The sequence below is a fragment of the Micromonospora sp. NBC_00860 genome, from assembly GCF_045207375.1.
GTDB classification, from domain to species: domain Bacteria; phylum Actinomycetota; class Actinomycetes; order Mycobacteriales; family Micromonosporaceae; genus Micromonospora; species Micromonospora vinacea.
The window spans coordinates 4,401,174-5,323,919 of record NZ_CP108825.1; the positions used below are offsets into that span (position 1 = coordinate 4,401,174).

The window sequence follows — 922,746 nt, forward strand, 5'->3', positions numbered from 1 at the left end:
CGGCCTTCTCGCCGGTCACCTGCTCGATCAGCTTGGCGTACGAGCGGGCGGTCTGCTGGTCGGTGGCGATGATCAGACCGCCGGCGTCGGCCATGCCCGCGTTGCGCAGCACTGTGAGTCGGGCGTCGGCGGCCCGCAGCACCTGTGGCATCCAGTCGCCGGCCGGGTCCAGGGCGGTACGCCACGCCTGCGCCACCAGGTCCTGGGTCATCGGCTCGCCCAGCCGGGCCGCCAGCTCCTCCCCCGCGTTGGTACGCCAGCGGGTCTCCCCGGAGTACGCCAGGAAGAGCACCGGCCGGACCACGCCGTCGCGCAGCGCGTCGGAGTAGCCGTACACCGAGTCGGCGCGGGAGCGCAGCAGCCCGTCTCCGCCCCGTTCGTAGCTGACGAACGGGATCGGGTTGTCGTCGGAGCGGAACGGCGTCCCGGTGAGCATCAGCCGGCGTACGGCGGGTTCGAAGGCGTTCTTCACCCCGTCGCCCCAGGACCGGGAGTCGCCGGCGTGGTGGATCTCGTCGAGGATGACCAGGGTGCGTCGGGTCATGGTGCGCCGCCGGTGCACCTGCGGGGCCATCCCCACCTGTGCGTAGGTGACCACCGCGCCGTGGAAGTCGGCCGCGGAGTGCAGGTCGGCGTTGCGGAACGCGGCGTCGAGTTGGATGCCCACCCGGGCCGCCGCGTCGGCCCACTGGTTCTTGAGGTGCTCGGTCGGCGCGACGACGGTGACCGCCTCCACGGTGCCGTCACCGAGCAGTTCGGCCGCGATCCGCAGGGCGAAGGTGGTCTTGCCGGCGCCGGGCGTGGCGACAGCGGTGAAGTCCTCGCTGCGGCGACGCAGGTATTCCACCAGCGCCTTGCGCTGCCAGGCGCGCAGCGCCGGGAACGTCTCGAGCACCGGCGTCCGGGCTGCCACGCGAAGCTCCTCTCCGACCGCACGATTGCGGACCCCGGGCGAGGGCCACGAGGATCCGCCGCCCATGAAAACGCCTCCGCGCAGAAGCTGCCGCGAAGGCCGACTCAGCATAACCAGGCCGGGCCGTCGGGCCCAGGCGACGCCACGCTGGTCACAATCCCGCACCCAGTTGAACAGCGGCCCGACCGTCTCACCACTCCCGGTCGGTGCGTGGATCCGCCCCGTCGGCGCGCGGTGGGCGCAGCGTGGCCACCGGCGCGGACCAGCGTCGACGCAGCGCGATCAGGCGCAGCCCGAAGACCAGGACGGCGGCGGCGGTGAGCGGTGCGGGCCCGGTCTGCCCGGTGACGTACAGCAGCACCACCAGGACCGCACCGGCCAGTGCGGCCAGCGCGTAGATCTCCCGGCGCAGCACGACAGGGATCTCGGCGGTGAGCAGGTCCCGGCCGAGCCCACCGCCGATCGCGGTGAGCATGCCGATCAGGCAGGCGCCGACCGCGGGCACCCGGGCGTCGAGCGCCTTGAGCGTGCCGGTGACGGTGAACAGCGCCAGGCCGGCCGCGTCGAGCACCAGCACTGTGGTGCGCAGTCGGGCCAGTTGCGGGTGCAGCCAGAAGACGGCGAGTGCGGTGATCGCGGCGGTGGCCACGTACCGCCAGTCGGCGAAGGCCAGCGGCGGCACCTCGTCGATGACCAGGTCCCGGAAGATCCCACCGCCGAGGGCTGCCACGAAGCCGACGAAAGCGACGCCGAACAGGTCCAGTCGCTTGGCCACCGCCGCCGAGGCACCGGACGCGGCGAACACCGCCACCCCGGTCAGGTCGGCGAGGAGCAGGGCGGTGGAGGTGGTCACCGCCGCAGGCTACGTCGCCGGCCGGAGCGCCGGCCGAGGTTCACTCACGGTAGGAGTCGTAGATCTCCTTGCACTTGGGGCAGACCGGCGAACCCGGCTTGGCCGCCTTGGTGACCGGGAAGGTCTCGCCGCAGAGAGCGACGACAAAAGTGCCCATGACGGCACTCTCGGCGATCTTCTCCTTGCGGACGTAGTGGAACATCTCGGGACCGGTGTCGGCGTCCTTCAGCTCCGGACGCTCGAGAACCTCTGTGCTCACGTCTGCACCTCCAACCGACAAGTTTGGCAGGTCATCACGGCCGGGTCCACTTGAGGCCGGCCGAGGCCCCACCCCGTACGGTGCCCGTGTGACTGACTTTCACATCAGCTACGGCACCGAGGTGGCCGAAGCCCTGCGCGACGGCCGGCCCGTCGTCGCCCTGGAGAGCACCATCGTCTCGCACGGCCTGCCGCGACCGGAGAACCTGCGCGTGGCCAGGGAGATCGAGCGGACGGTTCGGGACGCCGGGGCCGTTCCGGCGACGATCGGCATGATCGCCGGCGAGCTGGTGGTCGGCCTGGACGACGCGCAGCTGACCCGGCTGGCCACCGTCGACGGAGTGACCAAGCTCTCCGTCCGTGACCTCGCGGTGGCTGCCGCGACCGGCGCAGACGGCGCGACCACGGTGGCCGCGACCAGCGCGGTGGCCGCCGCCGCCGGTATCGGCGTGTTCGCCACCGGCGGGCTGGGCGGGGTGCACCGGGAGGCCGCGCACACCTTCGACGAGTCGGCGGACCTGGTCACCCTGGCCCAGACCCCGATCGCTGTGGTCTGCGCCGGGGTCAAGTCGATCCTCGACGTGGGCGCGACGCTGGAGCGCCTGGAGACCCTCGGCGTCGCGGTGGTCGGTTACCGCACCCGCCGGTTCCCCGGCTTCTACCTCACCGACGCCGGCTTCGACCTGGACTGGTCGGTGGACTCACCGGAGCAGGTCGCTGCCGTGCTCGCCGCCCGGGACGAGCACGCAGTGCACACCGGCGGGCTGCTCATCGCCAACCCGCTGCCGGTCGACGAGCAGCTCGACCCGGAGCTGCACGACCGGACCCTCACCGACGGCCTGGCCCTGCTGGAGCGGGACGGGATCACCGGCAAGGCCGTCACCCCGTACCTGCTCGCGCACTTCCACTCGGCCACCGAGGGCGCGAGCCTGGCGGTGAACGTGCGGATCATCCTCCGCAACGCCGACCTGGCCGCGCGGATCGCGGTCGCCTCGGCGGCCCGCGGCACCGCCGTCCCGGCATGACCCGACCGGCCCGGATGGTCGTCGTCGGGGACGTGATCACCGATGTGGTCGCCGTGCTGTCCGGGCCGCTCGCGGCCGGCTCGGACACCGGGGCCGAGATCAGTCTTGGTGGCGGCGGTCAGGCGGCCAACACCGCCGCGTGGGTCGCCGCGCAGCGGGTGGACGTCACGCTCGTCGGCGCGGTCGGCGACGACGACGCTGGGCGGGACCGGGTGGCCGAACTCGACCGGGCAGGCGTCGACTGCGCGATCGAGCGGGTCGAGGGCGCACCGACCGGCACTGTCATCGTGCTGGCCGCCGACGACGAACGCACCATGGTCAGCCAGCGGGGCGCGAACCTGCGGCTGAGCGCCGCGCACGTCGAGCAGGCCCTCGCGGCGGCGCCCGACGCTGGGCATCTGCACCTGTCCGCGTACACACTGCTGGACGCCGAGTCGCGCGGCGCGGGGCTGCGGGCGCTGGCTGCCGCCCGCGAGCGCGGGCTCACCATCAGCGTCGACGCGGCCTCCGCGGCGCCGCTGCGGCGAGTCGGCGCGGCGGCGTTCCTGAGTTGGGTACGCGACATCGACCTGCTCCTGGTCAACGCGGACGAGGCAACGGTGCTGGCCGGCGGGCTGGACCCGGCGGCGCAGGGGCGGGCGCTGTCGGCGACGGCTCGGCGGGTCGTGGTGAAGCGTGGCGCGGCCGGCGCGGTCTGGGTCGACCGCACCACGCCGGTCTGCGTGGCACCGGCCCGGCGGGTGGCAGTGGTGGACGTCACGGGCGCGGGCGACGCCTTCGCGGCCGGTCTGCTCACCGCGTGGCTCGGCGGTGCCACCCCGACCGCGGCGTTGAGCCGGGCCACCGACCTGGGCGCGCTGGCCGTCTCCACGGCCGGCGCCCGGCCACAGCCGTAACGGCCCGCGCCGGGCCTGGCGCGGTGGGGACGGATGGAACCCTGGCCCGTTCGCGGGTCAGGGTTCGACGTCGATGACCTTGTGCGGGCGCTCCTCGGCGGTGAGGCTCATCGGCGGGGTGTCGTCCGTGTGCCGGCGGTGGAACCGGTTGGCCAGCCGGTGCTCTTCCTTCGGTGGCCGGTCGTTGGCCAGCAGCACGGCCAGCCAGGGGATGAGCACCATGCCGAGGGCGCACAACGGCAGCCAGAGCCAGAGCAGCGGGGCGTTCGCACCGACCAGGATCGCGCCGACGATGATGCAGGCCACCCGGATGCCCATCATCAGGACGTAGCGGCGCTGACGGCTGGTGAGTTGATCACCCTGGCTGCGCGAGGCGTCGGTGATCAGAATCGGCTGGTACGCCTGACGCTTCACCATGGACCTCCTCGAGGGGTTACGCCTCATCCTGTCACCGCAGGCCCGTGATCAGCGAACTTCGACTCATCCCGTCGCGTGTTACGTGCGTGGTACGCTCCGCAACGTGGGCAGCAGGTTCAGCTTCACCGACGAGGCGTTGGCCAACCTGAGGGTCTACGACGTCACACCCGGGGAAGTCTGGGAGGCGCTGCACAGCGCCCGACGGGTCATCCGGCATCTGGGTGACGACGTGATGGTGGTCTACGCCGCCGCCCGTCGGGGCCGCCGGCTGGCGGTGCTGCTCGCCGAGGCCGATGGCACCGACAACGACTGGGACATCCTCTCCGCCCGCGAGTTGAGCGACGTCGAGTCCAAGCGCTACGACGAGGCCGTGCGGAGATCTCGCCGATGAGGAGGCCGTGACGATGCACCGTAACGACGCGACCAAGCAGTTCCACGGCGGCGGCGACCGGATCGCCGACCTGATCGACGAGAGCCCGCCGGCAGACCTGCCCACCCCCGACACCGACGTGCCGATGGTGAGCCGCTCGGTGCGGCTCCCCCTGGACACCTACGAGCGGGTTCGCGCCGCCGCCGACGCCCGGGGCATCGGGGTCACCACACTGATGCGCCAGTGGATCGAGGCCGGCCTGGCCGACCTGGACGACTCGGCGACCGTCTCGCTGGCCGACGTCCGGCGCGCGCTGGCCTCGCTGGCGCACCCCACCGCCGCCTGAGCAGACCGGCCCTCACCGGCCCTCACCGGGCCGGTCGGTCAGCCGCCGGTCTTCGCCTTGGCCGCCGCCTTCATCTGCTGCTTGAACTCCCGCACCCGGCGCAGCGAGTCGGCGTCGGTGACGTCGGCCACCGACCGGTACGCGCCCGGGTCGCCGTAGTCCCCGGCAGCCTTCCGCCAGTCCTGCGGGGTCACCCCGAACCGCTTGCCGAGCAGGGCCACGAAGATCTGCGCCTTCTGCTTGCCGAAGCCGGGCAGCGCCGAGACGCGGCGCAGCAGCTCCGGTCCGTCGGCGACCTCGGCCCAGAGCAGCGCCGCGTCACCGTCGTAGCGCTCCACCAGCACCTGGCAGACCTCCTGCACCCGGGCCGCCATGGCCTTCGGAAACCGGTGCAGCGCGGGCGGCTGGGCGAAGAGCGCGACCAGGGCCTCCGGGTCGTACCCGGCCAGCTCCGCCGCGTCCAGCTCATGGCCGAGCCGCTGCTGGAGCACGTACGGCGACGAGAACGCCTTCTCCATCGGCACCTGCTGGTCGAGGACCATGCCGAGGAGCAGGGCCAGCGGACTGCGCTCCAGCAGCCGGTTAGCCTCCGGGTCGATGGGCAGCACAAGCGTCATGCGGACCATCCTGCCTGGCCCACCGACCCGGGCCGCCACCGACGCTCCGACATGTACCGGCGGGTGACGCTGACCCGGGACGCGACGGCAGGCAGGATGTCGGGGTGGACGAACACGACATGCTGCTCTCCCCCGCCGGTGTCGACGCGCTGCGAACCGCGCTGACCCGGACCGGTTTCACCAGCCACGGCATCGCCGAGCGGCTGGGCGCCCAGGCGACCGCGGCGGTCGCCCGCAACGACTACCGGGCCGCGCTGCGCGCCACCGAGGACGGCGACCCGCTGGGCACCCTGATCCGGGTGTTCATCTGCGACCAGACCGAGCCGGAGGCCGCGGTGGCCACCGCGCTGGCGCCGCTGAGCCTGGACGAGGCCCTGGCCGGTGGGCTGGTCGAGCGGTACGGCGACGGCCTGCGCGCGGGCGTCGACCTCGAGCCGTACGGCGAGGACTGGTGGGTGCTCGCCGATGTGCCGGCCAGCGCCCGACCGGGTCGCCCGTTGCACGCCGAGCACGTCCTCGGCGTCGGCGGGGCAACCCACACCCTGATCGGCGCAACCATGCGCCGGCCGGTCGACACCGCACTGGACCTGGGCACCGGCTCCGGCGTCCAGGCCCTACACCTGGCCACCCACGCCCGGTCGGTGACCGCCACCGACCTCTCCGAGCGGGCGCTGCGTTTCGCCGCGACCACCGCCGCCCTCAACGGCCAGGACTGGGAGTTGCTCCGCGGCGACATGGTCGCCCCGGTGGCCGGTCGGCGGTTCGACCTGGTGGTGAGCAACCCGCCGTTCGTCGTCGGCCCGGGCACCACCACGCACGTGTACCGCGACTCCGGCCGGGTCGGCGACGCGATCGGCGCCGAACTGGCCGCCGCCGCCCCGGGCCTGCTCACCGAGGGCGGCACCATGCAGTACCTGGCGAACTGGGTCCACGTCGCCGGCGAGGAGTGGGACGAGCGGGTCGCCGGGTGGTTCGCCGGGACCGGCCTGGACGCCTGGGTGATCCAGCGCGAGGTGGCCGACCCGATGGCGTACGTCGACCTGTGGCTCACCGACGTCGGCGAGACCGCCGACCCGCAGCGGATGGCCGCCTGGCTGGACTGGTTCGACGCGCACAAGGTGGAGGGCATCGGCTTCGGCATCGTGTCACTGCGCCGGGGCGGGCACGCCGACCCGGTGGTCCGGGTGGAGGACCTGCGCCAGCGGGTGCAACCACCGCTGGGCGACCAGGTCGCCTCCTGGTTCGACCGCCAGGACTTTCTCCGGGTACGCGACACAGAGGCGTTGCTCGCCGAGCGCTATCGGGCCGCCGAGGGCCTCCAGCTGCGACAGGAGGCCACCATGGGCGACGAGGGCTGGGGGGTGGACCGGCAGGTCCTGGCGATGCCACACGGCCTGCGCTGGACCGAGGAGATCGACCCGCTGGTGCTGGCGCTGGTCGGTGGCGCCGACGGCCGGCTGCCGCTGCGTGACCAGCTCGCCCTGCTCGCCGCAGCGCACGACGTCGAGCCCGACGAGATGGCCGAGGCCGCCGGCCCGATCGTGGCGCACCTGGTGGAACGCGGCTTCATCGAGCCGGTGAGCGCCTGATGCGGGCGGTGGTGCAGACCGTTGGCCGGGCCAGCGTGACGGTCGACGGCGAGGTGGTCGGTGCCATCGAGAACGGCCTGCTGGTGCTGCTGGGGGTGACCCACACCGACACCACGGAGACCGCTCAGACGATGGCCCGCAAGGTGCACGAGGTGCGCATCCTGGACGGTGAACGGTCCGCGGCCGACACCGGCGCGCCGATCCTGGTGGTCAGCCAGTTCACCCTCTACGGCGATGTCCGCAAGGGCCGCCGCCCGAGCTGGACCGCCGCCGCCCCCGCCGAGGTCGCCGAGCCACTGGTGACAGCGGTGGTCGACGCCCTGCGTGAACGAGGAGCCAAGGTCGAGACTGGCCGTTTCCGCACCCATATGCTGGTGGAAAGCACCAACATAGGCCCCCAAACCCTCCTCCTGGACCTCTAACCGAAGAGGCCTCGGCGGGTCAGGGACTGGCGGAGCCAGTTGTCGAGTTCGGCAGTCCAGTCGGTGCGGTCGGCGGTGGCGTGGTCGACAGTGAACCGGCCGAAGGCGTCCCGGCCCTCGGTGAAGACACCGCCGCGCTTGTCGACCTCCAGCACCACCTGCATCTGCTGCGCGTCGGCGATGAAGGTGACCTCCAACTGGTTGATCGAGCGGGCGTACTGCGGCGCCGGGCTGAACTCGATCTCCTGGTAGAACGGCAACGTCTGGCGTACGCCGTAGATGTGACCACGCTCCACGTCGGCGCGGGCGAACCGGAAACCCAGCCGCAGCAACGCGTCCAGTAGTCGCTCCTGCGTCGGCAACGGGTGCACCGAGACGGCGTCCAGGTCACCCTTGTCGACAGCGCGGGCGACCTCCAGCTCGGTACGCAGGCCCATCGTCATGCCGTGCAGGTGCTGCCCGTACAGCTCGGTGACCGGTGTCTCCCACGGCACGGCGAAGCGGAACGGGAGGTCGTAGCGCTGCCCCGGCTCCAGCCGGAAAGCGCCGGTGACCTGCTGACGGTGGAACTCCTGAGTGGTGTCGTAGTCGTTGTCGCCGCTCTCGACCTCGACCCGGGTGACCAGGCCGAGGGTGACGTGGTCGATGTCGACCTGGTGGTCGCCGCCCATCACCTGGATGCGGCCCTCTAGCTGGCCGCCCGGGCGGCAGTTCGGGTTGGCCAGCACCGTCTCGACCGACGGGCCGCCGACGCCCATTGCCTTCATGAGCCGCTTGAAGACCACACCGTCCTCCATCTGTCGTCCTCGGCCGACCAGAGGTGGCCGGCCGTCCGCAACGTAGCCGGGGCGGGCAACCACTCACCGGGACGACACACCGCACCAGCGATCCGACGCAATTCCTGTCGGGTGCCCGATCGCCTCACTCCCGTTTTACGCCCCGCCCGCCAAGCTGTTGTCACACCGGCACCACTGGGCCGGGAACACGGCACCGACGTGGAAACGGGGAGAGACAGAGATGGTCCTGCAGATGACGGAACACCGGACGCGCCCGGCCACCACGACCAACGCCGACGGGGCCTCCGAGGCCCTCGTCGACCTGGACGCCACCGACGAGCGCGGCATCTCCACCGACCTGGTCCGGGCCTACCTCAACGGTATCGGCCGGACGAAGCTGCTGACCGCCGCGCAGGAGGTCGACCTGGCCCGGCGCATCGAGGCCGGCCTGTTCGCCGACGAGAAGCTGGCCACCTGCACCCCCGTCTCCGCGGAGCTGCGAGCCGACCTGGAGCTGATCGTCGCGGAGGGTCGGGCGGCCAAGGACCACCTGTTGGAGGCGAACCTGCGGCTGGTCGTCAGCATCGCCAAGCGCTACACGGGCCGTGGCATGGCGTTTCTCGACCTGATCCAGGAGGGCAACCTCGGTCTGATCCGGGCGGTGGAGAAGTTCGACTACGCCAAGGGCTACAAGTTCTCCACGTACGCCACCTGGTGGATCCGCCAGGCCATCACCCGCGCAATGGCCGACCAGGCCCGCACAATCCGCATCCCGGTGCACATGGTCGAGCAGGTCAACCGGATGGTCCGGGCCCGCCGCGAGCTGGCCGTGACGCTGGGCCGCGAACCAACGGTGGCCGAGGTGGCCCGCGCGCTGGAAATCCCCGAGATTCAGGTCATCGAGCTGATCTCCTACGACCGGGAGCCGGTGAGTCTGGACCAGGCCGTCGGCGACGACGGTGAGAGCGCGCTCGGCGACTTCGTGGCCTCGGTGGACCCGCGTAGCGAGCCGGGCGACACCGCCGCTCAGGGCGAGCTGCGCAACGAGGTCAGCATCGTGCTCTCCACCCTGTCCCAGCGGGAGCAGGCGGTCATCCGGCTCCGGTTCGGCCTGGACGACGGCCGGCAGCGCACCCTGGACGAGGTCGGCCGGGAGTTCGGCCTGTCCCGGGAGCGGATCCGGCAGATCGAGAAGGTGACGCTGCTGAAGCTGCGCGCCCCGGAGCGGGCCCAGCGCCTGGAGGCGTACGCCTGCTGACGCACCTGGTTCCCACGGAAGGCCCTGGCGGTTCGCCGGGGCCTTCCGTGCTGTCGGGTGCTTGACGGCGGCCCCCAGCTGCGATAAAACCAAGTGGTTATTTAACCAGGAGGTTATGAGCGAATGGCTGTCGAGTTGTTGGACGCGACCTTCGCAGCGCTGGCCCACCCGACCCGGCGGGCCATCCTCGCCCGGCTCGCGCTGAGCGAGGCCACCGTGACGGAGTTGGCGGAGCCCTTCGAGATGAGTCAGCCGGCGATCTCCAAGCACCTCCGGGTGCTGGAGCGCGCTGGCCTCGTCACCCGGGGGCGGGACGCCCAGCGCCGGCCGTGCCGGTTGGAGGCCCGACCACTACGCGAGGCGACGGCCTGGCTCGCCGACTACCGCGACTACTGGGCGGAGAGCTACCAACGCCTCGACGCCCTGCTCGGTGAGCTCCAGACCAGGGAACGGGCCGACACCACCGTGGAACAGGCCGCCGAGCCCCGGCACGACCGACCGGACGGGACGGGCCGGTGACCGGCCTCGATGACGCGCTCGTCGTGCACGCCCCGAGCGACCGGGAAATAGTGTTGAGTCGGCTGTTCGACGCCCCGGTGGACCTGGTGTTCGCCGCCTTCACCCAACCCGAGCTGCTGGTCCGGTGGTACGGCGCACGCGGTTGGCGGCTGGCGGAGTGCGACGTCGACCTGCGGGTCGGCGGGCGGTGGCGGTTCATGTCACTGGGCCCGGCGGGTGCCCGGATGGTCCAGGCTGGGGTCTACCGGCAGATCGAGCCGCCGCACCGGCTGGTCTACACCGAACTCTTCGACGACCAGTCCTACCCCGGCGAGACCCTTGTCGGCCACGAGTTCACCGAGTTGGCCGGTCGGACGACGGTCACCACCACGCTGCTGTACGCCACCGCGGAGGGACGGGACATCGTCTTGCGCTACCCGATGGCTCGGGGCGTCGGGCAGAGCTACCTGCGGCTCGCCGAGTTGCTGCACCTGACAACGACGACACGAGGAGAACAACCATGAACTGGACGTTGGAAGTGGTGATCGTGCCGGTCTCCGATGTGGACCGGGCCAAGAAGTTCTACGCCGACCAGCTCGGGTTCACTGTCGACCACGACACCGTGATCAACGACGAGGCGCGCATCGTCCAGCTGACCCCGCCGGGCTCCGGCTGCTCGATCGTGATCGGCAAGGGCGTCATCCCCGAGATGCCACCCGGCTCAGTCAAGGGCCTGCAACTCGTGGTGCCCGACCTGAAGCGGGCCCACGAGGAACTGGTCGGGCGGGGTGTGGAGGTCAGCGAGATCCAGGTGGTGGGTCAGAACCCCCGGCCGGTGCCGGATCCGCTGGACAACGTCGGCTTCGTCTTCTTCGCCGACCCGGACGGCAACACCTGGGGTGTCCAGCAGATCTCCAGCCGCGCCTGACCGGGCCCGCTCACAGGCGGCGAGGGCCGGTGTCCGGGCGGGCGACCACACCACCCACCCCCACCTGGGCGTGCAGGACCGAGATGCCGTCCGGGCGGGCGAGCACCGGGTTGAGGGTCAGCGACCGCACCCGGGGTTGTTCGTCGGCGAGCTGACCCACCCGCAGCAGCAGGTCGGCCAGGGCCGCCTGGTCGACCGGCGCGGCCCCCCGGTGCCCGCGGAGCAACGGCGCTGCCCGGGGCTCGTCGACCAGCTCGGCCGCGTCCCGGTCGGTCAGCGGCACCGCCCGCCAGGCCCGATCGCCGAGCAGTTCGGTGGCGACCCCGCCGAGGCCGAAGCCGACCACCGGCCCGAACGCCGGGTCTTCCACCACCTCCACCACGCAGGCCACCCCGGGCGGGACCATCGGCTGGACCAGGGCGTCCGCGCCGAAGGTCGCCGCCAGGTCGACGTACGCGCGACGGAGGGTCGGCTCGTCGGACAGGTCGAGCCGGACCGCGCCCAGGTCGAGTCGGTGCCGCAGCCCGGGGGCGGCCGCCTTGAGCGCCACCGGGAAACCCAGCCGCACGGCCGCCTCGACCGCCGCGTCGGCGGAGTCGACGTGCACCGACGCCACCAGGTCGATGCCGTACGCGGCCAGCAGCGGGCCCGGGTCGGTGGTGTCGGCCCGGAGCGCGGCCTGCGCGGCCGTCCGATCGAGGCCGGGCAGCTGCGGTGCCACCCCGGGCGGGCGGCGAAGCCACTCGGCGTACCGGTGGGCGCGGGCGAGCGCGCGGACCGCCTCCTCCACGCCGCCGTACGCCGGCACCCCCGGCGGCAGACGCCCGACCAAGAACGTCGCCACTGTCGGCTTGCCCAGCGCGAGGGCGGCCGGCAGCGCGGCGGTCACGTCGGCGTCCACCTCGGTCAGCTGGCCGGGCAGCGGCGGGGCGAAGACCACCACCAGGGCGTCCACCCGTTCGTCGGCGGCCGTCTCGGCGAGCGCGGCGGCGAACTCGGCGGCACCGGCGCTCGGCCCGACGTCACGCGGGTAGCCGTCGGCCACGCTGAGGCCCTGCCCGACGCACGCGGTCGCGGCGAGCCCGGTTAGGGCCGAGGAGTTGCCGACCACACCTACCCGGCCGCCGGCCGGCAACGGCTGGTTGGCCAGCAGCACCCCCACGTCGAGCAGCTCCGGCACGGTGTCCACCCGGATCACCCCGGACTGGGCGAAGAGCGCGGCCACCGCCACCTCGTCCGGGCCGGCGGCGTCACCGACCCCCGGCGGGCGGGCCGGCGAGGCGAGCGCGACGACCGGTTTGGCCCGGCCGATCCGTCGGGCCAGCCGGGCGAACTTGCGCGGGTTCCCGAAGGTCTCCAGATAGAGCATGATCACGTCGGTGCCGGGGTCGTCCTGCCAGTACTGCAGAAGGTCGTTGCCGGAGACGTCGGCCCGGTTGCCGGCCGAGACGAAGCTGGACAGCCCGAGGCCCCGCCGGTCCGCCTCGGCGAGTAGCGCCACCCCGAACGCACCGGACTGACTGAAGATGCCCACCCGACCGGCCGGCGGCAGCGCCGGGGCGAGGGTGGCGTTGAGGCGTACCGTCGGGTCGGTGTTGGCCACGCCCAGACAGTTCGGGCCGACGACCCGCATTCCGGCAGCGTGCGCCGCGCGGACCAGCGCCCGCTGGGTGGCCGCGCCCTCCGGGCCGGCCTCGGCGAAGCCGGCCGAGATGACCACCAGGCCGTGCACCCCAGCGGCGGCCGCGTCGGCGACCACCGCGGTCGCCGCCTCCGGCGGGACCGCCACCACGGCCAGGTCCACCGGCGCTCCGGCGTCCACCGCCGACGGGTACGCGGGCAGACCCGCCACGGTCGCCGCGCTCGGATGCACCGGCACCACCGCACCGGTGAACCCGCCGTCGCGCAGGTGCCCGAGCACCGCGGCGCCGACGCCCTGGCCGGTTGCGCTGGCGCCGTAGACGACGATGCCGCGCGGGGCGAGCAGCCGGGCGATCGAGCGGGCCTCGGTGCGGTGCTCCCGGCCCCGCTGCACCTCCAGGCTGGCCTCGGTGGGCGCGATGGGGAAGCTCAGGTGCACCACGCCGTCGGCGTACTCGCGCTGGACCTGGTAGCCGAAGTCGGCGAAGACCCGCAACATCGTCCCGTTGGCCGGCAGCACCTCCGCGACGAAGCTCATGATGTCGTTGCGGCGGGCCGCGTCGGCCAGGTGTTCCATCAGCACCGAGCCGATGCCCCGCCCCTGGTAGGCGTCCTCCACCACGAAGGCCACCTCCGCCTCCGGAGCCTGCGGGCCGAGCCGCTCGTACCGGCCGACCGCGACGATCTGGTCGGCGACCAGCACCACGAACGCCTCCCGGTCGTGGTGGTCCACCGTGACGAAACGGATCAGATCCCGCTCCGGGATGCGCGGGTACGGCGAGAAGTACCGCAGGTAACGGGTCCGCTCGGAGAACCGGCTGTGCATCGCCACGATGCCCGGCGCGTCGGCCGGGTCGATCGGTCGCAACTGGACGGTGCTGCCATCGCTGAGCAGCACGTCGACAGGCTGGCCCACTGTCGTCACCGGAACGCCCTCCCCCGGCCCGGCTCAGTCCCGTGGATCGTGCGGGTCGAGCCCGAGCAGCGGGAAGACCGTCTTGCGGGTGGCCGCGATCGCCCGGTCCACAGCGTTCGGCTCGCCGGTCGGCTGCCACGGCTCGTACGACGGGTCGGCGTCGTCGGTCATCCGCAGTGGCACCTCCCGGCCCAGACGGCGGGAGGCGACCAGGTCCCGCCAGGCGGGTGGGGTGAGCGTGGCCGGGTCGATGGGGTCACCGGTGGCCACGGCCAGCAGGTGACTCCAGGCCCGGGGCACCACCTCGACGAGCGCGTACCCGCCGCCGCCGGTGGCCACCCACCGGCCCTCGCACAACTCGTCGGCGAGCGCCCGCATCGCCAGGTAGGTGGCCCGCTGCCCGTCCACTGTGAGGTTCAGGTCGGCGAGCGGATCCAGCCGGTGCCCGTCGGCGCCACACTGGCTGAACAGCACCTGCGGCCGGAACGCGCGCAGCACCGACGGCACGATCGCGTGGAACGCCCGCTGCCAGCCGCTGTCGTCGACACCCGGCGGCAACGGCATGTTGACAGCGGTGCCCTGCGCGCGCGGCCCACCCGTCTCGTCCGGGAAACCGGTGCCCGGGAAGAGCGCCAGCGGCGTCTCGTGCAGGCTGACAGTGAGCACCCGAGGGTCGTCCCAGAAGATGTCCTGCACCCCGTCGCCGTGGTGCACGTCGACGTCCACGTACGCGATCCGCTCGGCGCCCAGGTCCAGCAGGCGGGCGATGGCCACCGCGGGATCGTTGTAGACGCAGAAGCCGGAGGCCCGGGCGGCCATCGCGTGGTGCAGCCCGCCGGCCACGTTCACCGCCCGCCGGGCGTCGCCGCGCCAGACCGCCTCGGCGGCGGCCACCGTCGCGCCGGCGATGAGCGCACTGGACTCGTGCATCCCCTCGAAGACCGGGTTGTCGGAGGTGCCCAGCCCGTACCCGGCGAAGAGCGGGTCGCGCGGCGCGTTGCGCACCGCGGCGAGGTAGGCCGGCTCGTGCACCCGGGTGAGCAGGGCGTCGTCTGCGGGCTCCGGCTTGACCACCCGCACCCCTGGCCGGTGCAGGATGCCCAGCTCGCGGGCGAGCGCGATGGTCAGCTCCACCCGGACCGGGTCGAGCGGATGGTCACCCATGTCGTAGGCGAGCAGCGACTCGTCCCACACCACCACCGTGTCGTCGGACATGAGCCCATCGTCGCACGAGGACCGGCGCCGGCCCACCGCACGCGCTGGTCAGCGGCCGGGTGTCGGCCCGGAGGCGACCGGCCGGGCCGGGTCGGCCACCCAGTTGCTCCACGATCCAACGTAGAGCGCGGCGTCCGTGCGGCCGGCCAGGTGCAGCGCGAGCACCGCCTGCGCGGCGGTCACCCCCGAGCCGCAGTACGCCCCGACGGCCCGCCCCTCGGTCACCCCGGCGGCGGCGAACCGCTCGCTCAACACGTCGGCGGCCAGGAACCGGCCGTCCGGTCCGACGTACTCCCCGGAGGGCAGGTTCGCCGCTCCCGGCACGTGCCCGGCGACCGGGTCGATCGGCTCGACCTCACCCCGGTAGCGCGGCGCCGCCCGTACGTCGAGCAGCACGGCGTCGTCCGCGGCGGCCAGCGCGGCGGCCTCCCCCGCGTCGAGCACCGGGAGATCACCGGGGCGCACCACGACGTCGCCGGGGCCGGGGGCGGGCGCGTCGGTGGAGACGGGCCGGCCGGCGCCGGCCCAGGCCTGGTAGCCGCCGTGCAGCAGGCGCACCTGGCGGTGCCCCGCCCAGCGCAGCGTCCACCAGGCCCGCGCGGCGGCCATGCCGTCGCCGCCGTCGTACACCACCACTGGGTGACCGGCGCGGACGCCGGCGGCCCGGAGCGCGGCCTGCAACGCGGCCGGGTCAGGCAGGGGGTGTCGGCCGCCGGCGCCCGGCGCCCCACAGAGCGCGGTGTCCAGGTCGACGAAGACCGCCCCGGGCAGGTGGCCGGCGAGGTAGTCGTCACGGCCGGGCGGGCCGACGAGCCGCCAGCGGACGTCGAGCAGGGTGGGCGGATCGGCCTGGTCGAGCTCGGCGACGAGCCGCTCGACCTCGACCAACGGCCCCTGGGTACCGGACATGGCGACCATCCAACACCATTCGCGTAGACGGCACGCGGTTCGGCGGCGGTCGCCAGTCGTTCACCGAGGTAACATCGTGCACCGGAGGGCCGCTGACCTTATGAAGTCTCACGACCTGGTCGACACGACCGAAATGTACCTGCGCACCATCCTTGAGTTGGAAGAGGAGGGGGTGCCGCCGCTGCGTGCCCGGATCGCCGAGAGGCTGCAGCAGAGTGGCCCCACAGTGAGCCAGACCGTCGCCCGGATGGAGCGCGACGGCCTGCTCACCGTCGAGGGGGACCGGCACCTGACGCTCACCGCCCTGGGTCGCGGCAGCGCCGTCTCGGTGATGCGCAAGCACCGCCTCGCCGAACTGCTGCTGGTCAACGTCATCGGGATGCCCTACGAGGAGGCCCACGAGGAGGCCTGCCGCTGGGAGCACGTGATGAGCGACGCAGTGGAGAAGCGGGTCTACGACCTGCTCAACCGGCCGACCCGTTCCCCGTACGGCAACCCGATCCCCGGGCTCCAGGAGCTGGGTTCACCCGCTGCGGAGACCACCGACGTCGCTGAGGGCGAGCGCAACCTGGCCTTCCCCGGCCTGTCCGGGCCGGTCGTGGTGCGCCGGATCTGCGAGAGCGTGCAGAAGGACGCCGACGTGCTGCGCCAACTACACGCCGCCGGTGTCGACCCGGGCGCCACTGTGACAGTGGCCCAGGAGCGCGACGGGGTGTCGATCGACCGCTCCGGCGACCGGGTGCGACTGCCCCGCGAGGTCGCCTCCCGGGTCTTCGTCGCCGCCAACTGACCAACCGGGCACCCGGGCGTCACAACGCCCGGGTGTCCACCTTTTTGGCCAGCGCGGCCAGATCCCCGGTCAGCTTCTCCACCGCCGAGCGCTCACTGCCCCGGGCCGCGGTCCAACTCACCGTTGCCAGCCGCCCATCGCCGGCCAGCCAGCCCACCTCGGCGACCGGCCCCCGCCCGCTCGCCGCGGCGGTGGTCCGCTTGTACGCCTGCTGGCCCAGCCCGGTGACCTTCGCCGCCTTGTCCGGCACCACGTCCGCGCCGAAGCTGGTCTTGTCGATCGTGGTCTCGGTCACGCTGAGCGTCAACTCCGGCAGGGTCGCGCCGGAGGCCCGGACCACGCAGGTGTGGGTGTCACCCTGTTCGCTGGCCGCCGCCACGTCGAAGCGGACCTTCACCACCTGCTCGATCACCGTGAAGTCCAGCAGACGGCAGGCGCCGCCCGAGGAGGCCGCCGCCGCGTCCACCGTGATCGGCACCGGCGGCGGCACCGCCACCGGCTCCGCCTCGTCCGCGCAGCCGCTCACCAGCAACCCGGCCAGCCCGACGACCACGATCCGACCGCGCACGTCCCACCCTCTCGCCGACCGACGGCGGAAGGCGCCCGCCGGATGTCCGTCGGACACCGTACGGGGTGTCGGTGTCGCGCGGAAGTCCTCGTTGACGCCTATTCCGACGGTGGATCGTCCACGTACGGACAGTGCCGGCAGCCGCGCCCGCAGCACGTGCCACGGCGGGCCAGGAAAGCGGCGCTGAGCACGAACAGCCCGCTCGCCGGGTCGAGGTAGCCGGCCTCACCGGCGGCCAGCGCGGCGGTGTGCGCGGCGAGGATCCGGGCCCGGTCGGGATGGTCGGACGGCAGCCGGGACGGGTGCGGCTCGGTGAGCGCCCGGTCGGCCAGGGGTCGTCGCTCTCCGGTCACCCGCAGCAGTCTAGGGACGGTTCGTGGTCGGCCTCCCCCCGCCTGGATGTCCGACATGCCCCCGGCGTCGTCGCGGCGGGTGGCTGTTTCGTCGTACGGTCCGACGACGATCGGGTTCGACACCCGTCAACGCGTACTGAGGGGAACCATGCGGAAGATCGTTGTGCAGATGAGCGTGTCGTTGGACGGTTTCTTCGAGGGCCCGGGCGGCGACATCGGCTGGCACCAGGTCGACGAGGAGTTGCACCAGCACTTCAACGACGTGATCGCCCCGATGGGCGGGTTCCTCAGCGGCCGGGTCAGCCACGAGCTGATGGCCGCCTACTGGCCGACCGCCGATCAGGACCCGACCGCCAGCGGCCCGGAGCGCGAGTTCGCCCGCATCTGGCGGGACATGCCGAAGATCGTCTACTCGCGCACGCTCGACCACGCCGACTGGAACGCCACTGTCATGCGCGAGGTCGACGTCGAGCAGGTCCGCAGGCTCACCGCCGAGCCGGGCGGCGACCTGGCGCTCGGCGGGGCCGACCTGGCCGCGACGTTCGCTCGGCACGACCTGATCGACGAGTACCGGATCTACGTCCACCCGGTGCTGGTCGGTCGGGGCCGCCGACTCTTCCCCGAGGCGGACGCCCCGACCGGCCTGCGACTTGTGGAGAGCCGCGTCTTCGGCAACGGCGTGGTCCTGCTCCGTCACGAGCGGGTCCGCTGACGATGACCGTCACCTTCGACGCGATCGACGGGACCACGCTCGCGTACCGGACCGTCGGAACCGGAGACCCACTGGTCTGTCTGCCGGGCGGCCCGATGCGCGACTCCGCGTACCTCGGTGACCTCGGCGGTCTGGGCGCCCACCGGACGCTGGTCATCCTCGATCCGAGGGGCACCGGCCGGTCGGCGGCCCCGGTGGATGTCTCGACGTGCCGCTGCGACCGCCTGGTCGACGATGTGGAGGCGCTGCGCGGGCACCTGGGCCTCGACCGGCTGGATCTGCTGGGGCACTCCGCCGGCGCCAACCTGGCTCTGCGGTACCTGACCGGGCATCCCGATCGGGTGGGCCGACTCGCGCTGGTCACCCCGAGCATCCGAGCGGTCGGGCTGGAGGTGACAGCAGCGCAGCGTCAGGAGGTCACCCAGGCCCGGGCCGGCGAGCCATGGTTTCCGGTGGCAGCAGCAGCGTTGGAGTCCATCCTCGCGGGTCGGGCCGGGCCAGCCGCCGCGCAGGAGATCGCGCCGTTCCTGTACGGCCGGTGGGACACGGCCGCTCGGGTCCACCAGGCCGCCGAGTCCGGCCAGCGCAACGAGGAGCTGGCGCGGGTCTTCAGCTCCGAAGGCGCCTTCGATCCGCCGGCCACTCGTGCGGTGCTCGCCGCACATCGAGGTCCGGTGCTGCTGCTCGCCGGTGCTGTCGACCTGGCCGCACCGCCGGGCCTGGTGGCCCAGTTCGCCGAGCTGAGTCCACGCGCCGAGCTGGCCGTCCAGCAGGGCGCCGGGCACTACCCGTGGCTCGACGACGCCGGGGCGTTCACCGCGACGGTCGTGGCGTTCCTCGCCGGCTCGGATGGTGCTTGAGTCTCCACCGGGGGGAGACACGAGGGTGGGGGCATGAACGGGGAGACGCGTCACACGATCGGCGAGCTGGCCCGGCGGACGGGCCTGAGCGTCAAGACCATCAGGTACTACGCCGACAGCGGGATCGTGCCACCGACGGACCGGAGCCCGGCCGGCTACCGGCGGTACGGCCCGGAGGCCGTGGCCCGGTTGGAGCTGGTCCGGACGCTGCGTGACCTGGGCCTGGACCTGGCCACCATCCGGCGGGTGGTGGACCAGGAGGTGACAGTGCCCGAGGTGGCCGCCGCACACGCCGAGGCGTTGGCCGTGCAGATCCGGGTGCTGCGGCTGCGCCAGGCGGTGCTCACCGTCGCGGCGAGGCGCGGTTCCGGCCCGGCCGAGGTGGACGAGCTGCACCGGCTGGCCCGGCTCACCACCCGGGAACGGGGGCAGTTGGTGGCCGACTTCCTGGACAGCGTCTTCGCCGGCCTCGGCGACCAGCCCGCGTACCCGGGTGTGATCGTCTCGATGACACCGGAGCTTCCGGACGACCCCAGCATCGAGCAGGTCGAGGCGTGGCTGGAGCTGGCCGAGCTGTGCCAGGAGCCGGATTTCCGAGCCCGGATGCGGCGGTTGGCCCGACAGCACGCCGCCGACCACGACGTGCCGGGGTTGCCCCGCCCGGGCGCCGTCGCGGTGGTCCGGGACGCGGTGGCCCCCGCCCTCGCGGCCGGTCTCGACCCGACCAGCCCGGACGCCGATCCGGTGGTGGCGGCCGTCACCGGCCGGTACGCGAACCTGCACTGTCACCCGGACGACGCCGACCTGCGTCGACGGTTGCTCGACCGGCTGGTTCCGGCCAACGACCCCCGCCGGGACCGCTACCTCGACCTGTTGGCGGTGGTCAACGGCTGGTCGACCGGCGATGCGACGGCACCGGCGGTGGACTGGTTCATCCGAGCCCTGCGCGCCCGGATGCCCCAGCCGGCTCGTTGAGCTGACCGGGCCCCGGGCGGCTTGGCGGTCGGGCCGGCTTGGCGGCGTCAGCCGAACCAGGTCATCGCCTGACCGTGGCCTCTGGCCCAGGCCAGCGGTTTCCCGTCGAGCGCAAGGACGTTGTGCAGCGCATCGCTCGGCGGGGCGGGCAGCCCGTCGTACCGGAGCACCTCCGGCCCCTCGTTCGCGACCCAGTGCCCGGGCAGCTCGCGGACCAACCGGACGAACGCGTCCCGGCGTGGCGGCGGCACCTGGTAGAGCACTGACGTGTGGAAAACCACGAGCGTCGCGTCGGTCGGCGCCCGCGCGGCCAGCGCCGGCAGGTCGTCCACCAGGTCGCCGCGGACCAGCAGCGGCGGGTCGGCCGCGGCGACCTCCGCCGCGGCCCGCAGCCGGGCCCGTCGGTGGCCGTGCTCCGGCCAGATCAGCGCGTCCAACCAGGACACGTCGTCGGGGTCGGTCACGTCGAGCGGGTTGAGGTCCAGGCCGGCCCGCCACACCACCCGGGGTACGCCTGCCGGCGGCACCAACCCGTTGGCCGCGCAGTCGAGGACCGGCTCACCGGAGCCGACTTCATGATCGCCGTACCGGTACGCGTACCGGTCGGGGTAGAGGCAGAGCCCGGCCGACGCGCCGACCTCCAGCAGGGCCAGAGGCTGCGGCAACGCGGCGAGCACCGGCAGCAGGACCGCGCACCGGCCCGCCTCGTTCGTCTGGGTGGCCCGGGTGAGCAGTTCCGCTTCGATGGCCGGCCAGTGCGTCACCACGAAGTCGTGGAAGGTGACCGGGTCGTTCACCGGGCCGCCGAGCCAGCGGACGACGCCGAACAGCAGATTCGGCTGCCGCTTGGCCGGCGGAAGCCTGTCGAGCAGGGTGAGCAGGTCGTCGTCGCGGGCGACGGCCTGCGACAGTCGCTCGTACGTGGGCGACACCCCGCGCGCCTCGCGGCTGCTGAACTCGGCGTACGTCCCAGCGGTCGTCATGCCCTCATCGTCGCAGCCCATTCCTCGGAAATTCAGCCCCCATTCCCGTGCGCTGACTCACCCGCCTCATAGAGTGCGGCGGCGGTCGGACCGTTGAGCAGCAGCTCAGCGGGGGTTCGGGCCAGGGCAACGGGGAGGAAAGTGTCGTGCGGGGTGACGGTGTACGGGTACTGATCGTCGGCGGAGGTGTCGCCGGCCTGGCGGCGGTGGCCGCGCTGCGCGAGTGGGGCGCGACGATCGACGTCGTCGAGCGGGCGCCCGGGCCGACCGACTCCGGCACCGGGATCTACCTCACCGGCAACGCGACCCGGATGCTCGACGTACTCGGTCTGCGGGAGTCGGTCGCCGACGTCGCCGTGGAGATCAGCCGGCAGCGCAGCGCCAACCAGCGCGGGCGTCGCCTCTTCGACATCGACGTGGCCGCACTGTGGCAGGGCGTCGGGCCGTGCGTGTCGCTGCCCCGGGCGCAGCTGCACCGGGCGTTGCTCGACGGCGTCGGCGACGCCCCGATCCGCTGGGGCCGCCAGCCGGTCGCGCTCCTTCCGGAGGGCGACCAGGTCGCCGTCGAGTTCGACGACAACAACACCCAACGGTACGACCTGGTGCTCGGCGCGGACGGGGTGAACTCGACGGTCCGCCGGCTCGCCTTCGACGGCCAGGCCGCCCGCGACCTCGGCCAGTACGCGTACCGCTGGGTCGCTCCCCGCATCGACGACGAGCCGGTCTGGTCGGTGCAGTTGGGGCGCGGCAGGCAGTTCCTGACGATCCCGATCAGCGCCGAGCAGACGTACTGCTACTACAACGACGGCCCGGTGGCCGACCGGCCCGGCTGGCGCGACGAGCTGGCCGCGACGTTCACCGAGCCGGCGGCCACCATGCTCAAGGCCCTCGACTACGACGACAGCACCCTGCACGCCGGGCCGAACCAGGAGGTCGTGCTCGACTCCTGGTCCCGGGGGCCGGTGCTGCTGATCGGCGACGCCGCCCACGCCACCTCACCGAACATGGCCCAGGGCGCGGCGATGGCAGTGGAGGACGCCGTCGTGCTCGCCTCGTCGTTGGCCAACTCCGACTCCGTCGCCGACGCGCTGCGGGGTTTCGAGGCGCGGCGGCGCCCCCGTACGAACTGGGTGCTCAGCCAGACCCACCGCCGGGACAAGGCCACCGGGCTCCCGCCCGCGCTGCGCGACCTGGTGATGCGCCGCCTCGGCGAGCAGATGTTCCGCTCGAACTACGGCCCCCTGTTCGCCCAGCCCTGACCGGTCCGCCGTGGCCGGCCCGCTCACGGCAGCTGGCCCGGCCGGTCGACGATGGCGATCCGCAGGAGCGCGGCAGCCGACTCCAGTGACTCCTTGCCGTTACGCACCACCGAATTACGGGTGCCAAGGTAGACGTGGGAGTCCCGATCGAAGATGAGATCCAGGTTGCCGCCGATCACACCGGGCATCCGAATCGCCACCCCGTGCCGGCCGGCGACGTCCACCACGTCACCCGATATGACGACCGCTCCGGGCTGCCGTGCCAGCACTTCGAACAGCGCCGCCAGCGCTCGGGGCGGCACGTAGCCGTCGAGCATCGACCACGCGGTGGTGTACGCCATGCTCTCGTCGCCGTACACGGCCTCCTCGTCGGCGCCTTCGGGAAGGTGCAGGTCGACCGGGTGTTCCCGAAGGTATCGAAGCAGTTCGTCCGGATCGGTGGGCAGGTCGCCGTGGTACGCCGGCGGCTGGAACGCGTCGAGCTCCTTCTCGGGATCGGCGGGATCATCGATGCGGAGCACCCTCAGCTCGCCCCACCCGTTCGGATCGGTCTCCGGTCGGTAGCGACCCTGCGTGTACGCGACTCCGCCAGCCGACTGCCACAGTTGGTTCCGGATGGTCTGGTACGGGCCGCTGTCCGGCAACTCCCGGACGGTCGCCAGGGTTTCCGTGAAGACGTACTGCTCGGGCCGGGCGGTGAGTTCCGGCTGCTGCCGGGCCGCGTCGGCCGCCAGGTGGAAGATCTCCGACGCGCTGGCCGTCGGCGGCGGCTGATCGCCCAGCCTCATCGTCTGGACCGCCAGACCACCGGCGGTCAGCGCGACCGCCAGCCCGAACGCTCCGGCGAGGCGCCAACCGCGCAGGAAGCGGCTAGGGCGCCCCTCGGGATGGGCCGCCGACGCCATCTCGGCCCGCCCGGCGACGTGTGCGGTCAGATCCCTGAGGAGCCGCTCCTCGAAGCCCTGCGGCGACCGTTCGATCTCGTGCATCGTCATCTCCGTCTCATCAGGCGAGGGTGGTGGCGGGGCGGGCGAGCACGGCGCGGACGACGCGGCGGGCACGATGCAGGCGGACCCGAGCGGCGACCGGCGAAACCCCCAGCACTGTCGCGGCCTCCGCGACGCTGAGGCCGTCCACGGCGACGAGTTCGACAAGGGCCCGGGTGCCCTCCGGCAGCTCGCTCAGCGCCCGATGGGTGCGGCGGGCCGCCGACTCTGCGTCGATCCGCTCCTCGATGCGGGCGATGTCATCGGGGCCCAGGTCCCGCCGTCCGGCCAGGCGGCCGGTCACCCGCAGCCGTTGAGCCGCCCGACGCCGCTCGTCGCCGATGACGTTGCGGGCCACCCCGTACAGCCAGCCGATCTGGCTACCCCGGTCCGGCCGGTAGCCGGCCGCCGACTCGATCACCGCCAGGAACACGTCGGCGGTGAGGTCGGCGGCGAGATGCGGGTCGTCGACCCGCCGCGCCACGAACCGGCCCACCGCCTCCAGGTGCCGCCGGTAGAAGACCTCGAAGGCAACCGGATCGGCTCCGATGCCGCAGATGTCGTCGTCGGCGTGGCTCGGCTCATTCACAGGCCGTCCTCCCTCGTAGCCCTCACACCCCTTCTTCGTCAGACGGAGCGCGGGTGTTACCGAACCATCCGGCCCGTATGGGGCGGCACTGCTGGTCCAGTTGGGCAACCGCCCTGGTGATGCGGCATTATCGAAGCACCGGCGACTGGCGGCACGGGGATGGTGGAACCATCGGGGAGCCTCTCGCGGGCGTCGACCGCCTGGGCGCCTGCGTCGAGGAACCGTCATGACCACGACCAGCCAATCCGCAGAACAGCACACCCCGTCGGGCCTGGCCCGGCTCCTGCCGGGTGCACCCGTCGCCGAAGCCGTCCTGGCCGAGACCGCCGACGCGGTCGCCCGCCTGCGCAGCCGCGGCATCACACCGAGCCTCGCCACCATCCTCGTCGGCGACGACGACGCCAGCGCCGGTTACATCGCCATCAAACAGCGTCAGGCCGCCGCGCTCGGGTTCGCCTCCCCGCACGTGCACCTGCCTGCCACCGCCACCCAGGCCGAACTGCACCAGGCCATCGCCCGGTTCAACACCGATCCGGCCGTGCACGGGCTGCTCGTGCAGTACCCCGTGCCGGGGCACCTGGACTACGACGCGGCGCTGCAGACCATCGACCCGGACAAGGACGTCGACGGGATGCATCCGCTGAACATGGGGCGTCTCGCCGTCGGCCTGCCCGGCCCGCTGCCGTGCACCCCCGCCGGCATCGAAGCCCTCCTGGCGTACCACGAGATCCCCGTCGCCGGTCGTGAGGTCGTCATCCTGGGCCGGGGCGCCACTCTCGGACGGCCCCTGGCCATGCTGCTCGCCCAGAAGCGCCCGACCGCCAACGCCGCCGTCACCGTCGTCCACACCGGCGTGCCGGACTGGGCCCGCTACACCCGCCGCGCCGACATCCTCGTCGCCGCCGCCGGCGTACCCGGGATCGTCCAGCCCGAGCACGTCAAGCCCGGCGCCGTCGTCATCGGCGCCGGCGTCCGCTACGAGGGCCGGCGCCTCCTACCGGACGTGGACGAAGCGTGCGCCGCGGTCGCCGGCGCGATCACGCCCCGGGTCGGCGGCGTCGGTCCGACCACCGTCGCGATGCTGTTCCGCAACGCCGTGCGCGCCGCCGAGCGCGCAAGCCAGTAGCCCGGTTCCGCCGCCATCGTCGAGATCACTTGATGCTGAGCTGGCAGCCCCACCGCGCAACACCCTGACGAGTGTGATGCCTGTGAGTCATCAAGATGACTCACAGGCATCACGGCCACCGACAACATGCCCTCCCGCGCGAGCCTCCAGGGGACCCGGAAACAGCGCTGCCCCGGCCTCCGACGAGGGAGACCGGGGCAGCGCCGCGTTTCGCGTACGTCAGCTGCAGCCGCTGGTGGAGCCGCAGCCCTCGCAGACGTAGCAGCTACCGGCGGGGCGCATCTTCGTACCGCAGGTGAAGCAGAGCGGCGCGTCGGCGGCCTTGCCGATCACGGCCTCCAGCAGCTCGGTGCTGGAACCCACGCTCGGAGCCGGCTTGGCAGCGGCCACGTCGGCCATCTCCTGGGCCGGCTGGGCGACAGCTTCCGGCTTGGCCGGGGTCTCCACCGGCGCGGACGACGCCATCGCGGTGAGCTCGACACCGGTGACGGCGGCGGCCTCCGCGTCGGCCTCGGCCCGCAGCTGCGCGGCGCGCTCCGAGGCGGTGAAGATGCCCAGCTCGGCGCGGCGCTCGTAGGGCAGGAAGTCCAGCGCCAGGCGACGGAAGATGTAGTCCATCACCGAAGCCGCCATCCGCACGTCCGGGTCGTCGGTCATGCCGGCCGGCTCGAAACGCATGTTGGTGAACTTGCTGACGAACGTCTCCAGCGGCACGCCGTACTGCAGGCCGATGCTGATGGCCACCGAGAAGGCATCCATCACGCCGGCCAGGGTCGAGCCCTGCTTGGACATCTTCAGGAAGACCTCACCGAGGCCGTCGTCCGGGTAGGACGACGCGGTCAGGTAGCCCTCGGCGCCACCGACGGAGAAGCTGACCGTCTCGGACGGGCGCTTCTTCGGCAGGCGCTTACGCACCGGCCGGTACTCGATGACCTTCTCGACCGCGGCCGGCGCGGCCGATGCGGTCTCGACGGCGGCCGGCTCGGTGGCCTTGTTGGACTTGGCCACCGAGAGCGGCTGGCCGACCTTGCAGTTGTCCCGGTAGATCGCCAGCGCCTTGAGGCCGAGCTTCCAGCCCTCGAAGTAGATCTTCTCGACGTCCTCGACGGTGGCCGCCTCCGGCATGTTGACCGTCTTGGAGATGGCGCCGGAGACGAACGGCTGGATGGCCGCCATCATCCGCACGTGACCCATCGGGGCGATCGTCCGCTCCCCCATGGCGCAGTCGAAGACCGGGTAGTGCTCCGGCTTGAGGCCCGGGGCGTCCACCACGTGGCCGTGGTCGGCGATGTGCTCGACGATCGCCTCGACCTGCTCCTCGGGGTAGCCGAGGCTGCGCAGGGCGCGCGGCACGGTCTGGTTGACGATCTGCATCGAGCCGCCGCCGACCAGCTTCTTGAACTTGACCAGCGCCAGGTCCGGCTCCACGCCGGTCGTGTCGCAGTCCATCATGAAGCCGATCGTGCCGGTCGGGGCGAGGACGCTCGCCTGCGCGTTGCGCCAACCGTTCTTGTCACCGATCTTGTTGCCCTGGGTCCACTGCTTGGTCGCCTCGCGGACGATCGCGGTGGCCACCGGGCTGGTCGGCTTGATCTCGTCGTTGGCCGCAGCGTGCTTGCGCATGACCCGCTTGTGCGGCTCGGCGTTGCGGGCGTAGCCGTCGTACGGGCCGACGACGCCGGCCAGCTCCGCCGAGCGGCGGTAGGCGGTGCCGGTCATCAGCGACGTGATCGACGCGGCGACCGAGCGGCCCTGGTCCGAGTCGTACGGCAGGCCGGTGGCCATCAGCAGGGCGCCCAGGTTGGCGTAGCCGATGCCGAGCTGCCGGTAGGCGCGGGACGTCTCACCGATCTTCTCGGTCGGGAAGTCCGCGAAGCAGATCGAGATGTCCATCGCGGTGATGACGAACTCGACGGACTTGACGAACTTCTCCACCTCGAAGCCACCGTCGGCGCGGAGGAACTTCATCAGGTTGAGCGAGGCGAGGTTGCACGAGGAGTTGTCCAGGTGCAGGTACTCCGAGCACGGGTTCGAGGCGGTGATCCGCCCGGTCTCCGGGCAGGTGTGCCAGTCGTTGATCGTGTCGTCGTACTGCAGGCCCGGGTCGGCGCACTCCCAGGCGGCCTGGGAGATCGTGCGGAACAGCTTCTTGGCGTCGACGGTGTCGATCACCGAGCCGTCCAGCCGGCCGCGCAGGTCGAAGCCCTTACCGTTCTCGACCGCCGACATGAACTCGTCGGAGACGCGGACCGAGTTGTTGGCGTTCTGGTACTGCACGCTGACGATGTCGGAGCCGCCGAGGTCCATGTCGAACCCGGCGTCGCGCAGCGCGCGGATCTTGTCCTCCTCGCGCGCCTTCGTGACCACGAACTCCTCGATGTCCGGGTGGTCCACGTCGAGGATGACCATCTTGGCCGCCCGGCGGGTCGCGCCACCGGACTTGATGGTGCCGGCGGAGGCGTCCGCGCCACGCATGAAGCTGACCGGGCCGGAGGCGGTGCCACCGGAGGAGAGCAGCTCACGGGACGAGCGGATGCGCGACAGGTTGACCCCGGAGCCGGAGCCGCCCTTGAAGATCAGCCCCTCCTCCTTGTACCAGTCGAGGATCGAGTCCATCGAGTCGTCGACGGCCAGGATGAAACAGGCGCTGACCTGCTGCGGCGACGGCGTGCCGACGTTGAACCAGACCGGCGAGTTGAAGCTGAACACCTGGTTCAGCAGCATCCAGGTCAGCTCGTGCGCGAACACCTCGGCGTCGGCCGGGCTGGCGAAGTAGCCGTACTCCTCACCCGCCGTGCGGTAGGTGGTGACCACCCGGTCGATCAACTGCTTGAGCGACCACTCGCGCTCCGGGGTCCCCACCGCGCCCCGGAAGTACTTCGTGGTGACGATGTTGGCCGCGTTGACGCTCCACGACTCCGGGAACTCCACCCCACGCTGCTCGAAGTTGATCGAGCCGTCCCGCCAGTTCGTCATGACGACGTCCCGGCGCTCCCAGGAAACCTCGTCGTACGGGTGGACCCCCTCGGCCGTCCACACCCGGTCGATCTTCAGCCCCGCGCCTGCCTTGCTTCGTGAACGGCTAGTTGTCACGCCGTCGCCCCCCTCGTCTGCGCGGTGCCCCACCGCGCGTCCCAATCTCTCGAAAAACTGTGAAGACTCAGCTGGTACGGCCGGCGGCCTCAACCGCATCGGCCCGGCCCTGCTCCCGGGCTCGCGCCGCGGCCCGCAACGTCTCGATCTCGCGCTCGAAGTCGGCGAGCGAGTCGAACGAGCGGTAGACGCTGGCGAACCGCAGGTAGGCGATCTCGTCCAGGTCGCGTAGCGGACCCAGGATCGCCAGGCCCACGTCGTGGCTGGGGATCTCGGCGGCCCCCTTGGCCCGGACGGTCTCCTCCACCCGCTGCGCGAGCAGCGCGAGTGAGTCGTCGTCCACCGGCCGGCCCTGGCACGCCTTACGCACCCCGCCGATGATCTTCGTGCGACTGAACGGCTCGGTCACCCCGCTGCGCTTGACGACAGCGAGGACCGCCTCCTCGACGGTGGTGAACCGCTTGCCGCACTCCGGGCAGGAACGCCGCCGTCGGATGAGCTGGCCGTCGTCGGCCTCCCGCGAGTCGACCACCCGGGAGTCAGCGTGCCGGCAGTACGGACACCGCATCGCCCACCTCCTAATAAATGATCAACTGCGAGCACACCGGACACCCCCGGGCACGCCTCACCGCGACGGTGCCATCCTCGGATGACGCCCGCCGTGATCGACGTTACGGGAGTGCGGTCGGTAGTCAGACCCAACCTGTAGGCAACTTACGCCCGTGTCACTACTACATCTAGGGGTCGACCGTATGTCGCCGGGGAAGCCGGGTCAAGTTGGCCGGCGTGTCCGGCGCGTCACGGACCATCCGGTCATCCATGCCCCGCACAACGCCCGAAGACCCAACGTCACGACCCCGCCCGGGTTACCGGCCAGCCGGCCGGATCCGGCCGGAAAACGGTCGACGATCGAACACCAGTGCTACCTGACGTACCATTTATCAGAACATCCGTACGACCGGAGTGCTTTTTCACCCCGACACGCCGGTGAGAGGTCGTACAGATGTTTGAAAATGACTGATCTCACCTATACGGTCATGAACAACGTGGCACCGCCGCACGCACCACGAGCCGACGAGGCACCCAGCGCCGACCAGGGAGGACGGACGTGACCGAGGACCGGGCCAGCCGGCCGAAGAGCCCGCAGCAGATCACCGAGGCGGGCCCCCCGGCCACCCGACGCCGCAGCGCCGCGCGGAGCCGGACGGGCCAGCCCGCCGTGCGCGCGGTCACCCCGGTGGTCAGCACCTTCCCCGACCCGGCGACGGTCGACCTGACCGCCCGCCAGCGCCGCATCCTGGAGTTCATCCGCAACTGGGTGGAACGACACGGCTACCCGCCGAGCGTTCGCGAGATCGGCGAGGCGGTGGGCCTGGTGTCGCCGTCCAGCGTCGCCTACCAGCTCAAGGAGCTGGAGAAGAAGGGCTTCCTGCGCCGCGACCCGAACCGGCCGCGCGCGGTGGACGTGCGCGCCCCCAGCGAGGCGATCGACGACGAGCTGTCGAGGGCACAGCGACCCACCCCGGCGTACGTGCCGATGCTCGGTCGGATCGCAGCGGGTGGGCCGATCCTCGCCGAGCAGGCCGTGGAGGACATCTTCCCGCTCCCCCGCGAGCTGGTGGGTGAGGGCGAGGTCTTCATGCTCCAGGTCAAGGGCGACTCGATGCTCGACGCGGCGATCTGCGACGGCGACTGGGTGGTCGTCCGGCAGCAGCCGACCGCCGACTCCGGCGAGATCGTGGCCGCCATGCTCGACGGCGAGGCGACAGTGAAGACCTACCGGCGGCGCGACGGGCACGTCTGGCTGATGCCCCAGAACCCGGCCTTCGACCCGATCCCCGGTGATGACGCCACCATCATGGGCCGGGTCGTGGCGGTGCTACGGCGGATCTGACCGATCGGCGGGTGGGTGCCGGCAGCGCTCACCCGCACCGCTCGGCAGGGGCGGGTGAGCGTCTTCAGCGTCGATCAGTAACGGTCGCCCCGGGGACCACGACCGCCCCCGGGATACTGCCCGTACGGGTCGATGGGCGCGTCGTCGTCACGTCGCCGACCGGGCCGCTGGCCCCGGTAGTCGGGCTCCTGCCCACCCCGCCGGGGCGGCTCCGCGCGACCGGGCTGAACGCCGTCGGCGCCGTACACGCCGCCGCCAGCACGGCCACCGCCACCGGCCGGGGGACGACCACCGCCGCCACCCTGCGGGCGACCGGCGCCACCAGCCGGCGGACGACCGCCACCACTGACCGGAGGACGAGCGGCGCCACCAGCCGGCGGACGACCGCCACCTGCCGGGGGACGTCCCGCGCCACCTGCCGGGGGACGTCCGCCGCCGTAGACACCGGCACCGCCTCCGTCCGGTCGCGCCGCACCGTAGCCGCCGCCACCCGAGGCCGGCCGGCCGCCACCGCCGTACACGGCACCACCCGCCGGGGCCGGGCCGCCGCGGCCCGCACCACCGCCGTAGACCGCACCGCCGGCTGGAGCGCCGCCCCCGTAGACACCACCCCTGAAATCGTCGTCGGCCGGGAAGCCGTCGACGGCACGACCCGCGCGCGGGCCGAACGGCTCGCCATCCGGGTCCGACGTGTCGGACTCGTCAGCGGTCGGCGGCCGACGGCGCGCGCGGACGATGCCGAAGATGCCGGCGGCCACCAACAGCAGGCCGATCAGCCCGACCGCCCCGACCAGGTACGTGATGTCGTCGAGGCTCAGCCCGTCGGTCCAGGATTTCGAGGCGGCCGGCTTGCCGCCCTCCTCCGGACCCAGGGGCACGGCGGTCGAACTGGACGGGGCGTAGCTGAGGATGTCGAGCGGCTCGTCTTCGGTGAACCGGCCCGCGTCGGAGACGGTGAGGAACGACTTCCCGTCCGAGGTGTAGCTGATGGCCTCGCCGAACGGGTCGGCCAACGGCGTCACCCGCGGCTTGCCGCTGGTGAGCGCGCCCACGATGTCGCCACCGCTCACGTCGAACTCGAAGGCGTCCGCGTAGGTGCGAAGGACCACCCGGGAGCCGTCCGGTGCCCGGGACGCGCCGGTGATGGCGATCCGGCCGAACGTGTTGAGGGTGTTCTCCGTCTGGGTCTTCGGCAGCGTGATCTCGCCGGCCTTACGCATCGGCACCGGGTCGGTGTCACCGGTCTTCAGGGCGGCCGACGGCGTGTAGATCTCGGCTTTTCCGCTGGTCACCTTGGTGATGATCAGCGGTTTTCCGTCGTCGCCGATGAGCAGCGCCTCGGCGTCGTGCGGTTTGGCCTCGGGGTAGGCGAGCCGATGCAGCGTCGGCTGCTTGGCGCCGGTGACCGGCATCGACCAGAGCGCGACGCGGCTGCGGCGCTCCTTCGAGTCGGGGTTGTCACCGGTGTCGGCGATCCAGAGGGTTTTGCCGTCCTTGGACAGGGCGAGATCCTCGGTGTCGAACGGACCCTGCCCCGAGTAGCGGACCGGCTCCTTCGAGATCTTGCACTTGCTGTCCAGGAAGAAGACCCGCTTGCGTGCCGCGTCCTCGGTGCCGTCGTTGACGACGATGAAGCCGCTCTTGGTCGCGATCAGCCCGGACAGCTCCCGCAGGCGTTCATCGGTGATCGTGCAGCGCTTCTTGCCGGGAGTGGCGGCGGGCGGCTCGGACGACCCGGGAGCGGGAGCCGCCACGGCGACTCCGGCGAGCGCCACGGTTGCCCCGAGCAGGCCGAGGGCAACCGTGACCGAGGAAACAACGCGGCGCATTCGGCCAGTGTCGCATGCCACGCGTTTCCGATGGATGACGCCGTGGCCGCTCAGGACCGGCTGCCGGCCGCCTGCCCCTGCCGCTCCACGTCGAACGCCGCCAACTCCGCCGCCAACTCCGCACCGACGCGGACGTGCACCAGGGTGCCCTCCGGCAGGTGCGACGTGCTGAGCACCTCACCCGTGCGGTGCGCCCGAGCAACCAGGTCACCCCGGTCGTACGGCAGCACGGCCCGGACCTCCACGGCCGGGCTGGGCAGCCGCTCCTCGATCGCCGCGCGCAGCTCGTCCATGCCCCGCCCGGAGTACGCGGAAACGAAGATCGCGTCCGGCCAGAGCCGCTTGAGCCGCAGCAGAGTGTCCTCGTCGGCCGCGTCGGTCTTGTTGACCACCAACAGCTCGGGGAGCCGGTCCGCGCTGACCTCGGCGAGCACCGCGTGAACCGCCCGGACCTGCTCCTCCGGATCCGGGTGGGTGCCGTCGACGACGTGCACCACCAGATCCGCCTCCGCGACCTCCTCCAGCGTCGAGCGGAACGCCTCGACGATCTGGTGCGGCAGGTGCCGGACGAAGCCGACAGTGTCGGAGAGGGTGTAGAGCCGCCCGTCCGAAGCGGTGGCCTTGCGGGTCGTCGGGTCCAGCGTGGCGAACAGAGCGTTCTCCACCAGCACGCCCGCGCCGGTCAGGCGGTTGAGCAGGCTGGACTTGCCGGCGTTGGTGTAGCCGGCGATGGCCACCGCGGGAACGGCGTTGCGGGAACGCCGGGCGCGCTTGGTCACGCGTACCGTCTTCATGCTCTTGATCTCGCGACGCAGCCGGGAGATGCGGTGACGGATGCGTCGCCGGTCGGTCTCCAGCTTTGTCTCACCGGGACCACGAACACCCACACCGCCGCCGGCGCCGCCGCCCCGGCCGGAACCACCGGTCTGCCGGGAGAGCGTCTCACCCCAACCGCGCAGTCGGGGCAGCAGGTATTCGAGCTGGGCCAGCTCGACCTGCGCCTTACCTTCCTTGCTCTTGGCGTGCTGGGCGAAGATGTCGAGGATCAGCGCCGTGCGGTCGACGACCTTGACCTTGGTGCGCTGCTCCAGGTTGCGCAGCTGCGACGGGGACAACTCACCGTCACAGATGACGGTGTCGGCGCCGGTGGAGAGCACCACCGCACCGAGGTCGTCGACCTTGCCGCGGCCGATGTACGTGGCCGGGTCGGGTCGGGTCCGACGCTGAATGAGCCCTTCGAGCACCTGCGAACCGGCGGTCTCGGCCAGCGCGGCGAGCTCGGTCAGCGAGTTTTCCGCGTCGGTGACTGTGCCTTCGGTCCAGACGCCCACCAGGACGACCCGCTCCAGCCGCAGCTGGCGGTATTCCACCTCGGTGACGTCGGTGAGCTCGGTCGACAGGCCCGGGACGCGTCGAAGGGACTGCCGCTCTGACAGCTCCATCTCGCCGGTGGTGACGTCGTCGAGCTCGTCCTCGACGGGGACAAAGCTCTCCTGGTCTCGCAAGCGGTTCTCCTGTCCGTTTTGATAAGTAGAACGTAATCCTGACATGACACAACGCCGAACGCACCTGCTATATGCCCATGGTGAAGGTCGCCAAAAGTGGGGGCGAATGCTGGTCGGCCGCGACAACCCGGTAGAAATGCGGGCGGCGGCCGAACGGCCGCACAGCCGTTACGGAGGGATCCCGTGGCCATCACCCGACTGCCGAGCGCCGGATTTTCGATCACCATCCGGATCGCCGTGACCGCGGACGCATCCTCGATCGGCCGGCTCACCACCTCCGTCGGCGAGGCCGGTGCGATCGTCACGGCGCTGGACGTGGTGGACTCGGACCCGACCCACGTGATCGTCGACCTGACCTGCGACACCGCCGACGCCGGTCACGCCGACCAGGTGGTCGACGCGCTGACCGCGCTGGACGGCGTTGACGTGCGCAAGGTGTCGGACCGGACGTTCCTCCTGCACCTGGGCGGCAAGATCGAGGTGACCTCGAAGGTCGCGCTGCGCAACCGCGACGAGCTGTCCCGCGCGTACACCCCCGGGGTGGCCCGGGTCTGCATGGCGATCGCCGAGAACCCGGCCGACGCCCGGCGACTGACCATCAAGCGCAACACCGTCGCGGTGGTCAGTGACGGCTCGGCGGTGCTCGGCCTCGGCAACCTCGGCCCGGCCGCGTCGCTGCCGGTGATGGAGGGCAAGGCCGCGCTGTTCAAGCGCTTCGGCGGGGTGGACGCCTGGCCGGTGGTGCTGGACACCCAGGACACCGACGAGATCGTGCAGATCGTGAAGGCGATCGCGCCGGCCTACGGCGGCATCAACCTCGAGGACATCGCCGCGCCGCGCTGCTTCGAGATCGAGGCCCGGCTGCGTGAGGCGCTGGACATCCCGGTCTTCCACGACGACCAGCACGGCACCGCGATCTGCGTGCTGGCCGCGCTGACCAACGCGCTGCGGGTGGTGGGCAAGCGGCTCGAGGACGTCCGGGTGGTCGTCTCCGGAGCCGGCGCGGCCGGCACCGCGATCATGAAGCTGCTGCTGCGCCAGGGCGTCGGCGACATCATCGCGTACGACAGGGAGGGCGCCCTGCACCGTGGGCTGACCGGGCTCAACTCGGCGTGGCAGTGGCTGGCGGAGAACACCAACAAGGAGAACTACTCCGGTGACCTGCCCGGCGCGATCCGGGGCGCCGACGTGTTCATCGGGGTCAGCGCGCCGAACCTGCTCACCGGCGATGACATCGCGCAGATGGCGAAGGACTCGATCGTCTTCGCGCTGGCCAACCCGGACCCGGAGGTCGACCCGCGGGAGGCGCGCAAGCACGCCGCCGTGGTCGCCACCGGCCGCTCGGACCAGCCGAACCAGATCAACAACGTGCTCGCGTTCCCCGGGGTGTTCCGGGGCATGTTGGACGCGCACGCCGAGGAGTTCACCGAGGAGATGGCCATCGCGGCCGCCCGGGCCATCGCGGACGTGGTCGGCGAAGAGAAGATCAACCCGACGGTGATCGTGCCGAGCGTCTTCGACTCCCGGGTCGCCCCGGCGGTTGCCGCCGCCGTCCGCGCCGCCGCGCACAACCCCAGCCCGCTGCCGGCCGCCGACCCCGGCCCGGCAGACCTGCCGGAGATCGCCGCGAACGCCAGCGCCACCCCGTGACGAACAGGCCCGGCATCCGCGTGTGACACCGCGAGCCGAGGAACGGCCGGGCGAACAGGTCGTCTCCCGTCCTTTGCTCTGCTTCAACCAAGGAAACGGCCCGTGTCCGACTACCGGACACCGGGTGTTTCGCGGGCTGAAGCAGAGCAAAGGACGCCAACGGCAGACGGCCGGCCGACGCGCGCACAGCGCGCACAGACAGACAGCGCAGACAGCGCGGCGTCAGACGTTGGCGGGCAGGGTGGAGAGATCGACCTCGCCGGTGGCCACCAGGACGGCCGGGCCGGAGAGCCAGCAGGAGTCCGACGTGACAGTCACCGTGAGGCGGCCGCCGGGCACGTCCACGGCTACCACGCCGGTGACCCGGCCGGCGTCGCGCAGCGCCACCGCGCCCACCGCGCAGGCACCGGTGCCGCAGGACAGGGTCTCGGCGCTGCCGCGCTCATACACCCGCATCAGGGAATGTTCGTCGGTGCCGTCGACCGGGTCGCCCGCCACGATGAACTCCACGTTCACCCCGCTCGGGAAGACCGCCGGGTCGAACCCCGGCGCGACGGTCAGGTCCAGCGCCGACAACTCCACGCCGGCCGGCAGCACGCAGACCAGATGCGGGTTACCGACGTCCACCACCGCACCGGCCAGGGTCAGCCCGCCGAGGGTGGCGGCGGAACTGTCGTACACCCGGGGTCGGCGCATCTCCACTGACACGGCGTCGCCCTCGACCAGCGCGCGCACGACGCCCGCCCGGGTGACCACCGGCAGCGCCGCGCCGGCGGGCGTGGCCAGGCCGGTGTCGAGCAGGTAGCGCACGAACACCCGGGCGCCGTTGCCGCACATCTCGGCGAACGAGCCGTCGGCGTTCCAGTAGTCCATGAACCACTCGGCCTCGCCGGCCATGCCCGCGCCGTCCGGGTGCTTGGCCGCGCGGACCACCCGCAGGACGCCGTCCGCGCCGATGCCCCGACGCCGGTCACAGAGCGCCGCGACCAGCCCAGGAGTCAGGTCGAGCTGACCGTCCGGGTCGGGAAGGAGGACGAAGTCGTTGCCGGTGCCGTGGCCCTTGGTGAACTCCACTCCCCCATCATCGCGCAGCGGCCGGCACCAGACGCAGGGCGGCCCCGATCAGGTCCGGGGTCGTCGAGTCCAGCCAGTGGATCCGCGGGTCACGCCGGAACCAGGACCGCTGCCGGCGGACGAAGCGCCGGGTGGCCCGGACCGTCTCGTCGTGCGCCTGCGCCTCGGTCAGCTCACCGGCGAGCAGGCGCAGCACCTGCTGGTAGCCCAGCGCCCGGCTCGCCGTCCGCCCCTCCGGCAGCCCGCGTGCGACCAACTCCCGGGTCTCCGGCACCAGACCGTCGGCCCACATGCGGTCGACCCGCAGCGCGATCCGCTCGTCCAGCACGGCGGTGTCCAGGTCGACGCCGAGCTGCACCGACGGGTAGTACGGCGTGGGCTGCGGCAACGACGCGGCGAACGGCGCTCCGGTGAGCTCGATCACCTCCAAGGCCCGCACGATCCGCCGACCGTTGCCGGGCAGGATGCCCTCGGCGGCGACCGGGTCGGCGGCGCGCAGCCGCGCGTACAGCGGGGCCGGACCGACCTCGGCCAACTCCCGTTCCAGCCGCTCCCGCAGCGCCGCGTCGGTGCCGGGGAACTCGAAGCGCTCCAGCACCGCCCGCACGTACAGCCCGGACCCTCCGACCAGCAGCGGCACCCGCCCCCGGGACAGGATGTCGTCCACCGCCGCGCGGGCCAGCCGCTGGTACTCCGCGACGCTCGCCGGCTCGGTGACCTCCCAGATGTCCAGCAGGTGATGCGGCACCCCGTCCCGCTCGGCGAGGGTCAGCTTGGCGGTGCCGATGTCCATGCCCCGGTAGAGCTGCATCGAGTCGGCGTTGACCACCTCCCCGTCGAGGGCGTGCGCCAACGCGATGCTCAGCGCCGACTTGCCGGCCGCCGTCGGGCCGACCACCGCGACGACAGTGCCGACCCCGTCGCCTGTCACATCCGCTCCCAGGACGCCACGAAGTAGGCCACCCCGTAGGGGGCGGAGTCGTGCAGCAACTCGCCGCGCCACCCACCACCGGCCGCGCGGGCCGCGCCGGCGAGAACCTGCCAGGGGGCCCGACCGGCGGCCTTCAGCTCCGTCGACACCACCGGGTCGAGGTCGAGCAGGGCATCCAGGTCCGCGTCGGCCAGCGCCGCGGCAACCGCCTGGTCGTACGGGAGGGCGCGCGCGTCGTCGTACCCGGGTGCCTTCTCACCCCGGCAGGCCGACCCGTCCCCGAGCACCAGCGCCGCCACCCGGTCACCGGCGGCGCCGACCTCGTCGGCGAGCGCGGCAAGCTCGGCCGGGCCGGCGTCAGCGGCCACCTGCACGGCGGTCACCGGCGGCCGCGCGTCGTGGCGGGCCAGCAGCCACGCGCCGACGGTCAGGCTCAACGGCAGCACCGCGCCCCGGTCCGGCTGGCCGGGCACCAGCGGCACGTCTAGGTCGACACCCCAGGGCTGGAGGGAACCGGTCGCCGGGGTGCGGATCGGGCCGGTCACCGGGCCGGTGCCCAGCAGCAGCAGAATGTCCGGATCGGCGGCCAGCAGCCGGCGTACGGCGGTGTCACAGGCCGCCCGCAGATCATCCAACTCCGGGGCTGCGGAGCCCGCCACCTCGGGCACGAGCAGGGGCGGATGCGGGCAGACTGCGGCGGCGACCAGTGGCACCCGTTCACCGTAGCGGGAATCCCCGGTGCGTCTCCGAGCCGATCCGGTCATTAGGCCCCTAGGACACCGTATGGTCACGGTCGGCGATAGGCGCTCGACGCGGACCGGGTCGGACCTGTGACAATGCCGGAAGCAACTTGGCTGCGCCGTGGCGGCGACGGGGGATCAGTCCCTCGACGCCGGGAGAACGAGGATGGGCACATGAGCGACTGGACTGCCTTCGGACGGGTGGACGCGGACGGCACCGTGTACGTCAAGACCACCGAGGGCGAGCGGGTGGTCGGATCCTGGCAGGCGGGAGCACCGGAGGAGGGCCTGGCTCACTTCGCACGTCGCTTCGCCGACCTGGTGACCGAGGTGGACCTGACCGAGGCGCGACTCAAGTCGGGTGCGGCGGACGCCGGGCACTCGTTGAGCACGATCCGGCGGATCCGCACCACGCTGCCCGAGGCCAACGTGGTCGGCGACATCGACGCGCTGGCCGCACGCCTGGACAAGCTGGCGACCCTCGCCGAGGAGAAGGCCGGCGAAGCACGCGCCGCCCGGGACGCCGCTCGCGGTGAGGCCCTGGCCCGCAAGACCGCGCTGGTCGAGGAGGCCGAGAAGCTGGCCGCCGAATCCACCGGGTGGAAGACCGCCGGCGACCGCCTCAAGGAGATCCTCGACGAGTGGAAGACCATCCGCGGGGTCGACAAGAAGGCCGACGGTGAGCTGTGGAAGCGGTTCGCCGCCGCCCGGGACGGCTTCACCCGCCGCCGCGGCGCCCACTTCGCCTCCCTGGACTCGCAGCGCAAGCAGGCGCAGACGGTCAAGGAGGAGCTGGTCGCCGAGGCGGAGAAGCTCCAGGAATCCACCGACTGGGCGGCCACCGCCAACCAGCTCAAGGACCTGATGACCCAGTGGAAGGCCGCGCCGCGCGCCTCCAAGGAGGCCGAGCAGAAGCTCTGGGAACGGTTCCGGGGTGCCCAGGACGCGTTCTTCAGCCGGCGTAGCGAGGTCTTCTCCGCACGGGACAACGAGCAGCGCGGCAACCTGGAGCGCAAGCAGGCCCTGCTCGCCGAGGCCGAGGCGTTGGACATCGACGCCGACCCCAAGGGCGCCCAGGCCAAGCTGCGCGAGATCCAGGCCCAGTGGCACGAGGCCGGCCGGGTGCCCCGCGAGGCGGCCGCCGGGCTGGAGCGCCGACTGCGCGTCATCGACGACAAGGTCCGTGACGTGATGGACTCGGCGTGGCGCCGCACCACCAAGGAGGACAACCCGCTGCTCGCCCAGATGCGGGCGCAGGTGGCGGAGGCCGAGGACCGGCTGGCCCGGGCGCAGAGCGCCGGGGACGCACGCCGGATCAAGGAGGCTGAGCAGGCCCTCGCCTCCAAGCGGCAGTTCCTCCAACTCGCCGAGCAGGCCGGCTGAGCTGACGACGTCCGGAGCCCCCGGTCCCGCTCGGGACCGGGGGCTCCCGCGTGTCCGCCCCCACGCCCTCGAACGCCCGCACCCCACCTCACGCGCCCCGCGCCCCGCGCCCCTCGGTCCTCGCGCCCTCGCGCCCTCGCGCCCTCGCGCCCTCGCGCCAAGATCTGCGCACCTTCCCGGATGTTGCTGCCTCCGACGCGCGAGAGACAGCAACATCCCTGAAACTGCGCGGATCTTGACGACGAACACCGTTCCCGAGCGGCCGGGGCGGGTGTTGGGCGCCTGGGACCGTCAAGGTCACGCTCGAACCTGGATGTAGTGGCCACGAAGCGGCCGGGATGCCACTACATCCATGTTCTAGCGCGATCATCCAGGGGCACACGGCGCAAAGGGCTGCGGGGTGGGGCGCGGGGTGGGTGTGGCGCACGGGACGGGCGGGCCGTGGGCGGGTGTGCACCTGTCGGGCCGGACGAGGCGGCGTGCGGCGGGGCGACGGGGCGACGGGGCGACGGGGCGACGGGGCGACGGGGCAGGTTGACGCATTGACGCGGGCTGATCAGAATGAGCGACGGAGCCAGGTAGGGCCACCGGCACGAGGGCGACGAAGGCGGAACATCCGCCGTCGCGGGTCGCCGGTGAGCTGCCGCGAGTGACTACGTCCGCGTGACATGGGCCGTCGCGCACTGTCCGCGTACCCCTTGGGGACCGTGACGTGCGGACGGCCGCCCGCCGGCGTCGTCTCCGGACGGCGCCGGACCTCCGAAGTGGAGCTCGAATGTTCCGTCCCAAAGCTCTCGGCGGCGCGGTCACCGCGCTCGTCACCGTCGCGGCCGGCGTGTTCCTCGCCGCCGCCGTCAGCACCAGCCCGGCCGTTGCCGCTGGCACCGGTACCGGTTATCTGCATACCAGCGGCAACCAGATCGTGGACAGCACCGGCGCCACGGTCCGGTTGACCGGCATCAACTGGTTCGGCATGGAGACCGACAACAAGACCTTCCACGGGCTGTGGTCGAACAACCCGTGGCGGGGGCAGCTCGACACCATGGCTCGGCTGGGCTACAACACGTTGCGGGTGCCGTACTCGAACGACGCGCTGAAGCCGGGCGCGACCGCCAGTGGGATCAACGACTTCGTCAACCCGGACCTGATCGGGCTGTCGCCGTTGCAGATCCTGGACAAGGTGATCGACTACGCCGGCAGCAAGGGCATGCGGATCATCCTGGACCGGCACCGGCCGACGGCGGCCGGGCAGTCGGCGCTCTGGTACACGTCGACGGTCTCCGAGGCGACCTGGATCAACGACTGGAAGATGCTCGCCCAGCGGTACGCGGGCAACCCGACGGTGATCGGCGCCGACCTGCACAACGAGCCGCACGCGGAGGGCACCAACCCGGCGGCCACCGGGGCGTGCTGGGGCTGTGGTGACACCACCCGGGACTGGCGGCTCGCCGCCGAGCGGGCCGGGAACGCCATCCTCGGTGTCCAGCCCAACTGGTTGATCTTCGTGGAGGGGGTGAGCTGCCCGAGCGGCGGCCTCTCCAACGTGTGGGACGGCGACACCAGCAACGACGAGGACTGCGGTTGGTGGGGTGGCAACCTGTCGAAGGCGGGGCAGTTCCCGGTCCGGTTGACCGTGGCGAACCGGTTGGTCTACTCGCCGCACGAGTACGCCACCTCGGTGTACCGGCAGACCTGGTTCGACGCCCCGGACTACCCGGCGAACATGCCGGCCATCTGGGACAAGTACTTCGGTTACCTGTACAAGCAGAACATCGCGCCGATCATGATGGGCGAGTTCGGCAGCACCCTGGTCGACCCGAAGGACAAGGTGTGGCTGGAGAAGCTGATGGCGTACACCGGGACCGGGGTGACCGGGATGTCCTTCACCTACTGGTCGTGGAACCCCAACTCGGGTGACACCGGCGGTATCGCTCTTGACGACTGGACCAACGTCAACACCGCCAAGCAGGCGATCCTCCAGCCGTACCTGATCGCGCCGTCCGGTGGCGGCGGGCCGACCGGTGGTCCGACGGACCCGCCGACGGACCCGCCGGCCGGCGCCTGCACGGCCACCTACCGGCAGGTCAACGCCTGGCAGGGCGGCTTCCAGGGCGAGTTGACAGTGAAGAACACCGGTTCGGGCGCGGTGAACCCATGGGCGGTCACCTGGAGTTGGCCGTCCGGGGTGACGTTGGGCAGTGGCTGGAACGCCACAGTCACGCAGTCCGGCACGACGGTCACCGCGGCCGCTCCGAGCCACGCTCCGTCGCTGCCGGCGGGCGGGTCGGTCACGGTGGGCTTCACTGCCAACGGCACGGCCAGCGCGCCGGGCACTGTGAAACTCAGCGGCGCCAGCTGCTGACCCACCCGGGACGGCCGGTGCGCACCGCATCGGCCGTCCCGGCCATTTACATCAAGGTTCTTCTATGCTTTCATCGGGAAAGCGCTTGCCTCTTCGTCGGTGGGCGCGAGCGCGGGAGCCGCTTTCCTTCACGAACCTGCACTGGCGGGCCCGAGGACCACTGGTCCCGGCCGAGACTCGCCGCCCACGGGCATGGGCGTCGCGACACCTCCGTCCGCCTTCTCGAAAGGAAGCAGCATGCGCACAGGACGGCGTCGAATGACGCTGATCGCCACCACCGCCGCAGCCACCGCCACCCTGGTCACCGCCGGGCTGCTGACCTCCGTGTCCGCCCAGGCGGCCGCCGGCTGCCAGGTGGCCTACACGGTCGCCAGCCAGTGGCCGGGCGGATTCACCGGCAACGTCACAGTCACCAACCTCGGCGACCCGGTCTCCGGATGGACGCTGCGCTGGTCGTACGGGGCCGGTCAGCAGGTCAGCCAGGCGTGGGGCGCCACCGCCTCGCAGAGCGGCAACCAGGTCTCCGCGACAAACGTCGACTACAACGGCAGTCTGGCGACCAACGCCAGCGCCACGTTCGGCTTCAACGCGAGCTGGAACAACTCCAGCAACCCGGCTCCGAGCGGCTTCACACTGAACAACGTCGCCTGCACCGGCAGCACCACCCCGACCACGCCGCCGCCGACCACCCCGCCACCGTCGAGCACTCCCCCGCCCAGCACCCAGCCGCCGTCGACACTGGTCGGGTGGGCCACCCAGAACGGGGGCACCACCGGTGGCGGCACCGCGGCCACCACCACCGTCACCACCGCCTCGGCGCTGACCAGCGCGCTGAACGCGACAGGCGCCGCGGTGATCCGGGTGTCCGGGACGATCACCTGCTCGGGCATGCTGCGGGTCCGGTCCAACAAGACCATCCTCGGCAACTACGGCGCGACCATCGCCGGCTGCGGGCTCAACGTCAGCGGTGACCGCAACGTGATCATCCGCAACCTGACCTTCCGCAGCTGGAACGACGACGCGATCAACGTGCAGGAGTCGGCCACCAACATCTGGATCGACCACAACAGCTTCAGCAACGGGTACGACGGCGCCGTCGACATCAAGCGCGGCTCCGACTTCGTCACCGTCTCATGGAACCGGGTCTCCAGCCACGACAAGACAATGCTGCTCGGCCACAGCGACGACAACGCCAGCCAGGACGTCGGCCACCTGCGGGTGAGCTACCACCACAACTGGTTCGACGGCAGCAACCAGCGCAACCCCCGGGTGCGCTTCGGCAACCCGGTGCACGTGTACAACAACTACTACCGGGCCAACGGCGGCTACGGCGTCGCGTCCACCGAGAACGCCGGGGTGCTCGTCGAGGGCAACTACTTCGAGAACGTCGACGACCCGTACCACCTCGGCGAGGGGGACTCGGGGCCCGGCAGCCTGGTCGCCCGCAACAACCACTTCGTCAACTCGCCCACCGGCCAGGCCGGCGGCAGCGTGGCCAGCATCCCGTACTCCTACCAGCTGGACACCGCGAGCACCGTCAAGTCCATCGTGACGGCGGGCGCCGGCGCCGGCCGGATCACCGTCTGACTCAGCCCTTCACGGAAGGGCCCCCGTCCGGGGGGCCCTTCCGTGCGGTCAGTGGGTGGCGCAGCCAGCGACGGGGGCAGGCGCGACCGGCGGTGCGCCGATCGTCGGCAGACCGAGCAGAACCCCGGGGGTACGCGGGGAGCGACCCGCCTCGGCGGCGTCGCCGGCCCGGGTGCGCCGGTGCGCCACCGGCGGTCCGTCGGCGTTCAGGTGGTGCGGCGCCGCGTACGTGATGGTGGTGTGCACGATGTCGCCCGGCCGGATCTGCCCAGCGAGGGACTCCCCACCGGCGGTCTCGGTCGCGAAGTGCACCAGTCGACCGTCGCGGGCCCGACCCGACATCCGGCCGGTCCGCTCGTCCTTGCGGCCCTCGCCGACCGCTACCAGCACCTCGACGGTCTCCCCGACGAGGCGCTTGTTCTCCGCCCAGGTGATCTCCTCGACGGTAGCGACCAACCGCTCGTAGCGCTCCTGCACGACCTGCTTGGGCAGCTGATCGTCCATGGTCGCGGCGGGGGTGCCGGGCCGCTTCGAGTACTGGAAGGTGAAGGCCGAGGAGAACCGGGCCTCGCGGACCACGTCCAGGGTGCGCTGGAAGTCGGCCTCGGTCTCACCGGGGAAGCCGACGATGATGTCGGTGGTGATCGCCGCGTCCGGCATCGCCGCGCGGACCTTCTCGATGATCCCCAGGTAGCGCTCGGAACGGTAGGACCGGCGCATCGCCCGGAGCACGTCGTCGGAGCCGGACTGCAACGGCATGTGCAGCGAGTGGCAGACGTTCGGCGTCTCGGCCATCGCGGCGATCACGTCGTCGGTGAAGTCCTTCGGGTGCGGGCTGGTGAACCGGACGCGCTCCAGCCCGTCGATGTCGCCGCAGGCCCGCAGCAGCTTGCCGAACGCGTACCGGTCGCCGAACTCCACGCCGTACGAGTTGACGTTCTGCCCGAGCAGGGTCACCTCCAGCACGCCCTCGTCGACCAGGGCACGCACCTCGGAGAGGATGTCGCCGGGGCGCCGGTCCTTCTCCTTGCCGCGCAGCGCCGGCACGATGCAGAACGTGCAGGTGTTGTTGCAGCCGACCGAGATCGACACCCAACCGGCGTAGGTGGACTCGCGGCGGGTGGGCAGCGTGGACGGGAAGACGTCGAGGGACTCCAGGATCTCCACCTCGGCGGCGGCGTTGTGCCGGGCCCGCTCCAGCAGCACCGGCAGCGCGCCGATGTTGTGGGTGCCGAAGACCACGTCCACCCAGGGCGCCTTGCGGACGATGTCGCCGCGGTCCTTCTGGGCCAGGCAGCCGCCGACAGCGATCTGCATCCCGGGGTGCTTGTCCTTCACCGGGCGCAGGCGACCGAGGTTGCCGTAGAGCCGGTTGTCCGCGTTCTCCCGCACCGCGCAGGTGTTGAAGACGACGATGTCCGGGGTGTCGTCGGTCGGCACGGCGCGCACGTAGCCGGCCTGTTCGAGCAGGCCGGAGATCCGCTCAGAATCGTGCACGTTCATCTGGCAGCCGTACGTCACGACGTTGTAGGTCCTAGCCACCCTCTTGGTGCCCCTTCCCCTCGGGCTACCAGGGTAGCGGCCCGTTCGGGTGGCCCAACCCACCGGCATTGACCCGCTGGCCCATGGCGGGCATCCACGACGGGCAGTACGCTGCACAACAAGAATGTGTTCTGGGCGATTTCGGGGGCTTTGCACTCGGCGCCGACGATGCGCGGCTCCGTTCACGGGGGAGCACATGACGACCCGCGGGAGGCCAACCGTGACGCGACAAGATGCGACACAGCGCACCGTCACGGCCCCGGACGGACGGCACCTCGCGGTGGAGACTTCGGGATCGCCGGACGGGCCGGCGGTCTTCCTGCTGCACGGCACCCCGGGCAGCCGCAGCGGCCCCCGGCCCCGGGGCATCGTCGTCTACCGCCTCGGTGTGCACCTCGTCTGCTACGACCGACCCGGGTACGGCGACTCCGACCGGCACGAGGGTCGGCGGGTGGCCGACGCCGCGGCCGACGTGGCAGCGATCGCCGACGACCTCGGCATCGACCAGTTCTCGGTGGTGGGCCGGTCCGGTGGCGGGCCGCATGCCCTGGCCTGCGCCGCGCTGCTGCCGGACCGGGTCACCCGGGCCGCCGTGCTGGTGGGGCTCGCCCCGGCCGGCGCGCCCGACCTGGACTGGTACGCGGGCATGGCGGAATCGAACGTGGAGGACTACGGGCAGGCCGACGAGGACCTGGCCGAGCTCACGCTCAACCTGAAGGTTCGCGCGGAGGAGGCCCGCCGGGACCCGATGACGCTGCTGGACTTCCTCCGCCCCCAACTGCCCGACGAGGACATCCGGGTCGTCGACGACGTCGCGATCCGGCGACTGCTGACCGACATGTACTCCGAGGCGCTGCGACACGGCCCCGAGGGTTGGATCGACGACGTGTTGGCGATCCGGCGCGGCTGGGGGTTCGACCTGGGGGCCATCCGCGCGGAGGTCCGGCTCTGGCACGGCGAGCAGGACCGCTTCTCCCCGGTGGAGCACTCCCACTGGCTCGCCTCGCGGATCCCGCGCGCCGAGGTGCAGGTGCAGCCCGGCGCCGCGCACTTCGGGGCGGTGGAGATCCTGCCGCAGACCCTGACCTGGCTGGCCACGCCGGACCTCGCGACCAGCCCGCGGCCCTGAGCGCCCGGCCCCACCGGACCGGCCCGACAACGACCTGCCCGCCGGACGACCCGGTCAGATCGTGTGTGGGTCGATCACCCGGACCACGAACCGCCGTTCGCGCAGGGTCTGCACCGTGGGATGTTCCAGACCGATCACCTCGGCCAGCCGGTCCGCCACGTCGCCCACGTCCTCGCTGGCCGCGCCGTCGCCGGCCCGCCTCGACACCAGGGCGAGATCGCCGAGGCAGCGCAGCGTGTCGGGGTGGTCCGCGCCGATCACCGCGGCCAGCCGGCCGGCGGTCTCCCGCAGCCGGTCCCGCGCCGACTCCCGGTCGCCCTCCTCGGCGAGGCACACCGCCTGGTTGACCTCCGCGGCGAGGGTGTGCGGGTGGTCCGGGCCGAGCACCTTGCGCAACTCCCCGACCGCCCGGGCCGCCGAGGCGAGCGCGTCCGACCTGCGCCCCAATGCGCGCTCCGCCGCCGAGATGTTGCTCACCGTCGCCAGTGTGTGCGGGTGCTCCGGGCCGAGCCGGAGCTGCTCCTCGAACGCCAGGCGCACAGCTGTCATCTCGGTCAGCGCCCGAGCCGCGTCACCGACGGCCAACAGGTTCGCCGCGCGACTCGACCGGCACGCCACCGTGTCCGGGTTGTCCGGACCGAAGCGTTCGTCGAGCTCACGGTAGGCGGTCTCGAACAACGGCGCGGCCTCGCTGCCCCGACCGGAGCTGCGCAGCGACACCGCCAGGTTGACCTGAGCGGCGAGACTCTGGCCGTCGTCCGGCCCGAGCACCTCGCAGTACGTCTCGTACACAGTGCGCAGCAGGGCGGCGGACCGCTCGTACTCGCCGGCTTCCCGCAGGTCGCTGCCGAGCCGCACCGCCGAGACGAGGGTGTACGGGTGGGTGGGGCCGAGCACCAGCCGCCGCCGCTGGTGCACCTCGTCGTCCCATCGTCGGGCCGACCGGTAGTCGCCGACCAGCCGGTACGAGACGGCGAGGTTGTTGGCGGCGCTCAACGTCCGGGGGTGGTCCTCGCCGAACACCTGGAGCCAGGAGGCGTAGGTGGACCGGTCCCGTTCCAGGGCCTCGGCGTAGCGGCCGAGCGCCCGCAGGTCACCGCCGAGGCTGCCGGCGGTCATCAGACTGTGCGGGTGCAGCGGGCCCAGCAGCCGGCGTTGCTCGGCGAGCACCGCCTCGTCCAGGTCCCGCGCCTCGTCGAACCGGCCCAGGCTGCGCAGGATGTTCGCCCGGTTGAACCGCAGGTGCAACAACTGGCGGCCCAGCGGCGACGCCTCGGTCTCCTCACGCGTGTCGCCGAGCCGCGCGCTCCAGGTGTCGTCCACCTCCTGGCTGAACACGTCGGCCTGGTCCAGACCGCCGCGCTGCCACAGATAACGGACCCGGTCGATGAGCAGCTGACACACCGACTCGTCCGGGCAGGTCAAAGCCTCGGAAACCTCCAGGTGCGGCCAGAGCATGCGCAGCCGGGCCCAGGTGGTCGGGTCGTCCACGTCGCCACGGGGTCGGGAGGCGGCCAGCACCAGGTGCACCTGGTGTCGGGCGGCGGTGATCTCGTCGTCGGTCATCCGGTCCCGGACCACCGCCTGCAACAGCCGGTGCACCTGGACCCGACCGCCCTGGACGTCGAGCTTGAGCAGTGCCAGGCGGTTGATCTGCTGGACCAGGGCGCCGCGCACGAGCCGCTCCGACACCGACGGGTCGAACGGCACGAGGGCCGCCGCCATCTCGTCGCTGTAGATGAGTTCGAGGGCGATCTCCGGGGCCAGCACCGAGCAGAGCTGCAACAGCCGGTACGCGGCGGGCGCCCGCTCGAGCAGCCGGTTCAGCGACAGGTCCCAGGTCGCCTCCACGGAGAGGGCGCTGGGGCCGTGCCGTTCGATCTGCCGCAGGTAGTCGGCGACCGACGTGCCGGTGTCGGCGAGCCAGGCACCCGCCGCGGCCACCGCGATCGGCAGGTCGCCGAGCGCCTCGGCAACACGGTCGGCCTCCTCCGGGCTGATCGTGGGCACCCGCTGGGCGAGGTGCGCCACGCTCTCGGTGCGGTCGAAGACGTCCACCTGGATCGGGTTGGCCCGGTCACCCCACGCGCGGTTGCGGGAGGTCAACAGGACGTGCCCGGGGCCCTGCGGCAGGAAGGGCTCGATCTGGTCGAGTTCCTCGGCGTTGTCGAGCACGACCAACCACCGCTCGTACGGCTCACCACGGCCGAGCACCTGCAGCACCGACCGGACCGTGTCGGGCAGGGTGGGACCGACGAGGATGCCGAGGCGACCGGCGAGGTCGGCGAGGGCGGTGTCGACGAACTGCGGCGGGTCCGCCACGATCCACCAGACCACGTCGTACGCGGCCTTGAACCGGTGCACGTATTCCAAGGCCACCTGCGTCTTACCGACGCCGCCCATGCCCTGCAGGGCGACCGGCAGCACCACAGCGCTGCCCCCGCTCTGCAACTGCGCGCGCAGCCGGGCCAGGTCGTCCTCCCGGCCGGTGAACCGGGCGTTCCGGTTGGGGGCGTTGAAGATCAGTGGCTCGGTGCCGGGGTAACGGGTGGCCCCGCCCGCCGGCCCGTCCGCCGACGACGGCACCGGCCGGCCGACCAGCCGCAACACCCGCTCCACGGCGGTCGTGGCGCTCACGTTGACCAGGTTGGTGGAACTCTGGGACGGGAACTCCGCCAGCGGCCGCAGGTCGGCGACGTACACGGCCAGGGCCGTGGAGCCGGTGCTGGTGTCCCGGTCGGGCAGGCCACCGGACGGCGTCGCCACGTAGGCCGGCGAGACCACCGTCAGCGTGCGCGGGGCCGGCGTACCGGCCGACCCCACGGCGGCAGTGGGCTCCACCACCCGCAGCCCGGCCGAGCTGAGCACCCGTTCCAGCCACTCGGCCCAGATGGCGTCCTCCGGCGCGTACCGGAGCACGATCTGGTCGTCGATCGCCTCGGTGCGTCGGCGGAAGCGAGCCTTGCCCCGCTCCCGCACGGACTCGTCCATCAGTGGCAGCGCGGTCACCGCGCCGTCGGTGAGGATCCCGGTCAACGTCTCGAACGCGGCCAGCAGCGACGTCGGTGAGCCCGGCGGGTCGCCGAACGTCGCGAGGGTCTCCTCGTACGCGTAGAACGGCCGGTAGGGGACCTCCACAGCGGCCCAGTACCGCCGCCGTTCCGCCTCGGTCATGCCGGCGGGCAACCCGGCGAACCGGCGCATGGCCAGCAGGCGACCCGCCTCGGCCCGCTCCTTCTCGGCCTGGTCGACGCGCATCGGCACCGGCAGGACCCGGATGTCACGTCGCCGGTACCGGTCCCGTACCGAGTGCGCCACCCGGGCCGCGCCGTCGATGCCCTGGTCGCTGAGGGTGAAGCAGTCGACAAGGGTGTCCGGCAGGTGCAGGGTGCAGATGTCGGCGACGTCGCTCAAGCCCGTCCGGCTGTCGATCAGGGTGAAGTCGTACTGGCGCTTCATGTCCGCCCGCAGCGCCTCGAAGAACTGCGCCCCGCCCAGCCGGTTGTAGAAGTTGTCCCAGTCCAGCCCACTCACCGAGACGGCGTAGTCGCTGTTCTGCCGGCCGGCGGAGAGGAAGTCGAGGCCGCCGCCGTCGGGGAAGTTCCAGCGCAGGGAGAACGCGTGCCGCCCGACCCGGGCGTACTGCTCCATCCAGCGGTCCGGTCGGTCGTCGACCCGGGTGGTCTCCCACTCGTAGTCGCGGATCATGTCGATCACGCCGCTGGTGCCCTGAATCGCCTCGGCGTCGAGGAACGGGTGGAAGAAGCGGTGCAGACCGGGTGACTCGAGGTCCCAGTCGGCGACGAGCACCCGCCGGCCGCTGGCCGCCAGGATCCAGGCCACGTTTGCCAGCGCCATCGTCCGGCCCGTTCCACCCTTGAACGAGTAGAAGGTGACGACCTGGCCTTCGCGATCGTTGTTCATCGGTTTTCTCCGTGGGGACGCGGTGGGGCCGGATCATCAGGCGGGGACGCGGGGTCGGTGGAAGCGGGGTCGGTGGAAACAGTCGAACCGGCGGCGGGCAGGCCGTCACGCAGGCTCGGCACCGGCTCCGGCGGTGGTTCGAAGGGCACGACCGGGCCGTACTTGAGGAACTGCCGGCGAGCCTCGGTGACCAGCGCCGGCATCAGGTCGACGAACTCCGGCATGCTGCACGCGCGCTTCACCTGGGGCAGACCGGCGTCCTGCAACAGCTGGGTGACCTCGGTGGCCCAGCGGGTGGCGTCCTGGCTGTCGTCGTCGTCGGTGACCACCAGCGGAACGACCCACTCCCGCAGGCCGCGCAGCAGGCGGGCGAGGACCCCGGCCGCATCCGGCGCCGCCGCGATCCACGGGTCGACCAGCAACACGGCCGGCCGCCGGTCGAGCAGCGCGGATGCCTGCGCGAAGTCCTCGGTACGGGCCGACAGCCCGAGCCGCTCGGCGGTGCTGACCGCGTACTCGGCGGCGGGCAGTTGCTGGCTACGCCCGTACGGCCGCCAGAGCCGGCCGCTGGCGGCGTAGCCGGCGGGGTCGCGATCGGCCGGCAGCCGGTCCCGGGTCGGGGCCAGGACGGCGACGACGAAGTCCGGGTCGGTCGGCGCGGGACGGACCACCTCGTCCAGGCCGGGCGCCCGGGACGGGCCCATCGGTCGCCGCTCGGCGGTGTGCACGATCCGGCTCGCCAGGCGGCTCAGCAGCAGCTCGTACTGGGCCCGGTAGGAGGCCAGCATGCAGAACGCGCGCAGGCCGTCGGCGGCGTACTCCGGGACGTCCCTGCCCAGGTCCAGGGCGCCGTCCAGCTCCGGGTGGGCCTCCCACGGGGGGAACGGGATCCACAGCACCGGGGTGAGGTGGCCGGCGGTGAGCCGGGCCGACCCGGCGGCGGTCAGCCGGGCCCGGAAGGACTCCTGCTCTCCCAACGCCCAGGGGCGGCTGAAGTAGCCGGGTGAGTAGAGCGGGACGAAGACCTCGGCGTCACCGAGCGCCTCGGCGAGGGCCGCCTTCCAGTCGGCGCCCAACGGGATGTGCTGGTCGAAGAAGCCGATCCGCATTCCGGCGACCGGGCGCGCCTGCCGCCGCACCTCGTCGGTCAGGTCGGCGAAGAACTGGCCGACCCAGACGTCGGCGTCGGCCCGGGCACCCGGGGGCGGCGCCGAGTGGGCGTAGCTCAGGAAGAAGTACGTTCCGCGCGCCCCGGTTCGGCGCCGGTCCGCCGGCGGGCTCACGTCGGCTCCTCGGCGAACCGGTTGCACAGCTCGTCCACGCTCGCCGGCACCCAGGGTTCGACAAGGTACGACCGGTGGATGGCCACGATCCGCTGCGCGAGCCGCCAGACCACCGCCCGGTACGCGTTCTCCCACTGCATGGTCAGCAAGCCGTAGACCCCGTCCCGCTGGTAGTGCACCGCGATGTCGGGATCCGGCATCGCGGTCGGGGTGAAGCGCTGGATGTCGCGGAGCACCCGGGGCAGAACGGTGCCGTTCGTCGGCGACCAGGTCACCGGCACGATCGCCGTCTCGTGGACCGAGGCGGAGCTGTGTCGCGGGGTGATCCGTCGGCGGGAGAACGCGTCCCACTCCCGGCCACACCACTCGCTGCCGAGCAGCGCGCTGGACACCAGCGGAACGAAGACCTGGCAGGTGCCGGCGGCCTGGAGAAGCTCCGGGCTCCAGCGTTCGCCGCCGGCGATGGAGGTGTCCAGGAAGCCGGCGTCCACTCCGGTCACCGGGCCGACCAGCTCGCTGACGTGGACGGAGAGGTCCTCGAAGAAACGGGAGACGTACTCGGCGGGTTTGCCGGTGGCCCGGCCGACCGGTGCCCGCGAATAGCTGATGAAGAAGAGCGGGGCGCGTGCTCTGGAGGGTGCGTCCACTGTGCTCACCGCTGCCCCTCCGCCCTCCCCACGCGGCCGGAACATCAGCGTAGTCCCCGCGTCAACGCCGCGCCGCCAACCGGTTCGTGGCGAACCAACCAGTCGCGAAGTCGACAGCGGCCCGCGCCGGCAGCAGCCGGGCGGTGGCCCGCCCCACCCGACCGCGGCGCACCAACGGCGTCTCGTCCAGCGCGGCCCCGACCATCGGGAAGTCCCGGTCGTCCAGGTCGAGCGCCCGGAAGTCGAGGCGGACCCGCCGCCCGTCGACGAGCCGGAAGCAGTGGTATTCGCGCTCGGGCAACGGCACCGGCAGCCGGTACTCGGCCAGGTGCAGGGCGCTGCACGCCTCGTAGCCGAGGCCGAGCAGCAGGATCTGCCCGTCCGCCGCGTAGAGGCCGCCAACCGGTGAGCGTTCTCCCAGGTGGCAGGTGAGGTCATGGCCGTCGGTGAGCTGCCGGGCCCGAGGGCCCAGCGCGGCGAAGGAGGTCTGTGGATGGTCACTGCGCACGGCACCGGGGGTGCACCGGACGTACTCGGCGAGCGCACCCATCCGCTGGGAGGGGGTGGTCCGGCGGTCCCAGCCAGGCAGCGCCGCCTCGTACCGTTCGCGCTGCGCCTGGTCCATGCCGGCGGTGGCTGCCAGGTGGGCTCGGGAGGTGGTCGAGTTGCCATCGGTCTGGGTGGGCACCAGCAGCGTGCCGGCCGGGCCGAGGACGTCGCGCAGCGCGCCGGCGAGGGTCGCCGGGCCGTGCTCCAGCGGGCCGACCCGACGGAGGCCACAGTGCACCAGCAGGCACACCCCCGGGCGTACGCCCAGCGCCCGCAGGTCGTCGGCGAGGCGGGGGCGGCCCAGTCTGGGCAGTGGGTGCTCATCTGGACCCGACACGGGTCTCCTCCAGGGCGTGGCGCAGCTGGCCGACGAACCGCTCACCCGCCGCGGTGAGCGACCGGCTGGCCAGCAGCGCGTCGACGCCGTCCCGGGTCCAGGCCAGGAAGTGGGCCGCGTGCGCCGACGCGTCCCGCTGGTCGGTGGCCGCCCGGGACTGCCAGACCTGGGTTACGGCGAGGTGGGCGTACACCCCCTGGAGCACGCCCTCCGGTGGCCGCGGGTCGGGGCGCCAGGGCACCCGGATCCGGCCTTCCTGCCCGGGTTCGACCAGGTCGTACAGGTCGAGCACCGCACCCAGCTTCGCGTGCTGCCACTCGTGCACGAGCAGCACCGCCATGGTCTCCGGGTCGGGATGCGGGGTGACGGCGACCGCGCCGAACGCGTGCCGGGCGGTCGCGCTCCGCAGGGGTCGCGCCGGGTCGGGCGCCAACGGGACGACGGCACGCAGACCGCCGTCGAGCGCCGCCGCGTGCGCCGGCACGTCCCGGTGCACGACCTGCCAGGCCTCCGCCAGGGTACGGCCCAACGCCCGCGCCGCCGGCACCTCCAGACGGGATTCCACCGGCTGGCCGTAGCAGTCGCGGTACGGGTCGCCGTCCTCCAAAAGCAACCGGCCACCGGGCACCGGCACGTCGCGGGTCGGAAGCCAGCCGGTCGACGACGACGCCAGCGGATCGAGGAGCACCGTTTGCGCGACCGACCCGCCCCGGATCTGGACCTCGCCGGGCCGGACGGTCACCTCGGCGCTCTCCCCCAGGCCGGGCAGCACCAGGCTGCCGAGCGTGGGCAACGTGATCGTGTCGGCCCGCACCGGGACGGGCATCGCGGCCGGGACGCCGGCCCGCAGCGCCGCCGCGATGGCGAGGGCCGGCAGTGGGTCGACCGCCGCGCCGAGACCGGGCGGGGCCGACGGGTCGAGGCGGTGCACCAGCGCGGGCCGGACGAACGGGTGCGCCAGGACCGCCCGAACCGCCTCCGGCGCCGCCTGGTCGAGGTGGACGAGAAGCTCCCAGGCGGCGCTGGTGCCGGACCGGTCCCGGCAGGCCGCCAGCAGCGCCCGGGTGATGGAGAGCTGGGTGGCGGCGAGCAGCGCGAGCGTCGACGTCGACCCGTGCCCGGTCGCCAGGTCGTCCAGCAACTCGTCGACCGGCAAGGTGGCGGACCATTCGCCCGACGCGGGCGGTGTGGGCGGCGGGTGGGCGTCCACTGTGTCGATCAGGCGGAGCAGGTCGGCGCAGTACACCGAGGGGTTGTCGAAGCCCGACCCGGTGCGCCAGCGGTGGGCGTACAGGCCACCGCCGCACCGGTCGACCACCGGGCAGGACCGGCAGGTCGCGCAGAGCCCGTCCACGCCGTCCTGCCGGACGGCGACCCCGGGGTGCCGCGCGACCTCGTCCACCGGGTGGTCGAACACGTCGAACCCGGTGCCGGCCGCACCGTGGTACGCGGTCTTCAGCGAGTCGACCTGCTCCCAACTGCCGTCCGCCTCGATGACCAGCACGTCGGCCGGCGCGAGGCCGAACGCCTCGGTACCACCGCCGCCCGGGCGCAGCGCCTCGAACATCCGGATCGACATGGGCCGCCCGTCGTCCACCCACCGCCGGTGGATCCGCCCCAGCCAGTCCGCGTACGGGGTGGGGTCCGCGCCGGGGCGCTGCGGGGGGTGGTCCCAGGTGGCGTGGGGCAGCAGCAGGTCGACGCGGGGCGGGCTCTCGGCCAGCAGTGCCTCGTACACCCGGTCCGGGTCGTTGCGGACGTCGATGGTGCAGAGGATGCCGGCGTAGCTGGAGCGGTGCTCCGGTCGCCGGAGCAGAGCCAGCGCCCGCCGGACCTGGTCGTGGCTGCTGCCGCCGTGGGCGAAGACCCGGTGGCGGTCGTTGGCGGCGCGGTCGCCGTCGAAGGAGACCCCGACCCGCACGTCGTACTCGACGAAGAGCCGGCACAGCTCCTCGTCGAGCAGTACGCCGTTGGTCTGCATGCGCAGGTCGAGCCGCGCCCACTGGGTGATCGTCGTGCGCAGCTCGGCCAGCACCTCCCGCAACCCGGCGGCGCCCAGCAGCAGCGGCTCACCCCCGTGCAGCACCACGTGCACGACCGGCAGGCCGTGCTCGCGGGCGTGTTCGGCGATCCGCCGTGCGGCGGCCTGGACCGTGGCCGGCGGCATCCGCGCCGGGCGGCCACGCCAGGTCTGGTCGGCGTGCTGGTAGACGTAGCAGTGGTCGCAGCTGAGGTCACACCGGCTGTGCACCTTCAGCACGAACTGACTGATCCGCCGGCAGGATCCGCCCACTCCGGGTGCACCGCACCGGCAGGCCATCGCTCAGATGGACGAGTTGAAGGCGGCGACGGCCACGGTGCCGGACGGCACGGAGTCGTTCGTGACGACGCGCCTGCGCACCGCCTCGATCAGATCGGCGTGCTCGACGGGGATCCGGTCCAGCGGGGTGTGCAGGCTACGGGTGAGATTGTCTAGGTCGGGACGGGATGTGCGGGCGGGGGCATGGTCCACAATGAGTCTCCGGGGGCCCGGGGCGCTGGGAGCGCGAGCGGCGGCTGTGGCTCGAACGGCTCTGGTCCGTGACCAGGATAGACAAATATCGACCCAGTGTCACCGTCGGTACCATAGCCGGCACGGCGAGTGGTAGACCGCGCTGGACCGAGGAGGAGCTGACATGTGCCGGAGCATCAAGACGCTGCGTGAACCGTTCACCCCGCAGGTGACCGACGCGGACGTCGAGGCGGCGGCGTTGCAGTACGTCCGGAAGATCTCTGGTTTCCGGGCGCCCGCCGCGCACAACGCCGCCGCGTTCGACGCCGCGGTGGCCGCCGTGGCCGAGGCGACGCGCACCCTGCTCGACCAACTGGTGGTGCGGGGTGCCGGATCGGGCACCCCGGACCGGTCGGCCACCGCCGCCAGCTGACCGCCGCTCACCGGCTCGGCACCCGGCCGGGCCTGACCCTGAAGAGGGTCAGGCCGCGGCGAGCGCTGGGGCGACGGTGTCCGGCGCCCAGCGTGAGCGGTGGCACTGCGACCAGCCCCGACAACCCGGGTCGCCCAGCGAGCAGAGCCGCAGCCTGCTGAGCACCTCACCGTCGTCGGTGTCCCGCACGTCGAAGTGCACCGGACGGACAGTGCCGTCCGGGGCGACGAGCAGGTGCCGGCCCGCGTCGAGCGTGTCGTCGCGCAACAGGCAGTTGCGGCCCAGCAATCGGGCCAGTGCGGCGATGCTCGCGTGCTCGGAGAGCTGCTCGGGCACCCCGTAGCAGTCCACCACCGTCGCGAATTCGCCCGGCGCCTGCCAGACGTCACACACCACCGCGTACGCCGGCAGCCGCGCCGGGTCGGCCGCCGCCAACGGCATCACCACCCGACCAAGCGCCTCGGCCAGCGCCGGGTAGACCTCCACGGGTTGAGCCCCGTCGATTCTCCAGTTCCACAGCTCGGTCATTCCGCCTCCTCGCTGCGTTCGTCCCCACCGGCCTCCGGATCGGGCCTTACACACGATGGTGGGGGGCATTTGACCCCAGCCGGGGGCAAGTTACCGGTCTGTGACCATTCCGGGCAAAATTTCCCTGAGCAGCATTGCTCGGAGTAGCGGGAAGGTGACAGTTTATCGGGTATGGTGCGCCCTCCGCACCACCGCCACCGCGTGTCCTCCCGCAGGTCCACCGCCCCCCTTCAGCGCAGGACGACCCGGTGCTCCCCCCGGGGCAGCAGCTCGCCCACCACCGGAGCGCCCGGCACCTCGCCGGCGACCAGCAGGCCACCGGAGGTCTGCGCGTCGGCCAGCAGCAGCCGCTCCGCCTCGTCCGCCACGCCGAAGTCGGTCCACGGGGTCACCCAGTCCAGATTGCGCCGGCTACCGCCGCTGACGAACCCGTCGCGCAGCGCCTCGCGCGCGCCGGCCAGGTAGGGCACCCGGGCGGTGTCGATGGCCACAGTGACCTGGCTGGCCCGCGCCAGCTTCGAGGCGTGCCCGAGCAGCCCGAACCCGGTCACGTCGGTGCCGCACCGGATGCCGGCGGCGACCGCCGCGCGGGCGGCGTCCCGGTTGAGCGCGCTCATCGTGGCCACCGCCTCCGGGAAGCTCTCACCGGTCGCCTTGTGCCGGGTGTTCAGCACGCCCACCCCGAGCGGCTTGGTCAGCGACAACGGCACCCCGGCCCGCCCGGCGTCGAGGGTGATCAGCTCCTCCGGCCGGACCGTGCCGGTGACCGCGAGACCGTACTTCGGGCCGTCGTCGTCCACGCTGTGCCCGCCGGCCAGGTGACAGCCGGCCTCCCGCGCCACGTCCTGACCGCCGCGCAGCACCTCACGGGCCAACTCGAGCGGGAGCACGTCGCGCGGCCAGCAGAGCAGGTTGAGCGCCACCAGCGGGGTGCCGCCCATCGCGTACACGTCGGAGAGCGCGTTGGCCGCGGCGATCCGACCCCAGTCGTACGCGTCGTCGACCACCGGCGTGAAGAAGTCGGCGGTGCTGACCAGACCGGTGCGCTCGTCGAGGCGCACCACCGCCGCGTCGTCGCCGTGGTCCAACCCGACCAGCAACTCGGCGGTGCCGGTCGCCGGACCGAGACCGGCCACCATGATCTCCAGCTCGCCCGGCGGGATCTTGCAGGCGCAGCCACCGCCGCGGGCGTACTTGGTCAACCGTACGGGTTCGGTCATCCCCCCATGATCTCGACAAGGCGCCACGATCGCCACCGCGACCACCCATCCGGTGACCGAAATCGGACGCCCGAGAACGATCGTGACCGGTGTTACCGCTCCGTGACCCGCCGGGTTGCGTTCTGCCACATCAGGCCGCCTACAGTGGCCGCACCGGGGGTCAACCGACCCCGTATCCGGGAGACGACAGGGGACGGTGGACGACGTGACGACGGGCGAACCGCTCATCGTGCTGGACGCGGTCAACAAGTGGTTCGGGCCGCTGCACGTGCTGGACGACGTCTCACTGTCGGTGGGTCGGGGCGAGGTGGTCGTGGTGATCGGCCCGTCCGGCTCCGGCAAGTCGACGCTGTGCCGCACGATCAACCGACTGGAACCGATCAACTCGGGCACCATCACCTTCGACGGTCAGCCGCTGCCGGCCGAGGGCAAGCCCCTCGCGAAGCTGCGCAGCGAGGTGGGCATGGTCTTCCAGTCGTTCAACCTCTTCGCGCACAAGACCATCCTGGAGAACGTCACCCTCGGCCCGATCAAGGTCCGCAAGGAGAAGCCGACCGCCGCCCGCGAGCGCGGCCTGGCCCTGCTGGACCGGGTCGGCATCGCCAACCAGGCGGACAAGTTCCCGGCCCAGCTCTCCGGTGGCCAGCAGCAGCGGGCGGCCATCGCCCGGGCGCTGGCCATGCAGCCCAAGGCGATGCTCTTCGACGAGCCGACCAGCGCCCTGGACCCGGAGATGGTCGGCGAGGTGCTCGACGTGATGACCTCGCTGGCCAGCGACGGCATGACAATGGTCGTGGTGACCCACGAGATGGGCTTCGCCCGGCACGCGGCGAACCGGGTCATCTTCATGGCCGACGGGCAACTGGTCGAGGACGCCCCACCGGCGGAGTTCTTCGCGAACCCGCGCAGCGAGCGGGCCCGAGACTTCCTCTCCAAGATCCTCACGCACTAGGCGTCCGTAGTGGAGCGCGCCGTACTCGGTGGGCTCCGTTGAAGAAGGAGAAGAGTATGCGTATCAAGCGCGTTGCGGCAGTCGCCGCGGTCGCCGCTCTGGCGCTCGGCCTCACCGCCTGTGGTGGCGACGACGGCGGGGACACCGGTGCTGGCAGCAAGTCCTTCACCGCCGGCACCACCATGGAGAAGCTGAACAAGGCCCAGAAGATCAAGGTCGGCACCAAGTTCGACCAGCCCGGCTTCGGCCTGAAGGGCCTCTCCGGCAAGCCGGAGGGCTTCGACGTCGAGATCGCCAAGATCATCGTCAAGGAGCTCGGCATCCCCGAGGACAAGATCGAGTGGGTCGAGGCCCCCTCGAAGGTCCGCGAGGACGTGATCGTCAACGGCACTGTCGACCTGGTCGCCGCCACCTACACGATCAACGACAAGCGCAAGGAGCGGATCGCCTTCGCAGGCCCGTACTACGAGGCCGGCCAGAACATCCTGGTCAAGAAGGACGACACCACCATCACCGGCCCTGACTCGTTCAAGGACGGCACCAAGAAGGTCTGCTCCGTGACCGGCTCCACCCCGGCCGAGACGATCAAGCAGTACGTCAAGGACGTCGGCACCCAGCTGGTGCTCTTCGACACCTACGACAAGTGCCGGGACGCCCTCAAGGGTGGCCAGGTCAACGCCGTCACCACTGACAACGTGATCCTCCTCGGCTACATCGCCAAGGACGAGGCGTCGTTCAAGCTGGCCGGCAGCAACTTCACCAAGGAGCCGTACGGCATCGGGGTGAAGAAGGAGGACGCGGACTTCCGCAGCTTCATCAACGACACGCTGGACAAGGCGGTCGCCGACGGCAGCTGGAAGAAGGCCTGGGACAGCACCGCCGGCAAGTTCGGCGCGGAACTGGGCTCGGCGCCCACCATCAACCGCTACTGATCTGATCCTTCGATCTGGAGGGTGGGGAGGAACACCGACCCGTGAACGTGCTCATCGACAAGTTCGACGTCTTTGCGGGTGGTTTCTGGCTCACCCTCCAGATCTGCATCCTCGCCGCGATCGGTGCCCTCGTCCTGGGCGCCATCGTGGCGGTGCTGCGCATCTCACCGGTGCCCCCGCTCCGCGCGCTCGGCACCGGCTACGTGAACGTCTTCCGCAACATGCCGCTGACAGTGGTGATGTTCTTCGCCGCGTTCGGCCTACCGGCACTCGGCTCCAACGCGGACTTCCTCCGCATCCCGGTGCTCGACTCGCTGTTCACGCGGCTCGGCACCGACCTGCCGTACTTCCGGTTCGCGTTGATCGCCCTGGTGCTCTACACAGCGGCGTTCGTCTGCGAGGCGCTGCGGTCCGGGGTCAACGCGGTGCCCGCCGGCCAGGCGGAGGCGGCGCGGTCACTGGGCCTGACCTTCGGGCAGAACCTGCGCCACGTGGTGCTGCCACAGTCCTGGAAGGCCTCGATCGTCCCGCTCGGCTCGGTGATCATCGCGATGATCAAGAATTCGGCGCTGGCCGGCTTCTTCGGTGTCGTCGGTGACCTGTCGGCCACGGCCGACCAGCTCACCGGAGCCGAGGGCTACGCCTTCATCCCGGTCGCCATCGGCATCTCGATCGGCTACCTGATCATGACCGTGCCGCTCGGCGCCCTGCTGGACCGGATCGAGAAGCGACAGGCGGTGGCCCGATGAGTCAGCAGACCAGCGTCCTCTACGACGTCCCCGGGCCGCGGCAACGGCGGATCACCCTGATCAGCAGCATCGTCGCCGGAGTCGTCCTGCTCGTCGGGGCCTACTTCCTGATCTACCAGCCCCTGGACGAGAAGGGCCAGCTCTCGATGGAGCTGTGGGGGCCGCTGCTCGACCCCTCCAACGAGAACTTCTCCCAGGTGTGGGACCGGATCGGCCTCGGCTTCAAGAACACCCTGATCGCGGCAGCGCTGGCCATCGTCTCCTCACTGGTGCTGGGCACACTGCTCGCCCTCCTGCGGATCCAGCTCAAGAGCCTGACCCGGCTCCGGTTCACCGGTGTGGCAACGCCGGTGGCCTACCTGCTGCGTGGGCTGAGCACGCTGCTGTCGGCGATCACCCGGGTCTGCGTCGAGGTGTTCCGCGGCCTGCCCGTCGTGATCACCATCTTCTTCGTGGCCCGCGGCTTCCCCGAGTTCGGCCTCTACTTCGACAACCTCTGGTATCTGGTCATCGGTCTCACCATCTACAACTCGGTGGTGATCGGCGAGATCCTCCGCTCCGGCATGGAGGGGCTGCCGGGCGGTCAGGCGGAGGCCGCCGCCGCCATCGGGCTCTCCCCGTCCCAGACCACCCGGATGATCCTGCTGCCGCAGTCCTTCCGGATCATGCTGCCGGCCCTGATCAGCCAACTGGTCGTGGTGCTCAAGGACACCTCGCTGGGGTTCATCATCAGCTACGAGGAGACCCTGAACATCGGCAAGCAGATCATCGGCGTGCTGGGCAACCCGATCCAGGTCTACGTCGTGATCGCCGTGCTCTTCATCGTGGTGAACTACTCGCTGTCCAAGCTCGCCCAGTACGTCCAACGGCGGCTCGCCCGGGGCCGCAAGACCGCCAACACCCCGGTGCAGAACCCGCCGCCCGCGGCCCTGATCTCCCAGGCCGAGGGCGGAGGCGGCGGCGGAGGCGGCGGCGGCGCCTGAGCCACGCCACACCGACCAGAAGGCCCGAAGGCCGCCCCGAGCAATTCGGGGCGGCCTTCGGTCATCTGCGCGGGTTGTGCGTGTCGCGCCGCTGCGGGCGCGGACGCTGCGGGAGGGTGATCGACTCGGTTTTCAGGAAATCGCGGTGTCCCGACGCGTGCGACCCACCGACTTCCAGGAAGCCGAGTCGATCAAACGGCTCAGCGGGCGATCTCGGTGACCCGGGACTCGCGAACCACTGTGACCCTGATCTGACCCGGGTAGGTCAGCTCCTCCTCGATCTGCTTGGCCACGTCGCGGGCCAGCACGGCCGCCCCGATGTCGTCGACGTCGTCCGGCTTGACCATCACCCGGATCTCCCGGCCGGCCTGCATGGCGAAGACCTTGTCCACGCCGAGCTTGCCAGCCGCGATCTCCTCGATCCGCTCCAGCCGCTTGACGTACGCCTCCAGGCTCTCCCTGCGCGCGCCCGGCCGACCGCCGGAGCAGGCATCGGAAGCCTGGGTCAGCACGGCCTCGATGGTCTGCGGGGGCACCTCGTTGTGGTGCGCCTCGATGGCGTGCACCACGTCCTCGTGCTCGCCGTACTTGCGGGCGAGGTCCGCGCCGATGATGGCGTGGCTGCCCTCCACCTCGTGGGTGAGCGCCTTGCCGATGTCGTGCAGGAACGCCGACCGTTTGATGATCGGCACGTCCAGCCGCAGCTCGGCCGCCATGATGCCGGCGATGTGGGCGGTCTCGACCAGGTGCTTGAGCACGTTCTGCCCGTACGAGGTGCGGTAGCGCAGCCGGCCAAGCAGGGTCACCAGCTCCGGGTGGATCTCGGTGATGCCGACCTCGACCAGGGCGTCCTCGGCGGCGCGCAGGCAGAGCTGCTCGACCTCCTGCCGGGCCAGGTCGTAGACCTCCTCGATCCGGTGCGGGTGGATGCGGCCGTCCAGGACCAGCTTCTCCAGGGTCACCCGGCCCACCTCACGGCGGACCGGGTCGAAGCAGGAGAGCAGCACCGCCTCGGGGGTGTCGTCGATGATCAGGTTGACGCCGGTCACCGACTCGAAGGCGCGGATGTTGCGCCCCTCCCGGCCGATGATCCGCCCCTTCATCTCGTCACCGGGCAGGTGCAGGACGCTGACCACACTCTCCGCGGTCTGCTCGCTGGCGACCCGCTGGATCGCGTCCACCACGATGTGTCGGGCGCGCTGCTCGGCCGTGTTGCGCGCGTCGGACTCGATGTCCCGCACGAGCAGTGCCGCTTCCCGCTTGGCCTGCGTCTCGATGGCCTCGATCAGCTCCAGTCGCGCGGAGTCGGCGGTGAGCCCGGCGACCCGCTCCAGCTCGCGGCGGCGCAGTTCCTCCGACTCGGTCAGCTCTGCCTCGCGCTGGGCGAGCGCGGCCTCCCGGGCGGCGAGGGCGGCCTTCGCGGCGGTGAGCTGCCGCTCCCGCTCGGCGAACCGCTCCACCTCCTCGGTGTGCATCCGCTCCCGCTCGTCCATCCGGGCTGCCCGACGTTCCACCTCGGCGGCCTGCTCCCGGGTGGTGGCGGCGAGCACCGCGACCTCCCGCTCGCCGCTGCGCCGGGCTGCCGTCCGCAACTGTTCGGCGTCCGCCTCGGCCTGCTTGTGGGCGCGCTCCAGGACGGTGTCCGCCTCGGCCCGGGCGTCGTCGAGGACCCGCCGCGCCTCGGCGCGGGCCGCCTTCGCCTCGGCCTTCGCCGCCGCCGCTTCGGTACGGGCTGCGGCGGCCGCTGACTTCGCCACGTCGATCGTGCTGTTCGCCTCGTCGGCCGCGGTCCGCAGGGCAGCCAGGGACTGCTCCTGGCGGTCCTTCTCGGCGATGAAGGCGGGATCCTCCGGAGCCGGCGCGGCGCCCATCCGGCGCATGGTCCGGATGCCGACCAGCACGGCCCCGATCACCACCACCGCGAGGACGAGGACGGCCGCGAGGAGCACGACGTCGAACGCGTTCATGCCGGGACCCCGTCGGGTCTACCGATGAACCTGTGCCGCCGCCCCGCCATGGCCGCCTCCCCTAACGTCGAGACCGCAGCGACCGTGCCGGGGGCACACTCCTGCGGCTGTGGACGCCCGACCGGAGCGGCTGGCCGTGGGTAGCTTTCTCCGCCGGCGGTGCCCGTGGGCAGCGTCGGCGACCGGGTGCAGTTGTCGCAGCGTTCCGGACCGGCCTGTCCGGAACTGCCGCCAAAGGCCGCGGAGTCGGCCAAAGTGATGCTGTTCTGTTACGCGATCTATGTTGTGCGCTTAGCCTGCGCTGGTCGGGCAATGTGAGCCTGTATGGCGAGGCTAGGTCGCCGGGGGTGCTCTGGTCAAGGACTCATGATCAAACCCCCCAAACGGAGCGAAGTTGCGGCGTCACTCAAAGCTGATGTCGTGTCGGACACGGAAGGACAAACACGGCGAGCCGACGGCCTCGATACGGATGTCGTGCCTGTTCGGAGACTGCGGCGCCCCGCGTAAGAGCCGACTTTGTGACACCAGCGACCCCCCGCTCGCGCCCAGCCCTCTCGTCGGGCTCGTCACTTCAAGATCGCGCTCGATCCTGAGAGTCAACACCGTTGCGTGAGGGCTGCAGCCGGGCGAGAAGATCGCACCGATCTTGCAGTTTCGGTTGTCGATATGGGTGGAATGCCCCTTATGTCGGGACAGAAAGTACAAGATCGCGGAGCAGGGGCGGCGCGAGGTCGAGGATCATGGAGTTGTGGTGCCCGGATTAGTGCTTTACGGGCGTTTGGTTGCCCACCACAACTCCATGATCGGCGAGGCAACGCCGGTGTTGACTTCCGGTACCGAGCACGATCTTGGCGCCGGTCGCTCGGCGGGCGCCGATGCTCACCCCGACGGGCGGCCCTCAGCATCGAGGCGACACACCCATCGCGCGCGCTCAGTCGACCAGACGGTTGTCTCGCTCCAACTCGCCCTCGGCCTCGGCGAGCGCGTCGGCGTCGATCTGCTCGGCGAACTCGGCTGCCTCGGCGCTCTGCGCGGCGAGCGCGTCCTTCACCGCCCGGATGGCCACCCCAGGCGGGTAGCCCTTGCGGGCCAACATGCCCACCAGTCGGCGGAAGACCGCGTCCGGCTCGCCTCGGGCGGTGCGTAGCTTGCGCTCCACGAGACCTCGGGCGGTGTCCGCCTCGGTCTCCTCGTCCAGCTCATCCAGCGCCTCGGTGGCCACCTCGCCGTCCACGCCCTTGCGGCGCAGCTCGTTGGCGAGCGCCCGGCGAGCGAGGCCGCGCCCGGCGTGCCGGCTGGACACCCAGGCCCGGGCGAACGCGGCGTCGTCGATGATGCCGACCTCGTCGTACCGGTCGAGCACCTCGGCCGAGACCTCCTCGGAGATGCCCCGCTTGGCCAACGCCCCGGCCAACTCGGCCCGGGTGCGGGGCCGCACGGCAAGCTGGCGCAGGCAAATCTCGCGGGCCACCTCGGACTCGTCGCGTGGGGGCGCCGGAGACTCGACGGTGTCGGTCTCCTCGGACCGACCCCGGCGGCCTCGCCGAGGGCGGGGCGGATCGGTGGCGTCGCCCGTACGAGGCGGACTGGCATCCCAGCCCCGCCCCGTACGAGCGCGTCGTCCTGCCATGGGTCAGCGACCGGTCAGAAGTCGACCGGCGGCAGCTCCGGGCCACCGGCGGCGTCACCCGCGCCGACCCCGACGCCGAGCTTCTCCAGGATCTTCTTCTCGATCTCGGCGGCCACGTCCGGGTTCTCCTTCAGGAACTCCCGGGCCTTCTCCTTGCCCTGGCCGAGCTGGTCGCCGTCGTACGTGTACCACGCTCCGGACTTGCGGATGATCGCCTGCTCCACGCCGACGTCGATCAGCGAGCCCTCGCGCGAGATGCCCTTGCCGTACATGATGTCGAACTCGGCCTGCTTGAACGGCGCGGCGACCTTGTTCTTCACGACCTTGACCCGGGTGCGGTTACCGACCACGTCGGTGCCGTCCTTGAGGCTCTCGATGCGTCGCACGTCGAGCCGGACCGAGGCGTAGAACTTCAGCGCCCGACCACCGGTGGTGGTCTCCGGGCTGCCGAACATGACGCCGATCTTTTCCCGCAGCTGGTTGATGAAGATCGCCGTGGTGCCGGTGTTGCTGAGCACACCGGTGATCTTCCGCAGCGCCTGGCTCATCAGCCGGGCCTGGAGGCCCACATGGCTGTCGCCCATCTCGCCCTCGATCTCGGCGCGCGGCACCAGGGCCGCCACCGAGTCGATCACGATGATGTCCAGAGCGCCGGAGCGGATCAGCATGTCCGCGATCTCCAGCGCCTGCTCGCCGGTGTCCGGCTGGGAGACCAGCATCGCGTCGGTGTCGACGCCGAGGGCCTTCGCGTACTCCGGGTCGAGCGCGTGCTCGGCGTCGATGAAGGCGGCGATGCCACCGTTGCGCTGGGCGTTGGCCACCGCGTGCAGTGCCACAGTGGTCTTACCGCTGGACTCGGGACCGTAGATCTCGACCACCCGGCCACGGGGCAGGCCGCCAATGCCGAGGGCCACGTCGAGCGCGATGGAGCCGGTCGGAATGATTGCGGTCTGGACGACCGGCCGGTCACCCAGCCGCATCACCGAGCCCTTGCCGAATTGCTTGTCAATCTGAGCGAGAGCAAGGTCGAGTGCCTTCTCCCGGTCAGGCCCTGCTGCCATGGTTGCCACCCCTGCCTTCGCCGGCGTCTTTGCTGAGCTTCGCGTCACGCGGACACGCTAGGCGCTAGGTCCGACAGAAAACCAGCCGACGGGCCGCGAGCTGTGGACGAGCACCCCGCTGTGGACAATAGCCGAACAGGTGTACGACTCGACAAGCGACACGCGGAACCGGCGAAAAGGCTGCTCAGCGTAGTCGAGCGGGCACTCGGTCGGGGTACGCGGCGCAGACCGCCCGCCACACCACGTGCGTCTGCTCCCCCGACGCCAGGGCCTGCTCGATGGTCCGCCCGCCGAGCTGGGACAGCACCTGATCTCGGGCGATGCTGGCCGCGTAGCCGGGCCCGAACGCCTCGTCCAGCCGCGTCCAGAAGTCGGTCAGCCGCACAGTGATCAGCCCTCCTCGTCCGGTGCCCCGGTCGGCACCGGGCGCAACGCTAGCGCCACCAGGGGCGCCGCCGCGACCGCCGCGAGCAGGGTGAGCACGGGATAACCGGCGAACTGCATGACAAACCCGCTGACCACGGCGGCCCCGGCACCGGCCAGTCCCATGATCAGATCGGACAGCCCCTGGACGCTCGGCCGCACAGCGGCCGACACCGACTCGGACAGCAGGGTCGAGCCGGCCACCATCGTCCCCGACCAGCCCAACCCGAGCAGGACCAGACCGACCGAGAGCCGAGGCGTGTGGTGCCCGGCGGTGCCGGCGACCGCGCAGGCGGCCAGCAGCAGCCCGACCCCACCGAGGATCACCGCCCGTCGACCGAGCCGGTCGGTGAGCCAACCGACCACCGGGGAGAACGCGTACATGCCGGCGATGTGCAGGCTCAGCACGATGCCGACCAGCCGCAACACGTCGGCGTCGGCGTGCGACTCACCGAGCCGGACCGGAGTCATCGCCATCACCGCCACCATCACCAGGTGACCCACCGCCACGGCGGCGATGCCGAGTCGGGCGGCGGGCTGTCCGCGTACCACCGACCAGGCCGCACGCATCCCGGCGCCGCGCGGCGCGCGCTCCTTGACCGGCGCGGCGGCCGGGGTCGCACCACCACCTGCCGCCGGCGCCTCGGCCGCCACCGCGGTCGCCGTCGCGTCGGCGGCCGACGGCAGATCGGCTGCCGGCGCCTCGGCGGCCGCGAGCCGCCGCGCGGTGAGCAGCGGGTCGGGCCGGAGCAACCCGAGGAGTACGACGGCAGCCAGCACGAACGCCGCCGCGCTGAACGCGAACGGGCCGGCCAGCGGGGGCAGCCCCCAGCCGGTGGTGACCCGATCGGCCAGCGCGGCGAAGTTCGGCGCGGCCACTGCACCGATGGTGGTGGCCCAGACGATCAGGGAGAGCTGCCGCCCCCGGCGGGCCGGCTCGGCGAGGTCCACCGCCGTGTAGCGGGCCTGCAGGTTCGCGGCGGTGCCCCCGCCGAAGAGCAACATGCCGACGAAGAGCAGCGGCACCCAGCGGGTGGCCGCGGCCAGCACCACCAGCAGGCCGCCGACGGCACCGACCGTGTACGCCAGCACCAGGCCCGGCCGGCGACCGTGCCGCGCCATGATCCGGGTGACCGGGACGGCGAGCAGCGCGGCACCGACCACCCCGGCGCTCTGCGCGACACCGGCCACCGCGGTCCCGGCGATCCGGGCCGCGAGCAGCGCGCCCACGGCGATGCCGATGGTCACGCCGATCCCGCCGATGATCTGGGTGGTGAAGAGCAGCCGCAGGGTTCGCCGCTGGATCGACGCGACGTCGGGTCGGGCGGCGGTACGCGGCGCGGTCAGGTCGGTCGCCATCGGCGCTCCTGTCGGAAGGGGGTGACTCATCCTCGCGCACCCGCACCGACCAGCGGCAGTGGGTTTTGCCGGAACGGGGTCGCTCCCGGCGCGACCCACCCCTGTGTGCCCGGGTGAACGGCGCTGTTGGTCGCCGCCAAGGACGTGTTCAGCAAGATCACGGCGGGCGACCGAGGCGCCCTACCCACGCGATCCTGGTGTTTCCGGTGGGTTGGGCGCAGCCAGCAGGGATGCCAGCCGACGGATCCGGGTCAGGGTGCGCGCGGCGACGGCCACACTGGCGGCGGCGACCACGCCGAAGATCACCGCGAAGCCCTCGTTGTCGGCGGCGAGCAGAGCGAGCAGGACCAGCCCGAGGCAGATGCCCAGAATGGCCAGCAGCGCCGCCCAGGTGGCGCGCCGCTGCCCTGCCACGTAGCGGGGCAGCGCGGCCCGCGCCGCGGCGTCCTCGGGCACGGTGCCGGTACGCACTGCCCGGCGCAGCGCATGCCCTTCGGGATCCTGCCGGGCCTCGCCCACAACGCGCTGCCCCAGATAGATCGAGTGGCCGATCCAGACGGTGTTCAGAGCGGCGCGCAGCACGGCTTCGACCAGTGATTCCTGTCGGTCGAAGAGCCAGCGCACCGGCAGCGCGATGAACACCGTCATCGGAACCCAGTAGACGGCCATGAGTTGCAATCCGGTCGCCCGCTCGAGGAGCCGCTTCCCTCTCCCGCGGCGCCCGGCGGCCACAGAGGGCGCACCCGCACGACGCTCCTCGTTGTCAACCTCCATCGACACCCGTTACCCACCCACGCGATCCGCGACGCACCGTCAATCTTGGACAGTTTCCGTTCCGCGCGAACTGTGCTGTCCCGAGTCATGTGTCAAGGGGAAGTCCCGATAGATGTGTCAGGTGTTGTTGATCAGGCTGCTCGGGTGAGGCTGATGTAGGTCCGGTCGGGGGTGAGGTGGAAGTGGCCGAGGGGTTGGCCGTCTTGGTGGTAGATGGTGATCCGGCTCTGGTCGCGGATGGCGGTGATGGTGGCGCCGGCGTGGGTGGTGCCGACGCTGGTGCGGTGTCCGGCGACGGTGATGGCGCCGGTGCTGCCCACGAGGCAGCGGTGCAGGGTGGCGTCGGTTTGCATCGGCAGGCTGGCCGGCCCGCCGAGGCTGGGCGCGTGTGTCCATGCCTGGGCGGGGGTGGCGCGTCGCGGCAGGGCGCTGTGGCGTCGTTGGGTGTTGTAGTAGCGGCGGTAGACGTCGAGGAGGTTCTGCAGTTCCGCGCGGGTTGCGGGGGCGGGGTGGGTGCTCAACCAATTTTTGAGGGTTTGGTGGTGGCGTTCGACCTTGCCGCAGGTCTGCGGATGGTAGGGGCTGGAGTTGATCGGCCGGACATTGTGGTCCAAGAGGCACTGGACGAACGTGGAGATCGATCCGGGCCGGGTCAATCGGCTGGTGAACGCGGTCCCGTTGTCGGACAACACGATCGCCGGGGTGCCGTACTCGTCGAATGCCTGCCTGATCGCGGTGACCGCGCCTTCGGCGGTCTCCGCGCTCGTTGCGTGACAGCCGACGAGGGTTCGGGTGCAGTCGTCCAGGACGTCGAAGACCGCGGCGAGGCTGCCGTCGGCGAGCCGGACGTTCGTGGCGTCAATTTGGTAGCAGTCGCGGGGCCGGGCGTAGACGAACCGCCGAAACGAGCTGCGCGGCCGTTTCGCCGGGTTCCGTTCGAGCAGGTCATGCCGGGCCAGGACCCGGTTGATCGTCGATCGCGACGGCACCCGCCACGGCGCACCGGTAGCGGCGTGCACCTCGATCAGCGCGTCGCGAATGAAGTCAGCCCCGTTATCCACGCCGAGTTCGACGCGCAGCTTGCAGATCCAGGCGTCCAACTCCGGTGGCGTCGTCCGCGGACTGCTACGCGGCCGCCGGGACCGCTCATGCCACTCGCCCTCATCCCTGATCCGTGCCTGATGCCGGTAAACGGTACGGACCGAAACCCCATGCTCACGCGCGAACTCGGCGGCGTTGATCCGCACCCCAGCAGCCAACTGGGCATCGAGCAGATTCATGACACGCCGCCGAGAAGCCATACCCGGCACCATGGACCAGCACACCCAAGGCCCCTGCCAAGTGACACATGTATCGAGACTTCAACACTGACAGATGTCATGGGACTGAATAGTTCCGCGCGAACGGAAACTGTCCAAGATCTGGCCGGCGCACGGCTGGGTCGGTCAGCCCGCCATCACCCGCTGGTGCAGCGCGGAGACCGCCGAACGCGCCGCGACGAACGCGCCGTGCTGCCAGGCCACCTCGTGGCTGAGCCAGTCCCCGGCGAAGTAGACCCGCCCGGCCGGTTGGAGCAGCAGGTTGTAGCCGGCCGTGCCGTACCGGGGAGACGTCCAGGCGCCCTCGATGTAGCGAGTCCGGTCCCAGGCGTGGGAGTACGAGGTGACCAGCTCACTGCGGTACTTGTCACCGTGGATCTTCACACCCTGGCTGATCGCGCGCTCGCTGCGCTGCTCCGGCGTGAGGCCGCTGTACGCCCTGGCGTTCGCCCCGGTGTTGTAGTAGCCGACGACCAGGCCGCGCTTGCCGTGGAAGCCGTAGGACGGATACCAGATGTGCGACAGGTCCAGGTCGGTCTCGGTGATACCGCCGTAGATCCGCTGATCGGTCTCCCACCAGCGGCTGCGGTACTCCAGGCCGATCTTTCCGGAGGCGGTGACCGGGAAGTCGGCCAGGGCCGCGGTCACCGCCGTGCCGAGATTGTGCGGTACGCGGGCCATCAGGTGTGGCGGTAGCGCCGCCACGCAGTAGTCGGCGGTGATCTGCGACTGCCGACCGCCCTGCCGGTAGGTCACCTCGACCCGACTGCCCCGGTCGGTCACCCCGGTGACCTCGGCGTTGAGTCGGATCCGGTGCGGGCCCACCGCGCGGGCCAGGGCTCGGGGGATCTGGTCCATCCCGCCGACCGGCTGGAACATCAGCATGGCCTGGTCGTAGCCGAACTCGAAGGAGAAGTACCGGCCGATGTTGCTGGCGAACACGTCGGAGAGTGCCGGTGGCGTACCGAGTGGGCGCCCCACGTCGTTGCCCGCCCCCGGGTAGGCGAGGTAGCCGCGACGGTTCGTCCCGGTGTAGGCCCAGTCGCTGGTCCGTCCGCCGATCGCGCCGAAGCTCTGCAGGAACGACAGCAGCCGGTCACGGTCCTCGGTGGTGAGCCGGGCGTCCAGAGCGCCCTGGTCGGTGGCCTTGGCGAGCAGTTCCGAGACGTAGCCGTACACGTCGGCCTTGGCGGTGCGGTACCGGACCGGCTCGGTCATCCCTGCGGACTCGTTGTAGATCCAGGCGTCGGCGTTCTGATTGGTGAAGACCTCGATGGGTACGCCCAGTTCCCGGCAGTAGTCCATCGTGACCATCCACTGTGCGATGCGGCCCGGCCCGGCGTTGAAGTAGACCCCGTCGGAAAAGCTGGCCCGCTGGGTGCGTCCGTCGAGGTCGGTCTCGACGTCGCCGCCCCGAATGGTCAGGTTCCGCCCACCGACGCGGTGCCGCGCCTCCAGGATCGTGCAGTGGTAGCCCGCCTTGCCCAACTCGTACGCCGTGGTGAGCCCGGCGATGCCGCCGCCGAGCACGACCACACTCGCGCCCGACCGTCCGGTGAGAGTGAAGTCGGACCGCTCCGGCGGCCGGAAGGCCGGGGTGACCGACGCCGCCGCGCTGGGGGCCAGCCCCATGGCGCCCATGGTGGCGAGCATCGCTCCGGCACCACCGCTGATTCCGACAGTACGCAGGAACCCACGCCGGCTGACCATCGACTGCGTCTGATCGCTCATAACGGCCTCCCCTACAAGATCGACTCGCATGAGTCTGCAGAGGATCTGTTACGCGGTTCACGCATTGCCGTTTCCGGCGGGTATCGCCTCGCCGCGCGACCCGCGTGGCACTTTCCGCCAACCCGGGACGGGGCGACCGCGTTTCGCCGGCTCGGGCCGGGCCGGCGGCGTTTCGCCCGCTCCGGGCAGGGCGGCTTGCGGTCGCCGGTCAGCCGGGCAGGGCTCGGGTGACGACGGTGAGGTCGGCGACCAGCCCCTCGTACGCCTTGTCCTGGTCGTCGGCCCGCAGCACGGCGGACGGGTGGATGGTGGCCAGCAGCCGAGCCTGCGGGGCGTCGGCCCGCTTTCCGGCGTTGTCCACCGGCACCTGCTCGAAGTCCGCGGGGTGCTGCGCCGACTCCGGCCAGGGCAACAACTCGCCCCGCTGCCGGGTGACCCGGAAGGACGGGCCGAGCAGCGCCTTGGCGGCGGTCGCGCCGAGCACCACCACGATCTCCGGACGCAGCCGGGCGAACTCCGCTACCAACCACGGCCGGCAGGCGGTGATGTGCGCCTGGTCCGGGGTCTGGTGGATCCGCCGCTTGCCACGCAGCTCAAAGCGGAAGTGCTTTACGGCATTTGTCAGATAGAGGTGACCGGGGTCCAGCCCGGCGTCGTCGACCGCGCGGCGCAGCAGGCGACCGGCCGGACCGACGAAGGGCAGCCCCTTCTGGTCCTCCATGTCGCCGGGCTGCTCGCCGACCAGCACCACACGAGCGCTCTCGTCGCCCCGGCCGAAGACCGTCTGCGAGGCGTCCCGGTACAGCTCACAGCCCCGACAGCCGCCGGCGGCGGTGCGCAGGTCGTCAATGGTGTCGGCGTCGGGCGGAATGAACCGCTGGGCGCCCGGAGCGCTCCCGGTCTGCTCGGCCATGCCGACTGTTATATACCCGTTCGATGCTCACCGCCGGATACGCCCCGGCGCACCGGCATCTTCGCGTCAGTAGCCGTCACCGCCCCCGTCGCCGCCGGACGCGATCGCGATCAGCACGATGACGATGATGATGATCGCCACCGCAATCGCGATCCAGATTCCCTTACGAGCCCCACCAGTAGCCATGTCCCACACCTCCGGGCGCCCGCATACCCGTCCCGACCGTCCCAAATCCCCCCGATGGAGTGGCTCAGGTGGGGAAACCTTGGGAGGGGGGTGGGTTTTCGGCTTGGGCCAGGGCCGCCGCCAGGGGGGCCAGGTCGGTGGGGTCCAGGGAGCTGACGGTGATGCGCAGGGCGGGCGGGGCGGCGATCCGGTAGAGAGCGCCGGGGGCCACCGCCCAGCCGGCGTCGCGGAGCGCGGTCACCGTGCTGGTCTCGTCCGCGACCGGCAACCAGACGTTGATGCCGCTGCGACCGTGTGCGGTCAGGCCGTGCTCGGCCAGCGCGGCGAGCAGCCCTTCGCGCCGCTGCTCGTAGCTCCGCGCCGCCCGCTCCACCAGCCCGGTGACCGCCGGGTCCCGCCACAGGGAGAGCACCAGGCGTTGCAGCACCGTGGAGACCCAGCCGGCGCCGACCCGGGTACGGCCACTCACCCGGGCCACAGTCGTCTCGTCGCCGACCAGCACCGCCAGCCGCAGGTCCGGGCCGAAGGGCTTGCTCACCGAACGGACGAAGGCCCAACTCTCTGTCGCACCGGCGAGCGGGTGCAGGGGTACGCGGGCCAGCTCGGCAGCGTGGTCGTCCTCGATCAGCAGCAGGTCCGGGCGGCCGGCGAGCAGCGTCCGCAGCGCCTCGGCGCGGGCCGCGGAGACGGCGGCGCCGGTCGGATTCTGCGCCCGGCTGGTGACGATCAGCGCCCGCGCTCCGGCGGCGAGCGCCGCGGCCACCCCGGCGACCAGCGGGCCCTCGTCGTCCACCGGTACGCCGATCGGGCGCAACCCCAGCGCGGCGACCAGGTCGAGGAGGTTGGCCCAGCCCGGGTCCTCGACCGCCACCGCGTCGCCGGGGCGAAGGTGGGCGCCGAGCAGCCGTTCGATGCCGTCCAGCGCACCGCCGGTGAGGGTCAACTCCCCGGCCGGCACGCCGTCGGCGCGCAGCCGGGTGCGGGCCGCCTCGGCCAGTTCGGGCAGCACTCCGGCGTCGGAGTAGCCGACCGACGGACCGTCGTGGGCGGCGAGCGCCGCCAGGTGCGGGCCCAGCGGGGGAAGCAGCCGGGGGTCGGGTTCACCCCGGGACAGGTCTCGGGCGCCGGGCAACGGTGGGGGGCGCAGCGCGGAGCGGCGGGCGGCCACCGGCGGGCGGGGGCGTACCCGGGTGCCGTGCCGACCGGCGGTGGCGAGCAGGCCGCGCTGGCGCAGCTCCTGGTAAGCGCGGGCGACGGTGGCGGGGCTGACGCCCAGCTCGGCGGCGAGTGCCCGCACGGGTGGCAGGGCGGCCCCGGGTGACAGGGCGCCGGTCCGGATGCCCGACTCGATGCTGGCCGAAATCTCGACGGCTGTCGTACCGGTGAGCTGATAGTGTGCTGACACAATTAAGAGATTGTACTAGAACAAAGGGCCGCGCGCATGTATCCACCCACCGCCCGGACCACACCCCACCGTTCCCGCGACAAGATGAGCTACGACCAGGACGCCGCCCACGCCGTGCTCGACGAGGCGTACGACTGCGCGCTCAGCTTCACGGTCGACGGCCAGCCACGGGTGCTGCCCACCCTGCACGTCCGCATCGGTGACACGCTCTACCTGCACGGCTCCACCGGCAGTCGGCCGCTGCTCGCCGCCCGGGGCGACGACGGGCTGCCGGTCTGCGTCGCGGTGACTCTGCTCGACGGGCTGGTCTACGCCCGCTCCCAGTTCCACCACAGCGCCAACTACCGCTCGGTCGTCGCGCACGGCACCGCCCGGCTCGTCACCGACGAGCGGGAGAAGCTCGCCATGCTCACCGCGCTGGTCGAGAAGGTCGGTGCGGGACGCAGCGCCGCCACCCGTCCGCCCAGTCGTCGCGAGTTGGCCGAGACCGCCGTACTGGCGCTGCCACTGCGTGAGGTGTCCGTCCGGGCCCGCACCGGCGGAGTGCGCGAGGACGAGGCCGACCTGCACCTGCCGCACTGGGCCGGCGTGCTGCCACTGCGACTGACCGCCGGGCCACCCGAGCCGGACGCCGGGGTCACCGCGCCGCTGCCGGCGTACCTGCGGACGCCCCGCACGCCCTGGCACGACCCGGTGCCGCTGCACGGCGAGCACGTTCGGCTGGAGCCGCTGGAGATGGCGCACACCGACGAGTTGCACGCCGCCACCGCGGACCCGGAGGTGTGGCGGCACCTCAGCGTCGCGCCGCCCACCGCGCCCGCCGAAACCGCCGAGGTGATCGGCACCGCCCTGGCCGCCCAGCACCGGGGCGAGCGGGTGGCCTGGGTGCAGCGGTGCGCGGCGACCGGGGCGGTGGTGGGCAGCACCTCCTACTACGACATCGACCCGGAGCGGCGGGCGGTGGCGATCGGGCACACCTTCCTCGGCCGGCCCTGGTGGCGTACCGGGATCAACACCGAGGCGAAGTTGCTGCTGCTCAGTCGGGCCTTCGACGACCTGGGCGCGGTACGGGTCGCCTGGCACACCGACATCCGCAACGTTCGCTCCCAGGCCGCCATCGAACGGCTCGGCGCCACCCGGGAAGGGGTGCTGCGGATGCACCGGCAACGCCCGGACGGCTCCTGGCGGGACACCGTGCAGTACGCGATGACCGTCGACGAGTGGCCGAACGCACAGGCCAGGCTGCGAGAAAGACTTCTGCGGACGGCACCGGTGGCGTGATGATGGCGGGCGTGCTGGGGATCACCGACATCTGGACGTACGTGCTGGGCACCGTGGCCATCATTCTGCTGCCCGGGCCCAACTCACTCTTCGTGCTTTCCACCGCGGCGAAGCGGGGCGTCGCGGTCGGCTACCGGGCCGCCGCTGGCGTGTTCGTCGGCGACGGGGTGCTGATGTTCCTCTCCGCCGCCGGGGTGGCGTCGCTGCTCAAGGCGTACCCGCCGCTGTTCATGGTGATCAAGTACGCCGGCGCCGCGTACCTCGGTTATGTCGGGGTGACAATGCTGCTCGGCGCCGTGCGGCGCTGGCGTGACCGCAACGACCCGAGCACGCCGCGGCTCATCGACGCCGCGGAGCCGGCGGCAATGCGCAGCCCGTTCCGCAAGGCGCTGGTGATCAGTCTGCTGAACCCGAAGGCGATCCTGTTCTTCATCTCGTTCTTCATCCAGTTCGTCGACCCCGGCTACGCCTGGCCGGCGCTGTCGTTCCTGCTGCTCGGGCTGATCGCGCAGGTGACCAGCGCGCTCTACCTGACCGCGTTGATCTTCGCGGGCACCTTCCTGGCCGCCCAGTTCCGCCAACGCCGCCGCCTGGCGGCCGGCGGCACCACCGCCGTGGCAGCCCTCTTCCTGGCCTTCAGCCTCAAGCTGGCCACCGCCAGCGCGGGCTGACACCCAACGGCGCGTCGATCATGGAGTTGTGGCGCCTCACAAAAGGTGTAGTACGGGATATTCATCCCACCACGACTCCATGATCGACGCGGGCCGGGCGGACGGTCAGGTGCCGTCGCCGCCGGAGCCGCCGCCTCCCACGCCGGCGCCGCCGGCGGTGCCGCCGAGGCCGTAGCCGGGTCGGATCGGCTCGTCGGGATGGCGGCTCACGTGGGCCGACCCGGCGATCTGCGCGGACCAGTCGGCGTGCGCGGCCGCAGCGGCGTGCCGGTTGATCGCCTGGCGGATCCAGCCGTCCACCGTGGCGACCCAGTCCCGCCGGCCGGCGTCCTCGTGCCAGAGCCGGAACCGGCTGATGCTCTGGTGGGTGATTCCGGCCAGGGCCAGCCGGCGATCCATCCAGAGGATCGCCTCCAGGCCCGCCGAGTTGGTCACGAAGATCACCTCCAGCTCGGTGATCGGGCCGGCGTAGAGCGGCCCCACCCAGTAGCCCCAACGCTGGTGCAACGGCAGCGTGTGCTCCACCCCCGGCAACCCGCCCTCCTGCAACCCGGACTGGCGGATCATGAAGCCCAGCGTGTCCAGCGCCGCCAGCACGTGCTGCTGGGTGGGGAGCGGGTGCACGAAGACCGGCACCATGGCCCCCTGGTCGAGGTCGGGGTCGAGGGACACCTCGGTCCGCAGGCCCATCCGCAGGCTCAGCAGCGGCACACCGCCGAAGGTGGTCACCGGGGTCTCCCACGGCAGCGGGAACGCGAAGTCGACCGCCCGCCGCCGACCGGCTGGTACGACGAACCGGCCGGCGATCGGCAGGTGGTGGAACTGCACGAGACGTCGGGCCTTGGCCGGATCATCCGGCTCGACAGTGGTGACGAGGCCGAGCCGGATGTGCCGCACCAGCACGTCGTCCGGGCCGGCCGCGAGGGTCACCCGCCCGGGCAGGCGCAGGCCCGGCCGGGTGCTCGGGTTGGGGAGCGTGGTCTGCACGGAGAGCCCGGTCCCACCGGACTCCGGTGACACTCCCGTCAGCCGCACCGCGCGCCCCCTCCCGGAACGGGGACAGCACGCCCCGCACCAGCCGCGCCTACCCCGTCGAGGTGATCTCAAGCCCGCCGACGTCGAACAGCGCCGGCGTTGACCCGGCCGCACTTCGTCAGTGCGGCCGGGTCGGGCGGTCAGCGCAACCGACGCCCGCGCGGCACCGTGTCGGTTTCGTCGTCGAACTCCCCGATGACCTCCTCCAGGAGGTCCTCCAGGGCCACGAAGCCGATCGGCCGGGCCGGGCCACCGCCGTTGCGGACCAACGCGAGCTGCGACTGCCGGGCCCGCATCGCCGCCACCGCCTCGGTGACCGTGGACGTCGCGGGCAGGGTGAACGCCGGCGTCATCAGCTCGCCCGCGGTGGCGACCCGGCCGGTGGTGACCACCCGTACCGCCTCCCGCACGTGCACGAGCCCACACACGTCGCCCGCCTCGTCGAGCACCGCGAGCCGGGATCGGCCGCTGTCCCGGCTGACCTCCTCGATCCGCCCGGCCGAGTCGTCCCGGCGGACGGTGACCATGGTGGCGAACGGTTCCATCACCTGCGCCACCGACGTGCCCTGCAACTCCAGCATGCTGGTCAGCAACTGGTGCTGCTCGGCGCCGAGCAGCCCGTGCTCACGGGACTGTTCCAGCAGGATCCGCAGCTCGTCCGGGCCGTGCACCTGGGCGAGCTGGTCCTGCTGGTTGACGCCGAACAGCCGCAGGATCGCGTTGGCCAGGGCGTTCAGCGCGGAGAGCACCGGCCGGGAGACCCGGGCGAAGGCGCGGAACGGCAACGCGAGCAGCGTCGCCGAGCGCTCCGCGTCGGTGATCGCCCACGACTTCGGCGCCATCTCCCCCACCACCAGGTGCAGGAAGGTCACCACGCCGAGGGCGAAGACCAGGGCGATCAGGTGACTGGCCGCGTCCGGTAGGCCCACCGCGTGCAGCAGGGGGCTGAGCAGGTGCTCGATCGCCGGCTCGGCCAGCGCGCCGAGACCCAGGGTGCACAGCGTGATGCCCAACTGCGCGCCGGCCAGCATCAGCGACAGTTCGCGGACGCCGTCCAGCGCGGCCCGGGCCGCCCGACCACCGTTCGCCGCCGCCTGCTCCAGGCGGTAGCGCTTGCTGGCCACCAGGGCGAACTCGGCGGCCACGAAGAACCCGTTCAGCGCCAGCAGGATCCCCGAACTGAACAGTGCGATCCCGGGGCTCATCGGTGCTTTCCTTCATTCGCGACTGCGGGGCTCGCAAGCTCACTCCTCGCGCTCATGCGATCACCTCGGGTTTGGTCAGCTGCAACCGCACCGAATCGGCCACGTGCCGGTCCACGGCCAGCACCTCGACCAGCGCGCGGGGCTCCGCCGCGCCGTCCTCGCCGTCCGCCCCCTCGGGTTGCAGGCTGATCTCCAGCCGGTCGCCGACCTCCGGCACCCGGCCCAACTCCCGCATCACCAACCCGGAGAGGGTGTCGTACTCCGGGGCCTCGGGTAGGGCGATGCCGGTGCTGTCGGCGACCTCGTCGATCCGCCAGCGGGCCGGCACCACCCAGGACCCGTCGTCCTGCCGGGCCGGTGCCCGCTCCGGTGGGTCGTCCTCGTCGCGGATCGGGCCGACGAGTTCCTCGGCGATGTCCTCCAGCGTGATGACACCGGCGAAGCCGCCGTACTCGTCGACCACGCACGCCATCTGCCGGTGCCCGGACCGCAGGCGGTCGAGCACCGTGGGCAGGGGCAACGTCTCCGGTACGAGCAGCGGCGGCCCGGCCACCGCACTCACCGGGGTGGTGGCCCGCTCCCCCGGGGGTACGCCGAGCACGTCGGCGATGCCGACGATGCCGAGCAGGTCGTCGACGCCCTCCGCGCCGCGTACCGGGAAGCGGGAGTGGCCGGTGTCCAGCAGCTCGACCACCCGACTGACCGGCTCGTGCGCCCGGACGGTGTGCACGTCGACGCGCGGCACCATGGCCTCACCGGCGGTGAGTTCGCGGAAGTCCAGACCTCGGTCGAGCAGCGTCGACATCTCCGCGTCGAGGCTGCCCTCCTCGCGGGACTCGGCGATGATCTGTTCCAGGTCCGCCGGGGTGGCACCGCTGGGCAGTTCCTCGATCGGTTCGATGCCGATGCGGCGCAGCAACCGGACCGAGGCCCGGTCGAAGAGCCGGATCAGCGGCCCGGCGACGGCCAGGTAGATCAGGGTGGATCGGCTCAGCGCCCGGGCCAGTTGCTCGGCACGGGCGATGGCCAGGTTCTTCGGGGCCAGCTCACCGAGGACCATCTGCACGATGGTGGCGATGACCAGGGCCAACGCCACCGACAGCGGCAGGCTGACCGCTTCGCTGACGCCGGCCACGCCGAGCAGTTCGGCGAGACCACCGCCCAGGTACGGCTCGGCGACGTAGCCGACCAGCAGTGCGGTGACGGTGATGCCGAGTTGGGCGCCGGAGAGCATGAAGGAGAGCCGGCTGGTGACGGTCAGGGCCCGGGCGGCGGCCTGATCGCCGTCATCGGCGAGCTGGCGCAGCTTGCCCCGGTCCACGGCGACGTAGCCGAACTCCTGCGCCACGAAGTATCCGGTGGCGGCAGTGAGAAGAATGATCAGAAGGAGACCAACGACGATCAACACGGGTCGCTCAGGGCTCCCGGGGTCGTCGGTACGGGGATATGCCGGGCACGACCCGGCTGGCTACTGCTGCCCTCCTGGGCAGAAGAGTCGATCATGCCCTCATTTTATCGGCGCTGGCTGGGACTCCGCTGGGGGTGGGCCGAAGGAGCGGAACGTCCGGTTCGGCGGGCGCCGCCGGTCGTCACGCCGGCCCCGTCGACCCGCCGCCCGGCCCGCGTTCGGCCAGCTCATCGGCATCGAGCAGGCTCCGGTCGAGCCGCCCCGACCGGTACGCGGCCCGCCCGATCATCTGCGCCGCGACCGGCGCTGTCGCCAACTGGAAGACAGCCACCAGCAGGATCATGCCGAGGTCCGCCGGGGCCCTCAGCCGCAACGCGATGCCCAGCAGCAGCAGGAGCACCCCCAGCACCTGCGGCTTGGTGGCCGCGTGCATCCGGGACAACGCGTCCGGGAAGCGCAGCACGCCGATCCCGGCGGCCAGGCCGAGCAGCGCGCCGGCCACCAGGCAAGCGGCGCCGAGCCAGTCCAGGATCGTCGCGATCACTGCTGCTCCCGGACGGCGAAGCGGACCAGCGACACCGATCCCACGAAGCCGAGCAGGGAGAGCACCACCAGCACGGGCAGGGTGGTGGCGTGCCGGTTGACCGCCGCCTCGGCGCCCACCGCGCCGACCATCGTGGCGAGCAGCATGTCCGCGGCGATCACCCGGTCCACCAGCGACGGGCCACGGTAGAGGCGGGTCAGCGCGAGGAGCGCGGTGACCGACAGCAGTGCGGTGAGGACGACGGCCAGGAACGTGGTCACGGGCGGGTTCCCTTCTCGGGTGAGGTGACGTCGAGGTGGCGCAGTTCGGCGGTGGAACCCACCGCGCGGACGATCCGCCGCTCGACGGCGAGGGTGCGGTCCCGGGACACGTCCAGGTCCCCCGGGCCGTGGGTGTCCAGGACGTGCAGGTAGAGCGTTCCGGAGTCCCGGTCCACCTCGAGGATCAGCGTGCCCGGCACCAGCGAGACCGCCTCGGCGGTGAGCGCCAGGTTCAGATCGGTGGACACCCGCAACCGGACCGCGATGATCGCCCCGCGCGGCCGGTAGCCGGGCTGCACGGCGATCCGGGCGACGTGCAGGCTCGCGCGGACCAGCTCGACGGCGAACCCGCCCGCGAACACCAGCAGCGCCCGCGGTCGCAACCGGCCACCGAAGCTGACCGCCGGCAGCGGGAAGAACACCAGCACGGCCGCGCCCACCAGCAGGCCACCGACCAGGTTGGCCCAGTTGATGTCGCCCCAGAGCAGGTTCCAGACCACCACCAGCCACCCGAGCGCCACCGCCTGGTCCCGCCAGCGCCCGAGCCGGCCCCGCCCCACCACGGCGGGCCGGGGGGCGTCGGGACCCGGCTCGGGGGAACCGGTCACGGCACACCGCCCGGCAGCACGGCCCGCACGTACGGGGTGCGCAGCCGCAGGTCCGCGGCCGCGTCAGCGGTGACGTCGAAGAGCGGACCGGCCAACACCGTCAACGCCAGCCCGAGGGCGACCAGGGCCACTGTGGCGCCCACCATCAGCCTCGGCAACTGGACGACCGGCTCGCTGGTGGCCAGCCGGGGCGCGCGCCAGAAGGCGATGTTCCAGACCCGCGACGCCACGTACAGGGTCAGCAGGCTGGTCAGCGTGCCGGCCGCGACCAGCACCCCGGGCAGCGGTCCGCCGGCCGCCACCCCGGCCTGGAGCAGGCCGAGCTTGCCGAGGAAACCGGAGAACGGTGGCACTCCGGCGAGGTTCATGGCCGGGACGAAGAAGAGCACACCCAGCAGCGGCGCCACCCGGGCCAGCCCGCCGATACGACGCAGGTCGGTGCTCCCGGCGCGCTCCTCGACCAGCCCGGCGACGAGGAACAGCGTGGTCTGGATGGTGATGTGGTGCACCACGTAGAAGATCGCGCCGGAGAGGCCGGCGGCGGTGCTCAACGCCACCCCGAAGATCATGTAGCCGATGTGGCTGACCAGGGTGAACGAGAAGAGTCGCTTCAGGTCGGACTGGGCCACCGCACCGAGGATGCCGATCACCATGGTCAACCCGGCGACGACCATGAGCAGCACGTGGGCACGCCCACCGGGAAACAGCAACGTCTCGGTGCGGATGATCGCGTAGACGCCCACCTTGGTGAGCAGACCCGCGAAGACGGCAGTGACCGGGGCCGGCGCGGTGGGATAGCTGTCCGGCAGCCAGGCCGACAGGGGGAAGACCGCCGCCTTGATCGCGAAGGCCAGCAGCAACATCAGCTCCAGGGCCAGTCGGACGCCGTCGGGCAGGTCGTCGAGGCGCTGGGCGAGCTGGGCGAGGTTGAGCGTGCCGGTGGCCGCGTACACCAGACCCACCGAGGTCAGGAAGATCATCGAGGAGAGGATGCTGACCACCACGTACGTCGACCCGGTCCGGATCCGGGTCTCGGTACCTCCCAGGGTGATCAGCACGAAGCTGGCGGCCAGCAGGATCTCGAACCCGACGAAGAGGTTGAACAGGTCACCGGCCAGGAACGCGTTGGTGACGCCCGCGGTGAGCACCAGGTACGTCGGGTGGAAGATCGACACCGGCGAGCTCTCGCTCGTATCGCTGCGCCCCTGCCCGATCGAGTACAGCAGCACGCAGAGGGTCACCGCCGAGGAAACCACCAGCATCAGCGCGGCCAACTGGTCGGCCACCAGGACGATGCCGACCGGCGCCGGCCAGCCTCCGACCGCCACCACCACCGGCCCGTGCCGGTACGCCTGCACCAGCAGCAGCACCGCCACGGTGAGCGTGCCGCTCAGGCACAGCACACTGATCGCCCGCTGGATTCGGGGCTTCCCGGCCAGCAGCAGGGTCAGGGCCGCGCCGAGCAACGGCACCACCACCGGCAGCGGCACCAACGTGCTCATCACGAGTCACCCCCGCGACGTAGCCGTCGGCGGGCCGGCTCGGGATCGACCTGTTCCGGGTCACCGTTCGGGCCCTCGCCACCGCGATCGACGGCGCCCACCTCGTTACGCTCGGCCCGGCCGATGATCTGCCGGTCCTCCAGGTCGTCGGGGACCTCGTCGTCGCCGGAGAGATACCAGCTGCGGTACGCCACCGCGAGCAGGAACGCGGTGAACCCGAAGGTGATCACGATCGATGTCAACACCATCGCCTGCGGCAGCGGGTCGCTCATCCGTTCCACCGGCCCGGTGCCGACGACCGGCGCCCCACCCGCACGCCCGCCCAACAGGATCAACAGGTTCACCCCGTTGCCGAGCATGACCACCCCGAGCAGGATCCGGGTCAGGCTGCGCTCCAACAGCAGGATCACCCCGCACCCGACCAGCACCGCGACGGCCAGCACCAGCACCAACGTCGGCCCCGCACCGCTCCGCGTCATGCCCGGTCCCCCTTGTCGACGGCCAACCCGCCGGTCGCCGCTCCGGTGGCCTCGATGTGCCGGTCCACCTCGGCACCGAGGCTGCGCAGGATGTCCAGCACCAACCCGATCACGACCAGGTACACGCCGATGTCGAAGAAGAGCGACGTGACCAGGTAGGCGTCGCCGATCAGTGGCAGGGCCTGGTCGACCTTCGCGCTCTCCAGCACGGACCCGCCGATCAGCAGCGCCACCACGCCGGTGCCCACCGACAGGGCCAGCCCCGCGCCGAGAATCGCGCCGGCGCCGATCGGGGCCGCCTCGGTCAGCTCGTACCGCCCGCCGGCCAGATAGCGGACCACCAGGGCGAGACCGGCCACCAGCCCACCGGCGAACCCGCCGCCCGGCGCGTTGTGCCCGGAGAAGAGCAGGAACAGGGAGAACAGCACCACGGTGTGGAAGATCAGCCGGATGACCACCTCCAACACGATCGAACGGCGCTCCTCGTAGAGGGTCGGGCCACCGCGCAGCCACACCGGCCGGCCGCGTGCACCCACCCGCTGGTCCGACTCGGGCCGACGCGGTCGCGGCCCGGTGCGGGAACGCTCGAAGATCAGGCTGGCCACCCCGGTCGCGGCCACCACCAGCACCGCCAGCTCGCCCATCGTGTCCCAGGCCCGGATGTCGACAAGGGTCACGTTGACCACGTTGCGGCCGTACCCGTGCGCCACCGCCAGATCCGGGAAGGCTGCGGAGATGTCCGGCGCCCGGCGGGCGCCGACGGCGGTGAGGGCCAGCCCGGCGGCCACCACCCCCGCGCCCACCCCGATCGCCCGACGGACCCACCGGGTACGGCGCAGCGGGCGGGCCGAGAACCGCTCCGGCAGGCGACGCAGCACCAGCACGAAGACGGCGATCGTCGCGGTCTCCACCAGGAACTGGGTCAGCGCCAGGTCGGGCGCTCCGTGCAGCACGAACAGCATCGCCGTGCCGTAGCCGGTCATGCCCACCAGCAGCATCGCGGTCAGCCGGCGACGGGCACCCACCGCCAGCACCGCCGCCACCGTGATCACCAGCACGACCACCGGTTGCAGCGGGCTGTCCCAGAGCGGAATCCGCGCCCTCCAGGGGCTGGCGGAGAGCATCGCCGTGCCGGGCACCAGCACCAGGGTGACCAGGATGATGCCCAGGTACTGCGGCAGGGAACCGCGCTGGGTCGCGCCGGTGACGTCGATGGCGAGCCGGTCGAACCGGCCGATGACCCACTCGTAGCCCTGGTTGCCTCCGACGGGTGACCGGAGCCGGGCCAGCACCGGGGCGAGCGGCCCGCGCACGGCGAAGAGCAGGCCACCGCCGACGAGCGCCAGCACGGACAGGCCGAGCGCCGGGGTCGGTCCGGCCCAGAGCGCCAGGTGCGCGTCGACCCCGCCAAGCAGATCGGCGTACGGGCGCAGCAGGTGGTCCAGCACGCTCGCGGCCGGGCCGGCGAGCAGACCGGCACCGGCGAGGACCGCGGGCGGCACCAGCAGCGACGCGGCGATCGACCCCGGCGGGACCGGTGCCACGCCCGGCCGGTCAGCGAACGCGCCCCAGAGGAAGCGGGCGCTGTACGCCACGGTGAGCACCGTCCCGGCGACGAGGCCGGCGAGGAGCCCCGGTTGGTCGGTGAACGCCCCGAACACCGCCTCCTTGGCCACGAAGCCGACCAGCGGCGGCACCCCGGCCATCGACGCCGCGGCCAGTACGGCGACCACGAACAGCGGCCGGGACCAGTGCCGCAGCCCGGACAGCTCGCGCAGGTCACGGGTGCCGGCACCGTGATCGATGATGCCGACGACCAGGAACAGCGCCGCCTTGAACAGGGCGTGCGCCAGCAGCATCGCGGTACCGGCCAGCGCGGCGTCCGGGGTGCCCGACCCGGTCACCGCGACCAGCAGGCCGAGCTGACTGACCGTCCCGTACGCCAGCAGCAGCTTGAGGTCGGTCTGGCGCAGCGCGGCCCAACCGCCGAGCAGCATCGTCGCCACACCGGCGACCTGCACCACCGGCCGCCACGGGCCGACAGTGGCGAGCACCGGCGCGAGCAGCCCGACCAGGTAGACGCCGGCCTTGACCATGGCGGCGGCGTGCAGGTAGGCGCTGACCGGCGTGGGAGCCGCCATCGCGACCGGCAGCCACGAACTGAACGGCAGCACCGCCGACTTGGACAGCGCGCCGGCCAGGATCAGCAGCACGGCGCCCACCAGGTACCCGCCGCCGGGCAGCGACTGTGCGCTGATCTCCGACCAGCGGTAGGTGCCGGCGTGCTCGCCCAGCATGATGAAGCCGACCAGCATGGCGAGGCCGCCCAGCGTGGTGACTGTCAACGCCTGCGCCGCCGCCCAGCGACTGGACCGCCGTTCGGTGCTGTGGCCGATCAGCAGGTACGAGAAGATCGTGGTCAGCTCCCAGCCGACGTAGAGCAGCAGCAGGTCGTCGGCGAAGACCAGGACGAGCATCGCGCCCGCGAACGCGACCAGGACCGCGGCGAACCGCGCCAGCCCGGTGGAGCCGGCGCTGAAGTAGCGGGCGCTGTAGACCAGCACGAGCGCGCCGACGCCGCCGATCAGCAGCGTCATCAGCCAGGAGAGCGTGGTGAGCCGGAACGCGATGTCGAGGCCCAACTGCCGGATCCACGGGTACGTCTCGACCACCGCACCGCCGTGCGCGACGGCCGGGGTACGGGCCACCGCCCAGCAGAACGCGGCGGCCGGCGCGAGCGCCAGCGGGTAGCACGCGCGCGGACCCCACCAGCGGACGAGCAGGGGCGCGGCGAGAGCCGCCACGAGGTGGAGGATGAGCAGTACCAGCACCTGCGCTCCCGATCGACATGGCCGACGCCCGTGGCAGCGGTGGCGCCTAGCAGCGATCAGACGCCAGTTCGTTCCGCGCCGGGCGGTTTTGCCGGAATTCGCCCGGTAGCCGCCGTGCGGTGCCTGTGGCGGAAGGTGGTCAGCGCAGCAGGGCGTTGTTGAGGGGTTGCGCGTCGTCGGGTGTGGGGCGGTCGTGGCGCAGCTCGGCCAGCAGGTCGGAGCGGCCGAGTTGGCGGGCGACCCGGTCGACCACCCGCTCGGCGGCGGTCAGCGACCGCACCGACAGCAGGCGGCCGCGGCTCTCGCGACGCAGCACGAAGTAGTGGACGGCGACGCGTACCTGACCCCGGTCGGCGGCGCTGGCCTGGGCGGTGCAGAGGACCAACTCGCGCAGGCAGCGGGCGAGGCGTTCGGCCAGCTCGAGCTCGGGCCCGTGCAGGCCGGCACGGAGCGCGGCGAGGTGGCTGTCGACCTTGCGAATCAGCACGTCGGTGCCCGGTTCGACGGTGCGCTGCTCGCTGGCCATCACATCCCCTCACCCCGGTTCGCGTTGCGGGTGAAGTTACTTTATGTTGCTCCTTAGAAGCAAGCAGTTAAGTGAGACTTAACGTATTAAGCGCACGTTCCACGCTTTTTGCCTTTTGCTGGCTCATTCCGTCGTGAGGTCGTTCGTGGATGTCGGACCGGCGGGGCACGATGGACCGGTGACCGGGGCAGACGCAGACGCCGGCGCGGTGCTCGCCGGGTTCGGCCCGGCCACCCGCGCCTGGTTCGACAACGCCTTCGCCGCCCCGACCGCCGCGCAGACCGGCGCCTGGCGGTCCGTTGCCGCCGGTCGCAACGCGCTCGTGGTGGCGCCCACCGGCTCGGGCAAGACGCTCGCTGCCTTCCTCTGGTCACTGGACCGACTCGCCCGCGAGCCGGCGCCGGCCGAGGCCCGCCAGCGGTGCCGGGTGCTCTACGTCAGCCCCCTCAAGGCCCTCGCCGTCGACGTGGAACGCAACCTGCGCGCTCCGCTGGCCGGCATCAGGCAGGCTGCCACCCGGCTGGGCGTCGCACCGCCGGACATCACCGTCGGGATGCGCACCGGCGACACCCCCGCCGACGAGCGACGAGCCTTCGCCCGCACCCCACCGGACATCCTCATCACCACGCCCGAGTCACTGTTCCTGCTGCTCACGTCCGCGGCGCGCGACTCGCTGCGCGGCATCCAGACGGTGATCGTCGACGAGGTGCACGCGGTGGCCGGCAGCAAACGCGGCGCCCACCTCGCCCTCTCCCTCGAACGCCTCGACGAGCTGCTCCCCGCCCCGGCCCAGCGCATCGGCCTCTCGGCCACCGTCCGGCCGATCGACGCCTGCGCGCAGTTCCTCGGCGGCGCCCGCCCGGTCGACGTGGTCCAGCCGGCCACTCCGAAGACCATCGAAGTCAGCGTGCAGGTCCCGGTGGAGGACATGACCCGCCTGGACGAGCAGGAGCAGCCACCGGAGGACGACCTCGGCGGCCCCGGCCCCCGGCGGGCGTCGATCTGGCCGGCCGTGGAGGAGCGGGTCTTCACCCTCATCGGGCAGCACCGCTCGACGATCGTCTTCACCAACTCCCGGCGCAGTGCCGAGCGCCTCTGCGCCCGGCTCAACGAGCTGGCCGCCGAGGCGGTCGCCGCATCCGCGTCGGACGAGGAGGCGATCGGCGTACCGGAGGGGTTGCCGGCGGGCGACGACCCGGCGGGCGACGGTGACCCGGCTTCCGGCGAGCAACGCTGGGGTGGCCCTGCCGGTTCGATGCGCAACCGGCCGCCGGCCGAGGTGATGGCCCAGTCCGGCGCGGCCACCGGCGCGGCGCCCGTGATCGCCCGGGCCCACCACGGCAGCGTCTCCCGGGAGGAGCGCAAGCACATCGAGGAGGCGCTCAAGTCCGGTCAGCTCCCGGCCGTGGTGGCCACCTCCAGCCTGGAGCTGGGCATCGACATGGGCGCTGTCGACCTGGTGGTGCAGATCGAGGCCCCGCCGAGCGTGGCCGCCGGGCTGCAACGGGTCGGCCGGGCCGGGCACCAGGTGGGCGCCGTCTCCCGTGGGGTGGTCTTCCCCAAGCACCGCGGCGATCTGCTCTCCTGCGCGGTGGTCGCGGAACGGATGACCGACGGCGCGATCGAGGAGCTGCACTACCCGCGCAACCCACTGGACGTGCTGGCCCAGCAGATCGTCGCGATGGTGGCGCTGGAGCCGTGGGCGCTCGGCGACCTGGCCGTGCTGGTCCGCCGGGCCGCGCCCTTCGCCGAGCTGCCCGACTCGGCGCTGCACGCCGTGCTGGACATGCTCTCCGGCCGCTACCCGTCCACCGCCTTCGCCGAGCTGCGCCCCCGCCTGGTCTGGGACCGGGCCACCGACCTGCTCACCGGCCGGCCCGGCGCGCAGCGACTCGCGGTGACCAGCGGCGGCACCATCCCCGACCGGGGCCTGTTCGGGGTCTTCCTGGCCGGCGCCGAGCGTGCCGCCCGGGTCGGCGAGCTGGACGAGGAGATGGTCTACGAGTCCCGGGTCGGCGACGTCTTCCTGCTCGGCTCGTCCTCCTGGCGGATCGAGGAGATCACTCCGGACCGGGTGCTGGTCTCGCCCGCTCCGGGGCAGGCCGCGCGCATGCCGTTCTGGAAGGGCGACCAGTTGGGTCGGCCGGTGGAGCTGGGCCGGGCCATCGGCGCCCGGGTGCGCACCCTGCTGCGACAGACCGACGAGGCGGCACTGGCCGCGCTGCGCGACGGCGGGCTGGACGACTGGGCCGCCGGCAACCTGATGGCCTACCTGCGCGAGCAGCGGGAGGCCACCCGCTCGTTGCCCGACGACCGCACCGTGGTGGTCGAACGGTTCCGCGACGAGCTGGGTGACTGGCGGCTGGCCGTGCACAGCGTTCTCGGCGCCCGGGTCAACGGGCCGTGGGCCCTCGCGGTGGGCCGCCGGCTGGCCGAGCGGTACGGGGTGGACGCCCAGGTGATGCCCTCCGACGACGGCATCGTGGTGCGACTACCGGACACCGCCGACGAGCCCCCCGGCGCCGACGTGGTGGTCTTCGAGCCCGACGAGATAACCCAGCTCGTGGAGGAGTCGGTCGGCACCTCCGCCCTCTTCGCCGCCCGTTTCCGGGAGTGCGCCGCCCGGTCACTGCTGCTGCCGCGCCGTGACCCGCGCCGCCGTCAACCGCTCTGGCAGCAACGGCAACGCGCCGCGCAGCTGCTCGACGTCGCCCGCGAGTACGCGGACTTCCCGGTCACCCTGGAGGCCGCACGGGAGTGCCTTCAGGACGTCTTCGACCAGCCGGCGCTGGCCGGGCTGATGCGCGACCTGGCCACCCGCAAGGTGCGGCTGGTCGAGGTGGAGACCAGCGCCCCGTCCCCGTTCGCGCGGTCGCTGCTCTTCGGCTACGTCGGCGCGTTCCTCTACGAGGGCGACGCCCCGCTCGCCGAGCGCCGCGCCGCCGCGCTCGCCCTCGACTCCACGCTCCTCGGCGAGCTGCTCGGCCGCGTCGACCTGCGGGAGTTGCTCGACCCGGCGGTGCTCACCGAGACCGACCGGCAGCTGCGGTGGCTGACCGAGCAGCGCCGCCCCCGCGACGCCGAGGACGTCGTCGAGCTGCTGCGTGTGCTCGGTGACCTGAGCGACGCCGAGTTGACCAAGCGCGGGGTGCCGGAGACGTGGCTCGGCGAGCTGGAGGCGACCCGCCGGGTGCTGCGGGTCCGGATCGCGGGCGAGCAGCGCTGGGTGGGCGTCGAGGACGCCGCCCGCCTGCGCGACGCCCTCGGCGTGGCGCTGCCGATGGGTGTGGCCGAGGCGTACCTCGCCCCGGTGGCCGACCCGCTCGGTGACCTGGTGGCCCGCTACGCCCGCACCCACGGGCCGTTCGCCGCTGCCAGCTGCGCGGCCCGGTTCGGGCTCGGCGTGTTCGTCGTCGAGCAGGCGCTGCGCCGGCTCGGCGCCACCGGGCGGGTGGTCTCCGGGGAGTTCACCCCGGACTCGGCCGGTGCCCAGTGGTGCGACGCCGAGGTACTGCGGATGCTGCGCCGCCGCTCGCTGGCGGCGCTGCGCCGGGAGATCGAGCCGGTGCCGCCCCGGGCGCTGGCGACGTTCCTGCCCCGCTGGCAGCAGGTCGGCTCGTCCGCCCGAGGTGTGGAGGCGCTCGCCGCCACTGTGGAGCAGTTGCAGGGTGCGGCGGTGCCGGCGTCCGCCCTGGAGCGGTTGGTGCTGCCCGCCCGGGTCGCGGACTACTCCCCCGCCCAGCTCGACGAGCTGTGCGCGAGTGGGGAGGTGCTCTGGGCCGGGTCGGGCGCGATCTCCGGGGGCGACGGCTGGGTCACCCTGGCGTACGCGGACGCCGCGCCACTGCTGCTGCCGCCACCCGACGAGGCGTTGACTCGTACCCCGCTGCACGACGCGGTGCTCGACGCGCTCGGCGACGGGCAGGCGCTGTTCTTCCGCCCACTGGCCGACCGGGTCGGCTCGACCGACGACGCCGCACTGACCGGGGTGATCTGGGACCTGGTCTGGGCGGGGCACCTCAGCAACGACACCCTTGCCCCGCTGCGCGCGGTGCTCGGCGCCGGCGGAGCGCACCGCTCCCGGCCGTCCGCGCCCCGCACCCGTTACCGGCGGCCCGGTCGGGTGGCGCTGCCGACCCGGGGTGGCCCGCCGACCGTCGCCGGCCGCTGGTCACGTCTCCCGGAGCGGGATCTCGACCCGACCCGGCGGGCCGCCGCGCTCGCCGACCTGCTGCTGGAACGGCACGGGGTGGTCACTCGGGGGGCGGTGATGGCCGAGCAGGTGGTCGGCGGGTTCTCGGCGGTCTACCCGGTGCTGTCGGCGCTGGAGGAGCGTGGCGCGGCCCGCCGGGGTTACTTCGTCGAAGGGCTCGGCGCGGCGCAGTTCGCCGTACCCGGTGCGGTGGACCGGCTGCGCGCGCTCGCCGAGCCGACCGACGGTTCCCGGGGGCGGGGCGCGGCGGCCACGGTGCTCGCCGCGACCGACCCGGCCAACCCGTACGGCGCGGCGCTGCCCTGGCCGGAACGGGTTGTCGACTCCGGCGACGGCGCCACCCCGGCGACCGGGCACCGGGCCGGCCGCAAGGCGGGCGCCTTGGTGGTGCAGGTCGGCGGTGACCTCGTTCTCTACGTCGAACGCGGCGGTCGGACGCTGCTGTCCTTCAGCGACGACACCGACACACTCGCCGCGGCCGGCAAGGCGCTCGCCGACGCCGTCCACTCCGGGGCGTTGGGTGCGATGTCGGTAGAGCGGGCCGACGGCGAGGCGGTGCACTCCTCGCCGCTGCGGGACGCGCTGACCACCGCCGGCTTCCGGGCCACCCCCCGCGGCCTGCGCCTGCGCGGCTGACGCCGGGGCCCCGCCGAGGGCAATCCCGCACAGAGCCTGATGTCTGTGAGTCATCACGATGACGCACAGACATCAGAGTCAAGAGAACGACATGCTTCGGCCACGCCGACGCCTCAGCGCAGGCCGTTGAGCACCTTCTCGTAGCGGGGGCGGTCGGCGGCGGGGGTCTTCGCCTCCAGGTAGTTCAGCACCACCGCGCCCCGCTGGTACGACTGGCCGCCCCAGGTCTCGGCGATGTCGCTGGCGCTGGTCTCGTCCGGGAACACGTAGACAGTGACGGCGTCGGTGGCCATCAGCTCGGAGCAGCCCAGGCCGAGACCGTCCGGCCCACAGTCGACCGAGCGGTCCTTCGGGTGCGGCACCTCCAGGCCGGCGGCCCGGAACGCATCGATGACCTGCTTCGCGCCGGGCGCACTGGTCGGGCGCTTGGGCAGCACCACCGGCGGCGGGCTGGCCGGCCGCCGCTCCGTCGTGCCCTGGGCGGCGGCGGAGGGCGGGGTCGCAGCATCGGCGGAGGGTGAGGTCTGGGGCGTCGGCAGGCCGGTCGGAGCCGCCTCGGAGGAGACGGTTGGGGTCGCCGCGTTCGGGCTGCCGTCGTCGTCACTGCCACAACCGGCGCTGAGGGCGACGGCGACCAGCAGGATTCCGAGTGCGGGGAGGTTCCGAGTTGTCACCAGGGCAGTCTGCCCAACGTCCTCCGGCGACGGGAGGGGCCGGTCGGTCACTGCGCTGTCCCGTATCCGCCAGCACCCGCGGTTCCACTAGCCTGCGGGCATGTCCGCCGTGCCCTGGATCTCGCTGACCACCGACTACGGCCTCACCGACGGCTTCGTGGCCGCCTGTCACGGGGTGATCGCCCGGATCGCACCGGCCGCCCGGGTGATCGACGTGACACACCTGGTGCCGCCGGCGGATGTCCGGCGGGGGGCCGCAGTGCTGGCGCAGACCGTGCCGTACCTGCCGGTGGGAGTGCACGTGGCGGTGGTCGACCCGGGCGTGGGCACCGCCCGACGGGGCGTCGCGCTGGCCACCCCGGGCGGGCTGCTGGTCGGCCCGGACAACGGGTTGCTGCTGGACGCGGCCACCGCGCTCGGCGGGGTGACCGACGCGGTGGAGCTGACCGAGCCGCGCTGGCTGGCCACCCGGGTGTCCGCCACGTTCCACGGCCGGGACGTCTTCGCGCCGGTGGCGGCCCGGCTGGCGCTCGGGGCGCCGCTGGCCGAGGCGGGCCCACCGGTCGACCCGGCCGCGCTGGTGCGGCTTCCGACGCCGACGGTGACCCGGGACGCCGAGGGCTTCACCGCCGAGGTGCTGACAGTGGACCACTTCGGCAACGTCCAACTGGCCGCACCGGCCGAGTTGCTCGATCCGCTGCCGGCCGACCTTCGGGTGGGTCCGCCCGGACCGACACCGGCCCTCGCGGCGGTGCACGGGCGGACCTTCGGCGACGCCCCGGCCGGTGGCCTGGTGGCGTACGTCGACTCGGCCGGTCTGGTCGCTGTCGCTGTCAACGGCGGGCGGGCCGCGGACCTCCTCGCGGCGTCCCCGGGGGACCTCCTGCGGGTATCGGGCTGATGTTCGACTGTGGAATGCTTCTCCGGTGGGTGAGCATGTGGTTCCTGTGGGCTGTCCCTGCTGTGCATCCCGGACCGGCGGGGGGACCTGCCCCGTCTGTTTCTGGACCGACGACGGCCAGACCGACGCTGACGCCGACGCCGTCCGGGGCGGCCCCAACGGCGACCTGAGCCTCACCCACGCCCGCCTCAACTACGCCGTCTACGGTGCCAGCCACCCGCGCTACCAGGACATGGTGCGCACGGCTCGCCCCGACGAGCGCCCCTGACACCGACGGGGCGCCCGACGGGGTGGGCGTGGCTCAGCAGGCCGGCACGCTGCCGCCGTACACGGTGGAGATGTACGCGTGGCTGACGTACTGGCCACTGGCCAGGCGGTTCCAGCGGGTGGTGGTCCGGTAGGGGCCGGCCACCGACTGACCGGTGACGTAGCACTGGATCGGCACGTGGGCCAGCCGGGCGGCGAGGCCACGGGTCGCGTACGACGTGCTGGCCCCGGTGCGGATGTTGAGCGGTCCGTCGCCGACCACGCCGCGCGGGCCGCCTCCGGTCCACAGATAGGCGACGTCGACCCAGGCGTTGGTGGTCAGCCGCAGCCCGTCCCAGAACGTGCCGTCGGCCAGGTCGATGCCGGCCGGGTTGAGCACTGTCCGCCCGAACTGGTCGCGTCCGCCGTTGTAGCCGGACTGGTACGCGGCCTGCGCCTCGGGCCGGCCCTGCGGCAGGTTCTTCCAGTTCTCCCGCACCGATGACGGGTTCCAGTAGTCGTCGCGGGTGTTCCACGGCCCGACGTCCCAGACCGGGGCGTACTCGCAGCGGGAGCCGCTGGTGGTGCAGACCCGCACTGTGTAGTCGCCGGTGTTGAGCGGGGAGAGACCCCGCCGCGACGGCAACGCCGCGAAGTGGTCCCGGGGCTGCACGGTACGGCCGTTGGCGGTCAGCTCACCGACCAGCCCGATGCGGGTGGCGTACACCCGGTAGGTACGGCCGGGCGTGGCGGCGGACACGGCGGCGTTCGCGTCGGCGGTGAGCCGCACGCCCCGGACAGTCGCCGTGGCGCCGCCGTTCGGGGTGGTGAGCACCACCCGGGTCTGCACCCGGGTGACGGGCCGGTCGAAGACCGCGCCAGCGGTGGCCGCCCGCCACTCCGTCCAGCCGGCGGCCCGCCAGCCGCGGACCTGCGCCTCCACTGTCGCCCCGGCCGGAACCGCGGCGCTGATCTCGGCGCGGACCCGGGTGGCCGGGCGGGCGAGGGTGCGGGGAGCGGTCACCAGCATCCCCTCGGCGACAGCGCTGTGCGGGCTGCGGGCGCCGCGCCCGGTGGGCCGGGCCTCCCGCAGGCGTAGGCCGGCGGCCGTGCGCCGGACGTTGACATCGTCGCGGTCGACGATGGTGAGGTCGGCGCTCCACCGTTCATCGCCGGGCGCGGCGGCGACGAGGCTGATCGGGGCGCCGCTGGACGCGGCCGGAACCGGGCCGGTGGCGGGTAGCAGCGCTGCGGTGAGCAGGAGGACGAGGGTGGCGATGAGGGCGACGGATGGGATACGACAACGCGGTCGCGTCATGGGCATTCTCCTCAGAACCCCCTGACCTTCGCATGTCAGGAGATCATGAGGAACCTGAGTACAAATAGCGACACATGCGAATCTTGCTCGAAAGAGGGAGGATGGCAGGGTGCCCGAAGGCGACACCGTCTGGAACACCGCGCGCGTGCTGCACCGCGCGCTGGCCGGCGCGCGGATCACCGGCAGCGACTTCCGGGTGCCACAGCTGGCGACAACGGACCTCGCCGGCTGGACCGTCCGCGAGTCGGCCAGCCGGGGCAAGCACCTGCTGCTGCGGCTCGACGCCCCGACCGCGGAGCACTGGACCCTCCACTCCCACCTGCGGATGGACGGCGCCTGGCGGGCGTACGCCCCGGGAGAACGCTGGAGCGGCCGGCCCGCGCACCTGATCCGGGTGGTGCTGCGCAGCCCCGGCGCGGTCGCGGTCGGCTACCACCTGCACGACCTGACCCTGGTGCCGACCGACGAGGAGGACCAACTGGTCGGCCACCTCGGCCCCGACCTGCTCGGCTCGGACTGGGACCCGGCCGAGGCGGTCCGTCGGCTCGCCGACCACCCGGAGCAGACCATCGGCGAGGCGCTGCTCGACCAACGCAACCTGGCCGGTGTGGGCAACCTCTACAAGTGCGAGGTGCTGTTCCTGCGCGGCGTGTCACCGTGGACCCCGGTCGGCGGGGTGCCCGACCTGCCGGGCCTGGTGGCCCTCGCACAGCGTCTGCTCGCCGCCAACCGGGGTCGGTGGACGCAGAGCAGCACCGGCTCGCTGCACCGGGGGCAGACCAGCTACGTGTACGGCCGCCGCGCCCAGCCCTGCCGCCGCTGCGGCACCGCCATCCGCAAGGAGGAGCTGGGTGAACGGGTCACCTACTGGTGCCCGGTCTGCCAGCCCGAGCGTCCGGGTCCGCCGTCATCCGGCTGACCAGGCTCTCGCCAGACGAGACACATGGCAGAAACGGACGATTGGGTAATTCCTAACCGGCCGCCGGAGTCGCATGCTGCGGTTGAGCGCTCACCGACCGTCAGCAGAGTGCCGAGGTTCCCACGCCGGGGTGGCGGACCTCGCGCCCCGAACCGGGGAGAGTCATGGCGATGTTCCGCAGACTCCGCTCCACCTTCTTCGAGCGGACCACCAGCGACACCGACGCCAACGGCCGGGCGGCGTCCGTGCCGGCCGCGCGTACCGCCGAGGAGGCCGTTGTCACGCCGAGCCTGGACCCGGCCGTCGTGCCCCGCTACTTCGGCCCGGTGCCGAACTTCGCCCACAGCCCCCGCCCGGGGCGGGACCCCGACGGGCGGGTCGCGGCCGGGACCGGGCTGCGCAAGTTCGTCGACCCGCTGCCCCTCCCCGGCCAGCCGGGCCACGGCGATCTCGGCAGTCACCTGCCGGTGGCAGCGCCGGACACCATCAGCTACCCGGGCTGCGACTACTACGAGATCGGCCTCCAGGAGTACGCCCAGCGGCTGCACCGGGACCTACCGGCCACCCGGCTGCGCGGCTACCGGCAACTCAACCTGGGCACCGACCCGGCCGGGCACAACACTGTGGTGCCTCCGGAGCGGCAGTGGCACCTCGGGCCGATGATCCGTGCCCGTCGGGGTCGACCGGTCCGGGTGAAGTTCATCAACCAGCTCCCCACCGGTCGGGCCGGCGAGCTGTTCCTGCCTGTCGACGACACCATCGAGGGGGCCGGCCTCGGCCCACTGGACGGGCCGGCGCCGTACCCGCAGAACCGGGCCGTGCTGCACCTGGCCGGGGCGCAGACCGGCTGGACCAGCGCGGGCAACCCGGGGCAGTGGATCACCCCGGCCGGGGAGATCACCCCGTACCCGACCGGGCCCGGCCTGGCCCACGTGCCGGACATGCCGGCCCCCGGCGCCGGGGCCACCACGCTCTACTTCCCGAACGAGCAGAGCGGCCGACTGCTGTGGTTCCACGACAACACCCTCGGCCTGGCCCGGCTCACCGTCTACGGCGGACAGCTCGCGCTCTACCTGCTCACCGACCCGGCCGAGGACCAACTCGTCGCCGACGCGGTGCTACCGGCCGACCAGGTACCGCTGGTGATCGAGGACAAGACGTTCGTTCCGGACGACACCCAACTCGCCGCCGAGGACCCGACCTGGGACCGGGAACGCTGGGGCGCCCGGGGCAGCCTCTGGCACCCGCACGTCTACCAACCCCGGCAGAACCCGTACTCCTCCGGCGGACGCAACCCGACCGGCCGGTGGGACTACGGCCCCTGGTCCCACAACTCCGCCCCGGACGACGCCCACGCCGACGGCTGGGTGCCGAACCCGTACCACGACCCGGTCGGCGCGCCGGACGAGCCGCCGCTGAGCCCCGGCGTACCGCACCCCTCGGCCGTCCCCGAGGCGTACGGCGACACCCCGCTCGTCAACGGCGTCGCCTACCCGTACCTGGAGGTGGGGCCGCGGGCGTACCGGTTCCGGATCCTCAACGCCTGCCTGGACCGCAGCCTCAACCTCCAGCTCTACCGCGCCTCCTCCGACGCGCCCATGTGGACGGCCGACGGGGCCCTCGCCGACCCCGACGCCGGTGAGGTGCCGATGGTGCCCGCCGCACGGGCGGCGGACCGTCCAGCCTGGTGGCCGACCGACGGACGCGACGGCGGGGTGCCGGACCCGCGCGCCGCCGGACCGGAGTTCATCCAGATCGGCAACGAGGCCGGCCTCCTGCCGGCGCCCGTGGTGCTGCCGAACCGACCGGTCGGCTACCGCTACGACAGGCTCGACCCGACAGTGCTGAACGTCGACGGGCACACACTGCTGCTCGCCCCGGGCGAACGGGCCGACGTGCTCGTCGACTTCTCCGCCGTGCCGCCGGGCAGCACGCTGATCCTCTACAACGACGCCCCGGCCCCCCTGCCCGGCTTCGACGCCCGCTACGACCAGCACACCGACGCCCCGGACCGCAGCGCCGAGGGCGGCCCGCCCCCCACCGAACCGGGGTACGGCCCGAACACCCGCACCCTGCTCCAGTTCCGGGTCACCGGGACGCCGGCGCCGCCGTACGACCTGGACCGGCTGCGCGAACGGCTACCCCAGGCGTACGCGGCCAGCCAGCGCCCGCCGATCGTCCCGCAGCCGGCGTACGACCCGGCGTTCGGCACCCGGACTCCGGCGCAGACGACGGTGCCGGTGCACGCCACCACTGTGACGTTCACGCCGACGGCCGGCACGGGACCGGTGACAGTGCCGATCGCGGTCAAGGCCGCACAGCAGATCTTCGAACCAGATCACGGTCGGTTGGCGGGTCGGCTCGGCGTCGGGCACCCGCACGCCGGGCCGCTCAACCCGACGACGCTGCCGCTCGGCGCGACCGACCCGGTCACCGAGGTGCTCTTCGCCACCGACTCCGCCGTGCCGGTGGGTACGCCCACCGACGGCACGCAGCTCTGGCGGATCAGCGGCAACGTCCGGCAGACCGAGCCGTTGCACGTGGGCGGCTGCGACGTGCAGGTGATCAACCGGGTGGGCTGGGACGGCACGCTGCGACTCCCGCACGGCACGGAGCTGGGCTGGAAGGGGATCATCCGGGTCAACCCCCGGGAGGACGTGGTGGTGGCGCTGCGCCCGGTCGCGCCGGCACTGCCGTTCAAGCTGGGTGACAGCGTCCGGCTGCTCGACCCCTGTCGCCCGGCCGGAGCGCGGACCGGGTCGACGCCGGTCAGCCCGGCCGACGGGCGACCCGCCACTGTGGTCAACCAACTCGTCAACCTGGGCTGGGAGTACCGCTGGCACAGCCAGCTCGCCGGCCACCGCGACGGTGGGATGAGTCGACCGCTGGTGCTGCGGGTGGCGCCGAAGGCACCGACCGGGCTGACCGCCACCCCGGTGCCCGGCTCCGCCACCGCGCTACCCGCGATCGCGCTGGCCTGGACCAGCAACGGTGGGCGTCCACCCGCCACCAGCCACCTGCTGCAACGGGCCACGGACGCGACCTTCGGCGGTGAGGTCACCACGATCACCGTCGCGGCCGCCGCCACCCGGTACACCGACGCGACAGTCACCCCCGGCGTGACCTACCACTACCGGATCCGGGCGGAGAACGCGGTCAGCTACTCGTCCTGGTCGAACGGGGTACCCGCCTCGGTGCACCTGGCCGCGCCGAGCGGTCTGGTCGCGACGCTCCCGCCGGCCGCGCCGCTGCGCGTGGCGCTGCGCTGGACGAACCGCTCCTTCGCCACCGGCATCGACGTGCAGCGGGCCACCAACCCGACGTTCACCAGCGGCCCGGGCACCACGGCGATCGGGGTCGGCGACAACCACCTGGACGCGACTGTGGCACCGGACACCACGTACTACTACCGGGTGCGGACCACCTACCTGGGTGCCGCCTCGGCGTGGTCGACTGTCGCCACGGTGACCTCGCCTCCAGCGCCGGGCACCCCGACCGCGGTGACCGCCACCGCCAGCGCGCCGGGCCCGGACACCGCGACGGTGATCCTGGCCTGGGCGGCGAGCACACCCGGCGGCCCGGGGTCCGGGTTCACAGTGCAGCGGGCGCTCGACCCGGCCTTCGAGCACGAGGTGGCCACCTTCACGGTGACCGGCCGCGGCTTCACCAACACGGGGTTGGCCCGGGGTGTGACCTACCACTACCGGATCCGGTCGTTCAACGTCGTGGGCACCTCGCCGTACACCGGGCTGGTCCCGGTGACGACACCACAGTGACCGGCCGGGGTCGGCGCGCGGTCTCGCGGCACGCGAGCTGTCAGCGCGTGGCGCGCGGTCTCTCGGGGCGTGTGCCGTCAGCGGGTCGGCGCGCGCAGCGGGGTGCCGACGGCGCGCAGCTCGGCAAGGGCCCCGGCCACCCCGTGCAGGAGGTCGGTCGCCTCGGTGAGCCGGTCGGCGGCCGGGTGGGCGGTCTCCGGTCGGGAGTCCTCGGCCAGATAGCCGGCGGCGGCCACCACCAGCCGCTCGTACGCCGCCACCCCGCCCACCAGTTGAGCGGTCAGCGCGGCGTGCGCCTCGGCCAGCGGCGGCCGGGCGTCGGCCGGGGCCAGCCGCAGCGCGCGTTCGACGCTGGCCACCCGCGCGGCCAGGTCACGCAGCGAGCGGTCCGCGGCGGCGGCTTCCAGCACCGCCGGCTCGGCCAGCCCGGTGAGCCGGGGGGCCATCCCGGCCAGGGTGAGCGCCGCCCGGTCCAGTCGGGCCCACTGCTCCCCGGCGCTGGTGCCACGCAGGGCGATCCGGGAACGGACCCGACGCACCTCGGCCAGCACGCCCGGGCCGACCGGCAGCCGCTCGACGGCGGCGATCAACCGGGCCCGCGACCGGGCCGCCGCCTCGGCCGGGTCGAGAGCGGGAGGCGCCGGCTGGGCGGCCACCGCGCGCACGTCGATCCAGCGCCAGGCAGCGAGCGCCACCGCACTGCCCGCGGCGCCGGCCCAGGCCGCGTCGGGCAGACCAAGGCCGGCGTACGGAGTCAGCACCGCCGCCGCACCGCCGAGCCCACCGGCCAGCACACTCCACCGTCGGGCCGACCGGCGCAGCCGACCCAACCTTCGGAAGTAGCGTGTCCGCTCGTCTGCCACAGTGACCCCCTCGATCCGGTCGTTCAGCCGGCGGCGGTCGGGTCGCCGGTGCCCCGCTCGCGAGCCATGCTGGCGCGCAGCTCGTCCAGGCGGGCGGCGGCCGTCGGGTCGTTGGCCGGACCGGCCTTCTCGGCCTGCGGCACGGCCGGTCGCTGGGCCGCGCCGCCGAGCTGCTCCCCCGCCATGCTGGACCGGATCTGCTCGAGCCGGGCGGAGCCGGCCGAGTCGATCGTGGCCTTCTGAATTTCCAACATACGGCCCTCGACGGAGTTGCCGGCCAGTTCGGCGCGACCCATCGCGTTGGCGTACCGCCGCTCGATGCGGTCGCGCACCTCGTCCAGAGACGGGGTGTTGGTGGGCGCGGTCAGCGACGACATCGACTCCAGCGAGCGGGCCACCGTCTCCTGCATCTTGGCCTGCTCCAGCTGGCTGAGCAGTTTGGTGCGCTCGGCGAGCTTCTGCTGAAGGATCATCGAGTTGTTCTCGACCGCTCGGCGGGCCTGGGCTGCGGCGCCCAGCGCCTGGTCGTGCAGGGTCTTCAGGTCCTCGGTGGCCTGCTCGGCGGAGACGAGCTGGCTGGCCAGCGTCTGCGCGGACTGCTCGAACCGCACCGCCTCGGCCTCGTCGCCCTTGGCCCGAGCCTGGTCGGAGAGCACCAGCGCCTGCCGGGCGTTGCCCTGCAACCGCTCGACCTCGGTCATCTGCCGGGACAGCTTCATCTCCAGCTGACGCTGGTTGCCGATCACGGCGGCCGCCTGCTGAACCAGCGCCTGGTGCTGCCGCTGGGCATCCTCGATGGCCTGCTGGATCTGCACCTTGGGATCGGCATGCTCGTCGATCTTCGCACCGAAGAGCGCCATCAGGTAGTTCCAACCCTTGACGAACGGGTTCGCCATCTCCGTGGTATCCCCTCAGTAGCGTCGCTCCACCACGGCCGGGCCGGCTGAACCGACCGACCGTGACCGGCCGGTCTCCATCGTCCCAGCCGAACGCCAATGGGGCATCCGTACCGGGCGGTCGACAGCACCGGCGGCTCCTGCGAGCAACCCTACGCGGCCGGGGCCAGCCCGCCCACGGTCAACCGGATCGGCGGCTCAGGCCGCGCAGACCACGTCCCGGTCGCGCTCGGTCGGGCGGACCCGGGTGCTGCGCAGGGTCGCCTTGAGCGGCGAGTCCTGGCGGACCGAGACAGCGACCTTGCCGTCGGAGGTGACCTGACGGACACCCCGGTTGGTGCTCTTGGCTGCGGCGTCGGCCGGCTCGTCCTGCATCGAGACCAGCACCCCGGGCATCTGCTCGGCGAGCGCCACGGTGTCGCTCACCTCACGCAGCAGCTCGGACAGGCGGGCACCGAGGGCGTCACAGATCGCGGCGAGCAGCTCGCTCGACGGCTCCTTGTGCCCCCGTTCGATCTCGGAGAGGTAGCCGAGGCTGACGTTGGCGGCGGTGGAGACCTCACGCAGCGTGCGCTGCTGGCCCTGCCGGCGCGCTCGCAGTGCGTCACCGATCACCCGGCGTAGCAGGATCATCGCACCTCCCCCTGAGGGATACCTCGCGCCCGCCGCTGGGCAGCCGGTCGCGGCGGACCGCGCCGACCCCGAACGTCGGAGCCTTCCCGCAACCGTACCCGTTGCGGGCCCGGGCGACATCCCGCCCCGCCCGTCGGTTCGCCGGGACGGGCCCACCTGGTCGCGTGTGGCGTCGGCTTGGGTGGCTCTGACCGCTTCGGCCCTGGCCTTCATGACGTCGTGGCGGCGAGCTGTTCGGCGAGCAGCCGCAACGCCTCGACAACCGCTTCCGCCCGGACGTGGTCCCGCCCGGTACCCAGGTCGAGCTGGCGGACCTCACCGCCGTTCGGGCCGGCGACCGCGACGTAGACCAGGCCCACCGGTTTCCCGTCCTGCGGCTCCGGGCCGGCGACGCCGGTGGTGGCCAGCCCCCAGTCCGCACCGCACCGCTGCCGGCCCCCCTCGGCGAGCGCCGCCGCCACCTCCGGGTCCACCGGCCCCCGCTCGGAGAGCAGGTCGGCGGGGACGCCAGCCAGGGTCGACTTCAACTCGGTGGCGTAGACCACGAGGCCACCCCGGTAGATCCCGCTGACCCCGGCGATGTTCACGATCGCAGCGGCCAGCGACCCACCGGTGAGCGATTCGACGGTGGCCAGGGTCTCGTGCCGCTCGGCGAGCCGGTGCACGACCGCTGCCGCCGCGCTACCCACCTCGGAGCCGTCCACGTCAGCACCATTCACCCCAGCACCACCCACCGCAGTACCACCCACCCCAGCACCGTCCGCCCGGCCACCGTTCCCCGACATCCCAACCCCCGTCGCACAAACCAGTCCTTCCCCACCCACCAATCCCCAACCCACCTGCCACCAACCTCGACCCAATCGCGGCGATCATGGAGTTAGCGGCACGACACGCCGTGCCGACGGGCAATAACCTCATGATCAACCGCAGGAGGTGGCCGGGAGGCCCGAAGGGCCGGTGGGGGTGGTTCAGCGGGGGCGGCGGAGGCGGAGGGCTTGGGCTATGTAGTCGAAGCCGGTGGCGACCGTGACCAGGACGGCGGCGGCCATGATCCAGGGGCCGACGGCGGCGAGCGCGGCCGGCATCGGCCAGAGGTACCAGGCGATGGCCAGGATCTGGAGCGCGGTCTTGACCTTGCCGCCTCGGCTGGCGGCGATCACGCCGTGGCGGATCACCCAGAACCGCAGCCCGGTGATGCCCAGCTCGCGGACGAGAATCAGCGCGGTCACCCACCAGGGCAGTTGGTCGTACCAGGAGAGCAGCACCAGCGCCGCGCCGGTGAGCGCCTTGTCCGCGATCGGGTCGGCCACCTTGCCGACCGAGGTCACCAGCCCGAAGCGGCGGGCGATCCAGCCGTCCACCAGGTCGGTCGCCGAGGCCACCGCGAAGATCAGGCAGGCCGCCATCCGCCAACCGGCGTGCGTCATCCCGGACACGATCACCGAGGCGGCGAAGACCGGCACCAGCACCAGCCGCAGGGCGGTCAGCGCGTTTGCCGCATTGACCACGGGCACCACTGCCACCACCCGGGCCGGCGTCGACTCCGTCGCCCCGGTCACCGCCGCACTCCGCTCGGGCCGCCGTGGCGTTCCCGGCACCGCACCACCTGGGTCCCCCGCTCCGCTCGGGCCCGCCGTCACCGTGCCGCGCCGGGCGCCGCCGAGATCATCTCATCCGGCACGGCGAGCAGGTCCACCCCTTCGGTGCCGGTCACCGTTGCGCGTACCAGATCGCCGGGGCGCAGCGCGGCCAGGTCGACCCCGCCCTCGGCCGGGGCGACCAGTGTGGTGGAACCGTCCACCTCCGGCGCCTGGTGGGCCGCCCGGCCCTCCACGACGCCGTCCTCGATCGAGTCGACGAGCACCTCGACGGTGGAGCCGAGCCGGTCCTCGGCCCGCTGCGAGCAGAGCTCGTCGGCGAGGGCGCTGAGCCGGTCGTAGCGCCGCTTGATCGTCGCGGCGGAGACCTTGCCGGGCAGGCCGGCGGCCTCGGTGCCGTCCTCGTCGCTGTAGTCGAACATGCCGATCGCGTCGAGCCGGGCCTCGGTCAGGAACCGGACCAGCTCGTCGACGTCGGCGCGGGTCTCGCCGGGGAAACCGACGATGAAGTTGCTCCGGGCCCCCGCCTCCGGAGCCAGGGCGCGGGCACCGGCCAGCAGCTCCAGGAAGCGGTCGGTGGAGCCGAAACGCCGCATCCGGCGCAGCACCGGCTCGCTGGAGTGCTGGAACGACAGGTCGAAGTACGGGGCCACGCCCGGGGTGTTGGCGATCGCCTCGACCAGCCCGGGTCGGGTCTCGGCCGGCTGAAGGTAGCTGGCTCGCACCCGGACGATGCCGGTCACCGCGGCGAGCTGCGGCAGCAGCTTCTCCAGGGCGCGCGGGTCACCCAGGTCCTTGCCGTACGAGGTGGAGTTCTCGCTGACCAGCACCAGCTCCCGTACGCCGGTCTTGGCCAGCCACTCCGCCTCGGCGAGCAGCTCGTCCGGCGTACGCGAGACGAAGGCCCCCCGGAAGGCCGGGATGGCGCAGAACGCGCAGCGGCGGTCGCAGCCGCTGGCCAGCTTCAGCGACGCCACCGGGCCGGTGTCGAGCCGTCGGCGCAGCACCTGGCGCAGGTGTGCCGGGGTGTGCTCGTCGGTGTCGACGACGGTGCGGCTCACCGTGCCGTGGCCGGGCAGCGACACGGTGCTGTCGCGGCGCTGCACCGGGGTCAGCGGCAGCAGCTCGCGCCGGTCTCGCGGGGTGTGCGCGGTGATCTGCTCACCGGCGACGACGGCGTTCAGCCGGGCGGCGATGTCGGGGTAGTCGTCGAAGCTCAGCACCGCCTGCGCCTCGGGCAGGCTGTCGGCCAGCTCCCTGCCGTACCGCTCGGCCATGCAGCCCGCGGCGACCACCTTGGCGCCCGTCCCGGCGGCGGCGAGCAGGGTCTGGATGGAGTCCTGCTTGGCCTTCTCCACGAAACCGCAGGTGTTGACGACCACCACGTCGGCGCCCTCGCCGTCGGTGGTCACCTGCCAGCCGTCGGCGTGCAGGCGGGCGGCCAGCTCCTCCGAGTCGACCTCGTTGCGGGCACAGCCCAGGGTCAGCAGGGCGACGCGACGGCCCTCGGCGTGGTCAGCGGGAGAAGGAGAGGTTGCAGACACCATCCGAGGGTACCGGGCCGACCGGGGAAGCCCACGCACGCGGGCTGCGGAGACGGTTGACAGGGAGGCGAACGTCATTCCGGTCAGCGCGCCTCGGCGCCGACACGGGTGAGCGCGTCGAGCAGGAACACCTCGGTGCCGGCCAGGCCGGTGGAGCAGAAGACGGAGATCTGGTCCGCGGTGGTCCGGCCGGGGACCGCCCCGGCCAGGATGCCGCCCAGGTCGCGCAACCGCCCGGCGTACGGGGGTGTCGCCGCGAGCATCGGCGGTTGGTAGTCCGCCGCCTGGGCCGGTGAATCGGTGACCAGCAGGTCGGCGGTGTCCAGCAGGTCGGTGCCGAACTCGCTGCGGTCGCGCTGCTTGAAGCCGACCGCGTTGACGTGCGTGCCGGGGCTGAGGTCGGCGGCGCAGAGCACCGGGGTCGGGCTGGTGGTCGCCAGCACCACCAGGTCACGCCCGGCGACGGCCGAGCCCGGGTCGGCCACCACACGGGCCGGCACACCCAGTTCGGCACGGACCCGGGCGGCGAAGGCCTCCCGGCGGGCGGCGGAGCGGCTGTGCACCACCACCTCGCGCAGCGGACGGACCGCGGCGGCTGCCCACACCTGGGTCCACGCCTGCCGGCCGGAGCCGATCACCCCGAGGGTGGCGGCGTCGGGACGGGCCAGCGCGTCGACAGCGAGGCCTCCCAACCCTCCGGTACGACGGGAGCCCAACTCCTCGCCGACCGCGACGGCCCGGATCGCCCCGGTCCGGGCGTCGTGCAGCACGACCAACTGCTCGCCCTGCGGATGGCCGAAGGTGTCGTACGAGCGGAAGCCGTACCACTCGCCGACCAGGTGCCCGGCGGTGAGCACCATCCGCCCGCCGCCCAACGGTGCGGCGGCCCGGGGAGGCGCGATCAGGCGTCCCTCGTACGCGGCCAGGAGGGCGGCGCGCATGGCGTCGACAGTGGTGGCGGCGTCCAGCGCGCCGGCGACCTCCGGGTCGGCGTAGAGCATGGTCATGCTGGCGATACTGCAAGTTGAAGTCAGGTAGAGGTCAACGGACCGTGGCGGTGGTCACCGCCCCGCCACCGGGGTCGGTGCTAGCGTCGGCACCGGCGGCCGGATGCTCGTGGCCGCTCCGGACGAGTGGTGGGCGTACCCGGTCAGGCCAAGACGCCCCGCGTGACGTGCAGACTCGACTCGTCCCGGCGCGGCAGCCCGGGCGCTTCCGGTGAGGTGAACGATGGCCTGGCTCGTACTGGTGATCTCGGGACTGTTGGAGACGGCCTGGGCGATCGCCCTGGACCGCAGCGCCGGTTTCAGCCGACTGGTCCCGTCCGTGGTGTTCGTGGTGACCCTGCTGCTGAGCATGGCCGGGCTGTCGTACGCGCTCCGGGACATCCCCGTCGGCACCGGCTACGCGGTCTGGGTCGGCATCGGCGCGGTCGGCACCGCGCTGGTCGGGATGCTGGCGCTCGGCGAGTCGGCGAGCCTGCCCCGGATCCTCTGCCTCCTGCTGGTGGTCGCCGGCGTGATCGGTTTGAAGATCTTCCACTGAGGTGCCCCGTCGGCAGGCGTGACCAGCGCCCACAGTGGGTAGTGATCGATTCGTCACGACAGGCTCTCATCCGGAGGAAGACATGGCCGACATGCCGAGCACCGCCCGTCCCCGCAGCAACGCCGCCCGCATCCTCACCATCGTGGGCTTCGTCTTCGCGGTCCTGGCCCTGCTGCTCAACCCGATCATCTTCGGCGTGCTCGGCGTCATCGCGGGCGTCGTCGGCGCGGTGCTCGGCGACAAGCCGCTGGGCTGGTACGCCGCCGCGGCCAGCGTCGTCGCCGCGATCATCAGCCTGGTGATCTTCTCCGCGCTGATCAACAACTGACCACTCCCCCAGAGCGGGCCCGCCGGATACCGGCGGGCCCGTCGTGCGTCCGGGGTCGACTGTCGGTCAGTCCACGTCGCCGCGCAGGCCGGCCAGGACCTCGTCCAGCTCGTCCGGTTTGACCAGCACGTCGCGCGCCTTCGACCCCTCGGACGGCCCGACCACTCCCCGGGTCTCCATCAGGTCCATCAGGCGGCCCGCCTTGGCGAAACCGACCCGCAGCTTGCGTTGCAGCATCGAGGTGGAGCCGAACTGCGAGGTGACCACCAGCTCCACCGCCTGCACCAACAGGTCCAGGTCGTCGCCGATGTCCTCGTCGATCTTCTTCTTGTTCTCCTGCGCCGGGGCCAGCACGTCCTTGCGGAACTCCGGCTCACGCTGGTCCTTGCAGAACTTCACCACGTCGGCGATCTCGCGCTCGGTGACCCAGGCGCCCTGGATGCGGACCGGCTTGGAGGCGCCCATCGGCAGGAAGAGCCCGTCACCTCGGCCGAGCAGCTTCTCCGCGCCCGGTTGGTCGAGGATGACCCGGGAGTCCGCCAGGGAGGAGGTGGCGAACGCCAGCCGGGACGGCACGTTCGCCTTGATCAGACCGGTCACCACGTCGACCGAGGGGCGCTGGGTGGCCAGCACCAGGTGGATGCCGGCGGCCCGGGCCAACTGGGTGATCCGGACGACCGAGTCCTCCACGTCGCGCGGCGCGACCATCATCAGGTCGGCCAGCTCGTCCACGATCACCAACAGGTACGGGTACGGACGCATCTCGCGTTCGCTGCCCGGCGGGGCCTTGATCTCGCCGTTGCGGACCTTGCGGTTGAAGTCGTCGATGTGCCGGACCCCGTTGGCGGCGAGGTCGTCGTAGCGCATGTCCATCTCGCGGACCACCCAGTCCAGCGAGTCGGCCGCCTTCTTGGCGTTCGTCACGATCGGGGTGACCAGGTGCGGGATGCCCTCGTAGCCGGTCATCTCGACCCGCTTCGGGTCGATCAGCAACAGCCGCACCTCGTCCGGGGTGGCCCGGGTGAGGATGGAGACCAGCAGGGTGTTGAGGCAGCTCGACTTGCCCGCGCCGGTGGCGCCGGCGATCAGGATGTGCGGCATCTTCGCGAGGTTGGCCACCACGTAGCCGCCCTCGATGTCCTTGCCGAGCGCCACCACCATCGGGTGGTGGTCACTGGTCGCCGCCCGCGAGCGCAGCACGTCGCCGAGGGCGACGTTCTCCGGGTCGGTGTTCGGAATCTCCACGCCGACGGCGCTCTTGCCCGGGATCGGACTGAGGATCCGCACGTCCGGCGACTTCACCGCGTACGCGATGTTGCGGGACAGCTGGGTGATCCGCTCGACCTTGACCCCGTGCCCCAGCTCCACCTCGTAGCGGGTGACGGTCGGGCCGCGGGTGAAGCCGGTGACCGCGGCGTCCACGTCGAACTGGTCGAACACGCCGGTCAGCGCGGCGATCACCTCGTCGTTGGCCTTGCTGCGGGTCTTCGCGGCCGCCCCGGCGCTGAGCATGTTGGCCGGCGGCAACGTGTAGTCCCCGGCCAGTCCGGTCAACGCGAGCTGCTCGGCCCGGGTCGGGGCGGGTGAGTGCTCCGGCGGGTCGACCGGCGGCTTGCGGCTCGCCGGCACCTTCGCCGGAGACTTGCGCGGCAGCACCATCGTCTCCTGGAGGTCCGCGCCCTCCAGGTCCTCGAAGTCGTCCGGGTCCAGTGGCGCGGGCATCCGCTTCGGCTGCCGCTTGCGCGCCGGCTTGGCGGCCGGTTCGTCCGTCTCCTCGTCGGCCTCCGGTGCGCTGACCAGCCCACCGGCGAGCAGGCCCAGCCGCTCGGGGATCTTGTTGATCGGCGTCGCGGTCACCACGAGCAGACCGAAGAGCAGCAGCAGGATGAGCAGCGGCACCGCCACCCAGGCGGTCACGGCCCGCTCCAGCAGCCCTCCGACGCCCGCGCCGACCAGGCCACCGGCGAAGTCACGCTCCAGCGTGTCGGCCGGGTTCTGACCGATCTGGAGCAGCGCGGCGGTCGACACCAGCAGCGAACCCCAGCCGATCAGCCCACGGCCCCGGTGCTCCGGATCCGCCGGCTGACGCATCAGCCGCCACGCCCCGATCATCAGCAGCACCGGTACGACCACCGAGATCGCGCCCAGGAACAGCCGGATCGTGTCGGCAAGTTGTGCGCCCACCGGCCCCGCCCCGGACAACCAGAGCGCCACGGCGGAGAGCAGGGCGAGCCCGAACATGAGCAGGCCCGCGCCATCGCGACGGTGCTCCGGGTCGAGGTCGCGGGCCGAGGCGGCCTGCCGGCCGGCGGCGCGCACCGCCCAGCCCATGCCGTGCGCCAGCCCCATCCACAGTGCACCGACCGCACGGCCGACGTAGACCGCCGGGCTGGGCCGGGGCGGCGTGGTGCGACGTCGGACCGGTGCCCGGGTGGTCTTCTTCGCCGGTTGACGGGCACGACTGTTGGTGCCACCGCGCGGCGACGCGCCGCGCCGCCGGCTCGCCTGAGAGGTACGGCCCGCCATAGAGTCACGGTAACGGTGGGGCCGGGCAGAACCCCGCTTTTCCGGGTCGTGTCCGCGCGTCGTAACACGAACCCCACCGCCGGTCGTGATATCCGCCTCAGAAGGGATGCCCCATGGCGTCGCCGGAGATCGAGGGTGATCCGGACGATCCGCTGGCCGGCCACCCTGGCGCACTGCGTCCGCTGACCGGCGAACTGGTCGCCGCGGTGCTCGCTGCCCGCGGCCGGTCCGTCGACCCGACAGTGGACGGCGAACTGGTGGGCGACTTCGACGACAACCTGATCTGGTTCCTCCGCGTCGGCGGCGACGGGGAGCTGCTCCAGATCCGCACCATGGTCGATCCCACCTTCGGCATCGAACGGGTGCCCGACCTGTACGCGTTCTGCAACTCCTGGAACCACGACCGGCTCTGGCCGAAGGCGTTCGTGCACGTCGACGACAACGGGCGGGCCCGGGTGTACGGAGAGGTGATCACCGACCTGGAACGCGGCGTGACCCCACACCAGCTCGACCAACTGCTCGACTGTGGCATCTCCACCGGCTGCCAGCTGGCCGTGGCGGTCCGCCGACTGCCCGGCGCGGTGCCGTCGTGACCGGCCGGGACGAGTTCACCGGCAGCCGCACCGGCACACCACCCACCGGCCCCGGTGACCGCCCGGGGCGGGGCCGCGTACCGGCGTTGGAGGCCGCGCTCACCGACGCCCGGGACCTCCCCGACGGCCCGGCCCGGCAGGTGGCCCTGGAACGGCTCGCCGAGCGCGCCGACGCGGCCGGAGACGTCCGGTCCGGGATGGACGCGCGGTTCGCGCTGATCGAGGCGTACCTGCTGCACGGGGAGCGGTGGCGTCTGGTCGAGCCGGTCCGGCGCTGCCGGGCCGCCGCCGACCACCGGCCCGACCTGCTCACCGACACGGAGACCGGGCTGCTGCTGCGCTACCAGCGGTACGCGGTGGAGGCGCTGCTCGGCACCCCCCGGGTGGGGCTGGACCAGACCCGGTCCCTGCTGCACGACCTGGCCCACCGGGTCGGCGCGGACGGTCCGGACACACCTACCGTCGCGGAGCTGCACTGCCGCATCGCCGACCACCTGGGCGACGAGCCCACCGCCCGGCACTGGTACGAGCGATGGGTCGGCAAACGGCCCGGCCCGGCCGGCGGCTGCCCGGGCTGCGCCTCGGCCCGGCGCGCCGAACTGCTGGCCGGCTGGGGCGAGTGGACCGCGGCGCTCACCGAGCTCGCGGAATCCGACGGCGACCCGCGGTCCTGCACCGACCAGCCCGAGCGGGACCTGGTCGCCGGTCTGCTGCCGGCACTGCGCACCGGCGAGTCGGCGCGCGCGGCGGCGGCACACGTGCGGGCGTACCGCCGGCACCGGCACGAGCGGGCGGCATTCCCGCACCTCGCCGCGCACCTGCGGTTCTGCGCGCTGGGCGGGCACCTGGAACGCGGGCTGGCCATTCTGGCCGAGCAGCTGCCCCGGTTGGACCGACCGACCGACGACCTCGCCGCCATGGAGTTCGCCGCCGCCGGGGCACTGGTCTGCGGGCTGGCCGCCGACGCCGGGCTGGGCGGGCGGACGATGCGCCGCCCGGCGTACGGCGAGCGGACGGCCACCGAGGTGGACGTCGACACGCTCGGGGCGCTGCTGCTCGGGGTGGCCAGCGAGCTGGCCGGCAGCTTCGACGCGCGCAACGGCACCGGGCACCACTCCGGACGGATGGCCGCCTGGCTGGCCGAGCGCCCGCTCGCGGCACCCGTTCCGTTGCCCACCGACGACGAACCCGACGGGCTCGACACCGACCACTCCGACGCGGAGGCCGAGGCCGAACTGGGTGAACGCGAGCTGTCGGCGCTGTCCCTCGCCATGATCACCGCGATCCTGGACGGGCGCGGCGACAGGTACCTGGTGGACGAGGGCGGGACCGTGGTCGGCCACTGGGAGGGTGCGGTGATCCAGTTCCGGCGGGCCGGTGAACGCGGTGAGGTGTTGCACGCCCGCGCCATGGCCAACCGCCGGCTGCCGGCGGCCCGCCGCGCCGAGGCGTACGCCTTCTGCAACGCGTGGAACCACGACCGGCTGCTGCCCAAGGCGTACGCGCACGACCTCGGCGACGAGTTGGTGTTGGCCGGCGACGTGGCCACCGACCTGGCGCACGGGGTCGCCCCGGCGCAGCTGCGGATCCTCATGGACGCCGCCATCGCCACCGGCGTCGCGTACGCCGAGGCCGTCGCCGCCCTGCCCTGACCCCCCGGGTACGGCGGACGCCGGCCCACCCCGTTCGGGTGGACCGGCGTCAGCGGGAGTTGCTCAGACCTCGACGACGGTGGGCACGATCATCGGCCGACGACGGTACTTGTCGTTGACCCACCGCCCCACGGTCCGCCGGACGATCTGCTGGAGCTGGTGCGGGTCGGTGATGCCGTCCGCCGCAGCCCGGTTGAGCGCCTCGGTGACCAGCGGCACCACCGGGTTGAACGCCTCCGGGTCCTCGGAGAAACCCTTCGCGGAGAGCGTCGGGCCGGCGACCACCTTGCCGGTGACCGAGTCGACGACAACGGTCGTGGCGATGAAACCGCCGTCACCGAGGATCCGCCGTTCGGTGAGCAGCGACTCGCTGACGTCACCGACGGCGAGGCCGTCCACGTAGACGTACCGGCTCTTCACGTGCCCGACCAGGCTGGCGCGGCCCTCGACCAGGTCGACGACGTCGCCGTCCTCGCAGAGCACCACCCGGTCGGCGGCGACCCCGGATTCGATGCCGAGCCGGGCGTGGGCGCGCAGGTGACGCCACTCGCCGTGCACCGGCATCAGGTTGCTGGGCCGGACCACGTTGAGCAGGTAGAGCAGTTCCCCGGCGGGGGCGTGCCCGGAGACGTGCACCTTGGCCACGTCCTTGTGCACGACCACAGCGCCGGCCCGAGCGAGCCGGTTGATCACCCGGTAGACCGAGGTCTCGTTGCCCGGCACCAGCGACGAGGCCAGCACGACGGTGTCACCGGGGGCGATGGTGATGTGCCGGTGGTCGCCGCTGGCCATCCGGCCCAGCGCGCTCATCGGCTCACCCTGGGACCCGGTGGACATCAGCACGATCTCATCCGGCGGCAGCGTGGTCGCCTCGTCGATGCTGATGACCAGGCCGGCCGGGATGTTGAGCAGGCCGAGGTCCCGGGCGATGCCCATGTTGCGGACCATCGACCGGCCGATCAGCGCGACCTTGCGGCCGTGTTCGGCAGCGGAGTCGAAGACCTGCTGCACGCGGTGCACGTGCGAGGCGAACGAGGCCACGATGATCCGGCCCTTGGCCTTCGCGAAGATCGAGTCGAGCACCGGCCCGATCTCCCGCTCCGGGGTGACGAAACCGGGGATCTCCGCGTTGGTGGAGTCGGACAGCAGCAGGTCGACGCCTTCGGCGCCGAGCCGGGCGAAGCCGGCCAGGTCGGTGATCCGACCGTCCAGCGGCAGCTGGTCCATCTTGAAGTCGCCGGTGTGCAGCACCAGGCCGGCGGGGGTGCGGATGGCCACCGCGAGGGCGTCCGGGATCGAGTGGTTGACAGCGAAGAACTCACACTCGAACGGGCCGAGCCGCTCGCGGCCGCCCTCCCGCACGGTCAGCGTGTACGGCTGGATGCGCCGCTCGGCCAACTTCGCCTCGACCAGGGCGAGGGTGAACTGTGAGCCGACCAGCGGGATGTCGGGCTTGTGGGCGAGCAGGTACGGCACCGCGCCGATGTGGTCCTCGTGACCGTGCGTCAGCACGATCGCCTGCACGTCGGCCAGCCGGTCCAGGATCGGACCGAAGTCGGGCAGGATCAGATCCACACCCGGCTGCTCGACGTCGGGGAACAGGACCCCGCAGTCGACGATCAGCAACTTGCCGTCGTACTCGAAGACGGTCATGTTCCGACCGATGGCGCCGAGCCCGCCGAGCGGGATGATCCGCAGGCCACCTTCCGGCAGCGGCGGGGGTAGTTCCGCCTCGATGTGCGCCTCGGTCACGCGTCCACCTCATTCTGCGACGCCGTCACTCGGCGCCCATCGTGTCGTTCGATCATTCGGGCAGCTCCAGGCCCGCTGCCGCGAAGTCCGCGCGCAGCTGGGCGATCTCGTCGTCGGTGGCGTCCACGAGCGGGGGCCGCACCGGGCCGGCCGGCAGGCCCAGCGACGCCAGGCCCGCCTTCACCAGGATGGTGCCCTGGGTACGGAAGATGCCGGTGAACAGCGGCAGCAGCCGGCGGTGCAGGGCCAGCGCGGTCGGCATGTCCCCCGCGTCGTACGCCTCGATCATCTGTGCGGTCAGCGCCCCGGTGAAGTGCGTCGAGGTGCCGACCACGCCCACGGATCCGACGGCAAGCGCCGGCAGGGTGAGGGCGTCCTCGCCGCAGTAGAAGGCGAGGGCGGTGCGGCTGGTGACCCAGCTGGTGGCGGTCAGGTCGCCCTTGGCGTCCTTGACCGCGACGATCCGGCCGTGTTCGGCGAGCCGGACCAACGTCTCGGTGTCGATCGGCACGCCCGAGCGGTGCGGGATGTCGTACAGCATCACCGGCAGGCCGGTCGCGTCGGCCACCGCGGTGAAGTGACGCAGCAACCCGCTCTGCGGCGGCTTGTTGTAGTACGGGGTGACCACCAGCAGGCCGTGCGCACCCGCCTTCTCGGCGGCGGCGGCCAGCTCGATGGTGTGCCGGGTGTCGTTGGTGCCGACGCCCGCGACCACCTTGGCGCGGTCACCGACGGCCTCCACCACGGCCCGGATCAGGTGCTCCTTCTCCGCTTCGGTCGTGGTCGGCGACTCGCCGGTGGTGCCGTTGACCACCAACGCGTCGTTGCCCTGCTCGTCGACCAGGTGGCTCGCCAACCGGGCGGCGCCGTCGAGATCGAGGGAACCGTCGGGGGTGAACGGGCTCACCATGGCGGTGAGCATCCGGCCGAAGGGGCGGGACGCCGGTCGGGCCGCGGCGTCGAGGTGGTCGTGCGTCATACCCTCCAACCTAGCGGACGACCAGCCGGGGCCCGTCGGGGAAGGGCTCAGGACGCCTCGTGCGGGCTGGCCGCCACTTCGGTGCCGTCCGGCAGCGTGGAGATCACGAAGTCGGCGAACACGTTCGGGGCGACGCCCTGGAGCTGGCGAAGGCACTCCACGGCCAGCTCACGGATCTCCACGTCGGCGTGCTCGGTGGCCCGCATCGCGACGAAGTGCCGCCAGGCCCGGTAGTTGCCGGAGACCACGATCCGCGTCTCGGTGGCGTTGGGCAGCACCGCCCGGGCCGCCTGCCGGGCCTGCTTGCGGCGCAGCGTCGGGTTCGGCTCGTCGGAGAAACGCTGCTCCAGGCCCTCCAGCAACTCGGTGTACGCCCGAACGCTCGCCTCGGCGGCCTCCACGAACTTCTTGTGCAGCTCCGGGTCGTCGGCGATGACGGCCGGCTCGACCATGGCCGCGTCCCGCTCCGGGACGTACCGCTGGGAGAGCTGGGAGTACGAGAAGTGCCGGTGCCGGATCAGCTCGTGGGTGAAGGAGCGGGACACCCCGGTGAAGTAGAAGGTGACCGACCCGTGCTCCAGCACGCTCAGGTGACCCACTTCGAGGATGTGCGCCAGGTAGCCGGCGTTGGTGGCGGTCGCCGGGTTCGGCTTCTTCCACGACTGGTAGCAGGCCCGGCCGGCGAACTCGGCGAGCGCCTGGCCACCCTCCGCGTCGGTCGACCACGGCACGTCGTCCGGGGCCGCGAATTGGGTCCACGCGATCAACTTGACCTGGGGCTGCACCATGTCCGGCATTCCTGGGACTTTAGTGGTGGGGTGCCGCCCGGCCCAACTCAGGCGCGCCCCGTGCAATGTCGATCACTCAGCAGCGGTGAAGTCGCCGAAGCCCCGGGCGAGGTCCGGGGCTTGGGGCCCGGGGCTTGGGGTCGGGCGCTTGGGATCCCGGGCCCGGGCGTGGGGTCCCGGGCCCGGCGTCCGGCGTCCGGCGTCCGGCGTCCGGCGTCCGGCGTCCGGCGTCCGGCGTGATCGTTGTCGAGGCCGGGGCGGACAGTCCCATCGGCGTCCTTTGGAGCTGAATCGTTTGCGACATCAACCCCTGCCCGATGGGGCTCTCCGACAGGCACGACCCATCCGAGGAGGAGCCCCGCCCAACCCGACGAGCCTCACCCAGGCGTCCAAGCGCCCGGAACGATCCAAGCGCGACCCGAGCGACCCCGAGCGGCCCGAGCGGCCCTGCGACCCGAGCGGCCCTGCGACCCGAGCGGCCCTGCGACCCGAGCGGCCCTGCGACCCGAGCGGCCCGGTAGCCGCTTCCGCCCGCAAGATCGGGCAACATCCTGGATGTAGTGGCATCCACCGCGCCCGACACCACTAGATCCAGGTTCGAGCACGATCTTGGGGCGGACTGCGTCGACTGCGGTGTGCCGCGGGGCGTGGGCGTCCGGCTGCCCACTGGGGTGATCGACTCGCGTTGCTGGAAGTCGGGGTGTTCGGGTCGGGTGGATGGCCCGGTTTCCTGAATACCGAGTCGATCATGACGGGCGGGCAGCGGAGGAGGCCCGTGATGTCGTGAACGAATCAGCTCCAAAGGACGCCGAAGAGCGCATTCCGGCCGAGTCCCGCATCCGCGCGCTGACGCATTCGATCACCAGCGGGTTCGGGCGGCAGCGCACTCGGTTACCAAGCGCGTCGGGCGACAGCAGGTCGGCGACGGCGCGTCAGGCAACAGCAAGCCCGGCCGGCGCGTCAGGCAACCCGAGTCGGGGCACCAGCGCGTCAGGCACCAGCGCGTCGGGCGGCAGGGCGGTCAGACGTAGAGCGACGTGAACGGCGCCCAGGGCAGATTGCGGAGCACCGAGAAGGCCAGCCACACGGCCAGGAAGCCACCGATGACCTTCGAGCTGATCCGCAGTTCGGGCAGGCGCCAACCGAACGCCTGGCTGCCGGCCCAGGCCACGAAGAGGTACGCGAGGAACGGCAGCGCGAAGATGAAGACGAAGTGGTGCCGGGCGGCGGCCGGCAGGTCGCCGTGCAGCACGTACCAGAGTGCGCGGGTGCCACCACAGCCCGGGCAGTCCAGCCCGGTGGTCAACTTGAGCAGGCAGGTGGGCGCGGCGTCCGGGTCGGCGTGGGTCGGGTTGCTGAGCAGCGCGTAGCTCATGCCGATGGCGACGCAGCCGAGCGCGGCCAGCGGCACCGCCCAGCGCGGGGATCGTTCGTAGAGCCGCAGCACGAACCGGGTGAGCCGGTCCGGCTCAGGCGCCGCGTAGCCACCAGGCGGGGTCGTCGGCCAACCCTCCGGCGCCGAGCCATCGAAAGCCGCGCCACCGGGACCAGAGCCACCAGGACCCGCGCCACCGGGACCGAACCCACCGGGACCCGCGCCGCTGGGAACAGAGTCCGCGGGCGCCGTGTGGACCGCCCCGGGGGCGGGCTGCGGCTGGTCGACCGGTCCGGGAGCGCTCGTCACGCGCTCACGGTACACCGGACACGCCGGCCAACGCGGCGGTGAGCGGACCGGCCAGGTCGCCGGCGGCGGGCGGTGCCACCGCGTCCAGGCCGAGCCAGCCGGCGAGCCGGTACAGCTCGGCGGCGAGCGCCACCGCGGTCTCCCCCGGGTCGGCGCCGGTTTCGAGCCAGGCGGCCGGGACGAGCAGCACCCCGGCCTTGCGATCGGCCTTCAGATCGACCCGGGCGGTGAACCGGTCGCCCTGTAGGAATGGCAACACGTAGTAGCCGTAGACCCGCTGTGGCGCCGGGACGTAGATCTCGATCCGGTAGTTGAAGCCGAACAGCCGCTCGGTGCGGGCCCGTTCCCAGATCAGCGGATCGAAGGGGCTGACCAGCGTGTTGCCCCGCACCCAGCGGGGCAGCCGGGCGGACGCGTGCAGCCAGGCGGGCTGGCGCCAGCCCGCCACGGTGACCGGCACCAGCTCACCGGCCTCGGCCAGCTCGACGACGGCCTGCCGCGCACCGGCCAGCGGCAACCGGAAGTAGTCACGCAGCTCCGGCTCCGCGGCCACCCCGAGCGACCGTGCCGCGAGGCCCACCAACGTGCGGTACGCCTCGGCGTCGGTCGGGGTGGGTGCGGCCACCACCGCCGCGGGCAGCACCCGCTCGGGCAGGTCGTAACGGCGGGCGAAGGAGGTGCTGCGCTCGGCGGCGGCCACCTCCCCGGCCCAGAACAGGAACTCCAACGCCCGCTTGACCGCCGACCAGTTCCACCCCCAGTTGCCGGTCTCCCGGGGCGCGTCGTGCTCGATCTCGGCGGCGGTCAGCGGCCCCCGGGCGGCCACCTCGTCCCGGACCCAGGCGACCAGTTCCGGCTGCTCCTGGGCGATCCGCCGCATGCCGCCCCAGGATTCGCTGTGCGCGCGGGCCATCCGCCAGCGCAGCATCGGGTGCAGCTCGACGGGGACCAGCGACGCCTCGTGGCCCCAGTATTCGAACAGCTCGCGCGGGCGTCGGTAGGCGGCCTGGTCGAGCAGGGTGGTCGGGTAGGGCCCGAGTCGGCTGTAGAGCGGCAGGTAGTGCGCGCGTTGCAGCACGTTGACCGAGTCCATCTGGATCAGCCCGACCCGGCCCAGCACCCGACGGAGGTGCCGGCGGGTGGGCACGCCCGTCGGCGCCGGGTCGGCGAAGCCCTGGGCGGCGAGCGCCGCGCGGCGGGCCTGGGCGAGCGAGAGTGATTCCGGTGCGGTCATCGTCGGCGACCTTAATTCATCGGTACGACGCCGGTGCGGGAAGCTGGACGTGACGACCAACGAGGCATAGAACGGTGCAATGCTGACCATCCGTCGGGAGGAGCCGGACGACGCCGAGGCGGTCGCCCGGGTACACGTACACGGCTGGCAGGCGGGCTATGCCGGCTTCATGCCGGACGAGGTGCTCGGGCGGCTCAACGTGGTGGCCTGGGCGCAGCGTCGCCGCGACGTCGGCACCGCCGACCCGGAGCACCCGTTCACCACGGTGCTCGGCGAGGTGGACGGGTCGGTCGTGGGTTTCACCACTTTCGGGCCGTACCGCCGCAACCAGGACCGGGACGACCTGGACCCGACGGTCGGCGAGGTGGTGGCGCTCTACGTGGAGCCGGCCTACTGGGGTGACGGGACCGCCGCGGCGTTGCTGGACGCCGCCCGGATCGGGCTCACCGAGCGGGGCTGGGCCGGGTACCGGGCGTGGGTGCTGGCGGACAACCGGCGGGCCCGGCGGTTCTGCGAGCGGGCCGGCCTGTCACCGGACGGTGAGGAGTCGACCTACCAGGTGCCGTTGGCCGGTGGGGGCCCGCCGGTCGGGCTGGTCGAGCTGCGGTACGCCGGACGCCTCGACCGTTGAACCGTCCGGGGTCAGCCACCGGCGGATCGGCAGGAAGGCCAGCAGCGCCAGACTGACCCACACGTAGGCGTTGCTGCCCAGGAAGCCGTCGACGCCGGTGAAGTCCTTCTCCCAGAGCCAGACGGCCCGGCTGATCAGCAGCGCGTACCCGATGGTCGCGGCGACCAGCAGGACCTGCCGGCGGCGGCCGGCCGGCGCGGCCATCGCGTTGTCGACCAGCAAAATCAGCGCGGGCAGCAGCCAGACCAGGTGGTGCACCCAGGTGACCGGGCTGACCAGGCACATCACCGCGCCGGTCAGCGCCAGGCCGGTCGCCTCGTCGCCGGCCGCGACGGCGGCCCGGGACCGCCAGGCCCAGAGCGCCAGGGTGCCGAGCACCAGCAGCAGCCACAGCAGGGTGCTCGGGTGCTCCGGGTCGAGCCGGGCGACCACCCCGCGCAGCGACTGGTTGGAGACGAAGGCCAGCTCACCCACCCGCCCGGTGTTCCACAGCGCCTCGGTCCAGAACTCCCGGGACGCGTCGGGGAAGAGCGCCGCGGCCAGCAGCGACACAGCGGCGGCCGTGCCGCTGGCGGTGAGCGCGGCCCGCCACCGACCGGTCACCAGCAGGTAGACGATGAACACGCCAGGGGTCAGTTTGATCGCCGTGGCGAGGCCGATGCCCACCCCGGTCCACCGGTTGCCGGCCGGCAGCAGCCGCAGCAGGTCCACCGCCACCAGGAAGAGCAGCAAGGTGTTGACCTGGCCGAAGTTGACCGTCTCCCGCATCGGCTCGAACGCGGCAGCCAGGCAGAGCGCCACGGCGAGGGCGAACCACCGGGTCCAGCCGGCGCGGCGGGCGATCGGGTCGACCAGCCACCAGATCAGCACCGTGGTGGTGGCCACGCTGGCGAGCACGCTCACCACGATCGCCGCCGTCCACGGCAGGTACGCCATCGGCAGCATGACCAGCGCGGCGAACGGCGGATAGGTGAAGCCGTACTGGGTGCCCGGCTTGAGGTAGTCGTAGATCTCCCCGCCGTCGTGCACCCACCAGGTCAACGCGCCGTAGTAGACCTTCAGGTCGAAGAACCCGTGCCGGACGGCCGCGACGGCGAGGAACCCGGCGACCGCCGCGGCGAGCACCACCACCCCGACGACCTGCGCTGTCGTCCTGTTGGCACCCTGCGCCACCGTCGTCTCCCTCGCCCTGCGTAGGCTTCCGTCCCATGGCTCTCGGGTACGTCCGCCCGGCGCGTCCCGAGGACGCCGGCGAGATCGCACGCATCCAGCTCGCGACCTGGCGGGTCGCGTACCGCCGGATCCTGCCTCGGCATGTGCTCGACAACCTGGACGAGGCGTTCCTCGCCCGGCGGTGGAGCGCCGCGGTGCTGGAGCCGCCCTCGGGCGCGCACCGGGTGCTGGTCGCCGTCGAACAGGCCGAGCAATCGTATCTGGTGGGGTTCGCCGCCTCCGGCCCGGCCGACGCCGAGGCGTTGGCCCCGGGTGAGCCGGCCGACGCGCTCGGCCCGGACGTGGCGGCGGTGACCGACCTGCTGGTCGAGCCTCGGTGGGGCCGGCGCGGGCACGGCAGTCGGCTGCTCGCCGCCGCCGTCGACCTGTGGCGGGAGGACGGGATGAGTCGGGCGGTGGCCTGGGCGTTCGACGGTGACGAGGCGACCCGCAAGTTCCTCACCAGCACCGGGTGGGAACTCGACGGCGCGGCCCGGGCGCTGGACGTCGACGACATGCTGGTGCCTCAGGTGCGCCTGCACGTGGGCGTGCCGACCGAGAAGGTGCCGGTCGACGACGAGCCCGCCGGCTGACCCGCGCTGACGCCCGGACCCGGGCACCGGCACGGGTCGGCGCGCCCCGGCCAGAGTGGGCGCCGATGTCCGACCGGTCGCCTACGGTCGGCCCATGAGCTCAGCCACCACGCCGCTGTCGACGCCGACCGCCGAGGGTCACCTGGAGGAGTTCCGGGTCGAGCTGACCGGCTACTGCTACCGGATGCTCGGTTCGCTGTTCGACGCCGAGGACGCGGTGCAGGAGACTCTGCTGCGGGCCTGGCGCGGGTGGAGCGGCTTCGACGGCCGCTCCAGCACGCGCACCTGGCTGTATCGGATCGCCACCAATGTCTGCCTGGATCTGCTGAGGGGTCACCGGCGGCGGGCCCTGCCGACGGATTTCGGTGACCCGTCGCCGCCGGTGGCCCCGAGCCTCGGTGAGGCGGAGGCGGGTTGGGTGGGGCCGGCGGCGGACGCGGCGGTGCTGCCCACTGCGGATCCGGCGGAGCTGGCCGTGCTGCGGGATTCGGTCCGGTTGGCGTTCGTCGCCGCACTCCAGCACCTGCCTGCCCGGCAGCGCGCGGTGCTGATCCTGCGGGACGTGCTGAGCTGGCATGCCGACGAGGTCGCCGGTCTGCTTGAGACCAGCGTGCCCGCCGTCAACAGTGCGCTGCAACGTGCCCGGGCCACGCTGGCCGAGCGTCCCGGTGCGACGCCCGGCCCGGCCCTGGACGAGGAGCATCGCGACCTGCTGGACCGCTACGTGCGGGTGTTCGAGCGCTACGACATCGACGCTCTCGTGGGTCTGCTGCGCGAGGACGCGGTGCACAGCATGCCTCCGTACCGGATGTGGTTGTCCGGGGCGGCCGACATCGGCCGGTGGATGGCTTCCTGGCCGGCGTCCGGCTGCCAAGGTTCCCGGCTGGTGCCGGTCTCGGCCAACGGCGGTCCGGCGCTGGCGCAGTACCGCCCTGACGAGGCTGGGGGGCGGCGAGCGTTCTCCATCCAGCTCGTCGACGTCGCCGACGGCCGGATCACCCGGCTCACCCACTTCCTGGAGCCGGCGCTCTTCGCCCGCTTCGGCCTGCCCGACAGAATCGCCTGACCGTCGACCGATGAGTTCGGGGCCGGTCCGTCGTCCACCCTCCGACACCAGCCGTCACCAGAAGGGTGAGACCCATGCGGACAGCACACCCCGCAGCCGGGCGTCGGGAGTGGATTGGGCTGGCCGTGTTGGCCCTGCCCACCCTGCTGCTGGCACTCGACCTGAGCGTGCTCTACCTGGCTCTGCCGAGCCTCAGCGCGGACCTCGGCGCCGACAGCACGCAGCAGTTGTGGATCACCGATGCGTACGGTTTCCTGGTGGCCGGTTTCCTGGTCACGATGGGCACCCTGGGCGATCGGATCGGTCGTCGGCGCCTGTTGTTGATCGGGGCCGGTGCCTTCGCCGTGGTCTCGGTGGTGGCCGCCTACGCACCGAACCCGCCGCTGCTGATCGCCGCGCGGGCCCTGCTCGGTGTCGCCGGGGCCACGCTGATGCCCTCCACGCTGGCCCTGATCAGCAACATGTTCCAGATCCCGGCTCAGCGCGCGGTAGCGGTCGGGGTCTGGATGAGCTGCTTCATGGGCGGGATGGCGGTCGGGCCGGTGATCGGCGGGGTGCTGCTGGAGAATTTCTGGTGGGGCTCGGCGTTCCTGCTGGGTGTGCCGGTGATGGCGGTGTTGCTGGTGGTCGCGCCGCTGCTGCTTCCGGAGTTCCGCGACCCGCACCCCGGCCGACTGGACCTGGTCAGCGTCGCGTTGTCGCTCGCCACCATCCTGCCGGCGGTCTACGGCGTCAAGGAACTGGCCCGGCATGGATGGCGGCCGCTGGCCGTGCTGGCGATCGTGACCGGCCTGCTGGTCGGGGTGGTCTTCGTGCGGCGGCAGCGCCGACTGCCTCACCCGCTGCTGGACGTGGGCCTCTTCAACAACCGCACGTTCACCGCCGCACTGCTGGTGTTCCTGCTCAACGGTCTGTTGATGGGCGGCACCTTCCTGCTGGTCAGCCAGTGGCTGCAACTGGTCGAAGGGCTGACCCCGCTACGCGCCGGGCTGCTACTGGTGCCGCAGGCGGTGGCGATGATCGGCGCGACCACACTGGCTCCGTTGCTGGCCCGGCGGTTCCGACCGGGGCACGTGATGGCCGTCGGGCAACTGGTCACGGCGGCGGGCTTCCTGCTCCTCACCGGCGCGGATGGCGACCACGCCCTGTTTGTCGTCCTGGTCGCCTTCGTCGTCACCTCCGCCGGGATCGCGTTGCCGTCGGCCCTGGTCACCGACCTGATCGTCGGGTCGGCGCCACCGGAACGGGCCGGCTCGGCAGCGTCGCTCTCGGAGACCAGCGGCGAGTTGGGCATCGCCCTGGGTGTGGCGGTCCTGGGTAGCGTGGGCGCCGCCGTCTACCGCTCCGAGCTGGGTCCGGCGCTGCCCGCGGGGCTGCCCGCCGAGGCGGCGGCCCGTGCCCGCGACGGGCTGGCCGGGGCGGTGACGGTGGCCGGTGAGCTGCCGGGCGGGGTGGGCGGCCCGCTGGTCGAAGCCGCCCGGGCGGCGTACACGAGTGGGCTGGTCGTGACGGCCGCCGTGAGCGCCGTCGTGCTGCTCGGGCTGGCCGTGGTCGCCGCGTTGGCGTTCCGGTCGGTGCCGCCCTATGCGCCGGTCGGTGCCGAGCCGGCGCAGCCCGAGGAGTCCGCGCCGACCGCCACCCGACACTGACGCCCGCTGCCGACCGGTGTGGCGGCCCCGGTCGGGGCCGCCACACCGGGCCGGTCAGCCCTTGTCCGAGCCGTCGTTGGCGTCGCGGACGAAGTACCGCTGGAACACCACGAAGATGATCGCCACCGGGATGGTGGCCAGCAGCGCGGCACCGAGCTTGAGCGGGTACTGGGTGCCCTTGCCGAGCGAGCCGCTGACCAGGTCGGCCAGGCCGCGTGGCAGGGTGAACAGGTCCGGGTCCTGCACCGACACCAGGCTGTGCGGGAACTCGTTCCAGGAGCTCTGGAACGACAGGATGGTGAGGGTGATCAGCGCCGGTTTCGCCATCGGCAGCACCACCGACCAGAAGGTACGGAAGATGCTCGCCCCGTCGATCCGGGCGGCCTCCTCGACACTCACCGGGATCGACTCGAAGAACTGTTTCATGATGAACACGCCCGCCGCGTCGGCCAGCAGCGGCACCACCAGACCGGCGTAGCTGTTGTAGAGGCCGAGCTGGTTGAGCACCAGGAACTTCGGGATCAGCAGCACCACCCCGGGGACCGCCATCACCGCGATGACGGCGGCGAACAGCCCGCTGCGGCCCCGGAACCGCAGCCGGGCCAGCGCGTACCCGGCGAGCGAGTCGAAGAAGACCCGGCCGATGGTGACCAGCACCGTCACCAGCAGCGAGTTGCCCAGCCAGAGCGGGAAGTTGGTGCCGGCGAAGATCCGTTCGAAGCCGGCCAGCGTGAGCGGGTCCGGGAACGGTGACAGGGGGTTCGCCGCCGCGTCGGGTTCGGTCTTGAGCGCGTTGCCGATCTGGATGACGAACGGGTAGAGGAACACCAGCCCGAAGAAGACCAGCGTGGCGTACCCCAGGAAGCGGGTGGCCAGGGTGCGGGCCGCGCGCTCGTTGCGCCGCGCGGGCGCCGCCGCCGGGCGGTCGGTGAGCACGGCCATCTCAGGACCTCTCCGGTACGCGTCGACGCCACCAGCCGCGGCGCGGTCGGTCGGTGTCCCGCTCGGCCAGCGCCCGGCGCTGGATCAGCGTGAGCACGATGATGATCAGGAACAGCACGAAGGAGATCGCGGCACCGGAGCCGTAGTCGAAGTCTGCGAAGGCGGTCCGGTACGACAGGTACGCCGGGGTGAGTGTGGTCTTGGCCGGGTCGCCCTGGCTCATCACGTACACCTGGTCGAAGACCTGCCAGGAGCCGATCATGCCGAGGGTGAGCACCAGGAACATGGTGGGTCTGATCATCGGCAGGGTGACGTAGCGGAAGCGCTGCCACCGGGAGGCGCCGTCGAGGTTGCTCGCCTCGTCCAACGTGACCGGCACGTTCTGCAGGCCGGCCAGGAACATCAGCATGAAGGTGCCGGAGGTGGTCCAGACGACCAACGTGATGATCGAGATCATCGCCACGCTCGGGCCGGCCAGCCAGTCCCACCAGGTCAACCCGAACGGGCCGCCGTCGGTCAGTGCCGCCGGTGGCGAGTCGACGCCGACAGCGCCGAACAGCAGGTGCAGCACGCCCCGGGAATCGGCGAACCACTCCGGGCCGTCGATCCCGACGAAGCCGAGCAGCGCGTTCACCGCGCCCGAGTTGGCGAAGAGGAAGAGAAACACCACGCTGATCGCGACCGAGCTGGTCACCGAGGGGAAGTAGAAGGCGCTGCGGAAGAAGCTCTTGCCCTTGAGCATCCGGTTGTTGACGACCAACGCCAGTCCGAGCGCGAGCACTGTCTGCGCCGGCACCACGATCGCCACGTAGTAGATGTTGTTGCGGATGCTGGTCATGAAGTCGCGGCGGGCCAGCCCGTCCTCGGTGAACAACTGGGTGTAGTTGTGCGCGCCGACGAACGGGACGTCGCCGGTGAACGGGCTGCCCTGGCCGTTCCAGTCGGTCAGGCTGACCCAGAGCGCCATCAGGATCGGCAGCAGCAGGAACAGCCCCAGAATGACGATCACCGGCGCGACGAAGAGCCAGCCGGCGAGGTTCTCGTTGCTCCGGATGCCGCCCCTGCTGCGGCGGGGGCCCGCCCCGCCCGCGGTCGCCACGGCGGTCAGTGTCTCGGTTGCCATCTTCCCTCCCTTCCTCTCTCCGGCCGACGTGCGGCGGGGCCCCGGTGGTCGCCGGGGCCCCGCCCTCACCTCAGCTGCCGCCGAGCGCGGCCTTGGCGTTCTTGTCGAAGTTCTGCAGCACGGTCTTCGGGTCGCCGTTGGCGAGCCCCTGCAGACCGGTGTCGAGGTCCTTGAGGACGCTGTCCATCTTCGGAGCGTTCACCGGGCCCTGGGCGTACGCGACGCCGTCGACGAACACCTTGTCCGCCGGGAACGCGGCGGTGTACTGGTCACGCGCCGACTGGCGGGACGGCATGACACCGAACGCCTTCGCGAAGGTCATCTGCTGCTCGCCGCTGGTCATCGCCTCGACGAACTTGATCGCCTGATCCTTGTACTTGCTCTTCGCGGCGATGCCCCAGCACTGGGTGAAGGAGAGCGTGCCCTGCCCCTTGGGGCCGGCCGGCAGCGCCACGACCTTGTACTTTACGTTCGGGAAGTCGTTCTGGAGGGCACCCTTGATCCAGTTGCCCTCGATGGTCATCACGGCCTTGCCCTTGCCGAACGCCTCACCGGACCAGCCGGAGTCGAGCTGCTTCGGGTACTTGGCCAGGCCGGTGCTGAGCATGGTCTTGACGTACTGGAGGGCGGCGAGGTTCTCCGGGGTGTCGGCGGTGGGCTGCTTGCCGTCCTTGCTCACCAGCCAGCCGCCGTTCTGCACCATGAAGGCGCCGATCCGGTCCCGGGTGTCACCGAGGGCCAGCGGGACCTGCCCCTTGGCCTTGATCTTCTGGGCGGCGGCGGTGAGCTGCTCCCAGGTCGTCGGCACGTCGGCGTCGGTCAGCCCGGCCTTGGCCCACAGTTCGGTGTTGATCTGCAGGGCCAGGGTCGAGAAGTCCTTGGGCGCGCAGTAGAGCTTGCCGTCGTACGTGAAGGCGCTGCGCAGGCTCTCGTAGAAGTCGCCCGAGTTGCTGACCTTGTCGCCGTACGGCTCGAGGGCGCCGACGCTGGCGTAGTTGGCGAACTGGGCCGCGTCCACGTAGAAGACGTCCGGCGGGGTGCCGCCGGCGAGTGCCTGACCGAGCTGCTGGGTGAGGTCCTGCGCCGGGGTGACCGTCGCGGTGTTGCCGGAGCTGGTGGCCCACTTCGCGGCAGCGTCCTGCACGGCCTTGGTCTCGGCGTCACCGGACGAGCCGATCAGGATCTGCAGGCTGGCGGGGCCACTGGACTGGGCGGTGTCGCCGGACGAGTCGTCGAAGCCGCTGCCGCAGGCGGCGGAGCCGAGGAGGGCGACGGCGGCGAGGCCGGCCACCGCTGCCCGGGTGATTGTTCGGGGTGCCATGGTTTCTCCTGGTGGGGGGTGGGATTACGCGGTGTGCCGCAGCGCCAACGAGGGCTGGAGCAGCACGGGGGTGGGGGTCTCGTGGTCGCCGTCGAGGACCCCGGTGAGCAGGTCCACGCAGCGGGCGGCGGCTTCGCCGAGCGGTTGGCTGACGCTGGTCAGCCCGACCGCGGCGGCCACCGGCGTGTCATCGAAGCCGATCACCGACACGGGCGGGTCGACGCCGCGGATGGCCTGGAGGGCGCCGAGGGCGAGCGAGTCGCTGGCGCAGACCACGGCGCTCGGCGCCACGTCGACCAGCAGGTCGCGCATCAGGCGTTCGCCCTCGGCGATGCCGTCCTCGGTCTCCCGGTGCAGCCCGGTCGGGTCGACGCCGGCCGCGTGCAGCGCGTCGCGCCAGCCGGCGCGCCGGTCGTCGCCGACGCCGGAGCCGACCGGCCAGCCGAGGAAGGCGATCCGCCGGTGGCCGGCGTCGAGCAGGCGCTGGGTGGCCTGGGCGGTGCCGGCGGCGCCGTCCACGTCCACCCAGGGGTGCGCGTCGAGCGCGTCCCACGGGCGACCGAAGGTCACGAACGGTACGTCCCGGTCGGCGAGCCATTCGGTACGCGGGTCGCCGTACTTGGTGCCGACCAACACGAACGCGTCCAACTCGTAGGTGCCGAGCAGGTCGCCGTAGGTGGCGATCTCCCGGTCGTCGTCGGTGGCGGTGTAGAGCAGCACCCGATAGCCGGCGGCGTCGGCGGTCTCGGTGAGGCCGTGCAGGAAGCGGTCGAGCACGGAGCCGTTGATGCCGTCGCGGGTCGGTTCGATCCGGGCGGCGATGAGGCGGGAGCGGCCGGTGCGCATCTGCCGGGCGGCCTGGTTGGCCCGGTAGCCGAGCGCGTTGATCGCGTCCTCGACCCGCTGACGGGTCTCCTGCCGCACGATGTGCGGGGCGTTGAGCACGTTGGACACCGTCTGCCGGCTGACTCGGGCGTGCCGGGCCACCGTCGCGATGGTCACCTTTTCGGCCACTTAATCCCTCTCGCGGTCTTGAACGATCCAATTTGGATAAGGCAGGATTGGATCGTTCAAGTTTCTGGAATGTTTCGCACTTTGCACCGCCAGGGGCGCGTTGTCAAGATGGCCGCCCCGCACCCCGAGGATCTGGAGCCACACCGTGACCGAACGCCAGCTGCAACCCCTCCTGCACGAGTTGGTCGGGGTGGTCTTCGCCCCGACCAGCGCGCTGGGGGACGCGACCGGGCAGATCCGCGCCACCGGCGTCCAGGGCGTCTTCCACGCCGACGCCCGGGTGCTCTCCCGCGCCGAGCTGCGGGTCGACGAACGGGAGCTCGAAGGGCTGACCCGCGGCGACGACGGCCCGCACGGCGCACACTTCGTGAGCCTGGCCCGCTGGCTCGGTGACACCACCCCCGACCCCACCGTCCGCGTCGACCGACTCCGGCGGGCCACCCGCAACGGCCTCACCGAGGAACTGCGGATCGCCTCCACCGCCACTGTCGACGTACAGGCCACAGTCACCGTCGACCTCGGCTGCGACCTGGCACCCATCGAGGTCGTCAAGTCCGGCGGCACCACCGACGCGCTGGCGGCCACGACCGGCCAGCCGGGCACGCTCACCTGGTCGGGCACCGGAATCACCGTCACCGTCAGCGCGCCGGGCGCCGACGTGCTCGCCGACGGCGAGCGGGCCACCACGCCCCGGCTGGTCTGGCCGGTCGACCTGCCCCCCGGCGGCGAGACCGTGCTGCGCTGGCAGGTGACAGTCGACGACCCGCGCGCCGTCGTCGTCGGCCCGGCCGGCGAGCCCGAGTGGTCCCGGCCCGAGGTGACCGCCGACGACCGACGCCTCGTCCGACTGCTCGACCGCAGCCTGGACGACCTGCGCGGCCTCCGACTGGCCGAGACCGGCGCACCTGGCGACGTGTTCCTCGGCGCCGGGGTGCCCTGGTTCCTCACCCTGTTCGGCCGGGACAGCCTCTGGGCCGCCCGGATGATGCTGCCGCTCGGCACCGACCTGGCCGCCGGCACCCTGCGCGTGCTCGCCCGCCGGCAGGGCACCCGCGTCGACCCGGCGACCGGCGAGGCCCCCGGCAAGATCCTGCACGAGCTGCGCCGCCACGCGTTCGCCCTGCCCGACAACGGCCTGCGCCTGCCGCCGGCGTACTACGGCACCGTCGACGCCACGATGCTCTGGGTCAACCTGCTGCATGACGCGTGGCGTTGGGGAATGCCCGCCGAGCAGATCGAGCCCCTGCTGCCGCACCTGGAGGCGGCGCTGCGCTGGCTCGGCGAGCACGCCGACCCGGACGGCGACGGCCTCGTCGAGTACATCGACACCACCGGACACGGCCTGTCCAACCAGGGCTGGAAGGACTCCGGCGACGCCGTCCGCTTCCACGACGGGTCCCTGGCCACCGCGCCGATCGTGCTCGCCGAGGTGCAGGGGTACGCGCACGAGGCCGCCGTCAACGGCGCCGCCCTGCTGGACGCCTTCGGCCGACCGGACGCCGACCGCTGGCGCGAACACGCCGCCGCACTGGTCGGCCGGTTCCGCAAGAGCTTCTGGGTCGACGGTCGCCACGGCCCGCAACCGGCGCTGGCCCTCGACCGCGACAAGCGCCCGGTCGACTCGCTGACCAGCAACATCGGCCACCTGCTCGGCACCGGCCTGCTCGACCGGGACGAGGAGGCCCAGGTCGCGCACCTGCTCACCACCGACACGATGGCCGCCGGGTTCGGGCTACGCACCATGTCCAGCGACGACGCAGGCTTCAGCCCGCTATCGTACCACTGTGGCTCGATCTGGACCCACGACACAGCGATCGTGCTCGGCGGGCTGGCCCGCGCCGGGCACCGCGAGGCCGCGCTCGGCCTGGCCGACGGGCTGCTCAGCGCGGCCGAGGCGTTCGACTACCGGATGCCGGAGTTGTACGGCGGCGACGACCGGGCACAGGTGAGCCGCCCGGTGCCGTACCCGGCCTCGTGCCGGCCGCAGGCGTGGGCCGCGACGGGAGCGGTGCTGCTGCTCCAGGCCGCCACTGGGCTCTACCCGGACGTACCGGGCGGCACGGTCCGGCTGGCGCCCCTGGCGGGAGCGGAACTCGGCGCGGTAGCGGTCGACGGCTTCCGCGTGGCCAACACCCCGGTGCACGTCACTGTCGACAGCACCGGCGAAGCCACAGTCACCGGCCTCCCCACCCCACTGACAGTGACCCCGATCCTCCCCACCCAACGCCGCCCCACAACTCCGTCCCTCCCCCACTAATCCCCAAACCCCGCCCGCCCCGCCCCACCCGTCCCGTCCCGCCCCGTCCCGTCCCGTCCCGCCGATCATGGAGTTGTGGTGGGCGACAGCTCCACATGTGCCCCTTATGCAGGGCACCACAACTCCATGATCGACGCGGGCCAGACCCGGTGCTTCGGCGATCTTGCGGTTTCGGTTGCCCGGATGGGTGGGATGTTCTTTATGTCGCCGCAGAAAGTGCAAGATCGCGGGACCGGTTCAGGGGGTTTGTTCGGCGATTACCTCGTCGTCGTCCATGGCGCCGGTGGGGTGGAAGCCCAGGGACTCGTAGAGGGTCGCGGCCGCTGTGTTGTCGGGGTGGTACGAGAGGCGGACCGGGGGGTTGCCATCCCGGGTCGCCAGCCAGGGGGCCAGCGTCTGCACCGTGGCCCGGCCGACGCCCTGGCCCTGCTCTGCGGCGTCGATCAGCATCCCGCCGATCCAGTGCGAGCCGTCGTCGTCCACGCCCCACATGACGTGGCCGACGACGGTTTCGTCGGCGTACACCGCGAGCGAGTTCCACACCTCGGAGCGCATGCTGAGCAGCAGGTAACGCGCGCCCAACGCGGCCACGAACCGGCGCTGGTCGTCGCGCGGGGCGACGTCGGCCACCGCCCGCCAGTTGTCGTCGTCGACCGGCCGCAGCGTCACTCGCCGCCCGACCCGGTCACCGTGTCCACCATCGATCATCGGGGCAGCCTAGGGGCGGCCAGGCCCGCGCCGCGACCAGGTTTCACCCCGGGGGAAGGACCCGGCCCGGTCAGTCGAGCAGGGCGTCCAGGCCGACGGTGAGGCCGGGGCGGTTGCGCACCGCGCGGACGGCCAGCAGCACGCCCGGCATGAACGACACCCTGTCGTACGAGTCGTGCCGGATGGTCAGCGTCTCGCCGGTGCCGCCGAACAGCACCTCCTGGTGGGCGACCAGGCCGGTGGCGCGCACCGCGTGGACGCGTACCCCCTCGATGTCGGCGCCGCGCGCACCCGGCACCTCGTCCTTGGTGGCGTCCGGCACCGGGCCGAGGCCGGCCTCGGCCCGGGCCTGGGCGATCTGCCGGGCGGTGTGGGTGGCGGTGCCGCTCGGGGCGTCCAGCTTGCGCGGGTGGTGCTGCTCGATGATCTCGACGGACTCGAAGTGTCGGGCGGCCCGCGCGGCGAACTGCATCATCAGCACCGCGCCGATGCCGAAGTTCGGGGCGATGACCACGCCCACCTCGGGCCTGTCGGCCAGCCAGCCGCGCACCTGCTCCAGCCGCTGCTCGGTGAAGCCGGTCGTGCCGACCACCGCGCTGATGCCCTGCTCGATGCACCACCGGAGGTTGTCCATGACGACGTCCGGCGTGGTGAAGTCGACGACCACCTCGGCGGTGGAGACGGCGGAGCGGCTGTCGCCCTGGTCGATCGCCGCGGCGAGGGCGAGATCGTCGGCGGCGTCGACCGCCTTGCAGACCTCGACGCCCATCCGGCCACGCGCACCAAAAACGCCGACCCGCAGCTGCTGGGCCGGTGCCTTTCCCTGCTCGTCAGTCACGGGGCACAACCTATCCCAATCGGGACGGGCCCTTCCGGCCGGATGCGGTGTGCTCCACCGGCCGGGACACCCGGGCGGCAGACCTCAGACCGCGAAGTCGCCGGCGCCGAACGGGCCCACCACGGCCAGCGACATCGGCCGGCTGAGCAGCTCGGCGGCGAGGACGTTCACGTCCTCCACGGTGACCTCGTCGACCCGGCGGAGCAGCTCGTCGACAGGCATCAGGTCGCCGTAGAGCAGCTCACCCTTGGCCAGCCGGCTCATCCGGGAACCGGTGTCCTCCAGGCCGAGGACGAAGGAGCCCTTGCTCATCCCCTTGCCCCGGGCCACCTCGGCCTCGGTCAACCCGTCGGCGGCCACCCGGGCCAGCTCGGCACGGGTCAGGGCCAGCACCTCGTCCACCTTGCCCGGCGCGCAGCCGGCGTAGACGGCGAAGAGGCCGGTGTCGGCGTACTGGCTGGCGTACGAGTAGACCGAGTACGCCAGGCCGCGCTGCTCGCGGATCTCCTGGAACAGGCGACTGGACATGCCGCCGCCCAGCACGTTGTTGAGCACCCCGAGGGCGAACCGGCGATCGTCGAGCCGGTCGATGCCGGGGCAGCCGAGGATGACGTGCGCCTGCTCGGTCTCCTTCGGCTCCACCAGCGTGGTCGCCGGCTTGGTGCGTACCGCCGGGGTCGCCGCGCGGTGCGGCGCCGGGCTGGCCGCGTCGCTGTCCAGCGGGGTGCCGCGCACTGCCTGGCGGACCAGCTTGACCACCGCAGCGTGGTCGAGGTTGCCGGCGGCGGCGATGACGATCTGCGGCGCGGTGTAGCGACCCCGGTAGAAGCTCTGGATCTGCCGGCGGGTCATCGGCGTGACGGTCTCGGCGGTGCCGGAGATCAGCCGACCCAGCGGGTGATCGCCGTAGACGGCCTGGACGAAGAGGTCGTGCACCTCGTCACCCGGCTCGTCGTCGTGCATGGCGATCTCTTCCAGGATCACGCCACGCTCGGTCTCGACGTCGGCCGGCTCCAACAGCGAGTCGGCGACCAGGTCGCACATCACGTCGATCGCCAGCGGCAGGTCCTCGTCCAGCACGCGGGCGTAGTAGCAGGTGTATTCCTTCGTGGTGAAGGCGTTGGTCTCACCACCCACCGCCTCGATCTGCGAGGAGATCTCCAGTGCGGTGCGCTTGTGGGTGCCCTTGAAGAGCAGGTGCTCGAGGAAGTGCGCGGCACCGGCCTGCGGGCCGGTCTCGTCGCGCGAGCCGACCGCCACCCAGATGCCGAACGAGACGCTGCGCATCGCCGGAATCGCCTCGGTGAGGACGCGCAGGCCGCTGGGCAGCACGGTACGACGTACCGTGCCGCCCAGCGGGTCGTCGCTGAGCGTCCGGGTCACCGCGCGGGCGGTGCCGCCGGAGCGGCCCGCCCCGGTGTCCCGAGACGCAGCCACCCCCCGTCGATCCGGTGGAAACGGCGCGCTGATGGCCCGACTCACGTCTTGCTCCCGGTTCGACGAGGGGTGGGTGATGCGTTGTACGACGGTCAGCTGTGCCGGGTCCGACGGCGCGGACGCTCGCCGCCCTCGCCACCCTCGCCGCCGCCGTTGCCGCCCTCGCCGCCGCGCTCCGGGCCACGCCCGCCACGGTCGCCGCCACGCTCACGGTCGCCGCGGTCACGCGGAGCCCGGTCGCCGCGGTCACGGCCAGCCGGCCGGTCGCCAGCGGCGGCCTCACCGGCGGCCGGAGCCTCGGTGCCCTCCGGGCGGACCTTGTCGAGGTAGATCTTGCCGCGGGCGTCGATGTCCGCGATCTCGACCTCGACCCGGTCACCGACGTTGAGGAAGTCCTCGACGCGCTCGACCCGCTTGCCGTCGCCCACCTTGGAGATGTGCAGCAGGCCGTCACGGCCCGGCAGGAGCGAGATGAACGCACCGAACGCGGCGGTCTTGACCACAGTGCCGAGGAACCGCTCGCCCTGCTTCGGCAGCGTCGGGTTGGCGATGCCGTTGATCCGGTCGACGGCCGCCTGGGCCGACGGGCCGTTGGTGGCGCCGACGTAGATCGTGCCGTCGTCCTCGATGGAGATCTCGGCGCCGGTCTCGTCCTGGATCGCGTTGATGGTCTGCCCCTTCGGGCCGATCACCATGCCGATCTTGTCGACCGGGATCTTGACGGTGGTGACCCGGGGCGCGTAGTCGGACATCTCGGCCGGAGCCTCGATCGCCGCCTTCATCACGCCGAGGATGACCTGCCGGGCCTCGTTCGCCTGCTGCAACGCGGCGGCCAGCACGTCCGACGGGATGCCGTTGAGCTTGGTGTCGAGCTGGAGCGCGGTGACGAACTCCGGGGTGCCGGCGACCTTGAAGTCCATGTCACCGAACGCGTCCTCGGCACCGAGGATGTCGGTCAGCGTCACGTACTGGGTCTTGCCGTCCACCTCGTCGGAGATGAGCCCCATCGCGATGCCGGCGACCGGCGCCTTCAGCGGGACACCCGCGGAGAGCAGGCCCAGCGTCGACGCGCAGACCGAACCCATCGAGGTGGAGCCGTTGGAGCCGAGCGCCTCCGACACCTGCCGGATGGCGTACGGGAACTCCTCGCGCGACGGCAGCACCGGGATCAGCGCACGCTCGGCGAGCGCGCCGTGGCCGATCTCGCGACGCTTCGGCGAGCCGACCCGGCCGGTCTCACCGGTCGAGTACGGCGGGAAGTTGTAGTTGTGCATGTAGCGCTTGCGGTTCTCGGGGGACAGCGTGTCCACCATCTGCTCCATGCGGAGCATGTTCAGCGTGGTGACGCCCAGGATCTGGGTCTCGCCCCGCTCGAACAGCGCCGAACCGTGCACCCGGGGCAGCACGCCGACCTCGGCGGTCAGCGACCGGATGTCACGCGGGCCACGCCCGTCCATGCGGACCTGCTCGCGCAGCACGCGGTTGCGCACCTCGGACTTGGTCAGCGACCGGAAGGCAGCGCTGAGCTCCTTCTCCCGACCCTCGAACCGGGCGCCCAACTCCTCGGCGACCCGGGCCTTGACCCGGTCCAGGGCCTCCTCGCGGTCGGCCTTGCCGGCGATGGTGATCGCCTCGGCCACCTCGCCACGGGCCAGCTCGGAGACGGCGTCGTACACGTCGTCCTGGTAGTCCAGGAAGACCGGGAACTCGGTGACCGGCTTGGCGGCGACCTCGGCCAGCTCGCTCTGCGCGCGGCACAGCTCACGGATCGCCGGCTTGGCGGCCTCCAGGCCGCTGGCGACGACCTCCTCGGTCGGGGCGGTGGCACCGGCCGAGATGAGGGCGACGGCGTTCGGGGTGGCCTCGGCCTCGACCATCATGATCGCGACGTCGCCGTCTTCGAGCGTGCGGCCGGCCACGACCATGTCGAAGGTGGCGCGAGCCAGCTCCTCCAGGGTCGGGAAGGCGACCCACTGGCCGTCGATGTGGGCGACGCGGGTCGCACCGATCGGGCCGGAGAACGGCAGGCCGGAGAGCTTGGTCGACATCGAGGCGGCGTTGATCGCCACGACGTCGTACGGGTGCTGCGGGTCGAGCGCGAGGATGGTCTCGACGACCTGGACCTCGTTGCGCAGGCCCTTGACGAACGACGGGCGCAGCGGCCGGTCGATCAGCCGGCAGGTGAGGATCGCGTCCTCGCTGGGCCGACCCTCACGGCGGAAGAACGAGCCGGGGATGCGGCCCGCGGCGTACATCCGCTCCTCGACGTCGACGGTCAGCGGGAAGAAGTCGAACTGCTCCTTCGGGTGCTTACCGGCGGTCGTGGCGGAGAGAACCACCGTCTCGCCCAGCTGGGCGATGACGGAACCGGCGGCCTGGCGAGCCAGCCGACCGGTGGAGAAGGTGATCTCGCGGGTGCCGAAGGACCCGTTGTCGATCACGGCGGTGCGGGATTCGGTGCCGAGTTTGGTCTCGGTCATGTGCTGTCGTGCTCCTTCGCGTCGTGGGCCCACGACATCGGGGAGCTGCTCAGCCGGCCGGTCTTCGATCGAAGCGCCCGGGTGGCCGGCATGATGCCGGGGTTCCCGGGGGCCACTACCGGAGACCGGTACGCTGACCGGCTCCCTCTCGGGTGGTCGCGCGGCCCGTGTTTCCTCAGGTGGGACGCGGTACGGGGGAGCGGCCGTCCGGCCACTCCCCCGTCACGTCACCGGCGCAGACCGAGCCGCTCGATGAGCGACCGGTAGCGGGCAATGTCCTTCTTCTGGACGTAGTTGAGCAACCGACGGCGCCGGCCGACCAGCAGCAGCAGCCCACGGCGGCTGTGGTGGTCGTGCTTGTGCACCTTCAGGTGCTCGGTCAGCTCGGCGATCCGCTTGGTGAGGACCGCTACCTGGACCTCCGGCGAACCGGTGTCGCCCTCGGCGGTCGCGTACTCCGCGCGGATGCTGGCCTTGGCTTCCTGATCGAGCGCCATGTTCTCCCTGTTTCGATGGGTTGATCAAGTGGGTGTCCGTCGTCCCGGTGGACCGGGAACGGACCGGTTCCTCGCACCCGCGGCGTCGAGCAGGCACGCGAGGCCCCACGCCGGTCACCCGACGTCCCGGCAAGACTACCAGCACTCGCCGGTAACACCCGGCGAAGGGCCTCGGTGGCGGCCCGTCACCCCACCACGATCAGGCCAGTACGCGCCGGGTGCGCTCGACGTCCTGATTCATCTGGGCGATCAACGGCTCGATCGAGTCGTACCGGATCTGACCACGCAGGTGCGCCACGAAGTCCAAGGCCAGCCGCTCGCCGTACAGGTCGCCGGAGAAGTCCAGCGCGTACGCCTCCACCCGCCGTTCCCGGCCGGAGAAGGTCGGGTTGGTGCCCACGGAGACCGCCGCCAGCAGCGGCTCGTGCTGGCCTCGGCGGATCAGCCGGGCCGCGTACACGCCGTCGGCGGGCACCGCCGCGTACCTGTGGCAGAGCAGGTTGGCGGTGGGGAAGCCCAGCTCCCGGCCGCGCTGGTCGCCACGGACCACGACGCCCTCCACCCGGTGCGGGCGGCCCAGCGCGGCGGCCGCCGCGCCCACGTCGCCCGCGTCGACGCAGGACCTGATGTACGTGGAGGAGAAGACGGTGCCGGCCTCGGCGACCAGCGGGGCGCCCTCCACGCCGAAGCCGAACGTCTGACCCAGCCGTTCCAGCAACTCCACGTCGCCGGCGGCCCGGTGCCCGAAGCGGAAGTTGCCGCCGACCACCACCAACGCCGCGTGCAGGTGCTCGACCAGGACGTCGTGCACGAACTGTTCGGCCGGCACCCGGGAGAACTCCGGGGTGAACGGCACCACGCAGAGCACGTCGACGCCGAGCGCCTCGATCAGCTCGGCCTTGCGGGCCGGCTCGGTGAGCACCGCCGGGTGCGAACCGGGGCGGACCACCTCGGCCGGGTGCGGGTCGAAGGTGACCACCACCGACTGCACGCCCAACTCGCGGGCCCGGGCCACTGCGTGCCCGATCGTCGCCTGGTGCCCCTTGTGTACGCCGTCGAAGACGCCGATGGTGACCACCGAGCGTCCCCACCCGCCGGGCGCCGCGTCGTAGCCCCGCCACCGCTGCATGCCGTTCCTCTCTGCTGTCCCGCCGGCCGGCGGGTCGACACCGCCGGCTGCGGGCCGACGGACCTGCGTCCCGCGGTCAGGCCGGGGCGAGCACGATCTCCGCGCGGGCCCGTCCGTCCCGCTCGCTGACGATAGCGATCAGGCCGCCGGCCGGCCCGAAGACGGCGTACGGCCCGGTGAGGCCGGCCGGGTCCAGCGGCCCCCCGTGGGCGAGCACCCGGGCCTCGTCGGGTGTCGCCTCCCGGCGCGCGAAGAACCGGTCGGCAGCCGCGTCCAGCGGCAGGTTCACCACGTCCGGCGCGCGCTGCTCCAACTCGTCGAGGGTCGCCGCCTCGGCGAGGGTGAAGCCACCCACAGCGGTGCGCCGCAGCGCCGTGAGGTGCCCGCCGACGCCGAGCGCCAGGCCGGCGTCCCGGGCGATGGCCCGGATGTACGTACCGGAGGAGCAGGTCACGTCCACGTCCACGTCCACCACGTCCGGCTCGGTGCGGCGGATCGCCAGCACCTCCAACCGGGAGATGGTGACCCGCCGGGCCGGCAGCTCGACGCTCTCCCCGTCGCGGACCCGCTTGTACGCCCGCTGCCCGTCGATCTTGATGGCGCTGACCGCGCTCGGCACCTGGTCGACCTCGCCGCTCAGCCCGGCCAGCGCCGCCCGGATCGCCTCGTCCGTCACCTGCCCGGCGGGCACTGTGGCGGTCACGTCGCCCTCGGCGTCGTCGGTGACGGTGGTCTGGCCGAGCCGGATGGTGCCGGCGTAGCTCTTGCCGGCACCGATCACGTAGGTCAGCAGCCGGGTGGCCCGGCCGACACCGATCACCAGCACGCCTGTCGCCATCGGGTCGAGGGTGCCGCCGTGCCCGACCCGTCGCGTCTTCGCCAGTCGGCGGATGCGTGCCACCACGTCGTGCGACGTCATGCCGCCGGGTTTGTCGACCACGATCAGACCATCGGTGCTCACGTCGGCCAAGCCTGCCAGATGGGCCGTACTCCGTAGTGCGTGGGCACGCCCGGCGTGACCCCAGCCTCCGCGCCGACCACCACGCGCTGCTGATGGCGAGCCGGTCAGCGGACCGCGCCGGTCACCGCCCAACGGCCGTTATGCAGTCGCAGCAGCAGGGCGACCAGCCGGATCACCACGAACACTGTGAGCCCGGCCCAGATCCCGCCCAGCCCGAGGTTGAGCGCGTACGCCAGCCAGATGGCCGGCAGGAAACCGCCGAGCGCCGCCACGATGGTGAGGTTGCGCAGGTAACGCACGTCGCCGGCGCCGATCAGCACGCCGTCGAGGGCGAACACCACCCCGGCCAGCGGCAGCATGACGACGAACCACGGCCAGGCCACCATGGCCTGCTCGCGTACCCCCTGATCGGAGCTGAACCACGACGGCACGACGCCGGCGCCGGCGGCGACGAGCAGCGCGAAGGCCACGCCGCAGACGCCGCCGAGCACGCCGATCCGGCGGGCGAGCGCCCGCGCCCCCGCGTCGTCGCCGGCCCCGAGCGCGGCGCCGACCAGGGACTGCGCGGCGATGGCGAGGGCGTCGAGCACCAGCGCGGTGAAGAACCAGAGTTGCAGGGCGATCTGGTGGGCGCCGACGGCGGCGGCGCCGAAACGGGCGGCGACGGCGGTCGCGGACAGGAAACTGGCCTGGAACGCCAGCCCACGGATCAGCAGGTCCCGGCTGAGCACGAGTTGCTGGCGGATCACGCGGGGTTGGGGTCGCAGTGACACGCGCTCGCCGACCAGGGCGGCGGCGAAGAGCACCCCGCAGAGCGTCTGCGCGACGACGTTCGCCACCGCCGAGCCGACCAGACCCAGCCCGCCGGGGTAGACCAGCAGCGGGCAGAGCAGCGCGGAGAGCAGGTTGGGGCCGAGCACGAAGAACAACGGGCGGCGAGTGTCCTGCACACCGCGCAGCCAGCCGTTGCCGGCGGCGGCCAGCAGCAGGCCAGGAGCGCCGAGGGCCGCGATCCGCAGCCACTGCGCGGCGGCGTCGGCCACCTCGCCACCACCCCCGGCGAGGGTACGCGCGAGCGCGCCGCCGCCGACCTGCATGCCGATCGCGATCAGCAGACCGACACCGAACGCCAACCAGGACGACTGGACGCCCTCGGCGACTGCGGCAGCGCGGTCACCGGCGCCGAAGCGGCGGGCCGCGCGGCCGGTGGTGCCGTAGGCGACCACGGTGCCCACCCAGGCGGTGAGCGTCATGACCGTGCCGCCGACGGCGAGCGCGGCGAGCGGCACCCGGCCGAGGTGACCGACCACCGCGGTGTCGACAAGCACGTAGAGCGGCTCGGCGGCGAGCACCACGAGGGCCGGCAGGGCGAGCGCGGCGATCCGCCGGGGCGAGGCGGGTCGGTGGGCGGTGGCGGCGTGGTTCATCGCCGCCGATCCTGGCACGGCTGCGGTAAGGATCGCAATCCAGGCGACTGCTTACGTCGCCAGCGAGCGCGGGCTCGGTCGCGGCCCGCGCGGTCCCTAACTCACTGGCGGGTGTCCATCGACGTCTGCAGCGCGCGGCGGGCCTGCTCGCGGGCGTCGTCGGTGGTGGTCTCGGGCTTGGGCTTGTTCGGCATGGTGGCGCTCCTCTTCCCAGGGCGTGAGCCGCCGACACGCGGCGGCCCTCACGGGCGGTCGTGCTGAGCGCCCCACGGCGGTCCGGGGTTACCGGAGCAGCCGACTGGGCAGCGTGAGCCCGGGTCGATCCGACCCTGGAGGGAGGCGGTACGGGGTGTGGCACCACCGCCCATGACCTGCACCGCCAGGCGGTACCGGCCTTCTCCCAAGTTATCGTTCAGGTCCACATACTGCTCACGGTTCCCGCCATCTGGACAGTCGACAACCCGGCTCAGCGAGCCAGGAAGTGCCAGCCCAACCACCACCAGAACCCGAACAGACCGATCCGGCCCACCGGCACCGAACCGACCTCGTAGCGCATCACGTAGGCGCAGACCTCGCCCAGCGTGGGGATCCGCGACCCCTCCCGCCGGGCCATCCACTCGACCACAGCGAAGAGGACCAGCGCGGTGAGGAAGCCGCCGATCGCGAGCGCTCGCATCATCGCCGCACCAGCCCCCAGAAGGCGGCCAACCAGGCGAACCAGACCGCCGACCGGGTCAGGTGATCCTCCAGGAGAGGGTCGGCCAGCCGGGAGAAGGTGGGGAAGTCATCGCCGGCGGCCAGCACGAAGGTCGCGCCCTCGAAGACCCCGAAGACCACCACCGGCACCGCCCACCAGGCCGCACCCGCGCCCAGCCGGCGCGGCGCCGGCCGACGGGGCACCCGGTTGCTCAGACCGAGCCAGATCAGCACCCCGCCGGTGCCGACGGTGAACAGATTCGCCTCAGTGGAGAAGGACGCGAACCGGCCACCGACGAGCGACAGGCAGACGAGGACGGGAACGGAGACGGCGGGCCGGTCCCAGGCGCGGGGGGCCTCCACGGTGAGGTCGTGCGGCTGCTCCATCCCGCAATTCTTCCCGGTCTCACGGAGCGCGGGAAGACCGACACTCCCCGGAGCTGACCCTGATCTTCGGGACCGCCCGATCGATGGCCGCCGATCAGGGCCGGCGTCAGCCGATCAGCGCCGCGTCCAGCTGACCGCGAATCGACTCGACCACCTGCTCGACGGTGCCCCGACCGGTGAACCCGGCCGCGAACGTGTGCCCACCACCGCCCAGCGCGACAGCCACCCGACTGACGTCCACCGCGCCCTTGCTGCGCATCGACACCGCCCACTCGGCCGGTTTGGTCTGCTTCACCACACAGCTCACATCCGCCTCGGCCGTGCAGCGCACCGAGTCGATCAGCGCCTCCAGCACGTACGGCCGCTGATCGTGCCGGGCCAGGTCGTCCAGCGTGGCGAAGGTCCAGACCAGCCCCCGACCCCCGGCCGCGGCCGGCTCCAGCCGAGCCCGGCCGAGCACCTCACCGAAGAGGCGGACCGCGCCGAACGGCCGGGTGTCGAAGACCCGCCGGGAGATGTCACCCGGCGAGATGCCGGTCGCCAGCAACCGGGCGGCCATCTGATGCACCGCCGGAGTGGTCGCCTCGAACCGGAATGAGCCGGTGTCAGTGGTCAGCGCCACGTAAAGGCACTCGGCGATGGCCTCATCCACCACCACCCCGAGCCGGGCCAGCAACTGTTCGGCCACGACCGACGTGGCCGCCGCCCCCGGGTCGACCAGGTTGACAGTGCCGAAACCGGGGTTGGAGGCGTGGTGGTCCAACACCAGCGCCGCACCCGCCGACGACAACCGCCCGGCCAGCTCGCCGAGGCGCGACTCGCTGGCCGCGTCGAAGCAGATCACCAGATCGGGCGCCGGGTCGGCGGCCTCCGCCGGGACCAGCAGGTCCAGCCCCGGCAGCCCACGGAACGGCTCCGGCACCTCCGGCGGCCCGGGAAAGGTCGCCTGCATCTCGCGTACGCCGAACTGCCGCAGGCCCAGACCGAAGCCGAGCATGCTGCCCAGCGCGTCGCCGTCCGGGTTGATGTGGCAGATCAGCAGAACCCGGCCGGTCGGCGGGAGAGCCCGCACCAACGCCTCGGCCGCAGCCCAGTCCGCCTCGGCGGGACCGAGCCCGGCAGCCCCGGCGAGCGAGGCGGTGGCGGTGTTGGTCACCGCGTTTCCCCACCCCGCGGGGTCTCCTTGACGTCGGAGGCCTCGTCGGCCTCGTCCGTCTCGTCGGCCTCATCGGTCTCGTCGTCCACCCGGTACGGCTGGGCCTCGCCCGCGTACTTCGCCTGGGCGGCGAGCCGCTGCACCTCGGCGTCGGCGTTCCGGGCGGCCGCGAGCAGGTCGTCGATGTGCTTGACCTGGTCCTGCACGTCGTCGAGGACGAACGTGAGGGTCGGCGAGTGGCGCAGCCCGAGCGCCTTGCCGACAGTGCTGCGCAGCAAACCCTTGGCGCTCTCCAGAGCCGCCGCGGTGTCCGCCTGGGCCACCGAGTCACCGAGCACCGTGTAGAAGACCGTCGCGTCGCGCAGGTCAGCGGTAATCCGGGCATCGGTGATGGTGATCATCCCGAGCCGCGGGTCCTTGATCTGGCTCCGCACCACCGACGCGACCAGCTCACGCACCCGTTCCGCGTGCCGGCGTACCTTGGCCGGATCAGACATCTCGCCACCTCCACGGCGTCCTGCTCCCGGTCGAGCCGGCGGCCCGAAGGCCGCCGGCCGACCGGCCAACATCTCGAACATTACCTTCGGGGCCGCTCCGGTCGCCCGGCACAGCCGGCACCATGGTCAGTCGTCGTCCACGCCGTAGAGCCGGCGTCGGACCGACAGCAACTCGACCTCGGGGCGATTGGCCACCAGGCGCTCACAGGAGTCGAGCACCTCGCGGACGTGCGCCGTCTCGGCGGCCACCACGGCCACCGCCAGCTGCGCTCGACCATGCAGGTCGAGCGCACCCACCTCGGCGGCCGACACCTCGAAGCGGCGCAGCGCCGCCACGATCGGCCGTACATATGATCTCTTGGCTTTGAGCGACCTGGAGTCGCCCGGCAGCAGCAGGTCGAAGACCGCGGTTCCGGTGAACATCGCCCCGGACGATACCGCCAACCCGCCCCGCATGATCAAGGGGTTTACGCCGAGTGGCGTAAACCCCTTGATCAGCGTGTCACTGCCGGATCAGGCGCGAACCTTCTCCCGCATCTCGAAGGTCTCGATGACGTCGCCGACCTGGACGTTGTTGTAACCACCCAGGGTCAGACCGCACTCGAAGCCCTCGCGGACCTCGGTGGCGTCGTCCTTGAACCGCTTGAGCGAGGTGATCGTGAGGTTGTCCGCCACGACCGTCCCGTCCCGAAGCAGGCGAGCCTTCGCGTTGCGCCGGATGACGCCCGACCGGACGATGCAACCGGAGATGTTGCCGATCTTGGACGAGCGGAAGACGTCGCGGATCTCCGCGCTGCCCAGCTCGGCCTCCTCGTACTCCGGCTTGAGCAGGCCCTTGAGCGCTGCCTCGATCTCCTCGATGGCCTGGTAGATGACGGTGTAGTACCGGATCTCCACACCCTCGCGGTCGGCCATCTCACGGACCTTGTTCGAGGCCCGCACGTTGAAGCCGATGATCGTGACCGGCTCCGACGAGGCACTCGCGAGCATGACGTTGCTCTCGGTGATCGCACCGACGCCCCGGTCGAGGACCTTGAGCTGGACCTCCTCGGGGATGTCGAGGTTGAACAGCGCGTCCTCCAGGGCCTCCACCGAACCGGAGACATCGCCCTTGAGGATGAGGTTGAGCGAGGTCTTCTCGCCCTCCTTGAGCTGCTCCATGAGCGTCTCGAGGGTGGCCCGACCACGGGAGTTGGCGAATGCCGCCGCCCGCCGCCGTGCCTGTCGCTGCTCGGCGATCTGCCGCACCGTGCGGTCGTCCGCCGCGGCGAGGAACGTGTCACCCGCACCGGGCGGCGCGGTCAGACCCAGAACCATGACCGGACGCGCCGGACCAGCCTCGGAGAGCTGGTTGCCGTTCTCGTCGAGCATGGCCCGGACCCGGCCGTGCGCCCCACCGGCGACGATCGAGTCGCCCGCCCGCAGGGTGCCCTTCTGCACCAGCACCGTCGCCACCGCACCGCGGCCCTTGTCCAGGTGCGCCTCGATGGCCACACCCTGCGCCGGCCCGTCGATCGGAGCGGTCAGCTCCAGCGACGCATCGGCGGTCAGCAGGACGGCCTCGAGCAACTCCTCGATGCCGATGCCGGGCTTGGCTGCCACGTTGACGAACATGGTCTCGCCGCCGTACTCCTCGGCGACCAGGCCGTACTCGGTCAGCTGCTGGCGGACCTTGTCCGGGTTGGCCTCCGGCTTGTCGACCTTGTTGACCGCGACCACGATCGGCACGTCGGCCGCCTTGGCGTGGTTCAACGCCTCGATGGTCTGCGGCATCACGCCGTCGTCGGCCGCGACGACCAGGATCACGATGTCAGTCACCTGGGCACCACGAGCACGCATGGCGGTGAACGCCTCGTGACCCGGGGTGTCGATGAAGGTCACCGCGCGGTCCACACCATCGTGCGGAACGTGCACCTGGTACGCACCGATGTGCTGGGTGATGCCACCCGCCTCACCAGCGACGACGTTCGCCTTACGGATGGCGTCGAGCAGCTTGGTCTTACCGTGGTCGACGTGACCCATGACGGTCACGACCGGCGCACGGCTGACCAGACGCTCCTCGGCCACCTCCGCGTCGAGGTCGATGTTGAACTGCGCAAGCAGCTCGCGGTCCTCGTCCTCCGGGCTGACGATCTGGATGTCGAAGCCCAGGTGCTCACCCAGCAGCTGCAGGGTGTCGTCAGAACAGGACTGGGTCGCGGTGACCATCTCGCCCAGGTTGAACATCTCCTGGACCAGCGAACCCGGGTTGGCGTTGATCTTGTCGGCGAAGTCCGACAGCGAGGCGCCACGGGAGAGCCGGACGACCTGACCCTGACCCCGGGGAGCACCCGAGCTCATGGTCGGAGCCGACAGGTTGTCGAACTCCTGTCTGCGCTGCTTCTTGGACTTGCGACCGCGCGTCGGCCGGCCACCCGGACGCCCGAAGGCACCCGCGGCACCGCCGCCACGGCCACGACCACCGGCACCCGGACGACCGCCACCGCCGGACGGAGCACCCGGACGGAAACCGCCACCGGGAGCACCGCCACCGCCGCCGGGACCGCCACGGTAGCCACCGCCACCGCCGGCACCCGCGCCGCCACCGGGGCCGCCGCGGTAACCGCCACCGCCACCGGCGCCACCGCCGGGACCGCCACGGAAACCGCCGCCACCGCCACCGGGGCGACCAGCGCCACCACCGGGACGACCAGCGCCACCGGGACCGGGGCGACCGGCAGCCGGACGCTGGCTCGGCATGGACGCCGGGCTGGGCCGCGGCGGCATGGAGTTCGGGCTCGGCCGCGGCGGCATGCCCGCCGGGCTGTTCGGACGAGGGCCACCCGCACCGGCGGCCGGGGGCCGCTGCTGCTGGCCACCCTGGATGCCGAACGGGTTGTTACCGGCACCGCGCGCCGGCGGACGACCGCCCGGCCGGGCACCCGGACCGGGAGCCGGCGTGCTCGGACGAGCTGCCGGCGAACCGGGACGGGGCGGCATCGCCGCAGGACCCGGCCGAGGGCCGGGGCGGTTGCCACCGTCTGCCGGAGGCTCCCGGCGAACGGGGTTGTCCCGCTGCTGCTGGCGGGCGGCCTGCGCGGCCTTGACCGCGGCCTCCTGCTCAGCCTTCAGCGCGGCGGCACGCGCCTCCGCGGCCGCCACCTCGATGTCGTGGGCACTCGCCGGCTTGGCGACCGGGGTCGCCGTCTGCGGCGCACCGGGAACCGGACCCTTGGGCTTCGGACCGGGTGCCGGCGCGGCCGGCCGCCGAGGCGGCATCGGCTTGGCCGAGACCCGGGGCGCGCCCGGGGTCGGGGTTGGCGTCGGGGTCGGGTTTGAAGCCGGCGTCGACGCGGGCGCCGACGGGGCGGCCGGAGCCGGGGCTCCGGCGGACGCGACGAATGCGTTCCGCAGCCGACGGGCGACGGGCGCCTCGACGGTGCTGGACGCGGACTTCACGAACTCGCCCATTTCCTTCAGCTTGGCGAGAACGGTCTTACTCTCGACCCCGAGCTCTTTTGCAAGCTCGTGTACGCGGGCCTTGCCTGCCACTGCACTCCTCACTCCGAGGTCGTGCGGGCAGCACCCGCAGCGACCTCACTCGTGCACTTGAAGCCTGGTCATTTCAGGGACTTCATCGTGTGCTCATGTCGGTCGTCCTACCCTGCTAGCGACCCTCGCCCGGTCGGGCTGACCGGACGTAGTGGTTGGCGCATCGACGTGCTCCGCCAGCACACCGTGGTCGAGGACCTCGGTGCTGCGCAGCGCACGCCCGAAGGCGCGGCGCCGCACCGCCAGCGCGAAGCAGGCCGGATCCGGGTGCATGTTCGCTCCCCGACCCGGCAGCCTGCGGAGCGGATCAGGCCGGAGGCTGTGACCAGCCTCGTCCCTGACCGCGACGATCCGCAGCAATTCGCTGGCCGGCGCACGTTGCCGGCAACCCACACAGGTGCGCTCCGGCTGCGCGCGTCGTACCACTGGAGGAAGTCTACCCCTAGCTGCCCGAGATCGCGCCGCCCGGCTCCCGCACGTGATCAGTTCCCCCACGCGCTGCCGGCGCCGTCTGCTCCGCATCGGACCGAATGTCGATTCGCCAACCGGTCAATCGGGCCGCGAGTCGGGCATTCTGCCCCTCCCGACCGATCGCGAGCGAGAGCTGAAAGTCGGGAACGGTCACCCGGGCGGCCCGACCGGCCAGGTCGACAACCTCGACCCGCAGCGCCTTGGCCGGCGACAGAGCGTTACCGACGAAGGTGGCCGGGTCGTCCGACCAGTCGATGATGTCGATCTTCTCACCGTGCAGCTCGCTCATCACGGCACGCACCCGCTGACCCATCGGGCCGATGCAGGCGCCCTTGGCGTTCACCCCGGGGGTGGTGGAGCGGACGGCGATCTTCGTGCGATGGCCCGCCTCACGGGCGATCGCGCCGATCTCCACGGTGCCGTCGGCGATCTCCGGCACCTCCAGCGCGAACAGCTTCTTGACCAGAGCCGGGTGCGACCGGGACAGGGTGATCTGCGGCCCGCGCATGCCCTTGGCCACGTGCACCACGACGCAGCGGACCCGCTCGCCGTGCGCGTACCGCTCACCGGGCACCTGCTCGGACTGCGGCAGCACGCCCTCCAGCTTGCCCAGGTCGACGCTGACGATGCCCTTCTCGGTACGCGTCTCGTGCGCCTGCACCACGCCGGTGACCAGGTCACCCTCGCGGCCGACGTACTCACCGAAGTGCACCTCGTCGGTGGCCTCCCGCAACCGCTGGAGGATCACCTGCTTGGCGGTCATGGCGGCGATCCGGCCGAAGTCGTGCGGGGTGTCGTCCCACTCCCGCACCAGGCTGCCGTCGGCGTCCATCTCCTGCGCGTACACCAGGGCGGCGCCCGACTTGCGGTCGATCTCCACCCGGGCGTGCGGTTCGGCACCGTCGGTGTGCCGGTAGGCGGTCAGCAACGCGGTCTCGATCGCCGCGAGAATCGTGTCGAACGGGATCTCCCGCTCGCGCTCGAGTGCGCGCAGCGCCGCGAGGTCGATGTTCACCTCTCCTCGTCCTCCACATCATCTTCGTCGTCGATGTCGTCTGAATCGTCGATCTCGTCGGAATCATCCGCGTCGTCGAACTCGTCGTCCGGCTCACCGAGCTCGGCGAGCCGGGTGAACTCGACCTGCACGCGGCCGGGGCCCAGCTGGGCGTACGCCCAGGCGGCGCGGCCGTCGTCGGTCTCCAGGTGCACGCCCTCGTCGTCGGCCGCGACCACCCGGCCGGTCAGCTGACGGTCACCGGCGGGCTGCTCGCCACGCTGGCCGGGCAGCGCGGCCGCGCCCCTGACGGTGACCTTGACCAGCCGGCCCACGTTGCGCCGCCAGTGGCGGGGAAGGGTGAGCGGCCGGTCGACGCCGGGCGAGCTGACCTCCAGTTGGTACTCGCCGGCGACGATGTCGCCACCGGTCTCCTCCGCGGCGTCCAGCGCGGCCGAGACCGCGCGGGAGACGTCCGCGACGGCGTCCAGGTCGATCCCGCCGTCGGTGTCCACCATCACCCGCACGACGTGCCGGCGGCCGGCCCGGGAAACCGACAGGTCCTCCAGGTCGTAGCCGGCGCCGTTGACCACCGGCTCGATCACGGCCCGCAGTCGGTCCCGCCGCGCGGCGAGGTCACCGCCGCGGGGACCCGCGGCACCGCGGGGTCGACCCGTCGGCCTGGTGGCACGGCCACGCTGCGTCATCTCCGCACCCTCTCCCTGGTCGACGGGGACCGTTCGTCCCGCCATGCCGGCACGCCACCGGAGTGGACACGCCGGTGGTTGCGCAGAGCGTAACGCGCCTGCCCGGCGGCGGACCGGGCGGCGCACCGACGCCGGTGACCCCCGGAGCGGCGCGCATGGTGTTGACTTGGCCGGTGGGGATCGGCAGAACGACGCAGCGCGACCAAGCATCCGGACATTCCCGGCGAAAGCTCCTGAGTGCCGGGGCGCTGCTGGTGCTCGGCGGCGCCGTGACGCCGCTGACCGGCTGTGATCTTTTCGACCGCGACGATCAACCAGCCCCACCGCCCGACCCACTGCGGCCGATGGTGGACGAGTCGCTCGCGCTGGCCGCCGCGTACCGGGCGAGCGCCACCGCGCACCCCGAACTCGCCGACCGGCTCAACCCGATCGCCGAGACACACACCGCGCACGCCACCGAGCTGGCCCGGGTGATCGGCGTGACAGTGCCGTCGGGGGCCTCCGCCGCGCCGACCGCCGCCCCGGCGGCCGATCGGAACGGCGCGCGTGCCGCCCTGCGGGCACTGGAGAAGACCGCCCAGAAGTCCGCCACCGCCGCCTGCGCCGCGGCGCCCCCGGAGCGGGCCGCACTGCTCGGGTCGATCGTCGCCGCCCGAGCCACCCATCAGGAGGCACTGAAGTGAGGCAGCCGTCCGCCGGGGAGGCGCTCGCCTCCGCCCTCTCCGCCGAATACGCGGCCATCTACGCCTACGGACGGATCGGTGTCCGGCTCAGCGGAGCGGCCCGGGACGCGGCACGCCAGGCGGAGGCCGCACACCGACGCCGGCGCGACGCGCTGGTGGTGCAGCTCACCACGGCCGGCGGGGTGGTCCCGGCGGACCGCGCCGGGTACGCGCTGCCGTTCCCGGTCACCGACCGGGCGAGCGCCCTGCGGCTCGCCGCCGAGGTGGAGGAGCGCACGGCCGCGCACTGGCGGGCGGCCCTGGCGTCCACCACGGGCGCCGACCGGGACCAGGCGCTGGCCGCCCTGGTCGAGTACGCCGTGCGGGCCACCCGATGGCGGAAGACCGCCGGGCTGACCCCGCTGACTGTCCCGTTTCCCGGTCGGCCGGCCTGAACCGGTTCGCTCCGGTTGCGGTACGCATACCAGGTATGCATACTCCGTTGCCATGTCCATCCGTCACGGGTTGCTCGCCCTGCTCGAACGCGGTCAGATGTACGGCTACCAGCTGCGCGCCGCGTTCGAGGAGTCGACCGGCTCGACCTGGCCGCTGAACATCGGGCAGGTCTACACCACGCTGTCCCGACTGGAACGGGACGGGCTGGTGCGCCCGCTGCCGGAGAGCGAGGCCGGGCAGCGCCCGTACGAGATCACCGACGCCGGCCGGGCGGACCTGGCGCTGTGGTTCGCCACCCCGATCAGCCGTACCGACCGGCCCCGCGACGAGCTGGCGATCAAGCTGGCGCTGGCGCTGACCACCCCGGGGGTCGACGTCCGGTCGGTGGTGCAGGCCCAACGCAGCGCGACGATGCGGGCCCTGCAGGAGCTGACCCGGTTGAAGTACGGCAGCAACCGGCCGGAGGACCTCCCCTGGCGTCTCGTGCTGGACTCGATGGTGTTCCAGGCCGAGGCCGAGGTGCGGTGGCTGGACCACTGCGAGACCAGTCTGGTCCGGCACCAGCCCAGCGGCCCGGCACCTCCCCCTCCCCGGCCCGGTGACGACGTGCGGGACGCGGCTCGATGGGCCGGCGAGGAGGCGCGACGGTGAGCGGGCCGGACGACGCGGTGCTGGAGCTACGCGCCGTCCACCGCACCCACGGCGCCGGGCCGGCGGCGGTGCACGCGCTGCGCGGCGTCAGCCTGGTCGTCCGGCCCGGCGAGCTGGTCGCCGTGATGGGGCCCTCCGGCTCCGGCAAGTCGACCCTGCTGGCTCTCGCCGGTGGGTTGGACCGCCCGACCGGCGGCGAGGTCCGGGTCGAGGGGCAACCACTGGGGGCACTGGACCGGCGTGGGCTGGCCCAGCTGCGTCGCCGCCGGATCGGCTACATCTTCCAGCAACTCAACCTGCTGGGCAGTCTCAGCGCACTGGAGAACGTGGCGCTCCCGTTGGAACTCGACGGCACCAGCGGACGTCGGGCCCGCGCACTGGCCATGGCCGCGCTCACCGAGGTGGGTCTGCCCGCGTTGGGCGACCGCTTCCCGGACCAGCTCTCCGGCGGGCAGCAGCAGCGGGTGGCGATCGCGCGGGCGCTGGTGGGCGAACGCCGGCTGGTCCTCGCCGACGAGCCCACCGGGGCGTTGGACTCCCAGACCGGTGAGGCGGTGCTGCACCTGCTGCGCCGCCGGATCGACGCGGGTGCCGCCGGAGTGCTGGTCACCCACGAGGCGCGGCACGCCGGCTGGGCCGACCGGGTGGTGTTTCTCCGCGACGGCGTCCTGGTCGACACGACGGCACCGCTGGGCAGCGTCGAGCAACTGCTGTCCGGCAGCGAACGGTGACCATCCGCCGCCCGACGCGGGCCCCCGGTCGGGCCGACACCGCGTCGCCGCGGCTGGTCACACCGCCCGCCCCGGTCGGCCGACGGCGGTTCGCCGAGCTGACCGGCTCCTGGCGGGCGGCGCTACGGATCGCCCGGCGGGAGTCACGCCGGTCGCGACGGCGCACCGCCCTGGTGCTCGCGATGATCGCCATGCCGGTCGCGGCGCTGGCCTTCCTGGCGGCGAGCTACGACATGGCCGAGCTGACCCCGGAGGAACGCGTCGACCGCCGGCTCGGGGTGGCCGACGCGCAGTTGCAGTGGATCGCCAACGCCCCGGTGGGGCAGGACGAGTGGGGTGAGGGCTGGTACACCCGCGACGGCGAACTCCCCGCGAAGGTCACCGCGGCACAGCTGACCGCACTGCTCGGGCCGGGCAGCCGGGTCACCGAGGTGCGTCAGCGCGTTCCGCTGACACTGCGCGGCCCACACCGCGACGAGGTCGTGAACGGTCGCGTGCTGGACCTCACCGATCCGCTGGCCCGCGGGCTGGTGCGGTTCCGGGCCGGCCGGGCACCGCAGCAGCCCGGTGAGGTCGCCGTCAGTCCGGTGGCGCTGCGCCGCCTCGACCTGCGCCTCGGCCGCGCCGTGGCCGCCGCCGACGGGAGCAGGGCGTACACAGTGGTGGGGGTGGTCGAGTTTCCCGACGACCTCGGACCGGTCGTGGCGCTGCATCCGGGTGCCGTGCCGTCGACCGGTCCGGGGCCGGACCCGGACGGTGTCTGGCTGGCGGACGTGCCGGGCACCGTCGACGCTGCGCTGGTGTCCCGGCTCAACGACCGTGGGGTGGTGGTCACCGCGCGACACGGGATCGGCCCGGCGACCGGAGCGGACCGGACGTGGCTCGGTTCGATCGTGGGAGACAACCCCAACGACCTGGGCACCGGCGTCCTGATCGCCGGCCTCGGGCTGCTGGAGGTCGTCCTGCTGGTCGGGCCGGCCTTCGCCGTCGGCGTCCGTCGCCGCCGACGGGATCTGGCGCTGGTCGCGGTGGCGGGAGGGGACGCCGCCCAGCTCCGCCGGGTCGTACTGGCCGACGGTGTGGTGCTGGGGGTGCTGGGAGCCGCCGCCGGCCTGCTGGTCGGCGTCGGCGCGGCGTTCGCCGGTCGCCCGCTGATGGAGCAGTACGTCTTCAGCGCCCGCTTCGGCGGCTACCGCTGCTGGCCGAGCGCGCTGGTCCTGCTCGGTGGCGTCGCGGTGCTGGCCGGGGTGCTCGCCGCGCTGGCACCGGCCTGGACCGCCGCCCGGCAGGACGTCACCGCCGGGCTCGCCGGGCGACGCACCCCGGCGAAATCCCAGGGCCGGTGGTTGGCCCTCGGACTGGCGCTGGTGGCCGGCGGGGCGGGGCTGGCGGCGTTCGGGGCCACCCAGACCTCCCCGGCGGTGATCCTCACCGGGCTGATCCTCGGCGAGTTGGGCCTTGTCTGCTGCACACCCACGCTGCTCGGGGCGCTCGCCCGCCTCGGCCGGGTGTTGCCCCTGGCACCACGGATCGCACTGCGCGATGCCAGCCGCAACCGGGCCGCCGCGGCACCGGCCATCTGCGCCGTGATGGCCGCCGTCGCCAGCAGTGTCGCTCTCGGCGGATACCTGGCCAGCGACGGCGCCCGCGACGCGCGCGCCTACCGGCCGGCGCTGCCGACCGGCCACGTCCTGGTCTACCCGATCGGAACGACCGGGCAGCCCACGCTGGCCCAGATCACCGACGCGGCCCGAAATCAGCTCGGAGTCGGCGCGGTCGCCCCGGTGCAGACACCGAGCTGCGGAACGGAGCGCACCGGCTACTGCGACATCGCGCCAGTGCTCCCGCTGACCCGGGCCTGCCCCTGGCAGCCCGGTGTTCAACTCCCGGAGGCGCAGCGCCAGCAGGCCCGCGCGGATCCCCGCTGCCAGATCCGCGAGATCGACCACCTGGGCGGCTACGTGGAGGCCGGGGTCGACGACGGGACGGCGCTCCCCCTGCTCACCGGCGTGGACCCGGCCGCGACCGCCGCCGCCGCGGCGGTGCTGCGGGCCGGCGGCGTGGTGGTGACCGACCCGCGCTACCTGCACGACGGCCTGGTGACCGTCCGGGTCCGCGAGGTGGAGGCCGCGCCGGACCGGGAGACGAGCACCGTCCGGGACCTTCCGGGGTACGCGCTGCCTGGGGCGACCGGCCAGTCCCGCCTGCTGCTGTCCACCACCGCGGCCCGACAACTCGGGCTGAGCTGGTCCCCGACCGGCTGGGTGATCGGCACCACGACCCCGCCCGACGAGGAGCAACAGGCACGGTTCGCCGCCGCCCTGCGGCCCTTCGGGACGCTCGCGCTGAGCGTGGAGAACGGCGGCCCGCCACGCGACGTCTCACCGCTGCTCCTGCTGCTCGCGGCGGCGGCCGGGCTGATCACGGTGGGGGCGGCCGGGGTCGCCACCGCGCTCGCCGCCGCCGAGGGGCGTGCCGAGCTGACCACCCTCGCGGCCGTCGGCGCGGCCCCCGCGGTACGCCGGCTGCTGGCGATCTGCCAGGCCGGGGTCATCGCCGGTCTCGGTTCGGTGCTCGGCATCGTGGCCGGTCTCGGCACCGCCGCGATCGTGCTGGTCTCGGTGAACCGGCAGTACGCCAGTGACTGGCCGGTGTCCGACCCGTACCCCTTCCTGGTGCCGTGGCCCGCGCTCGGGGTCCTGGTGCTGGTGCCGGTGGTGGCGATGCTCGGGGCGGGCCTGTTCACCCGGGCCCGACTGCCCATCGAACGGCGGCTGGACTGACCGATCCGCCGGACGATCGAAAGGGGACCGCGCGGGGGTGCCGCCGGGGCTGGGCAGCCGGCAGACTGATCCGCGTGTCAGTGCTCAGGAATGTCGTCCGTCGACTCGGTCATCATCGCTGGTTCGGCGCCACCGCACGCCTGCTGGTTCCGGCCGATCGGATGGTTGGTCGACTCACCCGGGGCCGGGTGGTCGCGCTCGGCCTGCTCCCCTCCCTGCTGATCACCACAACGGGCCGTCGCTCCGGCAAGCCCCGCAGCAATCCGCTGCTCTACGTGCCCGACGGCGACGCGTACGTGGTGATCGGCTCCAACTGGGGGCAGACCCACCACCCCGCCTGGGCGATGAACCTGCTCGCCGAGCCCACCGCCGAGGTGGACGTGAAGGGCCAGCGGGTCGCGGTGCGGGCCGAGCGGGCCTCCGGCGCCGAACGGGACCGGTTGTGGCAGCTGCTGGTCACCGCCTGGCCCGCGTACCGCACGTACGTGCAGCGGGCCGGTGGCCGGGAGATCCACATCTTCCGGCTGGCCCCGACCGGGCGCGGCGCGCCCGAAGCTCCGCCGTCGGCTGGCTAGGCTGACGCTCGGTAGCCAAGGCGAGGTGGTCCCGTGAGCGCGAGGAGTGAGCCGGGGTTGCGAGCCCCGCAGCCGCGAACAAAGGCGGTCCCGTGAGCGCGAGGAGTGAGCCGGCCGGTGTCGACCGGGGCCTCGACGATCGACGGTGGACGGTCGCGGAGCGGGTGGCCGAGGCGGTCCGGCGGCGGTTCCCGGCCGATGCGCTCGCGATCGCGGTGCACGGGCCCCTGGCGCACGGTGACGACGACGGCGGCGGGGACCGCGAGGCGGGAATGCTGGTGGTCACCTATCGGCCCGGGACCGGGCCGCCGCCGGCGACCCGGCGGGTGGACGGGGTGCTCGTCGATCTGACCGTGGCCGCCGCCGAGGACTACCTGGCCCAGGCCCGGGTGCTCTCCCCGCTCTGGCCGTTGACCGCCGACAGGTACGTCACCACACAGCCGCTGCACGATCCGACGGGCTGGTTGCGGACGTTGCGCGACGAGCATCTGGGCCGGCTGGCCCGGGCCCGGCCGGCGGAGTTCAGCACCGCGGCCCGGCAGGCGTGGTACCGGGGCAGCGCGGCGCACTCCCGGGCGGCCCGGCTCGCCGAGTGGTACGAGACCGATCAGGCTCTGCTGATGCTCGGTGAGGCCCGGCTGGCTGCGGCCACTGTGACCGGCCTGCTGAGTCGCACCTACTTCCGTGACCCGGGGGACGCGGTGCAACGCACCGGGTTGGCCGGGGCGGACATGACCGAGGTGGGTGTGGTGCTGGCCCGGCAGGCCGAGGAGTTGGCGGCCCGTGGTCGTGCGGTCGACGGCACTGTGGACGAACTGCTCAGCGCCTGAGCCGCGTCACAGCCCGCCCGGTACGCCGATCAGCGAGCCGATCAGGTAGGTGGCACCGGCCGCCGCGGCGCCCAGCAGCAGCTGACGCATCCCACTGGTCCACCAGGGACGGCGGGTGAACCGGGCCACCACGGCACCGGCGGCGAACAGCCCGAGCCCGCCGACGGCGAGCGCCAGCCACAGTTCGGTGGCGCCCAGCAGGTACGGCAACAGCGGGACCAGCGCGCCGACGGAGAAGAACAGGAACGACGAGATCGCTGCGGCCCACGGGCTGGGCTGGTCGTCGGGGTCGACGCCCAACTCCTCCCGGACGTGCACCCGCAGCGCCTCCTCCGGGTCGCGCCGCACCGCCTCGGCGACCTGGGTGGCGAGGTCCCGGGGCAGGCCCCGGGCCACCCACGCGTCGGCCAACTCCCGGGCCTCCGCCTCGGGGTGCCGTTCCAGTTCCCGTCGCTCCTTGGCCACCTCGGCGGCGACCTGCTCGTTGGCGGAGCGCACGCTGGTGTACTCGCCGAGCCCCATCGAGATGGCCCCGGCCACCAGGCCGGCGCTGCCGGTGAGCACGATGCTGCGCGGCGACACCCCGCCACCGCCGACGCCTGCGATCAGGGCGATGTTGGTGACCAGGCCGTCCATCGCGCCGAAGACGGCCGGCCGTAGCCAGCCGCCGGAGACGTCCGCGTGGTGTGCCTCGCGCAGTGCCGCTGGGGTGTCGGTCACGGCACGGTCAAAATCTCGTGGCCGTCGTCGGTCACCACGATGGTGTGCTCGAACTGCGCCGTCCACTTCCGGTCCTTGGTGACCACTGTCCACCCGTCGTCCCACATGTCGTACTGGTAGGTGCCGAGGGTGATCATCGGCTCGATGGTGAACGTCATGCCCGGCTCCATGATGTCAGTGGGGCGCGGGCTGTCGTAGTGCGGCACGTAGAGGCCGCTGTGGAAGGCCTCGCCGATGCCGTGGCCGGTGAAGTCACGGACCACGCCGTAGCCGAACCGCTTGGCGTACGACTCGATGACCCGGCCCACCACGTTGATCTGCCGGCCCGGGGCGACGGCGCGGATGCCGCGCATCATCGCCTCGTGGGTCCGTTCGACAAGCAGCCGGGCCTCATCGCTGACCTCGCCGACGCAGAAGGTGGCGTCGGTGTCACCGTGCACCCCACCGATGTACGCGGTCACGTCGACGTTGATGATGTCGCCGTCCTCCAGGACGGTGGAGTCCGGGATGCCGTGGCAGATGACCTCGTTGAGGCTGGTGCAACAGGACTTCGGGAAGCCCTTGTAACCAAGCGTCGACGGGTACGCGCCGTGGTCGCAGAGGAACTCGTGCACCACCTTGTCGATCTCGTCGGTGGTCACGCCCGGCTTGCAGTGCTCACCGGCGAGCTGGGTCGCCTGGGCGGCGAGCCGGCTGGCGATCCGCATCTTCTCGATGGTCTCCGGCGTCTGCACGTGCGAGCCACGCCACTCCTGCGGGCGCTTCTTGCCCACGTACTCCGGTCGGGCGATCTGGGATGGCACCGGTCGCATCGGGGAGAGCGTGCCTGGTGTCAGCGGCGGACGGACGGTCATGCCACAAGCCTATCGCCGGGACCGCTGGTGACCCGCGCCACGGCCGCCCGGTGGAGGTTGTTGCCCTGCCAGGGTGGCTGTGCCATGGTGTCTGCGTGGATCAAGGGGGAGCACCGCCCGTCTTCTCCGCCAGCGCCGAGATCGACGGTGACCACCTCCACGTCGTGGTGGCCGGCGAAGTCGACATGGCGACCGCGGACACGATGCTCCAGACGGCGCTGCGCGAGCCCGCCGGGAAGATCACTCTCGACCTGAGCGCTGTCACCTTCTTCGACTCGGCCGCCATCCACGCAGTGGTCCGGCTCGCCCAGCAGTTCCCGGGCATGCTCACCGTCCGTCCGTCCCGGCAGGTCCGTCGGGTGCTGGAGATCTCCGGCCTCGGCGAGCAGAGTTGGCTGGACCCGGCCTAGGGCCGGCGTCGCACACTCCTCGACCGGCCGGGCAGAGCCCAGGCCCGCGCCGCCGGGCGCGCGGTCAGTCCTGCAGCTGCCGGCGCAGCGTCACCTCGGTGCCCTGATCGGTACGCCGTACCGACAGCTCGCCCAGCGCCTTGATCAGGGCCAGGCCGCGGCCCCGGAAGCCGGCGCCGGTCGACTCCCGCCACTGCCCGCTGTCACGCACAGTGGCCGTCACCGTCCGATCCTCGATGGCCACCTCCACACTGATCACGGCCTCGGCGGGGTGGATCGGGTGCTCGATGGCGTTGGCGGCGGCCTCGGAGACGGCGACGGTCAGGTCGAACAGGTCGGTCTCGCCGACGGAGTGCGCGACCAGGAAATCCTCCAGCCGCTTCCGCAGCACGCTGAGCCGGGTCGGGTCCGCCGGTAGCCGCAGCGCGAAGCGGTTCAGCTCCGCCGCCTCCAGGGCGAGGACCGCCACGTCGTCGCGGCGCGGCCGTCCGGTGACCCGCTCGACGACCGCGTCGATCAGGTCCACCACGTGCTCACTCGGGGCGGCCGCGTCGATGCGGAGCTGGGCCAGGGAGGCGTCGATGCCGAGCTGGCGGTCCTCGATCAGCCCGTCGGTGTAGAGCAGCAGTCGGGTGCCGGCCGGCAACTCGCCCTCGGCCGACTCGTAGGTCGCGCCGGGGAGGGCGCCGACCGGCGGACCGAGCGCTCGGTCGTGCAGGAACGCCACGTCGCCTCCGGTGATCAACAGTGGGGAGGGGTGACCGGCGCTCGCGTACCGCAGCCGACCGGTGCGGGGGTTGAACAGCAGGCAGACCACTGTCGCGAAGGAGCGACCCTCGGTGGAGCCGACCAGCCGGTTGAGCCGGGTCAGCGACTCACCAGGATCGAAACCCTCAAGCACGTACGCCCGCAGCGCGTTGCGCAGCTGCCCCATCGCCGCGGCGGCCCGGACGCCCTTACCGACCACGTCGCCGATGACCAGCACCAGGTCGTCGCCGTTCAGCGCGATCGCGTCGTACCAGTCGCCGCCGACCTCCACGTCGGCGCTGCCGGGCAGGTAGCGGCTGGCCACCACCGCGCCGGGCAGCTGGGGCAACGACCGGGGCAGCAGGCTGTGCTGAAGGGTGGTGGCGATGCGGTGTTCGGCTTCGTAGAGCTGGGCGTTCTCCAGTCGCACCCCGACGAGCCGGGCCAGCTGGGTCAGTGCGGCGTCGTCGGTCTGCGCCTCGTCGCCGTCCGCCCGCCAGACCTGCAACTCACCGAGCTGCTTGCCTGCGGTGCCGGTCAGCTCGGCCACGAAGGACGGGTCGGCGGCGGTGGTGCCGCCGCCGTCCGCCTCGAAGCGCGCCTCGGACGCGGTGACCACCACCCGAGCCGCCTCGGCGAGGCTCAACGCGTGCCGGGCGGCGACCTGGAGCACGTCGGCGGTGGATCGGGCGGTGTTCACCGCCACCGCCGCGTCGGCCAGCGCCCGGAGCCGGCGGATGATCTGCCCGCGCAGTTGGCCCAGCTCCACGTTGGCCCGCACCCGGGCGATCAGCTCCTGCGCGGAGAACGGCTTGGTGAGGTAGTCGTCGGCGCCGACGGCGAGACCGGCGACGGCCTCCGCGGAGCCGGCGCGGGCGGAGAGCAGCACGATCGGCACATGCCGGGTACGCGGGTCCGCGCGCAGCGCGCTCACCAGCCCGAACCCGTCCAGCCGGGGCATCATCACGTCGGTGAGCACCAGGTCGAACCCGCCCTCGCGAGCCAGCGGCAGGGCATCGAGCCCGTCGTTGGCGGTGACCACGTCCCAGGTCGGGGAGAGCAGCCGACTCACGTGCTCCTGTAGGTCGGCGTTGTCGTCGACGACCAGGATCCGGCCAGCAAGTTTGCTCTTCGCGGGCTGGCCGTCGAGCTGGGGTGTCTCCGCGACGCCGGCCCACAGCGCGGTCTCCGCCACGAAGAGCCGGGCCTGCTCGGGTTCACCCACTGGCAGCGGGTCGAACGCCGCCACCCGGTCCGCCGGCAGGTGCGCCGAGCCGAACGGAATGGTCACAGTGAAGGTGCTGCCCCCGTCGACCTGGCTGGTCAACCCGACCTCACCGCCGTGCATCTCGACCAGTTCCCGGACCAGCGCGAGCCCGATGCCGGTGCCTTCGTGGGTGCGGGCCCGCGCCCCGGGCACCCGGTGGAACCGTTCGAAGACGTGCGGCAGCTCGTCCGGCGTGATGCCGATGCCGGTGTCCGTCACCTCCAGCCGGGCCGCGCCCTCCACGGCCCGGATCCGCACCCGGATCTCGCCGTCGAAGGTGAACTTGACCGCGTTCGACACCAGGTTGAGGACGATCTTCTCCCACATGTCCCGGTCGACGAAGACCGGAGTCGGCAGCGGCGGACAGTCCACCACCAGTCGCAACCCGGCCCGGTCGGTGGCCGAGCGGAAGGTGCTGGCCAGCCGGGCGGTGTAACCGGCGAGGTCGGTGGGCTGGTAGCGGGCGGCGAGCCGACCGGACTCCAGTCGGGAGAAGTCCAGCACTGTGTTGACCAGCTTGAGCAGGCGCAGCGCGTTGCGGTGCATCATGGTGAGTCGGTCGGTTTCGGCGGCGGGCAGCTCCGGATCGGCCAGCATGTCCTCCAGCGGGCCGAGCACCAGGGTCAGCGGGGTGCGGAACTCGTGGCTGACGTTGGCGAAGAAGTTGGTCTTCGCGCGGTCCAGCGCGGCCAGTTCGGCGGCGCGGGCCCGTTCCTGCTCGTACGCCCGCTGGACGCCGACCGCCCGGGAGATCTGGGCGGCGACCAGGCCGAGGAAATCGCGGTAGTCGTCGCTGAGCGGCAGCTGACGGGCCACGCCGACGACCAGCCCGCCGACCGTCTGGTTGTTGGCCGCGAGTGGCAGCACGAGGGCACGGTCGGCGGCGTCGACCGGCAGCACGTCGAGCAGAGCGGCCACCTCGACCGTGGCGGGCGTGCCATCGGCGGTCATCCGCGCCAGCAGCTGCGACGTGACGTCGGCGGCGGGCGGGGCGGTGCCGGTGTGACCGGCCAGGGTGAGCTGGCCGCTGCCGTCAGCCAGGTAGATCAGGGCGAACGGCACGTCCGCCCGGTGCCGACCGAGCACCCCGGCGGCGGTCCGGCCCAGTTCCGCGGCGCTGCCGATGTCGCTCAACTCGGCACCCAACTCGGACAGCGCTCGCAGCCGGCGCTCGCCGAGCACCCGCCCGGTGGTCTCGCTGACGATGCAGTAGACGCCACTGACCGAGCCGTCGTCACCTCGGATCGGGTCGTACGACACGTTGAAGTAGGTCTGCTCGACGAAGCCGTAACGGTCCAGCAGGAAGGGATGGTCCTCGCCCCGGTAGGAGCGGCCGGTGCTCCGGACGTTGTCGAGCAGCGGGCCGAGCACCGCCCAGGTCTCCGCCCACCACAAGCGGGCCGGTTGGCCGATCACGTCCGGGTGTTTGCCACCGATGGTCGGCCGGTAGGCGTCGTTGTAGAAGGCCAACCGCTCGTCGCCCCAGAACATGACGATCGGCGCGCTGGAGGCGAGCATCATCCCGACCGCGTTTGTCAACGCCGGGGGCCACTGGCCGGGCTCACCCAGCGGGCCGGAGGACCAGTCGAAGGTGGCCAGCCGCTCGCCCATCTCGCCGCCGGCCGCGAACGCGGCCGCCAACATCGGCGGGGTCTCCCGGCTGGACAGGGCGGCATGCCCGATGTCCGCGCCCCCCTGGGCCGAGCTCATGCAGCCTCCCGCTCCGGCCGTACCCCTCGACCGTTGATCTTCACCCGCCGTGCTCCGACTTGTACCCCAGCGGACCAGCAACGTAACGCATTACGAGCGATGGACGCTGGTTACGTACGCCGGAGCCGTCGCGCACCGGACAGTGCGGGTGGACGGCGGCGTCGGGCAGCGGTGGCCGGAGCGCCCTGACGAGTCAGAAGACCGGCAGCCCGTCGATGCTCGCCGCGTTCCTGGTGGCCCGGTAGTCGACAAGGTCGTCGGTGCTGCGGCGGGAGTGTGAGGTGAGTAACAGGTCGCGTTCGGCCCGGAAGTCCATCAGTGGCACGGCGTATCCGCAGGAGTCACTGACCCGCTCCACCTCGACAGTGATGACCGCCCGGACGGCGTGCACGTCCGGCGGCGCGGGAAACTCGGCGAGCCGATCGGCGAAGGCGTCCTCGGTGACCGCGACGCTGCTGCCCCGCCCGTGCAACCGGACGATCTTCGGCGGGCCGTCGAAGGCGCAGAACATCAGCGTGATCCGGCCGTTGTCCCGCAGGTGGGCGATGGTCTCGGCTCCGCTGCCGTGATAGTCGAGGTAGGCCACACGGTGTGCGTCGAGGATCATGAACGTGCCACGCATGCCCTTCGGCGACACGTTGACGTGCCCCTCGGCACCGGACGGGGCGGTCGCCACGAAGAACAGCGGCTGCGCCACGATGAAGTCACGCAGTCGACCGTCGATCTCCGGATAAACCTTGCCCATGCGCCGATCCTCCCACCGGTGCCACCTGCGGGCAGGGGCGATCTCAGTCACACCCGCTTGTCGGCGGCCCGCACCAGCGCCGTGATCGGGCGGGGGTCCGACTCGTTCTCCGGATGCCACTGCACCCCGAGCACGAACGGCAGGGCCGGATCCTCGACCGCCTCGACCACGCCGTCCCCCGCCCAACCGGTCACCGTGAGCCGGCCCGGATCGGCGACCGCCTGGTGGTGGTACGAGTTGACCTGCTCGACCCCCGCCAGGACCGAGGCGGCGAGGCTCCCCGGCGCGAACCGCACCGCGTGCGCCCCGTACACGCCGGGCGCTGGACGGTGCTCCTCGTGACCGACCACGTCGGGCAGGTGCTGATGCAGGGTGCCGCCGTACGCGACAGCGAGCAACTGCATCCCCCGGCACACGCCCAGCACCGGCACCTGGCCCGCGAGCGCGGCGGCCAACAGGGCCAGCTCGCCAGCGTCCCGGTCCGGCCGGTCCTCGGTCCGCGGGTCGGGCGGCTGGCCGTACCGCACCGAGCCGACGTCCGCGCCACCGGCCAACAGCAACCCGTCGAGGACGGCCACCACGTCCGCGTCCACGTCGTCCGGCGGCAGCACCACCGCCCGGCCACCCGCGGCCGTCACCGCCCGCGAATACGCCTCCGGGACCAGCACCGCCCGTACCCCCCGCCAGACGGCCCAGTCGGCGGGTTCGACGTACGCGCTGACCCCGATCAGCGGCCTTCTCCTCAGGGCTGGCACGGTTCGCGACTGCGGGGCTCGCAAAACCGGCTCACTCCTCGCGCTCACAGAGGAGTGACGTAGGCGCCCGTGATGCCACCGTCGACCACGAACTGCGCGGCGGTCATGAACGAGGCGTCGTCGCTGGCCAGGAACGCCACCGCGGCGGCGATCTCCTCCGGTTGCCCGAAGCGACCCATCGGCACGTGCACCAGCCGACGGGCGGCCCGCTCCGGGTCGGCGGCGAAGAGTTCCAGCAGCAACGGGGTGGCCACCGGGCCGGGGCAGAGGGCGTTGACCCGGATGCCCTCGCGGGCGAACTGCACACCCAACTCCCGGGTCATCGCGAGCACCCCGCCCTTGCTCGCGGTGTACGCGATCTGCGACGTCGCCGCGCCCATCAACGCCACGAACGAGGCGGTGTTGATGATCGACCCCTTGCCCTGTCGCCGCATGTGCGGAATGGCGTACTTGCAGCACAGGTAGACGCTCGTGGTGTTGACCCGCAGCACCCGTTCCCATGCGTCCAGGCCGGTGTCCAGGATGGAGTCGTCGTCCGGCGGTGAGATGCCGGCGTTGTTGAACGCGATGTCCACCCGGCCGTGCCGGTCGGCCACCCCGTCGAACAGCTCACGCACCGCCGACTCGTCGGCCACGTCGGTGGCCACGAACTCGCCGCCGCACTCCTCGGCGGCCTTCGTACCGGCCGCCGCGTCGATGTCCACGCAGACCACTCGGGCCCCCTCGGCGGCGAACCGCCGCACGGTGGCCAACCCGATGCCGCTGCCCGCTCCGGTGACCACGGCCACCCGGTCTTGCAACCGACCCTGCACTGGCGTCACTCCTCCGTCGCGATGAACACGTTCTTGACGTCCGTGAAGGAGTGCAGCGCGTCCGGGCCCAGCTCACGACCGAGCCCGGAGCGCTTCATCCCGCCGAACGGGGTCCAGTAGCGCACCGAGGAGTGCGAGTTGACGCTGAGGTTGCCCGAGTCGACGGCACGGGCCAGACGCAGGGCCCGCCCCACGTCCCGGGTCCAGATCGAGCCGGAGAGGCCGTACTCGGTGTCGTTGGCGAGCCGGACCGCGTCCGCCTCGTCGTCGAACGGCAGCACCGAGACCACCGGGCCGAAGATCTCCTCCCGCCAGTGCCGGTCGGCCGGCGAGTCGGCCAGCAGCACTGTGGGTGCGTGCCAGAACCCGGGGCCGTCGGGGCAGGAGCCGGTGAAGGCGACAGCCGCCCCGGCGAGGTAGCCGGCGACCCGGTCCCGTTGGGCGGCGGAGATCAGCGGGCCCATCTCGGCGGTGTCCCGGGACGGGTCCTCGACGCGTACCGCGCGTACCGCCGGTTCGAGCAGTTCCAGGAACCGGTCGTACACCGAACGCTGGACCAGGATCCGCGACCGGGCGCAGCAGTCCTGGCCGGCGTTGTCGAAGACCGCGCCCGGCGCGGTCGCGGCGGCGCGTTCCAGGTCGGCGTCGGCGAACACGATGTTCGCGCTCTTGCCGCCCAGCTCCAGGGTGAGTCGCTTCACCTGGGCAGCGCAGCCGGCCATGATCCGGGTGCCGACCTCGGTGGAGCCGGTGAAGCAGATCTTGCGGACCGCCGGGTGGCTGACGAACCGCTCCCCCACCACCGAGCCCTGGCCCGGGACGACGGTGAAGACGCCGTCGGGCAGGCCCGCCTCGCGGGCCAGCTCGGCCAGTCGCAGCGCGGTGAGCGGGGTCAACTCGGCGGGCTTGAGCACCACTGTGTTGCCGGCGGCGAGCGCCGGGACGAACCCCCAGGCGGCGATGGGCATCGGGAAGTTCCACGGCACGATCACGCCGACCACACCGAGTGGCTCGTGGAAGGTGACGTCCAACCCGCCGGGCACCGGGATCTGCCGCCCGGTCAACCGCTCGGGCGCGCCGGCGTAGTAGTCCAGGACGTCGCGGACGTTGCCCGCCTCCCACCGGGCGTTGCCGATGGTGTGCCCGGAGTTGCGCACCTCCAGCGCGGCCAACTCGTCCAGGTGCGCGTCGACCACAGCGGCGAACCGCCGCAGCATCCGCGCCCGGTCCCCCGGCCCCACCCGACGCCAGGTCTCGAAGGCCGTGGCGGCGGCAGCGATCGCCGCGTCCACGTCCTCGATCGAGGCCCCCGCAACCTCCCGGAACCCCACCCCGCTAGCGGGATCCACCACCATGGTCACGCCGCCACCCCCATCTTCACGTGGTCAGAGGCGTTCGAAGCCACGGGTCAGCTCCCAGTCGGTTACCGCGGCGTCGAAGGCGGCCAGCTCGACTCGCGCCTGGTTGGCATAGTGGGCCACCACCTCGGGACCGAACGCCTCCCGCGCCGCCGTGGAGTTCTCCCAGAGGGCCAGGGCGTCGCGCAGGGTGCGGGGGACGCGCTCGGCCTCCGGGTCGTCGTACGCGTTGCCGGTGCACTCCTCGGCCAACTCCAGCTCACCGTCGATGCCGTGCAACGCCCCGGCGACCAGCCCGGCGATCGCCAGGTACGGGTTGACGTCCGCGCCGGGCACCCGGTTCTCCACCCGCATGCCCTGCCCGTGCCCGACCACCCGCAGCGCGCAGGTGCGGTTGTCCACCCCCCAGCGCAGCGCCGTCGGGGCGAACGACCCCGGTTGGTAGCGCTTGTAGGAGTTGATGTTCGGGGCGAAGAGCAGGCTGAACTCCCGCATGGTGGCGAGCAGCCCGGCGAGCACCCGCTGCCCGGTCTGCGACAGGTGCGCCGGCCCGTCGCCGAGCATCGCCGACGAGCCGGACGAGTCCCGTAGTGAGAAGTGGATGTGGCAGGAGTTGCCCTCCCGCTCGTTCGGCTTGGCCATGAAGGTGATCGCCATCCCCTCCTGGGCGGCGATCTCCTTGGCGCCGTTCTTGTAGATCACGTGGTGGTCCGCGCAGGCCACCGCCTCGTCGTACCGGAAGGCGATCTCGTGTTGCCCGAGGTTGCACTCGCCCTTGGCGCTCTCCGGGGTGAGCCCGGCGCCGGCCATCTCCACGCGGATGCGGCGCAGCAGCGGCTCCACCCGGGCGGTGCCGAGCAGTGAGTAGTCGACGTTGTACTGGTTGGCCGGGGTGAGGTCACGGTAGCCGCGCTGCCAGGCGTCCTCGTACGAGTCGCGGAACAGCACGAACTCCAACTCGGTGCCGGCGTACGCGGTCAGCCCGTGCTCGGCCAGCCGGTCCAGCTGCCGGCGCAGGATCTGCCGGGGTGAGGCGACCACGTCGCCCGAGCCGTCGAGCCAGGTCAGGTCGGCCAGCAGTAGCGCGGTGCCGGGCTGCCAGGGCACCCGGCGCAACGTGGCGAAGTCCGGCACCATCGCGAAGTCGCCGTAGCCGCGTTCCCAACTCGACATCGCGTACCCGTCGACGGTGTTCATGTCGACGTCCACGGCGAGCAGGTAGTTGCAGCCCTCGCTGCCGTTGGCCACCACCTGGTCGAGGAAGAACGGCGCGTGGAACCGCTTGCCCTGCAACCGGCCCTGCATGTCGACGAGGGCCAGCACCACGGTGTCGATCTCGCCCTCGGCGACGGCGACCCGCAGTTGTTCCAGCGTGAGCGGAGCTTTCCTCATTCGCGGGCCTCCATCACCAAGGTCTACTGGCAAACCGGATCACCGTCAATGCCCCCGGCGCCACGTGCGGCAAACCCGACCGCCGGCCGGCGGGACGGCAGCACCGCCCGTCCCGCCGGGTGCCGATCAGACCGGGCCGTCGGCCGGCGCCGGGTCGGCCGCCGCCGCGGGTTCCTCGACGGTACGAACCGGACCGGTGAACCACTTGCGGGCCGAGGCGTACCACCAGACGGCGACCAGCAGCAGCACCCCGCCGACGGCGAGTGGCGCGTAGTTCACCGCCGACCAGGTGAACCCGTCGTTGCCGGGCACCCCGGCGGGCACGATCGGCAGCACGAAGTAGACGGCGATGATCGCGATCTCGATCACCGCGATCCAGCCGAGCAGCTTGTACTTGCGGCCCAGCGTCCACGGCCCGGGGACGAACCGGTCGCCCATCCGCAGCCGGAGCGCGATCGGGATGAGGAACGACAGGTAGAGCCCGAGCACCGCGACGGAGACGACAGCGTAGAAGGCGATCGGGATACCGGCGGAGCTCTCGTAGAGCGCCGGCAGGGTCAGCACCAGGCCGGCCACTGTGGCGCCGATGATCGCGTTGACCGGGGTGCCGTTGCGGTCGACAGTCGACCACAGCCGCCAGCCCGGCACCGCACGGTCCCGGCTGAACGCGTACGCCATGCGGCTCATCGAGGTCACGCAACTCATGCCGCAGAAGAACTGCCCGATTGTCGAGATGATGATGACGATCTTGAAGAAGACCGGGGTCAGCGCGGACTCGAAGATCGCGCCGGAGAAGCCGCCCGCGGCGTTGACCGCCTCGACGTCGGTGGCAGCGAAGAGGAACGCCAGCAGCAGGATCCACCCACCGACCGCCGAGTAGAAGATCGACTGCCAGAGTCCGCGGGCCGCCGCCTGAGAGGCACCCCGGGTCTCCTCGGAGACGTGCGCGCAGGCGTCGAAGCCGGTGATCGTGTACTGGGTCAGCAGGAAGCCCAGCGGCAGCACGTAGAACCAGAACGTCAGCCCGCCGATGTCCCCGTCACCGAAGCCGGAGTTGTTGAACCGCTCGGTGAACACGAACTGGAAGCTCTGGTGGTTGTCGGGCACGAAGACCAGGATGGCCACCACGACGGCCGCGCCGGCCACGTGCCACCAGACCGAGACGTTCTGGAGTACGTCGATGATCCGGTGCCCGAAGATGTTGATCAGCCCGTGCAGCACCAGGATGATCACGAAGAGGACGAACGCCTGACGCAGCGTCCCGGCCCAACCGTCGAAGAGCGCCGACAGGGTGAGGTTGAGGAACGTCGCGCAGCCGTAGTCGACCGAGGCGGTGACCGCCACCAGACCGATCAGGTTCAGCCAGCCGGTGAACCAGCCGTGCACCGGACGGCCCATGGTGGCCGCCCACCAGTAGATCCCGCCCGCAGTCGGGTACGCCGACACCAGCTCCGCCATGCAGAAACCGATGATCAGGATGAACAGCGAGATCAGTGGCCAACCCCAGGAGATGGCGACCGGCCCGCCGTTGTTCCACGCCTGACCGAAGGTGGTGAAGCAACCGGCCAGAATCGAGATGATCGAGAAGGAGATGGCGAAGTTGGAGAAGCCACTCCACTTGCGGCGCAACTCCTGTTTGTAGCCGAGTTCAGCGAGCCGTCGGGCATCCTCGTCCATCGGTTGCTCGGCGGTCGGCACGGGCGTCGTGGCCACTGCACACCTCCCTGAGGTGGTTCCGCGTGCGAGTGGGCAAAGTGTCGTCCCGGCCGATCAAGGCGGTCAATACGTAGTCGGTGGGAATCTCACCGACGTCGCGGCTAATTGTGTTGCCACCCGGGCCACCCCGGCCGCATCCTTAACCACGTGACCAGCCCGTTCGCGACGGGCCTACCCGGGCACTCGGACCGCCCGGACCGCGGCGGCGCGGGGCACAGCCTCTCTCTCAGTACGGCGATCCGCCGTGCCCGACAAGTGCCCCGCGCCCCCGACCCGTCAGGACGGGACCTGACGTCCGGCGGGCAGATCGACCAGCAGGCCCGACCGGGCCACGGCGACCGGACCGCCGTACGCCCGCCGTGCCGCGGCGACCGCCGCGTCGGGGTCCGTGCCCGGCCACAGGTGCGTCAGCAGGACCGCACTGGTCCGTGCCGCAGTGGCGTAGCGACCCACCTCGGCGGCGCTCGACAAGAATCCGACATGCCGGTCCGGGATCTCGTCGACATACGTGGCGTCGGCGATCAGCAGGTCGGCGTCGCGGGCCAACTCGACGAGCATCGGGCTCGGCCCGGTGTCCCCGGTGTAGGCCAACACCGTTCCGCCAGCGGAGAAACGCACACCGGCGTTCGGCACCCAGTGCGGCAGTGACCAGGTCCGCACGGCGAACGGGCCGACATCGAAGTTGTCGCCGGGGCTGAACGCGTGCAGTCGGTACGCCGTGTCGACGAGCCCTGACTCGTCGATCGCGAGCAGTGCGTCGAGGCCGCCGGTCGGCGCGTACACCGGCAGGGCCGGCGCGGAGCGGTCGGACAACACCCGTGCCCGCAGCAGTGGCTGGAGGTCGGCGCAGTGGTCGGGATGGCCGTGGCTGACGTACACCGCGTCGACAGCCGAAGCGGGCAGCCGGGTCAGCAGCGGTTGCACCGTCGCGTAGCCAGGATCGATCAACAGCCGAAAGCCGTGGTGCTCGACCAGAAACCCCGCACACCCCTGTTCGGCGGAGGGCCAGGCACCACGACCGCCGAGCACCACGACGCGCATGGGACCGACCCTAGCCGCAGTGGCTCCGCCGCCCCGCCCCGAACTCGTCCGACCGAGAGCGGCGGGTCACGTCATCAGCAGACCGGCCACCCACAGTGCGGCAATGATCAGGCCGGCGGCGAACTCGACAAGCATCGACAGGCCGGCGGCCTTCAGAGCCTGCACGGTGGACGGCCAGGCCAACTGGTTGCTGCCCAACCGGAGGCGTTCGGCCGCCCACACCCCGGCCACGAAGCCGAGCACCAGGCCGACCACCGGCACCACGAAGAACCCGATGATGCCGAGCACCCCGCCGGCGAGCAGCGTGGAGGTCGGCACACCGGTGCGCTTCAGGTTCCGGCCCGGCCACGCGTACTTGATCACGGCGCCGCCCCCGGCGACCACTGTGGCGGCGGCGAACACCGCCCAGCCACCCAGGCCGGCGCCGCCGAAGACCGCCCAGAGCAGCACGCCGCCCCAGCACAACGGCAATGCCGGCAGGCCGGGCACCACCACTCCTGCCAACCCGGCCAGGATGGCCAGCCCGGCCACCACTGTCACCGCCGTCTGCGAGTCCGTCAGGTCCACGTCGCCACCTTCCGTCGCCACCCTCCGGACCGGAACGGTCCCCCGCTCCGCCGCGCGCCGTCGCTTCGCGCCACGCTGCTGTGCCGACTGGTTCGCTCGCTGCGCTCGCTCACGCCAGCACTCCGCTTCGCTCCGTGCCGTCGCTTCGCGCCACGCTGCTGTGCCAGCCGGTTCGCTCGCTGCGCTCGCTCACGCCGCCGCCGCCCCGCCGCCGCGCAGCCGGGCGGTGATCGCCTCGGCCGGCGCGGGCGCGCCGAAGTACCGGCCCTGCCCGGTGTCGCAGCGCAGCGCCCGCAGCCGTTCCGCCTGCACGCCCGTCTCCACCGCCTCGGCTGTGACCCACAACTCCAACGCGTGCGCCAACCGGACCAACGCGTCGACGATCCGTTCGTCGCGGTGGTCGGCTGCCTGGTCGGTCCCGTCCGCGCGGATGCCCTCGACGAACGGGCCGGCGAGCTTCAGGCAGTGGATCGGCAACCGACGCAGGTACGCCAGATTGGAGTACCCGGTGCCGAAGTCGTCCACGGCCAGCCGGACGCCGAGCGCGGCGAGCCGGTGCAGGCTGCGCAGGGGTTCACCGGCGCTGCCCATCACGGCGCTCTCGGTCAGCTCCAGTTGCAGCAGCTCGGCGGGCAGCCCGCTGGTCTGCAACGCGTCGGCGACAGTGTCCACGATGGCCGGTTCGTCGGCCTGCCGGGCGGCCAGGTTGACGCTGACCACCAGCCTGGCGTCCGGGAACTCCCGCCACCACCGTTCGGCGTCGGCGCAGGCCTGCCGCAGCACCCACTCGCCGAGCCGGACGATCAGGCCGGTCTCCTCGGCCAGGCCGATGAACCGGTCCGGCCCGATCAGGCCCAGCTCCGGGTGCTCCCAACGGACCAGCGCCTCCACGGCGAGCATGGTCCCCTCCAGCAGCGACACGATCGGCTGGTAATGCAGCACGAACTCGCCCCGGTCCAGTGCGGCGGGCAGCCCGGCCACCAGCGCCGATCGGGCGATGTCCCGGGCGCCGCGCTCCGGGTCGTAGACCGCCCACCGGCCCCGACCCGCCGCCTTGGCCCAGTACAGCGTGGTGTCCGCCGCCTTCATCAGCTCGGACGCGGTGGTCTCCGAGGCGGGACAGTGCACGATGCCCACACTGGCCGAGACTGCCAACTGGTGCTCACCGACGTGGACCGGGGCGGCGACGGCGGCCAGCGCGGCCTCCGCGACGGCGACCGGGTCGTCGGTGTCGTCCCCTCCGTCGACGAGGATCACGAACTCGTCGCCCCCCATCCGGGCGACCAGGTGGCCGTGGTCGGCCACGCACGCGGCCAGCCGCCGGCCGATCATCACGAGCAGTCGGTCACCGAGGTCGTGGCCGAGGCTGTCGTTGATCGCCTTGAAGCCGTCCAGGTCGAGGAAGCACACCCCGACCCGCTGGCCGACGCCCGCAGTGTCGAGCACCCGCCCCAACGTCTCGAAGAACAGCGTCCGGTTGGGCAGCCCGGTCAGCGGGTCGTGCAGCGCCTGGAAGCGCAGCCGCTGCTGGAGTTCGTACCGCTCGGTGATGTCCTCGATCATCGCGACGGTGAATCGGGGTCGCCCCTCGTGTCGGATCAGCGAGACGGCCAGGTCCGTCCAGACCACGCTGCCGTCCTTGCGGTGGTAGCGCTTCTCCACCCGGGCCGCGTCGTGCTTGCCCTCGATCAGCTCCTGGTAGAGCTCCCACATCCCGGCGGCGTCGTCGGCGTGGAACAGCGCCGCCACGTTGATCTCGCGCAACTCCTCGATCGTGTAGCCGAGCATGTCGGCGAACGCCTGGTTGACGTCGATGATCCGGCCGTCCACGCCGGCGATCCCGATCCCGATCGCGGCACCGGTGAACACCGCCCGGAACCGCGCCTCGCTCTCGCGCAGCGCCTGCTCGACCTCGTCGCGCGCCTGCCAGGCCGACCGGGCGATCCGCTCCTGCTGGCTGAAGGTGCGGTCGCGCAGCGCGCGGGCGAACCCGGCGGCCACGCCGCCCTGCATCGCCGCGATCCGCTCGGCGAGATCCGCCGGCCGGTCACCGTCGCCCAGGACCCGCCGCCCGAAGGTCGCACCGAGCGCCTGCAGCGTCCACTCCAGGGCCTGCGGCTCGGTGAGGTGCGCCTCCACCAGGGCCCGCCCGACCTCCTCGGCCGGGCGGGTGGTGAACGGCTCCGCCCGGACCGCCTGGGCCAGCCGGATGGTGTGCGCCAGCAGCAGCCGCTCGGTCTCGGCCACGCTGAGTGGCACGAAACCGAGGCGGCGCACCGCGCGCGCCCAGTCGGCGGCGTACCCCTGAGGGTCGGCCCGGCCGGCGACGACCCCGGCGGGGTCCCGGCCGGCATCGACCCCGGCGGGGTCCGGGACGGCGACCACGGGATCAGCCGGCGGGCTGGTCGTACCGGGCGACGCCCCCGAAGGCGCCGAACCGCTCCGGGTGCTCGTCCACGTCGGACGGTGAGTCGGGGCGCCAGAGCGGCATGTGCACCACTCCCGGCTCCAGCACTGTCCAGTCGCCGAAGAAGCCGGTGACCTGCGCCCGGGAGCGCAGGGTGATCTCGGTGGCGGTGCGGGCAGAGAGCCGCTGGGCGTCCAGCATCTCCTGCGGCTGGTCCTCGAATGTGGAGTGCGAGACGACCAGGAAGCTGCCCGGCGCGGCGGCGTCCCGCAGGGTGGCCAGGATCGCCTCGGGTCGGTCGGCGTCCGGGATGAAGTGCACCACCCCGGCCAGCAGGATGCCCATCGGTCGGCTGAAGTCGATCAGGCCGAGCCGTCGGGTCTCGGCGAGGATCCGCTCCGGCTCACGCAGGTCGGCGTGGATGACCCCGGTCAGCTCGTTGCCGGCCAACAGCTCCCGGCTGTGCGCGACGGCCACCGGGTCGATGTCGACGTACACCACGCGGGCCTTGGGGTTCACGCCCTGCGCCACCTCGTGCACGTTGCCCACTGTGGGAATTCCGGAGCCGATGTCGAGGAACTGGTCGATGCCGGCGTCGAGCAGCACCCGGACGGCCCGACGCAGGAACTCCCGACCGGAACGCATGGTGGCGGCGAGATTCGGGGTCATGCTGGCGATCTGCTCGGCCAACTGCCTGTCGATCTCGAAGTTGTGCGCCCCGCCCAGGAAGTAGTCGTACACCCGGGCCGCGCTCGGCCTGGTCAGATCGATCTCGGTCGGCAGTCCGTCCGGCATCAGTGTGCTCCCCAGTTCATCGCCGCGGCGCGGGACGGCACCGGCGAATGGGCGTGCCCCGGGCACGCGCGAGCACCGGTCGACCCGCGGGTCGTGTGGTGTGGACCACTCTAGGCGGCTGACTCCAGCAACAGCGAGATGCCTTGACCAACGCCGATGCACATGGTGGCCAACGCCCGCCGGCCACCTCGACGGCGCAATTCCAGCGCGGCGGTCAGCGCCAGCCGCGCGCCGCTGGCACCCAGCGGATGCCCGAGCGCGATGGCCCCACCGTTCGGGTTGACGTGGTCGGCGTCAACGGGCAGCCCCAGCTCCCGCAGCACCGCCACGGACTGCGCGGCGAATGCCTCGTTCAGCTCCACCACGTCCACCGCACCCAACTCGACGCCGACGCGGTCGAGCAGCTTGCGGGTGGCCGGCACCGGGCCGATCCCCATGATCCGGGGCGGCACACCGGCCGCCGCCGCGCCGACGATCCGGGCCAGCGGGGTCAGGCCGTACCGGGCGACCGCCGCCTCGCTGGCCACCAGCAGCGCCACAGCGCCGTCGTTGACGCCCGAGGAGTTGCCGGCGGTCACCGTGCCGCCGTCGCGGAACGGGGTGGGCAGCGAGGCCAGTTTGTCCAGCGAAGTCTCCCGGGGATGCTCGTCGACCTCGACCAGCCGGGTCTCCCGACGACCGGCCGGCACCGACACCGCCACGATCTCCTCGGCGAACCGGCCGTCGGCCTGCGCCTTGGCCGCACGCTGCTGCGAGCGGTACGCGAAGGCGTCCTGCTCGGCGCGGCTGACGCCGTACTCGGCGGCCACGTTCTCCGCCGTCTCCGGCATCGAGTCGACCCCCCACCCGTCGCGCATCAACGGGTTCACCAACCGCCAGCCCAGTGTGGTGTCGTACACCTCGGCCGAGCGGGAGTACGCCGACGTCGCCTTCGGCATGACGAACGGCGCCCGGCTCATGCTCTCCACCCCGCCGGCGATCACCAGCTCCGCGTCCCCGGCGACGATGGACCGGGCGGCGGTGGCGAGCGCGTCCAGGCCCGAGCCGCAGAGCCGGTTGACAGTGCTGCCCGGCACCTCCTCGGGCAGGCCGGCCAGCAGCGCCGCCATCCGGGCCACGTTGCGGTTGTCCTCGCCGGCCTGGTTGGCGCAGCCGAGCACGACGTCGTCGACCCGCGCCCAGTCCACCGACGGATGACGGGCGACCAGTTCACGGATCACGTGCGCGGCCAGGTCGTCGGGGCGGACGCCGGCCAGCGCGCCCGCGTACCGGCCGATCGGGGTGCGGACACCGGCCACCAGGTATGCCACGGTCATCGCGAGTCCTTAGGGGGTGCAGACGGCGGGGGTGGGGCACGCCCACCGGGTCACGAGGGCTGCTGGCCGCCAGGATATCCGCGCCCGTAGCGGATAGGTTGACGGCATGGCCCGGGCCCAGTTCAGCGCAGAGACCAGCGGCGGCGGCGCGTTCGTCCGCCAGCCGAACCGGTTCACCGGTCGGGTCACCGCCGACTCCACCTCGCCACCCGGTGGCGGCCCGGACGAGCAGGACCGCTGGCCGCTGGAGGCCGGCCGTTACCGGCTGATCTGGTGCCGGGCCTGCCCGTGGGCACACCGGGCGAGGATCGTGCGGGGCCTGCTCGGGCTGGACGACGCGATCTCGCTGGGCACCGTCGACCCGATCCGGGACGAGCGGGGCTGGGCGTTCGCCCTCGACCCGGACGGTTTCGACCCGGTCCTCGGCGTGAGCTTCCTCTCCGAGGCGTACCTGGCCACCGACCCGGACTACACCGGCCGGGTGACAGTGCCGGCGCTCGTCGACACCCTGACCGGCCGGGTGGTCACGAACGACTATCCGCAGCTCACCCTCGACCTCTCCACCGAGTGGCGGTCGCTGCACCGCGCGGAGGCGCCGGACCTGTACCCGGTCGAACTGCGCCCCGAGATGGACGCGCTGATGGCCGAGATCCACACCGACGTGAACAACGGCGTCTACCGCTGCGGGTTCGCCACCTCCCAGGCGGCGTACGACGAGGCGTTCCGGGCGCTCTTCGCCCGGCTGGACGCGCTCTCCGAGCGGCTGGCCGGGCAGCGTTACCTGATGGGTGACGCGATCACCGAGGCGGACGTGCGGCTGTTCACCACGCTGGTCCGCTTCGACGCCGCGTACCACGGGCACTTCAAGTGCAACCGCAACAAGCTGACCGAGATGCCGGTGCTGTGGGCGTACGCCCGCGACCTGTTCCAGACGCCGGGTTTCGGCGAGACGGTGGACTTCGACCACATCAAGCGGCACTACTACGGCACACACCGGGAGATCAATCCCAGCGGCATCGTGCCACTCGGGCCGGACGAGTCGGGCTGGCACACGCCGCACGGGCGTGGCTGAGCAGGGTCGGCCGGCCACCCCGACCGCGCCGAGGGCCCGCGGCGACGTCGCCCGCCGGGTCGCCGGGTCCGCAGCGGCCGGCTGCACCCTGGCCGGTGCGCTGGCGGTGACGCTCGCCGTGGTCGCCGGTCCCGGTCCAGGGTTCACCGGGTACGTCAGTGAGGCGGGCATCGCCGGCAGCGCCCACGCTACGACGTACCGGATCGGGATCCTGGCCCTCGCCGGCGCGTTGCTGCTGATCGGCGCGGCGCTTCCCCCCGGGGTGTGGGCGGCGGCCCCGGCGCTGCTCGCCGCCGGGGCCGTGTTCACCGCCGTGTCCGGGGCGGTGACCTGCTCCGACGGCTGCCCGTTGCCACCGTTCGAGCGCGCGACGACGGCGGACCTGGTGCACGGCGGCGCGAGCATAGCGGCGACCGCTGCCGTGGTCTTCGCCATGATCACGCTGGCGGTCTCCGGGTCGGCCGGCCTCACGGTGCGCCGGCTGGCCGGCGCGGCCGCCACGCTGGCCCTGCCGCTCTGCGCCACTGTGGGGCTGGCGATGCTCGTCGTCGGCCGGGGTCCGGTGGTGGGGGTGCTGGAACGGCTGATCCTCGCCCTCGCGGTGCTGTGGGGCGTGAGCACCGCCACCGCGCTGGCTCTCTGTAAGGAGCCTCACGCCGTCCGGTCCTTCCGATGAGCGGGAATCGGCGTAACGTCGGCCAGCGATGACCAATGTCTGGGGCCTCACTGTCCGCCTGTATGTCGATCTCCGACTGCAGGCCAGTGGCATCTGTCCGGGCTAGCCGCGTTCCCACGCCTGCCCCGATCGGACCGGACAATTGGATACATCTCAATGCCCTTCAGCCTGCGCAAAATTCCCTTCTCCGTGCAGATCCTGCTCGGCCTCGTGCTCGGCGTCGCGCTCGGCTTCCTCGCCCGCAGCAACGACCTGAGCTGGCTGACCAGCACCCTGCACACAGTCGGCAGCCTCTTCGTCCAACTGCTCAAACTGGCCGTGCCGCCACTGGTCTTCACCGCCATCGTGGTCAGCGTGGTCAGCCTGCGCGGGGTCGCCAACGCCGCCCGGCTCGCCCTCAAGACCCTGCTGTGGTTCGGCATCACCGCGCTGATCGCGGTGAGCATCGGCATCGGCCTCGGCCTGCTCACCAACCCCGGCAAGGGCGTGACCCTCGACCTGGGCGGAGCGGCCCCGCCGAAGAACACCGGCTCGTGGACCGACTTCCTCACCGGCATCGTGCCCACCAACCCGGTCGGCGCGTTCGTCGAGGGCAACGTCCTCCAGATCGTCTTCCTCGCCATCGTCATCGGTGCCGCGGCCCTGCTGGTCGGCGACGCCGCCGAACCGTTCGTGGCGCTCAACCGCTCCCTGCTGGAAATCGTCCAGAAGGCGCTCTGGTGGGTCATCCGGCTCGCCCCGATCGGCACACTCGGCCTCATCGGCAACGCCGTCGCCTCGTACGGCTGGGACCTGCTGGCCCCCCTCGCGAAGTTCACCACAGCCGTCTACGTCGGCTGCGCCATCGTGCTGTTCGTGGTCTACCCGCTGGTGCTGATCCTCGCCGGCCGCCTCAACCCGCTGCGCTTCTTCGCCGGCGCGTGGCCGGCGATCGAGCTGGCCTTCGTGTCCCGCTCCTCGGTCGGCACCATGCCGGTGACCCAGCGCTCCGTCGAGCGTCTCGGTGTGCCCCGCGAGTACGCCTCGTTCGCGGTGCCGTTCGGCGCCACCACGAAGATGGACGGTTGCGCCGCCATCTACCCGGCCCTCGCCGCGATCTTCGTGGCCCAGGTGTTCGGCGTGGACCTCGGCATCGGCGACTACCTGCTGATCGCCTTCGTGTCGGTGGTCGGCTCGGCGGCCACCGCCGGCCTGACCGGCGCGATCGTGATGCTCACCCTGACCCTCAGCACGCTGGGCCTGCCGCTGGCCGGCGCCGGCCTGCTGCTGGCCATCGACCCGATCCTGGACATGATCCGCACCGCCACCAACGTCGCGGGGCAGGCCCTGGTGCCGACGGTGGTCGCCGCCCGCGAGGGCACCCTCGACCGCGCCGCGTACGAGTCCGCCGGCCGGCGTGACCTGACCGACCCGGAGCCGGTCGCCGACACCCGGCCCGAGCTCACCCCCGTTCCTGCCTGACCGGTTCACCAGTACGGCGACGGGCCCCTCTCCCCGGGGGCCCGTCGCCGTGTCGGAGAGGATGACCCCATGAGTTCCCTGTTCACTCCCCTGGCCCTGCGCGGGGTCACAGTGCCCAACCGGGTCGCCATGGCGCCGATGTGCCAGTACTCCGCCGGCCCCGACGGCCTGCCCACCGACTGGCACCTGATCCACCTCGGCAGCCGCGCGGTGGGCGGCGCCGGCCTGGTGCTGACCGAGGCGACCGCCGTACTTCCCGAAGGCCGGATCAGCCCCCAGGACACCGGCCTCTGGTCGGGTGCCCACGTCGACGCCTGGCGGCCGGTGACCGCGTTCGTCGCCGCCCACGGCGCGGTGCCGGCCGTGCAGCTCGCGCATGCCGGCTTCAAGGCCTCCACCTACCGGCCGTGGGCGCCCGAGCGCGGTGGCGTGCCGGACGCCGAAGGCGGCTGGACGCCCGTCGCCCCCGGTTCGGAGCCCTTCACCACCGGCTACCGGACACCGACCAGCCTCGACGAGGCCGGCATCGCCGGTGTGGTCGAGGCGTTCGCGGCCGGCGCCCAACGCGCGCTGGACGCCGGCTTCGCCGCCGTGGAGATCCACGCCGCCCACGGTTACCTGCTCAACGAGTTCCTCTCGCCGCTGACCAACCACCGCACCGACGCGTACGGCGGCGACCGGGCCGCCCGGATGCGACTCACACTGGAGGTGGCCCGCGCGGTCCGTGCCGCGGTCGGCGAGGACGTGCCGGTGCTGACCCGGATCTCCGCCACCGACTGGGTCGACGGCGGCTGGACGATCGAGGACAGCGTGGTGCTCGCCGGCGAGCTGGCCGGCGTCGGCGTCGACCTGGTCGACGCGTCCTCCGGTGGCGTGAGCGTGGACCAGCGCATCCCGCTCGGCCCCGGCTACCAGGTGCCGCTGGCCGCCCAGATCCGCCGCGAGGCCGGCGTGTCGACCGGCGCGGTGGGCCTGATCGTGGAGCCCGAGCACGCCGAGCAGATCGTCGCCAGCGGCGAGGCCGACCTGGTGCTGCTGGGCCGGGAGTTGCTGCGCGACCCGTACTGGCCGCGCCGGGCCGCCGCGAAGCTCGGCGTCGCGTACTCCGGGCCCGCCCAGTACGCCCGCGCCTCCTGATCCCGGCCGGTCGGGCGGCCGCTCACGCGGCGGCCGTCCGACCGTCGGTCAACCCGCCAGGTGCGACCAGTCGCCCTCCAGGTCCTGCCAGGTGCCCTGGGCCGCCACAGTGCCGCCGAGCAGAACCACCACGTGGTCGGCCCGGACCAACGCGGCACGCTTCGCGGTCGAGCCGACCACCGTCACCCCGTGGCCGCGCAACGCCTGCCACAACGCCAGCTCGGTGGTGACGTCCAGCGCCGACGACACGTCGTCGGCGACCAGCAGTTCGGTACGCGGAGCCAACGCCCGGGCCAACGCCAACCGCTGCAACTGCCCGCCAGAGAGCCGGGTGCCCTTGTGCCCGATGAGCAGGCCCAGCCCACCACCGGCGGCGGCCAGGTCATGGTCGAGCTGGGCGGTGCTGACCGCCCCGGCCGCGTCCACCTGGTGCCCGAGGGCGATGTTGTCGGCGACAGTGCCGGACAGCACCCGGGGCAACTGACCGACGTAGCCCACCTGGTTGGGACGCAGGAACAGCTCCGGCTCGGTGACCGGGTCACCGTTCCAGGCCAGCTCGCCGGTGTGGTGCACGATCCCGGCCAGCCCGCGCAGCAACGACGACTTGCCCGACCCCACCGGCCCGACGACCAGCACCAACTGCCCCCGCTGCACGGTCAGGTCCACGTCCCGGACGGCCACCGTCCCGTCGGAGTGCACCACCCCGAAGCGACGCAACTCCAGCCGGCGCAGCGGATGCCGCGGCGGCATGGTCGGCGCGGGCGCCGTCCCGGCCGTCAGGTCGACCTCCGGCACCCCCGCGGAGTACGCGCTCACCCCGGTCATCGCCGCCGTGCGCCGGGTCCAGACCCGCGCCGAGGGCAACTGCGAGATCAACGACGCCGTCGTCCAGGCGAACCAGCGGGCCGCGCCCAGGGTAGAGACGGCCACCAGCACCGCCCCGGCGGAGAGCGAGCCGTTCAGGTAGAGCGCCCACGCGCCGATCGGCAACAACCCACTGGCCATCGACGGCGTGGAACGCGCCCACACCTGCACCGAGATCTCCCGCCGCTGCCGGTCGCTGCGCAGCACGTCCAGGCCCGCCAGGTGGCGCAGCACCGCCGTGGTCGCGCCGGCGAGCTTCACCGTCCGCGCCGCGGAGAGCGCGGAGACCAGCGCCGTGGCGAAGGACGCCCGCGCCGCCACCGTCGCCCGGGCGGCACGCTCCAGCTTCGGCCCGAACAACGTCGCGGCCAGCCCGGAGACGACCATCGTGCCGAGGAAGAACAGCCCCGGTACGACGCTGCCGGTGACCGCCGTCATGGCGACCACGAGCACCAGCGCGACGGTCTGGTCCAGCACGTTGTCGGCGAGCTGGACCACCCGCTCGGTGTCCCCACCCTGCGCCACCACCTCCGCGGGGGTGTGCGAGCTGACCCGACGCGGCCCGGTCTGGCCGTGCACCAGGCGAAGGCCGATCCGCAGCATCTGCCGCACCCACCACTGCGGAAACCAGACGTGGGTGTAGAACGGCAGCGGCAGGGTCACCAGCAACCCGGCGACGATCCCCACCGCCGGCAGGTACGGGTTGCCCGTCCCGTCGACCAGGTCCGCCCAGAGCCAGGGCAGCACCGGGCCGTCCAGCCCCAAGAGGCTGAGCCCGAGGAACAGCACGATCGCGGCCGCCCCGTACCGGGGGTCGTTGGTGCAGAGGCGGAAGATCTCCCGCAGCGTCCGGGCCGGCGGCACCGGCGGCAGTGGCGGCGGGTCGGCCCGGGTCGGCGCGACCGCGCCCTGCGTGCCGTCCGACGGTGTCGCCGGCTCGGCCCGCGTGGGTGCCGGCTCGGTCGGCCAGGCGGCGGCCTGCTCGTCCGCCGCGACCGGCCCGGCCCGCGTCGGCGCCGGCTCGGTCGGCCAGGGGTCGGCCGGGCCGGGCCCGACCAGCAGGTCGGTGCCGACACCGGTGCGGCCGGCCGGCGCCACCGTCGCGTACGCGGCGGCGTGGCTGGTCGCCAACAGTTCGGCGAAGCGCGTCGACGTCTCCAACGGACCGGCCTCGACCACCGCGCCGTCGGCCAGGACGACCACCTCGTCACAGCGGCGCACCGAGGAGAGTCGGTGCGCGATGACGATGCCGATCCGGTCGCGCAGCAGGCGTTCGGTGGCCCGCTGCACCCGCGCCTCGGTGACCGGGTCCAGCCGTGCGGTGGCCTCGTCGAGGATCACCACGTGCGGCTCCCGCACCAGGATCCGCGCGAACGCCACCAACTGCTCCTGACCGGCGGACAGCACATGCCCGCCCTCCCCCAGCCGGGTCGTCAACCCGTCCGGCAGCTCGGCGATCCAGCCGGCCAGGCCCAACTCGTCGAGCGCCCGAGCCGCGGCGTCGAGCAGTTCCGGGTCGAAGAGCGCCACGTTCTCGGCGAGCGTGCCGGCCAGGATCTCGGTGCGCTGCGGCACCAACGCCACCCAACGGCGCAGCTGCTCGACGTCCAGGTCGCACAGGTCGGTGCCGCCGAGGAAGACAGTGCCCGGCGGCACGTCGACCGCCCTGGTGAGCACCTTCGCCAACGTCGACTTGCCCGAACCGGTCCGCCCGATCAGCGCGTACGAGCGACCACGGGCGAAGGTGAGGCTGAGCCCGCGCAGCGCGGCCCCCCTGTCACTCTCCCCGTACCCGAAGGTCAGATCCCGGATGCGCAGGTCACCCTCGCTGGGACTGGCCCCGCCGACCGGCTCCTGCCGGGCCTGGTAGAGCAACTGCACCCGCGCCCACGCGCCGAGCGCCTCCTGGATCTCCGGCACCATCCGGCTGACGTGTTCCGCGGTCGCCCCGAAGGCCAGGGCGAGCAGCCAGATGGCGGTGAGCCGGGCGGCGTCGATCCGGTCGGTGGCCAACGCCCACGCCCCACCGAGCACCACCACGCCGATGCCCGCCCGGATCGTCGCGGTGGCCACCGTCGCCACCCGGGCGGACAGCACCCAGACCACCAGGCCACGGGACAGCACGGCGGAGGCCCGCCGGGCGTACAACCGCAGCACGTACGGCCGCGCCAGACTGGTGCGGACGTCGTCCTGGCCGTGCACCGCCTCCTCCATCACGGCCGCCAGGTCGGACCACGCCTCCTCCTCGGCCATCCGCGCCGGGCCGATCCGCGCCGTGGGCCGGCGCAGACCGACCGCGAGCACCACAGTGAGCAGCAGCATCGCGATCCCCGCCGGCCACCACACGAACAGCGCCACGACCATCGACAACAGACCGACGCAGAGGCCCTGGGCCAGCCGGGTGCCCTGGTTACGGATCGCCGACGCCACCTGGTAGACATCCCCGTCGATCCGGTCCAGCAGCTCACCCACCGGGGTGGTCTCCAGGGTCGGCAGGTCCTGCCCCAGAGCGACGCGACAGAGCCGTCGACGCACGTCGGCCGACCAGTCGGCGGTCAGGCCGGCCATCAGCAGACTCACCGCGAGGTCACTGAGGACCACGGCGACCAGAGCCGCAGCCAGCACCGCGAAGAAGCCAGCCGAACGATGCACCAACACCGCGCCGGCCAGCGCCGACGCGCCCGCCTGCCCTGCGGCGCCCAACACGATCAGGACGGCCACGATCGTCATTCGGCGGGTCGACGTGTCCCACAGATCACGGAGCAAGCGCATGGAAAGTCCTCCGGGACGTGGGTGGCGGAGACCTCAGCCTGCCGGCACCAAACCGCCAACTCAACCGATTTTCCGGTCCTGAGCAGGGCATCCATCGGTTCAGGCAGCAGCGGCGGCGGACCTGCTCGACGCCGCCCAATGCCTGAACCAGACCCTGGGACACCGAGCCGGCGGTTCCCGCGTCAGCGCCGCCAGCGGCCGACCAGCGCGGCAACGGCCGGGGCATGGCCGGCGCGGTGGGCGCGGGTCACGGCCGACGGTTCGGGCAGTCCGCCACGGTGGGCAGATCAGGGCCGACTAGCTCGGTCAGAGCCGGAAGACCTGGCGGTGCAGCTGACCCCATAGGCGTTTTGACCGATTTGATGCGACCTATCCACTCGGCGACACCCTCGGAGTTCTTGGTCGACTCGGGTTCCTTGATGTCGCGGTGTCCGGGCGTCCCGGATGCCCCGACTTCCGTGAACCCGAGTGGATCACCCCGGTGAGGGGCGGATTCACGCCGTAGGCCGCGTGCCCGTGTGGGCGGTTTGGTCACTGGTGGGCGGTGTGGGTTGTGACCGGGTGCACCGGTGGGCTGGAATCGTGGGCGGGCGGGGGTCGTTACATACCCTGACGATCGCAGCACCACGACCCGCCACCCGGGCCCGCACGGGGTTGGGATCGCAGGTCGCGCAGGTTGGAATGCCAGCCTCCGCCCGGTCGTTGCAGTCCCCACGAACGACCGCAGGCACCGCCACCACGAGGGTGCCGATGGATGGGCCAAACCCCGGAATCACCCCGGCCCGCCGGTCGTTACACAGGGTCCCGGCGCCACGAGCCCCCCGGCTCGCGAGGTCGCCGACCCCCCAGACTTTTCCCCTTTGTACGTGCAGCGCCGGACGAGGTGCTCACACCCTGCCGCCGCCCCCTTGGTGGTTGGGGTGTTCCTACCCCCGAAGGAGCTACCCCCATGAACACGATCTTCCGTAAGAGCATGCTGTCTGTTGCTGGTCTCGCGTTCGCCGGTGGTGTGTTCGCCGGTCCGATCGCCGCCCACGCCGCCACCCCGGTCGATGCCAAGCCCGTCGCCGTGGCCGTGCAGACCAACGCGCCGAAGCCGCAGGGCGAGCAGTCCCACATCAGCCTCAACGACGAGCAGACCGCCAACGTCAAGGCCATCATCGCCGCCACGAAGAAGGCCGGTCTCCCCGAGCGGGCCGCGGTGATCTCGATCGCGACGAGCCTGCAGGAGTCGAAGCTGGAGAACCTCGGCCACCTCGGCGATATGAACGACCACGACTCGCTGGGCCTGTTCCAGCAGCGCCCGAGCTCGGGTTGGGGCACCCCGGAACAGATCACCAACCCCGAGTACTCGACCACCGCGTTCCTCAAGGGCCTCAAGCAGGTCGACGGGTGGCAGGACATGCCCCTGACCGACGCCGCGCAGACCGTCCAGGTCTCCGCCTACCCGGACGCCTACGCCCAGTGGGAGCAGCAGGCCACCGACCTGGTCGCCCAGCACTGGAACAGCTGACCCACACCACAGCAGAACAGCACGACACCGACCGCTGGCCGGCACCCGCAACCCGGGGTGCCGGCCAGCGGCATTCCTGCTGCCACCGATCGCCAGCCGCCACCCGCCACCCGCCGTTCTTCGGTCGCCGACCGCCGTTCGCCACACGCTGGCCGCTGTCAGCTGACCGCCGTTCGCCATTCGTTGGCCCGGCCGCTCACGGCCTGCCGCCGGGGCTGGGGACGCCGATCTCTCCCAACGGAGGCGGATGGCGTCGACCAACCGGAGCCTGCCTACAGATCTTGGACACTTCCCGTTCCGCGTGAACGGAAACTGTCCAAGATCTACAGAGATAGGGGCACCCGCACTGCCGGGACAGGGCACCCGCACCCACCCCGCAGCGGTCAGAAGAGGACGGTGGCCAGGGTGCCGATCGGCTGGAAGCCGCAGCGCTCGTAGACGCGGCGGGCCGGGAGGTTGAAGTCGTTGACGTACAGGCTGACGGTGGGGGCGACCCGCAGCAGCGCGTCGCGGACCACCGCTGCCATGGCGGCGCTGGCGATCCCCCGGCCGCGCCACTCCGGTGCGACCCAGACGCCCTGGATCTGCGCCGTGCGCTTGGTGACCACGGCCAGTTCGGCCTTGAACACAACCTTGCCGTCGACGATGCGGGCGTACGCGCGACCGGTCCGGACCAGGTCGTTGACCCGTCGGCGGTAGCTGCGTCCGCCGTCCTCGGCCAGCGGGGAGACGCCGACCTCTTCGGTGTACATGGCCACCGCCGCCGGGAAGAGCCGGTCGACCTCGCCGGATCGAACCTGGCGTACCTCCGGGTCGGCCGGTACGGGTGGCAGCGTGTCGGTGACCAGCAGTGGCTGGTTGGGGCGGACGTCTCGCGCTGGCCCCCAGGTGTCGGAGAGTCGGTCCCAGAGCCCGAGTACGGCGTCGGCCCGGCCGACGATGGAGGAGCAGAGCCGTTCCTCGCCGGCGAGCAGGTCGGCGAAGGCAGCCACCGCAGCGTCGCTGGCCAGCACCGGGGTCAGGTTGCCGCCGAGCCAGCAGAGTGATTCGAGGTTGCGGCGGGCCCCGTACCCCAGGATTCTGCCCTCGGCCCGCCACCAGGAGAGTCCGCGCGCGGCGATCCGCTCGGCGACCTGCGCGCCCGCGAACGGGTCATGGTCGAGCAGTCGCTCGACCGCGCGGCGCTCCGATTCCCCCAGTTGGCGTACCGGCACCGTCAGCACGACTATCAGCCTGCCAGATCGACCCCCCGCTCCGCCGGTCGAGTGACAAGGCCGGCACAGGCTTCACGGGGCGGCGTCCGCCCGGCCCACCGGACGACCGGGGGCACCAGGGCTCCGAGCAGGAGGAACAGGGCACCGAGTACGAGCCAGCCCGGTACGCCCCAACCGAGGGCGAGGGTGGTCACCACCACCGGTGCGAGCATCTTGCCCAGTTCGTAGCCCATGCCGTACGCCCCCTGGTACTGCCCCTGGGCGTCCGCTGGTGCCAGCCCGAAGGAGATTCCCCAGCCGGCGGCGGAGTGCCACAGTTCCCCGGTGACGTGCGCGACCGCCCCGAGGCCGAGCAGGCTCACCGCGCCGGCGGTGGGAAGCTCGCCGCTGGCGGCGAAGAGTACGCAGGCCAGGGCGATGGCCACGCCCGCTCGCCGGGCGGCGCGGGCGGCTCCGGGCACTGTGGCGGCGGTGTTCGCGGCGCGTACCTGGAGGAGTACCACGAGCACCGTGTTGACCAGCGTCAACGCGGAGATCATCCAGGCGGGGGCCCGGGTGTGACCGGCGATCCACAGCGGCAGGGCGATGGTGAGCAGGCTGAAGTGCATCGACATCAGCCCGTCGACCACTGTGAAGGCGAGGAACGGGCGGTCCCGTAGGGCGATCAGCCGAGGGCCGTGCGTGGGCGCGGCGACCGGGGCGACGGCGGGCAGTCGGAGGAAGACCACCGCTGCGGCGAGTGACGTCGCCGCCGAGGCCAGGATCAGCGCGACGTACCCGGCTCGGGTGTCGGCGGCGATGGCGAAGCCGCCGAGGACGGCGCCGACGGAGATCCCGACGTTGGTGGTGGCTCGCAGGTACGCGCGGGTGCGGACCCGCTGGTCGGCCGGGATCGCTCCGGCGATCAGCGCGCCGCGGGCGCCGCGCTCGACCGCGTCGGCGAGCGCGGTGGCCGCTCCCACCAGCACGAACGTGGGGAACGACCGGACGGTGATCAGGCCGATGGTCAGGGTGCCGGCGACGAACAGCGCACCGACCTGCACTCCGCGCGGGCCGACACGGTCGGCCAGGTAGCCGCTCGGGGTGCTGGCCAGCACGCCGACCAGGGCCGAGATGGTCAGCCCGATGCCCACCTGGGTCGCCGACAGGCCGACCGACCGGGTGAGGAAGAGCGCGCTGGCGACGAGCCAGAGGCCCCTCCCGACGGTCTTGACCAGGGTGCCGAGGGTGAGGACCCGGGCCGGGCCCGGTGCGGGAAGCAGGCGCATGACCGACACCCTAACAAGACGTACGTACGGTTTGGTAAATCAGAGTTGTCGCCGATGCATTGCCGATATATCGTTGATGCATCAGCGATAGTCCTACGGAAGGAAGAACCCGATGAGGTTCCACCGACAGCACCACCCGATGCACGAGGCCCGGATGCGGGGGTTCGGCTTCCCGCCGGTCCCGCCCGGTCCGCACGGCGGCCACGAGCACGGACACGGCGGCCCCTGGGGCGGCCGAGGCCGTGGACGGGGTCGGGGCCGACGCCCCAACGTCCGATCCTCCGTGTTGGCCCTGCTCACCGAGCGGCCAATGCACGGCTACGAGATGATCCAGGAGATCGACTCCCGCACCGGCGGTGCGTGGCGGCCGAGCCCAGGCTCGATCTACCCCACCCTCCAGCTACTGGAGGACGAGGGAGTGATCGTCGCCAGCACCGAAGAGTCCGGTGGTGGGCGGAAGCGGTTCACTGTCACCGAGGCCGGTCAGGCCGAGGCCACCGAAGCCGCGCAGACCCCGCCGTGGGCGGACGTCGCCCAGGGCACGGTGAGTAGCTGGCACGACATCCGCGACTCCGGCGCGCAGGCGATGAACGCCCTGCGCCAGGTCATGATGAATGGCACCGACGACCAGCGCGAGCGGGCCGCCCAGGTGCTCGACGAGACCCGGCGCAAGCTGTACGCGATCCTCGCCGAATCCGAGTGACGCCAGCCCGCGCCACAGCGCCACAGCGCCACAGCGCCACAGCGCCACAGCGCCACAGCAAGATCAGCACAAACGCACAGCGGCCGTTCCCCGCACGGGGAACGGCCGCTTTTTCCAAACGGAAAAACGGCCGCTTTTTCCAAACGGAAAATCAGTGCACTGTGACGGTCGGGCCGGTGACCAGACCGCGCAGCTCCTCGGGGAGCTCGGCGCCCATCTCGTCGGCGATCCGCAGCGCCTCCTCGATCAGCGTCTCGACGATCTGCGCCTCGGGCACCGTCTTGACGACCTGACCCTTGACGAAGATCTGGCCCTTGCCGTTGCCGGAGGCGACCCCGAGGTCGGCTTCCCGGGCCTCGCCCGGACCGTTCACCACGCAGCCCATGACGGCGACCCGCAGCGGCACCGGCAGCCCTTCCAGGCCGGCGGTGACCTCCTCGGCGAGCTTGTAGACGTCCACCTGGGCCCGCCCGCAGGACGGGCACGAGACGATCTCCAGGCCCCGCTCGCGCAGACCGAGGGACTCCAGGATCTGGTTGCCGACCTTGATCTCCTCGACCGGCGGGGCGGACAGCGACACCCGGATCGTGTCGCCGATCCCCTCGGCCAGCAGCGCGCCGAACGCGACAGCCGACTTGATGGTGCCCTGGAACGCCGGCCCGGCCTCGGTGACGCCGAGGTGCAGCGGGTAGTCGCACTGCTCGGCGAGCTGCCGGTACGCCCGGATCATCACGACCGGGTCGTTGTGCTTGACCGAGATCTTGATGTCACGGAAGCCGTGCTCCTCGAAGAGCGAGCACTCCCACAGCGCCGACTCGACCAGCGCTTCGGCGGTGGCCTTGCCGTACTTGCTCAGCAGGCGCTTGTCCAGCGACCCGGCGTTGACGCCGATCCGGATCGGCACCCCCGCCGCCCCGGCGGCCCGAGCGATCTCCTTGACCTTGTCGTCGAACTGCCGGATGTTGCCCGGGTTGACCCGGACCGCCGCGCAGCCGGCGTCGATCGCGGCGAAGACGTACTTGGGCTGGAAGTGGATGTCGGCGATCACCGGGATCTGCGACTTCTTGGCGATCGCGGGCAGCGCCTCGACGTCGTCCTGGGACGGCACCGCCACCCGCACGATCTGGCAACCGGACGCGGTCAGCTCGGCGATCTGCTGGAGGGTCGCGTTGATGTCGGAGGTGAGGGTCGTGGTCATCGACTGCACCGACACCGGCGCACCACCACCCACCGGGACCGAACCGACCATGATCTGGCGGCTGGCCCGACGGGGAGCGAGCGGCGGGGGCGGCACGGCTGGCATACCGAGACTGATAGCTGTCACTTCAGGCACTCACCTTGAGAAGAGCGTGATGGGGTTGACGACGTCCGCGGCGATGGTCAGCAGCGTGAACGCGCCGCCGATCAGGATCACCACGTACGTGAAGGGCATCAGTTTGAGGTAGTCCACCCGGCCTGGGTCGGTCCGGCCGATCCGCGCGTAGACCCAGGAGCGGGCCCGTTCGAACCAGGCGATGGCGATGTGGCCGCCGTCCACCGGGAGCAGCGGCAGCAGGTTGAACACGCCGATGAAGAAGTTCAGCGACACGAAGAGCATGAAGAAGACCAGCCAGGCGTTGTTCTCCACCGCCTCGCCGCCGAGCCGGCTGGCGCCGACGACGCTGATCGGGGTGTCGACGTCCCGCTCGCCGCCGGTCAGGGCGGTCCACAGGGCGGGGACCTTCTGCGGGAGGCGCTGGAGCGCCTGGGCGGTGCCGACGGCCAGCTGACCGGTGAAGTCGGCGGTGGCGCCGAAGGCGCCGACCGGGCCGTACGTCACACGGGTCGGGGTGCTCGGGACGAGCCCGACGCCGAGCGCGGCGACCGGCGCGGCGGCGCCGTTGGGGTCGTTCAGCGGCGGACGCTGGGTCTGCGCGAGCACCGTGCTGGTGGTGGCCGACTGCCCGTCGCGGACGTACGCGATCTGTGCGGTGTCGCCCGGCTTGAGCCCGCGCAGCGTGGTGAGCAGGTCGCCGTAGGAGTTGATCGGGGTGCCGTTGACCGAGGTGATCCGGTCCCCGTTGCGCAGTTGCCCCTGGGCGGCCGGGCTGGCCGCGTCGGCGGGGGTGCACGCCCGCACCGCGTTCTCCGGGACGACGCACTCACTGAGCTGGATGACGGCCGGCTCCTGGCGGGCCTGCGCGTCCGTGGTCGGGAAGTCGGGGTTGGGCAGGCCGGCGGAGACGGCGAGGATCCAGATCGTGACCAGGGCGAGCGCGAAGTGCGTGATCGACCCGGCGGCCATCACGATCGTCCGCTTCCAGACCGGGTAGCGCCACATCACGCGTGACTCGTCGCCCGGCTCGACGTCGTCGTCCTGCGGCGTCATCCCGACGATCTTGCAGAAACCGCCGAGGGGAATGCCCTTGAGGCCGTACTCGGTCTCACCCCGCCGGAACGACCAGATGGTGGGGCCGAAACCGACGAAGTACTTGGTGACCTTCATCCCGAACATCTTGGCGGTCAGCAGGTGACCCGCCTCGTGCAGACTCACCGAGATGAGAATGGCCAGGGCGAAGAGGACCACCCCGAGCAGGTACGACATCAAGCTCCTTCCACCGAACCCGCGATGATCTCCTGCGCGTGCGTGCGTGCCCACGACTCGGCCGCGAGCACGTCCTCGACGGTACCTGGTTCGTCGAAGTCCGGAGCCTCCTCCAACACCCGTTCGAGGGTGTCGACGATGCCGAGGAACGGCAGCCGGCCCGCCACGAACGCGGCCACGCACTCTTCGTTCGCCGCGTTGTAGATCGCCGGCCGGCAGCGCCCGGTCTCCCCGGCGGCCTTGGCCAGGGCGACGGCCGGGAACGCCTCGTCGTCGAGCGGCGCGAACTCCCAGGTGTGCGCGGCCGTCCAGTCGACGGCGGAGGCGGCCTCGGGCACCCGGTCCGGCCAGCCGATGCCGAGCGCGATCGGCAGCCGCATGTCCGGTGGGCTGGCCTGGGCGATCGTCGACCCGTCGACGAACTCGACCATCGAGTGGATCACAGACTGCGGGTGCACCATCACTGTGATGTCGGCGTAGGGCACGTCGAACAGCTCGTGCGCCTCGATCACCTCAAGGGCCTTGTTGACCATGGTGGCCGAGTTGATCGTGACGACCGGACCCATGTTCCAGGTCGGGTGCGCGAGCGCCTGCTCGGGTGTGACCTGCGTCAACTCGTCGCGCCGCCGCCCCCGGAACGGGCCACCGCTGGCCGTGACGATCAACCGGCGCACCTCACCGCGCGTCCCGGAGCGCAGGCACTGCGCCAGCGCCGAGTGCTCCGAGTCGACCGGGACGATCTGCCCCGGCCGCGTCACAGCGGCCTTGACCAGCGGGCCGCCGGCGACGAGGGACTCCTTGTTGGCCAACGCGAGAGTACGACCACCGCGCAGCGCGGCCAGCGTAGGAGCGAGGCCCAGCGAGCCGACCACCCCGTTGAGCACGATGTCGCACGGCCACTGGGCCAGTTCGGTCATGGCGTCGGGGCCGGCCACGATCTTGGGAAGCTTGAAGTCTCCGGTGGCCCACCCGCGCCGGCTCGCCTCGGCGTAGAACGCGAGTTGCAGGTCCTGCGCGGCGGACGCCTTGGCCACCCCGACCGCCTCGACGCCCAGTTCGAGGGCCTGCGCGGCGAGCAGTTCGACGTTGCCGCCGCCGGCACCCACGGCGACCACCCGGAACCGGTCCGGGTTACGCCGGACGATGTCGATGGCCTGGGTGCCGATCGAGCCGGTGGACCCGAGCAGAACAAGGTCGCGGGGGGAAGTCACCCGGCCATTCTCTCCCACCGTCACTGAACGCCCGCTGGGAGCCTCAGCCCTCCCCGTCCGCCGACGCTTCCGGCAGCGCCTCCTCGCCCAGCAGGTCGGCCGGATCAATGGAGAACTCGAACGGCTCCCGCATGACGAAGCGCGTCCCGGCCGCAGCGGCAGCCACCGGCCGGTACTCCCCCTCGGTCAACTCGTACAAGGCGATGGTGGGCACCCGATTGCGCAGGTCAACCCGGAGGAAGAAGGGCACGCGGGCGGCAGCGTACTCACGCGGGCGGTCGATGATGTCCTTGCGCCAGTTTCCGGGCGAGACGATCTCCCCGAGAAGCACAGCGTGCCTGATGTCCATCGTCGTTCGACCGCCGCCGGGAGCGTCGAGAATGACGATGTCCGGGATGAAGAGATCCGGACCCGAGACGATGTTCGTCTCAAGATAGAGCCACAGCTTCGCCCGACGGGCCGCCTGCTTGAGGAGATAGGCGAGGCCCAGCTCCGCGTCCTGATGGTCGTACCCGGCATGTGGTGTCACGATCACGCTTCCGCTCAGGACCTCAACCTTGGGGCCGTTGGTCTCCGGCAACAGGTCGAGGGCGAGCTGCGCGGTCCACGGCTCGTCGTGCCACCGCAGCACGTCGAACGACGGCTCGGTGTGCTGCGGCGCCGGTTCCGGCGCGAACGCTGCCTGGGCCATCCGGGCTCACCCCCTCAGCGGACCATCCTGCTCAGCTCAGCCTAGTCGCGCAGCCCTCCGCGGCACGGCATCGCACACGCGGTGCGACAGATCGAGATATCGGCCTGGCCCCGGGTGCTGGCGGCGTTCAGGCCGGGGCGACGCAGAACACGACGTCGAGGTAGTCGGAGCGTTTTGTCCAGTTCGAGTAGTGGTAGTCGATGAAGCCGGGCGCCTGGGCCTCGCACACCGCGTCGGCCTGCGCCTCGTCGACGACGACCTGTTCGATGCGAGCCAGCACCCGCCATGTCCCGCGATCGCACGGGGCGATCTTGTACACCACGCTGGCCGTGTCACCGGCGTTACGCACACACTGCCCGGCCTGCACGAACTGCTCATCGCCGTTCGCCTTGGCGGCGGGGGTGGCGACGGTCGGGCTCGCTCCCGCGCTGGGCTTCGCCGTTGGCGTGGCGCGGGAACCGGCCCATTCGATCACCTGGAACACCACGCCCACGATGCCGGCGATCGCGGCAGCGGCACCCAACCAGGGCAGTAGGGCACGCAGCGGCCGGCTTGCGGTGGACCCGGTTTCGTCATCCATTCTCGCCTCCGACCCGTTGTGGTGCAGCCCTCCGCGGTCGCGGCGCCGATCCACCCTCCACATTGACAGGTCGCCACGAGGCACGTCACGCACCCTGGATCGCCAACAGGGGGCCGCACGATCTCCGCTACCCACCCTGTCGAACCAGGCCAACGGCCGTCCTCGGCGATCAGGACCGGTCCGAACCGTCGGCGGTGGCGTCGGATGTCCGACTGACGCCACTCGCCGGCGATCGACTCGGGCTTACGGAAATCGGGGCGTCCGCGGCATGCGGACACCCCGACTTCACTGAAACCGTGCTGATCGTGCGGGATCGTCGACCAGGGGCCGCCGGAGCGGCCCCGGTCGGGGTCAGCCGCCGTTGATGACGAACTGTGAGCCCGGCTGGATGACGATGTTGCCGTCGGCCGAGTTGGTGATTGTCACGTTCGTCAGGTTGGCGTTGCCGCGTGCGCCGCTCATCGCGAGGATGCCGGCGCCGTTGTTGGATTTGTCGATCCGCACGTTGGTGATGGCGACGTTCGGCATGTTGCCACCGCCGTTCTTGAACTGGATGCCGTCGTACGTGGAGTCGATGATGTCGGTGTCGCGGATGGTGACCCCGACGATGTCCCTGGTGGAGGGGAAGAGGGTGATGGCACCGAACTCCTGGTCCTCGTTCCAGAACGCGCCGCCGGTGCGGTAGAGCCCGTTGTTGGCGATCAGCGTCGTGCCGGAGAACGGCAGCGGGTCGTGGTCGGTCGCCAGCATGATGCCCGGGTAATTGGCGGTGTCGTAGATCAGGTTGTTCTCGATCGAGTTGTCGTAGCCGCCGTAGATGGCGATGCCGTTGGCCCGCCAGGGCAGTTGGATGGTGTTGTTGACGAAGTGGTTGTCGTGGGCGATGTCGACGGTGCGGTCCTTGACGTACGGGTTGGCCCAGACGGCGAGCGCGTCGTCACCGGTGGTCCGGAAGGACGAGTTGAACACCCGCGAGTTACGCGTGCCGTTGCTGAAGTTGATGCCGTCGGCGTACGTGTTGCGGATCCGCATGCCGCTGAAGTCCAGCCCGTCGGCCGGCCCCCACAGGTCGGGGATGTTGTCGTAGTCGCGGCCCACCCAGACGCCCACGTTGGCGTGCTCGATCCAGACGTTGCTGATCCGGGTGCCGGTACCGAAGCGACCGTTCAGACCGACGCCGCCCTCGGCGTTGCCGTCACCGCCGCGGATCCGGCCGGAGCCGAAGATGGCGATGTCGGAGATCTGGGTGTTCTTGTCGATGTCGAAGCCGAAGTTGCCCTCGTGCGGGTGGTTGATGCCGCCCACCACGTTCTGCGGTTCGGTCAGCGTGTAGAGCTGCGAGTGCCACATGCCGGCGCCCCGGATGGTGACGTTGCTGATGCCGACCTGGTTGTGCGTGCCCCGGTTCAGCGGGTCGTCGGTCAGGATCTTCTGCTCCTGCCGCCACTGCCCGGCGGGGATCCAGACGCAGCTGATGACACCGTTCTGGTCGTCGGTCACCGCCCGCTGGATGGCGGCGGTGTCGTCGAGCCCGTCGTTCGGGACCGCACCGTACGAGGTGATCGAGGTGCAACCGGTCGGCTGGCTCGCCGCCGGCGCCACCTGCTCCAGATCGATCATGTCGATGACGTAGAAGGAGGCAGTGTCACCCGAGTCGCGCTGCAACTTGAACCGGGTGCCGGCCGGGTACGACTGCGCCAGCAAGGCGTTCGACTCGTCGAAGAGCCGTCGGGCGTCGGCCTGCGGGGTGTTGGTCAGCGCCTCCGGACCGTCGGTGTTGCCGTAGAGCCAGCTGTGCTTGGACGACAGTGTCAACTTCCGGGAGAAGACGTCGTTGACGTAGAGGCTGATGGTCGCCTCGATGCCGCCGCCACCGGGCGCGTCCGGGATGGAGTTGCGCACCACTATGGAATTGGCCTGGTTGGCCGAGGTGAACTCGACGAACTGGCCGGTGCTGGCGAGTCGTACCGACTTGCGCCCCGAGGACTCGCTGGCGAAGTTGGTGTGCCCGAAGGTGCGCAGCGGGTCGGTCTCCAGCAGCGTGCCCTGGTAACGGCCGGCCTCGGCCTCGTAGGAGACGTACGGGACGGCAGCCCCGCGGCCGACCACGATCGACTGGCTGAACGCGTTGTTTGTCTCGTTGGTCTCGGTGACCACGTTCGTGGCGTCGGCGGTGGCGGTGATGGTGGCGCCGCCGCTGGTGGCGGTCCAGCTGCCGCTGACGGCCACTGTGACCGTCGCGCCGGCCGCGATCGAGGCGGTGTTGGTGTTGAGCGTGGTGCTGCCCGCGACCAGCCGGGTGACTGTGGTCGCGCCGGTCGCGGTGGTGCCCCGGTTGCGGACCGTCACGGTGAAGGTGACGGACGCCCCGACGGCCGGGTTCGGCGGGTTCGAGGCGATGCTGAGCACCTGGAGGTCGGGGCCGGGGGCCTGCGCCACCACCAGCGGTGACGCGGCCGTGAAGCTGTTGTTGCCGTTGTTCTGCTCGACGATCGTGTTCGCCGGGTCGACCACCGCCGAGACGGCGTAGCTGCCCATCGGCCGGGTGCCGGCGTTGAACGAAACCGTGGTCGAGGCGCCCGCGGCGAGCGCGCCCACCGAGGCGCTGCCGACGACAGCGCCGGCCAGGCTGAAGTTCACTGTGGTCGCGCCGGCGGCGGCGGAGCCGATGTTCTGCACCACGGCGGAGAGGGTGACCGGGGAGACCTCGCTGGGCGACGTGGGCGACCAGGTCACCGAGCTGACGACCAGGTCCGGGTTGGGCGCCGGGGTGCCGCACACCTCCAGCTCGGCGACCTGGCCGGACGGGGCGCCGGTGTTGCCGGTGAACCGCAACTGCACGTCAGCGGTGGTGGCGGTGACCGGGATGGTCACCACGTTGCTGCCCTGGGCGAACTGGTAGGCCGCCGCCGACACCAGGCTGGTGTACGAGGACGACGCCTGGTCGCGACCGAGGACCTGGATGGTCTGGGTACGGGTGCCCCAGGCCGGGTCCGGGTTGAGCTTCACCGTGACACCGGAGATGGAGTGGTTCGCGCCCAGCGCCACTGTCAGGTTCTGCGGGTAGCTCGCCGCGCCCTCCCAGTAGGTGGTCAGCTGCCCGTCGTTCGCCTTGTCCGGGGTGAAGCTGAAGGTGGAGCCACTCGCCGTCATGCTCTTGCCCTGCGCCACGTTGGTGCAGGCGGGCGGGTTGCTGCCGGTCCGGGTGACGGTGTTGCTGTTGCCGGAGAGGTTGCCGGCGCCGTCGCGGGCGCGGACGTAATAGGACACGGTCGCCGTCGCCGGTTGGGTGTCCTGGTAGGTGAGGACGGTGCCCAGCGTGGCGATCAGGTTGCCGCCCCGGTAGACGTTGTAGCCGGCGAGACCGCTGCCGCCGGAGTCGGTGGAGGCCCCCCAGTTGAGCGTGATCGTGCTGCCCGACGTGCTCTGCGACAGCGTCCCGGGGACGCTCGGCGCGGTGGTGTCACCGCTGCCGGTACGGGTCACCGTGTTGCTGTTGCCGGAGAGGTTGCCAGCGGCGTCGCGCGCCCGGACGTGATACGACACGGTCGCCGTCGCCGGCTGGGTGTCGTTGAAGGTGGTCACGTTGCCGATTGACTGGAGGAACGCGCCGTTGCGGTAGACGTCGTAGCCGGCGATGCCGCTGCCGCCCGCGTTGTCGGTGGACGCGACCCAGTTGAGGCTGATGGTGGTGCCCGACTGGGTGTACGAGAGGTTGCCCGGCACGCTCGGCGCGGTGGTGTCCGGGGTGGTGCCGCCGCTGCCGTACACCTCCAGCTCGGAGAGCTGCCCGGCCGGCCAGCCGCTGTTGGCGGTGATGGTGATGCGGACGTAGCGGGTGGAGGTCGAGCTGAAGTTGATCGTGGCGGTGCTGCCGCTCGCCGGGTTGAAGGTGTACGTCTGTGACCCGACCAGGTCGATGAAGGACGAACCGTTGGCACTGCCTCGCACGCTCAGCGTCTGCGTCCGGGTCCCCCAACCGGAGGTCGGCAGCTTCAGCACTACCTGGTTGACGCTCTGCGACGCGCCGAGATCGACCTGCACCCACTGCGGGAACGCGTTGTTGACGCTCTCCCAGTAGCTGCCCGCGTTGCCGTCGACGACCTTCGACGAGTCGTAGACGTCGGCGTGGCCGCTCTCCTGGGTGGGACGGCCCTGGGCGAGGTTGGTGGCCGCCGGGGCGAAGCCGGCGCTCGGTGCTGCTGCCGACTCGGCGGGGCCGGCGGCGGCCGGGTTCGCGACGGCGGTCGCCCCGGCCGTGGCGATCAGCGCGGCGGCGGCCGTGGCCGCCACCATCCTGAACAGATTCGTTCGTCTCATCACTGTCCTTGTCGTCGGGGGACGGTTGCCGCGGTGGCTGGACCACGGGGGTGGGGGTGCGGCGGTGCAGCGCCGGCCGACGCGAACGGGCCGGTGTCGAGAGAGACGGGGTGGCACGGGCGGCGCGGGGGCGCCGCTCGTCCCGGAAACACCAGATGGGTACGACCATCAACGGGCCTCCCCAGGAGGCCCGTTGAATCTTCCGAGAGCGTGCGCAGAACCATGCACGCCTTTGTCAAAATCTTGCGTTACTTTGGCCCAAAGGTTACTGACGTGCTACGGGAGCGTCAACACTTCGACACCCGTGACTATTGACGGACTTGTCTGCCCTGATGGCCGTCGTCCCCGCTGAACTGCCCACAATTTCGGGGAAGGTGCCACCTCCCGACGACTGGAGGCCACACCTTCCCCGAAGTTGCGCGGATCTTGCGTCAGGTCGTACGGGAACGATCAGGCATCTGGAGCCGTCAAAACGAAGGTCTCCAGCAGCTCTCCGCCGTACCAGTCGGTGCGCTGGCCCACATGGGTCATGCCCAGCCTCCGAGCGACAGCCATCGACGGCTCGTTGCCCGGCGACACGACCGCGTAGATCTCCCGGGTGCCGGCGGCGAACTCCCGCGCGACGAGCACACGAGCGGCTTCGGTGGCGTAGCCGTGACCCCACGAGTCGGGGTGCAGGTGCCACCCCGTCTCGATGTCCTCGGTACGCACCGCCTCGTCCCGCCCCGGCAGCGGCTTGAGCAGCGCCGTACCGACCACCTGACCGGTCTCACGTACCTCGACCGCCCAGGTGCCGTACCGGCCACCGTCGTCGGCGTGCCGGTCCTGCCAGATCCGCAGCCGCTCGACGGCCTGGGCCGGGTCCGTCATCGGCAGGCCCGGCGAGGCGCCCAACCAGCGGGTGATCTCCGGACGGCGGTAGATGTCGTAGATCCGGGCCAGGTCGGCCGGATCGTCGGTCCAGTCACGCAGGATCAGGCGTTCGGTGGTGAGAACAGTCATGGTCGGCGATCTTAAGGAGTGGCGGGGCCGACGACAGGGAAGGAGGACCCGATGGGCAACGGCTGGCAGCGCGCGAAACGGATCACCAGTGCCGCGTTCCGTCCGGTGCGCGGACGGGACCTGTCGCTGCACGCCGCCGCGATCACCTTCTACGGGGCGATCGCTGTGGTGCCGGTCGCCCTGCTGGCGATCTGGCTCACCGCACTGGTGGCCGGGGCCGACCGGGTACGCCGGCTCACCTCGTACGCCGTGGAGGCCCTGCCCACCGCGATCGGCGCGCCCCGCGCGGTGGAGGCGCTGGTCGACGCCGGGGTGGGGTTGACCCCGCTGCTGGCGCTGGCCTCCCTGCTGCCCGCCTCGCTCTACGGCGAGGGCCTGCGGCGGGCTTTCGTCTCGGTGGCCGCTCCCCTTTCCGACGAGCACCTGGTCGGCTGGCGGGGTCGGCTCCTGCTGTTGCCACTGCTCGCACCGGCCCCCGCGCTGCTGCTGTCGATCCTGCTGGCGCTCCCGCTCACCACCCGCCTCGTCCGCCAGGGCGGGTGGCTCGGTGTGCTCGGCGTGGTGCTGTCGTTCCTGGCGGTCTGGCTGGTGCTCACGCCGGTGCTGGTGTGGGTGTTCCGGGTCGTCGGGCCGGCCTCACCGGACTGGCTTTCCACCCTCGGCATCGGGTCGTTCACCGCGGCGAACCTCTCCGGTTTCCTGCACGGCTTCGTGCTCTTCGCCTCCCTCCCACTGGACCTGGGCGTGCCGTTCGGCGGCTTCGACGAGATCGGCGGCGGCGTCGCCGTCCTCCTCTGGCTCTACCTGTTCCACGTGATCGTCCTGGCCGGCTACTCCGCCACCCTGGCCCTCTCCCGCTGGCGCACCACCCACCCCAACACCCCCACCCCCACCCCCACCCCGCCGGGTTGATCAAGAGGTTGGCGTCACCGCGAGGCCATTCCTTGACGAAAACCTCTTGATCATCGGGAGGGGTGAGGCGGGGGCAGGGGGTTAGGGGGTGGAGAGGGCTTCGGTAGGGGTTAGGCGGGCGGCTCGGATGGACGGGTAGACGCCGGCGATCACCCCTACCAGGAGGGCGCCGGCTATCCCGCCTACCACCGCGGTCAGCGGGATGGTGGGCGGCCAGCCCTGGTAGCTGGCGTAGCCGACAGTCGCGAGCACTCCGAGGGCTGCCCCGGCCGTGCCGCCGAGCACGCTGAGCAACACCGACTCGGTGAGGAACTGCACCCGGATCTGGCCACGGTTCGCGCCGAGCGCCCGGCGCAGGCCGATCTCCCGACGGCGCTCCAACACCGAGATGACCATCGTGTTGGCCACGCCGATCCCACCGACCAGAAGGGCGACCGCCGCCAACCCGAGGAACAGCGCGGAGAAGCTGTCCTCGGTGGCCCGTTTCGCGGCGAGCGCGTCGGAGGGGCGGCTGACCTGGACCAGCCCGGGCAGCTGCGGGTTGAGGGTGGCCGGCAGCACGGCACGGACGTCCTCCAACGCGTCCTCTCTCGCCCGCAGGTAGACGACTGTGGGGTGACCGTCGAAGCCGAGCATGGCCTTGGCGGCGTCCCAGCCGACCAGCACCGATCGGTCGAGATCCGGGGAGAGCGGCAACGGGTCCAGGATGCCGATCACTGTGAACCAGCGCTCGCCGATGAACACCTGGGGTGGTTGCCGGGGATCCACTGTGGCGAAGCCGAGCCTGCTCGCCGCGACGTAGCCGAGGACGGCGGTCGGGAGCCGGGCCGTCCCGGCGTCGAGGGCCCGGCCGCTGCGGATCCGGCCGTTGACGGTCCCCAACAGGTCCGGCCGGGACGCGAGCACACTGAGCCCGGACGTGTCGTACCGGTCGAGCAGGTCGTTGCGGCGTACGGCGGTGTGGGTGTTCGCGACCGCGCTCGCCGTGTGGACCGGCCCGATCCGCGACGCCATGGCGGCGGCGTCCTCCGGCAGGAGGACCGGCGGGTTCTGATCCGGCACGGGCTCGGCCCGCAGCAGGTTGGTGCCGAGGGCGGAGAGCTGGTCCATCAGGTCGCGCTGGCTGGACGCGGGGATCCCCACCACGACGACCAACGTGGCGATGCCGATGGAGATGCCCAGAGCGGAGAGGACGGCCCGCATCCGGCGGGTGGTCAGCCCGAGCAATCCAAGCCGGAGTACGTCCGCCGGGGCGAGCCGGGTCGACCGGGCGACACCCGGGCGGGCGCTCACGCCCCGCTCCCGGCAACGGTGTCGGCGACGATCCGGCCGTCGCGGATCTCCACCTGTCGAGGCGTACGGGCGGCGAGATCGCGGTCGTGGGTGATCACGGCGATGGTGGTGCCCTCCGCGTTGAGGTCCGTGAGCAGGGCCAGAACCGCCTCCCCGTTGACCGTGTCGAGGGCGCCGGTCGGCTCGTCGGCCAGCACCAGCGCCGGCTCGTTGACGAGTGCCCGAGCTATCGCCACCCGCTGCCGCTCCCCGCCGGAGAGCTGCTGCGGCAGGTGGTCGACCCGGTGCGCCAGGCCGACCCGGGCCAACGCCTCGATGGCGGTTCGGCGGCGGCGACGGCGGGGCACCCCGGCGTAGAGCAGGCCGGTGGCGACGTTCTCGGCGGCATCCAGCCCGTCGGTGAGGTGGAACTGTTGGAAGACGAAGCCCAGCCAGCGGCCCCGCAGCGCGGAGAGCCGACGGTCTGACAGCGCGGTGACCTCCTGCCCGGCCACGCGCACGCGGCCGCTGGTCGGCAGGTCGAGGGTGCCCATGATGTTCAGCAACGTGGACTTGCCGGACCCGGAGGGCCCGACGATGGCGAGCATCTCGCCAGCGCGCACGGTCAGTGAGACGTCGTCCAGCGCGGTCACCCCGCCGGGGTACGTCCTACTGACCCCCTCGACGTTCAGCACCGGCTCGGCGATCACGATGCCGTCACCACGTCGAGGCCCTCGGTCACGCCGGTGCCGCTGATCTCGACCAGACCCCTGGCGAACATCCCGGTCTCCACGGCCACCAACCCACCGTCGGGCAGTTGCAGCGCATGCCCGCCCTCGCGGAGCGCCACCAGCGCGCCGACCGGCACCGCCAGCACGTCCTTGTGGACGGAGGTGGTGAACCGGACCTGGACCGCGGCCGCGTCCAGCTTGGCCACGTCCGCCGCCCGGGTCGGGGCGACGAGGACGTCCACCGTCGGGGGGCTGCCCTGCCCGGTGCCGCCGTCCGGGCCACCGCCACGCACCGTCTGGGAGATCGAGGCGACTTTGGCCGGGATCTCGGAGCTGTCGGGCAGGGCGACGACCACGGCGGCGCCGACCGTGATGGTGCCGACCTCGGTGGCCCCGACCGGCACGGTGACCAGCTTGACCTTCTCGGTGACGGCAAGCAGCTCACCGGCGACCGGGTCACCGGGCAGCGCCTTCACCGCGCTGACCCGGGCCGGCCCGCTCAGCACCGCGACCTGCCCGACCCCGATCGTGCCGGTGGGATCCAGGCCGACGGCCTTCTGCCACTTCTTGATCGCGGCGACGAGGCTTCCGGTGAGCACTGCCTGACCCGTGCCGATCTTCGTGCCGTCGGTGCCCCGGGACGGCTGCGAGCCGGTGTGGTAGCCCAGCGCCGTCAGGTTGTCCCACACGATCCGTACGTCGCTGCCCACCAGTCCGGGTTTGTCGAGCGTGCGAAAGAGCGGGGTCCCGCCGAACAGCACCGGCACGGGTCGGTCGTTGACCCGGTAGAGCGGCTTGCCCCGGGCCACAGTGTCGCCCACCTTCGGCAGCCGGGTGACGACACCCTCCCCGGCGCCCTTCACCACCCGTTCCGGGCCGAAGCCGAGCGTGCCGTTGAGCGAGCGGGTGTCCGACAGGTCGGCCCGGGTCACAGTCGTCGTGGCCACCGATGGTGGGGTGCTCGCAACGTCGCCGTCGGCGTGACGTCGCAGCGCCAGCACCCCGACGCCGGCACCCACGGCGATCACCAGGGTCACCGTCGCCACCACGATCGCGGTACGCCGGGTCGTCCGCCGACCACGATCGTCGGTCGGACTACTTCTTGGCACCGAAGATCTCCATCGTGCATTCCCTCTCGGCCTTGTCCAGCGCGGGACCCTCAAGGCCGCCGGCCGGGTCGGCGACCCCGTCGTCGTAGGTCCAGCCGGAGCCGTCCGGCAGCGAGTGGATCTTCATACCGCGTCCACGTAGGCACTGGACGTAGTCGTTCCACTGGCTCACGTAGTTCGGGTTCTTCTCCGGGTCCAGCTCCGGCGGCTGGAGCGGCAGTTTGTTCGCGCACGCCACGTACGCCGCCTTCGGTTCCCCGCTCTGGTCGAGGGACAGACCCGTACCGTCCCCCACCGGGCCGGGTTGTGACCGGCCCTCGTTCAGCTTCACGCCGTTGTCATGCAGGCAGATGTTGTACGTCCCCCAGAGCCGCTCCTCCTCCTCGTCGGTCATGTCCAGGCGTAACTGCGGCCGACCGTTCGCGGCACCACCGGCGGGGGTGGTGTTCACCGGGGCGGACGGGGTGGTGAGCGACGCGACGTCACCGCTGGCGGTGCCCTTGTCGGCGTTGGACGCGCCGCCGCCGCAGCCGGTGAGGGCGACCGCGAGCACTGTGACCGCGGCGAGCCCGGCCGCGACCCGATGGGTTGAGTTGGTCATGACGTGGAGCTTCACGCCCACCTGTCAGAGACCTGTCAGGAACCGGTCGTCATCCGATAGCCCCAGCTCAGCGGCCGCGCTGGAACCGGCGGGTGCCACGTACAGTCGCTGCCGTGTGTGCGTACGTGCTGGTAGCCGAGGACGACCCGAAGCAGGCGGAGTTGGCGCGCCGGTATCTGGAACGCGAGGGGCACGAGGTGGTCGTGGTGTCCGACGGGCGGGCCGCCCTGGAGCGGATCCGGCAGCGGCCCCCGGAGCTGCTGGTCCTCGACGTGATGATGCCGAAGGTCGACGGCCTGGACGTCTGTCGCATCCTGCGCCGGGAGTCCGACCTTCCGGTGCTCATGCTGACCGCCCGGTCGACCGAGGACGACCTGCTGCTCGGACTCGACCTGGGCGCCGACGACTACATGACGAAGCCGTACAGCCCGCGTGAACTGGTTGCCCGGGCCCGCAGCCTGCTGCGCCGGGGCCAGCGGACGGCGCAGGCGGACCCTGTGCTGCGGGTCGGCGCCGTGCACGTCGACCCGGTGCGCCACGAGGTACGCAGCGACGGACGCCTCGTCGACTGCACCCCCGGCGAGTTCCAACTGCTCCAGGCGATGGCCGCCCAGCCCGCCCGGGCGTTCACCCGGGATCAGCTCCTGGGCTACCTGCACGGGTTCGACAGGTACATCACCAACCGGACCGTGGACGTGCACGTCATGAACCTCCGCCGGAAGATCGAACCGAACCCGCGCAAGCCGGCCCGGCTGGTGACCGTGTACGGCGTTGGATACAAGTTGGTCGAAGAGTCATCCCGTGTCGGGTGAGGTTCCGCTGCGCCGCAGCCTGCTGCTGCGACTGCTGGCGCTGGCCATCCTCATCGCCATCGGCTCGATCGCGGCTACCGCGTGGCTGGCCGTCCGCACCACCACCGGAGCGATCCGACAGGAGCAGGGGCAGGCGCTCGCCGACGACGCCCGCATCTACGACACAGTGCTCGCGTACGCGGCGACCCACCCGAACTGGGACGGGGTCGACGCGGCCCTTCGGCCGCTCGCCCAGGACGTCGGCCGCCGGATCGCCCTGACCACCGACACCGGTGCGCCGATCGCGGACTCGGCACCCGGCGCGGGCCCGCTGCCGACGACGTCGTCGGCGACCGTCGACGCGCTGGCCGTCGACACCGCCCTGATGCCCGGGACCACCCCGCCGACCGGCGGTGACGGCGGCACCAGCCGCATCGACCCGCGCACCACCGGGCCGTACCTGCTGCCGCCCGAGGAACGCGCGGCGCTGCGCGACAGGGCGGCCCAAGCGGTCCAGTGTCTCCGGATGCGAGCGCAGATCGACGCCAGCGTCGTGGACGGGCCCACCGGCCGCCCACGGATCGACACCCCCGGCACCGACCTCGCCGACAGTGCCGCCTGTATCCAGCTGAGAGAGGACCTCGCCGCTCACACGGCCACCGAGGGGAAGGCGCTCGCCCAGCTCAACGCCCTGGTGAACACCTGCCTGGCGCGGCGGCGACTGCCCGCCGTGCAGGTGGACCTGAACTGGACCTGGACGAGGCAGCCGGCGGCCAGCGCACCAGACTCCCGGAGCGCGGCCGGCGTCGACCAGGAGCACAACCGCGCGGTCAGCGCCTGCGTCGGCACCAGTCGACGTGAACAGCTCATCCCGTACGTCGCCCCGGCCGCGACCCTCTTCGTCAGCGACCCGGGCGGCCACCCCTCGACCACCTTCGACCTCTCCCCTGCCAACCAGACGCGCATCGTCGCGGTCGCCGGTCTCGTCCTGCTGGTGACGATCGGCTTCACCGTCCTCGCCGGCATCCGGCTGACCCGCCCGCTGCACGCCCTGACCGGGGCGGCCCAGCGGATGCGCGACGGCGACGGGTCCGCCCGGGTCCGGGTGTCCGGTCGCGACGAGATCGCCCGGCTGGCCGAGGTCTTCAACGACATGGCCGAACGGCGCGAGCGGCTGGAGCAGCTGCGCCGGGCCATGGTCAGCGACATCGCCCACGAGATGCGTACGCCGGTGAGCAACATCCGGGGCTGGCTCGAAGCGGTCGAGGACGGCGTCGCGGCCCCCGACCGGCGGCTGCTCTCCTCACTGCTGGAGGAAGCGACAGTGCTCCAGCACGTGATCACCGACCTGCAGGACCTGGCCGAGGCAGACGCGGGCGCGCTGCGGCTGCACCGCGAACGGGTCTACCTCACCGACCTGCTCGCCCAGGTCGGTGAGGCGCACCGGGTCCAGGCCGACCGGGTCGGCGTCACCATCACGGTACGTACCGAGGCCGACCCCCAGGTGGACGCCGACCCGGTGCGACTCCGTCAGGCCGTCGGCAACCTGGTCGCCAACGCGGTACGGCACACCCCGTCGGGCGGGCGCGTGACGATCAGCGCCAGCGCGACCGACGCCGAGGTCATCGTCTCCGTGACCGACACCGGCAGCGGCATCAGCGCCGAGGATCTGCCCCGGGTCTTCGACCGCTTCTGGCGGGCCGAGAAGTCCCGGAGCCGGCAGACCGGCGGCAGTGGCCTGGGCCTCGCCATCGTGCGCAAACTCATCGAAGCCCACGGTGGCACGGTCAGCGCCACCAGCACCCCCACCCAAGGGTCCACCTTCGCCCTCCACCTACCCCCTCCCCACCCCTGAACCGGTGATCAAGAGGTTTGCGTCACCGGAGGGCCGTCGAACGACGCAAACCTCTTGATCACCGAGGACGCGCGCGGAAGGGCTGACCTGGCCGGGCGGCGCGGACTAGGCTGCCGCGGCATGAGCAGTGAGATTCCGGCCCGCGCCGATGTCGTGATCGTCGGTGCCGGGCACAACGGTCTGGTCTCCGCGGTCCTGCTGGCCCGCGCCGGCCTGGACGTCCTCGTGTTGGAGGCCGCCGACGTGATCGGCGGCGCGACGCGCACCGAGAACCCGTTCCCGAAGGTGCCGGGGCTACGCCACTCCACCGGCTCGTACCTGCTCGGGCTGATGCCCCCGGAGCTGCTCGCCACGCTCGACGTACGGATCCCGGTGCTGCGCCGCGACCCGCACTACTTCCTGCCCACCCCGGGCGGCCTCGGCTCGCCGTACCTGCTCTTCGGCAGTGACACCGCCGCCACCCGGGCGCAGCTCGCCGAGTTCTTCTCCCCCGCCGACGTGGCCGCCGACGATGCCATGCAGGCCGAGTTGGCCGCGCTGCGCGAAGACCTCGCCCCGGCCTGGTTGGCGGAGCCGCTGAGCGTCGAGGAGACCGCCGAGCGGCACGTTCGCCCGGCGTTGCGCCAGGTCTTCGTCGACCTCGTGCAGGGCTCGGTCGCCGACTACCTGGCCCGGTTCGAGTTCCGCTCGGAGCTGCTGGTCAGCATGTACGCGGTCACCGACGGGCTGTCCGGGCTCAACGCCGGCCCCGACGACCCCGGCACCGGTCACAACTTCCTCGTGCACAACATGTGCAGACTGCCCGGCTCCGGCGGCACCTGGATGATCGCCGAGGGTGGGATGGGCACGGTCTCCCGGACGTTCGCCGAGGCCGCGCGCGCCGCCGGAGCGACGATTCTGACCGGTACGCCGGTGCACGCGGTGACACTGGACGGCGGCGCGGCGAGCGGAGTGGTACTGGCCGACGGCCGGGAGGTCGCCGCCCGGGTGGTGCTCGGCGCGTGCGACCCGTACCGCTTGATGGACCTGTTGCCCGACGGCGCGTTGCCGGCGCGGCTCGGCGAACGGATGGCGGCGGTCCGCCGGCCCGGCACCACGCTCAAGCTCAACCTGGCGCTCACCGGCCTGCCGAACTTCTCCTGCCTGCCGGCCGGTACGCCGAGCCCGTTCGGCTCGACCATCCACCTGCTGCCCGGGTCCGCGTCGCTGGTCGGCGGGGCGGAGGCGTCGCCGATGACCGCGCTGCGCGCGATGTGGGCGGACGTGCAGGCCGGGCTGCTGCCCTCGGAGCCCACCATCGAGTGGTACCTGCACACCACCGTCGACCCGTCGCTCTCCGACGCCGCCGGGCACCACTCCTCGGCGCTCTTCGTGCAGTCCGTCCCCTACGAGCTGGCCGGCACCACCTGGGACGCGGAGCTGCCCGGCTACGTCGACCGGCTCGTCGGGATCGTCGAGCGGTACGCGCCCGGGACCGCCGACCTGATCGCCGACGCGGTGCCGCTGCCGCCGCCCGGCATCGAGGAGCACTTCGGCATCACCGGCGGGCACATCCACCACGTCGACAACACCGTCTCGTTCACCGACCGGATGCCCTACGCCACCGGCATCGACGGCGTGTACGCCGGCAGCGCCGGCTGCCACCCGGCCGGCAGCGTCATCGGCGCGGCCGGCCACAACGCCGCCCGCAAGATCCTCACCGACCTGGGCAGCTAACCCGAACTCCCCGCGATCTTGCACTTTCGGCCGCCGCTATGGGTGGTATGCCCTGGTTCGGCGGGACAGAAAGTGCAAGATCGCGGCGGTGAGGTGGGGTCAGATCACTGCCTCGCCGGCGGGGGCCGGGGTCTCCGCGTCTACGCGGTGGGCTCTCACCTTGTGGCCGACGCTGGTCAGGCAGCGGCCGCTGGGCAGGTCGAAGCGCCAGCCGTGCAGCTGGCAGGTGAGCTGGTCGCCGTCGACGATGCCGAATCGGGTCAGGTCCGCCTTCAGGTGCGGGCAGCGCCGCTGCACCACCCAGTCGCCCAACGTGATGTCCTCGGCGTCGGTGCTGCGCTCGTGCTCGTCGTACCAGCCCTCGGCGTACTGGAGCCGCTCCTCGGAAAGGCACTTGAAGAACGCGTAGACGAACTCGTTGTACTGGCCGATCCGGGCCGCCGAGAACCGGCAGGACAGGAAGAGCGAGTTGACCCAGTCCACCTCGTCGATGAAAAGCAGGTGCTCGATCAGCGACCGCTCGGTCCGGAACCGGTAGCGCACCTTCTCGTCCGCGTACGGCCGGACCTCCTTGCCCGGGAAGTCCACCACGATCGACTCGACGCTTTCACCGTCATACCCCACCAGGTCGAAGCGGACCGGGCCGCCGACCCCCTTGGCCAGGTAGATCGACTCGTCGAGCAGCGGCTCGATCCGACGCTTCATCTCGCCGAGCACGTCCACCTCGGGGTGCCGCCAGGACGCCTTCTCCGCCTCGATGATCGGGCGCTTGCGCTCCCGCATCTCCTCCAGGTGGGCGACCTTGTTCGCGAAGAACTCCTCCACCGGCACCGGGTGGGTGGTGCTCGCGCCCTCTGTGGTGACCTCGGCGACGCTGCCCGGCAGCAGGACGATCCCGTTGGTGCCGCCGACCTTGGCGTACTCCGACAGGAAGACGGACTGGTCGGGGAAGATGTTGCCCTCGTCGCCGTGGATGTCGTTGAACTGCCACAGGGCGTCGTCGAGGAAGCACGGCGGGCCGGCGATCGGGAAGACGTGCGACGCCTTCAGGTCGTCGATGTACCGCCAGGTCCGGTCGAACTGCCGGTCCCGCTTCTGCTTGCCGAACGCGGTCTTCGCCGCCTGCGGCAGTTCGTAGACCATCGGGTACCAGATCGCACCGGAGAACTGGAGCAGGTGCGCGTGCACGTGCCCCAACTCGGCGAAGACGCTCAGGTCGGTGGGGCGGGCGTCGTTCTGGTTGAGCAGCCGCACACCCTCGTACTCCACCCAGAGCGAGGAGTCGCCGATCGGCCCGTCGGTCGGGCTGGTCAACGCCTGAATCATGATCTTCAGGCCGCCGGGCAACTCCACCACCTGCTCGTTGGGCGCCTTCAGGAACTTGGTGAAGCCCAGCGCCCGGAACTCGTCCTCCATCTCCGAGGTCGGGAACTCGGGGAGCAGGACCGTGGCGTCCTTGGAAACGAAGTCGCGCAGGTGCTTCGCGTCGAAGTGGTCCCGGTGCAGGTGGGAGACGTACAGGTAGTCGACCTGCCCCAGGGTTTCCCAGTCCAACAGTGAATTGTCCGGGAACGGGAACCACGACGCGAAGTAGGCCGGATTCACCCACGGGTCGCACAGGATGCTGCCCGCGGCCGTGTCGATCCGCATGCTGGCGTGCCCGGTTCCGGTCACTCGCACCGCACAGTCCCCCTCAAACAGACAATCAGGTGTACGCCAAACGCTACCGGAGCGAGTCTGACCACCACCCCGCGACGCCGGTAGTGCCGTTCAGCCCGGGTAGGCAGGGCCGATGGCCAGGAAACCCCCACCCCACCGCGCCGCGCACGAGGCGTGCCAGACTAACCAAAGATCCGATCGCGAGGGAAGGACCGACAGTGGCAGGAAGCGAGCCGGTAACGTCGCCAGACCAGCACAAGCCCGGGCACCGCAAGGCCGGGCAGATCGGCGCCGTGCTGTCCGCACTGGCGCTGCTGGCGATGATCTGCGGCAACCACGAGGGCAGGGTCGAGGACATCTGGCTGATCGGCCTGGCCGCACTGCTGCTGATCATCGTGATCGGCGACATCGTGCTGCGGCGCAACGGTCTGCGCTCCTGACCCGACCCACCGCCGGACGACCGGCCGAGAACGCCGAGGGCCCGCCCCCACCCGGGGGACGGGCCCTCGTCCGTACGCGTCGGGGTCAGCGCCCGAAGAGGATGTCCTGCACGTCCTTGAGCGCGGCGTCGACCTCGGCCTCGAAGTAGCCACCCGGCACCAGGCCGAACCGGAGCGTGTCCAGGTCCTTCGGGTCGACCGGCATCGGGTTACGGCGCTGCATGCCACCGAGCAGGGTGTCGAAGAAGCGGTCCACCTGGTCGGGGTCGTACCCGCTGCCGAACCGGCGCACCTGGAAGCTGCGGCGGATCTGGTCGACCCGGTACAGGTCGCTGCCGGGCGGACCTGCCATCGGCGGGCCACCCATCGGGGGACCACCCATCGGCGGGCCGGCGACCGCGGGCGGGCCGGCCATCGGCGGACCACCCATGCCCTGCTGCGGCAGCGGAGGCGGACCGGCCGGACCACGGCGCATGTCGCGCAGGTCCCGCTCCGGCATCCGGATCTCGGCGGTCATGTCGGCGCGACCGTGCCGCCCGGCCTCGAAGCCGTCGAAACGCGGCTCCTCGGGAGGCGGCGGATAACCGCCGGGGGTGCGCTGGTCGTCGGGGCCGTACCCGCCGCGCTGATCATCCGGGCCGTACCCGCCGGGTGAGCGCTGGTCGTCCGGGGGGCCGTACCCACTGGGGCCGGCGGGCAGGCCGCGCTGCGGCATGCCCTGGCCACCCATCGGGCCGGGGCCCATCGGGCCACCGGGACCCATCGGCGGGCCGGCCGGGCCACGTGGCGCGTCGTAACCACCACCGCGGGGGGCGTCGTACCCACCGGCGAAGGCACCGGTCGGCTCGTCGTAGCGACCGTAGGGCGGGCCGGCCTGCGCGGGCATCGCCCGGGGCGGCATCGGCTGCGGCACCATGCCCCGATCGTCACGCATGGGCGGACCCATGCGGTCCGGTGGGCCCATCCGGTCACCCATCCGGGGGTCGCCACCGCGCCCGGCGCTGTTGCGCTCCTCCAGCTCGGCCAACTGCCGCTCGACCCGGTCCAGGTGAAGGTCGACCTGCCACTCGTCGTAGCCGTTGAAGCGGACCCGGAAGACGACGTCATGAACCTCCTGGGAGGCCACCGGGGCACCGACCTGTCGGCCGTCGAGCGTCGCCTCGACCCGGTCGAGGAAGGCATCCACCTCGTCGACCTTGTATCCCCGGCGGAGCGCCTTGCGCCGGAAACGCTGACCCTGACTCGCCACTATGTCTCCTGGTCTCGTTCGCCACGCCCGGTCACGCCGGTGCCTCTCCGGCGCGGTCGGTGTTGGTGTCGTTGTCCTCGGCGGCGGCGAGTTGGCCACACGCGCCGTCGATCTCGCGACCCCGGGTGTCCCGAACTGTGGTGGACACCCCGGCGTCGCGCAACCGCCGGACGAACTCCCGCTCGACCGGCTTCGGGCTGGCGTCCCAACGACTGCCCGGCGTCGGATTGAGCGGAATGAGGTTCACGTGGGCCAATTTGCCGGCCAGCAGCCGCCCGAGCAGGTCGGCTCGCCACGGCTGGTCGTTCACGTCCTTGATCATCGCGTACTCGATCGACACGCGACGGCCCGTCCGGGCGGCGTAGTCCCACGCTGCGTCCAGCACCTCGGCTACCTTCCAGCGCTGGTTTACCGGCACGAGTTCGTCGCGCAGATCATCATCGGGCGCGTGCAACGACAGCGCAAGGGTCACTGAGAGGTCTTCGCTGGCCAGTCGGTGGATGGCCGGAACCAGGCCGACCGTGGAAACGGTGATGTGCCGCTGGGACAGGCCGAGCCCCTCCGGAGCCGGGCTGACCAGCCGACGGATCGCCGCGATCACCCGGTTGTAGTTGGCCAGCGGCTCGCCCATGCCCATGAAGACGACGCGCGACAGCCTCGGCGGGGAACCCGCGACCACGCCGGAGGCAGCCACCCCGGCCATGTACACCGCCTGGTCGACGATCTCCGCCGTCGACAGGTTGCGGGTCAGCCCGGCCTGGCCGGTCGCGCAGAACGGACACGCCATGCCGCAGCCCGCCTGGCTGGAGATGCAGACGGTCACCCGGTCCGGGTAGCCCATCAGCACGCTCTCCACCAGCGCACCGTCGTGCAGCCGCCAGAGCGCCTTGCGGGTCGCACCGTCGTCGCAGGCCAGCTCGCGCACCGGGTTGAGCAACGTCGGCAGCAACTGGTCGGCCAGCCGCTCCCGGGTAGCCGCAGGCAGATCGGTCATCTCCTGCGGGTCGCGGACCAACCGCCCGAAGTAGTGGTTGGAGATCTGCTTGGCGCGGAAGGCCGGCTCACCCAGCCCGGTGACCAACGCCTGGCGGCCGGCCAGGTCCAGGTCAGCGAGGTGCTGAGGGGGCATGGAGGCCCGGCGCGCGGCGGGGGCGACCGAGATGGCGGGGATCAGGGGCAGGCTCGTCATGGCTGGTCCAGTGTGTCACGCCGTCGGCGGCGGCTGCCGGTCCGGAGGTGTCGAACGGGCCGCGAGCGCCGGAGCCGGATGACCAGGTCGCCGTGATTCATACCTCAGCTCACCACCGGTACGAAGACCGCCAGCAGCAGGTAGGCCGTCGGCACCGCGAACAGGATCGAATCGAGCCGGTCCATCAGACCGCCGTGGCCGGGCAGCAGGTTGCTCATGTCCTTCACGCCGAGATCCCGCTTGATCATCGACTCGGCCAGGTCGCCGAGGACCGCCGCGCAGGAGACGGCCACCCCGAACAGCGCGCCCCACCAGGGGGCCACCTCGAACATCAGCCACAGCAGCACCGCGCTGCCCAGGGCCGCCGCGGTGACCGAGCCGGCGAAGCCCTCCCAGGACTTCTTCGGGCTGATCGACGGGGCCATCGGGTGACGGCCGAAGGAGACACCGGCCGCGTACCCACCGGTGTCGGAGAGGACCACCCCGATCAGCGTGGCCAGGATGCGCAGGTGGCCGTCGTCGGGGGCCGCCGCCAGCAACGCCGCGAAACCGGCGAGGAACGGCACGTAGACGGCGATCAGCGTGGCCGCGGTGATATCCCGCTGGAAGCCGGCCGGCCCGTCACCCAACCGCCAGATCATGGTGCCGAGCACTGTGACCAGCAGCCCCAGGCTGAGCGCGTCCGGGCCGGCGTACCAGGCCAGACCCACCGTCAACACGCCACCGGCGATCAACGGCACCAGCGGCGGGTGCGCGCCGCTGCGTCGAACCGCGCGGGCCATCTCCCAGATGCCGATGGCGACCGCTGCGGCGATCACCGGCAGGAACGCCAACGGGTAGACCAGCAGCGGCACCACGATCAGCGCGCCGAGGCCGAGCCCGACCCCGATCGCCGCGGGAAGATTGCGCCCCGCCCGCCCGGTGCCCACCTGCTGGGTGGCCGGTCGGTCGAGGCTGGCCCGACGGCGCCCCTTCGCCCGTCGACCGGTCGTCGGAGCCTCGTCCGGCACCACCTCGGCCCGCACGGGCGCGAGCTGCTCGGTCGGGTACCCCGGGTCGTCGAAGCGGGCGGGAGGGCCCGGCTCGACGAAGTGCCCACGGTCCGGGCCGTCGAAACGGGGCGGCCCGTCGCCAGCCGCGGGAGGTCGACCCGGGTACCGGTCACCGCGCCCCCGGTCGTCGTACCGGTCGGGCTGGTTGCGGTCGTCCACGTGCCGGTCCCGGTCGTCGAAACGATCGTGCCGGTCCCGGTCGTCGAAGCGGTCGTCCGGACGGACCGGGCGGCCGCGCTCGTCGAACGGGTCCGCGGAATGCGGGTCGGCGTACGGCCGGGCGTGCGGGTCGGCGTACAGCTCAGGGCCAGCGGCCGGACGCCGGATCCACTGGCCGGCCTCCAGCTCCTGCTCCGGCCAGGGCAGCGCCACCGGGCGCTCCGGCCGGTCCCAGCCGCGAGGCTCGCTGCCGTAGGGGTCGGGGTGGGACATCACGCACCGCGACGCGGCACGAGAACCACCACATGACGCAAGACCACAAGCATCCCCTACACGTGCGATGTTCCTCCGATTGACCGCCCCGACGGTCGGTCGATCCCCGGTGTTCACCACCCGGTGGCCGGGAATCCTGCCGAGCCTACTGCACACACCGGACCGGCACGGCGGACGAGGCACGCCGACGGACGTCACCCTCGCCGCCAGGCCGTCGGCCAGCGGCGCCCACCCGTCCGGTACGGCAGACCGCAGCCGATCCGCAGCCGTCGATCCGACTCGTCCGGTGCGCGATCGAGTACTGAGCGAACACGTCCCGCGTGGTCCGCTGGTGCCGCGCTGGCACCCGCCCGCGCGTCGGAACGGGGGAAGGGCACTCACATGTACAAGTTCGGTCTCGCGGTGCTGACGGTGGCCGCCATGGTCCTGGGAGCAGGGTCACCGGCCGCCGCCACCACGGCACGGACCAGGATCACCATCGACCGCCACACCAGCGAACTGTTCCCCTTCGAGCCGCCCGTCGGCGAGCCGGGAGTGACGTACCCGGCGGCGGGGGTCACCGCCACCGCCCGGCACTGCCCGGCCGGCATCGTCCTCATGTCGGCCTCGCTGGTGCAGGACGGCCTGCCGACCCTCTGGGCCACCGGCGGACACGGCGCCGGCGAGATCCTCTGCGACGGCGGCACCGTCGAACTCGGGATGGCGTTCGCCCGGATCGCCCCGGCGCTGCACCCCGGCCGGGCCACCGCACACTTCTCGCTGCGCGACTCGACCACCGGCGAGCAGTTCGCCGAGAGCACCAGGACCGTCTGGATTCCCTGCTGACCTACCCAACGAGGCCCGTTCCCGACGTCGGGAACGGGCCTCGACGCAGCTCAGCCGCCCAGCCGGAGGCGGTCACACCTCGAGCAGCTCGGTTTCCTTGTGCTTCACCAGGTCGTCGATGCTGGCCACGTACCGCTGGGTCAGGTCGTCGAGTTCCTTCTCGGCGCGGCGGCCGTCGTCCTCGCCGGCCTCGCCGTCCTTGACGATGCGGTCCAGCTCCTCCTTGCCACGGCGGCGGACGTTGCGGATCGCCACCTTGGCCTCCTCGCCCTTGTGCCGAGCCACCTTGATCATGTCGCGGCGGCGTTCCTCGGTCATCTGCGGGAGCAGGATGCGCAGCTGGTTGCCCTCGTTGTTCGGGTTCACCCCGAGGTCCGAGTCGCGGATCGCCTTCTCCATGGCGTTGATCTGCGAGTTGTCGTACGGCTTGATGATGGCCATCCGCGGCTCGGGAACCGCGATGGACGCCATCTGCGTCAGCGGCGTGGGCGTGCCGTAGTAGTCGATGATGACCTTGGAGAACATGGCGGCGTTGGCGCGACTGGTACGGATGGCGCCGAACTCCTCCTTGGCGTGCTCAACCGCACGCTCCATCTTCTCCTCGGCCTCGAGGAGGGTGTCGTCGATCACCGGTCTCCTCGCCTCCTTCTGTGCTCGTCGTGGGCTCTGCTGAAAGTCGTCAGACCCGCTGCTGTCGTCGCCGTCGGCGCGACTCAGGCGGTGATCAGGGTGCCGATCTTGTCGCCACCCACCGCGCGGATGATGGTGTCGTCACCCTGCGCGCCGAAGACCAGCATCGGCAGGCCGTTCTCCATGCAGAGGCTGAACGCCGCCGCATCCGCCACCCGCAGGTTGCGGCGCAGCACCTCGGAGAAGGTGATCGAGTCGAGCTTGCTGGCGGTGGGGTCGATCCGGGGGTCGGCGGTGTAGACGCCGTCCACGCCGTTCTTGCTCATCAGCACCACGTCGGCCCGGATCTCCAGCGCCCGCTGGGCGGCCACCGTGTCCGTGGAGAAGTACGGCATTCCGGCGCCGGCGCCGAAGATGACCACGCGGCCCTTCTCCAGGTGCCGGATGGCCCGCAGCGGAATGTACGGCTCGGCGACCTGGGCCATGGTGATGGCGCTCTGCACCCGGGTCTCGATGCCCTCCTTCTCCAGGAAGTCCTGGAGCGCGAGGCAGTTCATCACGGTACCGAGCATGCCCATGTAGTCGGCGCGGGCCCGGTCCATCCCACGCTTCTGCAGCTCCGCCCCGCGGAAGAAGTTGCCGCCGCCGACCACCACGGAAACCTGCACACCGCGGCGGACCACTGTGGCGATCTGCCGGGCGATGGCCTGGACGACGTCCGGGTCGACGCCGATCGCGCCGCCACCGAAGACCTCACCGGAGAGCTTCAGCACCACCCGGCGGGCACGCCCCGGCGGCGGTGCCGTCGGATCGTCCAGCTCCAGCGTCCGGTCACTCACAACCTGCGTCATCCGCCCCGCCCTTCCCCACGCGCACGCCCCGTGCGGCGCGTACCGCGAACCTGCCGCTGCCGACCCTATGTGACGAGGAGGCCGCGGTGCCTGTCACGTACACCGGCGGCCTCCTCGTTGATGTCTCCTGCCCACGGACGCCAGCGGCGCCCGGTGGCGGCTCAGGCCTGGCCGACCTCGAACCGCACGAAGCGGGTGACCTCGATGCCGGCCTCGGCCAGCAGCTGCTTCACCGACTTCTTGTTGTCAGAGACGGACGACTGCTCGATCAGGACGAAGTCCTTGAAGAAGGAGTTCACCCGACCCTCGATGATCTTCGGCAGGGCCGCCTCGGGCTTGTTCTCCTCGCGGGCGGTCTGCTCGGCGATGCGCCGCTCGGACTCGACGACCTCAGCCGGAACCTCGTCCCGGGTGAGGTACTTCGGCCGCATCGCGGCGATCTGCATGGCCACACCACGGGCGTCGGCGTCGCCAGCCTCGTCGGTCTTGCCGGTGTACGACACCAGCACGCCAACCGCCGGCGGCAGGTCCTGGGCCTTGCGGTGCAGGTAGACGGCGGTGGTGCCCTCGACCCGGGCGAACCGGTTGAGCACCAGCTTCTCGCCGATCTTCGCGGACTGCTCCTGGATCAGGTCCGCGACGACCTTGCCGGCGAGCTCGGAGGCGAGCAGTTCCTCGGCGGAGTTCACGCCGGCGCGCTCACCGTGCTCGACCAGCTGCTGGCCCAGCGCGATGAACGACTCGGTCTTGGCGACGAAGTCGGTCTCGCAGTTGAGCTCGAGCAGCGCCTTGCCGGAGTGGGCGACCAGGCCGTTAGCGGCCGTACGGCCGGCCCGCTTGCCAACATCCTTGGCGCCCTTGACGCGCAGGATCTCGACGGCCTTGTCGAAGTCGCCCTCGGCCTCGGTCAGCGCCTTCTTGCTGTCCATCATGCCGGCGCCGGTGAGGTCGCGGAGCTTCTTGACGTCCGCGGCGGTGATTTGGGACATGGCTCTCTCTTCGGTGTTGAGACGGCGTGTGGATGGTCAGAGATGCCGGTTACCCGGATCCGGGCGGATCGTGCCCGGCGTACCGTCGCTGCCCGCCGTTCGCGAAAACGGACGGCGGGGCAGCGACGGTGCGATCACTCCGCGGTGGCGGCCGCCGGCTGCTCGGTGGCGGCCGTCGCCGGCTGCTCCGGGGTGGCGGGCTGCTCGGCGGCGGCAGCGGCGGGCTGCTCGGCCGGGGCGGCCGACTCGTCGGCCTTCTTCGGCTCGAGCAGCTCGCGCTCCCACTCGGTCAGCGGCTCGTCGCTGGCGACACCCTCGGGCTTCTCGTCGTTGCCCCGGCGACGGCCGGAACGCGCGATCAGACCATCCGCGACGGCGGCGGCGACGACCTTGGTCAGCAGCTCGGCCGAGCGGATCGCGTCGTCGTTACCCGGGATCGGGAAGTCGACCTCGTCCGGGTCGCAGTTGGTGTCCAGCACCGCGATCACCGGGATGCCCAGCTTGCGGGCCTCGTCGACGGCGATGTGCTCCTTCTTGGTGTCGACGATCCAGACCGCGGCGGGAAGCTTCTGCATGTCCCGCAGGCCACCGAGGGTGCGGGTCAGCTTGATCTTCTCGCGGGAGAGCTGCAGGGTCTCCTTCTTGGTGTAACCGGCGGCGGTGCCGCTCAGGTCACCCAGACCCTCCAGCTCCTTCATCCGCTGGAGCCGCTTGTACACGGTCTGGAAGTTGGTCAGCATGCCACCGAGCCAGCGGTGGTTGACGTACGGCTGGCCGACCCGGGTCGCCTGCTCGGCAATCGCCTCCTGGGCCTGCTTCTTGGTGCCGACGAACAGGATGCTGCCACCCTCGGCGACGGTCCCACGCACGAACTCGTACGCCTTCTCGATGTACTCGAGGGTCTGGCGCAGGTCGATGATGTAGATGCCGTTGCGCTCGGTCATGATGAAGCGCTTCATCTTCGGGTTCCAGCGCCGGGTCTGGTGCCCGAAGTGGACACCGCTCTCCAGCAGCTGACGCATGGTCACGACGGCCATGGTTGGGGTACTCCTCAAGGTCCCTGGTTGTCACGCCCGGCCGGTGGCCGGGCGTCCTGGCGCCTGGTCGCCGACCCATGGTGGACCCGATCAAGATCGGGACCAGGGAGGCCGTCGCTCCACGACGATTCGTGAAGAGGGCGCGCGAGGTCGACCGCACGAGGCGGTCGCCAGTTGGCCAGTGTACGCCCCTCACCCGTTCAGCCGCCCCGGGGTGCGCGTGGCGTGCTGCTCCGCCGCTCCCCCGCTCCCGGCCCCGTCGCTCCCGGCTCCCGACGCGAGTTGCTTGGGAAGATCGCGCTACTTCATGGAAATAGTGGCCTCCACGTCGCCGGAAGCCACCATTTCCTGGTTGTTGTCCGAATTTTCAGCGCGGGTCGGGCAGCGGCGGGTGCTCGCGGGGTCAGCCGGCGGCGAGCGCGGCGGCCACGAAGAGCACCAGGCCGACGGTCAGGTAGGCCGTCGGTGGGCGCAACCAGCCCCGGCCGTTGTCGGCCAGCGCCAGACCTCCGGTTCGTAGCCCGTACAGCCCGGTCGCGAAGATCGGCAGTCCGGCGACCAGGGCGATACCCACCACGACGTTTCCGGCGTCCACCGGGTCGCCGGTCACGCCCGCCAGCAACACCCGCAGCGCGGGAACCTCGAAGATCAACACCAGCAGAGCGAAGAGTACGGCCAGCACCGGTCGACGGGTCCGATAGACGCCGTCGGCGGCCGGCGGGTACACCGGCGGCTCGGCTACGGGCAGGTCAGGTCGAGGACCGATCCCCGGCATCGGGCCGGTCGGCATCTCCAGCGGATGCGGTGTGTCGCCGCCGCCCCGGGTCGGCTCGATGATCGGGTACCCGGCGAGCGGAGCGGGACGGGCCTGATCGGCGAGCACGCTGGCCGGCGCTGTCGATGTGCTGTCGCGAGACGTCTCCGGCACCGCGCTGCTCACCGGAGGTCCCGCAGCCGTCGCTTCGCGGGCGGCTCGGCGTCCGGGCAGCTCACCGGAGGTCTCCGAGGGGTCCCGGTCCGCCCGCCGCGACCGGGTGGCCCGGTAACCGTCCACCTCCGGTCGCGCGGCACCCAACGGGTCGACCGCGCCGAAACGCCCCGAATCTGCCTCACTCGCCCCGAACCGACCGGTCTGATCGTCCAGGGCACCGAAGCGACCCGAGTCCGGCTCCGACGCACCGAACCGACCCGCGTCGACGGCGCTCAGGCGACCCGAGTCCGACTCCGGCGTACCGAACCGGCCCGCGTCGACGGCGCCGAAGCGTCCCGAGTCCGGCTCGCGGCGGCGGCCGACGCCGGTGTCCTCGACGGAGCGGCCGTCTTCCGCGCCACGCTGCTCGGGGATCTCGCTGTCCCGGTACCGCGATTCGCCCGCGCCGCGCCACTCCGACTCGCCGTAACCGCGACCCCGCTCGTCGGGGTACCAGCGCGACTCCTGATCTTCCGGAAAACTCCGTCGTCCGTCCACGTCAGGCACCGTATGCGACCGGCCACGCGCGCGCCATTTCAGCCCGGAGCGCGGCCGGCCGCGCTACCGGCCGCGGTCGGAGGCCCTAGCACACCGTGAGCATGATCGTCCGACTGTCCACAGCAACCCTGTTGTCCACAGTTGGGCCGCCGCCGGGTCGCGGCGATCGCCCTCCGGCGGGCACCGTGCCGGCCATGACGAAGCGGAACCAGGCGGTTGGCGCGTACGGCGAGCGGTGCGCGGCCCGGCACCTGACCGAGGCGGGGCTGCGCCCGATCGCCCGAAACTGGCGCTGCCCGGCCGGGGAGATCGACATCATCGCGTGGGACGGGCCGGTGCTCGCCTTCTGCGAGGTGAAGACCCGCCGGGGTGAGAGCTTCGGCACCCCGGCCGAGGCGGTCGTGCCGGCCAAGGCCCGCCGACTGCGAGGGCTCGCCGCCCGGTGGCTGACCGAGACCGGTACGACCGCCGAGGAGGTGCGTTTCGACGTGCTGTCGGTGCGGCTGCCCGACACCGGGCCGGCGCAGGTCGACCACCTCAAGGGCGCGTTCTGACATGCGTACCCGAATGATCGGTGACGCGCGGTGAGCTACGCGAAGGTGCTCTGCGTGGGGCTGGTCGGGGTGACCGGCCACCTCGTCGAGGTGGAGGCGGACCTGTCCGCCGGGCTGCCGGCGGTGGTGATCTCCGGTCTGCCGGACACGGCCCTGCACGAGGCCCGCGACCGGGTCCGGGCCGCCGTGGTCAACTCCGGCCAGCGCTGGCCCAACCGGAGGATCACCCTCAACCTGCTGCCCGCCACGCTGCCGAAGTTCGGCTCGGCCTTCGATCTGGCCATCGCCGCGGCGCTGCTGGGCGGCTCGGGTGAGTTGCCGTTGCTCCCGCTGGAGGGGGTGGTGGTCCTCGGCGAGCTGGGGCTCGACGGGACGGTCCGGCCGGTGCGCGGCGTACTCCCGATGGTCGCCGCCGCGGCCCAAGCCGGCGTGACGCGGGTGATCGTCCCGGTCGGCAACGCCGTCGAGGCCGCCGTCATCCCCGGGGTACGGGTGCGAGCGGTGGACACCCTGCACCGGCTCGTTGCCTTCGTTCGGGACGGGACCCCGCTGATCGAACCACCGGCGGACATCCCGGAGCCACAGGCCGGTGGGCCGGATCTCGCCGACGTCGCCGGGCAGCAGCTGGGTCGGCGCGCCTTGGAGGTCGCCGCGGCCGGCGGGCACCACGTGGCACTGCTCGGCCCTCCGGGCGCCGGCAAGACGATGCTCGCCGAACGACTGCCGTCGATCCTGCCCGAGCTGGACGACGACGCGGCGCTGGAGGTCACCGCGCTGCACTCGGTGGCCGGGCTGCTGCCGCCGGGTGGTCGGCTGCTGCGTCGCCCGCCGTTCCAGGCGCCGCACCACACCGCGACCGTGCCATCGCTGGTCGGGGGCGGCTCGGGGCTGGCCCGACCCGGCGCGGTGTCGCTGGCGCATCGCGGGGTGCTCTTCCTGGATGAGGCTCCCGAATTCAGCAAGGGTGCGCTGGAGGCGCTGCGCCAGCCGTTGGAGCACGGCCGCATCCAGCTGAGCCGCAGCGGGGGCGGCACCGTGTACCCGGCCCGCACCCAGTTGGTGCTGGCGGCCAACCCGTGTCCGTGCGCGAAACCGGCCGGCGATGCGCACTGCGAGTGTTCGCCGCTGGTTCGCCGCCGCTACCTGGGAAGGCTCTCCGGGCCGCTGCTCGACCGGATCGACGTCCAGGTGCGCCTGATGCCGGTGCGGGCGGCCGAGCTGATGGCGACCGACGGCGATGTCGAGCCCTCGGCGACCGTCGCCGCCCGGGTGGCGGCGGCCCGGCAGGCGGCGGCCACCCGCTGGGCCGACCTCGGCCGGCGGCTCAACGCCGAGGTGGAAGGCCCACACCTGCGCCGACCGCCGTGGCGACTACCGGCCCGGGTCACCGTCGAGCTGCGGGGCCGGCTCGACTCCGGCTCGCTGTCGGCGCGCGGCTTCGACCGGGTGATCCGGATGGCCTGGACCATCGCTGATCTGGACGGTCGCGACCGGCCGGACCAGGACGACGTCCGGGAAGCGCTTCAACTACGGACGGGGGAGGCGACATGAGCGCCGAGGAGGAACGCAGGCTGGCCCGGGTCGCCCTGACCTGGCTGGCGGAACCGGGCACGCGAGCGGTGCATCACCTGGTCGAACGGCACGGCCCGGTGGCCACCCTGGATCTGCTGCTCGACGGCGGCAGCCCGGACGGCTGGCTGCACACCACTGTCGCCGCACGCTCGGCAGCCGGCGACCCGCGGGCGGTGGCCGCGGAGGCCCTGGAACGGGCGGACCGACTGGGCGCCCGGCTGGTCACACCGGACGACGAGGAGTGGCCGGCCCAGGTTGCCGGCCTGGCGACGTTGCGTCTTCCGGACGTCAGCCGCCGGGTGGACGGTGAGACCGCCCCGCCGCTCTGCTTCTGGGTACGCGGGAGCTGGCCGCTCGGCGAAGCTCTGGATCGCTCGGTGGCAGTGGTGGGGGCGCGGGCGGCCACCGGTTACGGGCAGCACGTCGCGACCGAGCTGGGGTACGGCCTGGCGGAGCGGGACTGGACGGTCGTGTCCGGTGGCGCGTTCGGCATCGACGCCGCCGCCCACCGGGGTGCCCTCACCGCGGGCGGTCTGACAGTGGCGGTGCTCGCCTGCGGGCTCGACCGCCCGTACCCGATGGGCAACACCGCGCTCTTCGACCGGATCGCCGAGACGGGGTTGCTGGTCAGCGAGTGGCCGCCCGGTGCCGAGCCGCTGCGGCCCCGGTTCCTGATCCGCAACCGGGTGATCGCCGTGGGCACCCGGGGCACCGTCCTGGTGGAGGCGGCGGCGCGCAGTGGCGCGACGCAGACCGCGCGGCGAGCCATTCACGCCAATCGGGTGGCCATGGTGGTGCCGGGGCCGGTGACTTCGGCGATGTCCGTCGGCGCGCACGAGTTCCTGCGCGAGCACCCCGACAAGGCCCGGCTGGTGACCGGGGTGGCGCACGTGCTGGAGGAGGTCGGCCGGATCGGGGCGGACCTGGCCCCGCTGGCGCGTGGACCACAGCGGGCCACCGACGCGCTGGACGACGACGCGCGGTCGCTGCTGGAGGCGCTGCCCCGTCGGGGCGCGATGGGCGTGGACCGGCTCTCCGCGCGCGCCGGTGTCGACGTACGGACCGCGTTGCGCAAGCTGTCACTGCTGGAGGAGCTGTCCATGGTGGTCCGTCGCGACGACGGCTACGCCCTCGCCCCGCCCGCCAAACTGAAGCGTGCAGCGGCGGAGACATCTGGCCGGGCTGGCACCTGAGCGGATGTGTCACCGCCGTCCGGCCGGCGTGGCCGTCCGGACGCCCCTCGCGCTCGGGTCCTCGGCCGACCGGCACTGCCGGTACCGTGCCCGGTCATGGGTGCAATCAAGCCGTGGCACATCAGCGTGCTCTGCTGTCTCGTCGTGACCGCCGTGCTCGTTGTCGGCCTGGTCGTGGTCCTGACGAAGAGGAGCAACCGCCGATAGTCGGGGTGGAGACCGGCGCCGTCGTGGCCGGTGGCGTACCTGTACCGGCCGTAGGCTGGTGCCGTGCCAGCCGACAATGAGGGTGACCGGGCCGTGGGACCGGCCGGCACGCCGGCGCGGCCACGATGAGCCGGCCAGACCGGGGCACCCGGGCCATGCACCAGGCACTGCCGCCAGCGCTGCGCGACGCGGTCGACGACTTCGCCGAGCACCTGTCCCGGGTTCGTAACCGGTCGGCGCACACCGTCCGCGCGTACGTCACCGATCTGGTCTCGCTGCTCGACCACGCCGTCCGGATGGGCTGCGTCGACCTCGCCGAGCTGGACCTGTCCGTGCTGCGCAGTTGGCTGGCGCGACAGCGCACCACGGGTGCGGCCCGCACCTCGTTGGCCCGGCGGGCCGCGTCGGCGCGGGCGTTCAGCGCCTGGGCACACCGGGCCGGGCTGCTCCCCGCCGACGTGGGCGCCGCGCTGGCCAGCCCTCGTGCACACCGGGACCTACCCAGCGTGCTGCGCGCCGACCAGGCCGCCGCTCTGGTCGAGGCACCGTCCCGGCAGACACCGCCCACCAACCCGCCAGTGGAGTCGGGCCCGAGCGAAGCGGCCGAGGCGGTACCGCTGCGGGACCGGGTGCTGCTGGAGCTGCTCTACGCCACCGGCGTACGGGTCAGCGAGGCGTGCGGGTTGGACGTCGGGGATGTCGACCACGGCCGGCGGGTGATCCGGGTGTTCGGCAAGGGTGGGCGGGAACGCTCGGTGCCGTACGGGGTGCCCGCCCAGCGGGCGTTGGACGACTGGCTGCGGCGGGGCCGCCCGGCGATGGTGGGCGCCCGCTCGGGCGACGCGCTGCTGCTGGGCGCGCGGGGTGGTCGGCTCAACCCGACGACCGCGCGTCAGATCGTCGGTGCGTACGCCGAGGCCGCCGGGCTGCCCCGGACCAGCCCGCACGATCTACGGCACTCCGCGGCAACCCACCTCCTGGAGGGAGGCGCGGACCTGCGCGCCGTGCAGGAGCTGCTCGGCCACTCGTCGCTGGCGAGCACGCAGATCTACACCCACGTGTCGGTCGAGCGGCTGCGCGCCGCGTACCGGCAGGCGCACCCACGCGCCTGATCGAGCACCGGAGGGCGCGCACGGGCGGCGGTTACGATCATCAAGTGAGCGTCCCGAATCCCCCTGAGCCGATCCCGGGCGCCCGCCTGCTCTTCTCCCTGGACCCGGCGGTCAGCCACCTCAACCATGGTTCGTTCGGTGCGGTGCCGATCGGCGTGCAGCGCGCCCAGCAGCGGCTGCGCGACGAGATGGAGGCGAACCCGCTGCGCTTCTTCACCCAGGGGCTGGTGGACCGGATCGCGCACACCCGCCGGCACCTCGCCGGGTTCCTGGGCGCCGACCCGGACGGCAGCGCCCTGGTGGGCAACACGACCACCGGCGTCGCAGTGGTGCTCCAGTCGGTGGGCCTCAAGGCCGGCGACGAGGTGTTGAGCACCGACCACGGGTACGGGGCGGTGAGCCTGGCCATCCAGCGCGAGTGCCGCCGGACCGGCGCGGTCAGCCGGGTCCTGCCGGTCCCACTGGCCGCCACCGACGAGCAGATCGTGCAGAGCATCCGCGCCGGCCTTCGCCCCGGGCGGACCCGACTGCTCGTCGTCGACCAGCTCACCTCGGCAACCGCGAAGCTCTTCCCGACCGCCGCGATCGTCGGGGTGGCCCGCGAGCATGGCGTGCCGGTCCTGGTGGACGCCGCGCACGCCCCGGGCATGCTGCCCATCCCGGTGGGCAGCATCGACGCGGACTTCTGGGTGGGCAACCTGCACAAGTGGGCGTACGCCCCGCGCGGGACCGCCCTGCTGTCAGTGGCACCGCAGTGGCGGGATCGGATCGAGCCGCTTGTGGTGTCCTGGGAGCAGGAGTCGGGTTTCCCGGCCCGGCTCGAGTGGCAGGCGACTCTGGACTACACGCCCTGGCTTGCCGCCCCGGCGGGCCTGTTCACGATGCGCAGTCTCGGCGTCGACCGGGTGCGGGCGCACAACGCGGCGCTCGCCGCGTACGGCCAGCGGGTGGTGGGGGACGCTCTGGGGGTGGCCCCCGCCGACCTGCCGGAGCCCGGCGGACCGGGGGTGGCGCTGCGCCTCATTCCCCTGCCGCTCGGCACGGGCACCACCATCGACGCGGCGCGGGCGTTGCAGGCGCGGATCGGTGAGCGGCTCGCCGCCGAGGTGGCGGTGATGAGCTGGAACGGCCGGGGGTGGCTGCGGCTCACCGGCCAGGTCTACAACGCCGCCGACGAGTACGAGCGGCTGGCCGCACGGCTGCCGGCACTGCTCGCCCAGCGCTGACCGGACGGCCGGGAGCGGGCATCGGAAGCGGACACCGGGAGCAGGCGCACCGGGCCGAGGCCGAGCAGGGCCAGCGGGTCGAGATACTCCTCGCCCCGGCGCAGGCCCCAGTGCAGGCACGCCTCGGTCGGGCAACCCGGATGCCCGGACAGCAGCTCGCCCAGCGGCGCGCCGGCGGTGACCGGCTGGCCGGGGTGTACGGCGGGTTGGACCGGTTCGTGGGTTGTCCGCAGCCCGTCGGCGTGCCCCACTGTGACCACCGGTCGCCCGGCCACCAGGCCGGCGAAGAGCACTGTGCCCGGCCCGGCGCTGCGGACCACCGCTCGGGCCGGGGCGGCCAGGTCGACGCCGCGATGACCGGGCAGCCAGGGTCGGGGCGGCCTGTCGAACCGGCGTACCGGACGGGGTGGCCCGTCGAGCGGCCAGCGGAACCGCCCGGCGGGCGCCGGGTCGACGACCTGCTCTGCCAGGGCCGCGACCGGCACGGTCGGCGTCGGTGGTTGGCCGGGCACCGCAGCGACCAGCACCGCCAGCCCGCAGAGCTGGACGGTCAGTGTGAGCGGGAGCGCGGTGCAGAGCAGCACCGTGCGGCGGATCGAACGGACGGATGGCTGTGGCATGGCGGCAGCCTCCGGCCGACGCCGGGTCGCCCGCCAGTCCGGCCGACGCAGCTGTGGACAACCGGAGGTGCTGTGGACGACCACCCAACGGCGTCGATGATCTGTTATGCCCGGGCCGGCGGGAGGCTGTCCGCGGCCCGCCGCGCGAACGCCGCCGTACCTCCGGTGGCGTTTTCGGGCCACCCGGGAGGGCCTAGGCTGGGCCGCGTACGGCGGGTGCCGCCGTCTGCACCGGGGAGGCCCGCATGACCACTCTCGATGACCGGACGTCGTCCCCCACCGGGCCGACGGTGGCCGACGTGAGCGGCCCGTCCCGGCTCGCGGAGCCGGACGAGACGATCAGCGCCGAGGAGTTGCAGCTCGCGGCCCGCAACCACGGCATCCCACTGGAGGCGCTCCGCTACGACGTCACCCCGGCCGGGCTGCACTACCTGCTGATCCACTACGACATCCCGGAGCTCGACCCGGCGACGCACACGCTGACCATCGGCGGCGCGGTGGAGCGTCCGCTGACGGTCACCCTCGCCGACCTGCGCGAGCGGCCCCGGATCACCCGGCAGGTGACCCTGGAGTGCGCCGGCAACGGGCGGGCCCTGCTGCACCCCCGGCCGGTCAGCCAGCCCTGGCTGGTCGAAGCGGTCGGCAACGCGGAGTGGACCGGCACTCCCCTCGCTCCGCTGCTGCGGGAGGCGGGCATCGACCCGGACGCGGTGGACGTGGTCTTCACCGGCGCCGATCACGGCGTGGAGCGCGGGATCGAGCAGGACTACCAGCGGGCGCTTCCGGTCGCCGACGCGCTGCGCGAGGAGGTGCTGCTGGCGTACGAGATGAACGGCGCTCCCCTGCTGCCGCAGCACGGCGCGCCGCTGCGGCTGATCGTGCCGGGCTGGTACGGCATGGCGCACGTGAAGTGGGTCCACTCCATCGAGCTTCGGACCGAGCCGTTCGAGGGGTACCAGAACGCGGTGGCCTACCGGGTACGCCGCGACGCCGACGACCCAGGCGTGCCGGTGACGCGGATCGAGCCGCGTGCCCTGGTCCGCCCGCCCGGCTTCCCCGACTTCATGTCCCGCCGTCGGGTGCTGCGGCCTGGCCCGTGCACCCTGGACGGTCGGGCCTGGTCGGGGCACGCGCCGGTGGTCGCCGTGGAGGTCACCACCGACGGCGGGCAGAGCTGGACACCGGCCGAACTGGACCCGACGGACGCTGGGGATTTCGCCTGGCGGCGTTGGCGGCACGAGTGGGTCGCCACCCCCGGCCGGTACGTGCTCGGCGCGCGGGCGACCGACGCGTCCGGGCGGACACAGCCGGTCGAGCAACAGTGGAATCGTGGCGGCTTCGCCAACAACATGGTGCAGCGGGTCGAGGTAGTGGTGCCGGCCGAGTGATCGGCGGCCCGTGTCACGCCACGGGTGGGGGGCCCGTGGCACGGCCCAGCAGTGGCTGGGGTGAGCTCAGCCGCCGAAGCCGGAGTCGGCCGGCAGCGAGATGTCGGGCTTCTCCAACTCCTCGACGTTGACGTCCTTGAAGGTCATCACTCGGACGTTCTTCACGAAGCGGGCGGGACGGTACATGTCCCACACCCAGGCGTCGTGCATCTCGACCTCGAAGTAGACCTCGCCGTCGGAGTTACGCACGTGCAGGTCGACCTGGTTGGCCAGGTAGAACCGGCGCTCCGTCTCCACCACGTAGGAGAATTGGCGGACAATGTCGCGGTACTCCCGGTAGAGCTGCAGCTCCATCTCGGTCTCGTACTTCTCGAGATCTTCCGCGCTCATCGCACTCCGCCTTCCATGGCCACATCTTCCCCCACCGGCGTCGGAGGCCGAGGCTGCTCGCCCAACGCCACGCCGACGGTACCCCCTGACGCCCACGAGCGCTCCATCGGCTCATCCGAGCCGTGGCCACCGGGCCGTCGAGCGCGCGGCGGCCGGCCGTCGCGGCCGGAGACCGCGGCGACATTGACGTACGAGAACCGGTGCTCCCGGCACGGCCCGTGCTCCCGCAGCGCCGCCGAGTGCTCCGGGGTGATGTAGCCCTTGTGCTCGGCGAAGCCGTACGCCGGGTACACCCCGTCCAACTCCACCATGAGCCGGTCCCGCGTGACCTTGGCCAGCACGCTGGCCGCCGCCACACACGCGGCCACCCGGTCGCCCTTCCACACCGCCAGCCCGGGCACACCCAGGCCGTCCACGCCGAAGCCGTCGGTCAGCACGTACTCCGGGCGGGTGGTGAGCGAGGCGAGCGCCCGGCGCATCGCGGCCAGGTTGCACACGTGCAGGCCCCGGGCGTCGACCTCGTCGGCCGGGATGACCACCACGGCGTACGCGAGCGCGCGGTCCACGACCTCCGCGTACACCCGTTCCCGACTGGCCGGGGTGAGCAGCTTCGAATCGGCCAGCCCTTCGATTTCGCCGCGCCGCCCCTCGGGCAGCACGGCCGCGGCGGCGACCAGCGGACCGGCGCACGCCCCCCGGCCCGCCTCGTCGGCACCGGCGACGTGTCGGAAGCCACGCCGCTGCAACGCCCGCTCCAGGGCGTACAGGCCGGCCTCGCGACGCACCACTGTGCGCGGCGGGGTCAGCACGACGCCTCGCACTGGCCGGCGGTGGTCGGCAACCCCAGCCGGGTCAGCAGGGCGGGCAGCTCCGGGGGGTAGAACCGGTCGCCACTGGCCACCAACTCGTCGGGAAGCCACCAGCGGTGGTCGGCGATGCTGCGCCGCTCGACGTCGTTGAAGCCCGTGGTGTCCACCCGCCAGGATTCCACCCGGAAGAGGAAGAAATCCTGCTCCTGGCGGTACCAGACGCCGTCGAACGAGAACTCGGTCGCGTCGGACCAGACCGGCTCGCCCAACTCGGCCGGGTCGAGCCGCAGGCCGGTCTCCTCGGCCAACTCCCGGGCGGCACCCGACGCCGGGGACTCCAGCGGATCGAGCCCGCCGCCCGGAGTGAACCAGTATCGGTGCCCGGGTCGGGCCGGGTCGAAGCCCTCGAAAAGCAGGACCCGGCCGGCCGCGTCGACGAGCAGCACGCGGGCCGCGCGTCGAGGGGTGTAGGCACGGTCGCCACTGCTCGCGCCTGCGGGGCTCGCAAGCTCACTCCTCGCGCTCACGGTCACCGCACCAGCCTGCCAGACCGACGCCGGATCGCCCACGCCCCGTCGGCCTACGGCTTGGGAATGCCGTCGAACCCGTCGGGCACTGTCAGCCAGGTGGCCCGGTTGACCGGCCAGAAGACGGTGAACGCCCGCCCGACCACGTCGTCCTCGGGGATGGTGGCCTCGGTGATGTTCTGCCCGGACTGCTGCCAGTGCTCCAGTGAGTCACCGGAGGCCGAACGGTGGTCGCCCATCACCCACAGCCGACCCTCGGGCACTGTGATGTCGAACTCCTGGTCGGCGGGCTTGTCGCGAATCCCGTCCATGGAGAAGATGTACGGCTCGTCCAGCGACTTGCCGTTGATCATCAACCGCTCCTCCGGGTCGCAGCAGACCACGTGGTCCCCGGGGATGCCGATCACCCGCTTGATGAAGTCCTCACCGTCGGGGTTACCGCTCCACTCGGTCGGAGCCTTGAACACGATCACCTCGCCGCGGTGCGGTGACCGGAAGTCGTAGACCAGCTTGTTGACCAGCACCCGGTCGTCGATCTTGAGGGTGTTTTCCATGGACGGGGAGGGGATGAAGAAGGTCTGCAGCACGAAGGCGCGGACCAGCACCGCGACCAGGATCGCCACACCCAGCAGGATCGGCAGCTCCTTCCAGAAGGAGCTGCGCGGCTTGTCGGTCTGCTCGTCAATCACGCCAAGGAGCCTACGTTGCCCGGCTGGACGGCACCGTCCGGAACGCGCGGGAAGCACGTAGCGCGGCTGCCAACGGAAGCATCAGCAGCACACCGCCCTGCGGAGTCGGTCGCACCGGAGACGCGCCGGGGGACGCGGTGGCTGGGCCGGAGACGTCCTCGAACGTCGACGGCACCGACAGCCCGCTCCACCGCGACGAGGGCCAGACCACCATGAAGGCCCGGCCGACCACGTTGTCGATCGGCACCGGCCCCTGGCACCGCGCGTCCTGGGAGACCTCACGGTGGTCACCCATCACGAAGATCTGACCGGGCGGCACGACGATCTCGTCGAAGCGTCGGGAGCGACACTCCGCCGGGTTGGGTGGCAGGTCCAGTGGTGAGTCCCGCAGGACGTACGGCTCGTTGAGCGGGGTGCCGTTGACTGTCACCCGCCCCTGGCTGTCGCAGCACTTGACCCGGTCGCCGGGGAGACCGATCACCCGCTTGATGAAGTCCTTCTCACCGGGACGACTCACCCCGACCAGGTCGCCGACGGTGCGGGCGAGCCGGCCGGCGACACCGGGCTTCGGCTGCTCGTCGACCTGCGGCGCCCAACGGTCGGTGCCCCGGAACACCACCACCTCGCCGCGCAGCGGGTCACGAACGTCGTAGACGACCTTGTTGACCAGCACCCGGTCACCGACGAGGAGAGTGTCCTCCATCGAGCCGGACGGGATGAAGAACGCCTGGAGCAGGAAGGTACGGATCAGCACCGCGAGGCAGAACGCGACCACCAGCAGCAGCGGCAACTCCTGCCAGAGGGGCATCTGCCGGCGGGTACGGCGAGCCCGTCGGCGCCACGGATCGACGGTGCCGTCCTCGTCAAGCGTCTGCACCACGCCACTCCCCGGTCCGCAGAAACACCACCGCCCGGGAGCCTCGTCGAGGCTCCACGGGCGGTAGTGGACAGCTGCCCGCCACGTGGGCGGGACCGCCGCCTCGCTGCGCCCGTACGACCAGGGTAGTGCGCTCTGGTCGGTACGGCATACGCGCAGCTCGGGCGGCGTGGCGAGCGGGAAGTCAGCTGGGCTGCTTCTCCCGCTTCTCCTTGATCTTGGCCTTCTTGCCGCGCAGCTCGCGCAGGTAGTAGAGCTTGGCGCGACGCACGTCGCCGCGGGTCACGACCTCGATCCGGTCGATGCCCGGGCCGTTGAGCGGGTAGGTCCGCTCGACGCCGACACCGAAGCTGACCTTGCGGACCGAGAAGGTCTCGCGCAGACCGTCACCCTGGCGGCGGATCACGACGCCCTGGAAGATCTGGACACGGGACCGGTTGCCCTCGACGACGCGGGCGTGCACCTTGACGGTGTCACCGGCCCGGAAGTCGGGAAGGTCGGTCCGCTTCGACTGGGCGTCAAGGGCGTCCAGGATGTTCATCGCTGCGTCCTCGTAAGGCTCACGGCGCACCGTCACTCGGTGCGCGGGTGGGTGATTCTGATTCCCGGGTGGTGATCGGCGGACCGACCCCGGTCGGGGATCCTCGCAGCCGACCGCGGGCGCGGACGGATGCGGCAACCCCCCTACTTTGCCACATCCCCCGGTGGAGGTTGAAATCCGGCCTGGTCCAGGGCCGCGATGTCCCGTTTGTCGAGCCGATCGGCCGGCAACGCGGCCAGCAGGTCCGGACGGCGGGCCGCGGTCCGCAGCAGACCCTCCTCGCGCCGCCAGCGGGCGATCTTGCCGTGGTCGCCGGAGCGGAGAACCTCCGGCACGTCGTGCCCACGCCAACTCGGCGGCTTGGTGTAGATCGGCGCCTCCAGCAGCCCGTGCGCGTGCGACTCCTCGTCCAACGAGCCCGCGTTGCCCAGCACCCCCGGCAGCAACCGGGTGACCGCCTCCAGCATCACCAGGACCGCGACCTCACCGCCGAAGAGCACGTAGTCACCGAGGGACACCTCGGTGACCGGCATCCGGGTGGCGGCGTGCGCCAGGACCCGCTGGTCGATCCCCTCGTAACGACCGCAGGCGAAGAGCAGGTGCGACTCGGCCGCCAACTCGTACGCCATGGCCTGGGTGAACGGGGCACCGGCCGGCGACGGCACCAGCAGCCTTGGCGGAGGGGCGTCGAGCGGCGCGAGGGCGTCCAGTGCCTCACCCCACGGCTCCGGGCGCATCACCATCCCTGGCCCGCCACCGTAGGGGGTGTCGTCGACGGTGCGGTGCACGTCGTGGGTCCAGGTCCGCAGGTCGTGCACGGCGAGCTGGAGTACGCCGTTGGCCCGCGCCCGTCCGATCAGCGACAGGTCCAGCGGGGCGAAGTACTCCGGAAAGATCGACACGACGTCGACGCGCATGCGGGCTGGTCCTAAAGGTCGAGCAGTCCGGCTGGCGGGTCGACGATCACACGTCCACCGGCCAGGTCGACCTCCGGAACGATCGCCCGGACGAACGGGATCAACGCGGTACGCCCCTCGGGGCGTCGCAGCACCAGCAGGTCGGACGAGGGCGCGTGGTCGATGCGGGCGACCTCGCCCAGGCGTTCGCCGGCCGGGGTCACCACGGCCAACCCGACCAGCTGGTGGTCGTGGAACTCCTCCGGGTCGTCCGGTGGGGCCACGTCGGCGCTGTCCACCACGAGCAGCGTCCCGCGCAACGCCTCGGCGGTGTTGCGGTCCAGGATGCCGTCGAACGCGATCAGCACCCGGCCCTGGTGGAAACGGGCTTCCTCGATGGTCAGCTCCGCCGGAACCCGGAACGGCACGCCGGGCTCGTCCGCAGGCGTCGCCCCCGGCTCACTGTTGCTAGCAGGCGGGGGTGTCGCCCCCGGCACAGTGTTGCGCGCAGGCGGGGGCGTCGCCCCCGGCGCAGTGCGCAGCACTGTGCCGGGGGCGAACCGTGCCTCGGGCTCGTCGGTCCGCACTTCCACTGTGACCTCACCGCGGACACCGTGCGGCTTGCCGATCCTGCCGACGACGAGCTGCATCAGTACGAGTCGACGATGTCGACGCGAACCCCGCGGCCGCCGATGGAGCCGATCACCTGGCGCAGCGCCTTGGCGGTCCGGCCGGACCGCCCGATCACAGTGCCGAGGTCCTCGGGGTGCACGCGGACTTCGAGCCGCTTGCCCCGACGGGAATCGACCATCCGCACCCGGACGTCATCCGGGTGGTCGACGATGCCCTTGACCAGGTGCTCCAACGCCGGACGCAGTGGCATGTCAGGCCTGCTCACCGGCGTCGGCAGCGGCCGGAGCCTCGGTCTTCGGCGCCTCGGCGGCCGGAGCCTCAGCCGGAGCCTCGGTCTTCGGAGCCTCGGCAGCCTTGGCGGCCTTCTTGGCCGGCTTGGCCGGGGTCTCCGGGGCGAGCCCGGCGGCGGCCTTCGCCTCAGCCTCGTACGCCGCCTTGCGGTCGGCCCGCTCGGGGGCAACCAGGAGCGGCGGCGGGGCCGGCAGGCCCTTGTACTTCTGCCAGTCACCGGTCAGCTCCAGCAGCCGCTGCACCGCCTCGCTCGGCTGAGCGCCGACGGACAGCCAGTACTGGACCCGCTCCGACTTGACCTCGATGATCGAGGGGTCTTCCTTGGGCTGGTAAACCCCGACGAACTCGATCGCCCGACCGTCACGCTTGGTGCGCGAGTCGGCGATGACGATGCGGTACTGCGGGTTGCGGATCTTGCCCATCCGCAGGAGCCGGATCTTTACGGCCACAGTTGTTTCGCTCCTGTTGCGATCTCACCGGCCCAGGCGGGCGGTGTGCATGGGTGAGCGCCGACCGGACCCGTGGGGTTGGGCCGGAGACTACTCGGTGGACTGGCGACGTGCCCGGGTTAGAGGGCGCCGGACGCGCGCCGGATACCAGCGACCCATTCTGCCAGATCCGCTGCCGATCGCACGCATCGGACCCGTACCCCGCATCGTCGGTGACCGGGAACACCGCTCAACGCACCGGCGGACGGTCCCATCCCGGCGGAAGCTTGTCCGGTACGCCCCATTTCGACGGGGCTACGAAGTCACACCAGGTGCCGTCGAACGGGAACTCGCCGGCCTCGGCGAGCGCGATCACCCGCTCCCCCTCGGCGCGAACCGCCTTCTCGTCGGTCACCCAGTAGTCGGCGCCGAAGGCGAGCCGCTCGACGAACTCGTCCTCGTCCTTCCACTCCCACCTGCGGTCCGGCCACACCACCACGTCCAGGTCCTGGTCCACCACGTCGACGCCGGCCACCGGGCCGTCGTCCCAGCGGACACCGGGCTCCTCCAGGTTGACGTACCAGTGGGCGAACCGGCCCTGGGCGTCGGAGAACCACCAGACGGAGTGCGCCGCCCCGGTGGGCAGGAACTTCAACAGCGGCGGGCCGTTCCAGCGCCCCTCCGCCAACCGGTACGTCGACGAGATCCACTCGGCGAACGGCATCGCCCGCATCCCCAGCCCGGCCTCGGTCACCTCGTGGGCGACCGGCGAGTCCCGGGCGATCCAGACCAGCAACCCTCGATCGTCGTCGCTGACCACGCGGGCCGGCCGGACCCACCCGATCCGGCCGTGCCGCACGTTCCGATGCATGATCAGCCGACCCGGCTCGAACCGGTCGACGGGGTTGCCCGGCCGCACCTCAGTAGGCGCGGGCGAGGATGGCGATCAGATCCGGCTCGTCCTCCGAGTCCGGTACCGAACCGTCGGCGCGCAGCAGGCAGCGCACCGTGACGCCCTGACCGTTCGCCTCCGCCTCGCCGGCCACGCCCACCGCCGACCACGGCACCCGTGCCCAGCCGGTCGCGGCGGCCTCGATCGCCTCGGCCAGGGTGGCCACCTCCACGGTGCGGGACTCGCGGTTGGCCAGCGCCTGGTCGTGCAGCACCTGCTGGTCGGTCTCCAGGGCGGCCAGTACCGCGGTGACCACGTCGGCCACCGGGGTCGGGGTCTTCGAACCGTCGGTCCGACGCACCACCGTCGCGTTGCCCACGGCCAGGTCACGGGGGCCGACCTCGACGCGTACCGGATAGCCGCGCAGCTCGGCGTCGACGGCCCGGCGGCCGAACGGGGTGTCGGTCCGATCGTCGAGCGCGACCCGGACACCGGCGTCGCGCAGGCCGTCGCGCAGCTTGGCCGCCGCCTCGCCGACGCCGTCGCCGTCCTTGACGATCATGACGTACGCCTGGATCGGCGCCAGCCTCGGCGGCACGCGCAGCCCGTTGTCGTCGCCGTGCGCCATGATCAGACCACCCAGCATCCGGGTGGACGTGCCCCAGGAGGTGGTCCAGGCATGCTCCCGGCCGCCCTCCTTGGAGGAGTAGCTGATGTCGAACGCCTTGGCGAAGTTCTGACCCAGCTCGTGGCTGGTGCCCAGCTGCAACGCCTTGCCGTCGCCCATCATGCCTTCGCAGGTGTACGTGGCCGTCGCGCCCGCGAACCGCTCACGCGCCGTCTTCAGGCCGACCACCACCGGAATGCCGATCACGTTGACCATCAGGTCCTCGTACGCCTCGTGCAGGATCCGCCGCGCGTACGCCCGGGCGTCCTCACGGGTGGCGTGCGCGGTGTGCCCCTCCTGCCAGAGGAACTCGCTGGTACGCAGGAAGATCCGCGGACGGAGCTCCCACCGGACCACGTTCGCCCACTGGTTGAGCAGCAGCGGCAGATCCCGGTACGAGTCGATCCACTTGGCCATGAACTCGCCGATGACCGTCTCGCTGGTCGGACGCACCACGATCGGCTCGGCCAGGGGCTTGCCACCACCGTGGGTGACGACCGCCAGCTCCGGCGAGAAGCCCTCGACGTGCTGCGCCTCGCGCTTGAGGTAACTCTCCGGGATGAACAACGGGAAGTACGCGTTCTCCGCACCCGCCGCCTTGATCCGAGCGTCCATCTCAGCCTGCATACGCTCCCAGATGGCGTAGCCGGCCGGTCGGATGACCATGGTGCCGCGAACCGGGCCGTTGTCGGCCAGCTTCGCCTTGGCGATCAGGTCCTGGTACCAGCGGGGGAAATCCTCCGCACGGGGAGTGAGCACGCGTGCCATGACCGCACATCCTATGCGCCACGCGGGCGGACACCGCGTCCGGGAGTCGCCACGCCATGCCGTGCCCCTCCGCCGACGGGCCGCGACGACGCCGGGCAGGTCGACGAAGCCGACGGACCGACGGTGCCGGACGGACCGACGGTGCGGCCGGGCGGGCGACGACGACGCTGGGCGGGCCGAGGGTGCGGCCGTAGAATTCGACCACCATGGCTACATCGACGGACTCCCCCCGCCAGCGGCTGCGGGACACGATCGTGGACGCCGCCCGCGCGCGGACCATCGCCGCCGGGTGGGACGCGGTCCGGATGGGCGGGGTGGCCACCACGGCCGGGGTGAGCCGGCAGACCGTCTACAACGAGTTCGGTAACAAGGCGGGCCTCGCCGAAGCGCTCGCCCGCGCCGAGGTGGACCGGTTCGTCGGCGACGTTCGCGACGCGCTGCTCGCACACGGCTCCGACGTACGGGCCGGCGCGTACGCCGCCATCGCGCGCACCCTCTCCACAGCGTCGGACAACCCGCTGGTCAAGGCGATCCTGACCAGCGCCCGAGGGGGGTCGGACGAGCTACTGCCGTACCTCACCACCCGCGCCGAGGTGGTCCTCACCGAGGCGTCCGGCGCGCTGATCGACTGGGCCGGCGACCACCTGCCCGGGGCGGACCAGGCCGCGCTGGCCTTCGCCGCCGACACCATCGTCCGCCTGGTGGTCAGCCACATCGTGCTCCCCCGCGAACCGATCGAGCAGACCGCGACGGCCCTCGCCGACCTTGCCGTACGCCTCTTCAGCGCCGCCGCCCGCCCAGCCCTCTGACCCTCCGCGCCCACGCCCCGCCCCGCACCGCACCGCCCCAAGATCCGAGCAACGTCTCGGATGTTGCTGCCTCAGGCGCGCGGGAGGCAGCAACATCCCCGATGTTGCGCGGATCTTCGTCGTCGATCTCGCCGCACACCACGATCGTGCTCGATCCTGGATGTCGTGGCATCCCCCGAACGCCGAGGTCAGCGGATGACGCGGCCGCGGAGGATCGTGCGGGACGGGGCCCGGACGACGCGCAGGTCGCTACGGGGGTCTTCGGGGTAGACGGTCAGGTCGGCGAGGCCGCCTTCGACCAGGCCGGGGAAGCCGAGCCATTCGCGGGCGCCCCAGGAGGCGGCGGCGAGGACGTCGGTGGGTGCCATGCCGGCCTGTTCGTGCAGCAGCAGCATCTCCTCGGCGGCCAGCCCGTGGTCGATGCCGCCTCCGGCGTCGGTGCCCACGTAGATCGGCACCCCAGCCTCGTGCGCGGCACGCACCACCTCGGGGAAGCCGTCGCGCAGCGCGAGCATGTGCTCGGCGTACCCGGGGAACTTGCCCCGCGCCTGCTCGGCGATCCCCCCGAAGGTGGCAATGTTGATCATTGTGGGGACCAGCGCGGTGCCCTGGCGGGCCATCTCGTCGATCAGGTCGAGGCTGAGCCCGGTGCCGTGCTCCACCGAGTCGACGCCGGCCCGCACCATGATCTCGACGGCCGACTCGGAGAAGGTGTGCACCGCGGCGCGTACCCCGGCTTTGTGCGCGGCCTGGACTGCCGCGGTGAGGGTGTCCGCGTCCCAGGCCGGCGCGAGGTCACCAACGCCCCTGTCGATCCAGTCGCCGACCAGCTTGACCCAGCCGTTGCCGGCCCGCGCCTGCGCGGCCACCATGGCCGCCACGTCGGTGGCGTCGACCTCCACGCCGATGTCGCGCAGGTAGCGCTTCGGCGGGGCGACATGCTGGCCCGCGCGGGCCAGTCGCGGTAGGTCCGGCTCGTCGTCGAGTTCCGGGTACGGGTACGGCGAGCCGGCGTCCCGGATCGCCAGCACCCCGGCGTCCCGGTCGACGTGGGCCAACTCGCGGGCCTGGTCGAGCGAGGTGATCGGGGCGCCACCTCGGGCGATGCCGATGTGGCAGTGCGCGTCGACAAGCCCGGGCAGGACGAAGCCACCGTCGACGACTGTCTCCGCACCGGGCACCGGGGTGAAGGTCACCCGGTCGCCGACCAGCCAGAGATCCCGGACCTCGTCGTCGGGGAGCAGCACACCGCGCACGTGAAGAGCCATGCGCACAGTCCTACCCGATCACTCCTCGTCGGGGGCGAGCAGGTCGTTCTTCCGGGTGGTCAGGGCGGGCAGGTCCACGGAGACCTTCCACGGCTGCTCGGTGACGAACAGGTCCTCGGTGTGGGCGACCTGCTCGTACTCCCGGTTGGCGCCAAGGGTGTACTCGGTGAGCGTGACGCGCTCCTGGAGCGGGTCCACCACCCAGTAGGACCGGACGCCGGCGTGCGCGTAGACCTTCGCCTTGTCGTACATGTCGCGGAAGGTGGAGGTCGGCGAGACGACCTCCACGGCGAGCAGGGCGTCCTCGACCGGGACGGGGGACCGGCCGGCGTGCTTGCGGCGGATGACCACCACGTCGGGGCGCGGCTCGTTGCGCCGGTCGACCCGCATGGACAGGTCGATGCTGACCAGGTATTCCGGCGGGCAGTTGACTTCGATGGCAAGCAGCAGTCGGACGCAGAGGTCCTGATGCACGGCAGTGGGGGACGGCACGATCAACCTTCCGTTGATCAGTTCGTACGGAAGGTCCTTCGGCAGATCACCGAGGTCGTCGACCGTCCACTCGTGCCGTTCGGGCAGGATCGGGGCCGCGGTCATGACATCTCCTTCCCGGGGGCGACATCACCCTAAGCGCCGGATCAGTCGCCCGCCGTCACCGACACGCGTCAGCGCGGGCCCTTGTCGCCGCCCTTGCCGAGCTTGTTGAAGTCGATCTTCGGGAGCTTGAAGCCGGGCGGGAGGCCCTGGCCGCCAGCGAGGTCGTTCGGGTCCATTCCCGGCGGGAGCTGCGGCATGCCACCCGGGAAGCCGCCCGGGAGCCCGGCGCCGGCCCCGGTACGCGGACGACCGCCGCCCTTGGTGCCCTTGCGCTTGTTCTTCGGCGACTTGGTCGCCTTGCGGCGGCCACCACCGGGCAGGCCCATCATGCCGCCCATCTGCTTCATCATCTTCTGCGCGTCGGCGAAGCGGTTGAGCAGCTGGTTGACGTCCATCACGGTGACCCCGGAACCGTTGGCGATGCGCGCCCGGCGGGAGCCGTTGATGATCTTCGGGTTGGTCCGCTCGCCCGGGGTCATCGACCGGATGATCGCGGTGACCCGGTCGAAGTGGCTGTCGTCCAGCTCGGAAAGCTGGTCCTTCATCTGCCCCATGCCGGGCATCATGGCCAGCACGTTCGCGATCGGGCCCATCCGCCGCACCGCGATGAGCTGGTCGAGGAAGTCGTCCAGGGTGAACTGCTCACCGCCCATCAGCTTGGCGGTCATCTTCTCCTTCTGATCGGAGTCGAAGGCCTGCTCGGCCTGCTCGATCAGAGTGAGGACGTCGCCCATGCCGAGGATCCGGCTGGCCATCCGGTCGGGGTGGAAGACGTCGAAGTCTTCCAACTTCTCACCGGTGGAGGCGAACAGGATCGGCTGCCCGGTGACCTCGCGGACCGACAGCGCGGCACCACCACGGGCGTCGCCGTCGAGCTTGGAGAGCACCACACCGGTGATGCCGACGCCGTCGCGGAACGCCTCGGCGGTGCGGACGGCGTCCTGACCGACCATCGCGTCGATGACGAAGATGACCTCGTCCGGCGAGACGGCGTCGCGGATGTCGGCGGCCTGCTGCATCATCTCGGCGTCGATGCCCAGGCGGCCGGCGGTGTCGACGATGACGATGTCGCGGGCGGCGCGCTTCGCGTGCTCGATCGACGCGCGGGCCACCTGCACCGGGTCACCGGTGCCGTTGCCGGGCTCCGGGGCGTACACCTCGACACCGGCCCGGCCACCGAGCACCTGGAGCTGCCCGACGGCGTTGGGGCGCTGGAGGTCGGCGGCGACGAGCAGCGGCTGGTGGCCCTGGCCCTTGAGCCAGCGGGCCAGCTTGCCGGCGAGGGTCGTCTTACCGGAACCCTGGAGGCCGGCCAGCATGATCACCGTAGGCGGCTGCTTGGCGAACTGGAGCCGTCGCCCCTCGCCGCCGAGCACCTTGATCAGCTCTTCGTTGACGATCTTGATGATCTGCTGGGCCGGGTTCAGCGCCTGGGAGACCTCGGCGCTGCGTGCGCGCTCCTTGACGGCCGCGATGAAGCCCTTGACCACCGGCAGCGCGACGTCCGCCTCCAGCAGCGCGAGGCGGATCTCGCGCGCGGTGGCGTCGATGTCGGCGTCGGTGAGCCGACCCTTGCCGCGGAGCTTGGTGAAGATCCCGGACAGGCGGTCACTCAAGGTGTCAAACACGCGAACATCCCGTTTGTCAGTGTTCCGGCGGGCACAACGCGGCCGGCACTGCGGAGTCCGGCCACCGCTAGGGTAACCGCCCGGCCGTAGGGCCGCTGTCGCCCGGCCCGGGCCTCACCCCGACACCAACCCCGACTGGTACGCGAACACCACGAGCTGGGCCCGATCCCGGGCTCCCAGCTTGCCCATCGCCCGGCTGACGTGGGTCCGCGCGGTCGCCGGGCTGACCACCAACTGTGCGGCGATCTCCTCGTTGTTCAGGCCCTCACCGACCAGGCCGACGACCTGACGTTCCCGGTCGGTCAGGGTGTCCAGCCGGGGGTGCGGGCGAAGCACCCGGGACGGCCGGGTGGCGAACTCGCGCACCACCCGACGGGTCACCGACGGCGACAGCAGCGCCTCCCCCTCGGCGACGAGCCGGATGGCGCGCAGCAGCTCGGCGGGCCTGGTGTCCTTGGTGAGGAACCCGCTCGCACCGTGCCGCAGTGCGTCGAAGACGTACTCGTCCAGCTCGAAGGTGGTGAGCACCACCACCCGGGTACCGGTCAGGTCGGGGTCGGCGACGATACGACGGGTCGCCTCGATGCCGTCGATGCCGGGCATCCGGATGTCCATCAGCACCACGTCCGGCCGCTCCTGACGGGCCAACTCGACCGCCCGCAGCCCGTCGGACGCCTCGCCGGCCAGCGCCAGGTCGTCCTCGCTCTCCACCAGCGCGCGCAGCCCGAGCCGGACCAGGTCCTGGTCGTCGGCGATCAGCACCCGGATCACGTGGCCGGCTCCACGGGCAGACCGGCGTACACCCGGAACCCGCCTCCGGCGCGCGGCCCGGTGGTCAACCGTCCGCCCAGCGCCGCGACCCGCTCGCGCATCCCGGCCAGACCGTGACCGCCCTCGTCGTCCGTCGGACCTGTCGTGGCACCCGCCCCCTGGTCGGTGACCTCGACGGTCAGCTCGTCGGCGCGGTAGTCCACTGTCACCTCAGCGCTCGCCACCCCCGCGTGACGCAGCACGTTTGTCAACGCCTCCTGCACCACCCGGTACGCGGCCAGGTCGACAGCGGCCGGCAACTCCCGGGGGTCACCGACCACGCGCACCTCGACGGCGAGCCCCGCCCCGGCGAGCCGGTCGCGCAACGCGGGGAGCCGGGCCAGGCCGGGTACCGGCTCACGCTCGGCACCCCGCCGCACCGCACCCAGGGTGACCCGCAGCTCGTCCAACGCCTCGCGGCTGGTCCGGCTGATCGCGGTCAGTGCCACCTCCGCCTGCTCCGGGCGCTTCGGCAGCAGGTGCAGGGCGATCTCCGCCTGCATGCTGATCGCGGCGAGCCCGTGCCCGACCACGTCATGCACCTCCTGCGCGATGCGCAGCCGCTCCTCGTCGGCCTGCCGTCGCGCCTGTTCCGCACGGCCGCGGGCCTCTTCGGCACGGGTCCGCGCGGCCGCCTCACGACTCACCCGTACCACCACCCCCACCGCGAACGGTACGACCACCCAGGCCGACGCGGGCAGCACTCCCGTCCAACCCGGGGCCGGCCCCCGGCCGAGGAAGACGTGCGCCAACAACAGGACGAACGCGCCACCGGTGGCGAGCGCCGCCGGGCGTACCGGCAACCAGACGGCCACTGTGTACACAGCGACCAGGAACGCGATCAGGATCGGTCCGTACGGGTAACCGATCAGCAGGTACGTCGAGGTCGCCACGGTGACCACCGCGAGGGTGGCGACCGGGGCGCGTCGCCGGACCAGCAGGGCGAGCGCGGCGACGGCGATCAGCGCCCGACAGGCGGCGTCCACCGGCCTCGACCCCGGCTGGTTGTCCGCGGCCAGACCGGTGGCGAGCAGCCCGAACCCGAGCAGCACCAGGGCGAGCGCGGCATCCGCCGCCGCCTCCGGCCACCGCCACCGCCCACCTCGTCGCATGGCCGTCATTCTGCCCGCGCCAACGCCACTCGACGTGCGTCCACGAGCGGCACCGCCCCTACGCCCCCGGACGTACCCCGCCGCCCCGTCTCATCCCACCCCTCGCCCCCGCGATCTTGCACTTTGTGCCACCACTATGCGGCTTTTGCGCGGTACGCCGGGACACTAAGTGCAAGATCGACGCGGGAGTGCGGGGGCGGGGCGCGGGAGTGCGGGGCGGGGCGGTTAGACGGCGGCTAGGACCGCGGCCTCCAGGCGGGCCCGGGTGGCGTCGTCCGGCCAACCGCCGACCAGGTAGAAGGCGTCGACCACGTCGGCGCCGAGGGTGGAGATGCGGGCCGCGCGGACCAGGGCACCGGCCTCGTCGAGCGCGCAGGCGACCCGGTAGAGCAGCCCGGCGGCGTCGGCGGCGCGCAGTTCCAGCAGTACGGCGTCGGTGGCCGCCTCGCGGTGCCAGACCACCCGGGGAGCCGCGCCGCCGCCCCGGCTGGCGAGCGCACGGCCGCGCAGCCGTTGGGTGACCGACACGTCGCCGGCGACCGCCCGGCGCAGGTCGGCGCGGAGCGGGACCGGGTCCGGCGGGAGGCCGTAGCGGGGCTGTACCCGGCATTCGACGAGGGCCCGACCGTCGACGGCGGAGGCGTCCGCGGAGATCACTTCCAGTCGGTGCAGCGCCAGGCAGCCGGCCACAGTGGCGAGCAGACCCCGCCGGTCGGCCGCCGCGACCGACACCCGGTCGCCGGTCAGGTGGACGACCGGCAATGGCCCGGCCAGCAGCTCCGGGTCCGGGGCGGGCGGCTCGGGGAGTACGCCGGTGTCCAGCGCGGTACGGACCCGGGCGACCAGTTCGGCGACGAGTCGGCCCTTCCAGTCGGACCAGGCAGCCGGCCCGGTCGCCGCCGCGTCGGCGCGGACCAGGGCGTGCAGCAGGTCGAGGGTGCCCGTGTCGCCGACCGCCTCGGCCACCGAGGCGATGGTGACCGGGTCGCTCAGGTCCCGGCGGGTGGCCACGTCGGGCAGCAGCAGGTGCAGTCGGACCAGCTTGCCGATCAGCTCGACCTCCGGGGCGGGCAGACCGACCCTGGTGGCCACCGCCTGGGCAACCGGCACACCGACGGTGCTGTGGTCACCGGGGAGGCCCTTGCCGATGTCGTGCAGGAGGGCGCCGAGCAGCAGCAGGTCGGGGCGTTCCACCTCGCGGGCGTGCCGGCTGGCCTCGTGCGCGGCCTGCACGAGGTGCCGGTCGAGGGTGAAGCGGTGCACCGGGTTGTGCTGCGGCAGGCTGCGCAGCCGGGTCCACTCGGGGAGCCAGCCGTCGACCAGCCCGTACCGGTCGCTGGTCTCCCAGGCCGGCACCAGGCCGGCACCGGCGCCGAGCAGGGTGATCAGCGCGGCCCGGGCCTCGGCCGGCCAGGGGGCGGGCAGCGGCGGGCAGTACGCGGCCAGCCACTCGCAGGTGGCCCGCGCGATGGGGATTCGGGTCGTGGCGGACGCGGCGGCCACCCGCAGCGAGAGGCTCGGGTCGGGGCGCGCGCCGATCGCCGTGCGGGCGAGCACCAACTCGCCGTCGTGTTCGACCACGTCGCGGGCGACCGGGCGGCGGGCCGGGCGACCGTTCCCGCCCCGCGACCGGCCGGAGCGCAGCCGGTCGGCGGCGCGGAAGGCGTCGTCCAGGGCGTGGCTGACCGTACGGGCGTCACCGGCGACCCGACGCAGCAGCGCGTCGCCGTCTTCCAGGTCGAGCAGTGTGGCCACTCCGTCGCGTTCCTGAGCGACCAGCCGGTCGACCCGTCGGCCGACCTGCTGGTGCAGCGCGTCGCGGGTGTCCAACAAACGCAGGTGGGCGGCGCGTACGGCGGGACGCAGCGCGTCGGTGATGCCGGCGGCGGAGATCGCCCGCAGCAGCCCCACGTCGCGCAGACCTCCGGCGGCCTCCTTGAGGTCGCCCTCCAGCAGGAACGCCAACTCGCCGTGGGCCTGCCAGCGGGCCTCGGTGACCTCCCGCAGGCCGGGCAGGTGCCGGACGGCGGTGCGCCGCCAGTGATCGGCGGCGGTACGGATCAGCGCGTCGGCCAGCGCCTGGTCCCCCACGACAAGCCGGGCGTCGAGCAGCCCGAGGGCCACCTTGACGTCGTCCTGCGCCACCGAGAGCGCCTCGGCGACGGTGCGGACGGAATGGTCGAGCCGCAGGCCGGCGTCCCAGATCGGGTACCAGACGGAGGCGGCCAACTCGTCGGTGCCGGGCACCCCGGCGTGCACCAGCACCAGGTCGAGGTCGCCGTACGGGGCGCACTGCCGCCGGCCCAACCCCCCGACCGCCAGCAGCGCCACCCCGTCCCGCTCCGGCAGCAAACCCCGCAGAAACGAGTCGTACGCGGCAGCGCGCCCCCGCCGAGCGGCTTCCCCGATCCCCCCGGGAACGCCGACGACCTCGTTGATCAAGAGGTTCGCGTCGCCGTCATCGGCGGGTCCTGACGCGTTCTTCTTGATCAACGAGGTCATGTCGTTAGTGGTCGCGGTCAGAGGGCGTCGAGGCCGCGTTCGCCGGTACGTACCCGGACGACCTCTTCGACACCGGTGACCCAGACCTTGCCGTCACCGATCTTGCCCGTGCGGGCCGCTCCGACGATGGCGTCCACCACCTTGTCGACGTCGATCTCGTCGGTGAGCACCTCTACCCGGATCTTGGGCAGGAACTCGACCGTGTACTCGGCACCCCGGTAGACCTCGGTGTGCCCCTTCTGCCGCCCGTACCCCTGAACCTCGCTGACGGTCAGCCCGGCCACCCCGAGGGCGTGCAGGGCCTCCTTCACAGCGTCCAGTTGGTACGGCTTGATGACTGCGGTCACCAGCTTCATGTCCAACCCCTCCATCCCAGGAACGTTAACCGGCGACCTTTTCGCTGACCGGCTCGGCGGGCTCCGCCTCCGGCTTGGCGCCGCTCGTCGTGCTGCCACCGGGGGTGCCGATGCCGGCCATCGCGAACGCGCCGCCCGTGCCGCCACCGGCCGGGGACAGGTCGTAGCTGCTCTCGGCGTGCTCGCCGATGTCGATGCCCTCGACTTCGGCCTCGGCCTTGACCCGGAACCCGATGGTCTTCTCGATGACGAAGGCGAGCACCCAGGCGATGCCGAACGACCAGACGGTGACGATCAGGCCGGCGAGGGCCTGCCGCCCGAGCTGGGTCGCGCCGCCGCCGTAGAAGAGACCGTCGGAGGCGCCCACCACGTCGGTGATCGCGGCGTTAACCGAGTTGGTGGCGAAGAGACCGAGCCAGAGCGAGCCGATCCAACCACCGACGAAGTGCACGCCGACCACGTCGAGCGAGTCGTCGTAGCCGAGCTTGTACTTGAGGCTGACGGCGAGCGCGCACACCACGCCGGCGACGATGCCGAGCAGGACGGACGCCCACGGTGCGATGAAGCCACAGGCCGGGGTGATGGCGACCAGACCGGCGACTGCGCCGGACGAGGCGCCGACCATCGTCGGCTTACGGTCCTTGACCCACTCGACTGCGATCCAGCCGAGCACCGCCGCCGCCGTGGCGAGCTGGGTGTTGATGAAGGCGAGGCCGGCGACCGAGTCGACGGTCAGCTCCGAGCCGGCGTTGAACCCGAACCAGCCGAACCACAGCAGACCCGCACCGAGCGCGACCAGCGGGATGTTGTGCGGCTTCATGCCCTCACGCGGCCAACCGAGCCGCTTGCCGAGGACCAGGGCCACGGCCAGGGCCGCCGCACCGGCGTTGATGTGCACAGCGGTGCCACCGGCGAAGTCCAGCGCGTGGATGTCGGCGCCGATGATGCCGCCGCCCCACACCCAGTGCGCGACCGGGAAGTAGACCAGGGTGGCCCAGCCGAAGGCGAACAGCAGCCAGCCGGCGAACTTGGCCCGGTCGGCGATGGCACCGCTGATCAGCGCGACGGTGATCACCGCGAAGACCATCTGGAAGGCCATGAACACGTAGAGCGGGACCCCGATGCCGCTGGGGTTCTCCGCCGTGGCACCCCACAGGTCGGTCTCGGCGAGGAAGGTCTTGGTGCCGAGGTACGCGCCCGGGTCACCCCAGAAGCCGTTCACGTCGGTCCCGAAGGCGACGCTGAAACCGTAGAACCACCACAGAATAGAGATGAGCCCGATAGCCGAGAAGCTCATCATCATCATGTTGAGTACGCCCTTGGCCCGGTTGAGGCCGCCGTAGAACAGCGCCAGTCCGGGGGTCATGAGCAGCACGAGCGCGGTCGAAACCAGCAGCCACGTGGTATTGGCGCCGTCGATCGTCGGTGCTTCAGGCACGCTGGCCTCCTAAAGGTGAAGTCCTCCTTCGCGGCTTTCCGGGGCAGCGTCGCCCGTAGGCCGGTTGCGCGGAAGCTTCGCGGCCGGCTGTTTCACTTTGGGTCCCGTGCGGGTTTCCGTTTCGTGACGGGTTGTTTCGGACGTGTCACCAACTCCGCACAGTCAGCAGCATGGACGACTGTGGATCGACCGGACGGCGCGCGTCGATGGCTGACCGGTCAGCGGCATCGACCGGTGCGCTCGACGGGACCGGCCGAGCATCGACCGAAAGGCACTCAGCGGAGGGCGTTCTCCAGAGCGTGCCGCTCGTAGTCGAGCAGCCGCAGATCGCGCATCGGCCGACGCAGGTGGCCCTTGTGCACGATTCGGACGAACGCCGGCTCACCGGCGGCGGCCATCCGGCGGATCCCCTCGACGTGGTCCACGATCCGTTTGCGGATGGTCCGGATCAGCCGGTGCCGGTCCCGGGGGATCAGCCCGTACGCGTCGGCGAAGAGCCGGAGCCGGCGCGGCCGGTCCGGGTGCTTCCAGCCCAGGGTGATCGAGTCGCGGTCCGCGAAGATCGGCACCCAGGTCCAGGCCGCGTACGCCACGTCGTAGATGCGGGCCCCGGGCGAGGCGAGGTCGAAGTCGATCAGCCCGAGGGTGCCGTCCGGACGCCAGATGACGTTGTGCGGCGCGGCGTCGTGGTGGCAGATCACCTCGGTGTCCGGTGGTGGGGGCCCGAACGAGCGCCAGACCGCCGACTGCGGAGGGGTGAAGCCGTACTGCGCGTCGTGGAACATCCGCAGCATGGTGGCGACGGTGACCAGGGCCTCGTCGGTCACCCAGTGCGGGGCGAGCGGATATTCTCCGCACTCCCCCTCCAGGTACGACAGCACCTCACGGTTGCGCTCGTCCATCCCGAGCGCCCGGGGGGCGCCGGTGAACCCCACGTACTCCAGGTGGCGCAGCAGCGCGTGCACGGACGGGGTCCACGGTCCGGCGTTGCGCCGGACCGTGTCACCCACGCGGACAACGGTGCTCACGTTGCCGCCGTGCAGCGGGATCTCCTGCGAAGTCACGTACGGTCTCCCGAGGCGCTGCGAAGGATGGCCGGGGTCGCGCCAGCCCGCGTACGCGCGATCGTCAGTGGTCACCCGAGACTACGCGTCCCGGCCGGTGGCCTCGGTCCCCAGCAACGCGTCGACGAACTGCGCCGGGTCGAACGGGGCCAGGTCGTCCTTGCCTTCGCCGAGGCCGACCAGCTTCACGGGGATGCCGAGCTTGCGCTGTACGGCGATCACGATGCCGCCCTTGGCGGTGCCGTCGAGCTTGGTCAGCACGACTCCGGTCACGTTGACCACGTCGGTGAAGACCCGGGCCTGCTCCAGGCCGTTCTGCCCGGTGGTGGCGTCCAGGATGAGCAGTGTCTCGTCGATCGGGCCCTGCTTCTCCACCACGCGCTTGACCTTGCCCAGCTCGTCCATCAGGCCGACCTTGTTCTGCAGGCGGCCGGCGGTGTCGATGAGCACGGTGTCCACGCCGGTGTCGATGCCGCGCTTGACGGCGTCGAAGGCGACGCTGGCCGGGTCGGCGGCCTCGGGTCCGCGGACGGTCTCCGCGCCGACGCGCGAGCCCCAGGTCTCGAGCTGGTCTGCCGCGGCGGCCCGGAAGGTGTCCGCCGCGCCGAGCAGCACGCTGCGACCGTCGGCCACCAGCACCCGGGCGATCTTGCCGCAGGTGGTGGTCTTGCCGGCGCCGTTGACGCCGACGACCAGGACCACCGCCGGCACGCCGTCCTTGGGGGCGGTCCGCAACGAGCGGTCCAGGCTCGGGTCGAGCGCGTTGACCAGTTCGGCGGCGAGCAGTGCCCGCAGCTCGGAGGCCGAGCGGGTGCCGAGCACCCGGGTGCGCTCGCGGAGCCGGTCGACGATGTCGCGGGTGGCGTCGACGCCCACGTCGGCGGTGATCAGGCTGTCCTCGATCTCCTCCCAGACGTCCTCGTCGAGGTGGTCGCGGGCGAGCAGGCCGAGCAGGCCCTTGCCGAACACGTTCTGTGAGCGGGACAGCCGCGAGCGGAGCCGGACAAGCCGCCCGGCGGTCGGCTCGGGGACCTCGACCTGCGGTTCGAGCACCGGCGGCGGCTCGACCAGGACGCCGGTGGACAGATCGGACTCCGGTGCCTCGACCGGCGGTCCGGCGAGATCCTCCTCGGCCCTGGTGTCGACCTCGGTGCGCGGCAGCGGGGGCTCGGGCCGCCGCCGCAAGCGCGGCACGACCAGCCCGACTGTGCCGGCGATCAGCACACCGAGCAGGACCAGAGCGAGGACGAGATATTCGGCCATGCCGGAATCCTGTCAGATGCGGACGGCGGCGTCCCAGCCACCGCACCCCGAGCCGCGCCTGGAGCCTCAGCCCACCGCTCCCAGGTGCGGCGCTGGGGGTCTCAGCACCGCACCCGGCCGGCACCGGCGAACCGGCGGTAGGCTCGGCCGCATGCCCGCCGCACACCTCCTCATCGGCCCACTTCTGCGGCGAGTGGTGGACACCCGGGCGACGATCTGGGTGGAGACGGCGGCGCCCGCCGTGGTCGCCGTCCGCACCGCCGGCGGCGCCACCGGCACCGCGCCCACCTTCTCGGCGTACGACCACCACTACGCCCTCGTGGTGGTGGAGGGGCTCACTCCGGACAGCGAGACCACCTACGAGGTGCTGGTCGACGACGAGATCGTCTGGCCGGTGCCGAGCAGCGGGTTCCCGCCGAGCGTGATCCGCACCCGGGCAGCCGACGATCGGGACCAGCCGGTCAGTCTGATCTTCGGCTCGTGCCGGGAGACCACCCAGCACGCCACCACCCGCAAGCTGCCGCCGGACGCGCTGGACGCGTACGCCCGACGGTTGATGGCCGACCCGGAGTCGAACCCGCTGCCGGACCTGCTGGTGCTGCTCGGTGACCAGGTCTACGCCGACGTCACCTCGCCCACGGTGCGGCGGCTGCTGCGTCGACGGCGGCGGCGGCCGAAGGGCGCCCCTGCCGACCAGGTGGTGAGCTTCGACGAGTACACCAAGCTCTACCTGGAGTCCTGGCGTGATCCGGAGATCCGCTGGCTGCTCTCCACGGTGCCGAGCGTGATGATCTTCGACGATCACGAGATCATCGACGACTGGAACACCTCGGCGGCGTGGCGGGCCGAGGTGCGCGAGCAGCCGTGGTGGCAGGAGCGGATCGGCAGTGGGCTCGCCTCGTACTGGGTCTACCAGCACCTGGGCAACCTCTCCCCCGACGAGATCGTCGCCGATCCGGTCTTCGCGAAGGTCGCCGCCGCCGAGGACGCCACCGGCGTGCTGCGCGAGTTCGGCCACCGGGTCGACCAGGAGTCCGACCTGGCGCACGACACCGAGCGTTGGCGCGCGGTGCAGTATCAGTGGAGCTACGCGCTGGACCTGGGCCGGACCCGGCTGGTCATGCTGGACAACCGGTGCAGCCGGGTGCTCGAGTCCAACAGCCGGGCGATGCTGCCGCCCGGCGAGTGGGCCTGGTTCCTCGACCAGGCGCACGGGGTCTACGACCACCTCGTGGTGGGCGCCTCGCTGCCCTGGTTGCTGCCGCAGGGCATCCACCACATCGAAGCCTGGAACGAGAAACTGGCGGACTCGCGCCGACAGTGGGTGGCGCGCGGGGCGGAGAAGCTGCGCCGCGCCCTGGACCTGGAGCACTGGGCGGCGTTCCGGCGGTCCTTCGAGGCACTCGCGGAGACGTTCGCCCGCATCGGCACCGGCACGCCGCGGCAGTCCGGCGCGCGGATCGGGGCCGGCCCGGCGTACGCGCCACCGGCGTCGATCAGCGTGCTCTCCGGTGACGTGCACCACTCGTACGTGGCGCGGGCCCGGTTCGCCGACCCGGCGGTGGTCACTCCGGTGCACCAGCTCACCTGTTCGCCGATCCACAACCAGGTGCCGGCGGGTATCCGTCCGCTGATGCGGTTGGGGTGGTCGCCCGGTCCGGCCGGGGCCACCCGGGCGCTGGCCCGTTCGGCGGGCGTACGCCGGCCGGGGGTGCGTTGGCGCAAGCTGGCCGGTCCCTACTTCGGTAACGCGGTCGCCACTCTGACCCATCAGGGGCGCGGGGCCGACGTGGTGATCGAGGGCACCACGAAGGACGGGCACCTACGCCCGGTGATGCGGCGTCGACTCTCCGGCGGCGGCGAGCCGACCGCGCCGTAGTCTCTACGCGTGGACGAGCACCTGCCGGAGCCGATCCGGGCGGTCGAGCACGAGTTGACCGCTCTGCTGCGCCGTGGTCGGGCGGTCTCCTGGGAGATCGCCCGGGAGGTGCACCCGAACCTGGAGCCGAACACCTACGGGTTGCTGCTCTGGTTGCGCCGTAGCGGGTCGATCCGGTTGACGGAGTTGGCGGCGCGGCTGGGCGTGGGCAAGGGGACGCTGAGCCGGCAGATCAACGCGTTGGAGGTCCTCGGCCTGGTCCACCGCGATCCCGATCCGAGTGACCGGCGGGCCGCGCAGATCAGCCTCACCGAGGAGGGGCAGCGCCGGTTCGACGTGGCGCGCGCGGCCCGGCTGGGCGAGTTCCTGCGTGCCCTCGACGGCTGGCCGGAGCGGGACGTCGAGGAGTTCGCCCGGCTGCTCGGCCGGTTCAACGACTCCTGGCAGTAGCGGCTGAGGCGAGGGAATAGGGCGTCGGTCCGACAAGTTGTTGCTTCAGGCAACCAAGGCTTACGGTTGCCTCAGGCAACTCACAGGCGGCCCGTGCGTACCAGCCCCGCCGTTCCACCTCGACTCCGCTCGGAGGCAACAAACGATGAGCCAGGCGACAGTGCCTCCCCAGGCGACCGCCGTGACCATGACCCACCGGCAGATCCTGGAAGCACTCTCCGGCCTGCTGCTGGGCCTGTTCGTCGCGATCCTCTCCTCCACTGTCATCTCGAACGCGCTGCCGCGGATCATCACCGAACTGCACGGCGGCCAGTCCGCGTACACCTGGGTGGTGACCTCGGCCCTGCTTGCGACCACCGCGACCACCCCCATCTGGGGCAAGCTGGCCGACCTGACCAGCAAGAAGACCCTGGTCCAGCTCGCCCTGGGGATCTACGTGCTGGGCTCGGTGCTCGCCGGTCTCGCCCAGGGCACCGGTGAGCTGATCGCCTGCCGGGTGCTCCAGGGCGTCGGCGTCGGCGGCCTCACCGCCCTGGCCCAGGTGATCATGGCCACGATGATCGCGCCCCGCGAACGCGGTCGCTACAGCGGCTACCTCGGCGCCGTGATGGCAGTGGGCACCATCGGCGGCCCGCTGATCGGCGGCGTCATCGTGGACACCTCCTGGCTCGGCTGGCGCTGGTGCTTCTACGTCGGCGTGCCGTTCGCCATCCTCGCGCTGATCGTGCTCCAGAAGACCCTGCACCTGCCGGTGGTCAAGCGGAAGGCCCAGATCGACTGGTGGGGCGCCACCCTGATCACCGCGGCCGTCTCGGTGCTGCTGATCTGGGTCTCGCTCGCCGGCGACCAGTTCGCCTGGACCTCCTGGCAGACCGCCGTCATGGTCGTCGGCGCGCTGGTCCTCGGCGCGCTGGCGATCCGGGTCGAGACCCGGGCCGCCGAGCCGATGATCCCGCCGCGGCTGTTCCGCAACCGCACCATCACCCTCGCCGTCGTCGCCAGCATCGCGGTCGGCGTGGGCATGTTCGGCGCGTCGATCTTCCTGGGCCAGTACTTCCAGATCAGCCGCGGTCAGAGCCCGACCATGTCCGGTCTGATGACCCTGCCGATGATCCTCGGCCTGCTGGTCGCGTCCACCGTCATCGGGCGGGTCATCACCAGGACCGGCCTCTGGAAGCGGTACCTGGTGATCGGGTCGGCGCTGCTCACCATCGGCTTCGCGCTGATGGGCACCCTCCGCGCCGACACCAGCTTCACACTGCTCAGCGTCTACATGCTGCTGATCGGCGTCGGCCTGGGCATGACCATGCAGAACCTGGTCCTCGCCGTACAGAACACCGTCGGCCCGCACGAACTCGGCGCGGCCAGCTCGGTGGTGGCGTTCTTCCGCAGCCTGGGTGGCGCGATCGGCGTCTCCGCCCTCGGCGCGGTCCTCGCCCACAAGGTGAAGGACTACACCGCCGACGGGCTGGCCCAGCTCGGTATCCCGGCCTCCAGCTCCGGCAGCGGCGGCGCCCTGCCCGACGTGCACACCCTGCCCGGCCCGCTGCGGGCCGTGGTGGAGAGCGCGTACGGCCACGGCGCCGGTGACATCTTCCTGGCCGCCGCCCCGTTCGCGCTGATCGCGCTGATCGCGGTGTCCTTCATCAAGGAGGTGCCGCTGCGCCAGCACAACGGCAACCCGGTTTCCGACGAGGTCGAGCGGGAATCGACTCTCGCCGCCGGCGCTGGCGCACCCGTGATCCGTACCGGCGAGCAGAGGTGAGGTAGAGCCATGGGCGTGGGAGCACCGGACCGCGAGGAGTACGGTCCCCGGACCCGACCGTTGCCCTTCGAGCGCGGCACGGACGGACCACGGGTGATCATGGTGGGCATCGACGGCACCCGCACCTCCGAGCGGGCCGGCTCCTACGCCGCCGGCCTGGCCCGTCGGCAGAGCGCCGCACTGGTGGTGGTCTTCGTCAGCTCACCCAGCGGGCTGACCGCCCTGGTGCCCGGGATGGACGCCGGCGCGGTCCAGCGCACCCACGACGAGTTGGCCGACGAGCTGCGCCGGGAGTGCCGGCGCGGGGCCGAGCAGTGGGGCATCCCGGTGACCCTGCTGGTGCGCCGCGGCGACGCGTACGGCGAACTGTGCGCGGCGGCCGACGAATTCCAGGCCGACATGCTGGTGGTCGGCGCCTCCGAGCAGGCCGGACACCGGCTGGTCGGCTCGGTCGCCACCCGGCTGGTCCGCGCCGGCCGCTGGCCCGTCGTCGTGGTGCCCTGATAACCCGTCGCGCAGTGTCCGAGGTGCCGGGCAGGATGCGCGGCATGACCTGGATCGCACCGGAGATCACCCGGACCCCCGAACCGTACGTCGGCGACGAGCGCACCATGCTCGACGGCTGGCTCGACTACCACCGACAGACACTGCTACTCAAGTGCGCCGGCCTGACCGAGGAGCAGTTGCGGACCCCGAGCGTGGAACCGTCCGGGCTGACCCTGCTCGGTCTGGTCCGGCACCTGGCCGAGGTCGAGGCCTGGTGGTTCCGGGAGAACTTCGCCGGCGAGCGTGTCGACTACCCGTACTTCACCCCGGAGAACCCGGACGCCGACCACGACGTCAGCGCCGCGAACGCCGAGGCCGACTTCGCCACCTTCCACAGCGAGGTGGCGCTGGCCCGCGAGGCCGCCGCCGGCCACTCGCTCGACGAGACGTTCACCGAGGTCGGCGCGAAGAAGCGCACCTTCAACCTGCGCTGGGTCTACGTGCACATGATCGAGGAGTACGCCCGGCACAACGGTCACGCCGACCTGATCCGGGAACGCATCGACGGCGTCACCGGCGAGTGACGAGCGGTCCCGTCACCCGGTGTGCCCGGCGCGGAGCAGGTGCTCGCCCAGCGGGGTGAGCGTGTGCCGCACCGCCGGGCCCGCCCGGTGGGTGGTGACCAGCCCGGCCGACCGGAGGACGGAGGCGTGCTGGCTGGCCGAGGCGAGGGAGATGCCGACCGCCCGGGCCACCTGTGAGGTGCTCGGGCCGTCAGCGATCGCACCCAACACCGCCGCTCGGGTCCGCCCCAGCAGGTCAGCCAGGGGTTTGCTGCTCACCAGCGCCCGCTGGGCGGTGGGACGGATCGGATAGGCCAGCACCAGCGGGCCGGCCGGGTCGTCCAGCACGCAGGGCCGGGGCAGCAGGTACGACGGCACCAGGGTGACGCCTCGGCCGGCCGGCGCCAGGATGATCCCGTCAGCGAATCCACACTCGTACGACAACTCGTACCGCTCGCCGTACGGCTTCCAGAACAGGTACGGGCTCAGGTCACGCAGGACGCGGTCGATCCCGGCGTCCACCATGGTGTGTGCCCGCACGGCGCGGTCGCCGCGAACCGCTGCCGTGATCGTCTGCTGGTACGGCGCGACCGCGATCTGGTGGAACGCCCGCATCGCCACGCAGAGTCGCTGCCGGGCGGCCGTGTCGCCAGAGGCGAGGGCACCGACCCGGGCCGGCAGGTCGCCGGCGGCGATCCGGGGTCGTAGCTCCGCCGCCAGCGTCGCCGTCGGGGTGGCCAGCACCTCGTCCAGGGCTGCCGGCAGGTCGCTGCCGAGGCTGGGCGGGGTGAGGAAGTCCGGAAACCACCCGGGCAGCCGGCACAGGTCGAGGTACGGACGCATCTCCGGACGCAGCGCCGCCCGGGTGCGTGCCCGCCAGGCCGCGAGGTGTTCCGGTGCGGCCTCGAACAGCCGCTGGCCGGCCGCCCCGAGTTCGAGCAGCACAGCGGGTTCGGGGCGCAGGACGGTGCGGCTCAGATCCGTCGCGGTGAGCTGCAACGTCAGCATGAGCCGACGCTAGCCACAGTTCGGCCCTGCCTGAAAGGGCATGGAGCAGGCCGCGACCGGACCGGATCCTCGTCGCATGAACACCTTCCTTGTCCTGGCCACCAGCGTGGTCCTGCTCGCCGGCACCTCTGGCGCCCCAGCCCACGCCGCCGTCGAGCGTGCCGACACCTACGTCGTCTCCACTGAACCGGGCGTGTTGCCCGAGGGCATAGCCGTCACCCGCGCCGGCACCATGTACGTCACCAGCCTCGCCACCGGGGCCGTCTACCGCGGTGACGTCCGGCACCGGCGGCTGCGTCCGTTCCTCCCCGCGGGCTCGGACGGGCGAACCCACGCCGCCGGGATCCACGTCGATCGCGCCGGCCGACTCTTCGTGGCCGGTTACGACACCGCGACCCTCTTCGTGTACGACCCGGACGGGCGCCTGCTGGCGAAGCGGAGCGCGGTGACCGGTGCAGCTCTCAACGACCTGGTGATCACCGACCACGCCGTGTACGTGACCGACTCGGTCGGCGGCACGATCTGGCGGGCCACGCTGGACGGTGGGCGCGTGGGCCCGCTCGAACCGTGGCTGCGGCCGTCCGACTTCCCGACCGCCCCTGGCTTCCTCAACGGCATCGTCGCCAGCGCCGGCGATCGGCTCGCGCTCGTCGCCGACCAGGGCACCGGGGCGCCGGGCACCGAACGTCTCTGGCGCATCGACCTCGCCGACGCCACGGCCAGCGAGGTCAGGGTGTCGGGTGGACAGCTCGGTGCCGACGGGCTGTTGCTGGAGGGCAACCGCCTCTACGGTGTGGTCAACTTCCCCGACCCCGCTGACGGGTACCGCTTCGCGGTGAACCTGGCGGTGCTGGACGGTGACCTTCGGGCCGCCCGGGTGGTCCGGCAGTCCCGCACCGCCGGCCTGGAGCAGTCCCCGACCACCCTGGCCCGCGACCGCGACCGGCTGCTGTGGGTCAACAGCCAGCTCAACGCGACCGCGCCGGCTCCACCGTTCACGGTGACCGAGGTCCCCGGCCTGAGCTGAGAGGCGGCCCGACTCAGTAGTCCAGGGCCGCCCGGAGGTAACGCAGGTCGGCGTGGCCGCCCCAGCGGTGCGCCGACAGCCCGGTGGCGCGCGCGCCCCGCACGGCCCAGTCCTCGTCGTCGACGAAGAGGACCCGGGCCGGCGGGGTGGCCAGGGCCACGCAGGCGGCCTTGAAGTATTCCGGGGCGGGCTTGTGCACGCCGATCACCGAGGAGTTGACCACCACGTCCAGCTCGCCGACCAGGCCGAGCGCGGCCAGGTCGGCGTCGAGCAGGTCGGTGGCGTTGGTGCCCAGCCCGACCCGGATGCCCGCCGCACGGACCTCCCGGACGAACGCCAACACCTCCTGGTCGACCTCGCCCCGGTAGCTCTGCCACTGCTCCACAGCGGCGCGGGCCCGTTCCGGGCTGCCCACCGATTCGGTCAGGGCGTCCGCCACGCTGCTCATCCACTCGGCGTGGTTGACCTGGCCGGTGAGCACCGGCTGGAGCCGCCCCCACTGCATGGCGATCTCGCCGAGCACACCCTCGGAGAGGCCGTACTCCCGCTCGACAACGGCGGCCACCGCCGGGTCCCACCGGCGCAGTACGCCGTCGAAGTCCAGCAGGAGCGCCGTCGCGCGTTCCCGAGCCACTACCCGTTCTCCTCGCCGCGGCCAGGCCGCTGGTCGTCCTCGTCGGCCCGGTTGAGCCGTTGGCTGATCACCTGAGTGACCCCGCTGCGCATCGTCACGCCGTAGAGCGCGTCGGCGATCTCCATCGTCCGCTTCTGGTGCGTGATGACGATCAGCTGACTCTTCTCCCGCAACTGTGCCAGCAAGGTGATCAGCCGGCCCAGGTTGACGTCGTCCAGGGCCGCCTCCACCTCGTCCATGATGTAGAACGGGCTGGGTCGGGCGCGGAAGATCGCCACCAGCATGGCCACCGCGGTCAGCGACCGCTCACCACCGGAGAGCAGCGACAGCCGCTTGATCTTCTTGCCCGGTGGGCGGGCCTCCACCTCGACGCCGGTGGTGAGCAGGTCGTCCGGTTCGGTGAGGATCAGCCGTCCCTCGCCGCCGGGGAAGAGCACTGTGAACACCTGCTCGAACTCGCGGGCGGTGTCCTCGAAGGCGCTGGCGAAGACCTCCAGGATCCGCTCGTCCACGTCCTTGACGACGGTGAGCAGGTCCCGGCGGGTGGCCTTGAGGTCCTCCAACTGCTCGGAGAGGAACTTGAAACGCTCCTCCAGCGCGGCGAACTCCTCCAGCGCGAGCGGGTTGACCTTGCCGAGCAGGGCGAGTTCGCGTTCCGCCTTCGCGGCCCGCTTCTCCTGCACCGGCCGCTCGTAGCGCACCGGCTCGGGCACCGGCAGACCGTCACGTTCAGCAGCCGCGACGTCGACAGGGGTCGGCGGAACGGGCTGGGTGGGGCCGTACTCGGCGACCAGCGTCTCCACGTCCAGCCCGAAGTCCTCGGCGGCCTTCGCCTCCAACTGCTCGATGCGCAGCCGCTGCTCCGCCCGGGCCACCTCGTCGCGGTGCACCTGACTGGTCAGCCGCTCCAGCTCCGCGCCGAGCCGCTTGGCAGCCCCGCGTACCTCCTGAAGCTCTGCCTCGCGCGCGGCGCGCTCCAGGGCTACCGCGTCGCGGTGCTCCTCGGCCGTAGCGATCGAGGTGGTCAGCCGGGTCAGCGCCTCCCGGGCGCCGCCGGCGACGGACCGGGCGATGCCCGCCCCCCGGGCGCGGGCGGCCCGCCGGGCCGCCGCGCGTTCCCGGGCGGCCCGCTCCGCGGTGGCCTGCCGGGCGAGCGAGTCGGCCCGGCCGGCGATCGAGGAGACCCGCTCCTCGGCGGTACGCACGGCGAGCCGGACCTCCATCTCGTTCTGCCGGGCCTGCGGCACCATGGCCGCCAGTTGATCGCGTTCCTCGGTGGAGGGCTCGGCGTCGACCGGCGTCTCCTCGGCCAGCCGCAGCCGCTCCTCCAGCTCGGCGAGCGCGGTGAGGTCCCGTTGCCGGGCGGCCTCGGCGCGGGAGCGGGAGTCGCCGAGCCGGTCGGTCTCGGCCTTCGCGGACCGGGCCGCCGCGCCCAGCTCGGCCAGCCGGCGAGCGGCGGCGTTGCGGTGGCTCTCCGCCTCGCGCTTCTCGGCGGCGGCGTGCTGTACGGCCTCCTTGGCGGTGGCCACCTCGGCGCGCGCCTCGACCAACTGATCCCGCAGCTCCAGCCCAGCGCGTTCGGCGGTGAGCCGGTTGGCGCGGGCCTCCTCGACGGCGGCCTGCACCTCGATGTAGCTGGGGGCCTTGGCCGACCCGCCCGCCGCCGCGTACGCCCCGACCACGTCACCGTCCGGGGTGACCGCCCGCAGCTCGGGGTTGCTGGCGACCAGCTCGGCGGCGGCGGCGAGGTCGTCGACGAGCGCCACGTCCCGCAGGGCACGGTGCACCGCCGGACGCAGCTCGGCGCTGCACTCCACCAGGTCGGGCGCCCACCGGGCGTCGTCGGGCAGCTTCGGGCGCAGCGCGTCCGCGGAGCCGGTCATGCCAGGCCCCGCCGGGCTGCCGACCAGCAGGCCGGCCCGGCCGGCGTCGGAGATCTTCAGCAGCCGCATCGCCTCGACGGCCTCGTCCACCCCGCTGACGGCGACCGCGTCGGCGAGGCCGCCGAGCGCGGCGGCCAGCGCGGCCTCGTGGCCCGGCGCGACGGTGAGCAGGCCGGCGAGGCTGCCGAGCAGGCCGGGCACGTCCCCGGCGCGGGCGAGCAGTGCCCCGGCCCCGTCCTTGCGCCGCAGCCCCAGGGCGAGCGCTTCCTCCCGGGCCTTCCAGGTGGCGGCGTCCTTCTCCGCCGCCCGCTCGGCGTCGGCCAGCGACCGGACGCTGGCCTGCGCCCGCTCCTGCACGGCGACCGCCTCGGCGTGCCGGGCGTCCAGGTCCGCGTTGTCCCTGTCCGCCTCGGTGGACTGGGCGGCGACCGCGTCCAGCTCGGCCTGCGCCTGCTCGGCGCGGCCCAGTGCGTCGGCGTGCGCGACCGCGAGGCGTTCGATCTCCTCACCGGCACTGGTGGTCCGGGCCCGGGCGGAGTTGACCTGGCCGGTGAGCCGGGCCATCCCCTCCCGCCGGTCGGCGATGGCCTTGGCCGCGGCGACCAGCTCCCGCTCGGCGGCGGCGAGCTGCCGCTCCAGCTCCTGGCGGTGCTCGACCGCCTCGGCGAGGCGGATCTGGTCGTCGGTGAGCGCGCCGCGCAGCTCCTCCTCCTGCTCGCGGACGCGTTCGGCCTCGGCCTCCAGCTGGTCCGGGTCGCGGCCGGGTCGCTCGTCGTCACCGGTGGCGCTGAGGTGCCGCAGCCGCTCCCGGGCCAACTGCTCGATCGAGCGGAACCGTTCCTGGAGGGCGGAGAGCTTGTACCAGGTGTCCTGGGCGGCGGCGAGCAGCGGAGCGTCCTCCGCGAGGGCGGCCTCCAACTCGCCGAGCCGACCCTGCACCTCGGCGTGCTCACCCTCGATCTGCTCGCGCCGCTCGCGCAGCGCGGTCTCGTCGGCGATCTCCCGGTCCAGGGTGGTCCGCAGCGTGGCCAGGTCGTCGGCGAGCAGGCGCAGCCGGGCGTCACGCAGGTTCGCCTGGATGGCGGCGGCGCGCCGGGCCACCTCGGCCTGCCGGCCCAGCGGCTTGAGCTGCCGACGCAGCTCGGCCGTGAGGTCGGTCAGGCGATTGAGATTCACCTGCATCGCGTCGAGCTTGCGCAGCGCCTTTTCCTTGCGCTTGCGGTGCTTGAGGACGCCGGCCGCCTCCTCGATGAACGCCCGGCGGTCCTCCGGCTTTGCGTGCAGCATGCCGTCGAGTCGGCCCTGCCCGACGATGATGTGCATCTCCCGGCCGATGCCGGAGTCGGACAGCAGCTCCTGGATGTCGAGCAACCGGCAGGAGTTGCCGTTGATCTCGTACTCACTCTCACCGGAGCGGAACATCCGGCGGGTGATGGAGACCTCGGTGTACTCGATCGGCAGCGCGCCGTCGGTGTTGTCGATGGTGAGGGTGACCTCGGCACGGCCCAGCGGTGCCCGGCCGGCGGTGCCGGCGAAGATGACGTCCTCCATCTTGCCGCCACGGAGGGCCTTGGCGCCCTGCTCGCCGAGGACCCAGGCGATGGCGTCGACGACGTTGGACTTGCCCGAGCCGTTCGGGCCCACCACACAGGTGATCCCGGGCTCCAGCTTCAACGTCGTCGCGGAGGCGAAGGACTTGAACCCCTTCACCGTCAGGCTCTTGAGATACACCTACTCGATCCTCGTCCGGTGGCCGCCGTACCGTCGCCGGCTGTGGGGACCTGGGTGAACTCGCAGACTAACCCGGCGGTGGGAGCGGGCCGCCACGCGACCCGCCCCGGGTCGCGTCGACAGTGGGCGCGCTGTGGTTCCGTCGACCGCGGGAAAGACAAGCGCCTTTCATGATCAGCTTCATCAGTCGGCGCGCTTTCCGGTAACTGTGCGGTGCGCTTCCCACACCATCGACCACAAGATCATGAATCGTCGGCACCGAAAAGGCGCCGGACAGTGTTACGCGCCGGCACAGAGGTGTCGGCGCGCATTTTTGCGATGGTGCGATTCAGTTTTTACGATCTGAAGATCAGGTCAGCGCCGGCTCGGCCAGACGGAGCAGATCGTCTGCCTCCGCCGCAGCCGCCGCGAGCCGATCATTGTCGGCACGCAGACGCGTGATCTCGAACTCCAGTGCCTGAACCCTGGCACGCAGTCGGGTGACCTCGTCGAGCAGACGCCGGTCGGGCGCTGCACCTACGTGGCCGTAGAGGGCCTTCGCCATGCTGACTCCTTGATATGCGCTGCCGGAAAGGCCGGCCAACGCGCGCCCATTTGTACGCGGCTGTCATTCCAGGCTGTATCTGGGCATGACCGGGCGCGACTGGCGACACCTATATATTGAGCCGCAAACCCCTCCTTCGTCAAGTTCTCGCAGGCCGTAGATCATCTCTACGTCGACCTGTCCACTTGTCGGGGGGGCTGCCGCAAGGCACGGACACTCTCTGTCCGGACGCCTTTACTGTACGCCCGGATCCGCGGAAGTCCGCACCCTGGCGTCCGACTTCCCCTTAACTCTTTCTTAGCCACGTTGCCGCAGGTCGTAGGCGCGCCGTAGCGTCACCCCGGCCCGCAACCGACCCCTGGAGGCATAGGCGTGTACGGCTGGACCGATCCGATGGACCCGAACGGCGCCCCCCGGCGCGCCGAGGGACCGACCGACGAGCCGGCCTGGCTGCACGACCGCCCGGAGCCCCGCTCGGCCTACCTCTTCGGCGACGAGCCCGGTCAGCCGGGCGACGAGTGGCACCCGCAGCAGCCCACCGGCGGCCGGCAGACCGGCCCGGAAACCCGCGCTGAGGCGGCCGACGCCCAGGCCGCCGCCTGGCCGGCCCACCAGCCGGAAGGCGAGACCGGCGGTTGGGGCGACAACCGCCCGGCCCAGGACACCGCCGCTGGTTGGGGCGACAACCGCCCGGCCCGGGACACCACCGACGGCTGGCGCACCGAGGCGCCCGGCGGCTGGCACACCGACACCGACCCGGAGACCACCGCCGACGGCTGGCGCGGCGCCGCCGAGACCGGACGGCCCGGCGAGGGACGGCACCGCTCCCCACGCCGCTGGCGCCGACCGCTGATGATCGGAGGCGCCGCCGCAGCCGCCACCCTCGTGGTGAGCTTCGGCGTCGGCGCGCTCACCCTGCCCGGCGGTGACGACGGAGGTGCGCGGCCGACGGCCGTCGACGACACCTTCGCCCAGTCGGCCGCGCCGACCGAGGAACCGGCGCTGGACACCCTCGCCGCGCCCTCCCCGTCCGCCACCCCCAGCCCGACGTCTCCGAGCCCGACGCCGAGCAAGGTCGTCAAGCCCACGCCAGCGTCGTCGCGGAGCACCGCCGCGTCACGGCGCAGCGTCGAGCGCAGCAGCGCGCCGAGCAACACCGGCACCTCCACCGGTTCCAACGGTTCCAGCGGCACCGTGAGCGCCCAGGCCCGCGAGGTGGTGGACCTGGTCAACGCCGAGCGGGCCAAGGCCGGCTGCAAGGCGCTGAGCATCGACACCAAGCTGATGACCGCCGCCCAGCGGCACAGCCAGGACCAGGCCGACCACAAGAACATGTCGCACACCGGCAGTGACGGCAGCAACGCCGGAACCCGGCTGGACCGGGTCGGCTACACCTGGCGTACGTACGGCGAGAACGTGGCCTGGAACCAGCAGACCCCGGCCGCGGTGATGGACGCCTGGATGAACAGCTCCGGCCACCGGGCCAACATCCTGAACTGCGCGTTCACCGAGATCGGCGTCGGCATCGCCAACAGCAACGGGCCGTACTGGACGCAGGTCTTCGCGGCGCCGCGCTGACCGCGCGTCGTTCCCGCCCCCGCGCTCGTTTGACCCGGTGAGGTACGTCGGGCCGGAGCGTGCGGGCCGCGTACCGGTGCGGACGGCGACCGGCCGTCCGGGACCCGGGAGCTGCCGATGCGGATCCGGCCGCGGCGACACGTCGCCGTACGCCCACTGCGACGCGTCCTGTCCGCTGGCGTCGTCCTCGTGCTGGTGGTGCCGGCGTACGGGTGCCGGCCCACGCTGACCCCGCCCGGCGCGCCCACCGCGTGGCCGGCGGCCCAGGCCCGGCACTGGCAGTGGCAGTGGCAGCTCAGCGGCCCGCTCGACCCGATGGTGGACGCCGACGTCTTCCTGCTCGACCCGGTGGCCACCACCGCCGCGCAGACCGCTGAGCTGCGCTCCCGGGACCGCCGGTTGATCTGCCAGGTCAACGTGGGGTCGGTCCGCTCCGACGACCCGGACGCCAGCCGGTTCCCGGAGGTCGTCCGGGGCGCGGCCGGACGTCGACCCGACAGCCGGTGGCTGGACGTCCGCAGTTGGGACGCGCTCCGACCGGTACTGACCGACCGGTTCCGGCTCTGCCGGGGCAAGGGATTCGGCGCGGTGGCGCTCTTCGACGCCGACGGGTACGCGGCGCGCACCGGCTTTCCGCTCGACTTCGACGACCAGCTGCTGTTCAACCGCCGGCTGGCCGAACTGGCCCGCTCGTTGAGCCTCTCCCCCGGGCTGGTCAACGACGTGCCGCAGCTCGCCGCACTGGCCCCGGACTTCGACTTCGCTGTCAACGAGGAGTGCGTCCGGCTGGCCCAGTGCGCCAAGCTGCTGCCGTTCAGTGACGCCGACAAGCCGGTCTTCCACGTCGAGTACACCGGCTCGACCGACGACTTCTGTGTCACCACCGTCGGCTACGGCTTCGCGTCGATCCGCAAGGACCGCACGCTGGACGCGTCCCGAGAAGCCTGCCCACTCCCCTGAGCCCGCTGGGCCGGGCCTCGATTCGTGGCCTGGCCCAGCGGGTTCGGGCGGTCAGGGGACCGGCACCAGCTCCGGGGCGGGGGCGGGTGGGTCGGTGGGCGCGGGCGCCGGGCGAGGTCGCAGGAAGCGCGGGGCCCACCAGTTGGCGTCGCCGAGCATGGTCATCAACGCCGGCAGCACCACGCCGCGGATGATCGTGGCATCCAGCAGGATCGCCGCCGCCAGACCGATGCCGAGCTGCTTCATGTCGATGGTGCTCAGCGTGGCGAAGATCGAGAAGACCCCGACCATCACGATGGCCGCGCTGGTCACCACCCCGGCCGACGAGGTGATCCCGTACGACACGGCCTCGCGGTTGGGCAGGCCGGACCGGACTCCCTCGCGGATCCGACTGACCACGAAGACGTGGTAGTCCATCGAGAGGCCGAAGAGCACCACGAAGAGGAACAGCGGCAGCCAGGACACGATGGCGCCCATCGACGTGAAGCCGAGCAGTCCCTCCGCCCACTCACCCTGGAAGATCAGCACCAGCAGGCCGTACGCGGCGCCGGCGGAGAGCAGGTTCAGCGCGATCGAGCTGGCCGCGATCACCACCGACCGGAAGGTGAACGCCATGACCAGGAACGTCAGCACCAGCACGAAGCCCATGACCAGCGGCAACTTGTCCCGGACGTGCTGCGCGTAGTCCTCGCTGTCGGCCACGCCGCCGCCCACCGCGTATTCGATGCCGGGGATGCCGCGCAGCTCGGCCGGGACCAGGCCGCCGCGCAGCTTCTCCAACGACTGCACCGACCGGTCGTCCCGACTGGCGTACGGGGTGGGGACGTCCAGCACCGAGACCCGCCGGTCGGCCGACACCTCGATCTTCGGGCCGTCCGCCTCGGCCGGGGCGAACAGCGGATCGCCGGCCGCCCGGGTGGACAGGTCGGTGAGAGCGGCGCGTACCCGGTCGGCCTGATCGGCGGGCGCCCGGACGGCCACCACGTGATTGGTGCCGGCGCTCGGGAAGGCGGCGGTGAGCCTGTCGTACGCCTGCATCGCCGGAGTCGTGCGGGGCAGGTCCTCCATGCCGGGGAACTTCAGCTTCATGCCGAGCGCCGGTGCGGCCAGCGCGAGCAGCAGCCCGACCGAGATGACGAGCGTCGCCACCGGCGCGCGCAGCGCGGGCCGGAGCACCGCCGGCCACAGCCGGGGCGCGCGGGGCTCACCGTGCCGGCCGGTACGCGGGGCGGTCAGTCGCCAGAGCAGCGGCACCCGGGGCCGGTCCACCCAACGGCCGAGCCGGGCCAGCAGGGCGGGCAGGACGGTCAGCGAACCGGTCACCGCGACGGCCACCACGAGGATCGAGCCGATGGCGAGGGACGAGAAGACCACGTCACCGGCGAGCAGCAGCCCGGCCATCGAGATGATCACCGCGAAGCCGGAGACCACAACGGCGTGTCCGGAGGTCTCCGCGGCGATCTCCACAGCGTCCAGACCGGACCGGCCCTTGGCGCGTTCCTCCCGCTCCCGGCGGATGTAGAACAGCGAGTAGTCGACGCCGACCGCCATGCCGATCAGCAGGATCACCGGTGCGGTGGTGTCGGTGGCCGGCACCAGGTGCGAGGCGAGAGTGGACAGACCCATCGCGGCGGCCACCGAGGAGAGCGCCAGCAGCACAGGCACGCTCGCCGCGATCAGCGCGCCGAACGCGATGATCAGGATTGCCAGGGTGACCGGCAGGCTGAGCAGCTCGGCGCGCTTGAAGTCCTTGCCCAGGGTGTCGTCGAGGGCCTGACCGATCGACGGCCCGCCGACCTGCTCGACGCGCAGCTCGGGGTGCGCGGCCTGCACGGTGGCGGTGGCGTCCCGCAACGGTTGCACCCGCTCCGAGGCCGTCTCCGGGTCACCCGACATGGTGATCGGCAACAGCAGTGCCGATCCGTCGCGCGCGGTGACCGGCTGGCCCACCCCGGCCACCCCGGTGACCGTACGCAGCCGTGCCGCCGCGTCGTCGGCCGCCGCCTTCGCCGCCGCCTGGTCCAACGTGCCACCCCGGGAGGTGATGAGGACGTTGTCCTCGGCCGGGTCGTCGAAGTCACCGGCGTCCACGATCAGGCTGGCCCGCCCCGCCTCGCCGATCGCCTGGTCACCGCTCGTGGCCTCGTTGAGTCCGGCGGCGTTGCCGCCGACGAAGCACACCGCCACGAACACGGCCCACAGTGCGATCGCCCGCCACGGGTGCTCGGCGCTCCACCGCGCCAGCCGCACCGTCACCGGTCTTCTGCCCATCTCGGGTCCCCCTGTCACGTCAACCCCCTGTCAACGGTGCTGACGCTAGGTGCGTGACGAGGCGGTCACATCGGGGATCGACCCGGGCCCACCCTGGAACCACCGGACCGGGCGCGGGGGTGCGTTCGTCGGACGTCAGCCCGCGATCCGGACGTACACCGGGGTCCTGCCCGGAGCGACCCGCCGCGACCCGCCGGTATCGCCCCGAGCCGGCTCCGGGTCATCCCCGAAGGGAACCCCGGGGCCGTGGCTGACAGTGCGGGCAGCTGTACGAGGAGCGGTTCATGAACGCCTCGCGGCGGATGGGCGCGCCGCACCGCCGGCACGGCTCGCCCTCGCGGCCGTAGGCGTTCAGCGCCCGGTCGAAGTAGCCACTCTCGCCGTTGACGTTGACGTAGAGGGCGTCGAAGCTGGTGCCGCCCTCGCTGATCGCCTCGGCCAGCACGTCGCGGACGTGTCCGAGCAGGCGCTGCGCGGCCGGGCCGGTCAGCGCGTCGGTGGGTCGGCCGCCGTGCAGCTTGGCGCGCCAGAGCGCCTCGTCGGCGTAGATGTTGCCCACCCCGGAGATCAGGGTCTGGTCGAGCAGCGCCCGCTTCACCTCGGTGTGCCGGCGGCGCAGCGCCGCGACGAACGCCTCGTCGGAGAACTCCGGGTCCATCGGGTCGCGGGCGATGTGCGCGATCTCGTCGGGCAGCTCGGCACCGCCCTCGCTCACCGAGAGCCCACCGAACGTGCGCTGGTCGACGAAGCGCAACTCCGGGCCGTCGTCGGCGAACCGGAACCGGACCCGCAGATGGGTCTCGTCGGTCGTGCCGGGTGGCTGGAGCAGCAGCTGACCCGACATACCGAGATGCCCGACGATCGCGTCACCGCTGTCCAGTGGCAGCCACAGGTACTTGCCGCGACGGCGGGCGTCCAGCACCGTCCGGCCGGCGAGCACGTCGGCGAAGTGCACGTCGCCCGGACCATGTCGGCGGACCGCACGCGGGTGACGAACCTCGACCGAGGCGATCCGCCGGCCGACGACCCACTGGGCCACCCCCTGCCGGACGGTCTCCACCTCGGGCAGCTCAGGCACGCCGCCGACCCGTCTCGTGGCCGTCGGCACCCCCGGCCGGCAGTGCCTGCGCCAGGTGGTCGGCCTGCTCGGCCTGGGCCGCCCGCTCGGCGCGCTCCAGCGGCCCGAACGGTTCGTCCCGGTCGGCCGAGTCGTCCCGGACGTCTGACTGGTCCTGGCGGTCGTCGCCGGCCCGACCATCCTGGCCCTCGTCGCCGTTCTGGCCGTTCTGCTCGGCGAGCGTCCGCCAGGCGGCCTCGGCGGCCCGCTGCTCGGCCTCCTTCTTGCTGCGCCCCTCGGCGCCGCCGTACCGGTTGCCGGCCACCACCACCCAGGCGGTGAACGTCTTGAGGTGATCCGGGCCGGTGCCCTCGATCCGGTACTCCGGCACGCCGAGCCCAAGCGCCGCCGTCAGCTCCTGGAGGCTGGTCTTCCAGTCCAGGGCGGCCCCGCGACCAGCCGACTCGGCCATCAGCGGGTCGAAGAGCCGGTGGATGACGATCCCCGTGGTGTCCAGGCCGTACTGGAGGTAGATCGCGCCGAGCAGCGCCTCCAGCGTGTCGGCCAGGATGCTCGCCTTGTCCCGACCCCCGGTCGTCTCCTCACCCTTACCGAGCAGCAGGTACGCGCCCAGCCCGTCCGGGCCCAGACCGCGGGCCACGTCGGCGAGCGCGCGCATGTTGACCACGCTGGCCCGCAGCTTGGCCAACTGCCCCTCGGGCAGATCCGGGTGGTTGTGGAAGAGCGCCGTGGTGATAACCACGCCGAGCACCGAGTCGCCGAGGAACTCCAGCCGCTCGTTGGTCGGCAGCCCGCCGTTCTCGTACGCGTACGACCGGTGGGTCAACGCGCGCTGGAGCAGCTCGGGTTCCAGGCTCACTCCGAAGGCGGCTTCCAGGTGACCGACGGACGCCCGCCGCCGCTTGTCGTTGCTCATGTGCGTACCTCGGTGTCGGTGGAGCAATCGGTGCGATCCGTCGCGGCGTCGCGGTCGAGCAACGCGGAGACCAGATCGGTGGCGCGCCGCCGCCACAGGTGGGCGGCGAGAGCTATGCCGGAGGCGACGTCGTCGGCGCGGGCGGACCCGTGGCACACGACCACCGTCCCCGCGACGCCCAACAGGGCCGCCGCGCGAGGCGCGCCGCCCTGGGCGGGTGGGCCGCCGGCCATCGCGTACGCGCCCTCAATGGCCTTGAGCAGCACGTTACCGGTGAAGCCGTCGGTGACGACCACATCGGCGCGCGCGCCGAGGGCCACGTCGTACCCCTCGACCAGACCGACGTAGCGCGCCCCACCGGGCAGCGGTTCGACGGCGAGCAGCGGGTCGGTGGCGCGGCGGACCCGGTCACCCTTGCCGGCCTCGGTGCCGACCGACAGCAGCCCGACCCGGGGCGCGGCGATCGAGTGGGCCACCGCCGCGTAGGCGGCGCCGAGCACGGCGTGGCGGGCGAGGGTGGCCGGGCGGGGTTCCAGGGAGCCGCCGACGTCGAGCAGCACGACCGGCCCCGCCACGGCGGGCAGGGTGGCGGCCAGCGCGGGTTGGCGGATCTCCGGCGAGCGGCCGAGGCCGAGCACGGCGGCGGTGACCGTGGCACCGGTGGCGCCGGCGGAGACCAGGGCGTCGGCGGTCCCGTCACGGACGGCGGTGACCGCGGCCCGGACGGTGCTCTCGGAGCGGGCGGCGCTGGGATGGTCGGCCATGCCGACGACATCGCGGACGGGCCGCACCGTGATCCGGGCGCGTTGCGCCGGATCGAGGGCAGCAATCAACTCGTCGGCGACCTCGGTCGGACCGACGAGAAGCAGATGCAGGTCAGGGTCGGCGCGCATGGCCCGCAGAGCGCCGTCAACCACGACGGCGGGAGCGTCGTCCCCGCCGAGGAGGTCAACGGCGATCCGCGCGGCGCCCGGCTCCACCGGAACGCCGGCCGGATTGGGCCGGCCGGCGTCGGAGGGAGCCGGAGCACCGGGCGAATGCCAGGATGCGCGCGCCGCCCGACCTGGGGTCGGGGGCGTCACTCGGCGTCCAGGTCAGACCTCGAGAACCTGGCGGCCGTTGTAGGTGCCGCAGACGGAGCAGGCGGCGTGCGGCAGCTTCGGGGACTTGCACTGCGGGCACGCAACGGTCGCGACCACTGTCGCCTTCCAGTTCGCCCGGCGGGACCGGGTGTTGCTGCGCGACATCTTGCGCTTCGGGACGGCCACGGTTCTTACTCCTCTGTAACGGTCAGTTGCGACAGGCCCGCCCAACGCGGGTCGATCTGCTGGTGACTGTGGTCGGCCGGCAGATCGTCCCAGTGCGCCCCGCATTCGGGGCACAGTCCTGGGCAGTCCTCCCGGCAGAGCGGGTTGGTCGGCAGCGTGAGCACCAACGCGTCCCGCAGCGCCGGCTCCAGGTCGATCAGATCGCCCTGCATCCGGCCCACCTCGTCCTCGTCGGTCGTGGCGTCCGTGGTGCTGTCCTCGTACGCGTACAGCTCCTGGATCGTCACGCCCATCGAGTCGTTGATCTCGCGCAGGCAACGGCCGCACTCGCCCCGGACGGGACCGGTGATGGTCCCGGAGACGAGCACGCCCTCGGACACCGACTGCAACCTCAGATCGAGGTCGAGGTCCGCGCCCTCCGGCACGCCGATCAACTCCACACCGAGGTCCGCCGGTGCCGGCACGACCCGCCGGACCTCACGCAACGCGCCAGGGCGACGCGGGAGGTCCCTCGTGTCGAGGACCAACGGCGACCTGGGGTTGAGTGTCGATGGCGAGTGCTTGGGCATAGTTAGACTCCGGCCGGTGAGAGGCCGACAAAAAAGGTTACCTGGACGACCACCGGACCGTCGAACCGGGGGCGACGCCCGCCTGAGAAGTCGGCTGGTGAGGTGCCGCTCAGAAGGGTAGCGGGCGTTCCGCCTCATCCCCAGCGAAGGTGCCGATCTCCCGCAGCGCGTGCATCTTGTCCCGGCCGCGCTCTATCGAGGCCAGCGCCCGGGTGAGGAACTGCTCGAAGTTGGCCAGCGCGGTGTCGACGTAGTCGTCGACCTCCTCACGCAGGCGCTGCGCCTCGGCACGGGCCTCGCCGATGATCCGGGCGCCCTCGTGCTCGGCCGACACGGTGATCTCGTTCACCGAGACCAGGCGGGCGTGTTCTGCCTCACCCTCGCTGATGATCCGGTCCGCCTCACGCTTGCCGGCATCCATGATCTTGTCGCGCTCCTCCAGGAGTGCGGCGGCGCGACGCAGGTCGGCGGGGAGATCGGCACGCATCTCATCGAGGGCAGCGATCATCTCACCCCGGTCGACCATGCAGTTGTTGCGCGACATCGGGACGGAGCGGGCCTGCTCCAGGATGGCGATCAGTTCGTCGATGCGATCGAGCGGGTCCACCGGCTACCTCACTCCTGTCGTTCGTCGGCCGACCTCCATGATGCGGGCTACGGCCGTTCCCCGCGCCACCAATCATGTCGTGCCCGCCCCACCACCGCCCCACTCACCCCAACCCGGCGAGTCGCGACATAGTCACCCCTGGCTCTCCCGCGCCACCATCCCGGCCTCCCATTCCGTCGATCTTGCACTTTCGGTTGCGCCAAACCGCGCCGAAAGGGGCGATCCGGGAACCACAAGTGCAAGATCGCGGGGTGGGAGGGAGGCAGGGCGGGTCAGGGGCGAGGGCCCAGGCGGGCCTGGAGGGCTTCGCGGACCGGGTCGGGGACGTGGGCGGAGATGTCGCCACCCCACTTGGCCACATCCTTGACCAGGCTCGACGAGAGGAACGAGTAGAGCGGGTTGGTCGGCATGAAGAGCGTCTCGACACCAGCCAGCCCGATGTTCATCTGGGCCATCTGCAACTCGTAGTCGAAGTCACTGACCGCCCGCAGCCCCTTGATCAGCACACTGGCCTGCTGGGCCCGGCAGAAGTCCACCAGCAGCCCTCGGAACGACTCGACCCGCACGTTGCCGTACGACGAGGTCACCTCGCGGAGCATCTCGATGCGCTCCTCGACGGTGAACAGGCCACTCTTCGACTGATTCACCAACACACCGACGATCACCTCATCGAAGAGCCGACTGGCCCTTCCGATGATGTCGAGGTGTCCGTTGGTGACCGGGTCGAACGAACCGGGACACACCGCACGTCTCATGATCGGCGACCGTACCAAAGGGTGGTCTCGCCGTAACGGCGACTGCGCTCGGCGGTGATCCCCTCCACCCAGTCGAACTCCCTGGTCCGGCGGGAACGCTCCACCACCACCAGCGCGTCGGGCGCCAACCAGCCCCCGTCGGCCAGCGCGGCCAACATCGCGGTGATCTCCTCGTCCGGCACCGCGTACGGCGGGTCGGCGAAGACCACGTCGTACGGCTCGCCGTCCGGCCCGGAGGCCAGCACCGTCGCCACCTTGCCGGTGACCAGACGGGCCGCCGGACCGGCGCGGAGGGTCGCCACGTTCTCCCGGATCACCCGAGCCGCCCGCGGGTCGGACTCGACAAGCAACACGTGCCGGGCCCCCCGGGACAGCGCCTCCAGCCCGACCGCGCCGGAGCCGGCGTACAGGTCGGCGAAGCGGGCGCCGTCGAGATCGACCTCGGCCTGGACGGCACTGAACAGCGCCTCCCGGACCCGGTCCGAGGTGGGTCGGGTGCCGGCGCCGGGCGGCGCGGCGATCCGCCGGCCACCGAGCGTCCCGGCCACGATCCGGGTCACCGTTTCCTCCTGCTCATGCCCGCGACGCTACGCGATGCGGCACGGACCCGGTCAGCACGGCGCGGATCCGAGGAGCCGGCCGGCCGGCGAAGACGCGGAGCACCTGAGCAGCCCCGACGGTGCGGTATCCACCGTGGAGCCCGCAGCGGACGCACCGTCCCCAGTGACCGGACAGACACCTTCGGTATATCAAAGATCACGAATCGACTACATTGCCGGATGGCAATGATCTGAACTCCCCTCATTAACCACCCATCAGTACAGTCTCCCCCTGTCCCCGCTTTCGCCGCGGGAACACCGCCGCGTCGCGCGACGCCCCGGTGAGCAGGTGACCCCCCGGTCACGATGCCTCCCGGCCTCCCGCCACGCGATCCGTACCCCCCTCACCAGGAGCAGGCGTGAACCCTCCCAAGTCTCCGTTCCGGCGCGTCGCGGCCATCGCCGCAGGCGCGCTGATCGGCCTCGCCGGCGTCGTGACGTTCGCCGCACCCGCCAGCGCCCACCACAGCGAGATCCAGGTCAAGGCCGACTGTGACACCGCCACCGGCGAGTGGGTGGCCACCTGGACCGTCAAGACCTTCGCCCCGGGCGACGTCACCAGCTACAAGTTCAGCGAGGTCTCGGCGAAGACGTACGTCGGCGACACCGCCAGCGACGCCACCATCGACGGCATCGCGGCGACCGAGGACAAGGTCTACCCGTACGCCGTCAGCGACGCGGTGACCGCCACCCAGCGCCTGGACGCGAAGACCACCAAGGCCACCCTGTCGGTGCGGGCCATGTGGAACAACGAGTTCGAGGACAAGGAGCTGCGCTCCGCGTCGATCGAGTTCAGTGGCACCTGCGCCAAGGAGCAGCCCCCGGTTCCGGCCACCCCCAAGCCGACCGCCAACGTGGCCGCGGACTGTGACGGCGTCGTCGTCGTCAAGCTCGGCAACGCCGAGGACGCCACCGCGCCGGCGAAGTTCACCATCACCGGTGCCGGCGACTTCACCAAGGACGCCACCGTCGCACCCGGCGAGAGCAAGTCGGTGAAGGTGCCCGCCAAGAACGCCACCTCCATCAAGGTGGTCGCCGACGGGCTGGACAAGCCGCTCTTCGAGGGCACGCCCGCCACCGCTGAGAACTGCGTCGAGCCCGGCGAGCCGGCCGGCAGCTACAAGTCGACCTGCACCGAGCTGATCTTCGACATCGCCAACCCGGCGGATGGCAAGACGATCACCATCACCTTCACCCCGAACAAGGGCAAGGCCCAGACGCTGACCGTCGAGCCGGGCAAGAGCGGCACCGTCACCTTCCCGGCTGAGGAGGGTCTGACCGTGACCCCGACCGCCGAGGGTCTCGACGACAGCAGCCCGATCGCCTGGGAGAAGCCCGCCGACTGCACCCCGGGTCAGGGTGGCGGCGACAAGGACGAGCCGGCCCTGCCGCTGACCGGTGCTGCCACCGGCGGCATCATCGCCGGCGCGGCGGTCCTGCTGGCCGCCGGCGTGGCGCTGTTCATGGTGGCGCGTCGTCGTCGGGTTCGCTTCACCGCCTGAGACAACACGCTCTGACACCTGAGGGCGCGTCGACCACCCGGTCGGCGCGCCCTCAGCCATGTGATGGCCCTGCTGGTCAGCCCTTTTCCAGGTACTCCGCGCGGTCCTCGTCCACCAGGGCGGCCACCGAGGCGGCCAGCGCCGGGCTACGGGTCAACTCGGGGTCGTCCTCGATCAGGGTGATCGCCTCGGCGCGGGCGTCGCGGATCAGATCGGCGTCGCGTCGCAGGGACAGCAACCGCAGGTGCGAGCGGTGCCCGGACTGGGTGGCACCCAGCACGTCGCCCTCGCGGCGCTGCTCCAGATCCAGTTCGGCGAGCTTGAAACCGTCGCCCGTGGACGCCACCGCGTCCAGTCGCTCCCGCGCCGACGACCCCTCGGCCGCCTCGCTGACCAGCAGGCACAGCCCGGCGGCAGCGCCCCGGCCCACCCGGCCCCGCAGCTGGTGCAGCTGGGAGACGCCGAACCGGTCGGCGTCCAACACGATCATCACTGTCGCGTTCGGCACGTCGACGCCAACCTCGATCACTGTCGTCGCCACCAGCACGTCCAGGTCACCGGCTGCGAAGGAACGCATCACCGCGTCCTTCTCGTCGGCCGGTAGTCGACCGTGCAGCACCCCGATCCGCAGGCCGTGCAGCGGGCCCTCGGCGAGCAGCGGAGCAACCTCGGTGACCGCCAGCGGTGGCCGCCGGCCGTTGTCGTCCTCCGGTGGCGGTTCCTCGTCCGACGCAGGTCCGTCACCAATTCGCGGGCACACCACGTACGCCTGGTGGCCGGCGGTCACCTCCTCGCGCAGCCGCCGCCAGGCCCGCTCCAGGTAGGCCGGTTTCTCGGCGGCCGGCACCACGTGCGAGGCGATCGGCGACCGCCCCCGGGGCAACTGGGAGAGGGTGGAGACCTCCAGGTCGCCGTAGACGGTCATCGCCACCGTGCGCGGGATCGGGGTGGCCGTCATCACCAGCACGTGCGGCGGCTGGGCCGCCTTGGCCCGCAGGGCGTCGCGCTGCTCCACGCCGAAGCGGTGCTGCTCGTCGACCACCACCAGGCCCAGGTCGGCGAAGTCGACCCCCTCGTAGAGCAGGGCGTGGGTGCCGAGCACGATGCCGGCGGCGCCGCTGGCCACCTCTCCGAGCGCCCGGCGGCGGGCTGCCGCGCCCAGCGAGCCGGTGACCAGCTCGACCCGGGTGGCGTGCTCGGCGGAGCCCAGCTCACCGGCCCGCCCGAGCGGCCCGAGCAGGTCGAGCATGCCGCGGTGGTGCTGGGCGGCCAGCACCTCGGTGGGCGCCAGCAGCGCGGCCTGTCCGCCCGCGTCGACCACCTGGAGCATCGCCCGCAGCGCCACCACCGTCTTGCCCGAGCCGACCTCGCCCTGCAACAGGCGGTGCATGGGGTGCGGGGTGGCCAGGTCCGCAGCGATCTCCACACCCACCTCCCGCTGACCGGCCGTCAGTTCGTACGGGAGTCGGGCGTCGAAGGCTTCCAGCAGCCCACCCGGGCGCGCCGGGCGGGGGCGGGCCGGCCAGTCGGCCGCCCGGTGTTTGCGCTGCACCAGTGTCACCTGGACGGCGAAGGCCTCATCCCACTTGAGTCGCCGGCGCGCCTGGTGCAGCGCCTCCTTGCTGGACGGCCGGTGGATCTCGGTCAGCGCGGCGCCGAGCCCGACCAGCTTGCGGCTGGCCCGCACGGCGCTCGGCAGTGGATCGTCCGGTGGGGTGAAGGTGTCCAGTACGACGCGCACGCAGCGCGCGATCACCCACGTCGGCACGGCCGCGGCGGCCGGGTAGACGGGGATCAGCGCCCCGGCGAACTCCTCGATGTCGTCGCTGACCGCCGCCTCGCCGTCGCCACCCTCGCCGAGCAGGACGTACTCCGGGCCGTTGAGCTGCCGCTTGCCCCGGAACTCGGTGACCTTTCCGGCGAACAGGCCCCACCGGCCGGGTCGCAGCTCCCGCTCGCGCCACGCCTGGTTGCCGAAGAAGGTCAACGTCAGGACCCCGCCGGAGCCGTCGCCGACTGTCACCTCCAGCAGGTTGCCCCGCCGCTGACGCATCGGACGCACCGCTGTGCGCTGCACCTGGGCCATTACGGTGACCTGCTCACCGACGTCCAGTGAGCGGATGTCGGTGTGCTCACCACGCTCGTCGTAGCGACGCGGGAAGTGGTAGACCAGGTCACCCGCGGTGTGCAGGTCGAGGTGCGAGGCCAACGCCTTGGCTGTCTTGTCCCCGACCAGCTTCTTCAGCGGAGTGTCCACCGTGGCTGGTTCGCTCATTCGATCCCTACCAGGAGCGGATAAAACGGCTGACCGCCCGGGTACGCGTGCACCTCGACGAACGGCCAACGTCGCGCGACGTGCGCGCGGACGGCATCGGTGAGCCCGGCCGGAGCGTCCAGCCCGGCCAGCAGGGTGACCATCTCGCCGCCACCTCCGAGCATCCGGTCGACAACTGCCGCGCAGGTGTCGGTGAGGTCGGTGCCGATGAGGTGCACCTCCCCCTCCACCAGCGCCAGCACGTCACCGGGACGGCACGGACCGGCCACTGTCAGCGCTTCCCGGCTGGCGTGGCAGACCTCGGCGTAACGGCAGGCACCGGCCGCCTCGGCCATCGCGATGACGTCGTCCTCGAAACGGCGGTCACCGTCGCGGACCGCGAGGGCGGCCAGTGCCTGCACCGGCGAGCGGGTCGGCACCACGCTCACCTTGATGCCGTAGCGGTGGGCCTCGCGGGCGGCCGCGCTCGCCACCGCCTCGGTGTTGGCGTCGTTGGGCAGCACCACCACCCGGGCCGCCCCGGTGCCGCGGACGGCGTCCAGCAACTCGCCAGTGGACGGGTTGCCCGGCACCACTGTGGCGCCCTCCGCGGCGAACAGGTCGGCGATGCCGCCGCCGGTGGCCACCACCACCGCGGCCCGGCCGGCCACCACCGGGCCGGAGGGCGACTCAGACTGGTCGGCGAAACGGGTCACCGAGATCCGGTACGGGCGGCCGGCGGCGACACCGGCCTCGACCGCCGCGCCCACATCGTTGACGTGCACGTGCACGTTCCAGGTGCCTTCCGGCTCACGCCCGTCGCCGACGACGACGAGCGAGTCGCCCAGGGCGTCGAGTGCCCGCCGCAACCCGTCGACCGCCTCGGCGCGGGCGTCGAGCAGGAACTGCACCTCGTAGGCGTATTCATCCGAACCGGTCTCGCGGGCGACGGTGGCCGCCGGGCGGGCGGAGCGCGGTGTCGGCGCGGGCCGGGCCGTGCTCTCCCCGGTGAGCACCTCGACCAGGGCGTCGAGCAGCACGCAGAGCCCTCGGCCACCGGCGTCGACCACGCCCGCGCGGGCCAGCGCCGGCAACTGCTCCGGCGTGCGGGCGAGCGCCTCGGCCGCCGCCCGGGCCGCGACGGCGGCCACCGTCGGCAGGTCGTCGCTGGCCGCGCCCTCGGCAGCGGTGGCGGCGGCCGCGACCACGGTGAGCAGTGTGCCCTCGACCGGCCGGGAGACCGCGGTGTACGCCGCTGTGGTGCCGGACCGCAGCGCGGCGGCCAGCTCACGGCCGCGCACCGCCGGCACCCCGGCGGCCTGGTCGGCGAAACCACGCAGGATCTGCGAGAGGATCACCCCGGAGTTGCCCCGCGCGCCGAGCAACGCGCCCTGGGCCATCAGCCGCAGCGCGTGCCCGTGCGCGGTCGGCCCGCTGTCGGGGAGAGTGTCCAGATCCATGGCGAGGGCCTGCTGGGCCGAGGTGAGGGTCAGCACCAGGTTGGTGCCGGTGTCGCCGTCGGGCACCGGATAGACGTTGAGCTGGTCGATCTCGCCCTGGTGGCGCTTCAGTGCGGCCAACCCGCTCGCACACCAGCGGCGGACCGCTGCGGCGTCGAGGGTGTCCAGCACGGGCAGAAGCCTACTGGCGCGCACCGACACCCGTCGGACTCGTCCGGCGTGTCCCCCGCGCCCCAGGCCGGCGCTGGCCGCGGCGGGGACGACCCACTCCGGTACCCTTGCCGCCGGGCCGGCCCACCGTCGGGCGGACGGGCCCACGACCAGGCGTGAGCCGGGGCACGGGCGAGCGCCGGACCGGGCCGGTTGGCCGGGTCGGCGAGTCATCGGGTAACCTGACCAGGTTGCCCGGGCAGCACCTGCCGGCGACCTCATGAACGTATCAATCCCAGGAGTATCCCGTGGCTAGCGTGTGCGACGTCTGTGGCAAGGGACCGGGCTTCGGCCACAACGTGTCCCACTCGCACCGGCGGACCAACCGCCGCTGGAACCCGAACATCCAGTCGGTGCGTACCCCGGCCGGTGGCGGTAACACCAAGAAGTTGCAGGTCTGCACCTCGTGCATCAAGGCCGGCAAGGTCACCCGCGCCTGACGCGGTAGCACCCACCTTCTCGTTCGGCTCAGCCGGCGGACCCCGAGGGTCCGCCGGCTGAGTCGTGTCCGTGGGCCGATGCCGCACGCCGGCCCGCCAACGCCTGGCGCGGAGGCCTCTCCGGGCCCGACCGTGACCTGGCACACCGACCGGTCGGGCGCCCGGCAAGGGCTGACCCGCAGGTCAGAGGGTGCGGCCGAAGGAGACGCAGCCCTCCGCGTCCTTGTAGAAGCCGAAGTTCGGGATCCGCTCGTACCCGGCGGAGCCGTACATGGCGATCGCCTCGGGCTGCTTGTCGCCGCACTCCAGGACCACCCGCTTGCGGCCCTGCTCGCGGGCTGAGCGCTCGACGGCCGCCAGCACCGCGCGGGCCACCCCCCGCCCCCGCGCCGCCGGCGCCGTGTACATCCGCTTCAGCTCCGCGGTGTCGGCGCCGTGGCTGCGCCAGCCACCGCAGCCCACCGGCTCCCCGGCCAGGTAGGCCACGAGGAACGCGCCATCGGGCGGCTCGAACTCGGCCGCGTCCACCGGGGTGTCGTCGCCGGTGCCGCCGTAGCGGGCACCGAGGTCGGCCAGTGCGGCGTGGATCAGGTGCTGCGCCACCGGTGCGTCGAACCGCACCGCCCGGATCTCGATCTCACTCACGGTATCCAGGGTACGGCGACGCGCCGGCCTCACCGGAAGTGGTCCCAGCCGGCCGGGCCGTCGTAGGCGACGCCATCGACAGTCACGCCGGCACCGTCGGTGACCAGGCCGATCCGCCGCCAGCCCGACGGCAGCGCCACCGCCGGGGGGAAGGTCGCGGCCAGCGCGTGGTCGTCGCCACCGGCGAGGATCCAGGTGTACGGGTCGACGCCGAGTGCCTGCGCCGCGTCGGCCATCTGCCGGGGCACCTCGAACCCGTCCCGGCGTACGTCGATCGCCACCCCGCTGGCCGCCGAGACGTGCCCGAGGTCGGCGAGGAGCCCGTCCGACACGTCGATCATGGAGGTGGCGCCGAGCTGGGCGGCCTGCGGGCCGGCCGGGTAGGGCACCTGCGGCCGCCGGTACGCCTCGACCAGCAGCCGGGGGGTCCGGAAGCCCCGGGTCAGCACTGTCAGCCCGGCCGCCGCGTACCCGGTGCGCCCGGCCAGGGCGAGCACGTCCCCGGGGCGGGCGCCGGACCGCAGCACGGGCGGACGGCCAGCCAGGTCGCCCAGCGCGGTGACCGCGACGGTCAGGGTGGGGCTGGCGGACATGTCGCCGCCGACGACGCTCGCGCCGACCGTCCCGGCCTCCGCGGCGAGCCCGTCGGCCAACTCCTCGGCCCAACTGGTGTCCAGGTCCGCCGGCATGCAGAGAGCCACCAGCAGGGCGGTCGGCGTGGCACCCATCGCCGCGATGTCCGCCAGGTTCGCCGCTGCCGCCCGGTGCCCGACGTCCCGGGCCGAGGACCAGTCCCGCCGGAAGTGCCGGCCGTCGACCAGCACGTCGGTGGAGGCCGCCACCCGGCCGTCCGGCGCGGCCACCACCGCCGCGTCGTCGCCCGGGCCGAGCAGGGTCGTCGGTCCGTACGACAGCCGAGCGGTGATCTTCCCGATCAGCCCGAACTCCCCGATCCCGGACACGCCGACGCCACCGCGGGCGTTCCGCCCGTGCTGCCCGGCTCCGCCGTGCTCGCTCACCGCTGCTCCTTGACGACCGATAGGGATCAGACCTGGTCCGTAAGGTAGTTTCACCCTTCGGGCCGCTCCCGGGCGGCGACGGACGGAGGTCGAGTCGTGGTACAGGCGTACATCCTCATCCAGACCGAGGTCGGCCGCGCACGTGACGTGGCGGGTCTCATCGCGGACATCCCCGGCGTGGTACGCGTCGACGCCGTCACCGGGCCGTACGACGTGGTCGTCCTCACCGAGGCGAACACCGTCGACGAGCTCGGCAAACTCATCGTCAGCAAGGTGCAGATGGTGCCCGGCATCACCCGCACCCTCACGTGTTCGGTGGTGCGGCTGTAAGTGGACGAGATGACGACCTCCTCCTCGGCCCTGGACGACGACGGGCCGCGCGACGCGGCCGACGGGACGCCCGAGCCGGCTGACGGTAACCGTGAGTCGACCGATCCCGCGGCCGCCGCGCCGGCCGGCCGCGATCGGACCATGCGTGGCGCCGCCCTGCTCGCCACGTTGATCGCGCTGCCGATCACGCTGCTGGTGGCCGTACTGGCCTTCAGCAAGCTCAGCCCGGACACGCCGGCCGCCGCCCCGACACCCTCGGCGACCACCGCCCGGGTGCAGTCCACCACCCCGGTGGAGATGGCCGCCCCGGCGCTGGCCGCCCGCCCGGCCACCGTCTGCCGGGCGCTGCTCTCCCAGCTTCCGGCGAGCATCCGCGACCTGGCCCAGCGGCCGGTCACCGCCGGTCCGGAGCAGAACGCCGCGTACGGCGACCCCGCGCTCACCGTCGCCTGCGGCGGCACCGAGCCCGCCTTCCCCAGCACCGACGAGGTCTGGACGGTCAACCAGGTCTGCTGGCACCTGGCCGAGCAGGCCGACGCGGCGGTGCTCTCCACTGTCGACCGGGAGACGCTGATCACCGTGCGCGTCCCGCGCTCGTACGAGCAGCCGTTGCAGTGGTTGCCGACGATCTCCAGCACGATCGTGGCGAGCGTTCCCTCCGGCGGCGCCATCCCGTCCGGCTGCCAGCACTGAACGCGAACCGACTCCGCCCGCGCCGGCTGACCGGCGCGGGCGGGGCCGGACTGCTCAGTGCAGGCCGACGCCGCGCCGCTGGGCGGTACGGATCAGCCGGTTGACCAGCTTCGGGTACTCCAGGCCGGAGGCCGCCCACATCCGCGGGAACATCGACGTCGGGGTGAAGCCGGGCATCGTGTTGATCTCGTTGAGGTAGACGTCCAGCTCGGGGGTGACGAAGAAGTCGGCCCGGGCCAGACCGGCGCAGTCCAGCGCGGTGAACGCGCGGACCGCGTACTCCTGCACCTGGCGGGTCACCTTCTCCGGCAGATTGGCCGGAATGTCGTACTCGCAGGAGTCGTCGAGGTACTTCGCCTCGAAGTCGTAGAAGTCGTGGTCGGCGACGACCCGCACCTCGGCCAGCACGGACGCCTCGGGCGCACCACCGGCCTCGCCCTCCAGCACACCGCACTCGATCTCGCGGCCGACGATCGCGGCCTCGATGATGACCTTCGGGTCGAACTGCCGGGCGCCGGCGACCGCCGCGTCCAGCTGCGCCCAGTCGGTGACCTTGCTGACGCCGAACGACGACCCGGCCCGGGACGGCTTGACGAAGACCGGCAGGCCGAGCCGCTCCTTGTCCTGCTCGCTGAGCGTCATTCCGTTGCGCAGCACGGCGTACGTGCCGACCGGGATGCCCTCGACGGCACAGAGCTTCTTGGTGAACTCCTTGTCCATGGCGGCCGCGGAGGCGAACACGTTCGCCCCGACGTAGGGGATGCCGGCCATCTCCAGCATTCCCTGGATGGTGCCGTCCTCGCCGTACGTGCCGTGCAGCACCGGGAAGACCACGTCCACGTCGGCCAACGCCCGGGGACCCTCGGTCGGGTCGAGCACCATCAGCCCGTTGCCGGTGGGGTCGGCACGCAGCACGATGTCGTCGCCGGAGTCGGCGGTGATCTCCGGCAGCTGACGGGCGTTGATCGCGAGCTGGGAGGGGTCCCCGTTGGTCAGCACCCATTGGCCGGCCCGGGTGATGCCCACCGGCACCACCTCGAACTCGTCCGGGTCGAGTGCGCCGAACACGCTGCCGGCGCTGACGCAGGAGATGCCGTGCTCCGGGCTGCGGCCGCCGAAGACGATCGCCACGCGGGTCTTGCCTGGGGTGGTCACTCCGGTCACCTCTTCGTACGCGACTGCGGCTGGTCGTGCTCGCCGGTGGCGCTCACCCGGTTGACCTTACTGTGCGTGGCCGCGGGGCGAGGCGATACCCGGCGAGCCACGGCACGACACGGCAATCGGTCATCGGAGGATATACGGTGCGTGATCGGACGGTGGCGGCGTCGCGGGCCGCTGACCTGGGTCTACTCAGTCCCGGGAGTGCCGGCGACCGACCGCTATCACCTTCACCCGCTGCCGTCCGGCCCGCACCATGCCCAGCGCCATGAACGCTCCGGCGATGCGGTCGGCGGCCTCCCGGCTGCTGGCGCCGACGACCTGCCGGCGCCGTTCCGGCGCGACCCGCTCGTTGCGGTTGATTCCCTCGACGGGGCGCACGTCGGTGAGCACCACGAGGAAGCGGGTCATCGCGTGCCGCCCGAGGGTACGGCGGGGGGCTCCGGGCGGGTTCGCACGTCGTCTCCTTCCGGCAGGCCGGGGTGGCGGGGCGGCACGCGACGATCGGGTACGGGGGAGAAACCCGATCGCCGCGCGCCCCATCCCCTCCGGTCGCTCACCACCACCGTCGCCACGACAACCGGCGGTGAGGACGCCATAACAGATTGACACGTGTACAGCCGTGAATGCAACTCTCATCGACGTTCTCTCATGCAGACGTTCCCGCAAATGTGTGCGACCATCGATGCATGGCTCCGAAGACCGCCCGTGCCCGCCGGCTCGGCATCGCCCTGCGCCACCACCGGGAAGCCGCCGGGCTGACGCTGGAGACCGCGGCGGATGAGATCAACAGCACCCGCAGCACCCTCTCCCGGTACGAGAACGCCCAGACCCTGATCACCCCGGCGACCGTGCGCGCCCTGCTCACGTCGTACGGGGTGGGCGCCGACGAGGTGGCCGCGGCGGTGCAGCTCGCCAAGGACGCCCGCAAGCCGGGCTGGTGGGTGTCGTACTCCTACGTGCTGGATCGGCGCACCATCGACTTCATCGCGCTGGAGGCCGAAGCGACCGCCATCGCCAACTTCGAGCCTTCGGTGGTGCCCGGCCTGCTACAGACCGCCGACTACGTCCGGGGCGTGATGCGGGGCGGGCCGCACACCCTCAGCGACGACATGGTGGAGCAGCGGGTCAAGGTCCGCCTCGACCGGCAACAGCGACTCACCGGCGAGAACCCTGCCATCTTCGACGCGATCATCGACGAGGGCGCGCTGCTACGCCCGGTCGGTGAGCAGTCGGTGATGAACGGGCAACTGCGGCACCTGGTCAAGATGGCCGAGCTGCCGAACATCAGCGTCCAGGTGATCCCACTCTCCGCCGGCTACCACCGGGGCACCCGGGGTTCCCTGCACATTCTCGAGTTCGCCGACCCGGAGGACCCGATCATCGCGTCGGTGGAGACCGTCGCGGGTCAGATGATCCTCGACCGCGCCGGTGAGACGCGTACCTGCACCAAGATCATGGAGCATCTCCGAAGCGTGGCGCTCAGCCCGGCGGACAGCCGCGAGATGCTCCTGTCAGTCCTGAAGGGACGGTAGGACCGATGACCCCGATGATCACAGCGGCCTTGGCCGCGGCGCGGTGGCGCAAGAGCAGCCGCAGCGGCGACGAAGGCGCCTGCGTGGAGGTGGCCGCGATCCCGCGGCTCGTGGCCGTCCGCGACTCCAAGGACCCGGCCGGCCCGGCCCTGCTGTTCCCAACGGCGGCCTGGGCCGCCTTCGCCCAGGCGCCGCCCCAGCGCTGACCAGAGACGCCGAGCCGGTGCGGGTCGTGGCCCGCGCCGGCTCAGGCAACCAGCGGGCGGGGCTCCGGAACGGCGCGCAGCGCCTCCAGCGCGGCGATCGCGACGCCCCGGGCACCGGCCATGTCCCGGTCCGGCACCAACGCGAAGGTGGCCACCGCCGCCTGCTCCTCGCGGAGCACCGTGTGCTCGCGAACCGTCGCCAGGAACCAGTCGCGGAACTCCGGTGCCGCCTCCACCACCCCGCCGCCGACGAAGTACGCGTGCGGGTCGGTGAAGTTCGCGGCGACTGTGAACAGCCGCCCCAACGCCATCGCCTGCTGGGTGAAGAGCTCCCGCGCGAGGGCGTCCTTCCGCTCGCCGTACGCCCGGACCAGCTTGGCCGCCCGGGCCACCGGCTCGGCTGCGAGCGGGTGGTCCGGGTACCGGGTCAGCCAGTACGGCAGCAGGTTGCGTTCGATGCCGGTCAGCGAGGCGACGCTCTCGACGTCCCCGGTGAAGCCGCAGGCGCAGGTGGGTTCCGGCTGACCCGGGCCGAGCAGCCCGCTCAGCGGGATGTGCACGTGGCCCAACTCCCCCGCCATTCCGGCCGCACCGGCAATCACCCGACCGCTCTCGACCACACCCCCGCCGAGGCCGGTGCCCACGATCGCGGACACCGACGAGCGGTTCATCGCGTCGGCGCCGAAGTGGAGGTGGTGCGCGTACAGCGCTGCCGCGTTGCCGTCGTTGTGATAGATCACCGGCAGACCGAGCCGTCGCTCCAGCGCCCCTCGTACGTCGAAGCCGCGCCAGGCCGGCTGGGAGAAGTTGGTGGAGCCCCGCGACGAGATGACGCCCTCGGCGCTGGCCGGGCCGGGCGTGTCCAACCCGACCGCCTGGACCAGGTCACGCGGCACGCCGGTCTGCGCCAGGGCGCCGTCCAGCGCCCGCGCCAACGCCTCGATCGCCGCCTCCGGCCCGGACCGCACCTCGCTGGGGATCTCCAACAGCCCGTCCACCAGGAAGCGGCCGTCCACCGTCAGCACGGTGGCGTTGTTGCTGGTGCCGCCGTTGTCCAGCCCGACGACCACCGGCACCCCTGCGCTGCCCACCGAAACCACCTCCCGCCGTCGTGAGTGTGAGCCGAGGCTAGTGCCAACCCCTCTCCCCCGCCACGCCCCGGCCCGCCCGGCAGTTCGCCACCGTCGATCAAGGAGTTGTGGTGGGGGATGAAATACCTGGTATGGCGCTTATCGGGCACCACAACTCCATGATCGACTCGGACTCGGGTCAGGGGAGGCGGGCGAAGACGGCGGTGGCGTCCAGGTCTTCGTCGTGGCGCACTGTTGGCAGCAGGCCGGCCGCGCTGAACGCGTTGCAGAGTGTGTCGACCTGGGTGGTGCCGGCCTCGACCACCAGGTGACCGCCGGGGGCCAGCCAACCCGCCGCGTCGACACCCACCCGGCGCAGCACGGAGAGCCCGTCCGGGCCGCCGTCGAGCGCTACCGGGGCCTCGTGCAGTCGCGCCTCCGGCGGCATCAGCGCGACCGCGTCGGTCGGCACGTACGGGGCGTTGGCGACCACCAGATCCAGCCGACCCCGCCACCGCCGGGGCAGCGGCGCGAAGAGGTCACCCTCGTACACCTCGGCGTTCAGCCCGGCGACGTTGCGGCGCGCGCAGGCCACCGCCGCCGGATCGATGTCGGCGGCGGCCAGCCAGCGCGGCGCGAGCCGGTGCGCCAGCGCGACAGTGGTGGCCCCGGAGCCGCAGCACAGGTCGACAACGGCCGGCGCCTCGCCGGTCAGCTCGGCCGCCACCTCGACCAGCAGGGCGGTGCGGGCCCGGGGCACGAAGACGCCCTCGTCGACGGCGATCCGCAGGCCGCAGAACTCCGCCCAGCCGAGCAGGTACTCCAACGGTTCACCGGCCACCCGGCGGTCGGTCAGGTCGACCAACGCCGCCGGGGTGTGCGCGGCGGCCAGCAGCAGTTCGGCCTCGTCCTCGGCGTAGACGCAACCGGCGGCGCGCAGCCGGCGTACGAGGGCAGGACGGTCGGTGGGGAACGGTGGTGCCATGGGAATCCTCCGGGGAACGCTCGCCGGCGCTCCCGCGGCCGCTATCGCGGCAGGGACACGGGAGGAAGCGCCGGTCCTGTCTGTTGGCGGATCGGACTCACCTCCTCCGGTCGTGGCCGCCGGTGCGGCCGCCGACACCCTAACTCAGACCGGGCCTGCGGCGTCGAGCGCGGCGGCGATGTCAGCCACCAGGTCCGCGGTGTCCTCCGCGCCGCAGGAGAGCCGGACGAAGCCGGGAGCGGTGTCGTCGCCCCACTGCGCCCGCCGGTCCGCAGTGGTGTGCAGGCCACCGAAGGAGGTTGCGGCCGCCACCAGCCGGGCGGCCTCGACGAACCGGCCCACCCGGTCGGCGTCGCCAAGGTCGAACGAGAGCACCCCCGGTATCCGGCGCATCTGCGCCGAGGCCACCGGGTACGCGGGGTCGTCCGTCCGCCCCGGCCACCGCAGGCCGGTCACGTCCGACCGGCCGGCGAGCAGGTCGACGACCGCGGCGGCGTTCGCGCTCTGCCGGGCCAGCCGCAGGTCGAGAGTGGCCAGTGACCGGTGGGCCAGCCAGGCGTCGAACGCGCCCGGAACCGCCCCGGTGGTGGTCCGCCAGGTCGTCACCGCGTCGATCAGCTCGGCGGACCGGCTGGCCAGGTAGCCCAGCAGCAGGTCGGAGTGGCCGGTGAGCGCCTTCGTACCGGAGGCGACCACCATGTCGGCACCGAGATCCAGCGGGCGCTGACCGAGCGGGGTGGCGGTGGTGTTGTCCACAGCGAGCAGCGCGCCGTCGGCGTGCGCCCGCTCGGCCAGGGCCGCCACGTCGACGACGTCCAGGCCCGGGTTGGCGGGCGTCTCCACCAGCACCAGCCGGACGCCCTCGAAAGACGGGTACGGCCCGACGGTCGGCACGAACAGCACCCGGACGCCGATCGCCTCCAGCACATTGGTGGCGAACGCCCGGACCGGGAAGTATCCGTCGGTGGGGAGCACCACCGTGTCCCCCGGCCGCAGCAGGGTGAGCAGCAGGCCGGTGATGGCCGCCTGACCGGTCGAGAAGACCCGGCAGTCACCGCCCTCCAACTCGCCCACCGCCGCCTCCAGCAGCCGCCGGGTCGGGTTGTCGGGGCGGCCGTAGCCGTTCGGCGACGTGCCCTGACCCTCGAACGGGTCGAGGTGGTACGGCGCGGCGAAGACCGGCCCGGGCAGGAACGGGTCCCCCGGTGCCGGCTCGGGCAGGCCGGCGCGGACGCAGCGGGTGCCGTCTCCCCACTCGTTCATCGGGTTCCTCACTCGTACGACTCGGGTTTGGCGGTGCGGCTCATCAGGGTCTCCACGGCGAGGCGCGGGTCCATCCCCTCGTGGCAGATCCGCTCGACGTGCTCGGTGATCGGCATCTCCACGCCGTGCGCCCGGGCCAGGTCGCGGATCGCCAGGCAGCTCTTCACGCCCTCGGCGGTCTGCCGGGTGGCGGTCTGGGCCTGCTCCAGCGTCTCGCCCCGGCCAAGGTGCTCCCCGAAGGTGCGGTTGCGGGCCAGCGGGGACGAGCAGGACGCGACCAGGTCACCCATGCCGGCGAGGCCGGCGAAGGTGATCGGGTCCGCGCCGAGCGCCACGCCCAGCCGGGCCGTCTCGGCCAGCCCACGGGTCATCAGCATGGCCCGGGTGTTGTCGCCGAAACCCATCGCGGTGGCGATGCCGTACGACAGGGCGATCACGTTCTTGACCGCCCCGCCCAGCTCACAGCCGATCACGTCGTCGTTGGTGTAGGGGCGCAGGTACGGCGTCCGGATCGACGACTGGACGAGCGTGGCGCGGGCACTGTTCGTGCCGGCGACCACTGTCGCGGCGGGCTGCTCGGCGGCGATCTCCGGGGCCAGGTTCGGGCCGGACACGACGACCACCCGGTCCGCGGCGACCCCGGCGGTCTCCACGATGACCTCGCTCATCCGCTTGGTGGTGCCCAGCTCGATGCCCTTCATGAGCGACACCAGGGTGGAATCCGGGTGGAGGTGCCCGGCCCATTCGGCGAGGTTGCCGCGCAGGGTCTGCGACGGCACGGCCAGCACCACCACCTCGGCGCCGGTGATCGCCTCGGCGGCGTCGGCGGTGGCGGTGACGCGCGCCGGCAACAGCAGGTCTGGCAGGTACTCCGGATTGCGGCGCTCGGTCCGGATGCACTCGGCGACCGGCGCCCGGCGGGCCCACACCGTCACGTCCCGCCCCGCGTCCGCGAGGATCTTGGCGAACGCGGTGCCCCAGGAACCGGCACCGAGCACCGCGACGTGACCGCTCATGCCACCGCTCCGCTTCGCTCCGCGGCGGCCTGAGCGACACCGCTACTGAGCCGGATGATTCGCTCGCTTCGCTCGCTCATGCCGCTTCGTCCCGCGGCTCGCGGCCGACGGAGGACCGGGCCGGTCGCTCCCACAGTGGCGGCGGGGTACCGCCACGGATCTCGGCGAGCATGTCCCGCAGGCGCAACATGATGGTGTCCGTCATCTCCTCGAGGGTGGCCCGGGTCGGCTGGGCGTCCGCCCACCGGCTCAGGTCGATCGGCTCCCCGGCGGCAACGGTCACCGGGATCCGGGGGCGCAGGCTGACACGGGTCGTCCGCGGGTCGAAGATCCGTTCCGGCCCCCACATCACCACCGGTACGACCGGGGCGCCGGTGGCCAGGGCCAGCCGGGCCGCACCGGTCTTGGCCTTCATCGGCCAGAGCTCCGGCTGTCGTGTGGTGGTGCCTTCAGGGTAGATCACGACCGCGCCGCCCTCGTCGAGCGCGGCGACCAGTGCGTCCAGCGAGCGGACGGCGTCCACGCTGCCCCGCTCGACCGGGATCTGCCGGCACCGGTGCAGGATCCAGCCGACCACCGGCACCCGGAACACGCTGGCCTTGCCCAGGTACTGCGGCCAGCGCCCGGAGTCGTAGATGAAGTGCGCGGACACCAGCGGGTCGGCGTGTGAGATGTGGTTCGCCACGATGATCACGCCACCGTCGCGGTGGAGATGCTCCTGACCACGCCAGGTACGCCGGGTCCAGACGGTCATCACCGGCTTCACCAGCCCCACGGCGAACCGTTGCCAGAACCCCAGCCTCCGCCGTGCCACTGTGCCTCCTCGTCGCGCCCCAACCCCGCCGCGAAATCCCGCCCGCGACACCCGCAGCGGAAATCATGCCTGCTCGCCCCCGGTACGGCCAGCGAGGGGCCCGTCGTCCGGCTGGCAGGATTGCGGACGTGAGTCAGCCGAGGTGGGCCGTGGTGGTGCCGGTGAAGCGGCTGGCCGTGGCCAAGAGCCGGCTGCGGGGCGCGCTGCCCGGCGTACCGCATGAGGAGTTGGCGCTGGCCCTGGCAGCCGACACGCTCCGCGCGGTGCTGGCCTGCCCGGCGGTCGCCGAGGCCCTGGTGGTGACCGACGACGACCGGGTGGCGGCGGCGGCGCGGGCCGCCGGCGCGCGGGTGCTGCCGGACGAACCGGACGCCGGCCTGAACGCCGCGTTCCGGCACGGGGCGGCGGGGGCCGCCGCCGGATGGGTGGCCGGGATCACCGCAGACGTGCCGGCGCTGCGCCCGGCCGAGCTGGCTGGCGCGCTGCTCGCGGCGCAGAACGGCCGACCCGGGGTACGCCGGTTCCTGCCGGACGCACCCGGCGGGGGCACTGTGCTGCTCACCGCCGGGCCGGGCGTGCCGCTGGATCCGCGCTTCGGGGTGGGCTCGGCGGTCGCGCACGCGGCGAGCGGGGCGCTGCCGCTCGACGGCGACTGGCCCAGCCTGCGCCGGGACGTGGACACCGCAGCGGACCTGGCCGCCGCCGCCCGCCTCGGGCTGGGACCGCGCACCGCCGCCCTCGTGGCCGCCGGTCGCCCCGCCCGCGCCGCCGGCTGAGCTTGCCTGGCCCGCTCCGCGGGCTGAACCCCCGGGTGTACGGTGCCAGCATGCAGGGCACGGTGGCCAGCTACGACGCGGCGACGCGCAGCGGTGTCCTGCTGCTCGACGACGGCACCGAGATGCGCTTCCCCGCCCGGGCCTTCGACGCCTCCGGGCTGCGACTTCTCCGGCTCGGCCAGCGGGTCCGCATCGACACCGATCCCGACGGCGAGGTCGTCCGGGTGACATTGCCGACGATGATCTGACCCGGCGAGCCCAAGTTCATTTTGCGTTTACCGTAATCGGGTGATTATGAGCGGGTGAGCACCCCTCGCGAGCAACCCGCCCACCCGCCCGCCACCGACCTCCGCAACGGCTCCCGTACGCGCGGCACCGATGGGCGCTTCCGCCCGTCCCGCGCCGAACACGCCAGCGCCGCCCGCGCCGACACGCTCGCCGACGATCCCGGCGCCGCCTCCTCCGGGCTGGACGAGGTCATCGACCCCGCCCCGACGATCGAGTCGGACGGCCCTGCCGCCGGTGACGTCCACCCGGTCCTGCCGGACGACCTGCCGGCCAGCGCCGGGCAGGAGGACGACGACGAGCCCTCGGCGGCCCCGCCGCTGCCGGAGGACCGGTTCCTCAACCGGGAGCTGTCCTGGCTCGACTTCAACGCCCGGGTGCTCACCCTGGCCGAGGACCAGCGCACCCCCCTGCTGGAACGGGCCAAGTTCCTGGCCATCTTCGCGAGCAACCTCGACGAGTTCTACATGGTGCGCATCGCCGGGCTGAAACGGCGGCTCTCCGCCGGCCTGCCGGTGCGCGGCGGGGACCGGCTGCCGCTGCGTACGCAGCTGGAGCGGATCGCCGAGCGGACCGCCGCCCTGGGTGCCCGGCACGCCGCCTGCTTCGTCGACGACGTGCTGCCCAAGCTGGCCGACGAGGGCATCCGCATCCTGCGCTGGGGCGAGTTGGGCGACGGCGAGCGGGAGCGGCTGCGCACCTACTTCCGGGAACACATCTTCCCGGTGCTGACCCCGCTCGCTGTGGACCCGGCGCACCCGTTCCCGTACATCTCGGGTCGGTCGCTGAACCTGGCGGTGGCGGTCCGTGACCCGGACGGCGGTTCGGAGCTGTTCGCCCGGGTGAAGGTTCCCAACAACGTCCCCCGCTTCGTCCGGGTGGACCGGGACCAGCCGGGCGTCCGGATGTTGCCGGTGGAGGACCTGATCTCGGTGCACCTGGGCCAGCTGTTCAGTGGCATGCAGGTGGTCGAGTGCCACCTGTTCCGGGTCACCCGCAACGCCGAGGTGGAGGTCGACGAGGACCGCGACGAGGATCTGCTCCAGGCCCTGGAGCGGGAGCTGGCCCGGCGACGGTTCGGCCCCCCGGTCCGGCTGGAGGTGGCCGCGTCCATCTCCGACCACATGTTGGAGCTGCTCGTCCGCGAGTTGGACATGGACGACCAGGACGTGCTGCGGGTGCCCGGCCTGCTGGACCTGTCCGCGCTGTGGCAGGTCTACGGCGAGGCGGACCGGCCGGACCTGAAGGACCCGCCGTTCGTGCCGGCCACCCACCCCCGGCTCGCCGAGGGTGAGGTGCCGCGCAGCGTCTTCTCCACACTGCGCGACGGGGACATCCTGGTGCACCACCCGTACCACTCGTTCGCCACCAGCGTGCAGCGCTTCATCGAGCAGGCAGCGGCCGACCCGAACGTGCTGGCCATCAAGCAGACGCTCTACCGGACCAGCGGCGACTCCCCGATCGTCGACGCGCTCGTCGACGCGGCCGCCGCCGGCAAGCAGGTGGTGGTGCTGGTGGAGGTGAAGGCCCGCTTCGACGAGGTGGCCAACATCGGCTGGGCCCGCACGCTGGAACGCGCCGGCTGCCACGTGGTGTACGGCCTGGTCGGCCTGAAGACGCACTGCAAGACCGCGCTGGTGGTCCGGCAGGAGGGCAACCAGATCCGTCGCTACTGCCACATCGGCACCGGCAACTACCACCCGAAGACGGCCCGACTGTACGAGGACTTCGGCATGCTCACCGCCGACCCGGAGATCGGCGCCGACCTCACCGACCTGTTCAACGTGCTCACCGGGTACAGCCGGCAGACCGCGTACCGGCGGTTGCTGGTCGCCCCGCAGGGCATCCGCAGCGGCCTCATCGAGCGGATCGAGCGGGAGATCTCGCACGTCCGCCTGGGCATGCCCGGCCTGGTCCAGTTCAAGGTCAACTCTCTGGTCGACGAGGGGGTGACCGACGCGCTGTACCGCGCCTCCCAGGCCGGCGTCCACGTCGACCTGCTCATCCGGGGCATGTGCACGCTGCGCCCCGGGGTGCCGGGGCTGTCGGAGAACATCCGGGTCCGCTCGATTCTCGGCCGGTTCCTGGAACACTCCCGGGTCTTCCGGTTCGGCAACAACGGCGCGGCCGAGTTCTGGATGGGCTCGGCCGACCTCATGCACCGCAACCTGGACCGTCGGGTGGAGGCGCTGGTGCAGGTGACCGACCCGATCGCCCGCGCCGAACTGGACCATGTGCTCACCGCCGCGATGAGCCCCGACGTGGACGCGTTCGAGCTGGCCGGCGACGGGACCTGGACCCGGCGTACCGGCGGTGACAACGCCCGGGCCCATCTGCAGGAACTGTTGCTGCGCCGCGTCGGTGGCACGGCCGGCTGACCGCGCAGCGCATAGGCTGAGCTGATGGTCGAGGAGGAGCAGAAGTACGAGGTGGACGACACCTACGTGCTGCCGGACCTGGCCGGCACGGCCCCGGCCGGCGGCCGGGTCCGGGCACTGCCACCGGTGACGCTTGTCGCCCGCTACCTCGACACTGTCGACCTGCGGCTGGCGCGGGCCGGTGCCTCGCTGCGCCACCGCCGGGGTGACGAGCTGCCCTGGACTGTGAAACTTCCGACCGGGACGCCGGGCGTCCGGCACGAGATCTCCCGTCCCGGGCCGAAGGGGCAGCCGCCTCCGGAGCTGGTGGAGTTGGTCACCGTCCTGCACCGGGGAGCGCCGCTGGCCCCGGTGACAGTGGTGCGGACGGTGCGGCACGCGTACGAGGTGTGTGACCGGGCCGGCACCGTCCTGGCCGAGGTGGTGGACGACCGGGTGACGGTGCTCGACGACGCCGGCACCACCACCGACACGTTCCGCGAGGTGGAGGTGGAGCTGAAGGGCGGCGACCGGAAGCTGCTCGACCGGGTCGGCGAGGTGCTGCGCGAGGCCGGCGCCCAGGGCGGGTCGTTCACGCCGAAGCACGTACGGGCGCTGGGCGCGACCGCGCAGGCCGATCCGGACCTGGTCGCGCCGGCCGGGCTGCCCGACGAGCCGACCGCCGGTGACGTGGTGACCGAGGCGGTCCGCAAGGAGATCCGCCGGCTGTTGGCGCACGACCCGCTGGTCCGGCTGCGCGCCCCGGCTGCCGGTGACGACACCGCCGTGCACCAGATGCGGGTGGCCTGTCGACGCCTGCGCAGTGATCTGCGCACCTTCAAACCGTTGCTGCGCAAGACCTGGTCCCGCCCGCTGCGCACCGAGCTGCGCTGGTTGGCCGGGGTCCTCGGCGCGGCCCGCGACGCCGAGGTGCTGCGCGCGCGGCTGCGTCGCACCGCCGACGCCGATCCGCTGAGCCCGCTCGACCGGGGCGCTGTGGACCGGCTCGACGAGGTGCTCGCCGCACGGCAGCGGCAGGCGTTCGCCGCCATCGACGGGACGCTGCGCTCCGCGCGCTACCTGGCCCTGGTGGACTCCCTGGTGCTGGCCGCCCGCGCCCCGCGACTCACCCGCCGGGCGTCCGCCCCCGCAGCGGAGGCGCTACCCGCGCTGGTGGCCCGCCCCTGGCGGCGGTTGACCGGGCCGGACGGCGTCGACGGGCTCGACGCGCAGTCGCCGGACGACCACTGGCACGCTGTTCGCAAGGAGGCCAAGCAGGCCCGGTACGCGGTCAACGCGGTGGCCCCGACGGTCGGCAAGGCCGCACGCCGGCTGTCCCGCGCCCTCGCCCAGGTGCAGGACGTGCTCGGCGAGCACCAGGACGCAGCGGTGGCGGCGGACACCTGGCTGGAGATCGCCGCCGAGCGACCGGACGACCACGAGCTGGCGGTCACCGCCGGGCGGCTGGCCGAGCGGGAACGCCTGTCGGTACGCCGGACGCGGGCTCTCCTCCCGGCCGCCTGGCACCGAGCCACCCGACGCCGGCGCACCAGTTGGCTGCCGTGACGGGGATCCGGGCGGCCGGCGGGGTGGCCTGGCGGCCGACCGCCGACGGCGTGCACGTCTGCGTGGTGCACCGCCCCCGCTACGGCGACTGGACGCTGCCGAAGGGCAAGCTGGAGCCGGGCGAGCACGCGCTGGCCGCGGCGGTCCGTGAGGTGGCCGAGGAGGCCGACGTGCGGGGCGTGCCGCAGGTGCGGCTGCCGTCGGTGCGGTACCGCAGCGAGGGGCAGCCCAAGCTTGTCGACTACTGGTCGATGCTCGCGGTGGCCAGCGGCGGCTTTCAACCGGGCACCGAGGTGGACGACATCCGCTGGCTCGCTGTGGACGACGCGATCCGATTGGTCAGCTACCCCCACGACGCCGAGGTGCTGGCGGCGTTCGCCGCGCTGCCGTCGGTCACGGCGACTGTCGCGGTGGTCCGGCACGCGCACGCCGGTAAGCGGGCCACCTGGTCCGGCCCGGACGTCGGGCGCCCCCTCGACGCCGAGGGGTGGGCCCAGGCGAGCACGCTGGCCGGGCTGATCGCCCTGATCCGACCGGCCCGGCTGGTGTCGGCGTCGCCGCGACGGTGCGTGCAGACACTCGACCCGGCCGCCACGTTGCTCGACCTGCCGATCGAGGTTTGCGGCGACCTGGACGAGCCACAACCCGGCCAGCAGAGCGACGAGCAGATCCTGGCCACCGCAGCCCGGCTGCTGGAGTTGGCCGGCACCGGTGGGCAGTCGGCGGTGTGCAGCCAGGGCAAGGTCCTGCCGGGCGCCCTGGAGCGGCTGACCGGCCGCACCGACGAGGACTTCACCACGCCGAAGGGCGGCGGCTGGCTGCTCGCCTTCGCCGCCGACCGGCTGCTGGCCACCGATCGCCTGTAGGGCCCCGGTTCGACGGGCCCGGCTCCGTCAGCGGGGCGGCAGGGTCACTGTGACCGCGACCGGCAGGTGGTCGCTGGCCGTGCTGCGCGGCGCGACCGGATCGCCGGGGGTCAGGCCGGGCGAGACGAAGATGTGGTCGATCTGCTGGCGCGGGTCGTCCGCCGGGCTGGTCGCCAGCGGTCGGGCGGCCGCCAACGCGTCGACCAGGCCGGCGTCGGTGAACTCCGCGAACGCCTCGTCGCCCGGCTCGGTGTTCAGGTCACCCGCCACCACCAACGGCCGACCGGCCGCGTACCGGGTGGCGAAGTCGGCGACCGCGCGGGCCTGGACCACCGGACCCTTGCCGGGCGGCGGTTGCAGATGGGTGCTGACCACTGCGGTACGGACACCGTCGCCGAGGTCCAGTGTCACGGCGAGGGCCTGCGCCCCGGTGGGCGCGCCGACGGCGGCCAGCGGCAGGGTCCGCGGATCGCGTACCGGCCAACGGCTGAGCACCGCGTCACCCCAGACGGGATCGGCGGCCGGCCCGAAGACGTACGGCATACCGAGCCGGTCGGCCAACAGGTCCAGGGTGTCGTGCCCGCCGTTGAGCAGCCAGGCCCGGTCCACCTCGCTGAGCAGCACCACGTCGGGCCGTTGCCGCTCGACGACCTCGGCGAGGCCGGTCAGGTCGAACCGGCCGTCCAGCCCGAACCCCATCCGGATGTTGTACGCCACCACTGTCAACCGTTCCGGCGGGCCGTCCCGGTTGCTGGCCACCGGCACCTCGTCGGCGAGCACCGGTGCCAGCAGGGCCAGCGCGGTGACCGCGGCGGCTGCCCGGAGCGGCGGAAACGGCCCGGGAAGCCGGTGGACGACGGGACGGGCGGTGAACGCCACGGCGGCGATCAGCACGGCCACCACCACCGGCACCACCGCGTTGGGGTAGCCGAGATCGTAGGCCGAGTAGTACCCGACGGCCCCCAGCGCGAAGACGAGCATGCCGGCGGTGACCGCGTACCCCCGCCGGGAGGCACTGGTGCCGGCGCTCGCGGTGTCGCTGTCCGAGTGGTTGCCGTCGTCGGTCAGGGCCAGGCAGGCGCCGAGGCCCACCGCGGCGAGCAGGACGGCGGGCAGGAGCAGGTCGCCCCGGTCGCTGGCGAACAGCACCGCGCCAGCGATAAGTGCCACCGGGCCGTACGCTCGGCCCCATCCGCGAGGCGGCCGGGTCAACGCGACGCCCAGGAACCCGGCGACCGCCACCGGCACCGGTGCCAGGCCGAACAGCGGCGACCGAGCCACCCCGTCCCCGGCGACCAGGTACGACATCCCGGTCCGGGCCAGTGCCGGTGACAGCGCCACCATTCCGGCCAGCAGCAGCGCCGGCCCGGCCAACAGCCAGGCCCGACCACCACCAGGGCCGGCAGGGGCGTCAGCGGGGCCCACAGGGGCGTCAGCGGGGCCAGCGAGGGCGTTACCCGCACCGCCGCGCCGGCCGGATCGCGCCGTGCCGGCCAGGAACACCGCCACCGCGACGGCGCTGAGCAGCCACGCCACCCAGTCACCCCGCCAGACCAGGTCGACGGTGTCCAGCACCGCGTGCACTGCCGCGTTGACAGCCAACCCCAACGCCAACCCCGGGACCGGGCGGTCGGTGTCGGCGGCGACGCCGACCAGCCAGACCAGCCCGGCGAGCAGACCGGCGGTGGCCAGCCAGAGCTGCGTACGTCCGCCGGGGGCGGCGGTGAGCGTGAGCCGTGCGACGGCGAGCGCGACAGCGGCGACGACAGTGACCGGGCGGGCTCCGACCCGGCGGACCACGGCGGGTGCGCCCATCGCGAGCACGAACCAGCCGAGGGCGAACGCCCCCATCAGCTCGGCCGGGGTGGACGCCGCCTGACCGAAGATGGTGATGATGCCGGGTAGCCAGACCCGCAGCACGTCGATGAGGAGGAGCACACCCAGCGCGAGCGTGCCGGTGGTGACCTGGCGGTAGCGCACCGGCGCCCCATTTCCCGTCGGCGTGCCGGCGGAGGGGTGGCCGGCACGGCGATTCTGCGCGAGCACGGCAACCCGGTCAACGGTTCCCGTACGCCGAGAGACCGTTCCGGTACGCCGCAAGGGCGCCCACCCACTGGTGGACGCCCTTGCGGTACGGGTCGGTCAGCGCTTGCTGGCCGCCTTCTTGGCCGGAGCCTTCTTCGCCGGCGCCTTCTTGGCCGCCGTGCTCTTGCTCGCCGCCGCGGTGGTCTTCTTCGCCGCGGTCGACCGGGTCGCGGCGGTGGTCTTCTTCGCCGCGGTGGTCTTCTTGCTGGCGGCCGTCTTGGTCGCCGTGGTGCTCTTGCTCGCCTTGGCCGGGGCGGTCTTCTTGCTGGCGGCCGTCTTGGTCGCCGTGGCGGTCTTGCTCGCCTTGGCCGGGGCGGTCTTCTTGCTGGCCGCCTTCGCCGTGGTCGCCTTGGTGCCCGCCGCCTTCGCGGTGGCCGCCTTGGTGCCGGTCGCCTTCGTGCCCGCCGCCTTGGCCGTGGCGGTGCTGGTGGTGGCCTTCTTCGTCGCCACCGTGGCCTTCGGCACCTTGCCGCTGGCCACCATTTCCTTGAACCCGGCGCCGGGGCGGAAGGTCGGGACTGACGTCTTCTTGACCTTCACCGCCTCGCCGGTACGCGGGTTGCGCGCTGTTCGCGCGCCACGCACACGCTTTTCGAATGCTCCGAATCCGGTGATCGCCACCTTCTCGCCCTTGGTGACCGCCGCCTGGACCTCGGTGAGGACCGCGTCGAGCGCGGCCGTCGCCATCTTCCGGTCCCCCAGGCGAACGGCGAGCGCCTCGATGAGCTCGGCCTTGTTCACGACTTCCTCCCGATTGTGCAACTGACTCGTCGCGAGCCATTCTGCGCGCACGGTATGCCCTGTGCTGCCGGGACACAAACATTCGGTAGAAAAAAGCCCTTGTGTCGTAACGGATTCACCCCCACCGGATGGCCCGATGGGGGTGAAATCCGCTGTGCGAGCGGCCTAACGGCTATGCCACGGAGGGCAGGAACGGCAGTCTGCGCGCCTCGTAGGAGTCGATGTCGGCGGCGTGGCGGAGGGTGAGTCCAATGTCGTCGAGGCCCTCCAGGAGGCGCCAACGGCTGAAGTCGTCCAGCGGGAACGACCAGCTCGCGTCCCCCGCCCGCAGTTGGCGGGCGGTCAGGTCGACGGTCACCGGAGTCGTCGGATCCGCCTCGATCAGGTCCCACAACTCTTCGACGGCTTTCAATTCCAACTCGACCGGCAACAGACCTTCCTTGAGGGCGTTGCCGCGGAAGATGTCACCGAAGCGCGGGGCCACCACCGCGCGGAAGCCCCAGTCCCGTAGCGCCCAGACGGCGTGCTCCCGGGAGGAGCCGGTGCCGAACTCCGGGCCGGCGATGAGGATCGACGCCCCGGAATAGTTTTCATCGTTGAGCACGAATGCCGGATCTTCCCGCCAGGCGCTGAACAGCCCGTCGGCGAAGCCCGTCCGGGTCACCCGCTTGAGGTACACGGCGGGGATGATCTGATCGGTGTCCACGTTGGACCGGCGCAGCGGCACGGCGGTGCCGGTGTGGGTGGTGAACTTGTCCATCTCGTCGGTCCCTTCTACAGGTCGGCGGGGGCGGCCAGCCGGCCGACCACGGCGGTGGCGGCGGCCACCGGCGGCGAGACCAGGTGGGTACGCCCACCCCGGCCCTGACGGCCCTCGAAGTTGCGGTTCGAGGTGGAGGCGGAGCGCTCGCCCGGCTTCAGCGTGTCGGGGTTCATCCCCAGACACATGGAGCAGCCGGCGAACCGCCACTCCGCCCCAGCGTCGGCGAAGACCTTGTCCAGCCCTTCGGCCTCGGCGGCCTCGCGCACGGCGGCGGAGCCGGGCACCACGAGCATCCGGACACCGTCGGCGACCCGGTGGCCCCGCAACACGTCCGCAGCGGCCCGCAGGTCCTCCAGGCGGCCGTTGGTGCAGGACCCCACGAAGACCACGTCGATGGGCAACTCCCGCAGCGGGGTGCCGGGGCGCAGGTCCATGTACTCCAGGGCCCGGCGGGCGGCGGTGCGCTCCGAGTCGGTGGTGAACTCCTCCGGGTCCGGCACCGGGGCGCTCAGCGGGGCGCCCTGCCCGGGGTTGGTGCCCCAGGTGACGAACGGGGTGATCCGGCTGGCGTCCAGGGTCACCTCGGCGTCGAAGCGCGCGCCCTCGTCGGTGGGCAGCGTCCGCCACCACGCCACCGCCGCGTCCCAGTCCGCGCCCTGCGGCGCGTTCGGTCGACCCTTGAGGTACGCGAAGGTGGTCTCGTCCGGCGCGATCATGCCGGCCTTGGCGCCCCACTCGATGGACATGTTGGCGATGGTCATCCGCCCCTCCATGGAGAGGGCGCGGATCGCCTCGCCGCGGTACTCGACGATGTGCCCGCGACCGCCACCCGTGCCGACCTGAGTGATCAGCGCGAGCACCAGGTCCTTGGCGGTCACGCCGGGCGCGAGGCGGCCGGTGACGTTCACGGCCATCGTCTTCGGCCGGCTCTGCGGCAGCGTCTGGGTGGCCAGTACGTGCTCCACCTCGCTGGTGCCGATGCCGAAGGCGAGAGCGCCGAAGGCGCCGTGGGTGGCGGTGTGCGAGTCGCCACAGACGATCGTCAGGCCCGGCTGGGTGAGACCGAGCTGCGGGCCGATCACGTGCACGATGCCCTGGTTGTCGTCGCCGAGCGGGTGCAGCCGCACCCCGAACTCGGCGCAGTTGCGGCGCAACGTCTCGATCTGCGTACGCGACGTGGGGTCCGCGATGGTGAGCAGGTCACCACGGCGGAGGCGGAACGCCGGGTCGGCGTACCCGGTCGGGGTGTTGTGGTCCTCGGTCGCGAGGGTCAGGTCGGTACGACGCACCCGGCGCCCGGCGAGCCGCAGCCCGTCGAACGCCTGCGGGCTGGTCACCTCGTGCAGCAGGTGCAGGTCGATGAAGAGCAGGTCCGGCTCACCGGCGGCGGACCGTACGACGTGCGCGTCCCAGACCTTCTCGGCCAGGGTCCTCGGCTCAGGAGTGACTCCCACCATCTGGACATCCTAAATTCTGGGAGGTAAGTTTCGGCTTGTGGGACACAGTATGAGCGGTGTCGGCGTTCTCGACAAGGCGGTGGTCATCCTGGCCGCCTGCGTGGACGGCGCCAGCCTGGCCGAACTCGTCGAACGCACCAAGCTGCCCCGGGCCACAGCACATCGCCTGGCCCAGGCCCTGGAGATCCACCGAATGCTGGTGCGGGACACCCAGGGCAGATGGCGGCCCGGCCCCCGCCTGGGCGAGCTGGCCAACGCCGCACCGGACGTTCTGCTGACCGCCGCCGAGCCACTGCTGGCCGCGCTGCGCGACGCCACCGGTGAGAGCGCCCAGCTCTACCTGCGCCGCGCGGACGAGCGGATCTGCGTGGCGGCGGCGGAACGCGCCAGCGGTCTACGGGACACAGTTCCGGTCGGTTCGGTGCTGCCGATGACTGCCGGCTCCGCGGCCCAGATCCTGCTCGCCTGGGAGCCGCCCGAGGCGGTGATGCCGCTGCTGCCGCGCAGCAAGTTCACCGGCCGCACCCTCGCCGAGGTACGCCGTCGCGGCTGGGCGCAGAGCGTCGCCGAGCGGGAGGCCGGTGTGGCGAGCGTCTCCGCCCCGATCCGTGACCGCACCGGCCGGGTCATCGCCTCGGTCAGCATCTCCGGCCCGATCGAGCGCCTGGGCCGCCGCCCCGGCGAACGCCACGCCATGGCCGTAGTAAGAGCCGGCCAACGCCTATCCGGCCTCTAACCCCGCCCCCGGTCCCCCCTGCCCGCTTTCCCCGGTTGATCATGAGGTTAACGACAGCGACATCGGCGTGTCGTGACCGCTAACCTCATGATCAACGGGGGGTGGGTGGGCAACGAGAAAGGCTCATCTCGCTTGGCGAGATGAGCCTTTGGTTGTAGCCCCGACCGGATTCGAACCGGCGCTACCGCCTTGAGAGGGCGGCGTCCTGGGCCGCTAGACGACGGGGCCAGAACTTTTCCGTTCACCACCCTCGCGGGCGGTGCGACTGTAGTCTAGCGGCACCGTACCCGGGCACGAGCGCGGGGTGCGCCGTCGCCCGAGGGCCCGGCAGCAGACCGGAACGACCCCGGCGGCGGACCCGGGACGCGGACACGAAACAGCCCGCCTCACCAGGTGAGACGGGCTGTACACGATGTAGCCCCGACCGGATTCGAACCGGCGCTACCGCCTTGAGAGGGCGGCGTCCTGGGCCGCTAGACGACGGGGCCAGAACAACTTTTGCTCCCCCACCTCAGCGGCGGAGGAGCTGCACTCTACCGAAGACCGCCCTCCGCCCCCGAAGGGGCGGAGTCGAACTCCGTCAGAATCCAGCGTCTGGAAATTCTCGCGAATTCCCGCAGCGCTGGGGTACCAGGACTCGAACCTAGACTAACTGAACCAGAATCAGTCGGGCTGCCAATTACCCCATACCCCATTGGCCCCTTGCGGCGCCGGGAGTGAACTTTACCCTCCCGGTGCCGGCAGGCCAAATCCGATCCCCCCGAACCACCAGTGAGCTGCGGAAACAGGGGCATCAGACGGATCAGGCGACGGGAACCACCGGGTTGGTGAGCTCGCCGATGCCGTCGATCCGCACGGTGACCGTATCCCCCTCGACAAGCTGGCTAACCCCGGCCGGAGTGCCGGTGAGAACGACGTCGCCGGGCAGCAGGGTCATCACGTGCGAGATGTACGACACCAGACCCGGCACGTCGAAGACCATGTCCTTCGTCCGGCCGAGTTGGCGTACCTCCATCTCCTCCGGGTTGCGACCCACCTCACAGCGGATCTCCAGGTCGGAGACGTCCAGCCCGGTGGTGATCCACGGGCCGATCGGGCAGAACGAGTCGAAGCCCTTGGCCCGGGTCCACTGCCCGTCCGAACGCTGGAGGTCCCGAGCGGTGACGTCGTTGGCGCAGGTGTAGCCGAAGATGGCGCGTTCGGCGGCGGCCCGGTCGGCGCGGCGCGCACCCGGCGCCCCGATCACGACCGCCAGCTCCGCCTCGTGCTCGACCTGCTTCGAGAAGATCGGCAGTCGGATGGCGTCCCGGGGACCGATCACCGAGGTGGACGGCTTGAGGAACAGCAGCGGCTCCCTCGGCACCTCGTTGCCGAGCTCAGCGGCGTGGTCGGCGTAGTTGCGACCGACGCAGACGACCTTGCTGGGCAGGATCGGCGAGAGCAGCCGGACGTCGGAGAGGGCCCAGCGGGCCCCACTGAAGGAGAGGTTGCCGAACGGGTGGCCCTCGATCTCGGCGATGGTCAGGCCCTGCGGCCCGGCCTCCGGTTCGCCTTCGACGGCACCGAACGACATTCCCTTGGCATGGGCAAAACGAGCGATACGCACCCGGCCAATCTAGCCCCGCCGGCGCCCCAACCGGCCAGGACCGGCGGTCCGGTGTGCTCAACCCGTCACCGCGCGGCACCCTACCGGAGCTGGAGGTGACCGGGGCGGACTTCTCGACTTCGTACCCGCACGGAGGCGACTCGCCCCTAGCGTCGGCTCCGGAGGTTCGTTCGTATGCCTGCATCGACACGACACCACAGAGCCCTCGCAGTGTTCGTGCACTGCCTCGGCATCCTCGCCGCCGTGCCGGCCCTGCCGACGGCGGCTCCGGAGGCGGCGGCCGCGCCACGACCACCGGCCGCCACGCCACGACCACCGGCCGCCACGCCACGACCAACGGCCGCCGCACCAGGGCCACCGGCCGCCACAGCAGCACCAGCGGCCACCCGGCCGCCGGTGGCGATGGTCGCTCGGGTGACCGAGCCCACCCCGCCCTCGGCGCCGCCGGCGATCGCACCGCCTTCCCGGGCACCGGCGTCGGCGCCCCCGCAACAGGTCACGGTGGCGGTCGCGACGGAGAGCAGCCCGGCACCGAGGTACCGGATCCAGGTGCGCAACGTGAGCAACTCGCCGCTGGAGACCACAGTGCGTCAGGAACTGCCGCCCGGTTCGTCGACGACGGCGATCAGCGGTGGTGGCCGGTCCACCCCGGCCGGCGGATCGGCCACCGAGGTGACCTGGCGGTTGCGACTGCCCGCGCACAGCACCACCACGCTGGGCACCGCGCTCACCGCTACCGCGCCGGGCCGCCCGCTGACCGCGCCGACCTGTGCGTTCACCAGTGACGGCAGCCGGCCGTACGACTGCGCCACGGCCACCTGGCAGGCGGCAGCGGCACCAGCGGCCGAGGTGACCGAGGCGCCGCCGTGGCGCCGCTACCCGGTGCTGCTCGCCGGACTGGCGGCCCTGCTGCTGATCAGCGCCGCCCTGGTGTGGGTGTGGCGACGTCGGCGCGGGCGTCGGGTGACGGCTGCCGCACTCGCCACCGGCGGCGGAGCCGAGCGTGGCCCCGGAGCCGAGGGTGGCCGCGGGACGATCTATCCCCGACCGGCGGCCCCGAGCCCGGTGCGGCGTCGGCGTACCCCGCCGGTCTGGATGTTGGTGGGCGCCGCCGTCGTGGTGCTGGCCGGTGTGGTCGGCACCGCGGGTTGGACGGCGACCCGGCAGGTCGCGGCGATCGACACGCAGAAGCAACCCACCAGCGGCGCGTGGAGGGGCACGGGGGTCACCGGGTCGCTGGGCGTGCCGTTGCGCGAGTCGGCGTTCGAGTTCACCGTGTACAGGATGACCTGCGGCGCGCCCGGCACCGCAAGGAAGGCCGACGGCGGCGGTGCCGCACCGGCCAACGGCCGACGCTGCGAGGCCACCGTTGGCGTGCGCAACGTCACCGGCGACCACCAGCCCTGGCACAGCGAGCTGCAACGGGCGTACCTGCCGGGCGGCCGCTGGGTGAGCACCGACGAGTCGGCCACCCGGACGGCGAACCTGGGCCGGGACGTCTTCGCCGACCCGATGGCGGCGGGCACCCGGATGGTGCTCCCGCTGGTCTTCACAGTCGACGGGCGGGACCCGCCCCGGCAGTTGGAGCTGCGCAGCGGAGTGTTCTCCGCCGGAGTCCGGGTGCAGATGCCCTGACCGGTGTGCGGGGCGGCGGTCGTACCCTGGGGTGCGTGACCGCCGCCCTTGCCCCCGCCGTGCTCGACGCGACGCAGTGGCAGGCCCGCCGGCGGGCCCACGAGGAGCGGGTGGACGTCTGGCTGACCCCGCACCTGGCCCGGCGACGACGCGGTGAGCGGCATCCGGTGGCCGACTTCCTGTTCACCTACTACTCGCACCGCCCGGCCCAGCTGCGTCGCTGGCATCCGGGGCCGGGGGTCGAGCTGCGGGACGCCGATCCGGCCGAGTTCGGCCGCGACTACCGCGCCTGCACCGCAGGGGTCACCCTCGACACCGATGGGGTACGCGCCCGGCGCGGCGAGTCGATCGCCTGGATCCGCTCCCTGCTGGCGGCGACGCGGGGACGGGCGCCGCACTTCGGCTGCTTCGGGATGCACGAGTGGGCGATGGTCTACCGGCAGACCCGGGAGGAGCTGCGGCACAACGCCTGGCCGCTGCGGCTGAGCGCGGAGCGCACCGCCGAGGTCGTCGAGGAGCGGGGCGTGCGGTGCAGCCACTTCGACGCGTTCCGGTTCTTCACCCCGCCGGCCCGCCCGTTGAACCTGCTCACCCCGACCCGGGAGACGCAGCACGCGCACGAGCAGCCGGGCTGCCTGCACGCCAACATGGATCTGTACAAGTGGGCGTACAAGTTGTCGCCGTTGGTCTCCTCGGAGCTGGTGGCCGATGCCTTCGACCTGGCCCGGGACATCCGCACGCTGGACATGCGGGCCAGCCCGTACGACCTGGCGGCACTCGGCTACCCGCCAGTGCGTGTGGAGACTCCGGACGGCCGGGCGGAGTACGCGGCGGCGCAGCGCGGGTTCGCCGAGCGGGCCGCGGTGCTGCGCGACCGGCTGCTCGCCGCCGTCCCGGACTAGTCGCCGTCCCGGGCTGGTCGTCGTCCCGGGCTGGTCGTCGTCCCGGGCTGGTCGTCGTCCCGGATCAGTCGTCGTCGGCGCGGCGGTCCCGTTTGCGCTGGGACTGGCGTTTCTTCTCGGCGAGCCGGCGTTCCTTGGCCCCACGGGACGGGCGGGTCGCCCGGCGGGCCGGCGGTGGTGGTGCCGCGGCCTCTCGCAGCAGGGCGGTCATCCGGGCCCGGGCCGCCTCCCGGTTGGCAAGCTGGGCCCGGTGTTCGCTGGCGGCGATCGTCAGCACCCCGTCGACCAGGCGGTTGGCCAGCCGGGCCAGCGCCCGCGGCCGCAGCCAATCGGGCACCGCTGGGGAGTTGGCCACGTCGTAGCTCAGCTCGACCCGGGAGTCCGCGGTGTTGACCCCCTGCCCGCCCGGCCCTGACGAGCGGGAGAAGCGCTCCCGTAGCTCTCCGGCGGGGACGACCCACCGGTCGGTCACCCGCAGTCCGTCGTCCACGCCCCGAGGCTAACCCGCGACGACCCGCCGGGGGCTATCGGTGCGGAGGCTCACTCTGCGTCGGCAACTGGCTGGGCGCCGGCCCGGCGGTCTCGTCGTCGGAGCCGACGGCCGCGTACGCCACGGCGCCGAAGAGCAGCACCCCGATCACCGCGGCCTTCACGGCGACGCCGCGGATCAGGGACCAGGCGCCCCGGCGGGCGCCTGGCACCGATTTCTTGACGGTCTGGTAATCGTTCCACCCGCGTCGTGCCCGGGCGTACGCCGACCCCACTGCACATCCGATGACCAGGCCCACCAGCAGGAGGACCGTGAGAAGAGGACGCTCCACCTCCGCCAGTATCCATACCGAGCGTAATATTTCCATGCTCCGATGCTGTCCGGCCGGATATCTGACAGTGGCAGCCCCGGTCAGGGCGTTCGGGCAGCTCAGCCGCCCTTGCCGATGATGGTGTCGGCGGTCTGCTGCACCTGGTCGATGGGGATGGCGAACCCGATGCCGATCGAGCCGTTTCCGTCGATGGTGGCGATGGCGGTGTTCACCCCGACCACCTCCCCGCGAGCGTTGACCAGTGGCCCACCGGAGTTGCCGGGGTTGATGGACGCGTCGGTCTGCACCGCGCTGTGCCGGTTGTTGCCGAGCCGTACCTCCCGGTCGAGCGCGCTGACGATGCCCGCGGTGACCGTTCCGGCCAGACCGAGCGGCGAACCGACCGCGAGCACCGGCTCACCGACCCGGGTCGCACCCGGCTTGGCCAGGGGCAGCGGGGTGAGACCGGCCGATGCCGGCACCTTCAGCACCGCCAGGTCGCTGCGCGGCTCCCGTCCGACCACCTCGGCGGCGAACCGGCGGCCGTCGGGCAGTTCCACTGTCACCGGCCCGCCACCCCCCTTGGCCAGGATGTGGTCGTTGGTGATGAGGTGCTGCTGGTCGTCGACGGCGAAGCCGGAGCCGGTCGCTGACCCGCTGGTCGCGGACCCGCTGGTCGCGCCGCCGGCCAGCACCGACACCACCCCGGGTACGGTCCGCTCGGCCGCCGTGACCAGTTCGGCCGGCACCGGGGCGGCGGACGCGGCGGCCGGGCCACCAACCCCGTCCCGGCTGGCCACCACGCCACCGGCGAGGGCACCGGAGACGGCCGAGACCGCCACCACCGCCAGCACGGCGAGCAGCCGCCCGGGCCGTCGCCCGCCCGGGTCGCGCTCGGGCGCGTCCCACCACCCGCGCCCGTCCGGGTCGAGTTCCGGCGAGATGAACCAGGGACCGCGCGGTTCGCCCAGTCCGGTCTGCACTGCCATGCGTACTCCTCACTGTCGACGTCGGTTGTGCGCGGCGGTCAGGGCAGTCGGGAGAACCAGCGCATCGAGCCGGCGGCGGCGCCCATCGCGAACACCAGTCCGAGGCCGATGAACCGGGCCGAGACGTCCTGCCGCTCCGTGCGGTAACCGACCGAGCTACCGATGTCTTCGTAGACGGCCCGCAGTTCGTCGGTGGTGCTGGCCTCGTGGAACATGCCGCCGGTCTCCTCGGCGACCGCCTTGAGGGTCTGTCCGTCCACCGGCACCTGGATGGGCCGCCCACCGCGGTCGACGAACCCGGACGGTGTGCCGAACGAGATCGAGTGCACCGGCACCTCTGCCTTCACCGCTTCCGCGGCCGCCTCCATCGGGTCCATCCCGGAGGTGTTGGCGCCGTCGGAGAGCAGGATGACCCGGGCGGGTGGGGTCTCCTTCGCGGCTTCGCTGTCCAGGCTCTTGACCGCGCCGAGTGAGGTGTTGATGGCCTCGCCGATCGCGGTGCCCTGGACGCCGGTGATGCCCTCGGCGAGCCGGTCGATCCCCTCGTCGAGGGCGCCCCGGTCGGTGCCTGGGGGCACCAGCACGGCGGCGCTGCCGGCGAACGCGACGAGACCCACGTTGAACTCGTCGGGCAGGCCCTCGACGAAGCGCCGGGCGGCCTCCTTCGCCGCGGCCAACCGGTCCGGTTCGACGTCGGTGGCGAGCATCGACGTGGAGACGTCCACCGCCACCATCACGGTGGCCCGTTCCCTGGGCACCCGGACCTCGGCGCTCGGGCGGGCGAAGCCGACCACGAGCAGCGCCAGCATGGCCAGGAAGAGCCCGGCCGGTACGTGCCGACGCCAGGCTGGCCGCTGCGGCGCCACCCGGTCCAGCAGTCGCAGGTTGGTGAAGCGGACCGCGTACCGGCTGCGCCGCCGCTGCATCACCAGGTACGCGACGACCAGGGCGAGCACGCCGAGCAGCAGCCAGAGTCGCAGCGGCGACTGCCAGATCACGCGGCACCTCCCCGGGGCTGGCCGACCGGCGCGGCGGCCAACCGACGTTGGGCGTGCACGTGCCGGACGATGTCGGCGCTCCAGTCCCCGTCGGTGCGCAGCGGCAGGTGGGTGGCCCCACTGCGTCGCAACGCCTGGTGGACCTGTTCGCGCTGGGCGGCGGCGGCCTCCGCGTACCGCTCGCGCAGCCCACGGTCCGATGTGCACACCTCGCGGTGCCGGCCGGTCTCCGGGTCGACGAGCGTGATCAGGCCGACGTCCGGCAGTTCCAGCTCACGCGGGTCGGTCACCTCGATCGCCAGCACCTGGTGTCGGACGGCCAGCCGGCGCATGGTCCGCTCCCAGGGCGCGGTCAGGCCGGGGTCGTCGGGCAGTCCGTCGAGGAAGTCGGAGACCACCACGACCAGCCCACGCCGGTTGGCGATCCGGTGCAGCGCGTCGAGCCCGTCGGCCAGATCGGGCGGTCGGGCCGCCGGCTCACGCCCCGGCCGGTCGGTGGGCGCGGTGGCCCGCGGGGCGGCGAGCAGCGCGCGGAGCAGTGCGAGCAGATGGGTACGACCGCTGCGGGCCGGGAAGCGGCGTACCCCGTCGGCGCGCAGCACCTGGGCGCCGAGGCGGTTGCCGACGCCCGCGGTCAGGAAACCGACCGCCGCGACGGCGGCCACCGCCAGTTCCCGTTTGTCCAGCTCGGCGGTGCCGAACTCCATGCTGGCGCTGCCGTCGACGAGCAGCCAGGTGGTCAGTTCCCGGTCGGCGTCGACCTGCCGGACGTGTGGCACCGCGGTCCGGGCCGTCACCGCCCAGTCCATCCGGCGGACCTCGTCCTCGCCCGGCCTGTACTCGCGACTGCCGGACGGTTCACTGCCGGGGCCGGGCAGCAGGCCGCGGTACTGGCCGTGCAGGAGACCGTTCAGTCGACGGGTGACGGTCAGCTCCAGGCGGCGCAGGCGCTGGTCCGGGGCCAGCTCGGCCAGGCCGGGGTCGGCGGGCGCGGTGGTGGCGCGTCTCATGCCGCCGCCAGATCCGGTGTCTGCTGCGGGTGTCCGGTGGCCAGCCGGGGCGGCGGCACCGCCTCGACGAGCCGTCGCACCACGCTCTCGGCCGACACCCCGTCGGCCACCGCGTCGAAGGAGAGCACCAGCCGGTGGGCGAGCACGTCGACGGCCAGCTCACGGACGTCCTCGGGCAGCACGTACTCCCGCCCCCGCAGCAGGGCCTGTGCCCGGGCGGCCGCGACCAGGCCCAGGGTGGCCCGGGGGCTGGCCCCGTACGCCAACAGTGGGGCGATCTCCGGCAGCCCGAACCGGCCCGGGTCGCGGGTGGCGAGGATCAGCCGCACCACGTACTCGGCCAGCGCGTGGTGGACGAAGACCCGCTCGGCGTGGAGCTGGAGGTCCCGCAGCCGTTGCGCGTCGAGCACCGGGCGCGGGGTCGGCCGGTCGGTGCTCATCCGGTAGAGGATGGCCAGTTCGTCGGCGTCGCTGGGATAGTCGACCACCACCTTCATCAGGAACCGGTCGCGCTGCGCCTCCGGGAGCTGGTAGACCCCCTCGGACTCGATCGGGTTCTGGGTGGCCAGCACCAGGAACGGCTCCGGGACCGGCCAGCTGCGCCCGCCGATCGAGACCTGCCGTTCGGCCATCGCCTCCAGCAGCGCCGACTGGACCTTGGCTGGGGCCCGGTTGATCTCGTCGGCCAGCACCAGGTTGGCCATGATCGGACCCAGCTCGATGTCGAAGGTCTCCTTCGACGCCCGGTAGATCCGGGTGCCGACGATGTCGGAGGGCACCAGGTCCGGGGTGAACTGGATCCGGGAGAAGGTGCCGCCGACCACTGTCGCGAGGGTCTGCGCGGCCAGTGTCTTGGCCACGCCGGGTACCCCCTCCAGGAGGCAGTGTCCGTTGGCGACCAGGGCGGTGAGCAGGCGTTCGACGAGGCGATCCTGCCCGACGATCACGCGTTTGACCTCGAAGAGGGTCTGTTCCAGCTCGATGCCGGTCGGCTCCGGATCGACCGGGCTGGGCATGCTGGCCAGGGTGTCCGAGATGTCCGTCACGGTGCTTGCTTCCCTGGCACACGCTCGGCAAACGTCGGATTGTGCGGGCCGGACCGGCCCGGAGTGGCCGGAATGGGGATGAGTCGCGCGGAAGGGTGACGACCGTCGCGAGTCTGTCGAGGAGCACTCAAGTGTCAAGCGACCGGCCAGTGAGCGCTCGACCGGCACGAACCGCTCGAGGAGGCACGACCCCTCGTGGACCGTCGACCCGGCCGGGCAACCCGCGCCGGGCGGACAGGGTCCGGCCCCCGCGCCGGAGGCGACGGGGGCCGGGTGTCAGGTGTCGGTTCGGTCAGGGTGTGTGGGTGAGCAGTGTGAAGCCCAGGTTGGCCGGGGTCCCGAAGGAGTTGCGGGTCTGCACGAAGACCGCGTTGGGTGTCAGGATCCGCGGGGCGACCGAGACCTCGCCACCGGGCGGGATGCAGCAGGAGCCGGACAGGGAGAGGGTGGCCAGGAAGGCGCCGGCCGAGACGGTGTGGCCGAAGATCACCTCGTACTCCCCGACGCCGTACTTGACCACGGTGCCGCCGCCGCGCGCTTTGGTGCCGTTGGAGTTGACGACGGTGAAGACGTTGGTGGCCACCAGTGGGGTGGCCGCACCCGCCTTCAGCGCGGCTTTCGCGATGCGCGCCGACTCGGCGCTGACCGGCGGCTGGGCGTTCGTGCCGCGTGCCGCCGGCTGGACCGCTTCCTGCGGCGCTTTCGCCGACGGCTGGGCGATGGCGATGCCCCCACCGGCGAGACTGAGCCCCAGGACAGCGAACGTGACCGCCGCCACCTTACGTCGGAAGGATGTGCTCATGACAGGTCCCCCTTGTGTGACCGTGCGAATTCGGCCGACCCGCGGGGCGGGACGGATGACTGCCCATAAATAGGCGTACGACGACGGTTGGGCGGGGTAAAGCTGTCTCGCTCACACCCGAAGAGATTGGTTTCTCAACAATCTGCATCCCCTCTGAGCTGCGGATACTACTCAGAGTTGCGTCGTTTAAGCCAGATGGAACGTAGCACCGGAAAAAGCCGCCAGTCAATAGTTGATCTCGCTTTTCCGGAGTGTCAACCAGCCGTCATATAATTGTGAAATGTGAGCGCACCACCATTCATGAAATGGCTTCGCCGGGCCCGACTAGGATCATTCTCGTGATCATCGACGCTCCGCCCGCCCGCCGGAACGCTCGGCTCGGCACGGTGCTCTGCTGGCTTTCCGTCGTACCCACCGCCCTCTGGGCAGTGGCCCGACTGCTCGGCCTGGACCGGGGACCGTTGGTGCAGGCGTTCGCCTTCACGCCGTACGTCGCGGGGGCCAGCGTGCTGGTCCTGGCGCTCGCGCTCGCCCTGCGGCGCTGGTGGCCGGCGGCGCTCGCGGCCCTGGCGGCGGTGGCGTTGCTCGGCACCGTCACACCTCGGGCGCTGGCGAGCCCGCAGCCGACGGCGGCCGGGCCGACAGTGCGGCTGCTCACCGCCAATCTGCTCGCCGGCGCCGGTGACGCGGAAAGGCTTGTGGAGTTGGTCCGCCGACACCAGGTGGACGTGCTCACCGTGCAGGAGTTCACCCCGGACGCGCAGGCCGCACTGGATCGGCTCGGCCTGGACACGCTGCTGCCGCACCGGCAGCTCAACGCGGAGGTCGGCACCGCCGGCTCCGGGCTCTACTCACGGTGGCCGCTCACCGACGTCGGCGTCCGACGCAACCTTGAGGGGTGGGGCTTCAGCCAGGCGTACGCGACGGTGTCCGTCCCCGGCGGGCCCCCGGTCCGCGTCGAGTCGGCCCACCCCTCGGCGCCGTACGCGCTGGACCAGGTGGGCGCGTGGCGTGCCGACCTGACCGCCCAACCACCGGCCACCCCGGACGGTGGCCTGCGGATCCTCGCCGGAGACTTCAACGCGACCCTCGACCACAGTCCACTGCGGGCCCTGCTGCGCAGTGGTTACGTCGACGCCGCCGATGCCACCGGGCAGGGCCTGACCGGCACCTGGGGTCCGTACGACGGCGACCTCATCCCACCCGTCACCATCGACCACGTCCTGGTCGACCACCGCATAGCGGTCCACTCGGTGAAGGTGCTGAACCTCCCCGGCAGCGACCACCGCCCGGTCCAAGCCACCCTCACCCTCCCCACCCCCTGACCACTCACCACCCCACCCCCGCCCCCACCCCGTCGATCTTGCACTTACTGTCCCGACATCAGCGACATAAGCCGCATCCCGTCGACACAAAGTGCAAGATCGCGAGGGTGGGGTGGGCAGGGGGGGGAAGGGAGGGGGTGGGGTTAGACGGAGGCGGGGGCCAGGCCGTAGGTGAGGGCGTCCACCAGGGCGTGCCAGCTGGCCTCGACGACGTTGGGGTGGACGCCGACGGTGGTCCAGTCCCGACCGCTGCCGTCGGAGGTTTCCAGCAGCACCCGGGTGACCGCGCCGGTGCCGTGGCTGCCCTCCAGGATGCGCACCTTGTAGTCGGCCAACTCGAAGTCACGCAGCTGCGGATAGTGCCGCGTCAGCCCCACCCGCAGCGCCTCGTCGAGGGCGTTGACCGGGCCGTTGCCCTCGGCGGTGGCGATCACCCGCTCACCGCGAACCCGAATCTTGACGGTCGCCTCGGAGACCACCGCGCCGTCCTCGCGGTGCTCGACCAACACCCGGTACGACTCCAGGGTGAACGGTCGAGCGGGGCTGCCCTCCGGCAGCTCGGAGCGGACCAGCAACTCGAAGGAGGCATCGGCCGCCTCGAAGGACCAGCCCCCCGCCTCCAACTCCTTGACCCGCTTGGTGACCCGGGTCAGGGCTTCCGGGCTGCCGGCCAGGTCCAGGCCGAGCTCACGACTCTTGAGCTCGACGCTGGCCCGACCGGCCATCTCGGTGACCAGGATCCGCATGTCGTTGCCCACCACCGACGGGTCCACGTGGTTGTAGAGCAACGGGTCGACCTTGATCGCGCTCGCGTGCAACCCCGCCTTGTGGGCGAAGGCAGCGGCCCCGGCGTACGCCTGGTGGGTGTCGGGGGCGATGTTGGCGATCTCGGCGATGGCGTGCGAGACCCGCACCATCTGCGCCAGGCAGCCCTCCGGTAGGACGGGCATGCCGAGCTTGAGTTGGAGGTTGGCGACGACAGCGAAGATGTCGGCGTTGCCCGGGCGTTCGCCGTACCCGTTGGCGGTGCCCTGCACGTGGCGGACGCCCGCCTCCACCGCGGCGATCGTGTTGGCCACCGCGCAGGCGGTGTCGTTCTGGGCGTGCATACCGAGCAGCGCGGCGTCGATCCCCAGCCGGTCGGTCAGGTCGCGGATCACTGCGGTCACCTGGGACGGCAGCATGCCGCCGTTGGTGTCGCAGAGCACCATCCGCTCGGCGCCGGCGGCGAGCGCGGTCTGCACCACTGCCGCGCCGTACGCGGGGTCGTGCCGGTAGCCGTCGAAGAAGTGTTCGCCGTCGACGAAGACCCGTCGGCCCTCGCGGACGAGATGGTTGACGGTGTCGTGGATCATCGCGAGGTTCTCCGCGCCGGTGGTGCGCAGCGCGCGCTCGACATGCCGGGTGTCGGCCTTGGCGACCAGGGCCACCGCCGGCGTCTGCGCATCCAGCAGGGCGCGCACCTGGGGGTCGTCCGCGACCGGAACCCCGGCCTTGCGGGTGGCGCCGAACGCGACGAGTACGGCGTGCCGCAGGTCCAGTTCGGTGCGGGCGCGGCGGAAGAACTCGGTGTCCTTGGGTACCGCGCCCGGCCAGCCGCCCTCGATGAAGCCGACGCCGAACTCGTCGAGCAGTCGGGCCACTGCCAGCTTGTCGACCACCGAGTAGGTGAGCCCCTCGCGCTGGGCGCCGTCGCGCAACGTGGTGTCGAAGACCTGGAACGTCATCAGGATCCTTTCTCGGAGCAACAAAAAGACCTCCCGCGGATGCGGGAGGTCTGCGCGCTCGGCAGAGGGGAGAGCCGGCGCGCTAGGTCGCAATAATCAGGGCGGTGCTGGTCACGGTGGCTACTCTGCCACCCCTCCCCTGTTTTGGGAGAAACAATCCACATAGCGGGATGGTGACGGAGAGTTCGTTCGCACCGGGCCGCCGCTCGTGATCGGCTTCACAAGCCAACGGGCCACTCATTGGCGGAAACTGCCGTGCGGAAGCATCTGGAACGGATCCGATGACGGCCACCGCGCCGTCTGCAAGGAGGACCTGTGCTCACCGTCAGTGACCGCTTACCTGAGCACGGACTCGCCGCCTGCGTATCGCTGGGCGCCAACAACGCGTCCAAGACGATCAACCACACGTCCCACGAGGGCACGTGGTGTGTGGTCTTCGTCGGGCCGATGGACTTCACCTCCATCAGCCCGACGAAGATCGCCGACGAGACCCTCTGCGCCGCCGGGGTCTGACCATGGGCCTGGACGCGATCACGGCAGCCCTGCCGGAGTACGCCACTGACATCAGGCTCAACCTGGGCTCCACCATCGGCACCTCGGCGTTGACCCCGGCGCAGAGCTGGGGCACCGCGCTGGCCTGTGCGGTGACCGCCCGCAACCCGGTGGTGCTGCGGGAGATCGCGGCCGAGGCTCTCGGGCACCTCGGGCCGGAGGGTGTCGAGGCGGCCAAGGGCGCTGCGGCGATCATGGCGATGAACAACATCTACTACCGGGCCAAGCACCTGATCGGCGACGAGCAGTACGCCTCGATGCCGGCCCGACTGCGGATGCAGATCATCGCGAGGCCGGGGGTGGACAAGGGCGACTTCGAGCTCTGGTGCCTCGCCGTGTCGGCCATCGCCGGCTGCGGGGTGTGCCTGGAGTTGCACGAGAAGAAGCTGCGCGGCATCGGCTTCACCCGGGAGCAGCTGCACGAGGCTCTGCGGATCTCCGCAGTGGTGCACGCCGCGGCGGTCACCCTGGACGCCGAGGCCGCACTGGCCTGAGCCGGTCGCCGTTTCCGGCCCCCGACGGCCGGGTAGCTCCTGCGGAGACATGAGTTGATCGGTGACAGTCAGGAGTGAACGGCATGGACAGGATCGATCCGCACGCCACCCACGCCGGGCCGGACCCGCTGCGCGGCGGCGACCAGGGCGCGGTGCCCGGCGGCGCGCCGGCCGGCACGTTCGACCCCTGGCGCTACCGTGACCAGGCCGGCGTGGCCGACGCCGACCTGGTCGGCTACAAGGTCGAGGCCACCGATGGCGGCATCGGCAAGATCGACAGCGCCAGTCACGAGGTGGGCGGCAGCTATCTGGTCGTGGACACCGGGCCCTGGATCTTCGGCAAGAAGGTGATGTTGCCGGCCGGCACCGTCAACCAGGTCGACCACGACCAGCGCACCGTCTCCGTCGACCGGACGCGGGACCAGATCAAGGCCGCCCCCGAGTACGACGAGGCCAGCCACAGCGACCCGAGCTACCGGGATCAGCTGGGTGGCTACTACGACGAGACGTACGGCGCGCTCCCACCCGGCACCGCACGGTGACTGTTCGGCCCGACGGCCGGTGGGACGCTGTCCCACCGGCCGTTACCGTGTGAGCGTGGACGTCACCGAGAACGACCCCCAGCTCTCGCTTCCTGCCACCTTCAACTTCCGCGACGTCGGTGGCTACGTCGGCCACGACGACCGACCCGTACGCCGAGGCCGGCTCTACCGCTCCGACTCGCTGCACCGCCTCACCGAGCAGGACCGGGACGCGTTCGCCGCGATCGGGATCCGCACCGTCATCGACCTGCGCCGCCCCACCGAGGTGGAGCGGGACGGCCGGGTGCCGGCGTACCAGGGACTGACCTACCGGCACATCCACCCGGAGCACGCCGACTGGGCGGGTACGCCGCACGAGGAGGGCGCGAGCCTGGCCCGGTACCTCGCGGACCGGTACGCCGACCTGGCCCAGACCGGCACCGCCGGGCTGGCCGAGGCGGTCGGGCTGATCGCCGACTCCACCAACGCCCCGGCGGTGGTGCACTGTGTCGCCGGCAAGGACCGCACCGGCATCGTCTGCGCGCTGACCCTCGCCGTGCTCGGCGTCGACGACGCGGACATCACCGCTGACTACGCGTTGAGCAGTGCGGCGTCGGCCCGGTACAGCGCCTGGCTGGCCTCCGTCACCCCGGGCGGGGTGGACGTGCCGGCGCCGTTCCTGAGCTCACCCGCCGAGGCGATGCAGATCTTCCTCGACGAGCTGCGCGCGGGGCACGGCTCGGTCGAGGCGTACCTGCGTCACGCCGGGGTGACCGACGAGCAGCTCGCCGCGCTCCGTGACCACCTGCTCGACGAGCCCGCCCAGGAGCAGCCCACCGACGCGTAGGCCGACCGCGGCGGCCCGTCCGGGTGGGCGGGCCGGCGCGGTGACTGAGGTCAGAAGACCCGCTGCACCCAGCCGTGCGGGTCGGCCGCCTTGCCCCGCTGGATGTCGACCAGCTGCTGACGCAGGGCCATGGTGACCCGGCCGGGTTCGCCACCACCGATCAGGAACTCGCCGTCCGGGAAGCGGACCCCACCGATCGGGGTGACCACCGCTGCGGTGCCGCAGGCGAACACCTCACGGAGGCGACCGCTGGCGGCGTCGGCCTGCCAGTCGGCGAAGCTGACCGGCCGCTCCTCGACCTGGTGCCCGGCCGCGCCGGCCAGCGTGAGGACGGCGTCGCGGGTGATGCCCGGCAGGATCGTGCCGGTCAACGGTGGGGTGACCACAGTGCCGTCGTCGTAGACGAAGAAGACGTTCATGCCGCCCAGTTCGTCGACGAAGCGACGCTCCACCGCGTCCAGGAAGACCACCTGGTCACAGCCGGCCTCGATGGCCTCCGCCTGGGCCGCCAGCGACGCGGCGTAGTTGCCGCCGCACTTGGCGGCGCCGGTGCCACCGGGCGCGGCCCGGGTGTAGTCCGGGGAGACCCAGACGGTGACCGGCTTGACGCCACCGGTGAAGTACGCCCCGACCGGTGAGGCGATCACCATGTAGAGGTACTCGTTGGCCGGGCGGACGCCGAGGAAGACCTCGCTGGCGAACATGAACGGCCGCAGGTAGAGGCTGCCGTCCTCGCCGGTGGGGATCCACTCCCGGTCGATCTCGATGAGCTTGTGCAGCGAGTCGACGAACACCTCCGGCGGCAGCACCGGCATCGCCATCCGCTGCGCGGAGGTGGCGAAGCGGGCGGCGTTGGCGTCCGGCCGGAACATCGTCACGCCACCGTCGGACGTGCGGTACGCCTTGAGCCCCTCGAAGATCTCCTGCGCGTAGTGCAGCACCGCGCTGGCCGGGTCCATCGGGATCGGGCCTCGCGCCTCCACCCGTGCGTCGTACCAGCCCTTCCCGTCGGCGTAGCGGACGGTGACCATGTGGTCGGTGAAGACGCGGCCGAAACCGGGGTTGGCCATCAGGGCGGCCCGGTCGGCAGCGGATACCGGCGCGGCATTCGGACGGATCTCGAAGTCGAGCTTGTCACCACCGCTCATCGCGCGGACCTCCCTGCGGAACAACGGCATGCGGGACCGCACACCGACATGGCTGTGCCAGAAACTTACCCCGAACGGTCGTTCAGCCGGTAGCGCCGGTCCGGTGGGCCGGTCCGCCCGGGCAGACCGGCCGCGGGCCGGTCGCCACTCGGGTCGGGAAGGTCAGGCTACGGCGTGGGCGGCAAGCCGATCGCCTACCTCTTCGGTACGCAGCGTCACGCCCGGAACCCGGCTGGCCAGCTCGGCGGCGACCGCCGCATTGACCCGGGCGGCGGACTCGCTGTGCCCGAGCTGCTCCAGCAGCAACGCGGCGGAGAGCACCGCGGCGACCGGGTCGGCGATGCCCTGCCCGGCGATGTCCGGCGCCGAGCCGTGCACCGGCTCGAACATCGAGGGGTACGCCCCCTCGGGGTTGATGCAGCCGCTGGCGGCCAGCCCGATGCCCCCGGTGACGGCCGCGGCGATGTCGGTGAGGATGTCGCCGAAGAGGTTGTCGGTGACCACCACGTCGTAGCGCTGCGGCTGGGTGACCAGGAACATGGCCGCCGCGTCGACGTGCTGGTACTCGGTGGCGACGTCCGGGTGCTCGGCGGCGACCGCGTCGAACGTGCGCGCCCAGAGCGACCCGGCGTGGGTCAGCACGTTGGTCTTGTGCACGAGGGTGACCTTGCGCCGCTCCCGGCGGCCGGCGCGGGCGAACGCGTCGCGGATCACCCGCTCCACGCCGTGCCGGGTGTTCAGGCTCTCCTCGGTGGCGACCTCGGCCGGGGTGTCCCGGTGCAGGGAACCACCGGCACCGGCGTAGAGCCCCTCGGTGCCCTCGCGCACCACCACGAGGTCGACCTCGCCCGGCTTCACGTTGCCCAGCGGGCCGGCGACCCCGGGCCAGAGCCGGGACGGGCGCAGGTTGACGTACTGGTCGAAGGCGAAGCGGAGCTTGAGCAGCAGGCCCCGCTCCAGCACACCCGGCGGGACCGTCGGGTCACCGACCGCGCCGAGCAGGATCGCGTCGTGCCCGGCCAGCTCGGCCAGCACCGAGTCGGGCAGCACCTCTCCGGTACGGTGCCAGCGGGCGGCACCGAGGTCGTACTCGGTGGCCTGCACGTCGGGCAGCACCGCGTCGAGGACCTTGCGGGCCTGCGCGACCACCTCGGGCCCGATGCCGTCTCCGGCCACCACCGCGATCCGCGCCACGACCGCACTCCTCTGCTCAACGGTTCCGTTCGGGCAACGGTACGTCGCCGTCCCGCCTCCCGGTACGCTGCGTCCACGATATGGGACGCGGGAATGCACAGCACCCTCTCAGCTGGGACTCATGGGGCGGTCATCTCCGCTGCCTACGGTAGTACCCAGCGGGTCGCGGGGGCCCGCTGAGCAACGGGGTCGCGAGGACGCGGCGCCACGTGCGAGGGGGCAGATGCGATGCGCATCGACGAGCAGCCACGGACCCGCTGGCCGGACCCGTCCGCGTTCCGCAACCGTCGGCCGGATTTTCGACTCGGCAGCCGCCGGCACCGGATCGACCCGGCCGCCGCCACCGAGGGCCGGATCGCGGTGCAGCACACCGTACGCACCGCGACCGCCGAGTACACCCTGCTACTCAACGCACCCGAGTGGCTCGGCCGCCGGGGGGTGGGCGAGGCGCTGCGGGACAGCGTCGCCGAGCTGCGCGCCATCGACCTCACCTACGGCCCCAACCGCCCGGAGAGCCTGGTCTCCCGGCTGCGTCGGGACGAGATCAGCCCCGAGTCGTACCCGCCGCTCGCCGATCTCGTGGACCGCTGCGCCGCGATGCGGGCGGCCACCGACGGGTGGTTCGACGCCTGGGCGGTGCCCGGCGGCTTCGATCCGGGCGGCCTGCTCGGCGGTTGGGCGGTGGAACGCGCAGCGGAGCGACTGCGCGCCGCCGGCATCCACGACTACGCCGTACTCGCCGGCGCTGACCTCGTCGTCCGGGGTCGCGCGCCGCACGGCGGGCCCTGGCGGGTCGCCGTGCACCACCCGACCGCACCCGAGCGCGCGCCGCTGGTGCTGGAGATGACCGCCGGCGCGGTCGGCACCTCCGGGGTGACCGGGCGGCAGGGGCACGTGGTGGACCCGCACACCGGCGAGCCGGCCGATCACCTCGTCGCCGCCACCGTTGTGGGCCCCGATCTGGCGATCGCCGACGCCTACGCCACAGCGCTCTACGCGGCCGGCCCCACCGGCCTGGCGTGGTTCCGGGGCAACTCCGACTATCGCGCGCTCTTCGCACACCGTCGCTGATCTGGTCGGGCGCGCGATCGGCCCCCACCGTCTCGGCAACGACAGTGGGGGCCGGTCAGCGACGAGTGCGCGTGGCTCGCACAACCGAGGGGTGCGGACCGGTCGGGCCGGACGTCGACCGCGCCACCCGAAGACGGGCCGGCGCCTCGAACTCGGCCAGTGACCGCAGTGCGTACGCTAGCGAATCGACGCAACTCGACGCAAGAGTCTCCACACCGGACCGTCCCGGCCGGAGCCCGCGGTGATCGACCGTTGACCGGCGGCGAGGCAGTTTCGACATGGTGAACGGCGGATGGCACGCTATCGGCCGTGAGTTTCGATCTGAGCGTGTGGGCCCTGGAGGACGGGGCGACGCCCGAGGACGTGCGGACAGCGGTCGACGGTTGCCGACAGGGACGGCACGTGGACCGCTACCCCGACCCGCGGGTGGTCAGCTTCTACCGGGCGATCACCGCGTCCTATCCGGACCGTCACCCCGGCCCGAACAGCCCGTGGGCGGTGGCGCCGCTGCACGCGGCCCACGACCACGTCGAGCTGAACCTGCATCCGACCTGCGCGGATCAGGTGCTACTGGACATCGAGCGGCTGGCCGGCGAGCACGGGCTGATGCTGTTCGACCCGCAGGACGGCTCGGTCTACCCGCCGCCGGCGCGACTGCCCGGCTGACAAGACCGGCGGCACCAACGGGGAAATGACGAGGGGCCCGGCGAATCGCCAGGCCCCCCACGGTGCTTGTCGTCTACTACTCGTCGCGCAGGTCGGCGGCGCTGGCCGCCGTGGCGCCGATCGACTCGGCGGCCGAGGTGAGCAGCTCAGCGCCGAGCGCCTGGTCGACGGTGAGCGTCATCAGCGTCTCACCGCCCGCCTCCCGACGAGCCACCTGCATGGCGGCGATGTTGATGCCCGACTCGCCGAGCAGGGTCCCGACGGTGCCGACCACACCGGGCCGGTCGGCGTAGCGCAGGAAGAGCAGGATGCCCTCCGCGCCGATCTCCACGTCGAAGCCGTCCACCTCGGTCAGCTTCAGGACGTCCCGAGCGCCGGAGTGGGTGACAGTGCCCGAGACACTGACCGTCCGACCGTCCGGCAGCGCGCCGCGCACCGTGACCAGGGTCGGCTGCTCGGCCGTCTCGGCCAGGGCGGCAAGGGTGACCTCGACGCCACGCTCGGCGGCCAGGTGCGGGGCGTTGACGTAGGTGACCTGCTCCTCGACCACGGAGCTGAACAGGCCCTTGGTGGCGGCGAGCTTGAGCACCGACACGTCGTGGCTGACGATCTCACCGCGGACCTCGACAGTGACGCTCGCCGCGACCCCACCGGCGACAGCGGTGAACGCCCGGCCCAGCTTCTCCGCCAGCGGCAGCAGCGGCCGAACGTCCTCGGCGACCACACCGCCGGCCTGCACGTTCACCGCGTCCGGGACGAACTCGCCCTGCAACGCCAGCTTGACGCTCTTGGCCACGGCGAGACCGGCCTTGTCCTGCGCCTCGTGGGTGGAGGCGCCCAGGTGCGGGGTGGCCACCACGTTGTCGAAGGCGAACAGCGGCGACGAGGTGCACGGCTCCTTGCTGTACACGTCGACACCGGCGCCGGCGACCCGGCCCTCGGCGATCGCGTCCGCGAGCGCCTGCTCGTCGACCAGCCCACCACGGGCGGCGTTGACGATGCGAACGCCGGGCTTGACGATCGCCAGCTCCTTCTCACCGATCAGGCCCACCGTCTCCGGCGTCTTCGGCAGGTGGATGGAGATGAAGTCGCTCTCCCGCAGCAGCTCCTCCAGCCCGACAAGGCGGACGCCGAGCTGCGCCGCACGGGCCGGCTGGATGTACGGGTCGTACGCGATCAGCCGGGTGCCGAACGCGGCGATGCGCTGCGCGAAGAGCACCCCGATACGACCAAGCCCCACCACGCCGACGGTCTTGCCCTGCACCTCGACGCCTGTGTACTTCGACCGCTTCCACTCCCCCGCCTTGAGCGCGGAACTGGCGCTCGCGGTGTTACGGGCGACGGCGAGCAGCAGCGCGACGGCCTGCTCGGCGGCGGAGACGATGTTGGAGGTGGGCGCGTTGACGACCATGACGCCCCGCGCGGTGGCGGCCGGTACCTCGACGTTGTCCAGCCCGACGCCCGCCCGGGCGACCACCTTGAGTCGCGGCGCGGCGGCGACCGCCTCGGCGTCGATCTGGGTCGCGCTGCGCACGATGACGGCGTCGGCCTCGGAGAGCGCCGAGAGCAGGGCCGGACGGTCGGTGCCGTCGACGTGACGGACGTCGAAGTCGTGGGCGAGCACCTCGATGGCGGCGGGGGCGAGTTCTTCGGCGATCAGTACGACAGGATTCATCGGTCCTCGTAGAGGTCGTGTTTGCGATCGGCCCGGGCGGCGGGGGGCGCCGCACTGCGCCCTGCGCTGATCCGTGCCGTGGCCGTCAGGTGCCGGCTGCTGCACCTACAGGCGATCGTAGGGGCCACGCTGGTCGGCGTGTTCCGGTCTTCGGGGTGAGTGCCCTCACACGCCCGGTCGAGCGACGGACATCGGCCGTTCACCGCACCGACACGGTTGCTCGCGACCACTACAACCGGAGGCACGCCCCTGCGGGAGGATCCGCCCTTGTCGCTCGCCGTGCGCATCACGCTGCTCCGACAGCTGACCCGCGTCGATCTCGCGCGGTTCGGTCCGAAGCTGGCCGAGGCGTTGGTCACCCGGTCCCATCAGGTGAAAATCCGACGCAGCTTCGTGCCCCGGCGCACCGCCGCCGCGGACGAGGCGGTCGCGCTCTACCGGCGGCTGGTCCAGGACCGGCCGGGCCGGCACGAGGTGGGGTTGGCGCGGGCGCTCGTCGCGCAGGGTTCGGTCCCGGACGACCGCACCGTGGGATCCGCGCTCGCGCAGGGCCGGGAGGCGATCGGGTACGTCGAGGACGCGACCGACCGGGACGGCCTCGTCGTCCTGGCCGCGGCGCAGCTGATGGTGGCCATGCAACTCCGCTCCGACGCACCCCGCGACGCGCTGCCGCTCGCCGACCAGGCCCGAGAGACCTGGCTACGGTGCGCGCCACTCGGTGCCCGTGAGCGGGTGGAGTTGGCCCGGTCCCTCACCGTGCTCGGCTACTGCCGGGCGGTGCTGGGCGAGCCGGCCGAGGCGCTCGCCGCCCGGGAGGAGGCGGTCGAGTTGTTCCGGCGGCTTCCCCTCTGGAAACGGCTGAAGTACATGCCCGCCCGACTCGAGGCGATGAGCGGGCTGGCGGACTCCCTCGCCTCCCATCGTCGGTTCGCCGAAGCGCTGACGCTGGCCACGGGTGCCCGCGAGGACCTGACCTACATGAGCCGTGTGGAGCCACTGCGGTTCCGACCGACGCTCGGCAATCTGTTGTTCGTGATCGCCCGGTGCCACCTGGGGCTTCGCGAACAGGACGCGGCAGTGGCGGCGGTCGAGGAGGCCGTCGGGCACTACCGCTGGCTGGCCAAGCACGACCCCGTTCGGTATCAGCCACGGCTGGTCGTCGCGCTACGCACGCTCGCCGGCACTCTCAAGGCCCTCGGGCTGTACGAGAAGGCCGCCTGGGCCACCTCTGAGGCCGAGGCGATGGAAAGCCGCTGACGGAAGGGCTGCGGCCAGCGGCCGGCGACCCGCGCTGGGGAGAGCGCTGGATCGCCGGCCGCTGGTGGACCGTTCCCTTGTCGAACGGGTCAGGCGGTCTCGGTGATCGGGCGGTCCACCCAGCTCATCATGCCGCGCAGCTTTTTGCCGGTCTCCTCGATCGGGTGCGCCGCACCCTCGGCCTGCCACTTGGTGAAGTTGGGCCGGCCGGCCTCGTCCTCGGCGACCCACTCGCGGGCGAACTCGCCGGACTGGATCTCACCCAGGATCTTGCGCATCTCGTCCTTGACCCGGGAGTCGATGATGCGCGAGCCGCGGGAGAGGTCGCCGTACTCGGCGGTGTCGGAGATGCTGTAGCGCATCTTCGCGATGCCGCCCTCGTACATGAGGTCGACGATCAGCTTCAGCTCGTGCAGGCACTCGAAGTAGGCGACCTCCGGGGCGTAGCCCGCCTCGGTGAGCACCTCGAAACCGGTCTGCACCAGCGCCGAGGCGCCGCCGCAGAGCACCGCCTGCTCGCCGAAGAGGTCAGTCTCGGTCTCCTCGGTGAAGGTGGTCTTGATCGCGCCCGCGCGGGTGCCGCCGATCCCCTTCGCGTACGCGAGGGCGAGCGCGAGCGCGTTGCCGCTGGCGTCCTGCTCGACGGCGACGAGACAGGGCACGCCCTTGCCGTCGCTGTACTGGCGGCGGACCAGGTGGCCGGGGCCCTTGGGCGCGACCATGGCGACGTCCACCTCGGCCGGCGGCTTGATCAGGCCGTACCGGATGTTGAAGCCGTGGCCGAAGAAGATCGCCTTGCCGGGGGCGAGGTGCGGGGCGATCGACTCCGCGTAGATCCCGCGCTGGGCGGTGTCCGGTGCGAGCACCATGATCACATCGGCCTCGGCGGCGGCCTGCGCCGGCGTGAGCACCCGCAGGCCCTGCTCCTCAGCCTTGGGACGGCTCTTCGAGCCCTCCGGCAGACCGATCACCACGTCGACGCCGGAGTCCCGCAGCGACAGCGCGTGGGCGTGGCCCTGGCTGCCGTAACCGATCACCGCGACCTTCTTGGCCTGGATCAGGCCGAGGTCGGCATCGTCGTCGTAGTACACCTCAACGCTCATGAGAACTTCCCTTTCGTACGACGGCCGGGGCGGCCCGTCGTGGTCTGTGCGGATGGATTCCGGGACGGCCCGCAGGGGCCGACCGGTGGCAGGTCAGGCGGCCCGCAGCGCGGGACCGGCGGTGATCGAACGCGAGCCGCGCCCGATGGCCACCAGCCCGGACTGCACCATTTCCTTGATGCCGAAGGACTCGAGGTCGCGCAGGAGCGCGTCGAGCTTGTCCGGGGTGCCGGTGGCCTCGATGGTCAGCGTGTCCGGTGCGACGTCGACCACCCGGGCGCGGAACAGGTTGACGGTCTCCAGCACCTGCGACCGCGCGGACCGGTCGGCGCGAACCTTCACCAGCAGCAACTCCCGGGCAACCGAGACCTGCGGATCCAGTTCAACGATCTTGAGCACGTTGACCAGCTTGTTCAGCTGCTTGGTGACCTGCTCCAGCGGGGACGACTCCGCGTTGACAACGATGGTGATCCGGGAGACGTCCGGGTTCTCGGTCTCGCCGACGGCGAGGCTGTCGATGTTGAACCCGCGCCGGGAGAACAGGCCGGAGACTCGGGCGAGCACGCCCGGCTTGTTCTCCACCAGCACGGACAGGGTGTGCATGGTCATTAAATGTCATCCTCGTCGAAGACCGGGCGGACGCCACGGGCGAACATGATCTCGTCGTTGCTGGTGCCGGCGGCGACCATCGGCCAGACCATCGCGTCCTTGCCGACCACGAAGTCGATCACCACGGGCGCGTCGTTGATCTCCATGGCGGCGGCGATGGTCTTGTCCACGTCAGCCGCGGTCTCACACCGCAGCCCGACGCAGCCCAGGGCCTCGGCGAGCTTGACGAAGTCGGGGATGCGGTGCTTGTGGGTGCCGAGCTCGGTGTTGGAGTAGCGCTCGTTGTAGAAGAGCGTCTGCCACTGTCGGACCATCCCGAGATTGCCGTTGTTGATGACGGCGATCTTGACCGGGATGCCCTCCAACGCGCAGGTGGCCAACTCCTGGTTGGTCATCTGGAAGCAGCCGTCCCCGTCCACCGCCCAGACCACCGTGTCGGGCTTGCCGACCTTGGCGCCCATCGCCGCCGGGACCGCGTAGCCCATCGTGCCGAGGCCGCCGGAATTCAACCAGGTGTACGGCTTCTCGTAGGAGATGAACTGCGACGCCCACATCTGGTGCTGGCCCACCCCGGCCACGAAGATCGCGTCCGGGCCGACGATCTCGCCCAGCCGCTTGATCACGTACTGCGGGGACAGGGTCCCGTCGACCGGCTCGTCGTAGCCCAGCGGGTAACGGTTGCGCAGGTCGTCGAGCTGCGTCCACCAGTCACCGAGGTCGGCGGTGCGCCCCGTCGACCGCTCGGCGGTGACCGCGGTGATCAGCTCGTCGATGACGTGCTTGGCGTCGCCGACGATCGGCACGTCCACGTGCCGGTTCTTGCCGATCTCGGCAGGGTCGATGTCCGCGTGGACCACCGCCGCGTCCGGGGCGAACGAGTCCAGTTTGCCGGTGACCCGGTCGTCGAAACGTGCGCCCAGCGCGACGATCAGGTCCGCCTTCTGCAGGCCGTAGACCGCGGCGACAGTGCCGTGCATGCCGGGCATCCCCAGGTGCTGCTGGTGCGAGTCGGGGAACGCCCCGAGCGCCATCAGCGTGGTGACGACCGGGATGCCGGTCAGCTCGGCCAGCCGGCGCAGCCCGTCGGTGGCACCGGCCTTGAGCACCCCGCCACCGACGTAGAGGACCGGCCGCCGGGCCGCGGCCATCAACCGCGCCGCCTCCCGGATCTGCTTGCCATGCGGGTGCAGGGTGGGCCGGTAGCCGGGCAGGTCCAACGTGGGCGGCCAGGAGAACGTGGTCGACGCCTGGAGCACGTCCTTGGGGATGTCGACAAGCACCGGGCCGGGTCGCCCCGTGCTGGCCAGGTGGAACGCCTCGGCCAGCACCCGGGGGATCTCCTCGGCGTTCTGCACGAGGAAGTTGTGCTTGGTGATCGGCAGGGTGATGCCCTGGATGTCGGCCTCCTGGAAGCCGTCGGTGCCGATCAACGGGCTGGCCACCTGCCCGGTGATCGCCACCATCGCCACCGAGTCCATGTACGCGTCGGCGATCGGTGTGACCAGGTTCGTCGCGCCCGGGCCGGAGGTGGCGATGCAGACGCCGACCTTGCCGGTGGCCTGCGCGTAGCCGGTCGCCGCGTGCCCCGCCCCCTGCTCGTGCCGCACCAGGATGTGCCGGACCGTCGAGTCGTAGAGCGGGTCGTACGCCGGCAGGATCGCACCGCCCGGAATGCCGAAGACGACGTCGACCTCGAGTGCCTCAAGGGACCGCACGAGCGAGCCGGCCCCGGAGATCGGGGTCGCGGCGGCGGGCCGTACCGCCGGGACGGCCGGGGTGGCCGTGCGCGTGGCGGCCTGGTCGACGTCGACGGTCGGGTCGGCGGCCGCGCGGGCCCGGCGGGCGGTGTGGGCGAGGGTCTCGGGCGTGGGTCTCGTCATGGCGGTTCTGGCCTTCGGCTGGAGTGGCTGGTGGCTAGTCAAGCGATGCGACGCGGGCGAGGCCCGCTTCGCCAGGTTCCGATGGCAATAAAAACGGCCCTCGTGCAGATGCACGGGGCCAGCGCACTCTCGGTGAGGGAGAGTGCGCTCAGGTAAGTACTCGCAGCGACCGGTACGACGACATGCGGCTAAGCCTGACGCATCTCACGCGATGAGTCAACTGATCCCACATGCTGGTTAACGGAGGTCGGCGCGTCGGCCTGCGACGCGCCATCGGCAGGCGGGGTGAGCTGCCCAGACCCGCGCGCAACCCGACGTGGCGGGGGCACCTGAGCGGGACGCGCACCCGGTGACGTGGCCGCCTCCAGCATCGCCTCCAGGTGCTCGGCCGGCACCCCCCAGCCGAAGAGCGCGCCCTGGCCGAACCGGCATCCGGCGGCCACCACGGCGGCCAACTCGGTCGGGGTGGTCACCCCCTCGGCGATCACCTCCAGCCCCAGTTGGTGACCCAGTCGCATCACGATGTCGACCATCGGGGCGAACGCCGGGCCGTCCTGGCCGACCGGGCGGACCGGCTCGTGCTCGGCGACCAGACTGTGGTCGATCTTGAGGATGTCGATCGGCAACCGGCGCAGCTGCCCCAGCGACGAGTAGCCGGCCCCGAAGTCGTCCAGCGCGATCCGTACACCGGTCAACCGCAGCGCGGTGAGCCGCCGGATCAGCTCGTCCAGGTCGGTGGCGACGGCGTGCTCGGTGACCTCCAGCACCAGCCGCTGCGGCGGCACGTGGTGGGCGCGCAGCGCCTCGGCGACCTGGACCACGTACTCCGGGGCGTGCAGCTCGCGCGGGGAGACGTTCACCGACACCCAGACGTCGTGCCCGTCCGCCAACCAGCGGGAGAGCTGGTAGCAGGCCTGGTGCAGCACCCAGGCGCCGAGCGGGGCGATCATCCCGCACTCCTCGGCGAGCGGGATGAACTCGTCCGGACGCACGTTGCCCAGCTCGGGATGGTGCCAACGGAGCAGCGCCTCGGCGCCGACCGGCCGCACCGACGGCAGCGACGCCACCGGCTGGAACGCCAACCGCAGCTCGTCGCGGTCGATGGCCCCGCGCAACTCGTGCTCCACTGTCGTACGGCGGCGCAGCAGCTGGTCGTACGCGGCGTCGTACCGCTCGATCCGGTTCTTGCCGCGCTGCTTGGCGTAGCGCAGCGCCAGGTCGGCGTGGCGTAGAAGCAACTCCACGTCCGGCTCGTCTGCCCAGTCGGCCACCCCGATGCTCACCGACAGGAAGACCGGCCCCTCCGGCTGGTCGTACGGCCGGTTGAGCACCCCGAGGAGCCGTTCGGCGACCCGGTCCGCCTCGACCGCGCGGCCCTGCATGAGTACGGCGAACTCGTCGCCGCCCAACCGGGCGGCCACGTCACCGGGGCGCAGGTTGCCACGCAGCCGCCGGCCCACCTCGGCCAGCACGGCGTCGCCCACGTCGTGGCCGCGCATGTCGTTGACGTTCTTGAAGCCGTCCAGGTCGAGGCCGAGCAGCACACAGGGTTTGCGGTCCGCGGCGTTCTGGTGCAGGGCTCGGAGCAGGCCGCGCCGGTTGGCCAACGACGTCAGCGGATCGGTGTGCGCCAGCTCACGGAAGTGCGCCTCCCGCTCGACCAGCCGGCCCGCGTATCCCCGCACGTCGCGAAGGGTGAGGTACTGCCGTGCCACCAGGGCGAACCCCTCCACGCTGCCGGCCACGATGCCGGCGGCGGTGAACCGGCCGTCCTGGGCGAGGTGGTACATCGCCGAGGCGGCCATCGCCAGCATCGGGGCGACGGCGTACTCGCCGTCGCTACCGACCAGGTCCAGGTCGACCTGCCCCGGCCGGTCGGCCCGGTACACGACGAGCGCGACGGTCAGCAGGCCGGCGGCGAGCACCACCGCACCGGTCAGGGCCATGGTCGGCCCGGCCTGGCAGAGCCCGGCGCTGAGACCCAGCCCGCCGAAGGTCACCGCGCTGATGCCGGTGCCCAGCGCGGCCAGCCGTCGACGTGGTGTGGCGGCCCGGAAGACGACGATCACGACGAGCCCGGCGCCGAGCGCGGCGCTCACAGTGGCCACCAGAATCGCCGGGCAGGCCATCGGGGTGGCGGCACCGAGCAACCGGGTGGGCTCGGAGAAGAGCACCCAGCCGACGAACCACAGCGCCGCCGCCATGACCAACCCGTCCAGGGCCAGCCGGGCGGTTCCCGCGGCGGTGGCGGCCACCCCGGGCAGCCGGAGCAGACCAGCGGCGAAGGCCAGCCCGGCCACCGCCGTGCCGATCGCCACCGCTGTCGCCCAACCGGTGCGCTGCCCCTGCTCGTGGGCCCAGTGGTCGTTCGCACTGAGGGCGGCGAGCACCCCGGCCAGGAGGCTGAGCAGGGCGACCCCGGCGGCCGCCGCGAGCAGCACGTGCGCCGGGCGGCGCGGCCTCGTCCGCCGCCGGGCGACGAGGGTCAGCAGCACAGCGGCCACCGCGGCGACGAGGCCGCTGAGCGCCGCGACAGCGACCATGCCCGGTGGAAAATGCACGCCTCCAAGAGTGCCGGATGGGCGCACCTCATGGGGGGTTGAGTGTGCATCTGTTGGGACACGGGAGATAGCCGGGTGGCCCGGCGGGTCGATGGTGTCATGCTGGTATGCATGCCTGAGCTGCGGTCGAGGACCTCCACACACGGTCGGACGATGGCCGGCGCCCGGGCCCTCTGGCGGGCCACCGGGATGACCGACGACGATTTCGGCAAGCCGATCGTCGCCATCGCCAACAGTTTCACCCAGTTCGTGCCTGGTCACGTACACCTCAAGGACATGGGTGGCCTGGTCGCCGACGCGGTCGCCGAGGCCGGCGGGGTGGGCCGGGAGTTCAACACCATCGCTGTCGACGACGGCATCGCGATGGGCCACGGCGGCATGCTCTACTCGCTGCCCAGCCGTGAGCTGATCGCCGACGCTGTCGAATACATGGTCAACGCGCACTGCGCGGACGCCCTGGTCTGCATCTCCAACTGCGACAAGATCACCCCCGGGATGCTGCTGGCCGCGCTGCGGCTCAACATCCCCACCGTCTTCGTCTCCGGCGGCCCGATGGAGGCCGGCAAGACGATGGCGATCGAGGGCGTCGTCCACAGCAAGATCGACCTGATCGACGCGATGATCGCCTCCTCGAACGAGGCGGTCACCGACGAACAGCTCGGTGAGATCGAGCGCTCCGCCTGCCCGACCTGCGGCTCCTGCTCCGGCATGTTCACCGCCAACTCGATGAACTGCCTCACCGAGGCTATCGGGCTCGCGCTGCCCGGCAACGGTTCCACGCTGGCCACCCACGCCGCCCGCCGGTCACTCTTCGTCGAGGCCGGCCGGACCGTCGTGGAGATCTCCAAGCGGTGGTACGACGGCGACGACGACTCGGTGCTGCCGCGCACTGTCGCCTCCAAGGCCGCCTTCGAGAACGCGGTCGCCCTGGACGTGGCGATGGGCGGCTCCACCAACACGGTGCTGCACCTGCTCGCCGCCGCCCGCGAGGCGGAGATGGACTTCGGCGTCAGCGACATCGACGCGATCTCCCGGCGGGTGCCGTGCCTGGCCAAGGTCGCACCGAACTCGCCGAACTACCACATGGAGGACGTGCACCGGGCCGGCGGCATCCCGGCGATCCTCGGTGAACTGGACCGGGCCGGGCAGCTCAACCGGGACGTGCACGCCGTGCACTCCCCCTCCCTCGCGCAGTGGCTGACCGACTGGGACGTGCGCGGTGGCTCCCCCACCCCGACGGCCGTCGAGCTGTTCCACGCCGCCCCCGGCGGGGTGCGCACCACCGAACCGTTCTCCACCACCAACCGGTGGTCGTCGCTGGACACCGACGCGGCCGGCGGTTGCATCCGGGACCGCGAGCACGCCTACTCCGCCGACGGTGGGCTGGCCATCCTGCACGGCAACCTGGCGCCCGAGGGCAGCGTGGTGAAGACCGCCGGCGTGCCGGACGACTGCCTGACCTTCCGTGGCCCGGCGAAGGTCTACGAGTCGCAGGACGACGCCGTGACCGCGATCCTCGCCAAGCAGGTGGTCGCCGGGGACGTCGTGGTGATCCGCTACGAGGGGCCCAAGGGCGGCCCCGGCATGCAGGAGATGCTCTACCCCACCTCGTTCCTGAAGGGCCGCGGGCTGGGCCGTTCCTGTGCGCTGCTCACCGACGGCCGTTTCTCCGGCGGCACCTCCGGGCTCTCCATCGGGCACGTCTCCCCCGAGGCGGCGTCCGGCGGGCTGATCGCCCTGGTCCGCGACGGCGACGAGGTCGTCATCGACATCCCCAGCCGGTCGATCGAGCTGAACGTGCCCGCCGAGGAGTTGGAGGCGCGCCGGGTGGCCGAGGAGAAGCGCGACAAGCCGTACACCCCGACCGATCGGCAACGCCCGGTGTCGGCGGCGCTGCGCGCGTACGCCTCGATGGCCACCTCGGCCAGCGACGGCGCCTACCGCCGCGTCCCGGAGTAACCACCCGCTCCCGCCCGTACCGCCGACATCCGCGATGTCGGGGCGTCTCGTCGACCCGGATACCCCGACATCAACGATCGCGTCTCGATCAGGGCGGATCGGCGAAAACGCGGTGCCCCCGCATCGACCGCGTGGGCTAGCGTGTCGTCGGTCTACTGGGGATCGCCCCAGATTCTTACGGGGGAAGGCGTGTACGTGTCTTTTTGGAAGAAGCCGGCTCTGGTGGCGGTCTCGGCGCTCACCGCGTTCGCCGTCTCCGCCTGCGGTGTGACGTCCGGCGCGTCGGACGAGCCGAAGCAGCCGAAGCAGCCCAGCGTCCTGGAGTTGCTGGCCAGTGATCTCAAGGGATCGCTGCTGAAGACGGCCGAGACCACCGACAAGACCGACTCGGTGACCGTGACGATGACGGGCACGATGGGCGGCGAGAAGATCTCTATGCAGGGCGTCCTCGACCTGGGTGACCCGCTCAAGGCCGAGATGAAGATGACCGACGCGAAGGGCGACACGACCACCGTCCGGATGATCGGTGCCGTGATCTTCGCCGAGATTCCAGCGGAAAACCGCACGGGTACGGGTGGGAAGCGCTGGATGAAGATGGACCTGACCGGACTGAGCAAGATGGCAGGCACGGACTTCACCAAGCAGTTCGAGGACGCCGACCCGGTCAAGCAGGTCAAGACGCTGCTCGCCATCGACGGCACGACGGTGGTGGGGCAGGAGACGGTGAACGGGGTGCCAACGGTCCACTACACCGTCACCACTCCGGTGGCGACCTACCTCAAGCAGATCGATGCCAGGCGCCGGGACGCCACCGAGAAGGCGCTGGCCACGCAGGGCGTCAAGGAGCTGAAGATCGACCTGTGGGTCGACGAGCAGTACCGCCCACGTCGGGCCGGCCTGGTGATGGGCACGATGGGCGACATGGTGATCGACTACACCGACTACGACAAGGCGGTGGCCATCGAGACGCCACCACCGGCAGAGACCACCGATCTCGCCGAGATGCTGGAGGGCCTGACCACCACCCGCTGATCAGTTGCCGGTGGCTGGCTGCCCCGCAGCGCCGTAACGACGAGGCCCCCGGCGTGTGCCGGGGGCCTCGCTCTTCACTGAGGCGCGACCAAGCGCGACGGTCGGTTGGGCACTTCAATGGACGGGCCGGACGTCAAGCGCATCGTGACAGCGGTCGGGGCGTCGTCGCCGGGAAGTTTGGCGATCACAGGGTGACGACGGCGTCCTCGGCGAGGGTGAACAGCCCGGCGTCCAAGGTGATCGTCTTGAGCTTGGTGCCCTTCGGAACGTCGAAGAAGACGTTCGCGGTCACCGAGTTGCCCGGATTGATCTCATCGAGGAATCCTTGCCCGTCATCATTGCCGTAGATCCCGGCCTCTCCGTCGACCTCGTATTTCCGGCCACTCCCGTCCTGCGCGGAAATACTGCCGTCGGCGTGGAAGCTGTGCGCCTTCTTAGTAACGTTCTTGACCGTCACGCTGACTCTGCAGAACGTGCCCTGCGCCTTGGTGTTGAGGAACTCGCTGCCCACCTTCGCGATCCCACACTTCACGCTCTTGACGGTGAATTCGAAATCACCGCCGCGTACCTTGTCGCCGATGCCGGCCGCCTTGGGCTTCGTCTCTGCGGGAGCCGCCGAAGTCTTGGCCGGTGTGGGTGCGACCGCCTCGTCTGCCAGTGGCGCTGCGCTCGCGGCAACGCTGTTCGTGGCGGCGGGTGCGCCACTGCTAACGGCGGCGGCATCAACCTTGTTGTCATCAGCGGTAAGACTGACCACCACGGCACTACCACAGCAGAGCACCACGACGGCGCCGATCCCGATGAGAGTGGGCAGTAGCCAGGATGCACGCTTCTTGGGGGTGGGCGACGGCGGGAACTGGTTGGGCGGCAGCGGAGACTGACCTGCCGGGGGCGGCGGGAACTGCCCGGCGGGCACCTGCGAGAACTGAGCCGTCGGCGGCATCGGCGACTGGCCGGCGGGGAACTGATTCTGGGCAGGCTCGTTGGGTACCGTCATCGAGTGGTGTCTCCCGGGTCTTGACTGGCGCTGGTGCGCAGAGAACCAAAGCGCTTCGCACAGTGCCATAGGCACACTCGGAAATTAGTCCTCCGGCCAGGCGGAAACCACATGACGAGGCAGCTCAGAACGCACCCACTCTGACAGTTCAATGTCAGCCGTTCAGGCAATTCTTGAACTCGGTCCAGCAAATATCGAAATGCCTCCACGCTCAGCTCTGTCAGATATCCTACAAAAGGCCTCTTTGTCTGACGGCTGGCCTGTTGATTCCCCGATCAGGGGCCGAAGGAAAGAGCGCCTTCGCCGCAGAGCCGGCACAGCTGGGAGGACATCGACTGCGGCACCCATTCTCGAGCATGCGACCCCATGGAAACCGTCCAATTCGGTGGACCGCAGGCCATCAGGTCCGGATCATCAGGTCAGGACGGCGCCCAGGGTCCGCTGACGAACTGCCCGTTGCCGACGAACGGGCTGACGTTGGGCACGCACCCGCCCAGGCCCATCGTCTGGGTCATCATGACCGGGGCCGGCTTGCCGCGACCGCCGCACTTCATGTGGGCGAAGCCGAGGAAGTGACCGAACTCGTGATTGATCACGCCGGCGTGGTACTCGTCGATGCTGACCGGATATCCCGGTGAGCCCTGGAGCCACCGCCGCAGGTTGATCATGATGGTCTTGCCGTACTTGCAGGAGTAGACGCCCTCGGTGTCGACGCCGCTCGCGCCGCAGAGTCGGTCCACCGTCCTCGGTGTCGCGAGCCGCACGTCGACGTCGACAGTCGAGCTGCCGACCCGCTGGAAGGACCACGACGCCCGGGTCAGGTTCACCGCGGAGTTGGTGACCGGGTGCTGTGCCGACGTGGCCCACCCGTTCGGCGCCGCCAACACCTGCTCAATGCTCGCAGCGAACCGGTCCGGCTTCCAGGCTGGGATGTCACCCCAGGCGATGCCCTTCTCCACCGAGACGCTGTAGCGCACCCGCTTCTTGCCCTTGCCGATCACGCGACCGGTGCCGCTGGCGGTGGTGAAGGTGCCGGCGGCCCTGGTGGGGATCTGCGCGTCGGTCGGAATCTTCGGAGTCGGGCTGGAGGTCGGGGTGTCGCTGCGGCTCGGAGCCGAGCTCTTCGCACTCGGGCCGGTGCGGGGGACCTCGGCCTGCCCGGAAGCCGGTGTGGACAGGCCACAGGCGGCGGTCGCCAGCACCGCTGACAACGAGATCGGCACGAGCAGCCGTCCGTTGATCCGCACGTCGAAACCTCCAGGAGCGATCACGGGTCAGTGAGAACACCGGGAGGTTACGTGACTGCCTGTAAGGAAAATGTCAGGACGATGCGCGGCGGGAACCGGCCGATAGCTCACATATCTGGCTTGCTGCCCAAGGCGGATCACGCTGGGTATCGGAGCAGGCGAGGTCAGGCGGCCGCGACGACGTGGTCGATCACCAGGTGGGCGGCACCGGTGATGCCGACGTCCTGGCCGGCGGCGACCCGCTCGATGAGCAGGGTCTGGGTGGCCAGCGGGAGGCACCGCTCGTAGAGGGTGGCGCGCATGCTGGCCAGCAGCGGCTCACAGTCGGCGAGCCGACCGCCGATGGCCACCACCTGCGGGTTGAAGAAGTTGACCACCACGGCCAGGATCTCGCCGACGGCACGGCCGGCCTGCCGGGCGAGGGCGGTGGCCTGCCGGTCACCGTCGTCGATCAGGCGGATCACACCGGTCAGGTCGGAGACCGGTACGCCCTGACCACGGAGCGCGGTGACCAGTGCGGCGCCGCTGGCCACCGCCTCCAGACAGCCGGCGTTTCCACAGGTGCACGGTGGCGCGGGATCGGCCACCACCCGGCAGTGGCTGATGTCCCCGGCCGAGCCCTGCGCGCCCCGGTGCAACCGTCCACTGGAGATCACACCGGAGCCGATCCCGGTGCCAGCCTTGATATAGACGGCGTGGTCCAACTCGGGGTGCGCGGTGCGGTGCGCGCCGAGCGCCATCAGGTTGGCGTCGTTGTCCACGATGACGGGCACGTCGACCCGGCCGGCGCAGAACGCGGCGACGTCGAAGCCGTTCCAGCCGGGCATCCGCGACGGGCTGACGATCCGCCCGGTGGCGTGCTGGACCGGGCCGGGGATCCCGATGCCGACGCCGCGGAGCGCGCCTGTCGCCGAACCGCCGGACGAGGCCGCCGGTTCGCCGTCCACCAGGGTGGCGACCTCGGTGAGGAGCGCACCGAGCACCGCCTCCGGGCCGTCCTCGATGCGGACCGGCAGGGTGCGGGCCTGGACCACCCGCCCGGAGAGATCCAGTGCGCCGACGCGGGCGTGATGGGCGCCGAGGTCGATGGCGCCGACCACGGCACCGCCGGTGGGCACGGCGAGCTGGCGGGGTCGCCGCCCGCCCCGGGACCGCCCGGCGCCGGTCTCCTCCAGCAACCCCTGGCTGATCAACGCCTCGACCCGCTGGGACACCGTCGACGGGGAGAGCCCGGAGAGGCGGGACAGGTCGGCCCGACTGACGGCCGCACCGGTGGCCACCCAGCGCAGTAGCTCCCGGGGGCCGCCCCGGAGGGCTTCGCGTGGCGCGTCGTCAATCGTCACGTCAGCTTCTTAGCACCCGCAGTTTGTTCAAGCAACCGGTTGACTTAGTTTGCTGGCTACTTTTAGATGGCGCTGTTGGTTCGATATGAAGCTGACTTAGTTTTGTAGTCGAAGGAAGTGGGGCCGTCTGGTGGCACCGGAGACGACGGGTGCGAACCGACCGATGGTGTCGGTACGCGGCCTGAACAAGTGGTTCGGTCCGCTGCACGTGCTCAAGGACATCGACCTCACTGTGGCCGCCGGCGAGGTGGTCGTCGTGGTGGGGCCCTCCGGCTCCGGCAAGTCGACACTGTGCCGCTGCCTCAACCGGCTGGAGACCGCCGGGCAGGGCAGCATCGAGATCGACGGCGAGCCGCTGCCCGCCGAGGGCCGCGCCCTCGCCCGGCTGCGCGCCGACGTCGGCATGGTCTTCCAGTCCTTCAACCTCTTCGGCCACAAGACGGTGCTGGACAACATCACCCTCGGCCCCACCCGGGTCCGCCGGATCGCTCGACCCGAGGCGCGGCAGCAGGCGATGGCCCTGCTGGAGCGCGTCGGTATCGCCGACAAGGCGGACCACCACCCGGCCCAACTCTCCGGCGGGCAGCAGCAGCGGGCCGCGATCGCCCGGGCCTTGGCGATGCAGCCGAAGGTGCTGCTCTTCGACGAGCCGACCTCGGCTCTCGACCCGGAAATGGTCAACGAGGTGCTCGACGTGATGGTCTCCCTCGCCGCCGAGGGGATGACCATGATCGTGGTGACCCACGAGATGGGTTTCGCCCGTCGCGCCGCCGACCGGGTGGTCTTCATGGACGACGGCCGGATCGTCGAATCCGGCGCTCCCGACGAATTCTTCGCAGCTCCGCGCACCGAGCGGGCCCGCGACTTCCTATCCAAGATCCTCCAGCACTAGCCCCCAACGGGAGGGTGTCATGTCAATCCTCAAGATGAGCTTCACCGGGCGGCGGTCGCTCGCCCTCACCGCCACAGCGGTGGCGGTGACCCTCGCCGCCGCCGGCTGCGGCGGCGACAGCGGCGGCGGCGCACCGACGTTGCCCGGCAATCCGGGCCTGGGCGGGGACGGCGTGGTCGCCCAGTCGGTGTACGACGCCGCACCGGTCGCCACCGACGCGGACATCCCGGCGGGTTCGACGATGGAGGCGATCCGCAAGCGCGGCTACCTGAACATCGGTGGTTCCCTGGACGCGCCGCTGCTCGCCCAGCAGAACCCGGTCAGCGGCACCATCGAGGGCTTCGACGCCGACATGGCGAAGCTGCTGGCGAAGTACATCATCGGCAAGCCCGAGGTGAAGACGACGACCATCGGCACCCAGACCCGGGAGGCCATGCTCCAGGCCAAGTCGGTGGACGCGGTCTTCCAGACGTACACGATCACCCCGCAGCGGGCCACCCAGGTCGCCTTCGCCGGGCCGTACCTCACCTCCGGCCTCGCCGTCGGGGTCCGCAAGGATGACACCTCGATCAAGAGCGTCAAGGACCTCGCCGGCAAGACCGTGATCGTCGGGGCGAACACCCCCGCCGTCACCGCGCTGCCCTCGGCCGCGCCCGGCTCGAAGCAGATCGCCTTCGGCACCGACCCGCAGGCGTTGCAGGCGCTGCTGCAGAAGCGCGGCGACGCGTACGTGCAGGACTTCACGCTGCTCGCCTCGGGCGCCAAGGCGAACCCGGGGATGAAGGTGGTCGGCGAGCCGTTCACCACCGAGGCGTACGGCATCGGCCTCAACAAGGAGGACGCGCAGTTCAAGGAGTTCGTCAACAACTGGCTGAAGAAGATCCAGGCCGACGGCACGTGGGCGAAGGTCTGGGAGGGCACCCTCGGCTCGGTGGTGGAGGGTGGCGCGCCCACCCCGCCCGCCCTCGGTTCCGCCGACGGCTCCTGAGCAGTCTCCCGTACCGATGGAAGCCCTCACCGCCCACCTGAGTCAGCTTGGCCACGGCCTGGTCACGACGGTCGAACTGACCGTCGTGACCACCGTCGGCGCGATGCTGCTGGGCATCGTCGTGGCCACCCTGCGGATCGCTCCCGTCCCGCTGCTGCGTGCCATCGGCACCGCTTACGTCGAGGTGTTCCAGAACCTGCCGCTGCTGGCGCTGCTGGTGCTCTTCGTGTTCGCGCTGCCGACCATCGGCATCACGTTCCCGCTGTTCACCTCCGCCGCCATCGTCATCGCGGTGTACGAGGGGGCGTACCTGGCCGAGGCGATCCGCGCCGGGATCAACACGGTCGGTGTGGGCCAGGCCGAGGCAGCCCGTGCCATCGGGCTCACCTTCGGTCAGTCCCTGCGGCACGTGATCCTGCCGCAGGGACTCCGGGCGGTGATCCAGCCGATCGGCAACATCTGCATCGCGCTGCTGATGAACACCTCGCTTGCCGCCGCCGTCGGCGTGGTCGAGCTGACCCAGGCGGCCAACAACGTGAACCTGGTCGAGGCCCAACCGATCGCCGTCTTCACCGGCGCGGGCCTCGCCTACATGCTGCTGGCGCTGATCATCGGTCAGGTCACCGGCCTGCTCGAACGAAGGCTGGCGATCGTCCGATGAACAAGACGCAACAGATCCTCTTCGACGAGCCCGGCCCCCGCGCCCAGCGGCGGATCCGGATCGCCACAGTGCTGGGCGCGATCCTCCTGGTCGGCGCCCTGGTCGCGGCCGTCCACCAGTTCGCCAGCCACGGCGAGTTGGCCGCCGCCCGGTGGGAGCCGTTCACCACCTGGCCGATCTGGCGGTACCTGCTCAACGGTCTGTGGGCCACGCTGCGCGCCGCCGCCGCGACAGCAGTGCTCAGCGCCGCGCTCGGGCTGCTGCTGGCGCTCGGTCGGCTGTCTACGCATCGACCGCTGCGCTGGCTGGCCGGCGCGTACGTGGAGATCTTCCGGACCGTACCCACCCTGCTGCTGATCTACGTGACGCTGTTCGCCCTGCCGCAGTACGGGCTGAACTTCCCGCTGTTCTGGAAGCTCGTGGTGCCGCTGGTGGTCTCCAACTCGGCGGCGTTCGCGGAAATCTTCCGGTCCGGCATCCTGGCGCTGGACCGTGGCCAGACCGAGGCCGGCCTCGCGATCGGCCTGCGCCGTGGGCAGGTGATGGCGCTGGTGGTCCTGCCGCAGGCGCTGCTCCAACTCGCCCCGTCCCTGGTCAGCCAGCTGGTCGGGCTGCTCAAGGACACCTCGCTCGGCTTCGTGGTCAGCTACACCGAGCTGCTCTACAGCGGGCAGGTGCTCGCCTCGTACACCCACCTGCTGATCCAGACGTTCCTGGTGGTGGCGCTGATCTACCTGGTGGTCAACGCCTCGCTGTCGAAGTTCGCCCGCGTACTCCAGGCCCGCAACGGCCGCTTCGGCGGCCGGCGCGGACGGCGGACCGCTGAGCTGCCCCCGCCGCTTCTCGAAGGGAACACCCCCCGGTGACCATCTTCCGCTACGCCGAACTGGCCCGGGTCGTGCGCAACGGCTTCGTCGAGAGCCGGCACTACGGCAGCGTCGTGGTGCTCGCCCCGGACGGGACTGTCGCCCTCTCCGCCGGCGTACCCGACGAGCCGGTGCTCCCCCGCTCCACCCTCAAGCCGGTGCAGGCGTTGGCCTGCCGGATCGCCGCCGGCGACGAGCTGACCGGCCCGGCGCTGGCGCTCGCCGCCGGTAGTCACACCGGCGACGACCGGCACGTCGAGGTGGTTCGGGCGATGCTTGCCCGGGCCGGCCTGACCGAGGACGCGCTCGGCTGCCCGGAGGACTGGCCGGAGGACGAACCGACCCGGGATCGGCTGATCCGCGCCAACGGACAGCGCGACCGGATCCGGATGAACTGCTCCGGCAAGCACGCCGCGATGCTCGTCGCCTGCGTCGCCCGGTCCTGGAGCACCCACGACTACCTCGACCCGAACCATCCGCTCCAGCGGGAGACCGCCGCCGCCGTCGCCCGGCTGGCCGGCGCGCCGATCGCGCACCACGCTGTCGACGGCTGCGGCGCACCGCTGTTCGGCCTGTCGCTGACCGGCCTGGCCCGCACCTTCCAGGCGTTGGTCAACGCGCCCGCCGGGAGCGACGAGGCACTGGTGGCGCGGGCCATGCGCGAACACCCGGAGTACGTCGGCGGCTGGCACGGGCACCCGAACACCGACCTGATGCGGGCGCTGCCCGGCGTCCTCGCCAAGGGCGGGGCCGAGGGCGTGCTCGGGGTGGCCGCACCGGACGGTCACGCGGTGGCGGTGAAGGCCATCGACGGTTCACCCCGAGCCACCACCGCCATCGCCCTCGCCGCCCTCGACGCCGTGGGCGTACCGGTGGGTGGGGCCGACGCGCTGCGCCAGGTGCCGGTGCTCGGCGGCGGCGTACCGGTCGGTGCCGTCACGGCCGTCATCGACTGGACCACAGCATCGTCTCGGACCGAAGCGGTATCGCCTCGCACGGAGGCGGCATCGCCTCGCACGGAAAAGGAAGAATCATGAACACATTCGAGATCTGCATCGACAGCGTCGAGGGCGCGGTCGCCGCCGAGGAGGCCGGCGCCGACCGGGTGGAGCTGTGCTCCGCGCTCTTCGACGGCGGGCTGACCCCCAGCCTGGGCACCATCGAGACGACGCTGCGCGCGGTCAGCCGGATCCGGGTACACGTGATCGTCCGCCCCCGGGCCGGCGACTTCATCTACTCGCCGTTCGAGATCGAGGCCATGGAGCGGGACGTGCGGGCCGCTGTGGCGGCCGGCGCGCACGGCATCGTGATCGGCGCGTTGACCGCCGAGGGCGACGTCGACGTGCCGACCACCCGCCGGCTGATCGCCGCCGCGGGCGACGCCAGCATCACCTTCCACCGGGCGTTCGACATGACCCGCGACCCGCACGCGGCGCTCGAGCAGCTGATCGAGCTGGGCGTGCACCGGGTGCTCACCTCGGGTCAGGAGGTCAGCGTGCTGGAGGGTGCTCCGCTCATCGCCGACCTGGTGCGCCGGGCCGCCGGCCGGATCGTCATCATGCCGGGCGGTGGCATCACCCCGCGCAACATCGCCCGGATCGTCGAGGCGACCGGCGCCGACGAGTACCACTTCGCGGCCCTGGTCAGCTCGGACAGCCCGGCCGTGCACCGCAACCCGGCGCCGCTGATGGGTGGCAGCCTGAACCGGCCCGAGTACGAGCGCTCCGGCACCTCCGGCGCCCTGGTCGGCCAGGTGCTCGCCGCCGCCCGCGCCTGACCGCCGCATCGCGCCCCCGGGCGTGATGATCGTGCGCGAACATGGAAGTAGTGGCCTCCCCAGCGTGGGAGGCCACTACTTCATGGATCGAGCACGATCGTGGCAGCAGTCTCCGCCCCGGTTCGTCCGCCGCCTAGCGCGACGGTGCGGGCGTACCGGATGGCGGCGGGCGTGTCCGGGAAGAGCAACTCCTCGCGGCGCAGGTCGTCAGCCACCCCCAGTGTGGCCAGCACCTGGTCGTGTGCGGGGGTGATGCCGGAGAGCAGGACGACGATCCCGCGTCCGCGTAGCCGCCGGATCGCATCGCCGAGGACGTGCGCGCCGGTGGCGTCCATGGTGGTCACCCGGGACATTCGCAGGATGACGACACGGACGTCGGTGACCTCGGAGAGTTCGAGGAGGAAGGTGTGGGCCGCAGCGAAGAAGAGCGGCCCGTCCAGCCGGTACGCGACGATGTGTTCAGTGAGCAGCGCGTACTCCTCGGCGCTGTGTTCCCCTGGGTCGAGGGGCACCTGTTCCAGCCGGGCGCTGCGGGCCACCGCGCGCAGGGCGAGCACCACGGCGACGCCGACGCCGACCGCGACGGCGGTGACGAGGTCCCAGATCACCGTGACGGCGAAGGTGAGTACCAGCACGACGGCGTCACCCCGGGTGGCCCGGGCCAGCGCCCACAGCGAACCAGCCTCCACCATGCGGACGGTGGTGGCCAGCAGCACCCCGGCCAGGGCGGCGAGCGGGATCCGGCCGACCAACGGCGCGGCGGCCAGCACGATGGCCGCGAGGGCGACGGCGTGGGTGAGGGCCGCCAGCTTCGAGGCCGCCCCGGCGCGGACGTTGACAGCCGTCCGGGCGATGGCGGCGGTCGCTGGGATACCGCCGAAGAGGGGGGCGGCGAGGTTGGCCATCCCCTGACCGAAGAGTTCCCGGTCCGGGTCGTGCCGCTCGCCGACGGTCATGCCATCGGCGACGGTGGCGGACAGCAGGCTCTCCAGGGCGGCGAGCGCGGCGACGGCGAGGGCGCTGGGAAGCAGCACGCCCAGTGCGCCGAGGTCGAGGAAGCTGAGCGAGGGCGCGGGCAGGCCCTGCGGCAACGCGCCGATCCGGATCAGATCGACCGGGATGACCTCGGCGAGGACGGTGGCGGCCCCCACACCGAGCAGCGAGAACGGCAGGCCGGGTCGCCACCGGGCACCCAGCAGCATCAGCGCCGCGACGGCGAGGGCCACCGCGAGCGCGGCCGGCCGCGGGTGTACGACGAAACGGGCGACCGCGTCGAAGGCGACGGCCCAGACCTTTTCCCCGTGCGCGTCGCTGACGCCGAGTGCGGCGGGCACCTGTTGCAGCGCGATGACCACGGCGATGCCGGCGGTGAAGCCCTCCAGCACCGGGGTGGGCAGGTAGCGGACGTACCGGCCCAGGCGGGCCACGGCGAGCGCGATCAGCACCAGGCCGGCCATCGCCCCGACCATCAGCACGCCGGTGGCTCCGAACTGCTGCACCACCGGCACCAGCACCACTGTCATCGCCCCGGTCGGCCCGGAGACCTGGAGGTTGGAGCCCCCGAAGACAGCAGCCACCGCACCGGCGATCACGGCGGTGATCAACCCGGCCTGGGCGCCCAGCCCGGAGGTGACACCGAACGCCAGGGCCAACGGCAGCGCCACCACCGCCACGGTGAGCCCGGCCAGCAGGTCCCGGCGCGGTGAGCGGTGGACCGCGGCCCAGTCGGCCCGGCCGGGCAGCAGCCCGAGCAGCCGCTCTCGGGCCACCGGGATGGCGCTGCTCACCTGTCCGCGCCGGTGGAGCGCAGCTCCCCGAGGAGGCCGTCCCGGTCGGTGAGGACCGCGCCGAGGATCCGCCGCCCGGCGGCCAGCAGGTCGGCCACGTCCGGGGTGCTGAGCGCGTACATGACGAGGGGACCGTCGCGGTGTGAGGTGACCATCCCGGCGCGGCGCAGCACGGCGAGCTGCTGGGAGAGGTTGGAGGCCTCGACCTCGATGACGGCGAGCAGGTCCCGGACCGGCTTCGGGCCGTCCTGGAGCAGTTCGAGGACCCGGATGCGCACCGGGTGCCCGAGCGTGCGGAACAGTTCCGCCTTGGCCTGGTACAGCGGCACCGACATGAGATCCCTCCCCCTCGACGCGAAGACTTTATCACTTGAACAAGTCTTCAACTTGATGTCACGACGCTTTCCCAAACAAAACCGGCCGGATGGAGCGCACCATAGTGCCGACCTTGATCAGCAGCCGGCCCCTCGCCCTGGTGAGGGCGCACAGGCCACCCCCACCCCCTTTGCTCTGCACCCCAATAAGCACCAGCCGCAGACCGTAGCCGTCGCGCCCGCGGGTGCAGAGCAAAGGACATCAGGAAGTAGTGGCCTCCGCAGCCACGGGAGGCCACTACTCCATCGATCGAGCACGATCTTGGAACGTCAGGCGAGGTCGTTGACGCAGCGCAGCACCGGGCGGGCGACGAGGGCCGCCGGGTCCAGCAACCCGTCCGCGTGCACGGTGAAGGTCGTCGACTCGCCGTGCAGCAGAGTGACCAGGGCTGTGTCCACAGTGGCCGACGCATCCAGCCGGTCCGGGAAGAGCGTCAGGTCGCGCAGCACCGTGCGCGCCGTGACCCTGACCCGCTGCCCACCGTCGACCGGCTCGACCGTCGCGTCCCAGGCCGCCGCCGGCCACTCCACCTCCCGGTCCTCGGCGAAGAACCACAGGGCGCGCTCCGCGGTGCCACCGGCCTCCGCGACGAGCAACTCGCGCCGGGCATCCTCCGGCCGCACCAGGTCCGCCGGCAGCGCCAGCACCACCGAGGAGTACGCCGGGACGTCGAGGTCGACCGAGGTCTTCGCCCTCGGCTCCCCGGTGAGCGTGAACCGGGTGACCGCAGCCGGCGCGGTCCATGGCTCGGCGGTCTCGTTGACAGCGATCAGGGCCAGCCCACCGTCGCGGGGCTGGACGGTGAGCAGCCGGTCGGCGTACGCGTGGCGCAGCGCGTACCACAGGGGTTTGCGGCGGCCGTCGCCGTCGACGGCCGACCAGGAGGTCACCGGCCAGCAGTCGTTGAGCTGCCAGACGATGGTGCCCGCGCAGACGTCCCGGTGGGAGCGGAAGTGCTCCACGCCGAGCCGGATCGCCCGAGCCTGGTTGAGCTGCGTCAGGTAGTGCCAGTCGTCGAAGTCCGCCGGTGCGGGCAGGTGCGCGTCGAGGCCCCGCTGGAGCTTGGCGTCACCGCCGGCCGCCTTCTGGTGGTGCGCCATGCCCGGTGAGTCGTGGGCGAGGGGTTCGTCGCTCAACGCCCGGCGCAGCGTCGCGTACGCCGGTGGGGCCTGGTAGCCGAACTCGGCGACGAAGCGCGGGACGTACTCCCGGTATTTGGTGTAGTCGTCGGTGTTCCACACGTCCCAGATGTGGGTGGTGCCGTGCGCCGGGTCGTTGGGGTGGATCGCCTCGCTGCCCGACCAGGGGCTGCCCGGCCAGTACGGGCGGGTCGGGTCCAGCTCTCCGACGATCCGGGGCAGCACGTCGAGGTAGTAGCCGCGCCCCCAGGTGCGCCCGGCGAGGGCCTGCTGCCAGTCCCAGTCGTGCCAGCCCCAGATGTTCTCGTTGTTGCCGGTCCAGAGCACCAGCGACGGGTACGGCGCGAGCCGGGTCACCTGCTCGGCGGCCTCGGCGGCCACCTCGGTGCCGAACGGCTCCTCCTCCGGGTACGCGGCGCAGGCGAAGAGGAAGTCCTGCTGGACGAGGAGACCGCGTTCGTCGGCGAGGTCGTAGAAGTCCGCCGACTCGTACCGGCCGCCGCCCCAGACCCGCAGCAGGTTGACGTTGGCCGCGACCGCCTGGTCGAAGCGTTCGGCCAGGCGGGCCCGGGTGATCCGGGTGGGGAACGCGTCGTCCGGGATCCAGTTGACCCCGCGCACGAAGACCGGGACGTCGTTGACCGACAACGCGAACGGGGTGCCGTGCTCGTCGGGTGTGGTGTCGATCCGTACCGAGCGGAAGCCGATGCGGTGCGACCAGTCGTCCAGGATGTCGCCGTCCGGTGCGTGCAGAGTCACCTCGATGGGGTGACGGGTCTGGTCGCCGTACCCCCGGGGCCACCACAGCGCGGGCTCGCGGACGGTGAGGGTCAGCACGGCCGTGCGCTGCCCGGCCGGGACGACCACCTCGGCGCGGGCGCCGGCCACGGCGGCCCGGACGGTCAGCGGGACGTCCGCGACCCGGTCGACCTCGACGTGCACCTCGACCCGGCCGTCGCGACCGTCCATTGTGACAAGTGGGCGGACGGTGGCCAGTCGGGCGGTCGACCAGGCATGCAGGCTGATCTCCTGCCAGATGCCGGCGGTGACCACTGTCGGCCCCCAGTCCCAGCCGAAGTTGCAGGCCATCTTGCGGATGAAGTGGAACGGCTCCGGGTAGGCGTTCGGCCGGTCGCCCAGCCGCTCCTGCTGCGCCTCGGCGTAGCGGTACGCGGAGTCGAACGTGACGACCAGGTCGTTGTCCCCGTCCCGCAGCAGCGGTCGGACATCGAAGCGGTAGCCGCGGTGCATGTTCGCGGTGCGGCCGACCTCGACCCCGTTGACTGTGAGCGTGGCGACGGTGTCCAGGCCGGCGCAGACCAGGTCGACGCGCTCGTCGTCGCCCGCCCGGTGGACGAAGGTGGTCTGGTAGACCCAGTCGGTGCGCCCGATCCAGGCCACCGCCCGCTCGTTGTCGTCGAGGTAGGGGTCGGGGATCAGCCCGGCGTCCAGCAGATCGGTGTGCACACAGCCAGGTACTGTCGCCGGAACGGACCGGCCGGCGACAGCCTCCGGCACCTGCGCTCCGGGGACCGCTCGCACTGTCCAACCGTCGTAGAGTGCCTGTCGGCTCACGATTTCCCCGCACCTTCTGCATCGAAAGATGCTGACTGAACCGGATAAGCTGAGCCACCGTACGGTTCGGAAATCCGGGCTGTCAACGGCCACAGAGCGAAGGAGCACGCCGGTGAAGCGGCCGACCATCGCCGACGTCGCCCAACGCGCCGGGGTGTCCAAGGGCGCCGTGTCGTACGCGCTGAACGGGCAGCCCGGCGTCTCCGAGGCCACCCGGCAGCGCATCCTGGCCATCGCCGCCGAGATCGGGTTCAGCCGCAGCAGCGCCGCCCGCGCCCTGTCGGCCGCCGCCGCCGGGGCGATCGGTCTGGCCCTGTGCCGACCGGCCCGGACCCTCGGCGTCGAGCCGTTCTTCATGGCTCTGATCAGTGGCGTCGAGGCCGAACTCTCCGCCCGCTCGTACGCGCTGACCCTCCAGGTGGTGGCCGACCACGACGCCGAGATCGCTGTCTACCGGCGCTGGTGGGGCGAACGGCGCGTGGACGGGGTGCTCGTCTGCGACCTGCGCACCGACGACCGGCGCATCCCCGCACTCGAACAGCTGCAACTGCCGGCGGTGGTGATCGGCGGCCCCGGCGGCACCGGGGAGCTGGCGAGTCTCTGGTCCGACGACGCCGCCGCGCTGACCGAGACGGTGGAGTACCTGGTCGCGCTCGGGCACCGGCGCATCGCCCGGGTCGCCGGCCTGCCCGACCTGCGGCACACCGAGATCCGCACCGACGCCTTCGCGGCGGTCCGCCAACGGCTCGGCCTGGTCGACGCGGTCACCGTCTGGTCCGACTACACCGGCGAGGAGGGCGGCCGGGCCACCCGCCGGTTGCTCAGCTCGGCCAACCGGCCCACAGCTGTCATCTACGACAACGACGTGATGGCCATCGCCGGGCTCTCCGTCGCCCAGGAGATGGGCCTCACGGTGCCCGGCGACCTGTCCATCGTGGCCTGGGACGACTCGCCGCTGTGCCGCCTGGTGCACCCGCCGTTGACCGCGCTGGGCCGGGACATCCCGGCGTACGGGGCGCACGCCGCCCGGCAACTGCTCGCCGTCGTCGCCGGGCGGCCCGCCGGCCGGGTGCAGGACGAGACGCCCCACCTCACGCCGCGCGGCAGCACCGCACCGCCCCGCGACAGATGAACCGGTTCAGCGCGACGCTGAGGGAAACTCCTCGAAGTACGCCTCGACCCGCTCGGCCGTCGCCGGACGGGCCAGCGCGAACCCCTGCCCGTACCGGCAACCACCCCGGCGCGCCCCCTCGACCTGGGTCGACGACTCCAACTCCTCGGCGACGATCTCGACGCCCAGCCGCTCGCCCACGTTGACCACCACGTCGATCAGCGGCGGTTGCCCGTCCGGCCGGGCGCCCACCAACTCCGGGCCCACCTTCAGCAGGTCGATCGGCAGTCGGCGAAGCTGGGCCAGTGAGGCGTGCTCGGCCCGGAAGTCGTCCAACGCCGTGCGGACGCCCAGCGACCGGAGCCCGGCCAGCCGAGCCACCACTGTCGGCAGGTCACCGGCGACCCGCGGCTCACTCACCTCCACCACCAGTCGCTCCGGCGGCACCCCGTACGCGGCCAGCACGGCTGCGAGCCGCTGGACGAAGTCCGGAGTGGTCAGCTCCCGGGTCGTCACGTTGACCGCCATCCACAGCTCCCGGACGCCCACCGACCAGTCGGACAACTGCCGGCAGGCCCGGTCCAGCACCCACCACTCCAACTCGCCGACCAGGTCCAGGTCCTCGGCGACCGGCAGCAACTCGGCCGGGAGCACCGCCCCGAGCACCGGGCTGCGCCAACGCAGCAGCGCCTCCGCGCCCACCGGCTGCCCGTCGGCCAGGTCGACCACCGGCTGGTAGACGAGGTCCAGCTCGCCGCGCGCCACCGCACCGGGCAGCTCGCGCTCCAGGTCGAGGCGGCGCACCAGCTGTTCCTCCAGGAACGCGTCGTACCACTCCACCCTGTCCCGGCCCAGCTGCACGGCTCGGCGTCGGGCCAGCTCGGCCTGCCGGAGCACGTCCGCCGGCCCGGCGCCGCTCACCTCGGCCAACCCGACGCTCGTGTGCACGCGCAGCATCGCGCCGGCCAGCCGGTAGGGCGGGCTGAGCGCGGTCAACAGTCGGGTGCCCAGCGCGTACGCCAGCACTGGGCCGGCGGCGGTGACCACCGCGAAGCCGGTACCCGTGCAGCCGGTGACCAGATCGTCGGGAGCGATGACCGCGCGGGCCCGGTGCACCGCCTCGGCCAGCACGTCCTCGCGGGCCGTCGGGCCGACCCCCTCGGTGCCGTGCAGGTCCACCAGCAGCAACGCGCCGGCCGGTGCCGGAACGTCGCCGATCGCGGCCAGGGCGTCCAGCAGGGCGGCCCGGTCGCCGGGGCTCCCCGCCGCGGGTCGCCGGTTGAGCCCCGACCACGCGGAATCGTGATCAGGCGACCAGGTCGAGCCGGCACCCATCGTGGTGGCCGCGCCCTCCGGGGCGCCGGGCCCTCGCTCGAGCGGCGACTCCGGCGTGCCCGGCCAGCGTCCCGGGGCCGCCCGGCGGTGCCGCAGCGACCGGCCGGCCGGTCGCCGGTGGGCGGCCCGTCGACCGGACGCGGGCGCGTCATTCGCCCGCAGCAGCTCGCGCAGCACCAGGGGTGGCACCGCCGCCAGGGCCAACAGCACGCTCGTGGGGTCCGGTGCGCGGCCGGCCCCCAGATGCAGACCCGACGCCAGCAGCAGCACCGCCGCGGGGAGCACCAGACGGGGCCAGGCCGCGGCGACCGGCTCCGCGGGCTCCACGTCGTCCACCGCATCCGCCGCACCGACCGCGACGAGCAACATCCCGAACACCAACGGGGGTACGGCCAGCAGGGCCGCCCGCCCGCCCGGCGCGGACGGCAACGTGGCCAGCAGCACCAGCCCACCCATTGTGAGCAGGACGCCGCCCCGGCAGACCGCCGCACCGGAGCGCCGCCGCGGCCCCGCGAACGCGTTCAGTGCGGCCATGCCCAACCCGCCGAGCGCCAACGCGCAGACCAGCCGAACCGGGACCGGCGGGCCGCCCTCGGGCAGCAGCAGCCAGCCGGCGAGGGCCAGACCGACGGCCGGACCTGTCGACTCGACCAGCCACCGCAGCCGGACCGAGGCCGCCGGCCGGGAACGGCCGGGGAGTCGGTACAGGCCGGTCGTCGAGAGGGCCGCCACGACCAGTGACCCGATCAGCACGGCCAGGGTGTGCCCGATGCCGGCCAGGGGCAGCACGACGGCGGTGAGGCCCGCCGTGACCACCGCCGCGTCGAGCAGCACACCCGCCGCACGCGGTGTCGGGTCGGCGCCGCGCCGGGCGGCCAGTCGGGAGAGGCGCAGCCCGGCGAGCGTGGCGCCGGCACCGGCGGCCAGCGCGATCACCACCGACGTCGGGACCAGGTCGACGGCACCGGCGAGGAGGAGCAGCGCCACCGCCATGGACGTGGCGGCCTCGGGTGCCGCACGACGGGGGACGAGGACGCGGAACGGGTACGCGAGGAGCACGGCGGTCGCCTTCGTGAGGGGGCACGGGGGCGGTGCGGCGGTGCGGGACATCGGACGTTGCGAGTCCGCTACCCACGATTGGCAACGATGGACGGCCGAATTGGTTACTTGCCGGTCACTCAGAGGAGACAACGACCTGTGTCACTGTACGGCGTGCCGCGCGCTGCTGGCACCGCCCGCCGCGAGCCGAAACGACAGGGAGTGGGATCATCGGAGGGTGAGTAAGCCCGACACGGTCCGCTTCCGGTACAACCAAGCCATCCTGGTGGCCGCGATCATCGCCTTCGTCGGCGCCCTGCCGTTGGCGAACGCCTCGGTCTACCTGCTGCCGGTGCTGCTCGTCCCGCTCGCCGTCGCGATCTGGGCCTGGCGGGCCGGCACCGACGCCGACGCGCGGGAGCTGCGCATCCGGGCGCTGGTCGGGCAGCGTCGGATCGGTTGGGACCAGGTCCTCGAGCTGACCACCGACCAGCGCGGGCGCGCTGTCGCCCGGCTCGACGACGGCCGCCAGGTCATCCTGCCGGCCGTCCGTGGGACGGATCTGCCCCGGCTGGTCGAGGCAACCGGCCAGACACTGCCCGACGCCCCGGCGGACGCGACCGGTCAGTAGCCGTCGACCACCGTGTTGATCAGCGGTTGCCCGGCGGCGAAGCGGCGTACCTGATCGCCCACCAGTCGGTAGGCCCGTGGCAACAAGCCACGCACCGACCCAGCCACGTGCGGGGTGAGCAGCACGTTCGGCATGGCCCACAGCGGCGAGTCGGCGGGCAGCGGCTCCGGGTCGGTGACGTCCAACGCCGCCATGATCCGACCGGTGCCCAACTCGGCGACGAGCGCCTCGGTGTGCGCCACCGGGCCCCGGGCCCCGTTGACCAGCAGTGCCCCGTCCGGCATCGCGGCCAGGAACGCCTTGTCGATCAGGCCACGGGTCTGGTCGGTGAGCGGCACCAGCACCACCACCACGTCCGCGTCCGGCAGCAGCCGGGGCAGTTCCTCGACGGCGTGCACCCCCTGCTCCGGACGGGCCGTCCTGGCGACCAGGGTGAAGCTCACGTCGAACGGGGCGAGCCGGTCACGCACCGCGGTGCCGATCGAGCCGGCGCCGATGATGAGCACCCGCTTGCCGGTCAGCTCGTCGGTCGGGGTGTTCTCCGCGAACGTCCAGCGCCGCTCGGCCTGCGCGCGAACGAACGCCGGGAACGCCCGCAGCTGGGTGAGGATCGCGGTGACGACCCACTCGGCGGTGGACGGGTCGTGCACACCCCGGGCGTCGCAGAGCGTCACCGTCGGCGGTGTCCGGCCGGCCCAGGCGTCCGCCCCGGCCGAGAGCAACTGCACCACCGCCAGGTCGGGCAGCTCCCGCAGCACCGTCGTCGCGTCCGAGCCACCCAGGAAGGGCGGCACCCAGAAGCGGACGTCGGCCGCCTCCGACGGCATCCGGTCGGTGTGCTCGAAGACCTCCACTGTCACGTCCGCGGGCAGCTCGCCCACGAGGTTCAGGCCGGCCTGGTGCGGAATCCATACCTTCACGTCCGTCGACGATAGTCCCCGACGCCGAGGCCGGTGGAGGCACCGCGGCGAACCGGCGCCCCAGGGGATGGCGCGTGGGGCCGGGGCGGGCGAGACTCAGCACACCGATGTTCGACTCCGACCCCAACGAGGTATAACGAGGGTCGGAGGGCCGGTCGGCCTCCGCCCCGGCAGACAGGTGCTCGATGACCGACGGCTCCCCCGGCCCCGCCCGGCGTTCGATCGCGCCACCTTCGGTGCTCGGCGACCCGGACCGGCTGCGCGCGCTCTCCGACACCGGGCTGGACGCCGCCCCGGACGAGGCGTTCGACCGGTTCGCCCGGCTGGTCAGTGACCTGCTGGACGTGCCTGTCGCGCTGGTCTCCCTGGTCTCCGCCGACCGGCAGTTCTTCCCGGGTGCGGTCGGGTTGCCGCAGCCCTGGTCGGAACACCGGCAGACCCCGCTGAGCCACTCGTTCTGTCAGCACGTGGTGGACATCGAGGTGCCGATGGTGCTGCCGGACGCCCGGCTCTACCCCCGCGTCCGGGACAACCTGGCCATCGACGACCTCGGCGTGGTCGCGTACGCCGGGATGCCGCTGACCGACCTCTCCGGCCGGGTGCTCGGCTCGCTCTGCGCCATCGACAGCAAACCTCGCGCCTGGACGGCCGCGCAGCTGCGGACCCTGGCCGACCTGGCCGCCGCCTGCTCGTCGGAGCTGCGACTGCGGATCGCGCTCGACGGCGCGCAGGAGGCCCGGCGGCGGGTCGTGCAGGCGCACGAGCGGCTGGAGCTGCTGGCCGGGGTGAGCGAGACCCTCGCTGGCACCCTGGACGTGGGCACCGCGCTGCGCCGGCTCGCCGCGACCATGGTGCCGCTGCTCGCCGACTGGTGCCTGCTCACCCTGATCGGGCCGAACGGCCTGCCCCGCGAGGTGGTCTCGGTGCACCGGGACCCGGCCCGCGCGGCGGACGTCGACCGCTTCGGCGAGCTGCTGCGCACCGGGCTGAGTTCCGAGTCGAGCATCCGGGCGGTGCTCCGGACCGGCCAGCCCCGGCTCGGCAGCGTGGCGTCCCTGGCCGACGTGACAAGGGGCACCACAGACCCGGAGATGGCCTCCATCGCCAGTCGGCTGGGCATCGCCTCCTACCTGAGCGTGCCGGTGCGGGGCGTCGGCGGCACGGTGCTGGGGGCGATCACCCTCGTCAACGGCGGCCAACGTCAGCAGTTCGACGACCGGGACCTGCTCACCGCTGTCGACATCGGCCGCCGGGCCGGTCAGGCCGTCGGCAACAGCTCGATGTACGGCGAGCAGCGGCACGTGGCCGAGGTCCTGCAACACAGCATGCTGCCCCGACTGCCGGTGGTGGCGGAGCTGGAGTTGGCGGCCCGCTACCAACCGGCGGCCGACCGGGTCGAGGTGGGCGGTGACTGGTACGACGCCTTCGTGCAACCCGACGGCGACGTGATCGCCGCGATCGGGGATGTGGCCGGGCACGACATCGAGGCGGCGGCGACCATGGGTCAGCTGCGCAACCTGGTGCGGGGCAACGCCTTCGGCCGCCCGGACGCGGTCGGGTCGCTGATGAGCAACCTGGATGGCGCCATCCGTGGACTGCGGCTGCCGATCGCCGCCACCGCGACGCTGGTGCGGATCTGTCCGCAGCGAGCCGGCGTGCACGAGGTGACCTGGTCCAACGCCGGGCACCCGCCGGCCCTGGTGGTCCGCGTCGGCGGGGCGGTCGAGGCCCTGGAGGCGACACCGGAGCCGCTGCTGGGCCTGGCCCGCCCGTCGCCCCGGAGCAGCCGGTCGACCAGCCTGGCCACCGGCGACACCCTGCTGCTCTACACCGACGGGCTGATCGAACGGCGGGACCGCTCCATCGACGAGGGATTGGCCGAGCTGGTGGGCCGGCTCACCGGCACCGACACGCTGCCCCTCGATGACCTGTGCGACCTGCTGCTCACCTCGATCGGCCACCGCGAGGACGACACCGCGCTGCTGGCCGTCCGGGCACGGTGAGTGGTCCACCGGGGGCCATCGGGCGGGTGCATCGGCACCCGTTGGACCTCGACGGGCCCGGCTGGGCCGCGCGGCGGGCTACCCTGGGCCGGGTGAGCGCCCGTCCCCCGTACCCTCGCATCCGCCGCCTCCGGGTGGCCCTCGCGGCGTCCTGCGCGGCGCTGCTGTTCACCGCCGGTTGCAGCTTCGGTGAGCCGGATCCCGACCCGGCGGGTGAACCGCCCAACCTGCCGACCCCGTCCGCGTCGGCGAGCCCCGGCGGCGCCGGCCAGCAGGCGGTGGCGACAGTGCTCGCCAAGAATCTGCGGGTGCCCTGGGCCATCGCCTTCCTGCCGGACGGCGGCGCGCTGGTCACCGAACGGGACAACGGCAGGGTCCTCCAGGTCGGGCCCGAGTCCGGTCCGGACGGGCTGCGGGTCCGCCCGGTGCAGACCATCCCGGACGTGGCGGCGGCGGGCGAGGGTGGCCTGCTCGGCATCGCCGTCTCCCCCGACTACGCCCGCGACCGCACGGTGTTCGTCTACTACACCACCGAGCGGGACAACCGGGTCGCCCGGCTGCAACTCGGCGGGCAGCCCACACCGATCCTCACCGGCATCCCCAAGGCCAATGTGCACAACGGCGGGGGGCTGGGCTTCGGCCCGGACAAGCAGCTCTACGTCAGCACGGGTGACGCCGGTCAGCGTCCCCTCTCGCAGGACGTGAAGAGCCTCGGCGGCAAGATCCTCCGGATCACCCCGGACGGCAAGCCCGCCGCCGGCAATCCGTACCCCAACTCCCCGGTCTGGTCGATGGGGCACCGCAACGTCCAGGGTCTCGCCTGGGACGCCGCGAAGCGGATGTACGCCGTCGAGTTCGGCCAGAACACCTGGGACGAGATCAACCAGATCACCAAGGGCGGCAACTACGGGTGGCCGGAGGTCGAGGGCCAGGCCGGCGACAAGCGGTTCACCGACCCGATCGCGCAGTGGGCGACGTCTGACGCGTCCTGCTCCGGTCTGGCCGCCACGGACCGACTGCTGGTCACCGGCTGCCTGCGCGGCAAGCGCCTCTGGGTGATGGAGTTGACCGACACCGGCACGTTGCTCGGTCAGCCCAGTGAGCTGCTCACCAACCGCTACGGTCGACTGCGGGCGGTGGCCGCCGCGCCGGACGGGTCGCTCTGGGTGAGCACCTCCAACCACGACGGGCGGGGCAACCCGGCGGGCGACGACGACCGGCTCCTGCGGGTGGTCTTCGCGGGCGGTGACGGCGGGCGCAGCTGACTTCGTCACCATCCGTTCAGGTTTGCCAAGATCTTCCGACGGGCAGGTCAGACTTTCAGCATGGACGGCCAACGCGACGAGCGGCACGACGACGCCGATGACCGGGACGACCCGGTGACCGGCGACGATCGGCCGCGCCCGGCGGGCTGGCGGGCCGGTGCGGCCGGCCCGCTGCGCCGCCTCGGCCTGATCGTCGCCGTCCTCGCCGTGGCCCTGGGCGGGGCGGTGCTCGGGGTGCTGGCCGGCGGTCAGGTGAGCACCGACATCGGCCCGTTCCGGGCCAACCTCAGCATCTCCCCCGCCCGGGACGGCGGCACCACCGTCGACATCCCGCCGCTCGGCGCGCTGCTGCTCGACAGCCACGACGGGCCGACCCACCTCACCGTCCGGCTGGGCGCGCTCGACCAGGGACGCACCGAGGCGCTGATCGACGACCCGGCCAGCATCAGCCGGGCCAGTCAGAGCGCCGTGGAGGACGTCCGCTCCGGGGTGATGCGCCTCGGCCTGCGTACCCTCGGCGCGTCGGTGCTGGTCACGTTGATCCTGGCCGGGCTGATCTTCCGCGACGTCCGGCGCACCGCCTGGGCGGGTGGGCTGGCGCTGCTGGTCACCGCCGGCAGCCTCGGCACGGCGGCGGCGACACTTCGTCCGCAGGCCATCGAGGAACCCCGCTACGAGGGGCTGCTGGTCAACGCGCCGGCCATCGTCGGTGACGCCCGGCGGATCGCCAACGACTACACCAAGTACGCGGAGCAGTTGCAGCGCCTGGTCGGCAACGTCAGCCAGCTCTACACCACCGTCTCGGCACTTCCGCTGTTGGAGCCGACCCCGGGCACCACGCGGGTGCTGCACGTCTCCGACATGCACCTCAACCCGACCGGCTGGCAACTGATCCGGACGGTCGTGGAGCAGTTCGGCATCGACGTGGTGATCGACACCGGGGACATCACCGACTGGGGCAGCGAACCGGAAGCCTCCTTCGTCGCCTCGATCGGCCTGCTGAAGAAGCCGTACGTCTTCATCCGGGGCAACCACGACTCCGGCAAGACCGCCGCCGCGGTGGCCCGCCAGCCGAACGCGATCGTGTTGAACAACACGACCACCACTGTCGCCGGGCTGACCATCGCCGGCATCGGCGACCCGCGCTTCACCCCGGACAAGAACACCTCCCCGGCCGGCAGCGGGTTGACCCAGCAGGTGGCCGACCAGGTGATCGGGGCCGGCAACCAGCTCGCCGCGACGATCCGCAGCTCACCCCGACCGGTCAACATCGCTCTCGTGCACGACCCGGCGTCGGCCGGGCCGCTCGCCGGCACCTGCCCGCTGGTGCTTGCCGGGCACACCCACTCCCGGCAGGTCTCCGAGCTGCCGCAGACACCCGGGCAGCAGCGCACCACTCTGATGGTGGAGGGCTCCACCGGCGGTGCCGGGCTGCGCGGCCTGGAGGGCGAGAAGCCCACCCCGCTGTCGATGAGCGTGCTCTACTTCGACCAGCAGAAGCTGCTCCAGGCGTACGACACCATCACCGTCGGCGGCACCGGCCAGGCCCAGGTCAACCTGGAACGACGCCTGGTGGAGAACCCGACCGCCACCGCCACACCCACGCCCACGCCCACGCCGACCGGCGGTGTCCCCGCCACGCCCACGCCCACGCCGACCGGCTGACCCGACGCCGACACCCGCCGGCGGACCGGCGGGCACCGACGGGTCAGCGCAGGGCGATGGCGGCCAGGGCGGCGTTGACGATGCTGCCGGGCAGCAGGTCGTGCAGTTCGTACAGCTCGGCGACGCTGCCGGACTGGCCAAACTCGTCCACGCCGAGCGGCACCGCCGGTGCGCCGACCGCCGAACCGAGCCAGGCCATCGCGTGCGACGCGGCGTCGTGCACCGTCACCACCGGCACCCGGTCGGCGAACGCGGACCGCAGTGCACCCGGCACGCTGGGCACCGTGGCCGTCCGTACGCCCTGGCGCAGGGTGCGCTGCCAGGCCCGGTAGAGCCGGTCCAGCGAGGTCACGTCCACCACGTGCGCGGCGATGCCCTCGTCGGCCAGCTCCGCCGCGGCGGCCAGCACCTCGGGCAGCACCGCCCCCGAGGCGGCCAACTGCACCACCGGGGCGTCGACCAGGTGCGGGTACGCCTGGTGCGCGTCGACCAGCCGGTACGCCCCGGCGACGACCTGCCGGCGCAGCACCGCGTCGCCGAGCCGCGCCCGGGCCGCCTCGAACGGCGCCTGGTCCAGCGGTCGGGTGCTCAACCGGAAGTAGTACGCGCCGTCCTCGGCGGGTGCGGCGGTCGCGGCCGGGGACGACCCGCCGGCGATCTGACCAAGCGCGTCGCACAGCAGCCAGTCGAGGGTTGCCGCGTACGCCGGCTCGACGAAGGTCACCCCGGGCAGCTCCAGGCCGACCGACGCGGTGATCGTGGACTGGTGGGCGCCACCCTCCGGGGCGAGGGTGATGCCGGACGGGGTGCCGGCCACCACGAACCGGGAGCCGGAGTAGGTGCCGTACAGGAACGCGTCGAGGCCGCGCAGCACGAACGGGTCGTAGACAGTGCCCACCGGCAGCAGCGGCTGCCCGGACAGGTCCCAGGAGAGCCCGAGCTGGCCGAGCAGCAGGAACAGGTTCATCTCCGAGATGCCCAGTTCGATGTGCTGCCCGGCCGGGCTCTCCGTCCAGCGCAGCATCCGGTCCTCGGTCCAGGAACGCTGCTCGGTGGGGGCGAACACCCCGGTCTTGTTGATGAACCCGGCGAGGTTGGTGGAGGTGGCCACGTCCGGGGCGGTGGTGACCAGGTAGCGGCCCACCTCCCGGTCCCGCGCCAGGTCCACCAGCACCCGACCGAAGGCCTCCTGCGTGGAGATCGGCTTGTTGGCGCGTACTCCCGTGCTCTCCGGAACGGTGACCCCCAGCGCACGCTCGCGCGGCGCGCGGGACAGCGCCTCCCGGCGGGCGCCGGCCTGGATGCCGGCGGGTGACGCCGGGTCGAGGCGATCCCACTCGGTCTCGGTGGTCAACCCCTGCGCGGCGCGCAGCGTGTCGACCTGCTCCGAGCTGAGCAGCGCGGAATGGTTGCGCGGATTGCCGGCGATGGGCAACCCCCAACCCTTCACCGTGTACGCGAAGACGACGCTGGGCCGGTCGGTGACCGCGTCGCACTGGGCGTACGCGTCAAGCATCGCCTGAAGGTCGTGCCCGCCCAGGTCGGTGACGAGCGGGCCCAGCTCCTCGTCGTCGACGTGGGCGATCAGCTCGTCGATGCCGGCCGGAGCGCCGTCCAGGAACTGCTTGCGCAGCGCCGGCCCGGTCAACCCGAACAGCGACTGGTACTGCTCGTTGGGCATCGCGTCGATCCAGTCACGCAGCGCCTCGCCGCCCGGCCGGGCGTACGCCTCGGCGAGCCGGCGGCCGTACTTGACCTCCACGACGTGCCAGCCGGCCGCCTCGAACTGGCCCCGCCACTGGTTGATCCGGATGCCGGGGACCACCCGGTCCAGCGACTGGCGGTTGAAGTCGACGAGCCACATGACGTTGCCGAGCCCGGTGGTCGCCGGGTCGGCCACCGCCTCCCAGATGTTGCCCTCGTCCAGCTCGGCGTCGCCGATCAGCGCCACGAACCGGGAGTGCGGGCGGGCCCCGAAGTGCGCGTCGACGTACCGCCGGGTGGCGGCGGCGAAGAGCGGCGCCGCCGCGCCCAGGCCGACCGAACCGGTGGAGAAGTCCACAGCGTCCGGGTCCTTCGTGCGCGACGGGTACGACTGGAGGCCGCCACGGGCCCGCAGCCTGGGCAGGTACGAGCGGTCCAGGTTGCCGAGCAGGTACTGGATGGCGTGGAACACCGGGGACGCGTGCGGCTTCACGGCGACCCGGTCCTCGGCGTCCAGGTGCGCGAACCAGAGCGCGGTCATGGCCGTGACCAGGGAGGCGCTGGACGCCTGGTGGCCGCCGACCTTCACACCGTCGCCGGTGGCCCGGTCATGGTTGGCGGCGTCCACGATCCGGGTGGCGAGCCAGAGCACCCGCCGCTGGATCTCGTCGAGGACATCGAGGTCGTGCTCGGTCACGGTGGCTCCATCCAGGCGTCGTCGTTGACGCCCTCGCGAGGGGTGCGGGGTGGCCGCGTAGTCGGCAGGGGGTTACGGAAGGCCGCCGCCGGGTCGCGGCGGCGGCCTGCTCCGGGTGGGTCTCTCAGCCCTGGACGCCGAGGCGCTCCAGGATCAGCTCACGCAGGGTCTTCGCGTCGGCCTGACCCCGGGTGGTCTTCATGACCGCGCCGACCAGCGCGCCGACCGCAGCGACCTTGCCGCTGCGGATCTTGTCGGCGATGCCCGGGTTCGCGGCGATCGCCTCGTCCACGGCGGCGGTGAGCGCGCCGGTGTCCGACACGACCTCCAGGCCCCGGTTGGTCATGATCTCGGTGGGCGAGCCCTCACCGTCGACCACGCCCTCCAGCACCGTGCGGGCCATCTTGTCGTTGAGCTTGCCGGCGTCGACCAGCCCCTGCAGCTCGGCGACCTGGGCGGGGGTGGCACCGATCTCGGCCAGCTCCACGCCGCTCTCGTTGGCCCGGCGGGACAGCTCACCCAGCCACCACTTGCGGGCCGCGGCCGGGGTGGTGCCGGCGGCCACGGTGGCCTCGATCAGCTCGACCGCGCCGGCGTTCAGCACCGACTGCATGTCCAGGTCGGAGAGGCCCCACTGCTCCTGGAGCCGACGCCGGTGCACCCGGGGCAGCTCCGGCAGGGCGGCCTTCAGCTCGGCGACCCAGGCCCGGTCCGGGGCGATCGGCACCAGATCCGGCTCCGGGAAGTACCGGTAGTCGGTGGCCGTCTCCTTCGAGCGACCCGGGGTGGTGTCGCCGGTGTCCTCGTGGAAGTGACGCGTCTCCTGGGTGATCCGGCCGCCCGCGTCGAGCACCGACGCCTGCCGCAGCATCTCCGAGCGAACCGCCCGCTCCACCGACCGCAGCGAGTTGACGTTCTTGGTCTCGGTACGGGTGCCCCACTCCGCGCCCGGCAGGTTGAGCGAGGTGTTCACGTCGCAGCGCAGCGAACCCTCCTCCATCCGCACGTCGGAGACGCCGAGGGTGCGGATCACGTCGCGCAGCTCGGCGACGTACGCCTTCGCCACGTCGGGTGCGAGCGCGCCGGTGCCCGTGATCGGCTTGGTGACGATCTCGACCAGCGGGATGCCGGCACGGTTGTAGTCGACAAGCGACTCCGTCGCGCCGTGGATGCGTCCGGTGGCGCCACCGACGTGCAGCGTCTTGCCGGTGTCCTCCTCGAGGTGCACCCGCTCGATCTCGATCCGCACCGTCTCGCCGCCCACCTCGACGTCCAGGTAACCGTCGACGCAGATCGGCTCGTCGTACTGGCTGATCTGGAAGTTCTTCGGCATGTCCGGGTAGAAGTAGTTCTTCCGGGCGAAGCGGCACCACTCGGCGATCGAGCAGTTCAACGCCAGGCCGATTCGGATGATCGCCTCGATGGCCGCCTTGTTGGCCACCGGCAGCGAACCGGGCAGACCCAGGCACACCGGGCAGACCCGGGTGTTCGGCTCGCCACCGAAGTCGGTCGGGCAACCGCAGAACATCTTGGTGTTCGTGCCCAGCTCGACGTGGGTCTCCAGGCCGATCACCGGTTCGAAGCGCGCAACGACCTCGTCGTACGCGGGCAGTGTCGTGGTCATGAGACGCTCCAGGCGCGATCCGGACAGAACCTGTCCAGCCTAATGGGGTTGCCCGATCAATCCTCGGCCGGGTTTCCCGACCCACCGGCAACCCCCGTGTGTCGGTGTGTTCGCGCCGTCACTCGGGTACCTGTCGACCATGACGAATACGGGGAATGATCGATCCGTCAACCAAACTGGGCCGGGTCGACGGTACAACAACAGGCAGGTCCTGCTGGCGGTGCTGGTCGCGTGGGCGGTCGCGGCCGTGCTCACCCTGATCGGCTGGTCTACCGCCGACGGCGAGCGGCAGCCGGACGACCTGTGGCTACTGGTGGTCCTGCTTGCCATCCCGGGCCTGATCGGGTTGGCCGTCGCGTGGGGGATCGGGTCGGTGGCCTCGCGTCAGCGCAACCGGGAGAGGGCGTGACACCCGCTCGGCGGCCGATCGGCCGAGGTGCGCGGCGTCGCGCGGGGGTAGTCGCCGCGAGTCTGGTGGTGGGGCTCCCGGCGTTGACGGTGGCGCTGTTCGTCCTGGACGGGCGGGAGATCACGCCGCGCGGCGTACTCACGATCTTCCTGTTCGCGCTCCTCCTCGCGGCGTTCGGGGCGGCGGCGACTCTCCTGGCCAGTCACCGGCTACCCGATCCACAGGCAGCCCAGACCACCGATCGGACGGTCCGCCAAGCGCTGCGCGCCGGACATGCCGACGACCCGCGCATCGATTCCCTCGCGCGCCGGGAGGCCGAACACCGGATCGGTGGGCGCTGGGTGCTCTGGCTCCTCGGTGTCGGAGTGCTGCTCGAGGCGCTGCTGGTCGTCGGCGCGTCCCGCCCGTCGACCCGGGTGATCGCCGTGGCGCTCGGAATCTTCTGGGCCACTCAGGGCTACATGCGCTGGCGTGATCTGCGGGAGGCCCGCCGCTACCTCGCCGGGCCGCCGAGCCAGCCCTGATCGACGCCCAACCCGTCCGGACGCGCGTCGGCGCCGAGGGACATGTCCCTCGGCGCCGACGCGGTTCCGGTCTAGAGCGCCGGCGGGGTGAACGTGCCGACGGCGGACTCCAACGCGGCGGCGACCCGGTACATCCGGTCGTCGGCCATCGTCGGGGCCATCACCTGCAGACCGACCGGCAGCCCCTCGGAGAGCCCGCAGGGCACCGAGATGCCCGGCCCGCCGTACAGGTTCGTCGGGATCGTGTACAGGTCGGCCAGGTACATCTGGTACGGGTCGGCGGTCCGCGCGCCCATCGGGAACGCCACCGACGGGGTGGTCGGCGAGATCAGCGCGTCGACCCGCTCGAACGCGGCGGTGAAGTCCCGGGTGATCAGCGTCCGGACCTTCTGCGCCTGCCCGTAGTACGCGTCGTAGTAACCCGACGACAGCGCGTACGTGCCGATCATGATGCGGCGCTTGACCTCCGGGCCGAAGCCGGCCTCGCGGGTCAGCGACATGACCTCCTCCAGCGACCGGTTGCCGTCGTCGCCGACCCGCAGGCCGAACCGGACGCCGTCGAACCGGGCCAGGTTGGAGGAGCACTCGCTCGGGGCGATCAGGTAGTACGCCGGCAGCGCGTACGCGAACGTCGGGCAGGACACCTCGACGACCTCGGCGCCCATCTTGGTCAGCGCGTCCACCGACTCGCGGAACGCGGCCATCACGCCCGGTTCGGCGCCCTCGCCGACGAACTCGCTCACGATGCCGAGCCGCACACCGGTCAGGTCACCGGTCGCGCCGAGCTTCGCCGCCGCCACCACGTCCGGCACCGGCTGCGGGATGGAGGTGGAGTCGCGCGGGTCGTGCCCACCGATCACCTGGTGCAGCAGGGCCGCGTCGAGCACCGTCCGGGCACACGGGCCGGGGGTGTCGAGCGACGAGGAGAAGGCGACCAGCCCGTAACGGGAGGTGCCGCCGTAGGTGGGCTTGGCGCCCACGGTGCCGGTGACCGCGCCGGGCTGGCGGATCGAGCCGCCGGTGTCCGAGCCGATCGCCAGCGGCGCCTCGTACGCGGCCAGCGCGGCGGCGCTGCCACCACCCGAGCCACCGGGGATCCGGCTCAGGTCCCACGGGTTGTGCGTCGGGCCGTACGCCGAGTATTCGGTGGAGGAACCCATCGCGAACTCGTCCATGTTGGTCTTGCCGAGCATCACCGTGCCGGCCTCCCGCAGCCGTTGCACGATCGTCGCGTCGTACGGCGGGCGCCAGCCCTCCAGGATCTTCGACCCGACGGTGGTCGGTACGCCCCGGGTGGCGAGCACGTCCTTGACCGCGACCGGCACACCCGCGAGCGGGCCCAACTCCTCGCCGGCGGCCCGGCGCTCGTCCACCGCGCGGGCCGCGGCGAGCGCGCCGTCGGTGTCGACGTGCAGGAAGGCGTGCACCCGGTCGTCGACCGCGGCGATCCGGTCCAGGTGCGCCTGGGTCACCTCGACGGCCGAGGTCTCGCCCCCGGCGACCAGGGCCGCGATCTCCGTCGCGGTCATCTTGATCAGGTCGCTCATGCCGTCACTCCGCTTCGCTCCGCGACGCCATGAGGCACCACGGCGCTGCACTGCTGATTCGCTCGCTGGCGCTCGCTCATGAGGCCACATCCTCGGTCAGGATCCGCGGTACGCGGAACCGCTGGTCCTCGGCGTCGGGCGCGCCCGACAGCGCTTCCTCCGGGGTCAGGCACGGCGTGACGACGTCCTCGCGGAAGATGTTGGTCAGCGGCACCGAGTGCGAGGTCGGCGGGATGTCCGCGGCGGCGACCTCGCCGACCTGGGCGACCGCCTGGAGGATCACGTCGAGCTGGCCGGCGAACGTGTCCAGCTCCTCCTCGGTGACGGCGAGCCGCGACAGGCGCGCCAGGTGCGCGACCTCCTCGCGGGAGATGGCGGCCATCCGTGCCCCCTTCTGAATTCCTGCTGGTCGGGCGGTGTGCCGGCCGCGCGACAGGTGGAGCGTGACACGCGGTGACCGGAGCGAGTCTATTGTTCCGCTCCGGTGCCGCGTCCCCGACTCCCCCTCTGGCGGCCCTCGTACCGGGTCAGCGGGTGGGGCGGCGGGCGACATCCGGCTGTGGGAGACCGCCGGTCGGGCGGACCGGCCGGTACCGGGCCAGCCAGGTGACCAACTCCTCGGCCGGCATCGGCCGGGCGTAGAACCAGCCCTGAGCGGCATCGCAGCCGGCGGCGTGCAGCATCCGCCAGGTCCGCTCGTCCTCGACACCCTCGGCGACCACCCGCAGCCCCAGCGCGCCGGCCAGCTCGATCATCGACCGGACGATCGCCGCGTCGTCTGCGTCTTCGGCCATGCCGAGGACGAACGACCGGTCCACCTTCACCTCGGACAGCGGCAGGCGGCGCAGGTGCTGGAGGGAGGAGTAACCGGTGCCGAAGTCGTCCAGCGCGATGGCAACCCCGATCCGGTGCAGTCGGGAGATGGTGGCCAGCACCCGGCGCGGGTCGGCCATCAACGCGCCTTCGGTGATCTCGACCTGTAGCCGTTCGGCCGGCACCCCGTAGCGGGCCAGCCGGTCGGCGATCTGGTCGGCGATCTCACCGGTGTGCAGGTCGCGCACGCTCACGTTCAGGGCCGCGCGCAGGCCGATGCCGGCCGCCGACCACTTGGCGAGTTGCTCCACCACGTCGTCGACGACGCGTCGGGTGAGCAGCCGCATCACGGCGCTCTGCTCGGCGACCCGGATGAGTTCCTCCGGGTCGACCATGCCCCGCCGGGGGTGCCGCCACCGCAGCAGCGCCTCGACGCCGACCACCTCGCCGGTCGCGATGGCGATCTGCGGCTGGTAGTACATGGTGATCTCGCCGGCGTCGTCGGCCGGCTCGTCGTCCGCGTGCGCCCACCCGGTCGGTTCCAGGGACTGCCCGGGCGTACCCGGCCCGACGTCCCGCCGCGCCCCGGTGCGGCCCCTGCCCGCCGCGCTCGCGTTCGGGGACCGCCGACCGTTCCCACCCCCGGCGCGCCGCTCCCGGGCGGAACGGGTGCCGGCGACCGTGGCACGGGCGTTCCGCCCCCGGATCGGGTCAGCTCCGGTGGCGATCCGGTTGATCAGCTCATCAGGGTGCGCCAACTCGGCGTCGGTGCGCCGACGACGTGCCCACCACCGACCAGCTCCCGGCGGTGCCGTGGCGACCGTCGGCGCCGGGTCCGCCGCTGGCGCGGGGCGGCCCGGCGCTGCGGTGGGCAGCGCGGCACCGTCACCGCCGCGCACCTCCGCCGACGCGACGAGGGGTACGTCGACAGTCCGCTCGGCGTCGCTCGGCACGCCGTGCCGGCCGTTCCCATCCGGCTGCGCGACCGCACCCTCGCTCTGCCCCTGACCTGCCGGCTCGGCGTCGGCATCGAGTGGCACCTCGGACGATGGGCTGACCTCCAGGACGCGGCGCAGGTCGGCGAGGAGGCCGAGCCGCTCGGCGGAGTTGTGGTCGGACTCCGGGGCGTACACGGCCACCGTGTCGTTGCGGTGCTTGGCGTCGTACATCGCCACGTCCGCGTGGCGCATCAGGGTGGCGAAGTCCTCGCCGTGCTCCGGGAAGAGGGCGATCCCGATCGACCCGCCCACGTCCAACGGCAGCCCGTCGAGCGGCACCGGCTCGGCCAGCGCCTCGACCACCCGGTCGGCCAACTCCCGCGCCTGGCCGACGTCGGTCAGCCCGGTCATCACGATGGCGAACTCGTCACCGCCGAGCCGGGCGATCATCTGTGGTCGGGGCTGCACGTCGGTGAGCCGGGCACTGACCTCGACCAGCAGCCGGTCGCCCACGGCGTGCCCGAGGGCGTCGTTGACGTTCTTGAAGCGGTCCAGGTCGATCAGCAGCAGCGCCAGCTGCCCGTAGGGTTCACCCCGGGCGGTCCGCTCGGCATGCAGGTGCACCTGCTCGGCCACCTCGGCCAGCAGGGCCTTGCGGTTGGGCAGCCCGGTCAGCGGGTCGGCGGCGGCGAGGTGCTGCTGTTCGTTCGTCAACCGCGCCATCCGGTAGACCGCGAAGAGCGGCACCAGCACCAGCGGGATCAGCGCGGCACTGACCCGGGCCGCGGCGACCAGCACCGGGGCGAGCAGCAGCAGTGAGCCGGTGGAGAGCAGTTCGAAGCCGAGGCCCTGGCGGACGGTGGGCCACCAGCGATCCCCGAAACGCAGCCGCACCGCCCAGCTGACCAACCCGTAGTTGACGACGAACCAGGCCAGCGCGGCGCCGCCGACGGCGGCCACGTCCGTCCAGTGCAACCTCCCGCCGGAGAAGATGGTGCCCGAGCCGAGCTGGATCACCCCGTACGCGGCGGCGAGGGCGCACGCGTACTGCCCGACGTTGAAGGCCGTGCGCCAGGCGGCGTGCCGCATCCGCCAGCCGGACACGACCACTCCGACCGCCTGCACCACCACCGCCGGGCCGAGACCCCAGCCGAGCAGGATCGCGAAGGTGAAGCAGGTGGACGGGAACACCGCCGACGTCTGCCGGCGCCCCGGTGGCACGAACGGGCGGGCGTCGCAGATCACGGCGAGCGCGGCCATCGTCCAGAACGCCACCGGCAACTCGGACAACTCACCGGGGAGAGTCGCGAGTGGAACGGCAGCGGTCAGCGCGGCGACCGCCAGGATGCCGGCGACGAAGGCGGCGAACGGTGCGACCCGTCCCGCAGGAAGCGAGTTGCGTGGGTCGGCGACCTCCACCACACCTCCCGACCGACCATCGGCGTGCCGGTGCGCGCCGTGACCCAATGAAACGCCCTCGGCCCCCAGTTTCCCGGTATGACAGTCACGAATCGGTCGTAGTCGTAATTAAGTTGGTATACGCGGCCAGTCGCCGTGCCCGGCCGCCGGTGGGGTCAGCCGCCCAGCTGGGCGACCTCCCGGGCGGCGTCCGGGCCGGCGTCCAGCAGGAGCCGGAACCCGTCCTCGTCGAGCACCGGCACCTTGAGACTGGCGGCCTTGTCGGCCTTCGACCCGGGGTTGTCCCCCACCACCACGAAGCTCGTCTTCTTGGAGACCGACCCGCTGACCTTGCCGCCCCGGCTCTGCACGGCCTCGGCCGCCTGGTCGCGGGAGAACCCGGCGAGGGTGCCGGTCACCACCACCGTCAACCCCTCCAGCGGGCGCGGCCCTTCGTCGACCGCCTCCTCGGCCATCCGTACGCCGGCCTCGGCCCACTTGCGGACCACCTCGCGGTGCCAGTCCACCGCGAACCACTCCCGGATGCTGGCGGCGATGGTCGGCCCGACCCCGTCGACGGAGGACAGCTCCTCCTCGGTGGCCGCGTCGATGGCGTCCATCGAGCGGAAGTGCCGGGCGAGCGCCTGGGCGGCGGTCGGGCCGACGTGCCGGATGGAGAGCGCCACCAGCACCCGCCACAGGTCCCGTTCCCGGGCGACCGCGAGATTGTCCAGCAACTTGGTGGCGTTGCTGCCCAGGCTGCCGTCCTTGTTGACGAAGAACGGCGAGCGGGACAGCTGCTCGGCGTCGAGGTGGAAGAGGTCGCCCTCGTCGCCGATGATCTCCGCGTCGAGCAGGGCAGCCGCGCCCTTGTAGCCGAGCACCTCGATGTCGAACGCGCCCCGGCCGGCGAGGTGGAACACCCGCTCCCGCAACTGCGCCGGGCAGCTGCGGGAGTTGGGGCAACGGATGTCCACGTCGCCCTCCTTCGACGGGGCGAGCGGGGTGCCGCAGGCGGGGCAACTGGTGGGCATGACGAATGGCCGGGCATCGGCGGGCCGAAGGTCGACCACCGGACCGAGCACTTCGGGAATCACGTCGCCGGCCTTGCGCAGCACCACCGTGTCGCCGATCAGCACGCCCTTGCGCTCCACCTCGCGGGCGTTGTGCAGGGTGGCGAGCGCGACTGTGGAACCGGCCACGCGCACCGGCTCGAGCACGGCGAACGGGGTGACCCGGCCGGTACGCCCCACGTTGACGTCGATGTCGAGCAGCTTGGTGGTGACCTCCTCCGGCGGGTACTTGAAGGCGATCGCCCAGCGCGGGGCACGACTGGTCGACCCGAGCCGGCCCTGGATGGAGACCGGGTCGACCTTGACCACCACGCCGTCGATCTCGTGCTCGACGTCGTGCCGGTGCTCGGCGTAGTAGGCGATGAACTCCGCCACGCCGGCCAGGTCCGGGACGACCCGCCACCGGTCGCTGGTCGGCAACCCCCACGACTTCAGTGCGGCGTACGACTCGGACTGCGCCCTGGGCTGGAACCCACGACGGGCGCCGATGCCGTGCACCACCAGGCGCAGCGGCCGGGTGGCGGTGATCCGTGGATCCTTCTGTCGCAGACTGCCGGCGGCGGCGTTGCGGGGGTTGGCGAAGGGCGCCTTGCCCTGCTCCACCAGGCCGGCGTTGAGATCGGCGAACGCGGCGATCGGGAAGTAGATCTCGCCCCGGACCTCCACCAGCTCGGGAATGTCCGGGAATTCGGCGGACGGGGTGAGCTGGCTGGGCACGTCCCGGATGCTGCGCACGTTGGCGGTGACGTCCTCACCGGTGCGCCCGTCGCCCCGGGTGGCGGCCCGGACCAGCCGGCCGTTCTCGTAGGTCAGGTTGATCGCCAGCCCGTCGACCTTCAGCTCGCACAGGTAGGGCACGGGACCGCCCGCGTCCCGTTCGACACGGTCGGCCCAGGCCGCCAACTCCTCGTCGGCGAAGGCGTTGTCGAGCGAGAGCATCCGTTCGGCGTGGGTGACCGCTGTGAAGTCGGTGGAGAAGGTGCCGCCCACCCGTTGGGTCGGCGAGTCGGGCGTCCGCAGCGCCGGAAACTCCTCCTCCAGTGCCTCCAGCTCGCGCAACTGCCTGTCGAAATCGGCGTCGGGGATGGTCGGCGCGTCCAGCACGTAGTAGCGGTACTGGTGCTCGGTCAACTCCTGGCTGAGCGCGGCATGCCGCTCCCGGGCCTGCGGCGTCGGCTCAGCCCCGGCCGCCGCCTCCTGCGCCGGGCTGACCTGCTGACCGATCTGCTCCTCGGACACACCGCCACCTTCGGACACGCCTGCGACCTCCCTGATCACGCTACTCCGGCACGGTATCGGGCCGGTGGGACAATCCGCCGCCCGCCCGCGCCCGGAGCGACCTCGCCCTCAGCCGCCTGCCCTGATCACTTGATGCTGAGCAGCTCGACACCGGCGCATCAAACAGAGTGACTCTTCGTCAACCCCCCGCCCTGCCCCCCGCCCTGCCCCCTCCGACCATGGAGTAGTGGTGGGCGGCAAAGCGCGCCGATCAGGCCAAAACAGGCACCACAAGTCCATGATCGACGAAGCCGGACCGCCCTCCTCCGTGATCTTGCGTTTCCTGTCGCGACATTAGGTGGCATTCCCCGCATAACGGCGATCGAAAGTGCAAGATCGGCGCGGGCGGGTCCTTCGCCCACCAACCGGGCCGCTGACCCAACGGTTCTGAGCTACTCAGCATCAAGTGATCGAGGGTGACGGTGGGGTGGCTCGGGGCGGCGAGGCAGCTGCGGTGTGGTTGGCGGGCGGCACCGGCGGCGGCGTGCAAGGATCGCCGGACGGTGCGACCGGCGGGTCGCCGGGACGCGGAGGTACGGATGCGCGAGGCACTGCTCTGGGCGGTGGCGATCCTGCTGACCGTGGCCGCTGGCTGGGCGTGGAACAGCTGGCGGCACCGGGTGGCCAACCGGCGTCCGGAAACCCGCCCGAATCGGGGCGGCACCGATGGCCGTCGTCCCGCCCCGCCACGGCCCCGTGGCGCCGAGAGGCCGTCCACCAAACCCCGCTCACGCGACACCGACCGGCACGACGGCACCCCCGCGCCCGGTGAGATCTGGTGGGCCGACGTGCCGTACGCCGACGGCAGCGGGTCGAAGGTGCGCCCGTGTCTGGTGCTGCGGGCCGACTCCCGGGGCGCAGACGTCCTGAAGATCACCAGCCAGGACAAGAGCGACCGGGACGACCACGTCCGCATTCCCACCCGAGACTGGGACCCGGGTGCGGAGCACGACAGTTACCTCAGCCTCACCGAGCCGATCCGACTCAGCTCGGCCGCCTTCGCCGACCACGCCGGCCGCTGCGACGCCGACCTGTGGCGAAAGGTCCGCAGCCTGCGCCACCTCCCCACCTCCTGACCGCCCGCTGGCCACCCTCGACCGCCGCTGACCATCCTCGTGGCCGGCCGCCGACCTTGATCGACTCGCGTTCCTGAAAGTCGCGGTGCCCCAAGGACCCGGACACCCCAACTTTCAGAACCCCGAGTCGATCATGGGGGCCGGGCCGGCCGGGCCGGGCCAGGTCGGTCCCAGCCGCGCCCGGTCGGTCCCAGCCGCGCCCGGTCAGTCCCAGGTCGCGCCGAGCGTGGCGAGTTGGTCCGCGTACTCGATGCGGTCGGCCCACTCGCGCGGCCAGGCGGTCATGCCGACGGCCGCGCCCACGAAGGCGCCGGCCAGGGCGGCGATCGAGTCGGAGTCACCGGCGGTCGTCGCGCCCCGGGCCAACGCCGCGACCGGGTCGTCGGCGTGCCGTACGGCGCAGAGCAGCGCGGTGGCCAGCGCCTCCTCGGCCACCCAGCCCTCGCCGGTGGCCTGACACGGGTCACCGCCGTCGTCCGGCTGCGTCAGGGTGTTCGTCAGTCGGCCCAGCACCGTCAGGCACTCGTCCCAGCCCTGGGCGATGAACTCCTCCGGTGTGCCGGAACCGGCACGCCGCCAGAGGTCGCCCAGCCACCGCTCCCGGTAGACCAGCCGCTGGGACAGTGCCCGCTCGCTGAGCACCGCCGGCAGGTCGGGCAGCGGAACGCCCCCGCGCAGCGCGAAGACGGCGTACGCGGTGAGTTCGCTGGCGGCCAGACCGGTCGGGTGGCCGTGGGTCAGCCCGGCCTGCAACTGGGCCAACCCGGCGAGTGTGTCGAGGTCCACGTCGAGCAACCCGACCGGGGTGACCCGCATGTTGGCCCCGCAGCCCTTCGAGCCGACCACTGTCGCCTCCTGCCAGCGCAGCCCACGGCTCAGCTCGGCGCAGGCGCGCAGGCAGGTCATGCCCGGGGCACGGTTGTTGTCCGGGCTGACCGCCCAGGCCAGGAAGCGTCGCCGCAACAGCGGCTCCACCGCCTCCGGGGTTAACGACGGCGCCTCGTGCAGCGCCCAACCCACCGCCAGCGCCATCTGGGTGTCGTCGGTGACCAGCGCGGGCTCGCCGGACAGCTCACGGGGGCCGGCCGGGCCGTACCGGCGCTCGATCTCGGCGACGGTCAGGAACTCGGTCGGCTTGCCCAGCGCGTCACCGTAGGCGAGGCCGAAGAGCGAACCGGAGGCGCGCAGCGCGGAGGTGTGGATCACGGCGGCCATCATGCCCGGCCGCCGCAACCCACGGCGGGCTCAGGGCGGCCTGGACTCCGCCTCGGCTCGACCGCCCTTATGAAACAGGCCCTAGTCCCAGCAGAGGCAGAACGGATGGCCGGCGGGATCGGCGTAGACCCGGAAGCCCTCGCCCTCGCCGGGCAGCCGCCGAGCCCCCAGCGCGAGCGCCGCCTTCTCGGCGGCCTCGATGTCGTCCACCGTCACGTCGAGGTGGAACTGCTGTGGGCGCTCGGGATCCGGCCAGGCGGGCGGGCGTAGGTTGAGCGACTGCTGGAAGGCGAGGCGCGGCTGGTGACCGGGCGGGCCGCCCAGCACCACCCAGTCGTCGTCGGAGTCGCCCTCGGCGAGCGGCACGCCGAGCAGCTCGGCGTAGAACGCCGCCAACGCCCGCGGATCGGGGCAGTCGATCACCACTGAACGCAGCTGTCCAATCATGTCCGTCATCCTGCCCACCGGGTACGACAGGAAACCTCACGCCTCGGCGAGCCGCCGGCCCGCGTCCCGGCACGCGGCGAGCACCGCCCGCGCGTACTCCGGGGTGGCACCGGCGAGACCGCAGGCCGGGGTGACGACCACCTGCTCGGCGAGCTGCCGACGGGGAAAGCCGAGGCGGTCCCAGACCTGGCGTACCCGGTCGGCGATCTGTGCGGAGGTCGGCGCGGCACCGGCCGACGGCGGCCGGGTCGGCGCGGCCCCGGCAAACAGCCCGAGGCCGGCGTCGATCGCCTCGCCCAGCGGGTCGAGCTTGGTGACGAGGTCCAGGTCGAGGGCGACCGCGACGGCGCCGGTGGAGCGGATCAGCTCCAGCGGCACGTCCGGGGCGCAACAGTGCACAAGCGTCGGTACGCCGACCGCGTCGACGATCGTGCGCAGCAGTGCGGCGGCGTCCACCGACTCGACCGCCCGGTACGCGCCCAGCCCGCTCTCGGTCGGCACCCGCCCGGCCAGCACTGTCGGCAGTGACGGTTCGTCCAGTTGCAGCAGTACCGACGCCCCGGGCAGCCGGCGGGCGACCGCCGCGACGTGCGCGCGCAGCCCTTCGGCGAGGGAGCCGGTGAGGTCGCGGACCGCGCCGGGATCGCGCAACAGTCGGCCACCGATCGGCAGCTCCAGCGAGGCTGCCAGCGTGAGCGGGCCGGCGGCCTGCACCTTGATCGGCCCGGCGTACCCCTCGGCCTGCTCGGCGAGCTGGTCCAGGTCGCGTTCCATCAGGTCACGAGCCCGGCGCAGGTCACGGCCCGGGCGTGGGGCGACCCGCCACCGCCCCGCGTACACCTCGACGGGCAGCTCGACGAGCAGCCCGGCGGATCGGCCGATCATGTCCGCCCCGGGGCCACGGGCCGGCAACTCGGGCAGGTGGGGCAGCTCGGGCAGCTCACCGAGGACCACCCGCTGAGCCTCGCCGATGTCGGTGCCGGGCAGCGAACCAATTCCGGTTGCCGCGCCGGCCGGCCAGGGCCACGCCTGATCTGTCACGGGCGAAGGCTATCCCGCGAACACCCGGGCCGTGCGGTCAGCCGGTGATGGTCGCGGAGCCGAGGACCACGTCGCCGGCCGGGTCCGGTCGGTACGCCACCACTGCCTGACCGGCGGCGACGCCGCGCACCGGTCGGCGCAGCTCGGCGTGCAGCCGGTCACCGTCGAGTGCGACGGTCGCCGGCACCACGTCGCCGTGCGCGCGCAACTGCACCTCGCACTCGACCGGCGCGTCGGGGCGGGCGACGCCGGTCCAGACCGGACGTACGGCGTGCACGTCGGACACCTCCAGCGCCTCGGCCGGGCCGACGGTCACCGTGTTGGTCTTCGGGGTGATGGAGAGCACGTAGCGTGGCCGCCCGTCCGGGGCGGGCCGGTCCAGGTGCAGCCCGCGACGCTGCCCCACCGTGTACGCGTACGCGCCGCTGTGACTGCCGACGACCGCGCCGGTGGCGGCGTCCACCACGTCGCCGGGCGCCTCACCGAGCCGGCCGGCGAGGAAGCCGCGGGTGTCCCCGTCGGCGATGAAACAGATGTCGTGTGAGTCCGGCTTGTCGGCCACGGCAAGGCCACGCTCGGCGGCCTCGGCGCGGACCTGCGCCTTCGTCGAGTCGCCCAGCGGGAAGATCGAGCGGTCCAGCTGTTCGCGGGTGAGCACGGCGAGCACGTACGACTGGTCCTTGGCGAGGTCGACGCTGCGTCGCAGCAGCCCGTCCGCGCCGAGGCGGGCGTGGTGCCCGGTCACCACCGCGTCGAAGCCCAGGGCCACCGCCCGGTCCAGCACCGCCGCGAACTTGATCTTCTCGTTGCAGCGCAGGCAGGGGTTCGGCGTACGGCCGGCGGCGTACTCGGCGACGAAGTCGTCGACCACGTCCTCGTGGAAGCGGTCGGCCATGTCCCACACGTAGAACGGGATGCCGATCACGTCGGCGGCCCGCCGGGCGTCCCGGGAATCCTCCAGCGTGCAGCAGCCGCGCGCGCCGGTCCGATAGGTCTGTGGGTTGCGAGCCAGCGCCAGGTGCACGCCGGTCACGTCGTGCCCGGCCGCCACCGCCCGTGCCGCCGCCACGGCCGAGTCAACCCCACCCGACATCGCCGCCAGAACCCTCACCGACTCACTCCCCTTCCCCGCCCTCACCACAACCCTATCCACCAGCCCCGAAAACCCTCCGAACCCGTGCCCGCCCCGCCCACCCGCCTTCGCGATCTTGCAGTTGCTGTGGCGACATATGCCGCGCATGGCGCGAACCGCCAACCGAAAGTGCAAGATCGCGGGGGCTGGACCCGGGTCAGCGGGGGGTGCGGAGGGCGGCGGCTCGGCGGGCTCGGTCGACAGCCGCCGGGAGGGCCGCGATGAGGGCGTCGATGTCGGCCTGGGTGCTGGTGTGGCCCAGCGTGAAGCGCAGCGAGGAGCGGGCACGGTCGTCGTCGGCGCCCATCGCGAGCAGCACGTGCGAGGGCTGGGCCACCCCGGCCGAGCAGGCGGAGCCGGTCGAGCAGGCGATCCCCTGCGCGTCGAGCAGGAGCAGCAGCGCGTCGCCCTCGCAGCCGGGGAAGGAGAAGTGCGCGTTGCCGGGCAGCCGATCGGTCGGGTCACCGTTGTAGATCACCTCGGGCACCGCCTGACGGACCCGCTCGATCAGATCGTCGCGGAGCGCGGCCACCCGGGCCGCGTACTCCTGCTGGCCCTTCACGGCCGTCTCCACGGCGACCGCGAAGGCGACGATGCCGGCGGTGTCCAGGGTGCCGGAGCGGATGTCGCGTTCCTGGCCGCCGCCGTGCAGCAGCGGCGTGGCCGGCACGTCCCGGGCGAGCAGCAGCGCGCCCACCCCGGTCGGGCCGCCCAACTTGTGCCCGGTGACGGTCAGCGCGGCGACTCCGCTGGCCCCGAAGTCGACCGGCACCTGACCGACCGCCTGGATGGCGTCGGTGTGGAAGGGCACACCGTGTTCGGCGGCGACGGCGGCCAGTTCGGCCACCGGCTGGACCGTGCCCACCTCGTTGTTCGCCCACATCGCGGTGACCACGGCCACCTGGTCGGCGTGCGCGGCCAGCTCGGCGCGCAGGGTCTGCGGGTCGAGTCGACCGACGGCGTCCACCGGCAGCCAGCCGACCTCGGCGCCCTCGTGCTGGGCCAGCCAGTCGACAGCGTCCAGCACCGCGTGGTGCTCGACGGCGCTGGAGACCACCCGGCGGCGGTCGGGCCGGGCTCCCCGGCGGGCCCAGAAGATGCCCTTGACCGCGAGGTTGTCGCTCTCCGTGCCACCACCCGTGAAGATGACCTCAGAGGGCCGGGCGCCCAGCACCGCGGCCACCTGCTCGCGTGACTCTTCGACCCGGCGGCGGGCACGACGGCCCGCCGCATGCAGGGAGGACGCGTTGCCGACCTCGCGGGCGGTAGCGACGTACGCCTCCAGTGCCTCGTCGAGCATCGGAGTCGTCGCCGCGTGATCCAGGTAAGCCATCGTCGTTCAGCGTACGGCCGACACCTTGGGGACCGGATGCCGGAGGGGACCGCACGCAAAGGCCGGGGTGGAACTCCACCCCGGCCCGACGCGCGCGGACCCGGTCAGGCGGGCACCGCGGTGACGACGATGTTGTCGCGGTACTTGCGCGCCTTGGCGTCGAACGGCCCACCACAGGTGATCAGGGTCAGCCGCGGCTTGCCGTCGCGGGCGAAGTACCGGTCCAGCGGGATCTTGGTCTTGGCGTACTCCTCCCGGGCGACGACCCGGTAGCGCCGCGCCTCGCCGTCGCTGCCGGTCGCTGTCAACGTGTCGCCCTGGTCCAGCTCACGCAGCCGGAAGAACGCCCCCTTGCCCTGCGTGGCGCTGTCCACGTGACCGGCGATGACCACCGAGCCGGCCTCCGCCTCCAGGCCGGGGCCGTAGCGGTACCAGCCGATCTGGTCGACGCTCGGCGGCACCTCGAACTCGTTGGTCCGCTCGTTGATGCCGACCGCGTTGACGGTGGCGGTGACGTCGATCTCCGGGATCAGCAGCCGTACCGGCGGGATGATCTTCGGACCGGCGGGCAGCTCACCCGCTGTCACCGGCACCGACGGGACACTGGCGGCGGTCGGTGCGGGGCTGGCCAGCGTGCTCGCCTCCTCGGCCCCCACGGTCCCGGCCGGCTGGTTGGCGCACGCCACCAGTGCGGCGACGGTGAGCGCGGCAACGCCGGCGGCCACTGCCGCCAGCGCGCCGCGGTTGCGCACCGTCACTCGCGGCCGGTCCGTGCGGTCGCCATCCGCACCCCACCACCAAGCAGCAGGAGTACGCCGGCACCGGTGAGCACGTACCACCAGGTGTTCACGCCCGTGCCGGCCTGGCCGCCGTCACCGCTGGGCACGCCACCCGGGGCGGAGTGCAGGCCGGTGATGGTCTGGGCCACCACGTCGAGGGTCTTGCCCTCGGCGGAGCCGATCGCGTAGACGATCGTGGCGGTGCCCTCCTTGAGGTTGAGGTCCGCCGGGCCGATGGCCACGGTGTCGGTGCCGGCCAGCACCACGTCCGCCTTCACGTCGCCCGCGTCGACGTCGCCCTTGGCCTCGTTCGGGTTGGTGAGGTTCTCGAAGACCGGGGTGCCACCGGCGCGGACGTCGACCGCCGGGGCGGCGGCGGTGTGCCGGACGATGAGCCGGGCCTTGCCGGCGTCGACCTTCGAGACGTCGTTCACGAACGGGGTGATCTTCGGCTGGCCGGCGGCGTCGAGGTGGGCCGCGATGCTGATGTTCGCACCGCCCGGCACCGCCGCGTTGTCGACAGTGAGGATCGCGCTGCCGATCGGCTCGCCCGGCTTGGTGAGCGCGATGTCGTAGTCGCCCTCCTCCAGGTTCAGCGGGCCGGCGACGTCGCCGGGCTTGAAGTTCTCCAGCGTCTTCTTTCCGTTGACGTAGACGTCGACGGGGGTGTCCGGGATGCCGTGCACGACGGAGACCTTCGACGTGGCGGCGTACGCCGGGCTGGCGGTGAGGGCACCGACGCCGGCGAAGGCCAGCGCGGCGACCGCGCCGCCCGCGGCGACCCGACGGAAGTACGAGAGCTGCATGTCTGCCTCCTGGTATTTGGTGCTGATTCGTCAGGCCTGGCTTGCAGAACGGGTTACGCCGGCTCTCGGACGGGCGGATGCGCCCCGGAGGCACTTTTCTTTTTCGACCCCGACTGCATCCGGAACGGGGTCGGGGGGCGAAGAGCTGGTGAGATGACATCGACCGGGGAAGTGGGGCGGAGACTGTGGCAGCTACAGTCGGGCATGCCCCATCGAAGGCGAGCCGCCCGATGACGGCGCTACGACAGGAACCGGACCCTCCGGTGGACGACCTCGACCGCAGGTTCCGCGACGGTGACGACGTGGCGCTCCGCGAGGCGTACGACCGCTACGGTCGTGCGGTGCTCCACCTGGCCACGTCCATGCTGGCGAACCGCAGCGACGCCGAGGACGTCACCCAGGCGACGTTCGTCGCCGCCTGGCTGGGTCGCGACACGTTCGACCCGGCCAAGGGGTCGCTGATCGGTTGGTTGCTCGGTATCGGCCGGCGGAAGGTGATCGACCGGATGCGCGCCTCGGCCCGGGAGACCCGGGTGGTGGAGACGGTCCGGCAGCTGCCCGAGCCGGCGCAGACCCAGCCGGACCCGGACCGCGTGGTGGACCGGTTGGTGATCGCCGACGAGCTGGCTCGTCTCCCGGACGACCAGCGACGGATGCTGGAGTTGGCCTTCTACGACGATCTGACACACCAGCAGATAGCCACTGTGACCGGCGTGCCGTTGGGCACCGTGAAGAGTCACATTCGACGCGGCATGGCGAGCTTGAAGCGCAGATGGGAGGTGGACGGTGCAGCACCTGGACCACGACCGGCTGGTATTTCTGGCGCTCGGTGAGAGCGAGGCGGACGACGGGGAGAGCACCCACCTCGGCACCTGCGCGCTCTGCCGCGCGGAGGTGGCGAGCCTTCAACAGGTGGCAGGGCTCGGCACCGAGACGCAGGGCCTGGCCGATCTGCCCGACCCGCCGGAGCACATCTGGCAGGGCATCGAAGCCCAGGTCACGGCCGCGGAGGCCGGGCCGTTGCTGACGGAGACCCGCCGACACCGGGTGCCCGAGCAGGCCGACACCACGACGGCCGAAGCGGCCCCGGGCGCGGTGGCCGAATCGACTGTGACGCGACTGGACCCGACGCGGCGGTCCCGCCGGGGTCGTGGCTGGTCCCGTTGGGCGGCCACCGCGGTGACCGCGGCAGCCGCCGCGGCGGTCGGGGTGGTGGGCACCGTCTCGGTGCTCCGACCGGACGACCCGACGCCCACCCCGAAGCCGGTGGTGGTGGCGAGCGCGCCGCTGGCGGCGTACGGGGCGACACCGCCGACGGCCAAGGGCGACGCCCGGGTTTTCCAGGACGGCCAACTACATCTGCATGTGGCGAATCTCCCGAGCGTCGCGGGGTACTACGAGGTCTGGCTCATCAATCCGACGACGATGGAGATGTTCTCGGTCGGCACCCTGGGTGGCGGCCCGGACGCGCTGCTACCCCTGCCCCCGAACGTCGACCTCAAGAGCTACTCGGTGGTCGACGTCTCCGCCGAGCGGTACGACAACAACACCGACCACTCCGGCGACAGCCTGTTGAGGGGCTCCCTGACGGGCTGATCGGCGGGCCGGCTCAGCTCCCCGGCTCGCCGATCAGCTCCCCATACGGCAGTGGCCGCCCGTGCGAACGGGCGGCCACTGACGTGTCGCAGGTGTCACTTGCGCTTGCGGATCTCCTCGGCGGCCTGCGGGACGATCTTGAAGAGGTCGCCCACCACCCCGAAGTCGGCCAGCTCGAAGATCGGCGCCTCGCCGTCCTTGTTGACCGCGACGATGGTCTTCGAGGTCTGCATGCCGGCCCGGTGCTGGATGGCACCGGAGATGCCGAGGGCGACGTAGAGCTGCGGGGAGACCGTCTTGCCGGTCTGGCCCACCTGGAACTGGTGCGGGTAGAAGCCGGAGTCGACGGCCGCGCGGGACGCGCCGACGGCACCGCCGAGCAGGTCGGCCAGCTCCTCGACCAGCTTGAAGTTGTCGGCGTTGCCGACGCCCCGGCCGCCGGAGACGACCACGCCGGCCTCGGTCAGCTCGGGGCGGGAGCCCTTCTGCTCGGCGACCCGCTCGACGACAGTGGCCAGCTTGTCGGTGTCGGTGACCGAGACGCTGAGCTGCTCGATCGCCGGGGTGGCCGCCGCCGGGGCGGGGGTGACCGAGTTGGGCCGGACGGTGACCAGCGGCAGGCCCTTGGTGACCTTGGACTTGACGATGGTGGAGCCGGCGAAGGCGACCTGGGTCGCGGTGCCGTCGGCGTCCAGGCCGACCACGTCGGTCAGGATGCCGTTGTCGAGCTTGACGGCGAGCCGGGCGGCGATCTCCTTGCCCTCCTGGGCCGACGCCAGCAGCACGGCGGCCGGCTGCACCCGCTTGACCAACTCGGCCAGCACCGTCGCCTTGGGGGCCACCAGGTAGCCGTCGATCTCGTCACCCTCGGCGGCGTAGATCTTCTCCGCGCCGTACTCGCCCAGCTTGCCGCTCAGCGCCTCGGCGGCGCCGGCGCCACCGAGCACCACCGCGCTCGGGGTGCCCAGCTCACGCGCGAGGGTGAGCATTTCCAGGGTGACCTTCTTGACGCCGAATTCCTTGGTGGCTTCGACGACGACGAGAACCTCAGACATGTCAGAACCCCCCTCTCACACGAACTTCTCGGTGGCGAGGAACTCGACCAGCTTGACGCCGCCCTCGCCCTCATCAGTGATCTTTGCGCCGCCGGAGCGCGGGGGGCGCTTGGTGTGCTCGACAACGGCACTGGTGGCGCCGTCGAAGCCCACCTCGTCGGCAGCGACCCCGAGGTCGGCCAGCGAGAGCGTCTGCACCGGCTTCTTCTTGGCGGCCATGATGCCCTTGAAGGAGGGGTAGCGCGGCTCGTTGATGGTGTCCCAGACGGAGACCACGGCGGGGGTGGCGGCGGTGACCACCTCGTAGCCTTCCTCGGTCTGCCGCTCGACGGTCAGCGTCGCGCCGTCGACGGTGAGCTTGCGGGCACCGGTGAGGGCCGCGACGCCCAGCCGCTCGGCGATCATGTGCGGCATGACCTGGACCCGACCGTCGGTGGACTCGGCACCGCAGATGACCAGGTCGGCATTGAGCTGACCGAGCGCGGCGGCGAGCACCTTCGAGGTGGCGACGGCGCACGAGCCGTGCAGGGCGTCGTCGAGCACGTGCACGGCCTTGTCCGGGCCCATGGAGAGCGCCTTGCGGATCGACTCGGTCGCCCGGTCCGGACCCATGGTCAGGATGGTGACCTCGCCGCCGTGCGCCTCCTTGATCTTGAGGGCCTCCTCGATGGCGTACTCGTCCATCTCGTTGATCACGTTGTTCGCCGAACCGCGGTCGACGGTGTTGTCGTCATTGCGCAGGTTGCGGTCCGCGCCCGAATCAGGCACCTGCTTGACGAGTACGACGATGTTCATCGCGCTTCGACGACCCTCCTGTGTGGTGTTGCGATTCGCTCGCCCGGTCTGGGGCGCAGCGTCGCGCGTCGGTCGACGTGAGGTCAACCGCGGGCGGTTGTGCAGTTGCCCACGGCGCAATGTTACCTGCCAGTAGGTTGCGCTCCCGCAGCACTCAGGGTGACACAGCTCACCGACGCGCGGCCGGTCAGGCCGGCTCGGCCAACGCGACCCGGATCTGGTCGATGGCCGCCGCCTCGGCGGGCGCCACCCCGTCGTGCGCCCAGGCCACCCGGTCCGCCGCGGCCAACACCAGTTCGCGGTACGCGTCCACGTCGTGTGGGCACTTCTCGCGCAGGATCCGCACCGCCTGCCCGAGCGCCGGCAGCACCACCGACTCGATCTCCAGCTGCGAGTCCCGGGGAAGTCGCGGCAGCGGACCGGTGGTCAGCGCCTCCTTGACCGTGCCACTGGCGTCGGCCAGCGCGTCGGACGCGGCGATGCTCTCCCGGATCACCCCCAGGACTCCCGGGTCGGCGTTGGAGACCAGGAAGACAGCGCCGAAGGCACCGGTCTTGAGGGTCAGCCGCTCCTCGTCCGTCAACCGCTGCTCCATGATCACGGAGTGTAGACGTACGGGGTGGTGGTGGTGACCGCGACGAGGCCGAGCCGCTGGAGGATCGGCCGGCTGTCCTCGGAACAGTCGACCTGCATGAGCGTCCGACCTCGCTGCTCGGCCAGTCGCGCCCGGTAGTTGACCAACGCCCGGTAGATGCCCTTGCGCCGCCATTGCGGCAGGGTGGAGCCGCCCCACAGGGTGGCGAAGCCGGTGTTCGCCGGGAACCGCACCCAGCCGGCACTCACCACAGTCCCGTCCGCCTCGGCCACCACGACGGTGATCGAGTTCGGGTCGGCGTCGATCTCCTTGGCCAGGCCCCACACGAGGTGCGAACGGTCCTCCTGCCAGACCTCCTCCTCCATGGCGGCGATCCGCTCCAGGTCCTCCCGGGAGGTCACCTCACGCAGGCGTACCCCCTCGGGGGCGGCCGGCAACGCGGCGGCCAGCGGCGCGACCGGGCCGACCACGACGGTCTCCCGGTCCTCCGGCACGAAGCCGGCCGCGCGCAGGCGGTCCGCCAGGTCCGCCGGTTCGTCGTGCTCGTTGAGCTTCCACTCCGCCGACTCGCCCCGCTCACGGCACAACCGCACCTGCCGGGCGATCAGCTCGTCCAGCGCGTCGCCGGTCAACCCGCCCAGGTCGCGGTAGGTGATGAACCCGCCGGAATCGAGCCCGGTGATCCGGACCAGCGGCCCGTCCCGCTCCACGGTCACCCCGGCCGGAACCGGGTCGGGGATCTCCGGGCGGAGTTGGTTGTCGTAGGCGGTCCGCAGCGTCTGTACGTCGAGATCAGTCATCGGCCCAGGCTAAGCGGGATGGGAAGCGGATAATCTCCCACTGTGTGGGAGGCGATCAGGCGGTGGTTCGACCCGGCGGAGCTGGGCTCGGTCGGTGAGACACCGGACTACCGCTTCTCCCTGGCCAACGAACGAACCTTCCTCGCCTGGCTGCGCACCGGGTTGGCGCTGGTCGGTGGCGGGTTGGCCGCCGCCCAGTTCCTGCCACCGCTGCCGATGAGCCACCTGCGCGAGGTGATCGCTGTGGCGTTGCTGCTGCTCGGCGCGGCGGTCGCGATCCGCGCGGTGGACCACTGGGCGCGTACCGAGCGGGCCATCCGCCTCGGTCAGGAGCTGCCCGCCTCCCGGTTCCCCGCCATCCTCGCGCTCGCCGTCGGCGTCGGCGCGCTGCTGCTGGTGGCCGCCGTCCTGATGCGGGCGGTCGGCGGACGGTGAGCACCGGACGCGACCCGGGGCTGCAACCGGAGCGGACCCGGCTGGCCTGGCGGCGCACCCTGCTCACCGTGACCGTGGTGACAGTGCTCGCCGTCCGGCTGGCATCGACAGGCGACACGACAGGTGCGCTGATCGCCGGCGGGACCGTGCTGGTGTGGGGCGCCCTGCTGGTGCTCTGCTGGCCCCGCGGCACCGGCACCGGTCCGGCCCGCACCGGCGGCCGGACACTGCCCCTGGCCACGGCGGGCACTGTGGTCCTGGCGTTACTGGGAGTGCTGCTGGTGCTGCGCGGACTGTGGTGACGCGAACCGGTGCGTCATCATGGGTGCATGGCCCGGCTTGGCGTACTCCTCTTCCTGGTGCAGATTGTCCTCGCCGTCTGCGCGCTGATCAGCTGTCTCTCCGCCGAGGAGGGCCAGATCCGTGCCCTTCCCCGGATCGCCTGGGTGCTGATCATCCTGTTCTTCCCGCTGGTCGGCTCGATCGCCTGGTTCATCGTCGGCCGGGAGCCCAACCCCGGCGCCCGCAAGGGCTGGCCGGGCGGCACCGGCGGCGCCGAGCGGCAGCGCCCACGACCGGTGGCCCCCGACGACGACCCGGAGTTCCTGCGCTCCGTGGAGGAACGCGCCCAGCAGCAGGACCAGGAGCTCTTCCAGCGCTGGGAGGAAGACCTGCGGCGGCGCGAGGACGACCTGCGCCGCCGGGACGGCGAGCCGCCGCGCGAGGGCGACCGACCGGAGGTGTGAACGCGCCGCCGCCGCCGGCGCAGGAGCGACGGCGGCGGCGGGTGCGACTCAGGCCAGGTTCGACGACCGGGGGTACGCGTCGGTCGGGTCGGTGAGCACGTTCACCAGGTACGGCACTCCGGAGTCGAACGCCCGCTGGAGCGCCGGGCCGAGGTCGGCTGCCTTGGCGACCGTCTCCCCCGCCCCGCCGAGCGCGCTGACCACCGTGTCGTACCGCAACTCGGGCTGGAGGTCGGCGGCCACGTCGTAGCCGTACATGGCTCGCATCGGGTGCTTCTCCAGCCCCCAGATGCCGTTGTTGCCGACGACGATCACCACCGGCAGCTTCTGGCGGACCAGCGACTCGACGTCCATCAGCGAGAAGCCGGCAGCGCCGTCGCCCATCAGCACGCAGATCTGCCGGTCCGGGTGACTGACCCGGGCGCCCATCGCGTAACCCATGCCGGTGCCCAGGCAGCCGTACGGGCCCGGGTCCAGCCACGTGCCGGGCTGGGCCGGCTCCAGGTACCGCCCGGCGTACGACACGAAGTCGCCGCCGTCGCCGATGGTGATCGCGTCCGGGGCGAGCGCCCGACGCAGCTCGCCGTAGATCCGGGCCGGGCGGATCGGGTCGGTCTCGGCGGCCATCTCCGCGGCGTCCCGAGCCTTCGCCGCGTCCTCGGCGACACGCAGGTCGGCGATCCAGTCGGCGTGGTCGGCCCGGTCACCGGAGTGATCGGCCAGCGCGGACAGGATCAGGCGCAGGTCACCGGCGGGGGCGGCGGTCGGCTGCACGTGCGTCGCCCGTTGGCTGGGGGCGTCGACGATGTGCACCACCTTGGCGTCACCGAAGTCACCGAAGCTGAGCCGGAAGTCCAGCGGGGTGCCCACCACCACGACCACGTCGGCGCCGGAGAGCGCGGCCCGACGGGCCTTGGCGAACGCGAGCGGGTGCTGCGGCGGGAGCGAGCCGCGACCCATGCCGTTGGTGAAGACGGGCACCTGCAACGCCTCGGCCGCCTCGCGCAGGGCGGCGACCGCGTCGCCCGCGTACACGTCGGAGCCGGCGATGATGACCGGCCGCTGCGCCCCGGCGATGAGCATCGCCGCGCGGCCGACCTCCTCCGGGTCCGGGGCGATCGGGTCGACACCAGTCACGGTCGGCAGCTCGGCCTCGGCGACCGAGAAGACCGTCTCCAGCGGAAAGTCGAGGAAGGCCGGGCCGCGGTGCGGGGTGAGCGCGGCGTTGAGCGCCGCACCCACCGCACGCGGGATGTCGTCGGTGCTGAACACCGTCTCGGCATGCTTGGTGACCGGCGCGACCAGCGGCAGGTGGTCCATCTCTTGGAGGCTGCCCGAGCCCCAGCGGAACGCGGGCGCGCGCCCGCCGAGCACCAGCACCGGCGAGGCGTTGAAGAACGCGCTGGTCATGCCGGAGATGCCGTTGGTGACACCGGGCCCGGCGGTGAGCACCGCGAGGCCGGGGCGGCGCTGGAGCTTGGCCACCGCCTCGGCGGCGAAGACCGCGGACTGCTCGTGCCGGACGTCGTAGATCGGAAAGTCGGTCTTGTACGCGGCGTCGTACAGCGGGAAGACGTGCCCGCCGGACAGCGTGAACATCTCCCGTACGCCGTGCGCGCGAAGTGCCGCGAGCGCCAACTCGCCGCCGTGACCCTCGATCCGCTCCGTCATGTCGCTCCCATCGTCCGTGGCCGGGATCACAGGTTACCGGCCAGTCACTTGACCCTTCGACCGTGGCCCCGGCCAGTGGACGTTGCCGAGGTCAGGGGGCCGGCGGGCCGGGAAGCGACGGATCAGCGGCCGGTGAAGCCCGGCTTGCGCTTCTCGACGAAGGCGTTCATGCCCTCCCGCCGGTCGTCGGTGGCGAACAGCGCCGCGAAGAGCTGACTCTCCCAGGCCAGGCCCGAGTTCAGGTCCATGTCCAGGCCGCCGTCGACGGCCAGCTTCGCCGCCCGCAGCGCCTGCACCGGCCCGGTCAGGTACGGCGTGATCAGCGCGACGGCCGTGTCGTACACCTCGGCGGCCGGGGCGACCCGGTCGGCCAGGCCGATCCGCAGCGCCTCCTGCGCGTCCACCATCCGCCCCGACATGATCAGGTCCTTGGCGCGGGCCGGGCCGACCAGGCGGGCCAGCCGCTGGGTGCCGCCCGCACCCGGGATGATGCCCAGCTTGATCTCCGGCTGGCCGAGCTTGGCGTCCTCGGCGACCACCCGCCAGTCACAGGCCAACGCCAGCTCACAGCCGCCACCGAGGGCGTACCCGGTGATCGCGGCGACCACCGGCTTGGGGATCCGGGCGATCGCGCCGAGCGCGCTGGACAGGTTCGCGGCCCGGTCGGCCATGTCCACGTAGGACATCTCGGCCATCTGCTTGATGTCGGCGCCGGCCGCGAAGACCTTCTCCCCGCCGTACACGATGACGGCGCGGACCTCGGGATCGGCGGTGGCCGCCGTGGCGGCGGCGCGCAACTCCTCCTGCACCTGGGTGTTGAGCGCGTTCATCGGCGGCCGCTCCAGCCGGATCGTGCCGATGCCGTCAGTGGTCTCCAGCCGAACGAACTCGCCCACGCTGCCCTCACTTCCTCGTCGAAGTCGCGTGCCAACCTTACGACCCGGCTCGTTTGGGTAAGTAGTGTGGTGTCAGCCCCGCGGGCGGGAGTCCAGCCATGATCACTTATTACGACGACAGGTCGGTGCAGGTCACCTCCACCACCGTTCGCGTCGACGGCCGCAGCTACGCGCTGGCCGACATCACCATGATCTGGCACCGTCGGGGCACCCGTTCCTGGCGGGTGCTGGTGGGGCGGGGCGCGATCGGTGCAGCGCTCGCCGGTCCGCTGGTCGCGGCGGTGCTCGGCATCGGCGTGGCCGTCTGGTTGCACCGCTCCCCCACCGTGACGATCGCGATCGTCGGCGCGTCGGTGCTGGTCGGTCTGGCCGTCGGGCCGGTCGCCGACTTCCTCTTCGAACACCTGGACCGCTCGTACTCCCGGGGCAGCCGCCAACTGGAGATCTGGGCCCGCTGGCGGGGTCAGCCGGTGCGCCTGCTGCGTACCGGTGACGCGCTGCGCTTCGGGCAGATCTACCGGGCGGTGCAGCGCGCCGTCGAGCACAGCCAGCCCGCGCGCCCCGGCAGCCGCCGCTAGGCGGCCTGGTCCCGCTTCACATCCCGACCTGACCAGGGCCCGTCGCCACCGATGGGACCTGCGCGTCGACTGCACTCGCCACCGGGCGCGGCAGGCGCGGCAGCGGCGAGCGCGGCAGGTGGGTCGTTCCTGCAGTGCCGCCTGTGGAGCTGATATCGCAAACGAATCGGACCGGGACCGCGACGAGGCGCGTGATAACGCAGACGATTCAGCTCCAAAGGACCGCCACCACCACCTGTACCCGCCGGGCGGCCGCCGTCGAATCCTCCGCGACGAAGGGCCGATCCGCTGCGAAGACGGCCGAGTGCCGAGGTCCGAGCGAGGCGAGGGTTGCCTGTCGGTGGTTAGGCTTAGTGATGACCCTCTATTACCGGGACGACGCGGTGCAGGTGACCTCCGAGTCGATCCGGGCGGGCGGTCATGTGATCGCCCTGTCCGACGTGACGTTCGTCTGGCACGACCGGGGGCCGAAAACTCTTGCCGTCCGCGGCCGGGCGCTGGGGCGCGGCGTCCTGGTGCTGCTGCTCTCGCTGCCGCCGCTGGTCGCCGTGGTCTGCGTGCTGTCACTGGCCTGGTCGGCACAGGACCGGGGCAACTGGCAGCTGGCGTTGATCATTCTGGCTGCCTGTGCGGTGGGGGCTTTGGCGTTGATGCCGTTCCTGGAAATCCCGTTGGGTTGGCTGGACCGCTCCTACGAGCGCGGCAACCATGTGCACGAGCTGTGGGTGCAGCACCACGGCCGGGAGGACCTGCTGGTGCGCACCCCGGACGCGCTACGGTTCGGGCAGATCTACCGGGCCGTGCAGCGCGCCGTCGAACAGCAGGGGGACCATCGATGACCACCCGCCGCGGCGAGGCCGTCGCCCTGGCCGGCCTGCTCGCCGCGGCCGGCGTCACCCATCTGGTACGCCCCGGCGTCTACGACCCGATCGTGCCGCGCGCGTTGCCCGGCCCGGCCCGGTTCTGGACGTACGCCAGTGGGGTGGCCGAACTCGCTGTGGCGGCGGCGGTCGCGCACCCGGCCACCCGGCGGGCCGGCGGTCGGGCCGCCGCCGCGCTCTTCGTCGCCGTCCTGCCGGCGAACGTGAAGATGGCGGTGGACTGGCGACACCGACGGCCGACGAAGCGGGCCATCGCGTACGGCCGGGTGCCGTTGCAGGCGCCGCTGATCTGGTGGGCGCTGCGGGTGGCCCGCGCCGACACCGCCGGCCGACGGTCACGCTGACCGGCTCCGTCGGGCGGTTGTGGCACAGCCGACGCACACTTGACCCCATGGCGATTCCCCTCCCCACCCCGGCCGCCGTGGTCGGCCTGACCCGCTCCGCTCTCGACCAGGCGCTCGGCTCGGCCACCTCGATGGCCGCCGTGCCCGCCCGCGCGTTCGCGGTGCTGGACGGGGTGGAGGCGCTGCTGGCCCGGATCAACGGCGTGGTCGACCGGATCGAGACGACACTGGACCGGACCGACCAGGTGCTCACCGACGCCGAGGCCGCGGTTCGCGAGGTGGCAGTCATCAGCGCCGCCGCGACCACCGCCATCGACACGGCCACCGAGGTGGCCACCGCCGCCGCGGTGGTGGTCGCCGAGGCCGACCGGGTCTCCCGGGCGGCGAGCACGGTGGTCGCCGAGGCCGACCGGGTGGCGGGCCGCGCCGCCGCCACAGTGGGCACCGCGGCGGAGGCCGCCGCCACGGCGGCCGAGCTGCTGGCCGCGTACGAGCCGGCGCTGCGCCGGGCCGCGCCGATGGCCGGGCGGTTCGTCGAAGAGCTGAGTCACGAGGAGATCAGCGCGGCGATCCACCTGATCGACGAGTTGCCCAAGCTCAAGGAACACCTGACGGCCGACATCCTGCCGATCCTGGCCACGCTGGACCGGGTCGGCCCCGACCTGCACGACCTGCTGGACGTGACCCGCGACCTCAAACTCGCCGTGGCCGGCATCCCCGGGCTGGGCATGCTGCGTCGACGCGGCGAGAAGCTCGCCGACGAGCCCGTCGGCTGAGCCCTCACCCGCCCGAGCTGTGACTCAGCAGTCGCAGGTGATCGTCGTGGTCGGCGCGGTGAGGTCGTCGACCGGTCGCCGGGTCAGCCCGGCCTCCGTCACCACCGGCAGCCCCTCCCGCGCCCAGTACTCGAACCCGCCGAGCATCTCCTTCACCGGATGGCCGAGCCGGGCGAACTCCAGCGCCGCCCGGGTCGCGCCGTTGCAGCCCGGACCCCAGCAGTAGGTCACCACCGCCGACCCCGGCGGGATCAGGTCCACCGCCCGGCTCGCGATCTCGGCGGTGGGCAGGTGCACCGCGCCGGGGAGGTGCCCCTGCGCCCAGGCGGCCGCGCCCCGGGAGTCGACGACCACCAGGCCCGGGGTACCTGCCGACAGGTCGGCGTGCACATCACTGACGTCGGTCTCGACGCTGAGCCGATTGTGGAAGTGGGCGGCGGCGGTGGCCGGATCGGCCGGCGGAACGGCGAAGGCGAAGGTCATGCACCGATCCTCACCGGCACGCCACCTCGGGACGAGTGGCGCGAACGACGTCCTGCGCTAACATCCCGCCATGCCGATCCCGGCCACGACAACCGGCCCGCGCCCGCTACCAGCGCCCCGACGGCCAGCGGCCGCGCACCCTGTCGCCGTGCTCGCGTACCCGGGAATGTCGGTGTTCGAGACCGGCATCGTCACCGAGGTCTTCGGGCTGGCCCGACCCGAGTTCGACGTCGACTGGTACGACCTGGTGCTCTGCGCCGAGCAGCCGGGGCCGGTGCCGGTGGTCGGCGGAGCCACCCTGCACACCCCGTACGGTCTGGCCGAGCTGGCGGCGGCGCGGACGGTGATCGTGCCCGGCGTACCGGACGTGACCGCTGACCCGTCGCCCGAGCTGATCACCGCGCTCCGTCGGGCGCACCGGCGCGGCGCCCGGATCATGTCGATCTGCTCCGGGGCGTTCGCGCTGGCCGGAGCGGGCCTGCTGGACGGTCGGCGGGCCACTACCCACTGGCGGTACGCGGAACTGCTGGCGCGCCGCTACCCCCGGGTCGAGGTGCACCCGGACGTGCTCTACCTCGACGACGGTGACCTGCTCACCAGCGCCGGCAGCGCGGCCGGGCTGGACCTCTGCGTGCACGTGATCCGGCGCGACCACGGCGCGGCGATCGCCAACGCGGTCGCCCGACGGCTGGTGATCCCCCCGCACCGCGACGGCGGGCAGGCCCAGTTCGTCGAGGCACCGGTACCCGCCGACCCGGACGACGACCGGATCGCGGGCAGCATCGACTGGGCCCTCGCCCATCTCGCCGAGCCGCTGAGCGTGGCCCAGCTCGCCGGGCGGGCGCACATGTCGTCCCGCACCTACCTGCGGCACTTCGCCCGGGCCACCGGGACCAGCCCGATCCGTTGGCTCATCGACCAGCGGATCCGCGCCAGCCTGACCCTGCTGGAGGAGACCGACGCCCCGGTCGAGCAGGTCGCCCGCGCGGTGGGCTTCGACACGCCAGTGACCTACCGGCACCACTTCGGCCGGGTCATGCTGACCTCACCGTCGGCGTACCGCCGGGCCTTCCGCACGGGCGCGGGTCAGCGGACGTAACCCGCCGACGCGCTCAGGCCGGTTCAGCGCGGGACGCGCTCAGGCTGCTACGTACAGCTCGTCGATCTCGGCGCGTCGCGGTAGCGCCACCGACGCGCCGAGCTTGCGGACGCAGGCGGCGCCGGCCGCCGACGCCCAGCGCACCGCGTCGACCACGTCGCGCCCCTCGCCCCAGCCGACGGCCAGCGCCGCGGTGAACGCGTCACCGGCGGCGGTGGAGTCGACCACGTCGACCGGTACCGCCGGCACGTGCACCTCGGTGCCGTCCCGGTCGACGTACCAGGCGCCCTCACCGCCGAGGGTGAGCACGGCCCGGGGGGCCAGGTCGAGCAGCGCGCGGGGTTCCTCCCGACCTCGGCCGGCGAGCGCCTGCGCCTCGCCCTCGTTGACGACCAGCAGGTCCACGGCGGCGAGCAGTTCGGGTGGGAGGTCCCGCGCCGGGGCGGCGTTCAGAATGACCCTGGTGCCGGCGTCGCGGGCGGCCACCGCGGCGGCGGTCACTGTCTGCACCGGGATCTCCAGTTGGGCGACCAGGACGTCCGCCGCGCGCACCGTGGCCAGCTCATCCTCGGTGAGGTCGACCAGGGCCTCGTTGGCGCCGGGGGTGACCACTATGGCGTTCTCCCCCTGGGCGTTGACCATCACGAGCGCCACCCCGGACGCGCCGTAGACCACGCGAAGTTGACTGGTGTCCACGCCGGCCGCGGTGATGCGGGCCTTGAGGGTGACGCCGAAGGCGTCCGAGCCGATGGCGCCGAGGAAGACGCAGGAGGCGCCGGCCCGGACCGCGGCCACTGCCTGGTTGGCGCCCTTGCCGCCGGGCACCATCACGAAGTCGGTGCCGAGCATGGTCTCGCCCTGTCGCGGCAGCGCGGGTGCCATCGCGACCAGGTCCATGTTGGCGCTGCCCACCACGGCGACCCGGGTCTGCGGCACTGTCGTCTCCGTCTCTCCGACGCTCAGGCGGCGCGAGCCGTGAAGCGGTCGCCGGACCGCTCGACCACCAGTGGCAGCCCGAAGGTCTTGGAGAGGTTGTCACCGGTCAGCGTCTCGGTGAGCAGACCCTGGGCGACCACCCCACCCTCGCGCAGCAGCAGCGCGTGGGTGAACCCGGGCGGGATCTCCTCGACGTGGTGGGTGACCAGCACCATCGCCGGGGCGTCCGGGTCGTGGGCCAGCTCGGCCAGTCGGGCGACCAGGTCTTCCCGACCACCCAGGTCGAGCCCGGCGGCGGGCTCGTCGAGCAGCAGCAACTCCGGGTCGGTCATCAGGGCACGGGCGATCTGCACGCGCTTGCGCTCGCCCTCGGAGAGGGTGCCGTAGCGGCGCTCGGCGAGGCCACCGACGCCGAGTTGGCTCAGCAGCGCTCGCGCCCGCGCCTCGTCGCCACGGTCGTAGTTCTCCCGCCAGCGGCCGACCACCGACCAGGCGGCGGTCACCACCACGTCGCTGACCCGCTCGTCGGCGGGGAGTCGCTCGGCGATCGCGGCGGTGGTGAGGCCGATCCGGGTACGCAGCTCGTTGACGTCGGTGCGGCCGATCCGCTCGCCGAGCACGTACGCGACACCCGTGGTGGGGTGCAGCCGGCCAGCGGCGAGGTTGAGCAGTGTGGTCTTGCCTGCGCCGTTGGAGCCGAGCACGACCCACCGCTCGTCCAGTTCGACGCGCCAGGTCAGGTCCTGTAGGAGGGCGGTGCCAGAGCGGCGTACGCCGACGCCGTCGAGGCTGACCACCAGATCCGGGTCCACGAAAGCGGCGGCAGGCGCGGCGCCGGCAGCGCCGGGGATCAGGTCACCAGTCACCGCACCATCCAACCACGCAGCGCCGGGGTGCCCCCCATGGGCGGCACCTCAGCCATAGGCTGAAGCGCCGTGTCGTTGATCACCAAGCCCGAAGGACGGCCCATGCCCCGTCGACGTACGGAGCCGCGCGGATGAGCGCGGTCATCGAGATCGAGGGTCTGCGCAAGACCTTCCACAGCATGCGCAGCGGCCGACGGGTGGCGGTGGACGGGTTCGACCTGCTGGTCGAGGCGGGCCAGGTCCACGGTTTCCTGGGCCCCAACGGCTCGGGCAAGACCACCACGCTGCGGGCCCTGCTCGGGTTGGTACGCGCCGACAGCGGTCGGATGACAGTGCTCGGTGAACCGTCGCCGGAGTTGCTGACCCGGGTGGCCGGCCAGGTCGGCGCCATCGTGGAGAGCCCGCAGTTCTTCGGCAACTTCACCGGCTACCGCACGCTGCGATTGCTCGCCCGCGCGGGTGGAGTGCCGGTCTCGCGGGTGGACCAGGTGCTGGAGCTGGTGGGCCTGGACGACCGGGGCGACGAGCGGGTGAAGGGTTACTCGCTGGGCATGAAGCAGCGCCTCGCGGTGGCGTCCGCGCTGCTGAAGGACCCGCGGTTGCTCATCCTGGACGAGCCGGCGAACGGGCTGGACCCGGCGGGCATCCGGGAGATGCGGGACCTGATGCGGTCGCTGGCGGCCAGCGGGGTGACGGTGCTGGTGTCCAGTCACATCCTGGGCGAGATCCAGCTGATCTGCGACCACGTCACGATCATTTCGCGGGGTCGGCGGGTGGCGACCGGCCGGGTGGACGAGGTGCTGGCGGGTCACGACCGGCACGAGTTCCTGGTCCGGGTGGCCGAGCCGGAGCGCGCCGTCGAGTTGCTGCACGCGGCCGAGCTGACGGCTGTCGTGGACGGGGACGCGTTGGTGGTGGGTGGGGTGAGCGACCCGACAGTGGTCAGCCGGGTGCTCGGTGAGCAGGGTCTGTGGGTGGGCGAGCTGACGCCGCTGCGGCCGGATCTGGAGAGCGTCTTCCTGGAGCTGACCGGCGCGTACGAGCATCCGTCGGTGCCGCGGCAGGTCGACGACTCGTCGCTGCCGCAGGGCGAAGCTGTGATCGACCTCGATCGGGGAGTGGACGCGTGAACCTGGTGCGTGCCGAGTTGGAGCGACTGTCCGCGCGTCGCTTCGTGCAGCTCATGGTGGTCCTGTTGGTGTTGGCGTTCGCCGTGACGGCGGCGACCACGATGGCCGGCTCCCACAAACCGACAGCGAGTGAACTGAACTCGGCGCGGGAGCAGGCCGCCGACGCGCGGCGCGACCTGGAGGCCACCCACCAGGAGTGCCTGGCCCGCCAGGCCGGCACCTTGCCGGCCGACACGGACAGGTACCTTCCCAGCGACTGTTCGGCGGTCGACCCGATCCGGCAGGACCGACTGCCGATCGCCGCCGACTATCTGCCGGGTGTGTTCACCTTCGCCGAGCAGGCCGAGCCGCTGCTCTATTTCCTGATCGCGTTCCTGGTGCTCTTCGGGTTCCTGGTCGGCGCCTCCTACATCGGCGCTGACCTGAACTCGGGCGGTGTGGTGAACCTGCTGCTCTGGCGACCGCGCCGGGTGACGGTGCTCGCGGCCAAGTTGGGCACCCTGCTCGGCACGGTGTTGGTGCTGGCCCTGCTGGCGTCGGTGGCCTACCTCGCCGCGTTCTGGGTTATCGGGCAGACCGCCGGGTTGCCGGGCAGGCTGGACGGCGACTTCTGGCGTTCGCTCGGCGTGGTGCACGGCCGTGGCCTGGTGTTGGTGCTGCTGGCCTCAGCGTTGGGCTTCGCGATCGCCACGCTCGGTCGGCACACGTCGGCGGCGCTCGGCGCGTTCGCCGCGTACGCGGTGGTCTGGGAGTTGGGCGCCCGGCTGGTCCTGGAGATCGTCGACGCGCGGAAGTCGGACCTGTTCATGCTTTCCAGCCACATCGGGGCGTGGCTCAACGGCGGTGCGCGGTTCTACGACGAACGGCTGTGCACGGGCGGCCCCGGCCTCAACTGCGACCCGTTCTACACGATTACCTCGGGGGCGTCGCTGCTGGTGCTGCTCGTGCTGGCTGGCGGGCTGACCGCTGCGGCGTTCGCCGTGTTCCGCCGCCGCGACCTGATCTGAATCGAGGCCGTCGGGTCGCCCGGTCCGGGCGGCCCGACGGAACAGTCCAGGCCAGCGTCCGGCAAGAGCTTGCAAGCTACGGATGCTCGGTGAAATATTCCTTCACATGACCCCCGCAGCGGGCTCAGCCGACGGTGGAGCCGAACACCTCGTCGCGCACCGCGTCCAGGGCGGTGCGCAGCGCGCCGTGCAGGATCGGCTCCTCGGTCAGCCCGGTCGGCACCACTCGCGGCCGGACCAGGGTGATCGCCGCGACCTCCTGCTGCACCCGGTCGGCGAGCGCCGCGCCACCGGCCTGACCCACCTCGCCGGCGAGCACCACCAGCGGTGGGTCCAGCACCACACAGGTGCTGGCCACGCCGAGCGCGAGCCGACGGGCCAGCTCGTCGAGCATCGGGCCGCCGTCGGCGCCCGCCGCTACGGCCGCGCGGACCGCCTCGGCGGCGTCGGCGTCCGGGTAGCCGTGCTCGCGGGCCACCGCGCGCACCGAGTCCGCGCCGACCAGCTGCTGGAAGGCCGGCTTGGCGCGACGGGAGACGTCGCGCGGGATGGGCGCGCCGGGCACCGGCAGGTAGCCGATCTCGCCGGCCGCACCGCTGCTGCCATGGTGCAACCGCCCGCCCAGCATGATCGCCAGGCCGACGCCCGCGCCCACCCAGACCAGCACGAAGTCCGCCAGCCCCTGCGCGGCACCGGACTGCGCCTCGGCCACCGCGGCGAGATTGACGTCGTTCTCGAAGACCACCGGCGTGTGCAGGTCGTCCCGCAGCGCGGCGAGCAGACCGCTGTGCCAGCGCGGCAGGTTGAAGGCGAAGGTGATGTCGCCGGTGCCGGGGTCGACCAGACCCGGGGTGCCGAGCACGATCCGTCGTACGCTGCTCAGCTGCGCCTGGGCGCTGCTCGCCGCCTGCACGACGGCGTTGTGCACCACGCCCACCGGGTCGTCGGTGTCCCGGGTCGACTGCTCCACCCGGCCGATGACCGCACCGGTGATGTCGGCGCACGCGGCCACCACCCGGTCCGGCCCGACGTCCACGCCGACCACGTGCGCGCTGCCCGGGCGGACGGCGTAGAGCTGGGCGTTCGGCCCTCGCCCGCCGGCCTGCTCGCCGACCCGCGCGACGAGGCCGCGCTCCTCCAGCCGCTCGACCAGTTGCGAGGCGGTGACCTTCGACAGGCCGGTCAGCTCGCCGAGTCGAGCCCGGGTCAGCGGGCCGCGTTCGAGGAGCAACTCCAGCGCGGCACGGTCGTTGAGCGCCCGCAACAGGCGGGGGGTGCCGGGCAGCCGGGTCGCACTCATGACACGTCCTCTAGTTTTAGTAAACTTTGCTAACTGTAAACCGACCTGCGAACGGGTAGCCGTAGCGTAACGGCCACTCGACGGTGGGACGCTCCGCCGACTCGGCAGGGCCAGGACCACCACCGGTACGACGTTTCGTACCCGCGGGACACCGAAGGGGGAAGATCACGTGGGGTTGGATCCAGGACTGCGCCGGCTCGCGCTGGGCACGCTGCTGGCCGCGTACCCGGGACCGGTCCCGCCGGACTGGGCGGTCGACCTGCTGGCCGAGGGGCTGGCCGGGCACACCCTGTTCGGCACCAACGTGCACGACCCCGCGCAGGTGGCGGCGAGCACCGCCGCGCTGCGCGCCGGTCGGCCGGACGCGCTGATCGCCATCGACGAGGAGGGTGGCGACGTGACCCGACTGGCGCACGCCACCGGCAGCCCGTACCCCGGCAATGCCGCCCTGGGCGCGATCGGCGACGTGGCCCTCACCCGACGGGTCTACCAGTCGATCGGCGCGGAGCTGGCCGCGCTCGGCATCACCGTCAACCTCGCCCCCACTGTCGACGTCAACACCGCAGACGACAACCCGGTGATCGGCACCCGGTCCTTCGGCGCGGATCCGGTACGGGTCGCCGCCCACTCGGCCGCCGCCGTGGCCGGGTTGCAGGCCGCCGGCGTGGCCGCCTGCGCCAAGCACTTCCCCGGGCACGGCGCCACAGTCACCGACTCCCACCACGAACTGCCCACAGTGGACGCTCCGCTGGCCCTGCTGCGCCAGCGGGACCTACCGCCGTTCGCGGCCGTCGTCGCCGCCGGGGCGCGCGCCGTGATGACCGCGCACATCCGGGTGCCGGCGCTCACCGGCGCAGATCCCGCCACCTTCAGCCGGGCCGTCCTGGTCGACCTGCTGCGCACGGAGTACGGCTTCACCGGCACCGTCATCACCGACGCGCTGGAGATGAAGGGTGCCGCAGTGGCCGCCGGCGGGGTCGGGCCGGCCGCGGTCCGGGCCCTGGGCGCCGGCGCCGACCTGCTCTGCATCGGCGCGAAGGTCGACGCCGAGCTGGTCGAGCGGGTGGCCGCCGAGATCGTCGACGCGCTCACTGACGGCCGGCTGGCGAGGGCGCGGGTCGAGGAGGCGGCCGGCCGCGCCGCCGACCTCGCCGCCTGGGCCCGGGCCGCCGCCGGGTCACCGGCCACCGAGGATACCGAGCTGGGGTACGCCGCGGCGCGCCGCGCGGTTCGGGTGGACGGCCTGCTCACCGGCCTGAACCAGCCACTGGTGGTGCAACTGCACACCGAATCGACGATGGCCGAGGGTCGGGTGCCGTGGGGCCTCGGTCCACACCTGGACGGGGTGCCGGAGATCCGGGTGATCGCCACCGAGACCGACGCGACCACGCTGCGCGGCTTGGCCGGCGACCGTCCCATCGTGCTGGTCGGGCGGCACCTTCACCGGCTGCCGGGCGGCCCGGAGCTGATCGCCGACCTGGCGGCGGCGCACCCGGTGACAGTGGTCGAGATGGGCTGGCCGGCGCAGTGGCGACCAGCGGGCGTCCGCGCCTTCGTCACCACCTACGGCGCGAGCCACGCCAACGGTCGCGCGGCGGCCGAGGTGCTGGGCCTGGCCGGCTGAGCCACGGCGTTTCTCGGCCGGGCGTGACGCTCGGCCGGGTAACGGCTCTCGGCGCCGCACCAGAGTGTCCACAGTCACTGGTCGCCCTTTCTTGAACATGTTCAATATTCACCCTAGGCTGACGGCGTCGGTAGTTGAACACGTTCAAGAAGGGCGTCCACATGGACATCAAGGTCTGGATGTACGTGATCTACCTCGCGGTCAGCGTCGGCCTGACCATCTGGGTGGCTCGAGCACTGTCCCGCAACGGGCAGGTCTTCCTGGAGGAGGTGTTCGCCGAGGAACGGCTCGCCCGAGCGGTCAACAGCCTCCTGGTGGTCGGCTTCTATCTGCTCAACCTCGGCTACGTCACGGTGGCCATGAAGCACGCCGACCCGGTGGAATCGACCAGCCAGGCCATGGAGGAGCTGTCTCTCAAGATCGGCCTCGTGCTGCTGGTGCTCGGCGCGCTGCACTTCTTCAACGTCTTCGCACTCGGCCGCTACCGCCGGAACCGGCTCCGCCAGCTCGCCACCCACCCCCCGCTCGCCCCGATCGGCCGACTCCCCATGCAGTCCACCCCACCCGGGTCGCAGCTGGTCGACGCTTATCCGGCGGGACCGCAGCCGACCGGCGTGTACCCGGCCGGACCCCAGCCAACCGGTCCGCAGGCGGCCGGACCGCAGCCGGGCGCCGGACCGACGAGCAACCCGCCGACCCGATGACCGTGTCCCCGACCGGTGGCGTCGGTCGGCTCCCGGATCCCACCGCTCACTCCGGCGGTGGGGTCCGGGGGTTCACCGTCCTGTTCGACGCGGCCTGCCCGCTCTGCCGGGCCGCCCGCCGCTGGTTGTCGTCCCGCGCCCAACTCGTACCCCTGGAGTTCGTGCCGGCCGGGTCCGCCGAGGCCCGGCGGCGCTTCCCCGGCCTGGACCACGACGCGACGCTGCGCGACCTCACAGTGATCGCCGACACCGGCGAGGTGTACGCGGGCGACGGCGCCTGGTTCGCCTGCCTCTGGGCACTGGCCGACCATCGGTCCACGGCCGAGCGGCTGGCCCGACCGGCCCTGCTGCCCCTCGCCCGGCAGACGGTGGCCGCCGCCTCGGCGATCCGGGAACGGATCCGCGACCCGTCGGCCGAGCCGGCCGACGAAACGGCGGGATACGGTGGCCCCGATGACCGAGCAGCCTGCGCAGACGACCGCTGCGGGTGACCCTGCCACCGCCCGAGGCGAGCAGACCCGGCAGCTGATCCGGGACACCGCGATGCGGCTGTTCCGCGAACGCGGCTACGCCCAGACCACCATGCGGGCGATCGCGCAGGAGGCCGGCGTGGCGGTCGGCAACGCCTACTACTACTTCGGTTCCAAGGACCACCTGATCCAGGAGTTCTACGCCCAGTCCCAGGTCGAGCACCGGGCCGCCGCGCAGCCCGTGCTCGACCGGGAGGAGGCGTTCGGTCCCCGGCTCGCCGGAGTGCTGCACGCGGGGATCGACGTGTTGACGCCCTCGCACGGATTCGCGGCGACCTTCTTCAAGACGGCGGCGGAGCCCACCTCACCGTTGAGCCCCTTCTCGGCGGAGTCGTCCGGCCCCCGACAGTCGGCCATCGACCTCTTCGGCGAGGTGTTGACGGGCTCGACGGCGAAGGTCGACGCCGAGCTGCGCCCACAGCTGCCCGAGCTGCTCTGGCTCGCGTACATGGGCGTGATCCTCTACTGGGTGCACGACCGGTCGCCGGGCCAGACCAAGACTCGTCAGCTGATCGACGGGGCCGTACCACTGATCGACCGGCTCGTGGCGCTGTCCCGGCTCCGGGTCCTGCGGCCGGTGACCCGACAGGTACTCGACCTGATTCGCACGCTCCGTCACTGACAGGGCCGACACCAACGACCGGCGAAGAAGCAGGTCAAGTCCGCTTTTCGACACTCCGAACCGACAGCTTCAGCCTTGCCCCGAGCCGGTTCGATACGTAGCGTGATCGACACGTAGCGGCTCGCCCCCAGCGGCGGCCGTTACACCCGGAATCGGGGCCTGGGGGGAGGTTGCGGACCGTGGATCCGGCCCGGGATCCACGGTCCGCGCCCAATGCCGCTCAGCGCGGATAGACCCCGTACGCGCGCCAGCCCCGGTCCGGGAAACCCGCCGCGTCGGCAACCCGGGCCGAGGCGTGATTGTCCCGCTCGTGCAGGTAGGTGGGGACCGCCCCCTCGTCGAGCACCCGCCGTGCCGCCTGGGCCACCAGTCGGCGGGCGAGGCCGCGCCCCTGGGCGGCCGGCACGGTGCCGACGGCCAACTCGTGCCCGTACGCGTCGTGCCGCTTGATCCCGGCACCGGCCAGGTAGGTGCCGTCCGGGTCACGGACCACCAGCACCGGCCGGTCGAAGAGTCGCAGCCACGGCGGCAGCCCAGGGGCGGTCGGCTCGGTCCACTCCCCCACGTCGGGCAGCGGCGCGGGTGCCAGGCTCCACCGGAAGGGACCGTCGTGTACGCAGAACTCTGGCCGGCCGACGGCCTCCGGCAACGCGGCGAGCAGCCGGGTCGGCGTACGGCGAACCAACTCGCGGATCGCCGCCACGCGGTCCGGCGCGACGGAGAGCACGGCACTCCGCCCGGTGTCCACGGCGAGCGCGGGGCGCAGCCGGCCATCCCAGGCCGGTGCGGCCCGCCGGTGCGAGGCGACCACGTGCAACCCCGGCCCGGCCGGCCACTGGCCGAGCCAGGTGGCCAGGTGCAGGTGCAGCCGCCGGTCGAGCATGCGCACCTCCCCGTCACCCCGACCCGTCGTGGATCACCGTACGCCGGACGGCAGGGCCGGGCGCAGGATACGTCGGGGCCGAACGGGCCAGGGGTGCGGGAACCAACCGCACGAATCGACCGTCATATGTATTTCTATATCTGGACACCTTTGTTTGGGACGGTGAACGCATGCCGATTCAGCCGAGCGACCACTACCAGCAGGACCCCGAGCGACTCTGGCAGGCGGCGGAGGCCGTCGGAGGCAATCCACCCCAGCCGCGCTACCGGAACCCCAGGACCATCGGCGGCGCCCTGTCGTGGGCCGGGCTGAACAAGCTGCCCGTCGGCAGCTCCAGTCGGCACCGCCTGAACACCCACTGACGCAGCACCGGGTGGGTGGCACCGAAGGGGAGCCTCCGACGGTCGCCCGGGGCGACACACCGGAGGAGGTCCAGCGGGGGCTTTCGCACACCTGTCGGGTAATTTCTTGTGGTCCGCCATCCCGGCCTACGACAGGAGAAGCTCCGCGCATGGGCAAGAAGACGATCCACGTCTCCGACTTCACCGGCACGGTTCTGCAGCAGGACGACGAGGTGGTCCGCGTCGTCGTGCTGGAGCACCCGGACCTGGTCGCCGGGCCCGTGCAGTTGGACGCCACCCCGGGCGAGGTGGAGAACATCGACGATGCCGCGCTGGACGTGGCGGTGGTGGAGATCCACGACCGGCACGGTGGCGGTGAGCCCCGCCGGGTGGTGTTGACCGCCAGCGAGTTCGACGCGATGGCCACCGACGTGCCGATGGCGCAACTGTTGAAGACGGCCGAGCGGGTCCGCCCACCCAAGGCCCGCAAGACCACCGAGAAGATCGACTACGGCACGTTGGAGCACGCCGGCAAGCCACACCGGGGCCGGGTCACGGAGGAGGAGGCCCGCCTGGTGCGCGAGCAACTCGACGAGGTCAACAAGCGCCTCGCCGACGCGGGCGTACGCCAGATCGACCCGGCCGATCCGGAGCACGCCCTGCGTTACGGCTTTCCTGAGGCCCCCTGACCCCGGGTTCTCACTTCTTCCCGACGGCGGCGGCGAGGGCGGCGGCCAGGTCGCCCTCGACCGTCGCCTTGTCCAGGCCAAGGTTGGTGAGCACGCCGGCGCCGTCCTCCTGCTCGAGCAGGGCGAGCAGCATGTGCTCGGTGCCGATGTAGTTGTGCCCGAGGCGCAGCGCCTCCCGGAAGGTCAACTCCAACGCCTTCTTGCCCCGCGCGTCGTACGGGATGAGGTCCGGAACCTGCTCGGCCCGTGGTGGGAGGACGGCACCGACCGCCTCCCGTACCGCCTCGGGGGTGGCGCCCCGACCAGCCATCACCCTGGCGGCCAGCCCTTCCGGCTCGGCCAGCAGGCCCAGCACCAGGTGCTCGGGGCCGATCTCGGCGTTGCCGCTGGCCCGGGCCTCCTCCTGCGAGGCCATCACCACGTTGCGGGCGCGAGGGGTGAACCGGCCGAAGCCTGCGTTGGGGTCGAGCGCTGCCGCCTCGGTCGCCTTCGGCACGAAGCGCTTCTGGGCGGCCTGCTTGGTGACCCCCATGCTGCGGCCGATGTCGGTCCAGGAGGCGCCCGAGCGTCGGGCCTGGTCCACGAAGTGCCCGATCAGATGATCGGCCACCTCGCCGAGGTGGTCGGCGGCGATGACCGCGTCGGTGAGTTGGTCGAGCGCGTCCGTGTGCGCCGTCTTGATCGCCTGGATCAGGTCGTCGAGCTTGACGGGGTTACCCATCTGGAGAGGATCTGTCATGCGTCAACCATAGGTTGACGCATCTCGTCGCGTCAACCCTGAGTTGACGACTTCGGCTCGCCTCAGGCGGCGTACTCCGGCAGGAGCCGAGCGACGGCCGCCGGCGAGGGCATGCCGGCGATCTCCTCGGCGATCAGGCGGGCCGCGTCGCGCTGCTCGACGCTGCCGCGCTGCGGCAGCAGCCGGTGGACCTGCTCGGCGATGGCGCCCGCGTCCACCTCGCCGGGCAGGAGCCGCACTGCGACACCGGCGGCGGCAAGCGTGTCGGCGTTGGCGAACTGGTCCGCGCCCTGTGGCAGCAGCAACTGCGGTACGCCCACCGCGAGCGCGCCGAGGGTGGTGCCGCTGCCACCGTGGTGCACCACCAGGTCGACGAGCGGCAACAGTTCCGCCTGCGACACCCACTGGTGCACGCTGACGTGGGCGGGGATCTCGCCCAACTGTTCGACGGGCACCCGGCCCGCCGCGACCACCACGTCGGCGTCCAGCGTCGCCAGAGCGGCGATGGCGGTGCGCATCAACTCCGGCGTGCCGAACGCGGTGCCGAGGGTCAGATAGATCAACGGTCGAGACGTGCGACGGCTCACCCGTTCGGGCAGCGGGGCCGGGGTGGAGAAGGCGACCGGTCGCAGCTCGATCCGACGTTCGGTGGCGAGGAAGTCCTTGTCCTGGAGCGAGGGCGGCCAGATGTCCAGGTGCGGCCGGCCGACGACCTCGGCGTTCCTGGTGGGCAGTTCCAGGCCGATGCCCTCGGGAAACATCCGGCCGAACCCGTGCCACAGGCCCGGGATCCCGGCCCTGTGCGCCGCCACGGCCGCCCCCGGCAGCCCCCACTCGTGCACCACCAGGTCGGGCCGCAGCCGCGCCAGCTCCGGTGCGAGATCCTCGGCGTACACCTCGTAGAAGGCGTCGCCGGGACGGAACGGCCGCAGGCCGTGCGCGGCGAGGGGCGCGTGCACCTCCGGACCGGCGGCGAAGTGGACCTCGTGCCCGGCGTCCCGGGCGGCGATCGCCAGCGGGATCAGCGGATAGGTGTGACCGACGGACGCAAGACTGGCGAACAGCACACGCATGGCGTCGGACCCTACCTGCCGCACCGTGGGCCGGCCGGGTCCGCTGGCCCGTATACGGTGGGCTCCGGTCGAGCGCGGTCACCGGCGGAAAGGGCGGTCATGCGTCTGCACGTGGGGTGCGCGATGTGGAGTCACCGGTCGTGGCCGGGCCACCGGCTGCCGCCCACCGAGCGCCTGCGGCACTACGCCAGCTGGTGCGACGCAGTGGAGGGCAACACCACGTTCTACGCGACCCCGGCCCGGGACACAGTGGCCTCCTGGGCCGCGCAGACGGATCCCGACTTCCGGTTCGTCCTCAAACTTCCCAAGGTCATCACGCACGAACGTCGGCTCACCGACGTCGACCAACCGCTGCGCGCCTTCCTGGACGCCATCGAGCCGCTCGGCCCGCGCGCCCACGCCCTCTGGATCCAGCTACCCGGCTCGTTCGCGCCCGCCGACGTCCCGGCCCTGGGCCGTTTCCTGGAACAGCTTCCGCGGTCCCACCGGTACGCGGTGGAGGTCCGCCATCCCGCGTTCTTCACCGACGCCCGAGCGGCCCGAATGCTCGGGGCGACCCTCGCCGCCGCCCGCGCCGAGTGGATCCCCTTCGACACGACCGCCTTCTTCACGAGCCCGCCGACCAGCGACGCGGAGCGGGACGCCTGGACCAAGAAGCCACGCCTGCCGCTCCGGTCCCTCGCGCTGACCGACCGGCCGATCGTCCGCTACCTCGGTCGCGACGACCCGACGCGCACTGTCGAGGGGTGGCAGCGGTGGGTCGACCTGACAGTCACCTGGCTACGCGAGGGACGCTCGCCGACGATGTTCATCCACACCCCTGACAACGCCGACGCGCCGGCGCTCGCCCGCCGGTTCCACGACGAGGTACGGGCACGCGTACCCGGGCTCGACGCGTTGCCCGAGCCGATCCCGGTCGAGCCGTTGACGCTGTTCTGAGCGGACCGGTCAGCCCTGCCGGTCGAGCAGGTCGTCGAGATGGGCCGCCGTGCTGATCAGCGAGAGGTGGCTGAACGCCTGCGGGAAGTTGCCGATCTGCTCACCGGTCGGTGCGATCTCCTCGGAGTAGAGGCCGAGCGGGCTGCTGTAGGTGAGCATCTTCTCGAAGGTCAACCGGGCGTCGTCGATCCGGCCGGCCAGGGCGAGCGCCTGCACGTACCAGAAGGTGCACATGTTGAAGGTGCCCTCGGTGCCGGCGAGGCCGTCCGGCGAGGCTTTCGGGTCGTAGCGGTAGACCAGGCTGTCGGAGACCAGGCCGGTGTCCATGGCCCGCAGCGTCGACTCCCACATCGGGTCGGTCGGCGAGATGAAGTTCAGCCCCGGCATCGCCAGGAGCGAGGCGTCCAGGATGTCGGAGCCGTAGTGCTGCACGAACGCGCGGCGCTCCTGATTGAACCCACGAGTCATCACCTGCTCGTAGATGGCGTCACGTTGGGCGGACCAGCGGGCGATGTCACCGGGGCGGCCCCGACGGCGGGCGATGCGGATGGCCCGGTCCAGCGCCACCCAGGACAACACCCGACCGTAGGTGAAGTCCTGCCGGCCGGACCGGGTCTCCCAGATGCCGTCCTCGGGTTGGTCCCAGTGCTCGCAGAGCCAGTCCATCAACCCGGCCGTCTTGCGCCACCCCTCGTACGGCGCGATCAGCCCGTTGCGGTCCGCGAGCTCCAACGAGACGAGCGCCTCGCCGTAGATGTCCAGTTGGAGTTGGCCGGCCGCGCCGTTGCCGATCCGCACCGGCGCGGAGCCGCGGTACCCCTCCAGGTGGCCCAGCACCTCCTCGGGAAGGTCCGGTGAGCCGTCGATGCGATACATGATCTGCAGGGGCAGGTTGCCGTCCCGTGCCTCCCGGATGCGCGCGTCGAGCCAGAGCAGATACTTCTCGGCCTCGTCGGTGAAGCCGAGGCGCAGCAACGCGTGCACGGAGAAGGACGCATCCCGGATCCAGGTGTAGCGGTAGTCCCAGTTCCGCTGCCCGCCGATCTGCTCGGGCAGCCCGGCGGTGGGTGCGGCGACCAGGGCGCCCGTCGGCGCGTACGTCATCAGCTTGAGGGTCATCGCCGAACGCTCGACCACCTCCCGCCAGCGGCCCTTGTAGCGGGAACCGCCCACCCACCTCCGCCAGTGGTCGCGGGTCTCGGCGAGCAGCTCGCACGCCTCGTCGGTGGTGAGCGCTCGGGGCGCGTGCGGGCAGGCCGTCTCCAGGGTCACTCCGCCGATGTCGCCGGCGTGCAGGGTGAACGACGCGGACACACCGTCGGTGTCCCGTTTGATGTCCTTCATGTCGAACTCGCGGAGCGAGTTCTTGAAGGCGGCGAGGGTGAGGCTCATCGTCGCGCTGCGGAAGACGTCGCCCTCGGGGTGCACCTCCAGCTCGTACGGGTCGCGCCCGTAGTTGAACCGTGGGTGGCAGTGGAAGCGGAACTGCATGCTCCCCCGGACCATCCGCACCAGTCGGATCAACCGGTGCCGGTCGGTGGCCTCGGCCCCGGTGACGGGCATGAAGTCCAACAGCTCACCGACGCCGTCGGCGCTGTGGAAGCGGGTGATCAGGATCGGCGTACCGGGCAGGTAGAGCTGCTTGCTCGTGTAGTCGACGCCGTCCGGCGAGAGCTGGAAGTGGCCGCCGTTGCGGCGGTCCAGCAGCGCGCCGAAGACGCTCGGCGAGTCGAAGCGGGGCGCGCAGAACCAGTCGACAGTGCCGTCCGTGCTGATCAGTGCCGCGGTCTGTAGATCACCGATCAGACCGTGGTTCTCGACTGCCGGGTAGCTGTCCACGCTGTCCCCCGCCACTCGTACTGGCAATGGCGGCGACTACCCGGGAACCGACGAAAGATGCGGGCCGCAGCTCATTGCGGAAGCAGAGCTTCCGCAATCGTCGATAGCGTCGATACCAACGACATCGACGAGAGGACACCTGATGAGCCTGCGAGGATTCGCCACCCTGAACATCTGGGCGGACGACGTGGAAGCGGCCACGGCCTGGTACGCGGACTTCCTCGGCATCGAGGCGTACTTCATGCGCCCCGGCCCCGACGGACGCCCGGCCTACACGGAGTTTCGCATCGGGGACTACCAGGCCGAACTGGGCATCATCGACAGCAGGTACGCACCGCCCGGGGCCGCGACGGGGCCCGGCGGCGCGGTGATGCACTGGTGCGTCGACGACCTCGACGCCACCGTCGAGCGACTGCTGGCGATGGGTGCCACGGAGTACCAGCCGATCACTCCGCACGGAGACGAGGGGTTCATCACCGCGGCGGTGGTCGACCCGTTCGGCAACGTGCTGGGGGTCATGCGGAACCCGCACTACCTCGACGTCCTCGCCTCGCTGAAGACCACCTGACGGGCGTGCTGGGGCGGTTCAGTCCCACTCGTCCCGGTCCGCCGTCCGCCGCACCAACGCTGCCGCCTCGTCGGTGTCCAACCCGCTGGCGATGAGCAAATCGTGAGCGGCCGTGCGGAATTCACCCACGGCGATCATTCCCGAATAGCCCAACCGGTGGGAGTGGGGACGGGTGGGATCCGGGGCGGCGGGCCCCTGCGCCTCTCCGACCAGCTTGAGAGCGGTCAGGATCTGCTGGCGCGCCTCCTGCGGATCCGCCCGCTCGGGGGTGGTGGTGCGTCTCAGCGTATGCATGCTGGTGGCCAGCAGCTCGATGGCTGCCGCAAACTCCTCCGGTATCGGCTCATCCTCCCGGAGAGCCTTGGTGAGTCTCCGCGCAACGGCCCGACAGCCGTAGAGGCTCCGCTCGAGATGTTTGATGGCCTGGGTGGAGCGGGCCAGGAACCTGCGTTGGTGCCACCGTAGCGGCGCCAGTCGCACCACCTCCTGGGCAGCCCCGAGCCCCTCGTCCAGCGCGGTCACCCGAGACCCGAGGATCCGCAGGCCGATCAGACTCTGCTCGGTGGCGTCATGGTCCCGACGACGCAACGCCCCGCCCAGGCTGTGCAGGGCGGCGATAGCCGGATCGAGGACGGGTTCGGCCAGACGCTGCACGGTCCGCTGCGGGTGGATGGGCACCACCAGCAGACCGACCGCCAACCCGACCAGTCCGCCGACCGCGGCATCGACGAAGCGAGGAACGGACAGGTCACGCACTGGCGGTTCCAGGGTGGCGATGAGCACCGCGGTGCCACCGGCCTGGGTGAGTAGGGAGCCACCGCCTTTGAGCAGAATGGCGACGATGATCGCCAGCACGACGACCAAGCCGGTCTGCCAGGCCCCGATGCCGAACAGCGGCATGACCGCGTCACCGACGGCGAGCCCGAGAACGACACCGACCAGCAGCTCGATGGTGCGCCGCAGGCGTGTGCCCATCGAGGCGGCCACGATGCCGACAGCTGTGGTGGGCGCGAGGACCGGCGAGGGATTGTCCAGGAACTGGGCCCCCACGAACCAGGCGATCGTCGCCGCGACGCCGGCCTGCACGGCGAGCAGTCCGAAGAGGCGGAACCGCCAGGCGCGGGAGCGCAGCCCGTGCCGCACCCGCTCGGGCACTCTGGACCAGGTTCGGTCGACCCGGGACACCCCGTGCGGGGGCGGGTCGTTGTCGGCTGCCGGCTCCTGCTTGGCGGGCATCCGCGCCGCTTACCCGGCGGAGGCGAACCTATCCGGCGAGCGCGCCGAAACGTGCGAGCATCCCGTCAGTGGGCGGGATTCGGAGTGTGCGGGAGCTTGCCGAGTTGACGCCAGTTCGTCTCGGCGACGTCGACACCGTAGTGCTTGGCTGCGGCGAGGATGTTCTGGAAGGCCAGGTCCCGGTCCTTGTCGGTGACGCCCTGGACCTGATCGAACCGGGCGATGGCGTTGCGGACGTGGCTGGCATCGGTCATCGGTTCCTTGCGTTTGCCGGGGAACGCGAAGACGGTCTCCGGCAGCTCGCGCTTGTCCTTGTCCGACAGGCCGCCGTGCTTCTCGTGCGGCTTCCAGGTTGATGTCATCGCCCTGCAATACCCGCGCGCTGTCCGGCAGCACCTTCCCGGCCGACATTTTCCGGCCGAGCCGACCCGGCCCCAGCGTGGGGGCACCCGACGTCGACATCGACGGCGAGTGCCCCCGCAACCGGGGTGTAATCAGCTCAGCGAGTTGCTACCACCGGGCTGGACCACACCGTTCACAGTGAGCTTGTACGGTGCGTACTGCCGCACCTGCTCGGTCGGCTCGTCGTACGCCACCACGGCGACGACCTTCGGGAAGGCGTCCAGCACGGCCAGCTCAAGCTTGCCGATCGTGACCTCGGAGCGACCGTTCTTCTCGAACTGCCAGGCGATCGAGTGCTTCTCGTCGATGCCGATGAGCCGCAGGTTCCAGTTGTTGATCTGGGTCGGCCGGATCTCCGTGGGCGAGTCGAACGGTGCCAGGCTGGCGCCGTCGCTGAGCAGGTTCCCGCCGACGGTGATGTCGTCGAGCAGCAGGCCGCCCTCGTTGGTGCCGCCATCGCTGATGTACTGGAAGCCGAGCAGCACGCTCTTCCCGGCGTACGCCGACAGGTCGTACGAGCGGGCCTCGAAGCCGCTCGTCGTGCCGTTGAGCGCCGGACCGCGCGGCCCGTCGACCGTCTTGTCACCGGGGATCGCGGTGTACGTGGCGCCGCCGTCGGTCGACACGGTGACGTAGCCGTAGTCGTAGCCGAGCTCCGCGCCGTACTTGGCCTGGAACCGCAGCGTCGGGTCGGCGGTCGGCACGGCGACGGAGGTGACCGCCGTCGAGTCGAGGCTGTTGGCGTTGCCGGAGAAGAGAACCGCGTTGCCCGGCCGGTCCGGGTCCTGTGTGGTGGTCGTCCACGACAGCGGGAGCGCGGGCAGGGTCTTCGCGCCCTGGAACTTCACAGATCGAAGGTCACGACCGCTGAGCACCTTGCCCTTGGCCGCGGCCAACTGCACGTAGTCGGCACCGTTCGGCGCGGCGCCCGGCGTACCGTTGGCCGCCGCGCTGGCCAGGTTGACGGTAGAGCGCAGGCTCGGCGTGGTGACCCGGCTCTTGGCGACGCCGAGGGTGATGCCGAACTTCGACTCGCCGACGAGCTTGTCGAGCAGCGTCATCGACTGGAAGTCGTGGATGACCTGGTAGACGTCGTGGACCCCGACCGTCTCCAGCTCGGCGTCCAGGCTCGCGAGGCCCTGCCGGGCACCGTCGCGGTGCAACCGGGACATGAAGTCGGCACCGTAACGGTCGTACAGGAAGAGCATCAACGAGTACGCGTTGCCGTAGTCGGCGAGGACCGCGTTCGGGTTGGGGCTCTCGTCCCAGAGGGTGAGGGAGTTCTCCGGCCCGCCGCAGTCCCGCGGATTGGTGTTGTACGGCGTCTGGACCGTGCCGAACCCCTGGTAGCAGTAGAGGTGACCGTCGGCTCCCCGGTCGAAGACCGTGGCCTTCGAGTCGCTGTATCCGGTCAACGACATGGCGAAGTCCGAGAGACCCTCGTTGATCCAGTTACCCTCGAACGGGTCCGCGTAGTAGTGGGCGAGGTGCTGCCACTCGTGCGCGAACGTGCCCTCGTAGCTGTTCGGCCGGGCGCCCCGACTGGTGCACAGGTCGCTGGTCGGCTCGTCCGGCGGGTTCGCCGTCATGCGGTGGAGCCAGTCGAACGCGTCGACGGTCATCACGTTGCGGTCGAGCAACTCGTTGAACTGCGCGGAGAAGAACCCGGCGATGTACGTCGGTGCCGCCGGGAACGTGTAGTAGTTGTCGTCCCGCACGTTGTCGACGAGGGTGACGGTCTTGTTGCCGGCGCCGGTGTAGACCCCACCATTGCCGTTGGCGTCCGGACCGATCTGGGCGTTGGTGCCGTCCCGGTCCGGCGGGGTGCTGAAGGCGTTGGTTTCCTTCGGGTACATGTTCGTGTCGAACTCGTCGACGAGGTGCTTCACCTGCGCGTCGGTGATCTGCGTCGAGGACGGCACCTGGGCGCGGCAGTCACCGGCCGGGAAGGACAGGTCGTTGGCGACCCAGACCTCGATGTGCTCACCGACCGCCCGCAGCGTGTAGTCCTTGCGGTAGACCGAGCCCTGGACGTCGTCGAGGCCGAGCCACTGACGGACCGTGCCGACCGCCGGCGTCTCGACCGACTGCGCCTGCCTCCGCGCGCTCGTGCGCGGCTGGTACCGCGAGGGCGTCTCGATCGGTCGACCGTCCAGCGTGAAGTCCTTCCGGGTGAGCTCACGCATGTCACTCGGCGGGGCGACCTTCGGCGCGGCGGCTTGCGCCGACGCCGGCGACGTCACGGCTGTGACAGTGAGAGCCGGTAGGACGAGGACAGCGGCAAACGCCCCAATCATGCGGGTGCGAGCCATGGAACCTCCTTCGGGTATGCAACCCGGTTCCCGTGAGTCCGGTCGGGGGTCGACCGCTCACGATGATCACTTGAACCGGGGACACGGTAGCCCGAGGCAACCTTCACCTTCGACGGATTGGGAAAGCGATACATATCACCCAGCGAGAACGGTAATCCGCAACATTCGGCTGCTCTGCGTCCGTGGCCAGGCGCGACCCACTGACCAGTGTGGACACCAGGGGCCGCGCACTTTAAGGAAGGTATAAGGAACTGTCGAGTACGGGCGGTGGGGGCCTACCATTCGGCGGCCGTGGCCATTCGGGTCAGCCTCATGTCGGCTCGTTGGGAGTGACAGGTGTCGTACGAGAGCCCGCCGCCGTCCCGTCATCGCCTTCCGGGGTGGCCGGCCCGCAACAAACTCGGCGTGGCCGCCGGAGTGGCAGTCCTGCTCGTCGTCGCGGCCGGGGGCGTGTACCTGGGCAACGGTTGGGTGACGCCCGAGCCGTCGAACGCGGCCAACGCCCTGCAATACCCGTCGCCGTCGGCCGGGCAGCCACGGTCCGACGCGGCGACGTCGGAATCCGCGCCGCCGACGGTTCCCCCGACCCCATCGACCGGCACGACACCGTCGACAGCCGTCGCGCCGAAGATCCCCGCTACCGGCTGGATTCCCGTCGACCGGGCGGCCTGGAAGGCGCAGGCCGACGCGTACCGGGCGTTGAAGGTCGACCCCGTCCCGTCCGGTGTGGGCAACCTGCCGGAGTTCCGGGCGGACTGCCAGTACAGCCACCGGCTACCTGACGACCCGATCGTGGCCCCCGGCCTACCGGGCGCGTCACACATGCACTCGTTCGTTGGCAACAAGGCCGTCGACGCGAACACCGTCGCCGGCGACCTGACGACGTTCACTGCCACCTCCTGCAAGCCCGTCCAGGACCACTCCGCCTACTGGGTGCCCACGCTCTACGACAACGCGACGGGAAAACCGGTCGAGACCACCGGGTTCCGGGTCTACTACCGCTCGCTCGCCAAGAACTCGACCGGCCAGATGCCGATGCCCAACGGCCTGCGCATGATCTCCGGTGACGCCAAGAAGAAGAAGCCGACGCCGCGCGGCGCGACCGGCCAGTTCTACTGCGCCTTCTACGGCCCCGGTGACCTCGACGGCATCGCTCGCAGCACCAACGGCAACTGGCCCATCTGCGGAGGCGACGCGACGCTGCACTTCATGATGCAGTTCCCGGACTGCTGGGACGGCAAGCACCTGGACAGCCCCAACCACAAGGACCATGTGGCGTACGGCAGCGGCAACTCCTGCCCGACCAGCCACCCGGTGCGGATCCCGGCGATCACCTTCGACATCCAGTACCCGGCCAAGGGCACCCCGGCCGGTTACTACCTCTCCTCCGACAAGGAGGGTAAGAGCGCCTCGTCGATGCATGGCGACGCGTTCGTGATGTGGGATGTCAACACCATGAACAAGCGCACCAGGAACTGCGTCCAGGGACGCCGGACCTGCGACAACTACGGCTACCAGAAATAGCCGGGGCCAGGCCCGTGTCGGCCTGGCCCCGGGGTCTTGCCGGTCAGCTACGCAGCGTCCACCGCTGGTTCGTGCCGCCGTTGCAGGACCAGAGGATGAGTTTCGTGCCGTTGGCGGTGGCGGCACCGTTGGCGTCGAGGCAGAGCCCCGACTGGGCGTTCGTCACCGTGCCGTTGGCGTTGACGTTCCACTGCTGGTTGAGCCCGCCGTGGCAGTCCCAGATGATGACCGCGGTGCCGTTGGCAGTGCCCGCCCCGGAAGCGTCCAGGCACTTGTTGCCGTACACGGTCAGCTGCTTGCTGGCGGTGTGGGTCCACCGCTGGTTGGCGCCGGTGGAGCAGTCCCAGAGTTGGGTCTGGGTGCCGTTGGTGGTCGAGGAGTTGGGCACCTCGGCACAGCGGCCGGACTGGCCACCCACGAGTTGCCCGCTCCCCGTACCGCTGCCACCGCCCTGCTGCTGCCGGACGATCGATGTCGACTCGGCCGACCGGTTGCCCTGTGCGTCGACGACGAAGAGCCGGTACTCGCCCTGAGTGGCCGGCACGGCGATGGACGTGGCGGTGCCGGCCGCCCTGGTCATCGTCGCCCCGGCGGTGAAGGTGGTCGTGCCGGACGGAGCCAACCAGACCGACCTGGTGGCGTCGCCGATGCTCCGGATCGGGATCGACGCGGTGGCACTGGCGACGAAGGTGCTGGCCGGCAGCACATAGTTCGGTGCGGAGAGATTGCTCGCCGGAATGATGTCCCGGTACGCGTCCTCAAGGCCGGAATTCGCGGCGATGCCGTACGCCGCCGCCGGCCAGACGTAGTCGGAGGAGACGAGGATGTCGGCGACGGTGCTGTTCGGCAGGTTCTTGTTCGAGACCTTGTTGATCGGGCCGTAGATCTGCGTGATGCTCAGATCGTGCTTCCGGCCGAAGTCGTCCGAGTTGATCATCCAGGTGACGTTCTTGTCGATACTCAGCACGTTGTCGCGGAACGTGATGAACGCCGATCCCTCGTCCGGGTGCAGTCCGTACTTGTGGCCCGACGGAACCCCCTGGAGATAGTTGTTGGTGATGGTGGTCCCGGGCTGACTTCCGAGCGTGTAGATGGGGGCCGTGTCGCTGAGGCGCTGCACCGTGTCGATGATGTGGTTGTAACTGATGGTGTTGTTCCTCGCCGTCGTGGTCGGCCGGTTCGGCACGATCGAGCCCGACGACCCGTCGAAGTTCCACCAGCCCCAGCCGAGCGTGATGCCGGACCACGGGGTCTTCTCGATCCGGTTTCGCTGGATGGTGAGGGTGTCGGCGAAGTACGCGGAGATGGGGCTGTGCCCGTTGAACAGAACCGCGCTGTCGTAGAGGTAGTTGTTCTTGATGTCGATGTTCTTCGGTAGCCCCTCGACCGACGCCGAGTACTTCTCCCGGTTGGTCGACGTGCCGTCCCCGACGTAGACGTGCTGGGGATGGCCGACGAGGATCGCGGACCCGGCGATGTCGTTGGTGTGGTTGCCGATCAACTGTGTGCCCTGCACGTCGTTGACCATGCTGATCCCGTCGGCACCGGTGTGTTGGATCCGGTTGCGTTGCAGGAGGATCCCGTCGGCGTTCTGCACCTGGACGATGCCGGGAACCACGTCGACGTTGCGGTAGTGGTAGACGTGGAAGTTGCCCTTGGCGTACACGTTCGCGCTCAGATTGCCCTGCTGCGCCTGCTTGAGGACCGAGCCTGCGACGTTGACCAGGTTCCAGTCGGAGTGCTGCACCGTCAGGCCGGAGAACGTGATGTTGCGCGCGTGGCTGCTCGTCGAGGTGCCGGCGACCCGCAGCACGGTGGAGACGTTGTTCGGCGCGTAGACCGTCGCGGTCGACATGTTCTCGGAACTGGCCTTGTAGTAGTAGAGCGTCCGGGTGCCCTTGTCGAAGTAGAACTCACCGGGGGCGTCCAGGAACTCGTACGCGTTCATGAGCTTGTGGGTTCCACCGACCTGGGCGTTGCCGTTGAACGCGCCCTGCGCGATGGCCGCGCCTGGTTGCTGGAAGAGGGCGACCCGGTTCGCGCCGTCGGAACTCGTGGTCACCTGGCGGACGCCCACGATGGCAGTGGTCCAGGTCGTGCCCGTCTCGATCTCGATGTCGTCCTGGTTGCGGGCGACGGCAGGGAAATCGTTCAGGCTGTATTTTGCGCCGTCGCACTGCGAGCCCGATTCCCAGGCCCACGCGGCCTGGTTGGCAGTGATGTTGTACGTTCCGTAACAGCCCGCCGAGCTGATCGTCTTCGACGCCATGAACGCGCGCTTGTCATTGACGTAGAGCGCCCGCAGTTTGTTGGCGCGGTCGAGCGGCGCCTTCCAGATATTGCCGGTGTGCTGGGACCATCCGGTCACCGGGACGCCGCCGTCGAGGACCGGCGTCTCGCCGGGATAGGCGGCGTAGGCGACCCGGAACCCGTTGTTTCCGGAGTCGCTGGCACCGAACTCGACGGTGCTGGTGACCGGGTATCTACCGCCGCGGAGATATACGTTGATGTCACCACTCATTGTCGAATTTATCGTGCGAACGACGTCCCGCGCGCGTTCAACAGTCTTGAACGGCGATTGAATGGTCCCCGGATTGGCGTCGTTACCGTCCGGAGCAACATAGTAGGTTGCCTGGACTGCGGCCGAGGCCGGTAGTTGGTTCGTCAGCACTGCCGGCAGCGTGGCGGCGACAAGCGCCGCCACCGCCAACACTGACATTCGAGCGGTGGATATGGCTGACTTCACGTCTGTTCCTCTCACTGGTCGTCGATGTCGTGCCCACAGTGCGTATCGAGCGACGAGTACGGAACAGCGACGCCACTAAGGGCCGGCGGGGACTTCCGTCGCCCCGACCGCACTCTTTGTTAACCGCCCCGAAATTCTTACTGGGAGCGTAGGTCACACGTCTGACCAATGCAACCGGCAATTGGAGGGCGTCTATGCCGAAATGCCCCCGGATCGGGCAGATCAACCCTGCCGACCGCACACCCCTGCTTACGTCGTCCGACGAATCCGCAGCCACGACACGGGGCTCGTCGCGAGCAGTCAGGGCGACCCCGGGGGCTGCCAGACCAGGGGCTGCCGCCGGTCCGGCCTTCCTTTGGAGCTGAATCGTCTACGACATCACCGATAGCCTGCCCCCTCGAACCGCCCCCGCGACAAGCCCTCGCGCGATCCCCCGCGATCGTCACGACGCCACCGTCAGGCGGTTCCCCCGGCCGACCCCCGCGATCCCACCGCCACGGATTCCCTTGCCTGATTCGTTTGCGGCATCAGCTCCATAGGCACCGAAGCCCACTGACACCCCGCCCACGCCGACGGTCACGAGAGGCTCAGCGGCCACCCCGGACCAGACCGACGGCCATCCCGCCCCGGGACCCGATCAATCGAGACGCCGCGACGTCGGGTTCCTCGGCTCGTCCACCGGCACGCCCAGCACGCCGACGTTGACCTGCACCGCGAGTTGACCAGCCGCAGGCCCGGGGCCGGGTCGACGATCGACCCGGCCCCGGGCTCCGGTCACCTGATGGAGAATTCCGCCAGCCGCAGCGGGGAGTCGAACACCAGGAACACGTCATGGTTGCCGACGGCCCGGGCCAACTGGGTGCTGGTGCTGACGTACCGGTAGTCGTCGCCGGTGCTGGGCACTGTGGCCGTGCCCAGCAGCCGACCGGTGGGCGACCCCAACCGGATCTGGACGGTTCCGGCGCCCGCACCGGCCCTGGCGACCCTCGCGGTGAAGGTGCGCGCGCAGGCACGCAGCGCGGAACCGTCGAAGGAGATCCACTGACCGGCCGCGGTGGCGCCGACCGCCGTACCGCTGGGTTTCGTCTCGTCGACGAGCCTGACCCCCGCGTACCTGTCGAAGTTCTCCGCCCTGGTGGGCCGGGACAGGTCGCGAGCCGGGATGGTCTCACCGCGGACCCGGACCGCGGCGCGGGCCCGGATGTCCTCGACGGACGCCCCGACCATCAGGTCGTGGACGGACGACTCGACAACCCACCTGCTGCGGGTGACGTCCCAGTGCGCCAGGTCGGCGGCGGGCAGGCGCAGGGTCACCGTACGGGTCTCCCCGGGGGCGAGTTTCACCTGCTGGAACGCCTTGAGCTGGCGGATCGGGGTGGTGTCCCGCGACGTGCGCTGGTGGGTGTAGAGCTGGACGACCTCCGTCCCGGCCCGGCTGCCGACGTTTGTCACGTCGACACTGGCCGTGATGGTGCCGTCAGCCGCGACCGACTGGGCACCGGCACGTAGCTGGCCGTACCGGAAGCGGGTGTACGACAGCCCGTGGCCGAACGGGTAGAGCGGCTTCGCGCGGCTGTACAGGTAGGTCTGCCCGGACGAGATGATGTCGTACTCCAGCAGGTCCGGTGGCAGTTGCGAATCCGAGCGGTACCAGGTCTGGGTGAGCCGGCCGGACGGGTTGCGGTCGCCGAAGAGGACGTCGGCGATGGCGTGACCGGTCTCCGCTCCCGCGTGGGTGGTCCAGACGATGGCCGGCACGTGCTCCTGCTCCCACCGGATGGTGACCGGGTAGCTGGTCTGGAGCACGAGCACGGTCCGCGGGTTGGCCCTGGCCACGGCCTTGACCAGCGCCTCCTGGCCGGCGCTCAGCGCGGTGGAGGTCCGGTCGTGTGCCTCGCGGCCGTTGATGAACGGGTTGCTGCCGACCACCAGCACGGCGGTGTCGGCGGCCTTGGCCGCCGCCACCGCCCGGTCGATCCCGCTGCTGATCACCTCGCGACTGAAGTGGGTCGCGGCGGCCGGGGTGGATGCGCCGAGCTTGAGGGCACCGTCGTCACCGACCGTCACGTACGTGTCGGCGCCGAACCAGCTCTCCTTGGTCTCGTAGCCCACGTAGCGCAGCACCACAGTGCCGTCGGCCTGCGGCTCCAGCTTGAACTGCTGCTGGACGTACCAGCCGTTCGGCTGCTCGTCCCGGGTGAGGAACGGCCCCCAGTTGTAGCCGAGGTAGCGGCCGTTCGCGGCGTTGCGCAGCGTCACCACATCCTGCCCCCAGTCGACCACGTCGAACTGGGCGACGAGCGCCGGGGTGGCACCGGTCCCGAGGACGCGGTCGGCGTCGGTGGTGCCGGTGGCCGAGACGTACCGGCCGGTCGACACGTCCTTCAGGGCGATCCGGTCCGCCCCGTCGAGCCCGCTCACACTGGCCGAGCTGCCCAGCCGCTCGCGGATGCCGCCGAGCGCCGTCACCTGGTACGGCAGGTCGCCGCCGTACCAGTCCGAGTAGAGGGTGTCGGCCAGCGGGCCGAGCACCGCCACCTTGCGGGTCCGGGCCGGGTCCAGCGGCAGTGCCTGCCGTTCGTTCTTCAGCAGCACCATCGCCTCGCCGGCGGCCTGCCGGGCCAGTCGCTGGTGTTCGGGGCTGTTGATGACGTCAGGGGTGATGCCGCCGTACCGGCCGCCGCCCGGGTCGAACTCACCCAGCCGGAACCGGACGTTCAGGATCTCGCGGATCCGGGCGTCGATGTCCCCCTGGGTGAGCAGGCCGGTGGCGAGGGCCTGCTTGATGGCGGTGATGGTCGGCTGGGCGTTGGTGTCGTCGGTGATGAAGCTGTTCAGGCCGGCCTTGATGATCGCCGCGTTGCCCTCGGCCTGGGTGGCGTAGTACCCCTGCGAGGCGACGAGGTTGTTCGGCGCCCAGGCGTCCGTGACGTTCATCAGCGGTTGGTCGGTCCAACCGCGTACGACAGTGGCCAGGTCCGGGTCCACTGTGGCCGGACGGCCGTTGACCAGGTTGTACGCGGCCATCATCCCGGTCGCCGCGTCGGCGGCGATGGCCGGCTCGAAGGCGGCCCGGTCGTACTCGTTGAGCACCCGAGGCGGCACGTTCGACGAGGTCACGTCACGCCGGACCTCATTGTTGTAGGCCAGGTAGTGCTTGAGGGTCGGAGCACTCTTCAGGTGGTTCGGGTCACCGCCGGTCATCCCCGAGCCGTACACCGTGGAGATCGCCGCGGTGAGCAGCGGGTCCTCCGAGTAGCCCTCCTCGTTGCGGCCCCACCGGGGGTCACGCAGCAGGTTGACCACCGGCGCCCAGAGGTTGAGCCCCCAGACCCGGGGGTTCTGCGCGTGGTAGCCGCGCGCCTCGTCGCCGACGGCAGAGCCGACCTGCTGGATCAGGTCGGTGTTCCAGGTGCTCGCCATACCCACCGGCTGCGGGAAGACGGTGCCGCGGGCCTTGACCACCGCGCCGTTGTTGTCGATGTCGGTGGACCACGCCACCCCGTGCAGCGCCTCGGTGCCGGTCTTGAACAGGCCGATGCCCAGCCGGGGAATGGCCGGCTGGTACTGGTGCAACCACGAGATCTTCTCGTCCTGGGTGAGACGGCCGAGCAGGTCGTCGACCCGGGCGTTCACGGGTAGGTGGGGATCTCGGAACGGGTAGGTGGGTTCGGCGAGCGCGGTGCCGGGAACGGCCGGTAGGGCTAGCAGGGCGAGCGCGAGCGCGGTGATTCCGCGCCGGAGGCGCCAGTTCCGCATGCGGTTCTCCTCATGTCGTACGACAGACGCCCAGCGGGGCGTCGAGACCGGCGTGACCAGGCTCGACACCCGGCTGACGGGCCTGAAACGACGAATCGTCGAAGCGCTTCGACGACCCGGCCGCGTCACCACGGCCATGATTGTTGTGATCCGCGCAACTATAGATGTGCGCCAATGACTCGGCAATAGCCGCTTGCCCTACCGGCCGCTAGACCTCAGCCGCTTGACCAGAACGCCCTCAATGTCTTTCAGCGGCACGAATCCCCACCGACGCGAGTCAACGCTGTCCGGATGCTCGCCGAGCAGCACCGCCATGCCGGCCGGCACCTGCCGCACCCCGGCACCGACGGCCGGGGCGACCACTTCCGGGACGGCGTCGCCCGGCAGCGCCACGAGGCGCTTGACCAGCCAGCCGGACGCGGGAGAGCCCGCGACGACAGCCCGGGGACCACCCTCCTGATGGCGCGCGACGACGATGCCACCGGCCCGGAGTCGGCGCGTTCGGCGCACCACGAGGCGGTCGCCGTGAGCCAGAGCGGGAACCATGCTGTCACCCATCACATCGACTATCATCAGTCGTTGGCGTGCCAGGGCAACGCCGACGACGGGTGCCGCAAGCGCGGCAAACCCACCCAGGACGGTGATCAGGAATTGTGACTCCTCGGTCATAAAACCCCCCTGAGGGGTATTACTCTCATCTTTCCGGCGGCAAATCAACCCGTTGACAGCATCGAATCACGCCGATAACCTCGGGTTCCCCAGCCGGGGTTCTTGAGGTCTGTGCGACTCGCACCTCGGCACAGGGGCGCCACGGGGAATGGGGGACGATGTGGGTGTCGCTGTTGTCGTGTCCATTTTGACGCTGGCCGGCGTTCTTGCGATATCCGCCATCGGAAAAGTGCGTAGCCGAATAGGTTTTCGCGCGTTCGCCGACGCCATTGCCCAACTGCGGGTGGCCCCCGTGCGCTGGTCCCGCCCGGTGGCGATGGCATCGATCGCGTCCGAGGTTGTCGTACTGGCGCTTGTCCTCTGGCCCAACGGCACGGTCATCGGCCTGTCCGCAGCTGCGCTGCTCTTCGGCGCGTTCACCGTCGTGCTCGCGCGGGCCGTCCGACAAGGGTCCACGGCGGGGTGCCACTGTTTCGGCCCGACGGACACGCCCGTTGCGTGGCGGCACGTCGCTCGCAGTGGTTTCCTCGCCAGCACGGCCGTCGGCGCCCTTCTTGGCGCGATCACCCTGCCCGCCATATCACTCAGAAGTCTAGAGCCGCCGGACCTCATATTGGCTCTTTCCCTAACGGGATTCATCGTCACGACGCTGGTCAGGCTTGACGACCTCACCTGGCTCCTTCGTGGAGCGTCGCACGCGCGCTGAATCTCTCCAATCGATCGCGCACTTCTCGTGCGCTGCGCCTCGACGCCCCGATCCAAGGAGCCCACAGTGCTATTTCTGTCCACCGCCGTCGGCATACTCGCGGCGCTCGTCCTCGTCGACCTCGCGCTGAGCGCCGCGGTCATCAGGCGGCTACGCGAGACGGAGGCGAAACTCATCGAGATGAACTCGCCGCCCGCCTCGGGGCTGTCGGTCGGTGCCACCCTGCCAGAGTTCGTGTCACCGGACGGCCAGGTTTCCAGCGCCGACCTCGCGGGCAGCCCGACCCTCATCGGGTTCTTCTCCGCCGGATGCCGACACTGCCCCACGCAGGCGGAGAAATTGGCCGACCGAGCCGAGGAGTTCGGCGGCACGGGCGTACGGGTGGTCAGCTTCCTCACGGTGGGTGAGGGCATGACCGACGAGCTTGGCCCGACGCTGCGGAAGGCCGGCCTCCTCGTCATGGACGACAGCCCGAGCGCGGTGATGGCCGCCTTCCAGGTGCAGGGCACTCCGTCGTTCGTGCTCTTCGGCGCGGACGGACGACTGGCGGCACGCGGGCATGACCTGGGCGAGGTATTGGGCAGCCGATGAGGCGGTCGGCAGCGTTGATGCGTCGCGCGTTCGGGATCTACTTCGGCGCCGCGCCCTGGGCGGCGGCGGTGAGCATCGTGATCATGGTGGTGGGTGGTCTGACCGCGGTAGCCACCGCCTGGTTCACGCGAGCCCTCATCGACGGTCTCTCCGCCGACGCCACGTCGACGATCTGGCTCGGTGTCGTCGGTTTCGGCGCGTTGGCCATCGTGTCGCCAGTCATCCTGCACGTCTCGCAGTACGTACAGCGGGACGCGGAACGCCGGGTGACGATACGCACGCAGCAGGAACTGTTCACCGCGGTGTCGGCGCACCCTCGGCTGACGGAGTTGGAGGACAGCAAGTTTCATGATCGGCTCCGGCTCGCGCACGAGGCGAGTCGCTTCGCGCCGACCCAGCTCAACAGCATGGTCCTGGGCATCGGGCAGGAGATGATCACCATCATCGCCTTCGGCGTGACGCTGGTGCGCTGGTCTCCCCTGGTTAGCGCGTTGGTCATGCTGGCGGTGCTGCCCACGCTCGTGGCCCAGATCCGGTTGGCTCGGATGCGCGGGGCGATGTTGGAACGCACCGTGCCGATGTTTCGCAGGCAGACGTTCTACGCGGCACTCCTGCTGGACATGCGCGCCGCGAAGGAGATCCGGCTGTTCGGGCTCGGCCAGTTCTTCCAGGGTCGCCTGCTGCGCGAGCTGCGCGCGGCACAGGGACAGGAGCGTCACCAGGACCGGTTGGCCCTGTGGGTCGACAGCGCCCTCGCGACGCTGACCGGCATCGTCTCGCTGGTCGCTCTGGCCGTCTTCGTCGCACGGGTGGTCGACGGACATGGCACCGTCGGTGACCTCGTACTCGTGATCGCGGCACTGACCGCGTTGCAGATGTCCGCGTCGAGCCTGGTCCGACAGATCGCGATGCTCGGCGAGACGTTGATCGTGTTCGGCCACTACGTCGACATCACCGCGGTGATCCGCGAGGCTCGACGCGCTGTTGCGCTGCCCGCGCTGCCGCCACTGAGGCGAGGCCTGGAGTTCGACGACGTTTGGTTCCGGTACGCCCCCGAGCACGACTGGGTCCTGCGCGGTCTCACGTTGCGGATCCCCTGTGGCTCGTCCCTCGCCCTGGTGGGCGACAACGGCGCCGGAAAGTCGACAGTGGTCAAGCTCCTCTGCGGCTTTCACGTCCCGAACAAGGGCGTCATTCGGTGGGATGGCGTCGATATCACCACCATCGACCCGGCTTCGCTCCGCGCCCGTCTCGGGGCGACATTCCAGGACTTCATGACCTACGAGTTCTCCGCCCACGACAACATCGCGGTCGGCGACATCAGCGCGTTGGACGACCGGGCGCGCGTACGGGCAGCAGCCGCATCGGCGGACATGGACGCCACCCTGGGCGCGCTTCCGAACGGGTACGACACCATGCTGACGCGAACCTTCAGCGACGGGGATCTGCCCGGGGTGGGGGTGGTGCTGTCCGGGGGGCAGTGGCAGCGGCTGGCGTTGGCCAGAGCCCTACTCAGGGAGGGCGCGGACGTGTTGATCCTCGACGAACCGTCGTCAGGTCTCGACGTGGCGACCGAGCACGAGATCAACCAGCGGCTGATGTCGCTGCGCCGCACACACACCAGCCTGCTCATCTCGCACCGGCTCAACACCGTCCGGGAGGCGGACAGCATCGCCGTGCTGGCCGCCGGCCGCATCCTCGAACAGGGCAGCCACGACGAGCTGATGGCATCGGGACGGCGCTATGCCGAGCTGTTCCAACTCCAGGCATCCGGTTACGACGGCGCAATCACCACCCGGACCTCGATGTGAACGCTAACACCCTGCTCAGAGTGTCACTGTTGGGTCCGATCGAGGCAACCGTCGGCGGGCAGCCGATGGCCGTCGGCGGCCTGGGCAGGCGAGCACTGCTGGCGGCGCTCGCCTTCAACCTGGGCACGGTGGTCGCCGTCAACCGTCTCATCGAGGTGATCTGGGACGACCACCCGCCAGCGACGGCGACGACGAAGCTACAGGGCCACGTCTGCGCCCTGCGGCGAAGCCTGGTGCGACTCGGCGGGCCGGACGCCGTGAGCATCCTGCAGACCCGTCCACCGGGTTACCTGTTGTGCGCCCGCCTCGCGTCGACAGACCTCGCCCGTTTCGACGACCTGACGCAACGGGGCGCCGGCGCTCGGCTCCCCGAAGGTGCCGAACGCCGGGTCGCCTCCCTCTCCGCGGCACTGCGGCTGTGGCGGGGGGACGCCTGCGTCGATGCCCGGTCAGCTGGGGTGGCAGTGGTGGCGGCGTCACTGGACGAGCGACGGTGGCGGGCGATGGAGGACCTCGCCGAGGCGCAACTCGTCCTTGGCGACCACAACCCCGTCATCGACGCGATGGAGCCGCTCGTACGCCAGTGGCCGTACCGGGAACGGGCCTGGGAGCACCTCATCGAGGCACACATGAGGCGTGGTGACGTCGCGTCCGCCCTGGCCGCTCACGACCGGTTGTGCGAGATCCTGGCCGGGGACCTCGGCGTCGCACCCGGTCAACGAATCGGCCGCTTGGTCAGCATCATCCGCGCGAGCGGTCAGCGGTAGCACCGCCGCCCACCTGCCACCGACGACCACCGCACGGGCGGCAGCATGGCCGCCATCATCGTGCGCCGGGCGGTCGTGACCAGTGTGAATGCCGATCCACAGCCGCTCGTCGGGGCATTAGCGCACCGTTAGCGAATCGTAAGCGGTCGATGAAATCGTGGCCTCTGTCGACAAACCGTCGTACCGACGGAGAAGGAGAGAGGTCATATGATTATCAACAAGCTGGCCGACAAGCTACTGGCCACGCTGCTGCCGAAGGCCACGGCGTCCGCGTGCAACGTCTGCTCTCTCGCCTATGTCGGGTGTGGAGGGCCCTTCTGCTACTACTACTACAACAAGGTGGTCGCGGGGCAGGTCCGCTGTTACGCCAACACGGCGAGAGACTGCAACGCGTCCTACGTGAGCTACTCCACGGGCTGCTGCTGATCGTCGATTCGCGGCCGTCGGTCGGATGTCACCATCTGACCGACGGCCTCATGCTGGAGGACCAACGATGGGGGGCACGGTGTGTCGATGCTGGGGATAGCCGCGTCGCAATGGCGCGTACGGCTGCGCCGGTCGCTGGCCCTGCTCTCGATGATCGCCGTCGCGGTAGCCGGGTTCACAGTGCTCACCGGGGCCGCTGTGACCTCCCGACTGGATGCGGTGGGCACGGTCAGCGCCAACTACCGCCCGGTCTACGACCTTCTGGTCCGCCCCAAGGATGCGGTGCTGCCGCTGGAGCAGGAGCGCAATCTGGTCCAGTCGGGCCAGTTGGCGGGCATGCGTGGCGGCATCACCCACGATCAGTGGCGCGAGATCGAGGCGGTGCGCGGGGTGTCGGTGGCGGCACCGGTCGCGATGATCGGGTACGTGATGCGCACAGTGCCCGTGACTGTCGACCTGTCGGATCACCTTGACCCGACCGCCGAGCGTCAGGTCTTGCGGGTCCAGCCGACCTGGGCGACGGACGCGGGGCTGAGCCAGATCCCGGACGGGCCGGCGTTCCTCTACGCGACGCGGAACCGGCTGGACGTGGTGCCGAACAGCGAACTGAAGAGCGGCGGGGGCCTGCCGCCGCCGGAGGAGGTCGACGCCGACGGTCAGCGGGTGAAGATCTGCCCAGCAGCTCCGGCCATCACCGCGGAGGAGTGGCTCGCACCGACCGACCTCCGAGCCCGATCGTCGTTGACGTGCGTCGGCGGCATGGGCTCGACGGATCGCGAGGGAAAATCGACGCGGCCGACAGTCACGTTGGCGTGGACGGTGCCGTTCCTGATGGCCGCGGTCGACCCGGAGTCGGAGGCCGCGCTGGCCGGGCTGGACCAGGCCGTCACCTCGGGCCGATACTTCACCTCGGCCGAAGCGCCGACCTCACGGCGGCTGGACGGAATGCCGTACCCCTACTCGGTGCTCCCGATCCTCGTCGCAGACCGACCCCAGGTCGACAGGACGCTCAACGTCACAGTGCAGCGCCTGAACTCCGACGCGCCCGAGCTGGTCCGGAGATCCGCCGACGACCAGCGGCTCCGCGCCGCTCTGGTCAACGAGTCCGGCACGCCGGTCGCCCAACGGACGATGTCGTTCGAAGAGCCGTACCAGAACCTGCTCGACCGGATGCTCCGCCCCGACGACCTCGGCGTCGAGTACGACCTGGCAACGTCGAACACCAGGTGGCTCGACCAGTTCTGGACCGTCGGACCGCCGAAGAGGGTGCGGGCCGGGGACGGTCTGCGGGCCCAGCCAGATCCGTACGACCTGAAGATCTGGGGTCAGGGCGCCGACGACGGCGGGTCGTCCCGGCACGTGCCGATGGAGTTCGCCGACACCAGCGTGCGCAGCGAGGTGGCCGTCCATCGGAACCTGGCGCACGGTTACGAGGAGCAGCCGGGGGACGTGAGCATGCCCGATGCCGCGCTGGGCGCGGTGGGCACCTTCGACCCCGCCAAGGTTTCGCTGGGCAGCGCGCTGTCGGCCGTGCCCATGGACACGTACTTCAACCCGGGCGCCGAGGGCGCCGACGAAACGTCACGGCAGGCGCTGGGCGGCCGACGGCTGGCCCCGAATTCGAATGTCACCGGCCTGCTCAGCCAACCTCCGCTGATGCTCACCACCATGGCGGCCCTGCCGGCCATCTTCGATCCCGGCGCATACAGCACCGAGCCCAGCTACCCGGAGTACCAGCTCAACACCAGCGCACCGATCAGCGTGGTGCGAGTCCGGCTGGCCGGAGAGGTCGGCATCGACCCGGTCTCTCGGGAGCGGGTCCGGCTGATCGCCGAGGAGATCGCGCAACGCACCGGCCTGCAGGTCGACATAACCCTGGGGTCGTCACCCACCGCGGTGACTGTGCACTATCCGGCGGGTAACTACGGCCGGCCCGATCTCGCCGTGGCCGAGCCCTGGGTGCAGAAGGGCGTCGCTTCGGTGCTCGTCCGCGCGGCCGACCGCAAGAGCGTGCTGCTGTCCGTCCTGGTGCTCGCGGTGTGCGCGCTGGCGGTGCTCAACGCCAACACCGCCGCCATCCGCGCCAGACGCACCGAGTTCGGCATCCTCACCTGCCTCGGCTGGGGCCGACGGCACCTACTCCAGTTGATGTTCATCGAGATCGTCGGCATCGGTCTCGCCGCGGGCATCGCGGGCACCGGGCTGGCGCTCGGGATCGCGTTCGGTCTCGGGCTCAACATCGCCTGGATCCACACGCTGCTCGCCGTACCCGCAGCGGTGGCCCTTGCCCTGCTCGCCGGCGGCTGGCCGGCCTGGCGGGCCGCCCGGCCGGACCCCGGCGAGATCATCCGCCCCGCCGTCGCGGGTTTCGCCCTCCGCCGGCAGGCGCCGCGCCGGCTGGTCACCCTCGCCCTGGCCAACCTTGCCCGCACACCCGGTCGGACCGCGCTCGGCGCGCTGAGTCTGATGATCGGGGTGGCCGCGCTGACCATGTTGTTGGCCATCACGTTCGCGTTCCGTGGGGCGATCACCGGCACCCTGCTCGGTGACGCCATCACCCTCCAGGCCCGCACCGTCGATCACATCGCGGTGGCGGTCACGATCGTGCTGGGCATCGTGTCGGTCGCTGACGTGCTCTATCTCAACATCTCCGAGCGCGCCGCCGAGTTCGCCCTGTTCGGTGCCGTCGGCTGGACCGACGCAATGCTGAACCGGCTGGTCATCATCGAGGCCATCGGGATGGGTGCCATCGGCGGCACGCTCGGTGCCGCTGCCGGCCTTGGCGCGGCGGCGGCCTTCACCGGGGGCGTCACCGCTTCGATCCTCTGGTGTTCTGGAGCCGCCCTGGTGTTCGGCGTTGCCGTCTCCGCCCTGTCGGTGGTGGTGCCGATCGCCGTGCTCCGCCGACTGCCCACCGCCCACCTGCTCGCCGAGGGGTGAGCGGCAAAGGAGTAGGTCCGATGGAACGGACGTCAGCTGCGGCGTCGAGCACTGTCACCATGCCGCTTGTGTGTCTCACCCGGGTACGGAAGTCCTTCCCGCTGCCCGACGGTGCACCGCTGGTGGCGGTGAACGACGTCAGCCTCGCGATCGCCGCCGGCACCGCTATCGCGTTGACCGGGCCGAGCGGCTCTGGCAAGTCGACGCTCCTGCACCTGATCGGCGCCATCGAACGGTGTGACGGTGGCACCATCGAGGTCGGCGGTCAGGAGGTGACCGGCCTGTCCGGCCGGGGGTTGGCGGCCTACCGGCGGCGGGTCGGCTTCGTGTTCCAACGGTTCCACCTGCTGCCCACGCTCACTGCCCTGGACAACGTCATGGCACCGCTGATTCCGTTCCGCACCGATTTCGACAAGGTCGCCCGTGCACAGGAGCTGCTGGCGATGGTGGGGCTCGCCGACCGGGCCGCCGCCCTGCCGTCGCGGCTCTCCGGTGGGCAGCAGCAACGGGTCGCAATCGCCCGCGCGCTGATCAACCAACCTGCCCTGTTGCTGGCCGACGAACCCACCGGCAATCTCGACAGTCAGACCGGCACCGCGATCGTCGACCTCTTGCTGAGGTTGCGCGATGAGCAGGGCACGACTCTCATCATGGCCACCCATGACACAGCTATCGCCGCACGCTGCGACCGAGCCGTCCAGATGCGCGACGGCTGCCTCACGTCATAGCTGACGGTTCACCAGTGGTGGAGCACATTCACCGTCAGTGCGGCCACCACGGTGACGAAGAATACGGCCCAACCCACCAGCTGGCGGGAGCCGACGCGCAGGTGCGCGATGAGCGCGCCGATGAAGTACAGCACCAGCCCGGAGGCGGCGAGAGTGCCCAGCAGCGGTACGGCGAAGCCGGCCAGCAGCCCCAACGAGCCTGCCGCCAACGCCACGCCCAACCGCGGTACCCACAAGCGCGGCACGCCCTTCATGTCCGCCTGTGCCTTCGGGTAGTCGTGGCCGATCAGATAGGTGGCAGCGGCGAAGCCGGTGAAGACCGACGCCAGAATGGTGACCGTGACGTAGGCAGCGAACATCTTTCCTCCGTTGTGGTTGCTCGCCCCTTGGACGATCTGACGCGGCGGAATGTGACGACTGTGGGATGGTCCGCGATCAGTCCGCTGGTAGCAGCGAGCCGAACCGCACGCCGGTGGCCTGCTCGGACAGCTCCCACAGAAGGCGGCCGTGCTCCGGGTCCGTCGCCGCCGCGGAGAGTTTCGCCGGCGCGGGGTGGCCGCGCAGTTCGCCCGGCCCACCGGGGGCGACGAGTTGGCCCGGCTGCGCCCCCGGGTCGGTGGCGGCGAACAGTTGCGGCCAGACGCCGCGGTCGACCGGCTGGGCGAGGAGCGGGTTGCCGATGCGGCCCAGCAGCAGCCGCCAGATCGGTGTGGTGCCACTGCTCTGCAGGTTCGTCGCGGTGTAGCCGGGGTGGGCGAGGAAACTGCGCAGCGGGCTGGCCACGGCGCTGAGCCGCCGGTGCAGTTCGTAGCCGAAGATGGCGTTGGCCAGCTTGGACGTGTTGTAGAAGCCCATCGGGGAGTAGCCCCGCTCGCCGGTCGGGTCGGCGAAGCGCACCTTGGCCTGCCGATGGTTGACCGAGGTGACAGTGACAACCCGCGGGTCCCGGCCGGCCAGCAGGAGGTCGAGCAGGAGCCCGGTGAGAGCGAAGTGCCCGAGGTGGTTGGTGGCGAACTGCACCTCGTGCCCCTGCGGGCTGAGGGTACGGGGCAGGGCCATCACCCCCGCGTTGTTGACCAGCACGTCCACCCGGCTGTGGTCGGTGTGCATACGGTCGGCGAACATGCGTACCGAGTCGAGGTCGGCCAGGTCGATCCGCCGGACTTCCAGGTCGACGCCCGGGTGGGCGGCGGTGATGTCGGCCGCCACCCGGCGGCCCCGCTCCTCGTCGCGGACCGCCAGCACGACGCGCGCGCCGCGGACGGCGAGCGCCCGGGTGGTGACCAGGCCGAGGCCGGCTGTGGCACCGGTGACGACGAAGGTACGGCCGCTCAGGTCGGGGATCTGCTCAGTGGACCAGCCATCGACAGTCATGCGACCCACTGTGCTATCGATGGCACTGAGTGTCAAGCAGTGCGCGCGATGCCAACACGGGCATGAGGGGGCACCGGATGACGTAGCATCGGCGGATGAGATCTCGTGCGGACAACAGCCTGGCCGAACGCAAACGCCAGCTCGTTGCCGACGAACTGCGGGACGCCGCCCTGATGCTGCTCGCCACCAAGGGTTTCGACGTGGTGACGGTCGACGACATCGTGGCGGCCGCCGGGATGTCCCGGCGTACCTTCTTCCGTTACTTCGCGTCCAAAGAGGACGTTGTCGTTCGGTTCCTGGCCGACACCAGCGCGGACATCATCACCGAACTCACCGCCCGGCCGCCCGCCGAGCCACAGTCGGTCGCGCTGCGCCACGCCCTGTGGGTGCCGCTCGCCGCCTGCAACGACCACCCGGAACACTCCGAGCGAGCCCGAGTCGTCGTCCGTCTCATCCTGGACACCCCTGCCCTGCACGCCCGCTGGCTGGAACGTCAGATTGAGTGGCGCGCCGAGTTGGCCGCCGAGCTGGCCAACCGCTGCGGCCTCGACCCGCACACCGACCCCTACCCGCGGATGGCCGCCGGGATGGCCCTGCTGGCACTCGACACGGTGCTCCAGCGGTGGCAGCCGGGCGACGACGAGCAGCACCTGGCCGAACTGATGGACCAGGCGTTCGCCGTCGTGGCGCCGGCCCTCGACGTGCCCGCCGCGTCACAGGCCGCCGGCTGAGCGGCACCCTGCGCGGGTCAGCGCGGTTTCAGCGCCCTTTCAGGCTGCTCAATACGTTCGCGGCATGACAATAAAACGTTCCACGCGCACCAGGCGCGGGACCGCCGTGCTGACGATGATCGCGGTGACGGCGGCAAGCGTGCTCTTCGGCGAACCCGCGTCCGCCGATCCCGCCCCCGTCCCCGTCCCTCAGGCGACGCTCACCGACCGGGCCTTCGGCCAGGTCGCCGAACTCCATCTCCAGGGTGCCGCCCGGATCACTACCGTCGTGCTGTCTGCCGAATTTGTCCAGTGGCACCGGCTGCACCCGAACGCCACTGCCAAACAGGCACAGATCCAGCTCACCGAACGCCAGCAACTGCTCGACAGCTCGCTGACCACGTTCGACCTCCTGCTGCCCGAGCAGGACCTGCTGCTCAAGTCCGTCGACGTCCTGCTCGGCACTGCCGGCGGCGACACCCGGACCTCGCCGGAGATCACCGGCCTGGTCGGGGCCGTGATCGGCAAGACTGTCGAACCGTGGGACACCCGCGAGGAACTCGCGTCCGGCGCGTTGCGGACCGCCCAGTGGCTGCGCGGCCGTGACGACGCTCTCGCCGCGGTGTGGTCCGCGGTCCGGCAGGCGGGGGCAGCCAGCGCGCCGGTCGCCACCGCGTGGAACGCCGTCCTCGGTGAGCCGTTCGGGGTGGACGTCACCAGCACCTACGAGGAACTCAGCCAGGACCCGGGCCTTTCACACGTGGACCTCGACGCGATCCTGGCGCTGCGCGATGACTCGGTGGCGTACGTCGCGGCCGCCAAGCAGCAGTTGGCCTCCCTGCACGCGCAACTGCTCGGCCTGAGCCTGGAGATCCGTCTTGAGATCGGCGAGAACAACCGCAAGTGCCCTCCCGAGGGGCCGCCGAGCGCCGCGTGCACAGCGGCGGCCAAGAAGGCCGCCGAGGACCGGGACAAGGACCGCCAGCAGACGATCTCCGACGTCAAGGCCGGGGTGGGCATGGTCTCGACCCTCATCGGGTTCGCCGACCCTGATGCCGGCAAGAAGTCCAAGGTGATCGGCGAGGCGGTCCTCACCACGATCAGCGCGATCTCCAAGTACGCGGCGGCGATCACCGGACGCGGACTGGCGGGCTCGATCTTCAGCACCGCCACGTTGGCGATGACCGGCAACGTCTTCGGTGCCGTGATGTCGATCGTCGGGCTCTTCGGCAGCAGCGGACCGTCGCTGGACGCGCAGATCCTCGCCCAGGTCAAAGCGCTGCGCGACGAGGTGCGGGCCCTGGGCGACGAGATGCGCGCCAGCTTCGCGCGGGTCGAGGCCCAGATCAACACGGTGTACGCGAACATGATGGCCCAGTTCGACAAACTGAACGCGGCGATCGCCGGCAACACCGCGCAGATCACCCTCGTCCAGCAGCAGGTCGCCCAGCTCGGCCTGCGCCTGGAGGACATCGCCGCCACAGTGCTGGCCGCGATCGGCGACGCCACCCTGCACGACGCCCGCGCCGACATCAACCAGTACATCGGCTACCTGGAGAACTTCGGTCAACCCATCCCGACGTACGGCGAGTTCGTCGGCCCGGAGAACGAGTTCCACCTGACCTCGACGCAGCTGGCCAGCGGTGCCGCCTTCGTGGTGCCCGGTACCGACGCGGACAACCCGGCGGTCGACCCGACCACCGTACTGAACAGCTTCGGCGAGGCCAGGTCGATCAACTACCTGGCCCGGGTCGCCAGCGGACGCGACCCGTCGATGGTCGAACCGTCGACGCCGGTCGGCAACCCGACGGTGTGGAACCTCGGCGCGCAGGCGTACGCCATGTTGATGCTGCAGAACCCGACGTACGCCGCCCAGGTCAGCGCCGGTCGGGCGGCGCAGATCGAGGCGGAGGGCACCCGCATCGCCGACGTCGCGGCCAGCTTCGGTCGGCCGGCCAACGGCAACGCCAACGCCCTGATCACCGGGCTCGTCCACGAGTACGTCGGCGCCACCAACGAGCTGTCGACAGCGCTCGCCGCCCTCCGGACCAACGAGGTCCAGGCCCGCTGGGAGCCGGACGCCAATGGCGTACAGGTGAAGACGCTCAAGAACTACGACCTGTTCTGGGACACGGACAAACCCCTCGCCCCGGCGCCGGCCAAGGCCGACGAGGCGACGGTGCCGTCGTGTGAGGGCAGCAGGCAGATCGACCGACCCAGCAACGTTCGCTACGAGCTGATGTCGAACATGGTGCGGGCACTCCACCACGCGTACACACCGCGACCCGACGAGCCGCCGGCCGGTGTTCGGGAGCTGCCCGAGGTCGGCTACTGCTACACCCCGAGCTGGGTCTACACGCGTACGACGGGCTACGGCACCGGGGTGATCCGCCACTACGGCAAGCTGCGGTTGCAGATCCACAGCCGGTTCCGGCTGAACTCGAACACGACCTGGCAGAACTCACGGACCGCCGACTACACCTGGCCAGACGAGCAGGTCTACCAGGTCGACTGCGAGTTCTTCAACTGTGACAGCGAGACCACACCCGAGCAGGGCCTGACCCAGAAGTGGCCGTCCGGGCGGTACAACTTCGCGAGCGGCGCGACGGCCGTGAACAACACCGCGCTGGACGCCACGCTGACGCCGACCCTGCGCGGCTTCCTCCAGGCCCGGCAGAAGTTCATGTACGACCGGGTCCGGGACCAGAGCACCCAGGTCAGCGGGCCGGTGCCGACCGCCCTGAAGAAGGTGAACACGGCGGCCCGGCTGCTTCAGGCGTACACCCGGTTGGGTCTGCCCAACGCCCTCGACTCGGACGACGTGTTGTCCGCGAACCTGTTCGGGCAGTACCAGATCCCGGTGAACATGCCGACGGATGCCAAGATCGGCAATGCCTACGCCAGGGCGAGTGCGAACTACACCCTCTGCGGGCCGACGCCGTGCTCGCTCGACCCCAGCCGCCCGCTGCGCGACCAGGCCAGCCTCAAGGTGCCCTGCGAGCCCGCTGTCGACTCGTCCAACCTGCCCGGCGACCCGTTGGGCGACTGTCTGATCACCAGCGCACGGTCCCGCGCCAACGCGCTGATGCAGCGGTACGAGGTCTGGGCCGACCAGATGACCGCCGGTCTGCACCGCGAGCGGGTGCCGTGGATGAACGACACCCTCCTGGGCCTGCGCATCACCACCCGCCTGACCCACGCCAACTGACAAAGCGTTGCCGGCGCCCCCACAGGCGCCGGCAACGTGGCAATCCACAACGGACCTACGCATGCCACTCGGTTGCCTCCCTCAGGCTCAGACGGCCGTTGAAAAGGGGGCCACCCTGGACACCGTGGCCGCCATAGGATCACCGGCACGGCAGCCCGGAGCAGTAGAGGGCGCATTCCGCCGTGAGGTAATCACGCGCGGCGTTCTTCGACGTCGCGCCAACGGGGGAGGTACGAGTGAGGCACGCAGTGAAGGCGCTGACCGCTGCCGCGGTGCTCGCGGCGACGGTGGCGGTCCCGGCGACGCCGGCCGCAGCGGGCGGCACGGGCTGGTGGTCCATGTCCGGCTACCTGGTCAGCAACAGCGCGTTCAACCCCAACGAGACGAGCGTGACGGTCCCGACCGTCGCGAACCTCAAACTCAAGCACACCGGCAGCCCGGCCCGGACCGGCCAGCGCGCACCTGTCGTCGCCGACGGACTGGTCTACACCCTGGACAGCCTCGGTGTCACGGCCACCGACGAGGTGACCGGCGCGCAGAAGTGGCGCTTCGAGCTGGACCCCGAGAGGTTCGCGCTACCTACGGAACTCGTCCACACGGCCGGCCAGCTCGTCTTCGCGGCGATCGTCATTGGCCAGCCTGGCCTCGACGTCTCACGGATCTTCGTGCTCGACGCCCCGACCGGCGCGCTGGTTCGGGACATCCGCGACGACGGCGCGGTCGGGCAGATCCTCGTCGACCGGGGTGTCGTCGTGGTCAGCGCTTTTGGGCGCTACAGCGCGGACGCGCGCGCCTACCGCGTCGCCGACGGGCAACTGCTGTGGGAGCAGGACGTCACAATGGATCAGCCGGTTTCGGCGAGCGGTCACGTCCTCCTGTCCGGATACGCCGGAAATGGCGGTCCCCTGACCAGCGCCGTCGTCGACATCACCACCGGCGACTCCATCAACGCCATCGCGGGCCGCGACTACCGGCCGCTCGCGACGGACGAGACGGGAACCAAGTTCTACGTCGGATGGGGACACAGCCTGCAGGTCCTCGATCCGACGACCGGCAACCTGACCTGGCTCGCGTCGAACCTGTACCCGAAGTTCGCGGTGGTCACCCCGACCCGGCTCTACGTCACCTCCGCCTCCACCACCTCCTCCTCAGGCACGGTGTACGCGTTGAACCGCAGCACCGGCGCCATCATCTGGAGTAAGCGCATTCCGGGAAGCGAGGACCAGCGGGCGATCATGGCCGGTGGCGTCCTGTACGTCACGGCCAAGGGCAACCGTGTGTACGCCCTGAACCCCGTCGACGGCGCCCCGCTGAACGCACCGCCGTTCACCGGCACAACCGACCAGCTCGTGGTCACCTACGGCAGGGTGTACGCCACCGACGGCACGAAACTGACCGTCTACGGCCTCTGACCCAGCGGCGCTTCCACGGCGGTTGACCGGATGCCCCGGTCGACCGCCGTCGCCGTTTCCAGGGTGGGGAACGCTGCGGGTGCCATCAAGCGGCTGGGCGGGCACGCGTGGGAACCGGAGCGACCCGGTGATGATCACCACGCTCGGTGAACTCTCCCCTTACGAAAGGGTAGGTTCGCTGTCGGCTATCCGGGCGAGGCCCGTGGCTCCCGTGGCGACCACGCGTCCGGGCAATGGTCGATGAGTAGCTGCCCGGTCCTGAGCGAAACTGTGCGCGCCCACGGGACGCCCGAGTGGAAATGGCTGTATGTCTTCTGTGCTGTCCGCGGTCAACCGACCGCGTCTGTCCCGTCCGTCCTGGCTGTCGCCGAAGGTGTTCCGCACCGAGGTTCTCGCCGGCCTGGTCGTCGCCCTGGCGTTGATCCCGGAGGCGATCTCCTTCTCGATCCTCGCCGGCGTCGACCCCCGCGTGGGGCTGTTCGCGTCGTTCACCATGGCCGTCACCATCGCGATCTGCGGAGGCCGTCCGGCGATGATCTCCGCCGCGACCGGGGCCATCGCCCTCGTCGTCGGGCCACTGGCGAAGGAACACGGGCTGGACTACCTGATAGCGGCGGTGATCCTCGGCGGCGCGATCCAGATCCTGCTCGCCGTCCTCGGCGTGGCGAAGCTGATGCGCTTCATCCCCCGCAGCGTCATGGTGGGTTTCGTCAACGCTCTGGCCATCCTCATCTTCGCCGCCCAGGTCCCGCACCTGCTCGGCGTGCCGTGGCTGGTCTACCCGCTCGTCGCCGTCGCCCTGGCGATCATGGTGGGGCTTCCCCGGCTCACCCGCGCCATCCCGGCGCCGCTGGTCGCCATCGTGGTCCTGACCCTGGTCACCGTCTTCGCCAGCGTGGCGGTGCCGACCGTCGGCGACGAGGGAGCCCTGCCGAACAGCCTGCCCACCCTCGGAATGCCGCAGATCCCCTGGACCATGGACACCCTCACCCTCGTCGCCCCCTACGCCCTGGGGATCGCGCTGGTCGGGCTGATGGAGTCGCTGATGACCGCCAAGCTGGTCGACGACATCACCGACACCCCCTCCAGCAAGACCCGCGAGTCCTGGGGCCAGGGCGTGGCCAACATCGTCACCGGTTTCTTCGGGGGCATGGGTGGCTGCGCCATGATCGGTCAGACGATGATCAACGTTAAGGCGTCGGGCGCCCGTACTCGGCTGTCGACGTTCCTGGCCGGCGTATTCCTGCTGGTCCTGGTCGTTGCGCTCGGCGACGTGGTAGCGGTGATTCCGATGGCCGCCCTGGTCGCCGTGATGATCATTGTGGCGGTGTCGACGTTCGACTGGCACTCCGTCGCCCCGGCCACCCTCAAGCGGATGCCGTACGGCGAGACCATCGTCATGGTGGCCACCGTCGTCACCACCCTGGCCACCCACAACCTCGCCATCGGCGTCGTGGTCGGCGTCCTCACCGCCATGGTGATCTTTGCCCGACGGGTCGCCCACCTGGTCGAGGTCACCAGCGTCCTGGACCCGGACGGCACCACGCGGATCTACTCGGTGCGCGGTGAGCTGTTCTTCGCCTCCAGCAACGACCTGGTGGGCCAGTTCGACTACGCGAACGACCCCGAGACGGTGGTCATCGACATGACCCACGCCCACGTCTGGGACGCCTCCTCCGTGGCCGCCCTCGACGCCATCACGCAGAAGTACGCCACCCGCGGCAAGACCGTCGAGATCATCGAGCTGAACAAGCCCAGCGCCCGCATCCACGGCACCCTCGCCGGTCAGCTCGGCGTCGGCCACTGATGGCCACCACCAGCCGGGACATCGGTGCGGAGCAGCACGTCTCCGGCCCGGCCACCGGTCGCCTCATGCAGATCGGCGAGGCCGCCGAACGGGTCGGGTTGAGCATCCGCACCATTCGCCACTACGAGGAAGCCGGCCTGATCGTGCCCTCCGCCCGTAGCGAAGGCGGCTTCCGCCTCTACACCGGGCCCGACCTCGACCGCCTCGCCGTCGTCAAGCGCATGAAACCGCTCAGCTTCACCCTCGACGAGATGCGCGACCTCCTCGCCGTCCTCGACGCCCTCGGCACCGCCACCGGCGCCGACCGCGCCGCCCTGCTCGACCGGCTCGCCATGTTCCACACCGCCGCAACCACCCGCGTCACGGCCCTCCGCGACCAACTCGCCATGGCCGAAGGCTTCGCCGACACACTCCGCGCCGAACTCGACCACCACAAAGGCCCCCCTGTCTGAGCCCTTCCACATCGGTGGCAGTGAACTGTGGCGACTGATCGGCAAGCTTGCTGCGCGGGCAACGGTACGCCGCGCCTCGACGTGCAGGTGCCGGCCGTTACGGTCCACAGATGACCGTCGTCCGCTCTGTTCTGCTGTTCATCGTCGCCGCAGTGTTCGAGATCGGCGGGGCGTGGCTGATCTGGCAGGGCTGGCGCGAGCACCGCGGCCTGTGGTGGATCGCCGCCGGCGTCATCGCCCTCGGTGCGTACGGATTCGTCGCCACCTTCCAGCCCGACCCGAACTTCGGACGCATCCTCGCCGCCTACGGTGGCGTGTTCGTCGCAGGCTCCCTCGCCTGGGGCGTGATCGTCGACAAGTTCCGACCCGACCGGTGGGACGTCATCGGCGCCGGCATCTGCCTGATCGGCGTCGCCCTGATCATGTACGCGCCGCGTTCGGCGGGCGGCTCCTGACATGATTCAGGGGACATGACCAACTGGTCATGTCCCCTGAATATCGCTGGTGCGCCGCCAGGGACTCGAACCCCGAACCCGCGGATAAGAGCTTGATCTTGGCCAACTCTTGGATTCCCAGCAATATCCACCGGTCCAACCGGTGCACGTCGATCGCTGGTCACCCGCCGTACCCGTCCATGCCGTCCCGGCAGCGGTCGGCCCGTCCATGGCGGTCGAGCACCCGTGGAGCACCCGGGCGCGGAGCTGAGCTGCTCTACGGGGACGGAACGCTTGGTAGCGGGTCGTCGTCGCGTCCGGTCTGGGATAGCCCGGCCACAGTGGCGATGGCGTTGACGGCCTCGTTCAGTCCGGTGGTCTCGGGTAGGACGAGTTCGTCGGGCCAGTCCAGGACGTCATGGGCGGCGTACCAGCCGCTCATGTGCTCGGCGGTGAACTCATCGGCCTGTGGGCGGGTGAGGTGCCGGCGCAGGGTCTCGGTCAGGGACACGTCGAGGTAGCAGAACAGCGACCGGCCGCGGTGGTCGTCCCGCAGGGAGGTCAGCATGCTGCGGTAGCGGCTGCTGTGCATGATGCCCTCCAGCACGACGTGATAGCCGTGGTCGAGGGCGAACCGAACGGTCTGCCCGATCAACGCCGGTGCCGCACCGCCGGGCTTGTCCCGCTCACGCAGCACGATGCGGCGCAGGTAATCCTGCTCGACCAGGGCGCAACCCCGGCCGTGCCGGCGTCGTAGCTCGCGGGCGATGCTGCTCTTGCCTGAGCCGGAGTTGCCCCGGATGCAGACGAGGATCGTGTCCGGGCTGCCAGTGGGTTCAGCGAGCACGACGCCTCCTCGGCTTCAGTCGTTGCGCACGGTGAGGCCGAGGGCGGCCACGGTCAGCTGGGTGAGGTCAGGGAGTTGGTCCTCGCCGAGGGTGACGCCGCGCAGGTTGTCCAGCGGCGTCTTGAGGCCCTGCAGCCGGCTGCCCCGCAGGTCGGTGCCGTCGAGCTGGCAGGAGTCCAATTCCAGTCCGGCGAGGTCACATGACCGCAGCGCGATGCGAGGTAGTCGGCAGGAAGACCACGCGCCGTTGGTGAGAGTGCAGTCAGTGAAGGCGACCGAGCCGGCGGCGGTGACGCGTTGGAAGGTGGCGTAGTCGAAGCGGCAGCCGTCGAACAGGACGTCCTTGAGGCGTACGTCGGTGAGCCTGGTGCCGGTGAACCGGGAGCCGGTAATGGCGCAGCGTTCGATGGTGATGCCGGTCAGGGTCGCGCCGGAGAAGTCGGTGCGGGTGATTTCGCAGCCGTAGAGGCTGCCCGCTTCCCAGGTGCTCTCGCTCAGGTCCACGCCGGTGATCAGACCGCTGCGGACGTGGGCGTCCTCCAGGTGCGAGCCGTGCCACGCTGCGCCCTCGACGAGGGCCTCGGTGAGGCCGCCGTCAAGGTCCGTCGTGGTGTCGAGGTCGTCCGGTTCGAGGTCCGGCAGCAGGACCTTCACGTCGCCGATCGTGGTGGTGCGCATGTGTCCTCAACCTGTGTGGACGCGGGGTGGGCACGCCACCCCGCGCGTCCCGTGGTGGGGCTACTTCTTCTTGTTCCAGTTGTCCCAGCCGGGTCGACTGTCGAACTTACCCTTGTTATCCCAGAGGGATCTCCGGTCGGGCAGGTAGCAGTAGGTGCAGTCGAGGTTGCAAAAGCTCGTCGGCTGCACGACCAGGGTGTGGAAGCTGCCGGCAATCGCCGGCTGGCCGGTGGCGTTGATGAGGCCGATGCCGTTCACGAGGAGGCCTCTGCGATGCTGGCGGCCGTGGTGGTACTGACGCGGTAGGCGTGGGTGTGGCGTGCGGGCCAGCCGAGGAACCGGTCGAACATGTCGGCGGCGCTGCCCGTGACGCTCGGGTTGAGCCGATGCAGGTCGTCGATCGCATCGTGCAGGCAGCCGGCCAGGTAGAGGAACAGGCTCACCGGCTCTTCCCGGTACTCGGCGAGGAGCGCGAGCTTCGCCGCGCCGCAGGGCCATGGCTGCCCGCACCGGCGGCACAGCCACAACGGGCGCATCGGCAGATGTTCCACCTCGGCTGGCGCGAGCCGGTTCGCCGCGAGACGGCGCTGTTGCCCGGTCACCGGCGACCGCCCTCGCGGGCCTGCTGCTCGAACAGCCGACGCCACACGAAGGTGAGCAGCGGAGGATCAGCGCGCCGCACCTGACCCTGTGAGGACGTCCACCTGGGCTCGGGGCGCCGGGACTGGCTGGCTATCGCGTTACGCGAGACGTACACCGTCATGCCTCCACCCCCACCAGGAACGATGAGCGGCGGGCTCGCCGGGGGAATGGCGAGCCCGCCGCCGCATCACGGCGGCTGGGAGCAGGCCGCCGATCACCCACCCACGCAGCCCTCATGGCGGTACGCAGGCGGGGAGAACGCCGAGACAGTTCGTTCCAGGACGGGCCGAGCCAGCGGCCCAAGCCGTGGTGTGGTGCGCCGCCCATCGATCCCTCCATTTGCAGCTCCCTGTTAGGTCATCCCCGACACCGGCATCGACACGCGCCGGTGATCTGGGGTGAACTGAACGTAGGGGCGGTCCGTACGGAGGACCGGGAAAATCCGTACCGGGTCCGGCGGCCTTCAGCGGGCAGGGTGATGGTGTGCGAGGGATGACGGAAGACATGACCATCGGCCAGCGCGTCGCCTTCTACCGGCGTCGACGAGGCCTCTCCCAGGAGGTGCTAGCCGGTCTGGTCGGCAAGACCCAGGAGTGGTTACGCAAGGTCGAGACGAACCGGGCCGACCTCGACCGGCTGTCAGTCATACGCGCGATCGCCAAAGCCCTCGACGTGTCCCTCGGCGACCTGATCGGTGCACCGAGCCTGTTCGAGTGGTCGGACGACTCAGGGCGCGAGACCATCCCGGCCTTGCGGGCCGCGCTTCACGACTATCGTCACCTCGCGCCGACGCTGGCCAGCACGGGGGACGTCGAAGCGCCCGCCCTGCGCGAGATCGAGAACGACGTCGCCGAGATCTGGGCCGCCTACCAGCACTCGCGATACGGCACCCTCACCCGCCGGCTGCCCTACCTCATCCACGACTGCCTCACCGCCACTGAGGCGTACGACGGAGACGATGGCCAGCGAGCGCACGCGATGACCGCCTACGCCCACCAGCTCGCTGCGTTGTTCCTCACCAAGCTCGGCGAAGGTGACCTCGCGTGGACCGCCGCCAGCCGTGGGCTGGCGGCCGCCAACGCCAGCCACGACCACGTCGTCATCGGCTCGCTCAGCCGCTCCGCCGCGCACTCGCTGGCGTCCATCGGCGAATATGCGCAGGCTCGTGGCCTCGCAGCCACGGCGGCGCAGTTCCTGGAACCACGGCTCGCCAAACCCACTCCGCAGCTGCTGTCGGTCTACGGCAGCCTGCACCTCGTCTGCGCGCTGGCCGCCGCCCGAGACGACGACCGCGCCTCCGCCGACACCCACATCGCCGAGGCCGATGCCGCCGCACAGCGGCTCGGCGCCGATGGCAACCACGTCTGGACCGCTTTCGGGCCGACCAACGTGTCGATCCACAAGACGACCGTGGCGATGGAACTCGGCGATGTGCAACGCGCCATCGCTATCGGCGCCACACTCGACACCAGCACCGTGCCCGTCGAGCGGCAGGTTCGGCATGCCATCGAAACCGCCCGGGCCCTCGCCCGGTGGAACCGCATCGACGACGCGCTCGCGGCGCTCCTGGAGGCCGAGGTCATCGGCCCTGACCAGGTGCGCTACCACCAGCTCTCCCGCGACCTCGTCCGCGACATCCTCACCCGCCCTCGGCCACCTCGACTGGCCGTCGAACTCAGCGACCGGATGGGCGTCCGGTCGGGAGGACCGCGCTGGTAGCTGGGCTCAAATTAGCCGACTCGTGTAGCCAGCCGCGACCAGGCGCTCGAACGCCGTCCGCACCTCGTCCGGAATTTCCTGCGGGATCGCGAACCCGCGCTCCGCGTACACCTCGATCCGCTGCGTGTCGCCTACCAGCATGTCCACCACCCGCCGCGGATCGCCGATGCTGCTCACGTAGTCGTCCAGTTCGAGTGGGTTCGACGCGCACACCACATCGACCTCCGGCCACATCAGCCTGCAGGTGGCGTAGGCCCGACGCTGTTGGTAGGGCCGCGACATGATCAGCACCGACTTCACCGGGATCCGGTGTTCGGTCAGGAGCTGACGCGAGTACTCCAGGTTCTGGGCGGTGTTCGTGGCATGCGGCTCCACGAGAATGAATTCCGCCGGCACACCGTGCTCAACCGCGTACTCGCGATAGTGCACAGCCTCGCCGTGGGGGAACCGCTCGATCGTTGTCGGCGCGTTCGCCCCGGTGAAAACGATCCACGGGAACAGCCCTGCTTGAAACAGCCGCGTTGCGACCACCGCAACGCCGAGGTCATGGCTGCCCAACCCGATGCCCACGTCGCACGGGCGCAGCTCGTGGTGCATGTCGTGGTATCGCCACAGCGTCTCCACATCAGTCCGTACCTCGTCCGGGAGCACGTGAACCGGCACCGCGGCCTGCCGATCCATCAGCGCCCGCCAGGCAGGGCAAACGCTGGAGTTTGATTCACGCCCCGTTCACTCATGGCATCAGCGTAGGGCAGACCGGGGCCGATCCAGATTCAGCTACAGCTCCTCTGCCCACCGCGGAACATTCAGGCAGGGCCGACACCATCAGCGCCATCGGCAGCCGCTCCATCCGTCGGCGCCAACTCGCGTACCTGAACCCACAACGCCATCTCGCCGGCCTCGCGGACGGCCGCACCGAGCACGGCGCGAGCCGCGCGATGCGGCATGAGTAAGGCCGTTCAGGAACGTCGACCGACCTCCGAAGCGGAGCGCTACCTCCGATCGAGCTGCTCCCGTCCCGCAGCCGTGCCTTGTGGTGCAGGCTGACGCCGACGGATGGCGGTGCTCAGACAAGGCTGCCACGCTCCTTCAACATGACGCCGTTAGCAACTGCCCTGGCCAAGACGTCTGTCACGCCACCGTCGTCCTCGTTGACGAAGACGCGAACCTCTCGCTGAGCACGGCTCAAGGCAAGGTAAAGAAGCGACAGAACGCGAGTCCGTTCGTTGGGCGTCATCCTCGTCATCTGCATATCCGGAATCCCTGCGACAAGGACAGCGTCGAACTGGAGTCCAGCGAGGTATTCCGCGGGGCCGACCACCAGGCCGCGGCGGCGATAGCCGATGCCGTCGATGTCCGACCGTCCCGAAATTGTAGACACGTGAAACTTGGCCGAATTGCCTATGCGCGAAGCGAGATCGGTATACCGTCCCCACTGCCTGCTGTCGACAATCGCCAGAGCGAGCCGTGCCGTTGGATACAGCTGGTGCACTGCCTTAACAATGTCATTCTCCTCCCCTGGGCGGGAGGCGGCCACGCTCAACAGTGGAACCGGCCCCGGGTTTTGCACCGATTCGACCTCGCTCAGGTCGACGTGCCAGTCTTTGCCAAGGTCGAGAGTTGGGAACTCGTGATGGACGTGCTTGATCAGATCCAGAATCTGGGGGGTGAAGCGATGCACCGTCGTCAGCTCGAAGTTGGTGATGTCGCCGATCCCGTCCTCAAGCACGGCCGACGACGACCGCGTCTCGTCCGCTGCCACCCCGATGAAGGCCTCGGACGGCGACTGCCGCGGATCAACGGCCATGAAGACTCGTGGATAGTGACGAACATCGCGCGATAGATAATGGAGTACCTGGCGTTCCAGCGGGCTGAAGAGGTGGAACTCGTCAACGAATATGAGGTCGTACCCCTGAGTCCGCCGAGCGCGGTTCCATGCGTGCGTCTCGAGGTGGCTTAAAAGGTCGGCTAGCACCTGGTCCGACGTCAGCATCGCGCGGGCGTCGAGACTTTCCATGTACTTGGTATAGATGGCAAACACGACTCGCATGTCATCCCGGATCTCCAGTGGCATCATCCATGCCGCCCGGGTCAACTGGCAATATCGTGACTCCGCGCCAGCCCCCGGGAAAATGGCGGCGGCACCTATCACAGAGCCGAATTCAACGAGGAGATCCCAGGCCAGGGCGCTGCGGACGTCCGGGTCGTCGGATTCGAACCTGGACCGCAGGTTATCGGTGACACGCGCTCGGTACGTTATCCAGTCACCTGAAATGAAATCATCGAGGACGTCGTTGATCTCGTCCAGTTGAGCCTGCTTGCCGCTGAAGTTGTCGTCGCCGGCAAGGACAAAACCAGATTGGTCGTCGACGTACTGCGGCGAGGTATTCTTTGCGATCTCAAGTAGCGGGAAGACGTCGATCTCGTTGAGACGCTCGAACCTCATCGAGTCGAGCGAGTCGGAGATCTCGCTGGCGAGTGACCAGCTGTGTGTCACAATAAGCACGCGGAGATCGTCACCCATTTCGCGCGCCTGGAGCACCTCACGAGTCGCCTTAAGCGTCAGCGCCAGGGTCTTGCCAGAACCGGCCGGCCCCCGCAGGCGAATCGATTTGCTCGTCTCCGCCTCGATGAAGGAGCGCTGGTCATCAGTGATGGATTGTAGCCATTGCTCGTATGACCACCCCCTCGTCACTGACTGTTCCAATGGGGACAGCAAGATCTCAACGTCGGCCGTAGGTTGGGTTCGCTGCGTCTGCGACATCCGAGACGTAGCGACTGCCATCGCTTCCTTCCAGTCGGCCTCCCAGCCTCGGGGCATGACCGGCTTCGACAACTCGAATTCCTCGAGAATTGCCTTGTTATCAGACGTGGTGTTAGCCCAGAGAAAAATGTCGGGATTCTCGCCCGGCATTACCTCGGCGATCCATCGGCTTGCCTGGTCGTCGCCCCTCGTGCCAGCGACGGCGAAGAAAGAGATGAGCTTGTTGTGCTTGTACTGGCCCCAGCCGCGGGGCAGAGTCAGTGGACCGCTCGCGCGCGCACGCTCAGCGAACGACGCCATGCGGCTGAGGACCTCGCGGCGGAGATTGACAAGGTGCTCAGGGACGAAGGGGTCGGTCGAGTGCTGATCACGGATGACGACAATCCGCTGTTCCTCGAACTTGTCATCTGCAGCCACGAGCACTTCTACGAAGCCGCCGTCGTAATGGACCAATACCGGCGTCGTCGAAATTGCCTCGGGCGAGAGGCCGGTCGCCAGTTCCTTCAGAGCACGAACGGTGGTGAGGAGGGGTTTCATCGGTAAGTTTCCCCCAGCAGTTCGGAGTGCAAGTCGCGAATCTCCTCGTATTCGACAGGTAGGCCGATCGACATGAACACCAGCGCAAAGCGTTGCGCGAGCGCGTGAACGTATCGGTCTCGCAGGCGTGAGATTCGTCGATAGAGCACAGGGCTCCTGGTTGGGCCGATCGCGATTTCCGGCTCCCGCACCTGTTCCAGTTGTCGCAGGTACACGAAATAACCGAGGTCATGCTTGGGTGCGATAGCGGAGAGGAAGAGCGCGTCGCCCGGCGGCTGAGCGTAAGGCGCTCTAAGTGCACTGACAATCTGCTGCACAATGTTCTCACGCTTCTGCGCGTTTGGGGCTGCGAGCAAAGCATTGACGAGGACCTCCACTGCCTCCTTCAAGGACTCCGCAGGAGAGTCGAGGAGGCGAATGTTCGTCAATACGGACCCGGCGGTGTCGGCATTGCGACCACTGAGGCCGAGAGACGTAATGATCTCTTCGGGTTCGGCCTCTGAACACCAGGCTCGGAGTCGCGCATCAGAGACTCTTGGCGCGGCCTCGGGCATGAGGCTATACAAGCGCTCGAGGGCCTTTTTCCTGTACTTCTCGCGAAGACGGGGGATCTGCATCTCCATGAGATACTCCTCCGCCGTCAGCAGAGGAACACACGCGACCCGGCCCTGATGCTTGGCGAACGCGAGGTCGCAGTCCGCAGTAATCACGAGCAGATGCCGCTGCCACATGGATGTGTCGGTGGCGACCGCTTCGAGGACGTCACCCTGCCGCAGCGGATCCGTGACGCTGATCTCTCGGTACTCCGTGAATAATGCAGGCAATTGCGTCTCCAGCGGTTCGACACCGCGGGCCCCTCCGATTGAGTACCCGCGGTCGGGCGGAAGCGGCTTCAGTCTAGGCCGCGTAGCGCGATTCGTAGGTGCCCGAAGTTCGCGAGTAGACATGGCTGGTCTCGTGGCGCTGGTTGATCACGCCGCGCCCATCTCTGGCCGGCGCAGCCTACCTCGGGTACAGCGGGGAGGACCACGAGGACTTGGGCGAAGGCGGCACTGATCGATGGTCCGGGCAACTCTGACGTAACGCGCTCACATCGGCAGAAGCGGATATCTTATACGGCCGATGCTTGCTCCTCAGGGTGCCCGACCTCTGGCGGCTTCCACGCATTCGTTTACTGCGGTCCGGCTACCTTCGAATCATTTGGGATAGTTCTGGCTGAAGCGGGTAGGTCGATCAGCCGGTGACGTGCGGTGCCCGCCGCCGGGATCCTCCACACCTGCTCGTGTGGCCGGTGGTGGTGCACCAGGTCGACGGTGATGATTGCGATCGGCGCCCGCAACGGCCGGCTCACCAGATCAGCGACCAGGCTGGCCTCTCGGGCCGCGTCCCGAGCGATGACCAGCACCACGCCTGCTGGCAGGACCGGGTCGGTGCGCCGGTAGCCAGCCAGAACAGCACCCAGCCCAGCAGTTGACCGCTCTCGTTCGGCGATCACCTCACCAACCGGGCCGGGATCGACATGCACCAGGAACCGCAGACAACGGCCATCCTGCAGCCACACGCCGTACCCGTCAGCACGCAGATGCGCCAGGCCCCGCTCCCGCAGCCACACCGACGTGTCTAAAGTCGTCAACCACTGGAACAGCCCACACCGGGTGGGATCCTGGCGTGACGCCGCGAGCAGCGGCAGGAACAGCAGGTAGTGCGCCGCACCCCAGTCCCGCTGACCCAGACGCAACGGCACCGGCCGCCCTGACAAGACGAGCTCACGATCCAGCAGCTCGGTCCCCTTCCTGGTAATCCTGTACCACCAGGCGTGCGCCCGGTCCTCCGCCGACCGCTCCCGGCCCACCAGGCCCAAGTTGTGCAACCAGGTGAGATCCCGGTGGGCGGTCAACCGCGGCACCCCCACCACCACCGCGATGTCGCTCGTGGTGGCCCACCCGTGCAATGCCAGGAACGACAGGATCCGCCACCGCCGAGACGTCAGCTCACGACCACCGGCCACCCATTGATGATCCCCCACCTCGTCGACGCCCCACCATCCCGACGATCCGGCACCGCAGTGACGCCCCGAGGGAACTCCCACACCCTCAAAACGGGGTTTGTGAGACGTTCTCCATGATCACTGTTCACCCGATCAGCCGAAGAGTTGACGACGGAAGCCGCAGAACCGACATACCGCCTTCCGCCAAAATCGCCGGACTCCGGCTCCGAGCCCATTCGGGAGCCGCCCACCGATCCGATCCGGAACCACCGATAGCCGCAATCCCCGCCGCTCGACCATCGCGTGCCGCAGCCACCGACCGGCGTCCCAGAGCACCCCGCCGCGTCCCACCGCTACCACCCCGGGTCCACCGGCTCCCGAGCACCCACCGAGCGACCGCCCACCACCGGTGCACACGAAAAAGGCCCCGACCCAGTGTGAACCACTAGGTCAGGACCTTGATCGTTGGTGCGCCGCCAGGGACTCGAACCCCGAACCCGCGGATTAAGAGTCCGCTGCTCTGCCAGTTGAGCTAGCGGCGCTCGTCGGCAACGGAGAGAACATTAGCACCCCTGGAACGTGGGCTCCAATTCGGTTACCCGGGTCCCCCCTTCGGTCGAGCTTTGCCGGCAAAAGCCCCAAACCGACCACCGTCACCAAGATCGGGGCGTGGGTTGCGGTGGTGATGCGGCACGATGTCCGCCAGGTACGCGAGAACAGAGGTGGGCATGGCACGGTTCACGCGAGCCGGGGCGGTGGTGGGCGCCCTGACTCTGGTGGCGTCGCTGGCACTGACCGGATGCGGCGGCGACGACAAGAAGCCGGAATTCGTTGGCGGAACGTCCTCGGACGCGAGCGCCGCCCCCGGCTCGGCCGCACCTTCGACGCCGAGCACGCCGAGCGGGCCGGCGCTCACGCTGAGCCCGGCGAACGGCACGAAGAACCGGCCGGTGAGCACGGAGATCAGCGCGAAGCTCCCGGGCGGCGGGAAGGTGTCCGCTGTCACCCTGACGGCGGACGGCGGCGGCTCGGTCGAGGGCAAGCTGCGTACCGATGGTTCGTCCTGGGTGCCGTCCGCTCCCCTGAAGTGGGGCACCCGCTACACGGCCACTGTGACGGCGAGCGCGTCGGACGGCACGAGCAGCCAGGGCACCAGCAGCTTCACCACGATGGCCAAGCCGAAGTCGACGATCGGGTCGGGCCTGTACCTCTTCGACGACAAGAGTTACGGCGTGGCCATGCCGGTGGTCACCGAGTTCCACCCGGGCATCCCGAAGAAGGACCGGGCGGCGGTGCAGAAGCGGATGTTCGTCCGCACCGACCCGCCGCAGCCGGGCGCGTGGCACTGGGTCAGCAACGGCACGCAGGCCTACTACCGGGCCCCGGAGTACTGGAAGCCGGGCACCACCATCACCGTGCGGATCGCCCTGGCGGGCGTGCCGCTGAGCAACGGCAAGTACGGCGACGTCGACCGCAAGGCCACCGCCAAGATCGGCCGGGCGTTCGAGATGAAGGTCGACAACGCCAACAAGAAGATGACCGTGTACGAGAACGGCGCGCCGGTGCGCACCATTCCGGTGAGCCTGGGCAAGAAGAGCACGCCGTCGTCGAGCGGCACGATGGTCGTGATGGAGAAGAAGGAAGCCACTGTCTTCGACACCCGCGACGACCCGGACCCGGCCAACCGCTACGTGACCGACATCCAGTTCGCCCAGCGGCTCACCTGGGGCGGCGAGTACATCCACGCGGCGCCCTGGTCGGAGCACGTGCAGGGGCGGCAGAACGTCTCGCACGGCTGTGTGAACGTGTCGATGGCGAACGCCAAGTGGCTGTTCAGCAAGACCCGGATCGGTGACCCGATCACGATCAAGGGCACCGAGCGCAGGATCACCGCCGGCAACGGTTGGACGGCGTGGAGCCTGAGCTGGTCGGAGTTCATCAAGGGCAGCGCGTTGCCGGTGCCCGGTGGTGGGGCCGGCCCGGCCGTCTGAGCCGTCGGCCTCGTTGCGCCGGCCCGGCCGTTGGCCGGGTCGGCGTACCCTTGCACTCCCGCCGCTCAATGCGGCGCGGCGACCCCCGCACTCCCGGTACGGGCATGAACCAGGCTCACGAAACGCCGAATAGTAGCAGAATTCGGGCACTATTGATGACGTGTTTCGGTTCACCCTCGGCAACCGGGGCCGGCTCTGGCGCGTCAGTAGGAGACGATGGGGCAGCGACCACGACTGTGAGGGAATTCATGCGAGCTAGCCAGGACCAGCTGATCAGGCCCGGCGGGCGACGCCGCGTGTTCGCGGCGGGGCTCCTCGCCGTGGCGCTGGCCTTCACCTCGGCCTGCACCGACGGCGACGGCGGTAAGCCGTCCTCGTGGCACGGCGGCGGCGAGAACCCGGCACCGAAGGCCGCCGCGACGATCAGTGAGCCGGCGGCCGACGCCAAGGACGTGCCGGCGTCCACCGGCATCACCTTCACCACGAAGGACGCCGTGGAGACCGCTGTCGAGCTGAAGGACGCCGCCGGCAAGGCGGTCGAGGGCGCCCTCGCCAAGGACGGCAAGTCGTGGCTGCCGGCCGGCGCGCTGGCGTACGGCACGAGCTACACGGCCACCGTGACCGCCAAGGGCGACGACGGGCTTCCCGCCACCGCGACCAGCACCTTCACCACAATGGCCAAGCCCGGCAACCAGGTTCGGGTGAGCAGCTTCCTCGGCGACAACCAGGTGGTCGGGGTGGGCATGCCGCTGATCGTGAAGTTCAGCCGGAACATCCCGGAGGACTACCGCGACGACGTGCAGCGCCGGATGACAGTCACCTCGACCCCGGCGCAGGAGGGCATCTGGCACTGGGTCAGCCCCACCGAGATCCGGTACCGGCCGAAGGAGTTCTGGAAGCCCAACAGCAAGGTCTCCTACCGGGTGCAGGCGGGTGGCCTGCCGATGGGTGCGGGTTGGTACGGCCGCGCCGACCTCTCGGTGGACGTCAAGATCGGCGCTGCGGTGGTCATGACTGTCGACAACAAGACGAAGCGGATGACGGTGACCCGCAACGGCTCCGTGATCAAGACCATCCCGGTCAGCCTGGGCAAGAAGAGCACCCCGTCGTCCAGCGGCACCATGGTCGTGATCGAGAAGCTGCGCAAGACGGTCTTCGACACGTTCGAGGAGCTGGGCCCGGAGGAGGGCTACCGCACCAAAATCGACTTCGCGCAGCGCCTCACCTGGGGCGGCGAGTTCATCCACGCGGCACCCTGGTCCGAGGGCCAGCAGGGCAGCGTGAACGTGTCGCACGGTTGCGTGAACGTGTCGATGGCCAACGGCGACTGGCTCTTCAAGAACACGCAGATCGGCGACCCGATCACGGTCAAGGGCACTGAGCGCAAGCTGCAGAACGGCAACGGCTGGACCGACTGGAACATGAGCTGGGACGAGTACGTCAAGGGCAGCGCCCTTCCGTACGAGCCTCCGGCCGACCCGGACGCCACCACCCCGACCCCGGACGGGACGGTCACCCCGTCCCCCACGCCGACCGCCTGAGCCACCCGACGAGAGCCCCCTCTTCGGAGGGGGCTCTCGCGTATGCGCACCTGTCTCGCCCCCGACAACGACTCAGGCCCCCTCCGAGGAGGGGGCCTGAGTCGTGAAACCAACTGGGTGACTGATGGGAATTGAACCCACGACAACCGGGACCACAACCCGGTGCTCTGCCAACTGAGCTACAGCCACCATGCCGCCGTCGCCCGGTCGATCGCTCCGGGCGGGGTGCGGACCAATAATAGCCACACCGTGGCGCGCCTCGTCCAGCGGGTTCCCTGCTCCCCCGGGACGAGCTGCCGCGGTCAGAGTTCGGCGGCGATGGCCTTGGCGGTCTCGACATCCGGGCCGGGCAGCGGAACGAAGACAGTGCGCCGGTAGTACTCCAACTCCCGGATGCTCTCCCGGATGTCGGCCAGGGCCCGGTGGGCGAGACCCTTCTGCGGCTGACCGAAGTACACCCGGGGGTACCAGCGGCGGCAGAGTTCCTTGATCGACGACACGTCGATCATGCGGTAGTGCAGGTGCGCGTCGAGGCGGGGCATGTCCCGGGCGATGAAGCCCCGGTCGGTGGCGATCGAGTTGCCGCAGAGCGGTGCCGTACGCGGATCCTTGACGAAGGTGCGGACGTACTCCAGGACCAGGTCTTCGGCCTCGGCGAGGGTGACCGCCGAACGACGGACCTCCTCGGTGAGACCGGACTTGGCGTGCATGGTCTGCACGATCTCCGGCATCCCCTCCAGTGCCGCCTCGTCGGCGTGGATGACCACGTCGACACCATCACCCAGCACGTTGAGGTCGGGATCGGTGACCAGTGCCGCAACCTCGATCAGTTTGTCCCTGCCGAGGTCCAACCCAGTCATCTCACAGTCGATCCAGACGAGGAGATCAGCCACCGGGACAGCCTACGCGCAGCCCACGCCCTGCGGCTGCGCGCTCTCGGGGGACCGGCCCGCTAGGGTTTCGGGGTGCCAGCAGAACCCGTCGCACCGCCCGCCGTCACCGAAGACGATCCCGGCGGCCGTACGGTCCGTCGCCTGGTCGCGGTGGTGGCCCTCGGCGCTGTGCTGCCAGCGCTCTACCTGCCCGGCCTCGTGCACAACTTCTTCGACCTCAAGATCTACATGTCGGCGATGGACTGGTGGCGCGTCGGCCACCCGCTCTACGACTACGTCCAACCCGACCGGGTGCAGGGCGAGCTGTACTTCACCTACCCACCATTCAGCGCGCTGCTGCTGTGGCCGTTCGGTCTGCTGCGGCTCGGCGCCACCGTGGCGATCTTCACGGCGCTCACCGTGTTGGCAGTGGTGCTGACCACCCGGTGGCTGGTGGCGCCGGTGATCGCCCGACACGACCTGCCCCGGACGTTCACCCTGATCGCCGCCGTGCTGCTGGTGCTGGCGGTGGAGAGCATCCGCGAGACGATCACCTTCGGCCAGATCAACATGCTGCTGGTCGTGCTGATCCTGGCCGATCTGCTGTTCGCGGTGCCGCAGGCGCGACGCTGGGCCGGGGTGGGCGTGGGGCTGGCGACGGCGCTCAAGCTCTTTCCCGGCATCTTCATCGTGTACCTGCTGGCCACCCGGCGGTGGCGGGCCGCCGCGGTGGCGAGCGCGACAGCGGCGGTGGCGACCCTGCTCGCGGCGGCGATCGCCCCGCGCGACTCGTGGCGGTTCTGGACGCATGAGCTGTGGACCACCGAGCGGGTCGGACGCACCGACATCGTCGGCAACCAGTCGCTGTTCGGCCTCCTCAGCCGGTTCACCGAGCCGGCGAAGCCGGACCGGCTGCTCTGGCTGCTGGTGGTCGCCGTGGTCGCCGTCTACGGGCTGTGGCGGGCCGCCCGCGCGGCGCGCGCCGGTGACCAGTTGACGGGGCTGACGTTGACCGGGTTGGTCGGTTCCCTGGCGAGCCCGATCACCTGGACCCACCACATCTACTGGTTCGTGCCCGCTGTGGTGCTGCTCGCCGACGCGGCGTTGAGCGCCGACCGCCCGGACGAGGTACGCCGGCGTCGATGGCTGGCCGCGCTCGCGCTGGGCATCACCGCCGTGACCATCTACGGGGTGGTGACGTTCCAGGCCTGGGGCGCGGGACCGGTCCGCACGCACGACCCGGTGGACTTCGTCGTACAGAACACCTACGTGCTGCTCAGCCTGCTGCTGCTGGCGGTGTTGCCGGTGCGGTCAAGGCTCGGTGCGGAAAATCGCACCAATTGGACAGACCTCCCGAGTAGCCATCATCGGCGCTAACCTGTCCTCATCTACCTCAAGCGTCGCTCGGGTAGCACCGATCCCCCGGTGAGAGTGGCCCTCCGCGTCGGCAGCGCGGAGGGCCACTCGCCGTCTCACCCCCCACCACCGGGCGGGCCGTCACCCGGCGGGACCGCCACCGGCCGGGCCGTGGGCTCGTCCGTGTCGGCGGGCGGCCAGGCGAGACTCAGCGTCACCTCCGGCGGGCGGGGCAGCCGGACCTGCTCGTCCAGGTCGGCGAGGGTGGCGGCGCGCGTGGCGCCGATCGCCGACCGGGAGCGTTCCGGCACTCCGGAGCCGACCGGGGCGAGTTGTCGCGCCGGCAACGACGGGGTCGGGTCGGGTTGCCGGGGACCCAGGCCACTCAGTGAGGTGACCCCGAGCCGGCCGGCGAGCACCGGCACCTGGTCCGGCTCGACCACGAAGATCACCTCGCGCGGGCGCACCGGTCGCAGCAGGAGCAGCGCGGCGCCCACCATCAGCAGCACGCCGATCGCCAGCAGACCCCAGGTGGCCGGGCCGGTCCACCCGGCCCGCAACTCCGCGCGCAGGTCCAGGGCCAGGTCGGCGCCGCCGTCGGGGCGCATCACCACCAGACTCATCGGTTCACCGGCCAGGTCGTCCGCGCTCCACTCCAGCGAGCCGATCCCCTCGCGTACCCAGAAGGGCCGGCCCAGCGGCGTGACCGGCCCGTCGGCCGTCGCGACGCCCGGGGTGCCGGCTGCCGGGCCGGCCGGATCGAGCCGGACGGGCAGCGGGCCCCGGGCCAGCGCCACCCGGCGGACCGTGGCGTGCGGCACCGCCTCCAGCCAGCCACGCACCTCGGCAGTGGGCGCCAGTCCGACGAAGGCCGGCCCGCCAGTCGTGCGGGCGTCCACCCGCAGTCGGGTCTGCGCGGAACGCGCGAAGGGCGCCTCCTGTCGCAGCAACCGGTCGAGGTCGGTGACCACTACCGCGTGACCGGGCGTGCGGACCGTCTCGAAGCGGGCGGCGAAGGCCCCGCCGGGGTCGGCGTGTCGGGTCACCAGCCACAGCCCGCCACCGGCGAACAGCGCCGGAATTCCCACGACCAACAGCACCACTCCGGCGATCACCCGCACGAACCGCATCCGCACCGTCCCCCTCCGTAGCCAAATACCCGGCCGACCTTACCGACGTACACCGTCTGATCAGGGGATATCCACGGCACGGTCGGTGTCGACTCCGGAAAGCACGCTGGCCCGCCGGATCATCCGGCGGGCCAGCGGACGGGAAAGGGTCAGGCCTTGGCGACCGGCTCCCGGCGGGTACGCGCGAACGCCAGCCCGCCCAGCGCCAGGCCGGCCAGACCGGCGACGAGACCGGCCACACCGAGACCGACAGCGAGCCCGTTGCCGTCGTCGTCATCGTCGTCGTCCGGCGATGCGACGGCAGCGGTCGGCGTGGCCGAACCCGCCGGCGCCGCCGCGGCGGCCAGGGTGAGCACCGGCGCGGGGTGCTCCGGCTCCTCGGCGCCCGGCGCCGGCTCGTCGATCCACCGCGAGATGTTGCCGTCCGAGTAGGTTTGCAGGGTCTTGAAGACCATCGAGTCGACCTGCGGCAGCGGCCCCAGCGAGACCGGGAACTCCTGGAACTGCCCCGGCTTCACTCCCGCGTCACCCGAGGCCGTCCAGGTGATCTTGGAGACGGCCTCGGTGAGCTGACTGCCGTGCACCTCGATCGGCGGGTCCACCTTGCGCTTCTCCGTGGCGACCGTCCAGCCGGGCACCGGCATCGTCGACACCGAACCGACCGGGGCGTTCTCCGGGAGCACCACCTCGAGCTTGATGGTCGACGCGCTGTCGCTCTCGTTCGGCACCCGGAACGCCACCCGGGCGTAGCCGCCCTGGGCCGCCTCCTTCGGGTTCACAGTGACGTGCGCGGACGCCGGTCCGGCGAAGCCGAGCACAGCGGTGGCGGCGGCGGTGAACGCCAGGGCGGCAGCGGCGGTTGCGGTGCGCCGGAATCGGGTCATGGGTTTCGCGAACCTTCCTAACGGATGGGCACGGTGGCGGTCACCGTGGCCTGGTCGATGTCGGTCGTTCGGGCGGTGATCTTCAGTTGCCACTCGCCGGCGGTCGGCAGGCTGATGTCGCCGTAGGCGTGACTGTCCGTCAACCGCAGCAACGGCACCTCGATCGGCTCGATCCCGGCCGAGGGCAGCGCCACTGTCGCCTTCCACTCCGCGACCAGCAGTGGCTGGTTGTCCTTGCCGTACGCGTACAGGTGCACCGAGTTGTTGCCCCGCTCGGCCGGGCTCACCTCGACCTCGACGGTCAGCAGCGGGCTGGACAGCCTGGTACTGAAGAGACCGGCCTCGGCCCCGGCGGAGGGGGTTGCCGCGGCGGTGCGGGCGGGCGTGGTCTGCACGAGCGTGGCGGACACGGCCAGCACCACCACGGTGACGACCAACTCCACCAGGACGGCCCGGCGCACCGGCACCGGGCGTTGCGCCGCGACCCGGCTGCGCACCAGGTGCCGGGAGTACGCGGCCACGGCGATGACCAGTGCGAACAGCGCGATCTTGGCGAGCAGCAGACGCCCGTACGTGGTGTCGAAGAGCGCCTGCAGGGTGGCCACCTCGATCAGCGCCTGGACGGTGCCGGCCAGCAGCAGCGCCGAGACGGCGAGCGCCGCCCAGCGCGACCAGATCGGCAGGATCGCGCCCAACTCCCGCTCGTCGGCCTGGCGCAGCAGGAAGACGGCGAGCATGAGCAGACCGCCCAGCCAGACCGCCATGCTGCCCAGGTGGACCGCGTCGACCACCACGGAGACCGCCGGCGCCGGGGAGGCCGCCGCGTGCCCGGCCAGCGGCCAGGTCAACAGGGCGGCGCCGCCGAGGACGGCCAGGATGATCGCGTCCGCGCGGCCGGCGGGCCGGGCCAGCAGCGGTCGGAGCAGGAAGACGGACGCCGCCAGCAGGCCGAGCCGGACCAGGTGGGCGGCACCGAAGGCGCTGCCGAACACAGTGCCGAACCCCTCGCCGGTGACGTCGAAGAGACCACCACCGGCCGTGTAGGGCACCTGCAACCACAGGTCGGCGAGGGTGGCGACGGCCACCAGACCGAGGCCCGTCCAGGCCAGCCGGGTCGGCCCCCGCCGGGAGAGCCGTCGCGGCCAGAGCGCGGCGAGCACCAGCGCCGGCCCCACCAGCAGCACCAGGCCGGCGTAGCCGAGGAAGCGGGCCACCTTCACCGCCGTCTCCACCACCGGGTTGGCGCGGCTGTCAGTGCCCGAGTCGACGGGTGGGGTCGAGGGAGCGCCGACCGAGTAGGTGAACGCCCCGGAGACCGGGTGACTGTCGGCGGAGATCACCCGGAAGCTGACCAGGTAGGTGCCACGGGCGCCGGCCGGATCCACCGGGATGGTCACGACAGTGCTGCTGAACGACGGTTCGCCCCGGTCGGCCCGGGAGCCGTCCGGCGCGATGACCCGGATCTTGCCGGGCACCTTGCGGACCGCCTCGCTGAACGTGAGAACCACCTCGGACGGCCCGCTCGGCACGATGGACGCGGCGGCCGGACTGCTGCTCTCCAGCACCGCGTGGGCGCTGGCGGAGGTGGCTGGCGCGATCAACAAGGCGACGACGGTGACCAGGAGGCCGGCGGCTGCGGCCAGCCGGGCAGCCCAGCGGCGGGGGGCGACAGTCATGCCGGCCATGGTCGCCGATGGGTGTCCCATTCGGCGACCCGAGGGGGGTGGTCGCTTCTGTGGTCGCACGTCATGAACTGGTAGTCGGCCCGGTTCGGGGAAAAGTTCCCGACGTGGCGCAGACCATCCAAGGGCCGAACGACCCTGTCGCCCCGCCGTCAGCCGCGTAACCTGGTCTGTCGTGATCCCTGTCCCGCGTGACTCCGGTGCCGCCGGTCCGGCGGAGCCGGTCGACGAGGTCGCCCGGGACCCGGCAACCGAGTGGGCGCTGACCGCCCGGGACGGTGACCCCACCGCCCAGGCGGCGTTCGTCCGGCTGACCCAGGCCGAGGTCTGGCGGTTCGCCGCCGCCCTGGTCGACCCGGACAGCGCCGACGACCTGACCCAGGAGACCTACCTGCGGGCGTTTCGGGCCCTGCCCGCGTTCGAGGGGCGCTCCAGCGCCCGCACCTGGCTGCTCGGCATCGCCCGGCGGGCCTGCGCCGACCACCTCCGCACTGTCGTCCGGCGTCGTCGACTCGACGAGCGCCTGGCGGCGAACGCGTACACCGACCGTCCGCACCCGGACCCGGCCGGCCAGTTCGGTGCCGCCGACCTGGTCCGCCGCCTCGGCCCCGAGCGGCGCTCCGCGTTCGTGCTCACCCAACTGCTCGGCCTGTCGTACGCCGAGGCCGCCGCCGTCGAGGGGGTGCCGGTGGGCACCATCCGGTCCCGGGTCGCCCGGGCCCGTGACGACCTGGTCGAGGCGGTCGGCGACGCCCTGGCCGGCTGAACCCTGGAACTTCCGGCGCGGACGGGACGACAAATGAGCGTGAGAGCACCTTCCACCCGGGGCGGCCGTTGGCCAGTGGTCCGCCCCTGGCTCGGCATCGCGGCCCGGCTCGGCCTCGCCGCCGTCTGGCTGGTCGCCGGCGCGTCGAAGGTCAGTGATCTCGCCGCCTCCGGGCGGGCGGTCAACGCGTACCAGGTGCTGCCGTACGACGTGGCGACAGTGATCGGCGCGGCCCTGCCCTTCGTCGAGTTGGCGTTGGGCGTGCTGCTGCTGCTCGGGCTGGCCACCCGGCTCGTCGCCGGCGTGTCCGCCGCACTGCTGGTGGTCTTCATCGCGGGGATCGCCTCGGCCTGGGCGCGTGGGCTGGCCATCGACTGCGGTTGCTTCGGCAGCGGCGGGCAACTGGCGGCGGGGCAGGCCCCCAGTTACCTCCCGGAGATCCTCCGGGACCTGGGATTCTTGGTTCTGGCCGGTTTTCTGCTGGTCTGGCCGCGTACGCCGGTATCGGTGGACGGGTGGTTGTCCGGCGAACCCGTTGTGGAGGACGAGGATGAGTAGTCGCAAGGGGCAGCGGGACGCCGCCCGGGTGGTCCGCGAGCAGTTGGCGCGCGAGCGGCGCCGCCGCCGCACGATCTGGGTCTCCGCCGCCGCGGTCGTCGTCCTGGTCGTCGCCGGCGTCATCGGTTGGGCCGTCTGGTCCAGCCAGCGCTCCGACGACTTCACCACCCCACCCGGGGCCAACGCGGCCGGCACCGGCATCGTCACCGGCGGCGGCCCGGTCACCATCGACGTCTACGAGGACTTCCTCTGCCCGGCCTGCAAGCAGTTCGAGCAGACCAGCGGGTCGACGCTCGAACAACTGGTGGCCGAGAACAAGGCGACTGTGGTCTACCACCCGGTCGCGTTCCTCAACCGTTTCTCCACCACCGAGTACTCCACCCGCTCCTCGGCCGCCTCCGGCTGCGCCGCGGCGGGCGGCAAGTACCACGAGTACGCGAAGGCGCTCTTCGCCGAGCAGCCGCCGGAGGGCAGCGCCGGGCTCACCGACGACAAGCTCATCGACATCGGCACCAGCGTGGGCCTCGACCGGGGCTCCTTCGGCAGCTGCGTGAAGGACAAGACGTACCGGACCTGGACCGAGCACGTCACCGACGACGCCGGCCGGAGCAACGTCACCGGCACGCCGACCGTCAAGATCAATGGTCAGCCCCTCGAGAACCCCACCCCGGACGCTCTCACCGCAGCCGTGGCGGCGGCCGGCAAGTGATCCGTACCCTGCTGGGCCGTGCCGGCCTGGTCGTCGCCGCAGCCGGCCTGGTGACAGTGACCAGCGCGGCGCCCGCCGCCGCGCACGGCGCGGACGCGCCGGACGGCACCGACTACCGCACCCGCACCACAGGGGTCGCACCGGCGCGGCCAGGGCTTGAGGTACGCGTCATCGAGGCGGGTGCCCGACTGGAGCTGACCAACCGCACCGGCCGCGCCATCGAGGTCATCGGCTACTCCGGCGAGCCGTACCTGCGCGTCGGCCCGGACGGGGTCTTCGAGAACAGCCACTCCCCCGCCACGTACCTGAACCGCACCATCGCCGGGGACACCGCGCTCCCCGCCGACGCCGACCCGGCCGCCGCGCCGTCCTGGCGGCGGATCGCCGACGGCACCACAGCCAGGTGGCACGACCAACGCGCTTTGTGGCAGGAGGCGGCGCCACCGGCCGCGGTACGCGCCGCGCCGGACCGCGAGCACCGGGTCCGGGACTGGACCATCCCGCTGCGCGACGGCACCGACCCGGTGGTGATCGGCGGAACGCTGGACTGGGTGCCGCCGCCGGACGCGTACACCTGGTGGGCGGTGACCATCGTGGGGCTGCTCGCGGTGGGCGCGCTCGGCCTGCTCGCCGCCACCGCCCCGGCCGGCGCCCGCGCGCTCTCCGCGCTGGGCGTGTCGCTGATCGTCGGCGGCGCGCTGGCCGTCGCGTACCCGGTGGGACGGGAACTGGACGCGGGCGCTCAGGGCGTGGGTGGGGTGCTGGTCGGGCTGCTGTCCGGGCAGATCTGGTCCCTGCTCACCGGCGTCGGCGCGATCGCCGCCGGTTGGTACGCGCTGAGCCGCCGCCCGGGTGCGGACTTCGTGGTCGCGCTGGCCGGTGCCTGCCTGGCGCTCTTCGCCGGAGCGGCGAACGCCGCCGTGTTCGCCAACGCCATCGCCCCCGTGCCCTGGTCACCCGCGGCGGCCCGGGTGATGGTGGCGCTCTTCCTGATCACCGGCGCCGGCACGACAGCCGCCGGCATCCTGCGCCTGCACGCCGCCTCCCGCGCCACCGCGGCGGCACCACGGGTCGAGGCCGCCGAGAGTGGGTCTACGGCTGCGGGGTGAAGCCGTAGGGCAGTTCCAGGCGGTGTCTCGCCAGCAGTGGGGCGTCGTTGAGCAGGGTGTGGGTGGGGGCGTCGGCGACGATCCGGCCGTTGTCCAGGATCACCGAGCGCTCGCACAGCTCCGCCGCGTACGGCAGGTCGTGCGTGACCATCAGCAGGGTCACCGGCAGGCCGCGCAGGATCTCGGCGAGTTCCCGACGGGCCGCCGGGTCCAGGTTCGACGACGGCTCGTCGAGCACCAGGATCTCCGGGTGCATGGCGAGCACTGTGGCCACCGCCACCCGGCGGCGCTGCCCGAACGACAGGTGCTGCGGGGCCCGGTCCCGGTGCTCACCCATCCCCACCGCGGCGAGCGCCTCGTCCACCCGGGCGGCCAGCTCGGCCCCGCGCAGACCCAGGTTCGCCGGCCCGAACGCCACGTCCTCCGCCACCGTGGGCAGGAACAACTGGTCGTCCGGGTCCTGGAAGACGATGCCCACCCGACGGCGTACCTCGGCCAGGGTGGGCCGGTCCGGGGTGACAGTCAGCCCGCCGACGCTCACGCTGCCCTCGGTCGGGGTGAGGATGCCGTTGAGGTGCAGCACCAGAGTGGTCTTACCGGCGCCGTTGGGCCCGAGCAGCGCCACCCGGTCGCCCCGCGGCACGTTCAGGTCGACCCCCCGCAGGGCGACGTGCCCGTCCGGGTACGCGTAACGAACACCCCGAACGTCCAGCGAGACAGCGGTCTGCACGACACCGATCATGACAGCACGACGGCGGTGGCGGCGATGGAGGCCGCCAACACCGGCACTGTCGCCGCGACCAGCCACTGACCGGCGCTCGCCGCACCCTCGCCCTGCCACACGGCGGGCATCCGCCCGGTGTAACCCCGGGACAGCATCGCCAGATAGACCCGCTCGCCGCGCTCGAAGGCGCGCAGGAACAACGCCCCGATCCCGGCGGCGAAGCCGCGCAGCTGCCACAGGAAGCGCGGGTCGTCGCCCCGGGAGATCCGGGCCACCCGCATCCGCCGCGCCTCGCCGACCAGCACGTCGAGGTAGCGCAGCATGAACGTGGCGATCTGGGTGAGCACCTGCGGGCAGTGCAGCCGGTCCAACCCCACGATCAGGTCCCGGGTGGTGGTGGTCGCCGCGAGCAGCAGCGACACGAGCACCCCCAGGGTGCCCTTCGCCAGGATGTTCCACGCGCCGTGCAGCCCGTCCTCGGACAGCCGCAGGCCCAGCACCTCGACCCGGTCGCCGCTGCCCAGGAACGGCAGGGCGACGGCGAACAGCACGAACGGCAGCTCGATCAACGCTCGGCTGAGCAACCACCGTGGCCCCACCCGGGCCAGCGCCGCCACCACCGCCACCAGCACGGCGTACGCGCCGAAGGCCCAGAACGCCTCGCGCGGAGTGGCCACCACGGCGATCGTGAAGACCACCATCGCCGCGATCTTGACCTCGGGCGGGAGCCGGTGCACCGGCGAGTCCGACTCGCGGTACAGCACGTGCCCGTGACCGGCACCCATCTACGCGTACCCCTGCTCAGCTGGCCGCATCGGCGCGGCGCCGGACGTCGTCGGGCGCCGTCGTGATGCCGTCGGTCGGCGTGGTGCCGTCGATCGACGTGGTGCCGTCGGTCGGCGTCGTGCCCCGGCGGCGCAGCAGCCAGAACCCGCCGGCCCCGATCGCGAAGGTGACAAGCACCCCGAGCACCCCGGAGAGGCCGGTGGAGACGAAGCTGTTCCGGACGCCCCGTACGCCGTAGTCGGCGAGCGGGCTGTCGGCCAACTCGTGGTCGCGGGCCTGCTGGGCCGGGCAGCTCCCCCCGACGATGGTGTCGTCGGCGTCGACGGTGCAGCCCTTGAGCAGTGACGAGTCCAACCCGTCCGGGTGGGACGAGGCGTAGTTGCTCACCACACCGGCGAGCAGCAGGGCGACCAGCAGGCCGCCGGCCAGGAAGGCCCAGGAACGGTTCTTCATCGGGCACCTCCGGCGACCGGGACAGCGGGGGCGGCGGGGGCGGCGGGCGTGCGCAGGGAGCGCAGCGCGTACACCAGGTCGGGGCGCACCTTCGCGACGGTGAGCACCGTGGTCGCGGTGATCAGGCCCTCGCCGATGCCGATCAGCAGGTGGACGCCGGCCATCGTGCCGGCCAGCCCACCCAGGTTGTTGCCCAGGTCGGTGGTGCCACCCAGCCAGTACTGCAGGACGAAGCCCTGCGACGCCACCACCACGCTGATCGTCGCGGCGACGAACGCGGTCACTGCCAGACCGGCCCGTGTGCGGGGCAGCACCCGCAACAGCAGCGCGATCAGCGCGTATGCCGCGGCGGTGCCGAGCAACGCCATGTTCGTGATGTTGAGGCCGAGCATCGCCACGCCGCCGTCGCCGAAGATCAGTGCCTGTACGACAAGCACCACGGCCACGCAGAGCGCGCCGACCCACGGGCCGACCAGCATGGCGGCGAGCGCGCCACCGAGCAGGTGGCCACTGACACCGGCCGTGAAGATCGGGAAGTTGAGCATCTGGACGGCGAAGATGAACGCCGCCACCAGGCCGGCCATCGGGGCCAGCCGGTCGTCCAGGTCGCGCCGACCGCGCAGGACGCAGGCGGTGAGCGCGGCAAGAGCGAGCGCAGCGAAGATCGCTGCCACAGGACCGTCGATGATCCCGTTCGAGATGTGCATCGCCAGTGTCTCCACGCGACCTCCCACGCGTCAGCAGGCCCGACCGGGCCGGCGTGGGTCAGCTTATTTCCCAACCATCGTTGTTGCCAGACTCTGGCAACAACGCATGGGCTTGATCACTCCCAGCGGCAGGCTCAGCCCGACCGCCTCCCGGTGACCAAGCGCCGACGCGCCGCCCGCCGCGACGCGTCTCGTCGGCGACGGCGCTCAGCGGCTCGGCGGTAGGGTCGGGGCCATGACCTCGCCCGACCGCCTCTCCCCCGGTGACCCCGCGCCCGAGTTCACCCTCGCCACCGACACCGGCGACCAGCTCTCCCTCGCCGACCTGCGAGGACGCAAGGTCGTCCTGTACGCCTACCCGGCCGCGATGACCCCCGGCTGCACCAAGCAGGCCTGCGACTTCCGCGACTCACTCGCCTCACTCCAGGCCGCCGGCTACGAGGTCGTCGGCATCTCCCCGGACAAGCCGGAGAAGCTGGCGAAGTTCCGCGAGCGCGACGCCATCACCTTCCCGCTGGTGTCGGACCCGGACAAGGCCGTGCTGACCGCCTACGGCGCGTACGGCGAGAAGCAGCTCTACGGCAAGACCGTCACCGGCGTGATCCGCTCGACGTTCGTGATCGACGCCGACGGCAAGGTCGAGCGGGCGCTCTACAACGTCAAGGCCACCGGGCACGTCGCCAAGCTCCGCCGCGACCTCGGCCTGGACTGACTGTCGCACCGGATCGCTACGGTCCGTCAGTGGTCCGATACAAGTACACACCCGAAGCGCTGGCCGCCGCTGCCGCCGTCGCCCGCAACATCACCGAAGTGATGCGGCTGCTCGGCGTACGCGTCAGCGGTGGCTCACACGCTCACATCAGCCGGCAGCTCAAGCGCTTCGGCATCGACACGTCGCACTTCACGAGGCAGGCACACAACAAGGGCCGCAGCGGCGAACGGCGCATCACATCGGCCCAGCTCCTGGTTGTGCGACCTAACGGGTCCCGCCGGACGCCCGGCGCGCGGTTGAAGTGGGCGCTGGGCACCCTCGGCGTGCCGGAGGAGTGCGAGGGGTGTGGGACAGGGCCGGTGTGGCGAGGCGCGTCCCTCATCCTGCACGTCGACCACATCAACGGGGACTTCCTCGACAACCGGCCCCCGAACCTGCGGCTCCTCTGCCCGAACTGTCACAGCCAGACCGCGACCTACGCCGGGCGGGGAAAATCGGCCTCCGACCTCCCCATCCTCGCGCCGCCGACCGATGGGGAGGGACGCTACGGCGGGACGGCCGGCTCCGATCGCCGACCGGCCACCCGTGCGGAACTCGTCGACCTGTTCGGTCGGGTCGACGCACAGCAGGTGACGGCCCTGGAGGCGGCACGACAGTGGGGCTGGACCCCGGCGTACCTGCACAAGGTTCGGCGAAGGCTGGAGCAGGATGGCGTGTTGAAGCCGCGCCCGAGCCGCAGTTGGCGTTCGATGGCTCATCGCGACGCGGTAATAGAACAGGCACTGGCGCACCCGGATGTCGGACCGAAGCGACTGTCCGGCATTCTCCGCAATCTGCCTGGCGGCGGATGCCGAGTTGGTCACGGCACGATCTCCACCATCCTCAAGGAGGCCGGGCTCAACACCGCCGAAGCCAGACACTCTAAACTCAGGGAGTTGGCGGGAGTGGCGTAACGGCAGCCGCGCAGGTCTTAGGAACCTGTATCCGGAAGGATGTGGGGGTTCGAATCCCCTCTCCCGCACAGGTCAACACGCACCGAGTGCCGGCGCGCGGCGCTCGGGCTCGTCACTGTCGCGGGCCTGGTTGTCGGACGCGTCACTGTCGCGGGTCTTGGGCCTGGTCATCGGGTCAGGATGGCGAGCGTGAGTCTGCGCTTCGTCCTCGACCCCGACCTGACCCCGCAGCTGCGTGCCGAGATCGTCGACCTCTGGGTGGACGTCAGCAACGCCGGCGGCGCTGTCGGTTTCGTGCCTCCGGTCACCGCCGCCGATGTGCACGGCACCGCCGATCCGACCTTCGCCGGTATCGCCGACGGACCGGACCGCCTGCTCGTCGGCTACTCCGGGGACCGACTGGCGGCCATGTTGATCTTCGGTGACAACCGGTTCCCACTCAAGGCGCACTGGTGTGTGGTGAAGCGGGTGATGGTCCGTCCAGACACCCAGGGCACCGGCTACGGCTCGGCGCTGATGGTGGAGGCCGCCCGGCTGGGCAGGGCGTTCGGCCACGAGGCGCTGCACGTCACGGTGCGCGACGGCCTGGGGTTGGACAAGTTCTACGGTCGCCTCGGGTACCGGGAGATCGGCCGGCTGCCGGGCGCGTTGCGGGTTGCCCCCGATGACGACCGGGACGAGATTCTGATGTGGCTCGATCTGACGGTGGCCGACTGAGCGGTCAGCCCGCGCACCACCGGGCGTTCGCCCGGGCCGAGCTGGTGGTCGGCGGGTCGGTGGCCGGCTGGCTCGTCCTGGCCACCTCGACCGGGCGACGGGTCGGCGTCGGCGTGACGGCGGGTCGGTTGCTCGGTGGCCGGGTCGACGCGGACGGACGTCGAGTGCCCGCCCCGCCGCCCGGTGTGTACATCCGGACCGTGCTGTTCTGCACCTTGCCCGGTGCCATCCGAATGCCGGCGACGGTGGCCCGGTTGCCGTACACGTCGGTGACCCGGAGGGTGAACGGGCCCGGCCCGGCGCCAGAGGCGATCAGCCAGTAGTTGTAGTCCTGCCGGGCGGCCGACTGCCAGGGGTCGCTGTCACCCTGCCGGACCTCGACGGACCGCAGCGGGTTGCCGTGGTTGCCGACGCGCACGGCGAACCACCACTGCGACGCGCCCTCCTTGATCCGGAAGGTGAGTGGTCCGGGCAGCGGCGGGTTGACCACAGCACGGTAGGTGACCGGCACGAGGCCCTGGACCGGATCGGCGATCCGGGCGAACGCCTCGCGGGACAGGTCGAGGTGGCCGGGCTCGCACTCCGGGCACTGGTCCATGATGAGCACCCGGACGGTGCCCTTCGGGCCGACGACGTCGAGGAATCCGCCGCAGGCGGCACCGGCGGAGTATTCCGTCGGACCGAGCGCGACGTAGAGCCGGTTGGCCGGGGCCGCCGGGTTGGAGCAGTTGCCGCCGGCGCCCTTGGAGTCGTAGAAGGTGGCCTTGCCGCTGTGTGTGGCGTTGCCGGTGGGCGGGGCGGCGGCGAGCGTCCGGCCGGCGGCGCAGGCCGGGGTGGAGCCGGAACGCAGGGTGAGGGTGAGCCCCAGCGTCGCCGCGAGGACTGTGACGCCGGCGGCGATAAGCCAGGGCTTCGCACCGGACGGCGGCGCGGGCCGGTCCTCTGGAGGGTGGTCCAGGTCGATGTTGATGTCGACAGCGCTTCCGTCCGTCACGACGGCGATGCTGCCGGACCTGGGCGCGTACGGACAAGCGGGCTAAGCCAAAGCTAAGACAGCATCGACGGACGGTGACCGCCGGGTGCGGGTTTGCCGGTCGGTGTGTCGGTCAGGGCGCGAGAACGATCGGGGCGTCGACGGCCAGGGGTCCACTGTCGAGTGGCACCAGGTTCAGTCCGAAGAGGAGTTTCTGCTTGACGTTGCGGTGCCGCCCGAGGGTGCGCAGTGGCTCTTTGGTGCGTACCCCGGTCTCCTGGTCAGTGGTGGTCACCAGGCAGCGGTCGCACGGTCCGGCGGCCCGGAACAGTCGGTCGCCGATGCGCAGCGGTCGACCGACCCAGTCGTCCTCGGCCCAGGCCGGCGCACCGCTGACCACCAGGTTGGGTCGGAACCGGGTCATCGGCACCGGTTCCTCCCCCGCCTCGGCCAGCCAGTCGTTGAGGCCGTCGAGGGAGGCGGCGTTGGCCAGCAGCACCGGGTAGGCGTCGGCGAAACTGACCTGGTCACCGGTGTCGTGTTCGCGGGTCCCGGCGGCCAGGTGACGGGTCGGCTGGGCCAGCCAGACCAGCCGGACCGGCCGGCCGAGCAGGGCGCCGAGCCAGTCGTCGGCCGCCTGGCCGGCCGGCAGCGCGGGCACCGGGAACGTGCGGCTGCGGAAGGTTCGCACCGCGACGGGTTCACCGACGGCCGGTTCTGGCACGTCGAGGTCGGGTTGCCCGTCGGCGCGCAGCCACAGACCCCCGGGGCGCACCGAGGCGCGCAGGCCGACGAGCCGGGTCGTTTCCCGTTGGGTGACGCCGACGCCGTCGGCGTCCACGACCATCCAGCGTCGGTCGCCGGCCAGGCCCCACTGGTGCACGAACGCGCCGTCGTGGTCGAGCCGGTGACAACCCTTGATGGGGTACGTGTGAATCGAGGTCAGCCGCACCCGGCTACCATGCCACGCCGATCCCGTCGCCCGGGTACCAGTGGTTGGCCGGGCTCTCCCGGTAGGCGAGGAACCGCCGGCCGGTGCGTTCGGCGTGCTCGGCGAGCACGTTGGTGCTGGTGACGTTGTCGGTGAGCAGGATGGCGCCGGGGGCGAGCTGGGGCTCCACGGCGTCGAACTCACGCTTCTCGTGGGCACGGCTGTGGTCGCTGTCGTGCAGGAACAGGTCGACCGGGCGGTCCAGCGCGCCGATCGAGGCGATCGAGTCGCCGATCACCAGGTCGACGACGTTCGACCACGGTGCGACCTGGGCGAGGTAGCCGGCCTCGGGGTTGATGTCCAGCGAGGTGACCCGGCCCGGGTGCCCCTCCTGTGCGTTGCGCAGCAGGGCGGACGCGAGGACGCAGGTGCCCAACCCCTTGTCCACGCCGGTTTCCACCACGTGCGTGGGGTGGGTGGCCCGGACGATCGCGTACCAGCCGACGCGTCGGGCGTAGCGGACCTTCTTGTCGGCGAGGCCACGGCGGGCGGCTGTGGCGGTGGCCTGCTCGATGTGGTGTCGCAGCACGTCGTCGGACTCGATTTCGGCGACGTAGCCACGGGCCTGCTGGACCGGGATGTCGCAGACGACGCTGACGAACCAGGTCAGGTGGTGGCGGCTGAGTTTGGTCAGCTCGTACGTGTAGTTGTGATGTTCACGGGAGGTGACCAACCACCGGGCCGAGGCGCGCAATACCTTGGCGTCGTGGCGGGCGACCCGGGCGAGGCGCTTGGGAAATGCGGCGACGGGTGCGAGTGGGGTACGGGCGATGGCTCGGCGCAGCTTCGTGGCGTCCACCGCTGCTTCATATCAGGTTCAGGCATTCGTTGGTGGAAAAAGCCTTTTGGCCAGGATGTGCGACCGGATGGGCCGGACGGGGGTACGTGCCTGTAACCCAGAATCAGTAGCATCGCGGCATGCAGTATCGCCAGGAGTACGTGGAACCCCAGACCGAGTTCTTTGACCCACAGTCGCAGCCTGAGCCGACTGAGGCGCCCCGATCGCGGCGTCGCCGCCCCCGGTGGCAGAAGGTCGCCCTGATCACCTTTCTGGTGATGGCGCTGCTCGGCGGTGGCGGTCTCATCGCGGGCGGGCTTTACTTCCGCTCGATCAATTCCGGGATCGACCGGGTCGACGCGTTCGCTGACGTACCCGAAGAGGGCCGTCCGCAGGCGGCTGCCAAGGGCGCTCTGAACATGCTGATTCTGGGTAGCGATTCCCGTGATCCGGAGGGCACGACCGGCTCGCGTACCGACAGCATCATCCTGGCCCACATCCCGAAGGACCGATCGAGCGCTCAGCTCGTCTCGATCCCCCGCGACACGTGGGTGCCGGTGCCGCGTTCCAAGGACGGCAACAACGGCGGCCGGGATGCCAAGATCAATGCAGCCTACGCCTGGGGTGGTGTGCCGTTGATGGTGCAGACCGTGGAGAAGTTCACCGACGTCCGGATCGATCACGTCATGATCGTTGACTTCGCTGGATTCGTCGAGATCATCGACGCACTGGGTGGCGTCGATATCGACTCGGAGAAGTCGTTCACCTCGATCCACCCGCCGTTCCGCAACTTCAAGCAGGGCATGCAGCGGATGGACGGCGAGGCCGCGCTGGACTATTCGCGGCAGCGTAAGCAGTTTGCCGACGGCGACTTCGCCCGGATCCGGCACCAGCAGCAGGTCATCAGGGCAATCATGGACAAGGCGGCGTCCGGCGGCATCCTCACCAACCCGAGCCGGCTCAACTCGTTCGTCAAGGCCTCGTCCAGCGCGGTCGCGGTCGACGAGAAGATGTCCCTGCTGGACATGGCGACCGACCTGCGCAACCTGCGCGGCGGCAACATGACCTTCCTGACCAGCCCGACGAAGGGCACCGGTCGGGTCGGCAGCGAGAGCGTCGTCTTCGCCAACACCGAGAAGGCCAAGTCGTTCTACGGCGCGGTCCGACGCGACGCGGTACCGGAGATTCTGGCCGCCGGGAAGTAGGGCATCCAACTGTCCATCCGGCTCTGGCGGCGCAGCTGAGCGGCTCATATCCTGCGATCGCCCGAAGGCGCGACATGTAAGGCCGAGGGTAGTCACGGGGGAGGAATCGATCATGTCACGCCATTCGGCGGTCAGTTATTCGAGCACGCCTGAGGGGGCCGCGCAGCAACCTGTGGTGCCGCAGCAACAGGCGGCGCCACTACACGCGACTCCACAACGGGCGGCAGCAGGGGACGAGCCGGCGAACGACGCGCCAACAGTCGCCGCCATGCCCCGCGTCGAGCGACCCGACCCGGCGGTCAAGGCGGCGATGGTCCCCGGTCTCGACACGACAGCGGTGCTGCCCTACGCCAGCTCCAGGGCCTCGACCGGCACTCGTTTCCTGCGCGCCTGGATGATGACGGCTCCCGTCGATGTCGTGGCGCTGCTGACTCCGCTGCTGCTGACCCAGAACTACTGGCGCGGGACGCTGGCAAACGCCGCGCTCACGGTGGCGATCTTCGCGGCGGGCGGGCTCTACCGGGCCCGCCGGCACGTCAGCATCCTCGACGAACTGCCGATCCTCTGCGGGCGACTGCTGGCTTCGGCCGCGGTGGTGGCCATCATCGCGGCCGAACGGCACGCCTCGGTGGAGTACGTGACCAGCTTCATGCGTGGGGTCGCGCTCTCCGCGGCGTTGGTGATCGCTGGTCGTGCGCTCAGCCGGAAGTTCACCATCGTCGCGCGTCGGCGGCGGTGGGTGGAGCACAACGCCATCATCATCGGCAGCGGTCCGATCGGCGTGGAGCTGGCCCGACTGCTGCGGCGCTACCCCCAGTACGGTCTGCGCTTCGTCGGTTGCGTCGACGCGGCGTCCCGTCAGGACTCCGGCGCGGTCCCGCTGCTCGGCACCCTCGACAACGTCGAACAACTGGTTCGGCTGCTGAACTGCGACGTCCTGGTCATCGCCGACCCGGACTGCACGGAGTCCACCCTGATCGCGACACTGCTCCAGCCCAACACCTCGCGCTGCGACCTCTGGGTGGTGCCGCGGCTGTGGGGGTCCCGGTCCCAGGCCGGATACCCCGACCACATCGGTGCCATCCCGATCGCCAAGATCGGCGACACGACCCTGTCCGGGCCGCGCTGGGCCATCAAGCGGGCCTCCGACGTCCTCGTCGCCACGCTGGCGCTCATCCTTCTGAGCCCGGTGCTGCTGCTCTGCGCCATCGCCACGTTCATCGACGGCGGTCGCGGCATCTTCTTCTACCAGGAGCGGATCGGCCGGTACGGCAAGCCGTTCAACGTCATCAAGTTCCGGTCGATGCGCCCGGTGGACGAGCAGGAGTCGCAGACCAACTGGTCCATCGCGCACGACCGGCGGGTCGGCCCGATCGGGCGGTTCATGCGCCGTACGTCCCTGGACGAGCTGCCGCAGCTGTGGAACATCGTGCGCGGTGAGATGAGCGTGGTCGGGCCCCGACCGGAGCGGCCGCACTTCGTGGAGAAGTTCTCCGCCGAGTACCCGAACTACGCGATGCGGCACCGGGTGCCCGTCGGCCTCACCGGGCTCGCGCAGGTCAGTGGCCTCCGCGGCGACACCCCGATCTCCGACCGGGCGAGGTTCGACAACTACTACATCGAGAACTGGTCGCTCTGGCTCGACGTCAAGGTGGTGCTCCGGACTGTCGCTGAGGTGTTCCGCGGTGGTGGCCGCTGACGGCCACCAACGGCCGGCCCGGTCGTGACAGTCAGTCGCGGACGAGGAACGGCAGCATCGTCGGCTGGTATCCGCCGCCGACGTAACGCGCCGGATCGGCCTGCAACACCGAGGCCAGCAGGGTGCCGATGACGTCCCGGAAGTCCGTCGTCGCCTTGAGGTCACCGTCGTCCAGGTCGGTCAGGCTCGGCTGCTCCCCGTACAGCCCGCCGGCGACCTGGGAACCCAGCACGAGAACAGGGCCGGCGGTTCCGTGGTCGGTGCCGTCAGAGGCATTCGCCCGGACCCGCCGGCCGAACTCGCTGTAGACGACAGTGGTGACCTGTCGACCGGCCTCGGTGCCCGACAGCCGACGAGCGAAGCTGGCCAGCGCCTGGTCGAGTTGACGCAGCAGGAACTCGTGCCCGACCCGCTCCGAGGCGTGCGTGTCGAACCCACCGAGGCTCACCGAGTACACCCGGGTGGGGACCCCGGCCTCGACACACTGCGCCACCCGCGACAGCTGCGCGGAGAGGACGTTCGACCCACCCGTACTCGTCGCGGGGCTGTCGGGTTGGACGGTGGCCTCCGGCGGAGCGCTGACGGCCTCGGCATGTTGGATGAGCTTGTCGATGTTGATGAGGTTGGCGTAGGCGTCCGCGGCCCGCGCCTGCAGCTCCGACTCGTTCGGCTCCCGGTGCCCCAGCGCCCCGACCATGTCCGCTGTCACTCCGGGCGGCAGCTTGAGCCCGCCGACGCTCACGCAGGCCCCCGTACGGGTCTCACCGGCGAGGAGGGGCGGAAGCATGGGCTCGAAGCTGACCGCGGCCTCGGGCGCGGCCTTGGTGCCGTCCAACCATCGGCCCACCCACCCCGAACTGGTCGGACCGCTGGGCGACGCGCTCTGCCAGATGTCCATGGAGCGGAAGTGACTGCGATCCGGTTTCGGGTAGCCCGCTCCGAGGACGACCGCCAACCGCTGCTCACCCCACAGCGAACTCAAGCCCTTGAGCATCGGGTTCAGCCCCAGCGCGTCGTCGAGACGAAGCACCCGCTCCGGCTCGTAGGCCAGCTCGGGGCGGGCCGCGTAGTAGGCCGGGCTTGCGTACGGGACGACCGTGTTGAGGCCGTCGTTGCCGCCGTAGAGCGTGACGATGACCAGCTTGGACGTTTTTCGGTGGTCTTCGCTGGCGGACGCCTCACTGGCGGTCCGCAGCAGACCTCCCAGGCTCAATTTCGCCGCACCGGCGACCAGGGCGCTGCCGCCGGCAACCCCCGAGGCCAGCAGGAATCTGCGCCGGGTCACTGCATCCATGTCACGTCACCAGGTATTCCGGGCTCGCCAACCCGAGGGTCAACAGCCGCTGCGGGTCGGTGGTGGCCTTCAGGACCGAGTACGTCCTGTTGGTCCAGGTCTCGATGGTGAGCACGTGCGCCACGTCCTCCGGGGTCAGCCGTTGGGCCGGCACCAACTGGGCGATCCGACCTGCGAAGTTCAGGCGGGCCTGCGCCGCTCCCACGGTCAGCCACTCCGCGCCGGCCGGCCAACCCTCGACGCTGGGAGGCGCGAACGGCAACTGGCCCAACCGCTCGAGACCATTGAGGACGTATGTCGACATCTCGTCGGACAGTTCCCCTGGCCGCAGCCCCAGATGCCGCATCGCGCCGACGAACCACTCGGTCGGCTGCTTCACCAGCTTGCCGGCGGTGGCGCGGAACGCCTCATCCTCGAAGAGTTTCCGCAGCATCGACATCGAGTTGGGAAAGACGGCCACCATGGCGTCCCGGGTGGACTTCGGAATCGGGTCGCTCGACGAGGCGTAGCGGAACCAGAGCCGCTCGGCGATGTAGGCGGCGCACCGGTCCTGCTTGAGCAGGAAGTCGACGAGCGAGTGGGCGTTGAAGTTCTTCGTCTCGCCGAGAATCGTCTTCGCCCCGTTGTCGTGCCAGGCGGGGCTGAAGTAAGTGCGGGCGCCGTCGTAATCGATCCGCCAGCCGGTCAGCGCACGACCCGCGGCCTTCACGTCCCGTTCGGAGTACCGGCCGATGCCGAGCATGAAGAGTTCCATCAACTCGCGGCCGAGGTTCTCGTTGGGGGCGGTCCGTGTGTTGGATTCGCCGTCGAGCCAGAAGACGAGGGCCGGGTCCGTGATCATCTTGTGCGCCATCACGGCGAAGTCGAGCGAGCTGCGCAGATTCCGGTGCTGCAACAGCATCAGTTGTGGCCGCATCACCTTCCGCACCGAGGTGGCCCAGTGTCCGTGCCAGAAGAACCACAGCTTCTCGCGGGTCTGGTGATCGGCCACCGTGAGGCGGTCCAGCCACCACTGGGTGATCCGCTGCGTCTGCTCCCAACGCTCCTCGCTCGCCTTGGCGCGCTGCGCGGCGGTCGGGTTCGACAGCCTGAAGAAGGGATCCGGGCCCAGAACGGGCACGGGGGCCAGCGAGGCTCCCACGTCCGGCGCTGTCGGCGCCGTGAGCGCGGCGAGTGTCGCTTCGTACCCTGCCTTCTTCGCCGCGGCCAACTCAGCGGCGGTGGGGCCGAAACCGGCGCGGCGCAGTAGCAACGCGAGATCGTCGGCCATGGCAACAAATGTATGCGACGTCGATGACACGGTCGAGCCACGGGTCTGATTTCCACCCATACCTCGCGGAGCCCGAGCCGGCGTGGGTGAGGACCGGCCCTACTGGGTGACGGTCGACCCGCCGCGCGCCGCGAGCAGCACCGCTCGACCGGTCTCGAACGTGTAGGTCTGCCGCACCTCGTAGTGCTGCCGGATGTACTTGATCTTCCAACCGGGGGCGGCAAGGGGGTCCTCCGACGCCCCGTAGATACCTGCGGCCGGACCGATGAGCCAGATGCGGTCGGCCTTGGCCAGCCTGCCCTGAATGTCGATGAACTCGGTCGCCTCCAGCGTCCCGTTGCTGGCCGCCGTCTGCTTCATCAGGATGTCCGGCGGCTGGACCGCCGGCGCCCAGTCCAGCTGGCTCAGGTAGTGGGTGAGCGTCGGCCGCATCGACCAGGCGAAGTCGGTGTAGACGACGACATCACCGCTGGCCACGTTGTCGTGGATGGCGGCGGCCATGCCGCGGGTGTCCGGCGCGTCGTGCGTCTGCCGCACCGACTTCTGCACCGGCAGGGAGAGGAGCACCAGCGCTGCCACGACCGCCACCGCGCGGACGACCCACGGCAGCACGGCCACCGCACGCAGGCGCGAGGTGGTGACGGTCGCGGCTGCCAGCACCGCAACCGGCGCGAGCAGGAAGATGCCGTACCGCGGCACCCACACCGGTGCGATCAGCGAAGCCCCGATGACCACCACGACCGGCACCGTGCTGAGGACGACCAGCTCGACGTACCGGCGGGTCGGCACGGCGAAGTAGGCAGCGGCGGCGAGCAGCACCAGCAGGTAACCCACCACCGGACTGAAGGCGACGTCGCCCGGCAGCGCGCCGACCGTCTTCCAGGTCGGTGTCTGCACCCAGTGCAGCTGGGAGTACCGCTGGCTGCGGCCCAGCCAGATGAGCGGTGACACCACCACCAGAGCGGCGGCTATCGCCGGAACCGCCCGCCACAACCGGCGATCCCGCTCGGGCCACCAGGCCAGCGCCAGGATCACCACATGCGCGGCCAGCACGGAGAGCGCGACCAGGTGGAAGACCCCGGTGAGCGCCAGACAGAGCCCGTACCCCGCCCACCGCCACCAGGAGGGTGACGCCACGGTCGTGAGCAGCAGCAGGGACGAGAGCGTCGCGAAGAGGAAGGCGAACGCGTACGGCCGGGCCGTGTGGGCGAAGAACACCAGGCTGGGTATCGCCGAGCAGATGATGCCGGCCAGGATTCCGGCGGCCGGCCCGGCCACCCGCCGACCGATCTCGGCGGTCACGCCGGCGCCGAGCGCCATCGCCAGGAGCGAGGGCAGGCGCAGGACCACATCGGACTCGCCGAAGACCGTGACCAGCACGTGGAGCACCAGGTAGAAGGGCGTGATGACTGCGTCCTTGTAGCTGGCCAGCTCCAGCAGCTCGCCGAACGACCGGGTCGCCGCGGAAAGCGTCGCGCCCTCGTCCCAGTCGAGCGGAACACTTGTCAACGAATAACCGGCAACCACCAGCATCACGGCAAAACCGATGCTGAAGGGAGCCACCTCGCTCTTTCCGGCGCGCACCAATTCTCCTACCCCTGATGTTGCGTGGAGACTAGCGGACAGGCTGGTCGGACCCGCCGGCGCAGGCTCGCAATTGCCCGACGGCAAAGTGTCGGGGTAATGAATTGGTGGCGACGTTCCGGACCGTTGTCGCGCCGATCAACGGAGCTTCGACGCGATCGGCCGGCGGGGCATCCGTGGGCCGGGAGGCGCGATGCTGACCTCGGGGCTGGTGAGCCGGATCAGGCCCGCGTAGTCGCCATTGAAGACGTTCTTGCTGTAGTTGCCGGGCTGGGACGGATCGCCCGGCGCGTACTGCCAGATGGTCTCGGTGGCCCAGCCGGCGGGCAGCGGAGGCCGGGTCGTGGTGTAGCCGGCGATGTCCAAGAGCAGACCGCCGAAGGTGGCGTCGCTGTTGGTGCACGGGTTCCAGAAGTTGGTGTTCGTGTAGATCATCATCGGTCGACCGATACGGGCCTTGACCTGGTCGGTGAACACCCGCACCCAGTTGGTCAACTCCGCCGGGGTCAGCCCGTAGCAGGTCGGGGCGCCGGCCCAGTACGGCCACTCGAAGTCGAGCATCGGCACCAGCGTGCGGGAGTCCTTCGCCCACCGCATGTTGTCGATGAAGTAGTTGGCCTCACCCACCGGGTCGCGCCCGTCCGGGCGGGCGAAGTGGTAGGCGCCGACGAAGAGACCCGCCGCCTTCGCCGCTGTGTAGTCACCGTTGAAGAACGGATTGAGGTAGTCGTTTCCCTCGGTGGCCTTGATGTAGACGAACTTGTTCCCCTCGGCCACCACCCCGGCCCAGTTGATCGGCCCGAGGTTGTGGTCGTGGCTGGACACGTCGATGCCCTGGATCGTGTAGCCGGCAGGCGGGCTGGCCAGCGCGGACACCGCGCTCTGCCGGACTGCCGGAGTGCCGCCGGCGATGGCCCGACCACCACCGTCGGGGGAGGTCGCCGCGCCCGCCGCCGGCGGGGTGCCGAGCAGGTTGACCGCCAGCGTCGACGCGACCAGCACCGGAATCCATTTCCGTGACATGAGTGTCCCGAATCTCCTTGCTCAGGAGCCGACGTCTCGCGGTTCGTCAGCGAACGTCGACATCGCGCGGACCGGCGGATGAACCGGTGCGAAAGTACTGTCGCACTTTACGCAGTTGAGGGCGCTTCGCGCTGCCCCGCTCCGCAGAAGTGAATGGGAATCGATCCCGAGCATCAGCCCGCCGATGCGTTCACCATCAATCAGTCCGAACGGCTGAGCCATCGATGGCACGGGTCAACGAAGATGGGCTGCGTCTCTGCCGAAAGGCGGGGACCTTCAAGTGCGTCCGTTCTGGACGCTGACCCCACGGGGAGTCTCACGTGTTCCAACTTCGCCGAGCTGGTCGCTCGGTCACGGCAGGGCTCGCCCTCGCCGTAGTCGCAGCCGCAACGATCTCCAGTGGCGGTGCCGCGTACGCCGCGCCGTCGGACGGGCAGAAGCTGCCGCGGGCCCTCAAGTCCGCCGACAAGGGTGCCATCAAGGACAGTTACATCGTGGTCCTGAAGGACACCAAGGCCAACCCGGCCGAAGTCGGCGCCAGCGCCAAGGCTCTCACCAGGCAGTACGGCGGCGCCGTCTCCCACACGTACAGCCGAACGATCCGGGGCTTCGCCGCCCGGATGAACGAGGCGCAGGCCAAGAAGCTGGCCGCCAGCTCCTCGGTCGCGTACGTGGAGCAGAACCGCAAGATGTCGAAGAGCGACACCCAGCTCAACACGCCGTCGTGGGGCCTGGACCGCCTGGACCAGATCTTCGCGCCGTTGAACAAGCGCTACACCTACCCGAACACGGCGAGCAACGTGCACGCCTACGTCATCGACACCGGCATCCGCATCAGCCACCAGGAGTTCGGTGGGCGGGCCAGCAACGGGTACGACTTCGTCGACAACGACACGGTCGCGAACGACTGCAACGGGCACGGCACGCACGTCGCCGGCACCATCGGCGGCACCAACTACGGTGTGGCCAAGGCCGTCAAGCTGGTTGGCGTGCGGGTGCTCGACTGCGAGGGCAACGGCAGCTACGCCGGTGTGCTGGCCGGCATCGACTGGGTCACCGCCAACGCGGTGAAGCCGGCCGTCGCCAACATGAGCCTCGGCGGCGCCGCCAACGCCACGATCGACGCCGCGGTGGAGGCCTCCATCGCCTCCGGCGTGTCGTACTCCGTCGCCGCTGGCAACGACAACGAGGACGCCTGCCTCCAGTCACCCGCCCGGGCGGCCTCGGCGATCACTGTGGGAGCGACCGACGAGGTCGACTTCCGGGCGTTCTTCTCCAACCACGGCCAGTGCGTGGACATCCACGCGCCGGGCCACAACATCCCGTCGTCGGTGGCCAGCAGCGACACGGCGATCGACAAGTACAGCGGCACCTCGATGGCGAGCCCGCACGTCGCGGGCGCTGCCGCGCTCGCGCTGTCCGCGAACCCGACCTGGACGCCCCTTCAGGTGCGTAACAACCTCGTCTACGGCGGCACCCGCCGGGTGGTCCGCAACACGGCGTACACCGGTACGAGCGACGTGATGCTGCGCATCGGCACCACCGCGGTGCCGCAGGTCACCGGCCTGCGGTCGCTGACCAACGGTAAGACCGTCTCGGTGGGGTCGGGCGGCAACCAGCCGCTGATCGCCAGCCAGCCCCCGGCTCAGATCGGCGACACGGAGAAGTTCACCATCGTGAGCGCCGGGACCGGCTACATCGCCTTCGGGTCGTGGGTAAACGGTAAGTACGTCAGCGCCACCTCCGGCGGTGCTGGCTCGCTGATCGCCAACGCCAGCACCATCACCGACGCGGAGCGGTTCCAGGTGGTGATGAACGGCGACGGCACGACCACCCTGATCGCCAAGATCAACGGCAAGTACGTCACCGCACCGTCGGGCGGCACCCAGCCGCTCGTCGCCAGCGCCACCACGATCGGTGGAGCGGAGAAGTTCATGTGGGCGTCGCCGGCGGCTGTCGTCGTCCTGAACTCGGTCAAGAACAGCCGGCTGGTGACCGCGCCGGGCGCCACGTCGCCGGTGATCGCCAACGGCACGACGGTCGGCAACCCGCAGAAGTTCGACATGCTCGACCTCGGAGATGACGCCGTCGCGCTGCGGGCCCACGTCAACTGGCGCTACGTCACCAGCGCCGTCAACGGCAGCGGCAACCCGACCGCGTTGATCGCCAACTCCACCACGCTCGGCACGCCGCAGTCGTTCTGGCTCTATCACTGGGGCGATGGCACCATGGGGCTGCAGTCGCAGACCAGTTACAACTTCGTGGTGGCACCGAGCACCACCTCGCCGCTGATCGCCAGCTTCGACCCCGAGTCTGGGGCGTGGACCACGGCGACGGACTTCACCCACGTCGTTCAGACCGTGGGCTAAGCACCAGCGCCTGACCGTCGCGTCCTGACGCGACAGACCCGGAAGGGGCCGCCGAGACATCCGTCTCGGCGGCCCCTTCTGCATTCCCTGGCTCGGCTCAGCGGCCGGGTCCGGCATCCACCCCTGATCGCCTGGGGAGCGAGGCGTAGGCCGCCTGGAGCTGCTGGCGGACCGCCGCCGAACTGTGGTGCGCCACGACCCACTCCCGCCCGTTGACGGCCATCCGCTCGGCGGTCTCCGGCGAGGACAACAGCGCCGCGACCTTCGCGATCCAACCGGCGCTGTCGTCGGCGACGCTGACGTGCACGCCGTCCTGCACACCGGCGCGGTCGGCCACCATGCTGGTCGTCACGCTCGGCACCCCGGCGGACATCGCCTGGATGAGCTTCAGCTGCACCCCGGTACCCCGGAAGATCGGCGCGATGGCGACCGCAGCGTCCGAGTAGTAGGGCTCGACAGCTGGCGCGTTGGCGTGCAGCTCGATGCCGTTCCCGACCAGCGCCTGGACCGCCTTCGGCGGGTCCGTGCCGACGATCCGCAGCCGGGCGTCCGGGACCGCGTCGCGAATACCCTGCCAGCACTCGCGCACGAACCACATGAGGCCGTTGACGTTCGCCTCGTAGCTGAGCCGACCAACGAACAGGACTGTCGGTGCGATCGGGCCCTGCTTCCGCTGCACGGAGAAGTCGCAGGGGCTGCGGACCAGGTAGGTGTTGGGCCGCTCCTGGCCGGGCAGGGACGGCGCCGAGAGCATCAGCGGCACCCCCTTGCGGACCAGCTCGTCCTCCCGCGCCCGCATCCGGCTCCCTTCGACCCGGCCCAACGCCCGCCAGGCGAGGTTGGGCCCGTGGGAGGCCAACTGCTCGTAGTACTCGCTGCGGAACTCGTCCAGGTCGACGATGACCGGCGTGTCACCGCAGGCCTCGACCAGGTGGACGGTGCGGAAGACGTTGAGGTGCACCACGTCCGGCTGGAACTCGTCCAACTGCTGCCGCAGGGCGTCGGTGAGCGCCTTCGGGCTCGCGTACCCCGTCTGCAGGGAGACACCGGTACCGAGCGCACGTGCGGAGCGCAGCATGGAACCCGCGAACGGGTTGGCGACGAGCGTCCGATCCTTGACCGGCAGTTGCTCGGCCAGCTGCACCTCCTTGTCATCGTGCGTCAGCGCGAGGAAGCGGACATCGTGCTCGGCGGCGAGCATCTCCAGGATCACCAGGCTTCGTGGACGAACCGATGCCGGGATCCAGGGCGCTACGAACAAAATCTTCAAATCGGCAGCCTCCTTAGGGCGGACGCGAGGAGTCGCTGGGCTCGCGTGCCGTGCTTCGCGAAATAGACCTGCATGCCGGCCCGGTACAGGTTGTTCTTGCCGACCGCAGCGGTGCTGGTGCTCTCCTTGTGCTCGGCGACGCTCGTCCCGACCGACACGACACCCCAGCCGGCGGCGGAGAGCCGGGTGCAGAGGTCGACGTCCTCGAAGTAGAGGAAGAAGTCTCTGTCGAAACCGCCGATGGCCCGGAAGGCATCGCCTCGGACGAGCATGCAGAAGCCCGACACCCACGCGGCTTCGCGCACCTGACCGGTCGGCTCGACGTCGAGGTACTCGAGCATCTTGATCTTCTTGCGCAACGGCCCCACCCTCGCCAGCGACCGCTTCAGACCGCTGGGCACGAGGTCGTCGACCCGGAGGGCGGCCAGCCACTCCTTCGCCATGCTCGGCGCCGGCCCGGCCGAGATCCCGAAGCGCCCGTCGGGGTAACGCATCAGCGGTGCGACCACCCCCCGCTTCGGGTCGGCCCGCAGCGCCTCGGCGAGGTGCGCGAAGGACTCGGCGGTGATGTGGCAGTCGGGGTTGAGCAGGAAGTAGGCGTCAGCGTCGGGAACGGTCTCCGCCGCGGCGTTGATGGCCTTGCCGAATCCGACGTTCGGCAGCGAGATGACCTGGTAGCCGAAGGACTTCGCGACCTCGACGCTGTCGTCGGTGGAGGAGTTGTCCACGACCACCACGTGGTCGATCGGCAGGGCACCCAGGCAGCCCAGGCTGAGGGGAAGCTCCTTGGCCGAGTTGTAGGAGACGATGATGGCTGCGATCTTCACTGTCGACCCGCAATCGCGTAGGCGTCGAGGTACGAGCGGACCGTGTCGTCCCACCGGAACGTCCGCTCGATGTGTGCGCGGGCACGCCGACCGCGCTGGGCGGCGTCCTCCGGTGATTCGACGGCGGTCCGGACGGCCGCCGCGATCTCGTCCGCCGTGGACGCGACGAACAGCATCGAGTCGTCGCCCCGGACCGATTCGGCCGGGCCGCTGGACGTGATGACGGGACAGCCGAGGGCCATGGCGTGTGCCACCTTCATCAGCACGCCGCCACCCACGATCGACGGCACGACAACGGCGTGGGCGCCGAGCATCTCCGACTGGAAGTCGGGCACCGCACCGGTCACCACCACCCGGCTGTCGTTCTCGCCGAGACCGACCACGTCGGGGGTGGGATCCGCTCCGACGATCCTGAGCTCGGCGTCCGGCAGGCTCTGCCACACGATCGGCATCACCTCGCGGGCGAGAAGCTCGGCGACGAGGACGTTCGCCCGCCGCCACATCGCCCCGGCGAACACCAGCCGCGGTCGGCCGGTCACCGGCGGCGGCGACCAGGACCGCTCCCCCACGTGGATGCCCGGCCGGGCGAGGACGGTGTTGGGGTTGTACTCCCTGGCCACCGCGAAGTCGGCGTCGGACAGGGTGATGACGGCCGCCGCCTGCCGGATCGCCGCCCGCTCGAACCGGCGCGTGCGCACCAGCTCGGCGAGGCGGTACGGCCGTTCCAGGCCGGACGACGCCCGGTACGACTCCAGCATGACCTTCTCGGTGATGTCGTGCAGGCCCAGCGCCGAGGCCCGGCTGAGCCCGACGACCTCGGCGGACTGCAGGTACTCCGCGTGCACCACGTCGGGCTGGATCCGGCGGATCAGCTCGGCAGCCTCCTGGGTCGCCTCCCGTGGCCACGCCTGGCGCAGCCAGGCTGGTTCGACCCGGAGACGGTCCAGGTGGCTCGGGCGCGCGACGACGTTGGACGGCAGCAACGTGTACTTCAGGTCGTCCCGCTCGGACGCCGCGGTGGTTCCCGGTGAGTACACGAAGAGGTCGACCTGCTCGGCCAGCCGCGGCGTGAGCTGCACGATCGTGTCGGCCGCGGCATGGTTGTGCTGGCCGTTGGGCGCGAATGGGGTGAGCAGCAGGACGCGCATCAGTCCAGCCGCTTCAACAGCGTCGTGACGAATCCCTGCGCGACGCGGCCCTGGGCGGCGACCCGGCCGGCGGCCTGCCGGAACTCCTCGGTCGCCGCCGCGGCCTGGGTGGCCTTCCGGTAGAGGGTGTCGGCGTCGACGTCCGGCGGCACCACGTACTCGCTGAGCCCCAGATCGACGAAGGCGTCCTGGACCTTCCGTTCGTAGGCGATGGCCACGGTGGGAACGCCGATCGCCACGGCCAGGAGGGCCGCGTGCAGGCGGGTGCCGAGGACGAGCTGATTCGTCGAGAGCGCCTGCAACCAGGTACGGAGCGCCCCGGCGAGCGGCTGACTGCCGTCCAACGGGGTCGGGTCCAGGGCCAGCAGGTCACGGAAGGCCCGCTCGTAGATGACCCGGTCGTCCTCGCCGTGCGCTCCCCGGCCGAAGGCCATCGGAAGGAAGGTGCCCGACCATCCCTCCTGCCGCAGCCGGGCGGCACACCCGGAGGTCGCCGCCAGCAGCGGGCCCTCCAACTCGGGTGCGAGCGGCCGCATCGACAGCGCGAAGCGCCGACCGGGGCCGACCCGCTCCAGGTCGGGCAGCGGCAGGGTGTACGCCATGTCGCCGATGACCTCGGCGCTGGAGCCGAAGTGCGACGCGGTCCGCTCGTCGCGCACTCCGACGCCGACGCACGCGGCGCCGATGACCCGGAGCAACTGGCGACCGAACGGCGTTCCGCCCTCGCGGACGCCGACGCCGACAGTGGCGACGGGCGTCCCGGCAATCTTGGCCATCGCGATGATCCGGGCGAACATCGGCAGGGTGCCGGGCCAGGACAGGTTGGGCGAACGCTCCTGGAAGACCGTTCCGGGGCCGAGGAGCAGCAGGTCACACGACTTGATCGACCGTTGGACCGCGACCTGACGCTCGGAGGCGCCACGAGCCCGCAGCACGGGCATGTTCTCCGTGTCCACGCCGTGCAGTTCGGCGACCCGGTCCGGGTTGGGGCAGAAGACCACGAACGTCGCGTTCTCCTTGACCGCGCGGACGCAGGTAATGAGCGAGTGGAGGAGGATCTCGTCTCCGAGATTGTCCGATCCGAACCACCCGACTATTCCGACCCTCACATGTCCTCCGTCGTCGCGGCCTGCAGGTGACCTGCGGCCCTCCGTTGAGCCAACAATTTGGCGGTAGCCAGAACGAGAATGACGCCGCCCAGGATGAAGGACGCCAGGGCGGGTTCCAGGACGGCCAGCAGTACGGCGAGCGCGCCGACCGCCGCCGCCACGACCACGACCGAGATCACGACCGGACGTACCAGTTCCTTTATCCGCAGGAACCAGAGCAGTGACCCTGCCACGACCAGCTCGTTCAGCACCATCGCCGTAGCGGACCCGAAGGCGCCGTACGTTCCGTCGAGTGCGACATTCAGCCCGACGCTGCCGCAGATGCTCAACGCCAGCACGATCAGCCGGCTGGAGGCGCGGCCCTGGGAGAGCAGAATGGCGGACAGGCCGAAGTTGCCGAATCGGAGAACGAGGAAGAAGGTCAGCACCATGGCCAGCGTCGGAATGTTGCCGGCGTGGTCACCGAACAGCACAGCGGTGCCGATCGGGATTCCGATGAACATGACGCCGGCGGCGGCCTGGCCCGCGAGCCCGAAGAACCGGAAGATCGTGAGCGGATCGTTCGACTGGGCGGCCCCGGACGCGCGGCGCGGCGCGGCGTAGGCGAGCGCCCCGACGCCCATGGACGCCGCGACCTGGACCACCGGTCCGACGATCGCCGCCGCCGACACGTATTCGCCGACTTCCGCGGCGGCCACGAAGAACGCGAGGACGAACACGTCGCCGCGGAAGTAGAAGAGACCGAAGAGGTCGGCGGCGAAGTACGGCAGGGCCTGCCGGACGTGCTGGACCGCGCGGATACCCCGGGAGTCTCGCAGCGCCGGCAGGATGCGCACGATGAGGAACGCGGCAGCGGACCGGAGGACGGCCGCGATCGACATGTAGACGGCGGCGTCGCCCAGGGTGAGCCCGTCCAGCAGCCACACGTCGACCGCGCAGGCGCCGACCAGCAGGAGACCGGCGGACACGTTCGTGAGCGGCTCGGCCCAGGCCGAGGGAGTGCCTCGGATGAGGACCCACGCCGTCTCGTTCCACTGCTCCAGCAGGCTGGCCACGAAGATCAGGAAGAAGGCGAACTGCGCTTCCGGGGGAAGCACCGCGCCGATCAGGGGGTATGCGACGGCGGCGGCCACCATCAGCGCGGCGAAGCGCCCACAGTGGATCCGCGCGACCACCGGCGGTGACACCGTTCCCGCGGCGGCTTCCCTGGTCAGGTAGGTCGGCAGGCCGAGGGAGAGGGCAGCGGCGGTGAACGACGCGATGAGCGTGGCGAGACCGTAGAAGCCGACCGCCTCGGTGCCGGCGCCCCTGGTCAGGAACGCCATCACCACCAGGGTGGTGGACCGGGTCGCCAGGGTGGAGATGCCCAGCAGCCCCGACACGATGGTCAGGGACGGTCGCCGTCGCTCCGGCGTGGTGACCTCAGTCGCGACCATAGCCACTCGCCACCCGTACGTATCGCGACCGAGCGTAGAAGTAGCCGGCGATCAGCGCGAACATCAGGAAGTACGGTCCCTGCATCAGTCCCCATCCCGTCATGCCGATCAGGACGAGACCCGGCAACGCGCTGACCAGAACCCGGGGCGCCAGTTCGGCGGTCCGCACCCGGAACACGGAGTGGATCGCTGTCGTCGCGGCCATCGCGAACGGCAGCCAGAGCAGCAGTGCGCCGATGATGCCCAGCTCCGCCGCGCTGAGCAACAGCACGTTGTGCACGGGCACGCCGCTGGCGGTGAGGGGATCGGAGGCGCCGGCGATGGCGACGTAGCTGTTGGGGCCCACCCCGGCCCACGGGTGCTCCCGGATCACGTCGAAGGCGACCTGGAGCAGGTGCCCACGGTCGCCACCCTCGGGGTCGGCCGTGAACCGCTCGATCAGCCACGGCACCGACACCAGGCCGAGCAGGCCGGTGATCCCGAGGACGACGAAGTACTTCTTCTGCCAGCGCCCAGTCACGAACTCGAGCACCACCAGGATGAGGATCATGGAGACGACTGCGGCGAGGACCGAGCGGCTCTGGGTGAGGGAGACGCCGAGGAAGACGGCGCCGAGCGTGGTCCAGGCCACCCAGCGTTGCCGCACCGTCTTCTGCGGCAGGGTCAACGCGCACATCCCGCAGAAGAACAGCAGCTTCGCCAGCTCGCCCGGATGGCTGGTCAGGCCGGTGGCGCGGCCGAGCACGTCGAGCGCCTGTTGGCCGGCGATGCGGCGCAGCGGAAAGCCGATGACCGCCATCATGATCGCGAAGAGCTGCAACCACGCCACCGCCGCGAAGGCCCAGAGCAGGAAGGAGTTCCGCCGGTCGGCTCGTTCGGCGGTGGCCCCGATGGCGAACACGATCGTCACCAGGCTGAAGTGCACCAGGCCGCTCACGGTGCGCAGGGACGAGTCCCAGGCGAGCACGGCGAACAGGAGCATCCAGCCGAGGAACGGCACCCACGGGAAGAAGGCACGGGCCAGTTGGCGCCGCGTCTGGATCCCGATCACGACCACGGCAGCCACGATGGCGATCGTGTACGTGTACAGCATCGGCGTGCCGGTGGCGACGCCGCTGTAGATCACCACCTCGGACGGGGCGAGGGCAATCGGCGCCAGACCGAGTGACGCCACGAGCACTGCCAGCACGGCGACGATGCGTTGATCCGGATCGGATCGCAGGCCCTCGACGAGCGCCCGCCCGGCCGAGGTCAGCTGCGTGATGACGCTCGGGCCTCGATGGCGGCCCGACGAGTGCGGCCCGGACGCCGCGTCGGCGGGTACCACAGCCGGGTCGACGTTCCGCTGGGCCAGCACCTCGCTGGGGTTGAGCCGTGTCGTCACGGCATGGCTTGGATCATCCTGGGGATGACCACCGCCTGTGCCGGGGAACATGGCATCTCCGAGTCAGCGTTGGTCGGCCAGTCACTGCCAGGGCTGCGCTGGTCGTGCGGGGGTTTAGCTCACGCCTTGAAGCCAGGTCAGTGAGCTCGGATTCCAGAACCGATGACAATCGGCTCGGCCGAAGCTGTGCTTCGCGGGCTCATCATAGAGGGGCGTGTGAGCGACCAACCAGCGGTCCCGGGCCGCTGTGTGACACGACTGTCCTCCACGGTCGACTGCGGCGGGCGTAATAGAACGGGGCGGTCAAGGTGCTCCAATTCCCCTTTTTGTCATTTGCGGCGCATATCGCCAACCCCTCGTCCCGGGTACAGGACCACATAGTCATCGAGGGTCTCGGTAAGCTGAGTTGGCGGTCTTCTTCCTCTGGTGACCGCGGAGTCAGGCCCGCCTCTATCGCCGGCGGCAGACGTGGCATCCGAAGTGTCCTGAAGCGCGTCCCGTTCCGGGTCGTCGAGGGCCGGTACGTATCCTACGTTCCCCCGATCACCTCTCTCGCCAGGGCGTTGACATGAACCTCACGCACGCGGACCGCTCGACGCTCAAGGACCAGACCGTCGAGTTGCCGATCCAAGCGGCGCTCGATCGGCCGCCCGCGCCGGCCACTTCGCGTACACCGCGGCTCTATGTGCTGGACCTGCTGCGTTTCCTCGCCGCGATGGCGGTCGTCGCATACCACCTGCTGTTCGCCGATGCCAGGGAGTCCTGGGCAGCCGACACTGCAAATTTGTTCGGCGCCCCACTGCGGCAGGCCGCCAGTTACGGGTGGCTGGGGGTGGAACTCTTCTTCATGATCAGCGGCTTCGTGATCTGCATGAGTTCGTGGGGCCGGTCCCTGAGTGACTTCTTCACCTCACGGGTCACCCGACTGATGCCGGCATATCTGTTCGCGGTCGTCCTGACCGCGTCAGTCCTCGTGCTGTGGCCACACCCCGGGGAGAAGGCGCCCGACCTGCGGCAGGTCATCGGCAACCTCACCATGACGCAGAACCTGCTGCAGTTGAACAACCTCGACGAGCCGTACTGGACGCTGCTGATCGAACTGAAGTTCTATCTGCTGTTCCTGATCGTGGTCGCCTTCGGCGTCACGTACCGCCGAGTCCTCATGTTCTGCATGATCTGGACCACGCTCGCGCTCATCGCGCACAGCTCCGACTTCAGGTTTCTGACGTTGGTGGTCGAGCCACGATTCGCGTCGTACTTCGTCGCGGGAATGGCGCTCTACCTCATCCACCGGTTCGGGCAGAGTCTCCTACTCTGGTGCATTGTCGGCTTCTCCTTCGCGATCAATGCCGTCATGTTGGACGCACGGGTCGCCCCGTTCGTGAAGGCCGGTCTGCCGATGTCGTGGAAAGTGTCGCTGGCCCTGGTGGCCTTCTTCTATCTCCTGATGATCGGCATCGCGCTCGGTTGGTTCGCACGGCTCCAATGGCGAGGGTTGGCGACCATCGGCGCTCTCACCTACCCGCTCTATCTGATCCACTCGGCCAACGGGCGCACCGTCATCCGTCATCTGCGCGACGATGTGCCCCCGTGGCTGCTTCTGGGCGTCGTCGTCGGCGGAGCACTGTTACTGGCCTACGTCGTGCACCGTTTCGTGGAACGTCCGCTGAGCCGAGCGTTGCGAGACGGCCTGAAGGACAGTTTTCAGAAGGTTCGTGCCGCATCGGAGTCCAGAAAGGACGCCGTCGATCCGGTCCCACCCCCCGGGCGTTCAGCTCGTCCGCCGGCAGCCTCACCCACTCCCGTGATCCGCTGATCACCGCGACCCGCGGCTCCTCAGAAGCGCGCGTTGTCACGAACAGAGTTGATCACACGCCGAACGGTGTCCATATATGCCGTCGGCGCGGTCATTCTCAGGACGAGTTGGCGGTCGACCGCACCGTCCGGATCCGACCGCCAGAATGCGACCACAACGACGCCGTACCTCTCAGCGCCGTTCAGCTTCACGGTTTCGACCAGGACGACGTACTGCCCAGCGGCGCGCCACTGCAGCCCCCACGCCTCCTCCGCCTTGCGCAGGGCGGTGCGCCGCTCCTCGTTGCATTCTCGGCAATCACGGACAATCAGCTGGCCGCCGATCTCCGAGTTTTCGCCGATCGAGGCGCCGCAGTTGTACTCGACCTGTCCTTCGGCGCTGCCTCCGGGCGCGCACTCCCAGTCAGCTGGCACCGCGAACTTGAAGCCCACACCATCAGGGCTGAGTGTTCGTGCCGCTTCACCGCTGGCGAAGGCTGGCCACCTGGGCCAGTCGCCGGGTCGGGGCGGCTCCAGGCCCGGCTGCTGCGGCGGGCTGGTGGGCAGCGAGGCCGTCGGACCGGACTGAGCCACGCCGGTGGGCGCGGGGCTCGCCGTCGGGGTGTCGGACGGCCCCCCGAAGCTGCGCCACGCGACGGCACCCACACCACCGACGAGCACCACCACCAGGGCGGCGATCCCGATCCAGAGCCCGGTACGGCTCTTGCGGGGCGGAGAGGGCCGGATCCGTTGGGTCGGCGAGCTGAACGGGTCGTGCGGCGGTGCCGCGAAGGCGTCGGGGCCCGGCCCACTGACCGGGGAAATGTGCGCGGCCGGCGGTGACGAGGTGACCGGCCCCGGCGAGGTGGGTACGCCGGAGACGGAGTGCGGGGCCGCGGAGACCAGCTGACCGGGGATCGGGCCGGGCTGCACCGCCCACGGGGCCTGCGGACCGCCGGAAACCGGCGGCGCGGACACCGAAGGCGGGGCGGAGACCGAAGGCGGGGCCGACACCGAGGGCGGGGCCGACACCGAGGGCGGGGCCGACACCGAGGGCGGCGCGGAGACCGAGGGCGGCGCGGACGTCGGTGGGGCAACCGTCGGGGCGGGGATGTAGTCGACACCGAGTGCCCGGAACAGTTTCTCGGCGCCGGGACCCGCCTCGGCCGGGTAGGCCACCCACGGTGCGGCAGCGGAGAAGTCGGCGTACGTGTAGGGCATCGGGTCGGCCGACTTGGCCAGCAGGTCGGCGGCCCCGGCGAACGCCTCGCGCCAGCCCGGGGTGGCGGCCACGGCGGCGTCGAGCACCGCAACGGTGACGAAACGGCCGTGCTCGTCGATCGCGGCCCATGCTTTCCCCACCGGAGACCCGCCGAGCGCGTGGGTGTACCTGTAGGGGCCTTCCGGCTGCATGCGCACTCCTCCGTTGAACCGCCGTGCGGATAGTACCGACCGTCGGCCAACCGGGCCTGCCCCGCCCGGGGCGGTCGGCGACGGCCCAGGTCGCTTGCCAGTGAAAGTTCTCATGCATAGAGTCGGCCCATGAATGAAGGAGCTGTCGAGGCACCCGCTGACCGGGTGCTCGACCTGTTCCAGGGCGTGCGACTCACCCCCACACAGCGCCGGATCGCGCACTGTCTGGTGCAGCACGCCCCCACCGTCGCCTACCTGTCCGCCGCCGAGGTCGCCGAACTGGCCGGGGTCAGCCAGCCGTCGGTCACCCGGTTCGCCGTCGCGCTCGGCCACGACGGCTACCCGGCGCTACGGCGCCGCCTGCGCGACCTGACCACCGCGACGCCGGGCGGACCGACGGACGTTGGCAACGAACTCCAGCAGGCGGTACGCGCCGAAATGGACAACCTGGACCGACTGGCCGGTCAGCTCGCCGACCGGGACCGGATCGCCGAGACCGGGCGGCTGCTCGCCGCGAGTCGCCCACTACCGGTGCTGGGCCTGCGCGCCGCCGCGCCACTGGCCGCGTACTTCGCCTACTTCGCGGCCAAGGTGCACCCGGACGTACGGGTCCTCGACGACGGCGGCAGCCTGCTCACCGACCGTCTGGAGCAGGCCGCCGAGGCCGGCGCGTCCGCCGTGCTGGCATTCGTGCTGCCCCGCTACCCCCGGGAGACCCTGGACGCGCTGCGCGACGCCCGCCGCGCCGGGTTGACAGTGGTGGCGATCACCGACTCGCCGGTCAGCCCGGCCACCGAGCACGCCGACGTGGTGCTCGCCGCCGCGGTCGGCGCGCAGCTCGTCTTCGACCTGCACACCGCCCCGATGACCCTGGCCATGGTGCTGTTGCAGGCGATCTGCGATGCCGCGCCGGCCGACACCCAGCGCCGACTGGAGGCGTTCGAAGCCTCCGCGGCCCGCCGACAGTTGTTCCTCGGTTGACCGGAGGAGAACCAGAGATGACCCAGCCCATTCGTGCCGCACGGGGCAGCCAGCTCACCACCCGCGGGTGGCAGCAGGAGGCCGCCCTGCGGATGTTGATGAACAACCTCGACCCCGAGGTCGCCGAACGCCCCGACGACCTGGTGGTCTACGGCGGCACCGGCAAGGCGGCGCGGGACTGGCCGTCGTACCACGCGTTGGTCCGCACGCTGACCGACCTGCGCGAGGACGAGACGATGCTGGTGCAGTCGGGCCGCCCGGTCGGGGTGATGCGCACCCACGAGTGGGCGCCTCGGGTGCTGCTGGCCAACTCGAACCTGGTCGGCGACTGGGCGACGTGGCCGGAGTTCCGCCGTCTCGAACAGCTCGGCCTGACCATGTACGGGCAGATGACCGCCGGTTCGTGGATCTACATCGGAACGCAGGGCATTCTCCAGGGCACCTACGAGACGTTCGCGGCGGTCGCCGCCAAGAGATTCGAAGGCACCCTGGCCGGCACGCTGACGCTGACCGCCGGCTGCGGCGGAATGGGCGGCGCGCAGCCACTCGCGGTCACCATGAACGGTGGCGTGTGCCTGATCGTGGACGTGGACCGCACCCGGCTCGACCGTCGGGTGCACGACCGCTACCTGGATGAGGTCGCCGACTCCCTGGACGACGCGATCGCTCGGGTCCGCGCGGCGAAGCGGGAGCGCCGGGCGCTGAGCGTCGGCGTGGTCGGCAACGCCGCCGAGGTCTTCCCGGATCTGCTGACCCGGGGCGTCGAGATCGACATCGTGACCGACCAGACCAGCGCGCACGACCCACTGGCGTACCTGCCGGTGGGGGTGGAGCTGGCCGAGGCCCGGGACTACGCCGCCGCGAAGCCGGCCGAGTTCACCGACCGGGCGCGTGCGTCGATGGCGAAGCACGTCGAGGCGATGGTCGGCTTCCTCGACGCCGGCGCGGAGGTGTTCGACTACGGCAACTCGATCCGGGGTGAGGCGCAGCTCGGCGGCTACCAGCGCGCCTTCGACTTCCCGGGCTTCGTGCCCGCGTACATCCGGCCGTTGTTCTGTGAGGGTCGGGGTCCGTTCCGGTGGGCGGCGCTCTCCGGTGACCCGGCGGACATCGCGGCCACCGACCGGGCCATCCTCGACCTGTTCCCGGAGAACGAGTCGCTGGCCCGTTGGATCAAGCTGGCCGGTGAGCGGGTCGCGTTCCAGGGCCTGCCGGCCCGGATCTGCTGGCTCGGCCAGGGCGAACGGGACCGGGCGGGCGTCCGGTTCAACGACATGGTCGCCTCCGGTGAACTCTCCGCCCCGGTGGTGATCGGCCGCGACCACCTGGACACCGGCAGCGTCGCGAGCCCGTACCGGGAGACCGAGGGGATGGCCGACGGCTCCGATGCCATCGCCGACTGGCCGCTGCTCAACGCCCTGGTGAACACGGCGAGCGGCGCCTCCTGGGTGTCCATCCACCACGGTGGTGGCGTGGGCATCGGCCGGTCGATCCACGCCGGGCAGGTGTGCGTGGCCGACGGCACAGCCCTCGCCGGTCAGAAGATCGAGCGGGTGCTCACCAACGACCCGGCGATGGGCGTCATCCGGCACGTCGACGCCGGCTACGAGAGCGCCCGCGAGGTCGCCGACCGCACCGGGGTCCGGGTGCCCATGACCGAGGGTGCCGTATGAGCGACGACCTTTCCGCCCGGTTCCGGGCGCTGTGGGACGAGATCGCGCCGGTCGGGCGGGACGCCGGCAGCGGCGGGTATCTGCGGTACGCGTTGACCGAGCCGGAGCGGGAGCTGCGCGCCTGGTTCCGCGCGCAGGCCGAGCGCCGTGCCATGCCGGTCACCGAGGACGGCAACGGCAACCTCTTCGCCCACTGGGGTGACCCGGAGGCGTCCGACGCGGTGCTCACCGGCAGCCACTTCGACTCGGTGCCGCACGGCGGGGCGTACGACGGGCCGCTCGGCATCGTCAGCGCGTTCCTCGCCGTGGACGAGCTGCGCGCCGCCGGCGTCACCCCGGACCGGCCGCTGGTTCTGGGTGCCTTCGTCGAGGAGGAGGGTGCGCGCTTCGGCGTGCCGTGTCTGGGTTCGCGGCTGCTCACCGGGGCGCTGTCGGCCGACCGTGCGGCCGGCCTGCGCGACGCGGCCGGGGTGAGCTTCGCCGAGGCGCTCGGCGACCGGCCGGCGGGCGCCCGCCCGGAGCTGCTGGGCCGGTTCGGCGCCTTCGTCGAGTTGCACGTCGAGCAGGGCCGGGCGCTCGTCGACACGGACGCGCCGGTCGCGGTGGCCAGCGCGATCTGGCCGCACGGCCGGTGGCGCTTCGACGTGGTCGGCGAGGGCAACCACGCGGGTACCACCCGGATGGCCGACCGGCGTGACCCGATGCTGACCTACGCGTTCATGGTGCTGGCGGCCAATAAGGAGGCCCGGCTGCGCGGCGCGCACGCCACAGTGGGCCGGGTCGCCGTCGAACCCAACGCCACAAACGCGATCCCGTCGAAGGTGACCGGCTGGCTGGACGCCCGGGCCGCCGACCCGGAGACGCTGACCGGGCTTGTCGACGCGGTGCGCGGCAAGCTCGCCGAGCGGTCCCGCCGCGACGGTACGACGGTGACCGTCACCGAGGAGTCGGCCACCCCGGTGGTCGCCTTCGACGGCGGGCTGGCCAAACGGCTGGCCACGCTGCTCGACGCGCCGGTGCTGCCCACCGGCGCGGGGCACGACGCCGGAGTGCTCGCCGCGTACCTGCCCACAGCGATGCTCTTCGTGCGTAACCCGACCGGTGTCTCCCACTCCCCCGCCGAGGCGGCCACCGACGACGACTGCGCCGCCGGGGTGCGAGCGCTGGCCCGGGTGTTGGAGGAGCTGACATGCCGGTGAACGACATCGCGAGCCGCTCCGCGGACGGCACGGAGCTGCGGCGTCGGTGGGTGCGGAGTCTCCGGCGTGGCGAGGTGCGGCATCTCCTGTTGTCGTCCTTTGGAGCTGATGTCGTAAACGAATCAGCCGAAGCGCCCCAACTGTCGGCGTCACCCCGGCCGCTGATGTCGCAGACGATTCAGCTCCAAAGGAGGCGAGGAGTATGACCACCGCCCGCTGGCTCGCTGAATACGCCTGGCTGCCCGAGCACGCCGAACCCACCCCTGACGTGCTCATCGAGGTTGAGGACGGGCGGATCGCCGCACTCACACCGCTGGCGGGGGCTGGCGGCCCGGCCGCCGGCGTGGAGGTGTTGGGCGACGCCACCCGGCTGCCCGGCCTGACCCTGCCCGGCCTCGCGAACGCACACTCGCACGCCTTCCACAGGGCGCTGCGCGGGCGTACCCACGGCGGGCGGGGCGACTTCTGGACCTGGCGGGACCAGATGTACGCCGTCGCGGACCGGCTTGACCCGGACACGTACCTCGCCCTGGCCCGGGCCGTCTACGCCGAGATGGCGCTCGCCGGAATCACCTGCGTGGGCGAGTTCCACTACCTGCACCACCGGCCGGACGGTGGCGCGTACGACGACCCGAACGCGATGGGCGCCGCGCTGGTGGAGGCCGCCGCGCACGCCGGGATCCGACTCACACTGCTGGACACCTGCTACCTGACCTCCAGCGTGGACGGTCGGCCCCTCGCCGGTCCACAGCGCCGCTTCGGCGACGGTGACGCCGGCCGCTGGGCCGGACGGGCGGCGGCGTTCCAGCCGACGGACCCACACGCCCGGGTGGGCGCGGCAGTGCACTCGGCGCGGGCCGTCCCCGCCGACCAGTTGCGCACTGTCGCCGACTGGGCCCGCGACCGGCAGGCACCGCTGCACGTGCACCTCTCCGAGCAGCCCGCCGAGAACGACGAGTGCCGGGCCGTGCACGGGCGCACGCCCACCGCGCTGCTCGCCGAGCACGGCGTGCTCGGGCCGGACACCACAGCCGTCCACGCCACCCACCCCACCAGCGCGGACCTGACGCTGCTCGGTGACAGCCGGACCGGGGTGTGCCTCTGCCCGACCACCGAACGGGACCTCGCCGACGGCATCGGCCCGGCCCGGCGGATGGCCGACGCGGGCATCCGGCTGAGCCTCGGCAGCGACAGCCACGCCGTGATCGACCTGTTCGAGGAGGCTCGGGCGGTGGAGCTGGACGAGCGCCTGCGTACCCGCCGGCGCGGCCACTTCGCGCCACTCGACCTGCTGAGCGCGGCCAGCGTCGCCGGGCACGCCGCGCTGGGCTGGGCCGACGCCGGGAGGATCGCCGTGGGCGCCCGCGCCGACCTGGTGACGGTACGCCTGGACAGCGCCCGCACCGCCGGGGTGCCGCCGGTCGGCGCGTTCTTCGCTGCCGGCGCGGCCGACGTCGAGCAGGTGGTGGTGGACGGCCGCGTGGTGGTCGCCGAGGGCCGACACCTGACCGTCGACGTGCCGGCCGAACTGTCGGCGGCCATCGAGGCGGTGATTCCCTCATGAGCAGCCTGCTGGTCGACAACATCGGGGAGCTGGTCACCAACGGTGCCGGCGAGGGCCCGCTCGGCATCCGCCGCAACGCCGCCGTACTGGTCGAGGAGGGCCGGGTGGTCTGGGTCGGGCCGTCCGCGTACGCGCCGGCCGCCGACCACCACGTCGACGCCGGTGGGGCCGCCGTGCTGCCCGGTTTCGTGGACAGCCACGCCCACCTGGTCTTCGCTGGCGACCGGGCCGCCGAGTTCGCCGCTCGGATGGCCGGTCAGCCCTACACCGGCGGAGGCATCCGGACCACTGTCGGCGCTACCCGGGCCGCCACCGACGACGAGCTTCGGGTCACCGTGCGCCGACTGCGCGGGGAGGCGCTGCGCCAGGGCACCACGACCATGGAGATCAAGAGTGGGTACGGCCTGACCGTCGCCGACGAGGCCCGCTCGCTGCGGATCGCCGCCGAGACCAGCACCGAGACCACCTTCCTGGGCGCGCACGTGGTGCCCGCCGAGTACGCCGACCGCCCGGACGACTACGTCGGACTGGTCTGCGGACCGATGCTGGCCGCCGCCGCTCCGTACGCGAAGTGGATCGACGTGTTCTGCGAGCGGGGCGCCTTCGACGTGGACCACGCCCGCGCCATCCTGGCCTGCGGTCAGGCCGCCGGGCTGGGCGTACGACTGCACGCCAACCAGCTCGGCCCCGGCCCCGGGGTGCAGCTGGGCGTGGAGTTGGACGCGGCCAGCGTCGACCACTGCACCCATTTGAGCGACGCTGACGTGGCCGCACTGGCCGACACGGCCCACAGCGACGGGTCGGGCACCCGCACGGTGGCGACCCTGCTGCCCGGCGCGGAGTTCTCGACCCGCTCGCCGTACCCGGACGCCCGCCGGCTGCTCGACGCCGGGGTCACAGTGGCGCTGGCGACGGACTGCAACCCCGGCTCGTCGTACACCTCGTCGATGCCGTTCTGCGTGGCCCTGGCGGTCCGCGAGATGCGGATGACCCCGGCGGAGGCGGTCTGGGCCGCCACCGCCGGTGGCGCGCGGGCGCTGCGCCGCGACGACATCGGTGTCCTCACCCCCGGCGCGCGGGCCGACCTCGTCGTCCTCGACGCGCCGTCACACCTGCACCTGGCCTACCGGCCCGGTGTCCCCCTGATCCGCCAGGTAATACGCAACGGAGTACCGCAATGACGAACGTGACCATCCAGCCCACCGGGATCACCGCCGACGACGTGCTCGCGGTGGCCCGCGGAACCGCCACGGTCGTCCTCGCCCCGGCCACCATCGACGCGATGGCGACCAGCCGGGCCATCGTGGACGGCATCGAGTCGTCGGGCCGTCCCGTCTACGGGGTCTCCACCGGGTTCGGCGCGTTGGCCAACACCTTCATCGCCCCGGACCGGCGGGCCGAGCTGCAACACGCGCTGATCCGTTCGCACGCCGCCGGGGTGGGCGCCCCGATGCCGCGCGAGGTGGTCCGGGCCATGATGCTGCTGCGGGTCCGGTCCCTCGCCCTGGGCTGTTCCGGGGTCCGGCCGCTGGTCGCGGAGGCCCTGGTCGACCTGCTCAACCACGACATCACCCCGTGGGTGCCGGAGCATGGCTCGCTGGGCGCCTCCGGCGACCTGGCGCCGCTGGCGCACTGCGCGCTGGTGCTGCTGGGTGAGGGTTGGGTGCTCGGCCCGGCCGGTGAGCGGCAGGACGCGGCCGACGCGCTGACCGCCGCCGGGCTCAAGCCGATCGAGCTGGCCGCCAAGGAGGGGCTGGCGCTGATCAACGGCACCGACGGCATGCTCGGCATGCTGCTGCTGGCCATCCACGATTCGGCGCACCTGTTCGCCATGGCCGACGTGACGGCGGCGCTGGCCATCGAGGCGATGCTCGGCTCGGAGCGGCCGTTCCTGCCCGAGCTGCACGCGATCCGCCCGCACCCCGGTCAGGCGGCGTCGGCGGCGAACATCCACCTGTTGTTGCAGGACTCCCGGGTGATGGACTCGCACCGCGACGACCTGGCGCACGCCGTGCAGGACGCGTACTCGATGCGGTGTGCCCCGCAGGTGGCCGGCGCGGCCCGCGACACACTGGACTTCGTCCGCACCGTCGCGGCCCGGGAGCTGGTGTCCGTTGTGGACAACCCGGTGGTGCTGCCGGACGGCCGGGTCGAGTCGACAGGTAACTTCCACGGCGCGCCGCTCGGCTTCGCCGCGGACTTCCTGGCCATCGCCGCCGCCGAGGTGGGCGCGATCGCCGAGCGGCGGGTGGACCGGCTGCTCGACGTCACCCGCTCCCGGGAGCTGCCGGCGTTCCTCTCCCCCGACGCCGGGGTCAACTCCGGGCTGATGATCGCCCAGTACACGGCGGCCGGGATCGTCGCCGAGAACCGTCGGCTGGCCGCCCCCGCCTCGGTGGACTCGCTGCCCACCAGCGGCATGCAGGAGGACCACGTCTCGATGGGCTGGGCGGCGGCCAAGAAGCTGCGGACCGTGCTGGACAACCTGACCAGCCTGCTCGCTGTGGAGCTGCTCGCCGGCGTACGCGGCTTGCAGTTGCGCGCCCCGCTGGAGCCGTCCCCGGCCGGCCGGGCGGCCGTCGCCGCACTCGGTGCGGCAGCCGGCGAGCCCGGCCCGGACGTGTTCCTCGCCCCGGTGATGGAGGCAGCCCGTGCCGTGGTCGCCGGGCCGGAGTTGCGCGCCGCCATCGAACGGGAGGTCGGCCCGCTGGGCTGATCTCCCGTCGGGTCGCTGTCGTCCACCGCGGGTCAGGCGGCGGGCGGCAGCACCTCCCGCCCGTCAGGCGGCGGGCGGCAGAACCTTCGCGACAAGCTTGGCCAGCTCGCGCAGCGCCTTGCCCCGGTGGCTGATGGCGTCCTTCTCCGCCGGGGTCAGCTCGGCGTTGGTCCGGTCCTGTCCGTCGCCCAGGAAGATCGGGTCGTAGCCGAACCCGCCGTCGCCGCGCGGCGCGCGCAGCACCCGCCCGGACTGCCGGCCGTCGACGAGGTGCTCCTTGCCGCCGGGCAGCACCAACGCCACAGTGCAGACGAACGAGGCGGCCCGCTGCTCGTCCGGCACGTCGGCGATCTGGTCCAGCACCAGCTGAAGGTTGGCCCGGTCGTCGCCGTGCCGGCCGGACCAGCGGGCGCTGAACACCCCCGGCATCCCGTTGAGCGCGTCCACCGCGAGCCCCGAGTCGTCGGCGATGGTGGGCAGCCCGCTCTGCCGGCAACCCTCCCGCGCCTTGATCAGCGCGTTCTCGCCGAAGGTCAGGCCGGTCTCCGGCAGCTCCGCGTACTGCTCGACGTCGTCCAGGCCGAGCAGGGCGATCCGGTGCGCGCCGAGGGCGCCGTCCAGGATCCGCTGCAGCTCGACCAGCTTCTTGCGGTTACGGGTGGCGAGTAGGACCTTGTTCATGCTGAGTCACCTCTGTTCGCGACTGCGGGGCTCGCAAGCTCACTCCTCGCGCTCACGCGAGAGCCTTCCGCTGGGCTTCGGCCAACTCGGCGCAGCCGGCGACGGCCAGGTCGAGCAGGGCGTCGAGCTGGTCGCGGGCGAACACGCCCGCCTCGCCGGTGCCCTGCACCTCGACGAAGTCTCCCTCCCCGGTGCACACCACGTTCATGTCCACCTCGGCGGCGACGTCCTCCTCGTAGCAGAGGTCGAGCCGGGCCTCCCCGGCGATGATCCCCACGCTGACCGCGGACACCGAGCGGTGCATCACCTTCTCCGGCTTGCCGGCCAACGACTTCCGGGCGGCGAGCCAGCCCACCGCGTCGTGCAACGCGACGTACGCGCCGGTGATCGCGGCCGTGCGGGTGCCGCCGTCGGCCTGGAGCACGTCGCAGTCGAGCACTATCGAGTTCTCGCCGAGCGCCTTGAGGTCGATGCTGGCCCGCAGGCTGCGGCCGATCAGCCGGGAGATCTCGTGGGTACGGCCACCGACCCGACCCTTGACGCTCTCCCGGTCGGAGCGGGTGTTGGTGGCCCGCGGCAGCATCGCGTACTCGGCGGTCACCCAGCCGAGCCCGGAGCCCTTGCGCCAGCGGGGCACCCCCTCGGTGACGCTCGCCGTGCAGAGCACCCGCGTGCCGCCGAACTCGACGAGCACCGAGCCCTCCGGATGGGTGCTCCAGCCACGGGTCAGGGTCACCGGTCGAAGTTGAGAGGGCCCTCGCCCGTCAGGTCGCACCATGCCTGCACCCTATGCGGTGCGGCGATCCACCTCCGCCGGGGTGCCCCGACCAGCGTCCGCGCCGTGCACACCGAGGAACCCGGCGACCGCCGCCGGCCAGCCGAACTCCTCGGCCCGCGCCCGCGCGGCCCGCCGCCGCTGCGCCTCCGGGCGGGCCGCCAGGCGGCTCACCGCCGCCGCCATCGACACCCCCGAGCCGTACGCCGCCAGCCCGGCCTCGCCGACCACCTCGGGCAGCGCGCTGGCCGCGTTGACCACCACCGGAGTGCCGCAGGCCAGCGCCTCCAGGCCGGCGAGGCCGAAGGTCTCCACCGGGCCCGGTGCCAGCACCACGTCCGCGCTGGCCAGCAACGCGGCCACCGCGGCGCGGTCCGGCAGGAAACCGGTGAACGTGACCGGCAGCCCCGCAGCCCGTCGGGCCAGGGCGCCGCGCAACGGGCCGTCACCGGCCATCACCAGCACCGCCGGTACGCCCGCCCGGCGCAGTTCGGCGAGGGTCTGCACCGCCAACTCGGGTCGCTTCTCCGGGGACAGCCGGGCGCAGTGCACCAGCAGCAACTCGGTGGCGTCGGCGTACCGCTCGCGCACCCGTGGGTCGGCCCGCTGCGGGGCGAAGGTGTCCAGGTCCACCCCGAGAGGCACCAGGTCCACGTTGCCGGCGCCGATCCGGTCGAACTCCTCGGCAGCCCACCGGGTCGTGCAGACGATCCGGTCGTACGCCCGGCTGGTCGCCCGGTTCAGCCGGTCGGCGGTCGGGCGGCGCAGCGGGTCCGGCACACCCCACTGGCCGAGCAGCCCGGTCAGCGACTCGTGCGACACCATCACCGACGGCACCCCGTGCGCCCGCGCCCACCGGCCGGTCCAGCGCAGCGACGACCGGTCGGAGACCTCCAACCGGTCCGGTGCCAGGTCGCTGAGGAGCCGGGCCAACCGGCGTCGGCCGGCGAGCAGCCGGTAGCCACCGCTGCCCGGCAGCCGCGGTCCGGGCACTGTGACCACCCGCCCCCACGGGTACGTCTCGTCGGCGGCCCGCTGACCGGGTATCACCAGCACCGGATCGTGCCCGGCCGCCCGGTAACCGGCACCGAGGTGCCGCAGCGCGGTACGCAGGCCGCCGGAGCGTTCCGTGACGAAGTTGGCGAGCCGCGCGATCCGCAGCCCTCCGGCGGCCCCGGTCACGAGGCGGCCGGCAGGCCGGCGGTGGCGGCGACGGCGCGTACCGCGTGGTAGTGCCCGATCAGCTCGTCGCCGACCGCCGCCCAGCTGCGGCGACTGACCGCGACCCGGGCGGCCAGCCCGTAGGCCCGCCGCCGATCGGCGTCACCGGTCAGCTCGGCCACCGCCGCGGCGAGCGCGTCGCCGTCGTTCGGTGCCACCAGCAGTCCGGTCACGCCCTGGTCGACCAGGTCGACCGGGCCGCCGCTGGCCGGGGCCACCACCGGCACCCCGGAGGCCAGCGCCTCCTGGATGGTCTGGCCGAAGGTCTCGTGCGGTCCGGTGTGCACGAACAGGTCCAGGCTGGCGTAGAGCCGCGCCAGATCCTCGCCCTGTTGCACGCCCAGGAAGGTCACCCCGGGCAGTTCGCGGGCCAACTGGCGGCGGGTCGGGCCGTCTCCGGCCACCACCACCCGCACCCCGGGCAGTCGCGACGTCGCCGCCAGCAACTCCACCCGCTTCTCCGGGGCGAGCCGCCCGACGTAGCCGACCAGCAGCTCACCGCCGGGCGCCAGCTGGTCCCGCAACGCCGCGCACCGCTTGGCCGGATCGAAGCGAACGGCGTCCACGCCGCGCCGCCACAGCCAGATCCGCTGCACCCCGTTGGCGATCAGGTCGGCGGCGGCCCGGGTGGAGGGGGCGAGGGTGCGCTGCGCCGAATTGTGGATCTCGCGGATCCGCCGCCAGGCCGCCGCCTCGCCCCAACTCACCCGGTACGCCCGGGCGTACGCCGCCACATCGGTCTGGTACACGGCCACCGTGGGCAGCCGGTTCCGGCTGGCCAGCGTGGCCGCCCGGGCGCCCAGGACGAACGGACTGGCCAGGTGCACCACGTCCGGCTCGGCCGAGAGCAGCGCCCCGGTCAGTCGGGCGTTGGTCGGCACACCCAGCCGGAAGCCCTGGTAGCGGGGCAGCGGCACGCTCGGGATGCGCACCACCGGGTACGGCAGCCGGTCCACGCCCTGCCGGCCACCGGGCGGGGCGGGCGCGATGACCACCGGCTCATGGCCCCGGTCGAGCAGGTGCTCCGCCGTCCGCACCACGGAGTGCGCGACGCCGTTCACATCCGGTGGGAACGACTCGGTCACGATGGCGATCCGCATGCCCACACCGTGCGGGTGCCACGGGTGCGCCAGACGACCGTCCGCTGACCGGCCGGCGAACAGTACGGCACAACACCGCGGCCCGGCCCGGCGAACCGGGACTCGGCGCGTCAGACGTCGTAGCTGGCGCCGGGCCGGACCACCTCGAGCGGCCCGGTGTACGCGGAGGCGGCCGACTCCAGCGTGTGGGCCTCGCTGCCCCAGGCGGGCACCAGGTGGGTGAGCAACAGCCGGCCGACAGCGGCCTTGGTCGCCGCCTCACCGGCCTCCCGACCGGTCAGGTGCAGATCCGGCGGATTGTCCACGCCGTCGAGGTAACTGGCCTCGCAGAGGAACACGTCGGCGTTCTGGGCCAGCCGCAGCAGCGCCTCACAGGGCGCGGTGTCCGACGAGTAGCACAGCGAACGGCCGTCGTGCTCCAGTCGCACGCCGTACGTCTCGACGGGGTGGTTGACCCGGTCGACGGTGACGCTGAACGGGCCGATCGGGAAGGTGCCCGGCTGAAGCGCGTAGAACTGGTACACGTCCTCCACCGAACTGTCCTCGCCGTACGCGGCGCTGAGCCGGTCCGGCGCACCGGCGGGCGCGTACACCGGCAGCGCCGGGTAGGGGCCGTCCGGGGCCCACCGGCGCACCACCACGTACAGCACGGCGTCGAACATGTGGTCGCAGTGCAGGTGGGTCAGCAGGATCGCATCCGGGGCGTGCAACCCCGCGTACCGCTGAAGGCTGGACAGCGACCCCGAGCCGAAGTCGACCAGGAGCCGGAAGCCGTCGGCCTCGACGAGATAGGCCGAGCAGGGGGATTCGGGGCCAGGAAAACTGCCGGCGCTTCCCAGAACGGTCAGTCGCATCGAGTGGTCTCGCTGTCACTATCAGTAGCACCCGTGCCGGCGATGGTCCCAGCCATGATCTCTACCGACGCGTACGCCACGCTGCGCAGCCTACGCTGGCGCACCCGGCGGCAAGAATCATCCAACGGAAGTTGTCACGAACGTGACACCCGCTCGCGGTACGCCGGGCAGCGAACGGGCCGTCGACGAATGTCGACGGCCCGTAGTCGGCAGACCAAAATCGGTCACGCCCAGAGCTGCCCCTCCAGGGCGTCCTCGGCATCGGCGAGCGTGCCGCCGTACGCGCCGGTGGACAGGTACTTCCAGCCGCCGTCGCAGACCACGAACGCCACATCGGCCCGCCGGCCGTCGCGCACCGCCTCGTGCGCCACCGCCAGCGCGGCATGCAGGATGGCACCGGTGGAGAACCCGGCGAAGATGCCCTCCACCTCCACCAGCTGACGGGTACGCAACACCGCGTCCCGGGTGCCGACCGAGAACCGCCGGGAGAGCACCGAGGCGTCGTAGAGCTCCGGAACGTACCCCTCGTCGATGTTGCGCAGGCCGTAGACCAACTCGCCGTAGCGCGGCTCGGCGGCCACCACCTGAATGCCCTCGACCTTTTCCCGCAGGTAACGCCCGGTGCCCATCAGGGTGCCGGTGGTGCCCAGCCCGGCCACGAAGTGCGTGATGCTGGGCAGGTCGTGCAGCAGCTCCGGCCCGGTCGTCTCGTAGTGCGCCCGCGCGTTCGCCTCGTTGCCGTACTGGTAGAGCATCACCCAGTCGGGGTGCTCGGCGGCGATCTGCTTGGCGGTGGCGACCGCCTGGTTGGAACCGCCCGCCGCCGGCGAGAAGATGATCTCGGCCCCGTACATCCGGAGCAGCTGGACCCGCTCGGTGGAGACGTTCTCCGGCATCACGCAGACCAGCCGGTAGCCGCGCAGCTTGGCCACCATCGCCAACGAGATGCCGGTGTTGCCACTCGTCGGTTCGAGGATGGTGTCACCCGCGCGGAGCCGGCCAGCCTCCTCCGCAGCCCGGACCATGAACAGCGCCGCGCGGTCCTTGATGCTGCCGGTGGGGTTGCGGTCCTCCAGCTTGGCCCAGAGCCGCACCGGAGGAGCCCCGTCGGGCACCGTCGGGGAGAGTCGGGGCAGGCCGACCAGCGGCGTACCCCCGCAGGCGTCGAGCAGGCTGTCGTACCGCGCCATGGCGGCCGACCTCAGCGAGCCGCGACGGCGTCGCGGGCCACCGCGGAGGCGCTGTGCGAGCTGATCGCCGCGGCGGCGGCGCTGTGCGAACTGATCGCCGCGGCGGCGGCGAAGCCGAACGCGCCGCCGGCCACGGCCGGCAGGATGGTGACGCTGTCGCCGTCGGAGAGCTTCGCGTCCAGCGCGCCGAGGAAACGGACATCCTCGTCGTTGACGTAGACGTTGACGAAGCGGTGCAGCGTGCCCGCGTCGGTGATCAGCCGGCCGCGCAGACCGCCGTGCCGGGAATCCAGGTCGGTGAGCAGATCGGCGAGCGTGTCGCCGGTGCCGTCGACGACCTTGGCGCCGCCGGTGTAGCTGCGCAGGATGGTGGGGATGCGAACCTCAATGGCCATGATGTCGAACTCCTCGATCGGGTGTGCCTACGGTGACGGGACGAAACGGGCTGCGGCGCTGACAGGTCAGCGGCCGGAACACTCGTAATCGACAGTCGCCGGGCTCTGCCCGAACATGTAGGACTGGACGGCGTGCGGGTCGACGCCGGCCTCCACGACCTGGACCGGCTCCTCGGTGACCACGCCGTCGACGATCCGGAACGACCGGATCTCCTCCGAGTCGGGCTCACGGGTCGAGACGAGCAGGTAGTGCGCCCCCGGCTCACCGGCGAAGGAGACGTCCGTCCGCGACGGGTACGCCTCGGTGGCGGTGTGCGAGTGGTAGATGACGATGGGCTCCTCGTCCCGGTCGTCCATCTCCCGCCACACGCGCAGGTGCTCCATCGAGTCGAACTCGTAGAAGGTCATCGACCGCGCGGCATTGTCCATCGGGATGTGCCGGGTCGGGGTGTCGCTGCCGACGGGACCGGCGACCACGCCGCACGCCTCGTCGGGGTGATCCCGGCGCGCGTGGGCGACGATCGCGTCGATGATCGACCGGTCGATGCTCAGCACGTGCACCAGCCTAACGCCTGCCGGGCACGGGCCGAAGTGGTGCCGGTCACCCCTAGTCGATCAAGGCGTTGAGCAGCGACTCCTGTAGATACCCGAGATAGGCGTAGACCGAAAGCTGGAACACCCGGCTGGAACCCGGGTCCTCGGCGACCGCGTCGTCCAGCTCCTCGCCCAGATCCGTGCCGTCCTTGATCTCCAGGCGGACGCCCATCGCGAGCCGAGCGTCGTTGAGCGCCCGCAACCACGCCTCGGCGGCCTCGGCGTCCAACCGCACCTCGCCACCGGCGTCGTCCGGCAACGCGGCCAGGATCGCCCCCGCCTGATCGATCTTCGCCGTCTTCAGGTCACCCTCGGTGTAGCGGCGGAACTCGGCGGTGCCCGGAGCGTCCTGCGGGTAGACCGCCGGAAAGAGCCGACCGACGACCGGGTCGGTGTGGTCGAAGCCATCGGTGAGCAGACCCACCACCTCGGAGGCGACCTTGCGCAGCACCCGCACCTCGTCGACGGCGAAGACGGCGACGTAGCGACCGGCCTGGCGATGGAACATGCTCATGATCTGTCCACCGTCGCCCACAGCCCGTACGCGTGCAGCTGCGACGCGTCGTGCTCCATCCGCTCGCGGGCACCGGTGGAGACCACGGCGCGACCCTTGTGGTGCACGTCCAGCATCAGCTGTTCGGCCCTCTCCCGGCTGTAGCCGAAAAGCTTCTGGAAGACCCAGGTCACATACGTCATCAGATTGACCGGGTCGTCCCACACGATCGTCACCCACTGCCGGTCGGACGCCGGCACCTCGTCAGTGTCCGGCGTCTCGACCGGTACAACCTGCGGAGCTGCCATGCCCCCCATCGTGCCACCGGTTTCCCGGAACCGAGGAACCGGAACGCCGGCCCGGCGCGGATCACCCACCCCGGGCACTCCCGACCCGCCCCGGACGCCCTCGGAGGCGGGGTCCGGCCCGGACCCGGACTCACCGGTGGGCGCGCCGTCAGGCGAGCAGAATGCCGTGATCGACTGCATCGGAGAGCACCACGCCCAGCGAGAGGCGGATCACCTCGAACCGTCGGGAGATCTCCCTGGACAACCCCAACTCGACCTCGCGCACCGCCCGTTGGGACCAGGACCGCGCCGCGCTGTGGTCGGCGTTGCCGGGCGTACGCCACTGCTGCCAGCACCCGCCGGAGAGTGCCACAGCGACCGGCGGGAGCACCTCGTCACGGGACGCCGTCGGATAGCTGGCGGCGGCGTCGATCGCCTCCGAGCCGGTCAACTCGGCCACGCCGGCCGTACTGGTGATCAACAGCACCTTGTCCAATTCCTGGCCGGGCCGGTGATCGGAAAGTCCGTACTGCACGGCCCGGGTGATCCGGCGTCGCACGCCTTCGGTCGGCGGCACGCCGAGCACCTGGGACGCGACGTCGGTCACGATGCCGCGCACCGCCTGGTCGCACTGCGCGGTCGCCAACAGCGACAATGCCGCCATCTCCCGGTCGAGGAGATCCGGTAGGCCGGCACAGCCGACTCCGAACACGATCTCCTGAACGGCCCGCAGGTGGATGTTCGCCAACTCCAGGGCGAGGTGCTGGCGGATCCGCTGAGCACACGAGCGGGCGTGGCGGTCGAGCCGTTCGGACCAGTCACCCGGGTCGGCGGCCACGGCGACGCGACAGTGCTGACCCGGCAGGACCGGTGGGTCGACGCTGGCCCGCTGCAACCCCTCACGCGACGCCCAGCCCACCAGCGCCCGCCGCAGGTCGGCGGCGGTGTCGGCGTCGTCGACCGGGAACCACCGCGCGCCGGCCAGCGCCGGCACCGCGGCCAGGAGCACCGCCCGGTGTGCCTCCACCGTCACCGCGACCGCATCCACCTCGGTCTCCGCACCCCCGACCGGCGGGACGGACGCCCCCGCGCCCTCCGTAGTCGCCGCGCCGTCGGCCAGCGGAGCCCAACCTGCCGCACCCGGGGTGACCGCGAAGACGACCTCCACCGAGGTCGGAGCGACTTCGGCGAGCAGGTTCAACTCGGCGGCGGTGAAAGCCTGGTCGGCGGCGATCACGAAGAGCAGCGCGCCGGCTCTGCCCACCGCTTCGAGCAGCACCCGGGTGCCGGACACGCCGAGGGTGGCGGTGTCCGGTACGTCGATCAGGGTGAAGTGCCGCAGCAGCGGCTCGGGCACGCTCAACTCGACACGTCGAGGCGGGCGGGCCAACGCCGGACCGGCGGCATCCCGGTCCGCGCCGTACGAGTGCGGCTGGCGGTAGCCCGGCACGAACGCAGCCCGGGTGGGCACCTTGGCGTCGCGCACCACCAACCAACTGCCGGCCGGCACGGTGAGCATGACCGGGTCGAGCCCGAGCACTGTGGCGAGCACGGCCCGCCGTTCGGCACCGGCCGGACCGACGGCGACCACACCGAGCGGCTCGTCCGGGGCGGCGCCGGACACGCCGACCCGGCTGGGGAGGGGGCCGCAGGTGGGTAGGTCGGTTGGGCCGGTCATGTCGTCCGGCGAGTCGACCGAGGGGAGAGGGCCCTGCTTCATCAGGTGCCTCCCGTTGCAGGTGACCGTGGGTCCGGTCGCGAAAGTTCCGGAACGCAAACCCGGATGTCGGAAGACTACGGGCGGGCTGGCGACCGGGCGGGACACCTCAAATACTCACCGGTAATTGTGCGGTTACTCAACTTCGCACGGTGACGGTGCGGGCGCGGACGGATTCCGGTCGATATGCTGCGCGAATGAGTCGATGGGAGTTCGTCGGCCGCACGGATGAGCTCAACCGCCTGTTGGAGGCGGTGACCGGTGAGGCCGGCCGTGGGCTCTTCTTCAGCGGCAGCGCTGGCATCGGCAAGAGTCGGTTGCTGCGCGAGGGCGTCGGTGGGTTGCCCACCGACCGGTTCGCGATCTGGTCCATCGCCGCCAGCGCCACCACCGCCGCGCTGCCGTTCGGCGGGCTGGTCCAGGTCCTGCCCGCCGAGCAACCCCAGGGCCTCTCCCCCGCCGGGATCCTGCGCTGGGCGCTCAACCTGCTGCAACAGCAGGCGGCCGGCCGCCGGATCGTGCTCGCCATCGACGACGCCCACCTCCTCGATCCACCCTCGGCCGCGCTCGTGCACCTGGTCGCCCGCGCCGAGAACGCCACAGTGGTCGGCACCCTGCGCGACGGCGAGCAGATCCCGCTGCCGATCCGCGCACTCTGGACCGACGACCTGGTCGAACACGTCGAGCTGACCCCGATGCCGCAGGAGCAGACCTCCGACCTGCTGGCGGCGATCCTGGGCGGCCCGGTCGACGCCGGCTCCGCCGACCGGCTCGGCCGCCTGTCGGCCGGCAACCCGCTGCTGCTGCGCGAGTTGGTGCACGCCGCCAGCGGCAGCGCGGAGTTGAAGCGCACCTACGGGATCTGGAAGTGGACCGGGCGACTGGAGCTGGCGCCCAACCTGACCGACCTCATCGACACCCGGGTCGGCAAGCTCACCGACGGCGTCCGCGCTGTCGTCGAGCTGGTCGCGTTCGGCGAACCGCTGGGCCTGCACCTCCTGAGGCAGGCCGCCGAGCAGTCGGACGTGGAGACCGCCGAGGAACGCGGGCTGATCTCCGTGGTCCAACACGACCGGCGCACAAACGTCCGGCTGGCGCACCCGCTCTACGGCGAGGTGATGCGCCGGCGCTGTCCGGTGAGCCGCACCCGCCGACTCCAGGCACACCTCGCCGAGCTGCTTGAGCAGGTCGGCAAACGCCGCCGTGACGACCTGCTGCGGGTGGCCGTCTGGCGACTCGACTCGGGCACGGCACAGGATCCGGCCCTGCTGCTGGACGCCGCGGTGCAGGCGTTCACCCGCTACGACGTACCGCTGGCGACCCGGCTGGCGCGGGCCGCGCTGAACGCCGACGGCGGCTACGACGCGGCGGAGCTGCTGGCCACCATCCTGATGTTCGCCGACCGGCCCGAAGAGGCGATCGAGGTCCTCGACGCGGTGACGCCCGAGCCCGGCGACGAGCGGCGGCTCTGCCGCTGGCTGACCGTTCGCGGCATGGTCAGTTACTGGGGGTTGAGCCGGGAGTCCACTGTGGAGGAGATCGCGAGCCGGGTCGAGCAGCTCAGCGACTCCGCCGACCGGTCCCGGGTGCACGCCTTCGAGGCGATCATGCGCCTACACCGACTGGACACGGCCACCGCGCTGCAGCTCAGCCGACAGGTGTTGGACCGGCCGGCGGCCGGCGTCGCCGCCCGCGAGCTGGCCCGCTCCACCATCGCGTACGTCCAGGCCGCGCAGGGCGAGCTGACCCGCAGCGGTACGGCGATCGCCCAGGTGCACTCGGCCGCGGCCAGTTGGCGCACCGACATGCCGTACCTCCAGTTGGCCCTGGAGCTGGCCCGGGGCACCCGGCTCATGCTCACCGGCGACCTGGCCGGGATCGACGCGATCGTGGCCGACGAGTTCGCCGACCTCGCCGGCGCCGGCGACTTCCGCCTCGGCACCGGCTACCTGGCCATCCTCCAGGCGTACGCGGCCCGGCTGCGCGGGCAGAGCGACTCGGCCATGCGGGCGTCCCTGGGCGCCTGCGCGGTGCTGGCCACGAGTCGGGTCTACGCCGGTCTGGCCCAGGCCGAACGCGCCCAGTCCGCGGCGCTGCGGGGTGACGCCGCGCAGGCGGTTGCGGCGATGGCCGAAGCCGACCGCACCCACGCGCCGGGCATGGCGGTGCTCTACCCGTGGCTGGAGCAGGCTCGGGGCGCGACGCTCGCCGCGACGGGAGACCTGCCGGGCGCTGTCAAACACCTCGGCGACCTGGTGGACCGGCTGCGTTCGGACGGCTTCGCCGGGCACGAGGTGCACGTCCTGCACGACCTCGTCCGACTGGACCAGGCTGGCATGGCGGTCGGGCCCACCTGCTCCGATGGCGGCCGGCGCACCGTCGCGCAGCGCCTCGCCGAACTCTCCGAGCGGGTCGACGGGGTGCTCCCGCCGCTGCTGGCCCGGCACGCCCGCGCCGCGGTCACCGACTCCCCCACCGACCTGCTCGCGGTCGCCGACGACTACGCGGCCCTGGAGTTGACCGTGTACGCCGCCGAGGCCACCTCCCAGGCAGTCCAGCGGTTGCGCAGGCAGCACTCGGCCGCGGCCAACGACGCCCGGGAGCGCCTCGCCGGGTTGCTCGGCCGCTGTGACCTGATCCGGACGGCGGCGCTCCAGGCCGGCGCGCCCGTGCTCACCGAGCGGGAGTGGCAGGTGGCACGCCTCGCCGCGCACGGCGCCCCCAGTCGGGCCATCGCCGAACGGCTCTACCTCTCGGCGCGCACTGTGGAAAACCACCTCCAACGGATCTACGCCAAGCTCGGCGTCACCGGTCGGGCCGAGCTGTGGGCGGCGTTACGCTCGATCCCGGGCCACGACGGCGGCGACACGAGCTGAACCTTAGGCTGGGGCGGTGAGCATCCACCGCCCCGCGCTCCTGACCGACCACTACGAGCTGACCATGGTCAGCGCGGCACTGAAGGACGGCACCGCCGATCGCCGGTGTGTCTTCGAGGTGTTCAGCCGCCGGCTGCCGAGCGGCCGCCGGTACGGCGTGGTCGCCGGGACGACCCGGCTGATCGAGCTGATCCGCGACTTCCGGTTCGACAGCGCCGAGGTCGAGTTCCTGCTGCGTACCGGGGTGGTCGACGAGACGGCGGCGGCGTGGCTCACCGACTACCGCTTCACCGGCGACGTCGACGGGTACGCCGAGGGTGAGCTTTTCTTCCCCGGTTCACCGATCCTCACCGTCTCCGGCGGCTTCGCCGAGTGTGTGGTGTTGGAGACGCTGGCGCTGTCCGTCCTCAACCACGACAGCGCGGTGGCGGCCGCAGCGGCCCGGATGGTGACCGCGGCTCGGGGCCGGGCACTGATCGAGATGGGGTCGCGTCGGGCACACGAGGAAGCGGCGGTGGCCGCGGCGCGGGCCGCGTACCTGGCCGGGTTCCGGTTCACGTCCAACCTCGCCGCAGGTGAGCGCTACGGCATCCCGACGGCGGGCACCGCGGCGCACGCGTTCACACTGCTGCACGACGACGAGCGGGCGGCGTTCGCCTCGCAGGTCGCCACGCTGGGCAAGGACACCACGCTGCTGGTCGACACGTACGACATCAGCCAGGGCATCCGCAACGCGATAGCGGTGGCCGGGCCGGAGCTGCGGGCCGTACGGATCGACTCCGGTGACCTCGCGGTGATCGCTCAACAGTCCCGGGAGCTGCTCGATTCGCTGGGCGCCACCGAGACCAAGATCATCGTTTCCGGTGACCTGGACGAGTACGCGATCGCCGCGCTGGCCGCCGAACCGGTGGACATGTACGGCGCCGGCACGGCAGTGGTCACCGGCTCCGGGGCACCGACCGCGGGGCTGGTCTACAAGCTGGTCGAGGTCGAGGGACGGCCGGTGGTGAAGCGCTCCGAGCACAAGGCGACGATCGGCGGCCGGAAGGTCGCGGTCCGCCGGCACAAGCCGACCGGCACCGCCACCGAGGAGGTCATCGTCCCGCAGGGCGTTCCGGACCGGCAGCCCAACGACCGCCTGCTCCAGCAGTCGTACGTGGTGGCCGGTGAGCCGGTGACGTTGCCCACCCTCGACGAGTCGCGGGAACACCTGCGGGAGTGTCTGATCTCCATCCCGTGGGAGGGGCTGAAGCTGTCGGCTGGCGACCCGGCCGTGCCGGTCACCGTCGTACCCGCAGGCTGAGGCCCCCCGAGCGCCACCGACCGCACGGAGAGAGGAGACCCCGATGGCCAACGCGCTGATCATCGTGGACGTGCAGAACGACTTCTGCGAGGGCGGCTCGCTGGCCGTCGCCGGCGGCGCAGGGGTGGCCGCCGGGATCTCCCGGTTGCTCGCCGCCGAGCCGGACCGGTGGGCGCACGTGGTCGCCACCAAGGACTACCACGTCGACCCGGGTGCCCACTTCGGCGATCCGCCGGACTTCGTGGAGTCCTGGCCCCGGCACTGCGTGGTCGGCACCAGCGGTTCGGAGTTCCACCCCGAACTCGACACGGACCGGGTCGAGGCGATCTTCCACAAGGGCGAGCACGCGGCGGCGTACTCCGGTTTCGAGGGGCATGCGGGCGACGGCGAGTGCCTGGCCGACTGGCTGCGCCGACACGACGTGGACAGGGTCGACCTGGTCGGCATCGCCACTGACCATTGCGTCCGGGCGACCGCGCTGGACGCCGCCCGGGAGGGCTTCGCCACCACAGTGCTGCTCGAGTTGACCGCCGCCGTCGCCCCGGCGACCACCGACGTGGCCCTCCGGGCGATGGAAGGCGCCGGGGTGATCATGCAAGGCCAGCCTGTGATCAGGGCCGCATGAGGCGTTAATTGGTTGGCCAAGGGGCCGCCGCCGGTCGAGGATGTCGCCGGAGGTACGGACCCACGTGAACATGAAGCCTTACCGGCGGGCGCTCGCCCTGCCCGGCCTGCGGTCGCTGCTGGTGGTCGCCGTCCTCGCCCGCATCCCGCTCACCGCGACCGGGGTGACGCTGACCTTCCATGTGGTGCTCGACCTCGATCGGGGCTACGGGGCGGCCGGCCTGGTGGGTGCGGCTGTCACAGTGGGCGCGGCGATCGGCGGGCCGCTGCTCGGCCGACTCGTGGACCGGCGAGGGCTGCGCCCGGTCCTGGTACTCACCGGGATCGCCGAGGCGATCTTCTGGTCCACCGCGCCCTCACTGACGTACCCCGTGCTCCTGCCGGCCGCCTTCGTGGCCGGCTCCCTGGCCCTGCCCATCTTCTCCGTGGTCCGTCAGTCGATCGCCGCGCTGGTCCCCGATGACCAACGCCGCCCGGCCTACGCACTGGACTCGATGTCGGTGGAGCTGTCCTTCATGATCGGCCCGGCGTTGGCGGTGGCCCTGGTCACCGCGATCTCGGCGCAGACCACCATGTATCTGGTCGGTGGCGGTATCGTCGCCGCCGGGATCGCCCTGTGGGTGGTCAACCCACCGATCCGGGAGGCCACCGAGCCCACCGGCCCACAACGCCGGGTGCCGCGCCGGGAGTGGCTGTCACCCCGGCTGCTCGCCGTCCTGGCGCTCAGCGCCGCGGCGACCCTGGTGCTCGGTGGCACCGACGTGGCGGTGGTCGCCGTCCTGCGGGCCAGCGGCGAGGTCGGCTGGACCGGCGCGGTCCTGGCCATCTGGGCGGTCGCCTCGCTGGCCGGCGGTTTCGCCTACGGGGCCGTGCACCGCTCGTTCTCCCCGCTGGCACTGACCGCCGCGCTGGCCGTGTGCACCATCCCGGTAGGGCTGGGCGGTGCGCACTGGTGGCTGCTGTGCCTGGCGCTGATCCCCGCCGGCGCGCTCTGCGCGCCGACCATCGCGGCCGGCTCGGACGCGGTCAGCCGCCTGGTTCCGGCCGAGGTACGCGGTGAGGCGATGGGCCTGCACGGCTCCGCCGTGACCGTCGGCATCGCGATCGGCGCGCCGCTCGCCGGAGCGGTGATCGACGCCAGCGCACCGCTCTGGGGCTTCGTGGTGACCGGAGCGCTCGGCGCGCTGGTCACCCTTGTGGTGCTCCCGATCGAGCTGCGCCGTCGCCGCAACGCCGACGCGGCCACCCCGCCGCCCGTCGAGGCCGACCTCACCCCCGCCGCCCGCTGACGGCTGCACCCACACCGGAACTGGTGGTCCGCGTCCCCTTACCGGTCGCCGCACGGCGCTGTCTGACCGCGACGGCGACGCTGCGTCCGGTCGGGGCGCTCCGCCGGTAGGCGTACATGTTGATGAGCGTGATGTCTGTGAGTCATCGTGATGACTCACAGACATCACGCTCACTAGGGACATGGCTTGCCTGGAGCCGAGCCGGGCAGACGCCGAGCCAGGCCGAGCAGACGCCGAGCCAGGCCGGCGCTACGGAACACGGCCGCCGGTAAATGGCGTGGTGCGCCCGGAACGAGGCGAGACGCGGGAGTGGCAGTGGCTCGACATGGCGACGGGCGCCGCTCCCGGTCTCCCGGGGGCGGCGCCCGTCGTACTGCTGAGCTTGAGCGTCAGTGCCTGTCGACGTCGCTCGCGGTGTCCTCGCGGTAGCTGGCGCCGCCGTCCGACTCGCTGGTGAGCGGCTTGGCGCCACCCTCCGGCGGGCCGGCCAGGCTCTGACCACCGGCGGCCAACTCCGGGAACTTCGCGTCGAACGCCGGCCGCTCGGAGCGGATCCGGGGCATCCGGTCGAAGTTGCGCAGCGGCGGCGGGCTGCTGGTCGCCCACTCCAGCGAGTTGCCGTGACCCCAGGGGTCGTTCACCTCGACCACCGGGCCGGTCTTGTACGACTTCCAGCAGTTGTAGATGAACGGCAGCGTGGAGATACCGGTGATGAACGCGCCGATCGTGGAGATCGTGTTCAGCGTGGTGAAGCCGTCGCTGGGCAGGTAGTCGGCGTACCGACGCGGCATGCCCTCGTTACCGAGCCAGTGCTGCACCAGGAACGTGGTGTGGAAGCCGATCATGGTGAGCCAGAAGTGCACCTTGCCCAGGCGCTCGTCGAGCATCCGGCCGAACATCTTCGGGAACCAGAAGTAGATGCCCGCGAAGACCGCGAACACGATGGTGCCGAAGAGCACGTAGTGGAAGTGCGCCACCACGAAGTACGAGTCCGACACGTGGAAGTCGATCGGCGGGCTGGCCAGCAGCACACCGGTGAGACCACCGAAGAGGAAGGTGACCAGGAAGCCGACCGCCCAGAGCATGGGCGTCTCGAAGCTGATCTGGCCCCGCCACATGGTGCCGATCCAGTTGAAGAACTTCATACCGGTCGGCACGGCGATCAGGTAGCTCAGGAAGCTGAAGAACGGCAGCAGCACCTGACCGGTGGCGAACATGTGGTGCGCCCAGACGCTCATGGAGAGCGCGGCGATCGCGACGGTCGCGGCGACCAGACCCTTGTAGCCGAAGATCGGCTTGCGGGAGAAGACCGGGATGACCTCGCTGATGATGCCGAAGAACGGCAGCGCCACGATGTAGACCTCGGGGTGCCCGAAGAACCAGAACAGGTGCTGCCAGAGCATTGGCCCACCGGTTGCCGGGTCGTACACGTGCGCACCGAGGATGCGGTCCGCGGCGAGCGCGAACAGCGCGGCGGCCAGCAGCGGGAAGACCAGGATCACCAGGAGGCTGGTGACCAGGATGTTCCACGTGAAGATCGGCATCCGGAACATGGTCATGCCGGGCGCGCGCAGGGTCAGCACCGTGGTGATCATGTTCACGGCGCCGAGGATGGTGCCCAGACCGGAGATGGCCAGACCCATGATCCACATGTTGGCGCCGACGCCGGGCGAGTGCTCGACGCTGCTCAGCGGCGCGTAAGCGAACCAGCCGAAGTCGGCGGCGCCACCCGGGGTGAGGAACCCGGCCGTCGCCATCGTGCCGCCGAACAGGTACAGCCAGTAGGCGAAGCTGTTCAGCCGGGGGAAGGAGACGTCGGGCGCGCCGATCTGGATCGGCACGATGTAGTTCGCGAACGCGAACACGATCGGCGTCGCGAAGAACAGCAACATGATCGTGCCGTGCATGGTGAACAGCTGGTTGTACTGCTCGGGCGACAGGAACTGCAGCCCGGGTCGGGCCAGCTCAGCCCGCATGACCAGGGCCATCAGGCCGCCGATCATGAAGAACACGAACGCGGTGACCATGTACATGATCCCGATTTGCTTCGCGTCCGTGGTTCGCAGCAGCCGCGCGATGGCCGACCCCTTGACCGGCTCCCGGACCGGCCAGGGCCGGGTCACGACCGGCTTGGGTGCGACGGTGGTCACGAGTGGCCTCCGGTTCTCGGTTGTCCCGCTCGGCACACGCTGGTTATCGGCGGGCCGTCATCCGCAAGGAGGATAGTCCCCGGCAGGTCGCAGTGCCGCGTGGGGTGGCGTGACACGATCTACTACGGGCCTACAGCGGGCCGAGCAGGAGCCGGTAGTGCTCTCCGAAGATACGGTCGCCGCGGCCCCGCAGCAGCGGGTCGCGCAGCGCCGGCGGCACGTCCCTGGTCCGGTTGCGGTCCCGGGTCCGGTCCCGCACCCATCGGGTACGCGGACGGCGACGACTCTCGTACGCCATGAGCGCCGCCTCCACGCTGTTGGCGGCCCGTAGCGACTCGGCCAGCACCACGGCGTCCTCCAACGCCATGGCCGCACCCTGCGACAGCGTCGGCGCGGTGGCGTGCGCGGCGTCGCCGACCAGCAGGACGCGTCCCCGGTACCAGCGGCCCAACTCCACCTCGTCGGTGATCCCGACGTGGACCTCGTCGAGCGCCGCCAGCACCTCGGGGACCGGGCCGCGGTAGTCGGCGAAGAGCTCCCGCAGCCGCGCGAGGGGGTCGGCGGGTTCCTCGGTGCCGGCCTCGTCGGCGTAGAGGTGCAGTCGCCCGGCACCGATCGGCACCATCAGGAACCCGGACCGCTGGCCGAGCAGTGCGGTCCACTCGGTGACCGGTGGACCGTCGCGCAGGACGGCCCGGTAGACCACCTGCCCGACCGGGCGGGGCGGCCCACCGAGCGCCGCCAGCGCACGAACCGACGAGCGCGGCCCGTCGGCGCCGATGACCAGGTCGTACTCGGCGGTGGTGCCGTCGGTGAAGGTGACGCCGACCGCGCCCGGGAGGAGGTCCAGGGTGCGGACCTCGGCGCCGTGCCGGACGGCGCCGCCGGCACCGCTGAGCAGCACCCGGTGCAGGTCGGCCCGGGGCAGTGCGCGGCACTCGCCGACGCCGGCCCAGAGGGCGTCGAGGTCGACCTCGCAGAGTTGCGCGCCCGCGGCGTCGAAGAACCGCTGCCGGTGGATCACCTGCCCGGTCGGCCGGACCGGGTCGTGCAGGTCGAGGCGGTGCAGTGCGCGGGCGGCGTTGCCGGGCAGGTAGAGGCCGGTCTCGGTGGACTCCCCCGGTGGCAGCTTGTCGGTGACGTCGGGCCGGAAGCCCGCCAGGCGCAGCGCCCGGGCTACGGCCAGGCCGGCGATGCCCGCGCCGACGACGAGGATGCGCAGGGGGGAGCCACCCATGGTGGTGTACGCCTCCGGAGGGGGAGCGGCACGCGTTGGAGGCAACACGCTACTCGGAGCGATCGGCGCACACCAGGCCCGATCGGTCCGCACCCCGCCGCTCGTCGGCGGCCCGCACCGCTTGGCTGGCCGTCCGTCGCCAGCCGTCCGGCGGGGGCATGGCAATCCTCACAATTCACCAGTTCGACTCGGACGGTTGCGTAGCAGTTTCAGACATGTAAATGTGTCGTTGAGCGTGGGAGCGCTCCCGCAGTACCCCACCACATCCCGGCGCCCGGCACGCGCCGAGTCAAGGAGCGTCATGAAACGTCAACTTCGGGCCCTGGCCGCCGCCGGGTTGCTGGTCGCCAGTTCGCTGGTGGCGGTGGCCCTCGGCGGCAGCGCCTCCGCCGACACCCTGATCTGCGAACAGTACGGCTCGACCACCATCCAGGGCCGCTACGTGGTGCAGAACAACCGCTGGGGCACCACCGCCCAGCAGTGCATCAACGCCACCAGCAACGGCTTCGAGATCACCACCCTGAACGGCAGCAGCCCCACCAACGGGGCGCCCACGGCGTACCCCTCGGTGTTCTTCGGTTGTCACTACACCAACTGCTCCCCCGGCACGAACCTGCCGATGCAGGTGAGCCAGATCAGCAGCGCCACCAGCAGCATCTCCTACCGCTACGTCGGCGGCGCCACCTACAACGCGTCGTACGACATCTGGCTGGACCCGTCGCCCAAGCGGGACGGGGTGAACCAGATGGAGATCATGATCTGGCTCAACCGGCAGGGTCCGATCCAGCCGATCGGCTCGGTCGTCGGCACCACGAACCTGGCCGGCCGCACCTGGGAGGTCTGGCGGGGCAGCAACGGCTCCAACAACGTCATCTCCTACGTCGCGTCGTCGGCGGTCTCCAGCCTGAACTTCAGCGTGCTGGACTTCATCAACGACACCCGCAACCGGGGCGCGATCACCAACTCCTGGTACCTGACCAGCATCCAGGCCGGCTTCGAGCCCTGGCAGGGTGGCGTCGGCCTCGCGGTGACCTCGTTCTCGGCCAACGTCAACGGTGGCGGTAACCCGACCACGCCGCCGCCGACCACGCCGCCGCCGGGCGGTGGCGCGAGCTGCGCGGTGAAGTACACGGCGAACTCGTGGAACAACGGCTTCACGGCCGACGTGCAGATCACCAACACCGGCTCCAGCGCGATCAACGGTTGGACGCTGACCTACGGCCTGCCCGGCGGGCAGCAGGTCACCAACGCCTGGAACGCCACTGTGAGCCAGAGCGGGTCGACGGTGACCGCCCGCAACGTCAGCCACAACGGGTCGGTCGCACCCGGCGGCACTGCCAGCTTCGGCTACCAGGGGACGCTGAGCGGGGGCTACTCGTCCCCGACAAGCTTCTCGCTCAACGGGGCCACCTGCTCCCGCTCCTGAACTGTCGTGGGGGCGCGACCACGCGGTCGCGCCCCCACCACTCACGAGATCAGGGTCAGACGCGGGTGAGGCGTACGGCGTCGGCGACGACCAGGCCGGTGGCGTTGCTCCACCGGCTCACGCCCACCCGGTTGGCGTCGCCCGCCGGGAGTGTGAACGTGCCGAGGATGCGCCACTGCCCGCCGGTGGCCCGCTGGTCGACGCGGACGGTCTGGTTGCCGGTGCTGGTGGCGACGATGTAGGGCGCCGCGCTGTTGTAGCCCGAGTTCGCCGGCCACCAGGCCTCGACCCGGTAGTTGGCGGTGGCCGGGACGTTGAACCGGTACCACGCGACATCGCTGGCGGCGACCGGGTCCGCGTACCGGTAGTCGGCGCCGTAGCGCTGACTGGAGTACGACGACACGCCCCAGTTGGCGCTGGCGGTGAACCGGCCGCTGGTGGTGTTGTCCACGGTGGAGGACCAGGCGGTGCCGCCGCCGGCCATCCTCGCCGCCACGTCGGCGCGCATGACGTTCAGGTCGATGAAGGACGGGTCGATCTTGCCGGTGGTGCTGGTCTCCCGGTGGCCCCGGGCGTAGCTGCTGTCCCGGCCGAGCCGGGTGAGCACGGCGGCGGTGGCGGCGAGCGACGCGTTGTACTGCGCGGCGGTCATCTCCTGGTTGACGCCGTTGTAGTCGATCTCCCACCCGATCATCAGGGTGTTGCCGTCCCCGGCCGGGATCGGCCCGCTGCCGCCGCTGACCCCGGCGTGGTTGCACCGGCCGGCGGAGATGACGTGGAAGACGCCGTTGTAGTCGACGAGCGCCTGGCACAGCGGCCCCGGCAGGTCGGACCGGCCGTTGATGCAGATGCCGAGCGCCGGGTGCGGGTTGCTGGCGCTGGAGGTCGAGGCGGTGTGGTGCCAGAGGACACCGATCGGGTCGAAGGAGCCGGGCCGCATCCGGTTGAGCCAGTCCCCCTCGACCACGACCTGGACCCCGGCGGCGCGCAGCACGTCCACCAGCCAGGGAATCGTCGCCATCAGGCGTCCTGAAGCAGGTCGGCGAGGCACTCGGCCTTCGGCGCGGCGTTCGCCGCGGCGGGTCGGGCGACGACGGTCAGTGCGGCGACGACCAGGGCGGGGATGCCGAGCACCCCACGGCGGCGCAGACGGATGGACGGGGTTCGGGTCATGGCGATCCTCCAGCGACGGCGGGTACGAACGGATCGACGAACGTGATGACGGGCACGCTATACCGTCACGTACGTCGATGTCGATACCCTTCATCGCCGGGTCGCCGGCTGAAGAAAACCGCCGAATCAGACCTCGCCGAGCTCGTCGATGTCGCGCATCTCCTCGGCCGTGAGCGAGAAGTGGAAGACGTCGAAGTTGGCGGTGATCCGCTCCGGGGTCACCGACTTCGGGATCACCACGATCTCGTGGTCGATGTGCCACCGCAGCACCACCTGCGCCGGGGAGACGCCGTGCGCGCTGGCGATCCTGGTCAGCACCGGGTCACTGAGGTCGCTGGTCTTGAACGGGCTGTACCCCTCCAGCACCACACCCCGGTCCCGGTGCTCGGCGTGCCGCTGCCTGTCGTACAGCGACGGGCTCCACCGGATCTGGTTGACCGCCGGGTTCTCCTCGGTGGCCTGGATCAACTCGTCGATCTCGGGGGTGCTGTAGTTGCTCACCCCGACCGCGCGGGCCAGGTTCTCGTCCCGGGCGGCGAGCATCTCGCGCCAGAGCGGGATGCTGTCCCCCGGCGACGACGGCGGCCAGTGGATCAGCCAGAGGTCGACGTGCTCGACGCCGAGCGCCTCCAGGCTGGCCTCCAGCGTCGCGCGCTCCCGGCCCACCCGGTCCGGCGGGAGCTTGGTGGTGATGAAGAGGTCCTCCCGACGCAGCCCGCTCTCGCGCACCGCCCGGCCGACCTCCCGCTCGTTGCCGTACACGGTGGCGGTGTCGACGTGCCGGTAGCCGGTGTCCAGCGCGGCCAGCACGGCGTCGTAACCGGCCTGGCCGGTGGCCTGCCAGGTGCCGAAGCCGAGCAGGGGTATCCGCACGTCACCGGGGAGCAGGACGGTGGGCTGGTCGGTGAGGTCCATGAGGTCCGTTCTACCCCGCCGCGCCCCCGGCCGCCGAGCGAACCGGACACTCCGGCGTCCAGCGCACCGGTCCGGTTTGCCGGAGAATGCCTGTGTGACCGACCGGCTGGAGGAGTACCGGCGACGGCGGGACGCGGCCCGCACGCCCGAGCCGGTGCCGGCGGAGCGCCCGCTGCCGGCCGGCCCCGACGGCGGCGTCGCCCGCTTCGTCATCCAGCAGCACCACGCCCGCAGCCTGCACTGGGATCTGCGCCTGGAGCGCGAGGGGGTGCTCGCGTCCTGGGCCGTGCCACGCGGTCTGCCCCGCGATCCGGGTCGCAACCACCTCGCCGTGCACACCGAGGACCACCCGATGGAGTACCTCGACTTCGCCGGCGAGATCCCCGCCGGCGAGTACGGCGGCGGCCGGATGCTGATCCACGACCGGGGCACCTACCGCTGCGAGAAGTGGCGCGACGACGAGGTGATCGTGACGCTCTCCGGTGAGCGGACCGCCGGCCGTTACGTCCTCTTCGCCACGGGCGGGCGGGACTGGATGGTCCGCCGCACCGACCCCGCGCCGCCGGGCTGGACAGCGATGCCGGATCTGGTCCGACCGATGCACGCCACACCCGCCGCCGCGCTTCCCCGCGACCGTGCCGCGTGGGGGTACGAGCTGCGTTGGGACGGCGTCCGGGCGATGGCGTACGTCTCCGGCGGGCGGCTGCGGCTGCTCTCCGAGACCGACGAGGAGATCACCGGTGGGTACCCGTGGCTGCGCGCGATGGCCGAGGCCCTCGCGCCCACCGAGGCGGTGCTCGACGGTGTTCTGGTCCGCATCGACGGTGCCGGGCGGGTCCGCCCGGTCCGGCCGGCCACCGGCAGCCGGGTCCCGGCCGGCGCCCAGTACCTGATCGTCGACCTGCTCTGGTTGGAGGGCGTGAGCAGCATCGGCGTGCCGTACGCGCAACGCCGGGAGCTGCTCGATGGGCTGGTCCTGGCCGGTACGCACTGGCAGACTCCGCCGTGGTTCCCGGGCGCGGGCGACGAGGCCCTGCGTGCCGGGCAGGAACAGGGCCTGCCAGGTGTGCTCGCCAAGCGACTGGACTCGGTCTACCAGCCGGGGCGACGCAGCCGGCACTGGCTGAGCATCGACGCGACGTGACGGCGAGGAGCGACGTGTACCTGACCCACCTGGACTGCCCGCGCTGCGGCAAGGAGTACGCCGCCGACCGGTTACAGAACCTCTGCGAGTGCGGATCACCGCTGCTGGCCCAGTACGACCTGCCGGCAGTGGCGAAGGCGGTCACCCCGGAGCGCTTTCCGCTGCGCCCGGCCGACCTGTGGCGTTACCGGGAGCTGCTGCCGGTCGCCGACCCTCGGCACGTCACCACGCTGGGTGAGGGCTGGACGCCGCTGCTGCGCGCCCCGTCGTACGGCACCGAGATCGGCATCGCGGACCTGATGGTCAAGGACGAGGGGCTGATCCCGACTGGCTCGTTCAAGGCCCGGGGCGCGGCGGTCGGGGTGAGCCGGGCCCGTGAGCTGGGCGTCGAGCGGATCGCGATGCCCACCAACGGCAACGCCGGGTCGGCCTGGGCAACCTACGCCGCGCGGGCCGGGATGGGCGCCACCATCGTCATGCCGCTGGCGGCACCGAGCATCTGCCGGCGCGAGTGTGTCGCCGCCGGTGCCGACCTGCGCCTGATCGACGGGTTGATCGGCGACGCCGGTCGGCGGGTGGCCGAGCTGATCGCGGAGTCGAACGGGGCGATCTTCGACGCCGGCACGCTGCGCGAGCCCTACCGGCTGGAGGGCAAGAAGACGATGGGGTACGAGATCGTCGAGCAGCTCGGCTGGCAGGCGCCCGACGTGATCATCTATCCGACCGGTGGTGGGGTCGGCCTGATCGGCATCCACAAGGCGCTGCACGAGCTGCGCGAGCTGGGGTGGATCGGCGACAAGCTGCCCCGGTTGGTGGCGGTGCAGTCCACCGGCTGCGCGCCGATCGTGCGGGCGTTCGCCGCCGGTGAGGATCGGGCGCGGCCGTGGGCGGACGCGCACACTGTGGCGTTCGGCATCACCGTGCCGGCGCCGCTGGGCGACGAGTTGATCCTGGCGGCGCTGCGGGAGTCCTCCGGCACGGCCGTCGCCGTCGACGACGCGGACATCCTGGCCGACCTGCGGGACTTCGCCGCCCGGGAGGGGCTGCTGCTCTGCCCGGAGGGGGCGGCCTGCCTCACCGCGGCACGGCAGCTGCGCGCGGGTGGGTGGATCCGGGCCGGCGAGCGGGTGGTGGTGCTCAACACCGGCGCCGGGCTGAAGTATCCGGACACTGTCGACGTCTCCGGCGTACCCCTGATGGGGTGACCTGGCGGCACCCCGCGGGCCGGGCGGTCCGCGGGGTGCCGTCGTGCCGGTCTACTGGTAGGTGATGTCCGAGGGTGAGTAGAGGCAGTTGACGCCGTCGGCGCCCTCGCCGATCTCGGTCGGCTCGCTGCCCTTCGGCACGCCCTTGTACTTCACGCAGATCGAGGTCTCCCGGTCCGGGTCGCCGACGATGGTGATCCGGCTGAACCGGGCGGTGTCGCCCCAGTTGGTGTTGATGCCGGCGATCGCGTCGGTGTTCCGGACGGTCACGTTGTCGATCACCACGTGCCGTTGGTACGAGGTGGAGCAGTTGCCGCAGGCGCGGTAGAGCTTGCCGGCGTTCTCCACCCGGAAGTTCTTGATGTAGACGGTGCCCGAGCCGTTGTGCTGGAAGACCTTGTCACTGGCGGAGCGGGCGCCGCCGCCGTCGACTGTGTACGTGGTGCCGCCGCGGAAGGTCGCCGCGTCCTCGCCGACGTCCTCCCACCAGACGTTGATCAGGGTGCAGTTGCCCTCGCAGTGCACGCCGTCGCCGGCCGGGGCGCCGATGATGACGTTGCGCAGGGTGGCGCCGGCGGCCAGTTCGAACATCGGGTCCTGGCTCTCGCTCTGCCCGCCGTCACCGATGCCGTAGTAGCGCTTGAGCCCACCGTCGAACGAGCCGGAGACCGGGATCGTGGCGTCCACCTTCTGGCTGCCGGTGGGCGTCGGCCAGCCAGCCGGCGGAGGTGTGGTGGTCGGCGGCGGAGTGGTCGGTGGTGGAGTGGTGGTCGGTGGAGTGGTGGTCGGTGGCGGTGTGGTCGGGGTGCCGCCGCCGGACGAGTCGACCAGCACGTCGTCGAAGCCGCCGCTGGCGTACGCGGTGACCAGGCCGATCCGGCCCGCGCCGGCCAGGCTGTTGCTGCCGGACGCGATCTGGGTGCCGTTGACGAAGCCGCGGATGGTGCTGCCGCTGGTCTCGATGCGCAGTGTGTACCAGGTGCCGGCGCCGACGCCGATCGAGGCGGAACCGATCGCCGTGACGGAGCTGCCGTTGACCGCCTGGAGTTCGGCCCGGCCGGAGCCGAGCAGGGCCAGCCGGTACATCTTGGTGCTGCTGGTGGAGCGGGCGGCGAGCCCGACCAGGGCGCTGGACGAGCCGAAGCTCGTCGGCCGGACCCGGGCCTGCACCGAGTAGTTGGTCCAACTGGTCTGGCCGGCGAACTGCCGGGCCAGCTCGCTGCCGGCGTTGGACTGGTTGAGCACGCCCGACCCGTCGACGGTCCAGGTGCCACCGGACTTGGACCAGCCGGAGGTGTCGCCGTCGGTGAAGTCGTCGCTGAAGACGGTGGCCGCGAAGGCCGAGGTCATACCGGCGGCGAGGGCCGCAACTGTCACCCCGGCACCCACCGCCAGCAGGAGTGGTCGGCGGCCGGAGAGTCGTCTTTTCTGCACAGGTGTCCTCCTTGACGCATGTGGTGGTGATCCCTCGGCGGCCGTACCGAGACGTGTCGGCACGGCGTGCTGCGCTGAACGGGATCGGTGTGCGCCCCCGCCGGACGCCCGGATCCGAAGCGGGGTGAAGCGGGATCAAAGCCCTGGGGAAAGGGCTTTCCCGCTCCTTCGAGGCTAGGACCGCCCAAGCATCGACGTCAATGCCTGGCGCTTGCAGGTCTGTTGCAGGATTCCGGCCGGGGCCGCCCGCCGACCGATCAGTAGCTCTCCGGCTCGGTGATCCGCCAGGCCGCGTTGATCAGCCCGATGTGCGAGAGCGCCTGCGGGGTGTTGCCCAGCTGCGCGCCGGTGGTGAGGTCGATCTGCTCGCTGAACAACCCCACGTCGTTGGAGTGCCCGACGACCCGCTCGAAGAGCGCCTCGGCCCGCTGCTGCTCACCCATCATCACCAGGCACTCCACCAGCCAGAACGAGCACAGCAGAAATCCGGCCGGGTCGGTGGTCCAGCGTCGCAGCAGGCCGTCCTCGGTGCCCAGCTCGCGCTCGACCATCGCGATGGTCGAGCGCATCCGAGGGTCGGTGGCCGGCAGGAAGTGCGTGACCGGCAGGGCGAGCACCGAGGCATCCAGCTCCGCCGACCCGAACGCGCCGGTGAACGCCCCGATCCGGTCGTTCCACCCCTCGCGCAGCACTGTCTCACGGATCTCGTCGCGCACCCGGGCCCAGCGACGGGGGTCGGCCCCATCACCGAGCCGGTCGGCGAGCCCCACCGCCCGGTCCATCGTCAGCCAGCAGGACACCTTGGACGAGACGTAGTGGCGCTCCTCGTCGCGGGTCTCCCAGATGCCCCGGTCCGGCAGGTGCCACGTCGCAGCCACCTGCTCGGTCAGCCCGAGCACCATCTCCCGCAGCTCCTCCTCGAACCGCGCGCCCAGGTAGTCGCGCAGCCGCCACACCGCCGACATCACCTCACCCGGCACGTCGAGCTGCCGCTGCCGCCAGGCGTCGTTGCCGACCCGCACCGGTCGACTGCCGCGGTAGCCGCGCAGGTGGTTGCAGTGATGCTCAGAGAGGTCGCGCTCGCCCTCCAGCCCGAAGAGCACCGGCACGGGCTCATCGCCGAACCGGCCGATCGAGCGGGTCACCCAGGCGAACAGCCGGGACGCCTCGTCGGGGCAGGCCGCCACCCAGAGCGCCCGCATCGTCAACGAGAAGTCCCGCAGCCAGGAGTAGCGGTAGTCGTAGTTCCGGTCGCCGCCGATCTGCTCCGGCAGCGATGAGGTGAGCGCGGCGGCGACAGCGCCACTGCGGGCGTACGTGAGGCCGGTCAGGACCGTCGAGCTGTGTTTGACGAGTTCGGGGTAGCGGCCGGAGTACCCGTGCGTCTCCCGGAACGCCTGCCACGCCTGTGTCGTCTCGGCGAGGGTGGTCAGCGGGTCCATCCGGGCCGGCGGGTCGCCGTACGCCTCGCCGAACGCGAGGTCCATCCCGATCACCTGACCGGCGGAGACCTCGAACTCGTGGCTCACCCGGTCGGTGCCCGCCCGCAGATGCAGACCTCCGGCGCGCAACACCAGCACCACCGGGCCGGCCCCGGCCAGCACCCCGCCGTCCGGCTGCTCGTGCAGGTACGGCGTGAGCAGGCCATACTCCGGGCGGGGCGCGAAGTCCAACGCCATCCGTACCCGCCCGGAGAGCCCCTCGACCACCCGGATCAGCACGGCGGGTGAGTTCTTGCCCAGCTCGTGGGCGCGGGCGCCGACCTCGGCGGCCAGGGCGTCGGTGACCGCCACGCTGCCGTGCGGGGTGTGGTGCACGGTCCGCAGCACCAACGTGTCCGGCAGGTACGCGCGCTCCACCCGGTGACCCCGGCCGCCGACCCCGACCGGCGCCAGCCGGAAGTGGCCGGCTCCCGGGTCGAGCAGCCGCGCGAACACTGACGACCCGTCGAACCGGTGCGGGCACCACCAGTCGATCGAGCCGTCCTTGCCGACCAGGGCACCCGAACGAGAGTCCGAGAGGAACCCGTAGTCGGAGATCGCCGGCTGCTGCTCCTCCACCCGCTGGGGGTACCCGGATCGGCCCGGATCAGGCGGGACAGCTCACTCGGTCGGTGGCTCGTCCTCGCCCGCCGCCTCGGCGGCGTCGGCCTCTTCCTTGGTCTTGTGCACGGCCTGGTCGGCGTGCTCCGGCGGCCCGTAGACCGTGTACAGCACCAGCGGGTTGGGGCCGGTGTTGACGAAGTTGTGCTTGGTGCCCGCCGGGACCACGACCAGGTCACCTGCGGCGACCTTCCGCTTCGCACCGGCGACCCGGGCCTCTCCGACGCCGCTGACGAAGGTCAGGATCTGGTCGATGTCCTCGTGCACCTCCTCGCCGATCTCTCCATCCGCGGGGATGGTCATGATGACCAGCTGGGTGTGCTCACCGGTCCACAGCACCCGCCGGAAATCCGGGCTCTTCTCGGCGACGGTCGCGATAGTGAAATGCTCCATGTCCACGCTCATACCCCGTCCGGCGGCACACCACGCCGGGACTGGCGAATGGTGGAATTCCCCACGGTCAGTGGGTTTGGATTCGTCCCGACCGGGGATCGAGAGCGCAGACCGGCATGAAGGGCCGGTCGAGCCAGGTCCCCGCCGACGTACCGCCGAACGGCTGCGGTGGTGGGAGACGGCCAGAGCACGGCGACGTTCCGACCACTGTCGAAACGGCGCCGTGCGCTCTTGTGCGCTGGCAGGCCCTAGCGGTGCAGCCAGGTGAGCAGGTCGGGCGGGGCCAGCGCCGCGACCCGTTCCTGGTAGCGGGCCCGCGCGGCCTCGTCCAGCAGATCACGCCCCTGACCCGAGCCTCCCCGACGGAAGAACGCCCGCCGGTCCCGCAGCACGCCGAGCGTGTCCGGTGCGAGCCGGTCGGCGCGCTCCCGCATGCGACCGAAGGTGGCCGCCGCAACCAACTCCGGCCCCGGGCTCGGGAGTTTCCATCTGTCGGCGAGCCGGCGCATCTCACCGCCCAGATCGGCCAGCAGGTCGTCGTAGTGCACCAGCTCGACGTTCGGCTCGTGCCGACGGGCCCACGCGTCGCCGAGGTGCATCAGCACGCCGGGCAGCGAATCCAGTTCGGCGCGGGGATCCGCCTCGCGGTCGACCCAGTTCAGCAACCACTCCCGCACCGCGGGCCGCTCCCCGGATGAACCGGTCGAGGCGGGTTGGCCGGTCAACTCGGCGATGCGTTCCCGATCCAGGTTGGCGCCCTGGTGGTAGAGGGAGACCGCCATGTCCAGCGGATGCCGCGCCACCACCACGTAGTGCACCCGAGGGTGGAGCGGCACCCCGTCCAGTGGGGTGTGCGTCTTGATGAACCGCCGGTGCGGCTGGGCGGCCAGCCGGTCGTACACCGCGTCCCGCGGCTCAACCAACCAGTCCAGCCAGGGCGACAGCACTGTCAGCGGCACCGGCAAGTCCGGGGTGCCCAGCACCAGGAGCGCACAGATCATCTGCATCCAGGTGGTACCGCTCTTGGACCGGGTGCTGATCACGATGTCGCCGTCGCGAAACGGAAAGCCGGTCCACCGTGCGCTGTCCTCGTCGTCGGACCGGTAACGGTGACGTGGCGTGGGCATCGGTGGATGGTAGTCGTCGAACCGACAGTGCAGCAGCCGAATTCCGGCTTACATCAGTGGGGGATGTGCGTATGCCTGGCTAGATTGAACTATGGTGCCCGCCCACGGGGACCGGGCGGCCGTACCGGTCTACCGTCCCATCCTCGCCAGCCGACGAGGCGAGCTTGAGGCCCTGAGCCACCTCGATCCCGCACACGCCGCACTGGTCGCCCCGATCCTGGAGATCGGCGCGATCGACCGGTCCATGATGGACACCATCCGGCGGTTACCAGTCGGGCTGCTGCCCGCCATCGACGTCAGCGCGCTGCCCGACATCCCCGATGCGGAACTGACCCGCTGGGGCGTACCCGTGGTGCCGGTCATCGGGCTCGCCGAGAGCGACCACCGGCTGGTCGCGCACGGCGCGGCGGCGCGGGCGTACGGCCGGCGCGCGCTCGTCCGGCTGCGGGCCGGCCACGACCGGGCCGGGCCGGACGCGAGCACCACCGCCGTGGAACGGATCTGGCGGTTCACCGACCTCGCCCCTGAAGAGTGCGACCTGCTGGTGGACGCGGGGGACGTGTGCTGCCCGGCGGACGTGCGGACCGCCGAGCCCCGGGTACGCCACCTGCTCGACTGGGCGCGCCGACACGCCTGGCGGTCGGTGACGGTGGCGGCGGGTGGCATGCCGCCGACGCTGTCCCGGCTGCCCACCGACGAGCCGGTCCAGCTGGACCGTTGGGACTGGCAACTGTGGCGACGGCTGGCCGACACCGGGGTCGACTACGGCGACTACGGCGTCCACCCGGCCGCGCCGGGCACCGGTGACCCCGGCGACCGGTTGCCGACGGTGCGATACACCGACGACGGCAGTTGGTGGGTCTACCGCTGGGCGCGACGCGGTGGCCGGGGCGACGACCGCTTCGCCGACCTGTGTCGCACGCTGGTGTCGGCACCGCACTGGCCAACCGCCGGGGCGGCGTTCTCCTGGGGCGACCATGAGCTGCTGCGCCGGGCCCGCAGGGGTGCCGGCGCCGGCTCGGCCGCCAACTGGGCGGCCTGGAGCACCTCGCACCACCTGGCCCACGTGCTCGGCACTCTGCTGCACCCGGCCGGCGACGGCGCGTCGAAGTGGCACCCCGGGCAGGGTCCGCCGCCGCAGCGGGGACGATCGCTGCGGTGAGGGTCGGGTCTACTGCTTCTCGGTGAAGCCGAACTGGATGATGCCCTCGTCGTCGACGGTGGCGTCCACCGACGCGTCGCCGAGCAGTTCGGCGGCGTCCTCGTCCAGGAAGATCCGGGCGCCCTGGTTGTCCACCACCCGATCGCCCTGCACCGGTTCGGGCACCAACTCGACGGTGAGCGAGCCGGCCTCGGTGTCCGCGGCGATCCGCACCCCGCCGTCCTGGGCGACGTCCTGTTGGTTGGCGAGGTCTCGAATGACGAGCACGGCGTTATCGGTCATGGTGAGCATGTGTGGAACTCCTCGTGGATTCTCGGCTCGCGGTCGGATACCGCGCGGACCGGACAGTCGGCCCGCGTACGAGCACACGTGGGAGGCGACAGAGGGCGAACGGTCGTCGCCGTCGCATCGGATCGGGGCAGCTGACGGCCCCGTCTCTCCCACCGTGCCCGCTCACCGGGCATCCGTCAAATAGAGCCAGGTCAGTGGAGAGCGGCGGCCGGGGCCAGCCAGGCGCGAATCTCGGTGACCGCCGCGCGGCCGGCCCGGTTGGCCCCGATCGTGCTGGCCGAGGGGCCGTACCCGACCAGGTGAACCCGCGCGTCGGCGGCCACGCGGGTGCCGTCCATCGTGATACCGCCGCCCGGCGCGCGCAGGCCCAGCGGGGCGAGATGGTCGATGGCTGCCCGGAATCCGGTGCACCAGAGAATCACGTCCGCCGGCACGAACCGCCCGTCCGTCCAGGCCACCCCGTCGGGCGTGATCCGGTCGAACATGGGTAGCCGGTCGAGGACGCCGCGCTCGCGAAGTCGGCGTACCTCGGGGGTGACCGGCAGCCCGGTCACGCCCACCACGCTGCCCGGCGGTCGGCCGGCCCGGACCGCCTCGTCCACCCGGGCCACCGCGGCGCGGCCCAGCTCCGGGCCGAACTCCTCGTCGTTGAACGTCGGCGGTCGTCGGGTCACCCAGGTGGTGGCCGCCGCGACGGTGGAGACCTCGCCGAGCAGTTGCACGGCCGAGGTGCCGCCACCGACCACCACCATGCGAAGGCCGGTGAACTCGGCCGGCCCTCGGTAGTCGGCGGTGTGCAGCTGCCGTCCCCGGAACGTCGACCGGCCCGGGTAGTGGGGCCAGAACGGTCGGGTCCAGGTGCCGGTGGCGTTGATCAGAGCCCGGGCGGTCCAGGTGCCCCGGTCGGTGTGCACATCCAGCCGGCCGTCGGGGCGGGAGCGCACCGCCCGGACCCGCACCGGCCGCCGTACCGGCAGGTCGAAGGCTCTCTCGTACGCGGCGAAGTAGGCGCGGACCTGCTCGGAGGCCGGGCGTTGTGGCTCGGTGGGTGGGAGTGGCAGCCCGGGCAGGTCGTGGAAGCCGTGCACCCGGCCGAAGACCAGCGTCGGCCAGCGGTGCTGCCAGGCGCCGCCGGGCCCGTTGTCGGCGTCGAGGATGACGAAGCCGCTGTCGGGCGCGAAGCCGGTGCGGTGCAGGTGATAACCGGCGCTCAGGCCGGCCTGCCCGGCGCCGATCACCACGACGTCCGCGGAGTGCGTGTCCACGTGGGCTGCAACGCCCCGGACGTCACCGCTGTGCCCGCCCTGGACCGTCGCGCCGATCACAGACGCCGTTTCGGCTTCGACCACCTGACCTGCGCTTACGGTGAGTGAATGAGCGACTTCCGTCGGTATGCGGCCGAGTTCCTCGGCACCCTGTTGTTGGTGTTCTTCGGTGTGGGCAGCGCCGTCGCCGCACGGGTTCAGGGCGGCGTGGTGGTGGTGGCGCTGGCCTTCGGGTTCGTGATGGTGGCCCTCGTCTACACGATCGGCCCACTCTCCGGCAGCCACGTCAACCCAGCGGTGACGCTCGGTGTGCTGCTCTCCGGAAAGATCTCACTGGTCGGGGCGGTGGCCTACTGGATCGCGCAGTTCGTCGGAGCGACAGTGGCGGGCTTCGTACTCTGGGCGCTCACCCGTTGGGGTGACGTCGCGGACCAGACCGGGGCCCTGGGTACCAACGGTTACGGCGCGCACATCAACCGGGGCGGCGCGGCAGTGCTGGAAGTCGTCCTGACCTTCCTCTTCGTGCTGGTCGTGCTGGTGGTGACCAGTCGGAGTGAAAATCCGGGCACCGCCGGGCTGGCCATCGGCCTGGCCCTCGCCGTGACCCAACTGGTGGGTGTGACGCTGACCGGCGCGGCGGTCAATCCGGCCCGCGCGTTCGGCCCGGCGGTCTTCGAGGGCGGCGTGGCCCTGCGGCAGCTCTGGGTGTTCATCGTCTTCCCGCTGCTCGGCGGGGCGCTCGCCGCGTTGGTCGCGCCGATGGTCATGGGGGCGCAGCGGCACTACTGGGGTGGACACGAGAAATCGGTCGGCGGGCCGAAATAACCCAGACGGCAATATCTTTCGCCAGAGGCCCTTCTCCGGCGAATATCTCCGTGGCAGCATCAGCGAATGCATCGCCGTCACTTTCCCCGGGCCCTCGCGCTGCTCGCACTGGTCGCCACCGCGGCCACCGCCGGAGCGCCCGGTGCCACGGCCGAGTCGCCCACCCCCGCGACGACCCACCTGCGCGCCACCATCGACACGATCCTCGCCGACACCCGGCTGACCGGTGCGCAGGCGTCGGTGGTCGTGGTCGACACCAGCACGGGACAGACGCTCTACGACCGCAACGGCGACCGCCGGCTGGTGCCGGCGTCCAACACCAAGCTGCTGACCTCGACCGCGGCCCTTGAGCTGCTCGGCCCCGGCCACCGCTTCAGCACCGACGTACGCACCAGCGGCAAACGCCGCGCGGGCCTGCTCTCCGGCAACCTCTACCTGCACGGCGGGGGCGACCCGACCATGCTCGCCGCCGACTACGACGCGCTCGCCGCGAAGGTCGCCGCCGACGGCGTCCGGGTGGTCACCGGAAACCTGGTCGCCGACGACACCCGCTACGACCGCACCCGACTCGGGCCCGACTGGACCTGGGACGACGAGCCCTACTACTACGCCGCCCAGGTCTCCGCCCTGACCGTCGCCCCGGACACCGACTACGACGCGGGCACGCTGATCGTGCACGCCGCACCGGCCGACCGCGCCGGCGCCCCGCCGGTGGTCACCACCACCCCCGCCACCGGGTACGTCCGCGTCGACAACCGCGCCCAGACGGTCAGCGACGGCGAGACCTCGATCTCCATCGAGCGCGAGCACGGCGGCAACACCGTCGTGGTGACCGGTCAGATCGCCGTCGGCGACGAGCCGGCCAGCGACTGGGTCACCGTCTGGGAACCCACCGGCTACGCGGCCGACGTGTTCCGGGCGGCGCTGCACCGACACGGCGTGCGGGTGCTCGGCCGGACCGTGCTCGGCCAGCCCACCCCGGAGACGGCCCACCCGGTGGCGCGCCACGACTCGATGAGCCTGGGTGAGCTGATGACGCCGTTCCTCAAGCTGTCCAACAACGGGCACGCCGAGGTGTTGACCAAGGAGATCGGTCGGGTGCTCTCCGGCTCGGGCACCTGGACGGCCGGACTCACCGCGATCAGCGAGTACGTCGCCGACACGGGAATGGACACCGGAAGACTGCGGCAGCGTGACGGCTCAGGGTTGTCCCGGCGCAACCTGGTCCCGGCGGCGGAGTTCGTCGACCTGCTGAGCGCCGTCCGCGCCGAACCGTGGTTCGCGACCTGGTACGCGGCACTGCCGATCGCCGGCCAGCCTGAGCGGTTCGTCGGCGGCACCCTGCGCAGCCGGATGGCCGGCACCCCCGCCGCGGGCAACGTGCACGCCAAGACCGGCAGCCTGACGGGTGTCTCCGGGCTCTCCGGCTACGTCACCAGCGCCGATGGTCGCCTGCTGGCGTTCTCCATCCTGCTGAACAACTACCTGACGGCGTCGGTGAAGCCGCTGGAGGACCAGATCGCCGTGGCGCTGGCCGGTTTCCGCGAGGGTGCGGCGTCGACGGCACGGGTGGCCGCGCCGACGGTGCCCGCGACGCCGCGCACCCCGGAGGGCGTCGAGTGTTCCTGGGTCAAACCGATCACCTGCTGAGCGGCGGCCGGGAGGCGCGTGCGCGCCTCCCGGCCCGGCGAGCGCTCAGGCCGGACGGTCCGGTGGGGGGACCACCGCCGTCGGGTCACCACGCTCGATGAGCGCGGCGATCTCAGCGGCCCGCAGCCCGCGCAGCGCCAGCACCCGGGTGCCCCAGCGGTGCAGGCGGCACGGGTGCGGGCTGGCATCGTTGCGGCAGACCACACCCCCGGACCACCGCCGGGGGGCGTGCACCACCACCGCCCGTACGGCGAACTGGGTGTCCTCGCCCGTCACGTACGGCGGCAGGGGAATGTCGCGAAGAACCTCCCCGGACGCCTCACCGGTGCCGGACGAAGCGGCACGACGGACGCGGTGGGCGGTGCTGCTACTCATCTCCGCTGCCTCCACACTGGATGGCCGGATGGGGACAGCAGAAAGTTACGACGTGTTCGACGGTCCGCGACGGACAAACTGTCCCGCCACCCGCGGGCGCAGCGACCGGTCAGTCAGTCAGCGCACCGTCACTGCCTGCAGACCGACGTTGCCGCAGTGCGGCGTGAAGACCTTCTCGACGGTCCAGTTCAGCAGCAGTCGGGCGCCCTTCGGCACTGTGAAGCGGATGGTGAACTGGGCACTCTGACTGTTGTAGGGGTCTTCCAGTCGAGCGGTGCTGGCCGGTCCGCCGGTCGACAACCGCGCTTCCAGTCGCCCCCGAGCCATCCAGATGCCGCCGTACAGCTGGACGGTGCGCGGCTCGCCGCTGCCGGCGATGGCGATCCTGAACCCGTTCCCCGCACCGCAGGTGTAGACGCCGTTGGAGCTGCCGTTCGTCGACCGCTCCGGCGCGCCGTCGGACCAGCGCACGTACTCCTGGTTGCCGTCCCAGCCGACCCGGCTGCCGGCGCCGCCCCCGTCGATGATCTCGCCGGAGCCGGAGCGCTTGCGGTTCGTCGATCTGCCCCCATGCTCCCCCCAGTGCACCCAGTCCCGGGTGCCCACGGCGGTGAGGTCGACGGCGGCGGGCATCTCCCCCCGGCTCACCGACAGCGCCGGCGAACCGGGCTTGGCCGGCGGCGGGGCAGGCGCGCTGGCCGACGGCGTCGGGTCCGGCGAGGGTGGGCGCTGGCGCGGACGCAGACCGGGCGTCGCCGGTCCGGCCTCGCCGGTGCGCCCGTCGGCGGCCGGTAGACCGGGGGAACGGGCGGACCCGGCGGGCAGGCCACCCGGGCCCGCCTGGCCGTCATCCGGCTCCGGACCGGACCGGGTGCCGAGGTACGAGATCAACACCACCAGGCAGGCGAGTACGGCGGCTCCCTCCACCGCCCAGCGCCGCCGCTGCCGGGCCCGGCGCAACACGCCGCGGGTCACCCCGGCGGTAATGGCACGCGGACGGTGCCTCGGCGGCGCGTCGCCAGCCCTCGAACCAGCCCGCGTGCGGTCTTCGTCCGCCACCGACCCCTCCAACTCCACCGCCCGGCCGTTCTGGACCGCCGCGGACCACACCGTCCACTGTGGGCCGTTTCACGTTTGCAACGGGCGTGGACGACACGCTAGATCCGGACTGCCGGACGTGTCCAGCCCACAATGGGACGCTGTCGGACAACCTGGTCCGCTCGGACGGACACTTCGGCAGACCACGAGCGCTGTGCGCGTCAGCCGATCCGGAAGCCCAGCAACTGCGCGACGACCACTGCCTGCTCGACGTCGATGATGGCGCCGGCCCGTTCGACGACCGTCGGGTCGAGCGCGGTGAGATCACTGCCCCGCAGGTCGGCGCCGCCGAGCCGGACGTTGGTCAGCTGCGCGCCGGAAAGATCGACACTGGTGACGGTAGCACCGGTGAGGTTGGCCCGGGTGAGGTCCACCTCGCGCATGCGCACCCCGGTCAGCCGAACGCCACGCAGGTCGGCACCGGGCAGCGCGGCGAAGGACCAGTCACCGCCGTCCACCGTCAACGGACGCAGATCGCACTCGGTGAAGGTGCTGCCGACCATCTTGCAGCCGGTGAACTCGGCCTCGAAGAAGTTGCACCGCCGAAAGACGCAACGGGTGAAGGCGGAGTCGACGTGCCGGGAGGCGTTGAACGCCACGTTGCCGAACGTGCACCCGGTGAAGACCGCGCCTCTGCTCAGCGCCTCGGTCAGGTCCACCCTGAAGAACTCGCAGCCCACGAAGTGCCGGTCGGTCAACTCCTCGCCGTACCAGTCCTCGTCGCGGAAGGTCACGTCCTCGGTCAACTCCGGCATCCGGCCAGGCTAGTGGGCGCCGCCGACAGCCGACTGCCGGCGTGGCCGGTACCGGCCCCCTTCCAGTGGCGGCGTACCGGCGAGTAGGTTCGGCGACGTGAGTGTGGCTCGGAGCAAGGACCCGGATCAGATCGGTTTCGACGCGGCGCGGCTGGCGCGGATCGACGAGCACTTCGGTCGGTACGTCGACGACGGCCGGCTGGCCGGTTGGCAGGTGGTGGTCACCCGTGGCGGCGAGGTGGCGCACTCCTCGACGTACGGGCTGCGCGACAGGGAGTCGGGCGCACCGGTCGAGGCCGACACCCTCTGGCGGATCTACTCGATGACCAAGCCGGTCACCTCGGTCGCGGCGATGATGCTGTGGGAGGAGGGCCGGTTCGAGCTGACCGACGAGATCAGCCGCTGGCTCCCCGAGTTCGCCGACGTGCGGGTCTACTCCAAGGGGTCGGCGCTCAAGCCGTACACGGTTCCGGCGGTCGAGCCGATCCGGGTCTGGCACCTGCTCACCCACACGGCCGGCCTGACGTACGGCTTCATGCAGACCTCGGTGGTCGACGGGCTCTACCGGGCCGCCGGCTACGACCTGTACCCGCCGGCGGACGTCGACCTGGCCAGCGCCTGCGCGGCATTCGGCGAGTTGCCGCTGTTGTTCCAGCCCGGCTCGGCGTGGGGCTACTCCGTCGCCACCGACGTGCTCGGCCGACTCGTCGAGGTGATCTCCGGGCAGAGCCTCGACGCGTTCTTCGCCGACCGGATCTTCGGCCCGCTGGGCATGACCGACACCCGCTGGTGGGTGGAGGGCGACGAGGCCGACCGGCTGGCCGCGCTCTACGTCCCGGAACCGCGCAGTGGCCGGGCCGTCCGCTACGACAGCCTCGGGTCGCTCGCGTTCAGCAAGCCGGCGCTGCTCTCCGGCGGCGGCGGGTTGATCTCCAGTGCCGCCGACTACCACCGCTTCACGTCGATGCTGTTGCGCGGCGGCGAACTGGACGGCGTCCGCCTACTCGGGCCGCGCACCGTGCGGTTCATGACCCGCAACCACCTGCCCGGCGGTCATGACCTGGGCACCCTCTCCACCGGCGGCTTCGCCGAGACCACCCTGGACGGGATCGGCTTCGGCCTCGGCTTCGCGGTGGTCGACGACCCGATCCCCAGCCGGGTGCCGAGCAGCGTCGGCGAGTTCTACTGGGGCGGGGTGGCCAGCACCGCGTTCTGGGTCGACCCGGCCGAGGAGATCACCGCGCTGCTGTTCACGCAGCTGATGCCGTCGAGCACCTATCCGCTCCGCTCCCAGCTGCGCCAGCTCGTCTACGCCGCCCTGGTCGACTGACGGGATCGTCGTTCCACCGACGGGCAGCCGGCCCAGTCCCTAGCCTGAGCTGGTGAGCACCATCGTCGTGTTTGGCGCGGGCGGCACCGCCGGTTCGCGGGTCGTTGCCGAAGCGGTCGACCGGGGGCACCGGGTGATCGCCGCCGTCCGCCGCCCGGAGGCCACCTCGTACCTGCCGGCCGGGGTGCGGACGGTCACCGGCGACGCGACCAGCGAGCGGAGTGTCCGGGAGCTGGCGCCGGACGCCGACGCGCTGGTCGTGGCGATCGGCGGCGGCGAGCGCGAGCTGTGGCGGAACGCGGCGGAGAACCTGGTGACCACGCTGCGCGGGATGCCGGCCGCACCGCGGATCATCCACTTGGGCGGCGGGTCCACCCTGCTCACCCCCGGTGGCACCCGCATCCTCGACGAGCCGGACTTCCCAGCGGAGTACCGGGATTCGGCGCTCGGTCAGGCGGACGCGCTGGACTATTACCGCACCGCCGCCGACGGGGTGAGCTGGACGTACGTCTCGCCACCCCCGCTGGAGTTCCACCCCGGCGCGCGTACCGGGCACTACCGCACCGGCACCGACCAGCCGGTCACCGACGCTCAGGGCCGCTCGGTGCTCACCTACGAGGACCTGGCGGTGGCGATCATCGACGAGATCGAGCAGCCGCAGCACCAGAACGCCCGCTTCACCGCCGCGTACTGACCAGGGTGCGGGCCAGCCGTGGTCAGTCGGCGAGGCGGGCCGGGAAGCCGCCGGTGGCGATCGGGCCCCAGGCGTCGATGGTGACCCGGATCAACGACTTGCCCTGGCGCACCATCGCCGCCCGGTAGTCGTCCCAGTCCGGGTGCTCGCCGGAGATGCTGCGGAAGTACTCGACCAGCGGCTCCAACGCCTCGGGCAGGTCCAGCACCTCGGCGGTGCCGTCGAGCTGCACCCAGGGGCCGTTCCAGTCGTCGCTGAGCACGCAGGCCGAGACCCGGGGGTCGCGGCGGATGTTGCTCACCTTTGCCCGCTCGGGGTAGGTGGAGACGACCAGCCGCCCCTGGCTGTCGACCCCGGCGGAGACCGGGGAGGACTGCGGGCGCCCGTCGGCCCGGGTGGTCATCAGCAGGACGCGGTGTCGCGGCCGGACGAAGTCGAGCAGGCCATCCCGGTCGACCCGGGTGTTCCTTGCGATGCTGCGTGCCATTCCCCGTTCCTACCAGGGCGCGGGCGCGGCGGTGGCGGCGGGTCAGCGGGGTCGGACCGCGGCGCGGCGCACCGCCTGGGTCGGCACCCGTGGGCGACCGGACGGACGCCAGGCCCGACCGTTGGCGTAGATGACCCGAAAACCGAGGTACGACGCGAGCGGCGCCCAGTGGGCGGAGCCCATCCGCAGCTCGGCGGCGTTGTGTCGCTGGCCGTTGGCGAGCACGTCGAGAAGGACGGTTTCGAAGGCAGCCGATTCGACCCAGTCGACTTCCCGGGTGAAACCGCAGATCAGAGCGGCCCCGGTGACCTCCAGGAACTCGCGCAGCACCGCATCCGAGGCGCGCAGCACCGAGCAGCTACCGAAATAGAGTCGACGCCCCTCGGCGCGGCCGGCCATCAGCTCAGCCACCTCGTTCAACTCCACCGACTGCCAGTCGGTGAGGCAGAGCCGGCTCGGCTCGCCGTGCATGGCGAAGAAGCCGACCCGGTGGTCGGCGTACTGCTTGAGCAGCCAACGGTCCAGGAAGTAGAACAGTTCGTCGCGGGTGGCCGCGTCCTTGTGGATGAAGCGGATCTTGCCGAGCCGCTCCAGCAGCTCCAGGGTGGGCAGCACCGACCCCCGCTCGTTGAGGTCACGGTGCCACTGACCCTCGACACAGAAGACGCCACCGCGTGCCACGCGCACCTCCGCCAGTTCACCACCGCGGCTGACGTTACCGGCCGTCATCCCCCCGGGAACATCACCCTCGGTGTGGCAGATTGCGACGTTCGGTGCGCTTGGCCGCAGGAGGGGTGAACGGCGGGAATGACTGTTTCGCAAATCAGCTGAATTCCCAGCCAATACCCAGGGACGACGGATTGTGAGCACAATTCTCGTTAACCACCTCCAACGGCACGGATCAGTGCGAGGGTGGAAATCACGGGACTTCTCGGTCGATGTCCCGAAGCCACCCCATTCGCTCTCCTATCGGGAGGACTTCTGTGCGCGTAAACACCTTGAAGCGGGTCGCCGTCGCATTCGCCCTGGCACTGCCCGGGGCCGCAATCGCCACGGTGATCGCCGCACCGGCGGCGCACGCGGACGGCTGTTACACCTGGAACCGCACCCTCACCCAGGGGCGCTCCGGCGACGACGTCCGCCAGTTGCAGATCCGGGTCGCCGGGTGGGCCGGCAACCGGGACATCGTGGAGAACGACGGGCGCTATGGGCCGAAGACCGCCGCCGCGGTCAAGCGGTTCCAGCAGGCGTACGGGCTGCGCGCCGACGGCATCGCCGGCCCACAGACCTTCGCCAAGCTGTACCAACTCCAGGACAACGACTGCACACCCGCGCACTTCAGCTACGGCGAGCTGGACAACGGGTGCGGCGGGAGCGGGTGGAGCGGCGGCCCGCTGTCGGCGAACCAGACCAAGCAGAACGCGCTGCGCACCATGTGGAAGCTCGAGGCGCTGCGCAAGAGCCTCGGCGACAAGCCGCTCAACGTGTCCAGCGGATTCCGCAGTCGCGCCTGCAACAACCAGGTCGGCGGCGCGTCCGACAGCCAACACCTGTACGGCAACGCGGCCGACGTGACCTCACGGACGTCCTCGCTGTGCCAGGTCGCCCGCAACGCCCGCAACAACGGCTTCAGCGGTATCTACGGGCCGGGCTACCCCGACCACGACGACCACGTGCACGTCGACTCGCGTCGGGAGAACAACAGCGACCGCAGCTCGAACACGACGAGCTGGTCCGCCCCGGACTGCGGCGTCGGCAACTGAGCGGCTGAGCGGCTGAGCGGCCCGCCCAGAGCGACGTCGGTCCGACGCGGAGGGGGAATCTCCGCGCCGGGCCGACGTCGTGTCGCCCCGGGTCTGGCGGGCGGAGGGGATAGCGCGCTCAGCTCGCCCGGGGCCAGCGCGGCGCGGTGACGGGGGGAGTCACCGGCCGGCCAGCAGCGGTGGGCCGTACCCCCTGGGGGACGACCCGCGCGGCCTGTTGCCGCGACGGCCCGGTGGCCGTGAACGGGAAGGGCACGTGCACGAACGGATTACCGTGCCGGATCAACGCCTCGATCTGCCGCTCGTTGAGCCCGTGTGTCTCCAACACCCGTCGCCCCCAGCGGTGCAGACGGCAGGGGTAGGAGGCACCGTCGTTGCGGCACAGCGGCCCGGTCGGCCACTCCTCGGCGGTGTGCACCACCACCGCCCGGACCGCGAGCCGGACATCCTCCGGGGTCAACGGTGCCGGCATTGGCACCTCACCCAGTACCTGATCGATGGGATCCGTCGACTGCTCACCAACTCGCACGGCAGGCCTCCCGCAGTTCGGCAGCGGTACGGCGGACCCACCGCACCGACATCCTCGGCCATGGGTACGGCGGACACCGGACGAAAGTTCAATTCCGGTACGCGGTAAGCAGATCCTCCGCCGACAACACGCGGATGCCGTCGACGGCAGTGCCGCTGCGCGACACGGCAACGACCGGCACCGATTCGTCGGCACCGGGAAGCAGGGACCGGTGCAGGAGCAGCCGGCCCAGGTCATGCGCATCGAAGGGTCGGCTCTCCTGCCACTTGACCGATCCGACGAAGCTGATGCTCCGAGCGACGGGCGCACTGTCGGCGCCGACTATGTCGATCTCCGGGTCGTTGGTCCGGGTCCAGTAGCCGCCGATCATCGCCGCCTCCGCCGGTAGATGGTCACTGGGCAGCCGGCGCAGCGCCTCCCGGACGACAGGTTCGATGGCCCGCCCCCGCCAGGACGTCCACGACCGGTCGATCCGGTCCAGGGTCAGGTCGCCCCGCCCCCGCTCGATCTCGGAGAGGTGTGGCCCCAGGAACGACAACCAGAAACGCAGGTACGGATCAGCCACCGAGTACCGGGTCTCCCGCGACGGCTTGGTCGACAGCGGAACGGTGACCTCCACGGCCCGTTTCTGGGTCAGCAGGCGCAGGGCGCGGTTAAGGGACGCCTGCGGAAGATCCCCTGCCGCGCGGGAGATCAGCGAGAAGGTCCGCTCACCGGAGCCGATGGCCCGCAGCACCAGCCCCGCCTGGGACTGGGGCGGGAACTCCGCCGCCAGTGCCCGCTCGCCGCTGACCAGCAGGGCAGAGGTCGGATCCCGTACCGCGTCGGTCAGATACTCGTGGACCGACGCACCGGTCGGCCACTCGTCGAGGATCAGCGGCAAACCGCCGGACACCAGGTAGGCGTCGAACGCGTCGGCGGCGGACAGGCCGAGCATGTCGCTGACGTCGGCCGGGCTCAACGGCGGAATGACCATCTCCGTGGCTCGCTGGTGGAACGGCCGGCCGTAATCGTTGAGGGCTTCCATCATGGCCAGGTCCGATCCGACGCAGATCAGGAGAACCGGTCGACGGGACAACTCGCGATCGAAGACCTTCTGCAACGTTCCCTCGAAACCCGGGTCGCCCGCGACGAGGTACGGCATCTCGTCCAGGACGACGACGCTCGGCCGGTCGGACGGCAGCGCGGCGGCGAGCAGGGTCAACGCGGCGTCCCAGGTCTGTGGTTGCTGCTCCCGAAGGATCTGCGCACCCGGCAGTGTCGAGGCGGCCGCCTCCTCCACGAAGAGAGCGAGCTCGGCTGCGACGGTCGGCTGCGCCGAGGCGGTGAAGAAGAGGTACGGCACCTCGGCCCGCTCCACGAACTCCTCGACCAGTCGGGACTTGCCCACCCGCCGGCGACCGCGCATGAGAAGGGCCCGCCCAGGCCGACCAGCACGGCCACCCCGTTTCACCCGAGAAAGCATGCCGCCCAAGAGGTGGAGTTCACGGTCCCGTCCGACAAAGCCGTCCACGATCACTCCTGACACAACCAACGATGGAACAACCAAAAATGAGTGTAACCTCATCCGCGTTGGTGTGTCCGGCCCTTGACCCCGGCGAACGCCTCGTCAGACGAGGCCGGCGTCGTGCACGAGCAGCGCCACCTGGACCCGGTTGTTGAGTTCCAGTCGGGTCAGCAGCCGGGAGACGTACGCCTTCACCGTCGCCACGCTCATGAACAACTCCCCCGCGATCTCCGCGTTGGTGTGGCCGCGCCCCAGCGCGACCGCCACCTGCCGCTCCCGCTCACTGAGCCCGGTGAGCAGCCGAAGCGCCCGTTCGCGACGCGGGTCCGGGCCGACCGGGCCGGGGGCGGCCGCTGTCACGTGGGCGATCAGCGTCCGGGTCACCGTCGGGGAGAGCGTCGCCTCGCCCGCCGCGACCCGACGTACGGCGCGCACGATCTCCGCCGGTGGGGTGTCCTTGAGCAGGAACCCGGCCGCCCCGGCCCGGAGCGCCCGCAACACCTGCTCGTCGGCGTCGAAGGTGGTCAGCACCAGCACCTCCGGCGGGTGCGGCTGGGCACGCAGCGCCTCGGTGGCGGTCAGCCCGTCGACCCGGGGCATTCGGATGTCCATCAGCACCACGTCCGGGGCGTACGCGGTGACGGCCGCCGGCACTTCGCCACCGTCGGCCGCCTCGCCGACCACGATCAGGTCCGGCAGTCCGCCGAGGATCATCGAGAGCCCGGCCCGGACCAACGCGTCGTCGTCCACGATCAGCACGCGCACCGGCGGCCCGGCTGCGCCGGTGGGCCCGGTCGGGTCCGGCGGCCCGGCAGTGTTGCTCACGCCGGCCACGGCAACCAGGCGGCCAGCCGGAAGTCACCGCTGTCGTCCCGACCGTAGGCGAGCCGCCCGCCGGCCAGGGTCACCCGTTCACTGATGCCGACCAGGCCGGTGCCGGCACCCGGGAGTGTGCCGCCGGCCGGTGCGCCGACCGGCCACCGGTTGCCGATCGCCACTGTCAGCCCGTTGCCCGGCCCGCCGGCCACGTCCACGGTGACGGCCGCGCCGGCCGCGTGCTTACGGGCGTTGGTCAACCCTTCCTGCACGATCCGGTACGCGGCCCGGCCCAGCGCCGCCGGGACCTGTCCCGGGCTGGCGACGCTGTCGCTGACGTTCACCCGCACCCCGGCCGACCGTGACTCGGCGATCAGGGCCGGCAGGTCGGCGAGGGTGGGCTGCGGCGGCTCGGGGGCGTCGCCGGCACCGTCGTCCTCGGCCCGGAGCACCCCGATCACCTCCCGCAGGTCCTGAAGGGCGGCGTGCGCGCTGCCCCGGATCACCCCGGCGGCTCGGGCCACCTCGTCAGCCGGCGCGTCCGGGCGGAACTCCAGCGCACCCGCGTGCAGGCTGAGCAGCGAGATCCGGTGGGCCAGCACGTCGTGCATCTCCCGGGCGATCCGGGTGCGTTCGAGGTGGCGGGCCTGGGTGACCCGCAGCTGCTGCTCCGCCTCGGCCCGCTCGGCCCGCTCGCGCAACGACACGATCAACTGTCGGCGGGCCCGGACGAACATCCCCCAGGCCAGCACGGCGAGGCTGAGCACCACGCCCCACGACATCGTGGCCCAGTACGGCCAGTTCGGGTCCGGGCGCAGCCAACTGAAGACCATGTTGGTGACCAGACCCGCACCGGTGACCGCGATCGCGATGGCGGTCCGCCGGTGCACCACCACAGTGAAGTAGAAGATCAACAGCGGGATGGCGGCGGCCAGCGAGAACAGGGTCAGCGGTGTCGTCGCCACCACCAGCCCGAGCGGCCACCGTCGGCGCAACCAGAGCAGCCCGCAGCAGACCAGCCCGATCAGGGCGTCGGCGCCGGTCATCCAGTCGTGCGGGAGCGGAGTGGCCATCGCCGGGTCGGGCGACAGGGCGTCGGCGGTGGCGAACAGCACCCAGAGCAGGGAGACCAGGAACGCCAGGCTGTCCACGATCCAGTCGCGGGTGGTGCGACGCGGACGCGGACGCCCAGGGTCGGCCGGCACCACCAGCTCCCCTGGCAGCAGCCAGGGGTGCTCCGGGACGGCGACGCTGGTCACGACGCCATGCTAGGCAGCCGACGGGCGACACGACCAGCTACCAAAGTCGAGACCCCGCGGTCGACCAAGGTCGACGCGGCACCGACCGGTGGCCGCAGCGGATGGCCGGGCGGCACGGGCAGGCTCGACGACATGATCACCGTGGAGAACCTCACCAAGCGATACGGGCCACACCCGGCCGTGGACGACGTGTCGTTCCAGTGCGAGCCGGGCACCGTCACCGGCTTCCTCGGCCCCAACGGCGCCGGCAAGTCGACGACCATGCGCATGATCTGCGGGCTGACCGCGCCGACCGCCGGCCGCGCCACCGTCTCCGGGCACCCGTACCGGGAGCTGCCCAACCCGGGGCGGGAGGTCGGGGTGCTGCTGGACGCCTCCGCCCAGCACGCGGGGCGCACCGGCCGCGAGGCGTTGACGCTGTCCGCGTACACAATGGGTCTGGACCGACGCGAGGTCGCCGCGAAGCTCGACCTGGTCGGGTTGAACGCGGTGGCCGCGAAGCGTCGGGTACGGGCCTACTCGTTGGGCATGCGTCAGCGGCTCGGGCTGGCGCACGCGCTGCTCGGCGACCCCCGGGTGCTGATCCTCGACGAGCCGGCCAACGGCCTGGACCCGGAGGGGATCTTCTGGATGCGCGGCCTGCTGCGCGACTTCGCCGACCGGGGCGGCACCGTGCTGCTCTCCTCCCACCTGCTGCGCGAGGTGGAGGCGGTCGCGGACCGGCTGGTGGTGATCGGGGGTGGCCGGATCGTGGCCCAGGGCGACAAGAACGAGTTGCTGGCCGGCGGCGGCACTGTGGTCCGGGCCCGCGACGGTGCAGCGCTTCGTCGGGCGCTGGAGGTGGCCAACCTGAGCGCCGCCGACAGCTCGGAGGGGCTGCTCGTGCAGGCCGACGCCGAGGCGGTCGGCCAGGCCGCCGCCGATGCCGGCGTCGCGTTGGCCGAGTTGCGCCCCGCCAGCGGTGGCGGCCTCGAACAGCTCTTCCTCACCCTGACCGCTGGCGAATCGACCAAGGAGTCCGTCCGATGACCACCACCACCGCGCCCGCCGCCGGCGCCGTCGCGCCCCGGCACCACACTCCGGTACGCCGACCGTCGCTGCTCCGGCTCACCGTCGTGGAGCTGCGCAAGCTCGTCGACACCAGGGCCGGCCGCTGGCTGCTGATCACCATCGGCCTGGTCGCCGCCGCGATCGTCACCCTCCAGTTGATCTACGCGCCGGACGCCGACCAGACGTTCAACAATTTCTTCGTCCCCTCACTGCTGCCGATCGGGGTGCTACTGCCGGTGCTCGGCATCCTGTCGATCACCAGCGAGTGGTCCCAACGGACCGCCCTCACCACGTACGCCCTGGTGCCCCGCCGCGAGCGGGTGGTGGCCGCGAAGCTCTTCGCCGTCGTACTCGCCGCGCTCGCCTCGGTGCTGGCCAGCCTGGCCCTCGCCGCGGTCGGGACGCTTGTGGCGTCCGCCACCGGAGGTGCGGGCACGTGGGGTCTGGATGCTTCGTTGCTCGTGAACGCGGTAATCCTCCAGGTCACCAACGTTGTGATTGGCGCCGCCTTCGGTCTGCTGCTGCTCAACCCGCCGCTGGCCATCGTCGGCTACTTCCTGTTGCCCACCCTCTGGGGGGTGCTCGGCGAGATGGTCAAGCCGCTGCGCGGTCCGTCCGAATGGCTGGACACCAGCAAGACCATGGAACCGTTGTTCAGCAGCGACGCCCTCACCGGCGAGCAGTGGGGGCGGATCGTCGTGTCCCTACTGGTCTGGATGGTCCTCCCGCTGGCCGCCGGGCTGTTCCGGACGCTGCGCCGCGAGGTGTCCTGACCATGGAGATGGCCAGCTACCGTCCACGCACCGTGGTCAGCGGCGGCCCGCTGGAGCTGGCGGTCCTCTGGGGTGGCTTCCCACTGCTCGGCGCGGGCGCCGGATGGCTCCTCGCGGCGGCGACGGGCTGGCTCGCCCGGCTGCCCTGGAAGCCGTTCGGCGACCTGATCGAGTGGCTGGACCGGCTGCCCGAGCCGCAGGCCACCGCCGGCACCATCGCGGCGGGCGTCCTTGCCGGCCTGGTCATCGCCGGGATCGGCACCGCCGAACGGCTGATCGTCACCGTCGACGAGGCGCAGGTCCAGCTGCGCCGCTCCGATGAGAACCGGACAATCGCCCGGGTCGACACCCGGGTGGTCTTCCTCGCCGACAAACACCTCGTGCTGCTCGACGCCGACGGCGCGGAACTGGTCCGGGAGTCCACTGACCTGCCGGCCGCGAAACTGGCGGCGGCGTTCCGGGAGCACGGTTGGGGTTGGGCGGACGACGACCCGCACCGGTCGGCGTACCGGCTGTGGGTTCCGGACCTGCCCGGGTTGCCGGCCGGCGCGGACGCGCTGCTGCGCGCCCGGGAACGGGCGATCCAGCGGGACCGCCGCGACGACGCCCGGGAGCTGCGCCGCGAGCTGGGCCAGATCGGTGTGGTACTGCGCGACGAGGGCAAGCGGCAGTACTGGCGGTTGACCACCAGGGCCCTCGCCTCCGGGCCGGAGCGGCCGACTTCGGCCGAGCGGGAGGCGAACGGGCGGTAGCGTCTGTCCCAGCAGACCCTGGGAGCCGCGCGATGACCGAACAGCAGCCGTACCGGGTGGTGTCCCGACACCCCGGCTTCGAGCTGCGTCGGTACCCCGCCCACCTGGTGGCCGAGATGCAGATCCAGGCGTCGTTCACCCGGGCGCCGATCGAGGCGTTCCGGCCGCTGGCCGCGTACATCGGTGGTGCCAATCGGGCCCGGCACCCGATCGGCTCCGCCGCGCCGGCGATGGCGGCGGCCAGCGACTCGGAGAAGATCGCCATGACCGTGCCGGTGGTGCAGATCGAGGGTGAGTGGCCGGGGGCGTACCTGATCCAGTTCGTCATGCCGGCCACCTTCACCACCGCCACCCTGCCCGAGCCGGTGGATGCCCGGGTGCGGATCCGTGCGGTTCCGGCGCGGCTGGCGGCGGCGATGCGGTTCTCCGGGCGGTGGACGGAGCAGGCGTTCAGCCAGCGGGCCACCATGCTCGGCCGGTCGGTGACCGCGGCCGGCCTGCAACCGACCGGCGCCATCCGGTACGCGCGCTTCGACCCGCCGTGGAAGCCGTGGTTCCTGCGCCGCAACGAGGTGGTGCTGCCGGTCGTCGAGTGAGCTAGCGGAGCTTCCGGCGGTCCTCGACGCTCGGCCGGGCCAACAGCAGTGCCATTCCCAGCCCGGCGATCAGGCCGACCAGGGAGACCAGCAGGTCGGAGTCGGCGGCGTGGATCGGGCTGTTGCCGGCCAGCTCGGTGAACGTCGCGCCGATCGGCAGCATGATCATCATGGGGACGGCCGTGGCCACCAGGAACACCACCGGGCCCACCAACGCGATGAGCGCGGCCAGGGCGTGGTGCCACCAGATCGGTCGACCGCCCGGCCAGTCCCAGGCCAGCAGTGTGACCCCGGTGAGCAGCACCGCCCCGAGAGCGGCCTCCGGCAGGAGTCGTTCGCCGGGCGCGGCGGCACGGACCAGCCCGACGCCGAGCAGGCCCGCCACTGTGAGGCCGGCCGCCAGGCCGACCCGGGCCCGGGTGCGCGCCGGAGCCGCCGCCAGCGCGGCGCCGACGGCCAGGACCACCAGCAGCGCCGCGGTGGCCAGGGCACCCTGGTTCAGCTCCGGCTCCCGGTCGGTCGGTGACTCGATTCCGGCCGCCACCAGAGTCAGCACCCCGGCCACGCAGGCCGCGCCGGTCAGCACCCGCCGGTCGGCCGCCGGAGGCGTGCCAGGCTCCCGCGTCTGCGGCGTGCGGAGCTCCCACCAGAGCAGAATCGCCGCGACCACGCCGAGCACGGCGCAGCCGGCGACGGCGAGCCGCACCGTCGCGTCGACGCCGATCAGGTCGGCCCGGTCGATCGCCACGTCGGCGGCGATCCAGCAGCCGCCCAGCACCACCGCCGGGCCGCTCCACCGCACCTGCCCGCGCCCGGCCAGCACCAACCCGAGCGGCACCGCCATGATCGCCATGAACCGCAGGTCACGCGCCCAGTAGGCGTTGTTGCCCGGCAGGTGCTCCGACCACGGGCCGAGTGGCTCGGTCAGCGGTTGCCACGTGGTCATGCCGTACGCCCAGAGCACGACGGCGGTGGCGGAGAGGAGCAGCCCGACCGGGCGCGCGGATCGCATCAGTGGACGGTAGCGGCCCGACCGCCCACGCGGGGGCGCGGTCATCCGCCGACCGGTGACCGGGCGGGACGGTGACGCAGCAGCCGCCACGTCGGCAGCACACTGGACAGCACCGCGAGCAGCAGGCACAGCCCCACCACCCCGGCGACCACCGGCCACGGCACCACCAGGTCGACGGGGGCGCCGACCTGCTCGGCGAGGCCGGCCCTGATGCTGAGCAGACCGACGAACGCGACAGCACCACCCAGCAAAGCGCCGATCAGGACCACCAGGGCGGACTCCGCAGTGACCAGCCAGATGACCTGCCGTCGGGTCGCCCCGGCCATCCGGATCAGCCGCAGGTCCGCGGCGCGGCCGGCGGCGGCCAGCAGCAGCGTGTTGGCCACCGCGATGGCCCCGTAGCCGGCGGACACCCCGATCAGCAGCACTGTGAAGAGCCAGACGAGGCGGTCCTCGGCGGCATCCGCCTCGGCCGCCCAGCCCGGGACGTCGACGATCCGCGCGCCGACCGGCGGATCGATCCGGTCCCGGACGTACACGGTGGACGTCAGCGCCGACGGGTCGTGGGCTCGCACCACGGCCCGGGGCACGAGCAGGTCGCCGGGGATCGACGTGTCGGTGACCACGGCGACGACGCGCAACGACACCGACGTCCCGTCGGCGAAGACCACCGGGTACGGCTCGGACGGCAGCCGGTTCGTCGACGCGGTGACCACCACCGTGTCGTCGCCCTCCAGGTCGTTCAGCGAGCCGGCGACGACGGTGAGCACCCGGTTCGCGGCGGCGAAGCCCTCCGGGTCCACGCCGAGCGCGGTCATCGGCCGGTCCGGCGGCGACATTCCGGGGTCGGTGCGGTAGACGGTGGTCGGCAGGAGGGCGGTGCCACCGGTCGCGGCGACGGCCTGGTCCGACAGGCCGGGCGCGCGGTCCGGCACGACGATCCAGCCGGCGTTCACGTTGTCCGCCCGACCTGCCGCGTACGCGGCGGTGGTGGTGCGCACCATCCCGGACACCAGCACCGCGAACGCGACAGTGAGCAGCACCGGCGCGGCGATGGCGGCGGTCCGCCGGGTCGCTGTCAACGCCCCGCCCCGGACCAGCATCCCGATCGCGCCACCGGGCCGACGCACCGGGGAACGCAGCAGCCACACCAGCGGCCCGACCACCACCGGGGCGAGCACTGTGGCGCCGGCCACCAACGCCATCACCGCGTAGAGCGCGTACTGCGCCCCCACCCGCGCCTCGTCCGCGGTCGCCGCGCCCACGCTGAGCGCGGCGCCCGCCGCGACGAGCAGCACCCCGGTGACGGCGCGCAGCCGCCCGATCGAGCGCTGCTCCACAGCGGCGTCGCGTAACGCCTCCAACGGGCGGACCCGCGCCGCCCGGCGGGACGCCGACCAGACGGCCAGCAACGCGATCACCGGCCCGGCGGCGAGCGAGACCGCGACCGGCCAGAGTTCGTAGCGGACCCGGAAGGTCGACGGTTCGTAGCCGACGTCGACGAGCAGCCGGCCCAGCAGCGGGGCGAGCGCCGCGCCCACCAGCAGGCCGACGAGCCCCGCCGAGACGCCGACGGCGAGCGCCTCGGCGTACACCATGCGGCGGACCTGGCGCCCGGTGGCGCCGACGGCGCGCAGCAGGCCCAGCTCACGGCGGCGCTGCGCAATGGTGAACGCGAAGGTGGAGGCGACCACGAACACAGTGACGAAACCGGCGAGGGCCGCCGTGGCGGTGAGCACCTGCATGCCGATCCACCGGGTACGGGCGTCGCCGCGCGGCTCCAGAGCACCCCGGGCGGCACCGCTGAGCACCCGACCGTCGTCGCCGACGACTCCGCGAGCCGCCGTGGCGACCCGCTCGGGATCGGCGCCCGGGGCGAGCACCAGCCCGATGGCCCGCACGCCGGGCGCGAGCGCGGCGGCGACAGCGTCCGCGACATGGACGCCGGGCCCGTCGACCAGACCGGTGACGGTGTACGACTCCGGGCCCACGGCGGTCAGCACTGTGACCGGCGCGCCGGCGCGCAGCCCGAGCGCGCTGTCGACGGCCACCTCGCCGGGCCGGCGGGGTGGCTCGCCGGCCGTGAGGCGCAGCCCACCCAGTTGGGCGCTGGACCAGCCGTGCCCCTGGTAGGCGTCCTCCCGCCCGGTGTCGGAGGCCGAGGGCCGGCCGTCCACGAGCGGCTGCGCGTAGAAGGTGCGGTCCGGCACCGCCGCCACCACGTCCGGCAGACCGGCCAGCCTGCCGACCAACTCCGCCGCAACGCTGGCGGACCACGGCCGGGTCGGCACGAACTCGTCCGGGGACGCGCCCGCCTCGGGGCTCTGCACCACTACCGCCGCCCGCGCCAACCGGTCCGGCACCTGCGGACGCCCGGAGGCGAGCAGCAGAGTGGCCGCCGCGACCAGCATGACCCCGATGGCGACGGCCACGAACGCGCTGGCCGACCGCCGGACGCTCAGCACGACGACTCCGCGACGGTTTCCCGCTCGGCGATCCGCGCGGCGACGACGGCGGCGGTGATCGGGCCGGTCAACTCGTCGACGACGCGACCGTCGGCCAGCAGGACGACCCGATCGGCGTACGCGGCGGCGGCGGGATCGTGGGTCACCATCACCACTGTCTGCCCGTGGTCGTCGACGAGCGCCCGCAGCAGTCGAAGCACCTGCCGGGAGGCGGCGCTGTCCAACGCCCCGGTCGGCTCGTCGGCGAAGACCACCGCCGGACGGGTGATCAACGCTCGGGCCACTGCGACGCGCTGCTGCTCGCCACCGGACAGCTCACTTGGCCGGTGTCCGGCCCGGTCGGCGAGTCCGACGGCGTCGAGGGCGGCGGCCACGTCCCGGGCCGGCGCGCGGCGGCGGGCCAGGCGCGACGGCAACTCGACGTTCTGCGCGGCGGTCAGCGTGGACACGAGGTTGAACGCCTGGAACACGAAGCCGATCCGGTCCCGCCGCAGCCGGGTCAGCTCGTCCTCGCCCAGGTCGTTGAGGCTGGTGCCGTCGATCGTGACGATCCCCTCGGTCGGGCGGTCCAGCCCCGCCGCGCAGTGCAGCAGTGTGGACTTCCCCGAACCCGAGGGGCCCATCACCGCCGTGAACGTGCTGCCGGCGAAGCCGGTGGTCACGCCGTCGAGCGCTGTCACCCGCCGGGTTCCGGTGCCGTACACCGCGCGCAGCCCTGTCAGGGTCACCGTGTCTGTGGTCATGACCGTTACGGTGCCGAACGCCGGGGGTGCGGCGCGTCGGGCCGGGGCGGGCACTTTCCGGCCCTCCCCCGGGTGGAGTCGACGGCCCGCACACGCCGGTACGTCGTCCTACGGGATGACGACCCGCAGGCGGACGCGGCCGTCCCTGCCGGCCGCTACCGTTCGACGGGTGACCGCTCTCCTGCTGACCCGACGGATGCGGCCGGTGGACCTGTACATCGTGGACGCCGTGCTGGCGGTGGCCGTCGGTGGGCTGCTCTGCCCGTACGCGGCGCTGGAGTCGCCGCTGCACGGCGGCGTGGACGAGCCGCTCTGGGTGTCCGTGCTGGTCGGGATGGCCATCGGGCTGCCGTTGGCGGTCCGGCGACGGTGGCCGATGACGGTGGCCGTCGTGATCAGCTCCATCACCACCGTCACCCTGATCACCGGGGTGATACCCAACTTCGCGGCCGCCGCGCCGGCGTTCGCCATCGGCCTGTCCTTCTACACGGTGGCGGTGGCGACACCCACCCGCCGGTCGATGCTCTGCGCCGCCGGCTGTCTCGCGCTGGTGAGCGTCGGCCTGGTGCTGACAGCGGGCGACCTCTGGTCGCGCACCGGCGCTGTCGTCTACGCCGCCGTCATGGTCGCGCCGGCCTGGGTGATCGGTTGGCTGATCCGGGAGCGACGCGCCCTCGCCACCCGGCAGAGCGACCAGCTGGTCCGTCAGGCGGCCACCGAGGAGCGGTTGCGGGTGGCGCGCGAGCTGCACGACGTGGTCGCGCACACGCTGAGCCTCATCGTGGTGAAGGCGGCCGTCGCCAACCACGTCGCCGAGGCCGACCCCCGCGAGGCGGGCGCCGCGCTCCGGGTCATCGAGGAGACCGGCCGCACCGCGCTGACCGACGTGCGGCGGGTGCTCGGTGTGCTGCGCGAGGACAGCCCGTACGCGCCGACGCCGGGGCTGGACGAGTTGCCGGCCCTCGCCCGGCAGGCGGCGATCGGCGGCGTCGACGTGCGGCTCGACGTGCGGCGGGACGAGCCGGCCGGCGCGGTGCCGGAGTCGGTGGGCCTGGCTGTGTACCGGATCGTGCAGGAGGCGGTGACGAACGTGGTGAAACACGCGGCGCCGGCCGCCTGCCGGGCTACGGTGACCGTCCTGCCCGACGAGGTGCGGGTGGAGGTGACCGACGACGGCCAGCGGCCGGTCCTGCTCGGCGGGGAGGGGCACGGTTTGATCGGCATGCGGGAACGGGTGGCGTTGCACGGCGGGGAGTTCCGCGCTGGCCCCCGCTCCGACGGTGGTTTCGCGGTGACGGCCAGCCTGCCCTACCGGGTGGCCGCGTGATCCGCGTGCTGATCGCCGACGACCAGGCGTTGCTGCGCGGCAGTTTCCGGCTGCTGGTCGACCTCAGCCCGGACTGCACAACGGTCGGCGAGGCGGGCACCGGCGTGCAGGCGGTCGCGTTGACCGGGCAGCACCGGCCGGATGTGGTGCTGATGGACGTCCGGATGCCCGAGATGGACGGCATCGAGGCGACCCGGCGGATCTGCGGCGACCCGGCGACGGCCGACACCCGGGTCATCATCCTGACCACGTTCGACCTCGACGAGTACGTCTACGGGGCGCTGCGCGCCGGGGCGAGCGGGTTCCTGCTCAAGGACACCCCACCGGCGGACCTGCTGACCGGGATCCGGGTGGTCGCCGCCGGGGAGGGGCTGCTCGCGCCGACGGTGACCCGTCGGCTGATCGACGAGTTCGCCCGGCAGCCGGAGCCGACCCGGCCGCTGCCACGGCAGCTGGACGGGGTGACCGATCGGGAACGGGAGGTGCTCGCGCTGATCGCCCGGGGCCTGTCCAACGCGGAGTTGGCCGCGCACCTCAACCTCAGCCAGGCCACCGTCAAGACGCACGTCGGGCGGCTGCTGACCAAGCTGGCGGTACGCGACAGGGCGCAACTGGTCATCGTCGCGTACGAGACGGGCCTGGTGGGGCCGGGCGGCCTACGCTGAGCGGGTTGTCCGCACCCGAGGAGGAGCCATGACCCGGTACGTCGCCCTGCTGCGCGGGGTCAACGTCGGCACCACCCGGCTGGCGATGGCCGACCTGCGCCGGATCGTCACCGACCTCGGGCACGAGGACGTCAAGACGTACCTGCAGAGCGGCAACGTGGCGTTCGGCAGCTCGGTGCGTGATGCGGAGAAGCTGGCCGCCGGGATCGCGGGGGCGCTCACCGACGAGCTGGCGCTGACAGTGCCGGTGCTGGTGCGCAGCGGCCGGGAGTTGGCGGCGATCGCCGGCGGCAACCCGTACGCCGACCGGGAGGAGGACCCGACGCGACTGCTGGTGGCCTTCCTCGCCACCGCACCGCAGAAGTCGACTGTGGACGCCCTCACCGTGCCCGGCGGCGAGAACGTGTCGTTCACGGTGACCGGCCGGGAGGTGTTCCTGCACTATGTCGACGGCGGTTACGGGCGGTCGAAGTTCACGAACGCGTACCTGGAGAAGAAGCTGGGCGTGGTGGCCACCTCCCGCAACTGGAAGTCGGTGCGGGCCCTGGCGGAGATGACCGCCTCCTGACCGGGGTGGGGGTCGCCGCCCGGCGACCCCCACCGGAGCTGGTCAGAAGTGGTACGCGGTCTCGTACTCGGGCACCAGCACCCGGCTACGCGGTGAGATCCGGCGCACCGCCGCGATCATCTCGTTCAGCCGGGTGCGGTCGGTCGGGGCGACCGCCGGTGGGTTCTGCAACGCCGTCTCGAAGTTGTCGTAGTGCACAGGCACCACGACCTTCGGGTAGTCGAGACCGGCCAGCAGGCGGGGCAGGTAGTCGCCGGTGGTGGTGGCGCTCTGCATGGCCACCATCGCCACGTCCGGCGCGAGGCCGGTGAGGTTCCGCTCGGCGACGTCGCTGGCCCCGGTGAAGTAGACCGACGGACCGCTGTCGACCCGCAGCAGGTAGCCCAGCGTGTCACCCTCCGGCAGGTCCGCGATGGTGGCCGGCTGCGGCGGCTGGGTCACCCGCACCCCGGGAAAGGCGACCGAGTACGACGGGTTGCGGCTGTGCAGCGAGCCGACCACCTCGACGCTGTGGTCGCCGAAGTCCAGCACCTCCCCACCCTTCACGGCGCTGAGCTGCGTCGACGGCAGCCCGTAGGCCAACCCCAGGTGGTACGCGGTCAGCGTGCCGAACACCCGCGCGCCGGTGCGCTCGGCGATGTACGGCACGTCCATGAAGTGGTCCCAGTGGGTGTGCGTGACCAGCACCGTCATGGCCCGGTCGACGCGCGGGTCGATCACGTCGGTGCGCACTGTCAACGGGGTGTCCGTCTTGAACGCGCCGGTGAACAGCCCGGTGTCGATCCGGCTGAGGAACGGGTCGACGAGAACGGTGCGGTCGCCGATGTCGACGCGCCAGCCGGCCGTACCCCACCAGCGGAAGCTGACCGCCCCCTTGCGGCGAGCGGTCGGCGCGGGCGCGGTGGTGGTGGGCGCGGCCTGGGCCGGGGTGGCGACTCCGGCGGCGAGGCCACCGGCGGAGACCAGGGCGGTGGTGGCGGCGGCGTCGCGCAGGAAGCGTCGGCGGTCGAGACTGGGCATACGGATCTACTCCCCGTGGTCGGGCGATGTGTCGACCACGAGCCAACCAGCGGCAGTGGGGGCCGGTCCAAGATCAAGGACCGTCGGATTCGATACGTCAGCGGATATCGGTCCTGTTCATCAGGGGTGCGGCGACGTTCGGAGGTGCGCGAAATCAGTCGCCGCGCAGCGCCTCGACGGCTGTCCGGGCGGCCTCCCCCATGGCCAGGTCCACGTCGATGCGGCGCGGGGTCAACTGTTCGGCGCGGGCGAAGACGGCGATCGCGTACCGGCCGCCGTCGGGATATTCGGCGACGCCGGCCTCCAGGTGGAACCCGGGCAGGGTGCCGGTCTTCCCGGAGACCCGGACACCGGGCGGGAAACCGGCGGCCAGCCGGGTCCAGAAGATCTGGCGGGCCATCCAGGTGCGCACCATCGCGCAGGCCGCCGCCGGCCCGGCCTCGTCCCGCCAGATCAGCGTGAGCAGCCGGGTGATCTCCCGGGCGGTGCTGGACGTGGTGTGCGCGGGGTCGAAGACCCGCATGGCCCGGACCCGGTCCGCCGGCAGGGTGGGGAAGATCCGGGCGAACTCCGCCTCGGTCCGGGCGCCCACGTCCGCGAGCATCGTCTCGACCAGCTCCCGAGGACCACCGAGGACGCGGGTACGGGTCAGCCCCAGCTCGACGGCGAGCATCGGCAGCAGGTCCGGGCCGACCCGGCGCAGCAGCAGGTCGGCTGCCGTGTTGTCGGTGACCGACATGGCGAAGTACGCGAGGTCGCGCAGCGACACCTCGGCGTCGTCGGTGCAACCGGCCAGACCCCACCCACCGAGCCGGTCGGCGGCGGTGACCAGCACCCGCTCGGTCGGGTCCAGTTGACCGGCCTCGACCTGCCGGGCGAACTCCAACACCAACAGGATCTTGAAGATCGAGGCGATCACGACCTGCTCGTCGGCCCGCACCCCGACCTCACGAAGGCCGCCGACCGGGCCGCCACCACCCTCGGCGCCCAGGTCGACGGCGTCCACGTCCACGACGTGCAGGCTGGCCGTCACCCCGACGGCGGCGAAGATGGCCCCGATCCGTTCCTCCACGTCCACGCCAGCACGGTATCCAGCGCCGCCCTGGTGGCGCTGGCGTAGGGTCCCGGCCGTGGATCTGCTCCGGCACCTGCGGCACTTCGTGGTGGTCGCACACGAACTGCACTTCGGGCGGGCCGCGGAGCTGCTCGGGATGGCCCAGCCGCCGCTGAGCCAGTCGATCCAGCGGCTGGAACGTGAGCTGACTGTCGAGCTGTTCGACAGGTCCCGCCGCCAGGTACGCCTCACCACCGCCGGTGAGCTGCTGCTCGGCGAGGCGGAGGAACTGCTTGCCGGCGAGGGGCGACTCCGCAGCCTGATGGGGCAGATCCGCGCCGGTGAGCTGGGCGTACTCCGGGCCGGGGTGCCACCGGAGACGCCCGCCGTGACGTTGCGCTCGCTGCTGGACGCGCTCACCACCCGGGCGCCCGGCCTCGACGTGGAGCTGCACGAGCTGACCACTGCCGAGCAGGTGCGGATGCTCGCCGAGCGGACCCTCGACGTGGGGCTCGTGCACCACCCGGTGGCGGCGGACGGGCTGCGGTTCGGCGCCCCTGTCGACGTACCCCTGGGGGTGCTGCTGCCGCGGACCTCGCCGCTGGCCCGCGGCCGCGAGGTGACGCTCGCGTCGCTGGCAGGTCTGGATCTGGTGGCCGCGCCCCGCGCCACCGCCCCCGGCTGGCACGACCACCTGCTCACTGTGTGCCGGCAGCACGGTTGGCGCCCGGCCCGGGTGCGCCCGGCCCGCAACCCGGAATTTCTCTTCGGGCTGGTGCTGGCCGGAGGCGGGGTGGCTGTGGAACCGGCGGCGGTGGCCCGCCGGGAACCCCGGATGGCCTGGCGGCCGATCAGCGACGCGCCGCTGACCAAGCGCACCTCGGCGGCCTGGCCGGACCGGTCGGCGCACCCGGCGGCGGCGATGTTCGGCCAACTCGCCGCGGAGGTGCTGGCCGACGCCGAGCCCTCCGCCCCCGCGACGTCAGCGACGTCGGTGCCGGCGGCACGGCCGTGGCCGGTGCTGTTCGACACGACCGGGTGAACCGACCGGCCGTTGCGTTCGTCACGCCCGGTTGGGCGGTGAATCGCCCACCCACCCGGGTATGGATGACAGGAAACGAAGACGCGAAGGAGCCGCAGTGGCACTCACGATTCCCGACATCAGCCTGAACGACGGCACCACCATTCCGCAGCTCGGCTTCGGGGTGTTCCAGATCGAGCCGAAGGACACCGTCGCCGCGGTGACCACCGCCTTCGAGGTGGGCTACCGGCACATCGACACCGCCGAGATGTACGGCAACGAGGCCGAAGTCGGCGAGGCGGTACGCGTGTCCGGCCTCGACCGGAGTTCGGTCTACGTGACCAGCAAGCTGAACAACGCCTTCCACCGTCCCGACGACGCCCGCAGGGCGTTCGACTCGACGCTGGCGGCGCTGAAGATGGACTACATCGACCTGTTCCTGATCCACTGGCCGCTGCCGACCCTGTACGACGGCGACTACGTCTCGACCTGGAAGGTGCTGGAGGAGTTCCAGCGCGACGGCCGGGCCCGCTCGATCGGCGTGTCGAACTTCCAGGTGTCGCACCTGGAGCGGCTGGCCGCCGAGGCGAGCGTCGTGCCGGCGGTCAACCAGATCGAGGCACACCCGTACTTCACCAACGACGAGGTCCGCGCCTACGGCCGGGAGCACAACATCCTCACCGAGGCGTGGTCGCCCATCGCCCAGGGCAAGGTGCTCGACGACCCGACCGTGGTCGACATCGCCGAGCAGCTCGACCGGACCCCGGCGCAGGTGGTGCTCCGCTGGCATGTGCAGCGCGGGGACATCATCTTCCCGAAGTCGACCACCCCGAAGCGGATCGAGGAGAACACCCGGATCTTCGACTTCGAGCTGGACGACGCAGCGATGGAGCGGATCACCGTGCTGGACAAGGGCGAGGCCGGCCGGCAGGGCCCGAACCCGGACACCTTCGCCTACCTGCCCGCGTAACGCGTGGGCCGGCGACGGCGCTCGGAGAAAGGGGGCCCAGTGGGGCCCCCTTTCGCGTGAAAGGACCGTCCCCGGCAATGTCGTTCCGCCGCACCACACTGGCTCTGCTGTCGCTGCTTCTCCTCGGGCCGGCGGCCTGCGCGCCGAGCCAGGCCGCCGAGGCCCCCCGCTGGTACGCGCCGGCAGTGTCGGCCTCGCCCACTCCGCCGAAGCCACGCCCGGCGCCGGCCTCCACCGGCGAGGTCCGCAGCCGGGTGACGGCGGCGATGTTGAACCTGGACGCCCGGTTCCATCCGGAGACGGCGCAGTACACCGACGAGAACACCGAGGCGTGGAAGCTGATATCCCTGTGCAGGGCGAGCCTGCCGTCGGACATCAAGCGCACCGCCTACCGGGAGCGGATCTGGGACGGCGATTCCGTGTGGGTCCGGCAGTACGTGGTCGGCTACCTGAAGGTGCCCGGCCGCAAGCTCGCCGACGAACTGCGGTCGGTCCTCGCGACCTGCAAGCGGTACGAGGTGCCCGACGACGGGCGCACGTCGACGGTCCTGCGGCCGTCGCCCCCGCCGCTGCCGGACGGCCCGGACGTGATCACCTTCTGCGAGCGGCTGAGCGGGAAGGCGACCCGGCACCAGTGCACCCTCGTCCTGGTGCGCGGCAACTTCGTCATGGAGGTGGACGCCGCGGCGAGCAACGGCGACCTGGCGGCCGGCAGCGCGCTGATCGCGAAGATCGCTCCACTCGCGGTGGCCGCCCTGGAGAAGGCCGCCTGAACGCCGCCGCGGGGCGGTCGCCGCTGCTGGCGCGCCCGCCCCGCCTCTCCCCCGGCTGGCGACCCTTGCCAGCCTCCGTGGTCAGACGCGGCCCACGGAGTCCTGGTTCTGCAGCACCAGCCACCGGCCGTGCTGGTAGGTGTAGCTGACCCCGATCAGCAGCGGCACCCTGGTGCCGGTGGCCGGCACCGCGTAGACGGAGTCGAACAGCACGAAGCCCGTCCGGCAGCCCACCACAGTTTGCTTCGCCACGCTGAAGGACTGGGTCCACGAGTCGTCGGCGAAGAACCCGCGCAGCCAGTCCACTGTGGCCCGTTTGCCGTCGAGCACCTCCCCGTCGGAGGCGAAGACGGAGGTGACCTCGGGGTGCAGCAGCGCGGCGAAGCCGTCCAGGTCGCGCCGTTCGGTGGTCTCCACGTACGCCCGGACGGCACGGTCGAAGGCGCGCTCGCAGCCGCGGTCCGCCGCGTCCCCGGTTGTGGTGTCGCCCGGGCCGGGGGTGGCTGCCGACACCGCGGCCGGAGCGGCGGCGAGCAGTCCGGCGGTGAGCCCGAGCAGGGCGATCGTGCGGCCGAGCCGGCCGGCGGAACGGGCGGAGGCGGGTGGAGGCATCGGGATTCTCCTTCGGACGAGTGGTCGTGCAGCGCAGCCAACCCGGCCCGCCACGCAGTGGGCCAGTGATTCGAACCAGCTCGAATGCGGACGGCGCATCGATGCCACCGCTTGTACGATCCGCGCTGTGATGGTCACGCATCTGGACGGCCCGAGCCTTGCCCGGCTCCGGTTGGCGATCTCGCCGGCCTGGGAGGTGACGTCCTGGCTGCGGGCCGCGCTCTCGAGGTTCGGGCATCCGGTGCACGGCGATCCCGGTCCGGCCGCCCGCGCCGCGCTGCGACACCCCGACGTGGCCCTGGTCGCGGAGCTGGTGACCCCGCCCGGCCGGGTCGGGTACACGCCGGACCTGCTCACGCCGAAGCCGCCGCTGGGCCCCCTCGACGCGATCTTCGAGCAGCAGTTGGCGGTCATGGCGGCGACCCCGGCCAACGAGGTGGCGACGCAGGTGACCGAGCGGTTCCCGGCGGGCCCGCTGCCGACGCGGGTCCGCGCGGCCGTCGAGGACGGCACCCTCGCCCGGCGGGTCGCCGATGGGCTGCGGCACTTCTGGCAGACCTCGCTCGCCGAGCAGTGGCCGGCGGTGCGGGCCACGCTGGAGGCCGAACTGGCCGTGCGGGCCACCGCGATGGCCACCGCCGGGGTGGGCAGCATGCTGAACGGCCTGCACCCGAAGGTCGGCTGGACCGGCAGGTCGCTGACCATCGACAGCTCGTACCGGATCACCACGGCGCTGACCGGCGCGGAGCTGGTGCTCGCGCCGTCGGCGCTGGCCTGGCCCCAGGTGTCCACCCAGCTCTGCGACGAGGGCAACGCCGTGCTGGTCTACCCGGTCGGCGCCGGGCCAACGGACCAGCGCCGGGCGGGTCGGCTCGGTGACCTGGTCGGTGCGAGCCGGGCGGCGATCCTGGCGGACCTGGACGTACCCCGGTCCACCGGGCAGCTCAGCGAGCGGCACCGGCTGGCACCGGCCACCGTCTCCTACCACCTGGGGGTGCTGCTGCGCTCCGGTCTGGTGGTGCGCAGCAGGGAGCGGCACCGCGTGCTCTACCGGCGGTCCGACCACGGGGACGGGCTGGTCGGCTGCCGGTCAGGTCAGGGCGCGACGCGCTCGGCGAGCCGGCGGAACACCGCCTGAGTGGGCGAGCCGGGCTCGGGGACGTAGACGATCATCCGCTGGTCGGTCTCCGGAACGTGCAGCACCCGGCACTCGAACTCCAACGATCCCAGCTCGGGGTGCGGCACCCGCTTGACGATGGGGCGGCGTTCTTCGACGTCGTGCTCCGCCCAGAGCCGCGCGAACCGGGGCGACGTGCCGAGCAGCTCGGTGACCAGCTCGCGGATCGCCGGGTCGGCCGGGTAACGGCCGTAGGCGGCCCGCAGGTCCGCCACTGTGCTGCGGACGAAGCAGATGGTCTCGGCGTCGTTCCAGTGGCTGTCGGTCACCGGACGCCGGAAGGTCCAGCGGATCATGTTGCGGTCCGCGTCCGGCACGGTCGAGAGGTCGCCCATGAAGTACGTGGCCAGCCGGTTCCAGGCCAACACCTGGTACGCGGCGTCGACGAGGTACGCCGGAGTCTCGGTCATCGCGTCCATCAGGTGCCGCAGCCCGGGGGTCACCTCCCGGCTCGGCCCGCCGGCCGGCAGCGGATTCTCCCCGGCGATCCGGAACAGATACTCGCGCTCGTCCCGACTGAGCAGCAGCGCCCGGGCCATCGCGGCAAGCACCTGCCGCGACGGGTGCGGCCCGCGGCCCTGCTCCAGCCGGATGTAGTAGTCGATCGACATCCCGGCGAGCTGGGCCACCTCCTGCCGGCGCAGCCCCGGGGTGCGTCGGCGTTCGCCCTCGGGGAGCCCGACCTCGGCGGGACTCAGGCGGGCGCGGCGGGTGCGCAGGAACGCCGCCAGTTCGTCACGACGCAGGCCGCTGTTCGTCATGCCCCCAGCATGCCCCGGGCCGGGCCGGTGAGGGTGGTACCGCCGGTCCCAGCCTCGGCCCGTCTCTCCCGGGGCGCGGCCAGCCCGGCGAGGCTCGACGGCATGACGAACATGATCGCCCTGATCACCGGGGCCAACAAGGGGATCGGCTTCGCCACCGCCCGGCAGCTCGGCGCCCTCGGGATGACAGTGCTGGTGGGCGCCCGGGACGCCGAGCGGGGGCGGGCGGCGGAGCGGGAGCTGCGCGACGGCGGCGCGGACGCCGTGTTCCTGCCGCTCGATGTCACCGACGCCGAGTCGGTGACGGCCGCCGCGAAGCGGGTGGAGACGGAGTACGGCCGGCTGGACGTGCTGGTCAACAACGCCGGCATCATCCTCGCCGACGGCGCACGGGGGCTGCCGAGCGAGACGACAGTGGAGACGCTGCGCCGGCTGTACGAGACGAACGTCTTCGGGGTGGTGGCGGTGACCAACGCGCTGCTGCCGCTGCTGCGCCGGGCACCGGCTGCCCGGATCGTCAACGTCTCCAGCGAGGTCGGCTCGATCGCGGTGATGACCGACCCGGCCGGCGCGCTGTTCGAGCTGACCTCAGTGCCGTACCCGTCGTCGAAGGCGGCGCTGAACATGCTCACCGCGATGTACGCCAAGGAGTTGCACGACACCCCGATCACTGTGAACGCAGCGAACCCTGGCTACTGCGCCACCGACCTGAACGGCAACAGCGGCTTCCGCACCGCCGAGCAGGGCGCCGAGGTGAGCGTGCACCTGGCCACCCTGCCGGCCGACGGGCCGAACGGGCTGCTCTGGGGCTTCCAGATGGACGCCGGCGGCGGGTACGGCGTGCTGCCCTGGTGACTGGGCGCTTGACCTGGAGTGCGCTCCAGCCGGCACTGTGAGTCGTGCGCCCACCGGTAGGGCGCACGAGAGGAGACACCATGCGGTACCGCACGATCGGCGCCGACCCGGCGACCCGGCGCGAGGTCAGCGTGCTCAGCCTCGGCGCGATGCTCTTCGGCAGCGCCACCGACGAGGCCACCTCGTACGCGATCCTCGACCGGTACGTCGAGGCCGGCGGCACGTTCATCGACACGTCGGACAACTACGCGTTCTGGGTGGACGGCGGGCAGGGCGGGCAGAGTGAGGAGTTGCTCGGCCGGTGGCGGCGCAGCCGGGGAGTCGGCGCCGAGATCGTCATCGCCACCAAGCTGGGCGCCCGACCGCTGGCCCCGGGGACCAGCTACCTGGACAACGCCGAGGGCCTCTCCGCCAAGGTGATCCGCGAGTCCGCGGAGCGCAGCCGGGAACGGCTCGGGGTGGAGCGGCTGGACCTGCTCTACGCGCACATCGAGGACCGGACCGTGCCCCTCCAGGAAACCGTGGAGGGTTTCGCCGAACTGGTCGCCGAGGGCACTGTGGGTCTGCTGGGCGCCAGCAACCACCGGGCCTGGCGGGTGGAGCGGGCCCGCGCGTTGGCCGCCGCCGCCGGCCTGCCCGGGTACGAGGTGCTCCAGTACCACCGCAGCTACCTGCCGAACCGCACCGACCTGATCAGCGAACTGGACCCGGACGGCGAGCCGGGCGGCGTCAGCGGTGACCTGCTCAGCTACCTGCGAGCCGAGCCCACACTGACCCTGGTGGCGTACTCACCGCTGCTCAAGGGGGCGTTCACCCGGGCGGACAAGCCGCTCAGCTCGGCGTACGACCTGCCGAGCGCGCCCCGACGGCTGGCCGCGCTGCGGGAGGTGGCCGGGCAGAGCGGCGCCACTGTCAACCAGGTGGTGCTCGCCTGGCTGCTGGGCGGTGAACTGTCGTCCATCCCGCTGGTGGGCGCCTCGTCAGTGGCGCAACTGGAGGAGAGCCTGGCAGCGGTCGACCTGGAGCTGACCGCCGAGCAACGGCACCGCCTCGACACCACCTGGTGACCTGTCACCAGCCGCCCCGCCGGCCTCAACTCCCGGCCGGTGGGGCGGTCAGGTCGAGCTGCCAGTCGTTGGCACGCATCATCTGCCCCGGCGGGTACTCGAAACCGGTCTCGCCGAGCAGCGTGAAGCCGGCCTTGCGGCACACCGCGTTCGAGGCGGGATTGTCGACGGAGGGGTAGGCGTGGGCGTAGTGCCGGTCCCGTCGCGCGCGGGCGACGTCCAGCACCGCGCGCACCGCCGCCGTGGCCAGGCCCCTCCCCCGGTACGCGGGCAGCACCGCCCAGCCCAGCTCGTACACCGGTTGGTCGCGCCACTCGCGGGCCCAGTAGCCGACGCTGCCCGCCCGCGCCCCGTCCGGCAGCACCAGCGTGAACATGCAGCCCTGCTCCGTGCCCGAGAAGTGCACGTACCGGTCGTGCCGGGCGAGCACCTGCTCGTCGGTCTCCGGGCCGCCGGTGTGCCTGCGGGTGTCCGGTGAGTTGAGCTGCCGCAGCAGGTCGAGGTCGTCCTCGTGCCACGGCTCGATGCGTACCTGTGCCATTCCGCCCCCCGTTCGTCGACCCAGTCAAGCCGATCCCACCGACATTCCGCCCCGAAACCGGGCCCGCTAGATCGGATCTAGCGGACGCGTGTCGTCACCTCGCGCCTTCAGGATGGAAGGGGGGTGGCCATGACACCGTTGCGGATCGCCGTGATCGTCGGCAGCACCCGGGAGGGGCGGGTCGGCGACCGGCTCGCCCACTGGTTCGTCGAGCAGGCGGCGCGTCACGACGACCTGACGGTGACGGTCGTTGACCTGACCGAGTACGACTTCCCGGCCGCCTACCCCGCCGAGCCGACCGCGTCCATCCGGGCGTTCGTCCGCGAGGTGGGCCGGGCGGACGCGTTCGTCGTGGTCACCCCCGAGTACAACCACAGCTTCCCGGCACCCCTGAAAGAAGCCATCGACTACGCGTACGACGAGTGGCAGGCCAAACCGGTCGGCTTCGTGTCGTACGGCTGCCGGTCCACCGGACTGCACGCGGTCGACCAGTTACGTACCGTCTTCACCGCACTGCACGCGACGACTGTGCGCGACGTCGTCGGGATCGACCTGCTCGGCGGCGAACCGACCGCCCAGTGCACCGACGAGCTGGGGCGCGACGTCGGCGTCCTGCTCGACCAGTTGCGCTGGTGGGGTCTGGCGCTACGCGACGGCCGGGCGGCACGGCCCTACGTCTCCTGAACACGCCCACACGAAAGGTAAGGATCATGAGTAGACGCACCACCGGTCTGGCCATCGAGGCCGAGGGGCTCACCCGCTCGTTCGGGGACACCCAGGCGCTGGCCGGCATCGACCTGCAGGTACCCGCCGGCACCGTCTACGGCCTGCTCGGCCCGAACGGCGCGGGCAAGACCACAGCGGTCCGGGTGCTCGCCACGTTGCTGCGACCCGACGGCGGCTCGGCCCGGGTCTTCGGACACGACGTGGTCACCGAGGCCGACAAGGTCCGTTCCCGGGTCAGCCTCACCGGCCAGTACGCCTCCGTCGACGAGGACCTGACCGGTACGGAGAACCTGGTGCTCCTCGCCCGCCTCCTCGGCCTGCGCAAGCCGGCCGCCCGGGAGCGCGCGGCGGCCCTGCTGGCCGCGTTCGGTCTGACCGAGGCGAGCGACCGCCAGGTGAAGAAGTACTCGGGTGGGATGCGGCGACGCATCGACATCGCCGCCAGCATCCTGAACACCCCGGACCTGCTCTTCCTCGACGAGCCGACGACCGGTCTCGACCCGCGCAGCCGCAACCAGGTGTGGGAGATCGTCCGGGCGGTGGTGTCGCACGGCACGACGGTGCTGCTGACCACCCAGTACCTCGACGAGGCCGACCAGCTCGCCGGGCGGATCGCGGTCGTCGACCACGGCCGGGTGATCGCGGAGGGCACCCCTGGCGAGTTGAAGTCGTCGATCGGCTCCGGCACCGTCCACCTGCGCCTGCGCGACCCCGCACAGCGCCCCGAGGCGGAGCGGGTGCTCCGGGAGGCGCTCGACGTGCCGGTGCAGCTCGCCGCCGATCCGGTGGCGTTGACCGCCCGCGTCGGCGAGGCCGGCACCGACCTCGACGCCAGCGCCCAGGCCGCTCGGGCGCTCAGCGACCTGGCCCGTGCCGGCATCGTGGTCGACAACTTCTCCCTCGGCCAGCCGAGCCTGGACGAGGTCTTCCTGGCCCTGACCGACCACCCCGCCGTGCCGACCGACGAACGCGACGACGAGCTGGAGGCAGCCCGATGAGCGACACCACGACCGCCACTACCGAACGGGCGCCGTCCGTCTACGTCCCGTCCGCCGAGGCGCTGGCGACAGTGCTCGCGCCCGGTGCCCGACCGCCCCGGCCGAGCGCGCTGGGCGCGTCACTCACCTTCGGCTGGCGGGCCATGCTGAAGATCAAGCACGTGCCGGAGCAACTCTTCGACGTGACCGCGTTCCCGATCATCATGGTGCTGATGTTCACGTACCTGTTCGGTGGCGCCCTCGCCGGCAGCCCGCGCGAGTACCTTCAGTTCTTCCTGCCCGGCATCATGGTGACCAGCGTCGTCATGATCACCATGTACACCGGCATCGGCCTCAACACCGACATCGAGAAGGGCATCTTCGACCGGTTCCGGACGCTGCCCGTCTGGCGCCCGGCCGCCCTGGTCGGCATGATCTTCGGCGACGTGTTGCGCTACATCCTCGCCGCCGTGGTGATCCTGGGCCTCGGGCTGGTCCTCGGGTTCCGCCCCGAGGGCGGCGTGGTCGGGGTCGCCACCGGGATCGGCCTGCTGGTGATCTTCTCGTTCGCGTTCTCCTGGGTGTGGACCTTCTTCGGGCTGATCCTGCGCAGCGAGAAGTCGGTGATGGGGGTCAGCATGATGGTGCTGTTCCCGTTGACGTTCCTGAGCAACGTCTTCGTCGAGCCGAGCACCATGCCCGGCTGGCTCCAGGCGTTCGTGAAGGTCAACCCGGTGACGCAACTGGTGGCAGCGATCCGCGGAGCGATGAGCGGCGACTCGGACCCGTCGGCCACGATGTGGCTGCTGCTGTGGAGCGCCGGCTTCGTCCTAGTCTTCGGCACCCTGACGATGTACAGGTACAACCGCCGCTGACCCAGGTCCCGGTCGACGGGGCGCCGCCACGGCTGTGGCGGCGCCCCGTCGTGAGAGTCGGGTGAAGCCAGCGGTCAGACGACCGCCGGTACCCCGGCCCGGGTGACGCCACGCAGGTGGGCGACGTCCTGGCTGGGCGGCGCGCCGAATTGGCGACGGTATTCACGGCTGAACTGCGACGGGCTCTCGTAACCGACGCGGATTCCCACCCCGGTGACGTCGTTGGGGTGGGTGGCGAGAAGGAGCCGGGCCTCCTGCAACCGGATCTGCTTCTGGAACTGGATCGGGCTCATGGCGGTCACCGCCTGGAAGTTCCGATAGAACGCCGACACGCTCATCCCGGACAGGCGCGCCAGATCCTCCACCCGGAACGCCTCCGCGTAGTGGTCGCGGATCCACCGCACCGCCCGGGCGATGTGACTGAGGCTGCTGTCGGCCAGGCCGAGCTGCCGGACCACGGCACCCTGCTCCCCGCTGAGCAGCAGCCAGAGAATCTCCCTCTTGATCAGGGGCGCGAGCACCGTGACGTCCCGGGGCCGGTCCAGTAGCCGAAGCAATCGGACCACCGCGTCGCCGAGTTCGTCGGGACCGTCGCTGACCACCATCCCGGACGGTGTCCCGCCCGGCAGGGGCGGAAGGTCGCCCGGCGCCGCCTGCAACAGCAACTCAGCGACCGTGGCCGGGTGGAGCACCAGCCCAAACCCCAGAGCCGGTGAGTGGGCACTGGCCTGGGTGAATCGGCCGGTGACCGGCAGATCGACCGACGCGACAAGGTACTGACCGGCCCGGTACTCGTACACGCGGTCGCCCAGCGCCATCTTTTTGGCGCCTTGCGCGATGAGCGCCAGCACGGTGCCCGACATCGACGTGCTCGGCTCGGTCTGCCGCTCGACCTTGGAAATCAGCACCCCGTCGATGCCGGTGGACATGTCCGGACGGGCGTGGCGGGCCAGCAACGCCCGAAGCTCATCGAGGTACACGACCCGATTGAAGCACATGTCCGATGCTCGTCACAAAGAGAGGATCAGGCAAGTACAGGGGAGCATCTTTCTAACGTTTGGGCTGTTGGCGATGCTCTGATTGAAGTGTCAGTTCTCCGAGAGCACAGCAAGAGCTCGACGATTAGGAGTCACTCCGATGACCGTTCACCACGGGTTCCAGGCCACCATGACCGCTCAGCCGGGAAAGGCCGACGAACTGATCAAGCTGTTGCTCGCCGCGCCGTCCCTGCCCCACGACGACTGCGTCGTCTTCCTCGTGGCCCGTTCGGCCTCCGACCGTGACGTCGTCCACGTCATCGAAGGCTGGACCAGCGCCGACGCGCACAGCGAGTTCTTCGCCGGGGAGCAGGCGCAGGCCCTGGTCGCGAAGCTTCAGCCGCTGCTGGCCGGCGACTCGACGTACACCGACGCGGTGCCCATCGGCGGCAAGGCGACCTTCTGAGCCAGCGACCGCACCCCGCCACCCCGAGCCGTATCAGCGAAAGGACTCTGATGAACCTCCCCCGACCGGGCATCGACCCTGAGTTGCTCGTACCCCTGACCGAATTGCCGCCCATGCCGCCCCTCGGCCCCGAGGTGATCGAACAGCTGCGCCACTTTCCCCAACCATCGATCGAAAGCCACCTGGAAGGCCGTGCGGTCGAGCGGCGCGAGGTCACCGTTCCCGCCACTGACGGAACACCGATCCCGCTGTCCATCGTCAGCCCCACCGATCGTGCCGCCGGCGCACCCTGCGTCTACTGGATCCACGGCGGCGGGATGATGTGGGGTGACCGCTACTCGAACATCGATGTCCCGCTGGAATGGCTCGACCGGTTCGGCGCCGTCGTGATCTCCGTGGATTACCGGCTGGCCCCGGAGGCAACCGGCACGACTCTGGTCGACGACTGTTACCAGGGCCTGCGCTGGGTCGCCGAGAACGCCGTGGACCTCGGCATCGACCCGGCCCGTATCGTCGTAGCCGGTGCCAGCGCCGGAGGTGGCCTGGCGGCAGGAGTCACGCTGATGGCTCGCGACCGCAGCACCCCGACCATCGCCGCGCAGTTGCTGTCGTGCCCCATGCTCGACCACCGCAACGACACCACCTCCAGCCGTCAGTACAGCGGACTGGACGGCGTGTGGACCCGGGAGATGAACGAGTTCGGATGGCGTAGCGTCCTCGGCGAGCACACCGACCAGAACGTCTCCGCCTACGTCTCACCCGCGCTGGCGGACGACCTGTCCGGTCTGCCGACCACCTACATCGACGCTGGCACCGCCGAAGTGTTCCGCGACGAGGACGTCACCTACGCGACCCGGATCTGGGCCGCCGGCGGCCAGGCCGAGTTGCACCTGTGGGCCGGCGGCTTCCACGGATTCTCGGCGCTGTTCCCACATGTTCGCGTCTCCGACGCGGCACGACGCACCCAGGCCGACTGGCTCGCCCGAGTCCTGGAACCCGGCCCCGATCCCAAAGACTGAACCCGACCGCGGTCAACGCCGATGAGGCGTCGCGCCGGCCGTGGGCTCAGAGCCGCCAGGGCAGCGGCCCGGGGGGCAGGTAGCGGCAGGTGGTGCCGGTGGAGACGGCGTCGCGCAGGTGGCTCGCCAGTGCCGGGTGTCGGTCGTCGAGCTTGCGGAGCGTGTCGCGGATACGCGCGGTCACCGTCTTGCGGGCCCGCTCGGCCTCGTCGCCCAGGCGGCGGCTCCGGCCAGCCAGCCCTGCTGCAGCACGCAGCTCGTCGAGCAGCGCACCCCGTTCGGCGTCCAGCTTGGACACCTTCTGGTCGTCGTCGCGGGCGGCGGCCCGGTCGATCTCCTCGTCGAGGCGGGCCAGGTGCCGCCGGTAGCGGGCCTTCGCCTCGTCGTCGAGGACCGGGTCGGCGCCCATCCGGCGGGCGGCGACCAACTCCGGCCCAGCCGCCGGGTCGAGGAGTTCGACGGCGGGCACGTCGCTGCCCGGACGGCTGAGCAGCAGGTGCAGGTCGTGCAGGCCCTTCGCATCGGGCAGGTGCACGACCACACCCTCGTACGCGAGCTGCCAGACCGGCCCGTCGCGCCGAAACTCGTACCCCTCGCCGGCTGGCTTGACCGCCGCGGCCTGGCTGGACCCGAAAGCCTGGCCTGGCCCGACGTTGGCCGCTCCGACGCCCTGGCCTGGCGCGGCGAGCTGGCCCGACGCGACGGCCGGGCCTGGCCCGGCGGCTGCGACGGGACCGCGAGCCTGGCCCGACGCGACAGCCTGGCCCGACGCAACGGCTTGGCGTGCGGTGGCGGTCTGCTCGGCCGCGTCGGTGGGGGTCGGCTCGGCGATCCGGTGCAGCACCTGCGTCATACCGACGGCCGCTGCCTGCTGGGCGGTGGTGGCGCGCAGCGCGGCCAGTGCTGCGGCGTCGCCCGGGTGGCCCCGGCCGGCGAGGGCGTTCACGAGGCCGGCACAGGCGATGATCGACCAGGTACGGGAGCCCAGCCGGTCGGCGGACTCACGGGCGGCCGTGAAGCCGGCGATGGCGTCGTCCCAGCGTTGCTGGGCGGCGTCGATCAGTGCCAGCCAGTGGTCGACCGGACCGCTGACGTCGCAGCCGAAGAGCGCCACCATCCACTCTCCCCGGTGCGGGGCGAGCGCGGCCCGTGCGGCGTCGCAGCGCTGTGGGTCGGCGGACGCGGCGGCGGCCTGCGCGCGTAGCCGCAGCCAGAGCGGTGACACCGGGCGCGGGTACCGGATGGCGGCGGCTTCGATGCCGGCGGTCAGCCGGACCGCCGTCTCGCCGTCGCCCCGCTCGGCCGCGGTGACCGCCCGCAGCAACTCCCGGTAGGGGTAGTCGATCGGGGCCAGCCCGTCCACCAGCGCGGCGGCCTCGTCGACCCGGCCCTGGAGCAGCAGCCGGGACCAGCGCAGGTGGTGGCCCATGAACCCGAACTCGATGTGGCCCGGGTCGGTCTGGTCGGTGAGGACGGCGAACCGCTCGTCGGCAGTGGCGAAGTCGCCCCGGAACGCCGCGATGATCCCGCTGTCGACGGCCGCGGCCATCCGGTGCCGGGCGAAGTCGCCCTGCCGTTCGGCGTCGACGAAGGTGGTGAGCTCCTCAGTGAAGCGGGGGTCGCCCAGCTCCAGCAGCGCCACCCAGCGCAGCGAGGTGGCCCACAGCTCGGTCTCCCGGTCGCCCGTCCGACGGGCCACGTCCCGGATTTCGGCGGTGAGCGCGGCTCGGGTCGTGGCGGTGCCGAGCCCCCAGGTCGTGTCGTGGCGGGCCCAGAGGCTGAAGGTGAGCGCCTCGTCGTCCTGCCCTCGACGGGCGATCGTTTCGCTGGCGGTGATCAGGTCGGCGACCAGAACCCCGACCGTCGCGGTGGCGTCCGGTTCGCCGATCAACCGGCGGTACGCCTCGCGCACCAGCTCTGCCGCCTCGACCGACTGGCCGGTGTCCACCTGGCGGGAGCGGTTGACTGTGAGCGCGACCCGGGCCAGCAGCACCGGGTCGTCGAGGGAACGGGCCAGCCTGGCGGCCTCGGCCAGCAGTCGAGTGACCTCTTCCCGGCCGGCGTGGTGATAGTGCGACTCGGCGAACTCGATCAGGATCCGCACTCGTTGTGCCCGGTCTTCGACCACCTCCAGGGCTCGGCGAAAGTGCACCGCCGCCTCGTCGCCGGCCAGCCGGGCGAACGCGTCCCGACCGGCGGCGACCAGCAGCGTGGCCACGCGGGCCCGGTCGAGCGCGGGGCCGGCCAGGTAGGCGTGGCGGGCGAGGTCGGCCGGGATCAGCCGGTCGGTGAGCTCCCGCAGGTCGTCGACCGCCCGGACGACAGCGCCGTGGCGGGCCTTCCGGTCGTCGTCGGTCAGCCCGTCGTAGAGGGTTTCGCGGACCAGGTCGTGGGCGAAGGCGAAGCGGCCACCACCCCGGGCGACCACCAGTCGGGCGGTCACCGCCCGGTCGAGCAGCCGATCGACCTGCGCCGCCGGGGCGGCCACGCAGGCCGCGAGGACCTGACGGTGGAACTCGCGACCGAGCACGGCGGCGACGGTCAGCGCCTCCACCACTGCGGCGGGCAGTTGGGCCAGGCGGCGGCGCACCGCCTCCCGTACGCCGGGTGCGATAGTGCCGACCGCGTCGTCGGCGTGCCACAGCCGCGCGGTCTGTTCGACGAAGAACGGGTTGCCGCCGGTGCGCCGGTGCACCTCGTCGACCAAGTCGGCCTCGGGCTCCCGGCCGGCGGTCCGGGTCATCAGTGCGGCCACCTCGTCGCGGGTGAAACCGGTGAGGGTGATCGTTGTGGCCTTCGCGACCAGCGGCATCAGCAGCGGGCGCAGCGGATGCTCGCCCGACTCGACCTCGGCGTCGCGGTAGGTGCCGATCAGCAGGAGCCGCTCGAACCAGGTGTGCTGGGCGGCGAAGCTCAGCAACCGCAGTGAGGCCGGGTCGGCCCAGTGCAGGTCGTCGAGGACGACCACTACCGGCCGCTGCTGGGAGACGGCTACCAGGGCGGCGGTCACCGCGTCGTACAGCGCGAACGCCTCCTGGTCGGCGGCGTCCGGGCCGCTGTCGATTCCAGCCCAACTGGCGAGGCGACCGGCCTGCTCGCCGCCGGCGCCGGACTGGCCGAGCAGGGCGGCGAGGGCCGGCTCCGCGGACTGTCGCGCTGCCGGCCAGTCATCGGCGGAGCGCCGCAGGGCACGCAGCACCTGCACCCACGGCCAGTAACCGGGGGCGCTGTCGGAATCCCAGCAGGCGGCGCCGAGCACCAGTGCGCCGCGTTGCCGGGCCTCGCGGGCCGCCGACGTGACGAGGGTCGTCTTGCCAATGCCCGGCTCGCCGGTGACCAAGACGAGACCGCCGTGGCTGGTGGCCGCGCGATCCAACTCGGCGCGCAACAGGCCCGCAGGATGATCCCGCCCGATGATGGCGTCGCCGCGCCGCGCGTCCATGGTTTCCAGACGGTACTGCAACCGTCCGACAGCGCGAGGGAGTTAGCCGGCCGAACGCCTGGCGGGGCCCCCGCCGGTCCAGGTGGGTTCGGAGCCTTTGGAGCTGATGTCGCCAACGAGTCGGCCCATAACTCCCTATGCTTCCCTATTGAGGTAGGGTAGGGAACGATGAAGGAAGAAATGTACTCAGTCGAGCAGGTGGCCGACCGGCTCAACCTGCACGTACGCACCGTGCGCGGCTACATCCGCTCGGGCCGGCTTCGGGCCGTGCGGATCGGCAAGCAGTACCGGATCGCCGCCAGCGACCTCGATGCGCTCACCGGACAGGCCCCGACCGCGCCCAGCGTCACCAGGCAGGCGGAGGTGTCGAGCATCGTCCAGATCGACGGCGTCGACAGAGCCGCCGCCGACCGACTCGGCACGCTCGTGCTCACCAGCGCCAACACCGGCCACGACCAGGCCAACCCGCTGCGGGTGCAGACCGTGTACGACGAGCAACGCCACCGCATGAAGATCATCATCCTGGGTGACCCGGCCGCCACCGGCGAGCTGCTGCACCTGCTCGACGCCGTGCTCAACGCCGACAACGGCCTGCTCGACCCGGAGGTCCACGATGTCTGACGAAATCCAGGAACGCGCCGGAGTGCCGGTGCTGGTCTGCGACCCCGACGGCCCGCCGGTGGCCACCGAGCAGGACGCGCTGGACCTGATCGGGGCGGCGTTCCTCGGCGCCCAGGTGGTCGCCGTGCCGGCCAACCGGCTCGACGACCGCTTCTTCTCGCTGGGCACCCGCTTCGCCGGCGACGTGATGCAGAAGTTCGTCAACTACCGGGTGCGGCTGGCCGTCGTCGGCGACATTTCGGCGCAGCTCGCGGAGAGCTCCGCGTTGCGGGCGCTGGTGCACGAGTCGAACCAGGGTGGGCAGATCTGGTTCGTCCCCGACCTCGACGCGCTCGACGCCCGCCTCCGCACGGCCCGATAGTCACCTCACCGGTCGGGCACGACCGCCATCTCCACCGCGTCCGGCTCCACTCCCCTGATCCGAGCCTGCTCGGCCGCCCACCGCAGGTAGGCCAGCCATTCCTCGGACGACCACCCGTTACTCCGGCCGACACCCGACTCGGCAGGGAGTTGGCCGGCCACGACCCGGTCGAGGATCAGGGGCTGCACGCCGCCCACCCCGCGCCGGTAGCCGACGAAGTAGAGGACCTTCGTGCACAGGCCCGGCCCCAACCAGGGCAGGCGAGCGTGATCGGGGTCGCGGAAGCGGCGGTACGCCGTAGACAGCGAGTCCTCGTCGGGCGCTGGCCTGGACACCTCTTCCAACGCGTACGCCAGACGCTTGCCGCCCGGATCGGCGTCGAGCGACCTGGCGGCGCGCCACGGGCCGTACCCGATGGGTCCGTAAGCCCAGACCAGCACGGCCGTCAGTAGGTGCCGTGGGCTCGCGGCCCCCGCCCGGTACGCGTCGGCCACCGCGAAGACGTCGCGCCGCCAGAGCTCCCCGCTCGCTGGCAGGGAGTCGGGCCATGCCTCCGGTGGTAGCCCCGCCCGCCAGCGGTCGACGTTCACTGTGACCGGGGCCCGCTCGCCCGGTAACTCCACACCCTTGGTCGTCTGCATGGTCGCCTCCCTCGGAGCGCGCGCTCGCGGGACTCCGTGGCTCGGACGCTATGGTCGTGCGCTTCCCCCTGCCGCCCGCCGACAGCAAATCGCGGTATCGACTGCAGGGAACTCCTGCTTCCGGGCAGCCGGCATCCGGCGGGGTCGTTGATGCTCCCGGCCGACGGCCACCTGCTGTTGTTCGGCTGGCCCGAGGAAAGCGGCTGGGGCGAGGTCAGGTATGTGCCGGCGGGCGTGGCCGTCGAGAATCCGTGACTCCGCTCGCTCCCGGAGCGGCACTGGAGCTGACGGGGGCTCAGGACTAGCCGCACAGTGACCGGGTACGCGCGGTCCATGGGTAGCCACAAGCAGAACAAACACGACAACGGCGGCGAGTCGGCGCGAGGCCGGCGGCATCCGGGCAGCGGCGCTCCCGGCCGCCAGGGCTCGACCGTGGAGCACTCGCCCGACCAACGGCACCGCCGTACCGCTACCGGCCCGGCCGGCACCGAACGCGACCTGGGCCGGGCCAAGGTCTCGGGCGACGGGCGGATCCAGCGTCAGGGCGGCTCCTGAGCCGACCACTCAGCCGGTGCAGCGGCTCCCGCGTTTCGCAGGGCGGCTGCACCGGCTGACTGGGTTCTACGGCGTGGCGCAGATGGCGTACGCCGTGTCTGACCAGTTTCCGGCGAAGGCGTCCTCCTCGTACGCGCCGGACGCGGCGGACGTCGGGGCGGTCGCGGGGCCACCGTTGGGGCGGAAGTCGTCCACGATGCCCTCGCCGGTCACCCCGTTCAGCTCGTAGCCGGCGCCGGTCAGCACCTTCCCGACCGGGCAGGTCGCCGTGACGCTGCGGAAGTCGAGGGAGGTGCTGGCCCCCACCGCTGAGGTGCGCACCAGGCCCGCGAGGGGGTTGGCGCAGATCGCGTACGCGGTGGCGGACCAGTTCAGGGCCGTGGCGTCCGACTCGTACGCGCCGACGGTGACCGCGGTCGGCGCCGAGGCGACGCCACCGTTGGGCCGGAAGTCGTCAACGACACCTTCGCCGGTCACGCCGTTCAGCTCGTAGCCGGTGCCGGTCAACACCTTCCCGACCGGGCACGTCGCGGTGACGCTGCGGAAGTCGACCGAGTTGCTGACGCTGGTCGTGGCCACCCGGACCAGGCCGGCCACCGGGTTGGCGCAGATCGCGTACGCCGTCACCGACCAGTTCCCCGCGAACGCCTCGGTCTCGTAGGCGCCGACGGTGACCGCGGTCGGTGCCGTGGCGACGCCGCCGTTGGGGCGCAGGTCGTCGACCACACCTTCACCGGTCACGCCGTTGAGTTCGTAGCCGGTGCCGGTCAACACCTTCCCGACCGGGCAGGTCGCCGTGACGCTGTGGAAGTCGGCCGAGTTGTTGACGCTGGTCGCGGCGACCCGCACCAGACCGGGGACCGCGGCGGACGCCGGGCTCGCCGGGACGAGCACCGCTCCGGTCGCGACAAGACCGAGCACGAGTACGGACACTCGGGCGCCGAACCGGCGGGTTTCGTTCTGAGCACGCATGTGTTTCTCCCGTCTGAGGCCGGACGGGGCGGCAGGTGCGACGCCGACGTCAAGGCCGTTCGTAATGACGGGTTCACGCTATGTAGCCGCGCGACCAGGCATTATCTCCAAGCCGACTACGTCGCGTAACGGACTGGATCCGTTCCCGGCGTCACTGGCCTGACGGACGATGCACATACATCGATGCCCGTGCATACCATTCGCCTATGCCTGCTCGCCGCGTCACCGCCACCATCGCCCTCGCCGCGCTGGCGAGCCTGCTCGCCGTGAACGCCGCCCGCGCCGACGGCCCGGCGATCAGCACCCCCGGCACCCCGGTGGTGGTCGCCAACGAACCACATCAGCTCACGCTCAGCTGGGCGCCCTCAGCCTGGGTCGAGCCCGGGTCGGAGCAGCCGATCAACTACGAGGTGCAGGTGCCGCTGGGGCCGAACACGTACCGCTTCCTCGGCTCCACCACCGACACCACGATCACGCTGACCGACCTCGCGCCCGGCACGACGTACCGGATCGGGGTTGCCGCCCGCGCGCTCGGCGGCTACTCGGACACCTCGCCCACCACCACCGTGCGGACCGCGGCCGGCCGCGCGACGGTCAGCTACCTCAACCTGGACTGGTCACCGACGAACAACCAGATCCAGCATCTCCTGAAGGTGACAAACACCGGCACCGGGCCGTTGGACCTGACCACGGTGCAGGTGCGCTACCACCTGCGCTTCGAGGGCGGCAACACCTCACTGGTGCCGAACTGCGACTGGGCCGCACTGGGCTGCGACCGGATCCAGCAGAGCGTGCAGTTCTTCATCCCGCCCGGCGGGCCACCCGGGGCGATGACGACGCCGGCGCCGCCGTACCCGGTCCCGGGAACACCGGTCCCCGGTTGGGTGGAGCTGACCTTCACCGACGGCACGCTCGCGCCGGGCCAGTCGACGGGACCGATCCAGCTACGGCACCACCGGCACAGCTGGAGCAACATCGACGAACGCGACGACCCGAGCTGGCTCGCCGCGACCAGCCGGTGGACCGAGAACGACCGGATCACGCTGGACGTCGACGGGGTACGCGAATTCGGCGACACGAACACCTGACGCGCCTATTGCCGTGCCGACCATGGCCGCCTCGGTGTAGGCCGCTGCCGATCTCGCCATCCGTAACACGGCCCTCGTCTGGCGATCGCGTCGTCAGCCCTGGCGGTAGTCCGAAGGTCCAGCCCGGACCGGCGATTAGCCGAGCGACACCGGCCGCAACCCGCAATATCGTCAGTGCACCTTGGTAGCAGCCGAGGAGCAAGCGGCCAGGCGGGCTGTCCCTACGCTGGTGAGTGCCGCACCGATGACCGGCCACGGGGAGGTCGACATGGACGTGCTCTCGGAGGAACTCCGTCGCGAGCAAAAGTACTTCGACGTGGCGTGGGATCACCGAGAGCGGATGCGTTCCAACCTGGGCCTCGCCGCCGGAGCTGCGGCCAACAGCGGAGCCGCCACCCGTATCAAGCAGGACACGCAGGCTCGGCTCGATCGCATTGGTGCGGCGGAGGAGCCTGTCGCGTTCGGCCGGATGGATGACGAGGACGGTGAGCGCTTCTATATCGGCCACCATGCGATCTTCGACGACGACTCCGAACTCCTCGTCATGAACTGGCAGGCGCCGGCGGCGGCCCGTTACTACGAAGCCAGCCACGCCGACCCGAGGCGCTTGCGCCTGAAGCGCACCTTTGACTGCTCCATGAACCGGATCGTCTCGTTCAGCGACGCGCTCTTCGCCCAACTCGCCGACGCGGTTGAGGAATTGGAGGCGTATGAGGAAATCAGCGACGCCCTGCTGAGCGACCTGGAAAGTAACCGAACCGGCACGATGCAGGAGATCGTGCGGACGATCCAGGCGTCGCAGTTCGACCTCATCCGGGCAGACGCCGACCAGCTGACGATCATCCAGGGCGGCCCAGGAACGGGCAAGACGGCCATCGCCCTGCACCGGGTCTCCTGGCTGCTATTCAACAGTCTCGGCAACCTGACCGCCGACGACATCCTGATGGTCGGACCCAGCCCAACCTTCACCCGGTATACCCGCCTGGTGCTGCCGAGCCTCGGCGACACCAGCGTGGCCCAGGTCGATGTGCACCAGCTGCACCCGCCGGTGAAGCGGGGCCGCCAAGACGATCCGGCGGCCGTCAAGCTCAAGGGAGACGGCCGGATGGCCGGGTTAGTTCGGCGGGCGCTCTACGGTCGAGTGGGGCCCGCGGAGGGCCAGCATTGGGTTGAGGTGCAGGTTGGGAACCGCACGCTAAGCCTGCCCACTGAGGACCTGAAGCCGTTGGTCGGCCGATCCCGTGCGAGCACTGGAACCTACTCGGAGCGGCGTCAGCTCTTTCGGGAGCTGTTGACTGAGCTCGTTAGTTCCCGAGTGCGGCTCGACCGCGGCCGTCTCCGCCTCGCACTCGATCCGGCGATGGACCGGCTCTGGCCGTCCTACACTCCAGCGTCGTTCCTGCGGGAACTCTATGGATCTCGAGATCGGCTGATTACCGCAGCCGCGGACGAGTTCACGGCGCGAGAGGTGTCGGTGCTGCACCGGCGACCAGCTGAACGGCTCTCAGACGAGACGTGGAGCGACTCTGACCTCGCTGTGCTCGACGAACTCGATCATCTGATCAACGGCGTTAAGTCGAGTTACCTGCACATCGTGGTGGACGAGGCGCAGGACCTCTCCCCCATGCAGCTGCGTGCGATTGCTCGCCGTTCCCGCAACGGCTCGATGACGGTGGTCGGGGACATCGCCCAGTCGACCGGACACTGGGCGCGCGACGATTGGGATGACCTGCTGGACCATCTCCCGGCGGAGCTCCCCCATGTGCTGGAAGAGCTGCACTTCGGCTACCGGGTCCCCCGGCAGGTCTTCGACCTTGCGGCTCGACTCCTACCGATCGCCGCGCCCGACGTCGAAGCACCTCAGGTCGTTAGGGACGGGCCGGCGGATCCGACCATCCACCGGGTGGAAGACGAGGATGAGAGGGCCTCGACGGCGGTCCGGGTGGCCATGGACCATGCCTCGCATGGCCGGTCCGTGGCGATCATTTGCCCGGCAGCCGGCAGGGAGGACCTCGAACGACAGCTGACCGTCAGGGATGTCGTTTGGCGGGCGGCGTCCGCCGGCGACCTGGGCCCCGGGGTGAACGTGGTTAGCCCGCAGGAGTCCAAGGGGCTCGAGTTCGACGCGGTCGTCGTACTGGAGCCAGACGACATCATCGCTGAGGACGAGCGTGGCCACCGGCTGCTCTACGTCGCCCTGACCCGTACCACGAGGTATCTGGACATCGTCTGCGTCAGACTGCCGGCGGAATTGATCGACAGTCCTCACGACGAACGGGCACGACCTGGCTCAGGCGCTGCTAAGCCGACGAGTTCCGGCCAGGATTTGGCTGGGGAATCCAGCGTCTCCGCCGTCGCTGGGCAGAAGACGACCAGCGACACTCAACAGTCTGCACGCCCAGTGTCGCGACGTTTTGTGGATCTGGGAGCGGAAGAGGTTGTGGCACTACTCAAGGAGACGGTCGCGCCGAACCTTTGGCAGGCCGTGTTGGACAGAGCGGGTGAGCTACTCGATCAGGAGTCAGCGCGGTAAGGCGCTGACCCGGCGACGACACATATCTGGTGGACCTGCCTCGGCGGTAGCCTCACGCGCCCAAACGAGAGACGACCGCCGCGCCGAGAACGCGATCCCAATCGGTGCCCGACAGCTCGCCGATCACGTCGAGCACATCTACGTGATCGATGCTCAGGGCCATACGACGTACTGCGGTTGGACGGCGCAGCCGGGCGGCCTCGACATCCCAGAGCTCGACCGGTCGATCCATTCGGCGGTGGCGGGCCGGTGAACTCGTGCAGGCGAGGATCACCACTGTCCGCCCCCGGCAATCGAGGACGACGGCAGGACGAATTTTGTACTGCACGTCGTCCTCGAACGGCACTCGCGCCCACACGATCACGCCTGGGCGCAAGCGGTTACGCGCGACAAGCCGCACAACCGAGAGGTTCGGCAGCTGAGCGCGCTGCTCGGGACGGTTGGCGACTCGCCATCGGCGTACGCCTACAGCGGAAACCTGACGCTTCTGCAGCCTAGTAAGCTTGTTCACGGGCGTATTCCTTCTGCTCCGGCAGGAAGACTCGAGACATGAGCAGAATTATTACGCTACACGCGTAGTCTGGTCAATAGCTGCGCAGCAAATTACGCTGGAGGGGCACCAGATGGACGAGCAACCAGGCGGACTCGGGCGGGCCATCCAGGTCAGACGCGCAGAGCTTGGACTCAAACGCAAGGAGCTCGCAGAACGAGCCCTGCTCAGCTACCCGTACCTGTCCGAGTTGGAGACCGGCACGAAGGCGCCATCAGCCAAGGCGCTGCGTCAACTGGCCGATGCCCTTGAGCTGTCACAGGCTGAACTCCTGGAGCGAGCCGACGCCAGCCCTGTTCGTGTGAACCAGCGACTGAAGGCGGGACCAGCATGGGGCGGCCTGCCATCCGGCTCGATCGCTACGGGCGCCGCCGACCTCAGCGGCACACGTGACAGTGCCTTGGAGCTCGAGCAGCTAGGGCGGGTGGCCGACATCGTCGCCGCCACCGTCAGGGCAGAACTGGCCGCATGGGCGAGAACATCACTGCCGGCCCTGATCCGAGACGAAGTTCGTCGCGTTCTGGACGAGGAAGGCCGGAAGTCTAAATGATCACTACCCATGGCTTCACCCTCGCCGAGTGGCAGGCTGAGGCCGTACGGGCATGGGAGCGCACTGGCTCCGCAGGCCGATACCGAGGGACCCTTGAGATCGTCACTGGCGGTGGAAAGACGCTCATCGCACTCGCGTGCGCAGCCCTTGCCGCCACCTGGAACCCCGACCTACGGATTGCGGTTGTCGTCCCGACGGAGGCCTTAGCGCGTCAATGGCAGGTAGCTATCCAGCGATACACCAGCCTGATGCCATCCGAGATAGGCCTTCTTGGGGCTGGCAAGAATGAAGACTTTGGCAGCCACCGCGCGATCGTCGCCGTGCTGAACACGGCTGCCAAGCGACTGCCCGCGTTGGCGAGGGACGCACAGCCGCTGATGCTGATCGTCGACGAATGTCACCGTGCTGGGGCACCTACGTTCGCCGAGGTCCTCAACACGGAGGCGGCGTACCGGTTGGGTCTCTCCGCAACCCCGGACCGGGAGGAGGTCGACGAGTCAGGGCAGTTGCTCCGGTACGACGAACAACTGGTGGGCCAGGCGCTGGGAGCGGTGATCTATCGCTTTACGCTGCGGGACGCGCGTATGGCCGGGTGGCTCCCGGACTACGACATTCACCACCACGGGATTCAACTGACTCCCGAGGAACAACGCAGATACGACCAGGTCAGTCGACAGGTCGACGATCTCGGCGACGAGTTGCGAAATCTTGGCTTCGAGTCTGGTCGAGCCCACCAGCTTCAGCGTCGCCGAGACGACGTCGGACAACTAGCCCGGAAGTACGTAGCCGCGACCTCTCGGCGTAAGGACCTGCTCTATAGGGCCACCGACCGAAGTCGAGTGGCCGGGCAGATCTTGGCCCGCGCACTTGAGCCGGGCCAGGCGAGACGAGTGCTCCTTTTTCACGAACGGGTCAGTGAGGCTGTTGCCCTGCATCGCAGCCTGGTCTCGGCACTTCCGGACGTAGCCATCGCGCTTGAACACTCCAAACTCGGGGATCGCACGAGAATCGAGGCACTGGAGTCGTTCCGGGCAGGCACTTCGCAGGTGCTGGTTTCTGTCAAGTCCTTGGTTGAGGGAATTGACGTACCGGAGGCCGACGCGGGCATCTCCGTCGCGTCAACATCGAGTGTGCGCCAACGCATTCAAGCGCTGGGGCGAGTCCTGCGGCGCAGCTTCGACCAGAACGCTCCGCGCAAACACGCAAACATGCACCTCATCTACGTCGCCAAGACGGTCGACGAACTGATCTACACCAAAGAAGACTGGGCCGACCTGACTGGCGAGGGAGCCAACCACTACTGGCTGTGGTCGGCCGAATCTAGGACCCCGCAGCAGATGCCCGGGCCACCTTCCTCGCCCCGGCCAACCGAGGAGCAGGAGTGGGAACGGCTGCGCCGACAGCCTCCGGAGCGGCCCGTCCAGTGGCAGGGAACGGTGACGGGGCAAGAGTATTCGGTCGACACGCTGGGGACCGTTACGAACAGCTCAGGCAGAGTCATCCGCAATCCGCAGCACGCCGCAGCGCTCGTCGAGCAGGTCCGCGGCAGGCCTGGCGGCCGTTTTCGCGTGACGCCGACGCACCGCCTTGTGTTGGTGTGGGGCGAGAGCGAAAGCACCGAAGGACTCGCTCCCTACGTCGCCGGACAATTGGCAGAGTCGTTCGAGGCGGACGTGGTCCACGCGATGGGCAGTGGCCCGAGAAGCCCGAATCCAGCTCTCATGAAGCCCGGCAGCGTGCTTACCGATGCACCCGACAAGAGCGGGGGTTCGTACCGGTTGCGGCAGAAGCAGGGCGGAGTCATCGAACGTCGCAGCTCGGAGGGAGTCACTGAATTCGCCCTGGTGAGCGACGCTCCTACGGAACTAGCGGCTAACGCTCGGCGGGTGCTCGAAAGTTGGCGTCAGCTCTTTGACCGTGGGATCACATTTTTCCTCAGCGAGGACGGTCAGGCCTGGTATGTGGAGGGCGGCAGTAAGTACCACCTTGCCCATGCGCCCGGCGGTTTCGCCTGGCCCACGTGACCAGCAAGACTAGCGTGCGTGCCCATCAGTCGTGTTGTCCCTAATCCGACACTAAGCCGTAGATATTTGAGAGCTGCACTATTCTCACGTACGGCCATCGCCGCACTACCGGCACGGCCAACCCCACACTTGGGCCGCCGAAAGGTAGCGATGCTTACCATGTATCCAGGGCTGTCGCCCTCGAACGTGAACAAGGACGCCAAATACTCTGTCACGCACAGCCCTGCGGGTGGTATGGAAGTGCGATTGGTGTATCGGATCAGCGCACGAGAGAGGGAACTCCTCACTAACGATCGCCACGAGAGCCTCGTAGCGATGGTCAACAAGGTGAAGGAGAAACTCAATGGCGCCCCCGGTGGCGCTTTCTACATCAACGAGTACCACGACGTCCTGGTGCCTCACCCCGACGGCAGCGGCTGTGTCTTCGCCGGTACGTACGAGACGATTCTTGAGTTCGACTACGACAGCCAAACGACGATCAGCCCAGTGCCACCAGCAGGCCTGGCCCCGGGGGACTCGTGGCCCGGCCCGCACGCCGGAATTCCGTACGTGCTGAGCGCCGGAGCGACGGACATCAAATTCACCATGGCCTCCGGACGGCGCCTTACGGAAATACGTCTGTCGGACGTGGCTGGTCATGACGCCGCGCGGATGCTCGCCCGTCGCCTCGCAGCAGTCAAGGGAAACTCCGGGGGTCGGGTCTACATCAACGAGGCCTGCCACTTCTTTGCGCCACTTATCACCACTGGCGGCACCACCTACGTCTACCTCGGAGGGCTAGACGACGACGCCTGGTTCTCGGCCCCCGACGTGCCAGGACGACTGTAACCACCACTCGTGCTGCCGATCACGCTTCTAACTCGCTGACCATTCGGGCCAGTAGTAGACGACCATCAGCAGGTGAAGCTAGGGGGCAGGTGGATGCGGCCTGCGGGGATGCCGAGGGCGAGTAGCCGTGGCCGCGCGTCGGCCAGCATGGCGGGCGGCCCGCAGAGGTAGATGTCCTGGCCGGCCTGGTGGTGGCCGAGGGCGATGGTCAGGGCGTCTCCCTGCTCGGCCGGCTCGGCCCAGGGGTCGTCGGAGAGAACCGGCACGATGGTCAGCCACTCATGGGCGCATTGCAGCTTGTCGAGGGCGATCGCGTCGTACAGGTCGGTGAAGGTGCGCGCGCCGACGATCAGCGTCACCCGCCGGCCGTCCGGTGCGGCGGCGACCTGCTCGATCAGGGCGCGCAGCGGCGCCAGGCCGGTGCCACCGGCGACGAGCAGCAGATCGTTCGTGCTCGCCATGTCGAGGCTGAGCCCGGTGTCGACGGGTGAGCCGAGCCAGAGCAGCTCGCCGGGGCGTACCTCATGGACCAGGCGGTGGGAGACGGTGCCGGCGGGTACGGCGCGGACGTGCAGCTCGACGGTGCCGCCCGCGCGTGGAGCGTTGGCCGGCGAGAGCCAGCGCCAGTGCCCAGGCAGGCGCGGTGTGCAGACCGGCACGGCCTGACCTGGCAGGAAGGGCAGTCGCCGCCAGGGACGTACCGTCAGGATGGCGATGCCGGGCGACGGCCGGTCGTGGCCGATCACCTCGACGTGCCACCAGGCCCGGCCGTCGCCGGCCTGCGCGGCGGCGCGGCGGATGGCCTGCGTGGCGCGGTACAGGGCGCGCTCGGCGGCGATGGTGACCTGCGGCGTCCACAGTGGGCGCGCGTGGCGGGCAACGGTGGCGAGCAGCGCGTCGCCGATGGTGGTGGCGTGCGGGAGCAGGTCGAAATGACGGTACGCGCGGCCGAGCACCAGGAGCAGCGCCGCTCGACTCGCCGGGTCGTCGCCGGCGATCAGGAGGCGGCCCAGCGCGGTGAAGAACAGCGGCGCGTCACGTTGTGGGAGCAGCCCGGGTCGGCGGTCTTCGAGGGTGCACCAGAAGTCGCCGGCGGCCCGCACGTCGACCGACTCCCAGGCGGCGGCCAGGTCCACGTGGGCCGGGTGGTCGTCGTCGATCACGGTGGGCATGCCGGCTCCAAGACGTTGATGGGCTGGCACCGGGGCGGGCGGGAGGAGCTGTGCCGTTGAGGGCCGGCGCAGTTCCGGGACAAGGCACCCGCCCCGGGCCATGCGTCGACTCTCGCGGCTGACCAGGCACAACGGCATGTCGCGGTGATCATGGGCGGCATGCGTGATCGGTATGCGCTCGACGTTGCGACTGTCGAATCGGGCAGACTGCGGGCATGACGGAACGTCCGGTGCTGTATCTGGTCGTCTGCGCCGCGGGTCCGGCGGAACACATCGACGAGCTGGTCGACCTCCTGATCGCCGACGGGTGGCAGGTGTGCATGATCGTCAGCCCGACCGCGGCTCCCTGGCTCGACCGGGCTGCGTTGCAAGACAAGACCGGCTATCTCGTACGCGTGGAGTGGCGCATGCCCGGCGACCCGGAGCCGCACCCGCCCGCTGATGTGGTGGTGGCCGCGCCGGTCACGTTCAACACGGTGACGAAGTGGGCGTTGGGCATCAACGACACGCTGGCACTCGGCGTCCTCAACGAGTCGCTGGGCGCGGGGCTGCCGATCATCGCGTTTCCGCACACCAAGGCGGAACTGGCGGCACATCCGGCGTACGCGGGTCACTTGGCGGTGCTGCGCGCTGCCGGCGTGGTCGTGGCGGACGGGAAGCCGCTGGACTCGATGAACGGGCCAGGGCGTTGGGACGTGGTCGTCGAGGCGCTGCGGACGGCGCGCCCGTCCTGAGCAGTTGCCGCCGTTCCCCTGTCCGGTGGTCCTTTGACGATATGCGTCGCGCGTATACCAGCGCTCCACGCAGCGTGTTCAATGGATATCCTCGATGAGGCGAGACGGACGGAGCCGCCGGTGACCCACTCGAACTGCCCTCGGTGCGGCGGACGGCTGGCCCGGGACAACGACAGCGGACGGTGTGCGCCCTGCCAGGCCGCCGAGCGGGACCGGCTGAGCACTCCGCCGAAGCTTCCGGCGAGCTTCTGGGAGCACGAGCCGGTGCGACAGGCGCTGATCGAGCGGCATCTCGGGCGGGTGATCAGGGCGTACCGGTGCCACCCGTATCACGGGCGGGTTGCCTTGCCGCAGTCCGTGGTGGCGGGATGGCTGGGGATTACACAAGCACAGTTGAGTCGGGTGGAGAACGGCCCACCGCTCGTACACCTGGACCGGCTGGCCCACTGGGCACAGCTGCTGCGGGTGCCAGCGGAACACCTGTGGTTCCGCCTTCCTGATCAGCCTTGCTGGACCGATACGAGCCTCATCGCAAACGGCAACGATCGCGCAGATAGCGAAGATCAGCCCACTGAGCAAGGCGAGCGGGCAGCCGTGGCCGTTAGCGTGGAGGAGGCATCAAGCCAAGGGGGTGGCGCTACGGACCGCCGACGATTCAACGTACTGGCTGCGCTCACGGGATTGGCTGCGAGTGGTCACACGTACCTGCTCGCGGGGCCCGCCGAGATGCCCAGGACAATCGGCATGGAGCAGGTGCAGCTCGCCAGCTCCCTGGTTGATGACCTCCGGCGGGCAGACGCGGTAGCCGGTGCCGACCTGCTCTGCGACGTCGCCATCCAAGTCCACACCAGGCTGTCGGCTTGGGCGGCGCGGGCCAGCTACAGCAGAGAGGTCGGCGACGCGCTCCAAAGCGCCCTGGCCGACCTTTCCATCGAGGCGGCCTGGCTGGCCATCGACGCCGAACGTCGGTCTGAGGCGAGGCCGTACCTCAATGAGGCAATCACTCGCGCCCGAATCGCGGATGACCCACGAGTGGAAGTTCGCGCCCTCACGCATCTATCCCTATTGATCCGCGAGAGCCAACCTGGCGAGTCGTTGCACTGCGCCGAAGCCGCTCTACGGGTGTCCGGCGGTTGGGCTACCCCTCGGCTCACCACCTTGCTGCACCTGCGCAGGGCGCACGCCTACGCCGTCCTCAGGGATGCCAGTGGCTTCAGTCGGGAGATGACCAAGGCGCGCCGGGAGTTGGACCGGGGCACTCACGAGGATGACCAGGGTTTCGTCCACTTCGTGAACCACCAAGAGTTGATCGGGATCGAAGGGCTCTCTTATCTGGCCCTCGACAGACCCGAGCGCGCTGTTCAGTCGTTACGCGCGATCACCGACAACCCGTCACCTAGCCATCGGCGAAACCGGGTCTACTACGCGGTGCGGCTCTCAGAGGCGGCATACCGACAGGGCGACGTCAATGAGGCGGCGCGTATCGCTCTGGATGTCCTGCCTGCCATGGGCCAGATCAGCTCAAAGCGAGTGAGCCAGCATCTCGCGCAGGTGCGCGGAAGTCTGGCGACGCCACGGCAGGCGACCAGGACGACCCGCCAGTTCGTCGACGCCTACGACCAGGGGTGAGCCTGTGATCGAGGGCCTGCAACTTCGTCATCACAGCGCCGACGAGGCTAAGGAAATCCTCGATCAGCTCGTGGGCCTCTACCTGGAGGTCTATGCGGGTGGCGGCGAGTTCTACAGCGAGGACCGCTACCGGCGTCAGCTTGACCTACATATGCAGCGAGTTGGATGGGAATTGATTACCGCATCGGTCGATGGGGCCCTGGTCGGCTACATCTATGGCTTTCCGCTACCTTCGCAGACACGGTGGTGGGAGGGCATCCATGACCCCGTCCCGCCCGGGTTCACCGAGGAGGACGGGAAACGCACCTTTGCGATAAGCGAGCTGCTGGTACACCGCGCCTGGCGACGTAAGGGCATTGCGGCGGCGTTGCACGACGAGCTGGTCGCGGGCCGGGCTGAACCGCGATCCACGCTCTTGGTCCGTCCCGACAATGTTGCCGCCCAGATGGCGTACCGCTCCTGGGGCTGGAACAAGGTCACCAAGCTGCGCCCCAACTGGGAAACCGCACCAACCTTCGATGTCATGGTCCGCACCGCCCCGATTTGCCCTCGTCCTTTTATCTAGCCGTGGCGCCGCCGGGTTTGATGCTCGATCCGAGCCGAGGAGCATCGACGATAGATGCAGAGACCCATCCGCCCTGATTAGCAGCCTGGCCGCGCGGACGTCGAGAGCCACAGCACCATCGGTTGGTCAAGGCATCGATTCCATCAGGCTTGAACATATTCATCTCCCGATGACCCGACGCGCGGAATTCCTCGCCTCGTCAGGGCAACGCCTCAGCGCCACGATCGATTAGATTGCGTGGATGACTGATCTTGAGCGGGGTGTTTACGAGCACCTGATCACCCGTGAGCTGGCCGGTCGCCTCCAGCACGTCGACCCCGCCCTGATCCAACACCACAAACTCGACCCCGCCGACGCCCACCAAACCCTCGCCCGCCACATCGCCACCCTGGCTGCCCGAGCCCTCCAGTCCCTCCCCAGCGGCGATGACAAGCTTCACCACCAGATCGCCATGGCGAACCAGATCGCCGAAGCCATCGCGACCCTGAGCCCCAAGGCAGCGACCGATCAGGACCAGGTAATCGACGCGAAGCACCTGCTCCACGCCATCGCCGCCCCACCAACACCACCCGCGGAGCCCACCTTTCCGCAGCGCCCCACCACTCCCCTCTCCACTGGCGCGTTGCTGGTCAACGGCCGCCACCAGCCGCGCATCGGCCACGAGGTCAACCACGAGATGGCCTCCGCTGACCAGGTAGACCTGCTGTGCGCGTTCATCAAGTGGTACGGCCTGCGCATCGTCGAGCCAGCCATCCGCGAGCTGATCGCCCGAGGCGGCAAGGTCCGCGTCATCACCACCACCTACCTCGGCGCGACCGACCAGCGGGCGCTAGACCGGCTCGCCGAGCTGGGTGCAGAGATCAAGGTGTCGTACGAGACGAGGACCACCCGCCTGCACGCCAAGGCGTGGCTGTTCCGCCGCCACAACGGCACCACCACCGCGTACGTCGGCTCGTCGAATCTGTCGAAGACCGCGCTGGTGGACGGCGTCGAGTGGAACGTGCGCATCTCGAACATGGAGCAGCCGCACGTCATCGACACCTTCACGGCGACGTTCGAGGACTACTGGAACGATCCCGCGTTCGAGGTGTACGACGCGACCAGGGACGCCGAACGGCTACGCCACGCGTTGAGCGGGGAGCGCCGCGACGATGCACCGACGGCGATCTCGAACCTGGACGTGCGCCCGTACCCGTATCAGGCCGAGATCCTGGCCGACCTAGACGCCGAGCGCCTGGTGCACGGGCGCTGGCGCAACCTGGTCGTGATGGCGACCGGCACCGGCAAGACCGTGGTGGCCGCCCTCGACTACCGCCGACTACACAAGGCGGGCCGGGCAGACTCGCTGCTCTTCGTCGCTCACCAGGAGCAGATCCTGCGGCAGAGCCTGTCGACGTTTCGGCAGGTGATGGGGGACGGCAGCTTCGGCGAGACGCTTGTCGCGGGCGAGAAGCCGAATGGTTGGAAGCACGTTTTCGCCTCCATCCAGTCGCTGCACCGCCGGGAGGTCGACCCCGAGGCGTACGACATGGTGATCGTCGACGAGTTCCACCACGCGGAAGCGCCGACGTACACGCGGCTGTTGGAGCGGCTGCGTCCCCGCGTACTCCTGGGCCTGACCGCGACCCCCGATCGAGCCGACGGCGGCGACGTGCGCCGGTGGTTCGACGGGCGCGCGGCCGTTGAGCTGCACCTGTGGGACGCGTTGGAGCGGCAGTTGTTGGCGCCGTTCCAGTATTTCGGGCTGCACGACGACGTGGATCTGTCACACGTCACCTGGAAGCGCGGGCAGGGCTACGACCCGACGCAGCTGAGCACCATCTACACCGGCAACGATGCTCGCGCGCGGACTGTGTTGCGGGCGGTCCGCGAGAAGGTGGACGTCGGGCGGATGCGGGCGCTCGGGTTCTGCGTCAGCATCGGGCACGCGGAGTTCATGGCCGCTTTCTTCCGGAAGCACGGCGTCGAAGCGGCGGCGGTGACCTCGAAGGCCGGCACCGATCGGGCGGGGCTGTTGCGGAACTTCAAGGCCGGCAAGCTGCGCGTGCTCTTCACTGTGGACCTGTTCAACGAGGGCGTCGACCTGCCGATGGTCGACACGATCCTGATGCTGCGGCCCACCGAGAGCGCCACGATCTTCCTGCAACAGCTTGGCCGTGGTCTGCGCCTCGACGACGACAAGCCCTGCCTCACGGTGCTCGACTTCATCGGTGGGCAGCACGCGAACTTCCGATTCGACCTGCGCTGGCGTGCCCTGACCGGGGTGAGCCGGCGGGCGATCACCGAGGCGGTCCGCGGCGACTTCCCGAGCCTGCCCAGCGGCTGTCACGTCGAACTGGACCGGGTGGCGAAGGAGGTCGTGCTCGCCAACCTGCGGTCGGCGCTGCCCACCTCGAAAGCCGGCCTGGTGTCTGAGCTGCGGCAGCTCGGCGACGTCAGCCTGGCGACATTCCTCCGGGAGACCGGCCTGGAGATTGAGGACGTGTATCGCTCGGCCAGCATCGGCGGCTGGACCGGGCTGCGGCGGCTCGCCGGCATCGAAACGTCCGCACCCGGCCCCGACGACCGCGAGTTGGGCCGGGCCATCGGTCGCATGCTGCACACCGACGACGTCGACCGGCTGGAGCTGCTCACGAGGGTCGCGGTCGGATCGCCCGCGCCAGGCCAGCAGGTGTACGCGGGGAACGGCCGACTGCTGGACATGCTGCACTTTAGCCTCTGGGGGCCGAACGCCCCACTGGCAACGCGCGACGAGCGGCTGGCACGACTGTGGAAGGAACCGGCCCGCTGCGCTGAGCTGCGGCAGGTCGCCGACGTGCTGCGGGACCGCATCCACCGGGTGACGCCGACCGCCGCTCAGGGTGCGGTGCCGCTGCGGGTGCACGCCCGGTACAGCCGCAACGAGGCGTGCGCGGCGTTCGGAATGCCCAACCCCGGGTCGCTGCGCGAGGGGGTGAAATGGCTGCCCGACGCCCAGGCCGACCTGTTCTTCGTCACCCTGGTCAAGTCGGAGGCGCACTACTCCCCTACCACCATGTACGCCGACCGGGCCATCACCGACACCCTGTTCCAGTGGGAGTCGCAGAGCACCACCTCGGCAGCGTCGGCGACCGGGCAGCGCTACACCTCGGGCGGCTCGACCGTGCACCTCTTCGTTCGGGAAACCCGCATCGCCGACCGCGACCTGGGCGCACCGCCGTACCTCTACGCCGGCACCATGACCTACGACTCGCACACCGGTGACCGACCCATGCGCGTCCTGTGGCAGCTCCACCACGCCCTACCCGCCGACGTGTACGCCACCGCCCGAACGATCGCCGCTTAATGCTCCTCGCGGGCCTCGACCGTCTCGCAGCTCACGAGGCAGGACTGAAACTTCCTGACTCAATCGAGCTCGGACAGGAAGGCACCGACCGTAGCGGCGAACTGCGCTTGAGCATCGTGATGCACGACGTGACCTGCTGGCAGCTCGACGAGCCGAGCCTGACCGGGGCGACGGGCGATCATCTCGCGAGCGTGATCGGCCGCCAGCTCGTCACTGCGTGTTCCGCGGATCAGAAGGGTAGGGCAGGACACCGCTTCCCAGTCCTTCCAGTGGTCACCGTTGAGCGCTTTCTGGGACGCCACAGTGTCATCGATCTCGAACGAGAAGCCCCAGCCGTCCTTCGATTGGCGGAAGGAGCACTCCAGATAGGGAGCCGCCCCGTGCAGGGCCGAGGCCAGTGCATCGCGGGATGGCGCGCGGCGAGGCAGGCTGGTGGTGAACGACCAGTCGCAGTCCACCACCGCGCCAATGTCCTCGACGATCAGCGCGGTGACTTGATCCGCGTGCCGGCTGGCGTACTGGTAGGCGTTCACCCCGCCCAGTGAGTGACCCAGCACCACGGCGGGGCCGACCTTCAGATGCTGGTGGAACGCGGCGACGTCGGCAACGTAGTCCTCGCGCTCATAGCTCTCGGCACGGTCGGAGGCTCCATGCCCACGCTGGTCGAGCGCGATCACCCGCCATTGCGGTGCCAACGCCTCGGCCAGCGGCGCGAAAGCCGACGCTTCGTTGTAGTGCCCGTGCAGAGCCAGGAGCGGGTTTCCCGGACCGCCGAAATCGAGATACGAAAGACTCCGACCGCCGACCGTGAAGAACTCCCGCATAACCTGGAATCCTAGATCAACAGCCATCGGCTGCCGCTAAGGTCGGCACGGTCCCGCCTGCCTCGAAGCGGAGTGATCGCGCGTTAGGTTGAAGACCATGGAGCAGCGGATCAGCCTGATCACCCTCGGCGTCTCGGACGTAGCGCGCGCGAAGGCGTTCTACGAGCAGCTCGGCTGGCAGGGCCAGGAGGTCGAGGAGACGGTTTTCTTCCAGGCCGGCGGCCTGGCAGTCGTCCTGTGGGGCCGCGACAAACTCGCCGACGACGCGGGCATCGAAGGGTCGGGCACCGGCGCGATGACCCTCGCTCAGAACGTCCGCTCCCGGGCAGAGGTCGACGAGGCCATCGCCACCGCGACCAAGGCCGGTGCCACGGTCACCAAGCCGGCCCGGGAGACCTTCTACGGCGGCTACGCCGGCTACTTCGCCGACCCGGACGGCCACCTCTGGGAGATCGCCTGGAACCCGGGCTTCACCCTCGCGGAGGACGGCTCCCTCACCGTCCCCGACTTCAGCGCCGCGAACTGAGGCGCCACGAACTGAGCCCCGCAGGAAAGAAGACTCTGATCAGGGCGCCGGAGACGGGCAGAGCAGCGGGTCCAGCAATGGCAGTTGAAGAGGGTCCAGGCAGATCGCCAGCAGTCCCGGATCCGGTGAAGGCGTCGCCGTAACAGTCGGGCTCGGCGTCGGCGAGGCCGACGCGACGGGCGGCGTAGGCAGGGCCGACGCGGGCGGGTCCGTGGTGGGGACCGGCCCAGGCGCCGGCACCGCGCTGGCGGACGGCACGGGAACGACCGACGGCGCAGGGGTCGGCGGCAGGACCACCACGACAGCGGCTTCCGCCACTGTGGAGATGGCCGACGGCCGGGCAGTCGGGGCGTGCGGCGGGCTCCATACGGCACTGTCGGCCGAGCCGACCCGCGACCTGGGTGGCACCGGCCCGACGGGACCGATCGGAACGAGGACGGCGCCAGCCCTCGGCACCTCCATAGCGACGATCTCCGCCGAGGGCACCGGCCCGCGAGTACCCCACGCACCAGGACCCAGAGCACCCGGCCCGAGCGTCACGAACACCACGGCCGCGACGGCGGCAGCGCCGAGTGCCCGCCGGTCGGGCCGTACCGCCGTCAGCGGCGCGTCGTCGGGGCCCACCAACACGACGGGCGCGGGCCGGGCGGCCCGATGCGCGGCCGACAGCGCGTCGACCTGCGCGATGACGGCAGCGCGATCGTCGGCAGCGGCGACTGTGAGATAGAAGCGGAAGTTCACCACGGCACCCGCCGGGACCAGGAGGCCGGAAAGTCGTCCGCGGTCGGGCAGCAGGGTGACCGGAACACTGGGGTAGTGGGCGGGGCCGACCAGGTCGTCGTACCGCCACTCGCGCCGGTGCTCACGGCCGCCGAAGGCCACCCGTCGACTGGTCACCACGGCCATCCCGGTGTCGACGACACGCAGGCCCGCCGGCAGGGCCTCTGAAGAAGTCTCGGCGAAGGAACTGAAGCCGCCCGGCCTGGGCAGGCCGGGGATATGTCGCGCCTCGGCCTCGACGAGCTGGGCGACGGGGAGGACGCGGAAGACGAGTTCATCGTCGTCGAGCTTCACTGGCAGGCCGGTGCGGGGCTGCGTACACCCGAGGAAGCTGGCGGCTTCGATGCGGAGCCGGGCCAGGTGGTCGTCGCGGTGCCGCCAGGCGTCGGTGGCGTCGCGGTACGCGCGCTGCCGGCGCTCGTTCTCGCGCTCGGCCCAGGCGATCCGCCAGGGGGCGCAGGCCACAGAGGTCACGGTCACACGCGGTACAACCGCTCACGTACGTGACAGGCAACGCGACCCAGATCGATGCATCCCGTTGCGTCCGAAAGGAGAGATTTGACGGACGCCGAAGCCGACGCTGCCGGGCTAGCCTGCGCTTGCCCCCCAGCCGAGGAGTTTCCTGGTGCTCGATGACATGGGCGTGCTGCGTGACGCGGTACGCGACTATCGCCTGGCGGCGACGGCCGCCGGCCTCGACTGGCCGGACTACGGCGAGTCGCCGGCCGGGCAGCCACCGGAGGTGGTCTACCGGATCTTCGGCGTGGAGCGTGTCGCCGAGCAGTTGACCTGGTTGCAGGCGCAGCCATGGCCCGACCGGCAGGTGTTGCCCGACGTGGGGTGGCGGATGCCATGGCCGGAGGACGAGGACGCCCTGCACTATCTGGGTTTGTCGATTGGCACGCCGTTCTCCTGGCGGCACCAACTGCCCCTGTTCTTCTTCGATGTCGTCCTCTACACGTTCGTGCTGGCCGGCGAGCACGAGGGTGAGATCTGGCGCTACGAGATCTCACCCGACGCGTGGGACTCGGTGCGTGCCGCCACCAGCCTGGCCACGCTCTTCGATCAGTGGACCAGGGGAATCGCCGCCGGGGTGGTCGTCTACGACGAGCAGAGCAAGTGGCTCCTGGTCCGCGACCTGGGCTCCGCTCCCGATCTCGACCCGCTGGCCTTCCCGGTGGCCCCGGTGGAGGAGACGCTGCTGCGAGCGCGGCAGCGCGAGTGCGGGGTCGACATGGCCATCGTCGAGGACGGCTTCACGTACACCGAGGAGTTGTCCGACGCCATCGACGCCGCCAAGGCGTCGCTGCGGCGTTGACGCAGGTGATCAGCCGGCCCGCCGCCGGTACGGCTGCGGGCCGTGGGTCGGAAACCGCGACTGGGTACGCGGTGGGTACGCCTCGCAGTGTTCGGCCCAGTGTTCGGCGGCGGTGGCCAGGGCGTCTGCGGAGACGGTGAGGATCAGCGGGTAGATCGCTGTGGACGGGCGGCGCATCCACGGTGGCAGCGACTCGGCGGAGAACTCCACGATCAGCTCCAGCCTGCGGCGGCGCAGTACCCGGCTGCGCACTGCCAGGTTGGGTTCGGTGAACCGGACCATCGCCGGTGGCGCGCTCAGCCCGAGGGCAGCGGTGGCCTGCCCGTGCAGCCAGCCGCCGAGTGCGCGGGCCTCCTCCACCATGAGGCTCGGGTAGTGGTGTGACCAGGTCTGGCCGTCGGCGGTGCGGGCGTCCACCTCGATGAGCAGCCAGTCGTGCCAGCCGGGCGCTGCCGCGTCGAGGTCGTCGGGCGGGTCGACGCCGGGCTGGTAGCCGACGGGGCGTATCCGCACCCGGGCGCCATCGTCAGACCGGATCTCCACTCGATCATTCTGGCCGAGCGAAGCGGACTTCTGACCCCGAATCGGTCACTTCGTGATGGTCCGCCGCACGCCCTGGTGGGTGGCGCAGGCCTTGGACCCGCCGCCGGCCAGGCTCACCGAACCGTCGCGGCACTGCACGAGGTAACCGCGACCGGCCCAGAACTGCGGTACGCAGTCGAACCAGTCGCACACCTCGGCGGCCGGCTTGCGGATCCGGGTGCCGCCACAGAAGCCGTACCCCAGCGGGTTCTCCGGTGCCCCGCAGCGCGGGCCCTGGGTGGTGCTGGGCGACGGGCGTGGTGACTTGGTCGGCTTGGGCGGCGGGGTCTTCAGCGCGAGCGCCGGGCCGGCGGGGCGGATCAGCGCCGGTGCCACGCTGGTGGTGGGCGCCGGGGTGGCGGCGACGGCGACCTCCGCCCCACCGGTCGGGTCGGACGGGTCCGACTCGATCAACGCCGCCGGCACCAGCAGCGCGATGGCAGCCGCCACAGCGATGGTCCTGCGGCCGCCAGGCACGAACGACGACAGCCGGGCCTGCCCGGGGGTGGCCGCTGCCGGCCGGAACGGCTTGAGCTGGGCGTGCTCGTCGATCAGCTCGTCGAGTTGGGCGATCACCGCGGCGCGCTGTTCGATCGCGTCGGCGAAGGCCAGCGTGAGCTTGAACCGGAAGTCCGGCGCGGCGTCGGTGGGCAGCAACAACCCGGAGGTACGCCGCCGGTCCAGCACCTGGATCAGGGTGACCGGCGCCGCCGGGTCGTGGGCCAGGCCGGTTATTCGGCCGTACGCCCAGTCGCGCCGACCCCGCCCGCCGAGCAGCACGAGTCGACGGCTGGTGATCACGGCCATGCCGGCGTCGGTGACGCGTACGCCGTCGGGGCGGCGCGGGCGCAGCGGCCCGGTTCGGGCGACAGTGAGGTCGGGCGCTGGCAGCACTGTGGTGTGCCGTACCTCGACCAGTTGCGCGGCGGGTAGCGCCCAGAGCACCACCTCGTCGGCGGCCAACTCCAACGCCAGCCCGGCGCCGGCGGCTGCCGAGCCCTGGAAGTCGGCAGCCAGGGCACGCAGCCGCCGCAACTCGTCGTCGCGTCGCCGCCACGCCGCCTCGGCGCCGCGGTACGTGCTGACCCGCCGCACGTTCTGCCGGTGCGCCCACCGGTACCGCCAAGTGGAACCCGTCGAATCAGTCTTCGCCACGCCGACTCCTTCGCCGCGCTGGCCACCAATCTGGGTGTCACGAGGTTTAACAGGTGCGGCGCGGCGCCCGGACACGCCGAAACGGGCGAAGTACCCGATCGGCGGACCAAATAGCACGATAGGGCGATACGCTTGCGTCGATTCACGTTTCCTGAGGGGGGTGGCGGTCGTGCCGGCAGTCACGCTGCCCGGGGTCGTGATCGGGGTCGACATCGGCACCACCAGCACGAAGGCCGTCGCGTACGACACCGACGGTCGGCAGCTCGGCAGTCACCTGGTCGGCTACCCGCTGAACAACCCGCAACCCGGCTACGCCGAGCAGGACCCACAGCTCATCCTCGAAGCGGTGTTCAAGTCGATCAGCATGGTCGTGGCCGAGCTGGTCCAGCCGGTGGCCGGGCTGTCGTTCGGCTCCGCCATGCACAGCCTGATCGGGCTGGACCCTGACGGCAATCCGCTCACCCCGTCGGTGACCTGGGCCGACTCGCGGTCGACGCGGCAGGCCGAGCGGTTGCGGGCGGTGCCGTCGGGGCTGGCCCTGCACCGGCGTACCGGCACGCCGATGCATCCGATGTCGCCGCTGCCCAAGCTGCTCTGGTTCGCCGAGCAGGAGCCGAAACTCTTCGAGCGGGTGGCGCACTGGGTGGGCATCAAGGACTGGGTGTTGCTGCGGATCTGCGGCACGCTGGTCACCGACCACTCAATCGCCTCGGCCACCGGCCTGCTCGACATCCACACGCTGGAGTGGGACAGCGAGGCGCTGGGCATCGCCGGCATCACGCAGAAAAAGCTTCCACAACTGGTCGCCACCACGGCCGTGCTGCCCAACCTCACCCCGCAGGCCGCGGCCGAGACCGGCCTGCCGGAGCGCACCCCGGTGGTGGTCGGCGCGGGCGACGGACCACTGGCGAACCTGGGCCTGGGCGCCGTGCACCCCGGCATGGTGGCCTGCTCGATCGGCACCAGCGGCGCGATGCGGGTGATGGTCGAGCGGCCCGGCGTGGACCCGCTCGGTGGGGTGTTCTGCTACGCGCTGACCGAGCATCGCTGGGCGGTCGGTGGCGCGATCAACAACGGCGGCATCGTGCTCAAGTGGGCCGGCGCGGCGCTCGCCCCGGATCTGGGTGAGCACGCCGAGGAGGACCTTGTCGCCCTGGCGGCCCGCGCGCCGGTGGGCTCGGGCGGGCTCATCATGCTGCCGTACCTGCACAGCGAACGGGCACCACACTGGAGCGCCCTGCCGCGCGGCGCGTATGTGGGGTTGACCCACGCACACCGCCGCGAGCATCTGGTGCGGGCGGCGCTGGAAGGCGTCTGCCAGCAGCTCGCGCTGGTGCTCAGTTCGGTGCGCGCGGCCGGCAACGAGGTCCGGGAGGTCCGGGCCGGTGGCGGTTTCGCCCGCAGCGGCCTGTGGCGGCAGATGCTGGCCGACGCCCTCGGCCTGCCGGTGAGTTTCCCGGCCGCGCACGAGGGGTCGAGCTTCGGCGCCGCGCTGCTCGGCATGGAGGCGCTCGGGCTGATCCCCAGCATCGACGTCGCGGCCGACCTGGTGCGGATCGAGGAGACGGTCCGCCCGGACCCGGCCGCCGCCGCCACCTACGCGGCGCTGCTGCCGCTCTTCGCCGAGCTGTACGAGGCCCTCACGCCCGCCTTCGCCTCGATCCGCCGGATGGCACCCGGCCTGCCCACCGGCCCCTTGCCACCGACCTGAGCGGTGGGGTCAGGGTGCCTCGACGCCGGCGATCAGGTAGCGCTGCACGTCGGCGTCGAGGATGGCCGCTTCCTGCGCGTCGTCCGGCCCGGAGCCACGGAACGCGGCCAGCTGCTCCGCGGACTCCCAGCGCTCGTAGACGTGGATCCGGTCGGGCTCCAACGGGTCGGCCGCCAGCAGGAAGTCGAGGCAACCGGCGGTGGCACGCGCCCGCGCGATGACCGGGCCGCAGCCGGACAGGTAGGCGTCGCGGGTTTCCGGTTCGACACGCAAGCTGCCTGCGATGATCAACATGATGGACCTCCAGGAGTCGAGGTTGCTGATGAGCATGATGCCTGTGAGTCATCCTGATGTCTCTGTGTCATCACGCTCGTCAGGACATCGCCGCCCAGACGGGTGACACCGGTCCCGCCGGCCTCACCCGCCACCAGCGCTCCATATCGTGCAAACGTGAGAAAAAGCGACAAGAGGCGCTCATCTTCCCTGCTGGGGAACTCTGCCCGCGTACCCCTGAAGTGGCTGTCGGCGGCGGTCGCGCTCGCGGTGCTCGCGACGACCGGGCCGGCCACCGCGGACGGCCCGGGCCGCGAGCCCGCCGCGGAGAGCCACGAACCCGGAGTGGACCCCACGCCGGAGCGCCCGCCGACCAGCGAGGTGTCCTGGCTGTCGTTTCCCGGCGGGGTGTTCGCGGTGGACTCGCTCGGGCACACGGTGCGCTACCGCGCCTGCGACGGCGACACCGGCCGGGTCGCCGACCCGACCATGCGGGTCGCCGCCGGGGTGGCCAGTGGGGCGGTCGTCGTCGGAGGGACCGCCTACCGCTACCGGGTGCCGCTCATCGGGCGCAGCGAGGGCACGCTGGAGGTGATTCAGCGGAACCGCCCGCCGACGACGCTGACCGGCGTGGTGGTCACCAGCCCGCAGCCGCCGACCGACCCGGTCGCCGGGGCCCGACTGTTCCCGCTCAGCGGGCAGCTCGCCCGGGTGGTCGCCGACGCGAGCCTCAACCCGGCCGGGGTCACCGTCCGCGACCTGTCCGGCCGCTACGGCGACCAGCAGATCGCCGTCAACGGCTCGCTGCGCCCCAAGGCGGCCAGCGTCATCAAACTGTGGATCCTCGTCGAACTGCTGCGCCAGGTCGACTGTGGACAGGTGTTTCTCGACGACGGGGTGCTGGTCACCCCGGAGGACGTGGTCGGCGGCACCGGCCAGCTGCAGTTCGAGACGTTCCCGCAGGTGGTCACGCTGCGCCGGCTCGCCCAGTACCTGATCAAGTACAGCGACAACGTGGCCGCGAACGTGCTGATCACCTACCTGGGTGGGTTCGCCCCGGTCAACGCGCTGATCGACTCGATGAACCAACGCTCCACCATCCTGGCCCGCCGGATGCTCGACAGTGCTGCGGCGCAACGCGGCGAGGAGAACTACACGAGCCCGGACGACGTGGTGTCAGTGCTCGGCGCGGTCTGGGACGGCGAGATCCTCACCCCCGCCTCCCGCGACCTGATGATCGGGTTCATGCGGGAACAGACCCTGAACACGAAGATCCCGGCGGCGTTGCCACCCGGTGTGCCGGTGGCCCACAAGACCGGTGACCTGCCGGACGCCTCACACGACGTCGGTTACTACCTGATCCCCGGCACCGAGACCGCCGTCGCGTTCCTCACCGCCGGACCCATGGCCACCGGCGACGAGACGGTCCGGCGGATGGCCCGCACCGTCTACGACTTCCTGGTCACCCCAGCCGAGGGGGCGGTCGAGGAGTGAGCCGACGTCACGCGCCGGGAATGTTCGCCGGCGGGTCCTCGCCGACCAGGTCGGCCGCCGGCGGGTCCGCCGACACCGACAACCCGAAGTCCGAGTACGTGAGGTCGAGCTGGGCGGTCTGCGACTGCTCGCTGGCCAACTCGATGCGGTAGCGGACCAGCCGGCCCTGCTCGTCCACGGCTGCGGTGAACGGCACCGCCCCGGCCCGGTCACCGAGCACGTTGCCGACCCCGCTGCCCAGCACCGCGCCGCTCTGGCGCAGGTCCAACGTGCCCGCGTACTCACGCTCCGCGGTCTGCCGCACCCCAGCCGGCGCGCCCAGCGTGCTGGCCAGCCGGGTGTTGTCCAGGCCCTGCTTGGCCGCCGGGGCGCCCGGGGCGCCGACGTGCCACCAGGTCTTGCCGTCCCACACCGGGACGCGGCGGTCCGGGGCGCTGACCCGCACGTACACGTCGGGTCCGGTGGTCAACCGCTCGATCTTCACCACACCGGTGGGCACCTTCAACGAGGTGGTCTCCAGACCACGCTTCGCCTTCGGATCCCAGAGCAGCACTGTGGCGTCCCCGTCCGCGCCGCCGGTGCCCACTGTCAGCTTGTACGGCTGCTCGTCGGCCTTCGCGGCGGCGGCCTTCAGCACACCGACCGGGTCGGCACTCGCTGACGCCGCCGGACGACCCGCGTCCGGTTCGTCGTCGCCGGCGGCGACCAGCGCCCACGCCCCGGCACCGACCGCCACCACGAGCACGGCGACAGCGGCGATCAGCTTCGGTTTCTGCACTGTCATCTCCCCCGGGCGGTGCGGTCCGGCCAGAGTAGCCGGACCGCACCCCGTGTCACGCCCGGCTGATCGCGTTGGCGTGGATCGCCTCGTGCAGATAGGCGGCCAGCCCCGGGGCGATGTTCTCGAAGTACGCGGTGAACCGCTCGTCGGCCAGGTACATGTCGGCCAACCCGGTCTGCACCTCGTACGAGCACTCGTAGAACCAGCGGCTGATGAGCTGCCGGTGCTCCTCGGCCAGGTCCATCGCCTCCGTGCTGTCGGCCGGGGCGCCCGAGGCCATCAGCGCGACGATCCGCCGGCCCCAGTCCTCGTTCTCGGCCTTGATCCGCAGCCAGTCGTCCTTGGTGTAGCGGGAGGCCCGCCGGTTCGACTCCCGGTACGCGTCGGTGCCGCCCCACCGCTGCTCCGCCTCGGCCTCGTGCTCTTCCGGACTGAAGTCGCCGAAGACCTCGAACCGCTCCTCCGGCGTGAGTTGGATGTTCAACTTGCTCGCCTCCATCGCGAACTCGATCGCCGCGACCATCTCCTGCAACCGCTTGAGCCGTACCGTCAGCAGTTCGTGCTGCCGGCGCAGGTGCGCGGCCGGATCGGCCGCCGGGTCGTCGATGATCGCGGTGATCTCCTCAAGCGGGAAACCAAGCTCCCGGTAGTACAGGACGAGCTGCAGCCGTTGCAGGTCCGCGTCGTCGTAGCGGCGGTAACCGGCCGAGGTGCGCCCGCTGGGCGAGAGCAACCCGATCTCGTCGTAGTGGTGCAGCGTCCGCACCGTCACGCCGGCGACCTTCGCCACCTGACCCACCGTGTACGCCATGGTCCCCCTCCCTTCCGGGAACCAGGCTCCTGCCTGCCGTTACGTGAGAGTCAACTCCGATTCTGGCCCACCATGGCGGGGGCGTCCGGCCGCCCGTACAGATAGCCCTGGCCTCGTGGGCAGCCGATCGCGGTGACCGCCTCGTGCTGACGCTCGGTCTCCACCCCCTCGGCGACCACCGCCAGGTCGAACGCGCCGGCCAGGCGGGTGACCATCTCCACAGTGGCGTACGCCCGGTCGTCGGTGCCCAGCCGGGCCACGAACGACCTGTCGATCTTCAGCTCGGTGGCCGGGATGCGGTGCAGGTAGCTCAGCGACGAGTAGCCGGTGCCGAAGTCGTCGATGGCGATCCGGATGCCCAGCTCCCGGAGCTGGTGCAGCCGCTCCAGCACCGCCTCGGTGCCCTCGATCAGCGCCGACTCGGTCAACTCCAGGGTCAACGCCCGTGGTGCCAACCCGGCGGCGCTGGTGGCAGCTGTGACAGTGGCGATCAGGTCCGGCCGACGCAGGTGCGCGGCAGCGATGTTCACCGCGACTGTCGCCTCCGGCACCCGGCCCCGCCAGGTCGCGGCGGCCCGGCACGCCTCGTGGATGACCCAGCGGTCGATCGGCAGGATCAGCCCGGTCTCCTCGGCCAGCGGCAGGAACCTCGACGGCGGCAACATCCCCAGCCGAGGGTGCCGCCAGCGCACCAGCGCCTCGGCGCTGCGCACCGCGCCGGTGGTCAGGTCGACGATGGGTTGGAACTCCAGGTGCAGCTGGTCCTCGTCGACCGCCCGGCGCAGGTCGGCGATCAACTCGGCGCGGGAGACGGCCGACTCGCGCAACGCCGCCGTGCACGTGCGGTACGCGGACTTCCCGGCGGCCTTGGCCGCGTACATGGCGATGTCGGCGTCGCGCAGCAGGTCGCTGTGGGAGGCGTGCTGCGGGCCGTACTCGGCGATGCCGATGCTTGCCGACGGGTGCACCCCTACGTCCTCCTCGCCGTCGGAGGGCCGCAACGCGTCCAACAGCCGCTCGGCGAGTCGTTCGGGTGACACCGGCCGGTCGCCGTCGACAAGCACCGCGAACTCGTCGCCGCCGAGCCGGGCGATGGTGCCGTCGCCGTTCACGGCGGTGTGCATCCGGGCCGCGAGCCCGGTCAACAGGGTGTCACCGGTGGCGTGCCCGAACCGGTCGTTGACCTGCTTGAACCCGTCCAGGTCGAGTAGCAGCACGGCCACCGGTCGCCCGTCGCGCAGGGCCAGGCGCAACCGCCGGTTGAACAACAGCCGGTTGGGCAGCCCGGTGAGCTGGTCGCCGTACGCGAGCCGGCGCAGCCGCGCCACCAACCGGAGGTTCTCGTTGGCGGCCAACCCCTGCCGGACGGCGAGGGCCGCCAGCAACACCATCATGGTCACGAACACCAGCTGCGGGGTCTGCCCGGTGGGCCGACGGGCCAGCACCACCGCGATGATCGCCCCACCCACCGGCAGGTACGGCAACGCCACCCGCCACCAGGGCGGCAGCGGTGACTCGGCGGTGTCGTCGGTGCCGTCGCAGTCCGGTGGTGGCGGGTTCCGGGTGGCCAGGCCGATCAGCAGGTAACTCAACGGCCAGCACAGGTCGATCGGGTGACCGGCCGCGTAGTCGGCGCGGGCGACAAGCGACACGTAGACGACGTCGGCGACGACCCGCAGGGTGAGGCTCGCCGCGAGGACGGTCATCGGCCGCCACATCGGCCGGGCTGGGCCGGAAACCGCGACCAGGATGGTGAGCTGCATCAGGTCGAACATCGGGAAGAGCAGCCCCAGCGTGCGCGCCGGGTCGGCCAGCTCGGCGGCGGCGACCCCACGGAAGACCAGCACCCACCCGATCGGCACCAGGGCCAGGGCGACGATCACCCCGTCCAGCAACGTACGGGCCCGCCCGACAGCGGTCCGTGGCGCAGACAGCGAGCTGAGCAGCGCGGCCGTGCCGGTGAGGATGCCGGCGGTGAAGACCACCCCGACCACCGGCGTGTGCGGCAGGTCACCGCCGACGAGCCGCTGCACCGCCCAGACCGCCCGGCCGATCGCGGCGAGGGCCATGGTGACGGCGAGCAGCGTCCAGAACCGGCGCAGCGGCGCGGGATGCCGACGGGCCACCCCGACGCACGCGAACGTCGCCCAACCGGCGACCAGCATCGCGCCCACGTCGCTGACCAGCGCGGCACCGGGCAACGCCGCGACCAGCCAACCCGCCTCCAACAGGATCACCGCAGCCGCGACGAACGCACCGGCGGGGCTGAGCGTCCCCACAGCCTGCTTGCCGTCCTGTCGGGACACGGTCGCTCCGGCTCTTTCGTCGTGCGTGCACCCTCGGCGGCGCCGGTCCACGGCAAACCCCGAAAGCCTAACCAGCGCCCAGAGACGCCGCCAGAGCCGAACGTGCACCCCGCTGCGCTCGGTGCGGCCCCTGCGCGCTGAGCGTCCTCGCGCGTTCGGTCAGCGGCCCGCGGATCGGTTCCAGGGTGAGCGGGGCAGCGCGGTGCCGGCCATCGGACGACGTGCGCGGCGGCGTCTGCGCCGGCCAGGGGTGCAGGGCGGGCGGGCAACGGTGTGCACTGCCACGTCGGCCGAGAACGTCGGTCGGCCGATCAGCCAGCAGAGGAAGCGTTCCATCGTCGGATCAGCCGACCGGGAGGCGCTCGGCGTCGGACTTGGAGATCTCGTACTCGGCCCCGCAGAACGTGCACTGCTGCGCGTACCGGGTGCGGATCGGAACGAGAGGAATGAAGAAGAGTGTGAATTTCGTCGAGCGGCGGGTGATCACCTGCGCGGCCTGGTTGCCGCAGTGGCGGCAGACCTGCTGCACGACACCGGACCGGTCGACCTTGGTACGCAGACCAAAGATGAAGAACATCGCCCGCCAGTACCCACTCGACAGCGAAAAGTCACCAGATCCCGCCATCGGATCCCCCGGGCCCGCCCCGACACACAAGATCGTGCTCGATCCAGGATGTAGTGGTCTCCGCGGTGAACGAGGCCACTACATCCCTGATCGAGCACGATCAAGCGAACCGATCAAGGCGAAACCCTCAGTTGGACGGCGCGGGCTCCAGGCCGGGGATCTCCTCGGAGAGCCAGATCGGCTGCCAGTTCGGCACCTCGTGGAAGCGGCGCAGCTCGAACAGCCCGGCAACCGAGCCACTCCAGGCCCCGTACGGGGGGTTGGCCTCGTCGAAGCCGCTCTGCACGAAGGTCAGCGTGGTCCGGCCACCGGACTCGGCCAGCTCCCAGTTCGTCACGCCGGTCGGGCCCCAGTCGACGGACAACCGCCGGCCGGGCTCCAGGTCGACGATCTTGGCGGCGTAGCCGTTCTCGAAGCCGCCCATGGCGTACCGGCCGCCGACCCAGGGCTCGATGCCGATCGGGTAGCCGAACCAGGCGGTGGCCTGCTCGGAGTTGGTCAGCGACTCCCACACCTTGTCGGCGGGGGCGGCGATGACCAGTTCACCGCGCAGGTCGGCGGAGGTGAAGTCGGTGCGGGGCAGCAGCGGCTTGCCCTCCAGGTGGGCGGCCAGGTTGGCGATGGACAGCGCCCAGAACGTCTGGAGCACCCCCCGGATGCTGGAGCCGCTCATCGCCTCGGCGAAGTCGAAGTGGCTCTGGGTCAGCGTGAGCACTGTGCTGTCGGTGCCCTCGGCGGTCAACTGGAGTTCGGTGGTGGTCTCCACCCCGTCGAGCAGCCAGCTGAAGCGCAGCGTGTCGTCGTCGGCGTGCAGCAGCCGCTGGTGCGGCGCGTCGCCCTCGGGCGTGTAGCGGCCCCAGAACTCGTACCGCTGAGGCAGCTCGACCTCGGCGTGCTCGGCCAGCCAGACACGCAGCTCGGCCGGGTCGGTCAGGGCCTGGCGGACGCGCCCGACCGGCGCGGAGAGACGGGCCTGGACCTTCATCGGCTCACTCATTGTCGTTCCCTTTCGGATAGCAGGCGACGGCCAGCTTGAAGGCATCTCCTTCGCTGCCGCCGTAGCGGGTGAACAGGTCCTGAAGTGCGGTTTGCAGGTCGTGCAGGAACTGCTGGCGCTGCTCGGCGGGCACCCGGATCTCGCCGGAGACCCCGATCGAGGGCAGCTCGGGTGCCGCCCGGTCCAGGCCGGCGATGTCGGCCTGGACCTCCTCCATCAGGTCGAGCAGGTAGCCGAGGCTCAGCTCGTCGCGGGCCCGGCGCAGGCCGATTCGGCCGACGAGCCGCGGGGAGAGCCAGTAGGACCGGGCGGCGGCCTGGTAGATGCCTTCGGTGATGCCGCGGACCTTGCGTTCGTTGACCAGCTCGACGAGGCCAGCCGCGACGAGCTGCTTGACGTGGTAGTAGACGCGCTGTGGCGTCTGGTCGAGTCGGGCCGCCACCTCGGTGCAGGTGCGCGGCTCGGCCAGTTGCCGCAGCACCTCGACGCGCTGCGGCTTGAGCAGGACTTCGGCCTGCTCGATCTGCTCCAGGTACAGGACGTCTCTCATGGCAAAATCAGTTTGTACGTACAAAACTTCTTTGTCAATCGCTTCGCGAGAAGCCGCGCCGACTTTTTCGACGCGGCTTCAGGCGACGGTCAGCAGGTGATCAGGGCAACCAGTCCGGTCGCAGCGGGTAGCCACTCACACCGTTCGGGCCGTCGTGGGTGGCCAACACCTGGTGCAGCTGGATGCCGTTGCGTTCGAACGCCATCCGCGACCCGGCCATGTAGAGCCCCCACACCCGGGCGGTGCCCGCACCCACCTCCGAGACGCAGAAGTCCCAGTGCTCGACCAGGTTGCGGCACCAGGCGGCCAGCGTCAGCGCGTAGTGCTGGCGCAGGTTCTCCTCGTGGTGCACCTCGAACCCGGCGTCGTGCACCTCACTGATCAACCGGCCCGGACCGGCCAGCTCACCGTCCGGGAAGACGTACCTGTCGATGAACGCGCCGGAGCGGTGCGGCGCCCGGTTGTCCGCCCGGGTGATGCAGTGGTTCAGCAGCCGCCCGCCCTGCCGTAGCCGGCTGCGCAGCGCCCCGAAGTAGGCCGGGTAGTTGCGCACCCCGATGTGCTCGGTCAACCCGATCGAGGAGATGGCGTCGAACTGCTCGGCCGGCGCGTCCCGGTAGTCCAGGTGCCGCACCTCCGCCAACTCGGTCAACCCCTCCCGCTCGATCGCGGCCTGCGCCCACTGCGCCTGCGCCTTCGACAGGGTCACCCCGAGCGCCTTGACGCCGTACTCGCGGGCGGCGTGGCGCACCATGCCACCCCAGCCGCACCCGACATCGAGCAGCCGCATCCCCTTCTTCAGCGCCAGCTTTCCGGCGACCAGGTCGTACTTCGCCGCCTGGGCCTGCTCCAACGTGTCGTCCGGAGAACGGAAGACCGCGCAGGTGTACGTCATCGACGGGCCGAGCACCTTCTCGTAGAAGGCGTTGGAGACGTCGTAGTGGTGCGAGATGGCCGCGCCGTCACGCACCCGCGAGTGCCGCAGCCCGTTCATCACCCGCTTCCAGCGCGGCTGCGCCTCCTGCGGCGGTGCCGGCGGCGGCATCAACCGCTCCCAGCCCAGCCCACGGACCAGCGCCAACCCCTCGGCCAGCGACGGTGGGCGTAACCGCAGCTCGTCCTTGAGCACCCGCAACGCCTCGTACGGGTCACCCGGGTGCACGCCCTGCAACGCCAGGTCACCGCTGACGTACGCCCGGGCCATGCCCAGGTCGCCGGGTGCGGTGAGCAGGTACGACAACCCACGCTCGGATTGGATCGCCAGGGTGATGCCGGCGTCGGACGGGCCGACGGCGCTGCCGTCGTACCCGGTGATCCGCACCGGCAGCGGCCCCGCCGTGACCGCGCGGACGACATCCGCGACGGTCGGACCCGTGTGCCGGCCCCCCGCCGGCGGGGTGGCGGGGACGCTCGCCGCCCCCTGATCTCTGTCGGTCAGGCTCATGCTCGTGCTACCGCCTTTTCGTACAGTCCCGTCAGCCGGTGGTCCGGGTCGTAGCGGTCTTTCACCGCGCGCCACGTGTCGCCGCCGTACAGGCGATCGAAGGCGTCCCGGTCGTAGTACGCATCGGAGTAGAGCGACTTGTGCCCGCCCGACTCCGACACCCTGCGTTCGATCGTGCGGTTGACGTCGCCGTCGGCGGCGCCCGGCGCGATCGGCACGCTCCCCCAGAACCCAATGTTGACGTAGTCCTCCCCCGGCCGGAGCGGATATAACGGCCAGGACCGCGCCGAGCCGGGCCCCGCCGGCTCACGCAGCCGCAACGGGCACAGCCACACCGGGTTCATTCCCACCGCGCCGGCGAACCAGCGCAGGAAGTCGGCCGTCCGGTCCAGCGGGATCTCCACGTCCTGCACGACCCGCTCGCGGGCCGGTTGCCCGCGCAGCCGGTCGATCCGGGCCGCCACCTGGTGGCGGTGCTCCAACCGGACCAGTCGGTGGTAGAAGTCGCTGCGCCGGTAACGCGCCGGCCAGAGCCTGCGCACGACCGGGTGCTGCGCGCCGAAAGCCGACGAGCACCAGAACCAGTCGGTGTCCCAGCGCCACAGATAGTCGTACGCGGTGAGCACGTCACGGGTGCGCCGTCGCAGCGACCGGTAGTAGATCCCCTGACCCGTGTAGTCGCTGGGCGGGCCGGCCCCGTCGGTGAACGTGGCGAACACCAGGTACGCCTCGCCGGGGCTGAACATCACCCCGTCCATCGCGTCCACCGGCTCGCCGGCCCAGGACCGGGTGGCGGTCACCTCGGCGATCGCGTCGGTGAGCGCCTCCAATTGGGTGAACCGGACGTTGCGCAACGCCACGTACCGGCCGACCGGTTGCAGCTCGATCCGCAACCGGGTGGCGTAACCGAGGCTGCCCAGCGAGTTGGGAAACGCGGTGAACAGGTCGGCGTGCTCGCCGTCGGGTCGGGCGGTGACGATCTCGCCGGAGCCGGTGAGCACGTCCAGCTCCCGGACCGACTCGTGCGGCAGGCCGTTACGGAACGAGGTCGACTCGATCCCGAGGCCGGTCACCGCGCCGCCCAGCGTGATGGTGCGCAACTGCGGCACCACCAGCGGCATCAGCCCGTGCGGCAGCGTCGCGTCGACCAGGTCCTCGTAGGTGCACATGCCCTGCACGTCGGCGGTACGGCCGGCCGGGTCGACCGACAGCACGCCGTTCAGGCCACTCACGTCGAGCCCCGGAGTCCGGGGAGCGGACCGGGGGCGGAACAGGTTGGAGGTGCGTTTGGCCAGCCGGACAGGCTCGCCCGTGGGCACCGCGGCGTACGACCGCCGCAGCGTGTCCACCGCTTGATCATGGTCAATCGGTTGATCCACACGCTCAGCGCGCATGTGATCACCTTACGCTCGCCGTTTGGAAACCGTGGGATGTCGGCGCTGGCAGTTTCCCGTCCGGTGGCAGGCCCGACGGCTACCGTGGCGGGCATGCCATCGCCAGCGATCACCGCCCTGGACGCCGCCAAACTGCCGTATCGGCTGGTCAGCCACGGTGCGGTCGGCAGTCTCGCGGAGGCCGCCGCCGTCCGGGGCGTAGCCGTCCCCGACGTGGTCAAGACCATAGTGGTCCGCCGAAGTGAAGACGATCACCTGTTCGTGCTCACCCCCGGCGACCGGGTCATCTCCTGGCCCAAGCTGCGCGCCCTGCTCGGGGTGCACCGTCTCTCCATGCCGGACACGGCGGGCGCCCTGGCCGCCACCGGCTACGAACGCGGCACCATCACCCCGTTCGGCGCGAGCACTGCCTGGCCTGTGGTCGCCGACGAGCGACTGCGCGGCCGGGAGATCACCCTGGGTGCCGGCGAGCGGGGTCTCGCCATCGCGATCGACGCCGACACCGCGATCGCCGCCCTCGACGCCACGGTCGCCGACGTCACCGACCCGCAGCCCACCCGCTGAGCGCTGCCGGGGCGGCGGCGCGGCCTACTGTTGGAACATGCCGAAAGCCGTTTGGAACGACCTGGTCGTCGCCGAGAGCGACGACACCGTGCTGGTGGAGGGCAACCACTACTTCCCCCGGTCGGCGCTGCGCGACGACCTGATCCAGGAGTCCGCGACCCACACCGTCTGCCCGTGGAAGGGCACCGCCTCGTACTACACCCTCACGCACGAAGGCAACACCAGCGAGGACGCCGTCTGGTACTACCCGGAGCCCAAGCCGGACGCCGAGATGGTGCGCGACCGGGTGGCGTTCTGGAAGGACGTCCGGGTCGTCGACTGACCGCCGGGCTGGCTCCGGCGCGACGTCGTGGGTGAGGATGACGCCTATGTCCGCGCCCGAGGAACGCTCCGACCCCGCCGGCACCGTCTACGGCGGTCACCGGGCACCGCGCTCCGGGCCGCTGGCCGACCCGTTGCTGCGGGTCGCAGTGGCGGTCGGGGTCGTCGGCGTACTCCTGGGGGTCGTCTTCGCCACCGGGCTGTTCGACGGTGACGACGAGCCGGCCGCGCCGGCGTCGGTCGGCACGCCGACCAGCCCGACCCAGCCCAGCGACCCGGCCGGCGAGCCGAGCCCGACCCCTCCGGCCGAGCCGTCACCGACCCCGTCGGAAAGCACGCCGGCCGCCCCGCCCGCCGGACCCCGGGTGCTGCGCGCCGGCTCGGGCCTCTGCCTGGGGCTCGACGGTGACGGTGAGAAGGCCGAGGCCGAGTTGGCAGTGTGCACCGGCGCCCCGGAGCAGCAGTGGGTGGTCAGCCCGGTCGGCGCGGACGTCGTGTCGTTGACCAACGCCAAGTACGGGCAGTGCCTCGACGTCGAGGGTGGCAGTCGGGACGACGGCGCGCGGTTGCAGCAGTTCCCCTGCCACGGCGAGGCCAACCAGCGGTGGCGACTCGCGGCGACCGGCACCGGCCCGGTGCTGCTCGTCGCCGAGCACAGCGGCAGGTGCGCCCAGGCCGACGACGACGCCGTCGAGGCCGGCGAGGACATCCGGCAGCGGCAGTGCGACGGCCGGCCCGCCCAGCAGTGGACAGTGAGCTGACCGGCCGTCGCGTCGCGGTTCAGCCCCGGAAGCTCCACGCCCTGGGCGCGGTCGCGGCGACCAGCACGGCCTCCGGGACTCCTCGGCCCGGTCGTCGGCGCAGCAGCAACGACAGTCCGGCCGCGCCGATCGACAGCGCGCCCGCCACGTACCAGGCCATCGCGTAGTCACCCAGCCGGTCCCGGACCAGCCCCGCCCCGGTAGCGGCGACCGCCGCGCCGAGTTGGTGCGCGGCGAACACCCAGCCGAACACCACCGCTCCGGCGCCACCGAAGTACTCCCGGCACAGCGCCACGGTCGGCGGCACGGTGGCCACCCAGTCCAGGCCGTAGAAGACGATGAACACCAGCATGCTCGGCTCGGCGGTGCCGGAGAACAGGCTCGGCAGCACCAGCAGGGACAGCCCGCGCAGCGCGTAGTACATGCCGAGCAGCAGGCGGCTGTCCATCCGGTCGGTGAGCCAGCCGGAGGCGATCGTGCCGACGATGTCGAAGAGCCCCACCAGGGCGAGCAACCCGGCCGCCGTGGTCTGGGCCATGCCGTGGTCGTGCGCGGCCGGCACGAAGTGCGTACCGACGAGGCCGTTCGTGGTCGCCCCACAGATCGCGAACCCTCCGGCCAGCAGCCAGAACGGTCGGGTCCGGGCCGCGGTGGCCAGCGCGCCGAGCGCCCGGGTCGCGGCGCCGCCGGTCGCCGGCGGCGCCGCGACGACAGCGGTCGCCCCGTAGGCGGGCAGGCCAAGATCCGCCGGGTGCTCGCGCAGCAGCCACACCACGAGGGGTACGACCGCCAGCGCCGCCGCGGCCACCACGAGCGCGGCGGTACGCCAGCCGTGGTCGCGTACCAGGATGGCGATCAGTGGCAGGAACACCAGTTGTCCGGCCGCCCCGCCAGCGGTCAGCACGCCGGTGACCAGGCCCCGTCGGTGGACGAACCACCGTCCGGTGACGGTGGCCACGAACGCCAGGGCCATCGAGCCGGTGCCCAGCCCCACCAGCACACCCCAGCAGAGCAGAAGCTGCCAGCTGGCGGTCATGAAGACCGTCAACCCGCTGCCCGCGGCGACCAGCAGCAGTGCCACCGAGACCACCCGGCGGATGCCGAACCGGTCCATCAGGGCGGCCGCGAACGGCGCGGTGAGCCCGTAGAGCAGCAGGTTGACCGAGACGGCCGCGGAGATCGTGGCCAGCGGCCAGCCGAACTCCTCGTGCAGCGGGTGCAGCAGCACCGACGGGGTGGCGCGGAAGCCGGCAGCGCCGACCAGCGCCACGAAGGCGACGGCGGCGACCAGCCAGGCGGGATGCAGACGGCGGTTCTTGGTCACGGAGCAAGTCTGAGCTGGCCCACTCACCTCGACGAGTGGCCGGAAAGCCATCATGCGCAATAATCGGGCCATGAGCGTTCGCCCGCACCGGATCGCCGTACTCGCGCTGCACCAGGTGGTTGGCCTGGACCTCGGCACCCCGTCCCAGGTCTTCAGCACCGCCCGGGCCACGGACGGGACACCCTTCTACGACGTCCGGGTGTGCACCCCGGGCGGGCAGCCGGTACGCAGCACCGCCGGCTTCCAGCTGGTCCCCGACCACGGTCTGGAGTTGCTGGACACCGCCGACACGGTGATCGTCCCGGGCATCCACGACGGCACCTCGTTGACAGCGGGCACCGTCGAGCCGGAGGTCACCGCGGCGCTGCGCGCGGCGTACGAGCGGGGCGCCCGGATCATGTCGATCTGCACCGGGGCGTTCGTGCTCGCCGCCGCCGGGCTCCTCGACGGGCGGCGGGCGACCACCCACTGGGCGTACGCCGAGCGGTTCCGCCGCCTGCACGCCCGGGTGGACCTCGACCCGGGTGTGCTCTTCATCGCCGACGACCGGGTGCTCACCTCGGCCGGAGTCGCCGCCGGCATCGACCTCTGCCTGCACGTCATCCGCGTCGACCACGGCAGTGAGGTGGCCAACCGGGCGGCCCGGCGCTGCGTGATGCCGCCGTGGCGCGACGGCGGTCAGGCGCAGTACATCGAGCAGCCGGTGCCGAAGGCGACCGACACCAGCACGGCGGCTGCCCGGGAGTGGGCGCGGCAGCGGCTGCACGAGCCGATCGCGCTGCGCGACCTGGCCGAGCAGGCGCGGATGAGCGTGCGCACCTTCACCCGGCGCTTCCGGTCGGAGACCGGCCTGAGCCCGGCCCAGTGGCTGCTGCAACAGCGCACCGACCACGCCAGGCTGCTGCTGGAGACGACCGACCTCACAGTCGACCAGATCGCCCACCGCTCAGGCTTCGGCACCACCGCCGCCCTGCGCCAGCAACTCCACCAACGCATCGGCGTGGCCCCGTCCACCTACCGCCGCACCTTCCACCCCCGCCCAGCCCTAGCCAAAACCTGACCCCGCCCCGACGCTTCCCCGCCCCGCGATCTTGCACTTACTGTTGCCGACTTGCCCTCTTATGCCACTTTCGTCGGGACAGAAAGTACAAGATCCGCGAAGGACTTGGGGCGGGGTGGGCAGCACTAGTGCGAGCCTGATGTCTGTGGGTCATCGTGATGACTCACAGACATCACGCTCAATTGGGCAAGACCTGCGACGCTGACCGGCCGATCGGCGTCGCTCAGGACCGGAGGACGTGCAGTTGGGACTGGTGCTTGGGCAGGTGCACCCGGGTGTGCAGGTCCAGGGTGCGCGACCAGGGCAGCGGCTCGTCGACGATGAGGTCGAAGCCCTCGCGTAGGTGCGTCTCGACCGGGGTCTCCGCGGCCAGGCCGAGTTGGTCGACCAGCCCGCACAGCCGGTCGCTGGTGCCGTGCAGCAACGCGGTCAGGCCACGCAGACCACCCTGCTCGGCGGCGAGCGCGTCGAGCTGCGGGCGGTGCATGGCCTCTTCCAGTTCGTAGTAGGCGAACGGCGACCCGGCCAGCAACGCCTCGGTGGCCTGGATCATCAGCTCGTCGTTGGCGACCAGATGCGCGACGATCTGCTCGGCACTGAGCTGTCCCTCCGGAGCCGGACCGAACCCGCCAGCGTCGACCTCCGCGAACAGGGCACCGTAAGCCCGCCGCAATCCCCCGCTCTCCATCCCCCCAGTCAACCCGCCCCACCGCGAGTTAGCGGCGGGATTGGCGGGAGCGGAGGTAGTCGCTGACCACGTACTCGCCCAGGTCGTCGGTGTCCGGGGTGAACATGCGGCCCCGGCTGCGGCGGGCCACCGCGTCGACGAAGCGCCGCAGGCCCGGGTCGTCGCCGAGCATGAACAGGTTGAGCGTGGCGCCGTAACGGCTCAGCCGGTCCACCTCGCGCACCGTCGCCTCGATCGTCTCCGGCAGCGGCGGCCAGTGGAACAGCGCCTCCCCGTCGTCCGGGTCCAGGTGGGCGGTCGGCTCGCCGTCGGTGACCACCAGCACGATCGGCTCGGCGTCCGGGTGCCGGCGCAGGTGCCGGCTCGCCAACCGCAGCGCGTGCTGAAGGTTGGTGCCCTGCTCCATGTCCGGCTCCACGGCCGCCAACTCCTGCTGGGTGAGCGCCATCGCCTCCCGGCCGAAGCCCACGATCTGCAGGGCGTCCTGCGGGAAGCGGGTCTCCATCAGGTGTGCCAGCGCCAGCGCCGTCTGCTTCATCGGCCCCCAACGACCCTGAGAGATCATCGAGTACGACAGGTCGACGCAGAGCACCACAGCGGCCGAGGCCCGCCTCTCGGTCTCCACCACCTCGAAGTCGTCGACCGCGAGCTGCACCGGAACCGTCGGCCCGGCCCGACTGACCGCCCGGGTCAGCGTCCGGACCACGTCCAACGGTTGCTCATCGCCGTACTCCCAGGGCCTGGACCCGCCGCTGACCTCGCCCGCCGCACCGGCCGAGCGCAGGTCGTGCTGGCCGCGCGGCCCGGCGGTCAACTCGGCGAAGACCTGCCGCAGCGCGGTCCCGCCGAGCCGGCGCAGCGCCTTCGGGCTCAGGGTGAGACCCTCCGCGTCGCGGCTCACCCAACCCTGGCGGCGCAGTTCCCGCTCCAGGTCGCGCAGCCGGCGAACGTCGTCGGCCGCGTCCCTGCCCAGCGTGCGGGCCACCGCGTCGACGTCCACGTCGTCGAGGGTCGCCCCCGGGTGTTCCTGGTCGAGCTGGTCCAGCAGGTCGTCCAGTTCGCCGATCTCACCCAGCGCGCCGGCCGCGTCGGCGTAGTCCAGCGGCTGGTCGCCGCGGACCCGCTCGCCCCGCCCCCAGCGCAGATCGGGTCGCAGCGCCCGCAGGTTCGCGTCGAGCGCTGACAACTCCCCCGCGAGGCGGTCGCCGAGCGACTGCTGCATGAGGCCGGCCAGCTCGGCGCGCTGCCGCTCGGACAGCGAGTTCATCAGCCGCTCACCGGCCGCCGCCCGGCGGGCCAGGACGTCGATCAACTCGTCGACGGTCTCCGGCTTCTCCGGGAAGAAGTCGCCGTGTCGGCGCATGAACTCGGCGAACGCGTCGGTGGTGTCCTCCGCGCGACCGTGCCGGGCGAGCAGGTCGTTCAGGTCGCCCATCATCTCGGCGAGCCGCTGCTGGGCGGCCGGGTCGGCGGAGGCGCGCACCGCGTCGCGCAGCCCGGCGAAGCGCTGGCCGAGCACGTCGTCGCGGAGCTGGTCGAGGATCTGCTGGTACGAGCGCCGGGCATCGTCGCTGGCCCACTGGTAGCCGGACAGCTCCTCCACCGCCCGCGCGGTCGAGCGGGGCAGGTTGTCCAATACCGCCTCGGCGAACCGGGCGTCGTCGTCGTCGCGACCCCGCAGCTCGTCCCGCTCGGCGGCGAGGGCCTGGTCGAGCAACGCCCGGGCCCGGGTCACCGCGCCGTCCAGGTCACCCCTGCGCATCGCCTCCCGGCGCAACCGCCGCGCCCGGGCGGCCAGGTCATCCAGGCCGCCCCGCCCCTGCGGGCCCCGGCGCAACAGGTCGCGCAGCGCCTCCCGCAGGCTGCCGCCGGCCAGCACCTCGGCGCCGACCGCGTCCACCGCCTCGCGCACGTCGTACGGGGGTGCCAGCGGGTCAGGCCCGCCGTTCCACTGCCCGTAACGGAACCGGTTGCCGGCCACGATCAGCCCCGGCCGCCGTAGACGGTGCGCCCCGAGTCGGTGACGTCCTTGCCGAGCCGGCGGGTCAGGTGCAGCCCTTCCAGCACGAACTCGACTGCGGCGGCAGCCTCCTCCGAGGTGGGCGCGTCGCCCAGGTCGAGCCGATCCAGGACCTTCGCCAGCCCGGGTACGGTGCCGACCTGGCGCAGCAGCTCGGCGGCGCTGACCAACTCGCCGGTCTCGATCGCGGCGCCGTCGTCGACCAGGGCGGTGAAACCGGACAGGTCCAGCCCGGCCAGGTGTGCCCGGAACGTCTCGGCGGTCGCGGTACGCAGCAGATGCGCGAGGATCTCGATCTCCCGGCCTTCCTCGCCGCTCTCGAACTCGACCTTGCCGCGCAGCGTGCTGGTCACCGACACCGCGTCGCCGACGCGGGCGACGGCGGCCTCGGAGCGCCCGTCCGGGGTGTCGGAAGCGGCGAGCAGCCCGGCGCGACGCAGCGCGGCACCGGCGACCGTCTCGGCGGCGGCGATGGCGAATCGGGCGGAGACACCGGAGCGCGGGTCCACCGACGGCGACTCCCGCACGGCGCGGGCGAAGCGGGCCAGCACCTCCAGGACGTGCTCCGGTACCTCGGCGACCAGGTCGGCCTCCTGGCGGATCAGCGCCAGCTCCAACTCCAGGTCGACCGGGTAGTGGGTGCGGATCTCCGCACCGAACCGGTCCTTGAGCGGGGTGATGATCCGGCCCCGGTTGGTGTAGTCCTCCGGGTTGGCGCTGGCCACCAGGAGCAGGTCCAGTGGCAGGCGCAGCTGGTAGCCGCGAACCTGGATGTCCCGCTCCTCCAGCACGTTGAGCAGCGCCACCTGGATGCGCTCGGCCAGGTCGGGCAGCTCGTTCACGGCGAAGATGCCCCGGTTGGTGCGCGGCACCAACCCGAAGTGGATGGTCTCCGGGTCGCCGAGGGTACGACCCTGGGCGATGCGGATCGGGTCGACGTCACCGATCAGGTCGCCGACGCTGGTGTCCGGGGTGGCCAACTTCTCGCCGTAGCGCATCGAGCGGTGCAGCCAGCCGATCGGCAGTTCGTCACCGGCCTCGGCGACCTGGGCGCGGGACGCCGGGGTGAGCGGGTGCATCGGATGCTCGTTGAGCACCGAGCCGGGCAGAACGGGGGTCCACTCGTCGAGCAACGCGCCCAGCGAGCGGATCAGCCGGGTCTTGCCCTGGCCGCGCTCGCCGAGCAGCACCATGTCGTGCCCGGCGAGCAGGGCCCGCTCGACCTCGGGCAGCACGCTGTCGTCGTAGCCGACGATGCCGGGGAAACGGGTCTCGCCGGAACGCATCCGGGCGAGGAGGTTGTCGCGGAGTTCCTGCTTGACGGTGCGGTACTGGTGACCGGCCGCCCGAAGCGCGCCGAGCGTGCCGGGCAGGTCGGCCGGTGGAACCGGGATTACCGGGGTAGGCGCAGTCACCCGACCCACGCTAGCTCACATTCGCGGGGGCGCCCCGGGCATCAGGGGCACCCCCGCCACCACCCTCAGCCCCGGTCGCACCGCTGGCAGGTGCCGCGGCGACGCAGGTGGTACGCGTAGGTGGCCGCGCCGAGCGCCACGCCCCACACCGGCCAGAGCAGCATCGGCGCCCCGGTGATGCTCAACCCGCCGGTCAGCTCCCAGAACTTCGGATTGCTGAGCAGCCCCAGCGAGGCCGCAGTCACGGAGATGGCGACCAGGGTGGCCGGTACCACGGCCAGCTTCACCGGCACCCGACGGCCGGCGAGCCCGAGCATCCAGCGCGGGAACCGCTCGCCCCAGCGCTGCACCAGCCCGAGGGTGAGGATCGCGCCGACGGTGGCGAACGCGGCCAGCCCGAACCCGGCCCAGACCAGCCCGCTGTCCTGCATCTCGGTCAGGAACTCCCGGGAGATGCCCAGCGGGAAGCCGGCCGCCCAGGCGAACCTGGTCAACGCGTACGTGAAGGGGATGGCCGCGGCGATGCCGGCGGCCCAGCGGCCCCAGCGGGTGGCGGCGGCCGGGGTGGTCCACCGCTGGCCGGCGTCGGCGCGGCCGCAGCCGACGCAGGCCCCGGCGGTACGCCGCTGCCAGGCGAGCACCGCCCCGACCAGCAGCAGCCCGCCGGCCAGCGCCGCGAACCGGCCGAACAGCGCCCAGTTGAAGACGTCGGAGTAGTCGATCGGTGGCCAGCCGAACGGCGCGCCGACGATCAGGATTGGCAGGTAGCCGAGAACGATCAGCACTCGGACATCCGGCACGACCATGACGAGCACGAACGCGACCGCCCAGCCGTAGCCGGCGAGCAGCGCCCGCAGCGGGCCGGGTGGGCGCGCCGCCGGACGGCTCATGGCCAGGGCGGCCACCGCGGCGGTGAGCAGTACGCCGGCGAAGAGCGGGGTGGCCACCTCCACCGGCACCAGACGCAGCAAACTGACGTCGCCGCCATGCGGGTCGTTCGGGCCGAACGGGTAGCCGGCGCCGGTGAGGGTGCCGATCAGGGCGAGCACGCCCCACAGGCCGAGCCAACCAGCGGCCAGTGGGGCGAGCCGGTCCGGCCAGCGGGAGTCGGCACGGGGTCGGGAGGCAGTGATCGTTGTCATGCTCTCAGCCTGGTCCGACGGCCGATCGGTTCCCTCCCGGCAGGCGGTGAACCCACTCCCTCGGTGGAGGGACCGATCAGCCCGACGGGGTGACGAAGCCGGACTCGTAGGCGGCGATGACCGCCTGCGTACGGTCGCGGACGCCCAGCTTGGCCAGCACGTTGCCGACGTGCGTCTTCACCGTCTCCACCCCGACCACCAGGTGCGCGGCGATCTCCGGGTTGGACCGTCCGGTGGTCATCAACCGCAGCACCTCGGCCTCCCGTTCGGTGAGCCGGGCGGCGGTCAACCGGTCGCCGCCCGCCGGACCGTACGCCCCGACCAGTTGGCGGATCGCGGCCGGGAAGAGCAGCGACTCACCGGCCGCGACCACCCGGACCGCCTCCACCACCTCGGCGGGCCGGGACCGTTTGAGCAGGAACCCCGAGGCGCCGGCGCGCAGCGCCTCGTAGACGTACTCGTCGTTGGCGAACGTGGTGACCACCAGCACCCGGGGCGGGTCGGCGGAGGTGGCCAGCAGGTGCCGGGTGGCCTGGATGCCGTCGATGCCGGGCATCCGCACGTCCATCAGCACCACGTCGGGCCGGTGCCGGGCGACCAGCGGCGGCACCTCGGCACCGTCGGCGGCCTCGGCGAGCACGTGCAGGTCGGGTTGGGCGTCGATGATCGCTCGCAGCCCGATCCGGATCAGCTCGTCGTCGTCGACGATGAGCACCCCAGTGGTCATCGGGTCTCCTCGTAGGGCAGGCGGGCACGGATCAGCCACCGGTCGCCGTCCGGGCCCACTGTGATCCGGCCGCCGAGCAGCAGCACCCGCTCCCGCATGCCGTCCAGGCCTCGACCGCCCCGCCCCGGCCGGGCCCGTCCGGGGCGGCTCATCGCGTTCACCAATTCCAACTCCAGGGCGTCGCTGTGCAGGTCCAGGCGTACCGTCACCGGCCCGTGGCCGTGCCGGGCCGCGTTGGTCAGTCCTTCCTGGACGATCCGGTAGCCCTCCCGGGAGACCACCGCGGGCACCCGGGCCGGGTCGCCGGCGCGGTGCGCGTCCACGGCCAGGCCGGCCGCGCGGGCGTCGGTGACCAACCGGTCCAGGTCGGCGAGGGTACGCTGCGGCGCCACCACTGGCCTGTCGCGTCCGTTCTCCCGGAGCAGCCCGAGCACGTGGTCGAGGTCGTCCATCGCGGTCCGCCCGACGTCCTCGATGGCGGTGAGCGCCCGCCTGACGAACTCCGTGTCGGTGTCGAGGACCTCGCGGGCGGCCCCGGCCTGGAGGGTGGCCACTGTCAGCGCGTGTCCGACCGAGTCGTGCAGCTCCCGGGCCAGTCGGTTGCGTTCGGCGAGCCGGGTGGCCTGTGCTTCGAGGGCGGCGATCCGTTCCGCCTGCGCCGGGCCGAGCAGCACCGGTGCCATGGACCCGGCGAGCGCGCCGAGCCCGGCGACGACGTAGCCGAGGCCGACCAGCAGGAGCACCCCGGTCACTGTCAGCCATCCGCTGTCCTGCCCGTCCAGCGGCCCGAACTGTTCCCGGCTGGTCAGCTCGGTGCCGACGCCGAACTGTTGGGCGATGAAGGCCAGCGCCATCGGCAGGGCGCTGAACAGCGCGATCATCACCAGCGCGCCGACGATGAGGTGGGTGGCGATCCAGAGCGCGCTGCGCAGCCGGGTCTCCCGGTCGCCGTGGTGTCCGGGCGCGGGTTCGGGCAGGTCGACACCGAGCAGGGCCCGGACGGCGGCGATCTCCAGGGCCCGGCTGCCGTCCAGCAGCAACGGGACCACGGCGATCAGCACCGCGATGAGCAGCAGGACGTAGACCAGTGGGCGCGGAATCGCCGAGTCGGCGAGCAGTTGGCCGAAGGTCACCGCGAGCAGCCCGTACGGCAGCGCCAGCACGCCTCCGAGCAGCAGGAACACGCCGCGTCGCCAGGTGGTGCCGGCGACCAGCGGGGCCAGCGCCGCTCGGAGGTTCACCTCGCCATTCTGCTGCCCGGACCGGTCCCGGCAACTCCCCCGCGTCGGGGAGATGTCAGCGGTGGTCGGCGACGTACTGCTGCGGGTCCTTGTCGCGGAAGGGCAGGTTGCGGCCGTTCTTGTGCTCGCCGTAGAAGGTCAGCCAGCGTTGGCCCAGCTCGGCGCGGAGTTCGGTGCTGGCGTGCCGGCGGAAGTCGGGCAGCGCCTCGTCTTCCTCCTCGGCCAGGTGCTCGCTGTTCTCCCGGCGGGCCGTGCCGACCGCTTCCCACCACTGGTCCGAGCCGACCGGGTGCAGCTTCGCCTCGGCGATGGCGTCGCGGATCTTGTTGTGGTCGCCGATCGCGTCGGCGGTCTCGTCCTCGCCGTCGTCGCCGTGCTTGACCAGGTGTGGGTAGAGGATCGCTTCCTCCGCCTCGGCGTGGATGTCCAGGTGCAGGGCGAGGGCGTCCCAGATGGCGAGCATCTCCTGCTCGTCGCGGGCGTCGTCGAGGCGGGCGAAGCCACGCCGGAAGGCGGCGTGGTCGTCCAGGATCAGCGCGGTGATGTCGTCCACTGTGCTCACTTTCCGGTGGTGTTGGCGAACCGGGCACGCAGCATCGCCGGCATCGCGGCGAGTCCGGTGATGGGGCGGAAGCGTTTCGCGGTCTCGGCCAGCGCCGTGTACTCGTCGTCGGCGAGGTCGATGTCGGCGGCGGCGGCGTTGCGTTCCATCTGCTCGACTCCGGACGCGCCGGGGATGGCGAGCACGTTGGGGTGGCGCAGCAGGTAGGCCAGCGCGATCTGGCTGGGGGTGGCGTCGTGGGCGTCGGCGACCTGGCGCACTGTGTCGATCAGCGCCGCGCCGCGCTCCAGGTTCTCCGGCAGGAAGTACGGGTTGGCGCGCCGGACCGCGCCGGTGGGCGGGTTCCTGGCGTCGTAGCGGCCGGAGAGGAAGCCCTGCGCGAGCGGGCTGTACGCGATGACCACCCGACCGGCCTGCCGCGCGTACGGCAGCAGGTCCTGCTCGGGTGCGCGGTCCAGCATGCTGTAGCGGACCTGGTTGCTGAGCACCCGCCGGCCGAGTGCCGCTTCGGCGACCTGCCAGCGGCGCAGCCCGTAGTTGCTCACCCCGACCTCGCCGACCAGCCCGACGTCCTGGAGGGTCCGCATGCCGCGCATGGTGGTGTGGTCGGCGACCAGCGGGTTGGGCTGGTGCACCTGGTAGAGGTCGATGCTGGTGACGCCGAGTCGGGCCGCCGAGGCGACCGCCCGCTGCTGCACCACGGCGGCCACCGGCAGCACCGGCAGGATCTTGCTGGCGACCACCACCTTGGGCCGGTCGTCGCCGAGGGCCGCGCCGAGGATGCGTTCGCTGCGCCCGAAGCCGTAGACCTCCGCGCTGTCGAAGACCGTCACGCCCAGCTCGACGGCCCGCCGGACGATCTGCGCCGCCTGCTTCTCGAAGTCCGGGCCGTAGCCCCACTCCCGGGAGCCGAACTGCCAGGTGCCCAACCCGATCTTGGACAGCGGTTTCGGGGTGTCGAGCGCAATGAAACGCATGGCGTCGAAACTACCCCGATGTCCTGGTTTCCACGCCCGATCCGCGCCACGCTGAGCCGGAGCTAGGCTCATGATCGTGACCTACCTCGCCGCGGATGACCGCTACGACACCATGACCTATCGGCGCAGCGGGCGCAGTGGCCTGCGGCTGCCCGCCGTCTCGCTCGGCCTGTGGCACAACTTCGGTCCGGACCGCCCGTTCGAACGGCAGCGCGACATCGTGCGCCGCGCCTTCGACCTGGGTGTCACCCACTTCGACCTGGCCAACAACTACGGTCCGCCGCCCGGTTCGGCGGAGGAGAACTTCGGCCGGATGCTCGCCACCGACCTGAAGCCGTACCGGGACGAGTTGGTCATCTCCAGCAAGGCCGGGTACCTGATGTGGCCCGGCCCGTACGGGGAGTGGGGCTCGCGCAAGAACCTCATCTCGTCGCTGGACCAGTCACTGGGCCGGATGGGGCTGGACTACGTCGACATCTTCTACTCGCACCGGTTCGACCCGGACACCCCGCTGGAGGAGACGATGGGGGCGCTCGACGCCGTCGTCCGCTCCGGCAAGGCGCTCTACGTCGGCATCTCGAACTACAACTCGGAGCAGACCGCGCGGGCCGCCGCGATCCTGCGTGACCTGGGTACGCCGCTGCTGATCAACCAGCCGTCGTACTCGATGCTCAACCGCTGGACCGAGTCCGACGGCCTGCTCGACACTCTGGAGCAGGTCGGCGCGGGCTGTATCGCGTACAGCCCGTTGGCTCAGGGCCTGCTGACCGACCGTTACCTGGGCGGCATCCCGGCCGACTCGCGGGTTCGCACCAGCGTCTTCCTCAACGAGAGCGACCTCAGCGAGGAGAAGATGGCCACCATCCGTGGGCTCGGCGCGGTCGCCGAGCGGCGCGGCCAGTCCCTGGCTCAGCTCGCGTTGGCCTGGGCGCTGCGTGACCCGCGGATGACCAGCCTGATCATCGGGGCGAGCAGCGTGGAGCAGTTGGAGACGAACATCGCCGCGCTGGGCAACCTCGACTTCACTGCCGACGAGTTGGCCGAGATCGAGCGCCACCTGGGCTGAGCCCCGCCGGGCCCCGGGCGGGCCGGGTCACCAGATCCGGCGCCGCCCGGCCCGGTGGTTGCGGACCTCGCACTGCCTGCCGACCGGTGCGGCGGCGCTGCGGCGGCGCCGTCCGGCGCCGATCAGCAGCGCCAGGACCAGCACGGCGGCGGCGCCGGCCAGCACCGGCCACCGACGGCCGAGGTCGGTCACCGACGCCACCGGCACGCCCGGGTCGGCCGCCGCCGCCACCGCGGACTCGGTGGGGGTTGGCCCACTGGCAGCGGTACGCGGCGCAGCCGCCGCGCTCTTCTTCGCGGCGGCCTTCGACGGGGCGGCGTTGGCCTTGGCGCCCCGGAACACCACGTCCGAGCAGGAGTAGTAGGTGTCCGGGGTGTTGGAGTTCTGCCAGATCGTGTAGATCAGGTGTCGGCCGCTGCGGCCCGCCGGCAACCGACCCGCCAACTGGTACGCCCCGGCCCGTACGGGCGGGTCGGTCAGCGTCAGAAACGGACGCGACTCCAGATCAGCCCAGGTGAGCTTCCTGCGCGGGTCGTAGTCGGGCGTGGTGACGTAGAGCCGGAAGGTGCCCCGGTGCTCGATGGTGGTCCGGTACCGGAAGGTGAACTTCGCTCCGGCGGTCAGTTCGGTGCTCGGCCAGTCGGTGCGGGGCAGATCCAACCCTCGGTACGCGGACAGTCCGCCGCTGCACAGCTCACCGTCCGGGATCCGTTCCCGATCTCGCCCGTTGATCGCCGCGACGCGTACGTTGTCCCATTCGCGCACCGCCGCGCCGGCCTCGATCGCCGCCCGGCAGGCGCTGGTGGCCGCGTACCGGCCCTCGGGGCCGCACGCCGCCGCGCGACTGATCGGGTCGGTCGGGGCGCCGTGGGCGGCTGCGGGTGTGGCGGCCAGGGGCACTGTCGCGGCAGCGACCAGCACCGTGGCGAGGAGCCGGCGTACGGGCATGAGGATGACCTCCGCCCACTGGTACGGCTGCGGGGCGGCAAAGGTTCGACGCTGACCGGTCGGGAATCCCGCAGGTGGGTGTGGCGTTTCGATACTCGGAACCGCTTGCACCGAGGAGGCAGAGATGAAGGTACGTAGCTCGTTGCGTGCACTGAAGCAGAAGCCGGGTTCGGTGGTGGTCCGCCGTCGCGGCCGGGTGGTCGTGGTGAACCGCGCCAACCCGCAGTGGAAGAGCCGTCAGGGCTGATTTAGCCCTTACCGGACATCTAGTCGCCAACGCCCTGACCGGGTCATCCGGTCGGGGCGTTTTCGCGTGTGCGACCAGACGGTGGTGTCGTGCCGGGTCGACTAGGGTGCTTCGAAAGATCGCCCCGATGAGGAGGAACCGTGTTCGTCTTGGAGCTGTCCTTCGGCGACGAACCCGACCGGCTCGCCGCCCGACCGGCGCACCGGGAGCGTCTCCAGGCCCTGCACCAGGAAGGCCGGCTGGTCATGGCCGGGCCGTTCGCCGACGACTCCGGAGCACTGCTGATCTTCGACGTCCCGGACGCCGAAGCGTTCGCCGCGATCGTCGCCGCCGACCCCTATTACCGCACCCCTGGGGTGACGATCGCCGGCCAGCGGGAGTGGTCACCGATCGTCAGGTAGCCGGTCAGTCTCATGATCGCGGTGGTCGGCACCCCGGGAGTGCGGGGTGCAGGTCCACCGAGGGGCGCAGGGACGGCCCTTGACGGCACCGCCAGAAACAGCAAACGCCCTGGTCGGATTGTCCCGACCAGGGCGTTTCTCAAGGGTGGAGCCGAGGGGACTCGAACCCCTGACCCCCACACTGCCAGTGTGGTGCGCTACCAGCTGCGCCACGGCCCCTTGCTGTTGTCCCGGTCGCCCGGGCACTGGGAAACTATACACAGACGGGCCCGCATGGTCATCTCGCGGGGTCCCTCGCCGAGCCGGGTCAGTTGAGTGCCACGTCTGGCGGGAAGTGTGCGACGGCGGCCATCATCCCGCCCTGCCGGCGCAGCACCATCGGCCACAGGTCGTCGGGTCGGTCGACGAAGGCGTCCCCGGGCAGCCCGTCCAGCACGAACCAGGACCCGTCAGCGATCTCCTGCTCCAACTGGCCGCTGCCCCAGCCGGAGTAGCCGGCGAAGACCCGGATGCCGCCGATGCTCTCCCGCAGCCGCTCCGGGTCGACCGAGAGGTCGATCGTGCCGACCGCCCCGGAAACCTGGTGGAAGCCCTTCAGCCTGCGCATCGGGTGCCGCATCCGGGCGAGGCAGATGGCCGAGTCGGGCTGCACCGGGCCACCCTCGAAGAGCACCGCCGGGTGGCGGGCCAGGTCGCTCCAGTCACCGAGCACCTCGGCCACCGGCACTTCGGTGGCCCGGTTCAGCACCACGCCGAGCGCGCCGCCCGGCTCGTGGGCGACCAGCAGCACCACCGTACGGTCGAAGTTCGGGTCCTTGAGCGCCGGAGTCGCGACCAGCAGCCGCCCGGTCATCGACTCCATCGCTCGTCCGCCGATCGCCTGGCCCTCTCCCTGCATGCCACACACCCGTCAACCGTGAGCCCGCGCCGAGGGCCGGTCATCGACCGGATCCGCCCACCGCATCGGGTTCAGCCGCGCTGTCAACGCCATGCCTGGCACCATAGCCTGCGTCCTGGGTGCTGGCTAAGGTCTGACCGGCGGGTGATCGGACAGTTAAGACGAAGGGCCGATGCACCCGGCTACAGACCTCCCGGTGATCGACGGCTCGGGACCACCGACGGCTGAGAAACGCCCGAAAGGTCCGTCACATCCCGATAGATTCGGCTGATCGGGAGGGCGACCGCGGTCGCCCCTGCCCGCGACACGGAGGCGGGTGGCGATGGCAACTGTCCGGGACGCGACGTACGACGTGCTCCGCACCCTCGGCATGACCACTGTCTTCGGCAACCCCGGCTCCACCGAAGAGCCGTTCCTCCAGGACTTCCCCGCCGACTTCCACTACGTCCACGCGCTGCAGGAGGCGACGGCCGTCGCGATGGCCGACGGCTACGCCCAGGCCAGCGGATTGCCCGCCCACGTCAACCTGCACACCGCCCCGGGCACCGGCAACGGCATGGGCAACCTGGTCACCGCCTGGCACAACAAGACCCCGCTGATCGTCACCGCCGGCCAGCAGACCCGGGAGATGCTGCTCCTGGAACCCCGGCTGGCCAGCCGCCGACCCACCGAGCTTCCACAGCCCTACGTGAAGTGGGCCTACGAGCCGGCCCGCGCGCAGGACATCCCCGCGGCGATGCTGCGGGCGTACGCGACGGCGGTGCAGCCACCGGCCGGGCCGGTCTTCCTCTCCCTGCCGATGGACGACTGGGCCCAGCCCGCCGACCCGCCGCCCGCGCCGCGGACGGTGGCCACCCGGTTCGCGCCGGACCCCCAACGGATGGAGGAGTTCGTCCGGGTGCTGGCCGGCAGCCGCAACCCGGTGCTCGTGTACGGGCCGGGGGTGGACCGCTCCGGAGGCTGGCCGACCGCTGTCGCGCTGGCGGAGCGGCTCGCCGCGCCGGTCTGGTCGGCTCCCGCCCCCGAGCGGGCGGTGTTCCCCGAGGACCACCCGCACTTCCGCGGCGTGCTCCCGTACGCGATCGGCCCGCTCGCCGAGGCGCTGCGCGGGCACGACACGGTCCTGGTCATCGGCGCCCCGGTGTTCCGCTACTACCCGTACGTGCCGGGTGGGCACCTGCCCGACGGCGCCCGACTGCTGCACATCACCGACGACCCGGACGAGGCCGCGCGAGCCCCGGTCGGTGACAGCCTGCTCAGCGATCCGGGGCTGGCCCTGGCTGAGCTTGTCGAACGGGTGCCGCCGAGCGACCGGCCGGCGCCCACGCGACGGGAAGCACTGCCGCCGCCGGAGGTCGGCACCCCGCTGAGCGCCGACACCCTGTTCGCCGCCCTGGCCGCGCACTGGCCCACCGACGGCGTGCTGGTCCAGGAGTCACCCTCCAACCTGTCCGCGCTGCGTCGTCAGCTGCGGATCACCCGCCCCGCGTCGTACTTCACGATGGCCAGCGGCGGCCTCGGCTACGGCCTGCCGGCAGCGGTCGGCATCGCACTGGCCGAGCGGAACGCCGGGCGCGGTCGTCCGGTGGTGGCGGTGATCGGCGACGGCTCCTTCCACTACTCGGTGCAGGCGCTCTGGACGGCCGCGCGCCTGGCACTGCCGGTGGTGGTCGTCGTCCCGGTCAACCAGCAGTACGCGATCCTCAAGGCGTTCGCCGAGCTGAAGCACACTCCCGGGGTGCCCGGCCTGGACCTGCCGGGTTTGGACATCATCGCGATCGCGGCCGGCTACGGCTGTGCCACGCAGGTGGTGGAGACCCCCGACCAGCTCGGCGCGGCGCTCGCCGCCGGGCTGCGCGCCGACCGGCCCACTGTGCTGCCGGTGCCGATCAGCACCGACGTGCCCCGCATCCTCTGAACCGCGTCAGCGCGGTGCTATCGACAGCGGGGCACCGGTGAAGACGTCCAGCACCGGCCGGCTGCCCAGCGGCGCCGCGAGGGTGACGGTGACCGGCTCCACTTTCAGCAGGGCGATGCACTCGCCGGTGGCCCGGGTGACGCCGCCACCGACCACCACGACGTCGGGCCCTTCCCACACCAACGGCGTGATCCCGGTGTCGCAGGCGCCGACGCCGAGCCGCACTGTCAGCCGGGCGCCGTCGACAGCTGCCAGGTCCTGGGCCGCCACCAACCCGTCCGGCAGCGGCCGGGCCGGCGCGATCGGCTCGGGGACGGGAGTGATCGCCGTGGGCGCGACGGCGAGCCGGACCACCGGCGTGGCCAGCTCCTTGATGGTGAACAGCCAGGCGGGGACCTGCGCCACACCGCGGCTCGTGCGGACCGGCGCGGCGCCGAACGTGACAGCGGTGACGGTGAGCGGGAGACAGGCGGTCTGTGTGCTGCTCGTGGCCCACCCGTCCGGCCCTGGTTCGACGGTGGGGCCGCCGGGGGTGGGTCGGCCGGGCCGCTTGGGCCGCCCCGGGCAGGGCAGCGGGTCACCCTGGTCGAGCTGCCGGTACGCCTCGGCGGCGCTGACCAACGGCAGCCTCAGCCGTCCGTCCGGGAACTGGATCTCGCCGCCGACCCGGGTGGGCGGGATTCCGACCTGCGCGCGGTACCACCCGGCCCGGAAGGCCGCCTCGGTGTCGGGGGTGAAGCCCGGGTCACCGGTGAGCAGTGTCGGCCCCTCCAACGGCACGTAGCCCGCGCGCCAGTCGGGACCGGGCCGCCACGCCTCGGCGACCTGACCGGCCCGCTGGTCGAACGCGTCCGCGCCGCGCGTGGGGCTGCGCGGGCCGTCGGCCGGGCCAGCGTCGGTCGCGGCACAGCCCGCCGTGAGCAGGAACGGGAGTACGAGCAACAGAGCCGATCGACGCATGTACGGTTCGACGCGTCCGCCGACCGGCCGGTTCCCGACCTGGGCCCACTCAGGTCTCGCCACCCAGATCCGTCTGGTACGCCTCCCAGAGCAGGTCGGCGCCCCGCCGCCGGTGCCGGGCCAACCTCCGCAGCAGGTGCCCGGCCCGATGCCGCAGCTCGTCGGGGTGCGCCTCGGGCCGCTCGGCGATCTGCTGGACCGCCAGGATCGCGGCGACTATCGCCACGTGCTCCCGGGTCAGCAGCCGCACGCCGTGGTCCAGTCGCGGCGACTGGTTGAGCAACTCCCGGTAGAGGCCGGTGGGGCCCTCGGTGGCCCGGACGTGCTCGGCGAAGCCCTGTCGCACCGGGCGCAGCCGAAGGAGAACGTCTTCGCGCCAGCGCGGTTCGGTGACGGCGACGGCGACGGCCCGGCCGAGGGCGTGCACGTCACCGGCGAGGCCGGCCGGGCGCGGCTCGCCGGGCAGACCGAGGGAATGTGGATCGGCGGGGAGCCCCGCCGGCTGCGCGACGCGCGGTCGGGCGACGAGTGACGGCTGCTGGACCGGACCGGTGACCATGGCACCTCCCGCGCGGCGGCTCTGCTATCCCATACCGCGATGGTGAGGCTGCCCGGCCCGCCCTGTCCAGGGCCCCGCACCGCCTCATCTGCCCCGTTGGCCCCAACGGCCCCACCAGCCGCACTGGTGCGACCCCTGGGCGCCGCACAGACCCCGCGGGACGTACGCCCGGTTCAGTCGCTCGACGGGCGCTCCGCCAGGCGGCGCAGGTGGTCGGCCACGGCGTGCGCGTCGGTGTCCCGACCGTCGCCCGGCCGACCGGTCGTGATCGCCTCGGCCAGCGCCCGCAGCTCGGGGGGCGGCAGGCTGGGCAGTCCCATGCCGCGCAGGGGGATGGTGACCCCCCGCGTACTCCCCCTGTTGGTGGCGAGGATGGCCCGCACCCGCGCTCCGCCGCCCGGACCATCGTCGTCCGCCTCGCGGTACGACACCACGCCGGACTCGATCCGGGCGGTGGCGAGGTCGACGGTGCGGGTGCGCAGCGCACCGCGTACCCGCGCGCGGCTGCCGTCCAGCCAGGCGGCCGTGCGGAGCACCCGCAGCACGAGGTAGAGGCCGAGCAGGACGAACGGCAGACCACACAGGCCGATGAAAGGGCTGGGACCGGACTGGTTCGGGTCGGCGGAGTCGCGTAGCCCGGGCGGCAGCAACCCCGGTGGCAGGTCGCGAGCCTCCTCATAGGAGGCGAACGCGTCACCCGGGCCGGTCAGCCGACGCAGCAGCCCGTCGGCGACGAGGGGCAGCGCCACGAACGCCGCGCCGACCGCCGCGAGGAGGACGCCGGCCACCACCGCCACGACGCGCTGACCGGGCGACGCGCCGACCGACAGGCGCAGCTCCTGGTTGGTCACAGGAGGCAGCGTAAGACCCGCCCGACACAACGAAGCGCCCCGGCTGGTGGGCCGGGGCGCTTCGTTCGAGGTGGTGGAGGTGCCGGGAATCGAACCCGGGTCCTTCGCCGGTTTGTCAGGGCTTCTCCGAGCGCAGCTCGCTGTGCCTCTACTCGGCCCCACCGCTCACGCGAGCAAGTTGGTGTGACGGGCCCAGTCGCTGATTAATCTCGCCGCACGGACCCCGCGACCGGGTCCGATTGGCCAGCCTCCTAGCTGATGCCGGCTACTGGGACGAAGGCGTTCCCAGGCCGACAGACTTAGCTACTCGCCTCAGGCGGCGAGAGCGAAGTCAGCGCGATTGTTCTTGGCGCTTATAAGTTTCCGACGACCGATTCTCGAGACGACGTCGGCTTCCTCGGCTCGCTTCCCCTGTCGCTGCGTACGAAGTCGAAACCAGTCACCCCCTCGACAGGCCGCCGATGTGGCGGCACTGACAAGACTAACGCCTGCCGCAACAGCTTTCATCCCGAGCCCCGGGCCGGCTCGCCGACCCGGACAAACGGGATGAACTAGTCGTCCATGCCCTTGCCGCGTCGACCGGACACCCGGGCGATCTCCCGGTCCGCGTCCCGCTTGGCGAGGTCCTGACGCTTGTCGTACGACTTCTTGCCCTTGGCCAGGGCGATCTCGACCTTGGCCCAGCCGTCCGAGAAGTAGACCTGCAACGGGACGATCGTGTAACCGCCCTCGCGGGTCTTGCCGAGGAGCTTGTCGATCTCGGCCCGGTTGAGCAGCAACTTGCGGGTACGCCGGGGCTCATGGTTGGTCCAGGTGCCCTGGGTGTACTCCGGGATGTGCATCGAGTGCAGATAGAGCTCGCCGTCACGTTCCTGCGCGAACGCGTCGACCAGCGACGCTCGCCCGGCCCGCAGCGACTTGACCTCGGTGCCGGTCAGCGCCATGCCCGCCTCGTACGTGTCGAGGACGGCGTAGTCGTGGCGCGCCTTCTTGTTGGAGGCGACCACCTTGCGCCCCTTTTCCCGTGGCATCGGTGCCACCCCCTCTCCTTCGTCAACGGCCGGGTTCACCCCGGCCGGACAACCGATCATGCTACCTGAACGACAAGGACCCTCCCGCGCCGTTTATTTCCGGCCGCGGGAGGGTCCCCGGGAGATGACGGGACGACCCGTACGGTGCCTAGACCCGCAGGTAGAAGCGCAGGGTGATCCAGGCGGTGCCCGCGCTGACCAGACCACCGACGCCGGCCATCAACGGGAAGATGAACAGGATGTCGCCCCAGGTGATCGGCGAGAGCAGACCCTGCAACGCGCTCAACGACCCGTCGAAGAGCAGATACTTCGCCGCGACCAGAGCCACCAGGCCGAGCAGTGAACCGATCAGGCCGGCCACCACGGCCTCCAACACGAACGGCGCCTGGATGAACCAGTTGGACGCGCCGACCAGCTTCATGACCGCTACCTCACGCCGCTTGCTGTACGCGGCCACCTGAATGGTGTTCGCGACAAGCAGCAGGGCGGCGATCGCCATCACGATGGCGGCAGCCAGGGCGATGTTCTGGATCGAGGTGAGGATGTTGAAGATCTTGTCGAGCAGTCGACTCTGGTCGATGATCTCCTCGACGCCCGCCGTGTCCTTGTACTGGTCGTAGACGTCCTTGTACTGCTCCGGGTTGTTCAGCTTGAGCCGGAACGCCTCGGGCAGCTGGTCCGGCTTCACGGCGTTCACCAGGTCCGGCGCGTCCTGGTACATCTCCTTGAAGCGCTTGTACGCCTCGTCCTTGTTGACGTAGAGGACGTCCTTGACCAGGGGGTCACTGTCGAGCTTGGTCTGCAGTTCGGTGCGCTCCTGCTCGGTCACCTCCTGGGTCAAGAAGATCGAGACTTCGATGTTCTTGTAGTAGAGGTCCTTCATGTCGTCGACCTGGCGGTACATGAGACCGCTGGCGCCGAGCATGGTCAGCGAGACCGCCATCGTGATGATCATCGCGATGGACATGGTCACGTTGCGCCACAGTCCGACCAGTACCTCGGACAGGACGTATTTCACGCGCATCGGGATTTCCTCCGGGTCTCCGGCATGAGGTGTTCGTCGTCAGGCTGCGCAGGGGTGGAGCGCCGGCTCACCCGTAGACGCCGCGGGCCTGGTCACGCACGATGCGACCGCTCTCAATCTCAACGACGCGGCGGCGCATCTGGTTCACGATGTTGGAGTCGTGGGTGACCATCACGACGGTCGTGCCGGTGCGATTGATCCGGTCCAGCAGACGCATGATCTCGATCGAGGTGTCCGGGTCCAGGTTTCCGGTGGGCTCGTCCGCCAGCAGGATCAGCGGACGGTTCACGAACGCCCGGGCGACGGCGACCCGCTGCTGCTCACCACCGGAGAGCTCGTGCGGGTAGCGGTGCTCCTTGCCACCGAGCCCGACCAGCTCCAGCACCTCCGGCACGACCCGGCGGGCAACCGCCTTCGTCTTGCCGATCACCTCGAGGGCGAACGCCACGTTCTCGTAGGCGGTGCGGTTGGGCAGCAGCCGGAAGTCCTGGAAGACACAGCCGATCGAACGCCGGAAGTGGGGTCGCTTCCAGGAGCGCATCGACGTGACGTCCTTGCCGTTGACGACGACGCGCCCCTTGTTGGGGGCCACCTCGTGCAGCAGCATTTTGATGATCGTGGACTTGCCGGAGCCGGATGGACCGATGAAGAAGACGAACTCGCCCTTCTCGATCGAGACGGACACGTTGTCGAGCGAAGGCCGGGACGCCTTCGGGTACGTCTTCGTCACTTGCTCAAGCTGAATCACGGGTGGTGAGTCTACGCGGTGTAACAACTGAGCCAAGCCCCACGCCCCGCCGATCCGGCGCGAGTCGTCGAATCAGGCTTCTACCTGGAGATCGACGAAGCGCTCCGCCCGCACCCCGTCACGCACCGTCGCCGGCGAGCTGCCGCTGCTTACGCCAACGGATTCCCGCTTCGATGAAACCGTCCAACTCGCCATCGAAGACCGCGCTCGGATTGCCGGTCTCCTGCTCAGTTCGGAGATCCTTCACCATCTGATACGGGTGCAGGACGTAGGAGCGCATCTGGTCGCCCCACGAGCCGGCCGCGTTCTCCTTGAGCCCTTCGAGCTTGGCCTGCTCCTCCTGGCGCTTGCGCTCCAACAGCCGGGCCTGGAGCACCCGCAGCGCGGAGGCCTTGTTCTGCAGCTGGGACTTCTCGTTCTGGCAGGTCACCACGATGCCGGTCGGGATGTGGGTCAGCCGCACCGCCGAGTCGGTGGTGTTGACGCTCTGCCCACCCGGTCCGGAGGAGCGGTAGACGTCGACCCGTACCTCGTTCTCCGGGATGTCGATGTGGTCGGTCTGCTCGGTGACCGGCAGGACCTCGACGCCCGCGAAGCTGGTCTGCCGACGGCCCTGGTTGTCGAACGGGCTGATCCGGACCAGCCGGTGGGTGCCCGACTCGACGCTGAGCGTGCCGTAGGCGTACGGCACCTTGACCGCGAAGGTGGCCGACTTCAGGCCCGCCTCCTCGGCGTACGAGGTCTCGTAGACCTCGGTCGGGTAGCCGTGCCGCTCCGCCCAGCGCAGGTACATGCGCAGCAGCATCTCGGCGAAGTCCGCCGCGTCCACGCCACCCGCGCCGGCCCGGATGGCGACCAGCGCCTCCCGGGAGTCGTACTCGCCGGAGAGCAGGGTGCGGACCTCCATCTCCTGGATGGCCTTGGTCAGCCCGGTGATCTCCGACTCGACCTCGGTCAGCACGCCCGGGTCGGCCTCCGCCTCGGCAAGCTCCAGCAGCACCTGGGCGTCGTCGAGGCCGGAACGCAGGCTGCCCAGCTTGCTGATCTCGCCGTTGACGTACGACAGCTGCGAGGTCACCGCCTGGGCCTTGGCCTGGTCGTCCCACAGGTCGGGGGCGGAGGCCTCCTGCTCAAGGCGGGCCTTGTCCTCGTGCAGACGGTCGATGTTGAGGACGGCCTCGATGTTTCGCAGGGTCGCGTCGAGTTCCTTGAGCTGTTCGGCGTAATCGGCAGCGGTCACGACAGACAAGCGTACTGCGCGGACGAGGAGTGAGCTTGCGAGCCCCGCAGGTCCGCGCCAAATCGGCCCTGGGCCCTCGGGCGCGGCGCAGCTCGTTCCCTATGCGGGAACCTGTTGATCGTCACCCGACGGGGGCGGACTTCAGCCACGACAGGGCAGCCCGGTGGTAGGCGACGGCGAACTCCAGCGCGCTGGCGTCGTAGGTCTCGCCGTCCCGTTTGGCGTTCTTCACCTGCTCCCGGACCTGCGCGAGGGCCTCGGTGTGGTATTCGTTGGCCGAGGCGTACAGGCCCTTGAGCTGGCTGGCGGAGTGCAGGTTGCCGAACGCCATCCGCAGCGCGATCGGGTTGCGGATGGTGTCCTTCCCCGGGTTCTCCGCGAGCCAGCGGGAAAACGTCCGTTTTCCGCTGGCGGTCAGTGAGTACGGCTGGCTCATCCGCGGACCCGGCTTGCCGAGCCGCACGAAACCCCGCTCAGCCAGCACCGGCAACTCGCGGTACACCTGACTGCGGGTCATCGACCAGTACGGCGCCAGACGGCGCTCAGCGGCGGCCATCAACTGACCGCCTGTCATCGGGCCCTCGTGGAGGAGGCCGAGCAGGGCCGCCGCCGTAGGGTTGACTCCGGAATCCGCCATGCCCACTACGCTGCCACTTTGCGCACCCGGCGTCCAGGATTTGCCAGTTTGCCACCCAACAGGACTTCCTAAGTGCACTGTCGGCGACAGACTGTCCGTTGAGGACTATCGATGGGTTGCGACATTCCGGGCGTCCGCCGGCGGCGCCACGCGCGCCGCCGGCGGGTCGTCGCCGGTCAGCCCATGTGCGGGTACGTGTGGTCGGTCGGCGGCACGAAGGTCTCCTTGATCGTCCGCGGGGAGACCCAGCGGACCAGGTTGAGCCAGGAGCCGGCCTTGTCGTTGGTGCCGCTGGCGCGGGCGCCACCGAAGGGCTGCTGCCCGACCACCGCGCCGGTCGGCTTGTCGTTGATGTAGAAGTTGCCGGCCGCGTACCGCATCCGCTCGCCGACCGACTCGACGACCCGGCGGTCGGTGGCGAACACCGAGCCGGTCAGGGCGTACGGGGCGATCGACTCGGCCTGCGCGACCACCTCGTCGAAACGGGCGTCGTCGAACACGTGCACGCCCAGGATCGGCCCGAAGTACTCGGTGGTGAAGGTCTCGTGGGCGGCGTCGCCGCACTCGAAGAGCGTCGGCCGCACGAAGTAGCCGACCGAGTCGTCGGCGGTGCCACCGGCCAGCACCCGGCAGCTGTCGTCGCCGGCGATCAGCTCCAGCGCGGCGGTGTGCCGGGCGAACGCCTTGTCGTCGATCACGGCGCCGCCGAAGTTGCTGAAGTCGGCCACGTCGCCGTAGGTCAGCGAGTCGGCGGTGGCGGCCAGGCGGTCCCGCAGCCCACCCTCCCAGATCGAGCGCGGCACGTACGCCCGGGAGGCCGCCGAGCACTTCTGGCCCTGGTACTCGTACGCGCCACGGATCAGCGCGGTGTGCAGAGCGTCCACGTCGGCGCTGGTGTGCGCGACGACGAAGTCCTTGCCGCCGGTCTCGCCGACCAGACGCGGGTAGCCCCGGTACCGGGCGATGTTGTCGCCCACCGTCCGCCACAACTGCTGGAAGACCTTCGTCGAACCGGTGAAGTGGATGCCGGCCAGCTCCGGGTCGGCGAGCACGACGTCGGAGACCTCCTCGCCCCGGCCGGTGACCATGTTGATCACGCCGGGCGGCAGGCCGGCGGCCTCGAACAGCCGCATGGTGAAGTGCGCGGCGAACTGCTGGGTCGGGCCCGGCTTCCAGACCACAGTGTTGCCCAGCAGGGCCGGCGCCGACGGCAGGTTGCCGGCGATGGCGGTGAAGTTGAACGGGGTCACCGCGTAGACGAAGCCCTCCAGCGGGCGATGGTCGAAACGGTTCCACACCCCGGGCGAGGACGCCGGCTGCTCCTCGAGCAGGCGACGCGCGAAGTGCACGTTGAACCGCAGGAAGTCGATGAACTCGCACGCCGCGTCGATCTCCGCCTGGATCGCGGTCTTCGACTGGCCGAGCATCGTGGCGGCGTTGAGGGTGTCGCGCCAGGGCCCGGCGAGCAGCTCGGCGGCACGCAGGAAGATCGCGGCGCGCTCCTCGAAGGGCAGCGCCCGCCACATCGGCGCGGCGTCCTTGGCGGCCTTGGTGGCGGCACGCGCGTCGTCGTGGGTGGCGTGCCCGGTCACACCCAGCACGTGGGCGTGCTTGTGCGGCTGCACCACGTTGATCGGGTCACCGCCGGCCATCCGCTGCTCACCGCCGATGGTCATCGGCAGGTCGATGCGCTCGGCGGCGAGCTCGGTCAGCCGCCGCTGGAGCCGGTCCCGGTCGGGGCTGCCCGGCTCGTAGTTGCGAACCGGCTCGTTGCGCGGCTCGGGAACGGAGAACACGGCATCCATCAAGGCTCCTGGCGATCTCGACAGCGGTGGCGAAACCGGACCCGCGGGCACCGACCGGACGGCCGGACACCGGACGCCGCACGGGAGGCCGAGCAGCGGCGGGACCTCCCGTGATTCTCCCATGACGGGCCGCACGGCCCACCTCCGCCACCGCCCTGCGCCAAGGACCGCCCCACCCCTCCTCCCCTTACCGACCGGTCTCGATCCGTCCCGCCGTCCCGGGGCGACAGGCAGCCCAGCGGGCCCGCGTACCCTGAATGGTCGGTGACCTGCCGCCTCGAAGGGGAGACGATGACCAAGCAGCCCGGCCGCGTCCCGGCCGCCGAGTCGGACGAGCCCGCGGTCGACGCGGCCAGTACCGGCAGTCGGCCGTTGCCCGCGCCCGGCGCCGCAGTGCTCGCGCTGCTGGCGCTCGGCTGGCTGGCCGCCATGCTCTGGTCCACCCGGGAGGCCATCACCTCGGCGGCGGCCGGGGTCACCGCGATCAGCCTCTCCGCGTTCGCCCTGCCCGGCGTGATCTCGGCCGCGCTGGTGGCCGGGGCGGCCGTCGCGCTGGCCGGTGGAAACCTGCTGGCCCGCCGGTACGGCGACTGGGCCACCCTGCGATTCGCCGGGGCGATCGGCGGCGGAATGCTGGTCGGCCTCGCTGCCGCGGTGGCGATCAACCTCACCTACTTCGACACGTCCACCACCAACGTGATCGCCGGCACCACGGCCGCCGCGGCGATCATCGGTGGCGCGCTGGCCGCTGCGCGGACCGCCCCGGCGATCGGCGCCGTGGTCACCGCCGCACTGGGCACGTTGATCTTCGTGGTCGCGTTCAGCCGCGCCCGGGACCCGCTGTTCGACCTCTTCGGTGCTGGCGACAGCCAAGAATCGTTGATCAACGCGGCCAAGTGGGTGTCCCGCACCGAATCGCTCGTCGCCGGGCTACTGGCTGGGCTACTGGCCTTCGGCTACCTGACCTGGGCACGGCGTCGAGCCGTCCGCCGCGATCCCGAGACCCCGGCGCTGCGCTGGCCGGCGTACCTGCTCGCCGGCGCCGGCCCTGGGCTCCTCCTGCTGCTCGCCGAGGTGATCATCCGGATCGGCGGCCGGTCCCTGCTCGACCTCGCCAGCGCGCTCAGCGAGGCGGACGCGGTGGCGCAGACCTCGCTGGGCACCTCGCGGGTGGACAACGGCATCTGGGTGCTCTTCGTGGGGGCGCTGACCGCGCTCATCGCGTTCGGCCGCACGCTCAGCCCGACCCACACCGACGACGACGAACCAGTCGACAGCCCGAGCCCCGTCGCAGACCAGGTCGACCCGGAGGACGACAAGCCGGGCTACGCCAAGGCGTTCGACGCGGAGCCAGCCGAGACGTTCGACGCCGACGCTGCCGAGACCTTCGACGGGGAGCCGGCCAAGGCGAAGCCCGCCAAGGCGGATCCGACCCGCTGACGACGGGCCGGGGGCCGGTGTCCGGCTCAGGCTGCCGGGGCCGGTGTCCGGCTCAGGCTGCCGGGGCCGGTGTCCGGCTCAGTCGCTCGCGCGTAGCAGCTGGTCCAGCTCCGTCACGTCGTACCACTCCAACTCGTGGTCCTCGGCGCTGTCGACGGTGAACTGGGCGTCCGGGTCACCGGCTGCCGCCTCGGCCACCACGTCGGCCGCCGCGCCGACCTCGTCGACCGCGTCAACGCCGTCCACGTGGATGGCCGCGACGGCACCCACCGGCACGGTGTCGATCAGCGACACCGTGCTGGAGCCCAGCTCACCGTCACCGCGTCCGACCGCGCCCGACGGCAGGTCGACCGAGACGACGACGCGACGGCGGGGAGCCTTCGGGTCGGCGCGGAGAAGGTGCAGGGCGTCCTGGGCAGCCCGGGTGAACGCGACGTACTCCAACTCCTCCTCGTCACCCTCGGCGTACCACTCGCGCAGCGCCGGGGTGACGGCGTGCGCCTGCTCGGCGGCCAGCCCCTCGTCACGCAGCCGGGCCAGCATCGGTACGGTCGCCGGCACGTACACCCGGACAAGCTCGTCGGTCACCGGTCGTCTCCCCGCGTCGTCCTCCACCGGCGGCCGCCGGCACGGGCGCAGATCATGCCGCACGCCGTGACCGTCATACACCCCGCCTCCGGCCGGAGGAAGTTCCCAGCCGGTGTGTCCCCCGTGGTTGGCCTGCCACCGACCCGGGCTGGATGCTGGGCGGTCGGGGCTGTCGGTGGCAAACTGAGCCAAACGACATCAACCCCGGGAGTTCCTGTGGAGCCGAGGTTCCTGCTGCTCTCCGACGTGGCCACTGAGCTCAACGTGTCGGACTCGCAGGTCTACCACATGGTGCGCAGCGGCGAACTGCCGGCGATCAAGATCGGCGGGCGCGGTCAGTGGCGCGTCGAGCGCGCTCGCCTGGAAGAGTACATAGCGCGCAAATACCACGAAACCGCAGACTGGGTGCAGAGCAACCCGCTGGTCGACCGCGACCCGGAGTAGCAGAGCCCCAGCCCACCGGCCTTACGTTGCCCGGCCCGCCTGGCCTTGACCTGCCCGCCGGGCCGGCCCGCCCGACTGGGACCCGCCGCGCCTCGCCCGCCCTGCCTGGCCTTGTCCGTTCGCCCGGCCCAGGTCCGCCCACTCGCCAGCCCGCGCATGATCCACTCGGCTGTGCGGAAGTCGGGGTGTTGGGGCTGCTCGGATACCACGACATCAAGGAACGCGAGTGGATCATGCGCCTTGCCGCACGTCGGCCGCCACGAAGCCATTGACCGAGGCCGCTCCGTCGCTCAGAATCGAGCTTGTCGGAGGCAAACGAAGGTAAACGCAAGATCAAGGGGGCCATGATGAGCGGAGCGCGACCCGGTCCTTCCCGACCGCCCGTACGGCTGCGCCCCGTCCCACCCTTCGACCCGCCATACCTTGACGAGACCGACGGGTCGTACTGGCCGGCACTGACCGACGGTCAGCTCGCCCTCGACCTGTTCGCTGCCACCCGAGCCGACCCGGTCCGACCGCCAGTGCGGCGAGCAGTGCTGCGACCAGTGCCTGACCGGTCCCCCACCACCCACCCGGCCGCTTCGTTGCCGCCGGCGACCGCTCCGGAAACCACCCGAGCCGCCCACCGCTTCGTCGGCACCTGCGTGGAGGTGGTCAACGGCTACCGTTCGCCGACTCAAGTGCGAGCGCTGCTCGACCCGGCCCGAGCGGGCGACCTGCTGGCCGAACTCGCCCGCGCGTCCGGCCGGGCCGGAACATCGCGCCGCCGTACCAGCCGGCCACTGGTCCGCCTCCTACGCCTGCGAGTCTGCGAGCCCCGGGAGGCCGCAGTGGAGGCGGCAGCTGTCCTCACCGGTGCGGGCGGTCGAAGTTGGGCGATGGCCCTGCGCCTCGAGCATCGCCGGGGTCGCTGGCTATGCACTGCCCTACACGTGCTCTGACCACACCACCAGGGCCGATCACCCCGGCCAGGCCCAGCCTGCCGGAACACCCCGGGCCGGGCCGGGCCGAGCCCGAGCCGGGCCGAGCCCGAGCCGGGCCGAGCCCGGGCCGGGCCGAGCCCGGGCCGGGCCGAGCCCGAGCCCGAGCCGAGCCGGGCCGGGCCGAGCCGGAGCAAAGCCGGGCCGAGCCGGGCCCGACCGGACCGGCGCGGACCGAGCCGCACCGGACAGCACCGGGCCGAGCCGGACCGCACCGGGCGAGCCGGGCCGCACCGGGCCGAGCCGGAGCGGCGAGACCGGTTGATCCACTCCGGTTTCAGGAAAGCGCGCTATCCGGCTGCCGCTGACCCCGCGCTTTCCTGAAAGGCGAGTTGATCTGGGGTGCCGGCCTCCGCGCATGCCAGGAAAAGCGCCGAGATGGGCGGTTTGTCAGGCAGGTGGGGCTGGAAGACACCGACGGGCCCCGGCCTGTTCGGCCGGGACCCGTCGGTGCAGACGCTGTCAGTGCAGACGCTGTTGGTCAGTTGCCGCCATTGGGAGCGCCGTGGCAGCGCTTGTACTTGCGGCCCGAGCCACACGGGCACGGCGCGTTGCGGGACGGGCCGTTGCTCGCCTCCGCCTGGTTCGGTGCCGGGCGACGGGCGGCGGACGACGGAACAGCTGGGCCACGCAGGCCCGAGGCCGGCCGCTGCGGCGCGGACGGTGCGGTCCGCCCCGGTGCCGCCGGGGCACCCGGAGCCGGGCGACCCACACCGAGCGCCGGAGCCTGCTGCTCGGCCTGCTCCACAGCGACGGCACCCGGGCTGGCCTCACCGTCGATGGTGGGCGCGGAGTATTGCAGCCCCTGCCGACGCGGTGCCTGGTTGAGGCCCTTGGCGCGGATCTCCACCGGCTTGTCGAGCAGCGTGACCTCGTCGGCGCCCGCCTCCGGCTCGGGTTCGGTCACCTGGACGTCGACGTTGTAGAGGAAGCCGACGGTCTCCTCCTTGATGCCGTCCATCATGGTGGCGAACATGTCGAAGCCCTCGCGCTGGTATTCCACCACCGGGTCGCGCTGGGCGTACGCCCGGAGGTTGATGCCCTCCTGGAGGTAGTCCATCTCGTAGAGGTGCTCGCGCCACTTACGGTCGATGACCTGGAGCAGCACCATCCGCTCGAGCTGGCGCACCCCCTCGGTGCCGAGCTGCTCCTCACGCCGGTCGTACGCGGCGTTGGCGTCCTCCTTGAGGCGGGCCACCAGGAAGTCGGCGTCCATGCCGGCCCGCGAGCCGCCGGCCTCCTCCTCCAACTCCTCGATCGTCACACCGACCGGGTAGAGCTGCTTGAGGCTGGACCAGAGCTGCTCAAGGTCCCAGTCTTCGCCGTAGCCGTCGGAGGTGGCCCCCCGGACGTACGCCTCGACGGTGTCGTCGATCATGTTGCGGACCTGGTCGGAGAGGTCCTCCCCGTTGAGCACCCGGAGCCGCTCGGCGTAGACGACCTGGCGCTGTTTGTTGAGCACCTCGTCGTACTTGAGGACGTTCTTGCGGATCTCGGCGTTCTGGCCCTCGATCTGGGCCTGGGCGCTCTTGATCTGCCGGGTGACCATCTTCGACTCGATGGGCACGTCCTCCGGGATGTTGAAGCGCTCCATCACCGCCTCGACCGCCCCGGCCCGGAAGCGCCGCATCAGCTCGTCCTGCAGGGATAGGTAGAAACGGGACTCGCCCGGGTCACCCTGCCGGCCGGCGCGACCGCGCAGCTGGTTGTCGATCCGCCGGGACTCGTGCCGCTCGGTGCCCAGCACGTAGAGGCCACCGGCGGCGGAGACCTCGTCCGCCTCGGCGTCGCAGGCCTGCTTCCAGGTGGGAAGGACCTCCTCCATCGCCTTGGCGTACTCTTCCTCGTTTTCCAGCGGGTCGAGGCCGCGCTGGCGCAGCTCGTTCGCGGCGAGGAACTCGGGGTTGCCGCCGAGCAGGATGTCGGTGCCACGGCCGGCCATGTTGGTCGCCACGGTGACCGCGCCCTTACGCCCGGCCTGGGCGACGATCTCGGCCTCCCGCGCGTGGAACTTGGCGTTCAGCACGTTGTGCGGGATGCCGCGGCGGCGCAGCAACTGGGAGAGGATCTCGGAGTTTTCCACCGAGACGGTGCCCACCAGCACCGGCTGGCCCATCTGGTGCCGCTCGGCGATGTCCTCGATGACGGCGTTGAACTTGGCCTTCTCCGTCTTGTAGATGACGTCCGGCCGGTCCTCGCGAACCATCGGGCGGTGGGTCGGAATGGTCACGACGCCGACCTTGTAGACCTTGTTGAACTCGCTCGCCTCGGTCTGCGCCGTACCGGTCATGCCGGACAGCTTCTCGTAGAGGCGGAAGTAGTTCTGGAGGGTGATGGTGGCCAGGGTCTGGTTCTCCTGCTTGATCTCCACCCCCTCCTTGGCCTCGATCGCCTGGTGCATGCCCTCGTTGTAGCGACGGCCGTGCAGGATGCGGCCGGTGAACTCGTCGACGATCAGGACCTCACCGTCGCTGACGATGTAGTCCTTGTCGCGCTTGTAGAGCTCCTTGGCCTTGATGGCGTTGTTGAGGTAGCCGACCAGCGGGGTGTTCACCGACTCGTACAGGTTGTCGATGCCGAGCCGGTCCTCGACCTTGGCGACGCCCCGCTCGGTCACCGCGATGGTGCGCTTGGAGTGGTCGACCTCGTAGTCGCCCTCGCCGTCGGTGCCGGGCTGGAGCCGGGCCACCACGCCGGCGAACTCGCCGTACCAGCGGGCCGAGTGCTCGGCCGGGCCGGAGATGATCAGCGGGGTGCGGGCCTCGTCGATCAGGATGGAGTCGACCTCGTCGACCACAGCGAAGTTGTGCCCGCGCTGCACCAGCTCGTCCTTCGACCAGGCCATGTTGTCGCGCAGGTAGTCGAAGCCGAACTCGTTGTTGGTGCCGTAGGTGATGTCGCACTCGTAGGCGGCCTTGTGCTCGCTGGCCGGCCGGTTGGGCAGCACCACGCCGACGGTCAGCCCGAGGAACTCGTGCACCCGGCCCATCCACGCCGCGTCACGCTGGGCGAGGTAGTCGTTGACCGTGATCACGTGGACGCCCTTGCCGGAGAGCGCGTTGAGGTAGACGGCCATGACCGAGGTCAGCGTCTTACCCTCACCGGTCTTCATCTCGGCGATGTTGCCGAAGTGCAGCGCCGCGCCGCCCATCACCTGGACGTCGTACGGGCGCTGGCCGAGCACCCTGGCGGCCGCCTCGCGGGCCACCGCGAACGCCTCCGGCAGCAGGTCATCGAGGGTTTCGCCCTCGTCGAGCCGCTCCCGGAACTGTTCGGTCATGCCGGCCAGTTCCTCGTCGGTGAGGTTGACGTAGTCGTCCTCGATCGAGCTGACGGCGGCGGCGATGGCCTTGAGCCGGCGCACCATGCGGCCCTCGCCCGCGTTAAGGACCTTTTCCAGAATCGACACGGATCAACGCTCCCCTAGACAGTCTCGAACCATCGTAGGCGCTCCATCGGCGCGATGGTCACTGGTGGCGGTGCTCGACCCCGCAGAACCCGACATAACTCGCGTCCCTCGCCCGCCCCGAACGTTATCCGGTTACGCCGTCGGCGAACGCTGCGGCAGGATGCACGAGTGGAGCCCGTGGAGATCATCGAGGACGGCGTGCTGCTGCGGCCCTGGCGAGAGACGGATGCCGAGGCCGTGCACCGAGCCTGCCAGGACCCGGACATTCAGCGCTGGACCACCGTACCGCGCCCGTACCTACCGGAACACGCTCACGGATTTGTCACCGAGATGAGCCGGGACGCCTGGGCCGAGGGGACCGGGGCACCGTTCGCTGTGTGCGACCCGGGCACCGGGGAACTGCTGGGCTCCTGCGGACTGATCTCGATCGACGAGAACGGCACCGGTGAGGTCGGCTACTGGACGGCGCCCTGGGCACGGCGTCGGGGCCTGATGGTCCGGGCCACCCGGGCGGTGGCCCGCTGGTCCTTCGACACCCTCGGGCTTCGTCGGCTTCTCTGGCAGGCCGAGGTGGGCAACCACGCCTCGCGGTTGGTGGCCCTCCGGGCCGGTTTCCGGATCGACGGCCGGTTGCGGCTGGCCAACCCGGCACTGCACGGCGGCGCGGACGGCTGGATCGGCTCGCTGCTGCCCGGCGAGGTGCCGGCCGCCGGTTCGACCGGGCCGGCCGGACCGGGCACCCTCGCCGCCCGGCGGGCCGCCGTCTTCGGCCGCCCGCAGCCCGTTCTGTTCGCCGAATCCAAGGCCGGCGAGCTGCGTCTGCGGCCCATGGAGGAGCAGGATCTGGACGCCGTGGTGCAGACCTCCCGGGATCCGGAAACCATCCGCTGGACGACAGTGCCGGACCCGTACGAGCGCGCGGACGCGCAGGGCTACCAGGCTTACGGGCGGGACGCCTGGGCTCGGGGGGACGCCGCCTGCTTCGTGATCGCCGACCCCGACGACCGGTACGCGGGCACGCTCGACCTGCGGCTCTCCCCCGCCGACCCGCTGGTGGCCGACGTCGGCTTCGTGACCGCGCCGACGGCCCGGGGTCGGGGCTATCTACCCGCCGCGCTGGTCGCGCTCAGCGCCTGGGGCTTCAGCACGTTGGGCCTGGCGCGGATCGAGTGGAAGGCGAACGTGGGCAACACCGCCTCCCGCCGGGCGGCGGAGAAGGCGGGCTTCCTGATCGAGGGGACCGCCCGGGGCGGTGTGCAGCACCGGGGCGAACGGGTGGACGTGTGGGTCGGTGCGCTTCTCGCCAAGGATCTCGGATGATCCCGCGGCCGGTCGTCGAGGCGCACGGGGTACGGCTGCGCCCGTTCCGCGCCGAGGACAGCGCCGACGTGGTCGACGGCTGCGCGGACGCGCTGACCCAACGGTTCGTGTCGAACCTGCCGACGCCGTACACCGAGACCGATGCCCGCTGGTGGATCGACGTCGGCGCCCCGGCGGCCTGGACCGGTGGTGGCACGGCGTACGCCGTCGCGGATCCCGCGACCGATCGCCTGCTCGGCGCTGTGGGGTTGAACAACCCGGTGCCCGCCCGGGGTCAGTTGGAGATCGGCTACTGGATGCGGCCGGTGGCGCGCGGGCGCGGGGTGGCCACCGCGGCGACCCGCGCGCTGAGCGAGCACGCGTTCGCCGCCGGAACGGCTCGGCTGGAGTTGCTCACCGAACCGGAGAACGGCCCGAGCCAGCGGGTCGCGTTGGCCGCCGGCTTCCGCTACGAGGGTCTGCGCCGGTCGGCCGGTGCGTCCCGCGACGGGGGCCGGCACGATCTGCTGGCCTGGGTACGCGTCGCCGGTGACCCGTCCGGCCCGACCGCCCGACTGCTGCCTGACCTGCCCGGCGGGGTGCTCACCGACGAGGTGGTGGCGCTGCGCCCGCTCGCGGCGGACGACGCGGCGCTGATGTACCGGCTGCACAGCCGACCCGAGGTGGTGGCGAACCAGGCGCCGCCGGTGCCGCCGACGCGCGAGGCGATGGAGCGGCGTTGTCGTCTCGCGGAGAGCGGGTGGCTGACCGGCGACATCGCCCGGCTGCTGATCACCGACGTGGCCAGCGGGGAGCCCGTGGGCAGTTGCGGCTTGTCGTACACCGATGTGGCCGCTGGCGAGGCGTCGGTGGGCTACGCGTTGCTGCCCGAGTGGCGCGGCCGGGGGTACGCGACGCGGGCGGTCCGCCTGCTCGCGGAGTGGGCGTTCGGCGCGGCAGGTGTCGCCCGGCTCTCGGCCGGCACGGTGCCGGACAACACCGCGTCGCACCGGGTGCTGGAGCGGGTCGGTTTCCGGCGCGAGGCCCTTCAGCGCGGCCGGCTGCCCGGTCTGGCCGGCGCCCGTCTGGACGATCTGACCTTCGCGCTGCTCCCCGCCGACCTCCGTTGACGGATCATGGAGTTGTGGTGGGAGTACCCCACCACAACTCCATGATCGACGAGGGTTGGCTACCGGTCAGGTGGCGAGGGAGATGATGCCGTAGTCGTACGCGTGGCGCCGGTAGACGACGCTGGGGCGGCCGGACTCCTTGTCCTGGAAAAGGTAGAAGTCGTGGCCGACCAGTTCCATCTCGAACAGCGCGTCGTCGATGGTCATCGGCTCCGCCGGGTGCACCTTCTCCCGGGCGATGTGCCACGGTTGGTCGTCGTGTTCCTCTTCGACCCGCTCGGCGACAGCGGTGCCGGCGCGGGCGCCGTCGCTCGGCGCGCTCAGTGCGGATGGCACCAGGTCCGCGACCGGCAGGCCTGCGGTGGCCTCGGCGACGGAGATCGGCGCGTGCCGACCCCGGTGTACGCGGCGGCGGTCGGCCGCGCGGCGCAGCCGGGTGTCGAGCTTCGCGATGGCCGCGTCGAGCGCGCTGTAGAAGTCGTTCGTGCAGGCTTCGGCCCGAATCACCGGGCCCCGGGAAACGCAGGTGATCTCCACCCGCTGGCAGTGGTCGGCCTGGCGCGGATTGCGCTCGTGAAACAGCTCGACATCGACGCGAATAAGTTTGTGGTCGTAGCGTTCGATCTTCGCGAGTTTCTCGGCTACGTGTACCCGGTAATGGTCCGGCACTTCGACGTTTCGGCCCTTGACCACGATGTCCACGTGACCTCCCTTGTTCGGACGGTCTTCGATCCGGTTACCCGGCCGCGCGCCGTGGGGAGACCCGCTGGCGTCGACCGGTTGGTACGGCTACGCCTCCTCTCACCGCCAGGGGCGGTTGGAACGACCTCCTACCCCCGACAGCGAAACGCTAACTCCTGTTTGCCCGGCAGTCACCCCATGTTGCCGAGACGGCCCAGGATTTTTCGCAGCTCATACACCAACGGGTGAAACGGAAACACGATCGGTTACGACTGGTGTCTTTTCTCGGTCGCCGCGAGCACCGCGGCGACACTCGGTGCCCATCCCGTCGCGGTCAGCACCCTGCTCGCGGCGGCGAGGGTCACACCCGTGGTGACGATGTCGTCGAGCAGCACCACGACCGGGGCCGCACCAGCGGCACCACCCCGCAACGGCCCCGCCGAGCGGGGCTGGAAGGCCGCCTCGGCCGCCGCCGCCCGCCCAGCGCTGTCCAGGCTGACCGAGTCAGGTCGGGGCAGCGCCCGCAGCGGACGGCGCACCTGCACCGCCCAACCGCCCCGGTTGAGCCGGGCCGCGCAGTGCCGGGCCAGCCGGTCGAGGTGGTCCCCGTAACGGGACCGGGCCGCCGCCGCGGTGTCCGGGACGGGAACCAACGCCAGCGGACGAGCCGCACCGACCGCCGCCGCGACGACCTCGGCGAGCAGGGCGCCGAGCGGGCGGGCCAGCCCATGTCGGCCGTGTTCCTTGTACGCCAGCAGCGCCTCACGCAGCGGGCCCGCGTACGGGCCGAGGGCGACGCAGGGCGGCAGGCCCGGCGGAGCGGGGGTGGGGCGGACCGCCAGTGGCCGCAGTTCGCCCAGCACCGCGACGCAGGCGGGGCAGACCCCGTGCCGCAGTCCGGGTCGGCGCTCCCGACAACCGGCACAGTCGGCGGGCAGCACCAGGTCGGCGAGGTCCGCCCAGAGCCCGCTCACCGTGTCAGTAGAGGAAGAACGGCGCCGACGGGTTGCTCGGCCGCACCCCGGCCGGCACCGGGGCGATGTCGCGTACCCGGCCGGGCTCGATCCGTTCGAACGGGCTGCTGCGGTAGGCCACCCCGTTCGCCTCGTACATGTAGGCCCCGCTGGGCGTCCGCACGCTGCGGTTGGTCGGGTACGAGGTCAGGTGGTTGACCTTGGCGCCGAGGTCGATCCGCAGCGGCGTCTCCAGAGCGCCGTCGAGACTGACCTCGTAGATCGCCGGCTGGCCGACAGACCCCGCGACCACCAGTTGGTCCTCGCTGCCCCAGTCGACAGCCGTCGGGTTGGTCAGCGAGGTGACCAACTCCCGGGGCGGGCCGATGGACACCCCGCCGCCGTCGAGGTTGACCGCGGCGACGTAGAGCCGGCCGCCGACGATCAGCGCGACCCGCTGGCCGTCCAACGCGGCGGCCACCGCCGTGACCGCAGCGGAGGGCAGGTTGAGCGGCACGGGATACATCCGGGCTGCCTCGTCGAACCGGTAGAGCTGCCCGTCGGCCACCACCAGGCCGCGGCTGGGGCGGGAGTCGACAGTACGCAGCCAGACCGGCCGGCCGATCGCGGAGTACTCCGTGCTGCTGCGGCTGAACACGGAGACCGGGTCGGCGCCCGTGCCCACGGCGAGTCGGTACCGGTTCTTGCTGCTGCCGGTGACCGCCATCGCGGCGAGAATCCGGTCCTTGGCCAGCCCGAGGCTGGCCGAGACGACGTTACGGTTGGCCTCGGGTGTCAACGGCACCCTGCCGCTGGGCTCGCCTTCGAAGTCGAGTGGGTGGATCGCGCCGTCGTACACGCCAAACCGCTGTGGGCTGGCGGTATGCGGGTAGAGCGCTCGGCTGTTTCGTCGCTCGCCCAGGTCGACAACGGGTTGCGCGTTGTTGCGGATCTTCAACTCGAGTTGGCCGGGCAGGTCGCCCAACGACCAGGCGATCTGCGTGATCAACTGGTCGATCCCGTTCTGGTCGTCACCGGACATGTCCAGATTGACCTCCCATCGACCGTTCCCGCCGGTGGCGTTGTTGATCAGCTCGGTGCCGTCCGGCAGCCCGACGACACCTGGGCGCAGCCAGTCGGAGGGGCCGCCGACCAGCCACTTCACCACCTCGTTGACCCGCCGCTCGACAGGCACCGCCTGCGGCCGGTAGCGCTGGTCGGGCACCAGGCGGCTGCGGTCCGAACTCCAGAAGTAGATCGTCTCGTCCTGGTAATACTGACGGAGGGCTGTGTCGCTGAGCAGCAGCACGTTGGGCGGGTTGATGACGTACAGGCCGGCCCGATCATCGTTGACGTCGCCGTTGAAGGACGCGCTGCGCAGGCCGAACTCGTACTCCGTCTCGGTCGCCACCGGTGGGGCGAGGGTGCCGTTGGTGCGCAGCACACCGACCTGCTGCACGGCGATCTTCACGGTCGTGGTCGAGTCGCTGTTGAGGGTGTAGACCGCCCCGCGCACCCGGACCACGTTCAGCGCGACCTCGCTGCCCTTCTTGTCCTGTAGCCGGATCTTGTCCTCCGGGGCGATGAACGCCTTGACCCGCTCGTACGCCCGATCCGGCTCGCCAGCGGCGGCGGACAGGAAGTTGGAGACGAACGCCTCGTTGACGCTGCCACTGGCCGTCCGCGTCGGTGGCTCACTGCCCCGACTGATCACACCGGCCTCGGTAGCGGCGCCGCCCTTGCCGTCCACCCGGACGTCGGATGCCGCCGGGATGCCACAGCCGGCGCCCAGCAGCACCATCACGCCGAGGGCCCCGAGCAGAGTCGGCCGTCTCACGAGCGCACCTCCGTCCGCTGCCCGTCCCCGGCGGGAGCCGGGCTGATCGCCAGTGCCCCGCCGGTGCCGGGCCCGATGGCCAGTGGGCCGCCGTCACGGGGGCCGCCGAACGGCAGCGCGGCGTCGGCCGGCACCAGCCGCAGCGGCGAGGTGGTCAACCGGTCGCCCGCTCGGGCCGGCAGGGTGAGCCGGAACTGCGCGCCCTGCCCGGGAGCACCCCACGCCTCCAGCCAGCCGCCGTGCAGCCGAGCGTCCTCCAGGCTGATCGACAGGCCCAGACCGGTGCCTCCGGTCTGCCGAGCCCGGGACGGGTCCGCCCGCCAGAACCGGTTGAACACCAGCTTCTCCTCGCCCACCTTCAGCCCCACGCCGTGGTCGCGGACGGTGATCGCCACGGCGGTGTCGTCGATGCCGAGCGTGATCAGCACCGGGCGGGCCTCACCGTGCTCGACCGCGTTGCCGACCAGGTTGCGCAACACCCGCTCGACCCGGCGCGGGTCGACCTCGGCGATCACCGGCGTGCCGGGCAGGTCGAGTTCGATCGGTACGCCCACCCGCTCGGCGAGGCCAGCCAGCCGGTCGACCACCCGGTGCACCACCGGCACCAGGTCGGTCGGCTCGGAATCCAGCATGGCGAAGCCGGCGTCGAACCGACTGATCTCCAGCAGGTCGGTGAGCAGCTCCTCGAATCGGTCCAGCTCGGCCTGGAGCAGCTCGGCGCTGCGGGCGACCGCCGGGTCGAACTCGTCGCGCTCAGCGAAGATCAGGTCAGCGGCCATCCGGACCGTGGTCAGCGGGGTACGCAGCTCGTGGGAGACGTCGGAGGTGAAGCGGCGCTGCAACCGGGACATCTCTTCCAGGCGCAGGATCTGCCGTTGAAGGTTGGTGGCCATCTGGTTGAACGACGCGGCGAGCAGGGCCAGGTCGTCCTCGCCGTTGACCACCATCCGCTGGTCGAGCAGGCCCGCGGAGAGCCGTTGGGCGGTTCGTGCGGCGACCCGGACCGGGTTGACCACCAGCCGGGTGACCAGCGCCGCGAGCAACCCGAGCAGGATCACCAGCGCGACCCCGGTGGCCACCACTGTCGCTCGGGCGTCGGCGGCGGTGACGTCCTGCCGGCCCAGCGGCACCAGGTAGTAGAGCTCGATGTGCCCGAAGCTGGTGGGCACCGGCGAGCCGTAGACCAGGTACTTGGTGGTCTCGCCGGTGAGTCGCCCGGTGCGGATCTGGCTGGCCACCTTGCCGTCGGCGATCGCGGCCCGCAGCTCGGGGCTGATCAGCGACTGGACGTTCGCGGACGGCGAGGTGCGCGTCTGGATGTCGTTGGGATAGTCGTCGGCGGTGATCGCCACCACCACCCCGCTGGTCTGCTGGGGGTCGCCGCCGGCCAGGTAGTTGACAGTGCCGTCGATGGTCTCCTGGAGCTGCGCCTCCTGCGGCTGCCCGTACAGGGAGACCTGCTTGGCCGCGTAGCTGGCACCGCTGGTCACCCGCTGCCGGACGTCGCTGCGAGCGCTGTCGAGCAGGATGGTGGTGATCTTGTCAGCGATCAGGAACGCGAACCCGCCGACCAGCAGGCTGGACGCGACAAGCGTGATGGTCACGACCCGGACCTGGAGCGAGCGGCGCCAGGTCTGGTGCGCCCGACCCACCACCCGGGCGACCCGACCGCACACCGCACGCCAGAACTCCCCGCCGGCGCTGGGCCGGCGGGCCGTGTTCGGGGAGGGTGGGGGCGGCGAGGTCGACACAGTGCGACCAGGCTATCCGGTCCCCGCCTTGTAGCCCACGCCCCGCACGGTGAGGATGATTTCCGGTCGCTCCGGATCCGGCTCGATCTTGGCCCGCAACCGCTGGACGTGCACGTTGACCAGGCGGGTGTCGGCCGCGTGCCGGTAGCCCCAGACCTGCTCGAGCAGCACCTCACGGGTGAAGACCTGACGTGGCTTGCGGGCGAGCGCGACCAGCAGGTCGAACTCCAGCGGAGTCAGCTTCACCTCCTCGTCGTTGCGGCTCACCGTGTGCGCCGGCACGTCGATGGTGATCTGGTTGTCGGGCGGCCCGATGGTGAGCATCTCGGGGGCCACGTCCTCGCCTCGGCGCAGTCGGGCCCGCATCCGGGCCACCAGCTCCTTGGGCTTGAACGGTTTGACCACGTAGTCGTCGGCGCCGGACTCCAGGCCGAGCACGACATCCACGGTGTCGCTCTTGGCGGTCAGCATGACGATGGGCACGCCGGACTCCGCCCGGATCGACCGGGCGACGTCGATACCGCTCATGCCGGGAAGCATCAGGTCAAGTAGCACGATATCGGGACGGCTGTCGCGAAAAGCGGCCAACGCCCGCTCGCCGTCCGCCACAAACGAGGGCAGGAAACCCTCACTGCGCAGCACGATGCCGAGCATCTCGGCGAGCGCGGGGTCGTCGTCGACCACCAGTACGCGGGCTCTCATGGGATTAATATTGCATCCTCATTCAGTTCGGTGGGACCGGCGTCCGCCGGTAACGCTTCCATGATCCCCCTTCGGCGCCGCCCGGCGCCACCGCAGGTCGGGCCGATCCGGCTGTCGCCATCCGGACGACGGTCAGCCGAACAGCCCACGCCCCCAGTGGTCCCCGCCGTCGCGTACCCCGGGCGGGCAGGCGAACACCCCGCTGGAGACGTGTCGCAGGTACTCGTTCATCACGTCGTGTCGCGCCAACTGGGTCTGGATCGGCACGAACTGACGGCGTGGATCGCGCTGGTAGGCGATGAAGAAGAGGCCCGCGTCGAGCCGGCCGAGGCCGTCCGAGCCGTCGACGAAGTTGTAACCCCGCCGTAGCAGCTGGGCTCCGCCGTTCCGACTCGGGTGGGCCAGCGTGACATGGGCGTGCTCGGCGATCACCGGCTTCCCGTCCGCGCCACGGGCGGCGAAGTCGGGCTCGTCGAACTCGTCGCTCCGACCCAGCGGCGCGCCGCTGCCCTTGGTCCGGCCGACGATCTCCTCCTGCTCGGCGAGGGAGGTCCGGTCCCAGGTTTCCACGAGCATCCGGATCTTGCGGGTGACCAGGTACGAGCCTCCGGCCATCCAGTCCGGTCCGTCACCCGGCTGCACCCACAACTGGTCGCGCAACAGGTCGGTGTCCTCGGCCTTGAGGTTGGCCGTGCCGTCCTTGAACCCGAAGAGGTTGCGGGCGGTGGCCTGTTCCCGGGAGGTCGACGAGGTGCGGCCGAAGCCCAACTGCGACCAGCGGACGCTCACCACGCCCATGCCGAGCCGGGCCAGGTTACGGATCGCGTGCACCGCCACCTGCGGGTCGTTGGCGCAGGCCTGGACGCAGAGGTCGCCGCCGGAGAGCTGCGGCTGCAACGCGTCGCCGGGGAACTTCGGCAGCTCGGCGAGGGCGGCGGGCCGCCGGTCGGCGAGGCCGAAGCGGTCCCGCCCGTCGGCGTCACGGAACAGCGTCGGCCCGAACCCGATGGTGAGGGTGAGCTGCGAGGGAGGCAGGCCGAGCGCTTCGCCGGTGTCGTCCGGTGGGGCCTCCGGCATCCCGCCGACCGCACCCAGCACCCCGGCGTCGCGTCCCGCTGTCATCCGGGCGGCGGCGGCCGTCCACTCCTCCAGCAGTTCGACAAGCCGGGCCCGGTCCTTGGTGATCACGTCGAAGGCCACGAAGTGCAGCCGGTCCTGCGCCGGGGTGACGATGCCGGCCTGGTGCTCACCGTGGAACGGCACCGCCCCGGCCGGGTGGTCGTTCGCCGCGGCCGGGTCATGGGAGCCCTTCAGCAGCGCCCCCGCGCCGGCCGCCACCCCGGCGACCCCGGCCACTCCGGCGCCGGCCAGGGTGATGGCCCGGCGCCGGGTCAACCTGCTCCCGCTCATCGATTCGACTCTTTCTGCCAGGTGGTCACTTCGCGACGGCTGCGGCGACCTTGCTGATCGGCTCGGCGAGCGCGTTGATCCCGTCGGAGAGATCCTTCAGCTCAGCCTTGCTCAGCGCGGTGTGCAGCTTCCAGCCGTCGCCGTCACGGTGCTTGCCGAGCAGTCCCTCGACGTTGGCGAACTCGGTGTCCAACTGGGTGACCAGTTCCGGCGAGCGCTGCTGCAACGCGGGTCGCAGGGCGGACACGGCGGCCTTGGAACCTTCAAGGTTGGCGGCGAAGTCCCACAGGTCGGTGTGCGAGTAGCGGTCCTCCTCGCCGGTGATCTTGCCGCTGGCGACCTCGTCGAGCAGCTCCTTGGCACCGTTGGCGAGCTGGAGCGGGGAGAGCTTCTCGGCGTTCGCCTTGGCGACGATCTCCTTGACGTCGACCAGCAGCCGATCGGCGATCGGGCCGTCCTTGCTGATGTCACCGGACTGCCAGAGGTCCTTCTCGATCCGGTGGAAGCCGGTGAACTCCATCCCCTCCTCGATGACCTCCTCGCGGCCGTCGATCTTGGGGTCGAGGTCGCCGAAGATCTCGGCAACCGGCTCGATCCGCTCCCAGTAGGTGCGGGCGACCGGGTAGAGCGCTTTGGACTTCGCCACATCGCCGGCCTTGACCGCGGCGACGAACTCCTCGGTCTTGTCCAGCAGCGCGGCGGTCTGACTCTTGACGTAGCGCTGGTAGTTGTCGGTGGCGTCACCCAGCGCGGCGTCGGCCGTGAGCGGCTGCGCCGACCCGCTGACCTTGAGCGCACCCCGGATGCCCTTGCCACTCATCCCTGGCTTGCAGGCCGTCTGGTACGTGCCGGCCGGCAACTCCACGTGCAGCTCGCGGCTCAGCCCGGGGGCGATGTTCTCCACCTCGCCCATCACGCGGTCGCCGTCGGCGTACACGTAGAACTCGGTCACCTTCGCGCCCGAATTGGTGATCTTGAAGGTGGCGGTACCGGCACCCAGGTCGGTCGAGCCGACCTCACAGGCGGTGTCGCTGGCCTTGACCACGATCGGTCCGCCGGACGCTGCCGAGTCACCCTTGTCGGAGTCGGAGCAGGCGGCCAGACCGGCCGTCGCCAGCACGCCGGCGGCGGCCAGCGCGAAGAACTGGGTGGTACGCATCTGGGCTGTCTCTCCTCGTGGGTCAGGCACGCTGCGGCGTCGACGCCGCCTCGGCCTCGGCGCCGGTGTCGGCCCCGCGCTCGGTGACGGTGGTGGTGGTCGCGGCGGGTGCCGGCTTGCGCCGGGCCGGTCGCAGGAAGAGCAGGAGCACCGGTACGGCGTACGCGACCCAGGCGATCATCTCCAGCACGGTGGGCGCGGGAGTCACGTTGAACATGCCGGCGAGCAGCGCCGCGTACCAGGTGGTCGGATCGAGCACGCCGGTGATGTCGAAGGCCAGGTTGTTCAGGCCAGGCAGGACGCCGGCCTCCTGGAAGTCGTGCACGCCGTACTTGAGGATGCCGGCGGCGACCAGGATCAGCAGCGCGCCGGTCCAGGTGAAGAACTTGCCGAGGTTGATGCGCAGGGCGCTGAGGTAGAGCAGCACGCCGAGGACCACGGCGGTGACGATGCCGCCGATCAACGCGAGCAGCGGGCCGCTGTCGCCGGCCGCGCCCTGGGCGGCCGAGTAGAAGATCAGCGCGGTCTCCAGGCCCTCGCGGATCACCGCGAGGAAGGCCATTCCGGCGACGGCGAGGGACCCGACGGCCAGCGCCTCGGTGAGCTTGCCCCGCAGTTCGCCGGCGATGGTCCGGGCGGCCCGGCGCATCCAGAAGATCATCCAGGTCACGAAGACCACGGCGGCGACCGAGGTGATCGCCTCGAACAACTCACGATCCTCGGAGCGGGACAGCAGCGAGGTCGACGTGTACTCGATCAGCCAGCCGAAGAGCACCGAGAGCGCCACGGCCAGGCCGACGCCGGCCCAGACCTGCGGCAACCGGTCCCGGCGCTGCGACTTCACCAGGAAGGCGACCAGGATGCTGACCACCAGGGTGGCTTCGAGCCCTTCCCGCAGGCCGATCAGGTAGGTGGCGAACATCCGGGCTCCGAGTAGGTTAGGCACGCCTTGGCTGACTTAGGGCAGGCATACCTTCCTCCCTGCTCAAGGCCCTCGTCAAGTCGTTCACGACAAGCTCACTGAGCCCGTCACAAGGACCGACTGCCGCCCGGCAGCCGGCCCGCCGGCGCTCAGCTGTGGAAGGATCCCCGACGTGAGGGGATTCCTGCCGTGGTTGGCAGTGCTGGCAGTGGTGCTGCTGCTCAGTGCGCTACGCCTGCGGGCGCTGGCCACCGTCGTGTCGGTCGGCTGGCTGATCTGGTGCGTCTGGACGTGGTTCCGGCCCACCCGGCGCCGCCCTCGCTCGGGCTGAACCGGCGGCGGAGACACTGCGCCGCGCCGAACCAGCGGCGGAGACGACGAACCGGGCCGGCTGCGAACAGCCGACCCGGTCCGGAGATGTCGATCAGTAGCGGTAGTGGTCCGGCTTGAACGGACCCTCGGTGGAGACGCCGAGGTAGGCGGCCTGCTCCTTGGTCAGCGTGCTCAGCTTGGCGCCGAGCGCGCCGAGGTGCAGCCGGGCGACCTTCTCGTCCAGGTGCTTGGGCAGCACGTAGACGCCGATCGGGTACTCCTCGGTCTTGGTGAAGAGCTCGATCTGGGCGATCGTCTGGTTGGCGAACGAGTTCGACATGACGAAGCTCGGGTGCCCGGTCGCGTTGCCCAGGTTCAGCAGGCGGCCCTCGGAGAGCACGATGATGGCGTGCCCGTCGGCGAAGCGCCACAGGTCGACCTGCGGCTTGATGTTGATCCGCTCGACGTCGGAGCGCTTGGCCAGCCCGGCCATGTCGATCTCGTTGTCGAAGTGACCGATGTTGCCGACGATGGCCTGGTGCTTCATCCGGGCCATGTGCTCGTTGGTGATGACGTCGAAGCAACCGGTGGCGGTGATGAAGATGTCCGCCTGCTCGACAACGTCGTCCAGGGTGGCGACCTGGTAGCCGTCCATCGCGGCCTGCAACGCGCAGATCGGGTCCACCTCGGTCACCACGACCCGGGCGCCCTGGCCACGCAGCGACTCGGCGCAGCCCTTGCCCACGTCGCCGTAGCCCATGACGACCGCCATCTTGCCGCCGATCAGCACGTCGGTGGCGCGGTTGATGCCGTCGATGAGCGAGTGCCGGCAACCGTACTTGTTGTCGAACTTGCTCTTGGTCACCGAGTCGTTGACGTTGATGGCCGGGAACTGCAGGGTGCCCGCCCGGTGCATCTCGTAGAGGCGGTGCACGCCGGTGGTGGTCTCCTCGGTCACGCCCTTGATGCCGGCGGCGATCCCGGTCCAACGCTGGCCGTCCTCGGCGAGCGAGCGGTGCAGCACCTCGAGGATGACCGCGTACTCCTCGGAGTCGGCGGACTCGACCGGCGGGACGACACCGGCCTTCTCGAACTCGGCGCCCTTGTGCACCAGCAGGGTGGCGTCACCGCCGTCGTCGAGGATCATGTTCGGGCCCTGGCCGTCCGGCCACACCAGCACCTGCTCGGTGCACCACCAGTACTCCTGCAGGCTCTCGCCCTTCCAGGCGTACACCGGGACACCGGCGGGGGCCTCGGGGGTGCCGTCCGGGCCGACGACGATCGCCGCGGCGGCGTGGTCCTGGGTGGAGAAGATGTTGCAGGACGCCCAGCGCACCTGCGCGCCGAGCGCGACCAGCGTCTCGATGAGGACGGCGGTCTGGATGGTCATGTGCAGTGAGCCGGTGATCCGCGCGCCGGCGAGCGGCTGCGCCTCGGCGAATTCCCGACGGATCGCCATCAGGCCGGGCATCTCGTGCTCGGCGAGCTGGATCTCTTTACGCCCGAACTCAGCGAGCGAGAGATCCGCCACCTTGAAGTCGCCATCGGCGAGCGTGCTCGGCCGGGCCTCGGACGGCGTACCGCTGGCGGACGCCGGGAGGGTGCTGGTCATGAAAGCTCCTGTCGAACGATGTCTGCGCCGACCCTCCACCTTACGCGCGTCGGTGACGGGCGGCAGGCACGGTCCGCGCACAGCGCACGGGGCGGTCGGTGATGGACGGACTTTCCCGCCCACTTCCCGCCCGCCCCGTGCATCCCCCCGGTTTGGTTCCCCCGCACGTTCTCGGACCGTCGTCGCGATAACGCTGCGTACTCATAGAGTCACACTCAGGCAAGGTGACGTCAAGCTATTCCGGGAAAGTCGGACTTGTGTCGTTGCGGCGGAGCGGTCAGCGCAACCCGGACGTCGCCACGAACGCCACCCCGGCGCCGTCGATGCGCAGCGCCGCGCCGGACGACGTACCGATCGCCGCCTCGCCCGAGGCCAGCGTCAACGCGCCGGCACCGTCGTCCACGGTGATCGAGCCGCCGGCGCAGAGAACCACCCGGGGGCCGGGCAGCGGCAGCGTCACCGAGGGCACCGCCGCGTCGACCCGCACCCGGTGCAGCGCGAAATCGTCCACCGGCACGGGCCACCAGTCCACACCCGGGCCGACCGGCTGCGGCGCCCGCACCGGATCGTCGAGCACCTCGAAGCGCAGAACCCGCAGCAACTCGTCGACGTCCACCCGCTTCGGGGTCAGCCCGCCCCGCAGCACGTTGTCGCTGGCCGCCATGATCTCCACTCCGCAGCCGCTCAGGTAGGCGTGCAGGTTGCCGGCGGGCATCCAGATCCCCTCCCCCGCCACCAGCCGCACGTGGTGCAGCAGCAGCGCGACCAGCGCACCCGGATCGCCCGGGTACGCCTTGGCCAGCCGGCGGGTCAGCTCCGCGTCCGGGCCGTCGGTCGGTGATGCCACCACGGCAGCCAGTAGCCGGTGCCGGTCGGCGACCGGCCAGCCGAGCAGCGTCCGCACCGCAGTCCGCAGCCCCGCCGGCCCGGCCCGCAACGCGGCGACCACCGGCGCCAACGCCGGTACGCCGAACGCGGCGAGCGCCTCGGCGGACTCCGCCGGATCCCGGAACCCGCACAGCGCCTCGAACGGGGTGAGCGCGACCAGCAACTCCGGCTTGTGGTGCGGGTCGGAGTAGTTGCGCTGCCCCCCGGGGCGCCCCGCCTCCGCCGCGTAGCCGGCCTGCGCCTGCTCGGCGTCCGGGTGGGCCTGCAGGCTCAGCGGGGCGTCGGCCGCGAGCACCTTGAGCAGGAACGGCAGCCGACTACCGAACCGCTCGGAGACCCGTTGGCCGAGCCACTGCCCTGGTTCGTCCCGCACAAGGTCACAGAGGCTCACCCGCAGACCGGCGCGATCCACGTGCGCCGGGGCGCCCGGATGGGCCCCCAACCACAGCTCCGCCTCCGGGCCCGCGCTCGGCACCGAGCGCCCCTGGAGGAGGGCGATGGCCGAGCGGGAGCCCCAGGCGTAGTCCCGGATCGGCCCGTACAGTGGCTCCACCCGTCAGCCCCCGGGCCGCCCGGCCGCCTCGCCCGACGCGTCCTGCGGCACGGCGGTGTCGGCGGCGGCGCCCGTGCCGGCCTCGGCGGCAGCGACGCTGTAGACGTCCGGCTCCAGGTAGATCACCCGGGCGATCGGCACCGCGGCGCGGATCCGCGCCTCCACGGCGTTGATGCCGCGCGCCAGGTCGTGGGCGCTCTTCCACTCCGGAACGGCGATCTTGGCGGCCACCATCAGCTCTTCCGGGCCCAGGTAGAGCGTCTTCATGTGGATGATCCGCTCCACCTCGGGACCGTCGGTGACGGCCCGCTCGATGGCGGCCAGGTCGGACGCCTCGGCGCCCTCACCGAGCAGCAGGCTCTTCGTCTCGATGGCCAGCACGACGGCGATGACGACCAGCAGGACGCCGATCATCGCGGTGCCGGCAGCGTCCCACTCGCCGTTGCCGGTGATCAGCGTCATGGTGACGCCGAACAGGGCGAACACCAGACCGACAAGCGCGCCGAAGTCCTCCAGGAGCACCACCGGCAGCTCCGGGGCCTTGGCCCGGCGGATGAAACGCACCCAGGACTGGTTGCCCCGGACGTGGTTGGACTCCTTGATGGCGGTCCGGAACGAGAACGACTCCATGATGATCGCCGAAACCAGCACGGCCACCGGCAGCCACTGCCAGGAGTCGATGCCGCCCTTGTGATGCCACTTGTGGTAGGCCTCGTAGAGCGCGAACAGGCCACCGATGCTGAACAGCACGATGGACACGATGAACGCGTAGATGTAGCGCTCCCGGCCGTACCCGAACGGGTGTTCCGGGGTGGCCGCGCGCTTCGCCCGCTTGCCGCCGAGCAGCAGGAGGCCCTGGTTGCCGGAGTCGGCGACCGAGTGGACCGCCTCGGCCAGCATCGACGACGAGCCGGAGAGCAGGAACGCAATGAACTTGGTGACGGCGATGCCGACGTTGGCCAGCAGGGCGGCGACAATCGCCTTCGTCCCACCGTTGGCGCTCATGCCACCGCTCCGCTTCGCCGCACGAAGCCGACCGGTCCGCGCATGACGCGCCGCCCCCTACGTTCGTTCACTGGTTCGACAGCTCCTTCATCTCGGTGATGGCCGGAACGGCCATCGGGTCCAGCCCATGTGCCAGAGCAAGGTAGATCGAGGCGAAATCCGGAACGGCGATCAGCGACGCCAGCCGCTCCAGGGCGGAGCCGCCCTCGGCGGTCACCACGTCGCACCGCACGCCACGGCGCTCCGCGAGGGTCTGCACCGCGTCCGCACGGCGCTCCTCGACGGCGAGCGGCTCGTCGGTGTCGTCCTCGGCGTTGAGCCCGCCGTCACGCAGCAGCACCAGCCGCAGCCGGGTGCCCTCGCCGTCGTCCTCGGCCGGGTCGGCGAAGATGTCCCGCTCCCCCTCGGCCAGGCCCCCGAAGACGCCGTCGAGCAGCCCGACACGACCCCGCCCGGCCTCACCCAGCGCCCCGGTGACCACCGGGTAGCGGGCGTTCGCCGACAGTGTGTCGCCGAACCGGCGGGCCGCCACAGTGGCCAGCGGGGACGAGCCCCAGACGATCGGGATCGAGCCGGCCAGGCCCAGCGCCAGTGACTTCGCCGGGTTGACGAAAGACTCGGCGGCGGACCGGCAGCGGTCGGCGTCCGCGTCGAGCCGGGCAGCGGTCTCCGCCAGGTCCGCCTCGTTGACCTTCACGAGCCCGAGGGAACGGGCGGCGAGCAGCACCGGCACGGTGAGCGCCCAGAGGCTGGCCCGCGCCGGGGCACGCCGGGGCACCGGAATGAACGGCGCCCGGGCCTGCTCGGCGATCGACTGCAACTGCGAGTCCGGTGCGCCCACGGCGACGAGTCGGGCACCACGCCGGTGGGCCGCCTCGGCGGCGCCGAGCGCCTCCGGGCTACGCCCCGACGCGCTCACCGCGATCACCACGTCGGCCGCACCCACCCAACCGGGTACGCCGGCGGAGCGGTGCCCGATGATCGGGACCGGGCAGCGCGGCCCGGCGACAGTGGCCAGCACGTCCCCGGTACGCCCCGCCGTGCCGATGCCGGCGATCACGACGGCTCGGGGCCGCCCGTCGTCGGCGAGCACCGCCAGGTTCGCCTCGGCCGCCAGCGCGGCGCTCTCCCGAACCTGCGCGCCTGCCGACGCGGTGTGCCGGAGCATGCCGCCCGGGTCGGCCTCGGCCAACGCCTGCGGGTTGTCGAGCAGGGCCTCGTCGGCGTCACGACGCCCGCTGACCCCGGCCGTACCGTCGATCATGAGGACTGCCCGGGGCCGCCGCGCGCCTCGTCGAGCAGCAGCACCGGCACGTCGTCGCGGACCTCGAAGATCCGGCCGCACTCCGTGCAGGTCAACGTCTGCGCCTCGGCATCGTAGGTGAGCGGGGCGTGGTGCGTGTCCGGACAGGCAAGGATCTCGAGCAACTGCGGATCCAGGGCCATGGCACGGCTCCTTCCACGTGTGCGGCTTGACCGACGGCGGTGCCGACCGGCGCAGGCGATCTTATCGGCGAACGCGGTCGAGCACGTCGTCCCGGAGCGAGACCATCCGATCCCGGGTGGGCGCCTCGACGTTGAGCCGCAGCAGCGGCTCCGTGTTGGAGGCGCGCAGGTTGAACCACGCGCCGTCGGGGAAACGCAGGGTGAGCCCGTCCATCTCGTCGGCCACCGCGTCGGGGTACGCCTCGCGAACCTCGGCCACCGCCGCCGCCTGGTCGACCACCGTCGAGTTGATCTCGCCGGAGGCGATGTAGCGCTCGTACTCACCGGCCAACACGGAGAGCGGCAGCGACTGCTCGCCCAGCGCGGCCAGCGTGTGCATCGCCGCGAGCATCCCGGTGTCGGCGAACCAGAAGTCCCGGAAGTAATAGTGCGCGGAGTGCTCGCCGCCGAAGACGGCGTTGGTGCGGGCCATCTCCGCCTTGATGAAGGAGTGCCCGACCCGGGCCACGACCGGCTTCCCACCGTGCTCTCGGATGATCTCCGCGACCGCGCTGGAGGTGATCAGGCCGTGGATCACAGTGGAACCCGGGTGCTTGGCCAGCTCACGGGCGGCGACGAGGGCGGTGATCGCCGATGGCGAGACCGGCTCGCCGCGCTCGTCCACCACGAAGCACCGGTCGGCGTCACCGTCGAACGCCAACCCGATGTCGGCCCCGTGCTCGACCACAGCGCGCTGGAGGTCGACCAGGTTCGCCGGGTCCAGAGGGTTGGCCTCGTGGTTGGGGAAACTGCCGTCCAACTCGAAGTAGAGCGGCACGATCTCCAGCGGCAGCGGCGACAGGGCCGCGTCGCCCAGCACTGTCGGAACGGTGAAGCCGCCCATGCCGTTACCGGCGTCGACGACCACCTTCAACGGCCGGATGCCCGAGAGGTCGACCAGCTTGCGCAGGTAGCCGGCGTAGTCGGGGAGCAGGTCGCGCCGCTCGGCGGGCCGGGTCGGCGCACCGGCGGGACGGGCGTCGCCCGAGTCCAGAAGGGCCTGGGCCCGCTCCCGGATCTCGGCCAGACCGCTCTCCTGGCCGATCGGGCGCGCGCCGGAGCGGCACATCTTGATGCCGTTGTACTGCGCGGGGTTGTGACTGGCCGTGAACATCGCTCCGGGCAGGTCGAGCGAGCCGGACGCGTAGTAGAGCAGGTCGGTGGAGGCGAGGCCGATCTCGATCACCGAGCGCCCCTCGGCGCGTACGCCGGCGGCGAACGCGGCGGCCAGGCCGGGCGAGGTGGCCCGCATGTCGTACCCGACGACGACAGCGTCGCCCGGCTCGTCGGTGGAGTTGAGGAGTTGGGTGAAGGCGGCACCCAGCGCCTCGGCGGCCCGTTCGTCCCACTGGTCCGGCACCGTCCCGCGGACGTCGTACGCCTTCACGATCTGGGACAGATCAGACACGTGTTCCACTCCTTGGCCGCAGGTTAGACACCGATCCTGAGCGTAACGGAGCGGCCGGGCCCTGCTCCGCTCAGCCGGGGAGCCGGGGAATGAACACGGTGTGGCCCCCGCCGTCGGTGGGCGGGTCACCCGGCAACCGGCGACCGTCGGGCCCACCCGGCATCGGCTGGGTCGCCTCCGGCGCCGGAGCGGGAGTGTCCGGCCGGGCACCGTAGACCCCGCCGGCGGCGGGACGCGGGGACGGCACCGGACCACCCCAGGCGGCGGCCGGCGGCTGCTGGCCGTACACCTGGCCGGGGCGACCGGGCGCGGCCGGCAACCCACCCCCGGCGCGGTAGGTGGTGCCGCCGGGGTTGCCCGGCAGGGCGGCCGGCTCGTCGTCGGACGGTTTCCGGTCCTGCCGCGAACGACGAACGAGCAGCACGATGAGCAGCAGCCCAACCGCCACCAGCACAATGCCGAAGTACATCACCGGTGATCCTCCTCCGGACGATTCGGCGGCGGTCGCCGTGGTGTCCGGTGCGCCGGACACCCCGCCCAACGCCGCCGGGTTCACCGCGTCGTCGGCTGTCGCGACCTCGGTCGGGCTCGGGGTGGGCGTCGGCTTCTTCGACGGCGACGGAGTCGGCGACGGGGTCACCCGCCCTCCGGTCAGCCGGGCCGCGTCGGTGGCGTGACCCAGCGTCTGGCCGGCGGCGCTGATGCCCGCACCGGTGACCAGGAGACGGCCGCCGGGCGCACCCGCCGCGAACCCCACCCGGTAACGCACCGTGATGCCCTTGCCCTTGCACAGCGTCGGCTTCAACGGTGACGTCTGCGCGGTCGACACGTTTCCAGCACCGCCGGTGACGGCCACCGGGAACCAGCGCCCACCCGCGTTGACCTCGACCGCCACCTGGTTCGGCTGAAGACCCTGAAGGCGGAAGCTCAGCGCGGTACGCAGCAGGACGCACCCGTCGGTGCGCTTACGCACCGCGACGTTCACCCCCTGCGCGGAACCACCGGCGGCGAAGCTGCTGGCCGCGCCCACCCGGACCGAATCCTCGTCGGCGAGCGCCGGCGACGCGCCGAGCATCACCAGGCCGCCCGCCAGGCCGCAGACCGCCGCGAGCCGTGCCACGCGTCGACGCACCGTCATCACCTCGCCGTTCTCCCCGGGTGGGGTCCGCGGGTCAGGCTACTACCGGCCCACCTGTCCCATCGGTCATAGAGCGGCCCGGATGTGCGCGGCGTTACGGTTTACGACCCTGCCCGCGACCTGCTGGTGGCCGCACTGACCCGCCGGTCAGCCGGCCTGCTCCGCCTCGCCGAGGGCATCGCGGCAGAGTCGGTCGGCGGTGCGGGTGGTCTCCGGCAGCCGGTAGCGCGGGGTCAACGCGAGCACCTGCGCTGTCGCGTTCTCCAGGCTCATCCGATGGCCCACGCTGACGAAGACCGGCTTCACCCCGTCCCGGGTCCGCAGCACCCGACCGACGACGTCACCACCGTCGCGCAGCGACGACCAGGAACCCCGCTCGGCCGACGGCGGATCCCACGTCCCGACCAGCGGCGTCTTCCCCACCCCGATCGACGGCAACCCGGTCACCACCCCGAGGTGGCACGCGAGCCCGAACCGGCGCGGATGGGCCAGCCCGTGCCCGTCGCAGACCAGCAGGTCCGGAACGGTGGTCAGGCGGTCGAGCGCACCGAGCAGCGCCGGCAGCTCACGGAAGGCGAACAACCCCGGCACATAGTCGAACGCGGGTCGCCCCACACCGACCGCGGAGTCCACCACCGCCAGGGTCCGGGCATCCAGGACCGTCACGGCCGCCGCCAGCAGGTCACCACCCTCGGCGTACGCGACGTCCAGGCCGGCCACCGTCGCGGGCGCGCTCGGCCCCGGCCCGACCAGGTCCACCAATGGCCGCAACTCCTCCTGTACGGCCACCGCCTCCGCGACACTGCCCGGCGTGCTGCTCGCCCCCGCCTTGCCCGGCGTGCCCGGCGTGCCCGGCGTGCCCGGCGTGCCCGGCGTGCCCGGCGTGCCCGGCGTGCCCGGCGTGCCCGGCGTGCCCGGCGTGCCCGGCGTGCCCGGCGTGCCCGGCGTGCCCGGCGTGCCCGGCGTGCCCGGCGTGCCCGGCGTGCCCGGCGTGCCCGGCGTGCGCCATGATCCACTCGGTTTCACGGAAGTCGGGCCTTCCTCCGGAGCGGGATGCCCCGACATCAAGGAACCGGAGTCGATCACCCTCGGCCCGGGGCGCCGGCGCCATCCCCGGCGGCCCTGTCATCCGGGCCACCCCGGGCACTGTCACCGTCGGCCCGGCCCCTGATCGCACCCAGGCCGAGCGCGAACGCGATGCCGAGGGCGACTCCGAAGGCGACGCCACCCTTCGCGCCGAACACGGGAATGCCGATCGCCAGGCCGACCAAAATGCCAACCGGCCAGGCCCAGACAGCGGACCTGACACCCTGCGTACCGGATTTCGCCATGCGTCGATCTTATTCGGCCCGCCTCGTCCAACGACTTCGCGTCGCCACCGAAGACCGCCTGCTCGTACCGCACCTGCGCCCGTACCAACCGAGCGTCCAGCCCTTCGGTCGTCACCGGCCATCCCTCCATCGGCGAAGCATGCCTACGCCGCTCTCGCTATGTCGGGGTCCGCGCCCGGATCACCGGCCGCGCGAAGCTGCTCCTCGAACATGACGAACGTCCGCTGCCGGATCACTGCCGACCGGATGACTGCGGGCCACTGGCGCTGGCACCAGGCGGGAACATGGCTCGAATGCCATCCTCGTCGGGCAGCGCGGTACCCCCGCTGACGGTCTCGGCCACTCTCTCGGCCGTAGCTCGATCAACAGTTTCGAAGCGGTCAACGTTGCGATAGTCGTTGACAAAGCGCACCACCAGAGCTGGATCGAAGGCCCAGTGCCCGCTGCGGTGATCCCAGAGGATGGCGTTACCTGCACCTACGTCCATTACGAAGAGTCCAGCCGGACCTCCGGTCCTCTCATCATTCCGGTAGATCACGTAGTAGGTCAGCTTGCGGCCCATCTGATTCGTCACCAATCCCGGGGGCACACCCGAATCTGCGTCGACTTTGATGCCTATCGGCGACTCGCGATCGAAGCGACCTGTACGCCCGCCGCTTCGACCTCCGCCCGGACCGCAGCCAACAGGCCCTGCGCGTCCGAGTCGCCCGACTCCGCCAGCAGGTCGATGTCGAGGCGCCATCCTCGGCTGTCCACGTCGCGCCAGAGGCCAACGTTCGCAGATACTCCTGCGATTGTCCGTTTGACCTCGCCGAACAACTCGTCCCAGTCGTCACCCAGACGCCCGGCCTCACTCAGGCCGAGCACTGCCCGCAGACGACCCAATGTGGCCCGATCCATCTGCCCCTGTAGATCAATTACCCAACTAGCTGACATTCGGTTCCCCAACAATCCAGTCCGAATCTTGGAAGTGGGACGACACTCCGGTTCCGGCTCGATCCGGCGGACCGGAACCAGGAAAAATTGCCGGTACCACGTCGCGGCCCAGATCACGGGCGTGCCGTTCCGCCCAATCGAACAAACGAGGGAAGCACTCTCGCGCCACTTTCTTCGTCACGAACCCGTACCTAGCGTTGACGACACGAAGGCCAGGATATTTCTCGGCCGCGTGTCGCTGAGCCCGCTCCACCATCTCATCCGAGGAGATTTGGAAGTCGTAGTCACTCGGCTCTTCCAGGCCCAGTCTGTACATGGAGTCGAACGGCCTACGCAGTGGAAGCGGCGCCCCCTGCGACCAGCCCTGCAGACGCGCCAACGCCTCCGGGTTGTCGATCAACTCGGACTCCGTCGGCATTTGCTTGTGGGGACCCGAGAAAAAGCGAGCCGATGAGCCCTGAAGCCGAATGTCGACAGTTGACAGGTCAAGGCCATCCTCCCGCAGTGCATCGAGGAGATCAGCCGTCATCCGTGCGAACTGCTCCCGGGTAGCTCCAAGAGGCGCCGACCTGTCGGCCCAGGCCAGGACGGCATCGGGTGTGATGCCGAGGAACTCGCAATCCATCGGGTTCAGCTGCCGGCCAGATTCATCCGCGGGCAACAGCGGACCGGCAGCCTGCCAGCCGCGGTCGCCCCGCATTTCGGCCGCAATCTCCTCCCCGGCTTGGACTCGGTTCTGCCCGTCATCGGCACCAGGGGCCGAGCCCGGGCCGTCGAGGAGCAGGTACATCCGGTTGATGTACGGGTCGCCGTGGCCGCCGTCGTCGTGCGTCGGCGGGTGATCCGGCAGGTCGGGTCGCTCGCTGAACCGGCCCCGGGGCAGCCCGCCGAGCGGCATCGGCCGGCCGTCCCCGCTCAGCACCAGCGCGTCGATGCCGACCACGTTGGGGTAGAGCGGCCGGTCCCGGACCACGCCGTTCTGCGGGTCCACGTAGAGCACCGTGCCGTTCTGGTTGAGTGCCACCCAGGCGTGGGAACCGCCGTGCGCCCACTCGGTGACCAGGAACGAGTAGCTGCCGTGGCCGCCCAGCAGCAGTTGGTCGTGCAGGTTGCGGTAGCCCCGGTCGGCGGCCTGCTGAGCCTGCGCGGCGTTCGTAGGTTGACCGGGGGCGAGGAGTTGCTGGAAGCGTCCGCCGGTCACGTCCTCGACCCGGCCCGGGCCGCCGGCCTCGCCTCGGATGGGGCGCCGGATGTCACCGTCCAGGTAACCGTCGAAGGTTCGTGGCGCTGACACGCGGGGGCGCCCGTGCACCCACGTCTCGAACAGCGACAGCGTGCAGTCCAGGCAGTTGATGCCCCGGGTGGCGTCGGCCGCTGGCCCGCCGTCGTTGAGGAGCCGGAACCAGCCGCCCTGTCGGGGGTCGGCGGTGCGGGTGACGGCGCCGTCCGGCTCGCGGGGCATCTGCCGTTCGACGTCGACCTGGTGCAGGGCGAGCGGTGGCCGGAGCCCGCCGGGCTGCCCGTACGGCCGGGAGTCGTCGATCGGCGGCGGATCGTCGTCGCCGGTGAGCCTGGACGGGCCGGCGGTTTCCACAGCGCCGAGCGCGAGCGCGCCCACGTCCCGGTTGGCGTGTTCGAAGGTGGCGCTGATGTCCACGACCGGCGGGGCAGTGCTGCCGGCCAGCACCGCGTCTGCCAGGTCACGCCATTCGGAGTACGCGCGGGATTCCTCGTTCGCGGCGCGCTGCCAGCCGTCGGCCCACTGCCGGTTGCCGGCCTGGTGCAGCTGCCGGGCGTAGGTGGCGTACTCGACGGCTCGGCGATCGTGTTCCACGGCACGGGTGCGCAGTCGGGTGGCCTCGGCCTGCCGGCGGTTGTTCTCGAACCCGATGCGCAGCGACTCGTAGTGGTCCTGGTAGCGCCGCCGCTCGGCGGCTTCCGCGGCGGCGGCCCACTGCGCCGCGTACGAGTCGTTGGTCTCGGGCTCGCGCACCGGCGGTGCCCCGAACGCGGCCACGTCGACGGGGATCGACGCCCTTCCCCGGGCCGGATGGTCGGGCGCGCGCACCGGTGCGGGCGTCGCCCGGGTCGGAGCACGCGACGGCACGGCGAACCGCCCCACCACCGGCGGGGTGGAGGCGACCGGCAGCGGGCCGTTGGTGGTGGTCGGGACGCCGAAGGTGACCGGCGCCGCCGGGCCGGGGGTGATCGTCGGTGTGGCTGGTCCGGTCGCCGGGGACCAGGCGGTCGGTCCGGGGTTGGTGACGTGCGGTGAGCTGCCGGGCTGGGCCGACGGCACACCGGTGGCAGCCGGTCCGCCGCCCGATTCGAGGGGACCGGCCACCGGCGCGGCCACCGACGAAAGCCTCGGATCAGCACCCACCGCTGACGTGGCCGGACCGGCACCCACCGCTGACGTGGCCGGACCGGCACCCACCGCCGATGTCGTCGGATCAGCACCTGCCGTCGAGAGCGTCGGGTCGGCCGTGACCTGGTGCGGTATGCCCGCAGTTTCCCCGAGCTGTCCGTCCGTCGACGAGGTCAGCTCGGACGCACCGACGGAACGGCCCTCGACGTCCACACCGGACAGTGCGCCAACCGGTGTCGGTGACGACGTGTGGGCGTCTGCCGCGACCGGAGACGCCAGCCCGGCTCCCCGTGACTGCTCGATGCCCGGTGCCGTCGGCGCAGCCAACTGGTCCGGCGTCGACGCGGCGACGGCCGTCGTCGCCTGTACCGGAACGCCCCCGGACGTCATCGGGACGCCCGAGGCCACGCCACCGACAGCCTCCACAGAGGCAGACCCCGCTGCGGACGAAACCGCCGCAGACGGAACCCCGAGGGCAGAAGACGCGGCCGCGTCCCCCGCGACGGGCAGCACGGACGGAAGGGACGGACCCGCGTACGACGCTCCGGCGAGGGCGTTGGCCTGCGCGTCGAGCCGGGCGCGTAGCGCGTGGTCGGTCTGGCCGGTCGCCGAACCGGTGGCACCGGACGCGGCGGCGCGTGCCACGTCCTCCATCGAGGTCAGGCCCTGACCGGTGGCCAGGCTGGCGGCGCTCTCGGCGAGCACCTCGCCGGTCATCTCCCGCCCCAGGTGTTCGCCGACCTTCGCCGCTCGCCCGGTCGCGTGCCGGCCCAGGCCGGCCAGCGGTGCCACCGCCCCGCCGGCCAGCCCGCCGACCGCCGAGGCGCCGAGATCGGTCAGGTCCAGGCCGTGGGCCCGCCCGGTGGAGTTCTGGTACGCCTGGGTGGCCAGGGTGACCCCGGCCTCCTCGGTGGCCTCCTCCAACCCTCCCCGGGCGGCACGCTTGGCGAGCCCGCGTGCACCACCTCGGGCGACCTCCTTGGCGGCCCGCTCGCCGGCCTCCTTGAGCCCGTGTTTGAGGGACTTGCTGGCCAGTTGGCCCATCAGCCGTTTGAAGATCTGTTGAACCAGCAGCCGGGTCGCGGTGATCGCCGCGCCGGCCGCCGGGGTTGCCGCCCCGGCGGTCAACACCGCCGCCACCGCCACGGTGAGCAACTCGATGACCAGGATGCCCAGCTCGATCCAGACTTCCAGCTTGGCGCCCTCGATGTCGCAACCGCACTCCTCGACCAGTCGGCCCAGGTCGGCCGTGACGGCGAGCAGCACGGGCAGTGGGGCGTCGGTGCCCTCGGCGATCCTCCGCCAGGCCGCCTCGAACGCCGCGTCGACCGCCCCGACACCGCCGTACCCGTTGTGCACCTCGGCGGCGGCCGTGGCGGCGTCGGCGTGCGGCCCGGCGAGCACGGAGGCGACCGCGTACCACTGGTCGGCGACGTCCCAGACGGCCCGTTCGTTGCCCTCCGGCCACTGCACGCCGACCACCCAGTCGAGGGCCTCGTAGATCCAGCCGGGCACGTCCCACGGCGCGTAGTCCAGGGGGTGCGGGATGGGGCTCGGCAGCACGCTCATCGGATCGTCGGCTGTCAGCGCCGGTCGGCGGCCCGACCGACCCGGGCGGCGCTGGCCCCGTCGGTCTGCACGCTCGCGTCGACCGCCTCGACCACGTCGCTGCCCAGCTCGGTGAGCCGGTGCCCGACACCGGCCCAGGCTCGCAGAACGGTCTGCTCGAACCCGCGGTAGTTGCGCTCGAAGGCGGCGCCGATGTCGTCGCGCCCCCAGGGCCGGGCACCGCTGGCGGCCTCGATCGCGCCGCCCTCCGCCGCACGCCGGGCCGTCACGGCCTCGCCGGCGAGCGCCAGGTCGGCACCGCCCCGGCGGGCCCTGGTCGGATCAAGCCAGAGCTGCCCGTCGGTCATGCCTTCGCCTCACCTTTGCCGAGTACGGCGTCGGCGCGACCGAGCAGCGCCGCGTAATCACCGGTCTTGAGGAAGTCCGTGGCCCCGGAGCCGGCCGGCATGCTCTCGGCGACGAGGTCGCGGGTGGCGTCGGCGGCGGCGGTCGCGGCGGCCCGGATCGTTTCGGTGACCTTTCGGCCGAGCGCCTCGGCGTCGCGGTCCCGGTAGATGGCCGACGTCAGCTCGACCTCGATCAACTGGCCCTGCGCGCCCACTGTCGCCGTCACCTGTCCGTCGGCCGACCGGCGCGTCACCCGTAGTGCGGCGAGTCGCGTCTGGAGGGTGTCCAAACCGGATCTGAGCTGCTGGTATTGCCCGTACACGTCGTCGAATCGGGCTCGTAGCTCGCGATTGACGCCCCGGTCCGCCTGTTCGTCCACCGCCGCCCCTCCCGTCACCGTCGGTAGAGCGAAACAATACCGGCCGCCATCGATCCGTGTAGTCCGGTAGTTTCAACGTGTGATCGACCGTCAACAGGCCGAGCAGCTCGCGGCCACGTGGGCCCGCCGTGACTCGCAGCGCCTCGGCCACGAGTGCACCCCGATGGTCGACGAGTTCGACCTGGGTTGGGTCATCACGTCCGTCGTGCCCACCGAGGTGCGCACGGTGCCGGGTGACCTGCCGACGACAGTCATCGACAAGCAGACCGGCACTGTCACGACCTGGCCCCGAGTGCCGAGCACTGTGGTGGCGGAGCTGTACCGGCGTAGCCAACCCTCGGGGCCGACCGCTCCCCGCACTGTCGATCCGTCGAGCCTGCTGGTTCGGGAGATCCACCGTGGCGCCACCCCGAACACCGCCGTGCACCTGACCATCGACGGGCGGATCTGGACGGCTCAGGGCACGAAGGCCGACGTGCCGCTCAACCACCACCCGCTGGTGAGTGACTATCTGCGCCAGTTGCCTCCCGGCGAGCTGGTTCGCGGCGGGGCGGCGCACGCCGAGCTGATCGTGGTCTCCGACGTCCTGCACGAGTACGACCACCGCCGCGCCGCCGAGGGCATCGCGCCGATGGGGCGGGCCGAGGCGGCGGCGCTGCTGGAGGGCGCCCGCTTCGAGATCTTCCGGATCCGTGAGCCGGGTGATCCCGCCGGTGGGCCCGCCGAACGGCCCTGCGACTCGTGCATCGACTTCCTGGTGCGGGCGAACGTCCTGCCGGAGTCTGCTCGCGCCTACAGCGAGACCTGGCTCGCGCCGGAGGCACCCGACCCCGATCCTGGGCGGTTCCCGGCGGAGGTGGCGAACGCGCTGGTCGCGGCTGGCTGGCGACCACACATCGGGGATCAGATCATGGCCGCCGCCGCCGTACGGGACGTCACGTCGGTGCCGGGGCGCAACCACCAGCACGAGGTCTTTCCCGCCGCCGTGGAGGCGCTCACCGCGTTCCCCAGCCTGGTCGGCGCGCGGCGCGGCCGGGGCGAGCAGGTGTGGATCTCCCGTTTCGACATCCGTCCGCACACCATCGCGCACACCGCCGACACCCTCGCGGACTTCGGCGCAGTGCTCGGCGTACGTCTCTTTCCGATCGGCACCGAGCAGCAGGACAGCATCCTGGCGGTGGACGAACGCGGTCGGGTGTTCGCGCTCGACCAGGCCGGCGAGTGGTTCCTCGGCGACACCATCGACGCCGCGCTGACCACCCTCCTGCTCGGCCGCGCCCCCGCCCGGGTTCGCGACGACGGCACCTGGCAGTCCGACTGACCCGGCCGCGTTGCCGGCCTACAGCGCGAGGCCGGTCAGCACCATGACCCGGGGCTCGGTGTAGTCGTCCATCGCGCTGCGCAGCCCTTCCCGGCCGACGCCGCTGCCCTTCACTCCGCCGTACGGCATCTGGTCGGCGCGGTACGACGGCACGTCACCGACGATCACGCCGCCCACCTCCAGCGCGCGGGCGGCGGCGAAGGCCACGTCCAGGCGTCGGGTGAAGACGCCGGCCTGCAGGCCGTACGCCGAGTCGTTGACGGCGGCGAACGCGGCCTGGTCGTCGGCGACCGGGGCGACCACCAGCACCGGCCCGAACACCTCCTCGGCCACGACCTTGGCGTTCGCCGGCACGCCGGTGAGGACTGTCGGGGGGTAGGTAGCGCCGTCGCGGAGGCCGCCCACCTCGACGGTGCCACCTGCGGAGACGGCTTCGGCGACCCACGTCTCGACCCGGCGGGCCGCGTCCTCGGACACCATCGGCCCGACGTCCGTCAGGTCGGACGCCGGGTCTCCGGTACGCAGGCCCCGCACCGCCGCCACCAGCCGGGGCAGGAAGTCGGCGTACCGGGCGTGGTGCACGTACACCCGCTGGACGGCGATGCACGACTGGCCGGCCTGGTAGTTGGCGAACGTCGCGATGCGCTGTGCGGCGAAGTCCAGGTCCTCGTCGGTGGTCCAGTCCGCGCAGAGCACCGCGGCGGCGTTGCCGCCCAGCTCCAGCGTCACGTGTTTCTCCGGCGCGGCGCGACGGATGGCCGCGCCGACCGGCCCGGAGCCGGTGAACGACACCACCGGCAGCCGGGGGTCGGTGACCAGGTCGGCGGCGCGGTCGTTGGGCAGCGGCAGCACCGAGAACATCCCGGCCGGGAGGTCGGTCTCGGCCAGCAGTTCACCGAGCAGCAGCGCGGACAGGGGTGTCGCGGGCGCGGGCTTGACGATGATCGGTGCGCCGACGGCGACGGCGGGTGCCACCTTGTGGGCGACCAGGTTGAGCGGGAAGTTGAACGGCGTGATGCCCAGCACCGGGCCTCTCGGCACCCGCCGGACCAGCGCGATCCGGCCGCCGGCGGCCGGGTCGGTGTCGAGTCGTTGCAACTCGCCGGAGAAGCGCCGGGCCTCCTCGGCGGCCCAGCGGAAGGTCGACACCGCACGCCCGACCTCGGCGCGGGCCCACTTGAGCGGCTTGCCGTTCTCCGCGGTGATCAGGGCGGCGATCTCGCCCGCGCGCTCGGCGAGCCGCCGGGACACGTGGTCGAGGGCCGCCGCGCGGGCGTGCGCGGGCAGCGCCGCGGCCTGCGCGGCCACGCCGGCCGCCGCGGCGACGGCGGCGTCGACCTGGTCGGGCGTGGCAACCGTGGTACGCCCGACCGGGCGGCCGTCGTACGGGTGGTGGACGGTCAGCTCGCCCTCGCCGGTGGCGGGGCGGGAGGCGACGAAGAAGGGTGCGGGCTCCACGCCGAGCAGAGTAACCGAGGGATCAACCGACGGAAACAGTCGCGATAGCCCTTGTCTGCCGCGAATTCAGTAGCGAAGATGGCAGAGAGATTGCGATAACCGCCGCAGAACCGCCCCCGGCCCCCTTCGGAGTGATCCCGCCATGAGTGACCAGCAGCAGCTGCGCAACTTCGTCAACGGCTCCTACGTCGACCCGGCCGATGGCGGTTACGCCGACCTGGTCGACCCCTGCACGGGTGAGGTGTTCGCCCAGGCCCCGGTCTCCGGCCCCGCCGACGTGGACGCGGCGATGAGCGCCGCCGCCACCGCCTTCGAGAGCTGGCGGGAGGTCACCCCCGCCGAGCGGCAACGGGCGCTGCTCAAGCTCGCCGACGCCGTGGAGGCACGCGCCGCCGAACTGGTCGACGCCGAGGTCCGCAACACCGGCAAGCCCCGCCAGCTCACCGCCGAGGAGGAGCTTCCCCCGGCGGTGGACCAGTTCCGGTTCTTCGCCGGCGCCGCCCGGATGTTGGAGGGACGGTCCGCCGGGGAGTACCTGGCCGGACACACCTCCTACGTGCGGCGGGAGCCGATCGGCGTCTGCGCGCAGGTCACCCCCTGGAACTACCCGCTGATGATGGCGGTCTGGAAGATCGCCCCCGCGCTCGCCGCCGGCAACACTGTGGTGCTCAAGCCGTCGGACACCACCCCGGTGTCGACGCTGCTGCTCGCCGAGATCGCCGCCGAGTTCTTCCCGCCGGGGGTGTTCAACGTGGTCTGCGGCGACCGGGACACCGGTCGTACCCTCGTGTCGCACCCGACCCCGCAGCTGGTGTCGATCACCGGCTCGACCCGCGCGGGCATGGAGGTCGCCGCCGCGGCGGCCCCCGACCTGAAGCGGACCCACCTGGAGCTGGGCGGCAAGGCCCCGGTGGTGATCTTCGACGACGCGGACGTGGCGGCGGCCGCCGAGGCCATCGCGTTGGGTGGCTACTTCAACGCCGGGCAGGACTGCACGGCTGCCACCCGGGTGCTGGCCGGCCGCGACGTCCACGACGACTTCGTGGCGGCGCTCGCCGAGCAGGCCCGCAACACGAAGACCGGTACCCCGGACGACGCCGACGTGCTCTACGGCCCGCTGAACAACGCCAACCAGCTCACCCGGGTCAGCGGCTTCGTGGACCGCCTGCCGGACCACGCGGCGATCCAGACGGGCGGGTCCCGGCAGGGCGAACGCGGTTACTTCTACGCGCCGACTGTGGTCTCCGGGCTGCGTCAGGCCGACGAGATCATCCAGGACGAGGTGTTCGGGCCGGTCATCACCGTGCAGCGCTTCTCCGACGAGGACGAGGCGGTGCGCTGGGCCAACGGCGTCGACTACGGCCTGTCCGCGTCGGTGTGGACGCGGGACCACGGCCGGGCCATGCGGATGACCCGCCGCCTGGACTTCGGGTGCGTCTGGGTCAACACGCACATCCCGTTCGTCTCGGAGATGCCGCACGGTGGCTTCAAGCACTCCGGGCACGGTAAGGACCTCTCGGTCTACAGCCTGGAGGACTACACCCGGATCAAGCACGTCATGCACAACCTGGGGAGCTGAACCGTGAGCGCGAGGAGTGAGCCGGGTTTGCGAGCCCCGCAGTCGCGAACGAAGAGCGGCGCTGCGCCGTCGAGCGAGGAGCTGCACAAACGGCGCGGCGGTGCGGTCGCCCGGGGTGTCGGCAGCGTGATCCCGTCCTACGTGGACCACGCGTCGGGCGGGACGATCACCGACGTCGACGGCCGGGAGTGGATCGACTTCGCCGCCGGCATCGCCGTGACCAGCGTGGGCAACTCGGCCCCGAGGGTGGTCGAGGCGGTCCGGGCGCAGGTGGAGCGGTTCACCCACACCTGCTTCATGGTCGCGCCGTACGAGTCGTACGTGGCCGTGTGCGAGCAGCTCAACGCGTTGACGCCCGGCGGGTTCGAGAAGCGGTCGGCGTTGTTCAACTCCGGTGCCGAGGCGGTGGAGAACGCCGTGAAGGTCGCCCGCCACGCCACCGGGCGGCCGGCGGTCGTGGTGTTCGACCACGCGTACCACGGCCGGACCAACCTGACCATGGCGTTGACCGCGAAGAACATGCCGTACAAGCACCGGTTCGGGCCGTTCGCCGGGGAGATCTACCGGGTGCCGATGTCGTACCCGCTGCGCGACGGCGGGCTCTCCGGCGCGGAGGCGGCGACCCGGGCCATCGAGATGATCGAGAAGCAGGTCGGCGCGGAGAACGTCGCCGCGCTGCTCATCGAGCCGATCCAGGGCGAGGGCGGCTTCGTCGTACCCGCGCCGGGTTTCCTGCCGGCGCTGCGGGCCTGGGCGACGGCGGCCGGGGTGGTCTTCGTCGCCGACGAGATCCAGACCGGTTTCTGCCGTACCGGTGACTGGTTCGCCTGTCAGCACGAGGGCGTCGAACCCGACCTGGTGACAGTGGCGAAGGGCATCGCTGGTGGTCTGCCGCTGGCTGCGGTGACCGGTCGGGCCGAACTGATGGACGCGGTGCACGTGGGTGGGCTCGGCGGCACGTACGGCGGCAACCCCATCGCCTGCGCCGCCGCGCTGGCCACCATCGAGACCATGCACGAGTTGGACCTGGCCGGCGCGGCCCGACGGATCGAGTCGCTGCTGGTTCCCCGGCTCCGGGCCATCGCCGAGCGGGATCCCCGGGTCGCCGAGGTACGCGGCCGGGGTGCGATGCTCGCCATCGAACTGGTGCTGCCGGGCACGCTCACCCCCGACCCGGTCGCCACCGCGGCGATCTCGGCGGCCTGTCACGCCGCCGGCCTACTCACCCTGACCTGCGGCACGTACGGCAACGTGCTGCGTTTCCTGCCCCCACTGGTGATCCCCGACGGGCAGCTCAGCCGGGGCGCGGACGTCCTCGACGCCGCCTTCGGCTGAGCGGCGGAGCAGGCTGAGTGGCGGAGGGGCCCGGTGCGCGGGCCCCTCCGCCGACGTCAGCGAAGCACCTCGACAGTGTTGCGGCGCACCAGGTTCTTGCCCGGCTCCCGGATCTGCTCCATGGCCGCGGAGTTCAGCAGCACACAACTGCCGGACGGGCCGGTCACCGTCACAGTGGTCGCCCGGTTGTTGTCCAGGTTGGTCACCCGCAGCCGGGTGCCCACCGGGAACTGCCCGCTGGTCGCCGCCGGCCCGGCCGCCTCCTCGAAGAAGGTGATCGCCCCCGAGCACGCCGACCGGGGTGCCGGGCCGGGCGCGCCGGGCGACGCGGCACCGGGGCGGACCGTGCCGGGGGCCGGAGCACCGGCGGGCGGCGCCGCGCCGTCGACGCGTTCCACCACGTTGCGGCGGATCACGTTCTTCCCCGGCTCGCGGACCAACTCCATGGCCGCCGCGTTGAGCAGCACGCAACTGCCCGACGGGCCGGTGACGGTCACAGTGGCCGCCCGGTTGTTGTCCAGGTTCGTCACCCGCAGCCGCGTACCCACCGGGAACCGGTCGCTGGTCGCCGCCGGCGCACCGCCCTCCGCGGAGAAGGTGACCGAGCCGGAGCAGACCGACGACCGTGCCGGGGCCGTGTCGGCGAACCCGAAGCTGGTCCCCACCGACACGCCCACCACGGCGAGCACCGCCACACCCGCCGCCAGCACGTGCCTGCGCTGAACCCTCATCGCCGTCACTCCCGTCCTCGGTGGTGTCTTCACCCACCTGGTACGGACCGGAGCGCCCTACCGTTCAGCCGGTACGGGTATCGATCGTGCGGCGGTCAGGTCCACGGGTCCGTACCGGGTGCGCGGAGCACCGGTGATCAGCGCCCAGTAACGGTCGCCGTACGACCAGTGCCACCACTCGGTCGGGTAGTTGACCATCCCCGCGCCACCGAGGGCGTCCACCATGATCTGCCGGTGCCGACGGGCGGTGCCGACGATCGACGGCGCGTCGGTGAAGCAGGCGTCGGCGCTGTCCTCAGGGGTGGCGTCGATGGCCGTGCCCAGGTCCAGCTCCACACCGTCGTCGGTACAGAGCGTCAGGTCCACAGCGCCGCCCGTGCTGTGCGGGGCCACCTCGACCGGTGAGACGAACTTCGTGGTCTCCCGGTGCAGCCGCTGCGGCGACCAGTCCGGGTGCCGTCGCCGCAGCTCGTCCCGGTAGCCGGTGAAGATGGCCAGTTGCGCCTGGTACGGCCGGTAGCCCTCGACCACCAGCAGGCGCAGCCCACCGGGCAGGGCACGCTGCGCGGCCAGCAGACGGTCCACGACACCGGCGCGCAACCGGGCGTACGCCCCGGCCGGGTCGGCGGCCCGTCCGTCGAGCCGCAGCTCCGGCAGCTCACGCAGGTCCACGAACTCCTCGCCGTCGTCGGCGCTGGGCACCGCCGCCACCCGGGGATCGGAGAGCAGGATCATCGGACACTCCCCGCCGCGCTCGCGGACCGTTCCGCGTGCCGCACCCGGGCCAACTCGACGAGCCGGTCCACCACCTCCCGATAGCTGACCCCGGCGGCGGCCCACACCTTCGGGTACATCGAGTGCGCGGTGAAGCCGGGCATCGTGTTGAGCTCGTTGACGTACAGCTCACCGGTCGTCTCGTCGTAGAAGAAATCGACCCGGGCCAGACCCCACCCGCCGATCGCGGCGAACGCGCGCAGCGACAGCTCGCGTACCCGCGCGGTCACCTCGTCCGGCAGCACGGCGGGGACGATCATCGGGTCGGCGTCGCCGAAGTACTTCTGCTGGTAGTCGAACCAGCCGCCGCTGACCCGCACCTCGCCGACCGCCGACGCCTCGGGGCGCCAGCCACCGAGCACCGCGCACTCCAACTCCCGGCCGGCGACACCCTGCTCGACCATGACGAGCTGGTCGTGGCGAAGCGCCTCCTCCACGGCGGCGGCCAGGTCGTCACCCTCGCCGACCCGGGAGATGCCGATGGACGAGCCCATGCTGGCCGGCTTGACGAAGAGTGGCCTACTCAGCCCGGTCACCAGCTTCTCCGGGTCGTCGACAGCCCGGTAGGTGTGCGCGTCGAACGCCACGTACGGGGTGACGGGGATGCCCTCGGCGCGCAGCGCCCGCTTCATCGCCACCTTGTTCATGCCCACCGCCGAGGCGAGGATGCCGCACCCGACATACGGCACGTTCAACGACTCCAGCAGCCCCTGCACCACACCGTCCTCGCCGTACGGGCCGTGCAGCACCGGGAAGACCACGTCCAGCTCGGCGTGCACCGCGCCGGGTGCGTTACCGGCGGACACCTGCACGACGCCCGGACGCGGACCGGCCCGCAACTCGACGGCCGGCCCGGTCACCACCAACTGGTCGTCGATGGCCCGCTCGCCGGCCGGCCGGTCGCGCAACTCGGCCAACAGCGCGTCGGGCATCAGGCGAAACCCACCGCTGCGGGTGACGCCGATGGCGACAGTGCGGTAGCCGCCGCCGGCGAGCGCCCGGGCCACCCCGAGCGCGGAGGCACAGGAGACCTCGTGCTCCGCCGACGGTCCACCGAACAGGATTCCGATCCGAACCGGCGCGCTCACGCCGCCACCCCTTCCCCGGTGAGGTCGGCGGATCGCGGGGTCATCAACTGGGCCACCAGCGCCGCTTCCACGTTTCCGCCGGTCAGCACCACGCCGACCGTCCGCTGCCGGTCACGTGCCGGCGGAAGCCGGAGGGCGCCGGCCAGGCCGGCCGCCCCGGACGGTTCGGCGAGCACCTTGAGCTCCGTCAGGATCAGCCGGAACGCCGCCGCGATCTCCTCGTCGTCGACCCGGACGACCCCGCGCAGCGTGTCCCGCACGATGGCGAACGGCAGCTCACCCACGCACGACGGCCGCAGCCCGTCCGCGATGGTGGGCGCCGGCGCGACCGGCACGCGTACACCGGCTGCCAGGCTGCGGGCGAGCGAGTCGCAACCCACCGGCTCCACGCCGTACACCTCGATGGCGGAGCCGGCGGCGGCCAGGCACGCGCCGGCCACCCCGCCACCACCACCCACCGGTACGACCAGCGTGTCCAACGGCGTGCCCGCGCGCTCGGCGTCCTCGATCAGTTCCAGGCTCGCGGTGCCCTGCCCGGCGATGACGTCCGGGTGGTCGTACGCGTCGATGACGGGGTGACCGCTCTCGTCGCTGAGCCCGTTGGCCACCGCCACCCGCTCCTCGACGCCGGTGCCCGCGAAGACCACCCGCGCCCCCGCCGCGCGCGCCCGGTCGACCTTCGTCGGTGCCGCGTCGACCGGCAGCACCACTGTCGCCGCAAGCCCGTTCTTCCGGGCCGCCAACGCCACCGCCACCGCGTGGTTGCCGGTGCTCTGCGCGATCACGCCGGTGTGGCCGGCCGCGGCGAGGCGGCCGACCGCGCGCAGCGCGCCCCGCATCTTGTACGAGCCGCCGTTCTGCAGGTTCTCCGCCTTGAGCAGGACCCGCGCCCCGGCGAGTTCGTCGATCACCGGGGACCGCAGCACGGGTGTGCGGACCACCCGGCCGGCGAGCCAGCGGCTGGCCTCCTCGACATCGGCCCGGACCTGGCCAACGGTGCGTGTCATCGTCTCTCCTTTTTCGGGCACACCACAGGCGGGATCCAGCAGCACGTGGACCCCGGTGAGTGGGTGGAGGTGTCAGGTCAGAGTGGGTAGCTGGACGTCGACCCGCAGGCCGCCGTACTCGGCGGGCCGGGCCGCGATGATGCCGTCGTGCGCCTGGGTGATCGAGCGGGCGATGGCCAGGCCCAGGCCGGCCCCGCCGCCCTGCGATGTCCGGTCCCGGGCGAGTCGGCGGAACGGCTCGAACAGACCGGCCACCGCCTCCGCCGGCACGGGCTGGCCGGTGTTGACCACTGACAGCGCGGGCACGCCGCTGACCACGACCGTCAGCGAACCGCCCGGCCGGTTGTACTTGATCCCGTTCTCCACCAGGTTGGTGACCAGGCGCTCCAACAGCACCCGCTCACCGACGACGACCCGGGGTTCGAGATGGGTCTCCACCGTGACCCCGGCCTCCCGGGCCCGGTCCACGTATCCGGCCAGCACCGCCTCGACGATCGCGTCCAACCGCTGCGGTATCCGCGAACGGAGGCCCTGGTCACTCTCGCTGAGCGCGAGCAGGCCCTCGATCAGGCGTTCGTTGCGCTCGTTGGTCTCCAGCAGCTGACTGGTCAACAACTCCAACTGCTCACCGGTGAGCGTCCTGGCCATGCCGACCTCGATGAGCGTCCGCTGCACCGCGAGGGGCGTCCGCAGCTCGTGCGAGGCGTTCGCGGCGAACCGCCGCTGCCCCTCGTACCCGGCGGAGACGCGTTCCATCATCTCGTCGATCGCCCGGGACAGCCGGGCCAGCTCGTCGCGGCCCCGGGGTCGGATCCGGTGGCCGAGGTTCTGCGGGCCCAGGTGCCCGATCGGCCCGGCCAGGTCAGCGACCGGGCGCAGGCACCACACGGCGGCGAACCACAGCCCCACCAGGACGGCCACTGTCACGAGCAGGACGGCCACCAGGGGCAGCATGAACGCCCCCGGCCGTACGCTGCGGCACACCGAATACAACCCGGGCATCGGCAGATCACAGAACTGCTGCCCCCAGGTCCAGGTCACCCCCGACAGCCACTTGCCCATCGCCGGCAACACCGGCCCGGCCAGCAGCGCCAGCAGACCCACCAGCAGCACCCGACGTCGGGGCGTCCAGCTCACGCCGTGCCGCCGATGCGGTAGCCGGCCTTCGGAACGGTGTGGATGATCGCGGGATCGCCGAGCTTCTTGCGCAGGGTCATCACGGTGACCCGTACGGCGTTGGTGAACGGGTCGGCGAACTCGTCCCAGGCCTGTTCCAGCAACTCCTCGGCGCTGACCACCTGGCCCTCCGCGCGCAGCAGCACGTGCAGCACCGCGAACTCCTTCGGGCTCAATGCGAGCGGGCGGCCGTCCCGGGTGGCCAGGTGCCGGCCCACGTCCAGCGCCAGGCCGTCCTGAGCGAGCACCGGTGGCAGCGCCGGCGTCGACCGTCGCCCCAGGGCCTGCACCCGGGCCACCAACTCGGCGAACGCGAACGGCTTGGTCAGGTAGTCGTCCGCGCCGAGGCCGAGGCCCTCCACCCGGTCCCGGATGCCGGCCGCCGCGGTGAGCAGCAGAACCCGGGTGCCGACCTGGGAGTCGGCGATGCTGCGGCACACCTCGTCGCCGGTGTGCCCGGGCATGTCCCGGTCCAGCACCGCGACGTCGTACCGGTTCACCCCGACCCGCTCCAGCGCACCGTCACCGTCGTAGCAGACGTCGACGGCCATCGACAGGCGGCGCAACCCTTCGGCCACCGTGTCCGCCAACAACCGCTCGTCGTCCGCCACCAGCACCCGCACGTTTCCGCTCCCCCGAGTTCGGCTTGCCCGGCATACCGTCGCAGGCCCGGGTTAAGGGTTCTGTAAGCACCCGCCGCAGCCATCCTCCACGCGAGTGTCCAGCGGGCAAACCATCGCAAGCCCATGGATGTCGACTTCACACCCATGTCATGCCAGCTGCGTCGTCCGTCCCCACCGAGGGCCTCGCGGTTGGCCCGCGAGGGTGAGCGGCATCACGGAGACTCCCCCAGCCCCCACCCCATCCCGTCCCACCCCCGTCGATCTTGCACTTCCTGTTACGACAAATAGTGCATTAGAGACATTTGTGCGGCACAAAGTGCAAGATCGACGGGAATGGGGGTGGGGATGGCTACGAGAGGGCTGCGCGGATGGTGGCTTTGATGTGTTGGGGGCGGCGATAGAGGTCAAGGTCGGTGAAATAGCGCATTCGCCAACCGGCTGCGTCCAGCCAGCTGACCCGCTCCCGGTCGTACCTGAGCCGGTCACGGTCCAGGTGCGACAGTCCGTCGTACTCGATGCCGATTCGGCGTTCGCGGTAGCCCAGATCGAGCCGGTACAGAGGGATGCCATTGCGGTCGGCCACCCATAGTTGTGGCTCCGGTGGGGGCAGCCCGCCGTCGATCAGGATCAGTCGCAACTGGCTTTCCTGTCGGCACTCCGCCCTACCGTCCGCCAGCGTTATGAGTTGCCGGGCCTGCCGGACACCACGCAATGCGTTGTGGGCCGCGACCTCGGCCATCAGCTCATCCTGGGTAATCAAGCCCGACCGGAGCGCAGCGTCGAGCACCGGGAGTGCGTCGAGCCGCCGAACGGCGCGAGCAAGGTCGACTGCACAGCGCGCCGCCGGTACGCAGGGCAGACCTCTGACGAAGACCGGCCGAGCGGGTAGAACCGTCCGGTGAACGACCACCCCGGGCAGACGGGGCTTTGGCACCTCGGCGGGCAACTGGATGTGGATCAGATCGTCGCGCAGCACCCCGAAGCCGTATCGGCGAGCGGCACTCTGCCTCGCCAACATCGCACCATCGGGTAGCCGGAGCATCAGGGCACGCAGTTCGTCATCGTCGTCGCAGGGCTTGTTCGCATAGACCCCTCTGCGTACGCGGTGCAATTCCTCGCGATCGAGCCGGGTACGGATCCGTCCAACGGTGAGCTCCCGCATCAGCGCGTCGGTACGCCACAGTTGAGTAGCCATAGGAGCAAGCTGACCATTTCAGGACCCCGACGACGCCCTGCAATGACTACCTGTGGAAAACCCACCCCCCTGTGGACAATCCCCAACCCCAACCCCTCCCGTGCTAGGGCCTACACCCCAGAATCCGCGCTCCGCGATCCCCACTCCGCGATCTTGCAGATCCTGTCGCCGAAATGCCCGATAAGCGGGGAAAAGTGAGTACAGAAAGTGCAAGATCGCGGGGGGCGGGGGCGGGGGCGGGGGCCGGGGCACGTTCACCGCTCCTCCATGCCCCAGGGCGAGCCGTAGCCGGTGAGCAGGTCGAGGAAGGGCATCGGGGGTAGCGCTTCCGGTCCGAGCACCCCGACACCGGCCCACGCGCCGGTGGCGAGCAACTCCAACGCGACGACCGGGTTGACGGCGGTCTGCCAGACCACCGCCTGGTGCCCGTACTCCCGCATCGACCACTCGTTGTCGACCACGTGGTACAGGTAGACCTCCCGGGGTTGCCCGTCCGGGCCGAGGCCGCGTACCCAGGTGCCGGCGCAGGTCTTGCCGCGCATCCGGGCGCCGAGCGTGGCCGGGTCGGGCAGACTCGCGGCCACCACGTCACGCGGGGAGATGTCGACGCCGCGGACCCGCACCGGGGAGACCGCGTCCAGGCCGAGCTTGTGCAGCGTCTTGAGCACGTCGATGAACTCGTCGCCGAGGCCGTACTTGAAGGTGACCCGCCGGGCCTTGACCCAGCGCGGGATGAGCAGCACCTCCTCGTGCTCGACGTTGACGCACTCGACCGGCCCGATTCCCTCGGGGAAGTGGAAGACCTCCGGCTCGGAGAACGGTTCGGTGGTGAACCAGCCCCGGTCTCTCTCCCAGACGACCGGTGGGTTGAGGCACTCCTCGATGGTGGTCCAGATGGAGAACGAGGGGGCGAAGTCGTACCCGTCGACTGTGAGGTTCGCCCCGTCCCGGACGCCGATCTCGTCGATCTCGGAGAAGAGTTCGTCGGCGGCGTACCGGGCGAACACGTCCGACAGGCCGGGCTCGACGCCGATGCCGCACAGCGCCAGCCGACCGGCCGCCGACCAGGTGTCGGCCACCGCGAACTGTTCGTCGCCGAGCTTCACCCCGGTCTCGGCGTGCGACAGGGACATCGCCATGTCCAGGTAGTCGGCGCCGGCCGCGAACGCGCCGTCGAAGATCGGCATGACGAACCGCGGGTCGACGGCGTTCAGCACGTGCGTGATCCGGTGCTCGCGGCACAGCGCGGTGATCGCGTCGGCCGAGGAGGCGTCCACCTGGGCGGCGACGAACCGGTCACCGTGCCCGGCGACCGCCCGCTGTGCGCGAACGGGGTCGTGGTCGGCGACCACGATGGTCTCGAAGAAGGTCCGTCGGGCGGCGATGGCTACGGCGGCGGAGCCGACGCCACCGGCGCCGACGAGGAGGACACGCATCAGGAATCAAACCCCAAACCGAAACGATCGAGAGTACGGAGCCAGAGGTCGCGCCGGCCCTCGCGCGCGTCGGCGCGGGCCAGTGACCAGCGGGTGAGATTGATGCCGACCGCGCGGACGGGTTCCGGTGGGAACGGCAGTGGCTTGCGGCGAACCAGATCGAGACCGGTCAGCGGGGTGTTCCCACCGTCGAGCAGGTCGAGCAGCACCCGGGCCCCGAAGCGGGTGGCTCCGACGCCGAGGCCGGTGTACCCGGCCGCGTACGCCAGCCGGCCGCCGTACGCGGTGCCGAAGAACGGGCAGAACCGGGTGCAGGTGTCGATGACCCCGCCCCAACGGTGGCTGAACCGCACGTCGGCGAGCTGCGGGAACGTGGTGAAGAAGTGGCGGGCGAGGGTGGTGAAGGTGGCTGGTCGTTGTTCCAGCTCGGGCGCGACCCGGTTGCCGTAGTGGTAGACGGCGTCGTAGCCGCCGAAGAGGATCCGCCCGTCGGCGGTGATCCGGTAGTAGTGGAACTGGTTGGCGGTGTCGGCGAGCCCCTGTCGGTTGCGCCAACCGATGGCGTCGCGCTGGGCCGGGGTGAGCGGTTCGGTCATCAGCACGTGGTCGTAGACCGGCACCAGGTACGCCCGTAGCCGGCGCAGCAGCGGTGGGAACGCGTTGGTGGCCAGCACGACCCGCCGTGCCCGTACCGAGCCGGGCAGGCCGGCGGCCCGGGTGTCGGCCCGGTCGGCCGGCACGGCGGCGGGGTCGGTGCCCACTGTGCTGGCGTGCAGGGCCGGGCCGTCGGCGCGCAGGCCGGTGACCCGTGTGTGTTCGTGCACCCGGACGCCGAGGTCGAGGCAGGCGCGGCGCAGACCCCAGGCCAGCTTCGCCGGGTCCACCATGGCCACCCGGTCGGCGTCGAACATCCCACCCAGGTACGTCGGTGAGTGCACCTCGGCGCGCACCTCGTCCCGGTCGAGCAGGCGCACGCGGTGGCCGTACCGGCGGGCCAGGTCCGCGTCGGCGGCCAGCCCGTCGAGTTGGTACGGCTCGACGGCGACGGCCAACTCGCCGGTGCGCTCGAAGTCGCAGTCGATGTCGAATTTGGCGACTGTGGCGGCGATGGCGTCCAGGTTCTCCCGGCCGAGGCGTTCCAACTCGCCGACCTCGTCGGGGAACCGGTCCACGCCGTTGGCGAGGCCGTGGGTCAGCGAGGCGGCGCAGAACCCGCCGTTGCGCCCGGACGCGGCCCAACCGCAAGTCCCGGCGTCGACGAGCAGCACGTCCCGGTCCGGGTCCGCCTGTTTCGCCAACAACGCGGTCCACAGCCCGCTGTAACCACCGCCGATCACCAGCAGGTCGGCGGAGTGCCGACCAGCCAGTGGCGGCAGCGGGTCGGGGCGGTCCGGGCGATCGAGCCAGTACGGCACGGGTGCCGCGTCGGCCAGCGCCCGGCCGGTATGCGGAAGGGTCATGACGGGCCGGCCAGCAGGTTGGCACGGCGGGCCCGTCGACCGCGCAGCGAGCTGAGCCCCACGAGCAGCAGCGCGACAGCGAACATCGCGGTGCCGATCACGTTGACCTGCGGGGGGATGCCACGCTGGGCGGCGCCCCAGACGTACATCGGGAACGTGACTGTGGTGCCGGCGTTGAAGTTCGTGATGATGAAGTCGTCGAAGCTCAGCGAGAAGGCCAGCAACGCGGCGGCCACGATGCCGGGCAGCACCAGCGGCAGGGTGATCCGCCGGAAGGTCTGCCACTCGCTGGCGTAGAGGTCCATGGCGGCCTCCTCCAGCCGCCGGTCCATCCCGGCGAGCCGCGCCTTCACTGTGACCACCACGAACGACACGCAGAACATCACGTGCGCGATCACGATGGTCCAGAACCCCTGCGGTACGCCCGCCGACACGAACAGGGCCAGCAACGACGTGCCCATCACCAGCTCGGGGGTGGCCATCGGCAGGAAGATCAGCACGTTGATCCCGGACCGCCCACGGAAGCGGTGCCGGACCAGCGCGAACGCCATCAGGGTGCCGAGCACCGTGGCGACCACAGTGGCGATGAAGCCGATCTGCACGCTGCGGACCACCGCGTCGCACATGTCCGAGGTGGCGCACGGCTGCTGCCAGTTGTCCAGTGTGAACTCGTTGAAGTCGTACGACAGCCGGCTCGACGGCCTGTTGAACGACAACGCGGCCACCACCAGGATCGGCAGCGCCAGGTAGCCGAGCACCAGCAACGCCACGATCATCACCCAGCGGTCCGCCAACCAGCGCGAAAGTCGCATTAGAGGACCTCCTCCGTGCCGGCTCGACGGAGGTAGCCGAAGACCACCGCGAGGATCGCCGCCATCAGCAGGAACGACAGCGCGGCGCCCTGCGGGTAGTCCAGTCGGACCAGGAACGCCGAGTCGATGACGTTGCCGATCATGTATTCGTTCGGGGTGCCGAGCAGTTCGGCGTTGATGTAGTCGCCGCTGGCCGGGATGAAGAACAGCAGCGTGCCGGCGACCAGACCGGGCATGGAGAGCGGAAGTGTCACCCGACGGAACGCCTGCACCGGACTCGCGTACAGGTCGGTGGCCGCCTCCAGCAACCGGTGGTCCAGCCGCTCCAGGCTGGCGTACAGCGGCAGCACCAGGAACGGCAGGAAGTTGTACGTCAGGCCGAGCACCACAGCGAACGGGGTGGCCAGCAGCCGACCGTCCGGGGCGAGCAGGTGCACGTCCCGCAGCAGACCGACGAGCGCGCCGTTGTCCGACAGGATCGTCTTCCAGGCCAGCGTGCGGACCAGGAAGCTGGTGAACATCGGCGCGACGACGCACACCAGCAGCAGGTTCTTCCAACGGCCGGCCTTCTGCGCGATCGCGTACGCCAGCGGGTAGCCCAGCAGCAGCGCCAGCAGCAGGGCCAACCCGGCGTAGCCGAACGACCGCAGGAACTGCGGCCAGTACGCCTGCACCACGTCCGGGTAGTTGCCGACCGCCCAGGTCATCACGTACCCGGTGGAGAGCGAACCGCTGGGGTCGTACAGGCTGGCCGCCGCCAACTGCAGCAGCGGCACGCCGAAGAAGATGAGCAGCCAGGCCGCGCCGGGCAACAACAGCAGGTACGGCAGGAGTCGGCGCCGCCCGGACCGGGCTGCCGGTGGCGCGGGTGGCGGGTGCCCCGCTCCGGTGGGAGCCAGGAGGGTCACGACGACGCACCCACCGGCTCGTCGAGCACCGGCGACGTGCGGTCGCTGTCGGCGGCGTCACGGGGCAGCAGGAACGCGTGCCGTGGATCCCAGTACGCCACGGCCTCGCTGCCGACCGCCACCCGCGTCGACGTTCCGCTGTTGGCGGCGAAGACCGACAACTCGGTGCCCCAGCCGGTGCGCAGCAGGTACTGCGTGCTGACTCCCACGTAGGAGGCGTCGGTGACCACTCCGGTGACGTGCTGATGCCCCGCGGGCACCTGGTCGGCGGAGCCGACCAGAATCAGCTTCTCGGGGCGTACCCCCAGGTGGACAGGGCCGTGGTCGGCCCGTGACCGGCCGGCGGGCACCGAGAGGCGCGTGCCGTGCGCCGTCACCGCGACGTCGCCGCCGCTGACGCCGGTGGCCTCGCCGGCGAGCAGGTTGGACTGGCCGAGGAAGTTCGCGACGAAGGCGGTGGCGGGAAACTCGTAGATGTCGGCCGGTGCACCCAACTGTTCGATCCGGCCGGCGTTCATCACCGCGACGGTGTCGGCCATGGTCATGGCCTCCTCCTGGTCGTGGGTGACGTGGACGAAGGTGATGCCGACCTCGGTCTGGATGCGCTTCAGCTCGATCTGCATCTGCCGGCGCAGCTTGAGGTCGAGGGCGCCCAGCGGCTCGTCGAGCAGCAGCACCTGCGGTCGGTTGATGAGGGCGCGGGCCAGCGCGACCCGCTGCTGCTGACCTCCGGAGAGCTGGGCGGGGCGGCGGTTGCCGTAGCCGTCGAGTTGCACGAGCGACAGCATCCGGGTGACCTCGTCGTCGACCGAGCGGATGCCCCGTCGACGCAGCCCGAAGGCCACGTTCTCGAAGATGTCGAGGTGCGGGAAGAGCGCGTAGCTCTGGAAGACGGTGTTGACCGGCCGCTTGTACGGCCGCAGCCGGGCGATGTCCCGGTCACCGAGCAGCACCTGGCCGCTGGTCGGCTCCTCCAGACCGGCGATCATCCGCAACGTGGTGGTCTTGCCGCAGCCGGACGCGCCGAGCAGTGCGAAGAACGAGCCCTGCTCGATGGTCAGGCTCAGGTCGTCGACAGCGGTGAAGACGCCGAACCGTTTGGTGAGGTTGGCCAGGCGCAGGTCGCCGGCGGGTGTCTCGCGCGCCATCCTCGTCACGCCCCGATGACCTGTTGGAACTTGCCCTCGTACTCCTTCTCCTGCTTCTCGTCCAGGGCCATGAACACCTTGGACTTCGACAGCAGCGCCTCGTCGGGGAAGATCAGCGGGTTGGCGGCCAACTCGGGGTCGATCTTCTCCATCTCGGCCTGGGCGCCCTTGACCGGGCAGATGTAGTTGACGTACGCGGCGAGCTTCGCCGCGACCGCCGGCTCGTAGTAGTAGTTGATCAGCGCTTCGGCGTTGCCCTTGTGGGTGGCCTTGTTGGGGACCATCATGTTGTCGCTGTAAAGCATCACGCCGGAGTCCGGCGCGACGAACCGCACCTTCTCGTCCTCACCGGACAGTTGGATGACGTCGCCGGACCAGCCGATGCACGCGGCGATGTCGCCCTTGGCCAGGTCGGGCGCGTAGTCGTTGCCGGTGAACTTGCGGATCTGCCCGGAGTCGACGGCCTTCTTGAGCTTGTTGAGGGCGTCGTCGAACTGGGCGGCGGTGAAGTTCGCCGGGTCGTGCCCGTTCGACCCGAGCAGCAGACCCATGGTGTCGCGCATCTCGCTGAGCGCTGTCACCTTGCCCTTGAGGTCGGGGCGGGTGAGCAGTTCGTCGACAGTCCGCAGTTCCTTTGTGACGTTGCCGTTGTACGCAAGGCCGGCGAGGCCGGACTGCCACGGAATGGAGATCCGGTTCTCGGCGTCGAAGGGGCGGTTGAGCAGCGACGGAAGCAGGTTGGCCTGCACGTTCGGGATCTTCGCCGGGTCCAGCTTCTGGATCCAGCCGAGCCGGATCATCCGGGCCGCCATCCAGTCGGTCAGCACGATGATGTCCCGGTCGGTGCTCTGACAGGCGGCGAGCTGGTTCTGCACCTTGCCGAAGAACTCGTTGTTGTCGTTGATGTCCTCGGTGTAGGTCACCTGAATGCCGGTCTTCGTGATGAACTCGTCGAGGCTCGGCCGCTCGGACTCGTCAGTGTCGTCCACGTCCATGTACTGCGGCCAGTTGGCGAAGGCGAGTTTCTTCTCGGTGCCGGAGAGGTCCTCGCTGACGCAGCCGGCTTCGGTCTGCTGCGCGCCCTTGGTGCCGCAGCCCGCGAGGCTGCCGCCCATGCTGAGCAGGGCAGCCGAACCGAGAGTGCCGGTGAGCAGTCCACGCCGGGAGAGGGGCCGGAGGGGAGTACGCATGACGACTCCTAGGGGGTCATCGTCGGCGGGCGGGACGGGGAGGCACGCCGGCGGGAATGTCGGGAGGGTCAAGTGCCATGGACGACTGATCCTGACATGAGGTGACCTCCCTTACAAGGGATTCCGTTGCGGGAATAGCGATGCACGACGAAATACGCCAGACTACGCGGGGATACACGCGCGACATCACGATTCGGGATATGGGGAGCGGGCAATGACAAACCGGCAGCACGAGAACAGCAACGGCGGTCGACGCGTCGCTGTCCGTGAAGGCGCCAATCACGCTCTGCTGGATGACGTGGCCAAGCAGATCATCGAGCAACTCCAGGAGGACGGCCGCCGCCCGTACGCCACGATCGGCAAGGCGGTGGGGCTGTCCGAGGCCGCGGTCCGCCAGCGGGTGCAGCGGCTGATCGACTCCGGCGTGATGCAGATCGTGGCGGTGACCGATCCCCTCCAGCTCGGCTTCAACCGGCAGGCGATGATCGGCCTACGTACCGACGGCGACCTGGAGGCGGTCGCCGACCGGCTGGCCGAGCTGGACGAGGTCGACTACGTGGTGATCACGGCCGGGTCGTTCGACCTGCTCACCGAGGTGGTCTGCCGCAACGACGACCACCTGCTGGAGATCCTGCAACGACTGCGCGCGGTGCCCGGGGTGCTCTCCACCGAGGCGTTCGTCTATCTCAAGCTCCGCAAGCAGACCTACACCTGGGGTACGGCCTGACGCTCGCTTGTCGCGCCCGGCGTTCGTGCTTGATCCACTCGACTTCACCGATAACGCGGTATCAATCACGTCCGGACACCGCGATCTCAGCGAACCGCGGGGTGGATCGAGCCGGCAGCCGAAGGAGGCGCTTCCCCCGACCAGGCCCTTTGGAGCTGATGTCGCAAACGATTCGGCGGCCGGCAGGCACTACCTGGGCAGCCGAGCGCCATCCCGACCGGCTGGTGTGATGCCGTAAACGATTCAGCTCCAAAGGGCGGCCACCAGCACACCTCCGGCTCCTGCCGACCGCCGACCCGCCGACCGCCGACCGCCGACCGCCGACGAAGCAGCCAACGGCAGTACGGATTCCGTTGCATCCGTGACGCGTGTGCGCTAAATCCGTCGCCAACTGACCGTGATACCGCCGATAACACTTGCCCCGGAGGTTGAAACTGTGCGATAACCGTTGACAGAGCGGCCGGCCTCACCCCTTGAACCGGCCCGACGACCGATGGGGCTCGACATGGCCAACGCCACCGACCACCTCTGGATGCACTTCACCCGGATGGCGAGCTACTCCGCCGGTGAGGTGCCGACCATCGTGCGCGGCGAGGGAGCGTACGTGTGGGACGCGCAGGGTCGCCGCTACCTGGACGGGCTCGCCGGGCTCTTCGTGGTCAACGCCGGCCACGGCCGCACCGAACTGGCCGAGGCTGCCGCCAAGCAGGCCGGTGAACTGGCCTACTTCCCGCTCTGGTCGTACGCCCACCCGAAGGCCATCGAACTGGCCGAGCGGATCGCCGCGCTCACCCCTGGCGACCTCAACCGGATCTTCTTCACCACCGGAGGCTCCGAGGCAGTCGAGGCGGCGTGGAAGCTGGCCCGCGCCTACTTCAAGCGCACCGGAAAGCCCAACAAGTACAAGGTGATCAGCCGGTACATCGCCTACCACGGCACCTCCATGGGAGCCCTGTCGATCACCGGCCTGCCGGGCATCAAGAGCGACTTCGAGCCACTGGTGCCGGGTGCGATCAAGGTGCCGAACACGAACTTCTACCGGGCGCCCGAGCACGGCGACGACCCCGAGGCGTTCGGCCGCTGGGCCGCCGACGAGATCGGTCGGGCCATCGAGCGGGAGGGGCCGGACACTGTCGCCGCGGTCTTCCTGGAGCCCGTGCAGAACTCCGGCGGGTGCTTCCCGCCGCCGCCCGGCTACTTCGAGCGGGTACGGGAGATCTGCGACGCGTACGACGTGCTGCTCGTCTCGGACGAGGTGATCTGCTCGTGGGGGCGGTTGGGCGAGTACTTCGGCGCGGTGCGCTACGGCTACCAGCCGGACATCATCACCACCGCCAAGGGCATCACCTCCGGCTACGCCCCGCTCGGCGCGATGATCGCCAGCGACCGGCTGATGGAACCGTTCCTCACCGAGACCGGCATGTTCGCGCACGGGGTGACCTTCGGTGGGCACCCGGTCTCCTGCGCGGTGGCCCTGGCCAACCTGGAGGTCTTCGCCCGCGAGGACCTGGTCGGGCACGTACGCGCCAACGAGGACGCCTTCCGGGCCACCCTGGAGAAGCTGCACGACCTGCCGATCGTCGGCGACGTCCGCGGCGACGGCTACTTCTACGGGATCGAACTGGTCAAGGACAAGGCCACCCGGGAGACCTTCGACGAGGCCGAGTCGGAGCGCCTGCTGCGGGGCTTCCTCTCCACCGCCCTGTTCCAGGCGGGCCTCTACTGCCGGGCCGACGACCGGGGCGACCCCGTCATCCAGCTGGCCCCGCCACTGATCGCCGAGCAGCAGCACTTCGACGAGATCGAGCAGATCCTCCGCACAGTCCTAACCGAAGCCTGGACCAAGCTCTAACGCACCCACCCACTGGTGTTGATCAAGAGGTTTGCGTCAAAAACGCGCCAGCTGATGACCGAAACCTCTTGATCAACGCCGGAAAGAGGGGAGCGCTGGGGGCCCGGTTAGTGGTTGGGGGGGATTACTCGGAGGTGGCCTCGGCGGCCCGTCTGGTGGGGGTTCTCGGGGCGGCTCTGGTCCGGCTCCGGGGGGCGGGGGGCCGGGCGGGCGGCTTCGCGAACCGCCTCGGCCAGCGCGACCAGGTCGTCGGTCGTGGGCGGCGGCGGCTCGAACTCGCCCTCGTGCCGGACGACGTCCCAGCCCCGCGGGGCGGTCAGGCTGCGGGCGTGCGGCTCGCACAGGTCGTACGTGTGCGGCTCGGCGAACGCCGCCAACGGCCCCACCACCGCTGTCGACTCGTTGTAGACATAGGTCAATGTGGCGACCGCTTGCCGGGGGCAGCCGTTACGGGAGCAGCGCCGTGGTGACCTCACGTGCGGCAGGGTATCTCCATTACCGGGTCCAGCGCATCGCTTCGCGTTGCGACACGCCCGTCATGGTGATCACAGTCGACCGTCCTGGGCGCGCCGCGCCACGGGATCGGCGCTGCCGCTGGCCAGCCCGACACGGGCGCTACCCTTTGCCTCATGACGAGCCCGGAACACCGCCGCCCCGGCTCCGGCCGGCGTGCGCATCGTGACCGGCACGGGCGCGGCCTGCGCGGGCGGCTGGTGCCGGCCACCGTGCCGCTGGCGCGGACCAAGGCCGAGGTCTTCGACGACCTGGTCCTGGACACCGTCGAGACGCTGGAGCGTCGGTTCGCCAAGGAGCTGGCCGGGGTCGAGTTCGCGGTCGAGGACGTCCCGCCGGACCTGAACGTCTACGACTCCGATGTGCTGGAGGACGGCGAGGTCCCGCTGGCCCGGCTGCTGCCCGGTCGCCCGGGCCGGCAGGAGGTGCCGCCGCGGATCGTGCTGTACCGGCGGCCCCTGGAGTTCCGGGCGATGGACCGTGAGGACCTCGCCGATCTCGTCCACGACGTGATCATCGAACAGGTGGCGAACCTTCTCGGGGTGGACCCGGACGAGCTCGCCTGAGCCAACCCCCGAGCGGAGAGTCGGGCGGCCCCCACCGCCTCGACCTCACACCGCCCAGGCGGGCCCCCCGGCCCAGACCTGCACCGCTCAGGCGGCCCGCCGCTTCAACTTGCGCCGCTCCCGCTCGGAGAGCCCACCCCAGATGCCGAACCGCTCGTCGTGCCCGAGAGCGTATTCAAGGCACTCGGTCTTGACCTCGCAACGCGAACAGATCCGCTTCGCCTCGCGGGTCGAGCCGCCCTTCTCGGGAAAGAACGCCTCGGGGTCGGTCTGCGAGCACAACGCCCGCTCCTGCCACTCCGGCGCGTTTCCGAGCAGGTCGGCCACCTCAAGCTGGCCGTCCATCAAATGCCTCCTTGTCGCGCACCGGCGTCATCGCCGCTGCAACCCCCCACGCGAAAGGCGTGCTTGTCCGTCCGGTCCCGTTTTGTTGCGTTCCGTGCGAACAACCCCATTCAAATTACACGCGTGTAATGCGTGCGCCGTCAAGCCAAACTTGATAATGGAGTCGCCCTCCCGACACCCCCGGCCGGCCACTCGGGCCGTCCAGCCTCGCAACCTGCCCTATCGATTCAGACCCCGGCCGAGTAACGCCCTCTCCGGCGAGTTGCCCGACTTTTCTGCCGTGGCGCTTCCCCGAAGAGTCGCCGACCGGACGGCACCAGAGACCTCCACCCCTAAGCTGATCTTGGTGGGGGACAGGTTAACGCGGCGCGGCGCAGACCGCCCGTCGAGCCGTGGACAGCACTCGCGCCCCGTCCACAATGTGGACGGGGCGCGGCGGTGAAACCGATGCGTCGAGGTCAGCCAGCGACCCCAAAACCGCTGCTGGGCCAGGCAAACTCGGCTATCTCTCCACCATGGACAGAAATCGTGCCGGCGGGCGTACGGTCGTCCCACCAGACGGTATAAATCCCGCTTGGCAGATCCGGATAGACCGCACTGTGGAACGAGCCGTCCCGCACCCGGCGCTCGCGCACCGCCGAGTGCACCCGCCGATCATCGTCGCGACTGATCTCAATCTCCCGGCCATGCAGATCACGACCCGTGTAGACGATCAGGGCACCGGTGTCGCCGCCCAGATCGAGGACGACGCTCCCGGTCTCCGACGGCCCGTACGTGTGCTCGTGCATCCGCTCGCCCCCGCGCCGATCAGGACCCCGCCGGCGGGTTGTTGAACCCGTCGTACGGCGTACCCAGATAGGGGAAGTTTCCGAGGAACGGCGCTGTCACGTCGGCGGCGCTCAGCCCCGGGGTGACAGCGGCGGCCGCCGCGTCCGGTTCGAACGTCTTGTCCACCAGCGGGACGGTGACCCCGGCGATCGCCCGCAACGCGATGCTGACCACGTCGTCACCGACCCGCCGCCCGTTCGGGAACCCGGCCAGGTCCCCGCCGAGCACCCCGAACCGGTCCGGACGCCTGGTCGGCGGGATCGCGGTGTTCAGTCGCAGCATGTCGGCCTGCACGTCGCCGGTGGCGTTGGTGAAGCCGTCGATCAGCCCGGCCGGCACGCCGGTGAGCAGGATCGCCACCAGGTCGGCTCGGGCCTTCTTGGCCTTGGTGAGCTTGTCCAGGTTGGGGAAGACGTCCGGGTAGAGCGCCGGCAGCAACGCGGCCAGCTCCGGCTGCTCGACGAACTGGGCGAACCGCTTGTCCTCCGACGGGGGCAGCGAGTTCCACAGGTCCTTCTTGGACATCGGCACGATGACCTCGTTGAACAGTGGATTTCCCAACCGCGAGACCTGGGTGAACGGGCCGGTGGAGGTGTCCGCCCCACCCCGGTCACCGAGCACCCGCACCTGCCGACGCGACGCCGACGTCCACACCCCGATCACCGACGCCCGGTCGCCGGCGCCGTACCGGTTGGCGCGCCGGCGCACCCGCTCCAGCGGCACCTGCACCGCGATGCTGTGCACGTTCATCCGGTCGGTGGCGTTGACCGGGTCCCCCTCGGCCTTGAAGATCTTCTTTCCGGCGACGTGCAGCTGCTGGAACGGCCGCAACGTGCCGAGGTCGAAGATCGCCCCGAGGTCGACGAAGAACCCGTCGGCGCGCTGCCCGGCGAACACCCGCTCCCCTGTGGAGAGCGAGTAGGTCGCCTGTCGCACCAGGTCGGCGTACTTCGGGGTGGACAGCGGGCCGACGTTGCACGGCGGGCAGGCCAGCTTGTGCGCCAACCGGTGCTCGCGGCCGTCGGCCACCCGGGTCAGGCTGTAGAACTGCCGCCGGTTCCAGTTCTTGCTGTCCAGCGAGTCGATCGGCCCGGTGTTGTAGAGAAAACTGTTCGGGTTGGTGATCTCGGTGGTGAATTCGAACCGGTAGGTGACATCCGGACGACCGTCGCCGTCGTTGTCGATATGGATCTCGTACCGCACGTCGTCGCCGAACTCGAAGAAGTTCGGGCCCCCGGAAGGGAGCTGCAACGGCACATAGTTGGCGATCAACGTGACAGTGTCGCGTTTGTCGGGGCTGACGAACGCGTACAGGTCGGAGCTGTCGGCGACCGGATCCTTGGCTATCTCCGGGGCCTCACGGTGGGAAGACATGACTGACCAACCTCACTGGGCGGGGACAGGATGGCGGGGCGGAGGGTCGGGTCAGCGCCGGGCGGCGCGCCGCAACCGGTCCGCCAGGCCGCGGTCGCGTACCTCGATCCGCGTCTCACCGACGAAGACGTCCATCGTTCCGGAGTCGGCGTCACGCAGGTGCACGACGATCGGTTCGTCGGCTCGACCGGCCGCGCCGGGGGCGTTCTGCGCGGCCGACAGGCCCGGCACTGTGAGCGCGGCGGCGCCGAGGGTGGCGCTGGCCGCGGCGGTCAACGTCTGCCGGCGGGTCAGTCGCGGCCACTGCCGCTTCCGCTGATCACTGGTCATGCCGCGTGGTACGGCCGGTGGCGGGGAAAGGTTCGACGTCAGGGCCGGGCGTGACCGTACGCAGTCGAACGCTTGCGCGCCGGACGGCCGGCGGCCTTCGCGATGGCCCGCAACTGCTCCTCGGTACGCGCCGAACCGTTGTCGGAACCGGCCATCCGGGAGATCGTCTCCTCCATCAGCGTGCCGCCGAGGTCGTTGCAGCCGCCCTGGAGCATCGCGACTGTGCCCTCGTCGCCGAGCTTCACCCACGAGCACTGGATGTTGTCGATCCGGCCGTGCAGCAGCAACCGGGACATGGCGTGCACCACCCGGTTCTCCCGCCAGGTCGGCCCGGGCCGGGCGATACCCGCCAGATAGATCGGCGCATTGGTGTGCACGAACGGCAGCGCCACGAACTCGGTGAACCCGCCCGTGCGGTCCTGCACCCCGGCCAGCACCCGGAAGTGCGCCAGCCACTGCCCGGGGTGGTCGACGTGGCCGTACATCATCGTGGAGCTGGACCGGATGCCCAGCTCGTGGGCGGTGCTGACCACCTCGACCCAGGCGGCGGCCGGGAGCTTGCCCTTGGTCAGCACCCAGCGCACGTCGTCGTCGAGGATCTCGGCGGCGGTGCCCGGGATGGTGTCCAGCCCGGCCTCGCGCAGTTGGAGCAACCACTCACGCACCGGCACACCGGCCTTCGCGGCGGCGGTGACGATCTCCATGGGCGAGAACGCGTGCACGTGCATCTCGGGCACCCGGGCCTTGATGGCGCGCACGATGTCGGCGTACCCGGTGACCGGCATCTTCGGGTCGATGCCACCCTGGAGGCACACCTCGCTGGCACCGGCCGCCCACGCCTGCTCGGCCCGATCCGCGACCTGCTCGACGGAGAGCCGGTACGCGTCGGCGTCCCGCTCACGCTGCGCGAAGGCACAGAACCGGCAGCCCACGTAGCAGACGTTGCTGAAGTTGATGTTGCGGTTGACCACGTAGGTGACGTCGTCGCCGACCGCCGCGCGACGCACGTCGTCGGCGAGGCGGCACAACTCGTCGAGCGCCGGCCCGTCCGCGCCGAACAGCGCCAGCGCGGCGTCGGTGTGCCGGGGGTCGAGCAGCGCCGCCGGGTCGTCGGCGGCCAGCTTGAGCCCGGCCGCCAGGTCACGGTCCGCACCACTCCCGGCCGGTGCCACGGGTACGCCCGCACGGCGCGCGGTCGCCTCGGGGGTGACCTTGCCGGCGACCTCGGACCAGTCGCCGTAGACGCTGTCGAAGTCGCCGCGCCGGTCGTCGGTGCGGCCGGTGGTGTCGATGGTGGCGTGCAGGTCGACCCGCCCGCCGAACACCTCCTCCGGCTCCTGCCACGGTCGTCCCTGCGGCATCGCCGACTCGACCGCCATGCCCGTCGCCGGGTCGGCCAGGGCACCGACGTGCGGCAACAGCCGTGGGTCGAGCCAAGGGTCGCCCGCCCGCACGTACTCCGGGTAGATCGTCAGCCGCTCCCGCAGCGTGAACCCGGCCAACTCGGTGTGCCGGGCCAACTCGTCGATCTGCGGCCAGGGCCGCTCCGGGTTGACGTGGTCGGGAGTCAGCGGGGAGACGCCGCCCCAGTCGTCGATGCCGGCGCGCAGCAGCAGGTCGTACTCGCCGGCGATGAGGTTCGGCGGGGCCTGGATCCGGGCCTTCGGGCCGAGCAGCAACCGGGCCACCGCCACAGTGGCGGCCAGGTCGTGCAGCTCCGCGTCCGGCATGCCGCGCATCGCCGTGTCCGGCTTGGCGCGGAAGTTCTGCACGATCACCTCCTGGAGGTGGCCGTACTCCCGGTGGGCGCGGCGGATCGCGAAGAGCGCGTCCACCCGCTCCGCCGGGGTCTCCCCGATGCCGATCAGGATGCCGGTGGTGAACGGCACCCCGACCCGGCCCGCGTCCTCGAGCACCCGCAACCGGACCGCCGGCTCCTTGTCCGGTGAGCCGAAGTGCGGGCCACCCGGCTCGGACCAGAGCCGGGTAGCGGTCGTCTCCAGCATCATGCCCATGCTCGGCGCGACCGGCTTGAGCCGTTGCAGCTCCGACCAGGACAGCACCCCGGGGTTGAGGTGCGGCAGCAGACCCGTCTCCTCCAGCACCGCGACCGCGCAGGCGCGCAGGTAGTCCAGGGTCGAGTCGTAGCCGCGTTCGTCCAACCAGGTCCGGGCCGCCGGCCACCGTTCCTCCGGCCGGTCGCCAAGGGTGAACAGCGCCTCCTTGCAACCCTGCGCGGCACCGGCCCGGGCGATCGCGAGGACCTCATCGCGGTCCAGGAACGGCGCCGGCAGCCGGTGCGGCACTGTGGCGAAGGTGCAGTAGTGGCAGCGGTCCCGGCAGAGCCGGGTCAGCGGGATGAAGACCTTCTTGGAGTACGTGACCACACCCGGCCGCCCGGCGTCCCGCAGCCCGGCGTCGCGGATCCCACCGGCGATCCGGAGCAGTTCGTCGAGCGCGTCTCCGCGGGCGGCGAGCAGCGCGGTCGCCTCGTCGACATCCAGCGCCCGCCCGTTCGCGGCCCGGCCCAGGGCCCGCCGCACGCTCGCATCGCTCGGGCCGGAGTGGGTGCGATCAACCATCCACTCACCCTATGCGCAGTGCGACGCCACCCAACCAGTCCCAGCCCGCAGCGTGGGAAACGGCACTGAACGATCGCGGCAGCGCCGCCAGGCCGTTCACACCTCCCGCAGCTGGCAATCTTGGACACTTTCCGTCAACTCGGAACTGTGCTGTCCCGAGTCATGTGTCAAGGGGAAGTCCCGATAGATGTGTCAGGTGTTGTTGATCAGGCTGCTCGGGTGAGGCTGATGTAGGTCCGGTCGGGGGTGAGGTGGAAGTGGCCGAGGGGTTGGCCGTCTTGGTGGTAGATGGTGATCCGGCTCTGGTCGCGGATGGCGGTGATGGTGGCGCCGGCGTGGGTGGTGCCGACGCTGGTGCGGTGTCCGGCGACGGTGATGGCGCCGGTGCTGCCCACGAGGCAGCGGTGCAGGGTGGCGTCGGTTTGCATCGGTAGGCTGGCCGGCCCGCCGAGGCTGGGCGCGTGTGTCCATGCCTGGGCGGGGGTGGCGCGTCGCGGCAGGGCGCTGTGGCGTCGTTGGGTGTTGTAGTAGCGGCGGTAGACGTCGAGGAGGTTCTGCAGTTCCGCGCGGGTTGCGGGGGCGGGGTGGGTGCTCAACCATTTTTTGAGGGTTTGGTGGTGGCGTTCGACCTTGCCGCAGGTCTGCGGATGGTAGGGGCTGGAGTTGATCGGCCGGACATTGTGGTCCAGGAGGCACTGGACGAACGTGGAGATCGATCCGGGCCGGGTCAATCGGCTGGTGAACGCGGTCCCGTTGTCGGACAACACGATCGCCGGGGTGCCGTACTCGTCGAATGCCTGCCTGATCGCGGTGACCGCGCCTTCGGCGGTCTCCGCGCTCGTTGCGTGACAGCCGACGAGGGTTCGGGTGCAGTCGTCCAGGACGTCGAAGACCGCGGCGAGGCTGCCGTCGGCGAGCCGGACGTTCGTGGCGTCAATTTGGTAGCAGTCGCGGGGCCGGGCGTAGACGAACCGCCGAAACGAGCTGCGCGGCCGTTTCGCCGGGTTCCGTTCGAGCAGGTCATGCCGGGCCAGGACCCGGTTGATCGTCGATCGCGACGGCACCCGCCACGGCGCACCGGTAGCGGCGTGCACCTCGATCAGCGCGTCGCGAATGAAGTCAGCCCCGTTATCCACGCCGAGTTCGACGCGCAGCTTGCAGATCCAGGCGTCCAACTCCGGTGGCGTCGTCCGCGGACTGCTACGCGGCCGCCGGGACCGCTCATGCCACTCGCCCTCATCCCTGATCCGTGCCTGATGCCGGTAAACGGTACGGACCGAAACCCCATGCTCACGCGCGAACTCGGCGGCGTTGATCCGCACCCCAGCAGCCAACTGGGCATCGAGCAGATTCATGACACGCCGCCGAGAAGCCATACCCGGCACCATGGACCAGCACACCCAAGGCCCCTGCCAAGTGACACATGTATCGAGACTTCAACACTGACAGATGTCATGGGACTGAATAGTCAACTCGGAACGGAAAGTGTCCAAGATCTACCGGTGCGGACTCAGCGGGGCTGGTCGGGGTGGTCGTTGGGCTTGATGTGTTGGGTCCGGTCGGTGTCCAGGTCGGTGGGGTGGGAGATGACCTCGGTCGGGTCGGCGGACTGACGCGGAATGGCCTGAGTGGGGTCGGCCGACGGCGGCTGCCCGAACGGCGGCGCGGCCGGGGACGGCGGCGCCGACTGCGGGGCGGGGTTCGCCGGGGGCCCGGACTGCGGGAACGGCGGCGCGGACTGCGGTGCCTGGAACGGCGGCACGGACTGCGGGTGCGGCGGAGCCGACTGCGGTGCCTGGAACGGCGGCGCGGACTGCGGTGCCTGGAACGGCGGCGACGGCTGGCCGTACTGGCCGGCCTGCGGGTAACCACCCGCCTGCGGGTAGCCGCCCGGCTGGCCGGGGGCGGGCCATCCACCCTGCGGCTGGCCGCCGGGCTGACCCGGGGCCGGCCACCCACCCTGCTGCTGCGGCCAGCCCGGCTGCGGCTGGCCGTAGACGCCCGGCTGGGGCTTGGGTCGCGGCACGTAGTAGTGGGCGCGCCAGATGGTGTAGACCACCCAGGCGGCGACCGCGAAGATCACCATCCAGGCGAACCGGGTGAGCACACCGAGCAGCGCGTCGAGCACCTCGGCCTCGGCCAGTCGGCCCACCGTCCAGATCAGCATGGTCAGCGTGCCGAACAGGGCGCTGACCGCGTACTCGACGACAGCTGCCTGCGTGATCAGCTTCGCCTTCGCCAGCACCGGCGAGATGTGCGTGGCCAGCAGCACCGCCAGCAGTGGCAGACCCACCGCCTCCACCCCGATGAACGCGTAGAAGGCGCTGCCCGCCCGGTCGGTGAAGGAGCTGTAGTCGTTCGGGGCGATCAGCCGGAGCAGGCCCACGAAGAGGAACACGGCGTTGGCACCAAGCAGCGCGAGCGCGGCGAGCTCCCGTAGTGGCTTGGTCAGCTGGCGGGCCTGCGACGCGTCGGCGGACGCGGGCTCGGCGGGGCTGGTCACGAGTTCCCCCTCGGGGCATCAACGGACAGGGTGCACGTGAGCCTAGTCTCGCGGGCCACCCACGGATCGGAGGCGTCACGTGCGCGAGGATGGTCGACATGCGCATCGTGGTTCTGGCCGGCGGCATCGGCGGCGCCCGGTTCCTGCTCGGGGTCCGGGCGTACGCCCGTGACGTCGGCGCGGAGGTGACCGCCGTGGTCAACGTCGGCGACGACCTGTGGTTACACGGGTTGAAGATCTGCCCCGACCTGGACAGCGTGATGTACACGCTCGGTGGGGGCGCCGACCCGGAACGGGGCTGGGGTCGGGTCGGCGAGAGTTGGACGGTCAAGCAGGAGTTGGCCGCGTACGGGGCACAGCCGACCTGGTTCGGCCTCGGTGACAAGGACATCGCCACCCACCTGGTCCGCAGCACCATGCTCAACGGCGGTTACCCGTTGAGCGCGGTCACCGAGGCGTTGGCCAGCCGCTGGGAGCCGGGCGTACGCCTGTTGCCGGCGACGGACGACCGTCTGGAGACCCATGCCGTGGTCGACGACGACGAGGGTCAGCGGGCGATCCACTTCCAGGAGTGGTGGGTGCGGTACCGGGCCGACATCCCCACTCAGCGGTTCGTGTTCGTCGGCGCGGAGACGGCGAAGCCGGCACCCGGGGTGCTGGACGCGATCGCCTCGGCCGACCTGGTGCTGATCGCACCGAGCAACCCGGTGGTGAGCGTCGCGCCGGTGCTGGCCGTACCGGGGCTGCGTGAGGCCGTGGCGGACGGCCCGGCGCCGGTGGTGGGTGTCTCCCCGATCATCGGCGGCGCGCCGGTACGGGGGATGGCCGACCGCTGTCTGGCAGTGCTCGGTGTCGAGTGCAGCGCGGCGGGGGTGGGTCGCCTCTACGGCGGCAGGGCCAGCGGCGGTCTGCTCGACGGTTGGCTGGTGGCCGAGGAGGACGCGGGCACTGTTGTGCCCGAGGTGACGGTCCGCGCGGTGCCGCTGCGGATGACCGACGAGGCGGCGACGGCGGCCATGGTCCGCGCCGCGGTGGAGTTGACGTGAGGCTGGAGATTCTGCCGGTGCTCGGCATCGGCCACGTGACCGAGGGCGACGACCTGGCCGCGGTGATCGCGACCGCCGCGCCGTGGCTGCGCAACGGCGACGTGCTGGTGGTGACCAGCAAGATCGTTTCCAAGGCGGAGGGGCGACTGGTCGACGTGCCGGCGGACGGGCCGGAACGGCTGGCCGCACGGGACGACGTCCTGGCCGGTGAGACCGCCCGGGTGGTCGCCAGCCGGGGTGCGACCCGGATCGTGCAGACCCATCACGGCTTCGTGATGGCCTCGGCGGGGATCGACGCGTCGAACGTGGACAAGACCCAGCTGGTGCTGCTGCCTGTCGACCCGGATGCCTCGGCGCGGGCTCTGCGGGACGCGCTGCGGGAACGCTACGACCTGGACCTGGCCGTGATCATCAGCGACACGATGGGTCGGCCCTGGCGCAACGGACTCACCGACGTGGCGCTCGGCGTGGCCGGGATGCCGGCCATCCGCGACCACCGGGGCGAGATCGACCCGTACGGCAACGAGTTGCAGTTGACCCAGATGGCCGTGGTGGACGAGCTGGCGGGCGCCGGCGAGCTGATCAAGGGCAAGTGCGATCAGGTGCCCGTCGCTGTGGTGCGGGGCTACCTGCCCGCCACCGACTCGGACGACGCCGGTGGCGCGCGGGCGCTGATCCGCGACGCGGCACAGGACCTGTTCTCACTCGGTACCGCCGAGGCCCGCGCCGCCGGGCTGTCCGACGCCGCCACCCTGGCCGACGGTCCCGGCCCGACGCCGGCCGACCTGGGCGCGGTGCGACGGGCGATCGACGCGGTCGCCGAGGTGGTCGCCCCCGGCACTGTCTTCACAGTGGTCGACGAGGCCGAGGTACGCGCCGGCCTGGTCGCCGAGATGCCCGGCTGGCCGGACGGCGCCGCCCTGCTGCTCGGCTCGGCCCCGACACCCGTCGAGCCGATCGGGCTGGTCCGCTTCGGCGCCGACCTGCACCGGCTGCGCGCCGCCCTGGCCGCCGAGGGCGTCGGGTCGACCCTGCTGCCGCCACCGCCCGGCAGCCCGGCGAGCGCCGCGCTCGCGCTCTGAAGCCCGGCGCACGCCGCGCCCGCGCCCTGAAGCACGGCGAGCGCGCGCCCTGAAGCCCAGCGCACGCTCCGAAGCCCGGCGCACGCCGCGGCCCCGCCCGGTGTGGAACGGCCGGGTCACGCGTCAAGCATGGCCCGGCCCAGCGGGGTCAACGTGTGCAGCACGCTGTTGCGTTCGCGGTGGCTGACCAGCAGGCCAGCGTTGCGCAGCACAGTGGCGTGCTGGCTCGCCGCCGCCGGTGAGATGTTGAGCTGGCGGGCGACCTCGCCGGTGGTGCAGCCCTCGTCGCTGGCCTGCAACACCGCCGCCCTGGTTCGGCCCAGCAGCGCGGCGAGTGATTCGCGGGCGGCACCGGACGCGGAACCGCCGCCGGCGTCGGGCGACACCAGCGCGCCCAGCCGGTCCACCGGGTAGACCAGCACCGGTGGCAGCGCCGGGTCGAGCAGTGCGACAGGGGTGGCCGCGCAGAAGAACGACGGCACCAGCAGCAACCCACGGCCGTCCAGGTGCAGCTCCCGGCTGTGCGGATAACTGCGGACCTCCAGCACCCCGCTCTCCCAGCGCATCGCCGGTCGGAGGCTGGTGAGCAGGCCCTCGACACCGCCGTCGAGCAGCGCCCGCGCCCGCCGGGCGCGGTCCGCCGCCACTGCGGCCTGGATCCGACTCCAGTACGGGCTGATCGCCAGGGACCGGTACTGCTCCATCGAGTCGGCCAGGTGGTGCAGCGCCGACGCCTCACCCCGGGCCAGCGCGGCCGCCGAGGAGGGCAGCTGATTCTCGGCGGCCAGCACGCTCAGGTCGCGGTGCAGCAGCTCGGCGGGCGTACGGCGCAGCGCGTCCAGCCCGGCCTCGAAGCCCTCGACGCTGGCGTACGGGGTGAGGAAGTCGGGGAAGTAGCCACGCGGTGGGTTCAACGCGAAGAGCAGGCGGAGCTGCTCCGAGGCGGAGTCCTGGCGCAGATCCCGGGCCACGGTGCGCCGCCAGTTGGCCGTCAACGGGTCGCGGCTGCGGCCGCGCAGCACGTGCAGGCTGAGGACCAGCTCCCAGACCGGGTCCGCCGCCGGCGCCACCCGGGTTCGGAGGATGTCCTCCCCAGAAAAGTGGATCTTCAGCATGGAGCGCTCCCGTGTCGCCGGCAGGGGGATGCCGGATGACCGTTCGACTCTACCTGGCCGGCAGTAATCTCCATCTTTAAGCCTGGACTGAAAAACCTCGACGCCTCCGGGGCCGGTTCGGCATGCTTCCCATGCCCGAACACGGCGCCGCGCGTCCTGGACGCCCGCGCTGCCGGGGCACCGGGACCGGGGAGGCCCCGGTGATCGGACGGCACCACGAGGGTCTGCGGCCCTTGGTCCGCGGAGGTGCCGTCCGGTCATCCGCCCCCCGCGCCGACTCAGCCGACCCAGAGCGCGACCCGATGGTCCTCGTCGGTGACGTAGAACGGTCGCCCGTCCAGCTCCGCCACCCCCTCGACGTGATGGAACGGCGCCAGGTCCGCCACCTCCTCCCCGACGAGCCGACGCTCCTCGCCGGCCCCGCCGGCCTCGCCGGTCTCGCCGGCGGGAAGCCGGAAACGGACGTGCCGGGAGGTGACCTCACCCCCACCCGGGTGGTCGTCGAGCAGGACCGACCCCTTGCCCAGCGCGTCGATCGAGCCGATCACGGCCGCGTACCCGCCGTCCACCGTCGGGGTGATCGCGCGGAAGCCGGTCAGCTGCCCCGGCGGGGTGACAGCGGTCAACACGTACGCCCCCACCGCCCGCGGCCACGTCGGGTCGGCCGTGAACATACCCGGCACACCGGCCACCTCGACCAGGATCGGCTCACCGGCGTCGGTGACCGGGAAACGCAGCCCGAGCAGCACCGTCCCGGCCGGGGTGAAGGCCGCCGCCTCCACGTTCAACGGCAGGTCGTCCGGGGCCAGCCGACTCACCCAGCTCTTCTCCCGGGCGGTCCCCCGCGCCAGCGTCTCCACGATGAACCGTTCCCGCACCCGCTCCCCCGCCGGCAGGAGGGTGAACGGGGACGCGGCCAGGGCGTCGTTCACCGCCCGGTGCAGTCGGAACGAGTTGCGCACCACGTGCACCGGCACCGGCCCGGTGGCCGCGTCGTCCTCCCGGAACCGGGCCACGAAGGCGCGCCGAGGTCGCAGCGGACCAGCTTTCGAGCCGAAGTGGGAGCCGAAGACGTACACCCAGCCGTCGTGGTGGGCCAGCGCCTCCCCGTCCTCGGTCCGCCCGTTCTCCACACCGGCATCCGCCCGCACGTGCAGGTCCGTCCACTCGCCGTCAACGCGCTCCAGCAGCAGTGCGAGGCAGCGCTCCACCGGCCCCTCGTCCAGCACCGTCCAGAAGCCCCTTCGGGCACCGTACGCGCGCAGCAGCGCCGCCGACCGCACCGGCAACAGATCGCTGGCCTCGTTACCGGCCACCACGAATTCGACGAGTCGCAAGGTCACCGCGCCAGCGTACGGAGCACACGCTCGTACAGTGGCGGGGTGCCTGACATCGTGATCACCAGCCCGAACGGCCAGACGACCGACGCCGAGGCGTACGCGGCGCTGCACGCCGACGCCACAGCGTTGCTGGAGGGCTGGCAGCCCACCAGCCCGGATGCGGCCATCGCGCGGGACCGGACCCTCGCGCTGCTCACCGCCGGCCCGGTCGCGATGAGCCGGCAACACCGCCCGGGGCACGTCACCGCCAGCGCGTTGGTGCTGGACTCCACCGGCTCCCGGGTGCTGCTCTGCCTGCACGTCAAGTTCGGGCGTTGGGTGCAGCTCGGCGGGCACTGCGAGCCGACCGACCAGACCCTGGTCGCCGCCGCGCTCCGCGAGGCCACCGAGGAGTCCGGCATCGCCGGCCTGCGCATCGACCCGGTGCCGATCGACGTGGACGTGCACCAGGTGCAGTGTCAGGGCGGCTCGGCGCACTATGACGTCCGGTTCGCCGTGCTCGCCCCGCCGTCGGCGGTGGAGCAGGTCAGCGACGAGGCCGAGGAGCTGGGCTGGTTCCCAGCGGACCAGCTGCCCGAGCCGCTGGCCAGCGGGACCGTCCAACTGGTCGCACCGGCCCTCGCCGCCCTCAGACGTAGCCCTCTTCGCCTCGCTCCTTGAGCTCGTCGACCAGGGACTTGACGTCCTGCGCCCGGTCACGTGGGCAGACCAGCACCGCGTCCGGGGTGTCCACCACGATCAGGTCGCGCAGACCGAGGACGGCCACCAACCGACCCGACTGCGGCACGACCACGAGGTTGCTGCTGTCCCGCAGCAGCACGCCCGGCTTGGCCTCCGTGCCGAGCACCACGTTGCCCGCCTCGTCGGCGGGCAGCACGTCGCCCAGGGTGTGGAAGTCACCGACGTCGTTCCAGCCGAAGTCGCCCGGCACCGTCGCGACGCGACCCGCAGTGGCCGCGCCCTCCATCACCGCGTAGTCGACGGAGATCTTCGGCAGGGTCGGCCAGATCGCGCCCAGGACCTCGTCCTGCTCCGGGGTGCCCCAGGCGGCGGCGATCGCCGCGACACCGGCGTGCAGCGCCGGCTGCTGGCGGGCCAGCTCGGCGAGGAAGACGTCGACCCGCCACACGAACATGCTGGCGTTCCACAGGTGCCGGCCCGAACGGACGTACGCCTCGGCGACCTCGGTGGCCGGCTTCTCCTTGAACTCGGCCACCGGCCGCCACGGCACACCCTCGGTCGGATCGCCGGTCTCCAGGTAGCCGTAGCCGGTCTCCGCGCGGGTCGGGGTGATGCCGACGGTCATCAGCATGCCCTGCTCGGCGCCGCGGACCGCCTCCTGGACCGTGCAGACCCAGCTGTCCGGGTCGCGGATCAGGTGGTCGGCCGCGAAGCTGCCCATCACCGCGTTCGGGTCGCGTGCCGCGATCACCGCGGCGGCCAACGCGATCGCCGCGCAGGAATCCCGGGGAGAGGGCTCGACCAGGATGTTCTCCTCCGGCAGCACGGTCAACTGCCGGGCCACTGCCGCGACGTGCGCGGCACCGGTGACCACAAGGGTCCGATCCGGTGTGGTCAGCGGCGCGAGCCGTTCCACTGTCGCCTGGAGCAGCGAGGCGCTGGTGCCGGTCAGTGGATGGAGGAACTTGGGATGGCCAGCGCGGGACAACGGCCACAACCTCGTGCCACTGCCACCTGCCGGAATGACCGCATAGAGCATCCGCACATCATGCCCGACGTACCTGCCGGAAGTGGCACGGGTCACCGGCAGCGGCACTGGCGGTCAGGAGCGGGCGCGACTCCATGCGGCGATGTGCACCTCGGCGCTGGACTCCCAGGTGAACTCCTTGGCCCGGTCGAACCCGGCCTTCGCCAGCGACAACCGCCGCTGCTCGTCGTCGAGCAGGGCGGCCAGGTCGGTGGCGATCTGCTCCGGGTCCTCCGAGGTGTACGCGACCGCGTCGCCGCCCACCTCGGGCAGCGAGAGCCGGGGCGTGGTCAGCACCGGGGCGGCGCACGCCATCGCCTCCAGGATCGGCAGCCCGAACCCCTCGCCGTAGGACGGGTACGCGGCGACCAGGGCACCGCCGAGGAAACCCGGCAGGTCGGCGTAGCGCAGGTAACCGGGACGCAGCAGACGCAGGTGCGACGGGACCTCGGCCACCGCCCGGTCGATGTCTTCGTCGTGCCCCTGCCCACCGGCGATCACCAGGGCCGGCGGGTCGACCCGGTCGGCCACCGCCCGCGCCCACCCACGGATCAGGTTGGGCACGTTCTTCCGCGGCTCCTTGGCCCCGAGGAAGGCGACGTAGCTGCTGTTGCCCAGCCCCAGACGCGCGCGCACCCGGGCCTTCTCCTCCTCGGTGGGAGCGTGGAAGGCAGCCTGGTCGACGCCGTGGTAGGCCACGTCGATGCGGGTCGGGTCGGCGTCGAGCAGCCGGATCAGCTCGTCGCGGGTGGCCTTGCTGGGCACGATCACCCGGTTGGCGCGCCGCATCGAGGTCTTGATGGCGCTGCGGAAGAACGTGCGGCGGGACTTGTCGTAGTGCTCCGGCTCGGTGAAGAACGTCGCGTCGTGCACGGTGACAGTGACCGGGCACCCGGCCCGCAGCGGGCAGGTGTAGAAGGGCGAGTGCAGCACCTGCGCGCCGACCTGCTGGGCGAGCAGCGGCAGGCCGGTCTGCTCCCAGGCGAGCCGGGCCGGACGGTGCGCCACGGCGGCCGGGGCGGGGATGATCTCCGCGCCGGGCAGCATGCGGGTGTAACGCTCCAGGTCGGTGCGGAGGCTGACCACTGCCAGCTCCACCCCCGACCCGCACACCTTGCCGAGGGCACCGAGCAGACCGTCGACGTATCGACCGACACCACCACGGTCGGCGGGGACACTCGTGGCGTCGATGAGCACGCGGGGCGGGCGACCGGCGGTCACGGGGCGACTCCTTGTAATGACGGATCTGTGGGGAACAACACTCCGGGGCTCAAGCCTACGCCGGGGCGCGGGGCCGACGCTGACTGCGACCCGACGGTACGCCGACTTGTCATCGTCATCGAGTACGGCCCGCACTGGCGTATCGTTCGCGCCGATGGCCGACAACATTGCCCGGGTGTTCGCCGACGCGATCGCGACCGACCCGACCCGACCGCTGCTCACCTGGTACGACGACGCCACCGGCGATCGCACCGAACTTTCCGGCGCCACCCTGGCCAACTGGGTGGCGAAGACCGCCAACCTTCTCGTCGACGAGGTCGGCCTCGCGCCGGGCACTCCGGCCGGGGTGCTGCTGCCGCCACACTGGCAGACCGCTGCGGTGCTGCTGGGCTGCTGGTCGGCCAAGCTGAGCGTGGTCGACACGCCGGGCGACGTGGGGGTGCTCTTCGCCGCCGCCGACCAGTTCGACGAGGCGCAGTCCTGGTCCGCCGACGAGCGGTACGCGCTCGGGCTGGCCCCGCTCGCCGCCCCGCTACGGCAGGTGCCGCCGGGGTTCGCCGACTACGTCGTCGAGGTACGCGGCCACGGCGACCACTTCACGCCGCAGTCCGGCCCGGGCCCCACCGACGCGCACCTGCTGGGCCGCGCCGAGGCCCGCGCCACCGAGCTGGGCATCCTTCCCGGCGCCCGGGTCCTCATCGACGCCGCCCGGCACCCCGACCCGGTCGACTGGCTGCTGGCTCCGCTGGCCCGAGCCGCCACAGTCGTCCTCTGCGGGAGTCTCGACCCGACCCGTCTGGCCAGCCGCCAGTCCACCGAAAAGGTCACCCACACCCTCCCCTGAGCGGGCCGCCCGCCGTGTCCGGTTGGGCGCCCGGCGGCGTCGGGGGCCGATGGGTGTGAGCGCCCTTTGCTCTGCTTCACCGGACGCAACGCTCCGAGACCCAAACTGTTGCGTCTGTTGAAGCAGAGCAAAGGGGTCGCGACAGCCCATGGCCCCGACTCTCGCCATGCCCGGCCCGCGCACCAGCGCGCCGCCACGCGGTTGCTGTCAGGCGGGCGTGCTGTCGGTGGCTCGGCGCTGGGCCAGGGCGACGAAGGCGGTCAGGGACTCGGGGTTGGCCAGGGCGCCCTTGGCCGCCGCCTGGTCCAGCGGGGTGCCGGTGAGGATCTTCTTGACCGGCACCTCCAGCTTCTTCGCCGAGAGGGTACGGGGCACCGAACGCACCTGGTGGATCTCGTCGGGCACGTGCCGGGGTGAGAGCGCCGTCCGCAGCTCACGGCAGATCTTCGCGCGCATCGGGTCGTCCAACTCCAGACCCTCGGCCAGCACCACGAAGAGCAGCAGCTCACCGGCGCCGCCCTCGTCGTCCTCCAGGTGGACGACGACCGAGTCGAGCACCTCGTCGAGCCCTTCCACCACCGAGTAGAACTCGGCGGTGCCCAGGCGTACCCCGCCTCGGTTGAGGGTGGCGTCGGAGCGCCCGGTGATCACGCAGCCACCGCGCTCGTTGATGGTGATCCAGTCACCGTGCCGCCAGACGCCCGGGTAGACGTCGAAGTACGCCTCGCGGTAGCGGGTGCCGTCCGGGTCGTTCCAGAAGCCCACCGGCATGCTCGGCATCGGTTCGGTGATCACCAGTTCGCCCAGCTCGCCGATGACCGGGGTGCCGTCGGCGGAACGGGCCTCCACCTTGGCGCCCAACGCCCGGCAGGCGATCTCACCGGCGTACACCGGCAGCAGCGGCACCCCACCGACGAAACCGGTGCACACGTCGGTGCCGCCGGAGAGCGACTGGAGCTGGAGGTGGTCGCCGACGGTCTCGTACACCCAGCGGAAGCCCTCGGCGGGCAGCGGCGCGCCGGTGGAACCCACACCGCGCAGCGCCGACAGGTCGGCGACGTCCCGGGGGACCAACCCGGCCTTGCGGCAGGCCAGCAGGTACGGCGCGGAGGTGCCGAAGTACGTCGTACCAGTCTGCGCCGCCAGCCGCCACAGCCCGCCGAGGTCCGGGTGGCCTGGGTTGCCGTCGAAGAGCACGATGGCCGCGCCCACCGCCGGGCCGGAGACCAGGAAGTTCCACATCATCCAACCGGTGGTGGTGAACCAGAAGAACCGGTCGGCCGGGCCCAGGTCGTGGTGCAGGGCGAGCATCTTCAGGTGCTCCAGCAGGATGCCGCCGTGGCCGTGCACGATCGGCTTGGGCAGCCCGGTGGTGCCCGAGGAGTAGAGCACGTAGAGCGGGTGGTCGAACGGCACCGGCGTGAACGTCGACGGCTCGTCGGTGGGCGCGGCCAGCTCGGCCCAGCCCAACGCGCCCTTGGGCGCGGGGCCGGCCGGGTCGAGGTAGCCGATGCTGACGGTGTGTCGCAGCGACGGCAGGGCGGCCCGGATCGCGGCGACCTCGGCACGCCGGTCCACCGGCTTGTCGCCGTACCGGTAGCCGTCCACGGCGACCAGCACTGTCGGTTCGATCTGCTGCCAGCGGTCGGTGACGCTGCGGGTGCCGAACTCGGGCGCGCAGGACGAGAAGATCGCCCCCAGGCTGGCGGTGGCCAGCAGCAGGACGTACGTCTCGGCGATGTTCGGGGCGTACGCCGCCACCCGGTCACCGGCGGTGACGCCGAGCCGGCGCAGCCCGGCCGACACCCGGCGGACCTGCTCGCGCAGCTCCCCGGCGGTCAGCGTGACCGGCGCCCGGGTCTGCCCGCGTGAGATCACCACCGGGTCGTCGTCGGCCCGCCCCGGCATCCGCAGCACGTTCTCGGCGTAGTTGAGCGTGGCGCCGGGGAACCAGCGGGCGCCGGGCATCCCCCGCTCGGCCAGGGTGGCGGTCGGCGGGGTGTGCGCGATCACCTCGAAGTGGTCCCAGATCGAGCTCCAGAACCCGTCCAGGTCGGTGGTGGACCAGCGCCACAGCGCGTCGTAGTCGGCGAAGTCCAACCCGCGGTGCTCCCGCAGCCAGCGCAGGTAGGCGCCGATCCGGGACCGCTCGCGTACGTCCGCCGGCGGCGCCCACAGCATGTCACCCACTGCTCCACCCTCCCCCTGGCCCGACACGACACTGTGACTGGGCCGTGGCGCCATCTTGCCCTACCTCGAAGCGCCATTCTGCGCACCGGGTAGGCCAACCGACGCGTGCCCGACCCACACTCCACCCCGCCATCTCATGTGGGTCACCCAGCGCGGTGGGCCTGGATGGCGCGGCGGCGGGCGAGGCGGTGCGCCCGGCGGATCTCCGCCTCCTTGTACCGGCGCTCGTCCTCCGCCGTCTCCGGCAGCACCGGGCGGACCACCCGCGGCGCCCCACCCACGTCCACACCGACGAACACCAGGTACGCGGTGGCCACCCGGACCGGCGCGTCCTCGGCCGAGTCCCACCGCTCGGCGACCACCCGCACACCCACCTCCATGGAGGTCTGGCCGGTCCAGTTGACCTGTGCGTGCGCGTGCACCAGGTCGCCGACCCGGACCGCCTCGGAGAAGACGATCTCGTCGATCGCCGCGGTCACCGCGGTTCCGCCGCTGTGCCGGGCGGCTGCAGCCCCGGCCACGTCGTCGACGAACTTCATCAGAACCCCGCCGTGCACGGTGCCGTAGAGGTTCACGTCCACCGCGGTCATGATCTTGCTGAGAGTGACGCGCGAGTACGAGGTCGGCTTGCCGTTCGGAGCGGCGGAGAGGTGCTCAGTCATGGCGAAAACGGTACGGTGCGCGGATGCGACATCTCTGGAGCTTCCTCGCCGGGCTGGTGGTGGCGCCCATCACCTGGGTGCTGGTCACACTCGGGCAGGACGGGTCGAGCCGGACGGTCGACCGCTGGGTGGAGATCGGCACGTTCAACACCGCCAACCTGATCGAGCCGGCCGTCTACCTCGGTGTCGGCGGTGTCCTGCTGGGCCTGCTCGGCACGCTGCGCTTCTCACCGCTGGGCCCGTTGGTGGCCGGTGCGCTGCTGGTCACCCCGTACATCGGGATGTTCGTGGCGCCCTTCTCCGTGCGGGACGCGATCCCGCACGAGTGGAAGGTGTTCGGGGATCCACTGCCGCTGCGGCTGCCCGTGGAGAACGGCACGCTCTTCCTGATCGGCCTGCTGCTGCTGATGGCCACGTTCAGCCAACAGCGTTGGCGGCAGTGGCCGACCCCGGCGACCGAGCCGACCACGGCACCCACCCCCGCGTCGGACGGAGGCCCCCGCGACGACGACTTCACAATGACCGACTGGCCGGCCCCCGCGCCCGCCGAGCGCGACACCGCGCCCCTCACTCTGGGTTACCCGGCCGACTCGACACCGACCGACCCGTTGCCCCGCCGGGTGGGTGGCGAGTCACCCTGGTCCGCCCCACCGCGCGGTCAACCGCGCCCCGAGGACACCACCGAGATCCGCTGATCGTCGGGGCGGGCCGGTGGACCGGCCCGCCCCTTTCGTTCCTTCCGGGCTTTGACACAGGCCCTAGTGCAGCGCGACCGCCAGGTCCCTGTCGACAGTGCCGAGAGTGGCGCGGGGCACGACGAGGAGCATGACGATCAGCGCGGCGGCCATGCCGCCCGCGATGACGATCGCCATCGGTACGCTCCCGGTGCCGAACAGACCGGCCAGTGGCGCCGACACCGCTCCGATGCCGAACTGCACCGCGCCGAGCAGCGCCGCGGCGGTGCCAGCGGCCTCGCTGTGCCGACTCATGGCCAGCGCCGGTGCGTTCGGCAGGGCGAGGCCGGCGGCGGCCAGGACCAGCCACAGGGACGCGAGCAGGGTGCCCAGGCCACCGAAGCCGGTCGCCGCGAACATGACCAGCAGCAGGCCGGCCGCCGTGCCGGCGATCAGGGCGCTGACCAGGATCTGCTGCGGCGTGTAGCGGCGCAGCAGCCGCACGTTGAACTGGGTGGCCCCGATCAGGCCCACCGCCCCGGCCCCGAAGGCGATGCCGAACTGCTGCTCGTCGAGGCCGTACTCCTGCTGGAGCACGAACGACGAACCCGAGACGTACGCGAACAGGGCGGCCATTGCCAGCCCGGCGACCAGCACCAGGCCGACGAACGCCCGGTCGTTGACCAGTCCCCGGTAGTCGCGCACTGTGGCGCGCACCCCACCGTGCCGCCGACGCGCCACCGGAAGGGTCTCCGGGAGCCGGACCGCGGCCACGACGATCAGCAACGCGCCCAGCACCGCCAACGCCGCGAAGACACCCCGCCAGTCGGTCCAGCTCAGCAGGCCACTGCCCAGCGTGGGCGCGAGGATGGGCGCCAGGCCCATGACGAGCATCAGCCGGGAGAAGATCCGGGCGAAGGAGGCCCCGCTGAACAGGTCGCGGACCACTGCCGTCGCGACCACGGTGGCCGCCGCGACGCCGAGCCCCTGGAGTACGCGCAGCCCGCCGAGCACCGCGATGTTGGGCGCGAAGACGCACAGCACGGAGGCCACGATGTGCGCGGCCAACCCGGCCAGCAACGGCACCCGCCGCCCGACCACGTCGGAGAGCGGCCCGATCAGCAACTGGCCCAACGCGAGGCCGACCAGCGTGCCGGTCAGCGTCAACTGCACAGCGGTCTCGGTGGTCTGCAGGCCCGCCGTGATGGCGGGCAGCGCGGGCAGGTACATGTCGATGGTCAACGGGCCGATCGCGATCAACGCGCCCAGCACGAGGACGAGTTGCGCCCGCTGACGGTTGGTCATCAGGTCGCCGGGCAGAACCTCGTGCGCGACGTCGGAATCGGGTCCGGTCTTCTCCACCAGCTGCTTCATCATCTCGATCTCTCTGCGGGTGCGTCGTCACGCGCGGCGGCGCGGGGCGTCACCGGGACCGCGGGGAGCGGCGGCACGGCGTGGGTGCCCGACGGTGGGCATCGTTGGACGTGACGAGGCAGGGGTCGTGGCGGGGGTGGCCGGGTGGGGCGATCATCCGAGGGTGATCCTCTCGCTCGGCAACACCTCTGCGGCGGGCGACGTTCCCGGTGTGGGGGGAGTCACCCCGACCCACCCGGCCGCACCGTGTGTGACCCGAATCACAGAAGAACGAGAACCGGGGTCGGGGTACGCGTCGTCTTGCCTGGTGTGAAACGAAGTCTGGACGGGCTCGACGAGGGTGAGCTTCTTCGCCGCGTCGCGCGGGGCGACCGGAGCGCGTTCGACGCGCTGTACCGGCGTACCGCCCCGTGGCTGACCGCGCGACTGCGTCGGCGCTGCGCCGACGAGGACGTGGTGGCCGAGGTGCTGCAGGAGACGTACCTGGCGGTCTGGCGATCGGCCGGCAGCCAGGCACAGTCCTCCGCCTCCGGCAGCGCTGTGGGTTGGTTGTGGACGATCGCCGCGCACCGGCTGATCGACGCGTTCCGCCACCGGGCCCGACGGGAGCGGATCCCTTCGGTGCGGACCTTCGAGACCGTGGCCCCGGCCGCCGAGGACGAGGCGCTGGCCGGCGGGATGGACGCCAACCTGGAGCGGGCCCTGCACGAACTGCCGGCGGAACTCCGCCAGGTGCTGCGCTCGATGGTCCTGGACGGGTTGACCGCGCGGGAGACCGCACTGCTGCTCGGCATGCCGGAGGGGACCGTGAAGACGCGGGCCCGCCGGGCCCGAATCGCCCTCCGGGAGGCGCTGTCATGACCACTCACCCGACGCCCACCCTCATCTCCCAGTACGCCTCTGGCGGCACCGACGTCGACGACACGACCGTCTGGGCGGTCGAGGCGCACCTGGAAACCTGCGCCGCCTGCCGAGCGGTGCTGGCCGACGCCGTCGACCCGGGCACGCGGGACCTGCTGGACCGGGTGGCGGACGACATCGCCACCGGCATCGCCACCGGCCCGGGCCCGGTACGCCGTCACCGGCTGCGACGCACCGGGGTCGCCGCCCGGGTCCTGCCCTGGCTGGTCACCGCCACCGGGCTGATGCTGGCCGCCGCCCTGTTCGAGTGGACGTTCGACAGCCTGCCGTCGCTGGTGCTGCTGGTAGCGCCGGTGGCGCCGCTGCTGCCGGTGGCCGCGGTCTGGAGCCGCCGCCTCGATCCGGCCTGGGAGTTGACAACCACCATGCCCCGCGCCGGCCTGGCGCTGCTGATGCGCCGCACGTTGGGGGTGCTGTCGGCTGTCATACCGGTGCTGGCGGTGGCGGGCTGGGTCACCGGCCACTCCCCCGGCCTCTGGTTGCTGCCCGTCCTGGGATTCACCGCCGGCGCATTGGCGCTGGGCACTGTGGTGGGGGTCGACCGGGCCGCACTCGCGTTGACCGTCGCCTGGTCCGCCGGTGTGGTCGTACCGAGCCTCGCCGACGGGCGACTGCCGGCGATCCTGACCGGCGGCAGCCTGCCCTGGTGGGCGCTGGCCACCGTGGCGTTGACAGCCGTCGCGCTGGTTCAGGCCCGGCGCCGGCCGTACGAACCGCACCAGAACCTTCTGCACCGATGACGGCGTCGAGCCACTGCCGAATGGAGAGATCATGATGCGTACGGTCAGCGTGGCGGAGACCGCTCCGTCCACCTATCCGTGGGCGGTGCACGCCGAGAAGTTGCAGGTCCGGGCCGGCCGACACCTCGCGGTCAACGAGCTCGACCTGAGGTTGGGCACCGGTGTGCACGGGCTGCTCGGCCCCAACGGCGCCGGAAAGACGACGTTGATGCGCGCCCTGGCCACTGTGGTGAAGCCGGCCGGTGGACGGCTGACCCTGCTCGGCGGCGAGGTCACCGGCAACGCCGACCTGCGCCAGGTACGTCGGGGCCTGGGCTACCTGCCGCAGCACTTCGGCTTCTACCCGCGCTTCACGGTCCGGGAGTTCGTCGAGTACATCGCCTGGCTCAAGGAGATGCCGAAGGCGGCCATCCCCGGCGCTGTGCAACGGGCCGTCGAACGGTTGGGGCTGGCGGACCGCGCCGACTCCCGGATGAAGACGCTGTCCGGCGGGATGCTGCGCCGCGCCGGCATCGCCCAGGCGATCGTCAACGATCCGGCGGTGCTGCTGCTCGACGAGCCGACGGTCGGCCTGGACCCGGAGCAGCGCCTCGACTTCCGCGAGCTGCTGCGGGAGATCGGCCTGGACAGTTGCGTACTCGTCTCCACCCACCTGGTCGAGGACGTCGCGGTGGCCTGCTCCGACGTGGTGCTGGTCAGTGAGGGCCGGCTGGTGTGGCAGGGCACCACCGGGCAGCTCACCGAGCAGGGTGCCGCGGGCGACGCCGGTGACAGCGCCGCCGAACGTGGCTACTCGTCGGTGCTGCGCGCCTACCGGGAGCGGGTGTCGGCATGACGGGCCGCATCCTCCGCATCGAGCTGCGCCGCTCGGCGGCGCTGGGCACCGCCCTGTTGATACTGGTGACCGGCGCGGCGCTGCTGCTGTCGTCCACCCAGTTCTTCGCGGGGCGGTGGATGCAACTGGCGGTGATGGCCCGGTCGCTGCTGATGGTGCTGTTGCCGCTCGCGCTGGCCGGTGGGGCGTGGATGGGGCGGCGCGACGCGCGCCACCGCGTCAACGAGTTGTTCGCCAGCACCGTCCGACCACGGTGGCAGCGCGTCGCCCCGACCGCCGGCGCTCTCGCGGTCTCGGTGGTGACCGCGTACCTCCTGGTCTTCCTCATCGCGGCCGGATGGGTGGTGCCGACCTCGAACTACTTCCCGAGCGCGACGATCATCGTCGTCGCGGTCGGCCTTCCGGCGCTGGTCGCAGCGGGTTGGCTGGGCATGGCGGCCGGCCGGGCCGTACCCCGGGTGATCACCGCACCGGTCCTCGCCGTGGTCGGGTTCGTCCTGGTGGGGTTGGTGCCGGAGCTGGCGATGGCACCCGACACGGGCGCGGAGATCGCACAATTCCGGCCGGAGCCGGCGACGGTGCTGCTCGTCCCGGCGATCACCGGTCTGGACGACTTCCAGACGATCGCGACGAAGGTCAGCCTGCTCCAGGCGCTGTGGTTGGGGTCCCTGGCCGCGACCGGCCTGCTGCTGCTCGGCGCGGTCCGTCGCCGCGCCATCGCGTTCGCCGTGCTCCCGGCGGTGCTCGGTCTCGCGGTCACCCTCCCGCTCCTGCCCATCGGCGGAGCCCGCGGGGCGGCGGTCGTCGACCCGGTCGCCATCGAACTGGTCTGCGACAACGACGGCCCGCAGGTCTGCGTGACGCGGGCGCACGCCGCGCTGCTGCCCGACGTCGTCGGCCCTGCCCGCCAGGCGCTCGGCATGATGGCGGCGAAGTTGCCCAACGCACCGGTCCGGGCGGTGGAGACCCAACAGGTCACCTACTGGGCGCGACTGGACCGGGACATGGTCCCGCCCCGGCACTCCGCCGACACTGTCGTCTTCGACACCCCGACGATCGACCGCCTCGGCCACGCCGACCTGTCCGACGACTACTTCCTGCCGTCCCTGCTGGAGGCCGCCTGGCAGCAGGAGTGCGGCGAACAGTCGGTACGGGGCGACGTGTACCGGGCCCGGATGGTCGCCGCCGCCTGGCTGACCGGTCGACCACCGGCCCCGCAGCCCGGATGGGCACCTGAGGAGATGGCGCTGCAGGAGAGCGCGTACCAGGCGCTGGTGAGTCTGCCGGAGGCCGAGCAGCGACGCCGGATGGCAGCCGCCCGCGAGGGCGTACTGGCCTGCCGGGACGACGAGTTGGTGGCGATCCTGCCGAAGGGTCAGCCGTGAGGGAGCTTCAGCTCCACCTGCGCTCGCGCCGGGTCCCGCTCGCCCTGGCCACAGTGACCACCTCGATCGCGCTGGCGTGGGCGCTGTCACTGGCGTTCACCGACTCGGCGACCATCAACGCCCGGACGGCCAGCCTCGCCATCATGCTGGCGGTGGTCGCGGTCGGCACCACCCTCAGCGGCGCCGACGGCGCCCTCGACCACACCATGGCGGTCAACTGGCCGGTACGCCGTGCCGGGCACCTGCTGCTCGCCGCCGCCGCGATCACCGCGCTGCTGTCCCTCAGCATGATCACCGACACGCGCTACGAACCGTTCGCCCTGGTGCTGCGCAACACCGCGGGGCTACTCGGGCTCACCGCGCTCGGCGCCACGGTGCTGGGCGCCGCCCTGTCCTGGATCGCCCCGCTGACCTGGACCCTCATCGCGGTACTGCCGATGATGGGGTCCAGCCGGGACCTGAGGATGCAGGTCGCCGGCTGGCTGGTCCAACCCGCCGGCACCGCCGCCGCCACCACCTGCGCCGCCATCCTGGCGGCGACCGGTCTGCTCGCGTACGCCCTGCGGGGTTGCCCCGTGCGGCCGGTGAGCGAGACCGCCCCCGACCGGTGACTGACGTTCCGTGCTCCGGGATCCCGGAGCACCGGAACCCGTCCTAGGGCCTGTTTCATAAGAACTGGCCGGCCGCCCTTATGAAACAGGCCCTAGACGACGCCGGCCAGCAGTTGCCGCGCCATCACGATCCGCTGCACCTGGTTGGTGCCCTCGTAGATCTGGGTGATCTTGGCGTCCCGCATCATCCGCTCCACCGGGTAGTCCCGCGTGTAGCCGTAGCCACCGAGCAACTGCACCGCGTCGGTGGTGATCTCCATGGCGGCGTCGGAGGCGAAGCACTTTGCCGCCGCGCCGAAGTAGGTCAGGTCCGCGTCGCCGCGCTCGGACTTGCCGGCAGCCGCGTACGTGAGCTGCCGGGCCGCCTCCAGCTTCATGCCCATGTCCGCGAGCATGAACTGGATCCCCTGGAACTCGGCGACCGCCTTGCCGAACTGCCGGCGCTCGGCCACGTACCCCTTGGCGTAGTCGAGCGCGCCCTGCGCGATCCCGACGGCCTGCGCGGCGATGGTGACCCGGGTGTGGTCCAGGGTCTTCATCGCGGTCGCGAAGCCGGTGCCCTCCGCGCCGATCATCCGGTCGACCGGGATCCGCACGTTGTCGAGGTAGACCTCGCGGGTGGGCGAGCCCTTGATGCCGAGCTTCTTCTCCGGCGCCCCGAAGCTCACCCCGGCATCGGACTTCTCGACCACGAAGGCCGAGATGCCCCGGGACCGGGCGGACGGGTCGGTGACGGCGAAGACGGTGTAGAACTCCGACACGCCGGCGTTCGTGATCCAGCGCTTCACACCGTTGAGCACCCAGTGATCCCCGTCACGTACCGCCCTGGTGGTCATCGACGCCGCGTCGCTGCCCGCCTCCGGCTCGGAGAGGCAGTACGAGAACATCGCGTCACCGGCCGCGACCGGCGTCAGGTAACGACTCTTGAGGTCGGCGGAACCGGACAAAAGCAGTGGCATCGTGCCGAGTTTGTTCACCGCCGGGATCAGCGAGGAGGACGCGCAGGCGCGGGCCACCTCTTCGATGACGATGGCGGTGGCCAGCGCATCAGCGCCCGCGCCGCCGTACTCCTCGGGGATGTGCGGGGCGTGGAAGTCGGCCGCCCGCAGCGCGTCGTAGGACGCCTTGGGGAACTCCCCGGTCTCGTCGGCCTCCGCGGCGTGCGGAGCCACCTTCGCGGCGCAGACCTCACGCACCGCTTCCCGGATCGCCTGGTGCTCGTCGGGCAACCGGTAGACGTCGAACTCCCCTGCGGCCATCTCGGCCCTCCCCTTCACCACTATCATGCGCAGTCTGTGACGACTCCTGACCGCCGACCGCGCAGACTGAAGACTAGCGACTGCAGTTCAGGTGATGTTACCGGCGCGTAGGTATGGGCAAGATGGTGCACCTAACGCGCTGGGCGATGATGGAGACCGAGACAGTGAGCCACCCTCCGGTGCCCCGCCCAGGCGCCGCAGCAGAATGCGACGCGACGACGCGACGCCAGTGCGAGCGGAGAAGACAGGCGTGACGATCCCCTACCCCACCATCCAGCCGACCCCCGCCATCGCCGCGGTGACACCGCCCTCAGGCGCACCCCGGCCGCGGGTGACGTTCCTGGGGACTGGTTACCTCGGTGCGACGTACGCCATCTGCTACGCCGAACTGGGGTACGAGGTACTCGGATTCGACGTCGACGCGGACAAGATCGCCATGCTGAACGCCGGTCAGGTGCCGATCCACGAGCCCGGCCTGGACGAGCTGCTCCGGCGCAACCTCGCCGCCGGCCGTCTCCGGTTCAGCACCGACATCGCCGAGACCGCCGAGTTCGGTGACGTGCACTTCATCTGCGTCGGCACCCCCCAGCGGGCCGACGGCATGGGCGCCGACCTGTCGTACGTCGAGGCGTCGGTGACCAGCCTCGCGCAGCACCTGACCCGCAAGGCGTTGATCGTCGGCAAGTCCACCGTGCCGGTCGGCACCGCCGAGTGGGTGGAGCAGCTCGTCGGCAAGCACACCCCCCACGACCTGGACGTCGAGGTGGCCTGGAGCCCCGAGTTCCTCCAGGAGGGCTTCGCCGTCGACGACGTCCTGCGACCCAACCGGATCGTGGTCGGCGTCAAGAGCGAGTGGGCCAACGGCATGCTCTACGCCGCGCACAAGGGCGTGTTCGACCTGGCCGCCACGGAGGACCGCGAGGTGCCCCTGGTGGTCACCGACTTCTCCACCGCCGAGCTGGTCAAGGTCGCCGCGAACGCCTTCCTGGCCACCAAGATCTCGTTCATCAACGCGATGGCCGAGGTCTGCGAGGCCTCCGGTGGCGACGTCACCCAGCTGGCCCGCGCGATCGGCTACGACCCGCGGATCGGCAACCGGTTCCTCCAGGCCGGCCTCGGCTTCGGAGGCGCCTGCCTGCCGAAGGACATCCGGGCCTTCCAGGCCCGCGCGCAGGAGCTGGGCGCCGGTGAGGCGCTGCGCTTCCTGCACGAGGTCGACCTGATCAACCTGCGTCGGCGTACCCGGGTGCTCCAGCTCGCCGCGGACCTGCTCGGCCGCCGCTCCGGCCCGGCCGGTCCGGACTTCTCCGGCACCCGGATCGCCGTGCTCGGTGCCACCTTCAAGCCCAACACCGACGACGTCCGCGACGCCCCGGCGCTCGCCGTCGCCGCCCTGTTGCAGAAGGCCGGCGCCGACGTGCACGTGTACGACCCGCAGGGCACCGAGAACGCCCGCCGCGCGGTTCCCGAGTTGACCTACGAGGCCAGCATCAACGAGGCGGTCAGCGACGCCGACCTGGTCTGCGTTCTCACCGAGTGGGCCGACTTCCGCAACGCCGACCCGGTCGCCCTCGGCGAGTTGGTCAAGGGCCGCAAGGTCGTCGACGGCCGCAACTGCCTCGACCCGGCACTGTGGACCCAGGCCGGCTGGGAGTACCGGGGCATGGGTCGCCCCTGACGAAACCGACGCCCACCGGCCGGTCATCGAACATCTCGATGGCCGGCCGGTGTCGTTGTTTGCCCCGGACCCGCCGACAAGAGTCGAAATCCGCGCCAGCTTTGGGCATGCTGCGACAGTGGGAGTCCACAGTGCGGGTGGAGGGGTGTCGTGGCGACCTTTCAATGCTCCTCGTGCGGCCGGGAGATCAAGCCGGCCGTTCGATGCCCGCACTGTGGGGCAGATCAACCACAGTGGGTCGAGCACCTGGCCGACATCGAGCGTTCGATAGCGGAGATGAAGGCGCGCGACGCCGCCATCGCGCGTGAGCAGCGGCAGATCGCCGCCAAGATGCAGGCCGCGCTCTTCCAGCGGGACATCCTCGCCCACGCCGGCGAGGAGCGGATCAAGCAGGCCACCCGACCCCGCCGGGTGCTCCGCCGCCGCCCCGGCCGGCGGCCACCGACCGCCACCATGGGAGCGCCGCCCCGGGTGCCCCGCCAGGGCACCCCACCCGCCCCGGAGGATCCGCCGCCGCCCCCGCCCCGGGCCGCCTGGCTGGACGCGGACGACCCGGAGCACCCGCCGGAGGCGTCCTCGCGCGAGGTGCAGAACATCCCCCTCGGGCTGGGCGCGCTGCTGCTCGGAGTGGCCGCTGTGGTCTTCGCCGCGGTGGCCACCAGCTCGATGGACGCGCTGGCCCGGCTCGGCATCCTGCTCCTGGCCACGGTGCTGATGCTGCTCGCCCCACCGGCACTTGCCCGGCGCGGGCTCACCTCGACCGCCGAGACCATCGCCGCTGTCGGCCTGCTGCTAGTGCCGCTCGCCGGCAACGCCCTCTGGGCGGTGGACCGGATCGGCACCGGCAGCGGCTCCGGCACCGTCTTCGCCGGGGTGATCTTCGCCGTCACCGCCGCCGTCGCCTTCGGGTACGCCGGTTGGACGGGTCTGCGCGCGCCCCGCTTCGCCACAGTGCTCGCCGCGCAGCCGGTGCTGCCTCTGCTGGCGTACGACCAGATCACCGGCCCGGGCGGCTGGGCGCTGGTGCTGGCCCTGGTCGCCCTCGTCGACCTCGGCCTGGCCCGCTCCGGCGTGACGGTCGAACGCCCCGTCCGGCAGGACCTGCCAACGCCGGGCACGCCGTCCGCGCCGCGTCAGCGTGACGACGAGAGCAGGCCGGAGGGCGACCCGGAGGAGGCCGCCGAGCTGATCGACGCCAGCGCGGGCTCCACAGAGCCGCAGCCGACCCGCCCGGTGCCGGGCCTGCGTGAGCTGACCTGGTTGCTGCACGCCCTGGCCGTCGCCGTCTCACTGGCGTACGCGGTCACCGCCCTGCTGCGGGCCGAGACCGTGCCGACCGCGTCCGGCGCCGGGGTGGTGCTGCTGCTGGCCGCAGTGATCGGGCTGGCCGGCGCGCTGGTGCTGCGTCGCCCGCCGCTGCCCGACGTGGCGGCCGGCATCGTCACCCTGGCCGTGATCGGCGCGCTCAGCCGAATCGCCTCGGTGGCACTCCCCGGCCGGGCGCTGCTGCTGATCGCGGCGGTCATCACGGTCACCGGGCTGGCGGTGCGCGCAGTCCCGGAGGCGGCCCGACGCGGCCCACAGATCGCCTCCGCTGTGGCGCTGACCGTCAGCGGTCTGGTGGTCGCCGGCGGCGCGCTGCGCGCCGGGGTGGCACCGGTCCGGGCGGCACTACCCGCCTGGGATCCCGACCTCAGCCGGTACCAGGGCGAGTTGGCCGCCGCGGTCGGGCCGACCACCTGGCAGCTCGCGGGTGCCGCGTTCCTGCTCACCATCGCGGCGGTGCTGGCACTCCCCACCGAGATCCGCCGGGAGTTCGCTGTCGCCGGCGCGGCGCTGACCGCGCTCGCCGTCCCGGCGTCGTTCGGTCTCGGCTGGGCGGCGGCACCCTGGCCGATGGTGATCACCGCGATCGGCATCGGAGTCATCGGGCTGTCCGCCCGCACCGACCGGGCCGCTGTGGCGCACGCCATCGGGGCGGCAGTGGTCGGCCTGTTCGGCGCGGGCGCCAGCCTGTCCAGCCCCACCCTCACGGCCGCCGTCCTGATCACATTGTTCGTGGCCGGCACGCTTGTCGCGCTGGCGCCCCGGATCCGGATCGCCTCGGCCGCCTCCGACACGGTCACCGCCTGGGCCGCCGGTGGCGCCGCGTTCGCGCTGCCCGGAGCGGTGGCCGCGTTCGTGGCCGCCACCATGCCGAGCGACCCGACCCCCACCCCGGCGAGCCTCCGCGAGGTGACCGTCCCGGTCCTGGCGGCCAGCTTCCTGGCGGTCTGCGTGACCCTCGGCTACGCCGCCGTCGTGCAGGTCTCCCAGCGCCACATCCCCGCGCCTCTGTCGGTCGGCACCGGGCTGGGCGCGCTGATGGTCACCGCCGCCGCGTTCGGGGCGCCCGGCGCGACGGTCGCCGACGCCTGGGTCGGTGCGCTGCTGCTGGTCGCGGCGGTGCTGCTCTTCCTGGCCCCCTCCATCGACGCCGGCCGGCGCGCCGACCTCACACTCGACGGCTCGGACCTGGCCGCCGCGGCGGTCACCACTGCCCTGATCGCCACGCTGGTACGGATCGGGGCGGTACTCGCCCCGGGCGGGCAGCTGGCGGTGGCCGCCGCCCTGCTCCTGGTTGTCGCCGTGGCCGCCCGCAGCATGCCGGAGGAGTGGCGACGCGGGCCGATCCTGGGCCTCACCGTCGGCGGTGCCCTGATCGGTGTCCTCGCCGGTTGGACGGCGGTGCGCGGTGGGGTCGGCGTGCTGGCCACCCCCGGCCCGATCTGGCGGGGCGACCTGAGCGACTGGCCGGCCGCCCCCGTCGGCGGTGCCACCTGGCAGGCGCCGGTCGCGCTGGCGTTGCTGGCCCTCGCCGCCGGCATCCTGCTCCCGCCACCCTGGCGCTGGGACGTGTCCGGGGTGGCGGTGGTGCTCGCCACGATCGGCGCCCCGGCCGCGTTCGATCTGGCCTGGTGGTCGCCGGTCCTGGTCGGCGGAATGGTGGCCACCGTGTTCGGCATGGCCGCGGTCGCCACCGAGGAGGCGCGCGCCGGGCTGTCCCGGGCCACAGTGGCCGGGGTCGTCGCGCTGCACGCCGCCGGAGCCGGACTGGTCCGCCCGTGGACGACGGCCCTGGCGCTGGGCAGCATCGCCCTGATCGGCGTGGTGGTGGCCACGCTGGCCCGCGTCCTCGCCGGCCCACAGGTCACCGACATCGACACCGAGGGAATGCCGCCGCACCTGGCGCAGATCGGTGGCGCGGCGATCGGTGCCGCCCTGCTGGCCCTCCCCGGTGCGGTGGCGGCACTGGCCGCCGAGTTCGAACACTCGGCGCAGGTGGTGCTGACCGCCCCGCTGGCGGCGACCAGCCTCGGCCTGGCCGCCGTGGCCGCGGTCCGCCGGCAAGTGCCGCAATATCTGCCCTGGGTCAGCGTGGCGGTGGTCGGCGGGGCCACCATCAGCGCCCTCGCCGCCATCCCCACCGGCCTCGCCGCGGGCGTCTACGCGGCCGCCGCCGCCCTGCTCGGCGTACTGGCCGAGCTGATCCGCGCGGCCACCGTGCCGCCCACCGGCGCGGCCCAGCCGGTCCGGCGTTGGGCGGTACGACTCGACGGCGCCCTACGGCGGCTGCCGGACGACCCGGAGCGGCGGCGGTGGCGGGTCAATCCCGCCGCGGGTGCGCTGGCCGCGGCGGCACTTCCGACCGCCCTGGCGCTCGCCTCGATCGCACCCGCGCTGGTCACCGCCCTGGTCGAGCCGCACCGCACCCTGACCCGGATCTGGCAGGGCCCGCCGCCGGAGCTGCTCACCCCGCCGGCGGACGTGGTCAACCCGACCCACGTGCTGACGGCGCTGCTGCTCACCGCTACCGCTGCGCTGGCCGCCACCGGCTTCAGCGGCGGGCGGCGGTCCCGGGCCGTCCCGGTGGTGCTGCCCGGGGCAGCCGTCACGCTGCTGATCGCACCCATCGCGCTGGGCCAGGGCTGGCCCGCCAGCACCGTGGGCGCGCTCTCCGTCTTCACCATCGCGATGCTCGGTCTCGCACTGACCCCACCGCCGCCGCTGGCCGAGCGGGCCCGCTCGCTGCGGCTGGCCCGGGTGCTGGTGTTCGCCATCGGTCTGGCCGGTGGCAGCGCCGGGCTCGCCGGCAGCCTCGCCGACCGGCAGATGACAGTGTTCACCCTCGGCAGCGCCGTCGGGGTGGGCGCGGTGGCGGCGCTGTTCGGCACCACCCAGCGAGCGCGAATCCTCGGCTGGCTCTTCGCCTCACTGATGGCGCAGCTCTTCGTGCTCACCGCCGGTCTGGTCGCCGGGCTGGCGGCGGTCTGGTCCGCGTTCGGGGTGCTGGCCGTCGGCGCGGTCCTCCAGGTGCTCGCCGCGACCCTGCCCCGGCTGCGCCGCCCCGAGGCGCAGCGGGAGGCCTCCACCGTGGAGTGGAGCGGGTACGCTGCCGCGCTCATCGCGTTGGCCCTCGCCTTCGACTCGCCCCGCCACATCGCCGCCCTGCTGGCCGCCTGGGGCGCTGTCCTCGGGGTGGCGGCGACCCGACCCGGCCGCCGGCCGGTGGAACGCCGGATCCTGTTCTGGGCGGTGGTGGTCTGTGAGATCACCGCGTGGTGGATCCTGATGCGAGTCGCCGACGTGGCGCTGCCCGAGGCGTACACGCTGCCGTTCGCCGCGTTGGCCCTCCTCGTCGGCGTCCTGGAGCTACGCCACCGACCCGACATGAGCAGTTGGGTGGCGTACGGGCCGGCGTTGGTCGCGGCCTTCGTACCGACGCTGGCCATCGTGCTGGCCACCGAGTCCAGCACGATGCGGCAGATGCTGCTGTTGCTCGGCGCGGTCGCGGTGCTGATCTTCGGCTCGTCCAGTCGGCAGCAGGCGCCGGTGATCGTCGGCGCGTCGGTCACCGCGATCGCGGCGATCCACGCTCTGTTCAGCCTGGGCCCCTGGCTGGCGCTGATCCCGGTGGGCATCCTGCTGCTGGTGCTCGGCGCGAGCAACGAACGCCGCCGCCGCGCCCAGGAACGCCTACAGACCGCCCTGCGCGGCATGAGATAGACCGGAGGGTCCCTGCGGCGTGGGGTGAGTGGGCGCGGTGAGTGGGCCGGGTTCGCGGGCCGGCCCGCGTTGCCGCGCGCGATCTTGCACTTTCTGTTGCGACATAAGGGGCAAAAGCCGCGAAGCAGCGACCGAAAGTGCAAGATCGCGGGTGAGGTGGGGTGGGGCCTCGCGGGGGCTACTGCAGGGTGGCTTGGAGGGCGGCTTCCTTGTCTGCCACCAGCTTCTCCAGGTCCTGCTGGTACGTCGCCATCTTGGCGCGCAGGCCCTCGTCGCTCGCCCCGAGGATCCGCACGGCGAGCAGCCCGGCGTTGCGGGCGTTGCCGATCGACACGGTGGCGACCGGGACACCGGCCGGCATCTGCACGATGGACAGCAGCGAGTCCATGCCGTCGAGGTGCTTCAGCGGCACCGGCACACCGATCACCGGCAGCGGCGTCACCGAGGCGACCATGCCGGGCAGCGCGGCGGCGCCCCCGGCCCCCGCGATGATCACCTTGAGGCCCCGGTCGGCCGCGTCGCGCCCGTACTCGATCATCGCGACCGGAGTCCGGTGCGCCGAGATCACGCGCACCTCGTACGCCACGCCGAAGTCGTCCAACACCTCGGCTGCGGCCCGCATGGTCGGCCAGTCCGAGTCGCTACCCATGATCAAGCCAACAGTGCTCACTGCCGCCCTTTCGTCGTTCCCGAAACCGTGGCTCACTCGTGGCCCTCGCGCAGCCAACGCGCGGCCCGTGCGGCCCGGGCCCGCAGGTCGTCCAGGTCGTCACCGAGCACCGTGACGTGCCCGATCTTGCGGCCAGGTCGCACCTGCTTGCCGTACAGGTGCACCTTGGCGCCCGGCTCGGCGGCGAAGAGGTGGTGCAACCGCTCGTCGATCGACATCCCGCCCGGCTCACCGCCGAGCACGTTCGCCGACACCACCACCGGGGCGGTCAGCGCCGTGTCACCCATCGGGTAGTCGAGCACCGCCCGCAGGTGCTGCTCGAACTGTGAGGTCCGGGCACCCTCGATGGTCCAGTGCCCGGAGTTGTGCGGACGCATCGCCAGCTCGTTGACCACGATCGCGGGCCGGCCGGCGTCGTCGCGCACCTCGAACAGCTCCACGGCCAGCAGGCCGATCACACCGAGGGCGGTGGCCAGGTCGATGGCGAGCTGCTGCGCGGAGACCGCCAACTCCTCGTCCAGGCCGGGCGCCGGGGCCAGCACCTCCACGTTGATGCCGTCGCGCTGCACGGTCTCGACCACCGGGTACGCGGCCACCTGCCCGAACGGCGAACGGGCCACCTGCACTGCCAACTCCCGCCGCAGCGGCACCCGCTCTTCGACGATCAGCCGGGTGCCGCCAGCGAGCAGCGTGGTCGCCAGCTCGCTGGCCTGGGCGGCGTCGTCGACCATCCAGACGCCCCGGCCGTCGTAGCCACCCCGGGCCGCCTTCAGCACCACCGGCCAGCCGACCTGCTCGCCGAAGCCGACGAGGTCGGCGGGCTCGCCGACCGGCCGCCAGGCCGGATTGGGCGCACCCAGCTCGGTCAGGCGTTCCCGCATGACCTGCTTGTCCTGGGCGTGCAGCAGCGCGTCCGCCGGCGGGTAGAGGGGCACCCCTTCCGCCGCCAGCGTGCGGATGTGCTCGGAGGGCACGTGCTCGTGGTCGAACGTGACGACGTCGCAGCCCTTGGCGAAGGTGCGCAGGGCGGACAGGTCGGTGTGGTCGCCGTACTGGACGTCGGCGGCGACCAGCGCCGCACCGTCGTCGGGGGCGGTCGCGAGCACACGCAGTGACTGGCCGAGGGCGATCGCGGCCTGGTGGGTCATCCGGGCCAACTGGCCGCCACCCACCATGCCGACAACTGGCAGACCGGTACGGGAATCCATAGCGCGGCCAGCCTATCCGGGCCGCCGACGTGCCCAGCCGGAGGGCTGGCGACCCGCCTGGGAAGCGCTGGCGGGACCGCCCGGCGGGCGGCGCGGACGACTACCGGGCGTGGTGGTGCGCTCAGCCCAGTTCGGCGACCAGGTCCTCGACCGAGGTGACCGGCCGCTGGCAGACGAAACCCCGGCAGACGTACGCGGCGGACCGCCCCTCGACCAGCGGACGGTCGGCGAGCAGCGGCACACCCGGCTGGTCCGGACGCCCGGCAACGACCACCGCTCCGGGCGGCGCGTGCCGGCGGGCGGCGGTCACCAGCGGGTCGCCGGCCGGGTCGTCGGTGACCACGGCGATCTCGTACGGCCCGGACAGCAACGCCTCGCCGACCATGGCCGCGTACCCGGTGAACCGGGGGTGCTTACCGACGATCGGCGCGACAGTGCCGAGGGCCGCTTCGGCGGCCTCCCGGTAGCGCGTCTCCCCGGTCAACGCCGAGTACGCCACCAGCCCGGCGATCAACGCCGACCGGCCGGACGGGGTGGCGTTGTCGGTCGGGTCGGCCGGCCGGGCGACGAGCCGCTCCGCGTCGTCGGCGGTGTCGTAGAAGGCGCCACCGGGCGCGGCGAAGTGCGCCAGGGCGGTGTCCAGCAGGTCGCCGGCCACTGTGAGCCAACGGCCCTCGCCGGTGAGCTGGTGCAGCGCGCAGAACGCCTCGGCCACACAGCCGTAGTCCTCCAGGACACCTGCCGGCTCGCCGACCTTGCCATCCCGGGAGACCCGGCGCAGCCGGCCGTCCACCAGGTGCACGGTGGCCAGGTGCTCGGCGGCCTGGCGCATCGCCCCGTCGGCGACGATGGTGACGCCGTCCATCAGGTTGGCATCCTCGTCCTGCGGGGACGCGTACACGGCGGCGACCTGCTGGAACTCGGCGATGGCGGTGATCGCCAGGCCGTTCCAGGCGGCCACCACCTTGTCGTCGAGGGCCGGCTGCGGGCGGGTGTCCCGGGCCGCGAGCAGCCGCCCGACCACCTGCTGCCACCGGGCACGGACCTCGGGCGCGGCGTCGTCCACGTCCCGGGCGAGCTTGAGAACGCTCATGCCATGTTCAAAGGTGCCCTGCTCGGTGACGGTGAACAGGTCGGCGGCGAACCGGCCGTCCTCCTCGCCCAACGCCTCGACGAGTTGGGCGGGCGTCCAGGCGTAGGTGAGCCCCTCGACGCCCTCGGTGTCGGCGTCCAGCGCGGACGCGAACCCCTGCCCCGGCCGGTGCAGCTCGTCGGCGAGGAATCGGGCGGTGTCCCGGGCCACCCGGCGGGCCAGCGGGTCCCCGGTGAGTCGCCACAGCTGGGTGTAGACCCGCAGCAGCAGCGCGTTGTCGTAGAGCATCTTCTCGAAGTGCGGCACCGTCCAGTGCGCGTCCACCGAATACCGGGCGAAGCCGCCCGCGAGCTGGTCGTAGATGCCGCCCCGGGCCATCGCCTCGGCGGTGTGCCGGGTGATCTCCAGGCTGCCCGTGTCGCCGGTGCGCTGGTGGTGGCGCAGCAGGAAGAGCAGGTTCATGTGCGGCGGAAACTTCGGCGCGCCACCGAACCCGCCGTTCGTGGCGTCGTACTCGCTGGCCAGCTTTGTGGCCGCCGCGTCGAGCAGCGGGGCGTCCAGCGGCGCGGTGGGGCCGCCCACGGCCTGCGCGCCGCCGATCGCCTCGACCACTGCGGCGCCCTGGCCCAGGACCGCCTCGCGCTGCTCCCGCCAGGCGGTGGCGACCGACCGGAGCAACTGGACGAAGTTGGGTCGCGGGAAGTAGGTGCCGCAGAAGAACGGGGTGCCGTCCGGGGTGGCGAAGACGGTCATCGGCCAACCGCCCTGACCGGTCATCGCCTGGGTCGCGGTCATGTAGACCGCGTCCACGTCCGGGCGCTCCTCACGATCCACCTTGATCGACACGAAGTTGTCGTTCATCAGGGCGCCGACCTGCGCGTTCTCGAACGACTCGTGCGCCATGACGTGGCACCAGTGGCAGGCCGCGTAGCCCACCGAGATGAGCACCGGAACGTCCCGCCGCTTCGCCTCGGCGAACGCCTCGTCCGACCAGGGCCACCAGTCGACCGGGTTGTCGGCGTGCTGGAGCAGGTACGGGCTGGTGGCGTCGACGAGTCGGTTCACCTGACGACCATAGCCAGCCCTGGCGCGGACCGCGCGGGCTCCACCCGGACGGTCAACCGCCCGCCGCGGTCAGGAGGCGCCGTCGGCGCGGAGCCGGAAGACGTTCGACTCCGCCGAGTCGCGCAGCGACCCCAGCACCGCGCCGATCTTGTCCGCCGGCATGGGCTTGAAGAAGTGGTAGCCCTGCGCGGAGGTGCAACCCAGCTCGGCCAGGGCCATCCGCTGCTCGGCGGTCTCCACCCCTTCGGCGACCACCCGCAACCCCAACTCGTGGGCGAGACCCACTGTCGTCCGGACGATCGCGGCGGCCTCCGGCGAGTCGGCCATCCGGATGACGAACGAGCGGTCCACCTTCAACTCGTCCACGGCGATCCGGGTGAGGAAGGTCAGCGACGAGAAGCCGGTGCCGAAGTCGTCGACAGCGAGTTGCACGCCCATCGACCGGAGCGTCGCCAGCACCTCGTCGATGACCTCCAGCTCGCTCATCACCACCGTCTCGGTGATCTCCAGGACGAGCCGGTGCGGCGGCACCTGGTGGCGGCGCAACGCTTCGGCGATCTCCGCCGGCAGCCGGGGGTCGAGCAGGCTGCGCGCCGAGAGGTTGACCGAGATCGGAACGTCCAACCCCTCCCGGGCCCAGCTGGCGGCCACGCTGAGCGCCTTGTTCAGCACGTAGCGGGTGAACGTGCCGAGCTGCTCGCTGTTCTCCACCGGCCGGATGAAGTCGGCCGGGTTCAGCCACCCACGCCGGGGGTGTTGCCAACGGATCAGCGCCTCCACCCCGGTGGGGGCACCAGTGGCCAGGTCGACCGCCGGCTGCAACGCCAGCACCAGCTGATCGTCGACCTTCAACGCCTCACGCAGCTCGGCCAGCAGGGCGAGCTGGTCGGTGCTGGCCGCGTCACGCGCGCCGTCGTACGCGGCGACGTTGCCGCCACCCTCCTTGGCCTGGTACATCGCGATGTCGGCCCGACGCAGCAGCTCGGTCAGGTCCGCGGTGCCGGCGGCGGCCACCACCACCCCGACCGAGACCTCGATGGACATCCGTACGCCGGCCACCTCGGTCGGTGCGGCCAGCCGCTCGGCGATCTCGCGGGCCTGGCGCAGCGCGTGGGCCATCGGGGCGGCCCGGTCGCCGAGCACCGGCACCGCCGTGAGCAGCAGGGCGAACTCGTCGCCGCCGAGTCGGCCGAGCAGGTCACCGCTGCGGACCAGCGCGTTGAGTCGGTTCGCGGTCAACCGCAGCAGCTGGTCACCCGCCGCATGCCCGAGGGTGTCGTTGACTTCCTTGAACTGGTTGATGTCCAGCAGCAGCAGCGCCACCGGGTGATCGTGGCTGAGCTGTCGCAGCGACTGGTCGCCCTTGCTCAGCATCGCCGCCCGGTTGACGAGGCCGGTGAGCGGGTCGTGCACCGCCTCGTACGACGAACGGGCGGTCACCAGCCGCAGTTCGTGGTGGGTCGCGGCGTCGTGCAGCGCGGCGGCGAGCGCGTCGCCGAACGCGGCCACCGCGTCGCGTTCCCGGGCGGTGGGCGGGGCCGAGCGGGGGAACCGCACCCGCAGCCGACCGACCGGCGCGGCGCCGACCGACAGCGCCCGACTCAGCTCGTGCTCGTCCAGCTCCGACTGGTCCGGCGGGCCGGTCTCCCGGTCGACCAGCTGACCGCTGGCGTCGCCCCGGTAGCGGTGCCACCGGCCGTCGGCCCGGGCCACGTCGACGTCCACCAGTTCGGCGTTGAACAGCGTCAGCGCCCCGGTGACGGCAGCGCTGGCCACGCCCCGCTCGTCCAGCTGGTTGAGGGCCGCGGTGGCCTCGGCGAAGGCACGCCAGGTCCGGCGCTCCTGATCGGAGCGCAGCCGGTAACGGTAGGTCTGCTGGAGCAGCCACAGCAGCGGCGGCAGCAACAGCAACCAGCGCGGGTCCAGCTCCAGCAGGGCGACCACCACGAGGCCGACCGCCACGTTGCCGACGAACATCAGCAGCTTGCCGCGCAGCGCGGCGAGCAATGGTGGCCCGATCGGCAGCCCGTGCCGCAGACCCAGCGTCACCCCACCCAGCCAGGCGGTCACCAGGAGGTACGTCACCGAACCGGCGATGACGGCGAGCGCCAGCATCGGGGTGGGTGGAGAGAGCAGCGGCCGACCGAGCGCGGTGGTCACGGAGACGGCCAGCGCCGACGCGGCGGCCAGCGACGCGGCGATCCGGACGATCTCCAGGGCGGGACGGCGGTCGTTGTGCAGTGACAGCAGGGTCCAGGCCAGCCCGGTGCCGAGCAGCGTGGCGGACGGGAGCCAGCCGGCCGGGGTCAGGTAGAGGCAGACGATCAGGGCGGCCTCGCCCCAGGTGATGCTGACCATGCCGGCGGCCGAGCGGAACCGCAGCCGGGCGAGCTGGGCGAGGGCCAGGACGGCAACGGCGATGCCGAAGCGGGCCGGACCGCCGAGAGGGTCGTCGGCCGGCAGCCGGACCGGAAGGGTCAACCCGACCGCGGCGGCGGCCAGGGCGGTCAGCGTGACGGCTGCGGTGAGCACCAGCAACCGGCCCGGTGTGCCACGCACCCCGAGCCGATCGAACGGGTCGTCGGCCGCACCGGAGGTCATCGACCTCCCCCGTCAGCCGACCGACCGACGTCGCGGCGGGCGGCCGGTGCTGTGCTGGTCATCGGCGCCCCCTCCCGCACACGGCTCGGAGACTTTTGGTCCCCCCGGCGGAAGGCTAAGCCAAACCGGGTGGCCGCAACAGGGGGCGACCAACCGGTTCGGCGTGATTCATGCGCGGACTACCCGTTCAGGTGCTGCTGGTGCCCGTTGGGAGCGGGCGTGGATGAATCACGCCCCCCGGTCCCGTCTGTCGGATCGACGACTGCCGCATCGGCCCTGGTGGGGTCGGTCGGCCCGGACTGCTGAGGGAAACGGTCCGGCAGCCGGCGCAGCCGAGCGTTCATGTTGCGGATCAGCAGGATGGTCGCGGTGGCCAGCAGCAGGATGAGGAAGAGGCCCATCGGCCCGGCCAGACCACCCGTGCGGGTGTCCCCGAAGTTGTTCTCCGCGAGCACCTGGGCAGCGGTCAGCATGGCGTTCCTCCGATGTGCGGTTGGTAACCAGGGTAGCCCCGCCGGGAATCAGCGCGCGTGCGCCGTCTCCCGCACTCCCGCGAAGAGGTCGGACTCGGGCAGCGGGCTGTCGACCATCGAGCGGGCCAGCTCGTAGTCCTCGGTCGGCCAGGCGCGCTTCTGGAGCTCCATCGGCACGTGGAACCAGAAGCCGTCCGGGTCGACCTGGGTGGCGTGGGCCCGCAGCGCGTCGTCGCGGACCGGGAAGTATTCGGCGCACTCCACCCGGGTGGTGATCCGAGGGCCCTTGTCGGGACGGTCCTCCCACCGCTTGAGCCACTCCTCGTAGGGCGACTCCAGCCCGGCGGCCAGCATGCCCTCGTGCAAGGCCATGATCTTGCCCTTGGAGAAGCCGATGTCGTAGTAGAGCTTCAGCGGCTGCCAGGGCGCGCCCAGCTCCGGGTAGCGCTCCGGGTCACCGGCGGCCTCGAACGCGGCCACACTCACCTTGTGGCACATGATGTGGTCCGGGTGCGGGTAGCCGCCCTCTTCGTCGTACGTGGTCACCACGTGCGGACGGAACTCGCGCATCAGCCGCACCAGCGGGCCCGCGGCGACCTCGACGTCCTGGAGGGCGAAACAACCCTCGGGCAGCGGCGGCAGCGGATCGCCCTCGGGCAGACCCGAGTCGACGAAGCCCAGCCAGGCCTGGTCGACGCCGAGGATCGCCCGCGCGGCGTCCATCTCGGCACGCCGGATCTCGCCGATGTTGGCCCACACGTCGGGCCGGTCGAGCTTGGGGTTGAGCACGCTCCCGCGCTCGCCGCCGGTGCACGTCACGACCAGGACGTCCACCCCCTGAGCGACATACTTCGCCGTCGTCGCCGCGCCCTTGCTCGACTCGTCGTCCGGGTGCGCGTGCACGGCCATGAGACGCAGTTGCTCTGCCAACTTCGGCGCTCCTCGTCTGTGCCGGACGGTGGACCCGACCGGGCTCGACCGGCTGACCTGCCGGGATCTTCCTCGCCGCACCCTGTCACCGGCCATCAGCGCCGGGCATGACCTGCCATTCCTGCCGCTGGACCGGGTGGGAGGATGGGGCTCTGTCATTCTTGCCGATGCCGCCGACAACAACGCCAGGAGATACCCGCCGGTGACCGAGACGCACGCCACAATTTCACCAGGCGCGCCGGTGTTCCCGGCCGGGCGCTACGGCCGCCGTCGGGCGCCGGGCGGCAAGCGCCGCCGTACGCTGCTGGCCGCGCTGGCGCTGCTGGCGCTCGTGGCCACGCTGACCGTGATCTCGGTCCGCCTCTACCGCCAGTACGGCGACCCGGCCTACGACGCCCAGGTGATCACGTACACCGACATCACGGACAAGCAGGTGCTTGTCGACTTTCGGGTGACCGTGCCGCCGGGTGGATCAGCGGTCTGCGTGCTGCGCGCTCGGGACCGTGCCGGCGCCGAGGTGGGCCGCGAACAGGTCACCGTGACCGCCGACCCCGGGGACCGGCACGTCACGACCCGGCACCGCCTGGCCACCACCGCACGGCCGTTCATCGGCGAGGTTCTGCGCTGCCGACCACCGTCCTGACCTGCCCTAACAGCACCAAAAGCGGGGCTGGCCGAGCGCCTACCGCGGGTGTCGGATCCGGACACCCGCGGTGATGGCCGACACGCTGTGTCGTACCGCACTGGTAACTTGGTAGTTCACCTGTCAGCCAGCCACGCACAACTGAGGAGAACGCCTGTGTCCACTGGCAACGAGGCGCCCGCCACCTGGCTGTCCCAGGACGCGTACGACCGCCTCCAGGCCGAGCTCGACGAGCACATCGCCAACCGCCCGGCGATCGCAGCTGAGATCAACGCTCGGCGCGAGGAGGGCGACCTGCGGGAGAACGGCGGCTACCACGCCGCCCGCGAGGAGCAGGGCAAGGCCGAGGGTCGCATCCGCTACCTGCAGGAGCTGCTGCGCACCGCGAAGGTCGGCGAGGCTCCGACCGCCGACGCGGTGTCGCCGGGCATGGTGGTGACGATCTACTTCGACGACGACACCAACGACACCGAAACCTTCCTTCTCGGCTCTCGGGAGATCGCGGCCACCACCGACCTGACCGTCTACAGCCCCGAGTCCGCGCTGGGCAAGGCGATCCTGGGTGGCCGGGCCGGGCAGACCTGCACCTACACGGCCCCCAGCGGCGCCGACATCAAGGTGACAGTGGTCAGCTTCGAGCCGTTCTCCGGCTGACAGTCGCCGACCGCGTCACCAGGGGCCGGGTCGAGCGACGCCGGCACCCACAGTCGAAACACAGCGGATCCGAGGCGTGGCACCCACAGGTGTCACGCCTCGGCCGCGAAGACGACCTGATAGCCGCTGGCCCGCAGGGCGCTGATCAGCGTGTCCGAGTGCTCGACGCCCCGGGTCTCCACCGACAGCGCCACCTCCACCTCGCCGAGGCTGAGGTGCGGGTTGGCCCGCTGGTGCTCCACGTCCACCACGTTGGCCCGATGCTCGGCGATCTGGCTGAGCAGCGACGCGAGCTGTCCCGGCCGGTCCGAACAGCGGACGGTCACCCGCAGGTAGCGACCCGCCGCGGCCAACCCGTGCTCGATCACCCGCATCATCAGCAACGGGTCGATGTTGCCGCCGGAGAGCACCGCTACCACCGGGGTCTCCACCTCGACCACCCCGGCCAGCAGCGCGGCGACACCGACCGCCCCGGCCGGCTCGACCACCTGCTTGCCGCGCTCCAACAGCATCAGCAGGGCCCGGGAGATGTCCTCCTCGGAGACCGTGACGATCTCGTCGACCAGCTTGCGTACGTGGTTGAAGGTGATCTCGCCCGGCCGGCCGACCGCGATGCCGTCGGCGATGGTGGAGAAGACGGGCAGCCGGACCGGTTCCCCGGCCACCAGTGAGGGCGGGAACGCCGCAGCCCCGGCCGCCTGCACGCCGATGATCCGAACGTCCGGCCGCAACGCCTTCGCGGCCACCGCCATGCCCGAGATCAGACCGCCGCCACCCACCCCGGTGATGATCGTCTTCACGTCCGGGCACTGTTCGAGGATCTCCAGCGCCACAGTGCCCTGCCCGGCGATCACATCGGGGTGGTCGAACGGGTGGATCAGCACGGCGCCGGTGCGCTCGGCGTACGTGTGCGCGGCCACCAGCGACTCGTCGACGGTGTTCCCGGCCAACTCGACCTGCGCGCCGTACCCCTTGGTGGCGGCCACCTTCGGCAGCGGCGCGTTGACCGGCATGAAGACGGTGGCGTGCGTGCCGACCAGGCCGGCGGCGAGGGCCACGCCCTGCGCGTGGTTGCCCGCGCTCGCCGCGACCACGCCGCGCTCCCGCTCCGCCGCCGACAACCGGGAGATCCGCACGTACGCGCCCCGCACCTTGTACGAGCCGGCGCGCTGCACGTTCTCGCACTTGAGCCACGTCGGCCCGCCCAGCGCCGCGCTGAGCGGCCGGGACGGCTCCAGCGGTGTGGTGCGGGTGACGCCAGCGAGCAACTCCCGTGCGGCCCGTACGTCGTCGAGACCGACCAGTTCCGTCATGCCCCGATCGTGCCACCCGCGCTCCCCGACCAACCCGCGGGCCAGGCTGACCGGGGCGCAGGCTGACCGGGGCGGGTTGATCCACTCGATATCCCGGAAAGCGCGGTATCCGGGCCGCCCGGACCCCCCGACTTCAATGATCCCGAGTGAATCACGAAGCTGGCGCGACCCCCGGCACCTCAAGGGCGGGCTGCGCCGCCGGGGCGGGCTGCTCCGCCAGAGCCGGCTGCTCCGCCGGAGCGGACTGGGCAGGCCGGGCGGCGGGCCAGGTCTGGGCCGGCCAGACCGGGGCGGTCGGCCACTGGCGGGTGGCGCTGGCGATCCGGGCCTCCTGGGCAGCGGAGATCCGTTGGATCAGCAGGATCAGCGTCACCGCCGCGATCACGCAGCCCAGCGCGGGCAGCGTGGTGCGGAGCAGGGAATCCTGGTACAGGTCGGAGTACGCCTGGTAGCCGGCGTCGTCGACCGGGATCTCCGCCAGCTTCTCGTACGCCCGGTCGTCGGCGCGGCTGGCGAGCCGCTCACCGATGCTGAACACCAGCCAGGAGCACCACCAGACGGCCACGAGCGCCGGCGTGGCCCGCCGCCAGAGGCTGTCCCGGGCCACTCCCGCCACGACCCGGGCCGGCACCACGAAGTTCGCGAAGGGCACCAGCCAGCCGGCGATCGCCCAGCCGGGCCCGAAGGCCGGCTCGGCGCCGGGGAAGGCGTCGGTGTTCTTGCGAGCCCGCCAGGTCCAGATGATCACCAGTACGGCGGCGGTGAGGTGCACCACCGTCATGATCAGCGCCACCACTGCGACGATGATCCCCGCGCCGATAAGCAGGTCCGGGTCGTCGTTGGCCCTGGCCCGGCGGGCCAGCACCATGCCGACCAGCGAGGACAGCGCCACCGCCAGGTAGAGCACGGCGGTCGCGCCGACGGCGACGTTCGCCGCCAGGCCGATCCCGCGTACCCGGTAGGTCGGCAGCCCCGGCGTGACGGCGGGCTGGCCGAGCGGCGTGAAGCACCGCGGGCAGTAGTCGTTTTCGGGGGACATCGCGTCCCCGCAGGTCTGGCAGCGCACTGGTGTCCCCCGTGGTCGCGTGTAGGTGCGCGCACACGCTAGACGATCATGCGGTGGCTGGTGACCCCGTGCCGACCCGGGGGTAGCCGGGAGCGTGGCGCGTCCACGGGGCCGCCATCTCGAACTGGCCGGCCACACCGAGCAGGAGCAGCTCCGAGCCGGGCGGGCCGACCAGCTGCACGGCGACGGGCAGGCCGTCCGGGCGGCGGCCGACCGGCACGACGACCGCCGGCAGGCCGGCGATGTTCCAGGGTGCGGCGTACGGGGCGTACCGGATGTTGGCCGTCATGTTCGCCCGCCAGGACCGCTCCGACCAGCGGGCCGCCTCCGGTGGCGCGCTGGCCAGCGCCGGGGTGAGCAGCAGGTCTACCGAGTGGTCGGTGAAGAAGTCGACCGACCGTTGCCGCCAGGCGGCCCGGTCCGCCTCCCGCACGTAGCCGCGACGCTGCGCCCACTCGCCCAGCGCGACGTGCCGACGGGTACGCCGTTGCAGACCACGCCGGTCCAGGCCGGAGGCCCGGACGTCGGTGGCGGCGGCGGCGAACCAGGTGGCGATGCCCTGCAGGCCGAGCGCGGTGGGGTAGACCGGATCGGCGGGCACCGTGTCGTGCCCGGCGGCGGCGAGGAGCCGGCCGGCGGCGGCGACCGCGTCCCGGTTGGGCGCGTCCGGTGTGACACCGCGGACCGGGGAGCGCAGCGAGACGCCCACCCGCAGCCGCTGCGGGGGGACCAGTTTCTCCGGACGCCGGCCGGCGAGCACCGAGAAGCCGACCGCCGCGTCGGCGACAGTGCTGGTCAGCATGCCGTGCTCGGTGAGGCCGAACCAGTCGTCCGCCCCGAGCTGGCAGGGGACCACACCCCGACCGGGCTTGAGCCCGACGAGTCCGCAGCAGGCCGCCGGAATCCGGATCGAGCCGAGCCCGTCGTTGGCGTGCGCGATCGGCACCAGCCCGGCGGCGACAGCGGCGGCGGCACCACCCGAAGACCCACCCGGGGTACGCGTGCTGTCCCACGGGTTGCGGGTCACCGCGCTGTCGTCGTCGGTGAGGGCCCACAGGCCGAGCTCCGGCATCCGGGTCACGCCGAGGATCACCGCGCCGGCGCCGCGCAGCCGACGCACCACCTCGTGGTCGGCCTCCGCGACGTCGGTGCGGGCGGCGGCCGACCCGTTCCAGGTGGGCAGGCCGGCGACCGGGGTGTTCTCCTTGACCGCCACCGGTACCCCGGCCAGCGGCAGGTTGGCCAGGTCCTCCTGCTCGTCGACCTTCTCCGCCTCGGTGATCGCCTCACCGCCGCGAACGGCGCGGAACGCGGCCAGCTCACGGTCGGCGCGGGAGATGTACTCGAGGTGGTCGGCGACGACCTGGGTCGCCGAGACGTCACCTCGGCGTACGCCTCGGGCGATCTGCTTGGCGGTCGCTCCGACCCAGGTCGCCATGATGTCCTGCACGGCCATCCTCCCCCAGCGGTCAGCCCAGCGCCTGCTCCAGATCGGCGAGTAGGTCGTCGACCGTCTCGATGCCGACAGACAGTCGCACGAGATCGCCGGGAACTTCAAGCGGCGAGCCGGCAGCACTTGCGTGTGTCATCCGACCCGGGTGCTCGATCAGGGATTCCACGCCGCCCAGCGACTCGGCGAGCACGAAGAGCTTTGCCCGGTTGCAGATGTCCACGGCGTGGTCCTCACCACCGGCGGCGCGGAACGAGATCATGCCGCCGAACCGGCGCATCTGCTTGGCGGCCACCTCGTGACCGGGGTGCGAGGGCAACCCCGGATAGATCACCTGGGCGACCTTGGCGTGCCCGTCGAGGTACGCGGCGAGCCGCTCGGCGTTGTCGCAGTGCCGGTCCATGCGTACCCCGAGGGTCTTGATGCCCCGCAGGGTGAGCCAGGCGTCGAACGGGCCGTTGATCGCTCCCATCGCGTTCTGGTGGTAGCGCAACTCCTCGCCGAGCCCGGCGTCGGCGACCACGAGCGCGCCGCCAACCACGTCGGAGTGCCCACCGATGTACTTGGTGGTGGAGTGCACCACCACGTCCGCGCCGAAGGCGATCGGCTGCTGGAGGTACGGCGAGGCGAAGGTGTTGTCCACCACCAGCAGGGCGCCGGCGTCGTGTGCCACGGCGGCCAGGGCGGCGATGTCGGCGATGCCGAGCAGCGGGTTGGTCGGCGTCTCCACCCAGACGATCTTCGTGCGGCCGGGCTGCACGGCCGCCCGGATCGCGGCCGGGTCGGAGACCTTGGCCGGGCTGAACTCCAGGCCCCAGCGCTGGGCGACCCGGGCGAAGAGCCGGTACGTGCCGCCGTACGCGTCGTCCGGGATCACCACGTGGTCGCCGGGCTGGCACACGGCCCGCAGCAGGGTGTCCTCCGCGGCCAGGCCACTGGCGAAGGCGAGCCCCACCGGCCCGCCCTCCAGCGCCGCCAGGCACTCCTGGAGCGCGTCACGAGTCGGGTTGCCGGAGCGGCTGTACTCGTAGCCGAGGCGGGGTGCGCCGACGGCGTCCTGGGCGTACGTGCTGGTCTGGTAGATCGGTGGGATCACCGCGCCGGTGCGGGCCTCGGGGTCCTGACCGGCGTGGATGGCGAGCGTCTCGAAGCCGTGACTCATTCTGGTGAGGCTAGTGCCCCGTCCCGAGGGCTGGAACGGAACCCGTGCTCCCGGGCGGAGCCGGACCGCCCGGGAGCCGCCGGCATAGCCTGGCCCGATGAGCGGTTGCGTGTTCTGCGGGATCGTGACGGGCGAGGTGCCGGCGTTCCGGGTGGCCGACACCCCGGACGGGGTGGCGTTCCTGGACACCCGGCCGGTGTTCAAGGGGCACGTGCTGGTGGTGCCCCGGGTGCACCTGGTGACCCTGGCCGAGTTGCCGGCCGACCTGCTGCCCGACTACTTCGCCATGGTCCAACGGCTGGCGGTGGCGGTGGAGACCGCTCTCGGCGCCGGTGGGACGTTCGTGGCGATGAACAACAAGGTGTCCCAATCGGTGCCACACCTGCACACCCACGTGGTCCCGCGCACCAAGGGCGACGGGTTGCGGGGCTTCTTCTGGCCGCGCACCCGGTACGAGGACGACACCGAGGCCCAGACGTACGCGGACCGGATCGCGGCGGCGCTGCTCGGTGGGGCCTGACTGACGGTCACGCGGGTAAGGAAGCTGGACCCTCCGGTGTTACACGCTGGGAGTGGTACGAGAGGAGATCCCCACCGTGTTTTTGCGCCGTATGAACGCCGATATGGTCTCGCCCGACCAGGCCCTGCCGGGCCGCCCGATCGCCATGCCGGTCGCCGACCGCCACGAGGTGCTGGGCACCCCGTTGAAGGGCCCCTTCCCGGAGGGCCTCCAGGTAGCGGTCTTTGGCATGGGCTGTTTCTGGGGTGCCGAGCGGCTGTTCTGGACGCTTCCCGGCGTCTACACCACCTCCGCCGGCTACGCGGGTGGCATCACCAAGAACCCGACGTACGAGGAGACGTGCTCCGGCCGGACCGGGCACGCCGAGGTCGTCCAGGTGGTGTACGACCCCAGCAAGATCAACTATGAGGACCTGCTGAAGGTCTTCTGGGAGAACCACGACCCGACCCAGGGCATGCGCCAGGGCAACGACGTGGGCACCCAGTACCGCTCGGCGATCTACACGACCACCGACGAGCAGCGGACCATCGCCGAGTCGTCCCGGGACGCGTTCCAGCCGATCGTGACGCGGGCCGGCAAGGGTGAGATCACCACCGAGATCGCCCCGCTCGGCAGCTACTACTTCGCCGAGGACTACCACCAGCAGTACCTCGCCCCGACCAAGAACCCGAACGGGTACTGCAACCACGGCCCGAACGGCCTGAGCTGCCCGGTCGGCGTGGCCCGAGTCGGCGGCTGACCACCAGACACCAAACCCGCGTGATGCCCGGCTGCCTGAGGAAGGTGGCCGGGCATTCCCGTTCGGCCCTGTGATCGAAATCCGTTGCCGAGCCCGACGAGAACTCGATAACGTGGCCGTACACGTGAAAGGAGGTGGTCCAGACTTGTATAGCAATCGGACTCGTGAGGTGGCTGTCAGCTAGCCGCTGTCCTCGACAGTGATCGGCTCGCCGCGAGGCGGGCAAGAAGCACCATCGTCGAGACCGTGTGGCAGCGGTGCGGCGAATCCACGACAGCCACCCGACCCCCGGGGTGCCGGCCAAGTCCAGCCGGCCCGCGCACATGCGCGGAGCGCCCCGGGGGTCGCTCCATATCCGCGGGAGTGGCGATGTCCATGCGCGAGCTGGTGGTGCTGGGGACGGCCAGCCAGGCGCCGACCCGTCAGCGCAACCACAACGGGTACGTGCTGCGCTGGGACGACGAGGTGATCCTCTTCGACCCGGGCGAGGGCAGCCAACGTCAGCTCCTGCACACCACTGTCACCGCCACCGACCTGACCCGGATCTGCGTCACCCACTTCCACGGCGACCACTGCCTCGGTCTGCCCGGCACCATCCAGCGACTCTCCCTGGACCGGGTGGCGCACCCGGTCGCCGTGCACTTCCCCGCCGGCGGCGCCGAATACTTCGCCCGGCTGCGGTACGCCACCTCCTTCTACGAGACGGCCGAGCTGCGGGTCGAGCCCATCGAGGCCGACGGGCAGCGGATCGCCCTGCGCTGCGGCACGCTGGAGGCACGCCGGCTCCGGCACCCCATCGAGACGTACGGCTACCGGCTGGTCGAGCCGGACGGGCACCGGATGCTGCCGGAGAAGCTGGCCGCGTACGGCATCGCCGGGCCGGCCGTCGGTGAGCTGATCCGCGTCGGGCACCTGGACCTCGACGGACGCCGCGTCACCCGGGCCGAGGTGAGCGTGCCCCGGCCGGGGCAGCGGTTCGCGTTCGTGATGGACACCGGCCTCTGCGACGGGGTGTACGCCCTCGCCGAGCACGCCGACCTGCTGGTCATCGAGTCGACGTTCCTGGAGTCGGAGGCCGCGCTCGCCGCCGAGGTCGGGCATCTCACGGCGGCGCAGGCCGCCCGGGTGGCGACCGAGTCCGGGGTACGCCGCCTCGTGCTCACCCACTTCTCCCAGCGCTACCCCGACCCGCGCCGGTTCCACGACGAGGCGCGGGCGCACTTTGACGGTGATCTGATCATCGCCGAGGATCTGACCACGGTGCAGCTTCCGCCACGCCGGGTAGATTCGGCTGGGTGACCGTCACGCTCCGCCCCGCGACCGAAGGCGACCTGACGGCGGTGGGTGCCCTGCACCAGCGCTCCCGGGTCGCCGCGTACTCCTCCTTCCTGCCGGCCGAGGCGCTGGCCGACCCGACACCGGAGGCGATGGGGCGTTACTGGGTCGAGCGGTGGATCTGGGAGCGGGACACCCACCGGATGACAGTGGCCGAGCGGGCCGGGGCGGTGGTCGGGTTCAGCCACCTGGGCCCGGACGACGAGGACGACCCGGCCACCGGGTTGCTCAACGCGATCCACCTCGACCCGGCCGAGCAGGGCCGCGGCGTCGGCCGCACCCTGATGGTGGACGCGTTGGACGCCATGCGGGCGCAGGGCTGGCGACGCGCCGCGCTCTGGGTGCTGCGGGACAACGCCCACGCACGCTCGTTCTACGAGCGCGGCGGCTGGACCCCGACCGGGAACGAACGGGACGAGGCGATCGGGTCGGCGCAGACCCGACAGTTGCGCTACACCCGCCCCCTCTGAAGGATGCCACCGCCCGCTGGGAGCCCACCCCTGGTGCGCAACCTTTGCTCTGCTTCACCATGCGCAACAGCGAGTGTCCGATTACCGGACACTCGCTGTTGCGTGGAGTGAAGCAGAGCAAAGGACGGCACGGAGAGGTTGGGCGCCGCCCGCGGAGCGCTCCCCGCAGCGGCGGTTAGTGGGCGCCCAGGTGGGACAGGAGGTCCTGGCGGGTGAGCACACCCTTGGGCTTGCCGTCGACCAGGACGAGCGCGGCGTCGGACTTCTCCAGCATGCCCACCGCCTCGCTCACCGGCTGACCACCACCGATCATCGGCAGAGGGTCGCCCATGTGCCGCTCGATCGTGTCGTGCAGGTGGGCCTGACCGGTGAACAGCGCGTCGAGCAGGTCCCGCTCGGCGATCGAGCCGGCGACCTCACCGGTCACCACGGGCGGCTCGGCCTTGAGCACCGGCAGCTGCGAGACGCCGTACTCGCGCATGTAGTCGATCGCGTCGCGGACGGTCTCGGTCGGGTGCACGTGCACCAGCTCGGGCAGCCCGCCCGGCTTGCTGGCCAGCGCGTCGGCCACCGTCGGCTCGGCGCCGGAGTTGTCGAGGAAGCCGTACCGGGCCATCCACGAGTCGTTGAAGATCTTGGAGAGGTAACCACGACCACCGTCGGGCAGCAGCACCACCACCACGTCGTCCGGGCCGGCCCGGCGGGCGACCTCCAGGGCGGCCACCACCGCCATACCGCAGGAGCCGCCGACCAGCAGCCCCTCCTCGCGGGCCAGTCGCCGGGTCATCTCGAAGGACGCCTTGTCGGAGACCTCCACGATCTCGTCGGCGACACCCCTGTCGTACGTCTCCGGCCAGAAGTCCTCGCCGACGCCCTCCACCAGGTACGGCCGGCCGGTGCCACCGGAGTAGACCGAGCCCTCCGGGTCGGCCCCCACGACGCGCACCCGACCCTCGGAGGCCTCCTTGAGGTACCGGCCGATGCCGGAGATGGTGCCGCCGGTCCCCACGCCGGTCACGAAGTGGGTGAGCTGGCCGTCGGTCTGCTTCCACAGCTCCGGGCCGGTGGTCTCGTAGTGCGAGCGTGGGTTGGCCGGGTTGCTGTACTGGTTGGGCTTCCAGGCGCCGGGGATCTCCCGGGTCAGCCGGTCGGAGACGTTGTAGTACGAGCGCGGGTCCTCCGGCGCGACGGCGGTCGGGCAGACCACCACCTCGGCGCCGTACGCCCGGAGCACGTCCTGCTTGTCCTGGCTGACCTTGTCGGGGCAGACGAAGACACACTTGTAGCCCTTGAGCTGGGCCACCAGGGCCAGCCCGACACCGGTGTTGCCGCTGGTCGGCTCGACGATGGTGCCACCGGGCTTGAGCAGGCCGGCGGCCTCGGCGTCCTCCACCATCCGCAGCGCGATCCGGTCCTTCACCGAGCCGCCCGGGTTGACGTACTCCACCTTCGCCAGCACTGTGGCCTGGATGCCCTTGGTGACGTTACGCAGACGCACCAGCGGGGTGTTTCCGATCATGTCGACGACGTTGTCGTAGTACTGCACGGTGTGCCCTTCGTTGCGGCGCCGGCGGTGGGCGGCCGGGAAGACTTTTCCTCGCCGCCCAGCGTACGTGTCGTCAGGGCACCAGCCCCCCGGGGATGACCGAGCTGCGGCGGGCCTCCCACTCCAGGAACCGATCGGTCTCGGCGAGGACGCTGCCGGCCAACCAGGTGACCATGACCGCGTCGTCGGCCAGCCCGAAGATCGCCAACGGGATCTCCGGGAGCAGGTCGATCGGCGAGACGATGTACGCCGTCGCCGCGGTCATCAGGGCCAGCCGGAGGCCGCCGTCGTACTCCCCCTTGGTCGTGGCTCGGATCATCCGGGGCAACGCGGCCAACCGCGTGCCGATCGACGGCCCGTTGCGCGCCCCGGCCGCCAGGGCCCGCGCAAGGGCCGTGAACGCCGCGCTGCGCTTCAGTGTCTTACCCATCGTCGCGCTCCTCTCCGCCGGATCAGCGTGGCGGGTCGGCGCAAGTCGGCCGGCCTCTGGAACCCTGGTACCCCGTCGCGTCGGTTTCCAGGCACCCGGGTGCCGTCACGACGACAGCGGTGTGTCGGGCCAGCGCGATAATGTCGCGGTATGGGGGTGGCACATTCCGTCGTACCCGGTGGTGAGCGCTGGCGACAGGCCCGGCGGTTCCTTCGGCTGGCAGCCATCGGGACAGGCGCCACCGCGGCGGCCGCGGTGGCGACCGGCGGGGTGCTTGTCGGTCAGGCCCGCCAGGCTCGACGGACCATCCCGATGGCCGAGGCGCCGCCGCCCCGCTGCGACGGGATGTACGGCGCGAAGTTCCCCGGCCCGGCGCTGACCATGGTCGTGCTCGGTGACTCGTCGGCGGCCGGTTACGGGGTGCACCGCCGTCGGGAGACGCCCGGGGCGCTGCTCGCCACCGGCCTGTCCCGTCGACTGCACCGGCCGGTGCAGCTGCACCGCTTCGCGGTGGTCGGCGCCATCTCGGCGGCGCTGCGCCACCAGGTGGAGGCGGCGCTGGAGTGCCGACCCGACATCGCGGTGATCCTCATCGGCGGCAACGACATCACCAACCGCACCCCACGGGGCCTCGCGGTGCGCTATCTGGTCGAGGCGGTGCACACCCTGCGCGACGCGGGCTGCGAGGTGGTCGTCGGCACCTGCCCCGACCTGGGCGCGATCCGCCCGATCCAGCCACCCCTGCGCTGGCTGGCGCACCGCTGGAGCCGCCAGCTCGCCGCGGCCCAGACGGTGGCCGTGGTCGAGACGGGCGGCTGGACGGTCTCCCTCGGCGACCTGCTCGGCCCCCGGTTCGCCGCCGAGCCGACCCGGATGTTCGCCTGGGACCGGTTCCATCCCTCCGCCGAGGGGTACGCGATGGCCGCCGCCGCGCTCCTGCCGACGATGCTCTCCGCCCTCGGCGCGACCCCGGAACGACGGGCCACACCGACCCGCGGCGACGGCGTACGGTCGCTGCCGAAGGCCGCGCAGGAGGCGGCTCGACACGCTGGCACCGAGGTCAGCGGCGTCCAGGTCCGGGGCCGCGACCGAGGGCCCGCCGGCCGGTGGGCGCAGCTGCGCCGACGGGCGTTCTTCGGTGTCGGCGCGGTGCCGCAACACGGGTCCGCCTCGGACACCTCGACAGTGGAGGGACTGGCATGAACGAGCGCAGCGCGCGGAGCGTGACCTCCGGCGTCGCCGGCCGACTGGGTCGGGCGGCGGCGTTCTCGCTGCTCGCCGGCACCGTCGGGGGCGCCGCCGTCCTGGCCGGTGAGGCGTTCGTCGCGCGGCACCGACGCTACGCCCAACCGGAGCTGGGCCTGGCCCTGCGCGCCACGATCGGCCGGGCGGGCGCTGCTCCGCTGCGACTGGTGCTGCTGGGCGACTCGTCGGCGTTGGGCGTGGGTGTCGACCGGCTGGAGGACACCATCGGTGGGCAGTTGGCCAACCTGCTCGCCGAGGGTCCGACCGGCCGTCGGGTGCACCTGTCCAGCGTCGGTGTCTCCGGGTCCCGCTCGACGGACCTCGCCACCCAGGTGGCTCGGGCCCTGCTCGGTGAGCGGCCCGACGTGGCGTTGATCCTGATCGGCGCGAACGACGCCACCGGGCTGCGCCGACCGTCCGACGCGGCGGCCTATCTCGGCGCGGCGGTGCACCGGCTGCGGGAGGCGCGCGTCGAGGTGGTGGTGGGCACCTGCCCCGACCTCGGGGCGGTGCGGGCCATCGCGCCTCCGCTGCGCCAGGTGGTCGGCTGGTCCGGGCGTCGGGTGGCCCGCGCGCAGACCACTGCCGTGCTGGAGGCGGGCGGCTCGGTGGTCGATCTGGCCACCGAGACCGGGCCGGTGTTCCGGGCCGACGCCGGCACGCTCTGCCAGGACGGCTTCCATCCCTCCGCCGACGGCTACCGGGTGTGGGCGCACGCGCTGCTGCCCGCCATCGTCGCCGCGGCGGCGGCCACCACCCGCCGCTAGATCGTCCCGGCCAGGGGTGACATTTCCCGCCGCGTCCGCTTCTTCCGCGCCATGTTACTGGCGGGTTAACGTTGGCCCATGCCGATTGAGTCGTCCCGCGACGCCGTCATCGTCGCCACCGCCCGCTCCCCCATCGGCCGGGCGCACAAGGGGTCCCTGCGCGACGTCCGCTCCGACGACCTCGCCGCCACCATCGTCCAGGCCGCGCTGGACAAGATCCCCGCGCTCGATCCGACCACCATCGACGACCTCTACCTCGGGTGCGGCCTGCCCGGCGGCGAGCAGGGCTTCAACATGGCCCGGGTGGTGTCCACCCTCCTCGGTCTGGACACTGTCCCCGGCGCCACGCTGACCCGCTACTGCGCCTCGTCGTTGCAGACCACCCGCATGGCGATGCACGCGATCCGGGCCGGCGAGGGCGACGTGTTCGTCTCCGCCGGAGTGGAGATGGTCTCCCGTTACGCCCGGGGCAGCTCCGACGGGCTGCCGCCCGAGGCGCAGGCCCTGGTCGGCGGCGGCTGGGAGAACCCCCGCTTCGGCCCGGCCGGCGACCGCTCGAAGCAGCGCGCGCAGGGCGGCGCCGAGGTGTGGACCGACCCGCGCGAGGCCGGTGAGCTGCCCGACATCTACCTGACCATGGGGCAGACCGCAGAGAACCTGGCCCAGGTGTACGACGTCACCCGCGCCGACATGGACGAGTTCGGCGTACGCAGCCAGAACCTCGCCGAGAAGGCCATCGCCGACGGCTTCTGGGCCCGGGAGATCACCCCGGTCACCACGCCGGACGGCACTGTGGTGAGCACCGACGACGGGCCCCGGGCCGGCGTCACCCTCGACGCGGTCGCCGGCCTGAAGCCGGTGTTCCGCCCGGACGGTCGGATCACCGCCGGCAACTGCTGCCCGCTCAACGACGGCGCGGCGGCCGTGGTGGTGATGAGCGCCCGGCGGGCCGAGGAGCTCGGGCTCACCCCGCTGGCCCGGATCGTCTCGACCGGTGTGACAGCACTGTCGCCGGAGATCATGGGCCTCGGGCCGGTCGAGGCGTCCCGGCAGGCGCTGCGCCGCGCCGGCATGACAATCGACGACGTCGACCTCGTCGAGATCAACGAGGCGTTCGCCGCGCAGGTCATCCCCTCCTACCGCCAGCTGGGCATCCCGGAGGAGAAGCTGAACGTGATGGGCGGAGCCATCGCGGTCGGTCACCCGTTCGGCATGACCGGCGCCCGGATCACCGGCACCCTGCTCAACGCACTCGAGTGGCACGACAAGACCATCGGTCTGGAGACCATGTGCGTGGGCGGTGGCCAGGGCATGGCCATGGTGCTCGAACGGCTCAACTGAGCCGAGCTGCCCTCAGAGCGCGCTACGGGTCGCCGTCACCTCGGCGGCGGCCCGGGCCAGCGCCTCGGGCCCCGGGTCGGCGGCCAGCAGGTCCGCCGTGACCACCCGCAGTTGGTCCGGCAGGGCCAGGTCGTTGTCGAGCCGGGGCACGACCCGGCGCGGCTCCCCCTCGGCGTCGGCGGACAGGTTGGCCACCTCCTGCACCAGGCGGTGCACCAGGTCGGCGCGGGACACGTTGCCGGCGGTCGCGACCGCCGCCCACCGGGGCTGCTGCCAGTGCGCTATCTGACGGACCAGCAACTGCACGGCCTTGTCCAACTCCGCTGCGCTCATCGCCGCCGAGTCTACGGCCGACACCGACCGCGCCGGGTCGGGCCGGTCAGCGGCGCAGGTAGCTGAGCAGCCGCAGCAGCTGCCAGTAGAGGAAGACCAGCCCGGTGAGCAGGCCGAACGCGCTCAGCCACGCGTACCGGCGGGCTCGACCGTCGCGCACCGAGCGCTCGACGAGGTCGAAGTCGAGGATGAAACTGAACGCCCCGGCGATGATGGCCACCACCGAGAACACGTACGGCAGCCAGCCGACCTCCCCGCTGACGCTGTAGACCGCCAGACCCGGTCGCCCGGTGATCAGGTACGACACCAGGTTGACCACGCTGAGCACGGCGATGCCGAGCAGGGTGCCGATCACCAGGCGGGCCAACCGGGGCGTCGCCCGGATCACCCGGGCCCGGTAGAGCGCCGCCATGCCGAGGAAGACGCCGAAGGTGCCTGCCACCGCCTGCACCACGATGCCCGGATAGACCTGCTCGAAGGTGCGGCTCGCCACCCCCAGCAGCAGGCCCTGGAGGATCGCGTAGCCAACGATCGGCACCGGGTTGGTGATCGCCCGCAACGAGATGACCAGGACCAGCGCGATCGAGGCGAGAGCGCTGCCGGCCAGCGCGGCACCCAGCCACACGGCGTCGGGGATCACCGCCCAGGACACCGCGGCGGCCGCGCCGGTCACGAGCAGCAACCCGACGGTACGGACCACCACGTCGTCGACTGTCATCGGCTCGACGTCACGGGCGCCGAGCACCCGGGCCTCCACCCGGCCGGCCTCGTCCAGTCGGTTGAGCACCGGGTTGTTGCTGCGCACCGCCGCCTCCTTCGCCCGCGTCCCCCCGACGTCACTCTGCCCCGGTCGGACCGGCGGCGGCGGGCAAACGGCGCGGAGGACGGCGCCCGCCCCCACCGGAGTGGGGACGGGCGCCGGTCGGCAGTGCGGACGAGGTCAGTCGTCGCCCTGGAAGTAGCTCAGCAGGCGCAGGATCTCGATGTAGAGCCAGACCAGGCTGACCAGGATGCCGAACGCGGCCGTCCAGGAGTATCGCTGCGGCAGGCCCATCCGGACGCCGTCCTCGATCTCCTTGAAGCTGAGCACGAAGCTCAGCGAGGCGACCACGATGCAGACCAGGCTGAAGCCGATGGCCAGCGGGCTGCCGTCACGCAGACCGGTGTTGACGCCGAACAGCGCCAGCACCAGGTTGATCATCATGACGGCGAAGAGGCCGACCATCACCGCGATCATGCCCTTGACGAAGGCCGGGGTGGCCCGGATGACCTTCGCCTTGTAGAGCATCGCCATCAGGAAGAAGATGCCGAAGCTGGCCACGGCGGCCTGGAGCACGATGCCGTCGTAGCGCGTCTCGAACGCCTTGCTGACCATGCCGACGAAGACACCCTCGACGACCGCGTACGCGATCACGAGCGCCGGGTTGGCCATCCGGGAGAACGAGATGATCAAGCCGAGGACCAGGCCGACCACCGCCGCGCCGATCCAGGCGGTACCGACCAGCGCGTCGGGCACGAGCACCCAGGCGGCCGCGGCGGTGATGCCAAGGATGCCGAGCAGAGCGACAGTCTTGACGACCACGTCGTCGACGGTCATCGGCGCCACGGTCGGCGGCGCGGCCGGGTAACCGGCCTGGGACGGGTACTGCTGGGGAATGCCGGGCTGTCCGTACGGCCCGGCCGGGGCGTACCCGGCGGAGCGCTCCCGCTCGGCCGCTTGGCCGAGCCGGGCGAGCACCGGGTTCGAGGTCTTCACTGTCTGGCCTCCCTCAGGGGGTCGTTTGCACGTGAACGTGCCCTCCAAGAGTAAACGGCGCAGCCAAGTCCTGGAGATCACGAATGAGAATGTGTGAGCCGACCGGTGCCCGGGGCGGGGGTCGAACCCGCACGCCTCTCGGCAGCCGCTTTTAAGGCGGCCGTGTCTGCCTTTCCACCACCCGGGCGAGTGGCACCGGCGCGCCGACACGCCTGGTGCAGTGTCACCGTAGCCGGTCTGCGGCGACCCGGCGTACCCCGCCGCCCAGGCCACATTAGGGTCGATGCCGTGAGCAGCGCAGCCCCCACGGCCCCCGACGCCGCCCCTGAGCAGGCATTCCGCCTCGCCGATCAGGTCAACCGCCGACCCCGGGCCACCCGGCTGCTGGCCGCCGTCCGCCGACACCGGGCGGATCTGCTGGCCGCGTTGATCTTCGCGATGCTGGCCGGCTGGCTCACCCACGGGCTGTGGCCCGACCCGGGAGGCCGCATCCTGGCGCTCAATCCGGAGGACCAGACCCTCTACGAGTGGTTCCTGGCGGTGGACGCCCGCGCGCTGCTCGGCGACTTCGACCTGCTCACCGACCGGCTCAACGCTCCCGACGGCGTCAACCTGATGGCCAACACCACCGTGATCGCACTCGGCATCCTCTTCGCGCCGGTCACCCTGCTGCTGGGCGCGCCGGTCACCTTCGCGCTCCTCGCCGCCGCCAACCTCGCCGGCACCGCCCTCGCCTGGTACCTGCTGTTCCACCGGACGCTGCGCACCCGCCGGGTGGCCGCCGCACTCGGCGGCGGGCTGTGCGGATTCGGACCCGGCATGGTCTCGCAGACCAACAGCCACCTGCACATGACCGCCCAGTGGCTGGTGCCGGTGATCGTCTGGCTGGTGGTCCGGCTGCTGCGAGCGGCCGACCCGGGGCCCGGGACAACCGACGAGACCGGTCACACCCGAACCACCGGGCCGGACCGGCGGCGGATGCTCACCTCCGCCGCAGGGCTGGCCGGCGCGGTCACCGCGCAGGTCTTCATCGGCGAGGAGGTGCTCTTCCTCGCCGCGATCACGCTGCTGGTGATGGCGATCAGCTATGCCGTGGCGGACCGGGACCTGGCCCGCAGGGCGCTTCCCGGGTTCGTCGGCGGGTTGGCGATCGCCGCCGGGCTCGCCCTGCTGGTGCTCGGCTATCCGCTGTGGTTCCAGTTCGCCGGGCCGCAGGGCGTCGCGGACGGGATGTTCACCCCGGCCTACTTCTCCGCCGACCTGAGCAGTTGGTGGACGCTCTCCCCACTGTCGGTGGCGGGCAGCGACGAATCCGCCCGGCTGACCACCGGCCCCGCCGAGTACAACACCTTCCTCGGCTGGCCACTGCTGCTGGTCGCCGCGGTCTGCGCGGTCCGGGCCGGCCGACGCCGGCTGGTCTTCGCCTGCGTCGTGGCGGGTCTGGTGATGGGAGCCCTGTCGCTCGGCCCGGAGGTGGTGCTCGGCGGCACCCGGACGGCGATCCCCGGCCCGTACGCCCTGATCGGTGGGCTGCCGGTGGTGGACGGTGCGTTGCCGATGCGCTTCGCGCTGGCGTTGCTGCCGATCGTCGCGACGCTGCTGGTGCTCGCTGTCGACCGGGCCCTGCGCAGCTCCGGTCGGGCGCGGCGGCTGGTGCCACTGGCCGTCGGCGTGGCGCTGCTGCCGATCTTCCCGACCCCCCTGCCGACCGCCGGGCGACCGGCAGTGCCGGAGTTCATCACCGGCGGCCACTGGCGGCAGTGCGTAACCCCGGGCGGGGTGCTGGTCCCGGTGCCGCTGCCCACCCCGAAGGAGCCCTGGCCAATGCGCTGGGCGACCGCCGCCGACGCCGGTTTCGGGCTGCCGGAAGGCTTCTTCATCGGCCCGTACGGCAGGGGCGGCACCGCGGCGATGGGCACCTTCAAGCAGCCCACCTCCGCACTACTGGCGGATGTCGCCCGGCGCGGCGACCAACCGGCCATCGGCGACGAGCAGCGCCGCCAGGCCGCCCGCGACGCCGACTTCTGGGGCGCCTCCTGCGTGGCGCTCACCGACGACGCCCCCCACGCCGACAGCCTGCGCGCCACCCTGGAACAGCTCTACGGCCCACCCACCCGCATCGCCGACGCCTGGACCTGGCGCGTCTGACCAGGACAACGGACACGAAAGGGCCCTCTCCCACCGGAACGGCGGGAAGGGGCCCTTTGGTGCAGTTGGCCGTCAGACGCGGGGCGCGCCGACCGGCTGGGAGGCCTCGACGAACTCCTCGCGCGGGTCGTGCAACTGGCCCAGGGCGACCACCTCACGCTTGAGGAAGAACGCCAACGACCAGTCCACCACCACGCGGACCTTGCGGTTGAACGACGGGATCCGGCTCATGTGGTACGTACGGTGCATCACCCACGCCGGCCAACCGGTCATCTTGATCCCGTACACCTGGGCCACGCCCTTGTGCAGGCCGAGGCTCGCCACGCTGCCGACGTGCTTGTGCTTGTAGTCCACCGGCTCGCGACCCCGGATCACGGCCGTGATGTTGTCGGCCATCCGGGCGGCCTGGCGCACCGCGTGCTGAGCGCTCGGCGAGCAGAAGTTGCCCGGCTCCTTGGTCAGGTCCGGCACGGCGGCGCAGTCGCCCGCGCTCCAGGCACCCTCGAGCACCTGGTCACCGTCGACCACCTGGAGCGTGGGCAGGCACGTGATCCGACGACGGTCGTCACGCGGGAAGTCGGTCGAGTCCAGCATCGGCGACGGCTTCACGCCGGCCGTCCAGACGATCGTGTCGGAGCGGAAGCTGTCACCGTCGGAGAGCTTGACCACCCCGTCGACGCAGGACTCGAGCCGGGTGTCCAGCCGGATGTCCATGTTCCGCTTCATCAGCTGCTGCACGGTGTAGGCGCCCATGTCCCGATCGACCTCGGGCAGCACCCGCTGGGTGGCCTCGACCAGCACCCAACGGACCTCGTCCTGCTTGAGCTCCGGGTAGTAGCGCAGGGCGTCGCGAGCCATGTCCTCCATCTCGGCGAGCGCCTCAATGCCGGCGTACCCACCGCCGACGAAGGTGAAGGTCAGCGCCGAACGGCGGACGTCGGGATCCGGAGTGGCGGCCGCCACGTCGAGCCGATCCAGCACGTGGTTACGCAGGTAGATCGCCTCGCCGATGGTCTTGAACCCGATGCCCTGCTCGTGCAGGCCAGGGATCGGCAGGGTGCGGGAGACCGAACCCGGCGCCACGATCACGTGGTCGTAGGTGATCTCCCGGGCCGGGCCGCTGATCGGCTGCACGGTGGCCACCTTGCGGTCGTGCTCGATGCGCGTGACCGTGCCGGCCACCATCTTGCACCGGCGCAACTCCCGCCGCAGCGGCACCACGGAGTGCCGCGGGGAGATGTTGCCCGCCGCAGCCTCGGGCAGGAACGGCTGGTAGGTCATGTGGGGTTGGGGGTCAACCACCATGACCTCAGCCTCACGGGAGCTGAGCTTCTTCGACAGGCGCAGGGCCGCGTACAGACCGACGTGCCCGGCACCAACCACAAGGATCCGCTTCGGATTCACGTTGTCTATCTTTCCCCGGCCGGCTCAGGTAATCCCGCTCGCGCCCCCCATCTGTGACGGAGCACAACCCATGTGACCTGCGTAACCCTCAGATCGCACTGGTCACCGGCGTCGCAGCAGCCAGCCCAGCAACGCTGCCATCGCCACCGCCACCAGCAGCCCCAGCACTGTCACCCACTGGTGTCCGGCTCCCCCACCCGTCCCCGCCGCCTGCAACAACAGCACGCCGAGTACGGCGGCACCCAACAACACGACGCCCGACCGCACCAACCAACGGCTGATCAGGTCGGGGTCCACCGCCGCGTCGTAGGGCAACAGGGCGGCCAGCGCGCAGAGGGTGTGAGCCAGGTAGAGCAGGGCCGCGACGGCAAGCAGCCGCCACAGGGCCACCGGACGGCCGTACCCGTCGGTGGCGAGCAGCCAACCGCCGACAGTTACCAACGCCGTGAAGGTCGCCCAGATCCGACGCGGACCGAAAGCTGGCAACAGGGCGGCAACCGCCAGGAAGAGGATCGGCCGGCCGGAGAGCACCTCTGACGGAAAGGCCAGGGCGAACCCGGCAAGGACGATGACGAAGATCGCGGCCCGGACCAGCAGCGGGGCCACACTGACCCGAGCGATGGCGTACTGCGCCGCCCGAACCCGCTCCACGACGGTGTTCACCGCACCCGCCTTCCGTTCGCGACTGCGGGGCTCGCAAGCTCACTCCTCGCGCTCACCGCGCCGCCTTTCGTTCGCGACTGCGGGGCTCGCAAGCTCACTCCTCGCGCTCACCGGCCACCCACCCTTGGGGCCGACGCCAAGCGGGCCACGTCCCGCAGCACCAGGTCCAGGCTGCCGGCACCGGCCCAACGCACCACCGGTACGCCGTGCTCGCGGAGCTGCCCGATCATGATCTCCCGATCCAGGCGCCACAGCCGGTACGCCACCTCGGCCCAACCCCGGTCCTTCGGCGACGCCAGGTCGGTCGGCAACGTGTCGACCGCCACCACGAACCGCCCGCCGCGGGCCAACCGGGCGAGCATCTGCGCCGACCGTTCGTCAAGCAACGGGGTGAGCACCACCACCAACGCGTCCGAGGAGAGCAACTGCGGGCCGAAAACCTGGTCGTACGGCTCGTGCGCGGACGCGTGCACCCGGACGTCGAGCAGCCACTCCAGGACGGTCAGGTACTGCCGCCGCCCCGCGGCCGGCCGGAGCCGGCGGGCTCCCGGTCCGTACTCCAGCAGCGAGACCCGATCACCCCGGTGCAGGTAGTGCTCGGCGATGGCTGCGGTGGCCCGGACGGTGGTGTCCAGCACCGACGCGGCGCCGTCCACCCCACCGGAGCGGCCCGCCTCGGCGAGCACGTCGAGCAGCACCACCACCTCCGCGTCCCGGTCGGAGAGGGTGGCCGCCACGTGCAGCTGCCGGGCCCGCAACGAGACCCGCCAGTCGATCCGGCGCAACCGGTCGCCGGGGGCGAACACCCGTACGCCGGCCAACTCGCCGCCCTCGCCGGGCCGGCGGGAGTGGTGCGCCCCGACCAGGCCGGCGGCGCGGGGCATCGCCTCCACCGCCTCGAACGGCTCGGTACGCGGGTACACCCGCACCCGGACCGGCTCGATGATCACCGCCCGGGAAACCAGCAGACCGCCCGCTGTGGCGGCCCGGGCACCGGCGGGGCCGATCGGGTGCCGGCCCCAGCGCAGAGCCTTGCCGGCCAACTCCAGGTCGACTGCGGCACCGATCGGCGCCGAGGTCACGAACGGCCGGTCCGCGACGGAACGACGCCCGCCGCTGCCCGCAGCCGCCGCACCGGTCGCCGGGAGGGTGCCTGTCGCTCCGTCGTCGACGGCCTCGTCTCGGGCGAAGCCGGCCCGGTCGATCCGCAGCCACGGCGACACGCGGGAACGCATCACCACCAGGTCGTAGTCGACAGTGTCCAGATTGCCGACGCTCACCGCCGCCGTCACGTCACCGCCCTCGACCAGCGGCCCGCCGTCACCCTGGCTGATCCACACCTCGGGCAGGGCCGTGGGCCGTCGACGCAGCGCGTACGCGGTGCCCAGCGCGAACGGCGCGGCGAGCACGACCAGGTCCACCCGACCCAGCAGCACGCCGGCCACCAGCAGCAGGCCGGCGAGCAGCACCGCGCGGCCGAGCGCCGGGGTGGGCGCCCAGCCGGCAGCCGGTTCCGCTTCGGTGGCCCTCGGCACTGTCGGTCCGGTCATCAGTGCCGGGGCCCGCCGGCGGCGTAGCTGGGCAGGGCGCCACTGGCCGGAGCGGGAGTCGCCTCCAGCACCTCGCCCACCACGAACGCCGGGTCGACCCGGCGCAACCACATCTCCGGGCGCAGGGTGATCCGGTGCGCCAGGGCGGGCGCCGCCACCGACTTGACGTCCTCCGGCACCACGTAGTCCCGCCCGCCGAAAACCGCGCGGACCCGGGCCAGCAGCAACAGCGCCAGCGAACCGCGAGGTGAGGCCCCGACCAGCACCGACGGGTGCTCCCGGGTGGCCGCCGTGAGCGACACGATGTAGCGGCCGATGGAGTCCTCCACCACCACGTCCTCCAGGGCGGCCTGCATGGCCCGCAGCGTCGCCGCGTCGACCACCGCCTTGATGTCCGCCTCCTCCCGGCGACGGCTCATCCGACGGCGCAGCACCTCCCACTCCTCCTCGTGCTGGGGGTAGCCGAACGAGACCCGCAGCAGGAACCGGTCCAGCTGCGCCTCGGGCAGCGGGTAGGTGCCCTCGTACTCGATGGGGTTGGCGGTGGCCAGCACGTGGAACGGCTCGTCCAACTTGTAGGTGACCCCCTCCACCGACACCTGCTTCTCCTGCATCGCCTCCAGGAGTGCGGACTGGGTCTTCGGCGGTGTCCGGTTGATCTCGTCGGCGAGGAGCAGGTTGGTGAAGACCGGGCCGGCCCGGAAGGTGAAGTCTCCGTTGCGCTGGTCGTAGAGGAAGGAGCCGGTGACGTCGGCGGGGAGCAGGTCGGGGGTGAACTGCAACCGACGGAAGTCCAACCCGAGGGCCTGGGCGAACGAGCGGGCGGTGAGCGTCTTACCAAGCCCTGGCAGGTCCTCCAGGAGGACGTGTCCGCCCGCGAGGATGCCGGCGAGGACCAGCTCCAACGCGTCCCGCTTGCCGACCACGACCGTGCCGACCGCGTCCAGGACCGCCCGAGCCAGCTGCCCGACCTCGGCGGGGGCAATGCTCCGGTCCACGTCGTTCATCAGATGCTCTCCAGTTCGGCGACGATCACCGCGAGTTCGCGCGGCGACGGGGTGCGGCGAGGCGGGGTCTCCAGGAACGTCCACAGGCGGTCACCCAGCAGGACGCGAGCGCGGGCGGGATCCGACTCACGGGTGACGCCGTGTTTCAGCCGCATCCGCTCGTCGGCCAGCTCACCGATCCGGGGCAGGACCGTGCCGCTGAACCTTTCGGGTCGGGTCGAGGACCAGTCCAGGGGCCATTCCCACCGGTTGATCGCGCTCCGCAGCGCGTCCCGGGCATCCCAGTTGTAGCTGCCATCCTCCTCGCCCGCGCCGACCCGACCACCACCCGGCGGGGATGGCGGCGGCGCGAGCAGGGCGGTGACCCGGCGCACCGCCAGCACGGCGAGCACCCCGGCGATCAGTACGGGCAACGAGACCTGCAGGCCCACCGCGCGGAGGCCGACGAGCAGGACCGCGACCAGCGCCGCGGCCCATGCGAGGGATCGCAGCACCGGACGCCACCGGGAGGCGCGCGCCTGCGGACCGACCGGTGCCGCCTCCTCCTCGAACGCGAGCAGATCGTCGATGCTGGTGCTGCTCACAGGGCGACCGCCGTGGTGAGCTCTCCGCGCAGCCGGCCGAGCGCGGCGCGGGCCTGGTCCCGGGTGCGTTCACCCACCGGGTGGGTGGCGTACCGGGCCTCCCGGTAGACGTGCGCGAACTCCGCCAGCACGTCGGTGCTGGCGATGGCCGGCACGCCCGCCTCCGGATCACCCTGCAACAGCCGGCTGACCAGGTCGGTGGGGGTGTCCCCGGCGAGCCTCGGCACGCCGGCCGCGGCGGCGGTCTCCTCCAGACGCACCCAGCAGGCGATCACCGCCACCCGGGGGTCGGTGTCCCGGTCGTCGAGCTCCACCAGGCCGGCGTCGAGGGCGGCCACCACCTCGCGGGCGGTGCCCTCGGCGGTGCGACGGGCCCGCTGCGCCGGTACCGCCCGGGTGGTGCGGCGCAGCGCGCCCCGGATCAGGACCCAGCTGAGGTAGCCGAGCGCGGCGAGGATGGCCAGCCCGAGCAGGACCACCGCGACCGTGCCGACCCACTGCGGAATGTGCGCCTGGGTGGCCTCGCCGGCGTCACGTGGCTCGATCGGGATGGACGGTGACGGCTCGACGGTCGGGTACTCGGGAACCCACGGAACGTTGTCCGCCGCCGGCGGGATCCGACTGGCCCCGATCGACGAGTGGGCGGACGCCAGCGCGGCACCGGCGAGCAGGGCGGCGACCGCACCGACCGGCCACCATCGGCGGAGCAGGCCGAGCACCGGAGGCAGCACACCCGGCTCGGCGGATGGTGCCGGTGTGGGCGGGCGTGTTCCGTCTGTCATCGCCACCACCCCACGCGTCGTCTCAGTCCACTCCGGCCAGCTGTTTAGCCTGGCCGAAGACGTCGTCCAACATCCCTGGTGTCAACCGCCCCGTGAAGGTGTTCTGCTGACTGACGTGGTAGCAGCCGAGCACGTCCGGGGCGTTCGTGCCGGACCAGTGTGCCCCATGACCGAACGCCGGTCGCGGGCTGGGCGGGCGCTGCCCGTACACCGCCCGGAGCACCGGCCACCACGCTGCCCAGGCGAACGCGCCCAGCGCGACGACGACCCGCAGCGTGGGCCGGATCAGCGCGACCTCGCGATGCAGCCAGGGTGCGCAGGTGTCCCGTTCCGCAGGGGTCGGCTTGTTGTCCGGAGGCGCACACCGGACGGCCGAGAAGACCCGCAGGTCCCGCACTGTCAGCCCGTCGTCGGCGGCGACGCTGGTCGGCTGGTTGGCCAGCCCGGCCCGGTGCAGCGCGGCGAACAACACGTCACCCGACCGGTCACCGGTGAAGATCCGGCCGGTGCGGTTGCCACCGTGCGCGGCGGGCGCCAGCCCGAGGATGGCGATCCGGGCGTCACCGCTGCCGAACCCCGGCACCGGCCGACCCCAGTACTCCTGGTCGCGGAAGGCGGCCCGCCGGGTGCGGGCGACCTCCTCCCGCCATTCGACCAGCCGTGGGCAGGCGAAACAGTCGCTCACCGCCGCGTCGAGGTCGGCCAGGTCGGTCGCCCGCGCTGCGCGGGCGACCACCTGTTCCGGGGTACGCGTCTCAGCCAAGCTTCGCCCGGAAGAGTTCCAGGGTGCGGGCCCAGGCGCTGGCGGCGGCGCGCTGGTCGAACGCCTCCGGCCGGTCGTCGTTGAAGAAGGCGTGCGAGGTGCCCGGGTAGTCGTAGAGGTGGCAGTCGCCGCCGGCCTCCTCGATCGCCCGACGAGCGGTCTGTACGCCCTCGTCGGCCGAGGTGCCGTCCTCTTCGGAGCAGTGGATGACGGCGGCCTTGCCGGCGTAGTCGGCCCAGTCGGGGCGCATCGACTCCCAGGGGAGCACCGGATAGAAACCGGCGGTGGCGACGATCCGCTCGGAGATGGTGGCCGACCAGAGGGCCAGGCTGCCACCGGCGCAGAAGCCCACGGCACCGACCTTACCGGTTACCTCGGGTCGCCCGGCGAGATAGTCGGCCGCTCCGGCGATGTCCTTCGCCGCCTCGTCCATCCGCATGGCCAGCAGGAGCCGCTGCGCCTCGTCCGGCTCGCTTGTCGTCTCACCGTGGTAGAAGTCCGGGGCGAGGGCCACGAAACCGGCCTCGGCGAACCGGTCCGCCACCGACCGGATGTGCGGGACCAGGCCCCACCATTCCTGGATGACGATGACGGCGGGGCTGGCCGTGCCGCTGGCGGGTATCGCGAGATACCCCTCGCTCGTGCCCCCGTTGCTGCGGTAGCTCACCATTTCGCCCATGGGCCGTCCTCCTAGCGGTCAGTCATCGTTGGCTGGTCGCCCAGTGGTCCTACGTGCCGGTAGCCTGCCACGCCACGGGGCCGTCGGGAAGACGCCGGAACAGTGGCATTCACCTCCTGTTCGCACCCCGGTGACTCCGGGTACGCCGACGGCGGCGGGTCTGCTCCCGCCGCCGTCGATGCCGATCTACCGCTGTGGTCAGACCTTCTTGGTCAGGCAGAGCACGTAGCCCGTCTTGCCCGGCTCGATGCTGGAGAAGATGTACCCCTCCTCGTCCTCCTTGAAGAACTGGGTGCAGGTGGTGTCGGCCTTGGCCTGAGCCTCGCTCTGGCCGTCCACCCGACCGACCACGTTGTACGCCGCATCGGTGGAGGTGCATTCGACGACCTTGGCGCCGTCGACCTCCTCCTGCTCGGTGCCGGTGACCTCGGGCAGCTCGGCGATGCAGTCGCCGGTCTTGGCGTCCGCGGTCTCGTCCTTGTTGAAGTAGTTGCCGATCGCCGAGGCGACGCCGAACTTCAGGCCGGCGATGACGACGATGGCGAGGATCGCACCGACGATGCCGAGGGCCTTCTTCCCGCCGGACTTCTCCGCCTTCGGCTCGGCCGCCGGCAGCGTGTCGGCGGCCTGCGGCGTCTCGGCGGCCGACTCCGACTCGGCCGGCTGCTGCGGCGTCTCGGCGGCCGACTCCGGCTTGGCCTGCTGCGGCGCTGCCGCTTGCGGCGTCTCGACGGCCGGCTCAGGGGTTGCGGCGTCGGGCGCGGGGGGCGGTGCGACCTGCTCTGGCACGGGGGTTCCTTCCGAGGGGTTGATGAGCAGACGACACCGTAACGATCATTGATTTCCGGTGCCGTCCCGCTCGCCTCGTCCGTTCAGCCATTTCCCAGCTTCACCCGCATGATCCAGTTCACACCGGCCTAACTGGTCGGGGTCGGGGTCGGTGCGCCACTCGGCGTCGCGGTCGGGCTCGCCGGACTCGTGGTCGGCGTCGGCGTCCCGGCCGGCTCCGGCGTCCCGGTCGGCTCCGGCGTCCCGGTCGGCTCCGGCGTGCTGGTCGGCTCCGGCGGTGCGACGGGCACACCCGGCCCTCGGGGCCCGAAGGGCGCCTCGCCCGGACAGAACGGGTACGTCCGCAGCGCCGGCTTGTCGTCGGCGTTGAGAGCCTCGTCGCAATTCGGGTAGCCGAGGCGGATCGGGTTGCCGTTCTGGTCGAAGAGCCGGGCGTTCTCCACCAGGCGGCCCTCGCTGTCGTAGACGAAGACGTCAGTGATCCGGTCGTACGGGTTGTCCACCGAGGTCTGGTCGTAGCCGTAGTAGCCGTAACGCATCCGGTCCTCGGCCTGAATCAGGGCGGCGAACGCGAAGACTGCCAGCACCGCACTGCCGACCTGCACCGCCGAGCGCGGCCAACCGGTCAGCTGGGCCGAACGGCGACCGATCCAGATGGAGGCGAGCACGAAGCCGATCAGCATGATCAGGCCGGCGAGCAGTTCACCGCCGAACCTCGGCAGCAGCCCGAATTCGCCACCGGTGGTGACCACGGTGACCAGCATCGCCGCCAGATAACCGCGCAGCACCCACCAGGCCGGGCGCAACAGTCGGAGGAAGTCGCTGGCCGTCGCGTACCCCAGGGGTGGGCCGAGTCGGGTGTCGAGCGTGCGCAGCCGGCCACGGACCTGAGCCATCGCGCTCGCCACCCGCTGGTCGAGATTGCGCCCACCGCCCGGCGCGGCACCGGCCGCGGCGCGCAACTCGGCGGCGTACGTCTCGGGCTCGCCCAACCGCTCGAGCAGGGTGCCCTCGGACTCGGCCGCGACCTCGGTGAGGTGGTCGGCGAGATCCTCGGTCAGCTCATCGCGTTGCCCGGTCGGCAGGTCGGCCAGTGCGGCCCGGACCCGCGCCACGTAGTCGGTGATCTCCTGCTCCGTGACGGTCATGCCGCCAGCCCCCGATCGTCGAGCAGCGTGTCCATTGTGGTGGCGAACGAGCGCCAGATCTTGCCGGAGCGGGTCAGTTGGTCGCGCCCCGCGGCGTTGAGTGAGTAGTACTTGCGGTGCGGCCCGGATTCGCTCGGCACGACGTAGGTGGTGAGCAGGCCGGCGGCGAAGAGGCGGCGCAGCGTGCCGTAGACCGAGGCGTCGCCGACCTCCTCCAGGCCGGCCTCGCGTAGCCGGCGCAGGATGTCGTAACCGTAACCGTCCTCCTCTCGGAGCACGGCCAGGACGGCCAGGTCAAGCACGCCCTTCAGTAACTGTGTGGTGTCCACGCATTGCACACTAGTGCGTAATGCGCAGTAGCGTCAACGAATCCGCCCTGACACGCCGACCAGTCCGGCGCGCAGAAGGTTGATCGACTCGGTTTTCAGGAAGTCGGGACGTCCACGCTGCGCGGACACCGCGGTTTCAACGACGGCGAGTTGATCAAGCCGTCAGCGCGCGGTGGCTGACTGGAGGCTCCAGGCGATGCCGTCGAGGATGTCGTGCTCCGACGCGACCACCGACGGCATCCCGGCCCGCTCCATGATCACACGAAGCACCAGCGCACCAGCGCCGATCACGTCGGCCCGCCCCGGGTGCATCACCGGGTTCGCCAACCGCTGCGCGCGGGTCTGACCCAGCAGCTCCGCTGTCACCCGGGCGACCTCCTCGTACGACACCCGGGCGTGGTGGATGCGCTCCGGGTCGTACTCCCGCAGGCCCTGCGCGAGCGCGACCACTGTGGTGACCGACCCGGCGAGGCCGACCAGGGTGGCCGCCTCGCGACCGGGCACCACGGCGAGCGCCCGGTCCACCACCGCCGCGATGTCGGCCTGCGCCGCCGCGACCTGCTCGGACGGCGGCGGGTCGCCGGGCAGGTGCCGCTCGGTCATCCGGACGCAGCCGATGTCCACCGAGATCGCCGACCGCACCCCGGCGGCCCGGTCACCGACCACGAACTCGGTGGAACCACCACCGATGTCGACGACCAGGAACGGTTCCTTCGCGTCGGTGGGCAGCCCGCGCACCGCGCCGGTGAACGACAGCCGGGCCTCCTCGTCGCCGCTGACCACCTCGGGCGCGACACCGAGGGTGGCCTGCACCATCTCGGTGAAGTCGTCGGCGTTGGCGGCGTCACGGGAGGCCGAGGTGGCACACATCCGCACCCGCTGGGCACCCAGCTTCTCGATGTCGGCGGCGTACGACGCCAACGCCACCCGGGTCCGCTCGATCGCCTCCGGCGCCAGCCGGCCGGTGCGGTCCACGCCCTGCCCCAGCCGGACGATCTCCATCCGCCGAGTCAGGTCGACAAGCGGCGCCTGCGGCCCGGCCGAGGCGTCGGGCAGGTCGGCGACCAGCAGTCGGATCGAGTTGGTCCCGCAGTCGATGGCCGCCACACGCGTCGTCACGGCAGCAACCTTACGGCAGCCCGCCCAGCTGACTCCCTGTCACAGGCGCAGCAGCATCCGGGTGTTGCCCAGCGTGTTCGGCTTGACCCGCTCCAGGTCCAGGAACTCCGCGACGCCCTCGTCGTACGAGCGCAGCAGCTGCTCGTAGACCGGCTGCGGCACCGGAGCGCCGTCGATCTCGCGGAAGCCGAACGAGCCGAAGAACCTGGTCTCGAAGGTGAGCACGAAGATCCGCGCCACGCCCAACTCCCGGGCCGCGTCGATCAGCTCACCGACCAACCGGTGACCGATCCGCCGGCCCCGGCAGGACGGGTCCACGGCCACCGTGCGGATCTCGGCCAGGTCTTCCCACATGACGTGCAGTGCGCCACAGCCCACCACGACGTCGTCCTCGGCCCGGACCGCGACCCGGAACTCCTGCACGTCCTCGAAGAGGGTGACGGTGGCCTTGCTCAGCAGCCGCCGGTCGTCGGTGTACGTGTCGACGAGTCGCCGGATGCCCCGCACATCCCCGGTGCGGGCCCGCCGTACCAGGATCTGACTCTCGGGTGCCTCGGACCCGGCCTGGGCACTCATTCGCCCGCCGACACGTCCACGCACGGCCCCGCCGACCACCAGGGCTCGACAACTTCCAGGGTCTCGTCACCGAATGGATTCACCCCGGGGCCGGCACCCAACGCGTGACCCAGGTGCACGTGCAGGCACTTCACCCGGCCCGGCATCCCGCCGGCCGAGATGCCGGCGATCTCCGGCACCTCACCGATCGCCTCCCGGCGGGCCAGATAGTCCTCGTGCGCGGCACGGTAGTGGGCGGCCAACTCAGGGTCCGTCGTCAGCCGGTCCGCCATCTCCTTCATCAGCCCCGCCGACTCCAGCCGGCTGCACGCGGCCGTGGCCCGGGGGCAGGTCAGGTAGTAGAGGGTCGGAAACGGGGTGCCATCGGCGAGGCGGGGGGTCGTCTCCACCACGTCCGGAAGGCCGCACGGGCACCGGTGGGCCACCGCGCGGGTGCCCCGGGGCGTGCGGCCGAGCTGCGCGGCCACCGCGGCCAGGTCGGCCTCGGTGGCCGGCTCGCGCTGCGGCAGGGGAACGGAATCCGCCGCCGGCTCCGACGGTGGTACGACAGTCACTGTCTCTCCTGGTGCGCTGATCGGTGGGTCACTTGCCCGGCTGCTGGCTGTCCGCTGCCCGCACGCTCGACCAGAGCGTGTCGTACCAGGTCGATGGCCCAGCCGGGGCGGCCGAACCGGCCGACTTCCCGGCGTCCCGGGCGGCGCCCTCCGGGTCGTGCAGCACCACCATCATCTTCTCGCCCGGCCGGCCCATGAAGAACCGTTCCCGAGCCTGCGTCTTGATGTACTCGTCGTCTTTCCACTTCGCGGCCTCGGCGGCGAGCTTCGCGATCTCCTGCTCCTGCACCGCCTGCGCAGCCTCCATCCGCTCGATGTCGGCCTGCTGGTCCAGGTAGACCCGGACCGGGTAGGTGTAGGCCAGGGCGAGCGCGATCAGGACCGCGAACAGCACCGTGGCGCGACCGGTGAAGCGACGGGGGTTGGGTGCGGCGAGCCGCTTCACGGCACCACCGGCGGCGGTACGCCGAGCGGCGGCCGGACGGTTCGCGGAGCGGACGCCCTCGGCGCCCCGGGCAGCACCCGGCGCGCGACCGGCGGCCCGCGGCTCGGCGCGTACGCCGGCCTCCCGGACCGATCCCCGCGTGGCGCGCCCACCGCCCGGCCGACCGGACTGACCCGGCCGGCGGGCGGGACGCTGACCACCCGGTGTGCGGCGCTGCTGCATCGTCACACCCCTCCCCCGAGGCTTCGTGGCTCAGGCCGAACGGTAGCGCGGGAACGCGCCAGCGCCGGCGTAGCGCGCCGCGTCGGCCAGCTCCTCCTCGATCCGGAGCAGCTGGTTGTACTTGGCGACGCGGTCCGAGCGGGCCGGTGCGCCGGTCTTGATCTGGCCGCAGCCGGTGGCCACAGCCAGGTCGGCGATGGTGGTGTCCTCGGTCTCGCCGGAACGGTGGCTCATCATGCACTTGAAGCCGGCCCGGTGGGCCAGGTCCACCGCGTCGAGGGTCTCGGTCAGCGAGCCGATCTGGTTGACCTTGACGAGAACCGCGTTCGCCGCCTTCTCCGCGATACCGCGGGCGATGCGCTGCGGGTTGGTCACGAACAGGTCGTCACCGACGATCTGCACCCGGTCGCCGATCGAGGCGGTCAGCGTCTGCCAGCCACTCCAGTCGTCCTCCGCCAGCGGGTCCTCGATCGACACGATCGGGTACTCGTCGGCCAGCTTCGTGTAGTAGGTGCTCATCTCCTCGGCGGACTTCGCGGCACCCTCGAACGTGTAGGTGCCGTTGTCGAAGAACTCGGTCGCCGCCACGTCGAGCGCGAACACGATGTCGGTGCCGAGCCGGTAACCGGCCTTCTCGACCGCCTCGGCGATCAGGTCCAGGGCCGCCGCGTTCGTCGGCAGGTTCGGCGCGAAGCCGCCCTCGTCGCCGAGCCCGGTGGAGAGGCCCTTCTTCTTCAGCACCGACTTCAGCGCGTGGTAGACCTCCGCGCCCGAGCGCAGCGCCTCACGGAAGGTGGGCGCGCCGATCGGCGCGATCATGAACTCCTGGATGTCGACGTTCGAGTCGGCGTGCGCGCCACCGTTGAGGATGTTCATCATCGGCACCGGCAGCAGGTGCGCGTTCGGGCCGCCCAGGTAGCGGAAGAGGCTCAGCTCGGCGCTGCCGGCAGCGGCCTTCGCCACCGCCAGGGAGACCCCCAGGATGGCGTTCGCGCCCAGCTCCGACTTGCTCTCCGTGCCGTCGATGTCGAGCATCTTCTGGTCGATCAGCCGCTGCTCGCTGGCCTCGTACCCGATGATCTGGTCGACGATCTTGTCTTCGACGTTGGAGACCGCCTTCTCCACGCCCTTGCCCTGGTAGCGGTCGTCGTCACCGTCGCGCAGCTCGATCGCCTCGAAGGCGCCGGTGGAGGCGCCGGACGGCACGGCGGCGCGGGCGACCGTGCCGTCGTCCAGACCGACCTCGACCTCGACCGTCGGGTTGCCCCGCGAGTCGAGAATCTCCCGGGCGACGATTCCCTCGATGGTTGCCACTAAGTCGCTCCTCGTTGTTGTGATCCGGTCCGTGGGTGGGCCGCGACGGTGCGGCTGAGGCAGGTGTTGAACGCAGCGTATCGGGCGGCGCGAACGGGCACGGCGTCGCCCGCGCACCCGGGTCACCCCGCGTTGACGGACATTCCCGGATTTCCGGGCGTCAACCGGCAACGGGTTTGCGCTGCGCGGACCGAATCGACCAGGCTGGTCGCCATGCCCGCCGCCTCGACCACCCTCCGCATGCTCGCCGTGTCGGTCATCGCGTCGCTCACGGTCACCGGCTGTCAGACATTCGAGGACGCCGGAGTCGCCATGGGCCGCTCGGAACTCGTCAACGACCTCGCCGCCCGGCTCGATCGGGCCCTGGAGTTGACCTACTCGGCCGACTACCAGTTGCCCGGCGGCCAACGCGCCGCGATCGTGCAGGCACAGGACCCGGCGCGATCCACGTACGCCTACCCGGGCGGTCGACTCATCGTCACCCCGGAGGCCATCACCCGGTGCACGACGACCGGCGCACGCCCGGAGTGCACGCTTGTCGCCCCGCCCACCCCGGGCAGCAAGCCCACAGTGACGTTGTTCGGCGAGGCCAACCGGCAGGGCCTCGTCACGCCGCCGGTGGTGGTCGGGCTGCTCACCGCCGCCGCGCTCGACCCGCAGGCGGTCATCAAGCAGAGCGACACCACAGTCGCCGGGCACCACGCCGCCTGCGTCGCCGTGGAGAGCTCGTCCGGCGACTTCACCGCCTGCGTGACCACCGAGGGCGTGCTCGGCAGCTTCACCGGGCCGGTCGACGGCAAGCCGATGGAGCTGGCGTTGAGCGACTACTCAGCGACTGTCGACGAGGGCGCGTTCGAGCCGCCCGCCGGCGCCGGCGTGGTGGACCGCCGCCCCGGCGGCTCGTGACCGACCCGTCGACCGGACCCACCTCCACCGGGCCGCCCGGCGGGTTCCTGCCCGGGGCCGATCGGAGCCGGCCGCCCGGCCCCGGCGACCTGGCCCTGCCGGTGACCGGCGCGAAGCTGCTGACCGGCGTCGACGGCCAGCCCCTCCGCGTCGCCGACCTGCCCGCCGACACCGACTGGGTGCCGCTGGGCACGCTCGACGGGGTGCCCGCGTGGGGCACCGACCTGACCACCACCGTCGACGGCCTTCCCGGCCGGGCGCGGGGCTGGGCGTCGCTCGCCGCCGAGGTACCGGAACCGCACGCCACGCTCGCCGGCCGGGCGTTGGCGGTGCTGACGTGGCGGCGTACCCACCGGTGGTGCGGCGCCTGCCGGGCGGAACTGACCGACCAGCCCGGCGAGACCGCCCGCCGGTGCCCCGACTGCGGCCTGTACGTGCCGATGCAGCTCTCCGCCGCCGTACTGGTGGCGATCACCAGGCCCGGCCCGCCCGGGCACGCTGACGAGCTGCTGCTGGTCCGACACGCCACCGGGCCGACCGGCCTGTGGGCGCTGGTGGCCGGCTTCGTCGAGGCCGGCGAGACGCTTGAGGCGGCGGTGCACCGGGAGGTCGGCGAGGAGGTCGGGCTGCCCGTCGACCGGCTGGCCTACTTCGGCAGCCAACCATGGGCGATCTCCGGCCCGGGCGTGCTGCTCGCCGGCTTCACCGCCCGTGCCGCCGACCCGCGGGCCGAACCGGTGGTCGACGGGCGCGAGCTGACCAGCGCCCAATGGTTCGGCCTGGATGCGCTGCCGGCGCAACTGCCGCCCGCGTACTCCATCTCGCGCTGGCTCATCGACGCGACGGTGACCGCCGCGCGGCGCTGAGCCCGCGCGGCCCGGCGTTTCTCCTCTAGAGGCCGAGCAGGGTGCGCAGGTGGCGCGGGGGCGGGCAGTCGTGGGCGAGCATCGCGTCGTGCCAGTCACGGACCGACACCCCGTCCGGGCGGGCTGCGGCGATCTCGGCCATCTCGCTGTACCCGACGAAGTAGGTGGAGAGCTGGGTGGAGGTGAGCTGCGCGCGCCGCCACTTGCCGGCCGCCTCACCCTCCTCCTGGAAGCCGCGCCCGGTCATCAACGCCATCGCGTCGGCCTCGGGCAGGTCCTCGGCGTGCACCAACTGGTCGAGCAGCGCGTTGATGGTCATCCGCAGTTGCATCTTGAGCTGCTGCAACCGCACCGGCAGACCGCCGAAGCCGAGCCCCGTCATCACCTCCTCCGCGTAGACCGCCCAGCCCTCGATGAACGGGCCGGACTCGGCCAGCGCGCGGACCCGCGTGCCACCGACGTAGCGGCGGGCGTGGGCGAGTTGGAGGAAGTGCCCCGGCATCGCCTCGTGCACCGTCAGGTTCCGGATCATGTGGTCGTTGTACTCGCGGTAGAACGACTCGACCCGCTGCGCCGGCCAGTCCGACGGGGTGGGCGCGATGCAGTAGAAGGTCGGCAGGGCGGCGGTCTCCAGCGGGCCGGGCGCGTCGCAGTACGCCACCGCGACCCCCCGGGCGAACTCCGGCATCTCCTGGATCACGCACCGGTCGTCCACCAGGGTGACCAGGTCGTGCGCGCGGACGAAGTCGGTCGCCTCGTCCAGTGTCACCCCGGCCAGGTCGACGATCGTCGCGTCGTTCGGGTGCTCGGCGGCGAGAAGGTCCAGCGCCCGGCGTACGGATGCGTCGTCGGCCGGGCCGCCGACCAGCTCGACGGCCGCCTCGCGGATCTCCGCGGTGACCCGGTCCAGGTTGGCCCACGCGCGACGCTGGATCTCGGCCGCGCCCAGCTCGGTGTCGAGGGTGTGCCAGAGTCGGGCCTCCCAGCGGCGCCGGCCCAGTCGCGGGTCACGGCCGGGGCCGGCATCGTTGGCCAGGCCGACGCGTAGCCAGGCGACGAACTCCTCCAGCGCGGCGATCGCGACGGTGGCCGCCGGCTCGACCCGGTCGAGGTGGCTCGGCGCCTGAGCGAGCAGCGCCGGCAGCTCGTCGCGGATCAGCGCGGCCGTGCCGGTGAACTGCCCGACCGCCGTCTCCGCGTGGATCCGCGGCACGTCCCGCAGCGTCGCGCGGGCGGTGGCGAGGGCGTCCGGTACGGCGGCGAGCCGGCCGGCCAGTTGGGTCAGCCGCACCTCCGCGGGGGCGTACGGGCGGGCCAGCAGCGGGTGCAGCAGCGGGCCCGGGTTGTGCCGCAGCGGATCCCACTCGTGCGACCGGATCTCGGTCAGCTCGAACAGCTCCCGATCCACGAATGAGGTGAGCAGCGCGTGGTCGACCTGCTCCTCGACGTCGAGCGAGTCCGGGTCCAGTTCGGACAGTGCGTTGGCCGCATCGGAGAGCATCGCCCGATCGGCGGCCAACCCGTCGCCGGACAGGTCCGGCAGCCGGTCGTCGAACCGGTGGTCACCGGCCGCGGTGGCAACCCCCGGCCGCGACTCCAACAGCGCCTCGACAACCCGCTCAGCCAGCACCCCAAACGCTTCCACCCGCCCCACCCTACCGACAGGGGTGCGCTCCGCCGCCGGTTCCACCCACTCCGTCGATCATGAAGTTGTTGCCATCGACCTCGACGTGTCGGGGCAACAACTTCATGATCACGGCAGGTTGGCGGGTGGGTGTTCGGCGTGGCGGATGGCCTCGGCGTGGGCGAGGGTGGTGCGGCGGAGGGCTGCTTCCGGGTCGATGCCCGCCTCGCGGGCCTCGGCCACCGCTGCCAGGAGATCGGCGCCCAACCTCGCCTCGGGGTCGGCCTGGGAGTCGGCCGGTGGGGGTGCGACCTTGATGCCGGCGCGGGCGGCGCGATCCAGGATCTGCGCGGCCATGGCCAGCGCGGGTTGGCTCAGGGCCACACCGTCCAGCACCGAGTGCCGTGCCTTCTCCGCGCGCTTGATCCGCTCCCAGTTCTCGGTGATCTCTTCCAGGGTGCCCGCCTCGGCACCGGCGAAGACGTGCGGATTGCGCCGGATCATCTTGTCGACCAGGCCACCGGCCACGTCGTCGATGGTCCACCGCTCATCCTCGGGCAACTCCTCGGCGAGCCGCGCGTGCAGCACCACCTGCAACAGGACGTCGCCCAACTCCTCGCGCAGCGCGTCGGTGTCGTCGGCGCTGATCGCGTCGTACGCCTCGTAGCTCTCCTCCAGCAGGTAGCCGGCGAGGCTGCGGTGCGTCTGCGCCCGTTTCCACGGGTCGCCACCCGGAGAGGCGAGCCGATCCAGCACGGCCACCGCGTCGAGCAGCCGGGCACCCGGCGGATCCCACGAGCCGTACATCAGCTCCATCTCGGCCAACCCCGGCTGCCGGGCCAACCGCAGACCCAACTCCCGGGCCAGCGCCTCGTCACCCGCCGGACCGGCCAACCACACCACAGTGCCGTGCGTCGCCACCGCGTCCAGCAACGGCTGCGTCGCCGGGCCGTCCACCACGGTGACCTCGGCGCCCGCCTGGCGCACGGCCGTGACCAACTCGCCGTCCGCGCCGGTCAGCACCGGATGCTGGCGTACGACGTCCCAGGCCGCGGAGGTCAACAGGCCGGCCGGCAACCGGGGTGAGGTGACCAGGAGGACGATCCGTGCGGTCATGCTCAGCTGGCCGTGCCCTCGGCCTCCGGCGTCGCGGTCGGCCCCTCCGGGGTGGAAATGTCGGTGACCGCGTCGGAGGCCGGCTCACCCAGCGGCACACTCACCGCAGGGGCGTCGTCGGCGAAGCTGAGCAGCGGGAACTCGAGCGGACGGTACCGGGGGCTGACGGTCACGTCGTAACGACCGGCCGCCTCGGCCAGGATCCTCTTGGTGGCCAGCGCACCGCGCAGCTGCTCACCGTCGAGCTGCTGGGCGGCGTCCGCGTCGCTCAACTCGGCGGGGATCTTGCCGGCCGCACGCCCGGCGGCGATCACGTCGGCGATCTCCTCCTTGGACGGCTCGGCCGGCTCGGCCGGCAACCCGGACAGGCAGGTGAAGAGCTTCGCCACCTCCCGCACGTGCCCGGTCTCCGGGTCGAGGCCGAGCTGCTGGGCGGCCTGGTCGACCGCCACCTGGCCGCGCGGCTGGTAGTTCTTCTCGGCGGAGAGCTTCTCGCACACCCTGGTCAGCACCATGGTCCGGACCACGTCCGCCACCTCGGGCACCGTGGGTTGCGGCGCCGCAGGCTGCCCGCTGGCGGAGGTCTCCGGTGCCGGGTTCTTCGTCCGCAGATCCTTCATCGCGGCGGTGACCTGAACCTCGGTGATGCGCTGGTCACCGATGTAAGCGGCGATACCAGGCTCAGCACGGCAACCGGAGAGGGCGACGAGGCCGAGCGCCACAGTGGCGACGGCGGCAAGACGGCGAGCACGCATAGCCGTCACTCTCTCACGCCGTCACCCGAGGTTGTGACGCCCCCCACCTTCGCCCGACCCACGACCAGGGACGGCGTCGATGCGCTACCGCCCCTGGTCGAGAACACACCGCCGGCTCAGCTGCTCGCGCCCGCGGCGACGGCGAGTGGGGCGGGGGCACCGAGCACATCGGAGAGCAGTTGCGCGCACCACTGGAGCAGCGCCTGGTCACGCAGCGGCTCACCACCGATCCGACGGGTGGTCGGTCGGGGCACGCTGACCTGGTCGGTGGCCTGCTTGTAGACGGCATCCGGGTGGTAGCGCTTGAGCCGCAACTGCTTCGAATCCGGAAGGGGCAGCGGGCCGAACCGTACGTGCTTGCCCTGCATGGACACGTCGGTCAGGCCGTAGCGGCGGGCCAGCAGACGGAACCGGGCCACCTCCACCAGGTTCTGCACCGGGGCCGGCGGCTCGCCGTACCGGTCGGTCATCTCGGCGATCACCTCGCCCAGCCGCTCCTCGTCGCGCGCCTCGGCCAGCTTGCGGTACATCTCCAGGCGCAGCCGCTCCACGCTCACGTAGTCGTGTGGCAGGTGCGCGTCGACCGGCAGGTCGATCTTGACGTCGGCCTCTTCCTCCGGCCGCTCACCCTTGAAGGCGGAGACCGCCTCACCGACCATCCGCACGTACAGGTCGAAGCCGACGCCCTCGATGTGCCCGGACTGCTCGCCACCGAGCAGGTTGCCGGCGCCCCGGATCTCCAGGTCCTTCATCGCCACGTACATGCCGGCACCCAACTCGGTGTGCTGGGCGATGGTCGCCAACCGCTCGTGGGCGTGCTCGGTGAGCGGCTTCTCCGGCGGGTAGAGGAAGTAGGCGTACGCCCGCTCCCGGCCCCGGCCGACCCGGCCCCGGATCTGGTGCAGCTGGGCCAGGCCGAGCAGGTCGGCCCGCTCCACGATCAGCGTGTTGGCGTTCGGGATGTCGATGCCCGACTCGACGATCGTGGTGCAGACCAGGACGTCGAACTCCTTCTCCCAGAAGCCGACCATGACCTTCTCCAGGGCGTCCTCGCCCATCTGGCCGTGCGCCACCGCCACCCGCGCCTCGGGCACCAGCTCCCGCAGCCGCCGTGCCGCCCGGTCGATCGACTCGACCCGGTTGTGCAGGTAGAAGACCTGCCCGTCGCGGAGCAGCTCACGGTGGATGGACGCGGCCACCTGCCGGTCGTCCTGCGCGCCGACGAAGGTGAGCACCGGGTGCCGCTCCTCTGGCGGGGTGGCGATGGTGGACATCTCCCGGATGCCGGTGATCGCCATCTCCAGGGTCCGCGGGATCGGGGTGGCCGACATGCTCAGCACGTCGACCGAGGCGCGCAGCGTCTTCAGGTGCTCCTTGTGCTCGACACCGAAGCGCTGCTCCTCGTCGACGATCACCAGGCCCAGCTGCTTGAAGCGCGTCGCCGTCTGCAACAGCCGGTGCGTACCGATGACGATGTCGACGGTGCCGTCGGCGACCATCTCCAGCGTCCGCTCGGTCTCCTTCGCCGTCTGGAACCGGGACAGCTGCCGGATCTGCACCGGGAACTGGCTCATCCTCTCGGCGAACGTGTTGTAGTGCTGCTGCACCAGCAGGGTGGTCGGCACCAGCACCGCCACCTGCTTACCGTCCTGCACCGCCTTGAACGCCGCCCGGACCGCGATCTCGGTCTTGCCGTAGCCGACGTCGCCGCAGATCAGCCGGTCCATCGGGACGGTCTGCTCCATGTCCCGCTTGACCTCGTCGATCGCGGCGAGCTGGTCCGGCGTCTCCTGCCAGGGGAAGGCGTCCTCCAGCTCGCGCTGCCACGGGGTGTCCGGGCCGAACGAGTGCCCCTTGGACGCCTTGCGGGCGGCGTAGAGCTGGATGAGCTGCGCGGCGATCTCGCGGACCGCCTTGCGGGCCCGGGCCTTGGACTTCTGCCAGTCCGAGCCGCCCATCTTGTGCAGGGTCGGCTGCTCGCCGCCCACGTAGCGGGAGAGCTGGTCGAGCTGGTCGGTCGGGACGAACAACCGGTCGCCGGGCTGGCCCCGCTTGCTGGCCGCGTACTCGATGACGAGGTATTCCCTGCTGGCGCCGTTGACGGTGCGCTGCACCAGCTCGACGTACCGGCCGATGCCGTGCTGCTCGTGCACCACGTGGTCGCCGGCCTTCAGCTCCAGCGGGTCGATGGTGTTGCGCCGCCGGCTCGGCATCTTGCGCATGTCCCGCGTCGAGGTGCCCCGACCGCCGGTCACGTCGTTGCCGGTGAGCAGCACGAAACGGGACGCCTCGTCGACGAACCCGCTGCTCAGCGCCCCGCAGGTGACCACCAGCTCGCCGGGGACGGGCGCGGTCGGCACCTCCTCGGTCAACCGGGCACCCAGGCCGGCGTCGCGCAGCACCTCCACCGCCCGCTGGGCGGGGCCGTGCCCCTCGAAGACCAGCGCGATCGACCAGCCCTCGCCGGCCCAGCGCTTGAGGTCCTCGACCACCCGCGAGGTCTCGCCGTGATAGAGCGGCGCCGGCTGGGCGGACAGGGTCACCGCGATGGCGTCGTCCGGAGTGACGGCGGCCTGCTCCGGCGCGTCTTCCCAGGGCTGCCGCGTCTCGGCGGTGTCCCCCTCGAGGAGCCCGAACGGGGACAGCGTCCACCACGGCTGGCCGAGCTTGCCCGCGGCGGCGCGCACCTCGCCGAGGGTGCGGAAGGCGGCGGCGCCGACGTCCACCGGGGCCTGGCCGCCGACCGCGGCGGCGGCCCAGCTGGCCTGCAAGAACTCCTCCGAGGTACGCACCAGGTCGTGCGCCCGGGTGCGGATCCGCTCCGGGTCGCAGAGCAGCACGTGGGTGCCGGCCGGCATGGCGTCCAGCAGCAGCTCCAGCGAGTCGGGGCCGACCAGCACCGGGGCCAGCGACTCCATCCCCTCCACCGGAATGCCCTCGGCCAGCTTGTCGAGGATCTCGGCCAGCTCGGGGTGCTGCTCAGCCAGCGCGGCGGCCCGGTCGCGCACCGCCGGAGTGAGCAGCAACTCCCGGCAGGGCGGTGCCCAGAGCAGCGGAACCTGCTCGATGGTCCGCTGGTCGGCGACGGCGAAGGTGCGGATCTCCTCCACCTCGTCACCCCAGAACTCGACCCGGGACGGGTGCTCGTCGGTGGGCGGGAAGACGTCCAGGATGCCGCCGCGCACCGCGAACTCGCCGCGCTTGGTGACAAGGTCGACCCGGGCGTACGCCATGTCGATCAGCCGGCGGGCGACCTCCTCCAGGTCCGCCTCCTCGCCGGCGGCGAGCTGCACCGGCTCCAGGTCACCGAGCCCTTTGAGCTGCGGCTGGAGCAGCGAACGGACCGGGGCCACCACCACTCGCAGTGGCCCGGTGCCGCCGTGCGCGTCGGTCGCCTCCGGGTGCGCCAGCCGGCGCAGCACGGCCAGCCGCCGACCGACAGTGTCGGAGCGGGGGGACAGCCGCTCGTGCGGCAGCGTCTCCCAGGAGGGGAAGACCACTACCTGCTCGGCCGGCAGCAACCCACCGAGCGCGGCGGCCAGGTCGTCGGCCTCCCGGGTGGTGGCGGTCACCGCCAGCACCGGTCGACCGGCCCCGTCGTTGTCCGCGGCGACCGCAGCGACGGCGAACGGGCGCAGCGCCGCTGGGGCGGTGATGTCGAGGCCGTCGACCTGGGCGGCACCGGAGCGCGCCAGGTCACGCGCCCGGGCCAGCCCGGGGTCGGCCAGGGCGGCGGTAAAGAGACCGGTGAGCAAGGGAATCCTTCCAGGGGAGTCGACGCACACGACGGCGGCCCCTCGTCCAGTTGGACGGGGGGTGCACGACAACAAGCCTAGCCCCGTCGACCGACAGCCACCCCCTTCCGCCCAGGTCCGCGCCGCTCCGGCGCGTCACCGCGCGCCGCCCCAGGCCAAGATCGTGCTCGATCCAGGATGTAGTGGTCTCATCGACGCACCGAGGCCACTACATCCTGGACGTTGCGCGATCTTGAGACCGAGCCCGGCCGCCGAGCAGGGGATCTTGACCGCCGCGAGCCGCGCATGGTCGGGTTTCGGTATGGATGAGCAGTGGCGGGCACAGTTCGACGCGGAGGTGAGCTTCGCCAACGGCGGCGGGCTGCGTACCGAGGGGTTCCGGCTGGACATTCCCGGCCGGGAGATCACCGACGGTGACCTGGCGGCGTTGTTCGTCCGGCACCTGGGGCTGCTGATGGTCGCCGACGTCCGGATCAGCGCCAAGACCATCATCGAGGAGCCGCACAAGGGCGGCCGGGGTGTCGCGCTCGAGGGCTCCGGCGCCGACCGTCGGCTGGTCGAGCTGAGCCATGTGATCAGCGACGGGATGACCACGCTGCCGGCTTGGCCGGGTCCCCGGATCACCGACTGGCTGACCTTCGCGGCGTCCCGCGAGCGGTACGCCCCGGGCACAGAGTTCCACGTGGCCCGCATCGACATGATCGCCAACACCGGCACGTACCTGGACACGCCCGCCCACCGCTGGGCCGACCGGGCCGACCTGACCCGGGTGTCGCTGGACCGTCTCGCCGACCTGCCGGGGGTGGTGGTCCGGGTGCCGGCCGGCATCCGCGCGGTGGACCGGCTGATGCTGGCCGCGTACGAGGTCGCCGGCCGGGCGGTGCTGCTGCACACCGGGTGGGACGCGCACTTCGGCACCGAGCGGTATGGGGCGCCGGAAGCGCCGTACCTGACCGGGGACGCCGCCCAGGCGCTTGTCGACGCGGGGGCGGCAGTGGTCGGCATCGACTCGATCAACATCGACGACATGAGCCCGGCGGCCGCCGGGGTGCGCCCCGCGCACAGCACGCTGCTCGCCGCCGGCATCCCGATCGTGGAGCACCTGACCGGTCTGGACGCGTTGCCGCCGACCGGGTTCCGGTTCACCGCGGCCCCGCCGATGGTGGCCGGCATGGGCACCTTCCCGGTCCGCGCCTTCGCCGTGATCAACGCCTGACGCCACTGGCGACGCCACCACCACCCGGCCAGCGGCCGCTGCCTGCCCGTCCGCAGGGGCGCGCGGCCAACTGGTTCCGCCCTGCGGTCCGCAAAACGGACCATAGGCTAACAACGTGGACAAGAAACCGCGCGGCACAGCTCACGACTGGGCGCCGCGCAGCATCGGACTGCTCGTCGGCACCCTCGTGCTGGCCACGGCGTTCATCGCGGCCTACGTCGGCGCGTTGCACCAGCCCACACCCCGCGACGTGCCGATCGGCGTCGTCTCCAGCGACCAACGCGCCCGGGCGACGCTCGACGCCGTGCGCGGCCAGACCACCATTCTCAAACCCATCGAGTACGACGACCCGGGCGCCGCCGAGCACGGGCTGCTCAGCCGCGCCGTGTACGCCGTGCTCAGCACCGGACCCGACAACGGCCTGCTCCTCACCGTGGCGAGCGCCTCCGGCCCCTCCGCCACCAGCGCGATCAAGGAGGTCCTCGGCACCGCCACCGGCCGCACCGGCACCCCGCTCCAGATCGTCGACGAGGTTCCGGTCACCTCGGCCGACCCGCGCGGGGTGGTGCCCTTCTACCTGAACGTCGGGTACGTGCTCGGCGGCTACCTGGGCTCGACAGTGCTCGGGATATCCGCCGGCACCACCCCCCGTACGGCGCGTCGGGCCGGACTGCGGATCGCCGCCCTGGCGGTCTACAGCGTGCTGCTCGGCATCGCCGGCGCGCTCGTGGTCGGACCCGTCCTGGACATCTGGCACCACGACGTACCGACGATCGCCGCCATCGGCGCGCTGGCCGTCTTCGCCGCCGCCATGTTCGCCAGTGCCATCCAGGGCTGGCTCGGCGTCGCGGGTACCGCGCTGGTCATCCTGCTGCTGGTGGTGCTCGGCAACCCGGGCTCCGGCGGCATCTACGCGCCCGAGTTCCTGCCCGGGGTGCTGCGCGGCATGCACCGCTGGAACATCCCCGGGCTCGCCAACGACCTGACCAAGGCCGCCGTGTACTTCGACTGGCGGTCGGCCGGCTGGCCGGCTGCCGCCCTCGGGATCTGGACGGTGCTCGGAGGGCTCGGGCTGGTCAGCGCGAGCCTGGTCCGCGGTCGCCGGACCGCCGCCTCCGGCCCCGGGACGACAGGCCCCGACTCCGCGCCGGCACGCGACGGTGGTTGAGATCACCCCGGAAAACACCCTCCCGGGGGCAGTGGATCACCAGGGGGCCCTCCAGACACCCCCGGCGCGCGGATACCATCCAGTAAGTCGGACAGCGCTGTCCTTCGTACCCACGTAAGGGAGCGCATCGTGACCGACCAGCATGACCATGACGGCCCGGACGCCGCACTGCGCGCCGACATCCGCCGACTCGGCACCCTGCTCGGCCAGACCCTGGCCCGCCAGGAGGGTCGCCCGCTGCTCGACCTCGTCGAGGAGATCCGGGCCCAGGTCCGCTCCGACGCACCGGCGGCCGCCCAGCGCCTCGGCGGGCTCGACGTGACCACCGGCACCAAGCTGGCCCGCGCCTTCTCCACCTACTTCCACCTGGCCAACATCACCGAGCAGGTGCACCGTGCGCGGGACCTGCGCCGCCGCCGCGCGGTGCAGGGCGGCTGGCTGGACCAGGCCGCCAAGATGATCGCCGAGCGCGGGGTGCCGGCGGAGGAGATCGCCAACGCGGCTCGCCGGCTGGCGGTGCGACCGGTCTTCACCGCGCACCCGACCGAGGCGGCCCGCCGCTCGATCCTGTCCAAGCTGCGGGCGATCGCCGACGAGTTGGACACCGAGACCGCCAACGCGATCCTCTACGGCGCCAGCGACGAGGGCCCGGCCAACCGCCGGCTGGCCGAGTTGCTGGACCTGATGTGGCAGACCGACGAGCTGCGGCTGGACCGGCCGGACCCGACCGACGAGGCCCGCAACGCGATCTACTACCTGCGCGACCTGTACGCCGAGGCCGCCCCGCAGGTGCTCGACGACCTGGCCGACACGTTGCGCACGCTCGGCGTGGAGACCTCACCGACGGCCCGGCCGTTGAGCTTCGGCACCTGGATCGGCGGCGACCGCGACGGCAACCCGTTCGTCACCCCGGCGGTCACCCGCGAGGTGCTGACCATCCAGCACGAGCACGGCATCGCGGCCACCGAGAAGGCGATGGACCATCTCATCAACGAGGTCTCGGTGTCCCGCCGACTGCGCGGGGTGTCCCTTGACCTCTCCGCCAGCCTCGCCGCCGACCTGGACGCGCTGCCCGAGGTGGCGCAGCGCTTCCGCCGGGTCAACGCCGAGGAGCCGTACCGGCTCAAGGCGCGCTGCGTGAAGGCGAAGCTCGCCAACACCCGGCTGAGGTTGCGTCAGGGCACCGCGCACGTGCCCGGACGGGACTACCGGGGCTCCGCCGAGCTGATCGCCGACCTGGACCTGCTGCGCGCCTCGCTGGCGCGCAACTCCGGGCAGCTCACCGCGGTCGGCCGGCTGGCCTCCACCATCCGTACGGTCTCCGCGTTCGGCCTGCACCTGGCCACCATGGACGTCCGGGAACACGCCGAGGCGCACCACGCGGTGCTCGCGCAGCTCTACGAGGCGGTCGGCGAGGTCTCCGACTACCCGGCGCTGACCCGGCTGGAACGCACCAAGCTGCTCGCCGACGAGCTGACCGGCCGTCGCCCCCTGTCGACAGTGGACACCTCGTTGTCCGAGCCGGCCCGCAAGACGTTCGACGTGTTCGGGACGATCCGGGAGGCTCAGGACCGGTTCGGCGCCGAGGTGATCGAGTCGTACATCATCTCGATGACACTGGGTGTCGACGACGTGCTGGCCGCCGTGGTGCTGGCCCGCGAGGCCGGCCTGGTGGACGTGCACAGCGGGCGGGCCCGCGTCGGCTTCGTACCGCTCCTGGAGACCCCGGCCGAGCTGAACGCCGGCGGTGAACTCCTCGACGAACTGCTGTCGCTGCCCGCGTACCGGGCGCTGGTGACGGCCCGGGGCGACGTGCAGGAGGTCATGCTCGGCTACTCCGACTCGAACAAGGAGGCCGGGATCACCACCAGCCAGTGGTCGATCCACCGGGCGCAGCGCGCGCTGCGTGACGTGGCCGCCCGGCACGGCGTGCACCTGCGGCTGTTCCACGGCCGGGGCGGCACTGTCGGGCGCGGCGGAGGGCCGACGCACGAGGCGATCCTGGCGCAGCCGTACGGCACCATGGACGGCGCGATCAAGGTGACCGAGCAGGGCGAGGTGATCTCCGACAAGTACACCCTGCCCTCGCTGGCCCGGGAGAACCTGGAGCTCACCCTCGCCGCGGTGCTCCAGGCGACCCTGTTGCACACCGCGCCCCGGCAGCCGGCCGAGATGTTGGAGCGCTGGGACGCGACGATGGACGTGGTCTCCGAGTCGGCGTTCCGGTCCTACCGGTCGCTCGTCGAGGACCCGGACCTGCCGGCGTACTTCTGGGCGTCCACCCCCACCGAACTGCTCGGTGCGCTGAACATCGGCTCCCGGCCGGCGAAGCGTCCGAACACCGGTGCCGGGCTGTCCGGGCTGCGGGCCATCCCGTGGGTGTTCGGCTGGACGCAGACCCGGCAGATCGTGCCGGGCTGGTTCGGCGTCGGCTCCGGGCTGGCCGCCGCCCGGGAGGCCGGGCTGGCGGACGTGCTGGCCGAGATGCACCGCAACTGGCACTTCTTCCGCACGTTCCTGTCGAACGTCGAGATGATGCTGACCAAGACCGACCTGAGCATCGCCCGCCGGTACGTCGAGACGCTGGTGCCGAAGAAGCTGCACCCGATCTTCGAGCAGATCGAGCAGGAGTACGAGCTGACCAAGCGGGAGGTGCTGGCGGTCACCGCCTCACCGGCCCTGCTGGAGAACTCGCCGGTGCTCCAGCGCACGCTGGCCGTCCGCGACACCTACCTGGAGCCGCTGCACCACCTTCAGGTGGCGCTGCTGCGGCAGTACCGGGAGTCGGGCGCCGCCGGGCGGGCGATCGCTACCGCCCCGGGCGGCCGACGGGCACCGAGCGACGGCACCGCCCTGGAACGCGCTCTGCTCACCACCGTGAACGGCATCGCCGCCGGAATGCGCAACACCGGCTGATCGACAGGTACGAGAACGGGCCCCGGTCGTCGCGACCGGGGCCCGTCGTCGTAGGTCTGCGCACGGCGGTCAGAAGTCGCCGCCGCCGAAATCCCCGCCCCCGAAGTCACCGCCGCCGAAGCCGCCACCACCGAAGTCCCCACCGGCGTAGTCGCCGCCGCCGAAGTCCCCACCCTGGTCGCCCCCGCCGAAGTCGCCGCCCTGGTCGCCGCCGCCCTGGTCGCCGCCGCCGTCGCCGCCCTGGTCGACACCGTCGCCGAAGCCCTCCTGGTAGCCGGCGTCGTAGCCGTACCCGGGGTCGGCGAAGGCGGGCGAGAAGAGCGCGTCGGCGATCAGGATGCCGCCGAGCACCCCGGCGCCGGCACCCAGTGCCGTCTTCCACCACGGCGTCGAATACCAGCCGGCGGGCACCGGTCGACCCTGATAACGCCCACCGGGGTAGTAGTAGGGCGTTTCCCGGCCGGGTTGCGGCCCGGCCCGGAAGGTCTGCCCCTGCACGTCGACCTCGCGCTCCTTGGTGAGCTGCCCCACGCCGCGAGCCGCGGCCAGGGTGGGCAGCTCGGGGCCCGGATCGATGCCCAGCGCCGTCCGCGCCGCCCGGATGTACGCCAAACCCTCCAGCGCGGTCTCCCGGGCCAGCCCGAACTGGTGCGGGGTGGACGCCTGCTCCAGCTGGGAGCCGGCCGCGTTGTACCGCTCGCCGGCGTCGGCCAACGCCTGGCGTACCGCCGGCTCGTCGCCCTGCAGGTTCATCAACTGGCCGCCGAGGCGCTCGTACCACCGCTGCGCCTCCGCGCGGGCGTCGCCGAGCTCGGTGCGCCGACGGGCACCGGCCTGAGCGCGGATGAGCGCCGCGGCGCCCAGCGCGCCGACCAGCACAACGGCGAGGCAGAGCACAAGTTCCATGTCATCGAACGTACCCCCGGGTGTCCCGTCGTATCCGTCTGGCAAGCTCCGGTGATGGACGTCTCGACGCTGCTCCTGGTGATCGTGTGCCTCGGTGCCGGCGGGGCGGTGGGCTGGCTCGCGGCCCGGTCCCGGTCGGCGGCCGACATCGCCCGCCTGGATGCCACCCTGGCCGCCACCCGGGAGGGTGAGGGCCGACTGGAGCAGTCCATGCGGGCGTTGAGCTACGAGGCCACCGCGCAGTCCCAGGAGGCGGTGGCCCGGGCGGTCGCGCCGCTGCACGACACCCTGCGCCGCTACGAGCAGCGGGTGGCCGAGCTGGAGCACGACCGCGTCGACGCGTACGCCGAGCTGCGTGAGCAGGTCCGCTCGATGAACGCGGTCTCCGGTGAGCTGCGCACCGAGACCAAGCAGTTGGTGGCGGCGCTGCGGGCACCGCAGGTGCGGGGTCGGTGGGGCGAGCACCAGCTGCGCCGGATCGTCGAGGCTGCCGGCATGCTGGAGCACTGCGACTTCTCCGAGCAGGTCACCGCCGCCACCGACCAGCAGGTCGTCCGACCGGACCTGGTGGTCCGACTGCACGGCGGTCGCTCGGTGGTGGTGGACGCCAAGGCCCCGTTCGACGCGTACCTGACAGCCATGGAGGCCCGCGACGAGCGCGGCCGGGACACCCACCTCGACGCGCACGCGCGGCACCTGCGGGGGCACGTCGACGCACTGGCCGCCAAGTCGTACTGGTCGGCGTTCGACAACTCACCCGAGTTCGTGGTGCTGTTCGTCCCCGCCGACCCGTTCCTCGACGTCGCCCTCCAGCGAGACCCGACGCTGCTGGAGCACGCCTTCACCCGCAACGTGGTGCTCGCCACGCCGGCCACGCTGGTCGCCCTGCTCCGCACTGTCGCCTACTCCTGGCGGCAGGAGGCACTGGCGCGCAACGCGCTCGCTGTGCACACCCTCGCCCGGGAGCTGTACGGCCGGCTCTCCACACTGGGCGACCACGTGGGCAAGCTCGGGTCCTCGCTGGCCGGTGCGGTGACCGCCTACAACCGGGCGGTCGGCTCGTTGGAGGCCCGGGTGCTGGTCAGCGCCCGCAAGCTCGCCGAGTTGGGTGTCTCTGACGACGAGTTGGCCACCCCGGCCCAGGTCGAGTTGACGCCCCGGCAGCCGCAGGCACCCGAGCTGGCCGATCCGGCCGACGAGGTCTCGGCCCGCTAGCCATCTATGTGACAGTGCGTATGCCTGCATATCACGAAGTGGTCACAAGGAACTGGCCACTAGTGACAGTGCTCGCCGACACCCCGAAAGATTCTGCTCACCCGAGCGCCCTTCTCTGAGGGCCCTGTTCTCTGGAGGAAAAGAGAACGTGAGCAGACTCCCCAACCTGAGCCGGCGAACCTCAGCCGCGCTCTTCGCATCGGTCCTGGCGGCCAGCGCCGTGACCGTCGTGGGTGGTGCCGCCACAGCGGCCGCCGCTCCCGCGACCGCAGCGGACACTTCCCCGGCCACCGCCGCCGAGACGCTGGGCGCCCACGACGCCAAACTGCTCAGCGAAGCCCGCGCCAAGAAGGCCCCGACCGTCACCCTGATCGTCGCCACCGAGAAGGGTGAGGCGGGGGACGTCGCCGACAGCCTCACCAAGCTCGGCGGCACTGTCAGTCAGCGGCAGGACCGGGTCGGCTTCGTGCTGGCCAAGGTCCCGACCGACCGGGTCCTCAAGGCGGCGCGGCTGCCCGGTGTCTCCGCGGTCGACCTGGACGAGGTCATCCAACTGCCGGACCCGGCCCCGGAGCGCACGCCCACCGGCACCGCTGGCGCTCGGCAGGCCACCGTCGCGGCGCCGGGAGAGACAACCCCGGCCGACAACCCCTACATGCCGACGAACGAGACCGGCGCTGTGGCGTTCACCGCGGCCCACCCGGAGTGGGACGGCCGGGGCGTCACGATCGGCATCATGGACTCCGGTGTGGACCTTGCCCACCCGGCGTTGCAGCAGACCACCACCGGCGAGCGCAAGATCGTCGACTGGGTCACCGCGACCGACCCGCTGGAGGACAGGACGTGGCGGGCGATGCAGGCCGAGGTCGCCGGGCCGTCGTTCACCATCGCGGGCGGCACCTGGACGGCGCCGGCAGGCACGTACCGGTTCAACCTGTTCAGCGAGTCCGTCACCGCCGCGAGCGACGCCCGGGGTGACGTCAACCGCGACGGCGACACGACCGACACCTGGGGGGTGCTCTACGACCCGGCCACCAACAACATCTGGGTGGACGCCAACCAGAACCGCAACTTCACCGACGAGCCGATGATGCGGCCGTACAAGGAGAAGTACGACGTCGGATACTTCGGCACCGACAACCCGGCGACCGCCGTCGCCGAGCGGCAGCCGTTCGTCGTCGAGTACCGCAAGAACGTCGACGTCGAACCGGGTGACGGGCAGGCCGGCCCCTACTACGACTTCGTCAACATCGGCATCATCGAGAGCACCCACGGCACCCACGTCGCCGGCATCACCGCCGCCAACGACATGCTCGGCAACGGGGCCTTCGACGGTGCCGCGCCCGGTGCCAAGCTGGTCTCCGCCCGCGCCTGCTCCTGGGGTGGCGGCTGCACCGCTGCGGCCCTCACCACCGGCATGATCGATCTGGTGGCCAACCGTGGCGTCGACATCGTCAACATGTCGATCGGTGGCCTTCCGGGCCTGAACGACGGCAACAACGCGCGGACGAACCTCTACAACGAACTGATCGAGACGTACGGCGTGCAGTTGGTCATCTCGGCCGGCAACTCCGGCCCGGGTCTCAACACCGTCGGCGACCCGTCGGTGGCCAGCAACGTGGTCAGCGTTGCCGCCAACATCAGCAAGGACACCTGGCTGGCCAACTACGGCTCGGTCGTCAAGAAGAAGAACGCCCTGTTCAACTTCTCCTCCCGTGGCCCGCGTGAGGACGGCGGCTTCAAGCCGAACATCGCCGCCCCCGGCTCGGCCATCTCCACCGCACCGACCTGGCAGCTCGGCGCCCCGGTGCCCGAGGCCGGATACGCGCTGCCCCCGGGCTACGCGATGCTCAACGGCACCTCGATGGCGTCCCCGCAGACCGCCGGCGCCGGCGCGTTGCTGCTCTCGGCCGCCAAGGCCACCGACCGGGGCGTCAGCCCGGCGGCGCTGCGGCGCGCGATGTTCAGCTCGGCCAAGCCGATCGCGGACGTGCCGACGTACGCGCAGGGCTACGGCATGGTCAACGTTCCGGGCGCCTGGCAGCTGCTGCGCCAGGGCGTCGAAACCCGGTCGTACGTCTCCGACGCGCCGGTCTGCAGCCCGCTGGCGGACCAGCTGACCATCTGGAACGGTGTGAAGTTCGTGCCGAACCCCGGTCGGGGCACCGGCGTCTACAACCGCTGCACCTCGTCCGAGGGCGGCCACAAGGTCGGCCAGAGCAAGACCTACCCGGTCAAGCTGACCCGCACCAGCGGGCCGGCCGGCACCATCAAGCACGACGTCACGCTCCAGGGCAACGACGGCACCTTCAAGGCACCGAAGACCGTCGCGTTGCCGCTCAACAAGGCCGTCACCATCAGCGTCACCGCCAAGCCGGCCACCGAGGGCGCGCACGGCGCGATCGTGCGGATCGACGATCCGGCCACCAACGTGGTCGACTTCGAGGTGTCCACAGTTGTGGTGGCCTCGAACGACGTGAAGAAGCCCACCTTCTCGTACGCCAACGAGGGCTCGGTCGACCGGAACGGCTTCACGTCGTACTTCGTCACGGTGCCGGAGGGTGCCAAGGCGCTCCAGGTGAACCTCTCCGGGATCGCCACCGGTTCGCAGACCCGCTTCATCGCGATCAACCCGCTGGGTGTGCCGGTGGAGGCGACCACGAGCACCGTCTGCTACACCAACTTCTCCGACGTCAACGTCTGCAAGCCGCAGGAGCGTGACTACCAGAACCCGCTTCCCGGGGTCTGGGAGATCGAGGTGGAGTCGCGGCGCACGTCCCCGGCGCTGAACAACCCGTTCAAGCTCCAGGCGCGGGTGCAGGGCCTGACGGTCGAACCGGCGCTGGTCGAACTGCCCAGTGTCGAGGCCGGCGAGCCGACCCCGGTGAGCTGGAAGGTCACCAACGCCTTCGGCCCGGTCTCGGTCAGCGGCCGCAGCGGCGCGCTGACCGGTGTGCGGACCGAGCGTCCGACCATCACCGAGGGCGGTCCCAACCAGGAGTGGACCGTCGAGATCCCGGCGGGTACGTCGACGTTCACCGCCCGGATCGGCAACCCCGCGAACGCGGGCGCCGACCTGGACCTGTTCGTCTACCGGGGTACCACCGAGGTCGGCCGGGCGGCCGACGGTGACTCGGAGGAGGCGGTCACGCTGACCAACCCGCCGGCCGGCACCTACCGCGTCGTGGTGGAGCCGTACGGGGTCGACGGGCCGGGGACCAGCACCGCCTACGACTACTACGACGCGTTCGCGTCCGCGTCGCTGGGCACGATCACCGCTCCGGCCGTCGCGGTGCCGCTGATGCACGGCGAGTCGGCCACCATCACCGGCACGGTGACCGCGGTGGCCGTTCCGGCCGACGGGCGTCAGCTCTCCGGTGAGCTGGCGATCGTCACCACCGAGGGTGCGATCGTGGGTCGCGGCAACGTGTCCATCGGGGCTGTGAACTGATCCGCTCGTAAAACCGGCAGGAGCCCGTCCCCACGTTCGGGGGCGGGCTCCCGCATGTCAGGGGTGAGTGGTCAGGACCGGTGGGCGGTCTCCACGACGAACGGGGTGCCCTGCTGGCAGGTGGTCATCATGCCGGGCTCCACCCGACCGGTGACCTCGACCCGTGCGCCCGGCGTCAGCACGTCACGCGGGCCACCGAGCAGCAGGTATTCGTCGAGCAGTACGCAGCCGGGCTCCACGCCGCCCTGCACCGTGCCGCTCAGGGTGGTGGCCCCGACGCCCGGCGGCGTGCTCGGGCCGCCCGGTTTCGGAGTCTTCGCCCCAGGCGGCGGGGTGGGGGTGAGGGGCGCCGGCGAGACGGTCGGGTCGGGCGTGGGCTGGCTGGTCACCGGCTGCGCTCCCGTCGGTGTCGCTGTGGGTGTGCCGCCCCCGCCACCCTGGCTGCCGCAGGCGCTCAGCGCCACGCAGACGGCCAGCGCGGGGACGGCGAGCCGAAGAGTCCTCATGCCGGATCTGACGTACGCCGACCCGAGTTCGTTCCCGTGCTCAGCCGCGCGCCGCGGCGGCCTTCATGTCCCGCCTCAGCTCCTGCGGCAGCGAGAACGTGAGCCGCTCGTTGGCGGTGGTGATCTCCTCTACGTCGGCGAAGCCGCGCGCGGCGAGGTGGACCAGCACCTCCTGGACCAGGTCGTCCGGGACGCTCGCACCCGAGGTCAGGCCGACCGTGGTGGCCCCCTCCAGCCAGGCGTCGTCGATCTCGTGCGCGAAGTCGACCAGGTGACCGGCGCGGGCGCCGGCGTCCAGGGCGACCTCGACCAGGCGGACCGAGTTGGAGGAGTTCGTGGAGCCGACCACGATCACCACGTCACACTCGGCGGCGATCTCCTTGACCACGTGCTGCCGGTTGGAGGTGGCGTAGCAGATGTCGTCGCTGGGCGGGGACTGCAACAGCGGCAACCGCTGCTTGAGCCGGGCCACCGTCTCCAGCGTCTCGTCGACCGAGAGCGTGGTCTGGGAGAGCCAGACCACCTTCTCCGGATCCCGTACGGTGATCTTGTCGGCGTCGTCCGGACCGTCCACCAGCTGGATGTGCGCGGGGGCCTCACCGGCGGTGCCGATGACCTCTTCGTGCCCCTCGTGGCCGATGAGCAGGATGTCGTAGTCCTCGGCCGCGAAGCGCCGCGCCTCGTGGTGCACCTTGGTGACCAGCGGGCAGGTCGCGTCGATCGCCTTCAGCGAACGCGCCTTGGCCTGCTCGTAGACCTCCGGCGCCACGCCGTGCGCGGAGAAGATGACTGTGGCGCCCTCCGGCACCTCCTCGTTCTCCTCCACGAAGATCGCGCCCTGGGCCTCCAGGGTCTGCACCACGTGCTTGTTGTGCACGATCTGCTTGCGCACGTAGATCGGGGCGCCGTAGAGCTTCAGCGCCTCCTCCACTGTCTGCACCGCGCGGTCGACACCCGCGCAGTAGCCGCGGGGCTTGGCCAGGAGCACGCGCTTGCCGGTCCGGTGAGTCGCCTGAGCCTCAGTCACCACCCCATCGTACGTGCCACCCCGGAACCCGGCACCGGGCCGCGACCGCCCCCAACCCCACTCCAGCCCTCGGTGATCAAGAGATTTGCGTCAGGAACGCGCCCGGCGCTGACGCAAATCTCTTGATCACCGGGGAGGTCCGTAGGGTGGGCGGGTGAGCGAGGGTGGGCGGGTGGGGAGCGGCGGGGCCAGTAGTGGGGCCAGCAGTGCTGAGGAGCCTTGGCCGGTACGGGTGGTCAGCCAGAAGGTGGGGGCCTGGATCGCCAAGCTGGGCTGGGTCTGGGTGGACGGACAGGTGGCCCAGATCAGCCGTCGCCCCGGAGCCAGCACGGTCTTCCTCACCCTGCGCGACCCCTCGGCCGACCTGAGCCTGACCGTCACCACCAACCGGGACGTCCTGGACTCCGGCGCGCCGGAGCTGCGCGAGGGCGCCCGCGTGGTGCTGCACGCCAAGCCGGAGTTCTACGCCGCCCGGGGCACGCTGAGCCTGCGGGCCGACGAGATCCGCCAGGTGGGGCTGGGCGAGCTGCTGGCCCGACTGGAGAAGCTGAAGAAGCTGCTCGCCGCCGAAGGGCTCTTCGACCGCGCCCGCAAGCGTCGACTGCCGTTCCTGCCCGGCCGGATCGGGCTCATCACCGGTCGCGCGTCGGCCGCGGAGCGGGACGTGCTGACCAACGCCCGACGGCGCTGGCCGGCGGTGGAGTTCCGGACCGTCAACGTGGCAGTGCAGGGCCCGTCCGCGGTGCCACAGATCGTCGACGCGCTCAAGGTGCTGGACGCCGACCCGAGCATCGACGTGATCATCATCGCCCGGGGTGGCGGCGGCATCGAGGACCTGCTGCCCTTCTCCGACGAGGCGCTCTGCCGGGCGGTGTTCGGCTGTCGTACACCGGTGGTCAGCGCGATCGGCCACGAGACGGACGCCCCACTGATCGACTACGTGGCCGACGTCCGTGCCTCCACCCCGACCGACGCGGCCAAGCGGGTCGTCCCCGACCTCACCGAGGAGGTACGCCTCATCGGTCAGGCCCGGCACCGCCTCGAACGGGCGGTGCGCAACCTGGTCGACCGGGAAACGCACCGGCTCGACGGGCTGCGTTCCCGGCCGGTGCTGGCCCGGCCCCAGGTGATGGTGGAGCATCGGGCGACCGAGCTGACCGCGTTGCGTCAGCGGGCCGGCCGCTGCCTGGAGCACCGGCTCGCCGCCGCCGAGGATGACCTGCGGCACACCCTCGCGCGCCTGCGCGCCCTCTCCCCCGCCGCCACCCTCGACCGGGGGTACGCGATCGTCCAGCGCGCGGACGGCCACGTGGTCCGCGCCGCAGCGGAGGTCGGCAAGGGCGACCCTCTGCGGGTGCGACTGGCCGACGGCGAGTTGGCTGCCACTGTCGATGGCTGAGTGGCGACGCGGCGCGACGGGAAGTGGTGTGCTGAGATGAACGCGATGACTGACGACACGAAGGCCGGGCCGGACGAGCGGCTCAGTTACGAGCAGGCCCGGGCCGAGCTGGCCTCGGTGGTGGAGCGGCTGGAGGCCGGCGGCACGTCCCTGGAGGAGTCGCTGGCACTCTGGGAACGCGGCGAGGCGCTGGCGGTGATCTGTCAACGCTGGCTGGATGGTGCGCGGGCGCGGATCGACGCCGCCCGGCAGGAGCCGACTTCCTGACCGACCGCCGGTGGGACGGCCGGAGCCGCCCCACCCGGGTACGTCAGTTGAACAGGCTGTACAGCTCGGCCGGCGCCTCGACGACCTGGTCCGCCGGCGGCTTCTGCGCGGCGGTGGCGGCACCGTAGTCGGAGTACGTCATCTTGATCTCCTGGGCGGCGGTCTGCCCGGCGGCCGGCAGCTGCAACACCAGCTCGCTGAGCCGGCCCTGCGGGTCCACCTTCGCGGTGAACGGGACGGTCTTCGCCTGGGTGCCCAGCGCGGCGATCGTGGCGGCGTTCAACGAGCCCGCCTCGGCGGCCTTCGTGACGTCGATGGTGCCGGCGTACGCGCCGGTGCCGGTGCTGCGGACCTCGGTGATGCCCTGGGTGAGCACCGCGCTACCGGCCGGGTCGACCTTCTCGAAGTCGAAGCCGAGGTTGCGGTTGCCCTTGATCCGGTTCTGGTCGAGGTGCTGGTACTTGCCGAGGTTGAGCTGCTTGATGGCGGGCAGGCTGTCGGCGGTGGGGCCGGCCAGCTCCAGCTTGACCCAGCTGTCCGGCTTGTAGTGGACCACGTCGAGCTTCATCGCCAGGTCGGACGAGGGGCCACCGATCGCGATCTTCATCGCCGCGCTCTGGCTCGGCTGGTGCACCAGCCCCTCCGCCGTCGAGCCGGCGCCGGCCAGGGTGAACCGGAAGTTCCCGTTGCTGATCTCCTTGGTGGAGTCGAGCAGGGCCTGCTTGGCGTCACCCGCCACCGGTGCACCGGACGCGCTCGCCGTGCCGGAGGCGCTCACCGTCGGGGACGGCGTCGATCCGGTGGTGCCGGTTCCGCTGGCGCAGGCGGCCAGTGCGGGCGTGATCAGAGCGGCGGCTACCAGGCCGGCGCCGAGTCGTCGAACAGTCATACGTGTCTCCCAAGGGGGTCACCCGACGACCTGGACGGCGCCGGAAACCGGGCGACGCAGCAGCACCGTCGGCTGCGTCGCGCGACCCGGGCCGAGCAGCGCGCCCGGATCACTCCCTCTTTGTTCCCTGTCGACGCCTCGGACAATCACCCTTCGGCCTGGTTGCCCAGATTCGTCGCCGGCGGGACCATCGACCAGCGGGTCCGGTCAGCTCAGCGAGCTGGCCAGTTCGCGGAGTTCGTTGTCCCGGGCGTCGCCGACGACGATCACAGTGCGGGTGGGCTCCAGCAGGACCAGCGCCTGCTGGTTCCCCCGGGCCGTGTAGAGCTGCCAGGTGCGCCCGGCCAGCTCGGTGGGGCCCTGCGGCTGGCCCTGACTGGTCAGCTCGGCGGGGAGCAGACGGTCCGCCGGGACGCTGCTCTGCAGTAGTTGGACGCCCCGCCCCTCCGGAGTGAGGTAGCCGAGTCGCAGGTTCGCACCGCCCTCGACGGTCTGGTAGCGGGCGCTGACCGTCTTCCAGTCGGCGCCGAGCCCCTGCGGCTGGCTCACCGGAAAGACGTTCGCCGAACGGGCCTGCTCGATGGCGGGCGCCGGATCGACTGTGGTGGCCTGGTCGCCGCCGAGGAATCCCCGGTAGAACGCCAGCAGGAGCGCGATCGGGACGAGCAGCACCAGCAGCGAGATCGCCATGTCCTTCGGCGACCGCTCGGACTTGCCGGCCGCCGCCGGTGACCGCTCGGACCTGCCGGGCACCGCTGGGGGCGGTGGGGTCGGATCGGTCGCGGAGGGCTCGCCGACGGGGACGTCGGCCGGCGGCTGACCGTCGGGCGGCGTGCGGTCGGCGGGTACGCGGTCGGCTGGCTGTGCGGGTTCCACCCCGCTATCTTCGCAGCCGCCCGACCGGCGGTATCCGGGCCATCACCGCCCCGCGCCGACGCCCGGTCGGCCATCGTGTGAGGATCAGCGACAAAGCCGGCAGTGGGGGCTTCCCCGCCGCCGGCCGTCCCCGCACCGTCGCGAGGAGGAGTAGCCGTCATGACGAACACCAGGACGCGGATCCCGCAGGATCTCGACCGAAACCTTGCCCTCGACCTGGTCCGGGTCACCGAGGCCGCGGCGATGGCCGCCGGCCGGTGGGTCGGTCGAGGCGACAAGGAGGGCGGCGACGGGGCCGCTGTCGACGCGATGCGCAAGCTGATCAACTCGATCCAGATGCGCGGCGTGGTGGTGATCGGCGAGGGCGAGAAGGACAACGCCCCGATGCTCTTCAACGGCGAACACGTCGGCGACGGCACCGGCCCGGAGGTGGACGTCGCCGTCGACCCGGTGGACGGCACCACCCTGATGAGCAAGGGCATGCCGAACGCCGTGGCGGTCCTCGCCGTCTCCGAGCGGGGTGCGATGTTCGACCCCAGCGCCGTGTTCTACATGGAGAAGCTCGCCGTCGGGCCGGCGTACGCCGACGTGATCGACATCAACGCCGGTGTGGCGGAGAACCTGCGCCGCATCGCCAAGGTCAAGGGCACCGACGTCTCCGAGGTGACCGTCTGCGTACTCGACCGGAGCCGCCACGACGACCTGGTCGCGCAGATCCGCCGGACCGGGGCGGGGATCCGGTTCATCTCCGACGGTGACATCGCGGGATCCATCGCGGCGGCCCGGGGCGAGTCGGACGTCGACGTGCTGATGGGCATCGGCGGCACCCCGGAGGGCATCATCTCCGCGTGCGCGCTGAAGTGCATGGGCGGGGCGATGCAGGCCAAGCTCTGGCCGCGCGACGAGCAGGAGCGGGAGAAGGCGATCGCCGCCGGGCACGACCTGGACCGGGTGCTGGGCACCGATGATCTTGTCACCGGCGACAACTGCTTCTTCGTGGCGACCGGGGTCACCTCCGGCGACCTGCTGCGCGGGGTGCGCTACCGGGCGGGTGGCGCGTACACCCAGTCGATCGTGATGCGCTCGAAGAGCGGCACGATCCGAGTGATCGACTCGTACCACCGGTTGGAGAAGCTGGCGCTCTACTCCGCTGTCGACTTCGATGGTCGTCCGCTGGCCGAGCAGGAGTGACAGCGGCCGACACGGCGACCCCGCAGACCCTGTCGGCCGCGCGCCGGATCACCGGCGTCGCGCTCGCGTCGGCCTCCGGGGTCGCGGTGGCGGTGCAGTCACGCATCAACGGCGAGCTGGGGGTACGCCTCGACGACGGTTTCGCCGCCGCGGTGGTCTCGTTCGGCGTCGGCCTGCTGGTGCTGCTGGTGCTGGTGCCCGCGACCCCCGGTGGTCGGCGAGGGCTGGCCGCGACGCGGCAGGCCCTGCGGACGGGCACGCTGCGGCCGTGGCAGTGCCTCGGCGGCATGTGCGGGGCGTTCCTGGTCGCCACCCAGGGGCTCACCATCGGCACGTTGGGCGTGGCGGTCTTCACAGTGGCGGTGGTGGCCGGCCAGAGCGGGAGCAGCCTCGCCGTGGACCGGGCGGGGATCGGGCCGACCGGCCGACAGCCGGTCACCCGGCAGCGGCTGGCCGGCGCGGTGCTCACCGTGCTGGCTGTCGGCCTGGCGGTCGGCGACCGACTTGGCGACCCGGGCGCGCTGGCGCTCGCCCTGCTGCCGCTGCTCGCCGGTGTGGGCATCGCCTGGCAGCAGGCCGTCAACGGTCGGGTCCGGGCGGCGGCCGACAGCGCGTTGACCGCCACGCTCGTCAACTTCGCCGTCGGCACTGTCACCCTGCTCGTCGCGTTCGCGATCGACATCGCGGTACGCGGCTGGCCCGGTGGCCAACTGCCGACCGAGCCGTGGCTCTACCTGGGCGGCCCGATCGGCATCGTGTTCATCGCGATCGCCGCGGCGATCGTGCGCTTCACCGGTGTGCTGCTGCTCGGGCTGGCCACCATCGCCGGGCAGATCGTGGGCGCTGTCCTGCTGGACCTGATCCTGCCCACGGCGGCCTCGCACCCCGGTGTGAACACCCTGCTCGGGGCGGCGCTGACCATGGTGGCCGTGCTGGTCGCCGCGCTGGCGCCACCGGCCCCCCGCGCCGACCGACCCGCGCGCTGAGCGCCCCACGCACCGGACCAAACCCGCGCTGGCGGCTCCGCGCCTGACGCTCAGCCCGGTGGGAGCTGCGACGGGTAGGGCGGCCGGAGCTGCGATGGCGTGGGCGGGTCAGGCGCCTCCGGCGGGCGCGAAGGGTAGGGGGCGTTCGGGTAGGGCGGATCAGGCACCGCCGGCAGGCGCGGAGGGTAGGACGCATTCGGGTAGGGCGGGCGCGGCGGGTACCTGTTCTCGAACGCGCGGGCCGGGTCGACCAGCCCGGCGATCCGGATGGCCAACAGCACGCCCGGCACCGTGCCCAACAGGGCGAGCGCCACCGCGAACCGGGTCTGTGGTGGGGTGCCGTGCAGCCAACCGACGAGCGGCAGCCCGGCCAGGACGACGGTGAGCAGGAGCCCGGCCAGCGCCCCTCCGATCCACCGACCCGTTGCCCCCTGGTAGGAGGCTCGGACGACCAGGCTCACCGCCGTCAGGAGACAGGCTGGCAGAACGACGACCAGCAGGGCGTTGAACGTCGAGTAGTCGTCGTTGCGCTCCCAGGCCAAGGCCAGCACGATCCCCGCGGTCAGCATCACCCCGCTGCCGGCGACTGACCACCAGCGTGGGCCTTTGCCGCGCCGGATCGCCAGGTGGGCGGCGAGCAGGGTGACAGTGACACCGAGGGTCAGCGAGAGCGCGAAGGCGAGAAAGACGTCGGTGTCGCGGTCGCCGGGTCCACCGGGGCCGAGTACGGGTGGATCGTCCGAGCGGACGTCCGGGGTGTCCCGCTCGCTGGGGAAGCCGGCACGTCGCCAGCCGCCGTCCGACCCTCGGCGCAGGAGGCCGTCGCGGCCGTTGGCGACAAGCACCTCATGGCCGCCGTCGGCGACGGGATAGACGATCAGATCACGGGAGGCGAAGTGTCGACGGATGTCGCCCGGACTGTCGAATCGACGGGCAAACGCCTCGCGGCGCGCGTCCGACACCTCCCAGGCCACCCGCCACGTCGCACCGGCGTCGTCGCTCTGCTCCACCCGCAGGTGACCGCGGACCGCCCGGTAGCACCGCTGCGGCTCGGTCGGCACGCACGCCTGCCGCTGCCCGACGTTCGGGCCGGACAACCGCTGTTCCTCGGCGGCCCCGGCGGGTCGCCAGGTGGTCCCCCCGTCCGCACTTACCGACCACCTGCCGTCGGCCGGCTTGGCCGGCCAGCTCCGGTCGTCGTAGCCCGAGCCGATCGAGATCGCCGGCTGACCGTCGAGCAGGGCGGTGCCCACGGCGTAGGGGTAGCGCACCACGCTTGTCCCGGCCACCGCCAGCACCGCCGGTGGCAGCACCACCAGCAGCCGGACCAGCCGGGCGGTGCGTCGACGCACCGGGCGGTGACGCGAGCGGGTCCAGCTCCACCAGGCCAGGCCGAGAGCCGGCAGAGTGAGCAGGTCGGTCAAGTCGGCCCGGACCAGCGACGGCCCGGCCAGCACGGTCCAGGCCGAGGAGGCGAGTTCGGCCGCGTACCCGCTGGATTTGACGACAGCGAACCCGGCGCCCACCGTGACCAGGCCGGCCAGCGCGGCGGCCCGGGCCGGCAGCCGTGACACCAGGAGGGTCAGCAGCACCGCGACCAGCGGTGGAGCGAGCACCAGGCCGGCAACGTCGCTCAGCTTGCCGGTCACCAGGCCGGGGTGGGCCGCCTTCAGCACATGGTCGTTGACCAGCAGCAGGACCAGCGCGAGCACCGTGGCGGGATGGCAGAGCCAGGACAACGTGATGGGTGCGCCGTCCTGCGGTGTCGCGGAACCCGTCATCCTCACAGGATCCGGTCGAGCCGTCTCGATCCGGACTCAGGTCGGTCTGGGTCCGATACCGACGGTCAGCCGGCGTCGGAGGAGTGCCCGGGGAACAGGTGGGCGCTCGGGTCGATGGCCACCGCCGCGTTGTTGACGGCCGTCGCCGCCTCACCGAAGCCGGTGGCGATCAGCCGGACCTTGCCCGGGTATTCGGTGATGTCACCCGCCGCGAAGACCCGGGGCAGGTTGGTGGCCATGGCGCTGTCCACCAGGATGTGCCGGCGGTCCAGTTGTAGCCCCCACTCGGCGAGGGGGCCCAGGTCGGCGGTGAAGCCGAGGGCGGCCACCACGGTGTCCACCGGCAACGTCTCGGTCGCCCCGCCGCGCACTGCCACCTCGGCGCCGGTCACCGCGCTGTCCCCGAGCAACCTGGTGACCTCGGCGTTGACCACGACCCGCACCGGCAGGGAGAGCACCCGGGCGACCGTCGAGGCGTGGGCCCGGAACTTCTCCCGCCGATGCACGAGGGTCACCGACCGGGCCAGCGGTTGCAGGGCCAGCGCCCAGTCGAAGGCGGAGTCGCCGCCACCGACGATCAGCACGTCCCGATCGGTCAACTCGGTCGGCTCGGTCACGAAGTAGACGATCCCCGAGCCGGGGGCGCCGTCGGCGCACGGCAACGGCCGAGGGCTGAAGCTGCCGAGCCCACCGGTGACCACGATCGCGCCGCAGGCGAGCTGCTCGCCACCGGCCAGGCCGAGCACCGGGTTGCCGTCGGCGTACGAGAGCTTCTCCGCCCGGGTGCCGAGCAGGTACTGCGGATTGAACGGGGCCGCCTGGGCCACCAGGTTGGCCACCAGGTCACGGCCCTTGACCGCGGGAAAGCCGGCGACGTCGAGGATCAGCTTCTCCGGGTACATGGCGGTGACCTGGCCGCCCGGCTCGGGCAACGCATCGATCACCGCCACCGACAGCCCCCGGAACCCGGCGTAGTACGCGGCGAAGAGGCCGGCCGGACCGGCCCCGATCACGGCGACATCGACCTCGCGCATGGCGTACCGTCGCTTTCCGCTCACGGATCAACGCGTGCTGATCTCGACCGTAGGCGGATGGTGACGGTCGGGCAAGCATGTCCCAGAGGCGCGCCGGAGAATCGCCTCAGGGCAGGCTGAGTGGGGAACCCGAGTAGTCCGGGCCGTCCACACTCGGTCGCCGCCGACGGAACAGGATCGCCGCCACCACCCCGCCGAGCAGGCCGAACAGGTGGCCCTGCCAGGAGATCCGCTCGTCGGTGGGGAGGATGCCGACCAACTGCCAGCCGTAGAGCAGACCGACCAGGAGGAAGACCGCGAAGTTCCACCAGCTGCGCTCGACGATGCCCCGGGTGAGCAGGATGCCCAGGTAGCCGAAGATGACGCCGCTGGCGCCGACCACCACCGAGTTGGGTGAGCCGGTGAACCACACACCGAGCCCGCTGACCAGGATGATGACCAGGGTCGACCAGAGGAACCGGCGGGCGCCGGCGGCGAGGACGAAGGTGCCCAGCAGGATCAGCGGGATGCTGTTGCTGTAGAGGTGGTCGAAGCCGTGGTGCAGGAACGGGGAGAAGAAGACCCCATCCAGCCCGTCGATGCGTTGCGGGATGATGCCGGCGGTGGCGTCCAGACCGAAGGCGAGCCCCTGGTCGACGGCCTCGATGAGGAAGAGGAACGGGACCACCGCACACATGGCGACGAACGCCCGGCCGAGCGCGGCGTAGAACGCCTCGGTGCCGAACCGGTACGGGTCGCCGCTTGACGGGTGCAGGGTCACTCCACAACTGCTATCAGCAAAAGCGGCCGACCGCCACTCACGTCCCGTTCGACGTACGTGCGAAGGCGGGGCGGTGGAGAGTCACCTGCCCCGCCTTCGACAGCCGTCAGTAGTGGTTGTTGTTCTGGAAGAAGGTCCATGCGCCGCAGGGCGTCTTGTACCTGCCCTTGATGTAGCCCAACCCCCACTTGATCTGCGTGGCCGGGTTGGTCCGCCAGTCGGACGCGACGGAGCCCATCTTGCTGCCCGGCAACGACTGGGGAATGCCGTACGCACCGGACGAGGAGTTGCTGGCCTTGTGGTTCCAGCCGCTCTCCTTGGTCCAGAGCTTCTCCAGACAGGGGAACTCGGCGATCCCGAACCCCGCGCTGATCATCAGCGCGCAGCCGGTCTTGCGGTTCCCGCTGTACTCGGCGCAGGACGCCGGGATCGGCCCGTCGTACGGCTTGGCGGCCTCGTTGGCGGCGGCGCGCTCGCGTTTGCGGGACGCCGCGGCGGCTTCGGCCCGGCGGGCCCGCTCGGCGGCTTCCTTGGCGGCCTGCGCCGCCCGCAGCTTGGCCTGGTACTCGGCGGCCCGCTGCTTGGAGAGCTGCACCTGGTGGGCGGCCTGCCGCTCGCGCTGGTACGCGAGGTCGGCCCGGTCGACCTCGAGGCTGACCTGATCGGTCAGACCCTGTTGCTGGGTTTCCCGGTCTTCGCCCAGGTAGAAGCCACCGGCAACGCCCACGGAGAGCAGCGCTACGGCAGCCGTACGGGCGCCCAACCGGCTCCACAGCCGACTCACGAAGTGGTCCCTTCGTCGGGAGCAAGGACGTGGCGCGGCGCAGACCACAGGTGGGCCGTCAGCCGTGCCACGAGCGCCCCGACCGGTTGCCGGTCGCGCCGCCGCACCTACCGTCGCCGATGTCGTCCGTTTCAGGACGAACGATCACCAACGATTCCCGTGGTGCGTGGACGCTCGTGGGACACGATTGCGCACAGTGAGGCTGATGGGAAACCAACCGGGCCGTTTGTGATCTGCGCCACACGTAAAATGCGGACAAAGTCCCACATAAGCACCGTCAGATTGGGATGTCCTCCAGGAGGTCGGTCACCATCGCGGCGATCGGCGACCGCTCCGAACGGCTGAGGGTGACGTGCGCGAAGAGCGGATGGCCCTTGAGCGCCTCGATGACGGCCGTCACCCCGTCGTGCCGGCCGACCCGCAGATTGTCCCGCTGGGCCACGTCGTGGGTGAGCACCACCCGGGAGCCCTGCCCGATCCGGGACAGCACTGTCAACAGCACCCCGCGCTCCAACGACTGGGCCTCGTCCACGATCACGTAGGCGTCGTGCAGGCTGCGCCCCCGGATGTGGGTCAGCGGCAGCACCTCCAGGATGCCCCGCGAGGTGACCTCCTCCAGCACGTTCTCGTGCACCACGGCGCCGAGCGTGTCGAAGACCGCCTGGGCCCACGGCGACATCTTCTCCGACTCCGAGCCCGGCAGGTAGCCCAACTCCTGCCCGCCGACGGCGTACAGCGGGCGGAACACGATGACCTTCTTGTGCCGGCGGCGCTCCATCACCGCCTCCAGCCCGGCGCAGAGCGCCAGCGCCGACTTTCCGGTGCCGGCCCGGCCACCCAGCGAGACGATCCCGATCGACTCGTCCAGCAGCAGGTCGAGAGCGATCCGCTGTTCGGCGGAGCGGCCGTGCAGCCCGAACGCCTCCCGGTCGCCCCGGACCAGCCGCACCGACTTGTCCGGCAGCACCCGACCGAGCGCGGAGCCACGCGCCGAGTGCAGCACCAGGCCGGTGTGGCAGGGCAGCCCGGCCGCCTCGTCGAGGTCGAGCGTCTCGCCCGCGTACAGCTGGCCGATCTGCTCCTCGCTCAACTGCATCTCCGACATGCCGGTCCAGGTCGGGTCGCTGGCCTGGCCGTGGCGGTACTCGTCGGCGCGCAGGCCCACCGAGGCCGCCTTGACCCGCAGCGGCATGTCCTTGCTGACCAGGGTCACCTCCCGCCCCTCGCCGGCGAGGTTGAGCGCGACGGAGAGGATCCGGGCGTCGTTGCTCTCGGTGCGGAACCCGGGCGGCAGGACACCGTCGTCGGTGTGGTTGAGCTCCACCCGCAGGGTGCCGCCGACGTCGTTGGCGGGCACCGGACGGTCGAGCCGGCCGTGCCGGACCCGCAGGTCGTCGAGCATCCGCAGCGACTGCCGGGCGAACCAGCCCAGCTCTGGATGGTGCCGCTTGCCCTCCAGCTCGGTGATGACCACCAGAGGTAGCACCACTTCGTGCTCCGCGAACCGGTGGAACGCCGCCGGATCGGAGAGCAGCACCGACGTGTCCAGGACGAAGGCCTGGCCGGCTGGTCGTGGCTCCTTGGGGTCGGCCGGCGCGGCGGCCGCCGAACGGCGGCTCCTGGTGGCGCGGCGGGTCGTGGCAGTCGCGGCCGGGGTCTGGTCGGCACCGGCGGTGGTACGGCGAGTCGTCACAGGCCTGCTCCGACGGATGGGCACCCGCCACCCGTGTTCCGCCTCCTCCGGTGCCCGGGGACACGGGGTCGGATGCGGAACCCCATGCGCGAGGTCGCAGATCCGGGCGGACCGGCTGGCTCGGGAGAACCCCGTGCCATGCCTAGACGCTAGCCCCGCCGGACCTTCCCGGCTAGTGGCCGAACGTGGATCTCCCAAGACGTGCTCGTGAACGGCGCTCCGGCCAGCCCTGGGGCAGGTGGAGAACGCGGCGGAACCGGCCGGGATGCATGCCCCCTGCGCGCATCCCGGCCGGTGGGGCCACCGTCACCGGTCTGACGTGACCCCGACGGTGCGTGTCCGCCGCGGACGACGCACCGCGTTCGTGGTGCCGGTCGGCGAGGTGACCTCGCCGACCGACGTCAACCGGTACGTCGGACGAGCGTGCCGGTCGGGTGCCGCCCGGTGATCGGTGCGGCCGGCGCGCTGAACGACGAGCCGGTGTACGTGGTGCCGGGGCGTTCGACCACCCCGGCGGAGCGGACCACCCCCGCAGGCGAGACCGACAGGGCCGAGGCGATCGCCGCCTGGGCGTCCCGACGACGCCGGTTCCAGGCGCCCCGGTCACCGTCGAAGTAGCCCTGCCGGTAACCGAAGCGGTAGCCGATGCGGTAGCTGAGCTGACCGTGCAACCGCCCGGCCGCGTAGCTGGTGGCGCCGAGCACCAGGACGAGGAACACCGCGAGGAACGGGCTCATCGGGCAGCTCCGGCCCAGCCGGGACGCCAGGTCATCGCTCCTCCGGCTCGATCGTGGTGGGGTCGGCGACGAGCAGCCGGTCCAGGTCGTCGGTGCTGACCTCCTCGACCAGCTCGACGCTGATCCGGCAGCCGTCCAGCACGACTTCGGCCACCGAGGACCGGCGGATCTCGCCGCCGGCGTCGTAGACCCGGACGCTCAGCTCAGGGCAGCCGAGATGGGTACGCCAGGCGTTCCACTCGGCACGATCGCCGACGCTCAATGACAGGTAGCGGCAGCCTCGGGCGAGGTAGAGGCGCCAGGGGGCGGTCAGCCCCGCGGCGACCCCCTCGGCGATCAGCCCGAAGGCCTGGGCGCGGGTGGCGAGCTCGGTCACCACGACCCCCTGGCACCGGGGGCGTGACGCATGTGAGCACCAATCGTCTCATGCACGTGACACACCGTAGATTGTCCCATGGGCGTGACAGTATCAGCTTTTCGTCCGCTTACGTTTGCCACTACGTTCATCTATTCTGCCCGCGTGACACCCCTCAACAGTGGCACTGACTCGTTTACCGGAAATCCGAACCCCTCGTCACGTCCGCGTGACAGTGGCGAGCCGGGGCACGCACCCGCACTCGGCTGGCCGTACCGTCACGGAGTGACCGAGACGGCCAATGCGCGGAAGATCGCCTTCGCCACCTTCGTCCGGCGAGCCCTGGACGAGGCACGGGCGACCCGAGCCTGGAGCGGCACCGAGGTGTCCCGGCGCACCGGCGTCTCCCGGCAGACCATCAACCGTTGGGTGCGGGGCGACTGGGCCAGCGACCCGGAGGCCGAACGGGTGGTCGCCTTCTGCGAGGGCCTGGGGTTGAACCCGGCCGCCGCCTTCGCCGCGCTCGGCTGGGACCGCACCGCGACCGGCCCCCGCACCGGCCAGGCCGCCCCTCCGATGGACCCCGACGTGGAGGCGTTGCTGCGCCGCCTGGTCGATCCGCAGGTGTCGGACGCGGAGAAGTTCCACATCCGGGAAACCATCAGATACCTCGCATACCGCCCAACGTTGCCGGTCGATGTCCGAAAAAGGGGCAATCAGGCAGGCTAGTTCCTCAGATAGCGAAAGAACGCCTGGTCAGGTTCATTCGTTTGCCTCCGGGGCTGGAACGGGCACGCTAGCGTCCCTATTCGTACTGCTTGGGCTCGTCATCGGCGGGGGGACGGGACAAGGCCGAACCCAGCCCTGCGGGACAGAAGGAGGGGTCTGTCCATGACCCTGAAGTGGTTGGCAGTCGTGGTCGCAACGGTGTCGATGACACTGTGGGCGACCGGCAACACAGTGACCCTCGCGGTCGACGGCGGGCAGCTTCCGCTGCTCGTCAACCTCTTTGCGCTCATCACCGCCGGCACCGCGGTCGTCGTGGCCGTCGTCGCCGAGCTGCAGGAGCGTCTGAACAACCGGATCAGCGCGCTCACCGAGTTCCTGGTGGCACGGCTCAACGAGATCGAGAACCACACCGGCGATCGCAACACCGGATTCGTGGAGGGCTACCTGTTGAGCCACGGCCAGGATGCGGCGGTGGTGCCGTTCGGCCGGCGCGGACGAGGAGCCGCCGAACGCTGATCGCCTACCGCTCAACGGGTCCACTCGGCCAGGAATGAGCCTGGATCGCCGGGGTACGCTGACGCGCGTGCCGCCGTTGAATCTGGGAAATCAGCAGCCGAGGACCCCGTTGAACGCCGACCAGGCCTGGCGGACAACCGCCGGTCGGGCGGCCGGGACCGTGCTCTTCTTCGACTTCGACGGCACGCTCGCGCCCGTCGACGACGATCCGACCGCGGTACGCCCGGCTCCCAAGGCGTTGGCCGCGATCGAGGCGCTCGCCCCGATCGTGCAGCGGGTCGCGATCGTGTCCGCCCGACCCGTCGAGTTCCTTCGGGATCAGCTCGGCGGGCTCGTCGGCGTGGACCTCTACGGCCTCTACGGGCTGGAACACAGCCACTCCGGCGGTGAGACGGTCACCGAACCGGCCGCGCTGCCGTGGGTGCCGACCATGGCGGAGCTGGCCGACCTGGCTCGGGCGGAGCTGCCACCGGGCACGCTTGTGGAGTACAAGCGACTCTCGGTCGCGCTGCACTGGCGTACCGCCCCGCAACTCGGCTCGACAGTGCAGCAGTGGGGGCAGGCGCAGGCCGACCGCCTCGGGTTGCGGTCGCAGGCCGGGCGGATGGTGCTCGAGCTCAAGCCCCCGGTCGACCGGGACAAGGGCATGGTGATCGGTGAGGCGATCAAGGGCGCCACCGGCGCCTGGTACTTCGGCGACGACGTCTCCGACATCAAGGCCTTCGCCGCGCTGCGCGCTCGCGCCGCCGCCGACCCGGACTTCCTCGGCGTCTGTGTGGCGGTGGCCAACCCGGAGACCGGCCAGGAGGTGGCGAACGCCGCCGACCTCACGATCGAGTCGCCGGCCGCCCTGGGCGACTTCCTCACGCGGGCGCTGACCCACCTGCCCTGAACTGCCAGGCCCCGGCGGCGACCAACGGCGTCGCCGCCGGGTCAGGCGCCGTAGCGGCGTTGCCTGGTGGCGTACGAGCGCAGGGCCCGCAGGAAGTCGATGTGCCGGAAATCCGGCCAGTTGAGTTCGCAGAAGTAGAACTCCGAGTGCGCGGACTGCCAGAGCATGAACCCGGACAGCCGCTGCTCGCCGCTGGTACGGATGACCAGGTCCGGATCCGGCTGGCCCCGGGTGTAGAGGTGCTCGGCGATGTGCTCGACGTCCAGCACCTCGGCCAACTCCTCGATCGTGCCGCCGGTGGCGGCGTGCTCCAGCAGCAGCGAACGGACCGCGTCGGTGATCTCCCGGCGACCGCCGTAGCCCACCGCGATGTTGACCTCCGCGCCGCCGGTGCGCTCGCGGGTGCGCTCCTCGGCGCCCTTGAGTGCCGCCGCAGTCTGCGCCGGCAGCAGGTCGAGCGCCCCCACGATGCGCAGCCGCCAGGGGTTGCCCTCCTCGGCCAACTCCACCACCAGATCCTCAATGATCTTGAGGAGAGGGTCCAGCTCACTGGCTGGACGGCGCAGGTTGTCGGTGGCCAGCAGGTAGAGGGTCACGTGCCCGACACCGGCCTGGTCACACCAGCCGAGGACATGCTTGATCTTCGCCGCGCCAACCCGGTGCCCGTCGTTCGGGTCGACGAAGCCCATCTCCCTCGCCCATCGGCGGTTGCCGTCGCACATCACCCCGACGTGTCGGGGCACCGGCTTACCCGCGAGCTTCGCCGTGAGCCGGCGCTCGTACACGGAGTAGATAAGGTTCCGCAGCGTCATCACCTAGCAGCGTAGCGACCCTTCAGCCCGTTCACTGCCTCGGAGCCCCATCCCCGCCACCCAGACCGATGCCGATCATTGCGAGCGTACGAGCGGTGAGGCGTCCGTCACCCAGTCCCAGCTCGACCACGTCGTAGAACACCCGGTCGTCCCGACGGGCCGCCCGGACCGCCGCGTCCACCACCCGGCGTCGCCGGGCCAACCAGGCCGCGACCGAGCTGTGCCGCAGGTGCGTGCCGAGGCGACTACGCAACCCGTGGGCGTAGCGGCCAGCCGCGCCCTCGGGCGACCGGGCCGCCGCCGACCCGGCGAGCGCGCCGGAGAGCAGCGCGTAGAAGATCCCCTCCCCGGTGAACGGATTGATCAGTGACAGCGCGTCCCCGGCCAGCAACGTGCGCCCCCGCCCCGGCGACGGCCGGTGGGTGGAGAGCGGCAGGTGATGGGCGCGCAACGCGGTAACTGTCGCCAGGTCGGTGCCGGGCAGCAGCGCGGCCAGCCGGTCCAGCAGGTACGCGCGGCTCAACGGCTCACCGCGCAGCACCTCCCCGTACCCGACGTTCGCCCGGCCGTCCCCGATCGGAAACGACCAGGCGTACGCCGGCCAGCGCGCCTTCGAGGTGACGATGAGCTGCTCGGACGGGCCGGGCAGAGCCGGGGCGTACCCCCGGATTGCCAGCGCGAGGTGCCGGTCGGGGTTCTGCGGGTGGCCGAGCGCCCGACGTACCACCGAGCCGGCGCCGTCCGCGCCGATCACCACCCGGCCGGACACCTGCCCGTCGAGCACCACCCGGTCGGCGCGCGGCTCGACCTGGCGCACCGTGTGCCGACGCAGCTGGGCGCCGGCGGACACGGCGGCCTCCACCAGCCGCGCGTCGAAGACCTCCCGGGGCACTGTGTACGCGGGTCGGGGCAGCGCCCGAGCCACCGCGCCGCCACCCGGCGAGATCATGCGTAACGCCGGCAGCGGCGCGTAGCCCGCCACCGCCTCGGTCACCCCCAGCTCGGCGAGCACGTCCACCGAGTGCGCGGCGATCCCGTCACCGCACGCCTTGTCCCGGGGAAAGTCGGCCCGGTCCAGCAGCAGCACGCTGGCCCCCGCCCGGCGCGCCGTCAGCGCGGCAGCCGCACCGGCCGGCCCCGCCCCCACCACCACCACGTCGAACTCGTCACCCACCGCGCGCCTCCCTCCAGCCCGACGCGACGCGGCCGCTCCCGCCGGGCAACCCGGTCGGCCTTGCGGCCGGCCGCCCCGACGATCTCCGCAGCCGCCCCGACGCCGGCCACTGTGACCGACGCCACCCGCCATCCTGCCCCCTGCCCGCCCGCAAAGACCGCTCCCGCAATGGGCCGGCCTGTCTCACCCACCCTTTGCTCTGCACCCGCGGACGCGACGGTTACCGTCCGCGACTGTCGCCTATCGGGGTGCAGAGCAAAGGAAGGCATGGGCAGGGCTGGGCCGTGGTCGGCCGGCGGGCCGGCACCCAGCGATGTCGGTGTGGGCAGCGCCGCGGTCAGGGTTGGGGTTCCGGTTGGGCGGCGTCGGGAGCACGGGCAGCGCGGCGTAGGCCGTAGAGGGCCAGCCCGGCGGCCGCGACCAGGGGGGCGCCGTCGCGGACCAGGCCGTCCACGCCGAGCAGCCACCAGCACAGCGGCAGGTCCACGGCGAGTACGGCCACAGTGACGACGACCAGCAGGCCACGTGCCCAGTCCTTGCCCCGCATCAGGAACGCTGTGCAGAACAGCACCGCGTAGCTGGCCGTGATGCCCGCGCCGAACCAGAACAGCACGGCCGGTACCGCTGTCAGCCGACCATCCAGGATGGAACCCCCGGCCACCAGGGCCGGCACCAGCATCAGCGGGCTGTAGGTGAAGGCCGCCACCCGGCTGGTCAACAACCAGGCGCTGGCCTGCGGTCGGCGGGGAGGGGTTTCCCGCCAGGAGATGCCGTCACGGTCGATGACGAGGCGGGGACGGTGCCGGACCAGGTGCCCGGCCAACGCCGACGAGCGGTAGAGCAGCCAGACCACCGCGACACAGAGCGCCGTGAGGATCGCGAAGCCGAGCAGGCCGGGCAGCGGTGGCACCCCCTGCCGGGGCACGATGAGCCGGCCGACCGCGAAGATCGTGGTGACCGCGAGGATCAGCCCGAACGGGCGGGCCACCGTACGACCCCGTCGCACGTGCCCGATCAGCAGCAGGAAACCGAACGAGCGCAGCATGGCCCAGCCGGTCCGTACGGCCAGCCCGAAACCCTGCTCCGGGGCGTACCACCAGTTGAGCAGTTCGACCACGACGGTGGCCGCCGCCGTCGTCGCCAACAGGGTGGTCAGCACCCGGACGGCGGACGGCCGCCGGACCTGGGTCTCGGCGGCCGTCCTCATGAGATCCAACATTGCCCGCAGGGGGCCGTCTTCACACCTAGCGCTGCGGCTGTACGGCGTCGAGGCGCGCGCGCAGCGCGTCCAACTCGGCCCAGAGCACGCCGGGCAGCTTGTCACCGAACTTCTCGAACCACTCGGTGATCATCGGCAGCTCGTTACGCCACTCGTCCGGGTCGACCTTCAGTGCGATCCGAACGTCCTCCGGGGTCATGTCCAGGCCCTCGACGTCCAGGGCGTCCGGCGCGGGGACCATGCCGACCGGCGTCTCCACCGCGTCGGCAGTGCCCTCGATCCGCTCGACGACCCACTTGAGCACCCGGGAGTTCTCCCCGAAGCCCGGCCAGAGGAACGAGCCGTCCGGGTCCTTGCGGAACCAGTTGACGTAGTAGATCTTCGGCAGCTTCGCCTCGTCGCCGTCGGCGCCCTTGCCCATCTCGATCCAGTGCCGGAAGTAGTCCCCGGCGTTGTAGCCGATGAAGGGCAGCATCGCCATCGGGTCCCGTCGGACCACGCCAACGGCGCCGGACGCGGCGGCGGTGGTCTCCGAGGAGAGCGTCGCGCCCATGTAGACGCCGTGCACCCAGTCGCGGGCCTCGGTCACCAGCGGGACGGTGTCCTTGCGGCGTCCGCCGAAGAGGATCGCGTCGATCGGCACGCCGTTCGGGTCGAAGTACTCGTCGGCGAGGATCGGGCACTGGGTGATCGGGGTGCAGAACCGGCTGTTCGCGTGGGAGGACAGGCTGTCGCTCTCCGGCGTCCAGTCGTTGCCCTTCCAGTCGATCAGGTGCGCCGGCGGCTCACCCATGCCCTCCCACCAGACGTCGCCGTCGTCGGTGAGGCCGACGTTGGTGAAGACGGAGTTGCCCCGGTCCAGGGTGCGCATGGCGTTGGCGTTGGTCTTCCAGTCGGTGCCGGGCGCGACGCCGAACAGGCCGTACTCGGGGTTGACCGCGTAGAGGCGGCCATCCGGGCCGAACCGCATCCAGGCGATGTCGTCGCCGATGGTCTCGACCTTCCAGCCGGGAATCGTCGGCTCCACCATGGCGAGGTTGGTCTTGCCGCAGGCAGACGGGAACGCCCCGGCGATGTGGTAGACCCGACCCTCCGGAGAGGTGATCTTGAGGATCAGCATGTGCTCGGCGAGCCAGCCCTCGTCCCGGCCCATCACGCTGGCGATACGCAGCGAGTAGCACTTCTTGCCCAGCAGCGAGTTGCCGCCGTAACCCGAGCCGTACGACCAGATCTCCCGGCTCTCCGGGAAGTGCGAGATGTACTTGGTGTCGTTGCACGGCCAGGCGACATCCTCCTGGCCGGGCGCGAGCGGGGCGCCGATCGAGTGCAGCGCGTGCACGAAGTCCGCGTCGTCACCCATGGCCTCGAGGACCCGGGTGCCCATCCGCGTCATGATCCGCATCGAGGCGACCACGTACGGGCTGTCGGTGATCTCGACACCGAACATCGGGGACTCGGCCTCGACCGGGCCCATGACGAACGGGATGACGTACATGGTGCGACCGCGCATGGAGCCCCGGTACAGCTCCGTCATCGTCCGCTTCATCTCGGCCGGCGCCATCCAGTTGTTGGTGGGGCCGGCGTCCGCCTCGTCGACGGAACAGATGTAGGTGCGCTCCTCGACCCGGGCGACGTCCGTCGGGTCGGTGCGCGCGTAGAACGAGTTGGGCTTCTTCTCCGGGTTGAGCCGGATCAGGGTGCCGGCCTCGACCAGCTCGTCAGTGAGGCGGCGCCACTCCTCGTCGGACCCGTCCACCCAGACGACACGGTCGGGGGTGGTCAGTTCCGCGACCTCACGGACCCAGGCGAGAAGTTTCGGATGGGACGTCGGGGCCTGATCGATACCCCGCACAACAGCCGGAGCAACCATGACACATCTCCTTGTGGTCGACGCTGACCGATCTATGGGATGCACGAGACTCAGCGGCGCGATGCGTCGCCTTCGTGGAAACCTGGGATTGGCCTCAGCGTAAACCGGGCAGCCTTCCGAGTCAGTGGGACAGGTTGTGAAGAACTGCACAAGCTACGGCCTCGCTGCGGCATCACGAGCTGATACCCGCTTTCCCGCGCAGTTTCACGCAAATCTTGTTGTGCACCCCGGCGGACGCTTGTTGCGGTCGGGCCGTGGACCTGCCCCGCCGACCGGTGCGGGGATTCCCGTTCCACGGCGGCTCAGTCCTCCCAATTGGCTACGCTCTGTGCAACGGCTACACACACGGCGATGGGCCCCTCCGGGAGACCACGCCCGCGTGCCGTAGCTACCCCTCCGACTGGCCGGCAGCCGGTAGGCTCCCTCCGTGGCCGCCACGATGACCGGGGAACAACCGGGTCCCCGGCAGACCCGACAGGGTCTCGTCGGCAAACTCCTCGACCGCTTCGGTCACCTGCTGCGCGAGATGAGCAAGTTCGCCACAGTGGGTGGTTTCGCCTTCCTCGTCGACTTCGCGCTCTTCAACTACCTGACGAGCAAGCACGGCGTCGAAGAGCTGACGGCGAAGACGATCTCCACCGTGATCGCGGCCTCCGTCGCCTTCGTGGGCAACCGGTTCTGGACCTGGCGGCACCGCCAGCGCAACAACGCGGCCCGCGAGTACGCGCTCTTCTTCTTCTTCAACGCCGTCGGCCTCGGCATCACCGTGGCCTGCCTCGCGCTCAGCCGCTACGGCCTCGGGGCCATCTGGCCGGCCGTGTTCCAGACCCGCCTGGCGGACAATCTCGCCAGCTACATCGTCGGCACCGGGTTCGCCACGCTGTTTCGATTCTGGTCGTACCGGCGGTTCGTCTTCGTCGAAGCGGGAACCCCGCCCCTTCCGCAGGTGAATCCCGACCGTGACCACGAGGCGTGACCTGCCGCCCATCTCGTTCGGCCGGTGATCGCCGGCCGCACCGACTGCCCTAAGGTGTTTCGCATGCGTCTTGTCCGCCTGCTGCCTGAGCGCTGGCAAAAGTTCATCCACGAGGCGCTCAAGTTCGGCATCGTCGGCGGCATCAACACCGTCATCAATTACGCGGTGTTCAATGCCCTTGCACTGACCGTTTTCGTCAATGGTCAGTTGAAGGCGACCGTGATCGCGACCATCGTCGCGACCATCACGTCGTACCTGATGAATCGGCACTGGACCTACCGCGATCGCCCGAAGTCGGCGCTTCGCCGGGAATATCTCCTTTTCTTCCTGTTCAACGGCGCTGGCCTGCTCATTGAACTGGGTGCCGTAGCGGCGGCCAAGTACGGCCTCGGCCTACACGGTCTGCTGGCGCTGAACCTGGCCAAGACGGTCGGCGTCATGCTGGCCACACTGTTCCGGTTCTGGTCATACCGCACCTTCGTCTTCCAACCCGTCGCACCGGCCGAGGACGAGGCCGCGAAGCCCGACTCCACCTGGCACGACATTCCCCGCGACGAGTGGGACACCATGGCGGAGATGGACCCGGTCGCCGAGCTGGCGGAATCCGTGTCCGAGTTGGAGGAGGCGGAGTCCGCGCAACGCGTCGACTCGCCACCCGGCGCACCCACCCAGGGTCGGCCCACCCGGCTGAGCGTCAGCCCCGCCGTCGACCTGGACGCGGAACTCGCCGCGGAGCTGCACGTCAGCACCCGCCGCGCGCCCCGCCGGTGACGGCGCCCGACGCCCGCTCCGGCACGGGGCGACCGGCCGAGCTGTTCTTCGAGGATCTCGTGCCGGGGCTCACCGTCGACCTCGGCGTGGTCACCGTGGACGCCGACGAGATGGTCGCCTTCGCCCGCCGCTTCGACCCGCAGTGGTACCACGTCGACCCCGACCTGGCCGCCGCGAGCCGGCACGGCGGTCTGATCGCCAGCGGCTTCTACACGGTCAGCCTGTTCATGCGCGCGTACGTCGACCACCTGCTGTCCCGGGCCGCCGCGGACGCGTCCCCCGGCCTGGAGGAGCTGCGCTGGCTCGCCCCCGTACGGGCCGGCGACCGGCTCGCGGTCCGGGTCGACGTGATGGGCGCCCGACCGTCGACCGCCCGCCCCGGGCTCGGCACTGTCAGCCTCACCGGCACCATGCTGCGCCTCGGCCCGGACGACCGGCCCGAGCAGGAGGTGCTGCGGACCCGCTTCCGTGGCTGGTTCGCCGTACGCCCGGTCGAAGCCGACGCCGCCGAAGCCGAGACTGCCGAAGCCGCCCCGACCGACGGCGACCGTCCCGAGGCTGACCGGCCCGACAGCGGCCCGACCGCCACGGACCCGTCCACCGCCGGGTCGTCCGACGGCACACCGACGGTGAGCAGCGACTCCGCCGAGCCTCAACGAAACGACTGACCCGCCCCCGACGCAACGGCAGGGGCGGGTCTCAACCGGCCCGGATCAGGTAGTGGTGTCGCGCAGCGGCTTGCCGTCCTGCATGTCGGCGAGCATGTCGCGCATCTCGCCATCGCCCAGCGAGTGCTTGTCGTGCTGTGCCTCGACCAACTCGTACAGGGTGGTCTGCACCTTTCCGACATCCGGCACGTCGGCGAGCACCGACTGGCCGCGCTCACCGGCCGACTCGATGGTGAGCGTCCCGCAGCCCAGCAGGCGCTCGACGAAACGCTGGTTCATCGAGTGGTCGTTGACCCGGGCGAGCGGGAGGTCCCGCCGGTCGCGGGAGAACACACCCTGCTGGAGCAGGACTCGCTCGTTCGTGAACAGGTAGTGGGTGGTGCGCCAGACCAGGAACGGCCACAGACCGAGCCAGAGCACCGCGACCAGGGCGATCGCCCCGATCACCGCCAGCGCTATCGAACCGCCGCCACTCTCCGGCAACAGGAGCACGCCGACCACCACCGCGGCGATGGCCAGCACCAGCACCGCGATCGGCCGGATCAACGCCTTCCAGTGCGGGTGCAGGTGCAGCACGACGTGCTCGTCCTCGGTGAGCACGTCTTCAGGAAACGCCACGGGAACCTCCAACGCGATTTTCTAGACGCGCAGACGGTAAACCCCCCAAGCCCCACCACAACATCCGCCACGCGGCCCCCTCAGCGGAGGTGCAGCACGTCTCCTGCGGCCAGGGTTCGGGTGCCGGTGGGGGTGGTGACGATCAGTTGGCCGTCGGGGTCCACTCCGGTGGCGGTGCCGGTCAGGGACTCGCCGGTGGGGAGCAGGACGCGTACCTCGCGGCCGATCGTCGCGCAGGCCTCCAGGTAGGCGTCACGCAGGCCGCTGGCCACGGCGTCGCCGCCCGCCGAACGCCACCTGTCGTACCAGTCGGCGACCGCGCGCAGCAGCGCCCGCAGCAGCGGATCCCGGTCGGTGGCCACCGCGCCGGCCAACTGGAGCGAGGTGGCCGGCAGCCCGGTCGGATTCACCGGCAGCTCGTCGGCGCGCAGCGTCACGTTGAGCCCGATACCCAGCACGATGGCCGGCGGTTGGTCCGGCGCACGTCCGGGCACCGCCTCGGCCAGCACCCCCGCGCACTTCGCGTCGCCGATCAGCAGGTCGTTCGGCCACTTCAGGGTGGCCTCCAGCTCGGCCAGCCGGGCCACCGCCTCGACCAGCGCCACGCCGGCCAGCAACGGCAGCCACCCGTACCCCGTGGGTGCCGCCGGCAGCCAGCCGCGGTCCGGCACGGCCTCGCCGGGCCGCAGCAGCACACTCGTCGCGATGCCGGCCCGCGCCGGAGACTGCCAGACCCGACCCCGCCGGCCCCGACCCGCGGTCTGCCGTTCGGCGACCACGACCAGGCCCTCGGGCTCGTCGGCCCGGGCGGCCTCGGCCACGTCGGCGTTCGTGGAGCCGGTCTCGGCACGCAGCTCCAGCCGGGTCCACGGCCCGTTCGGCGCGATCAACGCGCGGCGCAGCCGGGCCGCCGACAGCGGCGGCCGGTCCAGATCGGTGTACGGGGAGCCCGACATTCCGCCAGCCTACGGCGGTGCCCCGGTCGACACTGAGGCGTACTGCACAGCCGCACCCACCTGAACCATCGTTATATTCCCTGGGTGACTACCGAGACCGGGACCAACATCCACAGCACTGCGGGCAAGCTGGCGGACCTGGAGCGCCGGGTCGACGAGGCGGTGCACGCCGGGTCGGCCCGCGCGGTGGAGAAGCAGCACGCGCGCGGCAAGAAGACCGCCCGCGAGCGGATCGAGATGCTCCTCGACGAGGGCTCCTTCGTCGAACTCGACGAACTGGCCCGGCACCGGTCCACGGCCTTCGGCCTGGAACGGAACCGCCCGTACGGCGACGGTGTGGTCACCGGCTACGGGACGGTGGACGGCCGGCAGGTGTGTGTCTTCGCGCAGGACTTCACGGTCTTCGGCGGCTCGCTCGGCGAGGTCTTCGGCGAGAAGATCGTCAAGGTGATGGACCTGGCCATGAAGATCGGCTGCCCGGTGGTCGGCATCAACGACTCCGGCGGCGCGCGCATCCAGGAGGGCGTCGTCTCGCTCGGCCTCTACGGCGAGATCTTCTTCCGCAACGTGCGGGCCTCCGGGGTCATCCCGCAGATCTCGCTGGTGATGGGGCCCTGCGCCGGCGGCGCTGTCTACTCCCCCGCGGTCACCGACTTCACAGTGATGGTCGACCAGACCTCGCACATGTTCATCACCGGGCCGGACGTGATCAAGACGGTGACCGGCGAGGACGTCGGCATGGAGGAGCTGGGCGGCGCCCGTACGCACAACTCCCGCAGCGGCAACGCGCACTACCTCGCCAGCGACGAGGAGGACGCTGTCGACTACGTCAAGGCGCTGCTGTCGTACCTGCCGTCGAACAACCTCGACGAGCCGGTCGTGGTCGAGGCCCCCGCTTCGCTTGAGGTCACCGACGAGGACCGGAAGTTGGACACCCTGATCCCGGACTCAGCCAACCAGCCGTACGACATCCACACGGTGATCGAGCACGTCCTCGACGACGGGGAGTTCCTGGAGGTCCAGCCGCTCTACGCGCAGAACATCGTGGTCGGCTACGGCCGGGTCGAGGGGCGACCGGTCGGTGTGGTGGCCAACCAGCCGATGCACTTCGCCGGCACCCTGGACATCGCCGCCTCGGAGAAGGCCGCCCGGTTCGTCCGCACCTGCGACGCGTTCAACATCCCGGTGCTGACCTTCGTGGACGTGCCCGGCTTCCTGCCCGGCACCGGTCAGGAGTGGGACGGGATCATCCGCCGGGGCGCGAAGCTCATCTACGCGTACGCCGAGGCGACCGTCCCCAAGGTCACCGTGATCACCCGCAAGGCGTACGGCGGGGCGTACGACGTGATGGGCTCCAAGCACCTGGGCGCGGACCTGAACTTCGCCTGGCCGACCGCGCAGATCGCGGTGATGGGCGCGCAGGGCGCGGTGAACATCCTCTACCGCTCCGAGCTGGCCGGCGCCGAGGACCCGGCGGCGGTCCGGGCCGAGAAGATCGCCGAGTACGAGGACACCCTGGCCAACCCGTACGTGGCGGCCGAGCGCGGGTACATCGACTCGGTGATCCCGCCGCACGAGACGCGCACCCAGATCGTCCGGGCGCTGCGCGTCCTGCGCACCAAGCGGGAGACCCTGCCTCCCAAGAAGCACGGCAACATCCCGCTCTGATCTCGGTCCCTTGATCGCCCCGGCGGCGTCAGCAGGGCGGGTTGGCGGCCGCACACATCCGTGCTGCCGCCGCCACTGCGAGCTGGACAAGTTCGGCCTCGGTGCCGTCGTAGCCGAGGCGGAGTACCGAGACGGTGTCGCCGACCCGGACGACCGCCACCAGGATCGGCGACGGTTGGTCGCCGAGCGGCTGCCCGGTCTCCAGGTCCCGGGTGAGGGTGAGCGAGTCCCGCAGGATGGCGGCGTCGTCCCCGGCGAAGCCCCGCTGCACCACCGACCACCGGTGCAGCGCTTCCCCCGTGCGGGTCCCCCCTGCCGTCAGGATCGGCCCAACGCTCAGCCATTCGGCACACGGAGCGACCAGGTCGTCCAAACTGGCGAAGAGCTGTCTGGCCGTCTCGGGTACTAGCCGGAAAAGATCCTGCGTGACCAGACCATCCGACTGGGTGAGGATCGGCGCAGCGCGCTTGGGCACAAACGTCTGTGAACGGGACAGGATTGACGTCTGCCAGCCCTCCGACCGTCCCTGGCTCGTCCGGCAGTAGCTGAGCATGTCCGCCAGCCGGACCGGCTCGCCCAGCCCCGACTGGCTGAGCTGCACATCGACCTGCTGCGGCAGGTCGGCTGGCTGCAACAGGGCGTCGGTGGTGATCTCGTGCCGGGTCGGCGAGGCCGAGGCGGCTGGCTGAGCCGGTGGCGACGACGTTCTCGGCGCCGCGACCGCCACCGCCGAAACCCCGGCCAGGGCCAGCACGACGGTGGCCACCACGATCTTGCGCTGGCTGCGGCGACGGGCCCGGGAACGGATCTCCTCCGGGCCGAGCCAGCGCACGTCCTGCAGGTCCCGCTGGATCTGCTCGACGAACGTCGGGTCGTCACGCATCGGTTGCCTCCTCCAGGTCAGAGACGGCGAGCAGGCCGGCGAGCGCAGTGCGCCCCCGGGAGAGACGGGCCTTGACGGTGCCCACCGGGGCCGCGGTCTCCCGCGCGACCTCGGCGACCGGCATACCCACCAGGTAGTAGAGGGCGATGGCGACGCGTTGCTCCTCGGGTAGTCGACGCAGGGCGGCGACCACCGCGACGGTGTCGGTTCCCGGCCCGGGAACGGTCTCGGTAGCTCCGTGTCGCAGGTAGGCGCGGGCACGGCTGCGTAGGCTGCGCCACCGGCTGACAGCGATCCGGCTGGCCACCACCCGCACCCACGCCTCCGGGTCGTCGTACTCGCTGACCGTCGACCAACGCTGCCACGCCCGGACGTACGCCTCCTGCACGGCGTCCTGCGCCTCTCCCCGATCGCCGGTGAGGGCGTAGACGAACCCGAGGAGTCGTTGCCGACTCCCCCGGTAGAACTCGTCGAACCCGTCGACGTCCGGCACCCGCTACCTCCCCGTGTCGGTCGCTGGGAACACGCACCGGGCAGGGTCGTCGGTTGCCCCGGTCAGGCGATCATCTTCTGCAACTCGGCGAGCGGGAACGCGCCGGCCGCGATCCGCTCCCGGACCGCCCGGCGTACGGCCCGCTGCACGGCGACGTTGACCGGCGTCGGTACGCCGTGCAGCCGACCGAGCAGCGCGATCTCGCCGTTGAGGTGGTCGACCTCGGTGGAGCCGGTACCCCGGGCCAGGCTCTGCCAGGTGGAGCCGCCGGAGCGGGCCTCGCCGCCGACCGGACGCTGCCCGACCAGGTCGCCGCGTTCGGCCTTCTCCTCCTCCGGCGAGGTGTGCGCGATGCCGGCGGCGGCGAGCACGGCGACGCCCTCGGCGCGTACCTGCTCCACCAGCGCGTCCGGGATGTCCCCGCCGAGCAGCGCCTGGAGGCCGTTGCCAAGGTTGCTGAGCAGCTTGCCGTACTTCCAGCGCAGCACATCGGTGCGGACCGGGGCGACGAAACCGGCGGCGGTCAGGTCGGCGGCGATCGCCCGGTCGGTGTCGTCGGCGCCCCCTGGGTACCGCCCGATGTGGAGCATCCCGGGATGCGGGTAGCCGTTGGCGACCACCACGCCCGGTTCCAGGTGGGTGGCCGGCAGCCAGACACAGACCGCGTGAACGTCGGCGAAGAGGCGCAGCGCGGCCCGCTCGTTGGCCACCCCGTTCTGCGCGGTCACCAGCGGCAGACGTTCGCCCGCCGTGCCGCCGCCGACCACCGGCGCGTCCACCCAGGCGGCCAACGCTCCGGCGGTGTCCTGCGACTTCACGGTGAGGACCAGCACGGTGTCCGCTGGCAGCGGCTGGTCAGTGGGCCCGTCCACCGCCGCGAGCCGGGCGGTGACCGCACCGTCGGGCTGCCGCACTGTCAGACCCCGCGTGCGGATCGCGTCCAGGTGGGCGCCGCGGGCCACCAGTGTCACGTCCCGGTCGGTCTGGGCCAGCCGTACGCCGATCGTCCCGCCGACCGCGCCCGCCCCGATGATCACGTATCGCATGGCCTCATTCTGCCCGCCCACACCTCTCCAGCCCGTGCCCCTCCCGCCCCTCCCGCCACCCCTCCCACCGTCGATCATGGAGTTGTGGTGCCTGGCTGCGGGGGTATTGCGGCTTTCGCGGCCCACCACAACTCCTTGATCGACCCGGGCGGAGGCGGGGTTAGAGCGTCAGGCCGGCGCTTGCGAGGATCGGGCCGGCGAGCAGCAGCGCGCCGGCGATCAGCGCCGCCAGGTTGACGACTGCGAAGACGCTCACCCAGAAGAGCGGCGGGAACGGGGTGAGTCCGGCGAGTTGGTCGGCGTCGGAGGCGGGCATCCGGCCGCGCGAACGCAGCCGTTGCAGCTCGACCACCGGCCGCACCCCACCGAGCAGCAGAAACCACACCCCGGCGTACGCGAACGCGGCCTGGACCTGCGGCGTCGCGTACCACGAGACGGCGAACACCAGCGCGCCGGTGACCAGCAGCGACACCACGCCGAAGACGTTGCGGATCATGACGAGCATGGCCAGCAGCAGCGCCACGGCCACCCAGAGCAGCAGGGTGATCCGGTTACCGCCGAGCAGCCAGGCGCCGGCCAGCCCGACCAGCGGCGGCGCGACGTACCCGGCGAGCAGGGTGAGGATCATGCCCGGCCCGGTGGGACGGCCGGCGGAGAGCGTCAGCCCGGACGTGTCCGAGTGCAGCCGGATGCCGCGCAGCTTGCGGCCGGTGAGTAGGGCGACCAGGGCGTGCCCACCCTCGTGCGCGATCGTGATGGCGTTACGGGCGATCCGCCACGGCAGCCGGGTGGAGACCACCACCAGCGCGACGGCCCCGGTGAGCAGCACCAGCAGCGCGGGCGGGTCCGGCTGCGCGCCGAACAGCGTGTCCCACAGGTCGCCCAGCCCGTCGATCGACATCATGGGGCGCGAGCCTACCGGCGGCGTTCCGTGTCGCTCCCGAGGCACCGGCTCGTATCCTGTGAAACTGATCGGGTGGCGACTGGGGCGGGAGGTGGACGCAGGTGAGCGCAGCCCCCGTGGAGCCGCACGTCGGCCTGTGGACCGAGGCCGACTACTTCGCTCTGGGCGAGACGCCTGACCGGATCGAGCTGCTCGACGGGAGCCTGCTGGTGAGCCCTGCACCGAGTCGACGGCACCAGCGGGTGTCGCGCCGGCTGGCAAACAGCATCGAGGCAGCAGCAGAGCCTCGCGGTCTCCTGGTCTATGACGCGATCAACGTCCGGCTCGGCGTCGACCGGGTCGTCATTCCGGATCTCGTCGTCACCGACGCCGACGACGACGGCACCTATCTCGACTCCGACCGAGTGTCTCTTGTCGGCGAGGTCGTCTCGCCGGGAAATGCGGCAGCCGACCGCCTGCTCAAGATGCAGCTCTACGCCATTGCGCGGATCCCTTGGTATCTGCTGGTCGAGCAGGACGGGGACGGTCACTCGTTGCGGCTGTTCCGGCTGGACGGTGAGCACTATGTCGAGGACCAGGTGGCCAAGCCCGGCGAGACGCTGACAGTCGTCGAGCCGTTCCGCTGGCAGCTCGACCCGGCCACGCTGCGCTGATCCGTCCCGCCTCGGCGAGCGGTCCCGCACGGAGCATCGATGAAGCTTTTTTCCGGTCGCTCTTGTGATCTAGGGCACTTAACTCCAAAGATGGGTGTCGATAGAGCGACGTCCTTGGAGGCACTCATGGCCCGTACCCGATCATCGCTGCGCCGCGCGCTCGCGGCCGGCCTCACCGTCCTCGCCACCGCGGCGGCGGCCCTGGTCGCGACCGCCGGACCGGCGGCCGCCGCCACCACACCCGGTGTCGACGTCTCCCGCTACCAGGGCACCATCAACTGGACAAGCGTCCGCAACGCGGGCATCCAGTTCGCTTTCATCAAGGCGACCGAGGGCACCAGCTACAAGGACCCGAACTTCAACGCCAACTACGTCAACTCGTACAACGCCGGGGTGATCCGCGGGGCGTACCACTTCGCCCGCCCGAACATCTCCGCCGGCTCGACCCAAGCCAACTACCTGGCCTCCAACGGCGGCGCCTGGTCCGCTGACAGCCGCACCCTGCCGGCCGCCCTCGACATCGAGGGCAACCCGTACAGCGGCGGTTACTGCTACGGGCTCAGCACGACCGGGATGCGCAACTGGGTGCAGGACTTCCTGAACACCTACCGCTCCCGCACCGGCCGGTACGCGGTCATCTACACCACCACGAGCTGGTGGAACCAGTGCACCGGCAGCTGGACCGGCCCGTGGGCGAACCACCCGCTCTGGCTGGCCCGCTGGTCGAGCACCCCCGGCGCCCTGCCGGCCGGCGCGTCGGTGTGGAGCTTCTGGCAGTACACCAGCACCGGCGCGGTCTCCGGAATCAGCGGCAACGTGGACCGCAACTACTGGAACGGCGACCGTAGCCGCCTGATCGCGTTGGCCAACAACACCTGACCGGGCCGTTGGCGGCAGCGGGATCGACGGTCACCACACGGTCGACAATCGGTCCGGCTGCCGCCACACCACCGGGTACGGTCAGGCCCGCCGCCGACTCAGGGCCGGCACCACAGCATTCTCACGAGCCAGGGCGCCCCTGCGGGTCAACCGCCAGGCAGCCACGCCAAAGCCGGCAACGATCACGACGCCGAGCAGTGCGATGAGCACCGAAACCCCCGCGCTGACCAGCAGCAGGATCGCGTCGCCGAGCGCCACGAGCATCCACAGTGCCAGCCGGGGCCGAGTGTCCCTCCGTCGGTAACCCATGTCGTGCCTCCTTCCGTCGTCGACTGTCAATTACCCACGACGGCGGAAGGTCATGCGAATGAGTTTCAGTCCTTACGGTCGGGCTGGAAGCCCTTGGCGATCCGGTCGAAGTTCGGCAGGTTGGCCTGCCAGTCCTTCGCCGCGATCTCCCACCGCAAGGCGTAACCGCGGTTCTTGGCCGTCACGAACCCACGGTTACGGACGTGGATCCGCTGCCCGTCCCGGGTCTCCAGCCACTCCCAGTCCCCGCAGGTCTTCCAGAAGTCGCAGGCCACGATGCCAAGGTTCTGGTAGTTGTTGACTAGCCTCTTGCGGTTTGGCTCCTGCTCCCGCCAGTCCGCGACTGCATCCTTCTTCGGGGAAGGGGTCCACTGCACGAGCAGCTTTCCCGGCCCGTTGGACTGGTTGAAGACGACAGTGTTGCCGTTGACCTGGCTACGCACCCAACCGTCGGGCATCGGCAGGGCGAAGCCGGCCGGGTCCCGGTGCAGCTTCCAGCCCGCCGGCAACGCGTTCGGGTCGACCGAGGGGGTGGCCGAGGCGGACGGGCTCGGGGCGCCGCTGGTGGGCGGCGGAGGCGCCGCAGCGGTGGTCGGTGCGGGCGCCGAGGTCGCGGCAGCACCGGTCGGGTTGGCCTGTGGGCTCTTGTCGTCGCCCTTGGTCAGCATCGGCACGACCACCACGAGGCCGATCAGCAGCAGCGCGACCACGGCCCCGATCAGCAGGTTACGTCGGGTGTTGTTCGGCTTCGTGCCATCCGAGGGTGGCACCGCCGCGCGGCCGGCCGGACTCACCGGCGGCATGAGCGACGTCGGGGTGGTGGGCTTGCGCTGTTCCGGAGCCACCGGCGGACCGTCGACGACAGTCGGCTCGTCGTCGACGTTGGCCGTACCGTCGCCGCTCGTGTCAGGCGCGGCCGTGACCTTCGCGGTCGGCTCGGCCTCGGACGGGTCGGCATCGGACGGGCGGTCGATCGGGGCGGTCGGCTCGGCCGGCGCCGCTGCTGTCGATTCGCCCGACACCAGGGCGGTCGGGTCGGCGGCCTTGGTGTCGGAGGAGACGACGGCCGTCGGCGTGGCATCGGCGGCGGGAGTCGCGGCGGCAGCGGAGGTGGCGGCCGAGGCGGTCGCGGCGGCGGCCGGCGGCGGCGACACGGGCCGGTCCGCACTCTCGGCCGGTCGCGGGGCCGGCACCACCGGCAGGCGCGGCTCGCGCGGGCCGTTCGGCCCAGGCCGGCGTACGCCATCGAGCAGTGAAATCCCGCGCGACCGCTTGCCGCCGGCGCGGCGCAGCAGGCGCTCCGCCACCTCGGCGGTGATGCGCTCGTTCGGGTCCTTGCGCAGCAGCCCATTGAGCACGGCCTTGAGCGGACCGGCGTTCTTCGGTGGCGGAATCGGCTCGGTGGCCAACGCGGCCAGGGTGCCGATCGCCGACGGGCGAGCGTACGGCGACTTGCCCTCGACAGCCGCGTAGAGCGTCGCGCCCAGCGACCACAGGTCGGCCTCCGGCCCGGCGGTGCCGTCCCGGGCCCGCTCCGGCGAGATGTACGCGGGTGAGCCGAGCACCATGCCGGTGCGGGTCACATTGGGGTCGCCCGGGATCGTGGCGAGACCGAAATCGGTCAGCACCACCCGGCCGTCGTCGCCGAGCAGCACGTTGCCGGGCTTCACGTCGCGGTGCATGACGCCCGCCTTGTGCGCGGCGCTGAGCGCACCCAGCACGCCCAGGCCGATCTCCACCGTGCGGGCCACCGACACGGGGCCGTCCTCGGCGAGAGTGTCCTGCAAGGACTTCGACGCCACGTACTCCATGACGATCCACGGATCGCCGTCGGTGCGCAGCACGTCGAAGATGCGGACGACGTTGGCGTGGTTGAGCCGGGCGATGGCCCGCGCCTCCCGCAACGAGCGCTCGCGCATCTCGCGGCGTTCCTCATCGGTGAGACCGGGCGGCGGCACCAACTCCTTGATGGCGACGTCCCGGTGCAGCACCTCGTCGCGCGCCTTCCACACCCGGCCCATGCCGCCCTGGCCGAGCGGCGACAGGAGCCGGTATCGGTCAGCGACGAGTTGGGGAAGCGCGTTCGACATCGGTGAGACGGTACCCGGACCCGCTGACGCTCACACCGCCGGCACGCCACTGTGCGCTTCGGGTAACTTCGCGCCGCGTACCCTGGCGGCATGTCTGCCGAAGAGCCGCTGTTCCGGGTCGTCCGCGGCGTGCCCACCGCCGAGGAGTTGGCCGCTCTGGTGGGGGCGATCATCGTCCGGACCCGCCCGGCCACCGCGTCCGCCCCGGCGACCGCGTCCGCCTGGGCGCGCAGCGGCCGGCCGGGCAGCTCCCGTGGGTGGCGCGCCGCCGGCCTGCCCCGCTGACCCGAGACCCACCACGCACGGGGGCTGCCAGGGTGGCGTTGAGCCGTTAACCTCACTCAGGGAAACGGTGCCGCTACGGGTAGGGAGGATCCATGATCCCCGAAGAGGACCGGCCAGCACCCTGGCTACGCGGTTACGGCGGCATCGAAGCCGACATCAGCCAGCTCAGAGAGTTCGCCGACCGGCTCGCCGCCGAGGTCGAGAGCAACTACGCGCCGCACCTGTCGTACATCGCGGAAGACATGTCCGCGAAGCTGCCCAACCCCTGCGACGCCTTCATCGAGTTGGTCACCTTCCTGCACGCCCACCACGAGACGCAGCAGGCCACCGCCGACATGGTGTACGCCGTCCGAGGCGCCACCGGCCACCTCGCCGCCGCCGCCGATCAGGTCGCCACCCACTACGCCGACAGTGACGCCTTCACCGCCGCCCGGGTGGTGGACGTGCAACGAGCCCTCGCCAACCCGGCCAGCGTCCTCCCCGGCGGCCCGACGCCGACACTGACCGACCCGACCAGCCCCGACGCCCAAGGGCCGGTGGTGCTGCCGTGATCGAACGGGGCACCGGCCGCACCTCCGGCCTCACCGACTGGCACCTCATGGACGTCAACAGCATGTGGGCCTGCCTCCAGGACCACGACACCGCCAACCACTGGAAACAGGTCGCCGGCTGGCGCAAGGTCTGCGACCTGGCGCAAACCCACCTCGGCCGCCTCCAGCAGTACCGACGCGGACTCGCCGAGGCATGGCCGCCCGAAACCAGCGCCGCCTCCCGCACGTACCTCGCCGAACTCGACGAACTCATCGACAAGGTCCAACGCACCCACGACGCCGCCGCCGCGAACTACACCGCGCTCTCCGCCGCAACCCAGGCCATCGGCACCACCCGCGCCGCGCTCCGCAAAATCTACGAGGAGTACGCGACCAAGTTCCAACAGAAGCAGGCGTACGAGTCGATGGCCGCCGACCCGAAAGCGGTGATGGGCAACCGGGCAACCCAGCCGCCTGTTGCTGATGGCGAACTGGAACGGCTGAACGTGCAGGCCCGGTCGATGATGTTCAGCCTGAGCGGCGAACTTCAACAAGCTCAAGCAACCCTCCAAAAACCACCCGTGGCGCCTAAGGCAAACCCCGGAATCGATCAGAGCGCAGCGGATGTTTACGGCGGAACTTCCGCTGCGCCTGTGATTCCTCCAATAATAGCGGCACCTCTCCCAAAATCCCCTACAACCCGCCCGAGGGCTTCCGCAGGTCAAGGCTGGCCAATAACAAACCCTGGCGTCGGCCCAGTTCTTGGCGGCACAGGTAACGTAATCGCTCCTGGCTCCACAACCCCGGTCCCGCCAATCGGAGCTACGCCGCCAGCAGTTTCCGGTTCAACACCTGGAGTCGGGGTGCCACCCCTACCGCCTCCGAATTCCGCACGTGGCGATGCTTCTGCGGCATCGCGTTTGCGGCCCCACTCTGCCAACCCCCCAGCCAGCGCCACAGGCTCTGCGGGCAAACCTGCGGCGCAACCGCGTCCGATGCCTCCTGGCGGCCTAATCGGCGGAGTGCCTGCGACAGGCTTCGGCTCACCCGCAGCCGGCGCCGGTGCACCCCGCCGCATCAATCCGGTGGGCGGCGTAATAGGTGGTGGCAGCGCCGGGACAGGACCCACTGGCGGCGCAGGCTCTCGCCCTGGAGGCGGCCGAGGCTTGAACGCGCTTCAGGGAACCACCCCCTTCGGTCTTGGCTCCAGCATCGGTCACAGCGCCGGCCAAAACCCCAGTGGCGGGGTACCCCCGCGGCCCGGCTTTCGGATAGATCCAGACTCGGAAAGGCGCCGGCGGGATCCTGACAATCCCTGGACGACAGACGAAGGCGTCGCCCCAATCGTTCGACCACCGAATGACGAAGGCCCCATCGACCCCGGCCCGGCTATTGGCATAGACCGTTGACCCTACGGGCCTCAGGAGTGCTGTTAGCCATTCTCAGCCTCACATTCACATTGCTTCCAGTCCCGGCGGCAGCTCAGAAAAGTCCTGCACCGAAAGATGTCGAGCGGATACGCAAGGATCAGTGGCACCTGGGCTATCTAAAGGCCAAGGAAGCTCAACGGTTAAGCAAAGGCAGGGGCGTAATTGTGGCCGTCCCAGACACCGGCGTCACACCGCACCCCGATCTTCGCGACAATCTCCTAACTGGCGCCGACATCGTCCTCCCTGAGGGCGGCGACGGCTGGCAGGACGAAAACAGCCATGGCACCGGAATGGCGGGGCTAATCGCTGCCCACGGACACCCTGGAAATCTCGGCGCCCTTGGCATCGCTCCAGAGGCCAAAATCCTACCAATCCGAACCAGCCGAACTGATCAAGATGGCGACAGCGACAACCTTGCGGCCGGGATCGATCTTGCTGTCGCCAAAGGCGCTTCGGTTATCAGCATCTCTTCGGTCGCAGGACCAAATAGTCGCCTCAAACGCGCCGTCGAGATGGCAATGCAAGCGAATGTCGTTGTGGTTGCAGGGGTAGGCAATAGACCTCGGGATGAATATGTCAGCTTTCCGGCCGCCTATCCGGGCGTAGTCACTGTAGGCGGCATAGACAAGAACGGGAGTCACGCCAGCTTTTCGGTATCTGGGCCGGAGATTGACGTGGTTGCGCCCGCCGTCGACATCTACAGCACGAGCATCGACGGCAAGTACCGCAAAGGCACCGGAACCTCTGACGCGACGGCGATCGTGGCGGGGGCTGCCGCGTTGATCAGGTCCAAGTACCCGTATCTGCCGGCCCGGGAGGTGGCGCACCGGCTCACGGCTACCGCCGTCGACAAAGGCCCTCCCGGGCGTGACGACGAGTACGGGTATGGAGTGATCGATCTTGTGGCGGCGCTGACGGCGGACGTACCGCCGCTGGGGTTTGAATCGGTGAGCGCTCCGGCCGGTACTGGCTCGACCACGGCGGTTGGTGCTCAGCCGGGTGATGGGAGCGATGGTGCGACAGCGCGCGGCCTGGCCACCCTTGGGGTGATCGTGGCTGCCGGGGTCGGGTGGGCGGTGATAGCGCGACGACGTCGGCGTGGTGATGATCCGCCGCCCAGGATCAGTCGCTGATCGACGAACGAGCGGGAGTCCGGGACGGCGGGACAGCCCGACATTGCCGACACTGCGCCGACCCTCGCGCTGGGCGAGGGCCGTTACGCGGTGATCCACTCGCCTTTCAGGAAAACGCGGTGTCCGGGGCGAGGGGATACCGCGGTTTCCTGCAAGGCGAGTGGATCAAGAACGCCAAGAACGCCGAGGACGCCATGGGGCATGCGAGGGCTGGGCGGGGTGTCGGACTTGGTGAGGGGTTGGGCGGTAACGTCGGGCTCGTGTCTGAGACCTTGCCGCTTCGCCTCGTGCTCGCTTCGGCGAGCCCTGCCCGTCGTAAGTTGCTCCAGGCTGCTGGCGTCGAGCCGGAGGTGCTGGTCAGCGGGGTGGATGAGTCCCTCGTGGTGACCGAGCGGGCCGAGGAGTTGTGTCTGGAGTTGGCTCGCCTGAAGGCGCAGGCGGTGTTGACCCGGCTGAACCCGGCCGCCGACCAGCGGACGTTGGTGATCGGCTGCGACTCGGTGCTCGCTTTCGAGGGGGACATCCTCGGCAAGCCGGCGGATGCGGCCGACGCGACCCGGCGGTGGCAGCGGATGCGGGGGCGCAGCGGCGTCCTGCACAGCGGGCACTGTCTGGTCGACGTTGCCGCGGGGCGGCGCGCGGAGGCGGTCGCCTCGACCACCGTCCACTTCGCTGACATCAGTGACGACGAGATCGCCGCGTACGTGGCCACTGGTGAGCCGCTGGCGGTGGCCGGCGCGTTCACGATCGACGGGCTGGGCGGGCCGTTCGTGGAGCGGATCGAGGGTGACCCGGGGACGGTGGTCGGATTGTCGATGCCACTGCTGCGTCGCCTCCTCGCCGAGCTGGATCTGCGGATCACCGACCTGTGGACGAAGGTCGCGCCGGGCGGCCAATCCGTCGAGCCCCTCGGTAACGTCCGGTCATGACCACCAAGTCGATCCCGCTCACCAACGAGCTGCACGCCTATCTGGTCGCACACGGCTCGCCGCCGGACGAGATCATCCGGGACCTGGCCGAGGAGACCCGGTCGGTGCTGCCGGAGCACGCCACCATGCAGGTGGCTCCGGAGCAGGCCGCGTTCCTGACGTTCCTCACCCGGCTGCTCGGCGTGCGGCAGGCCGTCGAGGTCGGCACGTTCACCGGGCTCTCGTCGCTGGCGATCGCCCGCGGGTTGACGGAGGGTGGGCGACTGACCTGCTTCGACATCTCCGAGGAGTTCACCGGCATCGCCCGGCGCTACTGGGAGCGCGCCGGCGTGCAGGATTCGATCGACCTGCGCATCGGCCCGGCCGCGGACGGGCTGCGGGAGTTGCCGCACGAACGGCACCTGGACTTCGCGTTCATCGACGCGGACAAGACCGGCTACCCGATCTACTGGGCCGAGTTGGTGCCCCGGATGCGTCCGGGTGGGGTGATCGCCGTCGACAACGTGTTGCGGGGCGGGCGGGTGATCGCCCCGCAGGACGCCAATGACCGCGCCATCGCCGCGTTCAACGACGAGGTCCTCGCCGACGTACGGGTGGACCCGGTGATGCTCCCGATCGCGGACGGCCTCACCCTCGCCCGGGTCCGCTGACCGTCGGCAACCGCCGAACACGGATGTTGGGGTGCCCCCTACCAGGGGACACCCCAATATCAAACGCCAGCGTCAGCGGACGCTGCGGGCGAACTGGCGAGCGGCCCAGTAGACGCCCAGCGCGGCGAGGACCGCGGTGATGCTCAGGCCCTGCCAGACCTTGTCGCTGCCCAGGTCACCGGCGAACAGTGCCCGGGTGCCGTCGACCGCCCAGGAGAACGGGTTCCAGTTGGCGATGCCCTGCAACCAGCCGGGCGCGAAGGTCAGCGGCAGCAGGATGCCGGAGAGCAGCAGCACCGGCTGCGCCACGGTGTTCATCAGCGGGGCCAGCGCGTCCTCGCTCTTGACCTTGAGGGCGACGCCGTAGGAGACGGCCGAGGTCATGAGGGCGATCAGGGCGAGCATCAGGTACGCCAGAAGCAGGTCCCCGATGAACACCCGCAGGTCGAAGATGAGCGCCAGCAGCGTGATGATGACCGCCTGCACCATGAGCGAGACCACGTCGCGCAGGGAGCGGCCGAGCAGCAGGGCGAGCCGGCTGATCGGGGTGACCCGGGAGCGTTCGATGACGCCGGCTCGCAGCTCGGCGATCAGGCCGAAGCCCTGGAACAGGCCACCGAAGATGGCCAGCAGCACCAGCAGACCCGGCACGAAGATCTTGTAGGCGGCGGCCTGGGTGGGCGCGTTCAGTGCGGGTTTGAGCAGCGGGGCGAAGAGCAGCAGGTACATGACCGGCTGGAACACGCCGACGAAGACCCAGACCGGGTTGCGCAGCAGGAGTTGGGTCTGGCGCTGGAAGATCAGCCACGTGTCACGGGCGAATTTCATGAGAGTCGTCTCCGGTGGTCAGGACTCGCGCAGCGAGCGGCCGGTCTTGGTGAGGAAGACGTCGTCCAGGCTGGGCCGGTGCAGCTCGATCGAGCGCAGCTCCAGCCCGGCGTGGTCGAGTCGGCGCAGCACCTGCGGGATGGCGGTGGCGCCCTCGTCGACGTAGAGGCGCAGGCCGCCCTCGTCGACCGTCTCCAGCTTGTTGACGTACGGCTCGCCGTCGAGCGTCTGGGCGGCCTGTGGGGTGGCGGCCAGGTCGAGACCGACAAGCACCACGTCGCCGGAGATCTCGCGCTTGAGCTCGGTTGGGGTGCCCTCGGCCACCACCTCGCCGTTGTCCATGATCGCGATGCGGTCGCAGAGCGCGTCGGCCTCGTCCAGGTAGTGCGTGGTGATGAAGACGGTCATCCCGTCGGCGCGTAGCCGCCGGATCTCGTCCCACATGTGGGCGCGGCTCTGCGGGTCGAGGCCGGTGGTCGGCTCGTCCAGGAAGACGATCTTCGGCTCGTGGATGATGCCGAGGGCGATCTCCACCCGGCGACGCTGGCCGCCGGAGTAGGTCTTGCACTTGCGGTCGGCGTACTCGGTGAGCTGGAAGGCGTCCAGCGCGCGAGCGGCGCGCCTCTGCGCGTCGGCCTTGCTGATGCCGTACATCCGGGCGTGCAGCACCAGCTCTTCGCGGGCGGTGGACTCGTCCCAGGTGCTGCCGCCCTGCGGGACGTACCCGATGCGGCGGCGCACCTCGGCCGGGTCCTTGCGCAGGTCGGCGCCCGCGATGGTGGCCTCGCCGCCGTCCGGCTCGATCAGCGTGGCGAGCATCCGCAGCGTGGTGGTCTTGCCGGCGCCGTTCGGGCCGAGGAAGCCGAAGATCTCGCCCTTGGCAACGTCAAGGTCGACGCCCCGCACGGCGTCCACCGTCTTCGTCTCTCGACCCGCGCGGGAGCGGAACGACTTCCGCAGCCCCCTGGTCTCGATCATTTCTGCTCCTGGTCGTTCGGGCCGGTCGGGCCGGCCGTCGAGTGGGACGACGCCGGACGGCGCACTCCCCCGCTGTGCCGCCAGCAGGCTAACGCGATATAGCTTTTTTAGTCAACGTTGATTATTCCGCGTCGTTGCCGGACGGCTCCACCCCGTCCCTCCACCCCGACCAACCCTGCGCTTCATCCAGCTCAGCAGGCAGGTACGACACTCCGGAATCGATCCGTTCGGCGATCCGCTCGCACCAGGTCATCTCCGCCTCCGCCCGCGCCGACCACAGCTCGAACATCCAGCCCACGTGCGCCGGCTTGCGGTTGCGCACCCAGTCCGACTCCAGCGAGGCGCGCATCGACTCGACGCCGGCGCGCAGCAGGTTGGCCCGGTTGCGCAGGGCGGCGGCCGCCTCGGCGCGCGGCATGGCCGGCAGGAAGGAGAACGCCGCCACGAACGGGTCGGCGGGCTCGGTGATGGTCCACCAGGAGTTGCGCAGCAGCGTCTCGAACTCGTCCTCACCCTTGACCGTCACCTCGTACGTGGTGCGCGCCGGACGGGCACCCACCTGCTCGGTCGCGACGGCGCGGAGCAGCCCTTCCTCGGTGAGCTTGCGCAGGGCGTGATAGATCGATCCGGGTTGTATGTTCGCCCACTTGTCGGCGCTCCAGCTCAGCAGCTCGCGGCGCACGTCGTAGCCGTGCACGGGCTGCATCCACCGCACCAGACCGAGAATCATCATCCGAGTCGAAGACACCCGACAAGCGTAATAGCCAAGTTTGACTAAACCGTGGTGGGTGCAGTGCGGCATCCCACACTGAGCGATCGTTAGGGCCGCCGTGGGTGGCCGATACACTCCCCGTCAGTAACCTGCCCGGGAGGAGCCACGAAGGTGCGCAAGGTACTCATCGCCAACCGCGGCGAGATCGCCGTCCGGGTGATCCGCGCGTGCCGCGACGCCGGCCTGGGCAGCGTCGCCGTGTACGCGGACTCCGACCGCGACGCCCTGCACGCCACCCTCGCGGACGAGGCGTACGCGCTCGGCGGGGACAGCGCGACCGAGACCTACCTGCGCATCGACAAGCTGCTCGACGTCGCCGCCCGGGCCGGCGCCGACGCCGTACACCCGGGTTATGGCTTCCTCAGTGAGAACGCCGACTTCGCCCAGGCCGTCACCGACGCCGGGCTGACCTGGATCGGCCCCACCCCGCAGGCGATCCGCGACCTGGGCGACAAGGTCACCGCCCGGCACATCGCCCAGCGGGCCGGCGCGCCGCTGGTCCCCGGCACCCCGGACCCGGTGGCCAGCCCGGACGAGGTGATGGCGTTCGCCGTCGACCACGGCCTGCCGGTCGCCATCAAGGCCGCCTTCGGTGGCGGTGGGCGCGGCCTCAAGGTCGCCCGCACCATGGAGGAGATCCCCCAGCTGTTCGAGTCGGCCACCCGGGAGGCGGTCGCGGCCTTCGGTCGGGGCGAGTGCTTCGTCGAGCGGTACCTCGACAAGCCCCGGCACGTCGAGGCTCAGGTCCTCGCCGACCAGCACGGCAACGTGATCGTGGTGGGCACCCGGGACTGCTCGTTGCAGCGACGCCACCAGAAGCTCGTCGAGGAGGCACCCGCGCCGTTCCTCACCGACGCCCAACGCGCGCAGATCCACGAGAGCGCCAAGGCGATCTGCCGCGAGGCCGGCTACCACGGCGCCGGCACCGTGGAGTACCTGGTCGGCATGGACGGCACCATCTCCTTCCTGGAGGTCAACACCCGGCTTCAGGTCGAGCACCCGGTCACCGAGGAGACCGCCGGCATCGACCTGGTCCGGGAGCAGTTCCGGATCGCGGACGGCGAGAAGCTGCGGATCACCGAGGACCCGACGCCGCGCGGGCACGCGATCGAGTTCCGGATCAACGGTGAGGACCCGGGCCGCAACTTCCTGCCCGCCCCGGGCACTGTCACCGCGCTGCGCCTGCCCAACGGGCCGGGTGTGCGGGTCGACACCGGCATCTCGGCCGGCGACGTGATCGGCGGCAACTTCGACTCGCTGCTCGCCAAGGTGATCATCACGGGTGAGACGCGCACCGAGGCGCTGGAGCGCGCCCGCCGCGCGCTGGACGAGATGGTCCTCGACGGGATGGCCACCGCGCTGCCGTTCCACCGGCTCGTGGTGCGGGACGAGGCGTTCACCGCCGAGCCGTTCACAGTGCACACCCGGTGGATCGAGACCGACTTCCACAACACAGTGCCGCCGTTCACCGCCGCCGCCGGCACCGCCGAGGCGCCGGCCGAACGCGACACCGTCGTGGTCGAGGTGGGCGGCAAGCGCCTCGAGGTCAGCCTCCCCGCCGGCTTCGGCGGGAGTACGACCACCGCGGCACCCGCCTCCCGTAAGCCGACCCGGCGCGGCGGCGCCAAGGCCGGCACCCCGGTCAGCGGTGACGCGCTCACCTCACCGATGCAGGGCACCATCGTCAAGATCGCAGTGGCGGACGGCGACACAGTGGCCGAGGGTGACCTGGTCGTGGTGTTGGAGGCGATGAAGATGGAGCAGCCGCTGCACGCGCACAAGGCGGGCACGGTCAGCGGTCTCAGCGCCGAGGTCGGCGCCGTCATCACCGCCGGCGCTCCCATCTGCACCATCGCCTGACCCGCCCGGCGGGCGGTCAGCGCAATGTCTCGCTGGCGACCGCTCGGACGGCGGCGGTCAGGGAGCTCAACACGTCCGACTCCAGCCGCCAGTGCTGCCAGTACAACGGGACGTCGAGGTGTCGGCCCGGTGCGAGGTCGACACAGCGGCCGGCGGTCAGGTCGGCCCGGGCGATCTGTTCCGGCACCAGACTCCAGCCCAACCCGAGCCGGATCGCCTCGCTCAACGCCGGCACCGACGGTACGTAGTGCACCGGCGGGTCGAGCGACCGACCGGCCACCGCCCGGATGAACCGGTGTTGCACCCGGTCCTTCCGGTCAAAGACGAGGAGCGGGGTGCTCACCAGCGCGGCTGCGGTGAGTCCTCCGGCGAAGTGGGATGCCGCGAATTCCGGGGTGGCCAGCGCGCAGTAGCGCATGGCCCCGAGCCGCAGCACCCGGCAGCCCTGCACTGCCTCCCGCTGTGCGGTCACCGCCGCCGTCACCGAACCGTCGCGGAGCAGCTCGGCGGTGTGATCCTGATCGTCCTGCCGCAGGTCGAACGAGAGCCCGGCCCGCTGCGGCAACCGGGCCAGCGCGGCGGGGAACCAGGTGGCCAGCGAGTCCGCGTTGACCACCACGGCGACCCGGGTGCGGCCACCGCCGGCCAGCGGGCCGCGGGCGTCGGCCAGCGCCTCCCGTTCGAGCAGCGTGAGCTGGCCGGCCAGGCGCAGCAGCGGGCGGCCGGCGTCGGTCGCCACGCACGGACGGGCCCGGCGGACCAGCACCTGGCCGACGGTCTCCTCCAGCGCCTTGATCCGTTGGCTGACCGCCGACGGCGTGACGTGCAGCAGCCGGGCCGCCGCGTCGAAGCTGCCCTCCGCCACCACCGCCGCGAGCGTCCGCAGCTGCGCCGAGTCGAGACCGTCCATTAGCTCAGCTTAAGTTACGTCAAAATCTTTAGTTGGACTGGTGACTGTCGGCAGCCCTAGCGTCGAGCCCGTGCTCACCTCCGCCGTCGCCGGCTTCTCGATCTCCATCGCGCTCATCGTCGCCATCGGCGCCCAGAACGCCTTCGTCCTGCGCCAGGGCCTGCGACGCGAACACGTCGTACCAGTGGTGCTGACCTGCGCCGCGTCGGACGCGCTGCTGATCATGGCGGGGGTGGCCGGGGTCGGTTCGCTGGTGACCGGCCGACCGGGCCTCCTGACGGCGATCCGCTGGGGCGGCGCTGCCTTCCTGCTCTGCTACGCGGCGCTCGCCGCCCGCCGCGCCCTGCGTCCCGGCGCCCTGCTCCCCACCGACCGGCCGCCGGCCACGCTGGGGGCGACCCTGCTCGCCTGCGCCGCCTTCACCTACCTGAACCCCCACGTCTACCTGGACACCGTGCTGCTCCTCGGCGGCGTGGCCCAACAACACCCACACCGGTGGGTCTTCGGCGCCGGCGCCGTCCTGGCCAGTGTGGTGTGGTTCACCGCGCTCGGCGTCGGCGCGCAGCGCCTCGCGCCGCTGCTCGCCCGCGCCGGGGCCTGGCGGGTGCTGGACGCGGTCATCGCCGTCGTGATGGCCGGGCTCGCCGTGGCACTCCTGCTGGGCTGACCGGTTCGCGCCCAGGCGGGCTCGCCGTGGCACTCCTGCTGGGCTGACCGGTTCGCCCGGCGGGCACCGACGACGCCGCCGGGACCGGGACCGACGGCGGTGCGAGTGTTTTCCGCGACCACCGGCGGTGGAATCGACCGCGAGCGGGAATGATTGCCGGGTGCAGTTCCTTCACGGCGCGGCTCCCGCGCACGACCTGACCTATACCGACGTGTTCATGGCGCCGGGCCGCTCCGATCTGGGCTCCCGGCTCGACGTCGACCTCTCCACCGGCGACGGCACCGGCACCACCATTCCGTTGGTGGTGTCGAACATGACAGCGGTCGCCGGACGGCGGATGGCGGAGACGGTCGCTCGCCGGGGTGCCATCGCGGTGATCCCGCAGGACATTCCGATCGAGGTGGTGGCGAACGTCGTCGCCTGGGTCAAGCAGCGCCACCTGGTCTACGACACGCCGATCACGCTCGGCCCGACCGAGACCGTGGGCGACGCCATCCACCTGTTGCCCAAGCGCTCGCACGGTGCGGTGATCGTGGTCGACGACGCCGGCCGGCCGATGGGTGTGGTCACCGAGGCGGACACCGCGGGCGTGGACCGGTTCGCTCAGCTGCGGCACGTGATGTCCACCGAGCTGCACACCGTCCCGGCGGACGCGGACCCGCGTACCGGGTTCGACCTGCTCTCGGCAGGCCGTCGCCGGCTCGCCCCGGTGGTGGACGCCGAGGGCCGGCTGGTAGGGGTGCTGACCAGGCAGGGCGCGCTGCGGGCGACCCTCTACACGCCGGCCGTGGACGATCGGGGCCGGCTCCGGATCGCGGCGGCCGTGGGGATCAACGGTGACGTGACAGGCAAGGCCGCTGCGCTGCTGGAGGCGGGGGTGGACACGTTGGTCGTGGACACCGCGCACGGCCACCAGGCACGGATGATCTCCGCACTCCAGGCGGTCCGCAAGCTGGACCCGGGGGTGCCGGTGGCGGCCGGCAACGTGGTCACCGCCGAGGGCGTACGCGACCTGGTGGAGGCGGGGGCGGACATCATCAAGGTCGGCGTCGGCCCCGGCGCGATGTGCACCACCCGGATGATGACCGGAGTGGGTCGACCGCAGTTCTCCGCCGTACTCGACTGCGCGGCCGCCGCCCGCCAACTGGGCCGGCACGTGTGGGCCGACGGCGGAGTGCGGCACCCCCGGGACGTGGCGCTCGCGCTCGCCGCCGGCGCGTCGAACGTGATGGTCGGCTCCTGGTTCGCCGGCACCTACGAGTCCCCCGGTGACCTCTACACCGACGCGGACGGCCGGCGGTACAAGGAAAGCTTCGGGATGGCCTCGGCTCGGGCGGTCAGCGCCCGGACCGCCGACGACAGCCCGTACGACAGGGCCCGCAAGGCGGTGTTCGAGGAGGGCATCTCCTCGGCCCGGATGCACCTGGACCCGGCCCGCCCCGGTGTCGAGGACCTGATCGACGAGATCATCGCGGGGGTCCGCAGCGCCTTCACCTACGCCGGCGCACGGAATCTGACCCAGTTCCACGAGCGGGCGATCGTCGGCGTGCAGAGCGCCGCCGGCTTCACCGAAGGAATGCCCCTCCCCACCAGCTGGTAACCCACCCACCCACCGTCCCGGCCCCGACGCGCCCCGTCCCCGCCCCGACGCGTCGATCATGGAGTTGTGGTGCCTCACAAAAGGTGCAGTGGTGGGTGAACCGCCCACCACCATTCCATGATCGACGCCAGGGGGAGGGTCGGGGGCGGGAAGGGCTGGAGGGGTTAGGTGGCCAGCCGGCGCAGGACGGCGCGGGCTGCCTCTCGGGGGTTGTCGCCCACTCGGTCGGGTAGTGCGCCGGCCAGCCAGAGGGTGGCGAAGCCGTGCGCGATCGACCAGGCCGCGAGCGCGTCCCGGTCGGTGTCGGCGGGCGCGCCGCCGGTGGGTAGCGCCGCAACCCCGGAGCGGAGTGCGGCGCCGGCCCGACCCCGGGCGGCGTTCAGCTCGCCGTCGTCGGCCCGGTAGAGCTCCGGCCGGAACATCACCTCGAAGTACGCCCGACGGGTGACCGCGAAGTCGACGTACGCGACGCCGGCCTCCAACAGGTCGTCATCCGCTTCGGTCAACGTCTGGGCCAGCAGGTCGAAGCCCTGCGCGGCGAGCGCGGTGAGCAGGCCCGCCTTGTCGCCGAAGTGGTGTGCGGGCGCGGCGTGCGAGACACCGGCCCGGCGGGCCAGGTCGCGCAGGCTCAGCGCGGCGGGCCCGACCTCCTCGATGGCCTCCAGCGCGGCGGCGAGCAGGGTGCGGCGCAGGTCGCCGTGGTGGTAGGCGCGCGTGTCGGTCATGCCCGAATCCTATCTTGCCATTGACAAGATGCACCTCCGACGCGCAATCTTGTCACTGGCAAGTTTCCCCGAGGAGGATTCGATGGCACCCTTGATCGCCCTGATCGTCGGCACCGCCCTGGCCCGACTCGCCGGCCTGGCCGGCTTCTCCGCACTGGACGGCTGGAACCCCGCGCTGCGCGTCGGGCTGGCAGTGATGTTCACGCTGACCGCCGTCGCGCACTTCGCCGGCCAGCGCCGCGCCGACCTGATCGCAATGGTTCCGCCCCGACTGCCCCGGCCGGATCTGCTGGTCACCGCCACCGGCGTGCTGGAGCTGGTCGGCGCGGTGGGCCTCCTCGTGCCGGCGACCGCCCGGGTCGCGGCGGCCGGGCTCGGCCTGCTCATGCTCGCCATGTTCCCGGCCAACGTCTCGGCCGCCCGCCGGAAGCTGACCCTCGCCGGACATCCGGTGACCCCGCTGGCCCAGCGAACGATTCTGCAGATCGTGTTCGTGGCCACCGCTGCGGCAATTTCGTTTGGCCCCTGACTATCAGGGAGCTAATCTACCTGGCGTGGAACTCGTGACCCTCCAGGACGTGCCGCTCGGCCGGCTCCTGGTGGTGGCCGGGCACCTCGTGGGGCAACGGTGGAACCGTTACCTCGCCGAGGAGCACGGCCTCACCCAGGCCGGCATGATCACCCTGATGACGCTCGCCCGCCACGGCGAGCTACCCCACCGGGCGGTCGCCGAGAAGGGGTTCGTCCGGCCGGCGACCCTGACCGGCATCGTCGACACGCTCGAGCGCGACGGTCTGGTCGAGCGGCAGCGCGACGACAACGACCGACGCAGCATCCGACTCGCCATCACCCCCGCCGGGCGGGAGAGGGTGGCCGCGCTCGGCGCGCTCATGCACTCCGGACGGCCCCTCACCTCGGTCGACGCCGACCCGGCGAAGGCCCAGGTGATCCGGGAGTTCCTGCTTGAGGTCATCGGCAGCGGAGACGACCCGCGGATGACCGGACGCCCTACCGAAACGAAGGACCCGGCGTGCTGATCCGACTCCTGCGCGGCCAACTGCGCACCTATCAGAGACCGTTGCTGGCGGTCGTGCTGCTCCAGTTCGTGGGCACCATGGCCTCGCTCTACCTGCCCAGCCTCAACGCGGACATCATCGACCAGGGCGTGGCCCGGGGCGACACCGACTACATCGTGCGCACCGGCGGCTGGATGCTGCTGGTCAGCCTCATCCAGATCGTCTGTTCGATCGCCGCCGTCTATCTGGGCGCCCGGGTCGCGATGGGCTTCGGTCGCGACGTACGTGCCGAACTGTTCGGGCACGTCAACCGCTTCTCCGCCCGCGAGGTGGCCCGGTTCGGAGCACCGTCGCTGATCACCCGCAACACCAACGACGTGCAGCAGGTGCAGATGCTCGTGCTGATGAGCTGCACGATGCTGGTCGCCGCACCGATCATGAGCGTCGGCGGCGTGTTCATGGCACTGCGCGAGGACGTCGGGCTGTCCTGGCTGATGCTGGTCAGCGTGCCGGTGCTGGCCATCGCGCTCGGCGCGATCATCCGTCGGATGGTGCCGGGCTTCCGGCTGATGCAGACCCGCATCGACACTGTCAACCGGGTGCTGCGGGAGCAGATCACCGGCATCCGGGTGGTCCGCGCGTTCGTCCGCGAGCCGTACGAGACGGACCGCTTCGCCGTCGCCAACGCCGACCTGACCGCCACCGCGCTGCGTACCGGTCGGTTGCTGGCGTTGATCTTCCCGGTGGTCATGCTGGTGCTGAACGTCTCCAGCGTGGCGGTGCTCTGGTTCGGCGCGCAGCGGGTGGACGCCGGCGCGATCCAGGTCGGCGCGCTCACCGCGTTCCTCCAGTACCTGATGCAGATCCTGATGGCGGTCATGATGGCCACCTTCATGTTGATGATGGTGCCGAGGGCGGCGGTCTGCGCCGAGCGGATCGTCGAGGTGCTGGACACCGACTCCTCGGTGGTTCCGGCCGCCGCGCCGGTCACCGAACTGCCCACCCGAGCCGAGTTGGAGCTGCGCGGAGTGCGCTTCCAGTACCCGGGCGCGGTGGAGCCGGTGCTGCGCGACATCTCCTTCCGGGCGACCCCGGGTACCACCACGGCGATCATCGGCAGCACCGGCGCGGGCAAGACGACGCTGCTGTCGCTGATTCCCCGCCTGGTCGACGTCACCGGCGGCGCGGTGCTTGTCGACGGGGTGGACGTGCGGGAGTTGGCGCCGGACGAGCTGTGGCGACGCATCGGCCTGGTGCCGCAACGGCCATACCTGTTCACCGGGACGGTCGCCAGCAACCTGCGCTACGGCAACCCGGACGCCACCGACGAGGAACTGTGGACAGCGCTGGAGATCGCTCAGGCCCGCGACTTCGTGGCCCAGATGCCCGGCGGGCTGAACGCCCCGATCGCACAGGGCGGCACCACCGTCTCCGGTGGGCAGCGGCAGCGCCTGGCCATCGCCCGCGCCCTGGTCCGGCAGCCGGAGATCTACCTCTTCGACGACTCGTTCTCCGCCCTCGACCTGGGCACCGACGCGCGGCTGAGAGCGGCACTGCGGCCGGTCACCGCGCAGTCCGCGGTGGTCATCGTGGCCCAACGGGTCTCCACGATCATCGACGCCGACCAGATCATCGTTCTTGAAAACGGAGGGGTCGTCGGAGTGGGACGACATGCGGAGCTGTTGGACACCTGCCCGACGTACGCCGAGATCGTGGCCTCGCAGCAGACCACGGAGGTGGCGGCATGAGCGAGCGTGACGAGCCGCGCACCGCGGCCGTACCCAGTCAGAAGCCGGCCGGCGACGGACGGACACCGGATGACACAGCGCAGCAACCCGGCGGGGAAGCCGCGCCGGAGACCGGCGGTGGCGCGGCGACGCCGAAGCGGCTGCCGCCCGGCCGTCAGGGCGGCGGCCCGGGATGGATGAGCGCCGGGATGCCCGCCGAGAAGTCGATGAACTTCGGGCCCTCGGCCCGGCGGCTACTCGGCCGGCTGCGCTCGCACCGACTGCACCTGGCCGCGATCATCACCCTCGCGGTGGTGAGCGTCGGGTTCAGCGTGGCCGGGCCGAAGATCCTCGGCCACGCCACCGACCTGATCTTCAGCGGGGTGATCGGTCGGCAACTGCCCGCCGGCACCACCGCCGAACAGGCCGTCGCGGCGGCCCGGGCCAGCGGCAACGACAGCTTCGCCGACATGCTGGCCCGGATGGACGTGGTGCCCGGGGTGGGCATCGACTTCAGCGCCCTGAGTCGGGTGCTGCTGCTGGCGCTCGGGCTCTACCTGGCGGCGAGCCTGCTGTCCTGGTGGCAGGGCTGGCTGCTCAACGGCGTGGTCCAGCGCACAGTGCTGCGGCTGCGCGCCGAGGTGGAGGAGAAGCTCAACCGGCTGCCGCTGCCCTACTTCGACAGGCAACCGCGCGGTGAGCTGCTCAGCCGGGTCACCAACGACATCGACAACATCTCCACAAGCCTCCAGCAGACCCTCAGCCAGCTGCTCACCTCGCTGCTGACAGTCGTCGGCGTGCTGGCCGTGATGTTCTGGATCTCGCCGGTGCTGGCCCTGGTGGCCCTGGTCGCGGTGCCGTTGTCGGTGCTGGTCACCCAGCGCATCGCCAAGCGCTCACAGAAGCAGTTCATCGCCCAGTGGACACACACGGGCGAGTTGAACGGCCAGATCGAGGAGGCGTACACCGGTCACGAGCTGGTGAAGGTCTTCGGCCGGCAGCGTGAGGTCGAGGCCGCCTTCCACGCGAAGAACGAGGAGTTGTTCCGGGCCAGCTTCGGGGCGCAGTTCATCTCCGGAATCATCATGCCGTCGATGATGTTCATCGGAAACCTGAGCTACGTGGCGATCGCCGTGGTCGGTGGGCTGCGGGTCGCCTCCGGCACGATGAGCCTCGGTGACGTGCAGGCGTTCATCCAGTACTCCCGCCAGTTCACCCAGCCGCTCACCCAACTCGCCTCGATGGCGAACCTCCTCCAGTCCGGGGTGGCCTCGGCCGAGCGGGTCTTCGCGGTGCTCGACGCGGACGAGCAGACCCCCGACCCGGTCGCGCCGGCCCGGGTCACCGACCCACACGGTCGGGTCGAGTTCGAGCACGTCTCGTTCCGCTACGAGCCGGACAAGCCCCTGATCGACGACCTGTCGCTGGTAGCCGAGCCCGGGCACACGGTGGCCATCGTCGGCCCGACCGGCGCCGGCAAGACCACGCTGGTCAACCTGGTGATGCGGTTCTACGAGCTGGACGCCGGCCGGATCACGCTCGACGGGGTGGACATCACCACGATGCGCCGCGACGACCTGCGCGGCCGGATCGGCATGGTGCTCCAGGACACCTGGCTTTTCGGCGGCACCATCCGGGACAACATCGCCTACGGGCGGCCGGACGCCACCGAGGAGGAGATCCTCGCCGCGGCCCAGGCCACCTTCGTGGACCGGTTCGTGCGCAGCCTGCCGGACGGCTACGACACGGTCATCGACGAGGAGGGCAGCAACGTCAGCGCCGGTGAGAAGCAGCTCATCACCATCGCGCGCGCGTTCCTCGCCGAGCCGTCGCTGCTGATCCTCGACGAGGCCACCAGTTCGGTGGACACCCGCACCGAGGTACTGCTGCAACGGGCGATGGCCGCGCTGCGCTCGGACCGGACCAGCTTCGTCATCGCCCACCGGCTCTCCACCATCCGCGACGCCGACCTGATCCTCATGATGGAGAACGGTCGGATCGTCGAGCAGGGCACCCACGAGCAGTTGCTCGCCGCCCAGGGCGCGTACCACCGGCTCTACCGCTCACAGTTCACCGGAGCGGTGGTCGACGAGGAACCGGCCGCCCAACCGGCGTCGGTCTGAGGTCGGGCGGCCGTGCGCGCGAGACGATCGGTGGGCGGGTCAGTCCGACGGCAACAGGTCGGTCGCCCGGGCGGCGACCTGCCCGCCGATCAGGGCGAGCGCGGCGTCGGCGGGCATCGGGGCCAGGGCGCGGCCGCCGCGCAGACGCAGCGCGAGGCGCCCGTCGGCCACCTCCCGGGCACCCAACACCCCGAGGTACGGGACGCGGCGGTGGGCCGCGTCCCGGACCCGGGCGCCCAGCGAGCCGGCGGCGTCCACCTCCACCCGCAGGCCGGCGTCGCCCGCCCGCCGGGCCAGGTCGGCCGCCGCGTCGGCCTGGCCGTCGTCGACAGGCAGCAGCACCAACTGGACGGGCGCGTACCAGGCCGGGAACGCCCCCTCGTGCACCTCGATGAGGTACGCGAACAGCCGCTCCATGCTGCCGACCAGGCTGCGGTGCACCATCACCGGGCGACGCCGGCTGCCGTCCGAGTCGGTGTACGACAGGTCGAACCGTTCCGGCTTGTCGAAGTCCAGTTGGATGGTGGAGATGGTCGACTCCCGGCCGGCGGCGTCAACGATCTGAATGTCGATCTTCGGGCCGTAGAAGGCGGCCTCCCCCGGCGCCTCGACGTACTCCACCCCGGCCAGCGCCTCCCGGAGCAACTGCTCGGCGGCGGCCCACTGGGCGTCGTCGCCCACGTACTTTTCGCCCGGCCCGCGCAGCGACAGCCGGAACCCGGCCGGCCGGACGCCGAGCGCGGCGTGCGCTTCACGGATCAGCCGGAGGATCTCGACGACCTCCGCGCCGACCTGCTCGGGCGCGCAGAAGGTGTGCGCGTCGTTGAGCGAGATGGCGCGGACCCGGGACAGCCCGCCGAGCACGCCCGAGCGCTCCGAGCGGTACATCCCGCCCAGCTCGGCGATGCGCAACGGCAACTCCCGGTAGGAACGGCCCCGCGCCCGGAAGACCAACGCGTGGTGCGGGCAGAGCGCCGGCCGGAGCACGAACTCGTCGTCCGCGCTCAGCCGCATCGGCGGGAACATGTCGTCGGCGAAGTAACCGAGATGGCCGGAGAGTTCGAAGAGTTCCCGCTTACCCAGCGGCGGCGAGTAGACGTGCTGGTGGCCGGAGCGGCGCTCCAACTCCCTGACGTACTCCTCGACGGCGTGCCGGGCGGCGGCACCGGCCGGCAGCCAGATCGGCAGGCCGGCACCGGCCAGCGGGTCGGAGACGAAGAGGTCCAGCTCACGGCCGAGCCTACGGTGGTCGATCATGTCGGGCTCCTGGATCGGGTACGACCCGGAGGCGACCTCAGCTCCGAACGGCGCGCTGCCCTCGGGGGCGGATCGCCCCGGGGCCTGGTCGACTGTGGTTACGTCAGAGCGGCGCGCCGGGGACACCCGGCGTCGTGGTCATCACTACCGCGCTGCGCATACGGCGACCGTACCCGCGCGACGACCGGGAATGCACCCGGATTTGCGGCGGAGGGGTGGGCCGCCGGCGCGGGACCCGCCGGCGGCCCTGGCGGCCGAATCGTCAGGAACGGGGGACCCGACGGGCGTGGCCGCGCCGACAACGGTACGCCGCCGAACGCCGTTCTGCCGCCCGCCTCAGACGGGTGGAACCTCCTCCGAACCCGTCACCTGGCAACGATCGGCCTCGTTGTAGCTGGGTGGCCCAGTCGTGTCGACGGTCACGACGGGCCGGGGCCGTCCACCGTGACGCCGGACACGACGTCAGGCTCAAGACACCCAATCGGCCGCATCCGGCGAGGTGGCAGGCGTGCCCGAACTTCTGACTGACGTCGCGTCGCCGACGTGGGCGTACCTGGTGCTGCTCGCTCTGCTGATCGCGGACGCCTTCGTACCGGTGATCCCCACCCAGATCGTCATGATCACCAGTGGTGCGCTCACCGTCTACGGCGGGCTCAGCCTGCCGGTCACCATCGCCGTCGGCGCGCTCGGCGTATTCGCCGGCGACCTGGCCTGTTACCTGCTGGGACGCAGCGCGCCGGACCGACGGCCACCCAAGCACGCCGAGTTGAGCCGCGCCCGCAGGGTGGCCAGCCGGGTCACCCAGGGGCTGCGACAACCCGGGCCGCTGGTCATCCTGCTCTGCCGATTCGTGCCCGGCGGCCGGATGGCGGCCTGCTTCTCGGCCGGGCGTAGCCGCTACCCGTACCGACTGTTCGTGCTCTACGAGGCCGTCGCCGCGCTGGGCTGGGCCACCTACGGCGCGCTGGTCGGGCACCTGGGCGGCACCGCACTGACCGAGTCGGCCTGGCGGCTGGCCATCATCGCCACCGCCGCGGCGGCCGGCTTCGCCGCGGCCGGGTGGGCGATGACAGTGGTCAGCGCCCGCCACGCCCGCGCCACCGCCGCCGCAGTCGACGTCCCCATCGACTGAGTGTCGCCCCCACCTTCGCGATCTTGCACTTACTGTCCCGGCAATTGGGGCATGCCGCGCATACGAACGACCGAACGTGCAAGATCGCGGCAGGTTGTTGGCACGGCCTCTAGGGGTTGTTGCGGGGGGTAACTCGGTGGCTGTCCCGGATTCGACTGGGGTGTCCGCGGCGACAGGCTGAGGTATGCCTGTTACCCGGAGTACCGGCCTGCTGGCCCTGGGCGGGATCGCCCTGGCGGCGCTGCTCACCGTGATCGGCCACCTCGAAGTCAACGACGACCTCAACCCGTGGGCGTTGACCATCAGCGACTTCGCGGTCTCCGACCGGGGCGGCGTCATCGACATCGCCATGGTGGTGCTCGCGCTCGCCACAGTGGCGTTGCTGTACGGACTGCGCCGCGCCAGCCCACCCCGGCCGCGCTCCGGTCGAACGGCCGAGCTGCTGCTCGGCGCATGGGTGGGTGGGCTGCTGCTGGCCGCCGTGGTGCCGACGAACGAGCCGGGCACCGCAATGACCACCGCCGCCTACCTGCACCGGTACGCCTCAGTGATCGCCTTCCTGGCGTTGCCGGCGGCCGGTTGGTTGCTCGCCCGCCGACCCGACCTGACGCCCGCCGCCCGGACGCTACGCGCCCTGGTCCTGCTGAGCCTGGCCCTCGCGGCGGCGATGATCTGGTCCGCCTATCCCGGTGACCGGATGCTCATCGGCCTGGCCGAACGCCTCCTGATCCTCACCGAGGTCGCGGTCCTAGCCACGATAGCGATGATCCAAACCCGACCGTCACCCGTCGATCATGCAGTTGTGGTGCCTCACAAAAAGGGCGTCGCGGCGTAGAACGGCCACCACAACTCCATGATCGACGAGGTCGGGGTGGGGGTGGGGGTGGGGGTGGGGCGGGCGGCACAGGCCGCAGCCGTCACTCCAGCTCGTGCAGCATGAGCTGGCGGGCCGCCTCGGTTATCGAGCCGGAGAGACTCGGGTAGATGGTGATCGTCTGGGCCAGCTCGTTGACGGTGAGGTTGTTCTCCACCGCCATGGTGATGGGCAGGATCAGCTCGCTGGCCTTCGGAGCGACCACCACACCGCCGATGACCTGACCGCTGGCCGGCCGGCAGAACAGCTTCACGAAACCGTCGGAGAGGTCGTCCATCTTGGCCCGGGCGTTGCCGGACAGCGGCAGCATCACCTGCCGGGCCGGCACCTTGCCCGCGTCCACCTCGTCCTGCGAGACACCCACGGTGGCCAGCTCCGGGTCGGTGAAGACGTTCGCCGCGACGGTACGCAGCCGCAGCGGGCGGACCGCCTCGCCGAGCGCGTGCCACATGGCGATCCGGCCCTGCATGGCGGCGACACTGGCCAGCAGCAGCACGCCGGTGCAGTCGCCGGCGGCGTAGATGCCGGGCACGTTGGTCCGGGAGGCCCGGTCGACGGTCAGGTAGCCGCCCCGGCCCAGCTCCACCCCGTACTCGGTCAGGCCCAGGTTCGCGGTATTCGGGATAGAACCGACGGTGATCAGCGCGTGCGAGCCGGTCACCTTGCGGCCATCGGAGAGCTCCACCTCGACGCCGTCGGCGGTACGCCGGACCGCGTCGGCCCGGGAGTTGTTGAGGATCTCCATGCCCCGGTTGCGGAACACCCGCTCGATGGCGGAGGCGGCGTCGGCGTCCTCGTGCGGCATCACCCGGTCCCGGCTGGAGACCAGGGTCACCTCGACCCCCATCGCCAGGTAGGCGCTGGCGAACTCCGCGCCGGTCACACCGGACCCGACCACGATCAGGTGCTCGGGCAGCTCCGGCAGGTCGTACACCTGTCGCCAGGTCAGGATGCGCTCACCGTCCGGTACGGCGGTGGGCAGCTGGCGGGGGGTCGAGCCGGTGGCCACCAGCACGGTGGACGCGTCGATCGAGTACTCCTCGCCGCCGTCGGCGGGGGTGACGACGACCCGGTGGGTGTGCCCGAGAGAGTCCTCGCCGAGCCGGGCGGTACCGGCCACGAAGGTGACCCCCGCCTTCAGCAGCTTGGCGTGGATGTCCGCGGACTGCGCCAGGGCCAACCGCTTGACCCGCCCGTGCACCGCCCGGGCGTCGACGGTGACCGCCTCCAGGCCGTCCGAGTGCACCCCGAACTCCTCGGTGTCGCGGTATCCGGTGACCACCCCGGAGCTGGCGATGAAGGTCTTCGACGGCACGCAGTCGGAGAGCACGCAGGCGCCGCCAGCACCGTCGGCCTCCACCACTGTGACATCGGCGTCCAGCTGGGCGGCGACCAGAGCCGCCTCGTACCCGGCCGGCCCCCCACCGATGATCACGATCCGGCTCACAGCGTTCGCCCTTCGTCCATGCTCACAGTGACTTTCTTCTCCCGAGCGCATTCGACACGCACTGTCGTATTCTCCCCCACCCGTCGGCCGGGCTATCGTCATCGCCGTGCGTCATCACGCCGCCTACGGCTCAAATCTCGACCCTGCCCGGATGCGCGCCTACTGTCCGCATTCGCCGATGGTGGGCACCGGCTGGCTGGAGGGCTGGCGGCTGACCTTCGCCGGGGCGGACGTGATCGGCTGGGAGGGTGCGGTGAGCACCCTTGTCGAATCCCCCGGTGACCGGGTCTTCGTGGCGCTCTACGACATCCACCCGTACGACGCGGGCCAGCTCGACGAACTCGAGGGGGTGACTGCCGGCACGTACCGCAAGCTGCACGTGCGGGTCTCCACCCTCGACGGCGACGTGACCGCGTGGATCTACGTCTTCAACGGCTACGAGGGTGGCCTGCCGACCTCGTGGTACCTGTCGGAGATCGCGAGCGCCGCCGAGAAGGCGGGCGCCCCGGACGACTACGTCACCGAACTGCGGGCCCGCCCCACCGGCACCGCGTCGGCGTAGCAGCGCGTATCGCACGCCCCCAGTCTGCTACCGCCGTCGACCGGAGCGTCGGTCGGGGAGGACCGGGGTCGTCAATCACACACCGGCCGCCGGAACGGCAAGTTCGTACATGTCGGTCCACTGGGTCTCCCGCAGGCCCACCGCCCGGTAGAGCGACAGCGGGGCGGTCGGGTTGGTGAGGTCGACGCCCAGGCCGGCCGCCCGCCGACCCTTCTCGGCGTAGCGGGCGAAGGCGCGGCGCAGCAGCGCCGCACCCACCCCCCGACGCCGGTACGCGGACAGCACCGACAGGCTCTTCACCCAGCCGGACTGCTGGTCGAGCGCCTGATCCGAGGACTGCAACGCGCCGACCGTCACCCCGTCCACCTCGGCGACGAACCACTCGTCCCAGGCGGTCAGGTCGCCGATCCGGGCACGCCACCGCTCGTACGACAGCGGCTCGTGGTCCGGGGTGTCGCCGAAGGCGGCCTCGTAGATCCGGTGGAACTCCACCAGGTCGGCCTCGTCGTCAGGGCGGACCGGCCGCACCGTCACGTCCGACGGCCCGGCCGGCTCGTCGGGCAGGTCGTCCAACGGCCGGCTCATCCGGACGTACCGCTTGACGAGGGCAAACCCGAGCCCGCGCAGGGCGCGTTCCCAGTCACGTTCCGGGGCGAAGACCGCGCAGCGGACGGTGAGCGACGGCAGCCCCCGCTCGGCGGCGCGCTCGGCGACCCGGTCGAGTTGGCGGACCAGCAACGGCGCGCGGACGGCGGCGGCCCGTACCGGATCGACGTAGACCTCCACGAATTCCCGGCCCACACCGGTCGGGTTGTCCACCGTCGCCCAGCCGACAACTGTGTCGTCCGGGTCGATGGCCAGCCAGGAGTCCCGGGTCCTGTCGAAGTGGGGGGCGGTCAGCGACGCCGCGACATCCTCGGCGTCGAAGTCGGGATGGCCGATGGCGAAGGTGTCGGCGGCGTGCACCACCGCGAGGATCGCCGGCACGTCGTCGAGGGTGGGCCGGCGCGTCGTCCAACCAGCGGGAAGGGTCACGGCAGGACATCCTGGCAGCCGATCCGCTCGGCCGCCGCCCATTTTCTGGCCGGCGGGAAGCTCAGCTTTCTGCGGCGGGAGGCTCAGCCGAGCTCGACGCGGGTGCGGTGCAGCAGCTCCACCAATTCCGCGCCGTCGGCGGGACCGAGGGCCGTGAACGCCGGCGCGGCCAACCGGTTGGTCACCGCCTCCGCCCACAGTCGGCGGCGCACCAGCGGCCCGATCGGCGGATACGGCGGCTGCCAGCCGCAGGCCACCGCCCCGGCCTCGCCCTCCGGCCCGGCCAGCACGGCCTCCAGCGGGGTCATCCCGGCGGCGCGAACCGCCAACAGGTAGGCGCCGGTGAAGTGTTCCCGGAGCAGCCGCAGCCCGGCGGCGCTGCGGGCCCCGGGCGAGAGGTCCGGAAGCGGCATGGCCCGCCACGCGGCGAAGAGCGGCATCCCGCTGGCCTCCGCCGCCACCACGGCCCGCTCGACGAGCGCCGACAGGCGCTCGGTGCCGGGCAGGGGGCCGAGCTGCTGGGCGCCCCATCGGCAGCATTCGGCGAGGCTCGCGGCGGCCACCTCGAACGGTGGGACGACCCGGGCGGCGGCGTCCCAGCCGTCGGCGACCGCGTCCGGGGCGATGAACCCGAGGGCGGCGGCGGCCGTCTCGGCCCGCACACCGCCGAGCGCACCGGCCCGGCCGCTGATGTAGAAGGCCCAGCCGGAGATGCCCAGCAGTCGGGCCCGGCGCAACGTGGTCGGGTCCCGGCTGAAGGCGTCGCCCAGGTCGAGCACGACGGGCTTACTGGCGGCCGCGACCTGCTCCGGAGTCACAGCGGTGCCCCGCTCGGGCAACCCGACCCGCCGACCACGACCACGCCCCGACCCCGGGTACGACCCGCACACTCGTCGTCGTCCATCGATGGTCAGTCTGCCGCGCCGCCGCCCGCGTCCGCATTCCCCTCTTCGGCCGCCAGTGCCTCGACCGCCGCCTCGACCTCACCGGCGCGCCGCCGGGCCACTGTGACCGCCCGCTCGGCGGCACGCCGGGCCAGCTTGGCCCGGCTGAGATCCTGCTCGGCGACCGCGCGCCGCCGCTCCAGCTCGGCCAGCTCGGACTCGAGACCATCGAGTACGGCCGCGCCGTCGCGCTCCTGCCCGGTCGCCTCGGTCAGCTCGGCCTCGGCCCGCTCCTGGTCCGCCTGGGCCTTCGCCAACTCCCGGTCCAGGGCGCGGCGCTGCCGGGCCCGCTCGGCTCGGGCCGCCCGCTGGGCAGCCTGCTCGGCGCGCTCGGCCGCCCGGTCCGGGCGGGGTGCCGCCTCGGGACGGCCCCGCTGCGGGCCGGGTCGGCGGGCCGGGCGTTCCGCCTCGCGTTCTTCCTCATCGCCGGTGACCAGCCGCAGTTGTGGCCGGGGCACCTCACCGAAGCCGGCGTAGGTGGCCGCCCGCAACAGGCGACCGGCCCGCACCTGCTCGGCGACCTCGACGTCGGAGAACGCCGCGTTCAACGTCTCCTCCACCTCGGCCAGCGGCAGCCGGTTCGCCGGTGGCGCGTCCGGCTCGGCCGCGGCGAGCTTGCGGACCTCTGCGACCAGGGCGCCGACCACCGCCCGGCGCTGCGCGGACAGCTCCCGCAGTCGAGGCCCGCGCAGCTCCCGCTGGGCGACCCGCAGGGCGTCGGCGAGCTGCACCAGGTCGGCGACCAGCTCCGGGCGTCGGATGGCGAGCAGGTTCACCAGCCAGGCGGCCACCGTCGGGCGACGCAGCCGGGCCAGTTGTCGGGCGGTGGTCGGGTCGCCGGCCCGCCGGGCGTCGGCCACGGCGGCGTCCCGGGCGGCCACGAACCGGTCCGGTGGGGTGCGGTAGAGCTGCTGCACCAGCTCCGCGGAGAGGCCGGGCATCGGGTCAGACGTCCACCCGGCTACCGGGCTCCAGTCGCTGGTACTCGGTGCCGGACAGCGCCGTGTACTGCCTGTCGAGCACGCCCAGCCCGTTGTCGTTGAGCAACGCGTCGTGCACTGCGTACGCGCGCCGCGGTGCGACCGCGCGGATGAAGTCGACCACCTCGGAGAACTTCGACCAGGGGGCGTGGATCGGCGCGAAGAGCGTGTCGACGGGTGTCTCGTCGGGCACCACCAGGGAGTCGCCCGGGTGGTAGACCACGTCGTTGATCAGGTAACCGAGGTTGTCGATCACCGGGATGTCGGGGTGGATCACGGCGTGCCGCCCCCCGTACGCGCGCACGGCGACCCCGGCGGCGGTGAACGACTCACCGACGCTGACCGGGCGCAGCACGTCCGCCGCGTCGCCCAGGGCGTCGGCGAGCGAGGCGGGCCCGTGGATCGGGAACGGTTGCCGGTCGAGCTGAAGGCGTACCGCTGCCAGGTCGAGGTGGTCGGGGTGTTGGTGGGTGATCAGCACCGCGTCCGCACCGTCCAGCGCCGCCTCGGCGTCGCCGAACACCCCGGGGTCGACGACGAGCACTCCCCCGTCGTGTTCCACCCGGAGACAGGAGTGGGCGTACTTGGTGAGCCGCATCGTGACTCCTCGATTATCGAATCGTGACGTCCTCAGCGCAGTCTGCCGGAACCAGCCGGCGTGCGCGTCGCGTCCGAGCTATCGCCACACCGGTTGACGACGATGGGAGCGGGGATGGACGGACAGGTGGGACGACGCCGCAGTGCGCTGCTGGCGGCGACGACACTGGCGGCGGCGTTGGCGCTGACGGGATGCGGTGCCGGCGACAGCGGGTCGAAGGACACCGCTGGCTCGGCGGCAGAGGCGCCAGCGGCAAACGGTGGCGAGGCGGGCCGGGACGCCGCCGCGGGCGCACCGGAGGGGGCCGGGGCCGGAGCACCGGACCTGCGGGTCGACCAGCGGGCGATCATCTACACCGGAACGATGCGGGTGCAGGTGGACGATGTGGACTCGGCCGCCCGCGAGGCCACCGCCGTGGTCACCCGGGCCGGTGGCTTCGTCGGCGGCGACCAGCGGCGCAGTGCCGACGACGACGACGCGGTGGCGGAGCTGGAGCTACGGGTGCCGGCGGCGAAGTTCACCGACGTGGTGGAGGAGATGGCGAAGCTCGGTCGGCAGCAGAGCCGGGAGATCGACACTCAGGACGTCACCGAGGAGACCGTCGACCTGGACGCCCGGATCGCCAGCCAGCGCGCGCGGGTGGAGAGCGCCCGCCGGTTGCTGGCCCGGGCTTCCTCGATCACCGACCTGGTGTCGCTGGAGAACGAGTTGGGTCGCCGGGAGGCCGACTTGGCCTCGCTGGAGGCCAAGAAGCGACGCCTGGCCGACCTGACCGCCCTCTCCACGATCACCGTGTCGCTGGCCGGGCCGAGGGCGAAGGCCACCGAGGAGAAGGCCGAGACCGGCTTCCTGGTCGGACTCAGGGGCGGTTGGAAGGCGTTCGTCGTCTCGATGACCGTCCTGCTCACGGTGCTGGGCGCGTTGCTGCCCTGGCTGGTGGCGCTCGGCGTACCGCTGGCGGTGCTGCTTGTGGTGTTGCGCCGGCGGCGCAAGGCCCCGGCTCTGGTCGCGCCGGTCAGCGCGCCGCCGCCAGTGCCCGCAGCGCGGTCTGCACCATGACGCGGACGCCCACCGCGATGGCCCGCTCGTCCACGTCGAAACTCGCGCGGTGCAGGTCGACGTTGGGGCCGGAGCGACCCACGCCGAGCCGGGCGAGGGCGCCGGGGACGTACTCCAGGTACCAGGAGAAGTCCTCGCCGCCCATGCTCTGCGGTGTCTCGGCGACCCCGTCCGGGCCGAGCGCGGCGGCGGTGGCGGCGGTCAGCACCTGGATGGCACGGGAGTCGTTGCACACCGGCGGCCGGCCGCGCAGGTATTCCAGGTCGACAGTGGCGCCGGTCGGTGCGATCACGTCCCGCACCACCTGAGCGACGATCTTGGGAGCCCGCTCCCAGGTGTCGCGGTCCATCACCCGGAGGGTGCCGGAGGCGCTGGCCTCGGACGGGATGACGTTGTAGCGGGTGCCGGCCGAGGCGTGGCCGAAGACCAACAGCAGGCCACTGTTGGCCGGCACCCGGCGGCTGACCAGGGCGGGCACCTCGGTGATCAGCCGACCGAGCGCGTCGACCATGTCGACGGTCAGGTGCGGGCGGGCGGTGTGCCCGCCCGGGCCGGAGAGCCGGACGGTCACGTTGTCGGCGGCCGCGGTGATCGGGCCGACCCGCAGGCCGACCTTGCCCACCGGGAGGTTCGGGTCGCAGTGCAGCGCGAAGATCTGCACCACGTCGTCCAGGCCGCCGGCCTCGATGACCTCCAGCGAACCGCAGGGCAGGATCTCCTCGGCCGGCTGGAAGATGAGCCGGACCCGGCCGTCCAGCTCGCCGAGGTCGGCGAGCTGGGCCAGCAGCATGCCGACGCCGAGCAGGATCGAGGTGTGCACGTCGTGCCCGCAGGCGTGGCAGACGCCCTCCACTGTCGACCGGTACGGGACGTCCTTGGGATCGTCGAGCGGCAGGGCGTCGATGTCGGCGCGCAGCGCCACGACCGGGCCGTCCGGCACGCCGTTGACATCGCAGATCACGCCGTTGCCCTTGGGCAGCAGGCGCGGGTTCAACCCGGCCAGCGACAGCTCCCGGGCGATCAGCGCGGCCGTCTCGAACTCGTTGCCGGAGAGCTCAGGGTGCGAGTGGAGGTGACGGCGCGTAGCGATCAGCCCCGGTACCCGGAGCGCGAGAAGGTGGTCCAGCTCGCGGGGCAGGGGCTGGGATCCCGGTGGCGGCTCCGGCCAGGACGACGCCAGCTGGCCACTTGTGGGCAGCGTCAACGCACTCGTCACGTCGAATTCTCGATCACTAGGAATGGATGGATCATCGGGGACAGCAGACAGCCTAGACCTCCGACGGTGACGCTGCGCAACCTCGTTACGGTAATGATCGGACCGCGCAGAGTCACGTATGCCCTGCTGAGGGCGCTCGTCAAGGCGGGGGACAGCAGGTAGATCACGGTCGAACGCCGTCATCAGCCCCTCACCTCCTACAACGCGTAACCGATCGCGGCGGTCACGAATCCCGGCGCCAGTCGGAGCCCCGTTGCCAAATTGTCGCATTAGTCGGGGTGGTGAACTGACACTCCGACAATTAACCGACCACACTCCGCAACGAGCCGGATAAGGACGCTCACATGCACTCACCCTCCGTGGGCGCACACGGTGTGCGTCCCGGCTCAACCGACCGGGTACCCGCTGAGCCCGCCGGACACACCGCGCCCCGGGCCCCGGACGGGATCGGGCGCTCAGAAGCGCGCGATCGGGCGCTCAGAAGCGGTCGGTGGGCCGGTACAGCCCCCACACCTCACGCAGCGTCCCGCAGACCTCGCCCACCGTCGCCCGGGCCCGCAGCGCCTCCTTCATCGGGTACAGCACGTTGTCAGTGCCCTCGGCGGCGGCCCGGAGATCGGCGAGCGCCCGCGCCACAGCGTCGGCGTCCCGCTCGGAGCGCAGCCGGGCCAGCCGCTCGGCCTGGGCCGCCTCGATCGTCGGGTCGACGCGCAGCGGCTCGTAGGGCTCCTCCTCGTCCACGGTGAACCGGTTGAGCCCGACCACCACCCGCTCCCCCGAGTCGATCTCCTGGGCGATCCGGTACGCGGACTGCTCGATCTCCCGCTTCTGGAACCCGGCCTCGATCGCGTCCACCGCCGAGCCGTGGTCGGCCACCCGCTCCATCAACTCGACGGCGGCGGCCTCGATCTCGGCGGTCATCGCCTCCACCACGTACGAGCCGGCGAACGGGTCGACGGTGGCGGTCAGGTCCGTCTCGTAGGCAAGCACCTGCTGGGTACGCAGGGCGAGCCGGGCCGCCTTCTCGGTGGGCAGCGCGATCGCCTCGTCGAAGCTGTTGGTGTGCAGCGACTGGGTGCCGCCGAGCACGGCGGCCAACCCCTGCACCGCCACCCGGACCAGGTTCACCTCCGGCTGCTGCGCGGTCAGTTGCACGCCGGCGGTCTGGGTGTGGAACCGCAGCATCATCGACTTCGGGTCCTTGGCGCCGAAGTCGTCACGCATCAGGCGGGCCCAGATCCGCCGGGCCGCGCGGAACTTCGCCACCTCCTCCAGCAGCGTGGTACGGGCCACGAAGAAGAACGACAGCCGGGGCGCGAAGTCGTCGACGGCGAGCCCGGCGGCCAGCGCCGCCCGCACGTACTCCACACCGTTGGCCAGGGTGAACGCGATCTCCTGCGCGGGCGTCGCGCCGGCCTCCGCCATGTGGTAGCCGGAGATGGAGATGGTGTTCCACTTCGGCACCTCCTTGCGGCAGTACGCGAACGTGTCGGCCACCAGGCGCAGCGACGGCTTCGGCGGGAAGATGTACGTGCCCCGGGCGATGTACTCCTTGAGGATGTCGTTCTGGATGGTGCCGTTGAGCGCCGTGCCCGGCACCCCGTTCTCCTCGGCGACGAGCTGGTAGAGCAGCAGCAGCACCGAGCCGGGCGCGTTGATGGTCATCGAGGTGGACACCTTGTCCAGTGGGATGTCGGCGAAGAGCAGCCGCATGTCCTCGATGGAGTCGATGGCGACACCCACCTTGCCGACCTCACCGTGCGCGATCGGTTCGTCGGAGTCGTAGCCCATCTGGGTCGGCAGGTCGAACGCGACCGAGAGACCCATCGTGCCGGCCCGCAACAGCTGGTGGTACCGCGCGTTGGACTCGGTGGCGGTACCGAAGCCGGCGTACTGGCGCATCGTCCACGGGCGGGAGGTGTACATGGTGGGGTAGACACCCCGGGTGTACGGGAACTCGCCCGGGCTGCCGAGCCGGGAGTCCAGGTCCTCCGGAAGGTCGGCCTCCGTGTAGACGCCGTTGATCGGGAAACCGGACTCACTTGACCGCCGTTGGTTCATCCCCGGATGGTAAGACGCCTGGCCACGTCGTCGGGTGAGGGATACCGCACAGTGCGTCCCGACCGGTCGACTCGTGGTGAACGACAGGGCACGTTCTGTCGACTTCGATAAACGTCCGTCGCGTCGGCTTTCGCATCGGGCGTCGGAACCAGCAAGATAGGGGGGTTGTGTCCCAGCCCCCCTCGATTTCCCCCGGTGGCTTTTCTGTGACTCAGATCCCGACGTGGAGCGGCGGACCAGTTAGTCCCGCCAACGGACGAGCGGCGCCCGGCACCACCATTGGTGGCCGGTACTCGCTGCGGTCCTCGGTGGGCAACGGCGGCATGGGCACGGTGTGGCGCGCCACAGACACACTGCTGCGCCGTGACGTGGCGGTGAAGGAGGTCGTCCTGCCCCCGGGGCTGGCCCCCAGCGACCGCGACGCGATGTACGAACGCACCCTGCGCGAGGCCCGCGCCGCCGCCGCCATCCAGCACCCCGCTGTGGTGCAGGTGTACGACGTGGTCACCGAGGCCGGTCGGCCGTGGATCGTGATGGAACTGCTGGACGCCCGCAGCCTCGCCGACATGGTGATCGAGGACGGGCCTGTCGCGCCCCGCGCCGTCGCCAAGATCGGCATCGCGCTGCTGGGCGCGTTGGAGGTCGCGCACGCGATCGGCGTGCTGCACCGCGACGTCAAACCCGCCAACGTGCTGATCTGCACCGACGGGCGCTGCGTGCTGACCGACTTCGGGGTCGCCCGGATGCCCACCGACGTGCAGCTCACCACCCCCGGCATGGTGCTCGGCTCACCGCACTTCATCTCGCCCGAGCGGGCCATGGGCCAGGAGTTCGGCCCGCCCAGCGACCTCTTCTCACTGGGTGTGACGCTCTACACGGCGGTCGAGGGGCGGCCCCCGTTCGACAAGGGCGACCCGATCGAGACCATGCACGCCGTGGTCGAGGACCCGCCGGCCCCGCCGCAGCGCAGCGGCCCGCTGACCCGGGTGCTGATGGGCCTGCTGGAGAAGGACCCGGCGCGCCGGCTCGACGTGCACACCTCCCGGGCCATGCTGCGCGAGTTGCTCGCCGGCCCGCTGGGCAGCACGGCGACGGCCGTGCACTCGGTCACCGACCCGTACGCCGTGGTGCCGGTGCAGCAGCGTCCCATTCCCGTCCTCCCGCCGCCCCAGCCGGAGCCGAAGCCGGACAGCCAGATCGGTGGCAAGGCGATGCTGGCCCCGGGTGAGTCCCTGACCGACCGGCTGGCCGCGCTGCGCCGCGGCGAACGCCCACAGGCGGCTCCCCCGGCCGGCACCACCGGGGGCCTCGACGAGACCAGCGCCGACGCCTTGGCCGGTCCACTGCACACGCCGACCGGCGCGATGCCGGCACCTGGCCGACCGGCGGCCGGGCGCACCTACGGCGGCAACGCGGACGCCACCCAACGGGTGGACGCCGGCGGGCACCCCGACGCCACCCAGCGGGTCAGCTACGGCAGCCCGGCCGACGCCACCCAGCAGGTCGGGTACGGCGGCGCACCGGAGGCCACCCAGCGCATCGGCGGCACCTACGGCGGCGGCAACCAGTGGTCGGTGCCGGGCACCGGCCAGCCCTGGGCCACCGCACCCGCCGCTTCGGGCGGCAGCGCGCTGGACAAGGTCCGGGCCACCGGTGGTCAGCTCGTCACCACGGTCAAGGGCTGGCCGCGCAAGGTGCAGCTCGCCGCGGCCGGCGGGCTGGTCGTGGTGCTGCTGCTCACCGCTGTGGCGCTCTCCGGCGGCGAGGACGCCCCGCCGAACACCCCCGCGGCGCAGCCCAGCGCGTCCGCCCCGGCGGCACCCACGCTCGAGATGCAGGAGCACACCGCCCGCGGGATCCAGGTCATGGTGCCGAAGGGCTGGAAGAAGGCCACCGGCGGCTCGTACACCGACTACATCGACCCGGCGGACAGCGGCCGCAAGGTCCGCATCATCACCGAGAAGTGGACAAGCAGCTCCACCCGGTGGGCCGAGACGGCCGAGAACGGCCTCAAGACCCGGAGCACCTCCTGCGTCAAGCCGTACAACCAGATCTCCTCCGCCGAGACGGAGTTGGCCAGCAAGCCGGCCGCCGAATTCGAGTACACCTGCGGCGAGGGTGACGCGATGCGGCACGGCGTCTGGCGGGGCGTGGCGCAGGACGGCAAGGCGTACTCGTTCTACCTCACCGCCACGGACGCCAAGTTCGCGGAGAGCAAGCCGATCTTCGACGAGATGGCGCGGACGTTCCAGCTCACCGGGAACGGCTGAGCCGGAGGGAACCCGCAGCGATGATCCGTCGCCGTGCTATCAAGGGGCATGGCGGCGGACACCACTGACATCGACGACATTCGCGAGCAAGCCCGGCGCTGGCTGGCCGACGACCCCGACCCGGCCAGCCGGGACGAGCTGACGGCCGTGCTCGACGGGCTGCCGGCGAGCGCCCCGGAGCTGGCCGACCGGTTCGCCGGCCCGCTGACCTTCGGCACGGCGGGCCTGCGCGGCCCGCTGCGCGCCGGCCCGAACGGCATGAACCTCGCCGTGGTCACCCAGGCCGCTGCCGGCCTGGTCACCTGGCTCGCGGCCCACCGTGGCACCGGCCCGCTGGTGATCGGGTACGACGCCCGGCACGGCTCCCGCGAGTTCGCCGAGCGCACCGCCCAGGTGGCCACCGGCGCTGGCCGCCCGGCGCTGCTGCTGCCCCGCCCGCTGCCCACCCCGGTGCTGGCGTACGCCGTGCGGCACCTCGGCGGTGTCGCCGGGGTGATGGTCACGGCCAGCCACAACCCGCCCCAGGACAACGGCTACAAGGTCTATCTGGGCGCGGAGCTGGGCGGCGAGTTGGGCGCTGGCGCGCAGATCGTGCCACCCGCCGACGCCGGCATCGAGGCGGCCATCCGATCGGTCGGGCCGCTGACCCAGGTGCCGCTGGGCGAGCCCGGTCAGGTGCTCGGCGACGACCTGGTCGCCTCGTACGTCGAACGGGCCACAGCCGTGATCGACCCGGACGGGCCACGGGACCTGACGGTGGCGTACACGCCGCTGCACGGGGTGGGCGCGGCGGTGCTCACCGCCGCCTTCGCCCGCGCCGGCTTCCCGACCCCCGGGGTGGTGCCCGACCAGGCCGAACCGGACCCGGCGTTTCCCACCGTGTCGTTCCCCAACCCGGAGGAGCCGGGTGCGGTGGACCGGCTGATCGCCCTGGCCGACTCGACCGGCGCGGACCTCGCCATCGCCAACGACCCGGACGCCGACCGTTGCGCGGTGGTCGTCCGGGACGACCGCGACGGCTGGCGGATGCTGCGTGGCGACGAGGTGGGCGTCCTGCTCGCCGACCACCTGATGCGCCGGGGCGTCACCGGGCTGTACGCCACCACCATCGTGTCGTCGTCACTGCTGCGGGCGATGTGCGCGGCCCGGGGCCTGCCCTACGACGAGACGCTGACCGGCTTCAAGTGGATCGTGCGGGCCGGAGGTGGAAGCGCGCCGCTGGTCTTCGGCTACGAGGAGGCGCTCGGCTACTGCGTCGCCCCGGAACACGTCCGGGACAAGGACGGCATCACCGCCGCGCTGACGGTGGCCGAGCTGGCCGCCGGCCTGAAGGCGCAGGGTCGCACGCTGACGGACCGGCTGGACGAGCTGGCCGCCGAGTTCGGCGTGCACCACACCGACCAGCTCTCCGTCCGGGTGGACGACCTGCGGGTCATCGCCGATTCGATGGCCCGGATCCGGGCACACACACCTGCCACCCTGCTCGGGCAGTCGGTGGACAGCGCCCGGGACCTGCTGCCCGAGTCGGACGTGGTGATCCTGCGGACCGCGACGGCCCGGGTGGTGATCCGCCCGTCCGGCACCGAGCCGAAGCTCAAGGCGTACCTCGAGGTGGTGGAACCGGTCGTGGACGGTGACGTCCGGACGGCCCGCAGCAGGGCGGCGTCGGCCGTTGCCGCGCTCCGCGCTGAGGTCAGCGCGGCCCTTGGCATCTGAACCCCGCAGCACCCACCCACAACAGGTCCGCCCTTTGCTCTGCACCCGCAGAAGCGCCATTCCACTGTCGGTCGGTGGCGCCTGGGCGGGTGCAGAGCAAAGGGCACGCCGAGCGGGGTCGACCCGACGGTCAGCGGCGCGGGCCGAGAGTCAGCGGCGGGGGCCGAGGGCCTGGTCGACGGCCCGGGCCAGCGCCGCGACGACCAGGCCGACCGACGGGCGGACCACCGAGTCGTCGGTGCTCACCTCGCCGGAGAACCCGGCGCCGGTGGCGATCTCCGTCAACCGGCGGCGGGCGTCGGCGGCGGCCTCTCCGCTCACCCCGAGCGCGGACTCCATCCGGAGCACCACGACGAGGGTGGCCAGCGCGGCGGTCCGCTCGTCCGGGGCTGCCGCGCCGGTCAGCGCCTCGGCCAGCCGCTGGCGGGTCTCCGCCTCGACGGAGGTGTCCACGACCGGGTAACGGTGCACGTGGATGAAGCCCAGCTCGGTCTCGTCGATGTCCCGGACGACGCCCTGCCGGCACAGGTCGGCGAGGATCCGGTCGCGCAGGCCGTGCCGCAGACGCTGCACCCAGGACGCCGGGGTGTGCGGGGTGTCGGCGGCGATCCGGCTGAGGACGTCGTCGCTGAACGGCTCGCCGGTCGGCGTCGGGTCGATCACCGTCAGGGACCCGTCGGCGTACGCGATCCGGCCGGCCAGGGCCAGCTCGACCAGCACCGCGGCGGCCATGCCCAGATCCAGGCTGATCCGCGGCATGGTCGCCTTGCCGGTCGTGTCGTCGTAGGCGAGGAGCAGCAACTCCTCGGCGAGCGCAACACCAGTCATGGCCGGAGACGGTAGCCGGTCCGCGCACCCCGCGCACGGACCCGCCGGACCCGGCACCGACCGGGTATCGCCTCAGAAGCGGGGCATGCCACCGAACTGGCGGTCACCGGCGTCGCCGAGCCCGGGGACGATGAACATGCGGTCGTTGAGCCCCTCGTCGATCGAGGCCGTGACCAGGCGCAGCGGCAGGCCGGAGCGCTCCAGCCGCTCGATGCCGACCGGGGCGGCGAGCACACAGAGCACCGTGATGTCGGTGCAACCGCGGTCGGCCAGCAGCTGGCAGCAGTGCTCCAGCGAACCGCCGGTGGCCAGCATCGGGTCGAGCACCAGCACCGGCAGCCCGGCCAGGTCGCGCGGCAGCGACTCCATGTACGCGCGGGGCTCGTAGGTCGCCTCGTCGCGGGCCAGGCCCACGAATCCCATCGAGGACTCGGGCAGCAGGCCCAGCGCGGCGTCCGCCATGCCCAGCCCGGCGCGCAGCACCGGGACCAGCAGCGGCGGGTTGGCCAGCCGGGTGCCCTCGGTGCCGGTGACCGGCGTCTGCACCGGGTACCGCTCGACGGGGAAGGAGCGCGCCGCCTCGTACACCAGCATGGTGGTCAGTTCGTGCAGCGCCGCCCGGAACGTCGAGGAATCGGTGCGCGCGTCCCGCATGGCAGTCAACCTGGACTGGGCCAGCGGGTGGTCAATGACGTGTACGTCCACGATCGCTCAACCTACCGGTCCGTACGGCGCGGCGGTGCGGGTGCGGTCGGACCAGGGACGCCGCTCACGTCGAAGCGTCACTGCGCGCTCGTGAGCAAGATCACTCGGCGGTCCGGTGCGTAGACTTCTCGCCATGACGGCGACAACGACGTCGGCCCGGTCGGAGCTCTCCGAGCTGGGACGATCCGAGACCGCTCTGCGGACCTTCCTGCACGGCCTGCCCGGCGTGGACCAGGTCGGCGCGGAGCAGCGGGCGGCACAACTCGGCACCCGCTCCATCAAGACCACCGCCAAGGCCCAGGCGATCGACCTGGCGATCCGGATGGTCGACCTGACCACCCTGGAAGGGGCGGACACCCCGGGCAAGGTGCGCGCGCTCGCCGCGAAGGCCCTTCGTCCGGACCCGGCCGACCCGTCCTGCCCGCACGTCGGCGCGGTCTGCGTCTACCCGGCGATGGTCCCCTACGTGGCCGAGGTGCTGCGCGGAAGCGCCGTGCACCTGGCCAGCGTGGCGACCGCGTTCCCGTCGGGTCAGGCGCCGTTGGAGATCAAGCTGGCCGACACCCGGGCCGCCGTCGCGGCCGGCGCCGACGAGATCGACATGGTGATCAACCGGGGTGCGTTCCTGGCCGGGCGGTACAAGGAGGTCTACGACGAGATCGTGGCCACCAAGGAAGCCTCCGGGGATGCCCACCTCAAGGTGATCCTGGAGACCGGCGAGCTGGCCACCTACGACAACGTCCGGCGGGCCTCCTGGCTGGCCATGCTGGCCGGCGGCGACTTCATCAAGACCTCCACCGGCAAGGTCCCGATCGCGGCGACGATGCCGGTGAGCCTGGTGATGCTGGAAGCGGTCCGCGACTTCCGCGAGGCGACCGGGCGGCAGGTGGGCGTGAAGCCCGCCGGTGGCATCAAGACCACCAAGGACGCGATCAAGTACCTGGTGATGGTCAACGAGACCGTCGGCCCGGACTGGCTCGACCCGGACTGGTTCCGCTTCGGCGCGTCCAGCCTGCTCAACGACCTGCTGATGCAGCGCACCAAGCTGACGACCGGCACCTACTCCGGTCCCGACTACTTCACCCTGGACTGATAGCCGATGTTCGAATACGCCCCCGCCCCCGAGTCCCGCTCGGTGGTGGAAATCAAAAACGCCTCTGGGTTGTATATCGGTGGGGAGTTCGTCGACCCTGCCGACGGTGGCAGCTTCAAGTCGATCAACCCCGCCTCCGAGGAGGTGCTGGCCGAGGTCGCCGAGGCCGGCGCCCAGGACGTGGAACGCGCGGTGCGCGCCGCCCGCAAGGCGTACGACAAGGTCTGGGGTCCGATGCCGGGCCGGGACCGGGCGAAGTACCTGTACCGGATCGCCCGGCTCATCCAGGAGCGCTCCCGCGAGCTGGCCGTCCTGGAATCGCTCGACAACGGCAAGCCGATCCGCGAGTCCCGCGATGTCGACCTGCCGCTGGTCGCCGCGCACTTCTTCTACTACGCCGGCTGGGCCGACAAGCTGGGCCATGCCGGCTTCGGGCCGAACCCACAGCCGGTCGGCGTGGCCGCGCAGGTCATCCCGTGGAACTTCCCGCTGCTCATGCTCGCCTGGAAGATCGCCCCGGCGCTCGCCGCCGGCAACACCGTGGTGCTGAAGCCGGCCGAGACCACCCCGCTGACCGCGCTGCTCTTCGCCGAGATCTGCCAGCAGGCCGAGCTGCCGGCCGGTGTGGTCAACATCCTTACCGGCGCCGGCGACACCGGTCGGGCGCTGGTCGAGCACCCCGGCGTGGACAAGGTGGCCTTCACCGGCTCCACCGAGGTGGGCCGGGCCATCGCCCGGTCGATCGCCGGCACCCGCAAGAAGCTCACCCTGGAGCTGGGCGGCAAGGCCGCCAACATCGTCTTCGACGACGCCCCCATCGACCAGGCCGTCGAGGGCATCGTCAACGGCATCTTCTTCAACCAGGGGCACGTCTGCTGCGCCGGCTCCCGGCTGCTGGTCCAGGAGAACGTGGCCGACCGGGTGCTGGAGTCGCTGAAGCGACGGATGGCCCAGCTCCGCGTCGGTGACCCGCTGGACAAGAACACCGACGTCGGCGCGATCAACTCGGCCGCCCAGTTGGAGCGGATCCGCGAGCTGTCCGACGCCGGCTCGGCCGAGGGCGCCGAGCGCTGGTCACCGCCGTGCGACCTACCCGACCGGGGCTTCTGGTTCGCGCCGACCATCTTCACGGGCGTCACCCAGGCACACCGGATCGCCCGCGAGGAGATCTTCGGCCCGGTGCTGTCGGTGCTCACCTTCCGCACCCCGGCCGAGGCCGTGGAGAAGGCCAACAACACGCCGTACGGGCTGTCGGCCGGGATCTGGACCGACAAGGGCTCCCGGATCCTGTGGATGGCCGACCGGCTGCGCGCCGGCGTCGTCTGGGCCAACACCTTCAACAAGTTCGACCCCACCTCGCCGTTCGGTGGGTACAAGGAGTCGGGCTACGGTCGCGAGGGCGGCCGGCACGGGCTGGAGGGCTACCTCAATGTCTGAGCGGGTCGCGGTACGCAAGACGTACAAGCTCTTCATCGGCGGGAAGTTCCCGCGCAGCGAGTCGGGACGGTCGTATCTCGTGCAGTCCTCGAATGTGTCACTGGCCTCCCGCAAGGACGCCCGGGACGCGGTGGTCGCCGCCCGCGCCGCCGTCAAGGGCTGGGCCGGCGCTACCGCGTACAACCGGGGTCAGATCCTCTACCGGGCCGCCGAGATGCTGGAGGGCCGCCGCGAGCAGTTCGTCGCCCTGGGCATCCCCGGCGACGAGGTGGACGCCGCGGTCGACCGCTGGGTCTGGTACGCCGGCTGGGCCGACAAGCTGGCCCAGGTGTACGGCGGCGCCAACCCGGTCGCCGGCCCGTACTTCAACATCTCCGCGCCCGAGCCGACCGGCGTGGTCGCGGTGGTCGCCCCGGACCGCCCGGCGCTGCTCGGCCTGGTCAGCGTGATCGCCCCGGCGATCGTCAGCGGCAACACGGTGGTGGCGGCGGCGTCCCCGAGTGAGCCGCTGGCGGCGGTGACGCTGGCCGAGGTGCTGGCCACCTCCGACCTGCCGGGCGGTGTGGTCAACATCCTCACCGGCGCGATCACCGAGACCGCGCCGACGTTGGCCTCGCACATGGATGTCAACGCGATCGACCTGACCGGGGTCACCGACGCCGCGCTCGCCACCGACCTGGAGGTCAAGGCGGCGGAGAACCTCAAGCGGGTGCTCCGACCGGCCCCGGCCGACCACGACTGGTCGGTCGACCCGGGCCTGGATCGGATGACGGCGCTGCTGGAGACGAAGACGGTGTGGCACCCCAAGGGGGTGTGATCGTCTTTCCTCGGCCTTTGGGGTTTTCCGGGGGAGCCCGCCCACTCCGGGCGGTCAGGCTTGATCCCTGCGTGGGCGGGCTCCCCCGGAAAACCTGACGTGGGCCGGGTTCGTCGGGTGGGTCAGCTCAGGGGTACTGCCTCGGGTTGGGTTGCCGGTCGGCGCGGTGATCATGGGGTTGGCGGGGGTGTTGATCTCCTGGGGGCCGGTCAACCTCATGATCAACCTGGTGGGTGGGTGAGGGTGGGTGGGGGGTCTACTACCGGGGGTAGGATTGGCTCGTGACTCGGTTGGGCGATCTTGAGCGTGCGGTGATGGACGTGCTGTGGGACGTGGTTCCCGGCACGTCGGACGGTGTGACCGTGCGCGAGGTGGCCGACGCGCTCGATGGCCGCGAGTTGGCGTACACCACGGTGATGACCGTGCTGGACCGGCTCGCCGGCAAGGGCATGGTGCAGCGGGAACGGGAGGGTCGGGCCTGGCGGTACCGGCCGGCCGCCAGCCGCGAGGCGCACATCGCCCAACTCATGCTCGACGCCCTCGACCTGGGCGGGAGCCGGGACGCCGCGCTGGTGCGATTCGCCCGCTCGGTGACCGGCACCGAGGCCGAGGTGCTGCGGGCGGCCCTGGGCAGCGAGGCCGGCCTGACCGGGCCGGGCTCCACCGGCGGCGACGCGGGCGGGGCCGACGCCCTGACCGACCGGGTGGACGGGCCGGCGGGCCGACGACCCGCTGGCGAGGCTGCGGAGCGGTAGGGCGTACGCCATGGCCTACGCCGTGCACTTCGCCGCCACGATGCTGGCCTGCTATCTGACCGCCCAGGTGTTGGCCCGCTCCACCTGGACGTGGCGCAGCCCCCGGGTGGCGATCGTCTGCTGGCAGGCCGTCGGGCTGGCGTTGGGCCTCTCCGCGATGGGCCTGCCGATGGCGCTCGGGTTGAGCGCGTACGACCGGCCGACCGGTAGCGCCCTGCTCGCCCTGGCCAACGACCTCGCCCACGGCGCTCTGCCGGTCGAGGTGGGCACCTTCCACCTGGCCGGCGTCGGCGTGGGCTTCGGCATCGGGGCGGTGCTGGTCACGACGACAGTGCGCAGCATCCACGGCACCGTACGCGCCCAGCGTCGCCACCGGGACCTGCTGTCCCTGGTCGCCCGGAACGACCCGGCCGCCCCGGGCGCGCTGGTGCTGGATCATCCGAGTGCCGCCGCGTACTGCCTGCCGGGAGTGAAGCCGCAGGTGGTGGTCAGCGCCGGCACCCTGAGCCTGTTGGACCGGGCCGAGCTGGCCGCGGTGCTCAGTCACGAGCGTGCGCACGCCCACGAGCGGCACGACCTGGTGCTGCTGCCGTTCACCGCGCTGTGCCGGGCGCTGCCGTGGTTCGGCTGGGTGCGCGACGCGCACGAGCGGGTCGCCCTGCTGGTCGAGATGCGCGCCGACGACAAGGCCCGCGAGCTGCACGCCGACGCCCCGTTGGCGGGGGCGCTACGCCGGTTCGCGGCCGCCGGGCACCGGATCACCCCGGCCGGCGCGCTCGGCATGGGCGACCGGGATCTCGACGTACGGGTGCAGCGCCTGCTGGTCGACGACCGGCCGCCCCGGGTGCTCGGTGCCACCGCTCTCGCTGTCGCCACCACCCTGGTCGCCCTCCCGGTCACCCTCTTCCTGAGCTGACACCCACAAGGCGCCACTGAGCCCGCGCGGGCAGAACCGCGCGGGCGACGCCTCGTGCGCCAGTGCCCCCTCGCAAGATCGCACTCGATCCAGGATCGAGGGGCATCGCGGGGGCCGCGAGACCAGTGCATCCACGATCGAGCGCGATCTCCCCTACGTACTACGTGGCGTAGTAGAGTTTTCTACGACAGGGCGTAGTAGTTCTTATCAGTAGGCAAACTACGTGTAGGGTGGCTACGACAAGGGAGCCAACGCTATGGAGGGCTGGTCATGGACACCCTGCTCCTCGCCCGCCTGCAGTTCGCCACCACGACCTCGATCCACTTCCTGTTCGTGGTCGTCACGCTCGGGCTGGTCACCCTGCTGGTCGGCATGCAGACCGCCTGGGTGCTCACCGGCAACCCGAAGTGGGAACGGCTGACCCGCTACTGGGGTCAGCTCTACGTGATCAACTACGTGCTCGGCATCGCCACCGGGATCGTGATGGAGTTCCAGTTCGGGCTGAACTGGAGTGGCCTGTCGCGCTACGTCGGCAACGTCTTCGGCGCACCGCTGGCCATCGAGACGCTTGTGGCGTTCTTCCTGGAGTCCACGTTCCTCGGGATGTGGATCTTCGGCTGGCACCGGCTCGGCAAGGGCGTCCACCTCGCGCTGCTCTGGGGCGTGGCGATCACCGCGTACGCCTCGGCGTTCTGGATCATGGTGGCCAACTCCTGGCTGCAGAACCCGGTCGGCTACGAGGTCCGCGACGGGATCGCCCACCTCACCGACTTCGGCGCGCTGCTCACCAACCCCAGCCTCGGCATGGCCTTCGGGCACGTGGTCTCGGCGGCGCTGCTGGTCGGCGGGATGCTGATGGCGGCGGTCAGCGCCGGGCACCTGCTCCGGCGTACCCCGGACTTCGCGCTCTTCCGCACCTCGCTGCGGATCGGCCTGGTCACCGCGGCACTGGCCATCACGATGGTGCAGGGCTTCGGTTTCGCCCAGTTCGGCCCGGTGGGCTCGGTGCAGCCGACCAAGTTCGGCGGCGACGGCCCGGAGAGCCAGGCGCTGATCGCCGAATGGACCGCGCGGTTCGGCCCCGGCGACTACACCCCGCCGGTGCTGGCCAGCGTCGGGCTCGGCTTCATGATTTTGATCGGCTTCACCCTGGGCTGCCTCTGGCTTCTGCTGCCCCTGCTCTTCCGGGACTGGATCATCCGACTGCGCTTCCCGCTCTGGCTGATCCTGCTCGCCCTGCCGCTGCCGTTCGTCGCGGTGATCCTCGGCTGGATCTCGCGGGAGGTCGGCCGTCAACCCTGGGTGGCGTACGGACTGCTCCCCACCGAGCAGGCCGTCTCCCCGGTCAGCGCACCGCTGATGCTGACCTCGCTGATCGGGTTCAGCCTGCTGCTGGGCACCCTCGCCGTCACCAACTGGGTGCTGCTCGCCCGGCACGCCAGGCGAGGCGCGGCCGACCCGGCGCTCGGCCGCCCGCCGGCACCGCCCAGCGAGCCGGCCCACCCCGAACCCGCCCTCGTCTGAGGAGTAGACAGTGGACCTCGCCTGGTACGCAGTGCTCGGCCTCTTCTTCGCCAGTTACCTAGTGCTCGCCGGCTACGACTACGGCGTCGGGCTGCTGCTCGCGCGCGGCGTCGGTCCGGACGGGCGGCGGGAGGCGCTCACCGCCCTCGGCCCGTTCTTCCTCGGCAACGAGGTCTGGCTGGTGGCCGCCATGGGCATCCTCTTCGGGGCGTTCCCCCTTCTGGAGGGCGAGTTGCTCGCCGGCTGCTATCCGGCCGTCGTCGGCGCCCTGGTCGGCGTCATCCTGGTCACCGTCGGGGTGCAGCTGCGGAGCCGACCCGACGACGAGCGGATCCGCGCTCGCTGGGACCGCGTCGTGATGATCGGCAGCGCCCTCGCCGCGCTGGGCTGGGGGGTGCTGCTCGCCGCGCTGTTGCAGGGCGTGCCCCTCCAGGCCGACGGGCACGTCGCCGGGGTGACGCACCTTGTCACCCCGTTCGCGGCAGCCGCCGGGCTGGCCATGGTCGCCCTGGTCGCTGTGCACGGGGCGACCTTCCTCACAGTCCGCCTCTCCGCCGAGGCCGCCGCCGTGGTCGGCCGTACCGCCCGCCGGTTGGTGCCGGTGGCGCTCACCGCTGTCGCCCTGGCCACCGTCGTGGGCCTGCTCTCCGCCCGGGTACGCGACGCCGTGCAGCGGCCGGCGGTGGCCGTACTCCTGCCGGTGCTGCTCGTGGTGGCGCTGCTGGCGGCCCGCGCGGCGCTGGCACGGCGGCGGCCCGGGTGGGCCCTGGTCGCCACCGGCGCGGCCCTGGCGCTGCCGGTGGTGCTGGTCGGAGCCGCTCTCTGGCCATACGTGCTGGTGTCCACGACCGACCCGGACGCCTCGCTGCGGGTGGCCGACGCGGCCGCCAGCGCGCCGACCCTGCGGCTGCTGGGCTGGGTGGCGCTGCCGCTACTTCCGGCCCTACTAGGCTTCCAGGCGATGTGCTGGTGGGTTTTCCGAGGACGGACCGACGGTAGGGCACCGGTGTACTGGTGAGCCGCCGTCCGTTCGACCCGCGTCTGCTGCGCCGGGTCCCTGCGGCCCGGGGCGACCTTGCCGTGCTCGGGCTCCTGGGCGTGCTGGCCGCCGGGTTGATCGTGGCGCAGGCCACCGCGCTCGCGTCGCTGCTCGCCACCGCCATCGACGGTCGGCTGGACCGACCGGCGCTGGCCGGTTTCGTCGTCGCGGTCGCCGCCCGCTCGGCAGTGGTCTGGGCGCAGGGCACTGTCTCGGCGCGGGTCGCCGCCACCGTCAAGGCCACGCTGCGGGCCGACCTGCTCGGCGCGGTGGGCCGGCACGGGCCCGGCTGGGTGGCCGGGCAGCGGGCCGGTGAGATCGCCACCCTGGCCGGGCGTGGGTTGGACGCGCTGGACGCGTACTTCACCGGGTACCTGCCACAGCTGGTGCTCAGCGTGACGGTGCCCCTGGCGGTGCTGGCCCGGGTCGTCTTCGCCGACTGGAGCTCGGCGGTGATCATCGCGCTGACCCTGCCGTTGATCCCGGTCTTCGGAGCGCTGCTCGGCTGGCAGGCGCAGGCCGCCACCGAACGGCAGTGGCGGCGGCTCGCTCTGCTCGGCGGGCACTTCCTCGACATGGTGGCCGGGCTGCCCACGTTGCGCGCGTTCGGGCGGGCCCGGGCACAGACCGACGTGGTGCGCCGGATGGCCGACGGTCACCGCGTCGCCACCATGAAGACGTTGCGGATCGCGTTCCTCTCCGCGCTGGTGCTGGAGTTGGTCGCCACCCTCTCGGTGGCGCTGGTCGCGGTGCCGGTCGGCATCCGGTTGCTCGGCGGCGGGCTGGCCCTCCAGACCGCGCTGCTGGTGCTGCTGCTGACCCCGGAGGCGTACCTGCCGCTGAGGGCCGCCGGCAGCCGGTTCCACGCCAGCATGGAAGGTCTGGCCGCGCTGGACGAGGCGTTGACCGTCTCCGCCGCACCCGTCGCGCCCCGGGCCGCCGAGGGCGCCTCCGCCCCGGACGCGCGGGCCGAGATCCGGTTCGAGGGCGTGACGGTGGCGTACGAGCGCACCACAGCGCTGCGCGACGTGACACTGACCATCCGACCCGGTGAACGGATCGCCATCATCGGGCCCAGCGGCGCCGGCAAGAGCACACTGCTCGGCCTGCTGCTCGGCTTCGTGGTGCCGACCAGCGGCCGGATCACAGTGGGCGGGGTCGACCTCGCCACCGCCGACCCGGACGCCTGGCGCCGGCAGTTCGCCTGGGTGCCGCAGCGGGCGCACCTCTTCGCCGCCTCGCTGGCCGACAACATCCGCCTCGGCGCGCCGGACACTCCGGCCGACGCGCTCACCGCCGCGGTGCACGACGCCGCCCTGGACGACGTGGTGGCCGGGCTGCCCGACGGCTTGGACACCCTGCTCGGCGAGCGCGGCCACGGGCTGTCCAGCGGGCAGCGGCAGCGGGTGGCGCTGGCCCGGGCGTTCCTGCGGGCCGCCCCGGTGGTGCTGCTCGACGAACCCACCGCCCGACTCGACACGGCGGCCGAGGCGGTGGTGCTCGACGCCACCCGTCGCCTGGTCGCCGGGCGGACCGCGCTGTTGGTAGCGCACCGACCGGCGTTGCTCGCCGACGCCGACCGGATCCTGCGCATCGAGGACGGGCGGGTCACCGAGTTGACGCCCGAACCGACCGGGAAGGCCAGCCGATGACCGCCGAACACGGGCCGGCGGCGGTGGCCGATCCGACGCCGGCCGGGCGGCTCGCCGCCGAGCGGGCCGTGCTGCGACTGGCCCGGCCGTACCTGGGCCGCCTGGTCGGAGCCGGGCTGCTGGCAGCCGCCACCGAGTTCGCCGGGCTCGCCCTGATGGCCACCGCCACCTGGCTGCTGATGAGCGCCGCCGGTCAGCCTCCGCTGGACCGCCTCACCGTGGCGATCGTCGCGGTCCGGGCGCTGGCGATCAGCCGGGGCGTCTTCCGCTACACCGAACGGCTCGCCGGGCACGACGCGGTGCTTCGCATGATCACCGACGTCCGGGCCCGGGTCTTCGCCACCCTGGCGGCTCGCCGTGGCACGGCGCACCGCTCGGGGGACGTGCTGAGCCGCCTGGTCTCCGACGTGGAGGCCGTCCAGGACCTGTTGCTGCGGGTGCTGGTGCCCGCTTCGGCGGCGGCAGTGGTCGGTGTGTTGGCGGTGGCCGTGGCGGCGCTGATCTCGGCACCGGCCGCCGGCGCGCTCGCCGTCGGGCTGCTGGTCGCCGGGGTGGCGCTGCCCGCACTGGCCACCGCTGTCACCCGACGCAGCGCCGCCGAGGTGGCCCCCCTGCGGGGCGCGCTGGCCACCGACGCGATCGACCTCACCCACGGCGCGGCCGACCTGGCCGCGTTCGGGGCGACCGCCAGCACGCTGCGCGCCGCCGAGCAGCGCGCCCACCGGCTGGCCCGACTGGAACGTCGGCTGGCCGCCACCGGGTTCGCTGTGGACGCGGCCGGCGTGCTGACCGCCGGCGTGACCGCCGCGGCGGTGGTGCTGGTCGCGCTCGCCACCGACGTGTCGGGGGTGCTGGTGGGCGTCCTCGCCGTCGGCGCACTGGCCGCCGTCGAGGTGACCCTGGCGCTGGTCACGGCGGCCCGGCAGTGGACGCAGCTGCGGCAGGGCCTGACCCGGGTGGCCGACCTGCTCGACACCGACCCGCCGACCCCGTCGCCCGCGACCGGTCCAACGGACCTGAGCGGCCCGCACGACCTGCGCTTCGTCGACGTGACAGTGCGGTACCGGGCCGGCGCGGCACCCGCCCTGGACGGGGTCAGCCTGGACCTGCCGGCGGGACGCCGAATCGCTGTCGTCGGCCCGAGCGGCGCCGGTAAGAGCACCCTGGCCGCCGTGCTGACCGGCACCGTCCAGCCGGCGTCCGGCCGGGTCACACTGGACGGCCACGACCTCTCGACGTACGCCGAGGAGGCGCTGCCCCGCGCGGTCGGCGGGCTGCTGGCCGAGGCGTACGTCTTCCACGCCACAGTGCGGGAGAACCTGCTGCTCGGACGGGCCGGAGCGGGCGAGGAGGAGCTGACCGGGGCGGTCGACGCCGCCGGCCTGCTGGACTGGGTCCGCGCCCAGCCGGCGGGCTGGGACACGCTGGTCGGCGAGGAGGGCGGGCAGCTCTCCGGCGGGCAGCGGCAGCGGCTTGCGCTCGCCCGGGCCCTGCTGGCCGCGCCGGCGGTGCTGGTGCTCGACGAGCCCACCGAAGGTCTGGACCCGACCGCTGCGGACGCGGTGCTCGCGTCCGCCCTCGCCGCCACCCCCGCCGGGCACTCGGTGCTGCTGATCAGCCACCGGCTCAGCGGGCTGGACGAGCTGGACGAGCTGGACGAGATCGTGGTCCTGGACGGCGGCCGGGTGATCCAGCGCGGTCGGCACGCCGAGCTGGTCGCCGCCCCGGGCTGGTACCGGGACCAGTGGCAGCTCCAGGCCGCTGCCGAACGGGGTTACCTGGCGCTCGCCCCCTGACCCGCCTCGGGGGCGGACCAGGGTTGTCCCGGACGTCGAGCCGCCGCAGTCCGTGGCACTGTGGTGCCATGGCGCGCGGTGAGGACGTGATGGTCGACGAGCACCTGCGGGAGCTGGCGGCTCGGTTGCAGGGGCCGGCGCGACTCAAGTCCGACCTGCTGACCGAGGCCCGGCATGGGTTGCTGGACGCCGTCGAGGCGTACCGCGAGAGCGGGGTGCCACCCACCGAGGCGCAGCGTCGGGCGGTGGTCGAGTTCGGTTCACCGGCGCAGCTGCTCCCGTCCTGGCAGGCCGAGCTGGCGGTGGGCGCCCTACGCGGGCTCTCCCTGCGGATGCTGGCGATCGCCGGGGTGGGGGTGGTCGCCGGTGATCTGACCTGGCGGGGGTCGAGCTGGAGTGGTGGCCCGCGTCCCCCGGCCGGCTACCTGCTGCTCTCCAACTCGGTCGACTGGATCTGGATGAGCGCGCTGCTGCTCTCGGTGGCCGGCCTGCTGGTGGTGTGGGCGAGCGCGCGGGCGCCACGGCCGGGCCTGGCCCTGGCGCAGCGTGCGGTGGGCGCCGGCCTGACCGGCGTCCTGGCCCTCGGCATGATCGCTGGCTGCGCCCTCTTCACCTGGTCACTCAACCTCTGGGACGCGGCGCTGCACTGGCCCCCAATGATCATCGGGGCGGTGTTGGTGGGCGGCGGATACTTCTCGCTGACCCGCGCGGCACGCGGCTGGCTGCTGGCCACCACCCGCTGATCGGCGGCCCGCCCCGCGCGGCTCAGGCCGGGGTGGGCGGGCTGCCGGGGTCGAGGAACCGCCCGACGGTCAGTTGGAACTCGCGCCAACCCGCGCGCTCCCCGGCCAGCGCCCGTCGGCCGGAGTCGGTGAGCTGGTACGTCCGCCGTTCCCGACCGCTGACAGTGCTCCAGGTGCTCGCCACGTGGCCGGCGCGTTCCAGGCGACGGAGCGCCGGATAGATGGTGCCGGTGGGCAGATCGAGATTGCCGTCACTGCGGGCGCGCAGCGCCTCGATGATCGCGTAGCCGTGCAACGCGCCCTGTTCGAGAACGGCGAGCAGCAGAGCGTCGAGATGGCCGTGCAGCGCCTGGGCCTTCATACGTAGCTACGCTACTTGTCGAACGGCCGCTTCGCCAGCGCTGACGACCAGCAGGTCGGACCCGTGCACCAACCGGCCACCGGGGTGCGGGCATCGGTCACCCAGCGCCGCCGACTAGGGTATGTGCCCAGAGTCACTCGCCGGCCAGACCCCGGCGGGTGGGCAACCCGAAGCACACGGAGGTCAGCGTGGCCCGCCAGTCGCCCCAACGGCCCGACGCCGACGAGCCCGAGCTCGACGACACCACCGGCGCGGCCGAGCCAGACGAGACCGAGGAGACCGACCGCCCGTCGGCGTCGATCGACCGTTCGCTCTGGGACGAGCTGCGCATCGACCCAGTGGAGATCGCCCTGCCCGCCGGCACCGGCTTCACGCTCCGGGCGTACCGGCCGGCCAGCTCGCTGACCCCCACCGACGTGACCGAGCGCGACCAGGACGACCCGTTCCTCGCCCGCCGCCAGGCGATCGAGGAGGAAGAGGACGACGAGACCGTCGTCATCCTCGACGAGGAACTGGCCGGGGAGTTCGCCGCCGAGGACGAGGACGAGGAGTCCACGCGCCGCCGCCGCGACGGCGCCGCAGACACCGGCGACGAGTCCGACGAGGCCGCCACCGACGAGGCGGACGAGGCGGACGACGAGGAGGTGCCGGTCTTCCTCAGCAACCAGGGCAAGCTGCTGCTGTTCAAGACCCCCGAGTCGCTCGTCAGTTTCATCCGATCCGGTGCGCCAAACGATCTGTCCCAACTGGACAGCTGGAATGAATTGTCCGAACGGGTGGAGCCGGCAGATATCGCTCCGCTGGACGAGGACACCTACGAGCTCGACCTGGTCGTGGAGAACCTGCGCGGCGGGCACGACACGTGGGATTCGACTCTGCTGATCGAGGCGGGCGAGGTCGCGCGTGACCTCTCGTACGCATTGCGGCTGCCTGCGGTACTCGACATGCTCTCGGCCGGCTCCAGCCTCGACGACCTGGACGAGGCGCTGCGCGCCACCGCCAACGGTGGGATCGGCGCGTTCATGGGTCGGCGACGGCTGAAGAAGATCGGTGCGCAGACCGCGAGTTTGGGTTGGCGCACCATTGTCGGCAAGATCTCTGCGGTGGTGGACTGGCGCGACTGACCCGTACCGGGGAGCATCAGTTGCTGGCAGAGGAAAGACCTGTCCCGGGAGGAGGACGACGCCGTGGCGCTCGTGCGCGTTTACTGCGGTCTGGCCTCGGCGGATCCGGCTGACCGACCGGCCTCCGCCGGTTCGACGCTGACGTCCGCTGTGGTCGACGACGCAGGCCGTCTGCTGCATGTCTGCGAGATCAGCGATGACGCCGCTGGCTACGCCCAGCTCGTCTCGCTGCTCGTGGAGCGGTCGGGCGGGCCGAGCGGTGCGGCCATCGCCGCCGACAGCGACGACCACACGGTCACCTCGCTGTTGAGCGCGGCGGGGCGGCCCCTGGCGATCGCCGACGACGACTCGGTGGACGACTTCGCCGAGCGGTTCGCCGATGACGACTCCCTTGAGGAGATGCAGTCACCTCCGGCCGAACGACGGGCGGTCGGTCTGGCCCGCGCGTTGCAGGCCGGGGCGCTCTCGGCCGTCACCCTGCCGGCACCCCGGGATCTCGCCGGCTACAAGCAGGTGCTGTCCGCGCACGCCGCGCTGACCAGTGGTCGGCACTCCGCCGCCGTGGCGCTGCGCGAGGTGCTGCGCGAGCTCTACCCGGCGGCTCTCCGCGCCTACCCGGACCCAGCCGAGCCGGTCTCTCTGGCCGTGCTGGACGCGCTGCCCGAGCCGGGCATGCTCGGCGGCACAGTGGCCCGGGGCCGCGAGGTGTCGGTCGCGGCGGACGCCATCGCCGCGCACCTCGCCGCGGACGGGGTCGCCGATGCCGAGGAGATCAACGAGGCGGTCACCGCCCTGCGGGTCGCCATCTCCGAGACACCCCGACGCGCCGCGGTCAACCGTGCGCTCACGTCCGCGGTGGCCGAGACGGTCCGCCAGGCCGTCGCCTCGGTCCGGGCGTGCGACGCCGGGTGTGAGGCGCTGGTCAGCGCGCTCAGCTCACGCGTCAGCACTCCTGTCCAAGCACCCGGCCGCCGGGCCGCTGCCCGCCGTGGCGAGTCCGTCGGTGAGCTGACCGGCCTGGCCGGCACCAACGCCGGTCTGACCGGCCTGGCCGGCACCAACGCCGGGTTGCGGTCGGTCCGACCCGCCCCGTCGGGCGCCGAGCCAGCACCCGCCGTCGGGCGGCGCAGCCGTCCCGAGCCGGTCCCCGGTAACGCGCCGCTGGCGTCGCCCCGCCCGCTCGGGCCACCGCCGGTCGCCCCGGCGCCGGTCACGCCACCGCCTGTCGCACCCGCACCGATGACCCCGGCGGCGATGGCTGGTCCGCCAGCGTCCACGCTGCCCACCCGCAGCGAGCCGCTCCCCAGCCGGATCGACGGCCCGACCAACCGGCCGGTCTCCGCGCCGCCGCCCCCGCCCCCCGGGATCACTCCGATCGCGCCGGCACAGCGCGGCATGGTGCCCCCGGCCGAGGCCGGCGAGCCGTTCCGGCCGACGCTGACCACCGCCGCGATCAACCACGCGCGGGCCGAGCGGCAGCGTACTGTCATTCCGCCCCGCCCCAAGACCAACGGCGAGCCCCGGCCGAGCCACCAGCAACGCCCGGTCGACGAGCCACCCACCGGCGGGTTCAGCGCCACCGATCTCAGCATTCCGGTGCCGACCCCCCGCCCCGGGCAGGAGACCGCACCGCCCGGCTCCCGGGCCAACTGGCCGCTGGTCAACAACCCGGAGGACCCGTCCGACAGCTCACCGAACAACCCGGTGGCCTACTCGTACGGCGGCAGCCGCGGTGTCGACGCCCCGACCGACCCGGGTCGGGCCGACGGTCGGGTCACCCCGCCCTGGTTGGCGGACGACCTGCCGCCGGAGCCACCGATGCTGCGGCTGGTGGAGCCGCCGCCGCTGGCCGACCGGGCGCTGCGCGAAGGGCCCAACCCTCCCGCGGACCAGCACCTGGAGACGCCGCCGCTGCGCCTGGTCGACCGCGAGCAGGCCGCTCGCAACGGTCGGGCGGCCGCCCGCACCGAGCGTGCCGCCGAGCACCGGCCGTCGCCCCCGGTCGAGCACCGGCCACCGCCGATGGAGCACCGGCCGCCGCCGGTCGCCGACGAGGGCGACGGCGATCTGCTGATCTTCGCGCAGGCCAAGTCGGCCTGGTTCGTCGGCCAGGCCGAGGAGTCCGACCTGGACTGGTCAACCACTGCCGACACCGGCTGGCAGGCCGCTGAGCAGGCCGCCCGCCCGGCGGTGGGCGCCGAGACCAACGCCGGGCTGCCGAAGCGCGTACCGCAGGCCAACCTGGTGCCGGGTTCGCCACTACGCGAGGAGCGCCCATTGCGCATAGTGCGTGATGCGGCAAGCCTCGCGGAGAACACGACCGGCTACTTCCGTGGCTGGCGTCGCGGCCAGGAGATCGGCGGTTTCGCTGTGGGCGGTCGGCCCGGTCGCGAGGCGGCCGGCGGCTGGGACTTCAGCCGCGACCACGGGGACCGCGACGACGACCGGGAGTACGAGTACCGCTCGGCCGGCTACCAGTCCTGACCCTCTTCAGACGCAGAAGCGCCCCCAGCCAGTTGGCTGGGGGCGCTTCTGCGTCAGCAGGGCGATCCCCGGGCACGCAGAAGCCGCCTCGCGAGGACAATGGGTGAGCTCGTGCCCCGGGAAGGGGCTGACAGCTTCCAGGTCGTCAGGAGGCGGCTCGGCGGCGCGCCGGCTCGTCTGGGCGACGAGCCAGCGCGGAGACACTCATCGGGGCGGCCGGCAGCGCCCGATGGCGGCCGGAGCCACCACCGGGGCGTGCAGCGCCGCGATCAGGCCGGGGCGACGGCGCGCGTACGGCGCATGGTGAGCACGTACTCGACCAGCGAGATCAGCACGTGCTTCGTCGACTCCCGGTTACGGGCGTCGCAGGCCACCACCGGCACGTCGCTCGAGATCGCCAAGGCGTCCCGGACGTCCTGCGGGTCGTGGTACTGCATCCCGTCGAAGCAGTTGATCGCCACCAGGTACGGCAGGCGTCGGTGCTCGAAGAAGTCGATCGCCGCGAAGCAGTCGGCCAGCCGGCGAGTGTCCACCAGCACGACCGCACCGATCGCACCCCGCACCAGTTCGTCCCACATGAACCAGAAACGGGTATGACCCGGCGTACCGAACAGGTACAGGATCAGGTCACGGTCGATCGAGATCCGGCCGAAGTCCATAGCCACCGTGGTCGTCGTCTTGCCCGGCACCTGCCGGGTGTCGTCGACGCCCACGCCAGCGGAGGTCATGATGGCCTCGGTGGTCAGCGGCGTGATCTCCGAGACCGAGCCGACCAGCGTCGTCTTACCGACGCCGAATCCACCGGCGATAACGATCTTCGCCGACGTCACGCGGCCGCTCGGGTTCGGCGGGCGGTGCGACATGTCAGAGCCTGCGAAGTCCACTCAGCACCCTCTCCAGCAGTTCAGTGCCCACCGCGTCGTCGGAGTCGTCCAAAATGGTCGGCTCGTGGACCGCGACCAGGCCGTCCGTCGCCATGTCGGCGATGAGCACCCGGGCCACACCGAGCGGGAGCTGCATCCGCGCCGCGATCTCCGCGAGCGATTGCACGCGTCCGTCACACAGCGCGGCGATGTACTGGTGTTCGCGGCCCTGGCCGCCGTTGCCATTGGCAGCAGCCCGGCCGCGCACCGTCGTCTCGACGAGCGCCTCCAGCGCGATGTCGAGCCGGGGACGGGTGCGACCACGGGTCACGGCGTATGGACGGACCAACGCTCCGGTTGGTTCGTCACGATCGGCCATCTCGCCGCTCACCTCCTTCGCACCCGTTACCGGCTCCCACCGGTGAAACCCGTCGTTGTCGTTGTTGCAGTCGTGCCGACCTCACGATCGGCGAAACGTCAGCCCAGCATGCCCGCAGCCGCACGCGGCTGCGGGGTCAGTGCGTCGCCCACCCGGTCGACCAGCAGCGCCATCTCGTAGCCAACCTGGCCCACGTCGGAGCTGCGGGCTGCCAGCACGGCGAAGGACGAGCCGTCCGAGATGGACATCAGGAACAGGAAGCCATTGTCCATCTCCACGACGGTCTGCAACACCGCGCCTCCCTCGAAGCAGCGTGCTGCCCCCTGGGTCAGGCTGACCAGACCCGACGAGATCGCGGCGAGCTGATCTGCCCGGTCGCGCGGCAGATCCCGTGACGACGCGAGGAGTAGGCCGTCCGCCGATACGGCGACCGCGTGCGCGACGCCGGGCACCCGGTCGGCGAAGTTGGCCAGCAGCCAACCAAGATCCTGCGTAGTTGTCATCCTTCTTGCTCCTTCTGCCCGCTCCCGGCCACCGGGCCTGAGCCAGACTGCGAGGATTGCCCTCCCGGAGTCGCCTCCGGGCTGGTCGGGGTGTCCGAGGTGCTACGCCCTCGCTGCACGCCCCGGTGGTAGGCGGAGAGCAGGCCACGAACCGCCTCCGGGGAGCGCCGCTGGACCGAGGTGGTGGGCTTCTCCACCGCACCGGGCACCAACTGCGCCATCGGCTTGCGTTTCGGCAGACCGGTAGTGGTGGTCTCGTTCACCGGCACCGCACCGGCCGCCGCGGAGGCAGCACGCCAGCCGTCGTCGGCAGCGGTCTGCCAGCCGTTGCTCTGCGGTTGGGGCCGGCGGTTCGGCAGGCTCTCGGCGAGGCTGGGGCGGGTGCCCTCGTTCGCTGTGGAGCCGTTGTTCCGCGGCGCTCCTCCGACCGTCGGAGTGTCTGCCATCGGTGTGTTACCTGTCGTCCCGGGTGGTGTCTTGTGGACTGCCCGACCGCTGGCCTCGACCGTGGCGAACTGCTGGGTCGCGGAGTCGCCGTTCGTCGCTGGCTGGCCGCCGGCCGCGGTCTCCTCGGAGCCCGGGCGACGGGTACGGAACCAGGCCGACTCGAGCTCCCGGAAGATCGGCAGCTCCATCGTCTCGTCCGCGTACCGCTGACGGTTCTGCGCCTGCGGCTGCTGCGGCGTCGGCCGAGTCTGCGGGGCCGGAGCCGGCGCTGCTGCCGGGGTCGGCGCTGGTGCCGGAGGTTGGGCCGCGGCCGGCTGCTCGCCGGGTCGCGGCACCCGCGGCAGTTCCGTCGTCATGTCCAGCGCGGCGGCGAGCCGCTCGGGCACCGGCGGGGTGGCCGTGTCCCGGTCGCTGCCCGGCACTGGCGGCCAGGCCGGCGGCGCCGGAGCGCTGGCTGCCTGTGCGGGCGGGGCGGACCGGGGCGCGAACCCGCTGAACGACTGGCTGGACGCGGGCGGTGCCGAGTACGGCTGGCCCGAGTACGGCTGCCCGGACGCCGGCGAGGCCGAGACCGGCGACGCCGACACCGGCGGACCGGCGTACGGCTGCCCGGAGGCCGGGGCTGCGGAGACCGGCGCGCCGCCGTACGGGGCACCCGAGTAGGGATGACCCGAGTAGGGCTGGCCGGAGGCCGGCGAGGCGGAGACCGGCGCACCGGAGTAGGGCTGTGCCGAGACCGGCGGCGCCGAGTACGGGTGCGCCTCGGGGCTGCTCGGCAGCTGACGCGGAATGGACGGCTGCTGGCCGGTGGTCGGGGTCTCGTCGCCGGCCCGGCGCTGCGGCAGCGGGTCGGTTCCCGGGCCGTTGGCCGACCGGGGGGTGAACCCGTCGCCGCCGTTGACGCCGTTCGTTCCGGCCGCGCCGGTCAGATCGGACCAGGCCGGCATCGAGCGGTAGGCACCACCGTTGGCGGGGGTGCCGGCACCGTTGCGCGAAGCGGGGTCGAACGGACGACCGCCCAGGGTGACCTGGTTGCCGGACTCGCTCGGCCGGGGGCCGTTGCCCAGTGCGGGCAGCGCGCCGAAGACCGGCGCGGGCCCACCGGACTGCGGACCACCGAACTGGGGAGCACCGGCCGCCGGCAGCGCCGGAGGCTGCTGCACCCGACCGGACAGTGCCCGGGGCACCAGCACCGAGGTGGGCAGGCTCACTTCGGCGACAGTGCCGCGGTCGCTGCCGGGGCGCAGCTCGACCCGGACACCGTGCCGGGACGCCAGCCGGGCGACCACGACCAGGCCCATCATCCGGGACACGGCCACATCGACCTGCGGCGGCGTCGCGAGCCGCTCGTTGAGGTCGTGCAGCTGCTCGGCGCTGATGCCGATGCCACGGTCCTCGACGTACAGCGAGGAACGGTCACCGACCCGGCGGGCCTCGACCATGACCTGCGAGTCGGGCGGGGAGAACGCTGTGGCGTTGTCGAACAGCTCCGCGACGAGGTGCACCAGGTCGTTGACCGCGTGCGCGGCGACCTCGATGTCGCGGTCGATGACCCCGAACTCGATCCGGGTGTAGTGCTCGACCTCGGACTGCGCGGCGCGCAGCACGTCGATGAGAGCGGCCGGCTCGCGCTGCACACGGGTGGAGTCGGCACCGGCGAGCACCAGCAGGTTCTCGTCGTTACGGCGCATCCGGGTGGCCAGGTGGTCGAGCTGGAACAGCTCGGCCAGCCGGTCCGGGTCCTCTTCGCCGCGCTCCAACCGGTCGAGGTGCCCGATGAGGCGGTCGACCAGGATCTGCGAACGGCGGGCCAGGTTGACGAACATGGTCGCGACGGAGGCACGCAGTGCCGCCTGCTCGGCGGCCGTGCGGACGGCCTCCAGGTGGACGGCGTTGAACGCCTCGGTCACCTGGCCGAACTCGTCCTTGCTGCGCACCGGCAGCGGTTCGGCGATCTGGTTGGCCAGCTGCACCGGGGAGAGCTGCCCGACGACCTGCGGGTCGCGCAGTCGGGCCACCGCCTGTGGCAGGCCGTACTGGGCCACGGAGAGCGCGCCCTGCCGCAGCTCACGGAGCGAGCGGGCCATCGAGCGGGCCACCAGGTACGCGAAGAGGATGGCCAGCAGCAGCATGCTGAGCAGCAGGCCGGTCTCCAGGAAGACCTGGCGCTGGACGTCCGAGCGGAGGGTGTCGGCCTGGTTGACCACTTCACTGTCGAGCTTCCGCTCGACGGTGCGGATCAGCTTGGCGTTGGCCGTCATGGCGGCTTCCCACTGGTCAGGGCCGAACGGCGCACCGCGCATGTTGCCGGTGGTGTTGCCGTCGATCCAGCCGGTGTAGTTCTGTGCCTGCCGGCGGTCGCCGCCCGCGACCGTCTGGTCGTGGAACTTCGCGTCGTCCGGGGTGGCGACGGCCTTGAAGCTCTGCAGGGCCTGCTGCTGGCCGGTGTCGCTGGCGACGTAGTCCCTGCGCAGTGCCGGGGTCAGGCGTTGTCCGCCCTTCACGCCCAGCGCGCGGTGCACCACGACACGGCGTACGGCGAGGAACTCCTTCTCCCGGGCGACAGCCGCGGCGGCGCGCATCCGGTCGCTGAGTTGGTTGTCACCGGCGAGCTGCGTGGACGAGTCGCGGATGGCGAGCAGGTCACTGATCAGACCCTCGTACGCCTGCACGGTCTCGGTGAGCGCGAGCTTCCCGTTGAACACCTGGCTGCGGACGCCCGACAGGTCCTGGAGGTTCTGGTCGATGCTGTCGAGCAGCCCTTCCAGGCTGCTCGGCAGGTCCTCGATCTCGGTCCGCTGCTGCCGGTAGGGGATCGCATCCTGGTCCACCCGGGAGTTCACCCGGTTGTATGCCTCCTGGTACTGCGCCGTCGGCTGCGTCCCGTCCGCGCCCAGCAGCAGCACGGCGGCGGTCCGCTCGTCCTGCAGGCTGTCGACCAGGTCACCCGAATAGCTCGACAGATTCGCCAGGTCGCCAGCTCGGTTGGCATTGTTGAGCGTCTCCACGTGGTCGATGAGACCACTGGTGCCCACCACGACCGTGGCGATGGTCGGCACGATCATGATGAGACCGAGCTTGGACCAGATCGGCATGTCCCGGAGCCGGCTGGCCGGCCGGCGCAGCCGCGACAGGAAGGAGCCCGCCGTCTTTGGCCGTTTGCTCACGTCACCGCCCTCGCGATTACAGCTTGAACGCGTTGCCCCGGGCAACGCCCAGCGACCGACCCGGCGGGTCGGACCCCCGAGATTCCATCACGCCGGTCGACAAGAAGAAAGCCCAGGTTGTCCCCGACCGAAGGTGTGATGAGATGTTGATGCGATTTGATAGCAGTCTGTCTGGCCGGAGTAACTGAAGGTAATGAAACATCCGCACCGTGTTGTCCTACTGGCCGGCCCATCGGGGTCCGGAAAGTCGTACATAGCGCAGCAAACCGGCTTGCCGGTGCTCTGCTTGGACGACTTCTACAAAGACGGCGATGACCCTACGTTGCCCCGACGAAACGGCCAGGTGGATTGGGAATCGCCGCAGTCCTGGGACGCCTCCAGTGCGGTGGAAATCATTGCCCGACTTGCCCGCGAGGGTCGAGCCGATGTGCCGGTTTATGCGATCGGCGCCGATCGACGGGTGGCCACCCGGCCATTTGATGTCGCCGGATCGCCACTTTTCGTGGCCGAAGGGATCTTCGCCGCCGAGATCGTCGAGGAGTGCCGTCGCCGTGGCCTGCTCGCCGGGGCGTACGCGCTGCGCCGCCCGCGTGGCGCGACCTTCCTGCGTCGACTCGCCCGTGACCTGTCCGAGCAGCGCAAGGCACCCCGGGTGCTGGTTCGGCGCGGGGTGGCGTTGCTGCGGGCCGAGCCGGCCGTGCTGCGCCGGCAGATGGGCCTGGGCGCGGAGGCGGCCCGAGCCCGGGAGGTGCTGCGCCGGGTGGCCGGCCTGCTCGCCGGCCACCCGCATGGCTGAACTCAGGCCAGCAACTTCGCGTACGCCGGCTTGATCACCTCATCGATGATCCGCAGCCGCTCGTCGAACGGGATGAAGGCGCTCTTCATCGCGTTGATGGTGAACCACTGCAACTCCTTCCAGCCGTAGCCGAACGTCTCCACCAGCAGCGACATCTCCCGCGACATCGAGGTGCCGCTCATCAGCCGGTTGTCGGTGTTGACTGTGGCCCGGAAGCGCAGGTCCCGCAGCAGGCCGATCGGGTGGTCCGCGATCGAGGCCACCGCGCCGGTCTGCACGTTCGACGAGGGGCACAGCTCCAGGGGGATCCGCTTGTCCCGGACGTACGCGGCCAGCCGGCCGAGCGAGCCGTCGGGGGCGATGTCGTCGACGATCCGCACCCCGTGGCCGAGCCGGTCCGCTCCGCACCACTGGATCGCCTGCCAGATCGACGGCAGACCGAACGCCTCACCGGCGTGGATGGTGAAGTGGAAGTTCTCCCGTTGCAGGTACTCGAAGGCGTCCAGGTGCCGGGTGGGCGGGAAGCCCGCCTCGGCGCCGGCGATGTCGAAGCCGACCACCCCGGCGTCCCGGTGCCGCACGGCCAACTCGGCGATCTCCTGCGAGCGGGCGGCGTGCCGCATCGCGGTGAGGAGGGTGCCCACCCGGATGGTCAGGCCCGCCTCGACCGCCTGGGCGGTGCCCTCGGCGAACCCGGCCAGCACCGCCTCGACCACCTCGTCCAGGCTGAGGTCCCGTTCCAGGTGCTGCTCGGGGGCGAAGCGCACCTCGGCGTAGACCACTCCGTCGGCGGCCAGGTCCAGCGCGCACTCGCGGGCCACCCGACGCAGCGCGGGCCCGGTCTGCATGACCGCCACCGTGTGCGCGAACGTCTCGAGGTAGCGCTCCAGGGAGCCGGAGTCCGCCGCGTCCGCGAACCAGCGTCCGAGCGCCTCCGGGTCGGTGGTGGGCAGTTCGTGGCCCACCTCGGCGGCCAGGTCGACGATCGTCGCCGGCCGCAGCCCGCCGTCGAGGTGGTCGTGCAGCAGCGCCTTCGGGACCTTGACGATGTCCTCGTACCGGATAGTTGCGACCATGCTCAGACCCTAGTCAGCCAGCTCAGGCCCGCCGAGCCAGGCCACTAGGCTGGACCGTATGGACGCGCCACGGTGGCTGGACGAATGGGACGACCCCGGCGGGTGGGTCCACCACCGCCGACGCGGCCCGGCGGCCTGACGTGGACCCCCGCATCCTCGACCGGCTGCGCTGCCCGGTCTGCGGCGAGCCGCTGGCCGAGGCGACCGCCGGCACCACAAGTGCGCTGCGCTGCCCGCGCCGGCACAGCTTCGACATCGCACGGCAGGGGTACGTCAACCTCCTCGCGGGGCGCGCCCCGCACGTCGGCGACAGCGCCGAGATGGTGGCCGCCCGGGCGGACTTCCTCGCCGCCGGGCACTACGACCTCATCTCGGCCGCCCTCTCCGACGCCGCGACGGAAGCCGCCAGCCGGCCGCCGACGTCGGGCTTCGGGGCGTACCCCCTGGTGGTGGATGCCGGCGCAGGCACCGGCCGGTACCTCGGCGCGGTGCTGGCGGCGCTGCCGGACGCCGTGGGCCTGGCCCTGGACGTGTCCAAGCCGGCGCTGCGCCGCGCGGCCCGCGCGCATCCCCGGGCCGCCGCGGCGCTCGCCGACACCTGGCAGCGGCTGCCGCTCGCGGACGCCTCGACCGCCGTGCTGCTGAACGTGTTCGCCCCGCGCAACGGCCCGGAGTTCCACCGGGTGCTCGACCCGGCCGGCACGTTGCTGGTGGTCACACCCGACACCGACCACCTGGCCGAGTTGGTGGACGCCCTCGGCCTGCTGCGGGTCGACCCGGACAAGGCCGACCGGGTGTCCGGCAGCCTGGGCGGGCACTTCACGCTTGCCAGCTCGGCCGTACACCGGGCGGAGCTGACAATGACCCGGCCGGAGGTCGCCACACTGGTCGGGATGGGCCCCAGCGCCTGGCACACCGACCCCGCCGCCCTCGACACCCGGCTGGGCGCGCTGCCCGAACCGGTCCGGGTCACCATGGCGGTCCGACTCGACGTCCTGCGACCTCGCTGACCTCAGGTGGAGAGGTCGACCTCTTCCCAACCGGGCGGTTCGTCGTGGTACGGCCCGCGCAGGATCACCGCCCACTCCAGCGCCCACCGCCGCTGCCCGATCGCGTTCGCGTCGACCAGGCCCGGCGCACGCCGGCCGCCGCGCTCGGTCTCTAGGTACGCCCAGTCCAGGCAGTAGTGCAGGTCGAGTAGGGCGGCCGCGTCGGCCGGGTGCTGCGGTGCCGTGAGGATCCGGGAGCGCCAGTGCGGAAAGGTCTCCCCCTCGGCGATGTGCGGCAGCCGCTCGACCAGCCGCTCGTCGACGGCCAACGTCGGGTCGAGCTGCTTGCTCAGCCCGAGCACCCAGGCCAGCGCGAAGAGCGCGTCGTGGTGCAGCACGAACGACCGGTGGTCGCCCTTGCCGCCCATCACGAACTGCCACTCCGGCGGGGTGACCATGTCGACGAGGTGCGAGCCGAGCAGCCAGCTCATCGCCGCCTGCGGGGGCATCCCGAAGCAGCGGGCCAGGATCAGGTGCAGCACCGCGATCCGCGCCTCGATCTCCACGGTCGGGCGCAGGTCGATCTGGTCACCCGGCTCCCAGACGAGGGGAAACTGGGCCGGCGGCAACGGCAGGCCCAGCCGGGAAAGCTCGTCAAGGCTCGCCTCGCGCACCTCACGTGGGTCGGGGGCAGCAACGGTCACGGCGGATCTTCCTGTCTGCTCGCGCCGGCGCAAGGCCGGTTGTCCCCCCTTGGCCTGCGACAATAGCGCTCCCAGGTGACCGGCACCACGCCAGGGCAACCCCGGATCGGTCAGCTGATGCGTTCGATGACCAACGACGTCGCCGCCGGGGCCGTCGACGCGATCCGCACCGCCTCGGCGGCCTCGGTCAGCGCCGCCGGAATCCGCGTCGCGTCCTCGGCCCGCAGCTCGTAGAGCGGGTCACCGGCCCGCACCTCGTCACCCGGCCGCTTGTGCAACACCACACCGGCCGGCACGCTGACCGGGTCCTCCTTGCGCGCCCGACCCGCGCCGAGCCGCCACGCCGCAACCCCCATGGCGTACGCGTCGACGGCCGCGACGTACCCGTCCCGCTCGGCGCGGACCACCTCCACCTCGGCGGCCGTCGGCATCGGCGCGTCCGGGTCGCCGCCCTGCGCCCGGATCATCGCCCGCCAGGAGTCCATGGCCCGGCCGTCGCGCAGCGCCGCCGCCGGGTCGGCGTCCGGCAGACCGGCGGCGTCGAGCATCTCCCGGGCCAGGGCGAGGGTCAGCTCCACCACGTCGGCCGGTCCACCACCGGCCAGCACCTCGACCGATTCGGTCACCTCGACCGCGTTGCCGATCGCCAGGCCGAGCGGGGTGGACATGTCGGTGAGCAGGGCGACAGTCCGCACACCGTGCGCACCGCCCAGCTCGACCATGGTGCGCGCCAACTCGCGGGCCTGGTCGACGGACTTCATGAAGGCGCCCGAGCCGACCTTGACGTCGAGGACCAGCGCGCCGGTCCCCTCGGCGATCTTCTTGCTCATGATCGAGCTGGCGATCAGCGGGATCGCCTCCACGGTGCCCGTCACGTCGCGCAACGCGTACAGCTTGCGGTCGGCGGGGGCGAGCCCGGCACCCGCCGCGCAGATCACCGCGCCGACCTCGTCCAGCTGGGCGATGAACTCGTCGTTGCTCACAGTGGCCCGCCAGCCCGGAATGGACTCCAACTTGTCCAGCGTGCCACCGGTGTGCCCGAGGCCCCGGCCGCTCAGCTGCGGTACGGCGGCGCCACACGCCGCCACCAGCGGGGTGAGCGGCAGAGTGATCTTGTCGCCGACGCCGCCGGTGGAGTGCTTGTCGACAGTCGGCCGACGTACCGCCGACAGGTCCAACCGCTCACCACTGGCGATCATCGCGGCGGTCCACCGGGCGATCTCCGGCCCGGTCATGCCGTTGAGCAGGATCGCCATCGCCAACGCGGACATCTGCTCGTCGGCGACGACCCCCCGGGTGTACGCGTCGACCACCCAGTCGATCTGCGCGTCCGACAGAACCCCCCCGTCCCGCTTCACCCGAATAACGTCAACAGCAGCAAACCCAGTCATCAAAAGATCTTTCCTCGTCTGTTGCAGATCCCGACCGACGGCCCGTGACCACGTCAGGGCGGGGGCCGACCGTGCCCGGCGGAGGGATCAAGCCTGACCGCCCGGAGCCGGGCACGGTCGGCCCCCGCCCGCCAAGCTCAACCCCACCGAACAGGGATCTCCGCAGGCGGCTCACCCTCGCCGGCCCAGAAGATGGTGCCGGTCTCGTCGACCACGACCACCCGGGGCGTCCGGGCCAGGCCCCAGGTGATCGCCTCGGCCGGGTCGTCCCAGCTCGGCGCCTCCTCCAGCACGCCGGTCTCGGCGCCGGCGTCGTCGCCGGCCGACCGCTCCCAGTACGCCGTCCAGACCTGCTGGCCGGCGGACATGTCCGGGTGCACGAAGACGGTGCCGCGCCCGCGCCAGGCGGCGAGCCGCTCCGGGACCACCGGCACCGGCGTCTCGCCGGTGACCGCCTCCAGGTCCTCCACGCCGAAGGCGTGCGGCAGCAGCTCGGCCATCCGCAGTGGCCGGGTCTTGCTCTCGATCAGGCAGTCCGGCCCGCCGTGCTCCCAGAGCAGCTGCCGGCAGCGGCCGCACGGCATCAACGGCTCGCCTGTCGCGTCGACGCAGGAGAGCGCGACGAGCCGACCGCCGCCGGTGGCGTGCAGGCTGGACACGACGCCGCACTCGGCGCAGAGCGTCACACCGTACGCGGCGTTCTCCACGTTGCAGCCGACCACGACCCGGCCGTCGTCGACTAGCGCGGCCGCGCCGACCGGGAACGTCGAGTACGGCGCGTACGCGTGCCGCATCGCCTCGGTGGCGGCGGCGCGCAACTGCGCCCAGTCAATGTCCGTCATGCCATCATCCTGCCGAAGTAGCCCAGTTCAGAAGCCGTCAGGGTCCTGCGACCGTTACGTTCACCCCCGCAGGAGCGCGCGGCCCCCGCCGGCCCGCCGGCTTCGCCGATCATGCAGTTGTGGTGGGTGACAGGTGCAACTTTGCGACTTTTGTGAGGCACCACAACTCCATGATCGACGGACCAGTGGTCGGTCAGCCCTTGATGTACGGCTTGCCGTCGGCGGCCGGTGCCCGGACCCGGCCGACCAGCCCGGCGACGGCCAGGATGGTCGCCAGGTAGGGCAGCATGGCCAGGAACTGGCTGGGGATGGAGCTGCTGATCGCGCCCAGGTAGGTGGCGAGCTGGTCGGCGAAGCCGAAGAAGAGCGCGGCGAGCAGCGCCCCGGTCGGGTTCCACCGGCCGAAGATCAGCGCGGCCAGGGCGATGAAGCCCTTACCGCCGATCATGTTCTTGGTGAACGAGTAGAGCGCCAGCGTGTAGGACGCCCCGCCGATGCCGGCGACCACGCCGGCCAGCAGCACGTTGCGGTAGCGGACCCGCAGCACCTTGACGCCGAGAGTGTCGGCGGCGATCGGGTGCTCGCCGACCGAGCGGGTCCGCAGCCCCCACCGGGTACGGAACAACCCGATGTGGATCACCAGCACCAGGACCAGCCCGAGGTAGAGGAAGATGTTGCCGCGGAACAGCGCCGGCCCGAGCACCGGGATGTCCTTCAGCAGCGGGATCTCCCAGTTGCTGAAGCGGGGCGCGCTGTTGTACTTCTCCGCGTCGGTCTGCATCAGCCGCTCGTAGAGGAAGCCGGTGACGCCGACAGCCAGCAGGTTCAGCACGATGCCCATGACGACCTGGTCGACCAGGTAGCGGATCGCGAAGACGGCCAGCAGCAGCGAGATGAACGCGCCGCCGATGGCGGCGGCGACCAGGCCGACCCAGACGCTGCCGGAGATGCTGCCGAACAGGGCCCCGCTGAACGCGCCCATCAGCAGCTGGCCCTCGATGGCCACGTTGACCACGCCGGAGCGTTCGCAGAGCACCCCGGCGAGCGCGCCGAAGATCAGCGGCAGGGCCAGGATGAACGTGCCCCGGATGATGTTGACCAGTGGCATGAAGTTCTGCCCGGCCGGCGCGGCGGAGACCTGCCAGCAGAGGAACGACAGCACGAAACCGACGAGCCCGACGCCGAGCACCGGAAGGAACCAGCGCTTCGGCACCCCGGCGAGCAGCGCCGCGCCGGCGGCGATCGTGATGATCCCGAACAGGATCGCCCCGATCGTGCCGTTGATCTCCAGTGCGGCGCCGGCCGCGTCGTCGCTGAGCGTGAACCGGGCCTGCTGGTCGGTGGCGAGTGCGCCGAAGAGCACCGCGGACAGCAGGCCGAGCCCCAGCAACGTGAGGCCGACCTTGCGGCTGCGGGTCCAGAAGCCCTCGTCGACCGGGGCTACGGCGATGTCGGGGACAGCCATGGTGGACATGAGTTACCAGCCCTTCGCCAGGCTCGTCTGCAACCGGGCGGCACGTGCGGCCCGGAGCTGGAAGATCGCCTTCACCAGTGCCGGCGCGGCGATGAAGATGACGATCAGCGCCTGGAGCACTGTCACCAACTCCAGCGAGATTCCGGAGTACGACTGCATCCGGTTACCACCGGCCTGCAGCGCCCCGAACAGCAGCGCGGCGAGCAGCACCCCCCAGGGCTTCACCCGCCCGAGTAGCGCCACCAGGATGCCGTCGAAGCCGATCTGCGCGACCACCAGCGGGGTCAACGCGCTGGCGGTCGAGCCGAGCACCATGTTCGAGCCGCCGAGGCCGGCCAGGATTCCAGCGAAGACCATGATCAGGATGTACGTCCGGGTGACGCTGATGCCGGCGGTCCGGGCGGCGTCCGGGTTGGCGCCGACCGCGCGCAGCTCGAAGCCGAGCGTCGAGCGGTTGAGCAGCCAGGCGACCGCCCAGGTGGCCAGCACGGCGAGCAGGATGCCGGCGTGCACCCGCAGGTTGTCGCCGAGCAGTCGGGGCAGCTGGGCGGAGGTGTCCACCGCCTTGCTGATCGCGTCGGTACGGTTCGGGTCCTGCACGCCGTTCTGCACGATCAGCCAGGTGAGGAAGTACGTGGCGACGTAGTTGAGCATGATCGTGTTGATCACCTCGTGCGCGCCGGCACGGGCCTTGAGGATGCCGGGGATGAAACCCCAGATCGCTCCACCCAGCGCGCCGGCCAGCACCGCCACCAGCAGGTGCAGGCCGGGCGGCAGCGGCAGCAGGAAGCCGGCCAGCGCCGCCATGATCACGCCGATGGTGGCCTGGCCCTGGGCACCGATGTTGAACAGGCCGCCTCGGAAGGCCAGCGCCACCGACAGACCGGTGAAGACCAGCGGCGCCGCGTAGGTCAGCGTCTCCGAGATCGGCGCGAGCACTGGCTGCCAGCCGTTGGCGCCGTCCAACCAACCGGAGAACGCCTCGGGGTCGAAGACCGAGCCCTTGAACAGGTTCGCGTACGCCTCGCTGACGAGCGTCCAGCTGGAGTTGAGCGCGTCGGACGGCCGGGAGGTGATGTACGAGTAGGTGGAGAGCACCTCGGGATCAGAGATGATCATCAGCACCGCGCCGACCACGATCGCCAGCACCAGCGACAGCAGGGTCACAGTGAAGGTGTTGGCCGCCCAGAGGTTGTCCAGGAACAACCGGCCGAGGCTCGGCTTCGGCTCCGGCTCCGGGCCCGGCTTCGCCACCGAGCGGTCCGGCTCGGTCGCCACCTCGGCCCGTTCGGTGTTGCCGAGCGCGTTCTGCGCGGCCTGCGCCTCGCTCGCCGGCTCCTTGTCCGGCGAGCCGGACTGCGGATTGGGGTTGGTCATGCCTCGTCCTCGCTCGCGGAGCCCGGGTCGCTCGCCGGGCTGCCGTCGGTGGCCAGCCCGTCGCCGGGCTCGGCGTCCGTGTTGCGCTCGTGGGCCGCGTCCGGGCTGATGCCGGCCATCAGCAGGCCGATCTCCTCACGCGGGGTGTCCGGGCCGACGATGCCGATGATCCGACCGCGGTACATCACCGCGATCCGGTCGGCCAACCCGATCACCTCGTCGAGTTCGCTGGAGACCACCATGACGGCGGTGCCGATGTCCCGTTCGTGGATGATCTGACTGTGGATGAACTCGATCGACCCGACGTCGACGCCACGGGTCGGCTGGGCGGCGATGAGGAGCTTCAGTGGCCGGGACAGCTCCCGGGCCACGATCACTTTCTGCTGGTTGCCACCGGAGAGGGTGCCCACCGCCGCGTCGGCCGATGAGGTGCGGACGTCGAACTGCTCGATCCGCTCCTTCGCCGAGGCGGCGATCGCGTCCGGCTTCAGCGCGAGCCCGGCACCGAACGGCGGCCGGTCGTAGATGTCCAGCACCAGGTTCTCCGCGACGCTGAACTCCTTGACCAGGCCGTCCACGCTGCGGTCCTCGGGCACGTAGCCGACGCCCGCCCGGAGCACCTTCTTGGGCTTCCAGCCGTCGATCCGGTCACCGGCCAGGCTGATCGTGCCGGCGAGCACCGGGCGCAGCCCCATGACCGCCTCGATCAGCTCGGTCTGACCGTTGCCCTGCACGCCCGCCACGCCGAGCACCTCACCCGCGCGCACGGTCAGGTCCACACCGTCGACCGCGCGGATCTGCCGGTCGTCGTCGACCACGAGCCCGGCCACCTCCAGCACGGGCTCGCCCGGCGTGGCCGGGGTCTTGTCCACTGTGAGCCGGACGTTGCGCCCGACCATCAGGGCGGCCAACTCGTCCCGGCTGGCCTCGGGCGAGGCGGTGCCGACGGTCTTTCCGCGTCGGATCACGGTGATCCGGTCGGCGATGGCCTTGACCTCGCCGAGCTTGTGGGTGATGAAGACGATCGACTTGCCGGCCGCCTTGAGCGACCGCATGACAGTCAGCAGTTCCTCGGTCTCCTGGGGGGTGAGCACCGCGGTCGGCTCGTCCAGGATGAGCAGGTCGACGTCGCGGGTGAGCGCCTTGACGATCTCGACTCGTTGCTGGATGCCGACCGGCAGGTCTTCGATCACCGCGTCCGGGTCGACCCGCAGGTTGTAGCGCTCGGACACCTCGGTGACCTCGCGCCGGGCCCGCCGCCGGTCCAGGAAGCCGGCGATGCCGCCCCGGACCTGTTCGGCGCCGAGCATGATGTTCTCGGCGACGGTGAACACCGGCACCAGCATGAAGTGCTGGTGCACCATGCCGATCCCGGCCCCGATCGCGTCGGAAGGGCCCTTCAGCTTCAGCGGCTTGCCGTCGACCAGGATCTCGCCCTCGTCGGGCTGGTAGAGCCCGTAGAGCACGTTCATCAGGGTCGACTTGCCCGCGCCGTTCTCGCCGAGGAGGGCGTGAATCTCTCCAGGCTCCACCGTCAGGTCGATGTGATCGTTGGCGACCAGATCACCGAACCGCTTGGTGATGCCGCGCAGTTCGAGTCTCAGCGCAACCTCCTGGAGTGCGAGCGATGGTGCAGCCTAGCTGCCGTGGACCGGCCGGACCGGGCCGGCCGCCGTGGTGCGCGATCGGCCGCTCCGACTCGGCGGGAGTATCCGCAGAGCCGGAGCGGCCGATCGGTCGTACCTGTCCCCCGCCGACCCTCCCGATGATCTCACCGGAGGGGCCGGCTGGTTGTCACTTGGTCGGCTGGGCCTTCGAGGTGACGGTGATGGTGCCGGCGGCGATGTCCGCCTTGATCTTGTCGACCTCGGCCTTCAGCTCGGCCGGAACCTTGCTGTCGAAGTCGTGGTACGGGGCGATCGAGACACCGGTGTTGGCCAGGGTGCCGACGAAGCCCGGCTTGGCCTCCAGCTTCTCGCCCCCGGCGGCCTTGATCACGGCCTCCTTGACGGCCTCCGGGATGTTCTTGACGACCGTGGTGATGATCGCCGAGCAGTCCGGGGTGCTCTCGCAGCCGTCGACGTCCACCCAGATGGTGCTGTACTTGCCACCGGACGCCTTGGCGGCGGCGGTGGTGCCGAGGCCGGAGCCGCCGGCGACCGGCATGATGATGTCCGCGCCCTGGGCGACCAGCGCGTCGGAGACCTTCTTGCCCTCGTCCTGCTTGGCGAAGTCGTTGGTGAAGGAGCCCTTCTGGGTCTCCTTGTTCCAACCCAGCGCCTGGACGTTCTTGCCCTTGGTGGTGTTGAAGTACTTCACACCGTCGACGAAGCCGTCCATGAAGATGGTGACCGGCGGGATCGGCAGACCACCGTAGGTGCCCACCTTGCCGCTCTTGCTCATCCCGGCGGCCAGGTAGCCGGCCTGGAATGCGGCCTGGGCGGTGTCGAACTGCATCGGGTAGACGTTGGCGTCACCCGGGTTGGCGTCGACGATGCCGAACTGCTGGTTCGGGTTCGCCTTGGCGATCTTCGAGGTGGCGTCGCCCATCAGGCCACCGACCGCCAGGATGAAGTCGCACTTCTGGTTGACGTACTGCGTCAGGTTCGGCTCGTAGTCGGCCTCGGCCTTCGACGCGACGAACTTGATGTCGATGTTGTCGTTGGCGGCCTTGGCCTCCTGCAGACCCTTCCAGGCCGAGGTGTTGAACGACTTGTCGTCGATGCCGCCGACGTCGGTCACCATGCAGGCGCTGAACTTCTTGGCGCCACTGCCGGCGTTGTTGTCATCCTTGGGGGCCTCGCCACAAGCGGCGGCGGTGAGCGCGAGCCCACCCACCGCGAAGATCGAGGCGATCCGCATCCCACGCACCGAGCGCAAGACGTCTCCTTCCCATTGCACACCGCGCCTAATGCGGTGGCAGCCCATCAGCCGACCTGCGGTATGCCGCCGGCTGTCCCACGTTACGGACGGGAGCGTACGCCCGCGCCCACCCACCGGCCGACAATCGTGCACGACTGTTGAGCGCCTGTTACCCGGGTGTAACCCTTGCGTGGGGCACGTCACTCTTCGTGCTGGTAACCGAGCGCCGTGGCGTCCGCAACGTCCGTTTTCTGGAGGCGTTTTCCTCCTCGGACGTTACCGCCAAAAGACCGCGACCGCCGCGTTGACCAGGGTCAGACCGACGATCGCGAGGAAATGACCGCGGTTGACCACGTCCCGCTTACGGGAGAAGAAGACCATGACGAAGATCAGCAGCGCGATCACCAACTTCGTCACAAGTTTTGCCGGTGCCGGCTCGTCGCCGTCGCGCAGCGGCGCGGACAGGCCCAGCCCGGTCAGCAACTGGATCACCGCGCCCCACAGCATGGCCGGGTTGATCCGCAGCCGACCGCTGGCGTACTGGGCGATCGAGCCACCGAGCAGCAGGGCGAACCCGATCAGATGGACGTAGAGGAGGATGAGTCTGAGAGCTTCCACGGTCGCCATACTTCCCTATGAACGACGGATCGTAGTAGTGGGAATCGCCGACGGGCGCGGATCAGTCGATCAACCTGTCGACGTCGGGGTGGCACCCGACAGGGCCGGCTCGCGGGGCTGGTCCAGCACCGGTCGCGACTCCGCCCGGCTGTCACCGCCGAACGCGACGGCCACCCATCCGGCAAGGCTCACCGCCGACAGGAGCGTCACCGGCAGCGTCACCCGGTCCACCGAGGTCGCCAGCCACCACTCGATGTCGTTCGGGCCGGAGACGTAGGTCCCGATCAGAACAACCAGGTAGTAGCCGTTGACCGCCCACACCCAGCCGTCCGCCGCCAACCCGGCGGCTTGCCGTCGCCCCCGCAGGAGCAGGGTGCCGAGCAGCGCCACCACAGCGGCACCCACCACCAGCTGACCAACCACGTCCCACATCGCCGCGATGGTGAAGTCGAACCGCTCCACCGCCCCCGCGCCCCGGTCGCCCGAGCTGCCGTTGGTGATGTCCGACTGGGCATCCAGTAGGCGGACCAGCACCGCCCAGGCACCCCCGGCCAGCACCGGCAGCCAGACCAGCGCGGCTCGCCGCAGGTCGGCGCGGGCCCGCACGGTGACCAACAGGGCGAGGCCCACGGCGGCGATCAGCCCCTCGTTCTTGCTGAGCGTCGCCACGGTCAGCAGCAACAGCGGCAGCAGCGGTCGGCGCAGCGGATCCGCACTGAGCAGCAGGGCCACCACCGCTCCGGCGAAGGCGGCGGACCAGAGCGCGTCGGCGAGCCCGCCGGTCACCCCGTACGTGACGCCCGACCAGGTTGCCAGGCCCAGCGCGATGGCCAGCACCCAGGCCACCCGCGCGGACACCCGGCTCAGCGCCCGCCGGACCAGGTAGACCAGCATCGCGACAGCGGAGACGGTGACCAGCGCGCCAATGACCTGGGCGGTACGGAAGTCCGGCTCGACGACGCTCCACACGGCGGCGACGGGCGCGGACGCGAGTGGTGGGTAGTCGGTGTGTGAGAAGACGAAGGCGGGACTGCCGATCGCCGCCCGCGCGTACTCGCTCCCGTTGGCGAAGTAGCCGGCGTGCAGCCACCAGATGGAGTGGGCGTCCCAGCGGGAGGCCGGTTCGAAGATCATGAGGCACGGCGGGAGCAGAGGTAGCGCGATCAACAGCGCGTGCGACCACCTCCCGTACGGCACCGGCTCGCCGGGGCGGCGCAACAGCCACCACGCGCAGGCCGCCCCGGCGGCCACCACCAGGGCGAGCCAGAGCAGCAGGGGGCCGCCGACGACCAGCATCAGGACCACCGCGACAGAGCTCAGGAGCGCCGCCATGAGCGGCGCGAGGAGCAGGGCGAGGAAGGGACTACGCAGTATCGCGAAGGCCAGCGGGAAACCGGCGACGATGAGGGCGAGTATGGCGAGGACCGGAGTGAAATCCATGTCGTCAGCCGACCTTCCGTACGACCAGCCGCACGCCGGCGCTGGTCGGCCGCTTGCGCTGCACCGAGGCGACGCTCACCGAGTAGTCCTGCGGTGCCCCCTGGACGACCACACATCCGTGCAGCGCGGCGAACTCACTCAACCGCTGATGCCACAGGTCCTTGTTCGTCCGGGTCGGGATGAGCGAGACCCGACTGCCGGTGGGCACCTGCTCGGCGAACTGGCGCCAGAGCGTCTCCACGTCCACGTGGCGCTGGAGTGCGTGCAGGTCGTGTTCCCGGTCGCTCATCAGGGCGACGCCCTGGCTGGTGGCCTGCACGGCGCCCTGAACGGCCAGGAGCAGGCAGCCCACCCCGACGAGCGCGACGACGACCCGGGCGATCATGCTCGGGTTCCGGTGCTTCGTGGTCGTCATCGGTCAGCGAGCGCCTTGGCGGGGATGCTGCCGGGACGACGTCGGGCTCGTTCCCGGCCCAGGATCCACAACGCCTCCACCCCGTCCCGCCAGGTGATCTTCTTGCCCTCGTCGCGACCCCGCGCCCGGTAGGTGATCGGCACGTCGTAGGGGCGGATCCGCCGCCGCAGCAGCTTGCCCGTCACCTCGGCCTCCATGCCGAACCCACGGGACCGGATGTCCAGCGATCGGTACAGCTCCACCGGCATCAGTTTGAAGCACGTCTCCAGGTCGCCGATGTAGGAGTTGAACAAAACGTTCGCCGCGGTGGTGACACCCCGGTTTCCGACCACGTACCAGAAGCTGTAGGCGCTGTGGCTGCCGAAGGTGCGGTTGCCGTAGACGACTGTCGCGTGCCCCTCCAGCACCGGCGCCAGCAGCTTCGGAATGTCCTGGGGGTCGTACTCCAGGTCGGCATCCAGGATCACCATGTACTCGCCCCGGGCGCTGTCCACTGCCGTTTTGATCGCCGCGCCCTTGCCCGCGTTGCGCGGGTGCGTCACCACCCGCAGCCGCGGGTCGTCCATCCGGGCGAGGATCTCCGCGGTCTCGTCCGTACTGCCGTCGTCGACCACCACGATCTCGATCTCGCACGGGTACGGCACGGCGAGGGCCTGCTTGAGGGCCTCCGCGACGCGTTCCGCTTCGTTGTAGACCGGCATCAAGATCGACAGTTGCACGAGAGTCTCCCCGGGAACGGCACCGGACGGCGGATGAAGGGCAGCCGACCACCAGCGGCTAGTGAAGCAGGCGCGCCACGCGTTCGCTGACCCGCTCCCGCGAAGCAGCGCCGACGCGACGCCGAAGCACCCTACCTCGCACCGCCGGGGATCGGCCGCCCCCGGTCTCAACCCTTGACGGCTCCCGAGGTCAACCCGGAGACGATGTACCGCTGGAGGAACTGGAAGACCAGCACCGTCGGGATCGCGGTCAACAGGGTGCCGGCCGCGAAGATCCCGAAGTTGGTGTTCCGCTCGCCGCCCTGCAACATGCCCCGCATGCCGACCGCGAGAGTCTTGGCATCAGTGTCGGTGAGGAAGACGCTCGCCATCAGGAACTCGTTGATGGTGTTGATGAAGGCCAGCAGCCCGGTCACCGCGAGGATCGGCGCCACCAACGGCAGCATGATCCGGAAGAAGACCTGGGCGTGTGAGGCGCCGTCCACGGTGGCCGACTCGTCCAACTCCCGGGGCAGGGTGTCGAAGAAGCCCTTCATCAGCCAGGTGTTCACGCCCAGCGCGCCACCCAGGTAGAGCAGCAACAGACCCCACGGGGTGTTGAAGCCGATGGCCGGCCACAGGTCGGTGATCGTGCCGAAGATCAAGAAGATCGCAACGATCGCCAGGAACTGCGGGAACATCTGGATCAACAGCAGTGACAGCAACCCCACCCGTCGGCCCTGGAACCGCATCCGGGAGAAGGCGTACGCCGCGAGCGCGGAGAGGAAGACCGAGGCGAACGCGGCCCCACCGGCGATGAGCAGCGAGTTCAGGAACCAGTCAGCGAACTCGGTGCGCGCGAACAGATTCCCGAAGTTCTCCAACGACACCCCGCCGGTCGGCACCAACTCGGTGGACGACAGGGTGCCGAGCGGATTGAGCGCCGCCGAGACGACGAACACGAGCGGAAAGAGACTGAACAGCACGCCGAGCAGGCCGACCAGGTGCCGCCAGCCGACCTCGGCGAACCATCGCGTCTTACGCCTGCCCGGGTTGCGGTTGACCGCCCCCGGGCCGTTCGCGCCGCCCGTGACGGCGGCACCGGTGAGCATGGTCATGCATACACCTCCTCCTGTTGGCGGGTCCGCCGGAAGCTGACCACCGACACCACCGCGACGATGGCGAAGATGAACAGCGAGATGGCCGCGGCGAAGCCGAACTGTGCGGCCTGCCCACCGAACGCCAGCCGGTAGGTGTAGGTGATCAGCAGGTCGGTGGCGCCGTTGCTGGGGTTGTCCGCGGGGAACGGCGCGCCCTCGGTGGTCAGGTAGATCGCGTTGAAGTTGTTGAAGTTGAACGCGAACGACGAGATCAGCAGCGGCGAGAGCGCGACCAGCAGCAGTGGCAGGGTGACCGCCCGGAACGACTGCCAGCGCGACGCCCCGTCGACCGAGGTGGCCTCTGTCAACTCCCGTGGGATGGCCTGTAGCGCGCCGGTGGCCACCAGGAACATGTACGGGTAGCCGAGCCAGAGCTGCACCAGGATCACCGCGGCGCGGGCCGACCAGTCCTGCCCGAACCAGTCGACGCTGAGCCCGAACAGATTGTTGATCAGCCCGAAGTCGGTGTTGAACATGTCCCGCCAGACCAGCAGCATCGCGAAGGACGGCATGGCGTACGGCAGGATCAGCAACATCCGGTAGAGGTTGGTGCCCCGCATTCGGGGCGAGTGCAGCGCCAGGGCGATCAGCATGCCGAGGATGAACGTGCTGCCGGTGGAGCCGATGGCGAAGGCGAAGTTCCAGATCAGCGTGCCGAGGAACGGCCCGGAGATCCGCTCGTCGGTGAGCACCCGGGTGAAGTTGGACAGCCCGACGTTCACCTTCCAACCCTGGGCCAGCCGCTCGCCGTCGGCGGCGACGAACGCGCCGACCTCGCCGTCCGCGGTCCAGGTCTTGCCGCTGTCGCTGTCCTTGACGCAGTCGCAGCCGGCGTCGTACGCCCGGACGGCCTTGCCCTCGTACGCCCGGGACAGGCCGGACGAGCGCAGCGCGCCTCCGGTCGTCGGCACCACCAGGTCCGTGATGTCCTTGCTGCGGGCGCTGGCCTGGCCGAAGTTCAGCACGGTGTAGCCGTCGGCCGCGGTGACCTTCCCGCCGGCGCCGACGGTGGCCGCGCCGGGCTCGAGCGGACGCAGGCCCCCGGCGTCGCCGACGGAGACCGTGTCGGTTCCTGGCTTGGTGATCAGGAAGACCAGGGCACCGGTGGCCGGGTCGCCCTTGGTGGCGACCGACAACGGGTACTGGGTGGACCCCGGGACCTGCCTGACCGAGGAGGTCTGGATTGCGACGATCGCGTCGTCCTTGCTGCCGCGGTGGCCGTCGCCGAAGTTGGTGAAGGCCGTACTCGCGGTGTAGAGCACCGGCACGACCTGGAAGGCGATCAGGAAGAGCGTGCCGGGGATGAGGTACTTCGCCGGGACGTGCCGGCGGCCCAGGTACAGATAGAACAGTGCGGCGGTGGTCAGCACCAGCACTGCCAGCCCGACCCACTTCTCGGCCGCCACGAGCGGGAAGGCCGCCCAGATCGCGATCCCGGCCACCAGGCCGAGCAGGATCACCTTCGCGGCAAGGCCGGCCGCGGTGATCGGCGCGTGGTTCCGCGCGGTACGGGAGGTGCGCGGGGACCCGGTGCGGACGGGCCCCCGGCCCGGGGCCTGCTGGGCAGACCCCGGGCCGGACAGCGGTGTGCTCATTACTTGATCGAACCGGCGATCGTCTTGCCGGCTGCGGTAACCGTGCTGGTCGGGTCGGCGCCGCCGATGACGGCGGCCTCGGCCTTGCCGAACGGGTCCCAGATCGCGGCCATGGCCGGGATGGCCGGAAGCACCTGGCCGTTCTTGCCGGCCTCGATGAACTTGGCCAGGTCCGGGTCGCTGCTCTTGACCTGGTCCAGCGCGGCGGTCAGCGCCGGCGGGCGCGGGTCGGCCTGGTAGAGCGCCACGGCCAGGTCCGGCTTGGTGACGTGGTTGGCGACGAACTCCTGGGCGAGAGCCTTGTTCTTGCCCTTGGCCGCCACGTAGAAGGATTGGACGCCCACGAACGGCGCGGCCGGCTTGCCGCCGGCGAAGCCGGGAACGGCGGAGATGTCGTACGTGATGCCGGCCTTCTTCACGTCGGCGGTGGCCCACGGCCCGGAGACCAGGAACGCGCACTTCTTGCCGGTAAAGGTGGCGGTCGAGTTGGTGTCGGCGATCGAGCGCTTCAGCACGCCCTCGCCCTTCTCGCCGAGCGCGGCGATCTTCTTGAACGCGGCGATCGACTCGGGCTTGCCCACGCCCAGGTCCTTCGGGTCGTAGTCGCCGTTGGCGGTGGTGCCGAAGAGGTAACCGCCGGCCGAGGTGTACAGCGGGTAGATGTGGTACGCGTCGCCCTTCTGGCCGACCTGGAGGCAGAGCGTCTCGGTGACCTTCTTCTGCGCCTTGAGCTGCTTGCCGGTGGCGACCAGGTCCTCGATCGTCTTCGGTGCCTCGGGGGCCAGTTCGGTGTTGCGGATCAGCGCCAGGTTCTCCTGGGCATAGGGCACGCCGTAGAGCTGGCCGTTGAACGTGACGGCCTTGACGGCGGTCTCGTTGAAGGCGGCCTTCTGCTCGTCGGACAGCTGCACCGGGTCGATGGCGCCGTTCTGGACCAGGTTGCCGATCCAGTCGTGCGCGCCGATCACCACGTCCGGGCCGCCGCCCTGGCTCGACACGGTCACGAAGTTGTTCTGGAGGTCCTCGTTCGGGACGGCCTGGACCTCGACGCTGACGCCGTTCTCCTGGCCGAACTTCTCGGCGAACGGCTTGAGGGCGGCGGTCCGTTTGTCGTCCGCCCAGATCACCAGCTTGCCGCCGGCGGCCTTGGGGGTGTCCTTCGCGGCCGGCTCGTCGCTGTCGCCACCGCAGCCTGAGGCGGCGAGCGCCAGTGCGAAGAGGGCGACCACACCCGCGGTACGGATGCGCATCGGTGCTCCTGTCGTCATGGCGGGTCCGCCGGGGGAAGGGCGGCCCGCCAGTGGAAACCTCTGGAAGTTCTTGCCAACCGGCGCAGGGATGCTGCGCCGCTGCTCTCGCATGTTGCGGGGACGTTAGCAAGACGTTGCAAGTAATGGAAGGGCTTGCAGAGGACCCCGCAAGAACTTGCCGGTGGGCTAAAGTGCCGCCATGCGCGCTCGACTGTCCGACATCGCCCAGCAGGCCGAAGTCAGCGAGGCCACGGTGTCGCGGGTGCTCAACGACCGCCCCGGCGTGGCCCCGGAGACCCGGCAGGCCGTCCTCACCGCCCTCGACGTGCTCGGGTACGAGCGCCCGGCCCGGCTGCGTAAGCGCAGCGCCGGGCTGGTCGGCCTGGTGGTGCCGGAGCTGGACAACCCGATCTTCCCCGCCTTCGCCCAGGTCATCGAGTCCACCCTGGCGCAGAGCGGGTTCACCCCGGTGCTCTGCACCCAGACCGCCGGAGGCGTGACCGAGGACGAGTACGTGGAGATGCTGCTGGACCGGCAGGTCTCCGGGATCGTCTTCGTCTCCGGCCTGCACGCCGACACCGCCGCCAACCACGACCGCTACCGGGCGCTGCTCGCCCGGCCGTTGCCGGTCGTGATGATCAACGGCTACGTGCCCGGCATCGGCGCGCCCTTCGTCTCCTGCGACGACCGGGAGGCGGCTGAGCTGGCCGTCGCCCACCTGGTCGCCCTCGGGCACCGGCGGATCGGCCTGATCACCGGCCCGGACCGGTTCGTCCCGGTGCAGCGCAAGGTGGCCGGCTGGCGCTCGGCGATGACCCGGCTGGCCGGCGTCGCCGAGGCCGACCTGGGCCCTCTGGCCGAGCTGTCACTGTTCGGAGTGGAGGGTGGCGAGGCGGCGGCGGGCCGACTGCTGGACCGGGGCGTCACCGGGGTGGTCTGCGGCTCCGACCTGATGGCGCTCGGCGCCGTCCGGGCTGCCCGCCAACGCGGTCTCACCGTGCCCGAGGGCCTCTCCGTGGTCGGCTACGACGACTCCCCGCTGATGGCCTTCACCGACCCGCCGCTGACCACAATGCGGCAGCCGGTCACCGCGATGGCGGTGGCCGCCGTCCGCGCCCTGGTCGACGAGATCAACGGGCACGGCGCCCCGCACTCGGAGTACCTGTTCCGCCCGGAGCTGGTGGTACGCGGCTCCACAGCTGTCGCGCCGAGCTCCGCCCGCCTTTCTTACGCAAGATCTGCTTGACTCTTGCAGCGACGGGCCGGCATATTGCTCCAATGATCAGCACCGCCGCCCCGCCGCATGCCACCGACGACGACTGGTGGCGCTCCGCAGTCGTCTACCAGGTGTACGTCCGCAGCTTCGCCGACAGCGACGGCGACGGCACCGGCGACCTCCAGGGCATCCGGCAGCGCCTGCCCTACCTGCGCGACCTCGGGGTGGACGCGCTCTGGCTGACCCCCTTCTACACCTCGCCGATGATCGACGGCGGGTACGACGTGGCCGACTACCGGGACGTCGACCCGATGTTCGGCACCCTCGACGACTTCGACGCGATGATCACCGACGCGCACGCCCACGGCCTGCGGATCATCGTCGACCTGGTGCCCAACCACACCTCCAGCGCGCACCACTGGTTCACCGCCGCGCTCGCCGCCGGCCCCGGCTCACCGGAGCGTGCCCGCTACCTCTTCGCCGACGGCCAGGGCGCGAACGGCGAGTTGCCCCCGAACGACTGGGAGAGCATCTTCGGCGGCCCCGCCTGGACCCGGATCGCCGATGGTCAGTGGTACCTGCACCTGTTCGACAGCTCGCAGCCGGACCTGAACTGGCGCCACCCGGAGGTCCGCGCCGAGTTCGAGGACGTGCTGCGGTTCTGGCTGGACCGGGGCGTGGACGGATTCCGCATCGACGTCGCGCACGGCATGATCAAGGCGGAAGGGCTGCCAGACGTCGGCTTCAGCTCGATGACCACCGGCCAGCGCCAGGTCGAACTGCTCGGCAAGGGTCGGCTGCCCTACTTCGACCAGGACGAGGTGCACGAGATCTACCGGGCCTGGCGGCCCATCCTGGACAGCTACCCGGGCGGTCGGATGGCGGTCGCCGAGGCGTGGGCCGAGACACCGCAGCGCCTGGCCCGCTACATCGGCCCGGACGAGCTGCACCAGGCGTTCAGCTTCGACTTCCTCGACGCCACCTGGTCGGCCGACTCGTTCCGCAAGGTGATCGACACAGCGTTGGCCGAGGCGACAGTGGTCGGGGCGCCGACCACGTGGGTGCTCTCCAACCACGACAAGCAGCGGCACGTCACCCGCTACGGCGACGGTGCCGAAGGGCTGCGCCGGGCCCGCGCCGCCAGTCTGCTGATGCTCGCCCTGCCCGGCTGCGCCTACCTCTACCAGGGCGAGGAGCTGGGCCTGCCGGAGGTCCTCGACCTCCCCGACGAGCTACGCCAGGATCCGGCGTTCCTGCGCACCGGCGAGAGCCGCGACGGCTGCCGGGTGCCCATCCCGTGGAGCGGCGAGTTGGCCCCGTACGGCTTCGGGCCGGCCGGCAGCGAACTGAGCTGGCTCCCCGCCCCGGCGGTCTGGCAGGCGCTCTCCGTCACGGCGCAGACCGACGTGCCGGGCTCCACCCTGGAGCTGTACCGGGCCGCGCTGCGGATCCGCCACGTTCACCCCGCGCTCGCCCTCGACGCCGGCGGGGTCACCTGGCGGGAGAGCGAGCCGGGCGTGCTGGCCTTCTCCCGCACCTCCGGCGCGACCGTGCTGACCTGCGTGGTCAACCTCAGCGGCGCGCCGGTCCTGATCGACGGGTACGGTCAGCCGCTCGTCGCCAGCGACGAGCTCACCGAACAGGGCTCCGGCCAGTTGCTGCCAATTGACGCGGCAGTCTGGTTGGAACAGCGCTGAACGGGTAACTCGTTCTCGACCTGGTCGTTCGTCGTGCCCCGCGCCGACGGGCGACTGGGCTACCAGCCCCTTGTGGTGGGGGGTGAGGTGCCACCGGCGCCGCGCGGAGTCCGCTCCGTGTGGCGCCGGTGTCCGTAATCCGCCGGTGGTTGGACCCAGGCGTCGTGGGTACCGCATCGGGCACCATCGCTATGGAGGTGACCCCATGGTGGTACGGATCGCCCAGTGCACGCTCGACGTCGAGGACCTGGACCTGATGGTCTCGTTCTGGTCGGCGGCGCTCGGCTACGAGGTGGAGCAGGGCGACGACGGCAGCGCCAAGCTCTGGCCGCCGGGGCAGCCGTCCGCCGCCGCGCCCACAGTGTGGTTGCAGGGCTCGGGCACCGCCAAGCGGGGCAAGAACCGGCTGCACCTCGACCTGGTCGCGGACGGCGACCCGCAGGCAGAGGTGGGGCGGCTGCTGAGCCTCGGCGCCCGGCAGGTCGACGTCGGGCAGACCGGGGCCGAGCGGTTCACCGTGCTCGCCGATCCCGAGGGCAACGAGTTCTGCGTGCTGGACCGCGCGCCGACCCGCTGACGTCTCACTTCGCGGTGAGCAACGCCGCGATCCGGGTGAAGCCGGCGCGGACCTCGGCCTCGTCCGGCGGTTCGGCGGGCTCACCGTGGCCGGCCTCGTCGGCTGCCGCGTCCAACTCCTCGTCGATCACGTCCTCGAAGTCCCCGTACAGGTCGGCCCCCTCCACCTGACGGGCCTCGTCCTCGGCGGCGACCTGCGCGGCGGCGATCTCGCTGCGGATCTCGTCGGCGGACAGCGCCGGCAGCAACGGCTCCACCACCGCCATCAGCTGCTCCTCGGCCACCACCGCCTCGGCCAGGGCCAACGCGTGCGGTCGCTCGTACGGCCCACAGACCACCGGCTCCCACTCGTCGAGGTCACCGAGCGGACCGAAGGTGATGATCCACGGCAGGCCGAGGAGCGGTGAGTCCGCCGGCAGGTCCAGTGTCATGAGTGCGCCCACCGGCTCATCATGGTCCGCGAACGCGAGCACCGGCGCCGTTCTCCTCAGTTATCGCCCGTCCGACTGTCGATCGGCGACCGGTCAGCCGGGGCGGACGGCGTCCAGGGCGGCCCGGACCAGGGCGAGCGCGGTGGACGGCGGCACACCGAGCCGGGCCGCCTCCGCCGCGTAGCCGGCCGCCGCCCGCTGCAACCTGTCGACGGCGTCGTCCCGCCCGGGGGCGACGAAGGTGCCGTTGCGCCCCCGGGTCTCCAGCAGCCCGGCCGCTTCCAACTCCCGGTAGGCGCGGGCCACCGTGTTCGCAGCCAACCGCAGGTCGGCGGCGAGCTGCCGGACGGTGGGCAGTCGGCTGCCCACCGGCAGCCGGCCGTCGCCGATCAGCTCGGCGAGCTGCACCCGCACCTGCTCGTACGGGGGCACCGACGAGTCCGGATCGACCGAGATCAGCACCTGCGCGCCTTCCGTCATCAGCCCGCACCGCCCGGCGTGCCGGGATCGATGCCCTCGTCGACATCCTTCGGTGGGGCCGGGGTCTCCGCCAGATCCACCACTCGGCCGTTCGTACTGGTCGCCAGGAGTGCCGCGCCGAACAGCACCAGCTGGTTGAGCAGGTAGAGGTAGAGCAGCAGACCGACGGCGCCGGCCACCACTGTGTACGCCGGATTCCGCTCGGTCCGTACCACGTAGTACCGCCCGACGGTGTTCAACAGCGTGATACCGATCGCCACCAGCACCACCACCGGGCGCAGCCGGGACCGGCTCATCCGCAGCCGGGGCACGGCGAGCAGCAGCGCGGTGGCGAGCACGGTGTTGACCAGCACGCTGAGCACCGCGCTGATCGTGGTCAGCCCGACCGACCCGGTGCTGCGCAGCAGGAACCGCAGCAACGACTCCAACGCGTCCACCGCCGCGACCGAGACGCCGAGCAGTACGAAGACACCGATCATCACGCCCAGGTCGACGAGCCGCCGCACCACCAGATTGCCCGGTTGCTGGTTGAGCTGGTACATCAGCCGCTGCGAGGACCGGATTGCCTCCACCCAGCCGACCCCGGTGAAGACCAGGATGACCAGGCCGACCACACCGACAGTGCCGCTGGAGTTGGCGATCTGCTCGGCGTCCAGGAACGGCAGATTCTCCTTGAGGAAGTCGGCCGCCGCCGCGCTCACCTCGTCGTTGTCCTCAAGGATCGCGCCGAAGATGGAGAACGCCACCAGGGCGAGGGCGAACACCGCGAAGAAGCCGTAGTAGGCGATGGCGGCGGCCAATCGGCCGGCCAGCACCTCGCCGTACAGCACGCCGGCCCGCCACACATGATCGAAGAGCCCCGACCGGTGGCGCGCGCCGCTCACCCAGCGGTCGATGCCCGCCTCGATCCGGCCGATCACGTTCACGCGATCATCCTCGCCGATCTCCCACCGCTGTAGGGGCAACCGGCTTCCGATGCTCGCCGGCCGGCGCGTCGCCGACGGTTCAGTCGCCGAGGCAGAAGTCGCGACGCGGCTGCCACCTGGCCTGCCCGCTGTGCGAGAAGAGGGTGAACGCGTCGACCTCGAACATCGCGGAGAAGTCGGCCAGATCCTCGTACACCCTGTCCAGCGCCTCCGGTGCCACGTCCTGAGCCACTGTGACGTGCGGATGGTACGGGAAGCGGAGCTCGCGGTGCAGGCCCGGCGCCGCGGCGATGGCCGCCGCCAGCAACTCGCATTCGCTGATCCCGGCGGCCACCGCGACGAACACCACCTGGGTGACCGGACGGAACGTGCCGGTGCCCCGCAGGTGCAGCGTGAACGGCAGGTGCGCGGCGGCGACGGCGGCCAGGTGCCGCTCGATCGCTGGCAGGTTCGCCGTCCGGATCTCGGTGGGACCGAGCAATGTCACGTGCGCGGGCACCGCCAGCGGATCACCGGCCTCGACCCGCCGCCGGGTGAGCTGGGCACCCCACGGCTCGGGGATGTCCACCGCGATGCCGATCTGGATGGTGTCGCCGGTCGGCGGCACCCCGCCACTGCGATCCACGCTGCGCGCCGCCCCTCCGAGCACCGACCCGTCCACAGGTATCGCGGCGCTACTCGCCACGCACGGGCGGGAAGAACCCGACCCGCTCGTACGCGGACCGCAGGGTCGTCGCGGCCACGGCACGAGCCTTCTCCGCGCCGGCCGCGAGCAGCTTGTCCAGCTGCGCCGGATCGTCGAGGTAGGCGCGGGTGCGCTCCTGGATCGGGCGGACGAAGTCCGTCACCACCTCGGCCAGTTCCTTCTTCAGATCGCCGTAACCGCGACCCGCGTACGCGGCCACCAGCTCGTCGATGCTGCGGCCGCTGAGCGCCGAGTGGATGGTCAACAGGTTGGACACACCCGGCTTGGTCTCGGCGTCGAAGACGATCTCCCGACCGGTGTCGGTCACCGCCGAACGGATCTTCTTCGCGGACCGGGCCGGATCTTCGAGCAGGTCGATGATGCCGGCCGGCGAGGACGACGACTTCGACATCTTCGCGGTCGGGTCCTGGAGGTCGGTGATCTTGGCAGTGTCCTTCACGATGTGGGGGGCGGGCACCGTGAACGTCGCACCGAACAGCGAGTTGAACCGCTGGGCCAGATCTCGCGAGAGCTCCAGGTGCTGGCGCTGGTCCTCGCCGACCGGCACCGCGTTGGCCTGGTAGAGCAGGATGTCGGCGGCCTGAAGGACCGGATAGGTGAACAGCCCGACGCTGGCCCGCTCGTTGCCCTGCTTCTGCGACTTGTCCTTGAACTGGGTCATCCGGCTGGCCTCGCCGAAGCCGGTGATGCAGCCGAGCACCCAGGCCAACTGCGGGTGCTCGGGCACCTGCGACTGGACGAACAGGGTGCTGCGTTCCGGGTCGAGCCCGACCGCGAAGAGCTGGGCGGCGGCCACCCTGGTTCGTTGGCGCAGCAGCGCCGGGTCGTGCCCCGCGGTGATGGCGTGCAGGTCCACCACGCAGTAGAACGCGTCGTGGGTGTCCTGTAGTGCCACCCAGTGCCGCACCGCGCCCAGATAGTTGCCGAGGTGGAACGAGTCGGCTGTCGGCTGGATGCCGGAGAAGACGCGGGGCCGGGCGGGTACGTCGGACATGGCGATAATTCTGTCAGCAAGCAACCCGGTCCGTCATGACGGGCCGGCGGGTCGGCTCCGGCCCGCCGGTGCCGGGGTGCTGACCTCGCGTGGTTCGCCCGCGCCGAACCGGCGCGTCGGGCCGACAGTGACCCGGCGGTGCTGCCCCGCCACCGCCTCCCGGGCCTGCCCGGAACCGCCCGCCGAGGCCGGTTCGGCGTCGTACTCGCGGCGCTGCTCGGCGCTCTGCTCGGTGCGCGGCTCGGTGCGCGGCTCGGCGGCGCGGGCGGCGGAGACGGCGAGTTGGGCCACCCGGCGGCCGTCCAACGCGAGCACCCGCAGCAGCCAGCCGGCTGGCAGGTCGGCCGGATCGGGCGCGCCGACCTCGGCGGGCTCACCCGGCACCGGCACCTCGTCGCCGGTCACCGGAAGCCGGCCCAGCGCGGCCATGACGAACCCGCCCACCGTCTCGTACGGCCCGGCGGGAAGTGCCACACCGGTCCGCTCGGCGAAGTCAGCGAGGTTGAGGCGACCGTCCACCACGGCGGGCAGGCCGTCGTGCACCGGGTCCGGGGCGGCGTCGTACTCGTCGTGGATCTCACCGATCAACTCCTCGATGAGGTCCTCCAGGGTGACGATCCCGGCCGTGCCGCCGTACTCGTCGACCACCACCGCGAGGTGCTGGCCCTCCCGGCGCATCTCGGTCAGCGCCGCGAGCACCCGTTTGCTGCCCGGGAGCCGCTTCACCTCCCGGGCCAACTCGCCGACGGTGACGCACGGGTCGGCGTCCGGGCGCAGCAGTACGTCACGGAGATGCACGAAGCCGACCACGTCGTCGTGGGTGCCGTCGGTGACCGGGTAGCGGGTGTGGGTTTCGGCGCGGACCAGTCGGGCGGCTTCGACGATGGTCAGCCGCGCCGGGAGAAAGACCACCTCGGTGCGCGGCATCATCACCTCACGGATCAGACTGGCACCGGCCACCAGGACCTCGTCGATGATCCGCCGCTCGTCCGGGTCGAGCACCGTGTTCGCCGCGACGAGGTCCCGCAGATCGGCCTCGGAGATGCGCTCCCGCCCGGCCGCCGGACCGGTCCCGAGCAGATCGGTGACGAGTCGGGTGGCGCCGTCCGCGGCGCGGACCAGCACCCGGGCGACGGCCCGGGCGAGCGGGCCGGGGTCGCGGCGGGGGTGTACCCGCGCGCGTCGCCGGAGCCCGGTACGGGCCACTTCCCGCATGACAGAGATGGTAGACACCGTGTGCCCACCGCACCGGGGATCACGCGGAGCGGCGCCCGAATGTTCGGCTCTGTTTAATCATGAGAGATTATGATGGAATGGGGTTGACGGTGGCGTCGGCGAGCGTGCCGGCCACCGCCCTAGTGTGATCACCGAAGGGCCACGTCCCGGGCGGGCCAGGCAGGAGGCAAGGACGTGAAACTGCTCGTCACCGGAGGCGCCGGCTTCATCGGAAGCGTGGTCACCCGGATGCTGCTCGACGCGGGTCACCAGGTGGTCATCCTGGACGACCTGCGCACCGGCCACCGCGAGGCCCTCGCCCCGGACGCCACCCACGTGGAGGCGTCCATCCACGACGCCGCCCGCGTCATCACCGCAGACGCCGGGTTCGACGGGGTGCTGCACTTCGCCGCCCTGATCGCTGCCGGCGAGTCGATGGTCAAGCCGGAGCTGTACTGGCAGAACAACACCATCGGCACGCTCGCCCTGATCGACGCGGTCCGGGCCGCTGGGGTGCCCCGGATGGTCTTCTCCTCCACCGCCGCCGTCTACGGCAACCCCACCGAACTGCCCATCACCGAGAACGCGGTGAAGGCGCCCACCAACACGTACGGCGCCACCAAACTCGCCGTCGACATGGCACTCACCTCCGAGGCGATCGCGCACGGGCTGGCCGCCGTGTCGCTGCGCTACTTCAACGTCGCCGGCGCCCACCTCGACGGCGACATCACGCTCGGCGAGCGACACGACCCGGAGACGCACCTCATCCCGATCGCGCTGGACGTCGCCGCCGGCCGCCGGGAGAAGCTCCAGCTCTTCGGGGACGACTACCCCACAGTGGACGGCACCTGCGTCCGCGACTACATCCACGTCGCCGACCTGGCCCGCGCGCACCTGCTGGCGCTGGACGCGGCCACCGGCGGCCAGCACCGGATCTACAACCTGGGCAACGGCAACGGCTTCACCAACCGCCAGGTCGTCGACGTGGTCCGCGAGGTGACCGGGCACCAACTGCCCGTCGAGGTCGCCCCGCGCCGCGAGGGCGACCCGGCCGAGCTGGTCGCGTCCTCCGCGCTGGCCCGCGAGGAGCTGGGCTGGGTGCCGCAGAAGCCGACCCTGCACGACATGGTCGGAGATGCCTGGGCGTTCTACCGCACGCACATCCTGGGGCAACGGTGAGCGCGAGGAGTGAGCCGGGTTTGCGAGCCCCGCAGTCGCGAACAAAGGAGGCACGGTGAGCGCGAGGAGTGAGCCGGGTTTGCGAGCCCCGCAGTCGCGAACAAAGGAGGCACGGTGAGCGCGAGGAGCGAGCCGGGTTTGCGAGCCCCGCAGTCGCGAACAAAGGAGGCACGGTGAGCGCGAGGAGTGAGCCGGGTTTGCGAGCCCCGCAGTCGCGAACAAAGGGAGACACCGTGACCCACCCGAGCGGTGACGTCGCCGAGCGGGCCGCCGCCGGCTTCTCCGCGCAGTTCGGTGGCCAGGCCTCCGGCCGCTGGGCGGCCCCGGGCCGGGTCAACCTGATCGGTGAGCACACCGACTACAACGAAGGCTTCGTGCTGCCGTTCGCGCTGCCGATGCGCACCGTCGTCGCGGCCGACCGGCAGGACGGGGAGCACTGGACGGTCTGGTCCGAGCTCTCCGGCGAGGCGATCACCTTCGGCGCGGACGACGTCGCCGAGCCGGGTCGGGTCACCGGCTGGGGCGCGTACGTCGCAGGGGTGGTCTGGGCGCTGCGCGAGGCGGGTCACCCGGTGCCGGGCGCCCGGCTGGCGATCGCCTCCGACGTGCCACTGGGCGCCGGGCTCTCCTCCTCGGCCGCGCTGGAGTCGGCCGTGCTGGCGGCCCTGCTCGACCTCGGCGAGCTGGAGCTCGCCCCGGAACTGCAACCCCGGCTGGCCCAGCGTGCGGAGAACGTCTACGTGGGCGCGCCGACAGGCATCATGGACCAGTCCGCGGCGATCCGGTGCCGCGCTGGGCACGCCCTCTTCCTCGACTGCCGCGACGAGTCGGTCGAGCACATCCCGTTCGACCTGGACGCCGCCGGGCTGGCGGTACTGGTCATCGACAGCCGGGCACCGCACCGCCACGCCGACGGGGAGTACGCGGCCCGCCGACGCTCCTGTGAGGCCGGGGCCACCACGCTCGGCGTCGCCGCCCTGCGCGACGTGGGCGTCGACCAGCTCGACGCCGCGTTGGCGCAGCTCGACGACGAGGAGACCCGGCGGCGGGTCCGACACGTGGTGACCGAGGACCAACGCGTACTGGACACCGTGGCGCTGCTCCGCGCCGCCCGGGTCCGCGACATCGGCCCGCTGCTGACCGCCTCCCACGTCTCGATGCGCGACGACTTCGAGATCACCGTGTCGGAGATCGACACCGCGGTCGAGGCGGCGTTGGCGGCCGGCGCCCTGGGCGCCCGGATGACCGGCGGCGGTTTCGGCGGATGCGTGCTCGCGCTGATCGAGGCCGACCGGGCCGATGCGATTGCCGCCGCGGTGACCGACGCGTACGCCGAACGTGGCTTCACCGCCCCCGGCACCGTCACCGTCCTCCCCTCCCCCGGCGCCACCCGCCTGCAGTGACCCCCACCCCACCCCAGCCGGTGATCAAGAGGTCTGCGTCAGGATTCGGGCTCGAATTGACGCAAACCTCTTGATCACCGCTCGGGGTGGGGTGGGGTGGGGGCTGGGCTGGGGCTGGGCTGGCAGGCGGTTAGCCGGCTTCGACGATCATGGCGGCACCTACCGTGCGGTTGGTCGCCTCGTCGATGATGACGAAGCCGCCGGTGGTGCGGTTGCGGCGGTACTCGTCGGCCAGCAGCGGCACAGTGGTGCGCAGACGCACCCGGCCGATCTCGTTGAGCCGCAACTCGTCGGCCGACTCGTCGCGGTGTAGCGAGTTGATGTCCAGCCGGTAGTGCAGCCCGCGCACGATGGCCCGAGCCGACCGGGTGGTGTGCTTGATCGCGTACCGGCCGCCGACCCGCAGCGGGGCCGTCTCGTCCATCCAGCAGACCATCGCCTCGATGTCCTGGGCCACCGCCGGTGCGTTGTTAGGCCGGCAGATCAGGTCACCGCGCGAGATGTCGATCTCGTCGGCCAGTCGTACCGTCACCGACATCGGCGGGAACGCCTCCGGGACCGGCCCGTCGGCGGTCTCCACGGCGGCGATCCGGCTGGTGAAGCCGGAGGGCAGCACCATCACCTCGTCACCCGGCTTCAGCACGCCGGAGGCGACCTGGCCGGCGTAGCCGCGGTAGTCGGTGACAGTGGTGGACTGCGGACGGATCACGTACTGCACCGGGAACCGGACGTCGACCAGATTGCGGTCGCTGGCGATGTGCACCCGCTCCAGGTGGTGCAGCAGCGACGGGCCCTCGTACCAGGGCATGTTGTCCGACCGGGTGACGATGTTGTCGCCGCGCAACGCGGAGACCGGCACCACGGTCAGGTCCGGTACGTCGAGCTTCGCCGCGAACGCGGTGAACTCGTCGGCGATTCGCTCGTAGACCTCCTGCGACCAGTCGACCAGGTCCATCTTGTTGACACACAGGACCAGGTGCGGCACCCGCAGCAGGGAGCAGAGGAACGCGTGCCGGCGGGACTGCTCGACGAGGCCCTTGCGCGCGTCCACCAGGATCAACGCCAGGTCCGCTGTTGATGCCCCGGTGACCATGTTGCGGGTGTACTGGATGTGGCCCGGGGTGTCGGCGATGATGAACTTGCGCCGGGGGGTAGCGAAGTACCGGTACGCCACGTCGATCGTGATGCCCTGCTCCCGCTCGGCGCGCAGACCGTCGGTGAGCAGGGCCAGGTTGGTGTATTCGTCACCGCGGGCCGCGCTGACCGCCTCCACGGCGGCCAACTGGTCGGTGAAGAGCGACTTGGTGTCGTAGAGCAGCCGGCCGATCAGGGTCGACTTCCCGTCGTCCACGCTGCCGGCGGTGGCGAACCGCAGCAGGTCCATCGGCCGGGCCTCCGGCCCGGCCCCGGTAACAGCCCGCGGCTCCGCATTCGCGGACGCCACGATCTCGGTGCTCATCAGAAGTAGCCCTCCCGCTTGCGGTCCTCCATGGCGGCCTCACTGACCCGGTCGTCACCGCGGGTGGCGCCGCGCTCGGTGATCCGGGTGGCCGCCACCTCCTCGATGACCTTCTCCACGGTGTCCGCGTCGGAACGGACGGCCGCAGTGCAGGAGGCGTCGCCGACGGTGCGGTAGCGCACCTGCGCCTTGAACCGCTCCTCACCCGCGCGGGGGCGGAAGAACTCGTTGACGGCGTAGAACATGCCGTCCCGCTCGATCACCTCGCGCTCGTGCGCGTAGTAGATCGACGGCAGTGGGATGCGTTCCCGGGCGATGTAGTGCCAGACGTCCAGCTCGGTCCAGTTGGACAGCGGGAAGACCCGGATCGACTCGCCCGGGTGGTGCCGGCCGTTGTACAGCGACCACAGCTCCGGCCGCTGGTTCTTCGGGTCCCACTGACCGAACTCGTCGCGGAAGCTGAACACCCGCTCCTTGGCCCGGGCCTTCTCTTCGTCGCGGCGGGCGCCACCGAACAGCGCGTCGAAGCGGTGCTTCTCCACAGCGTCCAGCAGCACAGGTGTCTGGATCCGGTTGCGCATGCCGTCGCCGGACTCGCGGACCATGCCGCTGGCCAGGGCCTCCGGCACGCTCGCCACCACCAGCTGCAACCCCAGCTCGGCGACCCGTTGGTCGCGGTATTCGAGGACCTCGGGGAAGTTGTGCCCGGTGTCGACGTGCATGACCGGGAAGGGGACGTTGGCCGGGGCGAACGCCTTCTGCGCGAGCCGCAGCATGACGATCGAGTCCTTGCCACCGGAGAAGAGCATCACCGGGCGTTCCATCTCGGCGACCACCTCGCGCATCACGAAGATGCTCTCGGCTTCCAGGGCGTCCAGGTGGGAGACCTGGTACGCCGCGGGGGTGGTCATGACACCGGCTCGATTCGCTCGCTCATCCGATTTCCAGACCTTTCCGGTCGGGCATGTCAAGAAAGTTCGCTCAGGCTACCCGGAATGTTTCTGCAGCGCTGCAAGCAACCGGGTGGCGAGATCCTTGCGGCAGACCAGAAGGTCGGGCAGGCGCGGATCCGCTTCGTTGTATTTCAGCGCAGAACCGTCGATCCGGGAAGCGTGCAGTCCGGTGGCCGTCGCCACAGCGACCGGGGCCGCCGAGTCCCACTCGTACTGCCCACCTGCGTGGATGTACGCGTCCACCTCGCCGGTGACCACTGCGGCGATTTTCGCTCCGGCCGACCCCATCGGCACCAGGTGCGCCCCGACGTCCTCGGCCAGATCGGTCAGGAAGACCGGCGGTCGGCTCCGGCTCGCGGCCAGGCGGATCTTCCGCTCGCCGGCCGTCGCCGCCTCCACAGTCATCGGCGGGTACGCCGGCGGGTAGTCAGTGCCCAGCACCCGGTGCTGCGCCGGCAGCCCCACCGCCCCGGCGACCAGCCCGTGCGGGCTCGGCGCGTTGCGCGCCCAGAGTGCCACGTGCACCGCCCAGTCCGAGCGGCCCTCCTCGGAGAACTCGCGGGTGCCGTCCAACGGGTCGACGATCCACACCCGGTCGGCGTTCAGCCTCGACACCGCTCCGGTGTTCACCTCCGCGGCCCAGGCCAACCGCGAGCCCTCGTCCTCCTCGGAGAGCACCGCGTCACCCGGACGCCACTTCGCCAACTCCGTGCGGATCAGGTCGTGCGACACCTTGTCCCCGGCCGACTTCAGCGCGCCGGTGTCGGCGAAACCCATCTCCGTGCGCAGGTCGAGCAGCGCCTGCCCGGCCCGGGACGCCAGCCATCGGGCGAACGCGCCATCGATCATCGGAGGACTGCTCATCTGTCCGCTCCCGTCGCCTCGCCGCGCTGCCCGCACGGGCCGATCCGCCGCGACTCGCGTCGCCGGTCGCGGCACGCCGAAAGGCGCAGACTACCGGCCCGCCGTTTCCGATTCGGGTACGCCCCGCCCGGCTCAGCTGCCGTGGTAGAGGTTCTGGGTCGGCTCCACGCCCCTGGTGATCACCGACTCCACCACGTCAGCGGCCCGGTCCACCAGGAAATCCAACTCCTTACGCTCGGCCGCGCCAAAATCCGACAGCACGTAGTCCGCCGGATCCTGCCGCCCCGGCGGTCGACCGACACCGAACCGCACCCGGGCGTAGTCCTTGGTGCCCAACGACTTCGACATCGAGCGCAGGCCGTTGTGCCCGCCCTCGCCGCCGCCGAACTTGACCCGCACCTGGCCGAACTCGATGTCCAACTCGTCGTGCACCGCGATCACCTGATTCGTCGGCACCTTGTAGAACTGCGCCAGCGCCGCGACCGGCCCGCCGGAGAGGTTCATGTACGTCAGTGGCTTCACCAGCACCAGCTTCGGCCCACCGAACCCCAGCCGCGCCTCGGCCACCTCGGCCACCGCCCGCTTGTGCCGGCCGAAACGCGCGCTCACCCGCTTGGCCAGCAGCTCGGCCACCATGAACCCGACGTTGTGCCGGTTGCCGGCGTACTCCCGGCCCGGGTTGCCCAGGCCGACCACCAGCCACGGCCCCGCCTCGTCCGTCACGACCCGTCCCTTCCGACGCCCATCCCACCGACTCCTGATATGCCGACAGGCGCCCCCGAACATCCGGGGACGCCTGTCGCACAGTACGAACGAACCGATCAGGCCTCGGTGCGCGCCTCGGTCGTCTCGCCACCCTCGGCCGGGGCAGCGTCCGCGCCCTCGGAGCCCTCGGTGGTCTCGCCGACCTCGGCCTCGGCCTCGTCGGTGGCGGCCTCGACCTCGGGCAGCGTCGCCTCGAGCTGCTCGGCGGTCGGGGCGGCGGTGATCGACGCGACGGTCAGGTCCGAGTCGACGGCCAGCTCGACGCCGGCCGGCAGCTCGACGTCACCAGCGGTCACCAGGGTGCCCGCCTCCAGGCCCTCGATCGACGCCTCGAGGTGGTCCGGAACCTTGGTGGCGTCCGCGGTCACCGAGAGGGTGTCGTGGTCGTGCACGATCAGGGTGTCCCGGGCGGCCTCGCCGGTCAGCTGGACCGGAACGTCGACGGTGACCTTCTCGCCCCGGCGGACCAGGATCAGGTCGACGTGCTCGAAGGTGTCGCGGATCGGGTCACGCTGGATCGCCTTCGGCAGCGCCAGCACCTGGGTGCCGTCGGTGATGTCGATCGCGAAGAGCTGGTTGGCACCGCCCTTGCGGATCGCGGCGGCGAACTCCCGCGACGGCAGCGCGATGTGCTTGGGCTTCTCGCCGTGGCCGTACAGCACGGCGGGCACCTTGCCGGCCCGGCGGGTACGGCGGGCACCACCCTTGCCGAACTCGGTACGGGGCTCGGCGCTGATCTTTACCTCGGACACGGGGAAACTCCTGATGCTTTTCGCTGCGGCGGCTTGTCGTCTAACGGTGCTGGGGCGAGGGGCTCGCTGGGGCTCATGCGTCATGAACGACTGCCCGGAGCACCGCGTCGATGACGGTGCCTCCGTGCGGCGCTTTTCAGCGGCCCGCCGGGCACCCTCGCCGTGGCAACCGCACCAGTCTACCCGAGCTGTTTCCAGGGTTTCCGGCAGTCCCCGATCACGGCTCGGGACCGGCCCGTCGGTGGTGCTCCCACCAGCGTGCCAGCCCCGTTTCCGTCAGTTTGCCAGCCCCGCCCCCGCCAGCGTGTCGAGTGGCGGAAACGGGGCTCGGCTCAGCTCAGGCCACCGAAGAGGGTGGTCACCGAGCCGTCGTCGAAGACCTCCCGGATCGCCCGTGCCAGCAGCGGCGCGATCGACAACACGGTGAGCTTGTCCAGCTGCTTCTCCGGCGGGAGCGGCAGCGTGTTCGTCACCACGATCTCGCTGATCGAGCTGTTCTTCAGCCGCTCGGTGGCCGGGTCGGAGAGCAGCGCGTGGGTGGACGCGACGACGATCTCCGCCGCGCCCGACTCCTTGAGGATGTCGGCGGCCTTGGCGATGGTGCCCCCGGTGTCGATCATGTCGTCGACGATCAGGCAGACCCGACCCTCGACCTCACCGACCACCCGGTTCGCCACGACCTGGTTCGGCTTCATCGGGTCACGGGTCTTGTGGATGAACGCCAGCGGGCAGCCGCCCAGCCGGTCGGTCCACCGCTCGGCCACCCGCACCCGGCCCGAGTCCGGTGCCACCACTGTCATCGGCCGGCCGGCGTACTTGTGCTCCACGTACTCGGCCAGGATGTCCATCGCGAAGAGGTGGTCCACCGGGCCGTCGAAGAAGCCCTGGATCTGCGCGGTGTGCAGGTCGACGGTGAGGATGCGGTTCGCGCCGGCGGTCTTCAGCAGGTCCGCCACCAGGCGGGCCGAGATCGGCTCCCGACCGCGGTGCTTCTTGTCCTGGCGCGCGTACGGGTAGAACGGCAGCACCACGGTGATCCGCTTGGCCGACCCCCGCTTCAGCGCGTCCACCATGATCAGGGTCTCCATGACCCAGGTGTTCACCCCGTGCGTGACGGACTGCACCACGAAGGCGTCCGAACCACGTACCGAGTCCTTGAACCGTACGAAGATCTCACCGTTGGCGAACTCGTACGCGTCGGCCGGGGTCGGCGCGACGCCGAGCACCTCGCCGATCTCCTTGGCCAACTCCGGAAAGCCACGTCCGGAAAAGAGCATCAGGCTTTTGCGGTTTTCGGCGACGATGCTGCCCATGGGCCCGTCTGCTCCCGTTATGTCGGCGGTACCCGACCCGGTGGTGGTGGGTCGGGGACTATTCGGTTGCAGTATCTCCCGAGCCGGATGCGCCGCCCACCGTCTCGGTCGCCCCGTGGATTGCCTCACTGTGGCTTGCGGCACCTGTCGTACCGGACGCACCCTTCGCGTCGCCGGCCGGCTGCGCGTCCTTCCCGTCGCGGGCCCGCTGCGCGGCCTCCGCCGCGGCGGTGCCGGCGCGCCGCATGACCACCCAGCCCTCGATGTTGCGCTGGCGCGCCCGGGCGACGCCCATCGCCCCTGCCGGCACGTCGTCGACGATCACCGAACCAGCCGCCGTGTACGCCCCGTCGCCCACCTCGACCGGCGCCACGAACATGTTGTCCGCGCCGGTCCGCGCGTGGCTGCCGATCACCGTGCGGTGCTTGTTGACCCCGTCGTAGTTCACGAAGACCGACGCGGCACCGATGTTCGTCTGCTCGCCGATCGTCGCGTCGCCGACGTACGTCAGGTGCGGCACCTTCGCACCGGCGCCGATCTGCGAGTTCTTCACCTCGACGAACGTGCCGACCTTCGCCTTCTCGGCCAACTGTGCGGCCGGCCGCAGGTACGCGTACGGCCCGACGGTCGCGCCAGCGCCCACCTCGGCGCCGACGGCGTGGCTGCGGATCACCGACGCGGCGGGGCCGACGACGGTGTCGATCAGGGTGACGTCCGGCCCGATCAGCGCGCCCGCGCCGACCACGGTGCCGCCGCGCAACTGGGTGTTCTGGTCGACCACGGCGTCCCGGTCCAGTGCGACCGTCACGTCGATCCAGGTGGTGGCGGGGTCGAGCAGGCTGACCCCGGTGCGCATCCAGGCCTCGTTGATCCGGTCGCGCAGCAGCCCGCGCAGCGTGGCCAGTTCCACCCGGTCGTTGCAGCCCAGCGTCTCGACGTGGTCCACGGCGACGTGCACCGCCACCGGCTCACCGGCCGAGCGGAGCAGGCCGAAGACGTCGGTCAGGTACTCCTCGCCCTGGTCGTTGTCGGTGGAGAGCTTGCCCAGCGCCTCGCGCAGCCGCACCGCGTCGAACGCGTAGATGCCGGCGTTGATCTCCCGAATCGCGCGCTGCGCGGCGTCGGCGTCGCGTTCCTCGACGATCTGCTCCAGGTGGCCGTCGGCGTCCCGGACGATCCGGCCGAGGCCGGCCGGGTCGGGCACCTCGGCGGCCAGCACGGTGGCCGCCGCGGCGGCCTCCTCGTGCGCGGTCACCAGCGCGCCGACCGTCTCGGGTCGCAGCAGGGGCACGTCACCGTTGATCACCACGACCGTGCCGGCACCGTCCGGTACGGCGTCCAGCGCGATCCGCACAGCGTGCCCGGTGCCGAGCTGCTGGGCCTGAAGCACCGGCGTGGCGTCCGGAGCGATCTCGGACAGGTGCGCCCGAACCTGGTCGGCGCCGTGCCCCACCACGACGACGGTGCGGTCCGCGTCCAGCGGGGCGGCGGCGCTCAGCACGTGACCGAGGAGCGTCCGACCGAGCAGGGGGTGCAGCACCTTGGGCAGTGTCGACTTCATCCGCTTGCCCTCACCGGCGGCGAGCACGACGACGGTACGAAGGTGGGGCTGGGGCACGACGTGGCTCCCGTCGGGACGGCGGACACTCTCGCGGCCATGCTAGCCGCGAGGCCCGGCACGTTCCCCTCTTACCCCCACCGGACCCTAAAACGGACGTAGGTGGGCAGCTCGGCCGCCAGGGTTCGAACCTGAAATACGGGTACCAAAGACCCGGGTGTTGCCAATTACACCACGGCCGATCAGCGACGCTGAGCATGTCGCATGAGGGATGGATGGACATCCCGCCGCTACACCTTAGCGCCCCGGCCGCCGGACGCCATCGCTCATCCCGCCGTACCGTGAGAGATCGACGCCCCCGACCTCCCAGGCTCGCCGGCCCGCACCTCGATCCCTCGTTTCGGGGGCCGGTCCGACACCCACCACCGGGCCTACTGACCTGGGAGTTCGAGCAGTTACACGAAGATCGTTCGAAACTTCCCCGTGCGATCTACGGTGCCGTAAGTTACGGTGACGTAGGCGTAGCTTCGTGATCAAACCATCCCCCTGCGAGGTCCCATGTCGACTGCTCTGCTCGAACCCAACACCGCCGGCCCCGGCCCCAAACCACTCACCGACGGCAGCCAGTCCCCCGGCATCCTGGCCGCCCTCTGGGCCTTCGTGATCATCCCCTTCGTCGCCCTGCTGGTCGCCGTGCCGGTGGCGTGGGGCGGCTGGCTGGGCTGGACCGACGTGATCATCGGCCTGGTCTGGTACGTCGTCTCCGGGCTCGGCATCACCGTCGGCTTCCACCGCTACTTCACGCACGGCTCGTTCAAGGCCACGCGGTGGCTGCGGGTGACTCTGGCGGTCGCGGGTTCGCTGGCGGTGCAGGGCGAGATCATCCAGTGGGTCGCCGACCACCGGCGACACCACGCCTTCTCCGACCTGGAGGGTGACCCGCACTCCCCGTGGCGCTTCGGCACCAGCTTCTGGGCGTTGACCCGGGGCCTGTTCCACGCACACGTGGGCTGGCTGTTCCGCCGGGAGCTGTCCAACCGCACGCGTTTCGCGCCGGACCTCATCGCCGACCGGGACATCAGCAGGGTCGATCGGCTCTTCCCCGCGCTGGTGGCCGTCTCGCTGCTCGGCCCGGCGCTGATCGGCGGCCTGGTGACCTGGTCCTGGCAGGGTGCGCTGACCGCGTTCTTCTGGGCCGGGCTGGTCCGGATCGGCCTCCTGCACCACGTCACCTGGGCGATCAACTCGGTGTGCCACGTCTACGGGGAGCGCCCGTTCGCGATGCGCCAGGGCGACCGCGCGTCGAACTTCTGGCCGCTGGCGATCCTGTCGTTCGGCGAGAGCTGGCACAACCTGCACCACGCCGACCCGACCAGCGCCCGGCACGGCGTGCTGCGCGGTCAGGTGGACATCTCCGCCCGGGTGATCTGGTTGTTCGAGAAGACCGGCGCCGCGACGCAGGTGCGCTGGCCAAAGCCGGAGCGCCTGGCCGCCAAGCTCGTGAAGCCTGTCGCACCCCGCTGAAACCGGGCGGTGCCCCGGGATGCCGCCTGGCAGGATGGCCGGATGACCGAGCCATGCGGGGGGACCAGGCGGCTCGGCGGACGGGGTGCCGGGCCCGATCCGGGTACGGTCGAACGGCGCGTCAGGGTGGTCGGACCGCCCGACAGTGAGGCGACGACGTGAACGGGCACAGCGGAGGAACCATTCCACGGCAGGGCGTCACCGAGCGCCAGCGAGGCGGCGACATGCCTGAGGTCAGCGACGACGCGGCGGCAGCTGTCGGCGGCCGACGGGCGACGCCGACGGCGGCACCGAAAGCCAAGGCCCCCTCCCGGGTCCGCATGTCGGCGGCCCAACGCCGGGAGCAGTTGATCGCGACCGGCCGGCAACTCTTCGCCGAGCGCGGTTTCGACGCCACCTCCATCGAGGAGGTGGCGGCCCGCGCCAAGGTCTCCAAGCCGGTGGTGTACGAGCACTTCGGTGGCAAGGAAGGGCTCTACGCGGTGGTGGTGGACCGGGAGGTCCGGGCCCTGTTGGACCGGATCACCACGGCGTTGACCGCCGGGCATCCGCGCGAGCTGCTGGAACAGGCTGCGCTGGCCCTGCTGACCTACATCGAGGAGGAGACCAGCGGTTTCCGGGTGCTGGTCCGCGAGTCGCCGCTGATGTCCGGCACCGCCACCTTCAGCAGCGTCATGAACGACGTGGCGCACCAGGTCGAGCACATCCTGGGCGCCGAGTACAAGAGCCGCGGGTACGACCCGAAGCTCGCCGAGCTGTACTCGCAGGCGCTGGTCGGCATGGTGGCGCTGACCGGCCGCTGGTGGCTGGAGGTGCGGAAGCCGCGCAAGGAGACGGTGGCGGCGCACCTGGTGAACCTGGCCTGGAACGGGTTGTCGCACCTGGAGGCGAAGCCGACGCTGATCACCGCGCGGCGTAGCTGACCCGATCAGCGGCGGTGCACGTCGGCCACCGGGTGCTTGCGGTGCTCCAGCTCCGCCTCGGCGGATTCCGGTGGGCCGACCTTGTCGTAGAGGCCGGTGCCGAGCAGGATCAGGCCGAACAGCATCGACACGACCACTGTCGACATCGAGAAGTTGAGGATGTTCGCTTCGGTCTGCAGCACCGACATCGTCAGGATGCTGGTCACCAGGAACACCACGCCCGCTGTGAGGTTCATGTAGTGGCCGAGGTTGGTACGCCGCGAGGCCCCGATGATCAGGACGATCCCGAAGATCACCGAGGCGAGCGAGAAGGCCAGGTTGGTCCGGAGCCCGAGGGCCCAGGTGCTGGTACGGGCGAAGAGTGGGTCGCCGATCGTCTCGGCGACGCCCCAGACGCCGAAGACCAGGATGTAGACCCCGATCAGCCCGGAGAGGACCCGGTAGAGCGGCCGTGCCGGATGGTTGACCGGAAAGTGCGGCATGCCCAGACCCCCTGATGTGACCGTTTCAGGGGAATTGTCGCCCAAAGTAGAGCCAACTGTCCGGAGAACCACAATGCCGACGCGTCCGCCGAATGACTGGACCAAGGTCAGGTTTTCGCCGGAGCCCGAGCTGCGCAGGGATCAAGCCTGACCGCCCGGAGCAGATCGGGCTCCGGCGAAAACCCACGGCCGCAACCAAGGATCAGAGAACGAGACGAGCCTTCTGGAACGCCTCCGCCTCGTCCTCCGTGCCGACCTTGCCGTACATGCCGACCATGAGCAGCACCAGGGCGGCCGTCATCACCACGACCACCGTGGTGATGCTGAAGTTGAAGATGTTGGCGTCGGTCCGGATGAACGCGAGACCGGCCAGGCTGACCACCATGAGGCTGTACGCCAGCCACTGGTTGATCGCCACGTCGATGTTGCGGCCGAGCGCGGTGCCGACCAGCACGACGATCCCGAGCAGCACGCTGAGCAGCGAGAAGCCCAGGTTGGTGCCCTGACCGAGGACCCGGGTGTCGTCCTGGGCGAGGATCTCGTTGCCGGTGCTCGCGACGATGCCGAGCACACCGAAGACGACCAGGTACAGACCGGTCAGCCCGCCGATCGCCCGGTAGATCGGCCGCGCGGGGTGGTTGACGGGGGTGTGTGCCATGTCTGTGTCTCCAACGCCGTGGGGTAGGTGTCGCCGACGATTGTCTCGCATGTGGTGGTGTGACGCCGCACACGGGGCCCGGGCCGGCGCGCCCGGCCCGTCAGCTCTCGGGCAGGTCCTCGGCGAGGGTCATCCAGCTCTCCTCGATCCGCTCCCGTTCGGCGCGCAGATCCTTGAGCTGGGTGTCCAACTCCGCGACCCGGGCGTAGTCGGTGGCGTCCGCCGCGAGCTGATCGAGCAGCGTGGTCTCGCGCTGGTCGAGCTTGCCGAGTTGCCGTTCCAGCCGGGTCAGCTCCTTGCGGGCCTGACGCACCTCGGCGGCGGACATGCCACCACCCGAGGGGGCGGCGGGCGCGGAGGTCGAGGTGACGCCCGCCCGGGGAGAGCCGGCCCGCTCGGCGGTCCGCGCGAGGTATTCGTCCACCCCGCCCGGCAGGTGCACCAGCCGACCGTCACCGAACATCCCGTACGCCGTGTCGGTGACCCGCTCGATCAGGTACCGGTCGTGGCTGGCCACGATGATCGTGCCGGGCCACGAGTCGAGCAGATCCTCCAGCGAGGCGAGGGTGTCCGTGTCCAGGTCGTTTGTGGGCTCGTCGAAGAGCAGCACGTTGGGCTCGCCGGCCAGCAGCCGAAGCATCTGCAACCGGCGGCGTTCCCCACCGGAGAGGTCACTGACCGGGGTCCAGAGCCGGCGGTCGTCGAAGCCGAACACCTCGGCGAGCTGCGCGGCGGAGACCTCCCGGTCCCCGAGCTGGACCCGGCGGGCGACCTCCTCCACCGCTTCGAGCACCCGCAGGTGCCCGGGCAGCTCGGTGAGCTCCTGGGAGAGGAACGCGGGCCGCACTGTGGAGCCGGTGCCGAGCCGGCCACCGTCGGGACGGGTGATGCCGGCGAGCATCCGCAGCAGCGTGGTCTTGCCGGCGCCGTTCGCGCCGAGGATGGCGATCCGGTCGCCGGGGCCGACCAGCCAGGTGACGTCGCGGAGGATCTCCTTCGGGCCGGCGTGCAGCTCGACGTTCTCCAGGTCGTACACCTGCTTGCCCAGCCGGGAGGTCGCCATCCGCTGCAACGACATGGTGTCGCGCGCCGGCGGCACGTCGGCGATCAACGCGTTCGCGGCGTCGATGCGGAACTGCGGCTTGGAGGTCCGGGCGGGCGGGCCACGGCGCAGCCAGGCGATCTCCTTGCGGAGCAGGTTCTGCCGGCGGGCCTCGGTGGCGGCGGCGACCCGCTCGCGCTCGGCGCGGGCGAGGGTCCAGGCGGCGAAGCCACCCTCGTAGGCGCGGACGGTCTGGTCGGCGACCTCCCAGGTGGTGGTGCAGACCGCGTCCAGGAACCACCGGTCGTGGGTGACCACGACCAGGGCGCCCCTGCGGCCGACCAGGTGCCGGGCCAGCCAGTCGACACCGCCGACGTCCAGGTGGTTGGTGGGCTCGTCGAGGATGAGCAGGTCGGATTCGCGGACGAGCAGCGCCGCGAGCGCCACCCGGCGGCGTTCGCCACCGGACATCGGGCCGACCGGCTGGTCGAGGCCGAGGTGCGGCATGCCGAGGCCGTCGAGGATGGCCCGCACCCCGGCGTCGCCGGCCCACTCGTGCTCGGCGCCCATGCCCTCGTCGAGCCAGGCGGTGCCGAGCACCACGTCCCGGACGGTCGCCTCGGGGGCGAGGGTGAGCTGCTGCGGCAGCCAGAGCACGCGCAGGTCACGGCGGTGGGTCACCCGGCCGTCGTCGGGGTCCTCCTGCTTGGTGAGCAGCCGCAGCAGGGTGGACTTGCCGGCGCCGTTGAGGCCGACCACGCCGATCCGGTCGGCGTCGTCCAGGCCGAGCGAGACGTCCGTGAGCAGCCGCCCGGCGGCGCCGTACCCCTTGGACACCCGGTCCAGATTGACGATGTTCGCCACGTTCCACCCTTCATGATCAAGGCGTCCCGGTGCCGGCGGGCACCTGGACGCCTGTCCCAAGGGTACGCGGACGCCCCGAACGTCCGCGCCGCGTGCCAGCGGCCCCGGTGGGACGCGTCGTCAGCCGACGCGGGCGCCGGCGACCGGACCGTGCGCGACCCGCGCCTCGCGGCAGACGCCCGCGGCGGTCAGCTCGGCGGCGATCCGCTCCGCGTCGGCCGCGTCGCCGGCGAGGAACACGCAGGTCGGGCCGGAGCCGGAGACGATCCCGGTGAGCGCGCCGGCCGCCTCGCCGGCCTTCAACGTGTCGGCCAGCGCCGGGCGCATGGCCAGCGCGGCAGCCTGGAGGTCGTTGCCGAGCGTACGGGCGAGCACCCGGGGGTCACGCTGGCGCAGCGCGCCCAGCAGGGCGTCGGTGCTGCCCAGCGGGGTGCCGGCGGCACCGGAGTCGCGGAGCCGGTCCAGCTCCCGGTAGGCGGTCGGGGTGGACAGGCCGGCGTCGGCGATCGCCACCACCCAGTGCCAGGAGGTGGGGCGGGCCAGCACCGGGCTGATCGCCTCGCCCCGGCCGGTGCCCAGCGCGGTGCCACCGTAGATCAGGAACGGCACGTCCGAGCCGAGGTCGGCGGCGATGCCGGCCAGTTCGTCGCGGGACAGCCCGGTGCCCCAGAGCGCGTCGCAGGCCACCAGCGCGGCAGCCGCGTCGGCGCTGCCACCGGCCAGCCCACCGGCGAGCGGGATCTGCTTGCGCAGGTGCAGCCGGGCGTGCGGCAGCACCCCCGCGTACCCGGCGAGAGCGTGCGCGGCGCGGATCACCAGGTTGGTGTCGTCCAGGGCCAGCTCGCCGGTGCCCTCACCCTCCATGGTCAGGGCGAGGGTGTCGCCCCGGCGGGCGGTCAACTCGTCGTAGATCGAGATGGCGTGGTAGATCGTGTTCAGCTCGTGGTAGCCGTCGCGGCGCAGCGGACCCACCCCGAGGTGCAGGTTGACCTTCGCGGGCACCCGCACCCGCACCGGGCCGATGGCCCCACGTGGCTCGTCGTCGTCCGGTCGCCAGGCCTCGGTCACGGGGTGATGTCCCGCAGGTGCAGGCGGATGTCGAACGGCTTGGCCACGATCAGCTCCTCGGCGTCCTCGGCGGGCACGGCGTCAGCCTACTTCGCGGCCGGCGTACCGACCGGAGCCGACGCGGCGATGGCGGCGAACTGCTCGACGGTCAGCGACTCCCCACGGGCGCCGGGGTCGACGCCGGCGGCGGTGAGCGCGGCGGCCGCCCGGTCCGCGCCGCCGGCCCAGCCGGCCAGGGCGGCGCGCAGCGTCTTACGGCGCTGCGCGAACGCCGCGTCCACCACTGCGAAGACCCGCTCCCGGGGTACGTCGGAGCGGGGCGGCTCGTGGCAGGTGAAGGCGACCAGGCCGGAGTCGACGTTGGGCACCGGCCAGAACACGTTCGGCGGCACCTTGCCGGCACCCCGGGCCTGGGCGTACCAGGCGAGCTTCACCGACGGGATGCCGTACACCTTGGAGCCGGGACCGGCGACGAGCCGGTCGGCGACCTCCTTCTGCACCATCACCAGGCCGTGTCGCAGGGTGGGCAGCACGGCGAGCAGGTGCAGCACCACCGGCACGGCGACGTTGTAGGGCAGGTTCGCCACCAGCGCGGTCGGTGCCGGGTCGGCCAGCTCGGCGGCGGCGATGCGCAGCGCGTCCGCGCGGTGCACCGTGAGCCGGGCGGCGTCGGCTCCGGCGTGCCGCGCGACGGTCTCCGGCAGCGCCCCGGCGAGCACCGGATCGATCTCCACGGCGTGCACGTGCCCGGCCACCGGCAGCAGCCCCAGGGTCAGCGAGCCGAGCCCGGGCCCCACCTCCAGGGCCACGTCGTCGGGGGTCAGGCCGGCGACGGTGACGATCCGACGCACTGTGTTCGGGTCGTGCACGAAGTTCTGGCCCAGCTTCTTGGTGGGCGCGACGCCCAGCCGGGCGGCGAGTTCCCGGATCTCCGCCGGGCCGAGGAGACCGGTCATGGCTGGCAGCGTAACGACGGGGTCGGTGCCGACCGTCGGGCCGGGCTCACCACGGGCCGAAGGCCCGGTCGCCGGTGGCGGAGATGGCCGCGCACAGCTCGTCCAGGTCGCTGCCGGTGGTCGCGGCGAGCGCGCGGACGGTGAGCGGGATCAGGTACGACGCGTTGGGCCGGCCGCGGTACGGCATCGGGGTGAGATACGGGGCGTCGGTCTCCACCAGCATCTGGTCCACCGGGGTGAGCGCGGCGGCCTCGCGCAGCGCCGTCGCGCTGCCGAAGGTGACGGTGCCGGCGAAGCTCAGCAGATAGCCGCGGCGGACGCACTCACGGGCGAAGTCGGCGTCACCGGAGAAGCAGTGCAGCACCACCCGGTCGGGGGCGCCCTCGTCGTCGAGGATCCGCAGCACGTCGGCGTGCGCGTCGCGGTCGTGGATGACAAGCGTCTTGCCGTACCGCTTGGCGATGGCGATGTGCGCCCGGAAGCTCTGCTCCTGCGCGGCACGTCCCTCGTCGCCGGTCCGGAAGAAGTCCATACCGGTCTCGCCGATCCCCCGGACGCGGTCGCGGGCGGCGAGTGACTCGATCTCCCGCAACGCCTCGTCGAGGTCACTCAGCCGGGGCGCCTCGTTGGGGTGCAGGGCCACGGTGGCCAGCACGGCGGGGTACCGGTCGGCGGTGTCCGCGCCCCACCGGGAGGAGGCGACGTCCACGCCCACCTGGACCAGTCGGTCCACGCCGACCTTCGTGGCCAGCGCGATGGCCACGGCCACCGGGTCGTCGGCCGGGCCGCCGCCGGGCACGCCGGCCTCGCTGACAGTGATGTCCAGGTGGGTGTGGCTGTCCAGCACCGCCCGGGGCAGCGACTCGGGGGCGGGCGGAAACTCTCCGGCCCGCCGGGCGGCACGCTCGCGGCGGGATTCAGTGGGCTCGCTCATCAGCGACAGCATCACACACCGGGCCTGTCCATCTGCCCGCCACCCGACGTTCACCCCGACTACGCCGCGCGACTCTACGGTCACCACCGAGCGGACGCGACAGGTTGCAAACCCCATCTCATCGAACAGAGGGACATGACGGCATGAGCGTCACCCCCCGAGCCGATGGCACCGCCGGCGAACGGACCGGCCTGCACGTGGCGTTCGGAGGCGGCGTGTATCCGGCCGAGGAGATCGCCCGGGGCGCCGCGTACGAGTTGTTCAGCGCCGACGAGGTGGCCGGCTTCGAGTGGGCACCCCGCCCGGGCAGCGCCCTGCCGTGGCGCCGTTTCGTGCACGTCACCGAGGTGACCGCGGTGCACGGGGCGACGGAGCCGGTCGACGAGCCGGAGACGCCGCTGCTGATGCCCGCCCATCGCGAGCGGGGTTGGGCGTACCTGCACCAGCTCAGCCAACAGCCGGCGGCGGCGGGCGACCCGACGCTGGCGATGGCGCGCGCGTCGGCTGTGGTCCGGCGGGGCACCCGGATGATGAAGGTGCTCTCGGCCCAGCAGGTTGCCGGCTACCTACGGGGTTGGCTGCCACACGGCTTCTGCTACCGCGAGCACGACGTGGCGCACCTGCGTACGCCGGCGGCGACGACGGTGCTGCGTACCGACGGGGACGCTGGCCGGGACGGCCCGGACGTGGCGTACGCGCTGCGCTGGCGGGCGTCCGACCCGGGCGACTACGACGTGCCGGTGGGCCCGGCGCACCGGGGCCTGACCGCGCTGCCCTCACGGGACCGGCTCGGCGCCCCGGTGCTCGGCACCGGCTTCGTGCCCAGCAACGGTCAGCTGATCCCGGAGTTCATCACCCGGGACTTCGCCGACCTGCCGATGCCGGCGAACGCCGCCCTCATCGCCTACCCGGCGGAGGGGGTGGAGGTGGTGCTGTACACCTACCAGGCCGAGCAGCGCGGGTGGCTGCGGATGGTGGGCCCGCAGTGGCGGCACCTGCTGGCCGCGGTGCCGGGTCTCTCCCCGGATCAGGAGTACGTGCCGAACGCCGACGCGCCCCGCTCCACGCAGTTGGTCGGCATGTACGGCGACAGCGAGTACGAGGCGGTCGCCGACCTACCCGGCGGGTTCCGGGTGCTGGCGATGACCAGGGCGGCCCGTTACCCGGTGGAGGCGGTGGCCCGCCGGGTCCGGTTCGCCGCGTGGCGGGGGGTGCTGTGCCTGGTGCTGCGGGAGGAGGCCGGCTGGCTGCGGGTGCGCCTGCGCTACCCGAACCCGGACACCGTGGTCACCACCGGCGCGCAGTGTCAGGAACGTGGCGTCTACGAGGCGTGGGCGCCGGGCGCCGAGGTGACCGACGACCAGGTGATGGACACCCGGTACGCGATGTGACGGCGCGCGGCGGCAGGGCTTCCCGCCGCCGCGCGTCGTACGTTCAGTCGGCCAGCCGGGCCAGCTCCTCGTCGACGATCGACGGGTCGAGCTTGCGGAAAACCGGCTTCGGCACGGCCAGCGGGCGGCCTGCCTCGATGGACACCGACTCCCAGCGCGCGCCGACGGTGTAGTCCCCGGTGAGCACCGGGTACGCCGGGCCGCCGTCCAGGTCGTCGACCTGCTCGATCACCGGCATCGGCGCGTGTACGCCGGTGCCCCCGAGCAGCTCGTGCACCTGCTGCGCGGAGTGCGGCAGGAACGGGGTGAGCAGCGTGTTGGCGTCGCTGATCACCTGGAGGGCGACGTGCAGGATGGTGCCCATCCGGGGCTTGTCCGCCTCGTCCTTGAGCTTCCAGGGCGCCTGCTCGGAGAGGTACCTGTTGGCCTCGGCGACCACCTTCATGGCCTCACCGATCGCCTGCTTCTGCCGGTGCCGGCCGATCAGGTCGCCGACGGTGGTGAACCCGGCCCGGGCGACGGCGAGCAACGCCTCGTCGGCCTCGGTGAGCCCGGCCGGGTCGACCGGCGGGATCGCCCCGAAGTTCTTCGCGGCCATCGAGACGGACCGGTTGACCAGGTTGCCCCAGCCGGCGACCAACTCGTCGTTGTTGCGGCGGAGGAACTCGGCCCAGGTGAAGTCGGTGTCGTTGCTCTCCGGGCCGGCGGCGGCGATGAAGTAGCGCAGCGCGTCGGCGTCGTAGCGCTCCAGGAAGTCGCGGACGTAGATGACCACCTTGCGGGACGAGGAGAACTTGCGCCCCTCCATGGTCAGGTACTCGCTGGAGACCACCTCGGTGGGCAGGTTGAGCCGACCCAGCTCGCCCGGCTCACCGTCGCGGGAGCCCTCGCCGGAGTATCCGGAGAGCAGCGCCGGCCAGATCACCGAGTGGAAGACGATGTTGTCCTTGCCCATGAAGTAGTAGGACTGGGAGTCCTTACCGGCACCGTCGGTGGACCACCACTTCCGCCACGCGTCGGGGTCGCCGGAGCGGCGGGCCCACTCGATCGACGCGGACAGGTAACCGATGACGGCGTCGAACCACACGTAGATCCGCTTGTCCGACCGGTCGCGCCAGCCGTCGAGCGGGATCGGTACGCCCCACTCCAGGTCACGGGTGATCGCCCGGGGCTGGAGGTCGTCGAGCAGGTTGCGGGAGAACCGCAGCACGTTGGGCCGCCACCCCTCGCGGGTGTCCAGCCACTGCCGCAGCACGTCGGCCAGGGCCGGCAGGTCCAGGAAGAAGTGCTCGGTCTCGACGAACTTCGGAGTCTCCCCGTTGATCCGCGACTTCGGGTTGATCAGGTCGATCGGGTCGAGCTGGTTGCCGCAGTTGTCGCACTGGTCACCGCGGGCGCTGTCGTACCCGCAGATCGGGCAGGTGCCCTCGATGTAGCGGTCGGGCAGGGTACGCCCGGTGGACGGGGAGATCGCGCCCATTGTGGTCTTCGGCACGATGTAGCCGTTGCGGTACATCCCCTCGAACAACTCCTGCACCACCGCGTAGTGGTTGCGGGTGGTGGTGCGGGTGAACAGGTCGTAGGAGAGACCGAGGCCGTGCAGGTCCTCGACGATCACCCTGTTGTACCGGTCGGCCAGCTCGCGCGGGGTCACCCCGTCGGCGTCGGCCTGCACCTGGATCGGGGTGCCGTGCTCGTCGGTGCCGGAGACCATGAGCACGTCGTGGCCGGCCATCCGCATGTACCGGGCGAAGACGTCGGAGGGAACGCCGAAACCGGAGACGTGGCCGATGTGGCGGGGGCCGTTGGCGTACGGCCAGGCCACTGCCGCGAGAACGTGACTCATGAGCAGTGAGCCTAGTGACAGGTCCGGGGCGTTCGCGAACCAATGGGGGGTGCCCGACCGGCGGACCGGTCCGACCACCTCGCCCGTTGGTCCGATTTGTCGCCGACACGCGGCTCAGCTGCCCGTTTCACCTCCTGGGGCGGTGTGCAATGAACGTCGTGACGGGCAGAGGAGCGGCGCGGGACCACGAGGACCGTCCCACCGGGCCGGCGGTCGGCGGCGACCCGGAGCCGGAGCACGCCGCGCCCCGGGTCGCCGGGGTCGCACCGCAGCCCCGGCTGGTGCCCAACGCCGACCCGGGTGCGCAGCGGCCCACCCCGGCGGGAAGATCCGCCGCACCGGCCCGCCCCGCACCGGCGGCGCCGTCGCCCACCCCGACCCGTCCGACCCCCGCGGCACCCGTGCCCAGCCCGGTCCGGCCCGGCTCGTCGGGCCGGCCGGCCGGCTCGGTGCCGGGCGGCGGGGAGTCCGTCGAGGTGGAACCGACCACCGGCGCGCCGGTGGACGCGGTGCCGCGTCGGGTGCCGGTCCGGCAGCAGGGCCGCCGGCAGCGCGACCACCGGCCGGACGGCGACCCGGCGGACGACGACGGCGCTTTCTGGGCACCGATCGAGCAGGTGCACTGGGACGGCACCCCGGTCCGCAAGGACCCGGCACCGGCGCGGTTTCGCGGCTTCCAGCTGGCGTGGCGCCGGACACCCAGCCGCACACCCCCACCGCCGGATCCGCTGCCCGGGCTCGCCGCGCTGGTGGGGCTGAGCCTGGCCGCGGCCTTCTTCGCCTGGGTCAGCGCCGGCCCGTTCTGGCTCGCGGTCGGGCATGCCCGGACGGGCACTGTGGTGATCGACGACTGCTCCGGTGGCGGGCTCACCCAGCGGTGCCGGGGGATCTTCACGGCCGACGACGGGCGGTTCATCGCCCATGGTGTCCGGGTCAGCGGCGTGCCCGTCGAGGAGAGCGCGGCCGGTACCCCGCTGCCGGCGCGGATGACCGGCCCGGACAGCGGCACCGCGTACGCGGACGTCGGCGTGGGCCGGCACCTGCTGTGGCTGCCCGGTCTGCTGGTGGTGCTGGGCTGCACCGCCGGCATCGTCCGGTGGACCGGGTCGTCCCGGCTGCCCGGCCGCCGGCACCGCCGCTGGGCGGTGGCCGCCGCCATCGCCGGCCCCATGCTGATCACCGTCGGCTTCCTGGCCGCCGCGTGGTGACCCCGTGGTCAGGCGGCCCCGACCACAGCGGTCAGCTGTGCACGATCGTGTAGACGTCCCGGCGGCGCAACGCGTACTCGGTAGCGACGTCGGTGATGGCGTCCCGGCGGGACCGGCCGGCGGCCTCCCGCTCGGCGACGGCGGCGCGCAGGGTGTCGTCGTCGGGGCGTTCGGCGGCGGTCACCGGCGCTCCGGCCACCACCACTGTGATCTCTCCGCGCGGGTCTCCCTCGCTGGCCCACCGGGCCAGCTCGCCGAGGGGGCGGCGGAGCACCTCCTCGTAGGTCTTTGTGAGTTCGCGGCAGACCGCGGCCGGCCGGTCCGCCCCGAACGTGTCCGCCAGGTCGGTGAGCATCGCACCGATCCGGTGCGGGGCCTCGAAGAAGACCAGGGTGCGCTCCTCGGCGGCGAGCGCGCGCAGTCGGGATCGGCGGCCCCCGGGGGTACGGGGCAGGAAGCCCTCGAAGCAGAACCGGTCGCAGGGCAGCCCGGAGACGGCCAGCGCGGTGGTGACCGCGCTCGGCCCGGGGGCGACGGTGACCGGTGCTCCGACATCCAACGTGGCGCGGACCAGCCGGTAGCCGGGGTCGGAGACGCTCGGCATCCCACCGTCGGTGACCAGCGCCACCACGTACCCGCCGAGGATGGCCTCGACCAGTTCGGGGGTGCGCCGCTCCTCGTTGCCCTCGAAGTAGGAGACGATTCGACCGCCGACGGTGAGGTCGAGGTCGCGGGCCAGCCGGGTGAGCCGGCGGGTGTCCTCGGCGGCGACCACGTCGGCGCTGACCAGCACCTCCCGGAGTCGGGCCGAGGCGTCGGCGGGGTTGCCGAGTGGAGCACCGAGCAGAATCAGGCGCCCAACTTCGGACATTTCACCCACGAATTCGTCTCCTTCACTGACTGGGAATACCGGTATCAGGGACGACGGACGCCACCGGACACCTTGGCAGCCTACGATCGCCGGGTGACGAGTGCGTCGACAGCGCAGAGCCCGAGCGCCGATCCGGACAAGATGATCCAGGTGACGGGCGAGCCCGGTGCCACCCAGGAGCCGACGGCACCGAGCGCCGAGGGCGGCGGGGTGGCCGCCATGGTCCGGCGACGGTTCGCCACCGTCGACACCCAGGCGGACCGGTTCTCCTGGCTGGCCACGGCGGTGGTGGTGGCCATCGCGGCGATCGTGCGCTTCGTCGGGCTGTCCAGCCCCAAGGGCAAGATCTTCGACGAGACGTACTACGCCAAGGACGCCTACGGGCTGATCTCCCGTGGCGTGGAGTGGAACTACAAGGACAACGTCCCGTCGTACGTGGTGCACCCGCCGCTGGGCAAGTGGTTGATCGGCATCGGCGAGTGGGCGTTCGGCTATCAGGACGCCGATTCCAAGGTCTCCGTCCCCGGGCACCTGATGACCACCGCGCCGGAGTTCGGCTGGCGATTCTCGGCGGCCGTGATCGGCACGCTGTCGGTGCTGCTGCTGGTCCGCATCGGTCGGCGGATGTTCCGCTCGACGGTGCTCGGCTGCGCGGCCGGCCTACTGCTCGCCCTGGACGGCTTCCACATGGTGCTGTCCCGTGCGGCCCTGCTCGACATCTTCCTGCTCTTCTTCGTGCTGGCCGCGTTCGGCGCGCTGGTGCTCGATCGGGACGCCCGCCGTCGGCGCTGGGCGCGGGCTCTGGACGACGGGCTCGACCCGAGCCAGCCGGGCCGGGCCGGCCGGCCGCCGACCGGTTGGCGCACCTGGCCGTGGTGGCGGCTGGCCGCCGGGGTGCTGATCGGCTGTGCCTGCGCGGTGAAGTGGAGCGCGCTGTACTTCGTGCCGGCCTTCGCGCTGCTGGTGCTCTTCTGGGAGGTCGGCGTCCGCCGCTCGGCGGGGGTCCGCCGGCCCTGGCGGGACACGCTCGTCGACGAACTGCCCTGGCTGGTGCTCGCGGGCGTGCTCATGGTGGGCACCTACATCGCCACCTGGTCGGGCTGGCTGCTCACCGACGACGGTTACTACCGGCTCGCGTCGTCCTACCCGGGCGCTCCGCTCAGCGATCGCCCGGTGATCGGTCCGCTGATCAACCTCTTCGAATACCATCGCGCGGCGTACGGCTTCCACGCCCAGCTCGACGACGCGCACAAGTACCAGTCGTGGCCGTGGCAGTGGTTGCTGCTGGGCCGGCCGGTGGCGTTCCACTACGCCAACAACGGCGTCTGCGGCGCGGCGACCTGCTCCTCGGAGATCCTGCTGCTCGGCACCCCGCTGCTCTGGTGGTCGTTCCTGCCCGCCCTGGTGGCCCTGGTCTGGCTGGGTGTGGCCCGTCGGGACTGGCGGGCCGGCGCGATCCTGCTCACGGTGGCCGCCGGGCTGCTGCCGTGGTTCTGGTTCGCCCTCGACGGCCGGACGATGTTCTCGTTCTACGCCGCGCCGGCGGTGCCGTTCCTGGTGCTGGCCGTGGTGTACGTGCTGGGCGCGCTGATCGCGCCCCCCGGGGGTGACGTGGGTGCGGTGGCGCCACTGGTGCCCGGTGACCCGAGTTACGAGCGCCGACTGGTGGGCAGCATCGCGGCGGGGGCGTACGTGCTGCTGGTGGCGGCCTGCTTCGCGTACTTCTATCCGATCTTCGTCGGCCGGGTGATTCCGTACTCGGACTGGCTGTCCCGGATGTGGCTCGACGGTCGGTGGATATAAGCACCGACAGGCGACGCGCCGCACAGCGCGACGGAAGAAGGGCCCGCACGCCGAAGCGTGCGGGCCCTTCTTGACAGAGACGCGCGCCCCGATCGCCTGCCACGGGGGAAGCGGGCGATTGGGGCGCGCATGAAGAGCTTAACCACCGCGCACCACCGGCACAACGGGTCGACTTGGGTCAGATTTCCGACGGATGCTGGCCGAGCCGACACCTTTCCTCGCACAGTTGACCGAGGGTGACCTGCCGTGGACCCAGAGCGCGGGCACGGCCGGTCCGAGGTGGCCCCTGACCCGGCCGGTGTCGTCGGTTCCGGGCCTCGCCACCCAAACGATCATCCAAAGTGGATCTCACTACACTGCGGGTCGTGATCAACTTCAGACGATCGACGGCGGTCCTTCTCGGACTGCTGGCGACCACCGCGCTGGCCGGGCCGGCCCAGGCCGACGAGGAGCCGACGCCCGAGCCACCCCGGGTCGAGCTGGTGCTCGACGTCAGCGGGTCGATGCGCGCCGCCGACATCGACGGACGCACCCGGATCGCCGTCGCCCAGCAGGCCTTCAACGAGGTAGTGGACGCGCTGCCCGAGGAGACACAACTCGGCATCCGGGTGCTCGGCGCGACCTACCGCGGCAAGGACAAGAAGGTCGGTTGCCAGGACACCCAGCAGATCGTGCCGGTCGGCCCGGTGGACCGGACCGCCGCCAAGGCCGCAGTGGCGACACTTCGGCCGACCGGGTTCACCCCGGTCGGGCTGGCGTTGCGCTCCGCCGCGCAGGACCTGGGCACCGGGGCCACCACCCGGCGGATCGTGCTGATCACCGACGGCGAGGACACCTGCGCACCGCCGGACCCGTGCGAGGTGGCCCGGGAACTGGCCGCCCAGGGCACCAGCCTGGTCGTCGACACCCTCGGCCTGGCTCCCGACGAGAAGGTCCGCCGGCAGCTACTCTGCATCGCCAGCGCCACCGGCGGGACCTACACCGCCGCGCAGAGCGCCGAGGAGTTGACCGACCGGATCAAGCAGCTCGTCGAGCGGGCGGGCGACACGCACACCAGGGCCCCGACCGTTGTCGGCGGCACGAACGCGTGCGACTCGGCGCCGCTGCTCACCCCCGGCGTCTACGCCGACCGGGAGGCGTTCTCCGAGCATCGCTACTACCGGGTGCCGATCCGTCCCGGGCAGGAGCTGCGGGCTTCGGTGAGCATGGCGCTGGACCGTGCCGTCAACCGGGACTACGGGGTGCTGCTGCGGGCCACCGCGGCCGACGGCCGGGAACTCGTCCGGGGCGCGGACGCGGGCAGCGGACGGACCGACGTGCTCTCCGCCGGGCTGCGCTGGTCGGCCACCGCCGACGACGAGGATGCCGCCGACACCGAGGAGAGCGCCGCGCCGGTCGTCGAGCCCACCACCGTCTGCCTGGTGGTGAGCAACTCGTTCGCCCCGCGGCCCGGCACCGCGGCGACCCCGGGCATGCCGGTGGAGTTGACCATCGACGTGGTCGCCGCCGCACCCGCACCCGACGGACCGGACCTCGGCCGGGGCTGGGTGCTGCTCGCCCTGCTCACCGT

General features: G+C 71.5%; 833 protein-coding genes, 9 tRNA genes, 1 other RNA gene, 2 pseudogenes and 1 riboswitch (2 of these 846 running past the window's edge). Of the genes and pseudogenes, 324 read left to right on the forward strand and 521 right to left on the reverse strand.

Annotated elements, in window-relative coordinates; genetic code table 11:
* From OH804_RS20145 to OH804_RS20155, 3 genes are all read right to left on the reverse strand, one after another.
* Positions 1-913, reverse strand: partial view of a DEAD/DEAH box helicase gene (locus tag OH804_RS20145; protein WP_091400594.1) — the 5' portion only. Its footprint begins 821 nt before the window's first position; 913 of the gene's 1,734 nt are visible here — the first part of the coding sequence; the start codon lies at positions 911-913; its stop codon lies beyond the left edge, outside the window.
* 190 nt (positions 914-1,103) lie between these two features.
* Complete coding sequence (locus OH804_RS20150) at positions 1,104-1,766, reverse strand: trimeric intracellular cation channel family protein (protein ID WP_196921692.1); 663 nt, start codon at positions 1,764-1,766, stop codon at positions 1,104-1,106.
* 40 nt (positions 1,767-1,806) lie between these two features.
* A complete protein-coding gene (locus tag OH804_RS20155) occupies positions 1,807-2,025 on the reverse strand; it encodes a DUF3039 domain-containing protein (protein ID WP_007456912.1) in 219 nt (72 codons plus the stop codon).
* Between the two features lie 88 nt (positions 2,026-2,113).
* On the opposite strand from OH804_RS20155, the gene OH804_RS20160 reads away from it, so the two are divergent.
* Entirely contained in the window at positions 2,114-3,049 is a 936-nt protein-coding gene (locus OH804_RS20160; protein ID WP_196921691.1) for a pseudouridine-5'-phosphate glycosidase, read from the forward strand.
* On the forward strand, positions 3,046-3,945 hold the full coding sequence (locus tag OH804_RS20165; protein ID WP_196921690.1) for a carbohydrate kinase family protein: 900 nt from the start codon (positions 3,046-3,048) through the stop codon (positions 3,943-3,945). Before OH804_RS20160 ends, OH804_RS20165 begins: the two co-directional genes overlap by 4 nt.
* A gap of 57 nt (positions 3,946-4,002) precedes the next feature.
* Here OH804_RS20165 and OH804_RS20170 read toward each other — a convergent pair whose 3' ends face one another.
* Complete coding sequence (locus OH804_RS20170; protein WP_196921689.1) at positions 4,003-4,362, reverse strand: DUF3099 domain-containing protein; 360 nt, start codon at positions 4,360-4,362, stop codon at positions 4,003-4,005.
* Between the two features lie 103 nt (positions 4,363-4,465).
* Here OH804_RS20170 and OH804_RS20175 point away from each other — a divergent pair, with 103 nt between their 5' ends.
* Positions 4,466-4,753 (forward strand): hypothetical protein, encoded by a 288-nt coding sequence (locus OH804_RS20175; RefSeq protein WP_074318059.1) that lies wholly within the window; start codon positions 4,466-4,468, stop codon positions 4,751-4,753.
* A gap of 13 nt (positions 4,754-4,766) precedes the next feature.
* Positions 4,767-5,078 (forward strand): hypothetical protein, encoded by a 312-nt coding sequence (locus tag OH804_RS20180; RefSeq protein WP_406058806.1) that lies wholly within the window; start codon positions 4,767-4,769, stop codon positions 5,076-5,078.
* Between the two features lie 38 nt (positions 5,079-5,116).
* On the opposite strand, the gene OH804_RS20185 is transcribed toward OH804_RS20180, so the two are convergent.
* Positions 5,117-5,704, reverse strand: coding sequence for an HhH-GPD-type base excision DNA repair protein (locus OH804_RS20185; RefSeq protein ID WP_196921687.1), 588 nt, complete (start codon positions 5,702-5,704; stop codon positions 5,117-5,119).
* A 95-nt stretch (positions 5,705-5,799) separates the two neighbouring features.
* On the opposite strand from OH804_RS20185, the gene OH804_RS20190 reads away from it, so the two are divergent.
* A complete protein-coding gene (locus tag OH804_RS20190; protein WP_406058808.1) occupies positions 5,800-7,284 on the forward strand; it encodes a methyltransferase in 1,485 nt (494 codons plus the stop codon).
* Positions 7,284-7,706 carry a D-aminoacyl-tRNA deacylase gene (gene dtd / locus OH804_RS20195; protein ID WP_196921685.1) on the forward strand — a complete coding sequence of 141 codons (423 nt, stop codon included), beginning with the start codon at positions 7,284-7,286 and terminating at the stop codon, positions 7,704-7,706. Before OH804_RS20190 ends, dtd begins: the two co-directional genes overlap by 1 nt.
* On the opposite strand, the gene OH804_RS20200 is transcribed toward dtd, so the two are convergent.
* On the reverse strand, positions 7,703-8,491 hold the full coding sequence (locus tag OH804_RS20200; RefSeq protein WP_196924822.1) for a sporulation protein: 789 nt from the start codon (positions 8,489-8,491) through the stop codon (positions 7,703-7,705). The two genes, dtd and OH804_RS20200, sit on opposite strands and share 4 nt — an antisense overlap.
* Positions 8,492-8,723: 232 nt before the next feature.
* Between OH804_RS20200 and sigB the strand changes: the two genes are divergently transcribed.
* The 4 genes from sigB (at position 8,724) to OH804_RS20220 (ending at position 11,166) form a co-directional block, all read left to right on the forward strand.
* The gene (gene sigB / locus OH804_RS20205) at positions 8,724-9,740 is read left to right on the forward strand and encodes an RNA polymerase sigma factor SigB (RefSeq protein WP_406058810.1); all 1,017 of its coding nucleotides are present in this window, start codon (positions 8,724-8,726) and stop codon (positions 9,738-9,740) included.
* Between the two features lie 123 nt (positions 9,741-9,863).
* A complete protein-coding gene (locus OH804_RS20210; RefSeq protein WP_196921683.1) occupies positions 9,864-10,259 on the forward strand; it encodes a helix-turn-helix transcriptional regulator in 396 nt (131 codons plus the stop codon).
* Positions 10,256-10,762, forward strand: coding sequence for an SRPBCC family protein (locus OH804_RS20215; protein WP_406058813.1), 507 nt, complete (start codon positions 10,256-10,258; stop codon positions 10,760-10,762). Before OH804_RS20210 ends, OH804_RS20215 begins: the two co-directional genes overlap by 4 nt.
* Positions 10,759-11,166: a VOC family protein gene (locus OH804_RS20220; RefSeq protein ID WP_196921681.1), complete on the forward strand. Its 408-nt coding sequence runs from the start codon at positions 10,759-10,761 to the stop codon at positions 11,164-11,166. The genes OH804_RS20215 and OH804_RS20220 overlap by 4 nt, the downstream gene beginning before the upstream one ends.
* A 10-nt stretch (positions 11,167-11,176) precedes the next feature.
* Here the strand turns inward: OH804_RS20220 and OH804_RS20225 are convergent, their stop codons facing one another.
* Genes OH804_RS20225 through OH804_RS20235 form a run of 3 tightly spaced genes read right to left on the reverse strand, consistent with a single transcriptional unit; the run spans position 11,177 to position 15,847 of the window.
* Positions 11,177-13,732, reverse strand: a complete 2,556-nt coding sequence (locus OH804_RS20225; RefSeq protein ID WP_406058815.1) for a GNAT family N-acetyltransferase — start codon at positions 13,730-13,732, stop codon at positions 11,177-11,179.
* A 24-nt stretch (positions 13,733-13,756) separates the two neighbouring features.
* Positions 13,757-14,938 (reverse strand): acetoin utilization protein AcuC, encoded by a 1,182-nt coding sequence (locus OH804_RS20230; RefSeq protein ID WP_406058817.1) that lies wholly within the window; start codon positions 14,936-14,938, stop codon positions 13,757-13,759.
* A gap of 48 nt (positions 14,939-14,986) precedes the next feature.
* Positions 14,987-15,847, reverse strand: coding sequence for a sulfurtransferase (locus OH804_RS20235; protein WP_406058819.1), 861 nt, complete (start codon positions 15,845-15,847; stop codon positions 14,987-14,989).
* A 100-nt stretch (positions 15,848-15,947) separates the two neighbouring features.
* Here OH804_RS20235 and OH804_RS20240 point away from each other — a divergent pair, with 100 nt between their 5' ends.
* Positions 15,948-16,637 (forward strand): metal-dependent transcriptional regulator, encoded by a 690-nt coding sequence (locus OH804_RS20240; protein WP_196921677.1) that lies wholly within the window; start codon positions 15,948-15,950, stop codon positions 16,635-16,637.
* A gap of 19 nt (positions 16,638-16,656) precedes the next feature.
* On the opposite strand, the gene OH804_RS20245 is transcribed toward OH804_RS20240, so the two are convergent.
* Positions 16,657-17,205 carry a hypothetical protein gene (locus OH804_RS20245; RefSeq protein WP_406058821.1) on the reverse strand — a complete coding sequence of 183 codons (549 nt, stop codon included), beginning with the start codon at positions 17,203-17,205 and terminating at the stop codon, positions 16,657-16,659.
* Between the two features lie 98 nt (positions 17,206-17,303).
* Entirely contained in the window at positions 17,304-17,558 is a 255-nt protein-coding gene (locus tag OH804_RS20250; protein ID WP_406058823.1) for a DUF5522 domain-containing protein, read from the reverse strand.
* 148 nt (positions 17,559-17,706) lie between these two features.
* Between OH804_RS20250 and OH804_RS20255 the strand changes: the two genes are divergently transcribed.
* Genes OH804_RS20255 through OH804_RS20265 form a run of 3 tightly spaced genes read left to right on the forward strand, consistent with a single transcriptional unit; the run spans position 17,707 to position 20,105 of the window.
* Entirely contained in the window at positions 17,707-18,270 is a 564-nt protein-coding gene (locus tag OH804_RS20255; RefSeq protein ID WP_196921674.1) for a dihydrofolate reductase family protein, read from the forward strand.
* Positions 18,271-18,272: 2 nt separating this feature from the next.
* Positions 18,273-19,130, forward strand: coding sequence for an alpha/beta fold hydrolase (locus OH804_RS20260; protein ID WP_406058825.1), 858 nt, complete (start codon positions 18,273-18,275; stop codon positions 19,128-19,130).
* A 33-nt stretch (positions 19,131-19,163) separates the two neighbouring features.
* Positions 19,164-20,105, forward strand: coding sequence for a MerR family transcriptional regulator (locus tag OH804_RS20265; protein WP_406058827.1), 942 nt, complete (start codon positions 19,164-19,166; stop codon positions 20,103-20,105).
* Positions 20,106-20,152: 47 nt separating this feature from the next.
* Here the strand turns inward: OH804_RS20265 and OH804_RS20270 are convergent, their stop codons facing one another.
* Positions 20,153-21,088, reverse strand: a complete 936-nt coding sequence (locus OH804_RS20270; RefSeq protein ID WP_406058829.1) for a DUF2332 domain-containing protein — start codon at positions 21,086-21,088, stop codon at positions 20,153-20,155.
* 146 nt (positions 21,089-21,234) lie between these two features.
* On the opposite strand from OH804_RS20270, the gene OH804_RS20275 reads away from it, so the two are divergent.
* Complete coding sequence (locus tag OH804_RS20275) at positions 21,235-22,347, forward strand: FAD-dependent monooxygenase (RefSeq protein ID WP_406058831.1); 1,113 nt, start codon at positions 21,235-21,237, stop codon at positions 22,345-22,347.
* Between the two features lie 23 nt (positions 22,348-22,370).
* On the opposite strand, the gene OH804_RS20280 is transcribed toward OH804_RS20275, so the two are convergent.
* Both OH804_RS20280 and OH804_RS20285 read right to left on the reverse strand, forming a co-directional pair.
* Complete coding sequence (locus OH804_RS20280; protein WP_406058833.1) at positions 22,371-23,342, reverse strand: CU044_5270 family protein; 972 nt, start codon at positions 23,340-23,342, stop codon at positions 22,371-22,373.
* Between the two features lie 10 nt (positions 23,343-23,352).
* Positions 23,353-23,922 (reverse strand): RNA polymerase sigma factor, encoded by a 570-nt coding sequence (locus tag OH804_RS20285; protein ID WP_196921670.1) that lies wholly within the window; start codon positions 23,920-23,922, stop codon positions 23,353-23,355.
* Between the two features lie 226 nt (positions 23,923-24,148).
* Between OH804_RS20285 and OH804_RS20290 the strand changes: the two genes are divergently transcribed.
* Positions 24,149-25,048 (forward strand): bifunctional 5,10-methylenetetrahydrofolate dehydrogenase/5,10-methenyltetrahydrofolate cyclohydrolase, encoded by a 900-nt coding sequence (locus OH804_RS20290; RefSeq protein ID WP_406058835.1) that lies wholly within the window; start codon positions 24,149-24,151, stop codon positions 25,046-25,048.
* A gap of 219 nt (positions 25,049-25,267) precedes the next feature.
* Here OH804_RS20290 and OH804_RS20295 read toward each other — a convergent pair whose 3' ends face one another.
* Positions 25,268-28,141: a vitamin B12-dependent ribonucleotide reductase gene (locus OH804_RS20295; RefSeq protein WP_406058837.1), complete on the reverse strand. Its 2,874-nt coding sequence runs from the start codon at positions 28,139-28,141 to the stop codon at positions 25,268-25,270.
* A 67-nt stretch (positions 28,142-28,208) separates the two neighbouring features.
* Complete coding sequence (gene nrdR / locus OH804_RS20300; RefSeq protein WP_091400542.1) at positions 28,209-28,709, reverse strand: transcriptional regulator NrdR; 501 nt, start codon at positions 28,707-28,709, stop codon at positions 28,209-28,211.
* A 540-nt stretch (positions 28,710-29,249) separates the two neighbouring features.
* Here nrdR and lexA point away from each other — a divergent pair.
* Complete coding sequence (gene lexA / locus OH804_RS20305; RefSeq protein ID WP_112586701.1) at positions 29,250-30,035, forward strand: transcriptional repressor LexA; 786 nt, start codon at positions 29,250-29,252, stop codon at positions 30,033-30,035.
* Positions 30,036-30,109: 74 nt separating this feature from the next.
* On the opposite strand, the gene OH804_RS20310 is transcribed toward lexA, so the two are convergent.
* On the reverse strand, positions 30,110-31,864 hold the full coding sequence (locus tag OH804_RS20310; protein ID WP_406058840.1) for a hypothetical protein: 1,755 nt from the start codon (positions 31,862-31,864) through the stop codon (positions 30,110-30,112).
* Positions 31,865-31,914: 50 nt separating this feature from the next.
* Positions 31,915-33,369 carry a GTPase HflX gene (gene hflX / locus OH804_RS20315; RefSeq protein ID WP_196921666.1) on the reverse strand — a complete coding sequence of 485 codons (1,455 nt, stop codon included), beginning with the start codon at positions 33,367-33,369 and terminating at the stop codon, positions 31,915-31,917.
* A 183-nt stretch (positions 33,370-33,552) separates the two neighbouring features.
* On the opposite strand from hflX, the gene OH804_RS20320 reads away from it, so the two are divergent.
* Entirely contained in the window at positions 33,553-35,019 is a 1,467-nt protein-coding gene (locus OH804_RS20320; protein WP_196921665.1) for an NAD-dependent malic enzyme, read from the forward strand.
* 222 nt (positions 35,020-35,241) lie between these two features.
* Here OH804_RS20320 and dapF read toward each other — a convergent pair whose 3' ends face one another.
* From dapF to OH804_RS20335, 3 genes are read right to left on the reverse strand one after another with little or no spacing between them, the layout of a single operon-like run.
* Positions 35,242-36,093 (reverse strand): diaminopimelate epimerase, encoded by an 852-nt coding sequence (gene dapF, locus OH804_RS20325; protein ID WP_406058842.1) that lies wholly within the window; start codon positions 36,091-36,093, stop codon positions 35,242-35,244.
* A 7-nt stretch (positions 36,094-36,100) separates the two neighbouring features.
* Positions 36,101-37,036, reverse strand: a complete 936-nt coding sequence (miaA, locus tag OH804_RS20330) for a tRNA (adenosine(37)-N6)-dimethylallyltransferase MiaA (protein ID WP_406066608.1) — start codon at positions 37,034-37,036, stop codon at positions 36,101-36,103.
* Positions 37,021-37,788: a hypothetical protein gene (locus OH804_RS20335; protein ID WP_406058844.1), complete on the reverse strand. Its 768-nt coding sequence runs from the start codon at positions 37,786-37,788 to the stop codon at positions 37,021-37,023. The genes miaA and OH804_RS20335 overlap by 16 nt, the downstream gene beginning before the upstream one ends.
* 150 nt (positions 37,789-37,938) lie before the next feature.
* Here OH804_RS20335 and OH804_RS20340 point away from each other — a divergent pair, with 150 nt between their 5' ends.
* The 3 genes from OH804_RS20340 (at position 37,939) to OH804_RS20350 (ending at position 43,096) form a co-directional block, all read left to right on the forward strand.
* Positions 37,939-39,147, forward strand: a complete 1,209-nt coding sequence (locus OH804_RS20340; protein WP_196921661.1) for a DUF349 domain-containing protein — start codon at positions 37,939-37,941, stop codon at positions 39,145-39,147.
* 775 nt (positions 39,148-39,922) lie between these two features.
* A complete protein-coding gene (locus tag OH804_RS20345) occupies positions 39,923-41,509 on the forward strand; it encodes a cellulase family glycosylhydrolase (RefSeq protein ID WP_406058847.1) in 1,587 nt (528 codons plus the stop codon).
* A 237-nt stretch (positions 41,510-41,746) separates the two neighbouring features.
* Positions 41,747-43,096, forward strand: a complete 1,350-nt coding sequence (locus tag OH804_RS20350; protein WP_406058848.1) for a cellulose binding domain-containing protein — start codon at positions 41,747-41,749, stop codon at positions 43,094-43,096.
* A 48-nt stretch (positions 43,097-43,144) separates the two neighbouring features.
* Here OH804_RS20350 and miaB read toward each other — a convergent pair whose 3' ends face one another.
* Positions 43,145-44,638: a tRNA (N6-isopentenyl adenosine(37)-C2)-methylthiotransferase MiaB gene (miaB, locus tag OH804_RS20355; protein WP_196921658.1), complete on the reverse strand. Its 1,494-nt coding sequence runs from the start codon at positions 44,636-44,638 to the stop codon at positions 43,145-43,147.
* Positions 44,639-44,858: 220 nt separating this feature from the next.
* Here miaB and OH804_RS20360 point away from each other — a divergent pair, with 220 nt between their 5' ends.
* Positions 44,859-45,767 (forward strand): alpha/beta fold hydrolase, encoded by a 909-nt coding sequence (locus OH804_RS20360; protein WP_406058851.1) that lies wholly within the window; start codon positions 44,859-44,861, stop codon positions 45,765-45,767.
* A 54-nt stretch (positions 45,768-45,821) separates the two neighbouring features.
* On the opposite strand, the gene fxsT is transcribed toward OH804_RS20360, so the two are convergent.
* The 6 genes from fxsT to OH804_RS20390 form a co-directional block, all read right to left on the reverse strand.
* Complete coding sequence (gene fxsT / locus OH804_RS20365; protein WP_196921656.1) at positions 45,822-49,691, reverse strand: FxSxx-COOH system tetratricopeptide repeat protein; 3,870 nt, start codon at positions 49,689-49,691, stop codon at positions 45,822-45,824.
* Positions 49,688-50,974, reverse strand: a complete 1,287-nt coding sequence (locus OH804_RS20370; RefSeq protein WP_406058853.1) for a TIR-like protein FxsC — start codon at positions 50,972-50,974, stop codon at positions 49,688-49,690. Before OH804_RS20370 ends, fxsT begins: the two co-directional genes overlap by 4 nt.
* Positions 50,971-51,630, reverse strand: coding sequence for a TIR-like protein FxsC (locus tag OH804_RS20375; RefSeq protein ID WP_406058855.1), 660 nt, complete (start codon positions 51,628-51,630; stop codon positions 50,971-50,973). The genes OH804_RS20370 and OH804_RS20375 overlap by 4 nt, the downstream gene beginning before the upstream one ends.
* Before the next feature lie 52 nt (positions 51,631-51,682).
* Positions 51,683-52,507, reverse strand: a complete 825-nt coding sequence (locus OH804_RS20380) for an aminoglycoside N(3)-acetyltransferase (RefSeq protein WP_406058857.1) — start codon at positions 52,505-52,507, stop codon at positions 51,683-51,685.
* On the reverse strand, positions 52,491-54,767 hold the full coding sequence (locus OH804_RS20385; protein ID WP_406058859.1) for an FxsB family cyclophane-forming radical SAM/SPASM peptide maturase: 2,277 nt from the start codon (positions 54,765-54,767) through the stop codon (positions 52,491-52,493). Before OH804_RS20385 ends, OH804_RS20380 begins: the two co-directional genes overlap by 17 nt.
* Positions 54,768-54,830: 63 nt before the next feature.
* A complete protein-coding gene (locus OH804_RS20390; protein WP_196921652.1) occupies positions 54,831-55,019 on the reverse strand; it encodes a hypothetical protein in 189 nt (62 codons plus the stop codon).
* A 163-nt stretch (positions 55,020-55,182) separates the two neighbouring features.
* Here OH804_RS20390 and OH804_RS20395 point away from each other — a divergent pair, with 163 nt between their 5' ends.
* Positions 55,183-55,431, forward strand: a complete 249-nt coding sequence (locus OH804_RS20395) for a DUF2277 family protein (RefSeq protein ID WP_196921651.1) — start codon at positions 55,183-55,185, stop codon at positions 55,429-55,431.
* A gap of 48 nt (positions 55,432-55,479) precedes the next feature.
* Here the strand turns inward: OH804_RS20395 and OH804_RS20400 are convergent, their stop codons facing one another.
* On the reverse strand, positions 55,480-55,959 hold the full coding sequence (locus OH804_RS20400; RefSeq protein WP_238660656.1) for a hypothetical protein: 480 nt from the start codon (positions 55,957-55,959) through the stop codon (positions 55,480-55,482).
* Between the two features lie 230 nt (positions 55,960-56,189).
* Positions 56,190-57,179, reverse strand: a complete 990-nt coding sequence (gene selD / locus OH804_RS20405; protein ID WP_196921649.1) for a selenide, water dikinase SelD — start codon at positions 57,177-57,179, stop codon at positions 56,190-56,192.
* A gap of 196 nt (positions 57,180-57,375) precedes the next feature.
* Here selD and OH804_RS20410 point away from each other — a divergent pair, with 196 nt between their 5' ends.
* The 4 genes from OH804_RS20410 to OH804_RS20425 are packed head-to-tail and all read left to right on the forward strand — an operon-like array spanning position 57,376 to position 60,795.
* The gene (locus OH804_RS20410) at positions 57,376-58,131 is read left to right on the forward strand and encodes an amino acid ABC transporter ATP-binding protein (protein ID WP_088946762.1); all 756 of its coding nucleotides are present in this window, start codon (positions 57,376-57,378) and stop codon (positions 58,129-58,131) included.
* Positions 58,132-58,187: 56 nt separating this feature from the next.
* Positions 58,188-59,063 (forward strand): glutamate ABC transporter substrate-binding protein, encoded by an 876-nt coding sequence (locus OH804_RS20415; protein ID WP_238660653.1) that lies wholly within the window; start codon positions 58,188-58,190, stop codon positions 59,061-59,063.
* A 41-nt stretch (positions 59,064-59,104) separates the two neighbouring features.
* Positions 59,105-59,812: an amino acid ABC transporter permease gene (locus OH804_RS20420; RefSeq protein ID WP_196921647.1), complete on the forward strand. Its 708-nt coding sequence runs from the start codon at positions 59,105-59,107 to the stop codon at positions 59,810-59,812.
* Complete coding sequence (locus tag OH804_RS20425) at positions 59,809-60,795, forward strand: amino acid ABC transporter permease (RefSeq protein ID WP_406058864.1); 987 nt, start codon at positions 59,809-59,811, stop codon at positions 60,793-60,795. The genes OH804_RS20420 and OH804_RS20425 overlap by 4 nt, the downstream gene beginning before the upstream one ends.
* Positions 60,796-60,995: 200 nt before the next feature.
* Here OH804_RS20425 and rny read toward each other — a convergent pair whose 3' ends face one another.
* From rny to OH804_RS20475, 10 genes are all read right to left on the reverse strand, one after another.
* Entirely contained in the window at positions 60,996-62,762 is a 1,767-nt protein-coding gene (gene rny, locus OH804_RS20430) for a ribonuclease Y (protein WP_196921645.1), read from the reverse strand.
* 931 nt (positions 62,763-63,693) lie between these two features.
* A complete protein-coding gene (locus OH804_RS20435) occupies positions 63,694-64,392 on the reverse strand; it encodes a regulatory protein RecX (RefSeq protein WP_406058867.1) in 699 nt (232 codons plus the stop codon).
* 14 nt (positions 64,393-64,406) lie between these two features.
* Entirely contained in the window at positions 64,407-65,453 is a 1,047-nt protein-coding gene (gene recA, locus OH804_RS20440; protein WP_007456801.1) for a recombinase RecA, read from the reverse strand.
* A gap of 184 nt (positions 65,454-65,637) precedes the next feature.
* Positions 65,638-65,838: a DUF3046 domain-containing protein gene (locus OH804_RS20445; protein ID WP_030489422.1), complete on the reverse strand. Its 201-nt coding sequence runs from the start codon at positions 65,836-65,838 to the stop codon at positions 65,638-65,640.
* A 5-nt stretch (positions 65,839-65,843) separates the two neighbouring features.
* A complete protein-coding gene (locus OH804_RS20450) occupies positions 65,844-67,235 on the reverse strand; it encodes an MFS transporter (protein WP_406058870.1) in 1,392 nt (463 codons plus the stop codon).
* 180 nt (positions 67,236-67,415) lie between these two features.
* Complete coding sequence (locus tag OH804_RS20455) at positions 67,416-67,883, reverse strand: hypothetical protein (protein WP_406058872.1); 468 nt, start codon at positions 67,881-67,883, stop codon at positions 67,416-67,418.
* 257 nt (positions 67,884-68,140) lie between these two features.
* A complete protein-coding gene (locus OH804_RS20460; RefSeq protein ID WP_406058874.1) occupies positions 68,141-69,289 on the reverse strand; it encodes a DDE-type integrase/transposase/recombinase in 1,149 nt (382 codons plus the stop codon).
* Between the two features lie 165 nt (positions 69,290-69,454).
* Entirely contained in the window at positions 69,455-71,059 is a 1,605-nt protein-coding gene (locus tag OH804_RS20465; protein WP_406058876.1) for an FAD-dependent oxidoreductase, read from the reverse strand.
* A gap of 208 nt (positions 71,060-71,267) precedes the next feature.
* Positions 71,268-71,972, reverse strand: a complete 705-nt coding sequence (locus OH804_RS20470) for a UdgX family uracil-DNA binding protein (protein ID WP_196921640.1) — start codon at positions 71,970-71,972, stop codon at positions 71,268-71,270.
* A gap of 250 nt (positions 71,973-72,222) precedes the next feature.
* Positions 72,223-73,563, reverse strand: a complete 1,341-nt coding sequence (locus tag OH804_RS20475) for an aminotransferase class I/II-fold pyridoxal phosphate-dependent enzyme (protein WP_406058878.1) — start codon at positions 73,561-73,563, stop codon at positions 72,223-72,225.
* A 36-nt stretch (positions 73,564-73,599) separates the two neighbouring features.
* Here OH804_RS20475 and OH804_RS20480 point away from each other — a divergent pair, with 36 nt between their 5' ends.
* Both OH804_RS20480 and leuE read left to right on the forward strand, forming a co-directional pair.
* On the forward strand, positions 73,600-74,844 hold the full coding sequence (locus OH804_RS20480; protein WP_196921638.1) for a bifunctional pyridoxamine 5'-phosphate oxidase family protein/GNAT family N-acetyltransferase: 1,245 nt from the start codon (positions 73,600-73,602) through the stop codon (positions 74,842-74,844).
* Positions 74,844-75,515, forward strand: a complete 672-nt coding sequence (gene leuE / locus OH804_RS20485) for a leucine efflux protein LeuE (RefSeq protein WP_124853315.1) — start codon at positions 74,844-74,846, stop codon at positions 75,513-75,515. The genes OH804_RS20480 and leuE overlap by 1 nt, the downstream gene beginning before the upstream one ends.
* Before the next feature lie 105 nt (positions 75,516-75,620).
* Here leuE and OH804_RS20490 read toward each other — a convergent pair whose 3' ends face one another.
* The 10 genes from OH804_RS20490 to OH804_RS20535 all read right to left on the reverse strand — a co-directional run bounded on the left by OH804_RS20490 (position 75,621) and on the right by OH804_RS20535 (position 85,913).
* Positions 75,621-76,550 (reverse strand): sporulation protein, encoded by a 930-nt coding sequence (locus OH804_RS20490; protein ID WP_196921637.1) that lies wholly within the window; start codon positions 76,548-76,550, stop codon positions 75,621-75,623.
* A gap of 140 nt (positions 76,551-76,690) precedes the next feature.
* Positions 76,691-77,755, reverse strand: coding sequence for a hemolysin family protein (locus OH804_RS20495; RefSeq protein WP_406058881.1), 1,065 nt, complete (start codon positions 77,753-77,755; stop codon positions 76,691-76,693).
* Between the two features lie 52 nt (positions 77,756-77,807).
* Positions 77,808-79,163, reverse strand: a complete 1,356-nt coding sequence (locus OH804_RS20500) for a hemolysin family protein (RefSeq protein WP_406058883.1) — start codon at positions 79,161-79,163, stop codon at positions 77,808-77,810.
* 181 nt (positions 79,164-79,344) lie between these two features.
* The gene (gene mnhG / locus OH804_RS20505) at positions 79,345-79,704 is read right to left on the reverse strand and encodes a monovalent cation/H(+) antiporter subunit G (RefSeq protein ID WP_196924818.1); all 360 of its coding nucleotides are present in this window, start codon (positions 79,702-79,704) and stop codon (positions 79,345-79,347) included.
* Positions 79,704-79,967: a monovalent cation/H+ antiporter complex subunit F gene (locus OH804_RS20510; protein WP_112586633.1), complete on the reverse strand. Its 264-nt coding sequence runs from the start codon at positions 79,965-79,967 to the stop codon at positions 79,704-79,706. Before OH804_RS20510 ends, mnhG begins: the two co-directional genes overlap by 1 nt.
* Complete coding sequence (locus OH804_RS20515) at positions 79,964-80,575, reverse strand: Na+/H+ antiporter subunit E (protein ID WP_406058886.1); 612 nt, start codon at positions 80,573-80,575, stop codon at positions 79,964-79,966. Before OH804_RS20515 ends, OH804_RS20510 begins: the two co-directional genes overlap by 4 nt.
* Entirely contained in the window at positions 80,572-82,077 is a 1,506-nt protein-coding gene (locus tag OH804_RS20520) for a Na+/H+ antiporter subunit D (protein ID WP_406058888.1), read from the reverse strand. The genes OH804_RS20515 and OH804_RS20520 overlap by 4 nt, the downstream gene beginning before the upstream one ends.
* Complete coding sequence (locus OH804_RS20525; RefSeq protein WP_196921632.1) at positions 82,077-82,556, reverse strand: Na(+)/H(+) antiporter subunit C; 480 nt, start codon at positions 82,554-82,556, stop codon at positions 82,077-82,079. The genes OH804_RS20520 and OH804_RS20525 overlap by 1 nt, the downstream gene beginning before the upstream one ends.
* Positions 82,553-85,387 carry a Na+/H+ antiporter subunit A gene (locus OH804_RS20530; RefSeq protein WP_406058890.1) on the reverse strand — a complete coding sequence of 945 codons (2,835 nt, stop codon included), beginning with the start codon at positions 85,385-85,387 and terminating at the stop codon, positions 82,553-82,555. Before OH804_RS20530 ends, OH804_RS20525 begins: the two co-directional genes overlap by 4 nt.
* A 139-nt stretch (positions 85,388-85,526) precedes the next feature.
* A complete protein-coding gene (locus tag OH804_RS20535) occupies positions 85,527-85,913 on the reverse strand; it encodes a hypothetical protein (RefSeq protein WP_406058892.1) in 387 nt (128 codons plus the stop codon).
* A 178-nt stretch (positions 85,914-86,091) separates the two neighbouring features.
* Here OH804_RS20535 and OH804_RS20540 point away from each other — a divergent pair, with 178 nt between their 5' ends.
* A complete protein-coding gene (locus OH804_RS20540; protein ID WP_406058894.1) occupies positions 86,092-90,762 on the forward strand; it encodes an ATP-dependent helicase in 4,671 nt (1,556 codons plus the stop codon).
* Between the two features lie 113 nt (positions 90,763-90,875).
* On the opposite strand, the gene OH804_RS20545 is transcribed toward OH804_RS20540, so the two are convergent.
* Entirely contained in the window at positions 90,876-91,436 is a 561-nt protein-coding gene (locus OH804_RS20545; RefSeq protein WP_406058896.1) for a hypothetical protein, read from the reverse strand.
* A gap of 100 nt (positions 91,437-91,536) precedes the next feature.
* On the opposite strand from OH804_RS20545, the gene OH804_RS20550 reads away from it, so the two are divergent.
* Both OH804_RS20550 and OH804_RS20555 read left to right on the forward strand, forming a co-directional pair.
* A complete protein-coding gene (locus OH804_RS20550; RefSeq protein ID WP_406058898.1) occupies positions 91,537-92,337 on the forward strand; it encodes an S-adenosyl-l-methionine hydroxide adenosyltransferase family protein in 801 nt (266 codons plus the stop codon).
* A gap of 25 nt (positions 92,338-92,362) precedes the next feature.
* Positions 92,363-92,605: a CPCC family cysteine-rich protein gene (locus OH804_RS20555; RefSeq protein WP_238671784.1), complete on the forward strand. Its 243-nt coding sequence runs from the start codon at positions 92,363-92,365 to the stop codon at positions 92,603-92,605.
* 33 nt (positions 92,606-92,638) lie between these two features.
* Here OH804_RS20555 and OH804_RS20560 read toward each other — a convergent pair whose 3' ends face one another.
* Entirely contained in the window at positions 92,639-93,901 is a 1,263-nt protein-coding gene (locus OH804_RS20560) for a hypothetical protein (protein WP_406058900.1), read from the reverse strand.
* 109 nt (positions 93,902-94,010) lie between these two features.
* On the opposite strand from OH804_RS20560, the gene OH804_RS20565 reads away from it, so the two are divergent.
* Together OH804_RS20565 and OH804_RS20570 are read left to right on the forward strand one after the other, a co-directional pair.
* On the forward strand, positions 94,011-94,820 hold the full coding sequence (locus OH804_RS20565) for a DNA-formamidopyrimidine glycosylase family protein (RefSeq protein ID WP_406058902.1): 810 nt from the start codon (positions 94,011-94,013) through the stop codon (positions 94,818-94,820).
* Positions 94,821-94,984: 164 nt separating this feature from the next.
* Positions 94,985-98,596 carry a hypothetical protein gene (locus OH804_RS20570; RefSeq protein WP_406058904.1) on the forward strand — a complete coding sequence of 1,204 codons (3,612 nt, stop codon included), beginning with the start codon at positions 94,985-94,987 and terminating at the stop codon, positions 98,594-98,596.
* Between the two features lie 77 nt (positions 98,597-98,673).
* On the opposite strand, the gene OH804_RS20575 is transcribed toward OH804_RS20570, so the two are convergent.
* The 7 genes from OH804_RS20575 to OH804_RS20605 form a co-directional block, all read right to left on the reverse strand.
* Positions 98,674-99,459, reverse strand: coding sequence for a hypothetical protein (locus tag OH804_RS20575; RefSeq protein WP_406058906.1), 786 nt, complete (start codon positions 99,457-99,459; stop codon positions 98,674-98,676).
* Between the two features lie 23 nt (positions 99,460-99,482).
* Positions 99,483-100,355 (reverse strand): PspA/IM30 family protein, encoded by an 873-nt coding sequence (locus OH804_RS20580; protein WP_196921622.1) that lies wholly within the window; start codon positions 100,353-100,355, stop codon positions 99,483-99,485.
* A 198-nt stretch (positions 100,356-100,553) separates the two neighbouring features.
* Positions 100,554-100,988 (reverse strand): helix-turn-helix domain-containing protein, encoded by a 435-nt coding sequence (locus OH804_RS20585; RefSeq protein WP_091400451.1) that lies wholly within the window; start codon positions 100,986-100,988, stop codon positions 100,554-100,556.
* A gap of 209 nt (positions 100,989-101,197) precedes the next feature.
* Positions 101,198-101,692, reverse strand: a complete 495-nt coding sequence (locus OH804_RS20590) for a CinA family protein (RefSeq protein WP_307788609.1) — start codon at positions 101,690-101,692, stop codon at positions 101,198-101,200.
* 264 nt (positions 101,693-101,956) lie between these two features.
* Positions 101,957-102,547, reverse strand: coding sequence for a CDP-diacylglycerol--glycerol-3-phosphate 3-phosphatidyltransferase (pgsA, locus tag OH804_RS20595; protein WP_196921620.1), 591 nt, complete (start codon positions 102,545-102,547; stop codon positions 101,957-101,959).
* A 77-nt stretch (positions 102,548-102,624) separates the two neighbouring features.
* On the reverse strand, positions 102,625-104,133 hold the full coding sequence (rimO, locus tag OH804_RS20600) for a 30S ribosomal protein S12 methylthiotransferase RimO (protein WP_406058909.1): 1,509 nt from the start codon (positions 104,131-104,133) through the stop codon (positions 102,625-102,627).
* A gap of 80 nt (positions 104,134-104,213) precedes the next feature.
* The gene (locus OH804_RS20605) at positions 104,214-105,137 is read right to left on the reverse strand and encodes an ornithine cyclodeaminase family protein (protein WP_406058911.1); all 924 of its coding nucleotides are present in this window, start codon (positions 105,135-105,137) and stop codon (positions 104,214-104,216) included.
* Positions 105,138-105,228: 91 nt separating this feature from the next.
* Positions 105,229-105,300, forward strand: a riboswitch (guanidine-III (ykkC-III) riboswitch).
* Positions 105,301-105,360: 60 nt separating this feature from the next.
* Here OH804_RS20605 and OH804_RS20610 point away from each other — a divergent pair.
* Together OH804_RS20610 and OH804_RS20615 are read left to right on the forward strand one after the other, a co-directional pair.
* A complete protein-coding gene (locus OH804_RS20610; RefSeq protein WP_112586602.1) occupies positions 105,361-105,675 on the forward strand; it encodes a multidrug efflux SMR transporter in 315 nt (104 codons plus the stop codon).
* Between the two features lie 82 nt (positions 105,676-105,757).
* Positions 105,758-106,003: a hypothetical protein gene (locus OH804_RS20615; RefSeq protein WP_196921617.1), complete on the forward strand. Its 246-nt coding sequence runs from the start codon at positions 105,758-105,760 to the stop codon at positions 106,001-106,003.
* Positions 106,004-106,069: 66 nt separating this feature from the next.
* On the opposite strand, the gene OH804_RS20620 is transcribed toward OH804_RS20615, so the two are convergent.
* Positions 106,070-108,529 carry a DNA translocase FtsK gene (locus OH804_RS20620; RefSeq protein WP_196921616.1) on the reverse strand — a complete coding sequence of 820 codons (2,460 nt, stop codon included), beginning with the start codon at positions 108,527-108,529 and terminating at the stop codon, positions 106,070-106,072.
* Positions 108,530-108,642: 113 nt separating this feature from the next.
* Here OH804_RS20620 and OH804_RS20625 point away from each other — a divergent pair, with 113 nt between their 5' ends.
* Both OH804_RS20625 and OH804_RS20630 read left to right on the forward strand, forming a co-directional pair.
* Positions 108,643-109,122, forward strand: a complete 480-nt coding sequence (locus tag OH804_RS20625) for a YbjN domain-containing protein (RefSeq protein WP_406058914.1) — start codon at positions 108,643-108,645, stop codon at positions 109,120-109,122.
* A complete protein-coding gene (locus OH804_RS20630) occupies positions 109,119-110,774 on the forward strand; it encodes a YbjN domain-containing protein (RefSeq protein WP_406058916.1) in 1,656 nt (551 codons plus the stop codon). The genes OH804_RS20625 and OH804_RS20630 overlap by 4 nt, the downstream gene beginning before the upstream one ends.
* Before the next feature lie 63 nt (positions 110,775-110,837).
* Here OH804_RS20630 and OH804_RS20635 read toward each other — a convergent pair whose 3' ends face one another.
* The 5 genes from OH804_RS20635 to OH804_RS20655 all read right to left on the reverse strand — a co-directional run bounded on the left by OH804_RS20635 (position 110,838) and on the right by OH804_RS20655 (position 117,211).
* Positions 110,838-112,526, reverse strand: coding sequence for a ribonuclease J (locus OH804_RS20635; protein ID WP_196921613.1), 1,689 nt, complete (start codon positions 112,524-112,526; stop codon positions 110,838-110,840).
* A gap of 52 nt (positions 112,527-112,578) precedes the next feature.
* A complete protein-coding gene (gene dapA / locus OH804_RS20640; RefSeq protein WP_406058918.1) occupies positions 112,579-113,505 on the reverse strand; it encodes a 4-hydroxy-tetrahydrodipicolinate synthase in 927 nt (308 codons plus the stop codon).
* 47 nt (positions 113,506-113,552) lie between these two features.
* Positions 113,553-114,293, reverse strand: coding sequence for an FAD-dependent thymidylate synthase (gene thyX / locus OH804_RS20645; protein ID WP_030336847.1), 741 nt, complete (start codon positions 114,291-114,293; stop codon positions 113,553-113,555).
* Positions 114,294-115,314: 1,021 nt separating this feature from the next.
* Positions 115,315-115,977: a DUF2752 domain-containing protein gene (locus OH804_RS20650; RefSeq protein WP_406058920.1), complete on the reverse strand. Its 663-nt coding sequence runs from the start codon at positions 115,975-115,977 to the stop codon at positions 115,315-115,317.
* A gap of 4 nt (positions 115,978-115,981) precedes the next feature.
* On the reverse strand, positions 115,982-117,211 hold the full coding sequence (locus tag OH804_RS20655) for a winged helix-turn-helix domain-containing protein (RefSeq protein ID WP_406058922.1): 1,230 nt from the start codon (positions 117,209-117,211) through the stop codon (positions 115,982-115,984).
* Between the two features lie 79 nt (positions 117,212-117,290).
* On the opposite strand from OH804_RS20655, the gene OH804_RS20660 reads away from it, so the two are divergent.
* Positions 117,291-117,842, forward strand: coding sequence for a GNAT family N-acetyltransferase (locus tag OH804_RS20660; RefSeq protein ID WP_406058924.1), 552 nt, complete (start codon positions 117,291-117,293; stop codon positions 117,840-117,842).
* Here the strand turns inward: OH804_RS20660 and OH804_RS20665 are convergent.
* Positions 117,741-119,015 (reverse strand): glycosyltransferase 87 family protein, encoded by a 1,275-nt coding sequence (locus OH804_RS20665; RefSeq protein ID WP_406058926.1) that lies wholly within the window; start codon positions 119,013-119,015, stop codon positions 117,741-117,743. The two genes, OH804_RS20660 and OH804_RS20665, sit on opposite strands and share 102 nt — an antisense overlap.
* Before the next feature lie 35 nt (positions 119,016-119,050).
* On the opposite strand from OH804_RS20665, the gene OH804_RS20670 reads away from it, so the two are divergent.
* From OH804_RS20670 to OH804_RS20680, 3 genes are all read left to right on the forward strand, one after another.
* The gene (locus OH804_RS20670; protein ID WP_406058928.1) at positions 119,051-119,647 is read left to right on the forward strand and encodes a GNAT family N-acetyltransferase; all 597 of its coding nucleotides are present in this window, start codon (positions 119,051-119,053) and stop codon (positions 119,645-119,647) included.
* A 94-nt stretch (positions 119,648-119,741) separates the two neighbouring features.
* Complete coding sequence (locus tag OH804_RS20675) at positions 119,742-120,713, forward strand: sigma-70 family RNA polymerase sigma factor (RefSeq protein ID WP_406058930.1); 972 nt, start codon at positions 119,742-119,744, stop codon at positions 120,711-120,713.
* Positions 120,714-120,787: 74 nt separating this feature from the next.
* Positions 120,788-122,362 (forward strand): MFS transporter, encoded by a 1,575-nt coding sequence (locus tag OH804_RS20680; RefSeq protein ID WP_406058932.1) that lies wholly within the window; start codon positions 120,788-120,790, stop codon positions 122,360-122,362.
* Positions 122,363-122,416: 54 nt separating this feature from the next.
* On the opposite strand, the gene OH804_RS20685 is transcribed toward OH804_RS20680, so the two are convergent.
* From OH804_RS20685 to OH804_RS20700, 4 genes are all read right to left on the reverse strand, one after another.
* Complete coding sequence (locus OH804_RS20685) at positions 122,417-123,304, reverse strand: carbohydrate ABC transporter permease (protein ID WP_196921604.1); 888 nt, start codon at positions 123,302-123,304, stop codon at positions 122,417-122,419.
* A 1-nt stretch (position 123,305) separates the two neighbouring features.
* The gene (locus OH804_RS20690) at positions 123,306-124,427 is read right to left on the reverse strand and encodes a carbohydrate ABC transporter permease (protein ID WP_406058934.1); all 1,122 of its coding nucleotides are present in this window, start codon (positions 124,425-124,427) and stop codon (positions 123,306-123,308) included.
* A 70-nt stretch (positions 124,428-124,497) separates the two neighbouring features.
* Positions 124,498-125,748: an extracellular solute-binding protein gene (locus tag OH804_RS20695; protein ID WP_406058936.1), complete on the reverse strand. Its 1,251-nt coding sequence runs from the start codon at positions 125,746-125,748 to the stop codon at positions 124,498-124,500.
* 24 nt (positions 125,749-125,772) lie between these two features.
* Positions 125,773-126,762: a LacI family DNA-binding transcriptional regulator gene (locus OH804_RS20700; protein ID WP_406058938.1), complete on the reverse strand. Its 990-nt coding sequence runs from the start codon at positions 126,760-126,762 to the stop codon at positions 125,773-125,775.
* A gap of 145 nt (positions 126,763-126,907) precedes the next feature.
* Between OH804_RS20700 and OH804_RS20705 the strand changes: the two genes are divergently transcribed.
* Complete coding sequence (locus tag OH804_RS20705) at positions 126,908-129,019, forward strand: glycogen debranching N-terminal domain-containing protein (RefSeq protein ID WP_406058940.1); 2,112 nt, start codon at positions 126,908-126,910, stop codon at positions 129,017-129,019.
* Between the two features lie 237 nt (positions 129,020-129,256).
* Here OH804_RS20705 and OH804_RS20710 read toward each other — a convergent pair whose 3' ends face one another.
* From OH804_RS20710 to rimP, 17 genes are all read right to left on the reverse strand, one after another.
* Positions 129,257-129,727 (reverse strand): GNAT family N-acetyltransferase, encoded by a 471-nt coding sequence (locus tag OH804_RS20710; protein WP_406058942.1) that lies wholly within the window; start codon positions 129,725-129,727, stop codon positions 129,257-129,259.
* A 70-nt stretch (positions 129,728-129,797) separates the two neighbouring features.
* Positions 129,798-130,565, reverse strand: a complete 768-nt coding sequence (dapB, locus tag OH804_RS20715) for a 4-hydroxy-tetrahydrodipicolinate reductase (RefSeq protein WP_196921598.1) — start codon at positions 130,563-130,565, stop codon at positions 129,798-129,800.
* 84 nt (positions 130,566-130,649) lie between these two features.
* Positions 130,650-132,047, reverse strand: a complete 1,398-nt coding sequence (locus OH804_RS20720) for a M16 family metallopeptidase (protein WP_406058944.1) — start codon at positions 132,045-132,047, stop codon at positions 130,650-130,652.
* A gap of 47 nt (positions 132,048-132,094) precedes the next feature.
* Positions 132,095-134,482, reverse strand: a complete 2,388-nt coding sequence (locus tag OH804_RS20725; RefSeq protein WP_196921596.1) for a polyribonucleotide nucleotidyltransferase — start codon at positions 134,480-134,482, stop codon at positions 132,095-132,097.
* Positions 134,483-134,709: 227 nt separating this feature from the next.
* Positions 134,710-134,979: a 30S ribosomal protein S15 gene (rpsO, locus tag OH804_RS20730; RefSeq protein WP_030337594.1), complete on the reverse strand. Its 270-nt coding sequence runs from the start codon at positions 134,977-134,979 to the stop codon at positions 134,710-134,712.
* 199 nt (positions 134,980-135,178) lie between these two features.
* Positions 135,179-136,108 carry a bifunctional riboflavin kinase/FAD synthetase gene (locus OH804_RS20735; RefSeq protein ID WP_406058947.1) on the reverse strand — a complete coding sequence of 310 codons (930 nt, stop codon included), beginning with the start codon at positions 136,106-136,108 and terminating at the stop codon, positions 135,179-135,181.
* A gap of 76 nt (positions 136,109-136,184) precedes the next feature.
* A complete protein-coding gene (gene truB, locus OH804_RS20740; RefSeq protein ID WP_196921594.1) occupies positions 136,185-137,069 on the reverse strand; it encodes a tRNA pseudouridine(55) synthase TruB in 885 nt (294 codons plus the stop codon).
* A 104-nt stretch (positions 137,070-137,173) separates the two neighbouring features.
* Complete coding sequence (locus OH804_RS20745; RefSeq protein WP_406058949.1) at positions 137,174-138,496, reverse strand: MATE family efflux transporter; 1,323 nt, start codon at positions 138,494-138,496, stop codon at positions 137,174-137,176.
* 466 nt (positions 138,497-138,962) lie between these two features.
* Complete coding sequence (locus OH804_RS20750) at positions 138,963-139,172, reverse strand: DUF6186 family protein (RefSeq protein WP_030489477.1); 210 nt, start codon at positions 139,170-139,172, stop codon at positions 138,963-138,965.
* Positions 139,172-139,579, reverse strand: coding sequence for a hypothetical protein (locus OH804_RS20755; RefSeq protein ID WP_196921592.1), 408 nt, complete (start codon positions 139,577-139,579; stop codon positions 139,172-139,174). The genes OH804_RS20750 and OH804_RS20755 overlap by 1 nt, the downstream gene beginning before the upstream one ends.
* A gap of 106 nt (positions 139,580-139,685) precedes the next feature.
* On the reverse strand, positions 139,686-140,735 hold the full coding sequence (locus tag OH804_RS20760; protein WP_406058951.1) for a bifunctional oligoribonuclease/PAP phosphatase NrnA: 1,050 nt from the start codon (positions 140,733-140,735) through the stop codon (positions 139,686-139,688).
* A complete protein-coding gene (gene rbfA / locus OH804_RS20765) occupies positions 140,732-141,232 on the reverse strand; it encodes a 30S ribosome-binding factor RbfA (RefSeq protein WP_196921590.1) in 501 nt (166 codons plus the stop codon). Before rbfA ends, OH804_RS20760 begins: the two co-directional genes overlap by 4 nt.
* A 126-nt stretch (positions 141,233-141,358) precedes the next feature.
* Positions 141,359-141,655, reverse strand: coding sequence for a DUF503 domain-containing protein (locus OH804_RS20770; RefSeq protein WP_091400377.1), 297 nt, complete (start codon positions 141,653-141,655; stop codon positions 141,359-141,361).
* Positions 141,656-141,745: 90 nt separating this feature from the next.
* Positions 141,746-144,763, reverse strand: coding sequence for a translation initiation factor IF-2 (infB, locus tag OH804_RS20775; RefSeq protein ID WP_196921589.1), 3,018 nt, complete (start codon positions 144,761-144,763; stop codon positions 141,746-141,748).
* Positions 144,764-144,856: 93 nt separating this feature from the next.
* Positions 144,857-145,189 carry a YlxR family protein gene (locus tag OH804_RS20780; RefSeq protein WP_081884157.1) on the reverse strand — a complete coding sequence of 111 codons (333 nt, stop codon included), beginning with the start codon at positions 145,187-145,189 and terminating at the stop codon, positions 144,857-144,859.
* A gap of 16 nt (positions 145,190-145,205) precedes the next feature.
* Positions 145,206-146,249, reverse strand: a complete 1,044-nt coding sequence (gene nusA, locus OH804_RS20785; protein ID WP_196921588.1) for a transcription termination factor NusA — start codon at positions 146,247-146,249, stop codon at positions 145,206-145,208.
* Complete coding sequence (gene rimP, locus OH804_RS20790) at positions 146,246-146,935, reverse strand: ribosome maturation factor RimP (RefSeq protein WP_196921587.1); 690 nt, start codon at positions 146,933-146,935, stop codon at positions 146,246-146,248. Before rimP ends, nusA begins: the two co-directional genes overlap by 4 nt.
* Before the next feature lie 155 nt (positions 146,936-147,090).
* Between rimP and OH804_RS20795 the strand changes: the two genes are divergently transcribed.
* From OH804_RS20795 to OH804_RS20825, 7 genes are all read left to right on the forward strand, one after another.
* Complete coding sequence (locus tag OH804_RS20795; RefSeq protein ID WP_406058956.1) at positions 147,091-147,618, forward strand: hypothetical protein; 528 nt, start codon at positions 147,091-147,093, stop codon at positions 147,616-147,618.
* Positions 147,615-148,052 (forward strand): ferritin-like domain-containing protein, encoded by a 438-nt coding sequence (locus tag OH804_RS20800; RefSeq protein WP_406058958.1) that lies wholly within the window; start codon positions 147,615-147,617, stop codon positions 148,050-148,052. The genes OH804_RS20795 and OH804_RS20800 overlap by 4 nt, the downstream gene beginning before the upstream one ends.
* Positions 148,053-148,104: 52 nt before the next feature.
* Entirely contained in the window at positions 148,105-148,704 is a 600-nt protein-coding gene (locus tag OH804_RS20805) for a PadR family transcriptional regulator (RefSeq protein ID WP_196921584.1), read from the forward strand.
* Entirely contained in the window at positions 148,677-149,435 is a 759-nt protein-coding gene (locus tag OH804_RS20810) for an ABC transporter ATP-binding protein (RefSeq protein ID WP_196921583.1), read from the forward strand. The genes OH804_RS20805 and OH804_RS20810 overlap by 28 nt, the downstream gene beginning before the upstream one ends.
* Positions 149,432-152,218: an FtsX-like permease family protein gene (locus OH804_RS20815; protein ID WP_406058961.1), complete on the forward strand. Its 2,787-nt coding sequence runs from the start codon at positions 149,432-149,434 to the stop codon at positions 152,216-152,218. Before OH804_RS20810 ends, OH804_RS20815 begins: the two co-directional genes overlap by 4 nt.
* Positions 152,219-152,292: 74 nt before the next feature.
* Positions 152,293-152,793 carry a nitroreductase family deazaflavin-dependent oxidoreductase gene (locus OH804_RS20820; RefSeq protein ID WP_406058963.1) on the forward strand — a complete coding sequence of 167 codons (501 nt, stop codon included), beginning with the start codon at positions 152,293-152,295 and terminating at the stop codon, positions 152,791-152,793.
* A gap of 92 nt (positions 152,794-152,885) precedes the next feature.
* On the forward strand, positions 152,886-153,623 hold the full coding sequence (locus OH804_RS20825) for a nucleotidyltransferase domain-containing protein (protein ID WP_406058965.1): 738 nt from the start codon (positions 152,886-152,888) through the stop codon (positions 153,621-153,623).
* Between the two features lie 6 nt (positions 153,624-153,629).
* On the opposite strand, the gene OH804_RS20830 is transcribed toward OH804_RS20825, so the two are convergent.
* Both OH804_RS20830 and map read right to left on the reverse strand, forming a co-directional pair.
* Positions 153,630-154,343: a VIT1/CCC1 transporter family protein gene (locus OH804_RS20830; RefSeq protein ID WP_196921580.1), complete on the reverse strand. Its 714-nt coding sequence runs from the start codon at positions 154,341-154,343 to the stop codon at positions 153,630-153,632.
* The gene (map, locus tag OH804_RS20835; protein ID WP_406058967.1) at positions 154,340-155,197 is read right to left on the reverse strand and encodes a type I methionyl aminopeptidase; all 858 of its coding nucleotides are present in this window, start codon (positions 155,195-155,197) and stop codon (positions 154,340-154,342) included. Before map ends, OH804_RS20830 begins: the two co-directional genes overlap by 4 nt.
* 95 nt (positions 155,198-155,292) lie before the next feature.
* On the opposite strand from map, the gene OH804_RS20840 reads away from it, so the two are divergent.
* On the forward strand, positions 155,293-155,607 hold the full coding sequence (locus tag OH804_RS20840; RefSeq protein ID WP_196921578.1) for an STAS domain-containing protein: 315 nt from the start codon (positions 155,293-155,295) through the stop codon (positions 155,605-155,607).
* A gap of 64 nt (positions 155,608-155,671) precedes the next feature.
* Here OH804_RS20840 and OH804_RS20845 read toward each other — a convergent pair whose 3' ends face one another.
* From OH804_RS20845 to pcaF, 12 genes are all read right to left on the reverse strand, one after another.
* Complete coding sequence (locus OH804_RS20845) at positions 155,672-159,331, reverse strand: SpoIIE family protein phosphatase (RefSeq protein ID WP_406058969.1); 3,660 nt, start codon at positions 159,329-159,331, stop codon at positions 155,672-155,674.
* 193 nt (positions 159,332-159,524) lie between these two features.
* A complete protein-coding gene (locus OH804_RS20850; protein WP_406058971.1) occupies positions 159,525-160,076 on the reverse strand; it encodes a pyridoxamine 5'-phosphate oxidase family protein in 552 nt (183 codons plus the stop codon).
* 47 nt (positions 160,077-160,123) lie between these two features.
* Entirely contained in the window at positions 160,124-160,831 is a 708-nt protein-coding gene (locus OH804_RS20855; protein ID WP_406058973.1) for a gamma-glutamyl-gamma-aminobutyrate hydrolase family protein, read from the reverse strand.
* 44 nt (positions 160,832-160,875) lie between these two features.
* Positions 160,876-161,643, reverse strand: a complete 768-nt coding sequence (locus OH804_RS20860; protein WP_196921574.1) for a 3-oxoacyl-ACP reductase — start codon at positions 161,641-161,643, stop codon at positions 160,876-160,878.
* Between the two features lie 5 nt (positions 161,644-161,648).
* On the reverse strand, positions 161,649-162,998 hold the full coding sequence (locus OH804_RS20865) for an aldehyde dehydrogenase (RefSeq protein ID WP_196924816.1): 1,350 nt from the start codon (positions 162,996-162,998) through the stop codon (positions 161,649-161,651).
* Between the two features lie 30 nt (positions 162,999-163,028).
* Entirely contained in the window at positions 163,029-164,393 is a 1,365-nt protein-coding gene (locus OH804_RS20870) for a glutamine synthetase family protein (RefSeq protein ID WP_196921573.1), read from the reverse strand.
* 126 nt (positions 164,394-164,519) lie between these two features.
* Entirely contained in the window at positions 164,520-166,106 is a 1,587-nt protein-coding gene (locus OH804_RS20875) for an amino acid permease (protein WP_196921572.1), read from the reverse strand.
* Between the two features lie 279 nt (positions 166,107-166,385).
* Positions 166,386-167,150, reverse strand: coding sequence for an MBL fold metallo-hydrolase (locus tag OH804_RS20880; protein ID WP_406058976.1), 765 nt, complete (start codon positions 167,148-167,150; stop codon positions 166,386-166,388).
* 66 nt (positions 167,151-167,216) lie between these two features.
* On the reverse strand, positions 167,217-167,717 hold the full coding sequence (locus tag OH804_RS20885) for a DUF456 domain-containing protein (RefSeq protein WP_406058978.1): 501 nt from the start codon (positions 167,715-167,717) through the stop codon (positions 167,217-167,219).
* 189 nt (positions 167,718-167,906) lie between these two features.
* Positions 167,907-170,102, reverse strand: a complete 2,196-nt coding sequence (locus tag OH804_RS20890) for a putative bifunctional diguanylate cyclase/phosphodiesterase (protein ID WP_406058980.1) — start codon at positions 170,100-170,102, stop codon at positions 167,907-167,909.
* Between the two features lie 4 nt (positions 170,103-170,106).
* On the reverse strand, positions 170,107-170,919 hold the full coding sequence (locus OH804_RS20895) for an SAM-dependent methyltransferase (RefSeq protein WP_196921568.1): 813 nt from the start codon (positions 170,917-170,919) through the stop codon (positions 170,107-170,109).
* 110 nt (positions 170,920-171,029) lie between these two features.
* Complete coding sequence (gene pcaF, locus OH804_RS20900; RefSeq protein ID WP_406058982.1) at positions 171,030-172,235, reverse strand: 3-oxoadipyl-CoA thiolase; 1,206 nt, start codon at positions 172,233-172,235, stop codon at positions 171,030-171,032.
* Positions 172,236-172,341: 106 nt separating this feature from the next.
* Here pcaF and OH804_RS20905 point away from each other — a divergent pair, with 106 nt between their 5' ends.
* The 4 genes from OH804_RS20905 to OH804_RS20920 all read left to right on the forward strand — a co-directional run bounded on the left by OH804_RS20905 (position 172,342) and on the right by OH804_RS20920 (position 176,581).
* Complete coding sequence (locus OH804_RS20905; protein WP_406058984.1) at positions 172,342-173,307, forward strand: glutathione S-transferase family protein; 966 nt, start codon at positions 172,342-172,344, stop codon at positions 173,305-173,307.
* The gene (locus OH804_RS20910) at positions 173,300-173,983 is read left to right on the forward strand and encodes a DUF998 domain-containing protein (protein ID WP_196921565.1); all 684 of its coding nucleotides are present in this window, start codon (positions 173,300-173,302) and stop codon (positions 173,981-173,983) included. The genes OH804_RS20905 and OH804_RS20910 overlap by 8 nt, the downstream gene beginning before the upstream one ends.
* A gap of 168 nt (positions 173,984-174,151) precedes the next feature.
* Entirely contained in the window at positions 174,152-175,444 is a 1,293-nt protein-coding gene (locus OH804_RS20915; protein ID WP_406066611.1) for a dicarboxylate/amino acid:cation symporter, read from the forward strand.
* 69 nt (positions 175,445-175,513) lie between these two features.
* Positions 175,514-176,581 carry an NADH:flavin oxidoreductase/NADH oxidase gene (locus OH804_RS20920; protein ID WP_406058986.1) on the forward strand — a complete coding sequence of 356 codons (1,068 nt, stop codon included), beginning with the start codon at positions 175,514-175,516 and terminating at the stop codon, positions 176,579-176,581.
* A gap of 48 nt (positions 176,582-176,629) precedes the next feature.
* Here OH804_RS20920 and OH804_RS20925 read toward each other — a convergent pair whose 3' ends face one another.
* Positions 176,630-180,217 (reverse strand): ATP-binding cassette domain-containing protein, encoded by a 3,588-nt coding sequence (locus OH804_RS20925; protein ID WP_406058988.1) that lies wholly within the window; start codon positions 180,215-180,217, stop codon positions 176,630-176,632.
* 949 nt (positions 180,218-181,166) lie between these two features.
* On the opposite strand from OH804_RS20925, the gene OH804_RS20930 reads away from it, so the two are divergent.
* Positions 181,167-181,730 carry a hypothetical protein gene (locus OH804_RS20930; RefSeq protein ID WP_406058990.1) on the forward strand — a complete coding sequence of 188 codons (564 nt, stop codon included), beginning with the start codon at positions 181,167-181,169 and terminating at the stop codon, positions 181,728-181,730.
* A 383-nt stretch (positions 181,731-182,113) separates the two neighbouring features.
* On the opposite strand, the gene OH804_RS20935 is transcribed toward OH804_RS20930, so the two are convergent.
* Complete coding sequence (locus OH804_RS20935; RefSeq protein ID WP_406058992.1) at positions 182,114-182,953, reverse strand: GNAT family N-acetyltransferase; 840 nt, start codon at positions 182,951-182,953, stop codon at positions 182,114-182,116.
* Between the two features lie 5 nt (positions 182,954-182,958).
* Positions 182,959-184,212, reverse strand: coding sequence for an MFS transporter (locus OH804_RS20940; RefSeq protein ID WP_406058994.1), 1,254 nt, complete (start codon positions 184,210-184,212; stop codon positions 182,959-182,961).
* Between the two features lie 112 nt (positions 184,213-184,324).
* Between OH804_RS20940 and OH804_RS20945 the strand changes: the two genes are divergently transcribed.
* Entirely contained in the window at positions 184,325-184,915 is a 591-nt protein-coding gene (locus OH804_RS20945; protein WP_196921559.1) for a PadR family transcriptional regulator, read from the forward strand.
* A gap of 151 nt (positions 184,916-185,066) precedes the next feature.
* Here OH804_RS20945 and ispG read toward each other — a convergent pair whose 3' ends face one another.
* The 7 genes from ispG to OH804_RS20980 form a co-directional block, all read right to left on the reverse strand.
* On the reverse strand, positions 185,067-186,239 hold the full coding sequence (gene ispG / locus OH804_RS20950; RefSeq protein WP_112588507.1) for a flavodoxin-dependent (E)-4-hydroxy-3-methylbut-2-enyl-diphosphate synthase: 1,173 nt from the start codon (positions 186,237-186,239) through the stop codon (positions 185,067-185,069).
* A gap of 9 nt (positions 186,240-186,248) precedes the next feature.
* Complete coding sequence (locus OH804_RS20955; RefSeq protein WP_196921558.1) at positions 186,249-187,499, reverse strand: RIP metalloprotease; 1,251 nt, start codon at positions 187,497-187,499, stop codon at positions 186,249-186,251.
* Positions 187,499-188,710 (reverse strand): 1-deoxy-D-xylulose-5-phosphate reductoisomerase, encoded by a 1,212-nt coding sequence (gene dxr, locus OH804_RS20960; protein ID WP_406058997.1) that lies wholly within the window; start codon positions 188,708-188,710, stop codon positions 187,499-187,501. The genes OH804_RS20955 and dxr overlap by 1 nt, the downstream gene beginning before the upstream one ends.
* Positions 188,711-188,753: 43 nt before the next feature.
* Positions 188,754-189,401 carry a Uma2 family endonuclease gene (locus OH804_RS20965; protein ID WP_406058999.1) on the reverse strand — a complete coding sequence of 216 codons (648 nt, stop codon included), beginning with the start codon at positions 189,399-189,401 and terminating at the stop codon, positions 188,754-188,756.
* 127 nt (positions 189,402-189,528) lie between these two features.
* Positions 189,529-189,981, reverse strand: a complete 453-nt coding sequence (locus OH804_RS20970) for a hypothetical protein (protein WP_406059001.1) — start codon at positions 189,979-189,981, stop codon at positions 189,529-189,531.
* Between the two features lie 351 nt (positions 189,982-190,332).
* Positions 190,333-194,301 (reverse strand): CARDB domain-containing protein, encoded by a 3,969-nt coding sequence (locus OH804_RS20975; protein ID WP_406059003.1) that lies wholly within the window; start codon positions 194,299-194,301, stop codon positions 190,333-190,335.
* Between the two features lie 450 nt (positions 194,302-194,751).
* Complete coding sequence (locus OH804_RS20980) at positions 194,752-195,303, reverse strand: GNAT family N-acetyltransferase (RefSeq protein ID WP_196921553.1); 552 nt, start codon at positions 195,301-195,303, stop codon at positions 194,752-194,754.
* 51 nt (positions 195,304-195,354) lie between these two features.
* Here OH804_RS20980 and OH804_RS20985 point away from each other — a divergent pair, with 51 nt between their 5' ends.
* The gene (locus tag OH804_RS20985; RefSeq protein ID WP_196921552.1) at positions 195,355-196,215 is read left to right on the forward strand and encodes a YhjD/YihY/BrkB family envelope integrity protein; all 861 of its coding nucleotides are present in this window, start codon (positions 195,355-195,357) and stop codon (positions 196,213-196,215) included.
* Positions 196,216-196,296: 81 nt separating this feature from the next.
* On the opposite strand, the gene OH804_RS20990 is transcribed toward OH804_RS20985, so the two are convergent.
* The 4 genes from OH804_RS20990 to OH804_RS21005 are packed head-to-tail and all read right to left on the reverse strand — an operon-like array spanning position 196,297 to position 199,928.
* Complete coding sequence (locus tag OH804_RS20990; RefSeq protein WP_372432968.1) at positions 196,297-197,508, reverse strand: ABC transporter permease; 1,212 nt, start codon at positions 197,506-197,508, stop codon at positions 196,297-196,299.
* On the reverse strand, positions 197,505-198,194 hold the full coding sequence (locus OH804_RS20995) for an ABC transporter ATP-binding protein (protein WP_196924813.1): 690 nt from the start codon (positions 198,192-198,194) through the stop codon (positions 197,505-197,507). The genes OH804_RS20990 and OH804_RS20995 overlap by 4 nt, the downstream gene beginning before the upstream one ends.
* Positions 198,194-199,327 carry a peptidoglycan-binding domain-containing protein gene (locus OH804_RS21000; RefSeq protein WP_196921551.1) on the reverse strand — a complete coding sequence of 378 codons (1,134 nt, stop codon included), beginning with the start codon at positions 199,325-199,327 and terminating at the stop codon, positions 198,194-198,196. The genes OH804_RS20995 and OH804_RS21000 overlap by 1 nt, the downstream gene beginning before the upstream one ends.
* Entirely contained in the window at positions 199,314-199,928 is a 615-nt protein-coding gene (locus OH804_RS21005; RefSeq protein WP_196921550.1) for a hypothetical protein, read from the reverse strand. The genes OH804_RS21000 and OH804_RS21005 overlap by 14 nt, the downstream gene beginning before the upstream one ends.
* Positions 199,929-200,041: 113 nt before the next feature.
* Here OH804_RS21005 and OH804_RS21010 point away from each other — a divergent pair, with 113 nt between their 5' ends.
* The 3 genes from OH804_RS21010 to OH804_RS21020 all read left to right on the forward strand — a co-directional run bounded on the left by OH804_RS21010 (position 200,042) and on the right by OH804_RS21020 (position 204,290).
* Positions 200,042-200,740, forward strand: a complete 699-nt coding sequence (locus OH804_RS21010) for a response regulator transcription factor (RefSeq protein WP_196921549.1) — start codon at positions 200,042-200,044, stop codon at positions 200,738-200,740.
* Positions 200,730-202,574, forward strand: a complete 1,845-nt coding sequence (locus OH804_RS21015; protein WP_406059007.1) for an ATP-binding protein — start codon at positions 200,730-200,732, stop codon at positions 202,572-202,574. Before OH804_RS21010 ends, OH804_RS21015 begins: the two co-directional genes overlap by 11 nt.
* A 120-nt stretch (positions 202,575-202,694) precedes the next feature.
* A complete protein-coding gene (locus OH804_RS21020; protein WP_196921548.1) occupies positions 202,695-204,290 on the forward strand; it encodes an NAD(P)/FAD-dependent oxidoreductase in 1,596 nt (531 codons plus the stop codon).
* A 99-nt stretch (positions 204,291-204,389) separates the two neighbouring features.
* On the opposite strand, the gene OH804_RS21025 is transcribed toward OH804_RS21020, so the two are convergent.
* Positions 204,390-205,970, reverse strand: coding sequence for a Rieske 2Fe-2S domain-containing protein (locus OH804_RS21025; protein ID WP_196921547.1), 1,581 nt, complete (start codon positions 205,968-205,970; stop codon positions 204,390-204,392).
* Positions 205,971-206,167: 197 nt separating this feature from the next.
* Between OH804_RS21025 and OH804_RS21030 the strand changes: the two genes are divergently transcribed.
* Entirely contained in the window at positions 206,168-206,389 is a 222-nt protein-coding gene (locus tag OH804_RS21030) for a DUF2631 domain-containing protein (protein ID WP_130408195.1), read from the forward strand.
* A gap of 85 nt (positions 206,390-206,474) precedes the next feature.
* Here OH804_RS21030 and OH804_RS21035 read toward each other — a convergent pair whose 3' ends face one another.
* From OH804_RS21035 to OH804_RS21045, 3 genes are all read right to left on the reverse strand, one after another.
* Positions 206,475-207,638 carry a DivIVA domain-containing protein gene (locus tag OH804_RS21035; RefSeq protein WP_406059010.1) on the reverse strand — a complete coding sequence of 388 codons (1,164 nt, stop codon included), beginning with the start codon at positions 207,636-207,638 and terminating at the stop codon, positions 206,475-206,477.
* A gap of 31 nt (positions 207,639-207,669) precedes the next feature.
* On the reverse strand, positions 207,670-208,827 hold the full coding sequence (rlmN, locus tag OH804_RS21040; protein WP_196921545.1) for a 23S rRNA (adenine(2503)-C(2))-methyltransferase RlmN: 1,158 nt from the start codon (positions 208,825-208,827) through the stop codon (positions 207,670-207,672).
* Between the two features lie 104 nt (positions 208,828-208,931).
* Entirely contained in the window at positions 208,932-210,311 is a 1,380-nt protein-coding gene (locus OH804_RS21045; RefSeq protein WP_406059013.1) for a phosphatidate cytidylyltransferase, read from the reverse strand.
* 381 nt (positions 210,312-210,692) lie between these two features.
* On the opposite strand from OH804_RS21045, the gene OH804_RS21050 reads away from it, so the two are divergent.
* A complete protein-coding gene (locus tag OH804_RS21050; protein ID WP_406059015.1) occupies positions 210,693-211,136 on the forward strand; it encodes a hypothetical protein in 444 nt (147 codons plus the stop codon).
* Positions 211,137-211,208: 72 nt separating this feature from the next.
* Here the strand turns inward: OH804_RS21050 and frr are convergent, their stop codons facing one another.
* The 5 genes and pseudogenes from frr to OH804_RS21075 all read right to left on the reverse strand — a co-directional run bounded on the left by frr (position 211,209) and on the right by OH804_RS21075 (position 216,148).
* Positions 211,209-211,766 carry a ribosome recycling factor gene (gene frr / locus OH804_RS21055; RefSeq protein WP_406059017.1) on the reverse strand — a complete coding sequence of 186 codons (558 nt, stop codon included), beginning with the start codon at positions 211,764-211,766 and terminating at the stop codon, positions 211,209-211,211.
* An 83-nt stretch (positions 211,767-211,849) separates the two neighbouring features.
* Entirely contained in the window at positions 211,850-212,617 is a 768-nt protein-coding gene (gene pyrH, locus OH804_RS21060; protein WP_030335195.1) for a UMP kinase, read from the reverse strand.
* A gap of 161 nt (positions 212,618-212,778) precedes the next feature.
* Positions 212,779-213,606: a translation elongation factor Ts gene (gene tsf, locus OH804_RS21065; RefSeq protein WP_406059019.1), complete on the reverse strand. Its 828-nt coding sequence runs from the start codon at positions 213,604-213,606 to the stop codon at positions 212,779-212,781.
* Positions 213,607-213,740: 134 nt separating this feature from the next.
* Complete coding sequence (gene rpsB, locus OH804_RS21070; RefSeq protein ID WP_406059021.1) at positions 213,741-214,643, reverse strand: 30S ribosomal protein S2; 903 nt, start codon at positions 214,641-214,643, stop codon at positions 213,741-213,743.
* Positions 214,644-215,046: 403 nt separating this feature from the next.
* Positions 215,047-216,148: pseudogene (locus OH804_RS21075) on the reverse strand (hypothetical protein).
* 157 nt (positions 216,149-216,305) lie between these two features.
* Here OH804_RS21075 and OH804_RS21080 point away from each other — a divergent pair.
* From OH804_RS21080 to OH804_RS21100, 5 genes are all read left to right on the forward strand, one after another.
* Entirely contained in the window at positions 216,306-216,665 is a 360-nt protein-coding gene (locus OH804_RS21080; protein WP_406059023.1) for a YraN family protein, read from the forward strand.
* Positions 216,666-216,695: 30 nt separating this feature from the next.
* Positions 216,696-218,216, forward strand: coding sequence for a YifB family Mg chelatase-like AAA ATPase (locus OH804_RS21085; RefSeq protein WP_406059025.1), 1,521 nt, complete (start codon positions 216,696-216,698; stop codon positions 218,214-218,216).
* The gene (locus OH804_RS21090; RefSeq protein WP_406059027.1) at positions 218,213-219,430 is read left to right on the forward strand and encodes a DNA-processing protein DprA; all 1,218 of its coding nucleotides are present in this window, start codon (positions 218,213-218,215) and stop codon (positions 219,428-219,430) included. Before OH804_RS21085 ends, OH804_RS21090 begins: the two co-directional genes overlap by 4 nt.
* Before the next feature lie 332 nt (positions 219,431-219,762).
* On the forward strand, positions 219,763-220,749 hold the full coding sequence (locus OH804_RS21095) for a tyrosine recombinase XerC (protein WP_406059029.1): 987 nt from the start codon (positions 219,763-219,765) through the stop codon (positions 220,747-220,749).
* 44 nt (positions 220,750-220,793) lie between these two features.
* On the forward strand, positions 220,794-221,975 hold the full coding sequence (locus OH804_RS21100) for an aminotransferase class V-fold PLP-dependent enzyme (protein ID WP_196921535.1): 1,182 nt from the start codon (positions 220,794-220,796) through the stop codon (positions 221,973-221,975).
* Here OH804_RS21100 and OH804_RS21105 read toward each other — a convergent pair.
* Entirely contained in the window at positions 221,909-222,595 is a 687-nt protein-coding gene (locus tag OH804_RS21105) for a murein hydrolase activator EnvC family protein (protein ID WP_406059031.1), read from the reverse strand. The genes OH804_RS21100 and OH804_RS21105 overlap by 67 nt on opposite strands.
* Positions 222,596-222,840: 245 nt before the next feature.
* Between OH804_RS21105 and OH804_RS21110 the strand changes: the two genes are divergently transcribed.
* Positions 222,841-223,983: a sulfite oxidase gene (locus OH804_RS21110; RefSeq protein WP_196921533.1), complete on the forward strand. Its 1,143-nt coding sequence runs from the start codon at positions 222,841-222,843 to the stop codon at positions 223,981-223,983.
* A 66-nt stretch (positions 223,984-224,049) separates the two neighbouring features.
* Here OH804_RS21110 and OH804_RS21115 read toward each other — a convergent pair whose 3' ends face one another.
* The 12 genes from OH804_RS21115 to proS form a co-directional block, all read right to left on the reverse strand.
* Entirely contained in the window at positions 224,050-224,373 is a 324-nt protein-coding gene (locus tag OH804_RS21115; protein WP_007075222.1) for a DUF2469 domain-containing protein, read from the reverse strand.
* Positions 224,370-225,182, reverse strand: coding sequence for a ribonuclease HII (locus OH804_RS21120; RefSeq protein WP_196921532.1), 813 nt, complete (start codon positions 225,180-225,182; stop codon positions 224,370-224,372). Before OH804_RS21120 ends, OH804_RS21115 begins: the two co-directional genes overlap by 4 nt.
* A complete protein-coding gene (locus OH804_RS21125; RefSeq protein WP_406059034.1) occupies positions 225,176-225,715 on the reverse strand; it encodes an NUDIX hydrolase in 540 nt (179 codons plus the stop codon). Before OH804_RS21125 ends, OH804_RS21120 begins: the two co-directional genes overlap by 7 nt.
* Positions 225,716-225,762: 47 nt before the next feature.
* Positions 225,763-226,398, reverse strand: coding sequence for a signal peptidase I (gene lepB / locus OH804_RS21130; RefSeq protein ID WP_196921530.1), 636 nt, complete (start codon positions 226,396-226,398; stop codon positions 225,763-225,765).
* 10 nt (positions 226,399-226,408) lie between these two features.
* The gene (gene lepB, locus OH804_RS21135; protein WP_406059036.1) at positions 226,409-227,278 is read right to left on the reverse strand and encodes a signal peptidase I; all 870 of its coding nucleotides are present in this window, start codon (positions 227,276-227,278) and stop codon (positions 226,409-226,411) included.
* A 181-nt stretch (positions 227,279-227,459) separates the two neighbouring features.
* Positions 227,460-227,816 carry a 50S ribosomal protein L19 gene (gene rplS, locus OH804_RS21140; RefSeq protein WP_030335223.1) on the reverse strand — a complete coding sequence of 119 codons (357 nt, stop codon included), beginning with the start codon at positions 227,814-227,816 and terminating at the stop codon, positions 227,460-227,462.
* Positions 227,817-227,959: 143 nt separating this feature from the next.
* Entirely contained in the window at positions 227,960-228,733 is a 774-nt protein-coding gene (gene trmD / locus OH804_RS21145) for a tRNA (guanosine(37)-N1)-methyltransferase TrmD (RefSeq protein WP_112588424.1), read from the reverse strand.
* A gap of 11 nt (positions 228,734-228,744) precedes the next feature.
* Positions 228,745-229,362, reverse strand: coding sequence for a ribosome maturation factor RimM (rimM, locus tag OH804_RS21150; RefSeq protein WP_406059039.1), 618 nt, complete (start codon positions 229,360-229,362; stop codon positions 228,745-228,747).
* Positions 229,362-229,622 carry an RNA-binding protein gene (locus OH804_RS21155; protein WP_172862164.1) on the reverse strand — a complete coding sequence of 87 codons (261 nt, stop codon included), beginning with the start codon at positions 229,620-229,622 and terminating at the stop codon, positions 229,362-229,364. The genes rimM and OH804_RS21155 overlap by 1 nt, the downstream gene beginning before the upstream one ends.
* Positions 229,597-230,085, reverse strand: coding sequence for a 30S ribosomal protein S16 (rpsP, locus tag OH804_RS21160; protein WP_196921527.1), 489 nt, complete (start codon positions 230,083-230,085; stop codon positions 229,597-229,599). The genes OH804_RS21155 and rpsP overlap by 26 nt, the downstream gene beginning before the upstream one ends.
* A 229-nt stretch (positions 230,086-230,314) precedes the next feature.
* Positions 230,315-230,935 carry a DUF402 domain-containing protein gene (locus OH804_RS21165; RefSeq protein ID WP_196921526.1) on the reverse strand — a complete coding sequence of 207 codons (621 nt, stop codon included), beginning with the start codon at positions 230,933-230,935 and terminating at the stop codon, positions 230,315-230,317.
* A 49-nt stretch (positions 230,936-230,984) separates the two neighbouring features.
* Complete coding sequence (gene proS, locus OH804_RS21170; RefSeq protein ID WP_196921525.1) at positions 230,985-232,391, reverse strand: proline--tRNA ligase; 1,407 nt, start codon at positions 232,389-232,391, stop codon at positions 230,985-230,987.
* Between the two features lie 206 nt (positions 232,392-232,597).
* Between proS and OH804_RS21175 the strand changes: the two genes are divergently transcribed.
* Positions 232,598-233,200 carry a TetR family transcriptional regulator gene (locus tag OH804_RS21175; protein ID WP_406059042.1) on the forward strand — a complete coding sequence of 201 codons (603 nt, stop codon included), beginning with the start codon at positions 232,598-232,600 and terminating at the stop codon, positions 233,198-233,200.
* A gap of 188 nt (positions 233,201-233,388) precedes the next feature.
* Here the strand turns inward: OH804_RS21175 and OH804_RS21180 are convergent, their stop codons facing one another.
* The 10 genes from OH804_RS21180 to ftsY all read right to left on the reverse strand — a co-directional run bounded on the left by OH804_RS21180 (position 233,389) and on the right by ftsY (position 245,238).
* Positions 233,389-234,468 carry an amidohydrolase family protein gene (locus OH804_RS21180; RefSeq protein WP_406059044.1) on the reverse strand — a complete coding sequence of 360 codons (1,080 nt, stop codon included), beginning with the start codon at positions 234,466-234,468 and terminating at the stop codon, positions 233,389-233,391.
* Positions 234,469-234,486: 18 nt separating this feature from the next.
* A complete protein-coding gene (locus OH804_RS21185; RefSeq protein WP_406059046.1) occupies positions 234,487-235,065 on the reverse strand; it encodes a Uma2 family endonuclease in 579 nt (192 codons plus the stop codon).
* A gap of 68 nt (positions 235,066-235,133) precedes the next feature.
* Positions 235,134-236,693, reverse strand: coding sequence for a signal recognition particle protein (gene ffh / locus OH804_RS21190; protein ID WP_406059048.1), 1,560 nt, complete (start codon positions 236,691-236,693; stop codon positions 235,134-235,136).
* Between the two features lie 114 nt (positions 236,694-236,807).
* Entirely contained in the window at positions 236,808-237,464 is a 657-nt protein-coding gene (locus tag OH804_RS21195) for a response regulator transcription factor (RefSeq protein ID WP_196921520.1), read from the reverse strand.
* Positions 237,461-238,615 (reverse strand): sensor histidine kinase, encoded by a 1,155-nt coding sequence (locus OH804_RS21200; RefSeq protein WP_231392545.1) that lies wholly within the window; start codon positions 238,613-238,615, stop codon positions 237,461-237,463. Before OH804_RS21200 ends, OH804_RS21195 begins: the two co-directional genes overlap by 4 nt.
* A 225-nt stretch (positions 238,616-238,840) precedes the next feature.
* Positions 238,841-241,117, reverse strand: a complete 2,277-nt coding sequence (locus OH804_RS21205; protein ID WP_406059051.1) for a [protein-PII] uridylyltransferase — start codon at positions 241,115-241,117, stop codon at positions 238,841-238,843.
* Between the two features lie 17 nt (positions 241,118-241,134).
* On the reverse strand, positions 241,135-241,473 hold the full coding sequence (locus tag OH804_RS21210; protein ID WP_172862163.1) for a P-II family nitrogen regulator: 339 nt from the start codon (positions 241,471-241,473) through the stop codon (positions 241,135-241,137).
* A 25-nt stretch (positions 241,474-241,498) separates the two neighbouring features.
* Positions 241,499-242,911: an ammonium transporter gene (locus OH804_RS21215; RefSeq protein ID WP_196921517.1), complete on the reverse strand. Its 1,413-nt coding sequence runs from the start codon at positions 242,909-242,911 to the stop codon at positions 241,499-241,501.
* A gap of 275 nt (positions 242,912-243,186) precedes the next feature.
* Complete coding sequence (locus tag OH804_RS21220) at positions 243,187-244,050, reverse strand: aminoglycoside phosphotransferase family protein (RefSeq protein ID WP_196921516.1); 864 nt, start codon at positions 244,048-244,050, stop codon at positions 243,187-243,189.
* A gap of 6 nt (positions 244,051-244,056) precedes the next feature.
* A complete protein-coding gene (gene ftsY / locus OH804_RS21225) occupies positions 244,057-245,238 on the reverse strand; it encodes a signal recognition particle-docking protein FtsY (protein WP_124821282.1) in 1,182 nt (393 codons plus the stop codon).
* 151 nt (positions 245,239-245,389) lie between these two features.
* On the opposite strand from ftsY, the gene OH804_RS21230 reads away from it, so the two are divergent.
* The 5 genes from OH804_RS21230 (at position 245,390) to OH804_RS21250 (ending at position 250,402) form a co-directional block, all read left to right on the forward strand.
* A complete protein-coding gene (locus tag OH804_RS21230) occupies positions 245,390-247,117 on the forward strand; it encodes an alkaline phosphatase D family protein (protein WP_406059054.1) in 1,728 nt (575 codons plus the stop codon).
* A gap of 9 nt (positions 247,118-247,126) precedes the next feature.
* A complete protein-coding gene (locus OH804_RS21235; protein ID WP_238661343.1) occupies positions 247,127-247,567 on the forward strand; it encodes a MarR family winged helix-turn-helix transcriptional regulator in 441 nt (146 codons plus the stop codon).
* 145 nt (positions 247,568-247,712) lie between these two features.
* On the forward strand, positions 247,713-249,332 hold the full coding sequence (locus OH804_RS21240) for an MDR family MFS transporter (protein ID WP_406059057.1): 1,620 nt from the start codon (positions 247,713-247,715) through the stop codon (positions 249,330-249,332).
* A 9-nt stretch (positions 249,333-249,341) separates the two neighbouring features.
* Positions 249,342-249,836, forward strand: a complete 495-nt coding sequence (locus tag OH804_RS21245) for a universal stress protein (RefSeq protein WP_231392544.1) — start codon at positions 249,342-249,344, stop codon at positions 249,834-249,836.
* A gap of 44 nt (positions 249,837-249,880) precedes the next feature.
* Complete coding sequence (locus tag OH804_RS21250) at positions 249,881-250,402, forward strand: DinB family protein (protein ID WP_196921512.1); 522 nt, start codon at positions 249,881-249,883, stop codon at positions 250,400-250,402.
* A gap of 12 nt (positions 250,403-250,414) precedes the next feature.
* Here the strand turns inward: OH804_RS21250 and OH804_RS21255 are convergent, their stop codons facing one another.
* The gene (locus OH804_RS21255; protein WP_406059060.1) at positions 250,415-251,389 is read right to left on the reverse strand and encodes an ArsR/SmtB family transcription factor; all 975 of its coding nucleotides are present in this window, start codon (positions 251,387-251,389) and stop codon (positions 250,415-250,417) included.
* Between the two features lie 76 nt (positions 251,390-251,465).
* Here OH804_RS21255 and OH804_RS21260 point away from each other — a divergent pair, with 76 nt between their 5' ends.
* A complete protein-coding gene (locus tag OH804_RS21260; protein WP_406059062.1) occupies positions 251,466-252,416 on the forward strand; it encodes an SMP-30/gluconolactonase/LRE family protein in 951 nt (316 codons plus the stop codon).
* A 13-nt stretch (positions 252,417-252,429) separates the two neighbouring features.
* Here the strand turns inward: OH804_RS21260 and OH804_RS21265 are convergent, their stop codons facing one another.
* The 3 genes from OH804_RS21265 to OH804_RS21275 form a co-directional block, all read right to left on the reverse strand.
* Positions 252,430-253,050: an HAD family hydrolase gene (locus tag OH804_RS21265; protein ID WP_406059064.1), complete on the reverse strand. Its 621-nt coding sequence runs from the start codon at positions 253,048-253,050 to the stop codon at positions 252,430-252,432.
* Positions 253,050-256,664, reverse strand: coding sequence for a chromosome segregation protein SMC (smc, locus tag OH804_RS21270; RefSeq protein ID WP_406059066.1), 3,615 nt, complete (start codon positions 256,662-256,664; stop codon positions 253,050-253,052). Before smc ends, OH804_RS21265 begins: the two co-directional genes overlap by 1 nt.
* A 349-nt stretch (positions 256,665-257,013) precedes the next feature.
* Positions 257,014-257,208: a hypothetical protein gene (locus OH804_RS21275; protein WP_007456482.1), complete on the reverse strand. Its 195-nt coding sequence runs from the start codon at positions 257,206-257,208 to the stop codon at positions 257,014-257,016.
* Between the two features lie 372 nt (positions 257,209-257,580).
* Between OH804_RS21275 and OH804_RS21280 the strand changes: the two genes are divergently transcribed.
* Both OH804_RS21280 and OH804_RS21285 read left to right on the forward strand, forming a co-directional pair.
* Positions 257,581-258,786, forward strand: coding sequence for a CAP domain-containing protein (locus OH804_RS21280; RefSeq protein ID WP_406059068.1), 1,206 nt, complete (start codon positions 257,581-257,583; stop codon positions 258,784-258,786).
* Positions 258,787-258,903: 117 nt separating this feature from the next.
* A complete protein-coding gene (locus tag OH804_RS21285; protein ID WP_406059070.1) occupies positions 258,904-259,746 on the forward strand; it encodes an endo alpha-1,4 polygalactosaminidase in 843 nt (280 codons plus the stop codon).
* Between the two features lie 51 nt (positions 259,747-259,797).
* Here the strand turns inward: OH804_RS21285 and OH804_RS21290 are convergent, their stop codons facing one another.
* The 9 genes from OH804_RS21290 to rsmD all read right to left on the reverse strand — a co-directional run bounded on the left by OH804_RS21290 (position 259,798) and on the right by rsmD (position 267,770).
* Complete coding sequence (locus OH804_RS21290) at positions 259,798-262,017, reverse strand: MMPL family transporter (protein ID WP_196921506.1); 2,220 nt, start codon at positions 262,015-262,017, stop codon at positions 259,798-259,800.
* A 220-nt stretch (positions 262,018-262,237) separates the two neighbouring features.
* Positions 262,238-263,095 carry a bifunctional DNA-formamidopyrimidine glycosylase/DNA-(apurinic or apyrimidinic site) lyase gene (mutM, locus tag OH804_RS21295; RefSeq protein WP_196921505.1) on the reverse strand — a complete coding sequence of 286 codons (858 nt, stop codon included), beginning with the start codon at positions 263,093-263,095 and terminating at the stop codon, positions 262,238-262,240.
* Positions 263,088-264,011 (reverse strand): ribonuclease III, encoded by a 924-nt coding sequence (gene rnc / locus OH804_RS21300; RefSeq protein WP_231392543.1) that lies wholly within the window; start codon positions 264,009-264,011, stop codon positions 263,088-263,090. Before rnc ends, mutM begins: the two co-directional genes overlap by 8 nt.
* Positions 264,008-264,991 (reverse strand): phosphate acyltransferase, encoded by a 984-nt coding sequence (locus tag OH804_RS21305; protein WP_196921504.1) that lies wholly within the window; start codon positions 264,989-264,991, stop codon positions 264,008-264,010. Before OH804_RS21305 ends, rnc begins: the two co-directional genes overlap by 4 nt.
* A 114-nt stretch (positions 264,992-265,105) precedes the next feature.
* A complete protein-coding gene (gene rpmF / locus OH804_RS21310; protein ID WP_030335284.1) occupies positions 265,106-265,279 on the reverse strand; it encodes a 50S ribosomal protein L32 in 174 nt (57 codons plus the stop codon).
* Between the two features lie 5 nt (positions 265,280-265,284).
* The gene (locus OH804_RS21315; RefSeq protein ID WP_091393061.1) at positions 265,285-265,848 is read right to left on the reverse strand and encodes a DUF177 domain-containing protein; all 564 of its coding nucleotides are present in this window, start codon (positions 265,846-265,848) and stop codon (positions 265,285-265,287) included.
* 109 nt (positions 265,849-265,957) lie between these two features.
* Positions 265,958-266,455: a hypothetical protein gene (locus tag OH804_RS21320; protein ID WP_196921503.1), complete on the reverse strand. Its 498-nt coding sequence runs from the start codon at positions 266,453-266,455 to the stop codon at positions 265,958-265,960.
* 272 nt (positions 266,456-266,727) lie between these two features.
* Positions 266,728-267,210 (reverse strand): pantetheine-phosphate adenylyltransferase, encoded by a 483-nt coding sequence (gene coaD, locus OH804_RS21325; RefSeq protein ID WP_091393067.1) that lies wholly within the window; start codon positions 267,208-267,210, stop codon positions 266,728-266,730.
* Entirely contained in the window at positions 267,207-267,770 is a 564-nt protein-coding gene (gene rsmD / locus OH804_RS21330) for a 16S rRNA (guanine(966)-N(2))-methyltransferase RsmD (RefSeq protein ID WP_196921502.1), read from the reverse strand. Before rsmD ends, coaD begins: the two co-directional genes overlap by 4 nt.
* A gap of 398 nt (positions 267,771-268,168) precedes the next feature.
* On the opposite strand from rsmD, the gene OH804_RS21335 reads away from it, so the two are divergent.
* A complete protein-coding gene (locus OH804_RS21335) occupies positions 268,169-269,311 on the forward strand; it encodes an LPXTG cell wall anchor domain-containing protein (protein ID WP_196921501.1) in 1,143 nt (380 codons plus the stop codon).
* Positions 269,312-269,387: 76 nt separating this feature from the next.
* Here OH804_RS21335 and recG read toward each other — a convergent pair whose 3' ends face one another.
* Positions 269,388-271,586: an ATP-dependent DNA helicase RecG gene (gene recG, locus OH804_RS21340; RefSeq protein WP_406059075.1), complete on the reverse strand. Its 2,199-nt coding sequence runs from the start codon at positions 271,584-271,586 to the stop codon at positions 269,388-269,390.
* Positions 271,583-273,196 (reverse strand): DAK2 domain-containing protein, encoded by a 1,614-nt coding sequence (locus tag OH804_RS21345; RefSeq protein WP_196921499.1) that lies wholly within the window; start codon positions 273,194-273,196, stop codon positions 271,583-271,585. Before OH804_RS21345 ends, recG begins: the two co-directional genes overlap by 4 nt.
* A 287-nt stretch (positions 273,197-273,483) precedes the next feature.
* Here OH804_RS21345 and rpmB point away from each other — a divergent pair, with 287 nt between their 5' ends.
* On the forward strand, positions 273,484-273,675 hold the full coding sequence (gene rpmB, locus OH804_RS21350; protein WP_007456456.1) for a 50S ribosomal protein L28: 192 nt from the start codon (positions 273,484-273,486) through the stop codon (positions 273,673-273,675).
* Between the two features lie 183 nt (positions 273,676-273,858).
* Here rpmB and OH804_RS21355 read toward each other — a convergent pair whose 3' ends face one another.
* Both OH804_RS21355 and OH804_RS21360 read right to left on the reverse strand, forming a co-directional pair.
* Entirely contained in the window at positions 273,859-274,320 is a 462-nt protein-coding gene (locus tag OH804_RS21355) for a GNAT family N-acetyltransferase (RefSeq protein ID WP_124861616.1), read from the reverse strand.
* 29 nt (positions 274,321-274,349) lie between these two features.
* Complete coding sequence (locus OH804_RS21360) at positions 274,350-275,339, reverse strand: thiamine-phosphate kinase (protein WP_406059078.1); 990 nt, start codon at positions 275,337-275,339, stop codon at positions 274,350-274,352.
* Positions 275,340-275,435: 96 nt separating this feature from the next.
* Between OH804_RS21360 and OH804_RS21365 the strand changes: the two genes are divergently transcribed.
* Both OH804_RS21365 and OH804_RS21370 read left to right on the forward strand, forming a co-directional pair.
* A complete protein-coding gene (locus OH804_RS21365) occupies positions 275,436-275,669 on the forward strand; it encodes an Lrp/AsnC ligand binding domain-containing protein (protein WP_030487446.1) in 234 nt (77 codons plus the stop codon).
* A gap of 9 nt (positions 275,670-275,678) precedes the next feature.
* The gene (locus tag OH804_RS21370; protein WP_196921496.1) at positions 275,679-276,362 is read left to right on the forward strand and encodes a DUF3515 family protein; all 684 of its coding nucleotides are present in this window, start codon (positions 275,679-275,681) and stop codon (positions 276,360-276,362) included.
* Positions 276,363-276,416: 54 nt separating this feature from the next.
* Here the strand turns inward: OH804_RS21370 and OH804_RS21375 are convergent, their stop codons facing one another.
* The gene (locus OH804_RS21375; protein WP_406059081.1) at positions 276,417-277,517 is read right to left on the reverse strand and encodes a D-alanine--D-alanine ligase family protein; all 1,101 of its coding nucleotides are present in this window, start codon (positions 277,515-277,517) and stop codon (positions 276,417-276,419) included.
* A gap of 195 nt (positions 277,518-277,712) precedes the next feature.
* A complete protein-coding gene (locus tag OH804_RS21380; RefSeq protein ID WP_196921494.1) occupies positions 277,713-277,931 on the reverse strand; it encodes a hypothetical protein in 219 nt (72 codons plus the stop codon).
* Between the two features lie 278 nt (positions 277,932-278,209).
* Between OH804_RS21380 and OH804_RS21385 the strand changes: the two genes are divergently transcribed.
* Together OH804_RS21385 and OH804_RS21390 are read left to right on the forward strand one after the other, a co-directional pair.
* Positions 278,210-279,055: a helix-turn-helix transcriptional regulator gene (locus tag OH804_RS21385; protein ID WP_196921493.1), complete on the forward strand. Its 846-nt coding sequence runs from the start codon at positions 278,210-278,212 to the stop codon at positions 279,053-279,055.
* 5 nt (positions 279,056-279,060) lie between these two features.
* Positions 279,061-279,261 carry a DUF397 domain-containing protein gene (locus OH804_RS21390; RefSeq protein WP_112582016.1) on the forward strand — a complete coding sequence of 67 codons (201 nt, stop codon included), beginning with the start codon at positions 279,061-279,063 and terminating at the stop codon, positions 279,259-279,261.
* A 41-nt stretch (positions 279,262-279,302) separates the two neighbouring features.
* Here OH804_RS21390 and OH804_RS21395 read toward each other — a convergent pair whose 3' ends face one another.
* The 5 genes from OH804_RS21395 to OH804_RS21415 form a co-directional block, all read right to left on the reverse strand.
* Complete coding sequence (locus tag OH804_RS21395) at positions 279,303-280,352, reverse strand: ROK family protein (protein WP_406059084.1); 1,050 nt, start codon at positions 280,350-280,352, stop codon at positions 279,303-279,305.
* 178 nt (positions 280,353-280,530) lie between these two features.
* Positions 280,531-281,316, reverse strand: coding sequence for a putative protein N(5)-glutamine methyltransferase (locus tag OH804_RS21400; RefSeq protein ID WP_406059086.1), 786 nt, complete (start codon positions 281,314-281,316; stop codon positions 280,531-280,533).
* 144 nt (positions 281,317-281,460) lie between these two features.
* Positions 281,461-282,579 (reverse strand): cystathionine gamma-lyase, encoded by a 1,119-nt coding sequence (locus OH804_RS21405; RefSeq protein WP_406059088.1) that lies wholly within the window; start codon positions 282,577-282,579, stop codon positions 281,461-281,463.
* Positions 282,580-282,587: 8 nt separating this feature from the next.
* Positions 282,588-283,595 (reverse strand): NAD(P)H-dependent glycerol-3-phosphate dehydrogenase, encoded by a 1,008-nt coding sequence (locus tag OH804_RS21410; RefSeq protein ID WP_406059090.1) that lies wholly within the window; start codon positions 283,593-283,595, stop codon positions 282,588-282,590.
* 76 nt (positions 283,596-283,671) lie between these two features.
* Positions 283,672-284,409 carry a 1-acyl-sn-glycerol-3-phosphate acyltransferase gene (locus OH804_RS21415; protein ID WP_196921488.1) on the reverse strand — a complete coding sequence of 246 codons (738 nt, stop codon included), beginning with the start codon at positions 284,407-284,409 and terminating at the stop codon, positions 283,672-283,674.
* Between the two features lie 128 nt (positions 284,410-284,537).
* Between OH804_RS21415 and cofC the strand changes: the two genes are divergently transcribed.
* The 5 genes from cofC to OH804_RS21440 are packed head-to-tail and all read left to right on the forward strand — an operon-like array spanning position 284,538 to position 290,259.
* Positions 284,538-285,185 (forward strand): 2-phospho-L-lactate guanylyltransferase, encoded by a 648-nt coding sequence (gene cofC, locus OH804_RS21420; RefSeq protein ID WP_196921487.1) that lies wholly within the window; start codon positions 284,538-284,540, stop codon positions 285,183-285,185.
* Between the two features lie 50 nt (positions 285,186-285,235).
* Positions 285,236-285,433, forward strand: a complete 198-nt coding sequence (locus OH804_RS21425; RefSeq protein ID WP_030335323.1) for a cold-shock protein — start codon at positions 285,236-285,238, stop codon at positions 285,431-285,433.
* 54 nt (positions 285,434-285,487) lie between these two features.
* Positions 285,488-287,848, forward strand: a complete 2,361-nt coding sequence (locus tag OH804_RS21430) for an RNA degradosome polyphosphate kinase (protein WP_406059093.1) — start codon at positions 285,488-285,490, stop codon at positions 287,846-287,848.
* Between the two features lie 24 nt (positions 287,849-287,872).
* Positions 287,873-289,393 carry a CHAD domain-containing protein gene (locus tag OH804_RS21435; RefSeq protein ID WP_406059095.1) on the forward strand — a complete coding sequence of 507 codons (1,521 nt, stop codon included), beginning with the start codon at positions 287,873-287,875 and terminating at the stop codon, positions 289,391-289,393.
* Positions 289,381-290,259, forward strand: a complete 879-nt coding sequence (locus OH804_RS21440) for an NUDIX hydrolase (RefSeq protein ID WP_196921484.1) — start codon at positions 289,381-289,383, stop codon at positions 290,257-290,259. The genes OH804_RS21435 and OH804_RS21440 overlap by 13 nt, the downstream gene beginning before the upstream one ends.
* A 27-nt stretch (positions 290,260-290,286) precedes the next feature.
* Here the strand turns inward: OH804_RS21440 and OH804_RS21445 are convergent, their stop codons facing one another.
* From OH804_RS21445 to leuC, 4 genes are all read right to left on the reverse strand, one after another.
* Positions 290,287-292,239 carry an endonuclease/exonuclease/phosphatase family protein gene (locus OH804_RS21445; RefSeq protein ID WP_406059097.1) on the reverse strand — a complete coding sequence of 651 codons (1,953 nt, stop codon included), beginning with the start codon at positions 292,237-292,239 and terminating at the stop codon, positions 290,287-290,289.
* 162 nt (positions 292,240-292,401) lie between these two features.
* Positions 292,402-293,085, reverse strand: coding sequence for an HU family DNA-binding protein (locus OH804_RS21450; RefSeq protein ID WP_196921482.1), 684 nt, complete (start codon positions 293,083-293,085; stop codon positions 292,402-292,404).
* A gap of 172 nt (positions 293,086-293,257) precedes the next feature.
* A complete protein-coding gene (leuD, locus tag OH804_RS21455; RefSeq protein ID WP_196921481.1) occupies positions 293,258-293,845 on the reverse strand; it encodes a 3-isopropylmalate dehydratase small subunit in 588 nt (195 codons plus the stop codon).
* A 14-nt stretch (positions 293,846-293,859) separates the two neighbouring features.
* Entirely contained in the window at positions 293,860-295,305 is a 1,446-nt protein-coding gene (gene leuC, locus OH804_RS21460; RefSeq protein WP_196921480.1) for a 3-isopropylmalate dehydratase large subunit, read from the reverse strand.
* Between the two features lie 49 nt (positions 295,306-295,354).
* On the opposite strand from leuC, the gene OH804_RS21465 reads away from it, so the two are divergent.
* Positions 295,355-296,041, forward strand: a complete 687-nt coding sequence (locus OH804_RS21465; RefSeq protein WP_007456408.1) for an IclR family transcriptional regulator — start codon at positions 295,355-295,357, stop codon at positions 296,039-296,041.
* A gap of 155 nt (positions 296,042-296,196) precedes the next feature.
* Here the strand turns inward: OH804_RS21465 and OH804_RS21470 are convergent.
* From OH804_RS21470 to OH804_RS21485, 4 genes are all read right to left on the reverse strand, one after another.
* Positions 296,197-296,269, reverse strand: a tRNA-Glu gene (locus tag OH804_RS21470).
* Between the two features lie 187 nt (positions 296,270-296,456).
* A tRNA-Glu gene (locus OH804_RS21475) sits at positions 296,457-296,529 on the reverse strand.
* Between the two features lie 134 nt (positions 296,530-296,663).
* Positions 296,664-296,735, reverse strand: a tRNA-Gln gene (locus OH804_RS21480).
* 108 nt (positions 296,736-296,843) lie between these two features.
* Positions 296,844-297,647 (reverse strand): fumarylacetoacetate hydrolase family protein, encoded by an 804-nt coding sequence (locus OH804_RS21485; RefSeq protein ID WP_196921479.1) that lies wholly within the window; start codon positions 297,645-297,647, stop codon positions 296,844-296,846.
* Positions 297,648-297,821: 174 nt separating this feature from the next.
* Here OH804_RS21485 and OH804_RS21490 point away from each other — a divergent pair, with 174 nt between their 5' ends.
* Positions 297,822-299,282, forward strand: coding sequence for a hypothetical protein (locus tag OH804_RS21490; protein WP_406059100.1), 1,461 nt, complete (start codon positions 297,822-297,824; stop codon positions 299,280-299,282).
* A gap of 35 nt (positions 299,283-299,317) precedes the next feature.
* Positions 299,318-300,184, forward strand: coding sequence for a 3-methyladenine DNA glycosylase (locus tag OH804_RS21495; RefSeq protein WP_406059102.1), 867 nt, complete (start codon positions 299,318-299,320; stop codon positions 300,182-300,184).
* A 64-nt stretch (positions 300,185-300,248) separates the two neighbouring features.
* Here the strand turns inward: OH804_RS21495 and arfB are convergent, their stop codons facing one another.
* The 7 genes from arfB to OH804_RS21530 form a co-directional block, all read right to left on the reverse strand.
* Positions 300,249-300,674 (reverse strand): alternative ribosome rescue aminoacyl-tRNA hydrolase ArfB, encoded by a 426-nt coding sequence (gene arfB / locus OH804_RS21500; RefSeq protein WP_196921476.1) that lies wholly within the window; start codon positions 300,672-300,674, stop codon positions 300,249-300,251.
* Between the two features lie 34 nt (positions 300,675-300,708).
* Positions 300,709-301,005, reverse strand: a complete 297-nt coding sequence (locus tag OH804_RS21505) for a hypothetical protein (RefSeq protein WP_406059104.1) — start codon at positions 301,003-301,005, stop codon at positions 300,709-300,711.
* 98 nt (positions 301,006-301,103) lie between these two features.
* On the reverse strand, positions 301,104-301,973 hold the full coding sequence (locus tag OH804_RS21510) for a S1C family serine protease (RefSeq protein WP_196921474.1): 870 nt from the start codon (positions 301,971-301,973) through the stop codon (positions 301,104-301,106).
* Positions 301,974-302,011: 38 nt separating this feature from the next.
* Entirely contained in the window at positions 302,012-302,971 is a 960-nt protein-coding gene (locus OH804_RS21515) for a VWA domain-containing protein (RefSeq protein WP_196921473.1), read from the reverse strand.
* Positions 302,968-303,981: a DUF58 domain-containing protein gene (locus OH804_RS21520; protein ID WP_406059107.1), complete on the reverse strand. Its 1,014-nt coding sequence runs from the start codon at positions 303,979-303,981 to the stop codon at positions 302,968-302,970. Before OH804_RS21520 ends, OH804_RS21515 begins: the two co-directional genes overlap by 4 nt.
* Positions 303,978-305,027 carry an AAA family ATPase gene (locus OH804_RS21525; RefSeq protein ID WP_406059108.1) on the reverse strand — a complete coding sequence of 350 codons (1,050 nt, stop codon included), beginning with the start codon at positions 305,025-305,027 and terminating at the stop codon, positions 303,978-303,980. Before OH804_RS21525 ends, OH804_RS21520 begins: the two co-directional genes overlap by 4 nt.
* A gap of 292 nt (positions 305,028-305,319) precedes the next feature.
* Positions 305,320-305,829 (reverse strand): hypothetical protein, encoded by a 510-nt coding sequence (locus tag OH804_RS21530; protein WP_196921470.1) that lies wholly within the window; start codon positions 305,827-305,829, stop codon positions 305,320-305,322.
* A 341-nt stretch (positions 305,830-306,170) separates the two neighbouring features.
* On the opposite strand from OH804_RS21530, the gene OH804_RS21535 reads away from it, so the two are divergent.
* A complete protein-coding gene (locus OH804_RS21535; protein ID WP_406066613.1) occupies positions 306,171-307,154 on the forward strand; it encodes an endonuclease/exonuclease/phosphatase family protein in 984 nt (327 codons plus the stop codon).
* Positions 307,155-307,297: 143 nt separating this feature from the next.
* On the opposite strand, the gene cimA is transcribed toward OH804_RS21535, so the two are convergent.
* Positions 307,298-308,881: a citramalate synthase gene (gene cimA, locus OH804_RS21540; RefSeq protein WP_196921468.1), complete on the reverse strand. Its 1,584-nt coding sequence runs from the start codon at positions 308,879-308,881 to the stop codon at positions 307,298-307,300.
* Between the two features lie 315 nt (positions 308,882-309,196).
* Here cimA and OH804_RS21545 point away from each other — a divergent pair, with 315 nt between their 5' ends.
* From OH804_RS21545 to OH804_RS21560, 4 genes are all read left to right on the forward strand, one after another.
* A complete protein-coding gene (locus OH804_RS21545) occupies positions 309,197-309,394 on the forward strand; it encodes a hypothetical protein (protein WP_196921467.1) in 198 nt (65 codons plus the stop codon).
* Positions 309,395-309,396: 2 nt separating this feature from the next.
* The gene (locus tag OH804_RS21550; RefSeq protein WP_406059111.1) at positions 309,397-309,927 is read left to right on the forward strand and encodes a carboxymuconolactone decarboxylase family protein; all 531 of its coding nucleotides are present in this window, start codon (positions 309,397-309,399) and stop codon (positions 309,925-309,927) included.
* Positions 309,928-310,010: 83 nt separating this feature from the next.
* On the forward strand, positions 310,011-310,469 hold the full coding sequence (locus tag OH804_RS21555) for a PRC-barrel domain containing protein (RefSeq protein WP_196921465.1): 459 nt from the start codon (positions 310,011-310,013) through the stop codon (positions 310,467-310,469).
* A 19-nt stretch (positions 310,470-310,488) separates the two neighbouring features.
* Positions 310,489-311,295, forward strand: a complete 807-nt coding sequence (locus OH804_RS21560) for a tyrosine-protein phosphatase (RefSeq protein ID WP_196921464.1) — start codon at positions 310,489-310,491, stop codon at positions 311,293-311,295.
* 50 nt (positions 311,296-311,345) lie between these two features.
* Here OH804_RS21560 and OH804_RS21565 read toward each other — a convergent pair whose 3' ends face one another.
* Both OH804_RS21565 and OH804_RS21570 read right to left on the reverse strand, forming a co-directional pair.
* The gene (locus tag OH804_RS21565) at positions 311,346-312,443 is read right to left on the reverse strand and encodes a branched-chain amino acid aminotransferase (RefSeq protein ID WP_406059113.1); all 1,098 of its coding nucleotides are present in this window, start codon (positions 312,441-312,443) and stop codon (positions 311,346-311,348) included.
* Positions 312,444-312,605: 162 nt separating this feature from the next.
* Complete coding sequence (locus tag OH804_RS21570; RefSeq protein WP_196921462.1) at positions 312,606-313,637, reverse strand: 3-isopropylmalate dehydrogenase; 1,032 nt, start codon at positions 313,635-313,637, stop codon at positions 312,606-312,608.
* 228 nt (positions 313,638-313,865) lie between these two features.
* Between OH804_RS21570 and OH804_RS21575 the strand changes: the two genes are divergently transcribed.
* Together OH804_RS21575 and OH804_RS21580 are read left to right on the forward strand one after the other, a co-directional pair.
* A complete protein-coding gene (locus tag OH804_RS21575) occupies positions 313,866-314,708 on the forward strand; it encodes an FAD:protein FMN transferase (RefSeq protein WP_196921461.1) in 843 nt (280 codons plus the stop codon).
* Between the two features lie 309 nt (positions 314,709-315,017).
* Positions 315,018-315,374: a hypothetical protein gene (locus tag OH804_RS21580; RefSeq protein ID WP_124774447.1), complete on the forward strand. Its 357-nt coding sequence runs from the start codon at positions 315,018-315,020 to the stop codon at positions 315,372-315,374.
* Between the two features lie 76 nt (positions 315,375-315,450).
* On the opposite strand, the gene serA is transcribed toward OH804_RS21580, so the two are convergent.
* Positions 315,451-317,049 carry a phosphoglycerate dehydrogenase gene (gene serA / locus OH804_RS21585; protein WP_196921460.1) on the reverse strand — a complete coding sequence of 533 codons (1,599 nt, stop codon included), beginning with the start codon at positions 317,047-317,049 and terminating at the stop codon, positions 315,451-315,453.
* A gap of 267 nt (positions 317,050-317,316) precedes the next feature.
* Here serA and OH804_RS21590 point away from each other — a divergent pair, with 267 nt between their 5' ends.
* Entirely contained in the window at positions 317,317-318,306 is a 990-nt protein-coding gene (locus OH804_RS21590; RefSeq protein ID WP_406059115.1) for a hypothetical protein, read from the forward strand.
* 89 nt (positions 318,307-318,395) lie between these two features.
* Here OH804_RS21590 and ilvC read toward each other — a convergent pair whose 3' ends face one another.
* The 4 genes from ilvC to OH804_RS21610 form a co-directional block, all read right to left on the reverse strand.
* Positions 318,396-319,409, reverse strand: a complete 1,014-nt coding sequence (gene ilvC / locus OH804_RS21595) for a ketol-acid reductoisomerase (protein WP_355418356.1) — start codon at positions 319,407-319,409, stop codon at positions 318,396-318,398.
* Positions 319,410-319,502: 93 nt separating this feature from the next.
* Entirely contained in the window at positions 319,503-320,018 is a 516-nt protein-coding gene (gene ilvN / locus OH804_RS21600) for an acetolactate synthase small subunit (RefSeq protein ID WP_124815780.1), read from the reverse strand.
* The gene (locus tag OH804_RS21605) at positions 320,018-321,898 is read right to left on the reverse strand and encodes an acetolactate synthase large subunit (RefSeq protein ID WP_196921458.1); all 1,881 of its coding nucleotides are present in this window, start codon (positions 321,896-321,898) and stop codon (positions 320,018-320,020) included. The genes ilvN and OH804_RS21605 overlap by 1 nt, the downstream gene beginning before the upstream one ends.
* 188 nt (positions 321,899-322,086) lie before the next feature.
* Positions 322,087-324,441 (reverse strand): putative bifunctional diguanylate cyclase/phosphodiesterase, encoded by a 2,355-nt coding sequence (locus OH804_RS21610; RefSeq protein ID WP_406066615.1) that lies wholly within the window; start codon positions 324,439-324,441, stop codon positions 322,087-322,089.
* A gap of 129 nt (positions 324,442-324,570) precedes the next feature.
* Here OH804_RS21610 and ilvD point away from each other — a divergent pair, with 129 nt between their 5' ends.
* Together ilvD and OH804_RS21620 are read left to right on the forward strand one after the other, a co-directional pair.
* The gene (gene ilvD, locus OH804_RS21615) at positions 324,571-326,418 is read left to right on the forward strand and encodes a dihydroxy-acid dehydratase (protein ID WP_196921456.1); all 1,848 of its coding nucleotides are present in this window, start codon (positions 324,571-324,573) and stop codon (positions 326,416-326,418) included.
* Positions 326,419-326,613: 195 nt separating this feature from the next.
* Positions 326,614-327,450 carry a hypothetical protein gene (locus OH804_RS21620; protein ID WP_406066617.1) on the forward strand — a complete coding sequence of 279 codons (837 nt, stop codon included), beginning with the start codon at positions 326,614-326,616 and terminating at the stop codon, positions 327,448-327,450.
* Between the two features lie 184 nt (positions 327,451-327,634).
* On the opposite strand, the gene OH804_RS21625 is transcribed toward OH804_RS21620, so the two are convergent.
* The 3 genes from OH804_RS21625 to OH804_RS21635 all read right to left on the reverse strand — a co-directional run bounded on the left by OH804_RS21625 (position 327,635) and on the right by OH804_RS21635 (position 331,037).
* Entirely contained in the window at positions 327,635-328,447 is an 813-nt protein-coding gene (locus OH804_RS21625; protein ID WP_406059118.1) for a DUF4352 domain-containing protein, read from the reverse strand.
* A gap of 419 nt (positions 328,448-328,866) precedes the next feature.
* Positions 328,867-329,694 (reverse strand): DUF3152 domain-containing protein, encoded by an 828-nt coding sequence (locus OH804_RS21630; RefSeq protein ID WP_406059120.1) that lies wholly within the window; start codon positions 329,692-329,694, stop codon positions 328,867-328,869.
* A 164-nt stretch (positions 329,695-329,858) separates the two neighbouring features.
* Positions 329,859-331,037, reverse strand: coding sequence for an ROK family transcriptional regulator (locus OH804_RS21635; protein WP_196921452.1), 1,179 nt, complete (start codon positions 331,035-331,037; stop codon positions 329,859-329,861).
* 163 nt (positions 331,038-331,200) lie between these two features.
* Between OH804_RS21635 and OH804_RS21640 the strand changes: the two genes are divergently transcribed.
* The 6 genes from OH804_RS21640 to OH804_RS21665 are packed head-to-tail and all read left to right on the forward strand — an operon-like array spanning position 331,201 to position 336,221.
* Entirely contained in the window at positions 331,201-331,929 is a 729-nt protein-coding gene (locus OH804_RS21640; RefSeq protein WP_196921451.1) for an amino acid ABC transporter ATP-binding protein, read from the forward strand.
* A gap of 19 nt (positions 331,930-331,948) precedes the next feature.
* On the forward strand, positions 331,949-332,917 hold the full coding sequence (locus OH804_RS21645; protein WP_196921450.1) for a glutamate ABC transporter substrate-binding protein: 969 nt from the start codon (positions 331,949-331,951) through the stop codon (positions 332,915-332,917).
* 16 nt (positions 332,918-332,933) lie between these two features.
* Entirely contained in the window at positions 332,934-333,578 is a 645-nt protein-coding gene (locus tag OH804_RS21650; RefSeq protein WP_030337216.1) for an amino acid ABC transporter permease, read from the forward strand.
* Complete coding sequence (locus OH804_RS21655; RefSeq protein WP_406059123.1) at positions 333,575-334,444, forward strand: amino acid ABC transporter permease; 870 nt, start codon at positions 333,575-333,577, stop codon at positions 334,442-334,444. Before OH804_RS21650 ends, OH804_RS21655 begins: the two co-directional genes overlap by 4 nt.
* On the forward strand, positions 334,441-335,481 hold the full coding sequence (locus tag OH804_RS21660) for an asparaginase (RefSeq protein ID WP_406059125.1): 1,041 nt from the start codon (positions 334,441-334,443) through the stop codon (positions 335,479-335,481). Before OH804_RS21655 ends, OH804_RS21660 begins: the two co-directional genes overlap by 4 nt.
* Positions 335,478-336,221, forward strand: a complete 744-nt coding sequence (locus OH804_RS21665; RefSeq protein ID WP_196921448.1) for a copper homeostasis protein CutC — start codon at positions 335,478-335,480, stop codon at positions 336,219-336,221. The genes OH804_RS21660 and OH804_RS21665 overlap by 4 nt, the downstream gene beginning before the upstream one ends.
* An 80-nt stretch (positions 336,222-336,301) precedes the next feature.
* Here OH804_RS21665 and OH804_RS21670 read toward each other — a convergent pair whose 3' ends face one another.
* The 3 genes from OH804_RS21670 to OH804_RS21680 form a co-directional block, all read right to left on the reverse strand.
* Entirely contained in the window at positions 336,302-338,008 is a 1,707-nt protein-coding gene (locus tag OH804_RS21670) for a SulP family inorganic anion transporter (RefSeq protein ID WP_406059127.1), read from the reverse strand.
* The gene (locus OH804_RS21675; RefSeq protein WP_196921447.1) at positions 338,005-338,343 is read right to left on the reverse strand and encodes a helix-turn-helix transcriptional regulator; all 339 of its coding nucleotides are present in this window, start codon (positions 338,341-338,343) and stop codon (positions 338,005-338,007) included. Before OH804_RS21675 ends, OH804_RS21670 begins: the two co-directional genes overlap by 4 nt.
* A gap of 309 nt (positions 338,344-338,652) precedes the next feature.
* Positions 338,653-341,097 (reverse strand): glycoside hydrolase family 2 protein, encoded by a 2,445-nt coding sequence (locus tag OH804_RS21680; protein ID WP_406059129.1) that lies wholly within the window; start codon positions 341,095-341,097, stop codon positions 338,653-338,655.
* A 112-nt stretch (positions 341,098-341,209) separates the two neighbouring features.
* On the opposite strand from OH804_RS21680, the gene OH804_RS21685 reads away from it, so the two are divergent.
* On the forward strand, positions 341,210-342,229 hold the full coding sequence (locus OH804_RS21685; RefSeq protein ID WP_406059131.1) for a LacI family DNA-binding transcriptional regulator: 1,020 nt from the start codon (positions 341,210-341,212) through the stop codon (positions 342,227-342,229).
* Positions 342,230-342,235: 6 nt separating this feature from the next.
* On the opposite strand, the gene OH804_RS21690 is transcribed toward OH804_RS21685, so the two are convergent.
* Positions 342,236-344,602 (reverse strand): EAL domain-containing protein, encoded by a 2,367-nt coding sequence (locus tag OH804_RS21690; protein WP_406059133.1) that lies wholly within the window; start codon positions 344,600-344,602, stop codon positions 342,236-342,238.
* Between the two features lie 217 nt (positions 344,603-344,819).
* On the opposite strand from OH804_RS21690, the gene OH804_RS21695 reads away from it, so the two are divergent.
* Positions 344,820-345,212 carry a PH domain-containing protein gene (locus tag OH804_RS21695; protein ID WP_196921443.1) on the forward strand — a complete coding sequence of 131 codons (393 nt, stop codon included), beginning with the start codon at positions 344,820-344,822 and terminating at the stop codon, positions 345,210-345,212.
* Here the strand turns inward: OH804_RS21695 and OH804_RS21700 are convergent.
* A complete protein-coding gene (locus tag OH804_RS21700; protein WP_196921442.1) occupies positions 345,206-346,132 on the reverse strand; it encodes a 2-hydroxyacid dehydrogenase in 927 nt (308 codons plus the stop codon). The two genes, OH804_RS21695 and OH804_RS21700, sit on opposite strands and share 7 nt — an antisense overlap.
* A gap of 185 nt (positions 346,133-346,317) precedes the next feature.
* On the opposite strand from OH804_RS21700, the gene OH804_RS21705 reads away from it, so the two are divergent.
* From OH804_RS21705 to OH804_RS21715, 3 genes are all read left to right on the forward strand, one after another.
* Positions 346,318-348,135, forward strand: coding sequence for a SpoIIE family protein phosphatase (locus tag OH804_RS21705; RefSeq protein WP_406059137.1), 1,818 nt, complete (start codon positions 346,318-346,320; stop codon positions 348,133-348,135).
* Between the two features lie 92 nt (positions 348,136-348,227).
* On the forward strand, positions 348,228-349,400 hold the full coding sequence (locus tag OH804_RS21710) for a sorbosone dehydrogenase family protein (RefSeq protein WP_196921440.1): 1,173 nt from the start codon (positions 348,228-348,230) through the stop codon (positions 349,398-349,400).
* A gap of 60 nt (positions 349,401-349,460) precedes the next feature.
* On the forward strand, positions 349,461-351,065 hold the full coding sequence (locus OH804_RS21715) for a metallophosphoesterase (RefSeq protein WP_406059139.1): 1,605 nt from the start codon (positions 349,461-349,463) through the stop codon (positions 351,063-351,065).
* A 43-nt stretch (positions 351,066-351,108) separates the two neighbouring features.
* Here OH804_RS21715 and OH804_RS21720 read toward each other — a convergent pair whose 3' ends face one another.
* Both OH804_RS21720 and gatB read right to left on the reverse strand, forming a co-directional pair.
* Positions 351,109-353,466 (reverse strand): transketolase-like TK C-terminal-containing protein, encoded by a 2,358-nt coding sequence (locus OH804_RS21720; protein WP_196921438.1) that lies wholly within the window; start codon positions 353,464-353,466, stop codon positions 351,109-351,111.
* 124 nt (positions 353,467-353,590) lie between these two features.
* The gene (gene gatB / locus OH804_RS21725) at positions 353,591-355,090 is read right to left on the reverse strand and encodes an Asp-tRNA(Asn)/Glu-tRNA(Gln) amidotransferase subunit GatB (protein ID WP_196921437.1); all 1,500 of its coding nucleotides are present in this window, start codon (positions 355,088-355,090) and stop codon (positions 353,591-353,593) included.
* Between the two features lie 139 nt (positions 355,091-355,229).
* Here gatB and OH804_RS21730 point away from each other — a divergent pair, with 139 nt between their 5' ends.
* Entirely contained in the window at positions 355,230-355,499 is a 270-nt protein-coding gene (locus OH804_RS21730; RefSeq protein WP_406059141.1) for a hypothetical protein, read from the forward strand.
* On the forward strand, positions 355,496-356,023 hold the full coding sequence (locus tag OH804_RS21735) for a hypothetical protein (protein ID WP_406059143.1): 528 nt from the start codon (positions 355,496-355,498) through the stop codon (positions 356,021-356,023). The genes OH804_RS21730 and OH804_RS21735 overlap by 4 nt, the downstream gene beginning before the upstream one ends.
* 71 nt (positions 356,024-356,094) lie before the next feature.
* Here OH804_RS21735 and gatA read toward each other — a convergent pair whose 3' ends face one another.
* The 4 genes from gatA to ligA all read right to left on the reverse strand — a co-directional run bounded on the left by gatA (position 356,095) and on the right by ligA (position 363,031).
* On the reverse strand, positions 356,095-357,570 hold the full coding sequence (gene gatA / locus OH804_RS21740; protein ID WP_406059145.1) for an Asp-tRNA(Asn)/Glu-tRNA(Gln) amidotransferase subunit GatA: 1,476 nt from the start codon (positions 357,568-357,570) through the stop codon (positions 356,095-356,097).
* 76 nt (positions 357,571-357,646) lie between these two features.
* Positions 357,647-357,952, reverse strand: coding sequence for an Asp-tRNA(Asn)/Glu-tRNA(Gln) amidotransferase subunit GatC (gene gatC / locus OH804_RS21745; RefSeq protein WP_091393256.1), 306 nt, complete (start codon positions 357,950-357,952; stop codon positions 357,647-357,649).
* Positions 357,953-358,097: 145 nt separating this feature from the next.
* The gene (locus tag OH804_RS21750) at positions 358,098-360,740 is read right to left on the reverse strand and encodes a putative bifunctional diguanylate cyclase/phosphodiesterase (protein WP_406059148.1); all 2,643 of its coding nucleotides are present in this window, start codon (positions 360,738-360,740) and stop codon (positions 358,098-358,100) included.
* A gap of 155 nt (positions 360,741-360,895) precedes the next feature.
* On the reverse strand, positions 360,896-363,031 hold the full coding sequence (gene ligA, locus OH804_RS21755; RefSeq protein ID WP_406059150.1) for an NAD-dependent DNA ligase LigA: 2,136 nt from the start codon (positions 363,029-363,031) through the stop codon (positions 360,896-360,898).
* Positions 363,032-363,609: 578 nt separating this feature from the next.
* Here ligA and OH804_RS21760 point away from each other — a divergent pair.
* Positions 363,610-364,146 (forward strand): type II toxin-antitoxin system PemK/MazF family toxin, encoded by a 537-nt coding sequence (locus OH804_RS21760; RefSeq protein ID WP_406059152.1) that lies wholly within the window; start codon positions 363,610-363,612, stop codon positions 364,144-364,146.
* A 204-nt stretch (positions 364,147-364,350) separates the two neighbouring features.
* Here the strand turns inward: OH804_RS21760 and OH804_RS21765 are convergent, their stop codons facing one another.
* From OH804_RS21765 to OH804_RS21795, 7 genes are all read right to left on the reverse strand, one after another.
* Entirely contained in the window at positions 364,351-365,361 is a 1,011-nt protein-coding gene (locus tag OH804_RS21765) for an ADP-ribosylglycohydrolase family protein (protein WP_406066619.1), read from the reverse strand.
* 81 nt (positions 365,362-365,442) lie between these two features.
* Positions 365,443-365,808, reverse strand: coding sequence for a VOC family protein (locus OH804_RS21770; protein WP_406059154.1), 366 nt, complete (start codon positions 365,806-365,808; stop codon positions 365,443-365,445).
* Positions 365,809-365,844: 36 nt separating this feature from the next.
* Positions 365,845-366,849 (reverse strand): methionine synthase, encoded by a 1,005-nt coding sequence (locus OH804_RS21775; RefSeq protein WP_406059156.1) that lies wholly within the window; start codon positions 366,847-366,849, stop codon positions 365,845-365,847.
* Positions 366,850-366,886: 37 nt separating this feature from the next.
* On the reverse strand, positions 366,887-367,960 hold the full coding sequence (gene mnmA, locus OH804_RS21780; RefSeq protein ID WP_406059158.1) for a tRNA 2-thiouridine(34) synthase MnmA: 1,074 nt from the start codon (positions 367,958-367,960) through the stop codon (positions 366,887-366,889).
* Positions 367,961-368,138: 178 nt separating this feature from the next.
* Entirely contained in the window at positions 368,139-369,314 is a 1,176-nt protein-coding gene (locus OH804_RS21785) for a cysteine desulfurase family protein (RefSeq protein ID WP_196921429.1), read from the reverse strand.
* Positions 369,315-369,418: 104 nt separating this feature from the next.
* The gene (locus OH804_RS21790; protein ID WP_196921428.1) at positions 369,419-370,072 is read right to left on the reverse strand and encodes a class F sortase; all 654 of its coding nucleotides are present in this window, start codon (positions 370,070-370,072) and stop codon (positions 369,419-369,421) included.
* Positions 370,069-370,899 (reverse strand): DUF4397 domain-containing protein, encoded by an 831-nt coding sequence (locus OH804_RS21795; protein ID WP_406059160.1) that lies wholly within the window; start codon positions 370,897-370,899, stop codon positions 370,069-370,071. The genes OH804_RS21790 and OH804_RS21795 overlap by 4 nt, the downstream gene beginning before the upstream one ends.
* Positions 370,900-371,129: 230 nt before the next feature.
* Between OH804_RS21795 and OH804_RS21800 the strand changes: the two genes are divergently transcribed.
* Both OH804_RS21800 and OH804_RS21805 read left to right on the forward strand, forming a co-directional pair.
* Entirely contained in the window at positions 371,130-371,732 is a 603-nt protein-coding gene (locus OH804_RS21800; protein WP_196921426.1) for an RNA polymerase sigma factor, read from the forward strand.
* On the forward strand, positions 371,686-372,495 hold the full coding sequence (locus OH804_RS21805; RefSeq protein WP_406059162.1) for an anti-sigma factor: 810 nt from the start codon (positions 371,686-371,688) through the stop codon (positions 372,493-372,495). The genes OH804_RS21800 and OH804_RS21805 overlap by 47 nt, the downstream gene beginning before the upstream one ends.
* A 95-nt stretch (positions 372,496-372,590) precedes the next feature.
* Here the strand turns inward: OH804_RS21805 and OH804_RS21810 are convergent, their stop codons facing one another.
* From OH804_RS21810 to OH804_RS21825, 4 genes are all read right to left on the reverse strand, one after another.
* A complete protein-coding gene (locus OH804_RS21810) occupies positions 372,591-373,550 on the reverse strand; it encodes an electron transfer flavoprotein subunit alpha/FixB family protein (protein WP_091393283.1) in 960 nt (319 codons plus the stop codon).
* Positions 373,551-373,565: 15 nt separating this feature from the next.
* Positions 373,566-374,345 carry an electron transfer flavoprotein subunit beta/FixA family protein gene (locus OH804_RS21815; RefSeq protein ID WP_112582103.1) on the reverse strand — a complete coding sequence of 260 codons (780 nt, stop codon included), beginning with the start codon at positions 374,343-374,345 and terminating at the stop codon, positions 373,566-373,568.
* Between the two features lie 187 nt (positions 374,346-374,532).
* Positions 374,533-374,940: a hypothetical protein gene (locus OH804_RS21820; protein WP_406059165.1), complete on the reverse strand. Its 408-nt coding sequence runs from the start codon at positions 374,938-374,940 to the stop codon at positions 374,533-374,535.
* Between the two features lie 2 nt (positions 374,941-374,942).
* Entirely contained in the window at positions 374,943-375,740 is a 798-nt protein-coding gene (locus tag OH804_RS21825; RefSeq protein WP_406059167.1) for a GNAT family N-acetyltransferase, read from the reverse strand.
* 42 nt (positions 375,741-375,782) lie between these two features.
* Between OH804_RS21825 and OH804_RS21830 the strand changes: the two genes are divergently transcribed.
* The 3 genes from OH804_RS21830 to OH804_RS21840 are packed head-to-tail and all read left to right on the forward strand — an operon-like array spanning position 375,783 to position 376,921.
* A complete protein-coding gene (locus tag OH804_RS21830) occupies positions 375,783-376,175 on the forward strand; it encodes a YidH family protein (protein WP_196921422.1) in 393 nt (130 codons plus the stop codon).
* Positions 376,172-376,477, forward strand: a complete 306-nt coding sequence (locus tag OH804_RS21835; RefSeq protein WP_196921421.1) for a DUF202 domain-containing protein — start codon at positions 376,172-376,174, stop codon at positions 376,475-376,477. Before OH804_RS21830 ends, OH804_RS21835 begins: the two co-directional genes overlap by 4 nt.
* A 27-nt stretch (positions 376,478-376,504) precedes the next feature.
* Positions 376,505-376,921, forward strand: coding sequence for a PLD nuclease N-terminal domain-containing protein (locus OH804_RS21840; protein ID WP_406059170.1), 417 nt, complete (start codon positions 376,505-376,507; stop codon positions 376,919-376,921).
* A 48-nt stretch (positions 376,922-376,969) separates the two neighbouring features.
* Here the strand turns inward: OH804_RS21840 and OH804_RS21845 are convergent, their stop codons facing one another.
* Both OH804_RS21845 and OH804_RS21850 read right to left on the reverse strand, forming a co-directional pair.
* Positions 376,970-378,592, reverse strand: a complete 1,623-nt coding sequence (locus OH804_RS21845) for an acetolactate synthase (RefSeq protein ID WP_406059172.1) — start codon at positions 378,590-378,592, stop codon at positions 376,970-376,972.
* A 122-nt stretch (positions 378,593-378,714) separates the two neighbouring features.
* Complete coding sequence (locus tag OH804_RS21850) at positions 378,715-379,488, reverse strand: enoyl-CoA hydratase/isomerase family protein (RefSeq protein WP_406059174.1); 774 nt, start codon at positions 379,486-379,488, stop codon at positions 378,715-378,717.
* Positions 379,489-379,586: 98 nt separating this feature from the next.
* Here OH804_RS21850 and OH804_RS21855 point away from each other — a divergent pair, with 98 nt between their 5' ends.
* From OH804_RS21855 to OH804_RS21870, 4 genes are all read left to right on the forward strand, one after another.
* Complete coding sequence (locus OH804_RS21855) at positions 379,587-380,066, forward strand: DUF6232 family protein (protein ID WP_196921417.1); 480 nt, start codon at positions 379,587-379,589, stop codon at positions 380,064-380,066.
* A gap of 356 nt (positions 380,067-380,422) precedes the next feature.
* Positions 380,423-380,905, forward strand: coding sequence for a DUF6232 family protein (locus tag OH804_RS21860; RefSeq protein WP_406059177.1), 483 nt, complete (start codon positions 380,423-380,425; stop codon positions 380,903-380,905).
* The gene (locus tag OH804_RS21865; RefSeq protein WP_196921415.1) at positions 380,902-381,291 is read left to right on the forward strand and encodes a hypothetical protein; all 390 of its coding nucleotides are present in this window, start codon (positions 380,902-380,904) and stop codon (positions 381,289-381,291) included. Before OH804_RS21860 ends, OH804_RS21865 begins: the two co-directional genes overlap by 4 nt.
* 47 nt (positions 381,292-381,338) lie before the next feature.
* Positions 381,339-382,067, forward strand: a complete 729-nt coding sequence (locus tag OH804_RS21870) for a hypothetical protein (RefSeq protein WP_196921414.1) — start codon at positions 381,339-381,341, stop codon at positions 382,065-382,067.
* A 24-nt stretch (positions 382,068-382,091) separates the two neighbouring features.
* Here OH804_RS21870 and OH804_RS21875 read toward each other — a convergent pair whose 3' ends face one another.
* Positions 382,092-382,550 (reverse strand): rhodanese-like domain-containing protein, encoded by a 459-nt coding sequence (locus OH804_RS21875; protein WP_406059179.1) that lies wholly within the window; start codon positions 382,548-382,550, stop codon positions 382,092-382,094.
* Positions 382,551-382,620: 70 nt separating this feature from the next.
* Here OH804_RS21875 and ftrA point away from each other — a divergent pair, with 70 nt between their 5' ends.
* A complete protein-coding gene (ftrA, locus tag OH804_RS21880) occupies positions 382,621-383,649 on the forward strand; it encodes a transcriptional regulator FtrA (protein WP_196921412.1) in 1,029 nt (342 codons plus the stop codon).
* A 39-nt stretch (positions 383,650-383,688) separates the two neighbouring features.
* Here ftrA and OH804_RS21885 read toward each other — a convergent pair whose 3' ends face one another.
* Together OH804_RS21885 and OH804_RS21890 are read right to left on the reverse strand one after the other, a co-directional pair.
* Positions 383,689-384,585 (reverse strand): ribokinase, encoded by an 897-nt coding sequence (locus tag OH804_RS21885; protein ID WP_196921411.1) that lies wholly within the window; start codon positions 384,583-384,585, stop codon positions 383,689-383,691.
* Positions 384,586-384,608: 23 nt separating this feature from the next.
* Positions 384,609-385,451, reverse strand: a complete 843-nt coding sequence (locus OH804_RS21890; RefSeq protein WP_406059182.1) for an ABC transporter ATP-binding protein — start codon at positions 385,449-385,451, stop codon at positions 384,609-384,611.
* Positions 385,452-385,582: 131 nt separating this feature from the next.
* Here OH804_RS21890 and OH804_RS21895 point away from each other — a divergent pair, with 131 nt between their 5' ends.
* On the forward strand, positions 385,583-386,581 hold the full coding sequence (locus OH804_RS21895) for an ABC transporter ATP-binding protein (protein ID WP_196921409.1): 999 nt from the start codon (positions 385,583-385,585) through the stop codon (positions 386,579-386,581).
* A complete protein-coding gene (locus OH804_RS21900; protein ID WP_196921408.1) occupies positions 386,578-387,588 on the forward strand; it encodes an ABC transporter permease subunit in 1,011 nt (336 codons plus the stop codon). The genes OH804_RS21895 and OH804_RS21900 overlap by 4 nt, the downstream gene beginning before the upstream one ends.
* Before the next feature lie 124 nt (positions 387,589-387,712).
* On the opposite strand, the gene OH804_RS21905 is transcribed toward OH804_RS21900, so the two are convergent.
* Positions 387,713-388,888, reverse strand: coding sequence for an ROK family transcriptional regulator (locus OH804_RS21905; protein ID WP_196921407.1), 1,176 nt, complete (start codon positions 388,886-388,888; stop codon positions 387,713-387,715).
* A gap of 169 nt (positions 388,889-389,057) precedes the next feature.
* On the opposite strand from OH804_RS21905, the gene OH804_RS21910 reads away from it, so the two are divergent.
* The 4 genes from OH804_RS21910 to OH804_RS21925 all read left to right on the forward strand — a co-directional run bounded on the left by OH804_RS21910 (position 389,058) and on the right by OH804_RS21925 (position 392,368).
* Positions 389,058-390,512, forward strand: coding sequence for a glycoside hydrolase family 3 protein (locus OH804_RS21910; RefSeq protein ID WP_196921406.1), 1,455 nt, complete (start codon positions 389,058-389,060; stop codon positions 390,510-390,512).
* Positions 390,513-390,646: 134 nt separating this feature from the next.
* Positions 390,647-391,216: a hypothetical protein gene (locus tag OH804_RS21915; RefSeq protein WP_231392540.1), complete on the forward strand. Its 570-nt coding sequence runs from the start codon at positions 390,647-390,649 to the stop codon at positions 391,214-391,216.
* Entirely contained in the window at positions 391,213-391,707 is a 495-nt protein-coding gene (locus OH804_RS21920) for a thiol-disulfide oxidoreductase DCC family protein (RefSeq protein WP_196921405.1), read from the forward strand. Before OH804_RS21915 ends, OH804_RS21920 begins: the two co-directional genes overlap by 4 nt.
* Positions 391,670-392,368, forward strand: coding sequence for a TetR/AcrR family transcriptional regulator (locus OH804_RS21925; protein WP_196921404.1), 699 nt, complete (start codon positions 391,670-391,672; stop codon positions 392,366-392,368). The genes OH804_RS21920 and OH804_RS21925 overlap by 38 nt, the downstream gene beginning before the upstream one ends.
* Before the next feature lie 220 nt (positions 392,369-392,588).
* Here the strand turns inward: OH804_RS21925 and OH804_RS21930 are convergent, their stop codons facing one another.
* Positions 392,589-393,251, reverse strand: coding sequence for a GNAT family N-acetyltransferase (locus tag OH804_RS21930; protein ID WP_196921403.1), 663 nt, complete (start codon positions 393,249-393,251; stop codon positions 392,589-392,591).
* Positions 393,252-393,421: 170 nt separating this feature from the next.
* On the opposite strand from OH804_RS21930, the gene OH804_RS21935 reads away from it, so the two are divergent.
* Both OH804_RS21935 and OH804_RS21940 read left to right on the forward strand, forming a co-directional pair.
* Complete coding sequence (locus OH804_RS21935) at positions 393,422-393,613, forward strand: DNA repair protein (RefSeq protein WP_196921402.1); 192 nt, start codon at positions 393,422-393,424, stop codon at positions 393,611-393,613.
* Between the two features lie 149 nt (positions 393,614-393,762).
* On the forward strand, positions 393,763-394,281 hold the full coding sequence (locus tag OH804_RS21940) for a hypothetical protein (protein ID WP_112582133.1): 519 nt from the start codon (positions 393,763-393,765) through the stop codon (positions 394,279-394,281).
* 10 nt (positions 394,282-394,291) lie between these two features.
* Here the strand turns inward: OH804_RS21940 and OH804_RS21945 are convergent, their stop codons facing one another.
* Both OH804_RS21945 and OH804_RS21950 read right to left on the reverse strand, forming a co-directional pair.
* On the reverse strand, positions 394,292-395,020 hold the full coding sequence (locus OH804_RS21945; protein ID WP_196921401.1) for a Clp protease N-terminal domain-containing protein: 729 nt from the start codon (positions 395,018-395,020) through the stop codon (positions 394,292-394,294).
* Positions 395,021-395,082: 62 nt separating this feature from the next.
* Complete coding sequence (locus tag OH804_RS21950) at positions 395,083-396,093, reverse strand: glycosyltransferase (RefSeq protein WP_196921400.1); 1,011 nt, start codon at positions 396,091-396,093, stop codon at positions 395,083-395,085.
* Positions 396,094-396,216: 123 nt separating this feature from the next.
* Between OH804_RS21950 and OH804_RS21955 the strand changes: the two genes are divergently transcribed.
* On the forward strand, positions 396,217-397,032 hold the full coding sequence (locus tag OH804_RS21955; RefSeq protein ID WP_196924804.1) for a DUF72 domain-containing protein: 816 nt from the start codon (positions 396,217-396,219) through the stop codon (positions 397,030-397,032).
* A 9-nt stretch (positions 397,033-397,041) separates the two neighbouring features.
* On the opposite strand, the gene OH804_RS21960 is transcribed toward OH804_RS21955, so the two are convergent.
* Positions 397,042-398,871: a glycoside hydrolase family 15 protein gene (locus OH804_RS21960; RefSeq protein WP_196924803.1), complete on the reverse strand. Its 1,830-nt coding sequence runs from the start codon at positions 398,869-398,871 to the stop codon at positions 397,042-397,044.
* 142 nt (positions 398,872-399,013) lie between these two features.
* Between OH804_RS21960 and OH804_RS21965 the strand changes: the two genes are divergently transcribed.
* Positions 399,014-399,439 (forward strand): VOC family protein, encoded by a 426-nt coding sequence (locus tag OH804_RS21965; RefSeq protein WP_196921399.1) that lies wholly within the window; start codon positions 399,014-399,016, stop codon positions 399,437-399,439.
* Positions 399,440-399,457: 18 nt separating this feature from the next.
* On the opposite strand, the gene OH804_RS21970 is transcribed toward OH804_RS21965, so the two are convergent.
* The 3 genes from OH804_RS21970 to OH804_RS21980 form a co-directional block, all read right to left on the reverse strand.
* Positions 399,458-400,675 (reverse strand): FUSC family protein, encoded by a 1,218-nt coding sequence (locus tag OH804_RS21970; RefSeq protein ID WP_406059187.1) that lies wholly within the window; start codon positions 400,673-400,675, stop codon positions 399,458-399,460.
* 65 nt (positions 400,676-400,740) lie between these two features.
* The gene (locus OH804_RS21975) at positions 400,741-401,037 is read right to left on the reverse strand and encodes a DUF6582 domain-containing protein (protein ID WP_196921397.1); all 297 of its coding nucleotides are present in this window, start codon (positions 401,035-401,037) and stop codon (positions 400,741-400,743) included.
* A 132-nt stretch (positions 401,038-401,169) separates the two neighbouring features.
* Entirely contained in the window at positions 401,170-403,389 is a 2,220-nt protein-coding gene (locus OH804_RS21980; protein WP_406059189.1) for a peptidase M6 immune inhibitor A, read from the reverse strand.
* A gap of 336 nt (positions 403,390-403,725) precedes the next feature.
* Here OH804_RS21980 and OH804_RS21985 point away from each other — a divergent pair, with 336 nt between their 5' ends.
* Entirely contained in the window at positions 403,726-404,913 is a 1,188-nt protein-coding gene (locus OH804_RS21985; protein WP_406059191.1) for a DUF1996 domain-containing protein, read from the forward strand.
* 43 nt (positions 404,914-404,956) lie between these two features.
* Here the strand turns inward: OH804_RS21985 and OH804_RS21990 are convergent, their stop codons facing one another.
* From OH804_RS21990 to OH804_RS22000, 3 genes are all read right to left on the reverse strand, one after another.
* Positions 404,957-407,632: an RICIN domain-containing protein gene (locus OH804_RS21990; RefSeq protein WP_406059193.1), complete on the reverse strand. Its 2,676-nt coding sequence runs from the start codon at positions 407,630-407,632 to the stop codon at positions 404,957-404,959.
* Positions 407,633-408,433: 801 nt separating this feature from the next.
* Entirely contained in the window at positions 408,434-411,418 is a 2,985-nt protein-coding gene (locus OH804_RS21995) for a glycoside hydrolase family 3 C-terminal domain-containing protein (RefSeq protein ID WP_406059195.1), read from the reverse strand.
* 198 nt (positions 411,419-411,616) lie between these two features.
* Positions 411,617-412,087, reverse strand: a complete 471-nt coding sequence (locus OH804_RS22000) for a S26 family signal peptidase (protein WP_406059197.1) — start codon at positions 412,085-412,087, stop codon at positions 411,617-411,619.
* 178 nt (positions 412,088-412,265) lie between these two features.
* Here OH804_RS22000 and OH804_RS22005 point away from each other — a divergent pair, with 178 nt between their 5' ends.
* From OH804_RS22005 to OH804_RS22035, 7 genes are all read left to right on the forward strand, one after another.
* Positions 412,266-412,793: a MauE/DoxX family redox-associated membrane protein gene (locus tag OH804_RS22005; protein WP_406059199.1), complete on the forward strand. Its 528-nt coding sequence runs from the start codon at positions 412,266-412,268 to the stop codon at positions 412,791-412,793.
* Positions 412,794-412,859: 66 nt separating this feature from the next.
* Positions 412,860-413,384, forward strand: a complete 525-nt coding sequence (locus tag OH804_RS22010) for a TlpA disulfide reductase family protein (RefSeq protein WP_406059201.1) — start codon at positions 412,860-412,862, stop codon at positions 413,382-413,384.
* Positions 413,385-413,401: 17 nt separating this feature from the next.
* The gene (locus tag OH804_RS22015) at positions 413,402-415,195 is read left to right on the forward strand and encodes an ABC transporter ATP-binding protein (RefSeq protein ID WP_406059203.1); all 1,794 of its coding nucleotides are present in this window, start codon (positions 413,402-413,404) and stop codon (positions 415,193-415,195) included.
* A 20-nt stretch (positions 415,196-415,215) separates the two neighbouring features.
* Entirely contained in the window at positions 415,216-415,962 is a 747-nt protein-coding gene (locus tag OH804_RS22020; protein WP_406059205.1) for a BTAD domain-containing putative transcriptional regulator, read from the forward strand.
* Between the two features lie 207 nt (positions 415,963-416,169).
* Positions 416,170-416,388 carry a hypothetical protein gene (locus OH804_RS22025; protein ID WP_210781026.1) on the forward strand — a complete coding sequence of 73 codons (219 nt, stop codon included), beginning with the start codon at positions 416,170-416,172 and terminating at the stop codon, positions 416,386-416,388.
* A gap of 87 nt (positions 416,389-416,475) precedes the next feature.
* Entirely contained in the window at positions 416,476-419,328 is a 2,853-nt protein-coding gene (locus OH804_RS22030; RefSeq protein ID WP_406059207.1) for an FtsX-like permease family protein, read from the forward strand.
* 20 nt (positions 419,329-419,348) lie between these two features.
* On the forward strand, positions 419,349-420,056 hold the full coding sequence (locus OH804_RS22035) for an ABC transporter ATP-binding protein (protein WP_269215270.1): 708 nt from the start codon (positions 419,349-419,351) through the stop codon (positions 420,054-420,056).
* An 8-nt stretch (positions 420,057-420,064) separates the two neighbouring features.
* On the opposite strand, the gene OH804_RS22040 is transcribed toward OH804_RS22035, so the two are convergent.
* A complete protein-coding gene (locus OH804_RS22040) occupies positions 420,065-420,415 on the reverse strand; it encodes a DoxX family protein (RefSeq protein WP_406059210.1) in 351 nt (116 codons plus the stop codon).
* Positions 420,416-420,491: 76 nt separating this feature from the next.
* Positions 420,492-421,430, reverse strand: a complete 939-nt coding sequence (locus tag OH804_RS22045) for an oxidoreductase (protein ID WP_196921388.1) — start codon at positions 421,428-421,430, stop codon at positions 420,492-420,494.
* 95 nt (positions 421,431-421,525) lie between these two features.
* Here OH804_RS22045 and OH804_RS22050 point away from each other — a divergent pair, with 95 nt between their 5' ends.
* The 6 genes from OH804_RS22050 (at position 421,526) to OH804_RS22075 (ending at position 429,474) form a co-directional block, all read left to right on the forward strand.
* A complete protein-coding gene (locus OH804_RS22050) occupies positions 421,526-422,161 on the forward strand; it encodes a TetR family transcriptional regulator (RefSeq protein WP_196921387.1) in 636 nt (211 codons plus the stop codon).
* Positions 422,162-422,225: 64 nt separating this feature from the next.
* Positions 422,226-425,348 carry a hypothetical protein gene (locus tag OH804_RS22055; protein WP_406059213.1) on the forward strand — a complete coding sequence of 1,041 codons (3,123 nt, stop codon included), beginning with the start codon at positions 422,226-422,228 and terminating at the stop codon, positions 425,346-425,348.
* Between the two features lie 236 nt (positions 425,349-425,584).
* Positions 425,585-426,760 (forward strand): PQQ-binding-like beta-propeller repeat protein, encoded by a 1,176-nt coding sequence (locus OH804_RS22060; protein WP_406059215.1) that lies wholly within the window; start codon positions 425,585-425,587, stop codon positions 426,758-426,760.
* A gap of 307 nt (positions 426,761-427,067) precedes the next feature.
* Positions 427,068-428,567 carry a SulP family inorganic anion transporter gene (locus OH804_RS22065; RefSeq protein ID WP_406059217.1) on the forward strand — a complete coding sequence of 500 codons (1,500 nt, stop codon included), beginning with the start codon at positions 427,068-427,070 and terminating at the stop codon, positions 428,565-428,567.
* Positions 428,567-429,019 carry a MerR family DNA-binding transcriptional regulator gene (locus OH804_RS22070; RefSeq protein WP_406059219.1) on the forward strand — a complete coding sequence of 151 codons (453 nt, stop codon included), beginning with the start codon at positions 428,567-428,569 and terminating at the stop codon, positions 429,017-429,019. Before OH804_RS22065 ends, OH804_RS22070 begins: the two co-directional genes overlap by 1 nt.
* A gap of 110 nt (positions 429,020-429,129) precedes the next feature.
* Complete coding sequence (locus tag OH804_RS22075; protein WP_196921382.1) at positions 429,130-429,474, forward strand: YnfA family protein; 345 nt, start codon at positions 429,130-429,132, stop codon at positions 429,472-429,474.
* Positions 429,475-429,730: 256 nt separating this feature from the next.
* Here OH804_RS22075 and OH804_RS22080 read toward each other — a convergent pair whose 3' ends face one another.
* The 5 genes from OH804_RS22080 to amcA are packed head-to-tail and all read right to left on the reverse strand — an operon-like array spanning position 429,731 to position 431,741.
* On the reverse strand, positions 429,731-430,300 hold the full coding sequence (locus tag OH804_RS22080; RefSeq protein ID WP_406059221.1) for a kinase: 570 nt from the start codon (positions 430,298-430,300) through the stop codon (positions 429,731-429,733).
* Positions 430,301-430,315: 15 nt separating this feature from the next.
* Complete coding sequence (locus OH804_RS22085; RefSeq protein ID WP_406059223.1) at positions 430,316-430,978, reverse strand: pentapeptide repeat-containing protein; 663 nt, start codon at positions 430,976-430,978, stop codon at positions 430,316-430,318.
* Positions 430,979-431,038: 60 nt separating this feature from the next.
* Positions 431,039-431,236: a hypothetical protein gene (locus tag OH804_RS22090; RefSeq protein ID WP_406059225.1), complete on the reverse strand. Its 198-nt coding sequence runs from the start codon at positions 431,234-431,236 to the stop codon at positions 431,039-431,041.
* Positions 431,233-431,580, reverse strand: coding sequence for a hypothetical protein (locus OH804_RS22095; RefSeq protein ID WP_406059227.1), 348 nt, complete (start codon positions 431,578-431,580; stop codon positions 431,233-431,235). Before OH804_RS22095 ends, OH804_RS22090 begins: the two co-directional genes overlap by 4 nt.
* A complete protein-coding gene (gene amcA, locus OH804_RS22100) occupies positions 431,577-431,741 on the reverse strand; it encodes a multiple cyclophane-containing RiPP AmcA (protein WP_196921378.1) in 165 nt (54 codons plus the stop codon). Before amcA ends, OH804_RS22095 begins: the two co-directional genes overlap by 4 nt.
* Before the next feature lie 371 nt (positions 431,742-432,112).
* Between amcA and OH804_RS22105 the strand changes: the two genes are divergently transcribed.
* Positions 432,113-433,339, forward strand: coding sequence for a helix-turn-helix domain-containing protein (locus OH804_RS22105; RefSeq protein ID WP_406059230.1), 1,227 nt, complete (start codon positions 432,113-432,115; stop codon positions 433,337-433,339).
* A 6-nt stretch (positions 433,340-433,345) separates the two neighbouring features.
* Here the strand turns inward: OH804_RS22105 and OH804_RS22110 are convergent, their stop codons facing one another.
* The 5 genes from OH804_RS22110 to OH804_RS22130 form a co-directional block, all read right to left on the reverse strand.
* Positions 433,346-434,020, reverse strand: coding sequence for a YdcF family protein (locus OH804_RS22110; RefSeq protein WP_406059232.1), 675 nt, complete (start codon positions 434,018-434,020; stop codon positions 433,346-433,348).
* Positions 434,021-434,405: 385 nt separating this feature from the next.
* Positions 434,406-436,640, reverse strand: coding sequence for a UvrD-helicase domain-containing protein (locus tag OH804_RS22115; protein WP_406059234.1), 2,235 nt, complete (start codon positions 436,638-436,640; stop codon positions 434,406-434,408).
* On the reverse strand, positions 436,637-437,464 hold the full coding sequence (locus OH804_RS22120) for a hypothetical protein (protein ID WP_406059236.1): 828 nt from the start codon (positions 437,462-437,464) through the stop codon (positions 436,637-436,639). The genes OH804_RS22115 and OH804_RS22120 overlap by 4 nt, the downstream gene beginning before the upstream one ends.
* A 347-nt stretch (positions 437,465-437,811) precedes the next feature.
* On the reverse strand, positions 437,812-438,648 hold the full coding sequence (locus OH804_RS22125) for a replication-relaxation family protein (protein ID WP_406059238.1): 837 nt from the start codon (positions 438,646-438,648) through the stop codon (positions 437,812-437,814).
* Between the two features lie 445 nt (positions 438,649-439,093).
* Positions 439,094-439,169, reverse strand: a tRNA-Lys gene (locus OH804_RS22130).
* 186 nt (positions 439,170-439,355) lie between these two features.
* Here OH804_RS22130 and OH804_RS22135 point away from each other — a divergent pair.
* Positions 439,356-440,618 carry an Ig-like domain-containing protein gene (locus OH804_RS22135; protein WP_406059240.1) on the forward strand — a complete coding sequence of 421 codons (1,263 nt, stop codon included), beginning with the start codon at positions 439,356-439,358 and terminating at the stop codon, positions 440,616-440,618.
* 248 nt (positions 440,619-440,866) lie between these two features.
* Positions 440,867-442,159, forward strand: a complete 1,293-nt coding sequence (locus tag OH804_RS22140) for an Ig-like domain-containing protein (RefSeq protein WP_196921374.1) — start codon at positions 440,867-440,869, stop codon at positions 442,157-442,159.
* Between the two features lie 116 nt (positions 442,160-442,275).
* Here the strand turns inward: OH804_RS22140 and OH804_RS22145 are convergent.
* A tRNA-His gene (locus OH804_RS22145) sits at positions 442,276-442,348 on the reverse strand.
* A gap of 113 nt (positions 442,349-442,461) precedes the next feature.
* On the reverse strand, positions 442,462-443,052 hold the full coding sequence (gene orn / locus OH804_RS22150) for an oligoribonuclease (protein WP_130407816.1): 591 nt from the start codon (positions 443,050-443,052) through the stop codon (positions 442,462-442,464).
* 72 nt (positions 443,053-443,124) lie between these two features.
* On the opposite strand from orn, the gene OH804_RS22155 reads away from it, so the two are divergent.
* Complete coding sequence (locus OH804_RS22155) at positions 443,125-444,408, forward strand: glycosyltransferase 87 family protein (protein WP_406059242.1); 1,284 nt, start codon at positions 443,125-443,127, stop codon at positions 444,406-444,408.
* 95 nt (positions 444,409-444,503) lie between these two features.
* Here the strand turns inward: OH804_RS22155 and OH804_RS22160 are convergent, their stop codons facing one another.
* The 3 genes from OH804_RS22160 to OH804_RS22170 all read right to left on the reverse strand — a co-directional run bounded on the left by OH804_RS22160 (position 444,504) and on the right by OH804_RS22170 (position 448,086).
* Complete coding sequence (locus OH804_RS22160) at positions 444,504-445,517, reverse strand: hypothetical protein (protein ID WP_406066622.1); 1,014 nt, start codon at positions 445,515-445,517, stop codon at positions 444,504-444,506.
* A gap of 149 nt (positions 445,518-445,666) precedes the next feature.
* The gene (locus OH804_RS22165; protein ID WP_406059244.1) at positions 445,667-446,401 is read right to left on the reverse strand and encodes a YcnI family protein; all 735 of its coding nucleotides are present in this window, start codon (positions 446,399-446,401) and stop codon (positions 445,667-445,669) included.
* A gap of 17 nt (positions 446,402-446,418) precedes the next feature.
* Complete coding sequence (locus OH804_RS22170) at positions 446,419-448,086, reverse strand: copper resistance CopC/CopD family protein (RefSeq protein ID WP_406066624.1); 1,668 nt, start codon at positions 448,084-448,086, stop codon at positions 446,419-446,421.
* A gap of 172 nt (positions 448,087-448,258) precedes the next feature.
* Here OH804_RS22170 and OH804_RS22175 point away from each other — a divergent pair, with 172 nt between their 5' ends.
* The 4 genes from OH804_RS22175 to OH804_RS22190 are packed head-to-tail and all read left to right on the forward strand — an operon-like array spanning position 448,259 to position 451,225.
* Positions 448,259-448,849, forward strand: a complete 591-nt coding sequence (locus tag OH804_RS22175; protein ID WP_091393473.1) for a sigma-70 family RNA polymerase sigma factor — start codon at positions 448,259-448,261, stop codon at positions 448,847-448,849.
* Between the two features lie 33 nt (positions 448,850-448,882).
* A complete protein-coding gene (locus OH804_RS22180) occupies positions 448,883-449,407 on the forward strand; it encodes a MauE/DoxX family redox-associated membrane protein (protein ID WP_406059247.1) in 525 nt (174 codons plus the stop codon).
* Positions 449,400-450,116, forward strand: coding sequence for a DsbA family protein (locus OH804_RS22185; RefSeq protein WP_406059249.1), 717 nt, complete (start codon positions 449,400-449,402; stop codon positions 450,114-450,116). Before OH804_RS22180 ends, OH804_RS22185 begins: the two co-directional genes overlap by 8 nt.
* Positions 450,113-451,225: a hypothetical protein gene (locus tag OH804_RS22190; RefSeq protein ID WP_406059251.1), complete on the forward strand. Its 1,113-nt coding sequence runs from the start codon at positions 450,113-450,115 to the stop codon at positions 451,223-451,225. Before OH804_RS22185 ends, OH804_RS22190 begins: the two co-directional genes overlap by 4 nt.
* Here the strand turns inward: OH804_RS22190 and OH804_RS22195 are convergent.
* The 4 genes from OH804_RS22195 to OH804_RS22210 are packed head-to-tail and all read right to left on the reverse strand — an operon-like array spanning position 451,209 to position 453,910.
* Complete coding sequence (locus tag OH804_RS22195; protein WP_406059253.1) at positions 451,209-451,967, reverse strand: energy-coupling factor ABC transporter ATP-binding protein; 759 nt, start codon at positions 451,965-451,967, stop codon at positions 451,209-451,211. The genes OH804_RS22190 and OH804_RS22195 overlap by 17 nt on opposite strands.
* The gene (cbiQ, locus tag OH804_RS22200; protein WP_406059255.1) at positions 451,964-452,734 is read right to left on the reverse strand and encodes a cobalt ECF transporter T component CbiQ; all 771 of its coding nucleotides are present in this window, start codon (positions 452,732-452,734) and stop codon (positions 451,964-451,966) included. Before cbiQ ends, OH804_RS22195 begins: the two co-directional genes overlap by 4 nt.
* 16 nt (positions 452,735-452,750) lie before the next feature.
* Complete coding sequence (locus tag OH804_RS22205; RefSeq protein ID WP_406059257.1) at positions 452,751-453,188, reverse strand: PDGLE domain-containing protein; 438 nt, start codon at positions 453,186-453,188, stop codon at positions 452,751-452,753.
* Positions 453,185-453,910, reverse strand: coding sequence for an energy-coupling factor ABC transporter permease (locus OH804_RS22210; protein WP_406059259.1), 726 nt, complete (start codon positions 453,908-453,910; stop codon positions 453,185-453,187). Before OH804_RS22210 ends, OH804_RS22205 begins: the two co-directional genes overlap by 4 nt.
* A 220-nt stretch (positions 453,911-454,130) precedes the next feature.
* Here OH804_RS22210 and bcp point away from each other — a divergent pair, with 220 nt between their 5' ends.
* From bcp to OH804_RS22230, 4 genes are all read left to right on the forward strand, one after another.
* A complete protein-coding gene (gene bcp, locus OH804_RS22215) occupies positions 454,131-454,607 on the forward strand; it encodes a thioredoxin-dependent thiol peroxidase (RefSeq protein ID WP_124855233.1) in 477 nt (158 codons plus the stop codon).
* 29 nt (positions 454,608-454,636) lie between these two features.
* Positions 454,637-455,560: an HNH endonuclease gene (locus OH804_RS22220; RefSeq protein WP_406059261.1), complete on the forward strand. Its 924-nt coding sequence runs from the start codon at positions 454,637-454,639 to the stop codon at positions 455,558-455,560.
* Positions 455,546-455,628, forward strand: a tRNA-Leu gene (locus OH804_RS22225). The genes OH804_RS22220 and OH804_RS22225 overlap by 15 nt, the downstream gene beginning before the upstream one ends.
* 121 nt (positions 455,629-455,749) lie before the next feature.
* Positions 455,750-456,277, forward strand: a complete 528-nt coding sequence (locus tag OH804_RS22230; RefSeq protein ID WP_406059263.1) for a GNAT family N-acetyltransferase — start codon at positions 455,750-455,752, stop codon at positions 456,275-456,277.
* Between the two features lie 4 nt (positions 456,278-456,281).
* Here the strand turns inward: OH804_RS22230 and OH804_RS22235 are convergent, their stop codons facing one another.
* The 3 genes from OH804_RS22235 to OH804_RS22245 all read right to left on the reverse strand — a co-directional run bounded on the left by OH804_RS22235 (position 456,282) and on the right by OH804_RS22245 (position 459,040).
* Positions 456,282-457,271 carry an expansin EXLX1 family cellulose-binding protein gene (locus OH804_RS22235; protein ID WP_406059266.1) on the reverse strand — a complete coding sequence of 330 codons (990 nt, stop codon included), beginning with the start codon at positions 457,269-457,271 and terminating at the stop codon, positions 456,282-456,284.
* Positions 457,272-457,383: 112 nt separating this feature from the next.
* Positions 457,384-458,202: an MOSC domain-containing protein gene (locus OH804_RS22240; protein ID WP_406059268.1), complete on the reverse strand. Its 819-nt coding sequence runs from the start codon at positions 458,200-458,202 to the stop codon at positions 457,384-457,386.
* Positions 458,203-458,206: 4 nt separating this feature from the next.
* Positions 458,207-459,040: a class I SAM-dependent methyltransferase gene (locus tag OH804_RS22245; RefSeq protein ID WP_196921359.1), complete on the reverse strand. Its 834-nt coding sequence runs from the start codon at positions 459,038-459,040 to the stop codon at positions 458,207-458,209.
* Between the two features lie 119 nt (positions 459,041-459,159).
* On the opposite strand from OH804_RS22245, the gene OH804_RS22250 reads away from it, so the two are divergent.
* Positions 459,160-460,224, forward strand: coding sequence for an LCP family protein (locus tag OH804_RS22250; protein WP_196921358.1), 1,065 nt, complete (start codon positions 459,160-459,162; stop codon positions 460,222-460,224).
* Positions 460,225-460,492: 268 nt separating this feature from the next.
* A complete protein-coding gene (locus OH804_RS22255) occupies positions 460,493-461,923 on the forward strand; it encodes a sugar transferase (protein ID WP_196921357.1) in 1,431 nt (476 codons plus the stop codon).
* A gap of 31 nt (positions 461,924-461,954) precedes the next feature.
* Here the strand turns inward: OH804_RS22255 and OH804_RS22260 are convergent, their stop codons facing one another.
* The 4 genes from OH804_RS22260 to OH804_RS22275 form a co-directional block, all read right to left on the reverse strand.
* Positions 461,955-463,217: a DUF1501 domain-containing protein gene (locus tag OH804_RS22260; protein ID WP_406059271.1), complete on the reverse strand. Its 1,263-nt coding sequence runs from the start codon at positions 463,215-463,217 to the stop codon at positions 461,955-461,957.
* Between the two features lies 1 nt (position 463,218).
* On the reverse strand, positions 463,219-464,487 hold the full coding sequence (locus OH804_RS22265) for a DUF1800 family protein (RefSeq protein ID WP_196921355.1): 1,269 nt from the start codon (positions 464,485-464,487) through the stop codon (positions 463,219-463,221).
* A 99-nt stretch (positions 464,488-464,586) separates the two neighbouring features.
* Entirely contained in the window at positions 464,587-466,071 is a 1,485-nt protein-coding gene (locus tag OH804_RS22270; RefSeq protein ID WP_406059273.1) for a glycosyltransferase family 39 protein, read from the reverse strand.
* Positions 466,072-466,209: 138 nt separating this feature from the next.
* Positions 466,210-467,094 carry a GH25 family lysozyme gene (locus OH804_RS22275; RefSeq protein ID WP_406059275.1) on the reverse strand — a complete coding sequence of 295 codons (885 nt, stop codon included), beginning with the start codon at positions 467,092-467,094 and terminating at the stop codon, positions 466,210-466,212.
* A gap of 320 nt (positions 467,095-467,414) precedes the next feature.
* On the opposite strand from OH804_RS22275, the gene OH804_RS22280 reads away from it, so the two are divergent.
* Complete coding sequence (locus OH804_RS22280) at positions 467,415-469,463, forward strand: S8 family serine peptidase (RefSeq protein WP_406059277.1); 2,049 nt, start codon at positions 467,415-467,417, stop codon at positions 469,461-469,463.
* 97 nt (positions 469,464-469,560) lie between these two features.
* Here OH804_RS22280 and OH804_RS22285 read toward each other — a convergent pair whose 3' ends face one another.
* Genes OH804_RS22285 through OH804_RS22310 form a run of 6 tightly spaced genes read right to left on the reverse strand, consistent with a single transcriptional unit; the run spans position 469,561 to position 476,637 of the window.
* Entirely contained in the window at positions 469,561-470,676 is a 1,116-nt protein-coding gene (locus tag OH804_RS22285) for a glycosyltransferase (protein ID WP_406059279.1), read from the reverse strand.
* A gap of 53 nt (positions 470,677-470,729) precedes the next feature.
* Positions 470,730-471,560: a glycosyltransferase family 2 protein gene (locus OH804_RS22290; RefSeq protein WP_196921350.1), complete on the reverse strand. Its 831-nt coding sequence runs from the start codon at positions 471,558-471,560 to the stop codon at positions 470,730-470,732.
* Positions 471,557-472,708, reverse strand: coding sequence for a glycosyltransferase (locus tag OH804_RS22295; protein ID WP_406059281.1), 1,152 nt, complete (start codon positions 472,706-472,708; stop codon positions 471,557-471,559). Before OH804_RS22295 ends, OH804_RS22290 begins: the two co-directional genes overlap by 4 nt.
* Positions 472,708-473,817, reverse strand: coding sequence for a polysaccharide pyruvyl transferase family protein (locus OH804_RS22300; RefSeq protein ID WP_196921348.1), 1,110 nt, complete (start codon positions 473,815-473,817; stop codon positions 472,708-472,710). Before OH804_RS22300 ends, OH804_RS22295 begins: the two co-directional genes overlap by 1 nt.
* A complete protein-coding gene (locus tag OH804_RS22305) occupies positions 473,814-475,253 on the reverse strand; it encodes a hypothetical protein (protein WP_406059283.1) in 1,440 nt (479 codons plus the stop codon). Before OH804_RS22305 ends, OH804_RS22300 begins: the two co-directional genes overlap by 4 nt.
* Entirely contained in the window at positions 475,240-476,637 is a 1,398-nt protein-coding gene (locus OH804_RS22310; protein WP_196921346.1) for an O-antigen ligase, read from the reverse strand. Before OH804_RS22310 ends, OH804_RS22305 begins: the two co-directional genes overlap by 14 nt.
* A 568-nt stretch (positions 476,638-477,205) precedes the next feature.
* Here OH804_RS22310 and OH804_RS22315 point away from each other — a divergent pair.
* Positions 477,206-478,453: an acyltransferase gene (locus tag OH804_RS22315; RefSeq protein WP_196921345.1), complete on the forward strand. Its 1,248-nt coding sequence runs from the start codon at positions 477,206-477,208 to the stop codon at positions 478,451-478,453.
* A gap of 20 nt (positions 478,454-478,473) precedes the next feature.
* Here the strand turns inward: OH804_RS22315 and OH804_RS22320 are convergent, their stop codons facing one another.
* Entirely contained in the window at positions 478,474-479,844 is a 1,371-nt protein-coding gene (locus OH804_RS22320; protein ID WP_406059286.1) for a hypothetical protein, read from the reverse strand.
* Positions 479,845-479,973: 129 nt separating this feature from the next.
* Here OH804_RS22320 and OH804_RS22325 point away from each other — a divergent pair, with 129 nt between their 5' ends.
* From OH804_RS22325 to hutH, 6 genes are all read left to right on the forward strand, one after another.
* Positions 479,974-480,825 carry a MurR/RpiR family transcriptional regulator gene (locus OH804_RS22325; RefSeq protein WP_196921343.1) on the forward strand — a complete coding sequence of 284 codons (852 nt, stop codon included), beginning with the start codon at positions 479,974-479,976 and terminating at the stop codon, positions 480,823-480,825.
* A 17-nt stretch (positions 480,826-480,842) separates the two neighbouring features.
* A complete protein-coding gene (gene hutU / locus OH804_RS22330) occupies positions 480,843-482,498 on the forward strand; it encodes a urocanate hydratase (protein WP_196921342.1) in 1,656 nt (551 codons plus the stop codon).
* Entirely contained in the window at positions 482,495-483,697 is a 1,203-nt protein-coding gene (locus OH804_RS22335) for an allantoate amidohydrolase (RefSeq protein WP_196921341.1), read from the forward strand. The genes hutU and OH804_RS22335 overlap by 4 nt, the downstream gene beginning before the upstream one ends.
* A gap of 202 nt (positions 483,698-483,899) precedes the next feature.
* A complete protein-coding gene (locus OH804_RS22340; protein WP_406059289.1) occupies positions 483,900-485,261 on the forward strand; it encodes a formimidoylglutamate deiminase in 1,362 nt (453 codons plus the stop codon).
* Positions 485,258-486,442, forward strand: coding sequence for an imidazolonepropionase (gene hutI, locus OH804_RS22345; protein WP_406059291.1), 1,185 nt, complete (start codon positions 485,258-485,260; stop codon positions 486,440-486,442). Before OH804_RS22340 ends, hutI begins: the two co-directional genes overlap by 4 nt.
* Positions 486,439-487,977: a histidine ammonia-lyase gene (hutH, locus tag OH804_RS22350; RefSeq protein ID WP_196921338.1), complete on the forward strand. Its 1,539-nt coding sequence runs from the start codon at positions 486,439-486,441 to the stop codon at positions 487,975-487,977. Before hutI ends, hutH begins: the two co-directional genes overlap by 4 nt.
* Before the next feature lie 63 nt (positions 487,978-488,040).
* On the opposite strand, the gene rdgB is transcribed toward hutH, so the two are convergent.
* The 11 genes from rdgB to OH804_RS22405 all read right to left on the reverse strand — a co-directional run bounded on the left by rdgB (position 488,041) and on the right by OH804_RS22405 (position 497,287).
* Positions 488,041-488,658, reverse strand: coding sequence for an RdgB/HAM1 family non-canonical purine NTP pyrophosphatase (rdgB, locus tag OH804_RS22355; RefSeq protein WP_196921337.1), 618 nt, complete (start codon positions 488,656-488,658; stop codon positions 488,041-488,043).
* Positions 488,659-488,710: 52 nt separating this feature from the next.
* Complete coding sequence (gene rph / locus OH804_RS22360; protein ID WP_196921336.1) at positions 488,711-489,436, reverse strand: ribonuclease PH; 726 nt, start codon at positions 489,434-489,436, stop codon at positions 488,711-488,713.
* 9 nt (positions 489,437-489,445) lie between these two features.
* A complete protein-coding gene (locus OH804_RS22365; RefSeq protein ID WP_307788597.1) occupies positions 489,446-490,615 on the reverse strand; it encodes a glycosyltransferase in 1,170 nt (389 codons plus the stop codon).
* A complete protein-coding gene (locus OH804_RS22370; RefSeq protein ID WP_196921335.1) occupies positions 490,612-491,754 on the reverse strand; it encodes a glycosyltransferase family 1 protein in 1,143 nt (380 codons plus the stop codon). The genes OH804_RS22365 and OH804_RS22370 overlap by 4 nt, the downstream gene beginning before the upstream one ends.
* Before the next feature lie 110 nt (positions 491,755-491,864).
* Positions 491,865-492,608, reverse strand: coding sequence for an MBL fold metallo-hydrolase (locus OH804_RS22375; protein WP_196921334.1), 744 nt, complete (start codon positions 492,606-492,608; stop codon positions 491,865-491,867).
* Between the two features lie 224 nt (positions 492,609-492,832).
* Entirely contained in the window at positions 492,833-493,798 is a 966-nt protein-coding gene (locus OH804_RS22380; RefSeq protein WP_279517161.1) for a PLP-dependent cysteine synthase family protein, read from the reverse strand.
* A gap of 11 nt (positions 493,799-493,809) precedes the next feature.
* Complete coding sequence (locus OH804_RS22385) at positions 493,810-494,193, reverse strand: MoaD/ThiS family protein (protein WP_406059296.1); 384 nt, start codon at positions 494,191-494,193, stop codon at positions 493,810-493,812.
* Positions 494,194-494,259: 66 nt separating this feature from the next.
* Positions 494,260-494,748 carry a Mov34/MPN/PAD-1 family protein gene (locus tag OH804_RS22390; protein ID WP_196921331.1) on the reverse strand — a complete coding sequence of 163 codons (489 nt, stop codon included), beginning with the start codon at positions 494,746-494,748 and terminating at the stop codon, positions 494,260-494,262.
* 52 nt (positions 494,749-494,800) lie between these two features.
* Entirely contained in the window at positions 494,801-495,301 is a 501-nt protein-coding gene (locus OH804_RS22395; protein ID WP_196921330.1) for a DUF2017 domain-containing protein, read from the reverse strand.
* Positions 495,298-495,588 (reverse strand): ATP-dependent Clp protease adapter ClpS, encoded by a 291-nt coding sequence (gene clpS / locus OH804_RS22400; RefSeq protein WP_030331276.1) that lies wholly within the window; start codon positions 495,586-495,588, stop codon positions 495,298-495,300. Before clpS ends, OH804_RS22395 begins: the two co-directional genes overlap by 4 nt.
* A gap of 148 nt (positions 495,589-495,736) precedes the next feature.
* Positions 495,737-497,287 (reverse strand): hypothetical protein, encoded by a 1,551-nt coding sequence (locus OH804_RS22405; RefSeq protein WP_406059300.1) that lies wholly within the window; start codon positions 497,285-497,287, stop codon positions 495,737-495,739.
* A 194-nt stretch (positions 497,288-497,481) separates the two neighbouring features.
* Here OH804_RS22405 and OH804_RS22410 point away from each other — a divergent pair, with 194 nt between their 5' ends.
* The 4 genes from OH804_RS22410 to OH804_RS22425 are packed head-to-tail and all read left to right on the forward strand — an operon-like array spanning position 497,482 to position 503,376.
* Complete coding sequence (locus tag OH804_RS22410) at positions 497,482-500,160, forward strand: LuxR C-terminal-related transcriptional regulator (RefSeq protein ID WP_196921328.1); 2,679 nt, start codon at positions 497,482-497,484, stop codon at positions 500,158-500,160.
* Positions 500,161-500,176: 16 nt separating this feature from the next.
* Positions 500,177-501,463: a nicotinate phosphoribosyltransferase gene (locus OH804_RS22415; RefSeq protein ID WP_196921327.1), complete on the forward strand. Its 1,287-nt coding sequence runs from the start codon at positions 500,177-500,179 to the stop codon at positions 501,461-501,463.
* Between the two features lie 43 nt (positions 501,464-501,506).
* Positions 501,507-502,088 (forward strand): isochorismatase family protein, encoded by a 582-nt coding sequence (locus OH804_RS22420; protein WP_406059302.1) that lies wholly within the window; start codon positions 501,507-501,509, stop codon positions 502,086-502,088.
* Positions 502,089-502,128: 40 nt separating this feature from the next.
* Complete coding sequence (locus OH804_RS22425) at positions 502,129-503,376, forward strand: MFS transporter (RefSeq protein WP_196921325.1); 1,248 nt, start codon at positions 502,129-502,131, stop codon at positions 503,374-503,376.
* 389 nt (positions 503,377-503,765) lie between these two features.
* On the opposite strand, the gene ctaD is transcribed toward OH804_RS22425, so the two are convergent.
* Both ctaD and OH804_RS22435 read right to left on the reverse strand, forming a co-directional pair.
* Complete coding sequence (gene ctaD / locus OH804_RS22430; protein ID WP_196921324.1) at positions 503,766-505,526, reverse strand: cytochrome c oxidase subunit I; 1,761 nt, start codon at positions 505,524-505,526, stop codon at positions 503,766-503,768.
* 130 nt (positions 505,527-505,656) lie between these two features.
* On the reverse strand, positions 505,657-506,763 hold the full coding sequence (locus tag OH804_RS22435) for an FAD-dependent monooxygenase (protein ID WP_196921323.1): 1,107 nt from the start codon (positions 506,761-506,763) through the stop codon (positions 505,657-505,659).
* Between the two features lie 301 nt (positions 506,764-507,064).
* Here OH804_RS22435 and OH804_RS22440 point away from each other — a divergent pair, with 301 nt between their 5' ends.
* Positions 507,065-508,189: a GH12 family glycosyl hydrolase domain-containing protein gene (locus OH804_RS22440; RefSeq protein ID WP_406059305.1), complete on the forward strand. Its 1,125-nt coding sequence runs from the start codon at positions 507,065-507,067 to the stop codon at positions 508,187-508,189.
* A 55-nt stretch (positions 508,190-508,244) separates the two neighbouring features.
* On the opposite strand, the gene OH804_RS22445 is transcribed toward OH804_RS22440, so the two are convergent.
* From OH804_RS22445 to OH804_RS22455, 3 genes are all read right to left on the reverse strand, one after another.
* On the reverse strand, positions 508,245-509,210 hold the full coding sequence (locus OH804_RS22445) for an N-acetylmuramoyl-L-alanine amidase (protein WP_112582243.1): 966 nt from the start codon (positions 509,208-509,210) through the stop codon (positions 508,245-508,247).
* Positions 509,210-509,362, reverse strand: a complete 153-nt coding sequence (locus tag OH804_RS22450) for a hypothetical protein (RefSeq protein ID WP_196921321.1) — start codon at positions 509,360-509,362, stop codon at positions 509,210-509,212. The genes OH804_RS22445 and OH804_RS22450 overlap by 1 nt, the downstream gene beginning before the upstream one ends.
* Positions 509,363-509,488: 126 nt before the next feature.
* Positions 509,489-510,277: an aldo/keto reductase gene (locus OH804_RS22455; RefSeq protein WP_406059308.1), complete on the reverse strand. Its 789-nt coding sequence runs from the start codon at positions 510,275-510,277 to the stop codon at positions 509,489-509,491.
* A gap of 94 nt (positions 510,278-510,371) precedes the next feature.
* Here OH804_RS22455 and OH804_RS22460 point away from each other — a divergent pair, with 94 nt between their 5' ends.
* Positions 510,372-511,421 (forward strand): DNA polymerase ligase N-terminal domain-containing protein, encoded by a 1,050-nt coding sequence (locus tag OH804_RS22460; RefSeq protein WP_406059310.1) that lies wholly within the window; start codon positions 510,372-510,374, stop codon positions 511,419-511,421.
* Positions 511,422-511,435: 14 nt separating this feature from the next.
* Positions 511,436-512,626 (forward strand): threonine synthase, encoded by a 1,191-nt coding sequence (locus tag OH804_RS22465; protein WP_406066626.1) that lies wholly within the window; start codon positions 511,436-511,438, stop codon positions 512,624-512,626.
* Positions 512,627-512,677: 51 nt separating this feature from the next.
* Here the strand turns inward: OH804_RS22465 and OH804_RS22470 are convergent, their stop codons facing one another.
* From OH804_RS22470 to OH804_RS22485, 4 genes are all read right to left on the reverse strand, one after another.
* Positions 512,678-514,060, reverse strand: a complete 1,383-nt coding sequence (locus OH804_RS22470; RefSeq protein WP_406059312.1) for a pectate lyase — start codon at positions 514,058-514,060, stop codon at positions 512,678-512,680.
* 257 nt (positions 514,061-514,317) lie between these two features.
* Entirely contained in the window at positions 514,318-516,120 is a 1,803-nt protein-coding gene (locus OH804_RS22475) for a glycoside hydrolase family 15 protein (RefSeq protein ID WP_406059314.1), read from the reverse strand.
* A 42-nt stretch (positions 516,121-516,162) separates the two neighbouring features.
* Entirely contained in the window at positions 516,163-516,555 is a 393-nt protein-coding gene (locus tag OH804_RS22480; protein ID WP_196921316.1) for a cupin domain-containing protein, read from the reverse strand.
* 248 nt (positions 516,556-516,803) lie between these two features.
* The gene (locus tag OH804_RS22485) at positions 516,804-517,682 is read right to left on the reverse strand and encodes a sulfotransferase domain-containing protein (protein ID WP_406059316.1); all 879 of its coding nucleotides are present in this window, start codon (positions 517,680-517,682) and stop codon (positions 516,804-516,806) included.
* A gap of 91 nt (positions 517,683-517,773) precedes the next feature.
* Between OH804_RS22485 and OH804_RS22490 the strand changes: the two genes are divergently transcribed.
* Complete coding sequence (locus OH804_RS22490) at positions 517,774-518,844, forward strand: beta family protein (RefSeq protein ID WP_406059318.1); 1,071 nt, start codon at positions 517,774-517,776, stop codon at positions 518,842-518,844.
* A 9-nt stretch (positions 518,845-518,853) separates the two neighbouring features.
* On the opposite strand, the gene OH804_RS22495 is transcribed toward OH804_RS22490, so the two are convergent.
* Positions 518,854-519,135 carry an adhesin gene (locus OH804_RS22495; protein WP_091393621.1) on the reverse strand — a complete coding sequence of 94 codons (282 nt, stop codon included), beginning with the start codon at positions 519,133-519,135 and terminating at the stop codon, positions 518,854-518,856.
* 191 nt (positions 519,136-519,326) lie between these two features.
* Complete coding sequence (locus tag OH804_RS22500) at positions 519,327-520,400, reverse strand: NAD(P)-binding domain-containing protein (RefSeq protein WP_406059320.1); 1,074 nt, start codon at positions 520,398-520,400, stop codon at positions 519,327-519,329.
* Positions 520,401-520,508: 108 nt separating this feature from the next.
* Here OH804_RS22500 and OH804_RS22505 point away from each other — a divergent pair, with 108 nt between their 5' ends.
* Positions 520,509-521,225, forward strand: a complete 717-nt coding sequence (locus OH804_RS22505; protein ID WP_196921312.1) for an MIP/aquaporin family protein — start codon at positions 520,509-520,511, stop codon at positions 521,223-521,225.
* 66 nt (positions 521,226-521,291) lie between these two features.
* The gene (gene dacB / locus OH804_RS22510; RefSeq protein ID WP_406059322.1) at positions 521,292-522,875 is read left to right on the forward strand and encodes a D-alanyl-D-alanine carboxypeptidase/D-alanyl-D-alanine-endopeptidase; all 1,584 of its coding nucleotides are present in this window, start codon (positions 521,292-521,294) and stop codon (positions 522,873-522,875) included.
* Between the two features lie 45 nt (positions 522,876-522,920).
* Here dacB and OH804_RS22515 read toward each other — a convergent pair whose 3' ends face one another.
* The 3 genes from OH804_RS22515 to OH804_RS22525 form a co-directional block, all read right to left on the reverse strand.
* Entirely contained in the window at positions 522,921-523,250 is a 330-nt protein-coding gene (locus OH804_RS22515) for a hypothetical protein (protein WP_030331319.1), read from the reverse strand.
* Positions 523,251-523,367: 117 nt separating this feature from the next.
* The gene (locus OH804_RS22520) at positions 523,368-524,225 is read right to left on the reverse strand and encodes a hypothetical protein (protein WP_307788596.1); all 858 of its coding nucleotides are present in this window, start codon (positions 524,223-524,225) and stop codon (positions 523,368-523,370) included.
* A 284-nt stretch (positions 524,226-524,509) separates the two neighbouring features.
* Positions 524,510-525,103, reverse strand: coding sequence for a pentapeptide repeat-containing protein (locus OH804_RS22525; protein WP_196921309.1), 594 nt, complete (start codon positions 525,101-525,103; stop codon positions 524,510-524,512).
* A 97-nt stretch (positions 525,104-525,200) separates the two neighbouring features.
* On the opposite strand from OH804_RS22525, the gene OH804_RS22530 reads away from it, so the two are divergent.
* The gene (locus OH804_RS22530; RefSeq protein WP_406059325.1) at positions 525,201-526,433 is read left to right on the forward strand and encodes a serine hydrolase domain-containing protein; all 1,233 of its coding nucleotides are present in this window, start codon (positions 525,201-525,203) and stop codon (positions 526,431-526,433) included.
* A gap of 52 nt (positions 526,434-526,485) precedes the next feature.
* The gene (locus tag OH804_RS22535; RefSeq protein WP_196921307.1) at positions 526,486-527,127 is read left to right on the forward strand and encodes an NAD(P)-dependent oxidoreductase; all 642 of its coding nucleotides are present in this window, start codon (positions 526,486-526,488) and stop codon (positions 527,125-527,127) included.
* 22 nt (positions 527,128-527,149) lie between these two features.
* Here OH804_RS22535 and OH804_RS22540 read toward each other — a convergent pair whose 3' ends face one another.
* Entirely contained in the window at positions 527,150-527,614 is a 465-nt protein-coding gene (locus tag OH804_RS22540) for a PPOX class F420-dependent oxidoreductase (RefSeq protein WP_196921306.1), read from the reverse strand.
* Between the two features lie 42 nt (positions 527,615-527,656).
* The gene (locus tag OH804_RS22545) at positions 527,657-528,295 is read right to left on the reverse strand and encodes a DUF6642 family protein (RefSeq protein ID WP_196921305.1); all 639 of its coding nucleotides are present in this window, start codon (positions 528,293-528,295) and stop codon (positions 527,657-527,659) included.
* A 302-nt stretch (positions 528,296-528,597) separates the two neighbouring features.
* Between OH804_RS22545 and OH804_RS22550 the strand changes: the two genes are divergently transcribed.
* Positions 528,598-529,377 carry a D-Ala-D-Ala carboxypeptidase family metallohydrolase gene (locus OH804_RS22550; RefSeq protein ID WP_196921304.1) on the forward strand — a complete coding sequence of 260 codons (780 nt, stop codon included), beginning with the start codon at positions 528,598-528,600 and terminating at the stop codon, positions 529,375-529,377.
* A 118-nt stretch (positions 529,378-529,495) separates the two neighbouring features.
* Here the strand turns inward: OH804_RS22550 and OH804_RS22555 are convergent, their stop codons facing one another.
* The 4 genes from OH804_RS22555 to OH804_RS22570 all read right to left on the reverse strand — a co-directional run bounded on the left by OH804_RS22555 (position 529,496) and on the right by OH804_RS22570 (position 533,488).
* On the reverse strand, positions 529,496-529,849 hold the full coding sequence (locus tag OH804_RS22555) for a hypothetical protein (protein ID WP_225855057.1): 354 nt from the start codon (positions 529,847-529,849) through the stop codon (positions 529,496-529,498).
* A 145-nt stretch (positions 529,850-529,994) separates the two neighbouring features.
* On the reverse strand, positions 529,995-531,314 hold the full coding sequence (locus OH804_RS22560; RefSeq protein WP_406059329.1) for an ATP-binding protein: 1,320 nt from the start codon (positions 531,312-531,314) through the stop codon (positions 529,995-529,997).
* A 201-nt stretch (positions 531,315-531,515) separates the two neighbouring features.
* Entirely contained in the window at positions 531,516-532,256 is a 741-nt protein-coding gene (locus OH804_RS22565) for a response regulator (protein WP_406066628.1), read from the reverse strand.
* Positions 532,235-533,488 carry a sensor histidine kinase gene (locus tag OH804_RS22570; protein WP_196921302.1) on the reverse strand — a complete coding sequence of 418 codons (1,254 nt, stop codon included), beginning with the start codon at positions 533,486-533,488 and terminating at the stop codon, positions 532,235-532,237. Before OH804_RS22570 ends, OH804_RS22565 begins: the two co-directional genes overlap by 22 nt.
* A gap of 132 nt (positions 533,489-533,620) precedes the next feature.
* Between OH804_RS22570 and OH804_RS22575 the strand changes: the two genes are divergently transcribed.
* From OH804_RS22575 to OH804_RS22590, 4 genes are read left to right on the forward strand one after another with little or no spacing between them, the layout of a single operon-like run.
* Complete coding sequence (locus OH804_RS22575; protein WP_406059331.1) at positions 533,621-534,517, forward strand: ABC transporter ATP-binding protein; 897 nt, start codon at positions 533,621-533,623, stop codon at positions 534,515-534,517.
* Positions 534,514-535,311 (forward strand): ABC transporter permease, encoded by a 798-nt coding sequence (locus OH804_RS22580; protein WP_406059333.1) that lies wholly within the window; start codon positions 534,514-534,516, stop codon positions 535,309-535,311. The genes OH804_RS22575 and OH804_RS22580 overlap by 4 nt, the downstream gene beginning before the upstream one ends.
* 2 nt (positions 535,312-535,313) lie before the next feature.
* The gene (locus tag OH804_RS22585) at positions 535,314-536,063 is read left to right on the forward strand and encodes a hypothetical protein (protein WP_406059335.1); all 750 of its coding nucleotides are present in this window, start codon (positions 535,314-535,316) and stop codon (positions 536,061-536,063) included.
* A 32-nt stretch (positions 536,064-536,095) separates the two neighbouring features.
* Positions 536,096-536,659 (forward strand): heme-binding protein, encoded by a 564-nt coding sequence (locus OH804_RS22590; RefSeq protein ID WP_196921298.1) that lies wholly within the window; start codon positions 536,096-536,098, stop codon positions 536,657-536,659.
* Between the two features lies 1 nt (position 536,660).
* Here the strand turns inward: OH804_RS22590 and OH804_RS22595 are convergent, their stop codons facing one another.
* Genes OH804_RS22595 through OH804_RS22605 form a run of 3 tightly spaced genes read right to left on the reverse strand, consistent with a single transcriptional unit; the run spans position 536,661 to position 540,879 of the window.
* Positions 536,661-537,671 (reverse strand): hypothetical protein, encoded by a 1,011-nt coding sequence (locus tag OH804_RS22595; protein WP_406059337.1) that lies wholly within the window; start codon positions 537,669-537,671, stop codon positions 536,661-536,663.
* A gap of 41 nt (positions 537,672-537,712) precedes the next feature.
* Positions 537,713-540,136: an ABC transporter permease gene (locus tag OH804_RS22600; protein ID WP_406059339.1), complete on the reverse strand. Its 2,424-nt coding sequence runs from the start codon at positions 540,134-540,136 to the stop codon at positions 537,713-537,715.
* The gene (locus OH804_RS22605) at positions 540,130-540,879 is read right to left on the reverse strand and encodes an ABC transporter ATP-binding protein (RefSeq protein ID WP_406059341.1); all 750 of its coding nucleotides are present in this window, start codon (positions 540,877-540,879) and stop codon (positions 540,130-540,132) included. Before OH804_RS22605 ends, OH804_RS22600 begins: the two co-directional genes overlap by 7 nt.
* A 169-nt stretch (positions 540,880-541,048) precedes the next feature.
* Here OH804_RS22605 and OH804_RS22610 point away from each other — a divergent pair, with 169 nt between their 5' ends.
* From OH804_RS22610 to OH804_RS22620, 3 genes are read left to right on the forward strand one after another with little or no spacing between them, the layout of a single operon-like run.
* Positions 541,049-542,206, forward strand: coding sequence for a sensor histidine kinase (locus tag OH804_RS22610; protein WP_307788593.1), 1,158 nt, complete (start codon positions 541,049-541,051; stop codon positions 542,204-542,206).
* Complete coding sequence (locus tag OH804_RS22615) at positions 542,203-542,871, forward strand: response regulator transcription factor (RefSeq protein WP_196921294.1); 669 nt, start codon at positions 542,203-542,205, stop codon at positions 542,869-542,871. Before OH804_RS22610 ends, OH804_RS22615 begins: the two co-directional genes overlap by 4 nt.
* Before the next feature lie 28 nt (positions 542,872-542,899).
* Positions 542,900-543,439, forward strand: coding sequence for a DUF1697 domain-containing protein (locus OH804_RS22620; RefSeq protein WP_406059344.1), 540 nt, complete (start codon positions 542,900-542,902; stop codon positions 543,437-543,439).
* A 42-nt stretch (positions 543,440-543,481) separates the two neighbouring features.
* Here OH804_RS22620 and OH804_RS22625 read toward each other — a convergent pair whose 3' ends face one another.
* On the reverse strand, positions 543,482-544,459 hold the full coding sequence (locus OH804_RS22625) for an MBL fold metallo-hydrolase (RefSeq protein ID WP_406059346.1): 978 nt from the start codon (positions 544,457-544,459) through the stop codon (positions 543,482-543,484).
* Between the two features lie 154 nt (positions 544,460-544,613).
* Positions 544,614-545,537: a serine hydrolase gene (locus tag OH804_RS22630; RefSeq protein ID WP_196921291.1), complete on the reverse strand. Its 924-nt coding sequence runs from the start codon at positions 545,535-545,537 to the stop codon at positions 544,614-544,616.
* A 52-nt stretch (positions 545,538-545,589) separates the two neighbouring features.
* Here OH804_RS22630 and OH804_RS22635 point away from each other — a divergent pair, with 52 nt between their 5' ends.
* From OH804_RS22635 to OH804_RS22645, 3 genes are all read left to right on the forward strand, one after another.
* Positions 545,590-546,555, forward strand: a complete 966-nt coding sequence (locus OH804_RS22635; protein ID WP_406059348.1) for a LysR family transcriptional regulator — start codon at positions 545,590-545,592, stop codon at positions 546,553-546,555.
* A 97-nt stretch (positions 546,556-546,652) separates the two neighbouring features.
* Positions 546,653-547,504 carry an aldo/keto reductase gene (locus OH804_RS22640; RefSeq protein ID WP_406059350.1) on the forward strand — a complete coding sequence of 284 codons (852 nt, stop codon included), beginning with the start codon at positions 546,653-546,655 and terminating at the stop codon, positions 547,502-547,504.
* Between the two features lie 77 nt (positions 547,505-547,581).
* Positions 547,582-548,277, forward strand: coding sequence for a hypothetical protein (locus OH804_RS22645; protein WP_196921288.1), 696 nt, complete (start codon positions 547,582-547,584; stop codon positions 548,275-548,277).
* 81 nt (positions 548,278-548,358) lie between these two features.
* Here the strand turns inward: OH804_RS22645 and OH804_RS22650 are convergent, their stop codons facing one another.
* Positions 548,359-548,889 carry a nuclear transport factor 2 family protein gene (locus tag OH804_RS22650; protein ID WP_406059353.1) on the reverse strand — a complete coding sequence of 177 codons (531 nt, stop codon included), beginning with the start codon at positions 548,887-548,889 and terminating at the stop codon, positions 548,359-548,361.
* A gap of 130 nt (positions 548,890-549,019) precedes the next feature.
* Between OH804_RS22650 and OH804_RS22655 the strand changes: the two genes are divergently transcribed.
* Positions 549,020-550,027 carry a winged helix-turn-helix domain-containing protein gene (locus OH804_RS22655; protein ID WP_406066631.1) on the forward strand — a complete coding sequence of 336 codons (1,008 nt, stop codon included), beginning with the start codon at positions 549,020-549,022 and terminating at the stop codon, positions 550,025-550,027.
* Here the strand turns inward: OH804_RS22655 and OH804_RS22660 are convergent.
* Positions 549,985-550,827 (reverse strand): helix-turn-helix transcriptional regulator, encoded by an 843-nt coding sequence (locus OH804_RS22660; RefSeq protein ID WP_196921285.1) that lies wholly within the window; start codon positions 550,825-550,827, stop codon positions 549,985-549,987. The genes OH804_RS22655 and OH804_RS22660 overlap by 43 nt on opposite strands.
* A 102-nt stretch (positions 550,828-550,929) precedes the next feature.
* Here OH804_RS22660 and OH804_RS22665 point away from each other — a divergent pair, with 102 nt between their 5' ends.
* The gene (locus OH804_RS22665) at positions 550,930-551,682 is read left to right on the forward strand and encodes an SDR family oxidoreductase (RefSeq protein ID WP_406059355.1); all 753 of its coding nucleotides are present in this window, start codon (positions 550,930-550,932) and stop codon (positions 551,680-551,682) included.
* Between the two features lie 80 nt (positions 551,683-551,762).
* Positions 551,763-552,749: an aldo/keto reductase gene (locus tag OH804_RS22670; protein ID WP_406059357.1), complete on the forward strand. Its 987-nt coding sequence runs from the start codon at positions 551,763-551,765 to the stop codon at positions 552,747-552,749.
* 25 nt (positions 552,750-552,774) lie between these two features.
* On the opposite strand, the gene OH804_RS22675 is transcribed toward OH804_RS22670, so the two are convergent.
* Positions 552,775-553,290, reverse strand: a complete 516-nt coding sequence (locus OH804_RS22675) for a GNAT family N-acetyltransferase (protein ID WP_406059359.1) — start codon at positions 553,288-553,290, stop codon at positions 552,775-552,777.
* A 129-nt stretch (positions 553,291-553,419) separates the two neighbouring features.
* On the opposite strand from OH804_RS22675, the gene OH804_RS22680 reads away from it, so the two are divergent.
* The 3 genes from OH804_RS22680 to OH804_RS22690 are packed head-to-tail and all read left to right on the forward strand — an operon-like array spanning position 553,420 to position 555,868.
* Positions 553,420-553,974, forward strand: a complete 555-nt coding sequence (locus OH804_RS22680) for an NADPH-dependent FMN reductase (RefSeq protein ID WP_196921281.1) — start codon at positions 553,420-553,422, stop codon at positions 553,972-553,974.
* 26 nt (positions 553,975-554,000) lie between these two features.
* Positions 554,001-555,014: an ATP-binding cassette domain-containing protein gene (locus OH804_RS22685; protein ID WP_406059362.1), complete on the forward strand. Its 1,014-nt coding sequence runs from the start codon at positions 554,001-554,003 to the stop codon at positions 555,012-555,014.
* Positions 555,011-555,868, forward strand: coding sequence for an ABC transporter permease (locus OH804_RS22690; RefSeq protein WP_196921279.1), 858 nt, complete (start codon positions 555,011-555,013; stop codon positions 555,866-555,868). Before OH804_RS22685 ends, OH804_RS22690 begins: the two co-directional genes overlap by 4 nt.
* Before the next feature lie 74 nt (positions 555,869-555,942).
* Here OH804_RS22690 and OH804_RS22695 read toward each other — a convergent pair whose 3' ends face one another.
* Entirely contained in the window at positions 555,943-556,848 is a 906-nt protein-coding gene (locus tag OH804_RS22695) for an AraC family transcriptional regulator N-terminal domain-containing protein (RefSeq protein WP_406059364.1), read from the reverse strand.
* Positions 556,849-557,005: 157 nt separating this feature from the next.
* On the opposite strand from OH804_RS22695, the gene OH804_RS22700 reads away from it, so the two are divergent.
* Entirely contained in the window at positions 557,006-557,311 is a 306-nt protein-coding gene (locus tag OH804_RS22700; protein WP_406059366.1) for a putative quinol monooxygenase, read from the forward strand.
* 50 nt (positions 557,312-557,361) lie between these two features.
* Positions 557,362-558,330, forward strand: coding sequence for an alpha/beta hydrolase (locus OH804_RS22705; RefSeq protein WP_406059368.1), 969 nt, complete (start codon positions 557,362-557,364; stop codon positions 558,328-558,330).
* 46 nt (positions 558,331-558,376) lie between these two features.
* Here OH804_RS22705 and OH804_RS22710 read toward each other — a convergent pair whose 3' ends face one another.
* Positions 558,377-561,772: an ATP-binding protein gene (locus tag OH804_RS22710; protein WP_406059370.1), complete on the reverse strand. Its 3,396-nt coding sequence runs from the start codon at positions 561,770-561,772 to the stop codon at positions 558,377-558,379.
* Positions 561,773-561,940: 168 nt separating this feature from the next.
* Here OH804_RS22710 and OH804_RS22715 point away from each other — a divergent pair, with 168 nt between their 5' ends.
* Positions 561,941-562,393, forward strand: a complete 453-nt coding sequence (locus tag OH804_RS22715; RefSeq protein ID WP_406059372.1) for a helix-turn-helix domain-containing protein — start codon at positions 561,941-561,943, stop codon at positions 562,391-562,393.
* Positions 562,386-562,754, forward strand: a complete 369-nt coding sequence (locus OH804_RS22720; protein WP_406059374.1) for a DUF4180 domain-containing protein — start codon at positions 562,386-562,388, stop codon at positions 562,752-562,754. The genes OH804_RS22715 and OH804_RS22720 overlap by 8 nt, the downstream gene beginning before the upstream one ends.
* Before the next feature lie 5 nt (positions 562,755-562,759).
* On the opposite strand, the gene OH804_RS22725 is transcribed toward OH804_RS22720, so the two are convergent.
* Entirely contained in the window at positions 562,760-563,395 is a 636-nt protein-coding gene (locus OH804_RS22725; RefSeq protein ID WP_406059376.1) for a hypothetical protein, read from the reverse strand.
* Between the two features lie 333 nt (positions 563,396-563,728).
* Between OH804_RS22725 and OH804_RS22730 the strand changes: the two genes are divergently transcribed.
* The gene (locus OH804_RS22730) at positions 563,729-563,950 is read left to right on the forward strand and encodes a hypothetical protein (protein ID WP_196921274.1); all 222 of its coding nucleotides are present in this window, start codon (positions 563,729-563,731) and stop codon (positions 563,948-563,950) included.
* 66 nt (positions 563,951-564,016) lie between these two features.
* Here the strand turns inward: OH804_RS22730 and OH804_RS22735 are convergent, their stop codons facing one another.
* On the reverse strand, positions 564,017-564,922 hold the full coding sequence (locus tag OH804_RS22735; RefSeq protein WP_406059378.1) for a hypothetical protein: 906 nt from the start codon (positions 564,920-564,922) through the stop codon (positions 564,017-564,019).
* A 206-nt stretch (positions 564,923-565,128) separates the two neighbouring features.
* Here OH804_RS22735 and OH804_RS22740 point away from each other — a divergent pair, with 206 nt between their 5' ends.
* Positions 565,129-566,010, forward strand: coding sequence for a fibronectin type III domain-containing protein (locus OH804_RS22740; protein ID WP_406059380.1), 882 nt, complete (start codon positions 565,129-565,131; stop codon positions 566,008-566,010).
* A gap of 268 nt (positions 566,011-566,278) precedes the next feature.
* Positions 566,279-568,543, forward strand: coding sequence for a UvrD-helicase domain-containing protein (locus OH804_RS22745; protein ID WP_406059381.1), 2,265 nt, complete (start codon positions 566,279-566,281; stop codon positions 568,541-568,543).
* 52 nt (positions 568,544-568,595) lie between these two features.
* On the opposite strand, the gene OH804_RS22750 is transcribed toward OH804_RS22745, so the two are convergent.
* On the reverse strand, positions 568,596-569,054 hold the full coding sequence (locus OH804_RS22750) for a type II toxin-antitoxin system PemK/MazF family toxin (protein ID WP_406059383.1): 459 nt from the start codon (positions 569,052-569,054) through the stop codon (positions 568,596-568,598).
* Positions 569,055-569,166: 112 nt separating this feature from the next.
* Here OH804_RS22750 and OH804_RS22755 point away from each other — a divergent pair, with 112 nt between their 5' ends.
* From OH804_RS22755 to OH804_RS22765, 3 genes are all read left to right on the forward strand, one after another.
* Entirely contained in the window at positions 569,167-569,643 is a 477-nt protein-coding gene (locus OH804_RS22755) for a helix-turn-helix domain-containing protein (protein WP_406059385.1), read from the forward strand.
* Positions 569,640-571,667: a DEAD/DEAH box helicase gene (locus OH804_RS22760; RefSeq protein ID WP_406059387.1), complete on the forward strand. Its 2,028-nt coding sequence runs from the start codon at positions 569,640-569,642 to the stop codon at positions 571,665-571,667. The genes OH804_RS22755 and OH804_RS22760 overlap by 4 nt, the downstream gene beginning before the upstream one ends.
* 315 nt (positions 571,668-571,982) lie before the next feature.
* The gene (locus OH804_RS22765) at positions 571,983-572,495 is read left to right on the forward strand and encodes a hypothetical protein (protein WP_406059389.1); all 513 of its coding nucleotides are present in this window, start codon (positions 571,983-571,985) and stop codon (positions 572,493-572,495) included.
* Between the two features lie 65 nt (positions 572,496-572,560).
* Here OH804_RS22765 and OH804_RS22770 read toward each other — a convergent pair whose 3' ends face one another.
* Positions 572,561-573,667 (reverse strand): FAD-binding oxidoreductase, encoded by a 1,107-nt coding sequence (locus tag OH804_RS22770; RefSeq protein WP_406059391.1) that lies wholly within the window; start codon positions 573,665-573,667, stop codon positions 572,561-572,563.
* A gap of 215 nt (positions 573,668-573,882) precedes the next feature.
* Here OH804_RS22770 and OH804_RS22775 point away from each other — a divergent pair, with 215 nt between their 5' ends.
* The 4 genes from OH804_RS22775 (at position 573,883) to OH804_RS22790 (ending at position 579,920) form a co-directional block, all read left to right on the forward strand.
* The gene (locus tag OH804_RS22775; RefSeq protein WP_406059393.1) at positions 573,883-574,401 is read left to right on the forward strand and encodes a flavoprotein; all 519 of its coding nucleotides are present in this window, start codon (positions 573,883-573,885) and stop codon (positions 574,399-574,401) included.
* A gap of 264 nt (positions 574,402-574,665) precedes the next feature.
* A complete protein-coding gene (locus OH804_RS22780; RefSeq protein WP_406059395.1) occupies positions 574,666-576,030 on the forward strand; it encodes a helix-turn-helix domain-containing protein in 1,365 nt (454 codons plus the stop codon).
* A 4-nt stretch (positions 576,031-576,034) separates the two neighbouring features.
* A complete protein-coding gene (locus tag OH804_RS22785; protein ID WP_406059397.1) occupies positions 576,035-576,595 on the forward strand; it encodes a GNAT family N-acetyltransferase in 561 nt (186 codons plus the stop codon).
* 241 nt (positions 576,596-576,836) lie between these two features.
* A complete protein-coding gene (locus tag OH804_RS22790; protein WP_406059399.1) occupies positions 576,837-579,920 on the forward strand; it encodes a DUF3427 domain-containing protein in 3,084 nt (1,027 codons plus the stop codon).
* Between the two features lie 59 nt (positions 579,921-579,979).
* Here OH804_RS22790 and OH804_RS22795 read toward each other — a convergent pair whose 3' ends face one another.
* On the reverse strand, positions 579,980-580,744 hold the full coding sequence (locus tag OH804_RS22795; RefSeq protein WP_406059401.1) for an alpha/beta fold hydrolase: 765 nt from the start codon (positions 580,742-580,744) through the stop codon (positions 579,980-579,982).
* 97 nt (positions 580,745-580,841) lie between these two features.
* Between OH804_RS22795 and OH804_RS22800 the strand changes: the two genes are divergently transcribed.
* Complete coding sequence (locus OH804_RS22800) at positions 580,842-581,270, forward strand: VOC family protein (protein ID WP_406059403.1); 429 nt, start codon at positions 580,842-580,844, stop codon at positions 581,268-581,270.
* 39 nt (positions 581,271-581,309) lie between these two features.
* Here OH804_RS22800 and OH804_RS22805 read toward each other — a convergent pair whose 3' ends face one another.
* Complete coding sequence (locus OH804_RS22805) at positions 581,310-582,524, reverse strand: hypothetical protein (RefSeq protein WP_406059405.1); 1,215 nt, start codon at positions 582,522-582,524, stop codon at positions 581,310-581,312.
* Positions 582,525-582,675: 151 nt separating this feature from the next.
* Between OH804_RS22805 and OH804_RS22810 the strand changes: the two genes are divergently transcribed.
* Complete coding sequence (locus OH804_RS22810) at positions 582,676-583,368, forward strand: hypothetical protein (RefSeq protein ID WP_406059407.1); 693 nt, start codon at positions 582,676-582,678, stop codon at positions 583,366-583,368.
* A gap of 9 nt (positions 583,369-583,377) precedes the next feature.
* Here OH804_RS22810 and OH804_RS22815 read toward each other — a convergent pair whose 3' ends face one another.
* Positions 583,378-583,911: a hypothetical protein gene (locus OH804_RS22815; RefSeq protein ID WP_196921260.1), complete on the reverse strand. Its 534-nt coding sequence runs from the start codon at positions 583,909-583,911 to the stop codon at positions 583,378-583,380.
* Between the two features lie 45 nt (positions 583,912-583,956).
* Positions 583,957-585,105 carry a hypothetical protein gene (locus tag OH804_RS22820; protein WP_406059409.1) on the reverse strand — a complete coding sequence of 383 codons (1,149 nt, stop codon included), beginning with the start codon at positions 585,103-585,105 and terminating at the stop codon, positions 583,957-583,959.
* Positions 585,106-585,274: 169 nt separating this feature from the next.
* Between OH804_RS22820 and OH804_RS22825 the strand changes: the two genes are divergently transcribed.
* Positions 585,275-586,816 (forward strand): gluconokinase, encoded by a 1,542-nt coding sequence (locus tag OH804_RS22825; protein ID WP_406059411.1) that lies wholly within the window; start codon positions 585,275-585,277, stop codon positions 586,814-586,816.
* Positions 586,817-586,825: 9 nt separating this feature from the next.
* On the opposite strand, the gene OH804_RS22830 is transcribed toward OH804_RS22825, so the two are convergent.
* Entirely contained in the window at positions 586,826-587,110 is a 285-nt protein-coding gene (locus OH804_RS22830; RefSeq protein WP_406059413.1) for a putative quinol monooxygenase, read from the reverse strand.
* A 156-nt stretch (positions 587,111-587,266) separates the two neighbouring features.
* On the opposite strand from OH804_RS22830, the gene OH804_RS22835 reads away from it, so the two are divergent.
* Positions 587,267-588,583 carry a serine hydrolase gene (locus OH804_RS22835; protein WP_406059415.1) on the forward strand — a complete coding sequence of 439 codons (1,317 nt, stop codon included), beginning with the start codon at positions 587,267-587,269 and terminating at the stop codon, positions 588,581-588,583.
* A 7-nt stretch (positions 588,584-588,590) separates the two neighbouring features.
* Here the strand turns inward: OH804_RS22835 and OH804_RS22840 are convergent, their stop codons facing one another.
* The 8 genes from OH804_RS22840 to OH804_RS22875 form a co-directional block, all read right to left on the reverse strand.
* Positions 588,591-589,361: a hypothetical protein gene (locus tag OH804_RS22840; protein WP_406059417.1), complete on the reverse strand. Its 771-nt coding sequence runs from the start codon at positions 589,359-589,361 to the stop codon at positions 588,591-588,593.
* A 55-nt stretch (positions 589,362-589,416) separates the two neighbouring features.
* On the reverse strand, positions 589,417-590,175 hold the full coding sequence (locus tag OH804_RS22845; protein ID WP_196921254.1) for a MerR family transcriptional regulator: 759 nt from the start codon (positions 590,173-590,175) through the stop codon (positions 589,417-589,419).
* Positions 590,176-590,225: 50 nt separating this feature from the next.
* Positions 590,226-592,481 carry a putative bifunctional diguanylate cyclase/phosphodiesterase gene (locus OH804_RS22850; protein WP_406059419.1) on the reverse strand — a complete coding sequence of 752 codons (2,256 nt, stop codon included), beginning with the start codon at positions 592,479-592,481 and terminating at the stop codon, positions 590,226-590,228.
* A 343-nt stretch (positions 592,482-592,824) separates the two neighbouring features.
* Positions 592,825-593,058 carry a zinc-ribbon domain-containing protein gene (locus tag OH804_RS22855; RefSeq protein ID WP_196921253.1) on the reverse strand — a complete coding sequence of 78 codons (234 nt, stop codon included), beginning with the start codon at positions 593,056-593,058 and terminating at the stop codon, positions 592,825-592,827.
* Positions 593,059-593,233: 175 nt separating this feature from the next.
* On the reverse strand, positions 593,234-594,103 hold the full coding sequence (locus OH804_RS22860; protein WP_406059421.1) for an SRPBCC family protein: 870 nt from the start codon (positions 594,101-594,103) through the stop codon (positions 593,234-593,236).
* Positions 594,096-594,653 (reverse strand): helix-turn-helix domain-containing protein, encoded by a 558-nt coding sequence (locus OH804_RS22865; protein WP_030490876.1) that lies wholly within the window; start codon positions 594,651-594,653, stop codon positions 594,096-594,098. Before OH804_RS22865 ends, OH804_RS22860 begins: the two co-directional genes overlap by 8 nt.
* Positions 594,654-594,753: 100 nt before the next feature.
* The gene (locus OH804_RS22870; RefSeq protein ID WP_406059423.1) at positions 594,754-596,097 is read right to left on the reverse strand and encodes a class I SAM-dependent methyltransferase; all 1,344 of its coding nucleotides are present in this window, start codon (positions 596,095-596,097) and stop codon (positions 594,754-594,756) included.
* Positions 596,094-597,491, reverse strand: a complete 1,398-nt coding sequence (locus OH804_RS22875; protein WP_196921250.1) for an FAD-binding oxidoreductase — start codon at positions 597,489-597,491, stop codon at positions 596,094-596,096. Before OH804_RS22875 ends, OH804_RS22870 begins: the two co-directional genes overlap by 4 nt.
* Positions 597,492-597,584: 93 nt before the next feature.
* On the opposite strand from OH804_RS22875, the gene OH804_RS22880 reads away from it, so the two are divergent.
* The 3 genes from OH804_RS22880 to OH804_RS22890 are packed head-to-tail and all read left to right on the forward strand — an operon-like array spanning position 597,585 to position 599,137.
* Positions 597,585-598,055: an aminoacyl-tRNA deacylase gene (locus OH804_RS22880; RefSeq protein WP_406059425.1), complete on the forward strand. Its 471-nt coding sequence runs from the start codon at positions 597,585-597,587 to the stop codon at positions 598,053-598,055.
* Between the two features lie 37 nt (positions 598,056-598,092).
* Positions 598,093-598,377: a DUF427 domain-containing protein gene (locus OH804_RS22885; protein ID WP_406059427.1), complete on the forward strand. Its 285-nt coding sequence runs from the start codon at positions 598,093-598,095 to the stop codon at positions 598,375-598,377.
* Positions 598,378-598,423: 46 nt separating this feature from the next.
* Positions 598,424-599,137 (forward strand): RICIN domain-containing protein, encoded by a 714-nt coding sequence (locus tag OH804_RS22890; RefSeq protein WP_406059429.1) that lies wholly within the window; start codon positions 598,424-598,426, stop codon positions 599,135-599,137.
* A gap of 19 nt (positions 599,138-599,156) precedes the next feature.
* Here OH804_RS22890 and OH804_RS22895 read toward each other — a convergent pair whose 3' ends face one another.
* Positions 599,157-600,512, reverse strand: coding sequence for an MFS transporter (locus tag OH804_RS22895; RefSeq protein ID WP_406059431.1), 1,356 nt, complete (start codon positions 600,510-600,512; stop codon positions 599,157-599,159).
* 1 nt (position 600,513) lies between these two features.
* On the opposite strand from OH804_RS22895, the gene OH804_RS22900 reads away from it, so the two are divergent.
* The gene (locus tag OH804_RS22900) at positions 600,514-601,521 is read left to right on the forward strand and encodes a GlxA family transcriptional regulator (RefSeq protein WP_406059433.1); all 1,008 of its coding nucleotides are present in this window, start codon (positions 600,514-600,516) and stop codon (positions 601,519-601,521) included.
* Between the two features lie 223 nt (positions 601,522-601,744).
* On the opposite strand, the gene OH804_RS22905 is transcribed toward OH804_RS22900, so the two are convergent.
* From OH804_RS22905 to OH804_RS22940, 8 genes are all read right to left on the reverse strand, one after another.
* Positions 601,745-602,209, reverse strand: coding sequence for a hypothetical protein (locus tag OH804_RS22905; RefSeq protein WP_196921244.1), 465 nt, complete (start codon positions 602,207-602,209; stop codon positions 601,745-601,747).
* A gap of 28 nt (positions 602,210-602,237) precedes the next feature.
* Positions 602,238-604,193, reverse strand: a complete 1,956-nt coding sequence (locus tag OH804_RS22910; protein WP_406066632.1) for a vWA domain-containing protein — start codon at positions 604,191-604,193, stop codon at positions 602,238-602,240.
* Entirely contained in the window at positions 604,193-605,653 is a 1,461-nt protein-coding gene (locus OH804_RS22915; protein WP_196921243.1) for a sigma 54-interacting transcriptional regulator, read from the reverse strand. Before OH804_RS22915 ends, OH804_RS22910 begins: the two co-directional genes overlap by 1 nt.
* A gap of 56 nt (positions 605,654-605,709) precedes the next feature.
* Positions 605,710-606,786, reverse strand: a complete 1,077-nt coding sequence (locus OH804_RS22920) for a hypothetical protein (protein ID WP_196921242.1) — start codon at positions 606,784-606,786, stop codon at positions 605,710-605,712.
* Positions 606,787-606,862: 76 nt separating this feature from the next.
* The gene (locus OH804_RS22925) at positions 606,863-607,513 is read right to left on the reverse strand and encodes a response regulator transcription factor (protein ID WP_196921241.1); all 651 of its coding nucleotides are present in this window, start codon (positions 607,511-607,513) and stop codon (positions 606,863-606,865) included.
* Positions 607,510-608,754, reverse strand: coding sequence for a histidine kinase (locus OH804_RS22930; RefSeq protein WP_406059436.1), 1,245 nt, complete (start codon positions 608,752-608,754; stop codon positions 607,510-607,512). The genes OH804_RS22925 and OH804_RS22930 overlap by 4 nt, the downstream gene beginning before the upstream one ends.
* A gap of 55 nt (positions 608,755-608,809) precedes the next feature.
* Positions 608,810-609,316, reverse strand: coding sequence for a hemerythrin domain-containing protein (locus OH804_RS22935; RefSeq protein ID WP_112582361.1), 507 nt, complete (start codon positions 609,314-609,316; stop codon positions 608,810-608,812).
* Complete coding sequence (locus tag OH804_RS22940) at positions 609,313-610,293, reverse strand: aldo/keto reductase (RefSeq protein WP_406059438.1); 981 nt, start codon at positions 610,291-610,293, stop codon at positions 609,313-609,315. The genes OH804_RS22935 and OH804_RS22940 overlap by 4 nt, the downstream gene beginning before the upstream one ends.
* Positions 610,294-610,363: 70 nt before the next feature.
* Here OH804_RS22940 and mgrA point away from each other — a divergent pair, with 70 nt between their 5' ends.
* On the forward strand, positions 610,364-611,359 hold the full coding sequence (mgrA, locus tag OH804_RS22945) for an L-glyceraldehyde 3-phosphate reductase (RefSeq protein ID WP_406059440.1): 996 nt from the start codon (positions 610,364-610,366) through the stop codon (positions 611,357-611,359).
* A 27-nt stretch (positions 611,360-611,386) separates the two neighbouring features.
* Here mgrA and OH804_RS22950 read toward each other — a convergent pair whose 3' ends face one another.
* Entirely contained in the window at positions 611,387-612,307 is a 921-nt protein-coding gene (locus tag OH804_RS22950) for a lytic polysaccharide monooxygenase (protein WP_406059441.1), read from the reverse strand.
* A gap of 124 nt (positions 612,308-612,431) precedes the next feature.
* On the opposite strand from OH804_RS22950, the gene OH804_RS22955 reads away from it, so the two are divergent.
* A complete protein-coding gene (locus tag OH804_RS22955; RefSeq protein ID WP_030490864.1) occupies positions 612,432-612,554 on the forward strand; it encodes a 50S ribosomal protein L36 in 123 nt (40 codons plus the stop codon).
* Positions 612,555-612,694: 140 nt separating this feature from the next.
* A complete protein-coding gene (locus tag OH804_RS22960; protein WP_406059444.1) occupies positions 612,695-612,955 on the forward strand; it encodes a YciI family protein in 261 nt (86 codons plus the stop codon).
* Between the two features lie 146 nt (positions 612,956-613,101).
* Here OH804_RS22960 and OH804_RS22965 read toward each other — a convergent pair.
* Both OH804_RS22965 and OH804_RS22970 read right to left on the reverse strand, forming a co-directional pair.
* A tRNA-Ala gene (locus tag OH804_RS22965) sits at positions 613,102-613,174 on the reverse strand.
* A gap of 88 nt (positions 613,175-613,262) precedes the next feature.
* Complete coding sequence (locus tag OH804_RS22970) at positions 613,263-613,853, reverse strand: YqgE/AlgH family protein (protein WP_030490862.1); 591 nt, start codon at positions 613,851-613,853, stop codon at positions 613,263-613,265.
* 322 nt (positions 613,854-614,175) lie between these two features.
* On the opposite strand from OH804_RS22970, the gene mdlC reads away from it, so the two are divergent.
* The gene (gene mdlC, locus OH804_RS22975) at positions 614,176-615,771 is read left to right on the forward strand and encodes a benzoylformate decarboxylase (RefSeq protein ID WP_406059446.1); all 1,596 of its coding nucleotides are present in this window, start codon (positions 614,176-614,178) and stop codon (positions 615,769-615,771) included.
* 6 nt (positions 615,772-615,777) lie between these two features.
* Here mdlC and OH804_RS22980 read toward each other — a convergent pair whose 3' ends face one another.
* From OH804_RS22980 to pruA, 10 genes are all read right to left on the reverse strand, one after another.
* Positions 615,778-616,731 (reverse strand): hypothetical protein, encoded by a 954-nt coding sequence (locus OH804_RS22980; protein WP_196921234.1) that lies wholly within the window; start codon positions 616,729-616,731, stop codon positions 615,778-615,780.
* Between the two features lie 49 nt (positions 616,732-616,780).
* Entirely contained in the window at positions 616,781-617,290 is a 510-nt protein-coding gene (locus OH804_RS22985) for a hypothetical protein (protein ID WP_231392531.1), read from the reverse strand.
* Between the two features lie 173 nt (positions 617,291-617,463).
* On the reverse strand, positions 617,464-618,141 hold the full coding sequence (locus OH804_RS22990; RefSeq protein ID WP_196921233.1) for a hypothetical protein: 678 nt from the start codon (positions 618,139-618,141) through the stop codon (positions 617,464-617,466).
* A 71-nt stretch (positions 618,142-618,212) separates the two neighbouring features.
* Positions 618,213-618,588: a transfer-messenger RNA gene (gene ssrA, locus OH804_RS22995) on the reverse strand.
* A gap of 104 nt (positions 618,589-618,692) precedes the next feature.
* Complete coding sequence (gene smpB, locus OH804_RS23000; RefSeq protein WP_112582503.1) at positions 618,693-619,172, reverse strand: SsrA-binding protein SmpB; 480 nt, start codon at positions 619,170-619,172, stop codon at positions 618,693-618,695.
* A gap of 148 nt (positions 619,173-619,320) precedes the next feature.
* Complete coding sequence (gene ftsX / locus OH804_RS23005) at positions 619,321-620,196, reverse strand: permease-like cell division protein FtsX (protein ID WP_196921232.1); 876 nt, start codon at positions 620,194-620,196, stop codon at positions 619,321-619,323.
* A 67-nt stretch (positions 620,197-620,263) separates the two neighbouring features.
* Complete coding sequence (ftsE, locus tag OH804_RS23010; protein ID WP_030331491.1) at positions 620,264-620,944, reverse strand: cell division ATP-binding protein FtsE; 681 nt, start codon at positions 620,942-620,944, stop codon at positions 620,264-620,266.
* Between the two features lie 118 nt (positions 620,945-621,062).
* Positions 621,063-622,184, reverse strand: a complete 1,122-nt coding sequence (gene prfB / locus OH804_RS23015) for a peptide chain release factor 2 (protein ID WP_196921231.1) — start codon at positions 622,182-622,184, stop codon at positions 621,063-621,065.
* A gap of 121 nt (positions 622,185-622,305) precedes the next feature.
* Positions 622,306-622,821 (reverse strand): PadR family transcriptional regulator, encoded by a 516-nt coding sequence (locus OH804_RS23020; RefSeq protein ID WP_196921230.1) that lies wholly within the window; start codon positions 622,819-622,821, stop codon positions 622,306-622,308.
* A 176-nt stretch (positions 622,822-622,997) separates the two neighbouring features.
* Positions 622,998-624,626, reverse strand: coding sequence for an L-glutamate gamma-semialdehyde dehydrogenase (pruA, locus tag OH804_RS23025; RefSeq protein WP_196921229.1), 1,629 nt, complete (start codon positions 624,624-624,626; stop codon positions 622,998-623,000).
* Positions 624,627-624,917: 291 nt separating this feature from the next.
* On the opposite strand from pruA, the gene OH804_RS23030 reads away from it, so the two are divergent.
* Positions 624,918-626,066: a hypothetical protein gene (locus OH804_RS23030; RefSeq protein WP_406059451.1), complete on the forward strand. Its 1,149-nt coding sequence runs from the start codon at positions 624,918-624,920 to the stop codon at positions 626,064-626,066.
* Positions 626,067-626,144: 78 nt separating this feature from the next.
* Here OH804_RS23030 and OH804_RS23035 read toward each other — a convergent pair whose 3' ends face one another.
* Positions 626,145-626,654 carry a DUF6912 family protein gene (locus OH804_RS23035; protein WP_196921228.1) on the reverse strand — a complete coding sequence of 170 codons (510 nt, stop codon included), beginning with the start codon at positions 626,652-626,654 and terminating at the stop codon, positions 626,145-626,147.
* 216 nt (positions 626,655-626,870) lie between these two features.
* On the opposite strand from OH804_RS23035, the gene OH804_RS23040 reads away from it, so the two are divergent.
* Entirely contained in the window at positions 626,871-627,098 is a 228-nt protein-coding gene (locus OH804_RS23040; protein ID WP_196921227.1) for a helix-turn-helix domain-containing protein, read from the forward strand.
* 344 nt (positions 627,099-627,442) lie between these two features.
* Positions 627,443-628,039, forward strand: a complete 597-nt coding sequence (locus tag OH804_RS23045) for an Rv3235 family protein (RefSeq protein WP_406059453.1) — start codon at positions 627,443-627,445, stop codon at positions 628,037-628,039.
* A gap of 520 nt (positions 628,040-628,559) precedes the next feature.
* Here OH804_RS23045 and secA read toward each other — a convergent pair.
* The gene (gene secA, locus OH804_RS23050; RefSeq protein ID WP_406059455.1) at positions 628,560-631,487 is read right to left on the reverse strand and encodes a preprotein translocase subunit SecA; all 2,928 of its coding nucleotides are present in this window, start codon (positions 631,485-631,487) and stop codon (positions 628,560-628,562) included.
* A gap of 168 nt (positions 631,488-631,655) precedes the next feature.
* Here secA and OH804_RS23055 point away from each other — a divergent pair, with 168 nt between their 5' ends.
* Positions 631,656-632,807: a GNAT family N-acetyltransferase gene (locus OH804_RS23055; protein ID WP_406059457.1), complete on the forward strand. Its 1,152-nt coding sequence runs from the start codon at positions 631,656-631,658 to the stop codon at positions 632,805-632,807.
* Complete coding sequence (locus OH804_RS23060) at positions 632,804-633,916, forward strand: GNAT family N-acetyltransferase (RefSeq protein WP_406059459.1); 1,113 nt, start codon at positions 632,804-632,806, stop codon at positions 633,914-633,916. The genes OH804_RS23055 and OH804_RS23060 overlap by 4 nt, the downstream gene beginning before the upstream one ends.
* Before the next feature lie 66 nt (positions 633,917-633,982).
* Here the strand turns inward: OH804_RS23060 and hpf are convergent, their stop codons facing one another.
* The 8 genes from hpf to efeU all read right to left on the reverse strand — a co-directional run bounded on the left by hpf (position 633,983) and on the right by efeU (position 643,331).
* Positions 633,983-634,618: a ribosome hibernation-promoting factor, HPF/YfiA family gene (hpf, locus tag OH804_RS23065; protein WP_196921222.1), complete on the reverse strand. Its 636-nt coding sequence runs from the start codon at positions 634,616-634,618 to the stop codon at positions 633,983-633,985.
* A 245-nt stretch (positions 634,619-634,863) separates the two neighbouring features.
* Positions 634,864-635,571, reverse strand: coding sequence for a ComF family protein (locus OH804_RS23070; protein WP_196921221.1), 708 nt, complete (start codon positions 635,569-635,571; stop codon positions 634,864-634,866).
* Positions 635,572-635,575: 4 nt separating this feature from the next.
* Positions 635,576-637,351, reverse strand: a complete 1,776-nt coding sequence (locus tag OH804_RS23075) for an LpqB family beta-propeller domain-containing protein (RefSeq protein ID WP_196924789.1) — start codon at positions 637,349-637,351, stop codon at positions 635,576-635,578.
* A gap of 32 nt (positions 637,352-637,383) precedes the next feature.
* Positions 637,384-639,138 (reverse strand): MtrAB system histidine kinase MtrB, encoded by a 1,755-nt coding sequence (gene mtrB / locus OH804_RS23080; RefSeq protein WP_196921220.1) that lies wholly within the window; start codon positions 639,136-639,138, stop codon positions 637,384-637,386.
* Positions 639,139-639,150: 12 nt separating this feature from the next.
* Positions 639,151-639,840 (reverse strand): MtrAB system response regulator MtrA, encoded by a 690-nt coding sequence (gene mtrA / locus OH804_RS23085; protein ID WP_030331519.1) that lies wholly within the window; start codon positions 639,838-639,840, stop codon positions 639,151-639,153.
* Positions 639,841-639,972: 132 nt separating this feature from the next.
* A complete protein-coding gene (efeB, locus tag OH804_RS23090) occupies positions 639,973-641,250 on the reverse strand; it encodes an iron uptake transporter deferrochelatase/peroxidase subunit (protein ID WP_196921219.1) in 1,278 nt (425 codons plus the stop codon).
* Between the two features lie 25 nt (positions 641,251-641,275).
* Complete coding sequence (efeO, locus tag OH804_RS23095) at positions 641,276-642,409, reverse strand: iron uptake system protein EfeO (protein WP_196921218.1); 1,134 nt, start codon at positions 642,407-642,409, stop codon at positions 641,276-641,278.
* Positions 642,410-642,431: 22 nt separating this feature from the next.
* Positions 642,432-643,331 carry an iron uptake transporter permease EfeU gene (gene efeU / locus OH804_RS23100; protein ID WP_406059462.1) on the reverse strand — a complete coding sequence of 300 codons (900 nt, stop codon included), beginning with the start codon at positions 643,329-643,331 and terminating at the stop codon, positions 642,432-642,434.
* Between the two features lie 172 nt (positions 643,332-643,503).
* On the opposite strand from efeU, the gene OH804_RS23105 reads away from it, so the two are divergent.
* Positions 643,504-643,662: a hypothetical protein gene (locus OH804_RS23105; protein WP_406059464.1), complete on the forward strand. Its 159-nt coding sequence runs from the start codon at positions 643,504-643,506 to the stop codon at positions 643,660-643,662.
* A gap of 93 nt (positions 643,663-643,755) precedes the next feature.
* Here the strand turns inward: OH804_RS23105 and ahcY are convergent, their stop codons facing one another.
* The 14 genes from ahcY to OH804_RS23175 all read right to left on the reverse strand — a co-directional run bounded on the left by ahcY (position 643,756) and on the right by OH804_RS23175 (position 658,702).
* Positions 643,756-645,255 carry an adenosylhomocysteinase gene (gene ahcY, locus OH804_RS23110; RefSeq protein WP_196921216.1) on the reverse strand — a complete coding sequence of 500 codons (1,500 nt, stop codon included), beginning with the start codon at positions 645,253-645,255 and terminating at the stop codon, positions 643,756-643,758.
* 277 nt (positions 645,256-645,532) lie between these two features.
* Positions 645,533-646,696: a mannose-6-phosphate isomerase, class I gene (gene manA, locus OH804_RS23115; protein WP_406059467.1), complete on the reverse strand. Its 1,164-nt coding sequence runs from the start codon at positions 646,694-646,696 to the stop codon at positions 645,533-645,535.
* A gap of 3 nt (positions 646,697-646,699) precedes the next feature.
* Entirely contained in the window at positions 646,700-647,701 is a 1,002-nt protein-coding gene (locus OH804_RS23120) for a cation diffusion facilitator family transporter (protein ID WP_196921214.1), read from the reverse strand.
* 67 nt (positions 647,702-647,768) lie between these two features.
* Positions 647,769-648,965 (reverse strand): SIS domain-containing protein, encoded by a 1,197-nt coding sequence (locus OH804_RS23125; protein WP_091394020.1) that lies wholly within the window; start codon positions 648,963-648,965, stop codon positions 647,769-647,771.
* Positions 648,962-649,147, reverse strand: a complete 186-nt coding sequence (locus OH804_RS23130) for a Trm112 family protein (protein WP_091394023.1) — start codon at positions 649,145-649,147, stop codon at positions 648,962-648,964. The genes OH804_RS23125 and OH804_RS23130 overlap by 4 nt, the downstream gene beginning before the upstream one ends.
* Positions 649,148-649,208: 61 nt before the next feature.
* On the reverse strand, positions 649,209-650,594 hold the full coding sequence (locus tag OH804_RS23135; RefSeq protein ID WP_196921213.1) for a phosphomannomutase/phosphoglucomutase: 1,386 nt from the start codon (positions 650,592-650,594) through the stop codon (positions 649,209-649,211).
* Between the two features lie 70 nt (positions 650,595-650,664).
* Positions 650,665-651,732, reverse strand: a complete 1,068-nt coding sequence (locus OH804_RS23140) for a hypothetical protein (RefSeq protein ID WP_406059470.1) — start codon at positions 651,730-651,732, stop codon at positions 650,665-650,667.
* A gap of 147 nt (positions 651,733-651,879) precedes the next feature.
* Entirely contained in the window at positions 651,880-652,521 is a 642-nt protein-coding gene (locus tag OH804_RS23145; protein WP_406066635.1) for an endonuclease V, read from the reverse strand.
* 293 nt (positions 652,522-652,814) lie between these two features.
* The gene (locus OH804_RS23150; RefSeq protein WP_406059471.1) at positions 652,815-653,063 is read right to left on the reverse strand and encodes a hypothetical protein; all 249 of its coding nucleotides are present in this window, start codon (positions 653,061-653,063) and stop codon (positions 652,815-652,817) included.
* Between the two features lie 232 nt (positions 653,064-653,295).
* Positions 653,296-653,625, reverse strand: coding sequence for a hypothetical protein (locus tag OH804_RS23155; protein WP_406059473.1), 330 nt, complete (start codon positions 653,623-653,625; stop codon positions 653,296-653,298).
* Between the two features lie 53 nt (positions 653,626-653,678).
* A complete protein-coding gene (locus OH804_RS23160; protein ID WP_196921209.1) occupies positions 653,679-653,963 on the reverse strand; it encodes a hypothetical protein in 285 nt (94 codons plus the stop codon).
* 25 nt (positions 653,964-653,988) lie between these two features.
* The gene (locus OH804_RS23165; protein WP_406059475.1) at positions 653,989-657,936 is read right to left on the reverse strand and encodes a toxin glutamine deamidase domain-containing protein; all 3,948 of its coding nucleotides are present in this window, start codon (positions 657,934-657,936) and stop codon (positions 653,989-653,991) included.
* A 14-nt stretch (positions 657,937-657,950) separates the two neighbouring features.
* Complete coding sequence (locus tag OH804_RS23170; protein WP_406059477.1) at positions 657,951-658,283, reverse strand: hypothetical protein; 333 nt, start codon at positions 658,281-658,283, stop codon at positions 657,951-657,953.
* Positions 658,280-658,702 carry a YbaB/EbfC family nucleoid-associated protein gene (locus OH804_RS23175; protein ID WP_196921206.1) on the reverse strand — a complete coding sequence of 141 codons (423 nt, stop codon included), beginning with the start codon at positions 658,700-658,702 and terminating at the stop codon, positions 658,280-658,282. The genes OH804_RS23170 and OH804_RS23175 overlap by 4 nt, the downstream gene beginning before the upstream one ends.
* A gap of 79 nt (positions 658,703-658,781) precedes the next feature.
* Here OH804_RS23175 and OH804_RS23180 point away from each other — a divergent pair, with 79 nt between their 5' ends.
* Positions 658,782-660,023, forward strand: coding sequence for an SUKH-3 domain-containing protein (locus OH804_RS23180; RefSeq protein WP_406059479.1), 1,242 nt, complete (start codon positions 658,782-658,784; stop codon positions 660,021-660,023).
* A gap of 18 nt (positions 660,024-660,041) precedes the next feature.
* On the opposite strand, the gene OH804_RS23185 is transcribed toward OH804_RS23180, so the two are convergent.
* Positions 660,042-661,481 carry an aldehyde dehydrogenase family protein gene (locus OH804_RS23185; protein ID WP_196921204.1) on the reverse strand — a complete coding sequence of 480 codons (1,440 nt, stop codon included), beginning with the start codon at positions 661,479-661,481 and terminating at the stop codon, positions 660,042-660,044.
* A 142-nt stretch (positions 661,482-661,623) separates the two neighbouring features.
* Between OH804_RS23185 and OH804_RS23190 the strand changes: the two genes are divergently transcribed.
* Entirely contained in the window at positions 661,624-663,060 is a 1,437-nt protein-coding gene (locus OH804_RS23190; protein WP_406059481.1) for a gamma-aminobutyraldehyde dehydrogenase, read from the forward strand.
* 27 nt (positions 663,061-663,087) lie between these two features.
* Complete coding sequence (gene gabT, locus OH804_RS23195) at positions 663,088-664,395, forward strand: 4-aminobutyrate--2-oxoglutarate transaminase (protein ID WP_406066637.1); 1,308 nt, start codon at positions 663,088-663,090, stop codon at positions 664,393-664,395.
* Between the two features lie 56 nt (positions 664,396-664,451).
* On the opposite strand, the gene OH804_RS23200 is transcribed toward gabT, so the two are convergent.
* From OH804_RS23200 to OH804_RS23260, 13 genes are all read right to left on the reverse strand, one after another.
* Positions 664,452-665,126 carry a hypothetical protein gene (locus OH804_RS23200; protein ID WP_366341543.1) on the reverse strand — a complete coding sequence of 225 codons (675 nt, stop codon included), beginning with the start codon at positions 665,124-665,126 and terminating at the stop codon, positions 664,452-664,454.
* Between the two features lie 57 nt (positions 665,127-665,183).
* Complete coding sequence (locus tag OH804_RS23205) at positions 665,184-665,861, reverse strand: M15 family metallopeptidase (RefSeq protein ID WP_406059483.1); 678 nt, start codon at positions 665,859-665,861, stop codon at positions 665,184-665,186.
* A complete protein-coding gene (locus OH804_RS23210) occupies positions 665,858-666,988 on the reverse strand; it encodes a D-alanine--D-alanine ligase family protein (RefSeq protein WP_406059485.1) in 1,131 nt (376 codons plus the stop codon). Before OH804_RS23210 ends, OH804_RS23205 begins: the two co-directional genes overlap by 4 nt.
* A complete protein-coding gene (locus tag OH804_RS23215; RefSeq protein WP_406059487.1) occupies positions 666,985-667,995 on the reverse strand; it encodes a threonine/serine dehydratase in 1,011 nt (336 codons plus the stop codon). The genes OH804_RS23210 and OH804_RS23215 overlap by 4 nt, the downstream gene beginning before the upstream one ends.
* Positions 667,996-668,067: 72 nt before the next feature.
* Positions 668,068-669,132 carry a sensor histidine kinase gene (locus tag OH804_RS23220; RefSeq protein WP_406059489.1) on the reverse strand — a complete coding sequence of 355 codons (1,065 nt, stop codon included), beginning with the start codon at positions 669,130-669,132 and terminating at the stop codon, positions 668,068-668,070.
* Complete coding sequence (locus OH804_RS23225; protein ID WP_196921199.1) at positions 669,129-669,794, reverse strand: response regulator transcription factor; 666 nt, start codon at positions 669,792-669,794, stop codon at positions 669,129-669,131. Before OH804_RS23225 ends, OH804_RS23220 begins: the two co-directional genes overlap by 4 nt.
* Positions 669,795-670,143: 349 nt before the next feature.
* Positions 670,144-670,989: a DUF559 domain-containing protein gene (locus tag OH804_RS23230; protein ID WP_406059491.1), complete on the reverse strand. Its 846-nt coding sequence runs from the start codon at positions 670,987-670,989 to the stop codon at positions 670,144-670,146.
* A 254-nt stretch (positions 670,990-671,243) separates the two neighbouring features.
* A complete protein-coding gene (locus OH804_RS23235; RefSeq protein WP_406059493.1) occupies positions 671,244-672,425 on the reverse strand; it encodes a saccharopine dehydrogenase C-terminal domain-containing protein in 1,182 nt (393 codons plus the stop codon).
* Positions 672,425-673,885: an NAD(P)/FAD-dependent oxidoreductase gene (locus OH804_RS23240; RefSeq protein ID WP_406059495.1), complete on the reverse strand. Its 1,461-nt coding sequence runs from the start codon at positions 673,883-673,885 to the stop codon at positions 672,425-672,427. The genes OH804_RS23235 and OH804_RS23240 overlap by 1 nt, the downstream gene beginning before the upstream one ends.
* Positions 673,882-674,697: an ABC transporter permease gene (locus tag OH804_RS23245; RefSeq protein ID WP_406059497.1), complete on the reverse strand. Its 816-nt coding sequence runs from the start codon at positions 674,695-674,697 to the stop codon at positions 673,882-673,884. The genes OH804_RS23240 and OH804_RS23245 overlap by 4 nt, the downstream gene beginning before the upstream one ends.
* Positions 674,697-675,605: an ABC transporter permease gene (locus tag OH804_RS23250; protein WP_406059499.1), complete on the reverse strand. Its 909-nt coding sequence runs from the start codon at positions 675,603-675,605 to the stop codon at positions 674,697-674,699. The genes OH804_RS23245 and OH804_RS23250 overlap by 1 nt, the downstream gene beginning before the upstream one ends.
* Entirely contained in the window at positions 675,602-676,753 is a 1,152-nt protein-coding gene (locus OH804_RS23255) for an ABC transporter ATP-binding protein (RefSeq protein ID WP_406066639.1), read from the reverse strand. Before OH804_RS23255 ends, OH804_RS23250 begins: the two co-directional genes overlap by 4 nt.
* Positions 676,754-676,758: 5 nt before the next feature.
* Positions 676,759-677,943, reverse strand: a complete 1,185-nt coding sequence (locus tag OH804_RS23260) for an extracellular solute-binding protein (protein WP_406059501.1) — start codon at positions 677,941-677,943, stop codon at positions 676,759-676,761.
* Positions 677,944-678,157: 214 nt separating this feature from the next.
* On the opposite strand from OH804_RS23260, the gene OH804_RS23265 reads away from it, so the two are divergent.
* Both OH804_RS23265 and OH804_RS23270 read left to right on the forward strand, forming a co-directional pair.
* Entirely contained in the window at positions 678,158-678,670 is a 513-nt protein-coding gene (locus OH804_RS23265; RefSeq protein ID WP_196921192.1) for an Lrp/AsnC family transcriptional regulator, read from the forward strand.
* Between the two features lie 505 nt (positions 678,671-679,175).
* Positions 679,176-680,522, forward strand: a complete 1,347-nt coding sequence (locus tag OH804_RS23270) for an aspartate aminotransferase family protein (protein ID WP_196921191.1) — start codon at positions 679,176-679,178, stop codon at positions 680,520-680,522.
* A gap of 107 nt (positions 680,523-680,629) precedes the next feature.
* On the opposite strand, the gene OH804_RS23275 is transcribed toward OH804_RS23270, so the two are convergent.
* Positions 680,630-680,998, reverse strand: a complete 369-nt coding sequence (locus tag OH804_RS23275) for a DUF3499 domain-containing protein (RefSeq protein WP_124822852.1) — start codon at positions 680,996-680,998, stop codon at positions 680,630-680,632.
* A 153-nt stretch (positions 680,999-681,151) separates the two neighbouring features.
* On the opposite strand from OH804_RS23275, the gene OH804_RS23280 reads away from it, so the two are divergent.
* The gene (locus OH804_RS23280; RefSeq protein WP_074316962.1) at positions 681,152-681,601 is read left to right on the forward strand and encodes a metallopeptidase family protein; all 450 of its coding nucleotides are present in this window, start codon (positions 681,152-681,154) and stop codon (positions 681,599-681,601) included.
* An 87-nt stretch (positions 681,602-681,688) separates the two neighbouring features.
* On the opposite strand, the gene OH804_RS23285 is transcribed toward OH804_RS23280, so the two are convergent.
* The 7 genes from OH804_RS23285 to OH804_RS23315 all read right to left on the reverse strand — a co-directional run bounded on the left by OH804_RS23285 (position 681,689) and on the right by OH804_RS23315 (position 689,563).
* On the reverse strand, positions 681,689-681,946 hold the full coding sequence (locus tag OH804_RS23285; protein WP_007455784.1) for a WhiB family transcriptional regulator: 258 nt from the start codon (positions 681,944-681,946) through the stop codon (positions 681,689-681,691).
* A gap of 458 nt (positions 681,947-682,404) precedes the next feature.
* Positions 682,405-682,734 (reverse strand): phospholipase, encoded by a 330-nt coding sequence (locus tag OH804_RS23290; protein ID WP_406059505.1) that lies wholly within the window; start codon positions 682,732-682,734, stop codon positions 682,405-682,407.
* Between the two features lie 19 nt (positions 682,735-682,753).
* Positions 682,754-684,148 (reverse strand): DUF4331 domain-containing protein, encoded by a 1,395-nt coding sequence (locus OH804_RS23295; protein ID WP_196921189.1) that lies wholly within the window; start codon positions 684,146-684,148, stop codon positions 682,754-682,756.
* Between the two features lie 51 nt (positions 684,149-684,199).
* A complete protein-coding gene (locus OH804_RS23300) occupies positions 684,200-684,478 on the reverse strand; it encodes a hypothetical protein (RefSeq protein ID WP_196921188.1) in 279 nt (92 codons plus the stop codon).
* A 38-nt stretch (positions 684,479-684,516) separates the two neighbouring features.
* Positions 684,517-687,060, reverse strand: coding sequence for a bifunctional FO biosynthesis protein CofGH (locus tag OH804_RS23305; RefSeq protein ID WP_196921186.1), 2,544 nt, complete (start codon positions 687,058-687,060; stop codon positions 684,517-684,519).
* A 206-nt stretch (positions 687,061-687,266) separates the two neighbouring features.
* Positions 687,267-688,415 carry a DDE-type integrase/transposase/recombinase gene (locus tag OH804_RS23310; RefSeq protein ID WP_406058593.1) on the reverse strand — a complete coding sequence of 383 codons (1,149 nt, stop codon included), beginning with the start codon at positions 688,413-688,415 and terminating at the stop codon, positions 687,267-687,269.
* 155 nt (positions 688,416-688,570) lie between these two features.
* A complete protein-coding gene (locus tag OH804_RS23315) occupies positions 688,571-689,563 on the reverse strand; it encodes a hypothetical protein (protein ID WP_406059508.1) in 993 nt (330 codons plus the stop codon).
* A gap of 98 nt (positions 689,564-689,661) precedes the next feature.
* On the opposite strand from OH804_RS23315, the gene cofD reads away from it, so the two are divergent.
* Positions 689,662-690,609: a 2-phospho-L-lactate transferase gene (gene cofD, locus OH804_RS23320; RefSeq protein WP_196921182.1), complete on the forward strand. Its 948-nt coding sequence runs from the start codon at positions 689,662-689,664 to the stop codon at positions 690,607-690,609.
* A complete protein-coding gene (locus tag OH804_RS23325) occupies positions 690,606-691,691 on the forward strand; it encodes a coenzyme F420-0:L-glutamate ligase (RefSeq protein ID WP_196921180.1) in 1,086 nt (361 codons plus the stop codon). Before cofD ends, OH804_RS23325 begins: the two co-directional genes overlap by 4 nt.
* A 116-nt stretch (positions 691,692-691,807) precedes the next feature.
* Here the strand turns inward: OH804_RS23325 and OH804_RS23330 are convergent, their stop codons facing one another.
* Complete coding sequence (locus tag OH804_RS23330; protein WP_196921178.1) at positions 691,808-692,806, reverse strand: helix-turn-helix transcriptional regulator; 999 nt, start codon at positions 692,804-692,806, stop codon at positions 691,808-691,810.
* A gap of 278 nt (positions 692,807-693,084) precedes the next feature.
* Positions 693,085-694,149, reverse strand: coding sequence for a hypothetical protein (locus tag OH804_RS23335; RefSeq protein ID WP_406059511.1), 1,065 nt, complete (start codon positions 694,147-694,149; stop codon positions 693,085-693,087).
* Between the two features lie 48 nt (positions 694,150-694,197).
* Here OH804_RS23335 and OH804_RS23340 point away from each other — a divergent pair, with 48 nt between their 5' ends.
* Positions 694,198-694,806 (forward strand): NUDIX hydrolase, encoded by a 609-nt coding sequence (locus OH804_RS23340; protein WP_406066641.1) that lies wholly within the window; start codon positions 694,198-694,200, stop codon positions 694,804-694,806.
* Here the strand turns inward: OH804_RS23340 and OH804_RS23345 are convergent.
* Both OH804_RS23345 and OH804_RS23350 read right to left on the reverse strand, forming a co-directional pair.
* On the reverse strand, positions 694,775-695,866 hold the full coding sequence (locus tag OH804_RS23345; protein WP_196921174.1) for a mannose-1-phosphate guanylyltransferase: 1,092 nt from the start codon (positions 695,864-695,866) through the stop codon (positions 694,775-694,777). The two genes, OH804_RS23340 and OH804_RS23345, sit on opposite strands and share 32 nt — an antisense overlap.
* Before the next feature lie 63 nt (positions 695,867-695,929).
* Positions 695,930-697,075 carry a glycosyltransferase family 1 protein gene (locus tag OH804_RS23350; RefSeq protein WP_196921172.1) on the reverse strand — a complete coding sequence of 382 codons (1,146 nt, stop codon included), beginning with the start codon at positions 697,073-697,075 and terminating at the stop codon, positions 695,930-695,932.
* A gap of 154 nt (positions 697,076-697,229) precedes the next feature.
* Between OH804_RS23350 and OH804_RS23355 the strand changes: the two genes are divergently transcribed.
* Positions 697,230-697,919 (forward strand): TIGR03089 family protein, encoded by a 690-nt coding sequence (locus OH804_RS23355; RefSeq protein WP_406059514.1) that lies wholly within the window; start codon positions 697,230-697,232, stop codon positions 697,917-697,919.
* 207 nt (positions 697,920-698,126) lie between these two features.
* Here OH804_RS23355 and OH804_RS23360 read toward each other — a convergent pair whose 3' ends face one another.
* On the reverse strand, positions 698,127-700,109 hold the full coding sequence (locus OH804_RS23360) for an acetoacetate--CoA ligase (protein WP_406059516.1): 1,983 nt from the start codon (positions 700,107-700,109) through the stop codon (positions 698,127-698,129).
* 143 nt (positions 700,110-700,252) lie between these two features.
* The gene (locus OH804_RS23365; RefSeq protein WP_406059518.1) at positions 700,253-700,771 is read right to left on the reverse strand and encodes an acyl-CoA thioesterase; all 519 of its coding nucleotides are present in this window, start codon (positions 700,769-700,771) and stop codon (positions 700,253-700,255) included.
* A gap of 23 nt (positions 700,772-700,794) precedes the next feature.
* Here OH804_RS23365 and OH804_RS23370 point away from each other — a divergent pair, with 23 nt between their 5' ends.
* Positions 700,795-701,466, forward strand: coding sequence for a hypothetical protein (locus OH804_RS23370; protein WP_196921165.1), 672 nt, complete (start codon positions 700,795-700,797; stop codon positions 701,464-701,466).
* A gap of 63 nt (positions 701,467-701,529) precedes the next feature.
* On the opposite strand, the gene OH804_RS23375 is transcribed toward OH804_RS23370, so the two are convergent.
* On the reverse strand, positions 701,530-702,822 hold the full coding sequence (locus OH804_RS23375; protein ID WP_406059520.1) for a multidrug effflux MFS transporter: 1,293 nt from the start codon (positions 702,820-702,822) through the stop codon (positions 701,530-701,532).
* Positions 702,823-703,128: 306 nt separating this feature from the next.
* Between OH804_RS23375 and OH804_RS23380 the strand changes: the two genes are divergently transcribed.
* The 5 genes from OH804_RS23380 to OH804_RS23400 are packed head-to-tail and all read left to right on the forward strand — an operon-like array spanning position 703,129 to position 707,311.
* Complete coding sequence (locus OH804_RS23380; RefSeq protein ID WP_196921164.1) at positions 703,129-703,680, forward strand: RNA polymerase sigma factor; 552 nt, start codon at positions 703,129-703,131, stop codon at positions 703,678-703,680.
* Positions 703,677-704,480, forward strand: a complete 804-nt coding sequence (locus OH804_RS23385) for a hypothetical protein (RefSeq protein WP_406059522.1) — start codon at positions 703,677-703,679, stop codon at positions 704,478-704,480. Before OH804_RS23380 ends, OH804_RS23385 begins: the two co-directional genes overlap by 4 nt.
* Before the next feature lie 34 nt (positions 704,481-704,514).
* Positions 704,515-705,315, forward strand: a complete 801-nt coding sequence (locus tag OH804_RS23390; protein WP_406066643.1) for an ABC transporter ATP-binding protein — start codon at positions 704,515-704,517, stop codon at positions 705,313-705,315.
* On the forward strand, positions 705,312-706,700 hold the full coding sequence (locus tag OH804_RS23395) for a hypothetical protein (RefSeq protein WP_406059524.1): 1,389 nt from the start codon (positions 705,312-705,314) through the stop codon (positions 706,698-706,700). Before OH804_RS23390 ends, OH804_RS23395 begins: the two co-directional genes overlap by 4 nt.
* On the forward strand, positions 706,697-707,311 hold the full coding sequence (locus tag OH804_RS23400; RefSeq protein WP_406059526.1) for a hypothetical protein: 615 nt from the start codon (positions 706,697-706,699) through the stop codon (positions 707,309-707,311). Before OH804_RS23395 ends, OH804_RS23400 begins: the two co-directional genes overlap by 4 nt.
* Before the next feature lie 92 nt (positions 707,312-707,403).
* Here the strand turns inward: OH804_RS23400 and OH804_RS23405 are convergent, their stop codons facing one another.
* Positions 707,404-708,570: an acyl-CoA dehydrogenase family protein gene (locus OH804_RS23405; RefSeq protein WP_406059528.1), complete on the reverse strand. Its 1,167-nt coding sequence runs from the start codon at positions 708,568-708,570 to the stop codon at positions 707,404-707,406.
* A 250-nt stretch (positions 708,571-708,820) separates the two neighbouring features.
* Here OH804_RS23405 and OH804_RS23410 point away from each other — a divergent pair, with 250 nt between their 5' ends.
* Positions 708,821-710,248 carry a UDP-glucose/GDP-mannose dehydrogenase family protein gene (locus OH804_RS23410; protein WP_196921153.1) on the forward strand — a complete coding sequence of 476 codons (1,428 nt, stop codon included), beginning with the start codon at positions 708,821-708,823 and terminating at the stop codon, positions 710,246-710,248.
* A 150-nt stretch (positions 710,249-710,398) separates the two neighbouring features.
* A complete protein-coding gene (locus tag OH804_RS23415; protein WP_406059530.1) occupies positions 710,399-715,294 on the forward strand; it encodes an SCO7613 C-terminal domain-containing membrane protein in 4,896 nt (1,631 codons plus the stop codon).
* 178 nt (positions 715,295-715,472) lie between these two features.
* Here OH804_RS23415 and purE read toward each other — a convergent pair whose 3' ends face one another.
* The 6 genes from purE to mca all read right to left on the reverse strand — a co-directional run bounded on the left by purE (position 715,473) and on the right by mca (position 723,334).
* Positions 715,473-715,964: a 5-(carboxyamino)imidazole ribonucleotide mutase gene (gene purE / locus OH804_RS23420; RefSeq protein ID WP_406059532.1), complete on the reverse strand. Its 492-nt coding sequence runs from the start codon at positions 715,962-715,964 to the stop codon at positions 715,473-715,475.
* Between the two features lie 32 nt (positions 715,965-715,996).
* Positions 715,997-717,172, reverse strand: coding sequence for a 5-(carboxyamino)imidazole ribonucleotide synthase (locus OH804_RS23425; protein WP_196921147.1), 1,176 nt, complete (start codon positions 717,170-717,172; stop codon positions 715,997-715,999).
* 121 nt (positions 717,173-717,293) lie between these two features.
* On the reverse strand, positions 717,294-719,330 hold the full coding sequence (locus OH804_RS23430) for a thioredoxin domain-containing protein (protein ID WP_406059535.1): 2,037 nt from the start codon (positions 719,328-719,330) through the stop codon (positions 717,294-717,296).
* Positions 719,331-719,399: 69 nt separating this feature from the next.
* Positions 719,400-721,931, reverse strand: a complete 2,532-nt coding sequence (locus tag OH804_RS23435; protein WP_196921143.1) for a bifunctional diguanylate cyclase/phosphodiesterase — start codon at positions 721,929-721,931, stop codon at positions 719,400-719,402.
* A 179-nt stretch (positions 721,932-722,110) separates the two neighbouring features.
* Positions 722,111-722,404 carry a hypothetical protein gene (locus tag OH804_RS23440; RefSeq protein ID WP_091394183.1) on the reverse strand — a complete coding sequence of 98 codons (294 nt, stop codon included), beginning with the start codon at positions 722,402-722,404 and terminating at the stop codon, positions 722,111-722,113.
* A gap of 48 nt (positions 722,405-722,452) precedes the next feature.
* On the reverse strand, positions 722,453-723,334 hold the full coding sequence (gene mca / locus OH804_RS23445) for a mycothiol conjugate amidase Mca (RefSeq protein WP_124854725.1): 882 nt from the start codon (positions 723,332-723,334) through the stop codon (positions 722,453-722,455).
* 202 nt (positions 723,335-723,536) lie between these two features.
* On the opposite strand from mca, the gene OH804_RS23450 reads away from it, so the two are divergent.
* Together OH804_RS23450 and greA are read left to right on the forward strand one after the other, a co-directional pair.
* Complete coding sequence (locus OH804_RS23450; RefSeq protein WP_196921141.1) at positions 723,537-723,977, forward strand: DUF4307 domain-containing protein; 441 nt, start codon at positions 723,537-723,539, stop codon at positions 723,975-723,977.
* Positions 723,978-724,133: 156 nt separating this feature from the next.
* A complete protein-coding gene (gene greA / locus OH804_RS23455) occupies positions 724,134-724,631 on the forward strand; it encodes a transcription elongation factor GreA (RefSeq protein ID WP_091394193.1) in 498 nt (165 codons plus the stop codon).
* A 92-nt stretch (positions 724,632-724,723) separates the two neighbouring features.
* Here the strand turns inward: greA and ilvA are convergent, their stop codons facing one another.
* The 4 genes from ilvA to OH804_RS23475 form a co-directional block, all read right to left on the reverse strand.
* Entirely contained in the window at positions 724,724-725,944 is a 1,221-nt protein-coding gene (gene ilvA, locus OH804_RS23460) for a threonine ammonia-lyase (protein WP_196921139.1), read from the reverse strand.
* Positions 725,945-726,095: 151 nt separating this feature from the next.
* Complete coding sequence (locus OH804_RS23465; protein WP_406059538.1) at positions 726,096-726,983, reverse strand: DUF4328 domain-containing protein; 888 nt, start codon at positions 726,981-726,983, stop codon at positions 726,096-726,098.
* 73 nt (positions 726,984-727,056) lie between these two features.
* On the reverse strand, positions 727,057-728,466 hold the full coding sequence (locus OH804_RS23470) for an amidase (protein ID WP_406059540.1): 1,410 nt from the start codon (positions 728,464-728,466) through the stop codon (positions 727,057-727,059).
* 13 nt (positions 728,467-728,479) lie between these two features.
* Complete coding sequence (locus OH804_RS23475; protein ID WP_196921129.1) at positions 728,480-729,622, reverse strand: cystathionine gamma-synthase; 1,143 nt, start codon at positions 729,620-729,622, stop codon at positions 728,480-728,482.
* Between the two features lie 97 nt (positions 729,623-729,719).
* Between OH804_RS23475 and OH804_RS23480 the strand changes: the two genes are divergently transcribed.
* The 4 genes from OH804_RS23480 (at position 729,720) to OH804_RS23495 (ending at position 732,686) form a co-directional block, all read left to right on the forward strand.
* Complete coding sequence (locus OH804_RS23480) at positions 729,720-730,142, forward strand: HIT family protein (protein WP_196921127.1); 423 nt, start codon at positions 729,720-729,722, stop codon at positions 730,140-730,142.
* A gap of 76 nt (positions 730,143-730,218) precedes the next feature.
* Positions 730,219-730,881: a peptide-methionine (S)-S-oxide reductase MsrA gene (gene msrA / locus OH804_RS23485; RefSeq protein ID WP_124854717.1), complete on the forward strand. Its 663-nt coding sequence runs from the start codon at positions 730,219-730,221 to the stop codon at positions 730,879-730,881.
* Positions 730,882-731,250: 369 nt separating this feature from the next.
* Positions 731,251-732,180, forward strand: coding sequence for a ribonuclease Z (locus tag OH804_RS23490; protein WP_196921125.1), 930 nt, complete (start codon positions 731,251-731,253; stop codon positions 732,178-732,180).
* Positions 732,177-732,686, forward strand: coding sequence for a GNAT family N-acetyltransferase (locus OH804_RS23495; RefSeq protein ID WP_406059544.1), 510 nt, complete (start codon positions 732,177-732,179; stop codon positions 732,684-732,686). The genes OH804_RS23490 and OH804_RS23495 overlap by 4 nt, the downstream gene beginning before the upstream one ends.
* 175 nt (positions 732,687-732,861) lie before the next feature.
* Here OH804_RS23495 and OH804_RS23500 read toward each other — a convergent pair whose 3' ends face one another.
* Positions 732,862-734,232 (reverse strand): cystathionine beta-synthase, encoded by a 1,371-nt coding sequence (locus tag OH804_RS23500; RefSeq protein WP_196921122.1) that lies wholly within the window; start codon positions 734,230-734,232, stop codon positions 732,862-732,864.
* Positions 734,233-734,305: 73 nt separating this feature from the next.
* Entirely contained in the window at positions 734,306-734,662 is a 357-nt protein-coding gene (locus OH804_RS23505; RefSeq protein ID WP_112582466.1) for a YkvA family protein, read from the reverse strand.
* Between the two features lie 150 nt (positions 734,663-734,812).
* Here OH804_RS23505 and OH804_RS23510 point away from each other — a divergent pair.
* The 3 genes and pseudogenes from OH804_RS23510 to OH804_RS23520 form a co-directional block, all read left to right on the forward strand.
* A pseudogene (locus OH804_RS23510) lies at positions 734,813-735,876 on the forward strand (SGNH/GDSL hydrolase family protein); the annotation flags it as partial.
* Complete coding sequence (locus OH804_RS23515; protein WP_196921119.1) at positions 735,862-736,674, forward strand: SGNH/GDSL hydrolase family protein; 813 nt, start codon at positions 735,862-735,864, stop codon at positions 736,672-736,674. The pseudogene OH804_RS23510 and the gene OH804_RS23515, both read left to right, overlap by 15 nt.
* Positions 736,675-736,752: 78 nt before the next feature.
* Positions 736,753-738,015 carry an acetyl-CoA C-acetyltransferase gene (locus OH804_RS23520; protein WP_406059547.1) on the forward strand — a complete coding sequence of 421 codons (1,263 nt, stop codon included), beginning with the start codon at positions 736,753-736,755 and terminating at the stop codon, positions 738,013-738,015.
* Positions 738,016-738,027: 12 nt separating this feature from the next.
* On the opposite strand, the gene OH804_RS23525 is transcribed toward OH804_RS23520, so the two are convergent.
* The 4 genes from OH804_RS23525 to OH804_RS23540 all read right to left on the reverse strand — a co-directional run bounded on the left by OH804_RS23525 (position 738,028) and on the right by OH804_RS23540 (position 740,291).
* Positions 738,028-738,348: a hypothetical protein gene (locus OH804_RS23525; protein WP_196921116.1), complete on the reverse strand. Its 321-nt coding sequence runs from the start codon at positions 738,346-738,348 to the stop codon at positions 738,028-738,030.
* Between the two features lie 46 nt (positions 738,349-738,394).
* The gene (locus tag OH804_RS23530; RefSeq protein WP_406059549.1) at positions 738,395-739,153 is read right to left on the reverse strand and encodes a Bax inhibitor-1/YccA family protein; all 759 of its coding nucleotides are present in this window, start codon (positions 739,151-739,153) and stop codon (positions 738,395-738,397) included.
* A 135-nt stretch (positions 739,154-739,288) separates the two neighbouring features.
* The gene (locus tag OH804_RS23535; RefSeq protein WP_196921112.1) at positions 739,289-740,104 is read right to left on the reverse strand and encodes a Bax inhibitor-1/YccA family protein; all 816 of its coding nucleotides are present in this window, start codon (positions 740,102-740,104) and stop codon (positions 739,289-739,291) included.
* A gap of 106 nt (positions 740,105-740,210) precedes the next feature.
* Positions 740,211-740,291, reverse strand: a tRNA-Leu gene (locus OH804_RS23540).
* Between the two features lie 101 nt (positions 740,292-740,392).
* On the opposite strand from OH804_RS23540, the gene OH804_RS23545 reads away from it, so the two are divergent.
* Positions 740,393-742,252 carry a hypothetical protein gene (locus tag OH804_RS23545; protein ID WP_406059552.1) on the forward strand — a complete coding sequence of 620 codons (1,860 nt, stop codon included), beginning with the start codon at positions 740,393-740,395 and terminating at the stop codon, positions 742,250-742,252.
* 72 nt (positions 742,253-742,324) lie between these two features.
* Here OH804_RS23545 and OH804_RS23550 read toward each other — a convergent pair whose 3' ends face one another.
* From OH804_RS23550 to eno, 16 genes are all read right to left on the reverse strand, one after another.
* Entirely contained in the window at positions 742,325-743,656 is a 1,332-nt protein-coding gene (locus OH804_RS23550; RefSeq protein WP_196921108.1) for an NAD(P)/FAD-dependent oxidoreductase, read from the reverse strand.
* Positions 743,657-743,758: 102 nt separating this feature from the next.
* Positions 743,759-744,319 carry a hypothetical protein gene (locus tag OH804_RS23555; RefSeq protein WP_406059554.1) on the reverse strand — a complete coding sequence of 187 codons (561 nt, stop codon included), beginning with the start codon at positions 744,317-744,319 and terminating at the stop codon, positions 743,759-743,761.
* Between the two features lie 107 nt (positions 744,320-744,426).
* Positions 744,427-745,869 carry a DUF58 domain-containing protein gene (locus OH804_RS23560; RefSeq protein WP_406059556.1) on the reverse strand — a complete coding sequence of 481 codons (1,443 nt, stop codon included), beginning with the start codon at positions 745,867-745,869 and terminating at the stop codon, positions 744,427-744,429.
* A complete protein-coding gene (locus OH804_RS23565; RefSeq protein ID WP_196921102.1) occupies positions 745,869-746,876 on the reverse strand; it encodes a MoxR family ATPase in 1,008 nt (335 codons plus the stop codon). The genes OH804_RS23560 and OH804_RS23565 overlap by 1 nt, the downstream gene beginning before the upstream one ends.
* A complete protein-coding gene (locus OH804_RS23570) occupies positions 746,876-747,460 on the reverse strand; it encodes a hypothetical protein (RefSeq protein WP_406059558.1) in 585 nt (194 codons plus the stop codon). The genes OH804_RS23565 and OH804_RS23570 overlap by 1 nt, the downstream gene beginning before the upstream one ends.
* The gene (locus OH804_RS23575) at positions 747,457-748,242 is read right to left on the reverse strand and encodes a DUF4129 domain-containing protein (RefSeq protein ID WP_406059560.1); all 786 of its coding nucleotides are present in this window, start codon (positions 748,240-748,242) and stop codon (positions 747,457-747,459) included. The genes OH804_RS23570 and OH804_RS23575 overlap by 4 nt, the downstream gene beginning before the upstream one ends.
* A 22-nt stretch (positions 748,243-748,264) precedes the next feature.
* Entirely contained in the window at positions 748,265-748,978 is a 714-nt protein-coding gene (locus OH804_RS23580) for a uracil-DNA glycosylase (protein ID WP_406059562.1), read from the reverse strand.
* A 19-nt stretch (positions 748,979-748,997) separates the two neighbouring features.
* Positions 748,998-749,684: a dienelactone hydrolase family protein gene (locus OH804_RS23585; RefSeq protein WP_112671006.1), complete on the reverse strand. Its 687-nt coding sequence runs from the start codon at positions 749,682-749,684 to the stop codon at positions 748,998-749,000.
* Between the two features lie 198 nt (positions 749,685-749,882).
* Positions 749,883-750,473: a hypothetical protein gene (locus OH804_RS23590; protein ID WP_406059564.1), complete on the reverse strand. Its 591-nt coding sequence runs from the start codon at positions 750,471-750,473 to the stop codon at positions 749,883-749,885.
* Positions 750,474-750,601: 128 nt separating this feature from the next.
* Positions 750,602-751,621 carry an HAAS signaling domain-containing protein gene (locus OH804_RS23595; RefSeq protein WP_406059566.1) on the reverse strand — a complete coding sequence of 340 codons (1,020 nt, stop codon included), beginning with the start codon at positions 751,619-751,621 and terminating at the stop codon, positions 750,602-750,604.
* On the reverse strand, positions 751,618-751,950 hold the full coding sequence (locus OH804_RS23600) for a PadR family transcriptional regulator (protein ID WP_196921092.1): 333 nt from the start codon (positions 751,948-751,950) through the stop codon (positions 751,618-751,620). The genes OH804_RS23595 and OH804_RS23600 overlap by 4 nt, the downstream gene beginning before the upstream one ends.
* A gap of 162 nt (positions 751,951-752,112) precedes the next feature.
* A complete protein-coding gene (locus tag OH804_RS23605) occupies positions 752,113-753,057 on the reverse strand; it encodes an exopolyphosphatase (protein WP_406066645.1) in 945 nt (314 codons plus the stop codon).
* A gap of 51 nt (positions 753,058-753,108) precedes the next feature.
* Positions 753,109-753,645 (reverse strand): amino-acid N-acetyltransferase, encoded by a 537-nt coding sequence (locus OH804_RS23610; RefSeq protein ID WP_350862088.1) that lies wholly within the window; start codon positions 753,643-753,645, stop codon positions 753,109-753,111.
* Complete coding sequence (locus OH804_RS23615) at positions 753,642-754,199, reverse strand: DUF501 domain-containing protein (RefSeq protein ID WP_406059569.1); 558 nt, start codon at positions 754,197-754,199, stop codon at positions 753,642-753,644. The genes OH804_RS23610 and OH804_RS23615 overlap by 4 nt, the downstream gene beginning before the upstream one ends.
* 28 nt (positions 754,200-754,227) lie before the next feature.
* A complete protein-coding gene (locus OH804_RS23620) occupies positions 754,228-754,866 on the reverse strand; it encodes a septum formation initiator family protein (RefSeq protein ID WP_196921086.1) in 639 nt (212 codons plus the stop codon).
* Between the two features lie 30 nt (positions 754,867-754,896).
* Positions 754,897-756,180: a phosphopyruvate hydratase gene (eno, locus tag OH804_RS23625; protein ID WP_350862090.1), complete on the reverse strand. Its 1,284-nt coding sequence runs from the start codon at positions 756,178-756,180 to the stop codon at positions 754,897-754,899.
* A gap of 213 nt (positions 756,181-756,393) precedes the next feature.
* On the opposite strand from eno, the gene OH804_RS23630 reads away from it, so the two are divergent.
* Complete coding sequence (locus tag OH804_RS23630) at positions 756,394-757,086, forward strand: hypothetical protein (RefSeq protein ID WP_196921082.1); 693 nt, start codon at positions 756,394-756,396, stop codon at positions 757,084-757,086.
* A complete protein-coding gene (gene nudC / locus OH804_RS23635; protein ID WP_406059572.1) occupies positions 757,083-757,952 on the forward strand; it encodes an NAD(+) diphosphatase in 870 nt (289 codons plus the stop codon). Before OH804_RS23630 ends, nudC begins: the two co-directional genes overlap by 4 nt.
* A gap of 25 nt (positions 757,953-757,977) precedes the next feature.
* On the opposite strand, the gene OH804_RS23640 is transcribed toward nudC, so the two are convergent.
* The 4 genes from OH804_RS23640 to mfd all read right to left on the reverse strand — a co-directional run bounded on the left by OH804_RS23640 (position 757,978) and on the right by mfd (position 765,202).
* Positions 757,978-759,597 (reverse strand): DUF885 domain-containing protein, encoded by a 1,620-nt coding sequence (locus OH804_RS23640; protein WP_406059574.1) that lies wholly within the window; start codon positions 759,595-759,597, stop codon positions 757,978-757,980.
* A 108-nt stretch (positions 759,598-759,705) separates the two neighbouring features.
* Positions 759,706-760,692: a nucleoside triphosphate pyrophosphohydrolase gene (locus tag OH804_RS23645; RefSeq protein ID WP_406059576.1), complete on the reverse strand. Its 987-nt coding sequence runs from the start codon at positions 760,690-760,692 to the stop codon at positions 759,706-759,708.
* A gap of 2 nt (positions 760,693-760,694) precedes the next feature.
* Entirely contained in the window at positions 760,695-761,447 is a 753-nt protein-coding gene (locus OH804_RS23650) for a hypothetical protein (protein WP_196921075.1), read from the reverse strand.
* 116 nt (positions 761,448-761,563) lie between these two features.
* A complete protein-coding gene (gene mfd / locus OH804_RS23655; RefSeq protein ID WP_406059579.1) occupies positions 761,564-765,202 on the reverse strand; it encodes a transcription-repair coupling factor in 3,639 nt (1,212 codons plus the stop codon).
* 301 nt (positions 765,203-765,503) lie between these two features.
* Here mfd and OH804_RS23660 point away from each other — a divergent pair, with 301 nt between their 5' ends.
* The 3 genes from OH804_RS23660 to ppc all read left to right on the forward strand — a co-directional run bounded on the left by OH804_RS23660 (position 765,504) and on the right by ppc (position 770,502).
* Positions 765,504-766,418: a cyclase family protein gene (locus OH804_RS23660; protein WP_406059580.1), complete on the forward strand. Its 915-nt coding sequence runs from the start codon at positions 765,504-765,506 to the stop codon at positions 766,416-766,418.
* Between the two features lie 115 nt (positions 766,419-766,533).
* Complete coding sequence (locus OH804_RS23665; RefSeq protein WP_406059582.1) at positions 766,534-767,586, forward strand: hypothetical protein; 1,053 nt, start codon at positions 766,534-766,536, stop codon at positions 767,584-767,586.
* 129 nt (positions 767,587-767,715) lie between these two features.
* Complete coding sequence (ppc, locus tag OH804_RS23670; RefSeq protein WP_196921071.1) at positions 767,716-770,502, forward strand: phosphoenolpyruvate carboxylase; 2,787 nt, start codon at positions 767,716-767,718, stop codon at positions 770,500-770,502.
* Positions 770,503-770,571: 69 nt separating this feature from the next.
* Here the strand turns inward: ppc and OH804_RS23675 are convergent, their stop codons facing one another.
* On the reverse strand, positions 770,572-771,408 hold the full coding sequence (locus OH804_RS23675; RefSeq protein ID WP_196921070.1) for a hypothetical protein: 837 nt from the start codon (positions 771,406-771,408) through the stop codon (positions 770,572-770,574).
* Positions 771,409-771,462: 54 nt separating this feature from the next.
* On the opposite strand from OH804_RS23675, the gene OH804_RS23680 reads away from it, so the two are divergent.
* Together OH804_RS23680 and OH804_RS23685 are read left to right on the forward strand one after the other, a co-directional pair.
* On the forward strand, positions 771,463-772,623 hold the full coding sequence (locus OH804_RS23680) for a DNA recombination protein RmuC (protein WP_112698465.1): 1,161 nt from the start codon (positions 771,463-771,465) through the stop codon (positions 772,621-772,623).
* Between the two features lie 148 nt (positions 772,624-772,771).
* Positions 772,772-776,074: a S8 family serine peptidase gene (locus OH804_RS23685; RefSeq protein ID WP_406059585.1), complete on the forward strand. Its 3,303-nt coding sequence runs from the start codon at positions 772,772-772,774 to the stop codon at positions 776,072-776,074.
* A 71-nt stretch (positions 776,075-776,145) separates the two neighbouring features.
* On the opposite strand, the gene OH804_RS23690 is transcribed toward OH804_RS23685, so the two are convergent.
* Together OH804_RS23690 and OH804_RS23695 are read right to left on the reverse strand one after the other, a co-directional pair.
* A complete protein-coding gene (locus OH804_RS23690; protein WP_406059587.1) occupies positions 776,146-776,580 on the reverse strand; it encodes a hypothetical protein in 435 nt (144 codons plus the stop codon).
* A gap of 40 nt (positions 776,581-776,620) precedes the next feature.
* Positions 776,621-777,607 carry a 4-hydroxy-3-methylbut-2-enyl diphosphate reductase gene (locus OH804_RS23695; protein ID WP_196921067.1) on the reverse strand — a complete coding sequence of 329 codons (987 nt, stop codon included), beginning with the start codon at positions 777,605-777,607 and terminating at the stop codon, positions 776,621-776,623.
* Positions 777,608-777,761: 154 nt separating this feature from the next.
* Here OH804_RS23695 and xseA point away from each other — a divergent pair, with 154 nt between their 5' ends.
* Both xseA and OH804_RS23705 read left to right on the forward strand, forming a co-directional pair.
* The gene (gene xseA, locus OH804_RS23700; RefSeq protein ID WP_307788585.1) at positions 777,762-779,006 is read left to right on the forward strand and encodes an exodeoxyribonuclease VII large subunit; all 1,245 of its coding nucleotides are present in this window, start codon (positions 777,762-777,764) and stop codon (positions 779,004-779,006) included.
* A gap of 45 nt (positions 779,007-779,051) precedes the next feature.
* On the forward strand, positions 779,052-779,273 hold the full coding sequence (locus OH804_RS23705; protein WP_030486721.1) for an exodeoxyribonuclease VII small subunit: 222 nt from the start codon (positions 779,052-779,054) through the stop codon (positions 779,271-779,273).
* Positions 779,274-779,316: 43 nt separating this feature from the next.
* Here OH804_RS23705 and OH804_RS23710 read toward each other — a convergent pair whose 3' ends face one another.
* The gene (locus OH804_RS23710) at positions 779,317-780,162 is read right to left on the reverse strand and encodes a hypothetical protein (protein WP_406059589.1); all 846 of its coding nucleotides are present in this window, start codon (positions 780,160-780,162) and stop codon (positions 779,317-779,319) included.
* Positions 780,163-780,369: 207 nt separating this feature from the next.
* Positions 780,370-781,038: a DUF4245 domain-containing protein gene (locus OH804_RS23715; protein ID WP_406059591.1), complete on the reverse strand. Its 669-nt coding sequence runs from the start codon at positions 781,036-781,038 to the stop codon at positions 780,370-780,372.
* A gap of 159 nt (positions 781,039-781,197) precedes the next feature.
* Here OH804_RS23715 and glpX point away from each other — a divergent pair, with 159 nt between their 5' ends.
* Entirely contained in the window at positions 781,198-782,229 is a 1,032-nt protein-coding gene (glpX, locus tag OH804_RS23720; protein ID WP_091394313.1) for a class II fructose-bisphosphatase, read from the forward strand.
* A complete protein-coding gene (locus OH804_RS23725; protein ID WP_307788584.1) occupies positions 782,226-783,215 on the forward strand; it encodes a DMT family transporter in 990 nt (329 codons plus the stop codon). The genes glpX and OH804_RS23725 overlap by 4 nt, the downstream gene beginning before the upstream one ends.
* A gap of 50 nt (positions 783,216-783,265) precedes the next feature.
* Here OH804_RS23725 and OH804_RS23730 read toward each other — a convergent pair whose 3' ends face one another.
* From OH804_RS23730 to OH804_RS23760, 7 genes are all read right to left on the reverse strand, one after another.
* Positions 783,266-784,996 carry a hypothetical protein gene (locus tag OH804_RS23730; RefSeq protein ID WP_406059594.1) on the reverse strand — a complete coding sequence of 577 codons (1,731 nt, stop codon included), beginning with the start codon at positions 784,994-784,996 and terminating at the stop codon, positions 783,266-783,268.
* A gap of 65 nt (positions 784,997-785,061) precedes the next feature.
* Positions 785,062-786,030 carry an NAD(P)/FAD-dependent oxidoreductase gene (locus tag OH804_RS23735; protein WP_406066647.1) on the reverse strand — a complete coding sequence of 323 codons (969 nt, stop codon included), beginning with the start codon at positions 786,028-786,030 and terminating at the stop codon, positions 785,062-785,064.
* A gap of 106 nt (positions 786,031-786,136) precedes the next feature.
* Positions 786,137-786,790: a rhomboid family intramembrane serine protease gene (locus OH804_RS23740; protein WP_196921063.1), complete on the reverse strand. Its 654-nt coding sequence runs from the start codon at positions 786,788-786,790 to the stop codon at positions 786,137-786,139.
* Positions 786,791-786,896: 106 nt separating this feature from the next.
* Positions 786,897-787,574 (reverse strand): lytic transglycosylase domain-containing protein, encoded by a 678-nt coding sequence (locus tag OH804_RS23745; protein ID WP_406059596.1) that lies wholly within the window; start codon positions 787,572-787,574, stop codon positions 786,897-786,899.
* Between the two features lie 277 nt (positions 787,575-787,851).
* Positions 787,852-789,267, reverse strand: a complete 1,416-nt coding sequence (locus OH804_RS23750; protein ID WP_196921061.1) for a PhoH family protein — start codon at positions 789,265-789,267, stop codon at positions 787,852-787,854.
* 401 nt (positions 789,268-789,668) lie between these two features.
* On the reverse strand, positions 789,669-790,004 hold the full coding sequence (locus OH804_RS23755) for a hypothetical protein (RefSeq protein WP_196921060.1): 336 nt from the start codon (positions 790,002-790,004) through the stop codon (positions 789,669-789,671).
* A 31-nt stretch (positions 790,005-790,035) separates the two neighbouring features.
* Entirely contained in the window at positions 790,036-790,380 is a 345-nt protein-coding gene (locus tag OH804_RS23760) for a hypothetical protein (RefSeq protein ID WP_030328857.1), read from the reverse strand.
* Positions 790,381-790,644: 264 nt separating this feature from the next.
* Between OH804_RS23760 and OH804_RS23765 the strand changes: the two genes are divergently transcribed.
* The 3 genes from OH804_RS23765 to otsB all read left to right on the forward strand — a co-directional run bounded on the left by OH804_RS23765 (position 790,645) and on the right by otsB (position 792,496).
* On the forward strand, positions 790,645-791,088 hold the full coding sequence (locus tag OH804_RS23765; RefSeq protein WP_030328859.1) for an XRE family transcriptional regulator: 444 nt from the start codon (positions 790,645-790,647) through the stop codon (positions 791,086-791,088).
* 162 nt (positions 791,089-791,250) lie between these two features.
* Complete coding sequence (locus OH804_RS23770) at positions 791,251-791,604, forward strand: hypothetical protein (protein ID WP_196921059.1); 354 nt, start codon at positions 791,251-791,253, stop codon at positions 791,602-791,604.
* Positions 791,605-791,671: 67 nt separating this feature from the next.
* A complete protein-coding gene (gene otsB / locus OH804_RS23775; RefSeq protein ID WP_196921058.1) occupies positions 791,672-792,496 on the forward strand; it encodes a trehalose-phosphatase in 825 nt (274 codons plus the stop codon).
* Between the two features lie 41 nt (positions 792,497-792,537).
* Here otsB and OH804_RS23780 read toward each other — a convergent pair whose 3' ends face one another.
* The 4 genes from OH804_RS23780 to OH804_RS23795 form a co-directional block, all read right to left on the reverse strand.
* Positions 792,538-793,308: an isoprenyl transferase gene (locus tag OH804_RS23780; RefSeq protein ID WP_196921057.1), complete on the reverse strand. Its 771-nt coding sequence runs from the start codon at positions 793,306-793,308 to the stop codon at positions 792,538-792,540.
* Between the two features lie 31 nt (positions 793,309-793,339).
* Positions 793,340-794,482 (reverse strand): geranylgeranyl reductase family protein, encoded by a 1,143-nt coding sequence (locus tag OH804_RS23785; protein ID WP_406059600.1) that lies wholly within the window; start codon positions 794,480-794,482, stop codon positions 793,340-793,342.
* 337 nt (positions 794,483-794,819) lie between these two features.
* Positions 794,820-795,689 carry a hypothetical protein gene (locus OH804_RS23790; RefSeq protein ID WP_406059602.1) on the reverse strand — a complete coding sequence of 290 codons (870 nt, stop codon included), beginning with the start codon at positions 795,687-795,689 and terminating at the stop codon, positions 794,820-794,822.
* Positions 795,690-795,726: 37 nt separating this feature from the next.
* Positions 795,727-797,571 carry a phosphoenolpyruvate carboxykinase (GTP) gene (locus OH804_RS23795; RefSeq protein WP_196921054.1) on the reverse strand — a complete coding sequence of 615 codons (1,845 nt, stop codon included), beginning with the start codon at positions 797,569-797,571 and terminating at the stop codon, positions 795,727-795,729.
* A gap of 439 nt (positions 797,572-798,010) precedes the next feature.
* On the opposite strand from OH804_RS23795, the gene OH804_RS23800 reads away from it, so the two are divergent.
* The 3 genes from OH804_RS23800 (at position 798,011) to OH804_RS23810 (ending at position 799,986) form a co-directional block, all read left to right on the forward strand.
* On the forward strand, positions 798,011-798,547 hold the full coding sequence (locus OH804_RS23800) for a GtrA family protein (RefSeq protein WP_196924776.1): 537 nt from the start codon (positions 798,011-798,013) through the stop codon (positions 798,545-798,547).
* Positions 798,548-798,610: 63 nt separating this feature from the next.
* On the forward strand, positions 798,611-799,318 hold the full coding sequence (locus tag OH804_RS23805; RefSeq protein WP_196924775.1) for a GtrA family protein: 708 nt from the start codon (positions 798,611-798,613) through the stop codon (positions 799,316-799,318).
* Positions 799,315-799,986, forward strand: coding sequence for a MaoC/PaaZ C-terminal domain-containing protein (locus OH804_RS23810; protein WP_406059604.1), 672 nt, complete (start codon positions 799,315-799,317; stop codon positions 799,984-799,986). Before OH804_RS23805 ends, OH804_RS23810 begins: the two co-directional genes overlap by 4 nt.
* 45 nt (positions 799,987-800,031) lie before the next feature.
* Here OH804_RS23810 and OH804_RS23815 read toward each other — a convergent pair whose 3' ends face one another.
* Entirely contained in the window at positions 800,032-800,604 is a 573-nt protein-coding gene (locus OH804_RS23815; RefSeq protein ID WP_210784420.1) for a PH domain-containing protein, read from the reverse strand.
* An 80-nt stretch (positions 800,605-800,684) separates the two neighbouring features.
* Positions 800,685-801,560 (reverse strand): biotin--[acetyl-CoA-carboxylase] ligase, encoded by an 876-nt coding sequence (locus OH804_RS23820; RefSeq protein WP_196921051.1) that lies wholly within the window; start codon positions 801,558-801,560, stop codon positions 800,685-800,687.
* Positions 801,561-801,644: 84 nt separating this feature from the next.
* On the opposite strand from OH804_RS23820, the gene OH804_RS23825 reads away from it, so the two are divergent.
* A complete protein-coding gene (locus OH804_RS23825; RefSeq protein ID WP_406059608.1) occupies positions 801,645-803,228 on the forward strand; it encodes an acyl-CoA carboxylase subunit beta in 1,584 nt (527 codons plus the stop codon).
* A 28-nt stretch (positions 803,229-803,256) separates the two neighbouring features.
* Here the strand turns inward: OH804_RS23825 and OH804_RS23830 are convergent, their stop codons facing one another.
* The 4 genes from OH804_RS23830 to OH804_RS23845 form a co-directional block, all read right to left on the reverse strand.
* Positions 803,257-804,111, reverse strand: a complete 855-nt coding sequence (locus OH804_RS23830) for a hypothetical protein (RefSeq protein WP_196921049.1) — start codon at positions 804,109-804,111, stop codon at positions 803,257-803,259.
* Positions 804,104-804,604, reverse strand: a complete 501-nt coding sequence (locus OH804_RS23835) for a SigE family RNA polymerase sigma factor (RefSeq protein WP_196921048.1) — start codon at positions 804,602-804,604, stop codon at positions 804,104-804,106. The genes OH804_RS23830 and OH804_RS23835 overlap by 8 nt, the downstream gene beginning before the upstream one ends.
* A gap of 62 nt (positions 804,605-804,666) precedes the next feature.
* Entirely contained in the window at positions 804,667-805,650 is a 984-nt protein-coding gene (locus OH804_RS23840) for a ketopantoate reductase family protein (RefSeq protein WP_196921047.1), read from the reverse strand.
* A gap of 160 nt (positions 805,651-805,810) precedes the next feature.
* Complete coding sequence (locus OH804_RS23845; protein ID WP_406059610.1) at positions 805,811-806,554, reverse strand: M50 family metallopeptidase; 744 nt, start codon at positions 806,552-806,554, stop codon at positions 805,811-805,813.
* 101 nt (positions 806,555-806,655) lie between these two features.
* Between OH804_RS23845 and OH804_RS23850 the strand changes: the two genes are divergently transcribed.
* Both OH804_RS23850 and OH804_RS23855 read left to right on the forward strand, forming a co-directional pair.
* Complete coding sequence (locus OH804_RS23850) at positions 806,656-807,207, forward strand: Uma2 family endonuclease (protein WP_406059612.1); 552 nt, start codon at positions 806,656-806,658, stop codon at positions 807,205-807,207.
* 126 nt (positions 807,208-807,333) lie between these two features.
* Entirely contained in the window at positions 807,334-808,086 is a 753-nt protein-coding gene (locus OH804_RS23855) for a GH25 family lysozyme (protein ID WP_406059614.1), read from the forward strand.
* An 81-nt stretch (positions 808,087-808,167) separates the two neighbouring features.
* Here the strand turns inward: OH804_RS23855 and OH804_RS23860 are convergent, their stop codons facing one another.
* Together OH804_RS23860 and OH804_RS23865 are read right to left on the reverse strand one after the other, a co-directional pair.
* Positions 808,168-808,395 (reverse strand): hypothetical protein, encoded by a 228-nt coding sequence (locus tag OH804_RS23860; protein ID WP_406059616.1) that lies wholly within the window; start codon positions 808,393-808,395, stop codon positions 808,168-808,170.
* A 65-nt stretch (positions 808,396-808,460) separates the two neighbouring features.
* Positions 808,461-810,485 (reverse strand): protein kinase domain-containing protein, encoded by a 2,025-nt coding sequence (locus tag OH804_RS23865; protein WP_406059618.1) that lies wholly within the window; start codon positions 810,483-810,485, stop codon positions 808,461-808,463.
* A gap of 90 nt (positions 810,486-810,575) precedes the next feature.
* Here OH804_RS23865 and OH804_RS23870 point away from each other — a divergent pair, with 90 nt between their 5' ends.
* The 5 genes from OH804_RS23870 to OH804_RS23890 all read left to right on the forward strand — a co-directional run bounded on the left by OH804_RS23870 (position 810,576) and on the right by OH804_RS23890 (position 815,442).
* Entirely contained in the window at positions 810,576-810,770 is a 195-nt protein-coding gene (locus OH804_RS23870) for an acyl-CoA carboxylase subunit epsilon (RefSeq protein WP_406059620.1), read from the forward strand.
* A gap of 92 nt (positions 810,771-810,862) precedes the next feature.
* Positions 810,863-811,321 (forward strand): hypothetical protein, encoded by a 459-nt coding sequence (locus OH804_RS23875; protein ID WP_124823398.1) that lies wholly within the window; start codon positions 810,863-810,865, stop codon positions 811,319-811,321.
* 1,405 nt (positions 811,322-812,726) lie between these two features.
* Positions 812,727-813,863 (forward strand): type VII secretion-associated serine protease mycosin, encoded by a 1,137-nt coding sequence (gene mycP / locus OH804_RS23880; RefSeq protein WP_406059622.1) that lies wholly within the window; start codon positions 812,727-812,729, stop codon positions 813,861-813,863.
* Between the two features lie 260 nt (positions 813,864-814,123).
* The gene (locus OH804_RS23885) at positions 814,124-814,792 is read left to right on the forward strand and encodes a Maf family protein (protein WP_406059624.1); all 669 of its coding nucleotides are present in this window, start codon (positions 814,124-814,126) and stop codon (positions 814,790-814,792) included.
* The gene (locus OH804_RS23890) at positions 814,789-815,442 is read left to right on the forward strand and encodes an O-methyltransferase (protein WP_406059626.1); all 654 of its coding nucleotides are present in this window, start codon (positions 814,789-814,791) and stop codon (positions 815,440-815,442) included. The genes OH804_RS23885 and OH804_RS23890 overlap by 4 nt, the downstream gene beginning before the upstream one ends.
* A gap of 72 nt (positions 815,443-815,514) precedes the next feature.
* Here OH804_RS23890 and OH804_RS23895 read toward each other — a convergent pair whose 3' ends face one another.
* The 3 genes from OH804_RS23895 to OH804_RS23905 all read right to left on the reverse strand — a co-directional run bounded on the left by OH804_RS23895 (position 815,515) and on the right by OH804_RS23905 (position 817,981).
* Positions 815,515-816,270: an ABC transporter permease gene (locus OH804_RS23895; RefSeq protein WP_091394415.1), complete on the reverse strand. Its 756-nt coding sequence runs from the start codon at positions 816,268-816,270 to the stop codon at positions 815,515-815,517.
* Positions 816,271-816,288: 18 nt separating this feature from the next.
* Positions 816,289-817,248, reverse strand: coding sequence for an ATP-binding cassette domain-containing protein (locus OH804_RS23900; protein WP_112601935.1), 960 nt, complete (start codon positions 817,246-817,248; stop codon positions 816,289-816,291).
* A gap of 121 nt (positions 817,249-817,369) precedes the next feature.
* A complete protein-coding gene (locus OH804_RS23905) occupies positions 817,370-817,981 on the reverse strand; it encodes a PadR family transcriptional regulator (protein ID WP_406066650.1) in 612 nt (203 codons plus the stop codon).
* A 150-nt stretch (positions 817,982-818,131) separates the two neighbouring features.
* Here OH804_RS23905 and OH804_RS23910 point away from each other — a divergent pair, with 150 nt between their 5' ends.
* Complete coding sequence (locus OH804_RS23910) at positions 818,132-819,880, forward strand: biotin carboxylase N-terminal domain-containing protein (protein WP_196921037.1); 1,749 nt, start codon at positions 818,132-818,134, stop codon at positions 819,878-819,880.
* A 16-nt stretch (positions 819,881-819,896) separates the two neighbouring features.
* Here the strand turns inward: OH804_RS23910 and OH804_RS23915 are convergent, their stop codons facing one another.
* Positions 819,897-820,790: a LysR family transcriptional regulator ArgP gene (locus OH804_RS23915; RefSeq protein ID WP_406059629.1), complete on the reverse strand. Its 894-nt coding sequence runs from the start codon at positions 820,788-820,790 to the stop codon at positions 819,897-819,899.
* Between the two features lie 70 nt (positions 820,791-820,860).
* Between OH804_RS23915 and OH804_RS23920 the strand changes: the two genes are divergently transcribed.
* Positions 820,861-821,457: a LysE/ArgO family amino acid transporter gene (locus OH804_RS23920; RefSeq protein ID WP_406059631.1), complete on the forward strand. Its 597-nt coding sequence runs from the start codon at positions 820,861-820,863 to the stop codon at positions 821,455-821,457.
* A 160-nt stretch (positions 821,458-821,617) separates the two neighbouring features.
* On the forward strand, positions 821,618-823,057 hold the full coding sequence (locus OH804_RS23925) for a GuaB1 family IMP dehydrogenase-related protein (RefSeq protein ID WP_196921034.1): 1,440 nt from the start codon (positions 821,618-821,620) through the stop codon (positions 823,055-823,057).
* A gap of 164 nt (positions 823,058-823,221) precedes the next feature.
* Here OH804_RS23925 and OH804_RS23930 read toward each other — a convergent pair whose 3' ends face one another.
* Positions 823,222-823,782 carry a TetR/AcrR family transcriptional regulator gene (locus tag OH804_RS23930; protein WP_406059633.1) on the reverse strand — a complete coding sequence of 187 codons (561 nt, stop codon included), beginning with the start codon at positions 823,780-823,782 and terminating at the stop codon, positions 823,222-823,224.
* An 82-nt stretch (positions 823,783-823,864) separates the two neighbouring features.
* On the opposite strand from OH804_RS23930, the gene OH804_RS23935 reads away from it, so the two are divergent.
* Genes OH804_RS23935 through OH804_RS23950 form a run of 4 tightly spaced genes read left to right on the forward strand, consistent with a single transcriptional unit; the run spans position 823,865 to position 828,648 of the window.
* On the forward strand, positions 823,865-824,311 hold the full coding sequence (locus tag OH804_RS23935; protein ID WP_406059635.1) for a DoxX family membrane protein: 447 nt from the start codon (positions 823,865-823,867) through the stop codon (positions 824,309-824,311).
* A 25-nt stretch (positions 824,312-824,336) separates the two neighbouring features.
* Positions 824,337-824,819, forward strand: coding sequence for a MarR family winged helix-turn-helix transcriptional regulator (locus OH804_RS23940; protein ID WP_091394443.1), 483 nt, complete (start codon positions 824,337-824,339; stop codon positions 824,817-824,819).
* The gene (locus OH804_RS23945; RefSeq protein ID WP_406059637.1) at positions 824,813-826,546 is read left to right on the forward strand and encodes an ABC transporter ATP-binding protein; all 1,734 of its coding nucleotides are present in this window, start codon (positions 824,813-824,815) and stop codon (positions 826,544-826,546) included. The genes OH804_RS23940 and OH804_RS23945 overlap by 7 nt, the downstream gene beginning before the upstream one ends.
* Complete coding sequence (locus tag OH804_RS23950; RefSeq protein WP_406059639.1) at positions 826,543-828,648, forward strand: ABC transporter ATP-binding protein; 2,106 nt, start codon at positions 826,543-826,545, stop codon at positions 828,646-828,648. The genes OH804_RS23945 and OH804_RS23950 overlap by 4 nt, the downstream gene beginning before the upstream one ends.
* 39 nt (positions 828,649-828,687) lie before the next feature.
* Here the strand turns inward: OH804_RS23950 and thrS are convergent, their stop codons facing one another.
* Positions 828,688-829,905, reverse strand: coding sequence for a threonine--tRNA ligase (gene thrS / locus OH804_RS23955; protein WP_406059641.1), 1,218 nt, complete (start codon positions 829,903-829,905; stop codon positions 828,688-828,690).
* 508 nt (positions 829,906-830,413) lie between these two features.
* Between thrS and OH804_RS23960 the strand changes: the two genes are divergently transcribed.
* The gene (locus tag OH804_RS23960) at positions 830,414-831,037 is read left to right on the forward strand and encodes a DedA family protein (protein WP_406059643.1); all 624 of its coding nucleotides are present in this window, start codon (positions 830,414-830,416) and stop codon (positions 831,035-831,037) included.
* 184 nt (positions 831,038-831,221) lie between these two features.
* Positions 831,222-831,872, forward strand: coding sequence for a DUF998 domain-containing protein (locus OH804_RS23965; RefSeq protein ID WP_406059645.1), 651 nt, complete (start codon positions 831,222-831,224; stop codon positions 831,870-831,872).
* Between the two features lie 82 nt (positions 831,873-831,954).
* On the opposite strand, the gene OH804_RS23970 is transcribed toward OH804_RS23965, so the two are convergent.
* Positions 831,955-833,358, reverse strand: coding sequence for an NAD(P)H-quinone dehydrogenase (locus OH804_RS23970; RefSeq protein WP_112588199.1), 1,404 nt, complete (start codon positions 833,356-833,358; stop codon positions 831,955-831,957).
* A 106-nt stretch (positions 833,359-833,464) separates the two neighbouring features.
* Between OH804_RS23970 and OH804_RS23975 the strand changes: the two genes are divergently transcribed.
* On the forward strand, positions 833,465-833,920 hold the full coding sequence (locus OH804_RS23975; RefSeq protein WP_406059648.1) for a gamma-glutamylcyclotransferase: 456 nt from the start codon (positions 833,465-833,467) through the stop codon (positions 833,918-833,920).
* 75 nt (positions 833,921-833,995) lie between these two features.
* Here the strand turns inward: OH804_RS23975 and OH804_RS23980 are convergent, their stop codons facing one another.
* The 4 genes from OH804_RS23980 to OH804_RS23995 all read right to left on the reverse strand — a co-directional run bounded on the left by OH804_RS23980 (position 833,996) and on the right by OH804_RS23995 (position 837,477).
* Positions 833,996-834,955: a GNAT family N-acetyltransferase gene (locus OH804_RS23980; RefSeq protein ID WP_406059650.1), complete on the reverse strand. Its 960-nt coding sequence runs from the start codon at positions 834,953-834,955 to the stop codon at positions 833,996-833,998.
* An 83-nt stretch (positions 834,956-835,038) separates the two neighbouring features.
* Positions 835,039-835,773: an SCO6745 family protein gene (locus tag OH804_RS23985; RefSeq protein ID WP_196921026.1), complete on the reverse strand. Its 735-nt coding sequence runs from the start codon at positions 835,771-835,773 to the stop codon at positions 835,039-835,041.
* A 92-nt stretch (positions 835,774-835,865) separates the two neighbouring features.
* Positions 835,866-836,840: a hypothetical protein gene (locus OH804_RS23990; protein WP_406059652.1), complete on the reverse strand. Its 975-nt coding sequence runs from the start codon at positions 836,838-836,840 to the stop codon at positions 835,866-835,868.
* Between the two features lie 4 nt (positions 836,841-836,844).
* Positions 836,845-837,477: an MBL fold metallo-hydrolase gene (locus OH804_RS23995; RefSeq protein WP_406059654.1), complete on the reverse strand. Its 633-nt coding sequence runs from the start codon at positions 837,475-837,477 to the stop codon at positions 836,845-836,847.
* A gap of 93 nt (positions 837,478-837,570) precedes the next feature.
* Here OH804_RS23995 and OH804_RS24000 point away from each other — a divergent pair, with 93 nt between their 5' ends.
* Positions 837,571-838,536, forward strand: a complete 966-nt coding sequence (locus OH804_RS24000) for a DUF4349 domain-containing protein (protein WP_196921023.1) — start codon at positions 837,571-837,573, stop codon at positions 838,534-838,536.
* On the opposite strand, the gene OH804_RS24005 is transcribed toward OH804_RS24000, so the two are convergent.
* Both OH804_RS24005 and OH804_RS24010 read right to left on the reverse strand, forming a co-directional pair.
* A complete protein-coding gene (locus tag OH804_RS24005) occupies positions 838,493-839,752 on the reverse strand; it encodes an amidohydrolase (RefSeq protein ID WP_406059656.1) in 1,260 nt (419 codons plus the stop codon). The two genes, OH804_RS24000 and OH804_RS24005, sit on opposite strands and share 44 nt — an antisense overlap.
* Positions 839,753-840,229: 477 nt before the next feature.
* Positions 840,230-841,813 (reverse strand): methylmalonyl-CoA mutase, encoded by a 1,584-nt coding sequence (locus tag OH804_RS24010; RefSeq protein ID WP_406059658.1) that lies wholly within the window; start codon positions 841,811-841,813, stop codon positions 840,230-840,232.
* 206 nt (positions 841,814-842,019) lie between these two features.
* Between OH804_RS24010 and OH804_RS24015 the strand changes: the two genes are divergently transcribed.
* Positions 842,020-844,083: a serine/threonine-protein kinase gene (locus OH804_RS24015; protein WP_196921020.1), complete on the forward strand. Its 2,064-nt coding sequence runs from the start codon at positions 842,020-842,022 to the stop codon at positions 844,081-844,083.
* A 48-nt stretch (positions 844,084-844,131) separates the two neighbouring features.
* A complete protein-coding gene (locus tag OH804_RS24020) occupies positions 844,132-845,799 on the forward strand; it encodes a phospho-sugar mutase (protein ID WP_406059661.1) in 1,668 nt (555 codons plus the stop codon).
* Between the two features lie 150 nt (positions 845,800-845,949).
* On the opposite strand, the gene OH804_RS24025 is transcribed toward OH804_RS24020, so the two are convergent.
* The gene (locus OH804_RS24025; protein ID WP_112588219.1) at positions 845,950-846,627 is read right to left on the reverse strand and encodes a GPP34 family phosphoprotein; all 678 of its coding nucleotides are present in this window, start codon (positions 846,625-846,627) and stop codon (positions 845,950-845,952) included.
* Between the two features lie 72 nt (positions 846,628-846,699).
* Positions 846,700-847,332: a uracil phosphoribosyltransferase gene (upp, locus tag OH804_RS24030; RefSeq protein WP_109819875.1), complete on the reverse strand. Its 633-nt coding sequence runs from the start codon at positions 847,330-847,332 to the stop codon at positions 846,700-846,702.
* Positions 847,333-847,465: 133 nt separating this feature from the next.
* On the opposite strand from upp, the gene deoC reads away from it, so the two are divergent.
* The 10 genes from deoC to OH804_RS24080 all read left to right on the forward strand — a co-directional run bounded on the left by deoC (position 847,466) and on the right by OH804_RS24080 (position 859,104).
* Positions 847,466-848,425: a deoxyribose-phosphate aldolase gene (deoC, locus tag OH804_RS24035; RefSeq protein WP_091394490.1), complete on the forward strand. Its 960-nt coding sequence runs from the start codon at positions 847,466-847,468 to the stop codon at positions 848,423-848,425.
* Between the two features lie 6 nt (positions 848,426-848,431).
* Positions 848,432-849,862 carry an aldehyde dehydrogenase family protein gene (locus OH804_RS24040; protein ID WP_196921018.1) on the forward strand — a complete coding sequence of 477 codons (1,431 nt, stop codon included), beginning with the start codon at positions 848,432-848,434 and terminating at the stop codon, positions 849,860-849,862.
* A complete protein-coding gene (locus OH804_RS24045) occupies positions 849,855-850,679 on the forward strand; it encodes an aldehyde dehydrogenase family protein (protein WP_406059664.1) in 825 nt (274 codons plus the stop codon). Before OH804_RS24040 ends, OH804_RS24045 begins: the two co-directional genes overlap by 8 nt.
* A gap of 281 nt (positions 850,680-850,960) precedes the next feature.
* Positions 850,961-851,434 (forward strand): BlaI/MecI/CopY family transcriptional regulator, encoded by a 474-nt coding sequence (locus OH804_RS24050; protein WP_091394501.1) that lies wholly within the window; start codon positions 850,961-850,963, stop codon positions 851,432-851,434.
* Between the two features lie 10 nt (positions 851,435-851,444).
* The gene (locus tag OH804_RS24055; RefSeq protein ID WP_196921016.1) at positions 851,445-852,350 is read left to right on the forward strand and encodes a M56 family metallopeptidase; all 906 of its coding nucleotides are present in this window, start codon (positions 851,445-851,447) and stop codon (positions 852,348-852,350) included.
* 270 nt (positions 852,351-852,620) lie between these two features.
* Positions 852,621-853,874: a cytochrome ubiquinol oxidase subunit I gene (locus OH804_RS24060; protein WP_196921015.1), complete on the forward strand. Its 1,254-nt coding sequence runs from the start codon at positions 852,621-852,623 to the stop codon at positions 853,872-853,874.
* 10 nt (positions 853,875-853,884) lie between these two features.
* Positions 853,885-854,892, forward strand: a complete 1,008-nt coding sequence (locus OH804_RS24065; RefSeq protein WP_406059667.1) for a cytochrome d ubiquinol oxidase subunit II — start codon at positions 853,885-853,887, stop codon at positions 854,890-854,892.
* Positions 854,889-856,565, forward strand: coding sequence for a thiol reductant ABC exporter subunit CydD (gene cydD / locus OH804_RS24070; protein ID WP_406059669.1), 1,677 nt, complete (start codon positions 854,889-854,891; stop codon positions 856,563-856,565). The genes OH804_RS24065 and cydD overlap by 4 nt, the downstream gene beginning before the upstream one ends.
* The gene (gene cydC / locus OH804_RS24075; protein ID WP_406059671.1) at positions 856,562-858,361 is read left to right on the forward strand and encodes a thiol reductant ABC exporter subunit CydC; all 1,800 of its coding nucleotides are present in this window, start codon (positions 856,562-856,564) and stop codon (positions 858,359-858,361) included. Before cydD ends, cydC begins: the two co-directional genes overlap by 4 nt.
* 68 nt (positions 858,362-858,429) lie before the next feature.
* Positions 858,430-859,104, forward strand: a complete 675-nt coding sequence (locus tag OH804_RS24080) for a permease prefix domain 1-containing protein (protein ID WP_196921011.1) — start codon at positions 858,430-858,432, stop codon at positions 859,102-859,104.
* A 22-nt stretch (positions 859,105-859,126) separates the two neighbouring features.
* Here the strand turns inward: OH804_RS24080 and OH804_RS24085 are convergent, their stop codons facing one another.
* Positions 859,127-859,465 carry a PadR family transcriptional regulator gene (locus tag OH804_RS24085; protein WP_112680778.1) on the reverse strand — a complete coding sequence of 113 codons (339 nt, stop codon included), beginning with the start codon at positions 859,463-859,465 and terminating at the stop codon, positions 859,127-859,129.
* Positions 859,466-859,623: 158 nt separating this feature from the next.
* On the opposite strand from OH804_RS24085, the gene OH804_RS24090 reads away from it, so the two are divergent.
* Both OH804_RS24090 and OH804_RS24095 read left to right on the forward strand, forming a co-directional pair.
* Positions 859,624-860,589: a DNA primase gene (locus OH804_RS24090; protein WP_406059674.1), complete on the forward strand. Its 966-nt coding sequence runs from the start codon at positions 859,624-859,626 to the stop codon at positions 860,587-860,589.
* A 39-nt stretch (positions 860,590-860,628) separates the two neighbouring features.
* Complete coding sequence (locus OH804_RS24095) at positions 860,629-863,073, forward strand: transposase (RefSeq protein ID WP_196924772.1); 2,445 nt, start codon at positions 860,629-860,631, stop codon at positions 863,071-863,073.
* Positions 863,074-863,342: 269 nt separating this feature from the next.
* Here the strand turns inward: OH804_RS24095 and OH804_RS24100 are convergent, their stop codons facing one another.
* The 4 genes from OH804_RS24100 to OH804_RS24115 form a co-directional block, all read right to left on the reverse strand.
* Positions 863,343-863,936, reverse strand: a complete 594-nt coding sequence (locus OH804_RS24100; RefSeq protein WP_406059675.1) for a GTP-binding protein — start codon at positions 863,934-863,936, stop codon at positions 863,343-863,345.
* A gap of 1 nt (position 863,937) precedes the next feature.
* Entirely contained in the window at positions 863,938-864,315 is a 378-nt protein-coding gene (locus OH804_RS24105) for a DUF742 domain-containing protein (protein WP_030329021.1), read from the reverse strand.
* A 98-nt stretch (positions 864,316-864,413) separates the two neighbouring features.
* Complete coding sequence (locus tag OH804_RS24110) at positions 864,414-864,818, reverse strand: roadblock/LC7 domain-containing protein (protein WP_030329023.1); 405 nt, start codon at positions 864,816-864,818, stop codon at positions 864,414-864,416.
* A complete protein-coding gene (locus OH804_RS24115) occupies positions 864,815-868,432 on the reverse strand; it encodes a nitrate- and nitrite sensing domain-containing protein (protein WP_406059678.1) in 3,618 nt (1,205 codons plus the stop codon). Before OH804_RS24115 ends, OH804_RS24110 begins: the two co-directional genes overlap by 4 nt.
* A gap of 502 nt (positions 868,433-868,934) precedes the next feature.
* On the opposite strand from OH804_RS24115, the gene OH804_RS24120 reads away from it, so the two are divergent.
* Positions 868,935-869,228, forward strand: coding sequence for a hypothetical protein (locus OH804_RS24120; RefSeq protein ID WP_231392511.1), 294 nt, complete (start codon positions 868,935-868,937; stop codon positions 869,226-869,228).
* Between the two features lie 2 nt (positions 869,229-869,230).
* Here the strand turns inward: OH804_RS24120 and OH804_RS24125 are convergent, their stop codons facing one another.
* Positions 869,231-870,304 carry an adenosine deaminase gene (locus OH804_RS24125; protein ID WP_196921007.1) on the reverse strand — a complete coding sequence of 358 codons (1,074 nt, stop codon included), beginning with the start codon at positions 870,302-870,304 and terminating at the stop codon, positions 869,231-869,233.
* A gap of 140 nt (positions 870,305-870,444) precedes the next feature.
* On the opposite strand from OH804_RS24125, the gene OH804_RS24130 reads away from it, so the two are divergent.
* A complete protein-coding gene (locus OH804_RS24130) occupies positions 870,445-871,314 on the forward strand; it encodes a putative RNA methyltransferase (protein ID WP_406059681.1) in 870 nt (289 codons plus the stop codon).
* Between the two features lie 2 nt (positions 871,315-871,316).
* On the opposite strand, the gene OH804_RS24135 is transcribed toward OH804_RS24130, so the two are convergent.
* The 14 genes from OH804_RS24135 to OH804_RS24200 all read right to left on the reverse strand — a co-directional run bounded on the left by OH804_RS24135 (position 871,317) and on the right by OH804_RS24200 (position 887,119).
* Positions 871,317-871,997, reverse strand: coding sequence for a DUF4272 domain-containing protein (locus OH804_RS24135; RefSeq protein WP_112677367.1), 681 nt, complete (start codon positions 871,995-871,997; stop codon positions 871,317-871,319).
* Between the two features lie 110 nt (positions 871,998-872,107).
* Positions 872,108-873,388, reverse strand: coding sequence for a thymidine phosphorylase (locus OH804_RS24140; RefSeq protein WP_406059683.1), 1,281 nt, complete (start codon positions 873,386-873,388; stop codon positions 872,108-872,110).
* Positions 873,389-873,525: 137 nt separating this feature from the next.
* Positions 873,526-874,230 carry a cytidine deaminase gene (locus OH804_RS24145; protein WP_406059685.1) on the reverse strand — a complete coding sequence of 235 codons (705 nt, stop codon included), beginning with the start codon at positions 874,228-874,230 and terminating at the stop codon, positions 873,526-873,528.
* Positions 874,231-874,423: 193 nt separating this feature from the next.
* The gene (locus OH804_RS24150) at positions 874,424-875,704 is read right to left on the reverse strand and encodes an ABC transporter permease (RefSeq protein WP_196921003.1); all 1,281 of its coding nucleotides are present in this window, start codon (positions 875,702-875,704) and stop codon (positions 874,424-874,426) included.
* Positions 875,705-875,707: 3 nt separating this feature from the next.
* Positions 875,708-877,081 carry an ABC transporter permease gene (locus OH804_RS24155; protein WP_406059687.1) on the reverse strand — a complete coding sequence of 458 codons (1,374 nt, stop codon included), beginning with the start codon at positions 877,079-877,081 and terminating at the stop codon, positions 875,708-875,710.
* Positions 877,078-878,685, reverse strand: coding sequence for an ABC transporter ATP-binding protein (locus OH804_RS24160; RefSeq protein ID WP_406066652.1), 1,608 nt, complete (start codon positions 878,683-878,685; stop codon positions 877,078-877,080). The genes OH804_RS24155 and OH804_RS24160 overlap by 4 nt, the downstream gene beginning before the upstream one ends.
* Positions 878,686-878,875: 190 nt before the next feature.
* Entirely contained in the window at positions 878,876-879,943 is a 1,068-nt protein-coding gene (locus OH804_RS24165) for a BMP family protein (protein WP_196924770.1), read from the reverse strand.
* A 276-nt stretch (positions 879,944-880,219) separates the two neighbouring features.
* Positions 880,220-880,561 (reverse strand): hypothetical protein, encoded by a 342-nt coding sequence (locus OH804_RS24170; RefSeq protein WP_091397247.1) that lies wholly within the window; start codon positions 880,559-880,561, stop codon positions 880,220-880,222.
* Positions 880,562-880,630: 69 nt separating this feature from the next.
* Complete coding sequence (locus OH804_RS24175; RefSeq protein WP_406059690.1) at positions 880,631-882,001, reverse strand: hypothetical protein; 1,371 nt, start codon at positions 881,999-882,001, stop codon at positions 880,631-880,633.
* 4 nt (positions 882,002-882,005) lie between these two features.
* Entirely contained in the window at positions 882,006-882,416 is a 411-nt protein-coding gene (locus OH804_RS24180) for a hypothetical protein (RefSeq protein ID WP_196921000.1), read from the reverse strand.
* Positions 882,413-883,135 carry a glycosyltransferase family 2 protein gene (locus OH804_RS24185; RefSeq protein ID WP_196920999.1) on the reverse strand — a complete coding sequence of 241 codons (723 nt, stop codon included), beginning with the start codon at positions 883,133-883,135 and terminating at the stop codon, positions 882,413-882,415. Before OH804_RS24185 ends, OH804_RS24180 begins: the two co-directional genes overlap by 4 nt.
* A gap of 167 nt (positions 883,136-883,302) precedes the next feature.
* Complete coding sequence (locus OH804_RS24190; RefSeq protein WP_406059692.1) at positions 883,303-884,232, reverse strand: sugar ABC transporter permease; 930 nt, start codon at positions 884,230-884,232, stop codon at positions 883,303-883,305.
* Entirely contained in the window at positions 884,229-885,869 is a 1,641-nt protein-coding gene (locus tag OH804_RS24195) for an ABC transporter permease subunit (RefSeq protein WP_406059694.1), read from the reverse strand. The genes OH804_RS24190 and OH804_RS24195 overlap by 4 nt, the downstream gene beginning before the upstream one ends.
* Positions 885,869-887,119 (reverse strand): extracellular solute-binding protein, encoded by a 1,251-nt coding sequence (locus tag OH804_RS24200; protein WP_406059696.1) that lies wholly within the window; start codon positions 887,117-887,119, stop codon positions 885,869-885,871. The genes OH804_RS24195 and OH804_RS24200 overlap by 1 nt, the downstream gene beginning before the upstream one ends.
* Before the next feature lie 199 nt (positions 887,120-887,318).
* Between OH804_RS24200 and OH804_RS24205 the strand changes: the two genes are divergently transcribed.
* The 3 genes from OH804_RS24205 to OH804_RS24215 all read left to right on the forward strand — a co-directional run bounded on the left by OH804_RS24205 (position 887,319) and on the right by OH804_RS24215 (position 890,609).
* A complete protein-coding gene (locus OH804_RS24205; protein ID WP_196920995.1) occupies positions 887,319-888,365 on the forward strand; it encodes a LacI family DNA-binding transcriptional regulator in 1,047 nt (348 codons plus the stop codon).
* Between the two features lie 32 nt (positions 888,366-888,397).
* Entirely contained in the window at positions 888,398-890,032 is a 1,635-nt protein-coding gene (locus OH804_RS24210) for a glycoside hydrolase family 13 protein (protein ID WP_196920994.1), read from the forward strand.
* Positions 890,033-890,237: 205 nt separating this feature from the next.
* On the forward strand, positions 890,238-890,609 hold the full coding sequence (locus OH804_RS24215; RefSeq protein ID WP_406059698.1) for a VOC family protein: 372 nt from the start codon (positions 890,238-890,240) through the stop codon (positions 890,607-890,609).
* 4 nt (positions 890,610-890,613) lie between these two features.
* Here OH804_RS24215 and OH804_RS24220 read toward each other — a convergent pair whose 3' ends face one another.
* From OH804_RS24220 to OH804_RS24245, 6 genes are all read right to left on the reverse strand, one after another.
* A complete protein-coding gene (locus OH804_RS24220; RefSeq protein ID WP_091394593.1) occupies positions 890,614-891,051 on the reverse strand; it encodes a hypothetical protein in 438 nt (145 codons plus the stop codon).
* 81 nt (positions 891,052-891,132) lie between these two features.
* On the reverse strand, positions 891,133-891,519 hold the full coding sequence (locus tag OH804_RS24225) for a GntR family transcriptional regulator (protein ID WP_196920992.1): 387 nt from the start codon (positions 891,517-891,519) through the stop codon (positions 891,133-891,135).
* Positions 891,519-892,445, reverse strand: coding sequence for a YihY/virulence factor BrkB family protein (locus OH804_RS24230; protein ID WP_406059701.1), 927 nt, complete (start codon positions 892,443-892,445; stop codon positions 891,519-891,521). Before OH804_RS24230 ends, OH804_RS24225 begins: the two co-directional genes overlap by 1 nt.
* Positions 892,446-892,524: 79 nt before the next feature.
* The gene (locus OH804_RS24235; protein WP_372433038.1) at positions 892,525-893,106 is read right to left on the reverse strand and encodes a 2'-5' RNA ligase family protein; all 582 of its coding nucleotides are present in this window, start codon (positions 893,104-893,106) and stop codon (positions 892,525-892,527) included.
* A gap of 13 nt (positions 893,107-893,119) precedes the next feature.
* Positions 893,120-894,145, reverse strand: a complete 1,026-nt coding sequence (gene trpS, locus OH804_RS24240) for a tryptophan--tRNA ligase (protein ID WP_196920989.1) — start codon at positions 894,143-894,145, stop codon at positions 893,120-893,122.
* A 33-nt stretch (positions 894,146-894,178) separates the two neighbouring features.
* Complete coding sequence (locus tag OH804_RS24245) at positions 894,179-895,360, reverse strand: hemolysin family protein (RefSeq protein ID WP_406059703.1); 1,182 nt, start codon at positions 895,358-895,360, stop codon at positions 894,179-894,181.
* A gap of 249 nt (positions 895,361-895,609) precedes the next feature.
* On the opposite strand from OH804_RS24245, the gene galE reads away from it, so the two are divergent.
* Both galE and galK read left to right on the forward strand, forming a co-directional pair.
* Positions 895,610-896,539: a UDP-glucose 4-epimerase GalE gene (galE, locus tag OH804_RS24250; protein WP_231393443.1), complete on the forward strand. Its 930-nt coding sequence runs from the start codon at positions 895,610-895,612 to the stop codon at positions 896,537-896,539.
* 233 nt (positions 896,540-896,772) lie between these two features.
* Entirely contained in the window at positions 896,773-897,942 is a 1,170-nt protein-coding gene (galK, locus tag OH804_RS24255; protein ID WP_406059705.1) for a galactokinase, read from the forward strand.
* Positions 897,943-898,072: 130 nt separating this feature from the next.
* Here the strand turns inward: galK and OH804_RS24260 are convergent, their stop codons facing one another.
* The 8 genes from OH804_RS24260 to OH804_RS24295 all read right to left on the reverse strand — a co-directional run bounded on the left by OH804_RS24260 (position 898,073) and on the right by OH804_RS24295 (position 905,848).
* Entirely contained in the window at positions 898,073-899,326 is a 1,254-nt protein-coding gene (locus tag OH804_RS24260; protein WP_196924769.1) for a sulfate adenylyltransferase subunit 1, read from the reverse strand.
* A 74-nt stretch (positions 899,327-899,400) separates the two neighbouring features.
* Entirely contained in the window at positions 899,401-900,312 is a 912-nt protein-coding gene (gene cysD / locus OH804_RS24265) for a sulfate adenylyltransferase subunit CysD (protein WP_091394617.1), read from the reverse strand.
* Between the two features lie 75 nt (positions 900,313-900,387).
* Positions 900,388-901,218 (reverse strand): inositol monophosphatase family protein, encoded by an 831-nt coding sequence (locus tag OH804_RS24270; protein ID WP_124774352.1) that lies wholly within the window; start codon positions 901,216-901,218, stop codon positions 900,388-900,390.
* Between the two features lie 132 nt (positions 901,219-901,350).
* Positions 901,351-901,941, reverse strand: a complete 591-nt coding sequence (gene pth / locus OH804_RS24275; protein ID WP_196920986.1) for an aminoacyl-tRNA hydrolase — start codon at positions 901,939-901,941, stop codon at positions 901,351-901,353.
* 98 nt (positions 901,942-902,039) lie between these two features.
* Positions 902,040-902,735, reverse strand: a complete 696-nt coding sequence (locus tag OH804_RS24280) for a 50S ribosomal protein L25/general stress protein Ctc (RefSeq protein ID WP_406059708.1) — start codon at positions 902,733-902,735, stop codon at positions 902,040-902,042.
* Between the two features lie 332 nt (positions 902,736-903,067).
* Positions 903,068-904,048, reverse strand: a complete 981-nt coding sequence (locus OH804_RS24285) for a ribose-phosphate diphosphokinase (RefSeq protein ID WP_030329105.1) — start codon at positions 904,046-904,048, stop codon at positions 903,068-903,070.
* Between the two features lie 58 nt (positions 904,049-904,106).
* Positions 904,107-905,666 carry a bifunctional UDP-N-acetylglucosamine diphosphorylase/glucosamine-1-phosphate N-acetyltransferase GlmU gene (gene glmU / locus OH804_RS24290; protein ID WP_406059710.1) on the reverse strand — a complete coding sequence of 520 codons (1,560 nt, stop codon included), beginning with the start codon at positions 905,664-905,666 and terminating at the stop codon, positions 904,107-904,109.
* A gap of 110 nt (positions 905,667-905,776) precedes the next feature.
* A tRNA-Gln gene (locus tag OH804_RS24295) sits at positions 905,777-905,848 on the reverse strand.
* Between the two features lie 316 nt (positions 905,849-906,164).
* Here OH804_RS24295 and OH804_RS24300 point away from each other — a divergent pair.
* Together OH804_RS24300 and OH804_RS24305 are read left to right on the forward strand one after the other, a co-directional pair.
* Positions 906,165-907,130: an acyl-CoA desaturase gene (locus OH804_RS24300; protein ID WP_406059712.1), complete on the forward strand. Its 966-nt coding sequence runs from the start codon at positions 906,165-906,167 to the stop codon at positions 907,128-907,130.
* Positions 907,131-907,354: 224 nt separating this feature from the next.
* Positions 907,355-908,053, forward strand: a complete 699-nt coding sequence (locus tag OH804_RS24305; RefSeq protein ID WP_196920982.1) for a TetR/AcrR family transcriptional regulator — start codon at positions 907,355-907,357, stop codon at positions 908,051-908,053.
* Between the two features lie 5 nt (positions 908,054-908,058).
* On the opposite strand, the gene OH804_RS24310 is transcribed toward OH804_RS24305, so the two are convergent.
* The 6 genes from OH804_RS24310 to OH804_RS24335 all read right to left on the reverse strand — a co-directional run bounded on the left by OH804_RS24310 (position 908,059) and on the right by OH804_RS24335 (position 914,069).
* Positions 908,059-908,535 carry a DUF4383 domain-containing protein gene (locus OH804_RS24310; protein ID WP_196920981.1) on the reverse strand — a complete coding sequence of 159 codons (477 nt, stop codon included), beginning with the start codon at positions 908,533-908,535 and terminating at the stop codon, positions 908,059-908,061.
* A 202-nt stretch (positions 908,536-908,737) separates the two neighbouring features.
* Positions 908,738-909,193 carry a DUF4383 domain-containing protein gene (locus tag OH804_RS24315; RefSeq protein WP_196920980.1) on the reverse strand — a complete coding sequence of 152 codons (456 nt, stop codon included), beginning with the start codon at positions 909,191-909,193 and terminating at the stop codon, positions 908,738-908,740.
* 100 nt (positions 909,194-909,293) lie between these two features.
* Complete coding sequence (locus OH804_RS24320) at positions 909,294-911,099, reverse strand: ABC-F family ATP-binding cassette domain-containing protein (RefSeq protein ID WP_196920979.1); 1,806 nt, start codon at positions 911,097-911,099, stop codon at positions 909,294-909,296.
* A gap of 120 nt (positions 911,100-911,219) precedes the next feature.
* Complete coding sequence (locus OH804_RS24325; protein WP_406059716.1) at positions 911,220-912,167, reverse strand: 4-(cytidine 5'-diphospho)-2-C-methyl-D-erythritol kinase; 948 nt, start codon at positions 912,165-912,167, stop codon at positions 911,220-911,222.
* 86 nt (positions 912,168-912,253) lie between these two features.
* Positions 912,254-913,123 carry a 16S rRNA (adenine(1518)-N(6)/adenine(1519)-N(6))-dimethyltransferase RsmA gene (gene rsmA, locus OH804_RS24330; RefSeq protein WP_196920977.1) on the reverse strand — a complete coding sequence of 290 codons (870 nt, stop codon included), beginning with the start codon at positions 913,121-913,123 and terminating at the stop codon, positions 912,254-912,256.
* Positions 913,124-913,169: 46 nt separating this feature from the next.
* Positions 913,170-914,069: a TatD family hydrolase gene (locus OH804_RS24335; protein ID WP_196920976.1), complete on the reverse strand. Its 900-nt coding sequence runs from the start codon at positions 914,067-914,069 to the stop codon at positions 913,170-913,172.
* 131 nt (positions 914,070-914,200) lie between these two features.
* Here OH804_RS24335 and OH804_RS24340 point away from each other — a divergent pair, with 131 nt between their 5' ends.
* Positions 914,201-915,448 (forward strand): hypothetical protein, encoded by a 1,248-nt coding sequence (locus OH804_RS24340; protein WP_196920975.1) that lies wholly within the window; start codon positions 914,201-914,203, stop codon positions 915,446-915,448.
* Between the two features lie 43 nt (positions 915,449-915,491).
* On the opposite strand, the gene metG is transcribed toward OH804_RS24340, so the two are convergent.
* Positions 915,492-917,294: a methionine--tRNA ligase gene (gene metG, locus OH804_RS24345; RefSeq protein WP_196920974.1), complete on the reverse strand. Its 1,803-nt coding sequence runs from the start codon at positions 917,292-917,294 to the stop codon at positions 915,492-915,494.
* A gap of 149 nt (positions 917,295-917,443) precedes the next feature.
* Between metG and OH804_RS24350 the strand changes: the two genes are divergently transcribed.
* Positions 917,444-918,502, forward strand: a complete 1,059-nt coding sequence (locus OH804_RS24350; protein WP_406059719.1) for a hypothetical protein — start codon at positions 917,444-917,446, stop codon at positions 918,500-918,502.
* Positions 918,503-918,533: 31 nt separating this feature from the next.
* Here OH804_RS24350 and rsmI read toward each other — a convergent pair whose 3' ends face one another.
* The gene (gene rsmI, locus OH804_RS24355; protein WP_231393438.1) at positions 918,534-919,373 is read right to left on the reverse strand and encodes a 16S rRNA (cytidine(1402)-2'-O)-methyltransferase; all 840 of its coding nucleotides are present in this window, start codon (positions 919,371-919,373) and stop codon (positions 918,534-918,536) included.
* Positions 919,374-919,514: 141 nt separating this feature from the next.
* On the opposite strand from rsmI, the gene OH804_RS24360 reads away from it, so the two are divergent.
* Positions 919,515-921,176 (forward strand): dolichyl-phosphate-mannose--protein mannosyltransferase, encoded by a 1,662-nt coding sequence (locus tag OH804_RS24360; RefSeq protein ID WP_406066655.1) that lies wholly within the window; start codon positions 919,515-919,517, stop codon positions 921,174-921,176.
* 365 nt (positions 921,177-921,541) lie between these two features.
* Positions 921,542-922,746: the 5' portion of a VWA domain-containing protein gene (locus tag OH804_RS24365; RefSeq protein WP_406059721.1), read on the forward strand. It continues 73 nt past the right edge of the window; the window shows 1,205 of its 1,278 coding nt (coding positions 1-1,205); it begins with the start codon at positions 921,542-921,544; its stop codon lies beyond the right edge, outside the window.

What these genes read in the sequence shown, in the direction of transcription:
- OH804_RS21955 (WP_196924804.1), top strand. Translation starts at nt 396,217, where the DNA reads ATGTGGAGTCACCGGTCGTGGCCGGGCCACCGGCTGCCGCCCACCGAG.
- rimM (WP_406059039.1), bottom strand. Translation starts at nt 229,362, where the DNA reads ATGCAGCTCGTCGTCGGCAGGATCGGCAAGCCGCACGGTGTCCGCGGT.
- OH804_RS23150 (WP_406059471.1), bottom strand. Translation starts at nt 653,063, where the DNA reads ATGGCGAAATCCGGTACGCAGGGTGTCAGGTCCGCTGTCTGGGCCTGG.
- OH804_RS22685 (WP_406059362.1), top strand. Translation starts at nt 554,001, where the DNA reads ATGAGTAGACGCACCACCGGTCTGGCCATCGAGGCCGAGGGGCTCACC.
- OH804_RS22845 (WP_196921254.1), bottom strand. Translation starts at nt 590,175, where the DNA reads ATGGCGTACACGGTGGGTCAGGTGGCGAAGGTCGCCGGCGTGACGGTG.
- OH804_RS21175 (WP_406059042.1), top strand. Translation starts at nt 232,598, where the DNA reads ATGGCTACATCGACGGACTCCCCCCGCCAGCGGCTGCGGGACACGATC.
- OH804_RS21390 (WP_112582016.1), top strand. Translation starts at nt 279,061, where the DNA reads ATGACCCCGATGATCACAGCGGCCTTGGCCGCGGCGCGGTGGCGCAAG.
- gatA (WP_406059145.1), bottom strand. Translation starts at nt 357,570, where the DNA reads ATGAGCGACCTGATCAAGATGACCGCGACGGAGATCGCGGCCCTGGTC.
- OH804_RS23680 (WP_112698465.1), top strand. Translation starts at nt 771,463, where the DNA reads ATGGACGTCTCGACGCTGCTCCTGGTGATCGTGTGCCTCGGTGCCGGC.
- OH804_RS23280 (WP_074316962.1), top strand. Translation starts at nt 681,152, where the DNA reads ATGACGAGCCCGGAACACCGCCGCCCCGGCTCCGGCCGGCGTGCGCAT.
- OH804_RS23805 (WP_196924775.1), top strand. Translation starts at nt 798,611, where the DNA reads ATGCGTCTTGTCCGCCTGCTGCCTGAGCGCTGGCAAAAGTTCATCCAC.
- OH804_RS23705 (WP_030486721.1), top strand. Translation starts at nt 779,052, where the DNA reads ATGACTGACGACACGAAGGCCGGGCCGGACGAGCGGCTCAGTTACGAG.
- OH804_RS23585 (WP_112671006.1), bottom strand. Translation starts at nt 749,684, where the DNA reads ATGGGCGAAATGGTGAGCTACCGCAGCAACGGGGGCACGAGCGAGGGG.
- OH804_RS23520 (WP_406059547.1), top strand. Translation starts at nt 736,753, where the DNA reads ATGCCGATTGAGTCGTCCCGCGACGCCGTCATCGTCGCCACCGCCCGC.
- OH804_RS23855 (WP_406059614.1), top strand. Translation starts at nt 807,334, where the DNA reads ATGGCCCGTACCCGATCATCGCTGCGCCGCGCGCTCGCGGCCGGCCTC.
- dacB (WP_406059322.1), top strand. Translation starts at nt 521,292, where the DNA reads ATGCATCGCCGTCACTTTCCCCGGGCCCTCGCGCTGCTCGCACTGGTC.
- OH804_RS22255 (WP_196921357.1), top strand. Translation starts at nt 460,493, where the DNA reads ATGCCCCGCGTCGAGCGACCCGACCCGGCGGTCAAGGCGGCGATGGTC.
- ahcY (WP_196921216.1), bottom strand. Translation starts at nt 645,255, where the DNA reads ATGACCAGCACCCTCCCGGCGTCCGCCAGCGGTACGCCGTCCGAGGCC.
- OH804_RS23475 (WP_196921129.1), bottom strand. Translation starts at nt 729,622, where the DNA reads ATGAGTCACGGCTTCGAGACGCTCGCCATCCACGCCGGTCAGGACCCC.
- OH804_RS21905 (WP_196921407.1), bottom strand. Translation starts at nt 388,888, where the DNA reads ATGAGTGCGACCCGGCTGCCCGGCACCCCCCGCCTGTTGCGGGCGCTC.
- OH804_RS24110 (WP_030329023.1), bottom strand. Translation starts at nt 864,818, where the DNA reads ATGACAACTACGCAGGATCTTGGTTGGCTGCTGGCCAACTTCGCCGAC.
- OH804_RS20255 (WP_196921674.1), top strand. Translation starts at nt 17,707, where the DNA reads ATGCGGAAGATCGTTGTGCAGATGAGCGTGTCGTTGGACGGTTTCTTC.
- OH804_RS23330 (WP_196921178.1), bottom strand. Translation starts at nt 692,806, where the DNA reads ATGCTGAAGATCCACTTTTCTGGGGAGGACATCCTCCGAACCCGGGTG.
- OH804_RS22305 (WP_406059283.1), bottom strand. Translation starts at nt 475,253, where the DNA reads ATGGTCGCGACTGAGGTCACCACGCCGGAGCGACGGCGACCGTCCCTG.
- OH804_RS24010 (WP_406059658.1), bottom strand. Translation starts at nt 841,813, where the DNA reads ATGAACCAACGGCGGTCAAGTGAGTCCGGTTTCCCGATCAACGGCGTC.
- OH804_RS22875 (WP_196921250.1), bottom strand. Translation starts at nt 597,491, where the DNA reads ATGCGCGCTGAGCGTGTGGATCAACCGATTGACCATGATCAAGCGGTG.
- OH804_RS20620 (WP_196921616.1), bottom strand. Translation starts at nt 108,529, where the DNA reads ATGGCGGGCCGTACCTCTCAGGCGAGCCGGCGGCGCGGCGCGTCGCCG.
- OH804_RS23995 (WP_406059654.1), bottom strand. Translation starts at nt 837,477, where the DNA reads ATGCGGCTCACCAAGTACGCCCACTCCTGTCTCCGGGTGGAACACGAC.
- clpS (WP_030331276.1), bottom strand. Translation starts at nt 495,588, where the DNA reads ATGGCAGCTCCGCAGGTTGTACCGGTCGAGACGCCGGACACTGACGAG.
- OH804_RS21795 (WP_406059160.1), bottom strand. Translation starts at nt 370,899, where the DNA reads ATGCAGCTCTCGTACTTCCGTCGGGTCGCCGCGGGCGGCGCGGTCGCC.
- OH804_RS23235 (WP_406059493.1), bottom strand. Translation starts at nt 672,425, where the DNA reads ATGCGTGTCCTCCTCGTCGGCGCCGGTGGCGTCGGCTCCGCCGCCGTA.
- OH804_RS21555 (WP_196921465.1), top strand. Translation starts at nt 310,011, where the DNA reads ATGGACAGGATCGATCCGCACGCCACCCACGCCGGGCCGGACCCGCTG.
- OH804_RS22420 (WP_406059302.1), top strand. Translation starts at nt 501,507, where the DNA reads ATGGCCAACGCGCTGATCATCGTGGACGTGCAGAACGACTTCTGCGAG.
- OH804_RS22490 (WP_406059318.1), top strand. Translation starts at nt 517,774, where the DNA reads ATGGTGCCCGCCCACGGGGACCGGGCGGCCGTACCGGTCTACCGTCCC.
- OH804_RS22760 (WP_406059387.1), top strand. Translation starts at nt 569,640, where the DNA reads ATGATCACTACCCATGGCTTCACCCTCGCCGAGTGGCAGGCTGAGGCC.
- OH804_RS23875 (WP_124823398.1), top strand. Translation starts at nt 810,863, where the DNA reads ATGATCCCCGAAGAGGACCGGCCAGCACCCTGGCTACGCGGTTACGGC.
- OH804_RS22900 (WP_406059433.1), top strand. Translation starts at nt 600,514, where the DNA reads ATGCGCAATAATCGGGCCATGAGCGTTCGCCCGCACCGGATCGCCGTA.
- tsf (WP_406059019.1), bottom strand. Translation starts at nt 213,606, where the DNA reads ATGTCCCAAATCACCGCCGCGGACGTCAAGAAGCTCCGCGACCTCACC.
- OH804_RS21945 (WP_196921401.1), bottom strand. Translation starts at nt 395,020, where the DNA reads ATGACAGATCCTCTCCAGATGGGTAACCCCGTCAAGCTCGACGACCTG.
- recA (WP_007456801.1), bottom strand. Translation starts at nt 65,453, where the DNA reads ATGGCAGCAGGGCCTGACCGGGAGAAGGCACTCGACCTTGCTCTCGCT.
- OH804_RS21675 (WP_196921447.1), bottom strand. Translation starts at nt 338,343, where the DNA reads ATGTCGGTGCCGCTGTACCAGGCCAAGGCGGAACTGTTCCGCACGCTC.
- leuE (WP_124853315.1), top strand. Translation starts at nt 74,844, where the DNA reads ATGATGGCGGGCGTGCTGGGGATCACCGACATCTGGACGTACGTGCTG.
- OH804_RS20670 (WP_406058928.1), top strand. Translation starts at nt 119,051, where the DNA reads ATGGCTCTCGGGTACGTCCGCCCGGCGCGTCCCGAGGACGCCGGCGAG.
- gatC (WP_091393256.1), bottom strand. Translation starts at nt 357,952, where the DNA reads ATGGCCGCCATCTCCCGCGAGGAGGTCGCGCACCTGGCGCGCCTGTCG.
- OH804_RS23030 (WP_406059451.1), top strand. Translation starts at nt 624,918, where the DNA reads ATGACCAAGCAGCCCGGCCGCGTCCCGGCCGCCGAGTCGGACGAGCCC.
- OH804_RS22410 (WP_196921328.1), top strand. Translation starts at nt 497,482, where the DNA reads ATGAGTCGATGGGAGTTCGTCGGCCGCACGGATGAGCTCAACCGCCTG.
- OH804_RS20925 (WP_406058988.1), bottom strand. Translation starts at nt 180,217, where the DNA reads ATGCGCTTGCTCCGTGATCTGTGGGACACGTCGACCCGCCGAATGACG.
- OH804_RS24205 (WP_196920995.1), top strand. Translation starts at nt 887,319, where the DNA reads ATGCGCGCTCGACTGTCCGACATCGCCCAGCAGGCCGAAGTCAGCGAG.
- OH804_RS22775 (WP_406059393.1), top strand. Translation starts at nt 573,883, where the DNA reads ATGACGGAACGTCCGGTGCTGTATCTGGTCGTCTGCGCCGCGGGTCCG.
- OH804_RS21435 (WP_406059095.1), top strand. Translation starts at nt 287,873, where the DNA reads ATGGTCGAGGAGGAGCAGAAGTACGAGGTGGACGACACCTACGTGCTG.
- OH804_RS22665 (WP_406059355.1), top strand. Translation starts at nt 550,930, where the DNA reads ATGACGAACATGATCGCCCTGATCACCGGGGCCAACAAGGGGATCGGC.
- OH804_RS21245 (WP_231392544.1), top strand. Translation starts at nt 249,342, where the DNA reads ATGGGCGTGGGAGCACCGGACCGCGAGGAGTACGGTCCCCGGACCCGA.
- OH804_RS21565 (WP_406059113.1), bottom strand. Translation starts at nt 312,443, where the DNA reads ATGAGCGGTGGTGACAAGCTCGACTTCGAGATCCGTCCGAATGCCGCG.
- rph (WP_196921336.1), bottom strand. Translation starts at nt 489,436, where the DNA reads ATGGTGCGACCTGACGGGCGAGGGCCCTCTCAACTTCGACCGGTGACC.
- OH804_RS20945 (WP_196921559.1), top strand. Translation starts at nt 184,325, where the DNA reads ATGAGGTTCCACCGACAGCACCACCCGATGCACGAGGCCCGGATGCGG.
- OH804_RS21230 (WP_406059054.1), top strand. Translation starts at nt 245,390, where the DNA reads ATGCCCGCCGCACACCTCCTCATCGGCCCACTTCTGCGGCGAGTGGTG.
- OH804_RS21860 (WP_406059177.1), top strand. Translation starts at nt 380,423, where the DNA reads ATGACCCTCTATTACCGGGACGACGCGGTGCAGGTGACCTCCGAGTCG.
- OH804_RS23205 (WP_406059483.1), bottom strand. Translation starts at nt 665,861, where the DNA reads ATGATCCTGCTCTCCGATCCCCGGGTGGCGGCGGTGCCCAGCGCCGAC.
- OH804_RS23305 (WP_196921186.1), bottom strand. Translation starts at nt 687,060, where the DNA reads ATGGTTGATCGCACCCACTCCGGCCCGAGCGATGCGAGCGTGCGGCGG.
- OH804_RS20455 (WP_406058872.1), bottom strand. Translation starts at nt 67,883, where the DNA reads ATGACGGTGTTCATCGCGCTGCCGGTGCGCTGGCTCTTCGACCGACAG.
- OH804_RS22690 (WP_196921279.1), top strand. Translation starts at nt 555,011, where the DNA reads ATGAGCGACACCACGACCGCCACTACCGAACGGGCGCCGTCCGTCTAC.
- OH804_RS21465 (WP_007456408.1), top strand. Translation starts at nt 295,355, where the DNA reads ATGAGCGGTGTCGGCGTTCTCGACAAGGCGGTGGTCATCCTGGCCGCC.
- OH804_RS20525 (WP_196921632.1), bottom strand. Translation starts at nt 82,556, where the DNA reads ATGACGCGGAGCGGTGCGGGGCCGACGTTGGTGCTGGTGCTGGCCGTC.
- OH804_RS20280 (WP_406058833.1), bottom strand. Translation starts at nt 23,342, where the DNA reads ATGACGATGCACGAGATCGAACGGTCGCCGCAGGGCTTCGAGGAGCGG.
- OH804_RS20750 (WP_030489477.1), bottom strand. Translation starts at nt 139,172, where the DNA reads ATGCGAGCGCTCGCGATCGGCGGCTTCCTCACCGCGCTGGTCCTCTTC.
- OH804_RS22555 (WP_225855057.1), bottom strand. Translation starts at nt 529,849, where the DNA reads ATGCCGGCACCGTTGACCCCGGAGGATGTCCGGCTCGCGGTCCGGGCG.
- OH804_RS22680 (WP_196921281.1), top strand. Translation starts at nt 553,420, where the DNA reads ATGACACCGTTGCGGATCGCCGTGATCGTCGGCAGCACCCGGGAGGGG.
- OH804_RS21520 (WP_406059107.1), bottom strand. Translation starts at nt 303,981, where the DNA reads ATGAGACGCGCCACCACCGCGCCCGCCGACCCCGGCCTGGCCGAGCTG.
- OH804_RS24045 (WP_406059664.1), top strand. Translation starts at nt 849,855, where the DNA reads ATGTCTGAGCGGGTCGCGGTACGCAAGACGTACAAGCTCTTCATCGGC.
- OH804_RS20980 (WP_196921553.1), bottom strand. Translation starts at nt 195,303, where the DNA reads ATGACTGTTCTCACCACCGAACGCCTGATCCTGCGTGACTGGACCGAC.
- OH804_RS22955 (WP_030490864.1), top strand. Translation starts at nt 612,432, where the DNA reads ATGAAGGTACGTAGCTCGTTGCGTGCACTGAAGCAGAAGCCGGGTTCG.
- OH804_RS23075 (WP_196924789.1), bottom strand. Translation starts at nt 637,351, where the DNA reads ATGGTGCTGCTGGGCGCCGGCTGTGGCATCCCGGCGGCATCCGACGTC.
- OH804_RS23130 (WP_091394023.1), bottom strand. Translation starts at nt 649,147, where the DNA reads ATGGCCCTGGATCCGCAGTTGCTCGAGATCCTTGCCTGTCCGGACACG.
- OH804_RS21200 (WP_231392545.1), bottom strand. Translation starts at nt 238,615, where the DNA reads ATGCGACGAGGTGGGCGGTGGCGGTGGCCGGAGGCGGCGGCGGATGCC.
- OH804_RS21640 (WP_196921451.1), top strand. Translation starts at nt 331,201, where the DNA reads ATGGTGTCGGTACGCGGCCTGAACAAGTGGTTCGGTCCGCTGCACGTG.
- OH804_RS21205 (WP_406059051.1), bottom strand. Translation starts at nt 241,117, where the DNA reads ATGACCTCGTTGATCAAGAAGAACGCGTCAGGACCCGCCGATGACGGC.
- rsmA (WP_196920977.1), bottom strand. Translation starts at nt 913,123, where the DNA reads ATGACCGGTCTCCTCGGCCCGGCGGAGATCCGGGAACTCGCCGCCCGG.
- OH804_RS20260 (WP_406058825.1), top strand. Translation starts at nt 18,273, where the DNA reads ATGACCGTCACCTTCGACGCGATCGACGGGACCACGCTCGCGTACCGG.
- OH804_RS22585 (WP_406059335.1), top strand. Translation starts at nt 535,314, where the DNA reads ATGGAGATGGCCAGCTACCGTCCACGCACCGTGGTCAGCGGCGGCCCG.
- OH804_RS20695 (WP_406058936.1), bottom strand. Translation starts at nt 125,748, where the DNA reads ATGGCACCCCGAACAATCACCCGGGCAGCGGTGGCCGGCCTCGCCGCC.
- OH804_RS24245 (WP_406059703.1), bottom strand. Translation starts at nt 895,360, where the DNA reads ATGCGGGAAGTGGCCCGTACCGGGCTCCGGCGACGCGCGCGGGTACAC.
- cimA (WP_196921468.1), bottom strand. Translation starts at nt 308,881, where the DNA reads ATGACGTTCCAGGTCTTCGACACCACGTTGCGCGACGGCGCCCAGCGC.
- OH804_RS22940 (WP_406059438.1), bottom strand. Translation starts at nt 610,293, where the DNA reads ATGCGTTTCATTGCGCTCGACACCCCGAAACCGCTGTCCAAGATCGGG.
- OH804_RS22865 (WP_030490876.1), bottom strand. Translation starts at nt 594,653, where the DNA reads ATGAGAGACGTCCTGTACCTGGAGCAGATCGAGCAGGCCGAAGTCCTG.
- OH804_RS21610 (WP_406066615.1), bottom strand. Translation starts at nt 324,441, where the DNA reads ATGGTCGCTGTCGCGGCGCTCAGCGGCCTCGTCGCCGCGGTGGCCGCT.
- OH804_RS24175 (WP_406059690.1), bottom strand. Translation starts at nt 882,001, where the DNA reads ATGGATTTCACTCCGGTCCTCGCCATACTCGCCCTCATCGTCGCCGGT.
- OH804_RS22670 (WP_406059357.1), top strand. Translation starts at nt 551,763, where the DNA reads ATGCGGTACCGCACGATCGGCGCCGACCCGGCGACCCGGCGCGAGGTC.
- OH804_RS20770 (WP_091400377.1), bottom strand. Translation starts at nt 141,655, where the DNA reads ATGTTCACCGGAACCGCGGTCTTCGACCTGCTGCTGCCGGGCGACTCC.
- selD (WP_196921649.1), bottom strand. Translation starts at nt 57,179, where the DNA reads ATGACCGAACCCGTACGGTTGACCAAGTACGCCCGCGGCGGTGGCTGC.
- OH804_RS22730 (WP_196921274.1), top strand. Translation starts at nt 563,729, where the DNA reads ATGGGTAGCCACAAGCAGAACAAACACGACAACGGCGGCGAGTCGGCG.
- OH804_RS23990 (WP_406059652.1), bottom strand. Translation starts at nt 836,840, where the DNA reads ATGCCCGGCCTCTCCGCGGAGCTGGTGCAGCAGCTCTACCGCACCCCA.
- OH804_RS22605 (WP_406059341.1), bottom strand. Translation starts at nt 540,879, where the DNA reads ATGACCACAGACACGGTGACCCTGACAGGGCTGCGCGCGGTGTACGGC.
- OH804_RS23270 (WP_196921191.1), top strand. Translation starts at nt 679,176, where the DNA reads ATGGCCAACGCCACCGACCACCTCTGGATGCACTTCACCCGGATGGCG.
- OH804_RS20270 (WP_406058829.1), bottom strand. Translation starts at nt 21,088, where the DNA reads ATGACGACCGCTGGGACGTACGCCGAGTTCAGCAGCCGCGAGGCGCGC.
- OH804_RS22895 (WP_406059431.1), bottom strand. Translation starts at nt 600,512, where the DNA reads ATGGCTTTCCGGCCACTCGTCGAGGTGAGTGGGCCAGCTCAGACTTGC.
- OH804_RS20975 (WP_406059003.1), bottom strand. Translation starts at nt 194,301, where the DNA reads ATGAGACGAACGAATCTGTTCAGGATGGTGGCGGCCACGGCCGCCGCC.
- OH804_RS24310 (WP_196920981.1), bottom strand. Translation starts at nt 908,535, where the DNA reads ATGCCGCACTTTCCGGTCAACCATCCGGCACGGCCGCTCTACCGGGTC.
- OH804_RS22505 (WP_196921312.1), top strand. Translation starts at nt 520,509, where the DNA reads ATGAGCGACTTCCGTCGGTATGCGGCCGAGTTCCTCGGCACCCTGTTG.
- OH804_RS20985 (WP_196921552.1), top strand. Translation starts at nt 195,355, where the DNA reads ATGGGCAACGGCTGGCAGCGCGCGAAACGGATCACCAGTGCCGCGTTC.
- OH804_RS22275 (WP_406059275.1), bottom strand. Translation starts at nt 467,094, where the DNA reads ATGTCACGGAAATGGATTCCGGTGCTGGTCGCGTCGACGCTGGCGGTC.
- OH804_RS20585 (WP_091400451.1), bottom strand. Translation starts at nt 100,988, where the DNA reads ATGATCCTGCTACGCCGGGTGATCGGTGACGCACTGCGAGCGCGCCGG.
- OH804_RS22260 (WP_406059271.1), bottom strand. Translation starts at nt 463,217, where the DNA reads ATGGATGCAGTGACCCGGCGCAGATTCCTGCTGGCCTCGGGGGTTGCC.
- OH804_RS23140 (WP_406059470.1), bottom strand. Translation starts at nt 651,732, where the DNA reads ATGACGGTGCGTCGACGCGTGGCACGGCTCGCGGCGGTCTGCGGCCTG.
- OH804_RS22110 (WP_406059232.1), bottom strand. Translation starts at nt 434,020, where the DNA reads ATGGATCGGCAGGCCGCGGTGCCGGTTCACGTGCTCCCGGACGAGGTA.
- OH804_RS22755 (WP_406059385.1), top strand. Translation starts at nt 569,167, where the DNA reads ATGGACGAGCAACCAGGCGGACTCGGGCGGGCCATCCAGGTCAGACGC.
- OH804_RS20625 (WP_406058914.1), top strand. Translation starts at nt 108,643, where the DNA reads ATGGCGTCGCCGGAGATCGAGGGTGATCCGGACGATCCGCTGGCCGGC.
- OH804_RS24225 (WP_196920992.1), bottom strand. Translation starts at nt 891,519, where the DNA reads ATGACGGAAGGCGCGCAGGTGCTGATCTCGGTCGATCCGGACTCGTCG.
- OH804_RS22035 (WP_269215270.1), top strand. Translation starts at nt 419,349, where the DNA reads ATGGAACGGACGTCAGCTGCGGCGTCGAGCACTGTCACCATGCCGCTT.
- OH804_RS22870 (WP_406059423.1), bottom strand. Translation starts at nt 596,097, where the DNA reads ATGAGCCTGACCGACAGAGATCAGGGGGCGGCGAGCGTCCCCGCCACC.
- OH804_RS23375 (WP_406059520.1), bottom strand. Translation starts at nt 702,822, where the DNA reads ATGATGAAGCAGCTGGTGGAGAAGACCGGACCCGATTCCGACGTCGCG.
- OH804_RS20970 (WP_406059001.1), bottom strand. Translation starts at nt 189,981, where the DNA reads ATGGATGACGAAACCGGGTCCACCGCAAGCCGGCCGCTGCGTGCCCTA.
- OH804_RS23790 (WP_406059602.1), bottom strand. Translation starts at nt 795,689, where the DNA reads ATGAGGACGGCCGCCGAGACCCAGGTCCGGCGGCCGTCCGCCGTCCGG.
- OH804_RS22705 (WP_406059368.1), top strand. Translation starts at nt 557,362, where the DNA reads ATGAACCTCCCCCGACCGGGCATCGACCCTGAGTTGCTCGTACCCCTG.
- OH804_RS22135 (WP_406059240.1), top strand. Translation starts at nt 439,356, where the DNA reads ATGGCACGGTTCACGCGAGCCGGGGCGGTGGTGGGCGCCCTGACTCTG.
- leuC (WP_196921480.1), bottom strand. Translation starts at nt 295,305, where the DNA reads ATGGTGGGAGTCACTCCTGAGCCGAGGACCCTGGCCGAGAAGGTCTGG.
- OH804_RS24305 (WP_196920982.1), top strand. Translation starts at nt 907,355, where the DNA reads ATGCCTGAGGTCAGCGACGACGCGGCGGCAGCTGTCGGCGGCCGACGG.
- OH804_RS24210 (WP_196920994.1), top strand. Translation starts at nt 888,398, where the DNA reads ATGATCAGCACCGCCGCCCCGCCGCATGCCACCGACGACGACTGGTGG.
- OH804_RS23620 (WP_196921086.1), bottom strand. Translation starts at nt 754,866, where the DNA reads ATGCAGCAGCGCCGCACACCGGGTGGTCAGCGTCCCGCCCGCCGGCCG.
- OH804_RS24270 (WP_124774352.1), bottom strand. Translation starts at nt 901,218, where the DNA reads ATGAGCAGTCCTCCGATGATCGATGGCGCGTTCGCCCGATGGCTGGCG.
- OH804_RS24145 (WP_406059685.1), bottom strand. Translation starts at nt 874,230, where the DNA reads ATGACGGACATTGACTGGGCGCAGTTGCGCGCCGCCGCCACCGAGGCG.
- OH804_RS22085 (WP_406059223.1), bottom strand. Translation starts at nt 430,978, where the DNA reads ATGCGCACCACCACGATCGGCGACGTGAAGGTCCTGCTGCCGGACCTC.
- OH804_RS23480 (WP_196921127.1), top strand. Translation starts at nt 729,720, where the DNA reads ATGAGCGGTTGCGTGTTCTGCGGGATCGTGACGGGCGAGGTGCCGGCG.
- OH804_RS22860 (WP_406059421.1), bottom strand. Translation starts at nt 594,103, where the DNA reads ATGAGTGAGCCGATGAAGGTCCAGGCCCGTCTCTCCGCGCCGGTCGGG.
- OH804_RS22170 (WP_406066624.1), bottom strand. Translation starts at nt 448,086, where the DNA reads ATGGCCGGCATGACTGTCGCCCCCCGCCGCTGGGCTGCCCGGCTGGCC.
- OH804_RS22075 (WP_196921382.1), top strand. Translation starts at nt 429,130, where the DNA reads ATGACCGTCGTCCGCTCTGTTCTGCTGTTCATCGTCGCCGCAGTGTTC.
- OH804_RS20735 (WP_406058947.1), bottom strand. Translation starts at nt 136,108, where the DNA reads ATGCAGCGGTGGCGGGGCTACGACGCGGCGCCCGGCGGGTGGGGACGC.
- OH804_RS23465 (WP_406059538.1), bottom strand. Translation starts at nt 726,983, where the DNA reads ATGTCCCCCGAAAACGACTACTGCCCGCGGTGCTTCACGCCGCTCGGC.
- OH804_RS22315 (WP_196921345.1), top strand. Translation starts at nt 477,206, where the DNA reads ATGAACCTCACGCACGCGGACCGCTCGACGCTCAAGGACCAGACCGTC.
- OH804_RS21840 (WP_406059170.1), top strand. Translation starts at nt 376,505, where the DNA reads ATGGCCCGGCTTGGCGTACTCCTCTTCCTGGTGCAGATTGTCCTCGCC.
- OH804_RS21645 (WP_196921450.1), top strand. Translation starts at nt 331,949, where the DNA reads ATGTCAATCCTCAAGATGAGCTTCACCGGGCGGCGGTCGCTCGCCCTC.
- OH804_RS22735 (WP_406059378.1), bottom strand. Translation starts at nt 564,922, where the DNA reads ATGCGTGCTCAGAACGAAACCCGCCGGTTCGGCGCCCGAGTGTCCGTA.
- OH804_RS24155 (WP_406059687.1), bottom strand. Translation starts at nt 877,081, where the DNA reads ATGACCAACCCCAATCCGCAGTCCGGCTCGCCGGACAAGGAGCCGGCG.
- OH804_RS22580 (WP_406059333.1), top strand. Translation starts at nt 534,514, where the DNA reads ATGACCACCACCACCGCGCCCGCCGCCGGCGCCGTCGCGCCCCGGCAC.
- OH804_RS24100 (WP_406059675.1), bottom strand. Translation starts at nt 863,936, where the DNA reads ATGTCGCACCGCCCGCCGAACCCGAGCGGCCGCGTGACGTCGGCGAAG.
- OH804_RS21290 (WP_196921506.1), bottom strand. Translation starts at nt 262,017, where the DNA reads ATGGGCAGAAGACCGGTGACGGTGCGGCTGGCGCGGTGGAGCGCCGAG.
- map (WP_406058967.1), bottom strand. Translation starts at nt 155,197, where the DNA reads ATGACCGTCCGTCCGCCGCTGACACCAGGCACGCTCTCCCCGATGCGA.
- OH804_RS23915 (WP_406059629.1), bottom strand. Translation starts at nt 820,790, where the DNA reads ATGGACGGTCTCGACTCGGCGCAGCTGCGGACGCTCGCGGCGGTGGTG.
- OH804_RS22720 (WP_406059374.1), top strand. Translation starts at nt 562,386, where the DNA reads ATGTCTGACGAAATCCAGGAACGCGCCGGAGTGCCGGTGCTGGTCTGC.
- OH804_RS21285 (WP_406059070.1), top strand. Translation starts at nt 258,904, where the DNA reads ATGCGGATCCGGCCGCGGCGACACGTCGCCGTACGCCCACTGCGACGC.
- cbiQ (WP_406059255.1), bottom strand. Translation starts at nt 452,734, where the DNA reads ATGGGTGCCGGTCACGGGCACGTGCTGTACCGCGAGTCGGACTCGCCG.
- rpsB (WP_406059021.1), bottom strand. Translation starts at nt 214,643, where the DNA reads ATGGCCGTCGTGACCATGCGTCAGCTGCTGGAGAGCGGTGTCCACTTC.
- OH804_RS20435 (WP_406058867.1), bottom strand. Translation starts at nt 64,392, where the DNA reads ATGGCAGGACGACGCGCTCGTACGGGGCGGGGCTGGGATGCCAGTCCG.
- OH804_RS21315 (WP_091393061.1), bottom strand. Translation starts at nt 265,848, where the DNA reads ATGCCCAAGCACTCGCCATCGACACTCAACCCCAGGTCGCCGTTGGTC.
- OH804_RS22880 (WP_406059425.1), top strand. Translation starts at nt 597,585, where the DNA reads ATGCCATCGCCAGCGATCACCGCCCTGGACGCCGCCAAACTGCCGTAT.
- OH804_RS23675 (WP_196921070.1), bottom strand. Translation starts at nt 771,408, where the DNA reads ATGGAACTTGTGCTCTGCCTCGCCGTTGTGCTGGTCGGCGCGCTGGGC.
- OH804_RS24340 (WP_196920975.1), top strand. Translation starts at nt 914,201, where the DNA reads ATGAGCGTCACCCCCCGAGCCGATGGCACCGCCGGCGAACGGACCGGC.
- OH804_RS22700 (WP_406059366.1), top strand. Translation starts at nt 557,006, where the DNA reads ATGACCGTTCACCACGGGTTCCAGGCCACCATGACCGCTCAGCCGGGA.
- OH804_RS23470 (WP_406059540.1), bottom strand. Translation starts at nt 728,466, where the DNA reads ATGGCCGTGCAGGACATCATGGCGACCTGGGTCGGAGCGACCGCCAAG.
- efeO (WP_196921218.1), bottom strand. Translation starts at nt 642,409, where the DNA reads ATGCGTACCACCCAGTTCTTCGCGCTGGCCGCCGCCGGCGTGCTGGCG.
- OH804_RS20235 (WP_406058819.1), bottom strand. Translation starts at nt 15,847, where the DNA reads ATGTCCGGTACCCAGGGGCCGTTGGTCGAGGTCGAGCGGCTCGTCGCC.
- OH804_RS21410 (WP_406059090.1), bottom strand. Translation starts at nt 283,595, where the DNA reads ATGAGCGGTCACGTCGCGGTGCTCGGTGCCGGTTCCTGGGGCACCGCG.
- OH804_RS21770 (WP_406059154.1), bottom strand. Translation starts at nt 365,808, where the DNA reads ATGATTGGACAGCTGCGTTCAGTGGTGATCGACTGCCCCGATCCGCGG.
- OH804_RS20870 (WP_196921573.1), bottom strand. Translation starts at nt 164,393, where the DNA reads ATGAGGAAAGCTCCGCTCACGCTGGAACAACTGCGGGTCGCCGTCGCC.
- OH804_RS23405 (WP_406059528.1), bottom strand. Translation starts at nt 708,570, where the DNA reads ATGGCCGCAGGGGAGTTCGACGTCTACCGGTTGCCCGACGAGCACCAG.
- OH804_RS20520 (WP_406058888.1), bottom strand. Translation starts at nt 82,077, where the DNA reads ATGAGCACGTTGGTGCCGCTGCCGGTGGTGGTGCCGTTGCTCGGCGCG.
- OH804_RS22405 (WP_406059300.1), bottom strand. Translation starts at nt 497,287, where the DNA reads ATGAAGCAGGGCCCTCTCCCCTCGGTCGACTCGCCGGACGACATGACC.
- efeB (WP_196921219.1), bottom strand. Translation starts at nt 641,250, where the DNA reads ATGAGCGGGAGCAGGTTGACCCGGCGCCGGGCCATCACCCTGGCCGGC.
- OH804_RS20210 (WP_196921683.1), top strand. Translation starts at nt 9,864, where the DNA reads ATGGCTGTCGAGTTGTTGGACGCGACCTTCGCAGCGCTGGCCCACCCG.
- OH804_RS22525 (WP_196921309.1), bottom strand. Translation starts at nt 525,103, where the DNA reads ATGCCGGAGTTGACCGAGGACGTGACCTTCCGCGACGAGGACTGGTAC.
- OH804_RS24180 (WP_196921000.1), bottom strand. Translation starts at nt 882,416, where the DNA reads ATGACGACCACGAAGCACCGGAACCCGAGCATGATCGCCCGGGTCGTC.
- OH804_RS20335 (WP_406058844.1), bottom strand. Translation starts at nt 37,788, where the DNA reads ATGACCGGATCGGCTCGGAGACGCACCGGGGATTCCCGCTACGGTGAA.
- OH804_RS20180 (WP_406058806.1), top strand. Translation starts at nt 4,767, where the DNA reads ATGCACCGTAACGACGCGACCAAGCAGTTCCACGGCGGCGGCGACCGG.
- rplS (WP_030335223.1), bottom strand. Translation starts at nt 227,816, where the DNA reads ATGAACATCCTGGACGCCCTTGACGCCCAGTCGAAGCGGACCGACCTT.
- OH804_RS22715 (WP_406059372.1), top strand. Translation starts at nt 561,941, where the DNA reads ATGAAGGAAGAAATGTACTCAGTCGAGCAGGTGGCCGACCGGCTCAAC.
- rny (WP_196921645.1), bottom strand. Translation starts at nt 62,762, where the DNA reads ATGAACGCGTTCGACGTCGTGCTCCTCGCGGCCGTCCTCGTCCTCGCG.
- OH804_RS23365 (WP_406059518.1), bottom strand. Translation starts at nt 700,771, where the DNA reads ATGACTGAGCACCTCTCCGCCGCTCCGAACGGCAAGCCGACCTCGTAC.
- OH804_RS20350 (WP_406058848.1), top strand. Translation starts at nt 41,747, where the DNA reads ATGCGCACAGGACGGCGTCGAATGACGCTGATCGCCACCACCGCCGCA.
- OH804_RS21210 (WP_172862163.1), bottom strand. Translation starts at nt 241,473, where the DNA reads ATGAAGCTGGTGACCGCAGTCATCAAGCCGTACCAACTGGACGCTGTG.
- OH804_RS23310 (WP_406058593.1), bottom strand. Translation starts at nt 688,415, where the DNA reads ATGAATCTGCTCGATGCCCAGTTGGCTGCTGGGGTGCGGATCAACGCC.
- OH804_RS20675 (WP_406058930.1), top strand. Translation starts at nt 119,742, where the DNA reads ATGAGCTCAGCCACCACGCCGCTGTCGACGCCGACCGCCGAGGGTCAC.
- OH804_RS20395 (WP_196921651.1), top strand. Translation starts at nt 55,183, where the DNA reads ATGTGCCGGAGCATCAAGACGCTGCGTGAACCGTTCACCCCGCAGGTG.
- OH804_RS21425 (WP_030335323.1), top strand. Translation starts at nt 285,236, where the DNA reads ATGCAGGGCACGGTGGCCAGCTACGACGCGGCGACGCGCAGCGGTGTC.
- thrS (WP_406059641.1), bottom strand. Translation starts at nt 829,905, where the DNA reads ATGATCGACCACCGTAGGCTCGGCCGTGAGCTGGACCTCTTCGTCTCC.
- OH804_RS24080 (WP_196921011.1), top strand. Translation starts at nt 858,430, where the DNA reads ATGGCGCGCGGTGAGGACGTGATGGTCGACGAGCACCTGCGGGAGCTG.
- dtd (WP_196921685.1), top strand. Translation starts at nt 7,284, where the DNA reads ATGCGGGCGGTGGTGCAGACCGTTGGCCGGGCCAGCGTGACGGTCGAC.
- OH804_RS20880 (WP_406058976.1), bottom strand. Translation starts at nt 167,150, where the DNA reads ATGCGCGTCGTGGTGCTCGGCGGTCGTGGTGCCTGGCCCTCCGCCGAA.
- OH804_RS21020 (WP_196921548.1), top strand. Translation starts at nt 202,695, where the DNA reads ATGAGCAGTGAGATTCCGGCCCGCGCCGATGTCGTGATCGTCGGTGCC.
- gatB (WP_196921437.1), bottom strand. Translation starts at nt 355,090, where the DNA reads ATGACCACGACACTGCCCGCGTACGACGAGGTCGTTGCGCGCTTCGAA.
- OH804_RS22745 (WP_406059381.1), top strand. Translation starts at nt 566,279, where the DNA reads ATGGACGTGCTCTCGGAGGAACTCCGTCGCGAGCAAAAGTACTTCGAC.
- rimO (WP_406058909.1), bottom strand. Translation starts at nt 104,133, where the DNA reads ATGGTGTCTGCAACCTCTCCTTCTCCCGCTGACCACGCCGAGGGCCGT.
- OH804_RS24085 (WP_112680778.1), bottom strand. Translation starts at nt 859,465, where the DNA reads ATGAAGGCCCAGGCGCTGCACGGCCATCTCGACGCTCTGCTGCTCGCC.
- OH804_RS23170 (WP_406059477.1), bottom strand. Translation starts at nt 658,283, where the DNA reads ATGACCGACGGGCAGCTCTGGCTTGATCCGACCAGGGCCCGCCGGGGC.
- OH804_RS21730 (WP_406059141.1), top strand. Translation starts at nt 355,230, where the DNA reads ATGACGAATACGGGGAATGATCGATCCGTCAACCAAACTGGGCCGGGT.
- OH804_RS20810 (WP_196921583.1), top strand. Translation starts at nt 148,677, where the DNA reads ATGGGCCGGCGAGGAGGCGCGACGGTGAGCGGGCCGGACGACGCGGTG.
- OH804_RS20905 (WP_406058984.1), top strand. Translation starts at nt 172,342, where the DNA reads ATGGCCCGGGCCCAGTTCAGCGCAGAGACCAGCGGCGGCGGCGCGTTC.
- trmD (WP_112588424.1), bottom strand. Translation starts at nt 228,733, where the DNA reads ATGCGCGTCGACGTCGTGTCGATCTTTCCGGAGTACTTCGCCCCGCTG.
- OH804_RS22645 (WP_196921288.1), top strand. Translation starts at nt 547,582, where the DNA reads ATGTCGTTCCGCCGCACCACACTGGCTCTGCTGTCGCTGCTTCTCCTC.
- OH804_RS20755 (WP_196921592.1), bottom strand. Translation starts at nt 139,579, where the DNA reads ATGGAGCAGCCGCACGACCTCACCGTGGAGGCCCCCCGCGCCTGGGAC.
- OH804_RS21705 (WP_406059137.1), top strand. Translation starts at nt 346,318, where the DNA reads ATGACCGACGGCTCCCCCGGCCCCGCCCGGCGTTCGATCGCGCCACCT.
- OH804_RS23490 (WP_196921125.1), top strand. Translation starts at nt 731,251, where the DNA reads ATGTCCATGCGCGAGCTGGTGGTGCTGGGGACGGCCAGCCAGGCGCCG.
- OH804_RS23255 (WP_406066639.1), bottom strand. Translation starts at nt 676,753, where the DNA reads ATGGCGCGCGAGACACCCGCCGGCGACCTGCGCCTGGCCAACCTCACC.
- OH804_RS24060 (WP_196921015.1), top strand. Translation starts at nt 852,621, where the DNA reads ATGGACACCCTGCTCCTCGCCCGCCTGCAGTTCGCCACCACGACCTCG.
- OH804_RS23200 (WP_366341543.1), bottom strand. Translation starts at nt 665,126, where the DNA reads ATGAGGGTTCAGCGCAGGCACGTGCTGGCGGCGGGTGTGGCGGTGCTC.
- OH804_RS24125 (WP_196921007.1), bottom strand. Translation starts at nt 870,304, where the DNA reads ATGGTCGCAACTATCCGGTACGAGGACATCGTCAAGGTCCCGAAGGCG.
- OH804_RS21095 (WP_406059029.1), top strand. Translation starts at nt 219,763, where the DNA reads ATGAGCCGGCCAGACCGGGGCACCCGGGCCATGCACCAGGCACTGCCG.
- OH804_RS21275 (WP_007456482.1), bottom strand. Translation starts at nt 257,208, where the DNA reads ATGGCGAAGGCCCTCTACGGCCACGTAGGTGCAGCGCCCGACCGGCGT.
- OH804_RS23860 (WP_406059616.1), bottom strand. Translation starts at nt 808,395, where the DNA reads ATGGGTTACCGACGGAGGGACACTCGGCCCCGGCTGGCACTGTGGATG.
- OH804_RS22375 (WP_196921334.1), bottom strand. Translation starts at nt 492,608, where the DNA reads ATGCGACTGACCGTTCTGGGAAGCGCCGGCAGTTTTCCTGGCCCCGAA.
- OH804_RS24300 (WP_406059712.1), top strand. Translation starts at nt 906,165, where the DNA reads ATGTCGACTGCTCTGCTCGAACCCAACACCGCCGGCCCCGGCCCCAAA.
- amcA (WP_196921378.1), bottom strand. Translation starts at nt 431,741, where the DNA reads ATGACGGTGTACGTCTCGCGTAACGCGATAGCCAGCCAGTCCCGGCGC.
- recG (WP_406059075.1), bottom strand. Translation starts at nt 271,586, where the DNA reads ATGAGCGAACCAGCCACGGTGGACACTCCGCTGAAGAAGCTGGTCGGG.
- OH804_RS20345 (WP_406058847.1), top strand. Translation starts at nt 39,923, where the DNA reads ATGTTCCGTCCCAAAGCTCTCGGCGGCGCGGTCACCGCGCTCGTCACC.
- OH804_RS22250 (WP_196921358.1), top strand. Translation starts at nt 459,160, where the DNA reads ATGCAGTATCGCCAGGAGTACGTGGAACCCCAGACCGAGTTCTTTGAC.
- pyrH (WP_030335195.1), bottom strand. Translation starts at nt 212,617, where the DNA reads ATGACGCAGGTTGTGAGTGACCGGACGCTGGAGCTGGACGATCCGACG.
- coaD (WP_091393067.1), bottom strand. Translation starts at nt 267,210, where the DNA reads ATGAGACGTGCGGTGTGTCCCGGTTCGTTCGACCCGGTCACCAACGGA.
- OH804_RS21250 (WP_196921512.1), top strand. Translation starts at nt 249,881, where the DNA reads ATGACCTGGATCGCACCGGAGATCACCCGGACCCCCGAACCGTACGTC.
- ftsY (WP_124821282.1), bottom strand. Translation starts at nt 245,238, where the DNA reads ATGGCCGAATATCTCGTCCTCGCTCTGGTCCTGCTCGGTGTGCTGATC.
- OH804_RS24360 (WP_406066655.1), top strand. Translation starts at nt 919,515, where the DNA reads ATGATCCAGGTGACGGGCGAGCCCGGTGCCACCCAGGAGCCGACGGCA.
- OH804_RS24105 (WP_030329021.1), bottom strand. Translation starts at nt 864,315, where the DNA reads ATGGCCGATCGTGACGAACCAACCGGAGCGTTGGTCCGTCCATACGCC.
- OH804_RS20955 (WP_196921558.1), bottom strand. Translation starts at nt 187,499, where the DNA reads ATGTCGTACCTGCTCGGGGTGGTCCTCTTCGCCCTGGCCATTCTCATC.
- OH804_RS23900 (WP_112601935.1), bottom strand. Translation starts at nt 817,248, where the DNA reads ATGATCGAGACCAGGGGGCTGCGGAAGTCGTTCCGCTCCCGCGCGGGT.
- smpB (WP_112582503.1), bottom strand. Translation starts at nt 619,172, where the DNA reads ATGCCACGGGAAAAGGGGCGCAAGGTGGTCGCCTCCAACAAGAAGGCG.
- rbfA (WP_196921590.1), bottom strand. Translation starts at nt 141,232, where the DNA reads ATGTCTGATCCGGCCAAGGTACGCCGGCACGCGGAACGGGTGCGTGAG.
- ftrA (WP_196921412.1), top strand. Translation starts at nt 382,621, where the DNA reads ATGCCGATCCCGGCCACGACAACCGGCCCGCGCCCGCTACCAGCGCCC.
- OH804_RS20290 (WP_406058835.1), top strand. Translation starts at nt 24,149, where the DNA reads ATGACCACGACCAGCCAATCCGCAGAACAGCACACCCCGTCGGGCCTG.
- OH804_RS23395 (WP_406059524.1), top strand. Translation starts at nt 705,312, where the DNA reads ATGACGGGCCGCATCCTCCGCATCGAGCTGCGCCGCTCGGCGGCGCTG.
- OH804_RS21005 (WP_196921550.1), bottom strand. Translation starts at nt 199,928, where the DNA reads ATGACCAACTCAACCCATCGGGTCGCGGCCGGGCTCGCCGCGGTCACA.
- OH804_RS24165 (WP_196924770.1), bottom strand. Translation starts at nt 879,943, where the DNA reads ATGCGGATCGCCTCGATCTTCGCGGTGGGTGGGCTCGCGCTCACCGCC.
- OH804_RS20240 (WP_196921677.1), top strand. Translation starts at nt 15,948, where the DNA reads ATGAAGTCTCACGACCTGGTCGACACGACCGAAATGTACCTGCGCACC.
- OH804_RS23435 (WP_196921143.1), bottom strand. Translation starts at nt 721,931, where the DNA reads ATGACCTCCGGTGCGGCCGACGACCCGTTCGATCGGCTCGGGGTGCGT.
- OH804_RS24350 (WP_406059719.1), top strand. Translation starts at nt 917,444, where the DNA reads ATGAACGTCGTGACGGGCAGAGGAGCGGCGCGGGACCACGAGGACCGT.
- OH804_RS22185 (WP_406059249.1), top strand. Translation starts at nt 449,400, where the DNA reads ATGAGTAGTCGCAAGGGGCAGCGGGACGCCGCCCGGGTGGTCCGCGAG.
- OH804_RS23650 (WP_196921075.1), bottom strand. Translation starts at nt 761,447, where the DNA reads ATGCGTGCTCGCCGTCTTGCCGCCGTCGCCACTGTGGCGCTCGGCCTC.
- OH804_RS20460 (WP_406058874.1), bottom strand. Translation starts at nt 69,289, where the DNA reads ATGAATCTGCTCGATGCCCAGTTGGCTGCTGGGGTGCGGATCAACGCC.
- OH804_RS21815 (WP_112582103.1), bottom strand. Translation starts at nt 374,345, where the DNA reads ATGAACATCGTCGTACTCGTCAAGCAGGTGCCTGATTCGGGCGCGGAC.
- OH804_RS23840 (WP_196921047.1), bottom strand. Translation starts at nt 805,650, where the DNA reads ATGCGATACGTGATCATCGGGGCGGGCGCGGTCGGCGGGACGATCGGC.
- serA (WP_196921460.1), bottom strand. Translation starts at nt 317,049, where the DNA reads ATGAATCCTGTCGTACTGATCGCCGAAGAACTCGCCCCCGCCGCCATC.
- OH804_RS23245 (WP_406059497.1), bottom strand. Translation starts at nt 674,697, where the DNA reads ATGCGACTTTCGCGCTGGTTGGCGGACCGCTGGGTGATGATCGTGGCG.
- OH804_RS22495 (WP_091393621.1), bottom strand. Translation starts at nt 519,135, where the DNA reads ATGCTCACCATGACCGATAACGCCGTGCTCGTCATTCGAGACCTCGCC.
- OH804_RS21925 (WP_196921404.1), top strand. Translation starts at nt 391,670, where the DNA reads ATGACCGAGCAGCCTGCGCAGACGACCGCTGCGGGTGACCCTGCCACC.
- OH804_RS21605 (WP_196921458.1), bottom strand. Translation starts at nt 321,898, where the DNA reads ATGACGAGACCCACGCCCGAGACCCTCGCCCACACCGCCCGCCGGGCC.
- OH804_RS22340 (WP_406059289.1), top strand. Translation starts at nt 483,900, where the DNA reads ATGACCACCGCCCGCTGGCTCGCTGAATACGCCTGGCTGCCCGAGCAC.
- OH804_RS24150 (WP_196921003.1), bottom strand. Translation starts at nt 875,704, where the DNA reads ATGTCCACCATGGCTGTCCCCGACATCGCCGTAGCCCCGGTCGACGAG.
- OH804_RS20725 (WP_196921596.1), bottom strand. Translation starts at nt 134,482, where the DNA reads ATGACCGAGACCAAACTCGGCACCGAATCCCGCACCGCCGTGATCGAC.
- OH804_RS20560 (WP_406058900.1), bottom strand. Translation starts at nt 93,901, where the DNA reads ATGACGCGACCGCGTTGTCGTATCCCATCCGTCGCCCTCATCGCCACC.
- OH804_RS24215 (WP_406059698.1), top strand. Translation starts at nt 890,238, where the DNA reads ATGGTGGTACGGATCGCCCAGTGCACGCTCGACGTCGAGGACCTGGAC.
- OH804_RS22855 (WP_196921253.1), bottom strand. Translation starts at nt 593,058, where the DNA reads ATGTTCTTCATCTTTGGTCTGCGTACCAAGGTCGACCGGTCCGGTGTC.
- OH804_RS23645 (WP_406059576.1), bottom strand. Translation starts at nt 760,692, where the DNA reads ATGACCGCACGGATCGTCCTCCTGGTCACCTCACCCCGGTTGCCGGCC.
- mdlC (WP_406059446.1), top strand. Translation starts at nt 614,176, where the DNA reads ATGGCAACTGTCCGGGACGCGACGTACGACGTGCTCCGCACCCTCGGC.
- rnc (WP_231392543.1), bottom strand. Translation starts at nt 264,011, where the DNA reads ATGAGCAACGACAAGCGGCGGCGGGCGTCCGTCGGTCACCTGGAAGCC.
- OH804_RS20940 (WP_406058994.1), bottom strand. Translation starts at nt 184,212, where the DNA reads ATGCGCCTGCTTCCCGCACCGGGCCCGGCCCGGGTCCTCACCCTCGGC.
- OH804_RS22830 (WP_406059413.1), bottom strand. Translation starts at nt 587,110, where the DNA reads ATGTTGATCATCGCAGGCAGCTTGCGTGTCGAACCGGAAACCCGCGAC.
- galE (WP_231393443.1), top strand. Translation starts at nt 895,610, where the DNA reads ATGCTGCTCGACGCGGGTCACCAGGTGGTCATCCTGGACGACCTGCGC.
- OH804_RS23575 (WP_406059560.1), bottom strand. Translation starts at nt 748,242, where the DNA reads ATGACAGACGGAACACGCCCGCCCACACCGGCACCATCCGCCGAGCCG.
- deoC (WP_091394490.1), top strand. Translation starts at nt 847,466, where the DNA reads ATGACGGCGACAACGACGTCGGCCCGGTCGGAGCTCTCCGAGCTGGGA.
- OH804_RS20265 (WP_406058827.1), top strand. Translation starts at nt 19,164, where the DNA reads ATGAACGGGGAGACGCGTCACACGATCGGCGAGCTGGCCCGGCGGACG.
- hutH (WP_196921338.1), top strand. Translation starts at nt 486,439, where the DNA reads ATGACGAACGTGACCATCCAGCCCACCGGGATCACCGCCGACGACGTG.
- OH804_RS21255 (WP_406059060.1), bottom strand. Translation starts at nt 251,389, where the DNA reads ATGCTGACGTTGCAGCTCACCGCGACGGATCTGAGCCGCACCGTCCTG.
- OH804_RS23800 (WP_196924776.1), top strand. Translation starts at nt 798,011, where the DNA reads ATGACCGGGGAACAACCGGGTCCCCGGCAGACCCGACAGGGTCTCGTC.
- OH804_RS20340 (WP_196921661.1), top strand. Translation starts at nt 37,939, where the DNA reads ATGAGCGACTGGACTGCCTTCGGACGGGTGGACGCGGACGGCACCGTG.
- leuD (WP_196921481.1), bottom strand. Translation starts at nt 293,845, where the DNA reads ATGGACAAGTTCACCACCCACACCGGCACCGCCGTGCCGCTGCGCCGG.
- OH804_RS21045 (WP_406059013.1), bottom strand. Translation starts at nt 210,311, where the DNA reads ATGTCCCACCCCGACCCCTACGGCAGCGAGCCTCGCGGCTGGGACCGG.
- OH804_RS21625 (WP_406059118.1), bottom strand. Translation starts at nt 328,447, where the DNA reads ATGACGGTACCCAACGAGCCTGCCCAGAATCAGTTCCCCGCCGGCCAG.
- OH804_RS24260 (WP_196924769.1), bottom strand. Translation starts at nt 899,326, where the DNA reads ATGGACCTGCTGCGGTTCGCCACCGCCGGCAGCGTGGACGACGGGAAG.
- rpsO (WP_030337594.1), bottom strand. Translation starts at nt 134,979, where the DNA reads ATGGCGCTCGATCAGGAAGCCAAGGCCAGCATCCGCGCGGAGTACGCG.
- OH804_RS23930 (WP_406059633.1), bottom strand. Translation starts at nt 823,782, where the DNA reads ATGACCGACACGCGCGCCTACCACCACGGCGACCTGCGCCGCACCCTG.
- OH804_RS23905 (WP_406066650.1), bottom strand. Translation starts at nt 817,981, where the DNA reads ATGATGATTCTCGGTCTGGTGCGGTGGATGCAGCCCGTGCACGGCTAC.
- OH804_RS24285 (WP_030329105.1), bottom strand. Translation starts at nt 904,048, where the DNA reads ATGGGCAGCATCGTCGCCGAAAACCGCAAAAGCCTGATGCTCTTTTCC.
- ilvN (WP_124815780.1), bottom strand. Translation starts at nt 320,018, where the DNA reads ATGACCATGCACACCCTGTCCGTGCTGGTGGAGAACAAGCCGGGCGTG.
- OH804_RS21550 (WP_406059111.1), top strand. Translation starts at nt 309,397, where the DNA reads ATGGGCCTGGACGCGATCACGGCAGCCCTGCCGGAGTACGCCACTGAC.
- OH804_RS22045 (WP_196921388.1), bottom strand. Translation starts at nt 421,430, where the DNA reads ATGACTGTCGATGGCTGGTCCACTGAGCAGATCCCCGACCTGAGCGGC.
- OH804_RS21845 (WP_406059172.1), bottom strand. Translation starts at nt 378,592, where the DNA reads ATGACGGAGCGGATCGAGGGTCACGGCGGCGAGTTGGCGCTCGCGGCA.
- OH804_RS23370 (WP_196921165.1), top strand. Translation starts at nt 700,795, where the DNA reads ATGCGACATCTCTGGAGCTTCCTCGCCGGGCTGGTGGTGGCGCCCATC.
- OH804_RS22675 (WP_406059359.1), bottom strand. Translation starts at nt 553,290, where the DNA reads ATGGCACAGGTACGCATCGAGCCGTGGCACGAGGACGACCTCGACCTG.
- OH804_RS22325 (WP_196921343.1), top strand. Translation starts at nt 479,974, where the DNA reads ATGAATGAAGGAGCTGTCGAGGCACCCGCTGACCGGGTGCTCGACCTG.
- OH804_RS23820 (WP_196921051.1), bottom strand. Translation starts at nt 801,560, where the DNA reads ATGTCGGGCTCCCCGTACACCGATCTGGACCGGCCGCCGCTGTCGGCG.
- OH804_RS22105 (WP_406059230.1), top strand. Translation starts at nt 432,113, where the DNA reads ATGACGGAAGACATGACCATCGGCCAGCGCGTCGCCTTCTACCGGCGT.
- OH804_RS22970 (WP_030490862.1), bottom strand. Translation starts at nt 613,853, where the DNA reads ATGCAGGGAGAGGGCCAGGCGATCGGCGGACGAGCGATGGAGTCGATG.
- OH804_RS21400 (WP_406059086.1), bottom strand. Translation starts at nt 281,316, where the DNA reads ATGGCACCACCGTTCCCCACCGACCGTCCTGCCCTCGTACGCCGGCTG.
- OH804_RS21990 (WP_406059193.1), bottom strand. Translation starts at nt 407,632, where the DNA reads ATGTCAGTGTTGGCGGTGGCGGCGCTTGTCGCCGCCACGCTGCCGGCA.
- OH804_RS20655 (WP_406058922.1), bottom strand. Translation starts at nt 117,211, where the DNA reads ATGACCGCACCGGAATCACTCTCGCTCGCCCAGGCCCGCCGCGCGGCG.
- OH804_RS23755 (WP_196921060.1), bottom strand. Translation starts at nt 790,004, where the DNA reads ATGAGCCCGTTCCTCGCGGTGTTCCTCGTCCTGGTGCTCGGCGCCACC.
- OH804_RS22620 (WP_406059344.1), top strand. Translation starts at nt 542,900, where the DNA reads ATGACCCGGTACGTCGCCCTGCTGCGCGGGGTCAACGTCGGCACCACC.
- OH804_RS21950 (WP_196921400.1), bottom strand. Translation starts at nt 396,093, where the DNA reads ATGCGTGTGCTGTTCGCCAGTCTTGCGTCCGTCGGTCACACCTATCCG.
- OH804_RS20400 (WP_238660656.1), bottom strand. Translation starts at nt 55,959, where the DNA reads ATGACCGAGCTGTGGAACTGGAGAATCGACGGGGCTCAACCCGTGGAG.
- sigB (WP_406058810.1), top strand. Translation starts at nt 8,724, where the DNA reads ATGGTCCTGCAGATGACGGAACACCGGACGCGCCCGGCCACCACGACC.
- OH804_RS23345 (WP_196921174.1), bottom strand. Translation starts at nt 695,866, where the DNA reads ATGCTCTATGCGGTCATTCCGGCAGGTGGCAGTGGCACGAGGTTGTGG.
- OH804_RS20470 (WP_196921640.1), bottom strand. Translation starts at nt 71,972, where the DNA reads ATGGCCGAGCAGACCGGGAGCGCTCCGGGCGCCCAGCGGTTCATTCCG.
- OH804_RS23385 (WP_406059522.1), top strand. Translation starts at nt 703,677, where the DNA reads ATGACCACTCACCCGACGCCCACCCTCATCTCCCAGTACGCCTCTGGC.
- OH804_RS22070 (WP_406059219.1), top strand. Translation starts at nt 428,567, where the DNA reads ATGGCCACCACCAGCCGGGACATCGGTGCGGAGCAGCACGTCTCCGGC.
- OH804_RS21825 (WP_406059167.1), bottom strand. Translation starts at nt 375,740, where the DNA reads ATGACTGATCTCGACGTACAGACGCTGCGGACCGCCTACGACAACCAA.
- OH804_RS22560 (WP_406059329.1), bottom strand. Translation starts at nt 531,314, where the DNA reads ATGCGCGGTCGCCGGCGGGTGGGCAAGTCCCGACTGGTCGAGGAGTTC.
- OH804_RS23125 (WP_091394020.1), bottom strand. Translation starts at nt 648,965, where the DNA reads ATGATCGACGGTACGGCCGGGGTCAGCGGGCGTCGTGACGCCGACGAG.
- OH804_RS22770 (WP_406059391.1), bottom strand. Translation starts at nt 573,667, where the DNA reads ATGCCCACCGTGATCGACGACGACCACCCGGCCCACGTGGACCTGGCC.
- OH804_RS22800 (WP_406059403.1), top strand. Translation starts at nt 580,842, where the DNA reads ATGGAGCAGCGGATCAGCCTGATCACCCTCGGCGTCTCGGACGTAGCG.
- OH804_RS21180 (WP_406059044.1), bottom strand. Translation starts at nt 234,468, where the DNA reads ATGGCTCTTCACGTGCGCGGTGTGCTGCTCCCCGACGACGAGGTCCGG.
- OH804_RS22950 (WP_406059441.1), bottom strand. Translation starts at nt 612,307, where the DNA reads ATGCCCGTACGCCGGCTCCTCGCCACGGTGCTGGTCGCTGCCGCGACA.
- OH804_RS21820 (WP_406059165.1), bottom strand. Translation starts at nt 374,940, where the DNA reads ATGGAGCAGCGGTTGACGGACGAGGAGCGGCTGACCCTCAAGACCGGT.
- OH804_RS21980 (WP_406059189.1), bottom strand. Translation starts at nt 403,389, where the DNA reads ATGGCTCGCACCCGCATGATTGGGGCGTTTGCCGCTGTCCTCGTCCTA.
- OH804_RS21975 (WP_196921397.1), bottom strand. Translation starts at nt 401,037, where the DNA reads ATGACATCAACCTGGAAGCCGCACGAGAAGCACGGCGGCCTGTCGGAC.
- OH804_RS23690 (WP_406059587.1), bottom strand. Translation starts at nt 776,580, where the DNA reads ATGAGGACTCTTCGGCTCGCCGTCCCCGCGCTGGCCGTCTGCGTGGCG.
- OH804_RS20895 (WP_196921568.1), bottom strand. Translation starts at nt 170,919, where the DNA reads ATGCCGGACGGACTGCCGACCGAGATCGATCTGACCAGGCCGAGCGCG.
- cofD (WP_196921182.1), top strand. Translation starts at nt 689,662, where the DNA reads ATGCGCATCGTGGTTCTGGCCGGCGGCATCGGCGGCGCCCGGTTCCTG.
- OH804_RS21655 (WP_406059123.1), top strand. Translation starts at nt 333,575, where the DNA reads ATGAACAAGACGCAACAGATCCTCTTCGACGAGCCCGGCCCCCGCGCC.
- OH804_RS21165 (WP_196921526.1), bottom strand. Translation starts at nt 230,935, where the DNA reads ATGCATCGGAACGTGCGGCACGGCCGGATCGGGTGGGTCCGGCCGGCC.
- OH804_RS20605 (WP_406058911.1), bottom strand. Translation starts at nt 105,137, where the DNA reads ATGACCATGCTCTACGCCGACCCGGAGGTCGCCGGCGCGCTGGACGCC.
- OH804_RS23710 (WP_406059589.1), bottom strand. Translation starts at nt 780,162, where the DNA reads ATGACTGTTCGACGACTCGGCGCCGGCCTGGTAGCCGCCGCTCTGATC.
- mtrA (WP_030331519.1), bottom strand. Translation starts at nt 639,840, where the DNA reads ATGAGAGCCCGCGTACTGGTGGTCGACGACGACCCCGCGCTCGCCGAG.
- OH804_RS20465 (WP_406058876.1), bottom strand. Translation starts at nt 71,059, where the DNA reads ATGAGCGATCAGACGCAGTCGATGGTCAGCCGGCGTGGGTTCCTGCGT.
- OH804_RS23165 (WP_406059475.1), bottom strand. Translation starts at nt 657,936, where the DNA reads ATGAGCGTGCTGCCGAGCCCCATCCCGCACCCCCTGGACTACGCGCCG.
- OH804_RS22925 (WP_196921241.1), bottom strand. Translation starts at nt 607,513, where the DNA reads ATGACCACTGGGGTGCTCATCGTCGACGACGACGAGCTGATCCGGATC.
- OH804_RS21490 (WP_406059100.1), top strand. Translation starts at nt 297,822, where the DNA reads ATGCCTGCATCGACACGACACCACAGAGCCCTCGCAGTGTTCGTGCAC.
- OH804_RS21405 (WP_406059088.1), bottom strand. Translation starts at nt 282,579, where the DNA reads ATGAACGAGTGGGGAGACGGCACCCGCTGCGTCCGCGCCGGCCTGCCC.
- OH804_RS21715 (WP_406059139.1), top strand. Translation starts at nt 349,461, where the DNA reads ATGGACGGCCAACGCGACGAGCGGCACGACGACGCCGATGACCGGGAC.
- OH804_RS22160 (WP_406066622.1), bottom strand. Translation starts at nt 445,517, where the DNA reads ATGCGGTTCGTGCGGGTGATCGCCGGAGTGGTGCTGTTGGTCGTGGGA.
- OH804_RS22440 (WP_406059305.1), top strand. Translation starts at nt 507,065, where the DNA reads ATGAAACGTCAACTTCGGGCCCTGGCCGCCGCCGGGTTGCTGGTCGCC.
- OH804_RS22485 (WP_406059316.1), bottom strand. Translation starts at nt 517,682, where the DNA reads ATGCCCACGCCACGTCACCGTTACCGGTCCGACGACGAGGACAGCGCA.
- OH804_RS22435 (WP_196921323.1), bottom strand. Translation starts at nt 506,763, where the DNA reads ATGGGTGGCTCCCCCCTGCGCATCCTCGTCGTCGGCGCGGGCATCGCC.
- OH804_RS20230 (WP_406058817.1), bottom strand. Translation starts at nt 14,938, where the DNA reads ATGTCCGACGACACGGTGGTGGTGTGGGACGAGTCGCTGCTCGCCTAC.
- OH804_RS20310 (WP_406058840.1), bottom strand. Translation starts at nt 31,864, where the DNA reads ATGCGCCGCGTTGTTTCCTCGGTCACGGTTGCCCTCGGCCTGCTCGGG.
- OH804_RS21865 (WP_196921415.1), top strand. Translation starts at nt 380,902, where the DNA reads ATGACCACCCGCCGCGGCGAGGCCGTCGCCCTGGCCGGCCTGCTCGCC.
- OH804_RS21105 (WP_406059031.1), bottom strand. Translation starts at nt 222,595, where the DNA reads ATGCCACAGCCATCCGTCCGTTCGATCCGCCGCACGGTGCTGCTCTGC.
- rdgB (WP_196921337.1), bottom strand. Translation starts at nt 488,658, where the DNA reads ATGAACAAGGTCCTACTCGCCACCCGTAACCGCAAGAAGCTGGTCGAG.
- OH804_RS24020 (WP_406059661.1), top strand. Translation starts at nt 844,132, where the DNA reads ATGGCGGCGGACACCACTGACATCGACGACATTCGCGAGCAAGCCCGG.
- OH804_RS22710 (WP_406059370.1), bottom strand. Translation starts at nt 561,772, where the DNA reads ATGGACGCGCGGCGCGGCGACGCCATCATCGGGCGGGATCATCCTGCG.
- OH804_RS23565 (WP_196921102.1), bottom strand. Translation starts at nt 746,876, where the DNA reads ATGAACGACGTGGACCGGAGCATTGCCCCCGCCGAGGTCGGGCAGCTG.
- OH804_RS23795 (WP_196921054.1), bottom strand. Translation starts at nt 797,571, where the DNA reads ATGGTTGCTCCGGCTGTTGTGCGGGGTATCGATCAGGCCCCGACGTCC.
- OH804_RS23845 (WP_406059610.1), bottom strand. Translation starts at nt 806,554, where the DNA reads ATGATGTCGATCGACGGGCTGGGCGACCTGTGGGACACGCTGTTCGGC.
- efeU (WP_406059462.1), bottom strand. Translation starts at nt 643,331, where the DNA reads ATGTTCGCCACCTACCTGATCGGCCTGCGGGAAGGGCTCGAAGCCACC.
- OH804_RS20930 (WP_406058990.1), top strand. Translation starts at nt 181,167, where the DNA reads ATGAACACGATCTTCCGTAAGAGCATGCTGTCTGTTGCTGGTCTCGCG.
- OH804_RS22000 (WP_406059197.1), bottom strand. Translation starts at nt 412,087, where the DNA reads ATGACCGAGGAGTCACAATTCCTGATCACCGTCCTGGGTGGGTTTGCC.
- OH804_RS23215 (WP_406059487.1), bottom strand. Translation starts at nt 667,995, where the DNA reads ATGACACGCACCGTTGGCCAGGTCCGGGCCGATGTCGAGGAGGCCAGC.
- trpS (WP_196920989.1), bottom strand. Translation starts at nt 894,145, where the DNA reads ATGTCCGACGTACCCGCCCGGCCCCGCGTCTTCTCCGGCATCCAGCCG.
- OH804_RS21875 (WP_406059179.1), bottom strand. Translation starts at nt 382,550, where the DNA reads ATGACCTTCGCCTTCGCCGTTCCGCCGGCCGATCCGGCCACCGCCGCC.
- OH804_RS22320 (WP_406059286.1), bottom strand. Translation starts at nt 479,844, where the DNA reads ATGCAGCCGGAAGGCCCCTACAGGTACACCCACGCGCTCGGCGGGTCT.
- OH804_RS22885 (WP_406059427.1), top strand. Translation starts at nt 598,093, where the DNA reads ATGCCGAAAGCCGTTTGGAACGACCTGGTCGTCGCCGAGAGCGACGAC.
- OH804_RS22065 (WP_406059217.1), top strand. Translation starts at nt 427,068, where the DNA reads ATGTCTTCTGTGCTGTCCGCGGTCAACCGACCGCGTCTGTCCCGTCCG.
- OH804_RS23230 (WP_406059491.1), bottom strand. Translation starts at nt 670,989, where the DNA reads ATGGCTACTCAACTGTGGCGTACCGACGCGCTGATGCGGGAGCTCACC.
- OH804_RS21185 (WP_406059046.1), bottom strand. Translation starts at nt 235,065, where the DNA reads ATGACCGCGGCCCCGATCCTGCCCGAACGGCACGAGTGGACGGTCGAC.
- OH804_RS21785 (WP_196921429.1), bottom strand. Translation starts at nt 369,314, where the DNA reads ATGGCTTACCTGGATCACGCGGCGACGACTCCGATGCTCGACGAGGCA.
- OH804_RS23560 (WP_406059556.1), bottom strand. Translation starts at nt 745,869, where the DNA reads ATGACCGGACCGACAGTGCCGAGGGCCACCGAAGCGGAACCGGCTGCC.
- OH804_RS22395 (WP_196921330.1), bottom strand. Translation starts at nt 495,301, where the DNA reads ATGAGCATGTTCCATCGCCAGGCCGGTCGCTACGTCGCCGTCTTCGCC.
- OH804_RS20450 (WP_406058870.1), bottom strand. Translation starts at nt 67,235, where the DNA reads ATGGCGACCGACCTGACCGCGCCGCGTACCGCCGCCCGACCCGACGTC.
- OH804_RS22055 (WP_406059213.1), top strand. Translation starts at nt 422,226, where the DNA reads ATGACAATAAAACGTTCCACGCGCACCAGGCGCGGGACCGCCGTGCTG.
- OH804_RS23595 (WP_406059566.1), bottom strand. Translation starts at nt 751,621, where the DNA reads ATGACCGTCACGGAGCAGGAGATCACCGACTACGTGGCGCGGGTCCGG.
- OH804_RS22140 (WP_196921374.1), top strand. Translation starts at nt 440,867, where the DNA reads ATGCGAGCTAGCCAGGACCAGCTGATCAGGCCCGGCGGGCGACGCCGC.
- OH804_RS21800 (WP_196921426.1), top strand. Translation starts at nt 371,130, where the DNA reads ATGACGGCGCTACGACAGGAACCGGACCCTCCGGTGGACGACCTCGAC.
- OH804_RS20615 (WP_196921617.1), top strand. Translation starts at nt 105,758, where the DNA reads ATGGCCGACATGCCGAGCACCGCCCGTCCCCGCAGCAACGCCGCCCGC.
- OH804_RS22030 (WP_406059207.1), top strand. Translation starts at nt 416,476, where the DNA reads ATGCTGGGGATAGCCGCGTCGCAATGGCGCGTACGGCTGCGCCGGTCG.
- OH804_RS21370 (WP_196921496.1), top strand. Translation starts at nt 275,679, where the DNA reads ATGACGACCTCCTCCTCGGCCCTGGACGACGACGGGCCGCGCGACGCG.
- mgrA (WP_406059440.1), top strand. Translation starts at nt 610,364, where the DNA reads ATGATCGTGACCTACCTCGCCGCGGATGACCGCTACGACACCATGACC.
- OH804_RS21855 (WP_196921417.1), top strand. Translation starts at nt 379,587, where the DNA reads ATGATCACTTATTACGACGACAGGTCGGTGCAGGTCACCTCCACCACC.
- OH804_RS24315 (WP_196920980.1), bottom strand. Translation starts at nt 909,193, where the DNA reads ATGGCACACACCCCCGTCAACCACCCCGCGCGGCCGATCTACCGGGCG.
- OH804_RS21385 (WP_196921493.1), top strand. Translation starts at nt 278,210, where the DNA reads ATGGCTCCGAAGACCGCCCGTGCCCGCCGGCTCGGCATCGCCCTGCGC.
- hutI (WP_406059291.1), top strand. Translation starts at nt 485,258, where the DNA reads ATGAGCAGCCTGCTGGTCGACAACATCGGGGAGCTGGTCACCAACGGT.
- OH804_RS23390 (WP_406066643.1), top strand. Translation starts at nt 704,515, where the DNA reads ATGCGTACGGTCAGCGTGGCGGAGACCGCTCCGTCCACCTATCCGTGG.
- OH804_RS23890 (WP_406059626.1), top strand. Translation starts at nt 814,789, where the DNA reads ATGACCACCAAGTCGATCCCGCTCACCAACGAGCTGCACGCCTATCTG.
- OH804_RS23260 (WP_406059501.1), bottom strand. Translation starts at nt 677,943, where the DNA reads ATGCGTACTCCCCTCCGGCCCCTCTCCCGGCGTGGACTGCTCACCGGC.
- OH804_RS22920 (WP_196921242.1), bottom strand. Translation starts at nt 606,786, where the DNA reads ATGACAACGATCACTGCCTCCCGACCCCGTGCCGACTCCCGCTGGCCG.
- OH804_RS23525 (WP_196921116.1), bottom strand. Translation starts at nt 738,348, where the DNA reads ATGAGCGCAGCGGAGTTGGACAAGGCCGTGCAGTTGCTGGTCCGTCAG.
- OH804_RS21895 (WP_196921409.1), top strand. Translation starts at nt 385,583, where the DNA reads ATGAGCGCGGTCATCGAGATCGAGGGTCTGCGCAAGACCTTCCACAGC.
- pruA (WP_196921229.1), bottom strand. Translation starts at nt 624,626, where the DNA reads ATGGATGCCGTGTTCTCCGTTCCCGAGCCGCGCAACGAGCCGGTTCGC.
- OH804_RS21940 (WP_112582133.1), top strand. Translation starts at nt 393,763, where the DNA reads ATGGGCAAGAAGACGATCCACGTCTCCGACTTCACCGGCACGGTTCTG.
- OH804_RS23870 (WP_406059620.1), top strand. Translation starts at nt 810,576, where the DNA reads ATGTCTGCCGAAGAGCCGCTGTTCCGGGTCGTCCGCGGCGTGCCCACC.
- OH804_RS20795 (WP_406058956.1), top strand. Translation starts at nt 147,091, where the DNA reads ATGGTGTTGACTTGGCCGGTGGGGATCGGCAGAACGACGCAGCGCGAC.
- OH804_RS20680 (WP_406058932.1), top strand. Translation starts at nt 120,788, where the DNA reads ATGCGGACAGCACACCCCGCAGCCGGGCGTCGGGAGTGGATTGGGCTG.
- thyX (WP_030336847.1), bottom strand. Translation starts at nt 114,293, where the DNA reads ATGGTGCAGCCCCAGGTCAAGTTGATCGCGTGGACCCAATTCGCGGCC.
- proS (WP_196921525.1), bottom strand. Translation starts at nt 232,391, where the DNA reads ATGGCACGCGTGCTCACTCCCCGTGCGGAGGATTTCCCCCGCTGGTAC.
- OH804_RS22015 (WP_406059203.1), top strand. Translation starts at nt 413,402, where the DNA reads ATGCGTCGCGCGTTCGGGATCTACTTCGGCGCCGCGCCCTGGGCGGCG.
- ilvD (WP_196921456.1), top strand. Translation starts at nt 324,571, where the DNA reads ATGCCTGAGCTGCGGTCGAGGACCTCCACACACGGTCGGACGATGGCC.
- OH804_RS22795 (WP_406059401.1), bottom strand. Translation starts at nt 580,744, where the DNA reads ATGCGGGAGTTCTTCACGGTCGGCGGTCGGAGTCTTTCGTATCTCGAT.
- OH804_RS22180 (WP_406059247.1), top strand. Translation starts at nt 448,883, where the DNA reads ATGAGCGTGAGAGCACCTTCCACCCGGGGCGGCCGTTGGCCAGTGGTC.
- OH804_RS23865 (WP_406059618.1), bottom strand. Translation starts at nt 810,485, where the DNA reads ATGTCGAACGCGCTTCCCCAACTCGTCGCTGACCGATACCGGCTCCTG.
- OH804_RS23155 (WP_406059473.1), bottom strand. Translation starts at nt 653,625, where the DNA reads ATGGGCCGCAAGCTGACCTACTACGTGATCTACCGGAATGATGAGAGG.
- pcaF (WP_406058982.1), bottom strand. Translation starts at nt 172,235, where the DNA reads ATGACCGTGGCATACCTGGTGGCCGGTGTCCGCACCCCGATCGGCCGG.
- OH804_RS22335 (WP_196921341.1), top strand. Translation starts at nt 482,495, where the DNA reads ATGAGCGACGACCTTTCCGCCCGGTTCCGGGCGCTGTGGGACGAGATC.
- OH804_RS23240 (WP_406059495.1), bottom strand. Translation starts at nt 673,885, where the DNA reads ATGACCCTTCCGCATACCGGCCGGGCGCTGGCCGACGCGGCACCCGTG.
- OH804_RS24190 (WP_406059692.1), bottom strand. Translation starts at nt 884,232, where the DNA reads ATGACCATGCTCACCGGTGCCGCCGTCACGGGCGGCGCGAACGGCCCG.
- OH804_RS22790 (WP_406059399.1), top strand. Translation starts at nt 576,837, where the DNA reads ATGACTGATCTTGAGCGGGGTGTTTACGAGCACCTGATCACCCGTGAG.
- OH804_RS23020 (WP_196921230.1), bottom strand. Translation starts at nt 622,821, where the DNA reads ATGGCGGATTCCGGAGTCAACCCTACGGCGGCGGCCCTGCTCGGCCTC.
- OH804_RS22205 (WP_406059257.1), bottom strand. Translation starts at nt 453,188, where the DNA reads ATGAAGAACCGTTCCTGGGCCTTCCTGGCCGGCGGCCTGCTGGTCGCC.
- OH804_RS20610 (WP_112586602.1), top strand. Translation starts at nt 105,361, where the DNA reads ATGGCCTGGCTCGTACTGGTGATCTCGGGACTGTTGGAGACGGCCTGG.
- OH804_RS21110 (WP_196921533.1), top strand. Translation starts at nt 222,841, where the DNA reads ATGACCACTCTCGATGACCGGACGTCGTCCCCCACCGGGCCGACGGTG.
- OH804_RS22025 (WP_210781026.1), top strand. Translation starts at nt 416,170, where the DNA reads ATGATTATCAACAAGCTGGCCGACAAGCTACTGGCCACGCTGCTGCCG.
- OH804_RS23290 (WP_406059505.1), bottom strand. Translation starts at nt 682,734, where the DNA reads ATGCACGAGCACACGTACGGGCCGTCGGAGACCGGGAGCGTCGTCCTC.
- OH804_RS23895 (WP_091394415.1), bottom strand. Translation starts at nt 816,270, where the DNA reads ATGAAATTCGCCCGTGACACGTGGCTGATCTTCCAGCGCCAGACCCAA.
- OH804_RS20495 (WP_406058881.1), bottom strand. Translation starts at nt 77,755, where the DNA reads ATGAGCCCCGGGATCGCACTGTTCAGTTCGGGGATCCTGCTGGCGCTG.
- glpX (WP_091394313.1), top strand. Translation starts at nt 781,198, where the DNA reads ATGACGAACACCAGGACGCGGATCCCGCAGGATCTCGACCGAAACCTT.
- OH804_RS24040 (WP_196921018.1), top strand. Translation starts at nt 848,432, where the DNA reads ATGTTCGAATACGCCCCCGCCCCCGAGTCCCGCTCGGTGGTGGAAATC.
- OH804_RS22540 (WP_196921306.1), bottom strand. Translation starts at nt 527,614, where the DNA reads ATGGCACGCAGCATCGCAAGGAACACCCGGGTCGACCGGGATGGCCTG.
- OH804_RS23300 (WP_196921188.1), bottom strand. Translation starts at nt 684,478, where the DNA reads ATGACCAGTGATCAGCGGAAGCGGCAGTGGCCGCGACTGACCCGCCGG.
- OH804_RS23295 (WP_196921189.1), bottom strand. Translation starts at nt 684,148, where the DNA reads ATGTCTTCCCACCGTGAGGCCCCGGAGATAGCCAAGGATCCGGTCGCC.
- ilvA (WP_196921139.1), bottom strand. Translation starts at nt 725,944, where the DNA reads ATGACGGAACTGGTCGGTCTCGACGACGTACGGGCCGCACGGGAGTTG.
- OH804_RS23045 (WP_406059453.1), top strand. Translation starts at nt 627,443, where the DNA reads ATGATGAGCGGAGCGCGACCCGGTCCTTCCCGACCGCCCGTACGGCTG.
- OH804_RS23060 (WP_406059459.1), top strand. Translation starts at nt 632,804, where the DNA reads ATGATCCCGCGGCCGGTCGTCGAGGCGCACGGGGTACGGCTGCGCCCG.
- OH804_RS23355 (WP_406059514.1), top strand. Translation starts at nt 697,230, where the DNA reads ATGGCCGACAACATTGCCCGGGTGTTCGCCGACGCGATCGCGACCGAC.
- OH804_RS23190 (WP_406059481.1), top strand. Translation starts at nt 661,624, where the DNA reads ATGAGTGACCAGCAGCAGCTGCGCAACTTCGTCAACGGCTCCTACGTC.
- OH804_RS21510 (WP_196921474.1), bottom strand. Translation starts at nt 301,973, where the DNA reads ATGGCAGTGCAGACCGGACTGGGCGAACCGCGCGGTCCCTGGTTCATC.
- OH804_RS23515 (WP_196921119.1), top strand. Translation starts at nt 735,862, where the DNA reads ATGAACGAGCGCAGCGCGCGGAGCGTGACCTCCGGCGTCGCCGGCCGA.
- OH804_RS21115 (WP_007075222.1), bottom strand. Translation starts at nt 224,373, where the DNA reads ATGAGCGCGGAAGATCTCGAGAAGTACGAGACCGAGATGGAGCTGCAG.
- OH804_RS20415 (WP_238660653.1), top strand. Translation starts at nt 58,188, where the DNA reads ATGCGTATCAAGCGCGTTGCGGCAGTCGCCGCGGTCGCCGCTCTGGCG.
- rsmI (WP_231393438.1), bottom strand. Translation starts at nt 919,373, where the DNA reads ATGTCCGAAGTTGGGCGCCTGATTCTGCTCGGTGCTCCACTCGGCAAC.
- OH804_RS20685 (WP_196921604.1), bottom strand. Translation starts at nt 123,304, where the DNA reads ATGGCCGTGCTCACCGACCGCCCGGCGGCGGCGCCCGCGCGGCGCAAC.
- OH804_RS21080 (WP_406059023.1), top strand. Translation starts at nt 216,306, where the DNA reads ATGACGAAGCGGAACCAGGCGGTTGGCGCGTACGGCGAGCGGTGCGCG.
- OH804_RS22195 (WP_406059253.1), bottom strand. Translation starts at nt 451,967, where the DNA reads ATGATCGGTGTCGTGCAGACCGCTGTCTCGCTGGACGTTCGGGGTGTT.
- OH804_RS22740 (WP_406059380.1), top strand. Translation starts at nt 565,129, where the DNA reads ATGCCTGCTCGCCGCGTCACCGCCACCATCGCCCTCGCCGCGCTGGCG.
- OH804_RS23735 (WP_406066647.1), bottom strand. Translation starts at nt 786,030, where the DNA reads ATGCGCGAGGTCGATGTCGCCGTGATCGGGGCCGGTCCGGCCGGCCTC.
- OH804_RS22515 (WP_030331319.1), bottom strand. Translation starts at nt 523,250, where the DNA reads ATGAGTAGCAGCACCGCCCACCGCGTCCGTCGTGCCGCTTCGTCCGGC.
- OH804_RS23950 (WP_406059639.1), top strand. Translation starts at nt 826,543, where the DNA reads ATGAGCGAGCGTGACGAGCCGCGCACCGCGGCCGTACCCAGTCAGAAG.
- OH804_RS22980 (WP_196921234.1), bottom strand. Translation starts at nt 616,731, where the DNA reads ATGCGTCGATCGGCTCTGTTGCTCGTACTCCCGTTCCTGCTCACGGCG.
- OH804_RS22380 (WP_279517161.1), bottom strand. Translation starts at nt 493,798, where the DNA reads ATGGCGCGGTACGACAGCCTGCTCGACGCCTGCGGGGGTACGCCGCTG.
- OH804_RS21760 (WP_406059152.1), top strand. Translation starts at nt 363,610, where the DNA reads ATGCGCGAGGCACTGCTCTGGGCGGTGGCGATCCTGCTGACCGTGGCC.
- OH804_RS24140 (WP_406059683.1), bottom strand. Translation starts at nt 873,388, where the DNA reads ATGACTGGGTTTGCTGCTGTTGACGTTATTCGGGTGAAGCGGGACGGG.
- ftsX (WP_196921232.1), bottom strand. Translation starts at nt 620,196, where the DNA reads ATGCGCGTGAAATACGTCCTGTCCGAGGTACTGGTCGGACTGTGGCGC.
- metG (WP_196920974.1), bottom strand. Translation starts at nt 917,294, where the DNA reads ATGAGTCACGTTCTCGCGGCAGTGGCCTGGCCGTACGCCAACGGCCCC.
- OH804_RS20425 (WP_406058864.1), top strand. Translation starts at nt 59,809, where the DNA reads ATGAGTCAGCAGACCAGCGTCCTCTACGACGTCCCCGGGCCGCGGCAA.
- OH804_RS20965 (WP_406058999.1), bottom strand. Translation starts at nt 189,401, where the DNA reads ATGGCCCAGGCAGCGTTCGCGCCGGAACCGGCGCCGCAGCACACCGAG.
- OH804_RS22455 (WP_406059308.1), bottom strand. Translation starts at nt 510,277, where the DNA reads ATGGACCTCACCGACCAGCCCACCGTCCTGCTCCCCGGTGACGTGCGG.
- OH804_RS21530 (WP_196921470.1), bottom strand. Translation starts at nt 305,829, where the DNA reads ATGAGCACATCCTTCCGACGTAAGGTGGCGGCGGTCACGTTCGCTGTC.
- cydC (WP_406059671.1), top strand. Translation starts at nt 856,562, where the DNA reads ATGACCGCCGAACACGGGCCGGCGGCGGTGGCCGATCCGACGCCGGCC.
- OH804_RS23935 (WP_406059635.1), top strand. Translation starts at nt 823,865, where the DNA reads ATGGCACCCTTGATCGCCCTGATCGTCGGCACCGCCCTGGCCCGACTC.
- OH804_RS21665 (WP_196921448.1), top strand. Translation starts at nt 335,478, where the DNA reads ATGAACACATTCGAGATCTGCATCGACAGCGTCGAGGGCGCGGTCGCC.
- OH804_RS22660 (WP_196921285.1), bottom strand. Translation starts at nt 550,827, where the DNA reads ATGACGAACAGCGGCCTGCGTCGTGACGAACTGGCGGCGTTCCTGCGC.
- OH804_RS20745 (WP_406058949.1), bottom strand. Translation starts at nt 138,496, where the DNA reads ATGAACCACGCCGCCACCGCCCACCGACCCGCCTCGCCCCGGCGGATC.
- OH804_RS23160 (WP_196921209.1), bottom strand. Translation starts at nt 653,963, where the DNA reads ATGGATCGGGCCACATTGGGTCGTCTGCGGGCAGTGCTCGGCCTGAGT.
- OH804_RS23285 (WP_007455784.1), bottom strand. Translation starts at nt 681,946, where the DNA reads ATGGACGGCCAGCTTGAGGTGGCCGACCTGCTCGGAAACGCGCCGGAG.
- OH804_RS21380 (WP_196921494.1), bottom strand. Translation starts at nt 277,931, where the DNA reads ATGACCCGCTTCCTCGTGGTGCTCACCGACGTGCGCCCCGTCGAGGGA.
- OH804_RS22650 (WP_406059353.1), bottom strand. Translation starts at nt 548,889, where the DNA reads ATGCCTCCACCCGCCTCCGCCCGTTCCGCCGGCCGGCTCGGCCGCACG.
- OH804_RS23610 (WP_350862088.1), bottom strand. Translation starts at nt 753,645, where the DNA reads ATGAGTGCCCAGGCCGGGTCCGAGGCACCCGAGAGTCAGATCCTGGTA.
- OH804_RS20165 (WP_196921690.1), top strand. Translation starts at nt 3,046, where the DNA reads ATGACCCGACCGGCCCGGATGGTCGTCGTCGGGGACGTGATCACCGAT.
- OH804_RS22725 (WP_406059376.1), bottom strand. Translation starts at nt 563,395, where the DNA reads ATGCAGACGACCAAGGGTGTGGAGTTACCGGGCGAGCGGGCCCCGGTC.
- OH804_RS22385 (WP_406059296.1), bottom strand. Translation starts at nt 494,193, where the DNA reads ATGGCCATTGAGGTTCGCATCCCCACCATCCTGCGCAGCTACACCGGC.
- OH804_RS22050 (WP_196921387.1), top strand. Translation starts at nt 421,526, where the DNA reads ATGAGATCTCGTGCGGACAACAGCCTGGCCGAACGCAAACGCCAGCTC.
- OH804_RS22115 (WP_406059234.1), bottom strand. Translation starts at nt 436,640, where the DNA reads ATGAAACCCCTCCTCACCACCGTTCGTGCTCTGAAGGAACTGGCGACC.
- OH804_RS21650 (WP_030337216.1), top strand. Translation starts at nt 332,934, where the DNA reads ATGGAAGCCCTCACCGCCCACCTGAGTCAGCTTGGCCACGGCCTGGTC.
- OH804_RS22165 (WP_406059244.1), bottom strand. Translation starts at nt 446,401, where the DNA reads ATGACCCGATTCCGGCGCACCGCAACCGCCGCTGCCGCCCTGGCGTTC.
- OH804_RS21260 (WP_406059062.1), top strand. Translation starts at nt 251,466, where the DNA reads ATGAACACCTTCCTTGTCCTGGCCACCAGCGTGGTCCTGCTCGCCGGC.
- OH804_RS21870 (WP_196921414.1), top strand. Translation starts at nt 381,339, where the DNA reads ATGGCGATTCCCCTCCCCACCCCGGCCGCCGTGGTCGGCCTGACCCGC.
- OH804_RS20480 (WP_196921638.1), top strand. Translation starts at nt 73,600, where the DNA reads ATGTATCCACCCACCGCCCGGACCACACCCCACCGTTCCCGCGACAAG.
- OH804_RS23770 (WP_196921059.1), top strand. Translation starts at nt 791,251, where the DNA reads ATGACCCTGAAGTGGTTGGCAGTCGTGGTCGCAACGGTGTCGATGACA.
- OH804_RS22450 (WP_196921321.1), bottom strand. Translation starts at nt 509,362, where the DNA reads ATGACCCGAACCCCGTCCATCCGTCTGCGCCGCCGTGGGGTGCTCGGC.
- OH804_RS22765 (WP_406059389.1), top strand. Translation starts at nt 571,983, where the DNA reads ATGGTCAACAAGGTGAAGGAGAAACTCAATGGCGCCCCCGGTGGCGCT.
- OH804_RS24025 (WP_112588219.1), bottom strand. Translation starts at nt 846,627, where the DNA reads ATGACTGGTGTTGCGCTCGCCGAGGAGTTGCTGCTCCTCGCCTACGAC.
- OH804_RS20220 (WP_196921681.1), top strand. Translation starts at nt 10,759, where the DNA reads ATGAACTGGACGTTGGAAGTGGTGATCGTGCCGGTCTCCGATGTGGAC.
- OH804_RS21995 (WP_406059195.1), bottom strand. Translation starts at nt 411,418, where the DNA reads ATGCGGAACTGGCGCCTCCGGCGCGGAATCACCGCGCTCGCGCTCGCC.
- OH804_RS20845 (WP_406058969.1), bottom strand. Translation starts at nt 159,331, where the DNA reads ATGAGCTCGGCCCAGGGGGGCGCGGACATCGGGCATGCCGCCCTGTCC.
- OH804_RS21920 (WP_196921405.1), top strand. Translation starts at nt 391,213, where the DNA reads ATGACCGTGTCCCCGACCGGTGGCGTCGGTCGGCTCCCGGATCCCACC.
- OH804_RS22905 (WP_196921244.1), bottom strand. Translation starts at nt 602,209, where the DNA reads ATGGAGAGCGGGGGATTGCGGCGGGCTTACGGTGCCCTGTTCGCGGAG.
- OH804_RS20185 (WP_196921687.1), bottom strand. Translation starts at nt 5,704, where the DNA reads ATGGTCCGCATGACGCTTGTGCTGCCCATCGACCCGGAGGCTAACCGG.
- OH804_RS21935 (WP_196921402.1), top strand. Translation starts at nt 393,422, where the DNA reads ATGCCGATTCAGCCGAGCGACCACTACCAGCAGGACCCCGAGCGACTC.
- OH804_RS22265 (WP_196921355.1), bottom strand. Translation starts at nt 464,487, where the DNA reads ATGGCCGACGATCTCGCGTTGCTACTGCGCCGCGCCGGTTTCGGCCCC.
- OH804_RS24200 (WP_406059696.1), bottom strand. Translation starts at nt 887,119, where the DNA reads ATGCGCATCCGTACCGCGGGTGTGGTCGCCCTCTTCGCACTGGCGCTC.
- OH804_RS21050 (WP_406059015.1), top strand. Translation starts at nt 210,693, where the DNA reads ATGTACAAGTTCGGTCTCGCGGTGCTGACGGTGGCCGCCATGGTCCTG.
- OH804_RS22480 (WP_196921316.1), bottom strand. Translation starts at nt 516,555, where the DNA reads ATGGAGCATTTCACTATCGCGACCGTCGCCGAGAAGAGCCCGGATTTC.
- OH804_RS23630 (WP_196921082.1), top strand. Translation starts at nt 756,394, where the DNA reads ATGCCCGCCGCCTCGACCACCCTCCGCATGCTCGCCGTGTCGGTCATC.
- OH804_RS22425 (WP_196921325.1), top strand. Translation starts at nt 502,129, where the DNA reads ATGTCGCCGGAGGTACGGACCCACGTGAACATGAAGCCTTACCGGCGG.
- OH804_RS22295 (WP_406059281.1), bottom strand. Translation starts at nt 472,708, where the DNA reads ATGCGCGTCCTGCTGCTCACCCCATTCGCGCCCAACGGCCAGCACAAC.
- OH804_RS22890 (WP_406059429.1), top strand. Translation starts at nt 598,424, where the DNA reads ATGTCCGCGCCCGAGGAACGCTCCGACCCCGCCGGCACCGTCTACGGC.
- OH804_RS20850 (WP_406058971.1), bottom strand. Translation starts at nt 160,076, where the DNA reads ATGGGCAAGGTTTATCCGGAGATCGACGGTCGACTGCGTGACTTCATC.
- OH804_RS22575 (WP_406059331.1), top strand. Translation starts at nt 533,621, where the DNA reads ATGATCACCGTGGAGAACCTCACCAAGCGATACGGGCCACACCCGGCC.
- OH804_RS22445 (WP_112582243.1), bottom strand. Translation starts at nt 509,210, where the DNA reads ATGGCGACGATTCCCTGGCTGGTGGACGTGCTGCGCGCCGCCGGGGTC.
- cysD (WP_091394617.1), bottom strand. Translation starts at nt 900,312, where the DNA reads ATGACCACCCCCGCGGCGTACCAGGTCTCCCACCTGGACGCCCTGGAA.
- OH804_RS23505 (WP_112582466.1), bottom strand. Translation starts at nt 734,662, where the DNA reads ATGGGTAAGACACTGAAGCGCAGCGCGGCGTTCACGGCCCTTGCGCGG.
- ilvC (WP_355418356.1), bottom strand. Translation starts at nt 319,409, where the DNA reads ATGAGCGTTGAGGTGTACTACGACGACGATGCCGACCTCGGCCTGATC.
- OH804_RS22370 (WP_196921335.1), bottom strand. Translation starts at nt 491,754, where the DNA reads ATGCGGATCGCCATCGTGACCGAGTCGTTCCCACCGGATGTGAACGGC.
- OH804_RS22040 (WP_406059210.1), bottom strand. Translation starts at nt 420,415, where the DNA reads ATGTTCGCTGCCTACGTCACGGTCACCATTCTGGCGTCGGTCTTCACC.
- OH804_RS23830 (WP_196921049.1), bottom strand. Translation starts at nt 804,111, where the DNA reads ATGCGTGACGACCCGACGTTCGTCGAGCAGATCCAGCGGGACCTGCAG.
- OH804_RS22590 (WP_196921298.1), top strand. Translation starts at nt 536,096, where the DNA reads ATGACCGAACAGCAGCCGTACCGGGTGGTGTCCCGACACCCCGGCTTC.
- OH804_RS21930 (WP_196921403.1), bottom strand. Translation starts at nt 393,251, where the DNA reads ATGCTCGACCGGCGGCTGCACCTGCACCTGGCCACCTGGCTCGGCCAG.
- OH804_RS23660 (WP_406059580.1), top strand. Translation starts at nt 765,504, where the DNA reads ATGGATGAGCAGTGGCGGGCACAGTTCGACGCGGAGGTGAGCTTCGCC.
- rimP (WP_196921587.1), bottom strand. Translation starts at nt 146,935, where the DNA reads ATGACGCAGCGTGGCCGTGCCACCAGGCCGACGGGTCGACCCCGCGGT.
- OH804_RS22625 (WP_406059346.1), bottom strand. Translation starts at nt 544,459, where the DNA reads ATGCCCAGTCTCGACCGCCGACGCTTCCTGCGCGACGCCGCCGCCACC.
- OH804_RS21810 (WP_091393283.1), bottom strand. Translation starts at nt 373,550, where the DNA reads ATGTCTGAGGTTCTCGTCGTCGTCGAAGCCACCAAGGAATTCGGCGTC.
- OH804_RS23780 (WP_196921057.1), bottom strand. Translation starts at nt 793,308, where the DNA reads ATGACGCTGCGGAACCTTATCTACTCCGTGTACGAGCGCCGGCTCACG.
- OH804_RS24055 (WP_196921016.1), top strand. Translation starts at nt 851,445, where the DNA reads ATGGCCTACGCCGTGCACTTCGCCGCCACGATGCTGGCCTGCTATCTG.
- OH804_RS23965 (WP_406059645.1), top strand. Translation starts at nt 831,222, where the DNA reads ATGCCTGTTACCCGGAGTACCGGCCTGCTGGCCCTGGGCGGGATCGCC.
- OH804_RS20690 (WP_406058934.1), bottom strand. Translation starts at nt 124,427, where the DNA reads ATGGCAACCGAGACACTGACCGCCGTGGCGACCGCGGGCGGGGCGGGC.
- OH804_RS23440 (WP_091394183.1), bottom strand. Translation starts at nt 722,404, where the DNA reads ATGCTGACCGCTGCCCAGGTGCTCGCGGAGAACAACTTCGGGGACACC.
- bcp (WP_124855233.1), top strand. Translation starts at nt 454,131, where the DNA reads ATGACCTCGCCCGACCGCCTCTCCCCCGGTGACCCCGCGCCCGAGTTC.
- OH804_RS22985 (WP_231392531.1), bottom strand. Translation starts at nt 617,290, where the DNA reads ATGGTCACCGGTCCGGTCCAGCAGCCGTCACTCGTCGCCCGACCGCGC.
- OH804_RS21965 (WP_196921399.1), top strand. Translation starts at nt 399,014, where the DNA reads ATGAGCCTGCGAGGATTCGCCACCCTGAACATCTGGGCGGACGACGTG.
- OH804_RS23265 (WP_196921192.1), top strand. Translation starts at nt 678,158, where the DNA reads ATGACAAACCGGCAGCACGAGAACAGCAACGGCGGTCGACGCGTCGCT.
- OH804_RS21575 (WP_196921461.1), top strand. Translation starts at nt 313,866, where the DNA reads ATGCGCATCGACGAGCAGCCACGGACCCGCTGGCCGGACCCGTCCGCG.
- OH804_RS22595 (WP_406059337.1), bottom strand. Translation starts at nt 537,671, where the DNA reads ATGCGATCCGCGCGCCCGGTCGGGCTGCTCCTCTCCGCCACCGCCGTC.
- OH804_RS24195 (WP_406059694.1), bottom strand. Translation starts at nt 885,869, where the DNA reads ATGAGCACACCGCTGTCCGGCCCGGGGTCTGCCCAGCAGGCCCCGGGC.
- OH804_RS21765 (WP_406066619.1), bottom strand. Translation starts at nt 365,361, where the DNA reads ATGGCCGCCGTGATCCACACCTCCGCGCTGCGCGCCTCCGGTTCGCTC.
- hutU (WP_196921342.1), top strand. Translation starts at nt 480,843, where the DNA reads ATGACCCAGCCCATTCGTGCCGCACGGGGCAGCCAGCTCACCACCCGC.
- OH804_RS23730 (WP_406059594.1), bottom strand. Translation starts at nt 784,996, where the DNA reads ATGACGGGTTCCGCGACACCGCAGGACGGCGCACCCATCACGTTGTCC.
- OH804_RS24335 (WP_196920976.1), bottom strand. Translation starts at nt 914,069, where the DNA reads ATGCTGTCGCTGATGAGCGAGCCCACTGAATCCCGCCGCGAGCGTGCC.
- fxsT (WP_196921656.1), bottom strand. Translation starts at nt 49,691, where the DNA reads ATGAACAACGATCGCGAAGGCCAGGTCGTCACCTTCTACTCGTTCAAG.
- nrdR (WP_091400542.1), bottom strand. Translation starts at nt 28,709, where the DNA reads ATGCGGTGTCCGTACTGCCGGCACGCTGACTCCCGGGTGGTCGACTCG.
- dapA (WP_406058918.1), bottom strand. Translation starts at nt 113,505, where the DNA reads ATGACGCACGACCACCTCGACGCCGCGGCCCGACCGGCGTCCCGCCCC.
- OH804_RS20920 (WP_406058986.1), top strand. Translation starts at nt 175,514, where the DNA reads ATGAGTTCCCTGTTCACTCCCCTGGCCCTGCGCGGGGTCACAGTGCCC.
- OH804_RS22655 (WP_406066631.1), top strand. Translation starts at nt 549,020, where the DNA reads ATGGTCACGCATCTGGACGGCCCGAGCCTTGCCCGGCTCCGGTTGGCG.
- OH804_RS20550 (WP_406058898.1), top strand. Translation starts at nt 91,537, where the DNA reads ATGTCCGCCGTGCCCTGGATCTCGCTGACCACCGACTACGGCCTCACC.
- OH804_RS20805 (WP_196921584.1), top strand. Translation starts at nt 148,105, where the DNA reads ATGTCCATCCGTCACGGGTTGCTCGCCCTGCTCGAACGCGGTCAGATG.
- OH804_RS21240 (WP_406059057.1), top strand. Translation starts at nt 247,713, where the DNA reads ATGAGCCAGGCGACAGTGCCTCCCCAGGCGACCGCCGTGACCATGACC.
- OH804_RS20170 (WP_196921689.1), bottom strand. Translation starts at nt 4,362, where the DNA reads ATGGTGAAGCGTCAGGCGTACCAGCCGATTCTGATCACCGACGCCTCG.
- rlmN (WP_196921545.1), bottom strand. Translation starts at nt 208,827, where the DNA reads ATGACGAGCCTGCCCCTGATCCCCGCCATCTCGGTCGCCCCCGCCGCG.
- OH804_RS20660 (WP_406058924.1), top strand. Translation starts at nt 117,291, where the DNA reads ATGCTGACCATCCGTCGGGAGGAGCCGGACGACGCCGAGGCGGTCGCC.
- OH804_RS20710 (WP_406058942.1), bottom strand. Translation starts at nt 129,727, where the DNA reads ATGATCGATGGTGGACACGGTGACCGGGTCGGGCGGCGAGTGACGCTG.
- OH804_RS20535 (WP_406058892.1), bottom strand. Translation starts at nt 85,913, where the DNA reads ATGGCCAGCGAGCAGCGCACCGTCGAACCGGGCACCGACGTGCTGATT.
- OH804_RS21970 (WP_406059187.1), bottom strand. Translation starts at nt 400,675, where the DNA reads ATGCCCGCCAAGCAGGAGCCGGCAGCCGACAACGACCCGCCCCCGCAC.
- OH804_RS20865 (WP_196924816.1), bottom strand. Translation starts at nt 162,998, where the DNA reads ATGGTGGTGGATCCCGCTAGCGGGGTGGGGTTCCGGGAGGTTGCGGGG.
- OH804_RS20580 (WP_196921622.1), bottom strand. Translation starts at nt 100,355, where the DNA reads ATGGCGAACCCGTTCGTCAAGGGTTGGAACTACCTGATGGCGCTCTTC.
- OH804_RS23425 (WP_196921147.1), bottom strand. Translation starts at nt 717,172, where the DNA reads ATGGATTCCCGTACCGGTCTGCCAGTTGTCGGCATGGTGGGTGGCGGC.
- OH804_RS21090 (WP_406059027.1), top strand. Translation starts at nt 218,213, where the DNA reads ATGAGCGCCGAGGAGGAACGCAGGCTGGCCCGGGTCGCCCTGACCTGG.
- OH804_RS20570 (WP_406058904.1), top strand. Translation starts at nt 94,985, where the DNA reads ATGGCGATGTTCCGCAGACTCCGCTCCACCTTCTTCGAGCGGACCACC.
- OH804_RS23120 (WP_196921214.1), bottom strand. Translation starts at nt 647,701, where the DNA reads ATGAGCGCCAACGGTGGGACGAAGGCGATTGTCGCCGCCCTGCTGGCC.